The organism is Pantoea sp. SS70 (genome assembly GCF_029866845.1).
GTDB classification, from domain to species: Bacteria; Pseudomonadota; Gammaproteobacteria; order Enterobacterales; family Enterobacteriaceae; genus Pantoea; species Pantoea leporis.
In genome coordinates, this window is the sequence record NZ_CP117199.1 from 173,014 (window position 1) to 1,095,759 (window position 922,746).

At 55.2% G+C, this 922,746-nt stretch carries 803 protein-coding genes, 20 tRNA genes, 9 rRNA genes, 1 other RNA gene, 5 pseudogenes, 3 riboswitches and 1 other annotated feature (2 of these 842 cut by a window edge); of the genes and pseudogenes, 505 read left to right on the forward strand and 333 right to left on the reverse strand.

What is annotated here, in order from left to right; genetic code table 11:
• The 9 genes from rffA to PO881_RS00790 form a co-directional block, all read left to right on the forward strand.
• A protein-coding gene (rffA, locus tag PO881_RS00750) for a dTDP-4-amino-4,6-dideoxygalactose transaminase (RefSeq protein ID WP_280172306.1) crosses the window boundary here: on the forward strand, positions 1-167 show its 3' portion. It extends 964 nt beyond the left edge of the window; the window shows 167 of its 1,131 coding nt (coding positions 965-1,131); its start codon lies beyond the left edge, outside the window; the stop codon is at positions 165-167.
• Positions 167-1,420, forward strand: a complete 1,254-nt coding sequence (gene wzxE, locus PO881_RS00755; RefSeq protein WP_101763767.1) for a lipid III flippase WzxE — start codon at positions 167-169, stop codon at positions 1,418-1,420. The genes rffA and wzxE overlap by 1 nt, the downstream gene beginning before the upstream one ends.
• On the forward strand, positions 1,417-2,487 hold the full coding sequence (locus tag PO881_RS00760) for a TDP-N-acetylfucosamine:lipid II N-acetylfucosaminyltransferase (protein WP_280172307.1): 1,071 nt from the start codon (positions 1,417-1,419) through the stop codon (positions 2,485-2,487). The genes wzxE and PO881_RS00760 overlap by 4 nt, the downstream gene beginning before the upstream one ends.
• Positions 2,484-3,827 carry an ECA oligosaccharide polymerase gene (gene wzyE, locus PO881_RS00765; protein ID WP_192236885.1) on the forward strand — a complete coding sequence of 448 codons (1,344 nt, stop codon included), beginning with the start codon at positions 2,484-2,486 and terminating at the stop codon, positions 3,825-3,827. The genes PO881_RS00760 and wzyE overlap by 4 nt, the downstream gene beginning before the upstream one ends.
• Before the next feature lie 28 nt (positions 3,828-3,855).
• Positions 3,856-4,590 carry a lipopolysaccharide N-acetylmannosaminouronosyltransferase gene (gene wecG / locus PO881_RS00770; protein WP_280172308.1) on the forward strand — a complete coding sequence of 245 codons (735 nt, stop codon included), beginning with the start codon at positions 3,856-3,858 and terminating at the stop codon, positions 4,588-4,590.
• 159 nt (positions 4,591-4,749) lie between these two features.
• Positions 4,750-4,826: transfer RNA gene (locus PO881_RS00775), tRNA-Arg, on the forward strand.
• 90 nt (positions 4,827-4,916) lie between these two features.
• A tRNA-His gene (locus PO881_RS00780) sits at positions 4,917-4,992 on the forward strand.
• A gap of 16 nt (positions 4,993-5,008) precedes the next feature.
• Positions 5,009-5,095: transfer RNA gene (locus PO881_RS00785), tRNA-Leu, on the forward strand.
• 37 nt (positions 5,096-5,132) lie between these two features.
• Positions 5,133-5,209, forward strand: a tRNA-Pro gene (locus PO881_RS00790).
• Between the two features lie 586 nt (positions 5,210-5,795).
• Here the strand turns inward: PO881_RS00790 and hemY are convergent.
• The 4 genes from hemY to hemC are packed head-to-tail and all read right to left on the reverse strand — an operon-like array spanning position 5,796 to position 9,827.
• On the reverse strand, positions 5,796-6,992 hold the full coding sequence (gene hemY / locus PO881_RS00795; RefSeq protein WP_280172309.1) for a protoheme IX biogenesis protein HemY: 1,197 nt from the start codon (positions 6,990-6,992) through the stop codon (positions 5,796-5,798).
• A 2-nt stretch (positions 6,993-6,994) separates the two neighbouring features.
• Positions 6,995-8,125, reverse strand: a complete 1,131-nt coding sequence (gene hemX, locus PO881_RS00800; protein WP_101763760.1) for a uroporphyrinogen-III C-methyltransferase — start codon at positions 8,123-8,125, stop codon at positions 6,995-6,997.
• A 23-nt stretch (positions 8,126-8,148) separates the two neighbouring features.
• The gene (gene hemD, locus PO881_RS00805; RefSeq protein WP_101763759.1) at positions 8,149-8,889 is read right to left on the reverse strand and encodes a uroporphyrinogen-III synthase; all 741 of its coding nucleotides are present in this window, start codon (positions 8,887-8,889) and stop codon (positions 8,149-8,151) included.
• Complete coding sequence (gene hemC, locus PO881_RS00810) at positions 8,886-9,827, reverse strand: hydroxymethylbilane synthase (RefSeq protein WP_101763931.1); 942 nt, start codon at positions 9,825-9,827, stop codon at positions 8,886-8,888. The genes hemD and hemC overlap by 4 nt, the downstream gene beginning before the upstream one ends.
• A 316-nt stretch (positions 9,828-10,143) precedes the next feature.
• On the opposite strand from hemC, the gene PO881_RS00815 reads away from it, so the two are divergent.
• The 9 genes from PO881_RS00815 to PO881_RS00855 all read left to right on the forward strand — a co-directional run bounded on the left by PO881_RS00815 (position 10,144) and on the right by PO881_RS00855 (position 20,955).
• Positions 10,144-12,705: a class I adenylate cyclase gene (locus PO881_RS00815; RefSeq protein WP_101763758.1), complete on the forward strand. Its 2,562-nt coding sequence runs from the start codon at positions 10,144-10,146 to the stop codon at positions 12,703-12,705.
• Between the two features lie 134 nt (positions 12,706-12,839).
• Positions 12,840-13,043: a lipoprotein gene (locus PO881_RS00820; protein WP_101763757.1), complete on the forward strand. Its 204-nt coding sequence runs from the start codon at positions 12,840-12,842 to the stop codon at positions 13,041-13,043.
• A 29-nt stretch (positions 13,044-13,072) separates the two neighbouring features.
• Positions 13,073-13,897 carry a diaminopimelate epimerase gene (gene dapF, locus PO881_RS00825; RefSeq protein WP_280172310.1) on the forward strand — a complete coding sequence of 275 codons (825 nt, stop codon included), beginning with the start codon at positions 13,073-13,075 and terminating at the stop codon, positions 13,895-13,897.
• Positions 13,894-14,598 carry a DUF484 domain-containing protein gene (locus PO881_RS00830; protein ID WP_101763756.1) on the forward strand — a complete coding sequence of 235 codons (705 nt, stop codon included), beginning with the start codon at positions 13,894-13,896 and terminating at the stop codon, positions 14,596-14,598. The genes dapF and PO881_RS00830 overlap by 4 nt, the downstream gene beginning before the upstream one ends.
• Complete coding sequence (gene xerC, locus PO881_RS00835) at positions 14,595-15,503, forward strand: tyrosine recombinase XerC (protein ID WP_222234955.1); 909 nt, start codon at positions 14,595-14,597, stop codon at positions 15,501-15,503. The genes PO881_RS00830 and xerC overlap by 4 nt, the downstream gene beginning before the upstream one ends.
• Positions 15,503-16,219, forward strand: coding sequence for a 5-amino-6-(5-phospho-D-ribitylamino)uracil phosphatase YigB (yigB, locus tag PO881_RS00840; protein ID WP_277974368.1), 717 nt, complete (start codon positions 15,503-15,505; stop codon positions 16,217-16,219). The genes xerC and yigB overlap by 1 nt, the downstream gene beginning before the upstream one ends.
• Positions 16,220-16,295: 76 nt before the next feature.
• A complete protein-coding gene (gene uvrD, locus PO881_RS00845; protein WP_222234954.1) occupies positions 16,296-18,458 on the forward strand; it encodes a DNA helicase II in 2,163 nt (720 codons plus the stop codon).
• Positions 18,459-18,768: 310 nt separating this feature from the next.
• Positions 18,769-19,722, forward strand: coding sequence for a magnesium/cobalt transporter CorA (corA, locus tag PO881_RS00850; protein WP_008105777.1), 954 nt, complete (start codon positions 18,769-18,771; stop codon positions 19,720-19,722).
• 180 nt (positions 19,723-19,902) lie between these two features.
• A complete protein-coding gene (locus PO881_RS00855; RefSeq protein ID WP_280172311.1) occupies positions 19,903-20,955 on the forward strand; it encodes an AbrB family transcriptional regulator in 1,053 nt (350 codons plus the stop codon).
• On the opposite strand, the gene rarD is transcribed toward PO881_RS00855, so the two are convergent.
• Together rarD and PO881_RS00865 are read right to left on the reverse strand one after the other, a co-directional pair.
• Positions 20,926-21,825, reverse strand: a complete 900-nt coding sequence (gene rarD, locus PO881_RS00860; protein ID WP_192236906.1) for an EamA family transporter RarD — start codon at positions 21,823-21,825, stop codon at positions 20,926-20,928. The two genes, PO881_RS00855 and rarD, sit on opposite strands and share 30 nt — an antisense overlap.
• 22 nt (positions 21,826-21,847) lie before the next feature.
• Complete coding sequence (locus PO881_RS00865) at positions 21,848-22,318, reverse strand: thioesterase family protein (RefSeq protein ID WP_101763750.1); 471 nt, start codon at positions 22,316-22,318, stop codon at positions 21,848-21,850.
• Between the two features lie 165 nt (positions 22,319-22,483).
• Between PO881_RS00865 and pldA the strand changes: the two genes are divergently transcribed.
• Genes pldA through rhtC form a run of 3 tightly spaced genes read left to right on the forward strand, consistent with a single transcriptional unit; the run spans position 22,484 to position 25,848 of the window.
• Positions 22,484-23,362 (forward strand): phospholipase A, encoded by an 879-nt coding sequence (gene pldA, locus PO881_RS00870; protein WP_101763749.1) that lies wholly within the window; start codon positions 22,484-22,486, stop codon positions 23,360-23,362.
• A gap of 23 nt (positions 23,363-23,385) precedes the next feature.
• The gene (recQ, locus tag PO881_RS00875) at positions 23,386-25,212 is read left to right on the forward strand and encodes an ATP-dependent DNA helicase RecQ (protein ID WP_280172312.1); all 1,827 of its coding nucleotides are present in this window, start codon (positions 23,386-23,388) and stop codon (positions 25,210-25,212) included.
• A 12-nt stretch (positions 25,213-25,224) separates the two neighbouring features.
• The gene (gene rhtC / locus PO881_RS00880) at positions 25,225-25,848 is read left to right on the forward strand and encodes a threonine export protein RhtC (RefSeq protein WP_110867926.1); all 624 of its coding nucleotides are present in this window, start codon (positions 25,225-25,227) and stop codon (positions 25,846-25,848) included.
• A gap of 137 nt (positions 25,849-25,985) precedes the next feature.
• Here rhtC and rhtB read toward each other — a convergent pair whose 3' ends face one another.
• Entirely contained in the window at positions 25,986-26,609 is a 624-nt protein-coding gene (gene rhtB, locus PO881_RS00885) for a homoserine/homoserine lactone efflux protein (RefSeq protein ID WP_101763746.1), read from the reverse strand.
• 104 nt (positions 26,610-26,713) lie between these two features.
• Between rhtB and pldB the strand changes: the two genes are divergently transcribed.
• Complete coding sequence (gene pldB / locus PO881_RS00890) at positions 26,714-27,706, forward strand: lysophospholipase L2 (protein WP_101763745.1); 993 nt, start codon at positions 26,714-26,716, stop codon at positions 27,704-27,706.
• Positions 27,707-27,743: 37 nt separating this feature from the next.
• Positions 27,744-28,544, forward strand: coding sequence for a sugar/pyridoxal phosphate phosphatase YigL (gene yigL / locus PO881_RS00895; RefSeq protein ID WP_101763744.1), 801 nt, complete (start codon positions 27,744-27,746; stop codon positions 28,542-28,544).
• A 33-nt stretch (positions 28,545-28,577) separates the two neighbouring features.
• Here the strand turns inward: yigL and glpT are convergent, their stop codons facing one another.
• Positions 28,578-29,918, reverse strand: a complete 1,341-nt coding sequence (gene glpT, locus PO881_RS00900; RefSeq protein ID WP_110867929.1) for a glycerol-3-phosphate transporter — start codon at positions 29,916-29,918, stop codon at positions 28,578-28,580.
• Between the two features lie 336 nt (positions 29,919-30,254).
• Between glpT and PO881_RS00905 the strand changes: the two genes are divergently transcribed.
• Positions 30,255-31,118 (forward strand): carboxylate/amino acid/amine transporter, encoded by an 864-nt coding sequence (locus PO881_RS00905; RefSeq protein ID WP_101763742.1) that lies wholly within the window; start codon positions 30,255-30,257, stop codon positions 31,116-31,118.
• Positions 31,119-31,251: 133 nt separating this feature from the next.
• Here PO881_RS00905 and PO881_RS00910 read toward each other — a convergent pair whose 3' ends face one another.
• Together PO881_RS00910 and metR are read right to left on the reverse strand one after the other, a co-directional pair.
• Complete coding sequence (locus tag PO881_RS00910) at positions 31,252-31,731, reverse strand: DUF1456 family protein (protein ID WP_110867931.1); 480 nt, start codon at positions 31,729-31,731, stop codon at positions 31,252-31,254.
• A 93-nt stretch (positions 31,732-31,824) separates the two neighbouring features.
• Positions 31,825-32,757 (reverse strand): HTH-type transcriptional regulator MetR, encoded by a 933-nt coding sequence (gene metR / locus PO881_RS00915; RefSeq protein WP_280172313.1) that lies wholly within the window; start codon positions 32,755-32,757, stop codon positions 31,825-31,827.
• A 135-nt stretch (positions 32,758-32,892) separates the two neighbouring features.
• On the opposite strand from metR, the gene metE reads away from it, so the two are divergent.
• Complete coding sequence (gene metE, locus PO881_RS00920; RefSeq protein ID WP_280172314.1) at positions 32,893-35,163, forward strand: 5-methyltetrahydropteroyltriglutamate--homocysteine S-methyltransferase; 2,271 nt, start codon at positions 32,893-32,895, stop codon at positions 35,161-35,163.
• Between the two features lie 40 nt (positions 35,164-35,203).
• Here metE and PO881_RS00925 read toward each other — a convergent pair whose 3' ends face one another.
• Positions 35,204-36,040: a dienelactone hydrolase family protein gene (locus PO881_RS00925; protein ID WP_192414432.1), complete on the reverse strand. Its 837-nt coding sequence runs from the start codon at positions 36,038-36,040 to the stop codon at positions 35,204-35,206.
• A 301-nt stretch (positions 36,041-36,341) separates the two neighbouring features.
• On the opposite strand from PO881_RS00925, the gene udp reads away from it, so the two are divergent.
• The 10 genes from udp to tatD all read left to right on the forward strand — a co-directional run bounded on the left by udp (position 36,342) and on the right by tatD (position 45,790).
• Positions 36,342-37,103: a uridine phosphorylase gene (gene udp, locus PO881_RS00930; protein WP_101763737.1), complete on the forward strand. Its 762-nt coding sequence runs from the start codon at positions 36,342-36,344 to the stop codon at positions 37,101-37,103.
• Positions 37,104-37,202: 99 nt separating this feature from the next.
• Positions 37,203-38,474 (forward strand): tetratricopeptide repeat protein, encoded by a 1,272-nt coding sequence (locus tag PO881_RS00935; protein WP_280172315.1) that lies wholly within the window; start codon positions 37,203-37,205, stop codon positions 38,472-38,474.
• 201 nt (positions 38,475-38,675) lie between these two features.
• Positions 38,676-40,187, forward strand: coding sequence for a DNA recombination protein RmuC (rmuC, locus tag PO881_RS00940; protein WP_101763736.1), 1,512 nt, complete (start codon positions 38,676-38,678; stop codon positions 40,185-40,187).
• Positions 40,188-40,262: 75 nt separating this feature from the next.
• Positions 40,263-41,021 carry a bifunctional demethylmenaquinone methyltransferase/2-methoxy-6-polyprenyl-1,4-benzoquinol methylase UbiE gene (gene ubiE / locus PO881_RS00945; RefSeq protein WP_008105805.1) on the forward strand — a complete coding sequence of 253 codons (759 nt, stop codon included), beginning with the start codon at positions 40,263-40,265 and terminating at the stop codon, positions 41,019-41,021.
• A gap of 6 nt (positions 41,022-41,027) precedes the next feature.
• On the forward strand, positions 41,028-41,633 hold the full coding sequence (locus PO881_RS00950) for an SCP2 domain-containing protein (protein ID WP_280172316.1): 606 nt from the start codon (positions 41,028-41,030) through the stop codon (positions 41,631-41,633).
• Positions 41,630-43,267 carry a ubiquinone biosynthesis regulatory protein kinase UbiB gene (gene ubiB, locus PO881_RS00955; protein WP_280172317.1) on the forward strand — a complete coding sequence of 546 codons (1,638 nt, stop codon included), beginning with the start codon at positions 41,630-41,632 and terminating at the stop codon, positions 43,265-43,267. Before PO881_RS00950 ends, ubiB begins: the two co-directional genes overlap by 4 nt.
• Before the next feature lie 110 nt (positions 43,268-43,377).
• Positions 43,378-43,632: a Sec-independent protein translocase subunit TatA gene (gene tatA / locus PO881_RS00960; RefSeq protein WP_008105810.1), complete on the forward strand. Its 255-nt coding sequence runs from the start codon at positions 43,378-43,380 to the stop codon at positions 43,630-43,632.
• A gap of 2 nt (positions 43,633-43,634) precedes the next feature.
• A complete protein-coding gene (tatB, locus tag PO881_RS00965; protein WP_192414438.1) occupies positions 43,635-44,162 on the forward strand; it encodes a Sec-independent protein translocase protein TatB in 528 nt (175 codons plus the stop codon).
• Between the two features lie 2 nt (positions 44,163-44,164).
• On the forward strand, positions 44,165-44,923 hold the full coding sequence (gene tatC, locus PO881_RS00970; RefSeq protein ID WP_101763732.1) for a Sec-independent protein translocase subunit TatC: 759 nt from the start codon (positions 44,165-44,167) through the stop codon (positions 44,921-44,923).
• Between the two features lie 84 nt (positions 44,924-45,007).
• Positions 45,008-45,790, forward strand: a complete 783-nt coding sequence (tatD, locus tag PO881_RS00975) for a 3'-5' ssDNA/RNA exonuclease TatD (RefSeq protein ID WP_137384920.1) — start codon at positions 45,008-45,010, stop codon at positions 45,788-45,790.
• Here the strand turns inward: tatD and rfaH are convergent.
• A complete protein-coding gene (gene rfaH / locus PO881_RS00980; RefSeq protein ID WP_101763730.1) occupies positions 45,787-46,275 on the reverse strand; it encodes a transcription/translation regulatory transformer protein RfaH in 489 nt (162 codons plus the stop codon). The genes tatD and rfaH overlap by 4 nt on opposite strands.
• Positions 46,276-46,483: 208 nt before the next feature.
• Between rfaH and pepE the strand changes: the two genes are divergently transcribed.
• From pepE to fre, 3 genes are all read left to right on the forward strand, one after another.
• A complete protein-coding gene (pepE, locus tag PO881_RS00985; RefSeq protein ID WP_137384921.1) occupies positions 46,484-47,215 on the forward strand; it encodes a dipeptidase PepE in 732 nt (243 codons plus the stop codon).
• Positions 47,216-47,288: 73 nt separating this feature from the next.
• Positions 47,289-48,773, forward strand: coding sequence for a 4-hydroxy-3-polyprenylbenzoate decarboxylase (gene ubiD, locus PO881_RS00990; protein ID WP_101763728.1), 1,485 nt, complete (start codon positions 47,289-47,291; stop codon positions 48,771-48,773).
• Positions 48,774-48,812: 39 nt separating this feature from the next.
• Positions 48,813-49,514 (forward strand): NAD(P)H-flavin reductase, encoded by a 702-nt coding sequence (gene fre, locus PO881_RS00995; RefSeq protein WP_101763727.1) that lies wholly within the window; start codon positions 48,813-48,815, stop codon positions 49,512-49,514.
• A 118-nt stretch (positions 49,515-49,632) separates the two neighbouring features.
• On the opposite strand, the gene fadA is transcribed toward fre, so the two are convergent.
• Together fadA and fadB are read right to left on the reverse strand one after the other, a co-directional pair.
• Entirely contained in the window at positions 49,633-50,796 is a 1,164-nt protein-coding gene (gene fadA / locus PO881_RS01000) for an acetyl-CoA C-acyltransferase FadA (RefSeq protein WP_137386834.1), read from the reverse strand.
• Positions 50,797-50,806: 10 nt separating this feature from the next.
• Positions 50,807-52,990 (reverse strand): fatty acid oxidation complex subunit alpha FadB, encoded by a 2,184-nt coding sequence (gene fadB / locus PO881_RS01005; protein ID WP_280172318.1) that lies wholly within the window; start codon positions 52,988-52,990, stop codon positions 50,807-50,809.
• Positions 52,991-53,176: 186 nt separating this feature from the next.
• Between fadB and pepQ the strand changes: the two genes are divergently transcribed.
• The 10 genes from pepQ to birA all read left to right on the forward strand — a co-directional run bounded on the left by pepQ (position 53,177) and on the right by birA (position 64,752).
• The gene (gene pepQ / locus PO881_RS01010) at positions 53,177-54,508 is read left to right on the forward strand and encodes a Xaa-Pro dipeptidase (protein WP_277974375.1); all 1,332 of its coding nucleotides are present in this window, start codon (positions 53,177-53,179) and stop codon (positions 54,506-54,508) included.
• Positions 54,508-55,125: an IMPACT family protein gene (locus PO881_RS01015; protein WP_137384924.1), complete on the forward strand. Its 618-nt coding sequence runs from the start codon at positions 54,508-54,510 to the stop codon at positions 55,123-55,125. The genes pepQ and PO881_RS01015 overlap by 1 nt, the downstream gene beginning before the upstream one ends.
• Before the next feature lie 27 nt (positions 55,126-55,152).
• Positions 55,153-56,604: a Trk system potassium transporter TrkH gene (trkH, locus tag PO881_RS01020; RefSeq protein WP_101763723.1), complete on the forward strand. Its 1,452-nt coding sequence runs from the start codon at positions 55,153-55,155 to the stop codon at positions 56,602-56,604.
• Between the two features lie 17 nt (positions 56,605-56,621).
• Positions 56,622-57,158: a menaquinone-dependent protoporphyrinogen IX dehydrogenase gene (gene hemG, locus PO881_RS01025; protein WP_277974376.1), complete on the forward strand. Its 537-nt coding sequence runs from the start codon at positions 56,622-56,624 to the stop codon at positions 57,156-57,158.
• Positions 57,159-57,567: 409 nt separating this feature from the next.
• Positions 57,568-59,107: ribosomal RNA gene (locus tag PO881_RS01030) — 16S ribosomal RNA — on the forward strand.
• Positions 59,108-59,195: 88 nt separating this feature from the next.
• A tRNA-Glu gene (locus tag PO881_RS01035) sits at positions 59,196-59,270 on the forward strand.
• A 215-nt stretch (positions 59,271-59,485) separates the two neighbouring features.
• A 23S ribosomal RNA gene (locus tag PO881_RS01040) occupies positions 59,486-62,390 on the forward strand.
• 101 nt (positions 62,391-62,491) lie between these two features.
• Positions 62,492-62,607 (forward strand): 5S ribosomal RNA (rrf, locus tag PO881_RS01045).
• Together the 16S, 23S and 5S rRNA genes with 1 tRNA gene alongside form the textbook arrangement of a ribosomal RNA operon.
• Before the next feature lie 148 nt (positions 62,608-62,755).
• Positions 62,756-63,793 (forward strand): UDP-N-acetylmuramate dehydrogenase, encoded by a 1,038-nt coding sequence (gene murB, locus PO881_RS01050; protein WP_280172319.1) that lies wholly within the window; start codon positions 62,756-62,758, stop codon positions 63,791-63,793.
• Positions 63,790-64,752: a bifunctional biotin--[acetyl-CoA-carboxylase] ligase/biotin operon repressor BirA gene (gene birA / locus PO881_RS01055; protein ID WP_137384927.1), complete on the forward strand. Its 963-nt coding sequence runs from the start codon at positions 63,790-63,792 to the stop codon at positions 64,750-64,752. Before murB ends, birA begins: the two co-directional genes overlap by 4 nt.
• A 60-nt stretch (positions 64,753-64,812) precedes the next feature.
• On the opposite strand, the gene coaA is transcribed toward birA, so the two are convergent.
• Together coaA and PO881_RS01065 are read right to left on the reverse strand one after the other, a co-directional pair.
• Positions 64,813-65,763 carry a type I pantothenate kinase gene (gene coaA / locus PO881_RS01060; protein ID WP_210082116.1) on the reverse strand — a complete coding sequence of 317 codons (951 nt, stop codon included), beginning with the start codon at positions 65,761-65,763 and terminating at the stop codon, positions 64,813-64,815.
• Positions 65,764-65,965: 202 nt separating this feature from the next.
• Positions 65,966-66,523, reverse strand: coding sequence for a GNAT family N-acetyltransferase (locus PO881_RS01065; RefSeq protein ID WP_280172320.1), 558 nt, complete (start codon positions 66,521-66,523; stop codon positions 65,966-65,968).
• Between the two features lie 328 nt (positions 66,524-66,851).
• Between PO881_RS01065 and PO881_RS01070 the strand changes: the two genes are divergently transcribed.
• From PO881_RS01070 to rpoC, 13 genes are all read left to right on the forward strand, one after another.
• A tRNA-Thr gene (locus PO881_RS01070) sits at positions 66,852-66,927 on the forward strand.
• A gap of 7 nt (positions 66,928-66,934) precedes the next feature.
• Positions 66,935-67,019, forward strand: a tRNA-Tyr gene (locus PO881_RS01075).
• 192 nt (positions 67,020-67,211) lie between these two features.
• Positions 67,212-67,286: transfer RNA gene (locus PO881_RS01080), tRNA-Gly, on the forward strand.
• Between the two features lie 5 nt (positions 67,287-67,291).
• Positions 67,292-67,367: transfer RNA gene (locus PO881_RS01085), tRNA-Thr, on the forward strand.
• 107 nt (positions 67,368-67,474) lie between these two features.
• A complete protein-coding gene (gene tuf, locus PO881_RS01090) occupies positions 67,475-68,659 on the forward strand; it encodes an elongation factor Tu (protein WP_110867595.1) in 1,185 nt (394 codons plus the stop codon).
• A gap of 227 nt (positions 68,660-68,886) precedes the next feature.
• On the forward strand, positions 68,887-69,270 hold the full coding sequence (gene secE / locus PO881_RS01095) for a preprotein translocase subunit SecE (RefSeq protein WP_064741592.1): 384 nt from the start codon (positions 68,887-68,889) through the stop codon (positions 69,268-69,270).
• Position 69,271: 1 nt separating this feature from the next.
• Positions 69,272-69,817 (forward strand): transcription termination/antitermination protein NusG, encoded by a 546-nt coding sequence (nusG, locus tag PO881_RS01100; RefSeq protein WP_007886300.1) that lies wholly within the window; start codon positions 69,272-69,274, stop codon positions 69,815-69,817.
• A 148-nt stretch (positions 69,818-69,965) separates the two neighbouring features.
• Positions 69,966-70,394 (forward strand): 50S ribosomal protein L11, encoded by a 429-nt coding sequence (rplK, locus tag PO881_RS01105; RefSeq protein WP_007886298.1) that lies wholly within the window; start codon positions 69,966-69,968, stop codon positions 70,392-70,394.
• Between the two features lie 3 nt (positions 70,395-70,397).
• Positions 70,398-71,102, forward strand: coding sequence for a 50S ribosomal protein L1 (rplA, locus tag PO881_RS01110; RefSeq protein WP_007886296.1), 705 nt, complete (start codon positions 70,398-70,400; stop codon positions 71,100-71,102).
• 349 nt (positions 71,103-71,451) lie between these two features.
• The gene (gene rplJ, locus PO881_RS01115) at positions 71,452-71,949 is read left to right on the forward strand and encodes a 50S ribosomal protein L10 (protein ID WP_007886294.1); all 498 of its coding nucleotides are present in this window, start codon (positions 71,452-71,454) and stop codon (positions 71,947-71,949) included.
• A gap of 66 nt (positions 71,950-72,015) precedes the next feature.
• Entirely contained in the window at positions 72,016-72,378 is a 363-nt protein-coding gene (rplL, locus tag PO881_RS01120; RefSeq protein WP_101763017.1) for a 50S ribosomal protein L7/L12, read from the forward strand.
• Positions 72,379-72,710: 332 nt separating this feature from the next.
• Entirely contained in the window at positions 72,711-76,739 is a 4,029-nt protein-coding gene (rpoB, locus tag PO881_RS01125) for a DNA-directed RNA polymerase subunit beta (protein WP_008108400.1), read from the forward strand.
• Between the two features lie 78 nt (positions 76,740-76,817).
• A complete protein-coding gene (gene rpoC, locus PO881_RS01130) occupies positions 76,818-81,041 on the forward strand; it encodes a DNA-directed RNA polymerase subunit beta' (protein ID WP_101763019.1) in 4,224 nt (1,407 codons plus the stop codon).
• A gap of 66 nt (positions 81,042-81,107) precedes the next feature.
• Here the strand turns inward: rpoC and PO881_RS01135 are convergent, their stop codons facing one another.
• Positions 81,108-81,296: a DUF1127 domain-containing protein gene (locus tag PO881_RS01135; RefSeq protein WP_008108404.1), complete on the reverse strand. Its 189-nt coding sequence runs from the start codon at positions 81,294-81,296 to the stop codon at positions 81,108-81,110.
• Between the two features lie 175 nt (positions 81,297-81,471).
• Between PO881_RS01135 and PO881_RS01140 the strand changes: the two genes are divergently transcribed.
• On the forward strand, positions 81,472-82,926 hold the full coding sequence (locus PO881_RS01140) for a PLP-dependent aminotransferase family protein (RefSeq protein WP_192415500.1): 1,455 nt from the start codon (positions 81,472-81,474) through the stop codon (positions 82,924-82,926).
• A 153-nt stretch (positions 82,927-83,079) separates the two neighbouring features.
• Here PO881_RS01140 and thiE read toward each other — a convergent pair whose 3' ends face one another.
• From thiE to rsd, 3 genes are all read right to left on the reverse strand, one after another.
• The gene (thiE, locus tag PO881_RS01145; RefSeq protein WP_280172321.1) at positions 83,080-83,727 is read right to left on the reverse strand and encodes a thiamine phosphate synthase; all 648 of its coding nucleotides are present in this window, start codon (positions 83,725-83,727) and stop codon (positions 83,080-83,082) included.
• Entirely contained in the window at positions 83,724-85,646 is a 1,923-nt protein-coding gene (gene thiC / locus PO881_RS01150; protein ID WP_210082071.1) for a phosphomethylpyrimidine synthase ThiC, read from the reverse strand. Before thiC ends, thiE begins: the two co-directional genes overlap by 4 nt.
• A gap of 90 nt (positions 85,647-85,736) precedes the next feature.
• A riboswitch (TPP riboswitch) is annotated at positions 85,737-85,837 on the reverse strand.
• 235 nt (positions 85,838-86,072) lie between these two features.
• Positions 86,073-86,579, reverse strand: a complete 507-nt coding sequence (gene rsd, locus PO881_RS01155) for a sigma D regulator (protein WP_222186132.1) — start codon at positions 86,577-86,579, stop codon at positions 86,073-86,075.
• Between the two features lie 88 nt (positions 86,580-86,667).
• Here rsd and nudC point away from each other — a divergent pair, with 88 nt between their 5' ends.
• The 6 genes from nudC (at position 86,668) to PO881_RS01185 (ending at position 91,067) form a co-directional block, all read left to right on the forward strand.
• Positions 86,668-87,441, forward strand: a complete 774-nt coding sequence (nudC, locus tag PO881_RS01160; protein WP_110868440.1) for an NAD(+) diphosphatase — start codon at positions 86,668-86,670, stop codon at positions 87,439-87,441.
• Between the two features lie 39 nt (positions 87,442-87,480).
• Complete coding sequence (hemE, locus tag PO881_RS01165; protein ID WP_101763026.1) at positions 87,481-88,548, forward strand: uroporphyrinogen decarboxylase; 1,068 nt, start codon at positions 87,481-87,483, stop codon at positions 88,546-88,548.
• Between the two features lie 2 nt (positions 88,549-88,550).
• Entirely contained in the window at positions 88,551-89,219 is a 669-nt protein-coding gene (gene nfi / locus PO881_RS01170; RefSeq protein WP_280172862.1) for a deoxyribonuclease V, read from the forward strand.
• Between the two features lie 62 nt (positions 89,220-89,281).
• Positions 89,282-89,872 carry a YjaG family protein gene (locus PO881_RS01175; RefSeq protein ID WP_277974383.1) on the forward strand — a complete coding sequence of 197 codons (591 nt, stop codon included), beginning with the start codon at positions 89,282-89,284 and terminating at the stop codon, positions 89,870-89,872.
• Positions 89,873-90,060: 188 nt separating this feature from the next.
• Positions 90,061-90,333, forward strand: coding sequence for a nucleoid-associated protein HU-alpha (gene hupA / locus PO881_RS01180; protein WP_007886275.1), 273 nt, complete (start codon positions 90,061-90,063; stop codon positions 90,331-90,333).
• 68 nt (positions 90,334-90,401) lie between these two features.
• Positions 90,402-91,067, forward strand: a complete 666-nt coding sequence (locus tag PO881_RS01185; protein WP_101763029.1) for a DUF1481 domain-containing protein — start codon at positions 90,402-90,404, stop codon at positions 91,065-91,067.
• A gap of 45 nt (positions 91,068-91,112) precedes the next feature.
• On the opposite strand, the gene purD is transcribed toward PO881_RS01185, so the two are convergent.
• Positions 91,113-92,393, reverse strand: a complete 1,281-nt coding sequence (purD, locus tag PO881_RS01190) for a phosphoribosylamine--glycine ligase (protein WP_176972894.1) — start codon at positions 92,391-92,393, stop codon at positions 91,113-91,115.
• Between the two features lie 18 nt (positions 92,394-92,411).
• Positions 92,412-94,001, reverse strand: a complete 1,590-nt coding sequence (purH, locus tag PO881_RS01195; protein ID WP_280172322.1) for a bifunctional phosphoribosylaminoimidazolecarboxamide formyltransferase/IMP cyclohydrolase — start codon at positions 93,999-94,001, stop codon at positions 92,412-92,414.
• A gap of 630 nt (positions 94,002-94,631) precedes the next feature.
• Here purH and PO881_RS01200 point away from each other — a divergent pair.
• The 8 genes from PO881_RS01200 to aceK all read left to right on the forward strand — a co-directional run bounded on the left by PO881_RS01200 (position 94,632) and on the right by aceK (position 105,876).
• A 16S ribosomal RNA gene (locus PO881_RS01200) occupies positions 94,632-96,171 on the forward strand.
• 88 nt (positions 96,172-96,259) lie between these two features.
• Positions 96,260-96,334, forward strand: a tRNA-Glu gene (locus PO881_RS01205).
• 215 nt (positions 96,335-96,549) lie between these two features.
• Positions 96,550-99,454 (forward strand): 23S ribosomal RNA (locus PO881_RS01210).
• A gap of 106 nt (positions 99,455-99,560) precedes the next feature.
• Positions 99,561-99,676: ribosomal RNA gene (gene rrf, locus PO881_RS01215) — 5S ribosomal RNA — on the forward strand.
• 296 nt (positions 99,677-99,972) lie between these two features.
• On the forward strand, positions 99,973-100,902 hold the full coding sequence (gene metA / locus PO881_RS01220) for a homoserine O-succinyltransferase (protein ID WP_101763126.1): 930 nt from the start codon (positions 99,973-99,975) through the stop codon (positions 100,900-100,902).
• A gap of 266 nt (positions 100,903-101,168) precedes the next feature.
• Entirely contained in the window at positions 101,169-102,767 is a 1,599-nt protein-coding gene (gene aceB, locus PO881_RS01225) for a malate synthase A (RefSeq protein WP_110868113.1), read from the forward strand.
• Between the two features lie 16 nt (positions 102,768-102,783).
• The gene (gene aceA / locus PO881_RS01230; protein ID WP_280172323.1) at positions 102,784-104,085 is read left to right on the forward strand and encodes an isocitrate lyase; all 1,302 of its coding nucleotides are present in this window, start codon (positions 102,784-102,786) and stop codon (positions 104,083-104,085) included.
• Between the two features lie 57 nt (positions 104,086-104,142).
• Positions 104,143-105,876, forward strand: a complete 1,734-nt coding sequence (gene aceK, locus PO881_RS01235; protein ID WP_280172324.1) for a bifunctional isocitrate dehydrogenase kinase/phosphatase — start codon at positions 104,143-104,145, stop codon at positions 105,874-105,876.
• On the opposite strand, the gene iclR is transcribed toward aceK, so the two are convergent.
• On the reverse strand, positions 105,873-106,706 hold the full coding sequence (gene iclR, locus PO881_RS01240) for a glyoxylate bypass operon transcriptional repressor IclR (RefSeq protein WP_101763122.1): 834 nt from the start codon (positions 106,704-106,706) through the stop codon (positions 105,873-105,875). The genes aceK and iclR overlap by 4 nt on opposite strands.
• A gap of 197 nt (positions 106,707-106,903) precedes the next feature.
• On the opposite strand from iclR, the gene metH reads away from it, so the two are divergent.
• Positions 106,904-110,587 (forward strand): methionine synthase, encoded by a 3,684-nt coding sequence (metH, locus tag PO881_RS01245; protein ID WP_280172325.1) that lies wholly within the window; start codon positions 106,904-106,906, stop codon positions 110,585-110,587.
• Between the two features lie 97 nt (positions 110,588-110,684).
• On the opposite strand, the gene PO881_RS01250 is transcribed toward metH, so the two are convergent.
• The 5 genes from PO881_RS01250 to pgi form a co-directional block, all read right to left on the reverse strand.
• Positions 110,685-112,775: a YjbH domain-containing protein gene (locus tag PO881_RS01250; protein ID WP_280172326.1), complete on the reverse strand. Its 2,091-nt coding sequence runs from the start codon at positions 112,773-112,775 to the stop codon at positions 110,685-110,687.
• The gene (locus tag PO881_RS01255) at positions 112,775-113,512 is read right to left on the reverse strand and encodes a capsule biosynthesis GfcC family protein (protein WP_280172327.1); all 738 of its coding nucleotides are present in this window, start codon (positions 113,510-113,512) and stop codon (positions 112,775-112,777) included. The genes PO881_RS01250 and PO881_RS01255 overlap by 1 nt, the downstream gene beginning before the upstream one ends.
• The gene (locus PO881_RS01260; protein ID WP_280172328.1) at positions 113,509-114,156 is read right to left on the reverse strand and encodes a YjbF family lipoprotein; all 648 of its coding nucleotides are present in this window, start codon (positions 114,154-114,156) and stop codon (positions 113,509-113,511) included. The genes PO881_RS01255 and PO881_RS01260 overlap by 4 nt, the downstream gene beginning before the upstream one ends.
• A 73-nt stretch (positions 114,157-114,229) precedes the next feature.
• Positions 114,230-114,478 (reverse strand): exopolysaccharide production protein YjbE, encoded by a 249-nt coding sequence (yjbE, locus tag PO881_RS01265; protein WP_101763117.1) that lies wholly within the window; start codon positions 114,476-114,478, stop codon positions 114,230-114,232.
• Between the two features lie 523 nt (positions 114,479-115,001).
• Complete coding sequence (gene pgi / locus PO881_RS01270) at positions 115,002-116,648, reverse strand: glucose-6-phosphate isomerase (RefSeq protein ID WP_137384941.1); 1,647 nt, start codon at positions 116,646-116,648, stop codon at positions 115,002-115,004.
• Between the two features lie 373 nt (positions 116,649-117,021).
• Positions 117,022-117,216, forward strand: a riboswitch (Lysine riboswitch).
• Between the two features lie 112 nt (positions 117,217-117,328).
• On the opposite strand from pgi, the gene lysC reads away from it, so the two are divergent.
• The 3 genes from lysC (at position 117,329) to panS (ending at position 120,739) form a co-directional block, all read left to right on the forward strand.
• Positions 117,329-118,684, forward strand: coding sequence for a lysine-sensitive aspartokinase 3 (lysC, locus tag PO881_RS01275; protein WP_110868121.1), 1,356 nt, complete (start codon positions 117,329-117,331; stop codon positions 118,682-118,684).
• A gap of 264 nt (positions 118,685-118,948) precedes the next feature.
• Positions 118,949-119,641 carry an aquaporin Z gene (gene aqpZ / locus PO881_RS01280; protein WP_280172329.1) on the forward strand — a complete coding sequence of 231 codons (693 nt, stop codon included), beginning with the start codon at positions 118,949-118,951 and terminating at the stop codon, positions 119,639-119,641.
• A gap of 174 nt (positions 119,642-119,815) precedes the next feature.
• On the forward strand, positions 119,816-120,739 hold the full coding sequence (gene panS, locus PO881_RS01285; protein WP_101763113.1) for a ketopantoate/pantoate/pantothenate transporter PanS: 924 nt from the start codon (positions 119,816-119,818) through the stop codon (positions 120,737-120,739).
• Between the two features lie 87 nt (positions 120,740-120,826).
• Here panS and PO881_RS01290 read toward each other — a convergent pair whose 3' ends face one another.
• Positions 120,827-121,420, reverse strand: coding sequence for a YhgN family NAAT transporter (locus PO881_RS01290; protein ID WP_110868123.1), 594 nt, complete (start codon positions 121,418-121,420; stop codon positions 120,827-120,829).
• Positions 121,421-121,615: 195 nt separating this feature from the next.
• Here PO881_RS01290 and asd point away from each other — a divergent pair, with 195 nt between their 5' ends.
• The 6 genes from asd (at position 121,616) to glgP (ending at position 132,517) form a co-directional block, all read left to right on the forward strand.
• Entirely contained in the window at positions 121,616-122,725 is a 1,110-nt protein-coding gene (gene asd, locus PO881_RS01295) for an aspartate-semialdehyde dehydrogenase (RefSeq protein WP_101763112.1), read from the forward strand.
• Positions 122,726-123,082: 357 nt separating this feature from the next.
• Positions 123,083-125,269: a 1,4-alpha-glucan branching enzyme gene (gene glgB, locus PO881_RS01300; protein ID WP_101763111.1), complete on the forward strand. Its 2,187-nt coding sequence runs from the start codon at positions 123,083-123,085 to the stop codon at positions 125,267-125,269.
• Positions 125,269-127,248, forward strand: a complete 1,980-nt coding sequence (gene glgX, locus PO881_RS01305; RefSeq protein ID WP_280172330.1) for a glycogen debranching protein GlgX — start codon at positions 125,269-125,271, stop codon at positions 127,246-127,248. The genes glgB and glgX overlap by 1 nt, the downstream gene beginning before the upstream one ends.
• Before the next feature lie 10 nt (positions 127,249-127,258).
• Entirely contained in the window at positions 127,259-128,551 is a 1,293-nt protein-coding gene (gene glgC, locus PO881_RS01310; protein WP_101763109.1) for a glucose-1-phosphate adenylyltransferase, read from the forward strand.
• A gap of 63 nt (positions 128,552-128,614) precedes the next feature.
• Positions 128,615-130,048: a glycogen synthase GlgA gene (glgA, locus tag PO881_RS01315; protein ID WP_101763108.1), complete on the forward strand. Its 1,434-nt coding sequence runs from the start codon at positions 128,615-128,617 to the stop codon at positions 130,046-130,048.
• 21 nt (positions 130,049-130,069) lie between these two features.
• The gene (gene glgP, locus PO881_RS01320; RefSeq protein ID WP_101763107.1) at positions 130,070-132,517 is read left to right on the forward strand and encodes a glycogen phosphorylase; all 2,448 of its coding nucleotides are present in this window, start codon (positions 130,070-130,072) and stop codon (positions 132,515-132,517) included.
• Between the two features lie 183 nt (positions 132,518-132,700).
• Here the strand turns inward: glgP and PO881_RS01325 are convergent, their stop codons facing one another.
• Both PO881_RS01325 and PO881_RS01330 read right to left on the reverse strand, forming a co-directional pair.
• Positions 132,701-133,258: a DcrB family lipoprotein gene (locus PO881_RS01325; RefSeq protein ID WP_061718408.1), complete on the reverse strand. Its 558-nt coding sequence runs from the start codon at positions 133,256-133,258 to the stop codon at positions 132,701-132,703.
• Between the two features lie 116 nt (positions 133,259-133,374).
• Entirely contained in the window at positions 133,375-134,040 is a 666-nt protein-coding gene (locus PO881_RS01330; RefSeq protein WP_137384947.1) for a 7-cyano-7-deazaguanine/7-aminomethyl-7-deazaguanine transporter, read from the reverse strand.
• 193 nt (positions 134,041-134,233) lie between these two features.
• On the opposite strand from PO881_RS01330, the gene tusA reads away from it, so the two are divergent.
• Entirely contained in the window at positions 134,234-134,479 is a 246-nt protein-coding gene (gene tusA, locus PO881_RS01335) for a sulfurtransferase TusA (RefSeq protein ID WP_036649974.1), read from the forward strand.
• Here tusA and PO881_RS01340 read toward each other — a convergent pair.
• Both PO881_RS01340 and PO881_RS01345 read right to left on the reverse strand, forming a co-directional pair.
• Positions 134,476-136,752, reverse strand: coding sequence for a zinc/cadmium/mercury/lead-transporting ATPase (locus tag PO881_RS01340; protein WP_280172331.1), 2,277 nt, complete (start codon positions 136,750-136,752; stop codon positions 134,476-134,478). The genes tusA and PO881_RS01340 overlap by 4 nt on opposite strands.
• 92 nt (positions 136,753-136,844) lie before the next feature.
• Positions 136,845-137,474 (reverse strand): lysoplasmalogenase, encoded by a 630-nt coding sequence (locus PO881_RS01345; RefSeq protein WP_101763104.1) that lies wholly within the window; start codon positions 137,472-137,474, stop codon positions 136,845-136,847.
• 164 nt (positions 137,475-137,638) lie between these two features.
• On the opposite strand from PO881_RS01345, the gene PO881_RS01350 reads away from it, so the two are divergent.
• A complete protein-coding gene (locus PO881_RS01350; protein ID WP_222211757.1) occupies positions 137,639-137,995 on the forward strand; it encodes a DUF2500 domain-containing protein in 357 nt (118 codons plus the stop codon).
• Positions 137,996-138,035: 40 nt separating this feature from the next.
• Here PO881_RS01350 and PO881_RS01355 read toward each other — a convergent pair whose 3' ends face one another.
• A complete protein-coding gene (locus tag PO881_RS01355; RefSeq protein WP_008109883.1) occupies positions 138,036-138,305 on the reverse strand; it encodes a DUF1145 family protein in 270 nt (89 codons plus the stop codon).
• Complete coding sequence (gene rsmD / locus PO881_RS01360; RefSeq protein WP_192412715.1) at positions 138,295-138,891, reverse strand: 16S rRNA (guanine(966)-N(2))-methyltransferase; 597 nt, start codon at positions 138,889-138,891, stop codon at positions 138,295-138,297. The genes PO881_RS01355 and rsmD overlap by 11 nt, the downstream gene beginning before the upstream one ends.
• A 232-nt stretch (positions 138,892-139,123) precedes the next feature.
• Here rsmD and ftsY point away from each other — a divergent pair, with 232 nt between their 5' ends.
• From ftsY to rpoH, 4 genes are all read left to right on the forward strand, one after another.
• Positions 139,124-140,569, forward strand: a complete 1,446-nt coding sequence (gene ftsY, locus PO881_RS01365; protein WP_280172332.1) for a signal recognition particle-docking protein FtsY — start codon at positions 139,124-139,126, stop codon at positions 140,567-140,569.
• A gap of 5 nt (positions 140,570-140,574) precedes the next feature.
• Positions 140,575-141,243: a cell division ATP-binding protein FtsE gene (ftsE, locus tag PO881_RS01370; RefSeq protein WP_008109888.1), complete on the forward strand. Its 669-nt coding sequence runs from the start codon at positions 140,575-140,577 to the stop codon at positions 141,241-141,243.
• Positions 141,233-142,216, forward strand: coding sequence for a permease-like cell division protein FtsX (ftsX, locus tag PO881_RS01375; protein WP_101763100.1), 984 nt, complete (start codon positions 141,233-141,235; stop codon positions 142,214-142,216). The genes ftsE and ftsX overlap by 11 nt, the downstream gene beginning before the upstream one ends.
• A gap of 239 nt (positions 142,217-142,455) precedes the next feature.
• Complete coding sequence (rpoH, locus tag PO881_RS01380; protein ID WP_064737937.1) at positions 142,456-143,313, forward strand: RNA polymerase sigma factor RpoH; 858 nt, start codon at positions 142,456-142,458, stop codon at positions 143,311-143,313.
• 95 nt (positions 143,314-143,408) lie between these two features.
• Here the strand turns inward: rpoH and panM are convergent, their stop codons facing one another.
• Complete coding sequence (gene panM / locus PO881_RS01385) at positions 143,409-143,795, reverse strand: aspartate 1-decarboxylase autocleavage activator PanM (RefSeq protein ID WP_280172333.1); 387 nt, start codon at positions 143,793-143,795, stop codon at positions 143,409-143,411.
• A gap of 85 nt (positions 143,796-143,880) precedes the next feature.
• Complete coding sequence (locus tag PO881_RS01390; RefSeq protein WP_255527713.1) at positions 143,881-144,006, reverse strand: hypothetical protein; 126 nt, start codon at positions 144,004-144,006, stop codon at positions 143,881-143,883.
• A gap of 191 nt (positions 144,007-144,197) precedes the next feature.
• On the opposite strand from PO881_RS01390, the gene PO881_RS01395 reads away from it, so the two are divergent.
• From PO881_RS01395 to ugpQ, 10 genes are all read left to right on the forward strand, one after another.
• Positions 144,198-145,325: a branched-chain amino acid ABC transporter substrate-binding protein gene (locus PO881_RS01395; protein ID WP_061718403.1), complete on the forward strand. Its 1,128-nt coding sequence runs from the start codon at positions 144,198-144,200 to the stop codon at positions 145,323-145,325.
• Positions 145,326-145,391: 66 nt separating this feature from the next.
• A complete protein-coding gene (gene livH / locus PO881_RS01400) occupies positions 145,392-146,318 on the forward strand; it encodes a high-affinity branched-chain amino acid ABC transporter permease LivH (protein WP_101763097.1) in 927 nt (308 codons plus the stop codon).
• Entirely contained in the window at positions 146,315-147,586 is a 1,272-nt protein-coding gene (locus PO881_RS01405) for a high-affinity branched-chain amino acid ABC transporter permease LivM (protein WP_110868130.1), read from the forward strand. Before livH ends, PO881_RS01405 begins: the two co-directional genes overlap by 4 nt.
• Positions 147,583-148,350 carry a high-affinity branched-chain amino acid ABC transporter ATP-binding protein LivG gene (gene livG / locus PO881_RS01410; RefSeq protein ID WP_110868131.1) on the forward strand — a complete coding sequence of 256 codons (768 nt, stop codon included), beginning with the start codon at positions 147,583-147,585 and terminating at the stop codon, positions 148,348-148,350. The genes PO881_RS01405 and livG overlap by 4 nt, the downstream gene beginning before the upstream one ends.
• 1 nt (position 148,351) lies before the next feature.
• Positions 148,352-149,065 carry a high-affinity branched-chain amino acid ABC transporter ATP-binding protein LivF gene (gene livF, locus PO881_RS01415; RefSeq protein ID WP_101763094.1) on the forward strand — a complete coding sequence of 238 codons (714 nt, stop codon included), beginning with the start codon at positions 148,352-148,354 and terminating at the stop codon, positions 149,063-149,065.
• A gap of 292 nt (positions 149,066-149,357) precedes the next feature.
• Positions 149,358-150,674 (forward strand): sn-glycerol-3-phosphate ABC transporter substrate-binding protein UgpB, encoded by a 1,317-nt coding sequence (ugpB, locus tag PO881_RS01420; RefSeq protein WP_280172334.1) that lies wholly within the window; start codon positions 149,358-149,360, stop codon positions 150,672-150,674.
• A 63-nt stretch (positions 150,675-150,737) separates the two neighbouring features.
• The gene (gene ugpA / locus PO881_RS01425; protein ID WP_101763092.1) at positions 150,738-151,625 is read left to right on the forward strand and encodes a sn-glycerol-3-phosphate ABC transporter permease UgpA; all 888 of its coding nucleotides are present in this window, start codon (positions 150,738-150,740) and stop codon (positions 151,623-151,625) included.
• The gene (gene ugpE / locus PO881_RS01430; protein WP_101763091.1) at positions 151,622-152,467 is read left to right on the forward strand and encodes a sn-glycerol-3-phosphate ABC transporter permease UgpE; all 846 of its coding nucleotides are present in this window, start codon (positions 151,622-151,624) and stop codon (positions 152,465-152,467) included. Before ugpA ends, ugpE begins: the two co-directional genes overlap by 4 nt.
• Positions 152,468-153,541, forward strand: a complete 1,074-nt coding sequence (locus PO881_RS01435; protein WP_222234581.1) for a sn-glycerol-3-phosphate import ATP-binding protein UgpC — start codon at positions 152,468-152,470, stop codon at positions 153,539-153,541.
• Positions 153,538-154,281, forward strand: a complete 744-nt coding sequence (gene ugpQ / locus PO881_RS01440; protein WP_110868135.1) for a glycerophosphodiester phosphodiesterase — start codon at positions 153,538-153,540, stop codon at positions 154,279-154,281. The genes PO881_RS01435 and ugpQ overlap by 4 nt, the downstream gene beginning before the upstream one ends.
• Here ugpQ and PO881_RS01445 read toward each other — a convergent pair.
• On the reverse strand, positions 154,278-154,556 hold the full coding sequence (locus tag PO881_RS01445; RefSeq protein ID WP_101763088.1) for a DUF2756 domain-containing protein: 279 nt from the start codon (positions 154,554-154,556) through the stop codon (positions 154,278-154,280). The genes ugpQ and PO881_RS01445 overlap by 4 nt on opposite strands.
• 327 nt (positions 154,557-154,883) lie before the next feature.
• Between PO881_RS01445 and ggt the strand changes: the two genes are divergently transcribed.
• On the forward strand, positions 154,884-156,635 hold the full coding sequence (ggt, locus tag PO881_RS01450) for a gamma-glutamyltransferase (protein WP_210081843.1): 1,752 nt from the start codon (positions 154,884-154,886) through the stop codon (positions 156,633-156,635).
• 80 nt (positions 156,636-156,715) lie between these two features.
• Here the strand turns inward: ggt and PO881_RS01455 are convergent, their stop codons facing one another.
• On the reverse strand, positions 156,716-157,207 hold the full coding sequence (locus PO881_RS01455) for a GNAT family N-acetyltransferase (protein WP_137384955.1): 492 nt from the start codon (positions 157,205-157,207) through the stop codon (positions 156,716-156,718).
• Positions 157,208-157,434: 227 nt separating this feature from the next.
• Entirely contained in the window at positions 157,435-159,006 is a 1,572-nt protein-coding gene (locus tag PO881_RS01460) for an AbgT family transporter (protein WP_222234575.1), read from the reverse strand.
• Between the two features lie 216 nt (positions 159,007-159,222).
• On the opposite strand from PO881_RS01460, the gene PO881_RS01465 reads away from it, so the two are divergent.
• From PO881_RS01465 to gntU, 4 genes are all read left to right on the forward strand, one after another.
• A complete protein-coding gene (locus PO881_RS01465; RefSeq protein ID WP_280172335.1) occupies positions 159,223-159,918 on the forward strand; it encodes a pirin family protein in 696 nt (231 codons plus the stop codon).
• A gap of 138 nt (positions 159,919-160,056) precedes the next feature.
• Positions 160,057-161,052 carry a gluconate operon transcriptional repressor GntR gene (gene gntR, locus PO881_RS01470; protein ID WP_280172336.1) on the forward strand — a complete coding sequence of 332 codons (996 nt, stop codon included), beginning with the start codon at positions 160,057-160,059 and terminating at the stop codon, positions 161,050-161,052.
• Positions 161,053-161,194: 142 nt separating this feature from the next.
• The gene (gene gntK / locus PO881_RS01475; protein WP_036621490.1) at positions 161,195-161,731 is read left to right on the forward strand and encodes a gluconokinase; all 537 of its coding nucleotides are present in this window, start codon (positions 161,195-161,197) and stop codon (positions 161,729-161,731) included.
• A gap of 2 nt (positions 161,732-161,733) precedes the next feature.
• Complete coding sequence (gene gntU / locus PO881_RS01480) at positions 161,734-163,074, forward strand: gluconate transporter (RefSeq protein WP_280172337.1); 1,341 nt, start codon at positions 161,734-161,736, stop codon at positions 163,072-163,074.
• 85 nt (positions 163,075-163,159) lie between these two features.
• Here gntU and PO881_RS01485 read toward each other — a convergent pair whose 3' ends face one another.
• The 6 genes from PO881_RS01485 to PO881_RS01510 form a co-directional block, all read right to left on the reverse strand.
• The gene (locus PO881_RS01485; RefSeq protein ID WP_222211738.1) at positions 163,160-164,785 is read right to left on the reverse strand and encodes a Na/Pi cotransporter family protein; all 1,626 of its coding nucleotides are present in this window, start codon (positions 164,783-164,785) and stop codon (positions 163,160-163,162) included.
• A 108-nt stretch (positions 164,786-164,893) separates the two neighbouring features.
• On the reverse strand, positions 164,894-165,886 hold the full coding sequence (locus PO881_RS01490; RefSeq protein WP_280172338.1) for an ABC transporter ATP-binding protein: 993 nt from the start codon (positions 165,884-165,886) through the stop codon (positions 164,894-164,896).
• A 2-nt stretch (positions 165,887-165,888) separates the two neighbouring features.
• Positions 165,889-166,674 (reverse strand): ABC transporter permease, encoded by a 786-nt coding sequence (locus PO881_RS01495; protein ID WP_101763078.1) that lies wholly within the window; start codon positions 166,672-166,674, stop codon positions 165,889-165,891.
• A 10-nt stretch (positions 166,675-166,684) separates the two neighbouring features.
• Complete coding sequence (locus tag PO881_RS01500; protein WP_101763077.1) at positions 166,685-167,530, reverse strand: ABC transporter permease subunit; 846 nt, start codon at positions 167,528-167,530, stop codon at positions 166,685-166,687.
• A complete protein-coding gene (locus tag PO881_RS01505) occupies positions 167,530-168,339 on the reverse strand; it encodes an alkaline phosphatase family protein (RefSeq protein ID WP_192412697.1) in 810 nt (269 codons plus the stop codon). Before PO881_RS01505 ends, PO881_RS01500 begins: the two co-directional genes overlap by 1 nt.
• Before the next feature lie 10 nt (positions 168,340-168,349).
• Positions 168,350-169,411, reverse strand: a complete 1,062-nt coding sequence (locus PO881_RS01510; protein ID WP_280172339.1) for an ABC transporter substrate-binding protein — start codon at positions 169,409-169,411, stop codon at positions 168,350-168,352.
• A 224-nt stretch (positions 169,412-169,635) separates the two neighbouring features.
• Between PO881_RS01510 and PO881_RS01515 the strand changes: the two genes are divergently transcribed.
• From PO881_RS01515 to ubiA, 4 genes are all read left to right on the forward strand, one after another.
• Positions 169,636-170,334, forward strand: a complete 699-nt coding sequence (locus PO881_RS01515; RefSeq protein ID WP_280172340.1) for a UTRA domain-containing protein — start codon at positions 169,636-169,638, stop codon at positions 170,332-170,334.
• A 68-nt stretch (positions 170,335-170,402) separates the two neighbouring features.
• A complete protein-coding gene (psiE, locus tag PO881_RS01520; protein ID WP_061718383.1) occupies positions 170,403-170,813 on the forward strand; it encodes a phosphate-starvation-inducible protein PsiE in 411 nt (136 codons plus the stop codon).
• An 82-nt stretch (positions 170,814-170,895) separates the two neighbouring features.
• Positions 170,896-171,414, forward strand: a complete 519-nt coding sequence (gene ubiC, locus PO881_RS01525) for a chorismate lyase (protein ID WP_137384959.1) — start codon at positions 170,896-170,898, stop codon at positions 171,412-171,414.
• A 7-nt stretch (positions 171,415-171,421) separates the two neighbouring features.
• Positions 171,422-172,306, forward strand: coding sequence for a 4-hydroxybenzoate octaprenyltransferase (gene ubiA / locus PO881_RS01530; RefSeq protein ID WP_101763072.1), 885 nt, complete (start codon positions 171,422-171,424; stop codon positions 172,304-172,306).
• A gap of 48 nt (positions 172,307-172,354) precedes the next feature.
• On the opposite strand, the gene plsB is transcribed toward ubiA, so the two are convergent.
• Positions 172,355-174,778: a glycerol-3-phosphate 1-O-acyltransferase PlsB gene (gene plsB, locus PO881_RS01535; protein WP_280172341.1), complete on the reverse strand. Its 2,424-nt coding sequence runs from the start codon at positions 174,776-174,778 to the stop codon at positions 172,355-172,357.
• Positions 174,779-174,905: 127 nt separating this feature from the next.
• Between plsB and PO881_RS01540 the strand changes: the two genes are divergently transcribed.
• The 4 genes from PO881_RS01540 to PO881_RS01555 all read left to right on the forward strand — a co-directional run bounded on the left by PO881_RS01540 (position 174,906) and on the right by PO881_RS01555 (position 177,830).
• On the forward strand, positions 174,906-175,274 hold the full coding sequence (locus PO881_RS01540; RefSeq protein ID WP_280172342.1) for a diacylglycerol kinase: 369 nt from the start codon (positions 174,906-174,908) through the stop codon (positions 175,272-175,274).
• A 105-nt stretch (positions 175,275-175,379) separates the two neighbouring features.
• Complete coding sequence (gene lexA, locus PO881_RS01545) at positions 175,380-175,994, forward strand: transcriptional repressor LexA (protein WP_008109941.1); 615 nt, start codon at positions 175,380-175,382, stop codon at positions 175,992-175,994.
• A gap of 136 nt (positions 175,995-176,130) precedes the next feature.
• Positions 176,131-177,453 carry an MATE family efflux transporter DinF gene (gene dinF, locus PO881_RS01550; protein ID WP_280172343.1) on the forward strand — a complete coding sequence of 441 codons (1,323 nt, stop codon included), beginning with the start codon at positions 176,131-176,133 and terminating at the stop codon, positions 177,451-177,453.
• 164 nt (positions 177,454-177,617) lie between these two features.
• A complete protein-coding gene (locus PO881_RS01555) occupies positions 177,618-177,830 on the forward strand; it encodes a CsbD family protein (RefSeq protein ID WP_110868149.1) in 213 nt (70 codons plus the stop codon).
• A gap of 75 nt (positions 177,831-177,905) precedes the next feature.
• Here the strand turns inward: PO881_RS01555 and zur are convergent, their stop codons facing one another.
• On the reverse strand, positions 177,906-178,424 hold the full coding sequence (gene zur, locus PO881_RS01560) for a zinc uptake transcriptional repressor Zur (protein WP_101763067.1): 519 nt from the start codon (positions 178,422-178,424) through the stop codon (positions 177,906-177,908).
• Between the two features lie 451 nt (positions 178,425-178,875).
• Between zur and traF the strand changes: the two genes are divergently transcribed.
• From traF to pspG, 3 genes are all read left to right on the forward strand, one after another.
• Complete coding sequence (gene traF / locus PO881_RS01565) at positions 178,876-180,126, forward strand: conjugal transfer protein TraF (protein ID WP_280172344.1); 1,251 nt, start codon at positions 178,876-178,878, stop codon at positions 180,124-180,126.
• 96 nt (positions 180,127-180,222) lie between these two features.
• Entirely contained in the window at positions 180,223-181,221 is a 999-nt protein-coding gene (gene dusA, locus PO881_RS01570; protein WP_110868152.1) for a tRNA dihydrouridine(20/20a) synthase DusA, read from the forward strand.
• Between the two features lie 234 nt (positions 181,222-181,455).
• Complete coding sequence (gene pspG / locus PO881_RS01575) at positions 181,456-181,722, forward strand: envelope stress response protein PspG (RefSeq protein WP_280172345.1); 267 nt, start codon at positions 181,456-181,458, stop codon at positions 181,720-181,722.
• Positions 181,723-181,917: 195 nt separating this feature from the next.
• On the opposite strand, the gene PO881_RS01580 is transcribed toward pspG, so the two are convergent.
• On the reverse strand, positions 181,918-182,901 hold the full coding sequence (locus PO881_RS01580) for a quinone oxidoreductase (protein WP_192412679.1): 984 nt from the start codon (positions 182,899-182,901) through the stop codon (positions 181,918-181,920).
• A gap of 73 nt (positions 182,902-182,974) precedes the next feature.
• On the opposite strand from PO881_RS01580, the gene dnaB reads away from it, so the two are divergent.
• The 7 genes from dnaB to PO881_RS01615 all read left to right on the forward strand — a co-directional run bounded on the left by dnaB (position 182,975) and on the right by PO881_RS01615 (position 189,691).
• Positions 182,975-184,381, forward strand: coding sequence for a replicative DNA helicase (gene dnaB / locus PO881_RS01585; protein ID WP_101763062.1), 1,407 nt, complete (start codon positions 182,975-182,977; stop codon positions 184,379-184,381).
• 128 nt (positions 184,382-184,509) lie between these two features.
• Complete coding sequence (locus PO881_RS01590) at positions 184,510-185,001, forward strand: Lrp/AsnC family transcriptional regulator (RefSeq protein ID WP_097095220.1); 492 nt, start codon at positions 184,510-184,512, stop codon at positions 184,999-185,001.
• Between the two features lie 228 nt (positions 185,002-185,229).
• Positions 185,230-185,844, forward strand: a complete 615-nt coding sequence (locus tag PO881_RS01595; protein WP_008109953.1) for a YitT family protein — start codon at positions 185,230-185,232, stop codon at positions 185,842-185,844.
• Positions 185,845-185,892: 48 nt separating this feature from the next.
• Positions 185,893-187,086 (forward strand): amino acid aminotransferase, encoded by a 1,194-nt coding sequence (locus PO881_RS01600; protein WP_280172346.1) that lies wholly within the window; start codon positions 185,893-185,895, stop codon positions 187,084-187,086.
• Between the two features lie 190 nt (positions 187,087-187,276).
• Positions 187,277-188,812 (forward strand): catalase, encoded by a 1,536-nt coding sequence (locus PO881_RS01605; protein ID WP_137384966.1) that lies wholly within the window; start codon positions 187,277-187,279, stop codon positions 188,810-188,812.
• Between the two features lie 108 nt (positions 188,813-188,920).
• Positions 188,921-189,337 (forward strand): secondary thiamine-phosphate synthase enzyme YjbQ, encoded by a 417-nt coding sequence (locus PO881_RS01610; RefSeq protein WP_061718371.1) that lies wholly within the window; start codon positions 188,921-188,923, stop codon positions 189,335-189,337.
• 3 nt (positions 189,338-189,340) lie between these two features.
• Positions 189,341-189,691: an MmcQ/YjbR family DNA-binding protein gene (locus PO881_RS01615; protein ID WP_101763060.1), complete on the forward strand. Its 351-nt coding sequence runs from the start codon at positions 189,341-189,343 to the stop codon at positions 189,689-189,691.
• Positions 189,692-189,697: 6 nt separating this feature from the next.
• Here PO881_RS01615 and PO881_RS01620 read toward each other — a convergent pair whose 3' ends face one another.
• Together PO881_RS01620 and uvrA are read right to left on the reverse strand one after the other, a co-directional pair.
• On the reverse strand, positions 189,698-190,762 hold the full coding sequence (locus PO881_RS01620) for an NAD(P)-dependent alcohol dehydrogenase (protein WP_277974402.1): 1,065 nt from the start codon (positions 190,760-190,762) through the stop codon (positions 189,698-189,700).
• 219 nt (positions 190,763-190,981) lie between these two features.
• Positions 190,982-193,810 carry an excinuclease ABC subunit UvrA gene (gene uvrA, locus PO881_RS01625; protein WP_280172347.1) on the reverse strand — a complete coding sequence of 943 codons (2,829 nt, stop codon included), beginning with the start codon at positions 193,808-193,810 and terminating at the stop codon, positions 190,982-190,984.
• A gap of 222 nt (positions 193,811-194,032) precedes the next feature.
• Here uvrA and ssb1 point away from each other — a divergent pair, with 222 nt between their 5' ends.
• On the forward strand, positions 194,033-194,587 hold the full coding sequence (gene ssb1, locus PO881_RS01630; RefSeq protein WP_061718369.1) for a single-stranded DNA-binding protein SSB1: 555 nt from the start codon (positions 194,033-194,035) through the stop codon (positions 194,585-194,587).
• 101 nt (positions 194,588-194,688) lie between these two features.
• On the opposite strand, the gene PO881_RS01635 is transcribed toward ssb1, so the two are convergent.
• Complete coding sequence (locus PO881_RS01635; RefSeq protein ID WP_192235999.1) at positions 194,689-195,216, reverse strand: isochorismatase family protein; 528 nt, start codon at positions 195,214-195,216, stop codon at positions 194,689-194,691.
• Between the two features lie 121 nt (positions 195,217-195,337).
• On the opposite strand from PO881_RS01635, the gene PO881_RS01640 reads away from it, so the two are divergent.
• Together PO881_RS01640 and PO881_RS01645 are read left to right on the forward strand one after the other, a co-directional pair.
• Positions 195,338-196,168, forward strand: a complete 831-nt coding sequence (locus PO881_RS01640; RefSeq protein ID WP_280172348.1) for an AraC family transcriptional regulator — start codon at positions 195,338-195,340, stop codon at positions 196,166-196,168.
• Positions 196,169-196,240: 72 nt separating this feature from the next.
• Positions 196,241-197,194, forward strand: a complete 954-nt coding sequence (locus PO881_RS01645) for a DMT family transporter (RefSeq protein WP_280172349.1) — start codon at positions 196,241-196,243, stop codon at positions 197,192-197,194.
• 933 nt (positions 197,195-198,127) lie between these two features.
• Here the strand turns inward: PO881_RS01645 and PO881_RS01650 are convergent.
• Complete coding sequence (locus tag PO881_RS01650) at positions 198,128-198,523, reverse strand: IS3 family transposase (RefSeq protein WP_008109970.1); 396 nt, start codon at positions 198,521-198,523, stop codon at positions 198,128-198,130.
• A 526-nt stretch (positions 198,524-199,049) separates the two neighbouring features.
• Here PO881_RS01650 and PO881_RS01655 point away from each other — a divergent pair.
• Positions 199,050-200,306 carry a polysaccharide biosynthesis C-terminal domain-containing protein gene (locus tag PO881_RS01655; RefSeq protein WP_277974405.1) on the forward strand — a complete coding sequence of 419 codons (1,257 nt, stop codon included), beginning with the start codon at positions 199,050-199,052 and terminating at the stop codon, positions 200,304-200,306.
• 8 nt (positions 200,307-200,314) lie between these two features.
• On the forward strand, positions 200,315-201,265 hold the full coding sequence (locus PO881_RS01660; RefSeq protein ID WP_101763051.1) for an ATP-grasp fold amidoligase family protein: 951 nt from the start codon (positions 200,315-200,317) through the stop codon (positions 201,263-201,265).
• Positions 201,266-201,320: 55 nt separating this feature from the next.
• On the opposite strand, the gene PO881_RS01665 is transcribed toward PO881_RS01660, so the two are convergent.
• Together PO881_RS01665 and soxS are read right to left on the reverse strand one after the other, a co-directional pair.
• The gene (locus tag PO881_RS01665; protein ID WP_008109973.1) at positions 201,321-201,602 is read right to left on the reverse strand and encodes a YjcB family protein; all 282 of its coding nucleotides are present in this window, start codon (positions 201,600-201,602) and stop codon (positions 201,321-201,323) included.
• 253 nt (positions 201,603-201,855) lie between these two features.
• Positions 201,856-202,287 (reverse strand): superoxide response transcriptional regulator SoxS, encoded by a 432-nt coding sequence (gene soxS, locus PO881_RS01670; protein ID WP_036649992.1) that lies wholly within the window; start codon positions 202,285-202,287, stop codon positions 201,856-201,858.
• A 98-nt stretch (positions 202,288-202,385) separates the two neighbouring features.
• On the opposite strand from soxS, the gene soxR reads away from it, so the two are divergent.
• The 4 genes from soxR (at position 202,386) to PO881_RS01690 (ending at position 206,969) form a co-directional block, all read left to right on the forward strand.
• Positions 202,386-202,862: a redox-sensitive transcriptional activator SoxR gene (gene soxR / locus PO881_RS01675; RefSeq protein WP_101763050.1), complete on the forward strand. Its 477-nt coding sequence runs from the start codon at positions 202,386-202,388 to the stop codon at positions 202,860-202,862.
• 43 nt (positions 202,863-202,905) lie between these two features.
• Positions 202,906-203,571: a glutathione S-transferase gene (locus tag PO881_RS01680; RefSeq protein ID WP_137384974.1), complete on the forward strand. Its 666-nt coding sequence runs from the start codon at positions 202,906-202,908 to the stop codon at positions 203,569-203,571.
• 259 nt (positions 203,572-203,830) lie between these two features.
• On the forward strand, positions 203,831-205,180 hold the full coding sequence (locus PO881_RS01685; RefSeq protein WP_101763048.1) for an NCS2 family permease: 1,350 nt from the start codon (positions 203,831-203,833) through the stop codon (positions 205,178-205,180).
• Between the two features lie 139 nt (positions 205,181-205,319).
• Positions 205,320-206,969, forward strand: a complete 1,650-nt coding sequence (locus PO881_RS01690) for a Na+/H+ antiporter (RefSeq protein ID WP_101763047.1) — start codon at positions 205,320-205,322, stop codon at positions 206,967-206,969.
• Positions 206,970-207,040: 71 nt separating this feature from the next.
• Here PO881_RS01690 and PO881_RS01695 read toward each other — a convergent pair whose 3' ends face one another.
• The gene (locus PO881_RS01695; RefSeq protein WP_110868163.1) at positions 207,041-207,943 is read right to left on the reverse strand and encodes a LysR family transcriptional regulator; all 903 of its coding nucleotides are present in this window, start codon (positions 207,941-207,943) and stop codon (positions 207,041-207,043) included.
• A gap of 104 nt (positions 207,944-208,047) precedes the next feature.
• Between PO881_RS01695 and PO881_RS01700 the strand changes: the two genes are divergently transcribed.
• From PO881_RS01700 to PO881_RS01715, 4 genes are all read left to right on the forward strand, one after another.
• A complete protein-coding gene (locus PO881_RS01700; RefSeq protein WP_008109984.1) occupies positions 208,048-208,470 on the forward strand; it encodes a CidA/LrgA family protein in 423 nt (140 codons plus the stop codon).
• Complete coding sequence (locus PO881_RS01705; RefSeq protein WP_210081820.1) at positions 208,463-209,158, forward strand: LrgB family protein; 696 nt, start codon at positions 208,463-208,465, stop codon at positions 209,156-209,158. Before PO881_RS01700 ends, PO881_RS01705 begins: the two co-directional genes overlap by 8 nt.
• An 84-nt stretch (positions 209,159-209,242) precedes the next feature.
• Positions 209,243-209,785, forward strand: coding sequence for a YfaZ family outer membrane protein (locus tag PO881_RS01710; RefSeq protein ID WP_192412665.1), 543 nt, complete (start codon positions 209,243-209,245; stop codon positions 209,783-209,785).
• A 140-nt stretch (positions 209,786-209,925) separates the two neighbouring features.
• Complete coding sequence (locus tag PO881_RS01715) at positions 209,926-210,471, forward strand: YfaZ family outer membrane protein (RefSeq protein ID WP_008109987.1); 546 nt, start codon at positions 209,926-209,928, stop codon at positions 210,469-210,471.
• Between the two features lie 166 nt (positions 210,472-210,637).
• Here PO881_RS01715 and actP read toward each other — a convergent pair whose 3' ends face one another.
• The 3 genes from actP to acs all read right to left on the reverse strand — a co-directional run bounded on the left by actP (position 210,638) and on the right by acs (position 214,715).
• Positions 210,638-212,290: a cation/acetate symporter ActP gene (gene actP, locus PO881_RS01720; RefSeq protein WP_101763042.1), complete on the reverse strand. Its 1,653-nt coding sequence runs from the start codon at positions 212,288-212,290 to the stop codon at positions 210,638-210,640.
• Positions 212,287-212,613, reverse strand: a complete 327-nt coding sequence (locus tag PO881_RS01725; protein WP_008109989.1) for a DUF485 domain-containing protein — start codon at positions 212,611-212,613, stop codon at positions 212,287-212,289. Before PO881_RS01725 ends, actP begins: the two co-directional genes overlap by 4 nt.
• A gap of 146 nt (positions 212,614-212,759) precedes the next feature.
• A complete protein-coding gene (acs, locus tag PO881_RS01730) occupies positions 212,760-214,715 on the reverse strand; it encodes an acetate--CoA ligase (RefSeq protein ID WP_280172350.1) in 1,956 nt (651 codons plus the stop codon).
• A gap of 581 nt (positions 214,716-215,296) precedes the next feature.
• Between acs and gltP the strand changes: the two genes are divergently transcribed.
• From gltP to PO881_RS01770, 8 genes are all read left to right on the forward strand, one after another.
• A complete protein-coding gene (gene gltP / locus PO881_RS01735; RefSeq protein ID WP_007888562.1) occupies positions 215,297-216,598 on the forward strand; it encodes a glutamate/aspartate:proton symporter GltP in 1,302 nt (433 codons plus the stop codon).
• 232 nt (positions 216,599-216,830) lie between these two features.
• The gene (locus tag PO881_RS01740; protein WP_348273501.1) at positions 216,831-216,983 is read left to right on the forward strand and encodes a type II toxin-antitoxin system HicA family toxin; all 153 of its coding nucleotides are present in this window, start codon (positions 216,831-216,833) and stop codon (positions 216,981-216,983) included.
• A 112-nt stretch (positions 216,984-217,095) separates the two neighbouring features.
• A complete protein-coding gene (locus tag PO881_RS01745; protein WP_101763040.1) occupies positions 217,096-217,500 on the forward strand; it encodes a type II toxin-antitoxin system HicB family antitoxin in 405 nt (134 codons plus the stop codon).
• 140 nt (positions 217,501-217,640) lie between these two features.
• The gene (murQ, locus tag PO881_RS01750) at positions 217,641-218,552 is read left to right on the forward strand and encodes an N-acetylmuramic acid 6-phosphate etherase (protein WP_277974407.1); all 912 of its coding nucleotides are present in this window, start codon (positions 217,641-217,643) and stop codon (positions 218,550-218,552) included.
• Positions 218,552-219,982, forward strand: a complete 1,431-nt coding sequence (gene murP / locus PO881_RS01755) for a PTS N-acetylmuramic acid transporter subunit IIBC (protein WP_101763038.1) — start codon at positions 218,552-218,554, stop codon at positions 219,980-219,982. The genes murQ and murP overlap by 1 nt, the downstream gene beginning before the upstream one ends.
• Positions 219,983-220,472: 490 nt before the next feature.
• Positions 220,473-226,544, forward strand: a complete 6,072-nt coding sequence (locus PO881_RS01760) for an autotransporter outer membrane beta-barrel domain-containing protein (RefSeq protein ID WP_280172351.1) — start codon at positions 220,473-220,475, stop codon at positions 226,542-226,544.
• Positions 226,545-226,623: 79 nt separating this feature from the next.
• Complete coding sequence (locus PO881_RS01765; RefSeq protein WP_280172352.1) at positions 226,624-226,839, forward strand: hypothetical protein; 216 nt, start codon at positions 226,624-226,626, stop codon at positions 226,837-226,839.
• A 133-nt stretch (positions 226,840-226,972) separates the two neighbouring features.
• The gene (locus PO881_RS01770) at positions 226,973-228,517 is read left to right on the forward strand and encodes a PAS domain-containing methyl-accepting chemotaxis protein (RefSeq protein WP_280172353.1); all 1,545 of its coding nucleotides are present in this window, start codon (positions 226,973-226,975) and stop codon (positions 228,515-228,517) included.
• On the opposite strand, the gene PO881_RS01775 is transcribed toward PO881_RS01770, so the two are convergent.
• Positions 228,514-229,464: an AraC family transcriptional regulator gene (locus tag PO881_RS01775; RefSeq protein ID WP_101763127.1), complete on the reverse strand. Its 951-nt coding sequence runs from the start codon at positions 229,462-229,464 to the stop codon at positions 228,514-228,516. The genes PO881_RS01770 and PO881_RS01775 overlap by 4 nt on opposite strands.
• Before the next feature lie 104 nt (positions 229,465-229,568).
• Here PO881_RS01775 and PO881_RS01780 point away from each other — a divergent pair, with 104 nt between their 5' ends.
• The 4 genes from PO881_RS01780 to PO881_RS01795 all read left to right on the forward strand — a co-directional run bounded on the left by PO881_RS01780 (position 229,569) and on the right by PO881_RS01795 (position 234,264).
• Positions 229,569-230,756 carry an MFS transporter gene (locus tag PO881_RS01780; RefSeq protein ID WP_101763035.1) on the forward strand — a complete coding sequence of 396 codons (1,188 nt, stop codon included), beginning with the start codon at positions 229,569-229,571 and terminating at the stop codon, positions 230,754-230,756.
• A 268-nt stretch (positions 230,757-231,024) separates the two neighbouring features.
• The gene (locus PO881_RS01785) at positions 231,025-231,234 is read left to right on the forward strand and encodes a DUF1471 domain-containing protein (protein ID WP_192412651.1); all 210 of its coding nucleotides are present in this window, start codon (positions 231,025-231,027) and stop codon (positions 231,232-231,234) included.
• Positions 231,235-231,448: 214 nt separating this feature from the next.
• Entirely contained in the window at positions 231,449-232,501 is a 1,053-nt protein-coding gene (locus tag PO881_RS01790) for a YncE family protein (RefSeq protein ID WP_192412649.1), read from the forward strand.
• A 122-nt stretch (positions 232,502-232,623) separates the two neighbouring features.
• A complete protein-coding gene (locus PO881_RS01795) occupies positions 232,624-234,264 on the forward strand; it encodes a dihydroxyacetone kinase subunit DhaK (protein ID WP_280172354.1) in 1,641 nt (546 codons plus the stop codon).
• A gap of 144 nt (positions 234,265-234,408) precedes the next feature.
• Here the strand turns inward: PO881_RS01795 and sbmA are convergent, their stop codons facing one another.
• A complete protein-coding gene (sbmA, locus tag PO881_RS01800; protein ID WP_280172355.1) occupies positions 234,409-235,644 on the reverse strand; it encodes a peptide antibiotic transporter SbmA in 1,236 nt (411 codons plus the stop codon).
• Between the two features lie 296 nt (positions 235,645-235,940).
• Between sbmA and PO881_RS01805 the strand changes: the two genes are divergently transcribed.
• From PO881_RS01805 to PO881_RS01815, 3 genes are read left to right on the forward strand one after another with little or no spacing between them, the layout of a single operon-like run.
• A complete protein-coding gene (locus PO881_RS01805; protein WP_101762365.1) occupies positions 235,941-236,675 on the forward strand; it encodes a gluconate 2-dehydrogenase subunit 3 family protein in 735 nt (244 codons plus the stop codon).
• 2 nt (positions 236,676-236,677) lie between these two features.
• Positions 236,678-238,462, forward strand: coding sequence for a GMC family oxidoreductase (locus tag PO881_RS01810; RefSeq protein WP_101762364.1), 1,785 nt, complete (start codon positions 236,678-236,680; stop codon positions 238,460-238,462).
• Between the two features lie 11 nt (positions 238,463-238,473).
• A complete protein-coding gene (locus PO881_RS01815; RefSeq protein WP_101762363.1) occupies positions 238,474-239,793 on the forward strand; it encodes a cytochrome c in 1,320 nt (439 codons plus the stop codon).
• 215 nt (positions 239,794-240,008) lie between these two features.
• On the opposite strand, the gene PO881_RS01820 is transcribed toward PO881_RS01815, so the two are convergent.
• The 4 genes from PO881_RS01820 to PO881_RS01835 all read right to left on the reverse strand — a co-directional run bounded on the left by PO881_RS01820 (position 240,009) and on the right by PO881_RS01835 (position 246,090).
• Entirely contained in the window at positions 240,009-241,436 is a 1,428-nt protein-coding gene (locus tag PO881_RS01820; RefSeq protein ID WP_280172356.1) for an MFS transporter, read from the reverse strand.
• 190 nt (positions 241,437-241,626) lie between these two features.
• A complete protein-coding gene (gene abgT / locus PO881_RS01825; RefSeq protein WP_192235968.1) occupies positions 241,627-243,147 on the reverse strand; it encodes a p-aminobenzoyl-glutamate transporter in 1,521 nt (506 codons plus the stop codon).
• A 187-nt stretch (positions 243,148-243,334) separates the two neighbouring features.
• Positions 243,335-244,780: a M20 family metallopeptidase gene (locus PO881_RS01830; RefSeq protein ID WP_280172357.1), complete on the reverse strand. Its 1,446-nt coding sequence runs from the start codon at positions 244,778-244,780 to the stop codon at positions 243,335-243,337.
• A complete protein-coding gene (locus tag PO881_RS01835) occupies positions 244,777-246,090 on the reverse strand; it encodes an amidohydrolase (protein WP_280172358.1) in 1,314 nt (437 codons plus the stop codon). The genes PO881_RS01830 and PO881_RS01835 overlap by 4 nt, the downstream gene beginning before the upstream one ends.
• 113 nt (positions 246,091-246,203) lie before the next feature.
• On the opposite strand from PO881_RS01835, the gene PO881_RS01840 reads away from it, so the two are divergent.
• Positions 246,204-247,106, forward strand: coding sequence for a LysR family transcriptional regulator (locus PO881_RS01840; protein WP_280172359.1), 903 nt, complete (start codon positions 246,204-246,206; stop codon positions 247,104-247,106).
• A 78-nt stretch (positions 247,107-247,184) separates the two neighbouring features.
• Positions 247,185-247,616 (forward strand): VOC family metalloprotein YjdN, encoded by a 432-nt coding sequence (gene yjdN, locus PO881_RS01845; RefSeq protein WP_280172360.1) that lies wholly within the window; start codon positions 247,185-247,187, stop codon positions 247,614-247,616.
• A 122-nt stretch (positions 247,617-247,738) separates the two neighbouring features.
• Here yjdN and PO881_RS01850 read toward each other — a convergent pair whose 3' ends face one another.
• From PO881_RS01850 to PO881_RS01860, 3 genes are all read right to left on the reverse strand, one after another.
• Positions 247,739-248,605: a nucleoside-specific channel-forming protein Tsx gene (locus PO881_RS01850; RefSeq protein ID WP_101762354.1), complete on the reverse strand. Its 867-nt coding sequence runs from the start codon at positions 248,603-248,605 to the stop codon at positions 247,739-247,741.
• A 388-nt stretch (positions 248,606-248,993) separates the two neighbouring features.
• Positions 248,994-250,352, reverse strand: coding sequence for an ATP-binding protein (locus PO881_RS01855; RefSeq protein WP_137384992.1), 1,359 nt, complete (start codon positions 250,350-250,352; stop codon positions 248,994-248,996).
• The gene (locus PO881_RS01860; RefSeq protein WP_008105599.1) at positions 250,349-251,008 is read right to left on the reverse strand and encodes a response regulator transcription factor; all 660 of its coding nucleotides are present in this window, start codon (positions 251,006-251,008) and stop codon (positions 250,349-250,351) included. Before PO881_RS01860 ends, PO881_RS01855 begins: the two co-directional genes overlap by 4 nt.
• Positions 251,009-251,173: 165 nt before the next feature.
• Between PO881_RS01860 and PO881_RS01865 the strand changes: the two genes are divergently transcribed.
• From PO881_RS01865 to PO881_RS01875, 3 genes are all read left to right on the forward strand, one after another.
• Positions 251,174-251,539, forward strand: coding sequence for a helix-turn-helix domain-containing protein (locus PO881_RS01865; RefSeq protein WP_008105596.1), 366 nt, complete (start codon positions 251,174-251,176; stop codon positions 251,537-251,539).
• Positions 251,540-251,614: 75 nt separating this feature from the next.
• Positions 251,615-252,505 carry a LysR family transcriptional regulator gene (locus PO881_RS01870; RefSeq protein ID WP_137384993.1) on the forward strand — a complete coding sequence of 297 codons (891 nt, stop codon included), beginning with the start codon at positions 251,615-251,617 and terminating at the stop codon, positions 252,503-252,505.
• A 112-nt stretch (positions 252,506-252,617) separates the two neighbouring features.
• The gene (locus tag PO881_RS01875) at positions 252,618-253,829 is read left to right on the forward strand and encodes an MFS transporter (protein WP_277974416.1); all 1,212 of its coding nucleotides are present in this window, start codon (positions 252,618-252,620) and stop codon (positions 253,827-253,829) included.
• Between the two features lie 80 nt (positions 253,830-253,909).
• Here PO881_RS01875 and PO881_RS01880 read toward each other — a convergent pair whose 3' ends face one another.
• Together PO881_RS01880 and PO881_RS01885 are read right to left on the reverse strand one after the other, a co-directional pair.
• Positions 253,910-256,300, reverse strand: a complete 2,391-nt coding sequence (locus PO881_RS01880; protein ID WP_217550018.1) for a glucose/quinate/shikimate family membrane-bound PQQ-dependent dehydrogenase — start codon at positions 256,298-256,300, stop codon at positions 253,910-253,912.
• Between the two features lie 284 nt (positions 256,301-256,584).
• Entirely contained in the window at positions 256,585-257,184 is a 600-nt protein-coding gene (locus PO881_RS01885) for a hypothetical protein (protein ID WP_192235952.1), read from the reverse strand.
• Between the two features lie 419 nt (positions 257,185-257,603).
• Here PO881_RS01885 and PO881_RS01890 point away from each other — a divergent pair, with 419 nt between their 5' ends.
• Positions 257,604-258,842 (forward strand): MFS transporter, encoded by a 1,239-nt coding sequence (locus tag PO881_RS01890; RefSeq protein WP_280172361.1) that lies wholly within the window; start codon positions 257,604-257,606, stop codon positions 258,840-258,842.
• A gap of 64 nt (positions 258,843-258,906) precedes the next feature.
• On the opposite strand, the gene PO881_RS01895 is transcribed toward PO881_RS01890, so the two are convergent.
• Positions 258,907-260,067 (reverse strand): Gfo/Idh/MocA family oxidoreductase, encoded by a 1,161-nt coding sequence (locus tag PO881_RS01895; protein WP_280172362.1) that lies wholly within the window; start codon positions 260,065-260,067, stop codon positions 258,907-258,909.
• A gap of 267 nt (positions 260,068-260,334) precedes the next feature.
• Here PO881_RS01895 and PO881_RS01900 point away from each other — a divergent pair, with 267 nt between their 5' ends.
• Together PO881_RS01900 and PO881_RS01905 are read left to right on the forward strand one after the other, a co-directional pair.
• Complete coding sequence (locus PO881_RS01900; protein ID WP_280172363.1) at positions 260,335-261,213, forward strand: BadF/BadG/BcrA/BcrD ATPase family protein; 879 nt, start codon at positions 260,335-260,337, stop codon at positions 261,211-261,213.
• An 18-nt stretch (positions 261,214-261,231) separates the two neighbouring features.
• The gene (locus tag PO881_RS01905; RefSeq protein WP_280172364.1) at positions 261,232-262,356 is read left to right on the forward strand and encodes an ROK family transcriptional regulator; all 1,125 of its coding nucleotides are present in this window, start codon (positions 261,232-261,234) and stop codon (positions 262,354-262,356) included.
• Between the two features lie 80 nt (positions 262,357-262,436).
• On the opposite strand, the gene ugpC is transcribed toward PO881_RS01905, so the two are convergent.
• Entirely contained in the window at positions 262,437-263,528 is a 1,092-nt protein-coding gene (gene ugpC, locus PO881_RS01910) for a sn-glycerol-3-phosphate ABC transporter ATP-binding protein UgpC (protein WP_280172365.1), read from the reverse strand.
• A 13-nt stretch (positions 263,529-263,541) separates the two neighbouring features.
• Positions 263,542-264,141: a GNAT family N-acetyltransferase gene (locus PO881_RS01915; protein WP_192412624.1), complete on the reverse strand. Its 600-nt coding sequence runs from the start codon at positions 264,139-264,141 to the stop codon at positions 263,542-263,544.
• Between the two features lie 528 nt (positions 264,142-264,669).
• Here PO881_RS01915 and PO881_RS01920 point away from each other — a divergent pair.
• From PO881_RS01920 to PO881_RS01935, 4 genes are all read left to right on the forward strand, one after another.
• Positions 264,670-266,013, forward strand: a complete 1,344-nt coding sequence (locus PO881_RS01920; RefSeq protein ID WP_280172366.1) for an extracellular solute-binding protein — start codon at positions 264,670-264,672, stop codon at positions 266,011-266,013.
• A 59-nt stretch (positions 266,014-266,072) separates the two neighbouring features.
• On the forward strand, positions 266,073-266,945 hold the full coding sequence (locus PO881_RS01925; protein WP_280172367.1) for a sugar ABC transporter permease: 873 nt from the start codon (positions 266,073-266,075) through the stop codon (positions 266,943-266,945).
• Positions 266,945-267,760 carry a carbohydrate ABC transporter permease gene (locus tag PO881_RS01930; RefSeq protein WP_280172863.1) on the forward strand — a complete coding sequence of 272 codons (816 nt, stop codon included), beginning with the start codon at positions 266,945-266,947 and terminating at the stop codon, positions 267,758-267,760. The genes PO881_RS01925 and PO881_RS01930 overlap by 1 nt, the downstream gene beginning before the upstream one ends.
• A gap of 79 nt (positions 267,761-267,839) precedes the next feature.
• Positions 267,840-269,168, forward strand: a complete 1,329-nt coding sequence (locus PO881_RS01935) for a glycoside hydrolase family 28 protein (RefSeq protein ID WP_280172368.1) — start codon at positions 267,840-267,842, stop codon at positions 269,166-269,168.
• A 14-nt stretch (positions 269,169-269,182) separates the two neighbouring features.
• Here PO881_RS01935 and PO881_RS01940 read toward each other — a convergent pair.
• Positions 269,183-269,401: pseudogene (locus tag PO881_RS01940) on the reverse strand (isocitrate/isopropylmalate family dehydrogenase); the annotation flags it as partial.
• 266 nt (positions 269,402-269,667) lie between these two features.
• On the opposite strand from PO881_RS01940, the gene PO881_RS01945 reads away from it, so the two are divergent.
• The 3 genes from PO881_RS01945 to PO881_RS01955 are packed head-to-tail and all read left to right on the forward strand — an operon-like array spanning position 269,668 to position 272,958.
• A complete protein-coding gene (locus PO881_RS01945) occupies positions 269,668-271,089 on the forward strand; it encodes a sodium:solute symporter family protein (protein WP_280172369.1) in 1,422 nt (473 codons plus the stop codon).
• Position 271,090: 1 nt separating this feature from the next.
• Positions 271,091-272,278 carry an exo-alpha-sialidase gene (locus PO881_RS01950; RefSeq protein ID WP_280172370.1) on the forward strand — a complete coding sequence of 396 codons (1,188 nt, stop codon included), beginning with the start codon at positions 271,091-271,093 and terminating at the stop codon, positions 272,276-272,278.
• Positions 272,275-272,958, forward strand: a complete 684-nt coding sequence (locus tag PO881_RS01955) for an SDR family oxidoreductase (RefSeq protein WP_280172371.1) — start codon at positions 272,275-272,277, stop codon at positions 272,956-272,958. Before PO881_RS01950 ends, PO881_RS01955 begins: the two co-directional genes overlap by 4 nt.
• A 154-nt stretch (positions 272,959-273,112) precedes the next feature.
• On the opposite strand, the gene PO881_RS01960 is transcribed toward PO881_RS01955, so the two are convergent.
• Entirely contained in the window at positions 273,113-275,068 is a 1,956-nt protein-coding gene (locus tag PO881_RS01960) for a sigma 54-interacting transcriptional regulator (protein WP_280172372.1), read from the reverse strand.
• 197 nt (positions 275,069-275,265) lie between these two features.
• On the opposite strand from PO881_RS01960, the gene PO881_RS01965 reads away from it, so the two are divergent.
• The 5 genes from PO881_RS01965 (at position 275,266) to PO881_RS01985 (ending at position 280,478) form a co-directional block, all read left to right on the forward strand.
• Positions 275,266-276,285 (forward strand): Gfo/Idh/MocA family oxidoreductase, encoded by a 1,020-nt coding sequence (locus PO881_RS01965; RefSeq protein WP_280172373.1) that lies wholly within the window; start codon positions 275,266-275,268, stop codon positions 276,283-276,285.
• Positions 276,285-277,064: a TIM barrel protein gene (locus PO881_RS01970; RefSeq protein WP_110868111.1), complete on the forward strand. Its 780-nt coding sequence runs from the start codon at positions 276,285-276,287 to the stop codon at positions 277,062-277,064. The genes PO881_RS01965 and PO881_RS01970 overlap by 1 nt, the downstream gene beginning before the upstream one ends.
• Before the next feature lie 85 nt (positions 277,065-277,149).
• Positions 277,150-278,064, forward strand: a complete 915-nt coding sequence (locus PO881_RS01975) for a substrate-binding domain-containing protein (protein WP_280172374.1) — start codon at positions 277,150-277,152, stop codon at positions 278,062-278,064.
• A 197-nt stretch (positions 278,065-278,261) separates the two neighbouring features.
• A complete protein-coding gene (locus tag PO881_RS01980) occupies positions 278,262-279,230 on the forward strand; it encodes a glycosyltransferase (protein WP_280172375.1) in 969 nt (322 codons plus the stop codon).
• Entirely contained in the window at positions 279,231-280,478 is a 1,248-nt protein-coding gene (locus tag PO881_RS01985) for an O-antigen ligase family protein (protein ID WP_280172376.1), read from the forward strand.
• A gap of 44 nt (positions 280,479-280,522) precedes the next feature.
• Here PO881_RS01985 and PO881_RS01990 read toward each other — a convergent pair whose 3' ends face one another.
• Complete coding sequence (locus tag PO881_RS01990; protein ID WP_312464383.1) at positions 280,523-281,458, reverse strand: glycosyltransferase; 936 nt, start codon at positions 281,456-281,458, stop codon at positions 280,523-280,525.
• Between the two features lie 233 nt (positions 281,459-281,691).
• On the opposite strand from PO881_RS01990, the gene PO881_RS01995 reads away from it, so the two are divergent.
• Positions 281,692-283,143: a methyl-accepting chemotaxis protein gene (locus tag PO881_RS01995; protein ID WP_280172377.1), complete on the forward strand. Its 1,452-nt coding sequence runs from the start codon at positions 281,692-281,694 to the stop codon at positions 283,141-283,143.
• Positions 283,144-283,188: 45 nt separating this feature from the next.
• Here PO881_RS01995 and PO881_RS02000 read toward each other — a convergent pair whose 3' ends face one another.
• From PO881_RS02000 to PO881_RS02015, 4 genes are all read right to left on the reverse strand, one after another.
• On the reverse strand, positions 283,189-283,479 hold the full coding sequence (locus tag PO881_RS02000) for a DUF1330 domain-containing protein (protein ID WP_110868107.1): 291 nt from the start codon (positions 283,477-283,479) through the stop codon (positions 283,189-283,191).
• Positions 283,479-284,360, reverse strand: coding sequence for a glutathione-dependent disulfide-bond oxidoreductase (gene yghU / locus PO881_RS02005; protein ID WP_280172378.1), 882 nt, complete (start codon positions 284,358-284,360; stop codon positions 283,479-283,481). The genes PO881_RS02000 and yghU overlap by 1 nt, the downstream gene beginning before the upstream one ends.
• A gap of 101 nt (positions 284,361-284,461) precedes the next feature.
• A complete protein-coding gene (locus PO881_RS02010) occupies positions 284,462-285,481 on the reverse strand; it encodes a LacI family DNA-binding transcriptional regulator (RefSeq protein WP_280172379.1) in 1,020 nt (339 codons plus the stop codon).
• 141 nt (positions 285,482-285,622) lie between these two features.
• Positions 285,623-286,504 (reverse strand): sugar phosphate isomerase/epimerase, encoded by an 882-nt coding sequence (locus tag PO881_RS02015; RefSeq protein ID WP_007888450.1) that lies wholly within the window; start codon positions 286,502-286,504, stop codon positions 285,623-285,625.
• A gap of 317 nt (positions 286,505-286,821) precedes the next feature.
• Between PO881_RS02015 and PO881_RS02020 the strand changes: the two genes are divergently transcribed.
• The 7 genes from PO881_RS02020 (at position 286,822) to PO881_RS02050 (ending at position 295,650) form a co-directional block, all read left to right on the forward strand.
• Positions 286,822-287,850 carry a LacI family DNA-binding transcriptional regulator gene (locus PO881_RS02020; RefSeq protein ID WP_280172380.1) on the forward strand — a complete coding sequence of 343 codons (1,029 nt, stop codon included), beginning with the start codon at positions 286,822-286,824 and terminating at the stop codon, positions 287,848-287,850.
• Between the two features lie 147 nt (positions 287,851-287,997).
• Positions 287,998-288,921 (forward strand): TIM barrel protein, encoded by a 924-nt coding sequence (locus PO881_RS02025; RefSeq protein ID WP_110868105.1) that lies wholly within the window; start codon positions 287,998-288,000, stop codon positions 288,919-288,921.
• Positions 288,922-288,931: 10 nt separating this feature from the next.
• Entirely contained in the window at positions 288,932-290,101 is a 1,170-nt protein-coding gene (locus PO881_RS02030) for a Gfo/Idh/MocA family oxidoreductase (RefSeq protein WP_192235918.1), read from the forward strand.
• Between the two features lie 692 nt (positions 290,102-290,793).
• Positions 290,794-291,318, forward strand: a complete 525-nt coding sequence (locus PO881_RS02035) for a fimbrial protein (RefSeq protein WP_101762319.1) — start codon at positions 290,794-290,796, stop codon at positions 291,316-291,318.
• Between the two features lie 53 nt (positions 291,319-291,371).
• Positions 291,372-292,058, forward strand: a complete 687-nt coding sequence (locus tag PO881_RS02040) for a molecular chaperone (RefSeq protein WP_101762318.1) — start codon at positions 291,372-291,374, stop codon at positions 292,056-292,058.
• Between the two features lie 11 nt (positions 292,059-292,069).
• A complete protein-coding gene (locus tag PO881_RS02045) occupies positions 292,070-294,628 on the forward strand; it encodes a fimbria/pilus outer membrane usher protein (RefSeq protein WP_280172381.1) in 2,559 nt (852 codons plus the stop codon).
• Between the two features lie 11 nt (positions 294,629-294,639).
• Entirely contained in the window at positions 294,640-295,650 is a 1,011-nt protein-coding gene (locus tag PO881_RS02050) for a fimbrial protein (protein ID WP_192412591.1), read from the forward strand.
• 40 nt (positions 295,651-295,690) lie between these two features.
• Here PO881_RS02050 and PO881_RS02055 read toward each other — a convergent pair whose 3' ends face one another.
• From PO881_RS02055 to nac, 7 genes are all read right to left on the reverse strand, one after another.
• Complete coding sequence (locus PO881_RS02055; protein ID WP_101762315.1) at positions 295,691-295,966, reverse strand: hypothetical protein; 276 nt, start codon at positions 295,964-295,966, stop codon at positions 295,691-295,693.
• 88 nt (positions 295,967-296,054) lie between these two features.
• Positions 296,055-296,792 carry an amino acid ABC transporter ATP-binding protein gene (locus PO881_RS02060; RefSeq protein WP_280172382.1) on the reverse strand — a complete coding sequence of 246 codons (738 nt, stop codon included), beginning with the start codon at positions 296,790-296,792 and terminating at the stop codon, positions 296,055-296,057.
• A 9-nt stretch (positions 296,793-296,801) separates the two neighbouring features.
• Complete coding sequence (locus PO881_RS02065; RefSeq protein ID WP_137385021.1) at positions 296,802-297,557, reverse strand: amino acid ABC transporter permease; 756 nt, start codon at positions 297,555-297,557, stop codon at positions 296,802-296,804.
• Positions 297,558-297,562: 5 nt separating this feature from the next.
• Positions 297,563-298,258 (reverse strand): amino acid ABC transporter permease, encoded by a 696-nt coding sequence (locus PO881_RS02070; protein ID WP_280172383.1) that lies wholly within the window; start codon positions 298,256-298,258, stop codon positions 297,563-297,565.
• A gap of 22 nt (positions 298,259-298,280) precedes the next feature.
• Positions 298,281-299,033, reverse strand: a complete 753-nt coding sequence (locus PO881_RS02075; protein ID WP_280172384.1) for an SDR family oxidoreductase — start codon at positions 299,031-299,033, stop codon at positions 298,281-298,283.
• A gap of 112 nt (positions 299,034-299,145) precedes the next feature.
• Positions 299,146-299,562: an acetyl-CoA carboxylase biotin carboxyl carrier protein subunit gene (locus PO881_RS02080; protein WP_280172385.1), complete on the reverse strand. Its 417-nt coding sequence runs from the start codon at positions 299,560-299,562 to the stop codon at positions 299,146-299,148.
• Between the two features lie 109 nt (positions 299,563-299,671).
• Positions 299,672-300,595, reverse strand: a complete 924-nt coding sequence (nac, locus tag PO881_RS02085) for a nitrogen assimilation transcriptional regulator NAC (protein ID WP_049851333.1) — start codon at positions 300,593-300,595, stop codon at positions 299,672-299,674.
• 485 nt (positions 300,596-301,080) lie between these two features.
• On the opposite strand from nac, the gene PO881_RS02090 reads away from it, so the two are divergent.
• On the forward strand, positions 301,081-302,283 hold the full coding sequence (locus PO881_RS02090) for a pyridoxal phosphate-dependent aminotransferase (protein WP_192412586.1): 1,203 nt from the start codon (positions 301,081-301,083) through the stop codon (positions 302,281-302,283).
• Between the two features lie 33 nt (positions 302,284-302,316).
• Here PO881_RS02090 and PO881_RS02095 read toward each other — a convergent pair whose 3' ends face one another.
• From PO881_RS02095 to PO881_RS02110, 4 genes are read right to left on the reverse strand one after another with little or no spacing between them, the layout of a single operon-like run.
• Positions 302,317-303,090 (reverse strand): 5-oxoprolinase subunit PxpA, encoded by a 774-nt coding sequence (locus PO881_RS02095; RefSeq protein ID WP_280172386.1) that lies wholly within the window; start codon positions 303,088-303,090, stop codon positions 302,317-302,319.
• A gap of 20 nt (positions 303,091-303,110) precedes the next feature.
• Positions 303,111-304,097, reverse strand: coding sequence for a biotin-dependent carboxyltransferase family protein (locus tag PO881_RS02100; RefSeq protein ID WP_280172387.1), 987 nt, complete (start codon positions 304,095-304,097; stop codon positions 303,111-303,113).
• Entirely contained in the window at positions 304,094-304,804 is a 711-nt protein-coding gene (gene pxpB / locus PO881_RS02105; protein WP_280172388.1) for a 5-oxoprolinase subunit PxpB, read from the reverse strand. The genes PO881_RS02100 and pxpB overlap by 4 nt, the downstream gene beginning before the upstream one ends.
• A 2-nt stretch (positions 304,805-304,806) precedes the next feature.
• Positions 304,807-305,646: a transporter substrate-binding domain-containing protein gene (locus PO881_RS02110; RefSeq protein ID WP_137385030.1), complete on the reverse strand. Its 840-nt coding sequence runs from the start codon at positions 305,644-305,646 to the stop codon at positions 304,807-304,809.
• 270 nt (positions 305,647-305,916) lie between these two features.
• Between PO881_RS02110 and PO881_RS02115 the strand changes: the two genes are divergently transcribed.
• On the forward strand, positions 305,917-306,837 hold the full coding sequence (locus PO881_RS02115) for a DMT family transporter (RefSeq protein ID WP_280172389.1): 921 nt from the start codon (positions 305,917-305,919) through the stop codon (positions 306,835-306,837).
• 134 nt (positions 306,838-306,971) lie between these two features.
• Here the strand turns inward: PO881_RS02115 and PO881_RS02120 are convergent, their stop codons facing one another.
• The 6 genes from PO881_RS02120 to aspA form a co-directional block, all read right to left on the reverse strand.
• Positions 306,972-307,667 carry an RraA family protein gene (locus PO881_RS02120; protein ID WP_101762304.1) on the reverse strand — a complete coding sequence of 232 codons (696 nt, stop codon included), beginning with the start codon at positions 307,665-307,667 and terminating at the stop codon, positions 306,972-306,974.
• Positions 307,668-308,108: 441 nt separating this feature from the next.
• Positions 308,109-308,184 (reverse strand) — tRNA-Phe (locus PO881_RS02125).
• Positions 308,185-308,292: 108 nt separating this feature from the next.
• Entirely contained in the window at positions 308,293-308,871 is a 579-nt protein-coding gene (locus tag PO881_RS02130) for a transcriptional regulator (protein WP_101762303.1), read from the reverse strand.
• Positions 308,872-308,937: 66 nt separating this feature from the next.
• On the reverse strand, positions 308,938-310,638 hold the full coding sequence (locus PO881_RS02135; RefSeq protein WP_280172390.1) for a protein-disulfide reductase DsbD: 1,701 nt from the start codon (positions 310,636-310,638) through the stop codon (positions 308,938-308,940).
• 83 nt (positions 310,639-310,721) lie between these two features.
• Positions 310,722-312,023 (reverse strand): anaerobic C4-dicarboxylate transporter, encoded by a 1,302-nt coding sequence (locus PO881_RS02140; protein WP_101762301.1) that lies wholly within the window; start codon positions 312,021-312,023, stop codon positions 310,722-310,724.
• A gap of 117 nt (positions 312,024-312,140) precedes the next feature.
• The gene (gene aspA / locus PO881_RS02145; protein WP_101762300.1) at positions 312,141-313,577 is read right to left on the reverse strand and encodes an aspartate ammonia-lyase; all 1,437 of its coding nucleotides are present in this window, start codon (positions 313,575-313,577) and stop codon (positions 312,141-312,143) included.
• A 375-nt stretch (positions 313,578-313,952) separates the two neighbouring features.
• On the opposite strand from aspA, the gene PO881_RS02150 reads away from it, so the two are divergent.
• From PO881_RS02150 to PO881_RS02165, 4 genes are all read left to right on the forward strand, one after another.
• Positions 313,953-314,405, forward strand: coding sequence for an FxsA family protein (locus PO881_RS02150; RefSeq protein WP_192236087.1), 453 nt, complete (start codon positions 313,953-313,955; stop codon positions 314,403-314,405).
• A 191-nt stretch (positions 314,406-314,596) separates the two neighbouring features.
• A complete protein-coding gene (locus PO881_RS02155; RefSeq protein ID WP_101762298.1) occupies positions 314,597-314,890 on the forward strand; it encodes a co-chaperone GroES in 294 nt (97 codons plus the stop codon).
• 46 nt (positions 314,891-314,936) lie between these two features.
• Positions 314,937-316,589 (forward strand): chaperonin GroEL, encoded by a 1,653-nt coding sequence (groL, locus tag PO881_RS02160; protein ID WP_101762297.1) that lies wholly within the window; start codon positions 314,937-314,939, stop codon positions 316,587-316,589.
• Between the two features lie 197 nt (positions 316,590-316,786).
• Positions 316,787-317,134, forward strand: coding sequence for a DUF4156 domain-containing protein (locus PO881_RS02165; protein WP_008104416.1), 348 nt, complete (start codon positions 316,787-316,789; stop codon positions 317,132-317,134).
• 37 nt (positions 317,135-317,171) lie between these two features.
• On the opposite strand, the gene epmB is transcribed toward PO881_RS02165, so the two are convergent.
• Positions 317,172-318,200, reverse strand: a complete 1,029-nt coding sequence (gene epmB, locus PO881_RS02170) for an EF-P beta-lysylation protein EpmB (protein WP_192235896.1) — start codon at positions 318,198-318,200, stop codon at positions 317,172-317,174.
• 42 nt (positions 318,201-318,242) lie between these two features.
• Here epmB and efp point away from each other — a divergent pair, with 42 nt between their 5' ends.
• Together efp and PO881_RS02180 are read left to right on the forward strand one after the other, a co-directional pair.
• A complete protein-coding gene (gene efp / locus PO881_RS02175; protein ID WP_034826669.1) occupies positions 318,243-318,809 on the forward strand; it encodes an elongation factor P in 567 nt (188 codons plus the stop codon).
• A 145-nt stretch (positions 318,810-318,954) separates the two neighbouring features.
• Entirely contained in the window at positions 318,955-319,089 is a 135-nt protein-coding gene (locus PO881_RS02180; RefSeq protein ID WP_007886592.1) for an entericidin A/B family lipoprotein, read from the forward strand.
• Between the two features lie 39 nt (positions 319,090-319,128).
• Here PO881_RS02180 and PO881_RS02185 read toward each other — a convergent pair whose 3' ends face one another.
• Positions 319,129-319,653, reverse strand: coding sequence for a lipocalin family protein (locus PO881_RS02185; protein WP_101762294.1), 525 nt, complete (start codon positions 319,651-319,653; stop codon positions 319,129-319,131).
• A 136-nt stretch (positions 319,654-319,789) separates the two neighbouring features.
• Here PO881_RS02185 and epmA point away from each other — a divergent pair, with 136 nt between their 5' ends.
• Positions 319,790-320,767 (forward strand): elongation factor P--(R)-beta-lysine ligase, encoded by a 978-nt coding sequence (epmA, locus tag PO881_RS02190; protein ID WP_101762293.1) that lies wholly within the window; start codon positions 319,790-319,792, stop codon positions 320,765-320,767.
• Between the two features lie 23 nt (positions 320,768-320,790).
• On the opposite strand, the gene degS is transcribed toward epmA, so the two are convergent.
• The 3 genes from degS to zapG all read right to left on the reverse strand — a co-directional run bounded on the left by degS (position 320,791) and on the right by zapG (position 323,836).
• Entirely contained in the window at positions 320,791-321,870 is a 1,080-nt protein-coding gene (gene degS, locus PO881_RS02195; RefSeq protein WP_280172391.1) for an outer membrane-stress sensor serine endopeptidase DegS, read from the reverse strand.
• An 86-nt stretch (positions 321,871-321,956) separates the two neighbouring features.
• Complete coding sequence (degQ, locus tag PO881_RS02200) at positions 321,957-323,327, reverse strand: serine endoprotease DegQ (RefSeq protein ID WP_101762291.1); 1,371 nt, start codon at positions 323,325-323,327, stop codon at positions 321,957-321,959.
• Positions 323,328-323,431: 104 nt separating this feature from the next.
• Positions 323,432-323,836, reverse strand: coding sequence for a Z-ring associated protein ZapG (zapG, locus tag PO881_RS02205; protein WP_064737767.1), 405 nt, complete (start codon positions 323,834-323,836; stop codon positions 323,432-323,434).
• Between the two features lie 190 nt (positions 323,837-324,026).
• On the opposite strand from zapG, the gene zapE reads away from it, so the two are divergent.
• From zapE to sspB, 5 genes are all read left to right on the forward strand, one after another.
• A complete protein-coding gene (gene zapE / locus PO881_RS02210; RefSeq protein ID WP_280172392.1) occupies positions 324,027-325,154 on the forward strand; it encodes a cell division protein ZapE in 1,128 nt (375 codons plus the stop codon).
• 238 nt (positions 325,155-325,392) lie between these two features.
• A complete protein-coding gene (rplM, locus tag PO881_RS02215) occupies positions 325,393-325,821 on the forward strand; it encodes a 50S ribosomal protein L13 (protein ID WP_007886599.1) in 429 nt (142 codons plus the stop codon).
• A 15-nt stretch (positions 325,822-325,836) separates the two neighbouring features.
• Positions 325,837-326,229: a 30S ribosomal protein S9 gene (gene rpsI, locus PO881_RS02220; protein ID WP_007886600.1), complete on the forward strand. Its 393-nt coding sequence runs from the start codon at positions 325,837-325,839 to the stop codon at positions 326,227-326,229.
• A 329-nt stretch (positions 326,230-326,558) separates the two neighbouring features.
• Positions 326,559-327,200 (forward strand): stringent starvation protein SspA, encoded by a 642-nt coding sequence (sspA, locus tag PO881_RS02225; protein WP_008104394.1) that lies wholly within the window; start codon positions 326,559-326,561, stop codon positions 327,198-327,200.
• Positions 327,201-327,203: 3 nt separating this feature from the next.
• Positions 327,204-327,692, forward strand: coding sequence for a ClpXP protease specificity-enhancing factor (gene sspB, locus PO881_RS02230; protein ID WP_064737765.1), 489 nt, complete (start codon positions 327,204-327,206; stop codon positions 327,690-327,692).
• Positions 327,693-327,745: 53 nt separating this feature from the next.
• Here sspB and PO881_RS02235 read toward each other — a convergent pair whose 3' ends face one another.
• Together PO881_RS02235 and PO881_RS02240 are read right to left on the reverse strand one after the other, a co-directional pair.
• Complete coding sequence (locus PO881_RS02235) at positions 327,746-329,500, reverse strand: sulfite reductase subunit alpha (RefSeq protein ID WP_101762289.1); 1,755 nt, start codon at positions 329,498-329,500, stop codon at positions 327,746-327,748.
• Between the two features lie 129 nt (positions 329,501-329,629).
• Positions 329,630-335,161 (reverse strand): glutamate synthase-related protein, encoded by a 5,532-nt coding sequence (locus PO881_RS02240; protein WP_280172393.1) that lies wholly within the window; start codon positions 335,159-335,161, stop codon positions 329,630-329,632.
• A gap of 902 nt (positions 335,162-336,063) precedes the next feature.
• Between PO881_RS02240 and arcB the strand changes: the two genes are divergently transcribed.
• Positions 336,064-338,418, forward strand: a complete 2,355-nt coding sequence (gene arcB / locus PO881_RS02245) for an aerobic respiration two-component sensor histidine kinase ArcB (protein ID WP_192412546.1) — start codon at positions 336,064-336,066, stop codon at positions 338,416-338,418.
• 876 nt (positions 338,419-339,294) lie between these two features.
• Positions 339,295-340,017, forward strand: a complete 723-nt coding sequence (mtgA, locus tag PO881_RS02250; protein ID WP_110868084.1) for a monofunctional biosynthetic peptidoglycan transglycosylase — start codon at positions 339,295-339,297, stop codon at positions 340,015-340,017.
• 5 nt (positions 340,018-340,022) lie between these two features.
• Here the strand turns inward: mtgA and npr are convergent, their stop codons facing one another.
• The 11 genes from npr to PO881_RS02305 all read right to left on the reverse strand — a co-directional run bounded on the left by npr (position 340,023) and on the right by PO881_RS02305 (position 348,024).
• The gene (npr, locus tag PO881_RS02255; protein ID WP_008104379.1) at positions 340,023-340,295 is read right to left on the reverse strand and encodes a PTS phosphocarrier protein NPr; all 273 of its coding nucleotides are present in this window, start codon (positions 340,293-340,295) and stop codon (positions 340,023-340,025) included.
• Positions 340,292-341,146 carry an RNase adapter RapZ gene (gene rapZ / locus PO881_RS02260; RefSeq protein WP_101762285.1) on the reverse strand — a complete coding sequence of 285 codons (855 nt, stop codon included), beginning with the start codon at positions 341,144-341,146 and terminating at the stop codon, positions 340,292-340,294. The genes npr and rapZ overlap by 4 nt, the downstream gene beginning before the upstream one ends.
• Positions 341,147-341,198: 52 nt before the next feature.
• Positions 341,199-341,681 carry a PTS IIA-like nitrogen regulatory protein PtsN gene (gene ptsN, locus PO881_RS02265; protein ID WP_176970221.1) on the reverse strand — a complete coding sequence of 161 codons (483 nt, stop codon included), beginning with the start codon at positions 341,679-341,681 and terminating at the stop codon, positions 341,199-341,201.
• A gap of 160 nt (positions 341,682-341,841) precedes the next feature.
• Positions 341,842-342,129, reverse strand: coding sequence for a ribosome hibernation promoting factor (hpf, locus tag PO881_RS02270; protein WP_101762283.1), 288 nt, complete (start codon positions 342,127-342,129; stop codon positions 341,842-341,844).
• A gap of 21 nt (positions 342,130-342,150) precedes the next feature.
• Positions 342,151-343,590, reverse strand: a complete 1,440-nt coding sequence (rpoN, locus tag PO881_RS02275; RefSeq protein WP_101762282.1) for an RNA polymerase factor sigma-54 — start codon at positions 343,588-343,590, stop codon at positions 342,151-342,153.
• A 48-nt stretch (positions 343,591-343,638) separates the two neighbouring features.
• A complete protein-coding gene (gene lptB, locus PO881_RS02280; protein ID WP_008104371.1) occupies positions 343,639-344,364 on the reverse strand; it encodes an LPS export ABC transporter ATP-binding protein in 726 nt (241 codons plus the stop codon).
• A 5-nt stretch (positions 344,365-344,369) separates the two neighbouring features.
• Complete coding sequence (gene lptA, locus PO881_RS02285; RefSeq protein WP_036648348.1) at positions 344,370-344,924, reverse strand: lipopolysaccharide ABC transporter substrate-binding protein LptA; 555 nt, start codon at positions 344,922-344,924, stop codon at positions 344,370-344,372.
• Positions 344,899-345,471, reverse strand: coding sequence for an LPS export ABC transporter periplasmic protein LptC (lptC, locus tag PO881_RS02290; protein WP_101762281.1), 573 nt, complete (start codon positions 345,469-345,471; stop codon positions 344,899-344,901). Before lptC ends, lptA begins: the two co-directional genes overlap by 26 nt.
• Entirely contained in the window at positions 345,468-346,034 is a 567-nt protein-coding gene (kdsC, locus tag PO881_RS02295) for a 3-deoxy-manno-octulosonate-8-phosphatase KdsC (RefSeq protein WP_101762280.1), read from the reverse strand. The genes lptC and kdsC overlap by 4 nt, the downstream gene beginning before the upstream one ends.
• 12 nt (positions 346,035-346,046) lie before the next feature.
• A complete protein-coding gene (gene kdsD, locus PO881_RS02300) occupies positions 346,047-347,027 on the reverse strand; it encodes an arabinose-5-phosphate isomerase KdsD (protein WP_110868082.1) in 981 nt (326 codons plus the stop codon).
• Positions 347,028-347,040: 13 nt separating this feature from the next.
• Positions 347,041-348,024, reverse strand: a complete 984-nt coding sequence (locus PO881_RS02305; RefSeq protein ID WP_137385046.1) for a calcium/sodium antiporter — start codon at positions 348,022-348,024, stop codon at positions 347,041-347,043.
• Positions 348,025-348,251: 227 nt separating this feature from the next.
• Here PO881_RS02305 and mlaF point away from each other — a divergent pair, with 227 nt between their 5' ends.
• The 7 genes from mlaF (at position 348,252) to murA (ending at position 353,032) form a co-directional block, all read left to right on the forward strand.
• Positions 348,252-349,067: a phospholipid ABC transporter ATP-binding protein MlaF gene (gene mlaF / locus PO881_RS02310; RefSeq protein ID WP_008104360.1), complete on the forward strand. Its 816-nt coding sequence runs from the start codon at positions 348,252-348,254 to the stop codon at positions 349,065-349,067.
• Between the two features lie 4 nt (positions 349,068-349,071).
• Complete coding sequence (gene mlaE / locus PO881_RS02315; RefSeq protein WP_007886633.1) at positions 349,072-349,854, forward strand: lipid asymmetry maintenance ABC transporter permease subunit MlaE; 783 nt, start codon at positions 349,072-349,074, stop codon at positions 349,852-349,854.
• 4 nt (positions 349,855-349,858) lie between these two features.
• A complete protein-coding gene (mlaD, locus tag PO881_RS02320) occupies positions 349,859-350,395 on the forward strand; it encodes an outer membrane lipid asymmetry maintenance protein MlaD (protein WP_137385047.1) in 537 nt (178 codons plus the stop codon).
• Positions 350,396-350,413: 18 nt separating this feature from the next.
• On the forward strand, positions 350,414-351,049 hold the full coding sequence (gene mlaC / locus PO881_RS02325; protein WP_101762276.1) for a phospholipid-binding protein MlaC: 636 nt from the start codon (positions 350,414-350,416) through the stop codon (positions 351,047-351,049).
• Entirely contained in the window at positions 351,049-351,354 is a 306-nt protein-coding gene (mlaB, locus tag PO881_RS02330; protein WP_277974441.1) for a lipid asymmetry maintenance protein MlaB, read from the forward strand. The genes mlaC and mlaB overlap by 1 nt, the downstream gene beginning before the upstream one ends.
• Before the next feature lie 114 nt (positions 351,355-351,468).
• Positions 351,469-351,726 (forward strand): BolA family iron metabolism protein IbaG, encoded by a 258-nt coding sequence (gene ibaG / locus PO881_RS02335; RefSeq protein WP_008104351.1) that lies wholly within the window; start codon positions 351,469-351,471, stop codon positions 351,724-351,726.
• A gap of 46 nt (positions 351,727-351,772) precedes the next feature.
• On the forward strand, positions 351,773-353,032 hold the full coding sequence (gene murA / locus PO881_RS02340) for a UDP-N-acetylglucosamine 1-carboxyvinyltransferase (protein WP_110868080.1): 1,260 nt from the start codon (positions 351,773-351,775) through the stop codon (positions 353,030-353,032).
• Positions 353,033-353,100: 68 nt separating this feature from the next.
• On the opposite strand, the gene PO881_RS02345 is transcribed toward murA, so the two are convergent.
• Together PO881_RS02345 and ispB are read right to left on the reverse strand one after the other, a co-directional pair.
• The gene (locus tag PO881_RS02345; RefSeq protein ID WP_101762273.1) at positions 353,101-353,382 is read right to left on the reverse strand and encodes a helix-turn-helix domain-containing protein; all 282 of its coding nucleotides are present in this window, start codon (positions 353,380-353,382) and stop codon (positions 353,101-353,103) included.
• A 236-nt stretch (positions 353,383-353,618) separates the two neighbouring features.
• Positions 353,619-354,590 carry an octaprenyl diphosphate synthase gene (gene ispB / locus PO881_RS02350; protein WP_101762272.1) on the reverse strand — a complete coding sequence of 324 codons (972 nt, stop codon included), beginning with the start codon at positions 354,588-354,590 and terminating at the stop codon, positions 353,619-353,621.
• Positions 354,591-354,842: 252 nt separating this feature from the next.
• On the opposite strand from ispB, the gene rplU reads away from it, so the two are divergent.
• From rplU to cgtA, 3 genes are all read left to right on the forward strand, one after another.
• Positions 354,843-355,154, forward strand: coding sequence for a 50S ribosomal protein L21 (gene rplU, locus PO881_RS02355; protein WP_007886644.1), 312 nt, complete (start codon positions 354,843-354,845; stop codon positions 355,152-355,154).
• A gap of 15 nt (positions 355,155-355,169) precedes the next feature.
• Positions 355,170-355,427 (forward strand): 50S ribosomal protein L27, encoded by a 258-nt coding sequence (gene rpmA, locus PO881_RS02360; RefSeq protein ID WP_007886647.1) that lies wholly within the window; start codon positions 355,170-355,172, stop codon positions 355,425-355,427.
• Positions 355,428-355,676: 249 nt separating this feature from the next.
• Complete coding sequence (gene cgtA / locus PO881_RS02365) at positions 355,677-356,852, forward strand: Obg family GTPase CgtA (protein ID WP_008104343.1); 1,176 nt, start codon at positions 355,677-355,679, stop codon at positions 356,850-356,852.
• Positions 356,853-356,892: 40 nt separating this feature from the next.
• On the opposite strand, the gene PO881_RS02370 is transcribed toward cgtA, so the two are convergent.
• From PO881_RS02370 to PO881_RS02390, 5 genes are read right to left on the reverse strand one after another with little or no spacing between them, the layout of a single operon-like run.
• A complete protein-coding gene (locus tag PO881_RS02370; RefSeq protein ID WP_110868079.1) occupies positions 356,893-357,309 on the reverse strand; it encodes a hotdog fold thioesterase in 417 nt (138 codons plus the stop codon).
• A gap of 3 nt (positions 357,310-357,312) precedes the next feature.
• Positions 357,313-358,071: a 2,3-dihydro-2,3-dihydroxybenzoate dehydrogenase gene (dhbA, locus tag PO881_RS02375; protein ID WP_101762269.1), complete on the reverse strand. Its 759-nt coding sequence runs from the start codon at positions 358,069-358,071 to the stop codon at positions 357,313-357,315.
• On the reverse strand, positions 358,068-358,922 hold the full coding sequence (locus PO881_RS02380) for an isochorismatase (RefSeq protein ID WP_280172394.1): 855 nt from the start codon (positions 358,920-358,922) through the stop codon (positions 358,068-358,070). The genes dhbA and PO881_RS02380 overlap by 4 nt, the downstream gene beginning before the upstream one ends.
• Positions 358,923-358,940: 18 nt before the next feature.
• Positions 358,941-360,557: a (2,3-dihydroxybenzoyl)adenylate synthase gene (locus tag PO881_RS02385; protein ID WP_280172395.1), complete on the reverse strand. Its 1,617-nt coding sequence runs from the start codon at positions 360,555-360,557 to the stop codon at positions 358,941-358,943.
• 10 nt (positions 360,558-360,567) lie between these two features.
• Positions 360,568-361,749, reverse strand: a complete 1,182-nt coding sequence (locus tag PO881_RS02390) for an isochorismate synthase (RefSeq protein WP_280172396.1) — start codon at positions 361,747-361,749, stop codon at positions 360,568-360,570.
• Between the two features lie 176 nt (positions 361,750-361,925).
• Between PO881_RS02390 and fepB the strand changes: the two genes are divergently transcribed.
• Positions 361,926-362,891 carry a Fe2+-enterobactin ABC transporter substrate-binding protein gene (gene fepB, locus PO881_RS02395; protein ID WP_280172397.1) on the forward strand — a complete coding sequence of 322 codons (966 nt, stop codon included), beginning with the start codon at positions 361,926-361,928 and terminating at the stop codon, positions 362,889-362,891.
• Here fepB and entS read toward each other — a convergent pair.
• Positions 362,886-364,136, reverse strand: a complete 1,251-nt coding sequence (gene entS / locus PO881_RS02400; protein WP_277974443.1) for an enterobactin transporter EntS — start codon at positions 364,134-364,136, stop codon at positions 362,886-362,888. The two genes, fepB and entS, sit on opposite strands and share 6 nt — an antisense overlap.
• 141 nt (positions 364,137-364,277) lie before the next feature.
• Between entS and fepD the strand changes: the two genes are divergently transcribed.
• From fepD to PO881_RS02415, 3 genes are read left to right on the forward strand one after another with little or no spacing between them, the layout of a single operon-like run.
• Positions 364,278-365,267, forward strand: coding sequence for a Fe(3+)-siderophore ABC transporter permease (fepD, locus tag PO881_RS02405; RefSeq protein WP_101762264.1), 990 nt, complete (start codon positions 364,278-364,280; stop codon positions 365,265-365,267).
• A complete protein-coding gene (gene fepG / locus PO881_RS02410; protein ID WP_277974444.1) occupies positions 365,264-366,247 on the forward strand; it encodes an iron-enterobactin ABC transporter permease in 984 nt (327 codons plus the stop codon). Before fepD ends, fepG begins: the two co-directional genes overlap by 4 nt.
• Complete coding sequence (locus PO881_RS02415; RefSeq protein ID WP_280172398.1) at positions 366,244-367,041, forward strand: ATP-binding cassette domain-containing protein; 798 nt, start codon at positions 366,244-366,246, stop codon at positions 367,039-367,041. Before fepG ends, PO881_RS02415 begins: the two co-directional genes overlap by 4 nt.
• Before the next feature lie 174 nt (positions 367,042-367,215).
• Here PO881_RS02415 and PO881_RS02420 read toward each other — a convergent pair whose 3' ends face one another.
• Together PO881_RS02420 and fes are read right to left on the reverse strand one after the other, a co-directional pair.
• Entirely contained in the window at positions 367,216-371,127 is a 3,912-nt protein-coding gene (locus PO881_RS02420; protein WP_280172399.1) for an enterobactin synthase subunit F, read from the reverse strand.
• A complete protein-coding gene (gene fes / locus PO881_RS02425; protein WP_280172400.1) occupies positions 371,112-372,341 on the reverse strand; it encodes an enterochelin esterase in 1,230 nt (409 codons plus the stop codon). Before fes ends, PO881_RS02420 begins: the two co-directional genes overlap by 16 nt.
• A gap of 259 nt (positions 372,342-372,600) precedes the next feature.
• Here fes and PO881_RS02430 point away from each other — a divergent pair, with 259 nt between their 5' ends.
• Positions 372,601-374,871, forward strand: coding sequence for a TonB-dependent siderophore receptor (locus tag PO881_RS02430; RefSeq protein WP_110868070.1), 2,271 nt, complete (start codon positions 372,601-372,603; stop codon positions 374,869-374,871).
• Positions 374,872-374,877: 6 nt separating this feature from the next.
• Here the strand turns inward: PO881_RS02430 and pmrB are convergent, their stop codons facing one another.
• Genes pmrB through dacB form a run of 3 tightly spaced genes read right to left on the reverse strand, consistent with a single transcriptional unit; the run spans position 374,878 to position 378,031 of the window.
• Positions 374,878-375,939, reverse strand: coding sequence for a two-component system sensor histidine kinase PmrB (gene pmrB / locus PO881_RS02435; protein WP_280172401.1), 1,062 nt, complete (start codon positions 375,937-375,939; stop codon positions 374,878-374,880).
• Positions 375,936-376,598, reverse strand: a complete 663-nt coding sequence (gene pmrA / locus PO881_RS02440; RefSeq protein WP_101762257.1) for a two-component system response regulator PmrA — start codon at positions 376,596-376,598, stop codon at positions 375,936-375,938. The genes pmrB and pmrA overlap by 4 nt, the downstream gene beginning before the upstream one ends.
• Positions 376,598-378,031 carry a serine-type D-Ala-D-Ala carboxypeptidase gene (gene dacB, locus PO881_RS02445; RefSeq protein ID WP_137386837.1) on the reverse strand — a complete coding sequence of 478 codons (1,434 nt, stop codon included), beginning with the start codon at positions 378,029-378,031 and terminating at the stop codon, positions 376,598-376,600. Before dacB ends, pmrA begins: the two co-directional genes overlap by 1 nt.
• Before the next feature lie 246 nt (positions 378,032-378,277).
• Between dacB and greA the strand changes: the two genes are divergently transcribed.
• On the forward strand, positions 378,278-378,754 hold the full coding sequence (greA, locus tag PO881_RS02450) for a transcription elongation factor GreA (protein WP_101762255.1): 477 nt from the start codon (positions 378,278-378,280) through the stop codon (positions 378,752-378,754).
• A gap of 126 nt (positions 378,755-378,880) precedes the next feature.
• Here the strand turns inward: greA and yhbY are convergent, their stop codons facing one another.
• Positions 378,881-379,174 (reverse strand): ribosome assembly RNA-binding protein YhbY, encoded by a 294-nt coding sequence (gene yhbY / locus PO881_RS02455; protein WP_007886683.1) that lies wholly within the window; start codon positions 379,172-379,174, stop codon positions 378,881-378,883.
• Between the two features lie 125 nt (positions 379,175-379,299).
• Here yhbY and rlmE point away from each other — a divergent pair, with 125 nt between their 5' ends.
• The 16 genes from rlmE to PO881_RS02535 all read left to right on the forward strand — a co-directional run bounded on the left by rlmE (position 379,300) and on the right by PO881_RS02535 (position 397,382).
• Positions 379,300-379,929, forward strand: a complete 630-nt coding sequence (gene rlmE / locus PO881_RS02460; protein ID WP_007886684.1) for a 23S rRNA (uridine(2552)-2'-O)-methyltransferase RlmE — start codon at positions 379,300-379,302, stop codon at positions 379,927-379,929.
• Between the two features lie 175 nt (positions 379,930-380,104).
• The gene (gene ftsH / locus PO881_RS02465; RefSeq protein ID WP_036620266.1) at positions 380,105-382,012 is read left to right on the forward strand and encodes an ATP-dependent zinc metalloprotease FtsH; all 1,908 of its coding nucleotides are present in this window, start codon (positions 380,105-380,107) and stop codon (positions 382,010-382,012) included.
• 130 nt (positions 382,013-382,142) lie between these two features.
• A complete protein-coding gene (gene folP, locus PO881_RS02470; RefSeq protein WP_101762254.1) occupies positions 382,143-382,976 on the forward strand; it encodes a dihydropteroate synthase in 834 nt (277 codons plus the stop codon).
• Between the two features lie 3 nt (positions 382,977-382,979).
• The gene (gene glmM / locus PO881_RS02475) at positions 382,980-384,314 is read left to right on the forward strand and encodes a phosphoglucosamine mutase (RefSeq protein ID WP_101762253.1); all 1,335 of its coding nucleotides are present in this window, start codon (positions 382,980-382,982) and stop codon (positions 384,312-384,314) included.
• 214 nt (positions 384,315-384,528) lie between these two features.
• Complete coding sequence (gene secG, locus PO881_RS02480) at positions 384,529-384,864, forward strand: preprotein translocase subunit SecG (RefSeq protein WP_007886689.1); 336 nt, start codon at positions 384,529-384,531, stop codon at positions 384,862-384,864.
• A 49-nt stretch (positions 384,865-384,913) separates the two neighbouring features.
• Positions 384,914-385,000, forward strand: a tRNA-Leu gene (locus tag PO881_RS02485).
• A 59-nt stretch (positions 385,001-385,059) separates the two neighbouring features.
• Positions 385,060-385,136, forward strand: a tRNA-Met gene (locus PO881_RS02490).
• Positions 385,137-385,348: 212 nt separating this feature from the next.
• A complete protein-coding gene (gene rimP / locus PO881_RS02495) occupies positions 385,349-385,801 on the forward strand; it encodes a ribosome maturation factor RimP (RefSeq protein ID WP_137386838.1) in 453 nt (150 codons plus the stop codon).
• A gap of 24 nt (positions 385,802-385,825) precedes the next feature.
• Positions 385,826-387,313, forward strand: coding sequence for a transcription termination factor NusA (gene nusA, locus PO881_RS02500; RefSeq protein ID WP_101762251.1), 1,488 nt, complete (start codon positions 385,826-385,828; stop codon positions 387,311-387,313).
• Between the two features lie 17 nt (positions 387,314-387,330).
• On the forward strand, positions 387,331-390,021 hold the full coding sequence (gene infB, locus PO881_RS02505; RefSeq protein WP_064737725.1) for a translation initiation factor IF-2: 2,691 nt from the start codon (positions 387,331-387,333) through the stop codon (positions 390,019-390,021).
• Between the two features lie 65 nt (positions 390,022-390,086).
• Positions 390,087-390,494: a 30S ribosome-binding factor RbfA gene (rbfA, locus tag PO881_RS02510; RefSeq protein ID WP_101762250.1), complete on the forward strand. Its 408-nt coding sequence runs from the start codon at positions 390,087-390,089 to the stop codon at positions 390,492-390,494.
• Positions 390,494-391,438, forward strand: coding sequence for a tRNA pseudouridine(55) synthase TruB (gene truB / locus PO881_RS02515; RefSeq protein ID WP_192412497.1), 945 nt, complete (start codon positions 390,494-390,496; stop codon positions 391,436-391,438). Before rbfA ends, truB begins: the two co-directional genes overlap by 1 nt.
• A gap of 133 nt (positions 391,439-391,571) precedes the next feature.
• Positions 391,572-391,841: a 30S ribosomal protein S15 gene (gene rpsO, locus PO881_RS02520; protein ID WP_036620269.1), complete on the forward strand. Its 270-nt coding sequence runs from the start codon at positions 391,572-391,574 to the stop codon at positions 391,839-391,841.
• Positions 391,842-392,150: 309 nt separating this feature from the next.
• Positions 392,151-394,289 carry a polyribonucleotide nucleotidyltransferase gene (pnp, locus tag PO881_RS02525; protein WP_101762248.1) on the forward strand — a complete coding sequence of 713 codons (2,139 nt, stop codon included), beginning with the start codon at positions 392,151-392,153 and terminating at the stop codon, positions 394,287-394,289.
• A 129-nt stretch (positions 394,290-394,418) separates the two neighbouring features.
• Positions 394,419-395,303 (forward strand): lipoprotein NlpI, encoded by an 885-nt coding sequence (nlpI, locus tag PO881_RS02530; RefSeq protein WP_137385062.1) that lies wholly within the window; start codon positions 394,419-394,421, stop codon positions 395,301-395,303.
• 177 nt (positions 395,304-395,480) lie between these two features.
• A complete protein-coding gene (locus PO881_RS02535) occupies positions 395,481-397,382 on the forward strand; it encodes a DEAD/DEAH family ATP-dependent RNA helicase (RefSeq protein ID WP_280172402.1) in 1,902 nt (633 codons plus the stop codon).
• Between the two features lie 68 nt (positions 397,383-397,450).
• Here PO881_RS02535 and PO881_RS02540 read toward each other — a convergent pair whose 3' ends face one another.
• Entirely contained in the window at positions 397,451-398,197 is a 747-nt protein-coding gene (locus PO881_RS02540) for a glucose 1-dehydrogenase (RefSeq protein ID WP_280172403.1), read from the reverse strand.
• Between the two features lie 183 nt (positions 398,198-398,380).
• Here PO881_RS02540 and PO881_RS02550 point away from each other — a divergent pair.
• Positions 398,381-399,298: pseudogene (locus PO881_RS02550) on the forward strand (AraC family transcriptional regulator).
• 3 nt (positions 399,299-399,301) lie between these two features.
• On the opposite strand, the gene PO881_RS02555 reads toward PO881_RS02550, so the two are convergent.
• The 3 genes from PO881_RS02555 to PO881_RS02565 all read right to left on the reverse strand — a co-directional run bounded on the left by PO881_RS02555 (position 399,302) and on the right by PO881_RS02565 (position 402,319).
• On the reverse strand, positions 399,302-400,312 hold the full coding sequence (locus PO881_RS02555; protein WP_192412491.1) for a luciferase-like monooxygenase: 1,011 nt from the start codon (positions 400,310-400,312) through the stop codon (positions 399,302-399,304).
• Positions 400,313-400,429: 117 nt separating this feature from the next.
• On the reverse strand, positions 400,430-401,314 hold the full coding sequence (locus PO881_RS02560; protein WP_280172405.1) for a U32 family peptidase: 885 nt from the start codon (positions 401,312-401,314) through the stop codon (positions 400,430-400,432).
• A gap of 9 nt (positions 401,315-401,323) precedes the next feature.
• The gene (locus PO881_RS02565) at positions 401,324-402,319 is read right to left on the reverse strand and encodes a peptidase U32 family protein (RefSeq protein WP_137385068.1); all 996 of its coding nucleotides are present in this window, start codon (positions 402,317-402,319) and stop codon (positions 401,324-401,326) included.
• A gap of 203 nt (positions 402,320-402,522) precedes the next feature.
• Here PO881_RS02565 and PO881_RS02570 point away from each other — a divergent pair, with 203 nt between their 5' ends.
• Positions 402,523-403,047, forward strand: coding sequence for an SCP2 domain-containing protein (locus tag PO881_RS02570; RefSeq protein WP_036648365.1), 525 nt, complete (start codon positions 402,523-402,525; stop codon positions 403,045-403,047).
• Positions 403,041-403,547, forward strand: coding sequence for an N-acetyltransferase (locus PO881_RS02575; RefSeq protein ID WP_101762241.1), 507 nt, complete (start codon positions 403,041-403,043; stop codon positions 403,545-403,547). The genes PO881_RS02570 and PO881_RS02575 overlap by 7 nt, the downstream gene beginning before the upstream one ends.
• On the opposite strand, the gene PO881_RS02580 is transcribed toward PO881_RS02575, so the two are convergent.
• Positions 403,531-403,818: a GIY-YIG nuclease family protein gene (locus PO881_RS02580; RefSeq protein WP_101762240.1), complete on the reverse strand. Its 288-nt coding sequence runs from the start codon at positions 403,816-403,818 to the stop codon at positions 403,531-403,533. The two genes, PO881_RS02575 and PO881_RS02580, sit on opposite strands and share 17 nt — an antisense overlap.
• Before the next feature lie 80 nt (positions 403,819-403,898).
• Here PO881_RS02580 and PO881_RS02585 point away from each other — a divergent pair, with 80 nt between their 5' ends.
• Entirely contained in the window at positions 403,899-404,324 is a 426-nt protein-coding gene (locus PO881_RS02585) for a YhbP family protein (protein ID WP_192235854.1), read from the forward strand.
• A gap of 38 nt (positions 404,325-404,362) precedes the next feature.
• Here PO881_RS02585 and PO881_RS02590 read toward each other — a convergent pair whose 3' ends face one another.
• Complete coding sequence (locus PO881_RS02590; RefSeq protein WP_271460657.1) at positions 404,363-404,884, reverse strand: type 1 glutamine amidotransferase domain-containing protein; 522 nt, start codon at positions 404,882-404,884, stop codon at positions 404,363-404,365.
• A 238-nt stretch (positions 404,885-405,122) separates the two neighbouring features.
• Between PO881_RS02590 and PO881_RS02595 the strand changes: the two genes are divergently transcribed.
• Positions 405,123-406,157, forward strand: coding sequence for a permease (locus PO881_RS02595; RefSeq protein WP_280172406.1), 1,035 nt, complete (start codon positions 405,123-405,125; stop codon positions 406,155-406,157).
• Here PO881_RS02595 and nrdG read toward each other — a convergent pair.
• Together nrdG and nrdD are read right to left on the reverse strand one after the other, a co-directional pair.
• A complete protein-coding gene (nrdG, locus tag PO881_RS02600; protein ID WP_110868057.1) occupies positions 406,050-406,616 on the reverse strand; it encodes an anaerobic ribonucleoside-triphosphate reductase-activating protein in 567 nt (188 codons plus the stop codon). The genes PO881_RS02595 and nrdG overlap by 108 nt on opposite strands.
• The gene (gene nrdD, locus PO881_RS02605) at positions 406,613-408,751 is read right to left on the reverse strand and encodes an anaerobic ribonucleoside-triphosphate reductase (RefSeq protein ID WP_280172407.1); all 2,139 of its coding nucleotides are present in this window, start codon (positions 408,749-408,751) and stop codon (positions 406,613-406,615) included. Before nrdD ends, nrdG begins: the two co-directional genes overlap by 4 nt.
• A gap of 263 nt (positions 408,752-409,014) precedes the next feature.
• Here nrdD and PO881_RS02610 point away from each other — a divergent pair, with 263 nt between their 5' ends.
• Complete coding sequence (locus tag PO881_RS02610) at positions 409,015-411,399, forward strand: family 20 glycosylhydrolase (RefSeq protein ID WP_280172408.1); 2,385 nt, start codon at positions 409,015-409,017, stop codon at positions 411,397-411,399.
• A 156-nt stretch (positions 411,400-411,555) separates the two neighbouring features.
• On the opposite strand, the gene ridA is transcribed toward PO881_RS02610, so the two are convergent.
• The 4 genes from ridA to argF form a co-directional block, all read right to left on the reverse strand.
• Positions 411,556-411,942 (reverse strand): 2-iminobutanoate/2-iminopropanoate deaminase, encoded by a 387-nt coding sequence (ridA, locus tag PO881_RS02615; protein ID WP_061718232.1) that lies wholly within the window; start codon positions 411,940-411,942, stop codon positions 411,556-411,558.
• Between the two features lie 78 nt (positions 411,943-412,020).
• Entirely contained in the window at positions 412,021-412,485 is a 465-nt protein-coding gene (pyrI, locus tag PO881_RS02620) for an aspartate carbamoyltransferase regulatory subunit (protein WP_007886734.1), read from the reverse strand.
• A 10-nt stretch (positions 412,486-412,495) separates the two neighbouring features.
• A complete protein-coding gene (gene pyrB / locus PO881_RS02625; protein ID WP_137385077.1) occupies positions 412,496-413,431 on the reverse strand; it encodes an aspartate carbamoyltransferase in 936 nt (311 codons plus the stop codon).
• A gap of 243 nt (positions 413,432-413,674) precedes the next feature.
• Positions 413,675-414,682, reverse strand: a complete 1,008-nt coding sequence (gene argF, locus PO881_RS02630) for an ornithine carbamoyltransferase (RefSeq protein ID WP_137385078.1) — start codon at positions 414,680-414,682, stop codon at positions 413,675-413,677.
• Positions 414,683-414,843: 161 nt separating this feature from the next.
• Here argF and rraB point away from each other — a divergent pair, with 161 nt between their 5' ends.
• Positions 414,844-415,266, forward strand: a complete 423-nt coding sequence (gene rraB / locus PO881_RS02635) for a ribonuclease E inhibitor RraB (RefSeq protein WP_008104254.1) — start codon at positions 414,844-414,846, stop codon at positions 415,264-415,266.
• A 60-nt stretch (positions 415,267-415,326) separates the two neighbouring features.
• On the forward strand, positions 415,327-416,088 hold the full coding sequence (miaE, locus tag PO881_RS02640) for a tRNA isopentenyl-2-thiomethyl-A-37 hydroxylase MiaE (RefSeq protein WP_280172409.1): 762 nt from the start codon (positions 415,327-415,329) through the stop codon (positions 416,086-416,088).
• A gap of 170 nt (positions 416,089-416,258) precedes the next feature.
• On the opposite strand, the gene PO881_RS02645 is transcribed toward miaE, so the two are convergent.
• The 4 genes from PO881_RS02645 to pepA all read right to left on the reverse strand — a co-directional run bounded on the left by PO881_RS02645 (position 416,259) and on the right by pepA (position 421,832).
• Entirely contained in the window at positions 416,259-416,762 is a 504-nt protein-coding gene (locus PO881_RS02645; protein ID WP_192236081.1) for a GNAT family N-acetyltransferase, read from the reverse strand.
• 66 nt (positions 416,763-416,828) lie between these two features.
• Complete coding sequence (locus PO881_RS02650) at positions 416,829-419,684, reverse strand: valine--tRNA ligase (protein ID WP_280172410.1); 2,856 nt, start codon at positions 419,682-419,684, stop codon at positions 416,829-416,831.
• 2 nt (positions 419,685-419,686) lie between these two features.
• Positions 419,687-420,148: a DNA polymerase III subunit chi gene (locus tag PO881_RS02655; RefSeq protein WP_061718226.1), complete on the reverse strand. Its 462-nt coding sequence runs from the start codon at positions 420,146-420,148 to the stop codon at positions 419,687-419,689.
• Positions 420,149-420,320: 172 nt separating this feature from the next.
• Positions 420,321-421,832, reverse strand: a complete 1,512-nt coding sequence (gene pepA, locus PO881_RS02660; protein WP_101762227.1) for a leucyl aminopeptidase — start codon at positions 421,830-421,832, stop codon at positions 420,321-420,323.
• A gap of 269 nt (positions 421,833-422,101) precedes the next feature.
• Between pepA and lptF the strand changes: the two genes are divergently transcribed.
• Together lptF and lptG are read left to right on the forward strand one after the other, a co-directional pair.
• Complete coding sequence (lptF, locus tag PO881_RS02665; RefSeq protein WP_110868051.1) at positions 422,102-423,202, forward strand: LPS export ABC transporter permease LptF; 1,101 nt, start codon at positions 422,102-422,104, stop codon at positions 423,200-423,202.
• Positions 423,202-424,278, forward strand: a complete 1,077-nt coding sequence (lptG, locus tag PO881_RS02670; RefSeq protein ID WP_137385080.1) for an LPS export ABC transporter permease LptG — start codon at positions 423,202-423,204, stop codon at positions 424,276-424,278. The genes lptF and lptG overlap by 1 nt, the downstream gene beginning before the upstream one ends.
• Positions 424,279-424,309: 31 nt before the next feature.
• Here lptG and PO881_RS02675 read toward each other — a convergent pair whose 3' ends face one another.
• The 3 genes from PO881_RS02675 to PO881_RS02685 all read right to left on the reverse strand — a co-directional run bounded on the left by PO881_RS02675 (position 424,310) and on the right by PO881_RS02685 (position 429,112).
• Positions 424,310-425,587 carry a DUF445 domain-containing protein gene (locus PO881_RS02675; protein ID WP_192412467.1) on the reverse strand — a complete coding sequence of 426 codons (1,278 nt, stop codon included), beginning with the start codon at positions 425,585-425,587 and terminating at the stop codon, positions 424,310-424,312.
• A gap of 80 nt (positions 425,588-425,667) precedes the next feature.
• On the reverse strand, positions 425,668-427,170 hold the full coding sequence (locus PO881_RS02680; protein ID WP_101762223.1) for a helicase HerA-like C-terminal domain-containing protein: 1,503 nt from the start codon (positions 427,168-427,170) through the stop codon (positions 425,668-425,670).
• Positions 427,171-427,543: 373 nt separating this feature from the next.
• Complete coding sequence (locus PO881_RS02685; RefSeq protein ID WP_280172411.1) at positions 427,544-429,112, reverse strand: ABC transporter substrate-binding protein; 1,569 nt, start codon at positions 429,110-429,112, stop codon at positions 427,544-427,546.
• Positions 429,113-429,644: 532 nt separating this feature from the next.
• Between PO881_RS02685 and PO881_RS02690 the strand changes: the two genes are divergently transcribed.
• Genes PO881_RS02690 through PO881_RS02700 form a run of 3 tightly spaced genes read left to right on the forward strand, consistent with a single transcriptional unit; the run spans position 429,645 to position 433,444 of the window.
• Positions 429,645-430,376, forward strand: coding sequence for a gluconate 2-dehydrogenase subunit 3 family protein (locus tag PO881_RS02690; protein WP_101762220.1), 732 nt, complete (start codon positions 429,645-429,647; stop codon positions 430,374-430,376).
• Positions 430,377-430,413: 37 nt separating this feature from the next.
• Positions 430,414-432,183, forward strand: coding sequence for a GMC family oxidoreductase (locus tag PO881_RS02695; RefSeq protein WP_110868048.1), 1,770 nt, complete (start codon positions 430,414-430,416; stop codon positions 432,181-432,183).
• A 4-nt stretch (positions 432,184-432,187) separates the two neighbouring features.
• Positions 432,188-433,444, forward strand: coding sequence for a cytochrome c (locus tag PO881_RS02700; protein WP_280172412.1), 1,257 nt, complete (start codon positions 432,188-432,190; stop codon positions 433,442-433,444).
• A 90-nt stretch (positions 433,445-433,534) separates the two neighbouring features.
• On the opposite strand, the gene PO881_RS02705 is transcribed toward PO881_RS02700, so the two are convergent.
• The 3 genes from PO881_RS02705 to PO881_RS02715 form a co-directional block, all read right to left on the reverse strand.
• The gene (locus tag PO881_RS02705; protein WP_110868046.1) at positions 433,535-434,212 is read right to left on the reverse strand and encodes a MarC family NAAT transporter; all 678 of its coding nucleotides are present in this window, start codon (positions 434,210-434,212) and stop codon (positions 433,535-433,537) included.
• Positions 434,213-434,345: 133 nt separating this feature from the next.
• Entirely contained in the window at positions 434,346-434,981 is a 636-nt protein-coding gene (locus PO881_RS02710) for a hypothetical protein (protein WP_101762216.1), read from the reverse strand.
• A 95-nt stretch (positions 434,982-435,076) separates the two neighbouring features.
• A complete protein-coding gene (locus tag PO881_RS02715) occupies positions 435,077-435,556 on the reverse strand; it encodes a carboxymuconolactone decarboxylase family protein (RefSeq protein ID WP_192235827.1) in 480 nt (159 codons plus the stop codon).
• A gap of 110 nt (positions 435,557-435,666) precedes the next feature.
• On the opposite strand from PO881_RS02715, the gene PO881_RS02720 reads away from it, so the two are divergent.
• A complete protein-coding gene (locus PO881_RS02720; RefSeq protein WP_280172413.1) occupies positions 435,667-437,043 on the forward strand; it encodes a PLP-dependent aminotransferase family protein in 1,377 nt (458 codons plus the stop codon).
• A 45-nt stretch (positions 437,044-437,088) separates the two neighbouring features.
• Here PO881_RS02720 and PO881_RS02725 read toward each other — a convergent pair whose 3' ends face one another.
• On the reverse strand, positions 437,089-437,598 hold the full coding sequence (locus PO881_RS02725) for a DUF2501 domain-containing protein (protein ID WP_101762213.1): 510 nt from the start codon (positions 437,596-437,598) through the stop codon (positions 437,089-437,091).
• A 273-nt stretch (positions 437,599-437,871) separates the two neighbouring features.
• Here PO881_RS02725 and PO881_RS02730 point away from each other — a divergent pair.
• A tRNA-Leu gene (locus tag PO881_RS02730) sits at positions 437,872-437,956 on the forward strand.
• A gap of 90 nt (positions 437,957-438,046) precedes the next feature.
• The gene (locus PO881_RS02735) at positions 438,047-439,957 is read left to right on the forward strand and encodes a site-specific integrase (RefSeq protein ID WP_280172414.1); all 1,911 of its coding nucleotides are present in this window, start codon (positions 438,047-438,049) and stop codon (positions 439,955-439,957) included.
• 425 nt (positions 439,958-440,382) lie between these two features.
• Here the strand turns inward: PO881_RS02735 and PO881_RS02740 are convergent, their stop codons facing one another.
• The 3 genes from PO881_RS02740 to PO881_RS02750 are packed head-to-tail and all read right to left on the reverse strand — an operon-like array spanning position 440,383 to position 442,144.
• Entirely contained in the window at positions 440,383-441,309 is a 927-nt protein-coding gene (locus PO881_RS02740; protein ID WP_280172415.1) for a hypothetical protein, read from the reverse strand.
• 9 nt (positions 441,310-441,318) lie between these two features.
• Positions 441,319-441,651 carry a hypothetical protein gene (locus PO881_RS02745; RefSeq protein WP_280172416.1) on the reverse strand — a complete coding sequence of 111 codons (333 nt, stop codon included), beginning with the start codon at positions 441,649-441,651 and terminating at the stop codon, positions 441,319-441,321.
• Positions 441,652-441,661: 10 nt separating this feature from the next.
• Positions 441,662-442,144 (reverse strand): ribbon-helix-helix domain-containing protein, encoded by a 483-nt coding sequence (locus tag PO881_RS02750; protein ID WP_280172417.1) that lies wholly within the window; start codon positions 442,142-442,144, stop codon positions 441,662-441,664.
• A 143-nt stretch (positions 442,145-442,287) separates the two neighbouring features.
• On the opposite strand from PO881_RS02750, the gene PO881_RS02755 reads away from it, so the two are divergent.
• Positions 442,288-442,956 (forward strand): recombinase family protein, encoded by a 669-nt coding sequence (locus PO881_RS02755; RefSeq protein WP_280172418.1) that lies wholly within the window; start codon positions 442,288-442,290, stop codon positions 442,954-442,956.
• Positions 442,957-443,748: 792 nt separating this feature from the next.
• Here PO881_RS02755 and PO881_RS02760 read toward each other — a convergent pair.
• From PO881_RS02760 to PO881_RS02770, 3 genes are all read right to left on the reverse strand, one after another.
• Complete coding sequence (locus PO881_RS02760) at positions 443,749-444,276, reverse strand: hypothetical protein (RefSeq protein WP_280172419.1); 528 nt, start codon at positions 444,274-444,276, stop codon at positions 443,749-443,751.
• Positions 444,273-445,388 (reverse strand): hypothetical protein, encoded by a 1,116-nt coding sequence (locus tag PO881_RS02765; RefSeq protein WP_280172420.1) that lies wholly within the window; start codon positions 445,386-445,388, stop codon positions 444,273-444,275. Before PO881_RS02765 ends, PO881_RS02760 begins: the two co-directional genes overlap by 4 nt.
• Before the next feature lie 244 nt (positions 445,389-445,632).
• Complete coding sequence (locus tag PO881_RS02770) at positions 445,633-446,385, reverse strand: hypothetical protein (RefSeq protein WP_280172421.1); 753 nt, start codon at positions 446,383-446,385, stop codon at positions 445,633-445,635.
• A 116-nt stretch (positions 446,386-446,501) separates the two neighbouring features.
• Here PO881_RS02770 and PO881_RS02775 point away from each other — a divergent pair, with 116 nt between their 5' ends.
• Positions 446,502-446,981, forward strand: coding sequence for a helix-turn-helix transcriptional regulator (locus tag PO881_RS02775; protein ID WP_280172422.1), 480 nt, complete (start codon positions 446,502-446,504; stop codon positions 446,979-446,981).
• Positions 446,974-448,743, forward strand: a complete 1,770-nt coding sequence (locus PO881_RS02780; RefSeq protein ID WP_280172423.1) for a hypothetical protein — start codon at positions 446,974-446,976, stop codon at positions 448,741-448,743. Before PO881_RS02775 ends, PO881_RS02780 begins: the two co-directional genes overlap by 8 nt.
• A 255-nt stretch (positions 448,744-448,998) precedes the next feature.
• On the opposite strand, the gene PO881_RS02785 is transcribed toward PO881_RS02780, so the two are convergent.
• Complete coding sequence (locus PO881_RS02785) at positions 448,999-449,247, reverse strand: hypothetical protein (protein ID WP_280172424.1); 249 nt, start codon at positions 449,245-449,247, stop codon at positions 448,999-449,001.
• A gap of 265 nt (positions 449,248-449,512) precedes the next feature.
• On the opposite strand from PO881_RS02785, the gene PO881_RS02790 reads away from it, so the two are divergent.
• On the forward strand, positions 449,513-450,853 hold the full coding sequence (locus PO881_RS02790) for an MFS transporter (RefSeq protein WP_110867458.1): 1,341 nt from the start codon (positions 449,513-449,515) through the stop codon (positions 450,851-450,853).
• Between the two features lie 309 nt (positions 450,854-451,162).
• On the opposite strand, the gene PO881_RS02795 is transcribed toward PO881_RS02790, so the two are convergent.
• Together PO881_RS02795 and PO881_RS02800 are read right to left on the reverse strand one after the other, a co-directional pair.
• A complete protein-coding gene (locus tag PO881_RS02795) occupies positions 451,163-452,113 on the reverse strand; it encodes an NAD(P)-dependent oxidoreductase (RefSeq protein WP_110867459.1) in 951 nt (316 codons plus the stop codon).
• Positions 452,113-452,805 carry an RraA family protein gene (locus PO881_RS02800; RefSeq protein WP_192235812.1) on the reverse strand — a complete coding sequence of 231 codons (693 nt, stop codon included), beginning with the start codon at positions 452,803-452,805 and terminating at the stop codon, positions 452,113-452,115. The genes PO881_RS02795 and PO881_RS02800 overlap by 1 nt, the downstream gene beginning before the upstream one ends.
• A gap of 171 nt (positions 452,806-452,976) precedes the next feature.
• Between PO881_RS02800 and PO881_RS02805 the strand changes: the two genes are divergently transcribed.
• The 3 genes from PO881_RS02805 (at position 452,977) to PO881_RS02815 (ending at position 454,999) form a co-directional block, all read left to right on the forward strand.
• The gene (locus tag PO881_RS02805; RefSeq protein ID WP_192412459.1) at positions 452,977-453,687 is read left to right on the forward strand and encodes an IclR family transcriptional regulator; all 711 of its coding nucleotides are present in this window, start codon (positions 452,977-452,979) and stop codon (positions 453,685-453,687) included.
• A 467-nt stretch (positions 453,688-454,154) separates the two neighbouring features.
• A complete protein-coding gene (locus PO881_RS02810; protein ID WP_280172425.1) occupies positions 454,155-454,541 on the forward strand; it encodes a DUF1090 domain-containing protein in 387 nt (128 codons plus the stop codon).
• 128 nt (positions 454,542-454,669) lie between these two features.
• A complete protein-coding gene (locus PO881_RS02815) occupies positions 454,670-454,999 on the forward strand; it encodes a DUF1493 family protein (RefSeq protein WP_008107769.1) in 330 nt (109 codons plus the stop codon).
• Positions 455,000-455,029: 30 nt separating this feature from the next.
• Here the strand turns inward: PO881_RS02815 and PO881_RS02820 are convergent, their stop codons facing one another.
• The gene (locus tag PO881_RS02820; protein WP_280172426.1) at positions 455,030-455,809 is read right to left on the reverse strand and encodes an NAD(P)H-dependent oxidoreductase; all 780 of its coding nucleotides are present in this window, start codon (positions 455,807-455,809) and stop codon (positions 455,030-455,032) included.
• An 88-nt stretch (positions 455,810-455,897) separates the two neighbouring features.
• Here PO881_RS02820 and PO881_RS02825 point away from each other — a divergent pair, with 88 nt between their 5' ends.
• Positions 455,898-456,791 carry a LysR family transcriptional regulator gene (locus PO881_RS02825; RefSeq protein WP_280172865.1) on the forward strand — a complete coding sequence of 298 codons (894 nt, stop codon included), beginning with the start codon at positions 455,898-455,900 and terminating at the stop codon, positions 456,789-456,791.
• Between the two features lie 83 nt (positions 456,792-456,874).
• Positions 456,875-457,924, forward strand: coding sequence for a DUF1176 domain-containing protein (locus tag PO881_RS02830; protein ID WP_137385097.1), 1,050 nt, complete (start codon positions 456,875-456,877; stop codon positions 457,922-457,924).
• Positions 457,925-458,006: 82 nt separating this feature from the next.
• On the opposite strand, the gene PO881_RS02835 is transcribed toward PO881_RS02830, so the two are convergent.
• Positions 458,007-458,684, reverse strand: coding sequence for a YecA family protein (locus tag PO881_RS02835; protein WP_176970789.1), 678 nt, complete (start codon positions 458,682-458,684; stop codon positions 458,007-458,009).
• A 215-nt stretch (positions 458,685-458,899) separates the two neighbouring features.
• Here PO881_RS02835 and PO881_RS02840 point away from each other — a divergent pair, with 215 nt between their 5' ends.
• From PO881_RS02840 to PO881_RS02855, 4 genes are all read left to right on the forward strand, one after another.
• Positions 458,900-459,916, forward strand: a complete 1,017-nt coding sequence (locus PO881_RS02840) for an isopenicillin N synthase family oxygenase (RefSeq protein ID WP_280172427.1) — start codon at positions 458,900-458,902, stop codon at positions 459,914-459,916.
• Positions 459,917-459,933: 17 nt separating this feature from the next.
• Positions 459,934-460,716, forward strand: coding sequence for a MetQ/NlpA family ABC transporter substrate-binding protein (locus tag PO881_RS02845; protein ID WP_101762205.1), 783 nt, complete (start codon positions 459,934-459,936; stop codon positions 460,714-460,716).
• A gap of 183 nt (positions 460,717-460,899) precedes the next feature.
• Positions 460,900-462,045, forward strand: a complete 1,146-nt coding sequence (locus tag PO881_RS02850) for a serine hydrolase domain-containing protein (protein ID WP_280172866.1) — start codon at positions 460,900-460,902, stop codon at positions 462,043-462,045.
• Positions 462,046-462,201: 156 nt separating this feature from the next.
• Positions 462,202-462,714, forward strand: coding sequence for an RcnB family protein (locus tag PO881_RS02855; RefSeq protein ID WP_192412452.1), 513 nt, complete (start codon positions 462,202-462,204; stop codon positions 462,712-462,714).
• Here PO881_RS02855 and PO881_RS02860 read toward each other — a convergent pair.
• Positions 462,711-464,159, reverse strand: coding sequence for a PLP-dependent aminotransferase family protein (locus PO881_RS02860; RefSeq protein WP_280172428.1), 1,449 nt, complete (start codon positions 464,157-464,159; stop codon positions 462,711-462,713). The two genes, PO881_RS02855 and PO881_RS02860, sit on opposite strands and share 4 nt — an antisense overlap.
• Before the next feature lie 107 nt (positions 464,160-464,266).
• Here PO881_RS02860 and PO881_RS02865 point away from each other — a divergent pair, with 107 nt between their 5' ends.
• Positions 464,267-464,980, forward strand: coding sequence for a GNAT family protein (locus PO881_RS02865; RefSeq protein ID WP_280172429.1), 714 nt, complete (start codon positions 464,267-464,269; stop codon positions 464,978-464,980).
• On the opposite strand, the gene opgB is transcribed toward PO881_RS02865, so the two are convergent.
• Both opgB and PO881_RS02875 read right to left on the reverse strand, forming a co-directional pair.
• Entirely contained in the window at positions 464,977-467,268 is a 2,292-nt protein-coding gene (gene opgB / locus PO881_RS02870; protein WP_280172430.1) for a phosphatidylglycerol--membrane-oligosaccharide glycerophosphotransferase, read from the reverse strand. The genes PO881_RS02865 and opgB overlap by 4 nt on opposite strands.
• 213 nt (positions 467,269-467,481) lie before the next feature.
• Entirely contained in the window at positions 467,482-467,871 is a 390-nt protein-coding gene (locus PO881_RS02875) for a tautomerase family protein (protein ID WP_101762200.1), read from the reverse strand.
• 120 nt (positions 467,872-467,991) lie between these two features.
• Between PO881_RS02875 and PO881_RS02880 the strand changes: the two genes are divergently transcribed.
• Complete coding sequence (locus PO881_RS02880) at positions 467,992-468,915, forward strand: LysR family transcriptional regulator (RefSeq protein ID WP_101762199.1); 924 nt, start codon at positions 467,992-467,994, stop codon at positions 468,913-468,915.
• On the opposite strand, the gene PO881_RS02885 is transcribed toward PO881_RS02880, so the two are convergent.
• Complete coding sequence (locus PO881_RS02885; RefSeq protein ID WP_101762198.1) at positions 468,889-469,902, reverse strand: capsular polysaccharide synthesis protein; 1,014 nt, start codon at positions 469,900-469,902, stop codon at positions 468,889-468,891. The genes PO881_RS02880 and PO881_RS02885 overlap by 27 nt on opposite strands.
• Before the next feature lie 415 nt (positions 469,903-470,317).
• Here PO881_RS02885 and PO881_RS02890 point away from each other — a divergent pair, with 415 nt between their 5' ends.
• Positions 470,318-471,271, forward strand: coding sequence for a WD40 repeat domain-containing protein (locus PO881_RS02890; protein ID WP_280172431.1), 954 nt, complete (start codon positions 470,318-470,320; stop codon positions 471,269-471,271).
• Here the strand turns inward: PO881_RS02890 and PO881_RS02895 are convergent.
• On the reverse strand, positions 471,268-471,822 hold the full coding sequence (locus tag PO881_RS02895) for a histidine phosphatase family protein (RefSeq protein ID WP_280172432.1): 555 nt from the start codon (positions 471,820-471,822) through the stop codon (positions 471,268-471,270). The two genes, PO881_RS02890 and PO881_RS02895, sit on opposite strands and share 4 nt — an antisense overlap.
• 584 nt (positions 471,823-472,406) lie before the next feature.
• Between PO881_RS02895 and PO881_RS02900 the strand changes: the two genes are divergently transcribed.
• The 4 genes from PO881_RS02900 to PO881_RS02915 all read left to right on the forward strand — a co-directional run bounded on the left by PO881_RS02900 (position 472,407) and on the right by PO881_RS02915 (position 477,339).
• Positions 472,407-473,789: an MFS transporter gene (locus PO881_RS02900; protein WP_280172433.1), complete on the forward strand. Its 1,383-nt coding sequence runs from the start codon at positions 472,407-472,409 to the stop codon at positions 473,787-473,789.
• A gap of 75 nt (positions 473,790-473,864) precedes the next feature.
• Entirely contained in the window at positions 473,865-474,887 is a 1,023-nt protein-coding gene (locus PO881_RS02905; protein ID WP_101762194.1) for a LacI family DNA-binding transcriptional regulator, read from the forward strand.
• A 12-nt stretch (positions 474,888-474,899) separates the two neighbouring features.
• Entirely contained in the window at positions 474,900-475,877 is a 978-nt protein-coding gene (locus tag PO881_RS02910; protein ID WP_101762193.1) for a nucleoside hydrolase, read from the forward strand.
• A gap of 241 nt (positions 475,878-476,118) precedes the next feature.
• The gene (locus PO881_RS02915) at positions 476,119-477,339 is read left to right on the forward strand and encodes an MFS transporter (protein ID WP_101762192.1); all 1,221 of its coding nucleotides are present in this window, start codon (positions 476,119-476,121) and stop codon (positions 477,337-477,339) included.
• Here the strand turns inward: PO881_RS02915 and PO881_RS02920 are convergent.
• The 3 genes from PO881_RS02920 to PO881_RS02930 form a co-directional block, all read right to left on the reverse strand.
• Positions 477,336-477,800: a YbaK/EbsC family protein gene (locus PO881_RS02920; RefSeq protein WP_008107722.1), complete on the reverse strand. Its 465-nt coding sequence runs from the start codon at positions 477,798-477,800 to the stop codon at positions 477,336-477,338. The two genes, PO881_RS02915 and PO881_RS02920, sit on opposite strands and share 4 nt — an antisense overlap.
• Before the next feature lie 95 nt (positions 477,801-477,895).
• The gene (gene fhuF / locus PO881_RS02925; protein ID WP_192412438.1) at positions 477,896-478,690 is read right to left on the reverse strand and encodes a siderophore-iron reductase FhuF; all 795 of its coding nucleotides are present in this window, start codon (positions 478,688-478,690) and stop codon (positions 477,896-477,898) included.
• A 166-nt stretch (positions 478,691-478,856) separates the two neighbouring features.
• Positions 478,857-479,951, reverse strand: coding sequence for a diguanylate cyclase (locus tag PO881_RS02930; protein ID WP_137385109.1), 1,095 nt, complete (start codon positions 479,949-479,951; stop codon positions 478,857-478,859).
• A gap of 227 nt (positions 479,952-480,178) precedes the next feature.
• Here PO881_RS02930 and PO881_RS02935 point away from each other — a divergent pair, with 227 nt between their 5' ends.
• Complete coding sequence (locus PO881_RS02935; protein ID WP_110867479.1) at positions 480,179-480,463, forward strand: DUF1435 domain-containing protein; 285 nt, start codon at positions 480,179-480,181, stop codon at positions 480,461-480,463.
• 93 nt (positions 480,464-480,556) lie between these two features.
• Here PO881_RS02935 and PO881_RS02940 read toward each other — a convergent pair.
• The 4 genes from PO881_RS02940 to rsmC form a co-directional block, all read right to left on the reverse strand.
• Positions 480,557-480,643, reverse strand: a tRNA-Leu gene (locus PO881_RS02940).
• 29 nt (positions 480,644-480,672) lie between these two features.
• Positions 480,673-480,759: transfer RNA gene (locus PO881_RS02945), tRNA-Leu, on the reverse strand.
• A 34-nt stretch (positions 480,760-480,793) separates the two neighbouring features.
• Positions 480,794-480,880: transfer RNA gene (locus tag PO881_RS02950), tRNA-Leu, on the reverse strand.
• 132 nt (positions 480,881-481,012) lie between these two features.
• The gene (rsmC, locus tag PO881_RS02955; RefSeq protein ID WP_101762187.1) at positions 481,013-482,044 is read right to left on the reverse strand and encodes a 16S rRNA (guanine(1207)-N(2))-methyltransferase RsmC; all 1,032 of its coding nucleotides are present in this window, start codon (positions 482,042-482,044) and stop codon (positions 481,013-481,015) included.
• A gap of 106 nt (positions 482,045-482,150) precedes the next feature.
• On the opposite strand from rsmC, the gene PO881_RS02960 reads away from it, so the two are divergent.
• From PO881_RS02960 to yjjJ, 4 genes are all read left to right on the forward strand, one after another.
• The gene (locus PO881_RS02960) at positions 482,151-482,561 is read left to right on the forward strand and encodes a DNA polymerase III subunit psi (protein ID WP_101762186.1); all 411 of its coding nucleotides are present in this window, start codon (positions 482,151-482,153) and stop codon (positions 482,559-482,561) included.
• Positions 482,533-482,973: a ribosomal protein S18-alanine N-acetyltransferase gene (rimI, locus tag PO881_RS02965; protein ID WP_101762185.1), complete on the forward strand. Its 441-nt coding sequence runs from the start codon at positions 482,533-482,535 to the stop codon at positions 482,971-482,973. The genes PO881_RS02960 and rimI overlap by 29 nt, the downstream gene beginning before the upstream one ends.
• Positions 482,974-482,981: 8 nt before the next feature.
• Positions 482,982-483,665 carry a pyrimidine 5'-nucleotidase gene (gene yjjG / locus PO881_RS02970; RefSeq protein ID WP_137385112.1) on the forward strand — a complete coding sequence of 228 codons (684 nt, stop codon included), beginning with the start codon at positions 482,982-482,984 and terminating at the stop codon, positions 483,663-483,665.
• A 121-nt stretch (positions 483,666-483,786) separates the two neighbouring features.
• The gene (gene yjjJ, locus PO881_RS02975; protein ID WP_280172434.1) at positions 483,787-485,109 is read left to right on the forward strand and encodes a type II toxin-antitoxin system HipA family toxin YjjJ; all 1,323 of its coding nucleotides are present in this window, start codon (positions 483,787-483,789) and stop codon (positions 485,107-485,109) included.
• Here the strand turns inward: yjjJ and PO881_RS02980 are convergent.
• Positions 485,106-485,786, reverse strand: coding sequence for a YtjB family periplasmic protein (locus PO881_RS02980; RefSeq protein WP_101762182.1), 681 nt, complete (start codon positions 485,784-485,786; stop codon positions 485,106-485,108). The two genes, yjjJ and PO881_RS02980, sit on opposite strands and share 4 nt — an antisense overlap.
• A gap of 107 nt (positions 485,787-485,893) precedes the next feature.
• Here PO881_RS02980 and serB point away from each other — a divergent pair, with 107 nt between their 5' ends.
• The 3 genes from serB (at position 485,894) to nadR (ending at position 489,602) form a co-directional block, all read left to right on the forward strand.
• A complete protein-coding gene (serB, locus tag PO881_RS02985) occupies positions 485,894-486,871 on the forward strand; it encodes a phosphoserine phosphatase (protein WP_101762181.1) in 978 nt (325 codons plus the stop codon).
• 13 nt (positions 486,872-486,884) lie between these two features.
• Complete coding sequence (gene radA / locus PO881_RS02990; protein ID WP_007886867.1) at positions 486,885-488,270, forward strand: DNA repair protein RadA; 1,386 nt, start codon at positions 486,885-486,887, stop codon at positions 488,268-488,270.
• A gap of 105 nt (positions 488,271-488,375) precedes the next feature.
• Positions 488,376-489,602 (forward strand): multifunctional transcriptional regulator/nicotinamide-nucleotide adenylyltransferase/ribosylnicotinamide kinase NadR, encoded by a 1,227-nt coding sequence (gene nadR, locus PO881_RS02995; protein WP_110867484.1) that lies wholly within the window; start codon positions 488,376-488,378, stop codon positions 489,600-489,602.
• A gap of 49 nt (positions 489,603-489,651) precedes the next feature.
• Here nadR and ettA read toward each other — a convergent pair whose 3' ends face one another.
• A complete protein-coding gene (gene ettA / locus PO881_RS03000) occupies positions 489,652-491,319 on the reverse strand; it encodes an energy-dependent translational throttle protein EttA (RefSeq protein WP_008101764.1) in 1,668 nt (555 codons plus the stop codon).
• A gap of 232 nt (positions 491,320-491,551) precedes the next feature.
• The gene (gene deoR, locus PO881_RS03005; protein WP_280172867.1) at positions 491,552-492,322 is read right to left on the reverse strand and encodes a DNA-binding transcriptional repressor DeoR; all 771 of its coding nucleotides are present in this window, start codon (positions 492,320-492,322) and stop codon (positions 491,552-491,554) included.
• Between the two features lie 360 nt (positions 492,323-492,682).
• Between deoR and rbsK the strand changes: the two genes are divergently transcribed.
• The 5 genes from rbsK to PO881_RS03030 all read left to right on the forward strand — a co-directional run bounded on the left by rbsK (position 492,683) and on the right by PO881_RS03030 (position 496,909).
• On the forward strand, positions 492,683-493,600 hold the full coding sequence (gene rbsK, locus PO881_RS03010) for a ribokinase (RefSeq protein ID WP_222185227.1): 918 nt from the start codon (positions 492,683-492,685) through the stop codon (positions 493,598-493,600).
• A gap of 9 nt (positions 493,601-493,609) precedes the next feature.
• On the forward strand, positions 493,610-494,935 hold the full coding sequence (fucP, locus tag PO881_RS03015) for an L-fucose:H+ symporter permease (RefSeq protein ID WP_280172435.1): 1,326 nt from the start codon (positions 493,610-493,612) through the stop codon (positions 494,933-494,935).
• Complete coding sequence (locus tag PO881_RS03020) at positions 494,932-495,945, forward strand: aldose 1-epimerase family protein (protein ID WP_280172436.1); 1,014 nt, start codon at positions 494,932-494,934, stop codon at positions 495,943-495,945. The genes fucP and PO881_RS03020 overlap by 4 nt, the downstream gene beginning before the upstream one ends.
• A gap of 198 nt (positions 495,946-496,143) precedes the next feature.
• Positions 496,144-496,530, forward strand: coding sequence for a polymorphic toxin type 44 domain-containing protein (locus PO881_RS03025; protein ID WP_192412430.1), 387 nt, complete (start codon positions 496,144-496,146; stop codon positions 496,528-496,530).
• Positions 496,508-496,909: a hypothetical protein gene (locus PO881_RS03030; protein WP_277974498.1), complete on the forward strand. Its 402-nt coding sequence runs from the start codon at positions 496,508-496,510 to the stop codon at positions 496,907-496,909. Before PO881_RS03025 ends, PO881_RS03030 begins: the two co-directional genes overlap by 23 nt.
• Positions 496,910-496,994: 85 nt before the next feature.
• Here the strand turns inward: PO881_RS03030 and urtE are convergent, their stop codons facing one another.
• The 8 genes from urtE to atzF all read right to left on the reverse strand — a co-directional run bounded on the left by urtE (position 496,995) and on the right by atzF (position 508,728).
• A complete protein-coding gene (gene urtE, locus PO881_RS03035) occupies positions 496,995-497,693 on the reverse strand; it encodes an urea ABC transporter ATP-binding subunit UrtE (protein WP_137385120.1) in 699 nt (232 codons plus the stop codon).
• A gap of 1 nt (position 497,694) precedes the next feature.
• A complete protein-coding gene (gene urtD / locus PO881_RS03040; protein ID WP_110867489.1) occupies positions 497,695-498,486 on the reverse strand; it encodes an urea ABC transporter ATP-binding protein UrtD in 792 nt (263 codons plus the stop codon).
• On the reverse strand, positions 498,479-499,555 hold the full coding sequence (gene urtC / locus PO881_RS03045; RefSeq protein ID WP_192412424.1) for an urea ABC transporter permease subunit UrtC: 1,077 nt from the start codon (positions 499,553-499,555) through the stop codon (positions 498,479-498,481). The genes urtD and urtC overlap by 8 nt, the downstream gene beginning before the upstream one ends.
• Positions 499,555-501,120: an urea ABC transporter permease subunit UrtB gene (urtB, locus tag PO881_RS03050; RefSeq protein ID WP_280172437.1), complete on the reverse strand. Its 1,566-nt coding sequence runs from the start codon at positions 501,118-501,120 to the stop codon at positions 499,555-499,557. Before urtB ends, urtC begins: the two co-directional genes overlap by 1 nt.
• A gap of 186 nt (positions 501,121-501,306) precedes the next feature.
• Positions 501,307-502,575, reverse strand: coding sequence for an urea ABC transporter substrate-binding protein (gene urtA, locus PO881_RS03055; protein WP_277976763.1), 1,269 nt, complete (start codon positions 502,573-502,575; stop codon positions 501,307-501,309).
• 28 nt (positions 502,576-502,603) lie between these two features.
• Positions 502,604-503,302 (reverse strand): GntR family transcriptional regulator, encoded by a 699-nt coding sequence (locus tag PO881_RS03060; RefSeq protein ID WP_192412422.1) that lies wholly within the window; start codon positions 503,300-503,302, stop codon positions 502,604-502,606.
• Positions 503,303-503,311: 9 nt separating this feature from the next.
• The gene (gene uca, locus PO881_RS03065; RefSeq protein ID WP_280172438.1) at positions 503,312-506,929 is read right to left on the reverse strand and encodes an urea carboxylase; all 3,618 of its coding nucleotides are present in this window, start codon (positions 506,927-506,929) and stop codon (positions 503,312-503,314) included.
• Between the two features lie 2 nt (positions 506,930-506,931).
• Complete coding sequence (gene atzF, locus PO881_RS03070) at positions 506,932-508,728, reverse strand: allophanate hydrolase (protein WP_280172439.1); 1,797 nt, start codon at positions 508,726-508,728, stop codon at positions 506,932-506,934.
• Between the two features lie 258 nt (positions 508,729-508,986).
• On the opposite strand from atzF, the gene sltY reads away from it, so the two are divergent.
• Together sltY and trpR are read left to right on the forward strand one after the other, a co-directional pair.
• A complete protein-coding gene (gene sltY, locus PO881_RS03075; protein ID WP_277976760.1) occupies positions 508,987-510,906 on the forward strand; it encodes a murein transglycosylase in 1,920 nt (639 codons plus the stop codon).
• Between the two features lie 44 nt (positions 510,907-510,950).
• A complete protein-coding gene (gene trpR, locus PO881_RS03080; RefSeq protein ID WP_101762165.1) occupies positions 510,951-511,274 on the forward strand; it encodes a trp operon repressor in 324 nt (107 codons plus the stop codon).
• Here trpR and yjjX read toward each other — a convergent pair.
• Entirely contained in the window at positions 511,271-511,792 is a 522-nt protein-coding gene (gene yjjX / locus PO881_RS03085; protein WP_280172440.1) for an inosine/xanthosine triphosphatase, read from the reverse strand. The genes trpR and yjjX overlap by 4 nt on opposite strands.
• Before the next feature lie 51 nt (positions 511,793-511,843).
• Here yjjX and gpmB point away from each other — a divergent pair, with 51 nt between their 5' ends.
• Positions 511,844-512,491, forward strand: coding sequence for a 2,3-diphosphoglycerate-dependent phosphoglycerate mutase GpmB (gpmB, locus tag PO881_RS03090; protein WP_101762163.1), 648 nt, complete (start codon positions 511,844-511,846; stop codon positions 512,489-512,491).
• Positions 512,492-512,531: 40 nt separating this feature from the next.
• Here gpmB and robA read toward each other — a convergent pair whose 3' ends face one another.
• Complete coding sequence (gene robA, locus PO881_RS03095; RefSeq protein WP_101762162.1) at positions 512,532-513,410, reverse strand: MDR efflux pump AcrAB transcriptional activator RobA; 879 nt, start codon at positions 513,408-513,410, stop codon at positions 512,532-512,534.
• A gap of 194 nt (positions 513,411-513,604) precedes the next feature.
• On the opposite strand from robA, the gene creA reads away from it, so the two are divergent.
• The gene (creA, locus tag PO881_RS03100) at positions 513,605-514,078 is read left to right on the forward strand and encodes a protein CreA (RefSeq protein WP_101762161.1); all 474 of its coding nucleotides are present in this window, start codon (positions 513,605-513,607) and stop codon (positions 514,076-514,078) included.
• Between the two features lie 46 nt (positions 514,079-514,124).
• Here the strand turns inward: creA and arcA are convergent, their stop codons facing one another.
• On the reverse strand, positions 514,125-514,841 hold the full coding sequence (gene arcA / locus PO881_RS03105; protein WP_137385127.1) for a two-component system response regulator ArcA: 717 nt from the start codon (positions 514,839-514,841) through the stop codon (positions 514,125-514,127).
• Between the two features lie 589 nt (positions 514,842-515,430).
• On the opposite strand from arcA, the gene PO881_RS03110 reads away from it, so the two are divergent.
• The 4 genes from PO881_RS03110 to thrC all read left to right on the forward strand — a co-directional run bounded on the left by PO881_RS03110 (position 515,431) and on the right by thrC (position 521,162).
• Positions 515,431-516,135 (forward strand): tRNA/rRNA methyltransferase, encoded by a 705-nt coding sequence (locus PO881_RS03110; RefSeq protein ID WP_222211526.1) that lies wholly within the window; start codon positions 515,431-515,433, stop codon positions 516,133-516,135.
• 196 nt (positions 516,136-516,331) lie between these two features.
• Positions 516,332-516,454 (forward strand) — a sequence feature (Thr leader region).
• Between the two features lie 26 nt (positions 516,455-516,480).
• A complete protein-coding gene (gene thrA, locus PO881_RS03115; protein ID WP_280172441.1) occupies positions 516,481-518,943 on the forward strand; it encodes a bifunctional aspartate kinase/homoserine dehydrogenase I in 2,463 nt (820 codons plus the stop codon).
• A gap of 2 nt (positions 518,944-518,945) precedes the next feature.
• Positions 518,946-519,875: a homoserine kinase gene (gene thrB / locus PO881_RS03120; protein WP_110867585.1), complete on the forward strand. Its 930-nt coding sequence runs from the start codon at positions 518,946-518,948 to the stop codon at positions 519,873-519,875.
• Between the two features lie 3 nt (positions 519,876-519,878).
• Positions 519,879-521,162 (forward strand): threonine synthase, encoded by a 1,284-nt coding sequence (gene thrC / locus PO881_RS03125; RefSeq protein WP_008108676.1) that lies wholly within the window; start codon positions 519,879-519,881, stop codon positions 521,160-521,162.
• A gap of 178 nt (positions 521,163-521,340) precedes the next feature.
• Here thrC and yaaA read toward each other — a convergent pair whose 3' ends face one another.
• Positions 521,341-522,117, reverse strand: a complete 777-nt coding sequence (yaaA, locus tag PO881_RS03130) for a peroxide stress protein YaaA (protein WP_110867502.1) — start codon at positions 522,115-522,117, stop codon at positions 521,341-521,343.
• Between the two features lie 212 nt (positions 522,118-522,329).
• Between yaaA and tal the strand changes: the two genes are divergently transcribed.
• From tal to PO881_RS03145, 3 genes are all read left to right on the forward strand, one after another.
• Positions 522,330-523,283, forward strand: coding sequence for a transaldolase (tal, locus tag PO881_RS03135; RefSeq protein ID WP_137385129.1), 954 nt, complete (start codon positions 522,330-522,332; stop codon positions 523,281-523,283).
• A 120-nt stretch (positions 523,284-523,403) separates the two neighbouring features.
• Positions 523,404-523,991, forward strand: a complete 588-nt coding sequence (gene mog, locus PO881_RS03140; RefSeq protein WP_101762156.1) for a molybdopterin adenylyltransferase — start codon at positions 523,404-523,406, stop codon at positions 523,989-523,991.
• 110 nt (positions 523,992-524,101) lie between these two features.
• Entirely contained in the window at positions 524,102-525,412 is a 1,311-nt protein-coding gene (locus PO881_RS03145) for an MFS transporter (RefSeq protein WP_137385130.1), read from the forward strand.
• Positions 525,413-525,450: 38 nt separating this feature from the next.
• On the opposite strand, the gene satP is transcribed toward PO881_RS03145, so the two are convergent.
• Positions 525,451-526,011, reverse strand: a complete 561-nt coding sequence (gene satP, locus PO881_RS03150; protein ID WP_101762154.1) for an acetate uptake transporter — start codon at positions 526,009-526,011, stop codon at positions 525,451-525,453.
• Between the two features lie 300 nt (positions 526,012-526,311).
• Here satP and dnaK point away from each other — a divergent pair, with 300 nt between their 5' ends.
• From dnaK to nhaR, 4 genes are all read left to right on the forward strand, one after another.
• Positions 526,312-528,216 carry a molecular chaperone DnaK gene (gene dnaK / locus PO881_RS03155; protein ID WP_101762153.1) on the forward strand — a complete coding sequence of 635 codons (1,905 nt, stop codon included), beginning with the start codon at positions 526,312-526,314 and terminating at the stop codon, positions 528,214-528,216.
• A 104-nt stretch (positions 528,217-528,320) separates the two neighbouring features.
• Positions 528,321-529,454, forward strand: coding sequence for a molecular chaperone DnaJ (dnaJ, locus tag PO881_RS03160; RefSeq protein WP_101762152.1), 1,134 nt, complete (start codon positions 528,321-528,323; stop codon positions 529,452-529,454).
• A gap of 231 nt (positions 529,455-529,685) precedes the next feature.
• Complete coding sequence (gene nhaA / locus PO881_RS03165) at positions 529,686-530,864, forward strand: Na+/H+ antiporter NhaA (protein ID WP_222185244.1); 1,179 nt, start codon at positions 529,686-529,688, stop codon at positions 530,862-530,864.
• A 35-nt stretch (positions 530,865-530,899) separates the two neighbouring features.
• A complete protein-coding gene (nhaR, locus tag PO881_RS03170; RefSeq protein WP_137385132.1) occupies positions 530,900-531,802 on the forward strand; it encodes a transcriptional activator NhaR in 903 nt (300 codons plus the stop codon).
• Positions 531,803-531,855: 53 nt separating this feature from the next.
• On the opposite strand, the gene rpsT is transcribed toward nhaR, so the two are convergent.
• On the reverse strand, positions 531,856-532,119 hold the full coding sequence (gene rpsT / locus PO881_RS03175) for a 30S ribosomal protein S20 (protein WP_036619798.1): 264 nt from the start codon (positions 532,117-532,119) through the stop codon (positions 531,856-531,858).
• Positions 532,120-532,437: 318 nt separating this feature from the next.
• Here rpsT and ribF point away from each other — a divergent pair, with 318 nt between their 5' ends.
• From ribF to folA, 10 genes are all read left to right on the forward strand, one after another.
• Positions 532,438-533,376: a bifunctional riboflavin kinase/FAD synthetase gene (ribF, locus tag PO881_RS03180; RefSeq protein WP_280172442.1), complete on the forward strand. Its 939-nt coding sequence runs from the start codon at positions 532,438-532,440 to the stop codon at positions 533,374-533,376.
• A gap of 27 nt (positions 533,377-533,403) precedes the next feature.
• The gene (gene ileS, locus PO881_RS03185) at positions 533,404-536,223 is read left to right on the forward strand and encodes an isoleucine--tRNA ligase (protein ID WP_192412412.1); all 2,820 of its coding nucleotides are present in this window, start codon (positions 533,404-533,406) and stop codon (positions 536,221-536,223) included.
• The gene (gene lspA, locus PO881_RS03190; protein ID WP_280172443.1) at positions 536,223-536,729 is read left to right on the forward strand and encodes a signal peptidase II; all 507 of its coding nucleotides are present in this window, start codon (positions 536,223-536,225) and stop codon (positions 536,727-536,729) included. The genes ileS and lspA overlap by 1 nt, the downstream gene beginning before the upstream one ends.
• 3 nt (positions 536,730-536,732) lie before the next feature.
• The gene (gene fkpB / locus PO881_RS03195; RefSeq protein WP_101762146.1) at positions 536,733-537,203 is read left to right on the forward strand and encodes an FKBP-type peptidyl-prolyl cis-trans isomerase; all 471 of its coding nucleotides are present in this window, start codon (positions 536,733-536,735) and stop codon (positions 537,201-537,203) included.
• Entirely contained in the window at positions 537,184-538,137 is a 954-nt protein-coding gene (gene ispH, locus PO881_RS03200) for a 4-hydroxy-3-methylbut-2-enyl diphosphate reductase (RefSeq protein WP_064737614.1), read from the forward strand. Before fkpB ends, ispH begins: the two co-directional genes overlap by 20 nt.
• Positions 538,138-538,358: 221 nt before the next feature.
• Positions 538,359-539,174 (forward strand): 4-hydroxy-tetrahydrodipicolinate reductase, encoded by an 816-nt coding sequence (gene dapB / locus PO881_RS03205; protein ID WP_008108654.1) that lies wholly within the window; start codon positions 538,359-538,361, stop codon positions 539,172-539,174.
• Between the two features lie 469 nt (positions 539,175-539,643).
• Positions 539,644-540,792, forward strand: a complete 1,149-nt coding sequence (gene carA / locus PO881_RS03210) for a glutamine-hydrolyzing carbamoyl-phosphate synthase small subunit (RefSeq protein WP_101762144.1) — start codon at positions 539,644-539,646, stop codon at positions 540,790-540,792.
• A gap of 13 nt (positions 540,793-540,805) precedes the next feature.
• On the forward strand, positions 540,806-544,030 hold the full coding sequence (gene carB, locus PO881_RS03215) for a carbamoyl-phosphate synthase large subunit (RefSeq protein WP_101762143.1): 3,225 nt from the start codon (positions 540,806-540,808) through the stop codon (positions 544,028-544,030).
• A gap of 237 nt (positions 544,031-544,267) precedes the next feature.
• Positions 544,268-545,410 carry an autotransporter domain-containing protein gene (locus PO881_RS03220; protein WP_280172444.1) on the forward strand — a complete coding sequence of 381 codons (1,143 nt, stop codon included), beginning with the start codon at positions 544,268-544,270 and terminating at the stop codon, positions 545,408-545,410.
• A gap of 285 nt (positions 545,411-545,695) precedes the next feature.
• Positions 545,696-546,178, forward strand: coding sequence for a type 3 dihydrofolate reductase (folA, locus tag PO881_RS03225; protein ID WP_101762141.1), 483 nt, complete (start codon positions 545,696-545,698; stop codon positions 546,176-546,178).
• A 53-nt stretch (positions 546,179-546,231) separates the two neighbouring features.
• Here the strand turns inward: folA and apaH are convergent, their stop codons facing one another.
• The 6 genes from apaH to lptD are packed head-to-tail and all read right to left on the reverse strand — an operon-like array spanning position 546,232 to position 553,051.
• Positions 546,232-547,101 (reverse strand): bis(5'-nucleosyl)-tetraphosphatase (symmetrical) ApaH, encoded by an 870-nt coding sequence (apaH, locus tag PO881_RS03230; RefSeq protein ID WP_280172445.1) that lies wholly within the window; start codon positions 547,099-547,101, stop codon positions 546,232-546,234.
• Between the two features lie 49 nt (positions 547,102-547,150).
• Positions 547,151-547,528, reverse strand: coding sequence for a Co2+/Mg2+ efflux protein ApaG (gene apaG, locus PO881_RS03235; RefSeq protein ID WP_101762139.1), 378 nt, complete (start codon positions 547,526-547,528; stop codon positions 547,151-547,153).
• 4 nt (positions 547,529-547,532) lie between these two features.
• On the reverse strand, positions 547,533-548,357 hold the full coding sequence (gene rsmA / locus PO881_RS03240) for a 16S rRNA (adenine(1518)-N(6)/adenine(1519)-N(6))-dimethyltransferase RsmA (RefSeq protein ID WP_008108647.1): 825 nt from the start codon (positions 548,355-548,357) through the stop codon (positions 547,533-547,535).
• Complete coding sequence (gene pdxA / locus PO881_RS03245; RefSeq protein ID WP_271460713.1) at positions 548,350-549,342, reverse strand: 4-hydroxythreonine-4-phosphate dehydrogenase PdxA; 993 nt, start codon at positions 549,340-549,342, stop codon at positions 548,350-548,352. Before pdxA ends, rsmA begins: the two co-directional genes overlap by 8 nt.
• Positions 549,332-550,627: a peptidylprolyl isomerase SurA gene (gene surA / locus PO881_RS03250; RefSeq protein WP_101762137.1), complete on the reverse strand. Its 1,296-nt coding sequence runs from the start codon at positions 550,625-550,627 to the stop codon at positions 549,332-549,334. The genes pdxA and surA overlap by 11 nt, the downstream gene beginning before the upstream one ends.
• A gap of 54 nt (positions 550,628-550,681) precedes the next feature.
• Entirely contained in the window at positions 550,682-553,051 is a 2,370-nt protein-coding gene (lptD, locus tag PO881_RS03255; RefSeq protein WP_280172446.1) for an LPS assembly protein LptD, read from the reverse strand.
• Between the two features lie 182 nt (positions 553,052-553,233).
• On the opposite strand from lptD, the gene djlA reads away from it, so the two are divergent.
• Positions 553,234-554,046: a co-chaperone DjlA gene (gene djlA / locus PO881_RS03260; protein ID WP_061718138.1), complete on the forward strand. Its 813-nt coding sequence runs from the start codon at positions 553,234-553,236 to the stop codon at positions 554,044-554,046.
• Between the two features lie 168 nt (positions 554,047-554,214).
• On the opposite strand, the gene rluA is transcribed toward djlA, so the two are convergent.
• The 3 genes from rluA to polB all read right to left on the reverse strand — a co-directional run bounded on the left by rluA (position 554,215) and on the right by polB (position 560,313).
• Positions 554,215-554,874 carry a bifunctional tRNA pseudouridine(32) synthase/23S rRNA pseudouridine(746) synthase RluA gene (rluA, locus tag PO881_RS03265; RefSeq protein WP_137385141.1) on the reverse strand — a complete coding sequence of 220 codons (660 nt, stop codon included), beginning with the start codon at positions 554,872-554,874 and terminating at the stop codon, positions 554,215-554,217.
• Positions 554,875-554,893: 19 nt separating this feature from the next.
• On the reverse strand, positions 554,894-557,800 hold the full coding sequence (gene rapA, locus PO881_RS03270) for an RNA polymerase-associated protein RapA (RefSeq protein ID WP_110867512.1): 2,907 nt from the start codon (positions 557,798-557,800) through the stop codon (positions 554,894-554,896).
• Between the two features lie 152 nt (positions 557,801-557,952).
• Positions 557,953-560,313 (reverse strand): DNA polymerase II, encoded by a 2,361-nt coding sequence (polB, locus tag PO881_RS03275; RefSeq protein WP_280172447.1) that lies wholly within the window; start codon positions 560,311-560,313, stop codon positions 557,953-557,955.
• Between the two features lie 164 nt (positions 560,314-560,477).
• On the opposite strand from polB, the gene PO881_RS03280 reads away from it, so the two are divergent.
• Complete coding sequence (locus PO881_RS03280; RefSeq protein ID WP_222234403.1) at positions 560,478-561,242, forward strand: DedA family protein; 765 nt, start codon at positions 560,478-560,480, stop codon at positions 561,240-561,242.
• On the opposite strand, the gene thiQ is transcribed toward PO881_RS03280, so the two are convergent.
• The 4 genes from thiQ to sgrR form a co-directional block, all read right to left on the reverse strand.
• On the reverse strand, positions 561,239-561,940 hold the full coding sequence (gene thiQ / locus PO881_RS03285) for a thiamine ABC transporter ATP-binding protein ThiQ (protein WP_101762131.1): 702 nt from the start codon (positions 561,938-561,940) through the stop codon (positions 561,239-561,241). The two genes, PO881_RS03280 and thiQ, sit on opposite strands and share 4 nt — an antisense overlap.
• Positions 561,924-563,510, reverse strand: coding sequence for a thiamine/thiamine pyrophosphate ABC transporter permease ThiP (thiP, locus tag PO881_RS03290; RefSeq protein ID WP_280172448.1), 1,587 nt, complete (start codon positions 563,508-563,510; stop codon positions 561,924-561,926). The genes thiQ and thiP overlap by 17 nt, the downstream gene beginning before the upstream one ends.
• On the reverse strand, positions 563,510-564,496 hold the full coding sequence (gene thiB / locus PO881_RS03295) for a thiamine ABC transporter substrate binding subunit (protein ID WP_280172449.1): 987 nt from the start codon (positions 564,494-564,496) through the stop codon (positions 563,510-563,512). Before thiB ends, thiP begins: the two co-directional genes overlap by 1 nt.
• A 46-nt stretch (positions 564,497-564,542) precedes the next feature.
• Positions 564,543-564,638, reverse strand: a riboswitch (TPP riboswitch).
• 35 nt (positions 564,639-564,673) lie between these two features.
• Positions 564,674-566,335, reverse strand: coding sequence for an HTH-type transcriptional regulator SgrR (sgrR, locus tag PO881_RS03300; protein WP_280172450.1), 1,662 nt, complete (start codon positions 566,333-566,335; stop codon positions 564,674-564,676).
• Positions 566,336-566,589: 254 nt separating this feature from the next.
• On the opposite strand from sgrR, the gene PO881_RS03305 reads away from it, so the two are divergent.
• Complete coding sequence (locus PO881_RS03305) at positions 566,590-567,777, forward strand: MFS transporter (RefSeq protein ID WP_280172451.1); 1,188 nt, start codon at positions 566,590-566,592, stop codon at positions 567,775-567,777.
• A gap of 36 nt (positions 567,778-567,813) precedes the next feature.
• Here PO881_RS03305 and leuD read toward each other — a convergent pair whose 3' ends face one another.
• The 4 genes from leuD to leuA are packed head-to-tail and all read right to left on the reverse strand — an operon-like array spanning position 567,814 to position 572,490.
• Positions 567,814-568,419: a 3-isopropylmalate dehydratase small subunit gene (gene leuD, locus PO881_RS03310; RefSeq protein WP_101762126.1), complete on the reverse strand. Its 606-nt coding sequence runs from the start codon at positions 568,417-568,419 to the stop codon at positions 567,814-567,816.
• A gap of 3 nt (positions 568,420-568,422) precedes the next feature.
• Entirely contained in the window at positions 568,423-569,829 is a 1,407-nt protein-coding gene (gene leuC / locus PO881_RS03315; protein ID WP_101762125.1) for a 3-isopropylmalate dehydratase large subunit, read from the reverse strand.
• 4 nt (positions 569,830-569,833) lie between these two features.
• Positions 569,834-570,925 carry a 3-isopropylmalate dehydrogenase gene (gene leuB / locus PO881_RS03320; protein ID WP_008108624.1) on the reverse strand — a complete coding sequence of 364 codons (1,092 nt, stop codon included), beginning with the start codon at positions 570,923-570,925 and terminating at the stop codon, positions 569,834-569,836.
• A gap of 2 nt (positions 570,926-570,927) precedes the next feature.
• Positions 570,928-572,490 (reverse strand): 2-isopropylmalate synthase, encoded by a 1,563-nt coding sequence (leuA, locus tag PO881_RS03325; RefSeq protein ID WP_101762123.1) that lies wholly within the window; start codon positions 572,488-572,490, stop codon positions 570,928-570,930.
• A 909-nt stretch (positions 572,491-573,399) separates the two neighbouring features.
• On the opposite strand from leuA, the gene ilvI reads away from it, so the two are divergent.
• From ilvI to secA, 21 genes are all read left to right on the forward strand, one after another.
• Positions 573,400-575,124 carry an acetolactate synthase 3 large subunit gene (gene ilvI, locus PO881_RS03330; protein WP_137385150.1) on the forward strand — a complete coding sequence of 575 codons (1,725 nt, stop codon included), beginning with the start codon at positions 573,400-573,402 and terminating at the stop codon, positions 575,122-575,124.
• Positions 575,125-575,126: 2 nt separating this feature from the next.
• Positions 575,127-575,618, forward strand: a complete 492-nt coding sequence (gene ilvN, locus PO881_RS03335) for an acetolactate synthase small subunit (RefSeq protein WP_007885011.1) — start codon at positions 575,127-575,129, stop codon at positions 575,616-575,618.
• Between the two features lie 197 nt (positions 575,619-575,815).
• Positions 575,816-576,826, forward strand: a complete 1,011-nt coding sequence (gene cra / locus PO881_RS03340; RefSeq protein WP_101762121.1) for a catabolite repressor/activator — start codon at positions 575,816-575,818, stop codon at positions 576,824-576,826.
• Between the two features lie 489 nt (positions 576,827-577,315).
• Positions 577,316-577,774 (forward strand): division/cell wall cluster transcriptional repressor MraZ, encoded by a 459-nt coding sequence (gene mraZ / locus PO881_RS03345; protein WP_007885013.1) that lies wholly within the window; start codon positions 577,316-577,318, stop codon positions 577,772-577,774.
• Positions 577,775-577,776: 2 nt separating this feature from the next.
• Entirely contained in the window at positions 577,777-578,718 is a 942-nt protein-coding gene (gene rsmH, locus PO881_RS03350; RefSeq protein WP_192412399.1) for a 16S rRNA (cytosine(1402)-N(4))-methyltransferase RsmH, read from the forward strand.
• On the forward strand, positions 578,715-579,035 hold the full coding sequence (gene ftsL, locus PO881_RS03355) for a cell division protein FtsL (protein ID WP_101762119.1): 321 nt from the start codon (positions 578,715-578,717) through the stop codon (positions 579,033-579,035). The genes rsmH and ftsL overlap by 4 nt, the downstream gene beginning before the upstream one ends.
• A 16-nt stretch (positions 579,036-579,051) precedes the next feature.
• On the forward strand, positions 579,052-580,818 hold the full coding sequence (locus PO881_RS03360) for a peptidoglycan glycosyltransferase FtsI (RefSeq protein ID WP_008108616.1): 1,767 nt from the start codon (positions 579,052-579,054) through the stop codon (positions 580,816-580,818).
• A complete protein-coding gene (murE, locus tag PO881_RS03365; protein WP_280172452.1) occupies positions 580,805-582,292 on the forward strand; it encodes a UDP-N-acetylmuramoyl-L-alanyl-D-glutamate--2,6-diaminopimelate ligase in 1,488 nt (495 codons plus the stop codon). The genes PO881_RS03360 and murE overlap by 14 nt, the downstream gene beginning before the upstream one ends.
• Positions 582,289-583,650: a UDP-N-acetylmuramoyl-tripeptide--D-alanyl-D-alanine ligase gene (murF, locus tag PO881_RS03370; RefSeq protein ID WP_280172453.1), complete on the forward strand. Its 1,362-nt coding sequence runs from the start codon at positions 582,289-582,291 to the stop codon at positions 583,648-583,650. The genes murE and murF overlap by 4 nt, the downstream gene beginning before the upstream one ends.
• Positions 583,644-584,726 carry a phospho-N-acetylmuramoyl-pentapeptide-transferase gene (gene mraY / locus PO881_RS03375; protein WP_007888613.1) on the forward strand — a complete coding sequence of 361 codons (1,083 nt, stop codon included), beginning with the start codon at positions 583,644-583,646 and terminating at the stop codon, positions 584,724-584,726. The genes murF and mraY overlap by 7 nt, the downstream gene beginning before the upstream one ends.
• 2 nt (positions 584,727-584,728) lie before the next feature.
• On the forward strand, positions 584,729-586,045 hold the full coding sequence (murD, locus tag PO881_RS03380; protein WP_280172454.1) for a UDP-N-acetylmuramoyl-L-alanine--D-glutamate ligase: 1,317 nt from the start codon (positions 584,729-584,731) through the stop codon (positions 586,043-586,045).
• The gene (gene ftsW, locus PO881_RS03385) at positions 586,045-587,259 is read left to right on the forward strand and encodes a cell division protein FtsW (RefSeq protein WP_101762115.1); all 1,215 of its coding nucleotides are present in this window, start codon (positions 586,045-586,047) and stop codon (positions 587,257-587,259) included. Before murD ends, ftsW begins: the two co-directional genes overlap by 1 nt.
• On the forward strand, positions 587,256-588,314 hold the full coding sequence (gene murG, locus PO881_RS03390) for an undecaprenyldiphospho-muramoylpentapeptide beta-N-acetylglucosaminyltransferase (RefSeq protein ID WP_101762114.1): 1,059 nt from the start codon (positions 587,256-587,258) through the stop codon (positions 588,312-588,314). Before ftsW ends, murG begins: the two co-directional genes overlap by 4 nt.
• Before the next feature lie 71 nt (positions 588,315-588,385).
• Positions 588,386-589,861, forward strand: coding sequence for a UDP-N-acetylmuramate--L-alanine ligase (gene murC / locus PO881_RS03395; protein WP_101762113.1), 1,476 nt, complete (start codon positions 588,386-588,388; stop codon positions 589,859-589,861).
• Positions 589,854-590,774, forward strand: a complete 921-nt coding sequence (locus tag PO881_RS03400; RefSeq protein ID WP_101762112.1) for a D-alanine--D-alanine ligase — start codon at positions 589,854-589,856, stop codon at positions 590,772-590,774. Before murC ends, PO881_RS03400 begins: the two co-directional genes overlap by 8 nt.
• Before the next feature lies 1 nt (position 590,775).
• Complete coding sequence (gene ftsQ / locus PO881_RS03405; RefSeq protein ID WP_101762111.1) at positions 590,776-591,615, forward strand: cell division protein FtsQ; 840 nt, start codon at positions 590,776-590,778, stop codon at positions 591,613-591,615.
• Positions 591,612-592,868 carry a cell division protein FtsA gene (gene ftsA / locus PO881_RS03410; protein WP_007888634.1) on the forward strand — a complete coding sequence of 419 codons (1,257 nt, stop codon included), beginning with the start codon at positions 591,612-591,614 and terminating at the stop codon, positions 592,866-592,868. The genes ftsQ and ftsA overlap by 4 nt, the downstream gene beginning before the upstream one ends.
• A 71-nt stretch (positions 592,869-592,939) precedes the next feature.
• On the forward strand, positions 592,940-594,094 hold the full coding sequence (gene ftsZ / locus PO881_RS03415; protein WP_008108602.1) for a cell division protein FtsZ: 1,155 nt from the start codon (positions 592,940-592,942) through the stop codon (positions 594,092-594,094).
• A gap of 101 nt (positions 594,095-594,195) precedes the next feature.
• Entirely contained in the window at positions 594,196-595,113 is a 918-nt protein-coding gene (gene lpxC / locus PO881_RS03420; RefSeq protein WP_277974521.1) for a UDP-3-O-acyl-N-acetylglucosamine deacetylase, read from the forward strand.
• A 274-nt stretch (positions 595,114-595,387) separates the two neighbouring features.
• The gene (secM, locus tag PO881_RS03425) at positions 595,388-595,888 is read left to right on the forward strand and encodes a secA translation cis-regulator SecM (protein WP_338064763.1); all 501 of its coding nucleotides are present in this window, start codon (positions 595,388-595,390) and stop codon (positions 595,886-595,888) included.
• A 76-nt stretch (positions 595,889-595,964) separates the two neighbouring features.
• A complete protein-coding gene (gene secA, locus PO881_RS03430) occupies positions 595,965-598,670 on the forward strand; it encodes a preprotein translocase subunit SecA (RefSeq protein WP_101762109.1) in 2,706 nt (901 codons plus the stop codon).
• 42 nt (positions 598,671-598,712) lie between these two features.
• Here the strand turns inward: secA and PO881_RS03435 are convergent, their stop codons facing one another.
• Positions 598,713-599,099 (reverse strand): response regulator, encoded by a 387-nt coding sequence (locus PO881_RS03435; RefSeq protein WP_110867527.1) that lies wholly within the window; start codon positions 599,097-599,099, stop codon positions 598,713-598,715.
• Positions 599,100-599,287: 188 nt separating this feature from the next.
• On the opposite strand from PO881_RS03435, the gene mutT reads away from it, so the two are divergent.
• Positions 599,288-599,683, forward strand: coding sequence for an 8-oxo-dGTP diphosphatase MutT (mutT, locus tag PO881_RS03440; RefSeq protein ID WP_101762107.1), 396 nt, complete (start codon positions 599,288-599,290; stop codon positions 599,681-599,683).
• A 27-nt stretch (positions 599,684-599,710) separates the two neighbouring features.
• Here mutT and yacG read toward each other — a convergent pair whose 3' ends face one another.
• The 3 genes from yacG to coaE are packed head-to-tail and all read right to left on the reverse strand — an operon-like array spanning position 599,711 to position 601,273.
• Positions 599,711-599,908 (reverse strand): DNA gyrase inhibitor YacG, encoded by a 198-nt coding sequence (gene yacG, locus PO881_RS03445; RefSeq protein ID WP_061718119.1) that lies wholly within the window; start codon positions 599,906-599,908, stop codon positions 599,711-599,713.
• Between the two features lie 8 nt (positions 599,909-599,916).
• Entirely contained in the window at positions 599,917-600,660 is a 744-nt protein-coding gene (gene zapD / locus PO881_RS03450; protein ID WP_101762106.1) for a cell division protein ZapD, read from the reverse strand.
• Positions 600,661-600,664: 4 nt separating this feature from the next.
• Positions 600,665-601,273: a dephospho-CoA kinase gene (gene coaE / locus PO881_RS03455; protein WP_280172455.1), complete on the reverse strand. Its 609-nt coding sequence runs from the start codon at positions 601,271-601,273 to the stop codon at positions 600,665-600,667.
• Positions 601,274-601,491: 218 nt separating this feature from the next.
• Here coaE and PO881_RS03460 point away from each other — a divergent pair, with 218 nt between their 5' ends.
• Complete coding sequence (locus PO881_RS03460) at positions 601,492-602,532, forward strand: GMP reductase (RefSeq protein WP_110867529.1); 1,041 nt, start codon at positions 601,492-601,494, stop codon at positions 602,530-602,532.
• Positions 602,533-602,565: 33 nt separating this feature from the next.
• On the opposite strand, the gene hofC is transcribed toward PO881_RS03460, so the two are convergent.
• The 4 genes from hofC to nadC form a co-directional block, all read right to left on the reverse strand.
• The gene (gene hofC, locus PO881_RS03465; RefSeq protein ID WP_280172456.1) at positions 602,566-603,765 is read right to left on the reverse strand and encodes a protein transport protein HofC; all 1,200 of its coding nucleotides are present in this window, start codon (positions 603,763-603,765) and stop codon (positions 602,566-602,568) included.
• A complete protein-coding gene (gene gspE, locus PO881_RS03470) occupies positions 603,758-605,146 on the reverse strand; it encodes a type II secretion system protein GspE (RefSeq protein WP_280172457.1) in 1,389 nt (462 codons plus the stop codon). Before gspE ends, hofC begins: the two co-directional genes overlap by 8 nt.
• Positions 605,146-605,589 carry a prepilin peptidase-dependent pilin gene (ppdD, locus tag PO881_RS03475; protein WP_101762101.1) on the reverse strand — a complete coding sequence of 148 codons (444 nt, stop codon included), beginning with the start codon at positions 605,587-605,589 and terminating at the stop codon, positions 605,146-605,148. Before ppdD ends, gspE begins: the two co-directional genes overlap by 1 nt.
• Before the next feature lie 177 nt (positions 605,590-605,766).
• Positions 605,767-606,663: a carboxylating nicotinate-nucleotide diphosphorylase gene (nadC, locus tag PO881_RS03480; protein ID WP_217549101.1), complete on the reverse strand. Its 897-nt coding sequence runs from the start codon at positions 606,661-606,663 to the stop codon at positions 605,767-605,769.
• A gap of 182 nt (positions 606,664-606,845) precedes the next feature.
• On the opposite strand from nadC, the gene ampD reads away from it, so the two are divergent.
• Positions 606,846-607,397 (forward strand): 1,6-anhydro-N-acetylmuramyl-L-alanine amidase AmpD, encoded by a 552-nt coding sequence (gene ampD, locus PO881_RS03485; protein WP_101762099.1) that lies wholly within the window; start codon positions 606,846-606,848, stop codon positions 607,395-607,397.
• Positions 607,398-607,413: 16 nt separating this feature from the next.
• A complete protein-coding gene (ampE, locus tag PO881_RS03490; protein WP_192235712.1) occupies positions 607,414-608,268 on the forward strand; it encodes a beta-lactamase regulator AmpE in 855 nt (284 codons plus the stop codon).
• On the opposite strand, the gene PO881_RS03495 is transcribed toward ampE, so the two are convergent.
• The 3 genes from PO881_RS03495 to aroP form a co-directional block, all read right to left on the reverse strand.
• On the reverse strand, positions 608,250-609,203 hold the full coding sequence (locus PO881_RS03495) for a family 43 glycosylhydrolase (protein WP_280172458.1): 954 nt from the start codon (positions 609,201-609,203) through the stop codon (positions 608,250-608,252). The genes ampE and PO881_RS03495 overlap by 19 nt on opposite strands.
• Positions 609,200-610,606, reverse strand: coding sequence for an MFS transporter (locus tag PO881_RS03500; RefSeq protein ID WP_277974527.1), 1,407 nt, complete (start codon positions 610,604-610,606; stop codon positions 609,200-609,202). The genes PO881_RS03495 and PO881_RS03500 overlap by 4 nt, the downstream gene beginning before the upstream one ends.
• A gap of 162 nt (positions 610,607-610,768) precedes the next feature.
• The gene (gene aroP / locus PO881_RS03505; RefSeq protein WP_110867537.1) at positions 610,769-612,124 is read right to left on the reverse strand and encodes an aromatic amino acid transporter AroP; all 1,356 of its coding nucleotides are present in this window, start codon (positions 612,122-612,124) and stop codon (positions 610,769-610,771) included.
• A 513-nt stretch (positions 612,125-612,637) separates the two neighbouring features.
• Between aroP and pdhR the strand changes: the two genes are divergently transcribed.
• The 4 genes from pdhR to lpdA all read left to right on the forward strand — a co-directional run bounded on the left by pdhR (position 612,638) and on the right by lpdA (position 619,704).
• A complete protein-coding gene (gene pdhR, locus PO881_RS03510; RefSeq protein ID WP_008108566.1) occupies positions 612,638-613,402 on the forward strand; it encodes a pyruvate dehydrogenase complex transcriptional repressor PdhR in 765 nt (254 codons plus the stop codon).
• Between the two features lie 127 nt (positions 613,403-613,529).
• Positions 613,530-616,196 carry a pyruvate dehydrogenase (acetyl-transferring), homodimeric type gene (aceE, locus tag PO881_RS03515; protein ID WP_101762093.1) on the forward strand — a complete coding sequence of 889 codons (2,667 nt, stop codon included), beginning with the start codon at positions 613,530-613,532 and terminating at the stop codon, positions 616,194-616,196.
• Between the two features lie 14 nt (positions 616,197-616,210).
• Positions 616,211-618,106 carry a pyruvate dehydrogenase complex dihydrolipoyllysine-residue acetyltransferase gene (aceF, locus tag PO881_RS03520; RefSeq protein WP_280172459.1) on the forward strand — a complete coding sequence of 632 codons (1,896 nt, stop codon included), beginning with the start codon at positions 616,211-616,213 and terminating at the stop codon, positions 618,104-618,106.
• A gap of 173 nt (positions 618,107-618,279) precedes the next feature.
• Positions 618,280-619,704 carry a dihydrolipoyl dehydrogenase gene (gene lpdA / locus PO881_RS03525; protein WP_008108560.1) on the forward strand — a complete coding sequence of 475 codons (1,425 nt, stop codon included), beginning with the start codon at positions 618,280-618,282 and terminating at the stop codon, positions 619,702-619,704.
• Between the two features lie 571 nt (positions 619,705-620,275).
• Here lpdA and PO881_RS03530 read toward each other — a convergent pair.
• The gene (locus tag PO881_RS03530; protein ID WP_277974529.1) at positions 620,276-620,428 is read right to left on the reverse strand and encodes a hypothetical protein; all 153 of its coding nucleotides are present in this window, start codon (positions 620,426-620,428) and stop codon (positions 620,276-620,278) included.
• 68 nt (positions 620,429-620,496) lie between these two features.
• Here PO881_RS03530 and PO881_RS03535 point away from each other — a divergent pair, with 68 nt between their 5' ends.
• The 3 genes from PO881_RS03535 (at position 620,497) to yacL (ending at position 624,156) form a co-directional block, all read left to right on the forward strand.
• Positions 620,497-620,787, forward strand: coding sequence for an aldo/keto reductase (locus PO881_RS03535; RefSeq protein ID WP_280172868.1), 291 nt, complete (start codon positions 620,497-620,499; stop codon positions 620,785-620,787).
• 238 nt (positions 620,788-621,025) lie between these two features.
• Complete coding sequence (gene acnB / locus PO881_RS03540) at positions 621,026-623,623, forward strand: bifunctional aconitate hydratase 2/2-methylisocitrate dehydratase (protein ID WP_101762089.1); 2,598 nt, start codon at positions 621,026-621,028, stop codon at positions 623,621-623,623.
• Between the two features lie 170 nt (positions 623,624-623,793).
• Positions 623,794-624,156, forward strand: a complete 363-nt coding sequence (gene yacL, locus PO881_RS03545; RefSeq protein ID WP_101762088.1) for a protein YacL — start codon at positions 623,794-623,796, stop codon at positions 624,154-624,156.
• 38 nt (positions 624,157-624,194) lie between these two features.
• Here yacL and PO881_RS03550 read toward each other — a convergent pair whose 3' ends face one another.
• The 4 genes from PO881_RS03550 to PO881_RS03565 form a co-directional block, all read right to left on the reverse strand.
• The gene (locus PO881_RS03550) at positions 624,195-625,520 is read right to left on the reverse strand and encodes an MFS transporter (protein WP_101762087.1); all 1,326 of its coding nucleotides are present in this window, start codon (positions 625,518-625,520) and stop codon (positions 624,195-624,197) included.
• Between the two features lie 43 nt (positions 625,521-625,563).
• Entirely contained in the window at positions 625,564-626,517 is a 954-nt protein-coding gene (locus PO881_RS03555; RefSeq protein ID WP_280172460.1) for a phosphoglycerate dehydrogenase, read from the reverse strand.
• A 143-nt stretch (positions 626,518-626,660) separates the two neighbouring features.
• On the reverse strand, positions 626,661-627,545 hold the full coding sequence (locus PO881_RS03560) for a dihydrodipicolinate synthase family protein (RefSeq protein WP_192235698.1): 885 nt from the start codon (positions 627,543-627,545) through the stop codon (positions 626,661-626,663).
• 17 nt (positions 627,546-627,562) lie between these two features.
• Positions 627,563-628,711 carry an iron-containing alcohol dehydrogenase gene (locus PO881_RS03565; protein ID WP_280172461.1) on the reverse strand — a complete coding sequence of 383 codons (1,149 nt, stop codon included), beginning with the start codon at positions 628,709-628,711 and terminating at the stop codon, positions 627,563-627,565.
• Positions 628,712-628,893: 182 nt separating this feature from the next.
• Here PO881_RS03565 and PO881_RS03570 point away from each other — a divergent pair, with 182 nt between their 5' ends.
• The 3 genes from PO881_RS03570 to PO881_RS03580 are packed head-to-tail and all read left to right on the forward strand — an operon-like array spanning position 628,894 to position 631,906.
• Positions 628,894-630,165 carry a four-carbon acid sugar kinase family protein gene (locus PO881_RS03570; RefSeq protein ID WP_280172462.1) on the forward strand — a complete coding sequence of 424 codons (1,272 nt, stop codon included), beginning with the start codon at positions 628,894-628,896 and terminating at the stop codon, positions 630,163-630,165.
• Complete coding sequence (locus PO881_RS03575; protein ID WP_101762082.1) at positions 630,158-631,138, forward strand: D-threonate 4-phosphate dehydrogenase; 981 nt, start codon at positions 630,158-630,160, stop codon at positions 631,136-631,138. Before PO881_RS03570 ends, PO881_RS03575 begins: the two co-directional genes overlap by 8 nt.
• 6 nt (positions 631,139-631,144) lie before the next feature.
• The gene (locus tag PO881_RS03580; protein WP_101762081.1) at positions 631,145-631,906 is read left to right on the forward strand and encodes a DeoR/GlpR family DNA-binding transcription regulator; all 762 of its coding nucleotides are present in this window, start codon (positions 631,145-631,147) and stop codon (positions 631,904-631,906) included.
• Between the two features lie 221 nt (positions 631,907-632,127).
• On the opposite strand, the gene PO881_RS03585 is transcribed toward PO881_RS03580, so the two are convergent.
• Positions 632,128-632,475: a YacC family pilotin-like protein gene (locus PO881_RS03585; RefSeq protein ID WP_007888732.1), complete on the reverse strand. Its 348-nt coding sequence runs from the start codon at positions 632,473-632,475 to the stop codon at positions 632,128-632,130.
• Positions 632,476-632,652: 177 nt separating this feature from the next.
• Between PO881_RS03585 and cueO the strand changes: the two genes are divergently transcribed.
• Positions 632,653-634,242 carry a multicopper oxidase CueO gene (gene cueO, locus PO881_RS03590; protein WP_280172463.1) on the forward strand — a complete coding sequence of 530 codons (1,590 nt, stop codon included), beginning with the start codon at positions 632,653-632,655 and terminating at the stop codon, positions 634,240-634,242.
• Here the strand turns inward: cueO and PO881_RS03595 are convergent.
• Positions 634,235-635,524 carry a cystathionine gamma-synthase family protein gene (locus PO881_RS03595; protein WP_280172464.1) on the reverse strand — a complete coding sequence of 430 codons (1,290 nt, stop codon included), beginning with the start codon at positions 635,522-635,524 and terminating at the stop codon, positions 634,235-634,237. The genes cueO and PO881_RS03595 overlap by 8 nt on opposite strands.
• A gap of 165 nt (positions 635,525-635,689) precedes the next feature.
• Here PO881_RS03595 and hpt point away from each other — a divergent pair, with 165 nt between their 5' ends.
• The 7 genes from hpt (at position 635,690) to PO881_RS03630 (ending at position 643,576) form a co-directional block, all read left to right on the forward strand.
• Complete coding sequence (gene hpt / locus PO881_RS03600; protein WP_192235688.1) at positions 635,690-636,226, forward strand: hypoxanthine phosphoribosyltransferase; 537 nt, start codon at positions 635,690-635,692, stop codon at positions 636,224-636,226.
• 192 nt (positions 636,227-636,418) lie between these two features.
• The gene (locus PO881_RS03605; protein WP_101762077.1) at positions 636,419-637,345 is read left to right on the forward strand and encodes an ABC transporter ATP-binding protein; all 927 of its coding nucleotides are present in this window, start codon (positions 636,419-636,421) and stop codon (positions 637,343-637,345) included.
• The gene (locus PO881_RS03610; protein WP_101762076.1) at positions 637,342-638,112 is read left to right on the forward strand and encodes an ABC transporter permease; all 771 of its coding nucleotides are present in this window, start codon (positions 637,342-637,344) and stop codon (positions 638,110-638,112) included. Before PO881_RS03605 ends, PO881_RS03610 begins: the two co-directional genes overlap by 4 nt.
• 347 nt (positions 638,113-638,459) lie before the next feature.
• Positions 638,460-639,179 (forward strand): fimbrial protein TcfA, encoded by a 720-nt coding sequence (locus PO881_RS03615; protein ID WP_137385171.1) that lies wholly within the window; start codon positions 638,460-638,462, stop codon positions 639,177-639,179.
• A gap of 59 nt (positions 639,180-639,238) precedes the next feature.
• The gene (locus tag PO881_RS03620; protein ID WP_137385172.1) at positions 639,239-639,730 is read left to right on the forward strand and encodes a CS1 type fimbrial major subunit; all 492 of its coding nucleotides are present in this window, start codon (positions 639,239-639,241) and stop codon (positions 639,728-639,730) included.
• 44 nt (positions 639,731-639,774) lie between these two features.
• A complete protein-coding gene (locus PO881_RS03625) occupies positions 639,775-642,402 on the forward strand; it encodes a TcfC E-set like domain-containing protein (protein WP_280172465.1) in 2,628 nt (875 codons plus the stop codon).
• An 88-nt stretch (positions 642,403-642,490) separates the two neighbouring features.
• On the forward strand, positions 642,491-643,576 hold the full coding sequence (locus tag PO881_RS03630) for a CfaE/CblD family pilus tip adhesin (RefSeq protein WP_280172466.1): 1,086 nt from the start codon (positions 642,491-642,493) through the stop codon (positions 643,574-643,576).
• Between the two features lie 54 nt (positions 643,577-643,630).
• Here the strand turns inward: PO881_RS03630 and panD are convergent, their stop codons facing one another.
• From panD to thpR, 9 genes are all read right to left on the reverse strand, one after another.
• Positions 643,631-644,011 carry an aspartate 1-decarboxylase gene (gene panD, locus PO881_RS03635; RefSeq protein ID WP_007888760.1) on the reverse strand — a complete coding sequence of 127 codons (381 nt, stop codon included), beginning with the start codon at positions 644,009-644,011 and terminating at the stop codon, positions 643,631-643,633.
• A 41-nt stretch (positions 644,012-644,052) separates the two neighbouring features.
• On the reverse strand, positions 644,053-644,907 hold the full coding sequence (panC, locus tag PO881_RS03640; RefSeq protein ID WP_192412372.1) for a pantoate--beta-alanine ligase: 855 nt from the start codon (positions 644,905-644,907) through the stop codon (positions 644,053-644,055).
• Between the two features lie 15 nt (positions 644,908-644,922).
• Positions 644,923-645,717, reverse strand: coding sequence for a 3-methyl-2-oxobutanoate hydroxymethyltransferase (gene panB / locus PO881_RS03645; RefSeq protein WP_192412370.1), 795 nt, complete (start codon positions 645,715-645,717; stop codon positions 644,923-644,925).
• A gap of 42 nt (positions 645,718-645,759) precedes the next feature.
• Positions 645,760-646,245 (reverse strand): 2-amino-4-hydroxy-6-hydroxymethyldihydropteridine diphosphokinase, encoded by a 486-nt coding sequence (gene folK / locus PO881_RS03650; RefSeq protein ID WP_192412368.1) that lies wholly within the window; start codon positions 646,243-646,245, stop codon positions 645,760-645,762.
• Entirely contained in the window at positions 646,242-647,654 is a 1,413-nt protein-coding gene (gene pcnB, locus PO881_RS03655; RefSeq protein ID WP_206098210.1) for a polynucleotide adenylyltransferase PcnB, read from the reverse strand. The genes folK and pcnB overlap by 4 nt, the downstream gene beginning before the upstream one ends.
• Positions 647,655-647,692: 38 nt before the next feature.
• Positions 647,693-648,622: a tRNA glutamyl-Q(34) synthetase GluQRS gene (gene gluQRS / locus PO881_RS03660; protein ID WP_192412365.1), complete on the reverse strand. Its 930-nt coding sequence runs from the start codon at positions 648,620-648,622 to the stop codon at positions 647,693-647,695.
• 70 nt (positions 648,623-648,692) lie between these two features.
• Positions 648,693-649,148, reverse strand: coding sequence for an RNA polymerase-binding protein DksA (gene dksA / locus PO881_RS03665; protein ID WP_007888770.1), 456 nt, complete (start codon positions 649,146-649,148; stop codon positions 648,693-648,695).
• Between the two features lie 246 nt (positions 649,149-649,394).
• The gene (sfsA, locus tag PO881_RS03670) at positions 649,395-650,099 is read right to left on the reverse strand and encodes a DNA/RNA nuclease SfsA (RefSeq protein ID WP_280172467.1); all 705 of its coding nucleotides are present in this window, start codon (positions 650,097-650,099) and stop codon (positions 649,395-649,397) included.
• Positions 650,100-650,639 (reverse strand): RNA 2',3'-cyclic phosphodiesterase, encoded by a 540-nt coding sequence (gene thpR, locus PO881_RS03675; protein ID WP_280172869.1) that lies wholly within the window; start codon positions 650,637-650,639, stop codon positions 650,100-650,102. It lies immediately after the preceding gene.
• A 36-nt stretch (positions 650,640-650,675) separates the two neighbouring features.
• Here thpR and hrpB point away from each other — a divergent pair, with 36 nt between their 5' ends.
• On the forward strand, positions 650,676-653,150 hold the full coding sequence (hrpB, locus tag PO881_RS03680; RefSeq protein ID WP_280172468.1) for an ATP-dependent helicase HrpB: 2,475 nt from the start codon (positions 650,676-650,678) through the stop codon (positions 653,148-653,150).
• A gap of 109 nt (positions 653,151-653,259) precedes the next feature.
• Entirely contained in the window at positions 653,260-655,800 is a 2,541-nt protein-coding gene (gene mrcB, locus PO881_RS03685) for a bifunctional glycosyl transferase/transpeptidase (RefSeq protein WP_280172469.1), read from the forward strand.
• 53 nt (positions 655,801-655,853) lie between these two features.
• Here the strand turns inward: mrcB and PO881_RS03690 are convergent, their stop codons facing one another.
• Together PO881_RS03690 and PO881_RS03695 are read right to left on the reverse strand one after the other, a co-directional pair.
• Positions 655,854-657,239, reverse strand: a complete 1,386-nt coding sequence (locus tag PO881_RS03690) for a bifunctional cytidylyltransferase/SDR family oxidoreductase (protein ID WP_280172470.1) — start codon at positions 657,237-657,239, stop codon at positions 655,854-655,856.
• Positions 657,240-657,242: 3 nt separating this feature from the next.
• On the reverse strand, positions 657,243-659,069 hold the full coding sequence (locus PO881_RS03695) for a glycosyltransferase family 25 protein (RefSeq protein WP_280172471.1): 1,827 nt from the start codon (positions 659,067-659,069) through the stop codon (positions 657,243-657,245).
• A 335-nt stretch (positions 659,070-659,404) separates the two neighbouring features.
• Here PO881_RS03695 and fhuA point away from each other — a divergent pair, with 335 nt between their 5' ends.
• From fhuA to fhuB, 4 genes are read left to right on the forward strand one after another with little or no spacing between them, the layout of a single operon-like run.
• Entirely contained in the window at positions 659,405-661,603 is a 2,199-nt protein-coding gene (fhuA, locus tag PO881_RS03700) for a ferrichrome porin FhuA (RefSeq protein ID WP_280172472.1), read from the forward strand.
• Positions 661,604-661,657: 54 nt separating this feature from the next.
• Positions 661,658-662,452, forward strand: coding sequence for a Fe3+-hydroxamate ABC transporter ATP-binding protein FhuC (gene fhuC / locus PO881_RS03705; RefSeq protein WP_007888799.1), 795 nt, complete (start codon positions 661,658-661,660; stop codon positions 662,450-662,452).
• Positions 662,453-662,461: 9 nt separating this feature from the next.
• Positions 662,462-663,340, forward strand: a complete 879-nt coding sequence (gene fhuD, locus PO881_RS03710) for a Fe(3+)-hydroxamate ABC transporter substrate-binding protein FhuD (RefSeq protein WP_222234368.1) — start codon at positions 662,462-662,464, stop codon at positions 663,338-663,340.
• The gene (fhuB, locus tag PO881_RS03715) at positions 663,340-665,316 is read left to right on the forward strand and encodes a Fe(3+)-hydroxamate ABC transporter permease FhuB (protein ID WP_280172473.1); all 1,977 of its coding nucleotides are present in this window, start codon (positions 663,340-663,342) and stop codon (positions 665,314-665,316) included. Before fhuD ends, fhuB begins: the two co-directional genes overlap by 1 nt.
• A gap of 59 nt (positions 665,317-665,375) precedes the next feature.
• On the opposite strand, the gene hemL is transcribed toward fhuB, so the two are convergent.
• A complete protein-coding gene (gene hemL / locus PO881_RS03720) occupies positions 665,376-666,656 on the reverse strand; it encodes a glutamate-1-semialdehyde 2,1-aminomutase (protein WP_192412339.1) in 1,281 nt (426 codons plus the stop codon).
• Positions 666,657-666,856: 200 nt separating this feature from the next.
• Here hemL and erpA point away from each other — a divergent pair, with 200 nt between their 5' ends.
• Complete coding sequence (gene erpA / locus PO881_RS03725; protein WP_280172474.1) at positions 666,857-667,204, forward strand: iron-sulfur cluster insertion protein ErpA; 348 nt, start codon at positions 666,857-666,859, stop codon at positions 667,202-667,204.
• Positions 667,205-667,239: 35 nt separating this feature from the next.
• On the opposite strand, the gene PO881_RS03730 is transcribed toward erpA, so the two are convergent.
• The 3 genes from PO881_RS03730 to mtnN form a co-directional block, all read right to left on the reverse strand.
• On the reverse strand, positions 667,240-667,491 hold the full coding sequence (locus PO881_RS03730) for a hypothetical protein (RefSeq protein ID WP_101762055.1): 252 nt from the start codon (positions 667,489-667,491) through the stop codon (positions 667,240-667,242).
• Between the two features lie 108 nt (positions 667,492-667,599).
• On the reverse strand, positions 667,600-668,409 hold the full coding sequence (btuF, locus tag PO881_RS03735; protein ID WP_280172475.1) for a vitamin B12 ABC transporter substrate-binding protein BtuF: 810 nt from the start codon (positions 668,407-668,409) through the stop codon (positions 667,600-667,602).
• Entirely contained in the window at positions 668,402-669,100 is a 699-nt protein-coding gene (mtnN, locus tag PO881_RS03740; protein ID WP_280172476.1) for a 5'-methylthioadenosine/S-adenosylhomocysteine nucleosidase, read from the reverse strand. Before mtnN ends, btuF begins: the two co-directional genes overlap by 8 nt.
• 97 nt (positions 669,101-669,197) lie before the next feature.
• Here mtnN and dgt point away from each other — a divergent pair, with 97 nt between their 5' ends.
• The 4 genes from dgt (at position 669,198) to PO881_RS03760 (ending at position 674,838) form a co-directional block, all read left to right on the forward strand.
• Complete coding sequence (dgt, locus tag PO881_RS03745) at positions 669,198-670,691, forward strand: dGTPase (protein ID WP_280172477.1); 1,494 nt, start codon at positions 669,198-669,200, stop codon at positions 670,689-670,691.
• Positions 670,692-670,827: 136 nt separating this feature from the next.
• Positions 670,828-672,270: a serine endoprotease DegP gene (degP, locus tag PO881_RS03750; RefSeq protein ID WP_101762052.1), complete on the forward strand. Its 1,443-nt coding sequence runs from the start codon at positions 670,828-670,830 to the stop codon at positions 672,268-672,270.
• A 184-nt stretch (positions 672,271-672,454) separates the two neighbouring features.
• The gene (locus tag PO881_RS03755) at positions 672,455-673,612 is read left to right on the forward strand and encodes a CdaR family transcriptional regulator (RefSeq protein WP_061718082.1); all 1,158 of its coding nucleotides are present in this window, start codon (positions 672,455-672,457) and stop codon (positions 673,610-673,612) included.
• Positions 673,612-674,838, forward strand: coding sequence for an alginate lyase family protein (locus tag PO881_RS03760; protein WP_280172478.1), 1,227 nt, complete (start codon positions 673,612-673,614; stop codon positions 674,836-674,838). Before PO881_RS03755 ends, PO881_RS03760 begins: the two co-directional genes overlap by 1 nt.
• 42 nt (positions 674,839-674,880) lie before the next feature.
• Here PO881_RS03760 and PO881_RS03765 read toward each other — a convergent pair whose 3' ends face one another.
• The 4 genes from PO881_RS03765 to map all read right to left on the reverse strand — a co-directional run bounded on the left by PO881_RS03765 (position 674,881) and on the right by map (position 679,987).
• Positions 674,881-675,273 carry a DUF3461 family protein gene (locus tag PO881_RS03765; RefSeq protein ID WP_007893894.1) on the reverse strand — a complete coding sequence of 131 codons (393 nt, stop codon included), beginning with the start codon at positions 675,271-675,273 and terminating at the stop codon, positions 674,881-674,883.
• Positions 675,274-675,566: 293 nt separating this feature from the next.
• Positions 675,567-676,391, reverse strand: coding sequence for a 2,3,4,5-tetrahydropyridine-2,6-dicarboxylate N-succinyltransferase (gene dapD, locus PO881_RS03770; RefSeq protein ID WP_008108489.1), 825 nt, complete (start codon positions 676,389-676,391; stop codon positions 675,567-675,569).
• Between the two features lie 76 nt (positions 676,392-676,467).
• Positions 676,468-679,122: a bifunctional uridylyltransferase/uridylyl-removing protein GlnD gene (glnD, locus tag PO881_RS03775; protein WP_280172870.1), complete on the reverse strand. Its 2,655-nt coding sequence runs from the start codon at positions 679,120-679,122 to the stop codon at positions 676,468-676,470.
• 70 nt (positions 679,123-679,192) lie between these two features.
• A complete protein-coding gene (map, locus tag PO881_RS03780) occupies positions 679,193-679,987 on the reverse strand; it encodes a type I methionyl aminopeptidase (RefSeq protein ID WP_101762049.1) in 795 nt (264 codons plus the stop codon).
• A gap of 318 nt (positions 679,988-680,305) precedes the next feature.
• On the opposite strand from map, the gene rpsB reads away from it, so the two are divergent.
• From rpsB to PO881_RS03885, 21 genes are all read left to right on the forward strand, one after another.
• A complete protein-coding gene (rpsB, locus tag PO881_RS03785; RefSeq protein ID WP_007893898.1) occupies positions 680,306-681,025 on the forward strand; it encodes a 30S ribosomal protein S2 in 720 nt (239 codons plus the stop codon).
• A gap of 182 nt (positions 681,026-681,207) precedes the next feature.
• Positions 681,208-682,059 carry a translation elongation factor Ts gene (gene tsf, locus PO881_RS03790; protein ID WP_280172479.1) on the forward strand — a complete coding sequence of 284 codons (852 nt, stop codon included), beginning with the start codon at positions 681,208-681,210 and terminating at the stop codon, positions 682,057-682,059.
• 154 nt (positions 682,060-682,213) lie between these two features.
• A complete protein-coding gene (pyrH, locus tag PO881_RS03795; RefSeq protein WP_007893903.1) occupies positions 682,214-682,939 on the forward strand; it encodes a UMP kinase in 726 nt (241 codons plus the stop codon).
• A 142-nt stretch (positions 682,940-683,081) separates the two neighbouring features.
• Complete coding sequence (gene frr / locus PO881_RS03800) at positions 683,082-683,639, forward strand: ribosome recycling factor (RefSeq protein WP_036649587.1); 558 nt, start codon at positions 683,082-683,084, stop codon at positions 683,637-683,639.
• 114 nt (positions 683,640-683,753) lie between these two features.
• Positions 683,754-684,956, forward strand: a complete 1,203-nt coding sequence (ispC, locus tag PO881_RS03805; RefSeq protein WP_192412747.1) for a 1-deoxy-D-xylulose-5-phosphate reductoisomerase — start codon at positions 683,754-683,756, stop codon at positions 684,954-684,956.
• Between the two features lie 165 nt (positions 684,957-685,121).
• Positions 685,122-685,874 carry a (2E,6E)-farnesyl-diphosphate-specific ditrans,polycis-undecaprenyl-diphosphate synthase gene (gene ispU, locus PO881_RS03810; protein WP_007893909.1) on the forward strand — a complete coding sequence of 251 codons (753 nt, stop codon included), beginning with the start codon at positions 685,122-685,124 and terminating at the stop codon, positions 685,872-685,874.
• A gap of 18 nt (positions 685,875-685,892) precedes the next feature.
• Complete coding sequence (cdsA, locus tag PO881_RS03815) at positions 685,893-686,750, forward strand: phosphatidate cytidylyltransferase (RefSeq protein WP_101762046.1); 858 nt, start codon at positions 685,893-685,895, stop codon at positions 686,748-686,750.
• Between the two features lie 12 nt (positions 686,751-686,762).
• Entirely contained in the window at positions 686,763-688,112 is a 1,350-nt protein-coding gene (rseP, locus tag PO881_RS03820; RefSeq protein ID WP_101762045.1) for a sigma E protease regulator RseP, read from the forward strand.
• 51 nt (positions 688,113-688,163) lie between these two features.
• The gene (bamA, locus tag PO881_RS03825) at positions 688,164-690,575 is read left to right on the forward strand and encodes an outer membrane protein assembly factor BamA (RefSeq protein ID WP_210080979.1); all 2,412 of its coding nucleotides are present in this window, start codon (positions 688,164-688,166) and stop codon (positions 690,573-690,575) included.
• 95 nt (positions 690,576-690,670) lie between these two features.
• On the forward strand, positions 690,671-691,171 hold the full coding sequence (locus PO881_RS03830; protein WP_007893920.1) for an OmpH family outer membrane protein: 501 nt from the start codon (positions 690,671-690,673) through the stop codon (positions 691,169-691,171).
• A 3-nt stretch (positions 691,172-691,174) separates the two neighbouring features.
• The gene (gene lpxD, locus PO881_RS03835; protein ID WP_110867574.1) at positions 691,175-692,200 is read left to right on the forward strand and encodes a UDP-3-O-(3-hydroxymyristoyl)glucosamine N-acyltransferase; all 1,026 of its coding nucleotides are present in this window, start codon (positions 691,175-691,177) and stop codon (positions 692,198-692,200) included.
• Between the two features lie 189 nt (positions 692,201-692,389).
• Positions 692,390-692,845: a 3-hydroxyacyl-ACP dehydratase FabZ gene (gene fabZ, locus PO881_RS03840; protein WP_007893924.1), complete on the forward strand. Its 456-nt coding sequence runs from the start codon at positions 692,390-692,392 to the stop codon at positions 692,843-692,845.
• A gap of 3 nt (positions 692,846-692,848) precedes the next feature.
• A complete protein-coding gene (lpxA, locus tag PO881_RS03845; protein ID WP_280172480.1) occupies positions 692,849-693,637 on the forward strand; it encodes an acyl-ACP--UDP-N-acetylglucosamine O-acyltransferase in 789 nt (262 codons plus the stop codon).
• 3 nt (positions 693,638-693,640) lie between these two features.
• Positions 693,641-694,789 (forward strand): lipid-A-disaccharide synthase, encoded by a 1,149-nt coding sequence (lpxB, locus tag PO881_RS03850; protein WP_101762041.1) that lies wholly within the window; start codon positions 693,641-693,643, stop codon positions 694,787-694,789.
• Complete coding sequence (gene rnhB / locus PO881_RS03855; RefSeq protein ID WP_137385194.1) at positions 694,782-695,408, forward strand: ribonuclease HII; 627 nt, start codon at positions 694,782-694,784, stop codon at positions 695,406-695,408. The genes lpxB and rnhB overlap by 8 nt, the downstream gene beginning before the upstream one ends.
• A 31-nt stretch (positions 695,409-695,439) precedes the next feature.
• Positions 695,440-698,922, forward strand: a complete 3,483-nt coding sequence (gene dnaE / locus PO881_RS03860; protein WP_192235645.1) for a DNA polymerase III subunit alpha — start codon at positions 695,440-695,442, stop codon at positions 698,920-698,922.
• A 12-nt stretch (positions 698,923-698,934) separates the two neighbouring features.
• The gene (gene accA, locus PO881_RS03865) at positions 698,935-699,894 is read left to right on the forward strand and encodes an acetyl-CoA carboxylase carboxyl transferase subunit alpha (protein ID WP_280172481.1); all 960 of its coding nucleotides are present in this window, start codon (positions 698,935-698,937) and stop codon (positions 699,892-699,894) included.
• A gap of 375 nt (positions 699,895-700,269) precedes the next feature.
• The gene (locus PO881_RS03870) at positions 700,270-702,420 is read left to right on the forward strand and encodes a lysine decarboxylase LdcC (RefSeq protein ID WP_280172482.1); all 2,151 of its coding nucleotides are present in this window, start codon (positions 700,270-700,272) and stop codon (positions 702,418-702,420) included.
• Positions 702,421-702,495: 75 nt separating this feature from the next.
• Positions 702,496-702,885 carry a VOC family protein gene (locus tag PO881_RS03875; RefSeq protein WP_210080834.1) on the forward strand — a complete coding sequence of 130 codons (390 nt, stop codon included), beginning with the start codon at positions 702,496-702,498 and terminating at the stop codon, positions 702,883-702,885.
• Between the two features lie 54 nt (positions 702,886-702,939).
• On the forward strand, positions 702,940-704,241 hold the full coding sequence (gene tilS / locus PO881_RS03880) for a tRNA lysidine(34) synthetase TilS (RefSeq protein WP_280172483.1): 1,302 nt from the start codon (positions 702,940-702,942) through the stop codon (positions 704,239-704,241).
• A gap of 14 nt (positions 704,242-704,255) precedes the next feature.
• Entirely contained in the window at positions 704,256-704,564 is a 309-nt protein-coding gene (locus PO881_RS03885) for a cytochrome c (protein WP_280172871.1), read from the forward strand.
• A 39-nt stretch (positions 704,565-704,603) separates the two neighbouring features.
• On the opposite strand, the gene rof is transcribed toward PO881_RS03885, so the two are convergent.
• Positions 704,604-704,867, reverse strand: a complete 264-nt coding sequence (gene rof, locus PO881_RS03890) for a Rho-binding antiterminator (protein ID WP_101762034.1) — start codon at positions 704,865-704,867, stop codon at positions 704,604-704,606.
• A complete protein-coding gene (locus tag PO881_RS03895; protein ID WP_036622231.1) occupies positions 704,854-705,054 on the reverse strand; it encodes a YaeP family protein in 201 nt (66 codons plus the stop codon). Before PO881_RS03895 ends, rof begins: the two co-directional genes overlap by 14 nt.
• Before the next feature lie 214 nt (positions 705,055-705,268).
• On the opposite strand from PO881_RS03895, the gene arfB reads away from it, so the two are divergent.
• On the forward strand, positions 705,269-705,679 hold the full coding sequence (gene arfB / locus PO881_RS03900; protein ID WP_154154056.1) for an alternative ribosome rescue aminoacyl-tRNA hydrolase ArfB: 411 nt from the start codon (positions 705,269-705,271) through the stop codon (positions 705,677-705,679).
• A gap of 30 nt (positions 705,680-705,709) precedes the next feature.
• On the opposite strand, the gene proS is transcribed toward arfB, so the two are convergent.
• From proS to metN, 6 genes are all read right to left on the reverse strand, one after another.
• Positions 705,710-707,428: a proline--tRNA ligase gene (gene proS / locus PO881_RS03905; RefSeq protein ID WP_110867580.1), complete on the reverse strand. Its 1,719-nt coding sequence runs from the start codon at positions 707,426-707,428 to the stop codon at positions 705,710-705,712.
• Positions 707,429-707,517: 89 nt separating this feature from the next.
• A complete protein-coding gene (gene tsaA / locus PO881_RS03910) occupies positions 707,518-708,225 on the reverse strand; it encodes a tRNA (N6-threonylcarbamoyladenosine(37)-N6)-methyltransferase TrmO (protein ID WP_192235639.1) in 708 nt (235 codons plus the stop codon).
• Complete coding sequence (gene rcsF / locus PO881_RS03915) at positions 708,222-708,623, reverse strand: Rcs stress response system protein RcsF (RefSeq protein WP_101762030.1); 402 nt, start codon at positions 708,621-708,623, stop codon at positions 708,222-708,224. Before rcsF ends, tsaA begins: the two co-directional genes overlap by 4 nt.
• A gap of 129 nt (positions 708,624-708,752) precedes the next feature.
• Positions 708,753-709,568, reverse strand: coding sequence for a MetQ/NlpA family lipoprotein (locus PO881_RS03920; protein WP_101762029.1), 816 nt, complete (start codon positions 709,566-709,568; stop codon positions 708,753-708,755).
• A 37-nt stretch (positions 709,569-709,605) separates the two neighbouring features.
• On the reverse strand, positions 709,606-710,259 hold the full coding sequence (locus PO881_RS03925; protein ID WP_101762028.1) for a methionine ABC transporter permease MetI: 654 nt from the start codon (positions 710,257-710,259) through the stop codon (positions 709,606-709,608).
• Positions 710,252-711,283, reverse strand: coding sequence for a methionine ABC transporter ATP-binding protein MetN (gene metN / locus PO881_RS03930; protein ID WP_101762027.1), 1,032 nt, complete (start codon positions 711,281-711,283; stop codon positions 710,252-710,254). Before metN ends, PO881_RS03925 begins: the two co-directional genes overlap by 8 nt.
• A 187-nt stretch (positions 711,284-711,470) precedes the next feature.
• Between metN and gmhB the strand changes: the two genes are divergently transcribed.
• The 7 genes from gmhB to dkgB all read left to right on the forward strand — a co-directional run bounded on the left by gmhB (position 711,471) and on the right by dkgB (position 718,636).
• Positions 711,471-712,031 carry a D-glycero-beta-D-manno-heptose 1,7-bisphosphate 7-phosphatase gene (gmhB, locus tag PO881_RS03935; protein WP_192412323.1) on the forward strand — a complete coding sequence of 187 codons (561 nt, stop codon included), beginning with the start codon at positions 711,471-711,473 and terminating at the stop codon, positions 712,029-712,031.
• Between the two features lie 409 nt (positions 712,032-712,440).
• Positions 712,441-713,980 (forward strand): 16S ribosomal RNA (locus PO881_RS03940).
• Positions 713,981-714,068: 88 nt separating this feature from the next.
• Positions 714,069-714,143, forward strand: a tRNA-Glu gene (locus PO881_RS03945).
• 215 nt (positions 714,144-714,358) lie between these two features.
• Positions 714,359-717,263: ribosomal RNA gene (locus PO881_RS03950) — 23S ribosomal RNA — on the forward strand.
• Between the two features lie 105 nt (positions 717,264-717,368).
• Positions 717,369-717,484: ribosomal RNA gene (rrf, locus tag PO881_RS03955) — 5S ribosomal RNA — on the forward strand.
• A 102-nt stretch (positions 717,485-717,586) separates the two neighbouring features.
• Positions 717,587-717,663: transfer RNA gene (locus PO881_RS03960), tRNA-Asp, on the forward strand.
• A 169-nt stretch (positions 717,664-717,832) separates the two neighbouring features.
• Positions 717,833-718,636 carry a 2,5-didehydrogluconate reductase DkgB gene (gene dkgB / locus PO881_RS03965; protein ID WP_192415433.1) on the forward strand — a complete coding sequence of 268 codons (804 nt, stop codon included), beginning with the start codon at positions 717,833-717,835 and terminating at the stop codon, positions 718,634-718,636.
• Between the two features lie 15 nt (positions 718,637-718,651).
• On the opposite strand, the gene yafC is transcribed toward dkgB, so the two are convergent.
• Positions 718,652-719,560, reverse strand: a complete 909-nt coding sequence (gene yafC, locus PO881_RS03970; protein ID WP_280172484.1) for a DNA-binding transcriptional regulator YafC — start codon at positions 719,558-719,560, stop codon at positions 718,652-718,654.
• A gap of 510 nt (positions 719,561-720,070) precedes the next feature.
• Between yafC and PO881_RS03975 the strand changes: the two genes are divergently transcribed.
• Positions 720,071-720,874 (forward strand): endonuclease/exonuclease/phosphatase family protein, encoded by an 804-nt coding sequence (locus tag PO881_RS03975; RefSeq protein ID WP_008105211.1) that lies wholly within the window; start codon positions 720,071-720,073, stop codon positions 720,872-720,874.
• Between the two features lie 153 nt (positions 720,875-721,027).
• Here PO881_RS03975 and mltD read toward each other — a convergent pair whose 3' ends face one another.
• Both mltD and gloB read right to left on the reverse strand, forming a co-directional pair.
• Positions 721,028-722,401, reverse strand: a complete 1,374-nt coding sequence (gene mltD, locus PO881_RS03980; protein ID WP_192415429.1) for a murein transglycosylase D — start codon at positions 722,399-722,401, stop codon at positions 721,028-721,030.
• A 71-nt stretch (positions 722,402-722,472) separates the two neighbouring features.
• Entirely contained in the window at positions 722,473-723,228 is a 756-nt protein-coding gene (gene gloB, locus PO881_RS03985; protein ID WP_280172485.1) for a hydroxyacylglutathione hydrolase, read from the reverse strand.
• A 40-nt stretch (positions 723,229-723,268) separates the two neighbouring features.
• Here gloB and PO881_RS03990 point away from each other — a divergent pair, with 40 nt between their 5' ends.
• Positions 723,269-724,003, forward strand: coding sequence for a class I SAM-dependent methyltransferase (locus PO881_RS03990; protein ID WP_192415425.1), 735 nt, complete (start codon positions 723,269-723,271; stop codon positions 724,001-724,003).
• On the opposite strand, the pseudogene rnhA reads toward PO881_RS03990, so the two are convergent.
• A pseudogene (gene rnhA, locus PO881_RS03995) lies at positions 723,988-724,555 on the reverse strand (ribonuclease HI). The gene PO881_RS03990 and the pseudogene rnhA overlap by 16 nt on opposite strands.
• On the opposite strand from rnhA, the gene dnaQ reads away from it, so the two are divergent.
• Complete coding sequence (gene dnaQ / locus PO881_RS04000) at positions 724,509-725,240, forward strand: DNA polymerase III subunit epsilon (protein ID WP_110867826.1); 732 nt, start codon at positions 724,509-724,511, stop codon at positions 725,238-725,240. The pseudogene rnhA and the gene dnaQ sit on opposite strands and share 47 nt — an antisense overlap.
• Before the next feature lie 134 nt (positions 725,241-725,374).
• Positions 725,375-725,451: transfer RNA gene (locus PO881_RS04005), tRNA-Asp, on the forward strand.
• A 130-nt stretch (positions 725,452-725,581) separates the two neighbouring features.
• On the opposite strand, the gene PO881_RS04010 is transcribed toward PO881_RS04005, so the two are convergent.
• Positions 725,582-727,075, reverse strand: a complete 1,494-nt coding sequence (locus tag PO881_RS04010; protein ID WP_192236769.1) for an NCS1 family nucleobase:cation symporter-1 — start codon at positions 727,073-727,075, stop codon at positions 725,582-725,584.
• Positions 727,076-727,220: 145 nt separating this feature from the next.
• On the opposite strand from PO881_RS04010, the gene PO881_RS04015 reads away from it, so the two are divergent.
• The 3 genes from PO881_RS04015 to puuE are packed head-to-tail and all read left to right on the forward strand — an operon-like array spanning position 727,221 to position 729,660.
• Positions 727,221-727,943, forward strand: a complete 723-nt coding sequence (locus tag PO881_RS04015) for a GntR family transcriptional regulator (RefSeq protein ID WP_101762549.1) — start codon at positions 727,221-727,223, stop codon at positions 727,941-727,943.
• The gene (gene hpxA, locus PO881_RS04020) at positions 727,940-728,671 is read left to right on the forward strand and encodes an allantoin racemase (protein WP_110867823.1); all 732 of its coding nucleotides are present in this window, start codon (positions 727,940-727,942) and stop codon (positions 728,669-728,671) included. The genes PO881_RS04015 and hpxA overlap by 4 nt, the downstream gene beginning before the upstream one ends.
• A 29-nt stretch (positions 728,672-728,700) precedes the next feature.
• On the forward strand, positions 728,701-729,660 hold the full coding sequence (puuE, locus tag PO881_RS04025) for an allantoinase PuuE (protein ID WP_192415424.1): 960 nt from the start codon (positions 728,701-728,703) through the stop codon (positions 729,658-729,660).
• Between the two features lie 157 nt (positions 729,661-729,817).
• Here the strand turns inward: puuE and hpxZ are convergent, their stop codons facing one another.
• The 4 genes from hpxZ to PO881_RS04045 are packed head-to-tail and all read right to left on the reverse strand — an operon-like array spanning position 729,818 to position 733,379.
• Complete coding sequence (gene hpxZ, locus PO881_RS04030) at positions 729,818-730,201, reverse strand: oxalurate catabolism protein HpxZ (RefSeq protein WP_271460155.1); 384 nt, start codon at positions 730,199-730,201, stop codon at positions 729,818-729,820.
• A 2-nt stretch (positions 730,202-730,203) separates the two neighbouring features.
• Positions 730,204-731,598 carry an AtzE family amidohydrolase gene (locus tag PO881_RS04035; protein ID WP_280172486.1) on the reverse strand — a complete coding sequence of 465 codons (1,395 nt, stop codon included), beginning with the start codon at positions 731,596-731,598 and terminating at the stop codon, positions 730,204-730,206.
• Positions 731,595-731,780 carry an oxalurate catabolism protein HpxX gene (gene hpxX / locus PO881_RS04040; protein WP_061723592.1) on the reverse strand — a complete coding sequence of 62 codons (186 nt, stop codon included), beginning with the start codon at positions 731,778-731,780 and terminating at the stop codon, positions 731,595-731,597. The genes PO881_RS04035 and hpxX overlap by 4 nt, the downstream gene beginning before the upstream one ends.
• A 12-nt stretch (positions 731,781-731,792) precedes the next feature.
• Positions 731,793-733,379 carry a gamma-glutamyltransferase family protein gene (locus tag PO881_RS04045; protein ID WP_217547489.1) on the reverse strand — a complete coding sequence of 529 codons (1,587 nt, stop codon included), beginning with the start codon at positions 733,377-733,379 and terminating at the stop codon, positions 731,793-731,795.
• Positions 733,380-733,500: 121 nt separating this feature from the next.
• Between PO881_RS04045 and hpxU the strand changes: the two genes are divergently transcribed.
• The 10 genes from hpxU to katG all read left to right on the forward strand — a co-directional run bounded on the left by hpxU (position 733,501) and on the right by katG (position 743,042).
• Positions 733,501-734,340 carry a MurR/RpiR family transcriptional regulator HpxU gene (gene hpxU, locus PO881_RS04050; RefSeq protein WP_192415437.1) on the forward strand — a complete coding sequence of 280 codons (840 nt, stop codon included), beginning with the start codon at positions 733,501-733,503 and terminating at the stop codon, positions 734,338-734,340.
• Positions 734,341-734,532: 192 nt separating this feature from the next.
• Positions 734,533-735,318, forward strand: coding sequence for a transporter substrate-binding domain-containing protein (locus PO881_RS04055; protein ID WP_097094836.1), 786 nt, complete (start codon positions 734,533-734,535; stop codon positions 735,316-735,318).
• Between the two features lie 3 nt (positions 735,319-735,321).
• Positions 735,322-735,987: an amino acid ABC transporter permease gene (locus PO881_RS04060; RefSeq protein WP_280172487.1), complete on the forward strand. Its 666-nt coding sequence runs from the start codon at positions 735,322-735,324 to the stop codon at positions 735,985-735,987.
• A complete protein-coding gene (locus PO881_RS04065) occupies positions 735,987-736,643 on the forward strand; it encodes an amino acid ABC transporter permease (protein ID WP_097097590.1) in 657 nt (218 codons plus the stop codon). The genes PO881_RS04060 and PO881_RS04065 overlap by 1 nt, the downstream gene beginning before the upstream one ends.
• Positions 736,624-737,355: an amino acid ABC transporter ATP-binding protein gene (locus PO881_RS04070; protein ID WP_101762541.1), complete on the forward strand. Its 732-nt coding sequence runs from the start codon at positions 736,624-736,626 to the stop codon at positions 737,353-737,355. The genes PO881_RS04065 and PO881_RS04070 overlap by 20 nt, the downstream gene beginning before the upstream one ends.
• 21 nt (positions 737,356-737,376) lie before the next feature.
• Positions 737,377-738,612: an alanine--glyoxylate aminotransferase family protein gene (locus PO881_RS04075; protein ID WP_280172488.1), complete on the forward strand. Its 1,236-nt coding sequence runs from the start codon at positions 737,377-737,379 to the stop codon at positions 738,610-738,612.
• Positions 738,609-739,865 (forward strand): allantoate amidohydrolase, encoded by a 1,257-nt coding sequence (gene hpxK, locus PO881_RS04080; protein WP_280172489.1) that lies wholly within the window; start codon positions 738,609-738,611, stop codon positions 739,863-739,865. The genes PO881_RS04075 and hpxK overlap by 4 nt, the downstream gene beginning before the upstream one ends.
• A gap of 9 nt (positions 739,866-739,874) precedes the next feature.
• Entirely contained in the window at positions 739,875-740,369 is a 495-nt protein-coding gene (gene uraD / locus PO881_RS04085) for a 2-oxo-4-hydroxy-4-carboxy-5-ureidoimidazoline decarboxylase (RefSeq protein ID WP_280172490.1), read from the forward strand.
• Positions 740,366-740,701, forward strand: a complete 336-nt coding sequence (gene uraH / locus PO881_RS04090) for a hydroxyisourate hydrolase (RefSeq protein ID WP_101762537.1) — start codon at positions 740,366-740,368, stop codon at positions 740,699-740,701. The genes uraD and uraH overlap by 4 nt, the downstream gene beginning before the upstream one ends.
• Positions 740,702-740,843: 142 nt before the next feature.
• Positions 740,844-743,042, forward strand: a complete 2,199-nt coding sequence (gene katG / locus PO881_RS04095) for a catalase/peroxidase HPI (protein WP_280172491.1) — start codon at positions 740,844-740,846, stop codon at positions 743,040-743,042.
• A 41-nt stretch (positions 743,043-743,083) separates the two neighbouring features.
• Here katG and PO881_RS04100 read toward each other — a convergent pair whose 3' ends face one another.
• Entirely contained in the window at positions 743,084-743,854 is a 771-nt protein-coding gene (locus PO881_RS04100) for an amidohydrolase (RefSeq protein WP_280172492.1), read from the reverse strand.
• Positions 743,842-745,002 carry a pyridoxal phosphate-dependent aminotransferase gene (locus tag PO881_RS04105; RefSeq protein ID WP_101762533.1) on the reverse strand — a complete coding sequence of 387 codons (1,161 nt, stop codon included), beginning with the start codon at positions 745,000-745,002 and terminating at the stop codon, positions 743,842-743,844. Before PO881_RS04105 ends, PO881_RS04100 begins: the two co-directional genes overlap by 13 nt.
• Positions 745,003-745,133: 131 nt before the next feature.
• On the opposite strand from PO881_RS04105, the gene PO881_RS04110 reads away from it, so the two are divergent.
• From PO881_RS04110 to PO881_RS04120, 3 genes are read left to right on the forward strand one after another with little or no spacing between them, the layout of a single operon-like run.
• Positions 745,134-745,748 (forward strand): methylthioribulose 1-phosphate dehydratase, encoded by a 615-nt coding sequence (locus tag PO881_RS04110; RefSeq protein WP_101762532.1) that lies wholly within the window; start codon positions 745,134-745,136, stop codon positions 745,746-745,748.
• Positions 745,745-746,428: an acireductone synthase gene (gene mtnC / locus PO881_RS04115; protein WP_192415410.1), complete on the forward strand. Its 684-nt coding sequence runs from the start codon at positions 745,745-745,747 to the stop codon at positions 746,426-746,428. Before PO881_RS04110 ends, mtnC begins: the two co-directional genes overlap by 4 nt.
• Before the next feature lies 1 nt (position 746,429).
• Positions 746,430-746,972 (forward strand): acireductone dioxygenase, encoded by a 543-nt coding sequence (locus PO881_RS04120; RefSeq protein ID WP_101762530.1) that lies wholly within the window; start codon positions 746,430-746,432, stop codon positions 746,970-746,972.
• A gap of 128 nt (positions 746,973-747,100) precedes the next feature.
• On the opposite strand, the gene mtnA is transcribed toward PO881_RS04120, so the two are convergent.
• Positions 747,101-748,120 (reverse strand): S-methyl-5-thioribose-1-phosphate isomerase, encoded by a 1,020-nt coding sequence (gene mtnA / locus PO881_RS04125; protein ID WP_280172493.1) that lies wholly within the window; start codon positions 748,118-748,120, stop codon positions 747,101-747,103.
• A gap of 105 nt (positions 748,121-748,225) precedes the next feature.
• Between mtnA and mtnK the strand changes: the two genes are divergently transcribed.
• Positions 748,226-749,425, forward strand: coding sequence for an S-methyl-5-thioribose kinase (mtnK, locus tag PO881_RS04130; RefSeq protein WP_101762528.1), 1,200 nt, complete (start codon positions 748,226-748,228; stop codon positions 749,423-749,425).
• A 6-nt stretch (positions 749,426-749,431) separates the two neighbouring features.
• Positions 749,432-749,596, forward strand: a pseudogene (locus tag PO881_RS04135) (hypothetical protein); the annotation flags it as partial.
• A 315-nt stretch (positions 749,597-749,911) separates the two neighbouring features.
• On the opposite strand, the gene tssD reads toward PO881_RS04135, so the two are convergent.
• Together tssD and PO881_RS04145 are read right to left on the reverse strand one after the other, a co-directional pair.
• Positions 749,912-750,403, reverse strand: a complete 492-nt coding sequence (tssD, locus tag PO881_RS04140) for a type VI secretion system tube protein TssD (RefSeq protein ID WP_101762526.1) — start codon at positions 750,401-750,403, stop codon at positions 749,912-749,914.
• Positions 750,404-750,650: 247 nt separating this feature from the next.
• Positions 750,651-751,172: a DUF2778 domain-containing protein gene (locus tag PO881_RS04145; protein WP_280172494.1), complete on the reverse strand. Its 522-nt coding sequence runs from the start codon at positions 751,170-751,172 to the stop codon at positions 750,651-750,653.
• A 214-nt stretch (positions 751,173-751,386) separates the two neighbouring features.
• Here PO881_RS04145 and PO881_RS04150 point away from each other — a divergent pair, with 214 nt between their 5' ends.
• Together PO881_RS04150 and PO881_RS04155 are read left to right on the forward strand one after the other, a co-directional pair.
• A complete protein-coding gene (locus tag PO881_RS04150) occupies positions 751,387-751,527 on the forward strand; it encodes a hypothetical protein (protein ID WP_158238605.1) in 141 nt (46 codons plus the stop codon).
• Positions 751,479-751,643 (forward strand): annotated as a pseudogene (locus PO881_RS04155) (hypothetical protein); the annotation flags it as partial. The gene PO881_RS04150 and the pseudogene PO881_RS04155, both read left to right, overlap by 49 nt.
• 43 nt (positions 751,644-751,686) lie before the next feature.
• Here PO881_RS04155 and fadE read toward each other — a convergent pair.
• The gene (gene fadE / locus PO881_RS04160) at positions 751,687-754,131 is read right to left on the reverse strand and encodes an acyl-CoA dehydrogenase FadE (protein WP_280172495.1); all 2,445 of its coding nucleotides are present in this window, start codon (positions 754,129-754,131) and stop codon (positions 751,687-751,689) included.
• A gap of 243 nt (positions 754,132-754,374) precedes the next feature.
• Here fadE and lpcA point away from each other — a divergent pair, with 243 nt between their 5' ends.
• Together lpcA and PO881_RS04170 are read left to right on the forward strand one after the other, a co-directional pair.
• Positions 754,375-754,956 (forward strand): D-sedoheptulose 7-phosphate isomerase, encoded by a 582-nt coding sequence (gene lpcA, locus PO881_RS04165; protein WP_192415399.1) that lies wholly within the window; start codon positions 754,375-754,377, stop codon positions 754,954-754,956.
• 48 nt (positions 754,957-755,004) lie between these two features.
• Positions 755,005-755,772, forward strand: a complete 768-nt coding sequence (locus PO881_RS04170; RefSeq protein WP_277974564.1) for a class II glutamine amidotransferase — start codon at positions 755,005-755,007, stop codon at positions 755,770-755,772.
• Here PO881_RS04170 and dpaA read toward each other — a convergent pair.
• A complete protein-coding gene (dpaA, locus tag PO881_RS04175; RefSeq protein WP_280172496.1) occupies positions 755,743-756,486 on the reverse strand; it encodes a peptidoglycan meso-diaminopimelic acid protein amidase in 744 nt (247 codons plus the stop codon). The two genes, PO881_RS04170 and dpaA, sit on opposite strands and share 30 nt — an antisense overlap.
• Positions 756,487-756,730: 244 nt before the next feature.
• On the opposite strand from dpaA, the gene dinB reads away from it, so the two are divergent.
• Positions 756,731-757,786, forward strand: coding sequence for a DNA polymerase IV (dinB, locus tag PO881_RS04180; RefSeq protein ID WP_280172497.1), 1,056 nt, complete (start codon positions 756,731-756,733; stop codon positions 757,784-757,786).
• A 210-nt stretch (positions 757,787-757,996) separates the two neighbouring features.
• On the opposite strand, the gene PO881_RS04185 is transcribed toward dinB, so the two are convergent.
• From PO881_RS04185 to pepD, 4 genes are all read right to left on the reverse strand, one after another.
• Positions 757,997-759,061, reverse strand: coding sequence for a sugar ABC transporter substrate-binding protein (locus PO881_RS04185; RefSeq protein WP_280172498.1), 1,065 nt, complete (start codon positions 759,059-759,061; stop codon positions 757,997-757,999).
• A 27-nt stretch (positions 759,062-759,088) separates the two neighbouring features.
• Positions 759,089-760,087: an ABC transporter permease gene (locus tag PO881_RS04190; RefSeq protein WP_101762520.1), complete on the reverse strand. Its 999-nt coding sequence runs from the start codon at positions 760,085-760,087 to the stop codon at positions 759,089-759,091.
• Positions 760,084-761,589, reverse strand: coding sequence for a sugar ABC transporter ATP-binding protein (locus tag PO881_RS04195; RefSeq protein ID WP_280172499.1), 1,506 nt, complete (start codon positions 761,587-761,589; stop codon positions 760,084-760,086). Before PO881_RS04195 ends, PO881_RS04190 begins: the two co-directional genes overlap by 4 nt.
• A 359-nt stretch (positions 761,590-761,948) precedes the next feature.
• A complete protein-coding gene (gene pepD, locus PO881_RS04200) occupies positions 761,949-763,409 on the reverse strand; it encodes a beta-Ala-His dipeptidase (RefSeq protein WP_280172872.1) in 1,461 nt (486 codons plus the stop codon).
• Positions 763,410-763,664: 255 nt separating this feature from the next.
• Here pepD and gpt point away from each other — a divergent pair, with 255 nt between their 5' ends.
• The 3 genes from gpt (at position 763,665) to crl (ending at position 765,996) form a co-directional block, all read left to right on the forward strand.
• Positions 763,665-764,123 carry a xanthine phosphoribosyltransferase gene (gene gpt / locus PO881_RS04205; RefSeq protein WP_007887137.1) on the forward strand — a complete coding sequence of 153 codons (459 nt, stop codon included), beginning with the start codon at positions 763,665-763,667 and terminating at the stop codon, positions 764,121-764,123.
• Positions 764,124-764,244: 121 nt separating this feature from the next.
• Entirely contained in the window at positions 764,245-765,492 is a 1,248-nt protein-coding gene (frsA, locus tag PO881_RS04210) for an esterase FrsA (protein WP_280172500.1), read from the forward strand.
• 102 nt (positions 765,493-765,594) lie between these two features.
• The gene (gene crl, locus PO881_RS04215) at positions 765,595-765,996 is read left to right on the forward strand and encodes a sigma factor-binding protein Crl (protein WP_008108946.1); all 402 of its coding nucleotides are present in this window, start codon (positions 765,595-765,597) and stop codon (positions 765,994-765,996) included.
• 81 nt (positions 765,997-766,077) lie between these two features.
• Here crl and ompC read toward each other — a convergent pair whose 3' ends face one another.
• Complete coding sequence (ompC, locus tag PO881_RS04220; protein WP_101762516.1) at positions 766,078-767,169, reverse strand: porin OmpC; 1,092 nt, start codon at positions 767,167-767,169, stop codon at positions 766,078-766,080.
• 245 nt (positions 767,170-767,414) lie between these two features.
• Here ompC and proB point away from each other — a divergent pair, with 245 nt between their 5' ends.
• From proB to PO881_RS04255, 7 genes are all read left to right on the forward strand, one after another.
• The gene (gene proB, locus PO881_RS04225; RefSeq protein WP_101762515.1) at positions 767,415-768,518 is read left to right on the forward strand and encodes a glutamate 5-kinase; all 1,104 of its coding nucleotides are present in this window, start codon (positions 767,415-767,417) and stop codon (positions 768,516-768,518) included.
• A gap of 10 nt (positions 768,519-768,528) precedes the next feature.
• Positions 768,529-769,782 (forward strand): glutamate-5-semialdehyde dehydrogenase, encoded by a 1,254-nt coding sequence (proA, locus tag PO881_RS04230; RefSeq protein WP_222181500.1) that lies wholly within the window; start codon positions 768,529-768,531, stop codon positions 769,780-769,782.
• A gap of 353 nt (positions 769,783-770,135) precedes the next feature.
• Positions 770,136-770,867: a S24 family peptidase gene (locus PO881_RS04235; RefSeq protein WP_137385226.1), complete on the forward strand. Its 732-nt coding sequence runs from the start codon at positions 770,136-770,138 to the stop codon at positions 770,865-770,867.
• Positions 770,868-771,282: 415 nt separating this feature from the next.
• Positions 771,283-771,558, forward strand: a complete 276-nt coding sequence (locus PO881_RS04240; RefSeq protein ID WP_110867800.1) for a hypothetical protein — start codon at positions 771,283-771,285, stop codon at positions 771,556-771,558.
• 183 nt (positions 771,559-771,741) lie between these two features.
• Positions 771,742-772,209 carry a hypothetical protein gene (locus PO881_RS04245; RefSeq protein WP_280172501.1) on the forward strand — a complete coding sequence of 156 codons (468 nt, stop codon included), beginning with the start codon at positions 771,742-771,744 and terminating at the stop codon, positions 772,207-772,209.
• Between the two features lie 2 nt (positions 772,210-772,211).
• Entirely contained in the window at positions 772,212-772,556 is a 345-nt protein-coding gene (locus PO881_RS04250) for a hypothetical protein (protein ID WP_192236784.1), read from the forward strand.
• Complete coding sequence (locus tag PO881_RS04255) at positions 772,553-772,846, forward strand: hypothetical protein (RefSeq protein ID WP_137385227.1); 294 nt, start codon at positions 772,553-772,555, stop codon at positions 772,844-772,846. The genes PO881_RS04250 and PO881_RS04255 overlap by 4 nt, the downstream gene beginning before the upstream one ends.
• A gap of 19 nt (positions 772,847-772,865) precedes the next feature.
• On the opposite strand, the gene PO881_RS04260 is transcribed toward PO881_RS04255, so the two are convergent.
• Entirely contained in the window at positions 772,866-773,009 is a 144-nt protein-coding gene (locus PO881_RS04260) for a hypothetical protein (protein WP_158527638.1), read from the reverse strand.
• Positions 773,010-773,048: 39 nt separating this feature from the next.
• Between PO881_RS04260 and PO881_RS04265 the strand changes: the two genes are divergently transcribed.
• On the forward strand, positions 773,049-774,794 hold the full coding sequence (locus tag PO881_RS04265; protein ID WP_280172873.1) for a glycosyl hydrolase family 28-related protein: 1,746 nt from the start codon (positions 773,049-773,051) through the stop codon (positions 774,792-774,794).
• 126 nt (positions 774,795-774,920) lie between these two features.
• Here the strand turns inward: PO881_RS04265 and PO881_RS04270 are convergent, their stop codons facing one another.
• Positions 774,921-776,648, reverse strand: a complete 1,728-nt coding sequence (locus PO881_RS04270) for an autotransporter outer membrane beta-barrel domain-containing protein (protein WP_280172502.1) — start codon at positions 776,646-776,648, stop codon at positions 774,921-774,923.
• A gap of 2,025 nt (positions 776,649-778,673) precedes the next feature.
• Between PO881_RS04270 and PO881_RS04275 the strand changes: the two genes are divergently transcribed.
• The gene (locus PO881_RS04275) at positions 778,674-778,982 is read left to right on the forward strand and encodes a hypothetical protein (protein ID WP_280172924.1); all 309 of its coding nucleotides are present in this window, start codon (positions 778,674-778,676) and stop codon (positions 778,980-778,982) included.
• Here PO881_RS04275 and PO881_RS04280 read toward each other — a convergent pair.
• From PO881_RS04280 to PO881_RS04305, 6 genes are all read right to left on the reverse strand, one after another.
• Positions 778,886-782,287, reverse strand: a complete 3,402-nt coding sequence (locus tag PO881_RS04280; protein ID WP_280172503.1) for an autotransporter outer membrane beta-barrel domain-containing protein — start codon at positions 782,285-782,287, stop codon at positions 778,886-778,888. The genes PO881_RS04275 and PO881_RS04280 overlap by 97 nt on opposite strands.
• Before the next feature lie 285 nt (positions 782,288-782,572).
• Positions 782,573-783,643 (reverse strand): ABC transporter ATP-binding protein, encoded by a 1,071-nt coding sequence (locus tag PO881_RS04285; RefSeq protein WP_217547452.1) that lies wholly within the window; start codon positions 783,641-783,643, stop codon positions 782,573-782,575.
• Positions 783,636-785,405 carry an iron ABC transporter permease gene (locus PO881_RS04290; protein ID WP_101762505.1) on the reverse strand — a complete coding sequence of 590 codons (1,770 nt, stop codon included), beginning with the start codon at positions 785,403-785,405 and terminating at the stop codon, positions 783,636-783,638. Before PO881_RS04290 ends, PO881_RS04285 begins: the two co-directional genes overlap by 8 nt.
• Positions 785,406-785,478: 73 nt before the next feature.
• Positions 785,479-786,567 (reverse strand): ABC transporter substrate-binding protein, encoded by a 1,089-nt coding sequence (locus tag PO881_RS04295; RefSeq protein WP_137385230.1) that lies wholly within the window; start codon positions 786,565-786,567, stop codon positions 785,479-785,481.
• Between the two features lie 170 nt (positions 786,568-786,737).
• Positions 786,738-787,430: a response regulator gene (locus PO881_RS04300; protein WP_101762503.1), complete on the reverse strand. Its 693-nt coding sequence runs from the start codon at positions 787,428-787,430 to the stop codon at positions 786,738-786,740.
• Positions 787,423-789,063, reverse strand: coding sequence for a sensor histidine kinase (locus PO881_RS04305; protein ID WP_280172504.1), 1,641 nt, complete (start codon positions 789,061-789,063; stop codon positions 787,423-787,425). Before PO881_RS04305 ends, PO881_RS04300 begins: the two co-directional genes overlap by 8 nt.
• 1,024 nt (positions 789,064-790,087) lie before the next feature.
• Here PO881_RS04305 and PO881_RS04310 point away from each other — a divergent pair.
• The 4 genes from PO881_RS04310 to PO881_RS04325 all read left to right on the forward strand — a co-directional run bounded on the left by PO881_RS04310 (position 790,088) and on the right by PO881_RS04325 (position 795,051).
• Positions 790,088-791,065 carry a glycosyltransferase family 2 protein gene (locus PO881_RS04310; RefSeq protein ID WP_280172505.1) on the forward strand — a complete coding sequence of 326 codons (978 nt, stop codon included), beginning with the start codon at positions 790,088-790,090 and terminating at the stop codon, positions 791,063-791,065.
• A gap of 16 nt (positions 791,066-791,081) precedes the next feature.
• Positions 791,082-792,389: an oligosaccharide flippase family protein gene (locus tag PO881_RS04315; protein ID WP_192415371.1), complete on the forward strand. Its 1,308-nt coding sequence runs from the start codon at positions 791,082-791,084 to the stop codon at positions 792,387-792,389.
• Positions 792,386-793,381: a glycosyltransferase family A protein gene (locus PO881_RS04320; protein WP_101762499.1), complete on the forward strand. Its 996-nt coding sequence runs from the start codon at positions 792,386-792,388 to the stop codon at positions 793,379-793,381. Before PO881_RS04315 ends, PO881_RS04320 begins: the two co-directional genes overlap by 4 nt.
• 380 nt (positions 793,382-793,761) lie before the next feature.
• Positions 793,762-795,051 carry an HAAAP family serine/threonine permease gene (locus PO881_RS04325; protein ID WP_280172506.1) on the forward strand — a complete coding sequence of 430 codons (1,290 nt, stop codon included), beginning with the start codon at positions 793,762-793,764 and terminating at the stop codon, positions 795,049-795,051.
• 45 nt (positions 795,052-795,096) lie between these two features.
• Here the strand turns inward: PO881_RS04325 and PO881_RS04330 are convergent, their stop codons facing one another.
• From PO881_RS04330 to dbpA, 3 genes are all read right to left on the reverse strand, one after another.
• Complete coding sequence (locus PO881_RS04330; protein ID WP_110867787.1) at positions 795,097-796,653, reverse strand: methyl-accepting chemotaxis protein; 1,557 nt, start codon at positions 796,651-796,653, stop codon at positions 795,097-795,099.
• A gap of 442 nt (positions 796,654-797,095) precedes the next feature.
• Positions 797,096-798,058, reverse strand: coding sequence for a chemotaxis protein (locus tag PO881_RS04335; protein WP_008105989.1), 963 nt, complete (start codon positions 798,056-798,058; stop codon positions 797,096-797,098).
• Positions 798,059-798,199: 141 nt separating this feature from the next.
• Complete coding sequence (gene dbpA, locus PO881_RS04340; RefSeq protein ID WP_101762496.1) at positions 798,200-799,579, reverse strand: ATP-dependent RNA helicase DbpA; 1,380 nt, start codon at positions 799,577-799,579, stop codon at positions 798,200-798,202.
• A gap of 402 nt (positions 799,580-799,981) precedes the next feature.
• Here dbpA and PO881_RS04345 point away from each other — a divergent pair, with 402 nt between their 5' ends.
• A complete protein-coding gene (locus tag PO881_RS04345; RefSeq protein ID WP_039333073.1) occupies positions 799,982-800,179 on the forward strand; it encodes a hypothetical protein in 198 nt (65 codons plus the stop codon).
• Positions 800,180-800,302: 123 nt separating this feature from the next.
• On the opposite strand, the gene PO881_RS04350 is transcribed toward PO881_RS04345, so the two are convergent.
• Entirely contained in the window at positions 800,303-801,664 is a 1,362-nt protein-coding gene (locus PO881_RS04350) for an amidohydrolase family protein (RefSeq protein WP_280172507.1), read from the reverse strand.
• A gap of 88 nt (positions 801,665-801,752) precedes the next feature.
• A complete protein-coding gene (locus tag PO881_RS04355; RefSeq protein ID WP_192236741.1) occupies positions 801,753-802,613 on the reverse strand; it encodes a LysR family transcriptional regulator in 861 nt (286 codons plus the stop codon).
• Positions 802,614-802,700: 87 nt separating this feature from the next.
• Here PO881_RS04355 and PO881_RS04360 point away from each other — a divergent pair, with 87 nt between their 5' ends.
• The 5 genes from PO881_RS04360 (at position 802,701) to yniD (ending at position 806,682) form a co-directional block, all read left to right on the forward strand.
• The gene (locus PO881_RS04360) at positions 802,701-803,873 is read left to right on the forward strand and encodes a cyanate transporter (RefSeq protein ID WP_280172508.1); all 1,173 of its coding nucleotides are present in this window, start codon (positions 802,701-802,703) and stop codon (positions 803,871-803,873) included.
• Positions 803,874-804,049: 176 nt separating this feature from the next.
• Positions 804,050-804,817: a transcriptional regulator LldR gene (lldR, locus tag PO881_RS04365; RefSeq protein WP_280172509.1), complete on the forward strand. Its 768-nt coding sequence runs from the start codon at positions 804,050-804,052 to the stop codon at positions 804,815-804,817.
• Positions 804,814-806,004, forward strand: a complete 1,191-nt coding sequence (gene lldD / locus PO881_RS04370) for an FMN-dependent L-lactate dehydrogenase LldD (protein WP_101762491.1) — start codon at positions 804,814-804,816, stop codon at positions 806,002-806,004. The genes lldR and lldD overlap by 4 nt, the downstream gene beginning before the upstream one ends.
• A gap of 62 nt (positions 806,005-806,066) precedes the next feature.
• Positions 806,067-806,495, forward strand: coding sequence for an OsmC family protein (locus PO881_RS04375; RefSeq protein ID WP_101762490.1), 429 nt, complete (start codon positions 806,067-806,069; stop codon positions 806,493-806,495).
• A gap of 79 nt (positions 806,496-806,574) precedes the next feature.
• A complete protein-coding gene (yniD, locus tag PO881_RS04380; protein WP_021507251.1) occupies positions 806,575-806,682 on the forward strand; it encodes a small membrane protein YniD in 108 nt (35 codons plus the stop codon).
• A gap of 114 nt (positions 806,683-806,796) precedes the next feature.
• Here the strand turns inward: yniD and PO881_RS04385 are convergent, their stop codons facing one another.
• Together PO881_RS04385 and PO881_RS04390 are read right to left on the reverse strand one after the other, a co-directional pair.
• Positions 806,797-807,030: a hypothetical protein gene (locus PO881_RS04385; protein WP_110867781.1), complete on the reverse strand. Its 234-nt coding sequence runs from the start codon at positions 807,028-807,030 to the stop codon at positions 806,797-806,799.
• Between the two features lie 111 nt (positions 807,031-807,141).
• A complete protein-coding gene (locus PO881_RS04390; protein WP_007887091.1) occupies positions 807,142-807,312 on the reverse strand; it encodes a hypothetical protein in 171 nt (56 codons plus the stop codon).
• A gap of 212 nt (positions 807,313-807,524) precedes the next feature.
• Between PO881_RS04390 and PO881_RS04395 the strand changes: the two genes are divergently transcribed.
• Positions 807,525-807,692, forward strand: coding sequence for a hypothetical protein (locus tag PO881_RS04395; protein WP_167391189.1), 168 nt, complete (start codon positions 807,525-807,527; stop codon positions 807,690-807,692).
• Positions 807,693-807,729: 37 nt separating this feature from the next.
• Here the strand turns inward: PO881_RS04395 and PO881_RS04400 are convergent, their stop codons facing one another.
• The gene (locus PO881_RS04400) at positions 807,730-808,110 is read right to left on the reverse strand and encodes a helix-turn-helix domain-containing protein (protein ID WP_192415363.1); all 381 of its coding nucleotides are present in this window, start codon (positions 808,108-808,110) and stop codon (positions 807,730-807,732) included.
• A 99-nt stretch (positions 808,111-808,209) separates the two neighbouring features.
• On the opposite strand from PO881_RS04400, the gene PO881_RS04405 reads away from it, so the two are divergent.
• Complete coding sequence (locus PO881_RS04405; RefSeq protein WP_137385239.1) at positions 808,210-808,941, forward strand: SDR family oxidoreductase; 732 nt, start codon at positions 808,210-808,212, stop codon at positions 808,939-808,941.
• 41 nt (positions 808,942-808,982) lie between these two features.
• Here the strand turns inward: PO881_RS04405 and PO881_RS04410 are convergent, their stop codons facing one another.
• Entirely contained in the window at positions 808,983-809,630 is a 648-nt protein-coding gene (locus PO881_RS04410; RefSeq protein ID WP_110867779.1) for a CPBP family intramembrane glutamic endopeptidase, read from the reverse strand.
• A gap of 218 nt (positions 809,631-809,848) precedes the next feature.
• Between PO881_RS04410 and PO881_RS04415 the strand changes: the two genes are divergently transcribed.
• From PO881_RS04415 to PO881_RS04425, 3 genes are all read left to right on the forward strand, one after another.
• Positions 809,849-812,437 (forward strand): EAL domain-containing protein, encoded by a 2,589-nt coding sequence (locus tag PO881_RS04415; protein ID WP_280172510.1) that lies wholly within the window; start codon positions 809,849-809,851, stop codon positions 812,435-812,437.
• A gap of 347 nt (positions 812,438-812,784) precedes the next feature.
• Positions 812,785-813,084: an I78 family peptidase inhibitor gene (locus PO881_RS04420; protein WP_101762485.1), complete on the forward strand. Its 300-nt coding sequence runs from the start codon at positions 812,785-812,787 to the stop codon at positions 813,082-813,084.
• Positions 813,085-813,255: 171 nt separating this feature from the next.
• Positions 813,256-813,573, forward strand: a complete 318-nt coding sequence (locus tag PO881_RS04425; protein WP_280172874.1) for a hypothetical protein — start codon at positions 813,256-813,258, stop codon at positions 813,571-813,573.
• Between the two features lie 12 nt (positions 813,574-813,585).
• Here the strand turns inward: PO881_RS04425 and PO881_RS04430 are convergent, their stop codons facing one another.
• Positions 813,586-813,837 (reverse strand): biofilm development regulator YmgB/AriR family protein, encoded by a 252-nt coding sequence (locus PO881_RS04430; protein ID WP_101762483.1) that lies wholly within the window; start codon positions 813,835-813,837, stop codon positions 813,586-813,588.
• Between the two features lie 392 nt (positions 813,838-814,229).
• Here PO881_RS04430 and PO881_RS04435 point away from each other — a divergent pair, with 392 nt between their 5' ends.
• Complete coding sequence (locus tag PO881_RS04435; RefSeq protein ID WP_280172511.1) at positions 814,230-815,534, forward strand: multidrug efflux MFS transporter; 1,305 nt, start codon at positions 814,230-814,232, stop codon at positions 815,532-815,534.
• Here PO881_RS04435 and PO881_RS04440 read toward each other — a convergent pair.
• On the reverse strand, positions 815,473-818,553 hold the full coding sequence (locus tag PO881_RS04440; RefSeq protein ID WP_280172512.1) for a beta-galactosidase: 3,081 nt from the start codon (positions 818,551-818,553) through the stop codon (positions 815,473-815,475). The genes PO881_RS04435 and PO881_RS04440 overlap by 62 nt on opposite strands.
• A gap of 253 nt (positions 818,554-818,806) precedes the next feature.
• On the opposite strand from PO881_RS04440, the gene PO881_RS04445 reads away from it, so the two are divergent.
• The 7 genes from PO881_RS04445 to PO881_RS04475 all read left to right on the forward strand — a co-directional run bounded on the left by PO881_RS04445 (position 818,807) and on the right by PO881_RS04475 (position 825,323).
• Positions 818,807-818,947: a hypothetical protein gene (locus PO881_RS04445; RefSeq protein WP_167391187.1), complete on the forward strand. Its 141-nt coding sequence runs from the start codon at positions 818,807-818,809 to the stop codon at positions 818,945-818,947.
• Between the two features lie 313 nt (positions 818,948-819,260).
• Positions 819,261-819,515: an anti-adapter protein IraP gene (iraP, locus tag PO881_RS04450; RefSeq protein ID WP_277974578.1), complete on the forward strand. Its 255-nt coding sequence runs from the start codon at positions 819,261-819,263 to the stop codon at positions 819,513-819,515.
• Positions 819,516-819,617: 102 nt separating this feature from the next.
• Positions 819,618-819,920: a PsiF family protein gene (locus PO881_RS04455; RefSeq protein ID WP_101762479.1), complete on the forward strand. Its 303-nt coding sequence runs from the start codon at positions 819,618-819,620 to the stop codon at positions 819,918-819,920.
• A gap of 287 nt (positions 819,921-820,207) precedes the next feature.
• On the forward strand, positions 820,208-821,731 hold the full coding sequence (locus tag PO881_RS04460; protein ID WP_101762478.1) for a sodium:solute symporter family protein: 1,524 nt from the start codon (positions 820,208-820,210) through the stop codon (positions 821,729-821,731).
• Between the two features lies 1 nt (position 821,732).
• A complete protein-coding gene (locus PO881_RS04465) occupies positions 821,733-822,506 on the forward strand; it encodes a glucosamine-6-phosphate deaminase (RefSeq protein WP_280172513.1) in 774 nt (257 codons plus the stop codon).
• Positions 822,499-823,668, forward strand: a complete 1,170-nt coding sequence (locus PO881_RS04470) for an amidohydrolase family protein (protein WP_280172514.1) — start codon at positions 822,499-822,501, stop codon at positions 823,666-823,668. The genes PO881_RS04465 and PO881_RS04470 overlap by 8 nt, the downstream gene beginning before the upstream one ends.
• 125 nt (positions 823,669-823,793) lie before the next feature.
• Positions 823,794-825,323 carry an FAD-dependent oxidoreductase gene (locus PO881_RS04475; RefSeq protein ID WP_280172515.1) on the forward strand — a complete coding sequence of 510 codons (1,530 nt, stop codon included), beginning with the start codon at positions 823,794-823,796 and terminating at the stop codon, positions 825,321-825,323.
• A 183-nt stretch (positions 825,324-825,506) separates the two neighbouring features.
• On the opposite strand, the gene proC is transcribed toward PO881_RS04475, so the two are convergent.
• Positions 825,507-826,319 carry a pyrroline-5-carboxylate reductase gene (gene proC, locus PO881_RS04480; protein WP_110867772.1) on the reverse strand — a complete coding sequence of 271 codons (813 nt, stop codon included), beginning with the start codon at positions 826,317-826,319 and terminating at the stop codon, positions 825,507-825,509.
• 147 nt (positions 826,320-826,466) lie between these two features.
• Between proC and PO881_RS04485 the strand changes: the two genes are divergently transcribed.
• Positions 826,467-826,910 carry a YaiI/YqxD family protein gene (locus tag PO881_RS04485; RefSeq protein WP_008106050.1) on the forward strand — a complete coding sequence of 148 codons (444 nt, stop codon included), beginning with the start codon at positions 826,467-826,469 and terminating at the stop codon, positions 826,908-826,910.
• On the opposite strand, the gene PO881_RS04490 is transcribed toward PO881_RS04485, so the two are convergent.
• Positions 826,911-827,603: a DUF2076 domain-containing protein gene (locus PO881_RS04490; protein ID WP_101762473.1), complete on the reverse strand. Its 693-nt coding sequence runs from the start codon at positions 827,601-827,603 to the stop codon at positions 826,911-826,913.
• Between the two features lie 283 nt (positions 827,604-827,886).
• On the opposite strand from PO881_RS04490, the gene aroL reads away from it, so the two are divergent.
• From aroL to ppnP, 7 genes are all read left to right on the forward strand, one after another.
• Positions 827,887-828,411: a shikimate kinase AroL gene (gene aroL, locus PO881_RS04495; RefSeq protein ID WP_110867770.1), complete on the forward strand. Its 525-nt coding sequence runs from the start codon at positions 827,887-827,889 to the stop codon at positions 828,409-828,411.
• 108 nt (positions 828,412-828,519) lie between these two features.
• Positions 828,520-828,711: a YaiA family protein gene (locus tag PO881_RS04500; RefSeq protein WP_192236728.1), complete on the forward strand. Its 192-nt coding sequence runs from the start codon at positions 828,520-828,522 to the stop codon at positions 828,709-828,711.
• A gap of 356 nt (positions 828,712-829,067) precedes the next feature.
• Positions 829,068-829,820 (forward strand): IclR family transcriptional regulator, encoded by a 753-nt coding sequence (locus PO881_RS04505; protein ID WP_280172516.1) that lies wholly within the window; start codon positions 829,068-829,070, stop codon positions 829,818-829,820.
• A 189-nt stretch (positions 829,821-830,009) separates the two neighbouring features.
• Positions 830,010-831,569, forward strand: coding sequence for an OPT/YSL family transporter (locus tag PO881_RS04510; protein WP_110867769.1), 1,560 nt, complete (start codon positions 830,010-830,012; stop codon positions 831,567-831,569).
• Positions 831,570-831,584: 15 nt separating this feature from the next.
• A complete protein-coding gene (locus tag PO881_RS04515) occupies positions 831,585-832,517 on the forward strand; it encodes a DUF1177 domain-containing protein (RefSeq protein ID WP_110867768.1) in 933 nt (310 codons plus the stop codon).
• Positions 832,518-832,519: 2 nt separating this feature from the next.
• Positions 832,520-833,197 (forward strand): AroM family protein, encoded by a 678-nt coding sequence (locus PO881_RS04520; protein ID WP_280172875.1) that lies wholly within the window; start codon positions 832,520-832,522, stop codon positions 833,195-833,197.
• A 104-nt stretch (positions 833,198-833,301) separates the two neighbouring features.
• Positions 833,302-833,586 (forward strand): pyrimidine/purine nucleoside phosphorylase, encoded by a 285-nt coding sequence (ppnP, locus tag PO881_RS04525; RefSeq protein ID WP_101762466.1) that lies wholly within the window; start codon positions 833,302-833,304, stop codon positions 833,584-833,586.
• Between the two features lie 127 nt (positions 833,587-833,713).
• Here ppnP and rdgC read toward each other — a convergent pair whose 3' ends face one another.
• Positions 833,714-834,625 (reverse strand): recombination-associated protein RdgC, encoded by a 912-nt coding sequence (rdgC, locus tag PO881_RS04530; RefSeq protein WP_008106069.1) that lies wholly within the window; start codon positions 834,623-834,625, stop codon positions 833,714-833,716.
• A gap of 145 nt (positions 834,626-834,770) precedes the next feature.
• On the opposite strand from rdgC, the gene mak reads away from it, so the two are divergent.
• Positions 834,771-835,682, forward strand: coding sequence for a fructokinase (gene mak, locus PO881_RS04535; RefSeq protein ID WP_110867766.1), 912 nt, complete (start codon positions 834,771-834,773; stop codon positions 835,680-835,682).
• A 282-nt stretch (positions 835,683-835,964) separates the two neighbouring features.
• Here the strand turns inward: mak and eat are convergent, their stop codons facing one another.
• A complete protein-coding gene (eat, locus tag PO881_RS04540; protein ID WP_280172876.1) occupies positions 835,965-837,329 on the reverse strand; it encodes an ethanolamine permease in 1,365 nt (454 codons plus the stop codon).
• Between the two features lie 259 nt (positions 837,330-837,588).
• Here eat and PO881_RS04545 point away from each other — a divergent pair, with 259 nt between their 5' ends.
• Complete coding sequence (locus PO881_RS04545; protein ID WP_271460121.1) at positions 837,589-838,593, forward strand: phosphotransferase; 1,005 nt, start codon at positions 837,589-837,591, stop codon at positions 838,591-838,593.
• A gap of 151 nt (positions 838,594-838,744) precedes the next feature.
• On the forward strand, positions 838,745-839,836 hold the full coding sequence (locus tag PO881_RS04550) for an AraC family transcriptional regulator (protein ID WP_280172517.1): 1,092 nt from the start codon (positions 838,745-838,747) through the stop codon (positions 839,834-839,836).
• On the opposite strand, the gene PO881_RS04555 is transcribed toward PO881_RS04550, so the two are convergent.
• Positions 839,766-840,185 carry a cell envelope integrity TolA C-terminal domain-containing protein gene (locus PO881_RS04555; protein ID WP_280172518.1) on the reverse strand — a complete coding sequence of 140 codons (420 nt, stop codon included), beginning with the start codon at positions 840,183-840,185 and terminating at the stop codon, positions 839,766-839,768. The two genes, PO881_RS04550 and PO881_RS04555, sit on opposite strands and share 71 nt — an antisense overlap.
• Before the next feature lie 154 nt (positions 840,186-840,339).
• On the opposite strand from PO881_RS04555, the gene PO881_RS04560 reads away from it, so the two are divergent.
• From PO881_RS04560 to PO881_RS04570, 3 genes are read left to right on the forward strand one after another with little or no spacing between them, the layout of a single operon-like run.
• Positions 840,340-841,017, forward strand: a complete 678-nt coding sequence (locus PO881_RS04560) for a CsgG/HfaB family protein (protein ID WP_222233075.1) — start codon at positions 840,340-840,342, stop codon at positions 841,015-841,017.
• An 11-nt stretch (positions 841,018-841,028) separates the two neighbouring features.
• Entirely contained in the window at positions 841,029-841,388 is a 360-nt protein-coding gene (locus tag PO881_RS04565) for a DUF4810 domain-containing protein (RefSeq protein WP_277974584.1), read from the forward strand.
• Positions 841,385-842,038: a DUF799 domain-containing protein gene (locus PO881_RS04570; protein WP_101762457.1), complete on the forward strand. Its 654-nt coding sequence runs from the start codon at positions 841,385-841,387 to the stop codon at positions 842,036-842,038. Before PO881_RS04565 ends, PO881_RS04570 begins: the two co-directional genes overlap by 4 nt.
• A 57-nt stretch (positions 842,039-842,095) precedes the next feature.
• On the opposite strand, the gene PO881_RS04575 is transcribed toward PO881_RS04570, so the two are convergent.
• Complete coding sequence (locus tag PO881_RS04575; RefSeq protein ID WP_280172519.1) at positions 842,096-845,779, reverse strand: SbcC/MukB-like Walker B domain-containing protein; 3,684 nt, start codon at positions 845,777-845,779, stop codon at positions 842,096-842,098.
• Positions 845,776-846,993, reverse strand: coding sequence for an exonuclease subunit SbcD (sbcD, locus tag PO881_RS04580; RefSeq protein ID WP_110867760.1), 1,218 nt, complete (start codon positions 846,991-846,993; stop codon positions 845,776-845,778). Before sbcD ends, PO881_RS04575 begins: the two co-directional genes overlap by 4 nt.
• 197 nt (positions 846,994-847,190) lie before the next feature.
• Between sbcD and phoB the strand changes: the two genes are divergently transcribed.
• The 6 genes from phoB (at position 847,191) to proY (ending at position 855,209) form a co-directional block, all read left to right on the forward strand.
• The gene (gene phoB, locus PO881_RS04585; RefSeq protein WP_007887040.1) at positions 847,191-847,880 is read left to right on the forward strand and encodes a phosphate response regulator transcription factor PhoB; all 690 of its coding nucleotides are present in this window, start codon (positions 847,191-847,193) and stop codon (positions 847,878-847,880) included.
• A 20-nt stretch (positions 847,881-847,900) separates the two neighbouring features.
• Positions 847,901-849,211, forward strand: coding sequence for a phosphate regulon sensor histidine kinase PhoR (gene phoR, locus PO881_RS04590; RefSeq protein ID WP_101762454.1), 1,311 nt, complete (start codon positions 847,901-847,903; stop codon positions 849,209-849,211).
• Between the two features lie 656 nt (positions 849,212-849,867).
• Entirely contained in the window at positions 849,868-850,794 is a 927-nt protein-coding gene (locus tag PO881_RS04595; RefSeq protein WP_280172520.1) for a phosphate ABC transporter substrate-binding protein PstS family protein, read from the forward strand.
• 166 nt (positions 850,795-850,960) lie between these two features.
• Positions 850,961-852,064: a cobalamin-independent methionine synthase II family protein gene (locus tag PO881_RS04600; protein WP_280172521.1), complete on the forward strand. Its 1,104-nt coding sequence runs from the start codon at positions 850,961-850,963 to the stop codon at positions 852,062-852,064.
• Between the two features lie 402 nt (positions 852,065-852,466).
• Entirely contained in the window at positions 852,467-853,786 is a 1,320-nt protein-coding gene (gene brnQ / locus PO881_RS04605; protein WP_101762451.1) for a branched-chain amino acid transporter carrier protein BrnQ, read from the forward strand.
• A gap of 67 nt (positions 853,787-853,853) precedes the next feature.
• Entirely contained in the window at positions 853,854-855,209 is a 1,356-nt protein-coding gene (gene proY, locus PO881_RS04610; RefSeq protein WP_101762450.1) for a proline-specific permease ProY, read from the forward strand.
• Between the two features lie 334 nt (positions 855,210-855,543).
• Here proY and PO881_RS04615 read toward each other — a convergent pair whose 3' ends face one another.
• The 3 genes from PO881_RS04615 to PO881_RS04625 form a co-directional block, all read right to left on the reverse strand.
• Positions 855,544-856,353 carry an inositol monophosphatase gene (locus tag PO881_RS04615; protein ID WP_277974589.1) on the reverse strand — a complete coding sequence of 270 codons (810 nt, stop codon included), beginning with the start codon at positions 856,351-856,353 and terminating at the stop codon, positions 855,544-855,546.
• Between the two features lie 190 nt (positions 856,354-856,543).
• On the reverse strand, positions 856,544-857,794 hold the full coding sequence (locus PO881_RS04620; RefSeq protein WP_192236718.1) for a mechanosensitive ion channel family protein: 1,251 nt from the start codon (positions 857,792-857,794) through the stop codon (positions 856,544-856,546).
• Positions 857,795-857,886: 92 nt separating this feature from the next.
• A complete protein-coding gene (locus PO881_RS04625) occupies positions 857,887-858,468 on the reverse strand; it encodes an ACP phosphodiesterase (protein WP_210081250.1) in 582 nt (193 codons plus the stop codon).
• Between the two features lie 183 nt (positions 858,469-858,651).
• On the opposite strand from PO881_RS04625, the gene queA reads away from it, so the two are divergent.
• Genes queA through secF form a run of 5 tightly spaced genes read left to right on the forward strand, consistent with a single transcriptional unit; the run spans position 858,652 to position 864,090 of the window.
• Positions 858,652-859,722, forward strand: coding sequence for a tRNA preQ1(34) S-adenosylmethionine ribosyltransferase-isomerase QueA (gene queA / locus PO881_RS04630; RefSeq protein ID WP_210081249.1), 1,071 nt, complete (start codon positions 858,652-858,654; stop codon positions 859,720-859,722).
• Positions 859,723-859,756: 34 nt separating this feature from the next.
• Positions 859,757-860,881: a tRNA guanosine(34) transglycosylase Tgt gene (gene tgt, locus PO881_RS04635; RefSeq protein WP_061717469.1), complete on the forward strand. Its 1,125-nt coding sequence runs from the start codon at positions 859,757-859,759 to the stop codon at positions 860,879-860,881.
• Between the two features lie 24 nt (positions 860,882-860,905).
• Positions 860,906-861,238: a preprotein translocase subunit YajC gene (gene yajC / locus PO881_RS04640; protein WP_008103990.1), complete on the forward strand. Its 333-nt coding sequence runs from the start codon at positions 860,906-860,908 to the stop codon at positions 861,236-861,238.
• A gap of 25 nt (positions 861,239-861,263) precedes the next feature.
• Positions 861,264-863,111 (forward strand): protein translocase subunit SecD, encoded by a 1,848-nt coding sequence (gene secD / locus PO881_RS04645; protein WP_101762445.1) that lies wholly within the window; start codon positions 861,264-861,266, stop codon positions 863,109-863,111.
• Positions 863,112-863,121: 10 nt separating this feature from the next.
• On the forward strand, positions 863,122-864,090 hold the full coding sequence (secF, locus tag PO881_RS04650; RefSeq protein ID WP_101762444.1) for a protein translocase subunit SecF: 969 nt from the start codon (positions 863,122-863,124) through the stop codon (positions 864,088-864,090).
• Positions 864,091-864,148: 58 nt separating this feature from the next.
• Here the strand turns inward: secF and PO881_RS04655 are convergent, their stop codons facing one another.
• Together PO881_RS04655 and lysM are read right to left on the reverse strand one after the other, a co-directional pair.
• Positions 864,149-864,709, reverse strand: a complete 561-nt coding sequence (locus PO881_RS04655) for a DUF3251 domain-containing protein (protein WP_280172522.1) — start codon at positions 864,707-864,709, stop codon at positions 864,149-864,151.
• Between the two features lie 14 nt (positions 864,710-864,723).
• Positions 864,724-865,164, reverse strand: a complete 441-nt coding sequence (gene lysM, locus PO881_RS04660; protein WP_101762442.1) for a peptidoglycan-binding protein LysM — start codon at positions 865,162-865,164, stop codon at positions 864,724-864,726.
• A 205-nt stretch (positions 865,165-865,369) separates the two neighbouring features.
• On the opposite strand from lysM, the gene nrdR reads away from it, so the two are divergent.
• The 5 genes from nrdR (at position 865,370) to thiL (ending at position 868,950) form a co-directional block, all read left to right on the forward strand.
• The gene (gene nrdR / locus PO881_RS04665) at positions 865,370-865,819 is read left to right on the forward strand and encodes a transcriptional regulator NrdR (RefSeq protein WP_008103978.1); all 450 of its coding nucleotides are present in this window, start codon (positions 865,370-865,372) and stop codon (positions 865,817-865,819) included.
• A gap of 3 nt (positions 865,820-865,822) precedes the next feature.
• On the forward strand, positions 865,823-866,926 hold the full coding sequence (gene ribD, locus PO881_RS04670; protein ID WP_192414017.1) for a bifunctional diaminohydroxyphosphoribosylaminopyrimidine deaminase/5-amino-6-(5-phosphoribosylamino)uracil reductase RibD: 1,104 nt from the start codon (positions 865,823-865,825) through the stop codon (positions 866,924-866,926).
• A gap of 90 nt (positions 866,927-867,016) precedes the next feature.
• Entirely contained in the window at positions 867,017-867,487 is a 471-nt protein-coding gene (gene ribE / locus PO881_RS04675) for a 6,7-dimethyl-8-ribityllumazine synthase (protein ID WP_007887008.1), read from the forward strand.
• Positions 867,488-867,506: 19 nt separating this feature from the next.
• Positions 867,507-867,926 (forward strand): transcription antitermination factor NusB, encoded by a 420-nt coding sequence (nusB, locus tag PO881_RS04680; protein WP_007887007.1) that lies wholly within the window; start codon positions 867,507-867,509, stop codon positions 867,924-867,926.
• A 46-nt stretch (positions 867,927-867,972) separates the two neighbouring features.
• Positions 867,973-868,950: a thiamine-phosphate kinase gene (thiL, locus tag PO881_RS04685; protein WP_101762440.1), complete on the forward strand. Its 978-nt coding sequence runs from the start codon at positions 867,973-867,975 to the stop codon at positions 868,948-868,950.
• A 166-nt stretch (positions 868,951-869,116) separates the two neighbouring features.
• Here the strand turns inward: thiL and PO881_RS04690 are convergent, their stop codons facing one another.
• The 4 genes from PO881_RS04690 to xseB all read right to left on the reverse strand — a co-directional run bounded on the left by PO881_RS04690 (position 869,117) and on the right by xseB (position 873,209).
• Positions 869,117-870,091, reverse strand: a complete 975-nt coding sequence (locus PO881_RS04690; RefSeq protein WP_192414018.1) for an aldo/keto reductase — start codon at positions 870,089-870,091, stop codon at positions 869,117-869,119.
• 91 nt (positions 870,092-870,182) lie between these two features.
• Positions 870,183-872,048, reverse strand: a complete 1,866-nt coding sequence (gene dxs / locus PO881_RS04695) for a 1-deoxy-D-xylulose-5-phosphate synthase (RefSeq protein ID WP_101762438.1) — start codon at positions 872,046-872,048, stop codon at positions 870,183-870,185.
• Between the two features lie 19 nt (positions 872,049-872,067).
• Positions 872,068-872,967, reverse strand: a complete 900-nt coding sequence (ispA, locus tag PO881_RS04700) for a (2E,6E)-farnesyl diphosphate synthase (protein ID WP_192414019.1) — start codon at positions 872,965-872,967, stop codon at positions 872,068-872,070.
• A complete protein-coding gene (gene xseB, locus PO881_RS04705; protein WP_101762436.1) occupies positions 872,967-873,209 on the reverse strand; it encodes an exodeoxyribonuclease VII small subunit in 243 nt (80 codons plus the stop codon). The genes ispA and xseB overlap by 1 nt, the downstream gene beginning before the upstream one ends.
• Positions 873,210-873,446: 237 nt before the next feature.
• Between xseB and thiI the strand changes: the two genes are divergently transcribed.
• Entirely contained in the window at positions 873,447-874,895 is a 1,449-nt protein-coding gene (gene thiI, locus PO881_RS04710; protein ID WP_110867750.1) for a tRNA uracil 4-sulfurtransferase ThiI, read from the forward strand.
• A gap of 114 nt (positions 874,896-875,009) precedes the next feature.
• Here the strand turns inward: thiI and yajL are convergent, their stop codons facing one another.
• Positions 875,010-875,618, reverse strand: coding sequence for a protein deglycase YajL (gene yajL, locus PO881_RS04715; RefSeq protein WP_137385266.1), 609 nt, complete (start codon positions 875,616-875,618; stop codon positions 875,010-875,012).
• Positions 875,572-876,492 (reverse strand): 2-dehydropantoate 2-reductase, encoded by a 921-nt coding sequence (gene panE / locus PO881_RS04720; protein WP_280172523.1) that lies wholly within the window; start codon positions 876,490-876,492, stop codon positions 875,572-875,574. The genes yajL and panE overlap by 47 nt, the downstream gene beginning before the upstream one ends.
• Before the next feature lie 125 nt (positions 876,493-876,617).
• Here panE and PO881_RS04725 point away from each other — a divergent pair, with 125 nt between their 5' ends.
• Positions 876,618-877,109 (forward strand): YajQ family cyclic di-GMP-binding protein, encoded by a 492-nt coding sequence (locus tag PO881_RS04725; RefSeq protein WP_101762432.1) that lies wholly within the window; start codon positions 876,618-876,620, stop codon positions 877,107-877,109.
• Here the strand turns inward: PO881_RS04725 and PO881_RS04730 are convergent.
• Positions 877,106-878,878, reverse strand: coding sequence for a sigma-54-dependent Fis family transcriptional regulator (locus tag PO881_RS04730; protein ID WP_192414022.1), 1,773 nt, complete (start codon positions 878,876-878,878; stop codon positions 877,106-877,108). The two genes, PO881_RS04725 and PO881_RS04730, sit on opposite strands and share 4 nt — an antisense overlap.
• Positions 878,879-879,153: 275 nt before the next feature.
• Here PO881_RS04730 and PO881_RS04735 point away from each other — a divergent pair, with 275 nt between their 5' ends.
• Both PO881_RS04735 and adhP read left to right on the forward strand, forming a co-directional pair.
• Positions 879,154-880,674 carry an aldehyde dehydrogenase family protein gene (locus PO881_RS04735; protein ID WP_110867746.1) on the forward strand — a complete coding sequence of 507 codons (1,521 nt, stop codon included), beginning with the start codon at positions 879,154-879,156 and terminating at the stop codon, positions 880,672-880,674.
• Between the two features lie 36 nt (positions 880,675-880,710).
• Positions 880,711-881,745 carry an alcohol dehydrogenase AdhP gene (gene adhP, locus PO881_RS04740; protein WP_192236781.1) on the forward strand — a complete coding sequence of 345 codons (1,035 nt, stop codon included), beginning with the start codon at positions 880,711-880,713 and terminating at the stop codon, positions 881,743-881,745.
• A 33-nt stretch (positions 881,746-881,778) separates the two neighbouring features.
• Here adhP and PO881_RS04745 read toward each other — a convergent pair whose 3' ends face one another.
• From PO881_RS04745 to PO881_RS04780, 8 genes are all read right to left on the reverse strand, one after another.
• Complete coding sequence (locus PO881_RS04745; RefSeq protein WP_008103947.1) at positions 881,779-883,143, reverse strand: MFS transporter; 1,365 nt, start codon at positions 883,141-883,143, stop codon at positions 881,779-881,781.
• A 130-nt stretch (positions 883,144-883,273) separates the two neighbouring features.
• A complete protein-coding gene (gene cyoE, locus PO881_RS04750; protein ID WP_008103945.1) occupies positions 883,274-884,161 on the reverse strand; it encodes a heme o synthase in 888 nt (295 codons plus the stop codon).
• A gap of 11 nt (positions 884,162-884,172) precedes the next feature.
• Positions 884,173-884,502: a cytochrome o ubiquinol oxidase subunit IV gene (locus PO881_RS04755; protein ID WP_007886986.1), complete on the reverse strand. Its 330-nt coding sequence runs from the start codon at positions 884,500-884,502 to the stop codon at positions 884,173-884,175.
• Positions 884,502-885,116: a cytochrome o ubiquinol oxidase subunit III gene (locus tag PO881_RS04760; RefSeq protein WP_007886985.1), complete on the reverse strand. Its 615-nt coding sequence runs from the start codon at positions 885,114-885,116 to the stop codon at positions 884,502-884,504. Before PO881_RS04760 ends, PO881_RS04755 begins: the two co-directional genes overlap by 1 nt.
• Entirely contained in the window at positions 885,116-887,098 is a 1,983-nt protein-coding gene (gene cyoB, locus PO881_RS04765) for a cytochrome o ubiquinol oxidase subunit I (protein WP_192236708.1), read from the reverse strand. The genes PO881_RS04760 and cyoB overlap by 1 nt, the downstream gene beginning before the upstream one ends.
• Before the next feature lie 4 nt (positions 887,099-887,102).
• Positions 887,103-888,029 (reverse strand): cytochrome o ubiquinol oxidase subunit II, encoded by a 927-nt coding sequence (gene cyoA, locus PO881_RS04770; RefSeq protein ID WP_101762426.1) that lies wholly within the window; start codon positions 888,027-888,029, stop codon positions 887,103-887,105.
• A 433-nt stretch (positions 888,030-888,462) separates the two neighbouring features.
• On the reverse strand, positions 888,463-889,950 hold the full coding sequence (ampG, locus tag PO881_RS04775; RefSeq protein ID WP_280172524.1) for a muropeptide MFS transporter AmpG: 1,488 nt from the start codon (positions 889,948-889,950) through the stop codon (positions 888,463-888,465).
• A 54-nt stretch (positions 889,951-890,004) separates the two neighbouring features.
• Entirely contained in the window at positions 890,005-890,583 is a 579-nt protein-coding gene (locus PO881_RS04780) for a lipoprotein (protein ID WP_007886975.1), read from the reverse strand.
• 267 nt (positions 890,584-890,850) lie between these two features.
• On the opposite strand from PO881_RS04780, the gene bolA reads away from it, so the two are divergent.
• From bolA to PO881_RS04825, 9 genes are all read left to right on the forward strand, one after another.
• Positions 890,851-891,165, forward strand: coding sequence for a transcriptional regulator BolA (bolA, locus tag PO881_RS04785; protein WP_008103937.1), 315 nt, complete (start codon positions 890,851-890,853; stop codon positions 891,163-891,165).
• 302 nt (positions 891,166-891,467) lie between these two features.
• The gene (tig, locus tag PO881_RS04790; RefSeq protein ID WP_280172525.1) at positions 891,468-892,772 is read left to right on the forward strand and encodes a trigger factor; all 1,305 of its coding nucleotides are present in this window, start codon (positions 891,468-891,470) and stop codon (positions 892,770-892,772) included.
• A gap of 335 nt (positions 892,773-893,107) precedes the next feature.
• On the forward strand, positions 893,108-893,731 hold the full coding sequence (clpP, locus tag PO881_RS04795; RefSeq protein ID WP_007886971.1) for an ATP-dependent Clp endopeptidase proteolytic subunit ClpP: 624 nt from the start codon (positions 893,108-893,110) through the stop codon (positions 893,729-893,731).
• Positions 893,732-893,860: 129 nt separating this feature from the next.
• Entirely contained in the window at positions 893,861-895,132 is a 1,272-nt protein-coding gene (clpX, locus tag PO881_RS04800) for an ATP-dependent protease ATP-binding subunit ClpX (RefSeq protein WP_008103932.1), read from the forward strand.
• A 188-nt stretch (positions 895,133-895,320) separates the two neighbouring features.
• A complete protein-coding gene (gene lon / locus PO881_RS04805; RefSeq protein WP_101762422.1) occupies positions 895,321-897,675 on the forward strand; it encodes an endopeptidase La in 2,355 nt (784 codons plus the stop codon).
• A 213-nt stretch (positions 897,676-897,888) separates the two neighbouring features.
• Positions 897,889-898,161, forward strand: a complete 273-nt coding sequence (gene hupB / locus PO881_RS04810) for a nucleoid-associated protein HU-beta (RefSeq protein ID WP_036648244.1) — start codon at positions 897,889-897,891, stop codon at positions 898,159-898,161.
• Positions 898,162-898,398: 237 nt separating this feature from the next.
• Positions 898,399-900,267: a peptidylprolyl isomerase gene (gene ppiD / locus PO881_RS04815; RefSeq protein ID WP_280172526.1), complete on the forward strand. Its 1,869-nt coding sequence runs from the start codon at positions 898,399-898,401 to the stop codon at positions 900,265-900,267.
• Between the two features lie 140 nt (positions 900,268-900,407).
• Positions 900,408-900,731: a ComEA family DNA-binding protein gene (locus tag PO881_RS04820; protein WP_101762421.1), complete on the forward strand. Its 324-nt coding sequence runs from the start codon at positions 900,408-900,410 to the stop codon at positions 900,729-900,731.
• A gap of 102 nt (positions 900,732-900,833) precedes the next feature.
• Complete coding sequence (locus PO881_RS04825) at positions 900,834-901,241, forward strand: YbgC/FadM family acyl-CoA thioesterase (RefSeq protein WP_137385275.1); 408 nt, start codon at positions 900,834-900,836, stop codon at positions 901,239-901,241.
• A gap of 37 nt (positions 901,242-901,278) precedes the next feature.
• On the opposite strand, the gene queC is transcribed toward PO881_RS04825, so the two are convergent.
• Together queC and PO881_RS04835 are read right to left on the reverse strand one after the other, a co-directional pair.
• Positions 901,279-901,974 carry a 7-cyano-7-deazaguanine synthase QueC gene (queC, locus tag PO881_RS04830; RefSeq protein ID WP_101762419.1) on the reverse strand — a complete coding sequence of 232 codons (696 nt, stop codon included), beginning with the start codon at positions 901,972-901,974 and terminating at the stop codon, positions 901,279-901,281.
• A gap of 26 nt (positions 901,975-902,000) precedes the next feature.
• Positions 902,001-903,716: an SgrR family transcriptional regulator gene (locus PO881_RS04835; RefSeq protein WP_280172528.1), complete on the reverse strand. Its 1,716-nt coding sequence runs from the start codon at positions 903,714-903,716 to the stop codon at positions 902,001-902,003.
• A 93-nt stretch (positions 903,717-903,809) separates the two neighbouring features.
• Here PO881_RS04835 and cof point away from each other — a divergent pair, with 93 nt between their 5' ends.
• The gene (cof, locus tag PO881_RS04840) at positions 903,810-904,631 is read left to right on the forward strand and encodes an HMP-PP phosphatase (protein ID WP_110867739.1); all 822 of its coding nucleotides are present in this window, start codon (positions 903,810-903,812) and stop codon (positions 904,629-904,631) included.
• A 34-nt stretch (positions 904,632-904,665) separates the two neighbouring features.
• On the opposite strand, the gene PO881_RS04845 is transcribed toward cof, so the two are convergent.
• Entirely contained in the window at positions 904,666-905,700 is a 1,035-nt protein-coding gene (locus tag PO881_RS04845) for a PLP-dependent cysteine synthase family protein (protein ID WP_280172529.1), read from the reverse strand.
• A gap of 115 nt (positions 905,701-905,815) precedes the next feature.
• Between PO881_RS04845 and PO881_RS04850 the strand changes: the two genes are divergently transcribed.
• The 5 genes from PO881_RS04850 (at position 905,816) to amtB (ending at position 911,759) form a co-directional block, all read left to right on the forward strand.
• The gene (locus tag PO881_RS04850; RefSeq protein ID WP_280172530.1) at positions 905,816-906,277 is read left to right on the forward strand and encodes an Lrp/AsnC family transcriptional regulator; all 462 of its coding nucleotides are present in this window, start codon (positions 905,816-905,818) and stop codon (positions 906,275-906,277) included.
• 23 nt (positions 906,278-906,300) lie between these two features.
• Positions 906,301-908,070, forward strand: coding sequence for a SmdA family multidrug ABC transporter permease/ATP-binding protein (locus PO881_RS04855; RefSeq protein WP_280172531.1), 1,770 nt, complete (start codon positions 906,301-906,303; stop codon positions 908,068-908,070).
• Positions 908,063-909,838 (forward strand): SmdB family multidrug efflux ABC transporter permease/ATP-binding protein, encoded by a 1,776-nt coding sequence (locus PO881_RS04860; RefSeq protein WP_192414041.1) that lies wholly within the window; start codon positions 908,063-908,065, stop codon positions 909,836-909,838. The genes PO881_RS04855 and PO881_RS04860 overlap by 8 nt, the downstream gene beginning before the upstream one ends.
• Before the next feature lie 259 nt (positions 909,839-910,097).
• Positions 910,098-910,436 (forward strand): P-II family nitrogen regulator, encoded by a 339-nt coding sequence (glnK, locus tag PO881_RS04865; protein WP_007886947.1) that lies wholly within the window; start codon positions 910,098-910,100, stop codon positions 910,434-910,436.
• A 33-nt stretch (positions 910,437-910,469) separates the two neighbouring features.
• The gene (gene amtB, locus PO881_RS04870) at positions 910,470-911,759 is read left to right on the forward strand and encodes an ammonium transporter AmtB (RefSeq protein ID WP_101762414.1); all 1,290 of its coding nucleotides are present in this window, start codon (positions 910,470-910,472) and stop codon (positions 911,757-911,759) included.
• A 72-nt stretch (positions 911,760-911,831) separates the two neighbouring features.
• Here the strand turns inward: amtB and tesB are convergent, their stop codons facing one another.
• Positions 911,832-912,695 carry an acyl-CoA thioesterase II gene (gene tesB / locus PO881_RS04875; RefSeq protein WP_192236701.1) on the reverse strand — a complete coding sequence of 288 codons (864 nt, stop codon included), beginning with the start codon at positions 912,693-912,695 and terminating at the stop codon, positions 911,832-911,834.
• A 205-nt stretch (positions 912,696-912,900) separates the two neighbouring features.
• On the opposite strand from tesB, the gene PO881_RS04880 reads away from it, so the two are divergent.
• Entirely contained in the window at positions 912,901-913,458 is a 558-nt protein-coding gene (locus PO881_RS04880) for a YbaY family lipoprotein (RefSeq protein ID WP_110867736.1), read from the forward strand.
• A 145-nt stretch (positions 913,459-913,603) separates the two neighbouring features.
• On the opposite strand, the gene PO881_RS04885 is transcribed toward PO881_RS04880, so the two are convergent.
• A complete protein-coding gene (locus PO881_RS04885; protein ID WP_008103902.1) occupies positions 913,604-913,915 on the reverse strand; it encodes an MGMT family protein in 312 nt (103 codons plus the stop codon).
• Between the two features lie 177 nt (positions 913,916-914,092).
• On the opposite strand from PO881_RS04885, the gene ffs reads away from it, so the two are divergent.
• An RNA gene (gene ffs, locus PO881_RS04890) (signal recognition particle sRNA small type) lies at positions 914,093-914,189 on the forward strand.
• Between the two features lie 129 nt (positions 914,190-914,318).
• Here the strand turns inward: ffs and PO881_RS04895 are convergent.
• The 3 genes from PO881_RS04895 to PO881_RS04905 form a co-directional block, all read right to left on the reverse strand.
• Complete coding sequence (locus PO881_RS04895; protein WP_007886938.1) at positions 914,319-914,537, reverse strand: HHA domain-containing protein; 219 nt, start codon at positions 914,535-914,537, stop codon at positions 914,319-914,321.
• 24 nt (positions 914,538-914,561) lie between these two features.
• On the reverse strand, positions 914,562-914,939 hold the full coding sequence (tomB, locus tag PO881_RS04900; RefSeq protein WP_007886936.1) for an Hha toxicity modulator TomB: 378 nt from the start codon (positions 914,937-914,939) through the stop codon (positions 914,562-914,564).
• A 147-nt stretch (positions 914,940-915,086) separates the two neighbouring features.
• The gene (locus PO881_RS04905) at positions 915,087-915,440 is read right to left on the reverse strand and encodes a hypothetical protein (RefSeq protein ID WP_101762410.1); all 354 of its coding nucleotides are present in this window, start codon (positions 915,438-915,440) and stop codon (positions 915,087-915,089) included.
• A 340-nt stretch (positions 915,441-915,780) separates the two neighbouring features.
• On the opposite strand from PO881_RS04905, the gene PO881_RS04910 reads away from it, so the two are divergent.
• Genes PO881_RS04910 through PO881_RS04920 form a run of 3 tightly spaced genes read left to right on the forward strand, consistent with a single transcriptional unit; the run spans position 915,781 to position 918,174 of the window.
• The gene (locus PO881_RS04910) at positions 915,781-916,437 is read left to right on the forward strand and encodes an ABC transporter ATP-binding protein (protein ID WP_280172532.1); all 657 of its coding nucleotides are present in this window, start codon (positions 915,781-915,783) and stop codon (positions 916,435-916,437) included.
• Positions 916,434-917,273: a metal ABC transporter permease gene (locus PO881_RS04915; protein WP_101762408.1), complete on the forward strand. Its 840-nt coding sequence runs from the start codon at positions 916,434-916,436 to the stop codon at positions 917,271-917,273. Before PO881_RS04910 ends, PO881_RS04915 begins: the two co-directional genes overlap by 4 nt.
• Before the next feature lie 22 nt (positions 917,274-917,295).
• Positions 917,296-918,174, forward strand: a complete 879-nt coding sequence (locus PO881_RS04920) for a metal ABC transporter substrate-binding protein (protein ID WP_280172533.1) — start codon at positions 917,296-917,298, stop codon at positions 918,172-918,174.
• Positions 918,175-918,218: 44 nt separating this feature from the next.
• Here PO881_RS04920 and ykgO read toward each other — a convergent pair whose 3' ends face one another.
• The 4 genes from ykgO to PO881_RS04940 form a co-directional block, all read right to left on the reverse strand.
• Positions 918,219-918,359: a type B 50S ribosomal protein L36 gene (gene ykgO / locus PO881_RS04925; protein WP_008103894.1), complete on the reverse strand. Its 141-nt coding sequence runs from the start codon at positions 918,357-918,359 to the stop codon at positions 918,219-918,221.
• Between the two features lie 15 nt (positions 918,360-918,374).
• Positions 918,375-918,632, reverse strand: coding sequence for a type B 50S ribosomal protein L31 (locus tag PO881_RS04930; protein ID WP_101762406.1), 258 nt, complete (start codon positions 918,630-918,632; stop codon positions 918,375-918,377).
• A gap of 149 nt (positions 918,633-918,781) precedes the next feature.
• Positions 918,782-921,931 carry an efflux RND transporter permease subunit gene (locus PO881_RS04935; RefSeq protein ID WP_280172534.1) on the reverse strand — a complete coding sequence of 1,050 codons (3,150 nt, stop codon included), beginning with the start codon at positions 921,929-921,931 and terminating at the stop codon, positions 918,782-918,784.
• 16 nt (positions 921,932-921,947) lie between these two features.
• A protein-coding gene (locus PO881_RS04940; RefSeq protein ID WP_101762404.1) for an efflux RND transporter periplasmic adaptor subunit crosses the window boundary here: on the reverse strand, positions 921,948-922,746 show its 3' portion. 392 nt of this gene lie beyond the right edge of the window; 799 of the gene's 1,191 nt are visible here — the last part of the coding sequence; its start codon lies off the right edge, out of view — the gene reads right to left on this strand; its stop codon occupies positions 921,948-921,950.

A 922,746-nucleotide genomic window follows, 5' to 3' on the forward strand; every position in this document is an offset into this window, starting at 1 on the left:
TCCCGCTGCACTCGTCGCCAGCGGGTGAACGTTTTGGCCGCTTCCACGGTGATGATGCCTTTACCACGCGTGAAAGCGAGCGCCTGCTGCGCCTGCCGCTGTTCTACAACTTATCGGATAACAACCAGCGTACGGTGATCAGTTCGCTGCTGAGTTTCTTTGCCTGATGTCATTAGCAAAAGCATCAGTCTGGACCGCGTCTTCCACGCTGGTAAAAATCGTTGCTGGCCTGCTGGTGGTGAAACTGTTAGCGATAAGCTTCGGACCCGAAGGGATCGGGCAAGCCGGTAACTTCCGCCAGTTGATTACTGTACTCGGCGTATTGGCGGGCGCGGGCATCTTTAACGGCGTCACTACGTTAGTCGCGCAACATCAGCAACAGCCACAACAACTGCGCGCGGTGACCGGCACGGCTTCGGCGATTGTGCTCGGTTTTTCAACGCTGCTGGCGCTGGTGTTTTTGCTGGCGGCAACGCCCATCAGCACGGCGCTGTTTGGTCATGCTGAATATGCCAACGTGGTGCGCATTGTTGCCTTTCTACAGCTCGGTATTGCCTGGGCCAATCTGACGCTGGCGTTGCTGAAGGGCTTCCGCGATGCGCGCGGCAATGCGCTGGCGCTGATTGCCGGAAGTATCGTCGGCGTGCTGGGTTATGTGCTGTGCTGGTGGCTGGGCGGCTATGCTGGTGCGTTAGTGGGATTGGCGCTGGTGCCGGCGCTGCTGGTGTTTCCGGCGTTGCTGATGCTACGTCGCCATCGCGATCGGCTGCCGCTGAGCTGGCTGATGCCAGGCTGGCATCCTGACCTGGCGCGCAATCTGGCGAAGTTTACGCTGATGGCGCTGATCACCTCATTCACCTTGCCGGTGGCGTGGGTGATGATGCGAAATCTGCTGGCCGAGCAGCAAGGCTGGGCGCAGGTTGGTTTATGGCAGGGCGTGACCAGTATTTCCGATGCCTACCTGCAGTTTATCACCGCCACCTTTAGCGTCTGGCTGTTGCCCACGCTGGCGCGGCTGGAGCAGAAACCGCAAATCGCCCGTGAGATTGGGCGTGCGCTGCGCTTTGTGTTACCTGCCGTCGCAGCGGCCAGTTTCTGCGTATGGCTACTGCGCGATGTCGCTATCTGGCTGCTGTTTTCGCCGCAGTTCAGCGCGATGCGTGACCTTTTCGTCTGGCAGTTGTGCGGTGATGTGTTTAAAGTCGGCGCCTATGTTTTCGGATATCTGGTGATCGCCAAAGCGTCACTGCGCTTCTATATTCTGACGGAAATCAGCCAGTTTGCCCTGCTGACCGGTTTTTCCCATTGGCTGATTCCGCTGCACGGGACCGCCGGGGCCGCGCAGGCTTACATGGCAACCTACGTTCTCTATTTCGCCCTTTGTTGTGGCGCCTTCATGATTTATTGCCGGAAAAAATGACGACTTTTCACGTATTGGGATCGGATATCCCGCATCACAATCATACGGTGCTGCGCTTCTTTAATGACGTGATGAGCGCCGAGCTGCCTGGCGCTGCGCCGCGTCAGTTTATGGTGGTATCCAGCGCGCCCGAAACGCTGCAAGCGTATGCTTCATTGCAGATTGAAACCTTTGCCAGCAAGCGTGCGCTGGCGCAAGCGGTGGTGACGCGTGCTGCCGATCGCTCGCAGCGCTTCTTCTTTCACGGCCAGTTTAATCCCAGCATTTGGTTGGCCTTGCTGAGCGGCAAACTGCGTCGTCAGCAGGCGTTCTGGCATGTATGGGGCGCGGATCTCTACGAAGAAGGGCGCGGCCTTAAGTATCAGCTGTTTTATCTGCTGCGCAGAATGGCGCAAGGGCGCGTGGCGCGCGTGTTTGCGACGCGCGGTGATTTGCACCATTTCCAGCAGCGTCATCCGCGCGCTCCCGCCTCGCGGCTCTATTTCCCGACGCGCATGCCGGACGTGGCGCTGCCTGCGCCAGTGGAAAGCCCCGATTTCACTATTCTGCTCGGTAACTCCGGCGATCGCAGTAATCGTCACATTGCCGGTTTAGAGGCGATTCGAGCCCAGTTTGGTGAACAGGTGAAAATCGTCGTGCCGCTCGGTTATCCGCAGAATAATCACGCTTATATCGATGAGATTGCCGCCGCCGCACAGCGCCTGTTCCCGGCGGGGCAAGTGACGCTGCTGCGCGACAAGATCGACTTTGATGCCTATCTGACATTGCTTAGCCGCTGCCAGCTCGGCTATTTTATGTTCGAGCGCCAGCAAGGCATTGGTACGCTTTGCTTGCTGATTCAGGCCAATATTCCGTTTGTGCTGAACCGCAAAAATCCGTTCTGGCGCGATCTTAGCGAGCAAGGTTTGCCGGTGCTGTTTAGCGAAGATGCGCTGGATAGCGCCAGCGTGGCCGAAGCGCAACGGCAATTAGCGCAATGCGATCACTCGTCGATTGCCTTTTTTGCCCCCGGCTATCTGGCAGGCTGGCGCGACGCGCTAACCCTGAGTGAAAGGGAGAGAACATGAGCCTGATGCAGTTTAGTGGTCTGCTGGTGGTTTATCTGTGTTCGCTGGGTTTCATTCTGACCCTAACCTGGCGGGAATTTAAACGGGTGCGCTTCAACTTCCACCTGTTCTTCACCATTCTGTTTTTGTTGACCTTCTATTTCGGCTTCCCGCTGACCAGCGTGCTGGTATTCCGCTTTAACGTGGCGGTGGTGCCGCCGGAATATCTGCTGCAGGCGCTGCTGGCCGCTACCAGCTTTTATGCCATCTATTACGTTAGCTACAAGGTGCGGCTGCGGCCGGCCAATGCGCCTGCGCGCAAACCCTGGCTGCAGATGAACCGGGTTGAAACCCATCTGACCTGTCTGCTGCTGGCGCTGGTGGCGATTGGCACCGTGACGGTATTTTTTATGCACAACGGCCTGCTGCTTTTCCGGCTTTCGGCTTACAACCAGATCTTCTCCAGCGAAGTGTCCGGCGTGGCGCTTAAACGCTTCTTCTACTTCTTTATTCCGGCGATGCTGATTCGCTACTTCCTCAAGCCAACCCAGCGTCAGTGGCTGTGGTTTTTGCTGGTGTCGGTGGCATTTGGCTTGCTGACCTACGCGCTGGTGGGCGGCACGCGCGCCAATATCATTATCGCGTTCGCGCTGTTCTTGTTTATTGGTATAACGCGCGGCTGGATCACGCTGTGGATGCTGGTTGGCGCCGGTGTGATGGCGATTGGCGGTATGTTCTGGCTGGCGTTGCGTCGCTATAACCTCGACGTGGTGGGCGATGAAGCGTTTTATACCTTCCTTTATCTGACGCGCGATACCTTCTCGCCGTGGGAAAATCTGGCGCTGTTACTGCAAAACTACGACAAGATCGATTTTCAGGGGCTGGCACCGATTTGGCGCGATTTCTACGTGTTCATTCCCAGTTGGATGTGGCCGGGACGTCCAACAGCCATTCTCAACAGCGCTAACTACTTTACCTGGGAAGTGCTGAATAACCATTCCGGCTTGGCGATCTCGCCCACGCTGTTGGGTTCGCTGGTGGTGATGGGCGGCGTGTGGTTTATCCCAATCGGTGCGGTGGCTGTCGGCCTGCTGATGAAAGGCTTCGATAACCTTTATCTGTATGGCCGCGATACCAGCAACCGTTACAGCGGGGCGATTTTGCAGAGTTTCTGCTTCGGCGCGGTGTTTAATATGATCGTGCTGGCGCGTGAAGGGCTGGATGCTTTCGGCTCGCGCGTGGTGTTCTTTTGTCTGATTTTTGCGGCCTGTATGTGGGCGGCTAAATTGCTTTACTGGCTGTTGGCGCGCGCGGGGTTGATTCGTCCGCGCAGCGAGCCGGTTTTACACAGCCCTTCTTAACCTTTGGGCACAACGGGAAATTCATACCATGGAAACCGATAAGCCGCGCTATAGCCTGCGCGGAGTCGATCTTCACGCCTTCAACGATATGGCGAGCTTTCTGCACTTTCTGCTGCCCGAGGGCAAACCGCGCTGCGGCACGCTGGTGGCGATGAATGCCGAGAAAATGCTCACGCTGGAAGAAGATGCGCAGCTACGCGCACTGATCGCTGAGGCTGAGTTCAAATATCCGGATGGCATCAGCATCGTCCGTTCGCTGCGTAAGAAGTATCCTCAGCTGCAGGTGAACCGTATCGCAGGCGCGGATTTGTGGGAAGCGCTGATGGAGAGTGCAGGGCGTAGCGGCATTCCGGTGTTTCTGATTGGTGGACGTCAGGCGGTGCTGCAGGAAACCTGCGACAAGCTGCGCCGACAGTGGAATGTGAATATCGTTGGCATTCAGGATGGTTACTTTGCGCCTGAAGCGCGCGACGCGCTGTTTGCCCGCATCGCCGCGAGTGGTGCGCAGATTGTCACGGTGGCGCAAGGTTCGCCGCGCCAGGAGTTGTTGATGCGTGATTGCCGCGCCCATTGGCCGCATGCGCTCTATATGGGCGTTGGTGGCACTTACGATGTGTTTACCGGGCACGTTAAGCGCGCGCCCGTTTGGTGGCAAAAGTCCGGACTGGAATGGCTTTATCGCCTTATTCGTCAGCCTTCGCGTCTGCGTCGCCAATTAAAGCTGCTGAAATACTTACGCTACCATTGGCGGGGCGATCTCTGAAATTGCTGGTTTTTCCAGCGAAAATGAGAGGGTAAGCGCCTCAAACTGCTGTAATTATCGATGGAATGCACAAAGCGTAATCAAACGCGTTTTTTTTCTAAAAAAGGGCTGGACAGTATGAGGTCAAGCCCGTAGTATGCCCATCCGCAACGGCGCTACGCGCCCGTAGCTCAGCTGGATAGAGCGCTGCCCTCCGGAGGCAGAGGTCTCAGGTTCGAATCCTGTCGGGCGCGCCATTTAGTTTGTGCGCAAGAGCTTCGGTGGTTGGTTAGACCGCGTTATGCAGTGAATTAGTAAGCGAAACACGCTTACGCACCAGAATTATGGTGGCTATAGCTCAGTTGGTAGAGCCCTGGATTGTGATTCCAGTTGTCGTGGGTTCGAGTCCCATTAGCCACCCCAGATTTTGCTCGGTCACGCGATGGTGGCGGAATTGGTAGACGCGCTAGCTTCAGGTGTTAGTGTTCTTACGGACGTGAGGGTTCAAGTCCCTCCCTTCGCACCAGGCAAAATTACGCTGTAGCGTTAAAGAAGTAAAAAATCGGCGAGTAGCGCAGCTTGGTAGCGCAACTGGTTTGGGACCAGTGGGTCGGAGGTTCGAATCCTCTCTCGCCGACCATATTCGAAAAGCCTGCTTGAAAAAGCAGGCTTTTTTCGTTTGTATCCGCCATTCATATTCTCAACTCTTCCCATCATTTCCTTTGAGCGTAATTCCGCACATTGTCGCTATTTAGATACATATAAATCATTGATTTATATGGGTATGACAATTCCTTGCATAGCTTGTCGTTCTGCGGAGACAGCTTATTGAATGATCGTCGCGTTTTACCGACAGTGGCTAACACCGGGATTGTGGCAGGGACTATATCCTGTTGATATTAATTAGCTTATTGCACGTGCTGCAACTTTGGCACGTCTTGTGCAATAATCTACCTGTAGATGCTCATTCCACCTCTTATGTTTGCTGATGCTACATAAACCTGGGAATGATGCAGAGCCCCTTACGGCATCCGTTGTCCAGCCTGGCAGTATTTGCGCACGCTTTACTGCAGTAAGAAGGACATTACGTTGAGTCGGATGCCATCAGTTGTCTTAACGACCTGATCTTACACCTGCTTATGGCAGGTGTTTTTTTGTCTGCAGTATATGACAGGCAAAAAAAAGCCGGGACAAGCCCGGCGTGCACAAAAGTAACAATCGTAAAATCAGATGCTGGTATTGGTCTTCAGCGTAAGTAGCAGGCCTTCACGACGCATTTTGGCAGCGTCTTCCGGACGATGCAGGCGGTCGTAAACATCGGCCAGCCAGGCATAATCAAACGCATCCGGACGCTGCGCCAGCGCTTGCTGGAACGCTTCTGCTGCCTGCTGCCATTCCCCATGACGCATCAGCAGCTGACCCAGCGTGCTGTGCAGCAGCGGCGTGGCGCCATGCTGTTTAATCTGCTGACGCAGCGCTTTTTCCAGAGATTGCGGATCGCCACTTTTAATACGCGGCATCAGCAATACCAGACGATCGTCATATTGGCGTTTCAGACCTTCCAGCACGATGCTCTGTGCGGTATCCGGATCGTCACACTCAATCAAATGTTCTGCCATAGCCACCTGCAAGGCGGTTTCCTGACGCGTTTTGCGGCTCTGGTTTTGCCACCATTTCTTCAAACCGTCGCTGCCTTGATCGGCCATCGCCTGGTTCATCAGGCCCAGCCAGGCTTGCTGCTGCAAGGCATCGCGCTGTGCTTCATCATTGATCTGCACTTTCTGCATCGCAGGCAGAATGTCGAGCAATGCGCCCCATGCGCCGGTACGAATATAGGCTTGTTCTGCCAGACGCAACACTTCCGGATGGCGCGGTGCGACTTCCAGCAGGCGATCAACGCCATGGCGTGCAGCATGATCTTCGTTGCGCGCCAGTTGCAGACGTACGCGTGTGATTTCAACCGGAATCGTGTCGTTCACCGATAACTCAGAAGCGCGCTCCAGATGCTGATTAGCACGGATTTCGTCACCGCGTTGCTGTGCCGCTTCGGCAGCCAGCAAGTAGTTTGCTACTGGCTGATCGGCGTGGTCGGCATTTTTCGACAGCAGTTTTTCGGCCTGTTTAAAGTCACCTTCAGCCAGTTTCATCAGCGCGCTTTGCGTGTGGCGCTGCGCGCTACGGCGCTTGCGGCCGGTGAACCAGCCGCGTGTGCGTGCGCCGGTACGGAACAGGCGACGCAGAATCCATTCCACCAATAAAATCACCAGCAGGCTGAGAATCAAGATGATCGCCAGGCCGGTTACGCTGGTTTCAATGTTCCAGTTGTCGGTTTGGATCAGCACGTAGCCCTGATGGCCGGCTACCATCGGTCCAACCACAATGCCCGCAATCAGCAGCAGGAAAAGCACCAATACTTTCAGCATGGTTAGCCTCCTTGTTGATCAGCAGCAACCGATGGCTGAGCCAGCAAATTACGTACGCGGGTTTGCATCAGTTTTTCCAGCAGCGGCTGGCTTTCCAGCGTATCCGGCACATCCATTGAAATGCTTTGCTGGCTCAATTCATCCAGCTGTGCAAGGAAGGCTTTGGTGGCGGCATCGTTGGTGTCGTACCAGGCGCGAACCCAGGTTGATACCGCATCGATAGACTGTTTGTAGATCTCATCCTGATGACGCGGTACGGCCTGAGCCGCAATCAGCAGGCGCGAACGAATGTTTTCGCGCAGGTAAACGTCCTGATTCGGTGCCAGCAGCGGCTGCGCGGTGTTGTCGCGGCGGCGGATGGTGATGAAATCATCCATAAAGTTATGCCAGCTTTTCACCAGATTTTGACGCCATTCGTGCAGCGAACTGGAGAGTTCACCGCCATCGGCGTCCATAGGCGAATCATCGCTGTCGTTGTCGGCCAGGCGTAGATTATCGACGCCGTTCGACAGCTGATTAAGCTTGAGGATGGTGCCGTCATAATCAACCTGGCTGACGGCGGAGAGTGAACTGATGTCCTGCGTTAAGGCGCGACGCACGTTCATCACACTCGGATCGTTCATGTCGGCCAGGCTGGAATCAGCACTTTTCAATAACGCTGCCGCGGTGGTGACATCCTGATCGCTCCACAGTTTGCGGCCCGCCAGTTTGACGAGGTAGTCCGCTTGCGCCAGTAGCCAGGTACGCGTGTCGTTTCCAGAGATGGTAGCGACTTTATCACGCAGGGTTTCCAGCTCTTTTGCGCTGTTATCCTGCTGCGTGCGCGCCTGCTGCAAGGCGCTGTTGGCGCTATCCAGCTGTTGCGTCAGCTGCTGTTTGTCGCTGCCTAGTTGCTGCTGCAAGGCGCTCAGCTGCTCACTGAGATTCTGGTTAGTTTGAGCCTGTAAATCGGCCTGGTGTTTCCCATTAAGGTAAAGTCCCGCCCCAATCGCCAGCGCAATCACAATCGCCACGGCACTCAGCACCTTGCCATCGCCTTTTTTATCGCGAGGTGGTTTGGTTGCTGGCGAGGGAGAATTGTCCGCTGGGGTGGTTTCTTCAACCATGGCGGAGGAGGCTTTTTGTTCCGTCATTATGGCTCATCCCATTGTTAAGTTCAGCGTAACGCGCGCAGCAGCGCATCGTTATCGGCACCATCGGCTACATCAATGTCCTGCCAGCCTAATTCAGCGGCTTGCGTAGCCAAACGTTCACTGACGACCACAAGCCGACAGTGCAGTAACCATTCCCGACGATCAATTGGCGGAAACAGAGAAAAGAGTTGTTGTAACATTTCGCCGCTGGTTACCACCAGCGTTGTAATGCCGCGATCGCGCCAGCGTCGGCCTTCAGTCGCGCCGTTGTAGTGCTTTTCACAGCGCTGATAACACTCGCAGTATTGCACCTCAACGCCGCGTTCAATCAGCGTTTCTGCCAGCAACTCGCGCCCCGGACTGCCGCGCAGAATCAGCGCGCGTTTGCCACTAACCTGCTGCAGACGGTTCAGGCGCACCAGCTCTTCGCTGGTCTCCCGCGCATGAGGATAGTCTACTTTGAGATTACTGACGGTATGCAAGGCTAAAGCGGTGCTGCGACCAATAGCATAATAGTTGAGGGCTTCAGGCCATGTTGTCGCGCTTTGCTGTAAAGCGGGCTCGGCGAAAGTAACGACCTGCTGCGACAGTAAAAACACCAGATCGCCTGGCTGTAACGCCGCAAGTTGGCTTGGCAAATGGATAAGATCGCGACCCGGCGTAAATTCAATCAGCGGGAAGCCCCATGCCAGCTTGCCCAGGCTGCGCAAACGCGAGACCAGTTCAGTGGCGGCCGGTTCCGGGCGGGTCACGAGGATGGTCATACTGGCGGTTGACCTTGATACACTTCACGCAGAATGTCGCGCGCGCCGCCATCCAGCAGCTCTTCGGCCAGCGAAACCCCCATTCTTTCGGCGTGATCACGTGGACCGCGACGCTCGCCGACCACCATTTGACTGCCGTCCGGTGAGCCAACTAATCCGCGCAGCCACAGCTGATCGTCTTCCAGCACCGCGAAGCTGCCGATAGGCACCTGACAACCGCCTTCCAGCCGCGTGTTCATTGCGCGTTCGGCGCGCACGCATACGGCGGTATCGTCGTGATTCAACGCCTGTAGCAGCGTAATCAATTGCTCATCATCTGCGCGGCATTCAATGCCGACGGCGCCCTGACCCACGGCGGGCAGGGAGATCTCGGCAGGCATTGCCTGACGGATGCGATCTTCCAGACCTAAACGCTTCAAACCGGCCGCCGCCAGAATGATGGCGTCATATTCACCGGCATCGAGTTTGCCGAGACGCGTGCCGACGTTGCCGCGCAGCGAGCGAATCACTAAATCCGGACGACGGGCGCTCAGCTGGCACTGGCGACGCAGGCTGGACGTCCCGACAACCGCGCCTTGCGGCAGCTCATCAACACTGTTGTAACGATTGGAGACGAAAGCATCGCGCGGATCTTCACGCTCGCAAATGGTCACCAGACCGAGGCCTTGTGGAAAATCGATCGGCACATCTTTCATTGAGTGCACGGCGAGATCGGCGCGGCCTTCCAGCATTGCCAACTCAAGCTCTTTAACGAACAGCCCTTTGCCGCCAACCTTTGCCAGTGGCGTATCAAGGATGACATCACCTTTGGTGACCATCGGCAGCAACTCAACTTGCAGACCCGGATGAGCCGCCATCAGACGCTGTTGGACATATTGTGCCTGCCACAAAGCAAGGGGACTTTGTCTGGTAGCAATTCTGAAAATTTTGTTTAACATGCTGTTAACCATTTTGATCGTTCATCGAATATCCTATCATTGATAGGGGAATGCTGTCAGTTTCAACGGATTGAAAAGGCCGCGATGTCAGACTGCGCCTGGATCTTGCGGGTCGCAGTTTTGTGTCGAAGTCTGAAAAAAGCAGGGCTACGGTCGGAACATGCTAAACTGTTAAGTAGCGCAACTTTCTTTACGGTCAATCCTCCGGGTGTTAGATTGATCACGTTTCCAGCAATTAATTGCCCGATATCTTTATTATTAAGCGGCAGAATGCGGAAACAGGGTGCTTAACACTGGGACAATCAGGCGAAACGTCTTGTACCTCTACATTGAGACACTGAAACAGAGACTGGATGCGATTAACCAGCTGCGTGTAGATCGCGCACTGGCTGCCATGGGGCCTGCTTTCCAGCAAGTCTACAGTCTGCTGCCAACATTATTGCATTACCATCATCCGCTGATGCCGGGCTACCTCGAAGGTAGCGTTCCGCATGGCGTCTGCCTTTACACGCCCGATGAAAATCAATTCCAGCTGCTGCAGAACTTAGCGGGCGGACAACCACTCGATCTCACCGCCGCCGTCGCGGGCGAACGTCCAATTACCGGCATTTACTCTATGGGCAGCACCTCGTCGGTTGGGCAAAACAGCATTTCCGATCTCGACATCTGGGTATGCCACCAATCGTGGCTGGATAATGAAGAGCGCCTCAATCTGCAGCGTAAGTGCACGCTGTTGCAGAAATGGTGTGTGTCGATGGGTGTGGAAGTCAGCTTCTTCCTGATTGACGAGAACCGTTTCCGCCATAACGAAAGCGGTAGCCTCGGCGGTGAAGACTGCGGTTCTACCCAACATATTTTGCTGCTGGATGAGTTCTACCGTACCGCCGTGCGTATGGCGGGTAAACGCATCCTGTGGAATATGGTGCCTGGCGAAGAGGAGCACCATTACGACGATTACGTCATGTCGCTCTATTCACAAGGCGTACTGACGCCGAATGAGTGGCTGGATCTCGGCGGCCTTGGCACGCTGTCAGCGGAAGAGTATTTCGGTGCCAGCTTGTGGCAGCTGTATAAAAGTATCGACTCGCCGTATAAAGCGGTGCTGAAAACCCTGCTGCTGGAAGCCTACAGCTGGGAATATCCCGACACGCAGCTCTTGTCGATGGACATCAAGCAGCGCCTGCACGACGGCGAAATTGTCTCCTTCGGTCTCGATCCTTACTGCATGATGCTGGAGCGCGTGACGCGCTATCTCACTAGCGTTGATGACATGGCGCGCCTCGATTTAGTGCGTCGATGTTTCTATTTAAAAGTGTGTGAAAAGCTCTCGAGCGAAGATCACCATCATCAGCGCACCGGCTGGCGGCGCGAGATCTTATCGCAGCTGGTTAAAGAGTGGGGCTGGGATGAAGAGAAGTTAGCGGTACTGGATAACCGCGCGCAGTGGAAAATCGAACGGGTACGCGAAGCGCACAACGAGCTGCTGGATGCGATGATGCAGAGCTATCGCAACCTGATTCGCTTTGCGCGTCGCAACAATTTAAGCGTCAGCGCCAGCCCGCAGGATATCGGCGTGCTGACGCGTAAACTGTATGCCGCGTTCGAGGCGCTGCCGGGTAAAGTCACTTTAGTGAACCCGCAGATTTCGCCCGATCTCTCGGAAGAGAATCTTACCTTTATTCATGTCCCGGCGGGCCGCGCTAATCGCGCCGGTTGGTATCTGTATAACCAATCGCCGGACATGAGTTCCATCATCAGCCATCAGCCGCTGGAATATAATCGCTATCTGAACAAGCTGGTGGCGTGGGCGTGGTTTAACGGTTTGCTGACCAGTAAAACGCGTCTGCATATGAAGGGCAACGATCTGTGCGATCTGCCGCGTCTGCAGGAACTGGTTAACGATGTGTCGAGCCACTTCCCGCTGCGCGTGCCAGCACCGACGCCGAAAGCGCTCTACAGCCCGTGCGAAATTCGTCACTTAGCGATTATCGTTAACCTGGAACACGATCCTACCTCCGCATTCCGCAATCAGGTGGTGCATTTTGATTTCCGTAAGCTGGATGTGTTTAGCTTCGGTCAGCAGCAGCAATGTTTGATTGGCAGCATCGATCTGCTCTATCGCAACTCGTGGAATGAAGTGCGTACGCTGCACTTCAATGGCGAGCAGGCGATGATTGAGGCGCTGAAAACCATTCTCGGCAAAATGCATCAGGATGCTGCGCCGCCGGATACGGTGGAAGTATTCTGCTACAGCCAGCATCTGCGCGGTTTAATTCGTACTCGCGTGCAGCAGCTGGTTTCGGAATGCATTGAGCTGCGTCTGTCGAGCACGCGTCAGGAACCGGGCCGCTTTAAAGCGTTACGCATGGCGGGCCAAACCTGGGGCTTATTCTTCGAACGCATGAGCGTGTCGGTGCAGAAGCTGGAAAACGCCGTCGAATTTTATGGCGCGATTTCTAACAACAAGCTGCATGGTTTGTCGATTAAAGTGGAATCGAACCAGACGCCGTTGCCGCCGGTGGTGAACGGCTACGCCAGCGAAGGCATCATTCAGTTCTTCTTTGAAGATACTAATGACGATCGCGGCTTCAACATCTATATCCTCGACGAAACCAATCGCGTTGAGGTTTATCACCATTGCGAAGGTAGTAAAGAGGAGCTGGTGCGCGACGTGAGTCGATTCTATTCCTCGTCGCATGACCGTTTTACTTACGGCTCCAGCTTTATCAACTTTAACCTGCCGCAGTTCTACCAGATTGTGAACACTGGCGAACGTTTCCAGGTGATTCCTTTCCGCAGCCAAACGCTGACGCAGCTCTGCGCCACCCAGCCTGACAACGACAACGGCGACTTCCAGCCGCGCTACCAAATGCATTGATCCCGCCCGCGTTCGCGCGGCGGGATGCGCTGTTACTCTGACCTGCCGCAGGAAATGCGGCTATTTCCTGTTGCTTTTACAACGTCAACTGCGATGATAAGCAACCATGGCTTTAGGACAGAAGAGCAGACAGAATGATACGAGTGATGAGTCAGCTGGGTATGGCGCTGGCACTGGTCAGCCTGGTAGGCTGTGGCCTAAAAGGACCGCTGTATTTCCCGCCGAAAGATCAGCCAAACAAGCCGAAACAGCAGGTCACCGCGCAGCAGCAAAAAGCGGCTCAGGATGCTGATGTCGGTGGTTTGGTCACCAGCAAGCCTGGTTCGCAGGCCAACTAAACTCAATGAGTAATCCGGCGGAGCAGAAAATGCAGTTCTCAAAAATGCACGGTCTCGGCAACGACTTTATGGTTGTGGATGCTGTGACGCAAAACGTCTTTTTTTCGCCGGAACTGATTCGCCGCCTGGCGGACAGAAATCTGGGGATCGGTTTTGATCAGCTACTGATCGTTGAACCGCCTTACGATCCGGATCTCGATTTCCATTACCGCATTTTGAACGCCGATGGCAGCGAAGTCGCGCAGTGCGGCAACGGCGCACGCTGCTTTGCCCGCTTTGTGCGTCTGAAAGGTTTGACCAATAAAAGCGACATTCGTGTCAGCACGCAAACCGGCCGCATGGTGCTCAGCGTTACCAATGATGAGCTGGTGCGCGTCAATATGGGTCAACCCAACTTCGAACCGCAAAGCGTGCCGCTCCGCGCGAATAAAGCAGAGAACCTTTATTTGCAGCGGGTGGCCGAGCAAACCGTGATGTTTGGTGCGGTATCGATGGGCAATCCGCACTGCGTGATTCAGGTAGAAAGCGTGAAAACCGCGCCGGTGGAAACGCTGGGCCCAGAGCTGGAAAGCCACGAGCGATTCCCGGAGCGCGTCAATGTCGGCTTTATGGAAGTGGTCAATCGTGAACACATCCGTCTGCGCGTGTATGAACGTGGTGCAGGCGAAACCCAGGCATGCGGCAGCGGCGCCTGCGCGGCGGTCGCCTGCGGCGTTCAGCAGGGCATTCTGGCGGAAAATGTCCGCGTCGATTTGCCGGGCGGAACGCTGCACATTGCCTGGAAAGGGGAAGGGCAGCCGCTGTTTATGACCGGTCCAGCCACACACGTCTACGATGGGTTTATTCATCTATGAAAAATGTCGAAGAGCAAACCGAAAGCGAGGTTTTGCTGGACGATCAATCGGTAAGCGCATTTCTGCGTCAAAACCCCGATTTTTTTATTCGCAATGCGCGCCAGGTTGAACAGATGATGGTGCCGCATCCGGTACGCGGCAGTGTTTCGCTGGTGGAGTGGCATATGGCGCGGCAGCGCAACCACATCCAGCAGTTAGAAGAGGAGATCACGCTGCTGATGGAGCAGGCTACCGCCAACCATCAGCTGTTTGATCGCCTGCTGGCGCTGCAAGGTCATCTCGCCGCCGCCGACAGCTTGCAAGAGATGCTAACGCGTCTGCACCGCTGGGCGCGCGAACTGGGTCTGGCCGGCGCACACGTACGCGTGTTCAATGACAAGTGGCACATCGGCGCACCCTCTGATTTCACCCAGCTCGGCTTGTCACGTCAGGCATTCGAACCGCTGCGCATTCAGCGCTTCGGCAATGAACATCACTATCTCGGCAGCCTGAACGGTCCGGAATTGCTACTGCTGTTGCCGCAGGCCAAAGCGATTGGCTCGGTAGCGATGTCGCTGATGGGCGAACGCGGCGAGCTGGGCATATTAATGTTCACCAGCCGCGATAATCAGCATTATCAGGCGGGCATGGGTACGCTGCTGCTGCAGCATCTGGCGCAAATGTTGCCGGATCTGCTGTCACGCTGGATTGAACGCGCATGAGTCACGTCAGTCCGCTGCTGCCGGCCGTGGATGACTTTCTGCGTTATCTCAAGGTCGAACGCCAGCTGAGTCCGCTGACGCAAAAGAATTACCAACGGCAATTGCAGGCGATTATGGCAATGGCCGATGAGATGAAGCTGACGAGCTGGTCGCAGCTGGAACCGGCGCAGGTGCGCAGCCTGGCGGCACGCAGCCGGCGGGGCGGTTTAGGCGCCAGCAGTCTGGCGCTGCGTATGTCGGCGCTGCGCAGTTTTCTCGACTGGCAAGTGCATCAGGGCATGTTGAGCGCCAATCCCGCTAAAGGCATCTCCACGCCGCGTAATGCGCGCCATCTGCCGAAAAACATGGATGTCGACGAAGTTAACCAACTGCTGGAGATCGATCTCAACGATCCGCTGGCGGTACGCGACCGCGCGATGCTGGAAACCATGTACGGCGGCGGTTTGCGTCTGTCTGAGCTGGTGAATATGGATTGTCGCCACATGGATTTGGAGGCGGGTGAAGTGCGGGTGCTGGGTAAAGGCAGCAAAGAGCGCCGCGTACCGATTGGCGGCACGGCGGTTACCTGGATTCAGCACTGGTTACCGCTGCGTGCTAGCTTTGCGCCGCAGGATGATGCGGTGTTTGTCTCCAGCCGCGGCAGCCGGATTTCGACGCGCAACGTGCAGAAGCGTTTTGCCGAATGGGGCATCAAGCAAGGCGTTGCCAGCCATATTCATCCGCATAAACTGCGCCACTCTTTTGCCACGCATTTGCTGGAATCAAGCGGCGATCTGCGCGCGGTACAGGAACTGCTCGGTCACGCCAATCTGGCGACCACGCAAATCTACACCCATCTGGATTTCCAGCATCTGGCGACGGTTTACGATGCGGCCCATCCGCGTGCCAAACGAGGAAAGTCTTAATGAAGTTTTATCGTCCGCTCGGCCCGATCAAAGCAATCACCTTTGATCTCGACGACACGCTGTATGACAACCATCCCGTCATTCGCAAAACCACTGCCGAATCGCACGCTGCGCTGCAGGCGTATCATCCAGCTCTGCGAGAATTCACCCCGGCGGATTATCAGACGCTGCGCAATGAGTTGCTGGCGCGCGAGCCGGAAATTTATCACGATGTGTCTGAATGGCGTCGTCGCTCGGTGGAGCTGGCGCTGCTCAATGTCGGCTTATCCAAAGCGGAAGCCACCGCCGGTGCCAGCGACGTGATGAGCGTCTTCCATCAGTGGCGTAGTGAAGTCGATATGCCGGAAGAGACGCATCAAACGCTGACGTGGCTGGGCGAGCGCGTGCCGCTGGTGGCGATCACTAACGGCAATGCCTGCCCGGAAAAGCTCGGTATTAATCATTACTTCCAGTTCGCGCTGCGTGCCGGTCCGCACGGTCGCGCCAAGCCGTGGCAGGATATGTATCATCTGGCCGCTGAGCGTTTGAGCATTGCGCCGCAGCACATTCTGCACGTCGGCGACGATCTCACCACCGATGTTGCCGGTTCGCTGCGTGCCGGTATGCAAGCCTGCTGGATCAATTTGCGTGAAGGCAATCTGATGAAGATCGACGATGCGCGTTTGCTGCCGCACGTTGAAATTGATCGGTTGGCATCTCTGACCTCGCTGCTATAATCCACACATGTAAATATATACAGCTCTATCCGCAGCAGTGTGGATTTGAGTTCATTTTCTTTCGCGAACGGTGCTTATGGACGTTTCTGATCTGCTTGACGGCTTGAATGACAAACAGCGCGAGGCGGTCGCCGCACCGCGCAGCAACCTGCTGGTGCTGGCCGGAGCAGGCAGTGGCAAAACCCGTGTGCTGGTGCATCGCATCGCCTGGCTGCTGTCGGTAGAGAACTGCTCGCCGTATTCGATTATGGCGGTGACCTTTACCAACAAAGCGGCGGCGGAAATGCGCCATCGTATCGATCAGCTGATCGGCACCAGCCAGGGCGGCATGTGGATTGGTACTTTCCACGGCCTGGCGCACCGTTTACTGCGCGCGCATCACCTTGATGCCGGTTTGCCGCAGGATTTCCAGATCCTCGACAGCGACGATCAGCTGCGTCTGCTGAAGCGCCTGATCAAAGCGATGAACCTTGATGAGAAACAGTGGCCTGCGCGTCAGGGCATGTGGTACATCAACGGCAAAAAAGATGAAGGCCTGCGGCCAAAACACATCGAAAGCTACGGCAATCCGGTTGAACAAACCTGGCTGCGCATCTATCAGGCGTATCAGGAAGCCTGCGATCGCGCCGGATTAGTGGATTTCGCCGAGCTGCTGCTGCGCGCCCACGAACTGTGGCTGAACAAGCCGCATATCCTGAACCATTACCGCGAGCGTTTCAGCAACGTGCTGGTGGATGAGTTCCAGGATACCAACAACATTCAGTACGCGTGGATCCGCATGCTGGCGGGTGATACCGGCCGCGTGATTATTGTCGGCGATGACGATCAGTCGATTTACGGCTGGCGCGGTGCGCAGGTGGAGAACATCCAGCGCTTCCTGCAGGATTTTCCCGGCGCGGAAACCATTCGCCTGGAGCAGAACTATCGCTCGACCAACAACATTCTGAAAGCGGCGAACACGCTGATCGCCAACAACAATGGCCGCCTCGGTAAAGAGCTGTGGACCGACGGCAGCGATGGTGAAAAGATCTCACTCTACTGCGCATTCAACGAGCTGGATGAAGCGCGCTTTGTGGTCAATCGCATCAAAAGCTGGCACGAGAACGGCAATGCGCTGCAGGATTGCGCCATTCTCTACCGCAGCAACGCCCAATCGCGCGTGCTGGAAGAGGCGCTGCTGCAAGGCAGCATGCCGTATCGCATTTATGGCGGCATGCGCTTCTTCGAGCGTCAGGAGATTAAAGATGCGCTGGCCTATCTGCGTTTAATGGCCAATCGCAACGACGATGCAGCCTTTGAGCGTGTGGTGAACACGCCGGTGCGCGGCGTCGGCGATCGTACCCTCGATGTGGTGCGCCAGACCGCGCGCGATCAGCAACTCACCTTGTGGCAGGCCACGCGCGAGCTGTTGCAGAACAAAGCCTTAGCCGGACGCGCCGCGTCGGCGTTACAACGCTTCTGCGAGTTGGTCGATTCACTGGCCAGCGAAACCGCCGAGATGCCGCTGCATGTGCAAACCGATCGCGTAATTAAAGACTCCGGTTTATGGGTGATGTACGAGCAGGAGAAGGGCGAGAAAGGCCAGGCGCGTATAGAAAACCTTGAGGAACTGGTCACGGCAACGCGCCAGTTCAGCTATCAGGACGAAGACGAAGATTTGATGCCGCTGCAGGCGTTCTTGTCGCATGCGGCGCTGGAGGCAGGCGAAGGCCAGGCCGACAAATGGCAGGACGCGGTGCAGCTGATGACCATGCACTCGGCGAAAGGGCTGGAGTTCAGCCAGGTATTTATCGTCGGCATGGAAGAGGGCATGTTCCCGAGCCAGATGTCGCTGGATGAAGGCGGTCGTCTGGAAGAGGAGCGCCGTCTGGCTTACGTTGGCGTGACGCGTGCCATGGTCAAGCTGACGCTCACCTATGCTGAAAGCCGTCGTCTTTATGGTAAGGAAGTGTATCACCGTCCATCACGCTTCATCGGTGAGCTGCCGGAAGAGTGCGTGGAAGAGGTGCGTTTGCGCGCCAGCGTCAGCCGTCCGGTGAGCCATCAGCGCATGGGCACGCCCATCGCGCAAAATGACAGCGGCTTCACGCTCGGCCAGCGCGTGCGTCATGCCAAGTTCGGTGAAGGCACCATCATCAATCTCGAAGGCAGCGGTGAACACAGCCGTTTGCAAGTGGCGTTTCAGGGCCAGGGCATCAAGTGGCTGGTGGCGGCTTACGCCCGTCTGGAAACGGTGTAGCGCGGTTGCGCTACCTTGACGACTTTTTCGTCTCAGCGTAACATGCGCGCACTATTATCATGAGAGGACAATGCCTTGGACGCGCCCAGTCGATGCTGGCTCAATCACCTGTTTAACAGGAACTCCTAAGGTTACCTCTTTTAGCTGGTAGCCTTAGCGGTTAACAGCGACCTCCCTTTTTTACTCTCGTCGCGTGAGTTAGCACTGATTTACCCTTGAAGCGAAAGTTTCCGTGTTCAGGCTTCGCCGTGCCCGTAATTTACAGTGGTCACCGCCTTGTCCCATTCCGAAAAAATGGGGAGTTATTGCTATGCTGAGCGCATTTAAACTCGATCGTAATCGCCTGACGCGCATCGAGCTGGAAGAAGATAACGACAAACTCAACACGTCTGTTTGGGTCGATCTGATCGAACCTGACGACAGCGAACGCGATCGCGTGCAATGCGAGCTCGGCCAGAGCCTGGCGACGCGTCCGGAACTGGAAGACATCGAAGCCTCGGCGCGTTTCTTCGAAGACGAAGACGGCCTGCACATTCACTCCTTCTTCTTCTTTGAAGATGCCGAAGACCACGCTGGCAACTCCACCGTGGCATTCACCATCCGCGAAGATCGCCTGTATACGCTGCGCGAACGCGAACTGCCAGCTTTCCGTCTCTATCGCATGCGTGCGCGCAATCAGATGCTGACCGATGGCAACGCCTATGAGCTGCTGCTGGATTTGTTTGAGACCAAAATCGAACAGCTGGCGGATGAGATCGAGAACATCTATAGCGCGCTGGAGAAACTCAGCCGCGTGATCATGGAAGGCCAGCAGGGCGAAGAGTACGATCAGGCGCTGTCACGTCTGGCGGAGCTGGAAGATATCGGCTGGAAAGTGCGGTTATGTCTGATGGATACCCAGCGTGCCCTCAACTTCCTGGTGCGCAAAGCGCGTCTGCCGGGCAACCAGCTGGAGCAGGCGCGTGAAATCCTGCGCGATATCGAATCGCTGTTGCCGCATAACGAATCGCTGTTCCAGAAGGTCAACTTCCTGATGCAGGCGGCAATGGGCTTCATCAATATTGAGCAGAACCGCATCATCAAGATCTTCTCAGTGGTTTCGGTGGTATTCCTGCCGCCCACGCTGGTGGCATCCAGCTACGGCATGAACTTCGAGTTTATGCCGGAGTTGAAATGGAGCTTTGGTTATCCGGGCGCGATTAGCCTGATGATTCTCGCTGGCCTGGCGCCGTACCTCTATTTCAAACGCAAGAACTGGCTTTAACCCTTCTTACTCCCCTCTAAACAATTCGAGTTGCAGCAAGGCGGCAAGTTTGTGAATCCCAGGAGCTTACTAAAGTAAGTGACTGGGGTGAATAAAGGCAGCCAACGTAGCTGCGACTTGAATTATGACGAGGGGAGCGTAATCTGTTGGCTCTCTTCTTAAATCAATGATTTCCACCCTATGGCGCGCTTCTCATTGCGACTTCAGTGGACACTGCTGCTGATTGCTTCGTTAGTGCTGGGGATTATCCTCCAGCTGTTCCATCTTCCTGCGGCCTTGCTGCTTGGCCCGATGATCGTCGGCACCTTTATGGGCTTGTCCGGCGCGACTGTTCGCATCGATAAACGTTTCTTCGTGCTGGCACAAGCGGTGCTTGGCTGCATGATTGGCCAGAGCTTATCGCCGGGCATTCTCACACCGCTGATTCAGGATTGGCCGGTGGTGTTGGCGGTGCTGGTGCTGACGTTGGCGGCCAGCGGCCTGTCCGGTTTTCTCCTGGTACGCTTCAGTAGTTTGCCCGGCCCAACCGGCGCATGGGGATCGTCGCCCGGCGGCGCTTCGGCGATGGTGGCGATGGCCGGTGATTTCGGGGCGGATGTGCGGCTGGTGGCGTTTATGCAGTATCTGCGCGTGCTGTTTGTCGCCACCGCTGCGGCCGTGGTGGCGCGCATTGGCCTCGGCACCCACGGCGGTGCAGCTGAACTGGTGTGGTTTCCCGCGCTGCACAGCAGCTTTCTGCTGACGCTGCTGGTGATGGTCGCCGGTGCGTGGCTCGGCCAGAGGCTGCGAATTCCCTCTGGTGCCTTGCTGCTACCCGCGCTGATCGGTGCGATATTGCACGGCACCGATGTGGCGACTTTGCAGGTTCCGGAATGGCTGCTGGCGCTAGCCTACGCACTGATTGGCTGGAGCGTGGGATTGCGTTTCACCCGACCGATTTTCAAACTTGCGCTGCGAACGCTGCCGCAAATGTTGCTGTCGATTTTTGGTTTGATGCTATTGTGCGGCGGATTAGCCTGGATGCTAACGCGCGTGCTACACGTCGATCTGATGACCGCCTATCTGGCAACCAGCCCGGGTGGGCTGGATACCGTGGCGATTATTGCGGCCGGCACGCGCGTCGATATGGCTTTTGTCATGGCGCTGCAGACGCTGCGTCTGTTCACCATTCTGCTTACCGGTCCGGCGCTGGCGCGTTTTATTTCACGCTACGCGCATGCGCGCCCGAGCTGAGAACGCAACCGCATCAATAATGAACACGGCGAGCGCCAGCCAGATAAAGCCGAAGGTCACCATTTTATCCGGCGTCAGGCGCTCGCCGTAGAACAGCACCGCCAGCAGGAACATCAGCGTCGGACCCAGATACTGGAAGAAACCGACGGTCGATAAGCGCAGACGCGCGCAGGCGGCAGCAAAAAACATCAGCGGAATGGTGGTGATAATGCCCGCCGCGACCAGCTTGAGATTGAGGCTCATGGCGTTGGCGCTGAGATGGCTGGTGGCGCTATCGGCAAAACCAAACAGGTAAATCGCCGCCAGCGGGAATAGCCACAGCGTTTCGATCAACATGCCACTTTGCGCATCGACCTGAATTTTTTTGCGCACCAAACCGTACAAAGCAAAACTCAACGCCAGGCCAAGGCCGATAATCGGCAGCGATCCAAACTGCCACAGCTGCACCAGCACGCCGGTGGTCGCCAGCAGTACCGCCAGCCACTGCAAGCGGCGGAAGCGTTCGCGCAGGAACAGCATGCCAAACACCACATTAATCAGCGGGTTGATAAAGTAGCCGAGGCTGGCTTCCAGCATGTGCTGATTGTTCACTGCCCAGATAAACAGCAGCCAGTTGCCGCCAATGGTGATGGCGGTCAGCGCCAGCAGCAGCACCTTTTTCGGCTGAGCCAGTACGCTACGTACCTGCGCCCAGCTGCGCGTCAATGTGATCAACAACAGCATAAACAGTGCGGACCAAATCACGCGATGCGTCATGATCTCGGTAGCGGGCACCTCTTTGACCAGTTTGAAGTAGGCGGGGGCAATGCCCCAAATGAAGTAAGCGCCGAGCGCATAGCCAATACCCTGGCGAGTTTGTTGCGAATCCATCATGTCATTCCAAAAATACTGATTAGCCAATCATGTAGGTGGCGGTAGCGGTGGCGATGTAATCGCCTTGCTGGTTATGTAACTCCACGCGCGCCACAGCGACTTTGTTGCCGCCGCGCAGCAGGCTGCTGGTGGCGACAAAGCGCTCGCCGCGGCCAGGGCGCAGATAATCCACGCGCATATCGATGGTGCCCATGCGTGACAGGCGCTGACGCAGCTCTTCCTCGGTAATGCTCTCCTGACGCGTCAGCGCATAGCTGACACACACCAGCCCGGCGGCGACATCGAGCACTGAAGCGATCACGCCGCCGTGCAGAATCTGCTGCGCCGCGTTGCCGACCAGCATGGTTTTATTGGCGAAGCCGAGTTCGGCGTAATCCGCTTCCAGTCGATCCAGCTCTAATCCGAGCGCCTGATTGAAGGGCATGTGATAAACAAAGATTTCGCCAATCAGACGACGCGCTTCCTGCTGTGTCAGCAACGGGGATGACATAATGCCTGCCTTAAAATGTTAACGAGTTGTGTATATTATGCCGCGTTCGAGCCGCTTTCCAGTTTCGGAAATCGGCGCTGATCAACCGCAGGTTTTGCGTGTAGAATGGCCTGCTTTTTGAACCGTCACTTGACGATTACGACACGCAGTTCTCTGGAGAATTCTATGCGTAAGCATTACGCCTTGCTGGCCGCGGCGCTGATCCTTCCTGGCCTGGCGCAGGCTGAAGAAGCCACGATAAAAGAGGTTCATGATGCACCGGCAGTGAAGGGCAGCATTATCGCTAACCTGCTGGAGAAACACGATAACCCGTTCGTGCTCTATCCTTACGAAAACAACTATCTGCTCTACACCTACACCAGCGACATGAACAAAGAGGCGATCTCTTCGTACAACTGGGCAGACAAAGCTAAAAATGATGAAGTAAAATTCCAGCTCAGCCTGGCGTTTCCGCTGTGGCGCGGCATTTTAGGCGATAACTCGGTGCTGGCGGCGTCTTATACTCAGCGCTCGTGGTGGCAGCTCTCGAACCGTGGTGCGTCATCACCGTTCCGTGAAACCGATTATGAGCCACAAATTTTCCTCGGCTGGGCCACCGATTACACCTTCGCAGGCTGGACCTTACGCGATGTGGAAACCGGCTTAGTGCATCAGTCGAACGGCCGCAGCGAGCCGACCTCACGCAGCTGGAACCGCGTTTACGCGCGCTTCATGGCGCAGAACGGCAATCTGCTCGCAGAGATCAAACCCTGGTATCGTCTGCCTGAAAGTGAAAGCAATGACGATAACCCGGACATCACCAAATACATGGGTTACTACCGCGCCAAGCTCGGCTACATGATGGGCGAGAACATTTTCAGCGTGGAAGGTAACTACAACTGGAACAGCGGCTTTGGCGGTGCAACCTTCGCCTGGAGCTACCCGATCTCTGAACACGTGCGCTTTTACACGCAGGTCTTCAGCGGTTATGGTGAATCATTGATCGACTATAACCATCGCCAGACGCGCTTCGGCGTGGGCGTGACGCTCAACGATCTGTTCTAACCCGCAACAAAGACAGGATTACCGTGGCAACATCGGCAGTGCTTAATCAGGAAATGCTGGCGCAGCAGGTATTACAAGATACCTTCGGCTATCAGCAGTTCCGCCCAGGTCAGCAAAACATCATCGAAACCGCCCTGTCAGGACGCGATTGTCTGGTGGTGATGCCGACTGGCGGCGGCAAATCGCTGTGCTATCAAATCCCGGCGCTGGTGCGCGAAGGGCTGACGCTGGTGGTTTCACCGCTGATTTCACTGATGAAAGATCAGGTCGATCAGCTGCTGGCCAACGGCGTGGCTGCAGCGTGCCTCAACTCGACGCAGACGCGTGAGCAGCAGCAGCAGGTGTTTGCGGATTGTCGTACCGGCAAGCTCAAGCTGCTGTATATCGCGCCTGAACGTCTGATGATGGACAATTTCCTCGACAGCCTGCACCAGTGGAATCCGGTGATGCTGGCGGTGGATGAAGCGCACTGTATTTCGCAGTGGGGCCACGATTTCCGTCCGGAATATGGCTCGATCGGCCAGTTGCGTCAGCACTTCCCTGATTTGCCGGTCATGGCATTGACCGCCACCGCCGATGAAACTACGCGTAACGATATCGTCCATCTGCTGCAGATGGACGATCCGCTGATTCAAATCAGCAGCTTTGACCGCCCCAATATTCGCTACACGCTGGTGGAGAAATTCAAACCCACTGAGCAACTTCTGCGTTATGTGCAGGATCAGCGCGGCAAAAGCGGCATCATTTACTGTAACAGCCGCGCCAAAGTGGAAGACACCGCCGCGCGCCTGCAGAGCCGTGGTTTGAGCGTTGGCGCGTATCACGCCGGCATTGATAGCGCGCAGCGTGCCAGCGTGCAGGAAGCTTTTCAGCGTGACGATCTGCAAATCGTGGTCGCCACCGTGGCGTTCGGGATGGGCATTAACAAACCCAACGTGCGCTTTGTGGTGCACTTCGATATTCCGCGCAACATCGAATCCTATTATCAGGAAACCGGCCGCGCCGGGCGCGATGGTCTGCCTGCCGAAGCGATGATGCTTTACGATCCGGCCGACATGGCGTGGCTGCGTAAATGTCTGGAAGAGAAAGTGCCCGGCCCGTTGCAGGATATAGAACGCCACAAACTCAACGCGATGGGCGCGTTTGCTGAAGCGCAAACCTGTCGTCGTCTGGTATTGCTGAACTATTTCGGCGAAGGTCGCCAGCAGCAGTGCGATAACTGCGATATCTGCCTCGATCCGCCGCGTCGCTACGACGGTTTGCTGGAGGCGCAAAAGGCCCTGTCGAGCATCTATCGTACCGGCCAACGCTTTGGAATGGGCTATATTGTTGAAGTTTTGCGCGGCGCCAGCAATCAGCGCATTCGCGACAACGGCCACGACAAACTGCCGGTGTACGGCCTGGGCCGCGAGCACAGCCACGAACACTGGATCAGCGTGCTGCGTCAGCTGATCCACCTCGGGATGGTAACGCAAAACATCGCTATGCATTCGGCGCTGCAACTCACCGAAGCGGCGCGTCCGGTATTACGTGCGGAAGTGCCGCTGATGCTGGCGGTGCCGCGTATCGTGACGGTGAAAACGCGCGGCAGCAGTTCGCCGAAAGTGCACAGCGGCAATTACGATCGCCAGCTGTTTGCCAAGCTGCGTAAGCTGCGCAAAGCGATTGCCGATGAAGAGAATATTCCGCCGTACGTGGTGTTTAACGATGCCACGCTGATTGAAATGGCAGAACAAATGCCGATTAGCGCGTCAGAAATGCTCAGCGTGAACGGCGTCGGTCATCGCAAACTGGAGCGTTTTGGTAAGCCGTTCCTGATGATGATCAAAGAACATGTTGATGAAGGTTAAAGGAAAAAATTCATGCTGATGTTATTCGCCACCGTCGCGCTGGTGCATCTGGTTGCGCTGATGAGTCCCGGCCCGGACTTCTTCTTTGTGTCGCAAACGGCGGCGAGCCGCTCGCGCAAAGAGGCGATGATGGGCGTTCTGGGCATTACGCTGGGTATTGTGATCTGGGCCGGAGTGGCGCTGATGGGCCTGCATCTGATCCTGGAAAAAATGGCCTGGCTGCATGAAATCATTATGGTCGGCGGCGGATTGTATCTGCTGTGGATGGGCTGGCAGCTGATGCGCTCAGCGCGTCAACGTCATAAGCAGCCACAATCGGAAGCGCCGGTGGTTGAGCTGCCGAAAAAGGGCATGAGCTTCCTGAAAGGTTTCCTGACTAACCTGTCGAACCCAAAAGCGATCATCTACTTCGGTAGCGTATTCTCATTGTTTGTTGGCAACGACGTTGGCGCGATGGAGCGCTGGGGGTTGTTCCTGCTGATTATCGGAGAGACGTTCGCGTGGTTTACGCTGGTGGCGGCGATTTTCGCTATGCCGTGGATGCGTGATAAGTATCAGCGAATGGCGAAGTGGGTGGATGGTATGGCGGGCGTGTTGTTCGCCGGTTTTGGCATTCACCTCATCATTTCACGTTAAGCCTGGTTTACTTGCCATTTCGGTACCGGGCAGTGCTCGCCCTCCTCACGTACGACGTGTACGCTCCGGGGGCTGCGCGCTGGCCGGCACCGAACTGGCTGCGCCACCAACGGCTTTGAAGTGGGTGCGATTTTCTTTTACGCCATTCTGCGTGCGCTGGCTAGCAGCGCGCCTACTGCCATAAACAATCCACCAAAGGTGCGGTTCAGCAGCTTCATCTGCTTCGGGCCTTTAATCCAGCCGGCGATACGCGTTGCCAGCGTGGCGTAACCAATCATTACGATGATATCGACCACAATGGTGGTCACGCCCAGCACCAGATATTGCATGAGCTGCGGCTGGTGCGGCTGAATAAACTGCGGGAACAGCGCAGCGAGAAACACGATGCTTTTCGGGTTGGTGAGGTTTACCAACACGGCACGCTTAAACAGGCGGCGACGCGGCATGGCTTTGGCAACGGCGTCGAGGTCGATGCCACCCGCCGAGCGCCACTGCTGAATGCCCAGCCATACCAGATAGGCTGCACCGGCCCACTTCAGGACTTCAAACGCCAGAATCGATTGGGAAAACAGCGCACCTAAACCGGCGCCGACCAGCACAATATGAATGGCCAGACCCAGCTGCAAGCCGGTAATCGATGCCGCTGCGCCGCGATAGCCGTGACTGATGCCGGTGCTCATGGTGTTGATCGCGCCGGAGCCGGGTGAAAGGCTGAGGATGGTTGTGGTCAGCAGATAGGTTAACCACCATTCAATGGTCATGTGTGACATTCCCTGAAGTTAGCGAAGTGTGACACAATACGACAGAAAATCGCCGCACGCTACGCAGCACAGGCGCGCAAATCACGTTTTTTTCAGGGGGACGGATGCAGCAGCATAAACAGAGTTGGCTCGGACGTGAGCGAGGCTTTTCGGCCTTTGCCACCGGTCCGCTGCTCGACTTCTGGCGTCGCCGTGAAGAGTGTGAATTTACCGGCGTCGGCAACCTGAAGATTCGCTACGTCCGTTTCACCTCACCGCAACATCGCCGTGTCATTCTGGTCGTGCCTGGCCGCATTGAGAGCTACATCAAGTATCCCGAACTGGCTTACGACCTGTTCATGTGCGGCTACGATGTGGTGATTCTCGACCATCGCGGTCAGGGACGCTCTGAACGTCTGCTGGAAGATTCGCATCGCGGCCATGTGGTGGAATTTGGCGACTACGTTGACGACCTGGAAACGCTGTATCTGAAAGAGATCGTGAGTCCACATTATCAGCAGCGCTACGTGCTGGCCCACTCGATGGGCGGCGCGATTTTAGCGCTGTTTCTGGCGCGTCAGCCGCAGGCGTTTCATGCTGCGGTGTTCTCCGCGCCGATGTTTGGCATTGTGCTGCCGCTGCCCGACTGGATGGCGCACCGCATTCTGGACTGGACCGAGAAACTGCCGGCGCTGCGTGAAGGTTACGCGCTGGGCACCGGGCGCTGGCGCGCCAATCCGTTTGGCATCAACCGCCTGACGCATAGCCGCGAACGCTATCGCCGTAACCTGCGTTTTTACGCCGACGATCCGGCAATTCGCGTCGGTGGCCCCACTTATCACTGGGTGCGCGAAGGCGTGCAGGCCGGGCGGGACATCTTCAATCAGGTAGCGAACATCACCACGCCGACCTTGCTGCTGCAGGCCAGTGAAGATGATGTGGTGGATAACCGCTCACAAAATCTATTTTGTACGGCGATGGCCGCAGCAGGACATCCCTGCGCGGGCAACGCGCCGTATGTGATCAAAGGAGCGCGTCATGAGATCTTGTTTGAAACAGACGCGATGCGTGCCGAAGCGCTAAACGCGGTGGTCGATTTCTTTGAACGCCACGCTTAATCAATTTTACTTTCCGATATCAACACCCGAGGTTTACATGTATCACATCGTCGCATCCGACCTGGATGGCACGCTGCTCTCTCCGGACCATCGCCTGACGCCGTTCGCGCGCACCACGCTGCAGGAACTGGTGGCGCGTGATATCCACTTTGTCTTTGCCACCGGCCGTCACTATATCGACGTCGGACAGATGCGCGATAAGCTCGGCATTCCGGCTTACATGATCACGTCTAATGGCGCACGCGTGCACAACGCCGCAGGTGAACTGGTGTTCAGCCACAATCTTGACGCCGACATCGCCAGCGATCTGTATGGCCTGCAATATCATGACGAGCATATCCTGACGCACGTCTATCGCGACGATGAGTGGTTCATGAGCCGTCATCGTCCGGATGAGCAGGACTATTTCCGTGAATCGGTGTTTAACTATCAGGTTTACCAGCCGGGCATGCTGCCGACTGATGGCATCAGCAAAGTGTTCTTCACCTGCGAAGATCCGGAGCGTTTAATTCCCATGGAGCAGGCGATTGAAGCGCGCTGGGGCGATCGCGTGAATGTCAGCTTCTCGCTGCCAACGTGTCTGGAAGTGATGGCGGGCGGCGTTTCCAAAGGCCACGCGCTGGAAGCGGTAGCGAAACAGCTCGGCCACTCGCTGAAAGCGTGCATCGCCTTCGGCGACGGCATGAATGATGTGGAGATGCTCAGCATGTCGGGTAAAGGCTGCATCATGCGCAATGCGCAGCAGCGTTTGAAAGATACCTTGCCGACGCTGGAAGTGATTGGCAGCAACGCGGATGACGCCGTGCCGCATACGCTGCGTAAACTGTTCCTCGCCTAGAAAAAAGGGCCGGTCACCACCGGCCCTTTTTCGTTATGCCAGCTGTTTCTTGTGCTTGTGCTCACTGACCATGGTGAGCAGCAGCAGAATCACTGCCAGCACCGATCCGCCAATCATCACAATGAATCCGCCGTCCCAGCCGAAATAATCCACGGTGTAACCGACAATCGCACTCGCCGCAACCGATCCGCCGAGATAGCCAAACAGCCCGGTAAAGCCGGCTGCCGTTCCGGCCGCTTTTTTCGGTGCCAGTTCCAGCGCGTGCAAGCCAATCAGCATCACAGGACCGTAAATCAGGAAGCCGATCACAATCATGCACAGCATGTCGATGCCTGGATTGCCTGGAGGATTCAGCCAGTACACCACGGTGGCGATGGTCACCAGCGTCATAAAGAACACGCCGGTTGCGCCACGGTTGCCGCGGAACACTTTGTCCGACATCCAGCCGCACAGCAGCGTGCCGGGAATACCGGCATATTCGTAAAAGAAGTAGGCCCACGAGGATTTATCCAGCGTGAAGTGCTTCACCTCTTTCAGGTAGGTCGGCGACCAGTCGAGAATGCCGTAACGCAGCAGGTATACAAACACGTTCGCCAGTGCGATGTACCACAGCAGCTTGTTGGGCAGAATGTACTGCATGAAAATCTGCTTCGCCGTCAGCTCCTGCTCGTGATCCTCGTTGTAATCCGGCGGATAATCATTTTTCCACGCTTCAATCGGCGGTAAACCGCAAGATTGTGGTGTGTCACGCATCAAGGCGAAGGCAATAATCGCGATGAGGATGGCGCCAAACGCCGGCATATACAGCGCGGCTTTCCAGTCGTTAAACCACGCCATGCCGAGCAGGAACAGCAGCGGAGGAATACCGCCACCGACGTTATGCGCGCAGTTCCACACCGACACAATTCCGCCGCGCTCTTTCTGCGACCACCAGTGCACCATGGTGCGCCCGCACGGCGGCCAGCCCATGCCCTGGAACCAGCCGCACAGGAACAGCAGCACAAACATCACCATGATGCTGGAGGTGGCCCACGGCACGAACCCCATCACCAGCATCACCGCTGCGGCAAGGATCAATCCGGCGGGCAAAAACACGCGCGGATTCGAGCGGTCTGAGACCGAGCCCATAATGAATTTCGAGAAGCCGTAAGCGATGGAAATGCCCGATAGCGCAAAGCCGAGATCGCCGCGCGAGAAGCCTTGTTCCACCAGATAAGGCATTGCCAGCGCAAAGTTTTTACGCACCAAATAGTAGGCGGCATAGCCAAAAAATATTCCCAGGAAAATCTGCCAGCGCAGACGACGATAAAGCGGATCAACACGATCATCGGCCACTTGTGGGCGATGCGGTGCAGGTTTGAAAATACTCAACATGAGTGTGGCCCTCCAGGGCGCGATATAGTTATGAGTTCCCAGCAGGTTGGGGCAAAAACAGGCAGTAAAAATGGCAAAGCGAAGTTTCCATTTCGCGCAAAGGATAGTGATGGTCACGCGCAGTTACTGTGACATGTGACACATATGTTACAGTTTTATGACAATGGAGAGCGAAAAAAACCAGGAAATGTTGTATTTCGCGCATTTTTAGCCGGTCGTAAAAATGAGGTTCGAAAATTATTCGTCGTTATTTTATCCACTTGTAAACCAGATAGTTCACCCCGATTTCGACAGTTTGTTTACACTAGCGCCACTGTTCATTTTGGGATCGTTACCGTGCCGTTACTGATCGTTACCACCATTCTGTGGGCCTTTTCCTTCAGTTTGATCGGGGAATACCTTGCTGGTCAGGTGGATTCCTGGTTCTCTGTTTTGATGCGTCTGGCGCTCGCCGCCATCGTTTTCCTGCCGTTCCTGCGCTGGCGCGGTTACCGTGCTTCCACCATCCTGCTGTATATGCTGGTGGGCATGCTGCAGCTTGGCATCATGTATTTATTAAGCTTTGAGGCTTATCTGTATCTTAGCGTGACCGAGTTCCTGCTGTTCACCGTGATGACGCCGCTGTATGTCACGCTGATCTACGATTTGCTCAGCCGACGTCCGCTGCGTATCGGCTATGCCTTCAGCGCGCTACTGGCGGTAATTGGTGCGGCGATTATTCGTTACGACAAAGTCAGCGACCATTTCTGGTTTGGCTTGCTGCTGGTACAGGCGGCAAACATCTGCTTCGCCATCGGCATGGTGGGCTACAAACGCCTGCAGGAAACTCGCCCGATGCCGCAGCACACCGCATTTTCGTGGTTCTATCTGGGCGCGGTGATGATCGCGGTGATCGCCTGGAGCTTGTGGGGCAATCCGAACAAACTGCCGACCACGTCGCTGCAGTGGGGCATTCTGGTGTGGCTGGGCGTGGCGGCTTCAGGTTTGGGCTACTTCATGTGGAACTACGGCGCTACGCAGGTGGATGCTGGCACGCTGGGTATTATGAACAACATGCATGTGCCAGCGGGCTTGCTGGTGAATCTGGCGATCTGGCAGGAGAAACCGCATTGGCCAAGTTTTCTCGCCGGTGCCGCCGTGATTTTCGCATCCCTTTATGTGCACAAACGCTGGGTATTAGGTAAGAAAAGCAACGCATAGGCTAAAAGGGAAGGGATAGCGCGGCAGAGGAGCAAAGCATCCGAGCCATGGATGGCGAGGCTGATCCACAAGGAAGTGGTTTCCCTTTGCGATCTGCCGCGCTATCCCTGACCCGGCTCGAACAAAGAAGCGATTAACCCTTCTTAGCCGGCGCCGGACGATGAATCATCGTCAACCCTTTCAGGAAATTACGCAGAATCTGGTCACCGCATTCGCGGAAATTCTTATGATCAGGGTTGCGGAAAATCGCGCCAACTTCAGCCTGTGAGATCTTAAAGTTCGCTTTCAGCAGCACATCCGGAATATCGGTGGTCTTCAGCTCAAAGGCGATACGCAATTTCTTCATGAAAATGTTGTTATTCATGCGGCGCTCAATCGAAGGCGCGGGCGCATCTTCACTCTTACCGCGACGGTAAAAAATCAGACCGTTAAGGAAGTAGCCCATCAATACATCTGGCAGCTTGCGAAACGCGGCATCGTCATCTTTCTTCATCCACGCCTGCACGTCTTCCAGCGGCACTTCACTTCCTGCCAGGGCAAAAATCTCCACCACTTTGCTATCGCTCAAATCCAGCATATAGCGCACGCTGCGCAGAACATCGTTACTCATCATGGTGAAACTCTCTTGGTCGCGGGTTGAGGCGGCGCATTATAGAGCAGGCGGGGCAGGGATAACAGCGCGGGCGACCTTCGCCGCCCAACAACATCAGGATGAGGTGATTTGCAGTGAGCCGGGACGCGCGGCATCGCGCACAAAGGGCAGATGTTCACAGGCGTGCTGACGGGCAAACCGCACAAAGGCTTCCATTACCGGCTGACGCTGCTCGCCTTCGCGTACGGCGGCATACAAGCGGCTCCACAAACCACCGCCTAAGGTCTTGGTCACCACCAAACCCTGCTGCTCAAAATTCTCTACCACCCAATGTGGCAGCGCGGCGATGCCCATACGCGCCGACACCATCTGAATCAGCAGCAGCGTGTTATCGACGCTCTTCAAGGCTGGACTGACGCCCGCAGGCTGCAGGAAATGGCGCCACACATCCAAACGCTGACGCTGCACCGGATAAATCATCAGCACTTCATCGGCCATATCTTCCGGGGCAATGTGCTCAAGCTGCGCCAAAGGATGATCCGGTGCCATCACCAAACGCACTTCAAAATCGAACATCGGTGAATAAAACAATCCACTGCGCGGCAAAATATCGGAGGTCAACACCACATCCAGCTCGCCCTGTTGCAACGCGGGTTGCGGATCAAAGGTCACGCCGGATTTGAAATCCATCACCACCTGCGGCCAGCTCTGGCGGAAATTATTTAGCGCGGGCGTCAGCCACTGAATACAGCTGTGACACTCAATGGCAATACGCAACGTGGCCTGATGCGGCTCATGACACGCCTGCAAAGCCTGCTGAATCTGCGGTAAAACCTGCTCAGCCAACTGCAGCAAAATCTCTCCCTGCGGCGTAAAACGCAGCGGCTGGCTTTTACGCACAAACAGGCGAAAACCCAGCCGCTGCTCCAGATCGCTGAACTGGTGGGATAACGCCGATTGCGTCTGATGAAGCTGGGAGGCGGCGGCAGCTAACGAGCCGGTGTTCCGTAACGCCTGCAGCGTCCGCAGGTGTTTGAGTTCGATCATGAGAATCCTTCACATCGAGATTGAACAAATTGCGCTTGAGGAACATACAGTACCCGCAGATTATGGCGGTGTAAACATCTGGACGGCTAAACATCTCTGCCCCCTATTCAGTTAAGAATATCTGGAGAACAGAAAATGACCATTCTGAACCACACTCTCGGTTTCCCTCGCGTTGGATTGCGTCGTGAATTGAAAAAAGCACAGGAAAGCTATTGGGCAGGTAAAAGCTCACAGGAAGAGCTACTGGCGGTGGGGCGTGAACTGCGCGCCCGTCACTGGCAACAGCAGAAAGAGGCGGGCGTGGATCTGCTGCCAGTCGGCGATTTCGCCTGGTACGATCACGTGCTCACCACCAGCCTGCTGCTGGGTAACGTGCCAGCTCGTCACCAAAATCAGGATGGCTCGGTCGATCTCGACACGCTGTTCCGCCTTGGCCGTGGCCGCGCACCAAGCGGTGAACCGGCGGCAGCGGCGGAAATGACCAAATGGTTCAACACCAATTATCACTACATGGTGCCGGAATTCACTCAAGGGCAGCAGTTCAAACTGACCTGGACTCAGTTGCTGGATGAGGTTGATGAAGCGCTGGCGCTCGGGCACAAGATTAAACCGGTGCTGCTGGGTCCGGTTACCTATTTGTGGCTGGGTAAAGTGAAAGGTACGCCGTTCGACCGCCTGTCACTGCTCAAAGACATTCTGCCGGTTTACCAACAGGTGCTGGCTGAACTGAAAAAACGCGGCATCGAATGGGTACAAATCGATGAGCCAGCACTGGCGCTGGAACTGCCGCAAGCGTGGCGCGATGCCTTCAAACCGGCTTACGACGCGCTGCAGGGCGAAAGCAAACTGCTGCTCACCACCTATTTCGACAGCATCGGTCAGAATCTCGACGTGATCAAAGCGCTGCCGGTGCAAGGTCTGCATGTTGACCTGGTCCACGGCAAAGACGACATCCAACAGGTGAACCAGCAGATTCCCGCGGATTGGCTGCTCTCCGTCGGCGTAATCAATGGCCGTAACGTCTGGCGTGCCGATCTCAGCAGCTGGTTTACGCGCCTGCAGCCGCTGGTGGGGCAGCGTCAACAATTGTGGATTGGATCATCCTGCTCGCTGCTGCACAGCCCAATCGACTTAAGCGTGGAAACGCGCCTCGATGAGGAAGTGAAAAGCTGGTTCGCCTTTGCTCTGCAGAAGTGCGCTGAGCTTGCACTGCTGAGTCATGCGCTGAACAACAACGATGCCGCTTCGCTGGTTGAGTGGAGCGCACCGATTCGTGCGCGTGCCAACTCCACGCGCGTTCACAATGCCGCAGTCGGCGAGCGTCTGGCGAAAATTCAGGCCAGAGACGTTGAACGTGCCAGCAGCTACTCCGAGCGTGCCAAAGCGCAGCGTCACCGCTTTAACCTGCCAGCGTGGCCGACCACCACCATAGGTTCATTCCCGCAAACCACCGAAATTCGCGGCCTGCGCCTCGACTTTAAAAAAGGCAACATTGATGGTGGAAACTACCGCACTGGCATCGCCGAGCACATCAAACAGGCAATTGTGGAGCAGGAACGGTTGGGCCTCGACGTGCTGGTGCATGGCGAAGCAGAACGTAACGACATGGTGGAATACTTCGGCGAAAACCTCGACGGCTTCGTGTTCACCCAAAACGGCTGGGTACAGAGCTACGGCTCGCGCTGCGTTAAACCGCCGATCATCATCGGCGACGTAAGCCGTCCGCAAGCTATCACCGTTGAGTGGGCGAAGTACGCGCAGTCGCTGACCGATAAACCGGTGAAAGGCATGCTGACTGGTCCTGTGACGATTCTCTGCTGGTCGTTCCCGCGTGAAGATGTAAGCCGTGAAACCATCGCTAAACAGATTGCGCTGGCGCTGCGTGACGAAGTGGAAGATCTGGAAAAAGCCGGTATTGGCATTATTCAGATTGATGAACCGGCACTGCGCGAAGGCCTGCCGCTGCATCAGTCCGATTGGGCGGCGTACCTGACCTGGGCGGTGGATGCGTTCCGTCTCAATGCCGCCGTGGCGCAGAATGAAACCCAGATCCATACCCACATGTGTTACTGCGAGTTCAATGACATCATGGACTCGATTGCCGCGCTGGATGCGGACGTTATCACCATCGAAACCTCACGTTCCGATATGGATCTGCTGGATACCTTTAAGGAGTTCGACTATCCCAACGAAATCGGTCCGGGCGTGTATGACATTCACTCACCAAACGTGCCGAGCGTGGAGTGGATAGAAGAGTTGCTGCGTAAAGCGGCGCAGAGCATCCCGGCAGAGCGTCTGTGGGTTAACCCGGATTGTGGCCTAAAAACGCGTGGCTGGACGGAAACTCGTCAGGCGCTGGCGAACATGGTAAAAGCGGCGCAAAACCTGCGGGGTGAAACGGCTTAGTCGCTGTAAATGAGATTGGGGCGCCACGCGCCCCTTTTTATTATGCGTTCGGCGCTACGCCATGCTGCGCGAACCATGCCAGCATGCGTTGCCAGCCATCTTTGGCGGAATCGGCGTGATAGCTCGTACGATAATCCGCGTTGAAAGCATGTCCCGCATCCGGATACACCACGATCTCCGCTTTAGCATTGGCGGCGTGCAGCGCCTGTCGCATCTTATCAATGCTCTCCAGCGGGATGCTCTCATCCTGACCACCGTAAAGGCCCAGCACCGGTGCATTGAGATCCACCGCGATATCGATCGGATGCTTCTGCTGCTTCAGCGTCTTCTCACCGTCTAAGCGTCCATACCACGCCACCGCTGCACGCACCTGCGGATTGTGCGCGGCAAACAGCCAGCTAATACGTCCGCCCCAGCAGAAACCGGTAATCGCCAGGCGACGGATATCACCATCGTGGCGCGTGGCCCAGTTGGCCACATGATCGAGATCGGACAACACCTGCGAATCCGGAACTTTACTCACCAGCTCTTTAAACAGCGTGGGAATGTCGTGGTAATCGTTGGGATCGCCCTCGCGGAAATAGAGTTCCGGAGCGATGGCCAGATAACCTTCCAGCGCCAGACGGCGGCAGACATCGCGGATATGCTCGTGCACGCCGAAAATCTCCTGCACTACCAACACCACCGGCAAGGTGCCTTGATACTCTTTTGGTCGGGCGTAATAGGCAGGCAGGTTTTCGCCCTGGCTCGCAACTGAGGTCTCGCCAGCATGAATCGCGTCGCTGCCGGTAATAATGGTGCTGCTTGCGGTGGGCTGAACGGCCGGTGCAAAGCCGCCGGGTGCCGTTTTTTGTGCCATATTGTCTTCGGTTTTCATTGTTCTCTCCGTGCTAGCAAATGCGCAATCACGTAACTATAGCCTGGCGAAGTGAAGCAAGGCTGGCGTAGGGTGCAGAGGGATTTTTTCACGTGTGCTGCTTCTCTATTAACATTGCCAACAACACTTACACAGCACCGCTTGTAGCAATTCAGAATTGCACAGCGTTAATGTGTGATTTATGTCACATAATGTTTTTCTGATAATGTAAGTTTCATTATCGATGGTGAATTGAGTCACATATTTATGCCGCCTGCTCACGTAGAGTGGCGCGCTCATCCCCAATTATCAGGAGTCTGTTATGGCCCAGTCTGACGTTTTCCACCTTGGCATTACTAAAGCTGATTTGAAAGGAGCCACGTTGGCCATCGTGCCTGGCGATCCTGAGCGCGTAAAGAAAATCGCCGCGCTGATGGACAATCCACAGCATCTGGCTTCACACCGTGAATTCACCAGCTATCTGGCCGAAGTGGATGGCAAACCGGTTGTGGTGTGCTCCACCGGTATCGGCGGACCTTCAACGTCAATTGCGGTTGAAGAGCTGGCGCAACTGGGTGTGCGCACCTTCCTGCGGGTTGGCACCACTGGCGCTATTCAGCCGCATATTAATGTGGGCGATGTGCTGGTCACTACCGCTTCGGTACGCCTCGACGGTGCCAGCCTGCACTTTGCGCCGATGGAGTTCCCGGCCGTGGCTGATTTCACCTGCACCACCGCGCTGGTGGCAGCGGCAGAAGCGTGCGGCGCGAAAACCCACATTGGGATTACCGCCTCATCTGACACCTTCTATCCAGGCCAGGAACGCTACGACACTTTCTCCGGTCGTGTGGTGAATCGCTTCCAGGGCTCAATGGAAGAGTGGCAGCAAATGGGCGTCCTCAACTATGAGATGGAATCCGCTACACTGTTAACCATGTGCGCCAGTCAGGGACTGCGTGCCGGCATGGTGGCTGGCGTCATCGTGAACCGTACGCAAAAAGAGATCCCGGATGCCGCGACCATGAAGCAGACCGAAAGTGATGCGGTGAAAATTGTGGTTGAAGCCGCGCGTCGCTTAATTTAGTGCGCCAGTCAGGGATGAATTCGAGACCAGGCTTATAAGGAATCCCGCTATTTCCTGATTAGAATGCGCGCAATTTCAGCAGCTACTGAGAAATTTCTTATGCGCAAAATGGTTTCTGTCTCACGTCCCAATTTCATGAATAATCCCGCTACTGCACAATCACGCGTTGAAGGTGCAGCAGCGAGATTTCGCCAGGCGATGGCGGCGAATAATTATCCTCTTGCGCGTCAATGCTGTGAAGAAGTGCTGCGCGTCTTGCCCAATCATATGCAGGTGCTCAGCGACTACGCGCTCACCCTGATGCGCGTTGGCGAATACAAAAAATCTTATAAAATTTACCAGAAGATCTACCAGGCTCCGGCCGCGCAGCGTGCGCAGGCATCGGAAACCTGGCTGGATGGATTAACCGAAGTGTGCGGCTGGTTGAATAAAGAAGATGAGTTGGCGCGGTACGGCCTCGAATCGCTGCAGAAATCCGATGTGACCTTCAGTAAAGGGGCGAAAGTCGCCTTCCCTTCTGAGGCACCACCGCCGATCAACCGCAGTAATCCGGCAGAAAATATCATCTCCTTTAGCCTGTATGGCAGTCAGCCACGCTACTGCGAAACCTTGATTAAAAACATCGAAGTGGCGCGCGAGCTTTATCCCGACTGGATCTGCCGCATCTATCTCGACGACAGCGTGCCGCAGCACGTCTGGCAGCGCCTGACGCAGCCAAACACCCAACTGGTGGATATGTCGCATGAGAAAACTATCTTCCCAACGCTGTGGCGTTTTCTGGTGATGGACGATACCAGCGTCAAACGCTACATCGTGCGTGATGCGGATTCGTTGCTGTCCGAGCGCGAAGTCGTGGCGGTAGAAGCCTGGCTGACTTCGCCTTACTGGTTCCATCATATGCGCGATTACTTCTCGCATACCGAGCTGCTGCTGGCGGGCATGTGGGGCGGCTGCCACGGCGTGTTCCACAACGTTGAGCAGCAGATGCGTGACTTTATCGCGCAATATGAAGGCAGCGAACGATTTACCGATCAGTACTTCCTCAAAGTGGCGCTGTGGCCGACGGTACGTGAGAGCATCTTGAATCATGACGATATTTTCCGCTTCCATCATGCACAACCGTGGCCGGCGCATCAGCCGATTCGCTGGCAAACCGACAGCTTCCACGTCGGTAGTAACGCCGGTTTTGCCAGCATGGCGGGCCAGGTCGAAAACGCTGAGAACGGCTGGCAGCAGGTTGAGATCACCTACGACGGGAAAAGCTGGACCTATCCGGCCAAAATCCAGGGTGAAACCGAATGGGTGTTGCCGATGCCCTTCTTCCTGATTGATGCGTGGAAAGCGGGCGATCTCACCGTAAAAGCCCTCTAATTAGAGAACGTTTTCCCTAAATAATTCGAGTCGCAGGAAGGCGGCAAGCGGCGAATCTCCGGGAGCTTACATCAGTAAGTGACTGGGGTGAGAACGTGCAGCCAACGCATCTGCGGCTTGAAGTATGAAGGGAAAAAAATCTGGACATTCATACAGTAGAGCTCTACCTTTTCCCTCAGCAAGTCGATCCGCGGGGGGATTATGGATCAGCAACTTATCATTAGCGGCGCGCTGGCGCTGGCCGGTTTGGGCATTGGCTGGATCATTGCTCAACTGCGCGCCGGTCATCAGCACGCCAGCTTCACCACCGAGCGTCGCCTGCTGGAAGAGGCGCAGCAGCGTCAGCAGCAGCAGCTCGAACAGTTACAGCAGCAAATCCAGCAACGCGAGCAGGAGATGCGCCAGCTACACGGTGCACTGAGCGGTGCGCAGGAACGTTTGCAGCAGCTTGATTACTGGCGCGGCGAAAGTGAACAACTCAGCCGTGAACTGCGAAATCAGCTGGAAGTGAACAGCGCGCAGGAAGCCGAACTGCGCGAAGTGACCATTCGTCTTGAAGAGACGCGCTACGGTGCAGAAGAGAAGCAGCGACTACTGACCAACAGCGAACAGCGCCTCAGCGCGCAGTTTGAAAATCTCGCCAATCGCATCTTCGAAAACAGCGGGCGGCGCGTCGATGAACAAAACCGTCAAAGCCTGAATAGCCTGATTGGTCCGCTGCGCGAACAGCTGGACGGTTTCCGCCGTCAGGTCACCGACAGCTTTGGCCTGGAAGCGCGTGAACGTCACACGCTGACCCACGAAATTCGCCAGTTACAGCAACTCAACGCACAGATGGCGCAGGAAGCGGTCAATCTTACTAAAGCGCTGAAAGGCGACAATAAAATTCAGGGAAACTGGGGCGAAGTGGTGTTGGCCCGTGTGCTGGAAGCGTCTGGCCTGCGTGAAGGTTACGAATACCAAACGCAGGTGAGCGTGCAACTGGAACAGCAGGGCAGGATGCAACCGGATGTGATCGTGCGTTTGCCGCAGGGTAAAGATGTGGTGATTGACGCCAAAATGACGCTGGTTGCCTACGAACGCTACTTCAATGCCGACGATGAAGCCACGCGTGAGCAGGCGATTCAGGAACACATTAGCGCCATGCGCGGACACATTCGCCTGCTGAGCCGTAAAGATTACCAACAATTGCCCGGTTTACGCTCTCTGGATTATGTGTTGATGTTTATCCCGGTGGAACCGGCGTTTCTGCTGGCGATTGATCGTCAGCCCGAGCTGATTAGCGAAGCGTTACAGCAGAACATTATGCTGGTTAGTCCCACCACTTTGCTGGTGGCGCTGCGTACTATCAATAATCTCTGGCGTTATGAGCATCAAAGCCGCAACGCACAGCGCATCGCCGACCGGGCAACGCGGCTGTACGACAAAATGCGGCTGTTTGTCGATGACATGAGTGGCATCGGGCACAATCTCGACAAAGCGCAGCAAAGCTATCATCAGGCGATGAAAAAGCTGTCTGAAGGGCGCGGCAATCTGATCGCACAAAGTGAAGCGTTCCGTTCGCTTGGCGTGGAGATCAAACGTCCGATTAATCCGCAACTGGTTGAACAAGCGCAGCCGGAAGAAGCGGATGAAGATTGGGCAGACGATCGCACCGAGGATGAAAACGTTGCAGAACCAACAACAGACTCGCTGCGCCGCATCAACGAATAGCACGGTGGTCGCGTGCTCGTGTAGCGCGACTCTGATACACTTCGGCAAGAATTGTTTGTGGAACAGGTAAAACCGATGGCAGATGAATCACAGCAGGAAACTACCCATTTTGGCTTCCAGACCGTCGCGAAAAGCGAAAAGGCCGATAAAGTTGCGGACGTGTTTCACTCCGTCGCGGCAAAATATGACCTGATGAACGATTTGATGTCGTTTGGCATCCATCGTGTCTGGAAGCGTTTTACCATTGACAGCAGCGGCGTGCGCCGCGGTCAGCGCGTGTTGGATCTGGCGGGTGGTACCGGCGATCTCACGGCAAAATTCTCACGTCTGGTGGGCGAAACCGGCCAGGTTGTGCTGGCAGACATCAACAGCTCGATGCTGAAGATGGGCCGCGAAAAGCTGCGTAATCTCGGCGTGTCGGGCAATGTCAGCTATGTGCAGGCGAATGCCGAAGCGCTGCCGTTCCCGGATAACTACTTCGATTGCATCACCATCTCATTCGGCTTGCGTAACGTGACCGAAAAAGAGAAAGCGCTGGCATCAATGTTCCGCGTGCTGAAGCCAGGCGGACGTCTGCTGGTGCTGGAGTTCTCGAAGCCGCTGCTGGAGCCGCTCAGCAAAGCTTACGATACCTATTCATTCCATATTCTGCCGCGTATTGGTCAGCTGGTGGCGCAAGACGCTGAAAGCTATCGCTATCTGGCGGAGTCGATTCGTATGCATCCCGATCAGGAAACCCTGAAAGCGATGATGAACGATGCGGGCTTTGAAAATACCACCTACTTCAACATGACTGGCGGTATTGTCGCGCTGCATCGCGGATTTAAATTCTAATCCATCATGACTTTAACTCCTCTCATCACCGGCGGTCTTGAGACCGCCCTGAACCGTGTTCTCTATCGCGATCGCAGCCTGAGAGCCGCACGCCAGCGTTTGGCTGGTAAGGTATTGATGCTGCGTCTGCAAGAGCTCGATTTTCCTTTGGTGCTGGTATTTAGCGAATCGCAACTCGATGTGCTGAGTGATTGGCAAGACAACAGCGACTGCACGGTGAGTTTGCGTGTCAGTACTTTGCCGAAACTGCGCGATCGCCAGCAGCTCACCAGCATGATTCGTAGCGGTGAACTGGAGGTGGACGGCGACTTGCAGGTGGTACAGCAATTCTCCGCGCTGATGGATCTCGCCGAGCTGGATCCGGCGGAATATCTTGCACCGTGGATTGGCGATATCGCTGCGCAAGGCGTAAGCCAGGCCGCACAGCAGGCGCTGAAATTCGTGCAGCAGCAGTTCATCCGCCGCCAGGATTATCTTGGTCAGGTGCTGACGGAAGAGTGGCGCGTTGCGCCGGGCGCACTGGAACTGGCATGGTTTTGCGAGGAAGTGGAAGCGATAGAACGTTCGCTCAATGCGTTTGAAACGCGTTTGGCACAGCTGGAGGCGAAATGACGCTGGGAGAAATTCGGCGCTTATACTTCATCATCAAGATCTTTCTGACTTACGGCCTTGATGAACTGATTCCCCGCATGCGCTTCACACTGCTTTTACGCTTGTGGCGGCGCTGCATCTTCTGGATCCCTAACCAACATAAAGATGCTTCCGCCGGCGTGCGCATCCGTTTAGCGATGGAGCAGTTGGGGCCGGTGTGGATCAAATTCGGTCAAATGCTCTCGACGCGTCGCGATCTGTTCCCACCGGCGATTGCCGATGAACTGGCGGTGCTGCAGGACCGCGTTGCGCCATTTGATGGCGTGAAAGCCAAACAGCAGATTGAAAAGTCGATTGGCGGCCCGGTGGAAACCTGGTTTGAAGACTTCGATATCAAACCGCTGGCCTCGGCTTCTATCGCGCAGGTGCATACCGCAACGCTGAAATCCAACGGCCGCGCGGTGGTAATTAAAGTGATTCGTCCCGACATCCTGCCGGTGATCAGAGCCGATATGCGACTGATTTACCGTCTGGCGCGGTGGGTGCCGCGTTTGTTGCCGGATGGTCGTCGTCTGCGTCCGGTAGAAGTGGTGCGCGATTACGAAAAGACCTTAATTGATGAGCTGAATCTGCTGCGTGAAGCGGCGAATGCCATCCAGCTGCGTCGTAACTTTGACCAAAGCCGCATGCTGTATGTGCCGGAAGTGTTTTCTGATTATTGCAGCGAATCGATGATGGTGATGGAACGCATTTACGGCATTCCGATCTCAGATATCGCCACGCTGGAGCAGCACGGCGTTAACATGAAACTGCTGGCCGAGCGCGGTGTGCAGGTATTCTTCACCCAGGTGTTCCGTGACAGCTTCTTCCACGCCGACATGCATCCCGGCAATATCTTCGTCAGCTACGATCACCCGGAAGATCCGCAATATATCGGCATCGACTGCGGTATCGTCGGTTCGCTGAACAAAGAAGATAAGCGCTATCTGGCCGAGAACTTCATCGCCTTCTTTAACCGCGATTACCGCAAAGTGGCCGAGCTGCATGTGGATTCTGGCTGGGTACCTGCCGATACCAACGTCGAAGACTTTGAGTTTGCCATTCGTACCGTATGTGAGCCGATTTTCGAAAAGCCGCTGGCTGAGATTTCGTTTGGCCACGTGCTGCTGAACCTGTTCAACACCGCGCGTCGCTTTAATATGGAAGTGCAGCCGCAGCTGGTGCTGTTGCAGAAGACGCTGCTGTATATTGAAGGGATTGGCCGCCAACTCTATCCGCAGCTTGACCTGTGGAAAACGGCCAAGCCTTTCCTCGAAGATTGGATCAAAGATCAAATTGGTATCCCGGCGATTTTGCGGGCGGTGAAAGAGAAAGCGCCGTACTGGGCGGAAAAACTGCCGGAGTTGCCGGAGCTATTTTACGACAGCATGCGCCAGCACAAATTATTGAAGCACAGCGTCGATAAACTCGTCACCGATTTAAACGTACAGCGAACACGCAATCATCAGGCGCGCTATCTGTTTGGTGTAGGCGCTACATTGTTATTAAGTGGCACCGCCGTGCTGTTAAGTCGACCGGATTGGGATTTCTTCCCGGCGCTATTAATGGCCGCTGGCTTCGTCACCTGGCTTATTGGCTGGCGCAAGACAAACTGATTGTCTGCCTGGTGCAAATCGCGTAATGTCGCAAGCTAAAGCCCGAAATCATACGGGCTTTCTGTGCGTTACAGTCAACAGTTTTTCACAGAATATTAGAGGCATATCTCATGGGCGGTATCAGTATTTGGCAATTGTTAATCATTGCCGTCATTGTTGTTCTTCTGTTCGGTACCAACAAACTTCGTAACCTGGGTTCGGATTTAGGATCTTCCATTCGTGGCTTCAAAAAAGCTATGGGCGATGAAGACGATAAAAAGGATCAACCGAAAGAGCAGGACGCTGACTTCAACGCCAAAACTCTGGCAGACAAACAGCAAACCACGGCGACTAAAGACGACGCCCGGAACGACAAGCAGGTATAACTGTGTTCGACATTGGTTTTAGTGAACTGGTATTAGTGTTCGTGATCGGGCTGATTGTGCTTGGCCCGCAGCGGTTACCGGTTGCGGTGAAAACCGTCGTCGGCTGGATCAGAGCCATTCGCTCACTGGCCGCGAATGTACAAAACGAACTGGCGCAAGAGTTGAAACTGCAGGAATTGCAGGACAGCCTGAAAAAGGTGGAAGAAGCGGGCCGTGGCACGTTGTCACCCGAGCTAAAAGAGTCGATGGAGGAACTGCGTAAAACCGCCGACTCCATGAAGCGTTCGGTGCAGCAGAGTATCGATCTCGAAAAAGAGGAAGATGAAGCCAACACTATTCATCAGACTTCGCCAGCCGCCGTGCAGCCCGTGACTTCACCTGCGGTCACGCCCGCAGCAGCAGAACATCAAACCAGTGCGCCTGCACAGACTCCGCAGCCTACTGACGAAATCTCTGCCGCAGAAACCCCTCCCGTCGCCAGTGCTCCTGAAAGCACCGCGAAGACTTCTCTCGTAAAAGATGAACGATAAACATGGCCGTTGAAGATACCCAACCGCTCATTAGCCATTTGATTGAGCTGCGCAAGCGTTTGTTGAATTGCATCATCGCTGTTTTAGTCATCTTTCTGTGTCTGGTCTATTTTGCGAATGATATTTACCATCTGGTCGCGTCGCCGCTGATCAGCCAGATGCCAGCCGGGGCGAGCATGATCGCTACCGACGTCGCATCGCCATTCTTCACGCCGATCAAGCTGACCATCATCGTTTCGGTGTTTCTGGCCGTGCCGGTGATTTTGTATCAGGTGTGGGCCTTTGTGGCGCCCGCGCTCTATCGCCACGAACGCAAACTGGTGATGCCGCTGCTGTTCTCCAGTACGCTGCTGTTTTACGTCGGCGTGGCGTTTGCTTACTTCATCGTGTTCCCGCTGGCGTTTGGCTTCTTCGCCAAAACCGCGCCGCAAGGCGTGACCATCGCAACGGATATCACCAACTACCTCGACTTCGTCATGACGATTTTCATGGCCTTCGGCGTGGCGTTTGAGGTGCCGATTGCAATTGTGCTGCTGTGCTGGACCGGCATAACTTCACCAGAAGATCTGAAAAAGAAACGTCCTTATATGTTGGTTGGCGCGTTCGTGGTTGGGATGTTGCTCACACCGCCGGATGTTTTCTCGCAAACTTTGCTCGCTATTCCGATGTACTGCCTGTTTGAAGTCGGCGTATTCTTCTCCCGCTACTATGTGGGTAAAGGACGTCAGTCTTCGGATGAGGAACACAACACCGAATCCTGATGTCCTTAATGCAGGGCATCCCGCAGCGCGCGGGAAGATGAATCTAAACCGCCCCGTTGGGCGGTTTTTTATTGGGGAGAAGACATGTTTGATATCGGTGTAAACCTGACCAGCACGCAATTCGCAAAAGATCGCGAGCAGGTGGTAAAACGTGCGCGCGAAGCAGGCGTCACCGGCCTGTTAATTACCGGCACCAACGCGCTGGAGAGCCAGCAGGCGCGGCAGCTGGCGGCATTGCACGCGGGCTATTGCTGGTCAACCGCCGGCGTCCATCCGCACCATGCCAGTGAATGGTCGGCGGAAACCGCGAATACCTTGCGTCGCCTGGCGGAAAGTGAGCAGGTGGTCGCGATTGGCGAATGTGGCCTGGATTTCAATCGCAATCTTTCGGCCCACGATCAGCAGGAATACGCTTTCGATGCGCAGCTGGCGTTGGCCGCTGAGCTGCAGCTGCCGGTGTTTTTGCATTGCCGTGAAGCGCACGATCGTTTTGTTGCAGTACTTGAGCCGTGGCTACCAAAGCTGGTTGGTGCAGTTGTGCACTGCTTTACCGGTACGCGTGACGAGCTGCAAGCGTGCCTGGCGCTGGGATTGTCGGTGGGCATTACCGGTTGGGTATGCGACGAGCGTCGCGGTATGGAACTGCGTGAATTGCTGCCGCTGATTCCGGCTGAGCGCCTGTTACTGGAAACCGACGCACCGTATTTACTGCCGCGCGATATGCATCCGCGTCCCACTTCGCGCCGCAATGAGCCATGCTTCCTGCCGCATATTGTGCAGCAGGTGGCGAACTGGCGTGGCGAGGAGGCGGAAGCGCTGGGAGCGCAGGTTAATCTCAACGCGCGTCAGCTGTTTAAACTCGCTTAGAGTTTACGGAACTGTTTGTTATCCACGCTGCGCATCACCTGTTTGTTCAGCATGTTGAGCAGCAGAACGGAGCGCGTTTCACCATCCGGCTCGGCAAAAATGGCGCGCAATCCTTCGAAAGTGCCATCGGTGATGATCACTTCATCACCGCTTTGCGGGGTTTCCGCATCGAGCACGATCTGCGGCACGTCGGTTTGCAGCGCTTCGATCACATCATTTGATACGGTGGCCGGCATGGTGCCAAAGCGCACGAAGTGGCTGACGCCGCGCGTGCTGCTGATGGTGGTGGTGTGAATCGCTTCGGGATCGAATTCGATAAACAGATAGTTGGGAAACAGCGGCTCACTCACGGTGGTGCGTTTACCGCGCACAATCTTCTCCAGAGCGATCATCGGGCTGAGGCAATTCACCTCTTGCCGCTCAAGATGCTCTTTCGCGCGCAACAGTTGTCCACGTTTGCAATAGAGTAAGTACCAGGATTCCATAACCGCTCCCAAATAATGGACGCTAAGAATATCAAATCAGTTGTCAGAGTTATAGCGCATCGGCGGGTGGAACCGGGCGCTGAAAACAATTTCACTACGATTTATCCGATTGATGCGGCTTATTTACGCTTTCTTGCAAGAAAATTGACGGCCGGCGACCATCTGTATCAGACTCCCTCCCCATCTTTCGATTGAAAAGGAGTGGCTGATGGAACTGTTCCTGTTGAGTAACGGTAAAGTGGCTGACGATGCGCCGCTGTTAAGTTACGCCCACCCGCAGCTGCATGCGATGATCGCCCAGCGCGGCATCACTTCGGCGGTGCTGGTACCGTACGCGATTATTCGTGGCGATCACGCGCAGCGCGCGCAGGACTTATCCGCGTCGTTAGGCATTGACGTGCGCACCGTGCACGAGTTTGCATCGCCCGTTGCGGCGATTGAACAAGCTGAGCTGATTCTGGTCAGCGGCGGAAATACCTGGTTCCTCAATCAAATGCTGCACGAGCACGGCTTGATCGTCGCTATCCAACGCGCGGTGCGCGAGCGTGATGTGCCGTACGTCGGCTGGAGCGCCGGTTGCAATGTGGCAACACCTTCCATTCGCACCACCAATGATATGCCGGTGCGCAGCAGCGTAGTGTTGCCCGCGCTGGGTTTGTTCCCGGTGCAGATCAATCCGCATTATCTTGATGCGCACGTCAGCGGCCATATGGGCGAAACGCGTGATGAACGACTGGCCGAGTTCTGTGCCGTTAACCCGCATGAATCGGTGATTGCGCTGCGTGAAGCCAGCTTCCTGCACGTGAGCGAAAATCGCCTGCGTTACTACAGCGCACGCGGTGAAGACTTCAAAGTGTTCCGTCACGGCGAGCCGATTACTGCTTATCACGATGTATTGGCGATTCAGTCGCTGGTGCCGTTTTCCTGTCAGCCTGCCTGACGCAAAACCTCAACATGTCAGCGTAAAACGCCTCTATAATGGCGTTTCACTCTGGCCGGAAAGCTAAAGCCGCATGAAATATCAGGATTTACGAGACTTCCTCGCATTGCTGGAACAGCGTGGCGAGTTAAAGCGCATCACTCAGGAGATCGATCCTGAGTTAGAGATGACGGAAATTGCCGACCGCACGCTGCGCGCTGGCGGCCCGGCGCTGCTGTTCGAAAACCCGAAAGGGTACGACATGCCGGTGCTGTGTAATCTGTTTGGCACACCCAAACGCGTGGCGATGGGCATGGGCCAGGAAGAGGTCAGTGCGCTGCGTGAAGTGGGCAAGCTGCTGGCGTTCCTGAAAGAGCCGGAGCCACCAAAAGGCTTCCGCGATCTGTTTGATAAGATGCCGCAGTTCAAGCAAGTGCTGAACATGCCAACCAAGCGTCTGCGCAATGCGCCGTGCCAGGAAGAGATTTTCAGCGGCGATGACGTCGATCTGTCGCGCATTCCGGTGATGAAATGCTGGCCGGGCGATGCTGCGCCGCTGATTACGTGGGGATTAACCGTCACGCGCGGCCCGCATAAAGAGCGACAAAATCTGGGTATCTATCGTCAGCAGGTGATCGGCAAGAACCGCGTGATTATGCGCTGGCTGTCGCATCGCGGCGGCGCGCTGGATTTCCAGGAGTGGTGTAAAGCGCATCCGGGCGAACGTTTCCCGGTGTCGGTGGCGCTGGGCGCCGATCCTGCCACCATTCTCGGCGCGGTAACGCCGGTGCCGGATACACTCTCCGAATACGCCTTTGCCGGTTTGCTGCGCGGGAATAAAACCGAAGTGGTGAAGTGCGTTTCAAACGAACTCGAAGTGCCGGCCAGCGCGGAAATCGTGCTGGAAGGTTACATTGAGCCGGGCGATGTCGCGCCGGAAGGCCCGTACGGCGACCACACAGGCTACTACAATGAAGTAGATAGCTTCCCGGTGTTTACCGTGACGCACGTAACGCAACGTCGCAACCCGATTTATCATTCAACCTACACCGGACGTCCACCGGATGAACCGGCGGTGTTGGGCGTGGCGCTCAATGAAGTGCTGGTGCCGATTCTGATCAAGCAGTTCCCGGAGATCGTTGATTTCTATCTGCCGCCGGAAGGCTGCTCTTATCGCCTCGCGGTAGTGACAATAAAGAAACAGTACGCGGGTCACGCCAAGCGCGTGATGTTCGGCGTGTGGTCGTTCCTGCGTCAGTTCATGTACACCAAGTTCGTGATTGTGTGCGATGACGACGTCAACGCGCGCGACTGGAATGATGTGATTTGGGCGATTACCACCCGCATGGATCCGGCACGCGATACGGTGCTGGTTGAGAACACGCCCATCGATTATCTCGACTTCGCCTCGCCGGTTTCCGGCTTAGGCTCGAAGATGGGACTTGATGCGACCAATAAGTGGCCGGGCGAAACCACGCGCGAGTGGGGCACGCCGATTGTGAAAGATCCGGCGGTGACCGCGCGCATTGACGCCATTTGGGATGAGTTAGCTATCTTTGCCGAGCCGCCGCAGCGCTAACGGCGGCAGACCAATTAGACCCGAAGAAAAAGGGAACGCATGACAACGTTAAGCTGCAAAGTGACTTCGGTTGAAGCGATTACGGACACGGTTTACCGCGTTCGTTTAATTCCGGCGGCGGATTTTAACTTCCGCGCCGGACAGTATTTGATGGTGGTGATGGATGAGCGCGATAAGCGCCCGTTTTCGCTGGCTTCTACGCCAATGGAAAAGGACATCATTGAGCTGCACATCGGCGCGTCGGATCTCAATCTCTACGCGATGGCGGTGATGGACCGCATCAAGAACGATCGCCAGATTACGGTTGATATGCCGCACGGCGATGCCTGGCTGCGTGAAGATAGCGAGCGTCCGATCATTCTGATCGCGGGCGGTACCGGCTTCTCCTATGCGCGTTCTATTCTGCTGACCGCGCTGGCACAGCAACCCGATCGCGAGATCGCGATTTACTGGGGCGGCCGTGAGCTGATGCATCTGTACGATCTGGATGAGCTGAATGCGCTGGCGGTGAAGCATCCGAACCTGAAAGTGATTCCGGTGGTTGAACAACCGGCGGATGACTGGACCGGACGCAGTGGCACGGTGCTGACGGCGGTGATGCAGGATTTCGCGTCGCTCAGCGAGCACGATATCTATATTGCCGGTCGTTTTGAGATGGCGAAGATTGCGCGTGAGCGTTTCTGCGCCGAGCGCGGTGCGCTGGAAGCGCAGATGTTTGGCGATGCGTTTGCCTTTATTTGAGGTCAACAGAACGCGATAAATCGCGCCGCTACGATAATGTGCACGGATTCGTCGCGGCGCAATTTATTGCGCAAAAAAGCCCGCCCGAAAGGGCGGGAACACGTGCAACATTAACGTATTAAACTCGTTCGAACACCGTGGCGATGCCCTGGCCTAAGCCAATGCACATGGTCGCCAGACCAAATTGCGCATCGCGACGTTCCATCAGGTTCAGCAGCGTAGTACTGATACGCGCACCGGAACATCCCAGCGGATGACCGAGCGCAATCGCGCCGCCATTCAAATTCACTTTCTCATCCAGCTGTTCCAGCAAGCCCATGTCTTTAATGCATGGCAGCGCCTGTGCGGCAAAAGCCTCGTTGAACTCGAACAGGTCGATATCCTGCACGCTCAATCCCGCGCGCTTGAGCGCCAGCTTGCTGGCGGGAACCGGGCCGTAACCCATAATCGACGGATCGCAGCCCACCACCGCCATGCTGCGAATGCGCGCGCGCGCTGTCAGACCGAGTTCGCGTGCGCGGCTTTCACTCATGATCAACATCGCGGCTGCGCCGTCGGAAAGCGCGGATGAGCTGCCTGCGGTCACGGTGCCGTTGACCGGGTCGAATGCCGGTCGCAGCGCAGCCAATCCTTCGAGGCTGGTCTCTTCGCGGATCACTTCGTCGCTTTCAAAGCGCTTCAACACGCCGTCGGCGTCGTGGCCGTAGGTCGCCACAATTTCACGCTTGAAGTCGCCGCGCTGGGTTGCTGCCCAGGCGCGCTGGTGCGAACGCAGCGCAAAAGCATCCTGCTGCTCACGCGTAATGTGATGCATGCGCGCCAGCATCTCGGCTGTTAACCCCATCATGCCCGCCGCTTTCGCCACCGTGCGACCCAGGCCCGGATGGAAATCCACGCCGTGGCTCATCGGCACGTGGCCCATATGTTCTACGCCGCCAATCAGGCAGCTGTGCGCATCGCCAACCATAATCGCACGTGCCGCGTCGTGCAGCGCCTGCATCGACGAACCGCACAGGCGGTTGACGGTGCTGGCAGGTACGCGATGCGGGATCTCCGCCAGCAGCGCGGCGTTACGTGCAATGTTGAAGCCTTGCTCCAGCGTCTGCTGCACGCAGCCCCAGATAATGTCGTCCAGCGTGGCGGGATCAACCGCCGGGTTGCGGCTCAGCAGCTCGCGCATCAAATGCGCCGAGAGATCTTCCGCCCGCACCTGACGAAACGCACCGCCTTTGGAGCGGCCCATCGGCGTGCGGACCGCATCAACAATTACCACTTTTTCCATTTTCATTACCTCAGGCACTTTGCAGCGCCGCTTCGTCAATCGGTTGCACCGCGGGATACCAGCTCTGATGCTGATGGGCTTTTTGCAACAGCAGCTCCGGCAGCGCGTACAGCGGGCCGAGCGCGGTATAACGTTTGGCCTGATCGACCACGTTGCTGTTGCCCAGCGTATCCATGTAGCGGAACGCGCCGCCACGGAACGGCGGGAAGCCTAAACCGTACACCAGCGCCATATCAGCTTCGGCCGGTGAAGCGATGATCTTCTCTTCGAGGCAGCGCACCACTTCGTTGAGCATCGGCAGCATCATGCGGTTGGCGATCTCGTCATCGCTGAACACGCGCTTCGGCTGGCAAATCGGTTCCAGCAGCGCATCGACAGCCGCATCGGCTCTCTTCTGCGCTTTGCCTTTTTTATCCTGCTCCCAGCGGTAAAAGCCCTGACCGTTTTTCTGGCCGTAACGTTTGGCGTCAAACAGCACGTCGATCGCGTCGCGATAATCTTTTTGCATGCGAGACGGGAAACCTTGCGCCATCACCTGTTGAGCGTGATGCGCGGTATCAATGCCGACCACATCCAGCAGCCACGCGGGGCCCATCGGCCAGCCGAACTGTTTTTCCATTACTTTATCGATCTGACGGAAATCCGCGCCGTCGCGCAGCAGCAGGCTGAAGGCGGCGAAGTAGGGGAACAGCACGCGATTCACAAAGAAGCCGGGACAGTCATTCACCACAATCGGCGTCTTGCCCATTTTGCTCGCCCAGGCCACCACTTTACTGAGGGTCGCTTCTGAGGTTTTCTCACCGCGAATCACTTCAACCAGCGGCATACGCGGTACCGGATTGAAGAAGTGCATGCCGCAGAAGTTTTCCGGACGTTTCAGGGCTTGCGCCAGCTGGCTAATCGGAATGGTTGAGGTGTTGGAGGCGAGAATGGCGTCCTCGCGCAGATGCTGTTCGGTCTCTGCCAGCACTTTGGCTTTGATCTGCGGATTCTCTACTACCGCTTCTACCACCACGTCGGTGCGTTCAAATCCGGCGTAATCCAGCGTGGGCTGAATGGTGGTGAGTACGCTCGCCAGTTTCGCGCCGTCAATTTTGCCGCGCTCCAGCTGTTTGTTCAGCAGCTTGCTGGCTTCGGTCATGCCCAGCGTTAACGCCTGCGGATTGATATCTTTCATCATCACCGGCACGCCTTTCCATGCCGATTGATAAGCAATGCCGCCGCCCATAATGCCTGCGCCTAATACTGCTGCTTGCTGCGGCGCACCGGCCGCACTGCTGTGCTTTTTCGCCAGGCCTTTGACGTACTGATCGTTCAGGAAGATACCGACCAGCGCGCGTGCCACATCGCTCTGCGCCAGCGGCACAAACGCGGCGGTTTCCAGCTTCAGCGCATCATCACGTCCGAGGCTGGCGGCAGCTTCAATGGTTTTCACGGCGGTGATCGGTGCCGGATAGTGTTTGCCCGCGGTTTGCAGCACCATGCTTTTGGCGATGGTGAAGCTCATGGCGGCTTCAATCGGGCTGAGTTTCAGCGGTGCCAGCTTCGGCGCGCGGCGTGTCTGCCAGTTGCCCTGCACGATGGCGTCCTGCAATACGGTCAGCGCAGCGGCACGTAGTTTGTCGCTGCTGACTACCGCATCCACCAAACCGAGTTTCAGGGCGCTGCTGCCATCAACATCTTTACCGGCGGCGATAATCTCCATCGCGCTATCGGCGCCAAGCAGGCGCGGCAAGCGCACGCTGCCGCCAAAGCCTGGCATAATGCCCAGTTTGGTTTCCGGCAGGCCAATGCGTGCGGTCGGCGTGGCAATGCGGAAGTCGGTCGCCAGTATGCATTCACAGCCGCCGCCCAGCGCATAGCCGTCGATGGCAGCCACGGTGGGCACCGGCAAATCCTCTAAACGATTGAAGATGCTGTTGGCAAACGCCAGCCACTGGCTCAGCTTCTCTTCTGGCGCATCAAACAGCGACAGGAATTCTGTGATGTCGGCACCAACGATAAATGCCGGTTTGGCCGACGAGAGCAACAGGCCGCGCAGCGCGGGTTGCTGTTCCAATACGCTTAATGCCTCGCCCAACGAGGCAACGGTTTTGGTATCGAGTTTGTTCACCGAACCGGGCGCATCGAAAACCAGCTCGGCGATGCCGTCGTCAAGCCAGTGAACTGAAAGGGTATCGCCTTGGTAGAGCATGTCCGTCTCCTGAAACCGCGAAAGTTGATCTGGTCATACCAGATGAGTTGGAGTGTGAGTGTGATGTTAATTATTTGCAAATGAGAGTTTGATTATTTGATACAACGATCACAGCGCGCGCAGCACGGCATCACTAACACGGCTGTGCTACACTGCGGCCACTTTCGCGACATCGGAGACTAGTCCATGGATTCACTGAAAACCCTGTATCACGCGCACATCAATACGCTGCAGCAGCGAGCGCAGCAGGTGCTGGCTCGCTTTAAGCTTGATGCCATGCTGATTCATTCCGGCGAACTGTTGACCGTTTTTCTCGACGATCACGACTATCCGTTTAAGGTGAATCCCCAGTTCAAAGCGTGGGTGCCGGTGACGCAGGTGCCAAACTGCTGGTTATGGATTGATGGCGTGAATAAACCCAAGCTGTGGTTCTATTCGCCGGTTGATTACTGGCACAACGTTGAGCCGCTGCCAAACAGCTTCTGGACTAACGATGTGGAGGTGATTGGCCTGAAGAGTGCCGATGAGATCGCGCAGCTGCTGCCAGCACAGCGTGAAAACGTAGCCTATATCGGTCCGGTGCCGTCACGTGCTTCCCAGCTCGGTATTAACAGCGAGCAGGTGAACCCGAAAGGCGTGATCGATTTCCTGCATTATCATCGCAGTATCAAAACCGACTATGAACTGGCGTGTATGCGCGAAGCGCAGAAGCTGGCGGTGGCGGGCCATCGCGCTGCCAAAGAGGCGTTCTTCTCTGGCATGAGCGAGTTCGATATCAATATCGCCTATCTGACCGCAACCGGCCATCGCGATACCGATGTGCCATATGGCAACATCATTGCGCTCAATGAACATGCCGCGGTGCTGCACTACACCAAACTGGATCATCAGCCGCCGGCCAAACGCCACAGCTTCCTGATTGACGCCGGTGCGGAATACCTCGGTTACGCCGCTGACCTGACGCGCAGCTACGCGGCGCAGAGCAAATCGCGCTATGCCGACATGGTTGCGGCGATGAACAAGGAAGAGCTGGCGCTGATCGCCACCTTGAAAGCCGGCGTGCGCTATACCGATTATCATCTGCAGATGCATCAGCGCATTGCGCGTCTGCTGCTGAAGTTCGAGTTGGTGAAAGGCCTGACTGAAGAGACGCTGGTGGCGGAAGATTTAACCGATCCGTTTATGCCGCACGGCCTTGGACATCCGCTCGGCCTGCAGGTGCACGATGTGGCTGGTTTTATGCAGGACGACAATGGCACGCATCTGGCGGCACCGTCGCAATATCCGTATTTGCGTTGTACGCGCGTGCTGGAACCTGGCATGGTGCTGACTATCGAACCGGGCTTCTATATTATCGATTCGCTGCTGACGAACCTGCGCGGCGGCAAGTTCAGCCAATACTTTGACTGGACGGCAATTGATGCACTGAAACCTTACGGCGGTATTCGTATCGAGGATAACGTGGTGGTTCACGCTAATCGCATTGAAAACATGACGCGCGACTTGCACCTTGCCTGATGGATGCTTACGACATTCCCGCTCAGGCCGTAAGTCTCAGCGAGGAAACCATCAAGAAAAGCCGCTTCATCACCTTGCTGGCGCACACGGCCGGCGTGGAAGCGGCGCGCGCGTTTGTGCAGCAGGTGAAGCAGGAACATCCTACCGCGCGGCATCACTGCTGGGCGTGGGTGGCGGGTGCGCCGGATGATTCGCAGCAGCTGGGTTTCTCCGATGATGGCGAACCTTCTGGCACCGCGGGCAAACCGATGCTGGCCCAGCTGATGGGTAGCGGTGTCGGTGAGATCACCGCGGTGGTGGTGCGTTATTATGGCGGCATCATGCTGGGCACCGGCGGCCTGGTAAAAGCTTATGGCGGCGGCGTGCAGCAAGGGCTGAAGCAACTGGCGCGTCAGCGTAAAGTGCCGATGGAATCTTTTACTCTGCAGTGCGATTACGCCCAACTCAGCGACATCGAACGCTTGCTGCAACGTTTTGACGGCATTATAGAAGAGAGCCATTATCAGGATCGTATTGCGCTGCGTTTAGCGTTGCCGCATGCGCAGATTGATGGCTTTCGCCAAAACCTCTCTGATTACAGCCGGGGCGCGCTGACGCTCATCCCGCTGACAAACTAAAAGCTTCTGTTTAAAGGAAACGGCTGAATGCATTTTCGCGCCATTACCCGCATCGTGGGCCTGCTGGTGATTCTGTTCTCGGTGACCATGATTTTACCGGGCCTCGTCGCCTTGATTTACCGTGATGGTGCCGGGCGCGCGTTCAGTCAGACCTTTATGATGGCGATCGTTATCGGTTCACTGCTGTGGTGGCCAAACCGCAAGCAGAAAACCGAACTCAAGCCGCGCGAAGGCTTCCTTATCGTGGTGCTGTTCTGGACCGTGTTGGGCAGCGTCGGTGCGATGCCGTTTATCTTCGCCGAGCAGCCGCATCTCTCAATCACTGATGCCTTCTTTGAGTCCTTCTCTGGCCTCACTACCACCGGCGCCACCACGCTGGTGGGACTGGATACGTTGCCTAAAGCGATTTTGTTCTATCGTCAGATGCTGCAGTGGCTCGGCGGGATGGGGATCATTGTGCTGGCGGTGGCGATTCTGCCCATTCTGGGCGTGGGTGGCATGCAGCTCTATCGCGCCGAAATGCCGGGACCGTTGAAAGATAACAAGATGCGCCCGCGTATCGCGGAAACAGCTAAAACGCTGTGGCTGATCTACGTATTGCTCACCGTGGCGTGCGCGGTGGCGCTGTGGCTGGCGGGCATGCCGATGTTTGATGCTATCGGCCATAGCTTCTCGACGATCGCGATTGGCGGGTTCTCAACCCATGATGCCAGCATCGGCTACTTTAATAGCCCAACTATCAACACCATTGTCGCGGTATTTCTGCTGATCTCGGGCTGTAACTATGGCCTGCACTTCTCTTTATTAAGTGGTCGCAACCTGAAAGTGTACTGGCGCGATCCCGAATTCCGCATGTTTATTGGCGTACAACTGACCTTAGTGCTGATCTGTACCATAGTGTTGTGGTTCCACAATGTGTACGCCAGCGGCTGGCAAACGCTGAATCAGGCGTTTTTCCAGGTGGTATCAATGGCGACCACGGCCGGTTTTACCACCGACAGCATTGCGCGCTGGCCGCTGTTCCTGCCGGTGCTGCTACTGTGCTCGGCTTTTATCGGCGGCATGGCGGGTTCAACCGGCGGCGGTTTGAAGGTGATTCGCATTCTTCTGCTGTTCAAACAGGGTTCGCGTGAACTGAAGCGATTGGTGCACCCGAATGCGGTTTACACCATCAAGTTGGGTAATCGCGCGCTGCCGGAACGTATCCTCGAAGCGGTGTGGGGTTTCTTCTCAGCTTATGCGCTGGTGTTCCTGCTCAGCATGTTGGCGATCATCGCCACCGGCGTGGATGACTTCTCGGCTTTTGCTGCCGTGGCCGCGACCCTGAATAACCTCGGGCCCGGTTTGGGTGTGGTAGCAGACAACTTCACTTCAATGAATGATGTCGCGAAGTGGATTTTGATTTTAACCATGCTGTTTGGACGCCTTGAAGTGTTCACGCTGCTGGTGCTGTTCACGCCGACCTTCTGGCGCGAATAATAAAATAGGATTGAGTAATGAAAGCGTTGATTCTGTATTCCAGCCGCGATGGGCAAACCCGTGACATTGCCGCGCGCATTGCACAGACGTTAGTGCCGCATCAACTGTGTGACGTGATCGATTTACTGCAGGCGCAGCAGATTGATTGGTTGCAGTATGATCGCGTGCTGATTGGTGCTTCGATCCGCTATGGCCATTTCAATCCGGCGTTGCTGAAATTTGTCACCCAGCACAAAGCAAAACTGCAGCAGCGGGTGAGCGGCTTCTTTAGTGTCAACCTGACGGCGCGTAAAGCAGATAAGTGTACGCCTGAGACCAATGCGTATACGCGCAAGTTCCTGGAGCAGTCACCGTGGCAACCCGATTGCTGTGCGGTTTTCGCCGGTGCGTTGCGTTATCCGCGTTATCGCTGGTTTGATCGCGTCATGATTCAATTCATTATGCGTATGACCGGCGGGGAAACCGATACATCGAAAGAAGTGGAGTACACCGATTGGAATAAAGTGGCGCTTTTTGCCCAGGATTTTGCGCAGTTACCAGGCAAATCGTTGTGAAATACAGCGTTGTGGCGAAATTTAGGTCGAACAGTAATTTATTTGCAATTAACCCTTGTCAGCTCCGAATAACTCCCTATAATGCGCCACCACTGAGACGGCAAAGCGGCAACGCAGACGGCTCGGCAGGGAGTGAAAAAATTCATCCCGCCGGATGAAGACGCTGAAAAAAGTGTTTGACTCCGAAGGAGAGTAGCGTAGTATACGCCACCTCGCGACAGACGGTTCAGCCGCTGTTCGCAACGCTCTTTAACAATTTATCAGACAATCTGTGTGGGCACTCGCAGGATTGATATCCGCGTCTCCGGACGCAAAAAAATATCAAAGCCTCACGAGTGAACACATAATGAAATTCATTATGACGTTTTACAGATGAGCACCGCTGAACTTGTTTCAGCAAATCAAACTTAAATTGAAGAGTTTGATCATGGCTCAGATTGAACGCTGGCGGCAGGCCTAACACATGCAAGTCGAACGGTAGCACAGAGAGCTTGCTCTCGGGTGACGAGTGGCGGACGGGTGAGTAATGTCTGGGAAACTGCCCGATGGAGGGGGATAACTACTGGAAACGGTAGCTAATACCGCATAACGTCGCAAGACCAAAGTGGGGGACCTTCGGGCCTCACACCATCGGATGTGCCCAGATGGGATTAGCTAGTAGGTGGGGTAATGGCTCACCTAGGCGACGATCCCTAGCTGGTCTGAGAGGATGACCAGCCACACTGGAACTGAGACACGGTCCAGACTCCTACGGGAGGCAGCAGTGGGGAATATTGCACAATGGGCGCAAGCCTGATGCAGCCATGCCGCGTGTATGAAGAAGGCCTTCGGGTTGTAAAGTACTTTCAGCGGGGAGGAAGGCGGTGAAGTTAATAGCTTCACCGATTGACGTTACCCGCAGAAGAAGCACCGGCTAACTCCGTGCCAGCAGCCGCGGTAATACGGAGGGTGCAAGCGTTAATCGGAATTACTGGGCGTAAAGCGCACGCAGGCGGTCTGTCAAGTCGGATGTGAAATCCCCGGGCTTAACCTGGGAACTGCATTCGAAACTGGCAGGCTGGAGTCTTGTAGAGGGGGGTAGAATTCCAGGTGTAGCGGTGAAATGCGTAGAGATCTGGAGGAATACCGGTGGCGAAGGCGGCCCCCTGGACAAAGACTGACGCTCAGGTGCGAAAGCGTGGGGAGCAAACAGGATTAGATACCCTGGTAGTCCACGCCGTAAACGATGTCGACTTGGAGGTTGTTCCCTTGAGGAGTGGCTTCCGGAGCTAACGCGTTAAGTCGACCGCCTGGGGAGTACGGCCGCAAGGTTAAAACTCAAATGAATTGACGGGGGCCCGCACAAGCGGTGGAGCATGTGGTTTAATTCGATGCAACGCGAAGAACCTTACCTACTCTTGACATCCAGAGAACTTAGCAGAGATGCTTTGGTGCCTTCGGGAACTCTGAGACAGGTGCTGCATGGCTGTCGTCAGCTCGTGTTGTGAAATGTTGGGTTAAGTCCCGCAACGAGCGCAACCCTTATCCTTTGTTGCCAGCGGTTCGGCCGGGAACTCAAAGGAGACTGCCAGTGATAAACTGGAGGAAGGTGGGGATGACGTCAAGTCATCATGGCCCTTACGAGTAGGGCTACACACGTGCTACAATGGCGCATACAAAGAGAAGCGACCTCGCGAGAGCAAGCGGACCTCATAAAGTGCGTCGTAGTCCGGATCGGAGTCTGCAACTCGACTCCGTGAAGTCGGAATCGCTAGTAATCGTAGATCAGAATGCTACGGTGAATACGTTCCCGGGCCTTGTACACACCGCCCGTCACACCATGGGAGTGGGTTGCAAAAGAAGTAGGTAGCTTAACCTTCGGGAGGGCGCTTACCACTTTGTGATTCATGACTGGGGTGAAGTCGTAACAAGGTAACCGTAGGGGAACCTGCGGTTGGATCACCTCCTTACCTGAAGATACCTTCCCGCGAAGTGCTCACACAGATTGTCTGATAGAAAGTAATGAGCAAGACGGCTGCGAAGTCGTGACACTATCGTGTCCCCTTCGTCTAGCGGTTAGGACTCCGCCCTTTCACGGCGGCAACAGGGGTTCGAATCCCCTAGGGGACGCCACTTGCTTGGTGACAGGTGAAAGGTGTCTCCACGACGTATCTCAAACGAAGCTTACGAGCTGCGTCTGAGATACTGCTCTTTAACAATCCGGAACAAGCTGAAAATTGAAACGACGCGTTGGTTCATTTCTCCGTAATAAGAAATGAATAACAGCGCGTTCGAGTCTCTCAAATGCTTGCAGTCTGCACGCGTTGCAAAACGCCTGTGGGTTGTGAGGTTAAGCGACTAAGCGTACACGGTGGATGCCCTGGCAGTCAGAGGCGATGAAGGACGTGCTAATCTGCGTAAAGCGTCGGTAAGGTGATATGAACCGCTACAGCCGACGATGTCCGAATGGGGAAACCCGGTGCACCCAGTGCATCATCGCAACATGAATACATAGTGTTGCGAGGCGAACCCGGGGAACTGAAACATCTAAGTACCCGGAGGAAAAGAAATCAACCGAGATTCCCCCAGTAGCGGCGAGCGAACGGGGAACAGCCCAGAACCTGAATCAGTTTGTGCGTTAGTGGAAGCGTCTGGAAAGTCGCACGATACCGGGTGATAGTCCCGTACACGAAAGTGCACATTCTGTGAGTTCGAAGAGTAGGGCGGGACACGTGGTATCCTGTCTGAATATGGGGGGACCATCCTCCAAGGCTAAATACTCCTGACTGACCGATAGTGAACCAGTACCGTGAGGGAAAGGCGAAAAGAACCCCGGCGAGGGGAGTGAAACAGAACCTGAAACCGTGTACGTACAAGCAGTGGGAGCCTCTTTAATGGGGTGACTGCGTACCTTTTGTATAATGGGTCAGCGACTTATATTCTGTAGCAAGGTTAACCGTATAGGGGAGCCGCAGGGAAACCGAGTCTTAACTGGGCGTTAAGTTGCAGGGTATAGACCCGAAACCCGGTGATCTAGCCATGGGCAGGTTGAAGGTTGGGTAACACTAACTGGAGGACCGAACCGACTAATGTTGAAAAATTAGCGGATGACTTGTGGCTGGGGGTGAAAGGCCAATCAAACCGGGAGATAGCTGGTTCTCCCCGAAAGCTATTTAGGTAGCGCCTCGTGAACTCATCTCCGGGGGTAGAGCACTGTTTCGGCTAGGGGGCCATCCCGGCTTACCAACCCGATGCAAACTGCGAATACCGGAGAATGTTATCACGGGAGACACACGGCGGGTGCTAACGTCCGTCGTGAAGAGGGAAACAACCCAGACCGCCAGCTAAGGTCCCAAAGTCATGGTTAAGTGGGAAACGATGTGGGAAGGCACAGACAGCCAGGATGTTGGCTTAGAAGCAGCCATCATTTAAAGAAAGCGTAATAGCTCACTGGTCGAGTCGGCCTGCGCGGAAGATGTAACGGGGCTAAACCATGCACCGAAGCTGCGGCAGCGACACTATGTGTTGTTGGGTAGGGGAGCGTTCTGTAAGCCGTTGAAGGTGTGCTGTGAGGCATGCTGGAGGTATCAGAAGTGCGAATGCTGACATAAGTAACGATAAAGCGGGTGAAAAGCCCGCTCGCCGGAAGACCAAGGGTTCCTGTTCAACGTTAATCGGAGCAGGGTGAGTCGACCCCTAAGGCGAGGCTGAAAAGCGTAGTCGATGGGAAGCAGGTTAATATTCCTGCACTTGGTGTTACTGCGAAGGGGGGACGGAGAAGGCTAGGTTATCCGGGCGACGGTTGTCCCGGTTTAAGCGTGTAGGCTGATACCTTTGGTAAATCCGGGGTATCTTAAGGCTGAGGCGTGACGACGAGCCACCACGGTGGTGAAGTAACTGATGCCCTGCTTCCAGGAAAAGCCTCTAAGCTCCAGGTAACACGAAATCGTACCCCAAACCGACACAGGTGGTCAGGTAGAGAATACCAAGGCGCTTGAGAGAACTCGGGTGAAGGAACTAGGCAAAATGGTGCCGTAACTTCGGGAGAAGGCACGCTGTCATCAGGTGAAGTCCCTCGCGGATGGAGCTGAAGGCAGTCGAAGATACCAGCTGGCTGCAACTGTTTATTAAAAACACAGCACTGTGCAAACACGAAAGTGGACGTATACGGTGTGACGCCTGCCCGGTGCCGGAAGGTTAATTGATGGGGTTATCCGCAAGGAGAAGCTCTTGATCGAAGCCCCGGTAAACGGCGGCCGTAACTATAACGGTCCTAAGGTAGCGAAATTCCTTGTCGGGTAAGTTCCGACCTGCACGAATGGCGTAATGATGGCCAGGCTGTCTCCACCCGAGACTCAGTGAAATTGAAATCGCTGTGAAGATGCAGTGTACCCGCGGCAAGACGGAAAGACCCCGTGAACCTTTACTATAGCTTGACACTGAACATTGAGCCTTGATGTGTAGGATAGGTGGGAGGCTTTGAAGCGTGGACGCCAGTCTGCGTGGAGCCAACCTTGAAATACCACCCTTTAATGTTTGATGTTCTAACGTAGGCCCGTAATCCGGGCTGCGGACAGTGTCTGGTGGGTAGTTTGACTGGGGCGGTCTCCTCCCAAAGAGTAACGGAGGAGCACGAAGGTTGGCTAATCCTGGTCGGACATCAGGAGGTTAGTGCAATGGCATAAGCCAGCTTGACTGCGAGAGTGACGGCTCGAGCAGGTGCGAAAGCAGGTCATAGTGATCCGGTGGTTCTGAATGGAAGGGCCATCGCTCAACGGATAAAAGGTACTCCGGGGATAACAGGCTGATACCGCCCAAGAGTTCATATCGACGGCGGTGTTTGGCACCTCGATGTCGGCTCATCACATCCTGGGGCTGAAGTAGGTCCCAAGGGTACGGCTGTTCGCCGTTTAAAGTGGTACGCGAGCTGGGTTTAGAACGTCGTGAGACAGTTCGGTCCCTATCTGCCGTGGGCGCTGGAGAATTGAGGGGGGTTGCTCCTAGTACGAGAGGACCGGAGTGAACGCACCACTGGTGTTCGGGTTGTCATGCCAATGGCACTGCCCGGTAGCTAAGTGCGGAAAAGATAAGTGCTGAAAGCATCTAAGCACGAAACTTGCCCCGAGATGAGTTCTCCCTGACCCCTTGAGGGTCCTGAAGGGACGTTGAAGACTACGACGTTGATAGGCCGGATGTGTAAGCGCAGCGATGCGTTGAGCTAACCGGTACTAATGACCCGTGAGGCTTAACCTTACAACGCCAGAGGCGTTTTGGTCTGAGAGACCGGATATTTTCAGCTTGTTTACGGACTGGTCTGCGGCGCCTGAGAGGGGCTGCAGACGAAACAGAATTTGCCTGGCGGCTTTAGCGCGGTGGTCCCACCTGACCCCATGCCGAACTCAGAAGTGAAACGCCGTAGCGCCGATGGTAGTGTGGGGTCTCCCCATGCGAGAGTAGGGAACTGCCAGGCATCAAATAAGTGAAGAAGCCCCGGACGAAAGTCCGGGGCTTTTTTACGTCTGTACATTAGCAATTTCCCATCAGAAATAAGAAAACATCAAACTCGCAACCTACCGATCAGGTAAACTACGGTCAGATTAATCAGTAAAGGCCGTGAAATGTCCAGCCCCAATACATCCCTGAAAGCTTTCAACACTCTTGGTCTTACGATCAATGCACAAAAACTGACCATCGCTGAAACTCCTGACGCTATTACTTTGGCCTGGAAAAACAGTCAGCAATCAAATCTGCCTTTTATTGTATTAGGCGAAGGGAGCAACGTACTCTTTCTTGAAGATTTTAGCGGCTCGGTGGTGGTTAATGCGATTAAAGGCATCACTATCGAAGAACATGACGAAGCCTGGCACTTGCATGTTGGTGCCGGCGAAAATTGGCATGCTTTAGTTGAAAACACGCTAAAGAAGGGTATTACAGGACTGGAAAACCTGGCGCTAATTCCTGGTATGGCCGGCTCAGCACCGATTCAAAATATCGGTGCGTATGGTGTCGAATTTAAAGATATCTGTCACTACGTTGAAGCTATACATCTCCCAACGCAACATATAATTCGTTTGTATCGAGAAGAGTGCCAGTTTAGCTATCGCGATAGTATTTTCAAACATGCAATGAAGGATGACTATGTCATTGTTGCAGTAGGATTACGTCTGGCAAAACAGTGGAAACCTGTTCTAACTTATGGCGAGCTGACTAAGTTAAACCCAGCAACAGTGTGTGCCTGGGATGTATTCAATGCTATTTGCCATATGCGCCAAAGCAAACTGCCCGACCCAAAAATCACAGGTAATGTCGGTAGTTTCTTCAAAAATCCGCTGATCACAGCTGAGCATGCAGATGCGCTAATTAAGCAGTGGCCATCCATTCCTCATTATCCACAGGCCAGTGGCGAAGTGAAATTAGCAGCTGGCTGGTTGATCGACCAATGTGGTCTTAAAGGCTTCCGTGTAGGTGGCGCCGCAGTTCACCGTCAGCAGGCTTTGGTACTGATAAATGAAGATTATGCCACTCCACAGGATATTGTCGATTTAGCGCATCAGGTTAGAAATAGAGTCGGACAAAAGTTTGATGTTTGGCTGGAGCCAGAAGTGCGCTTTATCGGTGCTCGAGGCGAGCGTAATGCCGTTGAGGTAATTTCATGAAAGATAATAGCGTGCCGTTAAAGTTAGTGGCATTGGTGGCCGATGGTGAATTTCACTCTGGTGAGCAGTTGGGCGAAGCGCTTGGCATGAGCCGTGCTGCCATTAATAAACATATACAGACTCTCAAAAGTTGGGGTCTGGATGTATATACGGTAACGGGTAAAGGCTACAGCTTACCAGAGCCAATTCAGTTACTGGATGAAGAAGTCATCCTGTCTCTCCTGCATCAACCTAATCTGGCGGTTATTCCTGTTATCGATTCTACCAACCAGTATTTGCTGGATCGGATGGATCAATTGCCGTCTGGCTACGCATGCATTGCCGAGTATCAGCAAGCAGGGCGCGGACGTCGCGGGCGTAAATGGTTTTCACCGTTTGGCTCCAACCTGTATATGTCCATGTATTGGCGTCTTGATCAGGGGCCAGCTGCGGCGATGGGCCTGAGTCTGGTGATTGGTATCATCATGGCAGAAGTGATTCAGTCATTAGGTGCTCCGGATGTCCGGGTTAAATGGCCGAATGATCTCTATCTTAACGATCGTAAGCTTGCTGGTATTTTAGTTGAGTTAACTGGAAAAACCGGCGATGCAGCTCAGATTGTTATAGGTGCTGGTGTCAATTTGCTGATGCGTTCAGAAGGCACGGCAGAAATTAATCAGGGTTGGATTAATCTTCAGGAAGCTGGTGTTGATATCGATCGCAACGAGTTAGCTGCGAAGTTGATCAATAGCCTGCGTGAAGCGTTACCTATTTTTGAGCGCGATGGTTTGGCGCCATTTGTTTCCCGCTGGGAAGCCCTTGATAACTTCATTAATCGTCCAGTGAAGCTTCTTATTGGGGATCGTGAGGTACATGGCATTGCGCGAGGTATTGATAAGCAGGGTGGCTTATTACTGGAGCAGAATGGAGTCATTAAATCCTGGGTAGGGGGTGAGATTTCTCTTCGTCCAGACAATTAATGCATCTGAGCTAACAAATTAAAATGCCCACGATCTTTTATGGGCATTTTATAAAAAAGACTATTTCCTCAAACGTACACTTTGCACCGCATGATCAGCCGACTTCGTCATAATAAGACTTGCTCGTTCACGTGTAGGCAGGATATTTTCCTTTAAATTAAGCCAGTTAATCTCTTTCCACAGACCATGCGCAATATTGAGTGCATCCTCTTCAGGTAATTGCGAATAGTGATGGAAATAAGAGTCCGGATCGCTAAACGCGCCCTCACGGAATTTCAAAAAGCGATTTACATACCAGTTCTCAAGTAAAGACTCTGGTGCATCGACGTAAATTGAAAAATCCACGAAATCAGACACAAATACATGATGAGGATCGTGAGGATAGTCCATACCGCTTTGCAGCACATTCAATCCTTCAAGAATAAGAATATCAGGCTGTTGTACGACTTTATCGCCATCCGGAATGACATCATAAATCAGATGAGAATAAACCGGCGCTGTCACCTGGCTAGCACCCGATTTTAAATCAGATACGAAGTTAACCAGGCGATGCATATCGTAAGATTGCGGGAACCCTTTTTTCTTCATCAAACCGCGTTCTTTAAGCACGGCATTAGGATGCAAAAAACCATCAGTAGTGATCAGTTCTACTTTGCGGTGTTCTGGCCAGCGGCTAAGAAGCGCCTGAAGCACACGGGCAGTTGTGCTTTTTCCTACCGCAACGCTGCCGGCAATACTGATGATATAAGGGATTTTCTGCCCATTAGTGCCAAGGAATTGCTCAAGCACCGCCTGACGGCGCAGATTAGAACTGATATAAAAATTAAGCAGACGCGATAGCGGCAGATAAATCTCGGCCACTTCTTCTAATGAAAGATCTTCATTGATACCACGCAGACGCTCAATTTCACCTTCAGCCAATGTCATTGGTACTGAATCGCGTAGTGCTGCCCATTGCTGGCGATTGAACTGCAAATAAGGCGTAGTAAGAGGTGTCGTTTTTTTACTCATAAGCATGCATCTGAGTGCAAATTCTGATTCATCAACACCTTGCTGCATTAAGCATACGAAGATGTATCAAACTCAATTGCACGTCACAGGGGTAATTAACGAGAACAATGGGCAGGAGGGTAACACCAGTGTGACTTTAAAAAGAAGTAAAATGATAAACAGGAGCACGCTTTCGCAAGCGTGCCCGCATTTTTCTTGTCGGTCAGTAGCTTGTCGCTACATTTTCTGCTGGGCTGGTACGCAGACGTTTATAGTAAATCGCGCCGGGATGAGGATGCCCATCCGCGCATAATGCATAGTCGGGCAATTCCCCTAAATAGCGGTAGCCATGTGCCCGATAAAAAATTTCTTCCGCAGAACCTGCAATGACATCCAAATAAAGCAGCCCACGCTGGTAGCTTTCTGCCTTGTGCTCAAGTGTCTGCATTAATCTGCGTCCAATCCCTTCTCGCTGAGCATTGGAATGCACAAGCAGCTGTAAAACTTCCGCGCGATTCTGTCCATCTGGACGCTGACAAATATTGAGCTGCACGCTTCCCACCACAACCGAGTCGATGACGGCAATCCATAGCAGCAACTCATGGCGTGCCATTTTGTTGCGCAAGCTATGAAAATAGCGCTCCGCATCCTGATACCGTTGCATCTTTTGCGAATGTTGAAATGCCGAAGTCATATTGTTTTTTACCGCTTCAACCATCAGGGCAGCCAAAGCCTGACGATAAAGGGGTAATGTTTCTGCAGTAAGCTGAACAATATTCATGCGACATCCTCCATTTAATGACCCGATTAAATAGATAAGCAAAATGCAGGCCAGCAGAAAAAACGAGTATAGCGGGTAGTTTCACAAAAAATTTTCTACAATTTGCACAGCAGAAAGGCAGTGCGCTTCAAATATGTGCATTGAAAATGATGACGGTTCATAGCAATCAATCAATGTGGTGGTGTAAAAACGCACAGGTTTAGGGTGATTTTACTGCAGTTGATGGCTGATTTGAGATGATTTGCACAAATAGTAAGCGATAGAACAATTTTGACGATTTTTTTGTTGCATCCTTCTTCGGGTATTCCTAGAATGCGCTCCACTTGATGCCGGCTTAGCTCAGTTGGTAGAGCAACTGACTTGTAATCAGTAGGTCACCAGTTCGATTCCGGTAGCCGGCACCATCAAGTAGGTGGGATTCCCGAGCGGCCAAAGGGAGCAGACTGTAAATCTGCCGTCACAGACTTCGAAGGTTCGAATCCTTCTCCCACCACCATCTCAACCTCCTGGTTGGGCGTCAGATAAAGTCTTTATCTGATGGGTGAGTTCTTCATCTCTCACCTTCGAATTTCAGATTGCGCATTAGCGCAATCAAAGTTGGTCAGCAACTCTGACCGGCTCGAATAATAGAAGGTCTTCTTTTATTATTCATAAGCTACAGAAAGAACAGGTAGCCGAGTTCCAGGATGCGGGCATCGTATAATGGCTATTACCTCAGCCTTCCAAGCTGATGATGCGGGTTCGATTCCCGCTGCCCGCTCCAGATGTGCTGATATGGCTCAGTTGGTAGAGCGCACCCTTGGTAAGGGTGAGGTCCCCAGTTCGACTCTGGGTATCAGCACCACTTCCTTTATCTCTCTCCTGATTCTCTCTCTGTAAACCAAACAGTCAGGCAATGCCTGGTTGATATGACGATATCTTCGATATATCCGTGTCTTAGAGGGACTAGCGATGGCTAAAGAGCAATTTCAGCGTAACAAACTGCACGTAAACGTGGGCACCATCGGTCACGTCGACCACGGTAAAACCACCCTGACTGCAGCAATTACTACCGTACTGGCTAAAACCTACGGCGGTAAGGCAAGCAAATTCGATGAGATCGATAAAGCGCCAGAAGAGAAAGCACGTGGTATCACCATCAACACTTCTCACGTTGAATACGAAACCCCGTCTCGCCACTATGCGCACGTTGACTGCCCAGGCCACGCCGACTATGTGAAAAACATGATCACCGGTGCAGCGCAGATGGACGGCGCGATCCTGGTTGTTGCTGCGACTGATGGCCCAATGCCACAGACCCGTGAGCACATCCTGCTGGGTCGTCAGGTTGGCGTTCCTTACATCATCGTGTTCCTGAACAAGTGCGACATGGTTGATGATGAAGAGCTGCTGGAACTGGTTGAGATGGAAGTACGTGACCTGCTGTCAGCATATGACTTCCCAGGCGACGACACTCCAATCGTACGTGGTTCTGCTCTGAAAGCGCTGGAAGGCGACGCTGAGTGGGAAGCTAAGATCATTGAGCTGGCTGAGCACCTGGATACCTATATCCCAGAGCCAGTACGTGCAATCGACAAGCCGTTCCTGCTGCCAATCGAAGACGTATTCTCAATCTCTGGCCGTGGTACCGTTGTTACCGGTCGTGTTGAGCGCGGTATCGTTAAAGTGGGCGACGAAGTTGAAGTTGTTGGCCTTAAAGACACTGTGAAATCAACCTGTACTGGCGTTGAAATGTTCCGCAAACTGCTGGATCAGGGTCAGGCAGGCGAGAACTGTGGTGTTCTGCTGCGTGGTATCAAGCGTGAAGACATCGAGCGTGGCCAGGTTCTGGCTAAGCCGGGTTCAATCAAGCCACATACCCAGTTCACTTCAGAAGTTTACGTTCTGTCTAAAGATGAAGGCGGCCGCCATACTCCGTTCTTCAAAGGCTACCGTCCTCAGTTCTACTTCCGTACTACTGACGTGACCGGTGACGTTCAACTGCCAGAAGGCGTTGAGATGGTAATGCCAGGCGACAACGTAAAAATGACCGTTACTTTGATCAAGCCAATCGCTATGGATCAGGGTCTGCGTTTCGCAATCCGTGAAGGCGGCCGTACTGTTGGTGCGGGTGTTGTTGCTGAAATTATCGCTTAACTGCGATAAGATTTGACGCAATGCACAAGGAAAGGGCATCATTTGATGCCCTTTTTGCACGCTGTTGTATAGAACCTGGCTCATCAGTGATTTTGCATCATAATCATTGCTGAGACAGGCTCTGTTTCACGGCGTTGGATACCGAGTTACGCTCAAAAGCTCATTCGGTTTGGATGCCTCGCACTGCGGGGCAGTATAGTTTCTGAATTATTGTGGCAGGTTGGTTTATGAGTGCGAATACCGAAGCTCAAGGAAGCGGGCGCGGCCTTGAAGCGATGAAATGGGTAGTTGTGATCGCATTGCTCCTGGTAGCAATCGTCGGCAACTATATCTATCGCGATGTAACATTGCCTCTGCGCGCGCTGGCTGTGGTTGTGCTGATCGCTGCAGCGGGCGGCATTGCTTTGCTGACAATCAAAGGCAAAGCGACTGTGGCATTTGCCCGTGAAGCTAAAACCGAAATGCGTAAGGTCATTTGGCCGACTCGCCAGGAAACACTGCACACCACGTTAATCGTTGCCGCGGTTACTGCCGTGATGTCACTGATTTTGTGGGGGCTGGATGGTATTCTGGTCCGTCTGGTATCGTTTATCACTGGCCTGAGGTTCTGAGATGTCTGAAGCTCCAAAAAAACGCTGGTACGTCGTTCAGGCGTTCTCTGGTTTTGAAGCCCGCGTAGCGAAATCGCTGCACGAGCATATCAAACTGCACAACATGGAAGAGCTTTTTGGCGAAGTCATGGTGCCGACTGAAGAAGTCGTCGAAATCCGTGGCGGCCAGCGTCGCAAAAGCGAACGTAAATTCTTCCCTGGCTACGTATTGGTTCAGATGGTAATGAATGACGCCAGCTGGCACTTAGTACGCAGTGTACCGCGTGTAATGGGCTTTATCGGTGGTACTTCCGACCGTCCTGCGCCAATCAGTGATAAAGAAGTAGATGCGATTATGAACCGCCTGCAGCAGGTGGGTGATAAGCCGCGTCCAAAAACGCTGTTCGAGCCAGGCGAGATGGTACGCGTCAGCGACGGCCCGTTTGCCGACTTCAACGGAGTGGTCGAAGAAGTGGATTACGAGAAGAGCCGCTTGAAAGTGTCCGTTTCCATCTTTGGTCGTGCAACCCCAGTGGAACTCGACTTCGCTCAGGTGGAGAAAGGTTAACCCTTCTGTTCACTTTTTAGCTCTTGCGGAAGGCGCGAAATTTACCTATAATTTCGCGCCTTCTGTTTTTATGTGCCCGCAACGGCATATAAATCGTTATCACGGGGAGCCTGTTTTTCAGGCGTTATAACCCAATTGAGGAATTATCATGGCCAAGAAAGTACAAGCCTACGTTAAGTTGCAAGTTGCAGCTGGTATGGCTAACCCAAGTCCACCTGTTGGTCCAGCACTGGGTCAGCAGGGTGTTAACATTATGGAATTCTGCAAAGCGTTCAACGCTAAGACTGAATCCCTGGAGAAAGGCCTGCCTACTCCTGTTGTTATCACCGTATACAGTGACCGTTCTTTCACCTTCGTTACCAAAACGCCTCCGGCTGCCGTACTGCTGAAAAAAGCAGCGGGCATTAAGTCTGGTTCTGGTAAGCCGAACAAAGACAAAGTCGGTAAAGTTTCCCGTGCTCAGGTACGTGAAATCGCAGAAACTAAAGCTGCGGACATGACTGGTTCTGACGTAGAAGCGATGACTCGCTCTATCGAAGGTACTGCTCGTTCCATGGGCCTGGTAGTAGAGGATTAAGAAATGGCTAAGCTGACCAAGCGCATGAGCGTAATCCGTGACAAAGTTGATGCTACTAAGCAGTACGACATTAACGAAGCTGTTGCTCTGCTGAAAGAACTGGCTACTGCCAAGTTCGTAGAAAGCGTTGACGTTGCCGTTAACCTCGGCATCGATGCACGTAAATCTGATCAGAACGTGCGCGGTGCGACCGTTCTGCCACACGGTACTGGTCGTTCAGTACGTGTTGCCGTCTTCACCCAAGGTGCAAACGCTGAAGCTGCTAAAGCAGCTGGCGCAGAACTGGTTGGTATGGAAGACCTGGCTGAGCAGATCAAAAAAGGCGAAATGAACTTTGACGTTGTAATCGCATCTCCAGATGCAATGCGCGTTGTTGGCCAGTTGGGCCAGGTTCTGGGCCCACGCGGTCTGATGCCAAACCCGAAAGTTGGTACCGTAACGCCGAACGTTGCTGAAGCAGTTAAAAATGCTAAAGCAGGTCAGGTTCGTTATCGTAACGACAAAAACGGCATCATCCACACCACCATCGGTAAAGTGGATTTTGACACTGACAAATTGAAAGAAAACCTGGAATCTTTGCTGGTTGCGCTGAAAAAAGCTAAACCATCACAGGCGAAAGGCGTGTACATCAAGAAAGTCAGCATCTCTACCACCATGGGCGCCGGCGTTGCCGTTGACCAGGCCGGTCTGAGTGCATCAGCAAACTAATTGCTGCTTGTAACGGGCGAAAAATTCATCTAGAATCTTACGCCCGTTGTTCTGGTTGTTTGCACAATTCAGAACCCAGATTCAAAGCGAGTGAGTGACAAAGTCTAAACACTTGGTTGTTCAGTCGCTTAGGTTGGAGCCAGGCCTTATCCTGGCCTCCGTCCGAGACCGCAGGAGCAGAATATTTTCGGATATCTTGCTTAATACCCTGCGTAGACGGTGACAGAACCAAAAAGAATTATTTCTTCGCTGGATTCTGCTCACCGTGTAATAGCGCTTATCGCCTTCGGGTGAATAAGTGAAGTGAGTTCCGGGAAATTATTCCCGGTCAATCCAGGAGCAAAAGCTAATGGCATTAAATCTTCAAGGCAAACAAGCGATTGTTGCTGAAGTTAGCGAAGTAGCCAAAGGCGCGCTTTCAGCGGTTGTTGCGGATTCCCGTGGCGTGACCGTTGATAAAATGACCGAACTGCGTAAAGCAGGTCGTGAAGCTGGCGTTTACATGCGTGTTGTTCGTAACACCCTGCTGCGCCGCGTCGTTGAAGGTACTCCTTTCGAGTGCCTGAAAGACACGTTTGTTGGTCCGACCCTGATTGCATACTCTTTGGAACACCCGGGCGCTGCCGCTCGTTTGTTCAAAGATTTCGCTAAAGCGAATGCAAAATTTGAGGTCAAAGCTGCAGCCTTTGAAGGTGAGCTGATCACGGCGGCCAATATTGACCGTCTGGCAACTCTGCCGACTTACGAAGAAGCACTGGCACGTCTGATGTCGACCATGAAAGAAGCCGCTGCTGGCAAACTGGTCCGTACTCTGGCTGCTGTGCGCGATGCAAAAGAAGCGGCTTAAGGCCAAATTCTTTTCCTTCGTGCTTGCTACCGTATAAACTTTTTCTGATTTTTAGGAACAATCGATATGTCTATCACTAAAGACCAAATTCTGGAAGCTGTTGCCGCTATGTCCGTAATGGAAGTAGTTGAGCTGGTTTCTGCTATGGAAGAAAAATTCGGCGTTTCTGCTGCTGCCGCTGTAGCTGTTGCTGCTGGCCCAGCTGAAGCTGTTGAAGAGAAAACTGAATTCGACGTAATTCTGAAAGCTGTTGGCGCTAACAAAGTCGCAGTAATCAAAGCAGTACGTACTGCAACTGGCCTGGGCTTGAAAGAAGCTAAAGACCTGGTTGAAGCTACCGGTACTATCAAAGAAGGCATCAGCAAAGATGACGCAGCCGCTCTTGAAGCTGCTCTGAAAGAAGCTGGCGCTGAAGTTGAAGTTAAGTAAGACAACCTTCGGGTTGCAGCCTGAGTAACATTAGGCTGATGGCTGGTGACTGTTTAGGTCACCAGCCTTTTTGCGCTACAGGGGAATGATGGCGTTTCGCACTGTTTGTCCATCATTCCTCTTCAATATCTTTTTCTATCGACGCCTTAATATATCGCTCTCCTGCGAAGGTTCCCTGCCTGAACAACGGCGATGAAATGATTTAAGAGTGATAGAAAGATGTATTGCATGGGGTGCTGCGCATCGCATGAAAAACAAAAAATAGTGTTGCATGAACTGTCCTTTTCAGGACGGACAGCGTGGTTCGACATGTCAGCTAGCTGAGGAACCCCATGGTTTACTCCTATACCGAGAAAAAACGTATTCGTAAGGATTTTGGTAAACGTCCACAAGTTTTGGACATACCTTATCTCCTTTCTATCCAGCTTGACTCGTTCCAGAAGTTCATCGAGCAAGATCCAGAAGGCCAGTACGGTCTGGAAGCAGCCTTCCGCTCCGTATTTCCAATCTCAAGCTACAGCGGCAACTCTGAGTTGCAGTATGTCAGCTACCGTTTGGGTGAGCCTGTCTTTGACGTAACTGAATGTCAGATCCGTGGCGTGACCTATTCGGCACCGCTGCGCGTGAAACTGCGTCTGGTGATCTACGAGCGCGAAGCGCCGGAAGGCACCGTAAAAGACATTAAAGAACAAGAAGTCTACATGGGTGAGATTCCACTCATGACGGACAATGGTACCTTTGTTATCAATGGTACTGAGCGTGTTATCGTTTCTCAGCTGCACCGTAGTCCTGGCGTGTTCTTCGACAGCGATAAGGGTAAAACGCACTCTTCCGGTAAAGTGCTGTATAACGCACGTATCATCCCTTACCGCGGTTCATGGCTCGATTTCGAGTTTGACCCGAAAGACAACCTCTTCGTCCGTATTGACCGTCGTCGTAAGCTGCCGGCCAGTATCATTCTGCGCGCGTTAAACTTCACTTCAGAACAAATCCTTGATCTGTTCTTTGATAAAGTCGTTTATGAAATCCGCGATAACAAACTGCAGATGGAACTGGTGCCTGAGCGCCTGCGTGGTGAAACCGCCTCCTTCGATATCGAAGCAAACGGCACGGTCTACGTTGAGAAAGGTCGTCGCATCACTGCGCGCCACATCCGTCAGCTGGAAAAAGACAACATTCAGCACATCGAAGTGCCAGTTGAATACATTGCTGGCAAAGTGGTTGCTAAAGACTACGTCGATCTGAACACCGGCGAGCTGATCGTTCCTGCAAACATGGAATTGTCACTGGATCTGCTGGCGAAACTGAGCCAGTCAGGCCACAAGCGCATTGAAACGCTGTTCACCAACGACCTGGATCACGGTGCGTACATCTCCGAGACTCTGCGTGTAGACCCAACCAACGATCGTCTAAGCGCGCTGGTTGAGATCTACCGCATGATGCGTCCTGGTGAGCCACCAACGCGTGAAGCTGCTGAAAACCTGTTCGAGAACCTGTTCTTCTCTGAAGATCGTTACGATCTTTCTGCGGTTGGCCGTATGAAGTTCAACCGTTCTCTGCTGCGTGATGAGATCGAAGGTTCAGGTATCCTGAGCAAAGACGACATCATCGAAGTGATGAAAAAGCTTATCGGTATCCGTAACGGTATCGGTGAAGTGGATGATATCGATCACCTCGGTAACCGTCGTATTCGTTCTGTTGGCGAAATGGCAGAAAACCAGTTCCGTGTGGGTCTGGTGCGTGTTGAGCGTGCAGTTAAAGAGCGTCTGTCTCTGGGCGACCTCGATACGCTGATGCCTCAGGACATGATCAACGCTAAGCCGATTTCGGCGGCGGTGAAAGAGTTCTTCGGTTCAAGCCAGCTGTCCCAGTTTATGGATCAGAACAACCCATTGTCCGAGATTACGCACAAACGTCGTATCTCTGCTCTGGGCCCAGGCGGTCTGACCCGTGAGCGCGCCGGCTTCGAAGTACGTGACGTACACCCAACGCACTACGGTCGTGTATGTCCTATCGAAACTCCGGAAGGCCCGAACATCGGTCTGATCAACTCACTCTCGGTTTACGCGCAGACTAACGAATACGGTTTCCTTGAAACCCCGTATCGCCGCGTTGTTGACGGGAAAGTGAGTGACGAAATTCATTACCTCTCTGCAATTGAAGAGGGTAACTACGTTATCGCTCAGGCAAACACCAACCTCGCAGAAGATGGCAGCTTTGTTGACGATCTCGTCACCTGCCGTAGCAAGGGTGAGTCAAGCCTCTTCAGCCGCGATCAGGTTGACTACATGGACGTTTCCACCCAACAGGTGGTTTCTGTCGGTGCTTCACTGATTCCGTTCCTGGAGCACGATGATGCTAACCGCGCCTTGATGGGTGCGAACATGCAACGTCAGGCGGTTCCAACTCTGCGTGCTGATAAGCCGCTGGTTGGTACCGGTATGGAACGCGCAGTAGCGGTTGACTCCGGTGTAACTGCTGTCGCGAAACGTGGTGGTACCGTTCAGTACGTTGATGCTTCTCGTATCGTTATCAAAGTTAACGAAGAAGAGATGTATCCGGGCGAAGCGGGTATCGACATCTACAACCTGACCAAGTACACCCGTTCTAACCAGAACACCTGCATCAACCAGATGCCGTGTGTCAATCTGGGTGAGCCGATTGAGCGTGGCGACGTGCTGGCAGATGGCCCGTCTACCGACCTCGGTGAACTGGCGCTGGGTCAGAACATGCGCGTGGCGTTCATGCCATGGAACGGTTACAACTTCGAAGACTCCATCCTCGTATCCGAGCGTGTGGTTCAGGAAGACCGTTTCACCACTATCCACATCCAGGAACTGGCATGTGTGTCTCGCGACACCAAGCTGGGGCCAGAAGAGATCACCGCTGATATCCCGAACGTGGGTGAAGCTGCGCTTTCTAAACTGGATGAATCCGGCATTGTGTATATCGGTGCGGAAGTGACCGGTGGCGACATTCTGGTTGGTAAGGTAACACCGAAAGGTGAAACCCAGCTGACGCCAGAAGAGAAACTGCTGCGTGCGATCTTCGGTGAAAAAGCCTCTGACGTAAAAGATTCGTCACTGCGCGTTCCGAACGGCGTATCCGGTACTGTTATTGACGTGCAGGTCTTCACTCGCGATGGCGTGGAAAAAGACAAGCGCGCGCTGGAAATCGAAGAGATGCAGCTGAAGCAGGTTAAGAAAGACCTGTCTGAAGAACTGCAGATCTTCGAAGCTGGCCTATTTGGCCGTATCCAGGCCGTACTGATCTCGGGTGGTGTTGAAGCTGAGAAGCTAGACAAACTGCCACGTGAGCGCTGGCTGGAGCTGGGCCTGACTGACGAAGAGAAGCAGAACTCTCTGGAGCAGCTGGCTGAGCAGTACGACGAACTGAAGCACGAGTTTGAGAAGAAACTTGAAGCTAAGCGTCGCAAGATCACCCAAGGCGATGATCTGGCACCAGGCGTGCTGAAAATCGTTAAGGTGTATCTGGCCGTTAAACGTCAGATCCAGCCTGGTGACAAGATGGCAGGTCGTCACGGAAACAAGGGTGTTATCTCGAAGATCAACCCTATCGAAGACATGCCTTACGATGAGAACGGTACGCCGGTCGACATCGTACTGAACCCGCTGGGCGTACCATCGCGTATGAACATCGGTCAGATTCTGGAAACTCACCTCGGTATGGCGGCTAAAGGCATTGGTGAAAAAATCAATGCGATGCTGAAGAAGCAGGAAGAAGTCTCCAAACTGCGTGAGTTCATCCAGCGTGCTTACGATCTGGGCACTGATGTGCGTCAGAAAGTTGACCTGAACACCTTTACAGATGACGAAGTACTGCGTCTGGCAGAGAACCTGAAGAAGGGTATGCCAATCGCGACTCCGGTGTTTGACGGTGCGAAAGAGAGCGAAATCAAAGAGCTGCTGCAGCTCGGCGGATTGCCTTCTTCCGGTCAGATCACCCTATTCGACGGCCGTACTGGTGAGCAGTTTGAGCGTCAGGTAACCGTAGGTTACATGTACATGCTGAAACTGAACCACCTGGTTGACGACAAGATGCACGCACGTTCTACCGGTTCTTACAGCTTGGTTACTCAGCAGCCGCTGGGTGGTAAAGCGCAGTTCGGTGGACAGCGCTTCGGTGAGATGGAAGTGTGGGCACTGGAAGCATATGGTGCCGCGTATACCCTGCAGGAAATGCTTACCGTTAAATCTGATGACGTTAACGGCCGTACGAAGATGTATAAAAACATCGTCGACGGTAACCATCAGATGGAACCGGGCATGCCGGAATCCTTCAACGTACTGTTGAAAGAGATTCGCTCGCTGGGTATCAACATCGAGCTGGAAGACGAGTAAGTACTCGCAAGTACTGGTTACGGGACGTGCACTTCGGGTGCGCGTCCCTGAGAGTTCCACTCCGACGGGAGCTAATCCGTGAAAGACTTACTTAAGTTTCTGAAAGCGCAAACTAAGACCGAAGAGTTTGATGCGATCAAAATTGCTCTGGCCTCGCCAGACATGATCCGTTCATGGTCTTTTGGTGAAGTTAAAAAGCCGGAAACCATTAACTACCGTACCTTCAAGCCTGAGCGTGACGGTCTTTTCTGTGCCCGTATTTTCGGACCGGTAAAAGACTACGAATGCCTGTGCGGTAAGTACAAGCGTTTAAAACATCGCGGCGTGATCTGTGAGAAGTGTGGCGTTGAAGTTACACAGACCAAAGTACGTCGTGAGCGCATGGGCCACATTGAGTTGGCTTCACCGACTGCGCACATTTGGTTCCTGAAATCACTGCCTTCGCGTATCGGCTTACTGCTGGATATGCCACTGCGTGATATCGAGCGCGTGCTGTACTTCGAATCTTATGTGGTTATCGAAGGCGGCATGACCAACCTGGAAAAACGTCAGATTCTGACCGAAGAGCAGTACCTTGACGCGCTGGAAGAGTTCGGTGACGAATTCGACGCGAAGATGGGTGCGGAAGCTATCCAGGCGCTGCTGAAAAACATGGATCTGGAGCAAGAGTGCGAGCAGCTGCGTGAAGAGCTGAACGAGACCAACTCCGAGACCAAACGTAAAAAGCTGACCAAGCGTATCAAGCTGCTGGAAGCGTTCGTTCAGTCTGGTAACAAGCCAGAGTGGATGATCCTGACCGTTCTGCCGGTTCTGCCGCCAGATCTGCGCCCGCTGGTACCGCTGGACGGTGGTCGTTTCGCAACGTCGGATCTGAACGATCTGTATCGTCGCGTGATCAACCGTAATAACCGTCTGAAACGCCTGCTGGATCTGGCTGCGCCAGATATCATCGTACGTAACGAAAAACGTATGTTGCAGGAAGCGGTTGATGCACTGCTGGATAACGGCCGTCGCGGTCGCGCCATCACTGGCTCGAACAAGCGTCCGCTGAAATCTCTGGCAGACATGATCAAAGGTAAGCAGGGTCGTTTCCGTCAGAACCTGTTGGGTAAACGTGTTGACTACTCTGGCCGTTCAGTTATTACCGTTGGTCCATACCTGCGTCTGCATCAGTGCGGTCTGCCGAAGAAAATGGCTCTTGAGCTGTTCAAACCGTTCATCTACGGCAAGTTGGAACTGCGTGGCCTGGCCACCACCATCAAAGCCGCTAAGAAAATGGTTGAGCGCGAAGAGGCTGTCGTTTGGGATATCCTGGACGAAGTGATCCGCGAACACCCGGTACTGCTGAACCGTGCACCAACTCTGCACCGTTTGGGTATCCAGGCGTTTGAACCGGTTCTGATCGAAGGTAAAGCGATCCAGCTGCACCCGCTGGTTTGTGCGGCATATAACGCCGACTTCGATGGTGACCAGATGGCTGTTCACGTACCGCTGACGCTGGAAGCCCAGCTGGAAGCGCGTGCGCTGATGATGTCGACCAACAACATTCTGTCACCAGCGAACGGCGAGCCAATCATCGTTCCTTCACAGGACGTTGTTTTGGGTCTGTACTACATGACCCGCGACAAAGTGAACGCTAAAGGCGAAGGCATGGTGCTGACTGGCCCGAAAGAAGCTGAGCGTGTTTATCGCGCTGGCCTGGCCGAGCTGCATGCACGCGTTAAAGTGCGTATCACTGAATACACCAAGAACGAACAGGAAGAGTTCGTTGCGAAAACCAGCATTATCGACACCACCATTGGTCGTGCGATTCTGTGGATGATCGTTCCGAAAGGCCTGCCTTACTCCATCGTCAACCAGGCGCTGGGTAAGAAAGCCATTTCCAAGATGCTGAACACCTGTTACCGCATTCTTGGTCTTAAGCCGACCGTTATCTTTGCTGACCAAACTATGTACACCGGTTTTGCTTACGCAGCCCGTTCAGGTGCCTCTGTAGGTATCGACGACATGGTCATCCCAGCGAAGAAAGCGGAAATCGTAGCCGAAGCGGAAGCGGAAGTTGCTGAGATTCAGGAACAGTTCCAGTCTGGTCTGGTAACTGCTGGCGAACGTTACAACAAAGTTATCGATATTTGGGCCGCCGCTAACGAACGTGTTTCCAAAGCGATGATGGATAACCTGCAAACTGAAACCGTGATCAACCGTGATGGCGAAGAAGAGCAGCAGGTATCGTTCAACAGCATCTACATGATGGCCGACTCCGGTGCGCGTGGTTCTGCTGCACAGATTCGTCAGCTGGCCGGTATGCGTGGTCTGATGGCTAAGCCAGATGGCTCAATCATCGAAACGCCGATCACCGCGAACTTCCGTGAAGGTCTGAACGTACTCCAGTACTTCATCTCCACGCACGGTGCGCGTAAAGGTCTGGCGGATACCGCACTGAAAACTGCTAACTCCGGTTATCTGACGCGTCGTCTGGTCGACGTAGCGCAGGATCTGGTTGTTACCGAAGATGACTGCGGCACGTTCGAAGGCATCATGATGACTCCAGTCATCGAAGGTGGCGACGTTAAAGAGCCGCTGCGTGAGCGTGTACTGGGTCGTGTAACGGCTGAAGACGTTCTGAAGCCAGGCACTGCGGACATCCTGATCCCGCGTAACACCCTGATCGATGAACACTGGTGTGATGTGATCGAACTGAATTCAGTCGATGCGATTAAAGTGCGCTCGGTTGTTGGCTGTGAAACCGACTTCGGTGTGTGTGCACACTGCTACGGTCGCGATCTGGCACGTGGTCACATCATCAACAAAGGTGAGGCCATCGGTGTTATCGCAGCACAGTCCATCGGTGAGCCGGGTACACAGCTGACGATGCGTACGTTCCACATCGGTGGTGCGGCATCTCGTGCGGCTGCTGAATCCAGCATCCAGGTGAAGAACAAAGGTACTATCAAGCTGACCAACGCGAAGTCTGTAACCAACTCCTCAGGGAAACTGGTTATCGTTTCACGTAACGTTGAGCTGAAGATGATCGACGAGTTCGGTCGTACCAAAGAGAGCTATAAAGTACCTTACGGTGCGGTCATGGCTAAAGGTGATGGCGAGCAGGTTGCCGCGGGCGAAACCGTAGCAAACTGGGATCCGCATACCATGCCGGTCATCACCGAAGTGGGCGGTTTCATTCGCTTCACTGACATGATCGACGGTCAGACCATTACGCGTCAGACTGACGACTTAACCGGTCTGTCATCGCTGGTGGTTCTGGATTCTGCAGAACGTACTGCGGGTGGTAAAGATCTGCGTCCTGCGCTGAAAATTGTTGATGCCAACGGAAATGATGTTTTGATTCCAGGTACCGACATGCCAGCACAGTACTTCCTGCCGGGCAAAGCAATTGTTCAGCTGGAAGATGGCGTTAAGATCAGTGCCGGTGACACGCTGTCGCGTGTTCCGCAGGAGTCTGGCGGTACCAAGGATATTACCGGTGGTCTGCCGCGCGTTGCTGACTTGTTCGAAGCGCGTCGTCCGAAAGAGCCAGCAATCCTGGCGGAGATCAGCGGTATCATCTCCTTCGGTAAAGAGACCAAAGGTAAGCGTCGTCTGGTGATTACGCCGGTTGATGGTAGCGATCCGTACGAAGAGATGATTCCAAAATGGCGTCAGCTTAACGTATTCGAAGGTGAGCGCGTAGAACGTGGTGACGTCGTATCTGACGGCCCAGAGTCTCCGCACGACATCCTGCGTCTGCGTGGCGTCCATGCTGTGACCCGTTACATCACTAACGAAGTGCAGGAAGTTTACCGTCTGCAAGGCGTTAAGATTAACGATAAACACATCGAAGTCATCGTTCGTCAGATGCTGCGTAAAGCAACCATCTCGAGCGTGGGAAGCACCGACTTCCTGGAAGGTGAGCAGGCTGAATACTCACGCATCAAGATCTCTAACCGTGAACTTGAAGCGAATGGCAAAATCGGCGCAACATTCATGCGCGATCTGCTGGGTATCACTAAAGCGTCACTGGCAACCGAATCGTTCATCTCTGCAGCATCGTTCCAGGAGACCACGCGTGTCCTGACCGAAGCAGCAGTTGCAGGTAAGCGTGATGAACTGCGCGGCCTGAAAGAGAACGTCATCGTGGGTCGTCTGATCCCAGCCGGTACCGGTTATGCTTATCACCAGGATCGTATGCGTCGCCGCTCTGCGGGCGAAGCACCGGTTGCACCGCAGGTTACTGCGGATGAAGCCTCTGCAAGCCTGGCAGAATTGCTGAACGCCGGTCTGGGCGGAAGCGACGACGAATAATTCGTCTGCTAAAGCTGACCAATAAAAAACCCTGCTTCGGCAGGGTTTTTTTTCGTCTTCATTTTGTCAGAACTTGCGGCAGACATCTTCGCGTGTCAGTCCGATATCACGCAGCTGGTTATCACTCAGTTTTGACAGGATGCGGTGAGTTTCACGCCGTGCTTTCCAGTGTTTAACCATACGTACTGCGCCGCGGAAGATATCCAGTAAAGTGACGTCAAAAGGTTTAGCCGCGCGGTTTTGATCGAATTCCATAGTCCTTGCCCTCAGTAGGTTGCCTGAGAAGCATTGTCTGATTCATACGCATTATGATACAGACGCAAAAAACACTTATCTTTAACATACAGATTGCGTTGTGGTGGATCTGAATGGTAATAATGAGGTCTATCTGTACTGGTTTATTATGATTGATGGCTGAGTGAGGCATACGATGACGCGCTACCAACATTTAGCATGTTTGCTTTCGGATCGTATAGAGCAAGGGCTGTACCGCAGCGGCGAGCGCTTGCCGTCGGTGCGCACGCTGAGTCTTGAACACGGCGTGAGTATCAGCACCGTTCAGCAGGCATATCATCTGCTGGAAGAGAAACAGCTGATTGTGCCGCAGCCACGTTCCGGATATTTCGTTGCAACACGCAAAGCGACGCCGCCGATGCCGGCCATCACCCGACCTGCACAGCGTCCGGTGGAAATCACGCAGTGGGAATCGGTGCTGGAGTTGCTCAGCAGCCGAACTAATAACGATGTGTTGCAACTCGGCAGCGGTATGCCCGATCTGACCCAGCCCACGTTGAAACCGCTGTGGAAAATTCAAAGCCGTATGGCGCAGAAGCAGGATATCGATCAGCTCAACTATGACAGTTTGCTGGGTGTAGCGGCCCTGCGCGAACAGGTTGCGCGTCTGACGATCGACAGCGGTTGTCAGCTCACGGCAGACGATATCGTGATCACCACCGGCTGCCATGAAGCGTTGTCGATCTCGATCCGAGCGATATGTCAGGCTGGTGACATCATTGCGGTGGAGTCGCCGACTTTCCACGGCACCATGCAAACTCTGCGCGGCTTCGGCATTCGCGCCATTGAGATTCCTACCGATTCGGTTACCGGCATCAGCCTGGAAGCGCTGGAACTTGCGTTCGAACAGTGGCCGATTAAAGCGGTTGTGGTGGTGCCAAACTGCAATAATCCGCTGGGCTTTATCATGCCGGAATCTCGCAAACGTGCGCTGGTGACGCTGGCACAGCGTTTCGATGCCGCGATTATTGAAGACGATGTGTACGGCGAGCTGGCGTGGGAGTATCCGCGTCCGGTTACCCTTAAGTCGTTGGATCACGATGGACGGGTATTGCTGTGCAGTTCCTTCTCCAAGACGCTGGCGCCGGGGCTGCGTGTCGGTTGGGTGGCGCCGGGGCGCTATCGCGATCGCGTGCTGCATATGAAATATATCAGCACCGGATCGACGGCCACACAGCCGCAACATGCGGTCGCCGAGTTTATTCGTCTTGGTCATTATCTGCCGCATTTGCGGCGCATGCGTCAGGTATATCAACGCAATTATGAAACCTTTAGCTGCTGGGTACGCCACTACTTTCCGTGTGGGATTTGTGTGTCGCGTCCGCAGGGCAGTTTCCTGATGTGGATTGAATTGCCAGAGGCATTTGACGCGGTCAGGCTCAATACCGAATTGCGTGAGCTGAACATGCAGGTTGCCGTAGGCTCGCTGTTTTCGGCCTCGGGTAAGTATCGCAACTGCTTGCGCCTGAATTATGGTTTGCCAATGAATGAGCACACAGAGCAGGCGATAGCTCAACTCGGCGCAGCGGTAGAACGTGCCATGCTGGCTTGTAGTCATGAATCCGTGCATACCTCCTCCCTGATCACGTGAAGAAAGGCAGGGCTGGGAGAGGTTGAGACCAGCCCTGGCCCGCTGCAAGCGACAGCGGGCAGGCACACTTTAGTCTTGTCAGGAAATGACGCCAGCCCCTACATCACGCTGCTGCGCGGCAGATTCCAGCGTTTCATCCTTACTTACCGCGCATTACACTGCTTCTGCGGGTTCGATTCCATTTTCCACCAGTGACAGTAACTGCTGCGTTGCTGCGCGCCAGTCGGCGGCCTGGGTAATCGCGCTCACCACCGCAATGCTGCCCACGCCGGTAGCCAGCACTTCCGGCACGCGCGCCAGAGAAATACCGCCAATCGCCACGGTTGGCACATTGTGCAAACGCGCCAGGTGGCGTTTCAATTCCACCACGCCCTGCGGCGCAGAAGGCATGTCTTTGGTTTGCGTAGGATAGATGTGGCCAAGCGCAATGTAAGAAGGACGCAGCGCCAGAGCCCGATCTAACTCGGCATCGTCATGCGTCGATAAACCCAGGCGCAATCCCGCCTCGCGAATGGCCGCCAGATCGGCTACATCGAGATCTTCCTGGCCGAGGTGCACGCCATAAGCGTGATATTTAATGGCTAAGCGCCAGTAATCATTGATAAACAGGCGAGCGCAATACTGTTTGCCGAGTGCAATCGCCTCGCGCACCGCATCTTCCACCTCGTGATCTTCACAATCTTTGATGCGCAGCTGTATGGTGCGCACACCGGCTTCCAGCAAGCGCGCGATCCATTCCACGCTATCAACAACCGGATACAGCCCCAGCTTTGAGGCTGTGGCAGGAAAGGCGTCGGTCATACATTTTCCTCTTTAAGGGTATCGGCAGCGTGATAGATCTCGCCGCCACGATTGCGGAAGGCGTCCGACATTTGCGCCATACCCATCTCAATCGGCTGGGCTTCAGCCTGTTGGCGGGCGGCAAACTCACGCACTTCCTGGGTAATTTTCATCGAGCAGAATTTCGGGCCGCACATCGAGCAGAAGTGCGCCACTTTTCCCGATTCCTGCGGCAGGGTTTCATCGTGATAGGCGCGTGCGGTGTGCGGATCGAGCGCCAGATTGAACTGATCTTCCCAGCGGAATTCAAAACGCGCTTTCGACATCGCATTGTCACGGATCTGCGCACCGGGATGACCTTTCGCCAGATCCGCCGCGTGCGCAGCGATCTTGTAGGTGATCAGCCCTTGCTTCACATCTTCTTTATTCGGCAAACCGAGGTGCTCTTTCGGCGTCACGTAACACAGCATGGCGCAGCCGAACCAGCCAATCATGGCCGCGCCGATGCCGGAGGTGAAATGGTCGTAGCCGGGCGCGATATCGGTGGTGAGCGGGCCAAGTGTGTAAAACGGGGCTTCGTGACAATGCTCAAGCTGTTCGGTCATATTGCGTCGAATCATCTGCATGGGCACATGGCCCGGACCTTCAATCATCACCTGCACATCGTATTCCCAGGCGATTTTGGTCAGTTCGCCCAGCGTATGCAGTTCGGCAAATTGCGCCTCATCGTTGGCATCCTGAATCGAGCCGGGACGCAGGCCGTCGCCGAGCGACAACGCCACATCGTAGGCGGCACAAATTTCACAAATCTCGCGGAAGTGCAGATAGAGGAAACTTTCGGTGTGATGCGACAGGCACCATTTCGCCATAATCGAGCCACCGCGCGACACAATGCCGGTCAGGCGTTTGGCCGTCATCGGCACATAGCGCAGCAGCACGCCAGCGTGAATGGTGAAGTAGTCAACGCCTTGTTCCGCCTGCTCCAGCAGCGTGTCGCGGAAAATCTCCCAGTTGAGATCTTCTGCAATGCCGTTCACTTTCTCCAGCGCCTGATAAATCGGCACCGTACCAATCGGCACCGGACTGTTGCGCAAAATCCACTCACGCGTTTCATGGATGTAGCGGCCGGTTGAGAGATCCATCACAGTGTCTGCGCCCCAGCGTGTTGACCACACCAGCTTCTCCACTTCCTCTTCAATTGATGAGCTCACCGCAGAGTTGCCAATGTTGGCATTCACTTTCACCAGGAAGTTGCGGCCGATAATCATCGGTTCGGATTCGGGATGGTTGATGTTCGAAGGGATGATGGCGCGCCCATTGGCGACTTCCTGACGGACAAATTCCGCGGTGATATTTTCTGGCAGATTGGCACCAAAGCTGTGACCCGGATGCTGCTGTAACAGCACTTCACCGCGAATACGCTCGCGGCCCATGTTTTCACGCAGCGCGATAAACTCCATCTCCGGCGTGATGATGCCCTGACGCGCATAGTGCAGTTGGGTAACCCGGCGACCCGCTTTGGCACGGCGCGGTTGCGGCAGCTGCTCAAAACGCAGATGGTCCAGGCCTTCATCCGCCAGACGCTGCTGCGTGTAACGGGAACTCAACTGGTGGATGGTTTCGCTGTCGTCACGTTCTTCGATCCAATTGGCACGCAGCCTGTCGAGTCCCTGATGCACATTAATGGTGGCTTGAGGATCGCCATAAGCCCCGGCGGTGTCGTAAACCGGTACCGCTTCATTTGGCTCATAGTGCGGATTCTCTTTGCTGCCGCCTATGTGCGTTGGACTGAGCTGTATCTCACGCATCGGCACGCGAATATCCGCGCGGCTGCCGGTGATCCAGATACGTTTGGAGTTGGGGAAAGCGGTTCCCTGCAGGGAATCGATAAATTCTTGCGCCTGAGCGCGTTGTTCACGACGAGAAGTTTTAGCAGACATAGCAAGTTTCCGGTAAAGGTTGGAAGTTGCTTGTCCAGAGTTCGGAAGGAGTAACAGATACGGTGCCGGGCGCCAGCATGCACCGTGCTGATAATGTTTACTCTTGTTCCCTTCGCAGGTACTAACCTGATCAGGTTCCGCGGATCCCGAATTAACGGTCTCAGCCCTAGAGGGCACTCCGACAAGTTGGTGTTTTGTGGTTTAAGCTACTTTGCTTGCCATTTTGCACCTGGGCAGTGCTCGTGACCGTCACGTACTACGTGTACGCTCCGGTCCCTGCGCGCTGTCCGAGTGCAAACTGGCTGCGCACGCTACGCTTAAACCGCAAAATTTGCCTTTTGATTGTCGTTAAAGAAGACAATAAAAAAGCCCATTTAGCATAAGAGGGCTTTTCTTGAATAACAAGTTTTTTACATCTTCGGGGTTCTAAGCCGGGCGGGCAATGGCGCTGTCGTTGGCAACCGGCGGAAGCGCCAGCTGGTTGTCCCAGGCGAGTTGCACCAGCTTATCTTCCAGCGTGAAGCGCGATTCCAGCACCTCGCCGACTTCGGAGAGCGCGGTTTGAAAATCCACGCAATTATCATCGTTAATCGCTTGCTGCAGATGGCTATCGTAGAGCTGCATGATGCGATCGGTATTCGCCTCCAGTGCCGGGTAAATCTGCGCAGCGACGATTAATGGGCTATCACCCTGCATCTCACTAATGATGTGTTCATACACGCTGAAATGGCCGGTGGAAAGGTAATCCACCAGGTTGTGACAAAATGCGTCCAGCGCCTGTTCATCCAGCGTGGATAACGCATCTTTTTGTGGCTTCATGCCAATAAGCTCGTAGTAAGTGACGAGCAGCTGTCGACGGGCGCGCAGCCATGAATCAACCAATTCATTTCCGCCGCCTACACGCTCTGTCAGGTTATCTAACTGGTTAAGCATATGGGGCTCCAGGTAGGTTATAGTTGTTTATTACACACTTAATATTAGGATTTCAGCGTGCGATTTGACGCTAAGGACAACGATTAAGATGCAACGTGAGATCTCAAGCTTAGACGCTGGATGGTGGGTTGTCAGCCATGAGCAAAAACTTTGGTTGCCGCAGGGCGAATTGCCGCATGGCTTAGCCAGCGATTTTGGCCTCAGCGGCAGCAACGCGATTTTGATCGGCGAGTGGCAGGGCGAGAATGTCTGGCTGGTACGTGAATCGCGTCCGGACAGCATGGGCTCCGTGCGCCAACTGATTGATGAGGATGTCGGCCTGTTCCAAATCGCCGGACGTGGCGTGCAGCTGGCGGAGTTTTACCGCTCGCATCGCTGGTGCGGCTATTGCGGCCATGAGATGCACATCAGCAAACGCGAATTTGCCTGCTTGTGCAATCACTGCCGCGAGCGCTATTACCCGCAAATTGCGCCGTGCATCATCGTGGCTATCCGCCGTGGCGATGAGATCCTGCTCGCCAATCATGCGCGTCATCGTAACAATATCTACACCGTGCTGGCGGGCTTTGTCGAAGTGGGCGAAACCTTAGAACAAGCGGTGGCGCGGGAGGTGATGGAGGAGAGCAACGTGCGGGTGAAAAACGTGCGTTACGTTACCTCGCAGCCGTGGCCGTTCCCGCACTCTCTGATGATGGCGTATATGGCGGAATATGACGGCGGCGATCTGCAACACGACGGCAAAGAGCTGCTGGATGCCGGTTGGTATCGCTACGACGATCTGCCGCTGTTGCCGCCGCCCGGCACGGTGGCGCGTCGCCTGATTGAAGATACCGTTGCCCTGTGTCGCGCCAGCGCGGCGTGAAAATGCTACACTGCCGGCCTTAGCATGAGAGAGCCCATTATGAGTGAACTGAAGAACGATCGTTATCTGCGCGCCCTGTTACGTCAGCCGGTAGATGTCACGCCGGTATGGATGATGCGACAAGCCGGGCGCTATTTGCCGGAGTACAAAGCCACGCGCGCTGAAGCCGGTGATTTTATGTCGCTGTGTAAGAATGCTGAGCTGGCGTGTGAAGTCACGCTGCAACCGCTGCGTCGCTATGCGCTGGATGCGGCAATTCTCTTCAGCGATATCCTCACCATTCCGGATGCGATGGGACTTGGGCTCTACTTTGAGACCGGCGAAGGCCCGCGTTTCTCCAATCCAATTACCTGCCGTGCGGATGTCGACAAGCTGCCAGTGCCGGATCCAGAGCAAGAGCTCGGTTATGTGATGAACGCGGTGCGTACCATTCGTCACAACCTGAAAGGCGAAGTGCCGCTGATCGGTTTCTCCGGCAGCCCATGGACGCTGGCAACCTACATGGTTGAAGGCGGCAGCAGCAAAGCGTTCACCAAAATTAAAAAGATGATGTACGCCGAGCCGCAAACCCTGCACAAGCTGCTGGATAAGCTGGCAGATAGCGTGATTCTTTATCTCAATGCGCAGATCAAAGCTGGCGCGCAGTCGGTCATGGTGTTCGACACATGGGGCGGCGTGCTGACCGGACGCGACTATCGCGAATTCTCGCTCTATTACATGCATAAAATCGTCGATAGCGTGCTGCATGAGAATGAAGGTCGCCGCGTTCCTATTACGCTGTTCACTAAAGGTGGCGGCCAATGGCTGGAAGCGATAGCGGCGACCGGCTGCGATGCGCTGGGACTCGACTGGACCACCGATATCGCCGATGCGCGTCGTCGTGTGGGTGATAAAGTGGCGCTGCAGGGCAACATGGATCCTTCCATGCTGTATGCACCGCCTGCGCGCATTGAGCAGGAAGTCGCCGGGATTCTCGAAGGTTTTGGCACTGGCGAAGGTCACGTGTTTAACCTGGGCCACGGCATCCATCCTGATGTGCCGCCTGAGCATGCTGGTGCGTTTGTTGAAGCGGTGCATCGTCTGTCACGTCCGTATCATCAGGGCTGATGATGGATTTAGCCGCACTACGCCAGGAACAGTTACAGCGCGCTGCTGATGTGGTGCGGCAGGATGATTTCGATGTGCTGCCGCCACGCTTTATTGGTGGTGCCGACGTGGGATTTGAACAGGGCGGCGAGATCACGCGCGCGGCTCTGATCATCCTCGAGTATCCATCCTTAAAGCTGGTGGAACACCGCATTGCGCGCGTGGCCACCACCATGCCCTATATTCCGGGCTTCTTATCCTTCCGCGAAATGCCGGCGCTGCTGGAAGCCTGGCAGCAGCTCTCCCAGTTGCCCGATCTGCTGTTTGTCGATGGACACGGTATTTCCCATCCCCGTCGGCTTGGCGTGGCGGCGCATTTCGGTTCGCTGGTGGATGTGCCCACCATTGGCGTGGCGAAGAAGCGTTTGTGTGGACGTTTTGCTGAGCTGGACGCCGAGCCAGGCAGCCGTCAGCCGCTGCTCGACAAAGGCGAACAGATTGGCTGGGTATGGCGCAGTAAAGCGCGCTGTAATCCGCTGTTTATCTCGACCGGCCATCGCGTCAGCATGGATAGCGCGTTGCATTGGGTAGAAGCCTGTACCGCAGGCTATCGTTTGCCGGAACCGACGCGTTGGGCGGATGCTGTCGCCTCCGGACGCCCGGCCTTTCTGCGCTGGCAAAACACGCCTTAACGCTGTTTGTGCCCGGCTTTTGCGGTACACTGCCGCCAGCTAACCTATTGAGAGTAAGTTTGATGTTACAGAATCCCGTCCATTTGCGTCTGGCGAAGCTTGAAAGCTGGCAGCATATGACTTTCATGGCCTGCCTTTGCGAGCGTATGTTCCCCAACTATTGGGCTTTTTGTCAGCAGACCGCATTCGCCGATCCGCAACTCTATCGCCGCATCCTCGATCTCATCTGGGAAAGCCTGACGGTCAAAGATGCCAAAATCAATTTCGACGGTCAGCTGGAGAAATTTGAAACGGCGATCCCGGATGGTGACGATTTTGAGGTTTACGGTGTTCATCCGGCGATTGATGCCTGCGTGGCCTTGAGTGAACTGCTGCATGCACAGCTTAGCGGCGAAACGCTGGAGCACGCCGTTGAAGTCAGCCGTACATCGATCACCACCGTGGCGATTCTGGAAATGACGCAGGCCGGTCGCGAAATGACCGACGAAGAGCTGCGCGGAAATCAGGCTGTCATCGATGAATGGGACCTGCAGTGGGAGATTTTCCGCCTGCTGTCAGAGTGTGAGGAGCGCGACCTGGAATTGATTAAAGGCCTGCGTGCAGACCTGCGCGAAGCGGGAATCAGTAACATCGGTATACTTTTTCAGCAATAAGGCAAGAAAACGTGACTTCAGGCCCGAATTACCGCGCCTGGAGGCTTCACATCAGCCCCCAGTCTGGTCTACATTTGGGGGGCTGAAAATTGTGGCTATCGGTGCGTGCCGGCTGAACAAGGTCTGAGAATGGCTTTTCCCTCGCACTCGTTGCATAGCAAGCGATAAATACACTTTAAGGATAACTTATGAACAAGACTCAACTGATTGATGTGATCGCAGAGAAAGCTGACCTGTCTAAAACCCAGGCTAAGACTGCGCTGGAATCTACCCTGGCTGCGATCACTGAGTCTCTGAAAGAAGGTGATGCTGTACAACTGGTTGGTTTTGGTACTTTTAAAGTGAACCACCGCGCTGAGCGTACCGGTCGCAACCCGCAGACTGGCAAAGAGATCAAAATCGCAGCAGCTAACGTGCCAGCGTTCGTTTCAGGCAAAGCTCTGAAAGACGCTGTTAAGTAAGTTTCCGCATTGCGGTTTAGCTTTAAAAGAGGGGGCGTTAGCGCCCCTTTTTGTTGCCGGGACCTGCCATGCTGAATTCAATTCCTCAGCGCGTTTGCGCCCTGTTATTTGGTGCGCTGCTGACGGGCTGTAGCTCCACTCCTGAACTTCCTGCCTTCACGGCGAGCGGCTATCTGGCCGACCGCGGCACTGTGCGCATCTGGCGCAAGAATAGTGACCATCAAGTTGTTCACCTGCGTACGGTCTTCACGCCGTTTAATGGCGATGCGATGGAAACCACTGACTACAATTGGCAGCAGCAGAAGCTGATTAGCGTCGAACGGCGCGTCGCGGGTGCACAGCCGGATGATGTCACCTTACGCTTCGATCATCAGGGCAATCTCAATTTCATGCAGCGCCAGCTGGCGGGGCGACGTGAAGCGGTCAGCGCTGATAGCGTTGAGCTATATCGCTTCGATGCGCAGCGCATGCTGGATCAGAGCAATGCGTTGCTTGCAGGCCGTGTATTACTGCGTCAGGGCCATTGGCTGGGTGGCAATCAGGTGCGTGAGTGTGATGACAAGCTGGTGAATGTGGCCTTTGATCGCGACACACTGTATACGCTAGGCCGCCAGCAGCAGAGCCAGGCTGCGCCATTGATGGTGTCGTGGCTGGAAGCGCCGGAAGGTGTGCAACTGCTGCGTGCTACGCCGGATGACGAATGCAGCTGGCAGCCAAAAGAGAGTGATTTCTGACAGGTGGAAATAGAGAAGGGGCACCTGCTGTGCCCCTTTGCGTACTTATTTGCGGTTAATCGCGCGGTAGCCGATATCGCGGCGGCAGAAGCTGCCATCCCACGAGATATGCTGCGCCAGCGCATAAGCGTTCTTCTGCGCAGCGGCAACATCGTCGCCCAGTGCAGTCACGCACAGTACGCGACCACCGTTGGTGACCACCAGATCGTCCTTCATGGTGGTGCCAGCGTGGAACACTTTGCCATCCGGTACTTCTTCCAGCGGCAGACCGTGAATCTGATCGCCCGTGTTGTAATCGCCCGGATAACCACCCGCCGCTAACACCACGCCGAGAGAAGGACGCGGATCCCACTGCGAGGTTTGCTGATCCAGTTTACCGTCGGTCGCCGCCAGACACAGCGCCACCAAATCCGACTGCAGGCGCAGCATGATCGGCTGAGTTTCCGGATCGCCGAAGCGGCAGTTAAATTCGATCACTTTTGGCTGACCGGCTTTATCGATCATCAACCCAGCGTACAGGAAGCCGGTATAAATGTTGCCTTCTGCTTTCATACCGTTAACGGTTGGCCAGATGATCTGATCCATCACGCGCTGGTGGATCTCATCGGTTACCACGGGCGCCGGAGAATACGCGCCCATGCCGCCGGTATTTGGACCGGTATCGCCATCGCCGACACGTTTGTGATCCTGGCTGGTGGCCATCGGCAGCACGTTGTTGCCGTCGACCATCACGATAAAGCTGGCCTCTTCGCCATCGAGGAACTCTTCAATCACGATACGGTGACCAGCATCGCCGAACGCATTACCAGCCAGCATATCCTGCACAGCGGCTTCGGCTTCCGCCAGTTCCATCGCCACGATCACGCCTTTACCGGCCGCCAGACCGTCAGCTTTGATCACGATCGGTGCGCCTTTCTCACGCAGATACGCCAGCGCAGGCTCCACTTCGGTAAAGTTCTGATATTCAGCGGTTGGAATCTGCTGACGTGCCAGGAAATCTTTGGTGAACGCCTTTGAGCCTTCCAGTTGGGCAGCGGCTTGCGTTGGGCCAAAGATCTTCAGACCTGCAGCACGGAACGCATCAACCACGCCAATCACCAGCGGTGCTTCCGGACCAACGATAGTCAGATCGATCTTTTCCTGCTGAGCAAAGGCCAGCAGCGCGGGAACGTCGGTGGCGCTGATTGCCACGTTTTGCAGAGCCGGCTCGAGCGCGGTGCCCGCATTGCCAGGCGCGACAAATACTGTTTCCGCCAGTGGCGATTGTGCCGCTTTCCATGCCAGCGCGTGTTCACGTCCGCCATTACCAATCACTAAAATTTTCATCTGTACTGCTCCCAACAATTAATGGCGGAAATGACGCATGTCGGTAAAGATCATCGCGATGCCGTGCTCATCAGCGGCGGCAATCACCTCATCATCACGGATTGAACCGCCCGGCTGAATCACGCAACTGATACCGACAGCCGCAGCGGCGTCGATACCGTCGCGGAACGGGAAGAAGGCATCAGACGCCATCGCGGACCCTTTCACTTCCAGACCTTCGTCACCGGCTTTGATACCGGCAATTTTGGCCGAGTAAACGCGGCTCATCTGGCCGGCGCCAATGCCGATGGTCATGTTGTCACGTGCGTAGACGATGGCGTTGGATTTAACGAACTTCGCCACTTTCCAGCAGAACAGCGCATCACGCAGTTCCTGCTCAGTTGGCTGACGTTTGCTGACAACGCGCAGCTGACTGGCATTGACCATGCCCAAATCGCGATCCTGAACCAGTACGCCGCCGTTAACTCGTTTGAAATCCAGCGCCGCAACGCGACCTTGCCACTGACCACACACCAGAACGCGCACGTTCTGCTTGGCCGCGGTAATTTTCAGTGCCGCTTCGCTGGCGGATGGCGCGATGATCACTTCAACAAACTGACGGCTGATGATCGCCTGCGCAGTGGCTTCGTCAAGCTCGCGGTTAAAGGCGATGATGCCACCGAAAGCGGAAGTCGGATCGGTTTTGTAGGCACGCTCATAAGCGTCAAGAATCGAATCGCCAACTGCCACGCCGCATGGGTTAGCGTGTTTGACGATCACACAAGCGGCTTCGTCGAACTCTTTCACGCATTCAAGTGCGGCATCGGTATCGGCGATATTGTTGTAAGAGAGCGCTTTGCCCTGAACCTGCTGCGCAGTGGCCACTGAAGCTTCAGCAACATTCTCTTCTATATAGAAGGCAGCATCCTGATGGCTGTTCTCGCCGTAACGCATATCCTGCTTCTTAATGAAGTTGAGGTTCAGCGTGCGCGGGAAGCGGCCAGCCGGTTCTTTGCTGTCGCTGTGATAAGCCGGCACCAGGCTACCGAAGTAGTTGGCGATCATGCTGTCGTAGGCGGCAGTGTGTTCGAAAGCTTTGATGGCCAGATCGAAACGCGTTTCCAGCGTGAGCGAGTTTTCGTTGGCATCCAGCTCGGCAATGATCGCTTCGTAATCGCTGCTCTTCACCACGATCGCCACGTCTTTGTGGTTCTTCGCCGCTGAGCGAACCATGGTTGGGCCACCGATATCGATGTTCTCAACCGCGTCAGCTAATGAGCAATCAGGTTTGGCAACGGTTTGTGCGAAGGGATAGAGGTTGACGACCACCATGTCGATTGGGTTGATGGCGTGTTCAGCCATGATCGCATCATCCTGACCACGACGACCCAAAATGCCGCCATGCACTTTCGGGTGCAGCGTTTTGACGCGTCCATCCATCATTTCCGGGAAACCGGTGTAGTCAGAAACTTCGGTGACGGGCAAGCCCGCATCTGCCAGCAGACGTGCTGTACCGCCTGTGGAGAGCAGCTCAACACCACGACTGGAGAGTGCCTGAGCAAATTCGAGGATACCGGCTTTGTCAGAGACACTGAGTAGAGCGCGGCGTACAGGACGACGTTGTTGCATGGTGGTTTTATCCCTTGGCTTTGTTTCGCGTAATAAAGAGCGTTACATCAAGCTTAGTGTCTCTCTTCTATATAGAAGGAAACGCTTGCCTCATGTAACGCCCCAAAAGGGGCATCCTTGACGTCGCCGGGCATTGTAGCGAAAACGTTTGCGTGATGCTCGCCTAAATTCATTTGTGCGGCAGAGTGTGGATAACACTGTGTGTAACTGCGTATAAGGCGGGGTTTTGCTGTGGAATGCAGCGAACGGTTGTTTTTATTGAATTTAGCGGTTGCGTGCTGAGAACAACTCCCTATAATGCGCATCCATCAACACGGCACAACGGTTTACGAAGTGCGGTGTTGGTGAGGAAGATTCGATAAGAACTTCCGCCGGATGAAAACGCTGAAAAAAGTGTTTGACTCCGAAGGAGAGTAGCGTAGTATACGCCACCTCGCGACAGACGGTTCAGCCGCTGTTCGCAACGCTCTTTAACAATTTATCAGACAATCTGTGTGGGCACTCGCAGGATTGATATCCGCGTCTCCGGACGCAAAAAAATATCAAAGCCTCACGAGTGAACACATAATGAAATTCATTATGACGTTTTACAGATGAGCACCGCTGAACTGGTTTCAGCAAATCAAACTTAAATTGAAGAGTTTGATCATGGCTCAGATTGAACGCTGGCGGCAGGCCTAACACATGCAAGTCGAACGGTAGCACAGAGAGCTTGCTCTCGGGTGACGAGTGGCGGACGGGTGAGTAACGTCTGGGAAACTGCCCGATGGAGGGGGATAACTACTGGAAACGGTAGCTAATACCGCATAACGTCGCAAGACCAAAGTGGGGGACCTTCGGGCCTCACACCATCGGATGTGCCCAGATGGGATTAGCTAGTAGGTGGGGTAATGGCTCACCTAGGCGACGATCCCTAGCTGGTCTGAGAGGATGACCAGCCACACTGGAACTGAGACACGGTCCAGACTCCTACGGGAGGCAGCAGTGGGGAATATTGCACAATGGGCGCAAGCCTGATGCAGCCATGCCGCGTGTATGAAGAAGGCCTTCGGGTTGTAAAGTACTTTCAGCGGGGAGGAAGGCGGTGAAGTTAATAGCTTCACCGATTGACGTTACCCGCAGAAGAAGCACCGGCTAACTCCGTGCCAGCAGCCGCGGTAATACGGAGGGTGCAAGCGTTAATCGGAATTACTGGGCGTAAAGCGCACGCAGGCGGTCTGTCAAGTCGGATGTGAAATCCCCGGGCTTAACCTGGGAACTGCATTCGAAACTGGCAGGCTGGAGTCTTGTAGAGGGGGGTAGAATTCCAGGTGTAGCGGTGAAATGCGTAGAGATCTGGAGGAATACCGGTGGCGAAGGCGGCCCCCTGGACAAAGACTGACGCTCAGGTGCGAAAGCGTGGGGAGCAAACAGGATTAGATACCCTGGTAGTCCACGCCGTAAACGATGTCGACTTGGAGGTTGTTCCCTTGAGGAGTGGCTTCCGGAGCTAACGCGTTAAGTCGACCGCCTGGGGAGTACGGCCGCAAGGTTAAAACTCAAATGAATTGACGGGGGCCCGCACAAGCGGTGGAGCATGTGGTTTAATTCGATGCAACGCGAAGAACCTTACCTACTCTTGACATCCAGAGAACTTAGCAGAGATGCTTTGGTGCCTTCGGGAACTCTGAGACAGGTGCTGCATGGCTGTCGTCAGCTCGTGTTGTGAAATGTTGGGTTAAGTCCCGCAACGAGCGCAACCCTTATCCTTTGTTGCCAGCGGTTCGGCCGGGAACTCAAAGGAGACTGCCAGTGATAAACTGGAGGAAGGTGGGGATGACGTCAAGTCATCATGGCCCTTACGAGTAGGGCTACACACGTGCTACAATGGCGCATACAAAGAGAAGCGACCTCGCGAGAGCAAGCGGACCTCATAAAGTGCGTCGTAGTCCGGATCGGAGTCTGCAACTCGACTCCGTGAAGTCGGAATCGCTAGTAATCGTAGATCAGAATGCTACGGTGAATACGTTCCCGGGCCTTGTACACACCGCCCGTCACACCATGGGAGTGGGTTGCAAAAGAAGTAGGTAGCTTAACCTTCGGGAGGGCGCTTACCACTTTGTGATTCATGACTGGGGTGAAGTCGTAACAAGGTAACCGTAGGGGAACCTGCGGTTGGATCACCTCCTTACCTGAAGATACCTTCCCGCGTAGTGCTCACACAGATTGTCTGATAGAAAGTAATGAGCAAGACGGCTGCGAAGTCGTGACACTATCGTGTCCCCTTCGTCTAGCGGTTAGGACTCCGCCCTTTCACGGCGGCAACAGGGGTTCGAATCCCCTAGGGGACGCCACTTGCTTGGTGACAGGTGAAAGGTGTCTCCACGACGTATCTCAAACGAAGCTTACGAGCTGCGTCTGAGATACTGCTCTTTAACAATCCGGAACAAGCTGAAAATTGAAACGACGTATCGTCTTCATTCTCCGTAATAAGAATGAAGCGGCGATATGTTCGAGTCTCTCAAATGCTTGCAGTCTGCACGCGTTGCAAAACGCCTGTGGGTTGTGAGGTTAAGTGACTAAGCGTACACGGTGGATGCCCTGGCAGTCAGAGGCGATGAAGGACGTGCTAATCTGCGTAAAGCGTCGGTAAGGTGATATGAACCGCTACAGCCGACGATGTCCGAATGGGGAAACCCGGTGCACCCAGTGCATCATCGCAACATGAATACATAGTGTTGCGAGGCGAACCCGGGGAACTGAAACATCTAAGTACCCGGAGGAAAAGAAATCAACCGAGATTCCCCCAGTAGCGGCGAGCGAACGGGGAACAGCCCAGAACCTGAATCAGTTTGTGCGTTAGTGGAAGCGTCTGGAAAGTCGCACGATACCGGGTGATAGTCCCGTACACGAAAGTGCACATTCTGTGAGTTCGAAGAGTAGGGCGGGACACGTGGTATCCTGTCTGAATATGGGGGGACCATCCTCCAAGGCTAAATACTCCTGACTGACCGATAGTGAACCAGTACCGTGAGGGAAAGGCGAAAAGAACCCCGGCGAGGGGAGTGAAACAGAACCTGAAACCGTGTACGTACAAGCAGTGGGAGCCTCTTTAATGGGGTGACTGCGTACCTTTTGTATAATGGGTCAGCGACTTATATTCTGTAGCAAGGTTAACCGTATAGGGGAGCCGCAGGGAAACCGAGTCTTAACTGGGCGTTAAGTTGCAGGGTATAGACCCGAAACCCGGTGATCTAGCCATGGGCAGGTTGAAGGTTGGGTAACACTAACTGGAGGACCGAACCGACTAATGTTGAAAAATTAGCGGATGACTTGTGGCTGGGGGTGAAAGGCCAATCAAACCGGGAGATAGCTGGTTCTCCCCGAAAGCTATTTAGGTAGCGCCTCGTGAACTCATCTCCGGGGGTAGAGCACTGTTTCGGCTAGGGGGCCATCCCGGCTTACCAACCCGATGCAAACTGCGAATACCGGAGAATGTTATCACGGGAGACACACGGCGGGTGCTAACGTCCGTCGTGAAGAGGGAAACAACCCAGACCGCCAGCTAAGGTCCCAAAGTCATGGTTAAGTGGGAAACGATGTGGGAAGGCACAGACAGCCAGGATGTTGGCTTAGAAGCAGCCATCATTTAAAGAAAGCGTAATAGCTCACTGGTCGAGTCGGCCTGCGCGGAAGATGTAACGGGGCTAAACCATGCACCGAAGCTGCGGCAGCGACACTATGTGTTGTTGGGTAGGGGAGCGTTCTGTAAGCCGTTGAAGGTGTGCTGTGAGGCATGCTGGAGGTATCAGAAGTGCGAATGCTGACATAAGTAACGATAAAGCGGGTGAAAAGCCCGCTCGCCGGAAGACCAAGGGTTCCTGTTCAACGTTAATCGGAGCAGGGTGAGTCGACCCCTAAGGCGAGGCTGAAAAGCGTAGTCGATGGGAAGCAGGTTAATATTCCTGCACTTGGTGTTACTGCGAAGGGGGGACGGAGAAGGCTAGGTTATCCGGGCGACGGTTGTCCCGGTTTAAGCGTGTAGGCTGATACCTTTGGTAAATCCGGGGTATCTTAAGGCTGAGGCGTGACGACGAGCCACCACGGTGGTGAAGTAACTGATGCCCTGCTTCCAGGAAAAGCCTCTAAGCTCCAGGTAACACGAAATCGTACCCCAAACCGACACAGGTGGTCAGGTAGAGAATACCAAGGCGCTTGAGAGAACTCGGGTGAAGGAACTAGGCAAAATGGTGCCGTAACTTCGGGAGAAGGCACGCTGTCATCAGGTGAAGTCCCTCGCGGATGGAGCTGAAGGCAGTCGAAGATACCAGCTGGCTGCAACTGTTTATTAAAAACACAGCACTGTGCAAACACGAAAGTGGACGTATACGGTGTGACGCCTGCCCGGTGCCGGAAGGTTAATTGATGGGGTTATCCGCAAGGAGAAGCTCTTGATCGAAGCCCCGGTAAACGGCGGCCGTAACTATAACGGTCCTAAGGTAGCGAAATTCCTTGTCGGGTAAGTTCCGACCTGCACGAATGGCGTAATGATGGCCAGGCTGTCTCCACCCGAGACTCAGTGAAATTGAAATCGCTGTGAAGATGCAGTGTACCCGCGGCAAGACGGAAAGACCCCGTGAACCTTTACTATAGCTTGACACTGAACATTGAGCCTTGATGTGTAGGATAGGTGGGAGGCTTTGAAGCGTGGACGCCAGTCTGCGTGGAGCCAACCTTGAAATACCACCCTTTAATGTTTGATGTTCTAACGTAGGCCCGTAATCCGGGCTGCGGACAGTGTCTGGTGGGTAGTTTGACTGGGGCGGTCTCCTCCCAAAGAGTAACGGAGGAGCACGAAGGTTGGCTAATCCTGGTCGGACATCAGGAGGTTAGTGCAATGGCATAAGCCAGCTTGACTGCGAGAGTGACGGCTCGAGCAGGTGCGAAAGCAGGTCATAGTGATCCGGTGGTTCTGAATGGAAGGGCCATCGCTCAACGGATAAAAGGTACTCCGGGGATAACAGGCTGATACCGCCCAAGAGTTCATATCGACGGCGGTGTTTGGCACCTCGATGTCGGCTCATCACATCCTGGGGCTGAAGTAGGTCCCAAGGGTACGGCTGTTCGCCGTTTAAAGTGGTACGCGAGCTGGGTTTAGAACGTCGTGAGACAGTTCGGTCCCTATCTGCCGTGGGCGCTGGAGAATTGAGGGGGGTTGCTCCTAGTACGAGAGGACCGGAGTGAACGCACCACTGGTGTTCGGGTTGTCATGCCAATGGCACTGCCCGGTAGCTAAGTGCGGAAAAGATAAGTGCTGAAAGCATCTAAGCACGAAACTTGCCCCGAGATGAGTTCTCCCTGACTCCTTGAGAGTCCTGAAGGGACGTTGAAGACTACGACGTTGATAGGCCGGATGTGTAAGCGCAGCGATGCGTTGAGCTAACCGGTACTAATGACCCGTGAGGCTTAACCTTACAACGCCAGAGGCGTTTTGGTCTGAGAGACCGGAGATTTTCAGCTTGTTTACGGATTAAAGAATCAGCGGAAGCGAATGTTATTCGTTTTTGCACAAAGAATTTGCCTGGCGGCTTTAGCGCGGTGGTCCCACCTGACCCCATGCCGAACTCAGAAGTGAAACGCCGTAGCGCCGATGGTAGTGTGGGGCCTCCCCATGCGAGAGTAGGGAACTGCCAGGCATCAAATAGTGAAGAAGCCCCGGACGAGAGTCCGGGGTTTTTTTGCGTCTGAAATCAGCTAAAATCGCATAGAATAGAGCGATTCAGTGTATGAAAATCACGCAAATTTCATCTCAAACTTTCATTTCAAGAAGCAAATCCAGCATAAATACGCCACGACTTATCCCAAATCCCATCTAAAGCTGAAACATTTTCATAAACCGCATGAAGACTCGACATTCTCGACATAACACGTTAATGTCGGGCATCTGGATGTCTAAACGTTTATACGGTTATCAGTACGAGGTGAGCAGGTTATGCCAATCAGGATTCCCGACGAATTACCGGCAGTGAATTTTTTGCGTGATGAAAACGTCTTTGTCATGACGTCGTCGCGCGCCAGTGTTCAGGAGATCCGTCCGCTAAAAGTGCTGATTCTTAACCTGATGCCAAAGAAGATTGAGACAGAAAATCAGTTCCTGCGTCTGCTCTCTAACTCACCGTTGCAGATTGATGTGCAGCTGCTGCGCATTGATAGTCGCGAGTCGCGCAACACGCCGACGGAGCATCTGAACAACTTCTACTGCAACTTCGAAGACATCCAAAACGATAACTTCGATGGACTGATTGTGACCGGCGCGCCGCTGGGATTGGTCGATTTCAATGATGTCGCTTACTGGCCGCAGATTCAGCGCGTGCTGCATTGGGCGAATGAACACGTTACCTCCACGCTCTTTGTCTGTTGGGCGGTTCAGGCGGCACTCAACATTCTGTATGGCATTCCTAAGCAGACGCGGCAGAACAAATTGTCCGGTGTTTATGAGCACCAAATCCTGCATCCCCACGCCTTACTAACGCGCGGGTTTGACGACAATTTCCTGGCCCCGCATTCACGCTATGCTGATTTTCCGAGCCAGCTGATCCGCGATTACACCGATCTCGAGCTATTTGCCGAATCGGAATCCACCGGCGCATATCTGATGGCGAGCAAAGACAAGCGCCTGGCGTTTGTCACCGGCCATCCGGAGTACGATGCCCTGACGCTCTCGGGTGAGTATCATCGCGATTACGATGCTGGCCTGCAGCCGGACGTGCCGTTCAACTACTTCCCGCACGATAACCCAGAGCTGCCACCGCGCGCCACCTGGCGCAGCCACGGCAACCTGCTGTTCTCCAACTGGCTGAACTACTACGTTTATCAGATCACGCCGTTCGATCTGCGCCGGATGAATCCAACACTCGAATAGATCAAACACCTCGTTTGATCCTGCCGCGCTAGCCGAAAGCTATCGCGGCTTTTTTTTTGCCTTCAATTCACCAGTGGAAGTTATTGCCTTTAATTCGAGAGATTAAATTACATAAATATCAATCTGATAAATTAACATAAACATTAAAATGGAAATAGTTTTTGAAATTAAAATAAAAATAATTATGCTCTGATCTTGCAGGTTATAAAACACCCTACATCCGGATCCGATCGTTAAACGATGGATCAACTCAGGAGGCAGCCCGCATGACAGACTCGGTTATCAGCAATACGCTAACCTTCAGCCAGCCCTTTACCCACGCGGAAAAGCAGCTGCTTACCCCAGAAGCGATCGACTTTATACACGCATTAGTGGTGCGCTTTGCACCAGAGCGCGAACGCCTGCTGAAAGCACGCCAGCAACGACAGAAGCGTTACGATCAGGGTGAGTTACCCGGCTTTGATTCGGAAACCGCTTCCATTCGTGAAAATGCGTGGCAAGTTCGTCCTATCCCGCAGCTGCTGCAAGATCGTCGCGTGGAGATCACCGGGCCGCCGGATCGCAAAATGGTGATCAACGCGCTCAACGCAAACGTCAACGTCTTCATGGCCGATTTTGAAGATTCACTGGCGCCAACCTGGCAGAAGCTGATCGACGGACAATTAACACTGCGCGATGCCGTCAATGGCACGCTGAGCTTCACCAGTGAAACGGGCAAGATCTACCAGCTGCGCGCCAATCCGGCGCTGCTGATGTGTCGGGTGCGCGGTCTGCATCTGAATGAAAAGCATGTGGAGTGGCGCGATCGGGCCATTCCCGGCGGATTGTTCGACTTTGCGCTCTACTTTTTCCACAACGTTGAAGCGCTGCTGGAGAAGGGCCACGCGCCATGGTTCTATCTGCCGAAAACTGAGCATGCCGCTGAAGTGGCGTGGTGGCGTGAGATCTTCCGCTTCAGTGAAGATCGCTTCGATCTGCCGCGCGGCACCATCAAAGCCACGGTATTGATCGAAACGCTGCCGGCGGTATTCCAGATGGATGAGATCCTGTGGGAACTGCGCGATCACGTCGTTGGCCTGAACTGTGGCCGTTGGGATTACATCTTCAGCTACATCAAAACGCTGGGCCAGCATCCCGATCGTATCCTGCCGGATCGCCAGCAAATCAGCATGGATCAGCCATTCCTCGATGCCTATTCACGCCTGCTGATTCGAACCTGTCATCGTCGTGGTGCGCTGGCGATGGGCGGTATGTCGGCGCTGATTCCGAGCAAAGACGCGGAGCGCAATGTATGGGTGACGCAAAAGGTGCAGGAAGATAAAGCGCGAGAAGCGGGCAACGGTCACGACGGAACCTGGGTGGCGCATCCCGGCCTGGCTGATATCGCGATGGAGGAGTTTGACCGTCGGCTGGGCGATCAGCCCAATCAACTGCACATCACGCGTGAGCAGGATGCGCCAATCACCGCCGAACGTCTGCTGGCGCCCTGTCGCGGCAAGCGTACTGAAGCCGGCATGCGCGCCAATATCCGCGTGGCGCTGCAATATCTGGAAGCCTGGATCAGCGGCAACGGCTGCGTTCCGATTGATGGGTTGATGGAAGATGCCGCCACCGCTGAAATCGCCCGCACCTCCATCTGGCAATGGATTCATCACAAACAAATTCTCAGCGATGGCCAGCCGGTCACGGTGGCGCTGTTTGAACGGCTGCTGGAGGAAGAGCTGGCCACCTTGCAGCAAACCGTTGGCGCAGAACGTTTTCAAAATGGACGCTTCGACGATGCCGCCGCGCTGATGGCGCAAATTACCACCGATGACGAACTGGTTTCCTTCCTCACTCTGCCGGGCTACCGCCTGCTGCCTTGAACCTGGAGATATGACGATGAATCGTACGCAACAGATCAAACAACTGGAATCGAGCTGGAATGATGCGCGCTGGCAGGGAATTACTCGTCCGTACAGTGCGGAGGATGTGGTCAATCTGCGCGGTTCGGTCAATCCCGCCTGCACGCTGGCGGAGCGCGGTGCCACCAAGCTCTGGTCGCTGCTGAATGGTGAATCGAGCAAAGGCTACATCAACAGCCTTGGCGCGTTGACCGGCGGACAAGCGGTGCAGCAGGCGAAAGCCGGCATAGAGGCGATTTACCTCTCCGGCTGGCAGGTGGCGGCAGATGCTAACCTGGCCGGGCAGATGTATCCCGACCAATCGCTGTATCCGGTGAATTCGGTGCCAAATGTGGTGGAGCGGATTAATCAGAGCTTCCAGCGAGCCGATCAAATTCAGTGGGCCAGCGGCGTATCGCCAGAAGACAGTGATTTTATTGATTACTTCCTGCCGATTGTCGCCGATGCGGAAGCGGGCTTTGGCGGCGTGCTCAATGCGTTCGAGCTGATGAAATCGATGATTCAGGCCGGTGCCGGCGCGGTGCATTTTGAAGACCAATTGGCGGCGGTGAAGAAGTGCGGCCACATGGGCGGCAAGGTATTAGTCCCAACGCAGGAAGCGATTCAGAAACTGGTGGCGGCGCGTCTGGCAGCGGACGTCATGAACGTGCCGACAGTGTTGCTGGCGCGCACCGATGCGGATGCCGCCGATCTGATCACCTCAGATTGCGACCCGCGCGATGCGGCGTTTATCACCGGCGAGCGCACCTCGGAAGGCTTCTTCCGCACGCGTGCCGGGATTGAACAGGCGATCAGCCGCGGGCAAGCGTATGCGCCTTATGCCGATGTGCTGTGGTGCGAAACCTCAACGCCAGATCTGGAGATGGCGCAGCGCTTTGCCGACGCGATTCACGCGCAGTATCCCGGCAAGCTGCTGGCTTACAACTGCTCGCCTTCGTTCAACTGGAAGAAGAACCTTGACGATCGCACTATCGCCCGTTTCCAGCAGGCGCTGAGCGAAATGGGCTATCGCTTCCAGTTCATTACGCTCGCCGGAATTCACAGCATGTGGTTCAACATGTTTGACCTGGCGCACGCCTATGCACAGGGCGAAGGCATGCGCCATTACGTGGAGAAAGTGCAGCAGCCGGAGTTTGCGGCGCGCGATAAGGGTTACACCTTCTCATCGCATCAGCAGGAAGTGGGCACCGGCTATTTCGATCGCGTCACCAACGTCATCCAGGGCGGACAATCCTCCGTGACCGCGCTGACCGGCTCCACCGAAGCCGCACAATTCTGAAGCCGTTGTAAGGTCGCCATTCAATGGCGACCGCTTACCGCTAAAGGAGCGTTGCCGATGACGCCGAGAGAATCGCTGATCGCCCACACCATTCTGCAAGGTTTTGACGCGCAGTATGGCCGCTTTCTGGATATCACCGCCGGTGCGCAACAGCGCTTCGAGCAGGCCGACTGGCACGCGGTGCAGCAGGCAATGAAAGCGCGTATCCATCTTTACGATCACCATGTTGGCCTGGTCACCAACCAGCTGCGCATTCTCAATGACACTTCGGACTGGGATGACGCATTCTGGCTACGGGTGAAAAGCCATTACGAAACCTTGCTGCCCGGCTATCCGCGCCATGAAATCGCCGAAAGCTTCTTCAATTCGGTCTATTGTCGCCTGCAGGGCCACAGCCATTTGTCGCCCGAGCGTCTGTTTATCTTGCCGTCGCAGCCCTGTGCACCCGCGCCGGTTGCGCCGCGCCCGCTGTCACGCCTCTATCGTCCGCAGCAGAATTGGCAGGAAACACTGCGTCAGGTGCTGAATGACATTCCGCTGCGTCTAACGTGGCAGGATCAAACGCGCGATATCGGCTGGATTGTGCGCCATCTGCACGAGCAGTTTGGTGCCACACAGCTGGCGACGGCGACGCTGGATGTCGCCAGCGAACTGTTTTACCGCAACAAAACCGCGTGGATTGTGGCGCGCCTGCAGCTGAGTGATGGCATGGTGCCCTGTTTGCTGCCGATTCAGCGCGATGATGCTGGCCGTTTGTGGATTGATACCTGTCTCACCGACAGCGATGATGCCAGCATCGTGTTTGGTTTTGCCCGCGCCTATTTCATGGTGTACGCGCCGGTGCCAGCCGCGCTGGTGGCGTGGCTGCAACCGATTCTGCCGGGAAAAACCGTGGCAGAGCGCTACATGGCGATTGGCTGTCAGAAGCACGGTAAAACCGAATGCTACCGTGAATACCTGCACTATCTGGCGCACAGTCAGGAAGATTTCACCGTCGCGCCCGGCATCCGCGGCATGGTAATGATGGTGTTCACGCTGCCGGGTTTTGATCGCGTATTTAAGGTGATCAAAGACCGCTTCGCACCGCAAAAAGAGGTCACCGATGCGCAGGTGCGCGACTGCTATCGCATGGTCAAAGAGCACGATCGCGTGGGCCGCATGGCGGATACGCAGGAGTTTGAGCACTTTGCGTTACCGCGCGCGCGTATTCCGGCCGAGCTGATGGCGGAGTTTGAGCGCGATATCCCGGAAAAGCTCGAGCTGCGCGACGATGTGGTGATCATCCGCCATTTGTGGCTGGAACGCCGCATGGAGCCGCTTAATCTGTGGCTGGCTCAGGCTTCGCCGGAACAGCGGCAGCATGCGATTGGCGAATATGGTGATGCGATTCGTCAGCTGGCGGCGGCGAATATTTTCCCCGGCGACATGCTGTACAAAAACTTTGGCATGACGCGTCATGGCCGCGTGGTGTTTTACGATTACGACGAAATCCGCCCGATGACCGAACTGGTGTTCCGCGATGTGCCGCAGGCGCGCTATGAGGAAGATGAGCTGCAGGCCGAGCCGTGGTACAGCGTCGGGCCGGATGATGTGTTCCCGGAAACCTTTCGCTATGCGCTGTGCAGCGAACCCTCGACCGGCAAACTGCTGCAGGCGCTGCATCCGCAGCTGTTTGATCCCAACTGGTGGCGCGCGCTGCAAACGCGCATCCGCGAAGGGCATATTGAAGAGGTCATTGCGTGGCGCGCCAGCCAGCGTTTCAGCGCGCGCTATGCGTCGGTGGCCGCTTAGCGGCCAGAATAGGTTTGGGTCACCTGCTTCGCGGCGCGGATCACCAGCGCACCCAGCTCGGTGATACGGTCGTCAGTCATGCGCGCAATCGGGCCGGAGATTGAGATGGCGGCGAAGGGTTCGCCATGTTCGTCATAAATCGGTGCCGCAACGCAGCGCAGACCCAGCGCGTGCTCTTCATCATCGTGCGAAAAGCCCATCTTACGAATCAGCGCCAGATTCTCCTTCAGGCTGTGCGGCGACATCAGCGTTTTCGGCGTGTAGTGATGCAGCCCTTTTTGATGCAGCAGCGCGGTAACTTGCTCATCGCTCAGATGCGCCAGAAACGCTTTGCCGGCGCCGGATGCATGCATCGGCAGCTTGCCGCCAATCGGCGCGGACATGCGCATCAGCTGCGTACACTGCACCTGGTCGATGATCACCGCCTGATAATCGCTGAGATCCAGCACCGCCAGATTCACCGTCTCGCCGGCATCTTCCATCAGCTTGCGCAGCAGCGGATGCACAATCGCCAGCAGATTGCGGCTCTGCAGGAAGCTGCTGCCGACCACAAACGCGTGCGAACCAATGGTCCACAAACCTAAGTCGCCCACCTGATGCACAAAACCTTGCTGCTGCATGGTGGAGAGCAGGCGATGAGTGGTGGAGTTGGGTAAACCGGCCTGTTGTGCCAGTTCGGTCAGCGCCACGCTGCCGTGGGATTCGGCAATCAGCTCCAGCAGGCGCAGACCACGCGTCAAAGATTGTACTTGCCCGCCGACGGGCGCGCTGGTGGTAGCCGTTGTCGCACGCGGTTTCTTGCCGCGTTTCACGGGCGCAGGGGTTGCCATAACGTCTCCAATTCGCATCAATGCTGGAAACCATTTTCGTTTTTAACCGCATTAATGCAAACGCTGACTTTCTGGTCAGACCTGTCATCGGCAATAGCTGAAAATGTCTCATCTGAGCTGACTTTTGATCACCTGCAAGTTGTGCCAGTATGACTGGCTGGCATATTAGCCAACGCAATGACGTGGACGGGGCGAGAGTGAGCAACAAAACAGAAATGCTGCAGCAGCAGCTGGCGCAACGCATTATGATTCTGGACGGTGGCATGGGCACCATGATCCAGAGTTATAAACTGAGTGAGCAGGATTTCCGTGGCAGCCGCTTTGCCGACTGGCCATCTGATTTGAAGGGCAACAACGATCTGTTGGTGCTAACCAAACCGGAGGTGATCCGCGAAATCCACGATGCCTATCTCGCTGCCGGCGCGGATATTCTCGAGACCAACACCTTCAACTCCACCACCATTGCGATGGCCGATTACGCGATGGAAGCGCTGTCGGCGGAGATTAACCTCGAAGCCGCCAAACTGGCGCGTGCCAGCGCCGACGCATGGACGGAGAAAACGCCGCATCGTCCGCGCTACGTGGCGGGCGTGTTGGGCCCGACCAACCGCACCTGTTCTATCTCGCCGGACGTCAACGATCCCGCCTATCGTAACGTCACCTTTAACCAGCTGGTGGAAGCCTACCGCGAATCGACGCATGCGCTGATCGCCGGTGGCTCCGACCTCATCATGATCGAAACGGTGTTCGATACCCTGAACGCCAAAGCGGCGATCTACGCGGTTCAGGCCGAGATGGAAGCGATGGGCGTGAAGCTGCCGCTAATGATCTCCGGCACCATCACCGATGCGTCCGGTCGTACGCTCTCCGGCCAAACCACCGAAGGTTTCTATAACTCGCTGCGCCACGCCGAACCGCTGTCGTTCGGCCTCAACTGTGCGCTTGGCCCGGATGAACTGCGTCAGTATGTGGCGGAGCTGTCGCGCATTGCTGAAGGCTACGTCACCGCGCACCCGAACGCCGGTTTGCCCAACGCCTTTGGTGAATACGATCTCGATGCGGCGATCATGGCTGAGCAAATTGGTGAGTGGGCGCGCGCCGGTTTCCTCAATATTATCGGCGGCTGCTGCGGTACCACGCCGGAGCACATCGCGGCGATGGCGGCAGCGGTAGACGGCGTTGCGCCGCGCCAGCTGCCAAAGATTCCGGTTGCCTGTCGCTTAGCCGGGCTTGAACCGCTTAACATTCAGGCCGATTCGCTGTTCGTCAACGTCGGTGAACGCACCAACGTCACCGGCTCGGCCAAATTTAAGCGTCTGATCAAAGAAGAGAAATACAACGAAGCGCTGGATGTGGCACGCCAGCAGGTAGAGAACGGTGCGCAAATCATCGACATCAACATGGATGAAGGCATGCTGGATGCGGAAGCGGCGATGGTGCGCTTCCTCAATCTAATTGCCGGTGAGCCGGATATCGCCCGCGTGCCAATTATGATCGACTCCTCCAAATGGGAAGTGATCGAGAAAGGCCTGCAGTGCATTCAGGGCAAAGGCATTGTGAACTCTATTTCGATGAAAGAGGGCGTGGAACCGTTTATCGCGCACGCGCGCAAAGTGCGTCGCTACGGCGCAGCGATGGTGGTGATGGCGTTTGACGAAGCGGGTCAGGCGGATACGCGGGCGCGCAAAATTGAGATCTGTCGTCGCGCCTACAAGATTTTGACCGAAGAGGTTGGTTTCCCGCCAGAAGACATCATTTTCGACCCGAATATTTTTGCCGTAGCGACCGGCATTGAAGAACACAACAATTACGCGATGGACTTTATCGGTGCCTGCGAAGACATCAAGCGCGAACTGCCACACGCGATGATCTCCGGCGGCGTCTCCAACGTGTCGTTCTCGTTCCGTGGTAACGAACCGGTGCGCGAAGCGATTCACGCGGTGTTCCTCTATTACGCCATCCGCAACGGCATGGACATGGGCATCGTGAACGCCGGTCAGCTGGCGATTTACGACGATCTGCCTGCCGAACTGCGTGATGCGGTGGAAGATGTGGTGCTGAATCGTCGTGACGATGGCACCGAGCGCTTGCTGGAGCTGGCGGAGAAGTATCGCGGCAGCAAAAGCGACGGCGAGCAGGAGAAACAGCAGGCCGAATGGCGCAGCTGGGACGTGGTAAAACGTCTGGAATACTCGCTGGTGAAAGGCATCACCGAGTTTATTGAGCTGGATACCGAAGAGGCGCGCCAGGCAGCAGCGCGGCCGATTGAAGTGATTGAAGGGCCGCTGATGTCCGGCATGAACGTGGTTGGCGATCTGTTCGGCGAGGGCAAGATGTTCCTGCCGCAGGTGGTAAAATCAGCGCGCGTGATGAAGCAAGCGGTGGCCTATCTCGAACCTTATATTCAGGCCAGCAAAGAGGCCGGACGCAGCAACGGCAAGATTGTGCTGGCAACGGTAAAAGGCGATGTGCATGACATCGGCAAAAATATCGTCGGCGTAGTGCTGCAATGTAACAACTACGAAATCATTGACCTCGGCGTTATGGTGCCGAGTGACAAAATCCTCAAAACCGCGATTGCCGAGAACGCCGATATCATCGGGCTTTCCGGCCTGATCACGCCGTCGCTGGATGAGATGGTCAACGTCGCCAAAGAGATGGAGCGCCAGGGATTCACCATCCCGCTGCTGATTGGCGGCGCGACTACCTCGAAAGCGCATACCGCAGTGAAAATCGAGCAGAACTATAGCGGACCAACGGTCTACGTGCAGAACGCCTCGCGCACCGTGGGCGTGGTGTCATCGCTGCTGTCCGAAACGCTGAAAGAAGATTTCGTGGCGCGCACGCGCAAAGAGTACGACACGGTGCGTATTCAGCACGCGCGCAAAAAGCCGCGCACGCCGCCGGTGAGCCTGCAAACTGCGCGCGATAATGATTATGTCATTGATTGGGAAAGCTATACGCCGCCGGTGGCGCACCGCCTCGGTGTGAGTCCGGTCGAAGCCAGCATTGAAACGCTGCGCAATTACATCGACTGGACGCCGTTCTTTATGACCTGGTCGCTGGCCGGCAAATATCCGCGCATTTTGGAAGATGAAGTGGTAGGCGAAGAGGCCAAACGCCTGTTTGCCGATGCCAACGCCATGCTCGATATGCTGAGCAGCACCGGCACGCTCAATCCACGCGGCGTGGTGGGAATTTTCCCGGCCAACCGTGTCGGCGATGACATTGAAATCTACAGCAACGAGAACCGCAATCAGGTGCTGTGCGTCAGTCATCACTTGCGTCAGCAGACCGAGAAAACCGACTTCGCCAACTACTGTTTGGCCGACTTTGTGGCCCCAAAATCCAGCGGCAAAGCCGACTATCTCGGCGCGTTTGCGGTTACCGCCGGAATTGAGGAAGATGCGCTGGCCGAGGCGTATGACAAGCAGCACGATGATTACAACAAAATCATGGTGAAAGCGGTGTCGGATCGCCTGGCAGAAGCCTTTGCTGAATATCTGCACGAACGCGTGCGTAAGGTGATTTGGGGCTTTGCCGCTCATGAAAATCTCAGCAACGAAGAGCTGATTCGCGAAAATTATCAGGGCATTCGTCCCGCGCCAGGTTATCCGGCGTGTCCGGAACACACCGAGAAAGCACCGATCTGGCAGCTGCTGGAGGTGGAGAAGCATACCGGCATGAAGCTCACCGAGTCTTTCGCCATGTGGCCAGGCGCAGCGGTTTCCGGCTGGTACTTCAGCCATCCTGATAGCAAGTACTTCGCCGTGGCGCAGATTCAGCGCGATCAGGTGGAAGATTACGCCGCGCGTAAAGGCATGAGCGTGAGCGAAGTTGAGCGCTGGCTGGCACCCAATTTGGGTTATGACGCAGATTAATAGTCGGTAACGCGCAATAAATGGCGCCGCTACGGTATATGCACCTCTCCGTAGCGGCGCGATTTATCGCGCGGGTTTCAAACCACCCGTGCTGATGTTAATTAAATCGCGCATCACGATCTGACGTCAGGTCATACAGCTGATATTTGCGACCCAGCATCTGCCCACCATCACGTGTCAACGGCACCCAGTTCACCTGCGCGCGGCCTCGCGTTGGCGTCACGGTAAACAGATCCATCGGCACCGAAATGTAGAAGCCTTTAGTGAAGTCGCCTTCGCCATAGGCTTCCGCCGACACGTTGGTTTTGGTGGCGTAGAAGCCCACCATCACGCCGCTATCAAACCGCTTCGACACATCAACGGTAACGCCTTTATCCTTCGCCAGATATTCACCGACGCTGGCTTTCACCAATACGTCCTGCATAAACCACGGACGCCAGTACGCGGTAAAATGTCCGGTTGGCGCTTTGTAATCGGTGAACTGCATCATGTTGTCCCAATCACGCTGCTTCACGTAGTTGGCATCAACCCCGAAGGCCCAGTTGCTATCAATCGGACGATACAGCACTTCGCCGCCGACACCGCCGTACATGGTTTCCAGATAACCGCCGTAAACCTGGCCGTAGAAACCGTTGCCGAGCGCCTGCATGTAGTTGGCTTGCAGATCGTTAACGTAAACGTTGTTCTCAACGTAATCACGAATATGCGTACGCACGCGCGGCAGCGTGGAATCCGCCGGTGCGCCGTTGTAGTTGAACTTATCGTAGTTATTGGCGAGGTTGCCAAACAGGCTGCCGCCGACCAACAGGTGATCGGTAAGCCAGTAATCGGCGTTGGCCATCACGCCAACCTGATACATGTAGAAGCTTTCCGGTCCGCCGACGGACTGATTCAGCACCGGCGACAGGCTGTAGTTCAGACGATCTTTGCGGATGAAGAAACCTTGCTCGGTGGCACCGGGATCGATCGGATTTTCACGCGTCTGCTGCAGCGGCTGTTCATGCCCCAGCGGATAACCCACCAGTTCGTTATGCAGGCTGGCAACGTTGGTGCGCGTGCTCACCTGCGGCATATTGAAGCGCGACTCGGTGACGTCGATGGTATCGATGCCGGCCGGCAGGTTGTTCATGATAATGCGATTGGCGCGATCGACCCCTTCGCGCGTATCGCGATATTTGGTCTGCTCGCCGGACACATACAACGTGCTGCCTTTGGTCTGAATATGTGGGCCATTCAGTCCTGCGTTGTACTTCAGATCGGTCAGCTGGTTTGCCACCACCGTTGGCTGCAACAGATCGCCCTGCGGCTGCGGGTTGTAGGCCGGCTTCTCGCTATCGATATGCGACTGATGCAGATCGTTGAAATTGGTGCGCAGGGTAAAGCCGAACATAAAGGTGTTGCCGCGCTCGTAGCTGGCGTTGATGTCCGCCCAGTCGGTGAGGCGATAAATCGCGCCGACGTTGACCTTACTGCGCTGATCCAAACGACCGGCGAAATCATCCTGATAATCGTTGCCTTCGTACTCCAGCTTGAGGCGCAGCGGCTGCCACGGTGTTTGATACTCTACGCCGCCAAACAGCGCCGCCGGACCGTGGAACATCTGCGAGCCATTAATTGAACCCGCTTCGCCACCGCCGGTGCGGCTACAGAAGCTGTCGCTGTAGGAGCAGAACGGGTTCTTAATGGTGCCGCTGTTGCCGAGATAACCCCAGCCCAGACCCAAGGTGAAATCGAACGGGCCCCACGCTTTGCTCGCCACCAGATATTCGCTGTCGAACAGACCGGTACCGCCTAAATCGCGTGAGCCAACCGCCACTTCTGGCAGCCAGTAGCTCTCTTGCCATAGGCGCAGCTTCACATCGAAGGCTTTATCTTTATAGCTTTGGTTGCCGCTGAAACCTTCTACTGCGCTGTAACGGCGGGTACGCACATCGGTATAGCGTACGGTGGTTTCCAGCCACGGGAACAGCTGCAGCGAGGCAGAATAGTAGCGATATTGATCGTTATCGCGGAAGTTGACGCTAAATTCGCCCTCTTTCGCCATACGCGCGGTGGGCGTCTGCATCAGGCCAACGCCACCAAAATCCGATTGAGAAGGACCGACCGGTTCAGGCCAGGTTTCCGCATGCACCTGGCAAGCGGCGGAAACAGAAGCAGCCAACAGGCTGAGAAGTAATTGTTTTTTCATCAGTCTGGTATCCGGTGAGTCAGAACGGAAAGCATGCGCTCATTCAAATCGCTGTGGCCCCATGGCAAGCTCCATGAGGTGAAACCGAGCCAGATAATGCTGCCGGGTTCCACTTCGATATGGCGATGATTCCAGTAAGCGATCGGAACTTGCTGGGTGCTGCCGGACGGCGCAATCACCGTGGCATAGCTGCGTTCCCCGCCGGACAGACGATCGTGGCCTTCGAGGTAATCACGCACTTCGCGGCCAGGCTGCCAGCGCGCTTTACCCGGATTGCTCAACGCCCCCAGCACCAGTACCTGCGTCGGCTGCGCCAGCATATAGAGGTCATAGCTGCCTTGCAGCGTGCGGTTATCCTGTGGACGCAGACGCACGTCATCGGGATCGAGCGAGGTGAACTGGCGGCCCGTTACCTGCAGCGCGCCAAGCTGGTGGATAACCGAGCCGATGGTTGCGGCCAACGACTCGCCGCTGTCTGCTTGCCAGGCGCGCAGATCGGCCAGCAGCTGCTTCTGTTGCTGCTGTGCTACCGCCGTTGCGCCGCGTTCGGCAATCACTGTGCCCGGCCACCAACTGCGCAGTTCAGGATGGGTGAGCAACTGACTAAGATTCTGCGCATCGTTAATTTGCAGTGTGTTTTTTCCCGGCAGATCGTGCACGGTGACTTGCGCCGCCGCCAGTGCGTGGCCAGCCGTGAGCAGCGTCAATGCTGCCAGCATTGGAGTTATTTTTTTCATGATTTCGCCGGCTTCAGAATGGTGGTTTCAACGGGGAAGGCATCGGCGGCCAGCATCTGGTTGGCCTGCAATACAGTGCCATCGCGGTTATCGATCCAGAAGGTGTTCTGCCACTCCGCGCCTACGTTCTCCATGCGCACGGTTTCATGCCAGACGCGGCACGGTACGCGTTCACCGGCGATGTCCAGTACCGTATCGTCACCGCGCTCGAAGCGGGAAACCGCTGTGGCGGCTCGCACTTTATCTTGCTCGCGCCACTGCACTACGCGCGTCCAGCTGGCACCGTTTTGCAGATGCAGCGCATCGGCGAGCGGATCCTGCACCAGGTTACTGACGTCAGCGAGGTTGCTCGGTAAACCCAGGGTTTTGATCAGACGGCCATGCTGCATCACCAGCATCGCTTTATCCTGGGTGATCCACTTCTGTTGGCCGTTTTCGTTGTAACCGAGCACCACGAAGATGCGCGGTCCTTCATTGATGCGGGCATAGAGGCTGGCGTAGGGCAGGTTAGCAACCTGCTCGTTGGTGACCGTGACATCATCCGGGCCATTCACGGCCAGCATCACGGTTTGTTCGAGGCCTTTTTGCGTTTGTGTGCAGGCCTGCAACAACAGGCAAAGAAGTAGCAAAGAGAGTCGGCGCACGGTGTATCCCTGTCTAAATAAGCCAAGCAAAAAATAACCACACGGGTGTGTGGTTATGCTTAAAGGTGCTACATCAACGAGTGGTGCTCGTTGTGGTGGTTGTTGTTGTACCGGTATTTGCACCGTCACCGCCGCCAGAAGCAGCAATGCCGAGACCCACTAACGCACCGAGCGCGCCGATACCCACAGCGGTAGACGCGCCGGAAGAGATTGCTCCCGCCTGCGCGCCTGCTGCAGCACCAGCTTCTTCCGGCGCGGCAATCGCAGCGGAAGAAACGGCAACGTAAAGTAAGGCTGCACCGGCAACCATCAGTTTTTTCATAACAACGTTTCCTGCATTTATATGAATCAATGAATGTAGGATTTACCCAGATTTCGGGCGCGTTCAGTATAGGGCAACAAATTACCAGAGTTCAGCATGAGTAAAAGAGGGCAGGAAGTCGGGGTTTTTCTGGTGATAAATACGGCGAATTGGCGTTAGCTGCTTTTTTTTAACGCCTTTTTTCAGGCTGATAGGATAAGTGAATGGCTGCGCATTTCACGGCAGAGTTTTTCACTTTTGCACTAATTATTGGTACGGAATGGGAATAATCGGAATTTACTTATAAGGCTTAAATTAAAATCATAGATCTATCAGATGGATAAACTATTTATCGGACTGAATTAGGTCCATTTTTAAGCCAGGTAAGGTGCGGTAAATTGAAATGAATTACGAATTTCCTTACGCCACTTTAAGAATTTTCTAACCCTGTTTAATGCAGTAATTAATAATATTGCGAGTGAGATGGCATGGTTGACAAAGAAAAGGCGGCAATTACGCCGCCTTGTGTAAATTAGCCGGAAAATTAACGCCAGGATTTGTAGCGATTAATTAAGCCATTAGTGGAGCTATCGTGGCTGCTAATTTCAGCGTCATTTTCCAGTTCTGGCAGAATACGGTTTGCCAGCTGTTTACCCAACTCAACACCCCATTGGTCAAAGGTGAAGATGTTGAGAATCGCGCCCTGAGTGAAGATCTTGTGCTCATACAGCGCAATCAGTGCACCCAGGCTAAACGGGGTAATTTCACGCAGCAGGATGGAGTTGGTTGGGCGGTTACCTTCGAACACTTTGAACGGCACGATGTGCGCGACAGATTCGGCAGATTTACCCGCATCGGTAAACTCTTTCTCCACCACATCGCGTGACTTACCAAACGCCAGCGCTTCGGTCTGCGCGAAGAAGTTCGACAGCAGCTTTGGATGGTGATCGGTCAACACGTTGTGGCTCAGTGCTGGTGCGATAAAGTCGCACGGAATCAGTTTGGTGCCCTGATGAATCAGCTGATAGAACGCATGCTGGCCGTTGGTGCCAGGCTCGCCCCAGATGATTGGGCCGGTCTGGTAATCCACTGGATTGCCTTCACGGTCAACGTATTTACCGTTGGATTCCATGTTGCCTTGCTGGAAGTAAGCAGCAAAGCGATGCATGTACTGATCGTACGGCAGAATCGCTTCGGTTTCGGCACCAAAGAAGTTGTTGTACCAGATACCGATCAGCGCCAGCAGGACCGGCAGGTTCTGCTCGGCAGGCGTGTTGGCGAAGTGCTTATCCATGGCGTGCGCGCCGCTCAACAGCTGCTCGAAGTTCTCGAAGCCGATGGAGAGAATGATCGACAAGCCGATAGCTGACCACAGTGAATAGCGGCCGCCAACCCAATCCCAGAACTCAAACATGTTGTCGGTATCAATACCGAACTCACCCACCGCTTTACCGTTGGTCGACAGCGCAGCGAAGTGCTTCGCCACGTGCTGCTGATCGCCCGCAGTTTTCAGGAACCAGTCACGCGCGCTGTGGGCGTTGGTCATGGTTTCTTGCGTGGTGAAAGTTTTAGATGCCACGAGGAACAGCGTGGTTTCCGGGCTGAGATCTTTCAGCGTTTCGGCGATATGGGTGCCATCGACGTTAGAAACAAAGTGCATGTTCAGGTGGTTTTTGTACGGACGCAGCGCTTCGGTCACCATGAACGGGCCGAGGTCTGAACCGCCAATCCCGATATTCACCACGTCGGTGATGGCTTTGCCGGTATAGCCTTTCCAGTCGCCGCTGATGATGCGCTCGGAGAAGCCTTTCATCTTCGCCAGCACCGCGTTGACTTCCGGCATCACATCTTTGCCGTCCACCACAATGGGCGTGTTGCTGCGGTTACGCAGCGCAACGTGCAGAACTGCACGCTCTTCGGTGCGGTTGATCTTCTCGCCAGAGAACATCGATTTGATGGCGCCTGCCAGATCGGTCTCTTTAGCCAGCGCCTGTAATTTTTCGAGGGTTTCCTCGGTGATGCGGTTTTTTGAGAAATCCACCAGCATCTGGTCATCGAAAGTGGCAGAGAATTTCGCAAAACGATCGGCATCTTGCGCAAACAGGTCGGCGATTTGCACCGATTTCATCTGCTCAAAATGCTGCTGCAGCGCTTTCCAGGCAGCGGTTTGGGTCGGATTGATATTTTTCATGGCAACACTCTAGTTGATATAAGAACCGTCATTCCATCCGGGGCGTCCTGCTGGCCCGGCATCCATAGCATTCTTGCACGGGGATGAGTATGACCACAGTTACTGGCTAAGGGAAAAAATTTGTGACCGTGGCCGCACTGTTTCAGGTAAATCCGGCAGCGATTGTCGGTGCTGCGCCAGCAGAATTCCCTGTGCCGCATCAGAAAAAAGCCGCTTTTGTCTGATTCGGACACTACTTTAGGCCGCTGTGAGTGGGCGCGTTTGTTCAACGATGCGTTTACCGAAGTGTAAAAGTGAGAAATCCTCAAAGTGCGGGGATGGACAGGGGGGAAAATAATCAGTAATTTATGCGCGCTACTTACACCTCCGGGTGTAAGCCAGAAGAGGCGCGTCGCCCAGGCAGTGTGTTTGAGGATCCGTATCCGCAGAGAACACATCAGGGGGTGTGACGCCGAGGTGGGGCAACACGCGGGGTGTTGCACTGTCGGCTGCAGGGGCTGAATCCTCTGGGTTGTCACCAGAATCGTCCACAGTCGGACGGTTCGCAAGGTGAAGCGCTTTTGGTGACTTGTCTACTACTGATCTTGTCTGCCCAATTCTGCTCTTCTCTTGTGCCTAGGCTGCTACTATGTCTTCCGCCCCAAAACGGAAGAAAGATAACCTGACACGGGGTTCGTAATATGTCCCAAAATCTTATCGTGGCTAAATTTGGCGGCACCAGCGTTGCCGATTTTGATGCTATGAACCGCAGCGCAGATGTTGTGCTGTCGGACGCCAATACCCGCTTAGTGGTGCTCTCTGCCTCCGCTGGCGTAACCAATCTGCTGGTTGCCCTTGCTGAAGGCCAGGAACAAGCGCAGCGCGCTTACCTGCTGGATGAAATCCGCCGTATTCAATATGCCATCATCGATCGTCTGCAATCGCCGGATGTGATCCGCGATGAGATTGATCGCATGCTGGAAAACATCACCATGCTGTCTGAAGCCACCTCGCTGGCGACCTCACATGCGCTGACCGATGAGCTGGTGAGCCACGGTGAGCTGATGTCGACGCTGCTGTTCGTGGAGATTCTGCGCGAGCGTCAGGTCAACAGCGAATGGTTTGACGTGCGTAAAGTGATGCGCACCAGCGATCGTTTTGGCCGCGCAGAACCCGAAGTGGCGACGCTGAAAGAACTGGCCGCAACGCAGCTGCAGCCGCGCATTGCGGAAGCGCTGGTGGTGACGCAGGGCTTTATCGGTAGCGAAATCAAAGGGCGCACCACCACGCTTGGTCGTGGCGGCAGCGACTATACTGCTGCGCTGCTGGGCGAAGCGCTGCAGGCCGCGCGCATTGATATCTGGACCGATGTGGCCGGTATCTACACCACCGATCCACGCGTGGTGTCCACCGCTAAACGCATTGAAGAGATTACCTTCGAAGAAGCAGCGGAGATGGCGATCTTTGGTGCCAAAGTGCTACATCCGGCCACTTTGCTGCCGGCCGTGCGTAGCGATATTCCGGTGTTTGTCGGTTCGAGCAAAGATCCCGCTGCAGGCGGTACGCGCGTGTGCAACGAAACCAAGAATCCACCGCTGTTCCGTGCGCTGGCGCTGCGTCGTAAGCAGACGCTGGTAACGCTGCACAGCCTGAACATGCTGCATGCACATGGCTTCCTCGCCGAAGTGTTTAACATTCTGGCGCGCCACAGCATCTCCGTTGATCTGGTGACCACTTCCGAAGTGAGCGTGGCGCTGACGCTGGACAGCACCGGTTCAACCACCACCGGCGACAGCTTGCTGACCCAGGCGCTGTTGACCGAACTCTCTTCACTGTGCCGTGTGGAAGTGGAAGAGAATCTGGCGCTGGTGGCGATCATTGGCAACAACCTGTCAAAAGCGTGCGGCGTCGGCAAAGAAGTGTTTGGCGCACTCGAGCCGTTCAACCTGCGCATGATTTGCTACGGTGCCAGCAGTTATAACCTTTGCTTCCTGGTGCCAACCCCAGACGCGGAAGAAGTGGTACGTGCGCTGCACAAGAATCTTTTTGGTTCTTAAGGCCAGTTTTTAGCATGCGTAATCAAGCCGGACCGGGTCCGGCTTTTTTATTGGTGAAATTTTTTAAACAATAATTCAAGCCCAGCGGCATTCACTGCTTCGCTCCAGACATTTCTGACGAACCCCATTATGGCTCGCGAGAACCGTCTCAAATACGCTGCTATCGCCTAAAAATCACCCTAACCCCTTATTCTTCGGTTGCGCTTCAATCGCCAAAAACGATAATCCCGCCGCGAAAACATTAAATTATTTGAGGGAACAGAGATGAAAAGATTAGTGGCTGAAACGCTGGGCACTTTCGTGCTGGTGTTGGGCGGTTGTGGCAGTGCGGTTTTGGCCGCGGCGTTTCCAGAATTGGGTATTGGTTTTGCCGGTGTTGCGCTGGCGTTTGGTCTGACGGTGTTGGTGATGGCATGTGCCGTCGGCCATATTTCGGGCGGCCATTTTAACCCGGCGGTGACCATCGGTCTGACGGTTGGCGGACGTTTCCCGGCGGCGCAGGCTGTGCCTTATATTATCGCGCAGCTGGTAGGTGCGGTTGCGGCGGCTGGCGTGCTGTATTTGATCGCCAGCGGTAAAGTCGGTTTCGATGCCGTGGCCAGCGGCTTCGCGTCGAACGGTTACGGTGAACATTCGCCGGGGGGCTTTAGCCTGCAGGCGGGCATGATCGCCGAACTGGTGCTGACCGCCGTATTCCTGATTGTGATCATGGGCGCGACCGATAAACGTGCTCCGGCTGGCTTCGCGCCCATTGCAATCGGCCTGGCGCTAACGCTGATTCACCTGGTGAGCATTCCCGTCACCAATACCTCAGTCAACCCGGCGCGCAGTAGCGGTGTGGCGATCTTCCAGGGCGGCTGGGCATTGGAACAGCTGTGGATGTTCTGGTTGTTACCGATTATCGGTGCCGCGATTGGTGGTGCGATCTACCGCTTTGCACTGGAAAAAGCAGAGTAACTTTGCCGTATTTCAGCGGATCGGCAGCAGCCGATCCGCATTTTGCCCCGCAAGCGACTTCCCGCCTTACGTCAAGATAATGAAATGTTATGATCCCGCGTCCGTCGCTGTGGTCGTTCCCTGCGCGACATTTCATCTGTGGCAATATAAAAAAATTCCTAAGGAAGTCTGGTTATGCTCGGCAAACTTACCCGCCTGTTCCCGCTCTGGGCCGTGCTGCTCTCGGTCGCTGCTTATTATTCTCCTGGCACCTTTCTCGGCATTGGGCCGTGGGTGACTTACCTGCTGATGCTGATTATGTTCGGCATGGGCGTGACGCTAAACATTGATGATTTCAAACGCGTGCTAGTGCGTCCTGCGCCGGTGATCGCCGGGACTTTCCTGCATTATCTGGTGATGCCGCTGGCCGCGTGGGGCCTGGCGAAGCTGTTCCAGATGCCACCGGATCTGGCGGCAGGCATGATTCTGGTCGGCAGCGTGGCCAGCGGCACCGCTTCAAACGTGATGATTTATCTGGCGAAGGGCGATGTGGCGCTGTCGGTGACCATCTCATCCGTGTCGGCGCTGGTAGGTGTATTCGCCACACCGCTGCTAACACGCTTCTACGTTGATACCCACATTCAGGTGGATGTGGTCGGTATGCTGCTCAGCATCGTGAAAATCGTGGTGATTCCGATTAGCCTGGGTCTGATTATCCATCACTCCATGAATAGCGTGGTGCGCCGCGTTGAGCCTTATCTGCCGGCGTTTTCTATGGTGTGCATTCTGCTGATCATTAGCGCGGTGGTGGCTGGCAGCCAGGGCTTTATCGGTTCTGTCGGCTTGATGGTGATTGTGGCGGTGATCCTGCACAACGCGATCGGTCTGTTGGGCGGTTATTGGGGCGGTAAGCTGTTTGGCTTCGATGAATCGACCTGCCGCACGCTGGCGCTGGAAGTGGGTATGCAGAACTCAGGTCTGGCGGCGACGCTGGGCAAACTTTACTTCTCGCCGTTAGCGGCCTTGCCGGGCGCGCTGTTCTCGGTGTGGCACAACCTGTCAGGTTCGCTGCTGGCCGGTTACTGGTCGGGTAAACCGATCGATAAGAAGCAGAAGTAATATTCAAAAAAGCATCACATTCAATTCATGCACATAGCGTAGCGGCGCAATAAATTGCGCCGCTACGCTGCCTGCGCTCTGAATGTATTACAGCTTCAAATACGTACGAATCCCATCCAGGAACATCTGCGTCGCCAGCATAATCAAAATCAATCCCATCAGGCGCTCCAGCGCGTTAACGCCTTTGTCGCCCAGCAGGCGTAAAAACAGCCCCGACATCAGCAGAATCACCACCGTCAAACCCCACGCGATCAGCAGCGCGCCGACCAGATGCGTCATTTGGTTGGGATATTGATGCGACAACAGCATCAGCGTCGCCAGCAGGGACGGACCGGCCACCAGCGGAATTGCCAGCGGCACGAGGAACGGTTCTTCACCGGCCGGCAAGCCACTCGAGCTGCTCTCCTCTGACGGGAAAATCATGCGGATGGCGATCAGAAAAAGAATGATGCCGCCGGAGATCGACACGGTTTCGGTGCGCAGATTGAGAAACGCCAGAATGCGTTCACCGGCGAATAAAAATAGCAGCATCAGAATCAGCGCAATCAGCATTTCGCGCATCAGTACCACGCGGCGGCGTTTGGGTTCCAGATGCTTCAATACCGACATAAAAATCGGCAGGTTGCCCAGCGGATCCATAATCAACAACAGCAATATGGTCGCGGATATCATTTCAGTCATGTTGGTTAGCCATTATTAGTTGTACTGCTGAAAAAGTTGGCGCAATCGAATTAATTCACTTGCCAGAAGTGCTGCATTTTGTAGAGTTGACGGTCATAGGTAAACCTGATTATTACGCAGACCGGCACGATTATCCGGCCAGTCTTTTCCTCGCACCACACGGCCTCTTTCGAGAGCACCCGAGACGGACAGAAAATGAAGAATGTAGGTTTTATTGGTTGGCGTGGCATGGTCGGCTCAGTGCTGATGTCACGCATGAGCGAAGAACGCGATTTTGATGTCATCAATCCGGTCTTCTTCTCCACGTCACAGCTTGGTCAGGCGGCGCCGACATTCGGCGGTAAGTCGACCGGTGCGCTGCAGGATGCTTTTGATATCGAGGCGCTGAAGGCGCTGGATATTATTATCACCTGCCAGGGCGGTGATTACACCAGTGAAGTCTATCCAAAGCTGCGCGAAAGCGGCTGGCAGGGTTACTGGATTGATGCAGCCTCCACGCTGCGCATGAAAGATGACGCCATCATCATTCTCGATCCGGTTAACCATAACGTAATTCGTCAGGGCCTCGATAACGGCATCAAAACCTTTGTCGGCGGTAACTGCACCGTCAGCCTGATGCTGATGTCGCTGGGCGGTCTGTTTGCTAACGATCTGGTTGAATGGGCCTCGGTGGCGACTTATCAGGCGGCATCAGGCGGCGGCGCGCGTCATATGCGTGAACTACTGACGCAGATGGGCATGCTGCATGACCACGTGGCAAAATCGCTCCAGGATCCGGCTTCGGCAATTCTGGATATCGAACGCAGCGTGACCGATTTCACCCGTTCTGGCACTTTGCCAACCGACAATTTCGGCGTACCGCTGGCGGGCAGCCTGATTCCGTGGATCGACAAGCAGCTGGATAACGGCCAGAGCCGCGAAGAGTGGAAAGGCCAGGCGGAGACCAACAAAATCCTGCGTACCAGCAGTGTGATTCCGGTTGATGGCCTGTGCGTGCGCGTTGGCGCGCTGCGCTGCCACAGCCAGGCATTCACTTTGAAGCTGAAAAAAGACCTGCCGCTGAGCGAAATCGAACAGCTGCTGGCCTCGCATAACGAATGGGTGAAAGTGGTGCCAAATGACCGCGACATCACCATGCGCGAACTGACGCCAGCCGCCGTCACCGGCACCCTGACCACGCCAGTAGGCCGCCTGCGCAAACTGAACATGGGGCCGGAATACCTTTCCGCCTTCACGGTGGGCGATCAGTTACTGTGGGGCGCGGCTGAACCGCTGCGCCGCATGCTGCGTCTGCTGATCGACTAAGCGCAGCGGCAAACCAGAAAGGCCGGGGTTTCCCGGCCTTTTTTTAATTATCCAGGCCGCAAAAATTCATGCAAATTGCGCCTGACAAGTGATCCGCTTCCCTTTTTTGCTTGCCCGATAAGTATTTTTCACGATCCTCCCTGGCTTCTGCTATCCCCAAGCTATGATTTAACAGAGATGTGCCGGTTGTTAACTGTTTTTGTTTTTTCGAACTGAATGGTTGTTGTACACGGTGAAGATCTTTCCCACGGACGGTTGTGTCCTCACGGTGTACCTATGGCTCAATGAAAAGCAGCGCACCCGAGGCGATAATCCTGCCGACTCTGGTCGCCTGCGCAAAATCATAGGAAGAAAGTCATGTCAGAGCTTCCCGATCGCCAGGCGATCAATGCCCTTTTTGCCGGGAATTATGCCGATCCCTTTTCACTACTGGGCATGCACCAAACGGCTGCAGGCCTTGAAGTGCGTGCGCTGCTGCCCGATGCCTCCGATGTTTGGGTCATTGAAACCAACACCGGACGCAAATGTGCTCAGCTTACCTGCCTCGACTCACGCGGTTTCTTCAGTGGCGTGATTCCGCGTCGTAAAAACCGCTTTGGTTATCAGCTGGCAGTGAACTGGCACGGCCAGCAAAACCTGATTGATGATGCCTATCGCTTCGGCCCGCTGCTGGAGGAGATGGATGCATGGTTATTGGGTGAAGGCACGCATCTGCGTCCCTACGAAACCCTCGGCGCGCACGGCACCACCATTGATGGCGTGCACGGCACGCGGTTCGCCGTTTGGGCACCTAACGCGCGTCGCGTATCGGTGGTAGGCGAGTTCAACTTCTGGGATGGCCGACGTCATCCCATGCGTTTTCGCCGTGAACTTGGCGTCTGGGAACTGTTTGTGCCGGGCGCGGTAAACGGCCAGCTCTATAAATTTGAAATCGTGGATAATTCCGGCCAGATGCGCATCAAAGCCGATCCCTTCGCCTTTGAAGCGCAGATGCGTCCGCAAACCGCCTCGATGATCTGCGGGCTGCCGCCGAAAACCGAGATGCAGCCGCAGCGTAAGGCCGCCAATGCTTTTGACCAGCCGATTTCGATTTATGAAGTGCACCTCGGTTCATGGCGACGTCACACCGATAACAACTTCTGGCTCAGCTACAAAGAGCTGGCGGAACAGCTGATTCCTTACGTTAAAGAGATGGGCTTCACGCACATCGAACTGATGCCGATTAACGAACACCCCTTTGATGGCAGCTGGGGCTATCAGCCGCTCGGCATGTATGCGCCGACGCGCCGTTTCGGTACGCGCGATGAGTTCCGCCACTTCGTGGCCGCCGCGCATGATGCTGGTATTAACGTGCTGCTCGATTGGGTGCCAGGCCACTTCCCAAGCGATGATTTCGGCCTGGCGAAGTTTGATGGCACCGAACTCTACGAACACAGCGATCCGCGCGAAGGTTTTCATCAGGACTGGAACACGCTGATCTACAACTTTGGTCGCCGTGAAGTGAGCAATTATCTCTCCGGCAACGCCTTGTACTGGATGGAGCGTTTCGGCATTGATGGGCTGCGCGTCGATGCGGTGGCATCAATGATATACCGTGATTACAGCCGCGCCGAAGGCGAATGGGTGCCGAACCAGTTTGGTGGACGCGAGAATCTCGAAGCGATTTCGTTCCTGCGTCACACCAACCGCGTTTTGGGTCGCGCCGCACCGGGCAGCGTCACGGTGGCGGAAGAGTCCACCGATTATCCTGGCGTTACGCGCCCTTCAGAAGATGGCGGCCTCGGCTTCTGGTTCAAATGGAACCTCGGCTGGATGCACGACACGCTGGACTATATGAAGCTCGACCCGGTGCATCGCCGTTATCATCATCAGTTGATGACCTTTGGCATGATCTACAACTACACCGAAAACTTCGTGCTGCCGCTGTCGCATGACGAAGTGGTGCACGGCAAACGTTCGATTCTCGATCGCATGCCGGGCGATGCCTGGCAAAAGTTCGCTAACCTGCGCGCCTATTACGGCTGGATGTGGGGTTTCCCCGGTAAGAAGCTGCAATTTATGGGCAATGAATTTGCACAGGGTCGCGAATGGAACCACGACACCAGCCTCGACTGGCACCTGCTGGAAGGCGAGGATAACTGGCACAACGGCGTACATCGTCTGGTGCGCGATCTCAACCACACCTATCGCCATTACGCGCCGCTGCATCAACTCGACTTTGATGGGCAAGGTTTTGAGTGGCTGGTGGTCGATGACTACGAAAACTCCGTGTTTGTATTTGTGCGCCGCGATCGCGACGGCAATGAAATCATCGTAGCCAGCAACTTTACGCCAGTGGCGCGTCACAACTATCGCTTTGGCGTCAACCAGCGTGGCGGCTGGCGCGAGATCATGAACACCGACCAGCACGATTATCACGGCAGCGACACGCGCAATCACGGCGTGGTACACACCGATGAGATGGAGAGTCACGGTCGGCCGCAGTCGCTGAGTTTGACCTTACCGCCGCTGGCAACGCTTTGGCTGGTGCGGGAGAGCGACTGATGCTGGAGCAGGGGCAGCCGGAACCGTTAGGTGCGCACTATGATGGGCACGGCGTTAATTTCACGCTGTTCTCCCAGCATGCCGAACGCGTTGAACTCTGCCTGTTCGACGCGCACGGTGCTGAGCGCCGTTTCGCGCTGCCCGCGCGCAGCGGTGATATCTGGCACGGCTATTTTCCCGCGCTGAAGCCCGGCCAGCGCTACGGCTATCGCGTTCACGGTCCGTGGGCGCCGCAGCAGGGACATCGCTTCAATCCGGCTAAGCTGTTGGTCGATCCCTGCGCCAAAGCGGTGGCGGGTGAAGTGGCGGATGACGCGCGTTTCAACGGCGGCGAACGCGAGCCAGATGCTTTGGATAACGCCGCCATCGCGCCGAAATCGTTGGTGACTGCCGAAGATTTTGACTGGGAGGACGATCACGCGCCGCGCACGCCGTGGGGCAACACGGTGATCTATGAAGCGCACGTACGCGGCTTAACCCAGCAGCATCCGGAAATTCCGGAAAGATTGCGTGGCACTTATGCGGCGCTGGGTCATCCTGCTATGGTGAAGTACCTGCGCCACCTCGGCATCACCGCTCTGGAACTGCTGCCGATTGCCCAATTCACCAGCGAGCCGCGCCTGCGTCGTTTGGGATTGAGTAATTACTGGGGCTACAACCCCTTCGCCTTGTGGGCGGTGGATGCGCGTTACGCCTCGGGCGAAAACGGTTTAACGCCGCTGCAGGAGTTTCAGCAGGCGGTTAAAGCACTGCATGCCGCAGGCATCGAAGTGATTCTGGACGTGGTGTTCAACCACACCGCCGAGCTGGAAGAGATCGGGCCAACGATTTCCCTACGCGGCGTGGATAACGCCAGCTATTACTGGCTGGATGGCAACGGCGACTATCAAAACTGGACCGGCTGCGGCAACACGCTAAATCTCAGTCATCCGCAGGTGATGACGTGGGCGCTGGAAGCGCTGCGCTACTGGGTGCGTGTTTGCCATGTTGATGGGTTCCGTTTTGACCTCGCCAGCGTGTTGGGACGCACACCGGAGTTTCATCAGGATGCGCCGCTGTTTGCCGCCATCAAAGCCTGTCCGCTGCTGTCGCAGGTGAAGCTGATTGCCGAGCCGTGGGACATCGGCCCCGGTGGTTATCAGGTCGGCAACTTTCCGCCAGACTTCGCTGAGTGGAACGACCATTTTCGCGATGCGGCGCGCCGTTACTGGCTGCATGGTCAATTGAATAATGGCGATTTCGCCCGCCGTTTTGCCGCATCCAGCGACGTTTTCCAGCGTGAGGCGCGACTGCCGCACGCCAGCATCAATCTCATTACCGCTCATGACGGCTTCACGCTGCGCGATGTGGTGAGTTTTAACAACAAACACAATCAGGCTAACGGCGAAGACAATCGCGACGGCAGCAGCAGTAACTTCAGCCATAACCACGGCAAAGAGGGACTGCAGGTCAATTTCGATATTGTCGAACGGCGGCGGCGCAGCGTGCATGGCTTACTGACCACGCTGCTGCTGGCGCAGGGCACGCCGATGCTGCTGGCGGGTGACGAACGCGGTCACAGCCAGCATGGCAACAACAACGCCTATTGTCAGGACAACCCGCTGACCTGGTTGAACTGGCAACAGGATGATTTTGGCCTGGTCGACTTCACTGCTGCGTTAATCCGTCTGCGCCAGCGCATTCCCGCGTTGACGCAGGATCGCTGGTGGCAGGAGGGCGATGGCAGCGTGCAGTGGTGCAATGCCAGCGGCACACCACTGGAAACCGAGCAGTGGGAACAGGGGACGCACCGAATGCAGATCCTGCTCTCCGGCCGCTGGTTAATAACAATAAACGCCACGGAATCGGTGAGTGATATCGCCTTACCAGACGGAGAGTGGCGTGCCATTCCTCCTTTCGCCGGGGAAGATAACCCCATCCTGACAACTGTCTGGCACGGTCCCGCACACGGTGTGTGTGTGTTCCTAAAGCAATCATAAGGAGTCAGACATGGTGAAATTAGATAGAACAGATCATCTGATGCTGGCGCGCCAGCTCCCTACACAAACGGTCGCCCTGATCCTTGCTGGCGGGCGCGGTACGCGCCTGAAAGATCTCACCGCGAAACGCGCCAAACCTGCCGTGCACTTCGGTGGCAAGTTCCGCATCATCGACTTTGCGCTGTCCAACTGCATCAACTCGGGCATTCGGCGCATCGGCGTGATCACCCAATATCAGTCGCATACGCTGGTGCAGCACATCCAGCGTGGCTGGTCGCTGTTCAACGAAGAGATGAACGAGTTTGTCGATCTGCTGCCGGCGCAGCAGCGTGCCGCTACCGAACATTGGTATCGCGGGACTGCCGATGCGGTGACGCAAAACCTCGACATTATTCGCCGCTATAACGCGCAGTACATCGTGATCCTCGCCGGGGATCACATCTACAAAATGGATTACTCGCGCATGCTGCTCGACCACGTCGATCGCGGTGCCAAATGCACCATCGCCTGCTTGCCGGTGCCGTTAGCTGAAGCCACGGCGTTTGGGGTGATGGCGGTGGATGCCGAAAACAACGTGATCGATTTTGTCGAAAAACCGCCGAAGCCGCCGTCAATGCCGGGTGACGATACCCGCGCGCTGGCCAGCATGGGCATTTATGTGTTCAACGCCGATTACCTTTACCAGCTGCTGGAAGAGGATCTGCATGTAGCCGATTCCAGCCATGATTTTGGCAAAGATCTGCTGCCGAAAATTGTCGCCAGCGGCGAGGCGTATGCGCACTCCTTCACGCTCTCCTGCGTGCAGGTTGATGAAAACGCCGAGCCGTACTGGCGCGACGTTGGAACGCTGGAAGCTTACTGGCGCGCCAATCTCGATTTAGCGTCGGTCACGCCTGAGCTGGATATGTACGATCACAGCTGGCCGATTCGTACCCACATGGAGCCGCTGCCGCCGGCGAAATTTGTTCAGGATCGATCCGGTAGCCACGGCATGACAATGAATTCGCTGGTCTCGGGCGGCTGCATCATCTCCGGTTCGGTGGTGGTGAACTCGGTGCTGTTCCCGCGTATTCGAATCAACTCGTTTTGCAATATTGATTCCGCAGTGCTGCTGCCTGATGTGGTGGTTGGCCGATCGTGTCGTCTGCGTCGCTGCGTGATCGATCGCGCCTGCGAACTGCCAGAAGGCATGGTCATTGGCGAAAACCCCGACGAAGACAGCCGTCGTTTTTACCGTTCTGAAGAGGGCATCGTACTGGTGACGCGCGCCATGCTGGCCAAATTGGCCGGAGGCGGTCAGTAAGTGACGAAAGAATATAGAGAAAATTGCCGCGTGGAACGTGTGCGATAACAATAGGGGTTCAGGATGCAGGTTTTACATGTCTGTTCAGAGCTTTTCCCGCTGTTGAAAACCGGCGGACTGGCTGATGTCGTCGGTGCATTACCACAGGCGCAAATAGCCGATGGTACGGATGCGCGGGTGTTGATTCCCGCCTTTCCGGATCTGCGTAAAGGGATTCCTGATACAGAGGTCCTGGCGGAGTTGCAAACTTTTGCGGGACCGGTACGCTTACTTTTTGGACAATTTAACGGCGTTGGTATTTATTTAATCGATGCGCCGGGATTGTATGAACGTCCCGGCAGCCCGTATCACGATACGTCGCAGTTTGCTTACGTCGATAACTACCTGCGTTTTGCGCTGCTGGGCTGGATGGGCGCCGAGATTGCCAGCGGGCTGGATACCGACTGGCAGCCAGATATCGTGCATGCGCATGACTGGCATGCTGGCTTAACCTGCGCCTATATTGCGGCGCGCGGGCGTCCGGCGAAAACGGTGTTCACCGTGCATAATCTGGCGTATCAAGGGCTGTTTTCGGCGCGTCATCTGGATGAGATCCAGATCCCGCGCGCGTTCTTCGACATGCATGGACTGGAGTTCTTCGGGCAAATTTCCTACCTCAAGGCGGGGCTGTTCTTTGCCGATCACATTACGGCGGTCAGCCCGACTTACGCGCTGGAGATTACCCGACCGGAATTTGGTTACGGCATGGAATCGCTGCTCGAACAGCGACTGCGTGAAGGGCGCCTGAGCGGGATTTTGAACGGCGTCGATCCGGGCATCTGGGACCCGGCGCACGACCTGCTGCTCACCGCGCGCTACGACAGCGAAACTCTGGAGAGCAAAGCGGAGAACAAGCGCCAGCTGCAAATTGCCATGGGCCTGAAGGTGGATGACAAAGCACCGGTGTTCTGCGTCATCAGCCGTCTGACCAAACAGAAAGGGCTGGATCTGGTGCTGGAAGCGCTACCGGGATTACTGGCGCAGGGCGGACAGTTGGTGCTGCTCGGCCAGGGCGATGCGGAGCTGCAGCAAGGTTTCCTTGCGGCGGCGGCGGAGCATCCGGGCCGCGTTGGCGTGCAGATTGGTTATCACGAAGCCTTCTCGCACCGCATTGTTGGCGGCGCGGATGTGATTATGGTGCCGAGCCGTTTTGAGCCGTGCGGCTTAACCCAGCTGTATGGTTTGAAATACGGTACGCTGCCGCTGGTGCGTCGCACTGGCGGACTGGCGGATACGGTGCAAGACAGCTCGCTTGAGAATCTGGCGGACGGCGTCGCCAGCGGTTTCACTTTTGAAGACAGTAATGCCTGGTCGCTGCTGCGGGCGATTCGGCGCGCATTTGTTCTGTGGTCTCGTCCTGCACTCTGGCGTTACGTTCAGCGGCAGGCGATGGGGATGGATTTTAGTTGGCAGGTGGCAGCACAAGCCTACCGCGATCTTTATCAACGTTTGCTGTAATGAGAGATTGGGATACTTGATATGAATGCACCTTTCACCTATGCCTCACCCACGCTGACGGTTGATGCACTGAAGCACTCAATCGCCTATAAGCTGATGTTTACTATTGGTAAAGATCCATCGATCGCGAATAAGCATGAGTGGCTCAACGCCGCGCTGCTGGCGGTGCGTGATCGCATGGTGGAACGCTGGCTGCGCTCCAGCCGCGCGCAGCTCTCGCAGGATGTGCGGCAGGTTTATTACCTGTCGATGGAGTTCCTGATGGGGCGCACGCTCGGCAACGCGTTGCTGGCGATGGGCATTTATGAGGATCTCAATCAGGCGCTGGAAGAGATGGGCCTCGACCTCAGCGAACTGATGGAAGAGGAGAACGATCCCGGCCTCGGTAACGGCGGTTTAGGGCGTTTGGCGGCCTGCTTCCTGGATTCGCTCGCCACGCTCGGTTTACCGGGGCGCGGCTATGGCATTCGTTATGACTACGGCATGTTTAAGCAGAATATCGTCGACGGGCAGCAGCGCGAATCGCCGGATTATTGGCTGGAGTACGGCAATCCGTGGGAATTTCAGCGCTTTAATACGCGCTACAAAGTGCGCTTCGGTGGCCGTCTGCAGCATGAAGGCGCGCGGGTGCGCTGGGTGGAAACCGAGGAGATCGTGGCGATGGCTTACGATCAAATCATTCCCGGTTTTGATACCGATGCCACCAACACGCTGCGCTTGTGGGGCGCGCAGGCCAGTAACGAAATCAACCTCGGTAAGTTCAACCAGGGTGATTACTTCGCCGCGGTAGAAGATAAAAACCACTCGGAAAACGTGTCGCGCGTGCTCTATCCCGATGATTCCACCTATTCGGGGCGCGAGCTGCGTCTGCGTCAGGAGTATTTCCTCGTCTCCTCGACGGTGCAGGATATTCTCAATCGTCACTGGCAGATGCATGAAACCTGGGACAATTTGCCGGACAAAATTGCCATCCACCTCAACGATACGCATCCGGTGCTGGCGATCCCGGAACTGATGCGCATACTGATCGACGAGCAGAAATTCAGCTGGGACGATGCCTTTGAAGTGACCTGTCAGGTGTTCTCCTACACCAACCACACGCTGATGACGGAAGCGCTGGAAACCTGGCCAGTGGATATGATTGGCAAGATCCTGCCGCGTCATCTCAGCATTATTTTTGAAATTAATGACTACTTCCTGAAAACCATTCAGGAATATTACCCGGATGATTGGGAGCTGTTAGCGCGCATCTCGATCATCGATGAGAACGACGGCCGCCGCATTCGCATGGCGTGGCTGGCGGTGGTGGTGAGCCACAAAGTTAACGGCGTGTCGGAGCTGCACTCCAACTTGATGGTGCAATCGCTGTTCGCTGACTTCGCGCGTCTATTCCCGGGCCGTTTCTGCAATAAAACTAACGGTGTGACGCCACGTCGCTGGCTGGCGCTGGCGAATCCGGCGCTCTCCGAGGTGCTGGACGAGGCGATTGGCCGCAACTGGCGCACCGATCTTGGCCAGCTCAACGAATTGACCACGCAGATCGATTATCCGGCCTTTATCCAGCAGATCGCTGATGCCAAGTTCGCCAACAAAAAACGCCTGGCGGATTGGGTGGCGAAGAACATGGATATCGTGCTCGATCCGCATGCGCTGTTTGATGTGCAGATCAAGCGCATCCACGAATACAAACGTCAGCTGCTGAACGTGCTGCACGTTATCACGCGCTACAACCGCATCAAGGCCGATCCCAGCGCTGAATGGGTGCCGCGCGTTAATCTCTTCGCCGGCAAAGCGGCGTCGGCCTATTACGTGGCGAAACACATCATTCACTTGATCAACGATGTCGCCAATGTGATCAACAATGATCCGCAGGTGAAGAACAAGCTGAAGGTGGTGTTCATTCCAAACTATGGCGTGAGCCTGGCGCAGATCATCATTCCGGCGGCGGATCTCTCCGAGCAGATCTCCACTGCCGGTACCGAAGCCTCTGGCACCAGTAACATGAAGTTTGCGCTGAACGGCGCGTTAACCATCGGTACGCTGGATGGTGCCAACGTTGAGATGCTGGAGCATGTCGGCAAGGAGAATATCTTTATCTTCGGTAACACTACGCCGCAGGTCGAGAAGCTGCGCACCGACGGTTACAACCCGCGTAAGTATTATGAGGATGATCCTGAGCTGCATCAGGCGCTGACGCAAATCGCCAGCGGGGTGTTCAGCCCGCAGGAGCCAGGGCGCTATCGCAATCTGTTTGATGCGCTGGTGAACTTCGGCGATCACTATCAGCTGCTGGCGGATTACCGCAGCTATGTGGATACGCAGGACAAGGTGGACAAGCTGTATCGCCAGCCGGATAAGTGGCAGCGCAGCGCGGCGCTGAATATCGCCAATATGGGTTATTTCTCGTCGGACCGCACCATTCAGGAATATGCGGATGAGATCTGGCACATTTCGCCAGTGAGATTGTAAGGCGAGGATTGCAGAACCAAGTCGCCATGAATGGCGACCCTTCGTGAACACCCAAATCGATACCCAAAATCATTTGGACGGCAGGAAGGCGGCAAATGAGCGAATCCCCGGGAGCTTACTTTAGTAAGTGACCGGGGTGAACGAATGCAGCCAACGCACCTGCCGTTCGAAGGATGAAGGGTATTATTTCAACGTGATGCTTTTGACGATCCCATCTGCATCGCTCTGTGCTTGCTGCTGATTATCTGCTGGCAAGGTAATTTGCAGCGTCAGCAGTTTGCCATCCACTTTCGCCAGAATCACCGAAGACCATGAGGTCTGATTGTTGGCAGAAATCACCGTATCCAGCTGCTGTGCCGGCTGGTCTTTCAGCGTCACCGCTTTGTTAGACACCACCTGCAGCTGTGGGTCGCGACCGCGCTGCTGCTGTTCCAGACGCTGTGCCAGCGCATCAAGCGCTTCGTTGGTGGGATCGCCGGCAATCACGATAATCGCGCGCTGACCGGTTTCGTCGGCATAGACGTGCATGTTGGTGGATTCAGAGCCGAGCTTGCCGCTCTTGTCAGACATGCCCGCCGGTAGAGAGAAACTCAGTTTGCCGTCCATCAGGTTAACCGTCTGGGCCGACTGGCTGGCGCTCGCACCGTTGCTGTTCGCTGCCGCATCATCTTTCTTCTGGTCACATGCCGCCAGGCCGATAACCAACAGGCCAATACCCACATATTTCACTACGTTACGCATTCTTTTCCCTTTTACATGATTCCAGTCAGCCGTTATACAAGCGGATTTAGTTAGCAAAAGCAACCGCCGGAGTGTCAGGAAATCTTAGCGTAATGCGGCATTTAGTGTATGTGCAATTAGCCGAAATTGATCTGCTGCTGCGCGGAACGTTCGGCTAAGCGCTTCAGCATGGCATTTAGCAGCACGCCGTAAGCGGGTAGGAAGAAGATCATGCAGATCAGCACTTTGAAGCTGTAATCCACCAGCGCGATTTCGACCCAATGCGTGGCCATAAACGGATCTGGGCTCTTGTAGAAGGCGATGAAAAAGAAGGCCAGCGTATCGCTGATATTACCGAGGAACATCGCTGCCGCTGGTGCAATCCACCACTGCGATAAACGGCGCAAACGGTTAAAAACGTGCACGTCGAGGATTTGTCCCAGCGCATAAGCCATAAAGCTGGCGCAGGCGATACGGGCAACAAACAGATTCACCTCTTCCAGTGACGCCCAACCTTGCCATTCGCCCTGATAGAACACGCACGAAACAATGTAGGAGATCACTAGCGCGGGAATCATCACCGCCAGAATAATGCGACGTGCCAGAGGCGCGCCAAAGATGCGCACGGTCAGATCGGTGGCGAGGAAAATAAACGGAAAGCTAAACGCGCCCCATGTGGTGTGAAAACCGAAGATGGAAACCGGCAGCTGGACCAGATAGTTACTGGAGGTAATCACCAGCAGATGGAATAGCGATAGCCAAAACAGCGCATGCATGCGCTGACGTGCAGAGAAGTTAATCATTGTAAGCCTTTTTAGTGATGGGGTGAGGGAACCCAGGTTCGTGCATTGGCACGGTGGTAAATAAAAAATCGGCGGCATCTTAACGCGTTGCGCAATTTATGCAATGGTTAATTTTAACGCAATCGTTATCGCCTTGCGTTGGCTTATTCGCGCGCTAGAATGAGCGCCCATCCCTAACAACTGACAGAGAATCATGAGCGATCCCTTTTCTGCGCCAGACCATCAGCTTGATGCCCTTGGCCTGCGCTGCCCGGAGCCGGTAATGATGGTGCGTAAAACCGTGCGCAGCATGCAGGCCGGTGAAACCTTGCTGATCATTGCTGACGATCCCGCCACCACGCGCGATATCCCTGGTTTCTGCCGCTTTATGGAGCATGAGTTGCTGGCACAGCAGACCGAAAGCTTGCCGTACCAGTTTCTGATTAAAAAAGGCGCCTAACGCTGACGCAGCAAGCGCAGCGCGTTGGCTGTCACCAGTGCGGTGGCACCGGAATCCGCTAAGACCGCCAGCCACAAACCGGTGAAGCCGAGCAGCGTGGTGACCAGAAAAATCGCCTTTAATCCCAACGCCAGCGCCACGTTCTGACGAATGATGGCACGCGTGCGCCGTGCCAGCACAATGGTGCGCGGCAGAATCGCCAGCTGATTTTGCGTTAATGCCACATCTGCGGCTTCCAGCGCCACATCGGTGCCGCTGCCCATCGCAATGCCGATGGTGGCGGCTTTCATGGCGGGCGCATCGTTAATGCCATCGCCGACCATCGCCAATGCGTGCTGTGTGCCTAACGTCCTCACCGCCGCAACTTTATCGGCGGGCAGTAAACCTGCCCGATAATCGATGTTGAGCTTAGCGGCAATGGCCGCAGCCGCGCGTGGATTGTCGCCGGTCAGCATCATGCTGTTAACACCAAGCTTCTTCAGTTCAGACAGCGCGCTGAGGGCTTCAGTGCGCAACTGATCCTGCAAGGCTAACGCGCCAAGAACCTGCTGCTCCTGCAACAGCAGCACCACAGTTTGGCCTTGCGCTTCCAGCTGAGCAATCTGCTGCTGTTGTGCATTATCAAGATGGCTGACTTCGCGCGGCGTCAGCAGTTGATAGGTCACGCCATCTATCGCAGCGCGAATACCACTGCCGGCCAGCGTTTGCTGCTGTGCAGCTTGCGGAAGCCTGAGCGCGTGCCGCTCGGCCTCGCTGACAATCGCCCGCGCCAGCGGATGGGTGGAACCCTGTTCAACGGCGGCGGCGATGGTGAGCAAGTTGTTTTCCGCCATCGTGGCAAATGGCTGGATGTGGCTGATCTGCGGTTTACCGGCGGTCAGCGTGCCGGTTTTATCGAACGCCATCATACTCACGCGACTGAGGCGCTCCAGCGCCGCGCCGCCTTTGATCAGTGCGCCCTGACGCGCGGCAGCAGCCAGGCCGGAAGTGATGGCGGCTGGCGTGGAGATCACCAGCGCACAAGGGCAACCAATCAGCAACAGCGTCAGCCCTTTATAAATCCACGGCAACCACGCACCAAAACCCAGCAGCGGCGGCAGCACCATCACCAGCAGCGCCAGCAGCATAATGGCGGGCGTATAGATGCGGCTGAAGCGATCGATAAAACGCTCAACCGGCGCACGATGGGTTTCGGCTTCCTCAATCAGTTGCAGGATGCGGTCAATGGCACTTTGGCCCGGCTGGGAAATGACTTTCAGCGTCACCAGACGATCAAGGCTGGTGGCACCGGCCATGATCTGCTCGCCAGGCTCACGCGCCACCGGCAACGATTCACCGGTCAGCGCGCTTTCATCGAAGCTGGCGCTGGCGTGCAGCAGTTCGCCATCGGCGGGTAAACGTCCGCCGGCCGCCACTTCAATCACATCGCCGGGCTGCAGTGCTTCTAAGCGGACGTTTTCCCGCTGTGGGCCGTTGATGCGTGTGGCGGTAGCGGGACGCAGCGCCATCAGCGCGGTGACGCCAAGGCGTGCGCGTGTGGCGGCGTACGCTTCGAGGCGTTCACCCAGTTGAAACAGCAGGAGCACCATCGCGGCTTCGGCGTGCGCGCCAATCACCAGCGCACCAGCGGCGGCAATGGTCATCAGCATCTCAATGCTGAACGGCGAACCGCTACGCAGCAGTTTCCAGGCGCTGCGCGCGATCGGCGCTAAACCTAACAACGTGGTGGCGATAAACAGGCGATCGCCCCAAACCGGCGAAAGCTGGCTCAGCAGCCAACTGGCGAGCATCATTCCGCCAAGCAGCAGCAAACCGGCGTTTTCCTGCCAGCGGCTTTCGGGTTGTGGAGGCGATGGGGAATCGCTGGCGCTCAGCGCGAAGCCGGCATTTTTCACCACCTGTTCAATGATGGCGCGGATATCCTGGTCGGCATCGACCACCAGTTTTTCACTGGCAAAAATCACGCGTGCTTGCTGAACCTGCGGTACACGTTGCACGGCGGTTTCGATTTTACGCGCGCAGCTGGGGCAATCCATGCCCGCAATCTGCCAGCGGAATTGATGTGAAGAGAGGGCGGGCCTGTCGCTTTCGGCGTCGCTTTCGCCGCCTGGCGATCCGCTGTCGCTGTCACAGCAGCCGCAATCGCTGTCTGGCGTGATGGGCTGCGCCGCGGAGATGTTCAATGTTGCGGGTTTTACGCTGCGAATCGAGCACAGCGGCTGTGACTGACGGTGTGATTTGCCACAGCGGCAAGGGTGAGCATGTTGATGCATGTAACCTCCGGAATCAGGGGCGGGCTGATGCCCGCGCCCTAATGCTACACTCTGGAGTGGACTCCAGAGTCAAGCGGAAGGTAAGGTTATCTTCAGTAGAGCCACAGTGAACGCACAATCATGAAGTGACCGGCGAAGTAGCAGGCGGCGACAATCGCGCTATCGGCGCTGAAACGGCGGCGATAATGCGAGATAAACCAGACAATATTGGCTAACAGCAGCAACGCGGCACCCACCAGCAGCGAGAAACTGAAGTCAGTTGGACGGAAGAAGTAGTTCTCCGCCGCCATCCAGTTCATCACTAGCGTCATGCCGATCAAGGTGCAGATAGGCCAGCGCAGATCTTCCAGTTTGCTCCACAGAATCCCGATAACGATCACGCCAATGATCAGGAAGGTGAGGGGAATCGGCCAGAAGAAACTCATGGTCATGTGTGCGGCAAAACTGATGGTGTACAGCAGATGCGACAGGAAGAATGCGCCCAGCGCATAGAGCATTTGCTGACGCGGTAACAGCATTAACGCGTCACCCACCAGCGTGGCAACCAGCCCGGCCAGAATCAAATAATCGGTGGTGTTGAAGGTTGGCGCTTGCCACGCCCAGGCAACGAGTAACAGCAAGGTGACAGGTTTAAATAGCCAGCGTTGCCATTGCGGACCGCGATATGAAGCATCGACGTAAAGCCAGCCGGAAAAAAGTACGGCAAGGAAAGACCAAAGCATGTTTTCTCCCTTTTCTGGACGAAATGTCCGCCAGTTTGATGAATTTTCCCAAAATCACCCTCTCAGTGTAAGTTACCGGCGCCAAATGTGACAATCAGCCGACTCTGGTTGTATGCTTTGTCGTCTTTACCCGTTCCGAATTAACGCAAAGCACGAGATAAATCATGAGCAAACCACCGCTAATCTTTTTCATCGTACTGGCCATTATTGCCGTTTTGGCGACCCGTCAGTTTATTAAACAGCGCCGCGAAACGGCGGTGAACGATGCCTCGCCGGTGCGCTCGCTGAGCGTGGAAGTGAAAACCAAACGCGAATTTCCGTCGCCCAATCGCCGTTCACGTCAGCGCGAAGAGATTGTGGCGGAAGAGATGAAATATGAAGCCTGGTTCCATCCGCTGAACGGTGCCAGCGATATTAAAGTGACGGTGAATGCGAACCAGTATCACCAGATCGATAAGGGCGCTAAGGGCGAGTTGAAGATGAAAGGCACGCGTTTTGTGAGTTTTACTCCGGCCCCGTAGGGTCGCCATTCATTGCGACCTGACTATAAACCGCACGAAACTACATCTTCGGATAATGCTTTTTCTGCCACGCCAGCAGCTCAAACACGCCAAAAAAGAAGATCTTCGCCTGGGTTACGCCGCTCAGTTTTGGGGCGTCTTTTGGCTGGGTGGCGCGCAGCAACACTAGCTGCAGGCCGTGCATAATCACCATAAAGAACAGCGCCACGTGCACGAAATAGCGCAGCGGCGTTGGGAAAGGTTGCACCAGATTGAGCAATAAAAAGGCCCAGACGCAAATCATCAGCAAACGTCCCAAATTAAGCCACATCATGCGTCTCCTGTTGGCGTTGATATAAGCGATAAGCCACCTGACCGGCAATCTTCTCGCGGTACAAATCCCAATTTGCGGGTGCGAAAGGCGCGCCGTTTTCCACTTCGCTCTCAACATAGATCAACGCTTCAGCCGCTAACCAGCCATTTTGCTCCAGCAGCGACAATGTTTCCTGTAACAGCCCTTTACGGAAAGGCGGGTCAACAAACACCACGTCAAACGGCTCGCCCGGCTGGCTTAACCACTGCAGCGTGTTGGTTTGCACCACTTTTGCCTGCGTAGCACGCAGCGTTTGCAGATTCTGTGACAGCTGTTGCGCCACCGAACGCTCCAGCTCCAGCAGCGTGGCCGACGCTGCATAGCGAGACAGCGCTTCCAGCCCTAACGCGCCGCTGCCGGCGAAGCAATCGAGGCAGCGCGCTTCCTGAATATCCGGCGCCAGCCAGTTAAACAGGGTTTCACGTACGCGATCGGTGGTCGGGCGCAAACCTGCGCTATCCGGCACCGGTAATTTACGGCCGCGCCACTGACCGCCAATGATGCGGATCTGGCCAGCGCTGCTGCTGCGGGGGGATTTACTCATTTCGCTCACAACTCGTCATATTTTGTTGCGTAGTTTAACGGGCGTAGCGGGCAGAAGAAACGTTAAAAAAGGGTGCTGTGGTGCGCTGGCTGGAAAGTGTTAGACTACTGAGTTGGTATAGCGCGCGTAATTACCTGATTTTTACGCCGCTCACCCGCTTAAAATTGAATATTTTATCCCCTGGGAACAAGCGTGCTACCGGGAATAAGCCATCGAGGAGTAGGGTCACACAATGGCAAAAGAGAAAAAACGCGGCTTTTTTTCCTGGTTAGGCTTTGGCAAAGAAGAAGAGACGCAACTACCTGCTGAAGAGCAGCAGCAAACTGCCGAGGTGGTCGCTGAGCCTGCCGTTGAAGAGAGTGCGCTCGATCGCGCCGAAGCGCAGGCTGTTGAAACCGTCGCCGTCACTGAACAGGTGGCGGAACAGCAGCAGGTTGAACCGGAACTGATTGAAGAGCCGGTCATCGAGCCGCAGGAACCTGAGCCGGTTACCGCAATCGTTGAAGAGGTGCTGCCAGAAGAGATAGCAGCGCCGGATGTGGTACCGATCGAAGAAGAGCCGCAGCTGGAAGAGCTGGCGCTTGATGAGCCTGAACTGCACGAAGAAGCGCCATTAACTGACGAAGAACTGGAAGCGCTGGCGTTAGCGGAAACCTATGCGGAAGATGCTGAGCTAGCCGAAGCCACGCAGGATACCGTGAGCGATCTGCCGCTGGCCGCTGCGCCAATCATCGCGCAGGAGCAGGAGCGTCCGACCAAAGAGGGCTTCTTCGCCCGACTGAAACGCAGCCTGGTAAAAACCCGTGAAAACCTCGGTTCTGGCTTTATCAGCCTGTTCCGCGGCAAGAAAATCGATGACGATCTGTTTGAAGAGCTGGAAGAGCAGCTGCTGATTGCCGACGTTGGCGTCGAAACCACCCGCCGCATCATCACCAATCTGACACAACAGGCCAACCGCAAGCAGCTACGCGATGCGGAAGCGCTGTATGGCCTGCTGAAAGCGGAAATGTCCGGTATTCTGGAAAAAGTGGATCAGCCGCTGGAAGTGGGTGGCAAAACGCCATTCGTCATCCTGATGGTAGGCGTCAACGGCGTGGGTAAAACCACCACCATCGGTAAGCTGGCGCGTCAGTATCAGGCGCAGGGCAAATCGGTGATGCTGGCAGCGGGCGATACCTTCCGTGCCGCCGCCGTTGAGCAGCTGCAGGTTTGGGGCCAGCGCAACAACATTCCTGTGGTGGCGCAGCATACCGGCGCAGATTCTGCCTCGGTGATTTTTGACGCCATCCAGGCGGCCAAGTCGCGCAATGTGGATGTACTGATCGCCGATACCGCGGGTCGTCTGCAGAACAAATCGCACCTGATGGAAGAGCTGAAGAAAATTACCCGCGTGATGAAGAAGCTGGACGAAGATGCGCCACATGAAGTGATGCTGACGCTCGACGCCAGCACCGGGCAAAACGCTATCAGCCAGGCCAAACTGTTCCATGAAGCGGTGGGCCTGACCGGCATCACCCTGACGAAACTGGATGGAACCGCCAAAGGCGGCGTGATCTTCTCGGTTGCCGATCAGTTCGGCATTCCGATTCGTTATATCGGTGTTGGGGAAGGCATCGAGGATTTACGGCCGTTTAAGGCCGCAGACTTTATTGAGGCACTGTTTGCCCGAGAGGAATGATTGGGATGATTCGCTTTGAAGAGGTCAGTAAAGCTTACCTGGGAGGACGTCAGGCGCTGCAGGGAGTGGATTTCCATCTGCGTCCCGGCGAAATGGCGTTCCTGACCGGCCATTCCGGTGCGGGGAAAAGTACCTTACTAAAGCTGATTTGTGGCATTGAGCGCCCGAGCGCCGGGCAGATCTGGTTTAGCGGCCACGATATTTCGCGTCTGCGTCACAGCGAAGTGCCTTTCCTGCGACGTCAAATCGGCATGATTTTCCAGGATCACCATTTGTTGATGGATCGTTCGGTCTACGACAACGTGGCGATCCCGCTGATCATTTCCGGTGCCAGCGGCGAAGATATTCGTCGGCGCGTGTCGGCCGCGCTGGATAAAGTCGGCCTGCTCGACAAAGCGAAAAGCTATCCGATTCAGCTCTCTGGCGGTGAACAGCAGCGCGTCGGCATTGCCCGCGCGGTGGTGAACAAGCCCGCGGTGCTGCTGGCGGATGAACCCACCGGTAACCTCGACAATGCGCTGTCGGAAGACATCCTGCGCCTGTTCGAAGAGTTCAACCGCGTTGGTGTCACGGTGTTAATGGCAACGCACGATGTCGGGCTGATTGCACGCCGGAATTACCGCGTGATGACGCTCAATCAGGGACGTCTGCACGGAGGCCACGATGGTCAATAAACGCAACAAGCGCGCACCAGCGCCGAAAGCGAAGCAGCCCTCTAAAAGCAAGGCGCTGAAAGGCGGCTGGCAGGAACAGTGGCGCTATGCGCTGCGCGGCACGCTGTCGGATATGTGGCGTCAGCCGCTGGCGACGCTGCTGACGGTGATGGTGATCGCCATTTCCCTGACGCTGCCGAGCGTGTGCTACATGGTGTGGAAGAACGTCAGCCAGGCGGCGACGCAGTGGTATCCCGCGCCGCAGCTAACGGTTTATCTGGATAAAGCGCTGGATGACACTGCAGCGGAGAATGTCACCGCGCAGCTCAAGCAGCTCGATGGCGTGGACAACGTCAACTATCTGACGCGTGAAGAAGCGTTGAATGAGTTCCGCAACTGGTCTGGTTTTGGTGGTTCGATGGACATGCTGGAGCAGAATCCGCTGCCGGCGGTGGCCATCATCACGCCGAAACTTAATTTCCAGAATTCGGACACCATGGCGAATCTGCGCGATCGCGTATCTAAAGTGCAGGGCGTTGATGAAGTGCGTATGGATGACAGCTGGTTCGCGCGTTTAGCGGCGCTAACCGGGCTGGTGGGACAGATTGCCTCAATGATTGGCCTGCTGATGGTGGTTGCGGTGTTCCTGGTGATCGGCAACAGCGTGCGGCTCAGCATCTTTGCGCGGCGCGATACAATTAACGTGCAGAAGCTGATTGGTGCCACCGACGGCTTTATCCTGCGTCCATTCCTGTACGGCGGTGCGCTGTTAGGTTTGGGCGGCGCGGTGCTGTCGCTGCTGCTCTCGGAAGTGCTGGTGTTGCGCCTGCAATCGGTGGTGGCGCAAGTAGCAACCGTATTCGGTACCACCTTTGTGCTGGAAGGTTTCTCCTGGGATGAAGGGCTGCTGTTACTGCTGATCGCCGCCATCATCGGCTGGATTGCCGCCTGGCTGGCAACAGTGCAACATTTACGCCGTTTTACGCCGCAGTAACCAAAAGCAACGTTTTTTGCTATACTCTTCCTCTGCTGCCGACGACCTGGGAGCAGAGGAATTCTCCTATATCCCCCGCCGTCATCTGTGTGTAAAATATTCACTGCTATAATTGAACTTGTGGATAACTTTGTCGTCCAAGTAGCACAGATTGCTTCTGGTTTTTTCGCGACGTTGACATAATGTAGCGTTTGCGCAAGGAACTGTGCAGCAAGTCCATTGAATTTGTGAGGGTTTGAATGACCAAAGAAATGCAAACTTTAGCGATTGCTCCTCTGGGTAACCTGGAATCTTACGTTCGGGCTGCCAACAACTGGCCGGTGCTGACGGCAGAAGAGGAAAAAGCATTGGCTGAGCGGCTGCATTACCAGGGCGATCTGGATGCAGCAAAGACGCTGATCCTGTCTCACCTGCGCTTTGTTGTTCATATTGCTCGTAACTACTCCGGTTACGGCTTGCCGCAGGCGGACCTGATTCAGGAAGGTAACATCGGCCTGATGAAGGCGGTGCGTCGCTTCAACCCTGAAGTCGGCGTGCGCCTGGTGTCGTTTGCCGTGCACTGGATTAAAGCAGAGATTCACGAATACGTGCTGCGTAACTGGCGTATCGTGAAAGTCGCGACCACCAAAGCGCAGCGCAAGCTGTTCTTTAACCTGCGTAAAAGCAAACAGCGTCTCGGTTGGTTTAACCAGGACGAAGTGGAAATGGTCGCACGCGAGCTGGGCGTGAGCAGCAAAGACGTGCTGGAAATGGAATCGCGCATGGCTGCGCAGGACATGACTTTCGACATGTCGTCTGATGACGAAGCAGGCGAAGGCAAAGCGATGGCGCCGGTGCTGTATCTGCAGGATAAAACCTCTGACTTTGCCGATGGCATCGAAGAGGACAACTGGGATGCACATGCGGCTGACAAGCTGAGCGATGCGATGCTGAGCCTCGACGAGCGTAGTCAGGACATTATCCGTGCCCGCTGGCTGGACGATGACAACAAAACCACGCTGCAGGAGTTGGCCGACAAATACGGCGTCTCTGCGGAGCGCGTGCGTCAGCTGGAAAAGAACGCCATGAAGAAACTGCGTGTGGCGATTGAAGCCTGATAGTGATCGGGTGGAAAAACGGGGCGACTTTTAAGTCGCCCTTTTTATTACCTGGTCGCTACGCATCATGTTCAGACATTCCGCGCGACATCCTTTCAACGTACCCAACCATCAGCCTGCGCACGAAAACCACAAGCCTGCATAAACGCCGCACGCACGCCCTGATCGGCGTCGCCGTCATCGGCAATCCACCAATCTGCTAACGCGTTATTCTGCGCGATTGTCTCTTCCAGCAAGTATTGCCCCACGCCACGTCGACGCGTGACTTCGCGAACGTTGAGGTGGGTGATTTTCCCCTGCGTGCCGCTGAGGGTTAGCTGCAGCGCCGCCAGTAATCGGTCGTTAAAACGCGCCGCATACAAACGTTGCGTGTCGCTAAGTTGTGCTTCCAGTTGCACAATATCGATTTCCGGCCAGACTTTAGCTAAATCGATACGATCCTGAGCGGTTAACGATGCTAAGCGCTGGATTGTCAGCTTCATACCTAATACCTGTACTAGTGCAAAGGCGATAGTGTAGCGAATTTAGACAGTCAGAGCGCTGTCACTTTTTTCTGATGAAAATAGGTCAAATGCCGGTCAGTTTGCCAGGATTGTGGAGTAAGCCATCAACGATAGTTGAAAAAGCCAGCATAACGCGCTGGTATCCTGCTGAAAAATCGGCCATAACAACCAGACGATTCTGCTGATCCACTCAGTCAATTCTGAATATGTCAGTTGATTTACAGAAGAAAGTTCCTGTTTAATAACCTGAAAAATAAAGCCTTATTACCTATAAATGCCAGAAAAGCGTGCTAACCCATTATTGCAGAATGAGTTTTCCTCTTTGACTGGCAGAAAATAAACAATCACAACAAACACGACACAACAGATGGGGAAGTTCGCATGAAAATGAGTAAAGGTCGCGCATTACTGGCGGGCTGCGTTGCCCTGGCGATGAGCCATGCGGCGCTGGCTAAAGACATCAAAATTGCCATCGTAGGCGCATCAACCGGTCCGGTCGCGCAGTACGGTGACATGCAGTTTACCGGTGCCGCGCAGGCGATTAAGGACATCAACGCCAAAGGCGGCGTTAACGGTGACAAACTGGTTGGCGTGGAATATGACGATGCCTGTGACCCGAAACAAGCGGTTGCGGTTGCCAACAAAGTGGTTAACGACGGCATCAAATACGTTATCGGCCATCTGTGCTCCTCCTCTACTCAGCCAGCTTCAGACATCTATAACGATGAAGGCGTGCTGATGATCACCCCAGCCGCTACCGCGCCTGAACTGACGGCACGTGGCTATGCTGACGTGCTGCGTACTACTGGCCTGGATTCCGATCAGGGCCCAACGGCGGCGACCTACATCCTCGACCACATCAAGCCAAAACGTATCGCTGTGGTGCATGACAAACAGCAATATGGTCAGGGCCTGGCGGAATCGGTGCAGAAAACCCTGAAAGCCAAAGGCGGCAACGTGGTGCTGTTTGAAGGTATCACCGCCGGTGATAAAGACTTCTCCACGCTGATTGCGCGTCTGAAGAAAGAAAACGTCGATTTCGTTTACTACGGTGGCTATTACCCGGAGCTGGGCCAGATTCTGCGTCAGGCAAAATCCGCTGGCCTGAATGCCGGCTTCATGGGTCCGGAAGGCGTGGGCAATGCTTCTCTGTCTAACATCGCTGGCGATGCGTCTGAAGGCCTGTTCGTGACCCTGCCGAAACGTTATGACCAGCTGCCAGAGAACAAGGCGATTGTTGATGCGATTAAAGCCAACACCGCGTCTAACCGCAAAGATCCAACCGGTCCGTTCGTCTGGACCACCTACGCGGCGATTCAGTCGCTGGTGGCCGGAATCGAACGCAGCAAGAGCGATGAGCCTGATGCAATTGCGAAGAACCTGAAAGAGGGCGCTGCCGTTCCAACCGTGATGGGCAACCTGAACTGGGATGAGAAAGGTGACCTGAAGGGCTTCGAATTTGGTGTCTTCAAATGGCACAAAGACGGCTCTTCTACCGCAGTTAAGTAATCCCCCAAAATTCCCTTTCCCGCACGCGGGAGAGGGAATTATTCAGCTCCAGAGCAGGTCCTCACTATGTCCGAGCAGTTTCTCTATTTTATTCAGCAGATGTTCAACGGGGTGACCCTCGGGAGCACCTACGCGCTGATCGCCATCGGTTACACCATGGTTTACGGCATTATCGGCATGATCAACTTCGCCCACGGCGAGGTGTATATGATCGGTAGCTATGTCTCCTTTATCGTGATTGCCGCCCTGATGATGATGGGCATCGATACCTCGTGGCTGATGATCGCCGCCGGTTTCGTGATGGCGGTGATCATCTCCAGCGCCTATGGCTGGAGCATCGAGCGCGTGGCGTACCGGCCGGTGCGATCGTCCAAGCGCCTGATCGCGCTGATCTCCGCGATCGGGATGTCGATCTTCCTGCAAAACTACGTCAGCCTGACGCAAGGCTCGCGCGATCTCGCGCTGCCAAGCCTGATCACCGGCCAGTGGACGTTGGGCGAGAGCAACGGCTTTGCGGCCACGCTCTCCACCATGCAACTGGTGATTTGGGTGGTGACCTTCCTGTCGATGCTGGCGCTGACGCTGTTCATCCGTTATTCACGCATGGGCCGCGCCTGCCGCGCCTGTGCAGAAGACCTGAAAATGGCCAGCCTGCTGGGTATCAACACCGATCGCGTTATCTCTCTCACCTTTATCATTGGTGCCGCGATGGCCGCGGTGGCGGGCGTATTGCTCGGTCAATTCTATGGCTCCATTAACCCATTCATCGGCTTTATGGCCGGGATGAAAGCCTTCACCGCCGCGGTATTAGGCGGTATCGGCAGTATTCCAGGCGCGATGATTGGCGGCCTGGTGCTGGGCATTGCAGAAGCGCTGACCTCGGCGTATCTGTCGACCGAATATAAAGATGTGGTCTCCTTCGCGCTGCTGATTGTGGTGCTGCTGGTGATGCCAACCGGGATTCTTGGCCGTCCGGAGGTGGAGAAAGTATGAAACGCCTCGGTTTGGTCAATGCCGTGATCTCCACGGTGATGTTGCTGATTCTCGCTACCTTCTTTATGGGCGTGCGCCTCGATCTGGACGGCACCAAACTGGTGGTCGCCAATGCGGGCGCGGTGCGCTGGAACTGGATTTTCATGGGTTGTGCGGTGGTGTTTGTCTTCCAGCTGCTGCGTCCGCTGGTGCAGGGCAAATTCAAACGCAGCGGCAAAGGTTTTGTTCTGCCGGGTTTTGATGGATCAACGCCAAAGCAGAAGCTGTTGATGGCGCTGGTGATTGCCGCCGCCGTTATCTGGCCGTTTCTGGTCTCGCGCGGCAGCGTCGATATCGCCACGCTGACGCTGATCTACGTGATGCTCGGTCTCGGGTTGAACGTGGTGGTGGGTTTGTCTGGTTTGCTGGTGCTGGGCTACGGCGGTTTCTACGCCATCGGCGCTTACACCTTCGCGTTGCTTAATCACTATTACGGTTTTGGTTTCTGGGAAAGTCTGCCGCTGGCCGGTTTAGTCGCCGGTGCGTTTGGCCTGATGCTTGGCTTCCCGGTGCTGCGCCTGCGCGGTGACTATCTGGCGATCGTCACGCTCGGCTTTGGTGAAATTGTGCGTATTCTGCTGCTGAATAACACCGCGATCACTGGCGGTCCGAACGGCATCGCGCAGATTCCCAAGCCAAGTCTGTTTGGTCTGGAGTTTGGCCGCCGCGTCAGCGAAGGCGGCTGGAGCACTTTCCATGATTTCTTCGGCCTGAAATACGATCCCAGCGACCGCGTGATTTTCCTCTATCTGGTGGCGCTGCTGCTGGTGGTGCTGACGCTGTTTGTGATCAACCGTTTGCTGCGTATGCCGCTGGGCCGCGCGTGGGAAGCGCTGCGTGAAGATGAGATCGCCTGCCGTTCGCTCGGCCTGAGCCCAACGCGCATCAAGCTGACCGCTTTCACCATCAGCGCCGTGTTCGCCGGCTTCGCGGGGACGCTGTTCGCCGCTCGTCAGGGCTTCGTCAGCCCGGAATCCTTCACCTTCGTCGAATCGGCCTTTGTGCTGGCGATTGTGGTGTTGGGCGGCATGGGTTCGCAGCTGGCAGTGATCCTTGCAGCGATTCTGCTGGTGGTATCACGCGAGCTGATGCGTGATTTGAACGAGTACAGCATGCTGGTGCTCGGCGGTTTGATGGTGCTGATGATGATATGGCGTCCGCAAGGTCTGCTGCCGATGAAGCGTCCGCATCTGAAGATGAAAAGCAGTAAACAAGGAGAGCAGGCATGAGTCAGCCTTTATTAGCCGTTGAAGGCCTGATGATGCGCTTCGGCGGCCTGTTAGCCGTCAACAACGTGGCGCTTGAGCTGCATCCACAGGAAATTGTTTCGCTGATCGGTCCGAACGGTGCCGGTAAAACCACGGTGTTCAACTGCCTGACCGGTTTCTACAAACCGACCGGCGGCACCATCAAACTGCGCGATCAACAACTGCAAGGTTTGCCAGGCCAGAAGATTGCGCGCATGGGCATTGTGCGTACCTTCCAGCATGTGCGTCTGTTCCGTGAAATGACGGTGATTGAGAACCTGCTGGTGGCACAACATCAGCACCTGAAAAGCGGCGTGTTCTCCGGCTTGTTCAAAACCCCGGCTTTCCGTCGCGGTGAGAGCGAAGCGCTGGATCGCGCGGCAACCTGGCTTGAACGCATCGGTTTGCTGGATCTGGCTAACCGTCAGGCGGGTAACCTTGCTTATGGTCAGCAGCGTCGTCTGGAGATTGCGCGCTGCATGGTGACGCGTCCGGAAATCCTGATGCTGGATGAACCGGCGGCGGGTCTTAACCCGCGTGAAACGCACGAACTCGATGAGCTGATCGCCGAACTGCGCGGTGAGCACAAGGTTTCCGTGCTGCTGATTGAACACGATATGAAGTTGGTGATGGGCATTTCTGACCGCATTTACGTGGTTAATCAGGGAACGCCGCTGGCTAACGGCACGCCGGAACAGGTGCGTAACAATCCGGATGTGATCCGTGCTTATTTAGGTGAGGCGTAACATGGCAAACCCGATTTTAACTTTGCAGAATGTCAGCGCCCATTACGGTCCGATTCAGGCGCTGCATAACATTAATCTGCACATCAATCAGGGTGAAATCGTCACGCTGATCGGTGCCAACGGCGCGGGTAAAACCACGTTGCTCGGCACTTTGTGTGGCGAACCACGCGCCACCAGCGGCACCATCACCTTTGATGGTAAAACAATCACCGACTGGCAAACCGCGAAAATCATGCGTGAAGCGATTGCCATCGTGCCGGAAGGCCGTCGGGTGTTTTCGCGCATGACGGTGGAAGAGAACCTGGCGATGGGCGGTTTTTTCGCCACGCGTCAGCAGTATCTGGAGCGTATCGATCGCGTTTATCAGCTGTTTTCACGGCTGGCAGAACGTAAAGCACAGCGCGCGGGCACCATGTCTGGCGGTGAGCAGCAGATGCTGGCGATTGGTCGCGCGTTGATGAGCCAGCCGCGTTTGCTGCTGCTGGATGAGCCGTCGTTGGGGTTGGCGCCGATTATCATTCAGCAGATCTTCGATACCATTGAGCAGCTGCGTAAAGAGGGCATGACCATCTTCCTCGTCGAGCAGAACGCCAACCAGGCGCTGAAGCTGGCAGATCGCGGCTATGTGCTGGAGAACGGCCACGTGGTGCTGGAGGACAGCGGCGAAGCGCTGCTGTCCAACGAAGCGGTGCGGAGTGCGTATTTAGGCGCTTAAGTTGGTGCTCGCTGTCCCCCATCCCGGCCTTCCCCCGCAAGCGGGGGAAGGAGACGCTGCCACATGCAGCTTCAGAACGAACATATGGCAGCATCTTCCTCCCCCATTAATGGGGGAGGACCGAGGAGGGGGACAGCGAGCACGCACGAATTAGCTCAGTTTTCATTACCAACCCACCTGTCACATCCCCGTCATAAACCTGTTATTAATCCGTCATTTCCCCGTGTCATGTTACGTCGCGAACTAAAAAATGCGCGTATTCGCGCGTACTTAACAGCACAGGAAAAACCTTATGTCCGCTTTTACGCTTCGTCCCCGCCTGATGAGTGTCTTGCTCGGCCTGGCGCTCAGCGGTAATGCGCTGGCTGCAACTGAGATCCCTTTCTGGCACTCAATGGAAGGCGAGTTAGGCAAAGAAGTTGATTCTCTGGCACAACGTTTTAACCAGGCTCATCCCGATTACAAAATCGTTCCGACTTACAAAGGCAACTACGAGCAGAGCTTAGCGGCGGGTATCGCGGCAGTGCGCGCCGGTAAAGCACCTGCGCTGCTGCAGGTGTATGAAGTCGGTACGGCGACCATGATGGCGTCAAAAGCTATCGTGCCGGTCAACCAGGTGTTTAAAGACGCCGGCGTGCAAATGGATCCCAGGCAGTTCGTGCCAGCCGTTGCCGGTTACTACAGCGACAGCAAAGGCCAGCTGATCTCGCAGCCGTTCAACAGCTCCACGCCGGTGCTGTACTACAACAAAGATGCGTTCAAAAAAGCCGGTCTGAACCCGGATCAGCCACCAAAAACCTGGCAGGAGCTGGCGAAAGACGCCGAAGCGCTGCGCAAAGCCGGCCTGACCTGCGGTTACGCCAGCGGCTGGCAGGGCTGGATTCAGATTGAAAACTTCAGCGCCTGGCATGCGCTGCCGGTCGCCACCAAAAATAACGGCTTTGACGGTACCGATGCTGTACTTGAATTCAACAAGCCGGTGCAGGTGCGCCACATCGAAATGCTGGAAGCGATGAACAAGAAGGGGGATTTCACCTACTTCGGTCGCAAAGATGAATCCACCGCCAAGTTCTACAACGGCGATTGCGGCATCACCACCGCGTCTTCCGGTTCGCTGGCCGACATCAAACACTACGCCAAATTTAACTTCGGCGTTGGCATGATGCCGTACGATGAAACCGTTCCAAATGCACCGCAAAACGCCATCATTGGCGGCGCGAGCCTGTGGGTGATGAAAGGCAAAGATGCCAACACCTACAAAGGCGCGGCGGAGTTCATGAAGTTCCTCGCGCAGCCGGAAATCGCTGCCGAATGGCACCAGAAAACCGGTTACCTGCCTATCACCACCGCCGCGTATGAGCTGACCAAGCAACAGGGCTTCTATGACAAGAACCCCGGCGCAGACATCGCTACGCGTCAGATGCTGAACAAAGATCCGCTGCCGTTCACCAAAGGCATGCGTCTGGGCAACATGCCACAGATTCGTACCATCGTGGACGAAGAGCTGGAAGGCGTGTGGACCGGCAAACAGGCGCCGCAAGCCGCGCTGGATAACGCTGTTAAACGCGGTAACGAACTGCTGCGCCGTTTTGAGCAGCAAGTGAAGTAACGCTGTTATCTCGGGGCCGGCGCCAGGCGTTCGCCCCGATTTTTCTCCTGGATTGAGCCTGCTATGTCCTCATCGCGCCCGGTATTTCGCTCCCGTTTTCTGCCCTATTTGCTGCTGCTGCCGCAACTGGTGATCACGGCCATCTTCTTTCTGTGGCCAGCCGGTGAAGCCTTGTGGTATTCGCTGCAAAGCATTGATCCTTTTGGCATCTCCAGCACATTCGTCGGAATGGCGAACTTTAAACGCCTGTTCAGCGACGAGTACTATCTGGCGTCCTTTTGGACCACCATTGAATTCAGTGCGCTGGTCACGATTTGCGGTATGACCTTTTCCCTGCTGCTGGCGGCGCTGGTGGATTACGTGATTCGCCTGCGCAAGCTTTACCAAACCTTGCTGCTGCTGCCATACGCGGTGGCGCCGGTAGTAGCGGCGGTGCTGTGGATGTTCCTGTTTAATCCGGGCCTCGGTTTGTTCAGCCATCTGCTGAACCAAATGGGCTACAACTGGAACTACGCGCAAAACAGCGGTCAGGCGATGTTCCTGATTGTGCTGGCGTCGATCTGGCAGCAAATGAGCTACAACTTCCTGTTTTTCTTTGCCGCGCTGCAGTCGATTCCCAAATCGCTGGTGGAAGCGGCGGCGATCGATGGCGCCGGTCCGGTGCGTCGCTTCTTCAATTTATCCCTGCCGCTGATTACGCCGGTGAGCTTTTTCCTGCTGGTGGTCAATCTGGTGTACGCCTTCTTCGATACCTTCCCGGTGATCGATGCCGCCACCGGCGGCGGTCCGGTGCAGGCCACCACTACGCTGATCTACAAAATCTATCGCGAAGGCTTCACCGGGCTGGATCTCTCATCCTCCGCCGCGCAATCGGTGGTGCTGATGCTGCTGGTGATTGGCCTGACTATCCTGCAATTCCGCTTTGTCGAGCGTAAGGTGCAATACCAATGATTGAGAATCGACGCGGGCTGGACATCTTCAGCCATACCTTGCTGGTGCTGGGCGTGCTGACCATTCTGTTCCCGCTCTACATCGCTTTTGTCGCGGCGACGCTGGATAACGAGGCGGTGTATCAGGTGCCGATGACGCTGCTGCCGGGCACGCATTTGTGGGAGAACATCGCGCGCATCTGGACGCATGGCGTGAATGGCAACGGTCCGGCGTTTGGCATGATGATGCTCAACAGCCTGCTGATGGCGCTCGGTATCACTATTGGCAAAATCAGCGTCTCGATGCTCTCCGCCTTCGCGCTGGTGTGGTTCCGCTTCCCGCTGCGTTCGCTGTTTTTCTGGCTGATTTTCATCACCCTGATGTTGCCGGTGGAAGTGCGTATTTTTCCGACGGTGGAAGTGATTTCGACGCTGAATATGCTCGACAGCTACAGCGGCTTAACGCTGCCGCTGATGGCATCGGCGACGGCCACTTTCCTGTTCCGTCAGTTCTTTATGTCGCTGCCGGACGAGCTGATTGAGGCGGCGCGTATCGACGGTGCCAGCCCGATGCGCTTCTTCTGGGACATTGTGTTACCGCTGTCCAAAACCAATCTCGCCGCGCTCTTCGTGATCACCTTTATCTACGGCTGGAACCAATATCTGTGGCCGCTGCTGATCATCAACGATGCCAGCCTCAGCACCGCCGTCGCCGGAGTGAAAAGCATGATCAACAGCAGCGGCGGGCCGACGCAGTGGAATGAAGTGATGGCGGCAATGTTATTAACCCTGATTCCACCGGTGGTGGTGGTACTCGTGATGCAACGTGCGTTTGTGCGTGGCCTGGTAGAGAGTGATAAATAAATGGCAGGCGTAACCCTTCAAACCGTTACCAAATCGTATGACGGCAAAAATCAGATCATTCAGCCACTGAATATCACCATTAACGATGGCGAATTTATGGTGATGGTCGGCCCTTCCGGCTGCGGTAAATCGACGCTGCTGCGCATGGTGGCGGGCCTTGAGCGCGTATCGTCGGGCGACATCTACATCGACGACAAACGCGTCACCCACATGGAGCCGAAAGATCGCGGCATCGCCATGGTATTCCAGAACTACGCGCTCTATCCGCACATGACGGTGGGCGAAAACATGGCGTATGGCCTGAAAATTCGCGGCATGGGCAAAGTGCAGATTGATCAGCGCGTGATGGAAGCCGCGCGCAGCCTCGAGCTGGATCATCTGCTGCATCGCCGCCCGCGTGAGCTGTCGGGCGGACAGCGTCAGCGCGTGGCGATGGGGCGCGCTATCGTGCGTGAACCGGCGGTTTTCCTGTTTGATGAGCCGCTGTCGAATCTGGATGCGCGCCTGCGCGTGCAGATGCGTCTTGAGCTGCAACAGCTGCATCGCCGCCTGAAAACCACCAGCATCTACGTGACGCACGACCAGGTGGAAGCGATGACGCTGGCGCAACGCGTAATGGTCATGAACAAAGGCGTGGTGGAGCAGGTGGGCACGCCGGTGGAAGTCTACGAGCGTCCGGCCAGCCAGTTTGTTGCCTCGTTTATCGGCGCGCCCGCCATGAATTTGCTGCCAGGGCAAATCAGCAGCGACGGCACGCGTTTCACGCTGGATGCGCTTAACAGCTTGCTGCTGGGCGAGAGCAGAGCCAAATGGGCCAATCGCCTGCTGACGCTCGGCATTCGTCCCGAACACATCAAACTCAGCAGCCGCGACGCGGGCGGCATTCCGCTGGTGGTTGAAACGCTGGAGATGCTCGGCGCGGACAATCTGGCGCACGGCCGCATCGGTAACGCACGCATGGTGGTCCGTTTGCCACACAGCGAGCGCCCGCTGGCGGGCAGCACCTTGTGGCTGCATCTGCCGTCAGATGCGTTACACTTCTTCGATTCAACCTATGGAAAGCGTCTGGAATGAGTCAACACAACTGGCCTTATCCGCACATTGTCGCGCATCGCGGCGGCGGCAAACTGGCCCCGGAAAATACCCTCGCGGCAATTGATGTCGGCGCGCAGCACGGTCACACCATGATCGAGTTTGATGCCAAGCTGTCGCAAGATAAGCAAATTTTCCTGCTGCACGACGATACGCTGGATCGCACCAGCAACGGTTGGGGCGTGGCGGGCGCGCTGTCGTGGCATAAGCTGTCACAGCTGGATGCCGGCGGCTGGTTTAGCCGCGATTACGAAGGCGAACCGCTGGCGCTGCTGAGCGAAGTGGCCGAGCGTTGTCGCCAGCATCAGATGATGGCGAACATCGAGATCAAACCCACCACCGGGCAGGAGGTGGAAACTGGTCGCAATGTGGCGCTGGCCGCACGCGAACTGTGGCAAGGACAAACCGCACCGCTGCTCTCCTCCTTCTCTTACGCAGCGCTGGAGGCTGCGATGGAGGCAGCACCTGAACTGCCGCGCGGGTTGCTGCTGGATGAGTGGCACGACGATTGGCAGGCGCTGACCGCGCGTCTGGATTGCGTGTCGATCCATCTCAACCACAAATTACTCGACGCCAAACGCACCGCGCAGCTGAAAGCGGCCGGTCTGCATATTCTGGTGTATACCGTGAATCAGCCCGCGCGGGCGCGCGAGCTGTTGAGTTGGGGCGTCGATGCTATCTGCACCGACCGCATCGATATTATCGGTCCCGACTTCCGCTAGTTCTGCTGCTGTTTCTGGCCCGGCTGCGACTGAATCACCCGCTGCTGGGCGCTATCCCGCTGTTCCTGCACCTTGCGCTGGACATCCTGACTTTGCTGCTGCTGATTCTGCTGCAACCTGAGCTTCTGCTGTTGCTGCTGATTCTGCATTTGCGACTGCATCCGCTGCTGGCTTGGGTTGAAGCCGGGTTTGTTCGGGTCGTTGGTGCTGTTCAACGTATTTGCCATGCTGCTTAACGGCAGCAATGCTGCGATCACAATTAGCCATTTGTTCATGGTCTTCCTCCATTCATGCAGCCTGCTGTGTGCTGATGCTGCCAAAGTGGCAACACGCGCTGCAGCCATAAGTTTATGCGATATCACAAACCTATGATCCAGGAGTGCGCCGAATTTAGCTTACTGCTACGCTTTTTACCGTGTTTGCAAACACTTGCATCAATAAATAACAAATGGATACCCAAAATAATTCGAGGCGCAGGAAGGCGGCAAACGAGAGAGTCCGATGAGCTTACATAAGTAAGTGATTCGGGTGAACGAGAGCAGCCAACGCATCTGCACCTTGAAGTATGAAGGGTATAAATAACTTTAAAAGGATGGTGGCAGATGAGGATACAGGGCAACGTGCGTCAGTTCGGCTGGGCATTATTGATGAGTTTTACCGTGGTGCAGGGCGCACACGCTGCGCCCGCCAACGCGCCGCCGGTTTCGTATGGCGTTGATAGTGATACCTTTCACCCGGTAAAAGCCAAACATGGCATGGTGGCATCGGTGGATGCGATGGCGACAGAAGTCGGCGTCGATATTCTTAAGCAGGGCGGTAACGCGGTGGATGCGGCCGTTGCGGTGGGTTTCGCGCTGGCGGTGACGCATCCGCAGGCCGGTAACCTCGGCGGCGGGGGCTTTATGCTGCTACGCACCGCATCGGGCCGCACCACCGCCATCGACTTCCGCGAAATGGCACCGGCGCGCGCGTCACGCGATATGTTCCTTGATAAGCAGGGCAACGCTGATAGTAAGTTGTCACTCACTTCTCACTTAGCCTCAGGCACGCCGGGCACCGTGGCCGGTTTTGCGCTGGCGGCGCAGAAATACGGCACCTTGCCGCTGAGCACATTACTGGCGCCTGCTATCAAACTGGCGCGTGACGGTATCGTAGTGAACGATGCGCTGGCCGACGATCTCGCCACTTATGGCAAAGAGACGCTGATCAATCACGACAACAGCCGCGCGATTTTCTACAAAGCCGACGGTAAGCCGTATCAGAAGGGCGAACGTCTGGTGCAGAAAAACCTCGCGCGCAGCCTGCAGCTGATCGCCCAGCAAGGGCCGGATGCGTTCTATAAAGGCAAAATCGCCGATGAAATTGCCGGTGAAATGGCGCAGCACGGCGGCCTGATCGGCAAGCAGGATCTGGCGGCCTATCGCGCGGTGGAACGTAAACCGGTGAGCGGCACCTATCGCGGCTATGAAGTGTTCTCCATGCCGCCGCCATCGTCCGGCGGGATTCACATCGTGCAGATCCTCAATATCCTGGAAAACTTCGACCTGGCGAAATCGGGCTTTGGTAGCGCGGATGCGATGCAGGTGATGGCGGAAGCGGAAAAATACGCTTATGCCGACCGTTCGGAATACCTTGGCGATCCTGACTTCGTCAAAGTGCCGCAGCAGGCGCTAACCAGCAAAGCCTACGCCAAAACCCTGGCGCAGCAGATTGACGTCAATAAAGCGCGTCCATCCAGCGAGATCAAGCCGGGCAAACTGGCGCCGTATGAAAGTAATCAAACCACGCACTTCTCGGTGGTGGATAAAGATGGCAACGCGGTCGCGGTGACTTACACGCTGAATACTTACTTCGGCAGCGGCATTGTCGCCGGACAAAGCGGCATCTTGATGAACAATGAAATGGATGATTTCTCGGCCAAACCGGGTACGCCAAACGTCTACGGCTTAGTCGGTGGCGAGGCGAATGCGGTGCAACCGGCTAAACGTCCGCTGTCATCGATGTCGCCCACTATTGTGGCAAAAGACGGTAAAACCTGGCTGGTGACCGGTAGCCCAGGCGGCAGCCGTATTATCACCACCGTGCTGCAAATGGTGGTGAACAGCATCGATTTCGGCATGAACGTCGCGGAAGCGACCAACGCACCGCGCTTCCATCATCAATGGTTGCCCGATCAGCTGCGCGTGGAAAAAGGCTTCAGCCCGGATACGTTGCGCCTGCTGGAAGCCAAAGGCCAGCATGTGAAAGTGATGCCCGCGATGGGCAGCACGCAGAGCATTATGATTGGGCCGGACGGCACGCGTTATGGCGCATCGGATCCGCGTTCAGTGGATGATTTAAGCGCAGGTTATTGATCGCTAATGCGCAATAAATTGCGCCGCTACGGTATGTGCACGTCTTTGTAGCGGCGCGATTTATCGCGCGGTTTTAAGGGTTATTTCAAGCGCGCCATATAGTGCGTATCCACCATTTCGCCGTCGCGCATGGCGTGGCGACGTGCGGTGCCTTCGATCTCAAAGCCAAACTGCTGATACAGGCCAAGCGCTTTATGATTATCGGCGAACACCGTCAGCTCAATGCGCGTCACCTGCAGCCAGTTGTCGCACAAATCAATCATCGCTGACATCAGCGCTTTACCGACGCCGCGCCGATGAAAAGCAGAATCGACGCCCATGCCAAATGTCGCGGTATGGCGACGGCGCGCCACCGACAGCACTTCCACCGTGAGTTGCCCGGCAATCTGATCGTCAATGCACGCCACTAGCATATGCACACCCGGACGCAGATTACTGAGGCGGTCCTGCCACAGCGTCGGCGATTGATACGGCAGATGCAGCGTGTTGGCCTGCGGTTCAGGCTGACTGTACATGCGCGTTAAAGCAGCAGCATCTTCGGGAATAGCGTGACGAACAACGATCTGACTCATGAGCGACTCCTTGTGCAAAATGGATAAAATCCCCTTTAACATCAAGGAATTCTCGCTCTTCGTCAATGCAAAATAATTCGCAAAAGGGCTTTACAGACGAGAATGATAATGATTATTATTGCCATGCGAGCTCGGAAACGTCTCCTGACAACCGGGTAAGCACGACATTGCTCACATTGCTTCCAGGTATTATTTAGCCAGCTCGGGTGCTGGCTTTTTTTTTGCCTTTACAGCGTGTACCAGGTTGCCGCACCGGGCCCGACCGGCAGATTGAAGACAAACACCCAAAGCACAAACAGCAGCGTCCAGCCAATCATAAACACCACCGAATACGGCAACATCATCGCCACCAGCGTACCGATGCCCATATCGCGTCGATAACGCGCCGCCACCGCCATAATCAGGCCAAAGTAACTCATCATGGGTGTAATCACGTTGGTCACCGAATCGCCGATGCGATATGCCGCCTGAATCACTTCGGGCGCAAAGCCGACCAGCATCAGCATCGGGACAAAGATCGGTGCGGTCACCGCCCATTGCGCCGAGGCGGAGCCGATCATCAGGTTGATAAAGCCGCAGATCATGATGAAGCAGACAAACAGCAGCGGCGCGCCCATATCGATTGATGCCAGCAGATTAGCGCCTTTCACTGCCACCACGGTGCCGAAATTGCTCCAGTTAAAAAACGCCACGAACTGCGCAGCAAAGAACACCAGCACGATATACATGCCCATGCTGCTCATACTGGCGGACATGGCGTTAATGACGTCGCGATCGTTGCGCATGTTGCCGATCAGGCGGCCATATACCATGCCGGGAATAGCGAAGAAGACAAAGATAAACACCACGATGCCCTTCAGGAACGGTGAACCCGCCAGCGTGCCGGTTTTCGGGTTGAGTAACACGCCGTAGCCCGGAATCACGGTCAGGATCAGCAGCAGCGTAACGCCAAGAACCGCCCAGCCCGCGCCTTTCAACGCCCGACGTTCTTGCGTCGTCAGCGCGCCCATATCGCCTCGCACCGCATCACCTTCGCTGTCGTGATATTTGCCCAGTTTAGGTTCGACGATGCTGTTGGTGATCCAGGTGCCAAGAATGGCAATCACGAAGGTACTGACAAACATAAAGTACCAGTTCACTTCCGGGCCAACATGGTAGTCAGGATCGATAATCTGCGCGGCGCTTTGGGTAATGCCCGAGAGCAGCGGATCGATGGTGCCAAGCAGTAAGTTGGCGCTGTAGCCGCCAGAAACCCCGGCAAACGCCGCGGCCAGGCCCGCCAGGGGATGACGGCCCAATGAGTGGAAAATCATCGCGGCCAGCGGAATCAGCACCACATAGCCCAGCTCAGAAGCGGTGTTGGAGATAATGCCAGCGAAGACGATGGTGAAGGTGATGAGCTTTTTCGGTGCGTTAAACACCAGCGCGCGCATCGCCGCCGAGAGCAGCCCTGAATGTTCGGCAATCCCCACACCGAGCAGCGCAACCAACACGGTGCCGAGCGGCGCAAAGCCGGTAAAGTTGGTGACCAGATGGCTGACGATGCGTTGCAAACCTTCGGCACTCATCAGGCTAACCACGTGAATCACACCGTCTGGTGCGCGTCCTGCCGCGCCAACTGGGCGGGGATCGATCACGTTGACGCCAAACGCTGCGGCAACGGCAGACGCAACAATGATAAACAGTGAAAACAGGGCAAATAAAGTAATCGGATGCGGTAATAAATTACCCAGCCATTCAACGGTATTCAAAAAGCGCTCAATCGGGCGCTTAGCGGGTGGAGTGATGTGTTCTGACATAATTTTTCCTTGTTATTCCTGCTTGCAGGGTCCGTGATGCTCATTGTTATGTAGTGGGTTATCTACAAGACCAATCTCGTTCGCACTTCCTCATCAGTAAAACCTGGGTCGTTTTTTGTTTTCATTCACTTTTTTTGAACAGAGGGATGAAGTTTTTCAGCTATCAATCAATCCTTCGCAGTACCAAACTGTAAAAAACATTGAGGAGAATTGAACATGATTTATGTACGCAAAGCTGAAGAACGCGGTCACGCTAATCACGGTTGGCTGGATAGCTGGCACACCTTTTCTTTCGCCGATTATCACGATGCCAACTTTATGGGCTTCTCGGCACTGCGCGTGATTAACGAAGATGTTATCGATGGTGGTCAGGGCTTCGGCACCCATCCGCACAAAGACATGGAAATCCTGACCTATGTGCTGTCTGGCACCGTTGAACATCAAGACAGCATGGGCAATAAAGAGCAGATTCCGAGCGGTGAGTTCCAAATCATGAGCGCCGGTACCGGCGTGCGACATTCGGAGTACAACGCCAGCGCCACCGATCCGCTGCACCTGTATCAGATCTGGATCATTCCAGAGCGCAAAGGCATTGAGCCGCGTTACGCGCAGCGCCGTTTCGATGATGTTAAAGGCCGCCAGTTTGTGCTGACGCCGGATGAACGTGACGGATCGCTCAAGGTGTTTCAGGACATGACGTTGTCGCGCTGGGTCTTTGCTGAGGGCGAAAGCGATGAAGTGACAGTTGAAGCCGGTCGTCGCGTGTGGATTCAGGTGGTGAAAGGGCTGGTGAGCGTGAATGGCGAACAGGTTGGCAGCAGCGATGCGCTGGCGATTTGGGATGAAAGCGCGCTGAGCATCAAAGCTAACAGCGATGCAGAGATTCTGCTGTTTGATTTGCCACCTGTTTAAAGGTCGCGCAATAAATTGCGCCGCTGCAATAGTTGCACGTATTTGTAGCGGCGCGATTAATCGCGCAGGTTTTCCTCAAAAGCAGTGCATGACAAAAAAATGATAAACTCGTCGTATCTCTGATTTCAGGCGCATACGATGAAGAAGAAAAGACCGGTATTACAGGACGTTGCCGATCGTGTCGGCATCACAAAAATGACCGTCAGTCGCTACCTGCGCAATCCCGATCAGGTCTCTGCGGCGCTGCGCGATAAGATCGCCGTGGCGCTGGACGAACTCGGTTACATCCCCAATCGCGCCCCCGATATGCTCTCCAACGCCACCAGCCGCGCTATCGGCGTGCTGCTGCCTTCCTTAACCAACCAGGTTTTCGCCGACGTATTGCGCGGCATTGAGGCCGTTACCGACGAAGCGGGTTACCAAACGCTGGTGGCGCATTTTGGCTACAACGCGCAGAAAGAGGAGTTACAGCTGCGATCGCTGCTCGGCTGGAACATCGACGGCGTGATCCTCACCGAGCGTACCCATACACCGGGCACGCTGCGCATGCTGGAAGTGGCGGGCATTCCGGTGATTGAGATGATGGATTCGGTCACGCCGTGCCTCGATATGGCGGTGGGCTTTGATAACGTCGAAGCAGCACGGCAGATGACGCATGCTATTCTGAAAAAAGGCCATCGCCATACGGTTTATCTTGGCGCGCGCCTTGATGAACGTACCTTGCAGAAGCAGCAGGGCTACGAAAAAGCGATGCGCGAAGCGGGGCTCACGCCACATAGCGTGATGATGGAAGATGCCTCCTCTTTCAGCGCCGGCGCGCAACTGCTGTGCGAAGCGCAAAAGCGTTATCCGGAAACTGACAGCCTGTTTTGTACCAACGATGACCTGGCGGTAGGCGCGATGTTTGAGTGCCAGCGTCAGGGATTACACGTGCCGCAGCAGATGGCGATTGCCGGTTTCCACGGCCACGACATTACGCAAGTGGTGAATCCGCGCCTTGCCACGGTGTTAACGCCGCGCGAGCGTATGGGACGGGAATCGGCAGCGATGCTGCTGGCGCGCATTGGCGGCGATCGCACGCTAACGCAACCGCTGGATGTTGGCTTTGAAATCTCCGAAGGTGACAGCATCTGATTTTGGCGATTATTTGAGTCAGTTCACACTTTCGTGCTTTTCCACCTGAGAAGGGTTGCCAGCCTTTCAGTGGGCTCTGACAATGGCAGCTCGATTTGTTATCGGTAACATTGGGCAGAATTCACTGCCGGAGCGCAAAACAATGACAACGCCATCTCCATCGCACCACGTCTTTATCCTGATGGGCGTTTCCGGCAGCGGAAAATCTGCCGTCGCCAATCAGGTCTCTCATCAGTTAAACACTGCGTTCCTCGATGGGGATTTCCTCCATCCGCGCAGCAACATCATGAAAATGGCGGATGGCCATCCGCTGGACGACAATGATCGCCAGCCGTGGCTGCAGGCGCTGAATGATGCGGCCTTTGCCATGCAGCGCACGCAGGAGATCTCCATCATCGTCTGTTCGGCACTGAAAAAGTCCTATCGCGACATCCTGCGTCAGGGCAACGAGAACCTGAAATTCATCTATCTGCAGGGCGACTTCGAAACCATTGAATCCCGCCTGAAAGCGCGTAAAGGTCACTTCTTCAAACCGCAGATGCTGGTGACGCAGTTCGCCACGCTGCAGGAACCCGGCGCGGATGAGCCCGATGTACTGGTGGTTGATATCAATCATTCACTGGATGAGGTAGTTGCGGCCACGGTTGCGACCATTGAGGGTGCAATCAACAAGGGTTAGTCATGAGTACCGCAACGCTAGTGTTAACCGCAGCAGGCTCTGTCCTGCTGCTGCTGTTTTTGGTGATGAAAGCGCGTATGCACGCCTTTGTTGCCCTGATGTTAGTCTCCATTGGTGCCGGTCTGTTCTCCGGCATGCCGCTCGATAAAATCGCACAAACCATGGAAAAAGGCATGGGCGGAACGCTCGGCTTTCTCGCCATTGTGGTGGCGTTAGGCGCGATGTTCGGCAAGATCCTGCATGAAACCGGCGCCGTCGATCAGATCGCCATTCGCATGTTGAAAACCTTTGGGGAAAGCCGCGCGCACTATGCGATGGGCGTCGCCGGCTTGATCTGTGCGTTGCCGCTGTTCTTTGAAGTGGCGGTGGTGTTGCTGATCAGCATTGCGTTCGCCGTGGCGCGTCGCACCCAAGGCAATTTAGTTAAGCTGGTGATCCCGCTGTTTGCCGGTGTTGCCGCGTCCGCCGCGTTTCTGCTGCCGGGTCCTGCGCCGATGCTGCTGGCCGCGCAGATGCACGCTGATTTTGGCTGGATGATTCTGCTGGGCCTGTGCGCCGCGATTCCGGGCATGCTGATTGCGGGCCCGCTGTTTGGCAGCTTTATTGCGCAGCACGTCAGCTTTAGTGCACCGCCGGAAGATCATCAGCCGGAAGTGGAAGAGGGCAAACTGCCGTCGTTTGGCTTTAGTCTGGCGCTGATTCTGTTCCCGCTGCTGCTGGTGGGCCTGAAAACCATCGGCGCACGCTTCACTACCCCGGGTTCCCATCTGTATGAGTGGCTGGAGTTTATCGGCCATCCGTTCACCGCGATTTTGCTGGCCTGTCTGGTGGCGATTTATGGCCTGGCTTATCGTCAGGGCATGGATAAAGAGAAGGTGATGCAGGTGTGCGGCAGCGCGCTGCAACCGGCGGGCATTATTCTGCTGGTGATTGGTGCGGGCGGCGTGTTTAAGCAGGTACTGGTGGATTCGGGCGTTGGCCCGGTTTTAGGACATGCGTTGACCGGCGCAGGTATGCCGATTGCGCTGGCGTGCTTCATCCTTTCTGGCGCGATTCGCGTGATTCAGGGTTCGGCCACCGTGGCGTGTTTAACCACCGTCGGTTTAGTGATGCCGGTGATTGAACCGCTGCACTACAGCGGCGCGCAGCTGGCCGCGCTGTCGATCTGTATCGGCGGCGGCTCGATCATTATCAGTCATGTGAATGATGCGGGTTTCTGGCTGTTTGGCCGCTTCACCGGCGCCACCGAAGCCGAAACGCTGAAGACATGGACGCTGATGGAAACCATTTTGGGCAGCACCGGCGCGATTGTTGGCATGATTGCGTTCAGTTTGCTGTCGTGATGTAAAACCAGCGCAATACATTGCGCCGCTACGGACCATTACGCGGATTTGTAGCGGCGCGATTTATCGCGCGATTCTGACCTTCTTAATCCTCTTCCCGCTCATCATCCGGCTGATCCAAAACCGTGTACGCCACGGCGCAGAACAGCGAATTTAAACGCTTCAAATCGCCCAGCAAGCCAAGGTGCAACGAGCTTGTCTCAATGCTTTGCACATTCTGCAGATGCAAGCGCTCGACGTGCGCGTGGGAGAAACGGCGAATCAGGATGCGGAAGCGATGCTTGGATCGGCGCAGGCGTTTGGCGCTGGTGACATCGTGCGACAAAAACACCGACAAACTCAGACGCAGGTTATACAGCACCTGTTCCTGCAAGGTTTGCAGCTCCTCCAGCCCTTCGGCAGAGAAGGCGCGGCGCGCGGTCAGTGACTTATCCGCTACGTCGGCGCACATGCGTTCGATAATGTCGCCCGCCTGCTCCAGGTTGAGCGCCATCTCAATGATCTCCGCCCAGCGGCGCGAATCATCCTCCGGCAAATCCTCTTTCGGCATACGCGCCAGATAGAGTTTGATCGCGGTGTAAAGCACATCAACATCATCATCCAGCCGCCGCACCGCGCGCTCTTCGCGCAGGTCGCCGTGCACCACCTTATTGAATGACTCAATCATCTGCTCGACCACATCGCCGATGCGCAGTGTTTCGCGTGAGGCGTTAGCCAGCGCTAACGCCGGCGTATCCAGCGCGCTGCTGTCGAGGTGTTTGGGTTTGAGATGGGCTTCGTTTTCGGGATCATCGGCAATCATACGGCGGCAAAGGCGCGCCATTGGATCGGCAAACGGCACCATGACTAAGCAGCGAATCAGGTTGTAGAAGACGTGGAAGAAGATCACCAGCTCTTCATCATTGACCGGCAGCTTATCCAGCACATCGGCGACAACATTGACGAACGGCAAAATGGCGATGCTGCCAATCAACTTAAACAGCAGGCTGCCGAGCGCGACGCGTTTGCCCGCTGCATTGGAGCCGCTGGCGTTGATCATTGCCAGCAAGCCGCTGCCGAGGTTGGCACCAATCACCAGACAGAGTGCGACCTTGAAGGAGATGACACCGGTAGCGGTCAGCGTGGCGGTAATCAGGACCGCCGCGAGGCTGGAGTAACTGATGATGGCGAACACCGCACCAATCAGTGCATCGAGCATCACATCGCCGGTCAGCGTCGAGAACAGCACCTGAACGCCCGCCGCCTGGGTGATCGGTTTGGCGGCCGCGACAATCAGCTGCAGCGCCAGCAGAATCAGGCCAAGTCCAATACTGGCGCGGCCTAGCTGCCCAATGCGCGTTTGCTTGCGGCTGAGAAAGAACACCACGCCAAAGAAGATAAACAGCGGCGACAGCCACGACAGATCGAAGGTCAGGATACGCGCCATGATCGCGGTCCCGACATCCGCGCCCAGCACCACCACCAGCGCTGGCGTCAGACTGACCAGATTCTGTGCAACAAAGGAGGTAACCAGCAGCGTGGTGGCGTTACTGCTCTGCACCAGCGCCGTGACGCCAATGCCGGCAAGAAACGCCATCGGTTTTTTTTCAACGCTGCGACTGAGTACGCGACGCAGATCGGCACCGTAAACGCGCATGATGCCGGTGCGCACAATGTGTGTGCCCCACACCAGCAGCGCAACGGCGGAGAGTAGATTAAGCAGAGTTAACACGTATAGAGGCTCCTCATCCGTCAGGCTCAAACCACACCGATTGCCAGCCTGACGGTGAGCACAACCGGTAAAACCTTCGCCGCGTTGTGTCGCCTTTTTTCGTTTAAATTAAGCAACCTGGCGCAACGTCGACATCTCTAACTGTAGCCCAATCTGCATACCAGCGGGATGCAAATCTGCCACGCTGCGGTTGAGTACATCTATCGAGAGTTCCACGTTTTGCGCGCGCACCCGATAGCGAATCACGTTGCCAAGCAAGCTGTGGCTGAGGATGGTGGCGGGAATGCCCGCCTGCGGCGCACACAGCTGGATCGACTCCGGGCGAATCGCTACCTGGCCGCTAAACGCCTGTCCGGTCAGCTGCGTTGCCTGCTCGGCGCTCAGCAGGTTGTAGTTGCCGATAAACCCGGCGGCAAACAGATCGGCCGGTTGGGTATAGAGCATTTCCGCGTTGCCGTTCTGCACGATCTTTCCCCGATTCATCAGCACGATGCGATCGGACATGGTCAACGCCTCTTCCTGATCGTGGGTGACAAACAAGGTAGTGAGTTTCAGCTCGCGCTGAATATTGCGGATCTGTTCACGCAGATGGCGACGAATGCGCGCATCCAGCGCCGACAGCGGTTCATCCAGCAACAGCAAGCGTGGACGCGTCACCAGCGAACGCGCCAGCGCCACGCGCTGACACTGTCCGCCAGAGAGCTGATGCGGATAACGCCGCGCGAAGTCGGTGAGTTCCACCAGCGCCAGTACCTCCATCACGCGTTTCTGAATCTCGCTGCTCGCCAGTTTCTGCATCTTCAGGCCAAACGCCACGTTCTTCTCAACCGTCATATTGGGGAACAGCGCGTAGCTCTGGAACACCATGCCGATGGTGCGCTTCTGCGGCGGCAGCGGCACGATATCCTGACCTTGCAGCAATACTTTGCCGCTATCCACTTCGGTTAACCCGGCGATACAGCGCAGCAGCGTCGATTTGCCGCAGCCGCTGGGGCCGAGCAGCGTAACAAACTCGCCTTCTTCGGCACTGAAATCGATGTTTTCAAAAATGGTGGTCGGACCGTAGCTTTTGTTCAGCTGGGTGACGCTCAGATAACTCATGGTCAGCCTCGTTCAGGATTGAGGGCATTCGCCAACCAGGTAACCAGCAGGACGACGGCAAAATAGGAGATCACCAGCGCGCTGGTGAAATGGCCGCTGCCGTTGCGCATGTTAAACAGATAAACCTGCAAGGTTTCATAACGGGTGCCGACCAACATATTGGCGAAGACAAACTCACCAATCAGGAAGGAGAAGGAGAGCAGCACCGCGATAAATACCCCTTTGCGCAGGTTCGGCAACACCACAAACAGCGCCGCCTGCCAGGTGCTGGCACCGAGCAGCTGCGCGGCATCAATCAGCTCTTTCAGGTTGATGGCCTGCATATTGTTGGAGATGGCGCGATAGATAAACGGCAAGGCGATGGTGAAGTAGCAGCCGATCAAAATCCACGGCGTGCCGGTCAGCATCAGCGGCGACGACGAATAGAGTTGCAGCAGCCCGACCGACGACACCACCGGCGGCACGGCGAAGGGCATCAGGATCAGCACGTTCATCACCGCATCCAGTTTCGGATAGTAGTAAGCGATTACAAACATGGCAGGCAGTACCAGCACCAGCGAGAACAGCAGCGCACCGCAGCAAACCAGCAGCGAATGGCCGAGTGCGGTCAGAAAACGCGCATCGCTCCACAGCGCGCTGAGCCACTTCAGCGTAAAGCCCTGCGGCAGGATGGTGTCGCTCCAGCTGGTGGAAATGCCGTACAGTAACGTCGCCAGCAGCGGCGCGGCTAAAATGGCCAGCAGCAGCCAGACAATCAGGCGATGATAAAATTTTTCCGCGCGCGACACGTGTAGCTCCTCAGGAAGGTTTGGCGTTGAGATAGCTGCGGCGCACCAGATACTGCTGCACCACGGTAATCAGCGCCATAATCAGCACCAGCAACATCGCCAGCGCGCCGCCGGTGTTGGGATCAAGCGAGATATCGCCAGAGACCAGCGCGGCAATGCGTACCGGCACCACGTTAAAGTTGCCGGTAGTGAGCGCGTAAATGGTGGCGTAAGCGCCGAGCGCGTTCGCCAGCAAAATCACGAAAGTACCGAGCAGCGCCGGGAACAGAATCGGCAAACCGATGTGCCACCAATAGCGCCAGCGGCCTGCACCCAGCAGCGCGGCGGACTCTTGCCAATCCTGTCGCAAGCCATCAAACGCCGGATAGAGCAGCAAAATGCCGAGCGGGATTTGGAACCAGGTGTACACCAGCACCATGCCGTCACGCGAGAACAGTTTGAAGCCTTCCAGCACGCCGTAATGGCGCAGCAGCAGCGTCAGACAACCATTCAGACCGAGCAGAATGACAAAGGCAAACGCCAGCGGTACGCCGGCGAAGTTGCTGGTCATGTTGGTAAATGACATCAAAAAGCGCTGAAAGCGGCCGCTGCCGAGCTGATGTAGCGAATATCCGGCAACCAGTGAGATCAGCAGGCCGTAAATGCTCGACCAGATGGAGATGTCGAGCGACAGGCGAAACGCCTGCAAATAGAACGGCGAGGTGAGGATATCGCTGTAGTTGTCGAAGCCCCAACGCTCATTGATATCGCTCCAGAAGCTGTTGATGGCAATCCACAGCAGCGGCGCGAGCTGGAATGCCACCCAGAACAGCGCAAACGGCAGCAGCAATAGCGCGGCGAGCGTTTTGCCTTTCATTACTGCGGCTCCGCCAGTAACGCGCGACATAGCGGTTTGTCATGTTCGACGCCGAGCAAGGTGCACACGATGCCACACAGTTCGGTCTGCTGCGGCTGGAGATCCGGCTGCAGCGAGAAACCTTTGCCAAACACGAACAGCGGCACCTGCGTCTCTTCCGGCAAAATGCCGCCGTGCGAGCGGTCATCGTTCATGCCGTGATCGGCAGTGACAATCACCTGATAACCGGCCGCCAGCCAGTCCGGCATCCACTGCGACAGATAACCATCGGCCATGCGCGCGCGGTTGCGATACTGCGGCGATGACAGGCTGTGCTTGTGTCCGGCATCGTCAATGTTCATCGGGTGGATCAGCAGGAAGTCGGGATCGTGCCGCAAACGCAGACTTTCTGCGTCTTCAAACAGGTGGGAATCCGGATAACCGTCGTCCCAGTAAAAATGCCCATACTGAATCGGCAGATCGGGCGCGACCGTGTGGCGGTCGCGCGCTGCGTTGAACGGGGATTGATTGTAGAGCTCACTCACCCAGTGGTAGGCGGCCGCTGCAGTGGTGAGACCGGCGGCACGCGCGTAATGGAAGATGCTGCGCTGATTACTCAAGCGGCTGACGCCGTTGTGAATAATACCGCTGCGCACCGGTGGAATGCCGGTGAGAATGCATTCGTACAGCGGGCGCGACAGCGAAGGCAGTTCGCAAGTCAGCGTATAATATTGGCCGTTGCCCTGCGCGCATTCAGCAAACAGATAGCCCATTGCGTGCTGCGCTACCTGATTACTCAGCCCATCCAACACCACCAGGATCGTTTTCATCCCTCGCTCCTTACTGCTTCATATTAATGATGACGTTCTCTTGCCACAGACGCGGCAGCATTTTCGAGGTTTTATCCCACGCGGCCTGGTCTTTGATTGGACGGGCATTCTTATACTCAGACTGCGGCAGCAGCTTGGCCTGCACGTCGGCGGGCAGAGTTAAATGCTCGGCACGAATCGGGCGCGCATAGCCTTTCGCCAGGTTGATCTGGCCTTCATCAGACAAGATGTATTCACGCGCCAGCTTGGCGGCGTTCGGATGTTTAGCGTATTTATTGATGATGGTGCTGTAGCCAGAAGTGACGGAACCGTCGGAAGGGATCACCACTTCGTAGCGGTTTTTGTCGATCTGATCGCGGTAGTTCAGACCGTTAAAGTCCCACACCACAGCCACCTGAATTTCGCCTTTTTGAATGTTGGCAATCACCGGATCGGTCACGCCAAGACGGCCTTCTTTCGCCAGATCGCCGAAGAAGCTCAACGCCGGTTTCACATTCTTCTCGTCACCGCCTAATGCATAGCTGGCCGCTAACACGCCGTTCGCTGCCTGAGCCGCAGTGCCGACGTCACCGATAGTGACCACATACTTACCTTTCTTCAGATCGGCCCAGCTGTGCGGCACATCTTTGACCTGCTGCTTATCCACCAGGAACGCGATGGTGCCGGTATACGCCAGCATCCAGTTGCCATCCTGATCTTTTGCCCAGCTCGGGATTTGCTCCCAATGCGTTGGCTTATACGGTTGCGCCACGCCTTTAGCGACGGCAATCGGACCGAAAGCAGCGCCCACATCACCGATATCGGCGCTGGCGTTCTCTTTCTCTGCAGCAAATTTTGCCAGTTCCTGCGCCGAGGACATGTCGGTGTCGCTGTGCTTCAGGCCATATTTGCTGTTGAGGTCACTCCAGGTATCTTTCCAGTTGGCCCAGCTATCTGGCATGCCGACGCTGTTGACCTGACCTTCGGCACGCGCCGCTTTTTCTAACGCGGCGAGGTCATTATCTGCGGCTTGCGCGGCGGGCAGCGCAAGCAGTACGGCACTGGCTACTACAGAGGCGATAAACGCTTTCATCTCGATTGCTCCCGGTATATGTTGTGGGACTTCTTGGTCTAGTCCAGCAAGAACCGAGCCAATGTAGCCCGAATAGATGAAGGTTTTATGACCATGGTGGTGAAACGGGGTGTGGCGCGACGATCCACATGCGGTTACAGCGCGCTAAAGCGTGGGTTGTTCTCTGTCACATTGTAGTCATCGAACTGTCATAGTGCAGATTTGCCCCAAAATGAGGCTGAAAAATGATGTCGAAAACGGCGGATGTGATTGCAGCAGGGCTGCGGGAACGCATTGAAAGCGGTGAATTTGCCAGCGGTCGTTTGCCCGCCGAACGCAGCTTAAGCGAACACTATTCCACCACGCGCATTACGTTGCGTGAGGCGCTGGGTTTGCTGGAAGCGCAGGGCATTATCTATCGTGAACTGCGTCGTGGCTGGTTTCTCGCACCGCCTCGGCTGGTCTACAACCCCTCTCATCACAGCCATTTTCACGCCATGGCCGCTGAGCAAGGCCGTATTGCCAGCACTGAAGTGCTGGAGGCGCGCGAAGTGCCAGCGCAATTAGCCATCGCGCGTCATCTGCAACTGCTGGAGGGCGATCGGGTTTACCGCATTCGCCGTTTGCGCCGTATTGATGGCCGCGCCGTGTTGTATGTCGAGCATTACCTCAATCCCGCCTTCTTTCCGGGATTGCTGGATGAAGACCTGACGCGTTCACTCACCGATCTGTATGACCAGCGCTATGGCATTCGCTACGGCGGCGCGCGTTTTACCATTTTGCCGGGACCGCTGCCGGTGCGCGCTGCGCCTGCGCTCAACGTGGCGAGCGGCACGCCCGGATTGTTGATTACCCGCATCAATCGCGATCAGCACAAGCGCGTGATTGATTGCGACTGCGAGTTCTGGCGCTATGACGCGCTGTGTGTGGATGTCGAAGTATAAATATTGTGATTTTGATCACACTACAGCATGATAGCGCCAGTGAGTAATTGAGAGCGTGAGGCGCAAAAATGACAATAAAAACAGGGGTTGGGCAGTACATCTCTTTAGCATTGCAGTGGGTGCTGAATATTGGTCTGATCATTCTGGCCATTATTCTGGTGGTGTTCCTCGGTAAAGAAACCATTCATCTGGCCAACGTGCTGTTGAGCACCGGCGAGCAGACGTCTTCCTATCTGCTGATTGAAGGCATCGTTATCTATTTCCTCTACTTCGAATTTATCGCCTTGATTGTGAAGTACTTTCAGTCTGGCTATCACTTCCCGCTGCGCTACTTCATCTATATCGGCATCACGGCGATTATCCGCTTAATCATCGTCGACCATAAAAATCCGTTCGATACGCTCTACTACTCGGCGGCGATTTTGATTCTGGTGGTGACGCTGTGGCTAGCGAACAGTAACCGCCTGAAACGCGAGTAATAATATCGCGTGGCACAACGAGCCGTGCCACGCATTCTCCTCTGCGCTAAACTAGGGCAACTTTTTTCCCGGAGATGTCCTGATGTCGCATGACGCGCTGCGCCAGTTACGCGCACTGCACTGGCTGCCAGCCTCTTCCCCGCAGCTTTCTGCCCCGCTACTTGACTGGTTAATGGAAGAAGACTCCATGACGCGTCGCTTCGAGCAGCATTGCCAGCAAGTGACCGTAAAACTGATCCGCGAAGCATTTATTGGCGCTGAAGAGATCTCGGAGGAAGCGGAATTTTTGCCCGCCGACCCGCGCTTCTGGTTACGTGAAATTGTGCTGTGCGGTGATGGCGAACCCTGGCTGATTGGCCGCACCGTGGTGCCAGAAAGCACGCTGAACGGCCCTGAGCAGATGCTGCAACAGCTCGGTACGCGCCCGCTTGGCCGCTATCTATTCTCTTCATCTACCCTGAGCCGCGATTTTATCGATCCCGGTCAGGTTGGCGATTTATGGGGACGCCGTTCCCGCCTGCGTTTGTCGGGCAAGCCGCTACTGTTAACTGAACTGTTTTTACCGGCGTCGCCGCTCTATCGCGCGCTGGATCAAGGATAAAACCACTGTGCAAAACACCTTACCCATGACCAAATGGCAGGCTTACTGCCGCCTGATGCGTATCGATAAACCCATCGGCACCGTGTTACTGCTGTGGCCAACTCTGTGGGCACTGTGGCTCTCCGGCATGGCGATTCCACCGCTGCCGGTGCTGCTGGTGTTTGTGCTCGGCGTTATCGTGATGCGTGCTGCCGGCTGCGTTATCAACGATTACGCAGACCGCAAAATCGATGGTCACGTCAAGCGCACGGCGTCACGTCCGCTGGCCAGCGGCGCGGTGTCCGGGAAAGAGGCGAAGTTGCTTTTTGCCGGTCTCGGTTTGCTGGCGTTTATGCTGGTGTTGACCATGAACACCATGACCATTTTGCTGTCGTTTGGCGGCCTGGCGCTGGCGTGGGTTTATCCGTTTATGAAGCGCTACACGCATCTGCCGCAGGTGGTGCTCGGCGCAGCGTTTGGTTGGGCGATTCCGATGGGATGGGCAGCAGTTAGTGAGTCCTTACCTTTAGTCTGCTGGCTGGTTTTCCTGGCGAACATCTGCTGGACGGTGGCCTATGACACGCAGTACGCGATGGTCGATCGCGATGACGATTTGAAGATCGGCGTAAAATCAACGGCGATTCTGTTTGGCCGTTACGACAAACTGATTATTGGTTTACTGCAGCTGGCAACGCTCGGTTTGATGGCGCTGGTGGGCATGATGCTTCAACTGAATGGGGCGTTTTACTGGTCGCTGCTGCTGGCTGCGGGCTTGTTTGTGCATCAGCAGAAGCTAATTGCCCAGCGCGAGCGCGATCCCTGCTTCCAGGCGTTTCTGAATAACAACTATGTGGGCATGGTGCTGTTTCTCGGCATTCTGCTCAGCACCGTGCCGTTCGCGGATCTGTTATAAACAAAAAAGGCGCACTGAAGTGCGCCTTTTTATTAGCTTGTCGCCGCGTTAATCGTGGGTGACCGCGCTTTCAATCGTCAGACGCACGTCGCTGGTCACCAGTTCCGCCAGCATCTGCCACATCATATGGCTGCGTTCGGCATCGGCATCGCCTTTGTCACTGATATATCCTTCATCACGCAGCGTGAGTACCAGCGCAGTAAACACTGCTTTATCAAAGAACTCTGGTGCGTTGATACCGTGCAGCACAGACAGGCGTTGAGCCAGCGTGCGGCTCTCTTTCTCCAGCGTGCCACGGTTGATAGCCGGTTTCGCGCTGAGGATAGCGAAGGTAATCGCGAAGCGCTGCAGCGTCTCACGAATACCCGCCGCCAGCAGTTGCAGCGAACGGTGACGTGTCGGCGTCATTCTTAGTTGACCATCCTGCAAGGTGATCAGGCCCTGACGCGCCATCTCTGCACCGAGTGCGTTAAGTAGCGCAGGCAACTCCGCCTTGTCCCAGCGCAAGAACAACTCGCTCTTTAGCATCGGATATACCAGGCTAACCTGACGCAGCAGCTCTGCTTCGCTGATTTCACGATGTTGCTGCACGATGGCGGCAATCAACGATGGCATCACCAACATGTGATGAATGTTGTTGCGATAGTAAGTCATCAGCACCGCCTGCTCGCGCGGCAGGATGATGATGTCGCCAATGCTGTCTTGCTCGGTCTCGAACTTGTTCATGCCCATGGCGTGATCAAGTAGCGCTTCGGCGCTCATGTCAGGCACCGTGGCTTCCGGCGAGTACGGCACATTGCGCAGCAGTTGGGTGTAGCACTCTAACTGCTCAATCAGCTGTTCGCGGGTCAGTGAACGCTGACGTGACGCCAGCAGTGCGGTGACGCACAGGTTCATGGCATTAGCTGCACCGGCTTCGTTGATGCGCACCATCAGCTTCGCCGCAATGTCATTCACGGCGGGCGTCATCCAGGCAGGGCGTTGCGGTTCGATAGGATCAATCGCATCACGCCATTCGGGCACGTTTTTGTTCAGATAGTTCATCAACGGCAGGGGTTCACCGAAGTTAACGTAGCCCTGTCCCAGATTGCGCAGCTTACGTAAACCGCGCACCATCTGCAGGAAGCTCTCTTTCTCTTTGGCCGCACCCCGCAGCTCTTTGGCGTAGGTGCCCACTTCCATCACATGCTCGTAGCCAATGTAAATCGGCACGAAGGTGATTGGACGACTGCCGCCGCGCAGCATCGCCTGCAGCGTCATCGATAGGGTGCCGGTTTTTGGATCCAGCAAACGACCGGTACGCGAACGTCCGCCCTCCACAAAGTATTCAACGGAGTAACCCCGGCTAAACAGCTCGCCAAGATATTCACGGAACACGGTGGAATAGAGTTTGTTGCCCTTAAAGGTACGACGAATAAAGAAGGCGCCCAGACGACGGAAAATCGGGCCGGCTGGCCAGAAGTTCAGGTTAATACCGGCAGCAATATGCGGCGGCACCAGGCCTTGATGATAAAGCACGTAGGAGAGCAGCAGGTAATCCATGTGGCTGCGGTGGCAGGGCACATACACAATCTCATGACCATCCTGCGCCAGCTGACGCACGCGCTCACCGCCATGCACGTTGATGCCCTGATACAGGCGGCTCCACAGCCAGCCCATCACGCGGTCAGTGACTTTAATCGCTTCATAAGAGAAGTCCGCCGCCACTTCTTCCATCATTTCGATGGCGTTCTGCTGGGCTTTCTCATGCGAAATCTTTTTGCTGCGCGCTTCATCTTCTACTGCTTTTTCGATCGCTTTGGATTGTAACAGCTTGTTGAAGAGATCCTGACGTGCAGGCAGACGCGGGCCGACCGCGGCCAGACGTTGGCGGGCAAAATGAATGCGCGCCACACGAGCCAGCTTTTGGGCAATCGACTTATCGGTGCCGTGCTCGGTCGCCATCTGGCGCAACGAAACGGTTTGCGAGAAGCGTACAAAGCTGTCGCGGCCGTGCCACAAAATGGCGAAGAACTTCTGCACGCCATTGAGCACGCGCAGATGCGGCGTGGATTCACCGGAGGTTTCACGTCCCGGCGCACGACCAAACATCACCGCGACCGGCAGCATTTGCACATCGAGTTGCGGGTTGCTGCGGTGCAAATCCAGATAATCGTGGAACAGCTTTACCGATTCGGGATTGGCCACGAAATAGGGAATTACGCGTGGGCCATCGTGGATAAACACGTGGCGCGGCAGCAGGGTGCCATCGATCTCCAGCGGAGCCAGCGGATCGGGCAGATCATGTTTCAGGCATTGAGCACGCAGTGTGAGCAGGTCAGCCTTTGAATCATAAGGCAAAACATACATCACCGGACGTGTCGGATCGATCCCATGCTCAGAGATAGGATCGGTCGGAATGACCTTACTTTTTACCAAAATAGAGAGTGGTAAATTCAATAATTTGTAATAGAGTTTACGCCAACCTGACATAGACAACTTTAAGCCTCTTGTTAGCAAAGCGCGGCAAGCATACCAGAAAGCGCAGCGAAGGTCTGTGGCTCTGCCGCCTCATACTGCCCACACATTGACGTCAAAATAGTTCAAGGGTTCCATAGACATGGCAAATAACGTCACCGGTTTAGTAAGAATAGTGAAAGCCGCCGGTTATTCCTGGCAGGGCCTGTGTGCCGCATGGCAGCACGAAGCCGCTTTTCGGCAGGAAGCCATTGCCGCGCTGGTGGCCATTCTCGTGGCTTGCTGGCTGGATGTAGATACCCTTTCCCGCATCCTGATGATTGGCTCGGTAGTGCTGGTTATCATCGTTGAGATCCTTAATAGCGCTATCGAAGCGGTGGTCGACCGCATCGGGCAGGAGCAACATCCGCTCGCGGGCCGCGCCAAAGATATGGGATCGGCTGCCGTATTGCTGACTATCTTACTGGCTCTGTTCGTCTGGATCGCGCTGCTCTGGACGCATTTGAGATAGGGATTCCAGATTCATCAAACCGCTGATTTTTCCCTCTGTTACGGTTTTCATTTCGCGAATACCTGTATATACTCACAGCGACTGTATAAACAACCAGGGGGCGGGATGAAAGCGTTAACTGCACGGCAGCAACAGGTCTATGACCTGATTCGCGACCATATTAACCAGACGGGCATGCCGCCAACGCGTGCGGAAATTGCTGCGCAACTGGGTTTCCGCTCGCCCAATGCTGCCGAAGAGCATCTGAAAGCGCTGGCGCGTAAAGGCGTAATTGAAATTGTTTCCGGCGCATCGCGCGGGATTCGTTTGCTGATGGAAGAAGAACCGAGCGAAGGGCTGCCGCTGATTGGCCGCGTCGCTGCCGGTGAACCTTTGCTGGCACAAGAACACATCGAAGCCCACTATCAGGTGGATGCTAATCTCTTTAAACCGAGCGCCGATTTCCTGCTGCGCGTGAGCGGTATGTCGATGAAAGACATCGGCATTATGGATGGCGATCTGTTAGCGGTACACAAAACGCAGGAAGTGCGTAACGGCCAGGTTGTCGTGGCGCGCATTGATGATGAAGTCACAGTGAAACGCTGGAAAAAGCAGGGTGCGATTGTCCATCTGCTACCTGAAAACACCGATTTTCAGCCGATTGTCGTGGATACCCGTGAGCAGTCGCTAACCGTTGAAGGTTTAGCTGTCGGGATTGTGCGCAACGGCGAGTGGCTCTGATCAGTTTCTGATCCACTTTAACTGCGGCGGTGCGTGTTTGCGCTGACCGCAGTCTGCTGTTTTACTTCTCTGTGACTCTTTCTGCGGCTCATTCTGGCGCCATTACGCTGATTACCGCACACAACGGAATGGGCTAATGCAGCTGTTTTCCTCCTCAGATAAAACGCTCTGGCGGCTAGCGCTGCCGATGATCCTGTCAAATATCACCGTCCCATTACTGGGTGTGGTGGATACCGCCGTTATTGGTCATCTCGATAGCCCGATCTACCTCGGTGGCGTCGCCGTGGGCACAACCGCCACCAGCTTCATTTTTATGCTCCTGCTGTTCCTGCGCATGAGTACCACCGGACTCACCGCTCAGGCATTCGGCGCCAATGACAAAACGGCGCTGGCGCGCGCCTTAACACAACCGCTACTGATTGCGCTGGTTTTTGGTGCGCTGTTTATGGTGCTGCGAACGCCGGTCAGCAGCCTGGCGGCAGCTTTAATGGGTGGCAGCCCGGAAGTGCAGCAACAGGCGAAAATATTCATTGAGATTCGCTGGCTGAGTGCGCCAGCAACCTTGGCCAATTTGGTGATTCTTGGCTGGCTGCTGGGCGTGCAGTATGCGCGGGCGCCGATGGTGCTGCTAATCATCGGCAACCTGGTGAATATCCTGCTGGATCTGCTGTTCGTGCTCAAACTGCATTGGGGTGTCGCCGGAGCGGCGGCGGCTACCGCGCTGGCAGAATATGTCACGCTGGGCGTGGGTCTGTGGATGGTGGCGCGGGTGCTGAAGATGCGCGGTATCCATTTTGCTTTACTCAAAAGCAGCTGGCGCGGCGATGCGGCGCGGCTATTCCGCCTCAATCGCGACATTATGCTGCGGTCTTTGATGCTGCAAATCTGCTTCGCGTCGCTCACCATCCTTGGCGCACGCATTGGGCCGGATGTAGTGGCAGTCAATGCGGTGCTGCTGATGTTCCTCACTTTCACCGCATACGCGCTTGATGGATTTGCCTACGCGGTTGAAGCCTGTTCGGGTGAAGCGGTTGGGGCCAAAGATCGCAGCCGACTATTGCTGATTTGGCATGCGGCTTGTCGCCAGGCATGCTTCGTCGCCGCGATCTTTGCGCTGATTTATGCATTCACCGGTCCGCAGATTGTGGCGATGCTGACGTCACTGGAAGCGCTACGAGAGATGGCCGACCGCTATCTGCTTTGGCAAGTGATTCTGCCGCTGGTTGGCGTCTGGTGTTATCTGCTGGACGGCATGTTTATCGGCGCGACGCGCGGGCGTGAGATGCGCAACAGCATGGTGATGGCGGCGATCGGCTACGGCGTATCGCTGCTCACGCTGCCGTGGCTCGGTAATCACGGTTTATGGCTGGCGGTGACGGTATTCCTCGCGTTACGCGGACTGACGCTGTGGCTCATTTGGCGTGGTCACTGGCGGCGCGATAGCTGGTTCAATGCCTGAATAAGCGAAGCGTAACCTACAGATTAATCTGTATTTCTCTGCAAACTGCGAAGCGGCTACTACAATTACCTTATACGGCGCACATGAGTAGCGCGTTGTCTGGGTATATCGCCAGCTAAGCAGGCAATATATCTATCTCACTCAGGATGTAGTGGAGGAATATTATGAACAAAGACGAAGCGAGCGGAAACTGGAAGCAGTTCAAAGGCAAATTTAAAGAGAAGTGGGGCAAGCTGACCGATGACGACTTCACTGTGATCGAAGGTAAACGCGATCAGCTGGTTGGCAAAATCCAGGAACGCTACGGTTATGGTAAAGACCAGGCCGAGAAAGAAGTGAAAGACTGGGAAACAACCAACAAAGATTACCGCTGGTAATCTCACTTCACGGATGATGCTCCTACCCGCCAATCATTTAGCGTAGTGATTGGCCCGGCACAAGGATGTGCCTCCCTATTTTCTTACCCGCTTTTTACCCTCGACCTGATGGTCATGCTCGCAGCTTTCATGGTGCGTGCAGGCCGCCACCTCTGCGCAATTTTCACACAGGCCATGTGCCTCAATCACGGTATGTCGCAGAGAAAATCCCGCCTGATCCGCTAATGCAGCGATGGTTTTTTCCACGCCATGAGCATGTTTTTCGCTTACTGCCGCACAACCGTCACACACCAACATCACCGAAGTATGTGCTGGCTCATCAAAATGATGGCAAACCACGTAACTATTATTTGACTCTACGCGATGAATAAATCCCTGTTCCAGCAGGAAATCCAGCGCGCGATAGATGGTGGGCGGTTTTGCTTGCGGTTCACTGACACGCAGTTGATCCAGCAAATCGTAAGCGCTTATCGAACCATTCTGCTCTGCCATTAAGCGCAACACTTCGGCGCGTTGAGTGGTCAGGCGCACGCCGCGATCAAGGCAAAGTGATTCGGCCTGGGTAAGAAGTTGTTCTGGCGTGAGGTTTGACATACGCATTCTCCGGGTTGCAGGTGATGTTATTTTATCACACAAATTTTTACGCTGCTGTGATTGCTTATTGTCCTTAAAATCCCTAAGAAAATTCTCCCCAATCAATAGATTACCATCGCCATTTTCCCGTCAATATTGCTGCAACCCTAATGTCTGTAAAATGCGTCCGGCCAGGCAGCGCAACGCCTGCACGGATTTTGCTTTGCAACTCACCGGGTTAGCGGCTATGGTTCAAAAGGTCTTAAGTAATTTCTGGTATCAATTAACCCACTGTTAATTTTTTTGCATAAAAACACAGCGGAATGGCGTGGAAGCGTCCAATTCTGCGAATAGCAGTGCTATTTCCTTTTAATTCACAGCAATGAAGCGTTAGCCAGGGTTCAGAATAGCGGCTAACTAAACTTTCAGTCGGTGAGTGATTCAGCGACATTTCAAAGGTGATGGCAGGCTCATGGCGAAGACATTATTCAGGTACAAAAAAGTAGCTTATCTTGTTGGTTTGAATGCAGTATTTCTCTCTTCCTCAGCTCTGGCAGCAGGTACATGGTACGACGCGCGTAACGACGCAATGGGCGGTACCGGCGTAGCCTCTTCCACCTGGAGTTCAGCGGTGCTGGCTAACCCAGCATTGATGACCAAGGCGCAGCCTGAAGATAACGTCAGCATCATTCTGCCATCAGCCGGCGCACAGGTTACCGACAAAGACAAATTGATCGATCGCGTTGACGACATTACCGATACCGTTGATCGTTATCAGGACGTGATCGATGACCTAACCTTTCAGGATTACCTCAATGGTTACCCGCAGCTGAAGGCTGCCGCGGGCGATATGGCTAACCAACTCAGCGATCTGCGTGGCAATAAAGCTCACGCAACAGCCGGCGTGGCCGTGGCCGTCACCGTTCCGAATGAAACCTTACCTTTTGCCTTTATCACCAAGGCTTACGGCACTGCGATTGTGCGCGCCAACGTGGCAGATAGCGATATTGCCTACCTGCGCGCGGTTGCCAATGGCACGAGAGTGCCTGTGCCGGGTGATGAAAATAACTTACGCTCCAGCGCCAATGGCCTGGCGGCATTAGTCACCGATTATGGTGTGTCAGTCGCGCATGAGTTCTCGATTGCCGGCCATCCGGTTTCTGTCGGCGTGACGCCAAAGCTGCAGAAAACCTGGCTGTATAACTACACCGCGAGTATCTACAACTACGACAAGAGCGACATCAACAGCAGCCGCTACCGCAGCAGCGATACCGGTTTCAACATGGATGCGGGTGTCGCAACAGATTTCGGTGAGAACTGGACCTTTGGCGTGACCGGACAAAACCTGATCTCGCGCGATCTCGATACTAAAGAGGTGAACGGTTACCGCGATACTTATCAAATTCGTCCGTTGGTCACTACAGGGCTTTCCTGGAATAACGGGCCGTTTACGCTGGCGGGGGATGTTGATCTGACTGAAACCAAGCGCTTCAAGTCGGAAGACACCAGCCAATATGCTGGCGTAGGTGCGGAATATCGTGTGCTGGATTGGCTGGCGCTGCGTGCCGGCTATCGCGCCGATCTGAAGTCGACCGATACTGACGTGTTCACCGCCGGTTTGGGTGTGTCACCGTTCAACAATGCTGTCCATCTGGACCTGGCCGGTTCTGTAGGTAAAGACAACACCGTAGGTGCCATGCTGCAGCTCGGATTCAACTTCTGATTACCCGTCTGATAACGGGCGGCTGTGCCGCCCGTTTTGCTGTGATATGATTGCGCAGTTTCTCATCACTTACTTACTGCGGATTTACTGCGTTTCATGACCGATACTTTCTCCTCGCAACGTTTTTCCATCGCCCCAATGCTCGACTGGACCGATCGTCACTGTCGTTATTTTCACCGTAAGCTGAGCGGTGACACGCTGCTGTACACCGAAATGGTGACGACCGGCGCGATCATTCATGGTAAAGGCGACTATCTGGCCTACAGCGAGGAAGAGCATCCGCTGGCGCTGCAGCTGGGTGGCAGCGATCCCGCCGCGCTGGCGCAGTGCGCTAAGCTGGCAGAAGAGCGTGGCTACGATGAGATCAACCTCAACGTGGGTTGTCCATCCGATCGCGTCCAGAACGGCCGTTTTGGCGCCTGCCTGATGGGCGATGCGGCGCTGGTTGCCGACTGCATTAAAGCGATGCGCGATGTGGTGAGCATTCCGGTGACGGTTAAAACCCGCATCGGTATTGATGAGCAGGACAGCTACGAATTCCTGTGTGATTTTATTGGCACCGTGGCGCAACAGGGCGGCTGCGATACTTTTATTATCCACGCGCGCAAAGCGTGGCTATCGGGTTTAAGTCCGAAAGAGAATCGCGAGATTCCGCCGCTCGATTATCCCCGCGTTTACCAGCTGAAGCGCGATTTCCCGGCGCTGACCATGGCGATTAATGGCGGCATCAAAACGCTGGAAGAGGCCAAACTGCATCTGCAGCATATGGATGGCGTGATGATGGGGCGCGAAGCCTATCAGAATCCGGGCATTCTGGCGCAGGTTGACCGCGAGCTGTTCGGTCGCGATACGCCGCGCGTCGATCCGGTAGCGGTGGTGCGCTCGATGTATCCCTACATTGAAGCTGAACTATCCAAAGGCATGTACCTCGGCCATGTGACGCGCCATATGCTTGGCCTGTTCCAGGGCATTCCGGGTGCGCGCCAGTGGCGTCGCTATTTAAGTGAAAACGCCCACAAACCCGGCGCCGATGTGCGCGTGCTGGAAGCGGCGTTAGCGCTGGTAGCGGATAAGATCCCGCAGGAAGTGATGTAATCACTGTTTAGCATGCCAGAACCTTCCGGTTTGATACGGTGCGCCTTCATGCGCACCGTAAAGCCAGTACCATAATTTTATAGATGGTTATTTCTACGCCGAGAATTAGTTTTTTTCATCACCTCATTATTTCTTCATTCAACTCTTGTCCATTGCTTTCAAGCAGTTAGCTATTTTTATAACCTGGCACGTATCTTGTAATGTTCCTGATGTTACTTACACAGGAGAGCCTTCGTGGAAATTCTATTTGTTATCGGCTTTTTTCTGATGCTGCTGTTCACCGGCGTTTCGTTGCTGGGCGTTATTGCAGCATTAGTGGTGGCGACCGCTTTGATGTTCTTTGGCGGATTGCTGGCAATTGTTATTAAAGTGTTGCCATGGCTGGTATTGGCGGTTCTCGCTGTCTGGCTTTATCGGGCATTTACCACGCCTTCAGGTGAGGCAAAGATGCGCAGGCTGAAAAGAAAAATCAGCGACTTAGATAGAAGGGACTGGCGCTAATTGCGGTGACGATCACAGACTCGGATATTGCTTAGCATTATTCCGCATTTAAACATATTTTTTACTTATGTTTTCTGTCAGGATGATTGGCGTTGTTTCAAACGAATTCATCGCCGCTGTCCCTACACCAGCGCGAACTATAAAAAGAAAGAAAAAAAGGGGCTTCCTACGGGAAGCCCCGTTTGCATTTAGCGATCAGGGAATCAGCAGGCTGGAACCCTGAGTCGCGCGACTCTCCAGCACCTGATGCGCGCGCACCGCGTCACTCAAGGCAAATTTCTGCTGCTCGGGCACGTTAAGCTGAATCGCGCGGCTGGCGATCAATGAGAACAACTCATTGCTGGCGGTATCCAGTTCTTCACGGTTGGTGATGTAACCGAACAGCGAAGGTCGGGTGACGAACAGCGAGCCCTTCTTGTTGAGAATGCCGAGATCAACGCCGGTAACCGGACCCGACGCATTACCAAAGCTGACCATTAATCCGTGGCGACGCAGGCTATCCAGCGATGGTTCCCAGGTATCTTTCCCCACTGAGTCATATACCACGGCCACTTTCTCGCCATGGGTCAACTCGCTGACGCGCTTCGCGATATTCTCTTCACGATAGTTAATTGTCGCCCAAGCACCGGCATCTTTAGCTATCTTCGCTTTCTCTGCGGAACCCACCGTGCCAATCAGATGTGCGCCGAGCGCTTTGGCCCATTGGCAGGCGATCAAACCCACGCCACCCGCGGCGGCGTGGAACAGGAAGATTTCATCAGCTTTCACTTTATAGGTTTGGCGCAGCAGATACTGCACGGTTAAACCTTTGAGGAAAGAGGCCGCGCCTTGCTCAAAGGAGATGCTGTCGGGCAGGATCACCAGACGATCTTCCGCCACATTGTGCACTTCGCTGTAGGCGCCCAGCGCGGCCTGGCAATAGACCACGCGATCGCCCGCCTTAAACCGCGTCACCGCCGATCCGACGCGCTTCACCACGCCGGCGGCTTCGGTACCCAGGCCGGAAGGGAAGCTGCTTTGCGGATACAAGCCGCTGCGCACGTAGGTATCAATGTAGTTAATGCCAATTGCCTTGTTTTCCACCTGCACTTCATGTTCGGCGGGATCGGCCAGTTCGAAATCGACCCATTGCAGTACATCTGGGCCGCCGTGTTGGTTGAACTGAATACGCTTTGCCATTCTGACTCCTGTGATTGTTCATCCTGGGACGGTATACTTGCGCGTCCCTTTCACGATCGGTAATGCATTCACTATGGCAGGAAATAAACCCACCAACAAATCGAACGAACCCCGCGATCGGCAGCTGGAAGGCGTGAAAATGCCGCCGCATTCCATAGAAGCGGAGCAGTCGGTGCTCGGTGGGTTGATGCTGGATAACCAGCGCTGGGACAACGTTTCTGAACGCGTCGTCGCCAGTGATTTCTTCAACCGCTCGCACCGTCTGATTTTCACGGAAATGCAGCGTTTGCTGGAAGCTGGCCAGCCGATCGACCTGATTACGCTCTCTGAATCGCTGGAAACACTAGGCGAATTAGAGATGGCCGGCGGCTTCGCCTATCTGGCCGAGCTGGCAAAAAATACGCCAAGTGCCGCGAACATTGGTGCTTATGCCGATATCGTGCGTGAACGTGCGGTAGTGCGCGAAATGATTTCTGTGGCGAACCAAATCGCCGATGCCGGTTACGATCCGCAAGGACGGAGCAGTGAAGATCTGCTCGACTTTGCTGAATCGAACGTTTTCAAAATTGCTGAACAGCGCGCTAATAAAGATCAGGGCCCGCAGAATATCGAGCAGATTCTGGAAGCCACGGTATCGCGCATTGAGTCGCTGGTCTCAACGCCGCACGACGGCGTCACCGGCGTCGATACCGGCTATCAGGATTTGAACAAAAAAACCGCCGGTTTACAGGGCTCGGATCTGATCATCGTCGCGGCGCGTCCTTCGATGGGTAAAACCACCTTCGCCATGAATTTGTGCGAAAACGCCGCGATGCTGCAGGACAAGCCGGTGTTGATTTTCAGCCTGGAGATGCCCAGCGAGCAGCTGATGATGCGTATGCTGGCGTCGCTGTCGCGCGTGGATCAGACGCGCATTCGTACCGGTCAGCTGGAAGATGAAGATTGGGCGCGCATTTCCGCCACTATGGGGATTTTGCTTGAGAAGAAGAACATGTTTATCGATGACTCTTCTGGCCTGACGCCCACCGAAGTGCGCTCACGCGCGCGCCGCATCTTCCGCGAAAACGGCGGGTTGAGCCTGATCATGATCGACTATCTGCAGCTGATGCGCGTGCCTGCGCTGTCGGACAACCGTACGCTGGAGATCGCTGAAATCTCGCGCTCGCTCAAAGCGCTGGCGAAAGAGCTGAATGTGCCGGTGGTGGCGCTGTCGCAGCTGAACCGCTCACTGGAACAACGTGCGGATAAGCGCCCAGTGAACTCGGATCTGCGTGAATCAGGTTCGATCGAGCAGGATGCCGACTTGATCATGTTCATCTACCGTGACGAGGTGTATCACGAAAACAGCGATCTTAAAGGCATCGCCGAGATCATCCTGGGTAAGCAGCGTAACGGCCCGATCGGTACGGTACGCTTGACCTTTAATGGCCAATGGTCGCGCTTTGATAACTACGCTGGCCCGCAATACGACGACGAATAACCCTTTCATTCCGGATGCATGCACGTTTTGTGCATGCATTTCACGTCATCAGAAAATAGTGTTGGACAACCCCGGCTTTAATCAGGTTATCTGTAGCAAAGCGCCCCTTATTACGCTGTGGAAACAGAATGACTCAGGTAGACGATCACGACCTTAAGATATTGACATTATTACAATCTAACGGACGCCTCACCAACCAGGAACTCAGTGATTTAGTCGGACTTTCGGCGTCGCAATGTTCACGCCGCCGCATCAATCTTGAGCAGGCCAATCTCATTCTCGGCTATCACGCACGCCTCTCGCCCGACGCGGTGGGCCTTGGCATGGTGGGATTGATTGAAGTGCGATTGAAAAACCATACGCCGGATTATGAAGAGAGTTTCCATCGCATGGTGGAAGAAGAAGCCGCGATTGTTGATGCGTTCAAAACCACCGGCGATGCCGATTATCTGCTGAAAGTGGCGGTAGCCGATCTGGCTTCACTGAGCGCGCTGATCAGCCAGCTAGTGGCTGGCCATCAAAGCGTGGCGCACGTGAAAACCTCCGTGGTATTGAGCCGTTTGAAAGAGAACGGTTTAATGATCATCCCACAGCACAAAACGCGCCAAAAAAGTGCGTGACGTGCTAATCTGGTGCAATTATTGCCTTAATAATGCAAAAAACGCGCACCAGAAAACAGATTTGTGCATGGGTTGATGGTTTATGTCTCAACTGATGCACAAAAACCTGCAATAAAGCGCCTTAGTTATCAATTGGATAATCACTGGCACCCATCGGCGGCGAGCATACGCCGCCGATGTGGTGCGTTTTTTGCATTTGAACCGCATCATTTGCAATGAGATTAACCCATGGATAACGTTGTTCAACCCACTAAAGTTCCGCATTCGCTGATTGAAGATGCGCTGGCGATAGTCCTCGGCACGCTAATGGTCTCTTTCGGCGTCATTATGCTGAAACAGGCGGGTGCACTCACCGGCAGTTCTGCCGGTATTGCCTTCTTAATCAGCTATTTGTCACCGCTCTCCTTCGGTAGCGCCTTCTTCCTGATCAACCTGCCCTTTTACTGGCTCGCCGTGCGGCGCATGGGCTGGGAATTTACCCTGAAAACCTTCTGCGCGGTTGGCCTGGTGTCGCTGTTCACCCATCTGCATCCACTGTTTGTGCATTTTTCTGCGCTAAATCCGTTTTATGCGACACTGTTCGGTAACGTGGTGATGGGCATTGGGTTTATAGTGTTGTTCCGTCACAAAGCCAGCCTCGGCGGTATTAATATTTTGGCGCTCTGGCTGCAGGACCGCATCGGTCTGCGTGCCGGAAAACTGCAAATGGCGGTCGATACCTGCGTGGTATTAGCGTCGCTGTTTGTGGTGTCGTTACCGATGCTGTTTGCTTCAATCGCGGGCGCGGTGATCCTCAATCTCATCATCGCAATGAATCATCGTCCCGGCCGTTACATGGTTTGATGACGCATCTTTACCTCTTATTTATGACCAATCATGGAGATCTGCACCGTGTTTCAAAACGTTGATGCCTATGCCGGCGATCCGATTCTGTCGTTGATGGAAACCTTCAAACAAGATCCGCGCGATAACAAAGTAAACCTAAGCATTGGTCTCTATTACAACGAAGCGGGCATCATTCCTCAGCTGCAGGCGGTCGCCGCAGCAGAAGAGCGCCTGCAGGCGCAGCCGCATCAGGCGTCGCTGTATCTGCCGATGGAAGGTCTGAACGCTTACCGTAACGCCATTGCGCCGCTGCTGTTCGGTAAACAACATCCGATGCTGCAAGCGGGCCGCATTGCGTCCATCCAGACGTTGGGCGGCTCAGGCGCGCTGAAAGTCGGTGCTGATTTTCTCAAGCGTTACTTCCCGGCGTCCAACGTGTGGGTGAGCGATCCGACGTGGGAAAACCACGTCGCGATCTTCAACGGTGCCGGTTTCGAGGTGAATACCTATCCGTGGTATGACGCGGAAACCAACGGCGTGAAGTTTGATGCGTTCATCGCCAAACTGAAAACCTTGCCGAAGCAATCCATCGTGCTGCTGCACCCGTGCTGCCATAACCCAACCGGCGCCGATCTCACCTACGCACAGTGGGATGAAACCACCGAAGTATTGAAAGCGCAGGAGCTGATTCCGTTCCTCGATATCGCTTATCAGGGCTTTGGCGCGGGCATGGAAGCGGATGCTTATGCGATTCGCGCGATTGCGGCCGCGGGTCTGCCTGCACTGGTCAGCAACTCGTTCTCCAAGATTTTCTCGCTATACGGTGAGCGCGTTGGCGGCCTGTCTATAGTCTGCGATAGCGCAGAAGAGTCCGCTCGTGTGCTGGGCCAGCTGAAAGCCACCGTGCGCCGCAATTACTCCAGCCCGCCAAACTTCGGTGCGCAGGTGGTTTCCTGCGTGCTGAACGACGAAGCGCTGCTCAACAACTGGCTGGCAGAAGTCGAAGCGATGCGTCTGCGCATCATCGACATGCGTCAGGCATTGGTTGACGTGTTGAGTACTAAACTGCCGGGACAAAACTTTGATTACCTGCTGAAACAGCGTGGCATGTTCAGCTATACCGGCTTGAGCGCGCAGCAGGTTGACCGTCTGCGTGATGAGTTTGGCGTGTATCTGATCGCCAGCGGCCGCATGTGCGTTGCCGGCCTGAACAGCCGTAACGTCAACCAGGTTGCTGAGGCGTTTGCTGCGGTGATGTAACTTCACTGCGACGGCGCGCCACAAAAAACCGCCAACATGGTTTGGCGGTTTTTTATTTATAACTTTTTTTAACTATAAACCGGACTGGTCTCGTTAGCGCTTCTCCCCATGAGTGTAAATATCCTCCAGCCTGAAACGGCGCGAGAGCGGCAATGTAGTCGCATATTTAAACTCACAAGGAAGCACGCTTATGACCCGGACCGCTTACTCTTTTGCAGTCAAACCCCTCGCTTGTGTATTAGCCTTAGCCTTTTCCCTTCCGGTTTACAGCACCGCTTTAACGCGTGATAACGGCGCACCCGTCGGCGATAACCAGAACTCACAAACCGCAGGCGAAAATGGCGCAGTGTTACTGCAAGATGTGCAGCTGATCCAAAAGCTGCAACGCTTTGACCGAGAACGCATTCCAGAGCGCGTGGTACATGCACGCGGTACCGGCGCGCACGGCGAGTTCCGCGCCAGCAAAGATATCAGCGACTTAACCATTGCCGAAGTCTTTAAACCAGGCAGCGTGACGCCAGTATTTGTGCGCTTCTCATCCGTGGTGCACAGCAAACATTCACCGGAAACGCTGCGCGATCCGCGCGGTTTTGCCACCAAGTTTTACACCAGCCAGGGCAACTGGGATTTAGTGGGTAACAACCTGCCGGTGTTCTTCATCCGCGACGCGATTAAATTCCCGGACATGGTGCATGCGTTTAAGCCTGATCCACGCACCAATCTTGGCAACGACGCGCGCACCTTTGATTTCTTCTCTCACGTACCGGAAGCCACGCATGGCCTGACCATGCTGTTCTCCAACATGGGGACGCCAGCAAACTATCGCCAGATGGATGGCAACAGCGTGCACGCCTATAAGTTCGTCAACGCCAAAGGTGAAGTGCACTACGTGAAATTCCACTGGAAAACCCTTCAGGGCGAGAAAAATCTCGATCCGGGCGAAGTGGCGGCTATTCAGAGCAGCACTTTCAGCCACATGACAGAAGATTTAGTGGCATCGATCAACAACAAAGACTTCCCGAAATGGGATCTCTATATTCAAACCATTAAAGCCAGCGATCTGGATAAGTTCGACTTCAACCCGCTGGACGCCACTAAAATCTGGCCGGGTATCGCAGAAGTGAAAGTCGGCCAGATGGAATTGAACCGCAACGTGGATAATTTCTTCCAGGAAACCGAGCAGGTGGCGATGGCGCCATCGAATCTGGTTCCGGGCATTGAGCCATCGGAAGATCGCTTGCTGCAAGGTCGTTTGTTCTCTTACGCCGATACCCAGATGCACCGTTTGGGCGCCAATGGCCTGACGTTGCCGGTCAACGCGCCGCGCGTGCCGGTAAGCAACGGTAATCAGGACGGCGCAATGAACAGCGGCAAGGCTGACGATCATGGCGTCAACTATCAGCCAAGCCGTGTCTATCCACGCGAAGAGCTGCAGAGCGCCCGATACAGCCACAGCCCGCTGAGCGGCACCACGCAGCAGGCGATGATTGCTAAAACGCAGAACTTTAAGCAGGCGGGCGATCTGTATCGTTCCTTCAATGACAAAGAGAAAACCGATCTGATCAATTCTCTGGGTGGCGCGCTGAAAGGTGTGGATGTGCAGAGCCGCGCCATTATGTTGTCGTACTTCTACAAGGCTGATAAAGAGTACGGCGAACGTCTGGCTGCAATTACTAAAGACGATGTGGGCAGCATCAAAACCATGGCCGCTAAGCTGAGCGACTAACCTTCAGTCGGCAGAGTTCACGCTCTGCCGTTTTTTCCTCTCTTCAGGGTTTACCTTTCGCCGACATGCTGCACACTTAAACGGTGTAATTACTTTTAGGATTCTGGCATGTGGCATCAACAAACGCTTACGCTTGGCGCCAAAGCGCGCGGCTTTCATCTGATCACCGACGAGATTGTCGGCCAGCTTCATGGCTTATCCGATGTGCGCGTCGGCCAACTGCATCTGCTGCTGCAACACACATCGGCGTCGTTAACGCTCAATGAGAATTGCGATCCCACCGTGCGCAGCGATATGGAGCAGCATTTCTTACGCCATGTTCCGGAAAGTGCGCCTTATCAGCACGATTACGAAGGGGCTGACGACATGCCGGCACACATCAAATCGTCACTGCTCGGCGTCTCGCTGCTGATTCCGGTTAACCGCGGTCGCCTGATGTTAGGTACGTGGCAGGGAATCTGGTTGGGTGAACATCGGGTGCAGGGCGGTGCGCGGCGTATCGTGGCGACCTTACAAGGGGAATAAAAGATGAATACTTCGGATTTACTGACGTACTGCATGAGCAAGCCGGGCGCGGAGCAAAGCTTTAAAGAGTGCTGGCAGGCGACGCAGATTAAAAGTGAAGGTGTGCTGTTTGCCATGCTTTATGAGGTAAAAGGGCGTCCGGCCTTGTCGCTGAAAGCCACGCCTGCGCTAGCGGAATTGTTACGTGAGGAGCACAACGATGTGTTTCCCAGCGAACATTTAAATAAGTCGCACTGGAGCACGCTGTGGCTGGATGGTTCGCTAAAAGATTCGCAGATTTACTATCTGGTGGATGCTTCCTGGCAACAGGCTGACGCCACGCGCGCGGCGGGCGTCAACCATGATGAACACTGAGGCGAATTAAGCCGCAGATTCCTCGCGCAGAGTATTGATATCAATCACGAAGCGGTATTTCACATCGCTTTTCAGCATACGTTCGTAGGCTTCGTTGATTTGATTCATCGCGATCAGTTCGATATCTGAAGTGATACCGTGCTTGCCGCAGAAATCCAGCATTTCCTGGGTTTCCGCGATGCCGCCAATCAGTGAACCGGCGATGCTGCGACGTTTGAAGATCAGGTTGAAGACCTGCGGTGCCGGGTGATCGTGCTCCGGCGCGCCGACCAGCGTCATGTTGCCATCACGCTTCAGCAGGGCAATGAACGGGTTGAGATCGTGCTGCGCTGCAACGGTGTTCAGGATGAAGTCGAAGCTGTTGGTGTGTGCGGCCATTTGGTCGGCATCTTTCGAGATCACCACTTCATCAGCGCCCAGACGTTTACCATCTTCAATTTTTGACGGTGACGTGGTGAACAGCACCACATGTGCGCCCATCGCATGAGCCAGCTTCACGCCCATGTGACCAAGGCCGCCCAAACCGACGATACCGACTTTTTTACCCGGACCGACATTCCAGTGGCGCAGCGGTGAGTAAGTGGTGATACCGGCACACAGCAGTGGCGCAACGCCCGCCAGATCGAGATTTTCTGGTACGCGCAGCACGAAGCTTTCATCTACTACCATGCTGGTGGAGTAACCGCCGTAGGTGATTGCGCCGGTTTCACGGTCTTCACCGTTGTAAGTACCAACAAAGCCATTCTCGCAATACTGCTCCAGCCCTTCCTGACAGCTTGGACAGCTGCGGCAGGAATCAACCACACAACCAACACCGACCAAATCGCCCACTTTGTAGTTGTGGGTGTGAGCGCCAACGGCCGTCACGCGACCAACAATTTCATGGCCAGGCACTACAGGAAAAATGGTGTTGCGCCATTCGTTGCGCGCGGTATGCAGGTCCGAGTGGCAGACGCCGCAGTACAACACTTCAATCTGCACATCATGAGCGCGCAGTTCGCGTGGCTTAAAATCGAACGGGGCGAGTTTTGCTTTCGCGTCCTGTGCGGCATAGGCATGCGTAATATTCATGGTGTCTCCAGTAGGATGTGTCGTGATTTCTATGCGGGATCCCGTTCAGCGTACTGAAGGGATAAAGGGCGTAAGGGACGCCAAAAGGAACGTTGTAAGGATAGTCAGCAGGGGGTAATGCGTATATGCCTGAAGTTGTCTGATTCTTGCCTGTTCCTGCATTTCGTTGCGGAATCCGACAGAAAAAAACAGGCCCGCAATGGCGGGCCTGAGAGAAATTTACTTCTTCAACATTGGCTTAAGGAAACGCGCCGTGTGTGATTTTTCACACTCCGCCACCGTTTCTGGCGTGCCGGACACCAGGATTTCACCGCCGCCGCTGCCGCCTTCCGGGCCGAGATCGACAATCCAGTCTGCGGTTTTCACCACGTCGAGGTTGTGCTCAATCACCACGATGGTGTTGCCCTGATCGCGCAGCTGATGCAGCACTTCCAGTAACTGCTGAATATCCGCAAAGTGCAGGCCGGTGGTCGGCTCATCGAGGATATAGAGCGTCTGGCCTGTGCCGCGTTTTGACAGCTCACGCGCCAGCTTGACGCGCTGCGCTTCACCACCAGAAAGCGTGGTAGCTGACTGGCCCAGACGGATATACGACAGGCCGACATCGACCAGCGTTTGCAGCTTACGCGCCAGCGCCGGCACCGCATCAAAAAATTCGCGGGCTTCTTCGATGGTCATATCCAGCACTTCGTGGATGCTCTTGCCTTTGTATTTAATCTCCAGCGTTTCGCGGTTATAGCGCTTGCCTTTGCACTGGTCGCACGGCACGTAGATGTCGGGCAGAAAGTGCATCTCTACCTTGATCACGCCGTCACCCTGACAGGCTTCGCAGCGTCCGCCGCGCACGTTGAAGCTGAAGCGCCCCGGATTGTAGCCGCGTGAACGCGCTTCCGGCACGCCGGCGAACAGTTCGCGCACCGGAGTGAAAATGCCGGTGTAGGTCGCGGGATTCGAACGCGGTGTGCGACCGATCGGGCTCTGATCGATATCGATCACTTTATCGAAATGCTCCAGGCCGGCGATTTCACGATAAGGCGCGGCTTCGATGGTGGTCGCGCCGTTGAGCTGGCGCTGCGCAATCGGGAACAGCGTATCGTTGATCAGCGTCGATTTACCCGATCCGGACACGCCGGTGATGCAGGTAAATAAGCCGACCGGAATCGTCAGCGTGACATCTTTGAGGTTGTTACCGCGCGCATCGGTGAGTTTCAGCACTTTGGCTGGATCGCCTTTGACGCGCTCTTGGGGAATCGCAATCTCGCGTTTGCCGCTAAGGAACTGGCCGGTCAGGGAATTTTCATTCGCCATGATCGCGTGCACATCACCTTCGGCAACTACCTGACCACCGTGCACGCCCGCGCCCGGACCGATATCGATCACATGGTCAGCGGCACGAATCGCATCCTCATCGTGCTCCACCACAATCACTGTGTTACCGAGATCGCGCAGGTGAATCAGCGTGCCAAGCAGGCGTTCGTTGTCGCGCTGGTGAAGGCCGATTGAGGGTTCATCCAGCACGTACATCACGCCGACTAAACCGGCACCAATCTGGCTGGCCAGACGAATACGCTGCGCTTCACCGCCGGAGAGCGTTTCCGCCGAGCGTGACATCGACAGGTAATTCAGGCCGACGTTCACCAGGAAGCTCAGGCGATCGCCAATCTCCTTCAGGATTTTTTCCGCAATCTGCGCACGCTGGCCGCTCAGCTTCATGTTGGCGAAGAAATCCATCGCATGACCGATGCTCATTTCTGAGATGGTCGGCAGGTTGGTGTCTTCAACAAAAACATGACGCGCTTCACGACGCAGACGCGTACCTTCACAGCTGGCGCAGGCACGGTTGCTGATAAATTTCGCCAGCTCTTCGCGCACCGCGTTGGATTCCGTCTCTTTATAACGGCGCTCCATGTTGTGCAGCACGCCTTCAAACGGATGGCGGCGCACTGAGGTGTCACCGCGATCGTTGATGTATTTGAATTCGATATTCTCTTTGCCGGAACCGTACAGAATTACTTCGCGCGCTTTGTCGCTCAGGCTGTTAAACGGAGCTTCAACATCGAATTGCAGATGCTCTGCCAGCGAGCGCAGCATCTGGAAGTAGTAGAAGTTACGGCGATCCCAGCCGCGGATGGCGCCTCCGGCCAGCGACAGCTCGGGGTTCTGCACCACTCGATCGGGATCAAAATATTGCTGCACGCCCAGGCCATCGCAGGTCGGGCAGGCGCCAGCCGGATTGTTGAACGAGAACAGGCGCGGTTCGAGTTCACGCATGCTGTAGCCACAGATTGGGCAGGCAAAGTTGGCCGAGAACAGCATTTCTTCGGCGCTGGGATCGTCCATATCGGCGACGATCGCGGTGCCACCGCTCAGTTCCAGCGTGGTCTCAAAGGATTCGGCCAGGCGCGTTGCCAGATCCTCGCGCACGCGGAAGCGGTCAATCACCACTTCAATGGTGTGCTTCTTCTGTAACTCCAGCTTCGGTGGATCCGACAGATCGCACACTTCACCATCGATACGCGCACGGATATAGCCCTGCGCAGCGAGGTTTTCCAGCGTTTTGGTGTGTTCGCCTTTGCGATCTTTCACCACCGGTGCCAGCAGCATCAGACGACGGCCTTCTTCCTGCGACAGCACCTGATCGACCATCTGACTCACGGTTTGCGCTGCCAGAGGAACGTCATGATCCGGACAGCGCGGTTCACCCACGCGCGCGAACAGCAGGCGCAGGTAGTCGTGAATTTCGGTAATGGTGCCGACAGTGGAACGCGGGTTATGCGAAGTCGATTTCTGCTCAATGGAGATGGCGGGCGAAAGACCTTCAATATGGTCAACGTCCGGTTTCTCCATTAATGAAAGAAACTGGCGCGCATAGGCCGAAAGCGACTCGACATAGCGACGCTGGCCTTCCGCATACAGCGTATCAAACGCCAGCGAAGACTTACCGGAACCTGACAGACCGGTGACCACAATGAGCTTATCGCGAGGGATGATCAGGTTGATGTTCTTCAAATTATGGGTGCGAGCACCGCGGACTTCGATCTTATCCATTCACCTTTCCCGGATTGAACAACACTCGCCATGCCTTGCCAGCACGACCAGCAGAAACGGTCCATTATGGCACAAAAAATAAACTGAATAAATATCCAGTGTTTTTGCTATTCTGTCCGCCGATAAATTTTGGAATCCCGCTCTAAAGTGGGCACACGCCAATGTGACGTGATACAATTTTTCGCTTAGACTTTTAGCATCAACTCATCGGGAGACAGCAACATGGCCAGTCGTGGCGTAAACAAAGTGATTCTAGTCGGGAATCTGGGTCAGGATCCGGAAGTGCGCTACATGCCAAATGGTGGCGCGGTAGCCAACATTACGCTGGCCACGTCAGAAAGCTGGCGCGATAAGACAACCGGTGAAAACAAAGAGATCACGGAATGGCACCGCGTTGTGCTGTTCGGCAAGCTGGCGGAAGTGGCTGGCGAATACCTGCGTAAAGGTTCTCAGGTTTACATCGAAGGTCAGCTGCGTACCCGCAAATGGACCGATCAGGCCGGCCAGGAAAAATACACCACTGAAGTGGTGGTTAACGTTGGCGGCACCATGCAGATGCTGGGCGGACGTCAGCAGGGCGCGAACGCAGGTGGCGCACCGGCGGGCGGCCAGGGCGGCGGCAATAACAACGGTTGGGGCCAGCCACAGCAGCCACAACAGCAGCCGCAGGGCGGTGGCAACCAGTTCAGCGGCGGTGCGCAGCAGCGTCCACAGCAGCAGAGCGCGCCTGCTAACAACGAACCGCCAATGGATTTTGACGACGATATTCCGTTCTGATAATCCGCCTGAGCTATCTCAGGCCGGACGTTATCGAATCCAGAAATGCCATTCCGCGAGGAGTGGCATTTTTTTTATCTCAAGCCAAACAAGGTGCAGCCTTAATGCGGTCGCCATTCCCGCAATAACGCTTCCGTCTCACGTACCAGCACCGGGTTGCCCGGCATAATCAAATCGGCCCACACTTCGTTGTGCTGATTGATCTGCTGCTGCGCGGAAACATAGGTGCGGTCGGCGGTGGTATGCGCATCGGCGGCGACGGTGATGTGATAGCCGAGGCTGGCGCCGACTTTGATGGTGGTATCGACACAGTAATCAGTCGCGCAGCCGCAAATAACGAAGCTTTTAATACCGCGTTGGTCGAGTTGAGCGGCGAGATCGGTTTGCCAGAAACTGTCGCAGGCGGTTTTATTGACAAAGATGGCGTTGGCCGGCTGCTGTAACTCGGGGACGATGGCCCAGCCTGCTGAATTGACCTCTAAACCTGGCCCAACGTGCTGGATGAAGATCACCTGATCGGCCGCAGCGGTTAACTGATTGATCCGCTCGCAGCGTCCGGCACGATCAAAACGCGGCGATGCCAGCACGCCGTTTTGCATATCCACTACCACAACCACACGATTAGCCATTTTTATCTCCTGTTAAGTTTTGTCAGTGTCCGGTGAACTCGCAACGAGGTAAAGCAAATCCGCTTTGCATTTATCGCCACTGCCGCGCATGCTTATAAGCGATTTATTCCGGAGGTGTGTCGTGAAGGTGGTTCCTGAAATCTTTCCTTGTGAGCAAGATCGTGCGCAGTTTCAGCATTTCGCTGAGCTGCCGGGCATCGAGCTGTATCAGGCGCACATCTCCCGCTACGCTTTTGAACCGCATACCCATGAAGCCTTTGGCATCGGCACTATCGAATCCGGCGCCCAGCGCTTTCGCTATCGCGGAGCCAGTTACACCGCGCCGCAGCATTCGCTGGTGATGATGAATCCTGACGAGCTGCACACCGGTGAATCTGCCTGCGACGAAGGCTGGCGTTATCGCATGATCTATATCGATCCGCAGGAGATGGATCGTCTGACCGGCGATCGTCATTGGTGGTTCACCGATGCTCTGCGCACCGATGCGCGTCTGGCGCAGCCGTTTTCTCAATTGCTGGCGCAGATGTGGCAGGCGGAAACCCCGCTGGAGCGTGAAAGCATTTTGCTCGAACTGCTGGAGTTAATGCGTCCGCTGGCGCGTCAGGGACAGCTGCGACCTGTCGAAGGTGCACATCGCTTTGATGCGGTAAGAGACTATTTGCGTGAAAATCTCGCCGAACCGGTGCGCCTCGAAGAACTTGCTGCGCTGGCATCACTGTCGCCGTGGCATTTCCTGCGCAGTTTTAAACAACACTTCCACGTCACGCCGCATCAAATGCTGATGGCTTTTCGCCTGTTCGCAGCAAAACAGCAGCTGGCACGCGGCGACAGTGCGGCAACCGTCGCGGCATCGGTTGGTCTTACCGATCAGGCTCATCTCACCCGCGCCTTCGCGCATCGCTACGGCATCACGCCGGGCCGCTATCAAAAACAAGTGTTCCCTTCACGCTAACCGCAATCTGCTACAAGCCTTTAGCCTCCACCTGCGTCACACTGCAGCGGAATGCATATAAAGGAAGAGTTTATGTTTGCTGGAATACTGTTTGCGCTGGCGGCGGGACTGATGTGGGGATTGATCTTTGTGGGCCCGCTGTTAATACCGGATTATCCCGGCACCTTGCAATCGGCCGGACGCTACGTCGCCTTTGGTTTGGTGGTGTTGCCGCTCGCCTGGCTGGATCGCCGTCGTTTGCGTCAGCTGGCGCGCAAAGACTGGATCGAAGCGCTGAAGCTGTCGCTGATTGGCAATTTGCTCTATTACGCGTTTCTCGCCAGCGCGATTCAACGCACCGGCGCGCCCATTTCTACCATGATTATCGGCACCTTGCCGGTGGTGATTACTGTGACGGCCAATCTCTGTTATGGCCATCTTGAAGGGCGCTTGCCGTGGCGTAAATTGACGCCAGCGTTGCTGATTATTGCTGTGGGCCTGGCTTGCGTGAATGCCGCCGAACTCCAGACGCAAGGCCCCGATTTTGATTGGTCGCGCTATCTCACCGGTTTAGGGTTAGCGGTTCTGGCGGTGGCATGCTGGACATGGTATCCGCTGCGTAATAGTTTATGGTTACGCGCGCATCCCCAGCACAAGCCATCCAGCTGGGCGACGGCACAAGGTTTGGTGACGCTGCCGCTGGCAATAGTGTTCTATCTATTAGTCTGCGTGCAGCTTCACTGGCAGCAACCTGCATTTGCGCTGCCATTCGGGACGCAGCCGCAACGCTTTCTATTATTGATGTTAGGTATCGGGCTGATTTGCTCATGGTTGGGCACGCTCTGCTGGAATGCGGCCAGCCAACGCGTGCCGACGGTGATCATGGGGCCGCTGATTGTGTTCGAAACCTTAGCCGGTTTGCTGTGGACATTCCTGTGGCGACAAAGCTGGCCGCCGCTGCTAACCGCGCTTGGCATTGGTTGTTTAATTATTGGCGTGATCTACGCGATGCGTATTAAACCCCAGCCGCGCATCACTGCGGTATAGGTCATCAAAATAGGGCTGCTGAAAAATCATTTCGGCAGCGTACTACGCTGTATTTTAAGAATTTGACTAACCCTTTTCACGCGCCTCTTCGCCCATTCAGGCGCTCAGCTGGCCATCGATATAACATTTTGGCTAATTGCAGCCCTCTTTTTAGCGCTAATTTGTCATAAAAAGTCATACCGTTTCATCCGACGCATGAGTGTTTAACCGTATTAAGGCTTCCTGAACCTTCACGAATCTCCGATCTTCCTGGCTATCGCAGGCCCTAAAGCGGAAAAAACCGACGCATTAGCGCGCAAAAACATGCATCTAACCTACCTTTTATTGCCATTTGGCACTGAAGATTGGCACTTGAAAACCACTTTTTGCTTAAGGGAATCGAGAGATGTTAAGAAAGATTCCATTAACCTTTGGCAAAAAACCATTAAGCGTAGCGATGAATAGGGTGCAGGAATTTAACTTATTTCCCGCTTTTTGGCCGTTATTGTTTAGGGCAGGTAACCTTTGTTATCAGGATTATTCCTGGCAACAGAAGAGGGAATTATGGTCTACGCGTGTCAAACGATTGACGAATCGATCTCAGAACAGATCCAGATGAAAACAGAGGTTGTGTGTGAGCGGTTACACTCGGTTGTTCATTAATGCTTAACAGAACTATCCGCATTCAGGACTGATGATTAATGTTGGTAAAGTAATAATCGAAGCGCCAATCTCACCGAAATGAGATTGGACTTCGTTAGAATGGCTTGAATAGAGAGACTTTTGCTGATGTGAATCTATTTTACCGCAAAAAAGGAAGCAATTCCGCGATGGTATTCATCAGGAAAAATTGGTGCGAATTGTTATGTTGTGAACGCCGTATTAAATGATCTTGATATCTTCTGGTAAGAACAAATCTCAGCATTAGGTCAAATAACATCGGCCTTAATGGTATTAGCGATTATCTGTACCTGCAGGATAATGATAAACGCTACGGCTAATATCCAGTAAACGGCAGCTACGACGGGTACCTATGTCGAATGTCGTTTGCAGAAAGTTAACCGCCTGACGCTTTTCATTGGTGGTGAAGAAGTTTTTCAATACGCTTTGCAGCATCTCTTTATCGGAACTCAGTGATTGCAGCTCACGCGTGAGGTTAAGTAGCTGATCTTCCAGCTCCTTGATTTTTCTACCTTCTTCGGAAGAGAGCCCAGAAAACTTCTTCTTCCAGCTATAGAAAGTGGCCTCGGAAATGCCAAGCTCCTCACAAATCTCCCTGACTTTCACTCCCGTTTCAGAAGCTTTAATGGCATTTGTGATTTGCTCTTCGCTATATCGTGACTTTCTCATAAATGCTATTACCTTTCTTATCAATTAGTGGATGAGAATTACTGTATTAATATCTGGCACTGCAAAAACACTATTAATGCAGTATTAAAGTGCGCGATTTGAATTGCGAGGGTTAAATTAAGATATTTAGAAGAAATATCATCATGGGATAAATCTTATTTTATTCCGAATGGCATTGAACGCCTTCCTGGCTTTAGGTTTTTGATATAAATTCTCTCCATCCCAAATGCAGAAAAATACTACATTCATTGGAAAATCGGCATAAACCACTTGCAGAAATGTCAGGGTATGCCAGTAAACTTTTGCTTAGAATTTAGGCTGAAATCGTTTACATCCACCGAGTTTCGCACCGGATATAATCGGAATTTTCCTGAATATAATTCCTAATTGCTGACGCGAGTCTCATTTTTCGGACCAGTTTGGTTTGAAGTTAATAAATTAAGTCAGGCCCACTGAGCGCTTGTTAATTCATTTCAAGGACGTTGTACCGAAAGTTGTTGTAGTTCGTAATACTAAGGATCAGTCAATGAAATTGAGCGTAATGTCGAATGCCGTCTGGATGATGTCTGAAAAGATCGTCTCCGTGTTCGGCGTCATATTTGTGACCTCCTACGTGGCAAAATCCTTTGGTCCAACCATCTTTGGCCAAATGGCGTTTTCGACCTCACTGTTTTCCATGGTGCAGACCGTGGCGATTTTCGGTACGGAAACCATTTTGTTTAAACGTATCAGTAAGAGTGCACCGAAAGGGCTACGCCTGATGACCGTAGCGCGCAACATGCGCATGGTTTTGCTGTTGCTCACATCGCTGCCCGTCTTGATTTGGGTCTGGTACAACATGCAGGAAAACTTCCTCGCTTTTGCACTGGCCTCATTTATCTCTTCGGTTTTCGTGACGCAGGACACCTTCAGTGTCTACAACAATGCGCGCTTAGCGTCGCGGCTGAATACCATCGCCAACTCTGTCGGATTGCTGCTGGGCTTCAGCTTAAGTTTCGCCATTGCCTGGCTGCACCTCAATCCGCTATGGCTGACCGTTTCGATTGTCGCCGTCACGTTGGTGCCGTACGTCATTAAGCGTTTTAACTTTTATCGCGAAAATCAGGATGTGGCGCCGCCACAGGATAAGCGCAACACCTATCTGCGCTATTTGCTGTACGCCGGATTGCCGCTGGCCATCTCCAGCATCTTTATCTCGGTGCAGGTGAAAGCGGCACAGATGTTCCTGGCAGGCATCGCCTCAGCGCGCGATCTTGGTTTGTTCGCCGCCGCCAATACCATTTCGGCCTCCTGGATTTTTATCCCGGTCGCCATCATCACTTCCTGCTTTTCGGAAATCTTCCGTGAGCGTGGAGAAACCGCCATCAAGCTGACAGCACGGCTTAATGGTTATGTCATGGGTGTTTCATTGTTGTTGTTAGCGGTGATCGCGATGTACGGCGAAAAAATCATCATCGCTTTATATGGTCACGAGTACACACAGTCAGGAAGTCTCATTACGTTGTTGTCGTTAGCAACCTGCTTTTCGGCGATGGGGACCGTAGCGTATCGCTACATGGTCAAAGAAGGCGGGTTTAATTATCTGTTGAAGAAAATCGTTTGCCTGATGGTCATCAGCTTGCCGCTGTCGTGGTGGCTGATCCAGAGCTACGGCATCATGGGTGCCGCATGGAGCGTTTTCATCTCAGAATTGCTGTCTCTTACCGTAATGAATTACTTCTTCAAAAACGGCGTCATCCAAAAAATCCAGGTTTCCTCACTCAACTACAAAACCTACAAATGAGGTCAGATATGCTCAAGTTGAAAGATGAACTCAGAAGAAGCGTTCAGTACTTCATCAAGAAGATGCCCTGGGCATACCAGGATCGTATCTACTATTTTCACAAGTTCCGCAAATTGCCTAATCTGCGCGAGCCGAAAGTGTTTAACGAGAAGGTGCTGTATCGCAAATTCATCCATGGCGATTATCAGATTTATGGTCGTCTGTCGGACAAATATTCGGTGCGTGAATATATCGCCGAGAAAGTGGGCAGCGAATACCTGATCCCGCTGGTTTACGAGACCAGCGATCCCAGTTCATTGCACACGCTGCCGAGCTGGAAAAATACCGTTATCAAGCCGAATCACGCCTCCAACATGGTGGAGATCCTGCTGGAAGAGCCGGATGCGTTGAAGAAGCAGCAGATTATCAACGATTGCCATCGCTGGCTGAAGACCGATTTCGCCAACGAAGCGCGCGAGATTCACTATCGCTACATCAAGCCACGCATTCTGGTGGAGCAGTACATTGGCGATGGTAAATCGGCACCAATTGACTACAAGTTCCACATGTTCAACAAGCGCGACGGCAGCTTTGAGTATGTGCTGCAGGTGATCTACAACCGCTGCAATCCGCTGTTGTCGATGAACTTCTACGTCAACAACCTCAACGAGGCGTATCACAAAATTCGTGATACCGGCCTGGACGTGACGCCGCAAATGGCCTCGTTGCAGCACGCGTTGGCGTTGAGTAAAAAGCTGGCGAGCGATTTCGATTATGTGCGCGTGGATTGGTACATCGATAACGAGCAGATCTACTTCGGCGAATTAACCTTCACGCCGGGCGCGGGTTTGGTGACCGGTCTGGATCGCGGGCTAAATCAGATGATGGGTGATATGTGGATTCAGGATCGCCGCGGTACGAAGATACCGGGCATCACGGTGGCGGAAGTGACCATTCCGGCCGTATTGAAGAAAATTTAGAATCACACAGCAAAATAAAAAACCCCGCTTCGGCGGGGTTTTTTATTGGCTGCGATTAAGGCATTGGCCAATCGGTTGGCGTCTGGCTCATTACTTCGATAAAGGCGTTTTTGGAGATTTCCATAAAGTTATGCAGATTCTCCATGCTCAGCGTGATACCGAGTAGGCCAGTAACAAACCAGCATGACATGCCAACGCCGATGCCACCGCACAGCAGCGCCATCACGTGGTGACTGTTCTGACGCAGTCGAATTTTCATGGTGCTGGCGAAGAACATCATTACCGCACTCAGGAGTTCCCAGCGCATTACAATCAAACTGGTGGTTAGGGTGGCCATCTGCAAAAACCTCTTAGAATCAGTGATATCCCCGACATTCAATCGACATCACTGGCGGCTAAGAAGGAAGGTCAGGGAAGTCCTTCTGGCCGTCTAACTGAAGACAGAAAAGTGTGACTTGGCTCACATTATATCACTCGATTTTAAATTTTGAACAAAATTTATACCGGGTCAGGTAGAAAGATTTTTATCGAACTGGGGAAAAAACAGGCAGGAAAAGCGAGGTGCGCCCGCAAGGGGCGCGCAGAAAGGGTTAGCTAACCGGGCAGCACTCGCCGGTGGTACGCTGGGCAAAACTGGTCATGTTGTTGTCTGCACAGTCAAAACTGAGCAAACGCGGACGCTGAATCATCGCCTGGCGACGCATGGTATGACGATAAGCGGTTGGCGTTTGCGAGAACTGACGGCGGAACACGCGCGAGAACGTCTGCTGCGAATCGTAACCGTATTGCATCGCGATATCGAACACCGGACGCTGGGTTTGACGCAGCGCTTCAGCGGCCAGGGTCAGACGACGTTCGCGAATATAGCCACCCAGCGTTTGTTTCGTGACGGCACGGAACATACGCTGCAGATGCCATTTTGAGTAACCTGATTTTGCCGCGACTTCATCAATTGACAGCGCTTTATCCAGATTCTGATCGATCCAGTTGGACAGCGAATGAATGATTTCCTGTTGCATCATAGCCTCATCCTTCTGATGTTTTTTGCCTGGTAAGAAATTCGAAGTTTTGCTGGGGTGCGAGTATAATTCCTCAAGTTAACTTGAGGTAAAGGCCCTAAATGAAAAAAGAACGCAATTACCCGAAGCCGGTTTTGACGCCGGGTGAAGTGGCGAAGCGCAGCGGCGTGGCGGTGTCGGCGCTGCACTTCTATGAGACCAAAGGATTGATCTGTAGCTCGCGCAACGGCGGCAACCAACGTCGCTACAGCCGTGACGTGCTGCGTCGCGTTGCCATCATCAAAATTGCACAACGCATTGGCATTCCGCTGGCGACGGTGAGCGACAGCCTGACGCATGTGCCGGCTAATAAACGGATGTCGACACAAGAGTGGGACGCGCTGACGCAGCACTGGCGCGAGGAGCTGGATAAACGCATCGAAACCCTCACGCGCTTGCGTAACGATCTTGATGGTTGCATTGGCTGCGGCTGTTTATCGATGCGCGATTGCCCGCTGCGCAATCCCGGTGACCGGTTGGGCGAGCAAGGTTCGGGCGCGGTGTTACTCGATCCGGAACAGGACGAGCAAAAACGCTGATCGACTATACTTGGCGGAACACTTTTACCGGCAAGGAAACCGTATGATCACCGTTCACCATCTGGAAAACTCCCGTTCGCATCGCGTGTTATGGCTACTGGAAGAGCTCGCGGTGCCTTACCAAATCAAACGCTATCAGCGTGAAAACAGCCTGCTGGCACCCGATTCCCTAAAGAAAGTGCATCCGCTGGGCAAATCCCCGGTGATCACCGACGGTAATCGCGTGATTGCCGAATCAGGCGCAATTCTCGAATACCTGCAACTGAAGTACGACAGTGAGCATCAGCTGACGTTGAGTCATGAAGATGAGCAGATTCAGGCTCGTTACTGGCTGCATTACGCTGAAGGTTCGCTGATGCCATTACTGGTAATGAAACTGGTGTTTGCGCAGTTTGGCAAAAAGCCGGTGCCGTGGCTGCTGCGCCCGGCCGGCATCGCCCTGAGCAAAGGGATTCAGAAAGCCTGGCTGAATAAACAGCTGGCTCTACATGGTCGGGTAATTGAAGAGCATCTCACGCAGCATGCGTTTTTTGCCGGTTCACGTTTTAGCATCGCCGATGTGCAGATGAGCTTCCCGCTGCTGGCGCTGCAACTGCGTGGTTCCCTACGCGATACGCCCGCCACCGCCCGCTGGCTGGAAACCATGCAGCAGCGCGCGGCCTGGCAACGGGCGATCCAGCAGGGCGGCGCGATTGAGTTAAGCCGCTGAGTTCAGCCAGGCCGCCATAATTGGCGGCCTGGCGGGGTGAGTTGCCTGGATTTATCCTGCAATACCCGTGATTAAGAGTTGAAAACCCCAGGGCAAACGCCAGATAATCGTTTGCCTTTTTTCCGCGTCCCCCTTTACGGCCTGGAATACGCGGCGACGTAAACGTTTGCCTGGATTTTCATCATGAAAAACCGCCATCAGGGAACGGCAAACGTGCGCCGCGCGGCGACTCACATCACAAAAAAATTGAGGAAGAATTATGTCTGGCGAATCGCGCCCGGCCAGTGGAAAACTGGACGCCTGGTTCAATATCTCTGCACGCGGCAGCAGCGTGCGTCAGGAAGTATTGGCGGGTCTGACAACGTTTCTGGCGATGGTGTACTCCGTCATCGTGGTGCCCGGCATGCTGGGCAAAGCGGGCTTCTCGCCAACGGCGGTGTTCGTCGCTACCTGTCTGGTCGCCAGTTTTGGATCGATCATCATGGGTTTGTGGGCCAATCTGCCGATGGCGATTGGTTGCGCCATCTCGCTGACCGCCTTCACCGCGTTCAGCCTGGTGCTCGGCCAGCACATTAGCGTGCCGGTGGCGCTTGGTGCGGTGTTCCTGATGGGCTTGCTGTTCACGCTGATTTCGGTCACCGGCATCCGCGCATGGATACTGCGCAACTTACCAATGGGCGTGGCGCATGGCACCGGCGTAGGTATCGGCTTGTTCCTGCTGCTGATCGCCGCTGACGGCATTGGTTTGGTGGTGAAAAATCCGGCTCCGGGCTTGCCGGTGGCGTTGGGTCAATTCGCTTCGTTCCCGGTGATCATGTCGCTGGTGGGACTGGCGGCGATTTTTGGTCTGGAAAAACGCCGCGTGCCGGGCGGCATTCTGCTGACCATCATCGCCATCTCGATTCTCGGCCTGATTTTCGATCCGGCGGTGACCTATCAAGGTCTGTTTGCCATGCCGAGCCTGAAGGATGCTAACGGGCAATCAGCGATGTTTAGCCTCGATATCATGGGTGCGCTGCAACCGGTGGTGTTGCCAAGCGTGCTGGCGCTGGTGATGACCGCCGTCTTTGATGCCACCGGTACCATCCGCGCGGTCGCGGGGCAGGCGAATCTGCTGGATAAAGAGGGGCAGATCATCAACGGCGGTCGTGCGTTAACCACCGATTCCGTCAGCAGCCTGTTCGCCGGCTTGGTCGGCGCTTCGCCAGCTGCGGTCTATATCGAATCGGCGGCGGGCACGGCGGCGGGTGGTAAAACCGGTCTGACGGCGATTGTGGTGGGTTTGCTGTTTCTGGTGATCCTGTTTATGTCGCCGCTGGCCTATCTGGTTCCGGCTTACGCGACCGCGCCGGCGCTGATGTACGTTGGCTTGCTGATGCTGAGTAACGTGGCAAAAATCGACTTCAACGATTTTGTTGATGCGATGTCCGGCTTGCTGACCGCCGTGTTCATCGTGCTGACCTGCAACATCGTCACCGGCATCATGCTCGGCTTCGCTTCACTGGTGATTGGACGCCTGTTTGCCGGTGAGTGGCGCAAGCTGAACGTGGGCACCGTGGTGATTGCTGTCGCGCTGGTCGCGTTCTATGCCGGTGGCTGGGCCATCTGACCTGAAAGTTGAATAATTCCAGGATTATTCGCTTTCTGCATCACGCCGCACATCGGGTTGCTCCGCTGTGCGGCGTTTTGTTTTACACTTTCCCACGCAACAACATCGCTTTAATGAAATTGATTCGCCTAAGGAAAGCATGGAAATCTTCTTTACTATTCTCATCATGACGCTGGTGGTTTCACTCTCCAGCGTGGCGGCACGTATTCTGCCGTTTCAAATTCCCCTGCCGCTGGTGCAAATTGCCGCCGGTGCACTGCTCGCATTTCCCGTCTTCGGCCTGCATGTCGATTTTGATCCGGAACTGTTCCTCGTGCTGTTCATTCCGCCGCTGCTGTTTGCGGATGGCTGGAAAACGCCGATAAACGAGTTCCTGCATCACGGTCGCGAAATCATGGGGCTGGCGCTGGTTCTGGTGCTGATCACGGTGGTCGGGATTGGCTACCTGATCTACTGGCTGGTGCCAGGGATTCCGCTGATTCCCGCCTTCGCGCTGGCGGCGGTGCTTTCGCCAACCGATGCCGTGGCGCTGTCCGGCATTGTTGGTGAAGGACGCATCCCGAAAAAAATTATGTCGATTGTGCAGGGCGAAGCCCTGATGAACGACGCGTCGGGCCTGGTATCGCTGAAGTTTGCCGTCGCGGTGGCGATGGGCACCATGGTGTTTACGTGGGGCGGCGCCAGCGTTGAGTTTCTCAAAGTGGCGGTTGGCGGTTTGGTCGCTGGTGTGGCGATATGCTGGCTGTATGGCCGCTCGCTGCGTCTGCTGAGCCGCTGGAGCGGGGATGACCCGGCAACACAGACCGTGCTGCTGCTGCTGTTACCGTTCGCCTCGTACCTGATTGCGGAACACCTTGGCGTATCGGGCATTCTCGCCGCCGTCGCCGCCGGTATGACCATTACGCGTTCCGGCATTATCCGCCAGGCACCGCTGGCGATGCGTCTGCGCGCGAACAGCGTGTGGCAGATGCTGGAGTTCGTGTTCAACGGCATGGTGTTCCTGATGCTCGGCCTGCAGCTGCCCGACATCCTTTCCACCTCGATTGCGCAGGCGCAAGCCGATCCTAACGTGGAACTGTGGATGCTGTTTACCGATGTTCTGTTGGTGTACGCCGCGCTGATGGTGGTGCGTTTCGGTTGGTTGTGGATCATGAAGCGCACCAGCATGCGTCTGCTGAAGAAGAAGCCGCTGGAGTTTACCAATTACTCGCTGCGTGAATTGCTGATTGCCTCTTTTGCCGGCGTGCGCGGTGCCATTACCTTGGCCGGTGTGCTGTCGATTCCGCTGTTCCTGAGCAACGGCGATCCGTTCCCGGCGCGCTATGAGTTGGTGTTCATCGCTACCGGCGTGATTCTGGTGTCGCTGCTGGTTGGCGTGGTGCTACTGCCGATTCTGCTGCGCGACGTAGAAAGCATCGATAAGGTCGGCCATCGTCGTGAGATTCAGTTTGCGCGTGCCGCGATGGCGGGAGTGGCGATTGAGAGCCTGCATAAAATGGAGCAGCGTCTTGAGAGCGACACCGAAGAGAACATCGATCCTGAGCTGCTGAAAGAGGTCAGCCTGCGCGTGATTGGTAACCTGCGTCGTCGCGCGGAGGGGAAAAACGATATCGAACAGGCGCAATTTGCTGAAAATCTTGAGCGTCGTTTCCGCCTCAATGCGCTGCGCGCCGAGCGCGCCGAGGTCTATCATCTGCGCGCCACGCAGGAGATCTCCAACGAGACAATGCAGAAACTGCTGCACGATCTTGATCTGCTGGAAGCGTTGCTGATTGAGAAAGAGGAATAGCAGTAAGCCATATTGTTCATCGGTAGCGGCGCAAAACATTGCGCCGCTACGTTAATGCGCTGCGGTTGTTTTCACACCGACAGCCGTGGCGCACTATCCGGCCAGTGTTCACGGCAACATTCAATCCACGCCTCGGCGCTGCGCGACAGATAACTGCCTTCCCGCCAAATCAACCCCAAACTCCACTGCAGCTCCGATTCCAGCGGCAGCCACAGCAGCGACTGCTTATCCAGCCGCTGACAAATGGGCTCCGGCAGAATCGCCAGTCCCATACCCGCCTGCACCATCGCGGCGAGAAAATCCCACTGCGCGCTGCGCAGCGCAATAGTTGGCGTCAGGTTCTGGCGTTGAAACGCTTTACGAATCTGGCGATTCAAGGCGAACTCTTCATTGAGGATCAGCAGCGGATGTTCGGCTAACTCTGCCAAACCGACTTTACGGTGATCTCGCCATTGTTCACTGCGCGGCAGCAGCACGCACAGCGGATGGTGCATCAGCTCCAGCGTATTGAGCGGCAGTTCGGATTCGATCGGCAGTGCGGTAAGGGCGATATCCAGCGCGCCACTCAGCACCGCTTGCTGCGCCGTCAGTCCGCCGAACTCGGATATTTTCAGCTGTACGCCGGGATAACGGCGGCGAAAGGCGGAGATCGATCCGGCCATCTGCATGCCGACCATCGGCGGAATACCCAGCCGCAGCTCGCCGGTTTTCAGCTGGTTGATATCGCCCAACTGCGCTTCAAGCTGGTGGAACTCTTGCAGAATCACCAGTCCGCGCTGGTAAACCGCCTGACCGCTATCCGTTAAATGCAGTTTGCGGCCCTCGCGCAGCAGTAAGGTGCAGCCGAGCTCCTCTTCCAGCTGGCGCAGCATTTTGCTGATGGTCGGCTGCGTCACGAACAGCTTCTCAGCGGCGCGGGTGAAGCTCTGCTGGCGCACCACCTCAGTGAAGTAGCGCAGGGCGCGCACATCCATAAACATTCCTTTTTGGCATAGTTTGAATAATTTTAATTCATTTCTTTCACAGTTTGCGGCGGATTTATACTGGGCACCTCAATTTTTCATCCAGGTAACAAGCAATGATGGCATTAAGTCCGCGCAGAACGGATCTCCTGCAACGTACCTTTGTTCCGCTGCAGCTGGTGCTGTATGTCGGTTTGTTTATTTTCAGCGACAGGCTGGTGAGCTGGCTGCATCTGCCGCTGCCCGCCAACGTAGTGGGCATGGTGCTGCTGCTGGTGTTGATCATGACGCGCATCGTGCCGCTGCGCTGGGTGAAAGCTGGCGCCAACTGGCTGCTGGCAGAAATGCTGCTGTTCTTTATTCCAGCGGTGGTGGCGGTAGTGAACTACAGCGATTTGCTGCGCAGTGAAGGCTGGCGCATCTGCGTGGTGATCGGCGTCAGTACCTTGCTGGTGCTGGCTTCGACGTCACTGGTGGTTGATCGTTTATATCGCTTCGAACTGGCACGCGCCGCACGCAAGCAGGCGCATCATGAATGATCTGCTGATTAGTCTGCTGTGTCTGGCGTTCACGCTGCTGGTCTACTACCTCAACAAAATTCTTTATCGCCGCTGGCGCACGCTGCTGTTGATGCCGCTGGTATTGACGCCGCTGGTGCTGGTGGCGCTGTTGCTGCTCACTCACGTCAGCTGGAAAAATTACATCGCTGAAAGCCACTGGCTGATTTGGCTGCTTGGCCCGGCGACGCTGGCATTTGCCGTGCCGGTGTATGAGAACCTTGAGATCATCAAGCGTCACTGGCTGTCGCTGAGCGTGGGCGTGCTGACGGCCACGCTGGTGGCAGTATGCAGTTCGGTGTGGCTGGCGCGCTTGCTAACGTTACCGGAAACCATTCAGCGCAGCCTGGCGGTACGCTCAATTACCACGCCGTTTGCGCTGGCAGCCGCGCAGCCGATTGGCGGCCAGCCGGATCTGGTGGCGCTGTTTGTGGTGATCACCGGTGTGTTTGGTATGGCGGTGGGCGACGTGCTGTTTCTGCGTCTTGCCATCAAGCAGGGCGTGGCTAAAGGCGCCGGTTTTGGTGCTGCATCACATGGCGCAGGCACCGCGCGCGCGTATCAACTCGGCCAGCAGGAAGGCGTGGTGTCGAGCCTGGTGATGATGCTGTCTGGCGTCGTCACCGTCATTCTCGCGCCGCTGTTAAGCCACTTACTGTGGGTATCGTAATCCGCTGGTTTTGAGTCATTGCTCATACAGCAGCCCGATCGCTTTGCTTATTGTTTGCCCGCTTAAACGATAAGGAAGCGATAAATGAAAAGTCAGTATTTTGCAATGGGGCTCCTGTTGGCCTCCGCTGGGGTAACTGCTCAGGAAATCGGCGTAAAGGGGGGCAGTGATTTCTTTGCGGCCGCCATCAACAGCCAAAAAACCGCGCCAGGCCTGCAATATGGCGTGGAATACGTGAATGCCAAACATCAGTCAGAATTGCTGGACGCCAATCTGGGTTACGGCGTGGCTGTAGGCGCAATGCGCATTGTGCCGCGCGTCGGTTTGTTCTGGGCTGAATTGAACCATGATAAAACCTCCAGCTACGGCGTGAATGCGGGTATACGCGCGATGGCTCCACTGCCACAAGCGCGCCATACCTGGCTCTATCTCGATTTCAGCATGGCGCCTAACTTCAGCACCTATAAGCTGGATCATCTGCATCAGTTTGAGGCCGGAGTTTACTACCAACCGGCCCACTGGTTAACGCTGAGTTCCGGTTACCGCTATCTCGGCAGTGGCTTGCACGAATATAAAACCCATCGTGCGATTGATGGTCTTTTTATCGGCGCAGCCTGGCGCTTCTAATCTGAAAAGTGGCCTTTAAGGGCCACTTTTTTCCCCGCCGTAATCCATTTTTACGTAAAGCTTTCCAAATAATGTTGTCTCTCGTCGCCAGGCTGGTACCCTTGCCGCCGAATTAATTGTCCTTCATGGAGTGGAATCACATGTTAAAGCAACTTGTTACTGGAAGCGTTTTGGGTCTGGCACTGCTGAGCAGCGGCGCACAGGCAATTGAGGGCAGTGTTGACGTGGGTGAGCATAGCACCAACCTGAACCTTGGCCTCGGCACCACTTCACCGGGCCTGTTCCTGAAAGGCAACTGGCTGCGCAGCGATCACGATGGCAGCACCTACGGTGCGGGCCTCGGCTATAACATCGACGTGGGTGATTTCCGCATTGCGCCTACTGCGAAAGCGCTGTTCACCCATCCGGAAGATGGTCGTGATGGCTTCACCGTGGCAGTCGGTGGCGCAGCGCAATACAGCTTCAACAGCATGTGGGGCCTGTACGGCGAATATTACTATGCGCCAGAAGCGTTCTCCGATCGTCTGGATAGCTACCAGGAAGCCTCAGGTGGCCTGAGCTTCACGCCGATTTCGCTGCTGAACCTGCGTGTGGGTTATCAGTACATTGAGCTGAACAACAAAGGTAGCCGCAAAGATAACGTACTGGTCGATGGCCCGTATGTTGGCGCATCACTGCGTTTCTAATTGTTTAAATTAGAATGAAAAATGGCGGCCCAATGGGTCGCCATTTTTGTTTGGGTGCGGTCTGTCCCTCATCCCGGCCTTCTCCCGCAAGCGGGAGAAGGAGAAAACGCGCCGATCGGTTCCCTCTCCCATCTATAGGAGAGGGTGAGGGGAAGCCAGCACGGACTTAATGCGATTTCCCCTGCGAAATCCCAATCCCCGTCTGTGAGCGAATAAACTGCCCACGGAAGCGGGCACGTTCCTGGGCACCGCGAGCAGAATGGTCGGTAATTGAGAACAGCCAGATACCGATAAATGCCGCCAGCATTGAGAACAGCGCCGGATACTCATACGGATAGATCGGTTTCTCATGCCCCAACACCTGCACCCAAATCGTCGGGCCAAGGATCATCAGCAGTACCGCAGTAACGAGTCCCAGCCAACCGCCCACCATCGCGCCGCGCGTGGTCAGTTTTGACCAGTACATCGACAGCAGAATAATCGGGAAGTTACAGCTGGCAGCAATCGAGAACGCCAAACCGACCATAAAGGCAATGTTCTGTTTCTCAAACAGAATCCCCAGCGCAATCGCTACTACACCTAACACCAGCACGGTGATCTTCGAGATGCGCAGTTCATCGCGTTCCGTCGCTTTACCTTCACGGATCACGCTGGCATAGAGATCGTGTGAAACTGCCGAAGCCCCCGCCAGCGTCAGACCTGCCACCACCGCCAGAATGGTGGCGAAGGCCACGGCCGAGATAAAGCCGAGGAACAGGCTGCCGCCGACCGCGTTCGCCAGATGCACCGCTGCCATGTTGGTGCCGCCGAGCAGCGCGCCGCTGGCGTCTTTAAAGGCTGGATTCGATCCCACCAGCAAAATCGCGCCGAAGCCAATAATAAAGGTCAGGAAGTAGAAGTAGCCCATAAAGCCGGTGGCCCAGAACACGCTTTTACGTGCTTCACGCGCATCGGCCACGGTGAAGAAGCGCATCAGAATATGCGGCAAACCGGCGGTACCGAACATCAAGCCGAGACCCAATGACAGCGCCGAGATGGGATCTTTCACCAGCCCGCCCGGCTGCATAATCGCCGCGCCTTTCGGGTGCACCGCCATCGCTTCGGTGAACAGCGTATTGAAGCTGAAGCCGGTGGCTTTCATCACCATAATCGCCATAAAGCTGGCACCAAACAGCAGCAGCACCGCCTTGATGATCTGCACCCAGGTGGTCGCCAGCATGCCGCCGAACAGCACGTACAGCACCATCAGAATCCCGACCATCACCACTGCGATATGGTAATCAAGGCCGAACAGCAGCTGGATCAGCTTACCGGCACCCACCATCTGCGCAATCAGATACAGCGCCACCACCACCAGCGAGCCGCAGGCTGACAGCGTGCGAATCGGTTTCTGCGCGAGGCGATAGGAGGCGACATCGGCGAAGGTGTAGCGCCCAAGGTTACGCAGACGTTCGGCGATCAAAAACAGGATCATCGGCCAGCCGACGAGGAAGCCGAGCGAGTAGATCAGCCCGTCGTAACCCGAGGTGTAAACCAGCGCAGAAATACCGAGGAAAGAGGCGGCGGACATAAAGTCACCGGCGATGGCGAGGCCATTCTGGAAACCGGTGATATTGCCGCCTGCGGTGTAGTAATCACTGCGCGAGCGGGTGCGTTTCGAGGCCCAATAGGTGATGCCGAGCGTCGCCGCGACAAACACCACGAACATGATAATGGCTTCATAGTTGGTGGCCTGCCGTTGCACCGCGCCGGTAATGGCATCGGCGGCAAACACGCTGGCGGGCACTACCGCGAGAAATATCGAAAGCAGGCGCTTCATGATTTTACCTCGCTCAGGATCTGTTTGGTCAGACGATCAAACTCGCCGTTGGCGCGCCACACGTAGACGCCGGTCAGCACGAATGACATCACAATTAAACCGACACCAATCGGAATACCGCGCGTGACGTTAGTGCCCGCGTGCAGCGGCGTACCGAGCCAGGCGGGCGCAAAAGCGATCAGCAGAATAAAGCCGATATAGAGCACCAGCATAATCACGCTGAGCAGCAGCGCAAACGCCTGGCGCTTGTGCACCAGTTCATGAAAGCGCGGATTATTCTCGACTTGTTGCCAGACTGCTTCCTGTTCAGGGGTTTCGTTCATCACATTTTCTCCAGAGGCAAGGCAGACAGATATCTCACGATAAAGTGATTTAACTGGCTGAATATTCTAGTTTTATAAGTTGTGCGAACTCAGAAATACGTGGCATATAAGGGCGGCCAAATGGTCGCCCCTACAACAGAAGCCGGTTACGGCATGGTGATGGACTGTTTCTCCTCGAGCAATTTCTCTACCACGCCCGGATCGGCCAGCGTAGAGGTATCGCCGAGATTGCTGGTATCGCCCGTAGCGATTTTGCGCAGAATGCGGCGCATAATCTTGCCGGAGCGGGTTTTTGGCAGCGAGTCGGTCCAGTGCAGCACATCCGGCGTGGCAATTGGGCCAATCTCTTTACGCACCCAGTTACGCACTTCGGTATACAGCTCTGGCGACGGCTCTTCGCCGTGGTTGAGCGTGATATACGCATAGATTGCCTGGCCTTTGATGCTGTGCGGAATGCCCACCACCGCCGCTTCGGCAATCTTCGGATGCGACACCAGTGCCGATTCAATCTCGGCGGTGCCGAGACGGTGGCCGGAGACGTTCAGCACGTCATCGACGCGGCCGGTGATCCAGTAATAACCCTCTTCATCACGGCGCGCGCCGTCACCGCTGAAGTAGCGATTTTTGAAGGTGGAGAAGTAGGTCTGTTCGAAACGATCGTGATCGCCATACAGCGTACGCGCCTGGCCTGGCCAGGAATCGACAATCACCAGGTTTCCTTCGGTGGCACCCTCAAGTGGATTGCCTTCGTTATCCACCAGCGCTGGCTGCACACCAAAGAACGGTTTAGTGGCGGAACCGGCTTTCAGTACGGTCGCGCCCGGCAGCGGCGTGATCATGAAGCCGCCGGTTTCGGTTTGCCACCAGGTATCGACGATCGGGCAACGGCTGTCGCCAATCTTCTTGTAATACCACTCCCAGGCTTCCGGGTTGATCGGTTCACCCACCGAACCCATGATGCGCAGGCTGCTGCGATCGGTGCCTTCAATCGCTTTATCGCCTTCGGCCATAAGCGCGCGAATCGCGGTTGGCGCGGTATACAGCAGCGTCACCTTATGTTTATCCACCACTTCCGCCATGCGGTTTGGTTTTGGCCAGTTCGGCACGCCTTCAAACATCAGCGTGGTCGCGCCGCACGCCAGCGGACCGTAAATCAGATAGCTGTGGCCGGTGATCCAGCCGACATCGGCGGTACACCAGTAAACATCATCAGGATGATAATCAAACACATACTTAAAGGTGCTGGCGGCATACACCAGATAACCGCCGGTGGTGTGCAGCACGCCTTTCGGCTTGCCGGTGGAACCGGAGGTATAAAGGATAAACAGCGGATGTTCGGCATCGACGGCGACCGGTTCATGCTGATCGCTGGCCTTCGCCACTAAATCGTGCCACCACAGATCGCGGCCTTCACGCCAGCCGGTATCTTTACCGGTGCGCTTAAACACCACCACATTTTTCACCGTGGTGACGTTTGGATTGTTCAGGGCATCATCAACGTTTTTCTTCAGCGGGATACTGCGTCCGGCGCGTACGCCTTCATCGGCGGTAATGATCAGTTTGGCGTTGGAATCGACCACGCGCCCGGCGACGGCTTCCGGTGAGAAGCCACCGAAGATCACCGAATGCACCGCGCCAATGCGCGCACAGGCCAGCATCGCAACGGCGGCTTCAGGCACCATCGGCATGTAAATCGCCACCACGTCGCCTTTCTTCACGCCCAGGCTGTCGAGCACATTGGCAAAGCGGCAGACGTCCGCATGCAGTTCGCGGAAGGTAATGGTTTTGCTTTCGCTGGCGTCGTCGCCTTCCCAGATGATGGCGGGATGGTCGCCACGCGTGGCGAGATGGCGATCGAGACAGTTCGCGGCGAGGTTCAGTGCGCCATCTTCATACCAGCGAATCGAAATATTGCCGGGGGCAAAGGAGGTATTTTTCACTTTGCTGTAAGGCTTAATCCAGTCGAGGATTTTGCCTTGCTCACCCCAAAAGGTGTCGGGATCGTCAACCGATTGTTGATACAGCGCCGCATACTGATCGGCATTAATGAGAGCATTCGCTGCAATGGCAGCGGGTACGGGATGCTTGTGTATTTGGCTCATGGCTGACCTCCTTGAAGATGTTAATCATATGTCAATCAATGGTTAATTGAAGACCACGACAGGGCTTTGTTTCTGTTTTGTAGTCTGGATCACGACCTTTTATCACTGCCAAATCCCCGGCGAACGGCGGGCAAAAACGCCGCGCCAGCAGCGCGATCTTCTGCCTTAAGCCTACAAGATCGCTGCCTCTGTTGTGCAAATAATCAGCAAACGCGCCGGGCCGCTTTTTGCGCAATATTGCATAGCTATGCTGAAACTTATCGAATTAACACTTTTCATAACAGCGAGTTATGGCCGTTAACCTTCGTCAGCATTTTATGCTACTAACCTGAATAAGATTTGCGCTATCGCGCCGGGGGTTGCATTTACCGTAGTGAAAATGGTACTTATCTCGGCCCTGTTCAGCAGGTATCAACTCAGACTGCATCACCCCGCAGGCGCAAAATGCCTGCACAGCTGTAACCGACGTAGTCATAAATAACCCTCTATTTTATCGGGCTTTTGCTCACTTCCCTGTGTGACATTTCTCCTGCACCTTCGCAGCAGAGCAAAGGGGTTTTTAACTGAGGAAATAACGCGTTATGAAAGGTTTTAAGTTCACCCTTGCATGGCAGATTTTAGTCGCGCTGATTCTGGGCGTGATTGTGGGAACCGTGCTGCATAATCAGCCCGACGATCGTGAATGGTTAATCACTAACATTCTGACGCCAGCGGGTGACATCTTTATTCATCTGATCAAGATGATTGTGGTACCGATTGTTATCTCCTCACTGATTGTCGGCATTGCTGGCGTGGGTGATGCGAAAAAGCTCGGACGTATTGGTGTTAAAACCATTATCTATTTTGAAGTGATCACCACCCTTGCCATTGTGGTCGGCATCACGCTGGCCAACGTATTCCAACCCGGCAGCGGCATTGATATGTCAACGCTGGCAACGGTGGACATCTCTAAATACGAAGCCACCACCGAAGCGGTTCAGGGTGCACCGCACGGTCTGGTCACCACCATTCTGTCGCTGATCCCACAGAACATCTTCGCCTCGCTGGTGAAGGGCGACATGCTGCCGATTATCTTCTTCTCGGTGCTGTTTGGTATGGGCCTGTCGGCGCTGCCATCGGAACATCGCGATCCGCTGGTCACGGTATTCCGTTCGATTTCCGAAACCATGTTTAAAGTGACGCACATGATCATGCGTTATGCGCCAGTCGGCGTGTTTGCGCTGATTGCGGTCACCATTGCGAACTTCGGTTTTGCGTCGCTCTATCCGCTCGCCAAGCTGGTGCTGCTGGTGTACGTGGCGATTCTGTTCTTTGCTTTCGTGGTGCTCGGCACGGTGGCGCGCTTCTGTAAGCTGCGCATTACCACGCTAATGCGCATTCTCAAAGACGAGCTGATTCTTGCCTATTCCACCTCCAGCTCAGAAACCGTGCTGCCGCGCATTATGCAGAAGATGGAAGCCTACGGTGCGCCGAAAGCCATCACCAGCTTCGTGGTGCCGACCGGTTACTCGTTCAACCTCGACGGTTCAACGCTGTATCAGAGCATCGCGGCGATCTTTATCGCCCAGCTGTATGGCATTGATCTGTCGCTGACTGACGAGATTATTCTGGTGCTGACGCTGATGGTGACCTCGAAAGGCATCGCTGGCGTGCCGGGCGTCTCCTTCGTGGTGCTGCTGGCAACGCTGGGCAGCGTGGGCATTCCGCTGGAAGGCCTGGCATTTATCGCTGGTGTCGATCGCATCATGGACATGGCGCGTACCGCGTTGAACGTGATCGGTAACGCGCTGGCGGTGCTGGTGATTGCGCGCTGGGAAGACCAGTTCGACACCAAACAAGCCGCCGCCTACGAGCAACAGCTGCGCACGCAAAGCGCCAGCTAACGCACCTGCGCCGTAGGGGGCGACATTCATGGCGACCACTACGCACAGAAACCCGCTTCGGCGGGTTTTTTTATGCCTGCTACAGACAAGTCTTATAACCCTTTGCCTCAAACCATTGCTTAAATCCATACCCACTATAACCACCAAAACTTTTCTTCGGTGGTTATAGTGGGTATATTTATTAGGCTGGAGACATCAGGAGGTTGTATTGAGCAGCAGGGAGCTGATCAGGATGTTGCTTGAGCGAGGTTGGGTATTAGATCGTGTTAAGGGAAGCCATCATGTATTCGTAAGAAGGGACAAGCCCTACCATATTTCGCTTCCTCATCCTGAGAAAGACCTGGCAACTGGAACAGTACGTAAGCTAATTAAGTTAATGGACTAATTTCACGGGGGCCTGGCCCCCGATTTGTAAAAGTGGCAATGTCAGCGGGTATTGTGATGCTTTCATATCTTCTAAAAGTCTTTTTAAAATCATTTTCAAGTGAGGGCTCAACATGAGATTCCCCGTTTATCTTCATAAGACAGAAAGCAACACCTATTCTGGCTTTGTACCGGACGTTGTTGGATGTTTTTTTGCTGGCGAGACAGTGGATGATGCATTAACCGATGCTTCTGCTGCGATTGATTCGCATGTTGAGTCGTCGACTGATGCGGGTTACGAGGTGCCGGTGGCAACGAACATTGAAACGCATATTGAGGATGAAAATTGTCAGGGTGGTTATTGGGCCTTTGTCGATATCGATCTCAGTCGCTATGAAGGCAAAGCAGTAAAGCTCAACATCACCTTGCCGCAGAATCTGTTAACTAAAATTGATAGCTATGTCGATCACCATCGTGAATATGGTTCCAGAAGCGGTTTTTTGGCCGCGTTAGCGCGCAAAGAATTGGCAAACGCCTGAACCACGAAAACGACCCGCTTCGGCGGGTTTTTTTATGTCCGCTGCGGCAAAAAGCAAAAAAATCCCGCGCAGCAGAGGAATTAACAATTCTGTGTGATATATAGTTTTACGAATAAATTATTCTCATACAGGAGTGTCTCATGCAGTTCGATCTGAGCCAGATGATCACCGAAGGTCGTAATCCCGCCAGCCACAACATTGATGAGCTGACCACCGAAGCGATGCTGCGGGTGATCAATGATGAAGACAAAAAAGTGGCGCTGGCGGTGGAAGCCATCGTGCCGCAGATTGCGCAGGTGGTGGATGCCATCACTCACGCCTTCAGCAAAGGCGGTCGCCTGATCTATTGCGGCGCAGGCACGTCGGGTCGTCTGGGGATTCTGGATGCCAGCGAATGTCCGCCGACCTTCGGCACGCCGCGCAGCCAGGTGGTTGGGCTAATTGCTGGCGGCCACACCGCAATTCTGCAGGCGGTAGAAAACGCCGAAGACAACGTGGAGCAGGGCGCGCAGGATCTGCGTGATATCAATTTCAACGCTAACGATGTGCTGGTCGGGATTGCCGCCAGCGGCCGCACGCCCTATGTATTGGGCGCGCTGGCGTATGCGCGTCAGCAAGGCGCATTTACCGCAGCGTTAACCTGTAATCCTAACAGCCCAATGTCGCAGGCCGCGGATGTGGCGTTGACCCCGGTGGTGGGCCCGGAAGTGGTCACCGGTTCTTCGCGCATGAAAGCCGGCACGGCGCAGAAGCTGGTGCTGAATATGCTCACCACCGGCGCGATGATTCGCAGCGGCAAGGTGTACGGCAATCTGATGGTCGATGTGGAAGCCACCAACCAGAAGCTGGTGCAGCGCCAGGTGAATATCGTCAAACAAGCCACCGACTGTGACGATGCTACCGCGCAGCAGGCGTTGGCGGCGTGTAATGGGCACTGTAAAACCGCTATTGTCATGGTGCTGGCGGGATTAACGGCCGATGAAGCGAAATCGCTGCTGAGTCAGAATCAGGGCTTCATTCGCAACGCTTTGCGTGACGCAGGAGCGCAATAATGGCGGCCATTACTGAGGATCTGGTGCGCGACATTTTGCTGGCGGTGGGCGGCGCCAATAATGTGGTGCAGTGCGGCAACTGCATGACGCGCCTGCGTCTGACACTAAACGATGCCGCGCGAGTGGATAGCGCCACACTCAAAACGCTGCCGGGCGTGCTGGGCGTGATCGACAGCGATGCGCAGCTGCAGATCGTGCTCGGTCCCGGTAAAGCGCAAACTGCAGCAGAGAAAATGCAGGCACTGCTTAATCAACAGGCGCCGGGCGATCTGCAGGCCATCGCCAGCGCGCAAAAGCAGCAGATGAAGGCGAAGCAGACCAGCGCATTGCACCGTTTTCTCTCCTGCTTCGCCACCATCTTTACGCCGCTGATCCCCGGTTTTATCGGTGCCGGCTTGCTGCTGGGTTTCGCCACGCTGATTGAGCAGATCTTCCACCTTAATCAGCCTGGCGATCATGCACGCTGGCTGCTGGATACCGTGGCGTACATGAAGGTGTTTGGCAAAGGGTTGTTCACCTTCCTGAGTATTTTGATTGGCTATAACGCGCAGAAAGCCTTTGGCGGTACCGGCGTCAACGGGGCCATTATCGCCTCGCTGTTTGTGCTCGGTTATATCCCTGACGCGAAGGTCGGTTATTACAGCGGGATGCAGGATTTCTTCGGCATGGTGATCGATCCGCGCGGCAATATTATTGGCGTGCTGCTGGCGGCAATATTTGGTGCCTGGATTGAGAAACAGCTGCGAAAAATCATTCCCGATAATCTCGATATGATCCTGACATCGTTGCTGACGTTATTAATTACCGGCGCGGTGACTTTCCTGGTGATTATGCCAATCGGCGGCGAATTATTTAAAGGCATGTCGTGGTTGTTCATTCATCTAAATAACAATCCGTTTGGTTGCGCTATTCTGGCCGGACTGTTTTTGATCGCGGTGATGTTTGGCATTCATCAAGGCTTTATTCCGGTCTATTTCGCGCTAATGGAAACCCAGGGCTTTAACTCGCTCTTCCCAATTCTGGCGATGGCCGGCGCCGGGCAGGTCGGCGCGTCACTGGCGTTATGGTGCAAAGCGGATAAAGACTCACTGCTGCGTAAACAGATCAAAGGCGCCATTGTGCCGGGCTTGCTCGGTGTCGGCGAACCACTGATTTATGGCGTCACGCTGCCGCGTCTGAAACCCTTTATCACCGCCTGTTTTGGCGGTGCGCTGGGCGGCTTCTTTATCGGGCTGGTGGCATGGCTGGGATTGCCAGTGGGAATGAACACCGTGTTTGGCCCTTCAGGATTAGTCACATTGCCGCTAATGACCTCATCGCAGGGCATTTTTGCCGGCATGGCGGTGTATCTCGCCGGGCTGATCGTGGCGTGGATTGGCGGGTTCGCCTTTACCTGGTGGGGCGGCACCCGCAATGTGGATTTAAGTTGAGTGAAGTACGGATTTCGACCAGGTCGGCATAAAGCGTGACCTGGTCTAACCGTGATCACGATCACGCTTTTAAACTCTCTCAAGTCGCTTAACCCGTCACAGCCACATTCACTGCTTAAGTACCGTTTGTAAGTAAAGCGTTAGCAAAAAATAAAGGTTTTATTAAGGAGATAGAAAGCCAGACCTAATATTTAAAATGGCCTCAAATTATTTAGAATATCCAACCTGCATCGCAATTAATTCCCCGAGATGACAATAGGTTACTCATAATTGTCTTTTGCACTCACCAGCGAAAAAGTCTATACCTAAAGCCAATTAATCTATAACAACAATTCCATCCCTTTTTTCACTGCACCGTATTTCTTCACACAGTTGTTCTCAAATTAGATTGCTACACGGGATTGGTCATTATCTGCCGCTTTATCCCCACGCGAAGAATTTAACGCTGTTGCAATAACAGCGCGGACGCTGCACGCCCACTGGAGGAAGTATGAGGTTTACATTAAATCCTATCGCATTAGGGATGTTGGCGGCGCAATTGCTGATCTATCCAGCAATGCAAAGTCAGGCTGTTACGTTGGGGACTTACACACCAGAAAATAATGACAACCAAACCGGTAAAATTACCGTCAGCAGCGGCAATGAAACTTTGACCGGCAATCAGGCATTCACGGCAGGAACGGATGGCGCGGTCACCACCACGCTCGGGCAAGTGGCGATCACCTCGGGATCGCAGTATCTCAATCAGGATCGCCTGGATCCCGGCCCGCAAAACTTTGCGATCACCACGCCCGATCCCGCGACCGGCACCAACAGCACATTCCAGGTATATAACTCCGCCAGTCTTGTCGCCTTAGCGCCCGTCACCAGCGCCACCAGCGTGCCGGATGTGCAGAACGTCAATGATGCGCAGTACATCGATGCGCGCGTTGCGGATGTTACCGGCGGTACGCTGGATGTGAATATCGGGCAGGCGAATGCGCTCAGCAGCGCCAGTACCAACAGCTGGACCATGGCTGCTAAACAGACACAGCTATTTGATGTGAGCGGCACCGGCACGGTGAACTGGAACAGCAATAACCGCATCAGCTTTTTCGGTGCCACCGCTACGCCGGACGGCGCGGGATCGGCTACCAGCAGCTATCAGGTGCAAAACCTCGCCACCTATAACGGCGCATTCAGCGTGCAGACGCTGGATGGCAAAAGCACCAGCTTTACCGTCACCAACGCCAGCCAGCTGCAAAGCTACAACAACTGGCTGATCGGTCAGCTGCAGGCGGGCAATCTTGATAAAACCCGTTATCTGCCTGAATTCAACAAAGCCGTCACCTTCACCAATGCCAACATCGTCTACAACGTTAGCGCCACGCCGCCAGACGAGGTGACGCAGGCGATCGGCAATCGCATTGTGATCAATGCCAATGGCGCGGACGCGAGGGTCAATCTGGCGGCGGGTAAAACGCTGGAAGTGGTGGGCGCGACGGGCGGTGCGATCAAAGCCTCCAACGGCGCGCAAGCGGTGATTGATGGCAAACTGGCGAGTCGCGGCAGCATCACCAATAACGGCACGGCGCTGGTGTTAACCGATAACAGCAGTGGAACCAATAATGGGGTAATTAACGGCGGCTTCCTCAATCGTCAGGATGGTACCGGCATTGGCTCGACCGGCTACGGTGCCAACGGCGTAGCCGTGCAAACCGGTAGCACCTTTAACAACAACGGCATCCTCAACCTCGCCACCACCGGCAGCAATTCACAGTATGGCGTGGCGGGCATCAATCTTGGCGTGTCCTCCACCGCCAATAACAGCGGCAATATCAACGTCGGCGTCAACGGTTCGAGCGCGCGCGGCACCGCGTCTGGCGTGTTACTGACCGACGCCACTTCCAGCTTCACCAATAACGCCAGCGGCAATATCTACATTGGTCGCGGACCGCAAAACAGCCTTGGTGAGGCGACGGCGGATACCGCGATGAACCAAAGCGGGTTGACCAGCGGTATCGCTCTGGTCGCCAACGGCAACGCGGTTAACAACGGCAACATTACCCTCGGCACGAGAACGCAGAACGCGGCGGGGATGTCAGCGACCGGTGCGAATAACGCCACCATGATCAACACCGGCGCCATCAATGTGAACGGTGCGGCTGCCACCATTCCGCGTGAAAACGTCGGCATGCTGGTGACCAACAGTGCCGGCAACATCAATAACGCGGGTACCATTAACCTGAATGGCGTGAACGGCACCGGCCTGAAAGTGCTGGCGACCAATGGCAACACCGCCAGCGCCACCTCAACTGGCACCATCAACGTGGCAGGCGGGGCCGATCCGGCCAGCGGCACGCGTAACTATGGCGTGTGGGTGGAAGGGCAAGGTGCAACTGGCACGGCGCAGGCCACCGTCGATGGCCCGATCAATCTCAGCGGCAATGGCGCGATCGGCGTGCATGCACGCGGCAATTCCACGGTGACCGTGGATCCGGCTGCCGTACCGACCTTTTCGAACGGCACCAATCAGATCGCCTTCTTCGCCTACGGCCCCAATGCGCTGATTAACGTGCTGGGCAACAATCCGTTTGATGTCACCACGCAGAACTCCACGCTGTTTCGTGTTGAGCAGGGCGCAGACTTCAACGGTAACGCCTTGTCGCTCACCGCGTCGGGTGCCGGTTCTACCGCCGTGCTCGGTAGCGGCGCAGGCACCGAAGTGAGCAGCGATGCGGCGGTGATCAACGTCAGCGGCAGCGGTGCCAATGGCATCACGGTGGAAGGGGGCGCAACGGGTATTATTGATGCCGCAACCACCATGAATCTCACCGGTAGCAACGCAATTGGCGCGATCGTTGACGGACAAAAACACGACATCTTTGGCAGAAACAGCGGCTCGCCGGTGACCAGCACCCGCCTGAACTCTGCGGCGTCATTGAATGCGTCGCAGAGTGGATTGACTGGTTATCTGGCCCGCAATCGCGCGCAGTTGACCAACAGCGGCGATATCACCTTCAGCGGCGCCAACGCCACCGGCATTCGCGTCGAGAGCGGTGCGACCGGCACCAACAGCGGCAATATCAACATCAACGATGGCGGTACCGGCATCGCGGTGAACAGCGGCAGCAGCACCTTTGCCACCACCGCCAATAACACCGGCACCATCAATGTTAATGGCGGCAGCACCACCAACCGCAGCCGAGGCGTCAGCGCCAGCGGCAATCGCGCGGTAGCCAACCTGAACGGTGGCACGCTGAATCTCAACGGCACCGGCGCGATTGGGGCGGAAGCGCTCAACGGTGCGCTGGTGAATATCGCCGCCGGTTCAGCGCCGGTATTCAATAACAGTGACCAAATTGCTTATCACGCGGCGGGCAGCGGATCGCGCATCAGCTCCGCCACCAACGCGTTAAATATCAACAGCAGCGGCTCAACCGGCTATCGCATTGATGACGGCGCGGCGCTGAGTTTCACCACGCCGACCACCCTCACCGCCAGCGCCAGCAGCAGCACCGGCGCGATTATCTCCGGCAGCGGCAGCAGCCTGAATAGCAGCAACGCCAACTTCACCGCCAGCGGCCAGGGCAGCACGGCGATCCGTGCTGAGGGCGGTGCGAACGCCACGCTCGATAGCGGCAGCAGCATCAACCTCAGCGGCAGCAACGCGGTCGGCGTGCTGATTAATAATCTGCGTACCGATTTGAGCAACGCGCTGGATGGCACGTCAGCGGCCACCCGCGTTACCAGCAACGGCAATGTGAGCGGCGCGGGCAATGGCGCGATGGGTTTTGATGTCACTAACGGCGCAGAGTTGGTCAACAACGGCAATGTGAACCTCACCGGCAGCAACAATATTGGGATCCGTTCGCGCGCCGGCAGCACGCTGACCAACAACGGCGTGGTCAACGTAGCCAACGGCACCGGGCTGGATGTCTCCGGCAGCGGCAGCACGCTGGCGAAAGGCGGCACCATCAATGTCGATAACGGTATCGCGGGCGTGCGCATCAGCGACGGCGCGCAGCTGGCGCTTACCGGCAGCGACACGGTGATCACCACGCGCGGCAATGCGCATGGCATTTTGCTGGATAGCGGTGCGTCCGCACTCAGCGCCAGCGACGCCACGGTGAACGTGCTGGGCAGCGGCAACGGCATCGAAAACCGCGCCGAACTAAGCAACGTTGGCCTGAGCAATCTCACCATTAACGTCGGTGACGGCAACGGGATTCGCACCGCCGTGCCATTTGATCCGGCTTCGACGGTGACCACCAACGTCTCCGGCAGCGGCAGCGGCCTGAATATCGCCAATGCCGATGGTTCCACCACCCGCGGCGATCTGACGTTGGGGTCGGGCTATCAATTTAATGTTACCGGCGCAGGCGGCACCGGTATCCGCGCCAATACCACCGGCAATGTCACCACCGCCGCCAACGTCAATATCGACAATGCGGCGGGCGGATCGGCGCTGGTCTCCAGCACGGCGGGCACCATCGTCAATACCGGCAACTTCACCTCCAACAGCCTGACGGCGCCGGTGGTGGATCTGCGCGGCGGTAAAACCATCTTCGAGAACCTCGGCAACATCATCACCGCCAATCCACAAACCGTGGCGGTAGCGGGCAGCAACGCCGATGACGAAATTCTGCTGACCGAAGGCGCGGTGCAGGGCGATATCAATCCGGGCGGCGGATCGGATCGGTTCCGCTGGACGGGCGGAACGCTCAACGGCAGCCTGACCATGGGCAACGACAACAACAACACGGCTGAAGTGAGCAAGGTCGATCTCGGCACCACCTACCATCTCACCAGCGGTAATGGCACCGGCAACACCTTGACCTTCAATCAGATTGGCGCGCGCGGCGGCAGCTTCAGCGCCGACGATCTCAGCAAAGGCGTTAATCTTGGCAGCGGCTGGAGCACCATCAACTTCGCCAATACCCAATGGACACTAACCGATAACCTGCAGCTGGCGCACAGCACCATCAATGTCGATGCGGATTCCACGCTGTATGCCGGCGATAACGTGCATCCGACGCTATCCGGCGGCACCGCCGATTCGCTGCTGGTGAACAACGCCGGTACGCTGGATCTCACCAACGGCGCGGGTTCACCGGGCAACACGCTGGATATTGCTGGCTCGCTGGCGTCGAGCGGCGGCCAGCTCAATCTGGTCACTAATCTCAACCAGGGTGGTGCGCTAAGCAATCAGTTCACTGACCACATTAACGTCACCGGCAATGCCAGCGGTACCACGCTGGTGAATGTGAAACTGGCGGATGCCAGCATCGGCGCACTCACCGATCTCAATCAAAATGGAGGGGTAGAGGGCAACGAAGGGATCTCGCTGGCGCAGGTAGGCGGTAATGCCAGCGCCAACAGCTTCGCGTTGAAGGATGGCTATCTCGGTGCCGGGCCGTGGCAATATCGGCTCTACACCTTTGCACCGGGCAGCAGCGATCCCAGCCAGCGTTTAGTCAGCGGCAGCGGCAATAACTATTGGGATTACCGTCTGGCGAACTACTACGTGTGTGAGGATAGCGCTAACTGTCAGCCGACCTTCGTCACCGATGCCTTTGGCACGCCGCAAAGCTACGATTCGCGTCCGGCGGTGGTGCCGCAGGTGCCATCTTATGTGTCGGCACCGGTTGGCCTGGCCTATTACACCTCGGCGATTATCGACGATCTGCATAAACGTCTTGGTGAACTGCGCCACGAGCAGACACGTCCGCAAGGCAACGGCGGCGAGATGTTCCTGCGCTATATCGGCTCGAACCTGAAGTACAAGAGCGATAAGAGTTTCCGCGACTTCGGTTATGACTTTGACCTCGATTACAGTGCGGTGCAGGTGGGCGGCAATCTGCTGCGACTCGATGGCGAGCAGGATAGCCTGCGCGGCGGTTTAGCCTATACGCGCGGTAATACGCGCATTCGTCCGCATGCGGCCGACGGTTACAGCAGCACCACTTTCGACAGCGACAGCCTGGCGTTTTACGGCACCTGGCAGCGTCAGAGCGGCTTCTATCTGGACGGTGTGTTGTCATTTGACTGGCATCGCGGCGAAACCGATATCGCCCGCACGCAAGAAGTAGCGAAGCTGAAAGGCCACGGCTGGACGGCATCGCTGGAGAGCGGCTATCCGTTTGCGTTGGGCGATGGCTACAAGCTTGAGCCGCAGGCGCAGCTGATGTACATGAAGCTGAATATGAATGATTTCACCGATAAAGACGGCAACAACGTGCGTTATGGCGACTATAACCAAACTATTGGTCGTCTCGGCGCGCGCCTCGATCGTACCTGGACCGACGACAGTAATCGTCAATACACCCCTTATCTGCGCGCGAACTACTACAAAGGTTGGGGCGGCAGCGCAGATACCTCGGTGTCATCGGTGGATAATCCGGCATTTGGCGCCACCTTCAGCAGCGGCAAGTTTGGACAGATGTGGGAAGTGGGCGCCGGCGGCACTGCAACCCTGCAGAAGGATGTTTCATTGTATGCGGAAGCGGATTATCGCAAAGAGATCGCTGGCAATGGTGCTAAAGGGTGGCGGTATAACGTGGGGGTCCGCTGGCAATTCTGATTTCCCTGCGCCCTTTGCGCCGCAGGTGCGTTGGCTGCGCTCGCTCACCCCGGTCACAGAGTTCACTCTGCTCCCGGGGATGAGCGAGCTTGCCGCCTTCCTGCGACACAAATGGCTTTGGGAAATCCCATCTCCCTGCGCCCTTTGCGCTGCAGGTGCGTTGGCTGCAACACAAATGGCTTTGAGACACTCCATTGCCCTTCGCCCTGCAGGTCTGATGAATGCGTTTAAATTAAAGATTGATTTGGTTTATTGTAAAACCCGGTTAATCGATGAGCTAAGTGAAAAAGTGTGAAAGCCGCTGCAAAGCGGCTTTTTTATTGCCCTGAATTTGAAACTGGTGCTAAAGCTCAAGCCGTACGATGCCGAAAAGATAAAAAAGTATTATCGATTGCTTCTTTTCGCCTGCGTATTGCAAGGACACACACATGCGTAACAACCAGCCCGTCACTCAGCGTGAATTCGCTTTTGACGATGACGCCACATTGATGTCGACTACCGATCTCAACAGCTACATCACCTATGCCAACGATGCCTTTATTGAAGTCAGTGGCTTCAGTCCGGAAGAGGTGAATGGCCAGCCACACAACATGGTGCGCCACCCGGATATGCCGCCGGAAGCCTTTGCCGATATGTGGGCGACCCTCAAACAGGGCGAGCCGTGGACGGCGCTGGTGAAAAACCGGCGTAAAAATGGCGATCACTATTGGGTGCGCGCCAACGCCATTCCGGTGGTGCGTGAAGGCAAGGTGCAGGGTTTTATGTCGGTGCGCACCAAGCCGTCGGTGGAGGAGGTTCGCCAGACCGAAGCGCTGTACCGCGACTTCCGCGAAGGGCGCGTCAAAGGACGCCGCTTCCATAAAGGCTTGATGGTCGGCACCGGCTGGCGTCGCCTGGGCTCGATCCTGAAAACTCTGCCGCTGCGCTGGCGCATCCGCTCAACCTTATTAACGTTGCTGCCGCTCTCGGTGATTGGCGTCTGGCTGCTGGACCTTGCACCTCTTGCCGTTGGCTGCTTTGCCGGCGGCATGGCGGGCCTTTTACTGCTGGCGAGTCTGTGGCTGGAGCAGCAAATTTCACGTCCGATGGAGCGCATGTGCCGTCAGGCATTGAGCGTGGCGACCGGCGCCAGCCATAAAGTGGAGCAGATCGATCGCGTTGATGAGATTGGCGTGACGCTGCGCGCCATCGGTCAGCTTGGTCTGATGTTCCGCTGGCTGGTGGATGATGTCAGCGGCCAGGCGATCAACGTGCTGAGCGCCAGCGATGCCATTGCGCGCAGCAACGACGAATTGAGCCGTCGCACCGAACAAGCAGCGGCTAACGTGCAGCAAACCGCCGCCACCATGAACGAAATGACCGCCACGGTGAAGAGCAACACCGATACCGCCAAAGAGGTCAATGGGCTGTCGGAAAACACCAGTCATGCGGCGATCAAAGGCGGCGAAGTGATGCAGGAGATGGTGGGCATGATGGCGGAGATCGCCGACAGCTCGAAGCGCATCGCCAACATCACCAGCGTGATTGACGGTATCGCTTTTCAGACCAATATTCTGGCGCTCAACGCCGCAGTGGAAGCCGCGCGCGCCGGTGAGCAGGGCAAAGGCTTTGCGGTGGTGGCCGGTGAAGTGCGCAATCTCGCACAACGCAGCGCCAAAGCCGCCAGCGAAATCAAACATCTGGTGGAAACCAGCGCCAGCCGCGTGCAATCGGGCAGCGATCACGCCGATGCGGCTGGGCACACCATGCAGGAGATTGTCGATCAGGTGCAGAATGTCACTGCGCTGATCGCGCAAATCAGCGGCGCGACCGCCGAGCAGGCCATCGCGCTGACGCAGGTCAGCACGGCGGTGGAAGATCTCGACGAAATCACCCATCAAAATGCCGCGCGCGTGGCGGAAAGCGCCGAAGCGTCCGGTCGCATGAAGCATCAGGCCAATCGTCTGGTGGAAGCGATCAGCGTGTTCCGTTAACGCATGTCGCGTTCGGCGCGCAGTGCGCCGGGTGGCGTGCCAACAATGCGTTTGAAGGCGCGGCTAAACGCCGCCAGCGAACCGTAACCGAGGTGGAAGGCAACGCTTTCCACCGCTTCGCCCTCGTTCACGATACGTTCCACCGCCAGCCGCATGCGCAGCTCGGTAAGATAGCGCAGCGGCGTCATGCCGGTTGCCGTCTGGAAGCGCGCGGCAAACACCGAGCGTGAACTGCCGGATTCGCGCGCCAGCCGCTCCACCGTCCAATTTTCGCCGGGTGCGCGATGCATCGCCGCCATCGCCAGGCTGAGACGCGGATCGCGCAGCGCCTGCACCAGGCCGCTGCCTTTGCCGCAGCCGTTCTCCACCCAGCCCCGCACAATTTGCGCCGCCACCACATCCGCCAGCCGCGACAAAATCCCGGCGAAACCGGCTTTGCGCTGCCGCGTTTCGCGCTCCATCGCATCGAGAATCGGCTGAATTTCCGGGTACTGCGCCAGCAGCGTACTCACCAGCATCACATCTGGCATGGTGTGCACCAGCGGCTGCATGCCGCCCAGTTCAAACGCCATGCAGGCGCTGAACAGAATCACATCGCTGTTATCCGGGCAAAGTTCGGTGCTGTCGTCGATGGCACAGACGCTGGCGCAAATCGGGCGGCTATTAAACGTCGAAATGGGTTCGCAAACGGCCTCTTCGCTGGAGATCAGCGCGTGCGGTTTGCCGTGCGGGATCAGCAGCGCATCGCCGGCCTGCAGCGGATAGATCACGCCTGACGCCGAGCGAATCAGTAACGATCCGCGCCCAACAAAATGCAGCTGCGCGCGACCAGGCGCGTCGTCATATTGCAGGCCAAAAGGCGCGTGCAGCGCGATACGCTGGTATTTGACGCCGTACAGGCGCATGCCCATCAGCAATTCACTGGTCAGATCTTCATAGCGGCTCATACCAATCCCAGACGAATAATCAAAAAACAAAGTTTCTGCATCATAGATCGTCTGATGAACAGTCACTATGCTTAACGCTAAATATTTTGTGATGGGGATCACAGATGAGCCTGGATACTGAAATAGTCGAAACACCGTTAGACGTGGATAAACCGGCGTGGGGCGCGGTGTTTGCCATGGCCTTTGGCGTGTTCGGCCTGATTACCGCAGAATTTCTGCCGGTAAGCTTGCTGACGCCGATTGCCGACACGCTACGCATCAGCGAAGGGCAGGCGGGACAAACCGTGACCGTGACTGCGCTGGTGGCGCTGCTCACCAGCCTGGTGATTGGCAACGTTACGCGCCAACTTGATCGTCGCGTGGTGATGCTGGCCTTTACGCTGCTGCTGATTGCCTCCGCGCTGCTGGTGGCCTTTGCCGAGAATCTGCCAATGATTCTGCTGGCCCGCGTGCTGCTGGGCGTGGCGATTGGCGGCTTCTGGACGCTCTCGACCGCGATTACCATGCGTCTGGTGCCGAGCGATCAGGTGCCGCGCGCGCTATCCATCGTGTTTAGCGGTATTTCGCTGGCGACCATTATTGCTGCGCCGCTCGGCAGCTATCTGGGCGGCATTATTGGCTGGCGTAACATCTTCATTCTGACCGCTGCATTAGGCGTGCTGGCGCTGCTGTGGCAGTTCTTCACCTTGCCCGCGATGCCGCCGATTAATAAAGCGCGCAGCGGTGGCGTGCTGGATCTGCTGCGTAAAAGCGTGATGCGCTGGGGCATGCTGGCGGTGATCATGATGTTTACCGGCCACTTCGCCTTCTTTACTTATCTGCGTCCGTTCCTCGAAGGCAGCGCGCAGCTGAACGTCAATCAGCTGTCGCTGGTGCTGCTGGCGTTTGGCGTGGCGAACTTCTTCGGTACTTCGCTGGCGGGATATCTGGTGACGCGTAGCGTATCGCTGACGTTAACCGCGATGGCGCTGGTGATGAGCGTGACCGCGCTGCTGCTGGTGAGTTTCGGCGAGGTGTCGTGGCTGGTCGCGGCGGGCGTGGCGCTGTGGGGCCTGGCGTTTGGTTCGATGCCAACCGGGTGGTCAACGTGGATCTCCCGCGCGGTGCCGGACGATGCGGAATCAGGCGGCGGTTTGCTGGTCGCCACCATTCAGCTGGCGATCACCGCCGGTGCCGCAGCCGGCGGCTGGATGTTTGATTTGCAAGGCGCCGGCGGCGTGTTCCTCGCCAGCGGCGTGCTGATGCTGCTGGCGGCCATCACCATCTTCACCCGCGTTCGTCATCACGGTTAACACCTATGCCATCCGTCGCGGCGCGATAAATCGCGCCGCGATAGCATTATGCGTTCTGGCTATCACAGCCATATATCCTGCCTTTTAATTAAATGTCAGATTTTTAACCCTTTGCACAAAGGTTAACCCAAACGTGCTTTTTATGTTCAAAATATTCGAATGACAACGGCAAATCTCTCCGCTTTTTACTGATCAATTCTGCGCCTATTATATCTCTCAACAAGGCGATGACGCCTTACTCAATCAAACGTACATTAAGGAATTGACCATGAAAACCATCAAAACTTTTGCTGCTGTTGTTGCTCTGACCGTTCTGCCATTCGCGAGCTTTGCGCAAAGCATCACTGCAACCGCTTCAACGCTGGATGGAGCAGAAGCGCAAATCGCTGCTCAGGCGCATGAAGCTGGTGCTTCGTATAAAGTGACCGAAGCCAACTTCAACAACGGCGTGCACATGACTGCTGAACTGACCAAATAAGTTGCATTAACGTTCTGTGCTGACAGGGTGCCTTCGGGCGCCCTGGCGGCGTTGGTAAGCCGATAAAATCCTGTCACTTTCCCTTCGAAATGATTACTATTCTCAAAAAGTAGCACCCTTCGTCGGCTCGCCTCGGGCTGTCTTTTTAACATTGGTTGTAATGTCGGGCTTTCACTTCACTGCCATCAGGCGGTGTTTTTGCTATGGAGAAGTTATGAAGGCGAATAAAAAATCGTGGGCGCTGCGTCCACTGCTGCTGGCAACAGCGCTGTTCTCAACCTCTGCGGTGATGGCGGCGGAGTCTCAGCCGTTGAACCAGGCGATCTCAAAAGGCGCTTACGAGTTGGCGTTCAGCAACAGCGATAATGCGCTGTTCCTGGCGACCGCGCAGAGTACCACCGACAAAAAAGGCGGCACCGTTTATCGTCTCGATCCGCAGGATCTGGCGGTAAAGCAAACCATCAACACCGATCTGCCGACCTTTGGCGCGGCGATCAACCAGAAAACCAACATTCTCTATTTCGGTAACACCCGCGATGCTGCACTGACTGCAGTGGATGCCACCAGCGGCAAGGTGATCAACACGCTGGTGCTGGATGGGCGTCAGCGCAGTGAAACCGTGCGTCCGCTGCAGCCGCGCCAGTTGGCGGTTGATCCGGCGACCGATCGAGTTTACATCACTGGCCTCGGTGAGCAGAGCGTGGTGTGGGTGGTGGATGGCAAAACCCTGCAACTGATCAGCACCGTGCCGAACACCGGCAAAATGGGCACCGGTTTAGCGATCGATTCTGCGGCGCAAAAACTGTACGTCACTAACTCCGATGGCGAACTGGTGACCATCAATACGCGCCTGAACGCGATTGAAAAGCGTCAGAAAATCGATGGCGACAAAGATCACTTCTTCCTCAATATCTCGCTGGATACCAAAGGCCATCGCGCCTTCCTCAGCGACTCAAAACAACCGCAGGTGCTGGTGCTGGATACCCGCACCCAGCAGGTGATCCACAAGATCGATGTGCCGGAATCGCTGGCGGTATTGTTTAATGCCGATCGTGATGAGCTGTACGTCACGCACCGTAAAGCGGGCGAAATCAGCATCATCGACGCCAGCAGTTACCAGGTAAAACGCACGGTGAAAGCGCCGGGCCTGCCAAACAGCCTGGCGCTTTCCGCCGATGGCAAAACCCTGTTTGTCAGCATCAAGCAGCCGGGTTCACGCAAAGAACCACCAAAAAATCCAGATAGCGTGCTGCGCATCGCTTTATAAGCGGTAATAGTCTGAATTAAAGGGCGGCTTGTGCCGCCCTTTGCATTTCCGCACTTCGCTGCGTCTATTCTTTACGCACATACGCTACCTTGTAGGACGACAACACCAAAGGAGAGGATGCAATGAGCCAGTTTTTTATGCATGAGAAAAACGATCTGGTTAACGAAGCCATCGAAGGGGTTTTGCTGAGTACGCCGTGGCACAACCTCAGTCGCCTCGATCTCGGTGATGAGATTCGCGTGGTGGTGCGTTTGGACTGGGATAAAAGCAAAGTGGCGCTGATCTCGGGCGGCGGTTCTGGCCATGAACCGGCGCATGCCGGATTTGTCGGCAAAGGCATGCTGACGGCGGCGGTGTGCGGCGATATTTTCGCCTCGCCGAGCGTCGATGCGGTGTTGAACGCCATTGTTAACGTCACCGGCGATGCCGGTTGCCTGCTGATTGTGAAGAACTATACCGGCGACCGTCTTAACTTCGGTCTGGCGGCAGAGAAAGCCAAAAACCTCGGCTACAAAGTTGAGCTGGTGATGGTGCAGGATGATATCGCGCTGCCGGAAAACCCGCAGCCGCGCGGTATCGCCGGGACTGTGCTGGTGCACAAAATCGCTGGCTTTGCGGCGGAGCAGGGACAATCGCTGGATGAGGTCAAAGCGCTGGCACAGCGTGCGATTGATGCCACATCGTCCATCGGTTTGGCTTTCGCCACTTGTCATGTGCCGGGCGAAAAACGCGATGAGCGCGTCGAGCCCGGGCACAGCGAGCTCGGCATGGGCATTCACGGCGAGCCGGGTGTAATCACGCTGGATACGCAAGACAGCCGCCAAATCACCAGCATCATGACCGATAAACTGGCGCAGGCGCTGCCGGACGGCAAGCAAGCGCTGTTGCTGATCAACAATCTCGGTGGCTTCTCGCAGCTGGAGCTGGCGCTGTTAACGCGTGAAGTGTTGCAGTCGCCGCTGGCGGCACGCATCACGCATCTGCTGGGGCCGGCAACGCTGGTCAGCGCGCTGGATATGAAAGGTTTTTCGCTGACGCTGCTGGCGCTGGAGGAGCCGTTCCTTGAAGCGTTAAACGCGCCGGTTCAGGTGCTGGGTTGGGTGCCGGTGTATGACTTTGCGCCGATCAGCCTGCAACGTGCAGAGAAAATCGGCAGCGTGCTGGATTTTGATGCCTCTGAGAATGCGGAGGTGGCGCGCATCGTCGCCAGCGTCACGCAGACGCTGATCGATCTGGAAAGCGAGCTGAACGCGCTGGATGCCAAAGTGGGCGATGGCGATACCGGCTCAACCTTTGCCGCCGGGGCGAAGAAAATTCAGCGCGGCCTGCAGGAAAAACAGCTGCCGCTGGATGAGCTGCCAACCTTGCTGGCGCTGATTGGCGAGCAGCTGGCGACGGTGATGGGGGGATCGAGCGGCGTGTTGATGTCAATTCTGTTCACCAGCGCCGGCCAGCAGCTGGAAGAGGGCAGCGCGCTGCCGCAGGCATTGATGCACGGTCTGGAGCGCATGAAACATTACGGCGGCGCGCAGCCGGGTCATCGTACGTTGGTGGATGCGCTGCAACCGGCGCTGGAAGCGTTAGTGGCGGGCGAGTCGCTGGCTGCGGCGGCAGAAGCGGCGCAGAAAGGCGCCGACGCCACTGCGCAGATGCAGAGCGCCAAAGCGGGGCGTTCCGCGTATCTGAACCAGCAGAGTCTGGATGGCGTGAAAGATCCGGGCGCGTATGCGATTGAGAAGGTGTTTACGGTGTTGGCGGGTTAAACAGAGTGCGCCTGGCCCCTCACCCTAACCCTCTCCCGCAAGCGGGAGAGGGGACTGACCGAGCACATATTTGACATTTGGCAGCGTCTCCCTCTCCGTGGGAGAGGGCCGGGGTGAGGGCACCAGCCGCACCGCACTACCACCTTACTCCGCGGCTTCGCGCATCATCTCTTCGTGTGGAATATCCTGCAAAATCTGCTCGAAACTGCGCAGACGTTTATAGATCGACATCAGCTCAACCAGCGTCGACCAAGAGGTAATGAGATACTGGAATGACGAACGCACCTGATCAAACACGTTAGTGATTTGGTTCATCATGCCCAACGTAATGGATGCGGTCACAATCGACGGTAACAGTAAAAACAGTCCGAACAGATTATCGACCTGCAGATAAAGAATGCGGGTGATATTAAAGTACAGATAGTGGAAATAGAGGCGGAAATAGTTATGGCGTACGCGGCTAAATAACTCTGCCACCGTTGGCGGAGCCGCCCGATCGGCATGATCCTCCCCGTACACCAGCTCTTTACGATAGGCCGCTTCAACCCGTTGATTGCGGAATTCCAGTCCGGGTAGCTTGATACCTACCAGCGCCAGTAAACCCGTACCAAAAATTGACCACAGCAGGGCGGCGATGACCAGCGCGTAAGGAAGATTGCCAAGAATTGGCACCTCTTTAACGTTGGGTGACAGTGCGACCAACACCGGCAGAAATGCCACCAGCGTCATGATCGCCTGAATAAAATTCACTCCCCAATCTTCCAGTGTGCCGGCGAAGCGCATGGTATCTTCCTGGACACGCTGCGCAGCACCTTCCACGTGGCGTAAGCGTTGCCAGTTATGCATGTAGTAGTTGTTCATCGCAGTACGCCAGCGGAATATCCAGTGGCTGATAAAGAAGGAGCTTATTACACCAATCACTACCGCGATCAGCGCGATACCGAGGAAAGCGGTGAGCTGATGGTAAAATTCCTCAATAGTGACGGCATTCGCCTTGCTCAGCGCTTTTTGGATCATATTGCCAAACGGATTGTACCAGGCATTGATCGCCACGCTCACCTGCACGCTAAACCAGGTAATGAAGATGATTAACGCAGCCCCCCAAACCGACCAGCGCTGCCACGGATGGTTATCAATCACGCGCCACGCCAGCGCAAAGAGGCCGGCAACGATCCAGTAATAGGCATAAAACCACAGTTGGCTGATGTGAATAAAACGGCTGGCATTGGTTGGCAAAGGTTCGTGCATCGCCGCCTGGAGTGCAGGCCAGCGCGCGGGGAAATCACTGAAAAAGCCAAACCAGGCAAAAATCGCGACTAAACTCCAAATCGCAGCTGAGCTGAAAAACAGCGTTGGCCGCGGAAAAAAGGACTTAAACATAGGCACTCCGCTGTTGTGTGTACGCTTTTATACCGCTTCAGACCTCTATCTGTCTGTTGTGGGTTGTATCAGACGATGTCAGTTTCGCCGCTGCGATGTAAAACGACAGCGGCAATTGTTAAGTAATTAGTGCGAATTTGTTTCTAGCAACTAAATTATCCACAGCAATGGTGTTACAATATTTGTACTGTTACCGGTAACAGTGCTGCTGTATCCCTTAAGCTATCAATAAAAAAACAATACAACGCAACTACTTAACTTTCATGCCGCATTATATGTGGTACTGAGGCAATGTCATGTCAGAACAAAAAAATGGTCACACTCGCAGGGATTTTCTGCTGAGAACCATCACCCTGGCGCCGGCAATGGCGGTGGGCAGTACGGCGATGGGCGCACTGGTGGCACCAATGGCCGCTGGGGCAGCAGAACAAAACGCATCACCACAACAGGCGCGTAGCTACCAGCCCACCTGGTTCACCGCCGAAGAGTTTGCCTTTATCACTGCGGCCGTGGCGCGCCTGATCCCCAACGACGAACGCGGTCCTGGCGCACTGGAAGCCGGCGTGCCGGAATTTATCGATCGTCAAATGAACACGCCGTATGCCACCGGTAACAACTGGTACATGCAAGGTCCGTTCAATCCCGATCTGCCAAAAGAGTTAGGTTATCAGCTGCCGCTGGTGCCGCAGCAGATCTACCGTCTCGGCCTCGCCGATGCCGATGGCTGGAGCAAAAAACAGCATGGCAAAGTGTTTGCCGAGCTGACGGGCGAACAGCAGGATGCGCTGCTGACCGCGTTTGAAAGCGGCACGGCCGAGTTCCCGCAGCTGCCGGCGAAAACCTTCTTCTCCTTCCTGCTGCAAAACACCCGCGAGGGCTATTTCAGCGATCCGATCCACGGTGGCAATCAAGGCATGGTGGGCTGGAAGCTGATTGGCTTCCCAGGCGCGCGCGCTGACTTTATGGATTGGGTGGAACGCGGTGAACGTTATCCGTTCCCGTCAGTGGATATTCGCGGGGAGAGGACGTAAGCGTGGCAAATGAATTGAAAAAAGTGGACGCGGTCGTGGTCGGTTTCGGCTGGGCGGGTGCCATCATGGCGAAAGAGCTGACCGAAGCGGGCCTGAATGTGGTGGCGCTGGAGCGCGGTCCGCATCGCGATACCTACCCGGATGGATCTTATCCGCAGTCGATTGACGAACTGACCTATAACATCCGCAAAAAGCTGTTCCAGGATCTGTCGAAAAGCACCGTAACGATTCGTCACGATGCCTCGCAAACCGCCGTACCTTATCGCCAGCTGGCAGCGTTTCTGCCCGGCACTGGCACCGGCGGCGCGGGTCTGCACTGGTCAGGCGTGCATTTCCGTGTTGACCCGGTAGAACTGAACCTGCGCAGCCATTACGAGCAGCGTTACGGTAAAAACTTCATCCCGGAAGGCATGACGATCCAGGATTTCGGCGTCAACTATGACGAGCTCGAACCCTTCTTCGATCAGGCCGAGAAAGTGTTCGGCACCTCGGGCAGCGCCTGGTCAATCAAAGGCAAACTGCTGGGCAAAGAGAAGGGCGGCAACCCGTACGCGCCAGATCGTTCCAGCGACTTCCCGCTGCCGGCGCAGAAGCGCACCTACTCGGCACAGCTGTTCGCGCAAGCGGCGGAATCAGTGGGTTATCACCCTTATGATATGCCGTCGGCCAACACCTCAGGCCCCTACACCAACACCTACGGCGCACAGATGGGCCCGTGCAACTTCTGCGGTTTCTGCAGCGGTTACGCCTGCTACATGTATTCCAAAGCCTCGCCGAACGTCAACATCCTGCCCGCGTTGCGTCAGGAACCGAAGTTCGAGCTGCGCAACAACGCCTACGTGCTGCGCGTTAATCTGACCGACGATAAAAAGCGCGCCACCGGCGTGACCTATCTCGATGGTCAGGGCCGCGAAGTGGTGCAGCCTGCGGATCTGGTGATCCTGTCGGCGTTCCAGTTCCACAACGTGCATCTGATGCTGCTCTCCGGCATCGGCAAGCCGTATAACCCGATTTCCAACGAAGGTGTGGTGGGGCGTAACTTCGCCTATCAGAACATCTCGACGCTGAAAGCGCTGTTCGACAAAAACACCACCACCAACCCGTTTATCGGTGCCGGTGGCGCAGGTGTGGCGGTGGACGATTTCAACGCCGACAACTTCGATCACGGTCCGCACGGTTTCGTGGGCGGTTCGCCATTCTGGGTGAACCAGGCCGGTACCAAGCCGATCTCGGGTTTGCCGACGCCGAAAGGCACGCCAAACTGGGGCAGCCAGTGGAAATCTGCGGTCGCGGATACCTACAACCATCACATCTCGATGGATGCGCACGGCGCGCACCAGTCGTATCGCGCCAACTATCTCGATCTCGATCCGAACTACAAAGATGCCTACGGCCAGCCGCTGCTGCGTATGACCTTTGACTGGCAGGATAACGACATCAAGATGGCGCAGTTCATGATCGGTAAGATGCGTAAAATCACCGAAGCGATGAACCCGAAAATGATCATCGGCGGCGCGAAAGGGCCGGGCTCGCACTTCGACACCACCGTGTATCAAACCACGCACATGAGCGGCGGCGCGATCATGGGTGAAGATCCGAAAACCAGCGCGGTGAACCGTTACCTGCAGAGCTGGGATGTGCCGAACGTGTTTGTGCCAGGTGCGTCGGCTTTCCCGCAGGGACTCGGCTACAACCCAACGGGCATGGTCGCCGCGTTGACCTATTGGTCAGCCAAAGCGATTCGTGAACAGTATCTGAAGAACCCCGGCCCGCTGGTACAGGCATAAGGAACACGGCGATGATTAAAAGCATTTTAGCCCTGTTTCTGGGCACCATGACGTTCGCCGCAGTGGCGGACGAAGCAGGTTCGGACGCGTTGGTGAAGCGCGGTGAGTATCTGGCGCGCGCGGGCGACTGCGTGGCGTGTCACAGCGCGCAGGGCGGCCAGCCGTTTGCCGGTGGACTGCCGATGGCGACGCCGATCGGCACCATTTACTCCACCAACATCACGCCGGATAAAACCACCGGGATTGGTGACTACAGCTACGACGATTTCCAGAAAGCGGTGCGTCACGGCGTAGCGAAAAACGGCGACACGCTTTATCCGGCGATGCCGTATCCGTCTTACGCGGTGGTCAGCGATGACGACATGAAGGCGCTCTACGCCTACTTCATGCACGGCGTTCAGCCGGTGGCGCAGGCCAACAAAGAGAGCGACATTCCGTGGCCGCTGTCGATGCGCTGGCCGTTGTCCATCTGGCGCGGCATCTTCGCGCCGGACGTGAAAGCGTTCCAGCCGGCGGCGCAGGAAGATCCGCAACTGGCACGCGGTCGCTATCTGGTGGAAGGTCTCGGTCACTGTGGCGCTTGCCATACGCCGCGTAGCATCACCATGCAGGAAAAAGCGCTCAACAACGGCGAAGGCAATAACTATCTCGCTGGCAGCAGCGCGCCGATTGATGGCTGGACCGCCAGCAACCTGCGTGGCGACAACCGCGATGGCTTAGGCCGCTGGAGCGAAGAGGATCTCAGGCAGTTCCTGCGCTTTGGCCGCAACGATCACACCGCCGTATTCGGTGGCATGACCGATGTGGTGCAGCACAGCCTGCAGTATCTGAGCGATGACGATATCAGCGCGATTGCTAAGTATTTGAAATCATTAGGCGCGAAAGATCCGAATCAGGCGGTGTTTAAGCAGGATGATGCGGTGTCTCAGGCGTTGTGGAAAGGTGACGACAGCCAGCCGGGCGCATCGACGTATGTCGATAGCTGTGCGGCGTGCCACAAAACCGACGGCAGCGGCTATCAGCGCTTCTATCCGGCGCTGCGCGGCAATCCGGTGGTGATGGCAGACGATCCGACCTCGCTGATTCACATCGTATTGGTCGGCGGCACTTTGCCGGGCGTGAAAGGCGCACCTACGGCGATCACCATGCCAGCGTTCGGCTGGCGTCTGAACGATCAGCAGGTGGCGGATGTGGTGAACTTTATCCGTGGCAGCTGGGGCAATGGCGTGAAGTCGAGCGTGTCGGCGAAAGATGTGGCCGAGTTGCGTAAAGACGAAACCGTGCAGCCGAAGCAGGGTAATGCGGATATTAAGGTGTTGGAAGGGCAGTAACCCGTTGTGTGCTCGCTGTCCCCTATACCGTGCTCGCTGTCCCCCTCCTCGGTCCTCCCCCATTAATGGGGGAGGAAGATGCTGCTATATGGTAGTTCTGAAGCTGCATGTGGCAGCGTCTCCTTCCCCCGCTAGCGGGGGAAGGCCGGGATGGGGGACAGCCAGCACGATCTGGGGCAGCCAGCACGATCCGGGACAGCCAGCACGCTCAACCCTCAAATATTCTCCAAATCCATCCCACGGGTTTTCGGCCCGTAAATCCCCACCGACAGCATCACAATCAGCATGCTCAGCACGATAAAGGCGATCACGCCCTGGCTGCCGGCGTATTGCAAAATAAAGCCAATCAAAATGCTGCTGAACACCGTCGACAGGCGGCTAAACGAGTAGCAGAAACCCACCGCGCGGGCGCGAATGTGCGTCGGGAAAATCTCGGTCTGATAAGCGTGATAGCTGAAGGTTAGCCATGCGTTGCTGTAAGTGATCAGGAAACCACAGATGATCATCAGCACCGGATGGGTCATAAACGCAAACAGCGTGCCGAACACCACCGTCATCAGCGATGAAAACACGATCTGCCATTTATTCTCGAGCTTATCGGCGTAGCGGCTGCAAATCAGCGAGCCGAGCGGGTAGGCCAGCGTAATGAAAAACGCATACAGCAGGCTGTGCGTGACGGTGGCGCCTTTGCCCGACAGCAGCGCTGGCAGCCAGTTGCCGAAGCCAAAAAAGCCAATCGCCTGAAAGAAGTTCATCACTACCAGCATCAGCGTGCGCTGGCGATAGGCCGGTGCCCAAATCTCGCTGAAACGCCCTTGCTTAGGTTGCTCAGGTGCGAACTGTCCCCCATCCCGGCCTTCCTCCGCAACAGGGGGAAGGGGAGAAGCGATACCACAGCGCTTTTCCATCGCACTCAGCACCTGATGCGCTTCCTGATGCCGTCCTTGTTGCGCCAGCCAGCGCGCCGATTCGGGCAGGTTTTTGCGAATCAGCCAGATCACCAGCGAGCAGACCGCACCGGCGATCACCACCCAGCGCCAGCCTTCAAGGCTGAGAATGGTTTGCGGCACCAGCCACCACGACATTAGCGCCACCGTCGGCACCGACAGAAACTGGATAAAGAAGGAGAAGGCGAACGCGCGGCTGCGCAGATGCGCCGGTACCCATTCGGAGAGATAGGTATCGATGGTCACCAGCTCGACGCCGAGGCCAATGCCGACCAGGAAGCGGAACAGGATAATCATCTCTGCGCTCTGCTGGAACGCCATCAGCAGCGAAAACGCGCCGTACCACGCCAGCGCGCACATAAAGGTCAGGCGGCGACCAAAACGGTCGGCGTAGGGCGCAAGCAAACTCGCGCCGACAAACAGGCCGAGGAAAGTAGCGGAGGCAAATGCGGCCTGATCGGCGATGCCGAACACGCCCGCAGAACCGGTATGAAACACGCCCGCCGCCACCAGGCCGGAGCTGATATAGCCGGTTTCAAACAGATCGTAGAGCTCAAAGAAGCCGCCCAGCGCCAGCAGCGTGATAAAGCGCCACAGGCCGGCGGACGAGGGCAGCGCATCAATGCGCCCGGCTAAGGTGCGGCGATCCGCGCTCATGTGATCGTTCGCCATCCCTGTCGACGTGATGGTTGTCATTATTATGTATACCTCGGTGTTTGCAGAACCCGCTGACGGCTGAGATGGGTTTTAAAAATAATTAACCGTTAGCAAGCGAAGGAATAGCAGGATAATAAATTCGCTGAGAGTTGCCGAGAGGCAGGACGGTGACATTTTGGCAACATACGTTGCAGTTCACAGAAAAGTGATCGCCATCCGTGGCGCAGGTTTAGTGCAGGCTTGGGTAGACGCCGGGACCGATCGGTAAACCGAGCGCGTACCACGCCAGCAGCAGCACAATCCAGGTGGTGAAGAACACCAGCGGATAGGGGAAGATCAGCACGTAATAGGTGCCCAGTTGCGCATCTTTTTGATAACGCTGCAGGAAGCCGAGGAACAGCGGCAGGAACGGCGACATCGGTGCCAGCGGCAACACCGCAGAATCGGCGATGCGGAAGATCATCTGAGCAAACGCCGGATGGAAGCCAAGCAGCATAAACATCGGCACAAATACCGGCGCCAGAATCGACCAGATCGCCGATCCGCTGGCGATAAACATGCACAGGAACGCCGACAGGAACATCAAGCCCATAAACGCCGGTGCGCCGCTGATGCCCGCGCTCTCCAGCACATCGGTCAGGCCGATGGCCATGAACTTGCCCATGTTGCTCCAGTTGAAGAAGGCCACGAACTGCGACAGCGGAAACACCATCACAATAAAGCCCGCCATGCTCTTCATCGGATCCACCAGCAGCTGCGGGATATCATCCGCGCGGCGAATCTGCTTGGTTACCGCGCCATAGGCAATCGCCACCACAAAGAAGAACAGGATGATGATTGGCACAATGCCCTGAATAAACGGCGACGGAATAATGCCGCCGGTTTTCGGATTGCGCAGCGGCGCGTGTTCCGGCACCACCAGCAGCGCCATCAGCGCGATAAACACCAATGCGGCGATGCCGGCGGCTTTCAGGCCGCGATTCTCCAGTGCGGTGAGCGGCGGCAGACGATCGCTATTGCCGCCGTTCCACGCGGGCAGGCGCGGCTCGACAAATTTGTCGGTCAGCAGCGCACCGGCGATGGTCAGCACAATCACCGAGCTGGCCATAAAGTACCAGTTGTCGATCACGCTAACGTGTACGGTGTCGCTCACCGCTTTGGCGGCTTCGCTACTGATGCCGGACAGCAGCACGTCGGTGGTGACAATCAGCAGGTTGGCGGTAAAACCGGACGCCACGCCCGCAATCGCCGCCATCAATCCCGCCACCGGATGACGCCCCACCGCGAGGAAGATCAGCGCGCCGAGCGGCGGCATTACCACCAGCGCGGCATCGGAGGAGATGTGGCTGAAGAAGGCGATAAACAGCACCATGTAGCTGGCGTAGCGACGGCTCACGCGCGAAGCCATCTTCACCATCAGCGACTGCAGCAGGCCGACTTTTTCCGCCAGGCCGGCACCAATCACCAGCGCCAGAATCGATCCCAACGGCGTGAAGCCGCTGAAGTTTTTGATGATATTGGGCAGGATCCATTGAATCCCTGCCACGCTCAGCAGGTTATTCACCCGCACCAGCTCGCCGTTGGCCGGGTTTTTCACCGCCACGTCGAGGCTGCTGAGCACGGCGGTGGCCACCATCAGCACCACAATCAAATAGACAAACAGTAAAAACGGGTTCGGCACTTTGTTGCCGACGCGTTCAATCCAGCTGAACAGCTTTCCAGGGCTGCGGTTCTCCGTTGTTATTTCCATGGCAGGTCCTCATCAGTCGTCTTATTGTGTTTGCATGCCCGCTGAGGGCTATATTTTTTTATGTTTGGTCTTACAAATTTGCACATACCGTAGCGGCGCAATTCATTGCGCATTATCTGGATGGGCACGGAGCCGCCATTGATATGCGCGATGAATCGCGCCGCTACGGATGGTGCGGGTTGATGCTTTACGACGTTAACTTCGACGGCGTGACATCTGCTGGAATCGGGCAGACGTAAGGTTGCTCGCGGCGTACGCGCTGGAACTCGTCGCGGCAGCGCGCCAGCGCCGCGTCATCCTGCAGCAAGGTCAGCGCGGTGGCGGCCATCACTTTGGCGGCCAGACACATGCCTTTGTGCGCAATGGACGTGCGGCCCTGCGCCACCAGCTGCCAGGTGTGCAGCGGCGTGCCGAAGGCGAAGCAGGGCGCAAAACATTGCGCGGTGGGCGTCACCCAACTCACATCGCCGACGTCGGTTGAGCCGTAAAGGATCTCGCGCGTCACCGCATAGGGCGCCACTTCATCCATCAAAATCTTGTCGCCCAGCGCCGCTGCCCAGGCAACGCCCGCTTCACCGCCGGTGCGCGCCGCATTGAGACGCGCGTTACGCAGATCGTCTTTGCTCAGCGTGGATCGCATCTCGGCGGCAAACGCCTGTTCCGCATCACTGTAGTCAGGCAAACCAAACTGATGCAAATAGCGCTCCATCACGCTTTCCAGCGCGCGATTCGGCACGTAATTGGAGCAGGCTTTATCGAAGCGCACCGTCATCTGCGTGTCGGTCATCAGCGCCGCGCCTTTGGCGATGTTGATGACGCGCTGATAGATATCCTGCGCCTGATCGAGCTGCGGCGCGCGAATCAGGTACAGCACTTCGGCATCGGCTTGCACCACATTGGGGGAGACGCCGCCGGCATTGGTCACCGCGTAGTGCAGACGCGCTTCCTGCACGATGTGCTCGCGCAGAAAGTTGGCGCCGGTGTTCATCAGCGTCACCGCATCCAGCGCGCTGCGCCCTAAATGCGGTGAGTTGGCCGCATGCGCCGCCACGCCTTTGAAGCGGAAGGCGGCCTGAATATTGGCCAGCGTGCTGAGGTTGAACATGCCGCTGAAACCTTCGGGATGCCAGGTCACCGCCGCGTCGACATCGTCGAACAAGCCTTCGCGCACCATAAAGGTTTTGCCGGAGCCACCTTCTTCGCCGGGACAGCCGTAAAAGCGCAGCGTGCCGCGCTGGCCGTGTTGCGCCCACCAGGCTTTGATGGCGAAAGCGGCGGCCAAACCGGCGGTGCCGAGCAGATTGTGTCCGCAGCCGTGGCCGTTGCCGTTTTCTACCAGCGGCTGCGGCGTGGCGCACCCCGATTGCTGGCTCAGACCGGCCAGCGCATCGAACTCGCCGAGAATGGCGATCACCGGTTTGCCGCTGCCAATGCTGGCAATAAACGCGGTGTCGATGTTGCCGACGCCGCGCTCCACGCGAAAACCTTCCTGTTCCAGCGCATCGGCCAGCAGTGCGGAAGACGTTGTCTCTTCAAAACGGGTTTCCGGTACGTCCCAGATGGCATCGCTGAGGGCGGTAAAACGCGGCTGGTTTTGGTTGATGTAGCGATCAATAAATTCGCTGTGGCTCATCGCTGGCCTCCAAACTGTGCGTGATTGAGGGCCAGCGTCGCCAGCGTTTGCACCGCGGTCGCCATGATCGCTTCGTCAAAATCGAACTTCGCGTTGTGATGGCCCGCCGCCAGATCGCAGCCGAAAATCACGTAGGAGGATTGGCCGCCGCGCTGCTGCACGCGCTCCAGCATGTAAGTGGCATCTTCCGAGCCCGCCGCCTGCTGTTTCGTATCGACCACTGAGGTGAAAATGCCCAGCGCCTCGGCCTGCTGGTGGATGAACGCCACCCACGGCGGGCTCGGCGTGCAGCTGCGCGCGCCGCCCATCAGCTTGACCTCATATTCCACGCCGTACATTGCTGCCGCACCGCCAATCACGCGCAGCGCCTGCTGATAGATATCATCGTTAACCTGGTTGCTGACGCCGCGCGTTTCCACCTTCATCAGCGCGCAGTCGGGCACCACGTTGCGTCCGGTTCCGGCCTGCAATACGCCGACGTTGACGCGCGCCACACCGCCGCTGTGCTGCGGCAGGTTGTGCAGCGCCAGCGTTGCCTGCGCCGCCGCCAGCAGGGCGTTACGGCCCTCTTCCGGTTTGCCGCCGGCGTGCGCGCCGACGCCGGTGAAACTGACGTCGAGTTTGGTGGTGGCGAGGAAGCTGTCGCTGCCACAAACGATTTCGCCGACGGGCACGCCGGTACCAAGATGAATGGCGGTGAACAGATCGACATCATCCACCACGCCAGCGGCCACCATCGCCTTCGCACCGCGTACGCCTTCTTCCGCTGGCTGGAAAATGATTTTGATGGTGCCGCTCAGCTGCGCTTTCATCTCCATCAACACGCCCGCCAGCGCCAAACCGATGGTGGTGTGGCCGTCGTGACCGCAGGCGTGCATCATGCCGGGATTGCAGGAGGCGAAGCCTTCGCGCGTTGGCAGATGATCGGCGGAGCGACTTTCGTTCTGATCGAGCGCATCCATATCGACGCGGAAACCCATCACCGGGCCGGGACGACCGGTTTCCAGTGTAGCGACCACGCCACAAAATCCGCCGGAGAAGTGTTTAATCCACTGCGGCAGCGCGCCTTGTTCCAGCGCGCGCGCTTCCTGCTGCGCCAGCACTTCCTCAGAGGGCAATCCCATGCGCGAGTCGGCATCGATCACCTCGCGGCCCAGCTTGAGTTGATAACCAAGACGATGCAGCTCTTCAGCCACCAACGTGGCGGTGCGGAACTCCAGCCAGCCCGATTCGGCAAAGTGGTGCAGATCGCGTCGCCAGGCCTGCATCTGCGGGATGCGCGCGTTGACGAGGTCAGAAAGGGTTTTCATCGGCATTTCCTTTGTGTTGGTTTTTTATGCATTCATTCGAATCTACACATTGGTTTTGCCGCGCATAAGATGCGAATATCTTGCTACTGATAAACAACGGTTATCACCAAACTATGTCTGCGAACCTCAAACTTCATCAGTTGCGCGCTTTTGTTGCTGTGGCGCGTCAAGGCAGCATCCGCGCCGCCAGCCGCTTGTCCGGGCTTTCACAGCCTGCGCTGACCAAAGCGATTCAGGAACTGGAGCTGGCGCTGGGCGCGCGCCTGTTCGAGCGGCGACAGCAGGGCGTTACGCTGACTGATATCGGTGATAACTTTTTCAAGCATGCCAGCCTGGTGCTGGAAGAGTTGCGGATGGCGCAGGAGGATATTCAGCAGCGGCTGGGATTGGCCGGCGGGCGCGTTAATATCGGCGTGGGTGGCAGTATTGCGCGCACCGTCATGCCGCAGGTGATCAATCAGTTTCATCGCGAATATCCGCTGGTCAAGGTGCGGATTGTTGAAGGTCAGCTGGTTTCGATGGTGCATGAACTGCGTCAGGGCGAGCTGGATTTCACCATCAATACCTACGATAAAAATCATCTCGATCAGGAGTTAGTTTTTGAACGGCTGATGGAGCGCGATTATCGGGTGGTGATGCGCAAAGGGCATCCAATGGCGCATGCGCGCACGCTGGCCGAGCTGCAACACTGCGACTGGACCATGCCGACGCCGCAAGGGAGCTATTATCGGCTGCTACACGATCTGTTTGGCGAGCGCGGCATGGCGCCGAAAATCGTCGTCACCTGCGAGACCTTTATGGCCTGCACCAGCCTGGTGGCGCAGAGCGATTTCGTCAGCATTATTTCGCGCGACGTGATTGAAGATCCTACACACGGCGGCCAGCTGATTTCTCTCGTTCTCGACGAACCTTTACCGAAAGCCACTTTCTATCTTATTCAGCGCAAAGACACCGCGTTGACGCCGATGAGTGCCTACATGGCGCAGCTGTTCCGGCGCTACTGTCAGCAAAGGTAAGAGTGCGGCCCGGCTCGCAACCGATTAAATAATGCGCACTACACTTGCAGTGGACATTCCCTTTATGGAGAACAGACCATGCAAGTTACCCCGTATGTGTTTTACAGCGGTCGCTGCGAAGAGGCGATTGCCTTCTACCTCGATGCCACCGACGGCGAGCTGCTGTTCAAGATGACCTATGGCGATATGCCGGATGAAACGCCGGTGGAGGATGAAGGTTGTATCTCGGGCGTGAGCTTTTCGCCGGAGCAGATCATGCATGCCCATCTGCGTATCGGGCAGGGTGAATTGATGATGAGTGACGGCGCACCGCAGGCGGCGTATGGCGGTTTTGCCGTGAGTTTATCCACGCCGGATGAGGCGCAGGGCAAGCGTTGGTTTGATGCGTTGTCAGTGGGCGGTGAGGTGACGAAAAGCTGGGCACCGACGTTTTGGGCCAATGGCTTTGGTATGTTGACCGATAAGTTCGGCGTGCCGTGGATGGTGAATGCGTATAAGCCGCAGATTTGAGTAGAGGGTGCGCGCTGGCCCTCACCCTAACCCTCTCCCACAGGTGGGAGAGGGAACAGATCGAGCCTATTTACTCCCTCGCCCGCTTGCGGGAGAGGGCCGGGGTGAGGGAAACCAACAACTTAGAAGTTGTAACCCACCACCAAATAGTAACCCCAACCGGTTGATTTCACTTCAAATGGACCGTTACCGAAGTTCAGCTCCTGGCCGTCAGCCCACTGGCCGCCGTTGTGGAAATAACGCGCCACGGTAGAAACATGCCAGTGATCGTAGTTCAGCGACAGAATGTGGCTGGACGCAATCGAGTTGCTGGTGCGTGAACGATCGGACTTATCACGCAGATCTGAACCCCAGTCGAAGTTGGTGAAGCCGATATAGCTCAGCTTGCCGCCCCACAGATCGGTAATCGGCACAAAGTATTTCACCTTAAAGCGATAACCATCCCAGCTGTTTTCGTTCGCCGCACCGTAGTTTTCCCACTGGTATTTAGCGTAAACGTTCAGCGACAGGCCGATATCGCTGTGCGTATCGATGTCGGTGCCAAGACCCATGTACCAGGTGTTCTGACGGTTATCGCTGTTGCGACCCATGTCATAGATGTAGTTGTTAGCGAAGTACCACTCTTTAAACGGACCAAAAGAGAGATCGGTGCCGGTCAGCTTATCGATGGAGAAACGTGGCTCAATTTCCATGAACATCGGCGAACCGTGGTCGAACACGCCGTTAGCGTTGCTGTTGCCCACGCCGAAGAAGTTGGTCAGATCGAGGTAGCCATAGAAATCGAACCAATCCTTTTTGGCAAAGGCTTCATATTCCAGGTACACGTCGTTGTTGAACTGGGGTCCAAAACGGGTGTGGTAACTGCCCACCACGTTCACGCTCTGATGCCACCAGTCAGAAACGTACTGCGGATCGCTGTCTGCTGCTTGTGCCGCACCAGTCCAGCTGCTGGCCAATAAGGCCCCTGCTATCAACGCTTTATATTTCATTATTGTTAACCACATGCTTTTGATCGCCGGGCCGTCGCCGCGATCGGGTGAAATTGATCCCAGGGGATGGGCAGTGAGTTGTCGTATCCGGTCTGCATCGCCAGATTTTCAAGCTTGCGTAATGTGCCTGTAACAGAGGCATAGAAAATAGATTTTGGTCACGTTTGTCAAAAAGTGTTGCAGTTTGATTCACTGGAAATGTGATCGCTATCACATTAACCCCGTGTAGCGAACGGAACCCCGCAACCGTTTACGTGTCGCGTTCAGCAGGGAAAGTTATTGATGTAGGGAAAGGATGTAGCGGCGCGATTTATCGCGTTGTTTTGATGTCGCACCGTGCCCATAGCAACTTTGCGCAATAAATTGCGCCGCTACGGCACGGTGAAGTTTATGGCAATGTCACGCGCACCTGCAGGCCGGCAATCTGGCCCTGCGGATCGTGGCGGTTCGACAGCGCAACCTGCATCTGATGTTTCTGCGCTACGCTGCGCACAATCGATAAGCCCAGTCCGCTGCCTTGCGCCTGCACATCCGGCGAACGGGTGAAGCGGTCAAAGGCGCGCTCGATAAAGGATTCCGCCATGCCGGGACCGTTATCGACGATATCCACCACGGTGTGATTGCCGACGCGATGCAGCAGCACATCGACCAAACTGCCTTCCGGCGTATGCAGCATCGCATTGCCAATCAGGTTATCGAACAGGCTGCGCAGATCGGAGCGGCTGGCGTGCAGGCGATAGTGTGTGGTGCCGTTGAAGCCGATATCGATGCCGCGCTTATCCGCCACCACCATCAGCTGCTCAATGCTCTCTTTCAGCAGGTCGTCCAGTTCGATGCTTTCCACTGTGGCGACCACCGATTGATCTTCCTGACGCGAGATATTCAGCAGCTGCGTCACCAGATGGCGCGTGCGCGTCACGCCCGCTTCCAGCTGGTCAAACTGGCGGCTGGCTTCACCGGGTTGAATATGTTGCCGCAGATTCTCCAGCTGCAAGGTCACGGCGGTGACCGGCGTGCGCAGCTCATGCGCCGCATCTTCAAGGAACTGGCGCTGCGATGACCATGCCGCGCGCAGTCGATCCAGCAAGGCGTTGTAAGCTGCCACCAGCGGCAGCACTTCATCCGGTAAACCATCAGGTGAAACGCTATGCGGATGCAGGGTTTCCTGTGCTGCGATATGGCGCGACGCCACGCGTAAATCGCGCGTAATAGCGCGCACCACCAGCCATATCACAATCAGTGAGAGCGGCATCATCAGCACCAGCGGAATGATGGCGGAGAGCGCTCGCTTGACCATGATACTTTTCATGTAGCCGATATTGTGTAGCACCTGAATGTTGCCAATTTCACTGCCCAGCTCGCCGGGCCGCGTGTAAACACGCCATTCGCAGTCGTCGCCACAGTCTCCGACTTTCAAATCGGTCCAGCCTTTTTTCAGCTGCAATGGCGCATGCAGGCCCGGCCAGGAGCTGGCGCGCAGATGATTGCTTTCGTCCCACAGCTGAACGATATAGGTGCTTTTCAGTTTCTCTTCATGCATCACCATTGGCATTAGGGCCGGCATACGTTGGCTGCTGGCCCACGCATCGGCGATCTTGGCGAGCTGGTCGTCTTTCATGGTGCCCATCATGTCGCCGTAGCAGTGATAGAAATACCAGGTGACGCCGCCAATCATCGCCAGATGCAGAATCACCAGCGTGGCGAGCAGCTTGTTACGCAGCGAGCGCATAAAGGTGAAAGGTTTCATATTGCCGGTACCCGCCAGCCAAGTCCGCGCACGTTGCGGATCACTTCGTTATCCAGTTTGCGACGCATTCCGTGGATCAGCACATCCACCGCGTTGCTGCTGACCTCTTCGCCCCAGCCGTAAATGCGGTTTTCTAACTGTTCGCGCGAAAGAATGGCGCCCGGCCGCTCCAGCAAGGCGTAGAGCAGGGCATATTCACGTGCGGTGAGCTGTTCGCGCTGGCCTTTGTACAGCACCTCGCGCGTCATGATGTCGATTTGCACATCACCGCTGCCGAGCAGAGAATCTGCTGCACCGTGGCGACGGCGGGTAATGGCACGCATACGCGCCAGCACTTCTTGCAGATCAAAGGGTTTCAGCAAATAGTCGTCCGCGCCGCTGTCCAATCCCTGAATACGTTGCTGCACGGTATCGCGGGCGGTGAGCACCAGCACCGGCGTCATGTCACCGCGCGTGCGCGCACGACGCAGCACCTGCAGGCCATCTTCACGCGGTAAGCCCAGATCCAGTAACACGCAGGTATAGCCGCCTTCAGCCCAGGCATTGCTGGCATACACGCCGTCGCGTACCCAATCCACCGACCAACCTGCCGCTTCCAGCGCTTGCTGCAGATTCGCGCCAATCATTTCGTCATCTTCTACCAGCAGCACACGCATGATGCCCTCCAACTTAACTGAACGCAGTGTAGCGACAGATAATTAGGCCAGAATTATACCCGTTTTCCCGCTTGCTAATTCTGCGCTAATTTTCTGCTAATTAAGGGATAAATTTAACGCGCTATTGTGGCGGCACTGGACATATTGCCAACGCAGGAGAATCCCATGAATCAGCGCGAATTTATCCGTAGTTTGCTGGACTGGATAGAGAATAACTTAGGGCACGATCTGCATCTGGATGAAGTCGCACGCCGCTCGGGATACTCCCGCTGGCATCTGCAACGTCTGTTCCGTCAGCACACCGGTTTTTCGCTGGCCGAGTACATTCGCCAGCGCCGGTTAACCGAATCTGCGCTGACGCTGATTAACAGCGATGAGGCGATTTTGCAGGTGGCGATGAGTTACGGCTTCGATACGCAGCAGGCTTATACTCGCACCTTCAAAAACTACTTCATGGTGACGCCAGGCCAGCTGCGCCGCCAGCGTCGCGTTGAGCCGGATCGTTTATTGTTCCCATTGGCCGTTGCGTAGGGGCACCATTCATGGCGACCGGGCTCGGAGATTTGTTGTAAGCTGCTGTTCTCACTCTCTTAACTGCCAGAGAACATGGATAACAGCGACAATCTCTCCGCCATGATGCTGTTTGCACGCGTCGTGGAACGGCAAAGCTTTAGCGAAGCCGCACGCACCTTAGGCGTCTCCAAATCGCACGTCAGCCGTGAAGTGGCGCGGCTGGAAGTGCGCCTCGGCATCAAGCTGTTGCAGCGCACTACGCGCAAAGTGGTGCTGACGGAGCTCGGCCAGGCCTACTATCCGTTCTGCGTGCGCATGCTGGAAGAGATGCATCGCGCCGACGCCTTTGTGCAGCAGGTACATCAACTTCCCGCAGGCAACGTGCGCTTGCAGGCGCCGATCACCTACGGCTGTCAGTGCGTGGTGCCGACGCTGAATGACTTTATTCGCCGCCATATTCACATCAACGTCGATCTCGACCTCACCACCAGCGATGACCCGCAACCCAGCGCCGACGTGGCGATTGTGATCCGCGCGCGTGCGCCCGACGCGGCCAATTATCGTGAACTCGCTAGCATTGATTGGGGCTTGTACGCCACGCCAGATTATCTGGCGGCGCATGCGCCCATCGATCATCCCGACCGCCTGATGCGCCACGACTTGCTGCTGTTTCACGGCCCCGCGCACACCGCCGCGCTGCCGTTTCGCCGTGATAAACAGCGCCTGGCGCTGGATGTGCACAGCCGTTTCCGCGCCAACAACAGCATGGCGCTGCTTAATGCCGCACTGGCGGGCACCGGCATCGCTTATCTGCCCGCTTATATGACGCAAGATGCCTTAGCGCGCGGCGAAATCCAGCAGGTGCTATCAGATTGGCAAATGGATCGCCTGCACAGCTATCTGTTGCTGAAAGAGCAGCCGCAACCCTCTTCGCCGGTCACCTTACTGTGCGATGCGTTAATCAACACCCTTGGCACAGCGTAATTGTTGTTATCTGGCAACAATGCTGCGCCGCCTGGCAATTATCCGCGCTACTCTGTTTTCTGCGCAGCGTCACTGTTAGCCTGCTAAAAAAGCAAAAAACAGGGATATTACCATGCAGCAACCTCCACTCGCGTTAGCGCCCGAACAGCAACACTGGAAGCGAAATTTATGTGTCTGCGTGCTGGGTTCGTTCAGCACCATTGTGGCGATGACGCTGCTGTTGCCGTTTCTGCCGCTCTATGTGCAGCAACTTGGCGTGCAGGAACCGGCGGCGATTGCGCGCTGGTCGGGTGCGGCCTACGGCGCCACCTTCCTCAGCGCCGCCCTGACCGCGCCGTTATGGGGCAAACTGGCCGATCGCTATGGCCGCAAACTGATGCTGATCCGCGCCAGCCTCGGCATGGCGATTGCCATGTCGCTGATTGGTATGGCCACCGCGCCGTGGCAGCTGGTGGCGCTGCGTTTGCTGGCGGGTTTGCTCGGCGGCTACGCCTCGGGATCGACCATTCTGGTGGCGGCGCAAACGCCGAAAGAACAAACCGGCTGGGCGCTCGGCGTGTTGTCATCCGGCATTATGGCCGGCAACGTGGTGGGGCCGCTGCTGGGCGGCGTATTGCCGCCGCTGATTGGCATTCGTCACACCTTCTGGCTGACCGGCGCGGTGATTTTCCTCGCCTTCCTCGCAACCACCTTTTTGCTGAAAGAGGTGCCGCGATCCTCTGGCAAGAAAACCCCACAGAAGATTGCTGACGATGCGAAGTCACTCAATTTGCCCGTGGTGCGGCTAATGTTGCTGTCGGGCATGCTGCTGATTTTCGCCAATATGTCGATTGAGCCGATCATCACGCTGTATATCGGCCAGTTTGTTAACGGCGATCACGCCATCACCGTCACCGCCGGATTGGTGATGGCCGCCGCTGCGCTCGGCAGCATTATTTCCGCGCCGCGTCTGGGACGGCTGGCCGATCGCGTCGGGCATGGTCGCGTGCTGGTGTATGGGCTGATAGCCTGCGCGCTGCTGCTGATCCCGCAGGCGTTTATCCGCGAAGCGTGGCAATTGGTGGTGCTGCGTTTTCTGATGGGCATGGCGCTGGGTGGATTGATGCCGTGCGTCACCGCGCTGATTCGTCACAGCGTGCCGCAGTCGCAGGTGGGCAAGATGCTGGGTTATTCAACCTCGGCGCAGTATGTCGGCCAGGTTTCAGGTCCGCTGTTCGGCGGCTTTATTGGCGGCGCGTTTGGTATGCGTCCGGTGTTTCTGGCGACCTGCGTGATCATGGCGCTGTGCGCATTGCTGAACGCGCGAGTGCTGCGTAAAACCTAACATGTAGGGCGCCATTCATGGCAACCGTTACATATAAAAAAAGCGGGCCTAAGCCCGCTTTGTTATCTCAACGCGAAAACTTACTTCGCATCAGGCAGTGCATAAGCAATCACATAATCGCCCAGCTTGGTGCCAAACGAACCGTGACCACCGGCAGCGATAACAACGTACTGCTTGCCATCCACTTCATAGGTCATCGGCGTTGCCTGGCCGCCTGCTGGCAGACGTGCCTGCCACAGCATTTCACCGGTATTGGTGTCGAACGCACGCAGGTAGTTATCTGCGGTGGCACCAATGAAGAACACGTTACCGGCGGTGGTGATTGGGCCGCCCAGCATTGGCATACCCATTTTGAACGGCAGTGGCACTGGCGCGCTATCGCGAACCGTACCAATGCGTTTTTTCCACACGGTTTCGTTGGTCTTCAGATCAACTGCGGAGACATAGCCCCACGCCGGTTGTTTACATGGCAGACCAAACGGTGACAGGAACGGATTCAGCTCCACGCCGTACGGTACGCCGTACTGTGGCTGGATACCGGTTTCGGTGCCTGAACCGCCTTTGTCGTCAGCCGGTGGCTCGATCGGGTTGCCCGGACCGCGCGGAACCAGCTTCGACACAAACGGCAGCGCCATTGGGTTAGCAATCGCAATCTGACGATGTGGGTCAACTGCGATACCGCCCCATTCGAACATGCCAAGGTTGCCTGGGAACACCAGCGTACCTTGCTCAGACGGCGGGGTGAACGGACCTTCATAGCGCAGACGCTTGAAGATCACGCGGCACACCAGCTGGTCGTACATCGTCGCGCCCCACATGTCCTTGTCCGTCAGATTCTGTTTCGGACGGAAGGTCAGTTCGGAGTACGGCTGAGTAGGCGCAACGTGGTCACCTTTAGCGGCACCCTGTGGAACCGGAGTTTCCGGCGCAGGGACAACCGGCTCACCGGTACGACGATCCAGGACAAAGATGTTACCGGTTTTCGCCGGTGCATAAATCACCGGTACGGTTTTGCCATCTTTAGTCGTGATATCGGCCAGCGTCGGCTGCGACGGCAGGTCCATATCCCACAGGTCGTGATGCACGGTCTGATACGACCACACCAGTTTACCGGTGGTGGCGTTCAGCGCCAGTACGCTGCTTGCATAACGTTCCTGCTCTGGTGTGCGGTTGCCGCCCCAGATATCTGGCGTTGACACACCCATCGGCAGGTAAACGATATCCAGTTTCGGATCGTACACCGCCGGTGCCCATGAGTTCGGTGAATTCATGGTGAAGCTGTGTTCATCCGCTGGAATCGCGTTTGGATCTTTGGCACCCGGATCGAACACCCACAGCAGTTTACCGGTGTTAACGTCGAAGCCACGGATGGCGCCTGACGGCTCACGGGTAGAGTAGTTATCGGTGACCGCACCCGCGACCACGATGGTGGTGTCGGTGATGACCGGCGGCGACGTCGGCTCATACTGGCCTGGCGTCAATACCGGCTGCTTGTGCTGCAGATCCAGTTCACCGTTGTTGCCAAAGGCAGCACAACGTTCACCGGTTTCCGCATCCAGCGCGAACATGCGGCCATCATTCACCGGCAGGTAAATGCGGCGTGAGCACAGCGCAGGTTGGGTATTGGCCGCATCGGCCGCAGCAGGCACTTCGTGGTAAGAAACGCCACGGCAGGTCACGTGCTGGAAGGTTGGATTCGGCTTCAGGCCCGGATCAAATTTCCACTTCTGCTTACCGGTTTTGGCATCCAGCGCAAACAGAATCTGGTGCGGTGAGCAGAGATACAGGGTGTCACGGATTTTGATTGGCGTGACTTCATCGGTGATTTCGCCCGGATCGTTTGGCGTCTTCAAATCGCCGGTCTGGAACTGCCAGGCAACCTGCAGCTCTTTAACGTTACCGGTGTTGATCTGCTTCAGCGGGGAGAAGCGGGTGCCTTGCTGGTCACGCGCATACGCCGGCCAGTCAGCATCAGCGATGTTGCTCAGCGGCTGTGCCTGCGGAGCATTGGCTGCTGTCGCTGGAATTTCACCGTTCAGCTCTTGCGGATCGTGGAATACCGCCCACGCCAGCACCAGTACGCTGGCAAGCAGCGCCACTGACAGCAGCGCCAGAGCGCCTTTGCCGGCATTATTCAGACCGCGATACACAAACGGCAGAATCAGCCAGATGCCGAAGATCACCAGCACATCGGTACGCGGTGCCAGCGCCCAGAAGTCGAAACCGACTTCCCACACGCCCCACACCAGCGTTGCCAACAGCAGCAATGCGTACAGCAGTAATGCTGAGCCGCTACGGCGCCACAGCAGAATAGCGGTGATCAACATGACCACACCGCCAATAACGTAGTACCAGGAACCACCAATGGCGGCTAACCAAACGCCACCAACCAGCATAAACGCGCCCGTCAGCAGTGCAAAAAGCACTGTGAGAAAACGGATTACGCCAAAAGATGAGGAAGCTTTCCCCATAATATTGACCTCTTTCTTTGCCATTAAAAACTAAAAAGGAAACAACGCGTTGGGTTGCTTCCCGACATAGAGTACGAAATAACGAAACGGTTCGAGCGACGCTTTCCGTGCGGCGAGATGTTCCCTTTGCGTTAAATTTTATCTTAAAAACGTTAAAGGGTTTGATATTTTTAGTGCTTTGCACTCGTTGAAGGGAAGTACTGCGACATTTTATGAGGGAATAAAGGTGTTATGTCCGGTTAGATCGGGCCACAACACCTAAGAGCAACACATTGTGTAAACGTTTACCCTTCAAACAGCGTGCTGCTGGTGCGTTGTTCCTGCCAGCCGCTCAAATTAAGTTGCGCATAGTGCTCAGCGGGCAACGTTAACTGTGGCGTGCGTAATATTACTTCCACTTCTCTTTCACGACAGGATTCCAGCAGAAAAGGAAAGCTGAACTTGAGATAATTATCGTGAAAAAACTCGTCGGTCAGCGCAATACCGCAAAATGGAAACGCAGCGATATTCTTCCAGCAGGTGCCGGGCGGTGCCAAATCATAGAGCCAAAATGAGAAACGCTCTGCGGCCCTACGTAAAGCACTATCTTGCTGAACTAAATCGGCATAATTGATTGCCAGCTGTACATTCTCATCCTGCAGGCTGGAATAAATTTCCGGATCCTGTAAAAAACGCACAAGGTTATTTCCCGTTAACGGGATGATTATTAATTCGGGTGTATCCGGCAACTGATTATGCAGCGAAATTATGTTGCGTCCATTAAGTATTGCTGTGTTTTCCTGTTCGCAATGCATAAAGGGGGCTGAATAACACACGCCAGCTAGCGCCCCGTCGAAGCGATGGATGCGCTCAGTAACATAAGGATTATAAGAACTGTTTTCCATTTATCTCTGTGAATAAATTAATTAACTGGAGCGTCTTAATTATTATAAGGACGGCGGGATAATGAAATCTAAACACAGTCAATATAGATCGTTTTGTTTATCAAGATCACCTTTTTTTAACTGTCACTGATAGAGAGATATTAGGCGCCACGCAGGATGAATTAATCGACTATTGCCATATTGGGAAACTTTTGGATATTTTCATCTCATAACCATCAGCCTGCTAATATTAAGAGCTCCATGCTTAGCTAATTTTTGGATAAGCTTCTGTTTTTAAACAGCACGGCTCGCCATTGCCTGACTCAGTAAGATGCCGCACTCTGTGGCCTGAAAAAATAAAGCGGAAGCCGCAACGTGGCTTTTCACCAGGTTGGTGCAACGACGCTAACCGATGTAATTGTTTAGGATGGGATAAAACTATGGGTTCTCCAGCATCCGCAGCAGAGGATTCATTGCTGCGGCACAGGTCGTTTGTCGCCTTTTGGCTGGCGCGCACCTGTTCATCGTTTGGTTTTCAAATGTTTTCGGTCGCGGTCAGCTGGCAAATCTACGCGTTGACTCACAGCGCGATGGCGCTCGGCATGATCGGTCTGATGCAGTTTCTGCCTTCTGTACTGCTGGCGCTGCCCGCCGGGCATCTGGCCGATCAGCTTGACCGTCGTCGTATCGTATTGCTCGGACAATTTATTGAGTGGCTGGCGCTGCTGGGGCTGGTTGCGCTCACGCTGATGAACTGGGCGGGCAAGATCGAGATTTGGGGATTGGTGTTTCTGATCTCCGTCGCCAAGGCGCTTGAGTGGCCAGCGATTACCTCGATGCTGCCGGCGCTGGTGCCGCCACCGATTCTGGCGCGCGCCATGGCCGCCAGTTCGGTGGGCGGACAGGCGGCGGTGATTATCGGCCCAACGCTCGGTGGCTTCCTTTATGTCGCCGGTCCGGAAGTGGTGTATGGCGTCTCGGCGCTGTTCTATCTGTTCTCCATCGTGCTGGTGAGCCGACTGCGCTATGAGCGGCCGCCGCAGGCGCGCTTGCCGATGAATCTGCCGAACCTGTTTGCCGGCGTGCGCTTTATCCGCGATCGCAAAGATGTGCTCGGCGTGATTTCACTCGATCTGTTTGCCGTGCTGCTGGGCGGGGCCACCGCGCTGCTGCCGATCTTCGCGCAAGATATCCTGCATACCGGGCCGTGGGGCTTGGGCATCCTGCGCGGCGCGCCGTCGGTCGGTGCGCTGCTGGTTGGCGTGTGGCTGAGTCGTCACAAGCTGGAAAAGAACGTCGGCATGATCATGTTCGGCTCGGTGGCCGGTTTTGGCGTGGCGACGCTGGTGTTCGCGCTCTCCACGCAGCTGTGGCTGTCGGTGATCGCGCTGGCGGCGTTGGGCGGCTTCGATATGGTCAGCATGGTGATTCGCGGCGCGCTGGTGCAACTCGATACGCCGGATGACATGCGTGGCCGCGTGAATGCGGTCAACGCCATCTTCATTAATACCTCGAATCAGCTCGGCGAGTTTGAGTCAGGTTTACTGGCGGCATGGATGGGCGCAGTGCCCGCGGCGGCGATTGGCGGCATCGGCACGCTGATCGTGGTGGGCGTGTGGATGGCGATTTTCCCGCATCTGCGTAAGCGGCAGAAGCTGGAAAACGAAACCGTTACCTAACTTCAACATCGCGCGATGAATCGCGCCGCTACGGATTGTAGCGGCGCAATTTATTGCGCGTGTCTTACGCGGTTGCTGCTTTCCCCAGGTTGGCGTCAAATTTTTTCCAACTCTCCGTCATATCCACCACGGTTTTCGATTTTCGCGCTTCATCGATTTTGATCGCAGTGAGGCCCGCTTCCAGTGCGTCCACCACTGAAACCTTCAGCGGCGTTCCCTGTGTAATGTGTTTCACAATCTCTTCAGCCATCAGCGCATCTGCGCCGTAATGGCCGTCATAGGCGTTGCCGTCATACTCAGTATCCGCTTCGCGCGCACCGGTGCGCGCGTTGTGCACGCGGAAGTAGTTACGCACGAAGTCACCTTCGGCCATGCCATCGGTGCCCATCACGCAGAAGCGGCGGAACTCATCCGGTACGTTAAGGTTGGCATGGAAGGCGAGGGTCGCGCCACCGGCATACTCAATCAGCGCGGTTTGGTAATCGACGATGTCGGCATCGCCGTCAAACACCGCATCGGTACTCGACCAGCCGCTCGGTTTAACGTGATACACCTCTGACTGCGCTGTTACCGCACCTTTAGGCGCGTGCTGCGGGGTGAAGTTTTTGCGTCCGCCAAAGCTGGCAACACGAACCGGACGCTCGCCGACCAGACCCTGATAAAGATCGATATCGTGGCAGCATTTTTCCAGAATATACGGGCCGGCGTACTTCTCCAGACGGCGCCAGTCGCGCTGGAAGAACGCACCGTGATACGGCTTGATGTGTTCAGTGGCTTCAATTGAGGTGATTTCGCCGAGGCGATTTTCATCACGCGCGGTGAGCAGGTCGCGATAGAGCGGCGAGTAACGCAATACCAAGCCGACCAGAATGCGCTCGTGACCATATTGCTGCACCAGCTGCGCCATCGCCATGGTTTGCTCTTCGTTGATCACCACCGGCTTCTCGGTGAACACCGTGTAGCCCGCCGCTAAGCCCTGACGAATGTGTTCAAGGTGCATAAAGTTCGGCGAACCCACCAGCAGCAGATCAAAGCCGCCGTGTTGCAGCAGCGCATCCACGCTAGCAAACGCGGTGCCCGCGTCGATGCCAAAGCTGTGCAGATTCGGTAATCCCGCCGGAGCCGGATCGACATAACCCACCACGGAAAACGCTGTGTCGGCTTTGTTGAACTCTTTCACCACATGGGAAAGCCGAAAGCCCAGACCAATAATGCCCACTTTCATGTTGTACCCCTGAAGCCCGTTGCCTTTGAGCCGCCCGACCTGTCAGGCTGCTGATAATCTGACCGTTAACTTATTACGACAGAAAAACTAATGTCAATCCGTGTGGCGGATCTCAATTGGTGAAAAATTGTTATTTATATGATTTATATCTATTTTAATTAACTATACGGATTGCCTATTTATTTATTATTGCGATTTAAGTTTTTTTCCCCTATCTTTCGCACATCTATAAGCGTCATACCGTTTCGGGCTGGCAGGAGGAAGCGCGTGCAATCACTAATGCTGGGTATTGATGGCGGTGGTACGCACTGTCGTGGACGCCTGACCGACAGCGCCGGACGCCTGCTGGCGGAAGCCAAAGGCGGTCCCGCTAACGTCTGGTCGCAGTTTGATGCCGCCATCGTGGCCATTGATCAGGTCATTGACGATCTGTTTACGCAGGCGAATTTACCTGTTGAAGCGCGCGACCGCACGGTGATCGTCGCCGGTTTGGCGGGTGCGAACGTCGCCTCGGTGCAAAGCCGTCTCGCCAGCTGGCAGCCACGCTGTCAGGCGCGCTATCTGTTTACCGATGTCGAAATCGCCTGTGCCGGTGCGCACGCCGGTGCGCCAGGCGCGGTGTTTATTATTGGCACCGGCAGCCAGGGCGCGGCCTGGGATGGCACGCACTTCACGCTGCTCGGCGGCTGGGGTTTTGCCCTGTCAGATGCCGGTTCGGGTGCGATTCTCGGCCAACGCGCGCTACGGCTGGCGCTGCTGGCGCACGAAGAGATTGTGCCCGCCTCGGCGTTAACGCAGCGCATCATGGCAAGCTATCAAAACAGCCCGGAACAGCTGCTGATGTGGTCGAAACAGGCGACACCCGCTGATTGGGGCCGCGTGGTGCCTGAGGTGTTCGCTGCCGCGCAGCAGGGCGATGTGCACGGCACAGCGCTGGTGCAGCAATCCGCCGCGGATATCGTGCAGATGGTGCAGCCGCTGCTGGCGCGCAGCCACGGCAAGCTGGCCTTGATGGGCGGACTAGCCGCGCCCATTCAGGCGTGGCTACCGGCGGATATCGCCGCGCTGCTGGTGCCGCCGCAGGGCGATGCCCTAAGCGGTGCGCTTCGCCTGGCCATGCAGTTCAGCCTGAAACTTCCCGCTTAACTTCAGATAAAGAGGCTCATGAGCGCTCCCAACGTAACCGCGCGCATTCTGCGGCTGATTGTCGAAAATGCGCCTATTAGTCAATCCGATCTCAAAGTGCGCAGCGGCCTGAGCATGTCGACGGTGTCGCAAGCCACCAATCGTCTGCTGACCGGCGGCATCGTGCAGGAGCTGGGGCTACGTCGCGTCTCAATGGGGCGGCCCAAAACGCTGCTCGGCCTCAATCCGGATCACGCCAGCGTGGTGGGGATTCAGCTTAATGCCGAACGCAACCTGATGGTGCTGACCGATCTCAGCGGCAACATCATCGGCGAGCAGCAAATTCCTTCCGGCGCGATGACGCCCAAACAGCTCGGCGATGCGCTGGCGAAGTTTTTGCGTGGCGTTGAGGGCAAAAAGGTTGGGGCGATTGGTCTGGCGCTGTCGGGTTTGGTCGATGCCAGCAATGGCGTTTGCGTGCTGTCACGCGCGCTGGGCTGGGATAACGTGCCGATTGCCCGTCTGCTGGAAGAGCGCTTCTCGCTGCCGGTATTTATTGAAAATGATGCCAACGCGCTGGCGATGGCGGCGCTGGTGTTTGGTCAGCTCGGTCATGCGCAGTCGGCGGTGATAGCTACGTTCGGCAAAGGCATCGGCGCGGGGATTCTGCTCGATCGCCAGCTTTATCGTGGTCGTCACGGCAAAGCTGGGGAGATTGGCGTGTCGCTGCTGGGCGATGGTTCTGAGCGTCTGCTGGAGGATGTGGCGTCGTCGCAGGCGATTCTGCAGCGCGTGGCGGCCACCACCAAAGAAGAGGTGCCGCATACGCTGCGCGATCTCGATGTGCGTCCAACGCCGGAGGTGCTGAGCGCGCTGGCCGAGGCCGGGCAGCATCTGGGGATGTCGCTGGCGAATCTGTCGGTGGCCTACGATCCGGACGTGGTGTATCTGGCGATGGAGCCGCAAATGGCTTCGCGCATTCTGCTCGACCACGTTACGCAGAGTTTTCAGACCTACCGTTTGAAGCTGACGCCGCACATGACGCCGCTGCAGTTCCTTACGGAATCCAACCGCATGTGGGCGCAGGGCGCTGCCGGGTTTGCGGTGAATAAGCTGCTGGATTTGTTGGCCGCACAGGCTGATGAAGAGATCGCACCGCAATAATGAATCACGCGATAAATCCCCGCCCATTCTGTCGCGGCACGATTTATCGCGCCGCGACGAAAAGATGCGGCTTTTACACCTTATCTGAGTCGCAAACCCTGCTCATCAAACAATAAACAATGCTCAGCACGCAGCTGATAACTCAGCCGCTCGCCAATCGCGTGTTCCGCCACGTTACGCTCCTCAATCACCAGCAGCTTCTCTTCGCCGATATCGAGATAGAGATAATTGGTGTGTCCCAGCATCTCGCTAAACGACAACTCGCCGCTGAAACTCAGGACATCCTCATTGCTGCTCACTGGCTGGAAATGCTCTGGACGTACGCCCAGCGTGATTTTCTGCCCTTCGCGGCACGACGCGGCGATCGGCAGCGTAAGCTGATTAATGCCCAGCGCCGGCACGCGTAACTGCACCGCGCCCGGCGCGATCGCTGCCACTTCGGCAGTGAGGAAATTCATCTTCGGCGAGCCAATAAACCCGGCGACAAACAGGTTGTCGGGATCGCGATACAGCGCCATCGGCGCGCCGACTTGCTCAATGCGGCCCTGACGCAGCACCACAATGCGATCCGCCAGCGTCATCGCCTCCAGCTGATCGTGCGTCACGTAGATCATGGTGTTGCCCAGCGAAGCGTGCAGGCGAGCAATCTCAATGCGCATCTGCAAACGCAGCTCGGCATCGAGGTTCGACAGCGGCTCATCAAACAGAAAAATGCGCGGATGGCGGATTATCGCGCGGCCAATCGCCACACGTTGCCGCTGTCCGCCGGACAGCGCGCGCGGTAAGCGGTCAAGAAATTCTGTCAGATGCAGGCGCGCCGCAGTCTGTTTGATCGCCTGCTCAATTTCCGCTTTCGGGCGCTTCATCACTTCCAGCGGATAGGCCAGATTGCCGCGCACCGTCATGTTCGGGTAGAGCGCATAGGACTGAAACACCATGGCGATGCCGCGCTCGGTGGCGTGCTGATCGGTCATATCGGCGCCTTCAATCAGCAACTTACCGTCGGTGATCTCCTCCAGCCCGGCAATCATGCGCAGCAGCGTAGATTTCCCGCAGCCGGAAGGGCCGACAAACACCACGAATTCGCCGCTGTTAATGGTGAGATCGATGCCATGAATCACGTTTACATTTTCGTAGGACTTTTTAACGTTTTGCAGATGCAGGCTGGTCATGCGATGCCTCGAATCAGAGAAGTTGGCCCATATAAATGGCGTTGCTGCGCATAATCGGCGTGAAGCCAAGGCGCTGATAGAAGCCGCACACCTGCTCGTTCTGCAGGCTGACGCCGAGATAAACGCCCGGCACGCCCGCGGCACGCAGATCGTGTAGCAGCTGTTCAATCAGCTTGCGCCCCCAGCCACCTTGCTGCGCGGCGGGTAACAGATTGATGTGCAGATGCGCAGGCCATTGCGTCACCAGCTGATCCGCTGCCGCATCGGGCTGATGAATCGCTTCCAGCACTTTGCTGTCGAGCGGCGCCTGCGGCGCGTAATCGCGATACTGCTGTTGCAGCTGTGGCCACCAATCAGTATTCAACTTTGCTTCGAAGGCGCGCGTATCGGGCGCGGCGACCGCGTAGCCGACTACCTCGCCGTGCTGTTCCAGCACATAAGCAAATTCGGGCGCAAAGCGCGCGTAGGGAATGACAAAGCGCAGGCCGGGCAGCGCGGGATCGGAGTAGAGCGCGCTGGCATCGGTGCCGGCATTGGCGGTCTCTAAGCAGATGCGCGACAAGGCGGGGAAATCTGCCTCGCTGGCGCGACGAATAACACCTTCAGCCGTCATGGTGGAGCCTCTGTGGTCAGGAGATGAACAGATTTTACGGTAAAGAAAGCCGACTTAGTTTTCAAGGTGTAATAATTGCGCTGGCGCACAAAGCTGATGCGAACTATAACCACAAAGCATGACTGGGCGGCTGACAAACTCACGCGCAACGCCGGTATGAGCGCTGATTGAAAGCACATTGCCTTTCGCTCACCTATCGCAGTGATGATAACTATAGGATTTTCATATGCTCTATCAGTATGTTAAAGCAGCTTGCCTGGCTGAGTGATTTATACTGATGCTCAGGCTTTACTGCGCAACGCTGTCCGGTTTGCGCGCTGAATCGCAGCATCCTCTGCTGTTCTGGCGGCTTTTCTTCTTACTCTTTGCACTGTATCACAGAGCAAAAATTCCGCAGTGGTGATGTTTGACTTTCTTTTGTGCATAAAGTAAGTATGAATTATGTGCGTTGTCGCTGCTGAATCAACCTGCCGGGAATCGCAGGTGTCGAGATGAAGGGATGCCAGTCATCTGTTGGAGAAACCGAGCATGATGTGTGATTCAACCAATCGTCCTTCCCGTTTGCAAAGTTCACTGCGCACGGTGTCGCGTCTGGTCTCCGCCGGGATTCTGCTCGGTGCGACCATGGCAGCCGCGCAGGCCGTTACCCTGAATGAGTGGGACATTTACAACTATCCGCAGCAGACCGAAGCGGTGGATGAAGCGGTAAAAGCGTTCCAGCAAAAGAATCCGGACATTGTGATTCAGCGTTCGGTGCACTCCTTCGAAGACACGCGCATTCCGCTTAAGCTGGCGCTAACCGCCGGTGACGGCCCGCAAATCGCCCAGGTGAATCAGGGCGGCGGCGATATGGGCTCGCTGGTGAAAGACAAGCTGCTGTGGCCGCTGGATGATTACGCCAAAACTTACGGCTGGACCACGCGCTTCCCGGATTCAATCCTGAAACGTAACCGCTGGTCAGATAAACAAGATTTCGGCAGCGGCAAACTCTACGGCGTGGCGAGCCTCGGCGAGATGGTGGGTTTGTACTACAACAAAGCGCTGCTGGATAAAGCCGGTGTCGCGGTGCCTAAAACCCTGCCAGAACTCGAACAGGCGATGGAGAAACTCAAAGCCGCCGGTACACCGCCGATGATGCTCGGCCTGCTCGACGGCAACATGGGCCAGCAGCTGCTCAGCACCTTGTGGGAAGCGCAGATTGAGAGCAGCGACCGGAAAAAACTCGACGATCTGATTTACGACGTGGGCGGCACGTTCAAAGACGACAAGCTGGTGAAAGCCGCCAATATGATGAAGGGCTGGAACGACAAAGGCTATCTGTTCACCGGCTTCCAGGGCATTGGGCATGACGATGCGGCGACCCTGTTCCAGAATGGTCAGGCAGCGTTCCTGGTGAGCGGAACCTGGTATCTCGGCCAGTTTAAAGACAACAAAGATCTGCACTTCGCTGCGATGCCAGCGGGCGAGGGCGTGCAGCATCCGCTGATGGTGGGTGGCACCGATCTGGCGTTCTCCATCACCAGCACCGCCAAAGACAAAGCGCAGCAGGATGCCGCAGCGAAGTTCATCGATTACATCGTCTCAGATGAGATGGCGAACCGCTGGCTGAAAGTGGGCTTCCTGCCGGCCGGCACCAGCAAAAATGCGCAGATTCCGGCGGATAACCCGCTGCTGGCGGAAGCGTATCAGGTGTGGGTGACGCTAAATGACAACGATGGTCTCGGCCATTATCTCGACTGGGCCACGCCAACCATGAACGCTGAGCTGAATCAGAATGTGCAGCTGCTGCTGGCGGGACGTCAAACCGCCGACCAGATGGTGATCAACTTCGATAACAACTATCAACGTTACCTGAAAACCCTCAAGCACTGATGACGTACGGCCCGGCGTAAGTGGCCGGGCCGCGAACAGGCCCGCAAGCGAGTACGGTTATGCTGAATAAATCTGCCTGGCGCAATGCGCTCTATCTTCTGCCCGCGGTGCTGGTGTATGCGGTGTTTCTGCTGATGCCGCTGTTGGCCTCATTAGGGATCAGCTTCACCGAATGGGACGGCACCTCGTGGCCGATTTTCATCGGCATGGGTAACTATCTGCGCATGTTCCAGGATCCGGTGTTCTGGGTGGCGCTTGGCAATAATGCCTTGCTGATGCTGTTCTACACGCTGTTTCCGATTGGCGTTGGACTGCTGCTGTGCAGCTTCCTGTATGAGACGCGCAATAACAAAGAGCGTAGCTTGCTGCGTATTCTCTTCTTCCTGCCGTACATCATGCCGATGGCGGTGCTCGGCGTGGTGTGGCGCTGGCTGTATAACCCGGCGTTTGGCCCTATCGATCAGTTCCTGCGCGCCGTGGGTTTGCCGCAGCTGGCGAAGTCGTGGCTGGGTGATTTTACCTGGGCGCTACCCGCGGTCGGCTTTGTCGCCACCTGGTACTTCTTCGGTTTCTGCCTGGTGCTGTTTATGGCGGGCTTGCAACGCATGGATCCGTCGCTGTTGGAAGCGGCCGATCTCGATGGTTCATCACGCCGGCAGAAATTTATGCGCATTACGCTGCCGTCGCTGCGTCCGGAACTGCGTATCGCGCTGCTGCTGACGGTGATCGCCAGCTTGAAAGCCTTCGATCTGGTTTACGTGATGACGCAAGGCGGGCCGGGCACGTCCACTATGGTGACCAACATCTTTATGTATAAGCAGGGCTTTGACCTGCACTACTTCGGCTATGCCTCCGCCGTGGCGGTGTTCAGTATGCTGATTGTGTTAATGATCAACGGGTTAATTCATCTATGTCTACGGGAGCGTCACTGATGCGCGGCACGCCAACTGTCTCACGCGCGCTGATCTGGATTGTCGCGTTGATGACCATCCTGCCGTTTTTAATGGCGCTGATGACCTCGTTCAAAACCCAGATGGAGCTATTTCAGGGCGTGTTTACCTTGCCCTCGTCGCTCAATTTTAAAAACTACATCACCGCGTGGCAGCAGGGACATTTCAACGTCTACTTCATGAACTCGGTGCTGGTGGTGATTCCGGTGGTGATCTGCAGCATCCTGCTCGGCATTCTGGCGGGATTCGGTTTTGCCTGGCTGAAGATCCCCGGCAAAACGGTGGTTGCCGCGCTGCTGGGTCTTGGCATGGTGCTACCGAGTGAAGCCTTTATTATTCCGCTCTATCACGAGCTGCGCTGGATGGGCCTCACCAACACCTATCTGGCGCTGATTCTGCCGCAAATCGCCTTGTCGCTGCCGTTTACCACGCTGATGATTGCCACCGCGTTGCAGCAGGTGCCGCGCGAGCTGATGGAAGCGGCGGTGATGGATGGTGCATCACGCCGCAAAATTCTTTGGGGCCTGCTGGTGCCGGCGATTTGGCCAACGCTGTCCACGCTGGCGCTGCTGCTGTTTATCTGGACGTGGAACGAGTTCCTTATCCCGCTGATTCTGGTGAATAAAGATGAGCTGCGCACCTTGCCGATCGGCATGATGTTTTTCCAGAACAAAAACACCATCGATATCCCGGTGCTGATGGCGGGCGCGATGATTGTCATCCTGCCGCTGGTAGCGGTGTTCCTGGTGTTCCAGCGCAAATTTATCAGCGGCGTCACCGAAGGCGCGGTGAAATAACCATCTTGTCCACCAGCAAAAGGTTTTGGTCATGCGGCGCGTGCTGCAATAGCGCATCGCCGCTATTCAGGAGAACCGCATGCACGTTTCATTGGCTGATTTCTATCCCATCGCCGATGGCGAAACGCTGGATACACACTGCTTCCAGCGCGCACTCAATCATCTGGCAACGCGCGGCGGCGGCACCTTATCAGTGCCGCCTGGCCGCTATCATCTCGGCACGCTGACGCTGGGTTCCAACATTAATCTGCATCTCGAAGCGGGCGCCACGTTGCTCGCCAGCTCACGCGTTGAGGATTATCAGCAGCAGCTGGCGCAGAGCCAGGCTGAACTGTCGCAGCATGTGCTGCTGTACGCCGTCGGGCAGCGCAATATCAGCATCAGTGGCAAAGGGGTGATCGACGGTAACGGCGATGCGTGGTTTGCTGCGGAAAAGGACGAGCAGGGTTATCGCCTGCCGCGTGCGCAGCGCCCGCGCATCGTGGTGTTTGAGGATTGCGAGCAGGTGACGCTGCAAGATTTCACCATCATCCAGGCGCCGATGTGGACGGTACATCTGGTGAGTTGCCGCCATGTACATGTCGACCATCTCACCATCAATAACAGCATGAGCATGCCGAACACCGATGCGCTGGATATCGACAGCTGTGAAGCGGTGTTTGTCAGCAACAGCTACCTGAGCGCGGCCGATGATGCCATCTGCATCAAAACCAGCCAAAAACCCGCGCATCTGCGACGTGCCGCGCGACAAATCACGATCAGCAACTGCCTGCTGCGCTCCTACAGCTGCGCGTTCAAAATCGGCACCGAAACCTTCGATGACGTGGAAGATGTCACCGTCTCCGGCTGCACCCTCTTTGATTCCAACCGCGCGATTGGCTTGCTGTCGCGTGATGGCGGCCAGTTCCGCCGTTTGCTGTTCAGCAATATCACGCTGGCCTGCCGCCACGCGCCGCCGTGCCATTGGGGTAAAGCCGATGCGCTGTTTGTTTCAGTGCGCGCGCGCGATCCGGCGATAGCGCCGGGCAGCATTGAGCAACTGCAATTCAGCAACGTCAGCGGTGTGATGGAAGGAGCAATTAACCTGCATGCGGAACAACCGGGACAGATTCGTGATGTGATGCTGGCGAATGTGCAGCTGCGGCAAGTGGTAGCAGCAGGTGCGGATCAAGGGCATTACGATGTGCGCCCGCCGTGTAACCCTGAATCGCCGACTGGCATGGGCCTCGACAATGCGTACAAACTGGATAGCACATCGGGCTTAGCGTACGGTGTTACCGCCTATCCTGATGGCTTGCCGGGCGTGTTTGCGCGCGGCGTGGAGAATCTGCAGCTGCATAACGTGGTGATTACGCGCCCGCAGCCGTTGCCCCACGGCTGGCATGCGGAAACAGTGCAGATTCTTTAGGGCACGCCTGGAGGTTACAACGCAGCAGCGATAGCCGCGCCCAGTTCCTCGGTTGACGCGCGGCCGTCGAGCTCGCGCGTCAGGCTGTTGCCCGCCGCCAGCGTAAGCTCGATGGCATCCAACACCGCTGCGCCCGCTTCGGCGTAATCGAGGTGCTCCAGCATCATCGCGCCACTCCAAATCTGACCAATCAGGTTGTTCACGCCTTTACCGGCGATGTCGGGTGCCGATCCATAGGTGCTGTAATTAATGCGTTAATTTTGATTATTTGTAATCATATTTGATGCTTTGTGAGCAACCTCAAACAAATTAAGCCCTGTTTAGCCTATAAAACGCCTCTAATATGCGTAAATTCATTCTTATTTGAGCGAAATGAATCATAAGCATAAGTGGGGTGGCGAAGTGCGTAGACACGGTGAATAACAACATCGGCCACCTCATCAACGGGACGCGTGAAGCCCAGCGCGTTCCACGACCCTACGTTATCGATGAGGCTGAAATGAAACAATTCTCTACAGAAGGGATGGTGATTATTGTCGGGATTGTCATTGCGTACATCCTGTTCACCACCTGGCTCACCTGGCGTCTGCGCAGTAAAAACAGCGGCGACTTTATGGCTGGCTCCAATGTGATGCCGGCATTTGTGGTGGGCGTGATGCTGATGTCGGAATACATCGGCGCCAAATCCACCATCGGTACGGCTCAGGCAGCTTTCGAAGATGGCTTTGCCGCTTCATGGTCGGTGATTGGTGCCGCTATCGGTTTCCCGCTGTTTGGTTTTCTGCTGGTAAAGCGCATCTACAATACCGGTAAAATCACCATCTCTGCGGCGATCGCTGAACGTTATGGCAACTCCACCAAAAACATCATCTCGCTGATCATGATCTATGCGCTGTTGCTGGTTAACGTCGGTAACTACGTGAGCGGTGCGGCGGCGATCTCAACGGTGCTCAACCTCGATCTCACTACCGCAGCGGTGATCACCGCGATCGTCAGTACGTTCTATTTTATGTTCGGCGGCATGAAAGGCATCGCCTGGGTCACGCTGCTGCATAGCGGACTGAAATATATCGGTATTCTGATCATTCTCGGCGTGGCCCTGCACATGACCGGCGGCGTCAGCCCAATGATCAAAGAGATGCCGCATTTCTACTGGACGTGGGACGGCAACGTTGGCGGCAGCACTATTTTCGCCTGGATGATTGGTACTATCGGCTCGATCTTCTGTACTCAGTTTGTGATTCAGGCGATTGCCTCGACCAAAAGTGCTGAGTCCGCCAAACGTGCAACCTGGGTGGCGTTCTTCTTCTGCATGCCGATTGCCATTGCTATCGCGCTGATTGGCGTGGCGGCGAAATACCTGCATTCCGATATTAAAAGTCTCTATGCGCTGCCGGTGTTCCTGCAGGACATGAGTCCGTGGCTGGCGGGGATTGTCACTACCTCACTCGTGGCGTCGATCTTTGTCAGCGTCAGCACCGTAGCGCTGGCGATTGCCTCGCTGGTGGTAAAAGATTTCTACGTGCCCTATCGCAATCCGACACCGGAGCGCGAGTTCCGCATGACGCGCTGGCTGTCGCTGCTGATCGGTTTCCTGCCGCTGATTTTCGTGCTGTTCGTGCCGGAAGTGTTGAAGCTCTCCTTCTTCACCCGCGCTATTCGGCTGTCGATTTCAGTGGTGGCAATCATTGCCTTTTATCTGCCGTTCTTTAAAAGCACGCGCGGCGCCAATGCAGGCCTGATTGGTGCGTGCGTCATGACGTCAGTGTGGTATCTGCTCGGCGATCCATTAGGTATCAACAACATGTACGTGGCGTTGATCACGCCGGCGGTCATCATGGTGATTGACCGCCTGATCCCTTCAAGCCAAACCCATGTGAAAAAAGCCCCGAAATCTTCAATGCAAAACAGTGGAGCCTGAAATGAGTGATTTAACCCTTACCGTTGAACGCAGCGGTAACCTCCATCCGCACGCGCAGGATGCGCAACAGCTCACGGCGATGCTGCCTTCGGTCTGCCCGCAGAACCATGCGGCGAATCTGCTGCCGCTACCCAATGGCGACTTGCTGTGTGTGTGGTTTGGCGGCACGCAGGAAGGGATCGCCGATATTTCTGTGTGGTGCTCGCGGCTGAAAAGCGGCAGCACACAGTGGAGCGAGGCGGAAAAACTCTCTGACGATCCCACGCGATCGGAGCAAAATCCGCTGCTGTTCCTCGATCCCGAACAGGTGCTTTGGCTGCTGTGGACGGCGCAGAAATCCGGCAATCAGGACACCGCGATTGTGCGCTATCGTCAGTCACGCGATTTTGGCCGCAGCTGGGGGGCAATCGACACTTTGCTCGATCAGCCCGGCACCTTTATTCGCCAGCCGATTGTGGTGCTGCCAAACGGTAACTGGCTGCTGCCGGTGTTTTATTGCCGAACTCAGCCTGGCGTGAAATGGGTGGGTAACAACGATATCAGCGCGGTGAAAATCTCCAGTGATAAAGGCCAAAGCTGGCGCGATGTGGCGGTGCCAGACAGCCTGGGCTGCGTGCATATGAACATCACGTTGCTGCAGGATGGCAGCTTACTGGCGCTGTATCGCAGCCGCTGGGCCGATTTCATCTATCAAAGTCGTTCCACCGATGGCGGCGAAAGCTGGAGTGCGCCGCTGGCGACTGACTTGCCAAACAACAACTCGTCGATTCAGGTCACGACATTGCACAACGGCCATCTGGCGCTGGTGTTTAATGCCATGAGCGCCAGAGATGCCAGCGAGCGCCGCTTATCGCTGTATGACGAAATTGAAGATGAAGAGGATGACGGCGATGTGGCGGTGGCGGCCGAACCGTTGGTGCACAGCGGACGCAGCGCGTTTTGGGGCGCACCCCGCGCGCCAATGACGCTGGCGATTTCCGCCGATGGCGGCAAAAGCTGGCCATGGCAGCGTAATCTCGACGAGGGCGACGGCTACTGCATGACCAATAATTCGCAGCAAAAGCTTAACCGCGAGTTCTCCTATCCGAGCATCAAACAAAGTGACGATGGCGCGCTGCATGTGGCTTACACCTATTTTCGTCAGGCGATTAAATATGTGCGCGTCGATGAAAGCTGGGTGAAAGGATGAGCAGGCAGCGACACGCGCTGGTAACTGGCGTCAGCTCTGGCATAGGCGCCGCCATCGCCGATCATCTGTTGCAACAAGGTTGGCAGGTGACCGGTTTTAGCCGCACGTCGGTGCAGAACGATCATCCAGGGTTCACCTCGGTCAGCGTGGATCTGTTGGATGCCAATCTGCTGAAGCAGGCGCTACTGGCGCTGCCGAAGGTGGATGCGCTGGTGCATGCCGCAGGCATGATGGCGGCTGCGCCGCTCGGTGAGCTGGATGAGAAGCAGAGCGCGCGTTTGTGGTACCTGCACGTGCAGGTGGCGCAGATAATGGCAAATGTCTTGCAGCCGCAGATGGCGCAGGGCGATCGTATCTTGCTGGTTGGCAGCCGCACGTCACGCGGCGCGGCGAATCGCAGCCAGTACGTGAGCACCAAGGCGGCAATGGTGGGCATGGCGCGCAGCTGGGCGGCGGAACTGGCACCCAAAGGCATCACGGTGAATGTGATTGCGCCGGGGGCGACGGAGACGCCCATGCTACTGCAGCCCGGCCGCGCCAGTTCACCCCCAAAGCTGCCGCCGATGGGGCGCTATATCAAGCCCCAGGAAGTGGCGGCGCTGGCAGGGTTTGTGCTGTCGCCTGCCGCCGATGCGATTACCGGGCAGGAGTTGGTGATCTGTGGTGGGGCGTCGTTGTAGTTTTTTCCCTCACCCTAACCCTCTCCCACAGGGAGAGGGAATTGAATAGTGCACCGACTAGCTCCCTCTCCCAGTGGGAGAAGGAATGGAATAGTGCACCGACTAACTCCCTCTCCCAGTGGGAGAGGGCTGGGGTGAGGGCAACAAGTCGCACCTAACCGCGCCGCAATCCCGCCACATCCACCTGCCACTGATGCAGCTTGTTATACAGTGCGGTGCGTGAAATCCCCAGCAGCTGCGCGGACTGGCGCAGGTTACCTTTTTGCTCACGCACCACCTGCATCACATGCTGGCGCTCATTCTCCTGCAGCGAGGTCAATTCGCTGGCGACAGGCGCGTTACGCTGCACCATCTCTTCCGGCAGATCGTGGCGCTCAATCTCCAACCCTTCACACAAATTCACCATGCGCTCGACCAGATTCTCCAGCTCACGCACGTTGCCGGGCCAGTGCCACGCCTGTAAACAGCGCATCGCCTCAGCGGAGAGCTGCGGCGCGATGCGCTTCAGCCGGGTGCAGAGCGCCTGAATAAAGGTATTCACCAGGCCGGGAATATCCTCCTGACGCTCGCGCAGCGGCGGGATCTCCAGCGAAATCACATTCAGGCGATAGTAGAGATCGCGGCGGAACGCGCCTTTTTCCACCGCATCCAGCAGATTGCAGTGGGTAGCGGCGATGATGCGCACATTGACCTTGATGGGATGGGCCGCGCCGATTCGCACCACTTCGCCCTCCTGCAGCACGCGCAGCAGGCTGGTCTGCGCCTCGAGCGGCATCTCGCCAATCTCATCAAGGAACAAGGTGCCGCCATCGGCCAGCTCAAATTTGCCCGCCGAGCCGCCGCGTCGCGATCCGGTAAAAGCGCCGTCGACATAGCCAAATAGTTCGCTCTGCACTAAATCACGTGGCAATGCGCCGCAGTTCAGCGCGATAAAGGCTTCCTGATGGCGCGGGCTGGCATTGTGAATCGCCTGCGCGAACAGCTCTTTGCCGGTGCCGCTTTCGCCGGTTAATAACACCGTGCTATCGCTGCGGCTGCTGGCGCGCGCTTTCTGAATCGCTTGCAGCACGCGCGGCGCGTGCCCGCGAATCATCTCAAAGGTATAGCTGGCGCCCACGCCCATCACGCGGCGCGTAATGGCGCGGATACGTTGATTCTCACGCAGCGACAGCACGCGGCCACCGTCGGGTGCGGGCATCAGCGAAATCAGGCAGGAAAGGGGATGCACGCCATCCGGCATAAATTGCAGCTCGCGGTCATTGCAAAACGGCATGGTGAGCAGCGATCCGCCTTGCGGTTGCAGCAGCATGTCGATCGGCCCGGCGCTGGGATCGAGGCCGCTAAAGATCTGGCGCGCATAGCGGTTCAGCGTTTTGATGCGGCCGTGACGATCGCAGACGATCACGCCTTCGTTCAGGGTTTCGAGGATCGACTGCTGCTCGGCCAGCAAACGGCGCAGCATCAGCTGCTGACCAACCGCTTCGGCTGCCGCCTGCACCGTGCCGAGCGTGTGCGCATTAAAGTTGTCGGGCGTGGCGGTCAGCGTTAGCACGCCAAGCAGCTGGCCGCTGGCATCGCGCACCGGTGCGGCAGCGCATTGGCGATGGCGTTTGCGCAGATCCAGCTTCCAGTTTTCGCCGCTCAGCACGTACACCAGCCGCTGCTCAATCAGGCAGCGCGCGGTGCAATTGGTGCCGAGCACTTCTTCGCGCAGGATGCTGCCGACCGGCGTCAGATCCGCGCCGCAGAAGTGCAGCGTCACGCCTTGCGCATCGGTCAGATTGATGTGGCCATCCGGGTTATACGCCAGCAGATTTTGCATGATGCTGCGCGCCGCGAGGATCAACTCGGCGTTATGCTCAAGGATCGCCGCCAGTTCCGCAGCGGGCGGCGAGACATAGGCGAAGGTGGCGGGATCGATCGCGCGCTGCTGCGATCGCCGCCACGACTGCAAAATGCTGTGCCGCATCCAGCCGGGCTGTTCGCCGCGTTCGAAGCTGTGCCAGCCCTGCCACAACAACGTGTCCCATTCGCCCACCTCGGCGCTGTCCGGCAAGCTGAAGATCGGATCGCTTTCATCTTTAAACGGCAAACGCTCACTGGCACGCATGTCACACTCCTGATTAAGATGGAATGTCCATTTTATTGACATGTGAAGTTGACATGTAAATTTTGTTGCCAGATTGTGAGCTATATCTGTGTTATGCCTCACATAAAGCGGCGGATTGCAGTTGGCATCGCCTTTGCACTACCAATTGCACATCCCTACGCTCGAATGAGCACATCCAAAACAATAAGGAATAGGTCATGACATTTCATCTTAAGCCAGTACGCGTCGGCCTAATTGGCGCCGGTCGCATGGGCAGCTTCCACGCGGAAAACCTGGCCTGGCGCGTGCCGGGTGCGATCCTCGCAGCGGTGGCCGATCCGCAACCGGGCGCGGCCGACGCGCTGACCAATAAGCTCGGCGTCGCTAAAGCGTACAGCGATCTGCATGCGCTGCTGCAGGATCCCGAAATTGAGGCGGTGGCGATTGCCGCGCCAGCGCGCACGCACGCCGAATGGGTGATCGCTGCCGCGAAGGCGGGCAAACATGTGTTCTGTGAGAAGCCGATGGCGGTAACGCTGGAAGAGGCGGATCGCGCGATTGCTGCCGCGAAAGCGGCCGGCGTAGTGTTGCAGGTCGGTTTTAACCGCCGCTTTGATTCCGGCTTTGCTGCAGCGATCGCGGCGGTGAAAGCGGGTGAAAATGGCACCACGCAGCTGAGCCGATCGCTGACGCGCGATCCGGGCCTGCACGATCCTTCGCGCATCCCGCAGTGGACGATCTTCCTTGAAACCCTGATCCACGATTTCGACACGCTGCTGCACTTTAACCCTGGCGCGAAGCCGGTGGAAGTCTATGCGCTGGCCGATGCGCTGGTGCGTCCGGATTTCAAAGACAAAGGCTTGCTCGACACATCGGTGGTTACCATCCGCTTTGATAACGGCGCGATCGCCACCGCTGAAGCCAACTTCCAGGCGGTATACGGCTACGATGTGCGCGGCGAAGTGTTCGGCAGCAAAGGCATGCTGCAGGCGGGCCATATCAACGTTAACAACTGTGTGCGCTATCACCAGGATGGCATCGCGATTGAAACCTCACGCATGGATTCAGACCTGCTGCGCGAAGCCTATGTGGCGGAGATGGCCGAGTTTGCCCGCTGCATTCGCAGTGGCGAAACGCCGCGCGCTACCGGTGAAGATGCACGCAACGCGCTGGTAATCGCGCTGGCCTGTATCGACTCGGTGCAGCAGCAGCAGCCGATCAAATTGGGAGGTCGCTAATGGCCGGTTATCAGCTGTCGGTGTGTGCCGAAATGGTGTTTCTCGATCTGCCTTTTGTCGAGCGCGTGAAACGCATTCATGCACTGGGCTTTGGCGTCGAAATCTGGGGCTGGGCCAACAAAGATATCGATGCGCTGGCGGCGACCGGCGCGCGTTTCACCTCGATGACCGGCTACCTCAGCGGCAACCTGACCGATGATGATGAGATTCAGCAACTGCTGCAAAGTGCTGAAGCATCGCTGGCGGTGGCCGAGCGGCTCAACTGTCCGGCGTTGAACCTGCACGGTACCGGACTGGATGACAAAGGGTTGCCGGTTAAACCGGTTGACGTGGTGACCGGCGCGATGTGGCTGAAAGCGGCTGATACGCTGCGCAAAGTGGCGCAGCTGGGCGAGCGCGCCGGACGCGTCTTCACGCTGGAGAACCTTAACTTGCCGGTTGATCATCCCGGTACGCCGTTCGCGCTGGCAGCCGACACGCTGGCGCTGGTGGAAGCGGTTAACAGCCCGGCGCTAAAGATGAACCTCGACCTGTATCACGCGCAGATTGGCGAAGGCAATTTGATCGAACTGATTCGCCGTTGTGGTTCGGCGATAGGTGAAATTCAGGTAGCCGATGTGCCGGGGCGTCAGCAGCCGGGCACCGGTGAGATTAACTATCGCGCCATCGCCCGTGCGTTACACGATGTTGGCTATCAGGGCACCGTGGCGCTGGAAGGCTGGGCCAGCGGCGAAAGTGGCGCCGCGCTGCAGCAGTTCCGCGATCACTTCACCCTTTAACGGTTCCGCCGCCGGGTATTCGCCTGTTACCCGGCGTTAACTTCATGAAATGAATAATAATATCTCAACCTTACAGGACTAACCCATGAACATCAGAAATGTGATGCTGTGCCTCTGCGCGCTGCTGCTCAGCCTGAGCGCGAGCGCTAAAACCTTCACCGTCGGCGTAGCGCTGGCGAACTTCGATCTCAACTTTGTCTCGATTCTGCGCACCCAGATGCAGGCAGAGCTGAAAGCTAACCAGCTCAATAGCCAGTTTGTAGATGCCAAAGGCGATGTCGCGCTGCAAGTGCAGCAGGTGGATGATTTTGTTAATCAGGGTGTCGATGCCATCATCCTCAATCCGGTGGACACTCAAGGCGTATTGCCAATGATTACCGCAGCGAAAAATGCCGGCATTCCGCTGATCTTCGTCAATCGTAAGCCAGAAGTGAAACTGCCAAGCGACATGGCGTATGTTGGTTCAGACTCGGCGTTGGGCGGCGAAATGCAGATGGAAGCGCTGGCGAAGAAGATGAATTACAAAGGCAACGTGGCGATTTTGATGGGCGCGCTGTCGAATGAAGAAGCGCGTGAACGCACCCGCGCGGTGGAAGCCGTGATTGCCAAATACAAAGATATGAAGGTGATTGAAAAGCAGAGCGCCAAATGGCAGCGCAACGAAGCGGTGGATGTGGTATCGAGCTGGCTGCTGAATCAGCGCCCAATTGACGCTATCGCAGCGAATAATGATGAAATGGCGATTGGTGCCATCATGGCGCTCAACCAGGCGAAAAATGAGAAGATTTTGGTCGCCGGTATCGACGGCACGCCGGATGGTCAGCAGTTCGTGAAGAACGGCAAAATGACGCTGACCATTTTCCAGGACGCGAAAGGGCAGGCGACCGGCGCGGTGCAGGTGACTAAAGCGCTGCTGGAGAAGCAGAAAGTGCAGGAGTTCAACTGGATTCCGTATCAAACCATCACGCCTGAGAACTATGCGCAGTTCGCGGCGAAATAACATTTTTATTTACCAAAACTCTCCTGCTCGCAGGAGAGTTTTACGCTGGAAAGCCGATTTATTCCTCCTCCACTTCGCTTTATTTGCCTAACTCTGACTGATAAACTCCGGCTGCAACCAGAATTGTCTCTGGTTAATGATTGCTCAGGCATGATGCATTAACAGAACGCATGCTTTCGACCGGAGAGAAGTGCAGGATGGATAAAGAGATTCTCAACACCATAAATTCTCAGCACCTTTTTCCCGCGCACAGCGACCGGCATATTTTTTTTGGTGTTGATGGTAAATTCATTGGCCACTCGCTGATTACCATCATGTCGATAATCAAGCATGCCAATGATGTTCGTTATCACTTTCATCTTATCTCTTCGGAAATATCTGCAGTTGACACTGTGCGACTGGAAAAAATATTCGCTGGATCGCCACATGGGTTAACGCTGCATCATATTCAGGATAGTTTGTTTAGCGCGTTCCCTACCACAGAGTTGTTCACTCGCGCGACCTATTATCGTTTTCTCGCTCCGCTTATCTTGCCGCATGCCACTAAATTGCTTTATCTCGATGCCGATATAGTGTGTCTGAATCCTCTGGATGAATTATGGCAGATTGCCATGCCAGCTGACGTTATTGCCTTGGTGGTTGGCGAGATTCAGGCATTGCAACCGCAGTTGGCTGAAAAGGTGGGCTTGCGTGGAAAGCGCTATTTTAATGCCGGCATGATGCTGATTGATGTTCAAAAGTGGAACCGCGAGCAGATCAGTGAACGCGCTTTTAATTTGCTTAGCGAAAAGGGAAAACAATTCCAGTATCTTGATCAGGATGCGTTGAATACGTTGCTTGAGGACCGTGTGATATTTACGGAAACGCGCTTTAATACCATCAATATGCTCTCACACGATGATAGCGGCTATACGCAGGATGTGCCGAAAAATACCTGCTTATTGCATTATGCGGGTGCCGATAAACCCTGGCAGCGGTGGAATCAACAGCACGTTGGCCATTACTATCGCGATCTTTATCAGATTTCGCCATTAGCCGACGTCTCTTTTGAAACACCGAAAAACGCGCAACAAGCAAAGAGAATGTACAAATTTTTGTTCCGTAGTCATCAATGGATGCCGGCACTCTATTGGCGCATTAAGTATTTTAAAATGAGGTATTTTTGAGTGCAGACTTTACGTTTAAAGCCGCTGTTAACCGAAAGCAATATTTATCAGCTGTGCTTTCTGCTGTTAACCCTGGCATTTGCGACCTCGTTAGTTATCCCCGCATATCCTAAGAAAACATTCTATCTGGTGGGTTATTTAACGCTATTCTTTCTGCTGGCCAAGGGAATAAAAAGAAAATTCATTATCGATAAGAGTGCTTTCATCGTCGCCGTTCCCATTCTATTATTGGGCATAGTCAGGGTAATATGGTCGCGTATTTATGCCGATGCCTATTTTAGCGATGTAGTGGATAACTATTTTCAGGGCGGTAAACTTTTCATTATCTCCGCTTTTGTCAGCTATTTTTTCATTGCGTGGCGTCACTGTTTGTCAGCGAAAGTCCTGCGCATTAGCGTGTGCTTGTTAATTTTTGGCTTGCTGCTGACGCTGGGCGCCGGCTGGTACGAACATGCTCAGACGCAGCAACGCATCAAATTACTCACAGATTCAGCCGGTACCGTTTCATACCTGATGACGGCATTAGCATTAACTGCCCTGTTTATTGTGAATAAGGTGATAGTTCGCCGCCTTAATCAAATTCTGCTGTTCACCGCTATCTTTGTGGTGAATATGCTGCTGATGTTCCTCACTGAGTCACGTGCGGCGGTGTTGGTGCTGCCCGTTTTATACTTGCTCTGTTTTTATCTGGTTCATCGCTGGGCAGGAAAATATTCGCTGGTGATTTTAGTTCTTTGCATTGCGGGGGGGCTGTTCTTCATGCCCAGCTCCATTATGCATCGGTTGGACAACATCCAGAACGAAATAGACAGCTATCAGAAAAATAATGATACCTCAATTGGTGCGCGCTTCTCGATCTGGAAAAGTGGCTATCACAGCGTTTCCTGGTCGCTGCTGGGGCAAAGTCCGGATGACAGAACGGATAAAGCGCGCGTTTATATTAAAACCTATGAACGCGCTAATCCTGAGGCTTATAAAAATGTGATGTATCACTTGCACGATGATTTTTTAGAAACGCTTTCGCTGCAAGGTATCGCGGGTGCTGTCACCCTGATTCTTTTTTATGTGGGTTTAATTGTGGCGGCAATGCGTCGTCGGGCATGGGATGTCGCGCTGCTTCCTGTTTCCATTTTTATATTCGGTTTGACCGATACCGTATGGATTCAAAGCAGTTCAGTGTTTATTCTGATGGCATCGATTATTATGAGCTATGCGCTGATGCAGCATAAGCCCCGAACGCATATCTAATATTTGTCAGGTCGCCATTGAAGGCGACCGATTTTCTCAACGCTTCAGCTCATTCTCCGCAATTTCATTCTCAGATATTTTTTCTTCAAACTAAATCTGACTTTACTGTCCAGCAAAAATGAAACGAAAGAGACGTTTTCAATCGCCTGCTTCACCACCTGTTTCTCATGTTCATCGTTAATCAGCGGATAAAACTTATGCGCCAGATTGATCCAGTGACAAGCGAGCAGGTTGCGGTAGCTTTCACCGAGCACATTATCCATCTGTTGCGTGGCTTTGATCAGCATCGATATTTTATCGGCATCCAGCGCGCTGGAGAGACTTTTTTCTCGTTTGAAATAGAGATACGGGCTCTGCTTCGCTAAAAATATCGTCTGACTGGCTTTCAGAATCGAGGGGAATAAATACGCATCTTCGTAGCAACTGAAGTCAGGGAAATGGTTATCTTCCAACAGCGAGCGTTTAATAAACTGACCGATAAAATGCGCCTGAATATCACGATGGATGAGGAATTTTTCAATCACCTGATGTTGCGACAAGGCGTTAACCTGCAAACCTTTCCACTGTTGTAGTTTGGTCTTCTTTTCATAAATTTCATTCAGCGGCGCCAGCAGAATATCGGGTTGTTGCGCCTGCAAAAACTGCACTATGTCAGCAAAAGAGTTCGGCAAAAGCTGATCGTCACCATCCAGCATCGTGACAAAGTGGCCGCTGCATTTGCTGACGCCAAAATTTCTCACTTTGCCGATGTTACGGAACATCACGTCAAAAATTTTCACCTGGCTGAATGAAGCGGCAAAGCTGTGCAGCAACGCGCTGGTGTTATCTGTGGATGCGTCATTCACCAACACAACCTCGACCGCATCCTCAACGCCAGAGCAGGCCTTTTTGAGGCTGTTTAACGTCTCAACAATGTATTTTTCGCAATTGTGAGCCGTGACCAGGACGCTGAGAGTGCAAGGTGAATCCATAGTTAGCATCTATCCGTTAATGTTCTGAGAGCATTCATTGCTAACAAGTCTATCGCTTTCTACGCTGAAGGGAATGAAATTGTGTTGCATGGTTTAGGTAATCATACTCACAGCTCTGCGCGTCGTTAATCAGCACAACTAAACTTTCCTCCCGCCTTGCCGATGTTTTTTACCACTGAGTCCGTGCGCTTTGCCCCACGATTTTGGGGCTCTACGATCAACTTCTGGTGTGGAAAAATGTCATGATCGCAACGCCCTTGTCAGGCCCGGCGGCTTCGCCGGTGGAGATGGTTTCGCTCAAACGTATCGCACAGCGCGCGGATAGCCTGGCGGTGTTCCTCAGTTGGGCGCTGTTGCCGATTGCACTTGGCGTTGGCTGGCTAAATGACAGCGTGCTGGTGGCGCTAATTGCGGGTTTGGTATTGGCGCTGCTGGCGACGTTTTTCGGCACCGCGCTGCGCGGTACGCTTACGTCGCGGCTGGTCTTATCCGCGCTGTTAATCGGCTGGGCTGGGCTGCTTATTCAGGTTGGCGGTGGCGCAACCGAATACCACTTCTCGGTGTTTGTGTTGATGTCGGCGCTGCTGGCGTGGCGAGATGTGCGCCCGTTAGTAATGGGCGCTGCGGCGGCAGCCACGCATCATGTGTTATTCAATTATCTGCAGGAAAATGATCTGTTTGGCGTGGTGGTGTTTCATCATCCCGGCTGGGACATGGTGTTTTTCCACGCGCTGTTTGTCGTGGTGCAAACCGCGATGCTGCTGGTGATTGCACGCCAGATGGCAGCGGATGCGAGCTCGGCCAGCGAAGTGGCGCAACTGGCGGCACACATTAATCAGCAAGCCGGTTATCTCACGCTGCGTGCCGATACTCAGCAGAGTGAAACGCCGTTCGCGCGCACCTTCAGTACTACGCTTGGGACCCTACACGGCACTTTGCATCAGGTCAGCGACGGCGTCGGTCAACTGCTGGCGGAATCCGACAGCATTCTGGAGCGCAACGCCGCGCTCTCGACGCGTACCGACGAGCAGGCGCAAGCGCTGGAAGTGGCGGCCAGCGCTATGAGCGAAATCAGTATCGCTGCCAGCTTAACCCGGGACAAAGCGCAAAGCGCGTGCGAGCTGGCGAGTGAAACCCGCGCGGTGGCGACGCGTGGTGAAGAGAATATCCAGTCGGCGATTCGCTCGATGGAGAAAATCAGCGAAGAGTCGAGAAGGGTGAAGATCATCCTGGAGCTGATCGACGGCATTGCGTTTCAGACCAACATTCTGTCACTGAACGCCTCGGTGGAAGCGGCGCGTGCCGGTAATCAGGGACGCGGTTTTGCCGTGGTCGCCAGCGAAGTGCGTAATCTGGCGATGCGCAGCGAAAGTGCGGCACGCGAAATCCGTCAACTGATGGATGCCAGTTCCACCAGCACCGAACACGGCACCGTGCAGGTGGAGCATGCGGCGCAAACCATGCGCGAGATTCACAGCAGTATTAGCGGGTTATCGCAGCTGGTGACGGAACTGTCGGCGATGAGTGAGCAGCAGAATTTGAGCATTGAGCAGATTCAGCAGAGCATCAATAGCATTGATCACAGCGTGCATCATAACGTGCAGCACGTGGCCGAAACGCTGCAAGTGGCGCAGCAGCAACAGCAGCAGGCCAATGCGCTGAAGCAGGCGATTTCGTTATTTAAGTTGGGATAAGCGTGACCTTTGCAAAGGTCGCCATGAATGGCGACCTTGCGTTAGTTACTCTACGCCATTAACCAGCAGCACGCGGTATTTCGCGCCTTTCAGGCGATGCGCTTTGGCTTCCTGATACGCCGGGCTGAAATACCAGCCTTTCGCCGCCTCAGCATCCGGGAATTCGAGCACCACCACGCCTTCCGCTTCCGGGCCTTCCAGCGTTTCCAGGGCGCCATAAAACGCCAGCGGGGTGATGGGATGGTCGCCGCGCGCCTGTCCGGCTTTCTCGGCATACGTCGCCATCTCGTCCTGGTCTAAGGTTTCGTCCTTAATAAACACCACATATGCAGCCATTATTTCTCTCCTCGCGCCTGGCGTTTGTCTTCAGTGTTGTTATCGAAATCGGCGGCATCATGGCGCTCCAGCAGCTGATCCTGCGGCTCGGCACCAAAGGCGCGATTCACTTTACGCCCGCGAATCACCGCCGGACGCTCGGCAATCTCTTTTGCCCAGCGCACCACATTTTTGTACGACTGCGCATCAAGGAATTCGCTGCCGCCATATTGGTTGTTCAGCACCAGATTGCCGTACCACGGCCAGGTGGCGATATCGGCGATGGTGTATTCGTCACCGGCGAGGAAGCGATGGTCGGCCAACTGACGATCCAGCACGTCCAGCTGACGTTTAGCTTCCAGCGTGAAGCGGTTGATGGCGTATTCGATTTTCTCGGGCGCATAGTGATAGAAGTGACCAAAGCCGCCGCCGAGGTACGGCGCAGAACCTTGCAGCCAGAACAGCCAGTTCAGGGTTTCGGTGCGGCCTGCCAGTGAGGTCGGCAGGAAGTGACCGAACTTCTCGGCCAGATAGAGCAGGATATTACCGGATTCAAACACGCGCTGCGGTGGCGTGACGGAATGGTCGCTCAGCGCCGGGATTTTCGAGTTCGGGTTTACATCGACAAAACCGCTGGAGAACTGATCGCCATCGCCGATACGGATCAGCCAGGCATCGTACTCGGCGTCTTTGGCGCCCACCGCCAGTAACTCTTCCAGCAGGATAGTAATTTTCTGGCCGTTTGGCGTGCCGAGCGAGTAAAGCTGCAGCGGATGTTTGCCGATCGGCAAGGTTTTGTCATGCGTCGGCCCGGCGGTTGGACGGTTGGTTTTCGCGCCGTTACCTTTGGCTTCCGGGTCCCAGGTCCAGACTTTCGCGGGCTGATACTGATGTTCCGACATAGTGGTTTCGCCTTGTTGTGATTGTATTTTTGCTGCTACTGAGTGTAGCAGCGCGTGATACAGGCGATTTAACCGCGCTGGCGGTGGGACGCAAAGTCCGATTATGTAAAGTTCTCTTGCGTAAACAGCATAAAGTCCACTCTACCAGGCTGATAGGTGTCGGGAATGTCGCCCTCTTCCAGATGCCGCAGCATCAGCGTTAAGGCGAGCTGAGCATGGCGCAGGGTGTTTTGATCGAGGGTGAGGTTCAGCACGCGATCCTGCAACAGTCGGCGTGTAGTGCTGTACAACTCGTGCGTGACGTACAGCACTTTACCGTCGAGACGATGACGCGCCAGCGCTTCGTGCACCTGTGTGTTGCCAATGCCGGTGTTATACAGCCCGACAATCGGCGGCGAGGCGGCCAGCGTTTTTTCTAACAGGCGGCTAATGCGTTCGCGCTCATCCTGACCGGCAAGAATCTCGCGCAGGCGCAGCCGCGGAAAGCGTTCGGCCAGCACCGCCTGAAAGCCCTCAATGCGCAGGCGGTGGGCTGCGTAATCCGCGCGTCCGCTCATCAACACCACTTCACCCGGCTGCGACAGCATGCTGCCGAGCATCAAACCGGCGGTGCGCCCGGCTTTGTATTGATCGATACCGACGTGGCACAGCCGCGCGGCATCTGGCAGATCGGCGACCAGCGTGATCACCGGCACGCCGCGCGCTTTACAGGCGGCGAGCGCATCGTAGATTAGCGGGTTTTGATGGGCGAAGACGATCAGCGCATCCATCTTTTTACTGCTGGCGGTGATGTGTGCGGCGAGTTTTTCCGGTGCATTTTCCGGGATCAGCGTGCGATGCAGACGCAGGCGGCGATAACCGAGCTGGTCGGCGAGTTTGGCAAAGTCTTGCGCTAATTGCTGAAAGAAGAAGGAGGCGTTGCCGCTGAGCAGCACTTCGATCTGCCACGGATGGCGATGTTCCTCGGGCAAAATGCGTTTTAAACCGGCGTCACGCGCGGCCTGCAGGATTTTTTTGCTCATGGCGGGCGATACGCCACCGCGATCGTTGAGTACCCGGTCAACCGTGGCGACACCGACGCCCAGTTGTTTTGCCAGCTCGGCCAGCGTCACTGCTTTCATGTTGCGTGCATTCCAATAGAGCGGGCCCTCATCCTAACCTTCTCCCGCCAGCGGGAGAAGGGACCGATCGAGCAAGCCGCACCATCCCGTTCCCTCTCCCGGTGGGAGAGGGTTAGGGTGAGGGCATCAGCGCGCACTCAACTATCCCAACAGCTCACGCTCAATCAGCTCGCGGGTTTCCACCGCCTGATACTTCATCTTCTCCGGATAACCGAACAGCGCCGCCGAGATAATCGACTCGCCGCCAACCTTAAAGGTGCGGTTGGCAAAATTCATCTCGCGCAGTGCTTCAAACAGCGCATCGAAATTCACTTCGCCTTCACCGACCGCCACGTGCTGGTGGATGGTGGCATCCACGCCTGGCGGGTTGACGATATAACGGCAGTGTTTGGTGTGGTTCATGGTATCGGCGATCAGCATATGTGAAAGATCATCGCCGGCGTAATGCAGCATGTTCTTCACATCGCCCACACCTTTGTCGTAATAGAAGGTGTGCGGTGCGCTGTAGATGTACTTCACGTTTTCGCTGCGGAATGACTTCACAATGTCTGCAGTTTCGTTGCTCTGCTCGCAGAAATCCCACGGATGCGCCTGAATCTCGACGCGGATGCCTTCACGTTCGATGATCGGCAGCAGCTCTTCCATCGAACGATAGAACATCTCTTCACAAATTTCTGGCTCGTTGGGATTGCCCGACAGCTCGGTGTTGATCACCTGCACACCCATTTCGACGGCAATCTCGATCATGCGTTTCCAGTTCTTCACCGCCGCCTGACGACGCAGTTCATCCGGGCCGGACCAGCGATATACGGTAATGAACGAGGAGATCTCCAGCCCGGTGGCATTCAGCGCGTTTTTGTATTCGCGCATGATTTCACGGCTGGCTTTCGGATGTTTATAAAACGGGTTGATCTGCGGGTGCGGCGACTGCTCGATGTACTTGTAGCCCCATTCCGCCACCTGATGCACCATGCGCGTGATGCCGAGATCCCTGATTACATCCACATCAAAAGCGATTTTCATTGTTTTCTCCTGAGCGTTAAGCGGTGCGGACTTTGATGATGACCATACTGATCTTTTTACGCGCTTCATCACGTATTCTGATGTGAAACCATCAGCCGGACCGCTTTGAATACGCACATGAATATCAAACATTTATTCTGAATGGTATTAAGATGAAATGAGTTATTTCATTTTTGCGAGAGCGATCAAAATAATGAGAGATTCCCTATCACTTGAAGCCAATTACTGATGATTCCTGTGCGGGATGATTGGTGATTTACCGCAGGTTAGGGCATTATTTTTGATAATTTATTATCATATCATTCAGGAAGTAGCGCATGAGTAAAATCACCATGACCGCGATTGCCACCGCCGCCGGTGTTGGCGTGGCGACCGTTGATCGCGTGTTAAATCGTCGTGCACCGGTGCGCGCCGCAACGGAGCAGAAGGTGCTGGAAGCCGCTAATCGCCTCGGTTATCGCATCGGCAATGTGCCGCTGCTGAGCGGCACCGTGCCAGCCGCCAGCGTGACGCTGCGCATGGGCTTTATCCTGCTGTCAAAATCCTACTCGTTCTATCATTCCCTCACTGATGCGCTGCGCCAGCATACGCAGCCTTTTCATCCGGCAGGCAGCGAACCGCTTTTTACCTGGCACGACATTGATGATGTGGAAGCGGTGGTGGCCTCGCTGTATGCGCTGGCCGGGCAGGTAGATGCGATTGGCTTAGTTGCGCTGGACCACCCGCTGATTCGTCACGCGATAGAAAACATATCGCGTCAGGGCGTGCGGGTTTATGCGCTGTTTTCCAACTTTTCGCCGTGCGGTCACGCCGGTTATGTCGGTTTGGATAACCAGAAAGCCGGACGCACCGCCGCGTGGATTGCCACGCACCTGTTGCATCAGCCGGGTTCGGTCGGCGTGCTGGTGGGCGACCATCGCTTTATCTGTCAGGAGAGCAATGAGATCAGTTTCCGCTCCTATCTGCGTGAGCAGGACAGCGCGCGACGCGTGCTGGAGCCGCTGAAAACCAATGAATCGATTGATGGCGGCTACCGTTCCACGCGTCAGTTACTGGAAGAACATGCCGATTTGGCACTGATCTTCGCGCCTTGCGGCGGCATTGAGGGCGTGATTCATGCGTTGCGCCAGCAGCCGCAGCGTAAGGTGGCGTTGATATGTCATGGTCCGGTGAAAGAGGGCGAGCTGGCGCTGATTGATGGCACCATTACGGTGATGATCCGCAACCGCATCGACGAAATGGCCATGCGCCTGGCGCAGATGGTGCAGCAGCATCATGCGCAGCCGGGCGATCATTTCTCCCAGATCATCCTGCCGTTTGATATCGTCACGCGTGAAAACCTGTAGGCCGCGTCGTTGCTGTATTTGATATATTTTCTATCATTTTAATGATGCGAAATACTATGATCGCTATCAAAAAATGAATGTTTCATGGTTGTTGATGATGAAATATTTATTTGATACTTGCGCTATCCACTATCGCAAGGAACGATCATGACTATCCATATTGCTAACGCGCCCTGTAGCTGGGGCGTTGATGACCCGAAAAATCCCTTCCTGCCGCCGTGGCAGAAAGTCCTGAGTGAAGCGTCGCAGGCCGGTTATAAAAGCATTGAGCTGGGCCCATGGAGCTATCTGCCGGTTGAGCCTGCCGAACTGCGTCAGCAGCTGGAAGCGCACGACTTGTCGCTGGTGGCGGGCACCATTTTTGATGATTTGGTGAGTGAAGCCAATTTTCCGGCGATGGTTGAGCTGACGCACAACATCTGTCGCAACCTGTCTCTGGTACCGACCGCGACCAAAACCCATGCGGACAACAAACCCGCACCTTATCTGGTGATTATCGACTTCGGTAATCCAGAACGCGCCAAATACGCTGGTCAATCCGCCAAGGCGCCGCGCCTGTCAGCTGAAGCGTGGCAGCGCATGATGCAGCACATCACCACGCTGAGCCAGATTGCCTGGAACGAATACGGTGTGCGTGCGGTGATCCATCCGCATGCCGGTGGCTGCATTGAGTTCGCCGACGAGCTGCAACAGCTGGTGGAAGACATTCCGCATGAAGTCGCTGGTTTGTGCCTCGATACCGGCCATCTGTACTACTCCGGCATGGATCCGATTCCTTACCTCAGCCGCTACTGGGATCGCATCGATTATCTGCACTTCAAAGACGTTAACGATGCGGTATGGCGCGACGTGATTGCGCGCGGCGTCGATTTCTTTGCCGCCTGCGCAGAAGGCGTGATGTGCCCGATTGGCAAAGGGGCAATTGATTATCCGGCGGTGCGCGCCTTCCTGGCGGAGCGCAATTATCAGGGCTGGATCACCGTCGAGCAGGAGCGCGATCCGCGTGATGCCGACACCAGCCTGCGTGACGTCACCGCCAGCCTGCACTATTTGCAATCGGTCGGATTCTGAGGAGAACAACATGATCAACGGCATTAAAGCTCTGGATCGCTCGCTGCGCTGGGGCATGGTTGGCGGTGGCGGCACCAGCCAGATTGGTTACATTCACCGTTCGGCGGCCACGCGTGATAACAACTTCACGTTGCTGGCAGGCGCATTCGATATCAACGCCGAGCGCGGCCGCGCCTTTGGCACTTCGCTAGGTATCGAAGCCGATCGCTGCTACGCAGATTACGAAACCCTGTTTGCGGCAGAAGCGGCGCGCGCCGACGGCATCGAAGCGGTGTCGATCGCCACACCCAATAACACGCACTTCGCCATCTGCCGCGCCGCACTGAATGCGGGTCTCCATGTGGTGTGTGAGAAGCCGCTGTGCTTCACCGCTGCCGAGGCCGATGAGCTGGAACAGCTGTGTGCTGAGAAGAAGAAAATCATCGGTGTGACTTATGGTTACGCCGGACATCAGCTGATTCATCAGGCACGCGAAATGATTGCCGCAGGTTTGCTGGGTGAGATCCGCATCATCAACATGCAGTTCGCGCACGGCTTCCATAACGAAGCGGTTGAATTGCAGAACGAAAGCACCAAGTGGCGCGTCGATCCGCGCTTCGTCGGGCCGAGCTATGTGCTGGGCGATTTGGCGACGCATCCGCTGTTTATCGCCGAAACCATGGTGCCGCATCTGCAGATCAAACGCCTGCTGTGCAGCCGCCAGAGCTTTGTCAAAACCCGCGCGCCGCTGGAGGATAACGCCTTCGTGATGATGGAGTACGACAACGGCGCAGTCGGCACCATGTGGGCATCGGCGGTGAACTGCGGTTCGATGCACGGTCAGAAGGTGCGGGTGATCGGCGAGAAAGCCAGCCTGGAGTGGTGGGATGAGCAGCCGAATCAGCTGCGCTATGAAGTGCAGGGCGAGCCGGTGCAGATTCTAGAGCGCGGCATGGGTTATCTGCATCCGAGTGCGCTGGCTGACGACCGTATTGGCGGCGGACATCCGGAAGGATTGTTTGAAGCCTGGTCCAATCTCTATCGCCGTTTTGCGCTGGCAATGGATGCCACCGATCGTGGCGATCAGGCATTCCTGAAAGACTTCTGGTATCCGGGCGCGCATGCCGGTTTGATGGGCGTGCGATGGGTGGAGCAGTGCGTGAAGTCTGCGGATGCGGGAGCCATATGGATAGCGTGTTGAATGGGCCTTGCTCATGTGCGGAGCAAGAGGGCGTTAATGACTCAATCTTCCGCGGTCGCTTTTAGACCCTCGAAATTGCAGAATTCACTGCCAATTTAAATAAAAGTTAACTCGATTTTTTGATTAATTTTTCACCCCTCTACGCGCTCTTTATCAAGAGCGCAAATTCATTCTCCCCAGATTAAATAATCACTAAACGTGCAATTAACGCAACGTAATATAACAGTTTTATTTCTGTAATAGTTAAGCCGGCGTTATAAGAAGCGTATAAATAATAACCGTCTTTGTTTTGATGGTGTAAACATCATCTCGCGTTTTTTAGCCTTTCCGGCGGCAATTGCAGACATATCTTGAGGATACTGAGTTTTGTCTTGATCGAACAAAATACTGTCTTAGGTGTTTTTTTAGATCTTTAGATCGTTAAAATACAAATGTTAAGTTTTTTATTCTAAAAAAAGATCTTAAAAAAGATCAAAGATCTGTAAATTTACCCTCGCGCTAATTTTTTTAGGGTTATATTTCAAATTGAGCACGAATAATCAAAAAAACTTTCAATAGGTCGAAAGTTGTCATTTACTTAAAGCGGTCGAAGGGCTCCAACATTACTTCGATTAATGTTTTTTTCTGCTATGGAAATGAAAGTTCATTGCTTTAGCAGAGACATTTTTGATGACGATTTTTGAGGTTTAATCATGAAAAGCAAGTTCGCAGTATTGGTTGCAATTACGGCTTCTCTTGGATTTATTGGCACGACAACTGCTGCTGATGGCACGATTAATTTTACGGGTACAATTACCGATAACGCTTGCACGGTAGATACTGGCTCTGCCAACCAAACCGTGAATCTGGGCACCGTTTCGAGCAAAACCTTCACCGGAGCCGGTGTCACCGCGGCACCGACTCGCTTCAACATTAATCTGACAAGTTGTCCTGCTGCGGTAACCTCGGCCAGCGTACGTTTCGATGGCGCAACCTCTGCGGGAAATAACCAAATCCTCGCTCTGAACTCAGGGCAAACTGCCACCAATGTGGGTGTCGCGCTATATGAGCAAGACAGTTCCACTCTCATCCCTATCGCCAGCAAATCGGCTGATCGTCCAATCACGGCAGCCGGCCCTAATGTACTGACCTATATAGCGAAATATTACGCTACGGCCACGCCAGTTACTGCGGGTACAGCAAACTCCACGGCGACCTTCACCATTGCTTACAACTAAGTAGTTTCAGAGCCGCGTCATGCGGCTCTTTCTTTCGTCACGGAGAGAGATGGATGTTTAAAAAAAGTCTTTGGCCATTGGCCATGGCACTTTTGTGCCTGTCGCCTATGGCTCAGTCTGGTGTGCAGATTGGCGGCACACGTCTGGTTTATGACGGTAAAAACAAGCTGGCCGCGATAAGTGTGACTAATCCAGACGATCGTCCCTATTTGATTCAATCCTGGGTTAGCAGTCAGGAAGAGAGTGATACCGCTGATGACACTTTCATCACCACGCCCCCGCTCTTCCGCCTTGAGCCTCATAGCCAGAATTCGGTGCGCGTTATCTACAGTGGTCACACGTTGCCAGACGATCAGGAATCCGTGCACTGGTTGAATATCAAGATTATCCCCACGGTCAATCGTCAGGCCACTAACGATCTCGTTATCACCATTAAAAACAAGATGAAGTTATTTTACCGGCCCGCAGAGTTAAGCGGCGATCCCGCATTGGCTTTTACCAGGCTCAAATTTCGCCAGCGTGAGGGCAAACTCGCCGTGTTTAATCCCACGCCTTACAGCGTTTCGCTCTACGACCTGACCGTAAACGGTTCAACTATGACCAAACCGCCGATGGTGTTGCCTTCACAGGAAATCGTTCTGGGCCAAAAAGTGCATGTTGGCAATCCGGTGAGCTGGCGAGCGATTAATGATTTCGGCGGCATTACAGCAGAACAAACATTAAAAGTGGGCACCGATTAAAGGAGAGGGCCATGTCGATGAGACAAAATATACCTTTAACGCTGAGGCCTGCTTTTCAGCGCACCTTACTTAACATGTTAATACTGGCTGCAATATCCATTAATGATGTGGTTGCAGAGGATTATTTTGATCCTGACACGGTGGAACGACACAGCGGCCAGCGTGCAAATCTGGATCTTTCCACTTTTAGCCACAGTGGAGGCCAGGCGGCGGGCGTTTACAACGCCGACGTTTACCTGAACGACAATTTTGTTGGATCAAAAAGTATACGCTTTGAACCCGGTGCGAAGGGTCTGCAGCCCCTATTAATGAAAGCCGATTTTATGCGGTGGGGCGTGAAAGAGAATGCCACACCCGCTTTCGTGAAAATCTCACCTGCGCAGGAAGTGACGAATATCGCTGCCATCATCCCGCAGGCGCAAACCCGCTTTGATTTAAGCCAGCAACGCTTAAACGTCTCCATTCCACAAGAATATGTACGACATAACGCACAAGGGTATGTTGGCCCAGAGGAGTGGGACGATGGTGTCAACGCGCTATTTATGAATTATGGCTATTCAGGTGCCAATAACTGGAGTGATTATCGTCAGGGAAGTGATAACAACGCGTATCTCAATTTGCGTAGCGGTATCAATCTCGGGGCCTGGCGCGCGCGCAACTACACCACCTATAGCCATAGTCAGGGTAATGATAAGTGGAACAGTATTAATACCTACGTTCAGCGTGACATCAAACCCTGGAAAAGCCAGCTGGTATTGGGAGAGAGCTATACGCCATCAGAGGTATTCGATAGCTTCCCCTTTCGCGGAGCTCAGCTCTACTCAGACGACAATATGCAGCCCGAGAGCTTACGAGGATTCGCACCCGTTGTACGAGGCATTGCGCAGAGCAATGCGCAAGTTACCATTCGTCAGGACGGTAACATCATTTGGCAAGCCTATGTGCCACCCGGACCTTTCGCCATAAACGATCTTTATCCTACCTCTGCCAGTGGCGATCTTGAGGTGGTAATAAAAGAAGCGAATGGCAGCGTCCGACAGTTTGTTCAGCCATTTTCTGCGGTGCCTATCATGCAGCGTGAAGGGCGTTTCAAATATGCTTTCACGGCCGGACAATATCGTTCAACCGGGGGATCGGCAAAAAAGCCGGGCTTTATACAAGGCACAGGTATCTATGGTTTGCCTTATAGCTCAACCGTTTATGGTGGATCAATTCTGTCGGGTGATTACACGTCAGCATCGGTTGGTGTGGGGAAAGGTCTGGGGTTATTGGGTTCGATTTCGCTGGACGGGACATTCGCCAATGCCCGTTTAATGGAAGAAACTCATCGCGGTGGCTCATTTCGTTTTCAATATGCAAAAGATGTCGCAATGAGCGGCACCACTTTTACTCTGGCAGGCTACCGTTATTCCACCTCTGGTTATTACGATTTTAATGAAGCCAATGGCTATTACGCGAATACACTGCCGCCGGGTTTCCGGGGTAATCCCAACAACCGCAATGAAGTTGAACAAGCCCGACGCGAATGGCGAAACTGGCGTTATAGCCATAACAGACGCAGTAAATCCCAACTCAACGTTAATCAATCGTTGGGTGATTATGGCAGTCTTTTTCTCTCCGCTTACCAGCAACAATATTGGGGCGTGACAGAAAAGGAGCGCAGTTTGACGCTGGGCTATAACACCAGCTTCAACGCCATCAATTACTCCTTTAACTACAGCTATTCACAGACGCCGTTCTACACCAAACACGATCAAATTTTTTCGCTGGCGGTGCAGATTCCCTTTGACCGATTTTTACCCAAAAGCTGGCTGAACTTCTCGGGCAGCACCGACAATCGCGATAAAACCACTGGCGCGGTGGGGTTGTCAGGCACTGCACTGGCAGACAATAACCTGAGCTATAGCGTGCAACAGGGTTACACCAATCAAGGGGTTGGCGCCAATGGCAATGCGTCAGTCAACTATAAAGCACGCTTTGGCGAATACCAGGCTGGCTATAACTACTCGCGGAATACCCGACAACTGAATTACGGCGCAACGGGCGGCATTGTGGTGCATCCCTATGGTGTGACTCTGAGCCAGCCGTTAGGTGACACCATGGCGTTAGTGCGCGCTGAAGACGCGGAGGCAGTTCGCGTGCTCAACCAAACCGGCGTGCTGACTGATGGCAGAGGTTATGCCGTCGTACCCAACGTAACACCTTATCGCCGCACCTCGCTTTCGCTTGATGCCAATTCGCTCGGCGATAACGTCGATCTGCTGAGTGACAGCCAAACAGTGGTGCCTACGCAGGGGGCCGTAGCATTAGCCAATTATCCCACGGTATCGGGGGCAAAAATGGTCGTTACCTTGCGTGGGCGTCAAGTGCCGTTCGGCGCACGTGCCAGCGTTGCCAACGGCGAAACCCTTTCGCATGGCATCGTTGATGACAAACAACATGTTTACCTCAGCGGCGTGCCCGCAGCGGGCGTGGTTAAGGTGAACTGGAAGGGCGGCGAATGTCAGGCTCCGTTTACGTTAGGAAAGGCTCAGTTTGGTGTCAATTCTGTGACGGCACAATGCCGCTAAAGGAAGCATTTATGCGTTTATTTCTTTTATTACCGAGCATATTTTTTATTGGGTTGTACGTTAACTTTGCGCAGGCTTATACCTGTACCACCACCACAGCCGCGACGACAATTTCTCCTCCTGCGATAGTGATTCAACGCGATTTACCGGTGGGATCGTTGATTGGCAGCCAGATCACCTCGGGTGCGGTGAACACGTTTAACTGTACTAACACGGCCCCCGCGTTGACTTATCAAAGTGTGGGCGTAAAAGGCACCGGTAACTATGTCACGACCATTGGAGGCAGACGGATTTACAGCACCAATATTGCAGGGATTGGCTTTGCTATCGGTGGCATCTCAGTGAACAACTGCAATAACTTTAGTGGCTGGGTTGATGGAACCAGTACGGGAGATGGTAATGCGAACAATAGGTTGCTGTGTTCGGTCAATGGCTTAATGGCGGGACAACCTCTGCGCGAGCAAGCGTTGCTACAGTTCTATAAAACCGGACCAACCGGATCGGGGATGGTCACCGCGCAGCAGGCAGGATCGTTTATTTTGCACAACAACCAGGCGTTCTGGCATTCACCGGAATCGACTATTCTTATGAATGGTTTTAGTGTCACAACGCTGGCGTGTTCAGTCAGTAATACTGCCATCGCCGTGAATATGGGCAATGTGGATAAGCGTGCGTTCAGTGGGACGGGCAGTTCACCCGATGCCAGCTTTACGCGTAATTTTACCCTTCCGCTTAACTGTAATGCCGGCACCCGCATCAATGTGAAGATTGATGGAAATGCCCAAAACTCCGCCAATGGGGTATTAAATCTGACATCAGGTGCCAATACGGCAAGTGGAGTGGGCGTGCAGCTGCTGTTTAACAATGCGCCTGTGCAACTGGGCGCCAATATTGTTGCCGGAACCTCGGCCAGTGCGGGGAATTATAATATTCCGCTTCAGGCGCGTTATTACCAAACGACCGCAACCATTACACCTGGCACAGCTAACAGTTCCGCGACTTTCACTCTGACCTATCAATAAATAATTTTCCCCCTGGCGGGGGAAAATTGTCAGTGATGACTCACCGATAGATCACTTCAACAGCTTTAATATGGCCCGATGATTGCACGCTGACATTGCCGAGTTGAAACGGCAGCGTCTGCTGTTGCTTATTGAATCTAATCTGACGCACTTTATCGACACCATTCTGGCTACATTGCACTGCGGCATGCTGGCTATTGGTCGTCGTCGTACAGGCAGGCTCAACTATCGCACCGGTAAAAGAAACGGTACCGCCCTCAGCCAGAACGGCTTGGGCAAATAGCAAACCAGAAAATAATACGAATGCTGTTTTCATCGGTCTTCTCCTGGTGGTGGCATAAAGAAGAACGACAAGTTAGGACCAAACTTTAATTAAAAATGGCGATAGTGAAAAAATATCCCCCTTAATGCGATCGCAGGTCGCTTAGAAAGCGCTGCGCGCGCGGGTGCTGCGGCTGGGTGAAGAACTGTTCTGGTTGTGATTTCTCCAGAATCTGTCCCTGGTCCATAAACCAGATGGTATTCGCCACCTCACGGGCAAAGTTCATTTCGTGGGTCACGCACATCATCGTCATCCCTTCCTGCGCCAGACCGCGCATCACCGACAATACTTCGCCGACCATCTCCGGATCGAGCGCCGAGGTCGGTTCATCGAACAGCATCACCGGCGGCTTCATCGCCAGCGCGCGGGCAATCGCCACGCGCTGCTGCTGGCCGCCGGAAAGCTGCGCCGGATAAGCATCGGCTTTATGCGCTAAGCCCACACGCTCCAGCAATTCACCCGCCTGACGACGCGCTTCGCTGCGCTTCACGCCCAGCACTTTCATCGGCGACATCATGATGTTCTCGGCCACCGTCACATGCGGGAACAGGTTGAAGCTCTGAAACACAAAGCCGATGCGCGTGCGCAGCTGATTGAGGCGCGTGCTGCTGCCGTGAATATCGGTGCCATCAAACACAATCTGGCCGTCATCGATCGGTTCTAAACGGTTAACGGTGCGGATCAGCGTCGATTTGCCCGAGCCGGAAGGGCCGCACACTACCACCACTTCGCCGGGATTAATCTCGGCGCTCAGGTTGGTCAGCGCCTGATACGCGCCGTACCATTTATTAACCTGATTAAACATGATCATCGGTCCCATGCGGTTTCCTTATTGCGAGGAGGTTTTAGTCAGCATCACCGCGGGCGCCACGCTGGGCGTTGGCTGCGGTGCTTGACGACGTTTCTGCGCAATGTGCGCTTCGAGTTTATTGGCCAGCCAGGTGAGGCTGAAGCAGATGAGGTAATAGCTCAGCGCCACAATGGCGAACACCTGAAACGGTTTGGTCAGCAGCTGATTGCTAACCTGATTGGCGGCAAAGGTCAGCTCCGGCACGTTAATCACGTAACCCAGCGTACTGTCTTTGATGATCGACACCAGCTGGCTGACCAGGCTGGGCAAGGTGTTGAACAGCGCTTGAGGCAGGATCACCAGACGCAAAGTTTTCAGGTGGCTCATGCCGAGCGCGCGTGAGGCTTCGTATTGGCCGTGCGGCAGCGCCTGAATGCCACCGCGCACGATCTCGGCGATATAGGCACTCTCATAAATCACCAGCGTACACAGCATGGTGGCGAAGCCGCTGATGTTGTGGCCGATCAGCAGCGGCACACAGAAGTAGGTCCAGAACACCACCATCATCAGCGGGATGCCGCGCAGCAGATAAACCCAGCCAGTGGCGGGCCAGCTCAGCCAGCGCCACGGCGACAGGCGCGCCAGGCCCAGCAGCACACCAATCGGAAACGCCAGCAGCACCGCCAGCACCGAGATCAGCAGCGTACAAAGCACGCCGCCAATCGGACCGTTCGGGTATTGCCCCATCAACAGCAGCATGCCGTTGTCATGCAAAATGGTGAACATCTCAAACATCGCCATTACCTCGCATAGACGCGCTGGAAGCGGCGGGCCAGCAGTGCGCCAAGGCCCATCAGCAGCAGGGAGAAGAACAGATAGCCCACGGTCGCCACGATGTAAGATTCGAAGGTACGGAACGTTTGGTTCTCAATATCGCGCGTTACATAGGTGAGATCCGCCACACCAATCACCATCGCCAGGCTGGTGTTTTTAAACAGCAGCACCGTGTGGTTGATCATCGCGGGCATCGCATTGCGAATGCCCTGCGGCAGAATCACGCCGTGCATGGCGCGCACGTAGCTCATGCCGAGTGCGCGCGCAGCTTCGTTCTGCCCGTCGGGAATGGCGCGCAGGCCGCTGCGGATATCTTCGGAGAAGTACGCCGCCTGACACAGACCCAGCGCGGTGAGGGAGAACAGGAACTCGGCGTTGTAGTTGTTGATCCACATCTGCAGCGCTTCCGGCAGCAGCGTGGGAATGGCGAAGTACCACATCATCAACTGGATCAGCGTCGGCACATTGCGGTGATAAGAGACATAGGCTTTGACCAGCCCAACCGCGATGCGGTTTTCAGTCAGGCGAATTACCACCAGCAGCAGCGCCAGCACCATTGCCAGCAGCCAGGCACCCAACGCCAGTTCAAGGGTGATCACCGTTCCGTCAACGATCATCTGGCCGTATTGGCCGGTTATCACACTGCTGAAATCGAGATCCATTCTGTTACCTCATCATCGCCTGCTACGCGCTGTGGTCGCCCGGTCGCATGGTGGAAAGACCGCCCGGCACCTGTAATGTCGGGGTGATTTCGATGTTGCCGATATTTACCGCCAGCGGTGCCGCGAGCGCGAAAGCGACGCAGTCGGCGATATCTTTGGCCTGCGGCAATTCAAAGCCATCAATGAAGCGGCGGCGCGCCTCTTCGTGATCGCCCGACACGTTGCCGAAGATATCGGTGGCGACGCGGCCCGGACAGATTTCGGTGACGCGCACGCGCGCGCCGTAGCAATCGACGCGTAGCTGGCGCGAAAGGGCATGCACACCGGCTTTGGTGGCGTGATACACCGAGTTACCGTTGAAGTTGTAGATGGCAGCTATCGAGGTGATGTTGAAGACGTGGCCACGATCGCGCGCTACCATGCCCGGCACCAGCAAACGACACAGATGCAGCACCGCGCGCAGATTGACGTCCACCTGGGTTTCAATCACGTTCTCGTCGGCATCGAGGATCGAGCCCGGATGCGACAGGCCAGCGTTATTCACCAGAATGTCGATTTCGAGATCCTGGCACAGCGCGGTCAGCGCCTTTATGTCACTGACATCCACCGCGTGCGGAATACAGCCGGTACGATCGGCCAGCGCCGCCAGCTGCTCTTTACGGCGCGCCACCGCGTGTACGGTGATACCCTCTTTGCACAAGCGCTCAACGATCGCTTCACCCATTCCCGCCGATGCGCCGGTCACCAGCGCGGTTTTGTAATCTGAAAATGGCATCTGCCTCTCCTCGTTAGTGCGTCTTTTGACTGTATGCAGTTATGCCGCAAGGGCATAAGACATAAAAATTTTGAGGCAATAAGCGCCCCTTATAACCCTGCAGGGCTGCCATTCATGGCGACCGAAACATCAACACGTCCTCGCCATACTCCACCGCAGACAAATGCTCTGCCGCAAACGACTGCACCGTGCCGCTATCCGGGCTGATCACAGGCACATACAGTGGGCCAACCTGCACCAGCGCCACCACCGCACCGGCCTCGATGTGCTGGCCGGGCGCGACAAAATCCTGCGGGCTATGCGGATGGCGGCGCAGCAGCGTGCCGGGCATCGGTGCGCCGATGCGTTGCGGGATGAGGGGGTTTTCAGCGGCGGGAAGCGTGACAGGCGCGGGCGTGGCTGGCGTGGCGGCGAAGGTCAACCGCACTGACCAGTGCTTGCCATCGAGCGCCAGGCTGTTCAGCCCGGAGGATTGCATCTTGCGCGCCAGCGCACGCAGCGTCGGCAGCGGTATTGCGGTTTTATCCATGGAATTCCCGTTAAAGCGAAACACGCCCGCCTGAGCGGGCAAAATCGTAATCTAGCGCGTTCGCAATACGGGCAGTAAGAGGGTTTCGCTTTGCGGCAATAAGCGGGACTTATCCCACCAACGTCAGAGGATGATTCTCAACGTTGCGGCGCGACATCAGCGACAGCAGGATCGATTTCACCGCTTCGGCCGGCTGTGACAGCGGCAGGTGATCCGACATGCAGAACGACAGCGACACTTGCACATCCGGATCGACGATCTTCGCCATCCACGCATCGCCGCTTTTCAGCATCGCGCGCGCTGCGGATTCCGGCATGATGGTGGTGCCGAGACCGGCGCTCAGGGCGGCATTCAGCGTGGTTTGCGACTCGATCTCGCATTTCACGCGGTACTGCAGATTGTTGTGTACGAAGGCATCGTCGAGCACTTTGCGCATGATGTTGTAGACGCGCGGCAGGAACAGATCGTATTGCGCCACCTGCGCCAGCGGGATCTCTTTCACCGGTTGCGCGAGGCTGAACGGACAGACGAAGTAGAGATCCTCTTTCATCAGCGGCATAAAGCGCAGGCCGTGAATGGTGCGGTGATCGTAAATTACCGCCATATCCATGCGGCCATTCATGATCAGTTCGCTCAGCGTGGTGCCGAAGTTCTCATTGAAGTAGAGCACGATGCCGGGATGCTGCTGCTGCACTTCCATCATCAGCGGTAATGCGAGGTTTTGTGCCGCGGTGCCCGGCGCTAAGCCAACCGAGACGCTGCCGCTCAGTGACGCGCCGACCAGCTCGATGGCGCTTTGTGCCTGCTCGCACTGGCGTAAAATCGCCTGTGCGTGGGAATAGAGCGTTTTCCCGGCTTCGGTCGGCGTCACGCCGCGCTTGGTACGAATGAGCAGTTGCTGATTCACTTCCCCTTCCAGCGTAGCCAGCTGCTGGCTCAGCGCGGGCTGGGCAATATGCAAAATATCGGCGGCCTGGGTCAGGCTGCCCACATCAACAATTTTAACAAAGTACTTCAGGCGACGAAGATTCATGAACGCTTCCTCCAACAGAACGCATAGCGGGTATCAAGCAAAGTTGATGCCAAATAAGCTTTCGCGAATGAACTCAGACAGGAGGGTAGAGCCACAGTGCCTCCTACGGCAGGTGCTGAGTTGGACAGTTGCCGAGACGGCGAGGGTAAAACAGCGACCTTTGCACTGGTATGGTGCGATTCACTCATTAGATTTGGCGATGATGGGAGTGAGTAAACCGGCGTTGCGCGCTGTTAACCGGCACTCAAAGTAACACTCTATTAACATTGCGTCAGGCGCTGGCGCGTGACCTGCCGCGCATTTCCACATCAGGCTCGCCACCTTTATGGCGAAAGTGTGCGGTCGGTTCAGTCATCGCTTTGTGTTATATCACCACAACAAAGCACTATTAACCGCCGCTTCGGGCAAAAACCTATCCTCTGATAAACGTCGTGTTTGCAGCTTGCTGCAAACCGTTCATGCTGACACTGAGCCAGGATTAACCCATGCCCGAGATAGCCGATCGATTAAAGAATGTGACCGTTTCTGCCTCCGTTGCCATGACCCAAAAGGCCCGCGATCTCGCGGCGCAGGGCATTGATGTGGTGGCGCTTTCTACCGGTGAACCCGATTTCCCCACGCCACCTCACGCGATTGAAGCCGCTTATGCCGCTGCGCGCGCCGGGGATACGCGTTATCCGCCCACCGACGGCACGCCGGCGCTGCGCAAAGCGATCCAGCTAAAGTTCAAACGCGATAATCAGCTCGATTATGACGTCAGCCAGATCCTCACCGCCGGCGGTGCTAAGCAGATCATTTTTAACGCGATCCTCGCGACCATCAATCCAGGCGATGAAGTGGTGATCCCGACGCCGTCGTGGATCAGCTATGCCGATATCGTCAAATTCGCTGGTGGCGTACCGGTGGCGCTACCCTGCACACAGGAGAACGGCTTCAAACCGCTGCCGGCCGATTTAGACGCCGCCATCACCGATAAAACCAAATGGTTGTTGCTCAACTACCCGAGCAATCCCACCGGTTCGGTGGCGAGCCAAGCGGAGCTGCACGCGCTGGGCGAGGTGCTACTGCGCCATCCGCAGGTGTGGATCATGACCGACGATATCTATGAACACCTGATTTATGACGATGTGCGTTTCTACACGCTGGCGCAGGTTGAGCCGCGCCTGGTTGACCGCGTGCTGACGGTGAACGGCGTGTCGAAAGCCTGGTCCATGACCGGCTGGCGATTGGGGTTCTGCGGCGGCCCGGCGCCGTTGATCAAAGCGATGAGCAACGTGAATACCCAGAACAGCGGCGGTGTTTGCACCTTAACGCAGGCCGCGGCGGTGGCGGTGCTGGAGGGCCCGCAGGATCTGCTGCAGGAGCGCGCGCGCATCTATCGCCAGCGCCGCGATTACGTGCTGGAGCGCCTGACGTCGATTGATGGCCTGCGCTGCCACAAACCGCAGGGCGCATTTTATCTGTTTGTGAATATCGCGGGCTACATCGGTAAAACCAGCGCCGGTGGCCGGCTGATCACCAACGATGCCGATTTTGTGCTGGCGCTGATTGAGGAGCAGCACGTGGTGACGGTGCAGGGCGCGGCGTACGGCATGAGCCCGTTTATCAGGTTGTCGTATGCCACGAGCATGGAGCGGTTAGAGACGGGATGCGATCGCATTGCGGCGTTTTGTGGTGGTTGTGTTTAATGTCCAGGTCGCCAAAAAAGGCGACTTGGTTTTTTACCTGGATTGTATAACCTCCGCCGCCGGGGCGACCTGATGGCCGCTGGCTTCGATTTCGCTGCGCACAATGGTGGCGAGCGCCAGGGAGCCTGGCGTGTCGCTGTGAACCAGAATCGAGCGCGCACGCACCGCAATCTCTTCACCTTCAATCGTCGTCACCGTGCCGTGCTGCAAAAACTGGCGCACGCGGGCGCGCAGCGCGCTTTCCTCGTTGATCACCGCACCGGCAATGCCGCGCGGCACCAGACGGCCTTGCGCGTCATAGGCGCGGTCGGCCAGAAACAGCGTCAGCGTCTTCAGGCCTGCCGCCTGCGCCGCGACTTCAATGATCGTATCGGGCTGGGCGAAGATGATCAGCTCGCTATTGATGCGCGCCACTAACTCCATCACCTGTTGCGCCAGGGCGGCATCGCGGTTGACGATGTTGCCCATCGCGGCGTGGAAACTGAAGTGGGAAACGTGGGTGCCTTCCGCGCGGGCAATCGCCGTCAGCGCGCCGAGCTGATAGGCCACCTGCTGACAAATCTCTTCGGCGCTAAACGGCAGTTCGCGGCGGCCAAAACCCTGACGATCCGGCAAGCCGGGATGCGCGCCAATGCCCACGCCATGTGCCTTCGCCAGCCGCACCATGTTGGTCATGATCGCCGGATCGCCAGCGTGGAAACCGCAGGCGATATTGGCGGATGACACCACTTTCATTAGTGCGGCGTCATCGCACAGCTGGTAAATGCCGAAGCCTTCGCCCATATCGGAATTCACATCAATCTTCATGTCTGGTTTCCTTGTGCGGATTAAACGGTAAGCGCTTTACGCAGTGGCTGGCAGCTAAAGCGCAAACGGCTCAGCCAGCGCGCCACTTCCTGTTCGATGGCGATCGCTTCACGCACATCGCTGTGGATCAGCTGGATCGACTGGCCCGGCAGCACTTGCCCAAGCCGCCACAGATCCTGCTCGATCACGCCAGCGATCTTCGGATAACCGCCGGCGGTATTGGCATCGCTTAGCTGGATGATCGGTTCCCCCCCCGGCGGCACCTGCACAATGCCGGGGATCAGCCCGTACGATCGCATCTCAACGGTTTCTGACGGGAAGATAGGATCGCCTGATAGCCGATAGCCGGTGCGATTGCTTTGATTCGACACTTGCCAGGATTGCTGCCAGAAGCGCGCGGCATCGGCGGCAAACAGCGGGTATTCGCCGGAGGGAATGGCGCGCAGCTGAATGTCTCCGGCGCTGTTGCGGGGAAAACTGGCGTGTAATGCGCTGTCTGGCGGTTCAATACCGATGCCGCTGTGCGGAAGTGCCGGGCCGCGATTTTCGCCGATCGCCAGCCGATCGCCACGCTGCAGCGGACGTCCTTCAACGCCGCCGAAGCCACCGCGCAGCGCGGTACTGCGCGAGCCAAGCACCAGCGGCACATCAATGCCGCCAGCAACACACAGATAGCCACGCGCGCCGCTGCGTGGATAACGCAGTTCCAGCACTTGCCCGGCACGCACGCCGCAGCCCCACCATGGCGGCAGCGGCGTGCCATCCAGCGTGGCGCGGCAATCCGCGCCGGTCACCGCGATGCTGCTGTTTTGCAAAAATCGCACGCGGAACGGGAACAGCTGCACTTCAATTGCCGCCGCATTTTCGTCGTTGCCGAGGAGTAAATTACCGGCACGCAGCGCCAGCGGATCCATCGCGCCGCTCACCGATACACCGATGTGGCGATAGTTGAAGCGACCTAAATCCTGCACCGTGTTGAGCGCACCGCTCTGTTCGATCTCAATCACAGCTCAATCCTCTGCGGCAGAAAACGGATGCGATCGCCCGGTGCCATCAGCGCGGGCGATGCGACCAGCGGGTCAAACACCGCCAGCTCGGCAAAACCAATCGCATTCCAGCCGTTCGGGCCGGTCAGCGCCGAAACGCCCGCCTGCGCGCCACCGATGGTGACGGTGCCTTTCAACATGCTGAGCGACGGCACTTTCTTGCGCGGTGTCGCCAGCAGCGGATCGAGACCGTGCAGATAACCGAAGCCCGGCGCGCTGCCCAATGCAAACACCGTGTATTCGCTTTGATGGTGCAGACGCACCACCTCGCGTGGGCTCAAACCGGTATGGCGGCACACCGCCTCGAGATCGGTGGCGTGTTCTCCGCCGTAATGCACCGGAATTTCAATCAGTTTGCCCTGCGGACTGATCGCCTGCGCCTGATCCCATGCGGCATGCAGCTGCATGCGCACGGCGATTTCATCAGCTGGAATATGGCGGAACAGTACCAGCAGATTGGTGACGCCGGGGATCAGCGCTTCAATCGCTTCATCGGCATGCAGCAGGCGCGCCAGCGACCAGATGCGGCGCTGCGCCGGGAGATCGAAACCGCCTGGCGCTTCCACCAGCCACGCGCGTGCGCCGATGGTGGAGAGCTTGATAGCAGAGGAGCAAGCCAGCGCGGGAACGCTGGCAGGCTGGAGAGCAGAGTGCGACGTCACGGGCATGGTTATTCCAGCGGTTCAAATTTCAGACTGGAGAGCGGCTGTACGCGCTCTTCGCGCACCATTTTGTATTCGGTGTTGGGCCCAATCCACGTATCCCAGATTTTGTCGATGGTGCCGTCATCGTCCATCGCCTTCAGGCTGCTGTTGACGCTGGCCAGCAACGCCGGTTCATCACGCTTCATGCCGACACCAATCGGCTCCAGCGCCATCGGTTCTTTGATCATCGCCAGATTGATGCCGTCTTTTTTTGCCTGCGAAATGGTTTTGATGCCGGTCATGGTGTTGGTGACGAAGCCCACCGATTTGTTCTGCTCCAGCGCGAGGAACGCGGAGGCTGAATCCTGGAAGGTCACCGCTTTGCCGCCTTTGATATGGATTGATTGCTCAGAAGTGGTGCCTTTGGTGGCGCTGATGCGTTTGCCCTTGAAATAGCTCAGCGGCTTGTCGGCCAGCGGTGCTTTGACCAGCAGCATCTCCTTGGCGACGTAATAGGGATCGCTGAATTGAATCTGGTTGCCGCGGGTTTTGGTGTAGGCCAGATTGGCGATCAGTACGTCGGCGCGGCCGGTAGCAATCACCGCAATACGCGCTTCCACCGAGGTGGGCACCAGCGTCAGTTTGACGTTCATCTGCTTCGCCAGCGCGTTACATAGATCGATATCCATGCCCGCCAGCTGACGTGTTTTCGGATCCGGAGAAGAGAAGGGCGGCACGTCCGAATAGACCGCGCACTTTAACTCGCCGCTGGATTTGATGTTGGCCATCATGTCGGCATGAGCAGCCGAAATAGCCAGCAGCGGCAGCAGTGCCAGCCCGATGGTGGTACGTCTTTTCATGGTCATGTGAACTTCCTCAATGATGAATACCACGGCGTCACCGGGACGGAGCGCCTGCGTTCTCGCTTTTCTGGACTATATCGGCTTTGTTTTCAGGCGAAAAAGAGGGAAACCCTGTCGTGCAATAGCAAAAAAATATGGCTAAGCGGCGCATAAGTTCTTTCTATTCGGGCAGAGCAAAAAAGTGTTATCCAGCGCACACTTTTCTCGCCAGGCTGATTGCAAGTCCTCTCGGCAATCCCGCCGATTGCATGTGGTAGAGAGAAGTGAAAAAGCATGAATGCCCGATTAGGCGTGTTACTGAAGATACTGGCCGCGCTGTGCGCCACCTTGATGCTGGCGTGTGTGAAGGGGCTGAACGGCACCCTTCCCACCGGCGAAGTGATTTTTTTCCGCAGTTTTATCGCGCTGTTGCCGCTGCTGATTTGGTTGAAAATGCAGGGCGACGTGCTGGAAAATCTCAAGACGCGTAACCTATCTGGTCACTTTATTCGTGGCTTCTCCGGCACCGGCGGCATGTATTTTAACTATCTGGCGCTGGTCTATATTTCGCTGGCCGATGCCACCGCGCTGAGCTATGCGGCGCCGCTGTTTACCGTAATCCTGGCGGCGATGCTGCTGAAAGAGCGGGTGCGGGTTTCACGCTGGGTCGCGGTGGTGGTGGGATTATCCGGCATTTTGATCATGCTCTCTTCCAGCCTGAGCACCAGCGGCGCGCTGTTTTCCCATGGGGCCAGCAACGCGACGACGAGTATTGGTGTGGCATGTGCGTTGCTGGCGGCGCTGTGCTCCGCGACCTCTAACGTGCAAATTCGCTTCCTCAACGGCATCGAGAAGCCGGGCGCGATCGTGTTCTATTTCTCACTGATGACTACCGTAATTGGCCTGGCGACGGCGCTGTTTGGCTGGAGCAAACCCAGCGCGATACAGCTGCTGTTGCTGGTGGGCTGCGGCCTGTTTGGGGGGCTGGCGCAGATTCTGGTGACGCTGAGCCTGCGTTACGCCGATGCGTCACTGCTGGCACCGTTCGATTACACCACGCTGGTGTGGTCGATGCTGATTGGTTATCTGTTCCTGAACAGCCTGCCGGGCAGCACCACCTTGCTGGGCGCATCGATTGTAGCGCTGGCCGGGATATTTGCGGTGTGGCGTGAGAATCGCCAGCGCAAACTGGCGATGGTGAGCAGTACGCCTTAACGTTGCGCAGTAATTTGCGCTGCGACAAATAGGTGCACGCATCCGTAGCGGCGCGATTTATCGCGCAATGAATTGCGCCGCTACACATAGGTGCACGCATCGGTAGCGGCGCGATTTATCGCGCGGTTTTGTTTCTAACGAAACACATCATCAATGATTTCAACCTGCTTGGTGCGCAGCGTTTCATCCAGCCAGCTGCGTTCGAGTGAGCCGGTTTTCGCCAGCTCGAAGTTGTGTTCATCAACGATTAAATACGCCTGCGCCGCTTCGAGAATGCGTGCGGCATCCTGGCGAGGAATCACAATCACACCATCCGCATCGCCCAGCACGATATCGCCCGGTGAAACGTGAATTTTACCGCAGGCAATTGGCACGTTGATCTCGCCCGGACCATCCTTGAACGGGCCGCCCGGCGTGTGACCGGCGGCGTAGATGGGGAAGTCCATGCGTGACAACCCTTCGATATCGCGGACCGGTCCGTCCAGCACAATGCCTTCCATACCGCGCTGTCTGGCATAGGTCGCCATCACTTCGCCCATCAGCGACTGACTGCGATCGCCCTCGTTCGACAGAATAATCACATCGTTTCGGCCCGCCATATCCAGCGCTTTGTGCAACATCAGGTTGTCACCGGAACGCGCTTTAACCGTCACCGCCAGGCCGCACATGATCGGCTGACGCGGCGCGGTTTTCAGGCTGATCTCGGCCGACAAGGCGGGCAAACGGCTCATGCAATCCGCCACCACCGCAGCCGGTAACCGGCGAAAAGCTTCCAACAGCGGTTCGGCATCGGCGGGACGACGTAAATAGATTCGGTTTCCTGCGCTCATGGTTATTTTCCTGTAGGGAGTGATTTAATTAATCGCGTTGTGTTCCTGGATAAATAATTAAATGTAAAAGTAAGCGTTTTTATTTTTGGTTGTGATGAGTCATTACTTCATTGAATAGGGTGTTCAGCTAACAAGCTGAATCATCGGATGATTACTGGAACGTGATTAAGCTTACGCGATTACGCAGATGTTACGCAGAGGATGTTACGGCTAACCGAGACAGGATCACGAATTACTATTCCGGATGAATTTAACTCACTGATAATTAATTTTATTGGATTTTATTATGGGGAGATAGATTAATAGTATTAGCTGGAGATAAATATATTGGCATCGATCAATGCTGGATAATCAGCATGTATAGAGGGAAGGGAGGCAGTAGCTGAGATGAGTAAACGCAGAAAAGCAAAAACCCAGCCATAAGCTGGGTTTTCAGAATGTTGGTGCCCGGACGCGGAATCGAACCACGGACACGGGGATTTTCAATCCCCTGCTCTACCGACTGAGCTATCCGGGCAACGGGGCGCATTAAACCCTAATGGCTTACAGCCGTCAACGGCTTTCGTCAAAAAAGCGGTGCAATCGTGATTGATTGCTTGCTTTTCAGACAAGGTGAACAAAAAGGCTACGCCAGCGCACCATTTTTGCGGCACAGCGCGATGCCAAGTACATCTTCCGCCAGACGCCGCGCCGTCGCGACATCCTGTACGTTGCGTTTCACCAGCAGTTTGCTCAGACAACCTTCCAGAATCAGCTCCATCTGATCGGCCACCATGCTGGGATTATCCAGCGCTAAATCGACCAGAATTTCATGGGTGAATTGCCAGGAACTGCGCTTTTGCTGTTCGGCTAGCTGATGCACCGGCTGATCGGGTTGCGGATAGAAGCTGCAGGCGGCGATAAACAGGCAGCCGGGAAAACGACCTTTGCTGACGTGCTCACTCAGCACTTCGTAGCGGGCTAACAGCTTTTGTTCGGCGCTGAGGTGTTCATCAAGCTGCACCTGACGACGCCAGCTGTCAATCTGCTGGCCGTGATAGCGCAGCGCGTCATACAGCAAAGCATCACGATCGGGCCAGAAACGCGTGAGTTGTTCCGCTTCAAGACCGGTTGCACCAGCCAGCTGAGTTAGGGAAGTGGTGGCGGCCAGGCCACTTTGTTCGAGCACATTCAACGCATGCTCGAGTATTTGTTCACGTTGCAAGTGACTCTCCTCTGGAATGCGGGCCCGCTCGCGGACGAACGGGCAGTGTCCTGCTGACAGTGTCGTTTAACGTGACACATTCTGCAAATGCGCGCGGAAATCGGCGGCGTTGAGGAAGCCGGTGACGCGCGAATCGGGGATCTCTTTGCCTTGCGCATCGAAGAACAGAATGGTGGGCAAACCTAAAACCTGCAGATGCTGCAACAGCGCGTTGTCCTGCGCGTTATTGGCGGTGACATTGGCTTGCAGCAGTTGTACCTGACTTAGCGCGTTACGCACGCCCTCATCGCTGAAGGTGTATTTCTCGAACTCTTTGCAGGCCACACACCAGTCGGCGTAGAGATCGATCATGGTGATACGGCCTTGCGCCTGCTGCAGCGCGCTGTCGAGCTGCTCGCTGCTATTGATGGTGTGGAACGGCAGATGCGCCACGGCTTGCGCGCTGTTGCTGCTGCCAAACGCCCAATCCTGTAGCGGGCGCGCACTGACCAGCGCGGCGGCGAGCATGATGATTTGCAGCACGCGCCATTTGCCGCTGGCGCGCAGGCTGAGGCTGAATGCCCAGGCAAAAAACGCCACGCCGAGCAGGCTCCACAGACGGATGCCCCACAGATCGCCAATCACGCGTTCCAGCAGGAATACCGGCAGCGCCAGAATCACAAAGCCAAAACCCTCTTTGACGGTTTGCATCCACGGCCCACTTTTTGGCAGCAGCTTGTTGCCAAACATCGTCACGGCAATCAGCGGCAGGCCCATGCCGAAGGCATAGAGCCACAGCGTACCTGCTCCGGCCCACAGATTACCGCTCTGCGCGATGTACAGCAGAATGGCGCTAAGCGGTGCGGTGGTGCAGGGCGAGCAGATCAACCCGGCCAGTGCACCCATCATGAAGACGCCCGGCAGCGAGCCACCTTGCTGGCGATTACTCCACAGCGTGAGGCGCGTTTGCAGGCTGGCAGGCAATTGTAGCGAGAACAGGCCAAACATCGACAGCGCCAGCACGATAAACAGCGCCGACAAGCCAATCAGCACGTAAGGATGCTGCAGCGCCGCCTGGAAGCGTAATCCGGCCGCTGCCACAATCATGCCGAGCACGGTGTACGTCAATGCCATACCTTGCACATAGACCATCGCCAGCGCGAACAATCGCCCCATCGAATAGCGGCGCGGGCCTCCTAAAATGATGCTGGAGATCAGCGGATACATCGGCAGCACACACGGCGTGAAAGCGACGCCAATACCAATCAGCAGCGCCCAAAGCGGTGAAAACGGCAGCGGCGTGCTGTGATTGGCGGGCTGCGCGCTGACCGCAGGCGCAGCCTGATTGACGGTAACCGCGTTCAGCGGCACCACGCGGGTTTCCGGCGGATAGCAGAAGCCCGCAGCCGCACAGCCCTGATAGGTCACGGTGACGGTCGCGCCGGCAGCGGCCTGGTGCAGCGTGATCGGCAGTTGCAGATCCTGCGGATAGATTTCACTTTTGCCGTAGAACTCATCTTCATGCGGCTGGCCCGGCGGCAGCGTGAGTGGAGCAATTTGCGCTTTTTGCGGCGTGACGTGGATTTGCTGGCGATAGAGGTAGTAGCCATCCTTCACTTTCCAGCTGAGCGTCAGCTGATTGCCTTGCTGAGTGAAGTCGAAGCCAAACGCCTGATCAACCGGCACAAAGCGGCTGTTGTTGTTCGGGGAGAAGAGTGAGGCTTGTGCCGAAAGGCAGAAAACCAGCGCCAGGCAAAAGCCGGCAAGGCGAAAGAGTCGTGCAGCCATAGCGAATGAGTGAGCTCCGGTGGCGAATAGGCCGCGATAATAACACGACCGCTTCGCCACGAGGTTTTCAGGATGTAACCGCGCTACAGAATCAGGCTGCCAAACAGGAAGCCAAACGCCACCGAGAAGGCAATCGCCAACACGCCGGGAATAATAAAGGAGTGATTAAACACAAACTTGCCGATACGCGTTGAACCGGTGTCATCCATTTCCACCGCGGCCAGCAGCGTAGGATAGGTTGGCAGCACAAACAGCGCGGAAACCGCCGCAAAGGACGCGACGGCGGCCAGCGGCGAGACGCCCAGCATCAACGCGGCAGGCATCAACGCTTTGGTGGTGGCGGCTTGCGAATAGAGCAGCGTGGCGGCGAAGAACAGCACCAGCGCCAGCATCCACGGATAACCTTGCAGCATGTCACCGGCTAACGCCTGGATATCGTTGAGGTGCGCTTTGACAAAGGTATCGCCCAGCCACGCCACGCCCATCACGCAGATACAGGCGCTCATGCCCGATTTAAAGGTGCTGGCGCTGAGGATTTCACCGGTATCGACTTTACAGGTCAGGCAGATCAGCGTGGCAACGGTCAGCATAAACACCACGATAGCTTCGTTGCGCGGCAGCACGGGATTGCTGATCAGGCCAACGCTGTCGCTAATCGCGGTGGCGTAGAGCACCACGGCGGCGATGCCGATCAGGAACAGCAATACGGCACGCTTCGCGCCCGGTTTGATGTCATAAACCTGCTCACCGCGCAGTTTCACTTCACCTTTCGCTAAACGCGCCTGATATTTCTCATCATCCCTGAGCTCCTTGCCGAGAAAACTGGTGATGATGGCGGCGCAGAAGATCGCTGCCATGGTAGAGGGAATCGCCACACCCAGCAGCGCCAGATAACTCACGCCATGCGGTTCAAGGATTGAAGCGAAGAATACCACCGCCGCCGAGAGCGGCGAGGCGGTAATGGCAATCTGCGAGGCGACGACTGCAATCGACAACGGACGCGACGGGCGCACGCCTTGCTCTTTCGCCACTTCGGCAATCACCGGCAAGGTGGAGAAGGCGGTGTGGCCGGTGCCGGCCAGCAGCGTCATGACATAGGTGACCAGCGGCGCAAGGAAGGTGACATAGCGTGGATGGCGGCGCAGCAGGCGTTCTGCCAATCCCACCAGATAATCAAGACCGCCGGCGATCTGCATCGCGGCAATTGCGGCAATCACCGCCATGATAATTTCGATTACATCAAAGGGAATCGCGCCGGGTTTCAAGCCGCAAATCAGCGTCAACGCCAGCACACCTAAACCGCCCGCGAAACCAATACCGATGCCGCCCAGACGCGCACCGAGCCAGATCGCCAGCAGGACAATAACCAACTCCACTACTACCATTCGTTCCACTCCCTGAGCCGCGGAGAAATCCCGACTCTTAAAGTTGTAGCCGCCAAAATGAAAAAAGCACGCCGCATTGTATATGGGCGTGCTGTTGGCAACTTGATCCGGAACGGATTACTGTTCGTTTTCGTCGGTGTAGCGTTTGGCTTTGTACGCCGGATGCATCAGGTTCTGAATGGAGAAAATGTCATCCAGTTCGGTTTCCGTTAGCAGGCCACGCTCCAGCACCACTTCACGTACGCTCTTACCGGTTTCGGCGCAAATCTTACCGACGATATCGCCGTTGTGATGGCCGATGTACGGGTTGAGGTAAGTGACGATACCAATCGAGTTGAACACGTAAGCTTCACACACCGCTTTGTTGGCGGTGATGCCGTTGACGCATTTTTCCAGCAGGTTGAAGCAGGCGTTAGTCAGGATGCTGATCGATTCAAACAGCGCCTGGCCAATCACTGGCTCCATCACGTTTAGCTGCAGCTGACCCGCTTCTGACGCCATGGTGACGGTAATGTCATTGCCGATCACTTTGAAGCACACCTGATTCACCACTTCTGGCACCACCGGATTGACTTTGGCGGGCATGATTGATGAACCGGCCTGCAGTTCAGGCAGGTTGATCTCATTCAGGCCGGCGCGCGGACCGGAGGAGAGCAGGCGCAGGTCGTTACAGATTTTCGATAGTTTCACGGCCAGGCGTTTCAGCGCCGAGTGCACCATCACGTACGCGCCGCAGTCGGAGGTGGCTTCAATCAAATCTTCTGCAGGCACCACCGGCAGATTACTCACTTCCGCCAGACGCTGTACCGCCAGCTGCTGATAGCCATCCGGCGTATTGAGACGTGTGCCGATGGCGGTGGCGCCGAGGTTCACTTCCAGCAGCAGTTCAGCGGTGCGCAGAATGCTGCGAGTCTCTTCATTCAGCAGCACGTTAAACGCGTGGAACTCCTGGCCAAGCGTCATCGGCACCGCATCCTGCAGCTGAGTACGGCCCATTTTCAGAATGCTTTCGAATTCAACCGCTTTGCGCTGGAAACCTTCGCTCAGCTGATTGATGCCGTCGAGCAGTTTCAGGATCGAAGCGTACACCGCGATACGGAAACCGGTTGGATAAGCGTCGTTGGTGGACTGACACTTGTTCACGTGATCGTTGGGATTGAGGTACTGATATTCACCTTTCTGGTGGCCCATCAGCTCCAGGCCGATGTTGGCCAGCACTTCATTGGTGTTCATGTTGACCGAGGTGCCCGCGCCGCCCTGATAGACGTCAACCGGGAACTGATCCATGCATTTACCGTTATTCAGCACTTCATCACAGGCCTGAATAATGGTGTTGGCGATATTGCGGGGAATGGTCTGCAACTCTTTGTTGGCGAGCGCGGCTGCTTTCTTCACCATCACCATACCGCGGACAAACTCCGGTATGTCGCTGATTTTATTATTACTAATGTAGAAGTTTTCAATCGCACGCAGAGTATGAACACCGTAGTAAGCGTCTGCCGGAACTTCGCGCATGCCTAACAGGTCTTCTTCGATACGAATGTTGTTCGCCATGATTACCTTCTTATTATTGCTGCCTGGTTACTGCCGGGCGTCGGGATGGACGGGCGGCAAACAACGTGCAGGTGAAGCGATTATATTGTCGTGGAATGTCAGCGCCGACATATTATCCATCTTCGCACTGACGGGCACGATCATATTCTGATGTTACAGAATTGTTTGTGCACAGATCACTTTACGGGCTTTTGCAGGCCCAGCGGTAATAACGATATGTGATGTACTTCGCAATTTTAAGTCAGTGGGAAAAAAATGGCAGGATCGGTTGAAAATGCCGGTGCAAATGCCCATCTCTATCAATACGGTCATACAGACCCTCCCTTTCTGCTGCCTGGCCATTTGCGGGGCAGCTTCAACTCACAGGAGAACTCGGTGCGCTGGTTACCGTTCGTGATTTTTTTTGTTTTGGCCTGGATTGAGATCTCAATCTTCATTCAGGTCGCGCATGCGCTGGGCGTGCTGCTCACCATGCTATTGGTGATCTTCACCTCGTGTATTGGTGTGTCGCTGGTGAAAAATCAGGGCATGAAGAACTTCCGTTTGATGCAGGAGAAGCTGGCGCGTAACGAAAGCCCGGCGGCTGAGATGACCAAAAGCGTTTCGCTGATTATCTCCGGCTTCCTGCTGCTGTTGCCCGGTTTCTTCACCGACTTCCTCGGTTTACTGCTGCTGTTGCCGCCGGTGCAGAAGCATCTGACGTTGAAGCTGATGCCGCACTTGCGCGTATGGCGAGGTCCGGGCGCCGGTCCGGATGCGGGTTTCACCGTGGACGGTGAATATGAGCGCAAAGATCAGGACCAAATAGGTCATGACAAAGACCATTAGATAATCAAGGCGGCGCAAGCCGCCTTTTTGTTGCTTTTTTCGCCGTCTGTTGCAGAAACGAAAATATTTATATTTTTTGCCCTTGAAAGCCCACTTATTGCCCCTATCTCTTCCAGCACGAGGCTGGAAGCCCTGCTGTCCGGCTCAACCCCAAAAATGAATGATTGGACTTTCTAAAGGAGAGCTATCAAATGAAAATTCGTCCATTGCACGATCGCGTTATCGTCAAGCGTAAAGAAGTCGAAGCTAAATCAGCGGGCGGCATCGTGCTGACCGGTTCAGCTGCCGGTAAATCTACCCGCGGTGAAATCCTGGCTGTTGGCAAAGGCCGCATCCTGGAAAACGGTGAAGTTAAGCCACTGGACGTAAAAGTGGGTGATCTGGTGATTTTCAGCGAAGGCTACGGTGCCAAAACCGAGAAAATCGACAACGAAGAAGTTCTGATCATCTCCGAAAGCGACATCCTGGCAGTTGTTGAAGCGTAATTTACGCGCAATTCACTGAACGAAACGAATTTAAGGGATATTTGAAATGGCAGCTAAAGACGTAAAATTCGGTAATGACGCACGCGTAAAAATGCTGCGCGGCGTAAACGTACTGGCAGATGCAGTAAAAGTTACCCTGGGCCCGAAAGGCCGTAACGTGGTTCTGGATAAATCTTTTGGTGCACCGACCATCACCAAAGATGGTGTTTCTGTTGCGCGTGAAATCGAGCTGGAAGACAAGTTCGAAAACATGGGCGCACAGATGGTGAAAGAAGTGGCCTCTAAAGCGAACGACGCAGCAGGCGACGGCACCACCACCGCAACTGTACTGGCTCAGGCCATCATCACCGAAGGCCTGAAAGCCGTCGCTGCGGGCATGAACCCGATGGATCTGAAGCGCGGTATCGATAAAGCCGTTATCGCCGCCGTTGAAGAACTGAAAACCCTGTCTGTGCCTTGCCAGGATTCACGCGCGATTGCACAGGTTGGTACCATCTCTGCTAACTCTGATGAAACCGTGGGCAAACTGATTGCCGACGCGATGGACAAAGTGGGCAAAGAAGGCGTTATCACCGTTGAAGAAGGCACCGGCCTGCAAGACGAGCTGGACGTGGTTGAAGGTATGCAGTTTGACCGCGGCTACCTGTCTCCGTACTTCATCAACAAGCCAGAAACAGGCGCTGTTGAGCTGGAAACCCCGTTCATCCTGCTGGCTGACAAGAAAATCTCTAACATCCGCGAAATGCTGCCAGTGCTGGAAGCCGTTGCGAAAGCCGGTAAGCCACTCCTGATCATTGCAGAAGACGTGGAAGGTGAAGCCCTGGCAACGCTGGTGGTGAACACCATGCGCGGTATCGTCAAAGTAGCTGCGGTTAAAGCACCTGGCTTCGGCGACCGTCGTAAAGCGATGCTGCAGGATATCGCTATCCTGACCGGCGGTACCGTGATCTCTGAAGAGATCGGTATGGAGCTGGAGAAAGCTACCCTGGAAGATCTGGGTCAGGCAAAACGCGTTGTGATCAACAAAGACACCACCACCATCATCGATGGCGTGGGCGATCAAGGCGCTATCTCTGGCCGCGTAACGCAGATTCGTCAGCAGATCGAAGAAGCAACCTCTGATTACGACAAAGAGAAACTGCAGGAGCGCGTAGCGAAACTGGCAGGCGGCGTAGCCGTGCTGAAAGTGGGCGCAGCAACTGAAGTTGAAATGAAAGAGAAGAAAGCACGCGTTGAAGATGCCCTGCACGCGACCCGTGCTGCGGTTGAAGAAGGCGTGGTTGCCGGTGGTGGTGTGGCGCTGGTTCGCGTTGCAGCGAAAATCGCCGCATCTGGCCTGAAAGGCGATAACGAAGATCAGAACGTGGGTATCAAAGTTGCGCTGCGCGCAATGGAAGCCCCGCTGCGTCAGATCGTTTCCAACGCCGGCGAAGAGCCTTCAGTTGTTGCTAACAACGTGAAAGCAGGCGACGGTAACTACGGTTATAACGCGCAGACTGAAGAGTACGGCAACATGATCGACTTCGGTATCCTGGATCCAACCAAAGTGACTCGTTCTGCGCTGCAGTACGCTTCATCGGTTGCGGGCCTGATGATCACCACCGAAGCGATGGTGACTGACCTGCCAAAAAGCGACGCACCTGATTTAGGCGGCGCTGGCGGTATGGGTGGCATGGGCGGAATGGGCGGCATGATGTAATTGCCCCTGACTGCTTAAGTCATCTGGAAAACCCCCGATCGGAAACGGTCGGGGGTTTTTCTTTTGCTAGGGAACAAGGTATAAGTAAGGGCGCAATACTTCGGCTTTACGGGTTTAGGGCAATGAATGTTCAGAAAAAAAGTGCGCTTTTCTGCTACGCTGCCGCCCGACACTGATGATAATAAATGGGGATTACAATGCGGATTAACCTCTTGCTCGGTCTGGCAGTCGGAACTTTACTGCTGGCGGGCTGTAGCAGCTCCAATCAATTGAGTGCTGGCGGCGAACGTGTGACCTTCGTCGACCAACAACCCGCAAGTCAATGTCAGCTGCTGGGAACGCTTACCGGCTCTCAGAGCAACTGGCTGAGCGGTTCAGGCGGTGAAGGCAGTTCACTGCGTGGCGCAGCTAACGACCTACGCAACCGCGCGGCAGAAATGGGCGGCAACGTGATTTATGGCGCCACCAGCCCGACGCAGAATCTGCTGTCAGCTTTCGCACCGCTCGACAGCAAAATGACCGGCCAGGTGTATAAGTGCCCGTAAGTTGCAGTTGTAAAAAAAGCCGCTGATGCGGCTTTTTTTATGCCTGACGCAGCTGCAAATCCAGCGGCGTCTTGCTTGGCTCGCCGCCAATCTCACGCGCCAGTTTCGGCACCATATAACCGGAAACCATCGGCAGCAGCTGGCGCATCAGCCCACGTGCTTCCTCATCTGACACAAAGAAGTGCGCCGCGCCTTGCACCTTATCCAGCACGTGCAGGTAGTAGGGCAGAATGCCAGCATCAAACAGCGCATTACTGAGATCCGCTAGCGTCTGCGCATCATCATTCACATCACGCAGCAACACGCTCTGATTGAGTAGCGTCACGCCGGCACGCTTCAGCATCTGCATGCCGTAACGCAGCTCATCATCAATTTCCTGCGCATGGTTGATATGGCTCACCATCAATACCTGCAGGCGCGTGTCCGCCAGAATCTGACACAAGCTTTCGGTGATACGCGACGGGATCACCACCGGCAAGCGGCTGTGAATACGCAGGCGTTTGAGATGCGGGATTTTCTCCAGCGCGCCCACCAGCCATGCCAGTTCATGATCTTTCGCCATCAGCGGATCGCCGCCGGAGAAGATGATCTCGTCCAGTTCCGGATGCGTGGCGATGTAGTCAATCGCTGCCTGCCAGTTGCGCTTGTTGCCCTGATTATCCTGATAGGGGAAATGGCGGCGGAAACAGTAGCGGCAGTTGACCGCACAGCCGCCTTTTACCAGCAGCAGCGCTCGGTTTCTATACTTATGCAGTAAACCCGGCACAACGCTGCTTTGTTCATCCAGCGGATCGGTGCTATAACCTGGCGCATCGATAAATTCCTGACGGCTGGTGAGCACTTGCAGCAGCAGCGGGTCGGTCGCATCGCCTTTTTTCATGCGTGCGATGAAGGCGCGCGGTACGCGCAGGGCAAAAAGCTTGCGCGCATCGGCGCCTGCAGCCAGATCAGCATGCTGATCAAGAGATAAAAGTTGCAGTAATTCAGCAGGTTCGGTGACAACATCAGCTAGTTGCTGCAACCAATCTTCTCTGACGGGGGGATTTAGGGTTACAATGTGTGCCATTTTTTTGGCTATTTACCAGTTCAATATTTACAGAGGGCCTTTATGGCGACTTATCTTAGCAACGATTTCCGTCCCGGTCTTAAAATCATGTTCGAAGGCGAGCCATATGCCATCGAAGCCAGTGAGTTCGTTAAGCCGGGTAAAGGCCAGGCATTTGCGCGCGTTAAAATGCGTCGTCTGCTGACCGGTTCTCGCGTTGAGAAGACCTTCAAATCTACTGACTCTGCCGAAGGCGCAGACGTTCGTGATATGACGCTGCAATACTCTTACAACGACGGCGACTTCTACTACTTCATGCACCCAGAATCTTTCGAGCAGTATCAGATCGAATCTAAAGTGCTGGATGACGTGACCAAGTGGCTGCAGGACAATGCGGATTGTATCGTTACCCTGTGGAACGATAAAGCGATCGCTGTTCAGCCACCGAACTTCATCGAAGCGGAAGTTATCGAAACCGATCCAGGCCTGAAGGGTGATACCGCAGGTACCGGCGGTAAGCCCGCTACGCTGTCGACTGGCGCGGTAATCAAAGTGCCACTGTTCGTACAGATTGGCGAAGTAGTAAAAGTAGATACCCGCTCTGGCGAATACGTTTCTCGCGTAAAATAATCGTCAAATCAGGCGCATCATTGATGCGCCTTTTTTCTCACTGTGTGTTTCCCTTCTCTTTTTTCATCCGTCCAATCCGCAGTTTTACAGATCAAGACTATGCTTTAAGAGCTGTACTTTTACTGCAACCAAAAAGGATATGGCTATGTTAAAGAAAAGTATTGTCGCGATTTTTTCCGTGCTGGTGCTCTCATCCGTTCTAACCGCTTGTAACACCACGCGTGGTGTTGGCGAAGACGTTTCGGCGGGCGGCAAGGCAATCCAGCGCAGCGCACAGTAAGATAGTCCGGTGCGAAAGCGACTTTCGCACCGGTCCTCTCTATTTCTGCTCCACCCAAATCAGCTCATCCACCGGGAATCCGGCACTTCTGGCCTGTTCAACCAGGCGTTGCTTAACATTTTCATCCAGCTGCGGCGTACGTGACAGAATCCACAAGTAGCTACGATTCGGCCCGCACACCAGCGCATAGCGATAGTCAGGATCCAGTGCGATCACGTTGTAGCCGCCATAGAAAGGGCCAAAGAACGACACTTTCAGCGCGGCGCGTTGTTTATCGCCGGTGAAATAGGCTTTGCCAACGCTCTCTTGCCAGCGCTGTTTCTGCTGATTGTAGCCGCGGTTGATCACCTTCAAGCCGCCGTCCTCGCGCGGACTATAATTAGCGGTAACCTGTTGTAATCCTCGCTCAAAGCGGTGATCGAGTCGGGCGATTTCATACCATTGGCCGAGATAGCGCTGACTGTCGAAACCTTCTACTACCGTAACACCTTTAGGTGGCGCGGTTGAGCAGGCAACGGAGAGAAAAGCGCTCAGGCTGGCAAGCAGGGTTTTCCATGGGGACATTGCGGGATTCCTTTACGATTTTAATGGGTTAAGTATAGCTTCCCGCTAGCAAATTGCTGCCTGCGCCCGCTGCCGTTGTTTGCCATCGGCATTGCGGGTAGACTTCCACCCCTTATCTGTATGAGGAGTCATCAACATGAGCGAAACGGCAAGCTGGCAGCCGAGCGCACCCATTGCCAATTTGTTGAAACGCGCCGCTATCATGGCGGAAATACGTCGTTTCTTTGCCGATCGCGGCGTGCTGGAGGTCGATACCCCGGCGATGAGCCAGGCGACCATCACTGACATCCATCTGGTGCCGTTCCAGACGCGTTTTGTTGGGCCAGGCGCAGCCGAAGGGCGCGATCTGTGGCTGATGACCAGTCCGGAATATCACATGAAGCGCCTGCTGGCGGCCGGAAGTGGTCCGATTTACCAGATGGGTCGCAGCTTCCGTAATGAGGAGGCCGGGCGTCACCACAATCCCGAGTTCACCATGCTGGAGTGGTATCGTCCGCACTACGACATGTACCGCCTCATGAACGAGGTGGACGATTTGATGCAGCAGGTACTGGAGTGCGACAGCGCGGAATCCCTGTCGTATCAGCAGGCGTTTATCCGCCATCTGGAAGTCGATCCGTTATCGGCTGATAAAGCGCAGCTACGCGAAGTGGCGGAGAAGCTGGGCGAGGGCGAGTTGGCCAATCGTGAAGAAGACCGCGATACGCTGCTGCAGCTGCTGTTTATGCTGGGCGTTGAGCCGAAGATTGGTAACGATAAGCCGTGCTTCGTCTACCATTTCCCTGCGACGCAGGCCGCGCTGGCGGAGATCAGTACAGAAGATCACCGCGTCGCCGAGCGCTTTGAGGTCTATTACAAAGGGATTGAGCTGGCGAACGGTTTCCGTGAATTAACCGATAGCCGCGAGCAGCGTCAGCGCTTTGAGCAGGACAATCGTCGTCGTGCTGCGCGTGGCCTGCCGCAACATCCTATCGATACCTATCTGCTGGATGCGCTGGCGCACGGTATGCCTGCCTGTTCTGGCGTGGCGTTGGGCGTGGATCGTTTGATCATGCTGGCGCTGAAAGCCAGCTCGCTAAGCGAAGTGATCGCCTTCCCGGTCGATCGCAGCTAAATCATCAGGGCGCGCAAGCGCCCTTATGGCGTGGTGGTGGCGGGCGCGGTCACTTCCGGGAATTCCTGAATCGTCACCGGCAAGGTCATTTTCTTTTCATTACGCAAGATCTGCACGTCAATCACCGAGCCCGGCCGAATTTCTGCCACCTGATCCATGGTTTCCTGCGCCGAGAGCGCCGGTTTACCATTCACTTCCAGCAGCACGTCATTGGCCTGAATGCCGGCGCTATCGGCGGGGCCATTCGGCGTGACGTCGCTAACGATAATGCCCTGCACGCGATCAAGATTACTGCCCTGGCCGTGCAGCGGCGGCAGTTCGCGCCCGGTGATGCCGATGTAGCCGCGAATCACCCGACCATCACGAATCAGCTTATCCATGATTTTGCTCGCCAGCGCGGTGGGAATGGCGAAACCAATCCCTTCCGGCGTTTCGCCATCGCTGCTTTTATCAAACGTCAGGGTGTTAATGCCCATCAGTTCACCCAGCGAGTTAATCAATGCGCCGCCCGAGTTGCCCTGATTGATCGAGGCATCGGTCTGCAGGAAGTTTTGTCGTCCGGATGAGCTCAAACCCACGCGTCCGGTGGCGCTGATGATGCCTTGCGTCACGGTTTGGCCGAGGTTATATGGATTGCCGATCGCCATGACGACGTCGCCGATGTGCGCCATACGTTTGGCGTTGATGGGGATAACCGGCAAGTTGGAGGCGCTGATTTTCAGCACCGCTAAATCGGTCATGGCATCGGAACCCACTAAGGTGGCTTCGAAGAAGCGTCCATCCTGCAGCGCGACGATGATTTGGTCGGCGTTATTAATCACGTGTTTGTTAGTGAGGATGTAGCCTTTGCCGTTCATGATCACGCCGGAACCCAGCGTCGTGATGCCGCGATTATTGTTGCCGTGGGCGCTGCGGTTATAGACGTTAACGACTGCGGGCACGGCACGTCGCACACCCTGATTAAAACTAACGGGTGCTTCATCGTCGCTGTTGTCTTGATCAAAGGTGACGTTGCTGCCCATACGCAGCGCAGGGATCGCGACGAGCAGTAAGCCAGCCACGATCAGGCCCATCACCACAGAACGCAAAAGTTTAAGAAACATGGTGTTATTTCAAGCCAGGTGAGATCGCAGGGCAGAATAGCATGAGAAAGGCGGACAAACACCTGCTTGTCCGCCTGTTGCGAGGATTATCGCAGAAGCAGGTAAATCGTCTCTTCGCCGCGCACCACGTTCAGTGCCAACACCGGCGGTTTGCCTTCCAGCACTTTGCGCATTTCGGCAATAGAAGCGACGCGATTGCGGTTTACGCCGATGATCACATCATCTTTCTGCAAACCGACTTGCTCCGCTGGCGTGCCTTTTTCAATGGCATCGACTTTCACGCCTTTATCACCGGTTTTGGTCGCGCCGTCGCTCAGCGTTGCGCCTTGCAGTGCAGGCGACATCAGCTGCGCGCTGGCGGTGGTTTGCGCGCTCTGTTCCAGCGTGACGGTGACGTTGACCGGTTTGCCTTCACGTAGCAGGCCGATTTTCACATCCTGGCCCGGCGGCGTGGTGCCGACTTTCACACGCAGCTCAGCAAAGCTGGTGATTGGCTTATCATTGATGGAGGTGATGATATCGCCAGCTTTGATGCCCGCTTTCTCGGCGGCTGACTTCGGCAGCACTTCCGAAACAAAGGCGCCGCGCTGTGCATCAACGTTAAACGCTTTGGCGATATCGGCGGTCATTTCCGTGCCTTTGATACCAAGCTGACCGCGCTTCACTTCGCCGAACTGAATCAGCTGCTGCGCCAGGTTCATCGCCATATTGGCGGGAATGGCAAAGCCAATGCCGATGTTGCCACCGCTTGACGCCAGAATCGCGGTGTTGATACCAATCAACTCACCATTCAGGTTCACCAGCGCACCACCGGAGTTACCGCGGTTAATCGCGGCATCGGTCTGAATGAAGTTTTCCAGTCCTTCCAGATTCAGGCCGCTACGACCGAGCGCAGAGATGATGCCCGAGGTGGCGGTTTGACCCAGACCAAACGGGTTACCGATGGCCACGGCAAAATCACCCACTTTCAGCGAATCAGAGTCGGCGATTTTCACCTGCGTCAGGTTTTTCGCGCCTTCAACCTGGATCAATGCGATGTCGGTTTGTTCATCGTGACCAATTAACTTAGCGTCATATTCGTTGCCGTCACCCAGCTGCACGCTGATTTTATCGGCGTTGCTGACCACATGGTTATTGGTGAGGATATAGCCTTTAGCGGCATCAATGATCACGCCAGAACCCAGACCTTCAAAAGGCTGCGGCTGCGATTGTCCCGGTGCCTGACCAAAAAAGCGTTTCAGTGGTTCAGGAATATCCTGCGCCTGCTGACCGCTGTCGGTACCTTCAACACGCACGCTCACTACTGCGGGCAGAACTTTTTCCAGCATCGGTGCCAGGCTTGGCAATGCTTGTCCCTGAATCTGGGCGGGAAGAGTTGCCAGCGCACTCGGCGCCGCAGCCAAACTCATCCCGATACCTAAGGCTAATGCGCTTAACAGACGTGCTTGTTTTTTCATTGCTACAACGCTCTCGCTGCGAAAGGGATAAAAGAAGTGTGACAGTAGTTTGTGGTTTGTGTTCGAAAACAAAAAGGGCACAGCTAAGCTGTGCCCCAAAAGGATTAATTACGCGGAGCGCGGTCGCTGCCACGTAACAGGCCGGATGCGCCTTCAGAGTAATCACGCGGCATCTGCACCGGCGCCTGATCGTTATCCGCTTCGGCTTCCGTTAACTGGTAGGCAAACGGATTTTTCTCGCCGGGCAGATTTGGCAGCAGGTCGTTAGACCCTTTCGCCATGTGCTGATACAGCTGGCGGTAATCATGCGCCATATTGTCCAGCAGCTCGGCGCTGCGGGCGAAGTGGTTGGTGAGCTCCTCGCGGTAATCCGCCAGCTCAGCCTTCGATTTTTCCAGTTCATACTGCATGCTACGCTGCTCACGCAGCTTCTTGTTGCCAAAACGCATGACGACTGCGCCGACAATAATGCCAATCACTAAACCAATCAGCCCGTATTCCCAGGTCATAATGACTCCCGTGTAATTTCCGTTGTTTCGTAGGGCATTGCTTCTGTTGCAACATCAACTTCAATAGCAGCCACTATACCCAATAATCTATTGGAAGTGGAACTATCGGGCTGCATCGCTTAGTGTAGAGCGGCCTAATTTTCGTCAACCGACCCGTGAATCGGACTTTTTCAGGGATTCTGTGAGAACCATGCAAACCTCATCTCCGCTTGCACGCTACGAGCAGGCGCTGTCGCAGGGCGAATTCCGCCCGGATGACGTACAACGAGAAGCGATTACCCGCTTAGATACCATCCAGCAAGGATTGATTGCCCGCCAGCAACAGGTTGAACCGGCTGCCAAAGGTCTGTTGGGCCGCTTGTCTAAGATAATGAATAAAGAGAAAAGCACCCGCGAAGCGCCAGTGCGCGGCCTGTATATGTGGGGCGGTGTGGGACGCGGTAAAACCTGGGTGATGGATCTGTTTTTTCAGTCAATTCCTGGTGATCGTAAGCTGCGCCTGCATTTCCACCGCTTTATGCTGCGTGTCCATCAGGAACTGACGCAGCTGCAAGGCCACAGCGATCCGCTGCTGATTGTCGCCGATCGCTTTAAAGCGGAAACTGACATTCTCTGCTTCGATGAGTTTTTTGTCTCAGATATCACCGACGCCATGCTGCTGGGCACGCTGATGGAAGCGCTGTTTGCGCGCGGCATCTCGCTGGTAGCCACCTCGAACATTCCGCCGGATGAGCTCTATCGCAACGGCCTGCAGCGCCCGCGTTTCCTGCCTGCCATCGAACAAATCAAGCGTCATTGTGAAGTGATGAATGTGGACGCGGGTATCGATTACCGCTTGCGCACCCTAACGTCGGCGCATTTGTGGAACTTCCCGCTCAACGATGCCACGCATAGCGAAATGGAGCGCATGTTCCGCGCGCTGTCCGGCAAAGCGCGTGAAGACGCGCCGGTGCTGGAAATCAACCATCGCCAGATGCCCACGATGGGCGTGCATGAAGGCGTGCTGGCGATCAATTTCCTGACGCTGTGCGGCGAAGGGCGCAGTCAGCACGACTATATTGAGCTCTCGCGCCGTTTTCACAGCGTCTTGCTGTATGATGTGCCGGTGATGATTTATAAGACCGAAGATCAGGCGCGCCGCTTCCTTGCGCTGATCGATGAGTTTTACGAACGCCACGTGAAACTGGTTGTCGCGGCTGAAACATCACTGTTTGAAATTTATCAGGGCACACGCTTGAAGTTTGAGTATCAGCGCTGCTTGTCGCGTTTGCAGGAGATGCAGAGCGAAGAGTATTTGCGTCTGCCGCATCTGCCCTGATGACGTGGCATAAATCGTAGGTTTTAGATGCAAAAAGGTTCGATCTTTGAGTTCGACTTCTCTATAATCTTGCGACCCCACGTTACAGCATCGGTTTTCTTTCCCAAGAACTCGATGTGATCCGGTAACTCACTTGAAGGGGTGGCTTGCTGGGCAAAATGGTCGTGTGAGCCTCAATCGTTTACTTAGCGTTTGGGATTTCACCAACGTGTAACTTTTTATTTGGGTAAGCTTTTCAATGAAAACTTTTACAGCTAAACCAGAAACCGTACAGCGTGACTGGTATGTTGTTGACGCAACGGGCAAAACCTTGGGTCGCCTGGCGACTGAACTGGCGCGCCGTCTGCGTGGTAAGCACAAAGCGGAATACACTCCGCACGTTGATACCGGTGATTACATCATCGTTCTGAACGCAGAAAAAGTTGCTGTAACCGGCAACAAGCGTACTGACAAGATTTACTATCACCACACTGGCCACATCGGTGGTATCAAGCAAGCGACCTTTGCAGAGATGATCGAGCGCCGTCCTGAGCGTGTGATTGAAATCGCGGTTAAAGGCATGCTGCCGAAAGGCCCACTGGGTCGTGCTATGTACCGTAAACTGAAAGTTTACGCAGGCAACGAGCACAACCACGCGGCGCAGCAACCGCAAGTTCTTGACATTTAATCGGGATTATAGGCAATGGCTGAAACTCAAAACTACGGCACTGGTCGCCGCAAAAGCTCTGCCGCTCGCGTCTTCATCAAGCCGGGTAGCGGTAACATCGTAATTAACCAGCGCTCTTTGGAGCAGTACTTCGGTCGCGAGACTGCACGCATGGTCGTGCGTCAGCCGCTGGAGCTGGTTGATATGGTTGGTAAATTTGACCTGTACATCACTGTTAAAGGTGGTGGTATTTCTGGTCAGGCTGGTGCGATCCGTCACGGTATCACACGCGCTCTGATGGAGTACGACGAGTCTCTGCGTTCTGAACTGCGTAAAGCGGGCTTCGTTACCCGTGATGCGCGTGAAGTTGAACGTAAGAAAGTCGGCCTGCGTAAAGCACGTCGTCGTCCGCAGTTCTCCAAGCGTTAATTGTTTGCTGCTTCGGCAGCGGCAGTTGGCTCAAAAAACCCGCTTCGGCGGGTTTTTTATTGCCTGCATTAATGATTTTTTCCCACGAAAAACGCGAGCTTTACCCGCATTTTGCCCGCAAATCATCACGCCCGCCCCACAAGCTGCTTAAAATCTGGTAAACTCACTGTCACTTTGCGCCTGCAAGACGCAGCGTTGTGCATGTCGTTCCTGTCCGGAAGACCGGTCGATGCTCCTGACGCTGACGGTAGGCGAATCTGATGAGCCGGTGAGTCGCCGCGTGGTTGGCTATTCGCAGTATCTTTTTGTGAACAAACTTGGAGGTTTTCATGGCTGTCGCTGCCAACAAACGTTCGGTAATGACGCTGTTTTCTGGTCCGACTGACATTTTCAGCCATCAGGTACGTATCGTACTGGCTGAGAAGGGCGTCAGCGTGGAGATCGAGCAGGTTGAAACGGATAACCTGCCGCAGGATCTGATTGACCTCAACCCGTATCGCACCGTACCGACGCTGGTCGACCGTGAACTGACGCTGTATGAATCACGCATCATCATGGAATACCTCGATGAGCGTTTCCCGCATCCACCGCTGATGCCGGTTTACCCGGTAGCGCGCGGTGAAAGCCGTCTGATGATGCACCGCATTGAGCAGGATTGGTACAGCCTGATGCGCACCATCGAAACCGCCAACGGTGCCGAAGCCGATGCAGCGCGTAAGCAACTGCGCGAAGAGCTGCTGGCGATTGCACCACTGTTCGCACGCACACCGTTCTTCATGAGCGAAGAGTTCAGCCTGGTGGATTGCTATCTGGCACCGCTGCTGTGGCGTCTGCCGCAGATGGGCGTTGACCTGTCTGGCGCCGGTTCTAAAGAGCTGAAAGGCTATATGACGCGTGTGTTTGAACGTGACTCTTTCCTTGCGTCACTGACGGAAGCAGAACGTGAAATGCGCCTGCAAGCTCGGGGCTAATGTATGGAAATGTCGCAACTAACGGCGCGTCGTCCTTACCTGTTGCGGGCGTTCTACGACTGGTTGCTGGATAACCAGTTGACGCCGCATTTGGTGGTCGACATCAATCTGCCTGGTGTGCAGGTGCCGCTGGAATATGCGCGTGATGGACAGATCGTTCTGAACATCGCGCCGCGTGCGGTAGGCAATCTTGACCTCGCCAATGATGAAGTGCGTTTCAACGCGCGTTTCGGTGGCGTACCGCGTCAGGTTTCTGTGCCGATGGCTGCAGTTCTGGCGATTTATGCCCGTGAAAACGGCGCTGGCACCATGTTCGAGCCGGAACCGGCTTACGAGCTGGCGACGGACGAGCAGGAAGGTAGCGGTCAGGAAGAGACAATGATGTCTGTGATTGATGGCGATCGTCCGGATGATGCGACTGACGACGATCATTCGCCAGATGATGAGCCGCCGCCGCGTGGCGGACGACCTTCACTGCGTGTGGTGAAGTAAAACGTGCAATAAAAAACGGGCCAATTGGCCCGTTTTTTTTATGCCTGCGCGTCTTAGTAGACGTCGCGCAGGTAGCGTTTATCTTTCTTCAGCTGATCAACGTAAGCCGCCGCGCGCTCGCTGGACAAGCCACCGAACTGACGAACCACTTCATACAGCGCCGCATCAACGTCTTTTGCCATGCGAGATGCGTCGCCACACACGTAGAAGTAAGCGCCATCCTGCAGCCAGGCGTAAAGCTCAGCGCCTTTCTCCAGCATGCGGTTCTGCACGTAGATCTTCTCTTCCTGATCGCGCGAGAAGGCCAGATCCAGATTAGTCAGCAGACCTTTCTCCTGCCATGCCTGCAACTCTTCTTCGTAGATGTAATCGTGTGCCTGATGCTGGTCACCGAAGAACAGCCAGTTTTTACCTTCTGCGCCCGTTGCCTGACGTTCCTGCAGGAAGGCGCGGAACGGTGCGATACCGGTGCCTGGTCCAACCATGATCAGCGGCGCATTGCCGTTTGACGGTACACGGAACGCTTTATTTGGTGAGATGAAGATCGCCGGCTTTTCGCCGCGACGTACACGTTCAGCCAGATAAGTTGAGCACACGCCTTTACGCTCGCGGCCGCTGCTGTGATAGCGCACGGAAGCAATGGTCAGATGTACCTGATTTGGGTGGGCTTTCGAGCTCGACGAGATGGAGTAAGCGCGATGCTGTAACGGACGCAGCATGGCAACGAATTCCGGCACCGACAGGCTGCGCGTCAGCTCGAGCTGCAGCAGATCCAGCGTGTCTTTGCCCCACAGCCAAACGGCAAGGGTATCTTTATCGTCGTGCTGCAGGACGTGACGCAGTTCCTGGTTGGTGGTGTGCTGGCCAACCCACTCAATCAGTTTGCGTGATGGCTCGGAAATTTCGAACTGATAAGTCAGCAGATCGCCGAGGTTGCGATCAAAGCTGGGAACTGGCGTTTCGTAATCTGCTTTGAGCTGAGTCAGCAGCAGTGAAACCAGTGCTGCGTCGTTCACCGGGATCACACCCAGCGCATCGCCCGCTTCATATTTCAAACCGCTGTCGGTGAGATCAAACTCGAAGTGACGAATATCTTTCGCCGACTCTTCTGCCGAAAGACGCTTGTTAGTCACCAACGCAGCCGCATAGGGGTTTTGCTTATTGCTGCCCGGAATGACGGGCGCTTCTGGCGCGCTTTCTAATGCTGTACCGCTGCTGCCTGCACTGGCGGCGAATTGCGGCATCGCCGTACCAATCCACGCGCTGGATGGCTCTTCGAAGTCGATATCGCAGTCGATACGATCGGCGACGCGTTTTGCACCGAGCTGCTCAAGACGCATATCGATGAATTTACCTGCCTGGCAGAAACCGTCGTAGCCGGTGTCGCCAATCGCCAATACCGCAAAGTGCATCTGCTCCAGACGCGGCGCGGTGCTGGCTGAAATCGCGTTCCAGAACAGCTGGGCGTTGTCCGGCATTTCGCCTTCGCCGTAGGTCGAGGTGACGATCAGAACGTGACGCATGGTAGCGAACACATCCAGATCCACTTCGCCCAGCGCTTGAACCACCGGCACCAAACCTTTGGCGCGTGCGGCTTTAGCGGCCGTTTGCGACAGCGCTTCAGCGTTGCCGGTCTGTGAACCGAACAGGATGTGCAACTGCGTATTGGTGCTGGCACCTGCAGCCGGTGCGCTCTGCTTGTCTTCTAATACCAGCAGGCGCGAATGGAGACCGGCGAGGAAGCCCGCCAGCCAGTATTTCTGCTCACCGTTAAACGGTGCATCTTCAGGAATGTAAGGAATTTTCATCGGTAAGGCTCAATCCTGTTCAAAATTTTATCCCTGTCATACTTCAGGTTGCAGATGCGTTTGCCGCCTTTCTGCACCTTGAAGTAGTGAGGGAAAGGTCAAAATTACACTTGTTCATGGGCGCTGTAATCAGGAAAGTTTCCCGACCGCAGCAGCGATTTCTGGCAGTGCAGCACGCGCAAACAGCTCTTCAAAATCAGGCAGATGACCAAGCACTTCACGGTTGCAGGCATCCTGATAGATGATCCAGCCGTAAGTCGCCAGGCTGTCCATCGAGCGAATGTTGCGCTGCGTTAATGCCGCTTTGTAATCTGACATTCGTTTCGCAGCGATCAGGCTTGCCAGCTCGTCATCGCTGTAACTCTCAATCGCCGAGCGTGCATGACGTTGCAGCTTGCTGATGAGCGTGAAATCTTCGGTCATCAGCAGATTACGTACCGCTTTTTCTACTGCTGGATCTTCCACCGCCGTGCCTTTCGGCAGTTTGCCCAGCGCCAGCTGCTGTGCGAGGCTGAGAACGGTGTAGTTGTTCAGCAGAACAAACATCTCCAGCGTATCGGTCGCGCCATAAGCCGGAACTGCGCCGTTGGCAATGGTTTTACCGTCACGCCACGCTGATTTGAACTTCGCAACCTGATGCGCAGCCAGCGAGGTTGACAGCTCTTCAAGCAGGTCTTTACGTGATTTGGCTTTCAGGATCTCGGTGCCATCCTGATACAGCAGCAGTGAACGCGGCATCACATAAACAAAGTGGTGGCACTCGGTTTCCCAGTTATCCAGCAGCCAGGCCGCGCGTGGCGATTGGGTTGCTTCCAGATGCCAGTTCAGCATGGTCAGCACCGCTTGTTTGTGCACTTGCGCCATTTCATCTTCATCGGCGATAGAACCAAACAGCACCGAATCACCTGCTGCGTGGGCTGCCAGCGATCCATACGGATCGTACTGGTAAGCGAAACCGCCGCTCATGCCGTTGCCAAAGCCTTTACCAAAGGTGCCAAGGTTGAGGATGGCGCCGTTGGTCATGTATTCGCAGCAGAAGTCACCAACGCCTTCCACTACCGCGGTTGCGCCGGAGTTACGCACGGCGAAGCGGTCACCCGCCTGGCCCTGAACGAACAGACGACCACCAGTCGCGCCAAACAGCGCGAAGTTACCGATCAACACGTTGCCATCGCTATCCAGTGCGCCGCCGCCTGGTGACATCACCACCAACTCGCCGCCGCACTGGCCTTTGCCGACACCGTCGTTACAGGTGCCGTAATGCTTCATCTGCATGCCGTCGTTGCAGAACGCGCCGAACGACTGGCCAGCAGAGCCGCTGGTGTTAATCAGCACGGTGGCTGGCGCCAGATAGTGACGACCGCGATCGTCTTTCAGCACCGCTGGCAATGCAGCCAGCTGCTCTTTCGAGAGTTCATGGTTCAGCATGCGTTCGATATCGATCGCCAGCTGACCACCGACGCTTTTGTTACGGTTGTTCAGCGTGATGCCCGCGCCCAGCGCGATTTCACGGCTTGCCGCGCCAACCAGCTGCGTTTTCAGCTCGCTGACCCAGCCATCATCCAGCTCAAAGTCTTTTTCCAGATACACCGGCTTGGCAATTTTCTGCTCTGGCACCACGGTCAACATCGCACGCAGATCCAGTTTGCCGACTTCCAGCGGGTGATCCATCAAGTGCAGCAGATCCGAACGGCCACGCGCTTCACGCAGGGAACGCAGACCGAGGCGGGCGAGGAACTCACGCACTTCCTGCGCCACGTTGATGAAGTACTGCGCCAGCTGACGCGGATCACCATCAAAGGCTTCGGCGTTGGTGGTTAAACCGGCCGGGCATTTGACGTTACAGTTTTTCGCCATCACGCATTTCAGCATCATCAGCGCGGTGGTGCCGAACTCGAAGCTATCGCCGCCGAGCAGGGCAGATTTGATCACATCGCTGCCGGTTTGCTGCGCGCCAGAGCAGCGCAGCTGCACTTTGTCGCGCAGGCCGTTGGCACACAGCGCCTGATGCACTTCAGCGATGCCGATTTCCGCAACGCGGCCGGTATATTTCAGGCTGGTAACGGACGCTGCGCCGGTGCCGCCGGTGTTACCCGCGACGTTAATGACATCCGCGCCGGCTTTCGCCACGCCGACGGCGATGGTGCCGATACCTTCAGAGGAAACCAGTTTGACGATGACGCGCACGCGCGCGGCTTTACAGTCGTGGATCAGCTGCGCCAAATCCTCGATGGAGTAAGTGTCGTGGTGCGGCGGCGGTGAAACCAGCTCAACGCCCGGCGTACCGCCACGCGCTGCGGCAATCTCAACGGTCACTTTTGGTGCCGGCAGCTGGCCGCCTTCACCGGGCTTCGCGCCCTGACCGATTTTGATCTCCAGCTCTTCCAACATTGGGTCAGCAAGATAAGCCGCCCACACGCCGAAACGCCCGGATGCCAACTGCTTGATACGTGACGCGCGGATGGTGCCGTGACGTGAATAGTGCTCGCCACCTTCACCACAGTTACTCATGCCGCCAACCATGTTCGTACCGTGCGCGACAGCTTCGTGCGCCGGCGCAACCAACGCACCGTGGCTCATCGCACCGGAAGCAAAGGTACGGGTGATTTCGTGGGCTGGCTGAATCTCTTCCAGCGGCAGCGATGGCAGCGCGGTGAAGATCAGCGACAGATAATCGGCTGCTTTGCCGTAAGCGGTGATGTGCAGCACGCCATTCGCCACGTTGCTGTTTTCGATATCGTCGGTGAAACGGGTTTTCAGCGCCCGCGCCAGCGCTTCCAGACGCTCGCTTTCCGGTTTCAGGCCAGCAATGGCATCGATCAGACGCAGCTCGAACTGGTTCAGACTACCGTTCACTGCTTCACATTTCAGGCCACGCGTAGCGAAACCGTTGTTCACCAGCGAGTAGCGGCCCAGTTTACGGCCGAATTCGGCTTCGCTGTCTACGTGGGTCAAATCGCACGGCAGCGCGAGGATGTCACGTAGCGCCGCAGGACGGCGTTTACGCTCGGCATGCATCAGGCTGGAGAACTGACGGTAATCTGGCGTGATGGCAAAGCTGTCGATCACCTCATTTGGGATACGCTCGAAGCTGCTGTCTTTAAAGGCTTCCGCTTTGATGTTGAACGCGTTATCCAGTTTGGCCAGCGTCATCAAACGAATAAAGTTGTCCTCTTCGCGCTCTTTGTTAGCAAAGCGAATCGGTTGTTCCGTCATATCAATGAAGGTACGCACCGCGATGGTGCCGTATGAGTGGCCCGCGCCTTCAGCACGCTCTTTGAACAGGCCGAGCAACGGCACTTCCGCTTCGCCCTGAATTTTTAATGCGCTTTGATGCCAGTCTACCGCCATTTGGGCGATCGCCGGGAAGCCCGCGCCGCCGACCGGCGTTTTGATATTCGGGAAATACTTTTTCAATACCGGATCGTCGGTATTCAGGAAGTTCGGCTCGAAGAACTCGCCGCAGCTGTAGCTCTCAACGGTACAAAGGCCGACTTTACCCATGGTTTTCATCAGCGCTTTTTCGGCTGCTTTGGCATAGCGTTTAAAGGCTTTATTGCCTTCTTCGCCTTCACCGAATTTCTCTTCCGCACGCATCTGCACGCCGAGTGGGTAAACGGCAGAAGCACCGAAGCCCAGCGTCGCCGCGATATGGTGTGAAGAGATGCTTTGACCACTTTCGACCACCAGCGAAACATCCAGACGCAGACCTTCCTGCACCAGACGTTGGTTGATCGCCGACACCATCAGCAGCATCGGGATCGCTGCGTGAGTTGAAGAGATATGACGATCGGTGATCACCGCGATGCCGCCTTGCTGGCGTGCGAAATCCACTACCTGCTGGGCTAAGTCATCAATGGCTTTTTCCAGCGCGTTGGCGTTGGCCGCACGGCTGACGATATCTTTGCCGACCACCGGCTCATACAGCATCTCGAAACGCGCATAAGGAGCGACGGTTTGCTCGCGCAGGCGCAGCATGTCGAGGTGCGTCAGGATTGGCGTCGGAACAATGATTTGCTGACCTTTGCTGCGGCCGAGATGCGGCTTCGCACCCAGCGCCACACGCAGCGTCATGCCGTCCGCTTCACGAATGGAGTCGAGCGGCGGGTTGGTAACCTGGGCAAATCGTTGTGAGAAGTAGTGCGCCATGCCGCCTTCGTGGTCAGACAGGCCGTTGATGGCGTTGCCGTAACCCATGGCTGAGATCTTCTCAGCGCCGGTTTGCAGCATCGGATCCATCATGAATTTGAAGCTTTCCTGGTTGTAGTAGTAGGCGACAAAACGTTGATAGGTTTTGAGGTCACCACGATAACGCAGCGGCGAGCCGAGCTGCTCTGCCTGAATTTCTGGCAGGTCGGCGAGATCGATACGCGCTTTGCTCAGCAGTGACAGATAATCTTTTTCAGCGGCCAGTTTTTCCAGCGCTTCAACCGTAGTGTAAGAGCGTTTCTCTTTGTGATCGTAATAGAGCATGCCGCCCGCTTCGATACGGCCACGACGCAGCACGCTTTCCGGTGGGAAGGCGATCTGGCCCGCTTCAGACATCGCTCCGATGTACTCCGCGGTTTCAACGGAACGCAGCGGACGCAGACCGAGGCGGTCAAGTCGCGCGCCGATCACTTCACCGTTACCGAAGATCAGCGCAGCTGGGCCATCGTTCTTCTCTTCATATAAAGAGAAGTACTCGAGCATGGCGCGCACTTCGTTCGAGAGCGAGGTATCGTTCTCCCACGCTGGCGGCATCATCGAAACTACGGCGTTGATCAGGTCGAGGTTATCTTCCATCAAACGGCTATGGATGCTCTGGTCGAGACGCGAACTGTCGGACTGACCTTTTGGACGCACGATTTTTTTACCGCGCGCCAGCATCAGTGCCGCTTCGGCAATGCGGTTTTTACGATCGGTGTTCAGCTCGCCGTTGTGCGCCATTAAGCGGAATGGCTGCGCCATGGTGGTATGCGGATCGGTGTTGGTCGAGAAACGGGTGTGGAAGAACAGCCCGCGCACCTGATGATCGGCATCGGTCAAATCTTTGAAGTAAGGAATCACTTCGTTGGAGTTCAGACGCGCTTTAAATACCTGCGTGCGCGAAGAGAGCGACAGCGGATAGAGGCCGCCGAATTCGCTTTCGGTAAAGGCGCGCGCTTCGATATCCAGCAGCGCGCGATAAATCTGGCGCTCGAATTCGAGTTGTTCAGTCACTTCCTGCGGCGCGGCAAAAATCCACTGCACAATCGGCAGCTGGAATTGCAGGGCGGCCGGGCGCGTCACGCTGCCGTCCAGCGGCATATCGCGTTTCACTAATACCGGGAAGTTATGCGCCGCCAGCGTTTCTTCAACCAGACGCTCAGCGTTTGCACGCAGTTCTGCGTCTTTTGGCACAAAGAAGTTACCGACGCCAAAACGTCCGGCTTCCAGCGCCAGACCGGTGACCTTGCGGAAGAAGTTCAGGGAGAGATCGACGTTCACACCCGCGCCATCGCCCACGCCTTCGGCAGACATGCCGCCACGGTGCGGAACCGTGCACAGCGCGCTATGGGCCATCCGCAGAATCTCATGAGTCTGCTCGCCGTCCTTACGGGTAATGAAACCTACACCACAGCTGTCACTGCCAGCTGATGGGTCATACAAACCATAGGGATTCGGTTTTTGCGTGGACATTGAGAGTCTCCTTAAACTTCTTTTGACATTACCTGCATTATTTCGTGTACCGCAGCGTGACAATGTAAGCCAGCGCGGCGGTATCAATTCTTGTGCCGCTCAGTAAAGAGCAGGCGTCGCAGCACCGAGCAAGGGCTCTCAAGACACTGTTGTCACGTCCTTAATGAGCTGCTCTTTTTATTCCGGTCTCTTTCGGGAGATAGCTTGCATCCAGAGGGAGGCTTCTTGCTGCATAGATATGCCGAGACACAGGCCCACCAGGAAAGCTTCCAGTGGAATTCCAACTTATCGGGAAAGCGAACTCAGGTCAAATAGCCAGCTTTAATGCGGGTAATCGCCGTTCTTGTCACTTAACTAAATGATTAATAAGGCTTTGTTGCGTAAATTTATGTCAATATCCCGCTGCGCATTCCCCCAGGAAGTGTGAGCCGTCTCACTGTGACCCAGCCCTCTAATATCCAAACAATGCTGGCAGAAAGGGTTATAACAGCATTTAATGCTGTTAGGGGCAGTTGATACACAGCATGTATCTGTTTTTCTTATGGCGTTATATTTGAATCAAAATGGCGCTGCCATTAGTAAAATTAATCACGCAAAGCATGCGTAGAAAGTCATTTAAATTGAATGGGTATGCAATAAAGAGGTGCAACCATCAGGATGAATGGCTGCCAGGGTGCTGATTAGCACCGGATGTTGAGGAAAGGTTCGCAAAAGCGCGGCCCTCCAGATTATTCAGTTGGCAGAATTAGTCAAGCGCTTTGCGCATATAGAAGGGAACGTCGGCGAAATCACGCTGCGATGCACCATTACAGGGCATAACCTGCGTGATATGGCCGGGTGAAGCGGGGCAGCGCAGCGATAATTACGCTATCATGAGCCAGATTTCGTTCAGGGAGCTCGTAATGAAACAGATTCGTCTTTTAGCGCAGTACTACGTTGATTTGATGGTCAAACTCGGCCTGGTGCGCTTTTCGCTGCTGTTAGCCTCAGCGCTGGTGGTGCTGGCGATGGTGGTACAGATGGCCGTCACCATGGTATTGCGCGGGCATGTGGAGAGCATCGACGTCGTCCGCTCCATCTTCTTCGGTCTGTTGATTACGCCCTGGGCGGTCTATTTCCTCTCAGTGGTGGTCGATCAGCTGGAAGAGTCGCGCCAGCGCCTGTCGAAACTGGTGGATAAGCTGGAAGAGATGCGTACGCGCGATCTCGAGCTGAACCAGCAGATGAAAGAGACCATCACCCAGCTTAATCAGGAAATTAACGACCGTATTAAAGCCGAGCAGGCGCGCGAGCAGGTGATGGATAAGCTGCGCGAAGAGATGGCACGACGCGAGCAGGCGCAAATTGAGTTGGAACAGCAATCCTCCTTCCTGCGCTCCTTCCTTGATGCGTCACCGGATTTGGTGTTCTACCGCAACATTGATAAGCAGTTCTCCGGCTGTAATCGCGCCATGGAACTGCTAACCGGCATGAGCGAAAAGCAGCTGATTGGCCTGACACCCCGCGATATCTACGATGACGAAGCCGCGACCAAAGTGCTGGAAACCGATGAGAAGGTGTTCCGCCACAATGTGTCGCTGACCTACGAACAGTGGCTGCAATATCCCGACGGGCGCAAAGCCTGTTTCGAAATCCGTAAAGTGCCCTATTACGACCGCGTCGGCAAACGCAGTGGCCTGATGGGCTTTGGCCGCGATATTACCGAGCGTAAGCGCTATCAGGACGCGCTGGAGAACGCCAGCCGTGAGAAGACCACCTTTATTTCGACTATCAGCCATGAGCTGCGTACGCCGCTGAATGGCATCGTCGGGCTGAGCCGCATCCTGCTGGATACCGATCTCAATCAGGAGCAGCTGAAGTACCTCAAAACCATCCACGTGTCGGCCATCACGCTGGGCAACATCTTCAATGATGTAATTGAAGTGGACAAAATCGAACGCCGCAAAGTGCAGCTGGATAATCAGCCGCTGGATTTCACCGGTTTCCTCGCCGATCTGGAAAACCTCTCCGGTCTGCTGGCGCAGCCAAAAGGGCTGAAATTTGTCATGGCGCCAGAGCTGCCGCTGCCCCATAAAATTTCGGCGGATGGCACGCGTCTGCGTCAGATTCTGTGGAACCTGATCGGCAATGCCGTGAAATTTACTCAGCAGGGCGAGATTGTGGTGCGCGTTGCCTATCGTCAGGATGAAACGCTGCACTTTGAAGTGCAGGATTCCGGCATGGGCATTCCGCAGGAAGAGCAGGATAAGATCTTCGCCATGTATTACCAGGTGAAAGATCAGCACGGCGGCAAGCCGGCAACGGGCACCGGCATCGGTTTAGCGGTCTCGCGTCGTTTAGCCCAAGCGATGGGCGGCGATATCAGCGTGAGTAGCGTCGCGGGGCAAGGTTCCTGCTTCACCGTGGAGATCAACGCGCCACGCGTCGCTGAGGAAGTGGAAGACGACAATCTGGATGACAGTATGCCGTTGCCGGCGCTGCACGTATTACTGGTGGAAGATATTGAACTCAACGTGATTGTTGCGCGTTCGGTACTGGAGAAGCTGGGTTGCAGCGTCGAAGTCGCGATGACCGGTACGGACGCGCTGGCGATGTTTGATCCGCAGGAGTTCGATCTGGTGCTGCTCGATATTCAGCTTCCGGATATGACGGGCCTCGACGTGTCACGTGCCATCCATCAGCATTACGCAGATGTGGCGCTGCCGCCGCTGGTGGCATTGACCGCCAATGTGCTGAAAGACAAAAAAGAGTATCTCGATGCCGGCATGGATGATGTGTTGAGCAAACCGCTTGCTGTGCCAGCGCTTACGGCGGTGATCAAGAAGTTCTGGGATTATCAGCCGGAGCTGGAAGAGATCGCCACCGAATCATCAGACGCGCAGTCGCGCACGCTGTTAGATGTGGCGATGCTGGAGCAATACATTGAACTGGTTGGCCCAGGATTGATTACCCAAAGCCTGACCATGTTTGAGCAGATGATGCCGGGCTACCTCGAGGTGCTGGATTCCAACATGATGGCGCGCGATCAAAAAGGCATTGCTGAAGAAGGGCACAAGATCAAAGGTGCGGCAGGTTCGGTTGGCTTACTGCATATACAGCAGTTGGCGAAGCAGATTCAGTCGCCGGAATTGCCAGCGTGGTGGGACAACGTGCAAGAGTGGGTCGATGAGTTAAAACAAGAGTGGCTGAAAGACGTGAACGTGTTACGTGAATGGGTAGCGGAGCGGGAAAAATTACAGGACGTTAGAAAAAAATGACCCCAGTCGAAACTGGGGTGCGCGAATACTGCGCCAACACCAGGGAAATGGGCACTGCTGCTATTATTAGAAATCGAATAAGAAAGCAGCAGTTCGGTATTGGTTAACGCTTCCAAATCACCTTAACAAATTCGCCAATGCTTGCGACAAGATTCATTAAATTGTGTGATGTTGAGCAGCGATTAAATACAGAAAACATTAATTTGCTGACACAGTCAAGCAAGGAATTAATTTCTTTGCCATATTGCACCTTTTTTGACCAATTGTTCTGCTTTTTGCCTGGTTTTGCTTCAGTCGTTAGCAGGAAAAGCCTGACACGAGCATGGAAAATGTGATTCTGACAAAAAATTGAAGTTAAGTTAGATTAACGTGCTGATATTGATGAATAAAGTAAGGTTTTTTGACGGCTTATCCAAAACGTTTTGGAAACCTTAAACGGAAAGTTCCAGTTTATAGTTTATTGAATGATGTAAACCAATTGTGCGGTAAATCGCTTTACCATTATTGAGGCCCAATGCAGGCAGGATCATACAGATTTGGTCGCATTTTTCAGATTGGTCTCTGTAATCAATGAACAAGTTCGAACATCATAAAAAATTATAGTTAAGCTTCATGAAAGCTTTTGCGTGAGCGATATCACATTCAGTTAAGTGTTCATGCACGCAGCGCCTGGTGCATTTAACATCATGGAACCGATTCCTTTTTGGCGGAAGTGCTTGATGTGATTGGCTCTAATAGAGGAACGTTGATTGCGCAGGCAACAATTTCACTGACGTTTTTGCCAATCAGAGGATAAAATTTAGTGGTTAATCGTTGGTGTTAGCTATTGTGACTTGGGTGATTGATTAATACAGGGAACAGGTAAGAGAAAATTGCATGAGCAAGAGTAAAGGGACGCTGGGAAAACGTATTAAAGTACTGATTGCTAAAGTGCTGCTGGCCTGGCTCGGCATCTGGTTAGCGGGCATTCTGCTGTTTGCTTTTTTACCGGTACCGTTTTCGGCGGTAATGGTGGAGCGGCAAATCGGTGCCTGGTTTACAGGGCGTTTTGATTATGTGGCGCACTCGGATTGGGTCGGCATGGATGAGATCTCGCCGTGGATGGCTTTAGCGGTTATCGCTTCTGAAGATCAAAAGTTTCCCGAGCATTGGGGCTTTGATGTTGATGCCATTCAATCAGTGCTGGATAACGATGGCAATGAACGCATGCGCGGAGCTTCAACCTTGTCTCAGCAGACGGCGAAAAACCTGTTTCTATGGGATGGCCGCAGCTGGGTGCGTAAAGGGCTGGAAGCGGGACTCACGGTTGGAATCGAAACCGTGTGGACCAAGCGGCGCATCTTGACGGTTTATCTCAATATTGCAGAATTTGGCGATGGCGTATTTGGCGTGGAAGAGGCCTCACAGCGCTATTTCCATAAACCCGCCAGCCGCCTGACGATGTCTGAAGCCGCATTACTGGCGGCGGTTCTACCCAATCCGATCCGCTTCCGTGCCGATGCGCCTTCAGGCTACACGCGACAGCGCCAGCAGTGGATTATGCGGCAGATGCGCCAGTTAGGCGGCGAAGGTTTCCTGAATCGCTACAAGCTGCATTGAAAGGCTTAATCTTCGTCAAAGCCCGCTTCAAACAGTTCGATGACCGCTGCCAGCGCCTGCTCTTCCTGCGGGCCGCTGGCTTCGATTTCAATATGACCGCCTTTCGCTGAGTCGAGCATCAGCAACGCAATCACGCTGCTGGCTTCCGCTTCGGTGCCCGATTCGTTACGCAGCAACACTTCAGCATCAAAACTCTGCACCAGCTCGAACAGCTTCATCGCTGGGCGCGCGTGCATGCCCAGCTTATTACGAATTTCGACGGTTTGCTTCACGGTCATGATTTGCGTTTTTCCAGAGTGCGATGACGAGACTGCACGTTTTTACCGCGTGAACGGAAATAATCGGCCAGTTGTTCCGCGATATACACCGAACGATGCTTACCGCCGGTACAGCCAATGGCGACGGTAAGATAGCTGCGGTTATTGGTTTCCAGCATCGGCAGCCACAGTTCCAGATAGCTGCGCGTTTGATAGATAAAGTTGTGCACTTCGGTGTGACGATCGAGGAAGGCGGCCACCGGGCGATCCAGACCGGTCATCGGACGCAGCTTGGGATCCCAGTGCGGGTTCGGCAGGAAGCGCACATCGAAAACATAATCGGCGTCGATCGGAATGCCGTGTTTGAAGCCGAATGACTCAAACACCATGGTCAGTTCACGCTCGCGCTTGCCCAGCAAGCGGGTACGCAGCATCTCTGCCAATTCATGAACCGACATCTCAGACGTATCGATAATCAGATCGGCGCGTGAGCGCAGTGGCTCCAGCAGATCGTTCTCTTCATCAATAGCACTCTCCAGTGACAAGTTTTTGCTGGAGAGCGGATGCAGGCGACGCGTATCGCTGTAGCGGCGAATCAACGTGTTGCGATCGGTATCAAGAAACAGCAGCTGCGGCGAAAAGGCATCGGGCAGATTGTTGAGCGCCGCTTCAAAGACTTCCGGTGATTCCGGCATGTTACGCACATCAATGCTGACTGCCGCAGAAATATTGCGTTCGGTTAAGGTATTCGCCAGCTCCGGTAGCAAGACCACCGGCAAGTTGTCGACACAGTAAAAACCCATATCTTCGAGGGCACGCAGCGCGACTGATTTTCCTGAGCCTGACCGACCGCTAACGATCATCAGCACCATCACATTTCTCCCGTTTTAAACCGGCGAATACGCCGGTAAAAGTGTTTTTCGCTTAAGAGTGTGCTTCCTGAGCTTCTGTGATAATGGCGTAGAGCTCTTGGTCGCTCTGTGCCGCGCGCAAACGACGACAGACGGTTTTATCTGCGAGGCGTTTGGCAACCAGCGAAAGCGTGTGTAAGTGGGTTTTACACTGGTCCGCGGGTACCAGCAGGGCAAACAGCAGGTCAACCGGCTGATTATCTACCGCATCAAAAGCGATAGGCTGATCGAGGCTAATAAACACGCCGACAGCGCGTAAGGTGTCCTCTTCCAGCTTGCCATGTGGAATGGCGATGCCGTTACCAATACCGGTACTGCCCATGCGTTCGCGGGTCAGGATGGCTTCGAAAAGCGTCTGGTGCGGCAGATTGAGCTGCTTCGCTGCCAGCTCGCTGATAATCTCCAGCGCGCGTTTTTTACTCTGGCAGTGTACGCCGCTACGGGTACAGTCCAGTGAAAGGACCGAGCTCAATTCCAGTGTTAGATCGTTGTTCATCATCGTTTCACTTGCGAGTTCACATAGCCACGAGTTTCAGGCAATTGATTTTATTACCGTTCACCCGCTGGCGCTTGCGCAGATGACAAAACGGGGCGGTAAATTCCGCCCCATTTATGCTCTAAGTGCCGAATCAGTCAGCACTCTGCAAGCGTGAAGGTTAGTGTTTTTTCAGTTTGTCTTTGTGCTTGGTCAACTGACGGGAAAGCTTATCGATTAACCCGTCGATGGCCGCGTACATGTCTTCCGCTTCCGATGTGGCGTGCAGCTCTCCGCCGTTAACGTGCAATGTTGCATCCGCAACCTGCGTCACCTTCTCTACCTTCAGAACAATATAAACCTGATTGATACGATCAAAATAGTGTTCCAGTTTGGCAAATTTGGTATTTACAAATTCACGCAGAGGTTCGGTAATTTCAACATTAAGTCCGGTAAGGTTTAGCTGCATAGGTCTTCCTTCTTCGTTCGGTCAAACCAATTGCTTGCGCTGGTTTGATGGCGGTATAGATAAAGACTCGCGATATTTAGCAACCGTACGTCGCGCAACCATGATGCCCTGTTCGGATAACATGGAGGTCAGTTTGCTGTCGCTCAAGGGTTTTGCGGGGTTTTCCGCCGAGATTAATTTTTTCACTAATGCACGAATCGCCGTGGAAGAGGCTTCGCCGCCGCCTTCGGTGTTGACGTGACTGGAGAAAAAATACTTCAGTTCAAAGATGCCACGCGGGCTGTGTAAATACTTTTGCGTGGTCACGCGGGAAATGGTGGATTCATGCATATCAACAGCTTGGGCGATATCCGCCAACACCATTGGACGCATGTACTCCTCACCCTGCTCAAAAAACGCCTGCTGCTGCTCAACGATACAGCGTGTCACTTTCAGCAGCGTGTCGTTGCGGCTCTCCAGGCTCTTAATCAGCCACTTGGCTTCCTGTAAGTTGCTGCGAATAAACTGGTTATCGCTTTCATTACGGCCAGCTCCGCCCATCGCCGCATACTGCTGATTGATTTTCAGGCGCGGCATGCTGTCGGAATTGAGTTCAACCGTCCAGCGCTTGCTGATTTTGCGCACCAGAACATCGGGAATGACATATTCCGGTTCGCTGGTGTTAATTGACTGGCCTGGGCGCGGATCGAGTGACTGAATCAGCAGCATCGCCTCTTTCAGCACTTCTTCCTTCAGACGGGTTACGCGCATTAGGCTGCGGAAATCATGGTTGGCCAGCAGATCGAGATGTTCGCTAACAATCAGGCGTGCTTCCGCCAGCATGGGCGTGTCGGCAGCATATTGCGACAGCTGGACTAACAGGCAATCACGCAAATCACGTGCACCGACGCCAATCGGATCGAAACGCTGCACGCGCTTGAGCACGGCTTCGACTTCTTCCAGCGCCAACTCTTCATCACCAATACTGTCATAAATGTCTTGTAAGCTGACGGTGAGATAGCCGGTGTCATCAATGGCATCAACAATTGACGTGGCAATCGCGCGATCGGTATCAGTGAACGGCGTTAACTCAACCTGCCACATCAGGTAATCCTGCAGCGATTGGGTGGTTTCGCCTTGGTAGATCGGCAGTTCGTCATCCTGGTAATCGGTGCCGGTGCCTGACGGTGTGCCTGCGGTGTAGATTTCGTCCCAGGTAGCGTCGAGCGGAAGCTCTTCAGGCATATCTTTCTGCTCAAGCGCTTCGCGCGTGTCTAACGAATCACTTTCCTGATCCTGAAATTCACGTGCGTCAACTTCTTCGTGCAGTTCGGTTTGTTCAAGCAGCGGATTGCTTTCCAGCGCCAGTTGCAGTTCTTGCTGGAGTTCAAGCGTAGAGAGTTGCAGCAAGCGAATGGCTTGCTGCAACTGTGGAGTCATCGCCAGCTGTTGGCTGAGCCTGAGTTGCAAACCTTGCTTCATAATTCGGTAAGAATTTCCTAAGCAAACGTAGGGTGTTACAACACCTTATCAGAGTCTGAACTCTTCGCCCAAATAAACACGCTTAACTTGCTCATCTACAAGAATTTCATCAGGCGTGCCATGGGCAATTAAATGTCCCTGGCTGACGATATAAGCGCGTTCACACACCGCGAGGGTTTCACGCACGTTGTGGTCGGTAATCAGCACGCCAAGGCCGCTGTCACGCAGATGCTCAATGATTTTCTTGATGTCGATAACCGAGATCGGGTCAACACCGGCAAAAGGCTCATCCAGCAGGATGAATTTCGGATTAGCCGCCAGCGCGCGGGCAATTTCCACACGACGGCGTTCACCACCCGACAGCGCCTGGCCCATGCTGTCGCGCAGATGGCCAATATGGAACTCTTCCATCAGCTCGTTGGCCCGATCCTGACGCTGTTCTTCGGTTAAATCATCACGGATCTGCAGCACAGCCATCAGGTTGTCGTACACGCTCAGGCGACGGAAGATCGAGGCTTCCTGCGGCAGATAGCCGATGCCGCGACGCGCGCGCGCATGCAGCGGCAGAATGCTGATGTCTTCATCATCAATCACGATGCGGCCGGCATCGCGCGGCACAATGCCCACCACCATGTAGAAGGTGGTGGTTTTACCGGCACCGTTTGGGCCCAGCAGGCCGACAATCTCGCCGGATTTTACCTGCAGGCTAACATCTTCCACCACGCGGCGGCCTTTGTAGGCTTTCGCCAGGTTTTCAGCGATTAGTGTAGCCATAGCAATCAGTTACTCTTTTTAGGGCTCGCGGACGAACCGTTTTTGTCCTGCAGCTGCGACGGTACCAGAACGGTAGTCACGCGCTTGCTGTCGCCCTGGCTGAACGCCTGCATCTTCTGCTCTTTCACCAGGTAAGTGATGCGGTCGCCTTTGATGTTGCTGTCCTGCTGCTGAATGAAGGCATTGCCGGTCAGCTCAACAAAATCGTTCGCCAATTCATAGTGCAGTTTACTGGCGTGGCCTTGCACCGGCTTGCCGTTATCCTGCATCTGATAGAAGGTGGCTGGCGTGCCGTAAGCATCAACAATGGTTTTTTTGCTATCGCCGCCCGGACGAGTGACCACCACTTTATCGGCGGTAATCTTGATGGAACCCTGCGTCACAATTACGTTGCCGGTAAAGGTCGCAACGTTGCCCTGCAGATCCAGCGCCTGGTTAACGGAGTCGATATTTACCGGTTTGTCTGAGTCGCCGGTTAATGCCAGCGCAGGCAGGCTCGTTGCCAGCAGCGTACTCACCAGCAATAACTTAAGGCTATTTTTGTTCATTTTGAATTTCATAGGAAGTTTTGACCTTTTCAAGCAGCTCAGCATGTTTCGTCCGTAAATTGCCGCGCATTTTCATGCCAGTGGAATTAAAACTGCGGCCAAAAAGGGTGACTTGATCGTCAGATGTCACATCCTGGGTGACCAAATTAACCTGAGCGTTATCGGTAAGGATGCGCTCAAGCTGTGAATCCTGAGTCAAAGAATTGACAACAACGTTGCCGTAAAGATAAAGCATACGATCTTTGGTCAGCTTTGCCTTATCGGCGCGCACCGACCATGTCGCCACTTTATTAACGTCATAGGTGGTCATCACCGGATTATCGAACCAACTTATCTCATCGGCAGCAAAGTAGGTCACTTTATCGGAGACCAGCTTATAGCCCAGCGCGCCTGTGGGGTTATACACCACCGTGTTCGATTTCTCGCTGGTGTAGGTTGGCGCTTGATCGTTGGTTGCCACCGGCGTTCTGTCGTCATCCTGGTTGGTGAGATTCCAGCCGATCAGCACTAAGGCGATCAAGGCCAGGATCAGCGTCATCCAACGCCTGCTCTTACTCATATTGATTGCCCTTTGGCATCCTCAAATTTGTTCTGCGCCATCAAAATCAGATCGCACAACTCACGTACCGCACCGCGGCCACCGGCAATGCGGGTCACATAATGCGCGCGCGGCAGTAAAATCGGGTGAGCATCAGCAACGGCAACGCTCAACCCCGCCTGCGCCATTACCGGCCAGTCGATCAGGTCATCGCCAATATAGGCGACCTGATCGGCCGTTAATGACAGTTTATCCAGGAGTTCCCGCCAGGCCAAAAGCTTATCCGATTGTCCCTGGTAAAGATGCGTAATGCCGAGCGTCTTACAGCGATCTTCCAGCAATTTTGCTTTGCGGCCGGTAATAATAGCCACTTCGACGCCGGAGGTCAGCAGGCAACGCACGCCATAACCATCACGCACGTTAAAAGCTTTCAGCTCTTCACCGCTGTTGCCCATATAAATGACGCCATCGGACATCACGCCATCAACGTCACAAATCAGCAGGCGAATCTTCGCAGCACGCGCCATGACGTCCGCGCTCACCGGACCGTAGCAAGTCTCGACCATCGCCGTTTCAGCACTCATTATTTCTTCCTGTTAGACCACGCCAGCGCGCAGCATGTCATGCATATGTACCACACCGAGCAGGCGATCGTCATCGGCCACCAGCAGGGCGGTGATGTTTTTGTTTTGCATCAAATTAAGGGCGTCAACGGCCAGCATATTGGGGCGCACGCGAATGCCGCCGCTGGTCATCACTTCCTGAATGGTGGCTTTCTGGAAATCGATGCCCATATCAAACACGCGACGCAAGTCACCATCGGTGAAGATGCCTTCGATTTTCATTAGGTCATCGACGATCACCGTCAAACCGAGATTCTTACGGGTAATTTCCAGCAGCGCATCACGCATCGACGCATCACGGCTTACGTGCGGGATCTCATCGCCGCTGTGCATGATATCGCTAACGTGTAGCAGCAGTTTGCGGCCCAGCGCACCGCCGGGATGCGACAGCGCAAAATCTTCCTGGGTAAATCCGCGCGCTTCCAATAACGCCACGGCCAGCGCATCGCCCATCACTAAAGTCGCGGTGGTGCTGGTGGTTGGTGCCAGGCCGAGCGGACAAGCCTCCTGCGGCACTTTCACGCACAGATGCACATCTGCAGCGCGGCCCATCGCGCTCTCAGGACGGCCGGTGATACAAATCAGCTGCACTTTCTGGCGCTTTAACACCGGCACCAACGCAAGAATTTCTCCGGATTCACCGCTGTTAGAAATCGCGATCACCACATCATTGGTGCTGACCATGCCGAGATCGCCGTGGCTGGCTTCGCCGGGATGCACAAAGAACGAAGGTGTACCGGTGCTGGCAAAAGTCGCGGCCATTTTTTTACCGATATGCCCGGATTTGCCCATGCCCATCACTACCACTTTGCCGCGGCAGGCAAAGATCATCGCGCAGGCGCGATCGAAATCATCATTGATATATTGATCAAGCTGCTCCAGCCCTTCGCGTTCGATGCGCAGCACCGCTTTGCCTGCTTGCTGAAAATCGAAATCCGGTTGCTGATGTGACATGGTCAGTCCGTCCTTAATAGCTTGTGATAAGCATGGGGCTCAGCCATAGCCACAGCACCCACGCGATAAAACCACCTAATAATAGTGTGCCTGCGATACGACCAATACGGCGTTTGCGCAGCAGGCAGAGCAGGGCGAACAGTACGCTCACTGCCAGCATCACCCAGTAATCACGTGCGAAGGCATGCGCATCAACGCTGCCGGGATGAATCAGCGCCGGCAGGCCGAGTACAATCGCCAGATTGAAAATATTGGCGCCGATCAGGTTACCGATCGCGATATCGTCCTCACCTTTCAGCGCGCCAGCCACCACGGTGGCCAGTTCGGGCAAGCTGGTGCCGACGGCGATCAGCGTCAGGCCCATCACCAGTTCGCTCACACCAAAGTAGTCGGCAAAGACGGTGGCGTTGTCGATCACCATACGCGTCGACATCGGCAAAATAATCAGTGCAACCGCCAGCCACAGAAAGGCCACGGTGTTGCCGGCCTCATCGCGCGGCAGCTCCGCCAGCTGTTCGCGGGTTAGCGTGTCGTTATTATCGCGTTCAGCCCGGCGAGCAATGCGAATTACCACCAGCAGATAACCCAATGCAATCAGCAGTAACGCGATGCCGTCGAGTCGACTTAAATAGTTATCAAACAGCATGATGCCGCAGAGCAGTGAGACTAGCAGCATTAATGGCAATTCGCGCCGAATCAGATTGGAGTGTACTGTCAATGGGTGGAGCAGTGCCGCGCCGCCCAGAATTAATAGAATATTGGTGATGTTCGAGCCCAACGCGGTGCCAACCGCTAAATCCATCTGCCCATGCTGTGCGGCCGAAAACGAGACGATCAATTCTGGTAATGATGTGCCAATGCTTACCACCGTCATACCAATGATCAGCGGTGGGATGCCAAAGGATCGACAGAGGATCGCGGCGCTAAATACCAAACGGTCGGCACCGTAAACCAGTAAAATCAATCCGATAAACAGCAAGGCAGAGGCTACGAACATTAAAAATCCTTGATGGATGGAGGTGTCGGCGAACCTTGTCCGACGGGTAAAAACATTCTGTACGCACTAACAGGCGCTGATTTTGACTGTCTGAGAGGCAAAAGTAAATTTTAAGGCCGTTTTCGCCACACTAAGTGGGTAAGTTTCTGTAAAACTATCGTGCATTCGAGGCTACCAGGCTACCATCCACAGCTTTGATAGCGCCCGATCCGCATAAAGAGGTAAAGATGATCCAGCAGCAAACGAATCTGGTTGAGGTTCGTGGCGTCAGTTTCACGCGCGGAGATCGTACTATCTTCGACGACATCTCGTTAACGGTACCTGCCGGTAAAGTCACCGCGATTATGGGCCCGTCCGGAATTGGCAAAACCACATTATTGCGTCTGATCGGTGGGCAATTACAGCCCGATAAAGGCGAGATTTGGTTCCGCGATCAAAATATCCCGACGCTTTCCCGCACCAAATTGTACGAAGCGCGTAAAAAAATGAGCATGCTGTTTCAGTCCGGCGCGCTGTTTACCGATCTCAACGTGTATGAAAACGTTGCCTGGCCGTTGCGTGAACATACGCAGCTGCCGCCAGAGCTGTTGCACAGCACCGTATTGATGAAGCTGGAAGCGGTGGGTTTGCGTGGAGCCGCTAAACTAATGCCTGCCGAACTTTCTGGCGGTATGGCCCGCCGTGCGGCGCTGGCGCGTGCTATCGCGCTGGAACCCGAACTGATCATGTTCGATGAGCCTTTTGTCGGCCAGGATCCGATTACCATGGGCGTGCTGGTGAAGTTAATTGACGAACTGAATCATGCCTTGGGCCTGACCTGCATCGTGGTTTCACACGATGTGCCTGAGGTCTTGAGCATTGCCGATCATGCCTATATTGTTGCCGGACAAAAAATCATTGCTCAGGGTAGCGCGCCGGAACTGCGGGAAAATCCCGATCCGCGTGTGCGCCAGTTTATCGAGGGTCATGCGGATGGTCCGGTGCCTTTCCGCTTTGCCGCTGGCGATTATCTCAGCGACTTGACCCGCTCAGGGAGAACGTAAACTGATGTTGTTACAGGCGCTAGCGTCATTTGGACGTCAGGGAATTAATACTTGTGCCGCTTTTGGCCGCGCAGGCCTCATGTTATTTCATGCGTTAGTCGGTAAGCCGGCGTTTCGTCGCCATGCGCCGCTGCTGGTGAAACAGCTATATAGCGTGGGCGTGTTATCGTTACTGATCATCGTGGTATCTGGCTTGTTTATTGGCATGGTGCTGGGTCTGCAAGGCTATCTGGTGCTCACCACTTACAATGCGGAAACCAGCCTTGGCATGCTGGTGGCGCTCTCGCTGCTGCGTGAGCTCGGTCCGGTCGTCACGGCGTTGCTGTTTGCAGGCCGTGCGGGTTCAGCGTTAACCGCTGAAATCGGGCTGATGAAAGCCACCGAACAGCTCTCCAGCATGGAGATGATGGCCGTCGATCCGCTACGTCGCGTGGTCTCACCGCGCTTCTGGGCCGGATTTATCAGCATGCCGTTGCTGGCGTTGATCTTTACCGCCGTTGGTATTGCCGGTGGCGCGCTGGTTGGCGTGAGCTGGAAAGGGATCGATCCCGGTTTCTTCTGGTCGGCGATGCAGAACGCGGTAGATTTCCGCACTGATGTCGTTAACTGCATGATCAAAAGCGCAGTCTTTGCCGTCACGGTAACCTGGATTGCGCTCTTTAACGGCTATGATGCCATCCCGACCTCGGAAGGGATCAGTCGTGCGACAACGCGTACCGTGGTGCATGCTTCACTGGCGGTACTCGGTTTGGATTTTGTGCTGACAGCACTGATGTTTGGGAATTGATGCAATGCAAAGCAAGAAAAACGAAATCTGGGTTGGCGTCTTCATGCTGGCTGCGCTGCTGGCGCTGTTATTCCTCGGCCTGCGCGTTGCCGATCTCAAAACTATCGGCACCGAACCAACGTGGAAGATGTATGCCACCTTCGATAATATCGGCGGACTGAAAGTCAGTTCTCCGGTGAAAATTGGCGGCGTGTTAATTGGCCGGGTGTCAGATATTGCGCTGGATGAGAAAACCCTCTCACCGCGAGTGACCATGGATATTAGCGATAAATACGCTGATAAAATTCCCGACACCAGCTCATTAGCCATCCGCACTCAAGGCCTGCTCGGTGAGCAGTTCCTGGCGCTGAATTTAGGTTTTGACGATCCCGAGCTTGGCTCTTCTATGCTGAAAGATGGCGGCACGCTGCGTGACACCAAGTCGGCGCTGGTGCTGGAAGACCTGATCGGTCAATTCCTCTATAAAAGCGGCGATAACAAATCTGACGATAAATCACAGGGTGCGCAGAGTGCACCGGCAGCACCTGCAACAACGGAATAACCTACGAGGTAAAACATGATGTTTAAACGTTTACTGATGATTGCCCTGTTGGCAATCGCACCGCTGGCAGCCAACGCCGCAGCGGATCAAACTAATCCTTACAAGCTGATGAACGAAGCGGCGGAAAAGACCTTCACCCGCCTGAAAAACGAACAGCCGAAGATTAAGCAGGATCCGAACTATCTGCGCGAAGTGGTACGTCAGGAACTGATGCCGTACGTACAGATAAAATATGCCGGTGCGTTGGTTCTTGGTCGCTATTATCGCGATGCGACACCGGCGCAACGTGATGCCTACTTTGCCGCGTTCGGTGATTATCTGGCACAGGCTTACGGCCAGGCGCTGGCGCTGTACAACGGTCAAACCTACCAGATTCAGCCGGAGCAGCCGATTGGCGATGCCAATATCGTGGCGATTCGCGTCACCATCATCGATCCTAATGGGCGCCCGCCTGTGCGTCTCGATTTCCAGTGGCGTAAGAACAGCCAAACCGGCAACTGGCAGGCGTATGATATGGTGGCCGAAGGCATCAGCATGATCACCACGAAACAGAATGAGTGGGGCGATCTGCTGCGTACCAAAGGCATTGATGGCTTGACGGCTCAGCTGAAAACCTATGCCGCACAGCCGATCACCCTGGATAAAAAGCAATAATGAGTGAACCGTTAAGCTGGCAGCGCACTGCCAGCACGCTGGCCTTAAGCGGCAAATTAGATCGTGATACTTTGCTGACCTTGTGGCAGGAACGTAACACTGCGGTGGCGGATATCACCACCATTGATGTCGCTGGGCTGGAAAGGGTGGATTCAGCGGGTTTAGCGCTATTGGTGCATCTGCGTGAAATTGCGCGTGCTCAAGGCAGCGCACCACTTTTCTCTGGGATCTCCGATAAACTCCAGTCATTGATCACGCTGTATAACCTGCAGCAGATTATTGTTTCTGCGGAAAAAATCGCCTGATCAAATGATGTCGATGCTAAGCCCCTGATTTTTTCAGGGGCTTTTGCGTATTTAAGAGTCAGACGCTTTCCTCTAAGATGTCTGCCTTATTATTATTAAGCGAAGTAACGAGCGATGGAAAATAGTGAAGTTCAGGCCGTGCTGATGCAGGCGCTGGCATTAGAAGAAGTACACGTACTTAGCAACGATGGCAGCCATTTTCAGGTCATCGCGGTGGGCGAAATGTTCGGCGAACTGAGCCGCGTGAAGAAGCAGCAGGCTGTGTACGCGCCGCTGATGGAATATATTGCGGATAACCGTATTCATGCGGTTTCCATCAAAACTTATACCCCAGCCGAGTGGGCGCGCGACCGTAAACTCAACGGTTTTTAAGTGCCTCACCGGTTGTTTTATTGATAGATAATTGAGAGCGGTGTTAATGGACAAATTTCGTGTGCAAGGCCCCACCCGTTTAAGTGGTGAAGTGACCATTTCCGGGGCGAAGAATGCTGCGTTGCCGATTCTGTTTGCTGCGCTGCTGGCTGAAGAGCCGGTAGAGATTCAGAACGTACCGAAGCTGCGTGATATCGATACCACCATGAAGCTGCTGAATCTGCTGGGTGCGCGCGTTGAGCGCAATGGTTCGGTCCACGTTGATGCTCGCGAAGTTAATGTTTTCAGTGCGCCATACGATTTAGTGAAAACCATGCGTGCTTCGATCTGGGCGCTGGGTCCGCTGGTGGCGCGTTTTGGTCAGGGCCAGGTTTCACTGCCGGGCGGCTGCGCTATCGGTGCACGCCCAGTCGATCTGCACATTACTGGTCTGGAACAGCTGGGTGCGGAAATTAAGCTGGAAGAGGGCTACGTTAAAGCTTCTGTCAATGGCCGTCTGAAGGGCGCGCATATCGTGATGGATAAAGTGTCTGTCGGCGCTACCGTTACCATCATGAGCGCGGCCACGCTGGCCACCGGCATCACCATCATTGAGAACGCCGCGCGTGAGCCGGAGATTGTCGATACGGCAAACTTCCTCAACACGCTGGGTGCGAAAATCACCGGCGCGGGCACAGACAAAATCACCATTGAAGGTGTTGAGCGTCTGGGCGGCGGCGTTTATCGTGTGCTGCCAGATCGTATCGAAACCGGTACTTTCCTGGTCGCAGCAGCGATTTCACGGGGCAAAGTTGTTTGCCACAACACGAAGCCAGATACGCTGGATGCCGTGTTGTCTAAATTGCGTGAGGCTGGTGCAGAGATCGAAGTGGGCGAAGATTGGATCAGCCTGGATATGCACGGCAAGCGTCCAAAAGCGGTGAATATCCGTACCGCGCCGCATCCTGGCTTCCCTACTGACATGCAGGCGCAGTTCACACTGTTGAACCTGGTGGCAGAAGGAACCGGTGTGATTACCGAAACCATCTTCGAAAACCGCTTTATGCATATCCCTGAGCTGATTCGTATGGGCGCGCACGCGGAAATCGAGAGCAACACAGCGATTTGTCATGGCGTAGAAACCTTGTCGGGCGCGCAGGTGATGGCCACCGATTTGCGTGCATCAGCGAGTCTGGTGCTGGCGGGTTGTATCGCGGAAGGCACCACGATAGTGGATCGTATCTATCACATCGACCGTGGCTACGAGCACATCGAAGATAAGTTGAAAGCGATGGGTGCAAATATCGAGCGCGTAAGCGGCGAATAATTTCTGCTTCGTAGATCAAAAAAACCAGTCACGGCAACGCGGCTGGTTTTTTTTCATTAGTATTACAGTCAGATCTTTTTACGATCCTTCGGCGATCGTATGCACTTCTTGCGATCCAATAACTGGCCGGTAACAGGATCGTAATATCGGCTTGGCCAGATGTCTGCCGGATGAACCTTGATCGCATTGGCGATTAGCCACTCACCTTTGGGCCAGGGACGCGACAGCGCATTGGCCAGCGTTGAGGAGCTGAGCCCTGATTCGCGTGACAGCGCTGCCAGTGATGTGCCTTTCTTACGTAATGCAGCAATGATATCTGCCGGGTGCCAATCCGCTTTCCTTGTGTACATAACTCTCTTCTCCATGTCCGTGTTATTACTTCATCTCCGCTGTAAAAAGGCGCTCCCGTGGCAGAGATATCTGGAAAAAACCCGCGTTTTTATAGCAAATGTTTCCCGTAATTTTCCAGTAAATGTTTGGCTGGCGCACGAAACTGCGTCGCTTTTCGCAAAAGCGATGCAAGAGATGTAAGTAAAAAGGGAGAAGAGTGAGGAAGGAAACGGGGCTAGAGAAGGCCCCGTTGAAATCAGAAATCGCGCTGTACTGACATGTGCGCCAGCGCTTCGAGGGCGCTGCGCCACGGGCTTTCGGGTAATACCTGCAGGGCTGCGATGGCTTTATCTGCCTCTTCTTCAGCGCGTTTGCGCGTCCACTCCAGCGAGCCAGTCTGTTGCATCGCTGCCAGCACCGGTTCCAGCAGATGACGACCGTTACCTTCTTCAATGGCTTTACGGATCATCTGCGCCTGCTCAAGCGTCCCGTTGTGCATCGCGTGCAGCAATGGCAGCGTCGGTTTACCTTCGCTCAGGTCATCACCGGTATTTTTGCCCAGCGTTTCGCCATCTGCGCTGTAATCCAGCAAATCATCAATTAACTGGAAAGCGGTGCCAAGGTAGCGACCATAATCCTGTAACGCCTTTTCCTGCGCGGGCGTCGCCTCAGCTAAAATCGCCGACGCTTGCGAAGCAGCTTCGAACAGGCGAGCGGTTTTGCTGTAGATCACCCGCATGTAGCTCTCTTCAGTGATATCGGGATCGTTGCAGTTCATTAACTGCAGCACTTCTCCTTCGGCGATCACGTTGACCGCTTCCGACATCAGCGCAAGGATCTTTAAGGATCCCATGCTGGTCATCATCTGGAATGAGCGCGTATAGATAAAATCGCCCACCAGCACGCTTGCCGCATTACCGAACGCGGCGTTAGCGGTGGCTTTGCCACGGCGCATATCGGATTCATCCACCACATCATCGTGCAGCAGCGTCGCCGTATGGATAAATTCGATCAGCGCCGCATTAGTGATGTGCAACGATCCCTGATAATTCAGCGCGCGTGCCGACAGCACAGCGATCATCGGACGGATGCGTTTGCCCCCGCCGCTGATGATGTAATAGCCCAACTGGTTAATCAGTGAGACTTCTGAATTCAGCTGCTCGAGGATGGTCTGGTTGACGGCCGCCATGTCCTGCGCGGTTAATTCATTAATCTGTTCTAAGTTCATTCGTCTTTTCAGCTTTACTCGTTTTTTGCATGGTAAGCGCTTTACACAGCGTGAGTTCAGGTAATCTGTTACTGATTGTACTTGAAAAATCGGGTTGCGAAACGTTTGCATTCGCCTTGCGCTTTTTTTCTGCAAGAGAGTGCAAAGTGCTCTTGTCTTCTGCTGGAGTATTGCGTAGAATTCGCGCCCTATTGTGAATATTTATCGCGCCGCCTGATGAATAGAAAGGCACGCGCAGAAGCGGAGTTTTATATGTACGCGGTTTTCCAAAGTGGTGGTAAACAACACCGAGTAAGCGAAGGTCAGACCGTTCGCCTGGAAAAGCTGGACATCGCAACCGGTGAAACCATTGAGTTTGACCAGGTTCTGATGATCGCAAATGGCGAAGACGTGAAAATCGGCGCGCCACTGGTTTCAGGCGGTGTGATCAAGGCAGAAGTTGTTGCTCACGGTCGTGGCGAGAAAATTAAAATCGTTAAGTTTCGTCGTCGTAAACACTACCGTAAGCAAGCTGGTCACCGTCAGTGGTTCACAGATGTGAAAATCACTGTGATCGGCGCGTAAGAGGAGATCTGACAAATGGCACATAAGAAGGCTGGTGGCTCGACCCGTAACGGTCGCGACTCCAACGCAAAACGTCTGGGTGTAAAACGTTTCGGTGGCGAATCTGTTCTGGCAGGTAGCATCATCGTTCGTCAGCGTGGCACCAAATTCCACGCAGGTAGCAACGTAGGTTGTGGTCGTGACCACACCCTGTTTGCCACCGCAGACGGCAAAGTAAAATTCGAGATTAAAGGCCCGAACAACCGTAAATATATCAGCATCGTTGCTGAGTAAGGTTGTCGTGCTGCAGACGTCTAACGTCTGAATACACGAATGAAAGGCCCCGCAGCTTTGCGGGGCTTTTTACATTCTGCTACTGAGCTTGCTGGATAACAGTTACGCTTTAGCACAGTTGTTGTACAATTTATGTACTCCTGGCTTTGCCAGTCTTGTATTATCCGCCGTCGGTCAGCGCAGAAGACCCTGGCGGACCCGTTTGCGGCCTGCAAGCTGCCGTGAACGACAGCGTGACGGAGAAATAAAATGAAGTTTGTAGATGAAGCGACGATCCTTGCGGTCGCGGGTGATGGCGGCAATGGTTGCGTAAGCTTCCGCCGTGAAAAATATATTCCAAGAGGCGGCCCGGATGGCGGCGACGGCGGCGACGGCGGCGACGTGTATTTGTTGGCGGATGAAAACCTCAACACCCTGATCGATTATCGCTTTGAAAAGTCTTTCCGTGCCGAACGTGGCCAGAATGGCCAAAGCCGTGATTGCACCGGTAAACGTGGTAAAGACATTATCGTTAAAGTGCCCGTTGGTACCCGCGTAATTGACCAGGGTACCGGCGAAACGCTGGGCGACATGACGCGTCATGAGCAGAAGCTGATGGTGGCGAAAGGCGGCTGGCATGGCCTTGGTAACACGCGCTTTAAATCGTCAGTTAACCGTTCCCCGCGTCAAAAAACCATGGGAACACCGGGCGAGAAGCGTGATCTGCAACTGGAACTGATGCTGCTGGCTGACGTTGGTATGTTGGGTCTGCCGAATGCCGGTAAATCGACCTTTATTCGCTCGGTATCCGCAGCGAAACCCAAAGTTGCGGATTATCCGTTCACTACGCTAGTGCCAAGCCTTGGCGTGGTGCGTATGGACAACGAAAAGAGCTTTGTTGTCGCCGACATTCCTGGGCTGATTGAAGGTGCAGCGGATGGCGCAGGTCTGGGTATTCGCTTCCTGAAGCACCTTGAGCGCTGCCGCGTGCTGTTGCACCTGATCGATCTTGCCCCTATCGATGAATCTGATCCGGTTGAAAATGCCCGCATCATTCTTGGCGAATTGGAAAAATACAGCGATAAGCTGTTCCAGAAGCCGCGCTGGTTAGTGTTCAACAAATGTGACCTGCTGAGCCGCGAAGAAGCAGAAAGCCGTGCCAAAGCGGTAGTAGAAGCATTAGGCTGGGAAGAAAAATATTACCTAATCTCTGCGGCTAGCCATGATGGCGTGAAAGATCTTTGCTGGGATGTGATGAGCTTTATCATCGAAAATCCAAAAGAAGCCGAAGAAGAAGCTAAAGAGCCAGAGAAAGTGGCCTTCATGTGGGATGATTATCACCGTGAAGCCATGGAAACGGCGCAGGAAGTGGAAGAAGACGACGATTGGGATGACGACTGGGACGAAGAAGACGACGAAGGCGTCGAAATCATTTACCAGCGTTAATCGTACAAAAAAGCGGCCCGAAGGCCGCTTTTTTTATGTCTTAACCCAGCACCGCCACCGTCAATCTCGAGGTGCAGCACAGTTGGTCGCGGGCGTTACGAATCTCAATCTGCCAGCTTTGATTACGCGCACCAAGGTGTAACGGGCGGCAAATACCGCGCACTTCACCGCTGCTTACTGCACGATGGTGGCTGGCGCTCACCTCAATCCCCACCACGCTTTTACCTTCTTCGATGCTGAGATAACCGGCAATCGATCCCATCGACTCCGCCAGCACCACAGAAGCGCCGCCGTGCAGCAGGCCAAACGGCTGATGCGTGCGGGCATCCACCGGCATGGTGGCTTCGAGATAATCTTCACCGATGTTGGTAAACACAATGCCAACGTGTGCCACCAGCGAGTTTTCACCCATCTTATTCAACGTTTCAACATCGACCGAACGTTTCCAGATTGCCATAACTTAGGATCCCAGCGTTGCGCCACCGTCGACCACAATATCCTGCAGCACCACGTGGCTGGCAAGATCCGACGCGAGGAACATCACGTTAGCAACGATCTCCTGCGGTTTAGCGATCTTACGCAGCGGGATCCCCAGCTTGTACTGATCCGGGAAACCATTGATCATCTCCTGCTCGGCTTCTGGCGTATGCCACAGGCTGCGTTGCATATCGGTATCGGTGGAACCCGGAGAAACGATATTGCAGCGCACGCCGTAAGGCGCCATCTCTAAACCCACGGTCAGACACAAGCTGCGCAACGCCGCTTTGGAAGCGCCATAAGCGGACATACCAAGGCGCGGCGCATGTGCCGCATTAGAGGCGATAGTCACAATCGCACCCGCACGCTGCTGGCGAAACACTGGCAAGGTTTGCTGGAACAGGTTGAACGCGCCGCCGGCATTCACCGCCAGACACGCCTGCCAATCGTCGAACGACAGTTCATCGGTGCTGCCAATACGCAGGATGCCGGCACCGTTCACTAGTACATCGAGACGCGGCTGATCTGCCAGCAAACGCTGACAAACCGCTTTCACCTCGGCGGCGTTCGCCACATCCAGCACCTGCGTGGTGAAAGGATAGTCGGCCTGTTCGAAACGCAGATCGAAGCCGATAACCTGCGCGCCCGCCTGATGGAAGCTCAGCGCGGTGTGGTAACCAATCCCTTTGCCTGCGCCGGTTACCCAGACGATTTTTCCACTGAAATCGAAAGTTGCACTCATTTAGCTGGCACCCTTGATAACAGCGCCCACCAGCCATCGATGGTCGGATTTTTTGCCAGACTGACGAAATCGATGTCGCTGTGCACCTGACGCCAGCGCGCCGCCAGCGCCATCACGCGTACTGAATCCAGACCGTAATCGATCAGGTTCTCGTCATCTGCGGGCACATCGTCATCTTCCAGCTGCGGCAGAATCAGCGCACGCAGATCGTCTTTGCTCAACGGCAGCGGCATCAGGTCGGCGGTCATCACTACTTTACCGCTGCGACCTGCGGTGTAAGTCAGCGCCATCATGTGCTCTTCGCGCGTGAAGTCGGCCAGCGCATCCGCCACCATAAACGGCTGGATATTACGCATAAAGGCGTCAGTCGCGGTGGTCAGGCAACCGATGTGCGCGTACACGCCGGTGATGATCAACTGATCGCGGCCCATCTCCTGCAGGATCGATTCCAGCGGTGAGCGCACGAAGGCGCTGTATCGCCATTTGGTCAGTACCTGATCGTCCTGATCCGGCGCCAGCGCATCCACGATCTTCTGCTGATCCGGATGTTTGTTCAGGCCCGGTCCCCACATGTCGTTGAGGAGTGCGCGATCGGCATCGCTCTGTTCGTTCGGCTGAGCGGTATAGAACACCGGAATGCCCTGCGCTTTGCAGTAAGCGCGCAGGCGAGCGATGTTTTCCACCACCTGATTAACCAGCGGGCTGTTTTCGCCCCAGAAATTAAGGAAGTAAGCCTGCATATCGTGAATCAGCAGCGCGGCACGCTGAGGCTCAAGCGTCCACTTTACTTTATTGGTTGGCAGTTCAGTTGCTGCGGGTAGCGCGTAAGCGTTCAGTTTTGGAATAGCCATTACAATCTCCGGAACAGGTCAGGCTTGCGCTTGTTGGTCGGCAAGCTGTTGGCGTAAACGTTTTTTATCCACCTTGCCGACAGGCGTCAGCGGCAGGGCATCGACGCAGGTAATACGGTCAGGTAATTTGAACTCGGCCACGCCCAGTTCTCGCAGGTGACGACGCAACGCCACCGCTTTGATCGGTTGGCAGGCAACGATAAAGGCGCAGCTCTTTTCACCCATCAATTCGTCGTTCATCGACACCAGCGCGGCGTGGATCACATCCGGATGGCGTTGCAGCAAGTTTTCGATCTCTTCCGCGGCGATCTTCTCGCCACCGCGATTGATCTGATCCTTTTCCCGCCCTTGCACGGTGATGTAGCCCTGCGCGTCGATCTCAATCAGATCGCCCGAACAGTAAAACCCGTTGGCGTCGAAGCTGGCGGCGTTATGTTCCGAGCTCTTGTAATAGCCACGGAAGGTGTAGGGGCCGCGCGTCATCAGGCGACCGATGGTGCCGGTTGGCAGCGCGTTGCCGTGCTCATCAGCGACCCACACTTCGTCATCTTCAGAGATCGGACGGCCTTGCGTGGTGAGAATGATGTTCTCATCGTCGCCAAAGCGCGTGTAGTTCACCAGACCTTCGGCCATGCCGAAAACCTGCTGCAGCTGACAGCCAATTTCACGCTGAATACGTGCCGCGAGGGTTTCGCCCAGCTTGGCGCCGCCCACCTGAATGCGCTGCAGCGAAGCCAGTTGTTTATTGCTGCCCCATTCCTGAATCGCCTGTAGCCACAAACTCACCGCCGGCGGCACCAAACCGGTATCGGTGACCTGATGCTTCTCAATCAGCGGGAAGCAGAGCGTGGCGCTGGGATCGGCAGCCAGAATCACCTGACCACCGGCATAAAACACGCCGAGCGAACCCGGGGAGCTCATGGCAAAGTTATGCGGCGCGGGCAGGGCGATGAGATAGCGCGTATCGGCGGTCACCTGACAAATCTCATCACTGGCGCGAATGCTGTAGTAATAGTCGTTGTGGGTGCGCGGAATCAGCTTCGGCGTGCCGGTGCTGCCGCCGGAGAGCTGGAAAAACGCCACTTCATCAGCGGCGGTTGGTGTGGCGAGGTAATCACCCGCGGCTTCCGCCATCAGCGCTTCCAGCGTATTTTCCGGCTGGTTGTCATTACGCAGAATCACCTGCTGCAGCGAAGGCTGCGCGGCGCACAGCGCGTTGATAAAGCTATCATCAGCAAACAGCGTGTGAGTGCGATCGGCAATCAGCAGTTTAGGTTCGATCTGCGCCGCATAGGCGCTTAGTTCGGTGCGCTGATGGCTGAACAGCGCAAATACTGACGCTACGCCGAGCTTAAACAGCGCAAATACCGTGACATAAAAATCGGCCACGTTGCCAAGCTGCACCAGCGCAGTATCGCCATTTTGCAGGCCACGACGCTGCAGCGCGGCGGCCAGGTTGCTGCTCAGCACGTCCATTTCGCGATAGCTGATCTGGCGATCGCCATCAATCACCGCGATGGCATCATTATGCTGATGACGCGTCAGAATGTCGGTCATCGGCACATCCAGCCAGTAACCTTTTTCGCGATAGCGCGCAGCCAGGTCGTCCGGCCAGCGAGTATAGGGAATGCTCATGTTCTTTCCTTTATTGCAGTCCAAAGGCGCGCAACATGGTGTCCAGCTTCACGCCGGTTTCACGCCATTCTGATTCGGGTTGGGAGTCGGCCACGATGCCCGCGCCGGCAAACAGGCGCACCCGCGTGCCATGCACGGTGCCGCAGCGGATGGTGACCACCCATTCGCCATTGCCCTGGCTATCGCACCAGCCGACGATGCCGCCAAACAGTTGGCGATCAAAAGGTTCCAGCTGCTGAATAAGCTGCTGCGCGCGCTGATGGGGGAAACCGCTCAACGCAGGCGTCGGGTGCAGCAGGCAGGCCAGCGACAGCGCATTTTCGCGCTCATCCTGCACTTCGCCGTCGATTTGCGTGGCGAGATGCCACAGCGTGGCGGTGGTAATCAGCGACGGAATGGTCGGCACCGACAGCAAACGGCTGCGCGGCTGCAAGGTGTCGCGCATCGCGTCGGTCACCAGTTTGTGCTCATGACGATCTTTGCCGGAATCCATCAGCGTATCGCCAGCGGCACGATCCTGCTGGGCATCGTCGTGATTGCGCCGCGCTGAGCCCGCCAGCGGACAAGAGCTAAAATCGCGCCCCTGTTTGCGCAGCATCAGCTCCGGACTGGCACCAATCAGCGCACCGCCTTGCGGCAGCGGCAGATGGAAATGGTAGCTATTGGGGTTCTGTGCAATCACGCGCTGCATCAGCGCTGCGGTATCAACCGGCTGTTCGGTAACGATATCCATCAGACGCGACAGCACCACTTTATCCAGATCGCCGCGCTGCGTGGCCGCCACCGCATCTGCCACCATCGTGGTAAACACATCGTGATCCGGCACTGCGGTGCGACGTCGCACCTGCGGCAGATCGCTGACGTTTTCCGGCAACGCGTTTTGCAGGTCAGCGCGATTAAACGTCTGATAGGATTCAGGAATAAACAGCGCGGCGGGCTGGCTGACGTCAAACGGGATCGCCCCGACCAGAATCGGATTGTCGATGCCCTGTTTTTTCGCCGCGGTAAAATGCTGACGTAACTGTTGTTGGAAATCACCGTCCAGCGACGCGGCGTCATCTACCGGCGCGGTAACGGTGGTATAGCATCCTTGCGTTGCCAAACTACGCCACGGCGAGGTAAAGAGGAAACCACGGCTTAGCGCGGAATAATCCTTCAGCCAGGCATTTTCAAACGTGGAAGATTCCACCATAATTTTCACCTATAAATGATAAGATTATTAAGAATGATTATCATTTTTATTATGGGCCTGTAACCTACGTCGATTGGGCAAAAGTGTCAATCCATTCGCGGGATTTCAGCTGCGTTTAGCCGTAATCAGGCGCTGACGCTCAGCAGGGCAATATGCTAAAAAGTGGACCAAAACTTATGAATAAATGCGGTTTTTGGGGCATTGCAGCCCTTATAGGTGTTTTCCAGATTTTCACCAGCGTCGCTCATGCCGAACAGGGTTGGCCGCGCACCGTTCAGGGTGCCAACGGATCGATCACGCTCAATCACGCGCCGCAGCGCATTGTCTCGACCAGCGTCACGCTGACCGGATCGCTGCTGGCCATTGATGCGCCGGTGATTGCTTCCGGCGCGACTGCGCCGAACAGTCGCCTGGCCGACGATCAGGGTTTCTTCCGCCAGTGGAGCGATGTTGCTAAAAAGCAACATCTTCAACGTCTGTACATCGGTGAACCGAATGCCGAAGCGGTTGCCGCGCAAGCGCCGGATCTGATTATCGTCAGCGCCACCGGCAACGATTCTGCCATCAAGCTCGCCGAACAGTTTTCGGCTATTGCACCGACGCTGGTGGTCAATTACGACGACAAAAGCTGGCAGGAGGTCGTCACGCAGTTAGGCCAGGCGACCGGGCATGAAGCGCAGGCGGCGCAGCGCATTAAAGCTTTCGACGATCGTGAAGCGGCGCTGAAAAAAGCCATCACGCTGCCACCGCAGCCGGTCTCCGCCATGGTATGGAACGGCGGCGGACGCGCAGTCAATGTGTGGACCGCGGCTTCGGCGCAGGGAAAGCTGCTGGAACAACTTGGCTTCACCCTGGCAACGCCACCGGCGACGATTGAGCAGGGACACAGCATGGGACAGCGCAAAGACATCGTTCAGCTGTCGGGCGAAAACGTTGCCAGCGGCCTGTCCGGTAAAACTTTCCTGCTGTTCGCCGCTGACGATAAAACCACGCAATCGGTGCTGAACAATCCTTTCCTTGCGCAAAACGTGGCGGTGCAGGGCAAGCAGGTTTACGAGCTGGGCGTCGATTCCTTCCGTCTCGATTACTACAGCGCCAGCAATCTGCTGGCGCGTCTGGAGAAGCTGTTCGTTAAATCATGATGCCTGTTCCGTCAGCTCCGGTGCTGGCGGATGGTAACGACGTAAACGGCCCATCACCCACCACATCACGATGCCGAGCAGCGCCGCCGTAAAGCCAAATACCGCGGCGGCCTGCGGTGGCAGCAACCATGAACCCATCGCACCAATCACCGCCGCACCAATCGCATCGCCGGTCACGTTCTGCGCGGTCCACAAGCCGTTGATGCGGCCTAACAGATGATCTGGCGTTAATGCCTGAATCATCGCGTACTGCACCAGGCTGTTGATGGCGCTGAAGTAACCGAAAGCGACTAAGCAGGCTAACGCCAGCGGCAGGTTCGGCATCAGGCTAAACAAACCCAGCGCGACAAATGCTGCAATCGCACTGCCGAGCACCAGCTGTCCGGGACGCGCGGCGTGTTTCAGTTTACCGCTGGTGAACGCGCCGATAGCTGCGCCGAGCGGCACGGCGGCATACATCAGGCCAAGCTGGTCAGCGCTTACAGACCAATGCGGCGCGAGCGACGGATAGAGCACGCGCACCGCGCTGGCCAGCGTGACTAATGCGCCAATCAGCGCCACCATGCCGACAATCGGACTGGCGAAAAGAAACTGCACGCCAGCGGCGAGGGATTTCAGCGGATGTTCACGCGGTTGTGGCGGCGGCGGCAAAGTGGGCAATTTCAGCAGCGTTAACACGGTAAGTAAGGTGCCAAAGGCAGCGAGTGCGTAGTTCCACGTCACGCCGCCGTGAGCAATCACCAAACCGGCAATCGCGGGCGATAAAATGGAGCCGAAGCGCACCGTCAACATGGTGATAGCGCCCGCCTGCATAATGTTTTCCCTACCGACCAGCGCGGGCGTCGCCGCCAGCAGCGCGGTGACGCCAATCGCGCCGAAAAAACCATCCCAGAAACCCAGCAGATAAACCGCGATCAGAGAGGGTTCTGGCAGCGCGGCGTTAATGGCCAGCGCGATAAAACCTAAGCCGCAGGTGGATCGGGCAAACAAAATCAGCTTTTTGCGTTCATAGCGATCCGCCAAAACGCCGCCGGTGAGCAGGCCGATAAACATGCCGGCAGCGGCCAGCGTCACCGCCAAGCCCACCAGCAGCGGTGAATGGGTCATGTGCTGAATCTGCACCGGCACCGCCACAGCGAGCATGCCGAGCGCGACAATCGAGATAAAACGCGCGATAAACACCGCGCGAAAAGCCGGGTGAGTTTTCAGCAGCGAGAGATCGATAAAGTGGGAAGATTTGTTCATGTGTTCGCCTTATTGCACCAATTTTCCTCATCGTCCGCGAGGCGAGTCATGGTAACATAGCTAAACGCGAGTAATAACGATAACCATTATCAAGTTACATCGCGCATGCGACGACGTTGAACAGTGAAGGTTTAGAACGCTATGCGCCAGATTCGTGCATTAGCAGGCTCAGGGATTCTGCTCTTGCTCCTCATCGCGCTCAGCTTAATGCTGGGGGCAAAATCAATACCGCTTCCCGATGTTTATCATTCGCTTACCACCTCCTGTCACAGCGCGGAGTGCGTCATTGTGCGTGATGCGCGCCTGCCGCGTACGCTGGCCGGTTTGCTGGCGGGCGTGGCGCTCGGCCTCGCCGGTGCGTTGATGCAGAGCCTGACGCGCAATCCGCTGGCCGATCCCGGCATTCTTGGCGTCAACGCCGGAGCGGGTTTCGCGGTGGTAATTGGCATTGCGCTGTTCGGTGCTGACTCGCCGGTGGATTGGCTCGGCTTCGCCTTTGGCGGCGCGCTGCTGGCGTCCGTGCTGGTGGCGATGACCGGCGCGATTGGCGGCGGGCGCGTCAATCCGGTGCGTCTGACGCTGGCCGGCGTGGCGCTGGGCGCGGTGCTGGAAGGATTAACCTCTGGCCTGTCGCTGCTCAATCCCGATATTTACGATCATCTGCGCTTCTGGCACAGCGGCTCGCTGGATATTCGCAATTTCACTACGCTGCGCACGCTGTTCCCGGCGGTGCTGCTCGGCAGTGTGGTCGCCATTGCGCTATCGCAGGCGCTGAACAGTTTGAGTATGGGCGGCGACATGGCGACCGCGCTCGGCACGCGGGTGGCGCGCACCCAACTGCTGGGCCTGCTGGCGATTGCGCTGCTGTGCGGCGCAGCCACGGCAGCGGTGGGCCCGATTGCCTTTGTCGGTTTGATGACGCCGCACTTTGCCCGCTGGCTGGTGGGCAACGATCACCGCTGGATGCTGCCTGCGACGGCGCTGATCACGCCGATTTTGCTGCTCGCCGCCGATATCCTTGGCCGCCTGCTGGTGGCGGGCGAGCTGCGGGTTTCCATCGTCACGGCGATGCTCGGTGCGCCGATGCTGATTGTGCTGGTGCGCCGTAAATTGGGCCGGGGGGCACTATGACGCGTCGTGTCGGGTTACATACGCTGTGGCTGCTGTGCGCCTGCGCTCTGCTGGCTTATCTGGCGATGACGCGCGGTGCATTGCCGATCAGCGGTGATCAAATCTGGCAAATTCTGCTCGGGCAGGGCGCCAGCAACGTCAAACTGATCGTGCTGGAATGGCGCTTGCCGCGCGTGCTAATGGCGCTGCTGATTGGTGCGGCGTTAGGCATCAGCGGCGCGATTTTCCAGTCGCTGCTGCGTAATCCGCTTGGCAGCCCGGACATTCTCGGTTTCAACACCGGCGCATACAGCGGCGTGCTGGTGGCGCTGGTGCTGTTTAATCAAAGCGTCACGGCGATGACCGGCGCAGCGTTGATTGGCGGCATCGCCACGGCGGCGCTGGTCTATCTGTTTGCCTGGCGCAACGGCGTAGAGACCTTCCGGCTGATTATCGTCGGCATCAGCGTGCGCGCGCTGCTGATGGCGTTGAATTCCTGGCTGATTATCAGCGCCTCGCTGGAGTCGGCGCTGAGTGCGGGTTTGTGGAGCGCCGGATCGCTCAACGGCATTACCTGGGCGAAAACGCCGCCGGTGATTGCGGTGCTGCTGCTGGCGTTACTGTTGATGGCGCTGCTGGCGCGGCGGATGCGTTTGCTGGAGATGGGCGACGATACCGCCTGCGCGCTTGGCGTGCCGGTGGAGCGCAGCCGCATGTGGCTGATGCTGATTGGCGTGGTGCTCACGGCGGCGTCAACCGCGCTGGTCGGGCCGATTTCGTTTGTCGCGCTGCTGGCGCCGCAGATTGCCCGGCGTCTCGGCGGCGGCGTCAAAGGTGCCTTGCCGCTGGCGGCGCTGTGCGGTGCGCTGTTATTGATTGCTGCAGACTTCGCCGCACAGCATCTGTTCCTGCCATATCAATTACCGGTTGGCGTGATAACCGTCATTCTCGGTGGACTTTATCTGATCGCTTTACTGGTGCGGGAGGCGCGACGCCAATGACCGATATCCCTTCACGTCTGCGCGGCGATAGCCTAACGCTGAGCTATGACAAAAAGGTGGTGGCAGAGAATCTGTCAGTGACGATTCCGCAAGGTGAGCTGACGGTGATTATCGGCCCTAACGCCTGCGGAAAATCGACGCTGCTGCGCACGTTGAGTCGCCTGCATACGCCGTTAAAAGGTGAGGTGTTGCTGGATGGCGCGGCCATTGCCAGCTATCCCACCAAAGAAGTGGCGAGGCGTTTGGGTTTGCTGCCGCAAAGTTCCAACGCGCCGGCGGGCATCAGCGTCACCGAGCTGGTGGCGCGCGGACGTTATCCGCATCAGGCGCTGTTTGGTCGCTGGCATGCGGAAGATGAAGCGGCGGTGCAGAACGCGATGCGCGCCACCGGCGTGGCCGATTTGGCCCAGCAGTCGGTGGATACGTTATCGGGCGGTCAGCGTCAGCGCGTGTGGATTGCCATGGTGCTGGCGCAGGAAACGCCGCTGCTGCTGCTGGACGAACCGACCACCTGGCTGGATATCACCCATCAAATTGAGCTGCTGGAATTGATGCAGGAGCTGAATCAACAGCATGGGCGAACGCTGGTGGTGGTGCTGCACGATCTTAATCACGCTTGTCGCTATGCCACGCATTTGATTGCGATGCGTGACGGCAGGATTGTCGCCGAAGGGAAGCCGTCGGAGATTGTGACGCCCGCGTTGATCGAGCAGGTGTATGGCTTGCGCTGCGTGATTGTGGACGATCCGGTGGCGCATACGCCGATGATTGTGCCGCTGGGGCGCGGGGGATAATTAAACACGGTGCGCGCGGGCCCTCATCCCAGCCTTCTCCCGCTTGCGGGAGAAGGGGCCGACCCAGCTTGTATGTTACACCCGTACCACACCTAAGCATTCCCTCTCCCGCCAGCGGCTCCTGATTGTTCCCTCTCCCGCTTGCGGGAGAGGGTTAGGGTGAGGGAAAAATCGCTATTGCAACAACCGCTGCAACAACGGCCCAATCTGCTCAAACATCTGCGGTGAAATGATCTCCACGTGGGCGCAATCCATCGGCCACACTTCCAGTTCACCGATATACGGCGCCCAGGCGCGGCGCGCATCTTGTCCTGGCTGCTGCGTCTGTTCGGCGAGGAACAGCGTGGCGCGACCGTTGAAACGCGCGCTGCGTGCGGTCGCCAGCAGGCGCACCGAACTGGCGTAGTTGGCCTCGATGGTATCGAACATCGCACGCATCTCTTCGCCGGCCTGATGGCGCTGCGCGGCGATAAACTGCTCGCGCTCGCGGTTCACCTCTTCCAGCACCGCCGGATCCAGCACGTTCTCGCCGCGTTTCTCATCCCAGTTTTGCGTTTCTGGTGGCCAGGTATCCAGCAGGCCGAGGAACGCCACCTCTTCACCGGCCGCTTCCAGCCGGGCCGCAATGCCTTGCGCCAGGGTGCCGCCAAGCGAATAGCCGAGGAAATAGTAAGGTCCGTGCGGCTGCACGTCGCGCAGGGTTTGCAGATGGGCGTCGCACACGTCATCCAGATGCGCGCTTTGGTTCAGCGGGCTGCTGATATCCGGCGACTGAATGCCGACCAGCGACCAGCGCTCATCGAGATAACGCTGCAGGATGCTGAATTGCCAGGCAAACCCTGACGCCGGATGGAAGCAGAACAGCGTTGGTCCGTTGCCCTGACGCAGCGGCAGCACCGCTTCGAAACCGGCTTGCTGATGGGATTGCGTATCACTGAGCAGCGTTGCCAGCTTCTCCACCGTGGAGGCCACCATGATTTGTCCCACCGACACCGGCTGTTGCAGCTCACGGCGCAGCTGCGCCGCTAAGCGCATCGCCAGCAGCGAATGGCCGCCGAGGGAGAAAAAGTCATCCTGCGCGCTGATTTCCTCGCGCGCCAGCAGCTGACAGAAAGCATTAGCTAAGGTGGTTTCCAGCCCAGCGTGCGGTGCACGTCCCGCACTGGCGCCGGCGGATGCGGGCAACGGCAGCGCTTTGCGATCCAGCTTGCCATTGCTGCTGAGCGGGAAGGCATCGAGCTGCACAATGGCTACCGGCACCATATGCGCGGGCAAGCGTTGCGCCAGCGCCTGACGCAGCGCGTCGCGATCAACCGGCTGCCCGGCAATCACGTAGCCGACCAGCTGACGCGCATCACCTTGCGCTGCCGTGCCGCCAAGCACCACCGCGTGTGTGACCGCCTGCTCAATGCCGGGCTGCGCGCTGAGCACATGATCGATCTCATTCAGTTCGATACGCTGACCGCGAATCTTCAGCTGATCGTCGCTGCGACCGAGATATTCCACCGCGCCGTTATCCAGCCAGCGCGCCACGTCGCCGGTGAGATACATGCGCTCGCCGGGCATGAAAGGATCGGCGATAAAGCGGCTGGCGGTGAGATCGGGACGGCCGAGATAGCCATGCGCCAGCTGCACGCCGGTTAAGTAGAGATCGCCCGCCACGCCCGGCGGCACCGGCTGCATGCGGGCATCAAGGATGCGCAGGCCGGTATTCCACACCGGGAAACCAATCGGCACGCTGGCACCTTCGACGGCGGCCAGGGCAGCACCAAACGCCGGATACCAGCTGACATCCACCGCCGCTTCGGTTGGGCCATACAGATTGTGCAGCGGCACGCGCGTCAGTTTTTCCCACTCGCGCGATAAATCCGTCGGCAGCGCTTCACCGCTGCAGAACACGTTACGCAGGCTGGCGCAGCAGGCAATTGCCGGTTGATCATCCAGCGCCGCGACAAAGGCCGCCAGCATTGAGGGAACGAAATGCGTGGTGGTGACTTGGTAGCGGGCAAACAGCTGCTGCAGCGCTTCCGGGTCGCGATGGGCTTCTGGCGGTGCCATCACCAACTGCGCACCGACCAGCAGCGGCCAGAAGAATTCCCACACCGAAACGTCGAAGCTGCTCGGGGTTTTTTGCAGCACCACGTCGTCGGCTTGCAGCGGATAGCGATCCTGCATCCACAACAGGCGATTGACGATGGCTTCATGCCCCACCAGCACGCCTTTAGGGCGACCGGTCGAACCTGAGGTGTAAATGATGTAGGCGCCATCCTGCGGCGTCGGCGCGCTGGCCGGCTGCGGTGCATGGGCATTGTGATACAGCACATCAAAATGCAGCTGATTGACCGACGCGATGGCGCTGAAGCGCGCGCTGAGCGCTGCGCAGGTGATCAGCGTTTTTGGCGCGGCGTCTTCCAGCATCAGCTGTAAGCGGTCATCCGGATAACCGGTGTCGAGCGGTAAATAGGCAGCGCCGAGCGAAACAATCGCCTGCAGCGCCAGGGAGAGCTGCACTGAACGCGGCAGCGCCACGGCGACAATATCGCCACGCTGCACGCCGGCGGCGCTGAGATCGGCGGCCAGCGCAAACACCTGCTGTTGCATCGCGCGATAGCTAAGCTGATGCTGCGCATCGGCCAGCGCCGGTGCATCGGGGGTGCGTGCCGCCTGCTGCGCTAACAGTGACGCCAGCGTTTCTGCTGGCAGCGGATAGGCGGTTTGGTTGATTGCGGCAATCTGCGCATGCTCTTCGGCAGTGAGCAGATCGAGTTCGCCGCACGGCCGCTGCGGCTGTTGCGCCAGCTGATCGAGCAGCAGGGCAAAGCGGCTGGCATGACGCTGCAAGGTTTGTTCGCTATAGCGTTCGGCATTGGCCAGCAGCTCCAGCGTCAGTTCACCGTGCTCGCTGATGTAAATGGCGATCTCCAGATCGCGCACCGGCCCGGACGCCAGTTGATGGGTGATGCCTTCCACGCCAGCGAAATCGAGCTGGTAGTCAAACATCTTCAGGTTGATCACCGGACCGTACAGCGGGTCGCCATCGCCGAGGCGGCCGAGATCGCGCTGCACCTGTTCGGCGTCATAGCGCTGATGACGACGCATCTTTTTCACTTCACCCGCCAGCTGGGCGGCGAGCGCGCCGATCGGCTGCGTCGGATCGTAATGGATTGCCATCGGCAATACGTTGATCACCGGACCGGTGGCGCACAAGGCGGCCGAGCCGATGCGGCGCATAAAGATGAAGCCAGCGGCAAAGTCGTTTTGCCCGCTGAGACGTGCCAGCCACAGCGCCACCAGCGCAAAGGCGAGATCGGCCGCGCTGGCGTGCGGATGCTGCTGCACCAGCGTCTGGAAGGTGCTGCGATCCAGCGTAACGCTATGGCGCAGCAGATCGGTGCTGGCGTGTTGACCGGCGAGCGGCAGCGGCGAGAGCGAAGCCGGTGAGGGCAGCGCCGCGCCTTTTTCGCGCCAGAACTGGCTGTCACGCGCAAAAGAGGAGGATTCGCGGTAGCGCTGATACTCGTCCACCACTTCGCTAAACGGAATAAACGGCGTCGGTTCAGCGGCTTGCTGGCGTACGGCCGCGCTGTAGAGATTGGCGATGCGGCGCGTCAGCGCGGTAAAGCTGAAGCCATCCACCACCAAATGATGGTAGCGCTGATACCAAAACCAATGCTGATCGTCGAGACGGAACAGGCGGTGATGCCACAGCTTTGCGCCGCTCAATACGCGCAGATCGCCATTCATATCGTCACGCATCAGCGCGCGCGCTTTGGCGGGCGCATCGGCCTCCGCGCGCAAATCGACAATCTGCGGCAGGCTAAAGGCGTGTGGCTGCGGCCACTGCAACGCTTCGCCTTCCACCTCACCAAAGGCCATATTCAGCGTGTCGGCTTCCTGCATGCCCGCAACGATCGCCTGCGCCAACAGGGCGCTGTCAATCTCACCGCGCAGTTCGACAAAGTGCGCCACCGCGTAAGCGTTGTGGTGAGGTGACAGCTGATCGGCAATCCAGATGCCGGGCTGTGCCGCGACTAACGGCAAGGTTTGTTGGTCGGTCATAGGCTTATTCATCAGGGATTCGGACATGGATGCTCCGGTTTGCTCCACAGCGCTTGCAGGCCATTCAGCAGGCCGCCGCGCCAACAGAGCGCGTCATGGCCGCCTTCCACCGGCAGGTAATTCACCTGATAGCCGGCAGCGCTAAGCTGCTGTTGAAGTTGTTGATTAGCTTGCAGAATCAAGCCTTCGCGTTTGCCCGCTTCGAGCCAGAAACGCAGCGGTTGACGCGGTGCAAGACCGTTATCCAGCGCCTGCAGCAGCCAGCCGTGCGGATTGCCGCGTTCCGGCCACCAGAAGGAGCCCGATAAGCTGAGCGCGTTGCCAAAGGTTTCCGGCCAGTGCAGCGCGGCAAACACCGACGCCAGGCCGCCAAAGCTTTGTCCGGCGACGATGGTACTGTCCGCCTGCTGGCGATAAGGCGTTGATTGTGCAACTTGCGGTAACAGTTCTTGCTGAATGGCTTGCCAAAACTGCGCGTTACACGGCAGCTCGCGGCTGCGGTGTTCGCGGTCAATGATGTCGATAAACAGATACACCGCTGGCGGCAAAGAACCGGCATCAGTGAGCTGCTGCAGCGGTCCGGCAATCGGCATGCTGTGCGCCCAGAATTGCCCGTCAAGCATGATGGCCAGCGGACGCTGTGCGGGATTGGCTGCGCCGGTGGTGTAAATCCACACCTTGCGGCTGTTGCCTAATAGCGCGCTATCCCATTGCTGCTGTTGCAGTTCAATGGTTGGCTCTGTGCCGTGATCCACCGCGTGCCACAGCTGTTGATCGGGCGCGTGGGGCAGATGCAGCGGCGAGACGCCCATGCCGCGACCACCGGACCAGCCACGTAAGCTGTTCAAAGGATCGGCCTGCGCCGTCGGGAATTTGTCGCGCCACCAGTTGCGCAGCGTGGACATGTCGGCAACGCCAGTGAAGTCCGTGGCCTGTTCATCGGGCATCAAACAGTAACTGCCGCGCCAGTTGGCGGGCAGCGAGGTCTGCCAATACCAGACGTTGGTGCCCGCCACACGCATTAACGACTGCGGCGGGCGGCGCTGGTGGTGATCGGTCACGCCGGTAATGTTAATCCACACGCGCTGGGTCGATGATTGCGTCTCATCGCCTTGCGGATCACGCCAGAAGAAGGTGACCTGACATTGGCCATCGTCTGCTAACTCAATGCGGGGAATGCCTTGGGATTGTTGCGCCTGCCACCAGGCTGCACTGCCGGTTACATCATTTCGCCAGGTCATAGGGCTGCCAGTCGGTGTTTACGCGGAGATTTACATAAGCTTGATGAATAATACTATTGATAATAATTTGCATTTGCAATAGGGTGACTGCGCTCAAAAATGAGCACGCCTGTTCCGCCAGAGGCTTACCGTTCGGTAAGGTTGCGCTACGGATGGTTTGAAGGGTCTGGAACTGGGCGCGATATGGACAGGGATCTTCTCACCGGCTCGCCAGTTAAGCATTCAACGGCTTTTTGCTGGCCATCCAGGAACGTATAAAATGAAAAATTACTCACGGTTATCGTTAGCCATTCTGATTGAACTGGGGCTCAGCGCCTCACTGCTTTCCAGCAGCGCCTGGGCAGCAGAGACTTCCTCCAGCAAAACCTCTGCCAGCACGACTGACGCACAATCAATGGACGGCGGCACCTTGATGGTCACCGCGCAGCAGCAGAACCTGCAAGCGCCGGGCGTCTCAACCATTACCGCCGACGAAATCAAAAAACATCCGCCCGCGCGTGATGTGTCTGAAATTATCCGTACCATGCCAGGCGTTAACCTGACAGGCAACTCCACCAGCGGCCAGCGCGGTAACAATCGCCAGATCGATATTCGTGGTATGGGCCCGGAAAACACCTTGATCATGGTGGACGGCATGCCGATCACCAGCCGCAACTCGGTGCGCCTTGGCTGGCGCGGCGAGCGTGATACGCGTGGCGACACCAACTGGGTGCCGCCGGAGATGATCGATCACATCGACGTGATTCGCGGACCTGCTGCGGTGCGTTACGGTAACGGCGCGGCGGGCGGTGTGGTGAATATCATCACCAAAAAACAGACCGATCAGCAGTGGCACGGTTCCTGGAACACCTATTACAACGTGCCGGAACATAAAGCGGAAGGCGCCACTAAGCGCACTAACTTCAGTCTCGAAGGGCCGCTGGGCGATGATTTCAACTTCCGTTTGTACGGTGGTTTAGCCAAAACCCAGGCCGATGCCTATGACATCAACGAAGGGCATGCGGCGGCGCGCACTGGCAGCTATGCGGGCAGCTATCCGGCCGGTCGTGAAGGTTCGGTTAATAAAGATATTAATGCTTTGCTGAGCTGGGCGTTTGCACCGATGCAGACGCTGGAGCTGCAGGCCGGTTACAGCCGTCAGGGCAACCTGTATGCGGGTGATACGCAGAACACCAACACCAGCGCGCTGGTGAAAAGCCTGTACGGTGATGAAACTAACCGCCTGTATCGCCAGAACGTCTCATTAAAATGGACCGGCGCATGGGATAACGGCGTCAGCACCAATACCTACGCGCGCTATGAGAAAACCCGCAACTCGCGTATCAATGAAGGTTTGGCCGGCGGCACCGAAGGCATCTTCTCTAACAGCGGTTTCAACACCATTCAGCTGGATGACGTGCTGCTGCATAGCGAAGTCAGCATTCCGTTTGAGCTGCTGTTTAACCAAACGGCGACGCTGGGTACCGAATGGAACCAGCAGCGCATGAAGGATGGCTCTTCCAACACGCAGGCGGCGAGCTACGGTGCGGTGCCGGGCATCGATAACACCGGTCGCAGCCCGTATTCCCAGGCAGAGATTTTCTCGCTGTTTGCGGAAGACAACATGGAGCTGACCGACAGCACCATGCTGACGCCAAGCCTGCGTTTCGATCATCACTCGATTGTTGGCAATAACTGGAGCCCGTCGCTCAACCTGTCACAAGGTTTGGGCGATGACTTCACGCTGAAGATGGGGATTGGTCGCGCCTATAAAGCGCCGAGCCTGTATCAGACCAACCCGAACTACTTGTTGTACAGCAACGGTCAGGGTTGTGCGGCCAGCACCGGCGCCTGTTATCTGCAGGGTAACAGCGACCTGAAAGCGGAAAACAGCATCAATAAAGAGATTGGTCTGGAGTGGAAACACGAAGGTTATCAGGCCGGTTTAACCTGGTTCCGCAACGATTATCGCAACAAGATCGAAGCCGGTTACTCGCCAGTGAGCAAAGCATCCAATGGCACCACAGATATTTATAAGTGGGAAAACGTACCGAAAGCGGTGGTGGAAGGGCTGGAAGGCACCGTCAACGTGCCGTTCTCCGACAGCGTGATGTGGAATAACAACTTCACCTATATGCTGCAGAGTAAGAACAAAGAGACCGGCGATCGTTTATCGGTGATTCCGGAATACACGCTGAATTCGACGCTGAGCTGGCAGGCGACGCAGGATCTGTCGCTGCAAACTACACTGACCTGGTACGGCACACAGACGCCGAAGAAGTATGATTACAAAGGAAATCTTTCGACCGGCAGCGCAACGGATAAAGTGAGTCCTTACTCAATTATCGGTATGAGCGGTACCTACGATATCAACAAGTACGCCAGCGTCACGGTGGGCATCGATAACCTGTTCGATAAACGTCACTATCGCGAAGGTAATGCGCAAACCACCGGTAACGCCAACACCAACTCTTATCTGTATGGAGCGGGTGCGAATACCTACAACGAATCTGGTCGTACTTACTTTATGAGCCTGAATACCCACTTCTAACGGCGTTTAACCAATCAGTTGATGCGGTAAATAGCAGCGGGCAATCAGCCCGCTGCTATCTTCACGGTTCACCAGCTCCAGCCTGCCGCGATGCATCTGCACGATGCGCAGCACGATATTCAAACCCAAACCGCTGCCGCCATAACGCTGATCGCGACGACGAAACGCCTGCGTCAGCTCTTCCGCAGCGGCGGCTTCAATACCCGGGCCTTGATCCCACACTTCGATAATCACCTGCTGCTGGTCCTGCTGCATCTTCACCACGACTTCGCTGCCTTCCGGGCTGTAGCGCGAGGCGTTTTCCAGCAGATTGCGCAGCATCAGGCGCAGCAGCACTGCTTCACCTTGCTGCGGCACATCGTCGTTCTGTGGCCAGTGCAGGATTTGCTGACGCTGTTGATACAGCTCAGTCATTTCTGGCTCCAGCGGCTGCATGATGTCCTGTTGCCACTGCAACTGCTGATAGTGACCGCCCGCCAGCGCTTGCCCGGCGCGCGATAACATCAACAGTTGTTCCACGGTGTGCATCAGCTGATCGATACGTTCAATTAGCATCTCGCTCTGCGGCACGTTCAGCTGGTGGAGCAGCTCGAGATGCAGGCGCAATCCGGCCAGCGGCGTGCGCAGCTCGTGCGCCGCATCGGCGGTGAACAGGCGCTCCTGCTGCAACGTGTGATTGAGGCGTGAAAACAGTTGGTTGATCGAGGTGGTTACCGCCACGATCTCATCCATTTCGGAGTAGATCGGCAACGGTGTCAGATTATCCGCTGAACGATGCGCAAGGCTGTCCTGCAGCGATTTCAGCGGACGAATAATCCAGTTAATCGCCCAAAACGACAGCAGTAAGGTGAGGGCGACCATGACTAAGGAAGGCAGCAGCAACGAGGCAATGGCTTCACGGATCTCGTTTTCTACCCGATCGTTACGCGCCTGCGCAGAGAGCGTTTCGTTGACTAAAAAACTGATCTGCTCGCGGCTTTCATGCCACAGCCAGATGGCGCTCATCACCTGACAGGTGAGGAGAATCAGCGCCAGCATAATCAATAACCGCTGACGCATGCTGTTCATTCGCGGATTTCCAGACGGTAACCGACGCCGCGCACGGTTTTGATGCGATCTTTTCCGAGCTTGCGACGCAAATTGTGAATGTGAACTTCGAGAGTGTTGGAGCCGGGATCGTCATTCCAGCTGTAGAGATCCTGCTGCAGCGTTTCGCGGTGTACGTTTTGCCCCACGCGCATCAGTAAGCGGGTGAGCAGTGCGAACTCTTTGGGCGTGATCTCCAGCGGCTGATCTTCCAGCAGAACCTGTTGTGAACTGAGATTGAGCGTCAGATCGCCCTGTTGCAGCAGGTTATCGCTGTGGCCCTGATAACGGCGGATCAGCGCTCGCACGCGTGCCTGCAGTTCAACCAACGCAAACGGCTTCACCAGGTAATCGTCAGCGCCGGCATCCAGACCATCAACGCGATCCTCCAGCGCATCGCGCGCCGTGAGGATCAGTACCGGCACCGCAATGCCGTCACGTCGCCATTGTCGCAGCAGTGATGCGCCATCGCGATCCGGCAAGCCGAGATCGAGCACGATCAGGCTGTACTGACCGCTACGCAGCAGCGCGTTGCTCTCTGCGGCGGTACTGGCGCAGTCGATGGCGTAGCCTTGCGAGCTTAACGCCTGCGCAAGGCCCGATTGCAACAGCGCATCATCTTCAACGATTAGCAGTTTCATCAGTTGTTCTTGTTGATATCCGTATAGAGGCGGCTCTCAAAACGTACCAGCGGAATGCGGCGCGTTTTCTGATTTTCCGGCGGTACCGCGTAACCGGACAGGAACTGGACAAAGGCGACGCGCGCGCCGCTGGAGGTGGTGATGAATCCTGCCAGATTATAGACGCCCTGCAGCGAACCGGTTTTCGCCGAGACTTTGCCATCCAGCCCTGCTTCATGCAGACCGCCACGATATTGCAGCGTGCCGTCGTAACCGGCCAGCGGCAGCATCGAAATGTAATTCAGTGTCGAATCATTTTTCGCAATGTATTGCAGTACTTGCATCATGGTCTCTGGCGCGATCAGGTCATGACGCGACAGCCCGGAACCATCAACCTGAATGCTGTTGCCGAGATCGACCCCGGCTTTTTCGCGCAGAATGCGACGTACCGCATCTGAACCCGCGCGGAAGGTGCCCGGCACGTTGAAGTAATGATGGCCGATGGTGCGGAACACGGTGTCGGCAATCATGTTGTCCGACTTCTTCAGCATAGTGTGCAGCAGCGTGTGCAGCGGCGCTGATTGCGTTGAAGCCAACACGGTACCCGGCGACGTCACTTGCGCCTGGCGAACCAGATGACCGCTGTAATCAATATCGGCGGCGCGCAGCTCGGCTTTAAGTATCTCACCGGCCCACGCAGCACCATCCTGCACGGCAAAGGCCAGCGGTAGCGGCTCTGAACGTTGACGCATGCAGCCGGTTAAGGTGTAGCGATTGAGCTCGCCTGGCACCACATCCAGCTCGCAATATTGTCCGTCACCGCTGTTGCGGCCAATGGTGCGCACCTGACTGAACATGTGGGCCGGATAATAGGAGGCGATACGCACAAAGGCGTTTTCGCCCGGCGTATTGGCGCTATACAGCGATACTGAGAAACAGTTTTTATCGACGATGGCCGCTGCGGGTGGCGCACTGAAGCACTGCGTCAAATCGTTCCACGGCCAGCCTGGCGCCATATCGTGGCTGGCGAACACCGAGGTGTCGATCACCAGATTGCCCTTAATATGGGTGATGCCCTGCTTTTTCAGCGCTGTGACCATGTTGCGCAGATCCTGGCGGCTCAGCGTAGGATCGCCGCCAAATCGTGCCACTAAATCGCCATTCAGGGTGCCATCATTGACCGCTCCTTTGGTTTCCATGGTGGTCTGGAAACGAAAATCGGGCCCGAGCTCTAATAAAGCCGCCAGCGCTGTCACCACTTTCATGGTGCTGGCCGGTAACGCCATCTGTTTGCCGTGATAATCGATTATCGGGGTGGATGCGCCCACTTTTTGTACCATCAGCGCCAGGTTTGCGCCGTCTGGCAAATACTGCATGTATTCTTCAACGGGAGCTGCTTGTGCCTGCAGCATAAACGCACAGGTTAATCCGGTAACAAGTCGTGAAAATCGCATAATCTCGCGGTAACTGACGGGTGAGGGCGTCAATACTACGTCCCCGGACGGTGCAAAGTAAACGATGACCCACAGGGAACTCTGGGGTAAAATACGTATCAAAATGCAAAACCGAACCTGACCCGGAAAGCTTTCCGGGTCAGGCTTCTTTTGCTTGTGAAAAGAGGTAACGCGCTGCAGAAGCTATTTTCTGCTGTCACCGGTCAGGATGACGCCGTTAACCAGGATAGATGACGAGGAGCCAAAATGAATCAGATTCCGATGACGTTGAAAGGCGCTGAGAAGCTGCGCGAAGAGCTGAACGAACTGAAAACTGTGAAGCGTCCGCGCATCATCGCCTCCATCGCCACAGCCCGTGAGCACGGCGATTTGAAAGAGAATGCCGAATATCATGCGGCTCGCGAAGAACAGGGTTTCTGCGAGGGGCGTATTCAGGAGATTGAAGCCAAGCTTTCCAATGCGCAAGTCATTGATGTGACTGCCATGCCGAAAACCGGTCGCGTAATTTTTGGCGCTACCGTGACCATCCTCAATGTGGATACGGAAGAAGAGTTCACCTATCGCATCGTGGGTGACGATGAAGCTGACTTCAAGCAGAACCTGATTTCAGTGAATTCGCCGATGGCGCGTGGATTGGTTGGAAAATCAGCCGACGATGTCGCGATTGTGAAAACCCCAGGCGGGGATGTGGAATATGAAGTTCTGAAGGTGGAATACCTTTAAGATATTGCTACGCTTTGCAATATGTCGCTGCATTTTGTAAAGAAAGGAAAAAGGCCGCATTGCGGCCTTTTATCACATGCAGGAGCGTGGCACTTTCTTTGCCCGTCGCCGCCTTTAAAGGCATGATTAACGCGGAAGAGTAATTTTACGCTCTTTGGCAGGGCGATACAGCACCAGCGTGTTGCCGATTACCTGTACGTTGCCTGCTTTAGTTTCACGCACGATAGCGTCCACGATCAGCTGCTTAGTTTCACGATCTTCCGAGGCAATTTTTACCTTGATCAATTCGTGATGCTCGAGCGCCAGTTCGATTTCGGCAAGCACGCCTTCGGTCAGGCCATTTCCGCCCAGCATGACAACCGGCTTAAGCGGATGGGCAAGGCCTTTCAGGTGCTGTTTTTGTTTGGTACTCAGATTCATCGTATTTTTTGCTTACTCAGGGATTGAAAACGGTTCATTCTACCGCCATCTCGGGTATATCGCCAAATCAACGCGACCATTGCGTGCTGATTTATCGCTACGATGACGATTTAATTGGAAAAATTATGACGGGTAAAAAGCGTTCGGCCAGTTCCAGTCGCTGGCTACAGGAACACTTTAGCGATAAATATGTGCTGCAGGCACAGAAAAAAGGGTTACGTTCGCGTGCCTGGTTTAAACTTGAAGAAATTCAGCAGGGTGACAAGATTTTCAAACCCGGGATGACGGTTGTTGATCTCGGTGCGGCACCCGGCGGTTGGTCGCAATACGTGGTTCAGCTTATCGGATCAAGTGGTCGTATCATCGCCTGCGATCTGTTACCAATGGATCCGATTGTCGGCGTTGATTTTTTGCAGGGCGATTTTCGTGATGAGGCGGTACTTAACGCCTTACTGGAGCGCGTTGGCGACCAAAAGGTGCAGGTGGTGATGTCTGATATGGCACCCAACATGAGCGGTACACCTGCGGTTGATATTCCACGTTCGATGTATTTGGTAGAATTGGCGCTGGAAATGTGTCGGGATATCCTGGCCCCAGGCGGCAGTTTTGTCGTGAAAGTGTTTCAGGGAGATGGCTTCGATGAATACCTGCGGGAAATTCGCTCCCTGTTTACGAAAGTAAAAATTCGTAAGCCGGACGCTTCGCGATTACGTTCGCGCGAAGTGTACATTGTGGCGACGGGGCGCAAACTTTAGCCCGAATTGCCGGAATCAAAGCAAGACGACCAATGCGTTTACTCTGATGTGTAATTCTGAGTTTCAGGGTAAACAAGCAAAATCATCCGCACTGCGATTCCAGGTATGAAGGATCTATAGTACCCTACGCTGTCTGTTAACATCGTTGTAATATGAGGTTAATCCCTTGAGTGACATGGCGAAAAACCTGATTCTCTGGTTAGTCATCGCGGTCGTGCTGATGTCTGTATTCCAGAGCTTTGGGCCCAGCGAGTCGAATGGCCGTAGGGTTGATTATTCAACTTTCCTATCGGAAGTGAACCAAGATCAGGTCCGCGAGGCACGAATTAACGGGCGTGAGATTAACGTTGTCAAAAAAGACAGCAATAAATACACCACCTATATCCCCGTCAACGATCCTAAGTTACTCGATAACCTGTTGACCAAAAACGTCAAAGTCGTTGGCGAACCGCCTGAAGAACCAAGCCTGCTGGCTTCCATCTTCATCTCATGGTTCCCAATGCTGCTGCTGATTGGCGTGTGGATCTTCTTTATGCGGCAGATGCAGGGCGGCGGCGGCAAGGGCGCGATGTCCTTCGGCAAGAGCAAAGCCCGCATGCTGACCGAAGATCAGATCAAAACCACTTTTGCTGACGTGGCCGGTTGTGATGAGGCCAAAGAAGAAGTTGGTGAGCTGGTTGAGTATCTACGTGAGCCGAGCCGTTTCCAGAAGCTGGGCGGTAAAATTCCGAAAGGCGTCCTGATGGTCGGCCCTCCGGGTACCGGTAAAACGCTGCTGGCGAAAGCGATTGCTGGTGAAGCCAAAGTCCCGTTCTTTACCATTTCCGGTTCTGACTTCGTGGAAATGTTTGTCGGTGTAGGTGCATCTCGTGTGCGTGACATGTTCGAACAAGCGAAGAAAGCTGCACCGTGCATCATCTTTATCGATGAAATCGATGCGGTTGGCCGTCAGCGTGGCGCCGGTTTAGGCGGTGGTCACGATGAACGTGAACAAACGCTGAACCAGATGCTGGTTGAGATGGATGGCTTTGAAGGTAATGAAGGCATCATCGTTATCGCGGCAACTAACCGTCCAGACGTCCTTGACCCGGCGCTGCTGCGTCCAGGCCGCTTCGACCGTCAGGTTGTGGTGGGTCTGCCAGACGTGCGTGGTCGTGAGCAGATTCTGAAAGTCCATATGCGTCGTGTGCCGCTGGCAACCGATATGGATCCATCAGTTATCGCACGTGGTACGCCTGGTTTCTCCGGTGCGGATTTGGCTAACCTGGTCAACGAAGCTGCTCTGTTTGCTGCTCGCGGCAACAAGCGTGTTGTTTCGATGGTTGAGTTTGAAAAAGCCAAAGACAAAATCATGATGGGTGCGGAACGTCGCTCCATGGTGATGACCGAAGAGCAGAAAGAATCGACGGCTTATCATGAAGCGGGTCACGCGATCGTGGGTACGCTGGTTCCGGGTTACGATCCGGTGCACAAGGTCACCATCATTCCACGTGGTCGTGCTCTGGGTGTGGCTTTCTTCTTGCCAGTAGGTGATGAGATCAGCGCCAACCGTCAGAAGCTGGAAAGCCGTATTTCTGTGGCTTACGGCGGACGTCTGGCGGAAGAGATCATTTATGGTCCGGACTATGTTTCTACCGGTGCTTCATCTGACATCAAAATGGCGACCAGCGTAGCACGCAACATGGTCACGCAGTGGGGCTTCTCTGAGAAGCTGGGTCCATTGCTTTACGCTGAAGAAGAGGGCGAAGTGTTCCTCGGTCGCTCAGTGGCGAAAGCAAAACACATGTCAGATGAAACGGCGCGCATTATCGATCAGGAAGTTAAACACCTTATCGATACCAACTACCAGCGTGCACGCCGTATTCTGAATGAAAACATGGACATCCTTCACGCGATGAAAGACGCGCTGATGAAGTATGAGACCATCGATGCACCGCAGATCAGCGATCTGATGGCACGCCGCGAAGTGCGTCCACCAGCAGGTTGGGAAGAGGCGAAAGTTGCTGTGGGTAACGGCGACTCTACGCAGGCTCCACGTCCTGTTGATGACCCGAAAACGCCGGGTTCAGACAAGATCATGTGATGGCATTCTGGCGGGAGGCGTTGCTCACCGCCAGTTCTCCCTCCCGCAATACTTGTTACAATGCAAACCCCGGCCAGTCCGGGGTTTTTTACATTCCGCGATTCAGTGATTCCTCAAGGAGATTCTCGCCATGAAGTTGTTCGCCCGTGATTCCCATCTCGATCTCTCTTTTCCCCATGTGATGGGTATTTTGAATGTCACGCCGGACTCTTTCTCTGATGGTGGAAGTCACAACACGCTGGTCGATGCGCTGACGCACACCAATGAAATGGTGAATGCCGGTGCCACCATTATTGATGTGGGCGGTGAATCAACGCGTCCGGGCGCTGATGAAGTTAGCGTGGAAGAGGAGCTGGCACGCGTTATTCCGGTGGTGGAAGCCATTGCGCAGCGTTTTGAGGTGTGGATTTCGGTCGATACTTCCAAGCCAGAAGTGATCCGTGAAGCGGCGCGAGTGGGTGCTCACATTATCAATGACATTCGTTCTTTGTCCGAACCGGGCGCGCTGGCGGCGGCGGCAGAAACAGGCTTGCCGGTGTGTCTGATGCATATGCAAGGTGAACCGCGCACCATGCAGCAGGCACCGGAATATAGCCACATCGTGAGCGAAGTGGACGCTTACTTCGCTGCACAGATTGCGCGATGTGAAGCCGCCGGCATCAAAAAAGATAATCTGATGCTCGATCCTGGCTTCGGTTTCGGTAAGAATCTCAGCCACAACTATGAACTGCTGGCCAACCTCAGCCATTTCCACCACTACGGCTTACCGCTGTTGGTAGGAATGTCGCGCAAGTCGATGGTTGGGCAGTTGCTAAATGTCGGTCCGGCCCAGCGTCTGACCGGAAGCCTCAGCTGTGCGGTGATTGCCGCCATGCAAGGGGCGCAAATTATTCGCGTGCATGATGTGAAAGAGACTGTCGAAGCAATGCGCGTCGTCGAAGCGACACGGAGAGCAAAAGGATAAAGCATGAGTAATCGTAAATATTTCGGTACAGATGGGATTCGCGGCAAAGTCGGTGAAGCACCGATTACCCCTGATTTTGTCCTCAAGTTAGGCTGGGCGGCCGGTAAGGTGCTGGCGCGCCAGGGTTCACGCAAAGTATTGATTGGTAAAGATACGCGTATTTCAGGCTATATGCTGGAATCGGCACTGGAAGCGGGCCTGGCGGCGGCGGGATTGTCGGCGGCCTTCACCGGCCCGATGCCGACACCTGCAATTGCTTATCTGACCCGCACTTTCCGCGCGGAAGCGGGTATTGTCATTTCAGCTTCTCATAATCCCTTTGACGACAATGGCATCAAATTCTTCTCGGCTGAAGGTACCAAGCTGCCGGATGAAGTTGAAGAAGCCATCGAACTGGAGATGGAAAAGCCGATCACCTGCGTAGAGTCGGCTGAACTGGGCCGCGCCAGTCGCATTGTCGATGCTGCTGGTCGTTACATCGAATTCTGCAAAGGGACTTTCCCAAGCGAGCTGAGCCTGAATGGGCTAAAGATTGTGGTCGATTGTGCGAATGGCGCGACGTATCACATTGCGCCTAATGTGCTGCGTGAGCTGGGTGCGAATGTGATTGCTATCGGCGTGCAGCCGGATGGCATGAACATCAACAAAGATTGCGGTGCGACCGATCTGCGTTTGCTGCAGCATCGCGTATTGGAAGAGAAGGCCGATCTCGGACTGGCGTACGACGGTGATGGCGACCGCATCATGATGGTTGACCATTTAGGTCACAAAGTCGATGGCGATCAAATTCTCTACATCATTGCGCGTGAAGGGCTGCGTCAGGGCCAGCTGCGCGGTGGCGTGGTGGGCACGTTAATGAGCAACATGGGTCTGGAACTGGCACTGAAACAGCTGGGTATTCCGTTTACCCGTGCGAAAGTGGGCGACCGCTATGTGCTGGAAAAAATGCAGGAGAAGGGCTGGCGTCTAGGAGCCGAAAACTCCGGTCACGTCATTCTGCTGGATAAAACCACCACCGGCGACGGCATCGTAGCAAGTTTGCAAGTGCTTACTGCAATCGTACGCAACCATATGACGCTACACGACCTGTGCAGTGGCATGAAAATGCTGCCGCAGATTCTGGTCAATGTGCGCTTCGCTGGCGAGCACGATCCGCTGGAAAGCGAAAGCGTGAAAGCTGTCACTGCGGAAGCTGAAAAAACGCTTGCGGGACGCGGTCGCGTGTTGCTGCGCAAATCCGGCACTGAACCCCTGATTCGTGTGATGGTGGAAGGTGAAGATGAGGCGCAGGTCAGTGCGCTGGCGCATAAAATCGCGGATGCAGTAAAAGCGGTGTAAGTTTTCAGGCGGGGAGTTTTTAAACTTTCCGCCTGCAAAATCACCGGGATGGTGCTTTTTTCCGCAATCGAAAGCGATGGTGAAAATTGCACTTGCAGAGGTATGTGCCTTTGGTTAGTATTCACACCCGCTTCTGATGGGTGATGACGAGACTCCCCATCGATATTGGTTGAAGCTTTAACTGTGCAGATACGCGCAAGGAAACAGGTTGATTATGTACGAAGCTCTGTTAGTTGTTTTCCTTATTGTAGCGATTGGCCTCGTGGGTTTGATCATGCTGCAGCAAGGCAAAGGCGCTGATATGGGAGCCTCATTCGGTGCAGGCGCTTCTGGTACGCTGTTTGGTTCAAATGGGTCTGGCAACTTTATGACTCGTATGACCGCGGTACTGGCTACGCTGTTCTTCATCATCAGCCTGGTTCTGGGTAACCTGAACAGTAATAAAACAGCCAAAGGTAGCGAGTGGGATAACCTCACTGCGCCGGCGCAGTCTGAACAGCAGACTCAGCCAGCTAAACCGGCAACACCGGGCAATGATATCCCGCAGTAAGATCGTCAACGCTGTAGTGCGATAAAACAACGTCGCAGTCTAGTGATGTACCGAGGTGGTGAAATTGGTAGACACGCTACCTTGAGGTGGTAGTGCTCGAAAGGGCTTACGGGTTCAAGTCCCGTCCTCGGTACCAAATCTCAGTTTAACTTGCATTTTTTGCAAGGTCGGCGTATTATTCGCCACGTTTTCGGACGCGGGGTGGAGCAGCCTGGTAGCTCGTCGGGCTCATAACCCGAAGGTCGTCGGTTCAAATCCGGCCCCCGCAACCACTTTCCCTTAGAGTTCTTTTTCAAATATACTGTATGCATCGACGGACGCAATCTCAGTGATTTTTGAAAAAAATTCTTTTGGATTGTGCTCCGAAGCCGCTATGCGGCGTACAGGGTCCAGTCACAAAAAGCCCCGAATATTCGGGGTTTTTTGTTATCAGGAAATCGAAACACTGGGCTATAGGCCCTTTTTTTATGTCTTGGGGGTGGGCTTGTCCACATTAGAGCAAAAATTGACAGAGTTGATCTCTGCTCCAGTAGAAGCGCTTGGCTACGAATTAGTCGGTATTGAGTTTATTCGTGGTCGCACATCAACCCTGCGCATCTATATTGATAGTGAAGAGGGTATCAATGTTGATGATTGCGCCGATGTTAGCCACCAGGTTAGCGCAGTAATGGATGTGGAAGATCCAATTACCGTGGCTTACAACCTTGAAGTTTCCTCGCCGGGTCTCGAACGTCCTCTTTTCACTGCTGAACACTATGCACGTTTTGTCGGTGACGAGGTGAGCCTGGTACTACGCATGGCCGTACAAAACCGCCGTAAATGGCAGGGTATCATCAAGTCTGTTGAAGGCGAGATGATCACGGTGACCGTTGAGGGTAACGATGAAGTGTTCGCGCTGAGCAACATTCAGAAAGCGAACCTGGTCCCCCACTTTTAAAAGTCCGGATTGAGGCTAACCAGGATGAACAAAGAGATCTTAGCTGTAGTAGAAGCCGTTTCTAACGAAAAAGCCCTGCCGCGTGAGAAAATCTTCGAAGCGCTGGAGAGCGCTTTGGCCACTGCGACCAAAAAGAAGTATGAGCAAGAGATCGAAGTGCGTGTCAGCATCGATCGCCGCAGCGGCGATTTCGACACCTTTCGTCGCTGGCAGATTGTAGAAGAAGTCACGCAGCCGACTCGCGAGATCACGCTGGATGCAGCCCGTTATGAAGACGAAGCGTTCAATCTGGGCGAATTTGTCGAAGATCAGATTGAATCTGTCACCTTCGACCGTATCACCACCCAAACTGCTAAGCAGGTTATCGTACAAAAAGTACGTGAAGCTGAGCGTGCAATGGTGGTTGATCAGTTCCGTCAACACGAAGGCGAAATCATCACCGGCGTGGTGAAGAAAGTGAACCGTGACAACATTTCACTGGACCTCGGCAGCAATGCTGAAGCCGTGATTTTGCGTGAAGACATGCTGCCGCGTGAAAACTTCCGTCCAGGTGACCGTATCCGCGGTGTGCTGTATGCCGTTCGCCCTGAAGCGCGTGGCGCGCAGCTGTTCGTCACCCGTTCTAAACCAGAAATGCTGATCGAGTTGTTCCGCATTGAGGTGCCAGAAATTGGCGAAGAAGTTATCGAGATCAAAGCGGCAGCGCGCGATCCGGGTTCACGCGCCAAAATCGCGGTGAAGACCAACGATAAACGTATTGATCCAGTGGGCGCTTGCGTCGGTATGCGCGGTGCGCGTGTCCAGGCGGTTTCGAGCGAGCTGGGTGGCGAGCGTATCGACATTGTGCTGTGGGACGACAACCCGGCGCAGTTCGTTATCAACGCTATGGCGCCAGCCGATGTGGCGTCAATTGTGGTGGATGAAGATAATCACACCATGGATATCGCTGTTGAAGCCGGCAATCTGGCTCAGGCGATCGGCCGTAACGGCCAAAACGTGCGTCTGGCTTCCCAACTGAGCGGTTGGGAACTAAACGTGATGACCGTCGATGATCTGCAGGCTAAGCACCAAGCTGAAGCCCATGCAGCGATCGATATGTTCACCAAACATCTCGACATCGACGAAGAGTTCGCCACCATTCTGGTGGAAGAGGGCTTCTCTTCGCTGGAAGAATTGGCTTATGTGCCAATCAACGAGCTGCTGGAAATCGACGGCCTCGATGAAGAGACCATTGAAGCCCTGCGTGAACGAGCAAAAAATGCGTTAACCACCCTGGCATTAGCGAAAGAAGAGAGCCTTGGTAATCAGGAGCCCGCTGAGGATCTTCTGAATCTTGAGGGCTTGGATCGTGCGCTGGCGTATCGCCTGGCGTCGAAAGGCGTTTGCACGCTGGAAGATCTCGCTGAGCAAGGTGTTGACGATCTGACAGATATTGAAGGGCTGGATGACGAGAAAGCCGGTGCGCTGATTATGGCTGCACGTAATATCTGCTGGTTCGGCGATGACGCGTAATAACAGGAAGGAACAGCATGACAGATGTAACCGTAAAATCGCTGGCCGCCGAAATTCAGACCCCGGTCGATCGCCTGGTACAGCAATTTGCTGATGCAGGGATCCGTAAGTCTGAAAACGATGCGGTATCCCAGCAAGAGAAAGAAACCTTACTGTCTCACCTGAATCGTGAGCACGGTCAGACCGGTTCAAGCAAGCTGACTTTGCAGCGCAAGACGCGCAGCACCTTGAATATTCCCGTCACCGGGGGTAAAAGTAAGTCGGTACAAATCGAAGTCCGCAAAAAGCGCACATACGTGAAAGGCGATGCAGAGTCTGAGCAAGCTCAGGCAGAAGCAGAAGCCGAGGCGCAGCGTGAAGCGGAAGAGCAGGCGCGTCGCGAGGCGGAAGAACAAGCCCGTCGCGAAGCTGAACAGAAAGCGCAACGTGAAGCCGAAGACAAAGCCAAGCGCGAAGCCGCTGACAAGGCTAAACGTGAAGCAGCGGAAAAAGAGAAATTGACTAATCAACCTACCGATGTAGTAGCCAAGGCTGCGCAATCTGATAAAGCCCGTCGTGAAGCAGAAGCTGCCGAACTGAAACGTAAAGCAGAAGAAGAAGCACGCCGTAAGCTGGAAGAAGATGCGCGCCGCGTGGCTGAAGAAGCCCGCCGCCTGGCTGAAGAGAAAGGCGCTGAATGGGCAAAACCTGAAGAAGAGGATAAAGGCGACTATCACGTCACTACCTCTACTCACGCCCGTCAGGCAGAAGACGAGAACGATCGCCAGGTAGAAGCTGGCCGTGCACGTGCTCGCACCACCAAAGCGGCTCGTCCGGTTAAGAAAGGCAACAAGCATTCTGAAGCTAAAACCGATCGCGAAGAAGCGCGTGCTCAGGTGCGTGGCGGCAAAGGCGGTAAGCATCGTAAGCCAAGCACCCTGCAGCAGGGCTTTAACAAGCCAGCTCAGGCGGTTAACCGCGATGTTGTCATCGGTGAAACCATCACCGTTGCTGAACTGGCCAACAAAATGGCGATCAAAGGTTCTCTGGTCGTTAAAGCGATGATGAAGATGGGCGCCATGGCGACCATTAACCAGGTTATCGATCAAGAAACCGCTCAGATGGTTGCGGAAGAGATGGGTCACAAAGTGATCCTGCGCCGCGAGAATGAGCTGGAAGAAGCGGTAATGGACGATCGTGACACCGATGCTGCGCAGGAAAGCCGTGCGCCAGTCGTCACCATCATGGGTCACGTTGACCACGGTAAAACCTCGCTGCTTGACTACATTCGTTCAACGAAAGTGGCATCAGGCGAAGCGGGCGGTATTACCCAGCATATTGGTGCTTACCACGTTGAAACTGACAACGGTATGATCACCTTCCTCGATACCCCGGGACACGCCGCGTTTACCGCAATGCGTGCTCGTGGTGCGCAGGCCACGGATATCGTTATCCTGGTTGTGGCTGCTGACGATGGCGTGATGCCTCAGACCGTTGAAGCTATCCAGCATGCGAAAGCAGCCGGTGTGCCAGTGGTTGTTGCGGTTAACAAAATTGATAAGCCAGATGCTGATCCAGACCGCGTTAAGAACGAACTGACCCAGTACGGAATTCTTCCGGAAGAGTGGGGCGGTGAGAACATGTTCGTTAACGTCTCTGCGAAAGCCGGTACCGGTATCGACGACCTGCTGAATGCGATTCTGCTGCAAGCTGAAGTTCTGGAACTGTCTGCTATCCGTGAAGGTATGGCCAGCGGCGTAGTGATTGAATCGTTCCTCGACAAAGGTCGTGGCCCGGTTGCTACCGTGCTGGTACGTGAAGGAACGCTGAATAAAGGCGATATCGTACTGTGCGGCTTCGAATATGGCCGTGTACGTGCGATGCGTGACGAACTGGGTCGTGAAGTACTGGAAGCAGGTCCATCCATTCCAGTCGAAATCCTCGGTCTGTCCGGTGTGCCGGCTGCGGGTGATGAAGCGACTGTAGTACGTGATGAGAAGAAAGCGCGTGAAGTTGCACTGTATCGTCAGGGCAAATTCCGCGAAGTTAAGCTGGCGCGTCAGCAGAAGTCTAAGTTGGAGAACATGTTCGCCAACATGACTGAAGGCGAAGTGTCTGAGCTGAACATCGTGCTGAAATCTGACGTACAGGGTTCTGTTGAAGCCATCTCTGATTCGCTGCTCAAACTCTCTACCGACGAAGTGAAAGTACGCATTATTGGTTCAGGCGTGGGTGGTATCACCGAAACCGACGCCACGCTGGCTGCAGCATCCAACGCCATCATTCTCGGCTTCAACGTGCGTGCTGATGCATCTGCTCGCCGCGTGATTGACGCTGAAAACGTTGACCTGCGTTATTACTCCGTCATCTATAATCTGATCGACGAAGTGAAAGCTGCGATGAGCGGTATGCTGGCTCCAGAGTTCAAACAGCAGATTATCGGTCTGGCTGCGGTACGTGACGTGTTCAAATCACCGAAGTTTGGTGCCATCGCGGGCTGTATGGTCACTGAAGGTATCATCAAACGTCACAACCCAATCCGTGTACTGCGTGACAACGTGGTTATCTATGAAGGCGAACTGGAATCACTGCGTCGCTTCAAAGATGACGTTAACGAAGTTCGTAACGGCATGGAATGTGGTATTGGCGTGAAGAACTATAACGACGTTCGCGTTGGCGATATGATCGAAGTGTTCGAAGTGATTGAAATTAAACGCACCATCGATTGATCATCATTTGATGTGTTGCAATTTGGGAGGCCTCTGGCCTCCCGAATTATTTGGGAGAAAGAATAATGGCAAAAGAATTTGGCCGCCAACAGCGCGTTTCTCAGGAGTTGCAGAAAGAGATCGCAATTATCCTGCAGCGCGAAATTAAAGATCCACGTCTCGGTATGATGGTGACGGTTTCGGGCGTCGAAGTGTCGCGCGATCTTGCCTATGCCAAGGTGTTTGTGACCTTTTTGAATGATAAAGATGAAGAAGCAGTGCAAAACGGCCTGAAGGCGCTGAAAGAAGCCTCTGGCTATATCCGTACGCTGGTAGGTAAAGCGATGCGCCTGCGCATCGTGCCGGAGCTAACCTTCTTCTACGACAACTCGCTGATCGAAGGTATGCGCATGTCGAACCTGGTCAGCAACGTTATTAAGAGCGATGTTGAGCGTCGTGGCGATAGCCCGGCGGAAGATGACAAGGAGGACTAATGAGTCGTCCTCGTCGTCGCGGTCGCGACGTCCACGGTGTGTTTCTGCTGGATAAGCACCAAGGCGCATCTTCCAATGATGTGCTGCAGAAAGTAAAACGTCTGTTCAACGCGAACAAAGCGGGCCACACCGGCGCCCTCGATCCCCTGGCGACCGGCATGCTGCCGGTTTGCCTCGGCGAAGCCACCAAGTTTTCGCAGTATCTGCTCGATTCGGACAAGCGTTATCGCGTCATTGCTCGGCTGGGTGAACGCACCGATACGTCTGATGCCGACGGTAATATTGTTGAGACGCGTCCGATTACTTTTGATCAGGCGGCACTGGATGCAGCGCTGGACTATTTTCGTGGCGACACCATGCAGGTGCCGACCATGTTCTCCGCGCTGAAGTATCAGGGACGCAAGCTGTACGAGTACGCACGTGAAGGCATAACCGTGCCGCGTGAAGCGCGCCCGATCAAAGTGTTTGAGCTGCAGTTTATTCGCTGGGAAGGTGATGAACTGGAGCTGGAGATTCACGTCTCTAAAGGCACTTACATCCGCACTATCATCGACGATCTCGGTGAACGGCTTGGCTGCGGTGCGCACGTTATCATGCTGCGTCGTCTGCAGGTGGCGCGTTATCCGATCGAAAGAATGGTGACGCTGGAGCAGCTGCAGGAAGTGGCGGCCACCGTCAACATGGCGGAAACGCCGGATTACAGTGCGCTCGATGCGTTATTGCTGCCGATGGATAGTCCGGCAGAAGAGTTCCCGATGGTGAATTTGCTGCCTACGGTGGCGGCTTATTTCAAACAAGGTATGCCGGTTCAGGTGGCGGATGCGCCGGAACAGGGATTGGTGCGCGTGACGGAAGGTGATGAGCACAAATTCATTGGTATGGCCGAAATTGCCGACGATGGGCGCGTGGCGCCGCGTCGTCTGGTGGTAGAATTTCCTGCGTAATCAAGCCTTTCGCATTTGACCTAACGGCGCATTTGCGTTGCTATCAGGCGAAGAGTAGAATGGCGCGGCTTTAAAAGCGGGCTGCTGAATTAGAGATCGGCACCCATACATTCATTATCCAACGGAGTTTATTATGTCTCTAAGCGTAGAAGCTAAAGCAGAGATCGTTGCTAAATACGGTCGTGGTACCAACGACAGCGGTTCAACTGAAGTTCAGGTTGCTCTGCTGACTGCTCAGATTAACCACCTGCAGGGTCACTTCTCTGAGCACAAGAAAGATCACCACAGCCGTCGCGGTCTGCTGCGCATGGTATCTCAGCGTCGTAAGCTGCTGGACTACCTGAAGCGTAAAGACGTTGCTCGCTACACCGGTCTGATCGAAAGCCTGGGTCTGCGTCGCTAAGTCTGAAGAATCTGATCAAGGATGTAGCGCATGCACCATGCAAAAAAACGCATCTGACGATCAGATTTGTGCGAGTTTCGCGAAAAGGGGGCCTTTATGGCCCCTTTTTTCGAGCAATCCGCAGCAATCCGGACCAAACTCATGTATTGTTGCAGAGAGTGATCTTTGCTTGCAGAGGTTCGCGCGGCTAATGAGAGGCTTTACCGCATGGGCGGTTAAGGTTGTCATTAGTCGCGAGGATGCAACTGAAGATCGGTAATCCCCGGCGCGCCAGAATGGGCTGCGCCTCTGAATTTAAGGACTTAAATTTTGCTGAACCCGATCGTACGCAAATTCCAATATGGTCAGCATACCGTCACGCTGGAAACCGGCATGATGGCGCGCCAGGCTACCGCTGCAGTAATGGTGAGCATGGATGACACTGCTGTATTCGTTACCGTTGTTGGCCAGAAAAAAACTAAACCAGGTCAGGATTTCTTCCCGCTGACGGTTAACTATCAGGAGCGTACTTACGCTGCTGGTCGTATCCCGGGTAGCTTCTTCCGTCGTGAAGGCCGTCCAAGCGAAGGCGAAACCCTGATCTCACGACTGATTGACCGTCCAGTTCGTCCGCTGTTCCCGGAAGGCTTCATTAACGAAGTGCAGGTTATTGCAACCGTTGTTTCTGTTAACCCACAGGTTAACCCAGACATCGTTGCGATGATCGGTGCCTCTGCTGCGCTGGCTCTGTCAGGCCTGCCGTTCAATGGCCCAATCGGCGCAGCGCGCGTGGGTTATATCAACGATCAGTACGTACTGAACCCAACTGCTGATGAAATCAACGAATCACGTCTGAACCTGGTTGTTGCCGGTACCCAGAACGCGGTGCTGATGGTGGAATCAGAAGCTGACATCCTGACCGAAGAGCAGATGCTGGGCGCTGTGGTATACGGCCACGACCAGCAGCAGATCGTTATCGAAAACATCAATGCGCTGGTTGCCGAAGCGGGTAAACCACGTTGGGATTGGCAGCCACTGCCAACTAACGACGCACTGATCGCACGCGTTACTGCACTGGCAGAAGCGGGCATCAGCGACGCTTACCGCATCACTGATAAGCAAGAGCGTTACACTCAGGTTGGCGCAGTGAAAGACGCGACCATTGCTGCACTGCAGGCTGAAGATGAAACGCTGGATGCTGGCGATATCGCTGACATCGTTCACGACCTTGAGAAGAGTGTTGTTCGTAGCCGCATCATCCGTGGCGAACCGCGTATCGATGGCCGTGAGAAAGATATGATTCGTGGCCTGGATGTGCGCACTGGCGTACTGCCACGCACGCACGGTTCTTCACTGTTTACCCGTGGTGAAACGCAGGCGCTGGTTACCGCAACGCTGGGTACCGCACGTGATGCGCAGAATCTGGATGAGTTAATGGGCGAGCGTACCGATAGCTTCCTGTTCCACTACAACTTCCCTCCATACTGCGTGGGCGAAACCGGTATGGTTGGCTCACCGAAGCGTCGTGAAATTGGTCACGGTCGTCTGGCGAAGCGCGGCGTGCTGGCAGTAATGCCTAAGCAAGCGGATTTCCCCTACACCGTGCGTGTGGTTTCAGAAATCACCGAATCTAACGGTTCTTCTTCAATGGCTTCCGTGTGCGGTGCTTCTCTGGCACTGATGGATGCTGGCGTACCGATCAAAGCAGCCGTAGCCGGTATTGCGATGGGTCTGGTTAAAGAAGCCGACAACTTTGTGGTTCTGTCTGATATCCTGGGTGACGAAGATCACCTCGGCGATATGGACTTTAAAGTAGCGGGTAGCCGCGACGGTATCACTGCGCTGCAGATGGATATCAAAATTGAAGGCATCACCCGCGAAATCATGCAGGTTGCTCTGAACCAAGCAAAGGGTGCGCGTCTGCACATTCTGAGCGTGATGGAACAGGCAATCAGCACGCCGCGTCAGGAAATTTCTGAGTTCGCGCCGCGCATTTACACCATCAAAATCAGTTCAGACAAGATCAAAGATGTCATCGGTAAAGGCGGCTCAGTGATCCGTGCGCTGACCGAAGAAACCGGCACCACCATCGAAATCGAAGATGACGGTACCGTGAAGATTGCTGCTACTGATGGCCTGAAAGCCAAAGAAGCCATTCGTCGTATCGAAGAGATCACTGCTGAGATCGAAGTTGGCCGCGTTTACTCTGGTAAAGTGACACGTATCGTTGATTTCGGTGCCTTCGTGGCAATCGGCGGCGGTAAAGAAGGTTTGGTGCACATCTCTCAGATCGCCGACAAGCGCGTAGAGAAAGTGACCGATTACCTGCAGATGGGCCAGGAAGTTCCAGTGAAAGTGATGGAAGTGGACCGTCAGGGCCGTGTACGCCTGAGCATCAAAGAAGCGACAGAGCAGAAACCAGCGGAAGAAGTTGCTACCGCTGCATCTGATGCATCTGACGCCGAGTAAGCGTTTACCGATTTACCTCTCCCTGCTTTGCGGGGAGAGGTGTTTAGATCATCGCGAGGGCGGGAATCCTTGTGCACAGCAGGAGGATGACAGGATGGTTGTCCCAATGTTTGTATTCGGGAGTGGGAAATGAAGCCTTTTTTGCGCTGGTGTTTTGTTGCGACAGCTCTCACGCTGGCAGGATGCAGCAACTCCAATTGGCGTAAGAACGAAGTTCTGGCAGTACCTTTGCAGCCCACACTGCAGCAAGAGGTGATCCTGGCGCGAATGGAACAAATTCTTGCCAGTCGTGCCCTGACCGATGATGAACGCGCACAGCTATTATATGAGCGCGGAGTGTTGTATGATAGTTTGGGTCTGAGGGCATTAGCGCGGAACGATTTTTCGCAAGCGCTGTCTATAAGACCAGATATGCCTGAGGTATTTAACTATCTCGGTATATACTTAACGCAGGCAGGCAACTTTGATGCTGCCTATGAAGCGTTTGATTCTGTACTTGAGCTTGATCCAACTTACAACTATGCGCATTTAAACCGTGGTATCGCCCTCTATTACGGCGGTCGATACAAGTTAGCGCAAGATGATCTGCTGGCGTTTTATCAAGACGATCCTAACGATCCATTCCGCAGCCTTTGGCTCTATCTCGTTGAAAGCGATATGGATGCCGACAAGGCAAAAGTTACGCTGAGACAGCGTCATGACAAAGCGGTTCGCGATCAATGGGGATGGAATATTGTCGAGTTCTACCTTGGCGACATCAGTGAAAAAACGCTGATGGAACGTCTCAAGGCGGACGCAACGGATAACACCTCGCTCGCTGAACATCTCAGTGAAACCAACTTCTATTTAGGTAAGTATTACCTAAGTCTGGGGGAGAAGGACGACGCGAAAGCGTTGTTCAAACTGGCGGTGGCCAACAACGTAAATAACTTTGTTGAGCACCGATACGCATTGTTGGAACTGGCGCAACTCGGCCAGACACAAGACGATTTATCAGAATCTGACCAGCAATAGCTGACGAACTTTTATTGCCTGAATACCTGTAAAGTCATCATCTTCAGAGATGAGGGCTTTTCTGTTCGTCAAAACTTCTAATTTGAGCCGGTTCACACTTTTTGATGAAAATGACTGAAAGTTTTCACGACGAGTTATGTAGACTGGCCGCCGCAATCTAAGAGGCACGTGTACTACATGACTGATATTCAAACCACTTTTGCTGACCTTGGCCTGAACGCCGACATCCTCGAATCACTGAACGGTATGGGCTACGTAAAGCCTTCTCCAATCCAGGCTGAGTGTATTCCTCACCTGCTGGCTGGCCGTGACGTGTTGGGTATGGCGCAGACCGGTAGTGGTAAAACTGCGGCATTCTCACTGCCGCTGCTAAACAACATTGATGCTACTGTTAAAGCACCGCAAATTTTGGTGCTGGCACCTACCCGCGAATTGGCGGTACAGGTTGCTGAAGCCGTCACAGAATTCTCTAAACATATGCGTGGCATTAACGTGGTAGCCCTGTACGGCGGCCAACGTTATGACGTACAGCTGCGCGCACTGCGTCAGGGACCACAAGTTGTTGTCGGTACCCCTGGTCGTCTGCTGGATCACCTGAAGCGTGGCACGTTAGATCTGTCTAACCTGCGCGGTCTGGTGCTGGACGAAGCGGATGAAATGCTGCGTATGGGCTTCATCGAAGACGTTGAAACCATTATGGCGCAGATTCCAGACGGTCATCAGACCGCGCTGTTCTCAGCCACCATGCCAGAAGCGATTCGTCGTATTACCAAGCGTTTCATGAAAGATCCACAGGAAGTGCGCATCCAGTCAAGCCTGACTACGCGCCCGGACATTTCTCAGTCTTACTGGACCGCTTACGGCCGTAAAACTGATGCGCTGGTTCGTTTCCTGGAAGCGGAAGATTTCGATGCAGCCATCATCTTCGTGCGTACCAAAAATGCCACGCTGGAAGTGGCCGAAGCGCTGGAGCGCAGCGGTTATAACAGCGCAGCACTGAACGGCGACATGAACCAGGCACTGCGTGAGCAGACGCTGGAGCGTTTGAAAGATGGTCGTCTCGACATCCTGATCGCGACCGACGTTGCAGCACGTGGTCTGGACGTTGAGCGTATCAGTCTGGTCGTAAACTTTGATATCCCAATGGATGCAGAGTCTTACGTTCACCGTATCGGTCGTACCGGCCGTGCTGGTCGTGCAGGTCGTGCGTTGCTGTTCGTTGAGAACCGCGAGCGTCGTCTGCTGCGCAACATCGAACGCACCATGAAGCTGACCATTCCAGAAGTTGAGCTGCCGAACGCAGAACTGCTGGGTGAGCGTCGTCTGGCTAAGTTCGCGGCGAAAGTACAGCAGCAGCTGGAAAGCAGCGATCTGGATCAGTACCGCGCACTGCTGAGCAAAATGCAGCCGGGCGAAGATCTGGATATCGAAACGCTGGCCGCAGCACTGCTGAAAATGGCTCAGGGCGAACGTCCACTGATTCTGCCACCAGAAGCACCGCGTCCAGCACGTCGCGAGTTCAGCGATCGTCCTGAGCGTCGTGATTCACGTGATTCTCGTGGTCCACGCGAAAGCCGTGACAGCCGCGATGGCGATCGTCCACGTCGTGAACGTCGTGACGTTGGCGAAATGCAGCTGTATCGCATTGAAGTGGGCCGTGATGATGGTGTTGAAGTTCGTCACATCGTTGGCGCGATCGCTAACGAAGGTGACATCAGCAGCCGTTACATCGGTAACATCAAGCTGTTTGGTACTCACTCAACCATCGAGCTGCCGAAAGGCATGCCGGGCGAAGTGCTGCAGCACTTTACTCGTACGCGTATTCTGAACAAACCGATGAATATGCAGCTGATGGGTGATGCGCCAGTGCACGAGCGTAGCGAACGTCGTCCATCTGCTGGCGGCGAACGTCGTGGCAATGGCGCACCGCGCGGTGATGGTGCTCCACGTGGCGAAGGCGCTCCACGTCGCTTCTCCGAACGTCGTGAAGGTGGCCGTGAAGGCGGACGCTTCAGCCGTGAAGGTGGTCGTGGCCCGCGTCCAGAAGGCGCTGCTGCACCACGTCGTCGTGACGCATAAGCGATAAACGCGAAAAGTAAAAAGGGACGCTAATGCGTCCCTTTTTTTATGCCTGTGGAAAGTAAATTTTACACGCCACCAGCAATCAGCACGCGTTCACCGCTAACGTAAGCTGACTCTTCTGACGCCAGAAACAGCGCCACCTGCGCCACATCTTCCGGCAAGCCAAAGCGTCCGAGCGGCGTTGCCGCTATCAGCTGTGCTTTCAACTCCGGGTGCATCTTCTTCGCCGCCAGCAAACCTTCAGTCAAAATAATGCCGGGTGCTAACGCATTGACGCGAATATTACGTGGCCCAAGCTCGCGTGCGAGGCCCTGCGTTAAGGTATCGATCGCGCCTTTGGTTGCTGCCCAAAGCACCGAGCCGGGCGTGCTGCGTTGGCTATTTAAAGCGCTAAGGTTGATGATGGAACCGCCGCGTGCGGGGAAATGTTTTGCCGCCTGCTGACACACCAGCAAGGTACCCAGCAGATTCACATTCAGCTGCTGCTGCATCTCGCTGAGGCTAAGCCCGGCAAAGTCACCGTGGTGAAAAATGCCGGCGTTATTCACCACAATATCGGGCGCGCCAAACTGCTCAATGCTGCTAGCGAACAAGCGCTGCACATCGGCCTCGCGTGAGATATCAGCCTGTACGGCGATGGCGTCGCTACCCAGCGCCTGAATGTCGGTCACCACATCCGCCGCACCCATTTCGTCCTGAAGATAATTCACCACCACCCGAGCACCGGCCGCCGCGAAAGTCATGGCGATGGCGGCACCAATGCCTTTCGAAGCGCCCGTCACCAGCGCAATTTTGCCTTCAAGTGTTTTCATCGTGTCTCTCCACCTGAGATTTCGGGGAAGATAAAGCATGCGCTGTCCATACAATCGGGTGGTAGCGCAATCCTGCAAGCTTCTTGCACGATCCTGCAAATCTGCTGTTCAAGGACTAGTCGCAGCGCCAACCACAAGCGAGAATATCAAATCAGTGATTTCTTACCGCGGAGCACCGAGCGCATGATTCATCAGGAACAATGGCAGCAGTTGGTGGCAATTATTGCTCGCCACGCACCGCAGGATGGTCGTCACTATTGCCCAATCGACTTTCTCTCTTTCGGCCGCAGTTCTCAGCCCACCAGTTTGGCGCATGTGGCGACTTGGGCGAGCTTTGCCCTGATCGCGCAGGGGCAAAAAGCGCTGCGCATGGGTGATGAAGTGATGCATTAAGGGCCGGGCGATTTACTGTTGGTGACGCTTGATATGCCGGTGCAATCCTGCGTGGTCATGGCAACGCCAGAGAAACCGAATCTTGGTGTGGGCATCACCATCAACGAAACGCGTCTGATGCGTTATCTGGAACACTTTCCGCACCATCAACTCGGCAGCACGGCGGTGAGCGAGCGCGGTATCGCCGTGCATAAAGTCGCGCCCCCGTTGGTGGATGCGGTGATGCGTTTGGTCGAGTTGCTGGATCACCCGCAGGACATTGCTGCGCTGGCACCGTTGATTGAGCAGGAGATTTTCTATCGTTTGCTGACTGGACCCGAAGGGCCGCGCATTCTCAACATGGCGTTGACGGAACGGCCAGGCAACAAAGTGGCGCGCGCCGCGCGTTGGCTACGCGAAAACTTTCATCAGCCGTTGAAAATGGATTTTCTGGCGAGCAGCGTAGGGATGAGTATTTCGTCGCTGCATCATCACTTTAAAGCGGTAACGGCGATGACGCCGATGCAGTATCAAAAGCAGCTGCGGCTCAACGAGGCGCGGCGTTTGATGTTGATTGAGAAGCTGGATGCCGGCACGGCGGGTTATCGGGTGGGTTATCAAAGTGCTTCGCAGTTCAGTCGCGAATACAGCCGTTTTCACGGTCAGTCACCGGCGCGAGACGTGCGAACCATTGCGGTGGGCCCAGAGTGGTTAAACCCACCGCAATGAGGTTTACAGCGTGCGCGCTGCTTCCATTGCCAGCGCGAAGGAGCGCAGACGCGCCTGCGAATCGTAAATCTGGCCGTTAACCATAATCTCGTCCGCCTGGGTTTCACGCATCAGCGCGGCGAGGCCGCTGCGGACTTTATCGCTATCGCCGACAATCGACATGCTGAGTGCCTGCTGCACGCCATATTGCTCGGACGGCGACCACAGATTATCCATGTTCTCCACCGGCGCAGGTAGCGGACCCGGTTTGCCGCGACGCAGGTTAATAAACTGCTGCTGCATCGAGGTGAACAGGAAGCGGGCGTCACGTTCGCTATCGGCTGCGACGACGTTGACGCACACCATCGCATACGGCTTCGCCAGACGCGTGGAAGGTTTGAATTTCTCACGATAGAGATGCAGCGCCTGGAACAGCAGATCCGGCGCGAAATGCGAGGCAAATGCAAACGGCAAACCCAGCTGAGCGGCCAGTTGCGCGCTGTACAGGCTGGAACCGAGCAGCCACACCGGAATTTTCAATCCTAAACCTGGAACTGGTTGTACTGGTGGATGTTCTCCCTCTTCGGCGTCAAACCAGCGAATCAGTTCAGAGACATCTTCTGGAAAACTATCTGCCTGGCCGCTGGAAAGATGACGACGCAATGCCAGCATGGTGCGTTGGTCGGAACCCGGCGCGCGGCCCAGTCCCAAATCGATGCGCCCAGGATAGAGTGACTCGAGGGTACCAAACTGTTCGGCGATCACCAGCGGCGCGTGATTGGGCAGCATAATGCCGCCTGAACCGAGGCGCAGCGTTTCGGTATTAGCCGCTAAATAGCCAATCAGCACTGACGTCGCGGCGCTGGCAATCCCCGTCATATTATGGTGTTCCGCCAGCCAGTAGCGGTGAAAGCCCAGTGCTTCGGATTGACGGGCCAGTGCCAGCGAATTATGGAACGCGTCGCGTGCAGTGGAACCTTGTGGAATAGGGGCCAGATCCAACACGGACAGGCGAACAGTTTTTTTCTCAGACATGGGCACTCCAAATAGGGATGGCGCAGGTGTTTAGTCGGACCTGCGCTTGTGAGTATTACTCATCGTTACCTATATTAAAACTGCTAATAACAGCAGGAATATAGCCGGAATGTGCCTTTACCTGCCGCCTTCCAGTGCCATTCCCGCCAGGCGACGCCAATAACCATTACAATCACTGCCGCGCGCCATCATTAGCGGCGCCTGACCGGCTTCGTTGGCGCGGAAGCGATCCACTTCGGCGAGTGTACTTTCGCCCTGGGGCGACAAACGTACAATGTCGATCCAGTTATGCATGCCGCTCAGGTCATTGCCGAGGTTGTAGCAATAGCCGCTCATGGTCTGAATGCCGTTGAGCACAAACACCTGCTGGCCTTCCTGCGAGAGCATGCGGCGGCCGGTTGGGTAATTGATGCAGCAGGTTTGGCAATCATCTTTGCCACGATTCTCAGCGCGTGCGGTAAAGCAGCGTGCTGACAGCGCCAGCGGCAGATGACCATAGCCGAGCACTTCCACTTCAAATTGTTCGCGTACACCCGCCGCATCGCACTGTTGCAGCAGCTGAATCAGCCAGTCGCGGGACATCTCCACCGGAATGCACCAGCGCGTCATGCCTTCTTTCAGCAACAGTTGCAGCGTCTGCGCGTTATACACATTCAGTGTCGGGCCAGCGACAAACGGCAATTTGCGCTCCGCCGCCATGTTCACGGTGCCGATATCATTGGCTTCCAGCAGGAACTCTCCGTTCTCGACATAGCGGCGCAGCTCTTTGACTTCCGATGGCGACTGCAGCAGTGCCAACGTACTCAGCACCACTTGCTTGCCCTGAAGCGCCAGCATGCGCGCGATGTCCATCCATTGATGGAACGAGGTAGCGCGTCTTTTACTGCAGACGGCTTCGCCGAGATAAATGATCTCCGCGCTGCTCTCGGCGGCGCGTTGATAAAAGGTTTCCAGCGTTGCAGTTGGCCAGTACCACAGCACCGGCCCGATGGCGTATTTCATGTGATCTCCTTATTGCCAGTCACGGTGATAAGCACCGAGCGTGGTTTGGCTGCCTTCTGATAACTCGCCCAACGCCTGCATCCAGGGTTCCTGCACGGCATACTGTTCCGGCGATGCCATGCAGCGATCAATGGCCTGACGCCAAACTTTCGCTACCTGCGCCACATAGGCCGGGCTGCGCTGACGTCCTTCAATTTTCACCGAGGCAATGTTGGCGCGCAGCAGTTCAGGCAGCAGCGACAAGGTGTTCAGGCTGGTAGGCTCTTCCAGTACGTGATAGAGCTGGTTATCAACTTCGTAACGGCCTTTGCACAAGGTGGGATAGCCAGCGCTCTCGTCGGGTGCGTAACGGTCAATCAGCACCTCATTCAGGCGTGATTCCATGCCTTTTGGCGTCTGCTGCCAGCGGACAAATTTCGCTGGCGAGCAGGCTCCCGCGCTGTTAGGCGACTCGCCGGTCAGCCAGGAAGAGAGGTAGCAGCGGCCTTCAGCCATAATGCACAGGCTACCGAAGGCGAACACTTCCAGCGGTACCGGCGTTTCACGCGCCAACTGTTTGACCTGATGCATCGACAGCACGCGCGGCAGCACCACGCGGCTGAGTTGAAAATGACGATGGTAAAAATGGATGGCCTGCAGATTGGTGGCGGAGGCCTGTACCGAAAGATGACGCTCAACCTGCGGATAATGTTTTGCCGCGTACTCCAGCGTGGCAATATCCGCCAGAATCAACGCATCCGCGCCGTTCTGAGCGGCAACATCAATCGCGCTTTGCCAGCGATTGATGCCATCAGGATGGGCGAAGGTGTTGATTGCCACATGCAATTTGCGGCGATGCTGATGCAGATAGCGTGCGGCTTCAGCCAGTTTCTTATCGGTAAAATTGAGGCCAGCAAAGTGGCGGGCATTGGTATCGTCTTTCAGGCCGACATACACCGCGTCAGCACCATGCTCCACCGCCGATTTCAGCGCAGGCAAATTCCCCGCCGGACACAGCAGTTCCATACATTTTCCTCCCCGGATTCTGAAGCCGAAGAGTGTAAATAACTGACCCGACAGCAATGTTGATTTAAGGCAGTGAAAGCGGCATTGATGATCGGGAGTGAAGGTTTTTCGTCCAGCCAGGCGGCGATTTCCTTGATCTCAGTGGAGGCGAAGCCGGTCAGATGTGGCAAAATAGATGAAATTTTCTGAAGGGAATGACGATGATGTTTGCGCGCTTACGCGGTCTGATTGTTGAAAAAGGGCCAGAATTCCTTGCTTTACCTGTTTCCATTACCCCTTTCCCGCTAAAAAAAGCTATTCTGCAACAACTCCTAAACTGGCAATTTCGTCATGCTTTGTCTGAAGGTGAGTTAGACTTTCTGGAAGGGCGTTATCTGGGGATTGAGGTTGCCGATGTGAATCTGCGCTGGATCACCACCCTGCAAGCAGGGCGCCTGACCGTTTCGCGCGACACCGAGGCTGATGTCTGGTTTCGCGGTGAAGCCAACGATCTGTTGCTGGTGGCAGCACGCAAAGCGGATCCCGATATGTTGTTCTTTCAACGCCGTCTGGTGATTGAAGGTGACACTGAGCTGGGACTTGAGGTGAAAAACCTGATGGATGCCATTGAACTGGATGCCATGCCCACGCCATTACGCACGGGATTGCAGCAGCTCGCTGCTTTTATTGAGGCAGGAATGAAACAGGACGCGAAGGCCGCTGAGGCGCGCGCGGGGATCTCATGTTGATTCGTACTGAAATTGGCGTTGATGCAGCAGGCATCGATAGCCTGTTAAAGCGCAGTTTTGCTACCGCTGCCGAAGCGGAACTGATACAGCAACTGCGCGAAGATGGCTTGCTGACTCTCGGTGTAGTTGCCACGGATGATGAAGGTCAGGTGCTGGGTTATGCCGCTTTCAGTCCGGTGACCCTGCAGGGAGAAGACCGCAACTGGGTCGCTTTGGCGCCGCTCGCCGTGGATGAATCGGTGCGCAAACAGGGCCTTGCTAAACGGCTGGTGTATGAAGGATTGGATTCACTGAATGAGTTCAGCTACAGCGCCGTAGTGGTGCTGGGCGATCCTGAGTTCTACAATCCACTCGGCTTTGAACCGGCGGCACGTCATGGTTTGCACTGTCGCTGGTTAGGCAGTGAAGCGGCCTTTCAGGTCTACAAACTGGCCGACGATGCGTTTGTCGGTGCAGAAGGGCTGATCGAATTCGCGCTGCCGTTTAACCGTTTCGACTAAACCAGGCCACTAAGCAGGGCGGCTGCTGTGCAACCAGCAGCAGCTTTTGCGCGCGGCTCAGCTGCTTCACCTGATATTCCAGGCGTGACGCCGCCGCCCGATCGCCCGCATCGCAGTGAAACACCAGCGTCAGCGGGCCCTTGCCACGCAGCGAACGCGCGCCGCGTCCCTGCTGATGCTGTTGCAGCCGACGATTAACATCGGTGGTGATGCCGGTATACAGCATCCCTGCGGCGGTTTGTAGCAGATAAAGCTGCCAGCCTTGTTCCATCATACTTATCCCGAAAATTAGCTGGCAGGCAGTGTAGCGCGCTTCAGGCCGCATCGCTATTCGCCGCACGGAGTCCAATTTTGTCCGACCATGCTCATCTGATTCGCTACTTAAAAAAACAGCACGTGCTGTCGTTATCTGCCAGCCACGGCGACGATCTGTGGTGTGCCAACTGCTTTTATGTATTTGATGCCGCGAACATGGCGTTCTGGCTGATGACTGAACCAGACACGCGCCATGGCGCATTAATCCAGTCAAATCCGCGCGTGGCGGGCACGGTGAATGGCCAGCCAAAAAGTGTGCTGCTGATTAAAGGCGTGCAGTATCGCGGCGTGATTCAGCTGCTAAGCGGAGACAGGGAAGTTATTGCGCGTCACGCCTATCAAAAGCGTTTTCCAGTGGCAAAGAAAGTCACCGCACCATTGTGGGAAATCGTGCTCGACGAAGTGAAGATGACCGACAATGCGCTGGGCTTTGGCAAAAAGATTATCTGGACCCGGCCTTAGGGCCGCCATTCACGGCGACCCCAATGCAGGAAAAACTATCAGGCCGCGTTCAAAATCCGCAGCGATTCGCGATTAAACGCGGGCAGGTCTTCAGGCGTGCGGCTGGTAACTAACTTGTCATCATCCACCACCACTTCTTTATCGTAAAAATCCGCACCGGCATTACGCAGATCGATGGCGATGGCTTTTACGCTGGTCATTTTGCGGCCGCGCACGCCGTTCGCGCTGATCAGCAGCTGCGGGCCATGGCAAATGGCAAACACCGGCTTGCCGCTGGCGACAAACTCCCTGGTGAAGTTGACGAAGCGATCGTCACCGCGCAGGGCATCGGGCGAGTGTCCGCCGGGCAGCAGCAGCGCATCGAACTCGGCTGCATTCACATCATCAATAGCCTTGTCGATGTTGACCTCAGCTTTACCCTGTTTCCCTTTAACGATGTTGCCGGCCTTAAACTCGATGGTAACCACTTCATGGCCCGCCTGAGTGTAAGCCTCCGCCGGTGAGGTAAACTCTGAGTCTTCAAATTCATTGGTAATCAGTACCGCTATTTTCTTGCTCATCTTTTTCCTCCTTGTTGATCACGAACCTTATGTTCGTTGCACTTCTAACCCAACAAGCCTGGTAGCCATGTCGCAAAAAGCAAGCCAGCCGGCAATTCTTCCGGGAGGTAAATTTCCGCGCCGGATCAAGTTTAGGCGATTTCCACATGGCGCAATGAAATGACCTGAATGACACTAAGGCCTTTCCGCCGCGTATCCTAACGCGGCATCGTTATTCAGTTGAATACGGAATTCCGTGATGACCCAACTCCCTTCTCATGCCCCGGCGACACGCTTCGCCTGGTGGAAACCGCTGCTGTTCCTCGCCGTGGTAGTAATCGGCCTGTGGTATGTCAAATGGCAGCCTTATTACGGCAAAGCCTTTACTGCTGCCGAAACGCATTCGATCGGTAAATCGATTCTGGCCAATGCGTCGGACTCACCGTGGCGCGCGGCGCTCGATTACGCCATGGTCTATTTCCTCGCCGTGTGGAAAGCGGCCGTGCTCGGGGTGATCCTCGGATCGTTGGTGCAGGTGCTGATTCCGCGCGCCTGGCTGCTGCGTCTGATGGGCAGCTCACGCTTTGGCTCGACGCTGATGGGCACTGGATTAGGTTTGCCGGGCATGATGTGCAGCTGCTGTGCGGCGCCGGTAACCGCTGGCTTACGTCAGTCACAGGTTTCCAGCGGTGCGGCGATGGCGTTCTGGCTGGCGAATCCGCTGCTCAATCCTGCCACGCTGATTTTTATGGGCTTTGTGCTCGGCTGGCATTTTGCGGCGATTCGGCTGGTGGCAGGTTTGATGATGGTGTTGGGCATCGCGTGGCTGGTGCAGCGCAGCGTGCCGGATCAGGTCGTTACCGCGCCCGTTATCCCGGCCCGCGATGAACAGCCGTTTCTGTCACGCTGGCTGCGGGTGATGTGGCGACTGTTCTGCAACACCATTCCGCTGTATATCGTCGCGGTATTGTTGCTCGGCGCCGCGCGCGTGTGGCTGTTCCCGCACGCGGATGGCGCGGTGGGTAATACGCTGTTTTGGGTGATGTTGATGGCAATCGCCGGCTGCCTGTTTGTGATTCCTACCGCCGCGGAAATCCCGATTGTGCAGACCATGATGCTGGCGGGCATGGGCATTGCGCCCGCGCTGGCGTTATTAGTCACGCTGCCCGCCGTGAGTGTGCCGTCGTTATTGATGCTGCATCGCGCCTTTCCCGCACGGGCGCTGTGGATCGCGCTGATCGGCGTGGCAGGCAGCGGCATGCTGCTCGGCGTGCTCGCTTTGTGGCTGGCGTAACCACCAAATCTTCTGATTGCGGCTGCCGCGCCACAGCAGCCGCGCATCTTTCTCCGCTTCGATAAAGCGTCCATCAATCAGCACATCAATTTCCTCCACCACTTCGCGCTGCGCCGCGCTGAGTTCCGCCATTTCATATCCGGTCCACAGCCAGATATCCTTATCCGGACACTCACGCCGCACGCGTTTCACCAGACGACGTATATGCGGCACGTTGTGCGGATGCAGCGGATCGCCGCCGCTCAGCGACAAGCCCTGGCGCGCAATGCGCCGATCGTTAAGATCGGCGATCAGCTGCTCTTCCATCTCCAGCGTAAACGGCACGCCGGAATCCAGCCGCCACGTGCTTTGGTTGTAGCAGCCGCGACATTGATGTTCGCAGCCCGCGACAAACAGCGTGCAGCGCGTGCCGGGCCCGTTAACGATATCAACCGGATAATAGCCGTGGATGCGCATCATCCCAGTTTTCCTGTCTCCAGATGTTTAACGCGCCGCTGTACTTCTTGCTGCTTACCGGCATTAAATGGACGCGCATCCGGGCTGCCGAGATAGCCGCACACGCGGCGCGTCACCGACACGCGCGCCGGATCGTGATTACCACAGCATGGGCAGGTAAACCCTTTGCTGGTGCAGCTGAACTCGCCGCTAAAGCCGCATTCGTAGCACTCATCAATCGGCGTATTGGTGCCGTAATAGGGCACGCGGTGATAGCTGTAATCCCAGACATCTTCGAGCGCCTTGAGGTTGTGCTGGATGTTGGGATATTCGCCGTAACAGATGAATCCGCCGTTAGCGATGGCGGGATAGGGCGCTTCAAAGTCGATCTTGTCGTACGGATTGACCTTCTTCTCCACGTCGAGATGGAAGCTGTTGGTGTAATACCCTTTGTCGGTAACGCCGGCCACCACGCCAAATTCGGCGGCATCGAGGCGACAGAAGCGGTCGCACAAATTCTCGCTCGGCGTGCTGTACAAGCTGAAGCCGTAGCCGGTTTCCGCTTTCCACGCATCCACCGCGCGGCGCAGGTGCGTAACAATCGCCACGCCTTTTTCCCGCAGGTAATCGGCGTCATACGGATGCACTTGGTTGCCGCTCAGTGCATTCAGCGTTTCATGCAAGCCGATGTAGCCAAGGGAAATTGAGGCGCGGCCGTTGCAGAAAATGGCGCCCACTTCGTCATCCGCTTTCAGGCGCACGCCGCAGGCGCCTTCCATATAGAGAATCGGCGCTACGCGCGCTTTGGTTTTTTCCAACCGGGCGATACGCGTCATTAAGGCACGTTTCGCCAGCGCCAGACGTTCATCGAGCAAGCGCCAGAACTGCGCTTCATCGCCTTTGGCTTGCAGCGCGATACGTGGCAGATTGAGGCTAATGACGCCAATATTGTTGCGGCCTTCGTGAATCTGCTCGCCGTTCTCCTCGTAGACGCCAAGGAAGCTACGGCAGCCCATCGGCGTTTTAAACGAGCCGGTCACTTCCACCACTTTTTCGTAGTTGAGGATATCCGGATACATGCGCTTGCTGGCGCACTCTAACGCCAGCTGCTTGATATCGTAATTAACATCGCCAGGCCGATGATTCACGCCTTCGCGGATAGCAAACACCAGTTTCGGGAATACCGCGGTTTTGTGATTTTTGCCCAATCCGGCAATGCGGTTGCGCAGAATGGATTGCTGGATCAGGCGCGCGGCCCAGTCGGTGCCGAGGCCAAAGCCAAAGGTGACAAACGGCGTCTGGCCGTTGGCGGTGTGCAGCGTATTCACTTCATATTCCAGCGACTGAAACGCGTCGTAGCACTCTTTCTCGGTGCGAACGCGCGCATAGGCTTCGGCATCCGGAATCTGCCATTCCAGCGCCACCGCGCGGTGTTTTTCCAGACTGAGCGTAACGAACGGTGCCAGCACTTCATCAATGCGATTGATGGTGGTGCCGCCGTAAATGTGGCTGGCGACCTGCGCGATGATCTGTGCGGTCACCGCCGTGGCGGTGGCGATTGATTTGGGCGGCTCGATCTCGGCGTTGCCCATCTTAAAACCGTGGGTCAGCATGCCGTGCAGATCGATTAGCATGCAGTTAAACATCGGGAAGAACGGAGAATAGTCGAGATCGTGATAGTGGATGTCACCACGTTCATGCGCCAGCACCACATCGCGTGGCAAGAGTTGCTGCTGAGCGTAATGTTTGGCGACGATGCCAGCCAGCAAATCGCGCTGGGTGGGAATCACTTTACTGTCTTTATTGGCGTTTTCATTGAGCAGCGCGGCGTTGGTTTGCTCCACTAAACCGCGAATAGCGTGATGCAGTTTACCGCGCTGCTCGCGTGCTAAATCGCGGTCATGGCGATATTCGATGTAGGCACGCGCCAGCTGCGGCCAGCGTCCGCTCATTAGCGTCTCTTCCACCGCACACTGAATGTCGCGGATATCCACTTCAGCCTGTTCAGCCAGCTGCTGGCTGACCTGCGCCGCCACTTGCGCGCACCACGCCGTATCATCGATTTGTACCGCAGCTGCAGCCGCGTTGACTGCCGCCTCGATCCGCTGCGCATCAAACGGCACTCTGCAGCCGTCACGCTTAATCACCACCGTCGCCATTTCTTCTCCATGAAACTATATGTAGATAATTTTAAGGAGTTTAATCGCTATATGTGGTGTTTACGCGCTAATTAATCGCCCCCGCTTTGACCTATAGCAAAGAAGCCACAACCAGGAATGAAAGCCGTGCAATGGTGACGACGGCGTTAAAAGTTTTAACCTGCCTTGATTTCAGTCCGTCGCCACTTGCTTTGCGAAGCGAAACAGGTTTAATGGGCCTTTTGCCCATTTTGGTCCGTTGTTTCATTTAGAAGGATGCCCAGATGCCATTGCAAAGAACTCTGCTTGCCTGTTGTTTATCCATGACTTTTTCCGCCTTCGCCGCACCGGCTGGAGATTTACCGCTGATGCCGTGGCCACAAAGCGTTGTGCAGCCAGGCGGCGGCGGGGCGTATGCGTTAACACCGCAGCTCACGTTGCATATCTCGGGCGATCATCTGGAAGGTGCTGAATCGCGCTGGCGCGCGCGTATTGCGCGGCAAACCGGCTGGCCGCTGCTGCCGGCCAGCGCATCCAGCGATCATCCCAGCATTCAGGTACAAATCGCGCAGGCGGTTGATCCGCTTCCCCAGCCAGACAGCGACGAAAGTTATCATCTGCTGGTTAACAGCGATGGCGTCTTGCTGAAAGCCAACACGCGCTTTGGCGCGATGCGCGGCATGGAAACCGTGCTGCAGCTGATTGAAAACACCGAAAACGGCACCGAAATTCCCTACGTCACCATTGATGACAAACCGCGCTTTCCGTGGCGCGGCGTGCTGATCGATTCGGCGCGCCACTTCCTGCCAATTGAAACCGTGAAACGACAAATCGACGGCATCGCCGCCGCGCGTATGAACGTGTTTCACTGGCACTTAACCGACGATCAAGGTTGGCGATTTGCCTCCAGCCACTATCCGCAGCTGCAGGAGAAAGCCAGTGACGGCTTGTACTACACGCAGCAGCAGATGCGCGATGTGGTGCGCTACGCCACGCAGCGCGGCGTACGCGTGGTACCGGAAATCGATCTGCCCGGTCATGCGTCGGCGATAGCAGTAGCGATGCCGGAGTTAATGAGCGCGCCGGGACCGTATCAGATGGAGCGCGGCTGGGGCGTGTTTAAGCCGCTGCTCGATCCCAGCAACGAAGCGGTATTTCGCTTTATCGACACCTTAATGGGCGAAGTGACGGCGATCTTCCCCGATCCCTACATCCACATTGGCGGTGATGAGGTTGATCCAACCCAGTGGAATGATTCCACACGCATTCAGCAGTTTATGCGCGACCACGGTTTAAAGGATACGCATGCGCTGCAAGCCTGGTTTAATCAGCGCGTTGAGAAAATCCTCGAAGCGCATCAGCGCCGCATGATCGGCTGGGATGAGGTTTACCATCCTGATCTGCCTAAAAGCATTCTGATTCAATCGTGGCAAGGACAGGATGCGTTGGGCACGGTGGCGAAAAACGACTTCCGCGGCATCCTCTCCACCGGTTTCTATCTCGATCAGCCGCAAACCGCCGCTTACCACTATCGCAATGAACCCTGGCCGCAGGGGCTCAACGGCGCGGATCAGGTGCAGGCTGGTGAGCAGGCGCAGAGCTGGCAATTCACCATGCCGCGTTTGAAAGGCAGCGCGCTGAAAGGCAGCTTTACCCTGATAGAAGGGAAAAACGGCTGGCGCGGCTTTATCGATTTCAGCGGCAAAGCGCGTCGCATGGTCAGTGATATTCGCTGGCTGTCGCCCACACAGCTGACGTTCAGCGTCGATACGTGGATGGGGCCATTCCAGCCGATGGTGACGCTAACGCAAGACAAGCTGACCGGTTATATGCTGGTGGGCAACGTGCGCTATCCCGCAGAAGGCAGCAAGTTGCCTCAGGTGCCAACCGGCATTGCGCCATCGCTGCCGACGCCGCAACAGATGCAGAACAACCTGATTGGCGGCGAAGCGGCGCTGTGGGCGGAGAACGTTAACAGCCGGGTAATCGACACACGCCTGTGGCCGCGCGCCTTTGTGGTGGCGGAGCGTTTATGGTCGGCGCAGGATGTCACCGACAGCGATAACATGTATCAGCGCCTGAGCGCGGTGGATCGCTGGAGCACTGTTTCTGTCGGCTTGCAGCAGCATCAGCAGGCTGAAGTGCAGATGATGCGACTGGCGAACAGCAGCGACATCACGTCACTGCGCATATTGGCCGAAGTGCTGGAGCCAGCGCAGTACTACACGCGCCAGCATCTGAAATTTCAGGCGGGACATTATGACTATTTTGAACCGCTCAATCGTTTGGCGGATGTGTTGCCGGCCGAGAGCAACGCGGTGCGTGTGCTGGATAAGCAGGTGGATCGCTTGATCGCCAATCGCGCCGATCATGCGGCGGCGCATGCCATCCGTCAGCAATTGCAGCGCTGGCAGAACAACAGCGATGCGGTGATGCCGCTAATTCTGCGCAGCTATCAGCTCAAGCCGCTGCAGCAGCAAGTACAGCAAGTAGCAGAGTTGAGCCGGATGGGACTGGATTTGGTCAATGCGCTGGAACGTAATCAGGCGTATGGCGCAGGTGAGGTGGCGCAGATGCATTCACAACTGGATGCGGCAGCGCAGGTGCAGGACGAAACAGTGCTGGCGCTGGTGCGGCCGCTGGAGAAGTTGCTGCGATCGTTTAAATAAATATTGTGCTGGCTGTCCCCCTCCTCGGTCCTCCCCCATAAATGGGGGAGGAAGAGGCTGCCATATGTCAGTGATGAAGCTGCATGTGGCAACATCTCCTTCCCCCGCTTGCGGGGGAAGGCCGGGATGGGGGACAGCCAGCACCAACCAACCAAATCAACGACGTACCGCAATCGCCTCGATCTCAATCTTCACATCTTTCGGCAGGCGCGCCACTTCCACGCACGAACGCGCTGGGAAGCTGGCGTTGTGCTCGGTGAAGAACGCTTCATAAGTCGCGTTCACGGTGGCGAAGTCATTCAAATCCTTCACAAACACGGTGGTTTTCACGATATCGCCCACTTTCAGGCCGGCGGCTTCGACAATCGCCTTCACATTTTCCAGTGATTGACGTGCCTGCGCGGAAACATCGTCGGCAACGGCGCCAGTGGCCGGATCAACCGGGATCTGGCCTGAAGTGATGATCATGCTGCCGAGATCCACGCCCTGCACGTAAGGGCCAATCGCTGCGGGTGCGTTTGAAGTACTGATTTCGCGAGACATTGTTTCTCCTTGAAAGTGCGCGGCCGACCGATGTCCGCCGCGAAATGAATCGTCCCATTATAGGGACGACGCGGGCGATTACCAGTGACCGAGCACCACGTGGCGCGCGAACTCTTTCTCGCAATATTTGCACTTCAGATGGACATCATCTTCGCGCTTTTTCACCGCAAAACTGGTGAATACCGGCTCGTTACGGCTGATGCAGTTGCTGTTCGGGCAGGTCAGCACGCGGTCAATACGATCCGGCAAGGTGGGGGCGATCTTCGCCACCACTTCGTATTCGTCAATGCGGTTTACCGTGGCGAGCGGCGCATATACCGCCAACTGATTGATCTGATCGTCGGTCAGGAAGGTATTTTCGATCTTGATCAGATCTTTACGGCCCATCTCGCCCGACGGCAAGTTGAGGCCGATGGTGATGCGCTGATCGGTTTCGGTCAGACGAAACAGCGAAAGTAACTTAAAGCCGACCTGCGCCGGGATATGGTCAATCACCGTGCCGCGTTTGATGGCTTCAACCTGCAATTTATTATCGTGAGTCATCGCTTTCTCCTTACAGTGCCAGTTCGCGATTCAGTACCAGCGCCAGCAGCGCCTGGCGAGCGAAGATGCCATTTCCAGCCTGCTGAAAATACCAGGCGTGCGGCGTGCTATCCACGTCGGTGGTGATCTCGTCGATACGCGGCAGCGGATGCAGCACTTTCATGTTGTCGCGCGCACCGGCTAAATCAGCGGCGCGCAGGATGAACTGCGCTTTGACGTTGGCGTATTCCGACGGATCGAGGCGCTCTTTCTGCACGCGCGTCATATACAGAATATCGAGTTCTGGCATCACTTCTTCGATGGTGTCGTGGCGCGACCAGGCAATGTTCTGCTCATCCAGCATATCGGTGATGTACGCCGGCATCGCCAGCGCATCCGGCGCGATAAAGAAGAAGCGGTTGCCATCAAACTTCGCCAGCGCCTGCGTCAGTGAATGCACGGTGCGGCCATATTTCAGGTCGCCGACCATTGCCACATTCAGGTTATCCAGGCGATTTTGCGTTTCTCGGATGGTGAAGAGATCGAGCAGCGTTTGCGTTGGATGCTGGTTAGCGCCATCACCGGCGTTGAGAATCGGAATGCCGCCGGAGAATTCCGTCGCCAGACGCGCGGCGCCTTCCTGCGGATGACGCATCACGATGGCATCAACGTAAGTCCCTATCACCGAAATGGTATCGGCGAGGGTTTCGCCTTTCTTGCCGAGCGAGGTGTTGCTACCGTCGGCGAAGCCCACCACTGACGCGCCGAGACGATGCATCGCGGTTTCAAACGACAAACGCGTGCGCGTTGAAGCCTCAAAGAAGCAGCTGGCGATCACATTGTGTTTCAGCAGCTCCGGCTGGGGATTGGCTTTCAGCTGGGCAGCGGTATGCAGCACCAGCTCCAGCTCGTCGCGGTTGAGATCGTTGATGGAAATGATGTGCTTGCGATATAGCGGGTTGGCCATAGCGTTCTCCTCTGCGCTGCCGGATTGCGGACAAAAAAAAGCCCCTGCTTAAGGGGCTTTTTTTACGATCGATTGATGACGGAAAGAAACAGATGCGCCGCCCGCTGTCAGGCGTCGTTGAGCGTCAAATTGTGCGCTGCGCTGTTGCATGTTTCCTCCGGCAAATTGGGCCGCATTATACGCATTCACTGATTTGCATCAAGCAAATATCGCGCGCGAGGTAAACGTTTGCGGCGCCACCAATCATAGCTTGCCGAGCGTCGCGACCATCACCGCTTTAATGGTGTGCATACGGTTTTCAGCCTGATCGAACACAATGCTGTGCGCAGATTCAAACACCTCATTACTTACTTCCATGCCATCGTGCAAACCGTGCTGCTCGGCCATTTGACGGCCCAGCGTGGTTTTGTCGTCATGGAAGGCCGGTAAGCAGTGCAGGAACTTCACCTGCGGATTGCCGGTCAGCGCCAGCATCGCGCTATTGACCTGATAAGGACGCAGCAGGGCGATGCGATCTTCCCACACCGATTTGGCTTCGCCCATCGACACCCACACATCCGTGTAGATGAAGTCGGCACCTTGCACGCCTTCGGCGATATCTTCAGTCAGGGTGATTTTGCCACCGGTTTGCTGTGCGGCCACGCGGCATTGCTCCACCAGTTCCGCTTCCGGCCAGCAGCCTTTTGGCGCCACCAGACGCAGATCGAGGCCGACCAGCGCAGCGGCTTCCAGCATGCTGTTGCCCATGTTGTTGCGCGCATCGCCGACGTAAACCAGCGTCATTTCATTCAGCGATTTACCCGGCAGATGCTCCTGCATTGTCAGCAGATCGGCCAGCAACTGCGTGGGGTGGAATTCGGTGGTCAGGCCGTTCCACACCGGCACGCCAGCGAATTCCGCTAAGGTTTCCACCAGTTCCTGGCCGTAGCCGCGATACTGTATACCGTCATACATGCGTCCCAGCACGCGCGCGGTGTCTTTCATCGACTCTTTATGGCCGATTTGGCTGCCGCTTGGGCCGAGATAGGTGACGTTAGCGCCCTGATCGTAAGCGGCAACTTCGAAAGAGCATCGGGTACGAGTCGAGTCTTTTTCGAAGATGAGCGCGATGTTTTTGCCTTTCAGGTACTGCGTTTCGCTGGCATTTTTCTTTGCGTGTTTTAATTCACCTGCCAGACTCAGCAGAGAATCGATTTCGGCTGGGGTGAAATCCAGCAATCTCAGGAAATGTCTTTGATGTAGCTGACTCATACAGCGCTCCGGATGACTACATTAAATGAATTAAAATTCAATTTAACCGTATGAATATGCATTTTCAACCCCGGCGTTAAGAAACTTGTTGTTTTGTGTAGTGGCGCGCGAGGCAGTGTGGGAAAATAATTGAATTCAGCCGAATATTTGAGGACACACCCATGGCATATGAAGCATTGCTGGAAGAACAGCGCGAAGAGACGCGACTGATCATTGAAGAGTTGCTGGAAGACGGCAGCGATCCAGATGCGCTTTACACTATTGAGCATCATCTCTCCTGCAACAACTTCGACTCGCTGGAGAAGGTCGCGGTTGATGCCTTCAAGCTGGGCTACGAAGTGAGCGAGCCAGAAGAGCTGGAGCTGGAAGACGGCACCACCGTAATGTGTGTGGATATCCTGAGCGAAGGCGCGTTGAAGCCAGAGCTGATTGATGCGCAGGTTGAGCAGCTGGTGAATCTGGCAGGCAGCTACAACGTCGATTACGACGGGTGGGGCACCTACTTTGAAGATCCTGATGCCGAAGATGAAGATGACGATGGCGAGTTCATCGACGACGAAGAAGACAACGGTGTGCGTCACTAAGCATTAATGGGCGGCACTCGCCGCCCTGAACACGTTTCCCCGTAAGACAAAAGACTGCCCATGAATTACGCTCCGCTATTAGAACCGATCTATCATTTCCTGCATTGCCGCACGCCACGAGCGTGGATTGATGAAGCACGCAAGCCGGAAAATCTGACGTTGCTGCTCACCGATCACATGGTTTGTGAATTGAAAGCCGCGCAAACCGCGGTGTTCATCATCCGTAAATACGTGGCGGATAAGCCAAGTGGTGATGCCATTCTGGCGTGGCTCAAGCCGTATGAAGATTTTATCTACCGCGACGAGCAGGACGGTAACTTTATCAATGCCCACAAGAATCTGACCAAAAGCATTATCGTGCGCAACGAGCTGCCGTGGGCCGATGATTTGGTGGAGATGATGGTGCTGCTGGTGAAAGAGGAGCTGCACCACTTCTATCAGGTGTGGGAAATCATGCAGTCGCGCGGTTTGCCGTATCGCAAAATCACTGCCAGCCGCTATGCCAAAGGTTTGATTCGCGAGATTCGCACATACGAGCCGGAAGCGCTGGTGGATAAGCTGATTTGCGGAGCGTACATCGAAGCGCGATCCTGCGAACGTTTCGCCAGCCTGGCGCCGTATCTGGATGAGCAACTGGAGAAGTTCTATATTTCGCTGCTGCGCTCGGAAGCGCGTCACTATCAGGATTACCTGAAGCTGGCGCAGCAGATTTCGCCGAAGGAGATTGCGCCGCGCGTGCAGGTGTTTGGCGAGGCAGAAGCGCGCTTAATCAGCGAGCCGGATGGCGAACTGCGGTTTCATAGTGGAGTGCCGGCGGTTTAGGTTTGTGCCCGCTGTCCCCCTCCTCGGTCCTCCCCCATAAATGGGGGAGGAAGATGCTGCCACATGCCAGTGATGAAGCTGCATGTGGCAGCATCTCCTTCCCCCGCTTGCGGGGGAAGGCAGGGATGGGGGACAGCGAGCACACACAGCGAGCACACACAGCCAGCACATCACAACACCTTCAGCATCCGCACTTCACAATCCACATGCCCGGTACAACCCATCGCGCTATCAATCAGCTCGAACCCCAGCGACTCATACAACTTAATCGCACGCGTCAAACTGCCGGTGGTTTCCAGATAGCAGCGCTGAAAGCCCTGCTGACGGGCGAATTCCATCGCGCGCAGCGCCAGATCGCGCGCCAGACCTAAGCCGCGCACCTGCGGCAGGAAATACATTTTCTGCAGCTCACAGATATCCGGCGCGCTACAGGCCAGCGGTGCAACGCCGCCGCCGCCCACCACCACACCGTCATGTTCCACAATCCAGTAAGCGCTGTTGGCTTCGCTGTAGAGTTCGAACAGGCGATCGAGATGGGGATCGGACACGGTGTAGCCTTTATCCGCCGTCAGGCCAAATTCGGCTGACACATCACGGATCACCTGCGCAATCAGCGGGTTATCGGCGGCTGAAATGGGGCGCACCTTTAAATTGATGGGAGCGTCGCTGGTCATCATTATCTTCCGGTATAAAAAAGCCGGGCAGTGCCCGGCTTCGATTAAGCAGTTGGACTGAAGCGCTTACAATGCCGCAATCACGCCCTGCTGTTCAATCAGTTTTGCTTTTGATTGCTCAAGCTCAGCCACGCGCTCACGCTCTTTGGCGACAACCGCTTCCGGCGCACGTGAGACAAAGCCTTCGTTCGCCAGCTTGGTCTGGATCTTCTCAATTTCGACATCAAGTTTCACCAGCTCTTTCGCCAGACGCTCCAGCTCGGCTTCTTTGTTGACCAGATCCGCCATCGGAATCAGCAACTCAGCGCCTTCAACAATCTTGGTGACCGAAACCGGGCCTTTCTCGCCTGCAGGCAGAATGGTCAGGCTTTCCAGACGCGCCAGACGCGACAGGAAGGTGCGGTTCTCTTCGACGCGACGCTGCGCGGCGGCAGAGCAGTCACGCAGCAGCACGTCGAGCGGCTTGCTTGGTGCGATGTTCATCTCAGCACGGATATTACGTACCGCGACTATCGCCTGCTTCATCCACTCGATATCGGCTTGCGCTTCGGCATCCTCTTTCGCCGCGTCATACTGCGGGAACGGCTGCAGCATGATGGTATCGTGATCGATGTTTTTCAGGCCTTTCACACGCTGCCAGATGGTTTCGGTGATGTAAGGAATGATCGGATGCGCCAGACGCAGCAGCGCTTCCAGCACGGTGACCAGCGTATTACGCGTACCGCGCAGTTCCGCTTCGCTACCGCTGGTCATCACCGGCTTGGTCAACTCCAGATACCAGTCACAGAACTGGTTCCAGGTGAAGTCGTACAGAATGTTGGCCGCGATATCAAAGCGATAGTTATCCAGCGCTTCACGATAGGCTTTCACGCTGCGGTTGAACTCGCTCAGAATCCAGCGATCCGCCAGCGACAGCTTCATTTCGCCGCCATTTTGTCCGCAATCCTGCTCTTCGGTATTCATCAGCACGAAGCGGCTGGCGTTCCACAACTTGTTGCAGAAGTTGCGGTAGCCTTCGAGGCGCTTCATATCCCAGTTGATGTCACGACCGGTAGAAGCCAGCGCGGCAAGGGTGAAGCGCAGCGCATCGGTACCTGAAGGCACGATGCCGTCCGGGAACTGCTTTTCGGTACGTTTGCGGATCTTCTCAGCCAGCTGCGGCTGCATCATGTTGCCGGTACGTTTCTCCAGCAGATCTTCCAGCGAAATGCCGTCAATCATATCCAGCGGATCGATGACGTTACCTTTCGACTTGGACATCTTCTGGCCTTCTTCATCGCGGATCAAACCGGTCATATAAACGGTTTTGAACGGCACCTGCGGCTTGCCGTTTTCATCTTTGATAAAGTGCATGGTCAGCATGATCATGCGCGCAATCCAGAAGAAGATGATGTCGAAGCCGCTCACCAGCACGCTGGTTGGATGGAAGGTACGCAGCGCTTCGGTATTCTCCGGCCAGCCCAGCGTCGAGAAGGTCCACAGACCGGACGAGAACCAGGTATCCAGCACGTCGTCGTCCTGGCGCAGCGCCACATCGGCGGCCAGATTGTTTTCCTGACGCACTTCGTCTTCGGTGCGGCCAACATAGACGTTGCCGTCGTTGTCGTACCATGCTGGGATGCGGTGTCCCCACCACAGCTGACGTGAAATACACCAATCCTGAATGTCACGCATCCATGAGAAGTACATGTTTTCGTACTGCTTCGGCACGAACTGGATATCGCCGTTTTCTACCGCTTCAACCGCGACTTTCGCCAGCGGTGCGGTGCGCACATACCATTGGTCGGTCAGCATTGGCTCGATCACCACGCCGCCGCGATCGCCGTAAGGCACGGTGAGGTCGTGCGGTTTGATCTCTTCCAGCAGGCCAATCTCATCAATGGCGGCAACCATCGCTTTACGCGCGGCGAAACGCTCCATTTTCTGGAACTGTGCCGGGATGTCGTCTGCGCACGCGTCGCTGACTTCGCCATTGGTGTCGAACACTTCCGCGCGCTCGCGGATGTCGCCATCAAAGGTCAGAATGTTGATCATCGGCAGCTTATGACGACGACCCACTTCGTAGTCGTTGAAGTCATGCGCAGGCGTGATCTTCACGCAGCCGGTGCCTTTTTCCATATCAGCGTGTTCATCGCCAACGATCGGAATACGACGGTTCACCAGCGGCAGGATCAGCTCTTTGCCGATCAGATCTTTATAACGCGGATCTTCCGGGTTAACCGCGACGCCGGTATCGCCCAGCAGGGTTTCCGGACGCGTGGTCGCCACCACCAGATAATCTTTGCCTTCAGCGGTTTTCACGCCGTCAGCCAGCGGATAGCGGATATGCCACATCGAGCCTTTGCTCTCGCGGTTTTCCACTTCCAGATCGGAGATTGCGGTACGCAGTTTTGGATCCCAGTTTACCAGGCGTTTGCCACGGTAAATCAGGTTCTCTTTGTACAGGCGGACAAACACTTCGCGCACGGCGTTGGACAGACCTTCGTCCATGGTGAAGCGCTCGCGCTCCCAGTCAACCGAGTTGCCGAGACGACGCATCTGGCGAGTAATGGTGCCGCCGGATTCCGCTTTCCACTGCCAGATTTTGTCGATGAATGCATCGCGGCCATAATCCTGGCGCGTTTTGCCCTCTTCAGCGGCGATTTTGCGTTCTACCACCATCTGCGTAGCGATACCGGCGTGATCGGTACCGGCCTGCCACAAGGTATTTTTACCCTGCATGCGCTGGTAGCGAATCATGGTATCCATGATGGTCTGCTGGAAAGCGTGACCCATATGCAAGCTGCCGGTGACGTTCGGCGGCGGGATCATGATGCAAAAGCTTTCCTGGCTGGTATCGCCATTCGGTTTAAAGTAGCCCTGCTGTTCCCAGTGCTCGTAGAGCGGCTGCTCGATATCTTGCGGGTTATATGTCTTTTCCATTTCTACACTGTCGTTTGCGGCGAGGGTGGCGTCGCCGTATTCAATTGGAAACCAACGCTGCGATAGGCTTTGTAGCGATCGCGCGCCAGTTGTTTTAGAGATTCTTCATAAGGAACGAAGTCTATCACTTCATGGAAACCAGTAGCAAAATCTGCGAACTGTGGCAGAAGGCTGATCAGCAGGTCGCGCGGTGAACTGCCGCGACGCTGTGGCCAGGCCAGCTCAACCGGAGCGCCGTAGCGCGGGCCTTCTCCCGCCAGATTGTGCGGCACAAAGGCGTTAGCCGGAAGTTGCCAGAGCGCTTCATCCAGCCGATTGGCTTGTTCTTCGTTTTCGCAGGCAATCAGGATGCGTTTGCCGTCACGCCAGCGTGTTTCGGCAAGAGAGCACACCAACGCTTCGATGGCGGTTAGGCCGTCGTCGGCGCTCTCAGACTCCATCACATAGAAAGTGGCGTTTTTCATGGGATCCTTTGGATGAGAGGGGGGCTGGGTGCTTGCTGTCCCCCCACCTCGGTCCTCCCCCACAAGTGGGGGAGGAAGATGCTGCCCTATGTTAGTTGTGAATTCGCATGTAGCAGCGTCTCCTTCCCCCACTTGTGGGGGAAGGCCGGGATGGGGGACAGCCATCACCAGATCAATCGTCGCCGTTCAACCCTGCGCGATTCAGCAGGAACTGCGACAGCAGCGGTACCGGACGGCCGGTTGCGCCTTTGGCTTTACCGGAACGCCATGCGGTACCGGCGATATCCAGGTGCGCCCAGTTAAACTTACGCGCAAAGCGCGCGAGGAAGCAGGCGGCGGTAATCGCACCGCCAGGACGGCCGCCAATGTTCGCCATATCAGCAAAGTTGGATTCCAGCTGCTCCTGATACTCATCCGCCATCGGCAGACGCCAGGCGCGGTCGCCGGACTGCTCAGATGCGCTGATCAGCTCGTGCGCCAGCGGATTGTGGTTCGACATCAAACCGCTAACGTGATGACCCAGCGCAATCACGCAGGCGCCGGTCAGTGTGGCCACGTCAATCACCACTTCTGGCTCGAAGCGTTCAACGTAGGTCAGCGCATCGCATAGCACCAGACGGCCTTCGGCATCGGTATTCAGCACTTCAACGGTTTGACCTGACATAGTGGTCAGCACGTCGCCCGGACGCATCGATTTGCCATCAGGCATGTTTTCACAGCCCACCAGCACGCCCACCACGTTCAGCGGTAAATTCAGTTCCGCCACCATGCGCATCACGCCGTAAACGGACGCCGCACCGCACATGTCGTACTTCATCTCATCCATGGAATCGGCCGGTTTGATCGAGATACCGCCGGAATCAAAGGTTAAGCCTTTGCCAACCAGCACGATGGGGCGCGCTTCTGGATCGTGATTGCCTTTGTACTCAATCACCGACATCAGCGATTCATTGTGCGAACCTGCGCCAACCGCCAGATAGGCGTTCATCCCCAACTCTTTCATCTGCTGTTCGCCGATGACGCGGGTGGTGACATTTTTGCTGTACGCATCCGCCAGCTGACGCGCCTGCGACGCCAGATACGCGGCGTTACAAATATTTGGCGGCATATTGCTGAGATCTTTGGCGGCTTTAACACCGGCAGCTACGGCCAAACCGTGCTGAATGGCACGCTCGCCGCTGGTAAGTTCACGGCGGGTCGGCACGTTGAACACCAGTTTACGCAGCGGACGGCGCGGCTCGACTTTGTTGCTTTTCAGCTGATCAAAGTTGTAGAGCGCTTCTTTAGAGGTTTCGACCGCCTGACGCACTTTCCAGTAAGTATTGCGACCTTTGACGTGCAGTTCAGTCAGGAAGCACACCGCTTCCATTGAGCCGGTGTCGTTCAAAGTATTGATTGTCTTCTGAATGACCTGCTTATACTGGCGCTCATCAAGCTCGCGCTCTTTACCGCAGCCGATCAGCAGGATGCGTTCGGAGAGGATATTCGGCACATGGTGCAGCAGCAGCGTTTGGCCCACTTTTCCTTCCAGTTCACCGCGGCGCAGCAGGGCGCTGATGTAGCCATCGCTGATTTTATCCAGCTGCTCAGCAATGGGTGACAAACGGCGCGGTTCGAAAACGCCAACAACAATGCAGGCGCTACGCTGTTTTTCCGGGCTACCGCTTTTTACACTGAACTCCATGCACTCTCCTGAATCTTAAAGACAACGGCCTTGGCTGTCGTTAGAATGTAGCGCGCTCGTAACTCATTAATTCGTTGCGACGCCATGACAATTCAACGCCGGTAGTCATAATGAGTGGTGGTGACAAGTATGTTGTTTTTTCACCACACTAACGCGTTCGTCATACTATTTTAGCTACGATGACGGCCATTGATGAAGAAAAATGGCTGATAAGCGTTGAAACTAGCGATTTTCCTGCAAAAAGACAAGTTATCACAGGCGTACTAAGCGTGATCATCATTAGATATCTGGTTCGGGAAACGCTCAAAAGCCAGCTGGCTATCCTCTTCATCCTGCTGCTGATCTTCTTTTGTCAGAAGTTAGTGCGGATTTTGGGAGCTGCGGTGGATGGCGAAATCCCAACAAACTTAGTTCTGACATTGTTAGGACTCGGCGTGCCTGAAATGGCACAACTTATCCTGCCCCTAAGCCTGTTTCTGGCGATTTTAATGACCCTTGGGCGGCTGTACACCGAAAGTGAAATCACGGTGATGCATGCCTGCGGCCTGGGCAAAAGTGTGCTGATTAAAGCCGCGATGATCCTGATGCTGTTCACCTCGCTTGTGGCGGCGGTCAACGTCATTTGGTTAGGGCCATGGTCATCACGTTATCAGCAGGAAGTGACGCAAAACGCCAAATCTAACCCAGGCGCGGCGGCGCTGGCGGCTGGGCAGTTCCAGACCTCTAGCGACGGCAATGCGGTGCTGTTTGTTGAAGATGTGAAGGGCAATACCTTCGGCAACGTGTTCCTGGCGCAGCTGCGTCCGAAAGGCAACGCGCGTCCCTCGGTGGTGCTGGCTGATAGCGGCCACATGGAGCAACACAAAGATGGCTCGCAGGTGGTGACGCTGGATAAAGGCACGCGTTTTGAAGGCACCGCCTTGCTGCGTGACTTCCGCATCACCGACTTCGTCAACTATCAGGCGGTGATAGGCTACAAAGAAGCCACGCTCGATCCGAACGATGCCGATCAGGCGGATATTAGCACGCTGCTCAAGACCAAAACCCCGCAGTTCCAGGCGGAGTTGCACTGGCGCTTGACGCTGATCTTTGCCGTACTGGTTATGGCGTTGATGGTGGTGCCGCTTAGCGTGGTGAACCCGCGTCAGGGCCGCGTGCTGTCGATGCTGCCTGCCATGCTGCTGTATCTGATCTTCTTCTTACTGCAAAGTTCTCTGCGTTCCAACGCCGCGAAAGGCCGCTTCGATCCGGCCATCTGGATGTGGGTGGTGAACTTCTCCTATCTGGCTTTGGCGGTGCTGCTGAACATGTGGGATACCGTGCCGATGCGTCGCATCCGCGCGCGCTTTAGCCGTGGAGGATCGGTCTGATGTTTAAGGTTCTTGACCGCTATATCGGCAAAACCATCTTTAACACCATCATGCTGACGCTGTTCATGCTGGTGTCGCTGTCGGGCATTATCAAATTCGTCGATCAGCTGCGTAAAACCGGGCAGGGCGCTTATACCGCCCTCGACGCCGGTTACTACACGCTGCTCAGCGTACCGAAAGATATCGAAATCTTCTTCCCGATGGCGGCGCTGCTGGGCGCACTGCTCGGTTTGGGCACGCTGGCGCAGCGTAGCGAACTGGTGGTGATGCAGGCATCGGGCTTTACCCGCATGCAGGTAGCGCTGGCAGTGATGAAAACGGCGATTCCGCTGGTGCTGTTGACCATGGCGGTGGGCGAATTCGTTGCACCGCAGGGTGAGCAGATGGCGCGTAACTACCGTGCGCAGCAGCTGTACGGTGGCTCGCTGGTTTCGACGCAAAACGGCCTGTGGGCGAAAGACGGCAACGACTTCATCTACATCGAGCGCATCAAAGGCGATAACGAGATTGATGGCGTCAGCATCTATAAGTTCAGCGATCAGCGCCGTTTACTCAGCGTACGCTATGCGGCGAGTGCCGCCTGGAATGCGGATAAAAAGGTCTGGGCGCTGTCGCAGGTCGATGAATCGGATCTGCAAGATGCCAAACAAATTACCGGCTCGCAAAGCCTGAGTGGCGAATGGAAAACCAACCTGACGCCTGACAAGCTCGGCGTAGTGGCGCTGGACCCGGACGCGCTCTCTATCACCGGCCTGTATAACTACAGCAAATACCTCAAGCAGAGCGGCCAGGTTGCAGGGCGCTACCAGCTGAATATGTGGAGCAAAATCTTCCAGCCGCTCTCTGTGGCGGTGATGATGCTGATGGCGCTGTCGTTTATCTTTGGTCCGCTGCGAAGCGTATCGATGGGCGTGCGCGTGGTGACGGGGATTAGCTTTGGCTTCCTGTTCTACGTATTAGATCAGATTTTTGGCCCGCTAAGTTTGGTATACGGTTTGCCGCCGATTCTGGGTGCGATTCTGCCGAGCGGTGCATTCTTCGCCATCAGCTTGTTCCTGCTGATGAAACGCCGGTAATGTTGGATGGTCGCCGCCAAAGGCGACCTGTTTATTGAAGGTGCTGAACCCACCCCGGCACCTGCGACAACACATACAAAATCAGCCCAATCGTCCCGCCAACCAGCGTGCCGTTAATGCGGATAAACTGCAGGTCGCGGCCGATATTCAGCTCAATTTGCTGCGACATATCGCGCGCATCCCAGCTTTTCACCGTATCGCTAATATGGCGCGTCAGGAAGGCAGCAAACTCCGGCGCCACGCTGCGTGCGGCATCTTCCAGATGCTGATTCATTGAGGCGCGCAGCGCTTCGTCAGCCGCCAGCGTCTCGCCCAGCCACAGCGCGGCCAGTCTGACGCGCTCCTGCACCCGTGAATCCTCACTACTTAGATCGTCTTTCAGCCAGCCACGTAAATCCTGCCACAGCTCGCCAATGTAGCGATTGAACGACTCATCTTCCTTCAGCCAGCTCTTGATGTTTTCAGCACGTTCCGCCATTTCAGGATCGCTTTTCAGCCGCTCAATCAGCCGCTGCACCGCGCGGTCGAAGCCCAGGCGCAACTCATGCCCCTGATCGAGCGCGACCTGATCGAGTATCGAATCCACCGCATTCGCAACCAAATCGGCGCTGTGTTCGCCCAGCCATTCGGTTGGTAGCATTTTGGCTTTGATCGGATGTTCGCGCTTGAGCCAGCGCACAATCTGCGCGGCGATAAACTCGCGCGTACCGGGCTTGTGCAGCAAGCGCAGCAGCTGTTGTACCGCCGCATCCAGCAGCTCCTGATGGCGATTATTTTTCGTCAGGCTATCCAGCAACAGCGCGCTGGATTGGGTAAGATCAACCTTATCCAGCGCACGATGCACCGCACGGCGCAGAAAGCGCTGAATGCGCTGATCATCGGTGAGATCGAGAAAACCGCGCATCACCTGTAACAGATGACGACCAATGCGATCGGCGTTGCCCGGCGTGTTCAGCCACTGCGCCAGCATCTGCGACGGATCGTGGCGGCGAATCAGCGCCAGCAGCGAATCGGTATCGAGGAATTTCTCCTGCACGAAGCGACCCAGATTCTCGCCAATGCGATCTTTATTGCGCGGAATAATTGCTGTATGACGCGAGATAAACGGCACCGGCACGCGCCGGAACAGCGCCACCACGGCGAACCAGTCGGCTAATGCGCCGACCATCGCCGCTTCTGCGATTGCCTTCAGCCCAAGCACCCAAAAGTTGGCTGGCAGAAACAGCGTCACAATAAAGGTGGCTGCCGCAATCAGCAGCAGTGACAGCGCCAGACGTTTGCTGCGCTTAAGTTGTTGGAATTTATCCATAGTTCCTTAAATACCCTAAACAATTCGAGTTGCAGGAAGACATACAGCTAACGCACCTGCGGCTTGAAGTATGCCGGGTATTAGCGACGGCGGCCGCCAAGAAGGCTTCCTAATACACCTCGAATGATCTGATTGGTGACCTGGCGCGCGGCACTCTTCGCCACGCTCTGCACCACGCCGTCGCGCTTGCCGCCGCGTGGGCCAGTGGTGCCGAACAGAATGTCCTTCAGACCGCCGAGAATACCGTCATCAACGGCGACCTTGTTGCCTTTGGCTTCCGGCGCATTGGCTTGCTGCGTGGTGGCCTGCACGCCTTTTTGCAGCATTTCGAACGCCGACTCGCGATCGACTTCGCTATCGTATTTACCGTACAGCGGCGAATTGTTGATCAGGCCATTGCGTTCATCCTGCGTAACCGGCCCCATGCGCGATCCGGGCGCAATCACCATCGCCCGCTGCACCATCGATGGACTGCCTTTTTCATCGAGAAAGGAGATCAGCGCTTCGCCGGTGCCGAGCGCCTGAATCGCCTCGACGGTATCAAACGCCGGATTGGCGCGCATGGTTTCGGCGGCACTTTTTACCGCTTTCTGATCTTTCGGGGTAAAGGCGCGCAGCGCATGCTGAACGCGGTTGCCGAGCTGGCCCAGCACGTTATCGGGAATATCGGCGGGATTCTGCGTGACGAAATAGACGCCAACGCCTTTCGAACGGATCAGGCGAATCACCTGCTCAACTTTCTCCAGCAGCACCGGTGGCGCGTCGGTAAACAGCAGATGCGCTTCGTCGAAGAAAAACACCATTTTCGGCTTATCGAGATCGCCGGCTTCGGGCAAGTGCTCATACAGCTCGGCCAGCAGCCACAGCAGGCTGGTGGCGTAGAGTTTTGGCATTTGATAAAGCTTTTCTGCCGAGAGGATGTTGATAAAGCCTTTGCCGTTGCTATCGCAGCGCATCCAGTCGCGAATATCCAGCATCGGCTCGCCAAAGAAGTGCTCGGCACCTTGCTGCTCCAGCGCCAGTAATCCGCGCTGAATCGCCCCAACGGACGCGCTGTTGATGTTGCCGTATTGCGTCTGGAAGGCTTTGGCGTTGTCGCCGATGTATTGCGTCATGGCGCGCAGATCTTTGAAATCCAGTAGCAACAAGCCCTGATCGTCGGCGATGCGGAAGATGATTTGCAGCACGCCCGATTGCACGTCGTTAAGGTTGAGCAGCCGCGCCAGCAGCAGCGGGCCGAGATCGGATACCGTGGCGCGCACCGGATGGCCTTGCTGACCAAAAATATCCCACACCATCACCGGATTTTTCTGCGCCTGCCAGTCGCTGACGCCAATCTTCGCCAGACGCGCCAGCAGCTTCTCGGATCCTTCGCCTGCGGCGGAAATGCCGGTGAGATCGCCTTTCACATCGGCCATAAACACCGGCACGCCAATATCGGAGAAGGATTCCGCCAGCTTTTGCAGCGTAACGGTTTTGCCGGTGCCGGTAGCGCCGGTGATCAAACCGTGGCGGTTCGCCATGTTGGAGAGAAGATGCAGTTGAACGTCAGGCGTTTGGGCAATCAGTAACGGAGTGGTCATGATTTTTTCGCTCTCAGGCAATAGGTTATGCCAGAAGGATAGCAAGCGGCGCGCGAGGAGGGAGGAGGATTGTGCCGAAAAAGGCGTAATTATGTGCCTGCTGTCCCCCATCCCGGCCTTCCCCCGTAAACGGGGGAAGGAGATTAGGTGCGCGCTGCCCCCCATCCCGGCCTTCCCCCGTAAACGGGGGAAGGAGATGCTGCCACATGCAGCTTCTGAACGAACATATGGCAGCATCTTCCTCCCCCATTTATGGGGGAGGGCCGAGGAGGGGGAAAGCGAGCACAATTTTGGTGGGAGGACCGAGGAGGGGGAAAGCGAGCACAATTTTGGTGGGAGGACCGAGGAGGGGGAAAGCGAGCACAATCCAAAACTATTTCTGCACCGTATCAAAAAACAGCAAACTCACACCAATCCCTTGCTGCACATGATTCACGTTATTCCGCACCGCAACCTGCTGCGCGCCCTGCAGCGTCACCACGAACGGTGAGTTCTGCTGCACGGTTTTCTGCAAATCGGTATAGAGCGCACGGCGCTTAACAGCATCGCTTTCACCGGCCGCTGCGCGGGTTTTCGCACTCAGATCCGGAATATCCCAGCCGACGCGCCACGCCAGGGTTTTGGAACCGCCCGGCACGTTATAGGCAAAGGCGCTGGCGTTGGTGTTTGGATCGACATAGTCTGCGCCCCAGTAAATGAAGATCGACTGAAAATCGCGACCGCGCATTTTGCTCCACAGCTCCGATTCCGCCACCGGCTGCAACTCAATCTGCACATCCGCTTGGGCGAAGCTGGCCTGAAGCGCCTGCGCCACGTCAATGTAGGGCGGCTGATTGATCACCGTCAGCGCAAACTTCGTCCCCGGCTTGATGCCGCCTTTGGCTAAAATCTCTTTGGCTTTCGCCACATCGTAGTGGAACGGCCGATCGTCCAGCGCGCCGTCAAAACCCTGCGGCAGGAAGCTCTGATGAATGCGGTACTGACCTTTCAGCAAATCCTTCGAGAGGGTGTTGTAGTCCACCAACCAGCGCGCGGCTTGCCACAGCGCCGGATTGCCCAAGGCCGGTTGCGCTTTATCTTTGGTATTGAAACCGAGGTAGTAAACCAGGCTGGAAGGGAAGGCTTCAATGCGCAGATTCTTGTCGCTCTTCAGCGCATCAATCTGATCCGGGCCAAGCTGATACGCCACATCAACATCGCCTTGCTGAATCAGCAGACGACGCGCACTGGCATCCGCCACGCCTTTAAGCAGAATGCGTTTCAGCTTCGGCTGCGGATTCGCTTGTTGGTTAGCGCTCAGCACCAGCGCCTGCTGCGGCACATATTGCTGAAGGATAAATGCGCCGCTGCCGGCGGAATGGGTATGCAGCCAGCCGTTGCCGAGATCGTTATTGGCGACGTGTTGCTGCACGGTTTTGCTATCCACCACCGAGGCCACCGGCGCGGTCAGCAGGCGCAGCGCCAGATTCTGACCAATCTGCGCTGGCCACTGAATCTCCAGCTGATGGTCATTCAGCACTTTGAACTGGCTGGCGATGTTTTCATTGGTCCAGCCAAATTCGGCGAGGATGAAAGAGGGCGCTTTGTTCAGCTGCACCGCGCGCGTCAGTGAGAAGATCACATCCTGCGCCGTCACCGGATTGCCGCTGGAGAAGTGTGCGTTGGGTTTAATGTTGAACACTAAGCTGTGCGGCGTGCTGCCCTGTTGCCAGTGGGTGGCCAGCAGCGGTGCCAGCTTCTGCGGATCATTACGATCTGCCTCCACTAATGTTTGGTAGATGTTGCGCTGCACGCTGTTACTGACGGTTTCAAAGCTTTCAGCGGGATCGAAGCTAATAATGCCGTCGAGCGGGACGGCGATGACAAGGGTATCTTTCGGTGTGGCGGCGTGCAGTGCAAAACTGCTGCCCCATAAAGCGACGAGCAAAATCAGTGAGCGCATTATTATTGTCCTGAGTGATAGATAAATTCACTCTATCTCTGCCGTCGCTTTGACAAAATGCCGGTTTGTTCTGAGCTGTGCCGGAATATAACAATTGATTACCTGGGGGAATTATTGCGTTTATTTTGTGCGCGACTTGTCATTTCCGCGAAATAGATCGTTCATCTGCTGGTCAATAAAGTAAATAAGATGTTATAAATGAGAATAGTTCTCTGGTATGGAAGTATGATTTTTTTTCATTGATTCATTTCTGCGATTATTTCTTTGCGCGATAATTCCTGGTCAAATGCCCACTGATTAGTGCCACTTTCCCATCAAATGTACGGTTAAACCCTGTTTTTTCGCCTCGAAAGCCTTTTACCAAGCCTTAACCTAAATTCAACATGATGACTGAATTTCATCAAAACACATCCATAATTGAATTTTTACATTCTGAAATACCTATATCCCTAAGATTGCCAGGTTATTTACCGATTTATAAAGCTATTAACAAAAATAATTATCTTTCTTAGCAAGTGAGAGTCGTCGCGCCATGCTTCTAAATAAACCGACCACCAGACGTAAGTTTTTACTTGGGTCGCTTTTGGCTTTGCCATTAAGTGACCTGGTATTTAAGGGATTAACTGCGGCGCAAGCTGCGGAAATGGCAGCACCCGAGCTCGCCGACTATAAACCGATCTTTTTCAGTGCCGATGAGTGGCAATTTATTCTGGCCGCAACCGATCGCCTGATTCCAGCCGGCGGCAAAGGTAAAGCGCCAGGTGCACTGGAAACCAACGTGCCGATCTTTATCGATCAGCAGCTGCACAGCCCGGAGTTCGGGGCAGAGATTTACATGCAGGGTCCGTTCAACGTGCATGCGCCTGCCACCATGGGTTATCAAATCCCGTTCACGCCACAGCAGATGTACCAAACCGGTATCAAGCTGGTGAATCAGTGGACGCAAAGCAACTTCCAGAAACCGTTCCATGAGCTGTCACTGGAAGAGAAAGATGCGGTGCTGACCAAAGTGAACAAAAACGACGGCATTGACTTCGCCGCCCTGGGCGAAGAGAACCTGAAGGCCTCGCAGTTCTTCGGCCAGCTGCTTGCAGATACCAAACACGGCTACCTCGCTGACCCGATGTACGGCGGCAACAAAGGCATGAAAGCCTGGATTGCCATCGGCTTCCCGGGCGCACGCGCCAGCTTTACCGAATGGGTGAAGCAGCACAACGTGCCGTACCCGCTGGGACCGGTCAGCCTCCTGGGTGAAAGCGCGTAAGCACACCCCCGTTTTTGGTATGTGAGACAGGATTAACATGGCACAGATTACAAAGAAAGAAGTCGACGTCGTCGTTTGCGGCCTCGGCTGGGCCGGCTCGTTGATGAGTATTGAACTGGCGATGGCGGGACTCGACGTGCGCGCATTAGAGCGTGGTGGCGAGCGTGATTACCCGGATTTCGCTTATCCGAAACCGGCTGATGAATACGCCTACAACGTGCGTAACAAAGTGTTCGCTACGCCAAAAGAAGTGGCGGTCACGGTGCGTTACAACAGCAGCCAGACGGCGTTGCCGACCCGTAAATGGGGCGCGTTTGCGCCGGGAACCGGCGTGGGCGGCGCGGGCATGCACTGGACGGCGGTGCTGATTCGTCCAACCCCAACCGACCTGAAGCTGAAAACCTACGTCGATGAGGCCTACAAGCCGGGCATCCTGCAGGAAGATATGCGCGTGATGGACTTCCCGTTCACCTGGGAAGAGATCGAGCCGTATTACTACAAGTTTGAGCTGATCTGCGGTCAATCCGGCACCACCGGCAACCTGCGCGGCCAGATTCTGCCGGGCGGCGATCCGTTTGAAGGTCCGCGTTCTGAACCTTATCCGTTGCCTGCACTGGAAGATACGCTGAACAACGTGATGTTCAAAGAGGCGGCCACCAAACTCGGCTACCATCCGTTCCCGAACCCATCTGCGTGCGTATCACGCGCGTGGAAAAACCCGTACGGCAACCAGATCGCACCGTGTAACTACTGCGGCTACTGCTCGAAATATCCGTGCCTCAACTACTCTAAAGCCTCACCACAAACGGCGGTGATGGATGCATTGAAACGTATGCCGAACTTCTCTTACGAAGTGCATGCGGAAGTGGTGAAAGTGGTACTGCATGACGACCAGAAAACCGCCAAGGGCGTGATTTACTACGATGTGGACGGCAACGAAGTGTTCCAGCCGGCGAAGATCGTGGTGCTGTCCAGCTTCCAGCTCTATAACGTACGCCTGATGCTGCTCTCCGGTATCGGCAAGCCGTATAACCCAATCACCGAAGAAGGTGTGGTGGGGCGTAACTACGCGTTCCTGTCAAACGGCGGCGCAACCCTGTTCTTCAAAGACAAAAACTTCAACTCTTACGCCACCGCCGGCGCCACCGGCCAGATGTTCAACGACATCTCACCAGGCAACTTCGATGGTCCGGGCCTCGGTTTCCTCGGCGGCGCCAAGATCCACAGCTCGCAAGCCACCGGCACGCCAATGGCTGCTGCGCTGCCGAAAGGCACGCCATCGTGGGGCATGGGTTACAAAGAAGGTCTGGAGGAGTGGTACAACCACTCCATGAAGATCAGCATCACCACTACCTGCCAGTCGTATCGCGATATCTATCTGGATCTGGATCCGAATTACACCGACCATCGCGGTCAGCCGTTGCTGCGCATGACGTTCAACTGGAAAGAGAACGAACTGAAGCTGCAACAGCACCTGAAAGGCATCGTCGGCAACATCGCCAAAGAGCTGAACCCAGACAGCATGAGCATGAGCTTCCTGCCAATGGGCGCGGACTTTGACCTCACCAAATACGTTTCGACCCACAACGTGGGCGGCGCGGTGATGGGCGATAACCCGAAAACTTCTGCACTGAACAAGTACCTGCAGAGCTGGGATGTTCATAACGTGTTTGTACCGGGCGGCAACGCCTTCCCGCAAAACTTCCAGGCGAACCCGACCGATACCATCGGCGCGATCACCTTGATGGCGGCACAAGCCATTAAAGAACATTATCTGAAAAATCCCGGTCCACTGGTACAGGCATAAGCGCATGAAATTAAAATCATTGTTAATCGCCAACGCCGTGCTGCTGGGCAGCTTTGCACTGCAGGCACACGCGGAAGATGAAGCTCAATTGATCAAGCAGGGTGAATACCTGTCGCGTCTCGGCGACTGTATGGCGTGCCATACCGTTTCCGGTAAAGGGGATTACGCTGGTGGTTTGGCGATTGAGTCGAATCTCGGCACCATTTACTCCACCAACATCACGCCGGACAAAGAGCACGGCATCGGCAACTACAGCGAGCAGCAGTTCTCCGACGCGGTGCGCAAAGGCATATTGCCGAACGGGTCGCGTCTCTATCCGGCGATGCCGTACCCGGATTACGCCAAAATCTCCGACGCCGATATGCACGCGCTTTACGTCTACTTCATGAAAGGCGTGAAGCCGAGCAGCGAGCAGCCGCCGGAAACCGATCTGAGCTTCCCGTTCAGCCAGCGTTGGGGCATGCGCTTCTGGAACTGGGCGTTTACCTCTGACAAGCCATTCCAGCCGATTGGCGGCGCGTCAGAAGAGGTTAATCGCGGTGCTTACATCGTCGAAAGCCTGGGGCACTGCGGCAGCTGCCATACGCCACGCGGCCTCGGCATGAATGAGAAAGCGCTGGATAGCGGCGACGATCAGTTCCTTGCTGGTGGCAGCCTGAACAGCTGGGATGTGCCGTCACTGCGCGGTCTGCCGCGCTGGAGCGAGCAGGAGATTGTCGATTACCTGCAAACTGGTCGTAACGATAAAGCGGCGGTGGGCGGTGAGATGAAGTCAGTGATTGAGCACTCGAGCTCGCACATGACAGATGCCGACTTGAAAGCGATTGCCTCCTATCTGAAGTTCCTTGGCGGCAACCCGGCGCTGCAGGCGTATGACGTGAAGAAACAGCAGGCGACGGAAGCGAAACTGACCGCTGCGAAAGGCTTGTCGGAAGGTGAGCGTCTGTATATCGACAACTGCGGCGCCTGCCACTTTGTCACCGGTAAAGGTGCGCCGGGGATCTTCCCGGAGCTGGATCAGGCGACCATCGTCAATGCCAAGGATCCAACTGGTTTGATCCACACCATTCTGGCCGGTGCGCAGCAGCCATCCACTGAGAAAGCGCCATCAACGCTGGCAATGCCTGGTTTTGCTAAGCGTCTGGATGATGATCAAGTGGCTAAACTGGCGACCTTCATTCGTCAGGGCTGGAGCAACAATGCGCCAGCGGTGACGAAAGATCAGGTAGCAGAAGTGCGTAAAACGTTGAAAGGCGAGTAAATCGCTTAAAACTGTGCGATAAACCGCGCCGCTACGGATAGGCGCAAATACCGTAGCGGCGCAATTCATTACGCGTCTTTTAACGTGGTCTCAATGATAATTGTGAATCACTTCTAACACGCCGTTAATCACGAACTGCACGCCCATACACACCAACAAAAAGCCCATCAGACGTGAAATCGCTTCGATGCCACCTTTACCAACCAGCTTCATGATGGCGCCGGAACTGCGCAGCGAAATCCACAAAATCACCGACACGGCCAAAAACGTCAGCACCGGCGCGACGGCAACCACCCATGCCGGGAAATCTACGCCCGATTTAACCGTCGACGCGGAACTGATGATCATCGCAATGGTGCCCGGCCCCGCGGTGCTCGGCATCGCCAGCGGTACAAACGCGATGTTTACAGTTTCACGGTTGCTGTCGGTCGCGTCCAGTTCATCCTGCTTGTGCTCGGCTTCGACCGAATGCCCGACCGGTTTCGCCGGAAATAGCATGCGAAAACCGATAAACGCCACAATCAATCCGCCCGCCATGCGCAGGCCGGGAATGGAGATGCCAAAGGTGTGCAACACCGCGCTGCCGGCATACCACGCCACCATCATGATCAGGAACACGTAGATCGAGGCCTGCATCGCCTGGCGATTACGCTCCTGGAAATTCATCTCTCCGGCCAGGCCGAGAAACAGCGCCACCGTGGTCAGCGGATTGGCGAGCGGCAAAATCACCACCAATCCCAGCCCGATGGCTTTAAACAATTCCAGCATGAAATGTCCCATTTGAAAAATTATTCGATAATCGCACGGCTCGTAGCGGCGCAATTTATTGCGCGTTAAGAGGATGGAGAGTCGGTCAAAACCGCGCGATAAATCGCGCCGCTGCGGTGCGTGCGTTCATTGATTAGTGCTTCGGCGTATCCAGCGCCTCGATCAGCTCAGGGAAGAAATCCTGCAGCAGCTCAGGCGTCATCAGTTCGGGATAATTGATTAAATGCTCGCGAATGCGCTCATTCACATCCGGCAGCAGGCGTTGGGCGGCGTCTTGCGCACTGATCTTCTTCTGCTTCATCAGGCGCAGCACGTCATCCGGCAGATTGTCTTCATCTTCAACTTCATCCACACCTTCGAGATCGTCCAGCTCATCCAGCAGATCCATCAACGCTTCAATCTGCGGCGTGCGTGACTGGTATTCGGATGGCTGCTCGTTCTCCAGATAACGCAGCAGCGCGCGCACCGGTGAACCATCGGGTTCGGCAGGCGGTTCGTTGGCGAACCAGGTCAAGAGATCGTGCTGCGTCACCTGATGGACGTGATAACCGTTATCCACCAACTCATCGGCAAGGATATCGGCGGTATCGTGCTCAATCAGGCAAATGTGGGTGCGATTAGGCGTGAACTGCTCCAGCCATTGATAGATCTCTTCAATTACGCTGTCGTCGTAAATAAAGTGTTGGCTGAGATAGCTGTCATCCTGCTGGTGAACGCAGATGTGAATCTGGTCGGGATCGAAGTAAATCGCAATGTTGATGCCTTTCATGTGCGCTGTCCTGTGTGGTGCAAAATCTCACTATAGCCTCAGGCAGCGCAGATGAACATGGTGCCGCCAGCAGCATGAGCGACTGGCGGTAAAAATTAACGTAAATCAGCACGATCCAACCCATAAGCGCTGTCCAGTGCGCCCGGCGTCATCTGCGACAGCACCATCAGGCGATTCCAGGTGTTGATCACCGCGATACAGAACGTCAGCTCGCTGGTCTCCACTTCGGAGAAGTGCGCGCGCACCTCGCTATACAGCGCTTCGTCGATGCCGTTATCGCCCAGACGCGTCAGCGCTTCGGTCAGCGCCAGCGCCGCTTTCTCTTTGGCGGTGAACAGCGGGGATTCGCGCCAGATCGCCACATGATGCAGACGCAGCTCGCGCTCGCCGTGCAGTTTGGCCTCTTTCACATGCATGTCGACGCAGAACGCGCATTGATTGAGCTGCGAGGCGCGCAGATCGACCAGATGCTTCAGTGAGGTTTCTAATGAAACATTACTGACGTTCATGGAGAGATCGGACATGGCTTTGACCAGTGTCGGAACGGTTTTGAAGTGGTTAACGCGTGCAGTCAAGTTTTTTTCCTCAGGTCAGTCGTTTTTCAATGCGAAGGTGATGCGGGCATCTTAAACTTCCATGTCTGAGTGAAAAGGGTCAAAAAACGTAAAAACAGGTAGGGCATGGCGTGGGTTATAAAGAGATTTATGCGCGTTATCGCCAGCAGATTCTTGCAGGGCAGCTGAAGCCGGGCGACCGCGTACCGGCGATCCGTACGCTGGCGAGTGAGTTGCAAGTGGCGCGAAAAACGGTGGAAGCCGCTTATGAAATCCTGATCGGCGAAGGCTATTTTGTCAGTCAGGGCGCGAAGGGCACGCGCGTTAATCCCGAACTGATTCTGCCGGAAACAACCGGGAAAACGGCAGTGCCTGCGCCGCCAGTGAGCGCGTTAACCCAGCGTGAGAGCAAAGGCGAGCTGCGGCTTGGCATCCCGGCGCTGGATGCGTTTCCGCACAAAAAATGGCTGCTGATTTCCGGCAAAGCGTCGCGCAGCCTGCGCGCGGATGAGATGATTTTGCCGCCGGTCATGGGTTATCAGCCGCTGCGGGAAGCCATCGCCAGCTACCTGAATATTTCGCGTGGGCTTAACTGCCAGCCGGAACAGATTTTCATCACCAGCGGCTATCGCGCCAACCTGCGACTCATTCTGGCGGTGCTGGCGCAGCCTGGCGACAAGGTGATGTTTGAAGATCCCGGCTATTTCTTCGGGCAAAAACTGCTGAAGCGCATCGCGCCGAATCTGCATTACGTGCCGGTTGATCGGCAAGGCATGGATGTGGATTATCTGCTGCGCTATCACGCCGATGCGCGTTTCGCCATCGTCACGCCCACGCATCACAGCCCGCTGGCGGTAACCTTATCGTTGCCGCGCAAACATCAACTGCTGGAGTGGGCACAGCACAATGACAGCTGGATCATTGAAGATGATTACGACGGCGAGTTTCACTACACGCGCAAAGTGATTCCGGCGCTGAAAAGCCTGGATGTGCACGATCGGGTGATTTACACCGGCACCTTCAGCAAAACCATGATGCCGGCGATGCGCGTGGGTTATCTGGTGATGCCGAAAGAGACCATCGCGCGCTTCAGCGAGTTGGGGGAAATCCTTGAAACCGGTATGTCGCTGCTGCCGCAAAAGATTCTGGCGCAGTTCCTCAGCGAAGGGCATTTCTATCGCCACATCAAAAAGATGCGCACGCTTTATCAGCAGCGACGCCGCATGATGCTGGATGCCTTGCAGGCATGTTTTCCGGATGTGTTTGATTTTGAACTGACGGATGGCGGCATGCACATTGTCGCCTTCCTGCCGCATGGCATGCAGGACACAGCGCTGGCGGAGATTTGGCAGCGGCATCAGCTGCGCGTATTGCCGCTCTCCGGCTGGTATATGCAGACGCAGAAACGCTATGGCCTGGTGATTGGCTATACCAACATTCGGTCGCTGGACCAGGCGCGGGAGTTGTTGCAGAGAACGGTGCTGGAGACGCGAGCGTTACTGGACTAAAGAAAAGGCGCGAGGGACAGCTCGCGCCTTGATATCGGCGCGTCCTTACATGCCGATATATTTTTTGCCTTGCTTCAGAACCACATCGCAGGCTTTGGTTTTCAGCTTCTCACCCATCGGCGAGTTGCTCAGGCTCTGCAAATTCAGTTGCTGACCGTTGCCAGTGTTAAGCAAGCCTTGCAAACCCTGCTGGTAATCGGTTTTCTGCTCTTGCGCGGTGGTGCTGTTCAGGCCGAGTTTGCTCAGCACCTGATCTTTTACCGACTTCACGTTGTTATCCACCACGTTGTGCTGCACGCAGTAGGACATCACGCCTGCGGCGTTGGTCATGCTGTTGGAACTCACCGCTTTATCGCCGCCGTTCAGCAGGCCGGTAAGCGATGAGAGCGACATGCCGCCGTTCTGCGTGGTGCTGGTGTTGCTGGTGCTGTTGTTTTGCTGTGACAGCTGCGATGCCGCGCTGCTCAGCTGATCCTGCCAGCTTGCCGCCGATGCGCTCCCCGCAACCATGGCTGCCGCGATGCCCCATCCCCAAATCATGCGTTGTACTTTCATCTCAACCTCGTTGTCTTTTATGTTCTGACTGCGTCAGTTTTGGTTAAGAGAGGTTTGAATTCGGAAAGTTCCAGTTAACCGGGCTGATTGGGGAAAATTGGGACCGTTCTGGGTTTTAATTTTTGAACGTCGGTTGGCGGGATCGACGGTATAACAAGCAGTTATCCGCGAAATGCTGTTTTTTTCAACGCTTAGCGCACATCCCTAACGATTCCGGTTGCGCACGCTGTTCGTAACGGTATAATCCCCAACGTTTTCCGCATCCTCTTCAGTGCCGAAGTGGCGAAATCGGTAGACGCAGTTGATTCAAAATCAACCGTAGAGATACGTGCCGGTTCGAGTCCGGCCTTCGGCACCAAGACTCATCTAATTGGTTGTTTTTTAAATACCTTTCTCTATTTTTTCGCTTGTAATTGCGTAGCCCTACTACAAAAGGCTATACGAGGCGATGTCTCAGCGATATAAACTCTATCGTCGAACCAGCGGCATTTATGTTGTCCGCATCAGCGTTCCCCAACGTTTTCGCCGATACGCAGGACAGTGTGAGATTCACACTTCAACAGGCACTCATGACCTTCATGAAGCAAAGCAGAAGTCCGCGCTCCTGTTGGCGGTCTGGTATCAGACCTTACAAGAGTATGAACAATTGGATTACCGATCTTTAAATGACTGCGCCCCGCTGCTTGCCGGAGAGGGCATGATCTCGCTTTCTAACTTTGCTCAGTCAATCGAGCTGCCCGTTACTCAGTTAATTCAGGCGGTGATGAACCGCAATCTGCCTATGTTTTGGCTAGCGACGGGGCAGGCTGGCTTTTATGTTGAGACTTTATCTGAGGTCGAGTTAGACCCTCTCGATGGCAGCTACGTGCTTAACTATGTCGAAGCGCAGGGTATGGAAGGGGTTGTTAAAGGTTATCTGCAACTCATTGCTCCCTTGGCGCATTTACGTAACATCATCAGCGACGGGCATTCAGAAGCCTCGGTGTTTAAAACTGCTGGAAGCGAAGCTAAAGGCGGTTGGTTTTTCACCTCCAATTGCCCGGTAATAAAACCCGATACGCTATTGATCAATAAAGTCCATGCAGAAAATCTCCGGCTTGATTGGCTGGCTAAGACTACACCACCAGCTGTTAGCGTTCATCCCGCTGCGCCTCTTGCTACCCCATCCCCCGTTATCGTTAACGAGTATGTTCATCGAAAGTATTACACTAAGAGCCTGTCATGGTTATGTTCAGAGTATGTAAAGCATCGGCGCAAGGGTAAAGTCTCGGAGTCGGCAATTAACGATATCCGTAACTACTTCACCTTTATGATTGAAGCGATGGGCGACATTCAGTTGGAAGACTTTGATCGCGATTTCCTCCGAGCTTATGAGAGCAAACTACGCACGATCCCCGCAAACCGGAATCTAGCGAAAGCTAAATATGGGGTGAAAACACTGGATGAGTTAATCGCTAAGGCGGCGGAATGCGGCGATAAGTCGATGACTGAGGAATCCGTCAGGAAGTATATCAACGGCCTTTATGGTGCAATGAAGTGGGCTGTTGCTGATGGCAAGCTACTGAAATCGCCATGCGAGAACTTTTTCCCGCGCGATGATAAAGACGAGCGAGACCAGGATCACACTGACGTGTTTGAACCTAATGAAGTTAAGGCGATTTTTTCGCTACCGTGGTTTCTAGCTGGAACAGGAGAACGTAACGCGCAAGGGCGATTCCATCAATATTGCCCGTTTCACTATTGGGCACCTTTGCTGGGGCTACTGACGGGGGCGCGAGTTAATGAGATCGCGCAGTTACTTCTAGATGACATACTAGCGGAAGATGACGTTTATTACCTGAACCTTGAAAGCGATAGCGAAAGTGGAAAGAAACTAAAAAATGCCAATGCTCGCCGCAAGATTCCGATTCACTCCACGCTGATTGCTCTCGGTTTCATCGACTACGTTAAAGCCTTAAAAAATGCCGGGTATGCCCGCCTGTTCCCCGAGCTTAAGCCGCATAAAACTAAAGGCTATGGCAGGCCAGTTTCCGCATGGTTCAATGAATCGCTACTGGCGCGTAGATTGAATGTAGAGAGGAACAGAACCAAATCTTTCCATTCTTTCCGCCACTCTGTTTCGACTTTACTAAAGGAGAAGGGCGTTAGCCCGGAATTACGTGCGCAATTAGTTGGACATGTGCGCGGCGAAACGGAAACAGAAGTGCGATATAGCAAAGACCTCAAACCGATTCATATGATTCAAACTGTGGAAAAAATTGATTTTTCGTTGCCTGAGATAGCGAAATTTAACATTCCTGATGGGTTAGATGCTGTCAGAGATGCGCTGCGAAGAAAGCGAGGCAAACAAATAGAGTAGTGGGTTGCCCGACTATCAACGGCTGAGGCGCTCTGTAAGGCTCTCAGCCGCGTTTTTAATTGAGAGCAGTAGATTTTATGGAGTGGGATTTGCTGCGTGCTCAAGGCCCGTTTGCTTACGAATAACTGCCAGCAATTCTTTGTATAAGGATTCGTTTCTCAAACACCAAAGTTTTTAAACGCTCTCCCTGAAATAGCATTGATAAAACCTAAGACTCTTCACTTTTCAGCGGCTGTTTCTGGCAGTATTGCCGATAATGTCCCTCACTCCGCTTCTTACTTTCCTTTGTGTAGTTATCTGCCTGTAAGATGCAGACGTAGTTGGTGAAAGGTTGTATGTATTTAAGTTATTAGGTCACAGCCAGTCAGCCCAGCAAACATACGGATCACTACTTCAAAATTCGCACACTTTTTTGGAATCGCGATTTAGAGATGCAGGTTGCGTAGCGCCGCTCTAACCCGGTTACTCAGCTCTTTATCTGCGATCAGGTGGCTGCTCTCAGCCCGCGTTCTGCCTTTTTTGTCACGCTGCCCTACAGTGCTGAACGAATGAATGCCGCGCTCCGTTACTGCGTCTTTGTGCAAGCGAATCCAGTTGATTGCGACAAGCCGGAACAGATCTCCCTTTGACATCTTTGCAGCGGCTATCGGACAGCGGAACGTGAACAAGCTGGCGAGCGTTTCAAACGGGAAATGTTGAAGCCCGGAGAGAAGGCCGAAACCGTATTGTTGCAGCGCATCACCCCGCAATGTTACCTCCACACGGGCGCGTTGCTGACGAAGTGGCAGCGGTTGCTTTCTGTCTGTGCGCTTGTGATAGCTCTGCCACGAAATGGCATCCAGCTCGTTGCCTATACGCAGGTTATACGCCGGGTTTATGCGATGGCCGGGCTTATCAAGAAACTGGTTGCTGTTGCTGTCACTGTTGTATTGACGGTGATTAGTGCCGGGAGCAAACAAGCTTGTTTGCAGGCGGTATGTAAGGGCGCGTGTTGCTTCAACTGACTGCTGCTTGTGCCAGAAGTCGCAGCTGATTTCTATTCCGGCAATTATTGGCTCGGCTGCTAAGGGGATGCGCTTTGCTAACGCATTGAATACAGCACACAGATGATGATAGTTGTTCGCCAGTTCATCATGGAAACGAATGCGGAATGTGTCAGTAACATCGCCAGGCTGAATATTGATTGCTTCAGCCCACCAGTGGTCTATGCCGGTTATCGCTGATAATGCTTTGCGAACATACTGATGCTGCGTCCGGCGCTCTGTGCTGATCTGCACGTCGAGCCAGTCAATTACAGCGGTTGCCCTAAATTCCTTCAGGGCAGAATCCGCGGTTTGATAGTCGTTAGTCACTGTATTCGCCTACGAGAACAACTGGAGTTTGCGCTCGTTCCATTTCCGTTTATCTGATGGGTCGTATTCAACGGGAAACGGATTAATAGATCGTGGAGATACTTTTGAACCTGAACGCACACGTGCTTCATCAATAAATTTTTGCACATCTGATAAGAGGTAAACGGGGCGTTTAGACTTCTCATGCTTTGCAATGCCGATCGGTGTAAGAACCAATTCGCAGTATTCGCCACGATTAAGCCGCATGTCATCTAAAATCGTATGCCAGTTACGCAGCGGCCCGATGGCATCATGAATCATATATGCAGCATCGCTAGTGGTGATAACCAAACCTTTTGTCATCTTTTTCTCCTTAGTCTAAGGTTGGCGCGATCATTAAATGCAGACCGTCACGAAGTGCGTTCTGCATAATGACGAACGGTGCACCTCCTAGATCCTTTCGGCGATAGCCCGTGATGAAAGTGAACGCGGTAAAAGAGTTATCTCTTATGGTAATTACCGCGCCATCCAGTTCGCTTTCAAGCTCCTCATCGTTTAGACGCCAGTAGCCGTTGCCGATAATCTCATGGTTGATGTTAGTCTCAACCGGGCCAGCGTCGCCCAGCACTATGAGTTGCTCGGCCATCAATTCGTCTGCCAGTGCAACCCGCAGCAGAGCTGCTTTATTTGGGGCCTCCGGTTGTGCCGCTAGCACGTCGCGCGCCCAATCCTGCCACCTGATGCCTCGCTTTGCTGCCATTCTGTCTATTGCATCCCAAGTGGTCGTCTCAAAACGAAACGACGAACGGCCATTGCCAGTTAACTCTGCATTACGAGTTTTAAATGTCTTCTTCATGTTTTTTCCTTGAAATAGTAACGAGTGAAACTATATCACGGGGTGGCAATGAGTATAAATTTTGTTACCTATCATTGTGCATATTCATGCTTAAGAGTATCTTGACCGCGTATTAAACGTTCGATTAACAATGAGGTCAGGAAATGGCAAACGGCAAGTTCATCGCTTACTACCGTGTTTCAACAGCTAAGCAGGGAAAGAGTGGGTTGGGATTGGAAGCACAGCGGGAAGCCGTTGCCGCTTATATAAAAAACACTGGGGGAGAAGTTATTGCAGAGTTTGAAGAAATCGAAACCGGTAAGGGGTCAAACGCTCTTGAAAGACGTCCGCAACTGAGGGGAGCGCTGGCAGCATGTAAGAAGCAAGGTGCTATGTTGCTAATCGCCAAACTCGACCGCCTAGCCCGTAACGTGCATTTCGTTGCCGGGCTAATCGAAACTGGTATTAATTTCGTGGCCGCCGATATGCCACAGGCTGACAAAGTAATGATCCAGATGCACGCGGTTATGTCTGAGCATGAGCGCGACCAAATCAGCGCCCGGACTAAAGCTGCTCTCGCAGCTGCTAAAGCGCGTGGCAAGGTTCTGGGCGTGGCGGGCAGTGCTAACCTCAAAAGCAACATTGAAGCCCGCCAGCAAGCGGCTGAGAGCTTCGCTGAAGGGATGCGCCCGCTTATCGAAGGTATGAAGGGGCGCGGGCTATCACAGCGCAAAATGGTTGAAACGCTGAATGCTTCACGAACGCCGGCGCCGAAAGGTGGCGAGTGGGGATTGTCGCAGCTCCAGCGGGTGATTTCCCGGTTAGGTTTGTAATCCATCCACTAGCAGCGCCCGCTATCATCAGAACCACCTCACTGAAGCCCGTAGACGCGCACAGAGCGATTTTCTGAGATGCGGACGCATGAATGGGTATCTTTATTTGTGGCGCTCATAGAATACCTATCAGAGCGTTTTAATGTAAGGTTTGAAACTTTCAAGCGCGATCAACAAACGGCATACTTCCCATACATTTTTCCTACACTGAATTCCTGTATGAGAGTTCTGTTTGAACGCATGTCGGGCGTGGCGTTGAGTTATTTAAGTTTTTATTACATGAGGGCGACATTACTAAAACGTAACTACCCTAAAATCCAAAACATAGTTGCATAACGTATGCCTTTTAGTTGCTTATTTGCTATTAAAAGCTTGTTTATTAAAGATTATCGTTTTTTCTTCTTGCGTTCACTTTTAGGACGCAGTTGCGTTTATATTAGAGGCCATTTCTTCGTCATTTATGAATGATTTTTTAAAATTTGCGGATCATAATAATCATCTTTCGGACGTCACAGGATGACTTTAGCTGACCTTGGGTAGGTGAAAAATATAACGATTAGGAAAGATAATGTGAATAAGGCATGAGTTATGAGTGGCGGTGTCTTTATCGCGATAAGGGTTTAACATCTAAATTATATGCTTTTTCCATAATGCGTTAAAGCTTAACTCTGCGACAAGATCAAATCCCCTTAGCCTTTTGATAATTTTCAATGATAGTGCGGATTTTTTCTGACAAATGAGGTGAGAAAAATAAAGGCGCATATTAAATGCGCTTTTATTTAACAGTGTATGCTAGTTTTGTTTGCCATCGAGCTTTTCTGATAGCCGTTTCTTTGTGTTAAGGTTTTTTAAGTCTATAATGAAGTTGACACTTGATGCGATTACTGCATAAATGCAAAATAATTGTGCATAAACTAGAGAGAGTAAAAACCATAATCCAATGCCTGAAAATACTTGTCGGTGTAGTATGAAGAAAATGGTTTTTGTCAGGAATGTTTTTAATGTGATTCCAATTAACAATAACAGTAGAATTAGCGCGGATGAGATTACTACCCCGACTAGTAGTTTTACTCTTTTAAGATCATCCTCTGAGAAAATAGCTGTTACTTTTGAAGGTTGAACAATTTTCAATACAGCATTTGGGTAAACATAAGCAATCCAAATTCCCATTATTGTAAAAATCATTGCTGACGTATTTTGCAATATGGAAATTATGGGGTCAATGTCTTTATAGTTAATATCTAGCCTAAAGCAGTAACTAATATAAGTTATTGCCATAGCTATTAGCAGATGCCAAACTATAATTTTATAATTCTTCATGGTAATTCCCGAGCGGCTTCTGGAGCAGTAGCTTCCGCTGCGCCAACGCCGAATGGAGCTAGCAAACCATCACGTTTGAATTGTAGGGCAGTAAACAGTCGCTGCGCGGTATAATGACCTGTTTCGTCCACGCCTCCACCAGTTGTATCATCTATCGGTAGAACATTTTTAACTACAAAGCTATTCAACCAACAAATACCACCCACACCTTCTTTTTTAAACCCTAAGTTACGCCAGCCGTCTAAGCCGCCATTGTAATCTTCAGCATATTGTTCGAAAATTTGCTGCAATTCTTCTGCCGTTGGTTTCGCTTCAATATTTATCTCGACTTTACGAGTGTCTTTTGTAACCTCAGCAGAGACAAAAGGAAGTCTTCCGAAAAACCTTGTCCAATCAGCTTGATCGACTTCTCTTGCAGCAATTACCTCACGCTTTACAAAATGCGTTATGTCGCGCGCTATAGCTCCAAGATCCGCTCTTGTTGTGAGCTTTGTATATTGTTTTGAGCTGATACGAAACCACAGATTTCCAGTTTCGCCATCTTGCTGCGCAGGGAACGATACAGTTGTGTAAGAGCCTGTTTTTCCTTCTCTAACCTCTCGTCGCTTTTCTCTTATATCTGCATGTAAGCAGACAAAATCTCTGAAAAATAAATTCATCAAATTTGTATCTGCGATTGAGTTAGGGAAGCGAATTGACGCAAACAAATTTTTTGATGGAATAAACCAGTAGTAAGATGCTTCACCCCAAATAACTCGCTCTCCAGCTGCTGCATTATTGGCGTCATATAGAGTATTGTCATCAAGTCGCGCATCAGCTTTAATACCATAAACACCATCGCCACTTCCAACAGCTCTCCAGAGAACTAGAATATATTCACCAGTATCCGCATCCTTCTCGATTGCTTTTAGATAAACTTTTTTGCGATGGGAGTAACCGGGAGTCTCGTCATCCCAAAGAAGCGTGTCTTCAAGTGAGATCCTATCTTGGAACCACACATGAAGGGATGCGAGAAGAGCATTCATTTCGAGTGGCTCACAATAATCATCATTGCCATAACGATAAAAACCAAGCTGGGTGTGCTTATGAAATGTGACGATACCAACGCTCATACACTCATCTCTCAAATGTGTTTTTCCAAGTATTTCATGAAAATATTGACAATTGAAGAAAAAATTATGAACTCAAACATAGATAAAGTAGATACGAAGTAGGGCAGAACGGGCGATGTTTCAACGCCTGTTCTACCCGTATCAAGTCCTATGTATGGCCGGGCAAGAGCACGAACTAACGAAAGGCTAGCTGAAAAGCATTTACTCGAAATTTGTCATCAAGTCTGGCGGCTGACAGTAATAATTACATACTATTCATGCAGTTATTGTATATGAATGCAGCCAAGAGCTTGGAACCCTGACTAGGGTTTTCATAGACGTAGTCAACGAAAGTTTTATAGAGCGCGATCATCTGAGGGGTGATGCCAGCTTTACCATCCATGTCATCAAGACGACGATAATACTCACCTTTTGACATTCCACCGTTTCGGCCTTCGGTTACATTTGCGGTAAATTGGGCCATATCCATGCACATTTGATCTTTGTTGTTACTAGCTTCGTCCGGATGAAGGGCACCTTCAAGCACCTTATCACCGTCAATGGCATGCTGCGCCCACGCTGAATTGTTGGCAACATATTTTTTGGAATCAGCGGCAATACCATATTCAATGCGAATGCCCTTATCGTGGTAACTACCATCGACTTCTTTAGTTGCTAGCTTTAATGAGATTCGGCAACCGGGTAGTGTCTTCTTTCTTTTAACCGAAACAATTACTGTGTCAGTATCGCAATCAGCGAAGCTGTATTCAGGATTGACGTAAGTATTGGTTTTGATTAATAACCCGGTTAAGCCATTTGTATATCCTTTTGCTGGTAGAGTTTCATAGGCGTTACGATCCCCCTTTCTGATCGCTTCACGGAAGTGATCCATTCCTATACGTGTAGCCAGTTGGTCAATGCTTTCGCCTGCGTAAGCCGTTATTGATACTGTGATACACAAAGCGCCAAAAGCTGCCTTGCACACGAAGCCATTTTTTCTAATCTGCTCTTTGATCATGTTGTCCTTCCTCGAAAGCCACCCCAGCGGTGTTTCTAGCTGCATAATAAACCCATGATTCAAAATGTCACGATAAGTGCGTGGCTCTTTAGTGGACATCTAAGCAAATTCAAGGGATGAAAAAGACCCTTAGAATCCTTTTTGGACAACGAGTGAAAGCATTGCGCATTGCCACCGGAATGAGCCAAGAAACCTTTGCTGATCGCTGTGGGTTTGCGCGTAGCTATATGAGCCGCATTGAGCGTGGCGGCTCTAACGCGTCTTTAGATGCAATTGAGGTGTTGGCTCGGGCGTTAGAAGTTGAGCCGTGGCAATTGTTAGCGTCCGAATCAACTCATGATGACGATCCGGAACTGGTGGTTCCCTTTGCGGCTGATGGTTCATGTTTTCATCCCGGTCTTGCAAGCACGCGCGATGGTTCATTCGGGGTAGGTGATAAAGCTTCTCAGAAGCGTTTTGACACATTTTCCGAAGCTCTTGAGTATTTGCGTAGTATGGAAACGGCAAAATGGCGTAGGCCCAACCAGAGCGGAAATTGGGGCATCGTATCTGCCGTTAAGTGGGATAAGCTAAAAAAGAAGGTGGCAGATGAATAAGGAATGGTTTGAATTAAAAGATGCAAGACGAAAAGATTGGAACAAGTCGGTCTGGATAACCCTTCGTGCTATAAATACAATTAGCGAAAAAGGAAAAATTGGGCATTTAGGATATGAATCAGAATTTTTCGGTTTAGGATCTGCGGCTTTTCCGCTTGAGCAAATAGATAAAATTAAAAAACTAGGCTGGTCTGATATAGGTATTTCTCACGAGCATGCTGGTTATGTTGACGGAGATGATTACATACCATGTGATATTTTTTGTAGTTCATTTAGGGAAGTTGAAGGACTTAATCTAGTTATTGAGCAAAAAGGCGAAGGGGATTTTAAACGCGTCTGGTATCTACATCCTGATTTGATAACTACGCTAGGATTATATAGAGAAGGTGATGTATGGATATGCCCGAGAGAGGGATATGAAGAAGTTGTTCGAGTTTCATTTCGTGAGGAAAAGCCTGTCTCAATTGAGATAAAAAGCAAATATCTGAAAGATTATTTATGTGCTCGTGGCCTTTTTTTATACTTAACAGCTTTTTATTCTCGTGAAAGCATAACTGAAGATGATGTGACTTCCTTATGGAGTGATGAAGAAAATAATATTAATGATGAGAATCTTCGTTGGGAAGGTCGTGTTATTCCTATTCATGAAGGTGGACATCCTTTTGGCAGTAAAATGTCCGTTTTTCATGTTTTTAGAACAGATGTTGAAGAAGACGATGAACTTCCAGATTTATCGTCTATTCCAAGTGATAATAATACTCATAGCGAGCAATGGGAAAAAACCTTTGAAGGCCGAAAATTATACCGAATATTAGGCGAGTTATGGAAAGATTCGATTGTAAATCCATCTCAACAGAGTCGCATGGTCAGGGGCGATAAAATACCGTCGAGTATTTATTTCGTTGTTGATCTTGAAGGAACTCGCTTGTGTGGAGATGAGCTTATTGAGTCAGGTAAATGGCTTTGGTTCAAACCTGATGTAATGAGCGTGCTAAGTAAGAGGAGAGGAGGGGAGCTTAACTTTTATAGCCGATATACAGGTGGTGTGGCTTGCTATGATGGTTATAACACTCATTTTGGTGTGAATGAACTTGGTTTAATCAATGTCTACGCAAAAGACATAGGCTTATTGCCAGAGTGGCAGCAGCAAATTTGGGCTGGTTACAATTGCTCTCCTGAAGGAGGTATTTCAAAAGAGTTATATATGTCCCAAGTTCGTGCCGAACCGGCTGAAAGCCAATCTCCAGAAGAATTCTTTCCCGTGGTCTTAAATGAATTAAATAAAAAAACACAAGATCTGTTTGGGTTTAATTTGTTCAGAGATCATGAATCTATACCCGAAATTATAAAAAGCATTAATAGATTCAGGTCATTAGATGAGGCTTCTTTCTACGATCTTGCTAAGGATCTTGCAAGAGTCATTGCTGATAACATTGACGCCTCAGCAATACAGAAAGTTGTTGCTCCGCCAAAAGGCGAAAAATGGGGGTCTTTGAAATCTCTCGAAAAATTATTGACCTCAAGATTTGATAACTCGGTAGTGAGAAAAGTTACAGCTCCGTTAGTTGGCATCTATGAGCTTAGGCATGCCGACGCACACTTACCAAGTTCTAAAATTGAAGAGGCATTCAAACTAATTGAAATTGATAGAAGTTTACCCTTTGTTGTTCAAGGAGAACAAATGCTACACATTGTAGTTTCTGCACTATACATGGTTCTTGAAGGCTTTAAGCAATGGCATGGGCAAGATGCACGTAGTTAGAATCTGCGAGCCAAAACAATCAATCTTTAAAAAATGATAAATATGGGGAGGTAGACTCCCCTACAGATGCCCCCTACAATCATGTTCCCTGAAACGAATAGGCGCGTGGTTAGAGCAGGTTACGTAGAGTTAGGTTCGAGTCCGGCCTTCGGCACCATTTAAATATACGAGAACTTCCGTAACAGTCCGCAAGTTACTAAAATTAAAGCCGAAAGGCTTTTTTTTTGGTCCAAATCCGTCCGAGCCTTATTGTGGTTATGCTAAGGTCGACGGGGCACTTCCTCTTCTATTGTCTTTTTCTCCTGAAGTACAATTCAACGCCCGCCCTATCAAAACCTGACTTTTTGCTTGTTGGTTTCGTTTTGCATCGTCACAGTGAGTTTTAACAGCAGCGCCTGTTGATGACCACGTCTTGATATTCCATCCTGCGAAATTGGAAATAAATTTAATTGATTGATATTGCTGATTTATATTTCCTTTATTAGTCTCAGTTAATTTTTCCATTCCTGCCGTTTTACTTACCTCATTTCTTATGATTTTCAGTAGACCCGCGGTGCGCGCGAAAAAGAAATCTCGCCAGCATCACAAAAATGAAAATCATCAGATACCTTTCTGTGACAAAAGACACAACCTGATTACAACTTCAGGCACAGAAGGGCGTTTGTCGAGATAATGATTGTACTCTGTACATCTAAGTTTTACACAGTACAACAATCGGCATTGCGAACATATCATCGCGTAAGGCCATGACAAACTTGTGAGGATTATCATGTCTGAGAAAAAGCACACCACGTCTTTCTCTGCCGATATAGAGCAGCAGACCGTTAAGAAGGTGGTTTGGCGCATTTTGCCCTTTCTCATCGTCTGCTATCTGATTGCCATCATTGACCGTGGCAACATCGGTATGGCCTCGCTACAGATGAATGAAGATTTGGGATTATCTAAAGCCGTTTTTGGTCTGGCCAGTAGCCTGTTCTTTGTGGGTTACTTTCTTTTTGAAGTACCCAGCAACCTTGCGATGCAGAAAATCGGTGCGAAGATTTGGATCTCTCGCATCATGGTCTCGTGGGGCATTATCTCGGTCTGTACCGCCTTCGTTGAGAGTGCCAATACACTTTACGTATTGCGTTTTTTACTGGGTGCAGCTGAGGCCGGATTCTTCCCTGGCGTGATTCTCTATCTGACTTACTGGATTCCGGGTAAATATCGCGCCCGCGTGATCGCCACCTTTATGGTTGCCATCCCCGCAGCGAATTTTATCGGCTCGCCCATTTCTGGGGCCATATTGTCACTTGATGGCTGGTACGGCATGCGCGGCTGGCATTGGTTGTTCATCCTGGAAGGCATTCCAGCGGTGGTTTTGGGTATTGCCGCCTTCTTTATGCTGAGCAACAGACCAAGCGATGCCAGCTGGTTAAATCAGGAACAAAAGGCGTGGCTGAATAGCACGCTTGAAGCCGAGAACGCGAAGAAGAAAGCGATCGGCCACATCTCTTTATGGCAACTGCTGCGCCATAAACATATCTGGGTGATGGCGCTGATTTATGCCGGCGCTTCTGCGGCAGGCTCAACGCTGAGCGTCTGGTCGCCGCAACTGCTTAAATCATATGGCCTGGATAACTTTACCACCGGTTTGGTGAACGCCATCCCTTACGGTCTGGCATCTATCCTGATGATTGTGTGGGGCAGAAGCTCCGATCGCAGCGGCGAGCGTCGCTGGCATACCGCGTTAACCCTTTTCCTGATTGCGGGTGGTCTGTTATCTGCCTTTATCACCAACAGTTTGACGGGCAGCGTGGTGATTCTGTCGCTGGTACTGGTAGGCGCGTATTCAATGAAAGGTCCGTTCTGGGCGCTCGCATCGGGATGGATGTCTTCCACTACTGCGGCCGCCGGTCTGGCTGCGATTGGCGCCATGGCTAACCTGATCGGCGGCGGACTGATGGTCAACGTTTACGGCATCATCAACCAGGCCACGGGCAGCCACACACTGGCTATGGTGCCGCTGGCGATTCTGTGTGGTATTGGCGGTATCGCCGTGCTGATCATGGGCCGCAAAAAAGAGTTAAACATTGAAGTCGAAAACACCGCGTCGCCGGTGAGTAAATAACGTCACCCTCCCGCGGGCGCTTATCTGAGCGTCTGCGGGAGGCTTTTCTCCCATTCCTCCCACCATCAATCCACTCCAAAAGAAGTTCACGTTCCGCCTCATCCAAGCTATGCACTTCTCGTTATCAAGCCGCTAAACGTCAGTGAGATCTCAGTGACAAGTCTGGATTGGAAAGACGTAACTGTCTTATCGAAGGGGCAACGCTGAGGGAGTGACGGAGATTTGCAGTGATAGCCGAGGTTGATGAACGACCTTACCAGCGAGCAAGTTGGTAAGATCGTTTAACAAGTGGTGGGGAAGGTTAATGCATTAAGACAGGGCACTTTCACTTTTAATCGGTTCAGCCAGCACCTTCAAAACGTTACTCGCTGCAGCTGTTCCCATTTTCACGTATGAGTTGTCACTGACGCCACCAATGTGCGGCGACAGGATGACGTTATCAACAGCCTGCCAGACATGTGGTGCGGTCAGCGGCTCAACAGCAAAACTATCCAGAGCAGCCCAGCTAAGGGTGCCGTCACCCAGCGCCGTTAGAAGCGCGTTATCATCGATCAGGCCACCGCGTGCGGTATTGACGAGAATCGCACCTTTTTTACACTGACTCAGCCTGTCGCTGTTGATCATGTGCTGTGTCTGTTCCGTCAATGGGCAGTGCAATGAAATCACATCTGCCTGTTGTAGCAGAGCTTCAAGCGTGGAGGATTCACACTCGTCGGGAAAGGACCTGGCGAACGGGTCATAGGCAAGGACTTTCATACCAAACGCTTTGCCAATGCGAGCCACCCGGCCGCCAATCGCACCCAATCCAATCAGACCCAGCGTTCGGCCTTCAAGCTCAACCGACTTGTGGGTCGACTTGTCCCAATGTCCCTGACGCATTCGCCGATCCAGTGGGAGAACCGCTTTGGCGCAGGCCAATATCATCGTCCATGTATGTTCAGCCACCGCTGCTGCATTAGCACCGGGCGCTGCCTGCACGCTGATATGGCGCTCAGCCGCCGCTTTTTGATCGATAACATCAATGCCGCTGCCGTGCTTGGAAATAACCCGCAGGTGAGGTGCGGCATCCATGATGCGGGCGTTGATTTTGCCGTATCGAACAATAATCGCCACCGGATCGTGTTGGTGACACAGCTGACACAATTCGTCTTCACTGGGCTTTATGCCTGCGTAAACGATATCAAAGCCCTTGAGCAGGCCTAACGCTTCCTGCGCCAAATCGCTGCCAGTTACCAAAATTACGGGATGAGAAGATGCCATTACAATTCCTCCCCTTCATTCAACATTCCAGCCGCAAGCAGGGCTTTTTCCAGCCAGGGTGCGCGAATATCGCCTTCACGGATGGCGGCAATGCGTTTGGTCTCGGCATCCAGTTTTTTCTGTGCCAGTTCAATCAGCGCCGGAACGGCTTCACGTGGCAGAACGACCACGCCGTCGACATCACCAATGATCAAATCACCAGGCTGGATTGCCGCTCCGGCCACAGAAACAGGATAGTTAACGCGGCCCGCGACAGATTTGGTTGGGCCACAAGGATTCAGACCTGCGGAAAACACCGGGAAGCCGTTTTCGCACAGTGCGTCGGCGTCGCGAACTGCACCATCGATGATGATTCCTGCGATGCCCGACGCTTCTGCCTGAGTGGACATGATTTCACCAATCAAAGCACAGCTGATATCGCCTTTACCGTCGACGACGATAACATCGCCAGGCTGAGCGATGGCGAGCGCCGCGTGAATGGCAAGGTTATCGCCCGGCCGAACCTCAACCGTGATGGCGGGGCCAGCAACTTTCATGGTGGGTGAAACGGGCTTTACGCGACCGTGCAGCGTACCGCGACGTCCGGCAACATCGGCAAGAATAGCGGCCTGAAACTCAGCAGCCTGTTTGACCAGCTCGGGCGCTGTACGGGTAAGGTCGCGCTTGATGAACGTATTCTCTGCGTGTGGCATAAATCACCTCTTCATGTTTTACCTGATACAACTATGTTGTACTATGTAAAACCACTATATCGATGTTAAATCAGATCGCACCAGCGTTAAGCTTTCATTTGTGATGTAAATACGATGTGAATCACAAATTGCACGGTAAACTCTTACCGTCGCAAACAGGAGAACGTACCGATGGGGAATGAAGGCGTAATTGCCGTTGAGAAAGCGCTGGCACTACTGGATTGTTTTAAGCCTGGCGAAGAGGCGTTGACGCTCACCGCCCTGGCACAATTTTCGGGTTACCATAAAACGACGGTTTACCGTCTTATGAACTCACTTGAACGCATGAACTACGTCATCAGACGCGACAGCGGCGTTTATACATTGGGTCCCAGACTGCTTTATCTTGGCAAGCTCTATGAACAGTCATTTCATCTGGCCAGTATTGTCCAGCCTGAACTGCACGCGCTGGCGACGGCGACGGGTGAAAGCGCCACATGGTATGTGATTGAGAACGGTCAAAGGCTTTGCTTATTCAGAGCGGAGCCCTCCGAAGGATTACGAGAAACGCGCTTACCCGGTACACTTTTGCCGCTGGATAATTCAGCAATAGGGCAAGTGCTTCGCCATTGGGGACTCAATGAACCGCTTCTTGAATCTGCCCCAGAATTACCGCTCTTTACCTCCGGCATGCGTGATCCGCACATTGCTGCATTCTCTCTTCCCGTTTTTGGTGAGGGAAACAAACTGCTCGCCGCGCTGGCATTAACAGGTCCGTCATCGCGTTTAACGCAATCGATGCGCGACAGCGGTGTGGGCAAGATAATGAAAGAGACGGCTTACAGACTCTCCCTAAAGCTCGGCGCCCCTAAGATCAAATGTGATCATTTTTATTCGCTCTAGCTGGCCTGGATAGGTTCGCCTTGTAAATGATATGCCGCGAGTATTGCTAACTTCGGCAGTATGAATGCTAACTATTTCACCTGGGTATGAAGAAGATAACCGGGTGAATCGCACAGCGAAAATAACCCTGCATCGCTACCAGCTTAATTAACCATCTTTTTTTATAAATTATAGAGGCATTCAAGAAGCTTTAAGTAATGATTATTCACCCTTCCTCATTACTTCTGATTCTAAAGCACTAAGTAAGATTGAAAATGGAGTGATTTATTTGAATGTGAAAGGTAAGGTTTTTTCTTTTAATAATCTCCCTGCTTATAAATACAATAATTCCATTTATACCATTCCCGTCGTTATCACGGCAAAGCCATACTGATTCTATGCAAAGTTAGTGCTGATGTGTGGTACTTAAGATCTTGTTAAGAACTCTTCGTATAATAGCGCCCATCAATGTAAACCAAGAGTTCACCATGAAAAACACCCTGATTTCCCTTTCGATTCTTTTCTCTGCTTTGACCGTGACGTCTGTTCAGGCTGCCAACCCAGCCACCGGCTGCGCCGCTAAAAAGCAGGATATCCAGCAAGAGCTGGCGATGGCGCGTGAGCATGGCAATGCTGCGCGCATCGCCGGTCTGGAAAAGGCGTTACGCGAAACCAATGCAAACTGCACCGACAGCGGCTTGCTTACAGCGCGCCAGCAGAAAGTGGCCGAGAAGCAATTGAAAGTGCAGGAGCGCGAACAAGATCTAAGGGAAGCGCAGGCCAAAGGCCGCAGCGATAAAATTGAGAAGCAGCAGCGTAAACTGGCTGACGCGCGAGATGAGTTGAAAGAAGCTCGGGATGCATTAACGCAATAAACCAGGCATCCCGGCTGGGAAAACTGGCTCTTTGTCTCAAAATTCTCCTGCAGAGATTTTTTTCATCCAACTGTTGGGATTGCATGGCAGAATGGCGCTCCGGTGAAATCAGTGGAGGTGCAGAAGCGATGACAGTTGAAATTGAGCAGCGTATCTACGAGCTGGTGCGGCGTTACGACGGCGTTTACCTGTTTAAGCAAAAGACGCTGACGCCGCAGATTGATATTGATAGCGATCTTAACTTCGAGCGTGAAGAAGCCGCTGCGCTGATGGATGAGTTCTTCGGCGAGTTCAGCGTCGATCGCGGCGGATTCGTCATTGAAACCTACTATCCCGATGAGCCCTCGCTGGCGCAGATTCTCAATCCATTCAATAAGCGTGAAGTGCCGGTGGTACCCGATTTCACGCTGGGAATGTTGATTGAATCAGCAAAAGCGGGGCGCTGGCTGTACGAGTAACAGCAGGCTCAGCGCCGAGTCTGCCACCTTTCACCGCTTCACATGCACGCCAAAGCCACTCTCTTCCGGGACAAACTCCGCCTTTAAGGTCAGCGCAGGAATCTCATAGTCGCCGCTGTTCTGCTGACGGTAGACAATGGGCGCGGTTTCCGCCAACGTATCCAGCCTTGTAGCCAGCGCATCGCACCAGCCAGCAAATCGTTCTGCTGCTGACTTTTGTACACGATAGAAAACCAGCGGCGGCAGCACGCTAAAGCCGGGATAAAACAGCATGCCGTGCTGAATCGGAAACAGCAGATCGTTGATCGGGCCGTTAATGCCGCGCGGGCTGTAATGCGATTCCCATCCGCCGGTCGTCACCACCAGCATTGCACGTTTGCCGCTAAGATTGCCTTCGCCGTAACGATCGCCCCAATGCTGTTCGTTGTGCTCGCCCACGCCGTAAGCAAAACCGTTGGCGTAAACGCGGTCAAACCAGCCTTTCATGATGGCGGGCATCGAAAACCACCACAGCGGAAATTGAAAAATCACCGTATCGGCCCAGCGCAACTTTTCCTGCTCCGCGGCGATATCGGCGGCCTGCAGCTGATGATCGTAGGCGAAGCGAGAATCCAGCGTCGCATCGAAGTGGTCGCCCACTAACGGGGCGCGCGTGTCGGCAGCGTCGAGCGGCGCTTTCCACTGCATCGCATAGAGATCAGAGACCTGCACCTGATGTCCGGCATGCTGCAAATGCTGTACGGCAAAGTCTTTAAGTGAACCGCTCAGCGAAAGCGGTTCCGGATGGGCATACACAATCAGTACATTCATGGGCTTAATCCTGTGAGATGAAAACCACTGCAGATTAAGTCGGCGCTGGCTATAGTGGAAATCAATTGCTGATATCTCAGGTATAGCCATAGTGAATATCGACTCGCTGGATTTGAATCTGCTGCAGACGCTCAACGTGCTGTTAAGCGAACTCAACGTTACGCGCGCGGCGCAGCGTTTGCATCTCTCGCAGCCTTCCGTCAGCGCTCAGTTGGCGCGATTGCGTAGGCATTTTGACGATCCGCTATTGTTACCGGGGCCGCGTGGCATGCTGCCAACGGCGCGCGCAGCAGCTCTGCGTGAGCCGCTGCGTCTGGCGCTGGAAGCGGTTGAGCGTGCGGTCGCGCCGCCCGATGCCTTTAATCCGGCCAATGCCGATGACACCTGGCGCATCGCCGCCACCGATTACACCTCGTCAGCGTTGGTGCTGCCTGCGCTCAACCTGATCCGCGCTGCTGCGCCGCAAAGTCGTATGGCGATATTGGCGCTGAATCCGCCGCTGGTGGCGCAGCAGTTGGAAAAAGGCGAGCTGGATGTGGTGTTTCATACGGGCGATAACGCGCCGCCGACGCTGCATCAACGCAAACTGTTCAGCGAGCGCTACGTGCTGGCGGGACGGTGCGATCACCCGCAGTTGCAACGTCTGCCGACGCTGGATCAATTCTGTCAGCTGGAATTTGTCATGGTATCGCCCGATGGCGGTGGCTTTAGCGCCGCCACCGATAATGCGCTGGCGAAGCTCGGGCGTTCACGCCGCGTGGTGCTGTCGGTGCCGCACTTCTTGTTTATGCAGGAAACGCTGGCGAGCAGTGATTTAGTGGCGGTGCTGCCCGAGCGGTTGGTGCGTCACGCTTCGCACCTCGCGGTTATCGATCTACCGCTGGAAGTGCCGGGCTTTGATATTTTGCTGCTGTGGCATGAACGTCTGCACCGCGATCCGGCCCAGCAGTGGTTGCGGCAGCAGATTGTGGCGGCGCTTTAAATCAGCATCGCCGCAAAAAATTCACTTCTCCCGCGTCACAAAAATCATCACACTAGCCACCTTTACCATTATGGAGAGATGGCATGATTACCCGATTGCTGCTGGCGATGTCGCTACTTGCCAGCCTGAGTGCGCCGCTGTTGGCAGATCAAGACGGCGTCTCGTTTAGCCACAAAGACTGGGAACTGGCCTGCGATAACACGCTGACCTGTCGTGCCGCTGGTTACAGCGCCGAAGAGGGCGCGGGCGGCTCGGTGTTGCTGGTGCGCGCGGGCGGTCCCAATGCGGTGACGCACGGCCGTGTGGTGCTGGCCGATACCGGCGATGATGATTCTAAAGTGGTGAACAACTTAGCGTTGTGGATTGATGATCGTGCGCTGGGCGACGTGGCGAAAGCCGATAACGACGAATGGACGCTGACGGATGAACAAACCCAGGCGCTAATTAACGGCATTAAAGGCAGCGGCAAAGTGGAGTTTCGCGGTGGTGAAGAGCCTTTCGATCTCTCCAGCAATGGCGCATTTGCTGTGCTGCTGAAGATGGATGATGCGCAAGGTCGTCTTAGTACGCCGGGCGCGTTGGTGCGCAAAGGCAACAAGCCGGAAAGCAGCGTACCGGCAGCGATGGCGATGCCGGTGATTCAGCAGGTAAAAGTGGCTAAGGCCGATGCGCGTCCGTTGACGGCCGATGAGCTGGCGCTGTTGAAGCCAAAGCTGATTGCTTCACTCACCGACGACGACAGCTGCGACAATCTGGCTCCGTCCGACGATCAGCCGGAAGAGGGCGCGGAGCCGCTGACCTTAACGCCGGTTGATGATGCGCATGTGCTGATCGCCGCGCTGTGCTGGCGCGGGGCGTATAACGAAGGTTATGGCTATTGGCTGATCGATAAAGCATTGCAGGGCACGCCGCAGCTGGTGACGGATTCCGGCTCTGATTACAGTGAAGGTGTGATCTCAGAAGCGCAGAAAGGGCGCGGCATCGGCGATTGCTGGAGTACAGCGGCGTGGGTGTGGGATGGCAAAGCGTTTGAGCAGAGCAGCGATGCCACCACCGGCATGTGCCGCGCGATTCGTGCGGGCGGCGCATGGCAGTTGCCAACCTGGGTGACCGAGGTGAAACCGGCTCCCTGAAAAAAAACGCACATATCGGTAGCGGCGCGATTAAAAGGCCAGGGACGCGCAATAAATTGCGCCGCTACGGAAGGTGCAAATATTATTTACCGCAGCACTGCTTATATTTTTTACCGCTGCCGCACGGGCAAGGATCGTTACGGCCGGTTTTCTCGCCGGCAAAGTGCGGCAGTTGAGGTTCAGGATCGGGCTGTGCCATGCGCTGTTCCTGCCAGTATTCATGCAGCTCCAGCGCCGCGGGGCGAATCGCCTCGATGCTGGCTTCAAACTCTTCCGGGGTGAAGGCTTCGCGCTTCGCCAGATGATCTTCGCTGCCGTGCAAGGCAATCGCCTCCATCATCGGCTGCAGTGATTCTGGCAGCAGCGACCAGTCCGCATCCAGCGCCACGCCGCGCAAATAGCCATAGCACCAATCTTCCACCACGGTGAATTCCTGGCCTTCCATCTCTTGGGTGCCAAACAGCGGATCAAACTGCTCCGGGAACTCGGCCAGACGCTCGGCGATGTCGTTCAGATGCTGGAAGGTCAGCGTCATAAAGCGATCCATCTCACGCTCATTCGACCACTTTGGAATGTGCTTTTTGCCGCCCCACATCGCCACCAGCCATTCGCTCGGTTCGATGTCGTTCGGGCCTGAGAGCAACGCCGTCAGCATGCCGTCCAGCTCAGCGGTATCCACCACCGAGTGTTCGTTGCCGTATTTCTCCAGCATATCTTCAAGCCAGTTGAGCTCTTTTTCGGTTAACGGACCCTGGTTCATACGGCGTCTCCTGCTGTTCATTGATGGGCCATGCCCAAAGTTAATTGGCGGCGATTATAGCGGGAAGCGGGCGCGATTTATCGCTTTTTGCATATCGATTACTGAACCTCTCCTAAAAATGATTCGCCATAACTTATCGCGCAACAGTATTGGCTGCATTTGTCAGCAGATGGCAGCGTAAAGGCAGAATTTTTCTGCACGAAGGATGCAAAAGTATGGCCAGCACATTGCCGGTACTGGATTTAGCCCTGCTGGAACTGCCGGATGCGGAACAGGCGCAATACCTCGCCGAGCTGCGCGAAACCGCGCGAGACGTCGGCTTCTTCTATCTGGTGAATCATGGCATCAATCCGCAGCTGCTGCAGAACGTGCAAAGCATCACGCGCGCGTTCTTTGCCTTGCCAGATGAAGAGAAGCAGCGCGTTTCGATGATCCATTCACCGCATTTTCGTGGCTACAACCGCGCGGGCGTGGAATACACCCGTGAGCAGCGCGATCAGCGTGAGCAGTTTGATATCGGTGCAGAACGGGCCGCCCTGACGTTGCAACCAGACGATCCGGCGTGGAAGCAGCTGCAAGGACCCAATTTGTGGCCGCAGGCGCTACCGCAGCTGCGTCCGGTGATCCACGCGTGGCAGCAGGCGATGACCGACGTGGCGCTGCGTTTACTGCGCGCCTTCGCCAAATCTCTGTCGCTGCCGCCGGACGCGTTTGACGCGCTGTACGGCACGCACCCCAACGAACATGTGAAGCTGATTCGCTATCCGGGTCAGGATGCCGCTGCCAGCCAGCAAGGTGTCGGCGCGCATAAGGATTCCGGCTTTCTGACCTTTCTGTTGCAGGACGATCAACCCGGATTGCAGGTTGAAGTCATGCCAGATCAGTGGATTGATGCGCTGCCGAAACCGGGCGCTTTTGTGGTGAACATCGGCGAACTGCTGGAGATCGCCACCAACGGTTATCTGCGCGCCACCGTGCATCGCGTGGTGTCGCCGCCGGCAAAACAGCAGCGCATCTCCATCGCTTTCTTCCTCGGCGCGCAGCTTGACGCCGAAGTGCCGCTGTATCAATTACCGCCGCAGCTGGCGGCAGAAGCGCGCGGACCGACCAGCGATCCCAGCAATCCGCTGCTGCGTGAAGTGGGCTGGAACTATCTCAAAGGACGTTTGCGATCGCATCGCGACGTGGCGCAGCGTTATTACGCTGACACTCTCAATAGCGTTAAATCATAAGAAACTAAGGGAAGCAGATGAATAAAAAGGTGATAGCAGCGTTGGCGATGGTTTCGGTGTTCAGCACTTACGCCTCGGCGGCCGCGCTGCGCGTGGCGGCCGATGCCGTACCGCACAGCGAAATCCTCAACCACATCAAACAGAGCGACAAGAAACTCGATCTCAAAGTGATTGAACTCAACGGCAACCTCAACGCCAACGAACTGCTGGCGCGCGGTGACGTGGATGCCAACTACTTCCAGCATGTGCCTTATCTGCGCGATCAGGAAAAAGCGCTGGGCGAGAAATTTTCTGTGGTCGCCACCGTGCATATTGAGCCACTTGGCATCTACTCGCACAAAGTGAAATCACTGAAAGATCTGCCTGATGGCGCGCAGGTGGCGGTACCGAATAATGTCACCAATCTGAGCCGCGCACTTTATCTGTTGCAGGCCAATGGTTTGATCAAACTGAAAAGCAGCAGCGCCAATACGCTGGTGACTTCCGCAGACATTACTGACAACCCGCACCATCTGAAGATTATCGAAGTGGAAGCGCCGCAGCTGCCGCGCGCGCTGGATGATGCGCAGTTGGCGATCATCAATGGCAACTACGCGTTGCAGGCCGGTTTAGTGCCGTCGAAGGATGCGCTGGCGCTGGAACAGGCGAAAGATAATCCGTATGCCAACGTGCTGGTCACCACGCCGAAACTGGCGCACGATCCGCGTATTCTGGAACTAGCGAAAGATCTGGAGTCAAAGCAAACTGCTGAATTTATTAACCAGCACTATAAAGGATCGGTTATTCCCGTTAATCAATAATCCCCGCCGCCACCTGTTTTTGGCAGGTGGCGCTGACTTTCTTCTGTGCTATATTTCGCCACCAACACCCGTCGCACCCTTTATAAAACATAAAAATTCGCTCAATCCATTGCCATGATTACCTTCGCCAGGAATAAACGGGTGCTGTGCCATCGTTTAACAATATGCATCATTGTGCTGGGCATGAGCGTATTGCTCAGCGCCTGCGGCACCTTGTCGCAAACCTCCGCGCCCGTTAGCGATAAAGTCTATCTTTCACACGCGACTTTTAATGAAAACGTGGATGACATCGTGCGCCATTACATGCAGCAAAAGCAGGTTTCTGGCATCAGCATCGCCATTATCCATCAACGCAGCCAGCCTGAATTTTACAGTTTTGGTGTCACCGATGCGCTGCACCGTTATCCCATTACGCCAGACACTTTATTTGCGCTCGGCTCGCTGAGTAAAGGCATCACCGCGGAGGTGATTATTGAGCTGGTGGATCGCGGTGAACTGCACTGGAACGACACCTTAGCGACGCTTTTGCCGCCCAACGTGCCGCTGAGCGCCGATGCCAAACGCATCACGCTGTTGCAGCTGGTGACGCACACCTCGGGCTTGCCGCGTCAGGATATGGATTTGCCGATGTTCATGAAATTTATGGGCTATCTGCGTAGCGGAGAGAACTTTTATGGCAACCTCGACAGCGATGCCGTGCTGGATTATCTGGTCGACTTTGACGCGCCCGCGCATCCCGGCGCGCGCTATTCCAATCTCGGCTATGCGCTGTTGGGCTACATCCTTAAATATCGCTTCCATCAGGACATCGAAACGCTGGCGCAGCGTAATCTGTTCCAGCCGCTGGGCATGACCAGCAGCAGCTTCAAGCCGCAGAGCCTGCGCGGCTATCCTTGGCGTGCGCTCGGCCATGCCGGCGATCAGCCTAAGCTGATTCCTCGCGGGCAAATCACGCCGGACTGGGCGTTTAACAACAATATGGTGGCGGCCGCCAGCCTCTACAGCAACGCGCGCGATTTGATTCGCTATCTGGATGCGCACCTGCATGACGGCGCGGGTGCTTCGCTCAATGCGGCGTTTGCGCAGGTCAATCACGGCTACGAACAGCACGGCAATCAGTCACAAAATATCGCCTGGGTTACGGATACCTACGGCGATCAGCAGATTACCTATCAGGTTGGCTATATCGGCGGTTACTCCAGCTTTATTGGCTTTGATAAACAGAACGGCAATGCGATTGTGGTGCTGCAGAACGCGTTTAACTGGAGTAACTATCTGGGCATCGCGTTATTGAGGGATCTGGCAAATAAAGCGCACGACAAAAACTAACATGGTTGCTTGCAATTTTACTGCGCCAAAAAGCGCCTGAGCTGAGGTATGCTGAGCAGCGAAATTTGACGCGCTAAGCGCGCCGGGGGAACCTTCTGCGTGCTTAACGTGTCAGTTAAATGGACAGTTAATAATTAACCAGAGTGGAAATCACCCATGCGCAGGACACACGTCAATCTTCTTTCTGCAGGAATTTTTCTGGGCGCTTTAAGCCTTGCTCCGGCCGCGCTGGCGGAAGGCGAGCAAACAGACGCCGTACCCATGCCGCCACAGGTGCAGCAAACCGCACCCGACGCGCAAACCCAGGCACCCGCCGCTGATGCACCCGCTCAGGCGCCGGCCGCCGATGCGCCTGCCAGCAATGAACCGGCTGAATCCAGCGGCGATGTCGCGCCGATTCGTCCACCGCAAAGCGGTAATGCGGCTGCGCCAAACAACTATGATCTGAACACCATCATCATCGACTACAAAGAGTACAAAGTGGGCGATGTGGTGCCAGATGAGTACCGTAAAAAGCAGTACACCATTGTTGAGTGGAAGCCACGCCATCTGCCAGCGCCGCAGCCAGGCACGCACTGGGCGTACATCAATGCCAACTACATCCTGATCACCGATGACACCGGTAAGATCGTGATGGGCAAATCAGGCGAAATCTTCTTCCGCGGTTAATTCCTGCGCAGTAGACGCGCTAACTGCGCGACGCCCGCCGTAATCTGGCTGGTGCTGGTGTTACCGTAACCCAGCACCAGCCCTTGTTGCTTCTGCTCACCGAGATAAAATCCCGACAGCGCGCCCGGCGCGTAGCCACTCTGGATCAGCCGATCCACCAACGCCATATCGTTTTGATCCGCAGCCAGTGATAACACCAGATGCATGCCGCATTCGCCGCCCAGCAACGGAACCTGTGCGCCAAACGTTTGCTGCAATGCCTGTCGCAACGTCGCCTGCCGTTGGCGATACAGACGGCGCATTTTGCTCAAATGACGGCTAAAATCACCGCTGCGTAAAAACAGCGCCAGCGCCTGCTGCTCAGGACGATTCCCGCCGCGCAGCAGTTCATGCAGCGCAGGGCGCAGCGGCGCGACCAACTGCGGCGGCAACACCATAAACCCGAGGCGTAGCGCCGGAAACAGCGTTTTGCTGAACGAGCCGACGTAGATCACCGGCGTTGGCTGCGTCATGCCTTGCATGGCGGCGATTGGCTCGCCGCTGTAACGAAAATCGCTGTCGTAATCATCTTCGATAATCCACGTTTGCTGTTGCCGCGCGGCCGCCAGCAGCGCCAGACGACGCGGTGCGCTCATGATTGCGCCGGTGGGATATTGGTGCGTTGGCGTGGTGTAAATCAGGCGCGGCGGACGCTGCTGCCAGTCCTGCGGCTGCGGCGCCAGACCTTGTGCATCGACCGCTATCGGTTCAATACGCATATCTCCCAGCCGCATCGCCGCTTTCGCCCCGCGATATCCCGGCTCCTCCACCCAACCGATGTCGCCAGGGCTGCTGAGCAGCGCCACGCACAGCGTTAATGCCTGCTGCGCGCCTTCGGTAATTACGATTTGTTCGGGCGTACAGCGCACGCCGCGCGCTAATGCCAGATGCTGCGCCAGCGCGGCGCGTAGCGTGCGTTCGCCGAGCGGATCGCCATAGCCCAGCAGTTGCTGCGGCTGATGCAGCATCACGCGGTTCAGCGCCCGTCGCCACTGAGCCAACGGGAAATGTGCTAACGAAGGAACGCCGGGCCGCAGCGCCATCTCCTGACTCAATGTGCGATGGCTGGATCGCAACTGAGCGATGCGCGGTGACAAGACAATTTCGCTGCTGGCGGCCGGCTGAGTTTCCTGCGGTAGCTGCGCCATATTGCTGATGCGACTGCCCTGGCGATCGCTCAGCAAAAATCCTTCAGCCTGCAGTTGCGCCCAGACGGCGATCACCGTATTGCGTGAAACCGCGAGATCCAGCGCCAGCTGGCGTGTTGCGGGCAAACGCGTACCGGCAGCGAGTTTGCCGGTCAGAATCGCCTGCTTGATACGCTGGAACAGCTGCTGTTGCAGCGTCAGTTCGCCGTTGGTCTCTAGCGGGGCCAACAATAATCGATGCAGTGCAATATCACTCATTTACGCGGTTCCGTGGATCCATCAATTTCAACCATTGTGGCGCTTTTTAACACACCAGCAAAGTGGCACTCTGCGATTCTGGCCCTGACTGATAAAGGAATTAAGCTATGTCGCAACACACGAATGATTACGGACAACCGGTAGGATTTCCGCTGCCAGATTGGCAACCCCGCGCCTGGCCGAGCTATGAAACCTTCACCGGTGACTATTGCCGCCTTGAACCGCTGAGTGCTGAGCGTCATGGCCGCGAACTCTATGCTCCCTATGCGCTGGCTGAAGATGGCCGTGACTGGACCTATATGTTCGCCGAACCTTTTGCCGATGAAGCGGCCTATATTGCCTATGCGCGTCAGCTGGAAAACGGGCGCGATCCGATGCATTTCGCGGTGATCGATCCCGTTAGCAACCGCGCGGTCGGTAGCCTGGCGTTAATGCGCATCGATGCGACAAACGGATCGGTGGAGATCGGCCATGTCGCCTTCTCGCCGTTGCTCAAACAAACGCGCATGGCCACTGAAGCGCACTATCTGCTGATGCGCTACGCCTTTGATCAACTGGGCTACCGGCGCTATGAGTGGAAGTGCGACAGCTGCAATCAGCCATCACGAAACGCGGCACAGCGTTTAGGGTTTCAGTTCGAAGGGACTTTCCGTCAGGCGATTGTCTATAAAGGCCGCAGCCGGGATACCTGCTGGTTCTCGATTATTGATAGCGATTGGCCGCAGGTGAAACAGGGCTTCGAACGCTGGCTGGCGGCAGAGAACTTTACGGCGGAGGGGACGCAACGCGAAAAGCTGGAGGCGCTGCGCACCCTACGTTAGTTTTGCGGAATTATTTTTATATCCACCATGCCGATCCCCAGTTTGCGGGGATCCTGTCCGATGATATTGCCGACATTCGACTCCTGCGGCTCCGGTGGCGCAATGATCAAATTGCGGCTGCCGGTTGGATTGGTGAAATGCAGCGTGGTGGTAGAGAAATCCTCACCTAAATTCAGTTGCTGCTCTTCATCGCCAACGCGCACCGGAATCGGACGGTGCGCGTTCGGACCGAACGCCCGCGCGGTGATCACCACGTCAAAGCGTTCTGGCAGCGGATCGGTGTACTCAATATTCACTTCCGGGGCCAGATTGGCATTTGACCAGCGTCCCCACTCTTCCGGGCGAGATATCCCTTTAAAACTTTTGACGCTGGTTGGCGCGCCAGGCACTGATAACAGGAAGCGGTCCGCGTTGTAGCGAATCGCGTTGTCTTCAATCCGAATCTGCTGCTCGTTGAGCTGGAAGGTTGCCGCACTCACTTCGGCTTTGGGGAAGCTGACTTTCGCTTTCCACTGCGGTTTATCAATGCGGGTAACGCTCGGTTTGGCGCCCATCTGTCCCATCGAAACACACAAATCGTTCGACAGAGCTAAATCTGGCTGCCACAGGCGCGCCATTTTGAAGCAGCGATCGACCCAAACGAATTTGTCGTCGGCAGCAAATTTAGCCAGCTGATAACGCAGTGGCTCCGCGTATTCGCCTTCGGGCAGCGGTTCAACATGCTTATCGGAGACGCGGAACAGAATCGGCAATTTGAAGGTTGCGCCGGAGAAGGTGAAGGTGTTTTTTTGTTGATCGACGGTAAAGCTGTCCATCTTACTGGGGAAATTCCACAGTTGAATGATATCCGCTTTCCACGCCGTGACGCGCTTCGCCATGTCTTCAAACTCGGTTGACAGCGAGGTGGAAGAGAGGCCGCTGCGACCAAGTCCAATCGAGTTATCCCCGCCGAGAATATCCAGCACCGTGGCGCCGTTATCCAGCGTACTGCGTTTGGCGTCGAGCTCTTCCGCCTGAGGCTGATCGCCACGAATCACCATAAACAGGTCACGGCGCGGCTGCTTGATCAGGTATTGATGCGCGGTGTTATTCATTGCCAGATGATCGGAGGTCACCACGATGATGGTGTTTTTAAACCACGGCGACGCTTTGATGCGTTCAATCAGACGCGCCACATGCTCCTGCGAGCAGGCGACCGCGCTAAAGGATTGGTTTGGTTTGCCATCATAGCTGTAGCTTTTGCGCTGGCAGCTGCGCGAGATAAAACCATCCGGGTGATGGGTGTCGACGGTAAGGGTGAACAAGGCGAAGCGTTTTTGCGCGCGCGACAGCTCTTCGTATTTCTCAAATACCTCGTCCATCACCGTGTCATCGTAGTAGCCCCAGTTATTACGATAGCCGGGATCGGCGACGCGACTTTTCAGCTCCTGCGAGCCATACATATTGGCCGCATCAAAGCCATGCGACAGCAGAAAAGTGTCTTTACCGGCGAAGCGTAAATCGGCACCCTGAATAAACCAGTTCTCATAGCCAGAGTTTTTAAGAATGTCGCCCAGACAAATATTCTGCGGATAGAAGCTGGAGAGCGAGGCCGAGGCGTTGCCATCAAAAGGCGCAAACAGCGGGATGCCGCACTGTGAAGCCACCATCCCCGCGATGGTGTAATCAGTGCCAGGCAATTGTTCGGTTTGGCTGAAATCGATGCTGTTATCTTTTTCGCGGCTGAGTTCCGGGGCCAGACCGGGAAATGCCTGCTGATCGAAGTAGGTCCGTTCAAGACTTTCGCCATAAATGTAGACCAGGTTGAGCTTTGGCTCGGCGATCACCTTATTAGGCGTTTTGTAATAGGTTTCGAAGTCCGAATCGGCGAGGCGCGAATGTGAGGCGATCAGCTCTTTCACCTGGCGGAACGCAGGCGTGGTTTGTACCGAACCCGCAGCACAGGCAATCGCCAGCAAACTCCAGCCGAGGTGGTGCGGCCGCTTACGGCGGCGCAATAACCATGAAAGCAGGCAAAATAGCGAGAACAACGCGATGATCAGTCCGATGGCGGGCACCACATATTTGCTCACGCCCGCGCCGGTCAGGCTGTTGGTCAGGGTATACAGCACCGCGTCATTAATGCCATCGCCGGTAAAATAGTTGCTGGCGACCAGCGTGACGTTAAGCACGATAAACAGCGTGAGCAGCAGCAGGATCAGACTAAACCAAAATTTATTTCGCCCGGCTTTGAAGGAGTAGACTGCAATCGCAGCCAAAAAGAGTACTACCGAAACCAATTCGGACAACGTCAGATCCTCATTTTGAATGAATACGCAATCCTTGCGCCAACGACCCTCTGCGGGGATTTTGCGACAATCTATATTGGGTGTCACATGGCTGCAACACATCCAACCAGATTTGTGCGATGCATTCCGATTCGTTTAAGGCGGGTTCAGGCTGACTGTGGTTTAGCCTGGCAGCAACGGACGGACTGCTGCCAGTGAGGGCAGAGAAGGGAATCAGAGTTTTCCAGTGAGGTATTGCGCTTCGCCGTCGGCAAAGCTCCAGTCGCCTTTACTGTTGGTGATAAAACTAATCATCAAATCCGTGCCCTGTACGCCACAATTTTCCAGCAGCTCGCGTGCTAACTCTGCCATAAACAGGCACTTCTGTTCTTCACTTCTCGGGCTGGTATATACGCGCACCATGACCAGATTGTCGGTTCGCGCAAAGCCTAAGCCGGTATCCTGAAAGACCATCTGATAACCTTTGTTTTCGTGAACAATCTGATAACGATCACGCGCCGGGACTTTGAAGGCGGTTAAGACCGCACGGTGTGCGGCATCCAGCAATGTGCGGATTTCTGATTCTGAACGGCCCTGAATAACGTCGAATGTCAGTAACGGCATAAATAAAACCTCGTTTTTGCTCACATGAAAAGAGTAGGATGTGGCGCTATGCTGCCGCTTGCTGCCGGAAAGAAAAAGCGCGCTGGTTGAATTGATTATTTATTATTTTGAACAATCGATATGAAAGAAATTAAAACCGATAGCCTTTGGGTCCATTTGCACTGGTTAACCGTGCTGGCTGAGCTCGGCAGTTTTACGCGCGCGGCGGAACGATTAGACGTCAGCAAAGCGGCGATGAGTCAGAAGATTAAAGAGCTGGAAAAGATGGCGGGCGTGGCGTTGGTGCAGCGCACCACTCGCAGCGTGCGGCTGACTTCCGCCGGTGAAAAGCTGGTGGATGAGCTGCGCGATCCCTTCGCGCGTATCGCGCAGAGCTTTTTCAGCGTGCGCGATGAAGCCGGTCCAGTGCGTGGCATGGTGCGCGTCACAGCGCCGGTGGCGTTTGCGCGTCAGCAACTGGTGCCGATCATTGGCGATTTCCTGCGCGACTATCCGCAGGTGCGCTTGCAGCTGGATGTCACCGATCGTCTGGTGTCGCTCGGCAGTGAAGGCTTTGATCTGGCGATTCGCCACAGTGATAGCCTGCCTGAAACCCATGTTGCGCTGCCGCTGTGTGAAACCCGCGCGCTGCTGGTGGCGTCGCCGGCATATCTGGCGCAAAACGGCCTGCCGGATTCACCGCAGGCGTTGCAGCAGCATAATTGTCTTTATTATCCGCGCGGACTCGAATCGCCGCAGTGGCGCTTTCGATTAGCGGACGGCGGCAGCGAAACCGTGCAGGTGAAGATTCAGGGCAACTTTGCCACCAACAACAGCGAGTCGATCCGCGATGCCGCATTGCAGGGTTTGGGCATTGCGATGCTGCCGGATTTCAGTGCCAGCGCGGCACTCGCCAGCGGCACGCTGCAGCAGGTGCTGCCGCAGTGGCAAGCGGTGGATGCGTTCGCCGACCGGTTGTGGGTGGTGCGCCCGTATGCCGCACAGGTACCACGGGCGGTGACCACCTTAATTCACTGGTTACGCGCGCGCTTTGTTGATGGGTGATGCCAGCGCGATCGGCGCAGGCGTTTGCATCATCTGACCCAACAAACTGCCGCGGTTGTAGTTGCCGAGCCGCAGGTTGAAGTCGAGATGCAACTGCTCATTGCCGCTGAGTTTAATCACCGGTGGCGGCGTGAGTGGACGCTGGTGAAACAGCACCGCGTGGGCAAACGCCTCGCTTTTCCAGCCGCTTAAACGCTGATAGTAATAAGCGTTCGCCTCGCATTTACGCAGATAGAGATTCACCCGGCGATGTTCGCGCATGGCGATCTGCTGCGCCAGAGAACCTAATTGCTGCTGCGGCTGCGCAATTTTCTGCGTCAGCAGGGAATAATCATCGCGCTTAGTCAATTCACTGAAGTAATTCTGTTCGCCGAGATGTTTGATCGGCGCGTAATGTTTTTGCCACTCGCGGATAAAGGGATTATTGGCGGTTGCCGCCAGGAACCAGCTCTCAATCACCGGCGCGAGATAGTTGACGGTGGCGTTTTCGTGATAATAACCAATCACATCCATGCGACGTTCCTGATGCGCGCGATGTACCCAAGAGAGATCTTCAAATAATAAAGTGCTGCAATCAATCGCAATGCCGCCATAACGCAACAGTAATTCCAGACGAATCACCTCGCTGCGTTGTTGGGCGGTTAATTGGGTCGAGGTAAAGATAAAATCCGGTAAAACTTCTTTTATCGTTAAACGATTTAATAAATGAATTTCATGATCGGGATTATCCTGACGAATCTTTTTAATATTTAACGCCATTGATTTCGGTAAATATTCATTATCCCAATACATCCAGACTTTCTTTGGAATCTCTGGCAGATCTTTTTCGCCAGAAAGTAACACGATATTGTCCTCCTGGCTGGGATCGTATTCCGGCGCACAGAGCGCATTATGCTGTTTTTTCTGCAGGAAAGTCTGGCTGGTAAAAGCGAGTCTTTTCCAGTTATGCCAGAGGGTTAACGCTGGCTGAAGGCGTTTTTTATTCATGATGCACCTGATTATTGTGATTATGGTGGCAAGGCGTCCCTGAATCGCGGCGCTGAGCGCTCTTGATTGTCCTTTAGGCTGTGTGTAAAAAAGTACTCTCCTATGCTTAATAAAACATTCTGTGCGGCGCGGCTATCACTTTTTGATCCTTTCAGATAAACCGGAAAATCAAGGATCCGTTAAGCTTTAAATTAACGATAAATAACCGCGTGGATTGTTGATTATTCTATTTTATCTCATTGAGACTATTCCTAATAAAATAACAATAGCGTGGCGTAAGTCGCGGGGCGGATTAAAAATTGCGTGTGAGATCACGTGTTAACCTCGCTGCATTTTTCGCTGGCCTGCCGCGAAAATACCCTCCTGATTGCGGGTTGGCTACGCTTAAAGGAGGTGACGAACAAAAGGAGACACTATGCAGCGACACCACCGTGGATTACTGGCGGTCGATAAGCAGGGCAATCGCGTGCTGTTTCTCAATCCCGAAACCTTTGCCGTTGAACAAGAGTTAAATGCCTTTCCGCCGCGTCCACACGAGCTTCTGATGCTGCCGCAGCTGGAGAAAGCTTACGTGCCGATCTACGGCGACGGCATTCACGGCGACAATCCGCATCCCGGGCACAAAGTGGCGATCATCGATCTGCGCCTGCGGCAGATCAGCGGTTTTATCGATCTGTCGCCGTTAAAAGCACCGCACAGCGGCCAGTTGGGACGAGACGGTAAAGTTTATCTCTGCTGTGAAAACAGCGCGGTGGTGGCGGTGATTGATCCCGTTAGCGATCGCGTGGAGAAAACCATTCAGCTGCCTTCGCACAATGCGCACCGACTCACTTTGTCGCCCAGCGGTCGCAAGTTGTTCACCGAGAATGAAGAGGACGCCAGCATTACCGTAGTGGATCTGTGTGAGGCGGAAGGGCGGATTATTGACAATATTCTGATGCCCGGCCCGATTTCCGGCATCGCCGCCTCGCCGAAACATCCTTATCTGGTGGCGAGCGCCGCCGATGCGCCGCTGCTGTATGTGGTGGATCGGCAAAGCCATCGCATCCGCCAGCGCCTGACGTTGCCGGGCCACCAGCAACCGTGTCAGGTGGTGCGCTTCAGTGCCAACGGCGAGCGGCTGGTGGCGATTGGCGATCAGGAGCCGGTGGTGACGCTGTTTGACGAGCTGCTCAATCCGCTCGGCGATATTCATGTTGGCAACAAGCCGATGGATGGCTGCTTCAGTGAGGATAATCACAGCTTGCTGATTGCTAATGAGGGCGACGGTTCGCTCAGCCTGATTGATCTGCAGCAGATGAAAGTGATTGCCACGCCGCAGGCCGGTACCGGTTGTGAAGTGCTGAGTTACTTTCAGCTCAAACCTTAAATAAACGGGCGATGATAAATCGCACTGCTCCAGTGGCGGCTGCTGGCATGTTTTTCGGCCTGCCAGCCGCGCTTGCGTAACTCGCGTGCAATCAGCTTATTCATGATGCCGTGCCCAACCAATAACACCGTGCCTTGCTGCGACAGCACCACCAGTTTATCCGCCGCCAGACGGGCACGTTCACGCGCATGCTGCACCGATTCGACATGGCCGGCATAGCCGCACAGCCACAACAAGCGTAATAGCGCCAGCCAGACGTTGAGCGGCAGATGCAAGCGTTCAAACGGCAACGTCGGTATCGCCACTTCGCTGAACACCTCATCCACCGCGTTTGGCTGCAAGCCCAGCCGCGTTAACGACGAGCGGGCGCGCGGCAGCGGGCTGGTGGCGATCACACTCGCCAGGCGCGCAATGGTCTGACTGCGCGGCGGCGGGGAGTCGCAAATATCAGCCTGATCGTAACCTTCACACCAGTCGGCCAGCGCCCGAGCCGTGAAGCGCCCCGTGACCGGATGATCGGGTTTACCGTGTCGCATAAGAATAATGGTCATAGCGCTCCTGAGTGATCTTTCTCCAGTGTAATGCAGACGCTGAGTCAGTCGCGCACCGGTGACGGCATTTAAGAATATTGCGGGTGTGTCATTAAACTTTAACTGAACTGTGCGAAAACCAGCGCGATGAAGATGCAGTATGCGCCGTTAAATGGTAAGCAATAATCGTTAATTACGTTGTAATCAGACATTTCTTGCATACGCGCATTAGATGTAATGTCATGAATTAACGCCTCTTTTATCTTGTGCTCATGAGTTATAGTGAAGTTTATCTAATAAATGTCACTATTTTTGCTTGATTTATCTACGCGCGTAGATAGACTATGCCCATAGTGATAACTCACGGTGCCAGAGACGAAGTTGGCCTTGAGATGACCCAGTTACATTTGCCTTACTAATGCGATCGATGAAAATTACATCGGCGGGAACAGGCGAAGAAGCGGATTCCAACACCAGGGAATTCATTACTGATTTTTCATCCAGGTTTGCCTACTGAACGTCGCCACCGGGGAGTTCCGCTTGTTGCAAGGGAACTGACCCACGGAAGGGCGTTTGCTGTTTTTACCTCATTCAGGGATTGGGTTATGACGGTTTCGCAACAAAGCTCACTGACATCCTCCTCAGCTGCCGACGCGCGGCTTGAAACATCATCCGGCCGCAAAGATTTCTGGCGCGCCACGTTCTCGTGCTGGCTCGGCACCGCGATGGAATATGCGGATTTTGCGCTGTATGGCCTCGCTGCCGGCATTATCTTTGGTGATGTCTTCTTCCCCGAAGCCACGCCGACTATCGCCTTGCTCTCGAGTTTTGCCACCTGGTCGGTTGGCTTTATTGCCCGCCCGATTGGTGCCTTGCTTTTCGGCTGGATCGGCGATCGTAAAGGCCGCAAAACGGTGATGATCTCGACCATCATTCTGATGGGCGCCTCCACAACATTAATCGGTTTGATTCCCTCCTATGCCAGCATTGGCGTTTGGGCACCGGCGTGTCTGGTGCTGCTGCGCTTTACCCAGGGTTTGGGGGCGGGCGCAGAGTTGTCCGGCGGCACAGTGATGCTGGGCGAATACGCGCCGGTTGAGCGTCGCGGTTTGGTCTCGTCGGTGATTGCGCTGGGCTCAAACAGCGGCACGCTGATCGCCTCGCTGGTTTGGCTGGCGGTGATCCAGATGGACAAAGAGAGCTTGCTGGCGTGGGGCTGGCGTATTCCGTTCCTCAGCAGCGTACTGATTGCGGTGGTGGCGTTGTGGATTCGTCGTCATCTGCGAGAAACGCCGGTGTTTGAACGCCAGCAGGCGGAATTGCAGGCCGAACGAAACGCCACGCTGGCGCAGGTGAAAGCAGAAGTGGATGCGCGCAGTTTCTGGCGTCGCACCCGCGCCTTCTGGACCATGGTGGGTTTACGCATCGGCGAAAACGGCCCTTCTTATCTGGCGCAGGGCTTTATCGTCGGTTACGTCGCCAAAGTGCTAATGATCGATAAGTCGGTGCCCACCACCGCGGTGTTCATCGCCTCGTTACTTGGCTTCGTGATTATTCCGTTTGCCGGTTGGCTGTCGGATCGCTTCGGTCGCCGTATAACCTATCGTTGCTTCTGCTTATTGCTGATGTTCTACGCCTGGCCCGCCTTTAGCCTGATGGACAGCCGCGACCCGACGATTGTCATCGCGGTGATTGTGGTCGGCATGGCGCTGGCATCGCTGGGTATTTTCGGCGTGCAGGCAGCGTGGGGCGTCGAGATGTTTGGCGTGAAGCGTCGTTATACCAAGATGGCGGTAGCGAAAGAGCTAGGGTCTATCCTTTCAGGAGGCACCGCACCATTAGTGGCGGCGGCGCTGCTGTCGTTTACCGGACACTGGTGGCCGATCGCGGTTTACTTCACGGCGATGGCCAGCATCGGTTTTCTCACCACTTTCGTGGCGCCGGAAACGCGCGGACGCGATCTCAATCTGCCGGAAGATGCCATCTGACCAGCAGGATCGCGTAAATCACAACCCCCATTGGCCGGATATTCCGGCCAATGGCATTTACGCAGGGGCAAAGGAATGGCGAAATCTCCAACCGGAAACGTAACGCGCACGGACGTGGCAAAAATCGCCGGCACCTCGGTGGCGGTGGTCAGTTACGTGATCAATAACGGCCCGCGTCCGGTGGCAGAAGCCACGCGTCAGCGCGTGCTGGAGGCGATTAAACAGACCGGCTATCGCCCCAACGCGGTAGCGCGCGCGCTGGCTTCGGGCAGCACTAAAACCTTTGGTTTAGTGGTGCCAAACATCGGCAATCCCTTTGTTGCCTCGATGGCGCACATGCTGTTGCAGGAGTCGATGAATCACGGCCACGTCATGCTGTTGGGGGATGCCGGCGACGATCGCAAACGCGAGCTGGAGATTATTCAGGGCCTGTTAAATCGTCAGGTTGATGGCCTGTTTTACAACAGCGTCGATCGCCATCCCTACATCGATGTGATTCAGGCCAGCGGTACGCCGCTGGTGATGCTGGATCGCATTGAGCCGCGTCCAGGCGTTGGCATGCTGCGCGTCAATGAGCGCGAAGCGGCGTGCCAGGTGACCGCGCATCTGCTCAGCCACGGTTATCAGCAGGTGGGCATGATCAGCGGTCCACTGGACATGCTTAACGCGCAGGACCGTATTCACGGCTGGCGCGATGCGCTGGCGCAGAAAGGGTTGCTGGCAGATGAGGCAATGATTTTCCCTGCCAGCTACACGCGGCAGGGCGGTTACGACGCCGCGCAGCGCATGGTGGCCAGCGGTCGTGTGCCGCGCGCGCTGTTTACCAGTAATGAAGGCCAGGCGATTGGCTGCATTCGTGCGCTGTCGGAGCATGGACTGCGCGTGCCGCAGGATGTCGCGCTGGTGTGTTTTAACGGTACCGATCAGTCGGCGTTTCATGTGCCGACGCTCACCACCGTACGTCAGCCGCTGCGCGATATGGCGCGCAGTGCGATTGCCATGCTTAAAAATTGGGATGGCGACGCAAAGCTGGCGGAATTTCCTCACCATTTAGAAATCGGTGAGTCCTGTGGCTGCCAGCTTACTCAACAAGAATAAAATTATAACACTATGAAAAGATTGATTATTGATTGTGATCCGGGAAACGGTATAGCGGGCGCCAATACCGACGACGGCCTCGCGCTGGCGTTAGCATTGGCCTCAAAGTCACTGTCGCTGGAATTGATTACCACTGTAACCGGCAACACGCCGAGCGCGGTGGGTGCGCAGGTCGCGAAAGATCTGCTGCAGCGGCTGGGACGCAACATTCCGGTGGTGCAGGGCGCGCTGCAGGCGCTGCGTGAAGATCCTGCGCCGTGGCGTGCGCGTCTTGATAACGTTGCTGATGAAAAGCTCGGTGAACTGTGGCGCGGCGTTCGTCAACCGCAGCGTATTCCGGCGGATGGACATGATGCGGCTGGCGTGATGGGCCAACTGATTTGTGACAATCCCGGCGAGTTTACGCTGGTAGCCATCGGCCCGTTGACCAACGTGGCGCTGGCACTGCAGCGTTATCCAGAGATGGCTGAATCGGTGGCAGAGATTGTGATTATGGGCGGCGTGTTCGCGCTGGATGATTACATCAAAGACACCAATTTTGGCCTCGATCCGGAAGCCGCGCATCAGGTGCTGCACAGCGGTGCTGCCATCACGCTGGTACCGATGGACGCCACCACGCAAACCCTGATGACACAGCAGGATCTCACGCGGCTGACCGCTAACGATCATCCGTTGCCGCAGTTTGTGCGCGAGACGTTGCGGCCGTGGATCGATTATTCGATCCGCACCCGTCATCTGCCAGGTTGCTGGATACACGACGCGCTGGTGGTGGCGTGGCTGTTGAATCAGCGTGTCGCCGACGGCGTGGATTATCATGTGGATATTGAGCTGCGGCCTGGCGCCACGCGCGGCAAAAGCTGGCGTTATCGCACGCCGCTGCGGCTGGATATTGGCGTGCCACCGCAGACCGGCGCCTTGGTGCATGTGATTCAAACCGTTAATAATGCGCTGCTGCTTGAGATGATCGAAAAGGCATTTAATCAGTTATAAAACCGTTGACTGCACCTGCCGTAACGGCGCGATAAAACGCGCCGCTACAGGATATTTCCTCCATCAATGACACGTTTTTTTACACCGCGCATCACTCGCTGACAATTCCTACCACAGCCCGCCTTTCTGACATGCTATATACAAATAGTTAACAAATTAGTAACCCGTGAAATTATTTGCGCGGTAACTTCTACTATAAATCCGGCCAACGAACCGGAAGCTCATCAGACAGGATACCAACATGTTCAACTGGACTGCGACCCAGCGCAACGTGGCTTTTGCCAGTTTCGCGAGCTGGACGCTGGATGCGTTCGACTTCTTCATCTTAGTGTTTGTCCTCAGCGATCTTGCCCAGTATTTCCATACCAGCGTCTCCGATGTTTCTCTTGCCATCATGCTCACGCTCGCCGTGCGCCCGATCGGCGCGCTGTTGTTTGGTCGGCTGGCGGAGAAGTATGGCCGCCGACCGATTTTGATGCTCAATATCGTGATGTTCTCGGCGTTTGAGCTGCTGTCGGCGTGGTCGCCCACCTTCACGGCGTTCCTCGGTTTCCGCGTGATTTACGGCGTGGCGATGGGGGGGATTTGGGGCGTGGCGTCGTCGCTGGCGCTGGAAACCATTCCGGATCGCTCGCGCGGCTTGATGTCCGGCATCTTCCAGGCTGGTTATCCGTGCGGCTATCTGCTGGCGTCGGTGATTTTTGGTTTGTTCTTCGAAACGGTCGGCTGGCGCGGCATGTTCCTGATTGGCGCGTTGCCGATTCTGCTGCTGCCGTTTATCTACTTCAAAGTGCCGGAATCGCCGGTGTGGCTGGCGGCGCGCGAGCGGAAAGAGAGCAATGCGCTGCTGCCGATTATCCGCCAGCACTGGAAAATCTGTATCTATATGGTGCTGCTGATGGCCTGCTTTAACTTCTTCAGCCACGGTACGCAGGATCTCTATCCCACCTTCCTGAAAGTGCAGCATCAGTTTGATCCGCACACCGTCAGCATCATTGCCATCAGCTACAACATCGCGGCGATGCTGGGCGGCATTACCTTTGGTGCACTCTCCGAGCGCATTGGCCGCAAGCGCGCGATTATTCTGGCGTCATTCCTCGCGCTGCCGGTGTTGCCGCTGTGGGCCTTCTCCAGCGGTTCATGGATGATCGGTATCGGCGCGTTTCTGATGCAGTTTATGGTGCAGGGCGCGTGGGGCGTGGTGCCGACCTATCTTACCGAACTGGTGCCCGCCAATGCGCGCGCGGTGCTGCCGGGCTTTGTCTATCAGCTGGGGAATTTGATCGCCTCCGTGAATGCGACGCTGCAGTCGCGTATCGCCGAGGCGCACGGCGGCAATTATGGTTTGGGCATGGCGATTGTCGCCGGAACGGTGGCGGTGCTGATTTGCGTATTAGTGGCCTTTGGTCGCGAGACGCGCGGCATCGAAATCTCCGGTGCCGCCGCGCGCGAGTCGTCTTAAAGCGCCTCGCAGACGTCAACCCATTTCGCCGCGGTGAGTTCCGCCATGCGCTGCGGCGAAATGCGCACCGCGCTATGAATCGATCCGGCTGCGGGCAGCACTTCATCAAAGCTGCGCAGCGACACATCGCAATAGACGGTAAGCGGATTTTCCAGCCCGAACGGGCAAACGCCGCCGACCGGATGTCCGGTCCAGTTCACCACCTCATCCACGCTTAACATGCGCGCCTTGGCGCCGAGCGCAGCTTTCAGCTTGCGGTTGTCGAGACGCGCATCGCCGCGCGTAACGATCAGCACGATGGCATCTTTCACTTTCAGCGACAGGGTTTTGGCGATTTGCCCAGGCTGAACGCCATGAACGCGTGCGGCCAGCTCAACGGTGGCGGTGCTTTCCGGCATCTCGATGATGTCGATATCCGGTGCATGTTCGGCAAAGAAGTGCCGTACCGACTCCAGGCTCATTGTTATCTCCGGTAAAAACAGAGCCGAAAAAATGCCATAAGCCTGGAAAAGTGTAAACGGGAGAAAAGGAGAATCTGTAACAGAATGCGCGGGGGCTACACCGCTTTTAACGTGCAGTTACCGCAACGTTCTACATCGGGGATACGATAGCGCTGGCAGCAGCTGCGTCGTTCCATTTCGCCATTACGCGGGATCATGGTGCGATACAGCGGATTATCGCTGCCATCGAGCAGGGATTTGCTGAAAAATAGCGCCTGTTCCAGCTGCAAAATCGTCTCTTCTGGCAACTGGTTTTTCAATTCGCCAAGGAACCAGTAAAACGAAAAGCCCATGTTGTTCCAGATAAGCTTCGCATTGATATCACCGTGCTGCGTCATGCCGTTAACCGCCGGAATCAGGCATTGCTGAATCAGGCGATCGATACGCTGCTGGGCATTGAGGTAGCGCGCATCCTCATCTTCCTGCACATCCAGCCAGAAAGCGCACGGATGGCCGTTTTCGTGGAACTCAACGTGAATCAGATGCGGCGAGCAGTTCAGCGCACGCGGTTCCTGCAATAACGCCATCATCAGCGGTGGCAGCAGCAGGCCAAAATACCACTGCGCCCACAGCGATTGCAGCGGCTTAGCTTCCTGCTGCACATCAGGATGATCGCGATAGAGATAATCGCTGTAGCGCTGCGTCAGGCGGCGATAGTGAAGCGGATTGGACCATTCAGCCAGAGTTAACGTCCCGGCGGGTGCCGGCTGGCCAAGCTTGAGGTTATCCAGCATGTAGCTGCGTTGATCGCGCATCAGATCTTCCAGTGCGCTCGCTAAACTGCGATCGCTCTGCATAAAGATCAGTGGATGCTCGCTGAAGCGATGATCCTGACGCGTGATGATGGCCATGCCGGTCCTGAGTGATAACGGGAATCGAGAGACAAATGATAATCGTTCCCAGCATTTTGAACAACATTTCTGCACATGCAACTGTTAACGCACATTTCGTCGCGGCGCGTTTTATCGCGCAATAAATTGCGCCGCGACGAGGTGTGCGTTGGGTAATGACAAGGCTTTATATCAGTTCATTACTCGCCTGCGTCAATTTCGGCAAATCCTCCCACGCCAGAATAGTGTTACGTCCCTGATTTTTCGCCACATACAGCGCGCGGTCAGCATTGGCGACTGCCTGGTCAAAATCGTCAGCAAAGATGGGCGCGATGCCAGCGCTGATGGTGACGTGCGTCGAGACTTTCTCATTGAAGCGGTGCGGAATTTCCAAATCCACCACGTACTGACGAATGCGTTCAGCCAGTTTCATTGCGATTGAGGCGTTTACATTGGTCATCAGCACCAGAAACTCTTCGCCACCGTAGCGTGTGACCACATCGCGCGAACGCACCGCGTCGCGGATCGCCACGGACACGCGCGCCAGCGCCTGATCGCCCATCGCATGGCCGTAATTGTCGTTGTAGGCTTTGAAGTGGTCGATATCCAGCAGCAGCACAAAGTGGCTGCCGGCGTGGTTTTCCAGAATGGTATCAAGGCGATTCTTCAATCCACGGCGGTTGTACAAGCCGGTAAGCGGATCGAGCATGCTCAAATCGCTGAAGCTCTCTTTTTCCTCATACAGCTGGCTAACCAGCCGACGGGTGAAGGTATCAAAGCGACGACGCATTAAATGGTGCAGTGAAAAGCCGATTAATGGCAGCGTAATGGTGAATAAGATCATCATTAAATGCTGACCATCATCCAATAACAGCACGGTTAATACCGGCGGTGTGATGTGTAAACAGAATGCAATCAAATAATCACTCAGCGCAATGGCACTGATAAAGAACACGCTTAACAGGCTGATAATTAAAAAGCTGCCATCAAAATAGTAAACCAGATGATATCTGTGGTTAATATGCCACGCCCACAGCGCACCCAAAATAAAAGCCACAGGATTTAATAGCGGTAATTTTTGTTTTGACGCCATTAAGCAAATAACCAGCAGCGTGGAGCTGAAGCCCGCTACAACGTCCACCGGCAGCGAGCGTATTGGGCTATCGCTGCCTAAAATCGGCAGCAGGCAAAAAAGCGAAACGGCGACATTAAGAAACAGAAATAGCATCAGCGACAGCCGATATTTACTCTGTTTCAACTCATCATAAGATTGTAATTTCATTATTATTCTCGTGACAGCCCTGATATATCAAAGCGCTACCCGCAAGTAATAGTTTACCTACCCGGATAGAGAGCACGTTATTGTTGTGTTAGCGATATTGTTATCGGCGGCAATTTAGCATTTTCCAGTAATTCTGTCATCCGGCATGGCTTGCGACAAAAATTCGCTGCAAGATGAGAAATATTGTCATATGATAATGCGAATATTTATCATTTGAGGGTTGCGCGATGATCATGGCGATAATAGCCGCCTGCGGACTATGGGGCGTGAGCTGGGTAATGGGTAAACGTCTGGATAGCGGTTGGGGCGTGTTATTACCCTGCGCGGCGATGCCGATTTTTGCGTTATGGGAACCGAGTTTCAGTCAATGGCGAGTGGTGATGATTGTGGCACTGCTGCTGACCGTGGTGATGCTGTTTCACCATCGCCTGCGTCACTATCTGTTGCTGCCATCTTGTCTGGCATTGGCGGGCGGCTTAGCGGCGGTGTCGGTCAATTTCCACGTTATCTGATCAAATCGCAGAAACGACAACATCACGCTGAGAGCGTGAAGTTCGTTGAAAAATCTTTCGGGGGATTTACTGCTCGAAAGGAGTGACAACTGTTGGTGCGAAGGGAGGGACTTGAACCCTCACGTCCGTAAGAACACTAACACCTGAAGCTAGCGCGTCTACCAATTCCGCCACCATCGCATCTTAGTTGTCTGTTTATATCGTCGCATTGGTGCGAAGGGAGGGACTTGAACCCTCACGTCCGTAAGAACACTAACACCTGAAGCTAGCGCGTCTACCAATTCCGCCACCATCGCTCAGTGCGCAGATATAAACTGTGTGATTTTAGTTTGGTGCGAAGGGAGGGACTTGAACCCTCACGTCCGTAAGGACACTAACACCTGAAGCTAGCGCGTCTACCAATTCCGCCACCATCGCAAACTAACAACACCCTAAAGTATTGCTAACCACGGAGGCGCATTTTAGAGATTTTACTCATTGCGTCAACACATATTTCGCGACGGCAAAACGATCGCTGTAAAAAGCAACGTTTCTGCCGCCGCGCTGCTGTTAACGCGTTTTGGCACCGCGACCATATACGGCGCGATAGACTTTGAAGCGTCCGGTTTGCGCCAGCACTTCGTGATTGCCGAAGGTTTCATCCAGAATCTGTGGATACGGCAGGAAGGCGTTAGCCACGATACGCAGTTCGCCGCCGCTGTTCAGATGCTTAAGCGCACCGCGAATCAGCGTGTTAGCCGCTTCAAGGCTGGTTTGCAGGCCATCGTGGAACGGCGGGTTGGAGATGATCATGTCGAAACGGCCGGTAACGTCAGAGAACACGTTACTGGCAAACACTTCACCCTCCAGTTCATTGGCGGCCAGCGTGGCTTTACTCGCTTCAATCGCAGCAGCATGCACATCGCACAGCCACAGACGCACGCGCGGCGACACTTTCGCCATCACAGTTGCCAGCACACCGCTGCCACAACCGATATCCAGCACTTTGCCACGGAAATGCGGCGTCAGCGTGGAGAGCAGCAGATCGCTGCCGATATCCAGACCATCACGGCTGAACACGCCCGGCAAGGTATGGATGGTGAGATCCTCGAGCTGATAAGTATGGCCGTAGCTGCTGGCATCAAAGGTTGGCTGCTTATCGAGACGACCGTGATACAGGCCACAACGACGCGCGCTATCAACTTTCTCCAGCGTCGCCCACGCTTCCAGCATGCCTTCGGCGCTGCGCACGCCGCTGCGGTTTTCACCCACCACGAAGATATCGCAGCCTACCGGCAGCAAAGAGAGCAGGTTTTGCAGCTGGTACTGCGCTTCGGGTTTGTTCTTCGACCAGTAATAAACCAGCGTATCGCAGCCTTCAACATCGGCAGCGGTTGCAACCATGCTGTAAACCGCACGTTCACCAAGGCGATGGCTTAGGTTCTGCCAGTGATGATATTGCTGGGTATGCACGCGGCTCGACGCGGTTTCTAGCTGGGCGGGCAGGTCATCCTGCAGGTCGCCAGCAAACAAAACGTTGCGGGCAGTAAATTCATCACTGTGGCGCAGAATCACTTCGCTGGCCGGGGTAAAAGCAGACATGGAGCACTCCTGTTAAATCAGAGCCGCGATTATAGTGCTTTGTTGGCGCATGTTCGATGGGTTTGCTAGCATAGCGTCGCATTCTGGCAGCATAACGGGTAATAGCATGAGCACAAGGCGCGACTGGCTTCTACAGCAAATGGGGATTACGCAGTATCAGCTGCGGCGTCCGCGCGTGCTGCAAGGGGAAATTGCCGTCACGCTTTTGCCCGACACGCGTTTGGTTTTGGTGGCCGAACAGGCACCCACGCTACAAGAACCGCTGATTCGCGACGTGCTGCGCGCGCTGAACATTCAACCCGCGCAGGTCATGGCGTTAACGCCAGACCAGCTGCAAATGCTGCCGGAGCAGGTCGATTGCGCCGGTTGGCTGCTGGGCGTTGAGAGCGAACATCCCTTTAACGGCATTACCTTCAACACCGCCGTTTTCAATGAACTGATCAGCAGCGGCGCAGCAAAACGTGCCCTGTGGCAACAGATGTGTAACCATGACAGCCATCTCTTTAGTCACCCCTGAAGACCAGCCGCAGCTGCTGGCGATTGAGCGCCGCGCGCATGCCTTTCCGTGGAGCGAGCAGACGTTTAGCAGCAATCAAGGCGAACGTTTCGTTAATATCCGCATTGAAGTTGAAGGTAAGCTGGCCGGATTCGCCATCACCCAAGTGGTGCTGGATGAAGCGTCGCTGTTCAATATTGCGGTGGATCCCGACTTCCAGCGCCGCGGCCTGGCGCGCCAGCTGTTGCAGCATCTGATTGCTGAGCTCGAGCAGCGCGACGTGATGACGCTGTGGCTGGAAGTGCGCGCCTCAAATATGCCGGCGATTGCGTTGTATGAGCAGCTGGATTTCCATCAGGTGAGCGTACGCCCCAACTATTATCCCACTGCCAGCGGACGAGAAGATGCCATCATTATGGCGCTAACGCTTTAAGGAGCACCATGCTAAACGATTGGGACTGCATCCTGTTTGATGCAGACGAAACGCTTTTCCATTTCGATGCTTACGCTGGTTTGCAGCGCATGTTTGCCCGCTATGACGTGCAATTTTCTGCGCAGGATTACACCGATTATCAGGCGATCAACAAGCCGCTGTGGGTCGATTACCAGAACGGCACCATTTCCGCACTGCAGCTGCAAACGCGCCGCTTCACCTTGTGGGGCGAAAAGCTGAGCGTCGCACCCGAAGTACTCAACAGTGATTTCCTCAGCGCAATGGCCGATATCTGCCTGCCGCTGGAAGGCGCAGCCCACCTGTTATCAACGCTGAAAGGCAAAGTGAAAATCGCTATCATCACCAACGGTTTCACTGCGTTACAGCAGGCGCGACTTGAGCGTACCGGATTCCTCGATGTGTTTGATGCGCTGGTGATTTCTGAAGAAGTTGGCGTACCGAAACCTGACGTGGCGATTTTTGATCACACGCTGGCCTTGCTGGGCAACCCGGATCGCAGCCGCGTGCTGATGGTCGGCGATACGCCAGAATCAGATATTCTCGGCGGCATGAATGCCGGCCTGAAGACCTGCTGGATCGATCACGGCACGCGTCCGTTACCCGATCACATCACGCCAACCTGGCAGGTGAAAACGCTGGCCGAGCTGGAAGCGATTTTGACTGAAGGTTAAAAGTATCTATTCATCGTTACCATCGTGATGATGCTGAGAAGCCCGCTGTGCGGGCTTTTTTTATGTTATTATCTATGCATGAATCTATTCATTAATCTATTCATCAGACAAGGTGGCGGCAATGGCTGAGCTACAAAGTTTGCTGCTGGAAGGACCGCTTAGCGCGGCGGATCTGCTGGCTCGATTGCATATCAGCCAGGCCACGCTTTCACGCCAACTGTGTCAGCAGCCGCAGATTATCAAATGGGGCAAAGCGCGCGCGACGCGTTATGCGTTGCTGCGGCCCATCCGGGGTGAAAGCCGCTTCCCGCTGTATCGTATTTCTGCTGAAGGTCAGGCATCGCCCGCTGGCATCCTTTTGCCAACCTGGCCGCAGGGCAGTTGTCTGCATCTGGACCAGCACGATCAAGGCCGCTTTTATGACGGCTTACCGTGGTTCCTGCAGGAGATGCGTCCGCAAGGTTTTCTGGGCCGACAATGGGGCCGTGAATACGCGCCACAGCTCGGGCTGACGGATGATATTCGTCTCTGGAGTGATGAGCAGTGCCTGATGGCGCTGGCAAGCGGCGGCATCGATATGCCGGGCGCTTTTATTGTTGGCGACATGACATACCAGCGTTGGCTGCAACAGCCCGCACCGCAAGCCATCAGCGAGGCGCAAAAAATCGCGCGTTATCCGCTGATGGCACAACAGGCGCTGAGCGGCGATGAACCGGGCTCATCGGCTGGCGGCGAACAACCGAAATTCCTGTGCTATGCCGCAACGGCGAATGGCGATCGTCATTGTCTGGTGAAATTTACCGTCGCCCGTCAAAGTGATAATGCTGAGCGCTGGCGTGATTTGTTACGCGCGGAGCATCTGGCGTTGCAACATTTACTGGCGGCGGGATTGCCTGCCGCACATAGCCAGCTGATTGATAGTGAAGGACAATTGTTCCTCGAAGTGCAGCGTTTTGATCGCATTCATCAACGTGGTCGACGCTGCATGAGTTCATTAGAAGCGGTAAGCGCAGAGTTTATCGGCCATCAACAACACTGGCCGGATGCGCTGCGTGAGTTGCAGCGTCAGCAACGTGTTGATGCGGTAGCGGTTGAACGCGGGACTTTGCAGTGGGCGTTTGGACGACTGATTGCCAATAGCGACATGCACGCGGGCAATCTGTCTTTCTTTACTGATGAAGAACGTTTCAGCCTGACACCGGCTTACGACATGCTGCCGATGGCGCTGGCGCCCAATTCTCAGGGGCACATGCGCGATGAAGTCAAACTGACGCTGGATTTCGCGCTGTCAGGCGCCGTGTGGCGCGCTGCCAGCGCTATGGCGAAAATCTACTGGCAGGCGATTGCAGAGGATGCTGCGTTCAGCGCGAACTTCCGCAGCATTGCCGGGCAGGCATTACAGCAACTGGAAGCGATGGAAGTAACAATGCATAAAATGGCTTAACGCTCTTTTTCAGTCTCTGTGGTTGCTGCCGCCGCCTCTTCTTGCTCTTTCTCTTTATCCTCTTTCACCGTGCGGCTCGCCGTTAGCAGGAACGGCGATTGCTGCCAGCGGGTGCGACGGTCGCGCAGCAGGGTGCGCGTCAGGATAATGCCGATGGCCAGCGCCAGTAACATCATCAGGCGCAGGATGTTGGTGGTGTTATCCACCTGACGTGATTCCGTCACCAGCACGTGAGTATCCAGCGTGACGCGCAGGAAACCTTGCGGGCCATCTTTGCCTTCCAGCGGCTGCACAATTTGATGGTTGAAGTAGCTACCAGCGCGTTTGCCATCCAGCGACAGCCGATCGCGCACATTAATGCTTTCGCCGCTGTGCGCCACCAGGCTGCCATCATCGGCGTAGACGGAAGCATCAAGAATGCGGCTGTTGTCGGTCATCTGATTGAGGATGGCGGCAATCTGCGTGCGGTTATCGTCGCTGTTATCCATCAACGGTTTAAGGCTAAACGCCACCTGTTTGGTCAGCGTGCGCGCCAGTTCTTCCACTTGTTCAGAGCGAGCCATTTGATGGCCGAGGCTAAACCAGGATGCGCCTTGCATCAGAACCACTAACAGAGCCAGCGAGATAAGAACAATCACCGTGCGATGCAGGCGAAATTTCAGTGCGGTTTTAACCATCAGAAACCCGTGTGATGTAACAGCAGAAAGGCTGGCAATTATGTTGCCAGAACCCGCGCAGACAAGGTAGCCTCTTGCGTGGTTTTGTTGTCCCTACAGGAGCTGTAATGCCAAATCGTCTTACCTGGTGCGATCTGCCCGCCGATGTTTCACTTTGGCCGGGTTTACCCCTTTCCCTCAGCGGTGATGAAGTGATGCCGCTGGATTACCGTGCTGGTCGGACTGGCTGGTTGCTGTATGGGCGCGGGCTCGATAAACAAAAACTCACCGATTATCAGCATAAGCTGGGGGCGGCGATGGTGATCGTCAGCGCCTGGAATGTCGATGAGTATCAGGTGATACGTCTGGCAGGCTCGCTGACGCCGCGCGCCAGCAAACTGGCGCATGAAGCCGGTTTTGATGTGGCACCGCTCGGCAAAATCCCGCATCTGAAAACGCCAGGTTTGCTGGTGATGGACATGGATTCCACCGCGATCCAGATTGAGTGCATCGATGAGATCGCCAAACTGGCGGGTTGCGGCGAGCAGGTGGCGGAAGTCACCGAGCGCGCGATGCGCGGCGAGCTGGATTTCAAAGCCAGCCTGCGCGAGCGCGTCGGCACCCTGGCGGGCGCCGATGCCAATATCCTGATGCAAGTGCGCGATGCGCTGCCGCTGATGCCAGGCTTAACCACGCTGGTGCAGAAGCTGCAGGCGCTGGGCTGGCAGGTGGCGATCGCCTCGGGCGGCTTTACCTTCTACGCCGACTATTTGCGCCAGACGCTGCATTTAGCCGCGGCGGTGGCCAACGAGCTGGAAATTCGCGACGGTAAGTTAACCGGCCAGGTGCTGGGACAAATTGTCGACGCCCAATTTAAAGCCGATACCCTGAACGATCTGGCACAGCGCTTTGAAATTGCTCCGGAACAAACCGTGGCGATTGGCGATGGTGCCAACGATCTGCCGATGATTAAAACCGCGGCGCTGGGTATCGCCTATCATGCTAAACCTAAAGTGAATGAGCAGACGGAAATCATCATCCGTCATGCTGACCTGATGGGTGTGTTCTGCATCCTGACCGGCAGCCTGATTCACGAAGAGCGTTAACTGAGGATTTGATTTGGCCAAAGCGGCAAAACGCGCCTTCGTTTGTAACGAATGCGGCGCTGATTATCCGCGCTGGCAGGGGCAATGCAGCGCCTGTCATGCGTGGAACACCATCACCGAGGTGCGCATTGCCGCCTCGCCTGCGGCGGCGCGTAATGAGCGCCTGAGCGGTTATGCCGGCGGCAACGCGGGCGTTAGCCGCGTGCAGAAGCTGTCGGAGATCAGCCTCGAAGCCCTGCCGCGTTTCTCAACCAGTTTCAAAGAGTTCGATCGCGTATTGGGCGGCGGCGTGGTGCCGGGCAGCGCCATCTTAATTGGTGGTAATCCGGGTGCCGGTAAATCGACGCTGCTGCTGCAGGTGATGTGCAAGCTGGCAGAAGGGATGAAAACCCTGTATGTCACCGGCGAAGAGTCACTGCAACAGGTGGCGATGCGCGCCCATCGTCTGGGATTACCGACCGAAAACCTCAATATGTTGTCGGAAACCAGCATCGAGCAGATCTGCCTGATCGCCGAGCAGGAGCAGCCGAAATTGATGGTGATCGACTCGATTCAGGTAATGCACATGGCGGAGATCCAATCCTCGCCGGGCAGCGTAGCGCAGGTGCGTGAAACGGCCGCCTACCTGACACGCTTCGCCAAAACGCGCGGCGTGGCGATCATCATGGTCGGTCACGTCACCAAAGACGGTTCGCTGGCCGGCCCGAAAGTGCTGGAACACTGTATCGACTGTTCGGTGATGCTGGATGGCGACGCTGATTCCCGTTTCCGCACCTTACGCAGCCATAAAAACCGCTTTGGCGCGGTGAATGAGCTGGGCGTGTTCGCCATGACCGAACAAGGCATGCGCGAAGTCAGCAATCCGTCGGCCATCTTCCTGTCACGCGGTGATGAGATCACCTCGGGCAGTTCGGTGATGGTGCTGTGGGAAGGTACGCGTCCGCTGCTGGTCGAGATTCAGGCGCTGGTGGACCATTCGATGATGGGCAATCCACGCCGCGTCGCGGTGGGTCTGGAGCAGAATCGCCTGGCAATCCTGTTAGCGGTACTGCATCGCCACGGCGGCTTGCAGATGGCGGATCAGGATGTGTTCGTTAACGTGGTCGGCGGCGTAAAAGTCACCGAAACCAGCGTCGATTTGGCGCTGCTGATGGCGATGGTATCGAGCTTCCGCGATCGTCCGCTGCCGCAGGATCTGGTGATCTTTGGTGAAGTGGGCCTTGCCGGCGAAATTCGCCCGGTGCCGAGCGGCCAGGAGCGCATTTCCGAAGCGGCGAAACACGGCTTTAAGCGCGCCATCGTCCCGGCCGGTAATGCACCGAAGAAACCGGTCGAAGGGATGAAGGTGTACAGCGCGAAGAAGCTGGCGGATGCGTTAGCGATTCTGGATGAGTTGTAAGTTTTACCGGTCGGCATGAATGCCGACCCTACGTTTGTAGGGTGCGCATTTATGCGCACCGTCTTAAAGGCCGCACCGCCCTTTATTCCACGCAGGAGGCACTAAATGTCATCGTTTGACTACCTGAAAACAGCCATTCGCCAGCAAGGCCACACGCTGCAGCAGGTTGCCGACGCCAGCGGAATGACCAAAGGCTACTTAAGCCAGCTGCTCAACGCCAAAATTAAAAGCCCGAGTGCGCAGAAGCTGGAAGCGCTGCACCGTTTTCTTGGCCTGGAATTTCCGCGCCGCGATAAAACCGTTGGCGTGGTGTTCGGGAAATTTTATCCGCTGCATACCGGCCACATCTATTTAATCCAGCGCGCCTGCAGTCAGGTGGATGAGCTGCATATCATCATGGGCCACGACGAGCCGCGCGATCGTGAACTGTTTGAAAACAGCGCCATGTCGCAGCAGCCGACCATCAGCGATCGACTACGCTGGTTGCTGCAAACCTTCAAATACCAGAAAAACATCCGCATCCATTCGTTTGACGAAGAGGGCATTGAACCTTATCCGCACGGCTGGGATGTGTGGAGCGGCGGCGTCAAAACCTTTCTGGCTGAGCAGGGCATTGAGCCGAATTGTATCTACACCAGTGAAGAGCCGGATGCCGCGATGTATGAGCAGCACCTCGGCATTCCGGCGGTGGTGATCGATCCCAATCGATCCTTTATGAACATCAGCGGCGGGCAGATTCGTCAGGATCCGTTCCGCTACTGGGAATACATCCCGACCGAAGTGAAGCCATTCTTCGTGCGCACCGTGGCGGTGCTGGGCGGCGAGTCGAGCGGCAAATCAACGCTGGTGAACAAGCTGGCGAACATCTTCAACACCACCAGCGCATGGGAATATGGCCGCGATTATGTCTTCTCGCACCTCGGTGGCGACGAGATGGCGCTGCAATATTCCGACTACGACAAAATCGCGCTCGGTCAGGCCCAGTACATCGACTTCGCGGTGAAGTACGCCAGTAAAGTCGCCTTTATCGATACCGATTTCATCACTACGCAGGCGTTTTGCCTCAAGTACGAAGGTCGCGAGCACCCGTTTGTGCAGGCGTTAATTGATGAATACCGTTTCGACCTGGTGATTTTGCTGGAAAACAACGTGCCCTGGGTGGCGGATGGATTGCGCAGCCTCGGCAGCTCAATGGATCGTCGCGAGTTCCAGACCATGCTGATCACCATGCTGCGTGAAAACAATATTGAGTTTGTGCACGTTAAAGAAGATGACTATGACACGCGCTTCCTGCGTTGTGTCGAGTTAGTAAAGCAGATGCTGGGCAGCTGATTCAGCCATAAAAAAGGCGCCTAATGGCGCCTTTTTCACAGCAACAGACTTACTTCGTCATACGCTTGTACTTGATACGCTTCGGCTCGAGCGCGTCGGCGCCGAGGGTGCGTTTCTTATACTCTTCGTACTCGGTAAAGTTACCTTCGAAGAACTCCACTTTGCCTTCATCCTGATAATCGATGATGTGGGTGGCGATACGGTCCAGGAACCAACGGTCATGCGAGATCACCATGGCACAGCCCGGGAATTCCAGCAGGGCGTTTTCCAGCGCGCGCAGAGTTTCGATGTCGAGGTCGTTGGTTGGTTCATCAAGCAGCAGCAGGTTGCCGCCGACTTGCAGCAGCTTGGCGAGGTGCAGACGACCGCGCTCACCCCCTGACAGCTCACCCACGCGTTTGCCCTGATCGGTGCCTTTGAAGTTGAAGCGACCGACGTAAGCACGGCTTGGCATCTCGGTGTTGCCAACGCGCATAATGTCCTGACCGCCAGACACTTCTTCAAACACGGTTTTGGAATTGTCCATCGCGTCACGGAACTGATCAACCGACGCCAGCTTGACGGTTTCGCCCAGCTCGATGGTGCCGGAATCCGGTTGCTCCTGACCTGACATCATGCGGAACAGCGTAGATTTACCCGCGCCGTTCGGGCCGATGATGCCAACAATCGCGCCTTTCGGTACAGAGAAGGTCAGATCGTCGATCAGCACGCGATCGCCATACGATTTCTTCAGGTTGGTCACTTCCAGCACTTTGTCGCCGAGGCGAGCGCCAGGTGGAATGAAGAGTTCGTTGGTTTCGTTACGCTTCTGGTAATCGGTGTTGTTCAGCTCTTCAAAGCGTGCCAGACGGGCTTTGCCCTTCGACTGACGGCCTTTCGCGCCTTGACGCACCCACTCCAGCTCTTTCTCGATAGATTTGCGACGCGCCGCTTCAGAAGAAGCTTCCTGCGCCAGACGCTGATCTTTTTGCTCCAGCCAGGAAGAGTAGTTACCTTCCCACGGAATACCTTCACCGCGGTCCAGTTCCAGAATCCAGCCAGCCACGTTATCCAGGAAGTAACGGTCATGCGTGATCGCCACAACGGTGCCTTCGAAGTCGTGCAGGAAGCGCTCGAGCCACGCCACGGATTCGGCATCCAGGTGGTTGGTCGGTTCATCGAGCAGCAGCATGTCTGGCTTTTCCAGCAGCAGACGGCACAGCGCAACGCGGCGGCGCTCACCACCGGAAAGGGTAGCGATTTTGGCGTCCCAGTCTGGCAGACGCATCGCGTCGGCGGCACGGTTCAGCTGGGTATCGAGGTTGTGACCATCGTGCGCCTGGATCACTTCTTCCAGACGGCCCTGTTCCGCGGCCAGCTTGTCGAAATCCGCATCGGGATCGGCATACAGCGCATACACTTCGTCGAGGCGCTTCAGCGCGCCAACCACTTCTGAAACCGCTTCTTCAACGGATTCACGCACGGTGTGCTCCGGGTTCAACTGCGGTTCCTGCGGCAGATAACCCACATTGATGCCCGGCTGTGGGCGTGCTTCCCCTTCGATATCGGTATCGATACCGGCCATGATGCGCAGCAGCGTCGATTTACCCGAGCCGTTCAGGCCGAGTACACCGATTTTTGCTCCAGGGAAGAAGCTAAGAGAAATATTCTTCAGGATGTGACGCTTCGGCGGAACGACCTTGCCGACGCGATGCATGCTATAGACGAATTGAGCCACGTTGTATTGAGCCTTTTGGTCTGTGAGTTATGAACTTTAGGTACAGAAGTTTAGCTGTTTTCACCCTTTATTCATACCCGTCATACTTCGCGCTGCAGGTGCGTTGGCTGCGTGTGTCCACCCCAGTCACATACTAATGTATGCTCCTGGGGATGAACCCACTTGCCGCCTTCCTGCAACACGAAGTATTTAGGGTCTGGTTTTGTTTCCCGGTAATAGAAACAGAGGAATTCTAAGCTTTAGGCAATCGCAGCGGAATATTCTGTTGTGCCAGCCAGCTCTTCAGCGCCGGTTCGGGTGCGCTATCGCTGACCAGCAAATCAAAACGGCGCAATTCACCGATACGCGCGGGCAGCACTTTGCCAAATTTACTGCTGTCCGCCACCAGCACGCGCTGACGTGCGCGCAGCATCGCGTGGTGCTTCATCGCCAGCTCGTTAATGTTGTAGCAGGTGGCGCCCTGTTCCTGATCGATACCTGCCGCCGAAATAAAGGCCAGCGTCGGGCAGAGATCGTCGAGGATCGAATGCGCGCCAATCGGCGTGAACAGCGCGTTATCGGCGTGGAACTCACCGCCGCTCAGGATCACGTTGCAGGCCGGTTTCTCTTTCAACGCCAGGAAAGTGTTCATCGCGCAGCAGATGGCGGTGAACGGCAAGCTATCAGGTATCGCATCTACGATGTACGGCAGCGTGGTGCCGCAATCAAAAAATACCGTGTCATTTTCACTGATCAGATCCGCAGCAGCCTGCGCCAGGCGCTGTTTGCGTGCGGCGTTCTGACCGTGCTGATCGGAGATAAAGTAGTGTCCGGCGTGGCTTTTCGGATCGCTGACGATATAGCCGCCCAGCAGCACCACGGTTGAAGCCGGTTCGGTGAGATCGCGGCGGATGGTCATTTCCGACACGCCCAGCAGCTGCGCCGCGTCTTTCAGGTGCAGTTTATCGGTGCGTTTCAGCGCCTGAGCCAACTTGTGAATACGTTCGTCGCGCCGGGTTTCCATGATCATCTCTGCGTAATTAATCCTGAAGTCGAAGTGGCCTGGTCAAAAATCACGATAAATCTCACATATTTTAATGATTTGCGACGTATCCAGCAGGCCAGTTTTCAATCTTACCTGTAATGAGATCGGCCCGCAAACCTCATGCAATGCCGCCAACGTGTTGCTCTCAAGCCGCTTCGCTCTGATTCTCAATGTTGTTTCATTGTTAGAATAATAACATTCATTTCTACGAATGAAGGGCTGTTTATCGGCTTTTTATCAGGATGTCGAGGTGTGAAATTTATCACATAATTAACTTTATTAACCTGATATTGTTATTTTAATAACATTATAAAGCTAAAAATTCACCGGGAGAAAACAATGGATATTGCGGTTATTGGGTCAAATATGGTGGACCTCATTACCTATACCAATCAGCTGCCTAAAGCGGGCGAAACGCTGGAAGCACCCGATTTTGCCATCGGCTGCGGGGGTAAAGGTGCCAATCAGGCTGTGGCAGCGGCGAAGATGGGCGGCAGCGTGATGATGGTGAGTAAAGTCGGCGACGATCTGTTCGCGCCGAATACCGTGGCCAATCTGCAGCAGCAAGGCGTTGATACCCGCTTCGTCACCACCGCGCCAGGCACCTCCAGCGGCGTGGCACCGATCTTCGTCGACGATCAGTCGCAGAACCGCATTCTGATTATCAAAGGTGCCAACCAACAGTTGAAGCCAGCCGATATCGATGCCGCCGCTGACGCGTTGAAAAGCTGCCAGTTGATCATCCTGCAGCTGGAGATCCCGCTGGAGACCGTTTATTACGCCATTGATTTTGCCCGTCAGCATGACATCAAAGTGATCCTCAATCCGGCACCGGCGGTGGCGGATCTCAATATCGACTACGCCTGCAAATGCGACTTTTTCATGCCGAATGAAACCGAGCTGGAGATCCTCACCGGCATGCCGGTCACCACGGATGAAGAGGTGAAGCTGGCGGGGCAATCGTTGCTTAAACGTGGGCTGAAAAACCTGATCATCACGCTGGGCGGGCGCGGTTCGCTGTGGATGTCTGGCGACAGCGTGCATCAGGTTGCACCCACCGCAGTAAAAGCGGTGGACACCAGCGGCGCGGGCGATGCCTTTATCGGCTGCTTCGCCCACGAGCTGGTGAAAAGCGGCGATATCCCGGCCGCGATGGCGCAAGCCTCGGCTTATGCCGCCTGCAGCGTGACCGGTCGCGGCACGCAGCGCTCCTATCCCGACGCGGAAACCTTCCAGCGTTTTCTCAACGTTCACTGAGGTCGAGTTATGCAATCGAACATTGTTCAGCAATCTGATGGCTATCTGAATAAAACGCCGCTGTTCCAGTTCATTTTGCTCTCGTGCCTGTTCCCGTTGTGGGGCTGTGCGGCGAGTCTGAACGACATCCTGATCACCCAGTTCAAAAGCGTGTTCGCGTTAAGCGATTTCGCCAGCGCGCTGGTGCAGAGCGCGTTCTATGGCGGCTACTTCCTGATCGCTATTCCGGCCTCGCTGGTGATCCGCAAAGCCACCTATAAACTGGCGATTTTATTGGGCTTGGCGCTGTATATTGTGGGCTGCGTGCTGTTCTATCCTGCGTCGCACATGGCAACCTACACCATGTTCCTGGCAGCGATTTTCGCCATCGCTATCGGTTTGAGCTTCCTCGAAACCGCCGCCAACACCTACAGCTCGATGATTGGTCATCGCGATCACGCCACGCTGCGCCTGAATATCAGCCAGACTTTCTATCCGGTGGGCGCACTGATGGGCATCGTGCTGGGCAAATATCTGGTGTTTCAGGAGGGCGACAGTCTGGAAAGTCAGCTGGCCGGCATGAATGCGGAACAGGCGCATGCGTTCCGTCTCACCATGCTGGAGCATACGCTGGAACCCTACAAATATCTGGTGATGATGCTGGTGGTAGTGATGCTGCTGTTCCTTTTCACCCGCTATCCGCGCTGCAAACCGGAAAGCAGTGAAAAATCGTTGCCGTCGCTCGGCGAAACTTTCCGCTATCTGGCGGCGAATCGTCACTTCAAACGCGGGATTCTGGCGCAGTTCTTGTATGTCGGCATGCAGGTGGCGGTGTGGTCGTTCACCATTCGTCTGGCGCTGACGCTCGGCGCGGTCAATGAGCGCCATGCCTCTAACTTTATGATGTACAGCTTCATCGGCTTCTTTATCGGTAAATTTATCGCCAACGTCCTGATGACGCGCTTCCGTGCGGAAAAAGTGTTGATTGCCTACTCGCTGCTGGGTGTTCTGGCGCTGGCGTATGTGATGTTTGTGCCAAACTTTACCGCCGTGTATGCCGCCATCCTGGTCAGTGCGCTGTTTGGTCCGTGCTGGGCGACGATCTACGCTGGAACGCTGGCTACCGTCGATAACAAATACACCGAAGTAGCGGGCGCGTTTATCGTGATGTCGATTGTCGGTGCTGCCTTTATTCCTGCGATTCAGGGCTTCGTCTCCGATCATCTAGGATCGATGCAGCTGGCGTTCGGCGTTTCGCTGCTGTGCTTCGCCTGGGTGGGTTACTTCTTCTGGGGCGAGCTGCGTCATAAAAAACAGGCAGAAGCAGCCGGTCGTTTAGTTGAGGAGATGCCATGAAAACCCGTTTACCGTTACGTCGTGAGCAGTTTCATGAAACGCCAGCCACGCTGCTGCGCAACGAGACGTTCCACGTCGAGCTGTTTCGCTATCCCGCAGGCGTGGAAGCGGTACGCATCAGCAATCCACGCGGCACGGTGATCGTACTGCCGTTTTACGGTCAGATGGTGTGGGACGCCAACTTTGACGGCCATTCGCTGACCATGAGCCACAGCTTTAAGCAGCCGCTGCCCGGCAGTTCGATCATTGATACCTACGGCTGTTTCGCTTTCCACTCCGGGCTGCTGGCCAACGGCTGTCCGGCAGAGGATGACGATCATCCGCTGCATGGCGAAATGGCCTGCGCGCGCATGGACAGCGCATGGATCGTGCTGGAGGACGATCGCCTGTCGCTGGAGGGCGAAACCGAATATGTGAAGGGCTTTGGCCATCACTATCTTGCGGCACCGGCGGTGCGCCTTGAGGCCAATGCTGCGCGCCTGCACATTGAGATGAACGTCACTAACCTGGCAGGCGCGCCGATGCCGCTGCAGTATATGTGTCATCTGAACAGCGCCTGGCTGGATCAAGGGCGTTTCCAGCAGTCGATTCCGACCGATGCGTTCCAGCTGCGCAGTTCGATCCCGGCGCACGTCAAGCCTACCCCACAGTGGCGCGCATACACCGATCAACTGGCGCGCGATCCGCAGGCGTTTCAGCAGCTGGATCAGCCGCAGATGTGCGATCCGGAGATCGTGTTTTTCGCCGACGATCTCCAGCAGTACGGTGATGAGATGCAGTTCGAGCTGCACTCACCGCAAGGGTTTGCTCTGATGACACGCTTCTCCAGCCAACAGTTCCCGCACGCCACGCGCTGGATGCTGCATAACCGCGATCAGCAGGTCGCCGCCTATGTGCTGCCGTCAACCTGCCGCCCGGAGGGTTTCAAAGCCGCACAGCGCGCCGGCACGCTGATTGAGCTGGCCCCCGGCGAACAGCGTCACTTCAGCGTTGAGACCGGGATTTTGTAATCAATGGCGGTCTTAGGATCGCCATTTTAAAATCAATATCAACAGCGGATGTTGATATTAAAAATCATTTAAAAAATATCAAATATACCCCTATCTCCCCTCGGTTAATTGCAATGACCTAATGATTTAGATCAAATTATTAAATAAGAGGATGTGCATTATAGTTAACTGATTTAAATTTACGTTCAGGGAAGGATTATGGCATCTGTACCGATAGGACCTGGTGCATTAATTATTCAGAATAATATGCGTGAAGCCAGATGTAATGGTATGTCGAGAGGTATGGCGACACCGGCAACCTATTACTGGTTTTATCAAAAAGTACGCAATCGCGGCCCTTGGGATTACAAACAATTCGACTTCAATTGGGCTGCTTTTGGAAACTTCAATTTTGGCGCTTCAGGCAGAGCGGCTGGCATACCCGATGACATTTTGCTGATGGGCGCGGGATTTGCTCAAACACTCGCTGGCACATCAAAACCTCGCTGGGGAAAGTGGTATGATGTTCCTCCCTATGGAGATGATCCCACAGATCAACGCAATATACGCGAGGGAATTGAGTATGCTAAACAGCACGGTTATTAAGCGATTTCATTTGATACTGACTCTTCTTTTGCTGATTATTATTGGTTTTTTAGTCATCGGTAATGAAAGCTCACGCGATAATGATGTGTTGAAGCGTAGTCAAAAAATCAATCAATCTTCCTGGCTATATATGACTGAATACAGTGCTGGCGGTGCCACTGTTCCTGTTATTTATCGATATTATTTAACCAGTGAGATTACCGGCAACGAAAAACAAGTTTTAAATAAACTTAAAACGTTGGAACCTCTCATTGAAGGTGTAGGAAGCATCCGCTCAATTAACATATCAGCTAATGGGCATATCACCTTTGGATGGAGTGGAAAAATAGTGTCAGTGAGCAGTAAAGTTGGCACGGCAGATTTTGAATTTGAAAATTAATTAAAATATTTAAAATGCTCGAAACGACGTGCCTCCTGCTTGTAGACGCGGCCGTTAAGCCGCTCTTTTGAATTATCAAGCTCAACTAAATCGCTACTAATCCGCGTACGCCGTCGGCTTCCATGGCGGATCCGGCGCCGCGCTGCACGATCTCGCCGCGTGACATCACCAGATAGCTGTCGGCCAGTTCGGCGGCGAAATCGTAAAACTGCTCGACGAGCAGGATCGCCATATCGCCGCGCTGTGCCAGCTGACGGATCACCGCACCGATCTCCTTGATCACCGACGGCTGGATCCCTTCGGTTGGCTCATCGAGGATCAACAGCTTTGGTGAACAGGCGAGGGCGCGGCCAATCGCCAGTTGCTGCTGTTGTCCGCCCGACAGGTCGCCGCCGCGGCGCGCTTTCATCTCACGTAGCACCGGAAACAGTTGATAGATCTCCTCCGGCACCGCTTTGGCCTGTGCGCCGGAAAAACGCGCCAGCCCCATCAGCAGATTCTCTTCCACCGTCAGACGCGGGAAGATTTCGCGCCCCTGCGGCACATAAGCGATACCGGCCTGCACGCGCTGATGCGGCTTGCGGCTGTTGATCACATTATCCTGCCAGCGAATTTCGCCGGATTTAGCCGGAATCAGCCCCATCAAACATTTCAGCAACGTGGTTTTACCCACGCCGTTACGTCCCAGCAGGCAGGTAATTTCACCCGGCTTCGCTTCAAACGACAGGCCGCGCAGAATGTGGCTGCCGCCGTAATATTGATTCAGTTCCGCGACTTGCAGCATGTTAACGCCCCAGATAAACGTCGATAACCCGATCGTCCGCCTGCACTTCGCGTAACGATCCCTCGGCCAAAACCTGGCCCTGATGCAGCACGGTGACGTGATCGGCAATGGTTTCAACAAAGCCCATGTCGTGCTCGACCACCATCAGCGAATGCTTACCGGCGAGACTGCGAAACAGCTCGGCGGTGTATTCGGTTTCGGCATCGGTCATGCCGGCTGCCGGTTCATCCAGCAGCAGCAGATGCGGGTCCTGTACCAGCAGCATGCCGATTTCCAGAAACTGCTTCTGGCCGTGCGACAGCAAACCGGCTTTGCGCTGGCGTTCGGCACCCAGCCGCAGCAGTTTTAGCACCTCATCAATGCGATCCTGCTGCTCGCCGTTCAGCCGCGCACGCAGGCTGGCCCACACTGATTTGTCGTTTTTCAGCGCGATTTCCAGATTCTCAAATACCGTTAGCGCTTCGAATACCGTGGGTTTCTGGAACTTGCGCCCAATACCGGCGCGCGCGATCTCCACCGGCGACATTTTGCTGAGATCGGTATCCTGGTCGTAGATCACCTGGCCATTATCCGGCCGGGTTTTACCGGTGATCACATCCATCAGCGTGGTTTTTCCCGCGCCGTTGGGGCCGATCACGCAGCGCAGTTCGCCCACGCCGATCTTCAGTGAGAGATCGGTGAGCGCACGAAAGCCGTCGAACGAGACGTTGATCTTCTCCAGCTGCAATACCGGATCGCTTTGTTCACGATAGCGATCCGAGGGATGAGGTTGGGTAAACAGTTGTTCAGTCATCACGCCTCCGGCGCAGCAGGCCAATCACGCCACGCGGCAGGAACAGCGTGACCAGGATAAACATCAGGCCAAGGAAAAACAGCCAATATTCCGGGAAGGCGACGGTGAACCAGCTTTTGGCTCCGTTAACGATGGCGGCACCAAGCAGCGGACCAATCAGCGTGCCGCGTCCGCCCAGCGCCACCCATATCGCCGCTTCAATCGAGTTGGTTGGCGACATTTCGCTGGGGTTGATAATGCCAACCTGCGGCACGTAGAGCGCGCCCGCCAGCCCGCACAGCACCGCCGACAGCGTCCAGACAAACAGCTTGAAGCCTTTGGGATCGTATCCGATGAACATCAGGCGGTTCTCCGCATCGCGCACTGCGGTCAACACGCGGCCAAACTTGCTGCGTGCCAGCGCGAAGCCAATGCCGAGGCTGACCAGCAGCAGCAGCACCGTGGCGACAAACAGTCCAATACGCGTGCCGGTAGCGGTGACGTTAAAGCCGAGCAATGTGGTGAAGCCGGTAAAGCCGTTATTACCGCCGAAGCCAGTTTCGTTGCGGAAAAACAGCAGCATGCCAGCGTAGGTCAGCGCCTGCGTCATGATTGAGAAGTAAACGCCTTTGATTTTCGAGCGGAAGGCGAAGAAGCCAAACACCAGCGCCAGTAAACCCGGCACCAGCATGATCAGGCACAGCGCCCAGGCAAAATGTTGCGTGCCCGCCCAAAACCACGGCAGCTCACTCCATGAAAGAAAAGACATGAACGCAGGCAGGCCGTCGCCGGATGCCTGGCGCATCAAATACATGCCCATCGCATAGCCGCCAAGCGCGAAGAACAGGCCGTGACCGAGCGACAGCAGTCCGGCGTAACCCCACACCAAATCGAGCGCCACCGCGACCACGGCGTAACAGAGAATCTTGCCGACCAGCGTTAGCGTGTAGGTGGAGATCGCCAGCGGATGGGTGGCGGGCAGCAGGGCGCAGAACGGCAGCGCCAGCAGCAGCACAGCGATCACCACGCCGAGGCTGAGCGTCAGGCGTGGCGCTTTGCGCGCAATAGTTAACGTCATTGGCTGGCTCATCAGTCAATCACCCTCCCTTTGAAGGCAAACAGGCCCTGCGGACGTTTCTGGATAAACAGCACGATCAGCACGAGGATGAGGATTTTTCCCAGCACCGCGCCAATCTGCGGCTCCAGCACTTTGTTAAGAATGCCAAGACCAAAGGCCGCGACCACGGTGCCCGCCAGTTGGCCGACGCCACCCAGCACCACCACGAGGAAGGAGTCGATGATGTAGCCCTGACCGAGCTCCGGCCCGACGTTGCCGAGCTGCGACAGCGCCACGCCGCCGAGTCCGGCGATGCCAGAACCGAGGCCAAACGCCAGCATATCGATGCGTCCGGTCGGCACGCCGCAGCAGTCGGCCATTGCGCGGTTTTGCGTCACGGCGCGCACGCTCAGGCCGAGACGGGTTTTATTCAGCAGTAGCCAGGTGAGGGCCAGCACGGCAAACACGAACAGGATCACCGCGATACGGTTGTACGGCAGCACCAGATTCGGTAATAGCTGCAGCCCGCCGGAGAGCCAGCCTGGGTTCGCCACTTCCAGGTTCTGCGCGCCAAACAGCATGCGCACCAGTTGAATCAGCATCAGGCTGATACCCCAGGTGGCGAGCAGCGTTTCCAGCGGACGTCCGTACAGATGGCGGATGATGGTGCGCTCCAGCAGCATGCCCATACCGGCGGTGACCAGAAAGGCCACCGGCAGCGCCAGCAGCGGATACCACGCCAGCCACTGCGGTGCGAACTGCTGGAACAGGCTTTGCACAAACCAGGTGGCGTAGGCACCCAGCATCAGCATTTCGCCGTGCGCCATGTTAATTACCCCCAGCAGGCCGTAGGTGATCGCCAGACCGAGCGCGGCCAGCAGCAGAATCGAACCGAGCGACAGGCCGGTAAACGCCTGACCGAGCAGATCGCCCCACATCAGGCGCTGTTTAATCTGCTTCAGGCTGGCGGCGGCGGCATCACGCACGCTGGCATCGGGTTCATTGCTGGCCTGGGTTAAGCGCGTGAGGCTGGCCTGCATGTTGGGATCGCTGGATTCGCCGAGCAGTTTGACAGCCTTAAGGCGCAGCGCGGCATCCGGGCTGGCGAGTTGCAGGTTGGCCGCTGCCATCAGCAGTACGTCGTGCACTTTCGCGTCTTTTTCCAGCGTCAGACGCTGCTCAATCAGCGGCAGCATGTCGGCGACGCCATCATTTTGCAGTTGTTGTGCGGCACGTAAACGGATCGCGGCATCATCGCTCACCAGCTGATGGGCGGCGAGGGCGCTGGCGATCAATACGCGCAGGCGGTTGTTCATGAACAGCTTTTTGGTGTCGCCGTCGGGCTGTTGCGCGCTGTCGAGCGGCTGCAACGCTTCACCTTGTTTGCTGAACGGCTGCTGTTTTTGGTCGATGACCACGGTTTCATTGCGCAGCGCCTGCAGCAGCGGCAAGCGACTGGCCTGCGGTGCGGCGGCCCACTGCTGGAGCAGCGTGGCTTGTTGCGCGCGGCTGGCGGCCGCGAAGTCTGCGCCATCGCCCGCCTGGGCGAGCCAGGGCAGCAGTAACAGCAGACAGCAGAGATAACGGCGGATTGTCATGGTTCTGGCCCTGATGGTGAGAAGTTGTGCTGGGCGGGGATTGGTGTTGCTGTCCCCCATCCCGGCCTTCCCCCATGAATGGGGGAAGGAGACGCTGCCACATGCATGTTCATTGCTGGCATTGGGCAACGTCTTCCTCCCCCATTCATGGGGGAGGACCGAGGAGGGGGACAACCAGCACAACCCCTACTGCGTTGATTTCACCGGATGGTCCGGCTTCTTATCATTACCCGCAATGTACGGGCTCCACGGCTGGGCGCGTACCGGTTGCTCGGTCTGCCACACCACGTTGAACTGACCGTTCTCTTCCACTTCACCAATCATCACTGGCTTGTGCAGGTGATGGTTGGTTTTATCCATGGTCAGGGTGAAACCGTCCGGCGCTTTAAAGGTTTGTCCCGCCATCGCCGCGCGCACTTTATCCACATCGGTGGTGCCCGCTTTCTCTACCGCCTGCGCCCACATGTGCAGGCCAACGTAGGTCGCTTCCATCGGGTCGTTGGTCACCACGGTGTTGGCGTTCGGTAGATTGTGTGCCTTAGCGTAAGCACGGTAATCCTTCACAAACTGCGCGTTGGTTGGGTTATCCACCGACTCGAAGTAGTTCCACGCCGCTAACTGCCCGACCAGCGGTTTAGTATCAATGCCGCGCAGCTCTTCCTCGCCGACTGAGAAGGCGATTACCGGAATATCGGTCGCTTTAATGCCCTGGTTGGCCAGCTCTTTGTAGAACGGCACGTTGGAGTCGCCGTTGATGGTAGAGATCACCGCGGTTTTGCCACCGGCAGAGAACTTCTTAATGTTGGAGACGATGGTCTGATAATCGCTGTAACCAAACGGCGTATAGACCTCTTCGATGTCTTTATCCTGTACCCCTTTGGTGTGCAGGAAGGCGCGCAGAATCTTGTTGGTGGTGCGCGGATAGACGTAGTCGGTGCCCAGCAGGAAGAAGCGTTTCGCGCTGCCGCCATCTTCACTCATCAGGTATTCCACCGCCGGAATCGCCTGCTGGTTCGGCGCGGCGCCGGTGTAGAACACGTTCGGCGACATCTCTTCGCCTTCGTACTGCACCGGATAGAACAGCAGGCCATTCAGCTCCTCAAACACCGGCAGCACTGATTTGCGCGATACCGAGGTCCAGCAGCCAAACACCGCCGCCACTTTGTCCTGCGTCAGCAGCTGGCGCGCTTTCTCAGCGAACAGCGGCCAGTTGGAGGCCGGATCGACCACCACCGGTTCCAGCTTTTTGCCCAGCACGCCGCCTTTGGCGTTGATCTCATCGATAGTCATCAGCGCCACATCCTTCAGCGGCGTTTCGGAGATCGCCATGGTGCCGGAGAGCGAGGACATAATGCCGACCTTGATGGTGTCAGCAGCCTGCGCCGCAAAGGCAAAGCCCATGCTGGCCACAGAGGCAGAGAGCGCGAAAGCCTTGAGCAACGAACGTCTTTTCATCAGTAAACCCCTCACGATGTTTGTATTGTTATTCAATGGGTTGAAGTCGAGCCTGCTGTAACATATGCAATGTGATCTTTCTGACCTCTGCCTTACTGACGGCAATATGGTCGGTTAAAATGCGCTGCGCCTCCTCGGTTTGTTGCTGGAAAATCGCCCGTAAAATCTGAGCGTGCTCGCGGTATGTCGCCTCCATTCGGTCGTCTCGGGTAAAATCGAGACGGCGAATGATGCGGATTTTTTCGGTCAGTTCGGCGTGGATGCGCGCCATCTCCTGATTGCCAGCGGCGGCCACCAGCGCCATGTGAAAGGCTTCATCCTGCGCCGAAACCGCTTTGCCATCGGCCAGCGGCGGTGCATCCATCCAGAAGCTTTTCAGCGCGGTGAGCATGTCGATGCACTGCGGTGCGGGCAGTGCGCACAAGCGGCGCACCGCTTCGCACTCCAGCACGGTGCGAAAGTCGTACAGCTCTTCGAAATATTCAAAGTCAAACGGCTTCACCTGCCAGCCGCTGCGGAACCACACTTCGACGTAGCCCTCGCGCTCCAGCCAGAACAGCGCCTGACGCACCGGCGTGCGGCTCACTTCCAGCCGATCGGCGATTTCGTTTTCGCTGAAGCGATCGCCCGGCATCAGTCGGAACTCAAAAATGTCCTGTTTCAGCGCCTGATAAACCTTTTCGGCCAGCGCTTCCGGACGACCTTTGCTACGAGGGCTCGTATTCATGCCGACTCCTTATTCCAGCCACAGCAGGGCATCGCCCGGACTCACCGGACGTCCTGCCTGGCAGGCAATGCGTTTCACCGTGCCGGCCTGCGGCGCGACAATCGCCAGTTCCATTTTCATCGCTTCCACGATGATCAGCGTTTGACCGGCTTCCACCGCGTCGCCCGGCTGCACCAGCACTTTCCAGATGTTGCCGTTCATATCGGCGCACACCGCCAGCGCATCGTCGTCGGCTTCGGCCACCACCAGCGTCTCCTCGCTGGTGAGCGGCGCGTTCTGCTCTTCCTGCGCCCACAGCGTCACTTCCTGTTCGAAGGCGGCGGACTGACGCTGGCGGAAATCACTGATCGATGCGGCATTTTCCGCCAGGAATTGATGATGGGCGGCGAAGTCGAAGACCGTTTCTTCGATGCGCACCGTGGCGCGGCCTTCGCGGAAGTCATCGCGCAGCTGCGTCAGTTCGTTTTCCGTTACCGGATAAAAGCGCACCTGATCGAAGAAGTGCAGCAGCCACGGCTCGTCGGCCGCAAACTGCTCGTTTTTCAGGAACTTGTTCCAGATTGGTAGTGTGCGGCCCACCAACTGATAGCCGCCGGGTGAATCCATGCCGTAGATGCACATGTACATGCCGCCAATGCCGACCGTGCCTTCGGCGGTAAAGGTGCGCGCCGGGCTGTATTTGGAGCTCAGCAGGCGATGGCGTGGATCGATCGGTACCGCGCACGGCGCGCCGAGATAGACATCGCCAAGGCCGAGAATCAGGTAGCTGGCATCAAAAAGGGTGTCGCGCACCGCTTCGCGGCTCGGCAGGCCATTAATACGCTGGATAAAATCGACGTTATTTGGCAGCCACGGCGCGCTGGCACGCACGGTTTCCTGATAACGTTCGACCGCGCCGAGCGTGGCGCTATCTTCGAAGGCCATCGGCATCCAGACAATGCGCGACGGCACTTTCAGCTGGCTGACATCGCCGAGCCCGGCTTCCAGTTCCAGCAGCAGCTGCATCAGCTGTTTCTGGCTGAGAATCAGGCTGTCGTAGCGTACCTGCAGAGAGCGCACGCCCGGCGACAGCTCTTCCACGCCCGGCACCGCGCGTTCACGTAGCGCATTCATCAGCAGATGCACGCGCAGACGCAGCGCCAGATCCAGCACGTTATCGCCGTACTCAATCAGCACATATTTGTCGCCCGCCTGGCGATAAACCGCCGCTGGCGTGGTTGCCGTGGCGGGGAGCGCCGCCAGCAAGGTGGCGGAACCGATAGCGCTGGCTGCTAAAGAGGGCACCGCAAAGGCCGGCGCGTGGCTGCTGCGCAGCGTGGCCACGCTGTGCGCCTGCGCTTTTTCCAGCGCCACCGCTTCGTCGGCGCTGATTGGGTGGAAGCGAATTTTATCGCCCGGTTTCACCTGGCCGACTTTCCACAGTTCGGCTTTGGCGATGGTCACCGGGCAGACGAAGCCGCCGAGGCTAGGGCCGTCGTGCGTCAGGATCACCGGGAAGTCGCCGGTGAAGTTCACCGCGCCGATGGCGTATTCGCAGTCATGCACGTTGGACGGATGCAGGCCGGCTTCGCCGCCGTTGGCGCGCGTCCATGTCGGTTTCGGGCCAACCAAACGCACGCCGAGGCGGTTGGAGTTGTAGTGCACCTGCCAGTCGCTGGCAAAGAACTCATCAATCGCCGCCTGAGTGAAGAAATCCGGTGCGCCATGCGGTCCATACAATACGCCGATGCGCCATTCAGTGCCGTAGTGCGGCACCAGCGCATGATCGAGCGCCTGCGGTGCGCTGACCGGCGCGGGCGTGGTGCAGGCGGCAAGCTGCGGCTGGGAGATTGGCAGCATGTCGGCGACGCGCAGAGTGCGTCCGGCGTGGCCGCCAAACTGGCCGAGCGAGAAGGTTGAGCGGCTGCCGAGATATTCCGGCACGTCGAAACCGTTGCGTACCGCTAAGTAGGTGCGACAGCCGCTCTGTGCACGGCCCAGCGTCAGGGTTTGTCCCGCTTTGACGCTGACGGGCTGCCAGTACGCGATGCTTTCACCATCGACATCCGCCGCGCAATCAGCGCCTGTCAGGGCGATGACGGCATCGCTGTGGAAGCGCAGCGTCGGGCCTTGCAGAGTGAATTCGAGGCCCGCGGCGCTGTCGTGGTTGCCGACAATGCGGTTGGCCAGGCGGAAGGCGAAATCGTCCATTGGGCCGGACGGTGGCACGCCGATATCCCAGTAGCCGAGGCGGCCAGGGAAATCCTGAATGCTGCTGAAAGTACCGGGTTGCAGCACTTCAATCACGCTGGCGGCTGGCGTGAAGCTATCAAGGAAACGCGTCCACACGTTGCCGCTGCGGAAGGCGTCGGTGGCGACGATCTGGCGCAGATAATCGAGATTGCTGGCGATGCCATGCAGCTGCGTGGCGTCGAGCGCCTGCTGCATCTTCGCCAGCGCCGCTGCGCGCGTGTCGGCATGCACGATCAGTTTGGCGACCATCGGATCGTAAAACGCCGAGACTTCGGTGCCGGTAGCGATCCAGCCATCAACGCGCACGTCATCCGGGAAACTGACGTGGGTCAGCACGCCGGGGCTGGGCTGGAAGTTTTTCAGCGGATCTTCGGCGTAGATACGCACTTCAATCGATGCGCCAGCGGGCGCTTGCTGCAGGCGCGCCCAGTCGAGGGCATCGCCAGCGGCGACTTTCAGCATGCACTCAACCAGATCGAGGCCGGTAACACATTCGGTGACCGGATGTTCAACCTGCAGGCGGGTGTTCACTTCGAGGAAGTAGAAGGCATCTTGTTCGGCGTCGTAGATGTATTCCACCGTACCGGCGCTGCGATAATTCACCAGCTCGCCAAGGCGCACCGCAGAAGAGAGCAGCGCTTCACGCGTTGCCTGCGGCAGATTCGGTGCAGGCGTCTCTTCTACCACTTTCTGGTTGCGGCGCTGCAGCGAACAGTCGCGTTCGCCGAGCGCGATCACTTTGCCGCTGCCGTCGCCAAAAATCTGCACTTCAACGTGGCGCGCGCGATCGATGCAGCGTTCTAAAAACACGCCCGCATCGCTGAAGAACTGCTCGCCAAGGCGGCGCACGCTCTCCCACGCATTGCGCAGCGCATCGGCGTCGGCGCAGCGCGTCAGGCCAATGCCGCCACCGCCCGCGGTGCTTTTCAGCATCACCGGATAGCCGATGGTGTCGGCGGCGCTTAAGGCTTCTTCCAGCGAACTCAGCAGCGGCGTGCCCGGCGTCATTGGCACGCCCGCGCTGGCGGCAAGCTCACGCGCGCGGTGTTTCAGGCCAAACTCGCCAATCTGCTGCGCGGTGGGGCCGACAAAGGCGATGCCGGCTTTTTCACAGGCATCGGCAAACGGCAGGCTTTCTGACAGGAAACCGTAGCCCGGCCAGATGGCTTGCGCGCCGGTTTCCTGTGCGGCTGCGAGGATTTTATCGATGCGTAAATAGCTGTCGCTGGCTTTGTCGCCGCCGAGGGCGATGGCGACGTCTGCTTCTTTGACGTGGCTCGCGTTGCGGTCAGCATCGGAATAGACGGCGACGCTTTTCACGCCGAGGCGTTTTAAGGTGCGAATGGCGCGGCAGGCGATTTCGCCACGGTTAGCAATCAGAACGGTGCTGAACATGCTTATTTACTCCCCAGAGAGGCTAGCCAGTTGCGCCAGCCGCCAAATTCGGTAATTTCCAGCGCCTGCGACAGCACCGCCGGTTCACAGATAAAGCCTTTGACGATGCGTCCGTCGGCCAGCGTCAGCGAGCCAATGCCGAGCGGGGCCGGGATTTCCGCCACGAACTCGCCAAAGCGCGCCAGCGGGATATCCCACAGTTCCACGGTGATCGCCGCACCGCTCTCGCCACGCAGCAGGCCCGGCTTCTTAATCGGGCCATCGAGCAGGGCGAACAGACGGTAATGGCTGGCGGTTTGCGTCTCCTCGACCAGCACCGCCTGGCGCGTGGTGAGCTGGAAGTTGAGCGGCATGCCGGTGAGATGCGCACCCACCACCGCCACGCGGACGTGATCGGTTGAAATCGGCAGCGCGTATGATTGTGCGGGCGCTGCTTTGCCAGTGGCACCGAGCGGCAGCGCCATCTGCTGCTGCCAGCGCAGGCCAAAACCAGCCAGTGCGCGATCGTGCCACGCAGGTGCAATCAGCGTGATGCCGGCGGGCAATCCATCGGCGCGGAACGGCGCAGGCAGCGCCAGCGCGCTGAGATCGGCCAGGTTGGTGAAATTGGTGTAGGTGCCGAACTGCGAGTTGTAGTGCACCGGCTCCTGCTGCATTTCGTCCAGCGTATGGATGGTTGGCGAGGTGGGCACCAACAGCGCATCGAACTGCGCCAGCGTTTGCTGAATCTGGCGCGTCAGTTCGGCGCGTAGGTATTCCGCCTGATAGGCTTCCACCGCCGTGTATTTCAGGCCGCTGCTGACGATGCCGTACACCACCGGATCCATCTCTTCCGGGCGATGGATCATCTCGCCCACCGCCACGGTGCGCTCGGCAACCCACGGACCGTAATAGAGCTGCTCGGCGAGTTGATGGAACAGAGAAAAATCGATTGGATGCAGTGTGGCGCCGCCGGCCTGCAATTGCTCCAGCGCCGCCAGCCAGGCCGCTTCGGCTTGCTTGTCGCCGAAGAATTCAGGCGTGGCGGGAATGGCGAAATCGGGCTGCGCTTTGAAGCTGGCTGGCGCGGTGTGCGGATTGCTGCGCGAATAGGCATCGCCCGCGTCATAGCCGCCCGCTGCGGTAGCCACCGCGAAGGCATCTTCGACCGTTAACGCGAACACGGAAATGGTGTCATTGAGGCGGCAAGCCGGCACCACGCCGCTGGCAGAGAACCAACCTTTGGTCGGCTTGAGGCCAACGATGTTGTTGAAACCGGCGGGCACGCGGCCCGAACCGGCGGTGTCGGTGCCGAGCGAGAAGCCCACCAGACCGCGCGCCAGCACCGACGCAGAACCGGAGCTGGAGCCGCCGCTGACGTAATCAGGATTGAAGGTGTTGCTCACGGCACCAAACGGCGAACGCGTGCCGACTAAGCCGGTGGCGTATTGGTCGAGGTTGGTTTTGCCAATCACCACCGCGCCTGCTGCTTTGAGCTGCGCGACAACAAAGGCATCGGCGGCGGCGGCGTAGGTGAAAGCCGGGCAGGCGGCGCTGGTCGGCCAGCCAGCGACGTCAATGTTATCTTTTACCGCAAACGGCACGCCAAACAGCGGTAGCGCCGCCGGGTTGCGCTGATAGCTCGCCAGCAGCGGTTCAATCTGTGCCTGCAGCTGCGCGGGCGTGGCGAGATAGAGCCAGGCGTTATCCTGCGCGTCGATAGCGTCGAGATGGGCCGCCAGCAAGGTGGTAATTTGTTGTGGATCCTGTTGGTAACTGCGTTGCCAATCCTGGAGCGTAAAGCCAAAGGTCGATGCCATGAGTGAATTCCAACTGGTATACAAGATGGAATTCAACAGAGCAAAGCGCGTGCCATTTTTGTAAGCCGATGAAACCGCGTAGTTAATTGATGTGTAATACGTTTTTCTGATGATAAATTGCACAATGGCGGCGCAAACGCTGCGCAATGGCGGTGCGCGAGCGTAAATTTTGTGAAGAACATGGCAAGAGACGGTTGGCCTGGTTAGCATGAAGGAAGTCTGGCATGAGCTGGATCGCAGCACTGAGAGGAGAGCGTAATGGAGAAGTGGCGTTACTGGATGCTAGGGATCTGTCTGGTCAGCACGGCCAGCAGCGTATGGGCCGATTCGCTGGATCAGCAGCGACAGCGCTATGCGCAAATCAAGCAAGCCTGGGATAACCAACAGATGGACCAGGTGACGCAGCTGATGCCGACGCTGCAGGATTATCCGCTCTACCCGTATCTGCAATATCGCCTGCTGGCGCAGGATCTCGATCAAGAGACGCCGCTGGCGGTGAAGAACTTTATTCAACAATATCCCACGCTGCCACCGGCGCGCTCGCTCTCAACGCGCTTTGTGAATGTGCTGGCGAACCGTCAGGATTGGCAGGGCGTGCTCAGCTTTAGTCCGGATGAACCGAAACCGGTGCAGGCGCGCTGTAACTGGTATTACGCCAAGTGGGCGACCGGCCAGCAGCAGGCGGCGTTTGCCGGTGCGAAAGAGATTTGGCTGCGCGGCACTGCGTTACCGAATGACTGCGACAAGCTGTTCTCGGTGTGGCAAGCCAGCGGGCAACTCTCGCCGATCACCATTCTCGAGCGCATTCGTCTGGCGATGAAAGCCGGTAACGACAGCCTGGTGAATTATCTGGCGAAAATGCTGCCGGCGGATTATCAAACCACCGCCAGCGGGCTGATTGCGCTGCAGCAGAATCCGCAAACCGTTACTACTTTTGCCAGCAGCATGGGGCCAACCGATTTCACCCGCATGGCGACCAGCTACGCTTTCGCCCGCGTGGCGCGTGAGGATATGGATAACGCGCGCATGATGATCCCGCAGCTGGTGCAGGCGCAGAAGATGAGCCAGGCCGATGAGCAGGATCTGAAAGAGACCGTGGTGTGGCGCATGATGGGCGCGGATCTCACCAGCGAGCAGGCGCGCTGGCGTGATGCGGTGGTGATGAACAGCGAATCTACCGCGCTGGTGGAGCGTCGCGTACGTTTGGCGCTGAGCCAGAACGATCGTCGTGGTCTCAATACCTGGATTGCGCGTTTGCCGGTGGAAGCCAAAGAGAAAGATGAGTGGCAATACTGGCAGGCGGATTTGCTGATTTCGCAGGGCCGTAAAGAGGAAGCCAACGATATTCTGCGTAAGCTGATGCAGGCGCGCGGCTTCTATCCGATGGTTGCGGCGCAGCGTTTGGGCGTGGAGTATCCGTTGCAGGTCGATAAGGCACCGGCCGCCGACAGCAGCGTGACGCAAGGGGCGGAAATGGCGCGCGTGCGCGAGCTGATGTATTGGGGGCTGGATAACCTGGCGCGCAGTGAATGGGCCAATCTGATCTCCAGTAAAACCCGTTCGCAGCAGCAGATGCTGGCGCGTTACGCCAACGAGCAGGATTGGTGGGATCTCAGCGTGCAGGCCACCATCACCGCGAAAATGTGGGATAGCCTGAAAGAGCGCTTCCCGCTGGCGTGGCAAAACATCTATCAGCAATACACCAGCGATAAAGGCATTCCGCAAAGTTACGCGATGGCGATTTCGCGTCAGGAGAGCGCGTGGAACCCGAAAGCGCGTTCACCGGTGGGCGCCAGCGGATTGATGCAGGTGATGCCCGCCACGGCGACGCATACCGTGAAGATGTATAACATTCCCGGCTATGTGAACAGCAGCCAGTTGCTGGATCCGCAGACCAATATTCAGATCGGTACGCAGTATCTGGAGTATGTCTATCAGCAGTTTGGTCAGAACCGCATCTTCTCTTCGGCCGCCTATAATGCCGGTCCGGGACGCGTGCGCAGCTGGCAGAAAACCAGCGGCGGTAATCTGGATGCGGTGGCGTTTATCGAAACCATCCCGTTCTCAGAAACGCGTGGCTACGTGAAAAACGTGCTGGCCTACGATGCCTATTACCGCTACTTCATGGGCAAGCCGGACAAGATTCTCGCCGACAGTGAGTGGAATCGCCAGTATTGACTGTGCTATGCTTCCGTACTCGTTAATGAGTACGGAAGCCCTTCATGAGCCAACCCCTTTCTTCCCAGCCGGAATCGGCTCAGCCTGTTGAAGATAACTGGCTGCGATTTATCGAACTGATGCAAAATGCCTTTGCCGATGGCGTGGCGCTGCCGTTATTACAACTGATGATGACGCCGGATGAACGTGAATCCTACGGGACGCGTTTGCGCATTATTGAAGAGCTGATGAACGGCGATATGAGCCAGCGTGAACTGAAGAATGAGTTGGGCGTTGGCATCGCCACCATTACGCGCGGGTCTAATAGTCTGAAAGAGGCGCCGCCAGAGCTAAAACGCTGGCTGGAAGCGCGTCTTGGCCGCGGTTAACGCTGGCTGTAGAGCGGATGGGTGAACGGACACAGCGCCAGAATCAACGCCTGATGGTAGACGCTGGAGCGGCTAAGCAGGCCGTGGGTAAGGGCACCAATCGCGCCACCTTTGTGTTTGATATTCTCCACGCCGGTTAAGCGTGCCATCTCATCACCCAGTTCATGCCCGGCAGCCAAGCCTGCCACGACAATCGGCGGCAGCGTAAAGCTGGCCGAACGTGATTCTCCGCGCTGCTGCGCGTTTTCAACCACCATCCACGCAAAGGCGCAATCGCCTTCAGTGCCCGCTTCGATCGCCACCCAGTAATCGGCCCGTGGACGCGTTTGACGCGCGTTCTCAACCCGCTGACGTGCGCCAGTTCGCGTTTCAACATCACTAAGTGGCTGGGCTGCGACGCCGCTCTCGACCTCAACCCCTTCGATGTGGCAGGATCCTTCGCCGAAAACGTCGTTGAACGCCTGAGCAATCGCGCGAATTTTTGCCGGGTTGATGGTGGCTGCGACAACATGGTACATAATTGTTTGAACCCTCGAGGCAAATTTGTCGCAGTATAACGGAAATTAAGCATGCTACAGGTCTATCTTGTTCGTCACGGTGAAACGGTATGGAATGCGGCTCGGCGCATTCAGGGGCAGTCTGACAGCCCGTTAACGGAAAAAGGTGAGCAGCAGGCTCAGCAAGTGGGCGAGCGAGTGAAATCGCTGGGCATTACCCATGTGATTGCCAGCGATTTGGGACGGACGCGGCGTACGGCAGAGATTATCGCCGATGCGTGTGGCTGCACCGTGACGCTTGATGCGCGTCTGCGCGAGCTCAATATGGGCTGCCTGGAACAACGTCCACTTGATGGCTTAACCGAAGAAGAGGAACACTGGCGGAAAACGCTGGTGGATGGCACCACTGCTGGACGTATTCCGGGTGGCGAATCGATGGCGGAGATGGCGACGCGTATGCACGAAGCGCTGAATGCACTGCTGGAGTTGCCTGCCGGCAGCCGTCCGCTGATTGTCAGCCACGGGATGGCGCTGGGCGTGTTGGTCAGTACCATTCTCGGTTTGCCTGCGCATGCGGAACGTCGTTTGCGTTTGCGGAATTGCTCGATCTCGCGCGTGGATCATCAGCAGAGCGCGTGGCTGGCGGCCGGTTGGGTGGTTGAGACGGCGGGCGATGTGTCGCATCTGGATGCGCCAGCGTTAGACGAGCTTCAACGCTAAGCCAAAATAAAAATGCCGTCGCGATGACGGCATTTTTTTATTAGTTATTCTGTTGGCGAATCGGAATCAGGTATTCGCAGCGGATTTCCGTTGGCGGCTCGCTACGCTTTTTACCCCCGTGCGTGTAGAAACGCTCGATGTCCTGTCCCTGACGACGCACTAATCCCAGCGTTGGCATACAAGTGCCGTACAGCAGCAGGATAAATTCACCCAGCGCGCTGCGCGCTCCGTTGTAGGTGAACTGCACGTAATCACCGGCTTCCACAATCACGCTCTGATTCGACTGCATGCTTTTTGCCAGCTGATCGGCAGGCACCGCAGTGGTGTAAAGAATCTCCTGCTCATCATCTTTTTCATGGCTGGCACGCACCTGATGTAAGCCGTACAGCACCGGCGGCACCGTGTCGGTTTCCAGCAGGAACTGCTTCCAGAAATGCAGGCGCATCTCATCGCGATAGCTGGAAATCTGCTCCAGCGTACAGGAGTAACTCTGCGTCTGGCCGACCAGCACCGTTTCTGGCAGCGTGACAAACTGCGCTTCTGGCATGCTGTTATCGTCGAGACGAATTGGCGGGCGAATGCCAAACGAGTTCCACTCCGATGAGCGACGATACCAGGCAGGCGTTTGGTTGAATTGCTTTTTAAACGCACGGGTAAAGGTCTGCTGCGAATCGAAGCGATATTGTAACGCGATGTCGAGGATGGGGCGGCTGGTCAGGCGAAGCGCCACCGCGGCTTTCGACAGCCGACGCGCGCGAATGTACGCACCAATCGCGTGGCTGGTTACTTCCTTGAACATCCGCTGTAGATGCCACTTGGAGTAGCCTGCTTTCTGCGCAACGTTATCTAATGAAAGCGGTTGATCCAGATGGCTCTCCAGCCAGACAAGCAAATCGCGAATGATACCGGCTTGGTCCATAAAACATCCTCATAACTCTCTGGTGGCGCAACTATGAAGTCGTCGAATAATAGCACGAAATGCACAAAAGCGTGGGGGCGGTTTGCTAATCGAGTGTGCTAAGTCAAAGCGGGTTAAAACCCTTTTAGATTTGGTTCTCTGTTCGATTGACAGTACATTACATTCTCATCTATTCGATTGGCAATGGTAACTCAATGACAATAGCTCGTATTCTTATAATCACGTTGGCAACATATGTATTCAGTGCTGGCGTTCAGGCCGAAGAGATCGGCTCAGTTGACACGGTATTCAAGATATTTGGCCCCGATCATAAGATCGTGGTAGAAGCCTTCGATGACCCCGACGTAAAAAATGTAACCTGTTATATCAGCCGGGCAAAAACCGGCGGTATTAAAGGGGGATTAGGTTTGGCGGAAGACACGTCCGACGCGGCCATCTCCTGTCAACAGGTGGGACCGGTAGAGCTTAGCGAGAAAATCGCACAAGGCAAGGCGCAAGGTGAAGTGGTGTTCAAAAAACGCACATCATTGGTGTTTAAGAAGCTGCAGGTGGTGCGCTTCTTTGACCAGAAACGTCATGCGCTGGTGTACCTGAGCTATTCCGACAAGGTGGTGGATGGATCGCCGAAGAATGCGCTGAGCGCCGTGCCAATTATGCCGTGGCATTAATACAGGCATAAAAAAACGCCCTGACGGGCGTTTTTTCTTTCAATTTTTAATCCTGCAGTTCGCCGCAGAAGCGGTAACCTTCGCCGTGAATGGTGGCGATGATTTCAGGCGTGTCTGGCGTGGATTCGAAATGCTTACGAATGCGGCGGATGGTGACATCCACGGTACGGTCATGCGGCTTCAGCTCGCGGCCGGTCATCTTCTTCAGCAAGTCACCACGCGTCTGGATTTTGCCTGGGTTCTCACAGAAGTGCAGCATGGCGCGGAATTCACTGCGCGGCAGCTTGTACTGGTCGCCGTTCGGACTGATCAGTGAGCGGCTGTTGATATCCAGCTCCCAACCGTTGAAGCGATAGCTTTCAACGGTACGGCGTTCTTCACTTGGCATCGCCAGATTCATGGTGCGCGACAGCAAATTGCGTGCACGAATCGTCAACTCACGCGGGTTGAACGGTTTGGTGATGTAATCATCGGCACCGATTTCCAGACCGAGGATTTTATCCACTTCATTATCACGGCCGGTAAGGAACATCAGCGCGACGTTTGCTTGCTCACGCAATTCGCGCGCCAATAGCAAACCGTTTTTACCTGGCAGGTTGATATCCATAATCACCAGATTGACGTCATTGTCCGTCAAAACCTGATGCATCTCGGCGCCGTCGGTGGCTTCATAGACCACGTAACCTTCTGCCTCAAAGATACTTTTGAGGGTGTTACGCGTGACCAGTTCGTCTTCAACGATAAGAATGTGCGGGGTCTGCATGTTTCGCTACCTAAAATTTGCCAACAAATCGAAAACAGGGCGTACGTCGGTTACGCTAATGTGCTGCAACCGGTATACGAAATAATCTTCGGAATACACCATCCATCTACGTCAACTTCAGTGTTAGCTCAGCCAGTCAGGATGGATATTTGCACGCCCCGAGGATCTCGGACAGGCGCTCATCCTAACCGTATTAACAGCAACCTAACAGCACCAACAACAACCGATAAGCATAAAAACAACGCTTCGTTGACTTATATCAAATGCAAGTGTAGCACGTTAACACTTTTATGAAAAACTTCTCCAGGATTGCTAGTTTAGCTCACAAAATGCAGCATTTTTGCTACATTTCGTCCTTATAAAACCAAAACTAAAACACGCAGGAAATTATATTTCAATGATATGAAAGAAAAGGGTTTTATATTCAATAGGTCCGATAATTTTGCTTATGCCCGCTAATTTCCACTACAGCTGGATTTATCCCTCTTTTAACATCGTTAACATCTTATTTTCTCCTCTAGCCGCAGTTGGTATTTTCTCTCCTGCATGCCAACATAATGCGAGTTGTTAACAGTTCGATGGAAAAATCATGCATTTCCCCTTAATCCTTGTCTCTCCCGCTCGTCCGGAAAATATCGGTGCGGCTGCTCGCGCTATGAAAACCATGGGATTTAGCGAGCTGCGCATTGTCGCCAGCGATGCCTGGCAAGATCCCGCAGCACGTCGAGTGGCGCACGGCGCCGGTGAGATCCTCGATAATGTCAAAACCTACGCCACGCTGAGCGAGGCGCTAAAGGATGTCGATTTTTCCGTGGCGACCACCGCACGTAGCCGCGCGAAATTCCGCTATTACGCTACGCCCACTCAGGTAGAAAACATCCTGCAGGAGAAGCGCCAATGGCTGAGCCGCATCGCGCTGGTGTTTGGCCGTGAAGACAGCGGCTTAACTAATGAAGAGCTGGAGCAGGTCGATCTATTAACCGGTATTCCGATGGCCAATGATTATCCGTCGCTGAATCTCGGTCAGGCGGTGATGGTGTATTGCTATCAGCTGTCGGCGCTCAATCAGATTGCGGCTGAGACCGCAGAAGTGGCGAATGAGCAGCAGTTGCAGGCATTGCGCCAGCGCTTTCATCAGTTGCTGGTCAAGCTGGATGTGAGTGATGACGTCAAAATGGCGGACTGGATCGATCAGCGCATCGGCCTGCTGGAACAGCGTGACAGCGCCATGCTGCATCGTTTGTTACACGACGTAGAAAAAAAACTTATAGATAATTGCTCGGATAAATCCTGAGATGCTAGTGACTGATGCGGCAATCCGCCGCATCTCCTGAACGATCGCGATAATTTTTGCCTCAGCAAGCGCAGCACTGCGCAACGCCAGGGACGGCGCGGCTAAGACAAATTCGTTGACTTAACGTGCGCTTTGCTTTACTTCTGGAAGGCAGACGGACAAGACAAAGACAGACAGAAAAAAATCTAAATGCGTAAACTCAGCCTGAACACCACAATTATTATTACCACCACCATTACCACAGGTAACGGTGCGGGCTGACGCATACAGGAAAAACAAAGAAAAAAGCCCGCACCTAAACAGTGCGGGCTTTTTTTTCGGCAAAAATTCAGGAGAGCTTCAAATATGCGAGTGCTGAAATTCGGCGGAACCTCAGTAGCCAATGCGGAACGTTTTCTCCGTGTGGCGGATATTCTGGAAAGCAATGCACAACAGGGACAGGTTGCGACCGTACTCTCTGCACCAGCAAAAATTACCAATCATCTGGTGGCGATGATTGAGAAAACCATCAGCGGCCTGGACACGTTGCCGAATATCAGCGATGCCGAACGTATTTTTGCCGATCTGTTGCAAGGCTTGCGTGATGCGCAGCCGGGCTTTGATTATGACGGACTGAAAACCCGCGTTGAACTGGAATTTGCACAGCTGAAACAAGTGCTGCACGGCATCAGCCTGCTGGGCCAATGCCCGGACGCTGTGAATGCCGCCATCATCTGCCGTGGCGAAAAGCTGTCGATTGCTATTATGGAAGCGCTGCTGCAGGCGCGCGGCCACAAAGTTACCGTTATCGATCCGGTGGAGAAGTTGCTGGCGATTGGTCATTACCTTGAATCCACCGTTGATATCGCCGAATCCACGCGTCGCATCGCCGCCAGCCAGATCCCTGCCGATCACTTTATCCTGATGGCCGGTTTCACCGCCGGTAATGAGAAGGGCGAACTGGTGGTGCTGGGCCGCAACGGTTCTGACTACTCCGCTGCCGTGTTGGCTGCGTGTTTGCGCGCTGATTGCTGTGAAATCTGGACCGATGTTGACGGCGTTTATACCTGCGACCCGCGCCAGGTACCTGATGCGCGCTTACTAAAATCGATGTCGTATCAGGAAGCAATGGAGCTCTCCTACTTCGGCGCCAAAGTCTTGCATCCGCGTACCATCGCGCCCATCGCCCAGTTCCAGATTCCTTGCCTGATCAAAAACACCGCTAACCCGCAAGCGCCGGGCACCTTAATTGGTGGCGAAGGCGAGCTGGATGAGAATCCGGTGAAAGGCATTACTAACCTGAATAACATGGCGATGTTCAACGTGTCAGGTCCGGGCATGAAAGGCATGGTCGGCATGGCGGCGCGCGTTTTCGCCGCAATGTCACGCACCGGCATCTCCGTGGTGCTGATCACCCAATCCTCTTCGGAATACAGCATCAGCTTCTGCGTACCGCAAAGCGAGCAGGCGCGTGCGCGTCGCGTGCTGGAGGAGGAGTTCTATCTGGAGTTGAAAGATGGCTTACTCGATCCGCTGGACGTGCTGGAACAGCTGGCGGTGATCTCGGTGGTCGGTGATGGCATGCGCACGCTGCGCGGCATCTCGGCTAAATTCTTCTCGGCGCTGGCGCGAGCCAACATCAATATCGTGGCGATTGCGCAGGGCTCGTCTGAGCGTTCCATCTCGGTGGTAGTGAGCAACGATGAAGTCACCACCGGCGTGCGTGTGGTGCATCAGATGCTGTTCGCTACCGATCAGGTCATTGAAGTGTTCGTGGTCGGCGTTGGCGGTGTGGGCGCAGCGTTGCTGGATCAGCTGCATCGCCAGCAGACGTGGCTGAAACAGAAGCACATCGATCTGCGCGTGTGCGGCATCGCTAACTCGCGGGCGCTGTTGACCAACGTACACGGTATCGATCTCAGCAACTGGAAGGCAGAACTGAACGAAGCCAAAGAGCCGTTCAATCTCGGTCGCTTGATGCGTTTGGTGAAAGAGTATCATCTGCTAAACCCGGTGATCGTCGATTGTACCTCCAGCCAGGCGGTTGCCGATCAGTATGCCGATTTCCTCGCCGAAGGTTTCCATGTCGTCACGCCGAACAAAAAGGCCAACACGTCGTCGAGGAATTATTACCAGCAGATGCGTGCAGCGGCAGCAAAATCGCGCCGTAAGTTCCTGTACGACACCAACGTTGGTGCCGGTTTGCCGGTGATCGAAAACCTGCAAAACCTGATGAATGCCGGGGATGAACTGATCAAGTTCTCCGGTATTCTCTCTGGCTCGCTCTCTTTTATCTTCGGCAAGCTTGATGAGGGCGTTTCGCTGTCGGAAGCGACCAAAATGGCGCGTGAGATGGGCTTTACCGAGCCGGATCCACGTGACGATCTTTCTGGCACCGATGTGGCGCGTAAGCTGCTGATTCTGGCGCGTGAAGCGGGGCATCAGCTGGAGCTTAGCGATATCGATATCGAACCGCTGCTGCCCGCCAGCCTGACGGAGATCGCCGACGTTGAGCAGTTTATGCAACGTCTGCCGGAGCTGGATAACGCCTTTGCCGCGCGCGTTGCCAAAGCGCGTGACGAAGGTAAAGTATTACGCTTCGTCGGCGCGATTGAAGAGGGTGGCGTCTGCAAAGTGAAGATTGACGCGGTGGACGGCAACGATCCGCTGTACAAAGTGAAGAACGGTGAGAATGCGCTGGCATTCTACAGCCGCTACTATCAGCCAATCCCGCTGGTTCTGCGTGGATATGGTGCAGGGAATGATGTCACAGCAGCGGGCGTGTTTGCTGACCTGCTGCGTACGCTGTCGTGGAAGTTGGGAGTTTGATGATGGTAAAAATTTATGCACCGGCCTCGATAGGTAACGTCAGCGTCGGCTTTGATGTGCTTGGCGCGGCGGTTTCGCCGGTGGATGGCACCTTGCTGGGTGACTGCGTTTCCGTGGAAGCCGCCGACAGCTTTAGCCTGGTGAACTCCGGGCGTTTTGTCAGCAAACTGCCGACCAATCCGCAGGAGAACATCGTTTATCAGTGCTGGGAGCGTTTTTGCCAGGCGATTGGTAAACAAGTTCCGGTGGCGATGACGCTGGAAAAGAATATGCCGATTGGTTCCGGACTCGGCTCAAGTGCTTGTTCGGTGGTTGCCGGTTTGATGGCGATGAACGAATTCTGCGGCAAACCGCTCAACGACACCGAACTGCTGGCGCTGATGGGCGAGCTGGAAGGGCGTATTTCCGGCAGCGTACACTTTGATAACGTTGCGCCGTGCTTCCTTGGCGGCGTGCAGCTGATGATTGAAGAGAACGGCATCATCAGTCAGGACGTGCCGTGCTTTGACGAATGGCTGTGGGTGATGGCGTATCCGGGGATTAAAGTCTCCACCGCCGAAGCGCGTGCCATTCTGCCGGCACAGTACCGCAAAGAGGATGCCATTAAGCATGGCCGCCTGCTGGCAGGCTTTATTCACGCTTGTCATACGCGTCAGCCTGGGCTGGCGGCTAAACTTATGCAGGATGTTATCGCCGAGCCGTATCGCACCAAACTGCTGCCAGGCTTCGCCGATGCGCGTAAAGCAGCGCAGGATGTTGGCGCGCTGGCGTGCGGCATTTCGGGCTCCGGCCCGACACTTTTCGCCGTTTGCAACGAGATGGCAACGGCACAGCGGATGGCGGACTGGCTGAGCCAGCACTATCTGCAGAATGAAGAAGGTTTCGTCCACATCTGCCGTCTTGATACGGCTGGCGCACGTAAATTGGGATAACGCATGAAACTCTACAACCTTAAGGATCACAACGAGCAGGTTAGTTTTGCTCAGGCCGTTAAACAGGGCCTCGGCTCGCAGCAAGGGCTGTTTTTCCCGCTCGAACTGCCGGAATTCGAACTGACCGATATCGATGCCATGCTGGAGATGGATTTCGTCAGCCGCAGCAGCAAAATTCTCTCTGCCTACATTGGCGATGAAATTGCGGCGCATCAGCTGGCCGAGCGCGTGAAAAACGCCTTTGCTTTCCCGGCGCCTGTGGCGAAGGTCAGCGATGATGTGGCTTGCCTCGAGCTGTTCCACGGTCCAACGCTGGCGTTCAAAGACTTCGGCGGCCGCTTTATGGCGCAGATGCTTTCCTATGTGAGCGGTGCGGATGAGCAGATCACCATTCTGACCGCCACTTCCGGCGATACCGGCGCCGCCGTGGCGCATGCCTTCTACGGCATGGAAAACGTGCGCGTGGTGATTCTCTATCCGCAGGGCAAAATCAGCCCGCTGCAGGAGAAACTGTTCTGTACGCTGGGCGGCAACATCGAAACCATCGCGGTTGAAGGCGATTTCGATGCGTGTCAGGCGTTGGTGAAGCAGGCGTTTGATGATGAAGAGCTGAAAAAGGCGATTGGCCTGAACTCGGCGAACTCTATCAACATTAGCCGTCTGCTGGCGCAGATTTGCTACTACTTCGAAGCGGTGGCGCAGCTGCCACAAGAGAAGCGCAATCAGCTGGTGGTGTCGGTACCGAGCGGAAACTTCGGTGACTTAACGGCTGGCCTGCTGGCTAAATCATTGGGTCTGCCGATTAAGCGCTTTATCGCTGCGACCAATGCTAACGATACCGTGCCACGCTTCCTCGGCAACGGCGCATGGCAGCCAAACGCCACGGTAGCAACGCTGTCGAACGCCATGGATGTCAGCCAGCCGAACAACTGGCCGCGCGTGGAAGAGCTGTTCCGCCGCAAAACCTGGCGTTTGACCGATCTGGCGTACGGCGCGGTAACCGATGAAACCACCAAATCCACCATGCGCGAGCTGGCAGAGATTGGCTATATCTCTGAACCGCATGCGGCGATTGCTTACCGTTTGCTGCGCGACAACCTGCAGGAGGGCGAATATGGCCTGTTCCTCGGGACTGCGCATCCGGCGAAGTTCAAAGAGAGCGTGGATGAGATTCTGGGTCAGGATCTGCCGCTGCCAAAAGAGCTGGCCGAGCGCGCCGATTTGCCACTGCTGTCGCACAACCTGAAAGGCGATTTCGCGGAGCTGCGGGCGTTTTTGCTGAAGTAAGTGCTGACTGGGGTAAGTGCTCGCTGTCCCCCATCCCGGCCTTCCCCCGCTAGCGGGGGAAGGAGACGCTGCCACATGCAGCCTCCAAACTCACATATTGCAGCATCTTCCTCCCCCATTTATGGGGGAGGACCGAGGAGGGGGGCAGCGAGCACAATCCATTGCAGCGCTTGCTGAACTATTTCTGCTCGCGACGCTTAAACACCAGTTCGTTCTCGCTGCTTTCTGCACCGTCCAGAAAATATCCATCCACATCGAACTTCTTCAGCTGCGCAGGGTTGGTCAGGCGGTTCTGAATCACATAGCGGCTCATCAAACCGCGCGCTTTCTTGGCGTAAAAGCTGATGACTTTAAATTTGCCATTCTTCTCATCGAGGAACACCGGCTTGATCAACTCGGCGTTGAGTTTCTTCGGCTTGATGGCTTTGAAATACTCATCGGATGCCAGATTGATCAGCACGTCATCGCCTTGCTCAGCAATCGCCTCGTTTAACTTCTCAGTCAGCAAATCGCCCCAAAAGCTGTAGAGATCTTTCCCGGCCGGATTCGCCAGCTTGATGCCCATCTCCAGGCGATAAGGCTGCATCAAATCGAGTGGGCGCAGCAGGCCGTAAAGACCCGACAACATGCGCAGGTGCTGCTGGGCAAAGTCAAAATCGTCGTCGCTAAAAGTTTCGGCCTGCAAACCGGTATACACATCGCCTTTGAACGCCAGGATCGCCTGACGCGCATTCTCCAGCGAGAAGGGCGGCTGCCATTGGTTAAAACGATCGGCATTCAGGTGCGCCAGCTTGTCGCTAATGCCCATCAGTGAGCTGATTTGTGCCGGTGAAAGATCGCGCGCAACGTCAATTAATTGGTGTGATTTTTCTAACAGCGCCGGTTGGGTAAAGCGTTGTGTCGCCAGCGGGCTTTCATAGTCCAGTGTCTTCGCTGGTGAGATAACCATCAGCATCGTGTACGTCCTCTTTGACCCGCAGGTTTATCAGGGAATTGAAGGGAAAATGTCGCAAGGAGTGTAGCAAAAAAGCGGCATGGATCGGCAAATCGCTCCCATTTGTTAGCGCTATCGTAAAGGGCACTTCGTGGTGTTGCGCCGTCACTTGTGCGTGATATTATCGCAACAGCCTTTTACACCCTGACAGTCAACCTAAGAGAAAGAGAACCATGACGGACAAACTTACTTCCTTGCGTCAGCTGACTACTGTGGTCGCCGACACCGGTGATATCGCGGCGATGAAACTTTACCAGCCGCAGGACGCGACCACGAACCCTTCTTTGATTCTCAACGCCGCTCAAATCCCTGAATACCGCAAACTGATTGACGAAGCCATTACCTGGGCACGTCAGCAGAGCAGCAACAAAGAAGATCAGCTGGCGCTGGTTTCTGACAAGCTGGCCGTCAACATTGGTCTGGAAATTCTCAAACTGATCCCTGGTCGCATCTCGACTGAAGTCGATGCGCGCCTCTCTTACGACACTGAAGCGAGCATCGCTAAAGCGCGTAGCCTGATCAAACTGTACAACGATGCGGGCATCAGCAATGACCGTATCCTGATCAAACTGGCGTCAACCTGGCAGGGCATTCGTGCTGCTGAGCAACTGGAAAAAGAAGGTATCAACTGTAACCTGACGCTGCTGTTCTCCTTCGCGCAGGCGCGTGCCTGTGCCGAAGCGGGCGTGTTCCTGATCTCTCCATTCGTTGGCCGTATCCTCGACTGGTACAAGCAGAACACCGATAAGAAAGAGTATGCAGCCCACGAAGATCCAGGCGTGGTGTCTGTGGCTGAAATCTACAGCTACTACAAGCAGCACGGTTATGAAACCGTGGTAATGGGCGCAAGCTTCCGTAACGTTGGTGAAATCATTGAGCTGGCTGGCTGCGACCGTCTGACCATCTCTCCGGGCCTGCTGAAAGAGCTGGCTGAGAGCGAAGGCACCGTTGAGCGTAAACTGAGCTACACCGGCGAAGTGAAAGCGCGTCCAGCGAAGATGACCGAAGCTGAGTTCTTCTGGCAGCACAACCAGGATCCAATGGCCGTTACCAAACTGGCTGAAGGTATCCGCAACTTTGCCATCGATCAGGGCAAACTTGAGAAGATGATCGCCGAGCTGCTGTAAGGTGATTGGCCGTGGCGGCAACCGCTGCCACGGTTTTACGTTTTTTCCCCCGCTTCTTGTATTATCCTTCTAACTACTCACGTCATTTGCTGCCATGCAGCTAACCACAGCGATAACTCTATGGATACTTTACGAATTGGATTAATTTCCGTTTCCGATCGTGCTGCTAACGGCATCTATCAGGATCAGGGCATTCCGGCGTTAGAGAGCTGGCTCACCGCCGCGCTGGCTACGCCGTTTGAAATTGAAACGCGTCTGGTACCGGATGAGCAGCCAATGATTGAGCAGGCGATTTGCGAGCTGGTCGATGAGCTGTTCTGCAATTTGGTCCTCACCACCGGCGGCACCGGACCGGCGCGGCGTGATGTGACGCCAGATGCCACATTGGCGGTTGCCGACCGTGAAATGCCGGGCTTCGGCGAGCAGATGCGCCAAATTAGCCTGCAATTTGTGCCGACCGCTATTTTGTCTCGCCAGGTTGGCGTGATCCGTAAGCAGTCGCTGATCCTCAATCTGCCGGGCCAGCCAAAATCCATTAAAGAGACGCTGGAAGGGCTGAAAGCGGAAGATGGAACGGTAAAGGTGCCGGGGATTTTTGCCGCTGTACCTTATTGTTTACAGCTACTGGAAGGGCCGTATGTGGAAACTCATGCCGATGTGGTAGCAGCTTTTCGCCCCAAAAGCGCCCGTCGTGAGACAAATGACTAAAAATCGGCATTTTCAGGCATAAAATCCAGCGGCACTGGTGTGGCAAAATATTGACGGTATAGTAATTCAATCTTTACATAAGTTGTTTTGCCTCTGGATACCGCTGGATTATGGATACGCACGCAACGCGCCGACTCAACGGGCAGGATTACAAAACCCTGTCGCTGGCCGCCCTTGGTGGGGCGCTGGAATTCTACGACTTCATTATCTTCGTCTTCTTTGCCGCCGTGATTGGCGAACTGTTCTTCCCGCCTGACATTCCTGAATGGTTGCGTCAGGTGCAGACTTTCGCCATCTTTGCTGCGGGTTATCTGGCGCGTCCGTTAGGCGGCATTATCATGGCGCACTTTGGTGACAAAGTGGGGCGTAAGAAGATGTTCAGCCTCAGTATTCTGCTGATGGCGCTGCCGACGTTGGCGATGGGCGCATTGCCCACTTATGCCAGCATTGGCATCGCTGCGCCGTTATTGATGCTGCTAATGCGCGTGCTGCAAGGCGCGGCTATCGGCGGTGAAGTGCCTGGCGCGTGGGTGTTTGTCGCCGAACATGTGCCTGAAAAACGCATTGGTTTTGCCTGCGGCACGCTGACCGCAGGCTTAACCGCAGGGATTCTGCTCGGTTCGCTGGTGGCAACGGTGCTGAACACCACGCTGTCACCGGCTGCGATGCGCGATCATGGCTGGCGCATTCCTTTCTTCCTCGGCGGTGTGTTTGGCTTGCTGGCGATGTATCTGCGTCGCTGGCTGCATGAAACCCCGGTGTTTCAGCAGATGCAACAGCGTAAAGCGCTGGCAGAAAAAATGCCGCTGCAAACCATTTTCGCCAGCCATAAGCGCGGCATCGTAATTTCGATGCTGCTCACGTGGCTGCTGTCGGCCTGCATTGTGGTGGTGATTTTGATGGCGCCGACGCTGATGCAAAAACAGCACGGCATTCCCGCCGCGCTCAGTCTGCAGGCCAACAGCTTCGCCACCATTATGCTGCTGCTGGGTTGTGTTATCGCCGGATGGCTGGTGGATCGCTTCGGCGCGGCGCGTTCGCTGATGGTCGGTTCAATACTGCTGGCGATCGGCAGCTGGAACTTCTTCCATCAGTTAAGTAGCACGCCGGAAATGCTGTTTGTTTGGTACGGTTTAGCGGGCCTGAGCGTAGGTGTCGTCGGTGTAGTGCCGTTTGTGATGGTGCGCGCATTCCCGGCGGCGGTGCGCTTTACCGGCATCTCATTCTCGTACAATGTTGCTTACGCGATTTTCGGTGGTCTGACGCCGATTAGCGTAACGCTGATGATGAGCCTGACGCCAATGGCGCCTGCCTGGTATGTGCTGGCGCTGGCGATAATTGGCTTTATGGTGGGAATCTGGCTGTGGCGCGATAGCCGTCAGCAGTATGCGCAGTTAGATATGTCGCTGCACTCGTCATAATGCAAAAAGCGGAGCCAAACAGCTCCGCTATTCATTTGTCACTCGCCAATCGGCAATACCGTACGACCAAACTTCTCGTTCAGCACTTCGCCCATCGCCAGATAAAACGCACTCGATCCGCAAATAATGCCAATCCAGCCGGCAACGCGCAGCAGTCCCGCGTTATCGGTCAGGTGGCCGATAGCCAGCAGCGCAAACAGCAGCGTCAGGCTGGCGAAGATGAACTGCAGCATTTTCGGTGACTTCAGCGTGCCGAAAAACAGGAATGCAGTGAACACGCCCCACAGCGCGAGATACGCGCCAAGGAAGTGGCCGTCGGCCGCCTCTGCCAGCCCCAGTTTCGGCAGCAGTAGAATCGCCACCAACGTTAACCAGAAGCTGCCGTAAGAGGTAAAGGCGGTCAGCCCGAAGGTGTTGCCTTTCTTATACTCCAGCAGCCCGGCAAAAATTTGCGCGATGCCGCCGTAGAAAATCCCCATCGCCAGGATGATCACATCCATCGCAAACAGGCCGGTGTTGTGTAAGTTGAGCAGGATGGTGGTCATACCGAATCCCATCAGGCCCAACGGGGCGGGATTCGCCAGCGTGGTATTGCTCATAATTCCTCAGAAGCAGCGTTGAAGATGTTGTTCGTGTTTTACACCCGCGCAAACCGCTGGGGGCGCGAGGCGCTGCATAATAAGCGGCCTCTTTTTGGCCAACTTTGATCTGAATCGACGAGAGAGTGAAATTTTTTTTAGTTTTAACCCTTGATGCGCATCGAACCGGCCCCATTTACTTGTCATCGAGCGTTGTGAGGCAGCAAAAAAAGCCTGCTTCAGCAGTTGAAAGTGGTCAGTTTGACCGCATCTCTGTTTCACAACCCAAATTGGCAAAGAATTTAAGTAGGAGACGTTTAGATGGGCAAGATTATTGGTATTGACTTGGGTACAACCAACTCATGTGTTGCAGTTATGGATGGTGGTAAAGCACGCGTACTGGAAAACGCCGAAGGCGATCGCACCACGCCGTCGATCATTGCGTATGCACAGGATGGCGAAACTCTGGTGGGTCAACCGGCTAAACGTCAGTCTGTGACCAACCCGCAGAACACCCTGTTTGCGATCAAGCGCCTGATTGGCCGTCGCTTCCAGGACGAAGAAGTACAGCGTGATATTAAAATTATGCCGTACAAAATCATCGGCGCAGATAACGGCGACGCATGGCTGGACGTAAAAGGCCAGAAAATGGCACCGCCGCAGATTTCTGCTGAAGTGCTGAAAAAGATGAAGAAAACCGCGGAAGATTTCCTCGGTGAAGCCGTCACTGAAGCGGTTATTACTGTTCCAGCTTACTTCAACGATGCGCAGCGTCAGGCGACCAAAGACGCCGGCCGTATCGCGGGTCTGGAAGTAAAACGTATCATCAACGAACCAACCGCAGCTGCACTGGCTTACGGCCTGGATAAAGGTCAGGGCAACCGCACCATCGCGGTATACGACCTGGGCGGCGGTACTTTCGATATCTCAATCATTGAGATCGATGACGTTGATGGCGAGAAAACCTTTGAAGTTCTGGCAACCAACGGTGATACCCACCTTGGTGGTGAAGACTTCGATAGCCGTCTGATTAACTATCTGGTGGCTGAATTTAAGAAAGATCAGGGCATCGATCTGCACAACGATCCGCTGGCCATGCAGCGTCTGAAAGAAGCGGCAGAGAAAGCCAAGATCGAGCTGTCTTCAGCACAGCAGACCGACGTTAACCTGCCGTACATCACGGCGGATGCGACCGGTCCTAAGCACCTGAACATCAAAGTAACACGTGCGAAACTGGAATCACTGGTTGAAGACTTGGTTTCTCGCTCTATCGAGCCGTTGAAAGTGGCTCTGCAAGATGCAGGTCTGTCTGTTTCAGACATCAACGACGTGATCCTGGTGGGCGGTCAAACGCGTATGCCAATGGTTCAGGCCAAAGTGACTGAGTTCTTTGGTAAAGAGCCACGTAAAGATGTGAACCCGGATGAAGCGGTAGCCGTGGGTGCTGCGGTTCAGGGCGGCGTGTTGGCGGGTGAAGTGAAAGACGTTCTGCTGCTGGACGTGACTCCGCTGTCGCTGGGTATCGAAACCATGGGCGGCGTGATGACTTCGCTGATTAGCAAGAACACCACCATCCCAACCAAGCACAGCCAGGTGTTCTCTACCGCTGAAGATAACCAGTCTGCCGTGACGATTCACGTGCTGCAGGGTGAGCGTAAGCGTTCAGGTGATAACAAATCCCTGGGCCAGTTCAACCTCGACGGTATCCAGGCTGCACCGCGCGGTATGCCGCAGATCGAAGTCACCTTCGATATCGATGCGGATGGTATCCTGCACGTGTCTGCGAAAGACAAAAACAGCGGTAAAGAGCAGAAGATCACCATCAAGGCTTCTTCTGGTCTGAATGAAGAAGAGATCGAAAAAATGGTGCGTGACGCGGAAGCGAACGCCGAGTCTGACCGCAAGTTCGAAGAGCTGGTTCAGACCCGTAACCAGGGCGATCAGATTTCGCACAGCACCCGTAAGCAGCTGGACGAAGCGGGCGACAAACTGTCTGCTGACGACAAAGCGCCAATCGAAGCTGCGTTGACCGAGCTGAACACCGCGCTGAAAGGCGAAGACAAAGCAGAAATCGAAGCCAAAATGCAGGCATTGATGGAAGTGTCCAGCAAACTGATGGAGCTGGCACAGCAGCAGGGTCAGGCAGCTGATGCAGGCGATGCTTCTGCACAGAAAGAAGACGACGTTGTCGACGCTGAGTTCGAAGAAGTTAAAGACAAAAAATAATTGCCCCTGACCGGGCGCGACGGCTGGCCTGACAGCCGTTGAAACCAGCACGGGCGTAGGAGATCTCTCCACGCCCGTGCGATCATGTTAAGGGCAGAACAAATATGGCTAAGAGTGATTTATACGAGATCTTAGGCGTCTCTAAATCCGCAGATGAGCGTGAAATCAAAAAGGCTTATAAGCGCCTGGCGATGAAATACCATCCGGACCGTAATCCGGACAATAAAGAAGCCGAAGCGAAGTTTAAAGAAATTAAGGAAGCCTACGAAATTCTGACCGACGCACAGAAGCGTGCGGCCTACGACCAATATGGTCACGCAGCCTTTGAACAAGGCGGCATGGGCGGCGGTGGTGGCTTCGGCGGCGGCGGTGCTGACTTCAGCGATATCTTTGGCGACGTATTTGGCGATATTTTTGGTGGTGGCCGCCGTCAGCGTGCCGCACGTGGCGCCGATTTACGCTACAACATGGAGCTAACGCTGGAAGAAGCGGTACGCGGCGTGACCAAAGAGATCCGCATTCCAACACTGGAAGAGTGCGATGTCTGCCACGGCAGCGGCGCGAAGGCGGGGACCAAACCGCAGACCTGTCATACCTGCCATGGCGCAGGCCAGGTGCAGATGCGTCAGGGCTTCTTCACTGTGCAGCAGGCGTGTCCGACCTGTCACGGTCGCGGTTCAGTGATCAAAGATCCGTGCAATGCTTGTCATGGTCACGGTCGCGTTGAGCGCAGTAAAACCCTGTCGGTGAAAATTCCAGCAGGCGTGGATACCGGCGATCGCATTCGTCTGACCGGCGAAGGTGAAGCGGGCGAACAGGGCGCACCAGCGGGCGATCTGTACGTTCAGGTTTCGGTGAAAAAGCACCCGATCTTCGAGCGTGAAGATAACAACCTATATTGCGAAGTGCCGATTAACTTTGCGATGGCAGCATTGGGTGGCGAGATTGAAGTGCCGACGCTTGATGGGCGTGTGAACCTGAAAGTGCCTTCTGAAACGCAAACTGGCAAGCTGTTCCGCATGCGCGGTAAAGGCGTGAAATCGGTGCGTGGTGGTGCGGTAGGCGATTTGCTGTGTCGTGTGGTGGTGGAAACGCCAGTTAGCCTCAATGACAAACAGAAAGCGTTACTGCGTGAACTGGAAGAGAGTTTTGGCGGCCCGAGCGGTGAGAAAAACAGCCCGCGCTCCAAAAGCTTCCTCGACGGCGTGAAGAAGTTTTTTGACGATTTAACACGTTAATCCCGTCTGGCATGCTTAATAAAGCGGAGAGGAAACTCTCCGCTTTTTTTATGTTTTCCCGCCAACGCGTCGCTGCTGATATAAGCTCAATCTGCCTGGCGTGATATAAAAGCAGAAACCCTCTCGTAATGCATCGGTATTATCGAGTCGTTAACGAGACATAAGCTGCTTTTAACGAGGTGTTTGAGTCGCTACACTTCTCAGCCTAAATGTCTCTACTCAGGAGGAGTTGTGAACAAACCCCGTTCTCTTCGAAGCTTACTGAAAAGCTTTATTGCCAGCGATGCCAGCAACGGCATGGTGCTGATTCTGGCGGCCGTCGCGGCAATGATTTTGGCTAACAGCGCGGAAACCGCTCAAGCTTATCAATCGTTTCTCGCCGAGCCGGTGCAGATTCGCTTCGGTGCATTAGACATCAGCAAAAACCTGCTGCTGTGGATCAACGATGCCATGATGGCGCTGTTCTTCCTGCTGATTGGTTTGGAAGTGAAACGTGAACTAATCACCGGTGAACTCGCCAGCCGCGATCGCGCCATTTTCCCGGTGATTGCGGCAATTGGCGGCATGGTTATGCCGGGACTGATTTTCCTGCTGCTTAATTATGGCGATCCTATTGCGCGTAACGGCTGGGCAATTCCTACTGCTACTGATATCGCCTTTGCATTGGGTGTGCTGGCACTGTTGGGCAGCCGCGTGCCAACCGCGCTGAAAGTGTTCCTGATGGCGCTGGCGATTATTGATGATCTCGGCGCTATCGTGATTATCGCGCTGTTCTACACCAGCGATCTCTCCGTGCTGTCGCTGAGCGTAGCGGCAGGTGCGATTGTGCTGCTGGCGATTCTCAATCGTTGCGGCGTGCGTAACATTGCCATCTATATGTTAGTCGGCATTGTGCTGTGGACGGCGGTGCTCAAATCGGGTGTGCATGCAACGTTAGCGGGCGTGATTGTTGGCTTCTTCGTGCCGCTGGAAGAGAAGAACGGCCATTCTCCAGCCGAGCATCTGGCGCATGGTTTAATGCCGTGGGTAAACTGGCTGATTCTGCCGCTGTTCGCTTTTGCCAACGCCGGCATCTCGCTGAGCGGCATTACCTTTATGGATACGCTGTCGCCAGAGCCGCTGGGCATCATTCTCGGCTTGCTGATTGGTAAACCGTTGGGTATCACGCTGTTCTGCTGGCTGGCGGTGAAGTGGCGGCTGGCGGTGTTGCCGGCGGGCACCACGATACGCGATATCATGGCGATTGGTGTGCTGTGCGGTATCGGCTTCACCATGTCGATCTTTATCAGTTCGCTGGCGTTTGATGCCGCCCATGAGCAACTGGTGACCTTCTCCAAGCTGGGGATTCTCAGTGGCTCACTGCTCTCAGCGGTGATTGGTTACACGCTGCTGCGCATCAAATTGCGTTAAAAGAGGAAGGGGGCGAAAGCCTCCTTTTTTTGCCGATGAATCAGCTCAACTTTAATCATCTCTACTATTTCTGGCAGGTGTGTAAAACCGGTTCGGTAGTGCGCGCGGCGGATGTGCTGTGCCTGGCGCCACAGACGGTCACTGGCCAGATTAAATCGCTGGAAGAGCAACTCGGCGGCGTGCTGTTTCGTCGTCAGGGGCGCGGTTTAGTGCCGACGGAGCTTGGTCAGCTGGTGTTCCGCTATGCCGACCGCATGTTCATGCTGAGCCAGGAGATGCTCGATATCGTTAACTACCGCAAAGAGTCGCATCTGCTGTTTGACGTTGGCGTGGCGGATGCGTTGTCTAAGCAACTGGTGAGCAAGGTGCTAGAGGCTGCGGTGGTGGCTGAAGAGAGAATCCATCTGCGCTGCTTTGAATCGACGCACGAGATGCTGCTGGAACAGCTAAGCCAGCACAAGCTGGATATGATTCTTTCCGATTGCCCAATTGATTCGACTCAGCAGGAAGGGCTGTTTTCGGTCAAGCTGGGCGAGTGTCCGATCAGCTTCTGGTGCAACACACCGTTACCGACGCTGCCGTTTCCTGCCAGCCTGGAAGAGCGGCGTTTGCTGATTCCGGGGCGTCGCTCGATGCTGGGTCGCAAACTGCTGAACTGGATTCACAGCCAGGGATTGCAGGTGGAGATTCTGGGCGAGTTTGATGATGCGGCATTAATGAAAGCTTTTGGTGCGCTGAACAACGCGATATTTGTGGCTCCGACGCTGTATGGCGACGAGATTTATCGGGATGACGCCATCAAAGAGATTGGGCGGTTGGATGCGGTAATGGAGGAGTATCACGTGATCTTTGCCGAACGGATGATTCAGCATCCGGCGGTACAGCGGATCTGCCATCGCGACTTTAGTGCGCTGTTTACCCCTGAATTGCAGGCATAAAAAAACCGGCTAAGCGCCGGTTCTTTTTTACAAAGCGATTAACAGACGGGCGATTAAGCCAGTTTGTTGATCTGAGCAGTCAGGTTTGCTTTATGACGTGCAGCTTTGTTTTTGTGGATCAGACCTTTAGCAGCCTGACGGTCCACGAGTGGTTGCATTTCGTTGAATGCGTTCTGCGCAGCAGCTTTGTCGCCTGTTGCGATAGCCGCGTATACTTTCTTGATGAAAGTACGCATCATTGAACGGTTGCTTGCGTTATGCTTGCGACGTTTCTCAGATGTTACGGCGCGTTTCTTAGCTGATTTGATATTAGCCAAGGTCCAACTCCCAAATGTGATCTATATGGACAAATCAAAGGCCGAGGACTATGCCTTTTGCGCCTTCTTATGTCAATGGATTTGTGCAAATAAGCGTCGTTTTAAAAACAACACTCGATTACGTAATTGATGGCGCAGGATTCTACCAGCAACGCGGCGTTGAATACAGTATTTCGCAGCAAAAATCTTCAGATCCTTGCTAAGCAATTGCCCACGCGTGGAATAAGCCGCGCCAGAAGCAGGAAAGGCACGTATACGGGTTAACCTAAACGCCATTCAAGGGTATAATCCGCCGATTTCCACCGGTTTGAGTCAGCCATGAAGTTTATCCGCGGTATTTATAATCTGAAAGTGCAGCATCGCGGCTGCGTCCTGACCATTGGCAATTTCGACGGCGTACATCGCGGCCACCAGGCTTTGATGGCGCAGCTGATTGCCGAAGGACGAAAACGCAATCTGCCGGTGGTGGTGATGGTATTTGAGCCACAACCGCTTGAGCTGTTTGCCGGCGACAAAGCCCCGGCGCGCCTTACGCGTTTGCGTGAAAAGCTGAAGTACCTCGAACAAGCGGGTGTTGATGCCGTACTCTGCGTACGTTTTGATCGTCGCTTCGCTGCGCATTCGGCGCAGAGTTTTATTTCTGAATTGCTGGTAGACAAGCTCAACGTCAAGTTCCTGGCCGTCGGCGATGATTTCCGCTTCGGCGCTGGTCGCCAGGGGGATTTCCTGTTATTACAGAAAGCCGGTGCGGAGTATGGCTTTGAGGTTATCAGCACCCAGACCTATTGTGACAGCGGCAAGCGCATCAGCAGCACCGCGGTTCGTCAGGCGCTGGCGCAGGATGATTTTGCGCAAGCCGAAGCGCTGCTGGGCCATCCGTTCAGCATCTCAGGCCGCGTAGTGCACGGCGATGCACTCGGGCGCACCATCGGTTTTCCAACGGCTAATCTCCCTTTGCGTCGCACCGTTACGCCGGTTAAAGGCGTGTTTGCGGTGGCAGTGTTGGGCCTTGGCGATCAGCCGCTGCCCGGCGTGGCCAATATTGGTACGCGCCCAACGGTAAAAGGTTTACGTCAGCAGCTTGAAGTTCATCTGCTCGACACACATATGAATCTCTATGGGCGTCACATTGAAGTGGTGCTGAAACAGAAGATTCGCGATGAACAGCGTTTCGCTTCGCTGGACGCGCTGAAAGAACAAATTGCGAAAGATGTGGTGACAGCCCGCCAATTCTTTGGGCTAAAAACACCGGTTTAATGACCGAAATACGGAATCGAGAATCTGATGAGTGACTATAAATCTACCCTGAATTTGCCGGAAACGGGGTTCCCGATGCGTGGCGATCTGGCCAAGCGTGAACCGGGAATGCTGCAACGTTGGTATGATGACAACCTGTACGGCATCATCCGCGAAGCCAAAAAAGGGAAAAAAACCTTTATTTTGCACGATGGCCCTCCTTATGCGAACGGCAGCATTCATATTGGTCACTCAGTTAACAAGATTCTGAAAGACATTATCGTTAAGTCGAAAGGCATGGCGGGCTACGACTCGCCGTACGTTCCAGGTTGGGACTGCCACGGCTTGCCGATTGAGCACAAAGTTGAACAGATGATTGGTAAGCCGGGCGAAAAAGTGAGCGCGTCTGAATTCCGTGCCGCTTGCCGCCAATATGCGGCAGAGCAGGTTGAAGGCCAGAAAAATGACTTCATCCGCCTCGGCGTGCTCGGTGACTGGGATCGTCCTTATCTGACGATGAATTTCCAGACCGAAGCCAACATCATCCGTGCGCTGGGTAAAATCATCGGCAACGGCCATCTGCACAAAGGCGCTAAGCCGGTGCACTGGTGCATGGATTGCCGTTCGGCGCTGGCTGAAGCGGAAGTGGAGTATTACGACAAAACTTCGCCATCCATCGATGTGATGTTCAATGCCGTGGATGCCGATGCGGTGCGCGCGAAGTTTGGCGTCGCTGCTTCAGAAGGCCCGGTTTCACTGGTGATCTGGACCACCACGCCGTGGACCATGCCAGCCAACCGCGGTATCTCGCTGCATCCTGAATTTGAATACCAGCTGCTGCAAATCGACGGTCGCAGCCTGATTCTCGCCAAAGAGATGGTTGAGAGCGTGATGAAGCGCGCGGGCATCAGCGACTGGACCGTGCTGGGCGAATGCAACGGCGCGGCGCTGGAGCTGCAGCTGTTCCAGCATCCGTTCCTCGAGCAGATCCAATCGAAAGTGGTATTGGGTGAGCACGTGACGCTGGAAGCCGGTACCGGTGCGGTACATACCGCACCAGGCCATGGCCCGGATGACTATGTTATCGGTCAGAAATACGGTCTGGAAACCGCCAATCCGGTGGGGCCGGATGGCGCGTATCTGCCAGGCACCTACCCGACGCTGGATGGTGTAAACGTCTTTAAAGCCAACGACATGATCGTTGAGCTGCTGAAAGAGAAGGGCGCGCTGCTGCACGTGGAGAAGCTGCTGCACAGCTACCCGCACTGCTGGCGTCATAAAACGCCAATCATCTTCCGTGCCACGCCACAATGGTTCATCAGCATGGATCAGAAAGGCCTGCGTGCGCAGTCGCTGAAAGAGATCAAAGGCGTGCAGTGGATCCCAGATTGGGGCCAGGCGCGTATCGAAGCGATGGTAGCGAACCGTCCGGACTGGTGTATCTCACGTCAGCGTACGTGGGGTGTGCCAATGGCGCTGTTCGTGCATAAAGAGAGCGAGCAGCTGCATCCGGATACGCTGGAGCTGATGGAGAAAGTCGCGAAACGGGTTGAGCAGGACGGCATTCAGGCGTGGTGGGATCTCGATCCGCGCGACCTGATGGGCGACGACGCGGACCATTACGTCAAAGTGCCAGACACCTTAGATGTCTGGTTCGACTCCGGATCAACCAGCTACGCGGTGGTGGATGCGCGTCCTGAATTCGGCGGCCATACGCCAGATATGTACCTGGAAGGTTCGGATCAGCATCGCGGCTGGTTCATGTCTTCACTGATGATCTCCACGGCGATGAAAGGCAAAGCGCCTTATCGTCAGGTACTGACGCACGGTTTCACCGTGGATGGTCAGGGCCGCAAGATGTCGAAATCGATCGGCAACACCGTGGCGCCGCAGGATGTGATGGATAAGCTGGGTGCGGATATTCTGCGTCTGTGGGTCGCTTCTACCGATTATTCCGGTGAGATGGCGGTCTCCGACGAAATCCTGAAGCGTGCCGCAGACAGCTATCGTCGTATCCGTAACACCGCGCGTTTCCTGCTGGCAAACCTTGCTGGCTTTAACCCGGCGACCGATTGCGTCAAGCCGGAAGAGATGGTGGTGGTGGATCGCTGGGCGGTTGGCCGTGCGCTGGCAGCGCAGCAGGATATCGTGCACTCCTACGAAAACTACGATTTCCACGAAGTGGTGCAGCGTCTGATGCACTTCTGCTCAATCGAAATGGGCTCGTTCTATCTCGATGTGATCAAAGATCGTCAGTACACCGCAAAAGGCGACAGCCTGGCGCGTCGCAGCTGCCAAACCGCGCTGTGGCACATCGTTGAAGCGCTGGTGCGCTGGATGGCGCCAATCATGTCCTTCACCGCAGACGAAATCTGGGGCTACCTGCCGGGCGAGCGCGCGAAATACGTGTTCACCGAAGAGTGGTATCAGGATCTGTTTGGTCTGGCAGATAACGAAACGCTGAACGATGCTTATTGGGATGATGTGCTGAAAGTCCGCGGTGAAGTGAACAAGGTGATTGAGCAAGCGCGTAGCGACAAACGCATCGGCGGTGCGCTGGAAGCGACGGTGACGCTGTATGCGGATGCCGAGCTGGCAGCCAAGCTGCAGGCGCTGGGCGATGAGCTGCGTTTCGTGCTGTTAACTTCAGGCGCGACCGTGGCGGATTACGCTACTGCCAGCGATGAAGCGCAGCAGAGCGAGCTGTTCAAAGGTCTGAAAATCGCGCTGCACAAAGCAGAAGGCGAGAAATGTCCGCGCTGCTGGCATTACACTACTGACGTTGGCCAGAATCCGGAGCATGCTGCGGTGTGTGGTCGTTGCTACACCAACGTCGCCGGCAATGGCGAACAGCGGAAATTTGCCTGATGAGTAAAGCGCTCTCTTCAACCAGTTTGCGCTGGCTTTGGCTGGTGCTGGTGGTGATTGCCATCGATTTTGGCAGCAAGATGTGGGTCATCAACAACATGATGCTGCACGAAACGCGGCCGCTGATGCCGTTCCTGAACCTGTTCTACGCGCATAATTATGGCGCGGCGTTCAGTTTCCTGGCCGACAAAGGCGGCTGGCAGCGCTGGTTCTTCGCCGGCATCGCCATTGCTATCGTGGTGGCGCTGTTGGTGATGATGTATCGCAACGCTGCCAGCAACAAATTAACCAATATTGCCTACGCCCTGATTATCGGCGGGGCGTTGGGTAACCTGTTTGACCGTTCGTATCACGGCTTTGTGGTCGATTTTATCGACTTCTATGTCGGTGACTGGCACTTCGCGACTTTTAACATCGCCGACTGTGCCATCTGCATCGGCGCGGCGCTGGTGGTGCTGGAAGGTTTTCTCAGCCCGAACGGCAAACCGGCTAAACAGAAAGGGTAACTGATGACAGACTTAGTTCAGCGCGATAGCGCGTTGCTGGTGCATTTTACGCTGAAGCTGGAGGATGGCTCGACGGCCGAATCCACGCGCGCCAACGGCAAACCTGCGCTGTTCCGTCTGGGTGATGGCAGCCTGTCGGGCGCGCTGGAACAGCAGCTACTCGGACGTAAAGTGGGCGACAAGCACGCATTTACGCTGGAGCCGGAAGATGCGTTTGGCGGCACCAGCCCGGATCTGGTTCAGTACTTCTCACGTCGTGACTTTAACGATGCGGGCGAGCCGGAAGTGGGTGCCATCATGCTGTTCAGCGGCCGCGGCGGCAGCGAAATGCCTGGCGTGATCCGTGAAGTTTCCGGTGACTCGATCACCGTAGACTTCAACCATCCGCTGGCGGGTCAGCGCATTCAATTTGATATTGAAGTGCTGGAGATTGATCCGGCGCTGGAGGCCAACGATGCAAATCCTGTTAGCTAACCCACGCGGTTTCTGCGCAGGCGTTGATCGCGCCATCAGCATCGTTGAGCGCGCGCTGGAGATGTACGGCGCGCCCATCTACGTGCGTCACGAAGTGGTGCATAACCGCTACGTGGTGAGCAGCTTGCGCGAACGTGGGGCGATTTTCATTGAAGAGATCGCTGAAGTGCCGGATAACGCCATTCTGATCTTCTCCGCGCACGGCGTATCGCAAGCGGTTCGCGCCGAAGCCAAAGCGCGTAACCTTACCATGCTGTTTGATGCGACCTGTCCGCTGGTGACCAAAGTGCATATGGAAGTGGCGCGCGCTAGCCGTAAAGGTGTTGAAGCGATTCTGATTGGTCACGCGGGGCATCCGGAAGTGGAAGGCACCATGGGCCAGTACAGCAATCCCAACGGCGGCATGTATCTGGTGGAGTCGCCGGAAGATGTGTTCAAGCTGAACGTCAAAGATGAGAGCAACCTGTGCTTTATGACGCAGACCACACTTTCAGTCGATGATACTTCGGACGTGATTGATGCACTGCGTCAGCGCTTCCCGGCGATTATCGGTCCACGTAAAGATGACATCTGCTACGCCACCACCAACCGTCAGGAAGCGGTACGCGTCTTAGCGCGTGATGCTGAAGTGGTGCTGGTAGTGGGATCAAAAAACTCCTCTAACTCGAACCGTCTGGCCGAACTGGCGCAGCGTGCTGGTAAGCTGGCGAAGCTGATTGATTCGGCTGATGACATCCAGGAAGAGTGGGTCAAAGACAAGCAGGTCATCGGCGTCACCGCGGGCGCTTCTGCTCCTGATATTCTGGTGCAACAGGTGATTCAACGTCTGCGTGAGCTCGGCGGTGAAGCGGCGATTGAGCTGATTGGCCGTGAAGAGAACATCGTGTTTGAAGTACCAAAAGAGCTGCGCGTCGACGTGCGAAACGTGCAGTAAGCGGTTTACACCGTAGTAAAATCAGGCCGACATTGTTCGGCCTTTTCTTTGCCTGTCGCTGTAGAAAATCCTGCTTCCAGCATGCGGGATTGCTTTTACTGATAATGTTTCGCGGCTGGCATAAAATTCTTATATCCCTTTATTGTTGTGGCGTGACTGTTATCTGACCGTTAACCTGTTTACGCTTTACATGCATAGATTTGTATCAGGAATGAATAATTATGAGTGAAATCCGCATTGCTATCGTTGGTGCGCCGGGTCGCATGGGACGCAATTTGATTCAGGCCGTACAGCAGGCGGAAGGTGTTGCGCTTGGCGCAGCACTGGCGCGTAGCGGTTCGTCATTGCTGGGCGTAGATGCTGGCGAACTGGCGGGCATCGGCAAAACGGGCGTGATCGTCTCTGACGACCTGCAAAAGGTGGTTAACGACTTCGATGTCCTGATCGATTTTACCCGTCCGGAAGGCACGCTGGAGTATCTGGCGTTTTGCCGACAGCACAACAAAGCGATGGTGATCGGTACCACCGGTTTTGATGAAGCCGGTAAAGCGGCGATTCGCGCGGCTGCTGAAGAGATTGGCATCGTGTTCGCCGCTAACTTCAGCGTGGGCGTCAACCTGGTGCTGAATCTGCTGCAGCAGGCAGCGAAGGTGATGGGCGACTACGCGGACATTGAAATCGTTGAAGCGCACCATCGTCACAAAGTTGATGCACCATCAGGTACTGCGCTGGCGATGGGCGAAGCGATTGCCGATGCCATGAAGTGGAATCTGGATGAGCACGCGGTGTATGCCCGTGAAGGTCATACCGGTGAGCGTAAAGCGCAAACCATCGGATTTGCTACCGTGCGCGCTGGTGATATCGTCGGCGAACACACCGCGATGTTTGCAGATATTGGTGAGCGCGTAGAGATTACCCACAAGGCTTCCAGCCGTATGACCTTTGCAAATGGTGCAGTTAAAGCGGCAAGCTGGTTAAAGAACAAGAAATCTGGCCTTTACGACATGCGTGATGTGCTGGATTTATCGATGTTGTGAGTGTTGTGAACCATCGTGATGTGGTTATTTCAATCGGTAAGACCTTGATTGACGAGGGCAATGTGATCATTGCCCTTTATTTTATCTGTAAATGACCATTTTGCTATATTATTGGTTCGAAGTGCTTATTTGTCGAAGTTGATGAGTGATTATCAGGCTTGCGATGGCTAATTTTGACCGTTTGGTCAAAAATTTATGCGCGCCAGCACCAGTTTGCCATTATCGCCGTCAGGCAACCGATTATTTTTCCGAGTTGTCTCACTCTTTTATCGCCTTTCACCGTTTTTAACATTCAGTTGCCCGAAATATACAAAAAAATAACCACATATTGTAGACAAGGTGCGGGGCGATCATTAGAATGCGCGCAATTTGCCAAAATTCGAGTACTCAGGCGGGTTTTGCATTGATTCTGGTACTGCTTTTGAATTAATATGCAAATATTGTGACTGTTTATTCCCTGGAGGATGTTTTGATTAAGTCAGCGCTCTTGGTTCTGGAAGACGGAACCCAATTCCACGGTCGGGCCATCGGGGCTACGGGGTCGGCAGTGGGGGAAGTTGTTTTCAACACTTCAATGACCGGTTATCAAGAAATCCTCACTGATCCTTCCTATTCCCGCCAAATCGTTACCCTCACTTATCCCCATATCGGCAATGTTGGCGTTAACGCCGCCGATGAAGAATCCAGCCAAATCCATGCTCAAGGCCTCGTTATTCGCGATCTGCCGCTGATTACCAGCAACTTCCGCAGCGAAGAAAGTCTGGCAGCTTACCTGCAGCGCAATAACATCGTTGGCATCGCCGATATCGACACGCGTAAACTGACCCGTTTGCTGCGCGAGAAGGGTGCACAGAGCGGCTGCATTATTGCGGGTGATAATCCGGATGCCGCACTGGCGCTGCAGAAAGCGCAGGCGTTCCCGGGCTTGAAAGGCATGGATCTGGCGAAAGAAGTGACCACCGCGGAAACCTACGCGTGGCAGCAGGGCAGCTGGACACTGGAAGGTGACCTGCCGGAGCAGAAAACGGCGGAAGAGCTGCCGTTCCATGTGGTGGCGTACGATTACGGCGCTAAGCGCAACATCCTGCGTATGCTGGTGGATCGCGGCTGCCGCCTGACGGTCGTGCCGGCGCAAACTCCGGCAGAAGAGGTTCTGGCACTTAATCCAGACGGTATTTTCCTGTCGAACGGTCCTGGCGACCCGGAGCCATGCGACTACGCCATTAACGCCATTCAGGCGTTCCTGAAAACCGATGTTCCGGTATTCGGTATCTGCCTTGGGCACCAGCTGTTAGCGCTGGCGAGCGGTGCCAAAACCATCAAGATGAAACTCGGCCACCACGGCGGCAACCATCCGGTGAAGGATCTTGATAACAACACCGTGATGATCACCGCACAGAACCACGGTTTTGCGGTTGATGACAGCCAATTACCGGCCAATCTGCGCGTGACGCATGTGTCGCTGTTCGACCAAACCGTGCAGGGCATTCATCGTACTGACAAACCGGCCTTCAGCTTCCAGGGACACCCGGAAGCGAGCCCAGGCCCGCACGATGCGGCGCCACTGTTCGATCACTTTATCGAATTGATCAAAGCATACCGTTCTAACGCGAAGTAATCAGGAGCCCACGATGCCAAAACGTACAGACATAAAATCCATCCTGATTCTTGGTGCTGGCCCGATCGTTATCGGCCAGGCATGTGAATTTGATTACTCCGGTGCGCAGGCGTGTAAAGCGCTGCGTGAAGAGGGCTACCGCGTCATTCTGGTGAACTCGAACCCGGCAACTATTATGACCGACCCGGAAATGGCCGATGCGACTTACATCGAGCCGATTCACTGGGAAGTGGTACGCAAGATTATCGAAAAAGAGCGCCCGGATGCGGTGCTGCCAACCATGGGCGGCCAGACAGCTCTGAACTGTGCGCTGGAGCTGGAGCGTCAGGGCGTGCTGGCTGAGTTCGGCGTCACCATGATTGGTGCAACTGCCGATGCCATTGATAAAGCCGAAGATCGTCGTCGCTTCGACGTGGCGATGAAGAGCATTGGTCTGGGCACCGCACGTTCCGGTATCGCGCATACCATGGAAGAAGCGCTGGCGGTGGCCGAAGACGTTGGCTTCCCGTGCATCATCCGCCCTTCCTTTACGATGGGCGGCACTGGCGGCGGTATCGCCTATAACCGCGAAGAGTTCGAAGAGATTTGCGAACGCGGTCTGGACTTGTCGCCAACCAATGAGCTGCTGATTGATGAGTCGCTGATTGGCTGGAAAGAGTACGAGATGGAAGTGGTACGTGATAAAAACGACAACTGTATCATCGTCTGCTCGATCGAAAACTTCGATGCAATGGGCATCCACACCGGTGACTCTATCACTGTGGCGCCCGCGCAAACTCTGACCGACAAAGAGTATCAAATCATGCGTAACGCCTCGCTGGCGGTACTGCGTGAAATCGGTGTCGAAACCGGTGGTTCGAACGTCCAGTTCTCGGTGAACCCGAAAGATGGCCGTATGATCGTCATTGAAATGAACCCGCGCGTATCGCGTTCATCAGCGCTGGCTTCAAAAGCGACCGGCTTCCCGATTGCCAAAGTGGCGGCGAAACTGGCGGTGGGCTTTACCCTTGATGAGCTGATGAACGACATCACCGGCGGCTTAACGCCTGCGTCGTTCGAACCCTCTATCGACTACGTCGTTACCAAGATTCCTCGCTTCAACTTCGAGAAGTTCGCCGGTGCCAACGATCGTCTGACCACGCAGATGAAATCGGTTGGTGAAGTGATGGCGATTGGCCGCACGTTCCAGGAATCGATGCAGAAAGCGCTGCGCGGTCTGGAAGTCGGTGCCAACGGTTTCGACCCGAAAGTTAGCCTCGACGATCCAGAAGCGTTAACGCGCATTCGCCGCGAACTGAAAGATGCCGGTTCTGACCGTATCTGGTACATCGCCGATGCGTTCCGCGCCGGCATGTCAGTTGATGGTGTGTTCAACCTCACCAACATTGATCGCTGGTTCCTGGTGCAGATTGAAGAGCTGGTGCGTCTGGAAGAGCAGGTTGAACGCGAAGGTGTGAACTCGCTGAACGCGGAGTTCCTGCGCGCGCTGAAGCGTAAAGGCTTTGCTGATGTCCGTCTGGCCGCGCTGGCGGGCGTATCTGAAGGCGAAATCCGTAAGCTGCGTCAGCAATTTAACCTGCATCCGGTTTATAAACGCGTTGATACCTGCGCGGCTGAATTCGCCACCGACACCGCCTATATGTACTCAACCTACGAGGAAGAGTGCGAAGCCAATCCAAACCAGGATCGTGAAAAAATCATGATTCTGGGCGGCGGTCCAAACCGTATCGGCCAGGGCATCGAGTTCGATTACTGCTGCGTGCATGCGGCGCTGGCGCTGCGTGAAGACGGTTACGAGACCATCATGGTCAACTGTAATCCGGAAACCGTCTCAACCGACTACGACACCTCGGATCGCCTCTACTTCGAGCCGGTCACGCTGGAAGATGTGCTGGAAATCGTGCGTATCGAGAAGCCGAAAGGCGTCATCGTACAGTACGGCGGCCAGACGCCGCTGAAACTGGCTCGCGCGCTGGAAGCGGCTGGCGTGCCGGTGATTGGTACCAGCCCGGACTCGATTGACCGTGCAGAAGACCGTGAGCGTTTCCAGCAGGCGGTTGATCGCCTGAGCCTGAAGCAGCCGGCTAACGCCACCGTTGCCACGCTGGAACAGGCCGTTGAGAAAGCAGCTGGGATCGGTTATCCGCTGGTGGTGCGTCCTTCTTATGTGCTGGGCGGCCGTGCGATGGAGATTGTTTACGACGAAATCGACCTGAAGCGTTACTTCCAGACGGCGGTGTCGGTCTCTAACGATGCGCCAGTGCTGCTGGATCGCTTCCTCGATGATGCGGTTGAAGTGGATGTCGATGCGATTTGCGACGGCGAGCGCGTGCTGATTGGCGGCATCATGGAGCACATCGAGCAGGCGGGCGTGCACTCCGGTGACTCCGCGTGTTCACTGCCGGCCTACACGCTGAGCACTGAAATCCAGAACGTGATGCGTCAGCAGGTGGAAAAACTGGCCTTCGAGCTGAACGTACGTGGCCTGATGAACGTGCAGTTCGCGGTGAAGGACAATGAAGTTTACCTGATTGAGGTCAACCCACGTGCCGCGCGTACCGTGCCGTTCGTGTCGAAAGCCACTGGCGTGGCGCTGGCGAAGGTTGCCGCGCGCGTGATGGCAGGTAAAACGCTGGCTGAACAGGGCGTCACCAAAGAAGTGATTCCACCGTATTACTCAGTGAAAGAAGTGGTGCTGCCGTTCAACAAGTTCCCAGGCGTTGACCCAATCCTCGGCCCAGAGATGCGCTCTACCGGTGAAGTGATGGGCGTCGGTCGCACCTTCGCTGAAGCCTTCGCCAAAGCGATGCTGGGTGCGCAGAGCAACATGAAGAAAACCGGTCGCGCGTTGCTGTCAGTGCGTGAAGGCGATAAGAAACGTATCGTCGACCTGGCGGCAAAACTGCAGAAGTTTGGTTTCGAGCTGGATGCGACACACGGTACCGCTGTGGTGCTGGGCGAAGCGGGCATCAATCCACGTCTGGTAAACAAGGTGCATGAAGGTCGTCCGCACATTCAGGATCGCCTGAAGAATGGCGAATATACCTACATCGTCAACACCACGGCGGGACGTCAGGCGATTGAAGACTCCAAGCTGATTCGTCGTAGCGCGCTGCAGTACAAAGTGCATTACGACACCACGCTGAACGGCGGTTTTGCCACAGCGATGGCGCTGAACGCGGATCCAACGGAGCAGGTAATTTCGGTGCAGGAAATGCACGCGCAAATTAAAGGCTGATTCCAATTGGCTACCCATTAACGGCTCCTGCGGGGGCCGTTTTTTTATCCTTTTACCAATGCCCGCATTTCCTTATCTGTAAAAATCCTATTGATTTGACATATGTTTTATCAGTTGATGCGGAAAGCGTTACACCTCGGAATATCCGCACAAAATTATAAATAAGATCCCAGTTAGCGCACCGTACTATTTCGCTCGCTCACCAATAGAGCGCTCACCTTAACTGGGATATAAAAAATGCAAACGCGTGCTTTCACTCTCAGCGCTATTGCTGCGTTACTCGCAGCGGCGCCACTCGCCAGCCAGGCGGAAATTACTTTACTCAAGCAGGATCCACAGGCGGGCGATGCGCTAAGCCGTCTCGACTTCAAAGTGGGCGGCAGTATTCGTCCGCAGTTCCAACATCAGAATGGCGTGAACGACAAATCGTACAAACGTAATGGCTACGACGGTGGCTCACGCTTCCGCTTCAGCGCCAATTATTACCTGTTCGACGACGTAAGCTGGGTCGGTTACTACGAGCTGGGCGTTAACTTCCCGGCCTGGTGGGGTTGGGACAATCATCATGCAGATGGTGCGAATAACACCTCGCGCCGCCAACTTTATACTGGCTTCAAAAGCGCCACCTTGGGTGAGCTCTACTTTGGTCAGCAGAACAGCGTTTACTACGATGTCGTAGGAGCGAAGACCGATATCTGGGATTACGACATGCTGGCGCAGGCGCCGGGCAACGGCATCAATGGTGATTACGATGGTTCTTACCGTTCGCGCAAAATGCTGAAGTACAAAAATACCTTCGGCGATGCGGATGTGTATGCGTCGTACCTGTTTGAAGATAATGAGTTCCTGCCAGGTAACGGCCTGCGTTACAAGCGTAAAGGCGGCGGCTCGCTGGGTGTGAACTATCACATCACCAAAGACCTGGCATGGGGCACTGCGTGGAACTACACCCGCGCCGATATCCGCAATCCAGGCAATGGCGACAGCAAACGCTATGACCAAAATATCTACGGTACCGCTCTGAGCTGGACGCCGGATAACTGGACGCTGTCAGCCGGAGCGGGTTGGTATGAGAACTTCTCCCCAACCAAACGTAATACCGTTAACAATTACTTCGCGGATGACGCGTGGGGCATCGAATACTTTGCCGGCTACAAATTCCCAATTGGCCAGTATGCGGTGAAATCTATTCAGCCTTACTTCATGGGCGACCGTCTGGAGTTCGTCAACGGACGTGACTACAAGCGTATTGATAACGGCGTTGGTGTGAGTGCGCAGCTGGATTACGGCTTCCGTGTCGACTACGAATATGTCATCACCTCCAGCACCGACAAGTCACTGGGCAACGTGAATCTGGTGCGTCTACGCTACGATTTCTAAAGCGTTTCAACGGCTCCTGCGGGAGCCGTTTTCTTTTTTTGCACAGAGTGCGCTTTTCTTTACACTGCGATACCAATAACGCGACGTTTCGCACGGAGTTGTGCCGCCTCGTCAGCAATTTCTGGCTCCTCGCCCCGCAATTGCCGGGAAAGTCGGTGTAAAACTCTGTCCAATAACAAAAGTGCGGTGGCATCGGAGCTTTACGCAAATAGCGGGGGCGGCCTATCGACGAAAGTTTCGCCTTTACGTATGATGGCGCCAATTTTTTCCAGTAGGTCTTTTAACATGATTAGTCTGATCGCGGCACTGGCAGCGGATCGCATTATTGGTATGGAAAACGCCATGCCATGGAACCTGCCAGCAGATTTGGCATGGTTCAAACGTAATACCTTGAATAAGCCGGTGATTATGGGTCGTCTGACCTTTGAATCGATTGGCCGCCCGCTTCCTGGACGCCTGAACATTGTGGTCAGCAGCCAGCCGGGCAACCACGAAGGCGTTACCTGGGTGACATCGCTGGAAGAGGCGGTAAAAGCGGCGGGTGATGTCGAAGAGATGATGGTGATTGGTGGTGGACGCGTTTACGAGCAGATGCTGGCTCGCGCGGATCGCCTCTACCTGACCCATATCGATGCGGAAGTGGAAGGGGATACGCAGTTCCCGGATTACGAACCGGACGAGTGGCAGTCAACCTTCAGCGAATTCCATGACGCCGATGAGCAGAACTCGCACAGCTACTGCTTCGAGATCCTGGATCGCCGCAAGTAACGTTGCCAGTGATGGCGACCCATAAAAAACCCCGCTTATGCGGGGTTTTTTATTTACGGCGTATCACTTAACGGTGGATGCGCACTCACCGCGTTTTCGGCCATTGCCTGTTCGCGATTGGATGCCTGTACGTAATACTGTTTGGTTTCCCAATGCAGCAGCGTCAATGTTCCACCCCAGCAGCAGCCGGTATCCAGACCAATCACATGTTCCGGTGTGCCTTTACCTTCCAGCGATGCCCAGTGACCAAAGATCTGCGTATAGTCGCTGTCGATTTTGCCCGGCACCTTAAACCACGGCTTGAGCGGCGGCGGCGCTGATTCAGGCGACTCTTTGCAGATCATATCCAGCTGGCCGTTCGGGAAGCAGAAGCGCATGCGCGTCAGCGCATTAGTGCTAAAGCGCAGTCGCGCCAGACCGCTGAGTTCCGGCGTCCAGTTGTTTGGCATGTCGCCATACATCGCATCCAGAAACAGCGGATAGCTGTCGCTGGAGAGCACCGCTTCCACTTCACGCGCGCACAGCTGCGCCGTCTCTAAATCCCATTGCGGCGTAATGCCCGCATGCGCCATCAACAGCTTCTTCTCTTCATCTACCTGCAACAGTGGCTGACGACGTAACCAGTTGATCAACTCATCGGCATCATCGGCTTCCAGCAGCGGCGTCAGGCGATCTTTCGGCTTGTTACGGCTGATACCGGCATACACCGCCAGCAAATGCAGGTCGTGATTACCCAGCACCAGGCGCACGCAATTTCCCAGCGATTTTACATAGCGCAGCACATCGAGCGAACCGGGGCCGCGCGCCACCAAATCGCCGGTAAGCCATAAGGTGTCCTGCTGCGGATCGAAGTCAACCTGCGCCAACAGCGCACGAAGCTCGTCATAACAGCCATGAACATCGCCAATCAGGTATGTACTCATTGTCAGTCCGATTAAAACGCGCCGCCCGGACGGGCCGGGCGGAGGAGGATTAGTGGATGTGGGTTTGCACCGCGAGTCGGAACACCGGAATCTCGACGTGGAACTCTTCGCCCGCATCGTCGATCATCACATAGTGGCCTTGCATGGTGCCCATCGGCGTCTCCAGAATCGCGCCGCTGGTGTACTGATACTCGCCGCCGGCCGCAATGTGCGGCTGTTCGCCGACCACGCCTTCACCTTGCACTTCAGTCTCGCGACCGTTGCCGTTGGTGATCAGCCAATAGCGGCTACGCAGCTGGACGTTGCTGCGCCCCAAATTGCGAATGGTGATGGTGTAGGCAAACACGTAGCGATCCTCGTCGGGCAAGGATTGCGACTCCACATACTGACTATGCACATGGATACAGACGCGGGCCAAATCACTCATGCACTCAACTCTCCGGAGTTTCTGCCTGATGCTTGCTCAACCAGTTTGCCAGTTGGCAATATTGCGCCACAGAGACGTTCTCTGCACGCAGCGAGGCATCGATTTCTAATTGATCCAGCGCACCAGCCGCAAACATATGAGCAAGGCTGTTGCGCAGCGTTTTTCGGCGTTTACCAAAGGCTTCCGTGGTGATACGGCTCAGCAGACGAATATCGCTGACCGGATACTGTGGCTGCATGTACGGCACTAAACGCACCACAGCCGATTCCACTTTCGGTGCCGGCGTGAAGGATTCTGGTGGCACTTCGAGCACAGGAATAACCTGGCAATAGTACTGCGCCATCACGCTCAAACGACCATAAGCTTTGCTGCCCGGACCGGCGACTAAACGATTCACCACTTCTTTCTGCAGCATGAAGTGCATATCTTTAATCGAACCAGTATAGCTGAAAAGGTGGAACATCAGCGGCGTCGAGATGTTGTACGGCAGATTGCCGAACACGCGCAGCGGCTGACCTTTCTCTTGCGCCAGCGCAGAGAAATCAAAGGTCATCGCATCCTGCTGGAAAATGGTCAGCTTAGGACCGAGGAACGGGTGCGTTTGCAGACGCGCAGCAAGGTCGCGGTCCAGCTCGACCACGGTCAGCTCATCCAGACGTTCGCCTACCGGCTCGGTTAATGCACCCAAGCCGGGGCCGATTTCCACGATAGCTTCACCTTTTTGCGGGTGAATGGCGGAGACAATGCTATCGATAATGTACTGATCGTTCAGGAAGTTCTGCCCGAAACGTTTACGGGCGTAATGCCCCTGATGGACGCGATTATTCATTACTGCTCTTGATCATAGTGATGGCGAGATTAAGCGCCGTGATAAAGCTGCCCGGTTCTGCCTGACCGAGACCGGCTAATTCAAGCGCGGTGCCGTGATCGACAGAAGTCCGGATAAAGGGCAGGCCAAGTGTGATATTCACCGCGCGGCCAAACCCCTGAAATTTTAGCACCGGCAAGCCCTGGTCGTGATACATCGCCAGAACCGCATCGGCATGTTGCAGGTATTTCGGCTGGAACAGCGTATCGGCTGGCAGAGGTCCGGTAAGTTGGATGCCTTGCTGGCGCAGTTCGTTGAGGGCCGGAATGATGGTATCAATCTCTTCGCGGCCCATATGGCCGCTCTCGCCGGCATGCGGATTAAGGCCGCAGACGAAAATATGAGGATGCGGTAAACCAAACTTCTGCTGCAGATCCCGATGCAGAATGGTGATCACTTCATGCAGCGTGTCGCGGGTAATTGCGGCAGAAACATCTTTCAGCGGCAGATGTGTGGTAGCCAATGCCACACGCAACTCTTCTGTTGCCAGCATCATCACCACTAAATCGCCACCGGCGCGATCGGCAAAAAATTCGGTATGACCGGTAAACGGAATGCCCGCATCGTTGATCACGCCTTTGTGTACCGGACCGGTAATCAGCGCGGCAAATTCGCCGTTCAGACAACCGTCACAGGCGCGCATCAGGGTTTCCAGCACGTAGTGACTGTTTGCGACGCAGAGTTCTCCGGCGGTCACTGGCTGAGCGGTATCGACCTGCAGCAGCGTAAGCGTGCCGGCCCGCTGCGGTTGTGCCGCAACGCCAGGTTGATAGTCACGCAGCGTCAGCGGCAAACCCAATAAAGCAGCGCGACGGCGCAAAAGCTCGCCGTCGCAGCAGACCACCAATTCAACCGGCCAGTTTTGCTGCGCCAGTTGCAGGGTGAGGTCGGGACCAATCCCGGCGGGTTCGCCGGGCGTGATCACCACACGATAATTACTGACCATTGTTATCCAGAATTTTCACGTAAGCACTGGCGCGCTGTTCCTGCATCCAGGTTTGCGCTTCTTCCGCGAATTTACGGTTGAACAGCATGCGATAGGCGCGCTCTTTCTGCGCGGCATCGGTCTTATCAACCTGACGCGTATCCAGCAACTGAATCAAGTGCCAGCCAAATGAGGAGTGAACCGGCTGGCTGACCTGGCCTTTCTGCAACTTCAGCAATGCATCGCGGAATGCCGGATCGTAAATCTCTGGAGATGCCCAGCCGAGATCGCCGCCCTGGTTAGCCGAACCCGGATCGTCGGAGAACTGTTTGGCCGCTGCGGCGAAGGTGGTTTTACCGCTTTTAATATCCGCTGCAATCTGTTCGATTTTGGCCTGCGCCTGAGCGTCGGTCAGGATCGGTGAAGGCTTCAGCAGAATGTGACGCGCATGCACCTCAGTCACAGAGATGCTTTTGCTTTCGCCACGCAGGTCGTTCACCTTCAGGATGTGGAAACCAACACCTGAACGGATTGGACCGACGATATCGCCTTTCTTCGCGGTGCTCAGCGCCTGCGAGAACAGCGTTGGCAGCTCTTCAATTTTGCCCCAACCCATGTTGCCGCCTTTCAGCGCCTGCGGATCGGCTGAGTAAGTCACGGCCAGCTTGCCGAAGTCTGCACCGCCTTTCAGCTGAGCAACCAGTTGGCGCGCCAGCGTTTCCTGGTCGTCAACCTGCTGCTGCGTCGGGTTTTCTGACAGCGGCAGCAGAATCTGGCTGATGTTAAGCTCAGTACCTTGCGTGTTCTGCGCACCCACCTGCGTAGCCAGCGTATCCACTTCCTGCGGCAGTATAGTGACGCGGCGACGCACTTCGTTGTTACGCACTTCTGAAATCAGCATCTCTTTGCGGATTTGCGCACGGTAATCGTTGTAGTTCATACCGTCATAGGCCAGACGGCTACGCAGCTGATCGAGGCTCATGCGGTTTTGCGCGGCAATGTTCTGAATTGCCTGATCCAGCTGCTGATCGGTAATCTGCACGCCCGCTCTTTCACCCATTTGCAGAATGATGGCATCCATGACCTGACGTTCAAGGATCTGATGACGTAAGGTTTTGTCATCAGGGAGTTGCTGGTTTGCCTGCTGCGCCTGTGATTTCACGGTGCGCATCATGTTATCAACGTCACTTTCCAGTACCACGCCGTTGTTCACGACTGCGGCAACTTTATCAACCACTTGTGGGGCTGCGAACGCAGTGTTAGCGGTAATCGCTACACCAAGAATCAGCATTCTCCAGTTCTTCATACTTTATCCATTGTTGTTTCCGCACTGCGGGAGAGCCTGTCAAACATCACAACATCAGAAAGCGCGCTGGTAAGGGATGATGCCCTGACGCAGCATTTCGTTGGTGCCTAAGCCATAGTTAGAACTCAGACCACGCAGCTCAATGTTGAATGAGATTTGGTTGTCATACTTACTGTCGTTGTTTTCCCAACCGTTGATCTTGCGTTCGTAACCCAGACGAATGGCATAGCAGCACGAGCTGTACTGCAGGCCGACCAGCTGTTCAGCCGGACGACTGTTGCGGGTATCGTAGTAATAACCGCCCACCAGTGACCAGGCATCTGCAATCGGCCAGCTGGCTGTCGCCCCCACCTGTGAAATCCCGTTTTTGTAGATCGGGTCAGTCACCAGGTTGGAGTTATTCAGCGCCTGCGCCACATATTCCGGGCTGCTGTAGCGATAGCTCAGCTGCACCATACGATCGGCATCCTGACGATACTCAACTACCGCATTGCCCTGCGCGACGTTATCGAGGCGGGTGTCATATTGCAGACCGCCACGCGCGCCCCAGCGATCGCTGATTTTCCAGTACGTGTCGCCGGCCCAAACCAGGCTGCCGGTATCATCTTCCTGGTTCGTCTGGTTTACGCCGGTACGAGACGGGGTAAACGAGTAGATTTGACCCACAGAAACGTTAAAACGTTCAACCAAATCGTTATCATAAATACGCGTGGTTACGCCGGTCGCCACTTCATTTGCTGAAGCGATGCGATCCAGGCCGCTGTAGGTACGATCGCGGAACAGGCCGGTGTAGTCGGTTTGCAGCAACGTCGAGTCGTACGGATAGATATTGCTCTGGTTACGATAGGGGACGTAAAGGTACTGAACACGCGGTTCCAGCGTTTGCGTATAGCCTGGTTCCCAGTCCATATCGCGGTCAAACACCAGGCGGCCATCCACTTTGAACTGGGGCAGCGTGCGGTTGACCGAGTTTTCCAGCTGATTATCACGAGCGGTATTAACCGAGGTGTTGTAATACTCAACGTCATCCTGCTGATAATGGGTTGCCAGGAATTTCGCTTCGGTATCGAGACTCGCCCAGCCGTTAGACAGCGGCAAATTCAACGTTGGCTCAACATGCAGACGCGTGGTTTCAGGCATCTGGCTATTCACGTTGGTAAATTTCACCGCCTGCGCAAAGATTCGACCATCAAACGGCCCCATATCGTTCTGATAGAAGTTCAGATCGAGCTGCGGCATCGCACGATAGACGTTGCTGTTGCTGGTATTACCAAACACCTGGAAGTCTTTGGTCGACAGCGTCGCGTCCCAGTTGGTATCCGCGTAGCCAAGGCTGAATTTCTGCGTGGCGTAACCATCGGTGGAGCTGTAGTACTTCGACTCAAGATCGTTGAAGTAATAGGGATCGCTTACTTTGGTGTAGTCAGCGTTGAAGCGCCAGTGCTGGTCGTATACACCCGAATGGCGCCAGTAGAACAGCCAGCGATCGGAGCTATCGTCCTGCGCGATACCACGCACTGCTTTGTCATTGTCGTACTGCTTATCTGACTGCAGATAATCCAGCTCCATCAAGCCTGCGCCAAACACCGTCAAATAGCGGAATTCGTTCTGCAGCTGCAGACCGCGTTTTTCCATATAGTGCGGCGTGATGGTGGCATCGGCCTGCGGCGCGATGTTCCAGTAATATGGCAGCATGAATTCGAAGCCGTTATTACTGCCGTATTTCGCATTCGGGATCAGGAAACCGGAGCGGCGGCGATCGCCAATCGGTAGCTGTAAATAAGGGCTGTAGAATACCGGCACATTGCCGAGCTTAAAGCGGGCGTTCCAGATTTCCGCGACTTCTTCTTCGCGGTCCTGAATCACTTCGGAACCGACCACGCTCCAGCTGTTGGAACCCGGCAAACAAGAGGTAAAGCTGCCGTTTTCCAGAATGGTGTAGCGATTGTTACCGCGCAGTTTCATCTGATCGGCATCGCCGCGGCCCTGACGGCCAACCATCTGATAATCACCGTTCCACACGTTGGTGTCTTTGGTGTTCAGATTTGACCAGGCTTTCGGACCTTTGAGGATGACCTGATTGTCGTCATAGTGCACATTACCCAGCGCATCCACGGTACGAACCGGCGTGGTTTGGCCTTCCTGCTGACGTTGATGCAGCTGCACTTCGTCGGAACGCAGGCGGCTATTGCCTTGCTGCACGTCGACGTTACCGGTGAACACCGCATCATCCGGATAGTTGCCTTTGGCGGAATCAGAATGGATGGTGACCGGCAGCGAGTTGGTGTCGCCATTGACCAGCGGGCGGTTGTAACTCGGCACGCCCAGCATGCACTGCGACATCAGATCGTCGGCGAGTGATGACTGGCTATAAAGCGCTGCACCAATCATGGTAGCCAGCAAGGTAGGTATACGTTTTTTCATACGCGGTTTCGATAATTCCATGAAAACTGGCATCATGCCGACAATCCGGTCAGAGACTAACTTACTGCCCGGCGTTGCGCCAGTGTTAATCCTTGTCTGTCCGCGTTGCCGTTAGGCGCTGAGATAAATGACAGGTATGATAATGCAATTTTCAGCCGCAAGCATGGCGAATTGAGGAGTTTATGCGCTACTGGGGAAAAGTAATTGGTCTGGCGCTCGGGATATTTTCCGGGGCAGGCTTTTGGGGCATTGTACTGGGTCTGATCATTGGTCACATGTTTGACAAAGTGCGCAGCGTAAAAGGACAGGGCTATTTCGCCAATAACCAGGCGCGTCAGACGCTGTTTTTCAGTACCACATTTCAGGTGATGGGCCATTTGACCAAATCAAAAGGGCGCGTCACCGAAGCGGATATCCAGATTGCTTCCTTATTTATGGATCGCATGCAGCTGCATGGCGATGCGCGCACTGCCGCGCAGCGTGCGTTCCGTGAAGGTAAACAGAGCGACTATCCGTTGCGCAGTAAACTGCGCGAGCTGCGCAGCGCCTGCTTTGGCCGGTTTGATCTGATTCGGATGTTTCTGGAAATCCAAATCCAGGCCGCCTTCGCTGATGGTTCACTGCATCCCAACGAACGTCAGGTGCTGTATGTGATTGCCGAAGAGCTGGGTATTTCACGCGCACAGTTCGATCAGTTCCTGCGCATGATGGAAGGCGGTCAGCAGTTTGGTGGCGGCGGTTCTTCCCGCGGCGGCGCCTATCAGCAGGCGCAACGCGGTCCTACGCTGGAAGATGCCTGCAGCGTGCTGGGCGTGAAAAGCAGCGATGATGGCACCACCATCAAGCGCGCGTACCGTAAGCTGATGAGCGAACATCATCCTGACAAGCTGGTGGCGAAAGGTTTACCGCCGGAAATGATGGAGATGGCGAAGCAGAAAGCGCAGGAGATTCAGGCGGCTTACGATCTGATTCGTAAGGAGAAAGGGTTTAAATAATTTTATTGCTGTCCCCCATCCCGGCCTTCCCCCGCAAGCGGGGGAAGGAGATGCTGCCCCATGCAGCTTCATCACTAACATGTAGCAACATCTTCCTCCCCCATCCATGGGGGAGGACCGAGGAGGGGGACTGCAAGCACGGACCGAGGAGGGGCAGCATCTCCTAAACTAAAATCCCGCCGGCTGCCTGAACGTCATGCTATTGCCAAACGCCGGATGGGTGATCGTCAGGGACTCCGCATGCAACTGCAAACGCGGCGCCATCGCCAGCGCCTCATCATGTGCATAAAAGCGGTCGCCAAGAATCGGATGCCCCAGCGCCAGCAGATGCACACGCAGCTGGTGTGAGCGTCCGGTAATTGGCTTAAGCTTGACGCGCGCACTGTTCGTGGCTTCATACTCCAGCACCTGATACTCGGTCTGCGCCGCTTTGCCGTTCTCGAAACACACCATCTGCTTCGGCCGATTCGGCCAGTCGCAAATCAGCGGCAGATCGATCAAACCCTCTTCTGCCGCCGGATGGCCCCACACGCGCGCCACATAGTATTTGGAAGGCTCGCGCTCACGGAACTGGCGCTTGAGCTCACGCTCAGCCGCTTTATTCAGGGCCACGACGATCACGCCGCTGGTAGCCATATCGAGACGGTGCACCGATTCCGCCTGTGGGAAATCACGCTGGATGCGCGTCATCACGCTATCCTTGTGCTCTTCGAGACGGCCCGGCACCGACAGCAACCCGCTCGGTTTATTCACCACCATAATGTGCTCGTCCTGATACAGAATATGCAGCCAGGGTTCGAGCGGCGGGTTGTAAGCTTCCATCAGCATGATGTCGCGGTCCTGAACATTATTGGTGCGTGACCACGATCAGACGTAGCGCATCGAGACGCCAGCCTGCATCGCCCAGGCTTTCCAACACCTGTTCGCGATTGCTCTCCAGCGCTTCAACCTCGTCATCACGGATGTTGGGGTTAACCGCGCGCAGCGCTTCGAGACGTGACAGCTCAGCACCGAGTTTCTCTTCGGCTTCCACTTTCGCTGCCGCGATAATCGCCTGCGCTTCCGGAACGATCGCTTTTTCGGCCTGGGTCAGAATCTCGTGCACGTCTTGCTGCACCGCATTCACTAGCTTGCTGCCGGTATGGCGATTCACCGCATTCAGCTGACGGTTAAAGCTTTCAAACTCCACTTTGCCCGCCAGATTGTTCCCGGCGCGATCCATCAGCAAACGCACCGGCGTTGGCGGCAGGAAGCGGGTGAGCTGCAGACTTTTTGGCGCTTGCGCTTCAACCACATAGATCATCTCGACCAGCAGCGTCCCGACCGGCAGCGCCTTGTTCTTCAGCAGTGACAGCGCACAGCTACCGGTATCGCCCGAAAGGATCAGGTCGAGGCCGTTGAGGATCAGCGGATGTTCCCAGGTAATAAACTGGGTATCTTCGCGCGACAGCGCCTGGTTACGGTTAAAGGTCACGGTGCAACCCTCTTCCGGCAGGCCAGGGAAATCAGGCACCAGCATGTGATCGGACGGCGTCAGCACGATCAGGCTATCGCTGCGGTCTTCCTGATTGATGCCGACGATATCGAACAGGTTCAGCGCAAAGTTAACCAGATCGGTATCGTTGTCCTGCTCGCCGATGGCATTTGCCAGCTCCTGAGCGGCTTCGCCGCCGTTGGAGTTCAGTTCCAGTAAGCGATCGCGTCCCTGTTCCAGCTGTGCTTTCAGCGCATCGTGCTGCTTACGGCTTGCGCTGATGAACTCATCGAGTCCCTGCGGATTTTCCGGCGCAGCAAGATATTCAATCAGCTGATTGTACTCATTGTCATAAATGGCGCGGCCAGTTGGGCAGGTGTGTTCGAACGCATCCAAGCCTTCGTGATACCAGCGCAGCAGCACCGCCTGCGCGGTTTTTTCCAGCCACGGCACCAGAATCTGGATGTCATGCATCTGGCCGATACGATCGAGACGACCGATACGCTGCTCCAGCAGATCCGGGTTGAACGGCAGATCGAACATCACCAAACGGCTGGCGAACTGGAAGTTACGGCCTTCAGAACCGATTTCGGAACACAGCAACACCTGCGCGCCATCCTCTTCGGAGGCGAAGAAGGCCGCTGCGCGGTCGCGTTCGATAATCGATAGGCCTTCGTGGAACACGGCGGCACGGATGCCTTCGCGCTCACGCAGCACCTGCTCCAGCTGCAGCGCGGTGGCGGCTTTGGCGCAGATCACCAGCACTTTCTCTTTGCGGTTGCTGGTGAGGTAACCCATCAGCCACTCAACGCGCGGATCGAAGTTCCACCATGTGCCGCTATCGCCTTCAAATTCCTGATAAATCTGCTCGGGATACAGCATGTCACGCGCGCGCTCTTCTGCGCTTTTGCGCGTGCCCATGATGCCGGAGACTTTAATCGCTGTTTGATACTGCGCGGGCAGCGGCAGACGAATCTGGTGCAGCTCGCGTTTCGGGAAGCCTTTCACGCCGTTACGGGTGTTACGGAACAGCACGCGGCTGGTGCCGTGGCGATCCATTAGCATCGAGACCAGCTCTTTACGCGCGTCTTCTTTGCCATCGCGATCGCTGTTCGCCACTTGCAGCAGCGGCTCGATATCCTGTTCACCGATCAGATCGTTAATCAGGTTCATCTCATCTTTGCTGATGGCGTGGTCGGCCAGCAGCGAGCTCACCGCATCGGCTACTGGACGATAATGCTGCTGCTCTTCGACAAACTGGCCGAAATCGTGGAAACGATTCGGGTCGAGCAGGCGCAGACGTGCAAAGTGGCTCTCTAAGCCCAGCTGTTCTGGCGTGGCAGTCAGCAGCAGTACGCCAGCGGTTTTCTCTGCCAGCTGCTCAATAACCTGATATTCGCGGCTCGGTGCGTCTTCGCTCCATGCCAGATGGTGCGCTTCATCAACCACCAGCAGATCCCACTCGGCATCGGCCAGCAGCTCAAGACGCTGCTTGTTACGGCGTACAAAATCGAGCGAACAGATAATCAGCTGCTCGGTTTCAAAGGCATTGTCGCTGTCGTGCTGCGCTTCGGTGTAGCGATCATCATCAAACAGCGCAAAGCGCAGGTTAAAGCGACGCAGCATTTCCACCAGCCACTGATGTTGCAGCGTTTCCGGCACCACAATCAGCACGCGCTCGGCACGACCGGCCAGCAGCTGTTGCTGGATGATCATCCCGGCTTCAATGGTTTTACCCAAGCCCACTTCATCTGCCAGCAGGACGCGCGGCGCGTGGCGACGGCCGACATCGTGAGCGATGTGCAGCTGATGCGGAATCAGGTTGGTACGCATCCCGCGCAGGCCGCTGATCGGCAGGCGGTATTGCTCGCTGTGGTATTTGCGTGCGCGGAAACGCAGCGCAAAGCGGTCCATGCGGTCGAGCTGACCGGCGAACAGGCGATCCTGCGGCTTGCTGAACACCAGTTTGCTGTCCAGCATCACTTCGCGCATGACGACGCCCGCTTCTTCGGTGTCGAGACGTGTGCCGATGTAAGTCATTAAATCGTTTTCGTTGCGGACTTCATCGACGGTCATCTGCCAGCCTTCGTGGCTGGTGATGGTGTCACCCGGATTGAAAATCACACGAGTGACCGGAGAATCGTTTCGGGCATACAGGCGGTTTTCGCCGGTTGCCGGAAAAAGCATGGTGATCATGCGCGTATCGAGCGCGACCACCGTGCCCAATCCCAGTTCACTTTCCGTATCACTAATCCAGCGCTGACCCAGTGTAAAAACCATATATTTTTTGCTCGACTCTCTGACATGCCATAAAGAAGTTCACCTGTACTCAGGCAATACCCAACCGCCAAACGGGTGTTTGGTCAGATTGTGAGTGCGGTGAGAATCAGGAAGGGCGCTATGGTACTGGATGGCAAGGCATTCGTCACCTGTCAAAAAAGCCCCAGCTGCCCAGTAATGAGTGTAGCAAAGTCGTCACCGACGAACGGCAAAATGCCGTCAGCCACCGGCTGCAGCTGTTTGGTGACGTAATGATCGTAGTCGAGGGGCGTATTACGCGCCTCGAGCGGTTCCGGTCCGGCCGTGGCCATCACATAGCGGATCGAGCCACCGTTTTGATACTGCAGCGGGCGCTGCAGCTTGCGGTTTTGCTCATCGGCGAGACGCGCAGCGCGCACATGTGGCGGCACATTGCGCTCGTAATCTTTCAGCGCGCGCCGCAGGCGTTTTTTATACACCAGCTGATCGTCGAGTTCACCGTTCAGCAGCTGCGCCACCGTTTCGCGAATGTAATCCTGCCACTGCTCGCCACGGAAAATACGGCCATACAGATTTTGCTGGAACTGCTGCGCCAGCGGCGTCCAGTCGGTGCGCACTGATTCGAGGCCTTTAAACACCAGCCGCTCGCCGCCCTCGCTGCGAATCATCCCGGCATAGCGCTTTTTGCTGCCCTGTGCGGCGCCGCGAATGGTAGGCATCAGGAAACGGCTGAAGTGCGTTTCATACTCCAGCTCCAGCGCGCTCTCCAGCCCATAAGTCGATTGCAGATGCTGCCGCCACCAGCCGTTCACCTGTTCAGCGAGATGACGACCAATCGCCGCCGCCTCCGCTTCACTGTGCGCGCCTTTCAGCCAGACGAAGGTGGAATCGGTATCGCCGTAAATCACATCAAAGCCTTCCGCTTCAATCAGCTCGCGCGTTTGCTGCATGATGGCGTGGCCGCGCAGGGTGATGGATGACGCGAGGCGCGGATCGAAGAAGCGGCAGGCGCTGGTGCCGAGCACGCCATAAAAAGCATTCATGATGATTTTCAGCGCCTGCGACAGCGGTTTGTTGTTGTCGCGCTTGGCGGCTTCACGCCCTTGCCAAATCTGCTCGACAATCGCCGGTAAACAGTGGGTCTCACGGGAAAAGCGCGCATTGCGGAAGCCGTGCACAGAATCGGCGTCATCCGGGTGCGCCAGGCCTTCCACCAAACCCACCGGATCGATAAGGAAGGTGCGAATAATTGAGGGATAGAGGCTTTTGTAATCCAGCACCAGCACCGAATCGTACAGGCCGGGCCGCGAATCCATCACGTAGCCGCCGGGGCTGGCTTCCGGCGCCACTTCGCCGAGATTCGGCGCCACGAAACCGGCGCGGTGCATGCGCGGGATATAGAGATGACCAAAGGCCGCCACCGAACCGCCGTGACGATCCACCGCTAAACCATTTACCGTAGCGCGTTCCAGCAGGAACGGCATGATGGCGGTGTGCTGGAAAATGCGCGTCACCAACTCGCAATCTTTAAGGTTATATTTCGCCAGCGCCGGTTTATCGTTGGCAAAACGCCAGTTGATCTCTTCCATGCGATCCCACGGATTATTGATGGCCTTGCCTTCACCGAGCAGCTGGCGCGAGACCGCTTCGAGGCTGAATGACGGGAAATCCCAAAACGCGGATTTGAGCGCGTCGATACCATCAATAATTAAGCGGCCCGTTGCCTGCGCGAAGAACACACCAGGTTTGAAGCCGTGCTCGCGCCACTCCAGCGCCTGCTTCTGACGCCCTAAACGGAGCGGAATGCCGTAGCGATCGGCGTGTTTCTGCAGTACGCGCAGATCGAACTGCACTACATTCCAGCCAATAATCACATCCGGTTCATGCCGCTCGAACCATGCGTTGAGCTGCTCAAGCAGCTGCGGGCGGCTATCAACATAGATCAGTTCAAAATCGAGCGTGCTGGCATCGCCGTTGGGCGGACCGAGCATGTAAACCTGGCGCTGACCGCAGCCTTCCAGCCCGATGCAGTAGAGCTCACCGTGCTGCGTGGTTTCGATATCCAGCGATACCCATTTCAGCTGCGGACGGTAATCAGGATGCGGTTTCAGACGCGCGTTGACCACGCTGTCACCGCGTGTTTCACCGCTAAACCACACCGGCGCGGTGATAAAGCGCTCCATCAAATAGCGTTCGGGTGGCCGAATATCCGCTTCATAGACCGGAATGCCGTTTTCACGCAGGCGCTTTTCCAGATTTTGTAGCTGACGATTGCTGCGGCAATAGAGGCCAAACACCGGGCGGCGGCGGAAATCCTTCAGCTCCAGCGTTTGCAGGCGCGTATGGCGTTCGTCGCGGATCAGCGCTTCGGTTGGCGTGCGAAACTCCTCGGGCACAAACGCCACGGATTCCTGGGCAGGCAGCACCAGCCGCTGCGGGCCGCTGTCGGTGGCCAGCCACAGCACCACTTCGCTGCCGGTCGGCGTATCTCGCCAATGTCGGGTAAGCAGAAAACCTGCGCGCGGATGGGTCACGTGAACTCCAGAGAATGAATTGCATTGAGTATAACATGGATGTTTATACAGTGTCCTGCAGGCGAAATTATCACCACTTTGTCAACATCGTTCTACAATTCTTGCCTTGACGACCATGTGTATGCTCTGGACAATCCAGCCTCTATATTCCGCAGAGGATATTTATGGAAGCCTGGATTCAACACCTGTTTTCGCAATCGCTGGAGTACGCGCTGATCGCTGTGGCGCTGGTGACCTTCCTTGAGTCGCTGGCCTTCGTGGGATTGCTGTTGCCGGGCACGGTATTAATGGCCAGCCTTGGGGCGCTGGTCGGAAGCGGACAAATTGGTCTTTACCCTGCGTGGGCGGCCGGATTCGTTGGCTGTTTAATCGGCGATTGGGTTTCCTACGGCATCGGCTGGAAGTTTCAGGGGCCGCTGCATCGCTGGAAATATCTGAAAAAGTACAAGGGTTTGCTGGATAAAACCGAGCATGCGCTGCATCAACACAGCATGTTCACCATTCTGGTGGGGCGATTTGTCGGCCCGACGCGTCCGCTGATTCCGCTGGCAGCGGGCATGCTGGAGTTGCCGGTGCGCAAATTCCTACCGCCTAACCTGATTGGCTGCATTCTCTGGCCGCCCGCGTATTTGATGCCGGGCATTCTGGCGGGCGTGGCGATTGATGTACCGCAGGCCGCGCAGGGTGGCAGCTTTAAATGGCTGCTGTTGCTGGTGGCGCTGCTGCTGTGGATCGGTGGCTGGTTGCTGTGGCGCTGGTCGCGCAGCGGTAAAACGGTGGATTGGGCGACTAAGTATCTGCCTGCATCGCGTTTGCGCTGGCTGGCACCGCTGGTGGCGGCGATTGGCCTGGGCGCGTTTATCGCGATCCAGTTCCATCCCATGATGCCAATCTTCCGCCACCTGCTGTGGAAAGTTTTCTTCGCTTAACGCGCTGTCACGCCAAGGATGGCGGCCGCGGCACTTTCACCGCGCACCAAACTCTCTGTACTGCCATCCCAATAGATGCGCCCGTCGACAATCACCAAACTGCGCGGCGCAATCTGCTGAGCATCTTCCAGGCTGTGCGACACCATCAACAAGGTGATGTTGCGGTTTTCGCATACCGAACGTACCAGCTGCAGCATCTCGTTGCGCAGCGCCGGATCCAGCGCTGAGAAGGGTTCATCCAGCAGCAAAATCGGTTGATTGCGCAGCAGGCAACGCGCCAATGCCACGCGCTGACGCTGGCCACCGGAAAGCTGACCAGGCAAACGCGTGAGCATCGCCTGCAAGCCGGTTTGCTCGGCGATATCCACCACTTGCTGCTGCTGTTCGCGCGTCAATTTCAGGCCCGGATGTAGGCCCAACGCCATGTTTTGCTGCACCGTGAGATGCGGAAACAGATTGTTCTCCTGGAACAGCATGGAAACCGGGCGCGCCGACGGCACGCTGTGGGTATGATCAACGCCGTTCATCACCAGCGCGCCTTGATTGATCGGCAAAAAGCCGCCAATCAGACTCAGTAAAGTACTTTTCCCCGCGCCGCTCGGACCGAGGATCGCCAGACGTTCACCCGCCTGCGCCGCAAAACTGAAGCGCATCGGCAGATGCTGATAAAGGTAAGTGAGGTTATTCAGTGTCAGCATGGCGACCCGGTAATTTTTCCATCAGAGTAAAAAGTAGTAAGCAGAGCAGCAGCAGCAGCAGTGCGGTGACGGCACCGTCCGCACCGCGATAGGCGCCAATCTGTTGGAACAGATAGAAAGGCAGCGTGCGGAAATCGGCGCTGCCAAACAGCGCGACCACGCCGAAATCGCCAATCGACAGCACGCAGGCAAACGCCAGCGCCTGAGCAATCGGGCGTTTCAGCGCGCGCAGCTCAATCAGCCGCAAGCGGTTGAAACCGGAGATGCCGAGTGAAGCGCAGAGCTGGCTGTAACGGGCGTTGATATCGCGCATCGGATTCTCCAGCACTTTCATCGCATAAGGAATGGCGATCAGGGCGTTAGTGAAGATCACCAAACCATCGGCGCGCTGCGGCAACCCCACGGTGGCGTTGAACAGCAGAAAGAAACCGCTCGCCAGCACAATGCCCGGCATCGCCAGAATCAGCATGCCGCTCATCTCCATCGCCTGCGCGGCGACTCTGTTCTGGCGCTGCCGCAGTTCGCGGCTGCTCCACAGCAGCATCATGGTCAGCACCACGCAGAGCACGCCGGCGCCCACGGCAATACGCAGCGAGGTAAAGGTGGCTTGCCACAGCGCCGCTTGTTGCAGCGCACCGGCAACGCCGCCGCGCAAACCATCGACGATTACTGCTGCCAGCGGTGGTAACAGCAGCAGCAGCGCCAGGCCAATCAGCACCGTATCGCTGATGCGCGCCTGCCATGAATCCTGCGGATCGCGCCAGCCGCGAATGCTCTGGCTGCCAGTGGGAATGGCTTTGCTAAAGCGCAGGCTCAGCATTACCAGCAGCAAACAGCAAGCGAGCTGTAACAGCGCCAGCAGCGCCGCGCGGCCCGGATCGTAATCGAAATTCAGCGCCTGATAGATCGCCAGTTCCAGCGTGGTCGCTTGTGGTCCGCCGCCCAGCGCCAGCACCGTGGCGAAGCTGGCGAAACAGAGCATAAAGATCAGTGCCGCCGTCGGCAGAATCTGACGGCGCAGCCACGGCCACTCCAGCAGGCGAAACAGATTCCAGCCGCGCAGGCCAAGCTGGGCGGCGACCTGGCGCTGCTCGCCGGGAATGCTCTCCAGCGCCTGTAACAGCAGGCGCGTCGCCAGCGGCAGGTTAAAGAAGACGTGCGCCAGCAGAATGCCCTGCAGGCCATACGGCGAAAAGTGATAGTCAAAGCCGATGGTCGCGCACAGTTGTGCCAGCCAGCCGCTGCGACCGTACACGCTGAGCAAGCCAAACACCGCCACCAGCACTGGCAGCACCAGCGTCATGGCGCACAGGCGCAGCAACAGATTGCGTCCCGGAAAACGGCGGCGATAGAGCGCGCGCGCCAGCAGGATCGCGGGCAGCACCGAAAGCAGCGCCGACAGCAGCGCCTGCTCAAACGAGAACAGCAGCACATGATGCAAATAGCTGTCGTCGAGCAGCGCGCGCCAGTCGGTGGCCGGAGCGACCATCACCAAGGCGCCAAACGCCAGCAGCGCCACCGCGCACAGCAACAGCGCGATGGCGCTACCGGGAATCAACCAGCCGGGCATTAACGGCTAACGGCGCGTTGCCATGCGCTGATCCACGCGGCGCGATGGTCGGCGACTTCGGCTGGCGTGAATTGCAACGCCTTCGCGGGCACCTGCAACGTTTGATAACCGGCTGGCAGATCGCTTTTGATCACCGGATACATCCAGTTGCCGGTAGGAATGGTCTGCTGGAAGGCCGGAGAAACCATAAACTGCATGAACTGCTGCGCCAGCTTAGGCTGTTTGCTGCTGGCGAGTTGCGCGGCGACTTCCACCTGTAAATAGTGGCCTTCGCTGAATTCGGCCGCGGCGTAGTTCTCTTTCTTCTCTTCGATGATGTGATAAGCCGGAGACGTGGTGTAGCTCAACACCAGATCGCCTTCACCTTTCAGGAACAGGCCGTAAGCTTCGCTCCAGCCTTTAGTGACGGTAACGGTTTTTTGCGCCAGCTTCTGCCACGCATCAGCTGCGTTATCGCCATACACTTTTTGCATCCACAACAGCAGGCCAAGACCCGGCGTGCTGGTGCGCGGATCTTCATAAATCACTCGCCATTTTTCCGGGCTTTCGACCAGCTCTTTCAGGCTTTTCGGCGGGTTCTTCAGTTTGTTTTTATCGTAGACGAAAGCGAAGTAGCCATAATCGAACGGGATAAAGGTTTGATTGTTCCAGCCATCCGGCAGTTTTAAGCTGCGGGTATCCACGCTGCTGTTGGCAAACAAGCCGGTTTTCTCCGCCGCCTGCACCAGATTGTTATCCAGCCCTAGCACTACATCGGCTTTGCTGTTTTTGCCTTCCATGCGCACGCGATTGAGCAGCGATACGCCATCTTCCAGCGCCACATACTTCAATTCGCAGTCGCACTGCGCTTCAAAGGCTTTTTTTACCGCCGGGCCGGGGCCCCAATCGGCAGAGAACGAATCGTAGGTGTAAACGGTGAGAACCGGTTTGGCAGCGAAAGCCGGTGCCGCAACCAGCAGCAACATAGGCAAAACTTTGTTTAACACTTTGCGCTCCTTGAGGAGAAGAGATGTTGAGTCGCAAAGGATCTGAGGCGTGAGGCATCTCAAATCCCTACGCCGGTATTAGCCGGATCAGGTTCGACGGGTTTCTCTCAGCCCTGATATCAAGGCACCCCGTTGAGAACGGCTCATTCTAGACATTTATATGACAGCGCGAAAGGATCACAGCTCCGGTGGTGCAAACCAGGCTGATTTGAAGTCAAACCAGCCGAGCGTATTCAGCCGCACGCCGCGCATACTGCGTTGCCCTTCCAGCAGCAGCCAGTGATGGAACAGCGGATGCAGATAGTCGCGGTCGATCAGCTGTTTGCTCCATTCCGCCAGCGGTAACGCTTTCTGCCGCCAGCGCGCGGCATCGGCTTGCCAGTCAATCGGTATGCAGTGATGCATCAACGGCAATTCGAACAGTTGCGCAAAAAGCGCGTACTCCAGCGGCAGGGTAAAGTTGACGCTGCCAAGCCAGATATCACTTTCACCTTCGCCCTCGAACCACGCTTCGTAGCTCACGACACGAGTAATTAGCTCAACACCTTGCTGCGCCAACAGCGGTCGCAGCGCGTTAGCGATACCTTCATGCTCAACGTGATGGCTGTACCAGCTCAGCGTCAGCTGAGTTAAGCCTGCCGGTTTATTGGCGGAGGTGAGATCGCGGCGATGGTGCCAGCGCGGCAGCAAGCCATAAGCCGGGAACCAGTAACGCTGATAGCCGACGCCAGCAAGATTCAGTAAGGCGATGGGATTAAACAGATAGCTTACCCAGCGGCGGAAATGCGCATCGCGACCCAACTCGGAGCGCTGATCGTACAGCAGGAAGTAGCAGCCTTCTTCCAGACGACTCTCTTCCGATTTTTCATCGGCGGTTTCGCCCTGCAATTTAACCCCGGCATACACCAGCTCGTCGCTGATCTCCGGCAGCACCCAAATCGACACATCGTCAATCAGCGCGCGATAGCCAAAGTAATCATCAAAGGCGGTGATTTTCAGCTGCGTTTGCTGATTGCGCACCACGCTGTACGGACCGGTGCCAAGCGGCTGGCGGGCAAACTGGCGTAACGTGGGCCATTCGCGCGGCAGGATCATCGCGCTGACGCTGGCCAGCAGCCACGGCAACCAATCGTCCGGCTGGCTCAGATGGATATCCAGCGTCCAGGGCGCGGGCGAATCCAGTTTACTGATGTGAGAAAACAGCGGCTGGCTGCGCACGCGCTCCAAAGAAGCAATCACATCCGCCATTTCCAGTTCACGGCCATGATGAAAACGAATCGCCGGGCGCAGGAAGAAACGCCACTGCAGCGGCGAGGTTTGCTGCCAGTGATGGGCGATATCGGGTTCGATTTCCCCCTTTTCCTCATTTATGCGCATCAGGCCGTTGAAAATTTGTCGTGCCAGATGGGTTTCCGAGCGGCGCAGCGGCGATCCGGGCAGCAGATTGGGCAGCGGGCGATAATAGAGCACGCGCAGGATGTGTTTGCCCTGGCGGAAGCTGCGGCCTAAATGTGCCGCAATCATCTGGCGCACCTGGTTTTTATCGCCCACCAGCTGCACTAACTGTTCGATACGATCTTGTTCCAGCAGATCCTCGGCGCGCTGCTGCTGGAGCGCCAGGCCGGTGTAGCAAAAACTCAGCATTGAGCGCTTGCCACGTCCCGCTTCTGCCTGCCAAATCAGCCAGCCTTCGCTTTGCATGGCGTTGAGCAGGTTACGCATATGGCGACGCGAGCAGTGCAGCAGATCGGCCAGCTCGCTGAGCGTGGTTTCCTGATCCTGCCCCTTACAGCTTTGCCATAGGCGGATAAATTGCTGCTGCAGACGTGAAGATGACATAAAAGGGGAACTCCTTGTCAGAATCGCTCAGTTTTTCCTGCCTCATATTAGAGGCATACTGCCCGGCAATGGAAGAGCGGGAGGCATTCAGTAATGAATGGCGCTCTGCCAGCGGTTCCGCCGACGTGGAACCCCTTTCTGAGTAGGGTGCATTTTCACCGCCAGCAGCGCTTTATCTGCTGGCTTTTTTCGTTTTACTGTAGAATCTTCTACCCTCATTTCTCTACCTTTTTTATTCGCAAAGGGATTTCTGCATGAAATCGCTGTTAACGCGTCAACGTCGCATCAATCCGGTCTACCTCTCGTTTATGGCGGTGTCGTTTATGACCGGCGTGGCCGGTGCGCTGCAGGCGCCGACGCTGAGCCTGTTTCTGACGCGCGAAGTACAGGTAAGTCCGTTCTGGGTCGGCTTGTTCTTTACCATCAATGCGATCGCGGGGATTGTGGTCAGCCTGCTAATGGCGAAACGCTCCGATAATCAGGGCGATCGCCGCAACCTGATTCTGTTTTGCTGCCTGATGGCCACGCTGAATGCGCTGCTGTTTGCCTTCAATCGCCACTATTTAACGCTGGTGACGCTGGGCGTGTTTTTGTCGGCGCTGGCCAGCGTGTCGATTCCGCAGGTGTTCGCCCTCGCGCGGGAATATGCCGATCAGTCGGCGCGTGAAGTGGTGATGTTCAGCTCGGTGATGCGTGCGCAGCTGTCGCTGGCGTGGGTGATCGGGCCACCGCTGTCGTTTGCGCTGGCGCTTAATTACGGTTTTGTGACGCTGTTTTGCGTGGCGGCGGGGATTTTCCTGCTAAGCATGCTGCTGGTCTGGCGCACCTTGCCCTCGGTGCCGCGCGTGGTGGTCTCGCCTGAAGAGGTGCTGACGCAGCTGAGCCCGTGGAAGGACAGTCAGGTGCGGTTGCTGTTTATCGCCTCCGTCACCATGTGGGCGTGCAACACCATGTATATCATTGATATGCCGCTGTATATCAGTACCACGCTTGACCTGCCGGAGAAGCTGGCGGGCTTGCTGATGGGCACCGCCGCCGGGCTGGAGATTCCGATCATGCTGCTGGCCGGGCATTACGCGCGGCGCACCGGCAAACGCAACCTGATGCTGCTGGCGCTGGTGGCGGCGATTGTGTTTTATCTCGGATTGGTGATGTTCCAGTCGCGTACGGCGTTGATGGTACTACAACTGTTTAATGCCGCGTTTGTTGGCATCATCGCCGGGATTGGCATGTTGTGGTTCCAGGATTTAATGCCGGGCCGCGCAGGTGCGGCGACGACGCTATTCACCACCTCAATTTCCACCGGCATGATTATCGCCGGCATCATTCAGGGCACCATGAGCGAACGCTTTGGTCATGAGTCGGTTTACTGGCTGGCGTTGGGGCTGGCGGTGCTGGCGTTGGGATTGGCGTCGCGCGTGCGGGATGTGGTTGATAGATAGCAAAGAGAAGGGCGACAGAATGTCGCCCTTGTTGCCTCAGCGTAAGAACGCGGGCTGATTGGTCTCGTAGCTGGAGATAGACGCTTCGTGTTGCAGCGTCAGGCCAATACTGTCGAGGCCGTTGATCATGCAGTGACGGCGGAAGCTGTCGATTTCGAAGCTATAAGTCTTATCGCCTGCGGTTACAGTTTGCGCTTCCAGATCCACGGTGAAGGTGATGCCCGGCTGCGCGGCAACCAGTTTGAACATCTCATCCACTTCTTCATCGCTCAGCTTCACCGGCAGCAGCTGGTTGTTAAAGCTGTTGCCGTAGAAAATGTCGGCGAAGCTTGGCGCAATCACCACATGGAAGCCGAAGTCGGTCAGCGCCCACGGTGCGTGCTCACGTGATGAACCACAGCCAAAGTTCTCACGCGCCAGCAAAATGCTGGTGCCTTTGAACTCCGGTTTGTTCAGGACAAAGCTGGCGGTTGGCACGGTGCCCGCATCATCTTCAAAACGCCAGTCGTGGAACAGATGCGCGCCAAAACCGGTGCGCGTCACTTTCTGCAGGAACTGCTTTGGAATAATGGCATCAGTATCGACGTTGGCCGCATCCAATGGCGCCACAATGCCGGTGTGTTGAGTAAATTTGTTCGCCATGGCTTACGCTCCCTGAGTCAATTCACGAATGTCGGCAAAGCGACCGGTTACGGCAGCCGCAGCAGCCATTGCCGGGCTCACCAGGTGAGTACGTCCACCGCGGCCCTGACGGCCTTCAAAGTTACGGTTGCTGGTTGATGCGCAACGTTCGCCTGGATTGAGTCGGTCGTTGTTCATGGCCAGACACATGGAGCAACCCGGTAAACGCCATTCAAAACCGGCTTCGAGGAAGATTTTGTCCAGACCTTCGGCTTCGGCTTGTGCTTTTACCGGACCCGAACCTGGCACCACCATCGCCACCACGCCCGGCGCCACTTTACGGCCTTTGGCAATCGCAGCAGCGGCGCGCAAATCTTCAATACGTGAGTTGGTGCAGGAACCGATAAACACTTTATCGATCGCCACGTCAGTCAGTTTGATGCCGGGCTGCAGATCCATGTAAGCCAGCGCTTTCTCTGCTGAGGCGCGCTCAACCGGATCGGCAAAGGATTGTGGATTCGGGATCGCCTGATCTACCGCCATTACCTGGCCTGGATTGGTGCCCCAGGTCACTTGCGGAGCGATATCTTCCGCGTGCAGCGTGACGATGCTGTCGAATTTGGCATCGCTGTCAGACTTCAGCGTGCGCCAGTAAGCGACCGCTTGTTCCCACTGCTCGCCCTTCGGCGAGAACTGCTTGTCTTTCAGATAATTGAAAGTGGTGTCGTCCGGCGCGACCAGGCCCGCTTTGGCGCCCATTTCAATCGCCATGTTACACAGCGTCATGCGGCCTTCCATGCTCAGCGCTTCGATCGCTGGGCCACAGAATTCGACAACGTGACCGGTACCGCCAGCGCTGCCGGTTTTACCGATAATGGCCAACACAATGTCTTTGGCGGTAATGCCTGGCGCCGCTTCGCCCAGCACTTCAATCTTCATGGTCTTCGCGCGGCCCTGTTTCAGGGTTTGCGTGGCAAACACGTGCTCAACTTCGGAAGTACCGATACCGAATGCCAGCGAACCGAACGCGCCGTGCGTGGCGGTGTGGGAATCACCGCAGACGATGGTCATGCCCGGCAACGTCATACCTTGCTCTGGCCCAATGACGTGCACGATGCCCTGGAATGGGTGATTCAGGTCATACAGCTGAATGCCGAACTCAGCACAGTTTTTCATCAGCTCTTGCATCTGAATACGCGCCATCTCGCCAGACGCATTGATGTCTTTGGTCTGCGTCGAAACGTTGTGATCCATGGTAGCGAAGGTTTTCGACGGCTGACGCACTTTGCGCCCGTGCGCACGCAGACCATCAAAGGCCTGCGGCGACGTCACTTCATGGATCAGATGGCGATCGATATAAAGTAACGGCGTTTCGTTCGGGGTTTCGTTAACGACATGTGCATCAAATAACTTCTGATATAAGCTTTTCATTTTATTATTTTTCCTCGGCGATGAAACCGGCAATGATGCTGCCCATCTCATCTGTGCTCACGGCTTTGCCGTCACCGGCCAAATCACGGGTGCGATAACCCGCTTCCAGCGCACGGCTCACGGCGCGTTCAATGCTTGCGGCGGCTTCATCCGCATTCAGGCTGTAACGCAACAGCAGTGACAGCGACAGAATCTGCGCAATCGGGTTAGCGATGTTCTGACCGGCGATATCCGGTGCGGAACCGCCCGCTGGCTCAAACAGGCCAAAACCTTCTTCATTCAGGCTGGCGGAAGGCAGCAAGCCCATTGAACCGGTAATCATCGCGCATTCATCTGACAGGATGTCGCCAAACAGGTTAGAACACAGCAGCACGTCAAACTGTGATGGATCTTTAATCAGCTGCATGGTGGCGTTATCGATGTACATGTGGCTCAACTGCACATCCGGATAATCTTTTGCCACTTCGTTCACAATTTCGCGCCACATGACGGAAGTCTGCAAAACGTTGGCTTTGTCAATTGAGGTGACGATGTTGCGGCGCTTACGTGCGGATTCAAACGCGATACGCGCGATGCGCTCGATTTCGAAACGGTGATAAACCTCAGTATCAAAAGCGCGCTCATGCGGGCCGCTGCCTTCGCGGCCTTTTGGCTGACCGAAGTAGATGCCGCCGGTCAGTTCACGCACGCACAGGATGTCGAAACCGCGTTCGGCGATATCGCTACGCAGCGGGCAGAACGCTTCCAGACCTTTATACAGTGCCGCAGGGCGCAGGTTGCTGAACAGCTTAAAGTGCTTACGCAGCGGCAACAGCGCACCGCGCTCGGGTTGCTGCGCAGGTGGCAGATGTTCCCATTTCGGGCCACCTACCGAGCCAAACAGAATTGCATCTGCCTGCTCTGCGCCGGCAACGGTAGCCGGTGGCAGCGGTTCACCATGACGATCGATGGCGATACCGCCAACATCATATTCGCTGGTGGTGATACGCATGTCGAAACGCGTACGAATTGCATCGAGAACTTTCATGGCCTGCGCCATCACTTCCGGACCAATTCCGTCGCCTGGCAATACCGCGATATGAGAAGACTTAGACATAATTACACCGTTTCCTTCTGATCTTTAAATTTACGCTGCAGTTCTTTTTCCACCTGCTTAGCACGCCAAATATTGTTCAACGCGTTCACCATCGCTTTCGCCGATGATTCGACGATATCGGTCGCCAGGCCAACGCCGTGGAATTTACGACCGTTGTAATTGACCACAATATCGACCTGACCCAGCGCGTTCTCGCCGTGGCCTTTCGCCGTCAGCTTGTAGTTAATCAGCTCGGCTTCAAAGCCGGTGATGCGGTTGATTGCCTGATAGACCGCATCAACCGGACCGTTACCGGTTGCGGCGTCAGCTTTGGTCTCTTCACCGCAGCCCAATTGCACGGAGGCCGTTGCGGTTACGCTGGAGCCGGTCTGCACGTTGAATTCGTTGAGCTCGAAATATTCTGGCTCTTCGTTCTGCTTGTTGATAAAGGCCAACGCTTCCAGGTCGTAATCGAACACCTGACCTTTCTTGTCGGCCAGCTTCAGGAAGGCGTCGTACAACGTGTCGAGGTTGTAATCGGACTCTTTGTAACCCATCTCTTCCATGCGGTGTTTCACCGCAGCGCGGCCAGAACGGGAAGTCAGGTTCAGCTGGATTTTGTGCAGGCCGATAGATTCTGGCGTCAGAATTTCGTAGTTTTCGCGATTCTTCAGCACGCCGTCCTGGTGAATACCGGAAGAGTGGGCGAAGGCGTTAGAACCGACCACCGCTTTGTTGGCTGGAATCGGCATGTTGCAGATTTGGCTCACGGTTTGGCTGGTGCGGTAGATTTCCTGATGATTGATGTTGGTGTGGACGTTCATGATCTGCTGGCGGGTTTTGATCGCCATAATCACTTCTTCCAGCGCACAGTTACCGGCGCGTTCGCCTAAACCGTTCAGCGTACCTTCAACCTGACGCGCACCGGCCAATACCGCAGCGATGGCGTTGCCGGTCGCCATACCCAAATCGTCGTGGGTGTGAACCGACAAGATGGCTTTATCGATATTTGGAACGCGTGCCACCAGTTGGCCAATGATGTTGGCGTATTCGCCTGGCAAGGTGTAGCCGACGGTGTCCGGAATGTTGATGGTGGTTGCACCGGCATTGATCGCGGCTTCAACCATGCGGCACAAATCGTCGATTGGCGTACGCCCGCCATCTTCACAGGAAAACTCAACGTCGTCGGTGTAGTTGCGGGCGCGTTTGATCATGTGCACTGCGCGTTCAATCACTTCTGGCAGTGTGCTTCGCAATTTGGTGGCGATGTGCATCGGCGAAGTCGCGATGAAGGTGTGAATACGGAACGCTTCAGCCACACGCAGTGATTCGTATGCGGCGTCAATGTCCTTCTCAACGCAGCGTGCCAGTCCGCAGACGCGGCTGTTTTTAATGGTACGAGCGATGGTTTGTACGGATTCAAAATCGCCTGGAGAGGAAACGGGGAAGCCCACTTCCATTACATCCACGCCCATACGTTCCAACGCCAGAGCGATTTGCAGTTTTTCTTTAACACTCAGGCTGGCCTGTAAAGCCTGTTCGCCATCACGCAGAGTGGTATCGAAAATAATAACTTGCTGGCTCATCGTAATCTTCCTTATGCATTAACTTTGCCGGTGCTACGAGCATAAAAAAACCCGCGCATTGGCGCGGGTTTCTTAAACTTCTGCAGGTTCGAATCAGTTGTTGATTCCGCCCACGAGTCTACCGCGCAAACTGGATGCGTTTAGTAGTAGACCGAGTAGGCGGAAAGAATGAAACATGAGTCAAACCTCGTAAATTGAGTGCTGCACATATTGGTACTGGAATTGACGTGTGAAGTCAACCTTAAGTACAAGGGTATTTCTGTGAAGTCAGAAGGGCGATGTGCTGTGATTTTTCGGCTGCGCAGAGCAATGACATTAATTAGCAACAGAATAAGTGAATCCATCCACTTAAAAAATCGTTTAGAAAATAGAATTTATTTTAAATAGTTGATAATTAACATCTTAAGTTGATAATACGCATTGCTGATAAAACAAGATTAGGCTTGTTGTTAAGAAGAATATGATGTGATCAGGCCGTTTTATAGATAATCACGCCAGAAAGTAATTATCACAAAAGATTGTGGACTGAGTGGTCAGGCAATATGAAAATCATATTTCTTAGAACACGCTGCAAATAATCTATAAACCAGCATTTTCCTCTGTGGTTATGACGAAGCATTAGTTTAATCCTCGCAGGCAATAATCACGCATCAGTGCCTTTATTGCCGGATCGGGCGCGACGTGGCGTCCTGGCGTTTGCAGGGCGGGTTGTCTGCGGTTATGGTAATCGACCTACTCTCAAATAATTAACTCAAGTAGATTCCCTGTACCTGGAAGGCGGACAGAACGCCGCCTTCTGAGCATAAACATAAGGTTTTGATCTTAATTGGCGATCGGGGGCCGGATATCAGTGGCGTGCGGGAAACGCGAACGTCAGTGGATTCAGTCCCTCAAGCCTGGAGGCAGAAAATGGAGATGTTGTCAGGAGCCGAAATGGTCGTCCGTTCGTTAATCGATCAGGGCGTTAAGCAGGTATTCGGTTATCCGGGCGGAGCGGTGCTCGATATTTACGATGCGCTGCAAACGGTCGGTGGTATTGACCACGTATTAGTCCGTCATGAACAAGGCGCGGTGCACATGGCCGATGGCCTTGCGCGTGCGACCGGTGAAGTGGGCGTGGTGCTAGTAACTTCCGGTCCGGGCGCCACCAACGCGATTACCGGTATTGCAACCGCCTATATGGATTCGATCCCGATGGTAATTCTGTCGGGTCAGGTGCCTTCGTCACTGATTGGTTACGATGCGTTCCAGGAGTGCGACATGGTCGGCATCTCCCGCCCGGTGGTGAAACACAGTTTCCTGGTGAAAAACGCCGAAGAGATCCCAACCGTGCTGAAAAAGGCCTTCTGGCTGGCAGCAAGCGGTCGCCCGGGACCGGTGGTGATCGATCTGCCAAAAGATATCCTGAATCCCGCCAACAAGCTGCCGTACGTCTGGCCGGAAACAGTGAGCATGCGCTCATACAATCCGACCATTCAGGGCCATAAAGGACAGATTAAGCGCGCGCTGCAAACGTTACTGGCAGCACACAAGCCGGTGATTTACGCCGGCGGCGGCGCGATTATGTCGGGCTGCGAAGCCGAGCTGCTGCAGCTGGCAGAGCAACTGAATATTCCGGTAACGACCTCGCTGATGGGCTTGGGCGTGTTCCCTGGCACACATCGTCAGTGTGTCGGCATGCTGGGGATGCACGGCACTTACGAAGCCAACATGACCATGCACAATGCCGATCTGATTTTCGGTATTGGCGTGCGCTTCGACGACCGCACCACCAACAATCTGGCGAAGTACTGCCCGAACGCCACCATCATGCATATCGATGTCGATCCGACGTCGATCTCCAAAACGGTCAGCGCCGACATTCCAATCGTTGGCGATGCGAAGCAGACGCTGGCACAGATGTTAGAGCTGCTGGCGCAAAGCGATGCGAAGCAGGAACTTGATAGCCTGCGCGACTGGTGGCAGACCATTGAAGGCTGGCGCGGTCGCAAGTGCCTGGAATTCGATCGTACCAGCGACAAAATCAAACCGCAGGCAGTCATCGAGACCATCTGTCGTTTGACCAAAGGCGAAGCTTACGTGACGTCTGACGTTGGTCAGCATCAGATGTTTGCCGCACTTTACTACCAGTTCGACAAGCCGCGTCGCTGGATCAACTCCGGCGGCTTAGGCACCATGGGCTTCGGCTTGCCTGCAGCGTTAGGCGTGAAGATGGCGCTGCCGGATGAGACGGTTATCTGCGTGACCGGCGATGGCAGTATCCAGATGAACATTCAGGAGCTGTCGACCGCACTGCAGTACGATTTACCGGTGCTGGTATTAAACCTCAACAACGGCTTCCTCGGCATGGTTAAGCAGTGGCAGGACATGATTTACTCGGGCCGCCACTCGCAGTCCTACATGCAATCGCTGCCTGACTTCGTGCGTCTGGCCGAAGCGTATGGGCATGTGGGCATTTCCATTGCGCATCCGGCGGAGCTGGAAGAGAAGCTGCAGCTGGCACTGGATACGCTGGCGAAAGGCCGTCTGGTGTTTGTCGATGTAAACATTGACGGCAGCGAGCACGTTTACCCGATGCAAATTCGTGGTGGTTCGATGGATGAGATGTGGCTGAGCAAAACGGAGAGGACTTAATTATGCGTCGTATTTTATCGGTTCTGCTGGAAAACGAATCCGGCGCATTGTCCCGCGTAGTGGGGCTGTTCTCTCAACGTGGCTATAACATCGAAAGCCTGACTGTGGCACCGACCGATGATCCCACCTTGTCACGCATGACCATTCAAACGGTCGGCGATGCGAAAGTGCTGGAGCAGATTGAGAAGCAGCTGCACAAGCTGGTGGACGTGTTACGTGTCAGCGAGCTGGGTCAGGGCGCTTACGTTGAGCGTGAGATCATGCTGGTGAAAATCCAGGCCAGCGGTTACGGCCGTGAAGAAGTGAAGCGCAGCGCGGAAATTTTCCGTGGGCAGATTATCGATGTCACGCCAACGCTTTACACGGTTCAGCTGGCAGGCACCAGCGATAAACTCGATGCGTTTCTCAACACCGTGCGTGACGTGGCAGAAATTGTCGAAGTGGCGCGCTCAGGAATTGTGGGTGTGTCGCGCGGCGATCGCGTGATGCGTTAATCACCCAAAGTAACGATTTCATCTGATTCTAACCCGGCGAAATGCCGGGTTTTTTTATTTTATGCGCTTAACCAGGATGCGAGAGAAAAGCGGTTGCTCGGCGTAGTGTTCTGCGGTTAGATGTTACAAATGTTTTACCCATAGCTACTCTGCGGATATTTTCGTCAGCGCTGGCTTATCAGAATTAAGGTGTCACCGTGAAACTGGATGAAATTGCGCGCCTGGCAGGCGTGTCGCGCACCACGGCCAGCTATGTAATTAATGGCAAAGCGCGGCAGTATCGTGTCAGCGAAAAAACCGTCGAAAAAGTGATGGCGGTGGTGCGTGAACACAACTATCACCCCAATGCCGTCGCGGCTGGGCTGCGCGCCGGGCGCACACGTTCAATTGGCCTGGTGATCCCCGATCTGGAAAACACCAGTTACACGCGCATTGCGAATTATCTGGAGCGTCAGGCGCGTCAGCGCGGCTATCAGCTGCTGATTGCCTGCTCAGAAGATCAGCCAGACAACGAAATGCGCTGCATCGAGCATTTGTTGCAGCGCCAGGTTGATGCCATCATTGTTTCAACTTCACTGCCACCAGAGCATCCGTTCTATCAGCGTTGGATCAACGATCCGTTACCGATTATCGCGCTGGACCGTGCGCTGGATCGTGAACACTTTACCAGCGTAGTGGGTGCCGATCAGGATGATGCGCAGGCGCTGGCGGCTGAATTGCGTCAGCTACCGGTGAAAAATGTGCTGTTCCTCGGCGCGCTGCCTGAGTTGTCGGTCAGCTTCCTGCGTGAGTTAGGTTTCCGCGATGCGTGGAAAGATGATGAGCGGCCAATCGATTACATCTACTGCAACAGTTTCGATCGGGCCGCCGCTGCCGCGCTGTTTGAGAAGTACCTCGAAGATCATCCGATGCCGGAGGCACTTTTCACCACATCGTTTGGGCTGCTGCAGGGCGTAATGGACATTACGCTGAAGCGTGATGGTCGCCTGCCGACGGATTTAGCGATCGCCACCTTTGGCGACCATGAATTGCTGGATTTCCTCGAGTGCCCGGTGCTGGCGGTGGGGCAACGTCACCGCGACGTGGCTGAGCGCGTGCTGGAACTGGTGTTAGCCTCGCTAGATGAACCACGTAAACCCAAGCCGGGTTTAACCCGTATTCGTCGCAATTTATTCCGCCGCGGACAATTAAGTCGCCGCTCTAAATGAAATGCTGGGCAGTTCGCTGCCCAGCATTTATTAATCCTGTCGATATTTTGAAACCTTAGGGCGTAAATAAGCGTAAATAATCGCCACTCCAGCTAACAATTTAACCTTGCTGACTTTTCTTAATTGTTTACATGTTCACCAGTGAGGCGTGGCAGCGCTGGCGCGATGATGCTGGGCTTCCTTTCAGAAATCCCCTAAAATGCCGCCGCTGTCGCAGATTGCGGGGCAATTATATTTTTGCGCCGGAGCGCTTTATTTTTCGCCATTTATCCTCGTGCAGAAATTTTTATTCAATTATTCATCAGGTTAATTTTTTATTTTACGAATCCATGTCGATTAATTCCCTCATTGATTAATTTCACCCGATGTAAATAGTGATATTCACTTGCCGTTGCGGCTTGACAAGGATTTCATCGGCTCCGTAAACTCGTTTCGTGGTAAAAAGTGGGATAAAGTGGTGAAAACGGGTGATTGAGGGGTAAGGCTGGCATGTTCCGTGGAGCAACGTTGGTCAATCTCGACAGCAAAGGACGATTAGCAGTACCAACGCGCTATCGTGAATTGCTTGTCGCAGAGTCTCAGGGGCAAATGGTATGCACCATTGACCTCCACCAGCCATGCCTGTTGCTTTATACCCTGCCCGAATGGGAAATCATTGAGAAAAAGCTGTCTCGCTTATCCAGCATGAATCCTGCCGAGCGTCGCGTACAGCGACTGCTGTTGGGACATGCCAGTGAATGCCAGATGGATAATGCGGGTCGTTTGTTGTTGGCGAACACGTTACGTCAACATGCCGGCCTGACCAAAGAAGTGATGCTGGTTGGACAGTTCAATAAGTTTGAGCTGTGGGATGAACAGACCTGGTATCAACAAGTTAAGGATGATATTGACACAGAACAGTCGGCTCAGGAGCCTTTATCTGAGCGGTTGCAGGACTTGTCGCTATAGCTATGCAGGAAAATTTCAAACACACCACAGTGCTGCTGGATGAGGCGGTAAACGGCCTCAATATCAGGGAAGACGGCATTTATATTGATGGCACTTTTGGTCGCGGCGGTCACTCGCGCTTAATCCTTTCGCAGCTTGGTGAGAAAGGGCAACTGATAGCGATTGATCGCGATCCGCAAGCGATAGCCGCAGCCGCTGAGATAAACGATCCGCGCTTCTCGATCGTCCATGGGCCGTTTTCGGCTTTGGCCGAATACGTCGAAGAGCGTGGATTGACCGGCAAGATCGATGGCGTTCTGCTCGATCTGGGCGTTTCTTCTCCGCAACTGGATGATGCCGAACGTGGCTTCTCCTTTATGCGTGATGGGCCACTGGATATGCGTATGGATCCAACACGCGGGCAATCGGCCGCCGAATGGCTGATGAGCGCAGAGGAGGCGGATATCGCTTTCGTGATCAAGACCTACGGTGAAGAGCGTTTCGGTAAACGTATTGCGCGCGCCATCGTAGAGCGTAACCGCGACCAGCCGATGACGCGCACCAAAGAGCTGGCGACGGTGATTGCCGCCGCAATGCCCGTCAAAGACAAATTTAAGCACCCGGCAACGCGTACTTTCCAGGCGATTCGTATCTGGATCAACAGTGAGCTGGAAGAGATCGATACCGCGCTGAAAGGGGCCTTGTCGGTTCTCTCGCCAGGCGGCAGGTTGTCGATCATCAGCTTCCACTCACTGGAAGATCGCTTAGTGAAGCGTTTTATGCGCGATCAGAGCCGTGGTCCGCAGGTGCCAGCAGGCATTCCGATGACGGAGTCGCAGCTTAAAGCCTTAGGCGGTCGTGAGCTGAAAACGCTGGGCAAATTGATTCCTGGCGAAGCCGAAGTGAACGAAAATCCACGTGCGCGCAGTTCGGTATTGCGTATCGCGGAGCGAACGGCCTCATGATTGGCAACGAGCGCCACAGCTTACCCGGTGTCATTGGTGGGGACTTGCTGCGATTTGGCAAGATCCCGCTGTTGCTGTTGATCGCGGTGCTGGTGTCCTCGGTAATGGTCGTGACCACCACGCATAAGACGCGCCTGTTAACGGCGCAGCGTGAACAACTGGTGCTGGAGCGTGATGCGCTCGATATCGAATGGCGCAACCTGATTCTTGAAGAGAACGCACTGGGCGATCACAGCCGCGTAGAGCGGATAGCAACCGATAAACTGCAAATGCAGCATGTTGATCCTTCGCAGGAAAATATTGTGGTGCAGAAATAAGGAATCGCAGAACTCAATGAGTGGCGCAGGCAAAACGCTAAAGTTAAAAAAACAAGAAGATAAGGCCAGCTTTGTAAGCTGGCGCTTTGCGTTACTGTGCGGGTGCATTTTACTGGCGCTGGGCGGACTGCTGTCGCGCGTAGCGTGGCTGCAGGTGATCAACCCTGACAAGCTGGTGAAAGAGGGCGATTTGCGTTCGCTGCGCGTGCAATCGGTGCCAACCGCGCGCGGTATGATCAGCGATCGTGCCGGTCGTCCGCTGGCGGTGAGCGTGCCGGTGAATGCGATCTGGGCCGATCCGAAAGAGCTGACCGAACACGGCGGCGTCTCGCTGGATAGTCGCTGGAAAGCGCTGTCGGATGCGTTATCGATCCCCCTCGATCAGCTTGCTGCACGTATCAATGCCAACCCGAAAGGGCGCTTTGTCTATCTGGCGCGCCAGGTGAATCCAGCGATTGGCGAGTATGTGAAAAAGCTTAAGCTGCCGGGCATCTACCTGCGTGAAGAGTCGCGCCGCTACTATCCGGCGGGCCAGGTGACCGCGCACTTGATTGGTTTTACCAACATTGATGGCCAGGGCATTGAAGGCATCGAAAAAAGCTTCGATAAATGGCTGACCGGCGCACCGGGTGAACGTACGGTGCGTAAAGACCGCAACGGCCGCGTCATTGAAGATATCTCCTCGGTAGATAGCCGCGCTGCGCACAACCTGACGCTAAGCATTGATGAACGTCTGCAGGCGCTGGTGTACCGCGAACTGAATAATGCCGTGGCGTTCAACAAAGCCGAATCAGGCACCGCGGTGCTGGTGGATGTAAACACCGGCGAAGTGCTGGCGATGGCGAACAGCCCCGCTTACAACCCGAATAATCTCAGCAACACGCCGAAAGACGTGATGCGTAACCGCGCTATTACCGACATCTTCGAGCCAGGTTCCACCGTGAAACCGATGGTGGTGATGACGGCTTTGCAGCGCGGTGTGGTGAAAGAGAACAGCGTACTGAATACCGTGCCGTACCGCGTCAATGGTCATGAGATCAAAGACGTGGCGCGCTACAACGAATTGACCCTTACCGGGGTTTTACAGAAGTCGAGTAACGTCGGGGTTTCACGTTTGGCGTTAGCGATGCCCTCCTCAGCACTTGTAGATACTTACGCGCGCTTTGGACTGGGTAAACCGACCAATTTGGGGCTGGTCGGGGAAAGTAGTGGCTTATACCCTCAAAAACAACGGTGGTCTGACATAGAGAGGGCCACCTTCTCTTTCGGCTACGGGCTAATGGTAACGCCGTTACAGTTAGCGCGAGTCTACGCAACCATTGGCAGCTACGGCATCAATCGCCCGCTGTCGATCACCAAAGTTGACCCGCCAGTGGCGGGGGAACGCGTTTTCCAGGAAGACCTGGTGAAAACGGTGATGCACATGATGGAAAGCGTTGCGTTGCCTGGCGGTGGTGGGGTGAAAGCCGCCATCAAGGGCTATCGCATTGCCATCAAAACCGGTACCGCCAAGAAAGTTGGACCGGATGGACGTTACGTCAACAAATACATTGCTTATACCGCAGGCGTTGCGCCTGCCAGCCGTCCTCGTTTTGCGCTGGTGGTGGTGATCAACGATCCCCAGGCCGGTAAATATTATGGTGGTGCGGTTTCAGCACCGGTGTTTGGCGCCATCATGGGCGGCGTATTGCGTACCATGAATATCGAACCTGATGCGCTGCCAACAGTTGATAAGAACGAGTTGGTGAAGAATAGAAGTGAGGAATCAAGTGACAGATCGTAACCTGCGCGACTTACTGGCCCCGTGGGTGCCGGGTGCGCCGGCGCGTCCACTCCGTGACATGACACTAGATAGCCGCGCGGCGGCTTCTGGCGATCTGTTTATCGCCGTGGCGGGTCATCATGCTGATGGACGTCGTTTTATTCCGCAGGCTATTGCACAAGGCGTAGCGGCAGTGATTGCCGAAGCCGAAGGCGAAGCCAGCGATGGAGATATCCGCGAGATGCATGGCGTCCCGGTTATCTATCTGGCGCAGTTGCAGCAGCGTCTCTCTGCACTGGCCGGACGCTTTTATCAGCAGCCTGCAAGCAAACTGAAATTGATTGGTGTTACTGGCACTAACGGCAAAACCACCACCACGCAACTGATGGCGCAGTGGGCCAATCTGCTCGGTGAAACCGGCGCAGTGATGGGCACGGTAGGCAATGGCCTTTACGGTCAACTGGTGGCAACCGAAAACACCACCGGTTCTGCGGTGGATGTGCAGCATGTGCTGAATGATTTAGCCGGGCAGGGCGCAACCCTGACGGCAATGGAAGTCTCCTCGCACGGCTTGGTGCAGCATCGCGTTGCCGCCTTGCCGTTTGCGGCCGCGGTATTTACTAACCTGAGCCGCGATCACCTCGATTATCACGGTGATATGGAGAGTTATGAATCTGCTAAATGGTTACTGTTCTCTGAGCATCAGGTCGCTGAAGCCATCATCAATGCTGATGATGAAGTGGGCCGTCGCTGGCTGGCGAAATTGCCGGATGCGGTAGCAGTCACCATGGAAGACAATCTGCAATCGGGCTGTCATGGCCGCTGGCTGAAAGCCACGGCGGTGGATTATCACGACGGCGGTGCGCATATTCAGTTCAGCTCCAGCTGGGGTAACGGCGAGTTTGATAGCCGCCTGATGGGCGCTTTCAACGTGAGCAACCTATTGCTGGCGCTGGGTACGCTGCTGGCGCTGGATTACCCGCTTGATGCGCTGGTTGCTACTGCACCGCAGCTGCAGCCGGTGTGTGGTCGCATGGAAGTATTCACTGCGCCAGACAAACCTACGGTGGTTGTCGATTACGCTCACACGCCGGATGCGCTGGAAAAAGCGCTGGAAGCGGCGCGTCTGCATTGTAAAGGCCAGCTGTGGTGCGTGTTTGGCTGCGGTGGCGATCGTGACAAAGGCAAACGTCCGCTAATGGGCGCGATTGCTGAGCAATTCTCCGACATCGTCGTGATCACCGACGATAATCCGCGCAGCGAAGAGCCGATGGCGATTGTGAATGACATTCTTACCGGCTTGCTCGATCCGGGCCGCGCACGCGTGGTTTCCGGTCGTGCGCAGGCGGTCACCAACGCCGTGATGCAAGCTGGCGCCGATGACATCGTGTTGGTGGCCGGAAAAGGCCACGAAGATTATCAAATCATTGGCAACCGCCGTTTGGATTACTCCGATCGCGACACCGTCGCCCGTTTGTTGGGGGTGATGGCATGATTCCCGTTTCTCTCAATACGCTGGCCGAAATCAGCAGCGGTCAACTGCATGGCGCGGATTTAACCCTTGCCGATGTCACCACCGATACCCGCAAAGTCACCGCCGGCAGCCTGTTTGTGGCGCTGGTGGGTGAACGTTTTGATGCTCACGATTTTGCTAACGATGCCATTGCCAACGGCGCGCAGGCGCTGCTGGTCAGTAAGCTGCTGCCGGTTTCAATACCGCAAGTGGTTGTGGCTGATACGCGGATTGCTTTCGGCCAACTCGCCGCGTGGGTACGCCAACAGGCGAATGCTCGCGTGGTTGCGTTGACCGGTTCATCTGGCAAAACCTCGGTCAAAGAGATGACCGCCGCGATTTTGCGTCAGTGTGGCGAAACGCTTTACACGGCCGGCAACCTGAACAACGACTTCGGCGTACCAATGACACTGCTGCGTCTCACCAAAGAGCATGCTTACGCGGTGATCGAGTTAGGTGCCAACCATCAGGGTGAAATTGCTTACACCACCGATCTGGTGCGTCCGGAAACTGCGCTGGTGAATAACCTTGCTGCTGCCCATCTGGAAGGCTTTGGCTCGCTGGCGGGCGTGGCGAAAGCCAAAGGCGAAATTTTTGGCGGCTTGCCGGTACACGGCACCGCGATCGTCAACGCTGACAGCAACGATCTGGCCAACTGGAAATCACAGTTTGCAGATAAAACCTTGTGGCGCTTCTCGCCGCAGCCGATGGCTGATGCAGAGTTCCGCGCCAGCGAAATCGTGCTGCGAGCCGATGCCACGCTGTTCACGCTGCATACGCCACGCGGTGATATCGCCGTGGAGCTGCCGCTGCCGGGCCGTCATAACATCTCGAATGCGTTAGCCGCTGCAGCGTTGGCATTGTCAGTAGATGCGCCGCTGTCGGCGATTCAAGCTGGCCTTAAAACCTTGCAGGCTGTTCCTGGTCGACTGTTCCCGATTCGCCTGGCGGCCAATCAACTGCTGCTGGATGACAGCTACAACGCCAATGTCGGTTCGATGACTGCCGCCGCACAGGTGCTAGGCGATATGCCGGGCTACCGCGTGATGGTAGTAGGCGATATGGCTGAATTGGGTGATGAAGCCGAACTGTGTCATCGCCAGGTCGGCGATGCGGCCAAAGCGGCCGGTGTCGATCGCGTGCTGAGCATTGGGACTCTGAGCCAGCTGATTGGCGAAAACAGCGGTAAAGGCGAGCATTTCGCAACGAAAGCCGCGCTAACTAAACGTTTACGCACATTGCTGTCCGAACATCAGGACATCACTATTTTGGTTAAAGGTTCACGTAGTGCCGCCATGGAGCAGGTAGTACAGAGCTTACAGGAGAAAGGAACATGCTAGTCTGGCTGGCCGAACATCTGGTCGCATTTTATTCCGGCTTTAACGTCTTCTCGTATCTGACGTTTCGCGCCATTGTCAGCCTGCTGACCGCCTTGTTCATTTCTCTGTGGATGGGCCCGCGCCTGATTGCCTGGCTGCAGAAGCTGCAGATCGGTCAGGTGGTGCGTAACGACGGTCCAGAGTCACACTTCAGCAAACGCGGCACGCCAACCATGGGCGGCGTGATGATCCTCACCTCCATCACCATTTCGGTACTGATGTGGGCCTATCCGTCTAATCCATACGTCTGGTGCGTACTGGTGGTGCTGGTCGGTTTTGGCATCATCGGCTTTGTGGATGACTATCGTAAGGTGGTGCGCAAAGACACCAAAGGCCTGATCGCGCGCTGGAAATATTTCTGGATGTCAGTGATTTCGCTGGCGGTTGCGTTCGCGCTGTTTATCGCTGGTAAAGATACGCCTGCAACGCAGCTGGTGGTGCCATTCTTTAAAGACGTGATGCCGCAGCTGGGCCTGTTCTACGTGGTGCTGGCCTACTTCGTGATTGTCGGTACCGGCAACGCAGTTAACTTAACGGATGGCCTTGATGGCTTAGCCATTATGCCAACGGTGTTCGTGGCAGCAGGCTTTGCGCTGGTGGCGTGGGCGACCGGTAACGTCAAGTTTGCCGAATATCTGCACATTCCTTATTTACGGCACGCGGGCGAATTAGTGATTGTCTGCACCGCGATTGTCGGAGCCGGACTCGGATTTTTGTGGTTCAACACCTATCCAGCGCAAGTGTTCATGGGCGATGTCGGCTCATTGGCGCTGGGTGGCGCGCTCGGCACCATCGCCGTGCTGCTGCGTCAGGAATTCTTGCTGTTAATCATGGGCGGCGTGTTTGTGGTCGAAACGCTGTCGGTGATTCTGCAGGTGGGATCGTTCAAGCTACGCGGTCAACGCATTTTCCGCATGGCACCGATTCACCATCACTATGAATTGAAAGGCTGGCCGGAGCCGCGCGTCATCGTGCGCTTCTGGATTATTTCGCTGATGCTGGTGCTGATTGGCCTGGCAACGCTGAAGGTACGTTAATCATGGCTGACTATCGGGGCAGAAAAGTCGTCATCATTGGATTAGGCATTACTGGCCTCTCCTGTGTTGATTTCTTCCTCGCGCAAGGCGTAACGCCACGCGTGATGGATACCCGTGTCTCGCCGCCGGGGCTGGACAAACTGCCAGCTTCGGTGGAGCGCTATGTTGGCGGTATTAATAGTGATTGGCTGCTGGCCTCCGATCTGATTATCGCCAGCCCCGGGATCGCGCTGGCGCATCCTGCATTAAGCGAAGCAGCCGATGCCGGGATTGAAATCATCGGCGATATTGAGCTGTTCTGCCGTGAAGCGCAGGCTCCGATTGTGGCGATCACCGGTTCGAATGGTAAAAGCACCGTGACGACCCTGGTGGGCGAAATGGCGCGTGCTGCAGGTTGGCAGGTGGGCGTGGGCGGCAATATCGGTTTGCCGGCGCTGACGCTTTTGAAATCGCCAGCACAGCTTTATGTACTCGAACTCTCCAGCTTCCAGCTGGAAACCACGCATAGCCTGAAAGCGGCGGCGGCGACGATCCTCAATCTCACCGAGGATCACATGGATCGCTATCCGCTCGGCATGCAGCAGTATCGTGCCGCCAAGCTGCGCATTTACGAAAACGCCAGCGTCTGCATAGTGAATGCTGACGATGGCATGACCATGCCGGTGCGCGGTGTTGATCAGCGCTGCGTAAGCTTCGGCATCAACCTCGGCGATTATCATCTCAATCAGCAGCAGGGCAGCACCTGGCTGCGGGTAAAGGGCGAGAAAGTCCTGAACACCGATGAGATGACGCTGGTCGGTCAACACAATTACACCAACGCGCTGGCAGCGCTGGCATTGGCCGACGCGGTGAATATTCCACGCGCTTCCAGCCTGAAAGCGTTAACCACCTTTACCGGCCTGGCGCATCGCTTCCAATTGGTGCATGAAGCCCACGGTGTGCGCTGGATTAACGATTCCAAAGCCACCAACGTTGGCAGCACCGAAGCGGCGCTGAATGGCTTGCAGGTGAAAGGTACCTTGTGGCTGCTGCTGGGCGGCGACGGCAAGTCGGCTGATTTCAGCCCGCTGGCGCGCTATCTGCAGGGCGACAACGTGAAGCTGTTCTGTTTTGGTCGAGATGGTGATGCGTTAGCGACATTGCGTCCGGAGATCGCCACGCGCACTGAAACCATGCAGCAGGCGATGACGCAGATTGCCGCCCAGGTTAAAGCCGGCGATATGGTGCTGTTATCACCGGCCTGCGCCAGCCTTGACCAGTTCCGTAATTTTGAACAGCGCGGCGATCAGTTCGCGCAACTGGCAAGGGAGTTGAGCTGATGCGCATTCCTGGAGCCGGTATCGCCAACTATCTGTCGTTGCGCCTGCGTGAGTGGGTGATGGGCGCGCGCGACAGTGATGATGCGCCGGTGGTGCTGTACGATCGCACGCTGCTGTGGCTGACCTTTGGGCTGGCGCTGATTGGTTTTGTGATGGTGACGTCGGCGTCGATGCCGGTTGGTCAACGTCTGAACGAAGATCCGTTCTACTTTGCCAAGCGTGATGCGTTTTATATCGCTTTGGCGTTTGGTATGGCGCTGGTGACCTTGCGCATCCCAATGGATTTCTGGCAGCGCTACAGCAACGTGATGCTGATGGTGTCCGTGGTGATGCTGCTGATCGTCTTGGTCGTCGGTAGCTCGGTGAACGGTGCATCGCGCTGGATTGCCCTTGGCCCGCTGCGTATTCAGCCGGCCGAGCTTTCGAAGTTGACGCTGTTCTGCTATCTCGCCAGCTATCTGGTGCGCAAAGTCGAAGAGGTGCGTAACAACTTCTGGGGTTTCTGTAAGCCGATGGGCGTGATGGTGGTGCTGGCCGTGCTACTGCTGGCGCAGCCGGATCTCGGTACCGTCGTTGTGCTGTTTGTTACCACGCTGGCGATGCTGTTCCTCGCCGGGGCGAAAATGTGGCAGTTCCTGGCGATCATCGGCTCCGGCATTTTCGCCGTGGTGCTGCTGATCATCGCCGAACCGTACCGTATGCGCCGTGTGACCTCCTTCTGGAACCCGTGGGAAGATCCCTTCGGCAGCGGCTACCAGCTGACGCAATCGTTGATGGCGTTTGGGCGCGGTGAGTTCTGGGGGCAGGGCTTAGGCAACTCGGTGCAGAAACTGGAATATCTGCCGGAAGCACATACCGACTTCATCTTCTCCATCATCGGTGAAGAGTTGGGTTATGTCGGTGTGGTTTTAGCGCTGTTGATGGTATTCTTCGTCGCTTTTCGCGCGATGTCGATTGGTCGCCGTGCTCTGGAGATCGATCAGCGCTTCTCAGGCTTCCTCGCTTGCTCAATTGGCGTGTGGTTTAGCTTCCAGGCGCTGGTTAACGTGGGTGCAGCTGCTGGCATGCTGCCGACGAAAGGTCTGACGCTGCCGCTGATCAGTTACGGTGGTTCGAGTCTGATCATCATGTCGACCGCCATCGTGTTTTTATTACGCATAGATTATGAAACGCGTCTGGCAAAAGCGCAGGCGTTTACCCGAGGTGCACGATGAGTGGCAAACGGTTGATGGTCATGGCAGGCGGTACTGGCGGACATGTGTTCCCGGGTCTGGCCGTTGCCCATCACCTGATGGAACAAGGCTGGCAGGTGCGCTGGCTGGGAACCGCTGACCGAATGGAAGCGGATTTGGTGCCGAAACACGGCATTGAAATTGATTTTATCCGCATCAGCGGTTTACGCGGTAAAGGTGTTAAAGCGCAGTTGCTGGCACCGGTACGCATCTTCAATGCATGGCGCCAGGCGCGTCGCATCATGAAGAGCTGGCAGCCGGATGTGGTGCTGGGAATGGGCGGCTACGTTTCGGGTCCTGGCGGCTTAGCGGCGTGGAGCTGCGGTATTCCGGTGGTGCTGCATGAGCAGAACGGCATTGCCGGACTGACCAACAAGTGGCTGGCGAAGATCGCCACCAAAGTGATGCAGGCGTTTCCGGGGGCGTTTCCAAATGCTGAAGTGGTTGGCAATCCGGTGCGTACCGATGTGTTAGCGCTGCCGTTACCGGCAGAGCGCCTAAGTGCACGTTTCGGCCCGATTCGCGTGCTGGTGGTTGGCGGCAGTCAGGGCGCGCGCATCCTTAACCAGACCGTGCCGCAAGTGGCCGCAGCGTTGGGCGATGCCATTACGGTTTGGCATCAAACCGGTAAAGGCGGACTGGAAACCGTGCAGCAGGCTTACCGCGCAGCGGGTCAGCCGCAGCACAAAGTCACCGAGTTTATCGATGACATGGCCGAAGCTTACGCCTGGGCCGATGTCGTAGTGTGCCGTTCGGGCGCATTGACGGTAAGTGAAGTGGCGGCCGCAGGTTTACCGGCAATCTTCGTACCGTTTCAGCACAAAGATCGTCAGCAGTACTGGAACGCGTTGCCGCTGGAAAAAGCGGGCGCAGCCAAAATTTTCGAGCAGCCGCAGTTCACCGCGGCTGTGGTAGCGGACACGCTGCGTCACTGGGATCGCACCACATTGTTGGCGATGGCAGAAAAAGCCCGTCAGGTCGCGATTCCCGATGCAACCGAGCGGGTTGCAAATGAAGTGGCGCGCGTCGCGAAGTAAATTAATCGGCCAGTTGATTTGGCCCGTACCTTTTAGCAGGTACAAACGGGAAAAACAGGTAATTGAAACAGATGAATACACAACAATTGGCAAAACTGCGTTCTATTGTGCCCGAGATGCGTCGCGTCCGGCACATTCACTTTGTCGGCATCGGTGGTGCTGGCATGGGCGGTATTGCCGAGGTGTTGGCGAACGAAGGCTATCACATCAGCGGTTCTGATTTGGCACCGAACGCGGTGACACAGCATCTGGCTGCGCTGGGTGCGACGATTTATTTCAACCATCGTCCGGAAAACGTCACCGATGCCAGCGTTGTCGTGGTGTCGACGGCTGTAGCGCAGGATAATCCTGAACTGGTTGCCGCTCGTGAGCAGCGTATTCCCGTGATTCGTCGCGCTGAGATGTTGGCTGAACTGATGCGTTTCCGTCATGGCATTGCGGTTGCGGGCACGCACGGTAAAACCACCACCACCGCGATGGTGACCAGCATTTACGCGGAAGGCGGACTGGATCCCACCTTCGTTAACGGTGGCTTGGTTAAAGCCGCAGGTACGCATGCGCGCCTGGGCAGCAGCCGTTATCTGATTGCTGAAGCAGATGAAAGTGATGCGTCCTTCCTGCATCTGCAACCGATGGTGGCAATTGTCACCAACATCGAAGCGGATCACATGGACACTTATCAGGGCGATTTCGAGAACCTGAAGCAGACGTTCATTAACTTCCTGCACAACCTGCCATTCTATGGACGCGCGGTAATGTGCGTGGATGATGCAGTGATTCGTGACCTGATCCCACGCGTAGGCCGCCAGGTAACCACCTACGGCTTCAGCGATGACGCGGATGTGCGTATCGAGAATTACGAGCAGCGTGGCGCACAAGGCCACTTCACCATTATTCGTCAGGATAAGCCGGTGCTGAAAGTGACGCTGAATGCGCCTGGCCGTCATAACGCGCTGAACGCGGCCGCCGCGGTAGCTGTTGCCAGCGAAGAGGGGATTGAAGATAACGCGATTCTGGCCGCGCTGGAGAGCTTCCAGGGCACCGGACGCCGCTTTGACGTGCTGGGCGAGTTCGATACCGCCGCCGTCAACGGTAATCCAGGCAGTGCGATGCTGGTCGACGATTACGGCCACCATCCCACCGAAGTGGATGTCACCATCAAAGCCGCACGTGCGGGCTGGCCTGACAAGAAGCTGGTGATGGTGTTCCAGCCGCATCGCTACACGCGTACGCGTGACCTGTTTGATGATTTCGCTAATGTGCTGTCGCAGGTGGATGTGTTGTTGATGCTGGATGTCTATCCGGCGGGTGAAGCGGCGATTCCCGGCGCTGATAGCCGCTCGCTGTGCCGCGCGATTCGTAACCGTGGCAAAGTTGATCCGATTCTGGTCTCTGAGCATGACGCGCTGCCAGATGCGCTGGCACCGTTGCTGTCGGGCGACGATCTGGTGATCGTGCAGGGCGCAGGCAACATCGGCAAGATTGCCCGCAAGCTGGCCGAAAACGAATTACAGCCTGCCGTTAAGTCGGAGGCGCGCCATGACTGAGAAGGTTGCAGTATTGATGGGCGGCACCTCGGCCGAGCGTGATGTGTCGCTGATGTCCGGTGCGGCAGTGCTGGCCGGACTGCGTGAAATGGGCATTGGTGCGCATGCAGTCGATACGCGTGATGTGTCGGTGCTTGACCTGAAACAGCAAGGTTTCGCTAAAGCGTTTATTGCTTTGCACGGTCGTGGTGGTGAAGACGGCACGCTGCAAGCGGTGCTGGAGTTTCTGCAACTGCCCTATACCGGCAGCGGTGTGATGGCTTCCGCCATCACCATGGATAAGCTGCGCAGCAAATTGCTGTGGCAGGGCAGGGGATTACCCTCAGGCAAATTTGTTTGGCTGACGCGTCAGCAGCATGAACAAGGTTTAAACGCGGATACTACCAAAGCCATTGAGGCGCTGGGTTTACCGCTATTTGTCAAGCCAAGCTGCGAAGGTTCTAGCGTCGGTATCAGCCGCGTGAACCATGCGGATGCATTACCCGCAGCGCTTGAAGAAGCCTTTCGTCATGATGATGACGTGCTGATCGAAGCTTTTCTGAGCGGCGCGGAATACACCGTGGGCATCGTGGGTGAGCAAATTCTGCCTTCTATCAGAATTAAAACCGCCAGCGAGTTCTATGACTATGAAGCTAAATACATTTCTGACGATACTGAATACTTCTGCCCGAGCGGATTAAGCGCCGAGCAGGAAGCAGAATTGCAGACGTTGGTGTGGTCAGCCTGGCGCGCATTGGGTTGCAGCGGCTGGGGTCGCGTGGACGTGATGGCTGACGGTGAGGGCAACTTCCAGCTGCTGGAAGTGAATACTTCGCCCGGCATGACCAGCCACAGTTTAGTGCCGATGGCCGCGAAGCAAGCGGGATACAGCTTCCCGCAGCTGGTGGCGCGTATTCTGGAGCTGGCTGACTGATATGTCTCAGGCAGCGATACGAGTACGCAATCGCGAACCTCAGGAGCGGACACGCTCCGGGCGCAGCAACGGTGCGCGACTGTTTGGCATGGTGTTCCTGTTGATTGTGTTGGGCATTATGGTGGCGGGTGGCCTCGTGGTGCTGAAGTGGATGAATGACGCGTCACGCTTGCCGTTATCGAAGCTGGTGGTGACCGGGCAAACCCACTACACCACGCATGATGATATTCGTCAGGCCATTTTATCGCTTGGCGCGCCGGGAACCTTCATGTCGCAGAACGTGGATATCATCCAGCAGCAGATTGAGCGTTTACCCTGGATTAAGCAGGTCAGTGTGCGCAAGCAGTGGCCTGATGAGCTGAAGATAAATCTGGTGGAGTATGTTCCGGTTGCACGCTGGAATGACTCACATATGGTGGACGCCGCTGGCGTCTCCTTCAGCGTTCCGGCCAGTCACGTTGGCAAAGAAACGTTGCCGATGCTGTACGGTCCGGAAGGCAGTGAAAACGAGGTGTTAGCCGGCTATCACACCATGAGTGATGTATTAAAGGCTAACAAGTTTACCCTGAAGGTCGCGTCGATGACGGCGCGGCGCTCGTGGCAATTAGTGACCAGTGACGATGTGCGCATCGAACTAGGTCGTAGCGATACCATGAAGCGTCTGAACCGTTTTATTGAGCTTTATCCGGATTTGCAGCAGCAGGGCCAGAGTCAGAACCAGCGCATCACGTACGTTGATTTGCGCTACGATTCGGGCGCCGCAGTCGGTTGGGCCGCTGCACCGATAGAGCCACAGGACAGTAATCAGCAACAGAACCAGGCACAGGCTAAACCACAATGATCAAGGCAACGGACAGAAAACTGGTAGTAGGACTCGAAATTGGCACCGCGAAGGTGTCCGCCCTGGTTGGGGAAATTCTGCCCGATGGTATGGTCAATATTATTGGGGTGGGCAGTTGCCCGTCTCGCGGCATGGATAAAGGCGGCGTAAACGATCTGGAATCGGTGGTGAAATGCGTACAGCGCGCCATCGATCAGGCTGAATTGATGGCGGACTGCCAGATTTCCTCAGTCTACCTTGCTTTATCGGGCAAACATATCAGTTGCCAGAACGAAATCGGGATGGTTCCGATTTCGGAAGAGGAAGTGACTCAGGATGATGTAGAGAACGTGGTGCATACGGCGAAATCCGTTCGCGTACGTGATGAGCATCGTATTCTGCATGTTATCCCGCAGGAATACGCCATCGATTATCAGGAAGGCATTAAGAATCCAGTGGGACTTTCTGGCGTACGTATGCAGGCGAAAGTACATTTGATCACGTGCCACAACGATATGGCAAAAAATATTGTCAAAGCCGTTGAACGTTGCGGCCTGAAAGTTGACCAACTGATTTTTGCCGGGTTGGCATCCAGTTTCTCCGTACTGACGGAAGATGAACGTGAGCTGGGCGTCTGTGTTGTTGATATCGGTGGCGGTACAATGGATATCGCTGTCTATACTGGCGGTGCACTGCGTCACACTAAAGTGATCCCGTATGCCGGGAACGTGGTAACTAGCGATATCGCTTACGCTTTTGGTACACCGCCGACCGACGCAGAAGCGATTAAAGTGCGTCACGGTTGTGCATTGGGCTCGATTGTCGGCAAAGACGAAAATGTCGAAGTGCCGAGCGTAGGTGGACGTCCACCACGTAGCCTGCAGCGTCAAACGCTGGCTGAAGTCATCGAGCCGCGTTACACCGAACTGTTGAATCTGGTCAACGACGAGATTCTGCAATTACAGGAGCAGCTGCGCCAGCAAGGCGTGAAACACCATCTGGCGGCCGGTATCGTGCTGACCGGTGGTGCGGCGCAGATTGAAGGTTTGGCAGCTTGCGCACAGCGCGTGTTCCACACGCAAGTGCGCATCGGACAGCCGCTTAACATCACCGGCCTGACGGACTATGCGCAGGAGCCGTATTACTCTACGGCGGTTGGTCTGCTGCATTACGGCAAAGAGTCACACATGAACGGTGATGCAGAAACGGAAAAACGTGCTTCAGTGGGCAACTGGTTCAAGCGAATCAACAGCTGGCTGAAGAAAGAGTTTTAATTTTTGAAAAAGGAGATCATGCTGGCAATGTTTATGATCTCCAGGCGACAGGCACATAACGGAGAGAAATCATGTTTGAACCTATGGAATTAACCAATGACGCGGTGATTAAAGTCATCGGCGTCGGCGGTGGCGGTGGCAACGCCGTAGAGCACATGGTACGCGAGCGTATCGAAGGTGTGGAATTCTTCGCTGTGAACACCGACGCGCAAGCGTTGCGTAAGACAGCGGTCGGCCAGACGATCCAGATCGGGACCAATATCACCAAAGGTCTTGGTGCAGGTGCGAACCCAGAAGTGGGCCGCAACTCTGCAGAAGAGGATCGCGAAGCACTGCGTGCTGCGCTGGATGGTGCAGACATGGTGTTCATCGCAGCTGGCATGGGCGGCGGTACCGGTACTGGTGCAGCGCCAGTTGTGGCTGAAGTGGCAAAAGATTTGGGTATCCTGACCGTTGCGGTGGTAACTAAGCCGTTCAACTTTGAAGGCAAAAAGCGTATGGCTTTTGCTGAGCAAGGTATCGCTGAACTGTCTAAGCATGTCGATTCACTGATTACTATTCCAAACGACAAGCTGCTGAAAGTTCTGGGTCGCGGTATTTCTCTGTTGGATGCGTTCGGCGCAGCCAACGACGTATTGAAAGGCGCTGTACAGGGTATCGCTGAACTGATTACCCGTCCTGGCCTGATGAACGTTGACTTTGCGGACGTGCGTACCGTGATGTCAGAAATGGGTTACGCCATGATGGGTTCAGGCGTGGCATGTGGTGAAGATCGTGCGGAAGAAGCGGCAGAGATGGCTATCTCTTCTCCGCTGTTGGAAGACATCGATCTGTCTGGCGCGCGCGGCGTGCTGGTCAACATTACTGCGGGCTTCGACCTGCGTCTTGATGAGTTTGAAACCGTGGGTAACACCATCCGCGCCTTCGCTTCTGACAACGCAACCGTGGTTATCGGTACTTCTCTGGATCCAGAGATGAACGACGAACTGCGTGTGACCGTAGTTGCAACCGGCATCGGCATGGATAAGCGTCCGGAAATCACGCTGGTGACCAACAAGCCGGCCACTCAGCCAGTGATGGATCATCGCTACCAGCAGCACGGCATGGCGCCGCTGCCGCAGGAGCAGAAACCGGCTGCGAAAGTGGTGAATGACCAACCGGCGGCATCCAGCAAAGAACCCGATTACCTTGATATTCCAGCCTTCTTGCGTAAGCAGGCTGATTAAGAATATCCCGAGAATTGGGATTCTCCGCTCTTTGTGCTAAAGTATTCGCCCGCTGGTAATTTATACTGGCGGTCGGACAGGTAATATTGCGAGATAAAGCGATGATCAAACAAAGGACATTAAAACGTATTGTTCAGGCGACTGGTGTCGGTTTACATACCGGCAAGAAAGTCACACTGACGTTACGCCCTGCGTCGGCTAACACCGGGGTCATCTATCGTCGCACTGACTTGAATCCACCGGTAGATTTCCCGGCTGATGCAAAATATGTGCGCGACACCATGCTGAGTACTTGCCTGGTGAACGATGAAGGCGTGCGTATTTCAACCGTTGAACACCTGAACGCCGCATTGGCGGGCTTGGGCATCGACAACATTATTGTTGAAGTTGATGCACCGGAAATCCCGATCATGGATGGCAGTGCCGCGCCTTTTGTCTATTTGCTGATGGACGCTGGCATCGAAGAGCTAAGCAGCGCGAAGAAATTCGTACGCGTTAAGCAATCGGTGCGTGTGGAAGATGGCGATAAGTGGGCCGAGATCAAGCCGTATAACGGTTTCTCACTCGACTTTACTATCGACTTCAAACATCCAGCAATCGACTCAAGCTCGCAGCGTTACCAGCTCAACTTCTCGGCTGAGAACTTTGTTCGCCAAATCAGCCGTGCGCGCACCTTTGGCTTTATGCGTGAAATCGAATATCTGCAGTCTAAAGGCCTGTGCCTGGGCGGTAGTTTAGATTGTGCGATTGGCCTTGATGATTTCCGCGTATTAAACGAAGACGGTCTGCGCTTTGAAGACGAATTTGTTCGTCATAAAATGCTCGATGCGATCGGCGACCTGTTCATGTGCGGTCATAATGTTATTGGCGCGTTTACCGCCTTTAAATCGGGCCATGCGTTGAACAACAAGTTGCTACAAGCGGTTCTGGCTAAACAGGAAGCCTGGGAATGGGCGACCTTCGAAGATGAAGCTGAACTGCCACTGGCATTCAAAGCACCAAATTTAGTTCTGGCGTAAGTCAGACATAAAACGGCAGGTTTCGCTGACACCCTCTCCGGTCAGTTGAACCTGCCGTTTTTTATTGCCTCATTTTTATTCCTGCCAAGCCGATCTCAATTCGCTGTAGCAACTGGCGAAACCCTGTACAAAAAAACGTGAATTCCGCCGAAGCCCCTTTAATCACTGGTGTCGAAGCCCCACATAAGTGCTATCATCTGGCGCTCACATAAGCTGGGTAACGCAGATTTTTGCTACCGCTTTATTACTTTATTCAATGCATTGTGGACGGATTGTGATCGGGATTTTCTCACGCTGGCGACAATTAGGCAGACGCTATTTCTGGCCACATCTCCTGTTGGGGATGGTGGCGGCCAGTTTAGGTTTGCCTGCCTGTGCGCAAAGTTCTGAGCCGAAAGCAAATGATTCACCGATAAGCAGCCTGTTTGTCGGCAATGTTGTCCACTTTGATCATCTGATTCGTCTGCAGGAAAGCGCGCGTCGACCGAATTTCAACGTCGATTACTGGCACCAGCATGCGATTCGCACCGTTATTCGCCACCTTTCCTTTAGTATGACGCCGCCCGCTCAGGCGGAAGCCGATCAAGCTGTGCCGCTGGCGGCACAAAAGCTGGCGTTGATAGGTTCGCTTCAGGCGTTGCTGACTTCTCCGGCGCAATCGCTGACTGTGGTTGAGCCGCAACAAAACCTGCGTCACAACGAACCACAAATCCTTTCCTCTGCTGATTGGCAGGCTGCTATTCATGGCATCCGCGCCGGGCCTTTCATTGCTTAACTGCTAACGTTTTTTCCACATCCTGAATCAGATTTTGCAGCCCGTGAAATCACGGCTGAATTGAGAAAAATTTATCATGTTAATCAAATTATTAACTAAAGTATTCGGCAGCAGCAATGATCGTACTCTGCGCCGTATGCGCAAAATCGTCGACGTCATCAATAAGATGGAGCCGGATTTCGTAAAGCTCTCTGACGATGAACTGAAAGCGAAAACTGACCTGTTCCGTGAGCGCCTGAAAAAAGGCGAAAGCCTTGAGAGCCTGATTCCTGAGGCCTTTGCCACCGTACGTGAAGCAAGTAAGCGCGTCTTCGGTATGCGTCACTTTGATGTGCAGCTGATTGGCGGCATGGTGCTCAACGAACGTTGCATCGCAGAGATGCGCACCGGTGAAGGTAAAACCCTGACCGCGACCCTGCCCGCTTACCTGAACGCGCTGAGCGGCAAAGGCGTGCACGTTGTTACCGTCAATGACTATCTGGCGCAGCGTGATGCCGAAAATAACCGTGCACTGTTTGAATTCCTTGGCCTGACCATCGGCATTAACCTGCCAAACATGCCAGCTGTGGCGAAGCGTGCAGCTTATGCCGCTGACATCACCTACGGCACCAACAACGAATACGGCTTTGACTACCTGCGCGACAACATGGCGTTCAGTCCGGAAGAGCGCGTGCAGCGTAAGCTGCATTACGCATTAGTGGATGAAGTCGACTCAATCCTGATCGATGAAGCACGTACGCCATTGATCATCTCTGGTCCGGCGGAAGACAGCTCTGAGCTGTATACCAAAGTTAACAAGATCATCCCGCATCTGGTGCGTCAGGAAAAAGAAGACTCTGAAACCTTCCAGGGCGAAGGCGATTTCTGGGTCGATGAAAAAGCGCGCCAGGCACATATGAGCGAGCGCGGCCTGGTAAAAGTTGAAGAGCTGCTGGTTAGCCAAAACATTATGGTAGAGGGCGAGTCACTCTACTCCCCAACCAACATCATGCTGATGCACCACGTTACTGCGGCGCTGCGTGCTCATGCACTCTTCACCCGCGATGTTGATTACATCGTTAAAGATGGCGAAGTGGTCATCGTTGATGAACACACCGGCCGTACCATGCAAGGTCGCCGCTGGTCAGATGGTCTGCATCAGGCGGTTGAAGCGAAAGAAGGCGTGGAAATCCAGAATGAAAACCAGACGCTGGCTTCCATTACCTTCCAGAACTACTTCCGTATCTACGAGAAACTGGCCGGTATGACCGGTACCGCGGATACCGAAGCGTTCGAATTCAGCTCCATCTATAAGCTCGATACTATCGTGGTGCCAACCAACCGTCCGATGGTGCGTAAAGATATGGCCGATCTGGTCTACATGACCGAGAAAGAGAAGATTGACGCCATTATCGAAGACATCCGTGCCTGCACTGCTAAAGGGCAGCCGGTGTTAGTGGGTACAATTTCGATTGAGAAATCTGAAGTCGTTTCCAATGAACTGACGCGTGCGGGCATTAAACATAGCGTACTGAACGCCAAATTCCACGCCAGCGAAGCGGATATCGTTGCTCAGGCGGGTCAACCTGCAGCGGTTACTATCGCAACCAACATGGCCGGTCGTGGTACCGATATCGTGCTGGGCGGGAGCTGGCAGGCTGAACTCGCCGCAATGGACGAGCCAACCGAAGAGCAGATTCAGGCGATGAAAGAAGCGTGGAAACTGCGTCACGATGCGGTGCTGGCTGCAGGCGGTCTGCACATTATTGGTACTGAGCGTCACGAATCTCGCCGTATCGATAACCAGCTGCGTGGTCGTGCGGGTCGTCAGGGTGATGCCGGTTCTTCACGCTTCTACCTGTCGATGGAAGATGCATTGATGCGTATCTTCGCTTCAGATCGCGTATCGAACATGATGCGTAAACTGGGCATGAAGCCAGGCGAAGCAATCGAGCATCCATGGGTGACTAAAGCGATTGCCAACGCGCAGCGTAAAGTGGAAAGCCGCAACTTCGATATTCGTAAACAGCTGCTGGAATACGATGACGTTGCCAACGATCAGCGTCGCGCCATCTACAGCCAGCGTAACGAACTACTGGATGTGTCTGATGTGTCTGAAACCATCAATAGCATCCGTGAAGATGTCTACAAAACTACCATTGATACCTACATTCCGCCGCAGTCACTGGAAGAGATGTGGGATGTTGCCGGCCTGGAAGAGCGTCTGCGTAACGACTTCGATCTGAACTTGCCTATTGCTGAGTGGTTGGATAAAGAGCCCGATCTTCACGAAGAGACGCTGCGCGAACGTATCATGACCCACGCCGCGGAAAGCTATGCTGCTAAAGAAGAAGTGGTTGGCGAAGAGATGATGCGCAACTTTGAGAAAGGCGTGATGCTGCAAACGCTGGATTCGTTGTGGAAAGAGCATCTGGCAGCGATGGATTACCTGCGTCAGGGCATCCACCTGCGCGGTTATGCCCAGAAAGATCCGAAGCAGGAATACAAGCGTGAATCCTTCTCTATGTTTGCGGCGATGCTTGAATCACTGAAGTACGAAGTGATTAGCACCCTGAGCAAAGTTCAGGTGCGCATGCCAGAAGAAGTGGAAGCGATGGAGCAGCAGCGTCGTGAAGAAGCGGAGCGTTTAGCGCAACAGCAGCAGCTGAGCCATGTTGATGATGCCACCGCAGCAGCCGAAGCGTTAGCCGCACAAGGCGGGGAGCGTAAAGTGGGCCGTAATGATCTCTGCCCATGTGGTTCCGGCAAAAAATACAAGCAGTGTCACGGCCGTCTGGCCTGATAAAAAAAGGAGCCTTCGGGCTCCTTTTTTTTTGCTGACGATTTAGCGTGTTATCGCCATGAGTTTCTCTTCGTTTAGGCGCACGCCATGATACGGCAGCGTGACCAGCAAACCATCCGGTAAGCCAGCTCGCTTCAACAGCGCCCGGCTTTGGAACAGTAGCTGATGGTAATTGTTATCGCTGATGCTCGGATAGCTCTCATTCCAAACGGTGGCAATAATCTGACGCTTCGAGGTAATCCGCAGCAACAGACAGGAGAAGAATCGTTTTTGCGCTTCATTCAACGAAATAACTTTGTGTTCAGGCCACCATGTTAAGGTGTTCTTTGCGCTGTCTAACGTCAGGATGTCATGAAATACCAGATGGCGTAGGGCATGTAATTGTTCCGGCGTATTTTGCGCCAGAAACGTTGTTTCTTTAAATTCCATAGGTAGTCGGGTTTAACAGAAGAAAGTGCTGCGAGTATTCCCAACATTCCCGGTTGCGATCCTTACGACATGTCTTAATCACTGGCTTTTGTAGGGCGTGGGACGTCACTTTCCGCTCAACGGTTAACATCACTCGATGTCTGATTTAAACTCAGCGCTCATTTTATTAAAAAAGCGGAATCCAGCTTATGAAACACCTGCAGGTTGCGGTGGGCATCATTCGCAATACAGAACGTCAAATCTTCCTTGCCCAGCGTGCGGCAAGCTCCTATATGGCGAATAAGTGGGAGTTTCCCGGCGGAAAAATTGAACAAGATGAATCTGCCGAGCAGGCGCTCAAGCGTGAGCTGATGGAAGAAACCGGTATTGAAGTCACGTCGGCAAGCGCGATTGGTCAGGCCGATCACAGTTATGAAGATCTGCGCGTTACGCTGCATTTCTTCCTGGTTGAAGGCTGGAACGGCGAACCTTATGGTCGTGAAGGTCAGCCACAGCGTTGGGTCGAACAGCAGGATTTGGTCGCGGATGAATTTCCGCCTGCGAACCATGAATTGATCAGCCGATTAGTGGCTGGCGAGATTTAAGTGAAGGGGCGCTAAGCCCCTTACTTTTTACTGCTGTTCTTCGCTCCAGTCATCGCTGTCCATCTGGTCACCGCTGCTGGGAATACGTTTCTCTTCTGCTGCCCATTCACCTAAATCAATCAGCTGGCAACGTTTGCTGCAGAATGGCCGCCACGGGCTCAACTCATCCCAAATCACATCGCGACGACAATTGGGGCAAGGTACGGTAATTATCTCTTCCGGCATAACTTCCTCTAACAACAAGCTAATTCAAAATTCAGTCGGGCTGGTACTTCTCCGCGTTCGCTGTCTAATGGCAGGAAACGAATCGCATAACGGCTTTTGTGACCCGAGACTTGTGGGTACAGCGCGTCTTCCAGAGTTAATTGCAGGCGCAGTAAATCGGATCCTTCGGCGTTATCCTGATAAAAACCGTTGAGGCTGGTTTGATGACGAAATATGCCAGACTGGCGCACCAAATCGAGGATCATCGTCAAACTATTACGCAGCGGATTCAGTGATGCCAGCCAGCCATTCACCTGAACATCTCGCACCGCTTGCTCCTGATGCAGCCAGATGTGCAGGCTGGGTAGATCGAAACTGCAGCAGCCGCCGGGAATGCTCAAACGCTGACGTACCAGAGCAACCAGGCGATCTTCACGTAACTGTTGGCCCATGCGCGGTGCCGCCATGAGTTCGCTTGAGCATTGCTTCAGCTGCTGACGCAGATCATTCACGCGCAGTTCATCAATGCCTGGCACATCCAGCCAGGCGCGTAATTTTTGTTGCTGGCGCTCCAGTTCTTTTAACAATTCAGTGCGCATATCTCCGCGCTCAAAAATATCCAGTAAATCGCTAAGAATACGGAAAACGCCGAGTGCTGATACCGAACCGTTAACCGGCACCGTTTCATGCAGCTGATCAATCAGATATTCGACGCGCAACCAGGTGCGCATCTTCTCATTCAAAGGGTGTTCAAACAGAACAATTGTGCTCATGATGTTAATCCTTTCCGGTTGCTGCCAGGCGTAGATAGCACTGGTGAAGCTCAGCAACGCGCGGTAGCACCTGTTCAGGCGTACCACTGTTATCAATGATGTCATCCGCACAGGCCCGACGCTGTTCACGACTAGCCTGTGCGGCAAGAATATTTTTCGCCTGACTTAGCGAAATACCATCTCGCTGTTGGGTGCGTTGCAACTGCGTGGCGGTATCCACATCCACGACCAACACGCGATCGGCCTGATGCTGTAAGCCGTTTTCGACCAACAGCGGCACCACCCAAAGCACATAAGGTGAGGTGGCCAATAATTTTAATTGTTGCGTGCGGGCGTTGATGAGTGGATGAAGCAACTGATTGAGCCAATTTTTCTCTTGTGGCTGTTGGAAAATAATTTCACGAAGCCGCGCACGATAGAGCGTGCCTTCTGCCGTCAAAATGGTATCTCCATGACGCTGAGCAATCGCCTTTAGGGCAGGCGTTCCGGGCTCAACAACTTCTCTGGCAATGACGTCAGCGTCAATAATATCAACGCCTAGCGCTGCGAAAGCGTTGGCAATAGTGGTTTTACCACTGCCAATGCCGCCGGTGAGCGCAACGGTATAAGGCATAGCGTTCTCGCAAAATTTATATCGTGAGCGGCGATTAACCACAGCAAGATGAGAGCATGATCACAATCAATTTTCTCAGCTAAATTTAAGGGATTGTAGCCTAAATAAAGTGAAATTCGCAGTCTTGTCGCGGAACGAATGGCGCGTATGATAACGACACTGGAGCCGTGAGCGCTACCCGAACCGCGGTTCGTCGTCACTAACCAGGATAATCAGCTATGCGCATTGAAGAAGATTTAAAACTGGGCTTTAAAGATGTTTTGATCCGCCCAAAACGTTCCACTTTGAAAAGCCGTTCCGAGGTTGAGCTGGAACGCACCTTCACCTTTAAACACTCAGGCTTGAACTGGAGTGGCATACCGATTATTGCCGCCAACATGGATACCGTCGGTACTTTCACGATGGCTGAAGCCCTGGCGAGTTTTAACGTACTGACCGCAGTGCATAAACATTACAGCGTGCAAGAGTGGCAGGCATTTGTACAACGCGTGCCAGCGGCGGTGCTGAGTCATGTGATGGTCTCATCTGGTACATCAGAATCAGATTTCACGAAGTTATCCGCCATTCTGGCGTTATCATCGCAGCTCAACTTTATCTGCATCGACGTTGCTAACGGCTACTCTGAGCACTTCGTTCAGTTCCTGCTGCGCGTGCGTGAAAGCTTCCCAGGTAAAACCATCTGCGCAGGCAACGTGGTTACCGGTGAAATGGTGGAAGAGCTGATTTTGTCTGGCGCAGACATCGTCAAAGTGGGTATTGGCCCCGGCTCAGTGTGCACCACACGCGTGAAGACCGGCGTTGGTTATCCTCAGCTTTCTGCCGTTATCGAGTGCGCAGATGCGGCACACGGTTTAGGCGGACAGATCGTCAGCGACGGCGGCTGCTCGGTTCCAGGTGACATTGCCAAAGCTTTCGGGGGCGGTGCAGATTTCACCATGCTCGGCGGCATGCTTGCGGCACATGACGAGTGTGAAGGAACCATCGTCGAAGAACAGGGTGAGAAATTTATGCTGTTCTACGGCATGAGCTCCGAATCGGCGATGAAACGCCACGTTGGCGGTGTTGCGCAATACCGTGCGGCGGAAGGCAAAACCGTGCGGTTACCAGTGCGCGGCCCGGTTGAGGAGACGGTTAAAGATATCCTCGGCGGTTTACGTTCGGCCTGTACCTACGTCGGTGCTGAACGATTGAAAGAGCTGACGAAACGCACTACCTTTATCCGCGTCGCTGAACAAGAGAACCGCGTGTTCACTCGCTGATCTCTGCCAACGGGCGCGCATCGCGCGTGCCCGTCATCGAATGGCATCACCAAGACCAAATACCGGCAGATACATTGCAATCACTAAAGTGCCAACTATCCCGCCGATTACCACCATCATCATCGGTTCCAGCGATGCCGCCAGAGCATCAGCGCGCGCTAATGTTTGCGCCTCATGCCACTCCGCCAGCCGTGCCAGCATCACATCTAATGCACCCGCTTCTTCACCCACTCGGATGAGTTGGGCACAAAGAGGTGTAAACAGCAGATGCTGTTGCAGCGCCTGATGCAGCGGCGCACCCGCAGCAATGTGTTGCTGCAACTGAACGATGGCATCGCGCCACAATCGCGATACCAAGGTCACTTCAACCGCCTGCAGGCTTTGCAACAAGGTCAAACCGGATTGTTGTGTAAGTTGCAGGATGGCGTATATCTGGCTGAGCTGCCCGCCGCGCCACAGCGGAGATAACAATGGCATGCGCAGTAACCATTGATGTACGCGCTTTTGCCACGGTACCGAACGTCGATAAGTCTGCTGCACAATCATCAGTAATACGGCACCTACCAGCGACAGCGGCAGCGCGGCCTTCTGCAGCAGTTCTGACAGCGACATCACTGCAGCAGTAAAAGCGGGCAGCGGCGCATCAAAACTGGCATAGACAGAGACAAATTCTGGCAAAACAAACAGCAGCATGCCAGCACTGACCGCGAGCGCTACCAGCAAGATAAACAGGGGATAGCGCAGCGCCTTCACCACTTTTTGCCGTAAGTATTGCTGCTTGCTTTGCTGCTGCGCCAGTTGGCGACAGCACTCGTTGAGTTGGCCGGTTAATTCACCCACTTGCATCAAAGCGGGAAACAGCGGGGGAAAGATTTGCGGCCACTCCTGCAAGGCTTGCGAGAAGGGCTCACCGGCGATGACGCGGCGCTGCAATCCTTTCAGTAATACCCTCCAACCGGCATGAGGATGGCCTTCTGCCAGCAGAATCAGACTTTCCGCCAGAGGTAAGCCGGCCTTCAGCAGCGTCGCCAGTTGCCGCACCAAATCGATTTTTTGCTGCCACTTCCAGTCGCGCGAACGCCAGCATTTTCCACGCTGCCAGTTTACTGGCAGCATGCCGCGATCGGAGAGTTGATTGAGCAACGCATCCTGGCTGGCATTAAGTGATTCGCCCTCCTGCAGCACGCCCATGGTATCAAGAGCCTGCCAGCGGAAATGATAGAGATTAGCCATCGCCCAGTCCCACCACGCGCTGCATCTCTTCGAAAGAAGTATCGCCGCGACTTACTGCTTCCAGCCCCGCAGCTAGCAATGTTTTCATTCCCTGTTCATTTGCCAGCATTAACAGATGTTCCAGCGGCATATCTGCCGAGATAGCATTCTGCAATTTGCTGGTTAGCGGCAAGACTTCAAACAGCGCCAGCCGCCCGTAATAGCCGGAGAAGCAGTGATCACAGCCCGGCGCTCGCCAGGTTTGCAGCGTGCCCGGCCAGAGTTCGCCCGGCAGATGGGCAATAGCTTGTCCCGGCTGACGGCAATGCACGCACAAGCGTCTGACCAGACGCTGCGCCACCACCAACTGCAAAGCGGGGCCCAGCAGATAACCGGGAATATCCATCTGGCGCAGGCGCGTCAGGGTTTCAGCAGTCGAGTTAGTATGCAGTGTGGAAAGCACCAGATGGCCGGTCTGTGCTGCTTTAACGGCGATGCTGGCCGTTTCGGCATCACGGATTTCCCCCACCATAATCACATCGGGATCCTGGCGCAGTAGTGCGCGCAGCACACGATTGAAATCGAGCCCTCTACGCGGCTGGATCTGCGTTTGATTAATACCATCCAGCGGAATCTCAACCGGATCTTCCACGCTACAAACGTTCTTCTCTGGCACATTAAGCGCGCTTAACCCGCTATAGAGCGTGAAGGTTTTACCGCTGCCGGTCGGTCCGGTGACCAGAATCAAACCCTGCGGTTTCGCCAGCGCGTTTTTCAGTAAACGCAGCTGTGCTGCGGGCATGCCGAGTTTATCGAGGGTGATGGCGCTGTTTTCACTTTGCAGCAGCCGCACCACGGCTTTTTCGCCCTGGCTTACCGGTAGCGTTGAGAGACGAAACGCCGCCAGTTTGTCCTCTATTTCCAGCGTAAACTGTCCGTCCTGCGGCAGACGCCGTTCGGCGATATCCAATCCTCCGAGAATTTTCAGGCGCGCCAGAATCGCAGCGGGTTGTGCTTCAGAAGGCTGAGGTAGTTTGTGCAACACGCCATCGATGCGCAGACGCACCCGCAGTCCATGGCGCTGCGGTTCAAAATGCACATCTGAGGCGCGCCGCTGAATGGCCTGGCGCAAAATCTGATCGACCGCGTTAATCGCTGACTCAGCGCTGGCCTGTTCACGTGGTGCTGCAGCGGCATCCGGCTCGTGCAGCAACTGCTCAAGCCGTGCCGCAGGCCAGCACTCGACCTCCACCTTGCACTGGCTGGCGAACTGTAGCGCTTCCAGCAGCAGCGGATCGGGTGTGTCGGCTACCGCTACGCGCAGTAGCGTGGCGTCATGGTGCAGAATCACCGCCTGATAACGGGCGCACAACGTGTGCAGCGCACTATTAGGGTTGTCCATCAGTTGGCATCCTTGTCGGCAAAGCGGAACTGCTCAAGGCAGCTATCGCGCAGGCTGCTGTTATCGCTGGTACAAGTGCGTTGCCAGCTCAACGTGCCATCCGTTGCGCTCCAAATCGGCAGCATTTCAACCGTTAATCCGCTGAGACTTTCCTGGCCGGTCAGGTTGATGGTTCCGTTGACCACGCTAAGCGTTGCCACATAGCGCGAACCTTTGGCCACCGGAATGCCGCGTTCTCCTGCCTGACACTGCGCCGGTCCGCCGCGCTCAATGGCACAGAGTTCTACTGCTGTTTTGTACGGCACCATGGTTTGCAGCATGTCGGTGAGCGCTGCGCGTTGCAGGTAGTTTTGATAAGCCGGTAAACCGATGGCGCTGAGAATGGCGACGATGCCAATCACAATCATTAATTCGATAAGGGTAAAACCGCGTTGTCTGTCCATAGTGAGGCTCCTTGTTGTGGAGCCGCTACGGTAGAAAAGGGCGAGGGAAAGCGGAAGTCATGGCTGCGCGAGGCTGGAAAGCATCGCGCAGAGAATCGTCAGATTTACAGCGGAGATAACAGCATTTTGGAAGCCAGCTCGCATATCTGCCGCACTAACACGCGGCAGAACGGGGCATTAAAGCTCGCGGAAACGCATCGACAGATCCAGCGCGCGCACATGTTTGGTCAGCGCACCCACAGAGACATAATCAACGCCGGTCTGGGCAATTTGTGGCAGCGTGGTTTCGGTTACGTTGCCAGAGACTTCCAGCAGCGCGCGTTTGTGGGTTAGCGCAACCGCTGCATGCATCATCTCAAGGCTAAAGTTGTCGAGCATGATGATGTCCGCTCCGGCATCGATGGCATCCTGCAGTTCCGCCAGCGATTCAACTTCAACTTCTACCGGCACATCCGGCGACAGCCACAGCGCTTTTTCTACGGCGTTACGCACCGAGCCGCTGGCGATAATGTGGTTTTCTTTTATCAGGAAAGCATCCGAAAGGCCTAAACGGTGGTTATTACCGCCACCGCACAACACCGCATATTTCAGCGCGGTACGCAGGCCTGGCAAGGTCTTGCGTGTATCAAGCAACTGGGTTTCGCTGCCCGCCAGCAGGGCGACATAACGGCTAACCTCGGTGGCCACGCCAGAGAGCGTCTGCACGAAGTTGAGTGCGGTGCGTTCTGCGGTTAACAGCAGGCGCGCCGGGCCGGTAAGCTCGAACAGCAGCTGATCGGCAACCAGCGCTTGTCCATCTTCTACATGCCAGTTAAGAGTGACTTTATTACCGAGCTGGATAAATACTTCCTCTACCCAGCGTTTACCACAAAAAACACCGGCTTCACGGGTGATGACTTTTGCCACCGCCTGCTTTTCTGCCGGCAGCAGCAACGCGGTGATATCGCGATTCGCATCCACTTCGCCACCTAAATCCTCCTGAAGCGCCTGGGCAACGGCTTCCGGGATATCCTGTTCTATACGTTTAATCAGTTCCTGACGGCGATGATCGGGATCGTAACGACGCGTTGCCATGGTTTTGCCACTCCACAAGACGAAATTTCTTGCGCTCACCTTAGCCTGATTTATCGACCATTGCCAGTTGCTGGCGGTGAAATGTTTAGTATCCTGAACTCGGCCGCGTCGGCGCATTAAGTCGCAAGTCTGCTGGGTGAAACATGTTATTCTCAGCCTGATTTTGCTTAGGATTTAACAGCATGAAACTGGAAGAGGGCTGGATTACCAGCGCGCGTAAAGTACCTTCACCACACTTCAATCAGCGTCCAAATGATGAAGTGCCCTCGCTGTTGGTGATTCACAACATCAGCTTACCGCCCGGTGAGTTTGGCGGGCCGTGGATTGATCGCTTATTTACCGGCACGTTGCCTGCCGATGCGCATCCCTATTTTGCGGACATCGCCCATTTACGCGTGGCGGCGCACTGTTTAATTCGTCGCGACGGCGAGCTGGTGCAATACGTCTCTTTCGATCAGCGCGCCTGGCACGCCGGCGTGTCGCAGTTTGAAGGACGTGAAAGCTGCAACGATTTTTCCATGGGCATTGAACTGGAAGGCACTGATACGCTGCCCTATACCGATGCCCAGTACGCGACTTTGCAACAGGTGACTCAACTCCTGCTGCAGCACTATCCGTTGACGCCAGCGCGCATCACCGGCCATAGCGATATCGCACCAGAGCGGAAAACCGATCCCGGTTCCTCTTTTGACTGGTTGCGCTATAAAGAATCCATCAGGCAGGAGAATCCCTGAGACAGCAGGAGCGGGTATGACGTTGTTTAGCTTGTTATTAGTTTTAGGTTGGGAACGCCTGTTTAAGTTGGGTGAGCATTGGCAACTGGACCATCGGCTGGAGCCGCTGTTTCGTGGCCGCCAGCGTTTTTCCCTGCTGCGCACGCTGATGATGACAGTGATAGCGATGCTGATCGTCTGGCTGGTGGTGTGGAGCCTGAAAGGCATCTTGTTTGGCGTGGCGCAACTGCTGTTCTGGATTTTGGTGGGATTGCTGTGTATTGGCGCGGGTTCGGTGCGACTGCACTATCACAGCTATCTCAAAGCCGCGAGCCATGACGATGAAGCGGCGCATCAGGCGATGGCGGCTGAACTGACGCTGATTCACGGCGTGCCGGTTGAGTGCAGCGAGCGCGAGTTCCTGCGTGAACTGCAGAACGCGCTGATTTGGATTAACTTCCGCTTCTATCTTGCACCGCTGTTCTGGTTTGTGGTCGGTGGACCTTACGGCCCGGTGCTGCTGGTGGGTTATGCGTTTCTGCGCGCCTGGCAGAGCTGGCTGGCGAAGCATCAGACGCCGCTGGCGCGCTCGCAGTCTGGCGTTGATCGTCTGCTGCACGTTTTGGACTGGATCCCCGTGCGTTTGGCCGGCGTGGCTTACGCGCTGCTCGGCCACGGCGAACGTGCGCTGCCAGCGTGGTTTGCCGCGCTGGGCGATCTGCATCGCCCGCAATATCAGGTGCTGACCAGCCTGGCGCAGTTCTCGCTGGCGCGCGATCCGCACATGGATAAAGTCGAAACGCCACGTGTTGCAGTGGCGTTGGCGAAACGTATTTCTCTGGTGCTGGTGGTGGTGGTCGCGCTGTTGACGATCTACGGCACGCTGGTGTGATCGGCTGGCGGCACGCCAAAATCCGGTGTGCCGTCTTCACGCCAGTCGAAATATTTCAAGCGCGTATGGCGATTCGGATCCCACAGCGGATCGCCCTCAATTTCGGTGTAATTGCGCGCGTGATACACCAGCACCGCTCTTCCCGCTTCATCCACCGTAAAGCTGTTGTGTCCCGGCCCATACTGCTGATTATCCCAGCTGGTGGCAAATACCGGTCGCGCGGATTTACGCCAGGCGTTGATGTTGAGCGGATCGGCCAACACATCAATGCTTAATATCCCCAGACAGTAATTTTCATCGGTCGCGCTAGCGGAATAGGTGACAAACAGCTGGTCGCCATGCTGAATCACCGCCGGTCCTTCATTAACGCTAAATCCTGCGCACTCCCATTCATACTCCGGTCGGCTCAGCATCAGCGGGGCGCTTTTTAGCGTCCACGGATTGAGCAACTCGGCGAGATACAGGTTAGAGTTTCCGGGAATCGCCGGATCTTTTTGCGCCCACAGATACCAGTGTTTACCTTGATGGTGGAAGTAGGTGGCGTCCAGTGAGAAGGAGTCGATGGGCGTATGTACGCGGCGGCAGGGCTGCCAGTTACCGCTCAGCGGCTCGGCATCATTACACACCAGCGCATACATGCGGTGCTGGAACAGGCCATCTTTTATCGCCCGCGTCGGTGCGGCGGCGAAATAGATCACCCATTGCCCGTTGATGTGATGCAGTTCTGGCGCCCAGATCAGCGCGCTAAACGGGCCGGTATCCGGTTTGTGCCACACCGTTACCGCTTCTGCCTCAATCAGGCCAGCCAGCGTTGAGGCATAGCGAATCTCCAGTCGGTCATATTCCGGCACCGAGGCGATAAAATAGTAGCCATCGGCATGGCGCAGAATAAAGGGATCGGCGCGTTGCGTAATAAAAGGATTGGGCCAGCTCATTTGATCTCTCCAGGTTGCGCGGTCGCAGAGGACGCGATAGGGGATTCGTGGTGTGAATGGGCACGGCGCAGCGCCAGGTCGGCCTGAATCGTACGCATTAAGTTGCGATCCACTTTCATTAAACGCACGACGCCGGCAGTGATCAGATATCCCACGCCCGGAATGACCGTGAACAGCAGCATGATGCCGTTAATCGCGTTGGGAGCCTGCTGTTTTGCGCCGGCATCGTAGCCATAAATCGACAGCAGGAAACCGACCATCGCCCCCGCCACCGCCAGCCCCACTTTGAGGAAGAACAGGTTGCCGGAGAAGCTCATACCAGTGATGCGTTTGCCGGTTTTCCATTCGCCGTAATCATCCACGTCGGCCATCAGCGACCAGTGCAGCGGCGAGGGAATCTGGTGCAGGATATTCAGCAGGAAGTAGGCGATGACCACCGCGACGGTGGCGTGCGGATCAATCCAGTAGAAGCCGCACGAGAACAGCGCCAGCGCGATGTTGGTCCAGAAGAACACCTTGAGCTTGCACCAGCGATCGGTGAGGATTTTTGCCAGCGTGCTGCCGAACATCATGCCGATGACGCCAAGGCTGATAAACAGCGTGGCAAAGTGCGTTGATTGCCCCATCACCCAGGTGACGTAGTACATGGTGGCGGCCATGCGGATAAAACCGGGGCAGACGTTGCAGAAGGTCAGCAGCAGAATGCGCACCCACTGATCGTTTTTCCACACGTCGCGCAAATCTTGTTTCAAATCATCGTTGCTTGGCGTCGCGGGATGAATGCGTTCACGCACATTGGCAAAACAGAACAGGAACATCGCCAAACCGATCAGCGCTAGCACGCCCATGGCCATTTGGTAACCGCGCGCTTTGTTGTCGCCGCCAAACCATTCGGCCATCGGCAGCAGCGAAAGTGAGAGGATCAGCGTGGCAATGCCCACCATCACAAAGCGATAGGACTGACATGACACGCGCTCACCCGGATCGTTGGTGATCACACCGCCCAGCGAGCAGTAAGGAATGTTGATGGCGGTGTAAGTGAGTGACATCAGAAAGTAAGTGACAAACGCCCAGATAACCTTGTTGTCATAGCTCCACTCCGGCGTGGTGAACATCAGCACGCTAAACAGCACGTAAGGCACGGAAACCCACAGCAGCCACGGACGGAAGCGGCCCCAGCGACTTTGCGTACGATCGGCAATGGCGCCCATGATCGGATCGGTTACCGCATCAAGTACGCGTACCGACAGTAATAGTGTACCGACCAGCGCCGGGGCTAAACCAAACACATCAGTGTAGAAATAATTGAGGAACAGCATGATGGCACCGCCAATCATGTTGCATCCGGCATCGCCCATGCCATATCCCAGTTTCTCTCTGAACGAGAGGGCTGCTCCTTTCATTGATCGTCTCCAGCGATATGATGAGCAGGAATTATCTGTGCAAAATCAGTAATCTGCTGGGGAGCAAATGGTCGGGTAGATGGACAAAACGCGCGGGCGGGGAAAAGTGTGAGCCAGATCAGAAGTGCTGCCCGGCATCAGTGTGCCGGGCAGGGAACAACATTACGCTTTCTGTAGTTTGTTCTTGATGGTGTAACCGATAGCCAGAATCACCAGCCATACCGGAATCAACCATACCGATATCGCCATGCCTGGCGTCATCAGCATAATGACCAACACACCGGCGAGGAACACCAGGCAAATCCAGTTACCCAGCGGATAGAGCACCGCTTTGAAGCGCGTGGTGACACCTTGCTGATCTTTCTTTTTACGGAATTTCAGATGCGCGAGGCTGATCATCGCCCAGTTGATCACCAGTGCGGAAACCACCAGCGCCATCAGCAGGCCAAAGGCTTCGCCTGGCATCAGGTAGTTGATCAGTACACACAGCAGGGTCGCCACGGCTGAGACCAGAATGGTGGCGACCGGCACGCCGCGACTGTCCACTTTCAGCAATGCTTTCGGCGCGTTACCCTGTTGCGCCAGGCCGAACAGCATGCGGCTGTTGCAGTAAACGCAGCTGTTGTAGACCGACAGCGCCGCCGTCAGGATTACCACGTTCAGCGCGTTGGCCACAAAGGCATCGCCCAGCTCATGAAAAATCAGCACGAACGGGCTGGTATCCGCCGTCACGCGCGTCCACGGCAGCAGCGAAAGCAGCACCGCCAGTGAGCCAATATAGAAAATCAGAATACGCCACAACACCTGATTGGTGGCTTTCGGGATGCTCTCTTGTGGATTGTCGGCTTCTGCGGCAGTGATGCCCACCAGCTCCAGACCACCAAACGAGAACATAATGATTGCCATCATCATCACCAATCCGGTCATGCCGTGCGGCAGGAAGCCGCCCTGATCCCACAGGTTGCTGACGCTCGCCTGCGGGCCTCCGTTGCCGCTAAACAGCAACCAGCCACCGAACAGAATCATGCCGATGACCGCGACCACTTTGATAATCGCGAACCAGAACTCCATCTCACCGAACACTTTGACGTTGGTCAGGTTAATGGCGTTGATCAATACAAAGAAGATGGCGGCGGTGGCCCAGGTAGGGAAGTCAGGCCACCAGAATTGTACGTACTTGCCCACAGCGGTGAGTTCGGCCATGGCAACCAGCACATACAGCACCCAATAGTTCCAGCCCGAGGCGAAACCGGCGAAGTTGCCCCAATATTTGTAGGCGAAGTGACTGAAGCTGCCGGCAACCGGCTCTTCAACCACCATCTCGCCGAGTTGGCGCATGATCAGAAAGGCAATAAAACCGGCAATCGCATATCCCAGAATCACGGCCGGACCGGCCGATTGAATCACTGATGCGCTACCCAGAAACAGGCCAGTACCTACGGCTCCGCCCAGCGCAATCAGCTGAATATGGCGATTCTTTAAGCCGCGGTGCAGCGTGTCGCCATGCTGTTGTTCCATACAAACCTCGTGATGTTGTTATTGTGCACCTGCAGTGCGCGCACTGTAAGGCTGTTTACCTTAATGTATTCTTTTCTTTACGGTATCTGGCGTGCTGTGTGCATGCATGAGCTACCACGGCGTTCAGAATAGTGATAAGCGCGTCAGTTTGCACCTGCTTTTGCTTTTTGTGCTGAGAGATGACTGAAAAAGCAGCAGCATCCTCTGCGCGCCCGTCGCAGTATTTCTGCCATGAAAAAAGGGTGAACACGAATAGGTTTCCCTTATGGTTGGGCCGTTTTCTGGGCGCTAACTCAGTGTAAGGTTAGGTAAAAGTGCAATTCATTAACATTTGCCGTGTGCGTGGGATTTCTCGCTTGATGCCGGTAGGTTAGCGCACCAGCGCTGCGATCATCCCCTGAAGTGTGACCGCACCCATATAGACACAAGGTGAATACTTTGTTACTTTACCGGCACCATTTTTCAATTGGTATTACCAATTTACTCCGGACGTTTGGCTGATAAGAAGGGAAGATGGCCTACAGTAAAATTCGCCAACCCAAGCTCTCCGATGCGATTGAGCAACAGCTGGAATCCCTCATTATGGAAGGGACGCTCCAGCCGGGTGAAAAACTGCTCCCCGAGCGTGAACTGGCGAAACAGTTTGATGTCTCACGTCCATCCTTGCGCGAAGCGATTCAGAGCCTGGAAGCTAAAGGCCTGCTGCTACGTCGTCAGGGCGGCGGCACCTTCGTCCAAAAAAATCTCTGGCAAAGCCTGAGCGACCCGCTGGTCGGTCTGCTTGCCGAACATCCAGAATCTCAGTTTGACCTGCTGGAAACCCGCCATGCGCTGGAAGGCGTGGCTGCCTATTACGCGGCACTGCGTGGCACCGATGAAGATTTGCAGCGCATCCGCGACTGCCATGTTCATATTCAGCAGGCACAGGACAGCGGCGATCTCGACGCCGAAGCGGATGCAGTGATGAAGTATCAGATCGCTGTCACAGAAGCCGCCCATAATGTGGTGTTGCTGCATCTGCTGCGTTCCATGGGCCCTATGCTGGAACAAAACGTCCGTCAGAATTTTGAATTGCTCTACGCTCGTCGGGAAATGCTGGCGAAAGTGAGCGGTCACCGCGCCAGTATCTACGAGGCGATTGTAGCTCGTGAGCCAGAACAAGCACGCGAGGCATCTCATCGTCACCTGGCGTTCATTGAGGAAATCTTGCTGGATAGAAGTCGGGAGCAGAGTCGTCGTGAACGCTCCCTGCGTCGTTTACAGCAACGTAAGGAATAACGCACGGCAACGAACGTGCGGAAAACACGACGGGCCTGTCTTCTTGTGCTGTGAACCAGAAGCAAAGCACAAGAAGACAGGCTCCTGATAATTTCAACGTATTAGACACAGATAAGGAATACACCCCATGTCAGAACGTTTACAGAATGACGTGGATCCGATCGAAACTCGTGATTGGCTACAAGCGATCGAATCGGTCATCCGTGAAGAAGGTGTTGAGCGCGCGCAGTATCTGATTGATCAGGTAATGAGTGCAGCACGCAAAGGTGGCGTGAAAGTTGCCGCAGGTTCCTCTGCAATCAGCAACTACATTAACTCTATTGCTGTTGAAGATGAGCCGGACTATCCGGGCAACACCTCTCTTGAACGTCGTATCCGTTCCGCAATTCGTTGGAACGCCATCATGTCGGTGCTGCGTGCGTCGAAGAAAGATCTGGAGTTGGGTGGCCATATGTCCTCCTTCCAGTCTTCCGCGACCATTTATGAAGTGTGCTTTAACCACTTCTTCCGCGCGCGTAGCGACAAAGACGGCGGCGATCTGGTTTTCTTCCAGGGTCACATTTCTCCAGGTATCTACGCCCGCGCCTTCCTTGAAGGTCGCTTGAGCGAAGACCAAATGAACAACTTCCGTCAGGAAGTGCAGGGCAAAGGTCTCTCTTCTTACCCGCACCCGAAACTGATGCCGGACTTCTGGCAGTTCCCAACCGTATCAATGGGCCTGGGTCCGTTGAACGCGATCTATCAGGCGAAATTCCTGAAGTATCTGGAACACCGCGGTCTGAAAGACACCTCAGCACAAACCGTTTACGCCTTCCTCGGTGATGGCGAGATGGATGAGCCGGAATCCAAAGGTGCGATCACCATCGCCACCCGCGAGAAGCTGGACAACCTGGTGTTCATCATCAACTGTAACCTGCAGCGTCTGGACGGCCCAGTCACCGGTAACGGTAAGATCATCAACGAGTTGGAAGGCATCTTTGCCGGTGCTGGCTGGAACGTGATCAAAGTGATTTGGGGCGGTCGTTGGGATGAACTGCTGCGTCAGGACACCAGCGGCAAGCTGATTCAGCTGATGAACGAAACCGTTGATGGCGATTATCAGACCTTCAAATCCCGTAACGGCGCGTACGTACGTGAGCACTTCTTCGGTAAATATCCGGAAACCGCAGCTCTGGTGAAAGACTGGTCAGACGAAGAGATCTTCGCGCTGAACCGCGGCGGCCACGATCCGAAGAAAGTCTACGCTGCACTGAAAAAAGCGCAGGAAACCAAAGGTCAGCCAACGCTGATTCTGGCCCATACCATCAAAGGTTATGGCATGGGTGACACTGCTGAAGGTAAAAACATCGCCCACCAGGTTAAGAAGATGAACATGGATGGCGTTCGCTACATCCGCGATCGCTTCAATGTGCCGGTGGCCGATGACAAAATCGAAGAGCTGCCATACGTCACCTTCGAAAAAGGTTCTGAAGAGTACAACTATCTGCACGGTCAGCGTGAGAAGTTGGGCGGCTACCTGCCAACGCGTCAGGCGGAGTTCAGCGAGAAGCTGGAAATGCCAACGCTGGAAGAGTTCCGTCCACTGCTGGAAGAGCAGAATAAAGAGATCTCCACCACCATCGCCTTCGTGCGTGCATTGAACGTGATGCTGAAGAACAAGTCGATCAAAGATCGTCTGGTTCCAATCCTTGCCGACGAAGCCCGTACCTTCGGTATGGAAGGTCTGTTCCGTCAGATTGGTATCTACAGCCCGAACGGTCAGCAGTACACCCCGCAGGACCGCGAGCAGGTTGCGTACTATAAAGAAGACGAGAAAGGCCAGATTCTGCAGGAAGGGATCAACGAGCTGGGCGCAGGTTCATCCTGGCTGGCGGCGGCGACCTCTTACAGCACCAACAACCTGCCGATGATTCCGTTCTACATCTATTACTCGATGTTCGGCTTCCAGCGCATCGGCGATCTGATGTGGCTGGCCGGCGATATGCAGGCACGCGGCTTCCTGGTGGGCGGTACTTCAGGTCGTACTACGCTGAACGGCGAAGGCTTGCAGCACGAAGATGGTCACAGCCACATTCAGTCGCTGACTATCCCGAACTGTATCTCTTACGATCCGTCTTACGCGTACGAAATCGCGGTCATCATGCAAGATGGCCTGGTGCGTATGTACGGCGAAGCGCAGGAAAACATCTACTACTACATCACCACGCTGAACGAAAACTACCACATGCCTGCGATGCCGCAGGGTGCGGAAGAGGGTATCCGTAAGGGTATCTACAAGCTGGAAACCGTAGAAGGTAGCAAAGGCAAAGTGCAGCTGCTGGGTTCAGGTTCAATTCTGCGTCACGTGCGTGAAGCCGCGCAGATCCTGGCGAAAGATTACGGCATCGCTTCTGACGTCTACAGCGTGACCTCGTTCACCGAGCTGGCGCGTGATGGTCAGGATTGTGAGCGCTGGAACATGCTGCACCCAACCGATGAGCCACGCGTACCTTACATCGCGCAAGTGATGAACGAAGCACCGGCCGTCGCATCGACCGACTACATGAAGCTGTTCGCAGAACAGGTGCGCAGCTACGTGCCTTCCAGCGATTATCGCGTGTTGGGTACCGATGGCTTCGGTCGTTCTGACAGCCGTGAAAACCTGCGTCACCACTTCGAAGTGGATGCATCGTATGTGGTTGTGGCTGCGCTGGGTGAGCTGGCTAAACGCGGTGAAATCGATAAGAAAGTGGTGGCAGAAGCCATCACCAAATTCAATATCGACGCCGATAAAGTTAACCCGCGTCTGGCATAAGAGGTAAGAGAGTAATGGCTATCGAAATTAACGTACCGGACATCGGGGCAGACGAAGTTGAAGTCACCGAAATCCTGGTAAAGGTGGGCGACAAAGTTGAAGCTGAACAGTCGCTGATCACCGTGGAAGGCGATAAAGCCTCCATGGAAGTGCCTTCGCCGCAGGCGGGCGTGGTTAAAGAGATCAAAATCTCGACCGGCGACAAAGTCGAAACCGGCTCGCTGATTATGATTTTTGACGCAGAAGGTGCCGCAGAAGCGGCGCCAGCGCCAGCAGAAGAGAAGAAAGCGGAAGCCGCTCCTGCTCCAGCTGCTGCCGCTGCTGCGGTCAGTAAAGAAGTCAACGTACCGGACATCGGCGGCGACGAAGTTGAAGTCACTGAGATCCTGGTGAAAGTGGGCGACACCGTAACGGCTGAGCAGTCGTTGATCACCGTTGAAGGCGACAAAGCCTCAATGGAAGTCCCGGCACCGTTCGCGGGCGTGGTGAAAGAGATCAAAATCTCCACCGGCGACAAAGTGAACACCGGTTCACTGATCATGGTGTTCGAAGCAGAAGGCGCAGCGCCGGCGGCTGCTCCAGCAGCTAAACAGGAAGCGGCTCCAGCAGCAGCACCTGCGGCTTCTGGCGCTAAAGACGTCAACGTCCCAGACATTGGTGGCGACGAAGTTGAAGTCACCGAGATCCTGGTGAAAGTGGGCGACAAAGTCGCTGCTGAGCAATCCCTGATCGTGGTGGAAGGCGACAAAGCCTCAATGGAAGTGCCTGCACCTTTCGCCGGTATCGTGAAAGAGTTGAAAGTGTCGACTGGCGATAAAGTCAGCACCGGTAAACTGATCATGGTGTTCGAAGTGGAAGGCGCGGCACCGGCTGCGGCGCCTGCGGCTAAGCAGGAAGCGGCTCCAGCGGCAGAAGCCGCGAAACCGGCAGCGGCCCCAGCAGCAGCGAAAGCGGATGCGAAAGGCGAGTTCGCTGAGAACGATGCTTACGTACACGCGACGCCGGTGATTCGTCGCCTGGCGCGCGAGTTCGGTGTTAACCTGGCGAAAGTCAAAGGTACCGGCCGTAAAGGTCGCATCCTGAAAGAAGACGTGCAGACTTACGTCAAAGACGCGGTGAAACGCGCTGAAGCGGCTCCGGCTGCAGCAGCCAGCGGCGGAAGCCTGCCAGGTCTGTTGCCTTGGCCGAAAGTGGACTTCAGCAAGTTCGGCGAAATTGAAGAAGTGGAACTGGGTCGTATCCAGAAAATCTCGGGTGCCAACCTGAGCCGTAACTGGGTGGTGATCCCGCACGTTACGCACTTCGACAAAACCGATATCACCGATCTGGAAGCGTTCCGCAAACAGCAGAATGCCGAAGCAGAGAAACGCAAACTGGATGTAAAATTCACGCCAGTGGTGTTCATCATGAAAGCCGTTGCCGCTGCTCTTGAGCAGATGCCACGCTTCAACAGTTCACTGTCTGAAGATGCACAGAAACTGACGCTGAAGAAATACATCAACATCGGTGTGGCGGTTGATACGCCAAACGGTCTGGTGGTTCCGGTGTTCAAAGATGTGAACAAGAAAGGCATCACTGAACTGTCCCGCGAGCTGATGGCGATTTCGAAGAAAGCGCGTGATGGCAAGCTGACCGCCGGCGACATGCAGGGCGGTTGCTTCACCATCTCCAGCCTTGGCGGCCTGGGCACCACGCACTTCGCGCCAATCGTCAACGCGCCGGAAGTGGCTATCCTTGGTGTTTCCAAGTCAGCGATGGAGCCGGTGTGGAACGGTAAAGAGTTTGAGCCGCGTCTGATGATGCCGATCTCACTCTCCTTCGACCACCGCGTGATCGACGGTGCTGATGGTGCGCGCTTTATCACCATCATCAACAACACACTGTCCGACATTCGCCGTCTGGTGATGTGAAGTTAATCAAGGCCGGCGAAAGCCGGCCTTGTTGTAAGCATTCAATGTTGCCGCGGTTGGCAGTTTGTTAACAATTCTGTAAACTCTCGCGGTGAAATGTCCCGGCGGATATAGGGCATTAGAGCTTGGGAAAAGCTTTTTCCTGACTGCCGGTAATCAAACAAGAGGTCATGATGAGTACAGAGATTAAAACTCAAGTCGTGGTACTTGGGGCAGGTCCTGCAGGTTACTCTGCAGCCTTCCGTTGCGCTGATTTAGGTCTGGAAACCGTAATCGTTGAGCGTTACAGCACCCTCGGCGGTGTTTGTCTGAACGTAGGCTGTATCCCGTCAAAAGCGCTGCTGCACGTCGCCAAAGTGATCGACGAAGCAAAAGCCCTGGAAGAGCACGGTATCGTGTTTGGCCAGCCGCAAACTGACATCGACAAAATTCGTTCGTGGAAAGAGAAGGTGATCAACCAGCTCACTGGCGGCCTCGCGGGTATGGCGAAAGGTCGTAAAGTGAAAGTGGTGACTGGCCTCGGCAAATTCACCGGTGCTAACACGCTGGTGGTCGAAGGTGAAGGTGGCGCAACCACCATTAACTTCGATAACGCGATCATCGCGGCCGGTTCTCGTCCAATCGAACTGCCATTCATTCCGCACAACGATCCGCGCGTGTGGGACTCAACCGATGCGCTGGAACTGAAAGAAGTGCCGAAGCGTCTGCTGGTTATGGGCGGCGGCATCATCGGTCTGGAAATGGCCACCGTTTATAAAGCGCTGGGTTCAGAGATCGACGTGGTTGAGATGTTCGACCAGGTGATCCCGGCTGCTGATAAAGACGTAGTGAAAGTCTTTACCAAGCGTATCAGCAAGAAATTCAACCTGATGCTGGAAACCAAAGTGACCGCTGTTGAAGCGAAAGACGACGGTATCTACGTATCGATGGAAGGTAAAAAAGCGCCAGCTGACGCACAGCGTTATGATGCGGTGCTGGTGGCGATTGGTCGCGTACCGAACGGTAAAGGCCTTGATGCGGGTAAAGCAGGCGTGGAAGTGGACGATCGCGGCTTTATCCGCGTCGACAAGCAGATGCGCACCAACGTACCGCACATCTACGCTATCGGTGACATCGTGGGTCAGCCAATGCTGGCGCACAAAGGTGTGCATGAAGGCCACGTAGCGGCGGAAGTGATCTCGGGTCTGAAGCACTACTTCGACCCGAAAGTGATCCCATCCATTGCTTACACCGAGCCAGAAGTTGCCTGGGTTGGTCTGACCGAGAAAGAAGCCAAAGAGAAAGGCATCAGCTACGAAGTGTCCACCTTCCCGTGGGCCGCTTCAGGCCGTGCTATTGCGTCTGATTGTGCAGACGGCATGACTAAACTGATCTTCGACAAAGAGACTCACCGTGTTATCGGTGGTGCGATTGTCGGCACCAACGGCGGCGAGCTGCTGGGTGAAATCGGTCTGGCGATTGAAATGGGCTGTGATGCCGAAGATATCGCTCTGACCATTCACGCGCACCCAACGCTGCATGAATCAGTTGGCCTGGCTGCCGAAGTGTTCGAAGGTAGCATCACTGACCTGCCGAACCCGAAAGCGAAAAAGAAATAAGTTCGCGCTTTGAATAAATTAACGGCTCATTTAAGGAGCCGTTTTTTATTAGTGGTTCTATTTAAATAAACAAATAAAAAAGGCGCAAGAGCTAACACATGCGCAATGCCGGAATAGCGGGAGCGGACTCCCGCTAGTGAATTTTTACTGTTGCGCTTCGTAAGCCATAACAGCCGATAATTCAGCAGTGAATATCCGTAATCGTAATTCACAGAGTGAACTGCGATTAACCAGACACAATCCTAATAGAATGAGCCCGCTGATAATCAGCTTGCTGAATATAGACTTCATAGTCACGTTCCTCTTGATTTAGCACGAGCAAGCGACTACCCTGACATTTCTCAGGTGTTAGGGTATGATGCTTGCCCGTGCGGTTAATGAAAGTTAACTGCACGGTTTTACGCTCCACAACCTACCCCAATCTTTTCAGCTTGAAGCAAGTTGCCTCAAGCGCCCGCAGGCAGTCTACGCCAAACTTCTTTTATTTCATCTAATATTTTAAATTATTTATAATTAATGGATTTTTATATTATCTAATCATTTAAATAGATCGCGTAATGGATGTTTTTAATTAAAAATTAATTTCTTTAAGCCGATCAATAAAATGACTTGGTGGCACGGGCAGATATTTCCGGCTCGGATAGTAGAGCCAGAATCCTTCTTTTACCTGAGTGAAGTTCGCCAGTATTTCCACTAACTCAACGCGAATTAAAACTTCCCGCACCGTAGCTTCATGCAGAAAGGCAATGCCTACGCCCGCACGGGCTGCCTGTAATATCGCTCATTACTACCCTGCAGAATGCGCAGGCTCATAACCAGAAGTTAGTGAATCAACTTAACGAGATGGCTGGAGGTTATGATGCAACAGCCGCTCAGCTAGCGTTAGCGTGGGTGCTGGCAAAAGGCGAGTTTATTGTGCCGATTCCCGGCGCCAGCAAAATCGCCCATCTGGAACAGAACTGCGCCGCCGCCGATTTAGCATTACGTCATACGGACGTCGCCACGCTGGACGAGTTGTTTAGCGAGAAAAATATTCTGGGCGAACGCTATAACGACAGCGAATTCGTGCTGGTTGATCGTTAACACTCTTCTCCGTACATAAGAACAAGCAGGCTTTCATAGCCTACTTTTTTATGTGATCCCGCTCAATTTGCAGATGAAGCTGCTAAAAAACGCACGAATGTTGCTTTTTTGTAAACAGATTAACAATCAGGCGAAATGCTGCTATGCTGCCCCACGCGGAACCGGGCACCTCACCCTACTGTTCGACAGCATCAAGGGGTGCACCGGAAAGCTATACAATGAGAGCGAGGAGAACGTCGTGCTAGAAGAATACCGTAAGCACGTTGCCGAGCGTGCTGCCCAGGGAATCGTACCTAAGCCGTTAGATGCTTCCCAAATGGCCGCGCTGGTTGAACTGCTGAAAAACCCGCCAGCGGGTGAAGAAGAATTCCTGACCGACCTGTTGGTCAACCGTGTCCCACCAGGTGTTGATGAAGCGGCGTACGTAAAAGCCGGTTTCCTGGCAGCTGTCACTAAGGGCGAAGCCCACTCTCCTCTGGTTACTCGCGAAAAAGCCGTTGAGCTGCTGGGCACCATGCAGGGCGGTTATAACATCCATGCGCTGATTGAAGCGCTAGAAGATGAAGCCTTAGCGCCGATTGCTGCCGAAGCCCTGTCTCACACGCTGCTGATGTTCGATAACTTCTACGATGTCGAAGAGAAAGCCAAAGCGGGTAACCCACACGCGAAAAAAATTATCCAGTCCTGGGCCGATGCCGAATGGTTCCTGAAGCGTCCAAAACTGGCTGAAAAAATTACCACCACCGTGTTCAAAGTGACCGGCGAAACCAACACCGACGACCTCTCTCCGGCGCCGGATGCATGGTCACGTCCGGATATTCCACTGCACGCGCTGGCAATGCTGAAGAACGCCCGTGAAGGCATCGAACCCGACGATGCGGGTAACATTGGCCCGATCAAACAGATCGAAGCACTGCAGACCAAAGGCTTCCCGTTGACCTACGTCGGCGACGTTGTCGGTACCGGTTCTTCACGTAAATCCGCCACCAACTCGGTGCTGTGGTTTATGGGCGATGATATTCCTTACGTGCCAAACAAAAAGGGCGGCGGTCTGTGCCTCGGCGGTAAAATCGCTCCTATCTTCTTCAACACCATGGAAGATGCGGGCGCCTTGCCGATCGAGCTCGACGTTGATCGTCTGAACATGGGCGATGTCATTGACGTTTACCCGTACAAAGGCGAAGTGCGCAATCACGAAACCGACGAATTGTTGGCGACCTTTGAGCTGAAAACCGACGTGCTGCTGGACGAAGTCCGTGCTGGCGGTCGTATTCCGCTGATCATCGGTCGCGGCCTGACCACCAAAGCGCGCGAATCGCTGGGTCTGCCGCATAGCGATGTGTTCGTACAAGCCAAAGATGTGGCTGTTAGCACCCGCGGTTACTCGCTGGCGCAGAAAATGGTCGGCCGCGCTTGCGGCGTAGAGGGTGTCCGTCCGGGCTCATACTGCGAACCAAAAATGACCTCAGTGGGTTCTCAGGACACCACCGGTCCAATGACCCGTGATGAACTGAAAGACCTGGCGTGCCTCGGCTTCTCGGCTGACCTGGTGATGCAGTCATTCTGCCATACCGCCGCCTATCCGAAGCCGGTCGACGTGACCACGCACCATACGCTGCCAGACTTCATCATGAACCGTGGCGGCGTGTCGCTGCGTCCGGGCGATGGCGTTATCCACAGCTGGCTGAACCGTATGCTGCTGCCAGATACCGTTGGTACCGGCGGTGACTCACACACCCGTTTCCCAATCGGTATTTCCTTCCCGGCAGGCTCTGGTCTGGTGGCGTTTGCTGCTGCGACGGGCGTGATGCCGCTGGATATGCCGGAATCGGTGCTGGTGCGCTTCAAAGGCGAAATGCAGCCGGGTATCACTCTGCGCGATCTGGTACACGCCATTCCGCTGTATGCGATCAAAGCTGGCTTGCTGACCGTTGAGAAGAAAGGGAAGAAGAACATCTTCTCTGGCCGCGTGCTGGAAATCGAAGGTCTGCCGAAACTGAAAGTTGAGCAGGCATTTGAGCTGACCGATGCCTCGGCTGAGCGTTCTGCTGCCGGCTGTACCATCAAGCTGGATAAAGAGCCGATCATCGAGTATCTCAACTCGAACATCGTGCTGCTGAAGTGGATGATCTCGGAAGGCTACGGCGATCGTCGTACGCTGGAGCGCCGCATTGAAGGCATGCAGAAATGGTTGGCCGATCCGCAACTGCTGGAAGGCGATGCGGATGCTGAGTACGCGGCGGTGATCGATATCGATCTGGCCGAGATCAAAGAGCCAATTCTGTGCGCACCGAACGATCCAGACGACGCGCGTTGGTTGTCTGACGTGCAGGGCGAGAAGATTGACGAAGTGTTCATCGGTTCGTGCATGACCAACATCGGTCACTTCCGCGCGGCCGGTAAGCTGCTGGATGCCCATAAAGGCCAGCTGCCAACCCGTCTGTGGGTGGCGCCGCCAACCAAAATGGACGCCGCCCAGCTGACCGAAGAGGGCTATTACAGCGTCTTTGGTAAGAGCGGTGCGCGTATCGAAATTCCGGGCTGTTCACTGTGCATGGGTAACCAGGCGCGTGTGGCAGACGGCGCGACGGTGGTTTCCACCTCAACCCGTAACTTCCCGAACCGTCTGGGGACCGGCGCGAACGTCTTCCTGGCGTCAGCGGAACTGGCGGCGGTCGCTTCGCTGCTTGGCAAGCTGCCAACGCCGGACGAGTATCAGCAGTTCATGCTGCAGGTTGATAAGACCGCGGCTGACACGTATCGCTACCTCAACTTTGATCAGCTGGGGCAATACACTGACAAAGCCGACACAGTGATCTTCCAGACTGCCGTTTAATCGGTTATCGGGATGAACAAGGGGACGATGAAAATCGTCCCTTTTTTTATGCCCTTTTTTCCGCTGACATCTCCAGGCATAATGCGAGCGCGATCCCACTTTATTCAGCGTGCTGCGCACAAAATGCACTAACACTGTGCTGCACAGCGCGTCATCAGTATGAGGCAATCATGGAATATGAATTTCTGCGTGATTTGACCGGTCAGGTCAAAGTGCGTATGTCGATGGACCACGAAGCGGTGGGGCACTGGTTCAACGAAGAGGTCAAAGACAATCTGCCGTTGCTGGATGAGGTTGAGGCCGCCGCCCAACAGGTGAAAGGCACCATTAATCAGTGGCAGCGTGTCGGGCATGAATACACGCTGTGGCTGGATGATGAAGAGGTGATGATTCGTGCCAACCAGCTGGCGCTGGAAGATGACGGCATGGAAGAGGGCATGACTTATTACGACGAAGAGAGCCTCTCTTTCTGTGGCGTCGACGATTTTCTCGCAGTGATTGCCGCTTATCGGCTGTTTATTGCCGGTAAATAACTAAACAGTAAGGTCGCCATTGATGGCGACCCAGACGATTACCGCGCCGCGCCACTTGCCACGGAATGCGCATGCGTCACCTGTTCCTCATCGACGATAGGTTCAACTTTACCCATCAGGAACAGATAGTTAAGAATGCCAATTACCACCAGCACCGCCGAGAACACCAGCGCCCAGGTAAAGTGACCGGTTGCGCCAACAATCGCGCCGGTTATGATTGGACCCACCGCGCCGCCCATGTTTGAAACGGTATTCTGCAGCCCCGCCACAATCGACACGCTGTTTTGCGGTGCCACATCGCCCGGCAAGGCCCACACTTGTGATGCCGCCACGGTGGTGCCGGATTTGGCGATACACAGCAGCAGCACGGTCATAAACACCGAATCGGTGAACGGGGCAAATCCGATACACAGCGCCATCAGCAGGCCGATGGTGAGAAACAGTTTGCGTGTAGCGGTCAGCGACAGCACTTTGTTATGCACCATGCGATCCGATGCCCAACCCGCCAGCACTTCAATCACCATGCCACAGATCAGCGGCAGCGCAGCCACCATCCCCATTTTGAGGAAATCCATGCCTTTATCTTTCACCAGATAGGTTGGCAACCAGGTAATAAAGAAATAGGAGGTGTAGTTGATGGTGAAAAAGCCAATGCACATTGCCCAGATATTGCGGTAGCGCAGCAGCTTGTACCACTTCATCGGACGCACGCTTTTGTCGCCGTGCTTTTGCGTCTGGCCATTACGGATGAAGCGCACTTCTTGCTGGCTTATCGACTTATGATCTTCCGGATTCTCGGCGTAGATAAAGTACCAGGCAATCACCCAGAACAAGCCCAGCGCGCCTATAGCGAGGAAGGTCAGACGCCAGTCGAACAGGGCGATCATAAAGACGATCAACGGCATGGCCACCGCACCACCAAATTTGGAGGCACTGTCGAACAGGCCAGAAACCGTGGCGCGTTCGCGATCCGGGAACCAGCGCGCGGTTATGCCCGCGTTGCTGGGATAGGCGGCGGCTTCACCGACGCCGAGTGCTAAACGCAGCGCCAGCAGCGATTTAAAGCCGGTCGCCAGTCCCATCGCCATGGTGGCGATCGACCACCAGCCGACGGCGATACCAAGCCCTTTTTTCTGACCGAAGCGATCGGCAAACCAGCCCGCCGGGATCTGCAACAGCGCATAAGACCAGAAGAACGCCGCCATGATGAAGCCCATCATTTCAGGATTGATATCGAGCTCTTTGATCAGATGCGGAGCCGCTGCCGAGAGAACGGTGCGGTCAATGTAGTTAATGGCGATGGCCAGCCACATCAGGCCAGCAATCCACCAACGGATACGACTCGAGCGCGCAGAGTTAGTCATAGTAATTATCCACTCGAAAAAGGTTACAGAGAAAGGCGGCGTGTTATTCCAGCCCGTTCATCACGTTGATTGGGCGTTTGCCCTGTTGGATGCACTGCACAATTTGCGTCACGCAGCGTTCACCAATCGCGCTGATCGCACCATCGGTGTAACCGGCGATATGCGAAGTGGGAATGAAGTTGCTGAGCGTGAACAGCGGATGCTCGGTCAGCGGTTCCTGCACAAACACGTCAGCCGCTGCTCCGGCGATCACGTTATCCAGCAGCGCCTGATAAAGATCCTGCTCATTCACTACGCCGCCGCGTGAGGCATTAATCAGGAAGGCATTTTTCTTCATGCGTTTGAGGCGCGCGGCATTAAACAGATTCTGCGTTTTGTCGGTAAGCGGCATGTGCAGAGTGATAAAATCGCTGGTTTCGGTCAGCTGATCCAGCGTGACGAAGTCGATGCCGTGTTCAGCAGCAAACGGCTCATCAGGATAAAAATCAAATGCGATCACCCGCATGTTGAAACCTCTGGCGCGCAGCGCGACCTGCTTACCAATATTGCCCAGCCCGATGATGCCCAGCGTTTTGCCGTACACGTCGGTGGCAAAAATACGCGGCCAGCAGCCCGCTCGGGTTTCGATGGCGGCTTGGGTGATCTGACGCGCGCTGTTAAGGATCAAAGCAAAGGCGAAATCAGCGACAGCATGTTTGTTGGCATCCGGCACGTTGGTGACGTAAATTCCGCGTGCACGCGTGGCATCCAGATTGATGTTGTCGACGCCAACGCCGTGCTTACAGACGATTTTCAGCTGCGGTGCTAACGCCAGCAGCTCTTCGTTGATGTCGGTAAAAGCCACGATCAGCGCCACGGTGTCAGCCAGATGTGGCTGGAGTGCGCTCAGCGGCGCATCGGCGGGCAGCGTGATCAGCTCAAAACCGTGCTGTTGCAGCGTGGTTATCGGCGTCGCGTCATATTTTGCAAACGACGGTGAGGTACAGATGACTTTCATAATTCTTCCCGATGTTGAAAATAAATACCGTTCCCGCGGATCGCATGCATCGTAGCGGCGCAATTTATTGCGCGAAAAATCGCGCCGCTACGGCTTGTGCGGCGATTGAAATCGGCTTCACGCTGCTATGGTGATGACTCTAATTACTGCAAATACTGATTCACAATCTGGCGGATCTTCTGCTCTTCTTCGGCAGAGAAACTCACCGCGTAGCGGCTGTCACCAACCTCAAAACCAAGCAGCGTCACCGCTTTTTTCACTGCAGCGGGAGAGAAGCCGACGCTATACAGATCGGTGCGCAGACCGGTCACATTCTCTTGCGCCAGGCGCGAACCTTCGATATCGCCAGCATGGAAGCGCGCCCAAATCGCGTTGATCTCTTTAGGCGCCACGTTAGCAAGGCCAGAAATGCAGGCCGAGCAGCCGTCGACAAAGCCCTGATGGATCAGCGAATCCGGGCCGTTCAGCACATCAAAACTGTTGATGCCTGCAGCCGCTTGCAGAAAGCCGCTCAGGCTCTCATAGCTGCCGGCGCTGTCTTTGATACCGATGATGTTTGGGTGTGCGGCCAGCGTGCGTACGGTTTCCGGTTGCAGCGTGTTGCCGGTGCGCGCCGGAATGTTGTAAAGGAACAGCGGCACGTCGATGGCGTCAGCCACCGCGCGATAGTGGGCAATCAGCTCTTCCTGCTTTAGCGGCACGAAATAGGGTGTGATGACCGAAACCGCATCCACGCCCAGCTTCGCCACTTGTTTCCCAAGGCGAATGGTTTCACGCGTGGAGATCTCGCCAATGTGCGCCACCACCGGTGCGCTGCCGTTCACTTCATCAACGCAGGTCTGCGTTACCGCCAGCTTCTCCTGTTCGTTCAGCACGAAGAATTCGCCGTTGGTGCCGCCGCAAAAGATACCGTTGCCGGCGCTTAACTGGCGTTGTACCTGCTCGCGCTGGGCGGCTGGGTTGAATGCGCCGTCGCGATCAAAGGTGGTGACGATGGCGGTTAACACGCCCTGAATTTTCTTACTCATGTTGTCCTCGATAATCCTTAGTGATTCAAAGCCGGAAACAGCGTCAGGTAGACTTTTCGTACGTCTTCGGCGCCCACTTTCATCGGTACATTCTTCATCAGGCGCTGCACGTCGAGCGCGGCTTCCACCAGATACGGCAAATGATCCGGGCCGATACCCAGCTCTTCCAGGCTGGCGGGCAGCTTCAGGCGCTTCACCAGTGCGGCAAAATACGCCACCAGCGCGTGGGATTTGGCTTCGTCGTCCAGCGTGATGTCGGCATCCGACAGCAGATCGTAAACCTGAGCGAATTTGCTCACCGCCGCCGGTCGTACAAAGCGCATGCAGGGCGCGAGGAGAATGGCGTTGGCGACGCCGTGCGGCAGATGATATTTGCCGCCCAGCGGATAAGACATGGCATGTACCAGATGCGTACCGGCATGTGCAATCGATGCACCACCGTAATAAGACGCCCACAGCATATTCAGGCGCGCTTCGAGATTGTCGGGTTCGGCGATAGTGGTTTCGAGGCTGGCAAACAGCTTTTTCATGCCGATCAGCGCATAGTTATCGCTCACCGGGTTCGCCACGGTCGCGGTAAAGCACTCAATCAAATGGCACAGCGCATCGATACCGGTGGAAGAAGCGATGTGCGGTGGCATGCTGGTGGTGAGTTCTGGCACCAGCGCGACATAATCTGGCAGCATCACCGGCGTGATAATGCCGACTTTGGTCTCTTTCTCGGGGATCGCCAGAATCGCGTTGGGCGTGGCTTCCGAGCCAGTACCTGCGGTGGTCGGAATCAGCAGCGAAGTGGTGCGCGTGTGCGGCTTCTCACCAGCCAGTAACGCCTCCAGTGTCGGCGCATCTTCGACACACAGAATCGACAGCAGCTTAGCGACATCCAGTACGCTGCCACCGCCGATGCCAATCACCAGATCCACATCGGTGCTCGGCAGCGCGGCGACAATGGCTGCTACATCGTGCTGGCTAGGCTCTGGCGGCACCGTGTTGACGATGCTCAGGCTGGCAATCTGCTGCGTGAGCTGGGCGATCAGCTTTTGTACCGCCGGAATGCCTTCAATATTCTTATCGGTCACCAGCAGCGCTTTGTCTTTACCTTGCAGTAAATAGCTGAGGTCATTAAGCGCCTGAAAGCCACTGATCACGGTGCTGTTGATATTCATCTCTTACCCTTACGTTTTTTGCGCTGAATGATTGATTTTGCTCAATCGGCGCGAGTTTCATCACTGCAGTGCCTAATTTTATAGGGCAAATTGATTTCGATTAATTTGATCTTGCTCACATATAATCAATCATGATTGAATATAATCATTGCAGCCCGGCAGCGGCCGGAAGAGGAGAAAGCATGACTTCACAGCCATGGAAAACGCCAGTCTTAGTGATTGCCGATGACTTCACCGGCGCCAATGACGCGGGCAGCGGGCTGGCACAAGCCGGAGCGCGTGTGCATGTGCTGTTTGAGAGCAGCACGCCACACGACGCTGGTGCTGCCGATGTGCTGGTGATCAGCACCGATAGCCGTGCAACCAGCGCACAAGAAGCGGCCCAACGCACGCGAGCTGCCATTGAGCAACATCACGCCATCGCTAACGACGGTTGGTTATTTAAGAAGATCGATTCCACGCTGCGCGGCAATCCCGGCGCGGAGATCGAAGCCGCGATGCAGGCCAGCGGTAAAACATTAGCCTTAGTGGTGCCGGCAGTGCCGAAGCTGGGACGCACCACGCGTGCGGGTGACGTGTGGATCCATCAGCAGCGTTTGATCGACAGCGAATTCGCCAGCGATCCCAAAACGCCGGTCACCAGCGGCCATGTGCTGACGCGTCTGCAGATGCAGAGCACATTGCCGGGTGAAACCCTCGACCTCGCCACGCTGCGCAGCGATCAACTGGCGCAGGTGCTGGCCAGCAAGCAAGGTTTGCTGGTGGTGGATATCGAACATGACGCCGACATTGCCTTGTTGATGGCCGCGGCAGCCACGCTGGAGACGCGTCCGTTGTTGGCCGGAGCGTCCGGGCTCAGCGATGCGCTCGGCGCGTTGCTGGCGGCACGTCAGTCGCGTCCGGTGCTGGCGGTGGTCGGTTCGATGAGCGCCATTGCGCAGCAGCAGATTACACGCCTCGCTAGCCAGCGTGACATCCGCATTATCGACATTGATATCCGTCAGCTGTTTGCCCAACCGGCCTGGCCGCAGGCTGAACGGTGGCAGCAAGAAATGCAGCAGGCGCTGCACGACGGCGCGCATTGCGTGGTACGCACTACCCAACATGCCGGGCAGCGTCATGAGATTGCGCAGTTGTGCCAACAGCATCAGGTTTCTCGTCAGCTATTGGGCGAACGCATCTGCCAGTTTCTCGCGCAGTTAACCCGTCGCGTGTGCCGCGAGGTGCAGCCTGCTGGGCTTTATCTCTCTGGCGGCGATGTGGCGATTGCCGTGGCCCAGGCATCAGGTGCCCGCGGTTTTCAGATTCAGGGCCTTGTGGCGGGCTGCGTGCCGCACGGGGTTTTGCTTAACAGTGAATTACACCTGCCGGTGATGACCAAAGCAGGTGGCTTTGGTGATGAAAACACCCTGGTAGAAGCCATTCGTTTTATTGAGGAGAAGTCGAGTGAGTAAAATTATTGCGATTACCATGGGCGATCCGGCGGGCATCGGCCCGGAGATCATCATTAAAGCGCTGGCAGAAGGTGAGTTAGCGGGCGTGCCTGCCGTCGTGGTCGGTTGTGCTAACACGCTGCGTCGGGTGATGGGTTTACATGTCACGCCGCAGGCTGAACTGCGCGTGCTCGACCAGGTCAAGGATGCGCATTTCGCGCCCGGCATGATCAATGTGATTGATGAGCCGCTGGCGGATGCCGCCGCGCTGCAGCCTGGCGTGGTGCAGAAAGCAGCGGGTGATTTGGCCTGGCGTTGCGTTAAACGCGCCACCGAACTGGCGCTGGCTGGCGACGTGCAGGCGATCGCCACCGCACCGTTAAATAAAGAGGCGCTGCACTCAGCGGGGCATATCTATCCCGGCCACACCGAACTGCTGGCGCAACTGACCAACACCAAAAATTACGCCATGGTGCTCTATACCGATAAGCTGAAAGTGATTCACGTCACCACGCATATCGCGCTGCGTAAGTTCCTCGATACCTTAAACGGCGAGCGCATTCAAACGGTGATCGGCATGGCCGACAGCTTCCTGCGCCGCGTCGGTTTCGACCAGCCGCGCATCGCGGTGGCAGGCGTTAATCCGCATGCCGGTGAAAACGGTCTGTTTGGTGATGAAGAGATCACCATCGTCGCGCCTGCCATTAACGCCATGAAAGCGCAGGGCATTGATGTCAGTGGCCCGTGTCCGCCCGATACCGTGTTCCTGCAGTGTCAGGAAGGACAGTACGATATGGTGGTAGCGATGTACCACGATCAAGGCCATATCCCGCTGAAATTACTAGGCTTTTATGATGGTGTTAACATCACTGCGGGCCTGCCGTTTATCCGCACCTCGGCGGACCACGGCACCGCGTTTGATATCGCCTGGACAGGTAAAGCGAACTCTGCGAGCATGGCGATCTCCATTAAACTCGCGATGCAGCTTGCATAGGGAAATATGAAGGGACAAAGCCGTCTCGACCAGATTATGGATTATCTGAAGAGCCATAATTTGGTCACTGTTGAACAACTGGTGAGCGCGATTTCTGCCTCGCCAGCGACGATCCGCCGCGATCTGATCAAGCTGGATAAAGAAGGCGTTATCAGCCGCAGCCATGGCGGCGTTACGCTGAATCGCTTTATCCCCAATCAGCCGACCACGCTGGAGAAGATGCAGCGTAATCTCGCCGAGAAGCAGGCCATCGCGCAGTTTGCCGCCAGCTACGTGCAGTCGGGTGATGCGGTGGTGCTGGATGCCGGCACCACCATGCTGGAGCTGGCGCGCCAGCTGACGCACCTCAAGCTGCGGGTCATCACCGCCGATCTGCATATCGCGCTGTTTCTGTCGGAGTTTAAGCAAATCGAAACCACCATTATTGGTGGACGCATCGACGATTCCAGCCAGTCGTGCATTGGCGAACATGGTCGCCGTTTGCTGCGCAGCATCAATCCTGATATTGCCTTTGTCAGCTGCAACTCGTGGAGCATCGAACGCGGGATTACCACGCCAACCGAAGAGAAAGCCGGATTGAAGATGGATCTGCTGGCCAACGCGCGCCGCCGGGTTCTGCTGGCTGACAGCAGTAAATACGGTTCATGGTCGCTGTATTGCGCCGCGCCGATTGATAGCCTGACTGATGTGGTGACGGATGCACGTCTGGATGAAGCGGTGTGCCGCGACCTGCGCGAGCGGGGTATTGGATTGGAGTTGACGGTTTAGATTTAGGTTGAGATTGTGCTGGCTGTCCCCCATCCCGGCCTTCCCCCCGCCAGCGGGGGAAGGAGACGCTGCCACATGCAACTCTCGAACTGACATATTGCAGCATCTTCCTCCCCCACTTGTGGGGGAGGACCGAGGAGGGGGACAGCGAGCACCAACCAAGGAGGGGGGCAGCAAGCACCAACCGAGGAGGACAGCAAGCACCAACCAGCGGGCAATGATTACTTAACGTAAGCCAGCAAACTCAGCGAGTCGCGCGCCAGCGACTTACACTTCTTGTCGTTGGTAATGGCGATACCGCTCAAATCCTTGTAACTCTCTTCGCCCAGCGACTTCATGTTGTAATTGCTGTAGTTGCTTAAATCCCAACGGTTCTGTTGGGCGAAAAACACCAGCGCTTTACGAATCTGTGCGTCCGGCAAATCCTGATAGCCACAATCGTTCTTGAGATAAACGAACACGGCGGTGAGGTCGGCCAGATCTTCTGCTTCGGATTCGCTCAGGGCAAAACTGGTGGAGGAGAAGCCAAGGAGTCCCGCCAGCAGCAGGATCTTGATGCTTTTCGTCATAATCATTCTCAACAAGGGACAATTTATTGACGTTAGCACAGTTATTGCCGCTATTCCGCTAAATTTGCCCTTTCGGGCCATTCCCACCCTTTTTATCAGTGCAATCTGTTTCAGGGCTTGACCCTCCCGCAGGGTAAAGGTTTACGCTGTGCCCTTATTCACGACAAGGATAAGAATATGCAACGTCGTCATTTTCTAAAGTTGACTGCCGCACTCAGCGCCGCCGGTGCGCTGCCGCTGTGGAGCCGCTCACTATTGGCCGCCACGCGCCCATTATTACCGATTCCCTCCATTTTGCAGCCTGATGCCCGCGGGCAATACACCTTGACCGCCATGACCGGTAGCAGCCAATGGAATGGCAAATCGGTGCCTACCTGGGGATACAACGGTGGATTGCTCGGACCCGCGCTGCGTCTGCAACGCGAAAAAGCCGTCACGGTGAACATCCATAACCAACTGCCGGAAGCCACCACCTTGCACTGGCACGGGCTGGAGATCCCCGGCGATGTTGATGGCGGCCCGCAAGGGATTATTGCGCCCGGCGCGACGCGTCAGGTCAGTTTCACCCCCGATCAACCCGCCGCGACCTGCTGGTTCCATCCGCATCAACACGGCAAAACCGGTTATCAGGTGGCGCAAGGTCTGGCGGGTTTGGTGCTGCTGGAAGATGAAGCGTCCGGCAAGCTGCGTTTGCCGATGCAGTGGGGCGAAGATGATGTGCCGCTGATTTTCCAGGATAAGCAGCTGAATAAAGCGGGAACGCAAATCGATTATCAGCTCGATATCATGCGTGCCGCCGTCGGCTGGTTTGGCGACATGATGCTCACCAACGGCGTGCAGTATCCGCAGCATGCGGTGCCACGCGGCTGGCTGCGTCTGCGTTTGCTTAACGGCTGTAACGCGCGTTCGCTGCATATCGCCACCAGCGATCAACGTCCGCTGTATGTAATTGGCAGCGACGGTGGGTTGCTGGCCGAGCCGGTGAAAGTGGATAGCTTGCCGCTGCTGCCGGGCGAGCGTTTTGAAGTGCTGGTGGATACGTCAGATGGCAAAGCCTTCGACGTGGTAACGCTGCCGGTGACGCAGATGGGCATGACGCTGGCGCCGTTTGACCAACCGCTGCCGCTGGTCAACATTCTGCCGCTGCGCGTGATGGCCAGCGGTACGCTGCCGGACAAGCTGGTGGATCTGCCGCCCATTCCCGCCACCGAAGGCCTGCAAAGCCGCTGGCTGCAGCTGATGATGGATCCGCAGCTTGATCAGCAAGGTATGCAGGCGCTGATGGAGCGTTATGGCGATAAAGCCATGGGCGGCATGAAAATGGATCATGGCAACATGGCGATGAGTGATAGCGCGAAGCCGATGGATCATGGCGATATGGCGATGGATCACGGCAGCCACGGCAAAACTGCCGCCTATGATTTCCATAATGGCAACAAGATCAATGGTCAGGCATTTAATATGACCAAGCCGATGTTCAACGTGGAATTGGGCAAAGTGGAGAAGTGGACGATTTCCGGTGAAGGTGATCACATGCTGCATCCGTTCCACATTCACGGCACGCAGTTCCGCATCCTGTCAGAAAACGGCAAGCCGCCTGCGGCGCATCGCGCAGGCTGGAAGGACATCGTCAACGTTAACGGCTGGCGCAGCGAAGTGCTGGTGCGCTTCAACTATGTCGCTAACGCCGACAATGCGTACATGGCGCATTGCCATCTGCTGGAGCATGAAGATACCGGCATGATGCTCGGTTTTAGCGTCAGTTAACCGACGCCTCCAGTGCCAGGCGAATATCCTCGATCAGGTCGTCAGGATGTTCGATACCAATCGACAAGCGCACGGTCGCATCGGTGATGCCAATACGCTGTCGCACATCCTGCGGCACGCCCGAATGGGTGGTGCTGGCAGGATGGCTGGCAAGCGATTCGGTGCCGCCGAGGCTCACCGCCAGCTTGAACAGTTCCAGCGTATTAAGGAAACGGAACGCCGCCGCTTGCCCGCCACGAATATCAAACGAGAAGGTTGAACCCGCGCCGCTGCACTGGCGCTGATACGTTTTGCCCGCCGGACTTTCTGCCGCCAGATACGGCAGCCAATGCAGTTTTTCCACCAGCGGATGATCGCGTAAAAACGCCGCCACGTTTTCGGCATTGCTGGTGGCTTTCTCCATACGCAGCGACAGCGTTTCCAGCGAGCGGCCAATCATCCAGCTGGAGTGCGGATCCAGCTGCGTGCCGATGGCGCTGCGCAGCGAACGTACCTTGCCGATCAACGCTTTGCTACCCAGCACCGCACCGGCAATCAGGTCCGAGTGGCCGCCGACATATTTGGTCAGTGAATAGAGCGACAAATCTGCGCCATGCTGCAACGGCTGTTGAAACACCGGCCCGAGCAGCGTGTTATCGCAGGCAAGAATCGGCCGCGAACCTTGCTGCTGCGCAATCACATCCGCCACCTGCTGCATCAACTGAATGTCTACCAGGCTGTTGGTGGGATTGGCGGGCGTTTCAATCAGAATCAGCGCCACGCGTCCGCGCTGCCACGCCAGCTTCGCCGCTTCATGCACCTTATCTTCATCGGTGCCATCGCTGAAACCCACCGCTTTGATCTCCAAATCGTGCAGCGTTTTGCTCAGCAGCGTTTCGGTGCCGCCGTACAGCGGCTGGGAATGCAAAATCACTTCGCCCGGACGCGCAAACGTCAGCAGCGTGGTGGCAATCGCCGACATCCCGGAAGAGAACAGCGCCGCGCTTTCCGCGCCTTCATACACCGCCAGTCGATCTTCTACGATTTCGCTGTTGGGATGATTGAAGCGTGAATAGACCAGCCCACCAGTTTTGCCTTCCGGCGGCTGCTTGCGCCCGGCGACGAAATCGAAAAAGTCCTGCCCCTCTTCGGCGCTGTTAAACACGAAGGTGGAGGTGAGAAACACTGGCGGTTTCACCGCGCCTTCCGATAACTGCGGATCGTAACCGTAATTCAGCATCTGCGTTTCCGGGTGCAGCTCGCGCGTACCAATTTTGGTTTTTTTACTGGATGAAGCGGTCATAGGAACTCCAGAACTCGGCGGTAAAGGGGCGGACGTGTTCCTACAGTTAACGCCAGCGCGATAAATTTCGCCACGGAATCGTTTGCGTTCTGTGCGCGGCGTTAGACGCTGGCTCGTCTATGATAGACTTCGTGGCTTTCCAAAAACCGTAACTGGACGCATGCAATGAAACATACCGTCGACGTGATGATCTCCGAGCAAGAGATCGCAACCCGAATTGCCGAACTGGGCAAGCAGATCAACGAGCACTACCGCAACAGCGGCAGCGAAATGGTGCTGGTGGGTTTGCTGCGCGGCTCCTTTATGTTTATGGCCGATCTGTGCCGCGCCATCGACGTGCCGCATGAAGTCGACTTTATGACGGCGTCAAGCTACGGCAGCGGCATGTCGAGCAGCCGCGATGTGAAAATCCTCAAAGATCTCGATGAAGATATTCGCGGCAAGGATGTGCTGATCGTGGAAGACATCATCGATTCCGGCAATACGCTGAGCAAAGTGCGTGAAATCCTGCGCCTGCGCGAGCCAAAGTCACTGGCGATTTGTACCTTGCTGGATAAGCCAGAGCGTCGTGAAGTGGACGTCACCGTCGAATTTGTTGGCTTTACCATTCCCGATGAGTTCGTGGTCGGCTTTGGTATCGATTACGCCCAGCGCTATCGCCATCTGCCGTATATCGGCAAAGTTATCCCGACCGGTGAATAACCGCACAATCGTCCAAGGCTAAACTTCCCCGCCTGCGATACACTGCGCAGCCCGTAAGCCAACGGTTTATGGGCTGGCTCGACTCTCTGCTAAACTCCATTGATTTCTTAATGTTAATGACCGCGACATCGCTCGTGCGCATTACCATTTTCATAGGCCTTTGATGTCTCTACAACAAGGTATGGATTCGCAATGACATATGCACTGGAAATTTCCGGGCTGACCAAAACCTATCCCGGCGGCGTACAGGCGCTGAAAGGACTCGATCTCAACGTGGAAGCGGGCGACTTTTACGCCTTGCTGGGGCCAAACGGCGCCGGTAAATCCACCACCATCGGTATTATCAGCTCGTTAGTGAATAAAACCGGCGGCAGCGTGCGCGTGTTTGGCTATGACCTGCAAAAAGACGTGGTCAACGCCAAGCGCCAGCTTGGGCTGGTGCCGCAGGAGTTCAACTTCAACCCGTTTGAAACCGTAATGCAGATTGTGGTCAATCAGGCTGGTTACTACGGCGTTGAACGCGCTGAAGCTAACAAGCGCGCGGAAAAATACCTCAATCAGCTCGACCTGTGGGGCAAACGCAACGAACGTGCGCGCATGCTTTCGGGCGGTATGAAGCGCCGCCTGATGATCGCGCGTGCGCTGATGCATGAGCCGAAGCTGCTGATCCTCGATGAACCGACCGCCGGCGTGGATATCGAACTGCGTCGTTCGATGTGGAGTTTCCTGAAAGAGCTGAACATTAAAGGCACCACCATCATCCTCACCACGCACTATCTGGAAGAAGCAGAAATGCTGTGCCGCAATATCGGCATTATTCAGAGCGGCGAGCTGGTGGAGAACACCTCGATGAAAGGCTTGCTCTCCAAGCTGCAATCCGAAACCTTTATTCTCGATCTGGCGCCGCGCAGCCCGCTGCCGCAGCTGGAGGGCTTCCAGTATCGTCTGGTCGATACCTCGACGCTGGAAGTGGAAGTGATGCGTGAGCAAGGTCTGAACAGCGTGTTCAGCCAGCTGAGCACGCAAGGCGTGCAGGTGCTGAGTATGCGTAACAAAGCTAACCGCCTTGAGGAGCTGTTCGTCAGCCTGACACAGGGAAAAACAGGAGTGAAAGCATGACGCACTTGTATTGGGTGGCGCTCAAGAGCATCTGGAGCAAAGAGATTAACCGCTTCGCCCGCATCTGGATTCAGACGCTGGTGCCGCCGGTGATCACCATGACGCTCTACTTCATCATCTTCGGCAATCTGATCGGTTCACGCATCGGCGATATGCACGGTTTCAGCTACATGCAGTTTATCGTGCCGGGCCTGATCATGATGGCGGTGATCACTAACGCTTATGCCAACGTGGCATCGTCGTTCTTTAGCGCCAAATTTCAGCGCAACATTGAAGAGCTGCTGGTGGCACCGGTGCCAACGCACATCATTATTGCCGGTTATGTCGGCGGCGGCGTGGCGCGCGGCGTGTGCGTGGGGATTTTGGTTACCGCGATTTCGTTGTTCTTCGTGCCGTTCCACGTGCATTCGTGGTCGATGGTGGCGCTGACGCTGTTGCTGACGGCGATTCTGTTCTCACTGGCGGGCCTGCTGAATGCGGTATTCGCGCGCACTTTTGACGATATCAGCCTGATTCCCACCTTCGTGCTGACGCCGTTAACCTATCTCGGCGGCGTATTCTACTCGCTGACGCTGCTGCCGCCGTTCTGGCAAGCGGTGTCGAAGCTGAATCCGGTGGTGTATATGATCAGCGGCTTCCGTTACGGTTTCCTCGGCATCAACGATGTGCCGCTGGTGTTCACGCTATCTGTGCTGATCGCCTTTATCGTGGTGTTTTATGTGCTGGTGTATTCGCTGATTCAGCGTGGGCGCGGGTTACGGACCTAACCTGGCATAGCACCTCTGTCCCCTCCTTTGTAAAGGCCATTTTATGGCCTTTTTTTTCGTCCTGAGTTTGTCGCCTGTGGCATTAACACCTTCTTAACGGGTCAGGTTGAGATTGAGATATGTCTCAAACGCTGCCCTGTCTTGACGCTTAAAACTTTTGCTAACAGCCAATACCTTTTATAAGTTGGACTTAAAATATTGAAGAAACTGGTCTTATTAAAATTTTAACCGCATCCGCTTTTCCCCTCGCTGTCTTATCCCGAAACGTCTTCCCGAATGTGACTTAATTTCCACAATAGGTTGTCGTCATAAAAGGCTATCGGAACAGCATAAGACGTTTAGGCATTATGAAGCAGTTAACAGCAGTATTGAGCGCCATTCTTTTGGTTTTATTGGGGATTCATGCCGCGATCGCCAATATGAGCGTTTATCCCATGGTAATAAACCTGGATGAAAAGCGTAATGAAAACACGCCCATTCAAATTACCTCTAAAAGCGAAAATACCCAATATGTACGAGTGGTGGTTAAAGAGGTTATTCATCCTGCAACGCCAGAGGAACAGGAACGCGAAGTAAAAAGCTGGCAGGGTAAAAATATTGTGGTATCCCCTGTTAAGTTCGCTTTGCCTGCCGGAGCGAATAAACTCGTGCGGATTATAGCGCTGCAGCCGGTGAGTCATGAGCACGTTTACCGTATTTACTTTGAGCCGGTTGCCGCTTTAGACAGTGATGCACCGGCTGTGACCAATAAGATCAATGCTTCGATTGGCATGAGCTTAATTTGGGGCGTGCTGGTGCGCCAGCAACCATTAATTGCTCAGCCTGCCATGGAATATGATCGCCATAAACAGCAGTTGCATAATCGCGGTAATGTTCGCGTGATTCTGCAACGTTACAGTTATTGCAAAAAAGAGATAAAAGAGAATGCATGCCAGTGGATTCAGGATCAACGCAGTGTTTATCCCGGTGAACATTACACGCTGAAAACTAAGCCTCAGAACGGCACTTTCAGGCTGGTATTTAAAGTACAAGGAGAGAATCAGGAGAAAATAAGTGTCTTCCCTTGATTGTCCTGTGTAACGGCTAACAGTAGCCAATTCAATAAAAGTGAATAAAGGAATAGAAAATGAAAGTGAAATTACTCGCGTCAATGGCTTTAATGGGGAGCATGGCCTTCAATGCCTATGCGTTTGATCAGGATATTACCGTCACGGCATCCATTGACCCCATTATGACATTAATGATGGAAGATGGCTCAAATCTGCCCTCAGCAATTGAAATGAAGTATCTGGCCGATATGAATAAATTGGCGCCTAAAATTATTAACACCCGCGTGCACACTAATGATGTTGAAAAAGACCTCAACATCAAATTGTATAACGCAGCGCAATTGACGCACACCCTGACGCCAGCAAACACCATTCCGCTGACGGTGAAATTTGATGGTAAAGCGTTGACGACGGCTAACACTACTTTTACCGCGGCCAGCCTGTTTTCAGCGGCGAAAGGTGCTGGTGCGTCGCGTTCAATTCCATTGGAAATCTCCAGCGGCAATGTCACGCCTGCAGCAGGTTTTTATACCGGTCTGGTAAGACTGGCAGTAGTGCAGGCACCTTAATGCAGTTGTGACAATCGTAATATTTCTGGCTTGAGATTTTAATTGTGAAGACGTTCTCCTGGTTAATTCTATTTTTGGTCGGTGCAGCGATTTATCCCTGCCTGGCGCAGAGCCAGGAGAACGTGCCTTCAGGTTTTGAAGAGTTATTACTGGGTCAGCATGAATTACTGTCGGTACGTTTAGCCAGCCATGACTTAGGGCTTTATGATGCGCTGGTAAAACCTGATGAAATCCAGTTTTCGCAACCAGAAAAATTGGTTCAGCGAATCAAAGAAATTTATGGTTTAAGTGAAGAACATGAAAAAAAGCTAACAACTGCTTTGCGTCAGCCACTCGCACGTAATGGGCATAAAGCCTGTTTAAATGATGTTTCCTCAATACGTTGTGGGCAATTGGATACCGAAAGTGCTGCGCTAATTTATAATGAAAGCCGCAATGATGTTGATCTGTTTATTAACGTCACATGGCTGCCACTAGCCCCTGCGGGGGCCGGCTATTACGCACCTGCGCTGAATGCGCACAATGCACTTATCCATCAGCAGCAAATCAATCTCGCTACGTCTGACACAACTAAAAATATCAGCATTATGGGAAATGGTGCATTGGGATTGGGCGAAAAAAGTTATCTCTCCAGTAGCTGGCAAGCATTGTTCAATCAACAATCACATTACACGGAAAAAACATTTCGCCATGATGATCTGTATGTTCGTCATGATATTGGCACACGCCGCTATGTTCAGGTTGGCGAAATGGATAAGCGCAATCTTTATGGCGCGCTCGGCGGCAATTTTAATTTATCGTTATTACCGCTGCCTAAATTTTATGGAGTACGGCTGGGCACCACCCAAAGTTACGTTAATAACAGTCAAGAGAGCGAAACAACAACACCTATCACCTTATTATTATCGCGAACCACGCGGGTGGATGTTTATCGCGATGATGAACTGTTGGGTACGCAATACCTGCCCGCAGGCGTGGTGAAACTAAATAGTCAGGCATTTCCCCAGGGACGTTATCTTTTAACGTTGAAATTCTATGAAGAGGGCGCATTAAGCCGCGTACAACAATACCCGTTTAGCAAAACGACGCTGCAGCAGGGTCCGGCAGATTTTCAATGGTTCACACAGCTGGGGAAGGTGGCTGAGGCCGTTAATTCGGTGCCAGACGTTAAAAATCCTCCCCCTTTTGCTTTGCAGAGTGGCTTCAGAACGCGCCTTGCCGAACCGCTGACGATCACCAGCGCCGTTTCAGTGCTGGCAGGAGAAAGCTTTAATGAAACCCGTTTGGATTGGCAAAACGTCTCATCCCTCGGAATAGTCAATCTGGGAATCGGGGCAATGGCGAACAAACATGGGCTGGCTGGCAATATTCAGCAGCTTGCGATGACTAAAGGCGCAACGCTTTCCTTATATCGTTATCAGCAGCAAGGTAATACCTGCATATCGGCCACGCACGCAGGTCAATATCGTTGTTCACAGAGTCTGAATGCAACGCTTTCTGGTCAGCTTGCGGGCAGCGCGGTGTCGCTGGGATACAGCAAGAGCCGCGCCTCAGTAACGCCTGACGTTAGGCTTGATCCCGCGCCTTCATATCCGCGCTATGCAGATCAGCAGGCCAGTAAACAGACGCGCTGGCAGCTGGATATCAGCCGCAGTTTCACACTTAACACGCTATTAGTGTCGGCGCGTGCGGGCATCTTTCGTAGCATAAGTAGCGGTCAGGAACCCGATCGCGGTGGATATATCGGTATTTCCCTGTCCTATGTGCCGCGCGAGGAAGCCGCTTCGGATCGGCGTCACACTTCGCAGATTGGAGGCGAGTATCGCCGCCAACACCGCCAGGGGGCTGAAATGGGGTGGCAGGCTTCACATGCGGTTTCATGGTTTGCGCCGGAATATCGTGAATTAAGCGTGACCGCGACGGGCAGCCAGGGAGGCGAAATGTATTCTCAGCTCTCGGGGCGACGTGATGGGATGCATGGCAACGTCTATGGAACCTTATCCCATAACCAGGGTGGGACCAGTTTAACCGGAAGCTATAACTCGGCCTTCGCCGCCACGCCTCAGGGATTTTGGTCGGGCAGCAGCGCAGGCAGCACGGATTCTCCGGCGGGTGTGGTGGTAAGCGTGGATGCTGACAGCGCGTTATCGGGTCCAGCGGCAGAAGTCATGGCCAATGGCCATACTTACGCGCTCAATTTTGGCGACAGTGCTTTTCTTCCGGCGGTGGGATACCAATCGGGCACGCATCGCATTCGTGAAAGCACATCGAGTGATAATCAGCAGGCCGCCACGCTCAGTACCGGTGGCAGTGAACAATCATTGTTTTTGCTGCCGGGTAAAATTGTGCAGCGCAAGGTAAAAGCGCGGCTGAATTTAACCTATGTCGGACGGGCGCTCAAAGAAAATGGAATGCCATTGCGCGACGCCAGGGTGATAAATACACCGGCGCAATTAGATAGCGACGGCGGCATGTTATTTGATAGCACACAGCGCATCACCACGCTTTATCTGCAGGAGTCGATGCAGATATACGCCTGCGCGCTAAGTGTGAAGCAGCGTAAAAATGCTGTGCAGTTTATTGGTGAAGTGATGTGTCCGCTTATAGATGTGGCGGCGCTACCAGACGCGATGCGCAACAATTTAAGCCTCGCTGCGTTAAATAACCCCTAATGGCTTCGAAAGCGAGTGACTAATAATGCACTTTTTAACCCTTAGCTCACACATATATAAGTGGGTAGGCATAATAATGTGCGGCACGATGTTAATCGCGCCGGTGGCCCATGCCGATCAGGAAGCGAGTGATATTAATAAAATTGTCACCGCCGCTCTATCCAAACAAAAACTACCGGCCAAAATTAATATTTTTGTACGTGAAATTGCTGGCTGGAAGGGAGATGAACCACGGCGCTGGGGCTATGGCACCTATTTATGTGATTCATCTACTGATCCGCAGCACGGGGCCTGTGAAACCAGCACGAAATACTCTGGCGGCGAAGCAGAATCTGAAATCGTATTAACTTTCACCGAGCGTAAAACGAAAAATAGCGTCAATCTGAAATTGGGCGCTTACCGGCAGGCTTATGGGCGTGGTGAGGCAGCACGCTGTAGTGGCGGTTTTTTTACCAATGAACACTATGCTATTAACGATCGGTTCACGCCAAACTGCATCGGCTATTTGCGGCAGGGATCAGGCCTGAGCGTATATATCAGCACAGCTCAGCTCGCGCTGTTGCCCAGCGGCGGCATATGGGAAGCCGATTTAAAAATAAATGTGATGCAGGGAGAGCCGTTTCAAAAAGCGGCGGAATGGCGCGTGCATATTCAATTGAATGTTGATGACAATGCGGCGCAACTCTATTTCCCCGCATTTCATACCGCTACGCCGCGTATAGCCCTTAACTTGCGCGATACGGGAAAAAATATGGCGGGCGCAGGCCAAAGCTATCTGGATATGTGCATGTATGATGGTTATGGCGCCAACAGTCAATCTCTGCAATTAACGCTCTCTGATGGCGTAATGTTGCCCGATCGCAGCAGTACCGATTTCACGATTATTAAACAAGGCGCTTTGAACACGGATAAAAGCCAGCGTATTGATTTTCAGGCATTCGTGGAGTGGAATGGCATAACACGTCAATTCACTAACCAGTCCGCGCTGATCATTCCCCGTAACGACTACGGTGACTACCGCTTGGTAATGTTGCCGGGAATCAATGTTCCGGTGGCCTGTACGCTGGGACGATTACGCTTATCGACACCGGCCTTTGATCACGCGACTAAGGCGGCGGGTCAGTACTCAGGCACGCTGAGGCTGGAATTTAAAGTCGAAACCGGCATTCCTTAGAAGGCTGCGGGTTGTGGGAATCGAAAAAGGGCGCCGCTTTGGGCGCCCCTGAGTTTAGGCCACCTGAACCGGCAACGCCTTAGCGAGGCGCTTCATTTCGTTATCGCCTTCGAAGTAGGCAACTTTCGGCTGCCAGCTGCGTGCGACTTCATCTTCGACCTGCACGTAAGAGCAGATGATCATGATGTCACCGGCGCAGGCGCAGCGTGCGGCGGCACCGTTGACTGAGATGATCTTCGAGCCACGTTCAGCGGCAATTGCGTAGGTTGAAAAACGCTGGCCGTTGGTGACGTTGTAAATATCGATGGCTTCGTATTGCAGAATGCCGGAGGCGTCGAGGAAATCCTGGTCAATGGCGCAGGAACCTTCGTAATGCAAATCTGCCTGAGTGACTTTAACGCGATGCAGTTTGCCTTGAAGTACGGTGCGAATCATAACTGTCTAACCTTGTTAAGCTGCCAATAAACAACGGAAAACTACTCCGTCAGATCCACTTGCTGATTATCAATCAGACGTGCATTGCCAAGCCATGCGGCCATCAAAATCACCGCGCGCTGGCTGTCCACGTTCAGCGCTTGTAAGGTTTCGGCATCGCAAATCGCCAGTCCATCCGGACGGAAACCCTTCTCACGCAACGCCACTTCCGCTTGCTCGATAATCTCTTCAACATGGCGCTCGCCGTTGCTCAGACGTTCGGCCATGCTGTTCATCACCTGGCTAAGACCGGACGCGATGTTACGCTCGTCGGCGGTGAGATAGCCATTGCGCGAACTCAGCGCCAGACCATCTTTTGCGCGTACCGTTGGCACGCCCACAATCTCGATATCGAAGCCCATATCCGCCACCATCTTGCGGATAATCGCCAGCTGCTGGAAATCCTTCTCGCCGAAGCAGGCGATGTCTGGCTGCACCAGATTAAACAGTTTGCTGACGATGGTGGAGACGCCGCGGAAGTGTCCCGGACGGCTGGCGCCTTCCAGCAGCGATGATAAACCCGGCACTTCCACAAAGGTTTGGCTATCCAGGCCTTTGGGATAAACATCGGCCGGTGCGGGTGCAAACACCAGATCCACGCTATGACGATTCAGCTTCTCGCAGTCGTCCTGCAGCGTGCGCGGATAGCGCGCTAAATCGTCGGGACGATCAAACTGCATCGGATTGACGAAAATTGAGACCACCACAACATCAGCGCGCTCGCGCGCTTCATCGACCAACGTTAGATGACCGTCGTGCAGGTTGCCCATGGTGGGCACCAGCGCGATACGTTTACCTGCCTGACGCCAGCGACGAATCTCACGACGCAGCATCGGCAGTGTTTCAATGATCAGCACTGCAAATCTCCTGATTTACTGGAAACTGTGTTCAGCGGCTGGATAAAGGCCCGCTTCAACGTCGGCGATATATTGGCGAATCGCTGCACGAATGTCGCCGGTTTCTGCGAGGAAATTTTTGGCAAATTTGGGAACGTGACCGCCGGTAATGCCAAAGGCGTCGTGCATCACCAGAATCTGGCCGTCAGTGACGTTGCCCGCGCCGATGCCGATCACCGGCACCGACAGCGCTTTAGTGATGCGTTCCGCCAGCGCCACCGGCACGCACTCCAATACCAGCAGCTGCATACCGGCGGCTTCCAGCGCCAGCGCATCGGCCAGCAGACGTTCAGCGGCGGCTTCATCGCGGCCCTGTACTTTATAGCCACCGAAGATGTTCACCGACTGCGGCGTCAGGCCCAAATGGCCGCACACCGGGACAGCGCGCTCGGTTAGCATACGCACGGTTTCCGCCAGCCACTCGCCGCCTTCCAGCTTCACCATATTGGCGCCGGCGCGCATCAGCTGTGCGGCGTTAGTAAACGTCTGTTCTGGCGTGGCGTAACTCATAAACGGCAGATCGGCCATCAGCAGCGCCAGCGGCGCGCCACGGCGCACGGCGGCGGTGTGATAGGCGATATCGTCCACGGTGACCGGCAAGGTCGATTCGTGGCCCTGCACGGTCATGCCGAGCGAGTCGCCAATCAGCATTACCTGAATGCCTTCATCGGCAAACAGGCGGGCAAAACTGAAGTCGTACGCCGTCAGCGTGGCAAATTTGCGCCCGCTGGTTTTGAGTTGGCGTAAATGGGAGAGGGTTGTTGGTTTCATCACACGCTCCAGAGTTTTCTGATGCGCGCAGTGTACTACGGCTTACTCAGACCACAAACGGATAGCGCTGCGATCCAGGGTGGCAAGAATCACAGATAAGGCTTGTCCATTCGGCAGCGACAATTGCGGGGCAATTTCCAGCAGCGGTACCAGCATAAATGCGCGATTGTGCATGTCGTAGTGCGGCACGGTCAGGCGCGGCGTGTTGATGGTCTGGTTGCCAAATAGCATGATATCGAGATCCAGCGTGCGCGGTCCCCAGCGTTCAGCTTTGCGCACGCGACCGTGTTGCAGCTCAATGCGCTGGGTATGATCGAGCAGCGCCTCAGCGTCTAGCGCGGTTTTCAGCGCCACTACCGCATTAAGGTAATCAGGCTGATCCGGCGGGCCGTACGGCGGCGTGCGATACAGGGAAGATGTGGCGATGCGCGAGGTATGTGGAATGGCATCGAGCGCGGCCAACGCTGCATCAACCTGATGCAGCGGATCGGCCAGATTACTGCCTAAAGCGAGGTAAACGCGGGTCATTGCGGACTGTTTGTGCGAGGCCCGGTTGGACGGCGACGCGGACGGCGCGGTTTACGGCGCGGGGCCGGATCGTCGCCCAGCGTGGTCATCATGGTTTTCTGCTGCACCGGTGCCGCCGCCTGGAACTCGCCCCACCAATGCGTCAGCTTTTGCAGCTCAGGATTGTTTTCCACGTCGGCACGCAGCGCCATCAAATCGTAAGCGGCACGGAACTTAGGATGCTCCATCAGCTTCCACGCACGTTTGCCGTGACGACGCGACATGCGCAGCTGCAGCTGCCAGATATCACGAATCAGCGTGGTGATACGCTTGGGAATCGCCAGCGCGCGGCAGGCTTCATCCAGCGTTTCGTTCATCGACAAGGCGAAAGCATCGTAATAAGTCAGGCCGCTTTCCTGCGCAATGCGTTCGGCGGATTCCAGCTGCGGATACCAGAACATTGCGGCAAACAGGAAGGCCGGATTGACGCGCATATCATTTTGCAAGCGGGTATCCGTATTTTTCAGAACCTGCGCCAGCATACGCTCCATCAGGCTGTCGCTTTCGGCGGTGAAACCGCGCGTCAGCATCGGGAACAGCGGCTGGAACAGCTGATATTCACGCATCATCTGATAGGTGCGGTAGCCGTAACCGGCCTGCAGCAGCTTGAGCGACTCTTCAAACATGCGCGCCGGCGGAATGTCATTCAGCAGCGTTGCCAGACGCGGAATCGGCTCGGCCGTTTCTGCCGCGATACGCATCTGCAGCTTGGCGGCGAAGCGCACCACACGCAGCATGCGCACCGGATCTTCGCGGTAGCGCGTTTCCGGATCGCCAATCATGCGAATGATGCCTTCGTGCAAATCGTGCAAGCCACCGACGTAATCACGTACGGTGAAATCGGCCACGCTGTAATAGAGGCTGTTGATGGTGAGATCGCGGCGCTGTGCATCGTCTTCAATGCTGCCGAAAATGTTATCACGCAGCAGCATGCCGTTTTGGCCGCGCTGCGAGCTGTTGCGATCTTCTTCGCTCTCTTCATGATGATGACCACGGAAGGTGGCGACTTCGATCACTTCCGGACCGAACATCACATGTGCCAGACGAAAACGACGACCCACCAAACGGCAGTTGCGGAACAGCTTACGCATCTGTTCAGGCGTGGCGTTGGTGGTGATATCAAAGTCTTTCGGCTTGCTGCCGAGCAGCAAATCGCGCACGCCGCCGCCAACCAGGTAGGCTTCGAATCCGGCTTTGTTCAGGCGATAGAGCACTTTGAGGGCGTTTTCGCTGATATCTTTGCGTGAGATGTTGTGGCTTTCTCGTGGAATGACAGTCATCTGACCAGGACTTTCAGCTTCCACCTCTTCAGGCGCCTCCTCATCACGCTTGAGGACTCTCCGGCAAAAATTAGCGACTCGGGTAAAAATGGGACACCTCGACAGTGAGAAAAAGGGTGTTAATAAAATCAGCGGCTAATCATAGCCTGTTGAGAACCATTTAGGAATGGTGATGTCGTTTCATCCTCTTTAAGACCGTTCTGCAACGGAATCAGGCGGATATTCCACTGCGCGACGGCCTGTTTCAACAGGCTTTCCAGCGATTCATCCTGCCAGCCAGCCGAAACCGGCTGACCAAGAAAGCGTAAAGCCTGCACCAGCAGCGGCCGCGCATCGCCAGCGGGCAGCGCGGGCGCATGATTCTGCTTGGAAAGCTTGTTGCCTTCACGGTTGACCGCCAGTGGCAAATGCAGGTAATCCGGCACAGGCCAGGCAAACTGCTGATACAGCGCAATCTGGCGCACCGTGGGCTCAATCAAATCCGCGCCGCGCACGATTTCCGTTACGCCCTGAAAATGGTCATCAACCACCACCGCGAGATTGTAGGCAAACAGCCCATCACGGCGATGGATAATAAAATCTTCCTGCGCCAGCTGCGCTTCAGCCTGTAAATGGCCACGCAGGCGATCGTCAAAGCCGCTAACCGGCGCATGCTGACGCAGGCGCAGCGCGGCGTTGTCCGGCGGCAGCTGCAAATCGCGGCAGTGACCATCGTAAAAACCGCCCAGCTGCTGGATGCGGCTACGCGTGCAGGTGCAGAAGTAACTTTGTCGATGCGTTTGCAGCCAGCTTAGCGCGGCGCGATAGGCATCGTGGCGCTGTGACTGCCATAAAACGTCGCCATCCCAGTAAAGACCATAATGTTCCAGCTGCTGCAAAATACGCGTTGCGGCACCGGGAACTTCACGCGGGGGATCGATATCTTCGATGCGCACCAGCCAGCGTCCCTGTTGCGCGCGCGCACTCAGGTAACTGCCTAACGCAGCAATCAGCGAACCAAAATGGAGGTCACCAGAAGGGGAGGGAGCGAAACGCCCAATGCAGTTTGAGGGATTCATAACGAAGTGTACCGCACGTCGGGAAAACAGGGATTTTCCCGGCTGTGCGGTAGCAATTTGCTTACGGCCATTAGCCAGCCATCTGCTTCTCGCGGATTTCTGCCAGCGTTTTGCAGTCAATGCAGAGATCGGCAGTCGGACGCGCTTCAAGGCGGCGAATACCAATTTCTACACCGCAGGAGTCGCAGTAACCGAAATCGTCGTCATCCACTTTCTTGAGCGTTTTCTCAATCTTTTTAATGAGTTTGCGCTCACGATCGCGGTTACGCAATTCCAGGCTGAACTCTTCTTCCTGCGCAGCACGGTCGACCGGATCCGGGAAGTTGGCAGCTTCGTCCTGCATATGTGACACAGTGCGATCTACTTCATCCCGAAGTTGGTTGCGCCAGGCTTCCAGAATCTTACGGAAATGGCCTAGCTGGGCGTCGTTCATATACTCTTCGCCCGGTTTCACCTGATACGGCTCCACTCCAGCGATGGCGAGGATACTCAGGGACGATGTTTTACGGTTTTGCCCTTCTTGCATGTTGTTTCTCCTGGATAACACGCACTTCCCTAGATACGTCAAGTTGCATGTGTGTTGACTGTGTGCCTGCAACCTAAACGATTTAGGGCTTATCGATTCCCATAAAGGGAAAAAACAGGCCGCTATAAATAGCAGAAGCCATCAAGGTTGGCAATTATTCCTGACCACTACTTGACAAGCCTCTGAACAATCGCGTATTCAGCGCCTCGCCCAGAACATTCCTATCACACCAAATTGCCTTAAATATTACAACGCTACGTTAATCGGTTGCGTAAGTAATATCTTTAACGGTGAAATTTGAGCTTGATACGCCAAAACTTCCACACCATCACGCTGCGCCTGTTCCAGTAGTTCTGCGTAGTGCACGTCGATATGGCGTGCCGGGGAAACGTCCTCAATCCCTGTATGCAGAACTGCGAACAACAAAACGGCTCGATGACCTTCTGCCACGATGGTGCTCAATTCGCGCAGATGTTTCTGTCCACGAGCCGTCACCGCATCCGGAAAATAGCCTTTACCTGCTTGTGAAAGGGTGACGGACTTGACTTCAATATAGCAGTTGGATCGGCCATCCGCTTGCAGCAGGAAGTCAATTCGGCTTTTTTCCGTGCCGTATTTCACTTCAGGCTGGCAGCGGCTGTAAGCGGATAATTCCGGAATCGTGTCGAGTGTCAGCGCCTCGCGCACCAGCTGATTGGCGCGCAGCGTATTCACGCAGATCCAGTGGCCTTGTTGGGTCTCGGTGAGTTCCCAACTGTGCGGATATTTCCGCGTGGCACTGCTGGATGTCGAATACCACACGGTATCGCCCGGCGTGGCGCAGCCGGTCATCGCGCCGGTATTGGCGCAGTGAATGGTCAGCGTTTCACCTTCTGGCGTAACTACATCGGCTAAAAAGCGTTTGTAACGGGCAATCAAGCGGGCGGGTTTAAGCGGTGGGTCGAACTCCATTTACTCTCCTGTGGATGATAGTAGCGGCCAGCGGGCCAGCGCCTGATAACGTGTGCGGCCGCGCGTCACGTTCGAAGCGAACAGCGCAAAATGGCGGATATCGGCGCGCCAGTGAAAACCGCGTGGCGGCAGCGCGATCTGTGACGCTGCGTGGCGCAACAGCGTGACATGCGGATGAAACGGCTGCGGGCTCTGTGCGCAGCCATGACGTGCCGCTTGCGCGCGCAGCAGGCTGGCGAGCTGCAGTAATCCGCGCGGCGCCCGCTGACAACCGAGCCACACCACGCCGGGACGCGGCCAGTGACCGGCGTCATCCAAATCGAGGGCAAAACCGGGCTGTTCGATGCGTGAGGCCAGCCGCTGCAGCTTGCGTGACGTCTCATCGCTGACCTCGCCGAGAAACGCCAGCGTCAGGTGCAGGTTGGCCGCCGCCACCGGTTTCCCGGCTTCGGCAGCAAAATTATCCGCGCGCCACTGCACCAGTTGTTGCTGGAGCGGAGCGGGCAGTTCAAGAGCAAAAAACAGACGTTGCGTTGCCAGGTTGGCCTCCGGTAATCCGCGCCTCAGAGTGCTACAATGCGCGCCATCTTAGCACAGGCATTTTGGGAGTTGAGTTTGAGTGAGTTACCGGTAAGCGAGGTGCTGCCTGCGTTGCTGGACGCGCTGGCGCAGTCGCCGCAGGTGTTGCTGGCGGCGCCGACCGGCGCAGGTAAATCAACCTGGCTGCCGTTACAGCTGCTGCAACACGCCCCATTGCCCGGCCGCATCATCATGCTGGAGCCGCGCCGACTGGCGGCACGCAACGTGGCGCAGCGTCTGGCAGAACAGCTTGGCGAGCAGCCGGGCGGCACCGTTGGCTATCGCATGCGCGGTGAAAACTGCTGCGGTGCCAACACGCGCCTCGAAGTGGTCACCGAAGGCATTTTGACGCGCATGTTGCAGCGCGATGCGATGCTGGAAGGCGTCTCGCTGGTGATCCTCGATGAATTCCACGAACGCAGCCTGCAGGCCGATCTCGCGCTGGCGCTGCTGCTCGATGTGCAGCAAGGATTGCGCGACGATCTGAAAATCCTGCTGATGTCTGCCACGCTCGATAATCAGCGTTTGCGTCAGCTGCTGCCGGATGCGCCCTTTGTGGTCTCTGAGGGCCGCAGCTTCCCGGTCACGCGCCGCTATGCTTCGCTCAACAGCCAGCAACGTTTTGAAGAAGCGGTAGCGCGCGAGGTGGCGCAACTGCTGCGCGAAGAGTCAGGATCGCTGCTGCTGTTCCTGCCCGGCGTGGCGGAGATCGAACGGGTTAAGCGCGAGCTGGAAGCGCGGGTCAGTGACGAGGTGGATCTTTCTCCTTTATATGCCGCGCTGTCGCTGGAGGCACAACGCCGTGCCATCCTGCCGTCTCCGGCGGGCCGCCGCAAAGTGGTGCTGGCGACCAACATCGCCGAAACCAGCTTGACCATCGAAGGTATCCGTTTAGTGGTCGATAGCGCGCTGGAGCGCTCGGCGCAGTTTGACGTGCGCAGCGGCGTGACGCGGCTGCAAACGCAGCGTATCAGCCAGGCGTCGATGACGCAGCGCGCCGGTCGTGCTGGTCGACTGGAACCTGGCATCTGCCTGCACTTACTGCCACAAGAGCAGGCGCTGCGTGCGGCGGCGCAGAGTGAACCGGAAATTCTCAATAGCGATTTGACCTCGCTGCAGATCGATCTGCTGCAATGGGGATGTCAGAATGCGTCGCAGCTTATGTGGCTTGACGCGCCGCCGCCGCGCAACTTGCGTGCGGCGTGCGAGCGGTTAACCCAGCTAGGCGCGCTGGAGAATCACCAGCTCAACGCGCGCGGTCGAAAAATGGCCGCGTTGGGCAGCGATCCGCGCCTGAGCGCGATTCTGGTGGCCGCCGGGCAAAACAACGATGCCATCGCCAGCGCCGCGCTGCTGGTGGCGATTCTGGAAGATCCGCCACGCAGCGGCAGCGCCGATCTGCGTGATGCACTCAATCATCCGCAGCCGCACTGGCAGCGCCGTGCGCGTCAGTGGCAGAAGCGGCTCAACACCAGCGGCGGCACCATTAATCCCGACCTGTTCCCGCAGCTGCTGGCCGCCGGTTTTGCCGATCGTCTGGCGCAGCGTCGTGGCGACAGCGCGCGCTATCAGCTGGCGAACGGCATTGGCGCGATGCTTAACGAGCAGGATGGTTTGAGCCGCTATGAGTGGCTGATTGCACCGACACTGCTGCAGGGCGCCAGCGCCGCCGAGGCGCGCATGTTACTGGCGCTGCCGGTGGATATCGACGCGCTGCGCCGCGAATGCCCCACCTTAATTGAGCAGCGTACCGACGTGGAGTGGGATGAAGATAAAGGCACTTTGCGCGCGTGGAAACGCGAACTGATCGGCGCGCTGGTCCTAAAAGCGCAGCCGCAGGCACGCCCGGAGGCGGAAATATTGCATCCGGCGATGCTGCGCTGGATCCGCGAAAAAGGATTATCGGTGCTGGGCTGCAAAGAAGACGCCGAACAGCTACGCTTGCGGGTGCACTGTGCCGCGCAGTGGCTGCCGGAAGAGGCGTGGCCGGCGCTGGACGATGAAAGCCTGCTCGATACGCTTGAAAGCTGGCTGCTGCCGGAGATGAGCGCGGTACGCGATCTGAAAGGATTGCAGAGCATCAATCTTGTCAGCGCATTATTACATTTGCTGACATGGTCACAACGTCAGCGGCTGGATACTGTGCTGCCAACTCATTACACTGTGCCGACCGGAAGCCGCCTGCCGATCCGCTACGATGCAGAGAAGCCACCCGCGCTGGCGGTGCGGATTCAGGAGATGTTTGGCGAAGCACAGAACCCAGCGGTGGCCGATGGCCGCGTACCGCTGGTGTTAGAGCTGCTCTCGCCCGCGCACCGTCCGCTGCAGATCACCCGTGACCTCGCGGCGTTCTGGCGTGGTGCGTATCCCGAAGTGCAGAAAGAGATGAAAGGGCGCTATCCAAAGCATCCGTGGCCGGACGATCCGGCCAACGCCTTACCCACAAGGCGGACCAAGAAATTTTCATCGTGAAACGCAGTGGACCGAATTCAGAGGGTTCTGCCATGCGTAGCACGAGTAAGCAGTTGTAGACTAAATAGAGTAACGGCCGCCGCCGTAGCAATACCTGGAGAATAAAAGCATGTCTGGGAACGATCGCGAACCTATTGGGCGCAAAGGAAAAGCGCCAAAGCCGCCGCGCAGCACTGCGCGTCGGGGTCGCCGCAGGGAACTTGATGATGATATCGATCAGGACGATTTTGACGAAGAAGATGAGGAGAGTGGACCGGTGCCACCAAAAAGTAAAAAACGTCCGCCACGCGGCAAACGTCGCTGGTTAGGCTGGTTGATTAAACTCTTCCTGGTCTTTGTGGTGGTGATGGCTGCCTGGGGCGTCTATCTCGACTCGGAAATCCGCAGCCGCATCGACGGTAAAGTGTGGCAACTGCCTGCTGCCGTTTATGGCCGCATGGTCAGCCTCGAGCCGGGCATGTCGTACGACAAAAAAGAGATGATTGCGCTGCTGGAAGGCACGCAGTATCGCGAAGTGTCGCGCATTACCCGTCCGGGTGAGTTTAGCGTCAAAGGCAACACCATTGATCTGCTGCGCCGTCCGTTTGATTTCCCGGACAGCAAAGAGGGGCAGATCAACGCGCGCCTGACCTTTAGCAACAATGAGCTGAGCGAGATTAAAAACCTCGATACCGGCCGCGATTTTGGCTTCTTCCGCCTCGATCCGCGCCTGATCACCATGTTGCAGTCGCCGAACGGTGAACAGCGTCTGTTCGTGCCGCGCGCCGGTTTCCCGGATCTGCTGGTGAGCACCTTGATCGCCACTGAAGATCGCCACTTCTACGAGCACGACGGCATTAGCCCGTATTCGATTGGTCGTGCGTTCCTCGCCAACATCACCGCCGGTAAAGCGGTGCAGGGCGGTAGTACGCTGACGCAGCAGCTGGTGAAAAACCTGTTCCTCACCAACGAGCGTTCGCTGTGGCGTAAAGCGCGTGAAGCCTATATGGCGGTGATCATGGATGCGCGCTACAGCAAAGATCGCATCCTCGAGCTGTATCTCAACGAGGTGTATCTCGGCCAGACCGGTAATGACCAGATCCGCGGTTTCCCGCTGGCGAGCCTTTACTACTTCGGTCGTCCGGTGGATGAGCTGAGCCTCGATCAGCAAGCGATGCTGGTCGGCATGGTGAAAGGCGCATCGCTGTACAATCCATGGCGTAACCCGAAACTTGCGCTGGAGCGACGTAATCTGGTGCTGCGTTTGTTGCAGCAGCAGAACGTCATCGATCAGGAACTGTATGACATGCTGTCGGCGCGTCCGCTTGGCGTGCAGCCAAAAGGCGGCGTGATCACGCCTCAGCCGGCATTTATGCAGATGGTGCGTAACGAGCTGCAGGCTAAGCTCGGCGACAAAATGAAAGATCTCTCCGGCGTGAAGATTTTCACCACGCTGGATGCGATTTCGCAGGATGCCGCAGAGAAAGCGGTGATTGAAGGCATTCCAACGCTGAAAAAACAGCGTGGCCTGAAAGATCTGGAAACCGCGATGGTGGTGGTGGATCGCTTCAGCGGTGAAGTGCGCGCCATGGTGGGCGGTGCCGATCCGCAGTTCGCCGGTTATAACCGCGCGCTGCAGGCACGTCGTTCGATTGGCTCGCTGGCAAAACCGGCCACCTATCTCACCGCGCTGAGCCAGCCGAACAGCTATCGCCTCAACAGCTGGATCGCCGATGAACCGATTGCGCTGAAACAGCCGAATGGCACCATCTGGAAACCGATGAATGACGATCGTCGTTTCAGCGGCAAAGTAATGCTGGTGGATGCGCTGACCAACTCGATGAACGTGCCAACCGTCAACCTCGGTATGACGCTGGGACTGGATGCGGTGGTCGATACCTGGAACAAGCTCGGCGTGCCGAAAGATCAGCTGCATCCGGTGCCGTCAATGCTGCTCGGTGCACTGAACCTGACGCCGATTGAAGTGGCGCAGGCGTTCCAGTCGATTGCCAGCGGCGGTAACCGCGCTGAGCTGTCGGCGGTGCGTTCGGTGATTGCGGAAGATGGCACGGTGCTGTATCAGAGCTATCCGCAGGCGCAGCGTGTTGAACCGGCGCAGGCGGCGTATCTGACGCTCTACACCATGCAGCAGGTCGCCGATCACGGTACTGCGCGTGCGCTGGGTGCGCGTTATCCTAAAGCGCATCTGGCTGGCAAAACCGGTACCACCAATGACCTGATCGATAGCTGGTTCGCCGGTATTGATGGCAAAGAAGTGGCGATTACCTGGGTTGGCCGCGATAACAACCAAACCTCGAAGCTGTATGGTGCCAGCGGTGCAATGCAGCTTTATCGTCGCTATCTCGATAACCAGGCGCCAATGCCGCTGGTGCTGACGCCGCCGGAAGATATCACGCAGATGAATATCGATTCTGCCGGTAACTTTATCTGCGGTACGGGCAGCAGCACATGGCGTTCGTTGCCGGTGTGGTCGCTGGATCCGAACGCGCTGTGTCAGCAGCAGCAAGAGCAGGTTCAGCAACAACAGCAGCAGTTGCAGCAGCAACAAGAGCAGCAACAGCAACAGCAGCAACAACATCAGCCACAGAATGAGCAGAAAGATTCTGACGGCGTGGCGGGTTGGATTAAAGATATGTTCGGCAGCAAATAAGTTGCTGAGAAAACACAGGGCGCTGCGGCGCCCTTTTTTATTGGGATAGGTGGTTAGCTGGGCTGATTCTTACAATTACTTTTGCGAATATCAATAACCATACCAGTACTTTGCGTCACGAGAACTTCCAGGCTTTTTACTGCAACGTCTCGTGCATGTAGCAGTGAATCTGCAGGTTCCTCGCCAAAATTAACGGTTCTCATCGGTGTGGCGGTACGCTCAGGATTAATGCAGTTCACTTTGACTTTATCCTCAATCCACTCTTCCGCCAGCGCCTGAGTCAGATTGACTACCGCAGCTTTTGCCGATGAGTAAAGGGCGTAAAAAGCCCGTCCACGAGTGTAAGAACTGGATGTGAAATTCAATAACATGCCGGAGTTGCAGATTAACCGCTCTTTTGCCGCAATTGCCACGTTTACGGCTCCCAGATAATTAATGTTAATCAGCGCCATCACTTCCTGCTGAGTAAGCGTGGAGAGCGGTTTCTTAATCAAGACACCCGCAGTGTTGACGATAAAATCAATATTGCCATGCTCGGCAACAATGTCAGTTAAATAGTTTTTTACGCTGTCGAGATGAGTAATGTCGATATCATTATGTGAACGACTGGCAATATGTACTTTGGCCCCACACAGCGTGGCAACTTTCATCATCTCCAGACCAATTCCGCTACCTCCACCAAAAATAACCATATGCTTATCGCGCAGGAAATCGAGATTTGCAGAATTCAATGCGTGTGAGCTTTTCTCCTGCAGCAATTTCTCTGCGATAAAGAGATCAAGTGGATGGGTGATTTTAATATTGTTCTCATCGCCCTCTACGGTAATAACACGCGTTTCAGGCAGCATATTACGCAATACTCCGCAGTCGCAGGTAAACGTAAACTTACCCATGGCCGCTGCTTTCTCATAAGCCTGGCGAATTTTTTCCAGACGAAATGCCTGAGGGGTCTGGCCTCGGCGCATGCTGGCACGATGAGGAATATTGGCAATGCAGCCATCATCGTGAACTTCTACTAAAGTATCTGCTGAGGGGATCACCACATCTACGGCGTCAAAGGATTCAAGTGCATCTACGCATTTGCGAATAATAGTGTCGCTAATTAATGGACGCACGGCATCATGCAGTAAGATTTTACAATGACCGTCATAGTTGATAAGGGTTTTCAGCGCGGAATATGTTGAGTCAAAACGTTCCTTACCGCCGTTCACCACTTTACTCACTTTGTGCCACTGATTTTTTGCCACCAACTCCCACATGTAATCGATGTACTCATTTTGTGAGACGATAATAATTTCATCAATGTCGGCCGATTTTTCAAAACGTTCGATGGTGTATTCAATCACGGCACGTCCCGCTAACTTGGCGAATTGTTTTGGCTTGTCGCTGCCAAAGCGGGTGCCTGTACCGCCAGAAAGTATTATGGCTACATTTTTCATTTTTTATTCCGCCGCTTGCGGTCTGAGTGATGAACAAATAATTTCAGCGATTTTCTCGCCCGCTGTTTTCTCTTCTATCTGCAGTTCCTCACGCAGGACTTGTTCCCGGCGCACTTTCATTGCATCGTGACCCGCGACAATGTTGTCTACAAAGGTGAAAATATCCTTTTCACACCAGGCAACGTCGTAGGCGTCATAAATGAATTCTGCAGTGCGGTTCAAACCGTGACAGGTTTCGTGAGTGAGGTAGAGGATGGGTTTTTTCGACGGCAGATATTCCAGCAGGAAGGAACCGGCGTCCGCAATGAGTGCATCGGAACGCGCAAAAGTCAGCGTGTAATCATGCCCGAGATTCCACTCCAGATTGGTGTGTTGCTGCGACGCGCGCTGTAACTGCTGATAAAGACTTTGTGCCGTTGGGTTGGCTTCACCTATCCATTGGCTCAGCAGCGGATGGGGGCGAATGATCAGATGAATGTCCTGACGCTCAATCAGTTTTAAGAACGCCGAGCAGTAAAGGCTGAAGGTGGTGTACATCTTCTGGTCGCCAGGCAGTACGAAATGCGGCGTCCACAGGAAGGTGGTTACCGTTTGAGCCGGCAGGTTATCCGTGAGATGGAAACGACGCTGATAGTGGTCAAATTTAGGATGGCCGGTAACGTGCACATGGCGATTTCCTGCCTGACACTGCAGCGCAAACTCAGTTTTATGTTTTTCCGAGCGGGCAAATATCCACGTCGCCAGATTTTGACAAAGCAAATTATATTGATACACCATGCTCTCTGCGCCAATTCCGGTATCGAGCGCATAAGGGATGTAAGCGATTTTCACGCCGCGCTCATGCAGGTAGTCGCTGCGAAAGCATTCGGGGCGTGCTTCGTCGTAAGGGTTTTGCAAGAACACCACATCGGGCTGACGCTCCTCTAACTGGTAGTCTTCAAATCCTGTGTAATCCAGCCCTCTTTCACGCAGAATCTCACGCTGAATATCGCCGTTAACATCGCTCGCCTTCCAGTTCAGGTAAGGCACCACCACGATGCGGCAATCGAACGCGGGATTGGCCTGCATCGCCTCAATCACCGATTCAAAGTTCGTCCAACCCGGTGGCCACTGGAAGTAAAAGTCGACTTTAATTGGGCCTGAAGTGGAGGGTGTGAATTTGGCGGGCGCAACGATTTGACTCAACGGTTTTCTGAAGAGTGCGCGGTAATCTACCGTTCGATTTTCGATATCGCTTTTATCGAGCCGTTGTGCACCGGCGTTGGGGAATACGCCCAGCCAAAGATCCTGCTGCATCAGGCTATTCCAGTGCACATCAAGGGCATATTGTGCCTGCGCACCACCTTGCAATTGCGCCTGCAGCGCCTCGCGATAGTTTTCAATCAGCGTGGTGTAATAGCGGTGATTCACGATATAGGCGCATGCGCACCACGCGAAGTTAGCGCGCACGATATAGTCCACACTTTTTAACGGCGTGACGCGGCGATAATTGGCCGCCAGAAAAGCCACTTGCCAGTTGATTTGCGGCAGGGCGGCAAAGTAGCGGTTGAGATTGTCGTAGTTTTTCTGGTTTTCATTGAAGCTAAAGTCATCCTCCAGAATCAGCACACGCTCCCAGCCGTTATCGCGTGCCATCTCCAGCGCGGCGATATGCGATTGCGTGCAGCCGATGTAGCCCTTTTCATGCTTGATCGCGTCCAGGCGAACGATTTTTTCAGCGGTTAAACCCAGCTTTTTAAGTTGTTTAGTGATGCGGGTTAATCGGTCTTTGCGTTTCTTCAAATTGATGAAGATAACGCGATCAACAATGTTCCAGTTTATAGCGGTCATGAGTGTGTCTGCAGGAAGGAGAATGCAGGGCATAAGCAATTAGCGGGCCATTTTTTTAAGTTTATGATTTTACTCGTTATCGTTGGTTTGGTGCTCTGTCGGGATGAAATAAACTTCCTCTGTGCGGCAATGCAATTTCCCGATTGCCGGCCTCCGCTCCTTTTATTGCTCATTTATTATTTGCGATCATGAATATGCGCGATCTGGCTGTAAACGCCGCGCTTACAGGCATTAATCGTTGCGAATATGACGCTATTTCGCCTAAAATCCGTGCGTCATAATAATCATTCTCGTTTGTATTCGCCTGCATCGACTTTTTTCGAGAGACCTCACTTATGAATACGCGAAACACTAATCCTTGTTTCTTACGCCCGCGTTCGCTGGCTTGGTTTATTTCACTGACTATGGGTACGTTCAGCGTGCAGGCGTTGGCAGAAGATACCGTGGTGGTTAGCGCTGATGGCGGCAGCGGAGTCGAGCAAGAGAAAGCGTGGGGCCCGTCGCCAACCATTGCGGCCAAACGCAGCGCCACCGGCACCAAAACCGATACGCCGATCGAGAAGAACCCGCAGTCAATCTCGGTAGTCACGCAGGAAGAGATGGCGATGAAAAACGTCACCAGCGTGAAAGGGGCTTTCAACTACACGCCAGGCGTGTTGACCGGTAACCGCGGTAGCTCCAATGTTATCGATGCGCTCTCTATTCGCGGCTTCAGCGAAACCAACACCAACCAATATCTTGATGGCCTGAAACTGCAGGGTGATAACTACTCTGAGTTTGCTATCGATCCCTATTTTCTTGAACGCGCCGAACTGTTGCGCGGTCCGGTTTCGGTGCTGTACGGCAAGAGCAATCCGGGCGGCGTGGTGTCGCTGGTGAGTAAGCGTCCGACGCAGGAGACGCTGCGTGAAGTGCAGTTCCAGATGGGCACAAACAATCAGTTCTCCACGGGTTTCGATTTCGGCGGCTCGCTGGATGATGACGGCGTTTACAGCTATCGCCTGACCGGTCTCGCGCGCAGCGCCGATGCGCAGCAGGATATGAACAAAGAGAAGCGCTACACCATTGCGCCATCATTCAGCTGGCGTCCGAATGAGAATACGCGTTTCGATTTGCTGACCTACTTCCAGAACGAACCGGAAACCGGCTATTACGGCTGGTTGCCGCGTCAGGGCACTGTGGTGGGCATCACGCGTCCTGACGGCAGCAGTTACAAGCTGCCAACTAACTTTGATGAAGGCGAAGACAGCAACAAGATTTCGCGCAACACCAGGATGGTGGGCTACAACTTCGAGCACAGCTTCAACGACACCTGGACGGTGCGGCAGAATTTGCGCTATGCGGATCTGAGAACGGATTATCGCAGCATTTATGGCAATGGTTTTAATGCCGCAACACAGCAAATCACCCGCGGTTCAGCGGTTTCTGATGAAAAGCTCAACCAGTTTGCAGTCGATAACCAGGCGCAGGCCAAATTCACCACCAGTCAAATTGATCACACACTGTTGCTGGGTGTCGATTTCCAGCGCACGCGTAATGATATTGATGCGCAATTTGGTACCGCATCACCGCTGAATGCCTTTAATCCACAATATGGCGACGACAGCGTGACGCCGTTCCCTAATCCTTATCAGCACCTCAATAAGCAGCGCCAAACCGGTTTATACGCGCAGGATCAGATGGAGTGGAACCGCTGGGTGTTAACCCTCGGCGGTCGTTATGATTACGCGATGAACTCGGTCTATGATCGCGTAGCCAATAGCGTTGATCGCCAGAACGATCAGGCTTTCACCTGGCGTGGCGGGCTGAACTATGTGTTTGATAACGGTATCGCACCTTACTTCAGCTACAGCGAAGCCTTCATTCCGAACTCAGGTTCAACTTATGATGGTCAAGCCTTTGATCCTTCCCGCGCGAAGCAGTATGAAGCCGGTGTGAAATACGTTCCTAAAGATCGTCCGGTGGTGTTGACGGCGGCGGTGTATCAGCTGACCAAAACCAAAAACCTGACGGCCGATCCGGATACCCTTAACCACCCAAATGCCAGCATTCAGAGTGGTGAAATCCGCTCGCGTGGCGTGGAGCTGGAAGCCAAAGCCGCGCTGAATGCCAACATCAATATGACCGCGTCTTATACCTACACTGATGCGGAATACACCGAAGACACTAACCTGAAAGGCAAAACGCCGGTGCAGGTGCCGAAGCATATGGCATCGCTGTGGAGTGATTACACCTTCCATGAAACGGCGCTGTCGGGCGTGACCGTGGGTGCAGGTGTACGTTATGTCGGCGAGAGCAAAGGGTTGTACGCCAGCGGCGACGATGTGAACCAAAACTTCGACGTAGCCGGTTACACCACCGTTGATGCCGCGCTGAAATACGACCTCGCACGCTTTGGCATGCCGGGCTCCACCATCGGCGTTAACGTCAATAACCTCTTTGATCGTGAATACGTCGCCAGCTGCTACCGCGACTACGCCTGCTACTGGGGCGCTGAGCGTCAGATTGTCGGTACTGCGACTTTCCGTTTCTAATCGTGTTACGCAGGTCGCCATCAATGGCGACCTACAGATTAACCAGGGATTATCATGCAGCATCCGCACCACGCAGAAACCACCTTCAGGCTGGATAACGTCAGTTTTCGTGTGCCAGGCCGCACGCTTCTGCATCCGCTGTCTCTTACCTTTGCACCGGGCAAAGTCACCGCGCTGATTGGTCACAATGGTTCTGGCAAATCCACGCTGCTGAAAATGCTCGGTCGTCACCATGCGGCGAGTGAAGGGCGCGTGTTGCTGAATGAGGACGCGGTAGATAACTGGGGCAGCAAAGATTTTGCGCGTCAGGTGGCGTATCTGCCGCAGCAACTGCCCGCGGCGGAAGGCATGACGGTGCGCGAGCTGGTGGCGATTGGCCGCTATCCGTGGCACGGCGCGCTGGGCCGCTATGGTCAGGAAGATCGCGATCGGGTGGAAGAGGCGATTACGCTGGTGGGATTAAAGCCTTTTGCCGGGCGTCTGGTGGATAGCCTTTCTGGCGGCGAGCGCCAGCGTGCCTGGCTGGCGATGCTGGTGGCGCAGAACAGTCGCTGCCTGTTGCTGGATGAACCGACCTCGGCGCTGGATATCGCCCATCAGGTTGATGTGCTGGCGCTGATTCAGCGTCTCAGCCGCGAACGTGGGCTGACGGTGATTGCGGTGCTGCACGATCTCAACATGGCAGCACGCTATTGCGATCGTCTGGTGGCATTGCGCGGTGGCGAAGTGATTGCCGAAGGAGGCCCCGAGGTGATCATGCAGGCCGATGTGCTGGGCAACATTTACGGTATTCCGATGGGCATTTTGCCGCATCCGCTTGGCGGCGCGCCCGTCAGTTTCGTTTATTAAGGCCTCGCCATGTTCGACATTTCTCGCCGCCGCCTGCTGACGGCGCTGGCACTTTCCCCGTTGATGTCCGCGTTGCCGCTGCGTGCCGCCATACCGGATGCGCAGCGCATTCTGGCGCTGGAGTGGCTGCCGGTGGAGCTGCTGATGGCGCTCGGCGTGACGCCACTCGGGGTGGCCGACATGCACAACTACAACATTTGGGTTGGCGATCCGCAGCTGCCGTCCAGCGTTATCGATCTTGGCTTACGCACCGAACCCAATCTGGAGCTGATGACGCAGCTCGAACCTTCACTCATCCTGCACTCCAATGGTTATGGTCCGGCGCTGGATAAGCTGCAGCGCATCGCGCCAACCATGGGTTTTGACCTCAACAGCGGCGACGGCAAACCGCTCAGCACCGCGCGTCACTCATTACAGGCGCTCGGCGCGCGTCTTGGCCGTGAAGCGCAGGCCGTGCAGCATCTGCAGTATGTGGATGAGCAGCTGGCGGCGGCGCGTGAACGCCTCAGGCCGTGGGCCGATCGTCCGGTGCTGCTGATGTCGCTGATGGACAGCCGCCACGCGATTACCTTCGGTAAAAACAGTTTGTTCCTTGAGGTAATGGAGATCCTTGGCTTGAGCAATGCCTGGCAGGGCGAAACCAACTTCTGGGGCAGTGCAGTCGTTGGGCTGGAGCGGCTGGCGGAAGTGGGTGATGTGCAGGTGATCTGCTTCGATCACGATAACGATCGCGATATGCAGCAGGTGATGGCCACCGCGCTGTGGCAGGCGCTGCCGTTTGTGCGCGCGCAGCGTTTCCAGCGCGTGCCGGCGGTATGGTATTACGGCGCGACCTCTTCGGCGCTGAAATTTGTCCGCGTGCTGGAACACGCGCTGGAGTCGCACTGATGCGCAATCGTCTTTTTCCCGTCGCGCTATTGAGTACGGTGTTTCTGCTGGCGCTGGCCTTAACCGTGATCAATCTGCGCCAGGCGCTGCCTATCGATCAATGGTCGCAGGCGTTTTTTGCGCCTGACGTCAACAACATCCAGCAAGTGGTGTTTCATCACAGTTTGCTGTCGCGACTGGCGCTGTCGCTGCTGGTTGGCGCGGGCCTTGGCCTCGCCGGTTTGCTGTTTCAGCAGGTGCTGCGCAATCCGCTGGCGGAACCCACCACGCTTGGCGTGTCGTCGGGCGCTCAACTGGGGATTACCGTCGCGACGTTATGGCATTTGCCGGGCGGCGAGTTCACGCAGCAGTTTGCGGCGATGGGCGGCGCGGTAATTGTCGGTATTCTGGTATTCGGCGTGGCCTGGGGCAAACGTCTGTCGCCGGTGACACTGATTCTGGCTGGGCTGGTGCTGAGTTTGTACGCCGGTTCGGTGAATCAAATCTTCGCGATCTTCAATCACGATCAGTTGCAGAACATGTTCCTGTGGAGCACCGGCGCGCTCAACCAGCTGGATGGACACAATGTGGCGCAGCTGTGGCCGCGTCTGCTGCTGGCGTTTGTGGTGGCGCTGGCGCTGCTGCGTCCGCTGACGCTGATGGGGCTCGACGATGGCGTAGCAAAAAACCTCGGTCTGGCGCTGTCGGCGGCACGTATTGCTGCGCTGGCGCTGGCGATTTTACTTAGCGCGCAACTGGTCAATGTTGCAGGCATCATCGGCTTTATCGGCCTGTTCGCGCCGCTGCTGGCGAAGATGCTCGGCGGGCGTCGCCTGATGAGCCGCATGATGTTGGCGCCGCTGATCGGTGCGCTGCTGCTGTGGCTGGCCGATCAGTGCGTGCTATGGCTGACCAGCCACTGGCGTGAAGTGTCTACCGGCACGGCGACCGCGCTAATCGGCGTGCCGATTCTGCTTTGGTTGCTGCCGCGCCTGCGTACCGGATCGGTACCGCCAGCGCTAAATCAGGGCGATAGCGTGCCGGCTGAGCGGCAGAAGGTCTTACGCTGGTGTTTGATCGGATTGCTGATTCTGGGCGTATTGAGTTGGGTTGGTATTACCTTTGGCCGCGATGCGCACGGCTTTGCGTGGGTGGGCGGCGATATGCTGCAGCAGCTGCTGCCGTGGCGCGCACCGCGCGTATTGGCCGCGCTGATGGTGGGCATGATGCTCGGCGTGGCGGGTGCGCTGATTCAGCGGCTTACCGGTAATCCGATGGCGAGCCCGGAAGTGTTGGGCATTAGCTCGGGTGCAGCGTGCGGCGTGGTGGTGATGATGTTCTTCGTGCCGGGCGATGCGGTGGCGTGGCTGTTGCCTGCCGGTGCGCTGGGTGCGGCGTTGACGCTTATGATTATTATGCTGGTGGCGAGTCGCGGCGGCTTTTCGCCAGAACGCATGTTGCTGGCGGGCATGGCGCTTAACAGCGCGTTTGTCACGCTTTTGATGGTGCTGCTGGCCAGCGGCGATCCGCGCATGGCGGGCTTGCTGAGCTGGATCTCCGGTTCAACCTACAACATCAATATGCAGCAGGCCGTGCAAAGCGCGGTGGTGGGTGTGGTGCTGATTTCGCTGGCGCCGCTGGCAAGTCGCTGGTTGACGCTATTGCCACTCGGCAGCGCTACCGCGCGTTCAGCGGGCATGGCGCTCACTACCTCGCGCCTCAGCCTGCTGCTGCTGGCGGCGGCATTAACCGCCACGGCAACCTTGACCATCGGGCCGCTGAGCTTTATCGGGCTGATGGCGCCGCATATCGTGCGCATGCTCGGGTTCCGCCGTGCATTACCACAGGTGTTGATGGCCGGTTTGTTGGGCGGCGGCTTGATGATTTTCGCCGACTGGTGCGGCAGGATGCTGGCGTTTCCGGATCAAATTCCAGCCGGGTTGATGGCGACCTTCTTTGGTGCGCCGTATTTTATCTGGCTGTTGCGGCGGGCGTAATCAGGGTAACCCGGAATGGCGACTCCACAACGACGGTAGAGTGCGCCATTCAGGCGGTTTTAAAGTTTCGCGAAGCTGCGGCGTGCCGCATCGATGGTGCGTTGGATATCTTCTTTACTGTGCGCCAGCGACATAAAGCCTGCTTCAAAAGCAGATGGCGCAAGGTAAACGCCTTCTTCCAGCATCAGGTGGAAGAAACGCTTAAAGCGCTCAACGTCACACTGAGTGACGTCCTGATAGCAGGTCACTTCATCGGCATCTGTGAAGAAAATCCCGAACATACCGCCCACGTGGTTGATCACCAGCGGAATATTTTCGGCTTTCGCTGCGGCCAGCAGGCCTTGTGCTAACTGCGTGGTCAGATCGGTCAACGTGCTGTGGGTGCCTGGCTGCGCAATTTGCGACAGACACGCGAAGCCCGCCGCCATGGCAATCGGGTTACCGGACAAGGTACCGGCCTGATAAACCGGACCGGTTGGTGCCAGCGCATCCATCACATCACGACGACCACCAAAGGCACCGACCGGCATGCCGCCGCCGATGATTTTACCGAGACAGGTCAGGTCTGGCGTCACGTCGTAATAGGCCTGAGCACCGCCTAATGCAACACGGAAGCCGGTCATCACTTCGTCGATAATCAGCAGCGCACCGAATTCGTCACACAGCGTACGCAGGCCTGGCAGGAAGTCTGGCTGCGGTGGAATGCAGTTCATGTTGCCCGCTACCGGCTCAACGATGATGCAGGCAATATCCTCAGGATACTGTTCGAAAGCCGCACGCACGGTGCTGAGATCGTTATAGGTGCAGGTCAGCGTGTGCTTAGCGAAATCGGCCGGTACGCCCGGCGAGTTTGGCTGGCCGAGCGTCAGCGCGCCGGAGCCGGCTTTCACCAGGAGGCAGTCGGCGTGGCCGTGATAGCAACCTTCGAATTTGATGATTTTGTCGCGATGGGTGAAGCCGCGCGCCAGGCGAATGGCGCTCATGGTGGCTTCGGTGCCGGAGTTAACCATGCGCACCATGTCCATGCTGGGCACCAGCTCGCACACCAGCTCGGCCATTTTCACTTCCATCTCGGTTGGCGCGCCGAAGCTCAGACCGCGCGCAGCCGCTTCAACCACCGCGTTACGGATGTTGGCGTTGTTATGACCCAGCACCATCGGGCCCCACGAACCGACATAATCGATATAGCCTTTGCCGTCGGCGTCATACAGATACGCACCGTCAGCGCGTTCGATGAACAGCGGCACACCGCCCACACCGGTAAATGCACGTACCGGGGAGTTCACACCGCCGGGGATCAGGCGTTGCGCTGCGGCATACAGGTTTTCTGACTTACTCATTGTTCTGCTCCTGCTGTTCGGGAAAAAATCTGGCGCCATTCTACGGGAATAACGGCTTGCGCTAAAGTTTAGGGTATATACTTTCCTGCGCATGCGGCGGCACGCAGTGTCAAGCGTGAGACTTGATTGCACTGGACGGCTGGCAGATAATAGCGAGATTAAGGTCGTTTTCTGACCTCGACGTTTACCCGGAGTAAAAGATGAGTGACGACTTAACAGCGCTGCCTTTGCAATTCACTGATGCAGCAGCAAAAAAAGTAAAAAACCTGATTTCTGATGAAGAGAATCCCGCGCTGAAATTGCGCGTTTATATTACCGGCGGCGGTTGCAGCGGTTTCCAGTACGGCTTCACGTTTGACGATCAAATGAATGACGGTGACATGACCATCGAGAAACAAGGCGTGGCGCTGGTGGTGGATCCGATGAGCCTGCAATATCTGGTGGGCGGTTCCGTGGATTACACCGAAGGCCTGGAAGGTTCACGTTTTATCGTGACCAACCCGAATGCCAAAACCACCTGCGGTTGTGGTTCTTCCTTCAGCATCTAATGCTGCTTCTGGCTGCCGTTCTGGTAGCCAGATTCCTACCATTCAATAGTCACTAAACGCGCAGATTCACGGCGTTTAGCATCGCGTTTTAATACTCGTTCGGTAATGCGCGGCTGCGCGCTAAAGTGACGTCCACAATCTACTTTTGGCAGAGAGTGTTCACTCTGGCGTGAGATATCGCAACGCGAGAATAACGTTAAGGTAGCGGCGATAGAGCCGGTCGACGTGGCCGCACTCAGAGGTGCAGCGATCACGAGCCCTATGGCCAGCAGCAGTGCTCTGGTCATGAATAGTTCCTGGTGAAGACAAAATTGCGCTTAGCGCTAAAAATGGGCACAGAGCATACGTGGCCGCTGTGCCTTGTATTATGATTTACGACAATTTATGCCGAATCTTTAATCTTTATTAGTGCTTTTTTTCGTCGGATGTAAATCTGCACACAGCTGTTTCGCTGCCAGCAGCATGCGAGGCCCCGGACGGCTCAGCCAGTCGTCATTGATGGCGATCACCGGCACATCCAATTGCGGCTGCCAATATTGCGCGATGCTGGCGGCCCGAGCGGCATCACCCCCGATCACAATCGCCTGCGGATGGCGCATCAGCACCTGTTCGCGGCTCACCTGCGGCCAGCTAACGCTGCTATCGGCAAAAATATTCCTGCCGCCGCACAGCTCAATGACCTGGTTTTGCATGGTGTTACGCGAAGCCGTAAACAGCGGCTGCTGACCAAACTGCAAAAACAGCGGCAGCGGCGTACTTTGCTGATACTGCTTGCGCAGCTCCGCTTCCTGCGCGCGTAATGCCTGCGCCGCATCGATGGCTTGCTGCGGCTGCGGACTCCAGCGCTGTAACGCCGCCAGCGCATCGATCATTTGGTCAATGGTTTGCGGATCGATCCACTCAACCTTGACCCCGAAACGCTGCAGCTGTTCAATTTGCCGCTGTGGATTACCGCCGCGCCACGCCAGTACCACATCCGGCTTCAGTTGCAGAATGCGTTCCACTTTAATGCCTTGCCAGTTCGCCACTTGTTCCAGCGCGTTGGCCTGCGCGGGATAATCGGAGAAGGCGCTGACGGCGAGCGGCGTAATGCCTGCGGCGAAGGCCAGTTCCGTCAGATGGGGCGAAAGGGTGATGACGCGCGGCGCGGCGGCGAACAGGCTGTTGCACAGCAGCAACAGCCCAAGCAGCAGGATTTTAGCCACGCGCCAGCTGAACCAACAGGTTTTCAACCATCAGTGAAGATTGTTTTGCCGCAACACTGAGGAACTCATCGAAGCTGAGGTGTGATTCCTGATCGGCAACGTCAGAAATGGCGCGCACCACCACAAATGGCACCTTGAACTGATGGCAAACGTGACCAATTGCGGTCGCTTCCATCTCCACCGCAATCGCCTGCGGGAAGGTGGTGCGGATGCGTTCCAGCGGTGCAGCGCCGTTGATAAACGCATCGCCGCTCACTACCAAACCGCGTACCGCGTTGAGGTCGAGCTGCTTGATAACCCTTTCAGCGGCGGCAATCAGTTTGTCATCCGCCACGAAAGCGGCGGGGCAGCTGGCCATCTGGCCTGGCTCGTAACCGAAGGCGGTGACGTCGGCATCGTGATAGCGCACTTCATCCGACACCACGATATCGCCCACTTTCAGCGTTGGCGCCAATCCGCCGGCAGAACCGGTGTTGATTACCACATCCGGCTTGCACAGCTGAAGCAGCAAGGTGGTACCGAGCGCGGCGGCCACTTTGCCGATGCCTGATTTCAGCAGCGCCACCTCAACACCATTCAGCGTGCCGGTGTAAAATTCGCAGCCGGCCAGCGTCAGTGTCTGGCGGTTTTCGATTTTGTCACGCAGCAGTGTAACTTCCTGCTCCATCGCGCCAATAATGCCTACTTTCATAAGAATCTCGCTAATTTAATGGATGTAACCCGCAAAAGTGAGGCATAGTCTAACATGGCTGATTGAGGAAGAATTCACGAAAAAATAAGGGGTAATTATGGCGACGATCAATTTCAGGAAGAAGATCAGTTTCACCCGCCCTTATACCAGCCGCAAAGATCCCGAAGGGGAATACTTTATTACCCGCCACTTTGAAAGCGATCGCGGACGTATTATTAACTCCGCCGCCATTCGTCGTCTGCAACAGAAAACCCAGGTATTCCCGCTCGAGCGCAATGCGGCGGTGCGTTCGCGTCTAACGCACTCGCTGGAAGTGCAGCAAACCGGGCGATATATCACCAAAGAGATTCTGCAAGCGCTGAAAACCCAGGGCGGCGGGCTGGCGAATTATGGGCTGGATGAGTTTGAAGGTGCCTTCGAAAGCCTGATTGAGATGGCCTGTTTACTGCACGATGTCGGCAATCCGCCGTTTGGTCATTTTGGCGAGGCGGCGATCAATGACTGGTTCGACGAAAATCTGCCTGCCGAGCTGGTCGATCCGCTGGTGGCGGGCGTTGCCGATGAGGCTGAGCGCGCCGCTTTTGACCAGTTGAATGCAATGATTCGTCAAGATTTATGCCATTTCGAGGGTAACGCGCAGGCGATTCGCCTGGTGCATACGCTGCTGCAACTCAATCTCAGCTATGCGCAGGTCGCCTGTATTTTGAAATATACCGCGCCCGCATGGTGGCAAGGCGATAAACCGGCCGAATTTAGCGTATTAATGAAAAAGCCGGGCTTCTATTTATCTGAGCGAGAATATGTGGCTGAGTTGCGTGAAGCGACCAATATTAAACAGCACCATCGTTTCCCGCTTACCTGGATAATGGAAGCCGCCGACGATATCTCTTATTGCATTGCCGATTTGGATGACGCCGTTGAAAAAGACATCTTCCACGTTGAAACGTTGTATAAGCATTTATTGGATGCCTGGGGCGCGGTAAAAAACGGCGATGTTTTCAGCCGCACTATCGGTGATGCCTGGAAAGAGGCTAATCAGAAAAAACGCCGCAGTATCAGCGATCAATTCTTTATGTCATTGCGGGTTAACGTGCAAAACGTGCTGGTTAGCCATGCGGTTAAGCGTTTCATCGACAACTTACCGGCTATTTTCGAAGGTGATTTTAATCACGCTTTACTGGAAGATGATGGTGAAGAAGGTCGCTTGCTAAAACTATTTAAAACGGTTGCGCGTCAGCAGGTGTTTAATCATCCGGAAGTTGAACAACTGGAATTGCAGGGTTATCGGGTAATTAAAGGTTTGCTCGAAATATATCAGTCACTGCTGTTGCTGGATTACGAGCAATTTACCACCTTGATGAACGAGGATTTTCTGGCAAAGCATCCTATTGAAACCCGCTTGTTTCATAAGCTTTCTGGCAAACATCGAAAGGCCTATCAACAACACATGCGCTCATTAATTGTTGAGAATAAATATCAGCGCTTGTTGTGGGAACGTTATTATCGTGCGCGTCTGATTCAGGACTACATTAGTGGGATGACGGACAATTATGCCTGGGACGAATATCGTCGTTTAATGGCGGTTGAATAAGCGCACAATTGTAAAGATGAAGAACAATTTTTTACCTTTACCTAAAACTTTATTAGGAACTTCGCGCTAAAAACTTAATCTCACCATCACGACCACAGCAATGGTCTGGCCGTAATTCTTAGAGAGACACAGATAAATGAAAAAAAACACAATTATGCTGGCGTTGGCGCTGAGTTTCGGCGCGGCGACGCTGAGCCCTGTGAGTGTATTTGCCGCAGAGACCGCTTCTTCTTCCAGCCAGCAGTTGCCAAGCCTGGCACCCATGCTGGAAAAAGTCATGCCTTCCGTGGTGAGTATCAGTGTGGAAGGCTCGACGACGGTTAAAACGCCGCGTATGCCGCAGCAGTTCCAGCAATTCTTTGGTGATAATTCTCCGTTCTGCCAGGACGGTTCACCGTTCCAAAGCTCACCCATGTGTCAAAACGGCGGTGGTGACGGCGGCGCGGATGGCGGTGCTAACGCGCAGAAACAGCAGTTCCGTGCGCTGGGTTCCGGCGTGGTAATTAACGCGGATAAAGGCTATGTGGTGACCAACAACCACGTGGTGGATAACGCGACCAAAATCCAGGTGCAGCTCAGCGATGGACGTCGTTACGACGCCAAAGTGATCGGTAAAGATCCACAATCAGATATCGCGCTGATTCAGCTGCAGGATGCGAAAAACCTCACCGCAATTAAGATTGCCGACTCCGACAACCTGCGCGTCGGTGATTACACCGTGGCGATTGGTAACCCGTACGGCCTTGGCGAAACGGTGACTTCGGGGATTGTTTCGGCGCTGGGCCGCAGCGGCCTGAACGTTGAAAATTACGAAAACTTCATCCAGACCGATGCGGCGATTAACCGTGGTAACTCCGGTGGCGCATTGGTAAACCTTAACGGCGAGCTGATCGGGATTAACACCGCGATTCTGGCGCCGGACGGCGGCAACATCGGTATCGGCTTTGCGATCCCTAGCTCAATGGTGAAAAACCTTACCGCGCAGATGGTGGAGTACGGCCAGGTGAAACGCGGCGAGCTGGGCATTATGGGCACCGAGCTGAACTCAGAGCTGGCGAAAGCGATGAAAGTCGATGCGCAGCGCGGCGCCTTTGTTAGCCAGGTATTGCCGAACTCTGCTGCGGCGAAAGCCGGCGTGAAAGCGGGTGACGTGGTGGTGTCGATGAACGGTAAAGCGCTGACCAGCTTTGCAGCGCTGCGTGCCGAAGTCGGCTCGCTGCCGGTCGGTACCAAGCTGCAGCTGGGTCTACTGCGCGAAGGCAAACCGGTGAACGTCACCGTTGAACTGCAGCAGAGCTCGCAGGATAAAGTGCAGTCCGCCACCATTTACACCGGTATTGAAGGTGCCGATCTCAGCAATATTGATACCAACGGCCAGAAAGGCGTGCGCGTCGATAGCGTCAAGCCTGGCAGCGCAGCGGCGCGTATTGGCTTGAAGAAAGGTGACGTGATTCTGGGTGTCAACCAGCAAGCCGTGGCTAATCTTGGCGAGCTGCGTAAAGTGCTCGACACCAAACCTTCGGTGCTGGCACTGAACGTACAGCGCGGTGACAGCAGCCTGTATCTGCTGATGCAGTAAGTTTCAGGTTGTTGATAACAGGCGAGCTTTGGCTCGCCTTTTTTGTGTCTGTGCAAATGTCCGGTACTGAATGTGACGCTTACCGCAAATCCCGCATAATCCCGCTGGCTATGTGCAGTTGCACAATGTCAGCGCCGTAACGGATGCGTATTCTGTCTGTTCGTCCTTATCTCCGGAGTGTTTGATGGCCACCTATCATCTCGATGCGCGACTGGCTCAGGATATTGTTGCCCGCACCATGCAAATTATTGACAGCAATGTCAACGTGATGGATGCGCGTGGTCGCATCATCGGCAGTGGCGATCGTGAGCGCATTGGCGAATTGCACGAAGGCGCGCTTTTGGTGTTGTCACAAGGGCGCGTGGTAGACATCGACGAAGCGGTGGCAAAACATCTGCACGGCGTGCGTCCTGGCATCAATTTGCCGCTGCGCATTGATGGCGATATCGTCGGCGTGATCGGTTTGACCGGCCAACCGGCAACGCTGCGTCACTACGGCGAATTGGTGTGTATGACCGCCGAAATGATGCTGGAACAGGCGCGTTTGTTACACATGCTGGCGCAGGATAGCCGCTTGCGAGAAGAGCTGGTGCTGAATCTGGTGCGCAGCGAAACCTTATCGCCAGCGCTCAGCGAATGGGCGCAGCGGCTCGGCATCGATCTCAATCAACCGCGCGTGGTGGCGGTGGTGGAAGTGGACAGCGGCCAGCTCGGCGTTGATAGCGCCATGTCCGAGCTGCAACAGCTGCAAACGCTGCTGACCACGCCGGAACGCGACAACCTGATTGCGATTGTTTCACTCACCGAAATGGTGGTGCTGAAACCGGCACTGAATGCGCATGGCCGCTACGATCAGGACGATCATCGCCGCCGCGTGGATCAACTGCTGCAACGCATGAAGGAGAGCGGCCAGGTGCGAATGCGCATCGCGCTCGGCAACTACTTTACCGGTCCCGGCAGCATCGCACGTTCGTACCGCACCGCGCGTACCACCATGATGGTGGGCAAACAGCGCATGCCGGAACAGCGCAGCTATTTTTATCAGGATCTGGTGCTGCCGGTGCTGCTCGACAGTTTACGCGGCGGCTGGCAGGCCAACGAACTGGCACGCCCGCTGGCAAAGCTGAAAAGCATGGATAACAATGGCTTGCTGCGACGCACGCTGGTGGCGTGGTTCAGCCACAACGTGCAACCCAGCGCTACGGCACGCGCGCTGTTCATTCATCGCAACACGCTGGAGTATCGCCTCAACCGTATTTCCGAGCTCACCGGGCTCGATCTGGGCAATTTTGACGATCGCTTGCTGCTGTACGTGGCGCTTCAACTGGATGAGCAAAGTTAATGAGAAACCTGTGGATTGCGTTGCTGTGGCTGTATAGCGCGCTAAGTTTGGCTAACGATCCGGCCTTTCTCTCATTAAACGATCTGCAGAAAGTTAAGCAGCAGCTGGCACATCATCAGGCCGCGCCGCCAACGCTCGACGCCTGGCATCAGCTTAAACAGCAAGCGGATAACGCGCTGCAACACCCCAATCCCAGCGTCACCGATAAAGGTATGATGCCGCCGAGCGGCTCGAAGCAGGATTATTTAAGCCTGAGCGCCTATTGGTGGCCGGACGCCAGCAGCGCCGACGGCCTGCCGTGGCAGCGTCGTGATGGCGAAGTGAATCCTGCCAGTAAGAATGATCAAAGTGATGGCGTGCGGCTGGCGCGCTTTACCGCCGATTTTCAGGCACTGACGCTGGCCTGGTATTTATCTGGCAATCAACGTTATGCCGACAAAGCGCTGGCGATGATGCGTCACTGGTTTATCAATCCCACCAGCCGTATGCACCCTAATCTTAACTTTGCTCAAGGCATTCCGGGCCGATCCGCGGGCCGCCATGATGGCGTGCTCGATGGGCGCTACTTTGCCACGCGCGTGGTGGATGCGCTGACTTTGCTACGCAATGCGCCCGGTTGGCAGCCTGCCGATCAGCAAGCGATGCAGCAGTGGTTTAGCGAGTATCTGCACTGGCTGCGGCACAATCCGCTAGCACTGCAAGAAGCGGCGGCGGTGAATAATCATGGCAGTTGGTATTGCACGCAGGTGGCGGGAATCGCGTGGTATCTGGGCGATCGTGAGACAGTCACAGCGATGGTAGAGTTGGCGCGCAATAAAATTGCGCTGCAAATTCGTGCCGATGGCAGCCAGCCCGCAGAGTTAGCGCGCACGCGATCCTTCCATTACAGCTACTTCAATCTGCAGGCGCTTAGCGCATTGGCGCAGCTAGCCGGTAAAGCAGGGTTAGGCGATTTATGGCATAGCCAACAGCCGGGCGGATCGTTGCTGGCTGCGCTCGACATGATGGCGCCGTACAGCGATGCCACTAAAGTCTGGCCGTGGAAAAATCGTGATCGCGTGAGCCAGCGCATCATTCCGCTGCTTTCAATGGCCGATAACAGCCTGCAGCAGCCGCGTTATCAACAGTGGATCATGCAGACGCAATGGAAAGATCAAAAGAGTGGGGCGGTGAGGCAGGCACAGCGTGATACCTGGCTGCTTTCGCTGCCTTATCAGCAGCCATAAAAAAAGGCCAGCATCGGCTGGCCTGTTATTTAAAGCGCGAAATTAACGGTTGTTGCGGGTCAGCTGATCAAGGTCTGATTCGATTTCAGCGATCTTGTTCGAAACCACGCTTTCCAGATGGCGCAGATCCGCCAGAATTTTGCGCTTCAGATCCACTTCAACCTGGTCGCGCTGGCAAATCTGGTCCAGCTCATCGATCACATAACGCAGGTTCGGGCTGATTTCCTGCACTTCTTTGTAACCCTGGCTGGTGTGATCGGCGACAACGGTTTTGCGCTGACGTGGATATTTGAATTTCACGCTTTTAGCAAAGAATTCACCTTTGTCTTTGCGGAAGTAGATTTTAAGAATGTCGTTGTTAGCTTCCTGACGCAGGCTGTAACGGTCGATGTCGTCAGGGTTGCTGATACCTAAGCTTTTCAGGTTGTCGTACATAGCGTTTATATTCCATCTAAGAGTGGGTGAGCGCGCAAGACTATCATCATCATTCGGGATGCAGCAGAAACGCGGCAACCGGAACGCTTACGGCATACTTAATCAACTGTAGACACAAAAACCGGGATGAACAGTGCGCGACCGGAGTTAACTTGGCGCGGATTATGAACTGTTTGAAAAATAAACGCACGTGTTAATTCGCGGCGCGAAACAGGTAATTCTGGCGGGAGTGTAAACAAATAATTACGGGCCTGTAGGCAGGCCCGTCGGGAAGATCTTCAGGCAGGAGAAGCTCAGTCGATGCTGCGCAGCAGTTCGTTAATGCCTGTTTTGCTGAGCGTTTTAGCGTCAACTTTCTTCACAATTACCGCGCAGTACAGGCTGTAGCTACCATCTTTAGACGGCAGGTTACCGGAAACCACCACGGAACCCGCTGGAACGCGACCGTAATGCACTTCGCCGGTTTCGCGGTCAAAGATTTTGGTGCTCTGGCCGATGTAAACGCCCATGGAGATCACAGAACCTTCTTCAACGATCACACCTTCAACGATTTCTGAACGTGCGCCAATGAAGCAGTTATCTTCGATGATGGTTGGGTTAGCCTGCAGCGGCTCCAGCACGCCACCGATGCCCACGCCGCCTGACAGGTGGACGTTTTTACCGATCTGCGCGCAAGAACCCACGGTCGCCCAGGTATCAACCATGGTGCCTTCATCAACGTAAGCGCCGATGTTGACGTAGGAAGGCATCAGCACGGTATTACGTGCGATGAATGCGCCCTGACGCACGGCAGCAGGTGGCACAACGCGGAAACCGGCGTTTTTAAAACGCGCTTCATCCCAGCCAGCAAACTTCATTGGCACTTTGTCGTAGAAGCGGGTTTCCGACCCTTCCATGACCTGATTGTCGTTGATGCGGAACGACAACAGCACTGCTTTCTTCAGCCACTGATGCGTTACCCACTCACCGTTGATTTTTTCAGACACGCGCAGTTCACCGCTATCCAGCAGGCCAATAACCTGGGTGATAGCATCGCGGGTCGCGCTGTCTACGCTAGATGGCGTGATGTCGGCGCGGCGCTCAAAGGCAGATTCGATAACGCTCTGTAACTGTTGCATAATGATTTCCTAAGTCTGTAATACGGGTGCCAGCATCGCACTGGCACGGTAAATAAATTTGATTAATCGATTGCGGTCACACTTTATCGTTTGGATTAAGGGCCTCTGTCAACCTCTGTTGCAACACATTGCGCATTTCCACCCCAAGCGCACGTCGCTCACTATCGGCGAGGATGAAAAGATCCTCAACCCGTTCACCAATCGTACTGATGCGTGCGCCGTGCAGCGACACGCCCAAATCGGCGAACACTTCACCCACGCGCGCCAGTAAGCCGGGCTGATCGAGCGCGACCAATTCCAGATAACTGCGGCGGTCGGTGTGCGTCGGCAGGAAATTGACTTCGGTATCGACACTGAAATGCTTGAGGCGCGCAGACTGGCGACGCGTACGCGGCGGAACCCATTCGTTTTGCGTGATGGCTTGTTCCAGCGCCTGAATGATCAGCGGATGGCGATCGGCGGCCAGCGGGCTGCCATCCGGCTCCAGCACAATAAAGGTGTCCATTGCCATGCCATCGCGACTGGTAAAGATCTGCGCATCATGCACGCTGAGATTGCGGCGATCCAACTCGCCGGCCACCGCCGCAAACAGGTGCGGACGATCCGGGCTCCAGATAAAGATCTCGGTACCGCCGCGCGTGGCCTGCGGGCTGACCAGCACCAGCGGTTTGTTGAGATCGTGATGAATTAAATGACGCGCATGCCAGGCGAGCTGATTCGGTGTGTGGCGCAGGAAATAGTCGGCGCGGCAGCGGCTCCAGATATGGTGCAAACGCTCTTCGTCGAGGTTTTCCATCCGCAGCAGCGCCAGCGCTTGCAGACGATGATGGCGCACGCGCTCGCGCAGATCCGGGCTGTTTTCCATGCCGCGGCGCAGCTGTTTTTCGGTCGCGAAGAACAGCTCGCGCAACAGGCTCTGCTTCCAGCTGTTCCACAAGCTTTCATTGGTGGCGCAGATATCGGAAACCGTCAGGCACGCCAGATAGCGTAAGCGATTTTCGTTCTGCATCACTTCGGCGAATTGCTGAATCACGGTGGGATCCTGAATATCGCGGCGCTGCGCGGTGACTGACATCAATAAATGATGACGTACCAGCCAGGCAACCAGCTGCGTTTCGCGGGAGTTCAGTCCGTGTAGTTCGGCAAAGTCGAGCGCATCCTGCGCGCCGAGAATGGAGTGATCGCCGTTGCGGCCTTTGGCGATATCGTGCAGCAGCGCAGCCATCAGCAACAGTTCCGGCTGTGGCAGGCGCGGCCAGAGTTCAACGCACAGCGGATGCATCGGGCGCGTGGCTTCGTCGGCAAAACTCTCCAGCTTCTGCAGCACGCGGATGGTGTGCTCATCCACCGTGTAAGCGTGGAACAGATCGAACTGCATCTGACCAACGATGTTGCCCCACAGCGGCGTATAGGCCCATAACACGCTATGACGATGCATCGGCACCAGCGCGCGCTTAACCGCGCCAGGATGACGCAGAATCGCCATAAAGGTTTCACGCGCTTCAGGAATCTGGCATAGAGGCTGCTTCAAATGGCGGCGCGCATAGCGCAGCTGCCGCAGCGTGGTGGAGTAAATACCTTTGATGTTTTCGTTACGCACCATCACGTAGAACATACGCAGGATGGCTTGCGGCTCACGCTCAAACAGCGTGAGATCGCGCAGGTCGATGAGGTCACCGCGAATCTGGAAATCGTCATCAATGTTGCGCGGTTTTTCAGTGGTCGACAGCGCCAGAATCGCTTCATCGAACAGCTGCAGCAGCATTTGATTGAGTTCGCCGATGCGACGCGTGACGCGATAGAAGTCCTTCATCATGCGCTCAACCGGCTCGTTGACTTCGCCCAGATAGTTGAGGCGTTGAGCGACGGTGAGTTGGCGATCGAACAGCAGACGATTGTCATAGCGTGGCAGCGTTAAGTGCAGCGCAAAGCGAATGCGCCACAAAAATTCCTGACACTCGTTGATTTCATTGCGTTCCGCTTCGGTGATAAAGCCGAAACCAACCATCTCATCCATGGTGGTAGCGCCAAAGTGACGGCGCGCCACCCATTGCAGCGTGTGTATGTCGCGCAGGCCGCCGGGGCTGCTTTTGATATCCGGTTCAAGGTTGTAGCTGGTGCCGTGATAGCGCTGGTGGCGCTCCTGTTGCTCTTCAATTTTGGCGGCGAAGAAGCGTGAAGACGGCCAGAAACCATCGCTGAAGATGTTCTTTTGCAGTTCGAGAAACAGCGCCACATCGCCGGTGAGCATGCGCGATTCAATCAGGTTGGTGGCGACCGTAAGATCGGATAAACCTTCCAGCAGGCACTCTTCCAGCGTACGTACGCTGTGACCAACTTCCAGCTTCAAATCCCACATCAGCGTTAGCAGCTCGCTGGTGCGCTGCGCGGCTGTGTCGTCCAGCGGCTGGCGGCTGAGGATCAGCACATCAATATCGGAAAGCGGATGCAGTTCGCCGCGACCATAACCGCCAACGGCAACCAGTGCGATCTCCTTCATCTGGTCGAAACCAAAGAAGCGCCACAGACGACGCAATAAGCGGTCGATAAACAGCGTGCGGGCATCAATCAGAGATTCAATATCGGTGCCCGCATCAAATGCAATGCCCAGGTGCTGCTGGAATTGCTCAAGATAGTGTTTGAGCTGGTCGCGCGTCAGGGCGTCATCGGGCCAGCTGGCGGGGGAATCGGTCAGGCCTTTGTGTACTGCTTCGGTCACGCTACCACTCATCAACATGCCTCTTCATTACGCACATAAAAAAGGCCAGCGATAAGCCGGCCTGGTACTGTTAGCGAGATAATTACGCGACGTTTTCAAGCACCGCTGGAAGGGTGTCGTCTTCACGCAGCGTCAGAATCTCACAGCCGTTTTCTGTCACCACAATAGTATGCTCATACTGCGCGGACAAGCTGCGATCTTTGGTTTTCACGGTCCAGCCATCCTTCATGGTGCGGATGCGGTAATCACCGGCATTGACCATCGGTTCGATGGTGAAGGTCATGCCTGCTTGCAACACCACGCCGCTATCATCCGCGTCGTAATGCAGTACCTGCGGCTCTTCGTGGAAGCCTTTGCCGATGCCGTGACCGCAATACTCGCGCACCACCGAAAAATCCTGTGCTTCGACATACTGCTGAATCGCGCGGCCCAGTTCACGCAGACGAATACCCGGTTTCACCAGACGCAGCGCGATATAGAGACTTTCCTGAGTAACGCGACACAGGCGCTCGCCTTGAATGGTGGCTTTACCGACGATGAACATTTTTGAGGTATCGCCGTGATACTCATCTTTGATCACCGTGACATCGACGTTAACCACGTCGCCATCCTTCAGCACGCGATCGTCGCTCGGAATACCGTGACATACCACTTCATTCACCGAAATACACACCGATTTCGGGAAGCCGTGATAGCCGAGGCAGGCGGAAATCGCCTGCTGCTTCTGCGTGATGTGTTCGTGGCAGAGACGATCCAGTTCTCCGGTGGTGACGCCAGGCACCACGTGCGGGGCAATCATCTCCAGCACTTCAGCGGCAAGGCGGCCCGCCACGCGCATTTTTTCGATTTCTTCAGGGGTTTTAATTGAAATAGCCATTAAATTAATCCGCAATCGTCGAAATTTTCGACAATAATGAGTTCTGTGGCAGTCATGTTAGCAGCCAGCAAAAGGGCTGCCAAATGGCGATTGTCTGCGCCTGCGGCGCTCAACTACTATTGGCGTATTCCTGCGCATTGTGGTATAAAGCGCGCCGACGATTCTCTGTCGCCGACGTTTGGCTGGCAGGAAACGCATAAAACTCATTATGTGTACTAAAACACACATGTATCGACACATACGCCGGGGTGCCTTGAAAGAGGTCGGTCGTATGGGATACATGGAGGCCCAACCCCAAATCAAACTTTAGAGGTAATCATGGCAACTGTTTCAATGCGCGACATGCTCAAGGCTGGTGTTCACTTTGGTCACCAGACCCGTTACTGGAACCCGAAAATGAAGCCATTCATCTTCGGCGCACGTAACAAGGTTCACATCATCAACCTCGAGCAGACTGTGCCAATGTTCAACGACGCTCTGGCTGAGTTGAAAAAGATCTCTTCCCGTAAAGGTAAGATCCTGATCGTTGGTACTAAGCGCGCTGCTGCCGAAGCGGTAAAAGAGTCAGCTCTGAGCTGCGACCAGTTCTTCGTAAACCACCGCTGGTTGGGTGGCATGCTGACTAACTGGAAAACCGTTCGTCAGTCAATCAAACGCCTGAAAGATCTTGAGTCTCAGTCTCAGGACGGTACTTTCGACAAACTGACCAAGAAAGAAGCGCTGATGCGCACTCGCGAACTGGCCAAGCTGGAAAACAGCCTGGGCGGTATCAAAGATATGGGCGGTCTGCCGGATGCACTGTTCGTTGTTGACGCTGATCACGAGCACATCGCTATCAAAGAAGCAAACAACCTGGGTATCCCAGTATTTGCTATCGTTGATACCAACTCTGATCCAGACGGCGTTGACTTCGTTATCCCAGGTAACGACGATGCGATCCGTGCTGTAAGCCTGTACCTGACTGCCGTTGCCACTACCGTGCGCGAAGGCCGTTCACAGGATCTGGCTGAGCAGGCTGAAGAAGCTGCTGAAGCTTAATAAGGTTCGCTCTTTCTAAGAGCCCTTAGACATCAGATGTTATCTGTTAAGGGGGCCGTTCAGGCCCCTTTATTTTATCTAAGTCTGTCACGCTCACTGCAGAGCGAGCGGGGCAGAGTAAATTTTCCGCAACAAGTTTCTGACAGTGTGTGAGCACACAGAGACGAATCGAGGATTCTGGAATGGCTGATATTACCGCTGCATTGGTAAAAGAACTGCGTGAGCGTACTGGCGCAGGCATGATGGACTGCAAAAAAGCGCTGACCGAAGCGAACGGCGACATCGAGCTGGCGATTGAGAACATGCGCAAATCTGGCGCAATCAAAGCGGCTAAGAAAGCAGGCAACGTTGCTGCTGATGGCGTGATCAAAACCAAAATCGCTGACGGCTTCGCGGCGATCCTGGAAGTAAACTGCCAGACCGACTTCGTTGCAAAAGATGGCGGTTTCCAGGCGTTTGCTGACAAGGTTCTGGATGCAGCTGTCGCTGGCAAAGTTACCGATGTGGAAGTTCTGAAAGCGCAGTTCGAAGAAGAACGCGTAGCGCTGGTTACGAAAATCGGTGAGAACATCAACATCCGTCGTATTGCTATCCTGGAAGGCGTTGAGCTGAACAGCTATCAGCATGGCGCACGTATCGGTGTGGTTGTTTCTACCACCGGTGCTGACGAAGAACTGAGCAAGCAAGTTGCTATGCACATCGCTGCAAGCAAGCCAGAATTCGTTAAGCCAGAAGACGTGTCTGCAGACGTGGTTGAGAAAGAGTACCAGGTTCAGCTGGATATCGCCATGCAGTCTGGCAAGCCAAAAGAAATCGCAGAGAAAATGGTTGAAGGCCGCATGAAGAAATTCACCGGCGAAGTTTCTCTGACCGGTCAGGCTTTCGTTATCGACCCAAGCAAAACCGTTGGCCAGGCGTTGAAAGAGAAAAACGCTGACGTCATCAACTTCATCCGCTTCGAAGTGGGCGAAGGCATTGAGAAAGTTGAAGCTGACTTCGCAGCAGAAGTTGCTGCAATGTCCAAACAGTCTTAATGGTCCGAAAGAACCGCCACAAGGCGGTTCTTTTTTGTCTGCGATTTAGTGCAGCACTTTCAGTCTCATCCCAATAGCTTTTCTCGCGGGCTTTGCGGATGATCGACCAGATTTTACTTCTCCTTTTCATCATATCTTCCAGGAAGAACTGACCATGGCGACCAACGCAAAACCTGTATATCAACGTATCCTGCTAAAACTGAGTGGCGAAGCACTGCAAGGTGCCGAAGGTTTTGGCATCGACGCGAGCGTGCTTGACCGCATGGCGCAAGAGGTGAAAGAGCTGGTTGAGCTGGGCATTCAGGTGGGTGTGGTTATTGGTGGCGGTAACCTGTTCCGCGGCGCAGGTCTGGCCCAGGCGGGCATGAACCGTGTGGTCGGCGACCATATGGGCATGCTGGCAACAGTGATGAATGGCCTGGCAATGCGTGACGCGCTGCACCGTGCGTATGTCAATGCGCGCTTGATGTCAGCGATTCCGCTGAACGGCGTGTGTGATAACTACAGCTGGGCAGAAGCGATCAGCCTGCTGCGTAATAACCGCGTCGTGATCTTCGCGGCCGGTACCGGCAACCCGTTCTTTACCACTGACTCTGCAGCCTGCCTGCGCGGCATCGAAATCGAAGCCGACGTGGTACTGAAAGCCACCAAAGTAGACGGCGTCTACTCTGAAGATCCGGTGAAAAACCCGGATGCCACGCTGTATGACCAACTGAGCTATGCAGAAGTGTTGGATAAAGAGCTTAAAGTAATGGATCTCGCCGCCTTTACGCTGGCGCGTGACCACAAGCTGCCTATCCGCGTCTTCAACATGAACAAGCCTGGCGCATTGCGTCGCGTCGTGATGGGTGAAAAAGAAGGCACCCTGATTACGCATTAATACCCGACGCACGTTAAAATAAGGTATATTCTTTTGCCGCGATGCTCTGACATCGCGCAGCAATTAGGATGATCGATGTTTATCGATACCGCTTCCGGTTAGCCCGGAAATGGCCAGGTCAACCGAATTCAAGGGTTTCAACGTGATTAACGACATTAAAAAAGATGCAGACACGCGCATGGAAAAATGTGTGGATGCATTTAAAAACAACATCAGCAAAATCCGCACCGGCCGAGCTTCGCCTTCACTGCTCGACGGCATTGTGGTTCCTTATTACGGTACACCAACGCCGCTGCGCCAGCTGGCTAGCGTGACGGTTGAGGATTCACGTACGTTGAAAATCAACGTATTTGATCGCTCGCTGAGCGCTGCGGTTGAGAAAGCGATTATGACGTCTGATTTGGGTCTGAACCCAAGCTCAGCCGGTAGCGATATTCGTGTGCCGCTGCCAGCGCTGACCGAAGAGCGTCGTAAAGACCTGATCAAGATCGTACGTGGCGAAGCAGAGCAGGGCCGTGTTTCTGTGCGTAACGTCCGCCGTGACGCCAACGATAAGATCAAAGCGCTGCTGAAAGACAAAGAGATCAGCGAAGACGACGAACGTCGTACGCAGGACGAGATCCAGAAAATGACCGATGCGCACATCAAGAGTGTTGATGCCGCATTGGCCGATAAAGAAAAGGAACTGATGGACTTCTAATTCCATCAACTGCTTTTCAAAACGCCGTTCAGAGACGTGTTCGACTCTGGCGGCGTTTTACATTGTGTTCGGCGCTGTTGCGGACACTCTCCACGACTTCACAGGGATAGCATGATGAAGCGATTAACTCTGCTGGGATCGACCGGCTCCATTGGTACCAGCACGCTGGCGGTGATTGCCGCAAATCCTGAACTTTATCAGGTGACCGCGCTGGTGGCTGGCCAGAATGTGGCGTTGATGGCTGAACAATGCCTGCAATTCCAACCGCGCTATGCCGCGATGTCCGACGAGACTTCCGCACAAGCGTTGCGTGAGCGACTGAAAGCACTCAACGTTAATACCGAAGTGCTCTCCGGCGTTCAGGCAGCCTGCGAATTGGCCGCGCTGGATGACGTGGATCAGGTGATGGCGGCGATTGTTGGCGCCTCAGGTTTACAGCCCACCATGGCGGCGATTCGCGCCGGTAAAACCGTGCTGCTGGCCAACAAAGAGTCGCTTGTCACATGCGGCCGTCTGTTTATGGAGGCGGTACGCCAACATCAGGTGCAATTGCTGCCGGTCGATAGCGAGCACAACGCCATTTTTCAGAGTTTACCCGCTTCCATACAGCATCAGTTGGGGTACGCTGATCTGCGGGGAAACGGCATCGAGTCGATTCTCCTTACGGGATCGGGTGGTCCTTTTCGTGACACGCCATTAGCGGATTTAGCCGGTATGTCGCCGGATCAGGCTTGTGCGCATCCGAACTGGTCAATGGGGCGTAAAATCTCCGTTGACTCGGCCACCATGATGAATAAAGGTCTTGAATACATTGAAGCCCGCTGGCTGTTTAATGCGACTGACGCGCAGATGGAGGTGATCCTGCATCCGCAGTCGGTTATCCATTCGATGGTGCGTTATTGCGACGGCAGCGTGCTGGCGCAACTGGGCTCTCCGGATATGCGGACGCCTATTGCGCACAGCATGGCATGGCCAGCACGTATTTCTGCGGGCGTAACGCCGCTCGACTTCACGCGCATGAAGTCGTTGACGTTTTCCGAGCCGGACTACGAGCGCTATCCTTGCCTGAAGCTTGCGATTGATGCCTGTGCCACAGGTCAGGCCGCGACGACATCGCTGAATGCAGCGAATGAAGTGGCGGTGGCAGCTTTTCTGCAGCACCAGATTCGCTTTACCGATATCGCCGCCATCAACAGCGAAGTGCTGGCGTCCCTGAGTTGTCAGGAGCCGGGCAGCATTGACGAGGTGATGGAGATCGATCGGTTAGCGCGCGTGCGTGCCAATGAATTGTTACCGCGCTTTCGTTTAGCAGGTTGATAGTTCCCGCTATTTGTTCGCTCTGGGTGAAAATGGTATAGTCGCTCGCTCGCGTTTCACAGCCGACATTGTTTCGATGTCATCTGGCGTGTTTGCCGGAGTTTGCTGCAGGCGCAATGTATTCAGAAACCACAGCATTTCTGATGAAAGGAATTATTACGCGTTATGTCGTCCAACAATCACAACACAATCGATGACGAGTCGTACTGTACGCCACGTCACGTGGCCATCATTATGGATGGTAATGGTCGCTGGGCAAAAAATCAGGGCAAACTGCGTATTTCAGGCCACAAAGCCGGGGTAAAATCAGTACGCCGGGCTGTCAGCTTTGCGGTTAGCCATAAACTGGAAGCGCTCACGCTTTATGCGTTCAGCAGTGAAAACTGGAGCCGTCCGATTCAGGAAGTGACAGCGTTAATGGAGTTGTTTGTCTGGGCGCTCGACAGCGAAGTCAAAAGCCTGCACAAACACAATGTGCGTCTGCGCATTATTGGCGATATCAGTCGTTTCAATAACCGAATTCAGGAACGCATTCGCCGCGCCGAGGAACTGACTCAGCAAAATAATGGACTGACCCTAAACATTGCTGCCAACTATGGCGGCCGTTGGGATATTATCCAGGGTGCCAGAAAATTGGCCGAACAGGTTCAGGAAGGTTTACTGCGTCCTGACCAGATTACCGAAGAAAGCCTGGCTCCGTATCTGTGTATGCAGGAGCTGGCGCCAGTGGATTTAGTGATAAGGACCGGGGGAGAGCATCGGATTAGCAACTTCCTGCTGTGGCAAATCGCCTATGCTGAGTTTTGGTTTACCGATGTTCTTTGGCCTGATTTTGATGAAAACGTTTTTGAAGGTGCACTGAATGCATTCTCTACGCGGGAGCGACGCTATGGCGGTACTGCACCAGGCGGCGCCTAAGCAATTTGGGGGTAACCTTTGCTGAAGTCTCGTCTGATTACCGCGTTAATTTTGATTCCGCTGGTGATCGCTGCACTGTTCTGGTTACCCCTGTCCGGTTTTGCGATTATCACTATCATCATCTGCATGCTTGCCGCCTGGGAATGGGGGCAGTTTGCCGGCATGAAAACGCGTCAGCAACGTATCTGGCTGGCCGTGCTTTGCGGCCTGTTGCTGTCCGCGATGCTCTTTACCCTTGAACCCTATCAACGCAATCTGCACCAATTCCAGATGGAAGGCTCGCTCTGGGCATCGCTGTTGTGGTGGATTGTCGCGCTCATCTTAGTACTGTTCTATCCCGCTTCTGCCGCGTTGTGGCGTCACTCACGTACGCTGCGCCTGCTGTTTGGCGTGCTCACCTTGATACCGTTCTTCTGGGGCATGATGGCGCTGCGTCAGTATCATTACGATACTGACCATTTCGCCGGCGCATGGTGGCTGCTGTTCGTGATGTTCCTTGTCTGGGGCGCAGATTCCGGTGCTTACATGTTTGGTCGCCTGTTTGGCAAACACAAGCTGGCACCAAAAGTCTCTCCGGGTAAAACCTGGGAAGGTTTCTTCGGTGGCCTATTGTCATCTGCCATCATCGCCTGGCTGTTTGCTCTGCTGGCACCGCTTTCGGTGGCGCCGGGCACGCTCATTATCTGTGCGGTGATTGCGACGCTGGCATCGGTATTGGGCGACCTGACAGAAAGTATGTTCAAGCGTGAAGCGGGCATTAAAGACAGCGGTAACTTGATTCCGGGGCACGGTGGTATTCTCGATCGTATTGATAGCCTGACTGCTGCGGTGCCGGTGTTTGCCTGCCTGCTGCTGTTGGTGTTTCGCACCCTCTGAGGATAGCTGGCGATGTTGAGTATACTCTGGAGTTTTGCCGCCTTTATCGTGGCGCTTGGCGTGCTAATTACCGTGCACGAGTTTGGCCATTTCTGGGTGGCGCGCCGCTGCGGTGTTAAAGTTGAACGTTTCTCGATTGGCTTTGGTAAAGCGCTGTGGCGTCGCAGCGATCGTCAGGGCACCGAATATGTCATCGCGCTGATCCCTCTTGGCGGCTACGTCAAAATGCTCGACGAACGCGTTGAAAGCGTTCCCGCCGAACTACGTCATCAAGCCTTCAACAATAAAACTGTGCTGCAACGTGCTTCGATTATCGCAGCCGGTCCTATCGCCAACTTCATCTTCGCCATCTTTGCTTACTGGGTCGTGTTTATTCACGGCGTGCCGGGTGTGCGTCCTGTAGTTGGTGAAATTCTGAACGGTTCCGTCGCTGCCGAAGCGCAAATTACCTCCGGCATGGAACTTAAAGCGGTAGATGGTATCGAAACGCCTGATTGGGATGCTGTGCGTATGGCGCTGATCGGTAAAATCGGCGACAGCGATGCCACGCTTACCGTCTCGCAATTTGGCGAAGAAGCCACGCAGCAAAAGCAATTAAATTTGCGCGATTGGCAATTTGAGCCTGATAAACAGGATCCGGTGGTCGCTTTAGGTATTCGTCCACGTGGGCCGCAGATTGAAACGACCTTAGCCGAAGTTCAGGCAAACTCACCGGCAAGCAATGCTGGTTTGCAAGCGGGCGATAGGATCGTTAAAGTCGATGGTCAGCCATTATCACAGTGGCAGGCTTTTGCGGCACAGGTGCGGGATAATCCGGGCAAAAACATGGCGCTAGATATCGAGCGCAACGGCGAACCTGTGGCGTTGACGTTAACGCCGGAAGCGAAACCGGGCAATGAAGCGGAAGGCTTCGCGGGTGTCATCCCGCGTGTGATTCCGCTGCCTGATGAGTACAAAACGGTAAGGCAGTATGGACCTTTTGCGGCGATCGGCGAAGCCAGTGTAAAAACCTGGCAGTTGATGAAGCTAACAGTCTCCATGCTGGGCAAGTTGATAATCGGGGATGTGAAGCTGAATAACCTGAGCGGGCCGATTTCGATCGCGCAGGGTGCCGGGTTATCAGCAGAGTACGGGGTGATTTATTACCTGATGTTCCTGGCGCTGATCAGCGTCAACCTGGGCATCATTAACCTGTTCCCTCTGCCGGTTTTAGATGGTGGTCATCTGCTCTTTCTGGCGATCGAAAAGATCAAAGGTGGACCGGTGTCCGAGCGAGTTCAGGACTTTAGTTATCGCATTGGCTCAATCTTGCTAGTGCTGTTAATGGGGCTTGCACTTTTCAATGATTTCTCACGTCTGTAATAGCTGGAACGCATACAGGCGCGGGATGTGTTAGGAAAACGCATAACAACGATGGCGATGAAAAAGTTGCTCATAGCGTCGCTGCTGTTTAGCAGCGCCACCGTTTACGGTGCAGACGATTTCGTAGTGAAGGACATTCATTTCGAAGGTCTCCAGCGAGTCGCCGTCGGCGCGGCTCTGCTCAGCATGCCGGTACGTGTCGGTGATACGGTGAATGACGATGATGTCAGAAACACCATTCGCTCACTGTTCGCCACCGGTAACTTTGAAGATGTGCAGGTTCTGCGTGACGGTACAACCCTGATTGTTCAGGTGAAAGAGCGTCCAACCATTGCCAACATCACTTTCTCCGGCAACAAAGCGGTGAAAGAAGATCAGCTGAAACAGAACCTCGAAGCCTCTGGCGTGCGCGTTGGCGAAGCGCTGGACCGCACCACGCTCTCTTCAATCGAGAAGGGTCTGGAAGACTTCTACTACAGCGTCGGTAAATACACCGCCAGCGTCAAAGCGATTGCTACGCCGCTGCCGCGCAACCGTGTGGATCTGAAATTCGTCTTCCAGGAAGGCGTTTCAGCGCAGATCCAGCAGATCAACATCGTCGGTAATAAAGCATTTACCTCTGATGAACTGATCTCGCGCTTCTCACTGCGTGACGAAGTGCCATGGTGGAACGTGGTGGGCGATCGTAAATACCAGAAACAGAAGTTAGCGGGCGATCTCGAAACCCTGCGCAGCTTCTATCTGGATCGCGGTTATGCGCGTTTCAACATCGATTCCACGCAGGTGAGCCTGACGCCAGATAAGAAAGGCATCTACATCACCGTGAACATCAACGAAGGCGATCAGTACAAGATTGCCGGCGTGATCGTGAACGGCAGCATGGCGGGCCATTCTGCTGAAATCGAAAAGATGACCAGGATTCCAGCGGGTGAGCTGTATAACGGCACTAAAGTCACCCAGATGGAAGATGACATCAAGAAATTGCTGGGTCGCTACGGTTACGCCTATCCGCGCGTAATGACGCAGCCAGAAATCAACGATGCTGACAAAACCGTCAAGCTGCACATCAACGTGGATGCGGGCAACCGTTACTACGTGCGTAAAGTGCGCTTTGAAGGTAACGACACCTCAAAAGATTCCGTACTGCGCCGTGAAATGCGTCAGATGGAAGGTGCCTGGTTGGGCAGCGACCTCGTCGATCAGGGTAAAGAGCGTCTGAATCGTACCGGTTACTTCGAAACCGTGGATGTGGATACGCAACGTGTTCCGGGTGCGCCGGATCAGGTTGATGTGGTCTACAAGGTGAAAGAGCGTAACACCGGTACTTTCAACTTTGGTGTCGGTTACGGTACTGAAAGTGGCGTCAGCTTCCAGGTGGGCGTGACCCAGGAAAACTGGCTCGGCACCGGTAACACTGTTGGCATCAGCGGTACCAAAAACGATTACCAGACCTATGCTGAGTTCTCACTGACCGACCCATACTTCACGGTCGACGGCGTGAGCCTTGGCGGTCGTTTGTTCTATAACGACTTTAAAGCTGATAACGCCGATCTGTCTGACTATACCAACAAAAGTTATGGTCTCGACGGTACGCTGGGCTTCCCGGTCAATGAAAATAATACGCTGCGTGTTGGTTTAGGTTATGTGCATAACGACCTGTCCAACATGCGTCCTCAGGTTGCGATGTGGCGTTATCTCGATTCGGTCGGTCGCCATCAGGGCTTGAACGATGACGGTGATTTCTCTGCAGATGATTTCACCTTCAACTACGGTTGGACCTATAACACTTTAGACCGCGGCTTCTTCCCTACGCGCGGTAACCGTACCAACCTGAACGGTAAAGTGACGATTCCAGGCTCTGATAATGCGTTCTATAAAGCGACATTGGATAGCCAGCAATATGTGCCGCTGAACCGCGATGGTACGTGGGTGGTGTTAGGCCGTGGCCGTGTAGGATATGGTGACGGACTTAATGGAAAAGAGATGCCGTTCTATGAGAACTTCTACGGCGGTGGTTCGAGCACGGTTCGTGGCTTCCAGTCCAACACCATTGGTCCTAAAGCTGCGTACCTGAACGATGGCTCGTCAAACTGTAATATCTCTGATCCAAACGGCGTCTGTAAGTCGGACGATGCGGTCGGTGGTAACGCCATGGCGATTGCCAGCCTGGAGCTGATTACGCCAACGCCGTTCCTGAGCGAGAAGTATGCGAATTCCGTGCGTACCTCAGTGTTTATGGATGCCGGTACCGTTTGGGATACCAAATGGCAGAACACTGCGGAAACACGCGCGGCGGGTGTGCCAGATTACAGCGATCCTAATAACATTCGCGTCTCTGCCGGTGTGGCACTGCAGTGGATGTCACCGTTAGGACCGCTGGTCTTCTCATACGCCCAGCCGATGAAGAAAGTCGAGGGAGACAAGTCAGAGCAATTCCAGTTTAACATTGGTAAAACCTGGTAAGGCTCTGAGCAGGGAAGTGAAAATACCGTCTTGCATGCGTGCTGCCTGATAGTGCGGCGCGCTGCAAACACACACGTTGAGGTAAGGAGTTTATAGTGAAAAAGTTGTTCTGTGCTGCTGCTCTGGGTGTTGCATTAGCTGCTTCTGCGGGTGCCCAAGCGGCTGATAAAGTTGCCGTCGTAAACCTGAGCCAGGTTTTCCAGCAGTCTCCGCAGCGTGCCGCTGTTGCTAAACAGCTTGAAGGTGAATTCCAGAGCCGCGCCTCTGACCTCCAGTCTCAGCAGCAGAAGATCCAGCAAGAAATTCAGGATCTGCAGCGTAATGCATCGACCATGAAAGCGAGCGACCGCACCAAGAAAGAGAAGCAAATCTCTTCTGAGCGTGCTGCCTTTGAACAAAAAGCACAGGCTTTTGACAAAGACAACCAAACTCGTCAGATGCAGGAGCGTAACAAGCTGCTGGCTAAAATCCAGACCGCTGTTCAGTCTGTAGCGAAAAGCGAAGGTTACGATCTGGTTCTGGACTCTCAGGCCGTGCTGTACTCTTCTTCTGATGCTAAAGACATCACTGCTGACGTTGTAAAACAGGTTAAATAATTGATGTCATCAATTCGACTGGCTGATTTAGCCCAGCAGTTGGATGCAGAATTGCACGGAGATGGCGATATCGTCATCTCCGGCATTGCTTCTATGCAATCCGCCACAACTGGCCAAATCACTTTTCTTGCAAACAGCCGCTACCGCGAGCAGCTCGCTACTATCCAGGCTTCAGCCGTGGTGCTGACGGAAGCGGATCTGGAGTGGTGTAAAACGGCCGCCCTGGTGGTGAAAAATCCTTACCTGACTTATGCCCGCATGGCACAACTGCTGGACACCACGCCGCAGCCCGCGCAGAATATCGCGCCCAGCGCGGTGATAGATGCAACGGCTAAGCTGGGTAACAACGTTTCGGTAGGCGCAAATGCGGTGATCGAGTCTGGCGTAGAGCTGGGTGACGACGTCGTTATTGGCGCAGGATGTTTTGTTGGTAAGCAGACGCGTATCGGTCGCGGCTCACGTTTGTGGGCTAACGTCACGATTTATCACGAAATCCAGATTGGTCAGGATTGTCTGATTCAGTCCGGCACCGTCATTGGTGCTGATGGTTTCGGGTATGCTAACGATCGCGGCAATTGGGTGAAAATCCCGCAGCTGGGTACCGTCGTGATTGGTGATCGGGTTGAAATTGGTGCCTGTACTACCATCGATCGCGGCGCGCTGGATAACACTCTGATCGGCAATGGTGTTATCATAGATAACCAGTGTCAGATTGCGCACAACGTCGTGATTGGTGATAACACCGCTGTTGCGGGTGGTGTGATCATGGCGGGTAGTCTGAAGATTGGACGTTACTGTATGATTGGCGGCGCCAGCGTCATTAACGGCCATATGGAAATCTGTGACAAAGTGACCGTAACGGGCATGGGCATGGTAATGCGCCCGATCACAGAGCCAGGCGTATATTCGTCGGGTATTCCACTGCAACCCAACAAAACCTGGCGTAAAACAGCAGCGCTGGTGATGAACATCGATGAAATAAGCAAACGCTTAAAAGCCATCGAACGTAAGGTCGGTAAAGACGACTAAACGCATCCCACGCTACTTGCTTTCATAACAAGAAGTGTACTTTCTTCCACCTTCGGTAACCCGAGAATGGCAGCAGGTATCGTAAGAAAGCGAAACGCCCCGAACTAATTTGCGGCCTGCGGAAGATCATTTTGATCGGTGCAGGCCGTGTTATTGATGCCATCAGATTTTTAGGACAGGAAGAGTATTTTGACTACTGAAACGCATACTCTGAAAATTGAAGAGATTTTAGAACTGCTGCCACACCGCTATCCTTTCTTGCTGGTTGATCGCGTGCTGGATTTTGAAGAGCATAAATATCTGCGCGCGGTGAAGAACGTTTCTGTTAACGAACCGTTTTTCCAGGGACATTTCCCTGGTAAGCCGATTTTCCCAGGCGTTCTGATCCTGGAAGCGATGGCGCAAGCGACCGGTATTCTGGCGTTCAAAAGCGTTGGGAAACTGGAACCAGGCGAACTCTATTACTTCGCTGGTATCGATGAAGCCCGTTTCAAACGTCCGGTTGTGCCGGGCGATCAGATGATCATGGAAGTGACCTTCGAGAAAACCCGTCGTGGTCTGACGCGCTTTAAAGGCGTGGCGACCGTGGACGGCAAAATTGTCTGTGAAGCGACCATGATGTGTGCCCGTAGCCGGGAGGCATAATAAGTGATTGATTCAACCGCCAATATCCATCCCAGTTCTGTCATTGAAGAGGGTGCCGCCATCGGCGCCAATGTTCACATCGGCCCGTTTTGCTTTATCGGCGCTAATGTGGAAATTGGTGAAGGAACCGTACTCAAATCGCACGTGGTGGTGAACGGCCACACGCGTATAGGCAAAGACAATCAGATCTACCAGTTCGCTTCCATCGGTGAAGTGAATCAGGACCTGAAATATGCGGGCGAACCGACGCGCGTTGAAATTGGCGATCGTAACCGCATCCGCGAGAGCGTCACCATTCATCGTGGCACCACACAGGGCGGCAATGTGACTAAAGTCGGCAGCGATAACCTGCTGATGGTGAATGCTCACATTGCGCATGACTGCGTGATCGGCAATCGCTGCATCTTTGCTAACAATGCCACGCTGGGCGGTCACGTCACCGTTGATGATTTTGCGATTATCGGCGGCATGACGGCGGTACATCAGTGGTGCACCATTGGTGCTCACGTGATGGTTGGCGGTTGTTCAGGCGTCGCGCAGGATGTGCCGCCTTATGTCATTGCGCAGGGCAACCACGCAACGCCATACGGTATCAACATCGAAGGTCTGAAGCGTCGCGGCTTTAGCAAAGAAGCGCTGCATGCCATTCGCAACGCGTACAAACTGCTGTACCGCAGCGGCAAAACGCTGGATGAAGTGAAACCAGAGATTGAAGAGCTGGCGAAACAACACAGTGAAGTGCAGCCTTTCTATGACTTCTTTGCCCGTTCAACGCGTGGATTGATTCGTTAATCCATGTCAGCGCGTCCCCTAACGATTGCCCTGGTCGCCGGAGAAACCTCCGGCGATATTCTTGGTGCAGGTCTCATCCGTGCGTTAAAAGCGCGCCATCCTGATGCGCGCTTTGTTGGCGTGGCCGGTCCGCTGATGCAGGCCGAAGGCTGCGAAGCCTGGTATGAGATGGAAGAGCTGGCGGTGATGGGCATCGTCGAAGTGCTGGGACGCCTGCGGCGTCTGCTGAAAATTCGTCGTGACCTGACGCAGCGCTTCACCGAACTCAAGCCGGATGTGTTCGTGGGCATTGATGCGCCGGATTTCAACATCACGTTGGAAGGCCGTCTCAAGCGCGCGGGTATTCGCACTATTCATTACGTCAGCCCTTCCGTTTGGGCATGGCGTCAAAAGCGCGTTTTCAAAATCGGCCGCAACACCAATCTGGTGCTGGCATTCCTGCCGTTTGAAAAAGCGTTTTACGATCGCTTTAACGTGCCGTGCCGCTTTATCGGCCACACCATGGCTGATGCGATGCCGCTGCAGCCCGATAAGCTGGCGGCGCGCCGCGAGTTAGGCATTGCTGACGAGGCGATTTGCCTTGGCTTGTTGCCGGGCAGTCGCGGTGCCGAAGTGGAAATGCTCAGCGCCGATTTCCTGCGCGCCGCGCAGCTGCTGCGTCAGCGCTATCCCACGCTGGAAATCGTGGTGCCGCTGGTGAACGCCAAACGCCGCGCGCAGTTTGAGCAGATCAAAGCGCAAGTTGCGCCAGAACTGCCGATGCATTTGCTGGATGGCAAAGGCCGTCAGGCGATGCTGGCCAGCGATGCCGCTATTCTTGCGTCTGGCACCGCCGCGCTGGAGTGCATGCTGGCGAAATGCCCGATGGTGGTCGGTTATCGCATGAAGCCGTCTACTTTTTGGCTGGCAAAACGTCTGGTAAAAACGCCGTACGTTTCCCTGCCAAATCTGCTGGCCGGTCGCGAGCTGGTGAAAGAGTTGCTGCAGGACGAATGCCAGCCCGACGCGCTCGCCGCGGCGCTGGAGCCGTTACTGCACGCTGGCCCGGAGCGCGAAGCGCTACTGAAAACCTTCACCGAACTGCATCAACAGATTCGCTGGAATGCCGATGAGCAGGCGGCGGATGCGGTACTGGAGATTATCAATGGCTGAATTTATCTATCCCAACGCGCAGCGGATTGCTGGCGTTGATGAAGTAGGGCGCGGCCCGCTGGTTGGCGCCGTGGTCACGGCGGCGGTGATCCTCGATCCCGCCAACCCGATTGCCGGACTGGCCGACTCGAAAAAGCTCTCCGAGAAGCGTCGTCTGGCGCTGTATGACGAGATCACAGAGAAGGCGCTGGCCTGGAGCCTTGGTCGTGCCGAGCCAGAGGAGATCGATCAGCTCAATATTCTGCACGCCACCATGCTGGCGATGCAGCGCGCGGTCGCGGGTTTGCACATTGCACCGGACTTCGTACTGATCGATGGCAACCGTTGCCCGGCGCTGCCGATGCCCTCGCAGGCGGTGGTGAAGGGTGATAGCCTGGTGCAAGCGATCAGTGCCGCCTCGATCATCGCAAAAGTCACGCGCGATCGTGAAATGACCGAGCTGGATTTGCTGTTCCCGCAATATGGCTTTGCGCAACACAAAGGCTATCCAACCGCGCTGCACATGGAAAAGCTGACGCAGCACGGCGCCACACCTCATCATCGTCGCAGCTTTGCGCCGGTGCGTAACGCCTTGATTGATGCCGATGTGCTGGCAGCCCGCCAGCCAACTACGCTTTAATAGCCTGACGCTGTTTTAACCGGAAACTGATATGGCTGAACCTCGTTTTATACATCTGCGCGTCCACAGTGATTACTCCATGGTTGATGGTCTGGCGAAAACCGGACCCTTAGTCAAGAAGGCGGCTGCGCTGGGCATGCCGGCGATTGCCATTACCGATTACATCAACCTGTGCGGGCTGGTGCGTTTTTACGGTAGCGCACACGGCGCGGGGATCAAGCCGATTATTGGTGCTGACTTCCAGGTTGCCAGCGAATTGATGGGCGATGAGCTGACACAGTTAACGCTGCTGGCGGCCAATAACACCGGTTATCAAAACCTGACCTTGCTGATTTCACGTGCATATCAGCGCGGTTACGGCATTGCGGGCCCAATCATCGATCGCGACTGGCTGCTGGAGCTGGGCGAAGGCCTGATTCTGCTGTCTGGCGGACGTCGCGGCGACGTGGGCCGCAGTCTGCTGCGCGGCAATAGCGCGATGGTAGCGCAGTGTTTGAGCTTTTATCAGGAACACTTCCCGAATCGTTATTACCTGGAATTGATGCGCACCGGTCGCGCCGATGAAGAAGCGTATCTGCATGCCGCCGTCGAGCTGGCGGTGGCCGAAGGCGTTCCCGTCGTTGCCACCAACGAAGTGTGCTTCCTGAATGAAGAAGATTTTGATGCGCATGAAATCCGCGTCGCGATTCATGACGGCTATACGCTGGACGATCCCAAGCGTCCACGTAACTACAGTCCTCAGCAATATATGCGCAGTGAAGAGGAGATGTGCGAGCTGTTCTCGGACATTCCGGAAGCGCTGGAAAATAGCGTAGAGATTGCTAAGCGCTGTAACGTAACGGTGCGCCTCGGCGAATATTTCCTGCCGCAGTTCCCCACCGGTGACATGAGCACTGAAGACTTCCTCGTGGCGAAGTCACGTGAAGGCCTGGAAGAGCGTATGGAATTCCTCTTCCCGGATCCGGCGGTGCGCGCAGAAAAACGCGTGGAATATGATGAACGTCTGGAGATTGAACTCACTGTTATCAACCAGATGGGCTTCCCGGGCTACTTCCTGATCGTGATGGAGTTTATTCAGTGGTCGAAGGACAACGGCATTCCCGTCGGCCCAGGCCGCGGTTCGGGTGCCGGTTCATTGGTGGCGTATGCGCTGAAAATCACCGATATCGATCCGCTGGAGTTTGACCTGCTGTTCGAACGTTTCCTGAACCCGGAACGTGTGTCGATGCCTGACTTTGACGTTGACTTCTGCATGGAGAAGCGCGATCAGGTGATCGATCACGTGGCCGATATGTATGGACGCGATGCGGTATCGCAGATCATCACCTTCGGTACCATGGCGGCGAAAGCGGTCATCCGCGATGTGGGACGCGTACTCGGTCATCCGTACGGTTTTGTTGATCGTATCTCGAAACTGATCCCGCCGGATCCGGGCATGACGCTGGAGAAAGCTTTCCTGGCTGAACCGCAGCTGCCGGAGATCTACGAGGCTGATGAAGAGGTGAAAGCGCTGATCGACATGGCGCGCAAACTGGAAGGTGTCACGCGTAACGCCGGTAAACATGCCGGTGGTGTGGTGATCTCGCCGACCAAAATCACCGATTTTGCGCCGCTCTACTGCGATGAAAACGGGCAATTCCCGGTTACCCAGTTTGATAAGAATGACGTGGAATATGCCGGGCTGGTGAAGTTTGACTTCCTTGGCCTGCGTACGCTTACCATCATCGACTGGGCGCTGAAGATGATTAACCCGCGCCGTGAAAAGCAGGGTTTGCCACCGATTGATATCGCCGCCATTCCGCTGGATGACAAGAAAAGCTTTGATATGCTGCAGCGCTCGGAAACCACGGCGGTGTTCCAGCTTGAATCGCGCGGCATGAAAGATCTGATCAAACGTCTGAAGCCTGACTGCTTCGAAGATATGATCGCACTGGTTGCGCTATTCCGTCCGGGACCGCTGCAATCGGGCATGGTAGATAACTTCATTGACCGTAAGCACGGTCGCGAAGAGATCTCTTATCCGGATATTCAGTGGCAGCACGAAACCCTGAAGCCGGTGCTGGAGCCGACCTACGGCATCATTCTGTATCAGGAACAGGTGATGCAGATTGCGCAGGTGCTGTCTGGCTACACGCTGGGCGGCGCGGACATGCTGCGTCGTGCGATGGGTAAAAAGAAACCCGAAGAGATGGCGAAGCAGCGTTCGGTGTTCCGGGACGGCGCGGAGAAGATGGGCGTCGACGGTGAGCTGTCGATGAAAATCTTCGATCTGGTAGAAAAATTTGCCGGTTATGGCTTTAACAAGTCGCACTCCGCCGCTTACGCGCTGGTTTCCTATCAAACCCTGTGGCTGAAAGCGCACTATCCGGCAGAGTTTATGGCGGCCGTAATGACCGCTGATATGGATAACACCGAGAAAGTGGTTGGCCTGGTCGACGAATGCTGGCGCATGGGCCTCAAAGTGTTGCCGCCAGACATCAACTCCGGTTTGTATCCGTTCCACGTCAATGACGAAGGCGAGATCGTTTACGGCATCGGCGCGATCAAAGGCGTGGGTGAGGGCCCGATCGAAGCGATCATTGATGCGCGTAATGAAGGCGGCTACTTCAAAGAGTTGTTTGATCTCTGTGCGCGCACCGACACCAAAAAGATCAACCGTCGCGTAATGGAAAAACTGATCATGTCGGGCGCATTCGATCGTCTCGGCCCGCATCGCGCGGCTTTGATGAGTGCACTCGGCGATGCATTAAAAGCGGCCGATCAGCATGCTAAAGCCGAAGCCATCGGCCAGGCCGATATGTTTGGCGTGCTGGCCGAAGAGCCAGAGCAGGTAGAGAAATCCTACGCCAGCATCACGCCGTGGCCGGAACAAATTCAACTGGATGGCGAACGAGAGACTTTGGGTCTCTATCTTACCGGACATCCGATTAACCAGTATTTGAAAGAAATTGAGCGTTACGTCGGCGGCATGCGGCTGAAAGACATGCATCCGACAGATCGTGGTAAAGTAACCGTCGCGGCGGGGCTGGTGATTGCCGCCCGCGTGATGGTCACTAAACGCGGTAACCGAATTGGTATTTGTACCATTGACGATCGTTCTGGTCGTCTTGAAGTGATGTTATTTACCGATGCGTTAGATAAATACCAGCAGTTGCTGGAGAAGGACCGTATCCTGATCGTCAGTGGACAGGTCAGCTTTGATGACTTTAGCGGTGGCCTTAAAATGACCGCTCGAGAAGTGATGGACATCGACGAAGCGCGGGAAAAATACGCGCGCGGACTTGCTATCTCGCTGACGGACAGGCAAATTGATGACCAGCTTTTAAACCGTCTCCGCCAGTCTCTGGAGCCTCATCGTTCCGGGACCATTCCGGTGCATCTCTACTATCAGAGAGCCGATGCGCGAGCGAAGCTACGCTTTGGTGCAGCGTGGCGTATTTCGCCCAGCGATCGTTTACTCAACGATTTGCGGTCGTTAGTAGGATCGGAGCAGGTGGAACTGGAGTTTGACTAAAACAGGAACATTATGAGTCTTAATTACCTGGATTTTGAACAGCCAATCGCAGAGCTTGAAGCGAAAATCGACTCGTTAAAATCGATTGGCCGTTCGGATGAGAAACACGATATTAATTTGGATGAGGAAGTGCAGCGTTTACGCGAAAAAAGCGTTGAGCTGACCCGTAAAATCTTCTCCGATTTAGGCGCATGGCAAGTGGCGCAACTCGCGCGTCATCCGCTGCGTCCTTATACACTGGACTATATCCGCAACGCGTTTGATGATTTCGACGAACTGGCTGGCGATCGTGCTTATGCCGATGATAAAGCGATTGTCGGCGGTATTGCCCGTCTTGACGATCGTCCAGTGATGATCATTGGTCATCAGAAAGGTCGCGAGACCAAAGAGAAAATTCGTCGTAACTTCGGTATGCCGGCACCAGAAGGCTATCGCAAAGCGCTGCGTCTGATGGAAATGGCTGAACGCTTTAAGATGCCGCTGATCACCTTCATCGATACGCCGGGAGCTTATCCGGGCGTGGGTGCAGAAGAGCGCGGTCAGTCAGAAGCGATCGCACGCAACCTGCGTGAAATGTCTGGCCTGAAAATTCCGGTGATTTGTACCGTAATCGGCGAAGGCGGTTCCGGTGGTGCGCTGGCAATCGGCGTGGGTGATAAAGTCAACATGCTGCAGTACAGCACCTACTCGGTGATTTCACCGGAAGGTTGTGCGTCGATCCTGTGGAAAAGCGCCGATAAAGCTCCGCTGGCTGCGGAAGCGATGGGTATCACAGCTGAGCGTCTGAAAGAGCTGAAGCTGATCGATTCCATCATTCCTGAGCCGCTGGGCGGCGCGCATCGTCAACCGGTAGATATGGCGGCTTCGCTTAAGCAGCAACTGCTGGCCGATCTGGCCGATCTCGATGTGCTGAGCACCGAAGAGTTGCTCAACCGTCGCTATCAGCGCCTGATGAACTACGGCTACGCTTGATACATCAGAGCTAAGCAAGAAGCGGACCCCGGTCCGCTTTTTTTATGTCGAACGAACACCATTCTGATCAGCCATCCGTAGGGTAACCATCCATGGCTACCTGGTTCGACGATTTCGCTGTGACTCCGGTGCAAGGTCCAGAAAAGACCAGCCCGATCGCAAAGGATAACTGCATCCATGCAGATCGGCCTCGCCATCCATGGCTCGGACGCTTTGCTCTTCGGGCTGCTCTTTCCTGTCCCCTTTGGCTTGATCGTGGCTTTTCTAGTGCATTAGCATTCGGTTGCAATCACTCAACAGCAGAGCATTCCAGGTTTATTCGCGCGCGGTTTTCGCTATCCTTATTCAGTGCCACAACACCACAGGAGGTGAGCATTGAATATTATTGCGATCATGGGACCGCACGGCGCTTTCTACAAAGATGAGCCTATTCGCGAACTGGATGCTGCCCTCAAGCTGCAAGGCTTCCAAACCGTTTACCCCAATAATGCCAGCGACCTGCTGAAGTTGATTGAACACAATCCGCGTATCTGCGGTGTGATTTTTGACTGGGACGATTACAGTCTGGCGCTGTGTAGCGACATCAATCAGCTTAATGAATATCTGCCGCTCTATGCCTTCATCAACACTCATTCGCAGATGGATGTCAGCATCAACGAGATGCGCATGGCGCTGCACTTCTTCGAGTATGCCCTGAGCGCTGCCGATGACATCGCGCTGCATATTCGTCAGTACACCGATGAGTACATCGATAACATCACGCCGCCGCTAACTAAAGCGTTGTTCACCTACGTCAAAGAGGGCAAATACACCTTCTGCACGCCGGGTCACATGGGCGGCAGCGCTTTCCAGAAAAGCCCGGTGGGCAGCCTGTTTTATGACTTCTTTGGCTCGAACACCTTAAAAGCGGATGTCTCGATCTCGGTCACGGAATTGGGTTCATTGCTCGATCACACCGGCCCGCATCTGGAAGCGGAGGAGTATGTTGCGCGCACCTTTGGCGCTGAGCAAAGCTACATGGTGACCAACGGCACCTCGACCTCGAACAAAATCGTCGGCATGTATGCGGCGCCTGTGGGTAGCACGGTGCTGATTGACCGCAACTGCCATAAATCGCTGACCCATTTGCTGATGATGAGCGATATCATCCCAATCTGGCTGAAACCGACGCGCAACGCGCTGGGCATTCTGGGCGGCATTCCGCAGCGCGAGTTTACGCGTGACAACATCCAGCAAAAGGTCAACGCCACGCCGCGCGCTAGCTGGCCGGTGCATGCGGTGATCACCAACTCAACCTACGATGGCCTGCTGTACAACACGCAGTTCATCAAACAGACGCTGGATGTGCCATCGATCCACTTTGATTCTGCGTGGGTGCCGTACACCAATTTCCATCCGATTTATGCCGGTAAAAGCGGCATGAGCGGCGATCGTATTCCCGGCAAAGTGATTTATGAAACGCAATCGACGCACAAACTGTTAGCGGCGTTCTCGCAGGCTTCGCTGATTCACATCAAAGGCGATTACGACGAGCACACCTTTAACGAAGCCTACATGATGCACACCACCACCTCGCCGAGCTACGCGATTGTCTCGTCGATTGAAACCGCGGCGGCGATGCTGCGCGGCAATCCGGGTAAGCGACTGATCAACCGCTCGGTTGAACGTGCGCTCCATTTCCGTCGTGAGATTCAACGCTTGCGGGAAGAGTCTGACGGCTGGTTCTTTGATATCTGGCAGCCGGAGCAGGTCGATCAGGCCGAATGCTGGCCGATCCAGCCGGGCGAGGAGGATTGGCACGGTTTCACCCATGCCGATCGCGATCATATGTATCTCGATCCGATCAAAGTCACCATTCTGACGCCGGGCATGAGCGAGCTGGGTAACATGGCGGAAGAGGGCATTCCAGCCGCGCTGGTGGCGAAGTTCCTCGATCAGCGCGGCATCGTGGTGGAGAAAACCGGGCCGTACAATCTGCTGTTCCTGTTCAGCATCGGCATCGATAAAACCAAAGCGATGAGCGTGCTGCGTGGGCTGACGGAGTTTAAGCGCGCATACGATCTCAACCTGCGGGTGAAAAATATGCTGCCGGATCTCTACGCTGAAGATCCCGACTTCTATCGCAACATGCGCATTCAAACGCTGGCGCAGGGTATTCATCAATTGATCCTGCAACATGATCTGCCGCGCCTGATGTTGAAAGCGTTCGACGTACTGCCGGAGATGAAGATGACGCCGCATCAGGCATTTCAGCGCCAGGTAAAAGGTCAGGTGGAAACGGTGGATATTCGCGAGCTGGTGGGGCGCATTTCCGCCAACATGGTTCTGCCGTATCCGCCTGGCGTGCCGGTGGTGATGCCGGGCGAGATGATCACCGAAGAGAGCCGTTCCGTACTCGATTTTCTGCTGATGCTATGCACCATCGGCCGGCACTATCCCGGCTTCGAGACCGACATTCACGGTGCGACGTTGACGGACGATGGGCGTTATCTGGTGCGCGTATTGCGTGAAGATGACGAAGGCTAACTTAGGACAATCACCTCTTTTCATCGCCGCATTTGCCACGTAGGGTAAGCGGCTTGTGTGAAAACCGGAGTCGCTATGCTGCAAATTAAACAGATCCATCACATCGCCATTATTGCCACCGATTATCAGCGCAGTAAGGCGTTTTATTGTGATGTGCTGGGCTTTGAATTGTTGGGTGAATATTACCGCGCCGAGCGTGACTCGTGGAAAGGCGATCTTGGCCTGAACGGGGTTTACACCATTGAGTTGTTCTCTTTCCCCTCGCCGCCGCCACGCGTTAGTGGACCGGAAGCCTGCGGCCTGCGTCATCTGGCGTTTTGCGTTGATGATGTTGAGCAGTCCATAGCGGCGCTGGCGGAGAAGGGCGTGACGTGCGAGCCGATTCGTATCGATGCGTTAACCGGTAAAGCCTGCACTTTCTTCCCCGATCCGGATGGTTTGCCGCTGGAGCTGTATCAGGCGTAAACTAGCGTCCGCCGCGAGCCGCAATTCGGTGGCTCGCCCGGACGGAACGCGCTCATGTCTTTATCTCATCTTGCTTCGCTGCTGACACCCGACGCTGGCTATGTGCTGGCGTTCAGCGGCGGACTTGATTCCACCGTGCTACTGCATCAATTGGTCTGCTGGCAACGTCAGCAGCCAGCGCTACGCGTGCGCGCGTTACATGTCCATCATGGTCTTAGCCCGAATGCAGATAGCTGGGCGCTGCATTGCCAGCAAGTTTGCCAGCAGTGGCAGATTCCCTGTGAAGTGCTGCATGTGCAGGTTGATGGCCGCGCCAACGGCATTGAAGCGGCTGCCCGCGAAGCACGCTATCAGGCGCTGTTTCAGCATCTGCAACCCGGTGAACACTTACTTACTGCTCAGCACCTTGACGATCAGGCCGAAACGCTGCTGCTGGCGTTAAAACGCGGCAGCGGACCGGCGGGTTTGGCCGCGATGCCGCTGCAGCGCAGGGTGGGTGAACATCGGCATCTGCGTCCGTTGCTCGACGTTAGCCGTCAGCAGCTGGAAAACTATGCTGCCGAGCACCAGTTGCACTGGATTGAAGATGAAAGCAACGCCGATAGCCGCTATGACCGCAACTTCCTGCGTCAGCAGATTCTGCCGCAGCTGCAGGCGCGCTGGCCGCACTTCAGTGCTGCCAGTGCACGCAGCGCCGCGCTCTGTGGCGAGCAGGAGCAACTGCTCGACGAGTTGCTGGCTGAACAGCTGGCGCAGCTTAGCGATGCGCAGGGCGCGCTGCACTTCCCGCCGTTAATGAACATGAGCGAAGCGCGGCGTCATGCGCTGTTACGCCGCTGGATTGCTCAACAGGGCGGCGCGATGCCTTCGCGCGAGGCGTTGAAACGCATCACCGATGAAGTCATCAACAGCCGTGAAGATGCCAAACCTTGTTTGCGTTTCGGCGCTTTTGAGCTGCGCCGCTATCGCCAGCAACTCTATTGGTTACCGTCGCAGCCTTCACTTAGTCAGCACTTGCTAACCTGGCAAGACCGCACGCAGCCGCTTAATTTACCCGCTGGTTTAGGTTCGCTGCACGCGAATGCGTGGATTGCCGAGCTGCGCCAGCCTGCAGCGGATGAAGCGATCACGATCCGCTTCCAGGCGCAGGGTTATTATCATATACAGGGGCGCGCAGGTGGCCGCGAGATGAAGAAGCTGTGGCAAGAGCTGGGCGTTGCGCCCTGGCAGCGCGAACGTATTCCGTTGATTTATTTTAACCAGACGTTAATTAGCGCGCCGGGGCTGTTTATTACCCGCGAAGGCGCAGCCAGCAACGAGCAAGGCTGGCAGGCGATCTGGTCACCACAACAATAAAATGGAGAGCAATGATGAAACTTTGGATGGCCGCGGCGTTATTCGCTGCGGTGCTGCCGGCGTTGGCCGACGGCGATGTGAATGCGGGCGCGCAAAAAGCGGCCAGCTGTATGGCGTGTCACGGTGCGGAGGGCAAAAGCGCGGTGCCGCTCTATCCCAATCTGGCCGGGCAACATGCGCCTTATCTGCTGCATTCACTGCAAGCCTATAAAAAAGGCGAGCGGAGCGGCGGCCAGGCGGAAGTGATGAAAGCGTTTGTAGCGGGATTGAGCGATCAGGATATGGCAGATTTATCGGCGTATTACAGTTCGTTAAAACCTTAAGCGAGGTGGGCGGGATGTGATTCCCGCCCGAGAGAGGTTTTACTCGTCTTCGCTGACGACGACGGTGCCCAGCTCCGGATGTGTGAAGCTGGCGATGTGGTCGAGCCGCACTTCGCGGGTCTCGCCTGAGAGATCGACGGCAAGGTACTCGACGTTTTTACGTGAGACCATGTCCACGGCTTTGGCCTTGAGCTGATCGCCGTTTTTTAACTCTAACGACAGCGTCCAGTGTTTTTGGCAGGCGAGTTCAAGGTTGTCGTAATCATCGCAGTTGATGGGTTTGTAGGCTTCATTCGTCAACATAGTCGCTCACCAATAAGTTTGCAGCGGCATACGCTGCTTGTTCCCTGAGAGAAGAGTTTAGCGCAGAATCAGCGGCAATATCGTTGAGAGCCTTCAACGCACAACCTATGGCGTCTGGCACATACCCAAGGTCGCCGCTACCAATTTCGGCATACTTCTGGCGAACTAACTCACAATACTTTTGCACATACACCTCCTCAGCAGAGTTGATACTCTGGATGATAGGCGACTATATCACAGGAATTTCATCGAAATCAGCCCGGTCGTCACGGGAATGATGCAAGCAAATGGGCAAAAGTGACATTTCGCGCTGGTCTTATGCATTCAGCGTGCGCACAAAAGGTTAAGTTGATGAACAGGTTATTACGCGACGCAACGTCGAGCCAAACGGTAGGTGACAGATGATTGTGCTGTCTCGATCGCTTTCACTTGCAGATAATGAAGTGGAACTCAGTGCCATCCGTGCGCAAGGTGCCGGTGGCCAACATGTGAATAAAACGTCGACGGCGATTCACCTGCGATTTGATATTCATGCCTCATCGCTGCCGCCGTTTTATAAAGAGCGACTGCTGGCGGCGAGCCATCATTTGATTACCGCAGAAGGCGTGGTGATCATCAAAGCACAGGAACATCGCAGCCAGGAAATGAATCGGGAAGCGGCCGTGCAGCGGCTGATAAATCTGATTCAGGAGTTAACCACGGTGGAAAAAGTGCGGCGTGCGACCAAACCGACGCACGGCTCTAAAGTGAGGCGGCTGGAAGGTAAAACGCGGCGCAGTAACGTGAAGGCGATGCGCGGAAAGGTGCAATAAAAAACGCCTCCGGCTGGAGGCGTTTTAGCGTTACTTGTTGAGGGCTTTCACCAGGAAGTCGACGATGTCATGTTGCTTAATCATCTGCTTCTCGCTGGCGGTACGCGCCTTATACTCAATCTCTTCGTTATCGAGATTACGATCGCCAATTACGATGGTGTGCGGCACGCCAATCAGCTCCATATCCGCGAACATCACACCTGGACGCTCTTTACGGTCATCCAGAATCACGTCAATGCCTTTGGCACGCAGCGTGTTGTACAGCTCTTCAGCCAACTGCTGCACACGGAAAGATTTGTGCATATTCATTGGCAGAATGGCCACTTCAAACGGTGCCAATGCCGCAGGCCAGATGATGCCGCGCTCGTCGTTGTTCTGCTCAATTGCCGCCGCCACAACGCGCGTGATACCGATGCCGTAGCAGCCCATGGTCATTACCTGGTTACGACCATCTTCGCCCTGAACCGCTGCTTTCATCGCTTCGGAGTACTTGGTACCCAGCTGGAAGATGTGGCCCACTTCGATACCGCGTTTAATCAGCAGCGTACCTTTGCCGTCTGGGCTTGGATCGCCTTCCACCACGTTACGGATATCTTCCACGCGAGGTTCTGGCAGATCGCGGCCCCAGTTGATGCCGCTCAGGTGTTTGCCATCAATGTTGGCACCCGCGCAGAAGTCAGCTGTTTTTGCCACGGTACGATCGGCGATCACTGGCATGGTCAAACCGACCGGGCCGAGCGAGCCTGGACCGGCACCCAGCAGCGCGCGAATCTGTTCTTCGCTCGCCATCTCCAGCGGTTCAGCGACGATATCCAGCTTCTCAGCTTTAATTTCGTTCAGCTGATGATCGCCGCGCAGCAGCAGGGCAACCAGCGTGTGGCCGCTCTCTTCGGTGGCTTTGACGAACAGCGTCTTAACGGTTTTCTCAATCGGTAACTGATGTTGCTCAACCAGCTCGGCGATAGTCTTGGCGTTTGGCGTATCGAACTGCGTCATAGCTTCTGTGGCCTGCGGACGCTCGCCAGCCGGCGCTAAGGCCTCGGCTTTCTCAATGTTGGCCGCGTAATCGGATTCGCTGGAGAAGATCACGTCATCTTCACCGCTCAGTGCCAGCACCTGGAATTCATGTGATGCGCTGCCGCCGATAGAACCGGTGTCAGCTTGTACGGCGCGGAAATCCAGGCCCATACGGCTGAAGCTCTGGCTGTAGGCGCGGTACATCGCGTCGTAGGTTTCCTGCAGCGATTCCTGCGTGGTGTGGAACGAGTAAGCATCTTTCATGATGAACTCGCGTGAACGCATCACACCAAAACGCGGGCGCACTTCATCGCGGAATTTGGTCTGGATCTGATACAGATTGAGCGGCAGCTGCTTATAAGAGCTCAGCTCGTTGCGGATCAAATCGGTAACCACTTCTTCGTGGGTTGGACCCAGCACGAAGGGACGTTCATGACGATCTTTAATGCGCAGCAGTTCCGGGCCGTATTGCTCCCAACGGCCGCTCTCTTCCCACAGATCGGCAGGCTGAACCACCGGCATGGAGATCTCAATCGCACCGGCGTTGTTCATCTCTTCACGCACGATGTTTTCAACTTTTCGCAGCACGCGAATCCCGGTCGGCAACCAGGTGTAGAGACCGGAAGCCAGTTTGCGGATCATGCCGGCGCGCAGCATCAGCTGGTGGCTGATCACTTCTGCATCGGAAGGTGTCTCCTTCAGAGTGGAGAGCAGATATTGAGTAGTACGCATTGATTACGATTCCAGTTATACGGAAGGAAACTGACAAAATTTTTCTGGCGGCTAGTGTACCAGCGAGATCAATCACTCAAAAGCGGGTTTTAACGGGGATCGAGGGCGATCACCTCGGTTCCTGCCTCATCAATGCGCCAGCGCACGTTAAAGTCGAGTAGCCAGGCGGCATATTCACGATCTTCCGTCTCACCTTTACGGTAAGCCGGGCGCGGATCCTGTGCCAGCACTTCGCTAATGAAACGCGCTAGCTGCGGATGGGTTTTCTGCTGCAGCTGAAGCTGGCTCTGCGCCAGCGGCGAAAAGCGCACCGGCATGGTGGCATCAGGCGCCGCCTGCGCAAACCCGGCGCGCGCATCAGGCAGCGCTTCGGCGAACGGCAGATAAGGTTTGATATCCACCACCGGCGTGCCATCGACTAAATCGAGGCTGCCGAGCTGCAAGATCACCTGCTGCTTCTCGCAGCGAATGCCTTTTAACTCAACCAGCGACATACCGATAGGATTGGGGCGGAAGGTTGAACGGGTGGCAAACACGCCCATACGCGCATTGCCACCGAGGCGCGGTGGACGCACGGTCGGACGCCAGCCACCTTCCATCGTTTGGTGGAACACAAACAGCACCCACAAATGACTAAACGCTTCCAGCCCGCGTACCGCTTCCGGCTGATTGTAAGGTGGTAGCAGATGCAGCTCGCCGCCGCCATCCTGCACCAGACCGGGCTGGCGCGGAACGGCAAACTTCTCTTTCCACGGCGAACGAATTACGCCGATTTGCGCAAAGGCAAACTCACTCATTGATTTGAGACTTTCAGTGCGGAGCCCTGGCAAATGGCCTGGCGATAGCATCCCGGCGTGCTGGTGACAATTTCGCACTTATGCAGCAGGACGGCGTTGGCTTTCATGCCGGCTGCGCGAATCTGCAGGCGCTTGCGCGCGGTGTTGATGTTAGGAGGCGAATCCTGGCTGCTGCTCTGGCAATCTTCAGCAGAGACTTCGCCCAAATCGCGGAACGGGTTGCTGACCAGATCGGTCGCATCGGTGTAGATCTTCACCGGCGCGGGACGTGGAGTCGGTTTACGTTGTGGTTCGCTGGATGCCTGTTGCGGACGAGAAGGAGCACTGCTTATCGGGTGATATTCACGCACACACCCGGTTAGCATCAATGCTAACAAGCAGAGCGGTAAAAAACGCATGGCAACATCCTCAAGTAATAAAAAAGTGGCGTTATTGAAACAAGGACGACAATAAATAACAAGTCAGGTGCAATTTATGGCAAAAGAAAGGGCGGCCGAAGCCGCCCTGCAAGGCATGAAAGGTGAACATTACCAGCCTTTCACTGCGCCGCCGTTGAAGATCTTGTTGGCCGCTTCAGACACTTCGTCTGATTGGTACGCCTGCACAAACTTCTTCACGTTCTCAGCGTCTTTGTTGTCTTCACGGCTAACAATCAGGTTCACGTAAGGTGAATCTTTGTCTTCCACGAAGATGCCATCTTTCGCTGGCGTCAGACCAATCTGGCTGGCGTACGTGGTGTTGATCACCGCCAGTGCGATCTGCTGGTCGTCAAGTGAACGTGGCAGCTGCGGCGCTTCCAGCTCAACAATCTTCAGCTTTTTCGGGTTCTCAATGATATCCAGTGAGGTTGGCAGCAGGCCAACGCCATCTTTCAGTTTGATCAGGCCGACTTTCTGCAGCAGCAGCAGTGAACGTCCCAGGTTGGTTGGATCGTTCGGGATAGCAACCTGTGAACCGTCCTGCAGTTCATCCAGTGATTTGATTTTCTTCGAGTAGCCGGCGATTGGGTAAACGAAGGTGTTCGCCACAATGGCCAGCTTGTAACCGCGATCTTTGATCTGCTGATCCAGATACGGCTTATGCTGGAAGGCGTTAACGTCAATATCACCTTTGCTCAGCGCTTCGTTTGGCAGTACGTAATCGTTAAAGGTCACCAGCTCAACATCGAGGCCATATTTCTCTTTCGCCACTTTAACTGCAGTTTCAGCAACCTGCTGTTCAGCGCCGACAATCACACCCACTTTAATGTGGTTTGGATCTTTTGCTTTCTGATCGCATCCTGCCAGCGCAATTGCGCCAATCAGAGCACCCACAGCGGCAATCTTTTTAAATGTAAAAGACATATCCTTTCCTTAATAGAGGACTATTGATGTTGCTTGCTTACTTATGGGACACAGCACGTACAATGCGGTCGCCACAGAATTGGATTAAATAGACCAGCACAACCAGCAAAACCAGCACGGTGTTCATTACGGTGGCGTTATAGCCAATGTAACCGTATTGATAGCCAATCTGGCCCAAACCGCCTGCGCCAACCGCTCCGCCCATTGCGGAGTAGCCAACCAGCGTAATCAGGGTAATTGTAGCGGCATTCACCAGACCTGGCAGCGCTTCCGGCAGCAGGACTTTACGCACGATCTGCAGCGGCGTGGCGCCCATGGCGCGAGATGCTTCGATCAATCCGGTTGGCAGTTCCAGCAGGGCGTTTTCCACCATACGTGCAATAAACGGCGCGGCGCCGACGGTTAGCGGCACAATCGCGGCTTGCAGGCCAATCGAGGTGCCGACAATGGCGCGAGTGAATGGAATCATCCATACCAGCAGGATAATGAACGGAATCGAACGGAAGATATTCACCAGCGCGGACAGCACGCGATAAAGCGCGTTGTTGGCCAGAATCTGGCCGGGACGCGTCACATACAGCAGCACGCCAATCGGAAGACCGAGGACAAAACCAAAGAAACCAGAGACGAAGGTCATCATCAGCGTTTCCCAGACGCCACGCGTCAGTAACCACATCATCGCTTCAGACATAACCCAACACCTCTACTTTCACATGATTTTCTTTCAGCCAGGCAATCGCGGCTTGTGTATCTGTTTCACTGCCATCCATCTCAGCCAGCATGATGCCGAACTTCACGCCGCCGGCGTAATCCATCTGCGCACTGATGATGTTGTTATTAACGTTAAAGCGTCGAGCCGATTCTGACAGTAGCGGAGCATCCACCGATTTGCCGGTGAACTCGAGACGCAGCAGCGGCACGCTATCAGCTGTTGGCTGTGGCGCCATGCGTTGCTGGTAGTCGTCGGGGATATCCAGATGCAGCGTAGATTGAATGAATTGTTGCGCCAGCGGCGTTTTCGGATGCGAAAACACTTCGCTTACGCTGTCTTTTTCAATTAACTCACCATTGCTGATCACCGCAACCTGATCGCAGATGCGTTTCACCACATCCATTTCATGGGTGATCAACAGAATGGTAATGCCCAGACGACGGTTAATGTCCTTAAGCAGCTCCAGAATTGAACGCGTGGTTGCAGGATCCAGTGCGCTGGTGGCTTCATCACACAGCAGCACCTTAGGATTGCTCGCCAGTGCGCGGGCAATCGCAACACGCTGCTTTTGTCCGCCAGAGAGATTCGCTGGCCAGCTATCATGCTTGTCTGATAATCCCACCAGATCGAGTAATTCGCTAACGCGCTTCTTTATCTGTTCGCGCGAAAGATTGCCTAACTCTAATGGCAGCGCCACGTTACCGGAGACGGTGCGGGAGTTCATCAGATTAAAGTGCTGGAAAATCATGCCAATCTGGCGGCGTGCCAGCGTCAATTGGCCAGAAGAAAGGGTGGTTAATTCCTGGCCATCAACCAGCACGCGTCCGGAGGTTGGGCGCTCCAGCAGATTGACGCAGCGAATCAGGGTACTTTTACCGGCACCGGAGGAACCGATGACGCCATAGATCTGTCCAGCAGGCACGTGCAGGCTGACGTTGGACAGCGCCTGAATGGTGCGTGAGCCTTGCTGGAACACTTTGGTGATATTTTCGAGTTTAATCATTAGTTTATTTATTATCGTGTTGCATAGTCCGTGGTGTATCGGGCTTCACTCAGCAGGGCTGTGCGAAATTTGGATGGATGTTAAGGCATCCAGACGGCTAAATCAATGGAAGTCATTCAAACTGCCATTCTCTCGCTATACGCAATCATGCGATACTTAGCGACACATTTTCAGCAGGAGTTTCTACGTGGCGAACAAAGTCCCGGCTATTTTTCTTGATCGTGATGGCACATTGAATGTTGATCACGGCTATGTTCATGAAATCGATAATTTCGAATTCATTGATGGCACCATCGAAGCGCTACAGGCGTTAAAGAAGATGGGCTATGCGCTGGTACTGGTGACTAACCAGTCGGGCATTGCGCGTGGCATGTTTACCGAAGACCAGTTTATGCAACTCACAGAATGGATGGATTGGTCGCTGGCCGATCGTGATGTTGATTTGGATGGCATCTATTTCTGTCCGCATTTGCCAGATGCCACGGTAGAAGCGTATCGCCAGCAGTGTGATTGCCGTAAGCCGCAGCCGGGCATGTTGCTCTCCGCGCAGCAGCATCTGGATATCGATATGGCTTCTTCTTATATGGTAGGCGACAAAATAGAAGATATGCAGGCGGCGTTAGCAGCGGGTGTGGGTACCAAAGTGCTGGTGCGTAGTGGCAAGCCGGTAACGGCAGAAGGGGAAGCAGTGGCGGATTGGGTGATTAACAGCCTGGCAGAGCTGCCAGCACGCATCAAAAAGGCCTGAAAACGGGTCTTTTGCGCAAATTTCAAGCGAACAGCAAAAAACTTGAAATTTGCACTTGTCAGCTCCGAATAACTCCCTATAATGCGCCACCACTGAGACGGCAAAGCGGCAACGCAGACGGCTTGGCAGGGATTGAAAAAATTCATCCCGCCGGATGAAGACGCTGAAAAAAGTGTTTGACTCCGAAGGAGAGTAGCGTAGTATACGCCACCTCGCGACAGACGGTTCAGCCGCTGTTCGCAACGCTCTTTAACAATTTATCAGACAATCTGTGTGGGCACTCGCAGGATTGATATCCGCGTCTCCGGACGCAAAAAAATATCAAAGCCTCACGAGTGAACACATAATGAAATTCATTATGACGTTTTACAGATGAGCACCGCTGAACTCGTTTCAGCAAATCAAACTTAAATTGAAGAGTTTGATCATGGCTCAGATTGAACGCTGGCGGCAGGCCTAACACATGCAAGTCGAACGGTAGCACAGAGAGCTTGCTCTCGGGTGACGAGTGGCGGACGGGTGAGTAACGTCTGGGAAACTGCCCGATGGAGGGGGATAACTACTGGAAACGGTAGCTAATACCGCATAACGTCGCAAGACCAAAGTGGGGGACCTTCGGGCCTCACACCATCGGATGTGCCCAGATGGGATTAGCTAGTAGGTGGGGTAATGGCTCACCTAGGCGACGATCCCTAGCTGGTCTGAGAGGATGACCAGCCACACTGGAACTGAGACACGGTCCAGACTCCTACGGGAGGCAGCAGTGGGGAATATTGCACAATGGGCGCAAGCCTGATGCAGCCATGCCGCGTGTATGAAGAAGGCCTTCGGGTTGTAAAGTACTTTCAGCGGGGAGGAAGGCGGTGAAGTTAATAGCTTCACCGATTGACGTTACCCGCAGAAGAAGCACCGGCTAACTCCGTGCCAGCAGCCGCGGTAATACGGAGGGTGCAAGCGTTAATCGGAATTACTGGGCGTAAAGCGCACGCAGGCGGTCTGTCAAGTCGGATGTGAAATCCCCGGGCTTAACCTGGGAACTGCATTCGAAACTGGCAGGCTGGAGTCTTGTAGAGGGGGGTAGAATTCCAGGTGTAGCGGTGAAATGCGTAGAGATCTGGAGGAATACCGGTGGCGAAGGCGGCCCCCTGGACAAAGACTGACGCTCAGGTGCGAAAGCGTGGGGAGCAAACAGGATTAGATACCCTGGTAGTCCACGCCGTAAACGATGTCGACTTGGAGGTTGTTCCCTTGAGGAGTGGCTTCCGGAGCTAACGCGTTAAGTCGACCGCCTGGGGAGTACGGCCGCAAGGTTAAAACTCAAATGAATTGACGGGGGCCCGCACAAGCGGTGGAGCATGTGGTTTAATTCGATGCAACGCGAAGAACCTTACCTACTCTTGACATCCAGAGAACTTAGCAGAGATGCTTTGGTGCCTTCGGGAACTCTGAGACAGGTGCTGCATGGCTGTCGTCAGCTCGTGTTGTGAAATGTTGGGTTAAGTCCCGCAACGAGCGCAACCCTTATCCTTTGTTGCCAGCGGTTCGGCCGGGAACTCAAAGGAGACTGCCAGTGATAAACTGGAGGAAGGTGGGGATGACGTCAAGTCATCATGGCCCTTACGAGTAGGGCTACACACGTGCTACAATGGCGCATACAAAGAGAAGCGACCTCGCGAGAGCAAGCGGACCTCATAAAGTGCGTCGTAGTCCGGATCGGAGTCTGCAACTCGACTCCGTGAAGTCGGAATCGCTAGTAATCGTAGATCAGAATGCTACGGTGAATACGTTCCCGGGCCTTGTACACACCGCCCGTCACACCATGGGAGTGGGTTGCAAAAGAAGTAGGTAGCTTAACCTTCGGGAGGGCGCTTACCACTTTGTGATTCATGACTGGGGTGAAGTCGTAACAAGGTAACCGTAGGGGAACCTGCGGTTGGATCACCTCCTTACCTGAAGATACCTTCCCGCGAAGTGCTCACACAGATTGTCTGATAGAAAGTAATGAGCAAGACGGCTGCGAAGTCGTGACACTATCGTGTCCCCTTCGTCTAGCGGTTAGGACTCCGCCCTTTCACGGCGGCAACAGGGGTTCGAATCCCCTAGGGGACGCCACTTGCTTGGTGACAGGTGAAAGGTGTCTCCACGACGTATCTCAAACGAAGCTTACGAGCTGCGTCTGAGATACTGCTCTTTAACAATCCGGAACAAGCTGAAAATTGAAACGACGCGTTGGTTCATTTCTCCGTAATAAGAAATGAATAACAGCGCGTTCGAGTCTCTCAAATGCTTGCAGTCTGCACGCGTTGCAAAACGCCTGTGGGTTGTGAGGTTAAGCGACTAAGCGTACACGGTGGATGCCCTGGCAGTCAGAGGCGATGAAGGACGTGCTAATCTGCGTAAAGCGTCGGTAAGGTGATATGAACCGCTACAGCCGACGATGTCCGAATGGGGAAACCCGGTGCACCCAGTGCATCATCGCAACATGAATACATAGTGTTGCGAGGCGAACCCGGGGAACTGAAACATCTAAGTACCCGGAGGAAAAGAAATCAACCGAGATTCCCCCAGTAGCGGCGAGCGAACGGGGAACAGCCCAGAACCTGAATCAGTTTGTGCGTTAGTGGAAGCGTCTGGAAAGTCGCACGATACCGGGTGATAGTCCCGTACACGAAAGTGCACATTCTGTGAGTTCGAAGAGTAGGGCGGGACACGTGGTATCCTGTCTGAATATGGGGGGACCATCCTCCAAGGCTAAATACTCCTGACTGACCGATAGTGAACCAGTACCGTGAGGGAAAGGCGAAAAGAACCCCGGCGAGGGGAGTGAAACAGAACCTGAAACCGTGTACGTACAAGCAGTGGGAGCCTCTTTAATGGGGTGACTGCGTACCTTTTGTATAATGGGTCAGCGACTTATATTCTGTAGCAAGGTTAACCGTATAGGGGAGCCGCAGGGAAACCGAGTCTTAACTGGGCGTTAAGTTGCAGGGTATAGACCCGAAACCCGGTGATCTAGCCATGGGCAGGTTGAAGGTTGGGTAACACTAACTGGAGGACCGAACCGACTAATGTTGAAAAATTAGCGGATGACTTGTGGCTGGGGGTGAAAGGCCAATCAAACCGGGAGATAGCTGGTTCTCCCCGAAAGCTATTTAGGTAGCGCCTCGTGAACTCATCTCCGGGGGTAGAGCACTGTTTCGGCTAGGGGGCCATCCCGGCTTACCAACCCGATGCAAACTGCGAATACCGGAGAATGTTATCACGGGAGACACACGGCGGGTGCTAACGTCCGTCGTGAAGAGGGAAACAACCCAGACCGCCAGCTAAGGTCCCAAAGTCATGGTTAAGTGGGAAACGATGTGGGAAGGCACAGACAGCCAGGATGTTGGCTTAGAAGCAGCCATCATTTAAAGAAAGCGTAATAGCTCACTGGTCGAGTCGGCCTGCGCGGAAGATGTAACGGGGCTAAACCATGCACCGAAGCTGCGGCAGCGACACTATGTGTTGTTGGGTAGGGGAGCGTTCTGTAAGCCGTTGAAGGTGTGCTGTGAGGCATGCTGGAGGTATCAGAAGTGCGAATGCTGACATAAGTAACGATAAAGCGGGTGAAAAGCCCGCTCGCCGGAAGACCAAGGGTTCCTGTTCAACGTTAATCGGAGCAGGGTGAGTCGACCCCTAAGGCGAGGCTGAAAAGCGTAGTCGATGGGAAGCAGGTTAATATTCCTGCACTTGGTGTTACTGCGAAGGGGGGACGGAGAAGGCTAGGTTATCCGGGCGACGGTTGTCCCGGTTTAAGCGTGTAGGCTGATACCTTTGGTAAATCCGGGGTATCTTAAGGCTGAGGCGTGACGACGAGCCACCACGGTGGTGAAGTAACTGATGCCCTGCTTCCAGGAAAAGCCTCTAAGCTCCAGGTAACACGAAATCGTACCCCAAACCGACACAGGTGGTCAGGTAGAGAATACCAAGGCGCTTGAGAGAACTCGGGTGAAGGAACTAGGCAAAATGGTGCCGTAACTTCGGGAGAAGGCACGCTGTCATCAGGTGAAGTCCCTCGCGGATGGAGCTGAAGGCAGTCGAAGATACCAGCTGGCTGCAACTGTTTATTAAAAACACAGCACTGTGCAAACACGAAAGTGGACGTATACGGTGTGACGCCTGCCCGGTGCCGGAAGGTTAATTGATGGGGTTATCCGCAAGGAGAAGCTCTTGATCGAAGCCCCGGTAAACGGCGGCCGTAACTATAACGGTCCTAAGGTAGCGAAATTCCTTGTCGGGTAAGTTCCGACCTGCACGAATGGCGTAATGATGGCCAGGCTGTCTCCACCCGAGACTCAGTGAAATTGAAATCGCTGTGAAGATGCAGTGTACCCGCGGCAAGACGGAAAGACCCCGTGAACCTTTACTATAGCTTGACACTGAACATTGAGCCTTGATGTGTAGGATAGGTGGGAGGCTTTGAAGCGTGGACGCCAGTCTGCGTGGAGCCAACCTTGAAATACCACCCTTTAATGTTTGATGTTCTAACGTAGGCCCGTAATCCGGGCTGCGGACAGTGTCTGGTGGGTAGTTTGACTGGGGCGGTCTCCTCCCAAAGAGTAACGGAGGAGCACGAAGGTTGGCTAATCCTGGTCGGACATCAGGAGGTTAGTGCAATGGCATAAGCCAGCTTGACTGCGAGAGTGACGGCTCGAGCAGGTGCGAAAGCAGGTCATAGTGATCCGGTGGTTCTGAATGGAAGGGCCATCGCTCAACGGATAAAAGGTACTCCGGGGATAACAGGCTGATACCGCCCAAGAGTTCATATCGACGGCGGTGTTTGGCACCTCGATGTCGGCTCATCACATCCTGGGGCTGAAGTAGGTCCCAAGGGTACGGCTGTTCGCCGTTTAAAGTGGTACGCGAGCTGGGTTTAGAACGTCGTGAGACAGTTCGGTCCCTATCTGCCGTGGGCGCTGGAGAATTGAGGGGGGTTGCTCCTAGTACGAGAGGACCGGAGTGAACGCACCACTGGTGTTCGGGTTGTCATGCCAATGGCACTGCCCGGTAGCTAAGTGCGGAAAAGATAAGTGCTGAAAGCATCTAAGCACGAAACTTGCCCCGAGATGAGTTCTCCCTGACCCCTTGAGGGTCCTGAAGGGACGTTGAAGACTACGACGTTGATAGGCCGGATGTGTAAGCGCAGCGATGCGTTGAGCTAACCGGTACTAATGACCCGTGAGGCTTAACCTTACAACGCCAGAGGCGTTTTGGTCTGAGAGACCGGATTTTCAGCTTGTTTTACCGGATAAAAAATTAGCGGAAGCGAATGTTATTCGTTTTTGCAGCAAGAATTTGCCTGGCGGCTTTAGCGCGGTGGTCCCACCTGACCCCATGCCGAACTCAGAAGTGAAACGCCGTAGCGCCGATGGTAGTGTGGGGCCTCCCCATGCGAGAGTAGGGAACTGCCAGGCATCAATTTAAGACCTGTTACCGGGTCGTGACCTTCCCCGTGACGCGGGAAGGGCGGAATACCTGAAATCAGAACGATTGTCTGATTTCAGTACAGAATCGGTGGAGCGGTAGTTCAGTTGGTTAGAATACCTGCCTGTCACGCAGGGGGTCGCGGGTTCGAGCCCCGTCCGTTCCGCCACTTAATTGATAAGCCCTGACTGAAAAGTCAGGGCTTTTTCATATCTGCAATTTCGTCATTATTGTTGATAAAAAATCAAAATTTTTTTGCTTATAAACGGATTTTTCAGCAACAATAAACTTGCCACAATAGTTCCCATCGAAACATAACGCTATACGATGAGGAAATCATGACGATCCCCGCCTTTGGTTTAGGTACTTTCCGCCTGCAAGATGACGTTGTAATCCATTCAGTTAAAACTGCGTTGGAACTTGGCTATCGCACAATTGATACTGCGCAAATCTATGAAAATGAAGCGGCTGTGGGGCAGGCGATCGCTGAGAGTGGTGTAGTACGCGGCGACTTGTTTATTACCACCAAAATCTGGATTGAGAATCTTTCGGCTGAGAAGTTGATTCTCAGCTTGAAAGAAAGTCTGGCGAAACTGCGCACCGATTATGTCGATCTCACTTTAATCCACTGGCCTTCTCCCGGATCGGCGGTATCGGTAAAAGAGAGCATGTTGGCATTGATGGCAGCAAAAGAAGCAGGCCTGACGCGGCAAATTGGTATCTCAAACTTCCCAATTGCTTTGATGAAAGAGGCGATTGACGCGGTTGGCGTGGAAAATATAGCGACTAACCAGATTGAGCTGCATCCCTTTCTGCAGAATCGGCAGGTGGTTGATTTTGCTAAAAAGAATGGTCTTCACATCACTTCTTACATGACGTTAGCTTATGGAGAAGCGCTGAAGGATGAGGTAATTAATACCATTGCACAGAAGCACAAAGCTACTCCGGCACAGGTTGTTTTGGCATGGGCGATGAAGTTAGGTTACGCGGTGATCCCGTCATCAACCAAACGTGAAAACCTGGCGAGCAACATGACAGCGGTTGATCTGCAGCTAGACGATCAAGATATGGCAAATATTGCCGCGCTGGATCGTCATCAGCGCTTAGTGGGTCCAGAAGGTTTGGCGCCAGACTGGGATTAATCGCTGCATCCCTTTTCAGCCCTGCACTCGCCAGGGCTGAGCTTTAACCCATTCACTCAGAAAATCGATAAACGCCCTAACGCGTTGGCTAACTCCTAAGTCACTGTAATAGACTGCATTAAAAGGCATCTCAACTGGAATACGCTGTTCAGCAAGCAGTTCAATAAAAGTACCATCAGCTATCTCTTTATCTACCATAAAATCTGATAAACACGCGATACCTTGGTCGCCTAGCACTAGCTGTTTGAGCGTTTCACCGCTGTTAGATGACATTCCTGGCGTGATGTCATAAAGATCGCCACCTTCATCTGCGAAAGGCCAGCGATTTAAGCGTGGCGTTTCAACGAAGCCAAGGCATTCATGCTGAGCCAAATCAGCTGTTGATGCAGGGACACCATATTTCGCCAGATAAGCCGGCGTCGCCACTAATTTGCGATAGCTTATAAAGAGCAAACGAGCGCGCAGTGTAGAATCCGTCAAATTGCCAGCGCGAATCGCCACATCGACTTTACGTTCGATGAGGTTAATAAAGCTCTCTGAAGAGATGAGCGATAGTGTGACATTGGGATAGCGCTCACGAAAGGGTTTAATCATCGGTAGCAACAGATGCAGAATTACGGGTGTGGCAGCATCAATACGCAGTACGCCCTGAGGCACCATCTGACGCTCAATCAACTCGCTCTCGGCGGTTGACATCTCCTGCATCAACTTTTGCACGCGGCGAAAATAATGCTCGCCCTCATGAGTGAGCGCTAGCTGACGCGTAGTACGCGTTAAGAGCGCGACACCCAGCTTATTCTCCAGTTTTTTAACCGTGCGACTCACCGCTGAATTGGCCATCTGCAATTGCTCTGCAGCGCGACTAAAGCTGCCGCTCTCCACTACAGCGATAAACACTTTAAGCTCATCTGACGATGCTTTCATTATCCCTCCAAAAGCAAAAGTCCACTCTCACTTTGCATCTTATTGTCATTAAAGCATGCGGCAACATTAACGCCCATCAAAACCTTAATGGGAGTTAATCACGCCAATTGCACTTTGGCCGCTGAAGATCAGTGCCTGTGCGATCGGAACGACAGAATTTGTTATTGTCGTTCTGAGCCCAACCATCGCTGAACAACTCCGTATTACGCTGCCTGCCGCGGTGAGCGTGATTCTGCATTGTTGAATATTATGGACTGGCGCAAACCCCGTGGATCGGTACGGTGTATGTACCTGGCGCGCTGCTGCTAGTGCGATTGAGTGGCCAACCCGATAAAACTCAGACTGCGATAGCGATGGAATAACCCGCACGAAAGCCTGCCAGCTGGCAGGCTTTTACATTGGTAAGCTGTGAGGCGAATTCCGACAATCAAGAACACCAATTGAAACCCCGCGCTAAAATCCCTATAACAGTCAGGTGAAGTGCGAGTCGTAAACCAGTTGGGCGGGAAAGTGCGGAAAAAAACTTATTCAATGCGTTATGTAGCCGGTCAGCCAGCAGAACGGATTTTTCCGCCGGGGGCAATGCTGCATCTTGGGCAGGCATTACCGCCTGGCGCACCTTTGCCAGCTGATCCCACACTGCGAGTTTTAGTCTGGAATATCTTTAAGCAACAGCGTGCAGACTGGATGTCTGTGCTCCAGGGTTTTGGCAAAGATGCCCACCTTGTTCTGCTGCAGGAGGCGCAGGCCACGCCTGAACTGGTCAAATTCGCCACCAGTAACTATCTCGCGGCCGATCAGGTGCCAGCCTTTGTCTTACCGCAACATCCTTCCGGCGTCATGACGTTGGCGTCTGCGCACCCTGTGTACTGTTGCCCACTACGGGAACGTGAGCCGCTACTGCGTTTGGCCAAATCTGCGCTGGTCACGGCGTATCCATTACCCACGGGCGAAATGCTAATGGTGGTGAATATCCACGCGGTCAATTTCAGTCTCGGTGTCGATGTCTACAGCAAACAGTTGGGGCCGATTGGCGAACAGATTCAACATCATCGTGGGCCGGTGATCATGGCGGGGGATTTCAACGCCTGGAGCCGCCAGCGCATGAATGCGCTGTATCGCTTTGCGCGGGAGATGTCTTTGCGTGAGGTGAACTTCACCGATGACCATCGCCGAAAAGCCTTTGGGCGCCCACTGGATTTCGTCTTCTACCGTGATATGAAGGTCAGTGAAGCTTCTGTGCTGGTGACGCGCGCATCAGATCACAATCCGCTGCTGGTTGAGTTCAACTCTCTCTACGGTATCGAGCGTTAAGCCAATACGCTTGAGCTCCCGCCTCGCAACCGTCACAACATTCAGCTGAAAATATTACAGCATAGGGTAAGTCAGAGCCTCAACAGGCTATATGCAGAATTTAGCAGAAGCAGAAAATGAAAAAGGCTGACAAAAGTCAGCCTTTTCGGGGCATTAGGTATCAGGTGTTGCGCTATTATTCACAAACAGCGTGAGCTTGTCGCCCGGCTGAATGTCTTTAGCGTCACTGTTCCAGCGCATAACGTCTTTGGTGTTCACACCGTGGCGTTTAGCAATACTGGCAAAAGAATCACCCTTACGTACACGGTAGGTGATGCTGTTGCCGTTATCAGCCAATTGCGTGCTCGCTTTGCCGTTCACGGTCAGAGTCTGACCGGTACGAACTGAAGCGCTGCGCAGATTGTTCTGCTGTTTCAGTGCACTGACGCTTACGCCAAGCTTGTTGGCAATGCCAGACAAGGTGTCACCTTTGCGTACCGTATAGCTGTTTCCTGCCGCACTGACTTTCGCCATCTCGGTAGGCTGCACGGAAGCGATATCACCGGAAGCCAGTGAATCGCGCAACTTAGCAACGTTGGACTTAGGCACCATAATGTAGTGCGGTCCATTTGGCGCAGTGGCACCGTTTTTATAACCGGCATTAAATGTCTTCAACTTGCTGAGAGACATTCCGGCCATATCGGCGGCCTGCGTCAGTTCAATCTGCTGTCCCACCTCTACGCGAGCTAAAGCACGGCTCTCGTTCGGGGTCGGCAGTTTGATACCGTAACGCTTGTTGTTCTTGAGAATCTCACTCAAGGCCAACATTTTAGGTACGTAAACCGTGGTCTCGCGGGGCAGCGATAAACTCCAGAAGTCAGTCGGCTTACCGCGCGCCTTATTCTGTTTCATCGCCTTCAGCACACGTCCTTCACCGCTGTTATAGGCGGCGATGGTCAGTAACCAGTCGCCGTCAAACATACCGTTCAGACGCTGCATCATATCCAGCGCTACTTTGGTCGAGGCCACCACATCGCGGCGTCCGTCGTACCATTGGTTCTGTTTCAAACCATAGTTTTTGCCCGTTTGTGCAACAATCTGCCAGATGCCGGCGGCATTCGCAGAAGATGTTGCGTGTGGGTCAAAAGCGCTCTCCACTATGGGTAGCAGTACCAGTTCCATCGGCATTTTACGTTTCTGTATCTGCTCGACAATCCAGTACATGTACGGCTCTGCCCGTAATGTTACATCGTGGAGATAGCTCTTATTTTTTAAAAATTTTGTTTTTTGTTCGCGGATCCGGCTGTTTTCCGGAATCCCCATCTTCAACTCGTCACTAATGTGATTCCAGAGATCAGTATCTTCTGCGAGGCTTGTTCCATCATCCTGCCATCGCGGCGACAACAATCGATCTCCGTACTTTCCATTTTCACCTTGACCAGCTGAAGACAGACTCTGGGCATGCTGTACGGGGATATTGGCGTCATTCCTTGATGCCTGACATCCTACCAGCAAGACCGAGGCGAGTAAGATCGCTTTAGCCTTCATGTGTGTGTCAATAGTTCGCTTAAAAGACGAGCAACTATACGTGACGGTCCACCACAACACAACCTCAAATATCAAAAGCGGTCTTTCTTCTCGCGTAGATCGGCGAAAGTTTGCCATAACGCTGATGATGAGACATTAGTGCCTAAAGCCTGTTGTAAATCAGCCTCTTGCGTGCGTAAAAATAAATTTATTTCCCGCTCTAAGGCCAGTTTTGTTGGTAAAGTGATGCGGTTTTCTGCGCGTAAGTCCTTAATTTGCTGATACCTTGCCAAAATTTTAGGGTCGTGGGGCAGAATAGCCGCAGCAAACTTCATATTGGATAAAGTGTACTCATGCGCGCAGCAAACGAGAGTATCTTCAGGGAGCTGATTAAGTTTTTGAAATGATTCGAAAATTTGCTCTGCAGTGCCTTCAAATAATCGCCCGCAGCCGCCAGAAAACATCGTGTCACCACAGAAAAGATAAGGGGAGCTGAAATATGAGATATGTCCTAAAGTGTGACCGGGTGTTGCGATGACACGGAAATTCAGCCCAAGCAGGGTAAATTCATCACCTTCGGCCACAATACGCTTCGCCCCTTTATCTGCCGTTTCCTGTGGACCGAAAACCGCCACATCGGGATAGTGCTGCAACAGCTCATCCACACCGCCGACGTGATCGTGATGATGATGTGTCAGCAAAATCGCCACGGGTTGCCAATGATTGGCGCTGATTTTATCCAGCACCGGCTGTGCTTCGCCAGGATCGACTATCAAACACCTGTTGTCATCGTCCGTCAGTGTCCAGATGTAGTTATCCTGCAATGCGGGAATGCTGGTAAGATTCATAAACACCTCTCAGGTCGTAGAAAAAGGAAAATGGTAGAGCATGAAGCCGGCTAAAACACGCCAAATCCTGACTGCACCGCGCTCCTGGCGCGATATGCCAATGGGAGACTATTTTCGCGACGCGCTCACTCAGCAACTGCAGCCTTATCTCGGCAAGCTGTATGGCTTTCATATGCTTAAAATTGGCAGCCTCAGCGCAGAAATCAACACCAGCCAGTGTGCCATATCGCATCAGGTGAATGTGGGCATTGATGGCGATGAATTACAGGTTATCGCCAATAACACGCAATTACCCTTTGAATCTAAATCCGTTGATGCCTGTTTACTTGCGCACACGTTGGCGTGGAGTCAGGATCCGCACCGCGTACTGCGTGAGGTGGATCGGGTATTGATCGATGATGGCTGGATGATCATCAGCGGCTTCAACCCTTTCAGTTTATTAGGGATTAGCAAAGGCATTCCGGGTTTGCACTCGCGCGCGCCGTGGAGTGGACGGATGTTCAGCCAGGTACGATTGCTCGACTGGCTGGGCCTGCTGAATTATGAGGTGGTTTACCGCACCCGTTTTCAGGTGGTGCCGTGGCATCGGCAGGGCGGCAGGGTGATCAGCGCGCATTTACCGGCGCTCGGTTGTTTGAACATTGTGGTGGCACGTAAACGTACGTTCCCGCTAACGCCCACCAAAATGAAGAAGAATCTGAGTCAAAGCCAGCTACGGCAAACGGTTAATGTCACGCGCCAGTTTCGTGAAGTGAAGGATCAGGATTCAACCTGATAACCGATATCATCCTGAGTGGGCTTTCCCGCCGCGCTGCGTGCCAGTTCGTCGCAGCGTTCGTTCTCCGGATGCCCCGCGTGGCCTTTTACCCATTCCCACTTAATTTCATGGTTGCTGAGCGCCACATCGAGGCGTTTCCACAGATCGACATTTTTCACCGGTTTTTTATCGGCGGTTTTCCAGCCGCGCTTCTTCCAGTTGTGGATCCAGCTGGTGATACCCTGACGAACATATTGGCTGTCGGTGCTGATCACCACCTCACACGGCTGTTTTAACGCTTCGAGCGCCACGATAGCCGCCATCATTTCCATGCGATTGTTGGTGGTGAGGCGATAGCCTGTACTGAACTCTTTTTCATGCGCGCCATATCGTAAAATGGCGCCATAACCGCCGGGACCGGGATTGCCCAGGCAAGATCCATCGGTGAATATTTCTACCTGTTTGCGCATCTCTGGTAGACTTCCTTCTGACAAAACGCCAAGTCTGACATAAAACGAGTCCTATGAGCACTGCAAATAACCGCCAGATCGTCCTCGATACTGAAACCACCGGCATGAACATGATCGGTGTGCATTATGAAGGACATCGCATCATTGAAATTGGTGCGGTTGAGGTGATCAACCGTCGCCTGACCGGCAACAACTTCCATATGTATCTGAAGCCCGATCGGCTGGTGGATCCGGAAGCGTTCGGCGTTCACGGTATCGCCGATGAATTCCTCGCTGATAAGCCGATGTTTGCGGATATCGCCGACGAATTCCTTGATTACATCCGTGGCGCAGAGCTGGTGATCCATAACGCATCGTTCGATATCGGCTTTATGGATTATGAATTCGGCATGCTGAAGCGGGATATCGGCAAAACCGAAACCTTCTGCCAGATCACCGATAGCCTGGCGATGGCGCGTAAGATGTATCCCGGCAAGCGCAACAGCCTCGATGCATTGTGCAACCGTTATGAAATCGACAACAGCAAGCGTACGCTGCACGGCGCACTGCTCGATGCCGAGATTCTGGCCGAAGTATTCCTGATGATGACCGGCGGTCAAACCTCGCTGGCATTTTCTCTGGACGGTGAGCAGAACAATCAGGGCGGCGCGGAGAACATTCAGCGCATTGTGCGTCCGAGTTCAGGTCTGCGCGTGGTCAGCGCCAGCGATGAAGAGATTGCTGCGCACGAAGGTCGTCTGGATTTGGTGCAGAAGAAGGGTGGTAGCTGCTTGTGGCGCGTGTAAAACGGCTGATTTTGCGTGCAAAATCGACGTTAAGCTGAAAAAAACGTCAAACGAAACATTCCCACAGAAAAAGCGTTGACGGGTGTGAAAGCTGCTATTAATATGCGCCTCGTTCTCGACGGGGAACAAAGCGCGGAGCGGTAGTTCAGTTGGTTAGAATACCTGCCTGTCACGCAGGGGGTCGCGGGTTCGAGCCCCGTCCGTTCCGCCAATCTATTTAAAGAAGCCGATGCAGAAATGCATCGGCTTTTTGCTTTTTCCAAATGGTATCGCTTTCCCTCATCCCCCGCCTTCTCTCGCAAGCGGGCGAAGGATGGAATGAGGGCCAGCGCGCACGCAACTTAATCCTTCTGTACCGCCACCGTCGCGCGATACGCCGCCACCGACTCTTCGCGGTCAGCGCGCGCCAGCCAGCGATAGCAGCCCGCACCCAACGCCACGCCGATAAACCAGCTAAAGTTCGCCACCGCATGCAGTGAAGGAATAAAGCTGATCACCAGACAAATGCCCACCGACGGCAGCAGCGCGGCAATCGCTTTCGGGTTGAAGCCGCCGCGATACCAGTAACGTCCTTTCGGCGTGTCATCAAACAGGTCATCCACGTAGACTTTGCTGCGTTTGATCAGATAGAAATCGGCCACCAGGATGCCAAACAGCGGCCCAATAAACGAGCCCAGCACATCCAGCGTGTAGTGAATCAGTTCTGGCGACTGGAACAGGTTCCACGGCGTCAGTAACACCGAACCGACTGCGGCAATCATGCCACCGGTGCGGAAGCTGATTTTCTGCGGTGAGCAGTTCGAGAAGTCGAATGCCGGCGAAACAAAGTTCGCCACGATATTAATGCCGATGGTAGCGATAATCATGGTCAGCAGGCCAATCGCCACCGCCACGTCGTTACCCACCATGCTGACAGTTTCAATCGGATCGGTGATCATTCTGCCGAACAGCGATTGCGTACCGGAGACAATCACCACGGTGACAATCGAGAACAGCAGGAAGTTGAACGGTAAGCCCCAGCGGTTGCCGCGACGAATTTCGCCCATGCTTTTGCCGTAACGCGAGAAGTCACCAAAATTCAGCAGCGGACCGGAGAAGTAGGAGACCACCAGCGCGGTGGCGGTAATCATCTGCCAGGTTTGCTCGCCGGTGCTCAACTGCTTGCTGGCCAGCGTAAAGGAGATACCATCGAAACCGGTTTTGTATACAATCCAGCCCGCCAGCGCCACCATCACCACGTACACCGCCGGACCGGCGACATCAATAAAGCGTTTAATCGCGTTCATGCCGTGCCAGAACACCATTGCCTGCAGTAACCACATCACACCGAAACAACACCAGCCCAGCTGAGATAAGCCGAGCCAGCTACTTTGCGTCATGCTGCTCAGGGTGGGGAAGAACTTCAGCAGCACCAGCATTAGCGCGTTAGCCGCCAGATAAGTCTGGATGCCGTACCACGCAAAAGCGATCAGCCCGCGAATAATCGCCGGGATGTTAGCGCCGAACACGCCAAACGCCTGACGCGAAATCACCGCGTACGGTACGCCTGCCATCTGGCTCGGTTTGGCCACCAGATTGGCGCACAGCTGCACAATGCAGATGCCCACTAACAAGCACAGCAGCACCTGCCAGCTCGCCAGCCCGAGGGTAAAGAAGCTGGCGGCCACCACGTAGCCGCCCATGCTGTGCACGTCCGACATCCAGAACGAAAAGATGTTGTACCACGACCAGTTCTGGTCGCGCGTCGGCGCCAGATCGTCATTACACAGACGTGGACTGTATTGTGCGTTGGCTTCAGAGGCCACCCGCGAGGTCACTTCAGAATGATTTGGCATGAAACCTGCTCCTCTCAACATCATGGAAAAATAATCACAGCGTGAAACGGTATTGCAGGATCCAGGCCAGAAATGATTTCTTGTATACAAAAAATTAATTTCACGTATACGATGTGCAGCACACAGTCACTTACCGGAGCAGGTAATGAAAAGTGAAACAGGCCAGAAAACGGCTGCCGATCTGAACGATCGCGATGAACCTATCTATCAGGCGCTGCTTACCGCCATCGTTGAGCATCAACTGCCGCCGGGCAGTAAATTGCCGGAAGAAGCCTTATCGGATGTCTTCGGCGTGAGTCGCACCGGCATTCGTAAGGTGCTGCAACGCCTCGCCGCGGTGCAAATGATCACTTTGTCGCCCAGGCGTGGTGCACAGGTGGCGACGCCGGGCGTGGATGAAGCCCGCGACATCTTCGCCACCCGCAGTTTATTAGAGTGCGCCAATCTGCCGGCGGTGCTGAGCCACGTGCAGGCACCGCACTTAGCGGCACTCGGCGTGCTGATTGAAGAAGAGCAGCAGGCACATGATCAGCATGATGGTGCCGCGGCGATTCGTCTCTCCGCCGCGTTCCATATTCAGCTGCAGGCGATCTCCGGTAACGCAGTGCTCACCGATATGGTGACGCGCCTGACGCAGCGTTCGTCGCTGGTGATTGCCGCTTACGGTGCACCGTGGCAGCGCGGCTGCCGATGCGATCATCACGATCGGCTGGTGGATCTGCTGCGGCAAAAAGATCTGCCGGGGTTGACGGCGGCGCTGCAGCATCACTTCGAACACATTGTTGCCAGCCTGCACTTTGAGCGCAGCGGCGAAACCTTGCCTGATTTCACCCGGTTATTTGCCGGTAACAAAGGAGCGGCATCATGAGCCTGATTCAGGTCATCAATCCCAACACCAGCTTAGCGATGACGGAAACCATGGGTACTGCCGCGCGCGCCGTCGCCGCGCCGGGCACCGAGATTCTGGCGGTGTGCCCGACTCACGGCGTCGAGTCGATTGAAGGTCATTTTGATGAGGCCATCGCGGCGATTGGTGTGCTGGAGCAGGTGAAACGCGGCAAAGAGCAGGGCGTGAGCGGCCATATCATTGCCTGCTTCGGCGATCCGGGATTGCTGGCGGCGCGTGAACTGGCAAGCGGCCCGGTAATTGGCATTGCGGAAGCGGCCATGCACACCGCCACGCTGGTGGCGACGCGCTTTTCGATTGTCACCACCTTGCCGCGCACGCTGGTGATTGCGCGCCATCTGCTGCAGCAATATGGCTTCACACACCATTGTGCCGCGCTGCACGCCATCGATCTGCCGGTGCTGGCGCTGGAAGACGGCAGCGGCGTGGCGCAGGAGAAAGTGCGTCAGCGCTGCATGCAGGCCAAACGCGAAGATGGCAGCGGCGCGATTGTGCTGGGCTGTGGCGGTATGGCTACGCTGGCGCAGGATCTCACCAAAGAACTGGGCATGCCGGTAATCGACGGGGTCAGCGCTGCGGTAAAAATGGTGGAGTCGCTGGTGGCGCTAGGCTTTGGTACCAGCAAGCACGGCGATCTCGATTATCCACTCGAAAAACCGCTCAGCGGAGCCTTTCAGCACCTAAACTAACCACTGGTTGAGCGACAGGAACTTACAGAATGAATGATGTATCTGGCAAGAAAGAGTACAGCTTCAACAAAAACTATCCCCGCGATCTGATCGGCTACGCTGGCAACCCGCCGCATGCGCAGTGGCCGGGCAAAGCGCGCGTCGCGGTGCAGTTTGTCCTTAATTACGAAGAGGGCGCCGAGAACAACGTGTTGCATGGCGACGCCGGTTCCGAGCAGTTTCTTTCCGATATCATCGGCGCGGCCAGCTACGCCGATCGCCATATGTCGATGGATTCGCTGTATGAATACGGATCGCGCGCCGGTTTCTGGCGCATCCACAATGAGTTTCAAAAGCGCGGTTTGCCGCTGACGGTGTTTGGCGTGGCGATGGCGCTGGCGCGTCATCCGGACATCGTCGAGGCGGTCAAAGCGGCGGATTACGACGTGGTGAGCCACGGCTGGCGCTGGATTCACTATCAGGCAATGGATGCCAAAACCGAGCGCCAGCATATGCAGCAGGCGGTGGACGTGTTAACCGACCTGTTCGGCAAAGCGCCAACCGGCTGGTACACCGGCCGCGACAGCCCAAACACCCGACGCCTGGTGGTCGAGCAGGGCGGCTTTAGCTATGACAGCGACTATTACGGCGACGATTTACCGTTCTGGACGCAGGTCACCTGTCAGGACGGCACGGTTAAACCGCATCTGGTCATCCCTTACACGCTGGAGTGCAACGATATGCGCTTCGCCTCGCCGCAGGGCTTCAACACGGCGGAGCAGTTCTTTACCTATTTGCGCGACACCTTTGATGTGCTGTACGAAGAGGGCGAAACGGCACCGAAGATGATGTCGATTGGCATGCACTGTCGTTTACTGGGACGTCCGGGGAAATTCCGTGGTTTGCAGCGCTTCCTTGATCACATTCAGCAGCATGAAGATGTGTGGGTGTGTACGCGGCAGCAAATCGCCGATCACTGGATCGTGACGCATCCGGCACCGAGCGCTTAGCCCCTCATCCCAACCTTCTCCCGCCAGCGGGAGAAGGCGCCGATCCAGCCCCGGTTTAGCAAATCACTCCACCCAATCATTCCCTCTCTCGCGTGCGGTAGCCCAATCATTCCCTCTCCCGCGTGCGGGAGAGGGTTAGGGTGAGGGAAAAAACAACTCAACTCATCAAACTCACCTGCGCCGCGACAATCCGCCAGCCGCACGGTAATCGCACCCACGTCTGCTGCTGGCGTCCGATTTTCTCTACACCTTCACGCGTAAATTCCGTACTGCACACCGCATAGTCATCGCCAAAAGTGGTGATCACCGTATTACGTAACTCGCGATCCAACCCTTTCGACGGACGCGCCGCGCGAAAAGCGCGGATCTCATCAATGCCATACAAATTCTCACCCGCGCCCAAACGCACGGTGCGTTTGTCGTGCCAGAACAGCTCATCCAACACCTCCACATCATTGCTGATCAGCGCTTGCTCATAGCGGTAAAAGGCGGCGGTGACTTCGGCGAGAATTGCCGGGCGATCTATATGTTCAGGTGTCATTTTCAGGCGTCCATTAAGGTGGTTTGTGGCAGCGTCAGCCCTTGCTGTTGCAGCGCCCAGGCGGCGCGCAGTGCCAGATGTTCTTTAAACGGCGCAGCGATCAGCTGCAAGCCTATCGGCAAGCCGCTGGCGGTTTGCAGCGGCACGGTACAGACCGGTAAGCCGAGGAACGAAATCGGCTGGGTTAGCATGCCCATGCTGGCGCGCGTCGGCAAATGCTGGCCGTTGATATGAATGGTTTCCTGGCCGATGGTGGTGGCGGTGCAGGGCGTGGCGGGCGCAATCAGCACGTCAAACTGCTCAAACAGCGGCAGCACCTGCTGCTGGAAGTGGCGGCGGAAACGCTGGGCCTGCACGTACCACGCCGAAGGCAGCATCGCACCGGCCAGCAGGCGCTCACGCGAGTTGGGCTCGAACTGCTCCGGTTGCGTGCGCAGCATCGGCAGGTAGTGATTGCCGCCTTCTGCGGCGGTCATGATAAAGGCCGCCGAGCGTGCGATCTCCGCATTCGGCAAGGTCACTTCGTCGATTGCCTGCAGCGCTTTAGCTGCCACCGCCACGGCGGCACGCGCTTCATCGCTGCACCAGGTTGAGAAGAACCCGCCGAGTACCGCGCTGCGCATGCCTTCTGCGCCCTTGCTGAGCCCTGCGCTAGCTGGCGAGACGGGCTGCGCGGCCTGGAAGGCATCGCTGGCATCGGCACCTTGCAAGGTGTCGTACACCAGGCTCAAATCTTCAACCGAACGGGCAAACGGGCCGATGTGATCGAGGCTGGCGACAAACGGATGGCTGCCGCTGCGCGACAGGCGGCCAAAGGTCGGCTTCAGGCCAAAGATACCGCACAGTGAAGCGGGCACGCGGATCGAGCCGTTAGTGTCGGTACCGAGCGAGAAGTGCACCAAACCCGCAGCCACCGCCGCCGCTGAACCGCCGGACGATCCGCCCGCCACGCGGGTTAAATCGCGCGGGTTGCGCGTTGCGCCGTAATGGGTGTTTTCCGTGGTAAAACCATAAGCATAGGCATCCATATTCAGCATGCCGGAGAGCAGCGCGCCAGACTGGCGCAGTTTGCTCACCGCCCACGCATCCTCGCGCGCCGCCGCGCGTGCGCTGAACAGGCTGGCACCGGCTAAGGTGCTGTGTCCTGCGACATCAAACAGGTTTTTCACCGCGTAAGGAATGCCGGCTAACGGCGGCAAGGCTTCACCGCGCTGGCGCAGCTGATCGATCTGATCGGCTTCGCGCAGCATGCGCTGGCCGGTGACTTCGGTCCAGGCGTTGATCGCCTTATGCTGTTCAATCGCCGCCAGCGTGTTTTGCGCGATATCGCGGGCGCTGATCTCGCCCTGACTCAGCGCCTGCTGCAGGGCATTAATCGATAATGACGACAGTTTCATGGATGAAACACTCCCGCCACTTCCAGGCGATCGTCGAGCGGCAGCGCCATCAGCGGCTCGGCCATGGCGGCGATGCGGTTGAACTGCGTCAGCAGCTCGGCGCGGCGCGCATCATCCAGCTCCAGCGCCAGAATCTGCTCCATTTGGGCGATATAGGTGGCCCAGTCCGGTTGTGAACTCATCAATAATCTCCGTTAGAAACCGGCGGCGCTGCCGTTGCTGCGCGGATCGAACGCGCCTTCCAGCATGCCGTTGTTGTGTCTGACGATCGCGCCCGCATGGCCGACTACTTCACTGAAATCGGGTAGCAGTTCAACCTCATGGCCGAGCGCACGCAGCTGCTGCACTGTTTCCGGCGCGATGCGCGCTTCGAGCTTGAGCGAATCGGATGATTGTCCCCACGTACGACCCAGCAGCCAGCGCGGCGCGCTCACCGCCTGTTGCAACGGATGTCCCTGAATCACGTGACGGGTGAAAATCGCCGCCTGGGTTTGCGGTTGGCCGTCGCCGCCCATCGAACCGTACACCATGGTGCGGCCATCTTTGAGACGCGCAGCAGCGGGATTGAGGGTGTGGAACGGCTGTTTGCCCGGCTGCAGCGCCAGCAGATGATCGGGTTGCAGGCTGAAGGCGGCACCCCGGTTTTGCCAGGTGATGCCGGTGCCGGGCAGCACCACGCCGCTGCCGAATTCGTGATAAACGCTCTGGATAAACGAAACGGCTAATCCGCTGCTGTCCATCACGCCCATCCACACGGTATCGCCCGGCCCGCGCCCGGTGCCCCACGCAGCGGCTTGTTGATCGTCCACCTGCGCCGCCAGCGTGCTGAGGTGTTCCTCATCCAGCAGACGCTGCACATCAATGTCGATGTGGCGCGGATCGGTGATGTGCTTGTCGCGCAGCGCAAAGGCTTTTTTAGTGGCTTCAACGATGCGGTGCACGGTTTGCGCTTCATCTGCGTCAGCCATATTCAGCCGATCGGTAATGCCGAGGATCGCCAGCGACACCAAACCCTGCGTCGGCGGCGTCATGTTCCAGATGTCGCCTTCACTGTGCGCCAGATGCAGCGGCGTGCAGCGCCGGGCTTGGTGCGTCTGCAAATCCTCCAGCGTGATCGGCATCCCCAGCGCAGTCATTTCGCGCGCCAGATGGTGCGCCAGTTCACCGCGATAGAAACTTTCCAGCCCGTGATCGCACAGCATGCTCAGCGTATTCGCCAGCGCCGGCTGGGTGAAGCGACTGCCGGCAAGCGGTACGCTGCCGTCCGGTAAAAAGGTGGCGGCAAAACCAGGTTGATGCTGCAACTCGTGCTGTTTGGCGGCGGTGGCGGCGGCTTGCGAGGCGGTGACCGGAATGCCGTCGGCGGCATAGCGAATCGCATCGCGCAGCAGGCGGGTTAACGGCAGCGGCGTCGCGCCAAGTTCCTGCGCCAGCGTTAACGCTTCCTGCCAGCCGCTGACGGTACCCGCCACGGTTAAGGCGGCTTTGGGGCCGCGATGCGGAATCTGCGTTTCGCCATGGTAGAAATCAAGATGTGCCAGCGAACCGGCTGCGCCGCTGGCGTCAATGGCGATGGGATCGCCGTTTGGCGGCACCACCAGCCAGAAGCCGTCGCCGCCCAAACCGTTCATGTGCGGGTAAACCACGGCGATGGTGGCAGCGGCGGCCACCATCGCTTCCAGCGCATTGCCGCCTTCGCGCAGCACCGCTAACGCGCTTTCGCTGGCGAGATGGTGCGGCGTAACGGCCATGCCTAACGGCGCCATGTTGCTCTGTATCATAAAGAACTCTTTTTCTGGGTACGTGGTTAATGGGAAGCAAGAGCTGTTCCAGTTTTGAACGGACATCAATCTGGATCGATTTATGCTAGCTTGTGATGAAACGAAAGTTACAGGACCGATGATGAAACAACTTGATGAACGCCTTCGTAGTCACTATCCGCAACTGTCGCCGCAAGAGCAGCGCATTGCCGACTTCGTGTTTGACCACTTTGATGACCTGATCAGCTACAACAGCGCCGAGCTGGCGCGGCTGAGCGGTGTGTCGAAGGCCACGGTCAGCCGTTTATTCAAGCGTCTCGGTTACGAGAAATATAAGGACATGCGCGACGAGCTGCGCATCCTGCGCCAGAGCGGCATGCCGCTCACCGATAACCGCGATGCGGTGCAGGGCAACACCTTGCTGTCACGCCACTATAAGCAGGAGATGGCCAACCTGACGCAGTGGGTCAACAGCATCGATCCACAGCAGTTTGGCGAGGTGATTAGCGCGCTGGGCGCGGCAAAACGGGTATTTATCATCGGCATGCGTAACGCCTATCCGGTGGCGCTGCACCTGCGTCAGCAGCTGATGCAGGCGCGTCCGCAGGTGCATGTGCTGCCGCAGCCGGGCCAGACGCTGGGTGAAGAGCTGGTGGATATCACGCCCGACGATGTCGTGGTGGTGATGGCGTTTCGCCGCCGTCCACGCATCATTCGCCCGCTGATGCAGCAGCTGCAGCAGAGCAACATTCCCGTGCTGGCGCTGTGTGAGCCGCAGGCGCAGGGCATTATCACACTGGCGCGCTGGCAGCTTTGTGCGCCGCTCGACAGCGTTTCCGCTTTTGATAGCTACGCCTCCGCCATGAGCCTGATTAACCTGCTGGCGAATGCGTTGCTGCATGAAATGTTGTCGCAGGGCCGTCAGCGCATCCATCAAATTGCCGATCTTTATCAGCATCTCGACGAGCTGGAACACCGTTAACGGGCGCCATTGTGGTGCATTGCACTGTTTTTGATCGTTAATTCCAACGGGCGCGAAGCCCGTTTTTGTTGCCTTCAACGCGGTAAACCCCCGTTTTTTCGCCTTTCTTCTCCCAGCACTGCGGTTGGCACATTAGTTGCAGAATGATTCATCAAGAATCTTTTGTTTCACGTAAACTCACCGGGGTGCATAATGAAAAAAGTATTATTAGCGGTAGCGGGCGCGGCATTGCTGATGGCGCAGGTCGGGAGTGCGATGGCCGATCAGCTGCAGGATATCCAGAAGCGCGGCGTGATCCGCGTAGCGGTTCCGCAAGACTTCCCGCCGTTCGGTTCCGTGGGTACAGACCTGCAACCGCAGGGCTACGATATCGACATGGCGAAGTATCTCGCCAAACAGATGAAACTGAAGTTGCAGCTGGTGCCCGTTTCCAGTGCCAACCGCGTGCCGTATCTGCAGACCGATAAAGTCGATCTGGTGATCTCCAGCATGGGTAAAAACGCCGAGCGTGAAAAAGTGATCGATTTCACCCGCGCTTACGCGCCGTTCTTCCTCGGCGTATTTGGTCCGAAAGGCGAAACGCTGAAAGATGCGGCAGCGCTGAGCGGCAAATCCATCGGCGTCACGCGCGGTGCAGTGGAAGATATGGTGTTAAGCGATATCGCCCCGAAAGAGGCGCAGGTGAAGCGTTATGAAGATAACAACACCACGCTGTCGGCCTACCTTTCCGGACAAGTGCAGTACGTTGCGACGGGCAACCTGGTGGTGGCGGCGATTGCGCGCCAGAACGCCGAAAAAGCGCCGGTTGCCCAGTTTATGCTGAAAGATTCACCGTGCTACATCGGCCTGAAAAAAGATGAGCCGGCGCTGAAAGAGAAAGTGAATGCGCTGATTGAGCAGGGAATCAAAGACGGCACGCTGAACAAGCTGTCGGAAGAGTGGCTGAAAGCGCCGCTGCCAGCGAACCTCGGCGCATAAAGTATGACGCAACTTAACTTCGCCGATCTCTGGCCGCACTGGCCAGAGTTGCTGGCCGGACTGTGGGTCACGATTCAGATCACCGTGCTCGCCACCGTGGGCGGTGTCAGCCTCGGTATTCTCGGCGCGGCGCTGCGCAGCGGCAAACCGAGCTGGGCGAGCCGCATCTGGGGCCTGTACGTCGAATTGATTCGTAATACGCCGTTTGTGGTGCAGCTGTTTTTCATCGTCTTTGGTTTGCCCAATCTGGGTCTGAAACTGACGGCGGGCGAAGCCGCGCTGCTGGCGATGTTGATTAACCTTGGCGCGTACAGCACCGAAATTATTCGCGCCGGCATTCAGGTGACGCCGCGCGGGCAGTGGGAAGCGGGGCGCGTGCTGGGATTGACCCGCACGCAAACCTTTATTCGCGTGGTGTTGCCGCCGTCGCTGCAGCGTATTTATCCGGCGCTGGTCAGCCAATGCATCATTGTGATGCTCGGCTCGTCGGTGGTGTCGCAGGTGTCGTACGAAGAGTTGACCTTCGCCGCCAACCTGATTCAGTCGCGCACCTTTTTGAGTTTTGAAGTCTATTTCGTGACCACGCTGATCTATCTGGCGTTGTCGATTGCCATGCGCCAACTGCTGCTGGCGCTGGGACGTAAATGGTTGGGAGCGCAGCCGTCATGATGACGCAATTTACCGACTGGGACATCCTGCGCAACCTGCTGCTGGCAGCGCGCTGGACAATTTTACTTTCGCTGGTGGCGTTTTTTGGCGGCACGCTGGTGACCTTGCCGCTGCTGTTTATGCGCCTGCTGAAACGTAAATGGCCGATGCGCCTGGTGCGCGCCTACACCGAGCTGTTTCAGGGCACGCCGCTGCTGATGCAGCTGTTCCTCGCCTTCTTCGGCGTCGGCTTGTTCGGCATCGACGTGGCGCCATGGACCGCCGCCTCGCTGGCCTTAACGCTCTACACCAGCGCGTTTCTGGTGGATATCTGGTACGGCAGCATTCGTGCCCTGCCAAAAGGGCAGTGGGAAGCGTCGCGCTGTCTCGGCCTGACCTTTGGTCAAACGCTGTTTCGCGTGGTCGCGCCGCAGGCGATTCGTATCGCCATCGCGCCTACGGTTGGGTTTGCCGTGCAGGTGATTAAAGGCACCGCGCTGGCCTCGATTATCGGTTTCGTCGAGCTGACCAAAGCCGGCACCATTTTGAATAACGTGACGTATGAGCCGTTCAAGGTGTTTGGCCTGGTGGCGCTCGGTTACTTCCTGATGTGTTATCCGCTGTCGCGTTACAGCCAGTACCTGGAGAAAAAATTCAATGCCGCTCATCACCATTAATCAGGTACAGAAGTACTACGGCGATAACCACGTATTGAAAGGTGTCGATCTCGATGTCGATCACGGTGAAGTGATCTCGATTATCGGCCGCAGCGGATCGGGTAAAAGTACCCTGCTGCGCTGCATGAACGGGCTGGAAGGTTATCAGGAAGGCAGCATCAAACTCGGCGGTATGACAATTACCGACCGCGAATCGCAGGCGCGTGAAATCAGCCGTTCGGTCGGCATGGTGTTCCAGAACTTCAACCTGTTCCCGCACATGACGGCGCTGGAAAACGTGATGCTGGCGCCGCGCCGCGTGCTGAAGAAAAGTGAAGCCGAATGCCGTGCGCTGGCAACGCAGATGCTGGAGAAAGTCGGCCTCGGTGAGCGCATCAATTACTATCCGGCCAATTTGTCGGGCGGTCAGCAGCAGCGCGTGGCGATTGCCCGTGCGCTGGCGATGCAGCCCAAAGTTTTACTCTGTGATGAGATCACCTCCGCGCTCGATCCCGAACTGGTGGGCGAAGTGCTGAAAGTGCTGGAGCAGCTGGCCGCCGAAGGCATGACGTTGATTCTTGTCACCCATGAAATGAACTTCGCCCGCGACGTGGGCGATCGCGTGGTCTTTATGCATCAGGGGCGCGTCTGGGAGCAGGGCGACAGCAAAACGCTGTTCGCCAATCCGCAAACCGCGGAGCTGAAGCAGTTTATCTCTACCGTGCGCCTCTAAGCTTTCTTTAAGGAATACAACATGGATATCAGCCAATTTTCGCAAATCAATCCGCCACAGCGTCTGTTGATGGGACCGGGCCCGATCAATGCCGATCCGCGCGTGCTGCGCGCCATGTCGAGCCAGCTGATCGGCCAGTACGATCCGGCGATGACGCACTACATGAACGAAGTGATGGCGCTGTACCGTGGCGTATTCCGCACTGAAAACCGCTGGACGATGCTGATCGACGGCACGTCACGCGCCGGTATCGAAGCGATTCTGCTGTCGGCGATCCGTCCGGGCGACAAAGTGCTGGTGCCGGTGTTTGGCCGTTTCGGTCATCTGCTGTGTGAAATTGCCCGCCGCTGCCGCGCGGAAGTGCACACCATTGAAGTGCCGTGGGGTGAAGTGTTTATGCCGGATCAGATCGAAGACGCGATCAAAAAAGTGCAGCCGCGCCTGCTGCTGACGGTGCAGGGCGATACGTCCACCACCATGCTGCAGCCGCTGGAAGCGTTGGGCGCGATTTGCCAGAAGTATGGCGTGCTGTTCTACACCGATGCCACCGCGTCGCTCGGCGGTAACGCGCTGGAAACCGATGCGTGGGGCCTGGATGCGGTCTCAGCCGGGATGCAGAAGTGCCTTGGCGGTCCATCCGGTACGTCGCCAATCACGCTGAGCCCGCAGATGGAAGCGGTGATCCGCAAGCGCAAGTGCGTGGAAGAGGGCATCCGCACCGCCGATCATCAGGATGGCGACGACGAGATGATCTACTCCAACTATTTCGATCTCGGCATGATCATGGATTACTGGGGCCCGGAACGTCTCAATCACCACACCGAAGCCACCACCGCGCTGTTTGGCGCGCGTGAATGTGCGCGTCTGATATTGGAAGAGGGATTAGATAACGGCATCGCGCGCCACAAGCTGCACGGCGATGCGCTGCTGAAAGGCATTCAGGGCATGGGCCTCGAAACCTTTGGCGATTTAAAACACAAAATGAATAACGTGCTCGGCGTGGTGATCCCGCAGGGCGTGAATGGCGATCAGGTGCGCAAGCTGGTGCTGGAAGATTTCGGAATCGAAATCGGCACTTCGTTTGGTCCACTGCATGGCAAAGTGTGGCGCATCGGCACCATGGGCTACAACGCGCGTAAAGATTGCGTGATGCAAACCCTGAGCGCGCTGGAAGCGGTGCTGAATCATGTTGGCTTCCGCACCACGCAAGGCGCGGGGATGCAGGCGGCGTGGGATCTTTACGGGAGCCGCGCATGAATAAAAGCCTGATGACCGCCAGCGAGGCGCAGATCGCCGCCGCTCGCGTCATGGCGCGCTGTGATGCGCTGGCTGAGATCAGCGAAAGCGAAGATGGCCTGACGCGCGTTTATCTGTCGCCGGAGCAGCTGCGTGCCAACGCGCGCGTTGGCGAATGGATGCAGGCTGCGGGCATGACGACGTGGCAGGACGCGGTGGGCAACATTTGCGGTCGCTACGAAGCGGCGCAGGCGGGCGCGCAGGCGCTGCTGCTCGGTTCGCACCTGGATACGGTGCGCAATGCCGGTCGCTACGACGGCATGCTCGGCGTGTTAAGCGCCATTGAAACCGTGCAATGGCTGCACGATCGGCAGCAGCGTTTGCCGCTGGCGATTGAGATTGTCGGCTTCGGCGACGAAGAGGGCACGCGCTTCGGCATTACGCTGCTCGGCAGCCGTGGCATAACCGGCAGCTGGCCGGAAAGCTGGGTGACGCACCCGGATGGCAACGGCATCACCGTGGCGGAAGCGATGCAGGATGTCGGTTTCGATGCGGCGAAGATTCACGACGCGGCGCGTCAGGTCAATGACATCGCCGCCTATCTGGAACTGCATATCGAGCAAGGTCCGTGTCTTGAGCAGGAAGATTTGGCGCTTGGCGTGGTAACGGCGATCAACGGCGCGCGTCGTCTGAACTGCAGCTTTATCGGTGAAGCGGGTCACGCGGGCACTGTGCCGATGACGCATCGCAAAGATGCGTTGGCCGCTGCCGCTGAATGGATGGTGTTTATTGAGCACACCACGCAAGAGCACGATCCGCAGCTGGTGGCGACCGTCGGCACGCTGAGCTGCTTGCCGGGCGCGGTCAACGTGATTCCGGGTGAAGTGCAGTTGTCGCTCGACGTGCGCGGTCCGCAGGATGAGCCGCTGGAGCGTTTACTCTCCACGCTGCTGACGCAGGCGCAGGCGATTGCGCTGCGTCGCGGCTTAACCTTCAGCGCTAACGAGTATTACCACATTGCCGCTACCGCCTGTGATGCGCGGTTGCAGCAGGCGCTGAGCCACGCGGTAGAAACCGTGCAAGGGCGCAGCCTGTCGCTGCCGAGCGGCGCCGGACACGATGCAATTGCTATCGCCGAGCGCTGGCCGGTGGGCATGCTGTTTGTGCGCAACCATCGCGGCATCAGCCATCATCCGGCGGAATCGGTACAAACCGCTGATGTGGCGCTGGGCGTACAGGCGTATCTGCAAGCGGTTTGCGATATTGCGCGCTAAGGAATAAAGATGGATTTGGTCAACTTTAATCAGCTTTCACCTCAAGCTGCGCAGACGGCGATTGCGCACTGCGTGGCGATTCCCGCCTGGCAGCAGGCGCTGGTGGCGGCGCGACCTTTCGCCGACGTTGCGGCTTTACAGGCCGAAGCCGATCGTTTGGCGCAGTTGTGGCAAGCCGCTGATCTTGAGCAGGCGCTGAGTGCCCATCCACGCATTGGCGACAACGTGGCGGGCGCGGACAAAGAGGCCACGCTGTCGCGCAGTGAGCAGTCGGCGATGCAGCAGGCGGACGGCGCGCTGCAATTGGCGATGCTGGCGGGCAATCAAACCTATGAGCAGCGCTTTGGCCGGGTGTTTCTGATTCGTGCCAAAGGGCGCAGCGGCGAAGAGATGCTGGCGGAATTGCAGCGTCGGCTTAACAATGATGCAGCGAGTGAACAGCGTGAAGCGCTGGCGCAGCTGCGTGAAATTACCCTGTTGCGGCTAAAGGAGAGCATCACATGAGTACCATTACGACGCATATTCTCGATACCGCGCTGGGCAAACCGGCGATTGGCGTGGCGGTTTCGCTCGAGCAAAATAGCCCGGAAGGCTGGCTGCCGCTGGTGGAAGGCAACACCGACAGCGACGGACGCATTAAAGATCTGACGCCCGAACCGCTGGCGCCAGGTCATTACCGTTTGACGGCGGAAATTGGCGACTACTTTGCTGCCGAAGGGCGCGATGCGCTCTACGTGAGTGCGCAGATTGATTTCGTGATTGGCGCCACAGGCAGCCATTATCATCTGCCGTTTCTCATCTCGCCGTGGTCGTGGTCGACTTATCGCGGCAGCTGATAATGTGCGCCACTTCACGCGCTGCGCTTGAAAGCCAGTAACTATCAAAACCTTCGGTTCATCCAAATATATTCCTGACGAAAGTGCGGCTAATCTTAGTCGCATAGTAGAAAGCAATATGAAGCCAATGGAGCCGATAAACATGAGCACGCACGACAATAACGATAATGCAGCAGCCGCAGGCAAGTGCCCCTTTCATCACGGGGCGTCTGAAGAGAAGAGTGTTCTGGCGCGCGGCGCCGGTGGCGGGACATCCAACCGCGACTGGTGGCCCAATATGTTACGCGTCGATCTGTTAAACCAACATTCCAACCGTTCCAACCCGCTTAGTGACACCTTCAACTACCGCGACGAATTCAGCAAACTGGATTACTCCGCGTTAAAAGCCGATATCCGCGCACTTCTCACCGATTCGCAATCCTGGTGGCCAGCCGACTGGGGCAGCTATATTGGGCTGTTCATTCGCATGGCGTGGCACAGCGCGGGTACTTATCGCACCATTGATGGTCGTGGCGGTTCAGGTCGCGGTCAGCAACGTTTTGCGCCGCTGAACTCATGGCCGGACAACGTCAGCCTCGATAAAGCGCGTCGCCTGTTGTGGCCGGTAAAACAGAAATATGGTCAAAAAATTTCCTGGGCCGATCTCTACATTCTGGCGGGTAACGTCTCGCTGGAAAACGCCGGCTTCCGCACCTTCGGCTTTGGTGCCGGTCGTGAAGACGTGTGGGAACCGGATATGGATGTGGATTGGGGCCACGAAACCGAATGGCTGGCGCATCGCCATCCAGAAGCGCTGGCCAATGCACCGCTGGGCGCTACCGAAATGGGCCTGATCTACGTCAACCCGGAAGGCCCGGAAGCCAGCGGCGATCCAAAATCAGCGGCGCCGGCGATTCGTGCCACCTTCGGCAACATGGGCATGAACGATGAAGAGATCGTGGCGCTGATTGCCGGCGGTCATACCTTGGGTAAAACCCACGGCGCGGCAGAAGCCAGCCATGTTGGCGTTGACCCTGAAGAGTCACCGATTGAAGCGCAGGGCCTTGGCTGGACCAGCAGCTATGGCAGCGGCGTGGGTAAAGATGCCATCACTTCAGGTCTGGAAGTGGTGTGGACGCAAACTCCCACGCAGTGGAGCAATTACTTCTTCGAGAACCTGTTCAAATACGAATGGGTGCAGACACGCAGCCCAGCGGGCGCCATCCAGTTCGAAGCGGTTGATGCCGAAGCGATTATCCCGGATCCGTTTGATCCGGAGAAAAAACGTAAACCGACCATGCTGGTAACCGATCTGACACTGCGTTTCGATGAAGAGTTCGGCAAGATTTCGCGCCGCTTCCTCAACGATCCGCAGGCGTTCAACGAAGCCTTTGCCCGCGCCTGGTTCAAACTGACGCACCGCGATATGGGACCCAAAGCGCGCTACATCGGCCCGGAAGTGCCGAAGGAAGATCTGCTGTGGCAGGATCCGTTACCGCAGGCGATTCATCAGCCAACGCCAGCTGATATCAGCGAGATTAAAGCGCGCATTGCCGCTTCAGGCTTGAGCGTTAGCCAGCTGGTTTCTGTGGCCTGGGCTTCGGCCTCGACCTTCCGCGGTGGCGACAAGCGTGGCGGTGCCAACGGTGCGCGTCTGGCGTTAGCGCCGCAGAGAGATTGGGCGGTGAATGCCAGCGTGATTTCAGATGTGCTGCCAACCTTGCAGAAGATTCAGCAGGAATCAGGCAAAGCCTCGCTGGCCGATGTGATTGTGCTGGCGGGCAGCGTGGGTATCGAGCTGGCCGCTTCAGCCGCTGGCGTGGCAACGCAAGTGCCGTTTACGCCGGGTCGTGTGGATGCGCGTCAGGATCAGACCGACGTTGAGTCGTTCAACTTCCTGCAGCCGCTGGCCGATGGTTTCCGTAACTATCGCCGCAGCGCCAAAGGTTCTTCAACCGAAACGCTGCTGCTGGATAAAGCCCAACAGCTGACGCTGAGCGCGCCAGAACTGACGGTGTTGCTCGGTGGCCTGCGCGTATTGGGCACCAACTTCGACGGCGGCCAGCACGGCGTATTCACCGATCGCGTTGGTGTGCTGAGCAATGATTTCTTTGTCAATCTGCTCGACATGCGTACCGCGTGGAAAGCCACCGATGAGAGCGAAGAGCTGTTTGAAGGTCGCGATCGTCTGAGCGGCGAAGTGAAGTTCACTGCGACACGTGCCGACTTAGTGTTTGGATCGAACGCTATCTTGCGCGCGCTGGCCGAGGTTTACGCCAGCAGCGATGCGAAGCAGAAGTTCGTGACCGACTTCGTTGCCGCATGGACAAAAGTGATGAATCTGGATCGCTTCGAGCTGTAATTTACAAATTTAAAAAAACCCCGGCTAGCCGGGGTTTTTTATTACTTCAGCGTATACCCATCCGCATCGCGCCAAGCCGGGAAGCGTTCGCGGTAGGCTTGCAGCTCCTCCAGCGAAAGCTCCGCATCAAGACGTGCGCGCGCAAAGGGCTCTCCACTCGCCAGAATCTCACCCAGCGGCGAAATAATCCGGCTGTCACCACTGTACTGATGCTGATTGCCATCGCTGCCGACGCGGTTACAACCGGCGACATAAGCCTGGTTTTCAATTGCACGGGCTAACAGCAGTGATTGCCAGTGCAGCGCACGCGGTGCCGGCCAGTTGGCGACATACAGCGCCAAATCGTAATCGTTGTGGTTACGCGAAAAAACCGGGAAGCGCAGGTCGTAGCAAATTTGCGGCAGAATCCGCCAGCCGCGCCACTCAAATACTTCACGCGTTTCACCCGCTACATAGTGCTGATGTTCATTGGCCATGCGGAACAAGTGACGTTTGTCGTACTGATGCAGCGTGCCGTTAGGCTCGACCAGCAATAAGCGGTTCACCGCGCCTTTTTCCGTCTGGATTGCCGCGCTGCCGCCGACTAACGCATTGCTGGTTTGCGCGTGCGCGTGCAGCCACGCCACGACGTCATCCTGCGGCAGCGAACTTTCGGCAGCTTCCATAGCAAAACCGGTAGTGAACATTTCCGGCAGCAGAATGATGTCGCGGCCTGTAATGCCTTTCAGCACACCGTCGAAATGACGCAGGTTAGCCGCGCCATCCATCCAGCTCAGGGTTTCCTGCAGAACGGTAATTTTCAAAGCTGACATAAGCGCTCCGCAGCGGCGTCAAGCGTTGCTTCCTGTTTGGCAAAGCACAGGCGAATCAGCTTGTGTGGAAAAGGTTCGGCGCAGAACACCGACAGCGGAATCGCCGCCACGCCGACTTCTTTGGTCAGCAGCTGGCAGAAGCTCACGTCATCCAGATCGGAAATGGCGCTGTAATCGACCAGCAGGAAGTAAGTGCCTTCGCACGGCAGCAGCTTGAAACGGCTGGCGGAGAGCGCCTGGATAAAGCGATCGCGGCGCGCGCGGTAGAACTCCGGCAGTTCGCGATAGTGCTCAGGCGCCTGACGCAGCATGTCGGCAATCGCCAGTTGTGCCGGCGTATTCACCGAGAAGGTCAGATATTGATGCACCTTGCGGATTTCAGCGCTGATCGCCGCCGGGGCAATGCAGTAACCCACTTTCCAGCCGGTCATGTGGAAGGTTTTACCAAAAGATGACACCGCGATGGATCGCTGACGCAGTTCAGCATGCGCTAACACGCTGGCGTGGCCCTCTTCGGTGAAACAGATGTGCTCATACACTTCGTCGCTCAGCACATAGATTTCCTGCTCAGCAATCGCCTGCCACAGCTCGGCATAATCGCTTTTGCGCCACACGGTGGCGGACGGATTATGCGGCGTGTTCAGGATCACTAAGCGGGTTTTGCTGCTCAGCAGGCCGCGAAATTCGCGCCAGTCAACGCGGAAACCCGGCGGCTGCAGGGCGATGCGTTTTAACACGCCGCCCGCCAGTTGCACCGCAGGCGCGTAGCTGTCGTAGCTTGGGTCAAAGCAGATCACTTCATCACCTTGACGCACCAGCGCGGTGATCGCAGCGTACAACGCTTCTGTCGCGCCCGTCGTCACGGTGATATCGCTGTTGACGTCAGGCGTGTGGCCGTAAAGCGCGGCGGTTTTCTCAACAATCGCCTCACGCAGTGGCAGTACGCCGATCATCGGTGCATATTGGTTGGCGCCCTGACTCACGTGATGCGCCAGGCGCTCCTGCAAATAGCGCGGACCGTCAAAATCGGGGAAGCCTTGCGACAGGTTGATGGCGTTGTGCTGCTGCGCTAACGCACTCATTTGCGTAAAGATGGTAGTGCCGAGCGCCGGTAATTTGCTCTCGGGGATCAGGTTGTGCTGCGTCATTGTTTTGTGGCCTTAAGCGCGAATGTCGTTGCGGAGAAACCCTGTGTTGCTGCCACTATAAACAGGATGTTAACATTTGGCAATCGAGACGCTTAGACGTCTAAACTAACCTGCGGAGTCGGTATATCGCTATGACGGATTTTCTTCCACTGGAACATTTAGTGGCCGCCTGCCACTGGATTGGTGGCAAAGGCTGGGCACCTGCGACCGGCGGTAATATGTCGGTGCGGCAGGACGCGGAGTATTGTCTGCTGAGTGCGTCCGGCAAAGATAAAGGCAGCCTGACGCGCGATGATTTTATCCAGGTTGAAATCGCTACCAACGCCGTGCCATCGGGCCGCACGCCTTCGGCGGAAACCGGCCTGCATACCTTGATTTATCGCCTGTTTCCGCAGGCGGGTGCGGTGCTGCATACGCACACGGTCAACTCGACGGTGCTGTCGCGGGTGGAGAAGGGCGATGCGCTGCTGCTCAGTGGTTATGAGATGCAGAAAACGCTGGCCGGGCAGCAGACGCATCTGAACACCATCGCCATTCCCTTGTTCGATAACGATCAGGACATGACGGCGCTGGCGCAGCGCATTGAAGCTTTTGCCGCCGCTACGCCGCTGCAATATGGTTTTCTGCTGCGCGGCCACGGTTTGACCTGCTGGGGCAAGGACGTGAACGAAGCGCGTCGCCATCTGGAAGGTCTGGAATTTCTGTTTGAATGTGAACTGCAACGTCGCCTGCTGGAGGCCAAATGATCCGCGCCATTGTTACCGATATTGAAGGCACCACCAGCGATATCCAGTTTGTGCATCAGGTATTGTTCCCTTATGCGCGTCAGCATTTAGCGGCGTACGTGCGGGAAAATCATACCGATGAAAACGTCGCCGCCGCACTCAACGCGGTGCGTGCAGAGTCCGCTGCGCCTCAGGCCACGCTGGAGGAGCTGATTACCACACTCACGAATTATATCGATGAGGATCGCAAGTCACCGGGCCTCAAAGCCCTACAGGGCATGATTTGGCGCGCCGGCTACGTTGAAGGCCAGTTCACCGGCCACCTCTATCCCGACGTGCTGCCGGCTTTTGCGCGCTGGCAGCAGCAGGGGATTGGTCTGTATGTTTATTCCTCTGGATCGGTCGCCGCGCAAAAACTGTTATTTGGCTACAGCGATGAAGGTGATTTAACCTCGCTGTTCAGCGGCTATTTTGATACCGGCGTCGGCGCGAAACGTGAAGCGCAATCGTATCGCAATATCGCCGAAAAAATCGGCCTTGCGCCTGCGTCATTGCTGTTCCTGTCGGATATTCATCAGGAGCTGGATGCGGCAGCGGATGCGGGCTGGCATACCGTGCAGTTAATTCGTGGCGCGGCGGATAACGCCAGTCGTCATCACCAGGTCAACGATTTTTCCCAGATTAAACCGGAGTCGATTTAACATGAGTGCATTGACCATTTTTACCGATACCGAAGCCCAGCAACCGGTGTGGCACAGCACCGATGCCGAGGCGATTCGCGAGCGTCTTAACGCGAAAAACGTGCGCTTTGAACGCTGGGAAGCCGATCGCGATTTGGGGGCGGATCCTGATGCAGAGACGGTGATCAACGCCTATCAACATGCGATTGATCGTCTGGTGGCCGAGAAGGGCTATCAGAGCTGGGATGTGCTGAGCATGCGTGCGGATAATCCGCAGAAAGAGGTACTACGCACCAAGTTCCTTAATGAACATACGCATAGCGAAGATGAAGTACGCTTCTTTGTTGAAGGTTCAGGGCTGTTCTGTCTGCATCTGGAGGGCGAGGTGTATCAGATTTTGTGTGAGAAGAATGATCTGATCTCGGTGCCCGCTGGCACGGCGCACTGGTTTGATATGGGTTCTGAGCCGCACTTTACCGCGATCCGCATTTTCGATAATCAGGAAGGCTGGGTCGCGAATTTCACCGGCGATAAGATTGCTGATGCGTATCCGCGTTTGGCGTGATTTTTTGCCCTCACCCTAACCCTCTCCCACAAGTGGGAGAGGGAACCGATCGTGCAAACAGGCAAGTATGGTTTTCCCCCTCGCCCGCTTGCGGGAGAGGGCCGGGGTGAGGGGAAAATCGCGCCTATTTACGGCAAAAATATCCCTTCCTCTATCTGCGCAGGCGTCACCACACCGGTATCCAGCACCCAACCGCTAATCAACGCCGCTGGCGTCACATCAAAGGCCGGGTTATAGACTGCCGCACTTTCCGGTGCCCACTGCACGCTACCAAAACTGCCTGCAACGCCGGTCACTTCGCTGGCGGCGCGCTGCTCGATAGGGATGGCGTCGCCGTTTGGACATTGACGATCCAGCGTGGTGTGCGGTGCGGCGACGTAGAACGGAATGCCGTGATAGTGCGCCAGCACGGCCAGGCTATAGGTGCCAATCTTGTTCGCGACATCACCATTCGCTGCGATACGATCCGCGCCGACCCAAATAGCATCGACCACGCCGCGCGCCATTAGACTGGCGGCCATCGAGTCGGTAATCAGCTGATAAGGAATGTTTAGCTCACCCAGCTCCCACGCGGTTAAACGGCCACCTTGTAGCAGCGGCCGCGTTTCATCCACCCAGACATTTTTCACCAAACCTTGCTGGTGGGCATAAGCGATAACGCCGAGCGCCGTGCCGACGCCCGCAGTCGCCAGCCCGCCGGTATTGCAGTGCGTCAGCAGTTGGCTGCCCGGTTTTACCAGCGTGCTGCCGGCGCGGGCGATGTTGTCACACAGTTGCTTATCTTCGGCCACCAGACGCAGCGCTTCGCGGCTCAGCGTTGTGACGAAATCACTTTCGGCCAACGCAGTTTTCATGCGATCGAGGTTATTCATCAGGTTCACCGCCGTTGGGCGCGCCGCGCGCAGCACCTCAAGCGTCGTCGCTAATTCCGTGCGCGCTGCGCCTTGCTCACCCAGCAGCGCCAGCAGCAAACTGGCTGAGAGGCCAATCAGCGGCGCACCGCGCACGCGCAAGGCATGAATGTGTTCGACCAACTGCGTGACGCTGTGCGCGGGCAGCCAGTTTTGTTGTTGTGGCAGCGCCTGCTGGTCAAGGATCCACAATTGATTATCGCGGACCTCAAGGCTGGTGGTACGAAGTGTTTGCATGGTGTGAAATCCCTGTTGCGTTAATGCTGGCTATTGTGCCAACATGCGTAACGGATGTATAGACGTCTGAACGGCTTATTACTATCGATAATCGAGGAACAGGCAATGTCGCAATACCGTACGTTCAATGCTGCCGATGCTGTGGAATATGCTCAACAATTTGGCGGCGTGGACGATCCGTCAGCGCTGGTGAGCGCCGAGGAGATCGGGGATGGCAATCTCAACCTGGTGTTTAAAATTTTCGATAATCAAGGCCGCAGCCGCGTGGTGGTAAAACAGGCGCTGCCCTATGTACGTTGTGTCGGTGAATCCTGGCCACTCACGCTGGATCGTGCGCGTCTCGAAGCGCAGACGTTGATTGAGCACTACAAACATTGCCCGCAGCACACCGTCAACGTCACTCATTACGATGCCGAATTGGCGGTGATGGTGATGGAGGATCTCTCCAGTCATCGTATCTGGCGGAGCGAATTGGTGAAGGGTGCGTATTATCCGCAGGCCGGTCGTCAGGTTGGCGAATATCTGGCGCAGACGCTGTTCCATACCTCCGATTTCTTCCTGCATCCGCATAAGAAAAAAGCCGAAGTGGCGCGTTTCATTAATCCGGAAATGTGCGAAATCACCGAAGATTTATTCTTCAACGATCCGTTTATTGACCATGAGCGCAACAAATATCCTGCGGCACTGGAATCGCTGGTGGTCAGCCTGCGCAGCGACGATGCGCTAAAAATCGCCGTGGCCGGTCTCAAACACCGTTTCTTCGCCGATGCGGAAGCCTTGCTGCATGGCGATGTACACAGCGGTTCCATCTTTGTCGCCGATGGCAGCCTGAAAGTGATTGATGCGGAGTTTGGTTACTTTGGGCCGATAGGTTTTGATGTCGGCAGCGCGATAGGCAACTTGCTGATCAACTACTGCTGCCTGCCGGGCTTGCTGGCACCGCGTGAGGCAGCAGAAGGGCGTGAACGTCGTCTGAGTGACGTGCAGGATATTTGTAATCAGTTTGCCAGCCGCTTCCTGGAATTGGCGAAAGAGAAAACCCGCGATGTGGCGCTGGCCTATCCCGGTTACGCCGAATCTTTCCTGCGCAAAGTGTGGCGCGATACCTTGGGTTATTGCGGTACCGAGTTGATCCGCCGCACGGTGGGGATGTCTCACGTTGCGGATTTCAAACAGATTGAAGATGAGACCATGCGCACCGAGTGCATTCGCAGCTGCATCACGCTGGGACGCACGCTGATTCTGGCTGCCGATCATGTTGCTGATGTGGATGCGCTGATTGCGCGGATTCGTCAGGCGGGTTAATGCTGGTATCGGGAAATCAAGCAGGGGCTGCAGAATAACCGGCTGACGCTGCGCAGCAAAAAAACAGATAGTTAAACTGCGGGGCGACGGGAGAGGTCGTTCCCGAGAGTGGAGAAAGAGAGGCCCTGGAAGTACCCGACAGCCAAAAGAAAAAATGCCAGTCAGGCTTAACTGACTGGCATTAGCCCCGTTTCCGGGGCTTTTTTTATTTCACGTTTAAGCTGGATTTTTTAGCTTCATAACGATGTGTTCAACACCCGGCTCATTCGGTAACAGCTGAAGGGACGATTCAATGACAGTAATTTTCCTGCGTTGATGTCATCCAGGCGGCCACGCACAATCTTATCGGTGTGAACGTTTAAGTCGATGCTAAAAACATCAGCGCTTGCGATCATTTTGTCACGTTCAGACTGTGGCAAGGCTTAAAATTCTTCGAAGTTCTTTGGAAAAGCTTTATTTGCTGAGTGAAAGTTAATTACTAACGGATTACGCAGAAGGACGTTCGTTCCATGCGTCCGTGTACTGGATATTACCATCCACAATACGCCAGGTGATTTTTTCATACTGCAGGCTGACGCTTTCCGTGTGGTTCAGCTTGTCATTGCCCGACAGTTTTGTGTTGGCCACGCCGCAGTTAACGCCGGTGACTTTCACGTTTTCCATCAGCACGGTGTAATAGCACACCTCTTGGCCCGCATCGCTGATGTTGTAGAAACGAATTTCGGCGCTTTTCAGCGTCTGGCCGGTGGCCGCTGCTTTATAGAGATAAGGCGTTGAGCTATCCACCTCTTTCTCGATCATCATTGATGAATGCTGGCGCGTGCCGGTTATTTTGCCGTTAGCGGTGTCTACCGGCAGGTTAATACCGTGGCTCAGGCCGATAATTTCAATGCTGCCTTCACGTTCGTGAACATCGACAGAACCTCTAATATCCGCGCCACCATCGTCTTTAAGCCACATATACGGAGGAATTGGCATTTATTTGCTCCTTATTTTTTTGATTAACTTCATTGTTAAAATGTAAATAACAACCGTGATGGGAATCACTGTGCATACGGACATGTAGAAATAGATGTCGTAAAAACGATCCGCTCCAATCTCTTCATTCCCGTAGATCATTTGGCCGATTTTCAAGGATAATTGTTCGTTAAACCATAACTCTGGCGGGCCCAGAGTACGGGCGACAACGAGCATCAGCGCGAGAAAAAAAGCGACTTTGGCCGCTCTACGGGCAAGTGTTTGAATAACCACCGGCAACCACCTCAATGTATCCGCGCGCCATTAAATTTTTCATGCAAGGAACCAGGATCGGCGCTGTTCTCAGAAGGGCATTACGAATTAGTGCATAGTCTGAATTAAGGTGGATAGTTATACATCCTTCAGATACGCGGCCGGGATGAAGGCGAAATAATCCGCGTTTGACGTCATTAATCCACGTTTCATCATCAATGCTCAGATCGTCACGATATAAAGCAAACCATTCGTCGCGATCGAATTCAGCACCGTTAAAAACGCGGTTATATAAATCCTGTGACTTTGCCTTAGCCCCTGAAAGCAGGCCACCCCTCCCACGCTCAACAATCCAGTATTTACCCGGTGGGATAGGCCCAACGTTTGGGACGGCCATACATGCAGGAATATTTCTGTAGGCACCTTTCCCGGAAAACGCCATGAAGACGCCCACGCCATACAGATTCAACGGCACGAAATCTGCGCCGTTCAAAATCATCTTACCGATAATTGGCATCGTTAATCCCTAACCTTTAATCCATGTAGTAACTGATGTTTACGATACCCCCCCTCAGATTGTCAGGACCAGAAATAATTAGAGTTGGTAATCAATAAAGCTTTTACGATCACGCTTTGCTATTGGCGTTGTTAAAACAATAACGAGAGATATAGAGTCTCAACGAACAACCCCCCTTTCGCGCAAGACGTGCGACACAAACAGGATATTCGTTATGTCGCAGACGCTGACCGATCAGGATTTTAAGAACGCCGCCACCAAACTCAGCTGCAGTGAAGCCGCCGTGCGCGCCGTCGCCGAAGTAATGAGCTCCGGTATCGGGAAATCAAGCAGGGGCTGCAGAATAACCGGCTGACGCTGCGCAGCAAAAAACCAGATAGTCAAACTACGGGGCGACGGGAGAGGTCATTGCCGAGAGTGGAGAAAGAGAGGCCCTGGAAGTATCCGACAGGCAAAAAAAAATGCCAGTCAGGCTTAACTGACTGGCATTACTCCATGCGGAGGCTTTTGTGTTTTAAGCGGCTTCACTGGCCCGCGGGTTGGATTTCGTCTGCGGCTTTGGCACCGCCAGCGCTTCCGGCGCGAAATCATCGACGTTAATCGCTTTCAGACGGCTGGCTTCAGCACGGATCAAGACCTGCGCTTCGCTCTCATCAATCCAGCCCGCTTTCAGGCCCTCTTGTGCCAGCGCATCCAGTTGGGTAAACGACAGAGGTTTTTTCTGCTGCTTGCATAAACGATCGTGAATCACTTCGGCGGCCATCACATCCTGCAGCGCCTGCTCCAGCTGACCTGCAGGATTATGTGCGCTTGGTGCCAGATATTGGCCGCGGCCCAAACGGGTACGGGTCGCAGAAGGCAGCTGCAGCAGTTTCGCCAGCTTGTGGTCCAGTTTATCGGACGGTGCCGGGCAGTGATGACCACCGGCGAAAATCACCAGTCGCAGCGCACCGGCCACCATGCGGCTCGGGAAGTTGCGCAGCAAATCATCCATCGCCACTTCGGCCTGATGCAGCGCATCCTGCACGCCCCAATGTACCAGCGGCAAATCGGCTTCGTTGCGGCCTTCATCGTCATAGCGCTTCAGGGTGGCGGAGGCCAGATACATCTGGCTCAGCACATCGCCGAGACGCGCCGAGATACGTTCACGACGTTTCAGGCTGCCGCCCAGCACCGCCATCGATACATCTGACAGCAGCGCGAGGTTGGCGCTCAAACGGTTGAGGTGTTGATAGTAGCGGCGCGTGGCGTCGCGGGTTGGTGTGGCGCTAGTGCGGCCGCCGGTTAAGCCCAGCCACAGGCTGCGTACTTTATTACTGCCTACGTGGCCAATATGGCTGAAGAGCGCGCGGTCAAAGGTCACCAAATCGTTTTTCGCTGCGGCGTTCATCTCTTCCAGCACCCACGGATGGCAGCGGATCGCGCCCTGGCCGAAGATAATCATGCTGCGCGTCAGGATGTTGGCGCCTTCCACGGTGATGGCGATCGGTGCGCCCTGATAAGCCCGCGCCAGGAAGTTGTTTTCGCCCAGCATAATGCCTTTACCGCCAGCGATATCCATCGCGTCGATAATCGCGCGCTGACCGCGATGGGTGCAGTGATACTTCACAATCGCCGATAGCACCGCCGGTTTTTCACCGAGCATAATGCCGCTAGTGATTAGCGTTGCGGCAGCATCCATCACGTAGGCGTTACCAGCAATGCGTGCCAGCGGCTCCTCGATCCCTTCCATCTTGCCGATAGAGACTTTGAACTGACGGCGGATGTGCGCATAGGCACCGGTCGCCAGCGCAATGCTTTTCAGACTGCCGGTTGAGTTCGAAGGCAGCGTGATGCCGCGACCAACTGAAAGACACTCCACCAGCATGCGCCAGCCCTGGCCGGCCATGGATGGGCCGCCGATGATGTAGTCGATGGGTACAAAAATGTCTTTACCGCGCGTCGGACCGTTCTGGAACGGCACGTTGAGCGGGAAGTGACGTTGGCCGATCTCTACGCCAGGCGTGTGCGTTGGGATCAGTGCGCAAGTGATGCCAAGCTCTGCGGTATCGCCCAGCAGGTGATCCGGATCGGAGAGTTTAAACGCCAGGCCCAACACGGTGGCAATCGGTGCCAGCGTGATATAGCGCTTGTTCCAGGTAAGGCGCATGCCCAGCACTTGCTGACCTTGCCACTCGCCCATGCACACCACGCCGGTATCGGGAATTGCGCCGGCATCCGAACCCGCTTCCGGGCTGGTCAGTGCAAAGCACGGGATCTCATCACCGCGCGCCAGACGCGGCAGGTAATGATCTTTCTGCTCATCAGTACCGTAATGTTGCAGCAGTTCGCCGGGGCCGAGTGAGTTCGGTACGCCAACGGTGATCGCCAGAATGCCGGAGACGCCCGCCAGTTTCTGCAGCACGCGCGCCTGCGCATAGGCGGAGAATTCCAGGCCGCCATACTCTTTCTTAATGATCATGGCGAAGAAGCGATGCTGTTTCAGATACGCCCACAACTCCGGCGGCAGATCGGCCATTTCATGGGTGATTTCGAAGTCGTTCGCCATGCGGCACGCTTCTTCGACCGGACCATCGATAAAGGCCTGCTCCTCTTCGGTCAGGCGCGGCTGCGGATAGTTGTGCAGCTTCTGCCAGTCCGGTTTGCCGCGGAACAGGTCGCCTTCCCACCATGTGGTGCCGGCGTCGATCGCCTCTTTTTCGGTGCGCGACATCGGCGGCATCACTTTCTGGAAGCTGTGCAGCGCCGGTTTCGAGAACAGGCTGCGACGCATCACCGGCAGGTTAAATGGCAGCAGAATAATCGCCAGCGGCAGCAGCATCCATGGCGTCCATAAGTCAGCGGCCGCCAGTGCGCCGGTCCACAGCAGCAGAATTACGCTGCTCAGCTGAAGCGAAATTTGGTGGTAGAACAACACGCTAAGCAGGATTAGCGTCGCAACGATTGAGGCAACCAACATAATGAACCACTCCATAAGTAGTAAGAGGTCTGACCTGTTATGGATGTAGGTTTAGAATATGGGGCAAAATTTATCAATCTGTTTACATCGCAATTACAACACATCTCACAAATTCGTTGCACGATGCGCAACAACTGCCAAACTTCCTCGAGACGCCGCGCTTTTCCTTATGGCAGGCGCTTTGCGGCTTAGCCCCATTCCGTTAAACTTGCCGGGTCAATCTTTCCTCTAAAGGACATCTCTATGTATCAGGACATTATTCGCTCAGAACTCAATGAAGCAGCCGATACGCTCAACACGTTCCTGAGTGACGAAGCCAACATTCACGCCATTCAGCGCGCCGCAGTTCTGCTGGCCGATAGCTTTAAAGCGGGCGGCAAGGTGCTCTCCTGCGGTAACGGCGGCTCGCACTGCGATGCGATGCATTTTGCTGAAGAGCTGACTGGACGCTACCGTGAAAACCGTCCTGGCTACCCGGCGATTGCCATTTCTGATGTCAGCCATCTGTCGTGCGTCAGTAACGATTTTGGTTATGACTATGTGTTCTCGCGCTATATCGAAGCGGTAGGCCGTGCAGGCGATGTGCTGCTGGGTCTTTCTACGTCCGGTAACTCTGCCAACATCATCAAAGCCGTGGAAGCTGCGCGCGCGAAAGGCATGAAAGTGATTACTCTGACCGGCAAAGATGGCGGCAAGATGGCAGGTTCGGCGGATATCGAAATTCGTGTGCCGCACTTTGGCTATGCCGACCGCATTCAGGAGATCCACATCAAAGTGATCCATATTCTGATGCTGTTGATTGAAAAAGAGATGGTTAAGTCATGATGCGTTCCTCTCGCCGCGCGCGAGAGGATCTAACTTAAGGCGGTTGCTATGTGCGAATTGCTCGGGATGAGCGCCAATGTCCCCACGGACATCTGTTTCAGTTTTACCGGTCTGGTGCAGCGTGGCGGTGGAACCGGGCCGCACAAAGATGGTTGGGGCATCACGTTCTACGAAGGAAAAGGGTGCCGCACCTTCAAAGATCCGCAGCCGAGCTTTAACTCGCCGATAGCCCGTTTGGTGCAGGAATACCCGATCAAATCGCATTCGGTGGTGGCGCATATCCGCCAGGCGAATCGCGGTGAAGTGTCGCTGGAAAATACCCATCCGTTCACGCGTGAGCTGTGGGGCCGCAACTGGACCTACGCACACAATGGTCAGCTCAAAGGTTATCGTCAGCTGGATAGCGGGCCATTTCGTCCGATTGGTGAAACCGACAGCGAGAAAGCATTTTGCTGGATGCTGCACAAACTGACCGAGCGTTATCCACGCACGCCGGGCAACTGGCCAGCGGTGTTCCGCTACATTGCCGAGCTGGCAGCAGAAATGCGTGAGAAGGGTGTCTTCAACATGCTGTTATCGGATGGGCGCTATCTGATGGCGTTCTGTTCGACCAATCTCTACTGGATTACGCGCCGTGCGCCGTTTGGCAAAGCGACGTTGCTCGATCAGGATGTGGAAATTGATTTTCAGCAGCAGACGACGCCGCAAGATGTGGTGACGGTGATTGCTACGCAACCGCTGACGGGGAATGAAACCTGGCACCGGATAGTGCCAGGCGAGTGGGCATTATTTTGCCTGGGTGAGCGCCAGGAATGATTTCGAGGCAGCATCCGGTGTAGCGATCACCGGCGTGTTGTTCACCGCATATTGGCCGGTGGCCGTCACGTTCACGGTAGGCGGCACACGGTACTTAGCGAAGTACGCATAGCCCGGCTGCAGTTCACGCCAGAAGTTAATGTACGTCGAGTATTTATGACGCTGCATATTGCTGTCTGTCATGCGGAACGGATAGATATTGACCTGAATCTCCTGCTGACCATTACGCAGCGCGGCGTTGGTGTAGGCGAAGATCTCATCCATCGATGCATCCGTCATTGCGTAGCAGCCCACTGACACGCAATCTCCGTGAATCATTAAATAGTTACCGTTATAGCCTTTAGCGCGATCGTACTGATTGGGAAAACCGGTATTAATAGCGCGATAAAAACGGCTATCCGGTTTTAACTGGTTCAGCTTAACGTTATAAAAGCCTTCCGGACTTTTGAAATCGCCCTGACGACGTTTAGGTCCTAAACCGCCAGAGAAATTACAGATGCGATAGCTGTCCAGCAGACGATATTCATTCCCGATTTTGCCGTACAGTTCCAGCGTACGCTCCTCCTTGAAAATCTGAATAAAAACGGGGGTGCCAATTAGTTGTTTCTTTAACTCTTTGCTCACCGGAGCCAGCGGTTGCGTAGGCTCGGGGTTCATTGCCCAGCTAAGGAGCGGCATAAGAATCATCGCAAGCGTTAATGCGATTCTGCCCATTCTGTAGATACCTTGATGTGGAGAGAGACGATGACGCTGTGCGTCTGGGTATTGCATTATCGGAAATATCCGCTATCGCAGCGCAACATTAACATTGTCTGGCTTTTAATCAAGCCAGTGTCCGAGAAAATGGCGCGTTCCTAAAAGGAATACGACCACTAATTTGTAAACTTTAATCTCGCTCTCAACAAATATTGCCGATATTTTTCGCTGCTGTATACTTATCCAGTATCTGGGAGGGCGTATGCGCAAAATTATTCATGTCGATATGGACTGCTTTTATGCAGCGGTTGAGATGCGCGACGATCCCTCTTTACGTGATATTCCTATCGCCATTGGCGGCAGCCGCGTGCAACGTGGCGTGATCAGCACCGCGAACTATCCGGCACGTAAATATGGCGTGCGCAGCGCGATGCCGACCGGCATGGCGCTGAAACTCTGCCCGCATCTGCGGCTGCTGCCTGGCCGCTTTGATGCCTATAAAGAAGCCTCCCGCCAGATCCGCGACATCTTCTCACGTTACACCTCGCTGATTGAACCGCTGTCGCTGGATGAAGCCTATCTGGATGTGACCGAAAGCCTGCACTGTCATGGCTCGGCGACATTAATGGCGCAGGCGATTCGTGCCGATATCCTGCGTGAAACCGGGTTGACCGCTTCCGCCGGCATCGCGCCGATCAAGTTTCTCGCCAAGATCGCTTCCGATCTCAACAAACCTAACGGGCAATATGTGATTACGCCGGACGCGATGTCCGATTTTCTACTGACGCTGCCGCTCAGTAAAATTCCTGGCGTGGGTAAAGTGGCGACTAAAAAGCTGGAAGAGATGGGCTTGCGCACATGCGCGGATGTGCAGCGCGCCGATTTGGCGCTGCTGCTTAAACGCTTTGGCAAGTTTGGCCGCATCTTGTGGGAACGCAGCAACGGCGTGGATGAGCGCAATGTGGTGGTTGAGCGCGAACGCAAATCGCTCGGCGTTGAACGTACCCTGATGGAAGATATTCACAGCTGGGAGCAGTGTCTGGAGATTATTGATTTTCTCTATGCGGAGTTGGATCGCCGCTTAACCGCCATCAAGCCGGATAAGCAGATCGCCCGACAAGGCGTGAAACTGAAGTTCAATGATTTCCAGCAAACCACGCAGGAGCACGTTTGGCCGGTGCTAAATAAAGACGACATGATCGCGGTGGCGCGTCAGGCGTGGGATGAACGCAGAGCAGGGCGCGGCGTGCGGCTGGTGGGATTGCATGTCACGATGGTGGATCCGCAGCTGGAGCGGCAGTTGGTGTTGGGGTTGTGAGATTGTGCGCGCTGCCCCTCATCCCGGCCTTCTCCCGCCAGCGGGAGAAGGAGTAAAACAACCGCGCCGATCGGTTCCTTCTCCCGCCAGCGGGAGAAGGAGAAAACCAACCGCACCGATCGGTTCCCTCTCGCGTCAGCATGAGAGAGAGAAGACAACGCCGATCGGTTCCCTCTCCCACTTGTGGGAGAGGGTTAGGGTGAGGGAAAACTACTTCTTACCGTACTTCGCTTCCAGCGTTGCAAACCATGGCGCGATGAAATCGTTATTCTCGCCCCAGCCTGGAATGATCTTATTCAGCGACGCCACGTTGACCGCGCCTTGCTGGCTATTCAACTGCTGCTGAGAAATCGATGACGCTTTAAACTCGTAAGTCGCCGGTGTGGTTTCGCCTGCAATCTTGTTCGCCACCAAACGCATATTCACCGCGCCAATGGTTTTTGGATCCACCGCTACGGTTTGTACCCAAGGACTGTTCTTTTCATGCATCAACTGCAGATCCTGATTGGATACGTCGATGCTATACAGTTTGATCTCGGTACGACCATTCTCCTGCAGGGCTTTATACGCGCCCTGGCTGAAAGCATCCCACGAACCCCAGATCGCATCGATCTTGCCTTTCGGGTATTTCGCCAGAATCGCGCCAATCTTGTTGGCGGTATCGCCCTGTACATCAGATGAAACCGCGCCAATCGACTCCAGCTGATGAATGCCCGGATTCTCTTTCAGCAGCTTCTCATACACCACCTGACGACGATCCATCGCCGGGAAACCGGCCACCCACAGCTTGACGATATTCGCCTTGCCGTTGAAGTCTTTGATTAAGCTGCCGAGTGATTCCTGCGCCAGCGAAGCATCATTCTGCGCCGTCACGGTGACGCCCTCTACCGGCGTATTAACCGGCGTATCAAACACCGACAGCTTGATGCCCGCTGCGGCAATACGCTGCACCAGCGCCGTGGAGTAGGGATCTTTACCGTGCGACAGGATAATGCCGTCATATTTCTGGCTAATCGCCTGGTTAACGAAATCCTGGAAGCGCGCATCGTCGCCATTGCTGAGGAAAGTGCTGACCTTAAAGCCAAGCTGGCGGCCTTGCTGAATCGCACCGGCGACAAACTGCGTGGTGTTATCGTCCGAACCCAGGTTGCGGATGATGGCGATGCGTAGCGGGCCTTCATGGTTAGCGATAACCTCAGGCACTGCGGCATCGGCGAAGGCGGCGCTGGCGTTGAGCAGGCTAACCGCCAGCAGCGAAAGGGTAATTTTTTTCATTATGATCTCTTTCTGATTAAACGCGCCTTAACGGCGCTGGATGTAAGTCATCGCCAGCGCCAGCGCCAGTACCAGACCTTTAATAATGTCCATCGCGTAATAGGGCACCGATAACATCACCAGCCCGTTCTGCAACACACCAAGAATGATGGCGCCCACCAAGGTACCCAGCGCATTCGGTTTGCCCGAACCGGCCAGCGAGAAGCCGATCCACGCTGCGGCAACGGCATCCATCAGATAACCGCCGCCGGCATTCACCTGCGAAGAGCCGATGCGTGATGCCAGCAAAATGCCGCCCAAGCCAGCCAGCAGCGAGGCCAGCACATACGCCAGCACGCGATAGCGCGTGGTACGAATACCGGAGAGACGCGCCGCTTCAGGATTGCCGCCCAGCGCATACATACGACGGCCATGCTTGGTCAGCGACAGCGCCAGCTGCGCCACAATGGTGACCACCAGCATGATAATCACGATAGTCGGCACCTGGCCGAGCAGACCAAAGGCGGCAGGAATGGTGCCTTCGGCCATGTCGCCGCTCGGCAGCACCATATTCTCGGTGATGGAACCGCCAAAGCTGTAGGTCATCGCCACGCCCTGAATCACAAACAGCGTGGCGAGGGTGGCGAGCATGTCGGGAATACGTAGCACCACAATCAGGAAGCTGTTGAACAAGCCAACCAGCGTACACAGCAGCAGCGTAATAATGATGGCTTCGGTGGTGCCAAAGCCGTGCCAGACGAATAGCGAAATCACCAGCGCATTGGCCAGCGAGGCGGTGGATCCCACCGACAGGTCAAAGCCGCCAATGGTCAGCGAAATCGACACGCCAATCGCAATCACCGTGACGATGGCAATCGAGCGCAGGATGTTAATGATGTTGGTCGGTTCGAGGAAGCTGTCCGAAGCGAGACCAAATGCGGCAATCAAAATCACCACGGTCAGCAACATGCCCCACTTATAAAGGAAATCAAACAGCTGATGGCGCAGAGAAGGCTGCGAGTTTAGGGATAGTTCTTTGCTGCTCACGCAGGTGTTCCTCCGGTGGAATAAAGCAAAAGTGCCTCTTCTGTGGCGGTGTTGCCCTCCATCTCTGCCACAATGCGCCCATCCCAGAGCACACAAATGCGGTCGCACAGACCGACCAATTCAGAAAACTCGCCCGAGGCATAAATGATGCCTTTGCCCTCACGCGCTAAGCCATCGATCAGCGTGAACAGATCGGTTTTGGCTTTGATATCGACGCCTTTGGTCGGCTCATCAAAAATCAGCACATCGGCGTTGTTGCGCAGCCACTTGCCAATCGCCACTTTCTGCTGGTTGCCGCCCGACAAACGACGCAGGATTTGCCCCGGTCCGGTGGTGCGCACATTCAGGCGCTGAATCACCGCTTCCGCCCAACGCCACGCCTGGCGATGACCAAACAGGCTCCAGCGCGAGAAGCTGTTATCGGCGCTGATGCTCAGATTCATGCTCACCGGTTCATCGATGAAAATGCCCTCTTTGCGGCGCTCTTCCGGCACCAGCGCCATGCGGTTTTCTACTGAATCATGTGGTGAACGCGGTCGCCACGGTTTGCCGTGCAGTTCGCCCTTTGTCACGCGGCTTTTGCTGGCACCAAACAGCGCTTTACACAGCTCGGTTTTACCGGCACCCGCCAGACCAGCAATGCCCAGAATCTCCCCTTTGTGCAGACGCAGCGAAATATCCTGCAGTAGCCGATCGTCGTGTAAGCCTTCCACCGACAGCAGCAGCGGCAGAGTCGCACGGGCGCGACGCGGCGGAAAAACATCATCCAGCCGATGTCCGAGCATTTTTTCCACGATCTGCTCGCCACTCAGCGCCGCCATCGGGCTGCTTTCAATCAGACGACCATCGCGCAGCACCGTTAAGCGGTCGCAAATCGCTTTCAGTTCGTGAATGCGGTGCGAGATAAACACCACGCCAATGCCGCTGGACTGCAAGCGGCGCACCACGGTAAACAGGCGCTCGCTCTCATGCTGATCGAGCGGGGCGGTGGGTTCATCCAGGATCAGAAAGCGGCAGTGATGGGACAGGGCGCGCGCCAGCAGGATTTGCTGCTTCTCTGCCAGCGAGCAGCGCTCCACCAAACGGTTGACGTCGATGTTCACTTCCAGCTGCGTCAGTAACGTACGCGCCTGGCGGCGAATCTCACGCCAGCTGTAGACGTGACCCGGTTCGGCTAAACGATCGAGCAGAATGTTTTCGGCCACGCTGAGCTGTGGCACCAGCGCCACATCCACTTCCTGCTGCACCAGATGAATGCCGAGCTTTTTGGCATCGCGCGGTGAGCGAATAGTGACCGGCACATCATCCAGCAGAATCTCACCGCTGTAATGATCGTGTGCGCCAGCCAGCACCGCCATCAGCGTAGATTTTCCGGCGCCGTTAGCGCCCGTCAACGCATGCACCGAGCCGCCTTCAGTCAGAAAATCCACCTGCGCGAGCGCGGCGAAACCGCCAAAGGCAATGGAGATATTACGCATCTCCAGGCGGTTGATCGCACTCATTGAACCGGGCCTTTAATTAGTTGAGTTGGGGGCATTTTTTCCTGAACCATCACTCTCGGCAACGAACGAAAGGGCATAAGCTAGCACGAAATCTTATTAGCCATCCAGACATCTGGACGTTATGGCGGCTAAATCTGGTTTGATGGAAAGATTTGGGTTAACCGAGAGGTGTAATCGTATTTATTCAGCGGGATGTGCTGTTTGTAGATTTGTGCAATAAATTGCGCCGCTACGGTATTTACAGCGTTTTATTTCCACACCTTTCACACGTCACTTTTGTAGCGGCGCAATTTATTGCGCAATCCTTCGCAGGCATAAAAAAACCCGACCGAAGTCGGGTTCATCGCGAAAGCGCAATCTTACGCTTTTTCTGGCACCACGCTGAGCAGCGCGGTCAGCAGTTTCCAGTACAGACCCACGCTTTCGATGTGAACCTGCTCATCCGGCGAATGCGGGCCGGTTATGGTTGGGCCAATCGACACCATATCCATATTTGGATACGGCTTCTTGAACAGACCACACTCCAGACCGGCGTGAATCACCTGAATGTTCGGCGTTTTACCAAACAGCGCTTCATAAGTTTTGCGCGTTAGCGCCATCACCGGTGAATCGGCATCAGGCTGCCAGCCCGGATAGCCGCCTTTAGGTGCGCTTTTCGCCCCGGCCAGATCGGCCAGCGAGGTCAGCACTTCAACCACCCAATCTTTACCGGTATCGATCAGTGAACGAATCAGGCAGATGATTTCGGCATTGTCCTGATCCATCGTAACCACGCCGACGTTCAGCGAGGTTTCCACCACGCCTTTCGCCACGTCAGAGTTACGAATCACGCCGTTTGGCGTAGCGTTTAGCAAATTAAGGAAACGATCGCGGCTGTCAGCGTTCAGCGCCTGGCCTTGATGCGCCAGCGACTCGGTGACCACGGCGATGTTCTTCTCTTTAATGCCCAACTCGTTCAGCAGCGTCGCCTGGAAATGTGCCGCAGCAGATTTCAGTGCATCAACCTTATGGCTGTCGATCGCCAGCGTAGCAAAAGCTTCACGCGGGATGGCGTTACGCAGCGTACCGCCGGTGAATTCGATCAGACGAACATCGAGTTCACGCGCGTGCAGCGCCAGAAAGCGTGCCAGCAGTTTGTTGGCGTTGCCGAGACCATGATGAATGTCGGCACCGGAGTGACCGCCTTTCAGGCCTTTCAGCGTCAGCTTCAGGGTTTCATAGCCTGCAGGAATCGCTTCACGCGTCAGCGGCAGGGTGGTGATGAAGTCGATACCACCAGCGCAACCCATGTAGATCTCACCTTCCTCTTCCGAGTCGGTGTTGATCAGAATGTCGGCCTGCAGCCAGTTCGGCTGTAAACCAAAGGCGCCGTCCATACCGGACTCTTCGGTCATGGTCAGCAGCACTTCCAGCGGACCGTGAATCAGGCTGTTGTCAGCCAGCACCGCCAGCGCAGACGCCATACCAATGCCGTTATCCGCGCCCAGCGTGGTGCCGCGCGCTTTCACCCATTCGCCATCAACATACGGCTGAATCGGATCTTTAGTGAAGTCGTGCACCGTGTCATTGTTCTTCTGCGGCACCATATCGAGGTGCGCCTGCAGCGCCACCGGCGTGCGTTTTTCCATACCGGCGGTAGCGGGTTTACGAATCAGGATGTTGCCAACCTGATCGCGCTCAACCCAAAAACCTTGCTCTTTTGCCCAGCCGACAACGTGTTCGGCCAGTGCTTCTTCGTGGTAAGAAGGGTGCGGAATGGAACAGATTTTGGCAAAAATATCCCACAGCGGTTGGGGTGAAAGTTGCGACAATTCAGACACCATGCATCTCCTGTGTCAGCGTGGCGGACATACCGCACGCACGCGGGTTTCCAGTAAAAATCGTCGTCAGAAGATCTGACGTGATGGGCCTGAGAATATCACTGTTTCTCGCCGGGTGCGTAATCAGCCGCGCTAAAAACCTGCAACCAGTAAGACAGATGCTGGTTTTTAAGGCGTCAGATCCTTATAATCTCGCGCAACCTTTTCCCCCTTGCATATTTTTTAAGCCAAGTTTCTTGGCCGGGATTCCTTTATATGAGCGAAAAATACGTCGTAACCTGGGACATGTTGCAAATCCATGCCCGTAAACTGGCCCAGCGCCTGCTTCCTGTGGAACAGTGGAAAGGTATCATCGCGGTGAGCCGTGGTGGTCTGGTTCCGGCATCGCTGCTGGCGCGTGAACTCGGTATTCGCTACGTCGATACCGTGTGCATCTCCAGCTACGATCACGATCATCAGCGCGAAATGAAAGTGCTGAAGCGTGCCGAAGGCGACGGTGAAGGCTTCATCGTGATTGATGACCTGGTGGATACCGGCGGCACCGCGCAGGCGATCCGCGACATGTATCCTAAAGCGCGTTTCTGCACCATCTTCGCTAAGCCAGCTGGCCGTGCGCTGGTGGACGACTACATTGTCGATATCCCGCAGAACACCTGGATCGAGCAGCCCTGGGACATGGGCGTGGTCTACATCCCGCCAATCGTCAAAAGCTAATTGATGCATCGCAAACAACGCCCGGTTATGCCGGGCGTTGTGCTTTCTGCGCCTCGCGCGCGTATGGCGGGTGCAGTACACTCTTAGCCATCGCCACGTTGTTGGCAGGAGAATAGCTGAGATGTCTGATAAAAACCTGAGCGAAGAACTGTTCAAACCGCGTTTTAAACACCCGGAAACCTCCTCATTAGTGCATCGCCAGCATCATGCCGCCGTGCAGGTGCATAACGCCCTCGAAGGGGATACGCAGCGCGGCTGGTATCGCATGCTGAACAAGCTGCTGTGGACGTGGCGCGGTCTGTCGCCGCAGGAGATCAGCGAAGTGCTGGCGCGTATCGCGGTGAGCGAATTCGAACGCACCAATGAAGCCTTGCTCGATACCGTGATTGGTTATCGCGGCGGCAACTGGAATTACGAGTGGTCGAAGCAGGCGGCGATCTGGCAGCAGCGCGCGTTAGAGAGCGAAAACCATGACGATGCCGGTCAGCATTGGCTGCATGCCGCCAATCTGTTCAGCCTCGCGGCTTACCCTTACATCAAAGGCGACGAGCTGGCCGATCAGGCGCAGGTGCTGGCCAATCGCGCCTACGAAGAGGCCACGCAGCGTCTGCCGGGCGAACTAAAATCCCTGACTTTCCCGATGAGCGGCGGCAGTCCGGTGACGGGGTTCCTGCATATGCCGGCGCAGGCTGAAGCGCCGTATCCCACCGTGCTGCTGTGCGGCGGCCTTGATTCGCTGCAGAGCGATCACTATCGCCTGTTCCACGACTATCTCGCGCCGCGCGGCATCGCCATGCTGACGCTGGATATGCCATCGGTAGGCTTCAGCAGCAAATGGCTGCTTAATCAGGACACCAGCCAGGTGCATCAGCAGGTGCTGCGTGAACTGAGCAATGTGCCGTGGATCGATCACACCCGCGTGGCGCTGCTGGGCTACCGCTTCGGAGCCAACGTGGCGACACGTCTGGCCTATCTGGAAGTGCCGCGAGTACGCGCGGTAGCGACGCTGGGAGCCATGGTGCACAGCGTGTTTGTGGATGCGCAACAGCAGCAACAGCTGCCGGATATGTACATGGATATGCTGGCGAGCCGTCTCGGTATGTCCTCAACTTCCGACAGCAATCTGCGTACTGAACTCAACCGCTACTCGTTGAAAGTGCAAGGCTTACTCGGCCGCCGCACGCCAACGCCGATGCTGGCGGCTTATTGGCCGGATGATATTTTCGGTCCGGAAGCAGACGCGCAGTTGATCGCCAACTCCTCGTCGCAGGGCAAGACGCTGGCGATTCCCGCCAAGCCGGTTTTTGCCAGTTTTGACAAAGCGCTCAATCAAATTTGTGACTGGCTGGAAAAACAGTTGAAAGGCTAACTGGCGAAATCTCTGAACTCTGCTACTACTTATATCCGGGATTTTCCATTTTTATGTTAATGGAAAGCTGGAAGTGCAATTTAAAGGGTTAAGGGAAAAGAGATGACATTACCGAGTGGTCACCCCCGTAGTCGCCTGCTTAAGCGCTTCACCGAATTGGGGCCGTATATCCGTGAAGGCAAATGTGAAGAGACACGCTTCTTCTTCGATTGCCTGGCAGCGTGTGTCAACGTCAAGCCTGCACCTGAGCTGCGTGAGTTTTGGGGCTGGTGGATGACGCTGGAAGCCTATGAAGATCACTTCACATACGAATATCATTTTGGCCTGTTTGATAAAGCGGGTGACTGGGGCGCTGCGACCATCAAAGGCAAAGAGAACAATGCCAAAGTGGAAAGCACGCTGCGTAATTTCCATGAGCGTCTGAAAGCGATGCTGCTGGAACAGAAACTCGATCTGCGCCCGGCGGAAGGCTTTAAAGAAGAGCCAGTGAAACTGAGCGCCTGATAGACTTTTAAGGGTTTAAAAAGGAAAGAGCCGGTGATGAGCCGGCTCTTTTTTTATAGACACAACGAGGGTACAGCTCAATCAGAATTGGTAAGTTAAGCCAACGGCCACAACGTCATCGTTGTTCAGGTTCAGCTTGTTGTTGTCATCCAACTGGTTGATTTTGTAATCCACAAAGGTCGACATGTTTTTGTTGAAGTAGTAAGTCATGCCCACATCGATGTATTTAACCAGATCCTCGTCACCGATCCCTTCAATGTCTTTGCCTTTGGTCTGGATATAGCCGAGGGACGGACGCAGGCCGAAGTCGAACTGATACTGCGCTACCACTTCGAAGTTCTGCGCTTTGTTAGCAAAACCGCGGGTGCCGATTGGCGTCATGTTGCGGGTTTCGGTGTAGATTGAAGCCAGGTAGATGCTGTTCGCATCATACTTGATACCGGCGCCCCATGATTCCGCTTTATCACCGCTTCCCAGCGCCTGCAGCTGCTGCTGGTTAGTACGGTCTGAAGAGGTGATGGCCGACATCAGGCTGATACCGGTGTCAGCAATGGTGTAACCCAGTGACGCACCGTAACCGTCGCCGTTCTGACGAGAAGTATCGGTGATGCTGCCACGGGCGTTAGCGCTGGTGGCGTCGTTTTTGCCCTGATATTGCAGCGCGAAGCGCAGGCCATCAACCAGGCCAAAGAAGTTGCTGTTGCGGTAAGTGGCTACGCCAGTTGCACGCGCAGTCATGAAGTTATCGGTACGCGCGGTACCGTCACCGCCGAACTCTGGGAATACGTCAGTCCAGGCCTCGACGTCATACAACACGCCATAGTTACGACCGTAGTCGAATGAACCGTATTGGCCGAATTTCAGACCAGCAAAGCCCAGACGGGTTTTGTTGCCTGCGTTGGCATCAGAACCTTCAGAATTATTCGCGTTGTACTGATATTCCCACTGACCGTAACCGGTCATCAGGTCATTAATCTGCGTCTGGCCTTTGAAACCGATACGCACGTAAGATTTGTCACCGTCGCTTGACGCGTTATCGCTGAAGTAGTGTTCAGCTTTAACACGGCCGTAGAAGTCCAGTTTATTACCGTCTTTGTTATACACTTCTGCGGCGTTTGCGGTGGAAGCCAGTGCCAGCGCTGATACAACTAATGCCAGTGTGCTCTTCTTCATTTTGCTATCAATCCCAATGAGTAAAATTTGTTGTACCCGTGAAAGGTTTTGTAAAACACCGACTTTTTACCGGTTGGTGATGAACGTTTTATGACAGTTTTTCGGCTTTCTTGTTAATCGCGAACTTTTGGTCTACCGCATTGTCAGGGGATTTTTGTGCTTTTCCCCTTGCTGTTGTTGGCTTCCTTGCTCACTCCTGATAAAACGTCCCTTCGCAGATTTTTTTCTTACATGGCAGGAAAAACATGAGTGGCAGTCAGACCCTTGTGGTCAAGTTGGGTACTAGCGTCCTCACCGGCGGTTCACGCCGGTTGAATCGGGCGCACATGGTGGAGTTGGTTCGTCAGTGTGCGCAGTTGCACGCCGCGGGCCATCGCATTGTTATCGTTACCTCTGGCGCCATTGCCGCCGGACGCGAACACCTTGGTTACCCCGAACTGCCGCCTACCATCGCCTCAAAGCAGCTGTTGGCTGCGGTGGGGCAGAGCCGTTTGATCCAGCTTTGGGAACAACTGTTTTCAATCTACGGCATTCACATCGGGCAGATGCTGCTGACGCGCGCTGATATGGAAGACCGTGAACGTTTCCTTTATGCGCGTGACATGCTGCGCGCGCTGCTCGACAACCACATCGTGCCGGTGATTAACGAGAACGATGCGGTGGCCACCGCTGAAATTAAAGTGGGCGACAACGACAATCTGTCGGCGCTGGCGGCGATGCTGGGCGGCGCGGATAAACTGCTGCTGCTGACCGATCAGCAAGGGTTGTTCACCGCCGATCCGCGTACCAATCCGGAAGCGGAGCTGATCAGCGACGTGCACCAGATCGATGATGCATTACGCACCCTCGCGGGCGGCAGCGTATCGGGCCTGGGAACCGGCGGCATGGCGACCAAGCTGCAGGCGGCGGACGTCGCTTGTCGCGCGGGGATCGATGTGATCATCGCCGCCGGCAGTCGTCCGGATGTGATCAGCGATGTGCTGTATGGCAAACCGGTCGGTACGCGTTTCCACGCGCAGCAGTCGCCACTGGAAAACCGCAAGCGCTGGATCTTCGGCGCACCGCCGGCGGGCGAAATCACCATCGATGATGGTGCGCTGGCCGCGATGCTGGAGCGCGGCAGTTCGCTGCTGCCAAAAGGCATCCGTGACGTGCAGGGCAACTTCTCGCGCGGTGAAGTGATCCGCATTCGCAACCTGCAAGGGCGCGATATCGCCCACGGCGTCACGCGCTATAACAGCGATGCCATGCGCATGATTGCCGGTCATCACAGCCAGGAAATCGGCGAGATCCTCGGTTACGAATATGGCCCGGTAGCGGTGCACCGCGACGATATGATCGTCAGTTAAGGAGCAGATAATGTTAGAAGAGATGGGTAAAGCGGCGCGCGCTGCGTCGTACAAACTGGCAGAACTCTCCACCGAACAAAAAAATCAGGTGCTGCTCACCATCGCCGATCGTCTGGAAGCGGAAAGCGCGGACATCCTGGCGGCAAACGAGCAGGATTTGGCGGATGCACGCCAAAATGGCATGAGCGAAGCGCTGCTCGATCGACTGACGCTCAACCCGCAGCGTCTGAAAGGCATTGCCGATGATGTGCGTCAGGTGTGTCGCCTGGCCGATCCGGTGGGGCAATTGATGGATGGCGGCCAGCTTGATAGCGGCCTGCGCATTGAACGCCGTCGCGTGCCGCTGGGTGTGGTTGGCGTGATTTATGAAGCGCGTCCTAATGTCACTGTTGATGTGGCATCGCTGTGCCTGAAAACCGGCAACGCGGCGATTCTGCGCGGTGGCAAAGAGACTTATCGCACCAACGCCGCCACCGTGCGCGTGATCCAAAATGCGCTGACCCAGCACGGTTTACCAGCAGGCGCGGTGCAGGCGATTGAAAACCCGGATCGTGAACTAGTGAATCAGCTGCTGAAGCTCGATCGCTACGTCGATATGCTGATCCCACGCGGCGGAGCAGGTTTGCACAAGCTGTGCCGTGAAAACTCCACCATTCCGGTGATTACCGGCGGCATCGGCGTGTGCCATCTTTATCTCGATGAAACCATGGAGACCGAGGCCGCGCTGGAGGTGATCGTCAATGCCAAGAAGCAGCGGCCAAGCGCCTGCAACTCGCTGGAAACGCTGCTGATCCATCGCGATCAGGCGGACACCTTCATTCCGGTATTTCTGCAACGTATGGCGCAAGAGAAGATTGCGCTGCACGCCGACGAAAATGTGCTGGCGCTGCTGCAAAACGGTGCTGCCGAGGTGGTGGCGGTGCAAGCGGAAAATTATGATGACGAATGGTTGTCCAACGATCTGAACGTCAAGCTGGTGGCGGATATTGATGAAGCCATCGCGCATATCCGTGAGCACGGCACGCAGCACTCTGATGGCATTCTGACGCGCAGCATTGGCAACGCCAATCGCTTCGTCAACCAGGTTGACTCATCGGCGGTATACGTAAATGCCAGCACACGCTTCACTGACGGCGGCCAGTTTGGCCTCGGCGCCGAAGTGGCGGTCAGTACGCAGAAGCTGCATGCGCGTGGTCCAATGGGACTTGAAGCGCTGACCACCTACAAATGGATAGGGTGGGGCGACGATACGCTACGTCGCTAATGTTTGCTCCTGCATGACAATGGGCACCGAAAACGGTGCCCATTTTTTTCGTTTTCGATCCAGTTATTCCAAGAGCTTTTTGATTTATTTCTGTCATCTATGGCGGGCTCGCGGCTTTTCACCCATTTTTTCCTTTAGATGCTGGTCTTATTGCTACAGAACAATCCTGAAAACCCCTGTCAGAACAAGCGATATGACACTGAACACTGGTTTCGCCCTAACCGAAGGGGATAATGATTGTCCAGCTTCATTGATAAAAGCGGTTGGGTAGTAAACTGCCGGTAATATAAAATGAACTGGTAGCAAAAATGAAAATAACATTCAGTCTTTTACTGAAGGCAGATTATTAACTGATGGTTAAAAAAGAAAGTACGAGACAAGCATTCACTGCCAGGCTGATTGCCGCATGCGAAAGCGCGGGAATTGTCGGACATGGACGGAATAAACAGGTTGCGCTGGCTCTGCAAGAGAGGGGATGCAAGATCTCAACGCCGGGGGTGTGGAAATGGTTTAACGGGCAATCGATCCCCGATGATAATAATTTACTGGCGCTCAGCCAGTTACTCGACGTGCGCGTGGAGTGGCTGCAATTTGGCATGGAAAAACCGGCCGCCTTGCTGACGCAGCGCAGTCTGGTGAACCCAAAACATCTGTTTCGCGTGGAGAGTCTGGATATCGGCCAGCACGGTGCGCGCAGCGGCTCTTCGCGCGATGAACTGGTGGAAACCATCCAAGCCATTGAATATGGGCTGGAAGAGGCGCGGGTGCTGTTTAACGGCCGCCCGGCGGAAAATATTCGCCTTATCGCGCTTAACAGCGATTCGATGGCCGGCACCTTTGCGCCGCGCGACCAGCTGTTTGTCGATATCAGCGTGCATCGCTTCGATGGCGATGGTATTTACCTGTTCACGCTTGACGATCAGCTCTATCTCAAACGCCTGCAACTTCAGCACAAAAAGGTCGCAGTGATCTCCGATAACAAGCGCTATGAAACCTGGTACCTCACGCTGGAAGAAGCCAGGACGCTGCAAGTGGTGGCGCGGGTGATCATGAGCCAGGCGCGGGATTATCAAATCCTGGGCTGATCACAAAACGCCAGATTGCGGCAAAAAAATATTTTGGCTGAAATCATTAATTTAACTGACGGTAAATAAAAAATTAACCATTGGTGTTTGCCAATGCATTAGAACCTGTTAATAATTTGAGCATGGATGGACAACATACCTGCTCACGGATGAGCCCGCTCTTAAACAATTGAGGCGCTGCACAAGCGCGATACATACCATCCAAAGTTAGTGAACTTTGGGATGGGGTGGATACGCACTTTGCAGCGTTGTCAGTTGCCCTCTGATTTTCACTCTCCTCTACTTCACCCTGGCCGCGAAAGCAGCCGGGCGAGTTGACGTCGGGTATTTTCCAGAGGAATAACGAACGCGTCGGCCTCAGCCGAATTGCCGTGCCTGCCACCCCATCGCCAAAGACTCATTAACAGGAGGAGTTATGGCGATTATCCAGTACGGGAAGTCAGTATTTTCAGGTAATGCACGCACGCGCCGCCATCGGCGACGCCAGTCCCTCAGCCTTAAGCGCAGCATCGATAGCGCACTCGGCATCGAATACGAAAACGTCACCTTGCGCACCGCTGAACGCATCTGCCAGCGCCAGACGCTGTCGCGCGTTGACAGCGCCGTGCTAGCGCCCGTTCGTGTTCAGCAGGCACAACCCAGCTTTGATAACTGCTGTCTGCCTCACGTCTATTTGTATGCCGTGCGTTAACCCTGCATCACTTTCCCCAGTTTTAAACGGAACGTTCCATTGTTGCTCACTGTTTAACCATTCTTGAGCGTTTCGCTTATATGAAAACGCGCTCAATGTCGTAAACGATCAGCAGGATTTATGTTTTTTGCCGTTTTGCGCAGCCATTTTCAGGCTGTTGCGCCCCGTCAAAGAGGAATTTCTATGAGCCAGATTATTGCCATCCTGAATTTCGAAGAGGGTTACCGCGAAGCGCCTTACCTCGACTCGCTGGGTTTCCCCACGGTCGCTGGCGGCATTCGCATCGGCCCCAAAGGGGCATCGCTTAGCAACTACATCTTCCAGGTGCCGCGTCCCGTCGGCGATGTGTGGAAGCAGTGCATTGTCGAGGGCAAGGTGCAGCAGATGCATCAGCGTGCGCTGGTGCAGCAGGCGCTGGCCAAATGCAATGAGGCGCGCAGCGATGTGCTGATCAGCATGGGATATCAGCTGGGGGTGGATGGGCTGGCGATGTTTCGCGGCATGCTCACCGCCATTACGCAGGGCGATTTCAACAGCGCGGCCAACGGCATGCTCGACAGCCTGTGGGCAAGACAAACGTCGGGTCGCGCACGGCGCCATGCCGAAGTGATGCGCAGCGGCACCTACGACATCTATCGGGGGCTGCTATGAATTTGAAACTGCTGATTTTTGTCACCGCGGTGCTGGCAGTGATTGTGGTGGTGTTGGTGATGCAGCGCTTCACCACGCTGGAGTTCGTGAAACATGCACGGCTGTTATTCAAAACCTGGTCGGTATGGCTGGCGTCGCTCGGTTCGATGCTCAGCGCGTGGGTGCAATCATTTCCCACCGCTGCGCTTGATGCCTGGAACAGCATGCCGCCCGACGTGAAAGCGATTCTGCCGCACAACTATCTGGGGCTGATTGGCGCCTTTATGGTGGCGATGGGCGTGATTGCCCAATTCATCCGCCAGAAAGGCCTCAACCAGCAGAAAAATGCGATGGAGGAAAAAGTATGACATTGCTCATGACATTGTTCGGCGGCAGCTGGCACTGGATTGCCGCGCTGGCGGGCGTCATCGCCGCGCTGGTTGCCAGCTACTTCGGTGGCAAGAAAATCGGCAAGGTGCAGCAAGCATCCCAGGCCGCCGTCGAGCGCGCCGATAAAGCCGCGGCGCAAGCGGTAGCGGTTAACCAACAGCAGCAACTGCTGCGCGAGGAGGCCAAACGTGTGGAAGCCAGTAACCTTAATCTTGATGACGCTGCTGCTCGTGACAAGTTGCAGCAATCGAAGTACCACCAGCCCTGAATCTCCCGTCGTCATCGACTCAGCCTGCACCCTGTTTTCCCCGATTTACACCCACGGCAATGACGCCGAGCGCATGGACGTTCGCACCGTGCGCGCCATCAACAACCACAACGATCTTTGGGATCAGCACTGCGGCCAACCGGCTCAGTAACGTTGCTCTCATGCATTTGCATTACCTACCCGAAAAGCCGAGGAGGCTATGATGATCGAAGTTAACTCTTATGCAGAACTGCGCACCACTGTACCGGCCAAAAACGGCGATTTGGCATTCTTACGTCGTTACAACGCGGACTCCACCTTCCACGGTGGCGGTGATTTTACCGGTTTTATCGGCACCACCACGGCGGTAGAAGATGGCGGTACGCTGGTGATCGGCAACGGTTTTTACTGGAAACGCGTGATTAACGATCCCACCGAAATCAACGTTTACCACTTCGGTGCCAAAGGCGACGGTTACGCCAACGATACCGAGGCGTTTAACCGTATGCTGGCGTGGACGCAAAGCTACTCAGGCAACATCACCGCATTACCGGTGCGTTTTCCTGGCGGTCGATTCCTGATTAGCCCCATCGACATCAGCGGTACCGAGCGCGCCTTCTTCGGCTTGCAGGGGGATGATGTCGAGCTGGGTTCGCTGCCGCGCACCACCATCATTTCCGACAAAAGCGCCAACACGGTGTTTAAGGTGAAGGCGCGTCGTACCTCAATCCGCGGTATTGCGTGGAACGGCCAGGCATCCGCCGACATCACCACCAACAAAAGCACCATCACTGCCGATATGTGCAGCAACGTGCAGCCGTTCTTCGAAAACACCTGTATCGAAGGCACCACCGTCAATATCTACTGTTTCCGCGCGCAGAATAACGGCGGTACGGTGATTAAAGTGCTGGATACCCTCGACAGTAAATTCGACCAGATTTACACCTTGTATACCTACGGACGCGTGTTTGATGTCGGCTGGTCAAACTCGCCCAAAGGCGCGTGGGATCACTCCACGGCGATTGAGCTGTGTAACTGTAACTTTCAGACCGGTTATGGCGACGCCACGCTTTACATGCCGCGCGTAACGCAGGGGATTATTCGCAACGTGTGGATTGAGCACACGCGTAATCCGGGCGATCTTTCCGACGGCGGCTGGACGGTGGATACGCTGAACATTGAGGATTGCGGTACGCCGCTGAATCTCAACAATGCGCGCGTGGTGATTCGTCAGCTCAATCTGCAATCCGGCGCAAAACTCAGCCTGGATGCGGTGGCCGGACGTTGGTTATCCACCTTTGAGTATGGCTATCGTCGCGACGAGAACTACGGCACCTTTATGACCGGCTCGCTGCGCGCGGGCTACTTCAGCGGTTACAAAATTACTAATAACACCGATACCGATAACTGGTATCGCGTTGGGCAGCTGTTCTTCCCGAACGCTAACCAGCAGTGGGTAATGGAGTTTATTGGTAAAGCGGATGCCACTCAGCCAACGGGCACTGCCGGCTCACCGGTCAACGTGGCGGCAACCGGCAAAACCTGGGTCAATCTGCAACGTCTGGAAACGGTGTGGGCCGATGCCTATCACATGGGACAACCTGCGGTGCTGGATATCCGCTACAGCCGCGTCGGCACCACCTATGCGGCGGTGTGGGTAAAACTGCGCGCCAACAGCGGTGACACCATGATGAACCTGAAATGCACCGGTCCAACGCGTTTCGATACCGGTTCCTGCTCGCTGTTCCAGCAGGACTTCTCGGTCGTGACCGATACCACCAAACTGGGCGGTTTCAAACCGGCGGCGCGTTTCGGGCTGCATAACGGTTTGGCCGGTATTGGGGCGAACGAGAAAGGGGTGCTGACCGTCGCGACGGCGGCCGGCACGCCGACCAACAAAACCGCGCCTGCGGGCTTTGTGCTGGTCAACATTAACGGTGTCGATCGTAAACTTCCTTATTACGATTGAGGTCCAGCACCTTTTTTGGCGAGGCTTCGGCCTCGCCTTTTTTTGTTTGTGGGGAAAGCGCACTGGCCATAAAAAAAGCACCGCTGTTTCCAGCGATGCTCTGATCAAAAGAGGCCGATTGCGCTATCAAAAACTGACTTTGACGCCCAGAGAGGCGCTGGAATCGCTGAAGCCTTTGCCGCCAACCTGTTGCGCGATGCCGCCCCAGATGCCGACGTGCTGACTCGGATTCACTTCCAGACCCAGTTTCACTTCGCCGATATTGCGCGCACCCGCCTGCTCAATCTTCACGCCATCCAGTTTACTGCCGAAGCGCTGCGTATTATGCAGCCAGTTCACTTCAGCGTAAGGCTGCGCGGTGGCGGTGTGCATGGTTGCCCGAACGCCGGTGCGGGTTTGCACGTTATTTTTGCCGGTGGCGCTGACGCGAGTGCCGTTCTGCTCGGTGTAATCGCCGGTTTTTACGCCCATCCACACCGCCTGCGCTTTCGGCTGCAGGCGATACTGCTGCTGCTCGCCGAAGGCGAAGCTGTAGCCGCCTTCCAGTGACGCTGTCATCCCCTTCGACTTGTAGCTTTCCTGACCGAGACCTTCACCTTTCACGCTGTTACTGAAGGTGTTGTAGGCCAGCCAGCTGTCGACAAAGGCGCCGCTGCGCGTCTGGCTGTCCTGCTGCCAGCCGGCATAGATACCGGCGCTGTAGCCGTTAACCTGGCCTTTGGCGCTGTAGCCGGTGGTTTTCGACAGCGTATTGCTTTTGGCATTGCCGTAACCCGCCATCACGCCGAGGCTGAAACGGTCGCTGCCATTCAAACTCCATTGTGCGATGTCGCCACCCAGCTGCGTCATGTAGCTGTTGGTGATGCTTTTCAGCTGCGCGGTGCTATCACTGAAGCGCCCGTGCGCGCCTTCGTTGCGCAGCCACAGCGTGGTTTTTTCCACTTTGCCGGTCAGCGCATCACGGTATTCTGTCACGCCCGGACGGTCGGCTGCGCTCAGGGTAAACAGCTTGCTGGCCGCCGCAAGGTTGGCAATATAGCTGCCGACTTCCGGACGGGCGCGCGGTGTACGTTTCGGTTGCGGCACGTCTGGTGCAATGACGGTGCCCGTATCGCCGCCCTCGTCTTTAATGGGATCGACAGGCGTTGGATCAACGGGAATTGGATCGCTGACCAGGCGCCACTTACCGTTTTTATCCTGCACCAGCGCATAATCCCACGCGCCGCCGACAATGCGGCCATCCTGCAGGAACTCACCGTTTTGCGTGCCTTCAACGCGAATCAACTCAATGCCCTCCAGCGTGGCAGCACCTTTACCGCCCGCATTGTGCACCTGAACTTTGGTGGTGCCGCTGGCGTTGCCGGCGATATGCAGTTTATCGCTAGCCGTATCGTCACCCGCCAGCGCAAGGTTCATCACCAGTTTGGCGTTGTCAGCGTGGTAATCGCCCTTAACGGTTAAGGTGTGGAAATCGCCTGCACCGTGATCGAAGATGATAGTGCTGTCTTTGGCCGTCAGGTTGTCGACGGTGGAGCTGCCGGTCATATTCCACTGGCTGCTGCCCGCTAAGCTCAAATCCTGTAAATCATGCGCGGCACCCTGCCAGCGCGAACCGGAATCCAGGCTGACGCTGCTGGCCTGCGTTTTGCTGCGATCAATATTGACATCACCCTGAAGCTGAGAATGATTGCTGGCGTTAACCGTAATACCGCGCACGTCTCCTCCTGCATCTTCGCCGTACGGGTCTAATCCGGTTTCGAGCAGCGTTGTGCCGGACAACAGGCTGTTGTCAAGATTCACCGTCGTTAAGGCTTTGTTATAAGCGACGATTGCAGGCCCAGTATCTACCGTCAAGATTGTATTATTGAGGTTGACTTCACCTTTAGTATATGAAGCCACAATTCCAGCGGCGTTATTTCCTTTAATATGTAAAAATGAATTATTAATGTTAGCCGTAGGGTCAGCGGAGCTTAAATAAAAGTTAGCGATGTTTATAGCACTAACTAATTTTTCTGGGTTATTAGTGTTATCCATTTCTGCAAAAACATGTTCAGCCGTTGACACGGAGCCACTTTCAACAAAAAATGCAGCGCCACCGCTGTTACTGTGTATTTTTGATTTTTTTACATTTATTTTTCCTCTATAAGATAAGTGTATTCCGTATCCACCATCCAGGATGGCAATATCTACATTTTCTGCATCAACTTGCCCTGAATCTTCGGCATAAAGACCAGCAGAAGCTCTATCAACGGCAATCAATTTACTGTTGCGAACGGTTGCAAATCCTTTATCACGGGCAGTTATTGAGCCGCCAATATCAGCCCCGGAAGAAACTGTACTGTTATTGACATTTATCCGGGAGCCCTCATCTGCGGCCAAGGCTCCATCTCCTCTTGCATCAATCTGTATATTTTCAGCATTCAGCACGCCACCTTTTTTAGCAAGCATGCCGGTACTGTTTTTTCCTGTCGTAGTGATGCTGCCACCAAAAATATTCAGTTCCGAACCGGTGTTGACCCATGCCGCGAAGGCATTATCACCGGTCGCGACATAATGACTATTATGACTTGTAGTTTTTCCACCATTTTCAGCCAGTAATCCAAATGCGCCATTAGCCGATACGGTGACATGACTGTTGGCGATATTTGCCACGGTATTCACACCATAACCGTTAATGCCCTGGGCTGTAGATTCTACGGTCGTCCCGTCGACATTCAACACGCCACCGCTTTTAGCTAGAATGCCGGTGCTGCCGCCGCCTGTATTGGTAATGCTGCCACCAAAAATAGTTAATACGGATTTACCGTTAACCCAGCCGCCGGAGGAATTTTTTCCCGTAGTGACATAGTGACTATTAGTACTGGTGGTTTTACCGCCATTTTCAGCAAGTACCGCGTAACTATTTGCCCCTGCAACAGTGAAACGGCTATCTGAAACGTCGATAACTGCACCCGAGCCTATAGCATTTGCGCCATATTCCTGAGAGTTGACGGTTAAATTTTTACCGTTGATAGTGGCCTTATCTGCATATAAGCCAAATCCGGCGCTATTAATGACCACATCGGCGGCTTTAATGCGGCCACCGTTACCAGCAATAACTCCGTGACTGAATGCTCCCGCTGTATTGACACTACCGCCGGTTATATCAATATTCGAGCCCGCACCATTAACATAAACGCCGTACGCTTTTTTACCGTCGGTCGTGAAGTTCACATTATTGCTGTGCGCGGTGGCGCCTTTTTCAACAAATAAGGCGTGTGCGCTGTCATCGCTGGTAGCCACGTCCTTATCCTGAATATTAATAATATTTCCCGCGCCAGAAGCATATTCACCGTAGGCGGGGGCGGCCAGCGCGGGCTGGATAATCCCGACGCTGGCAAGCGCCATAAAGGCCGTCGCCACGCAGCCTGCGGTGAGGCGACGTGCTGTGCTGGAGCGGGATGATTTTACTTTACCGCGTGCCAGTTCGGAGGTGACAACATAATTACCCTGGCTGTGGTTCCAGATAACCCGATAGTTTTTATTCATTTTGACTCTCTGCCTGTAAAAATATCTCACGCCGAAATAAAACGTTGATTCGCGCGCGGGATGATTAAGGGATGGATATAACTTGATGGCAGAGAGAATATGAAAGGTGCGGTAAAAAACCGGCTAAGACATGTCTTGAATAAGATAAGTGCAGAAAGAATTTAATTATTGAGCGGCGTATTTAATAGCAGGAGGTGATGTGTCGCTGTTTATTCTGTTTTAAAAAAAATATTTTTAATGAGGATTATCAGTGAAGAAAGGAGGCGGCTGGCCGCCCCCCTTAACATCAGGATTTCGGGAAAATCCACACATGGTTTTCCGGCAGCGCCAGATGGCAATGCTGCGGAACAAATGTTCCCAGCGATCGCCAAGGTTATTCGCAACGTCTGCATTGAGCACACGCGTAATCCGGGCGATCTCTCCGACGGCGGCTGGACGGTGGATTCGCTGAACATTGCAGATTGCGGTTCTCAGTTGAATCTCAACAATGCGCGCGTGGTGATCCGTCAGCTTAACCTGCAATCCGGCGCGAAACTCAGCCTGAATGGCGCCCGGCGCATTGATCAGAAATGTACCTTAATACCCAGCGCGGCGCTGGAATCGCTGAAGCCTTTACCGCCAACCTGTTGCGCGATGCCGCCCCAGATGCCGACGTGTTGACTCGGATTCACTTCCAGACCCAGTTTCACTTCGCCGATATTGCGCGCACCCGCCTGCTCAATCTTCACGCCATCCAGTTTACTGCCGAAGCGCTGCGTATTATGCAGCCAGTTCACTTCAGCGTAAGGCTGCGCGGTGGCGGTGTGCATGGTTGCCCGAACGCCGGTGCGGGTTTGCACGTTATTTTTGCCGGTGGCGCTGACGCGGGTGCCGTTCTGCTCGGTATAATCGCCGGTTTTTACGCCCATCCACACCGCCTGCGCTTTCGGCTGCAGGCGATACTGCTGCTGCTCGCCGAAGGCGAAGCTGTAGCCGCCTTCCAGTGACGCGGTCATCCCCTTCGACTTGTAGCTTTCCTGACCGAGACCTTCACCTTTCACGCTGTTATTGAAGGTGTTGTAGGCCAGCCAGCTGTCGACAAAGGCGCCGCTGCGCGTCTGGCTGTCCTGCTGCCAGCCGGCATAGATACCGCCGCTGTAGCCGTTAACCTGGCCTTTGGCGCTGTAGCCGGTGGTTTTCGACAGCGTATTGCTTTTGGCGTTGCCGTAACCCGCCATCACGCCGAGGCTGAAACGGTCGCTGCCATTCAAACTCCATTGTGCGATGTCGCCACCCAGCTGCGTCATGTAGCTGTTGGTGATGCTTTTCAGCTGCGCGGTGCTGTCACTGAAGCGCCCGTGCGCGCCTTCGTTGCGCAGCCACAGCGTGGTTTTTTCCACTTTGCCGGTCAGCGCATCACGGTATTCTGTCACGCCCGGACGATCGGCTGCGCTCAGGGTAAACAGGTTGCTGGCCGCCGCAAGGTTAGCAATATAGCTGCCGACTTCCGGACGGGCACGCGGGGTACGTTTCGGTTGCGGCACCTCCGGTGCAATGACGGTGCCCGTATCGCCGCCCTCGTCTTTAATGGGATCGACAGGCGTTGGATCAACGGGAATCGGATCGCTAACCAGGCGCCACTTGCCGTTTTTATCCTGCACCAGCGCATAATCCCACGCGCCGCCGACAATGCGACCATCCTGCAGGAACTCACCGTTTTGCGTGCCATCAACGCGAATCAACTCAATGCCCTCCAGCGTGGCAGCACCTTTACCGCCCGCATTGTGCACCTGAACTTTGGTGGTGCCGCTGGCGTTGCCGGCAATATGCAGTTTATCGCTAGCCGTATCGTCACCCGCCAGCGCAAGGTTCATCACCAGTTTGGCGTTGTCAGCATTGTAGTCACCCTTAACGGTTAAGGTGTGGAAATCGCCTGCCCCGTGATCGAAGGTGATGGTGCTGTCTTTGGCCGTCAGGTTGTCGACGGTGGAGCTGCCGGTCATATTCCACTGGCTGCTGCCCGCTAAGCTCAGATCCTGTAAATCATGCGCGGCACCCTGCCAGCGCGAACCGGAATCCAGACTGACGCTGCTGGCCTGCGTTTTGCTGCGATCAATGTTGGCATCACCCTGCAGTTGAGAATGATTGCTGGCGTTAACCGTAATACCGCGCACATCCGCTCCTGCATCTTCGCCGTACGGGTCTAACCCGGTTTCGAGCAGTGTTGTGCCGGACAACAGGCTGTTATCAAGATTCACTGTTGAAAGGGCATTATTATAAGCGATGATTGCTGGCCCGTTATCCACTGTCAAGACGGTGTTATTAAGGTTGGCCTGGCCTTCAGTACTGTCAGTCAAAATTCCTGCGGCGTTATTTCCTTTAATGTGTAAAAATGAATTATTAATGTTAACGGTCGGGCCATTATAAAGTGTGGATTCAGTTTTAACATTAATCGCATTAGCGAACTTTTCAGGATTGCTAATATTATCTATTTCAGCAAAAACATTGTCAGCTGTTAATACGGAGCCACTTTCAGCATGGAAAGCAGTGCCACCTCTTTGGCTTTTTATTCTTGAGTTAATTATGTTTGCCCTTCCATTAAAACTTGAGGCTGCACCAAACCCGGCACCGATGATCTCAATATCTACATTTTCTGCATCGACTTGTCCTGAAAAATCGGCGTAAATACCAGCAGACTTTCTATCCACGGCAATTAATTTACTATCTCGAACGGTGGCTAACCCTTTATTACTGGCAGTAACTGCGCCGCCAAAATAAGCCCCAGAAGAAATTTTGCTATTATTTATATTTGCGCGGGTACCCTCACTTTGTGCCACGACGCCACGTCCTCTTGCATCAATCTGTATATTTTCAGCATTCAGGACGCCACCTTTTTTAGCAAGCATGCCGGTGCTGTTTTTTCCCGTCGTAGTGATGCTCCCACCAAAAATATTCAGTTCCGAACCGATATTTACCCACGCACCGAAGGCATTATCACCCGTCGCGACGTAATGGCTGTTATGACTTGTGGTTTTTCCGCCATTTTCAGCCAGTAATCCATATGCACCATTATCTGTAACGGTGACATGACTGTTAGCCACATTGGCTACCGTGTTTGCGCTATAGCTATTGATTCCCTGGGCAGTAGATACCACGGTCACCCCATCAACATTCACAATGCCGCCGCTTTTAGCAAGAATGCCTTTGCTACCTTTACCGGTATTTGTAATGCTGCCGCCAAAAATATTGAGTTCTGAGTCATTGTTCACCCATCCGCCATCAACGTTACTGCCTGACGTGGTGTAATGGCTGTTGGTACTGGTGACTTTAGCGCCATTTTCAGCCAGCAGCACGTAGGCACTATTACCGTTCACGTTTACGTTGCTGTCGGCAATGACAAGCTCAGTACCTTTACCCAAACCGTAAACGCCATAGGCGTTGGCCTGTACGCTCAGGTTCTTGGCCAGAATTTTGGATTTATCGGCGTAAATGCCCACGCTGGAAGTATTCAAGGTAATATCGCTAGCCATTAACTTGCCGCCATTGCCAGCCACTAAACCATATCCCTGTGCACCTGTAGTGGTAATCGTACCGCCGGTTATATCAATATTCGATCCCGCACCATCAACATTAACCCCGAACGCTTTTTTACCGCTGGTCGTGAAGTTCATATTATTGCTGTGCGCGGTGGCGCCTTTTTCAACAAATAAGGCGTGTGCGCTGTCATCGCTGGTAGCCACGTCCTTATCCCGAATATTGATGATATTTCCCGCGCCAGAAGCATATTCGCCATAGGCGGGGTCGGCCAGCGCTGGCTGGATAATTCCGACGCTGGCGACCGCCATAAAGGCCGTCGCCACGCAGCCTGCGGTGAGGCGACGTGCTGTGCTGGAGCGGGATGATTTTACTTTACCGCGTGCCAGTTCGGAGGTGACAACATAATTACCCTGGCTGTGGTTCCAGATAACCCGATAGTTTTTATTCATTTTGACTCTCTGCCTGTAAAAATATCTCACGCCGAAATAAAACGTTGATTCGCGCGCGGGATGATTAAGGGATGGATATAATTTGATGGCAGAGAGAATATGAAAGATGCGGTAAAAAACCGGCTAAGACATGTCTTGAATAAAATAAGTACAGAAAGAATTTAATTATTGAGCGGCGTATTTAATAGCAGGAGGTGATGTGTCGCTGTTTATTCTATTTTAAAAAAAATATTTTTAATGAGGATTATCAGTGAAGAAAGGAGGCGGCTGGCCGCCTCCTTAACATCAGGATTTCGGGAAAATCCACACATGGTTTTCCGGCAATGCCAGATGGCAGTGCTGCGGATCGCGCACCTCGCTGCCATAAGCGCGAATGACAAAATCATCGCCCTGGGTGCGGAACAAATATTCCCAGCGATCGCCCAGATACATGCTGGTGAGCAGCGGCAGTTCCAGCTGATTTTCGCCCGGCCCCTCGACCAGTTTCACCCGCTCGACGCGGATCACCGCCGTGGCTTCCTGGCCGTTTTGCACGCCTGCGCCCGCCAATCCCCACAACGCCCAGCCTTTGCCCTCGATGCGCGCTTTGCCGTCGCGCAGCTCGGTGATTTTGCCGTGCAGCCGGTTGTTGCTGCCCATAAACTCGGCGGTGAACAGGGTTTTTGGCGAGCCGTACATCTCCTGCGGCGTGCCTTGCTGTTCGATTTTGCCGTTATTGAGCAGCAAAATACGGTCGGAAATCGCCATCGCCTCATTCTGGTCGTGTGTCACCATCAGCGCCGACAAGCCCAGTTTGATGATCAGCTCACGCAGGAACACGCGCGCCTCTTCGCGCAGCTTGGCATCCAGATTCGACAACGGCTCATCCAGCAGGATCACCGGCGGGTTGTAGACCAGCGCACGACCAATTGCCACGCGCTGCTGCTGACCGCCAGAAAGCTGGTGCGGATGGCGTTTACCAAGGTGGCCTAACCCCAACTGCACCAACACATCCTGCACGCGTTGGGTGATCTCCGCTGCCGCCACTTTGCGCAGCTTTAACGGATACGCCACGTTCTCGAACACGGTTTTGTGCGGCCACAAGGCGTAGGACTGGAACACCAACCCCAGATTACGTTCTTCCGCTGGGATCTCACTGCGCGGCGTGCCGGCGTAAACCGTGTTGTTGCCAATCACAATCGTGCCTTGCGTTGGCTTCTCCAGCCCGGCGACCGCACGCAGCAGCGTGGTTTTGCCGCTGCCGGACGGACCAAGCAGAGAAACCACTTCGCCGCGCTGCAAATTCATCGACACGCCTTTCAGCACCGGATTGTCGCCGTAAGTTAAGTGCAGGTTTTCGACCGATAATTCAATCATGTAATTTGACTCCAAATCGCAAGGCAATACCCAAACCGACCACGACCAGCAGGATGTTAATAAACGAGAGTGCGGCGACGATATCTATCGCGCCCGCCGCCCACAGGGAAACCAGCATGGAGCCGATGGTTTCCGTGCCGGGCGAAAGCAGGTACACGCCGGTGGAATATTCGCGCTCGAAAATCAGGAACATCAGCAGCCATGAGCCAATCAGGCCGTAACGGGATAACGGAATGGTGACGTGACGCGTGATCTGTCCGCGCGTGGCGCCGGTGCTGCGCGCCGCCTCTTCCAGTTCCGGCCCGACCTGCAGCAGCGTGGACGAGATCAGACGCAGGCCATACGCCATCCACACCACGGTATACGCCAGCCAGACGCTGAAGATGGTGCTGCGCAGTGACCGCAGCCAGACGATCAGGTTATCGCGCAGCCACTGCGACCAGACGAAATCAGACAGCCAGCCCGATTTGAGCGAGTTATCCAGCCACATCGGCAGGAACAGGAACACCCAGAGAAACGCCAGGCCTGCCAGCAAGCCCGGCACCGCACGCGGTACCAGCACGCTGTAGTCGAGAAAGCGCGTGGTGTTATCGGGTTTGCGGTGCATGGCGATGCCGATAAACAGGTAACACACCACCGCCAGCGCGCCGCCAATTACCCCAATCGCCATCGAGTTGACGATGGCGCGCAGCAGGTTAGGCTGCGCCCAGATGGTCTGGAAAGTTTTGATCGACAGCTCATCCCAGATTGAGACGCCAACGCCCCAGTTTGAGATAAACGCACGCAGCACCACGCCCAGCAGCGGCACGCCAATGGTCACCGTCAGCCAGAAGGCGACAACCGCGCCCGCCACCCAACGCCATTTGCCCAGCGGCAGCGCACGCGCCTGCGAGGCTTTGCCTTTTACGGTGACAAAGCGATTGGCGGTGCGCATCAGGCGGCGTTGCAGCATCACCAGCGGGATGGTGATACAGATCAGCACCACCGCCACGGCAGCCATCAGATGATAAGAAGGCGTGCCGAGTTTATTAGTCAGTTGGTAGAGATAGGTGGCCAACACCATGTTGCCTTCGGGATCGCCCAGCACCAGCATCAGGCCGAACACCTCCAGGCCGAGGAAGAACAGCAGCACGGTGGCATACAGCATCGAAGGACGCACCATCGGCAAGCTCACCGCCGTCATCACCTGCAGCGGTGTCGCACCCGCAATACGCGCCGCTTCTTCCACATCCGATCCCACACTGCGTAGTGCAGAAGAGATATACAGATAGGCGTGCGGGACGTGCGTTAGCCCGGCGATCACCACAATGCTCGACATGTCGTAGATATTCCACGGCACAAAACCGAACAGCGATTGTGCCCACAGCGAGAAGAATCCCACCGGGCCCGCCGCCACCACGTAACCAAAGCCGAGTACCATCGGCGAGACAAAAATTGGCACGAGGATCAGCGGCTCAATGATGCGTCGGCCGGGCAGATCGGTGCGCACCATCAGAAACGCCAGAATACCGCCCAGCGGAATGGCGATGATCACCAGCCCGAAGGCGAGAATAAATCCGCTGCGCAGCGCTTTATAGAAGTCGGGATCGGTGAAAATAAATTCAAACGACTCGAGGCTCCACGCTTTCGACGGCGAAAAGAACGGGGCGGACAAGAAACTTTGTATCACGATAAACGACAGCGGAACGTAGATAACCAGCGCGGTTATCAGCACCACAACGCCGCGCGGCAGGCTTTGCCACTTTCTCTGCAATGCACGCATATTGAGACCCTGAATGGCGAATCAGATAACAGAAAGAGAAGCGCGACGCAGCGGCCGCGCTTCGGTACTGCCGTTATTTACCGGCGGCTGTGCGCCACTGTTTGATGTAATCCAGACGTTTTTTCGGTTGCAGATATTCCAGCAGGCTTTCATCAACCGGGATCGGTTTCAGCGCGTTACCTAACATTTTGGTCAGGCCATCAATGTCATTTTTGCCTTCAATATCGTTGCGCAGGGAAGGGATGTCGGCCTGATTGGCCAGAATGCTTTGCCCTTTTTCAGACAGCACGTAATCGAGCCACAGCTTAGCCGCATGGCTGTGTTGCGCTTGCTGGCTGATGAACGAAACGCGTGACAGCACCAGCGTGTAATCCTTCGGATAAGCGATGCCCAGCGACGGATCGGTTTTGGCGCGCGCTTCGGCGTAAGAACCCAAAATGTTAAAGCCAATCAGGTTTTCGCCGGATGAAACCCTTTCCATCATGGTGCCGGTGGAAGACTGCACGGCTAAACCGCCTTTCGCCACGTCGGCCAGGGTTTTGAAGTAGTTGGGGTCGGCTTTGGCATCCTGTACTGAGAGCATGAAGCCGAGGCCCGATTTCTCAATATCGTAGGTGGTGACTTTGCTCTTGAATTTGTCGGTCTGGCTGGCGATCAGCTTGGCTAACGCAGCGTGCGAATCGGGCACGTCACCGGCCGGGATCATGCGCTTGTTGTAGATAAAGACCACCGGTTCGTAGGTGGTGCCGTACGCCTTGTTATTCCACACCGCCCACTTCGGCAGCTGCGCCAGTTCAGGGGATTTGTACTCCTGCGCGTAGTCGGTCGCCAGCTTCAGGCCGGTATCCATCGAGGAGCTCCACACCACATCGCCGCTGGTGCCACCCGAGGCTTGTTCACTGATAAAACGGTTGTACAGCTCGGTGCTGTTCATATCGTTATATTCAACTTTGATGCCGGGATAAGTGGCCTCAAAGCCTTTGACCAGCGGCCCGGCGGCTTTGATGTCGGTGGTGGAGTAGACCACCACTTTGCCCTCTTTGGTGGCGGCATCAATCACGCTTTGGTAGTCCGAAGGGTAACCTTGCGGCGGAGCCGCTACGGCTGACATGGAAACAAACACAGTGGCGGCAATCAGAGACAGAGGGAAAGTGTTCGACATTATAATTAACCTTTTAGTTACATTTGAGGAACTAAAGGTCAACATAGCCGATCGCCTTTTCCACACAAGAGGTGACGGATTGTTATCTTCACGAAGTGTGATTGTTGGCGTCGTTTAGGCAATTAACACCATAAAAACCACAAGTGGCCGCGCGCGGAATTTGCGCGTGATCACAGGATTTTGCGGTACAGCCGTCGCGGGTGGCCGATATTGCCGTACTGCATCTCGACGCCAATAAATCCGATCTCCACGCAATATTCGAGGTAGCGGCGGCCGGTGGTTTTGCTGATGCCGATGTTTTCTACCACCTGTTCAACCGACCAGCTGCTGTGCGGTGCTGCGTCAAAAAAGCCTTTCACCCGTTCCAGCGTAATCGACTCAATGCCTTTGGTGGATGGCGCGGCAGGCGCGTCACTGGCTGGCAGGTTGAACAGCTTATCCAGCGCCTGTTGATCGACATTCTTCATCTGGCGCAGGGTCTGCACCAGCAGCATGAAGCGCTCCAGCGACGCGCGCAGGCGATGGAAAAACACCGGTTTCAGCAGGTAGTCAAAGGCGCCGCTGCGCATCGCGTGGCTACAGGTTTGCATGTCGCTGGCGGCGGTGATGAAAATCACCGAGCACTCAAAACGCTTCAGCAGCGGATCGTCAATCAAGGTTACGCCCTGACCATCCGGCAAATAGTTGTCGAGCAGCAGCAGCCGTGGCTGATGCGCAGCAATCAGCGCGCGCGCCTGCGCCAGCGTGGCGGCAATGCCGACCACGCGCAGATGAAAATTCTGCTCAATATATTCACGATGCAGATCGGCCAGATGCGGCTCATCTTCCACAATCACCACATCAAGCGGCTTAGCATTATTCATGGGAAAGTCCTGTTAATGCGGCGGGCTGGAACGGAATAAACACCGAGAAGATGGTGCCCTGAGGTGAGTTGTCGCTGATCTCAATGCTGCCGCCCGCCTGCTGTACATAACCTGCCGCCAGATAGAGGCCGATGCCGTGCTCTGCACCGAACATATCGTCGTTGCTGGACGGCTTGCTGGTGACGCCTTGCTCAAACAGATGCGGTTTAATGCTGTCATCGATGCCGCAACCCTGATCGGCCACTTCGATTAACAGCTCCTGATTACGGCCAGAAATATACAATTCTATCGGGGCGGCGGGCGGTGTGGCATTGAGCGTGGCGTCGACGGCGTTATCCAGCAGATTACCGATCACCGACATCAACGCCGTTTCACTCAGTGCGGCAGGAATGCGGCTCAGCTGGCAGGCCGGATCAAATTTCAGCTCCACGCCTTTTTCCCGCGCACTGACATATTTCCCCAGCAGCAGCCCACAGAGCGCGGGGGAGGTGAAGCGCGCCGAGACAAAATCCAGCACCTGCTGCGCGCCAGCTGATTGCGCGTGGATGTAGCGCATCGCGTCGTCGTAACGCTGCATCTGTAACAGGCCGACCAGCGTGGCGGTCCAGTTCAGCTGTTCATGACGCATGATGCGTAAATTATCCGCATAGCGTTTCACCTGGCTCAGCTGGCTGCTCAGCGTATTGATGTCGTTTTTATCGCGGAAGCTGCATACCCAGCCGCCAGGCTCGCCGGGTTCCAGCTCGATTGCCACCCGGTTAACGATCACCTGACGCTGATTGAGCACGGTAACGTGATCGTGAGTTTTCACCTCATGCTGGCGCAAAAACGCCGCAGGAATCTGCAACACCGCATCCAGCGGTTTACCCAGCAGTTCACTCTCACTCTGCTGAATATCCAGCAACTCGCGTGCGGCGCGGTTGATGAGAATCAGCTGCCGCTCCGCGTTGACCGCAAACACGCCTTCATACATCGCTTCCAGCAGCGCTTTTTGTTGCAGCACCAGCAGGGCGATATCCTTCGGCTCCAGCCAGAACATCTGTTTTTTCAGGTTGCGACTAAACATCCAGGAAAAAATAAACAGCAGCAACAGCAGCGCCACGCCATACAAACTGGCCTGCCACAGCAGGCTAACGTTGATATTGGCAATATAGGAAGTGAGATAACCCACCGAGACAATGCCAATCACCTGATGCTGGGCATTTAAGATCGGCGCCTTGCTGCGCAGCGACACGCCGATGCCGCCTTTGCGCACCGAAATAATGGTTTTGCCCTGCAGCACCTCGGCATTGTCGCCGCCAATCATCGGTAAATTGAGGCGCTCCGGTGATTCCGAGTGGTAGAGATGGTGTTCTTGCGTGTCGCCAATCACGATATAGCTGGCATCGCTTTGGTTGCGCAGCGGCTGAATCAGCGCGGCGATGCCAGCGATATCACGGCGCGCTACTTTCTCCGCCAGGCCGGGCATCAGCGCAATTTCACTGGCCTGCACCCGCGCGCGCTGTCCCAAATCGTGATGCAGTTGGCGATCGATAAAATGAAACAGAATGGTGCCCAGCAGGGCGAGTAGCAGGCAGGAAAACAGCACCAGCGACAGGAAGAGTTTTACCTGGAAAGATAATCTGCGTTTCATACAACCTGCAGTAAAGAGAAACTGGAGAGAGGCATGGCTGGAGACTAGCACGCGAAAATGCGTGCCGTGACACGCTATCTTCAGAGTTGTGAGCTGGCTTCAATCCCGGCGCGGCTTGGGCGCTGGTTACTGTTGGCACCATGTCAGCGATATTCCCATCTTATTCCTGGTATTCGCCTGCTGTGGCGCTAATCAATCGGCAAAAAATCAATTCACCACGGCTAATCTATGCGCCGTTATTTAATCCAGCCTTTCTCTGAGTAAATTCCGGTTTGGCCTGGCAACCATTGACCTTATAACCCGGAGTGGTGAGAATGCCGGGAAAAGTTTTGAATTAGATCGCAAATTTTGGGCATTAAGCCCGTTGCAGTGCGACCGCAAGCGTCGCACTGAATTAACGCCACTTGCACTCATCGGAACGCAAAAGACGCGCCGAAGTAATAAAAGTGCAGGGCACACAGCAAATATCGTTAATGTCGTGACGTTCGTTGAGAAGGCCCGTCTGTTGATGCACCTACTCAGCCCCGGTCGGCATTTCTTGTTTTTGGTGATGAGCGCGATAAAAACGCCAGCGTTTTTTTACGCTCATTACCAGACAGATAAAAATTTAATTTAAGTTCGCCGTGAATGACGTGGTGACGCTATTAAGCCAAATCACCGCAAGATAAAACGTAACTGGCTGAAAATTAACTGAACTCTTACGAGCGCAGCGCAGCCTTTTTATGCCTGGAAAATGGGTTTATGCGTAGTCAGTAAACAGGTAGCTGCAAGCCTGGGGCGGTAGCCTGCCTGTTTTACCTGACGAAAGCAGAATAAATCTGCACGGTTTATTTGGCGATTATCTTATTTAGCGATCTTTTTACAGAGAATTAAAGGCCAGTTTTATTTGACCTGAGGAAACTCTGAAATAGACAGGCAATAAATGTTAAGCCGGGCGCAAGCAACGTGCACTGTTAATCACTGCAATGTTCAGCAAATATTTTTTACGCCCGCAACTTTTACTCCGACAGAGTCCAGAGGTTATATGCAAAATCCCGTTAACGACGTTTTAATCAGCGTCATCGTGCCGGTGTATAACGCCGCGGCGTATCTGGAGCGATGCATTGATAGCCTGCTACAGCAGGAAGAAAGCCGTTTTGAAGTGATCTTTATTAATGACGGCTCCAGCGATAACTCGCTCGCGATATTACAGAATTACGCCCATTACCCGCATTTTCATATCATCGATAAAACCAACGGCGGCGTTTCGTCGGCGCGCAATCAGGGCATTCGCGCCTCGCGCGGCAAACTGCTGTGCTTTTTAGACGCCGATGATTTTCTGCCGGCCAGCGCGTTTGCCACCTATGTGCGGCTGATGCAAAACAACATCGCCATGGTGGGTGGGGAATCGCAGCACTTCACGCCGCAAGGCGATCCGCTCGATTTCCCGGCCAACAGCAGTGACGTGCGCCAGCTGACCGCTTCGGCGGCGATCAACGATCTGCTCTATTTCAATCCGCGTCACGGCATCTGCGACAAGGTGTTTCGTGGTGATGTGATTCGTCAGCATCAGCTCACCTTCAACGAGGAGATTTATAACTTCGAAGATCTGCTGTTTGTGGTCAATTACCTGCACCTGCAACAGGATCGTCAGGTGATCTTCACCCAGCAGGTGGTTTATTACTATGTGGAATCCACCAACTCCGCCACGCGATCGGCGTTACGCGAAAAGCATTTCTCCTTTGCGCGTTCGTTTAATGGCATGCAGGCGTTTTTATCCGCGCAGCATAGCCGCTGTTATTACCATCTCTATTTAAAAGTGACCTCGTCTTATATCTATAAGGCGCTGCACAGCGACGGATTCAGCCGCGCCTTTATTGATGAATATATTTCGCTCTACCGTCGCAGCTTCAAGTCCTATTTCACATCAGGATTGATGCTCAATCCGTGGAGCCTGTACTTTGCGCTGTTTTTTGTCAGTCCACGACTGGTATCGCGTCTGCGCCGCCTGGCACAGAAATAAACGCTGAGGTTGAGTTGTGAAAGATAAATTAAAAAATTCTATGTGGATGATCGCTGAAAAGCTGATTGCGGTGTTCGGCCTGATATTTGTCACCTCTTATGTGGCGAAATATGTGGGGCCCACCACCTTCGGCATTATCTCGATTTCGATGCTGGTTTTTCAGTTCATCCAAAGCATCGCGCTGATGGGCAGCGATGTGATTCTGCTGAAACGATTATCGCAAAATCATCACTCCGGCATGCGCTTAATGATGGCGACCTTTCTGCTGGTGTTAGTGATTTACGGCATTCTGGCAGCCAGCGGCATGCTGATTATGGGCGAAGAGTGGAGTGCTGAAGCGCGGGTATTTGTCTGCGCAGCGGCGATTGCCTGTCTGTTTTCTTCGCTCGATCTGGTCAATATCTACAACGAGGCGATGCTTAATGCGCGCCTGAATGTCATCGCCAATCTGGCGGGGCTGGCGATCAGTTTAACCGTGCGCTTCTTTATTTCGTATTACGGTTTGGATCCGCAACTGTTGTCGATTCCGATCGTACTGGCGACCTTTATTCCTTTTGCCATCAAACTGACGATATTCCTGAAATACCATCGTCAGGTACCGATTCCGGCACTGCGCCAGATGAAGAAATATTCCCGCTATATGGTGGCGTCCGGTATTTCTCTGGTGTTTTCCGTGATTGCGGTGGCGATTTATACCCGCGTTAACCAAATCAGCGTGTCGTATTTCCTTGGTGTGAAAGAGGCGGGGATTTTCTCTGTCGCGCTGACGCTCGCCACCGCGTGGGTATTTTTACCCAATGCCTTGCTGGCTTCCTTTTTTCCGGCGTTCTTTGCCGAACGTGACGATCGGCAATCGATTATCAAAGCACAGAAATTACATCTGCTGGTGATTGGTGTCTCGTCGCTGGTGATTCTGGCGATTTGGTTATTGTCCGGATGGTTTATCCGTGACTTTTACGGTGCGGAGTATCTCGATGCGGTAGCGCCAACGCTGTTACTCAGCGTGGGTGCGATGTGCGCGGTGCTAAGCAGCGTGATGGATCGTTTCATTATTAAGTACAACGGATATCGCTATTTAGTGAAGAAAACCTTCGTGGTGTTATTAATTTGCGTGGCCTCCTCTTTATTGTTGGTTCCTTATTTCGGTTTAAATGGCGCGGCCATGAGCGTGGTATTAACCGAGTTTTTATCTTTCTCCCTGCTTAATTACTTTTTCCCTGCTCAACCCGTAATGCGTATTCATCAAATTTTTATCAATCCCAGGAAACTATGGCTGTTATTTAACAATATCAAAACCTCAGACAGTAAAGAGAGTTTATCATGAATGAAAAACCCCTGTTTAGTCTTATCATTCCCGTCTATAACTCACAAAAAACCATTAAACGTACCTTACTGAGCGTGCTTAAACAGACGTTCAGCAGTTACGAAGTGATTGTGGTTAATGATGGCAGCAGCGATTCAACCGCGAATATTCTGCAGGAGTTTAGTGCTTATTCGCAGGTCACGGTAATTCACCAAATTAATGCCGGTGTCAGCGCCGCTCGAAATAGCGGAATGCAGCAAGCCAGCGGTGAATATGTGTTATTCCTCGATGCGGATGATTGGGTGGATGATAACTTCCTGATGATCTTCAAACAGAATCTCGATGCCTGGCCAGCGGAATCTGTCGATTTGATGGTGGGCAACCTCAACGACAATCGCGTGGGCAAAGTGTCGCAGGCGGGCTTCTTCAGTCAGGAGGACATTCCTTATGTGCTCGGTGAGCTGGAGATGAGTGATAACATCGGTTATCTGCATAACAAATGTTATCGCCGTCAGATTATTGAGGAGTTGAACCTGCGCTTTTTGGAAGGTATCTCCATGAGCGAAGATTTGCTATTTAACCTTAAATTCTTCAGCTGCATTAGCAATTTTCTGGTCACGCCGGGTGCGGCTTATCATTATGAAGATGTGGCGGGTTCATTATCGAAGCGTAAAGTGCAATACAGTGAACTGAAAGTACGTAAACAGTTTCTCACCGCACTGTATGATTCGATCATCAGTAAATATCAGGCCAGCGATCTCGACTATTTCCTTAAAGGCATCTCCAAACGTGTGCTGGCGCTGGATATGCAAATCGTGACCGCAATGTATCACTCATCGTTTTCACCTGCGGATATTGCCCAGGAAATTGATCAAATAAAGCGGGGTAAATACTCAAAAGGTATTTTCATCCTGCTGAATAAAAATGAAAAATTGAAGTACATGATTATGAATTTGAATACACTCACAGCGTACTATTTTCTTTATGCACTCTACAGAATGCGCGCATTCTAATTAAATTCTCCCGGCGTTAGCCTCTGGACGCATTTGCTGTATCAGAGGCTAGTGGCCGGGGGAGTTGCTCTTTATGTCATCTGCACCACCCGTGGTAACAGCCCAGCGTTGCCACACCTTTCCATTTTCCTCACGCCTTTCTGCTGACTCCCCGTTACTCCTTCTTGCACTCATTCCGCGTCTCATGTCAAATAGCGCCCCATGCAATCGATTGCGCGCATGTTTCGTGCATTTACTGCGGCGCAAAACATCAGGATGCGTGAATTTCATCTCATGAAGCGTCATCCTTTGCGTTCCGGCCGGGCGGAGCAGCCCACGCCATGATTGGTAGCCATCTTTGTGGCTGCATGTTGATAAAGCTTGAAATTCTGGAGAGACAGATGGACAACTCACAAACCGGTACGCTTGGCACCGTAGAAACGGCGGCTAAGGGCTGGCGTAAGAGTGATACCGTGTGGATGCTGGGTCTGTACGGTACGGCGATTGGTGCGGGCGTGCTTTTCCTGCCGATTAATGCCGGTGCAGGCGGGCTGATTCCGCTGATTATCATGGCGATTCTTGCCTTCCCGATGACCTATTACGCGCACCGTGCGTTAACGCGCTTTGTGCTCTCCGGTAAAAATCCCGGCGAAGACATTACCGAAGTGGTGGAAGAGCACTTTGGCGTGGGCGCTGGCAAGATCATCACCTTGCTCTACTTCTTTGCTATCTATCCGATCCTGCTGATGTACAGCGTGGCGATCACCAACACCGTCGATAGCTTTATCGTGCATCAGCTGGGGCTGGTTTCGCCGCCGCGTGCGCTGCTGTCGCTGATTCTGATCATCGGCATGATGACGGTGGTGCGCTTTGGCGAGCAGATGATTGTGAAAGCGATGAGCATACTGGTGTTCCCGTTTGTGGCGGTGCTGATGCTGCTGGCGGCTTATCTGGTACCGCACTGGCATGGTGCAGCGCTGGAAACGTTGTCGTTAGATGCGAATGTAAGCGGCCACGGCATTCTGATGACGCTGTGGCTGGCGATTCCGGTGATGGTGTTCTCCTTCAATCATTCGCCGATTATCTCCTCTTTTGCTGTTGCCAAGCGCGATGAGTACGGCGCAGGCGCGGAGAAGAAATGTTCGCGCATCCTGGCGAACGCCCATCTGCTTATGGTCGTGACGGTGATGTTCTTTGTGTTCAGCTGCGTGCTGAGCCTGTCGCCAGCCGATCTACAGGCGGCGAAAGATCAGAACATCACCATTCTGTCCTATTTAGCCAACCACTTTAATGTACCGATGATTGCGTGGATGGGGCCGATTGTGGCGATGGTGGCGATCACGAAGTCATTTCTCGGGCATTATCTGGGGGCGCGTGAAGGGTTTAACGGCATGGTGGTGAAGTCGCTGCGCAGCCGCGGTAAAACCGTCACGCCGCAGCGTCTGAATCGCCTGACCACCGCATTTATGCTGCTGACCACCTGGCTGGTGGCGACGCTGGACCCCAGTATTCTGGGCATGATTGAAACGCTGGGTGGGCCGATTATTGCGATGATTCTGTTCCTGATGCCGATGTATGCCATTCAGAAAGTGCCGGCGATGCGTCAGTACAGCGGAAAAATCAGTAACGTGTTTGTGGTGATCGTTGGCGTGCTGGCGATTTCGTCGATTGCTTATTCGCTGGTCAGCTAAGCATATATATCAGAAAGGTCGCCAGGCATGGCGACCTTGTCATCATTACACCGCAGCCGTTTTAAACACACTCATCGACTGCGCCAGGCGATCCGCCTGTTCCTGCAACGCCTGCGACGCCGCTGAGGCTTCCTGCACCAACGCGGCATTCTGCTGCGTCACCGCCTCCATCTGCGTAATCGCTGAGTTGATCTCGCTAATCCCGCTACTTTGCTCGCTGCTGGCAATGGTGATTTCGCTCATAATATCCGCCACGCTCTTCACGCTGTTGACCACTTCACCAATCGTTGAACCGGCGTGCGTCACCAGACGGCTACCTTCATCCACCTGCGCGACCGAATCCTCAATCAACACCTTGATCTCTTTCGCGGCAGATGCCGAACGCGCCGCCAGATTACGTACTTCGGTGGCTACCACGGCGAAACCACGGCCTTGCTCACCGGCGCGTGCGGCTTCGACCGCGGCGTTAAGGGAAAGTATGTTGGTCTGGAAGGCGATGGAGTCGATCACGCTGATAATATCGACGATCTTCTTCGAAGAGAGCGTTATGGCTTCCATCTTCTCGATCACCTGTTCCATCACCACGCCGCCTTGCTTCGCCACGTTGGAGGTGTTGGCCACCAGCTGATTAGCTTCCCGCGCGTTTTCGGCGTTGTGCTTGACGGTGGCGGTCATCTGTTCCATCGCCGATGCGGTCTCTTCCAGCGAGCTGGCCTGCTGTTCGGTGCGTGATGAGAGATCGATGTTACCGCTGGAGATTTGATTCGAGGCGACAGCAATGGTATCGGAACCGGCGCGCACATCGGAAACGATAGTGAGCAGATTGTCGTTCATCGCCTGCAGCGCCTGCATCAGCACGGCGGTTTCATCTTTACCGCTGATTTCAATGTGCGAGCTGAGATCGCCTGCCGCGACTTTTCCGGCGATTTCCACCGCTTCATTCAGCGGACGCACAATTGAACGCGTCAGCATAAAGCCTAATACGATGGAGGCCGCAATGGCGAGAGCGGAGAAGATTAGCGTCATCTCAATAGCGGATGAGCCGTTATCAATAATCTTCGCGCCTTCTTGCTGTAACTGCTGCGATTGCGAATCGGCAAACGCCACCGCGCTTGCCAGGAAAGCGTTTTGCGTATCGGTAATGGATTTCAGTACATAGGTGCTGGCGGCGTCTGCATCGCCAGCGCGTACCAGCTCAATCAGCTGATGTTTCTCGGCCTCGAATTTGTCACTGGCCGCCAGCAGCCCGGCGATTTTCTTTTTACCCACTTCGGTAACCTGTATCGCTTTGATTTTATTCATCGCGTTGTTGGTATGCTCAGTGGCTTCGGCGAGTTGCTGATAACGTTTAACGTTATTTTCCGGACGCGTGGTATCAATCACGATGCCACGCAGATATTTAATTTGATCGTTAACACCGTCACGGACGTCAAAACCGAGACGCACTTTTACGTAACGGTCTTCCACAATCGACGTAATACCGGTTTTGATGTTGTTAATTTTGGTAATCGACGTGATGCCGACAATGACTAACAGTGCCACCACTAAACCAAAGGCGATGCCCAAACGGACGCCGACCTTCATATTCTTTAAGCTCAACATTGGTTCTCCCCGTAATGCCAAAAATTGATGTTTTCAAGACGGAAAAGCAGGCAAGGTGCCCGCATCAGGTTGATGTTTTCTAAGGTAAAAATGGTTACGCAGCGTGACAGATCTGGTATGGCAGCACCAGCGCAAGCGCTATCAGTTATCGGTTGTTAATGTTTTAACTTTAATTTTTTAGAGATGCGTCACGGTTTGGTTAATGACGTTAACCTTGATTTTTGACTGGATGGGAAAGTGAGGCGGGAGGATCCTGGTTGAAGGGTCGCCAGGAATGGCGTAATGCCGATCAGTTAAGCACCTTATCAAATCACCGCACATTCCGTAGCGGCGCGATTTATCGCGCAATGAATTGCGCCGCTACACTGTGTGCTCTCGGTAATTAAGGGTTTTCAGGTCTTAACTGACAAGCATTACGCTATGAACGGTGGAGTTACGATCATTAACGCGGCTTTTTCAGCACGCCGTGGATCACATTCGACAGCTCGTTGATTTCGAACTTCGCCACGTAACCATCGGCACCGACTTTACGCACGTGATCTTCGTTGGCGCTGCCGGAGAGTGAAGAGTGGATCACCACCGGAATCTGGCGCAGGTTGTTATCGCGTTTGATGTTGCGCGTTAAGGTAAAGCCATCCATCTCCGGCATTTCGAGATCGGTCAGCACCAGCGCGATCTTGTCGTGGATCGACTCACCGTTTGCAGCCGCTTCTTTCTGCATCTCGTTAATTTTGATCCAGGCTTCCAGACCGGTGTTGTGCATAATCGCCGGGATGCCCATGCTTTTCAGGCCTTGCTCCAGCAGCTGACGCGCCACTTTGGAATCTTCCGCCACAATTGCCACTTGGCCAGGCTTCAGATTGAAGTCTTTGGCGGTCTCTGCGCTTGGCTCAACGCCGCGCACTGAAGGAATGATGTCATACAGAATCTGCTCAACGTCCAGCACCATCGCCAGATTATTGCTTTGGCCGTCGGTATCCAGACAGGCGATGCTGGTGATGTTGCGGCTACCGATGCCCGCTTCCGCCGTGTGCACCTGGCTCCAGTCGAGACGCACAATGTTCTCCACCGATTCCACCGCAAACGCCTGAGTGCTGCGCGCATATTCGGTCACCAGCAGCAGGTTAAGGCCGGTTTCTGGTTTGCAGCCGGTGACGGCGGGCAGATCGATAACCGGAATAAACTGGCCGCGAATACTTGCCATGCCAAGCAGCGGCGATTGCATGCCAGCGGCGCGGGTGATGGTAGGCATCGGCACGATTTCACGCAGTTTAAATACGTTGATGCCGTACAGCTCAGATTTGCCTTTCAGCTGATCGGAACCCAGTCGGAACAACAGCAGTTCGAATTTATTGGAAAGCGCAAGGTTGGCGCGTTCATCGATCTCTTTCTGAAAATTATCCATCATGGCCTCGGAGCAGATCTGGGCTGAGTAAAGGGCAGGGCAATATCGCCATGATTAACTTATCGGCAGAAGAGAAAAAAAATGAAGGGGGAGATAACGGAAATTTTAGCGTGAGAGCGATCGCCCTCACGCGGGTACCCTTTACTTCAGCAGAATGGCGCGCACGCTTTTGCCTTTAATCTTGCCCTCTTTCAGCTTGATCAGCGCTTTCTTCGCCTGAGCGGCGTCGATGGCAACATAGGCGTGGGTGGCGGTCATATCGATCTTGCCGATCTGGTCGCCGCTGAATCCGGCTTCACCGGTCAGCGCGCCGAGAATATCGCCCGGACGGATTTTGGCTTTGCGGCCGCCATCAATGCACAGCGTCATTTTGGTCGCCGGCAGCGATTTGGCGCTGGTGCCTTTCAGCGAGCTGGAGGAGACCCAATTGAGCTTCTGCTGCAGATACTCTTCCAGCGCATTGGCGCGCACCATTTCGTCGGGGGCAACAAAGCTTACCGCCAACCCTTTCTCACCGGCGCGACCGGTACGGCCGATGCGATGAATGTGCACTTCCGGATCCCACGCCAGCTGGAAATTCACCACCAGCGCCAGCGATTTAATATCCAGACCGCGTGCAGCGACGTCGGTGGCGATCAATACGCGGATGCTGCCGTTGGCGAAGCGAATCAGCACGCGCTCACGATCGCGCTGCTCCAGATCGCCATGCAGCGCTAACGCACTGATATCACGCTCGTTCAGCGCGGCAGCAACGTCGTCACACTCGCGCTTGGTGTTACAGAACACCACGCAGGAGGCCGGTTGTTGCTGGCTGAGCAGCGCGCCGAGCAGGCTGTGGCGCTCTTTGGCGCTGGCTTCAATAAACTGCTGCTCGATGGTCGGTAACTCGGTTTTATCTTCGGTGGCGACTGCCAGCGCATCGCGCTGAAAACGCTGGCTGAGACTGGCGATGGTATCCGGCCAGGTGGCAGAAAACAGCAGCGTCTGGCGCGTTTCCGGCGTAAAGCCGATGATCGCTTCCATATCGTCGCGGAAGCCCATCTCCAGCATGCGATCGGCTTCATCCAGCACCAGCGTTTGCAGCTGGCTGAGATCAAGGTTGTCGCGCTTCAGGTGATCAAGCAAACGGCCCGGCGTGCCGACCACGATATGTGGCGCATGCACTAAGGAATCACGCTGCGCGCTCATCGGCTGGCCGCCGCACAGCGTCAGAATTTTGATGTTGCGGGTAAAACGCGCCAGCTGACGCAGCACGTTGCTGACCTGATCGGCCAGCTCACGCGTCGGGCACAGAATCAGCGCTTGGGTGTGGAACTGGCTGTTATCGATGCGGTTCAGCAAACCCACGCCAAAGGCGGCGGTTTTGCCACTGCCGGTTTTCGCCTGCGCACGCACGTCGCGCCCTTCCAGAATCGCGGGCAGGGAAGCGGCCTGAATCGGCGTCATGGCGTCGAAACCCATCTCGCGCAGGTTATCGAGTTGGCTGGCGGGCAGTTGCGTCAGGGTAGAAAAAGCAGTCACGGGAAAGTCTCTAATTGCGGGTAGGATGGCGGCGGTCAGTCTGGCAGAAAGGGGCGTGATCGGCAATGGCAAAAGCGCTTCTGCTGCCTGCCTGAAAACCGTTAGTGTTATAACAGGCTTGTCTCGTTTTTATACGCATACTGTTGTGAAGTTCTAATGCTTTTGTGGTTGATTTTATTCTGCAATGAAGGCGCTAAACCTCGACATATTCAACGAAAAAGGAGAATTAGCGTTATTAAACAACCATTATCAGGGTTTGTTAATGCTTACTTATAAGTATTGTGCTAATGAATGGCTTCGCTTAGGTAAAATTCTGATTAAAACGAATAGCCGATTTGCTTTATATTTACCCCGCCGTTTGGCTAATCAGTAAATACCCATAATATTTCAGAGGTCATTTCATTGAGTCATTATGTCCAGGGACAAAACGAAGACATTCTGAAAATCGTCGGCCGCGCCGTGTTAACGCTGCATCTGCATGGAGAAACCTTATCTTCGGATAAAGTCAGCTCTATGATTGCCTGTTACGCGGAAGAAGAGCCTGTCAGCGACGATGAAAACCAGCGGCTGTATGCGCTGGCGATTCAGATGCTTTCGTAAAATCCAGCACTCACCGGGTGTGCGCATGCCGCCTGTTTATGTCGTACGTAAAGCCTCCTTGCGGAGGCTTTTTTGTTGGGTGCCTTCAGCCACGCGCCGCTACGGGAATGTGCGATTTTCGGCTTACGCACTGAACACTGGCAATCCGCGGTGGAAGGTGGCGCGGACCGGGGAGATGCGGGCGACGGCTTCGGCGGAGCAGCTGGCCTCGACCAGCATCATGCTGGCTTCATCGTCGACCTTCGGCCACTGACGTTCGCCCTGATTCGACAGCGGCAAGATCCCGCCGGTGGCGATATGCAGCGCGCGGCTCAAACCGAACTCATCGGAACCGCGATACAGCTGCGCGTACAAATTGGCTTTCTCCAGCATGCTGCCGGTGCCAAACGGTGACCAGTGATCGATCACGCTGTCCGTGCCGGTCATCACCGTGATGCCCGCCGCCTGCAGCTGCGGCAGCGGCATGGTCAGTTTGCCAATCGGAATGGTCGACGCCACGCTCATCTGCTGCTCGGCCATGCCCGCAATCATCTGATCCAGCGCTTTGCCTTCCAGCGTGCCGAGCGCAAAACCGTGGCTCAGCGTCACTTTACCCTTCAGCTGCGGGTTTTTCGCGATGGTGTCGATCATGTATTGAATGGCCGCCACGCCGGATGGCGAGGTTTCGTGCAGATGGATATCCACGCTGCGCTGGAAATCGAGGGCGATCTGGAACATCGCATCCAGCGACGCCTGCATCGCGCCATCCACGTTGGTCGGATCGAGCCCGCCGACAAACTGCACGCCCATCTGCATCGCTTCGCGCATCAAGCCATCAACCTTCGAGTGCAGCAAACCGTGCTGCGGGAAGGCAACGATTTCACACGGGAATTCCGCATGATTCGCTAGCGCCAGCTTGAGATGCTCAAGGCTTTTCAGGCCGCTAACCGGATCGATATTGCAGTGGCTGCGCGCTTCGGTGGTGCCTTTGCTGTGCAGCAAACCAATGATCGCTTCGGCACGCGCCTGCGACGTTGGCAGCAGTTGCGGGATCAGCACCTGTTCGCGCGCAATCATATCCATGATGGTTTTGCCCTGACGCGGACGCGGCGCTTCCCACGGACCACCGTAAAAGGTTTTGTCGAGATGGATATGCATATCGCGGGTGCGCGGCAGCAGCAGGGCGCCGTTGGCATCCCACTGAGGCAGATTGGTGTTGCGCGCTTTGCCTGCGGCATCAATCGCCGCGAAAGTGCCGTCTTTGATAGTGATGTCGTACAGCGCGGTGCGTGTGGCGATCACCTCTTTACCGTCGCGCTCAAAGCCCTCTTCGAGGCGGACATTGAGCAGCTGGTAGTGCGCAACGCGCGGTGGCGGCGTGTGCGGCTGTGTGCTGCTGGCGAGCAGCGGTGAAGCGGGCGCAGCGTAGCTGATGCCGGCGGCCAGCAGGCTTCCGGCGGCGGTCAGACTAAGAAATTCACGACGGGTGGGAGAGGTCAGTTGCATCAGAGGTTCCATCAAATGAGAAACGCTTAATCTGGCAAAACTCTACGTAGCGCGCTGCGATATTTGCCACTGGTTAGCAGTGGAAAAATCACTGCCACTGCAGCTGACAAAAGGTCACCAGCGCGGCGGCCAGCGCCTGCTGCAGTTCGTCCTGCGGCGCACGGCAAAATAGCGCCAGTTCAAAATGGTTGATGGTGGGTAAACCATCGGCTTCCCCTAATACGCGATGCTCAGGCAAGCGGCAGCTGGCGGGCAGCAGCGTTAAGCCCAATCCGGCGGCGCTGGCGCTGGCGAGCGCCACCAAACTGGCGCTGCTGTAGCTGATGCGCCAGCTGCGGCCGAGGCTATCCAGCGTCTGCGCCATCTCCTCGCGATATAAACCGAGCTGCGGGAACACCACCAGCGGTACCGGCGTTTGCTCAAAGCAGGGATGTGCGGCGCTGTCAAGCCACAGCAGCGGCTCGGGGCGCGCAGCCAGCGGACGTTCACCGCCCGGCTGTTTGATCAGCATGATATCCAGCTCCTCACGCTGCCAGGCGCGATGCAAATCGACATACATGCCGCTCATCACATCAAGGCGCAGTTGCGGATGTTCGCGACTGAACTCCGCCAGCAATCCGGCGGTCGGCGCGGCGAAATCTTCAGGCACGCCAAGGCGCAGCACGCCGTCGCGCCATTTATCGCTCAGCACGTCGTGCGCTTCGCCGTTTAGCGCGATGATGCGGCGCGCATAGCCCAGCAGCTTCTCGCCCTCTTCGGTGAGCGCCACCTGATGCGATGTGCGCTGTAGCAGCGGTTTACCGATCATCTCTTCCAGCCGACGCACCTGCTGGCTGACGGTGGATTGCGACAGATGCACGCGATCGGCGGCGCGAGTGAAGCTGGCGGTTTCGCACACCGCGACAAAACTCAGCAGTTGCTGCGGGGTGAACATCGGCTGACGATTCATTTTTCCACTGGTCATTATGGTGTTATTTCATTTCCAAATAGTAACGACTGCTGCGATGCTGACAACCTCTTTGCAGCTGGATTGTGTATGAATCGACATTTCAACGGATTAACGCTCGCCGCTTTGGTAGTGGCTGGGCTGAATATGCGACCGTTACTCACTTCTCTTAGTCCATTACTCGGCCAGCTTCGGCAAACGATGGGCCTCTCTTCACTGGCGGCTTCGCTGCTGCCTGCGGTACCGATGGTGATGATGGGCGCGGTCGCGCTACTGAGCGCTTCGCTGATGCAGCGCCTGCCGCTGCAACGCTTGCTGCTGGCCGGATTGATGCTGCTGCTGCTGGCGCTGGCGGCGCGTGGCGTGATCCACGACGGCAGTTGGCTGGTGGTCAGCGCGCTGTTTGGCGGCCTTGGCGTGGGCGTGGTACAGATGGCGATGCCGGGCCTGATTCGTCAGCGCTTTGCGCAGCGCAGCGCGCCGGTCACCGGATTGTGGGCCGGTGCGCTGATGGGCGGCGGCGGTTTGGGGGCGGCGTTATCGCCGTGGCTCAGCGATCATTTGGGCGAGCCGCTGGCTCTGAGCGGCTGGGCGCTGCCGGTGCTGCTGGCGATTGGATTGTGGTTATATGTGCGGGTGCCAACCGCCGCCAGTACGGAAAACGTTGCGCTGCCGCCGCTGTGGCGCACGCCGCGCGCCTGGACGCTGGCAATCAGTTTTGGACTGGTGAACGGTGGTTACGCCACCTGCGTTGCCTGGCTGCCGGATGCCTATCATCATCTTGGCTGGTCGGCGCAGGCCGGCGGATCGCTGCTCGGCGCAATGATTCTGTGTCAGGTTGCAGGTGCGCTGTTGATGCCGTTGCTGGCGCGTAAGGCGGATCGCCGTCCGCAGCTGATTATCAGCCTGGTTTGTCAGCTGATCGGCATGAGCGGCTTTCTGTTTGCTCCGCTGTTCGCGCCGTGGCTGTGGGCGGCGATTGCCGGATTTGGACTGGGCGCGGCGTTCCCGCTGGCGATGGTGCTGGCGCTTGATCACCTGCCGCATCCGCAGGCCGGTGCACGGCTGGTGGCGTTTATGCAGGGCGCGGGCTTTATCATCGCCGGCTGCATGCCGTTTATCGCCGGTCAGCTGCAGGCATTAACCCACAGTTTTTCCAGCGTCTGGCTGATGCAGGCGGCGGTGACGGTCGGGCTGATTTTGCTGAACCTGCGCTTTCATCCGCGCAGTTATGGTCGGGCCTTTGGCCGGACTGCGGCGTAATTGGTCCTACCAAAATATTCAAATGTGGCCGCGTCGTCACATAACATGAAAAATCTCACCTGTTTCGTTGCATCGAAATAACAAAGCATTAACCATTCTCCTCCATCAAGCCCGCCCTGCTGCATTTTGGTCCTACCAATGCAGCATCGTGGGGGAGCCTTTCTCAGGATAATGCGATGACCGAAAATACGCTGCGGGCGCGGCTCTGCGCCTGGATTACCGAGCATCAGCTGGAGCCGGGTATGCGGCTGCCGTCCGAACGCGCGCTGGCGGCCGAGTTCGGTTCGTCGCGATCGTCACTGCGCGAGGCGATTCAGCAACTGATCAGCAGCGGCGTGTTGATCAGTAAACGCGGTGGCGGCACCTGGCTGCGTCAGCCGCAGCAACCGTGGTCGGAACAGCGCATCGTAGAGCCGATTCGCCAGCTGCTGGCTGAAGATCCCGATTATCGCTACGACATCCTTGAAGCGCGTCACGCAATAGAGGCCAGCACCGCATGGCACGCGGCGTTGCGCGCCACCGAAGCCGATAAAGAGCGACTGGCTTACGCCTTTGATGCGCTGCTGAAGATTAAGCAGAGCGACGATGCCGATCTCGCGGCGCAGGCCGATCTGCGTTTTCATCTCGCTATCGCCGAAGCCTCGCACAACGTAGTGCTGCTGCAGACCATGCGCGGCTTTTTCGATCTGCTGCAATCCTCGGTGCTGCATAGCCGTCAGCGCATGTATACCCATCCGGTGATTTTTAATCGTCTTAACGAACAGCATCAGGCGATGTTTGATGCGGTGATGGCCGGTGACGCGGAAACGGCGCGCCAGGCGGCGATGGATCATCTCGACTTTGTTCACACCACTATGAAAACCCTGCATGAAGATGAGGCGCGCCAGACGCGCATTACGCGTCTGCCGGGCCACCAACCTCAGCACAAGGAAAATAACGGATGATCATTTCTGCTGCCAGTGACTATCGCGCCGCGGCGCAACGCATCTTGCCACCGTTCTTGTTTCACTATCTGGATGGCGGCGCTTACGCCGAGCACACGCTGAAGCGCAATGTCGCCGATCTCTCCGACGTGGCGCTGCGCCAGCGCGTGCTGAAAAACATGTCGGCGTTGAGCCTCGAAACGAAGCTGTTCAACGAAACCCTGTCGATGCCGGTGGCGCTGGCGCCGGTCGGCTTGTGTGGCATGTATGCGCGACGCGGTGAAGTGCAGGCGGCGCGCGCGGCGGCGCTGAAAGGCATTCCGTTTACGCTCTCAACCGTGTCGGTTTGCCCCATTGAAGAAGTGGCGCCGGCCATTAATCGTCCGATGTGGTTCCAGCTCTATGTGCTGCGCGATCGCGGCTTTATGCGCAACGCGCTGGAGCGCGCCAAAGCCGCCGGCTGTACCACGCTGGTGTTCACTGTCGATATGCCGACGCCGGGCGCACGTTACCGTGATGCGCACTCCGGCATGAGCGGCCCCAATGCGCCGCTGCGTCGTTACTGGCAGGCGGCAACCCATCCGCAATGGGCGTGGGATGTCGGTTTACATGGCCGTCCGCACGATCTCGGCAACATCTCCACTTATCTTGGTAAACCGACCGGGCTGGAAGATTACATCGGCTGGCTGGCGAACAATTTCGATCCGTCGATTTCCTGGAAAGATCTGGAGTGGATTCGTGAATTCTGGGATGGCCCGATGGTGATTAAAGGCATTCTCGACGCGGAAGATGCGCGCGATGCGGTGCGATTTGGTGCCGATGGCATTGTGGTGTCGAATCACGGCGGGCGTCAGCTGGACGGCGTGCTGTCGTCGGCGCGCGCGTTGCCGGCAATTGCCGATGCGGTGAAAGGCGATATTACCCTTCTCGCCGACAGCGGGATTCGCAGCGGGTTGGATGTGGTGCGGATGATCGCCCTCGGAGCCGACAGCGTGCTGCTGGGACGCGCATTTGTCTATGCGCTGGCAACGCACGGTCAGCGCGGCGTTGAAAATCTGCTCAACCTGATTGAGAAAGAGATGAAAGTGGCGATGACGCTGACCGGCGCGAAATCGATCAAAGAGATTACGCAGGCTTCGCTAGTGCAGGCTAACGCGCTGTTGAGCGAGGCGGGCTTGAGTCCGGCGCGTCCACGCGCGGTGAGCTAATCCAGCAGAATGAGTCATGTTGTCTATACTCAATAGCTGTCGAACACAACAGGAGGAATGACATGACCATTCATAAGAAAGGATCGGCCCATTGGGAAGGCGATATTAAAGGCAAAGGTACGGTAAGTACCGAAAGCGGCGTGTTGAGCAATCAACCGTACGGTTTCAATACCCGTTTTGAAGGCCAGAAGGGCACCAACCCGGAAGAGCTGATTGGTGCTGCACACGCCGCTTGTTTCTCAATGGCGTTGTCATTGATGTTGGGCAATGAAGGGCATCCGCCAACAAGCATTGATACCACCGCGGATGTGTCGCTGGATAAAAAGGGCGACGGTTTTGCCATCACCAAAATCGCGCTGACCAGCGCCATCGTCTTACCGGGCATTGATGACGCGAAGTTTGATGAGATTATCCAGAAAGCCAAAGCGGGCTGCCCGGTTTCTCAGGTACTGAATGCTGAAATCACGCTCGACTACACGCTGAATAAATAATCGCCCAAATGGGTGACCAGCGTTAGAATCAACGGTGCGCCTTAGGGCGCATCGTTGCTTTCTGTCGTCTGGAGGATGCGTGGCAAAAAAACTGGCTGCAACCAAACACTGGAAAATGATCGTGGTGCTGTTGTGCATCTGCGGGGCGTTGATGCTGATTCGCTGGGCGGCGATGATATGGGGATGAAAGAGTGGATCAGCAGCCACAAGCTTGGCGTGTTGGTGATGGTGATTTTGGTGCTGGAGTTACTGCACTACCTGCTCACGGCGTCATGGTTCCCATGGCAGATTGGCTAATCAATCAGGCGTACTCACCGTCTGTCTGGCGTACGTTACGCGCACTGCTGCGCGCAATGCGATACGCCTTGCGTGGATCGCCCGCCACGAACTCAAACGTGGGCGAGAAATAGAATGGCAGCCAGCCGCCGAAGCCGCTTTCCCATTCCCAACGTACGGGGCAGGGCCAGAGAATGCCATCATACAAAATGTAATAAACCCAGCGTCCGTTTGGACGACGGGGGCGAGATGTTTTCATTGGATTCACAACGATGATAGTGAAAAGCAGCTTATATTTTGAACGCTACAACCCATTCTTGCAATGCCGTTTGGCTACTATTTGCGCAACTTTAATCAAGCTGGCACCGAATTAACGGTGCACTTCGCCACAAAGTAAGACCACATTTGGCCGCACTTTATGGATGCGATCGGCCATCTGCTCACAGGCCACTTTGGTCGGATAGATACGCTCCGAAACCGGTAAGGCATCACAGGCATCATGCCCACACGCGCTCACTAATAAAACAAAACCAATCAGCATAATCAGACTCCTTTAACACCTTCTCGCTGGTACGGAATGTGTGGCTGGTCGTTCCCTTTTTTGATCCAGTATAGCTAAACGCGTTGAGAGTCAATTATCACCCTGAGCGGCTTTCTTGTCCGGCTCGCAAGATTATACGCATCGCAGTGCGCAACCGTAGCTCAATCTGGGCTAAACTATGCGGCCCTGATAAAAACGATGAGTGAGTTAACATGTCGAACGAAATTGCCCAACCAGCCAGCAGCCCAAAACAAGCCGCCTTGCAACTGGTGATTGAACTGGTGCGCGCGGGAAAACTGAGCCCGCTGCACGGTGATGCTTCCAACATGATTTCTATCTACGAACAGTTCAAAAATCATTTCGAAGCGGAAAAAGAGTAATTTTTGTGCCAGCGGTCGCCATGAATGAATGGCGGCCCTAGGCGATCTCATCCGTGTGGGTGCGGTCGTACTCTTCCTGCGCGCGTTCCAGTGATGGACCGTGCTCCAGCGCCCAGTCATACAACGCGACAAACGGTTGTTGCAGCGTCTGTGCCAGCGGCGTCAGGCTGTATTCCACACCGATCGGCGCGGTGTTCAGCACTTCGCGATTCACAAGCCCATTACGCTCCAGCCGCTTTAACGCATCCGCCAACGCTTTGTGAGTGATGCCATCCAGCCGACGACGAATCTCGTTAAAACGCGACGGCTTAGTACAAAGCACGGTGAGAATTAAAATCGACCATTTATTGGTGATGTGCTCCAGTACCGGCCGGGTTTTTCCTACATCTCTCAAGCTGTTACCGTCGATCTCTGCCATGGCGATATACTCCGCGATATCTGGTATAAATGAAGTGCGTAATTGTTATTAAGTATAAAATATATACCATCAGCTTTCTACCCAAACAGGAGAGAGCAGATGAGCAGACTGGATAACAAAGTGGCAGTGGTACTGGGCGGCGCAAAAGGAATTGGTCTGGCAATCAGCCAGCGTTTTGCCAGTGAGGGCGCTACCACCTGGTTTACCTCGCGCCGTGACGAGGAGTTACAGACCGCCAGCAGCAGCATCAGCGGCAACGCGCATCCGCTGCGTGCCGATGTGAGCCAGCAGAGTGAATTGACGCGCATTATTGAAACGATCACGCGTGAATCCGGCCAGCTGGATGTGTTGGTGATCAACGCTGGGATGGCGGAGTACGCCACCATTGATGAGATTAGCGCTGAGCATTTTGATCACATCTTCGGCCTCAATGTGCGCTCGCCGGTGTTTGCTCTGCAGGCCGCGTTGCCGCTGCTGAAGCCCGGCGCCAGCGTGGTATTGATTGGTTCGATTGCCGATGTGATTGGCACCGAAGGTTACGGCGTTTACAGCGCCAGTAAAGCCGCGCTGCGATCCTTTGCCCGTACCTGGACGCGTGAGCTCTCTGCGCGCGGCATCCGCATTAACGTGGTGGCGCCTGGCCCGATCGATACCGATATGATGCGGGCGGCTTCTGAAGAGGTGCGCAACGGCATCACCAGCACTATTCCGCTCAGCAGAATGGGCAAGCCCGAAGAGGTGGCCAACGTCGCGCTGTTCCTCGCCAGTGACGAAAGCAGTTACATCGCGGGCGCAGAAATCTGTGTGGATGGCGGTTTGACACAGGTGTAAGCATCATACATAGCCATCTCAGGATGGCTGTTTTGCTTTGGTCAGGCGAAATACCAGGCGGGCAGGATAGCGATTAAATTGTTCAGCGTGTGCAGGAAAATCGGTAGCGCCAGGCTGTTGCTGCGCAGGCGCGCGTAGCACAGCAGCATGGAAAACAGCGTTAAGGCAACCAGCGTTTCCCAGTGCACATATTGGGTATGCATCGCGGCGAACAGCAGGGAGGTGAGCAGCATGCAGGCCAAACGGCTTCTCGGCGCCCACAACAGAAAACCTTGCAGTAAAAATCCCCGGAACAGCACTTCTTCAAACACCGGCGCCAGCAGCACGGCGGTGAGCAGCAGAATCAACATCGAGCTGCGTCCCTGCTGCGATTGCGCAATCAGCCAGCCTTCGGGTTGCAGAAACTGCGTCTGCGCCACCATCAAAGCAAACAGCAAACCTATAAACAGCAGCGCCTGCATTGGACGCACAAAGCCCAGCGGAATGTCGCTGCGACGCTGACAGTAAAAACGGTACAGCGGATAGATCACCGCAAACTCCACCAGGCAAAGCACCGGCATCAGCAAGCCGTTGGTACGCAGCATCCCGTAATTGGGAAACAGCGTAACCAGCATGGTCACAAGGTAATAGACCACAAAGCTACCCACGTAGAACAGCGTTAACGTAACTTTGTCGGATTGGGTGTCCATAGGCGACTCAGCGAGCAGAGGAGAGCGCATAGTAGCAACGCCGATCATCCCTGTCGAGGTGGCGTGCTGCACATTTGCGCTGCTCAAATATTCCACCAACAAGACTAAATCTGCGGCGCTCGGGGCCGATAACCGATCAAACCCTACAGGGTGGAGATGTGCGCAGTCTGCGTTGTCATCCGCCTTTTTTTGCTGCCTGTATTCTACGAGCAATGCGCATGAATTCTGAGTTTCACCGGCACACGGCACTGGCCGCCAGGACCAATATGGAAGCACACACGGTAAGGCTGACGCGGCGCAGTCTGCGCACCTTATCCTCGCTGCTGTTTGGCGTGCTACTTCTCTCTGTGGTGATGGTGCTGGTTATCGCCCATCGACAAAACACCGACTCAATCCAGCAGGATGCCAATCTGATGCGTCAGGCGTGGCAGCAACAGCAGCAACAGATGCTCGTCGATGCGCGCGATTATGCTAACTGGGGCGAAGGCTGGAAAAACCTGCATCTGACGGTCAATAAGGTTTGGGCGTGGGACGAAGAGAACTTTGGTCCGGGGCTTTACAAGGAGTATCACTACGACGGCGTGTTCGTGGTCGATGGCAATGGGAAAACCCGCTATGCGGTGATTAACGGTGAATTATCAGATGCTTCGATTGAGAGCTTGTTAGGCGCACAAAGCAACGTACTGCTAAGCGAGGCGCGCTCACGGCATGACGCCGTTGCAGGCAATGCGCTGGTGGAGAGTAACCCGGCGATCGTCGTGGCCGCACCGATTACGCCGGGCAAAGGACAGGATTTGCCGACGATGCCCGGCCCCGCTTCGGTCATGGTGTTCGTTAACATTTTCACGCCACAAAAACTGCAAACGCTGGGCACATCCCTGAATGTGATTGAGCCGCGCATCGCCAGCGATCTAAACGATGCGCTGTTTGAGCCACGGCTGGTGGAGCCGGTGCTGCAGGGCGAACCCCTGGTGCTGCGCTGGCAGCCGAAAAATCCCGGCTTCGGCGTGATGTGGCTGATGATGCCGCTGCTGCTGTTCACCGCGCTGGCGGTGGCGCTGGTGACGCGTCGCGTGCTGCGGCATGCACTGCACAACGCGGTAATCTCCGATCGTCGCTTTGAAATGCTGGCGATCAGTCAGCGTGAGTTGGCCAACAGCGAAGAGCGTTTTCGCGATCTGGCGGAAGCCGCGTCGGACTGGATTTGGGAAGTCGACGCACAGGGCCGCCTCTGTTATCTCTCGTCGCGCTTTGCTGCGGTGACCGGCCATGAAGTGAAAAGCTGGATTGGACGTCCGCTCGATCAACTGCTGAGCCATCCCAGCCATTCGCTGGTCTCCTGGCTGATGCGTCAAGGCGAAGAGGTGAAACCTGTGCCGCTGCGCTGCCAGTTTATGTCGGCCAACGGCGAGCGCCGCATTGGGCAGTTAATGGCGAAAGCCATTCGGCGTAATGGCTTGCGCTCGGGTTTTCGCGGCACGGTGTCGGATATCACTCATGAAGTGGACGCCGAAGCGCGCATTCAGTTTCTGTCACGTCATGACATGCTGACCGGCCTCGCGAACCGCATGCAGCTGCAGGAGTATTTAACCGCGTATCTGGAGTGCGTCAGCGCGGATGATCCGCTATTTGTCATCAGTTTCGATCTCGATCAGTTCAAACCGATCAACGACACGTGGGGCCACGCGGTCGGTGATGACGTTCTGAATGAGATCTCGACACGGCTGAAAAGCTTGCTGGCGCCGAATGAACTGGCGGCCCGGCTCGGCGGCGATGCCTTTATTTTGCTGCTGCGCGAAAGCACGCGGGCGGGTGTGGAATATCGCTGTCGTGCGCTGCAGCGCATGGTGCATCAACCGATCATCAGCGGATCGCATCAAATCAGCCTCACCGCCAGCATGGGCATCGTATCAGCACCGCAGGATGCGGCTCAGCCGGAAGCGCTGTTACGCCTGGCCGATATTGCGCTGGCTCAGGCGCGCAGTGCCGGACGCGATCGGTGGGTTTGGTACTCCACCGATATGGCGAACCATCTGCAGTCAAAACGCGACATGGTGCAGGCGATTGAAGGCGCGCTGCACAATCACGCCTTCACGCTGCATTACCAGCCGCGCTATCAGCTGCAAAGCGGGCAGATGGCTGGCGCTGAAGCGCTGATTCGCTGGCAGATAGCCGACGACCAATGGATCACACCCGATCGCTTTATTCCGTTAGCGGAAGAGAACGGCCTGATCGCTGCGATCAGCGATTGGGTGCTGATGCGCGCATGCGTGGACGCCCGCGACTGGGGCGAACAGCGCTATGTTTCCGTGAATATTTCGCCGGTGGAGTTTCGTAATAACGATCTGGTGCAGCGCGTGGCGCATGCGCTGGAGGTGAGTGGATTACCGGCCACACGGCTGGAGCTGGAGATCACCGAAAACGTCACTTTTGAGAATCCGGATCGCGCATTGGAGATCATGCAAGGCCTGCGCGCGCTCGGCGTGCGGCTGACGGTGGATGATTTTGGTACTGGCTATGCGGCGTTGGGCTATCTGAAAACTTTCCCGTTCAACGGTTTGAAGATCGATCGTTCATGGATGAAGGAGTTCCCGGAATCGCAGCAGGCGCAATCGGTGGTGGCGGGGATTGTCGGTCTGGCTCGCGCGTTTGCGCTGACCATTACCGCAGAAGGGATTGAAACCGAAGCACAGCTAAAGGCGCTGAAAGCGCTGTCGTGTGAAGAAGGGCAGGGATATGTCCTTGGCCGACCCATGTCGCTGGCCGCCTTTAATGCGCGGTTACAGGAAGAGGAAACCGTCAATTGATTTTGCACACATTGTAGCGGCGCAATGCATTGCGTGATAAATCGCGCCGCTACGAAATGTGCGCGGCTTTTTAACGCACTCTGATCGCAACAAACGTCATCAGAGCGGCGAAGCCAACAAAAATCACCAGTTCCATCATTGCCTCCTCGCTAAGAAAATTCTTAGTTAATTGTAGTGGCTGGCGGATTGATTTTTAGACAGTGCGTGCGATTAATCCTAACTTTTGAGAGGAAGATCGCCCTTTTGAGCTGATTAGTGCGACCAATCTGCTGTAAAAATTTCCGTTTCACGGTCACGCTTTGCTACTCTCAAAAACCGGTTGTCTATTTATCCAGGAGGAGAAACTTGTGACCCATTATGGAAAAGCGCTACTGGTAACGGCCTTTTTTGCCCTGACCGCTTGCCAGTCAGCCAGCAAACCTGACGCCAGCGCGGCTGCCAGCCACGATCCGGAAACCGATCAGTGCGGCGCATCGCAATACCAAAACTACGTTGGTCAGCCATTATCGACGCTCGACAACAAACGCTTCGCGGTGCCCGTGCGTGCTATTCCGTGGAATTCAGCGGTAACGATGGATTTCAATCTGCGTCGGATAAATTTCGCGGCGGATCAAAGCGGTAAAATTTCCCGGGTGTACTGCGGATAACAAAAAAACGACATTGCATTGTCATCTGGCTGTCACAGCGCCGGGCGAGGATAACTGCGCACTACGGAGATTTCCTCGTCACTCTCGAATATGCAATGTTCGTCTTATTTCTTCCCGCTGCGGCGGGAATTTTTTTATCTTTCGGCCTGCAAGGCTGATGGAGGAGTGATGATGAGAACGCGTGGAAAATTGCTGCTGTTAACGCTGTTGTTGAGTCCGCTGGCGCAGGCGTCGAGCGAAGCCGCATGGCAGCAGAACGACAAAAATATGCAGCAAAGCTGTCTCAAGGCCAGCGGCCTGAAGACAGCAAAAGTGGTGGGTAAGCCGATTCAGTATGATGACAGCGTGGGCTTTGATGCGCTGCTGCTGGAAGGTCGCTATCCGCAAAAGCACATGAAAAATCAGGTCGGACGCGAACTCTGCCTGTACCAGCGTCAAAGCGGCAAGGCATTTGTCAGCGAAGCCGACCATCTGCGTGCGATAAAATAGTGGCGTGGGCCGCTATTTCTGCGGCCCCGATTCCAGCAGTTTTGCCAGTAAGTTGCGGTAGCTCTGCAGCTGCTGTTCATCCCCTTCAAATTCCAGCTTATCAATCACGCGCGCAATAATCGCTTTGCTGGTGGCAGGCTGTCCGTCATCCATCAGTTCGCGCATGATCGCCGCTAACATGTCGCTCTCATGCGGTGCATGCCAGGCTGGGCTATTGAAGTAGTCGGTAATCGCCCGACTGGCGCTGTTTGGCTGGGTTCTCATAGCTGACCTCCGCAGAGACAACGATGCCCACCGCCGGATAATGGCAGCATGGGGAAATTGGGTTTAATCATGCGGACTGCCCAGAACAGACAGCGCGTCGCCAGTGATAACTGGTGGTTTTTTAAACATAGATGCGGTGTGGAATATTGTCAGTAACGTGTAGACATATTTTTTCACGTTTGCCTGCCATTGCGATGCGCTTATCTTGCGGCAGGCAGGGTTTCAGCACATAAAGACACTAAAAAACGGCCTTCAGACATGATTTGCTGTGAGCAGAATCACGCTCGACAGTGTAAAACTGCGTTTTTTCGCCCATGCCATGTTTTGCCGTCCGGTAATGTTATGAGATTGTTAGACTGAACCTTCGTTTCATTCTGCTGATGCCCACGCCCATGTTACGCTCCATCGAGTCCTGGAAAGTTAATCTGATATCTGTTTGGTTTGGCTGCTTTTTTACCGGCCTTGCTATCAGTCAGATCATTCCCTTCCTGCCGCTGTATGTGGAAGAACTCGGGATTCGTGGCGGTAACGCGCTCAGCGTCTGGTCTGGACTCACCTTCAGCGTCACCTTCATTGTTTCTGCCGCCGTCGCGCCCTTGTGGGGCAGCCTTGCTGACCGTAAAGGGCGCAAGCTAATGCTGCTGCGCGCCTCTTTCGGCATGGGCGCGGTGATTCTGCTGCAGGCGTTTGTCACTCAGGCGTGGCAGCTGTTGCTGTTGCGCGCGCTGATGGGCCTTACGTCCGGCTACATTCCCAATGCGATGGCGCTGGTGGCGGCGCAGGTACCGCGCGAACGCAGCGGCTGGGCGCTAAGCTGTGTTTCCACCGGGCAAATCAGCGGCGTCATTCTCGGGCCGATGATTGGCGGTTTGCTTGCGGACTGGCTCGGTTTACGCATGGTGTTTATCGTCACCGCCGTGCTGCTGATGGTGAGCTTTCTCGTCACCTTATTTCTGATAAAAGAGACCGGTTATACGCCGGTTAGCAAGCAGGACAAGCTGAGCGGGCGCGACGTGTTTCGCACCCTCGATAATCCGCGCTTAATGATCTGCCTGTTCTTCACCACCATGGTGATTCAGATGTGCAACGGCTCGGTGAACCCCATCCTGACGCTGTTCGTGCGCGAGCTGGCTCCGAATGCGCAGAACATTGCGTTTCTCAGCGGGGTGATCGCCGCGCTGCCGGGCGTATCGGCGCTGATCTCCGCGCCACGGCTGGGTAAACTCGGCGATCGTATTGGCACGCAACGCATTCTGCTCGCCACTATGATGGTTTCATTATTGCTGCTGGTGGCGATGTCGTTCGTCACCAGCGCGACGCAGTTGGGCGTGTTGCGTTTCCTGTTGGGGTTTGCCGATGGTGCCATGATGCCGGCGGTGCAAACGCTGCTGGTGCGGCATTCACGCGATAACGTCACCGGGCGCATTTTCGGCTACAACCAATCGTTTATGTACTTGGGTAACGTGGCGGGTCCGCTGCTGGGCGCGGCGGTATCGGCGGCAACCGGCTATCGCTGGGTGTTCTTCGCCACGGCGATGGTGGTGATGGTTAACGTGATCTTCCTGCGCCGCTTCTATCGTCGGCCGAAAACCACGCTGACTCCACCTTTGAGCCAGCGTGAAACCGCAGAAAAACTTACTGACGCAACGTCAGCGCGTAGTGCCAGCGCTGCTGAGAAAGCAAAAACTCCGGGCTAACGCTTGGGCTCCATGAATCATCACCGCCGACGCCCATGTGGAAGCCATCGAGGTGCAGCCAGCACCCATCCTCTTGCTGCAATAAGTGGCGATGCGAGGTGGCACGCAGCTGTTCAAGGCTGAAGCGACTGAGCGAAAAGGCGAAGTCGCCGCTCACCTGCAAGCCATTGCTCTGTAACTGACGCGTGCCGCAGCGCAAACCATTTTCACCGGGGAACACATACGCGGTGCTGAGCGCTGCCAGCGGCAGCTGCCAGCGCGAGAACTGCGCCGCCAGTTGGCGATCCGGATAGTTCTCGTGCGGGCCCAAACCGAGCCAGCTCACCTGCTGCGGCGACTTCGCCAGTTGGCAGCGCAGCCCGATGCGTGCCGGCGCCGGCAGACCGGGCGCCTGTTCCACATTGACGCTAATGGACAACTCACCGTTAGCATTAATTTGATAGCGTTTGTGGCTGGTGAAAGCCAGCTGACCGTTGGCCAGCCACTGATGCCAGGTTTCAATCAGCACGCTGTGTTTCAGGCTATCGACCTGCATATCCACCAGCACCGCTTGCAACTCATCGTAGCCCGCACGTTTCCAGCGCTCGACCCACGCATTGGGATCAACATTGGCAGCTTCGCTGGTGCCGATATCGTTATCAATCGGCGCACGAATAAAGCACTCCTGCAGCGGCGTGATCAGCGTTTCTTCATCATCAACAAACCATTGCACCAGCTCGCCACTGCGGCGCGAGAAGTGCCAGCGCTGCTGCGGCACAACCACCGCCACCAAATCGTGATTGGCGATCAGTTCCGGCGCGGTGGCACCGATCTCCACAACGCGCACCGGCAGCGCAGCGGGCAGCGGCCACTGATCCCAGGCGACGCGCGCATCCGCTTCGGACCACGGCGTGGCGTTGATTTGATGCACCGCCAGATTCAGCCACGCGTTGCCCTGCAAATCTTCACTGGCGGGCAGCGTAAAGGTCTGGCTGCCTTGAGCGGCGAGATCGAGCGGCAATTCACCGCTGGCGATGGCAACGCCATCCTGCTCGATTGACCAGCGCAGCACTTCGTTATCGCTGCGGCGGAACAGATATTCGCTGCTGACGGTAAAGCGATACGGCTCGTTAGCGTCCCGCTGAAACTGGAAGAACTGCTGCGCGCGCTGGGCTTCAAACAGCGCCGGATGCGGTGAGCGGTCGGCAAAAACCAGCCCGTTCATGCAGAACTGGCGATCGTTCGGCGTATCGCCAAAATCTCCGCCGTAGGCTTGCCAGGCTTCACCGTTGTCGTCGTAGCGCGTCAGGCTTTGATCGACCCAATCCCAGACGAAGCCGCCCTGCAAGCGCGGGAACTGGCGGAAGGCTTGCCAGTATTTCGCGAAACCGCCAAAGCTGTTGCCCATCGCGTGGGCGTATTCACACAGAATCAATGGCCGCGTCTCGCCCGGCAAACCAATCCACTTTTTCAGCGACCACTTTGGCACCGCCGGAAAAGGCTGATCCTGATCGACGCGCGCGTACATCGGGCAGACGATATCGGTGGCGGCGGTGTTGGCGCCGCCGCCTTCGTACTGCACCGGACGCGTCGGATCGCTGCTTTTCACCCAGTGATAGAGCGCATCGTGCGTGCTGCCGTGACCTGATTCGTTGCCCAGCGACCAGATAATAATGCAGGCATGATTGCGGTCGCGCTGCACCATGCGCGTGACGCGCTCGCTGTAGGCGGCGAACCAGCGCGGATCGCTGGAGAGGCGATTCATGGGCTGCATACCGTGCGTTTCGATATTCGCCTCATCCACCACATACAAACCGTATTGATCGCACAGGCGATACCACAGCGGATGATTGGGATAGTGCGCGCAGCGTACCGCGTTGAAGTTGTGGCGCTTCATCAGCTCGATATCGCGGCGCATGCTGGCTTCATCCGCCACCTGACCGTGTTCCGGGTGATGTTCATGGCGGTTCACACCACGAATCAGCAGCGGCTTGCCGTTGAGGCACAATTGGCCCTGTTCAATGCTGACGCGGCGGAAACCGACGTCGTAAGCTTCGGCTTCGAGCACGGCACCGTTTTCATCCAGCAGCGTCACCACCGCGCGATAGAGATGCGGCGTTTCGGCGCTCCACAGTTGCGGCTGGTTGACCGGCAAAATCAGCAGGGCGCGTTCGGGATAATGACCGCGCTCGTCGATAATCGCACTGCCGGGTGCCTGTTCCTGCTCACCAATGCAGCTGTCGCCGCGCCACAAACTGACGCGCAATCGGCACTGCGCGGGCTGACGATCGCCGGCGTGGATCTTGACGCTGACACGCAGATCGCCGCGCAGGTATTCCGGGCTCAGCGCGGTTTCAATCTGCACATCGGCCAACTGCGTCTCCGGCTTATGCAGCAAGCTGACATCACGGAAGATGCCGCTCATGCGCCACATATCCTGATCTTCCAGATAGCTGCCATCGCACCAGCGCAGAACCATCACGGCTAAGCGGTTCTGGCCGGGCTGCAAGGCGTGAGTAAGATCAAACTCGGCGGGCAGGCGGCTATCCTGCGAATAGCCGATCCACTGGCCGTTACACCACAGGAAAAAGGCCGAATTTACGCCGTCGAAGATAATGCGCGTCTGGCCCTGTTGTAGCCAGCTAGCATCCACTTTGAATGTGAGCGAGTAGCATCCAGTAGGATTCTGTTGCGGCACCAAAGGTGGCGTGACCGGAATCGGATACTGCACGTTGGTATAAATTGGCGCGTCAAAGCCGTGCAGCTGCCAGTTTGCGGGCACCGGCAGCGCATCGGCGCCAGGCAAATCCTGCAGCAGCCAGCTTTGCGGTACCGCTTCCGGCTGCGTGAAGTAGCTGAAGCTCCATTGGCCGTTCAATAGCTGGCGCGAAGGCGAAGGGCGGTCATCGCGCGCGCTGATTTCGTCGCGCCAGCTGGCAAACGGCGGATGCGCATCTAGTCGATTAAGGCTGGTGATCACCGGATTTTCCCAGTCACGGCGCGCCAGAATTTCACTCAGGGAGACAGCAGATAAGCTCATGATGAGATCTCATTTATTGTAATGCGCTCACATTGCGTGAAATCGCACCGGCTGTAAAGCGATCAACCACGATTTTGCGCAGCGCGTTGGCAGCAATCTATGCCACCCGTGCAATGCTTTTGCCGCTTTAGTGCCAGTAAATTGTTAAGCGTGGTGAGCAGAGATGAATAGCGCCGGGTTGCGGAGGATTCTGTATTGTCGTGCCCGATGCGGCCTCATACACTCAGCCCGATTTCACCATTTCGAGGTAATTATGGTCCGTATGATTAAAATGGCCGCAGTTGTGGCATTGGTCACCGCGCTGAGCGGTTGTATTTTCCCACCTCCGGGTGGCGGCGGTTGGGGCGGCGGCCATGGTGGCGGTCCGGGACGAGGATTTATGGGGCCGCATTAATACCCATCATAATTCAGGCTGCAGGTGCGTTGGCTGCGTGCATTCACCTTCAGTCACTTACTGAAGTAAGCTCCTGAGGATGATTGCACTTGCCGCCTTCCTGCACCTCGAATTATTCAGGGCATAGGTGAGCGAAACGTTTCAATAAATCTTTGAACGTCCAGTGAAACGTTTCGCTATTAACTATTGAAATCTAGCCGGTTTTTTTATTCTGCCGTTTGGCTGTTTTTTCTCTAAAACGGCTTAAAAATCCTTGTTGTTTTATTCAGCGCAATGCTAACGTCTGTTTTTCTTCTCTCATTGAGCTTGTCGCATGAAAAACCTGATTGCGGAACTCCTTCTAAAGCTGGCTGAAAAAGAAGAAGAGTCTAAAGAATTAGTGGCTCAGGTTGAGGCATTAGAAATCGTGTTAACCGCGATGTTGCGCAAACTGGATCCTGATCAATTCCACGACATTGAGGCCGCTATTAAATTAGCCATGCCGCCCGTCGCCCCCGCGGCTGAAACGCCCGATACCACCATGCTGCGTAATTACGTAGAGAAGTTGCTGCATCATCCGCGCGTATAATGGCTATCGCCTGTTTTTGCAGGCAATTGTCATTATCGATTTCTCGTATTTGCTTATTCCGTGCCATGCTTAGAGAGCAATAATGCTACGGAGAATCCGGTAATGAAATCGTGTCTTTTGGCAATAATGACAGCAGGCTTGCTGATTGCAGGCGGAGCGAGTGCGGCAGAGAAAACCGCACAGCAGGAAAAAATGACCCAGTGTAACCAGAGCGCCGGTACACAAAATCTGAAAGGCGATGCGCGTAAAAGCTTTATGAGTGACTGTCTGAAAAAAGACAGCAAAATAGGCAGTATGACGCCGCAACAAATGAAGATGAAAACCTGTAATGCTGATGCGAGCGATAAAAAGCTCACCGGCGATGCACGTAAAACGTTTATGAGTTCGTGCCTGAAGAAAAGCTGATTTAATTAGCGATAATCGTCGCCGTTTTTAAATCACTCATGCGTGAAAAGGAATAAGGGTTCATGTTTAGCGTGAACCCTTTTTTTATTGCTGTAAGCTGCGGCGCAGACATATTCAATTTTACTTATCACGTCAGAGGAAAAACTCATATCAGGATCCTCATCACAAAACCGCACCGATAACGCTGCCAGGATGCTTTAGTCCTAAATGATGACTAATTATTCCATCCGCTCAATCCCCGCGAAGCCAGAGCGTTCGTTGGGCAGCCTTTACCTGTGGAGTCTGCTATGAATGTGCTTGATTATGCTGTGATGGCGCTTTATGCGCTGATGATTGTGGCTATAACCTTGTGGGCGATGCGCAAGGTGGGCAGCACGCGTGATTTCTTTGCGGCTGGCGGCAAAATGCCGTGGTGGCTGTCGGGCGTGTCGCATCATATGTCAGGATACAGCGCGGCGGTGTTTGTCGCCTATGCGGCGGTGGCTTACAACATGGGCATCACCATCTATTTTTGGTGGGCGTTTCCCATCGCGATTGCGGTGTTGATAGGTTCACGCCTGTTTGCGCCGCGCTGGGCGCGCTTGCGCATCTATATGAACATCGAATCGCCGATGGAATATCTCGCTACGCGCTACAACTTGCCAACGCAAATGGTGCTGGCGTGGAGCGGGGTGCTGCTGAAAACTTTTGACGTCGGCGCGAAGTGGGCGGCAATTGCGGTGATCATCAACGTCTTTACCGGACTTGATCCGCTGATTGGCATCTGCGTTTCCGGCGCGCTGAGTTTGTTTTACACCGTGATGGGCGGATTGTGGGCGGATGCCTGCAACGACTTCGGCCAGTTCGTGGTGCAATTTGTGGCCGCGATTGTGATGGTGGTCGCGGTGGCGGTGCATCTCGGCGGATTTGCTGAGCTGTTCACCATCTGGCAGCGTTTGCCGCCAACCCATACCCAGATTATTCAGGAGCCGTACAGCATCGGCTTTATTCTCGCCTATTTCGTCATCTACACGCTGAGCTACAACGGCGGCACCTGGAATCTGGCGCAGCGCTTTATAGCCGCGCCCGCCGGCCGCGATGCACGCAAAGCGGCGCGCCTCTCCGCCGCGCTCTATCTCATCTGGCCGCTGATTCTGTTCTGGCCGATGTGGGCTGCGCCGCTGCTGTTTCCCAATCTTAGCGATCCCTCGCGCTCTTATTCGATGATGGCGATGGAGCTGCTGCCGAATGGTTTAGTGGGTTTGGTGCTGGTGGCGATGTTTACTCACACGCTGTCGATGACCTCGTCGGATGCCAACGCCATTACGGCGGTGGTGACGCGCGATATCCTGCCCGGCATGCTGCCGAAACACTTTCAGCGCGGTAAAAGCTCGCTGCTGGTGGCGCGGCTCACCGCTTTTATCTTCATTATCACCACGCTGGTGATTGCCATGAACGCCAGCCACTTCGGCGGCGTGCTGTCGCTGCTGATCATCTGGTTTGGCGGCTTAGTCGGCCCGATCTCCATTCCCATGCTGCTGGGTTTGCTGCCGGCATTTCGTCGCAGCGGCAGCGCCGCCGCGCTGGTGAGTTGGGCGATCGGCGTCGGCACTTTCTTCTGCGTGAAATTTGTCTTTACCGATGTCAGCACCGCCACCGTGGTGGCTGCGCCGGTGATGTCCTCGCTGGTGCTGTTTGTGGTGATGGGCTGGTTACGCCGCGCGCCGGTGCGCCCGGAAGTAGATCAGCTGCTGAACGCACTCAATCAGGATCAGGATGCGCCTGCCGCACAGCGCTGGGCGCATAAAAGCAACGTCTCTCAGGAGGGATAATATGACGCTCTTACAACAGGGAACCCGAGATCGCTTACGGATCAAACGCTTCGCCAGCCGCGCGGCATTAGGTGCGGCTGCGGCGCAGGATGTGGCCGCGTTTCTGCGTCAACGGCTGAGTGAACAGCATGTGGTGCGCATGGTGTTTGCCGCCGCGCCCTCGCAAAACGAGTTTCTCGCCGCGCTGATTGCGGCAAAGGATATCGACTGGTCGCGTATTCACGCTTTCCATATGGACGAGTACATCGGGCTGGAGACGGATGCGCCGCAGCGTTTCAGCCACTTTTTACGCCAGAAGCTGTTTGATAGGGTGCAGCCTGGTGAAGTCCATCTGCTTCCCTCTTGCGGCGATCCTGCCGCGATCTGTGCGGATTACGCGGCAAAACTTACCGCTGCACCGATTGATGCGGTGTGCCTTGGCATTGGCGAGAACGGCCATTTAGCCTTCAACGATCCGCCGGTGGCCGACTTCAACGATCCTTTCTCCGTTAAGGTGGTGCAGCTGGATAATGCCTGCCGCCAGCAGCAGGTCAACGATGGCTGTTTCGCCAGTTTCGAGGCGGTACCGACGCATGCCATGACGCTAACGATTCCCGCTTTGATGAGTGGTGCGCGGCTGTTCTGCATGGTGCCGGGTGCGAGCAAACGCGCGGCGGTGCGCGCAACGCTTGAGGATGCGATCTCCACCGCGTGTCCGGCGACGTGTCTGCGCCAGCATGCCGATTGTACGCTCTATACCGACAGCGATGCCTGCCCGGAGGTGACCTTTGACTAACCTCATTTTGCGCGGTCGCGATTACCGCACGCTGCAACCGATTGAGCTGGAGATTGAGCACGGCACCATCATTGATGTGCGCGCGCTGAATGAACTGGAAGAGGAGATCATCCTCGCGCCGGGCTTGGTCGATCTGCAGGTCAACGGCTTTCAGGGCGTCGATTTCAACCACTTTCCTTTTAGCGAAGAGGATGTGCTGCACGCCACGCGCGCGCTGTGGCAGCAGGGCGTCACGAGCTTTCTGCCAACGGTGATCACCGCCATGCCGGAGGAAATTGCGCAGGCGATGCAGCGACTCGCCAGCGCCCGCCAGCAGCATCCTGACGTGGCACGCGCCGTTCCGGGGTTTCATCTGGAAGGACCTTTCTTGTCGCCTGAAGATGGGCCGCGCGGTGCGCATCCGCGCGAGGCGATTCGCGCACCGGATATCGCACTGTTCGACAGCTGGCAGCAAGCCGCGCAGCAGCATATTCGCCTGCTCACGCTGTCACCGGAATGGCCGCACAGCGATGCGCTGATCAAACATTGTGTGGCGCAGCAGGTGCGCGTCGCCATTGGGCATACGTCCGCCACGCCAGCGCAAATTCACGCGGCGGTTGACGCGGGCGCCACGCTCTCCACCCATCTCGGCAACGGCGCGCATCTGCAACTGCCGCGTCATCCCAATTACATCTGGCAGCAGCTGGCGGAAGATGCGCTGACGGCCACGTTGATTGCCGATGGCGATCATCTGCCGGCGGACGTGTTGAAAGTGTTCCTGCGTGCCAAAGGCGAGCAGGCGCTGCTGGTCAGTGACGTCACCTCGTTCGCCGGGCAGCCGCCGGGCATCTACGACACCGCGATTGGCGGCCGCGTGCAGCTTAGCGCCAGCGGACGCCTGAGCATTGCTGATGCGCCGCAGCTGCTGGCGGGATCGGCGCGTGGTTTGCTGGAGGGCGTGAATTTCCTGCTGCGCCATCAGCTGGCGACGCTGGCGCAGGCGATTGAGATGGCGTCTGTTCGTCCGGCGCGGCAGCTCAATCTGCCACAGCAGCAAGGTTTGGCCTGCGGCGCACCCGCCGATGTGCTGCTGCTGGCTGCTCAGGCGGACGGCGGCGTGGCTTTACGCGGCTGTGTGAAGCAAGGCGCTGCCGTATGGCGGGATGGTGAAGATTATCTTTAGCGAATAAACAATAACTTACCTACCGTAGCGCGTTGTCGATGCGGACAAATCACCATGCTTTGCCAGGCTTACTCTTTGTAGGGATTTGCTGATTACCTCAAAAACCACAAGAAAGGAGGCCTAACGTGAGCTATCAAACTGTCGTGGAACTCAAGTCGCTGGCACAGCGCAAACCCACCAAATTTACCGTCGGCGACACCGATGTGGTACTGATTCGTGACGATGAGCGGGTGCAGGCGTTTCAGGCCAAATGCCCGCACGCCGGGGCGCCGTTAGAGCAGGGCGCGGTGTGTGGCGACAAGCTGATCTGTCCGTGGCACAAAGCGGTGTTTCAGCTGCAGGATGGGCAGATGTGCGAGCCGCTGGCGCTGGCGAATCTCAAGCGTTATCCGGTGCGCATCGAACAAGGCAAAGTGCTGGTCAGCCCGCAGGCGATGTCGCCCGCCAGTGCGCCCTCCGCACAAGGCGAGTCACCAGTATGCGTGATTCTCGGTTCGGGCGCGGCGGGAAGTGCGGCGATCTGGACGCTGCGCGATGAAGGTTTTAAAGGGCATATTGTGTTGATCGAGCGGGAATCGGCAGCACCTTACGATCGCACAGCACTGAGCAAATTCGTGCCGTCCGGCAAAATGGCGATTGAGGATGTACCCAGGCTGCTGCAGCAGGATGTGCTGGGTACGGTGGAACGGATTCAGGGCGATGTCGAGCAGCTCAAAGCGCTTGAGCAAACGCTGATCCTTAAAGGCGGCCAGCAGGTGAAGTTTGACCAACTGCTCATTGCCAGCGGCGGCGTGCCGCAACCGCTCGATATACCGGGTAAAGATCTCGACGGCGTGCATCTGCTGCGATCGCTTAATCAGGCCGATGAGTTACTCAAAGAGGTGGATAAAACCGAACAGCTGGTGATTATCGGCAACAGCTTTATCGGCATGGAGATGGCAGGTTCGCTGCGTAATCGTGATGTTGATGTCACGGTGATTGCGCGCCAGCCGCTGCCGTTTGCTAAACAGTTTGGCGAAGAGATTGGCCGCCACTTTTACGATCTGCATCGCAGCAACGGCGTGAAGTTTGTCGAAGGCGATCCCGTGGCGCTGGAAGGCGAGGGCAAAGTCACTGCCGTGCGCCTGAAGAGTGGCAAAAAAGTTGATGCCAGCCTGGTGCTGTTTGGCACGGGCGTGGTGCCGGCGACCTCATTCATCCACGACCTGCCGCTGGAGGACGATGGCAGCTTGCATACCGACAGCCAGCTGCGCGTGGCCGATAACATCTGGGTGGCCGGTGATATCGCCAGTTATCCGTCGGTGCAGGGCCCACAACGCATTGAGCACTATCGCGTGGCGCACCAGCAAGGGCGCATCGCGGCGCTGAATATGTTAGGGAAACAGATCCTGTATGACCGCTTGCCGTTCTTCTGGACCGCGCATTACGGTACCCGCTATGAGTATCTGGGGCATGCGGAAGAGTGGGACGATTACCGGCTGCTGGGATCGCTACAGAATAAGCAGTTTATCGCTTTCTATTGTCAGGAGGGGATGATTGCGGCGGTGTGTTCTGCCGGGTTATATACGCTGACAGCAGCGCTGGTGCAGGAGATGCAGCAGCCCATGACGCTGGCGCAGGGTATTGCGCTATATGAGGCGTACGCAGCGGCCTGATGCCCTCTCCCACAGGAAGAGGGAGACGCAGCCACATGCTCGATCGGACCCCTCTCCCGCATGCGCGAGTTCGCCACATGCTCGATCCGTTCCCTCTCCCGCTTGCGGGAGTTTGCCACATGCTCGTTCAGTTCCCTCTCCCGCTTGCGGGAGAGGGTTAGGGTGAGGGGCAAAGCGCACCGATCACTGCTTACTCAACGCCTCAGACTTCGCCATACACTGCTGCATCGCATTAATCACCGCGGCGCGGAAGCCTTTCTCTTCCAGCACTTTCACCGCTTCGATGGTGGTGCCGCCTGGCGAGCACACCATATCTTTCAGCTCGCCGGGATGCTTGCCGGTTTCCAGCACCATCTGCGCCGAACCTTTGACCGCCTGCGCCGCAAACTGATATGCCTGCGCACGCGGCATGCCGCCGAGCACCGCCGCATCGGCCATCGCTTCGATAAACATAAACACATAGGCTGGCGCTGAGCCGCTCACGCCAACCACCGCGTGAATCAGGTATTCATTTACCACCGCCGCTTTGCCGAAGCTTTCGAAAATCCCCACCACTTCATCCACTTCATGCGCTTCCACTAGCACGTTTGGCGTCACCGAGGTCATACCTTCGTTGACCAGCGATGGCGTGTTGGGCATCACACGGATGATTTTGCGATCGTGGCCGAGCACCGATGCCAGAGAATCCAGCGTCACGCCTGCGGCGATCGAGACCACCAGCACATCTTTCTTCAGCTGGCCGGCAAGATCTTTCAGCACTTTGAGAATCACATTGGGTTTCACCGCGCCAAACAGAATATCCACTTCGCGCGCCAGACTTTCCACGCTGTCTGCGGCGGTGACGCCATATTGCTGCGCCATCGCCTGATTGGTGGCGGGCTTACGGTCGAATACCCAGATATTGGCGGGGGCGATCTGCCCGCTGTTGACCAGTCCGCTAATGATGGCTTTCGCCATATTGCCGCAGCCGACAAACCCGATTTTTTTATCCAGCATCGCTTTATCCTCTAAGTGGTTCATTTTCTGTGGGGGTAAGCTTACGTCAGCGAGGATTAATAACAAGGCGGGCGGCCAGCAAAAACAGTTGCCATTCTGCCGCAGCACGGCAAGATCAGCCTCATTGTCTGTGAAAAAGGAGTCATCATGTCGATTTGGGTTGATGCCGATGCCTGTCCCAATGTCATCAAAGAAGTGCTGTACCGCGCGGCTGAGCGCACCAAAGTTACCGTGACCTTTGTCGCCAACCAACCGCTGCGCGTGCCGCCGTCGCCGTGGCTGAAAACGTTGCAGGTTGCTGCCGGGTTTGACGTGGCGGATAACGAGATTGTGAAACGGGTGCAGCCCGGCGAGCTGGTGATCACCGGCGATATTCCGCTGGCGGCAGAAGTACTGGAGAAGGGCGCTGCGGCGCTGAATCCGCGCGGAGAGCGTTATTCGACAGACACCATTCGTCAGCGCTTAACCATGCGTGACTTTATGGAAACGATGCGCGCCAGCGGGATTCAGAGTGGCGGCCCGTCGACCTTAAGCCAACGCGACCGCCAACTGTTCGCCAATGAACTGGATAAGTGGTTACGTCAGCGCTGATCAGACGAAGCTATCATCGTCGTCAAAGTCGCCGCCGCTGCCAAAGTCACCGAAATCATTGTTGTCCGCCAGGTTGTTATCCCAGCCCGAGTTATCGTTCAGGAACGCATTGTTGCTGTCGTTGCCGTTAAAGGTGTCGAGGCTGTTATCGACCTGCGGCAGCGCCGGTTCGTTGATGATGTTAACGATCTCTTCCGGCTGAGAATGGTGGAACATGCTGGTCAGCATATCCGCCATCACCACGCCGCCCGCCACGCCAACGGCCGTCTGTAATGCGCCGCCGAGGAAGCCGGTGCCGCGTGCCGCCGGCGCAGCAGATTGCTGCTGCGGAGGCGCATACTGCTGTTGTGGCTGCGGCGGTGGATTCCCCCACGCTGGCTGCTGCTGTGCCGCCGGGCGCGATCCGCCACCAAACAGGCTGGAGAGAAAACCGCCGCTGCTCTGCTGCGGTGCCTGTTGCTGCTGCGCCTGCGCCAGACGATTTTCCAGATCCGTAACCTGCGCATTAAGCTTTTTCAGCGCCGCTTCCTGAATCAGGATCGCCTGCGACATGTAGTAAGGCGCGCCGGGCTGATTCTGTAGATGCTGTTTGATTAACTGCTCTGCGCCAGCATCACGCGGGCCGCTTTGCGTCTCAGCCTGTTTCAGTCGGCTGAACAGGTTTTCAATAAGTTGTTGTTCTTCGCTTTGCATGGGGAACCCTCCGTTAAGGTATTCCTCATATATGAGGGCGCGACCGAAGAAAGTAAATCAGCGGCCTGGTAAGGAAATGTTGGCCGCTGTTACATTTGGCCCGATGCACGATTCATGCATTGTTTTTTGCAGCTTAATCAAACGACTAGCTTAGGATGTGACTGAAATACGCGTAAATCGTGCCTCGCGGGTGGCTGATAAAATAAAATCCAGGTATTATGCGACGCATTATTGACCTGATGACGTTGCCCGTGCGGCACATTACGGCGGAGGATGAGCCCGGATGTCATTACCCATCTATCTGATCGGCGCACGCGGTTGCGGTAAAACCACGGTTGGCCAGGCGCTGTCGCAAGCGCTGGGCTATGCCTTTAACGATACCGATCACTATTTGCAACTCACTACGCAACGCAGCGTGGCGGAGATTGTGGCATCTGAAGGGTGGGATAGCTTCCGCGCCCGCGAAACGGAATCGCTGCGCGCGGTCACCGCTCCGAATACGGTCATCGCCACCGGCGGCGGCATGGTGCTGGCGGAAGTGAATTGTCGCTTTATGCGCGAACACGGCCAGGTGATTTGGCTGAACGCGCCTTCAGACGTGCTGGCCGATCGTCTGGAACATCAGCCGGAAGCAGCGCAGCGTCCCACCTTAACCGGCCGCCCGATTGCCGAAGAGATGGGCGATATTTTGCGGGAGCGTGCTCATTTGTATCGCCAAACCGCGCATCATGAAGTCAACGCGATGCAATCGCCCGATCGCGTAGTAGAGCAAATTCTGCAATCGCTCTCTTTAGCGCGCGCCAGCTAAACCCTCAGATTTCTCTCTGTTTTTTTGCAGCGATCCTCAGTTGTCTATACTTAGCGTTAGGCAGAGGATCACCGCTGTCTGTGGACAACTGATAGAAGAGGGAAAACAATGCCAACGAAACCACCCTATCCGCGCGTCGCGCGTATTGTCGCCGTTGAAAAAGGGTCGGCGGATCAAACCGTCACCTGGTATGAATTACGTGCCGACCATCCCAAACCCGATACATTAATAAGCGAACACAAAAGCGAAACCGAAGCGCAAGATGCCAAAGAGCGCTACGAAGACGCTGATAAAGATTAAGTTTACCCGTCATATTTCAAGCTGCAGGTGCGTTGGCTGCATGTGTTCACCCCAGTCACTTACTTAAGTAAGCTCCTGGGTTTCACCCATTTGCCGTCTCCCTGCAACTTGAACTCTATACGATAAAGAATCTCAGCCGAAAAACTGCAATATTCCAAAAAAGTTACACACTTTCCTGCGGAATATTTAACTCACCTGATTACATCATTTATTTCCCACTTCACGCCGTATTTTATTCTGCCTTAAATTCCCTCAGAAACGTCCGGCTTAAAATTTGCGCTTGACCGTCAAAGCGTCGCGCTTTACTTTCAGGTTATTGAAAGAGGAACTGTGTTCCATATAGTGAAACCAACACCATGACCACACTCGAAAATGCCTCCGCTGTACTGAAGCTGTTTCAGCGCTTTGGCGTGACGCAGGGCCATCCCGGCTTGACCTTTACCGAGGTGGTGGATGCGTTAGGCATGCCGAAAAGCACGGTCTCGCGCCTGTTAGCGACCATGGAGAGTGAAGGCTTACTTGAGCGTGACACTGAAAGTCGCTGCTTCCAGATTGGTCGCGTGCTGCTGTCGGTGGCGGGTCACTATCTGTCGACGCCGCTAGTGGATAGCGCGTCGGCGCCGATGGCGCGCCTGGCGGCCAGCAGCGGTTGCATGGGTTATATCTCGGTGTTGGATGGCGACGATGTGCTGGTGATGCGCATGTATCACGGCCGCTTCTTCACCCAGTTGGTGACGCCGCCGGGCTCGCGCGTTTCATTGACCGGCACTTCGACCGGACGCGTGCTGCTGGCGCAGCTCAGTGATGACGAGGTTCGCGACCGATTTGCCAGCAACTGGCAGGCGGCTTCGATGAACTCGCCACTGAGCGTCGATGCGTTATGCAAAGAGTTAGCGGTAATTCGCCAGCAAGGCTGGGCACTGGCGCGCAATGAGACGCTGCCGGGCATCAGTTCGCTGGCGGTCGCGGTAACCAATAAACATCGCGGTGAAAGTGCCGCGCTCTGTCTCTCGTTTTTATCGCAAGAAGCGGCGCCCGGATATCCGGAGAGGCTGCTCAGCGAACTACGCGCAACGGCTGCACTGATGGCCGAAAAATACGGCGCATAATCCTGTCCAAAACAGGAAACCCTATTTTAGTTTTGAAGGCGTTTATTCGCGCCACACCAGGGAAATAGCAGGTCTTCGGACCTGCTTATTTCAATAATCAGGGAACGATTAATATAAAAACGTTGATGTCCCGCGTGTCGGGCACTTCGAATTAAAGCGTTTTCTACAGGGTGAAAATACGGGGATCTCATGCGTCAAAATAATCCAATAAAAAGCGTTGGCGTTGCCTTAATGCTGGTTCTGCTGTCCGTTGCCGGCGCCATCATTGGGGTTCAGCTTATTACCACCATTGGGGTAACACCCAATACCTCTATTATCGGCGCGCTGTTTGCCATGCTGCTGGCGCGTATTCCGCTGCAATGGTTTCGTCGCTATCGCTCCATTGAAGTACAAAACCTCGCGCAAACCGCCATCTCCTCGGCCACCTTCGGTGCGGCCAACAGCCTGTTGATGCCGATTGCGGTGCCGTGGGCGCTGGGTGAGCCGCAGCTGGTGCTGCCGCTGTTTGTAGGCGTCAGCGCGGCGATGCTGCTCGATGCTTATTTACTCTATCGTCTATTTGATACCCGCGTCTTCCCGGCCAGCAATGCGTGGCCGCCGGGCGTGGCGGCAGCCGAAGCGATCAAAGCCGGTGACAAAGGCGGTCGTCAGGCTTGGCTGCTGGTGGTGGGGATTGTTGGCGGCATCGTGGGTTCGATGCTGAAGATCCCGATGTCGGCATTTGGTACCGCGTTTATCGGTAATATCTGGGCGCTCAGCATGCTCGGTATGGGTTTCCTGCTGCGTGCCTACGCGCAACCGGTTGCTGGCATTGATATCAACGCACTCTATATTCCGCACGGCGTGATGGTCGGTGCCGGTTTGGTGGCGTTGATTCAGGTGGTGCAGGTGATTCGCAGCCGCCGCAATGATCAGGTCAACGTCAGCCGTAGCGACAGCGAAGTCAAACGTTCGCTGGGTTTCGGCACTGTGGGCTATATCGTCATCTCCACGCTGCTGGCGCTGGCGGGCGGTCTGTGGAGCCAGATGGGCCTGCCGATGCTGGTGCTGTTTATCCTTTACGCCGCCTTTGCTGCCTTCGTGCATGAATTGATTGTTGGTATCGCCGCCATGCACTCTGGCTGGTTCCCGGCCTTTGCGGTGGCGCTGATCACCCTGATTCTCGGTATTCTGCTCGGCTTCCCGCCGCTGGCCTTGTGCCTGCTGTGTGGCTTTACCGCCGCTACCGGTCCGGCGTTTGCCGATATGGGTTATGACCTGAAAGCCGGCTTTATCCTGCGCGGTAACGGTGCCGATGTGCAGCAAGAGCTGTGGGGCCGCCGTATCCAGCTGATCGCCGCGATGATTGCCTTTGTGATCTGTATTCCCGTGGTGTGGTACGCGCACACCATTTTCTTTGCCGAGAATCTGCTGCCGCCGGTGGCGCGCGTCTATGCCAAAACCATTCAGGCCGGTGCCGAACCGGGGATTGCCGGCAACCTGCTGATGTGGGCGATTCCGGGCGCGATTATTCAGTTGATCGGCGGACCGAAACGTCAGCTTGGCGTCCTGCTGGCGACCGGCTTGTTAATCAACAACGCCGCGGCAGGTTGGGCGGTGATGGTGGGCATCGCGCTGCGCATTATCATCCTGCGCGTGTGGGGCGAGCGTGGACGTTCACCGATGGAGGTGATGGCTGCCGGATTTATCGCGGGCGATGCGCTCTACAGCTTCTTCCATTCACTTTTTGCCAGCGGCAGCAAAAAATAATCCAGGAAATTGATGATGAGTTTACAGCAGACACTGCAGGTCTTTGAGTTACTCGATAGCGCTTACATCGATGGCCAACAGGTGGTCGATCTGTTCGCGGCCTATCCGGGCGTCACCGCCAGCACGAAACGCGTTAGCGGGCCAAAAGGGCGGACCGATTTCGTCCGCATCGATATCCCCGGTGCGCAGGGCAAAAGCAACGGCGGCAGTGCGCCAACACTCGGCATCATTGGCCGTCTCGGCGGTATTGGTGCGCGTCCAACGCGCATTGGTATGGTATCGGATGCCGATGGCGCCGTCGCGGCGGTGAGCAGTGCGTTGAAGCTGGCGCAGATGCAGACCAAAGGCGACGTGCTGGCCGGTGATGTGATTATCACCACCCACATCTGCCCGGATGCGCCAACCCGTCCGCACGAGCCAGTCGATTTCATGGATTCGCCGTGCGACGACATCACCATGAATGACAACGAAGTGATCGCTGGTGTTGATGCGATTCTGTCGATCGATACCACCAAAGGTAACCGCATTCTCAATCACAAAGGCTACGCGCTGTCGCCGACGGTGAAAGAGGGCTACATCCTGCGCGTGTCAGAAGATCTGTTACGCATCATGGAGATGACCAGCGGCAAACCGGCGGTTACCTTCCCGATCACCACGCAGGACATCACGCCATACGGCAACGGGGTTTATCACCTCAACAGTATTTTGCAACCTTCCACCGCGACGGATGTGCCGGTGGTCGGCGTGGCGATCTGTGCCGAATCGGTGGTGCCGGGCTGCGGCACCGGCGCCAGCCACGAAGTGGATATCGCTTTAGCCGTGAAGTTTGCGGTCGAAGTGGCGAAAGAGTTCGGGCGTGAAACCTGTCACTTCTACGACCCACAAGAGTACGCGCTGCTGCTCTCTTTGTATGGTAGTCTCAGCCATCTGCGCACCCGGAAAGCCTGATGATGAACATCTCCCTGGTCACACTGACGATTGGTCAATCACCGCGCAGCGACATTCTGCCGCTGCTGCTGGAACATCTGCCCGCCGATCAGGTGGCGCATGCCGGTTTACTCGACGGCCTGACGCTGGCCGAAGTCGAGCAGCAGTATGCGCCCGCGCCGGGCGACAAGGTGCTGGTATCGCGTATGACCAGCGGCGAGCAGGTGCGCCTGTCCGTAGCAAAAGTGGAGCTGGGACTGCAACGTAAGATCAACGCGCTGGAGCAGCAGGGCTATGACACCATTTTGCTGCTGTGCACCGGCGAGTTTGGCGCGCTGAAAACCCAATCCGCTTTGCTGCTGGAGCCCGATCGCATTATCCCACCGCTGGTACGCGCGATTGTGCAAGATCATAAAGTCGGGATTGTGGTGCCGGTGGAAGAGCAGATTGCCGAGCAGGCCAACAAGTGGCGCAACTTGATCACTCCGCCGTGTTTTGCCGTTGCCAGCCCGTATCTGGCGGAGCATGCCGATTTGGTGGAAGCGGGATTGTCGCTGCAGGAGCAGGGCGCGGATGTGGTGGTGCTGGATTGCATCGGCTATCACCAGCAGCACCGCGATTTCCTGCAGAAAATGCTGGGCATTCCGGTACTGCTGTCGAACGTGCTGGTGGCCAAGCTGGCGGCAGAATTGATCGTCTAACGCAGGGAGATCACAAGTTGCGATCTGTGGCGCTAATTCGCGTGACAGATCAGTGAGTTCCTTAGTAATCTGCCAGTCACGATAATGTGCTGTGAGGAAGTAATATGCTCAATACAAGTGAGTATTTCGACGGAAAAGTGAAATCCATTGGTTTCGACAGCGTGACCATTGGCCGTGCCAGCGTTGGCGTGATGGCGGAAGGTGAATACACCTTCGGCACCAATCAACCGGAAGAGATGACGGTGGTGAGCGGCGCGCTGAAAGTGCTGCTGCCGGGCGAAACCGAGTGGAAATGGTACGAAGCTGGCACCAGCTTCAACGTGCCAGGCCAAAGCGAATTCCATCTGCAGGTGGCAGAGCCTTCTTCTTATCTGTGCCGCTACCTCTAAACTCAAGCTTTAGAACATCTTAAACCTGCGACTTCTGTTGAAGCGCAGGTTTTTTTATTGCGCACCCCACGAAAATCCTGCGGGTTTGTCGTGGGGTCACCCTTAATGGCGACCAGGATCGAGAGGATTAACGCTTCGCTTCGCCGCCTAACGCTTCGACCAGATTGCTGATCAGTGCGGCCAGTTCGCTGGTCATCAGAATGAAATCGGCATCGAAACGCTGGGCGAAATCATCGCGGTCGATGTCATCATTCTGCTCACGCAGCGTGTCGCTGAACTTCAAACGCTTCACTGAAGCATCATCGGCGATAACGAACTGAATGCGTTCCTGCCAGTCAAGCGCTAGCTTAGTGACCACTTTGCCGGCTTCAATGTGTGTAGCGATTTCGTCGGAAATCAGATCCTGCTTCTTACAGCGGATCACGCCGCCATCTTCCAGCATGGCTTTCAGCTCGGCTTCATCCATCAGGGCAAAACCGGCTGGCAGCTCACCTGAGCGCACCCATTCGGTCAGCGTCAGCTCGATCGGATTCTCCAGCGTCAGCGGTACCACCGGCAGCGAACCGAGGCTTTTACGCAGCAGCGCCAGCGTGTCTTCGGCTTTTTTGGCGCTGGCACAGTCGACGATGATCAGATTGTTAACGGTGTCGATCCACATATACGTCTGGCTGAAACGGCTAAACGCGCGTGGCAGCAAGCTGTGCAGTACTTCATCTTTCAGCGAATCTTTCTCGGTCTTCTTCAGCTTGCGGCTCTGTTCTGCTTCCAGCTTGTCGATTTTGGCTTCCAGCGCCTGCTTCACCACCGGCGACGGCAGAATCTTCTGCTCGGTGCGTGCACAAATCACCATCTGACCGTTGATTTCGTGCGTCAGCGCTTCGCTGCGGTTGCCCATCGGTGAAACCCAGCCGGTTTTCGCCATATCCTGGCTGCCGCATGGCGAAAAGGTAAAGGCGTCGAGCTGTTTTTCCAGATCGTCTGCGGACAGCGGAATGTCACGATTCAGACGATAAACCATCATATTTTTAAACCACAACATCGGGATTCCTTACCGTGGGTGCGATCGGGCGCACAAGTCTCAAAGTCAGCGCGCATGATAGCGAAACATCGGATTGGTTTCATTGCCTTTCCCGATTCAGCCTTCTACTGTATTGGTCACCAGAACGAATAATGAGGAATAAATCGTGCGCATCGGGATTGATTTAGGCGGGACCAAAATTGAAGTGATTGCACTGTCTGATCAGGGTCAGGAACTGTTCCGTCATCGCGTTAACACGCCGCGTGACGACTACGCTGCCACGGTTCAGGCGATTGTCGATTTAGTGCTGCTGGCGGAGGAGAAAACCGGCCAGCAGGGCACGGTCGGCATCGGCATTCCCGGCACGATTTCGCCCTACACGCAACGGGTGAAGAATGCCAACTCCACCTGGCTGAACGGTCAGCCGCTGGATAAGGATTTAGCGCAGGCGCTGAATCGTGACGTGCGTATTGCCAACGACGCGAATTGTCTGGCGGTTTCCGAAGCGGTAGATGGCGCGGGCGCGGGTCAGCCGCTGGTGTTTGCGGTGATTATTGGCACCGGATCGGGCGCGGGCGTAGCGATTGGCGGTGAGTCGCGCATTGGCGGTAACGGCAATGCCGGTGAGTGGGGCCACAATCCGCTGCCGTGGATGGATGAAGATGAACTGCGCCACCGCGCGGAAGTGCCCTGTTACTGTGGCTTGCAGGGCTGCATTGAGACCTTTGTATCGGGTACCGGCTTCGCTATCGATTATCAGCGTCTGAGCGGTAAAGCGCTGAAAGGCGCGGAGATCATCAAGCTGATTGAGCAGCAGGATCCGGTGGCGGAACTGGCGATGAATCGCTACGAAATGCGTCTGGCGAAATCACTGGCGCAGGTCGTGAATCTGCTGGATCCCGATGTGATTGTGTTGGGCGGCGGCATGAGTAACAACGATCGCCTGTACCAAACCGTGCCGGCGCTGATGAAGCAGTGGGTGTTTGGCCGCGAGTGTGAAACGCCAGTACTGAAGGCGGTACATGGCGATTCAAGCGGCGTGCGCGGGGCGGCATGGTTGTGGCCGTTGAAAGGGTAGTTTCTGTCACGCACCTCTGTATGTGCTCGCTTTCCCCCTCCTCGGTCCTCCCCCATAAATGGGGGAGGAAGATGCTGCTATATGTGAGTTTGGATGCTGCATGTGGCAGCGTCTCCTTCCCCCGCTTGCGGGGGAAGGCCGGGATGGGGGACAGCGTGCACACCTCCATCAATGGGGGAGGAAGATGCTGCCATAAGTAAGTGATGAAGCTGCATGTGGCAGCGTCTCCTTCCCCCGCTTGCGGGGGAAGGCCGGGATGGGGGACAGCCAGCACTAACCCACTCACTCACCCACTAACATCGAATCCTGCGGCGCGTTATCGCGCTGGGCTTTCGTCGCCAGGAAGTAGACATATCCCACCGCCATAATCGCCACAAACAAGCCGCCAATCACCGGGTTGAACCACAGCATCGCCACCAGACACACCAGCGACAGCACCAGCGCAATGCCCGGCACAATCGGATAGCCAGGCGCACGGAAGCTGCGTTCCATCTCTGGCGCAGTGCGACGCAGTTTAAACAGGCTCAGCATACTCATCAGATACATCACAATCGCGCCGAACACCGCCATGGTGATCATCGCAGCGGTCAGCGTCATGCCTTGCAGATTAATGAAACCATCGCTGTAGATCGCGGCGATGCCAATCAAACCGCCGGCGATAATCGCGCGGTGCGGCGTCTGAAAGCGCGATAGCTTCGCCAGACTTTGCGGCAGATAACCGGCGCGGGCGAGGGCGAAGAACTGGCGCGAATAGCCGAGAATAATGCCGTGGAAGCTGGCAATCAGACCAAACAGACCAATCCACACCAGCATGTGCATCCAGTTGGAGTTTTCACCGACAATCATCTTCATTGCCTGCGGCAGCGGATCGTTGATGTCCGACAGCTTGCGCCAGTCGCCAGCGCCACCGGCCAGCAGCATCACGCCAATCGCCAACACCACCAGCGTCAGAATGCCGGTGATATAGGCTTTGGGAATAGTGCGTTTGGGATCTTTGGCCTCTTCGGCCGCCATCGCCGCGCCTTCAATCGCCAGGAAGAACCAGATGGCGAACGGAATCGCGGCAAAGATGCCTGACATCGCCGGCATGCCGAAGTGATCGCTGCCCGCCCAGCCGTTAGCGGCAAAGTTGGCGATGCTGAAGCCCGGCGACACCACGCCCATAAACACCAGCAGCTCCAGAACCGCCAGCACCGTGACCACCAATTCGAACATCGCCGCCAGCTTAACGCCGAGAATGTTCAGCGTCATGAAGACGATATAGGCGCCAACCGCGGCGGTTTTCGGATTGAGATCGGGAAATTGCACGTTGAGGTAAGCGCCAATCGCCATGGCGATCGCCGGCGGTGCGAACACGAACTCAATCAGCGTGGCGAGGCCCGCAATCAAGCCGCCGGTTTCACCGAACGCGCGGCGGCTATAGGCAAACGGACCGCCCGCATGCGGAATCGCGGTGGTCAGTTCGGTAAAGCTGAAAATGAAGCAGGTATACATGGTGGCGATCATCGCGGTGGTGATCAGAAACCCTAGCGTGCCCGCCACGCCCCAGCCGTAACTCCAGCCAAAATATTCCCCGGAAATCACCAGTCCAACCGCAATGCCCCACAAATGCAGGGTGCCCAGCGTGGGTTTGAGCTTATTCGTCATCATCTTCTCCCCGTCGTCATTGTTGGTGCGGCAGCTTCACCGCGCTTTTTTATCTTTGCGCTACAGTGAAGTGATAATGCCGCTGCCGGACGCGGGAAAACTTGACGCGGGCGCAGTGAGTTTTGTCCTCCACGGTCAACTCTAAGGCAAGAAAAGTGCCAGATGCACGCTGCGGTCAACTTTGGGTTGTCTGCGGTCAAGCAGTCAGGACGACGTCATCCCATGCTGATACCACTTGCTTGATGCTGGAGATTGATGAATGAGTGCCGAACAGTCCGATACCTTAACTGATACTGAAATCACCCTGCTGGCGCATCAGGCGCTGGCCCGTTATCCCGCGGCACTGCGCGGCGAACTCAAGCTGCTGTGCCGGTCGGAAAATGCCACCTTCCTGTTGCAGGCGGCGGGCAAACGCTACGCGCTGCGTCTGCATCGTCCTAACTATCACAGCAAAGCGGACATTCAGAGCGAGCTGCTGTGGCTGGATGCGCTGCGTGACATTGGCATCATGGTGCCGCAGGCGATCCCGGCCAGCGAGGGTGAGACCGTGCTGACGCTGCCGATGGCAAACGGCGCCGAGCGCTATGCCGTGTTGTTCCACTGGATTGAGGGTGACATGCCCACCACCGATGTCGATCCCAAAGCGTTTCAGCAGCTGGGTCACATCACCGCGCGCTTGCATCAGCACAGCCGCAGCTGGCAGAAACCGGCCGGTTTCCAGCGCATCATCTGGGATCATCACACTATGGTCAGCGATCATAGCCATTGGGGACGCTGGCAGGATGCGCCGAACCTCAATCCGGCCGATCACGGCATCGTCGCCGAAGCGGTAGCGCGCGTCGGGCAGGAGCTGCAGGGCTTTGGCAAAGGGGCGGATCGTTATGGTTTGATCCACGCCGATCTGCGTCTGACCAACCTGCTGCTGCATAAAGGCGAAACGCGGGTGATCGACTTTGATGACTGCGGACTCGGCTGGTATCTGCACGATCTGGCGGCGGCGATCAGTTTTGTTGAGCACCATCCGCGCGCCGCCGAATGGGTGGATAACTGGATCCTCGGTTACGAAAAAGTGGCGCACATCAGTGATGACGAGATGGCGCTGGTGCCGACGCTGCTGATCCAGCGCCGCATTCAGATGACGGCGTGGATGGGATCACACGCGGAAACGGAAATGGCACTGAGCCTTGGGCCGCGCTGGGCCGATCACTCGGTGCGCCTCTGCCGACGTTATCTGGAAACCAATCAGTTGCCGGTTGGCGTCTGATGCACCAGCAGTGAGCAGCTTTGCGCTGTCGCGGCGCAGCAAAGGTCGCCATTCATGGCGGCCCTGCGACAAAATCCGCAAATCATCCGCCTGGTACGAATATTGCTGGAATCCTCAACCTGTTTCACTCGCGCCACACGCAGAGGTTCCGATGCAATCACTCATAACACCCACTGAAGCCTTTAGCGCCTTGTCCGTCAGCGCCAGCAACCGCGGCGTTTTGGCGGCGGCGGCCACCGGACTGAGCGGGTTTATCACTGACAAAGGCGGCGATGTCGATCGTATTTTTGGCATCAGCGGCATCAACTCCGAACTGCTGGCGAGCCCCACGCTAAGCCTGGGTTTGGTGAACTACTGCCGCGTGATGGAAGAGGCAGCGCGTCATTCCGGTTTTGATAACTTCGGTTTGCATTACGGCAAGCAGTTCAAACCGCAGTCATTAGGCTTGATTGGGTATATCGGCCTCTGTTCGCCCACGCTGGAGCAGGCGCTGCACAACGTGGTGAATGCCTTTCCGTGGCATCAGCACGACACGCTGACGCGGCTGGTGGATAAAGGCGAGTGCTGGCGGCTCGATTATCAGGTGCGCCACGGCGCGATCCTCTCCAGACGTCAGGATGCGGAGCTGACGCTCGGTATGTTTCTCAACTTGATCCGCCACGTTGCCGGCAAAAACTGGGCACCGCGTGAAGTGCACTTCGAACATCCGCGCCCGGAGCAGTGGCACGAGCACTGCAAAGTATTTGATGCGCCGGTGTGGTTTGATCAACCGTTCAACTCATTACTGATCCCGAAACGCGATCTGCTGCGCAGCATGCCGGAACAAGATCCGATGTTGCTGATGGTGATGCAGGATGCTATCCGCCGCCTGAACAGTTGTGCCAGCCTGCAAAGCGTGGTGGAGCAGGCGCGATCGCAGGTCAATTTGTCACTGATGCAGGGCGAACCGGTGCTGGAAGAGATTGCCGAAAAAATGGGCCTGTCGAGCTGGTCGTTGCAACGGCGGCTGCGTGAAGAAGGCATCAGTTTCACGGCGCTGGTGGACAAGGTGCGCTGCGAGATGGCGACGCACTATCTGCAACAGAAGCAGCTGTCGATCTCAGAGATGGCGCTGCTGCTCGGCTATTCCGAAGTCAGCGCCTTCTCCCGCGCCTTCCGCCGCTGGTTTGGCATCAGCCCGCGCCAGTGGCGCCAGGATGGCTCGGCGTTGCCGGGGCAAAACCGAACCACGCTGGCTGGCTAGCGTCCGGCGGCGGCGGTAAATCTTTGCTTTGACCAATCAACTGCCAGGCGCGCAGGCACAGCGTTTCGTCGCCTTGCGTCTGCGTCACCGCGTAGCGCCCGCTGTTTTGCCACTCAAGCCGCACCAGACATTGCTGACCGGCATAACGGCGCGCATCGCGGAAATGCTGGTTGAGCTGATGCTGCATCTCATCAGCCCACTTGCAGGATGTGCTGCCCGGCGCGCTCTGCGGCTGACACAGGTTGGCGATGCTATCCTGTTGCTTTGGCTGAGAATGCTGACAAGCGCTGAGGCCCATAACAATCATTAATCCGCCCAATAATCCCGCCATTCGATTAATTAAATTCATTAATATGCCTGTATTTTCACTAAAGTTCCTCTCCCTCACTGCCGACAGTCTACAGACCGACTCAACCAATGCTATGGCATTACTCTGACTGTCGGCAGAACCAGAATTTGCCGCAGCCTCGCGGCTTTATCTCCTTTTGATTCATGGATTAGAAATGCAGAAAAAATATGCCCTTGCGGCACTCTCCTTGTTAAGCGCCACGCTGCTCAGCGGCTGCGCGACCGAATCGTCACGCGCCATTGAAGCGCCACAGGTACGTGCGGCCAGCCAGCCCGCGTATCAGGGCGTGCGCAGCCCGATTGCGGTTGGCCAGTTTGATAATCGCTCCTCGTACATGAACGGCATCTTCTCCGATGGCGTGGATCGTCTTGGCAATCAGTCGAAAACCATTTTGGTCACGCACCTGCAGCAGACCAATCGCTTCAACGTGCTGGATCGCAGCAACCTGAAAGAGTTGCAGCAGGAAGCCGGCTTTAAGAAGAGCGAGCAGAACATCAAAGGTGCGACTTACATCATCACCGGCGATATCACCGAATTTGGTCGCAAAGAAGTGGGCGATCAACAGCTGTGGGGCATTTTGGGGCGCGGTAAGAACCAGATCGCCTATGCCAAAGTCAACCTGAATGTGGTGGATGTCACCACCTCAGAAGTGGTGTACAGCGCGCAGGGCGCGGGTGAATTCAAGCTGTCAGCGCGTGAGATCGTCGGTTTCGGCGGCACCACCAGCTATGACTCCACTCTCAACGGCAAAGTGATGGATCTGGCGATTCGTGAAGCGGTAGATCATTTAGTGGATGGCATTAACAGTGGCGCATGGCGTCCGGCGAAATAAGGATATTGAGCATGAAAGGGTTGCAACTGAGTGCGGCGCTGATCGCTGCGGGTGTGCTGGCTGGCTGTGCGCCAAAAGGGCCGGAACCGATCTATTACTGGGGCGATTACCAGCAGCAGATCTATAGCTATTACCAAAAAGATAGCGATCCGCAGAAGCAGATCGAAGCGTTGAATCTGGATATTGAAAAAGCCAAATCGGTCAACAAACCGGTCGCGCCGGGCCTGCACGCGCAGCTCGGCCTGCTGTACGCCAAAACCGGTGCTACCGATAAAGCCTTCGGCCAGTTTGCCACCGAGAAGCAGCTGTTCCCGGAATCGGCGCCCTATATGGACTTTCTGATGAAGAAAAAACAAGGAGTTGCCCAGTGAACAAGCTGATTGTGTCTTTAGGCGTGCTGGCCACGCTGCTATTGACCGGCTGCGCGCACAAAAAACCGTACGATTACAGCGCCTTCCGCGCCAGCAAGCCGGCCTCAATTCTGGTGCTGCCTGCGGATAACCGCGCGCCGGATGTGAACGCGGCGAACAGCTTCACCTCGCTGGTGACCCGTCCGCTGGCGGAAGCGGGCTATTACGTGTTCCCGGTGGCGGTGGTGGATGAAACCTTCCAGCAGAACGGATTGACCAACGGCCATGAAATTCAGGCTGTCAGCCCGCAGCGTCTGCATGACATCTTCCACGCCGACAGCGCGCTGTACATTTCAGTGACCGATTACGGCAGCAGCTATCAGGTGATCCAGAGCGTGACCAGGGTGTCGGCGACGGCGCGTCTGGTGGATTTGCGCAGCGGTAAAGAGCTGTGGCAAGGCATTGCCACCGCCAGCGACGCGGAAGATGGCAACAACAATAATGGCGGTATTATTGGCATGTTGGTCTCTGCTGCGATTAAGCAGATTGCCAGCAATGTGTCGGATAAGGCACATACCATCGCCGGTGTGACCAGCGCCCGTCTGCTGGCGCAGAACGAGCAGGGCGGTTTGCTGGCCGGCCCTCGTTATAAGTTGGTGAGTACGCGATAAAAGAACGCAGTGAATCGTAGCGGCGCGAATTATCGCGCCGCTACCAATTGTGCGTTTTTAAGCGAGATCGCCCGGCAACTCCAGCTTGCTGTAACCCAGGCCATTCATCTTGCGGACACGGATCTGCACCGGAATACGCTCCTTCATCGCTTCGACATGGCTGATCACGCCGATGGTTTTGCCGCTGGCGTTGAGGGCATCGAGCGCATCCAGCGCGGTATCCAGCGTCTCGGCATCCAGCGTGCCGAAGCCTTCATCGAGGAACAGCGATTCGATGCGCGTTTTATGACTCACCAAATCTGACAGCGCTAACGCCAGCGCCAGGCTGACGAGAAAACTCTCGCCGCCCGATAGCGTGCGCGTATCGCGCGTGGCGTCAGCTTGCCAGGTATCAACCACTTCCAGCTCCAGTTCTTCACTGATGCGGCGTTGCAGTAGATAGCGACCGTGCAGGCGATCGAGCTGACGGTTCGCCAGCCACACCAGATGATCGAGCGTCAGACCTTGTGCGAAGCGGCGGAATTTATCGCCTTTGGCCGAACCTACCAGATCGTTCAGACGGCCCAGCTGTGCCAGTTCCACTTCATCGGTGGCGATTTGCGTCAGCAACGATTGCTGCTGCAAACGCTGTTGTGCATCGCTGTGTAACTGCTGCTGCGCTTCGCCCTGTTGACGGGCATTGTCACGTAACGTCACGCGCAGCTGTTCCAGCTGCTGCTGAATCGTGGCGGCGATCTCGTCGCTAAGTTCCAAAGGCCGCTGCTGCTGATGCGCCGTCCAGCGCTGCATAAGCTGTTCGCTGAGGGTGAGCTGCTGCTGGCGCTGCTGATCGAGCGTCTGTAACTGCTGGCGCAGCTGCTGCACCTCGCGCTCCTCCAGCAGGGCGGCACGCAGCGCGCGCTCATCGTCAAAATCACTCTGCTGCAGCGCGGCGAGGAAGGCGCTTTCTGCGGCGGCAGCGCGCTCACGCAAGGTGTGTTGCTGCGCCGCGATCTGCTCGCACTGGCCATTCAGGCCGTGCAGCATGCTTTGCGCCTGTTGCCACTGCTGAAGCTGCTGCGCCAGCGCCTGTTCACACTGTTGCAGCGCGGCATGCTGCTGCTGCCGGGCTTCTGCCACCAGACGATCGCCAAACAGCTGTTGACGCTGTTGTTGCTGCTGCTGGCGCTGCTGCTGCAAAGTGCTGAGCGTCTGCTGCAGCTCATCCAGCCGCTGCTGTTCACGCGCCAGATTCTGCTGCAGGCTGCTGCGCTCGCTTTCGGCTTTCACCAGCTGTGGCTGCAACTCGCCGTGTAACCGTTCATTTTCCTGCCATGCGGTCCAGCGTTGCTGTAAGGTGCGCAGCCAGCTTTCCCGCTCAGCGACATCTGGCAGGACGAGCTGATGCTGCGTCAGCTGCTGTTCCAGCTGCTGCGCCAGTTGCTGCATGGCGCTGCGTTCGCTGGCCTCGCGCTGGCTGATTTCATCCAGCGTCTGCTGCGTGCTGGCGATCTGCTGCTGCGCCAGCTGCTGCTGATTCTGATGCTGCTGCCACAGCTGCTGCTGTTGCAGATGCGCATCCTTTGCCTGCTGCAGCGCACGCGCAGCGTTTTCCCGCGTCTGCAGCTGCTGTTGCTGCAGCTGTTCCCGCGCATCCTGCTGCTGTTGCCACTGCGCAAAATCGTCCTGCTGCTCCAGCGTGCAGGTAAGTGCCAGCTCACCGCTCAGCGCTTGCCATTGGGTGTTCACCGTCGCCAGTTGCTGATCGTAATCGCTGATCTCCTGCTGCAACGCCTGCTGCTGTTGCAGCGACAGTTTCTGCTGCTCGCCTTTGGCGGTGCCGGACTCTTTTAGCTGCGCCACGCGTGTTTCCAGCGCGGTTAAACGCTGCTGATTGGCACCGGGCTCAAGCTGCTGATATTGCGCAATCGCCGGATGCTGGCACGAGCCGCACAGCGGGCAGGGCTGATCCGGCTGCAGTTTGGCGCGCTCGTCGGCCAGTTGGGCGATGGTGCGCTCCAGCTCGCAGATTTTGCGCACATCGAGCAGCGCCTGATGTTCCCGTTTGTACTCCTCGCGCAGCGCCTGCAACGCCTGTTCCGCGTTCTGATGCTGCTGCTGGAGCTGCGCCAGTTTCTGCTGACGCTGTAACCGCTGCGGTTGCAGCGCGCGCCACTGCGCGGCGAGCAGGTTAAGCTGCTGGCGCGCAGGGCGTTGGGTTTGATGCTGCGTCAGGGCGTCGCGCAGTTGTGCGCTGCCGATCTCCGCCTCAAGTGAAGTCAGTGCTTGCTCCGCTTGCAGACGCTGCTGCGCGGCCTGCGCTTCGGCTTGCTGCAACGGTTGCGCCGCCTGTTCACGCTGAGCCTGCGCCTGTTGATGCTGCTCCAGCTGGCTGCGGTGCTGTTGATGCTGTGCGATGAGCTGCGTCAGCGTCTGCTCGCGCTCATCCAGCCGGGCAATCTCCGTCTGCCAGCGCGTTAATTCCGCGCCCCAATGGGCGACAGCGGCTTCGCGGGCACGGAATTCCTGCTGCAGCGCCAGCTGTTGTTGTAAACGTTCACTTACCTGCTGTTGCTGGCTGAGTGCGGTTTGGCTGGATTGCAGCGCCTGTTGTTGCTGCAGATGCAATCGCTGCTGTTCATCCAGCTGCTGCGCGAGGGTGGTGATGCGTTGATCGAGCGGGATAACCTGCTCGGTGAGCAGCATTTCAAGCTGCTGCTGTTGCTGTAACGCCTGTTCGCGCGCCTGCTGCGCGGCCTGATAATGGTTTTCGCCCTGTTGCAGCGCGGTTTTGGCTTGCTGCCGTTGCGCCTGCAGCTGCTGCGATTGCTGTTCCAGCGTACGCAGATCGCCCTGCAACTGTTCGCGCTGCTGCAACTTCTCGCGCAGTTTTTCTGCCGGTTCGGCGCGCGCCAGCCGCTGACGATCGCCATCCGCCTGCTGCCAGGCCTGTTGCGCGGCAAGCAGCGTCTGTTCGGCCTGCTGCTGCTCTTGCGTTAGCTGTTGCTGCTGCACCAGCCATTGCTGCTGATGCTGCGCCAGCGTTAGCTGTTCGCTGAGAATTTTCTCCTGCGCACCAAGTTCTGCCAGCTGCTGCGTCAATTCTGCCCGGCGCGCTTCATCCAGCAGCGACATGCCACCGGCGCGGGCGCGCAGCGTATCCAGCTCGCTGCGCGCGGTGCGCCAGCGCTCGTAGATCTGAACCGAGATTTGTCCGTAGATTTCGGTGCCGGTCAGCTCTTCCAGCAGCTCGGCGCGTTCGCCGGGTTTGGCATTCAGGAAGGCGGCAAACTGGCCTTGCGACAGCATCATTGAGCGGGTAAAGCGGGCGAAATCGAGCCCCGACAGGGTCTCAATCGCTTTCAGCTTGTCGCCAACTTTATCGGCGATGATCTGATTATCGGCCATACGCGCCAGCTCGACGCGCGGTGCCTGCAGCTTACCGTCGGCTTGGCCGCGCGCGCGGTTCTGGCTCCAGAAGGCGCGCCAGGCTTCGCCTTTGATCTCAAACTCCACTTCCGCCAGACACTCAGCGGTGTCGCGGGTGATCAGCTCGTTCTGGGTTTGCGACAGCGTGCCGAGGCGCGGCGTCTGATGATAGAGCGCCAGGCAAATCGCATCGAGTAAGGTGGTTTTGCCCGCCCCGGTGGCGCCGGTAATGGCAAATAAGCCGTTGCTGGCAAAGGGCTCGCGACGGAAATCGATAAACCATTCGCCGCGCAGCGCATTGAGGTTTTTAAAGCGTAGCGTCAAAATTTTCATGCGGATGGATTCTCCAGCGCGGCAAGCTGGGTGCGGAACAGCTGCGTTAACTGCTCGGCCTGCCCGGCATCCAGCTGATCTTCCTGCGCCAGTCGGCGAGCAAACACGTCTTCCACTTTTAGTTCGCTCAGGGTTTCGTTCTCCAGCCGTTCGAGGCTGCGCTGCCGCTGTTCGCGGCTGCGGCGCACCAGCAGCACTTCGACCGGCAGATTTTCGGTGAGCGCTTCAATGCGACGTTGCAGATCGCTGAGATATTCCTGCGTGGTGATCTCAATATCCAGCCAGACTGGCTGTTCGCTGGCGCTCGCGCTGAACTGCGCCAGCTGATGTTCAATCTCCGCCATCGAGCCTTTCAGCATCTGCATCGGCTGGAAGTGCGGGATGGTTAGCGGCGTAACGGTATCGAGCGTGGTGCTGAATTCCAGCAGGAAGACGCTTTTCTCGCGGCCAAGCTCATCAAAACTGAGCGGAATCGGCGAGCCGCTGTAACGAATGTGCTCGCTGTTGGCGATGCGCTGGGCGCGATGGATGTGACCGAGCGCGATGTAATCGGCGGGCGGAAACGCCTGCGCCGGGAAGGCATCCAGCGTGCCGATATAGATGTCGCGCACTGAATCGCTTTTAGTCACGCCAACGGTGGTGAGATGGCCGGTGGCGATGATCGGCAGCGTAACGTCCTGCGCATCGCGCTGCGCCTGCGCGGCGGCAAAACAGTGCTGATAATGCTGCTCGATCGCCTCCAGCAGCGAGATCTGCTTCTCGCGGCCGGATTGGCCGGCCTGGCTGCGCAGAATGTCGCGCGGACGCAGATAAGGAATGGCGCACAGCAGCGCACCCGGCGCGCCATCACGCTGCTTCAGGGTTAACACCTGCTGTTCGCCCTGCGGCGTGGCGCTGGTGATCACCTGCGTATTCAGGCATGCCAGCAGCTCGCGCGATTCATTCAGCGTCGCCACCGAGTCGTGATTGCCCGCCAGCACCACCAATTGGCAGCCGCTTGGCTGCAGCGCCACCACAAACCGGTTAAACATTTCACGCGCGTAGCTCGGCGGCGAACCGGTATCAAACAGATCGCCGGCGATAATCAGCGCATCCACCTGATGCTGCACAATCTGATCCAGCAGCCAGTCGAGAAACGCCTGATGTTCCCGCGCGCGACTTTTGCTGTAAAAGAACTGACCGAGATGCCAGTCAGCGGTGTGAATGATGCGCATGTTTGCTCCGTGCTCTGTTTAGCGAAGGCGAATTATAACCACTTAAGATCACAAAGAAAAAAAGCAGAATTTTATTGTGACATTTCTGTTTTTTATCTATCTATCTTAGGGCGGTGTTTTCATAAAAGTGTCACAAAACTGACGCATAATGGCGCCGCAAATCCCAGTGACACGGTGTCACACTAGCAGGAGTTACAATGGCTAAGCGCATTTTGGTTGTGGAAGACGAAGCTCCCATCCGTGAAATGTTATGTTTCGTGCTGGAACAGAATGATTACCAGCCTATTGAGGCGGAAGACTATGACAGCGCGATTGGTAAGCTGATCGAACCCTGGCCTGATTTGATTCTGCTGGACTGGATGTTGCCCGGCGGCAGCGGGATTCAGTTTATTAAGCATTTGAAGCGCGAAGCCATGACGCGCGACATTCCGGTGATGATGCTGACGGCGCGCGGTGAAGAAGAAGATCGCGTGCGCGGTCTGGAAGTGGGCGCGGATGATTACATCACCAAGCCATTCTCACCGAAAGAGCTGATGGCGCGTATCAAAGCGGTGATGCGCCGTATTTCGCCGATGGCGGTGGAAGAGGTAATTGAGATGCAGGGCCTGAGCCTTGATCCTTCCTCACATCGTGTGATGTCGGAAACCACGCCGCTGGAGATGGGACCGACCGAGTACAAACTGCTGCACTTCTTTATGACGCACCCGGAACGCGTGTACAGCCGCGAACAGCTGCTGAACCATGTTTGGGGCACCAATGTGTATGTCGAAGATCGCACCGTCGATGTGCATATTCGCCGTTTACGTAAAGCACTGGAATTAACCGGCCATGATCGCATGGTTCAAACCGTGCGCGGAACAGGGTATCGTTTCTCTGCCCGCTATTAAACGTAAACGGAGTGTTTACCGTGCTGGAACGACTCTCCTGGAAGAGATTGTTGACCGAGCTGGCGCTGGTCTGTTTACCTGCGCTGGTGTTGGGTCTGTTGTTCGGATATCTGCCGTGGCTGCTGCTGATTGCGGTGACCGGCGTGATGTTCTGGCACTTCAGAAATCTGATGCGTCTGTCGCACTGGCTGTGGGTCGATCGTTCAATGACGCCGCCCACCGGACGCGGCAGCTGGGAACCGCTGTTTTATGGCCTGTACCAGATGCAATTGCGCAACCGGCGGCGTCGCCGCGAGCTGGGCAATCTGATCAAACGTTTCCGCAGCGGGGCAGAATCGCTGCCGGATGCGGTGGTGCTGACCACCGAAGAGGGCACTATTTTCTGGTGCAACGGCCTGGCGCAGCAGCACCTTGGCTTGCGCTGGCCGGAAGATAACGGCCAGAACATCCTCAATTTGCTGCGTTATCCTGAATTTTCCCGCTATATCCGCCAGCGCAAGTTCGACATGCCGCTGACCCAGATCCTCAATAATCAGCGTCATATGGAATTCCGCGTGATGCCTTACAGCGAAGGTCAGTGGCTGATGGTGGCGCGTGATGTCACCCAGATGCATCAGCTGGAAGGCGCGCGACGCAACTTCTTTGCTAACGTCAGTCATGAACTGCGCACGCCGTTAACGGTATTGCAGGGTTATCTGGAAATGATGGACGACTCGGTGATGAACGAGCGCACGCGCAGCAAGGCGTTGCATACCATGCAAGAGCAGACGCGCCGCATGGACAGCCTGGTGAAGCAGTTGCTGACCTTGTCGCGTATCGAAGCGGCGCCAGCCATCGATCTCAAAGAGACGGTTGATGTGCCGGGCATGCTGATGCTGTTGCAGCGTGAAGCGGAAACGCTGAGTCAGGGACGTCACACCATCCATTTCCATACCGATCCGCATCTGAAAGTGTTCGGCAATGATGAGCAGCTACGTAGCGCCATTTCCAATCTGGTCTATAACGCGGTGAATCACACGCCCGATGGCACGCGCATCGACATCAGCTGGCTGCGCACCAAACAAGGCGCGCAGTTTAAGGTGTGTGATGACGGGCCGGGCATTAGCGAGCAGCATCTGCCACGCCTCACCGAGCGTTTCTATCGCGTGGATAAAGCGCGTTCGCGCGCCACCGGCGGCAGCGGATTGGGGCTGGCGATCGTGAAGCATGCGTTGGGACATCACAACGCGCGACTGGAGATCACCAGCGTGCCGCATCAGGAAACCTGTTTCAGCTTCCTGCTGCCGCCACGCTTGATTGTGGCTAACGTGATGCAAGAGCGGGTTAATTAAGGTTGTAGGATCGCTATTCATGGCGTCATACTTGTCAGTTAATAAAGCCTTTTTGGTGCGGGCGCTGACACATCTGCTGCGTCACGGGCCGTCCTCGCGCCGCTAGCGCGGTACCTTCGGCTTCCACGTTGTGCCGACGGACCGTTCGCGGATCGGCCTTCCCTGGCCGACCCCGAACTGCCTCGCGCATCCATGCGCGAGGCTCCTGGCCCAACGTAAAAGTCTCAGCGCTGCGAATGGCCCTTTTGCCGCAGCAGACGCGCCAGCGCCTGAAGCGAATGAGTCCTTTTCAACAACACGCACTGAAGCTTATGAGCAGGCCGGGGGCACTTTTGGGCAGGCAATCCGCAGCGCTGAACGAAGCGAGGAAGCCAGAAGAGCCCGCAGGACGCGGGCGAAAGGCGGAGCCGGGACAAGGAAGTCCCGTCTCCGCCGGTCCGTCAGGCAGACGAGCGAAGTGAAGGTATCGCGTAAGCGGCGTGAGGACCGCCGGACCAAAAGTGACCCCGGCCTGCGCACTCGTCGTTGGTTTAATTGACAAGCATTACGCCTTCATGGAGACCAATTCCCGCCTCATTAACAACCCATACGCAATGTATTGCGTGATAAATCGCACCGCTCCAGAATAGGCGTCTTACTGAATTGCGGAATCGCCAATGAAATCGCTGTTGATCTCCCTCTTGCTGCTTTGCTCTGCTTTGGCACACGGCCAACAAACCATGCTAACCGGCAATCTGAGCAGCGTTGGATCGGATACGCTGGGTTATCTGATGACGTTATGGGGCGAGGATTTCAGCCGCCAGTCGCCGGGGGTCAACGTTCAGGTGCAGGCGGCGGGATCTTCTACTGCGCCGACCGCGCTGGCGGCAGGTGCTGCCCAGTTGGGCGCGATGAGCCGGCCGATGCAGATCGACGAACGTCAACTTTTTACCGCGCGCTACGGCTATCCGCCGCTGGCGGTGCCGGTGGCGATGGATGCGCTGGTGGTAGTGGTTAATCAGGACAATCCACTGCCGCGCATCGCGCCGCAACAACTCGATGCGCTGTTCTCCATCACGCGTCTGTGCGGCGGGCAACAGGTGCCGCAGCGCTGGGGCGATCTCGGCCTGAGCGAAGGCCAGTGGGCCACGCGCAGCATCCAGCGCTATGGCCGCAACTCGGCGTCGGGAACGTGGGGCTTCTTTAAGCAGCAGGCGCTGTGCAAAGGTGATTTCCGTGCTGATGTCGCTGAATTCCCCGGCTCTGCGGCGGTGGTACAAGCCGTTGCCGCCACGCCCAACAGCATCGGTTATGCCAGTTTTGGCTTTCATCTCAGCGGCGTGAAAATGCTACCGGTGGTCACGGCGAACGGCGACAGCGTGATGCCGGATGCCGAATCGATTCGCAGCGGCCGCTATCCGTGGTCGCGCCCGCTTTATATCTACGTCAACAAAGCACCCGGCAAACCGCTGCCGCCGCTGGTGAATGCCTTTCTGCATCAGGTGTTATCGCCACAAGGTCAGCGTCGGGTGAGCGAAGCGGGTTATCTGCCGTTGTCAGATAGCCAGATGGCGCAAGCGCGAGCGGCAATTGAGGGAAATTGAAGAACGTGCATCTGAACATGAAATAGTTTCATGTAAGCTGAATTTTCTTCCGTTGCCGAAAGGGTAACAGCGTGGCATTCTTCATGGACATATAGCCGTCCAGATGGCTGAAATAACCCAGCGAAATTATACCCTGACGCAACTATGCGCTCAGCCAGGAGATAAAATGCCACGTCATAACCCGTTCCGCGCCGATACCGTCGGCAGTTTTCTGCGTCCCGCAGCCATCAAGCAGGCGCGTGTGCAGTTTGCCAATGGCGAAATCAACGCTGATCAACTGCGTCAGGTTGAAGATCGCGAAATCCGCCATGTAGTGGAGCAGCAGCGTGCCAACGGCCTGCAGATCGTTACCGATGGTGAATTCCGTCGCGCTTGGTGGCACTTCGATTTCTTCGGCGATTTGCACGGCGTCGAGCTGTTCGAAGCGGAGCAGGGCATTCAGTTCAACGGCGTGCAGACCAAAGCGCACGGCGTGAAAGTCACCGGTAAAGTGGCCTTTAATCCTCAACACCCGATGCTGGATCACTTCCGCTTCCTGCAAAGCGTGGCGGGCGATGCGGTTGCCAAGATGACCATTCCCAGCCCAAGCGTGCTGCACTTCCGCGGTGGCCGTAAGGTGATCGATGCCACGGTGTATCCCGATCTGAAAGAGTACTTCGCCGATCTGGCGCAGACCTACAAAGACGCCATCAAAGCGTTTTATGCGGCTGGTTGCCGTTATCTGCAGCTGGATGACACGGTGTGGGCCTATCTGTGCTCAACCGAACAGCAGCAGCAGATCCGCGAGCGTGGTGAAGATCCACAGGAACTGGCGCGCATCTATGCTGAAGTGCTGAATACTGCACTGGAAGGTAAGCCAGAGGATCTGACCGTTGGGCTGCATGTTTGTCGCGGCAACTTCCGCTCAACCTGGATTTCCGAAGGTGGCTATGAGCCGGTCGCCGAAGTGCTGTTTGGCGGCGTGAATATCGATGCTTTCTACCTTGAGTATGACAACGAACGTTCAGGTGGTTTTGAGCCGCTGCGCTTCCTCAAGCCGGGTCATCAGCAAGTGGTGCTGGGTTTGATCACCACCAAAACCGGCGAGCTGGAGGATGCGCAGCAGGTGAAAGCGCGTTTGCAGGAAGCGTCACAGTTCGTGAGCCTTGATCAAATCTGCCTCAGCCCGCAGTGTGGCTTTGCCTCAACCGAAGAGGGCAACAGCCTGAGCGAAGAGCAGCAGTGGCAGAAGATTCGTCTGGTGGTCGATATAGCAAGAACAGTCTGGTAATGCTGTAAAGTTAGCCAAACAGGCGCGTAAATCGCGCCTTTTGTGCATCTGCAGGCTGATTTATGCAAAGAGATCTCTCGCATCGAGGAAACATTTAGCAAATCATCTGAGGTGTTTTGCCGCTATTCCACCGTGATTCACTGCTTTCTTCCACTATCTTGTTATATCCTTCTGGTTTTTCGATCCTGTATTGCCTTTCTTCGCTATAAACGTTCTAATTTGCGCCGTTGTCGATTTATCCCTCTGCGAACAGAAGAAAAGTAGATTAAATCACCTGCGCTTTAACGATTAGTCCCGCATAACACGCTGGTCTTGCCTGATAAGCCCTTGTTTTAGCGCATCCAGAGGACAACACGAACTCAACTTCCACCGCAACATCAGCTACAGGCAGTACAGAAGTTTATGACACATCGTTTAACCTCCAAGGATATCCTGGCGCTGGGCTTCATGACGTTTGCCCTGTTCGTTGGCGCAGGAAATATCATCTTCCCACCGATGGTGGGGATTCAGTCTGGCGAACACGTTTGGATTGCGGCTTTCGGCTTCCTGATTACGGCTGTTGGCTTACCGGTGATCACCGTCATCGCGCTGGCGCGTGTGGGCGGCGGCATTGATGCGCTGAGCTCGCCGATTGGTAAAGCCGCAGGCTTGCTGTTGGCGACCGTGTGTTACCTGGCTGTTGGCCCGCTGTTTGCCACGCCGCGTACCGCCACCGTTTCCTTTGCCGTAGGTATTGCACCGCTGACCGGCGACGGCACGCTGCCGCTGTTCATTTACAGCCTGATTTACTTCGCGCTGGTGATTGGCATCTCACTGTATCCGGGCAAACTGCTGGATACCGTCGGCCACTTCCTCGCTCCGCTGAAAATTCTGGCGCTGATTGTGCTCGGCGTTGCCGTGCTGATCTGGCCGGCCGGTGGCGTTTCGCCGGGCACCGAAGAGTATCAGCGTGCCGCCTTCTCCAGCGGTTTCGTTAATGGTTATCTGACCATGGATACGCTGGGAGCGCTGGTGTTCGGTATCGTCATCGTCAATGCGGCGCGCTCACGCGGTGTTGAAGATGCCAAACTGCTGACGCGCTACACCATGCTGGCGGGCATCATCGCCGGTATCGGTTTGACGCTGATTTACCTGACGCTGTTCAAACTCGGTAACGATAGCGGCGCATTGGTGGCGCAAAGCGCGAACGGTGCTGAGATTCTGCATGCTTACGTGCAGCAGACCTTCGGCGGCATGGGCAGCTTCTTCCTTGCGGCACTGATCTTCGTCGCCTGCATGGTGACGGCGGTGGGCCTGACCTGCGCCTGTGCAGAATTCTTTGCGCAATATGTTCCGCTGTCGTATAAAACGCTGGTATTTATTCTGGGTCTGTTCTCGATGGTGGTGTCGAATCTCGGTCTGAGCCATCTGATTCAGATTTCGATTCCGGTGCTGACGGCGATTTATCCGCCATGCATCGTGCTGGTTGTGCTGAGCTTCACGCTGAAGTTCTGGAACAAAAGTTCGCGTATTATCGCGCCGACCATGCTGGTAAGCCTGCTGTTCGGTATCGTTGATGCCATCAAAACCACCAGCTTTAAAGATGTGTTGCCGCTGTTCAGTCAGCATTTGCCGCTGGCCGATCAGGGACTTTCCTGGTTGCCGCCATCGCTGGCGATGCTGGTGATTGCCGCGGTAGTTGATCGGGCAAAAGGACGTGAGCAGGTCGCAGTTCATCAGTAAGCGACATTGCTGTTAATTCCAACCACGGGCTTGCCCGTGGTTTTTCATTTTCAAGGTACTGAGTGTTATGCAAGAAACCAATAAGCTCAAACGCGGACTGAGCACGCGCCACATTCGCTTTATGGCGCTGGGATCGGCGATTGGCACCGGGCTGTTTTACGGCTCGGCAGATGCCATCAAAATGGCGGGTCCAAGCGTGCTGCTGGCGTACATCATCGGCGGTGCGGTGGCGTACATCATCATGCGTGCGTTGGGGGAAATGTCGGTCAACAACCCGCAGGCCAGCTCATTCTCGCGCTATGCGCAGGATTATCTTGGCCCGCTGGCCGGATACATCACCGGCTGGACCTACTGTTTTGAAATCCTGATTGTGGCGATTGCCGACGTAACGGCTTTTGGTATCTACATGGGCGTGTGGTTCCCCGATGTGCCGCACTGGATTTGGGTGCTGAGCGTGGTGCTGATTATCGGCGCCATCAACCTGATGAGCGTGAAAGTCTTTGGCGAAGTGGAGTTCTGGTTCTCCTTTTTCAAAGTCGCCACCATCATCATCATGATTCTCGCCGGCTTCGGCATGATTTTCTGGGGCATCGGCAACGGCGGCCAGCCGACCGGCATTCACAATCTGTGGACCAACGGCGGCTTCTTCGCGCACGGCATTGTCGGCATGCTGCTGTCACTGCAGATGGTGATGTTTGCCTACGGCGGCATTGAGATTATCGGGATTACTGCCGGTGAAGCGGAAGATCCGAAGACCTCGATTCCACGCGCCATCAACTCCGTACCGATGCGTATTCTGGTATTCTACGTTGGTACGCTGTTCGTCATCATGTCGATTTATCCATGGAATCAGGTGGGCACTTCTGGCAGTCCGTTCGTGCTGACCTTCCAGCATTTGGGTATTGCGGCGGCGGCATCAATTCTTAACTTCGTGGTGCTGACGGCGTCGCTGTCGGCGATTAACAGCGATGTGTTTGGCGTGGGGCGTATGCTGCACGGCATGGCGCAACAGGGCCACGCACCGAAGGTATTCCAGAAGGTTTCGAATCGCGGAATTCCGTGGGTGACCGTTTTGGTGATGATGCTGGCGATGCTGATTGCGGTGTATCTCAACTACCTGATGCCAGAGAAAGTGTTCCTGGTGATCGCCTCGCTGGCGACCTTTGCTACCGTTTGGGTGTGGATCATGATTCTGCTGTCGCAGATCGCCTTCCGCCGCAAGATTGGCAAAGAGCAAGCCGGTAAGCTTGATTTTGCCATGCCGGGCGGTAGCGCTACCGCATGGTTCGGCGTGCTGTTCTTGGCCTTCATTATTGGGCTGATTGGTTACTTCCCGGATACGCGCGTGTCGCTGTACGTTGGTTTTGCGTGGATTGCGCTGCTATTACTGGCGTGGCCGCTAGTGAAAAAGCGTAAAAGCTGATGATATTGTAAGGTCGCCATTGATGGCGACCTTTTTTATCGATGACGATTAAACATAATATAAAAAAATAATCACGCTATCCCTAAATAATAAAATGCCAAAAAATATCTCGGCGCATCCTGGCGCCGAAAAAGAACAACAAAAAAGGAGAAAATAAGTATTACTAAGGGATGTTTGACTTGCGCAGCATATCGTATTTTTATTGATGCCGGGATGTTTAAGAAAAAAAGAGAAAATTCTCACTTCGGAATAGAATATTACTTACAGCGCGCTTAAGTAATTTTGCATGAAGGTTAAGTTCGCATAAATTAACGAACTTAACCGATTACGGAAATTATAACGATAAATGCCCAGGCAGCAGCGCTCTCAGCTGCGGATAAATCACCGCATTAGCCAGCAACACCGGATTGCCGTTCTGCAAGCCGTGATTAGCCAGATAATCGTTGGTAATGCCGCCCGCTTCGCGCATCAGCACAATGCCCGGCAAGCCATCCCACGGATTCATATGCGCTTCGTAGTAACCAATTAAGCGACCGGCCGCCGCCCATGCGCTCATCAACGCCCCCGAGCCGTTGCGGATAAACATGCCGCCCTGCGCCAGTAATGCGCTGATAAAAGTGGTCAGCGGTTCAATCGGTTGGCTGTTGGAGCTGCTCAGACCAAGCAATCCCTGATCGAGCTGCTGCGCGCTGTGCGCCTGAATGCGCTTATCATTAACCCAAGCACCTTTGCCGCGGCAGGCGTGAAAGGTTTCATGATGATTGGGATCGCACACCACACCAATCACCGCTTCGTTTTCACAAACGATCGCCAGCGATACGCACCAGTTGTGCAAGCCGTTAAGAAAGCTGCTGGTGCCATCAATCGGATCGAGCACCCAGATAAAGCGTGCGCCAGCAGTATTGCCACCGCTCTCTTCACCCAACACCGCATCGTCAGGAAAGCGTTCGTGGATCAGATGCTTGACCAATGCCTCAACGTTGCGATCGGCTTCGCTGACCACATCCTGCAGATCTTTCTTATGCTCAACCACTAATTGATGACGTTGCTGATACCAGGATAGAGCCCGGCTGGCGGCGGTTTTGGCAACATCACAGGCGAAATGATAACGTGCGTCGAGTTCGGTAAGCGAAGCTGATGACATCTTTCCCTCTTATGATTTTCAGGCTGGCGAAGCAACAACAGACGCCAAAAATGGCGTATTGGCTGTGTGACGAAGTTAACAAAAGTTAAGAAAGGCTTCATTAAGCCGCAGATGGCTGCGCGTGACAAGAGGGGGAAAAGCCCGCCAGTGAAATTTTTCTTCTTACTGGCGGGTAATACGGGATGAAGCCTTAATGGCGGGTTCTTACGCCAATTTGACGCATGTCATTACCGGTTGGCGATTGATGGACGCGCAGACCAAAAGTAGGTAGCACCGCGTAAATATGGTCAAAGATATCCGCTTGAATATTCTCGTACTCTTTCCACACCGTGGTGTTGGTGAATACATACACTTCCAGCGGCAAACCGTTTTCACCTGGCGCTAACTGCCGCACCATTAACGTCATCTCTTGATGAATACGCGGATGCTGCTCCAGCCAGCTCTGCAGCCAGACGCGGAAGGTACCGATATTCGTCAGGCGGCGACCGTTGAGTGGTGAATCTAAATCACAGCCCAGTTGCGCATTCCATGCGGCCACTTCTTCGCTTTTGCTATCCAGATACGGTGCCAGCAGATGCGCACTTTTCAGCTGCTGCATCATGGCATCATCAAGGAAGCCAATACTGGTGGTATCAATATGAATGCTGCGCTTAATGCGACGCCCACCGGATTCCGACATGCCGCGCCAGTTTTTAAAGGAGTCGGAAATTAAGGCGTAAGCGGGAATGGTAACAATGGTGTTATCCCAGTTGCGCACTTTTACCGTGGTTAAAGAAATATCGATGACCGCACCGTCTGCACCATATTTCGGCATTTCCAGCCAGTCATTCATTTTCAGCATATTATTGGCCGCCAACTGAATACCGGCCACCAGACCCAGAATTGGATCTTTAAATACCAGCATCAGCACCGCGGTCATGGCACCGAGTCCGGTGATCAATACGCCGGGCGATTTACCCAACAGCAGCGAAATAATCATGATTACCATTAAAATGGCGGCGATCAATTTCACGCTCTGGATAATACCGCGCAGCGGCAATTGCTGTGCCAGCATGCTGTTCGCGCTGAGCTGCTGCAGTAAATCCAGCAAGGAGAACAACATCAGCAGGGCGAAGATCATCATCCACAGCTGGGCGAAAATCAGCAGCGCTGCATAGATCTGAGCACTGTCGTGCAGGAAGAGTTCAGTCTGTAATTTGAATAGCACACCTTGCATCAGCCAGACGCTGCGGCTAAACAGGCGACTGTTAATCAGCGCTTTTGGCCACTGACGGCTACTTTTCTCGGTGTAGCGACGCAGCAGCGGCAAGATAGCGCGGTGCAGAATGGCGTGAGTAAGCAGTGAGATGGCAAAGATTATGGCAATCACTATCCCCAACGCCAGGATGTGCGTGTAGCTAAGACCGGCTTCTGCGAGCCGGTTGGCAATAAGATGCTGCATGAGATTTCCCTGAGTGTGACGAAGATTAAGGTCACGCAGGGTAGGTGATGGGAAATTTCCCGTCCAACAGACGGGTCTTGAATTACCTAATATTACAATTCCTGCGCGCGCGCGGCGGCCATTAAGCGCGGATAAAACTGGAAGAATAGCGGCTTAAGTTGCTCGTAGTGATCAACAAAATCCTGATAGGAGTCGCGCAGCGCGGCTAAGCGCGGACGGCGATGCGCCATGCCGTTGAGCACGCGTGCCAGCCGCGTTGGTTCGGCATAGTGCTCAAACCAGCGTTCGCGCCACATCACTGCGTTCAGCTCAATGAAACCTTCCGGCGTGCCCGCCAGCTGCGGCACGATGTTTTGTTCAGCCGCCGCGGTAAATGCCACCAGCGACTGCGTTGGGTTGAATTTATCCCAGTGCAGCGCGAGGAAATGGTCCCAAATCACGTCGAGCGTGATGGGGGCCACGCGGCGCGTTTCCGGACGAAACAGCGCACGCGCAATCCGCACTTCGGGCAGGTTATCGGTCAGGACGTCGAGGCGACGATGCATGGCAATGCCATCCACCACCGGTGCAGGCCATTGTGATTGCACGTTGCCGCGCACGAAATCGGCCATGAGATTGCCCAGCAGAGAGCTGTTAGCCAGCTGCGCCAGGTGAAGGTGAGCGAGAAAGTTCATGGCGCATTATATACACGTCATACATCAAGTTACAGGTGCGTGGGCTGCTCTCGTTTGCCGCCTGCCTGCACCTCGAATTATTTTGTGTATTCGCAGAATCACAGAAGCGCAGCCAGTTGTTCAGAATTTGCCGCTTTTCCGCTAGACTATGCCGCCTGATTTTAAGTCCTGAAGAAGTGAAGCATGCGCGTAGCCGATTTTACCTTTGAGTTGCCAGAATCCTTAATCGCCCACTATCCGCAGGCGCAGCGAAGCGGTTGCCGCTTGCTATCGCTGGATGGTCCAAGCGGCGCGTTAAGCCACGGCGTATTTACAGACGTGATGGATAAGCTCAATCCGGGCGATCTGCTGGTGTTCAACAACACCCGCGTGATTCCGGCGCGCGTCTTTGGGCGTAAAGCCAGCGGCGGCAAAATCGAGATGCTGGTTGAGCGCATGCTGGACGATAAGCGCGTGCTGGCGCACGTGCGCGCCTCCAAAGCGCCCAAGCCGGGCGCAGCGCTGCTGCTAGGCGATGACGAAAGTGTCAAAGCCACGATGGTGGCGCGCCATGACACACTGTTTGAGATCGCCTTCGAAGACGATCGCGCGGTGCTGGATATTCTCAACAGCGTCGGCCATATGCCGCTGCCGCCGTATATTGATCGTCCGGATGAAGATGCTGACCGTGAGCTGTACCAGACCGTGTACGGCGTGCGTCCCGGCGCCGTCGCCGCACCGACCGCCGGTTTGCACTTTGACGAGCCGCTGCTGGAAGCGCTGAAAGCTAAAGGCGTCGAGATGGCGTTTGTCACGCTGCACGTCGGTGCCGGGACTTTCCAGCCAGTGCGCGTTGAAACCATCGAGGATCACATCATGCATGCCGAATACGCGGAAGTGCCGCAGGATGTGGTGGATGCGGTGCTGGCGTGTAAAGCACGCGGCAACAAAGTGGTCGCCGTGGGCACCACCTCAGTACGTTCGCTGGAGAGCGCCGCGAAGGCCAGCCAGGATGCGCTGATTGCACCCTTCTTCGATGACACACAGATTTTCATCTATCCCGGCTATCACTATCAGGTGATCGATGCGCTGATCACCAACTTCCATCTGCCGGAATCGACCCTGATTATGCTGGTTTCGGCCTTTGCTGGTTATCAGCACACCATGGCGGCTTATCACAGCGCGGTGGCAGAGCAGTACCGTTTCTTTAGCTACGGGGATGCGATGTACATCACCCGTAATCCACAAGCGCCTGACGAAAGCGTCGGCGCATAATTGAATCAGACTGTTTCTCTGATCAGAGGTTAATGTGAAATTTGAATTAGATACTACCGACGGGCGCGCGCGCCGTGGCCGTCTGGTCTTTGATCGTGGCGTTGTTGAAACCCCAGCATTTATGCCCGTGGGCACTTACGGCACGGTGAAAGGCATGACGCCGGAGGAAGTGAAAGAGACCGGCGCGCAAATCCTGCTCGGCAACACCTTCCACCTGTGGCTGCGCCCAGGTCAGGAGATCATGAAACTGCACGGCGACCTGCACGATTTCATGAACTGGCAAGGACCGATCCTTACCGATTCCGGCGGCTTCCAGGTGTTCAGCCTTGGCGATATCCGTAAGATCACCGAAGCGGGCGTGCACTTCCGTAACCCGATCAACGGCGATCCGATTTTCCTCGATCCGGAAAAGTCGATGGAAATTCAGTTCGATCTCGGTTCTGACGTGGTGATGATCTTCGACGAATGTACGCCGTATCCGGCGGATTGGGATTACGCCAAACGTTCGATGGAGATGTCGTTGCGCTGGGCACAACGCAGCCGCGATCGCTTCGATTCACTCGGCAATAAAAATGCATTATTCGGCATTATTCAGGGCGGTGTTTACGAAGATTTACGAGATGTCTCGGTTAAAGGTCTGGTAGAGATTGGCTTTGATGGGTACGCTGTGGGCGGCCTGGCGGTGGGTGAACCTAAAGAGGACATGCACCGAATCCTGGAGCACGTCTGTCCGCAAATTCCGCAAGACAAACCGCGTTATTTGATGGGCGTCGGCAAGCCAGAAGATCTGGTGGAAGGCGTTCGCCGCGGTATCGATATGTTTGACTGCGTTATGCCAACGCGCAATGCGCGCAATGGTCATCTGTTTGTTACCGATGGCGTGGTGAAAATTCGTAATGCCCGGTATAAAGATGACACCGCAACGCTGGATGCAGAGTGTGATTGTTACACCTGTCGCAATTATAGCCGCGCCTACTTGCATCATCTTGATCGCTGTAACGAAATACTGGGCGCACGCCTGAATACGATTCACAATCTGCGCTATTACCAGCGTTTGATGGCCGGTTTACGTAAGGCTATCGAAGAGGGTAAATTAGAGCACTTTGTTAGCGAGTTCTACCAACGGACGGGGAAGGCGGTTCCTCCGCTGAACGTCTGATAATTCATCAATGAGGGAAATTTAATGAGCTTTTTCATTTCTGACGCCGTAGCCGCAGCAGGCGCACCGTCTCAGGGAAGTCCGTATTCTCTGGTGATCATGCTGGTGGTATTTGGTCTGATCTTCTACTTCATGATTCTGCGTCCGCAGCAGAAGCGTACTAAAGATCACAAGAAACTGATGGATTCCATCTCTAAAGGTGATGAAGTGCTGACCAGCGGTGGTTTAGTTGGCCGTGTGACCAAAGTGGCAGAAACTGGCTATGTTTCTATTGCCCTGAACGACACCACTGAAGTAGTTGTTAAACGTGATTTCGTGGCCGCCGTTCTGCCGAAAGGTACTTTGAAGGCGCTGTAATTTTTTCTTCCCGAAGGGAACTGCCGTGTTAAACCGTTATCCTTTGTGGAAGTACATCATGCTGGTCGTCGTGATTCTCGTCGGCCTGCTCTATGCGCTTCCTAACCTTTATGGTGAGGATCCGGCCGTTCAGATCACTGGTGCGCGCGGTGGCGCCGCCAGTGAGCAAACGTTGGATCAGATCCAGACCGTATTAAAACAAGACAATATCGAGAGCAAATCCCTCGCTCTGGAAAATGGTGCCATTCTGGCCCGCTTTGCAACGCAGGATGGACAGCTGCGCGCGCGTGATGCACTCACCAGCGCGCTGGGCGAAGACTACATTGTGGCCCTTAACCTTGCGCCGGCAACGCCTCGCTGGCTGAGCATGCTGTCCGCGGAACCGATGAAACTCGGTCTTGATCTGCGCGGCGGCGTTCACTTCCTGATGGAAGTGGATATGGATACGGCTCTGGGCAAACTGCAAGAGCAGAACGCCGACAGCCTGCGCAGCGATCTGCGCGACAAAAGCATTCCGTATACCACCGTTAATAAAATCGCGAACTATGGCGTAGAAGTGCGTTTCCGTGACGGCGCCAGCCGTGACGCGGCAATCAGCTACTTGTCTACTCGCCACCGCGATCTGGTGATCTCAAGCCAGGGCAGCGATGCGCTGCGTGCGGTGATGAGCGATGCGCGCCTGAGCGAAGCGCGTGAATATGCGGTGCAGCAAAACATCACCATTCTGCGTAACCGTGTGAACCAGCTCGGCGTTGCCGAACCGCTGGTGCAGCGTCAGGGTTCTGACCGCATCGTGGTGGAACTGCCGGGTATCCAGGACACCGCGCGCGCCAAAGAGATTCTGGGCGCTACCGCCACGCTGGAATTCCGTCTGGTGAACACCAGCGTGGATCCAACCGCAGCGGCCAGCGGCCGTGTGCCCGGCGATTCGGAAGTGAAGAAAACCCGCGACGGGCAGCCAGTGGTGCTGTACAAGCGTGTGATTCTGACCGGTGATCACATCACTGATTCCACGTCGAGCATGGATGAGTACAACCAGCCGCAGGTGAACATTTCACTGGATGGCGCGGGCGGCAACATGATGTCCAACTTCACTAAGGACAACATCGGTAAGCCGATGGCGACCCTGTTTGTGGAGTACAAAGACAGTGGTAAGAAAGATGCCAACGGCCGGTCGATTTTGGTGAAACAGGAAGAAGTGATTAACGTGGCGAACATCCAGTCGCGCCTCGGTAACAGCTTCCGTATCACCGGTATCAATAATGCAAACGAAGCACGTCAGCTGTCGCTGCTGCTGCGCGCGGGTGCGTTGATTGCGCCAATCCAGATTGTAGAAGAGCGTACTATCGGCCCAACCATGGGTCAGCAGAACATCACACAAGGCCTCGAAGCCTGCCTGTGGGGTTTGATTGCTTCGATCCTGTTCATGGTGGTGTTCTACAAGAAGTTTGGTCTTATCGCTACCAGCGCGCTGCTGTGTAACCTGGTGCTGATTGTCGGCATCATGTCACTGCTGCCAGGCGCGACGCTCACCATGCCGGGTATTGCCGGTATCGTGCTGACGCTGGCGGTTGCGGTCGATGCTAACGTGTTGATTAACGAACGTATTAAAGAAGAGTTGCGTAACGGACGATCGGTACAGCAGGCGATTCATGAAGGCTATAAAGGCGCCTTCTCCAGTATCGTCGATGCCAACGTCACTACGCTTATCAAAGTGATCATTCTTTATGCGGTCGGTACCGGTTCAATCAAAGGCTTTGCGATTACTACGGCTATCGGTATCGCAACCTCAATGTTTACCGCTATCGTCGGCACCCGTGCCATCGTTAACCTGGTGTACGGCGGCAAACGCATCAACAAGCTGTCTATCTGAGGAGTGCGTTGTGGCACAGGAATATAGTATTGAGCAGCTAAACCACGGGCGTAAAGTCGTCGACTTTATGCGCTGGGATAAGCTGGCTTTCATCATCTCCGGTCTGCTGATTGTGGCATCTATCGTCATTGTCGGTGTGCGAGGCTTCAACTGGGGCCTCGACTTTACCGGCGGAACGGTGATTGAGATTAACCTGGAAAAACCGGCGGATCTCGACGCGCTGCGTGAAGGTTTGGTGAAAGCGGGCTTTGAAGAGCCGCTGGTGCAGAACTTTGGTAGCAGCCGTGATGTGATGGTGCGTATGCCTCCGGCCACCGGCAATGCCGGCACCGAACTGGGCAATAAAGTGCTGGCTTCCATTAGCCAGACCACGCAGCAGAACGCTACCGTGAAACGCATCGAGTTCGTTGGCCCAAGCGTGGGTAGCGATCTGGCGCAGGCCGGTGCGATGGCGCTGCTGTCAGCGCTGATTGCGATTTTGATCTACATCGGCTTCCGCTTTGAGTGGCGTTTAGCGCTCGGCACCGTTCTGGCGCTGGCGCACGATGTGATCATCACCTGTGGCATTTTGTCGCTGGCGCACGTCGAAATCGACCTGACGATTGTCGCCTCATTGATGTCGGTCATTGGTTACTCGCTTAACGATAAGATCGTGGTCTCCGACCGTATTCGTGAGAACTTCCGCAAGATCCGCCGCGGTTCTTCTTACGACATCACTAACGTGTCGCTGACCCAGACGCTGAGCCGTACCTTGATCACCTCCATCACTACGCTGGCGATGATCATGATCCTGTTCGTGTTTGGTGGTGCGTTGCTGAAAGGTTTCTCACTGACCATGCTGATCGGTGTCACCATTGGTACCATTTCATCGATTTATGTCTCTTCAGCGCTGGCGCTGAAACTCGGCATGAAGCGTGAACATATGCTGGTACAGAAAGTGGAAAAAGAGGGCGCAGATCAGCCTTCGATTCTGCCGTAACGCGGAGTCAGAAAGTAAACGGGCTGCCATTGGCAGCCCGTTTTTTTATGCCTGTCGATCAGGGCGTGGTTTTCGTCGCTGGAGGCTCAACATCGTGCACGCGCACGTAGCCGAGTTGCTCCGGGGTTAACCCGCTGAGTCGCAGCGGTACGCTAACGGAACTGCGCGGCATTAACTGTGCAGGAACCTCGATGGTCTGGCTCAGGCTGCCCGCGTTAAGCGGTTTGCCGCTGGCCGGATCCATTTCGCCCCATACCACGGTCGCGCGCAGTGCCGGAATCGGCTGATCATTGGTTGAGCGGATATTCAGATTGGCGCGACTGCCGCTGGCTTCACCCGCCACCTGCGAGAGTGACAAACGCAATTTACCTAGCTGCGTCTGTAACTCCACCGGCGTATTGGCTTGCGGCAACAGCCACGCGCCCTGGGTGGATTGGCTGTTCAGCTGTCCCTGAATCTCCAGCGCCGTTGCCTGATTGGTCAGCTTGCGCATCTGCTGATTAAGCTGACTCACCTCCTGATGCAACTCTTTGACCTGCGGTGAAACCGGCGTTGAACTGCAACCACTGAGAACCAGCAAAGAGAGTGCTGCCGGAGCCCAAAACGTCCTGATCGTCATGCAATGTCCTTTCTTTATTCGGGAATTCGTAAAACCTGGCCAGGGTAGATCTTATCAGGATGCGTCAGCATTGGCTTGTTCGCCTCGAAAATCTTGTTGTATTCATTAGGATTTCCGTAGACCTCTTTCGATACCGCACTCAAGGTATCGCCTTTTTTCACGGTATAGAATTTCGCGGGCGTAGCGGCATCGCTGGCGGTGACCTTGTCATCCACCTTGGTGATGCCCGCGACGTTACCGGCGGCCACCAGAATCTTCTCTTTTAACTCCTGAGAGATGCCATCACCAGTCACAGTAACGGTATCGCCTTTGACATCCACCTTGACCTTATCGCTGTCGGGCAAACCGAGTTTGTTGATGTGATCCTGCAATTTCTTGCTGGCATCGTCGCCGCCGCCACTGACGGCATCCCACAGTTTTTCTCCAGCATCTTTCACGAAATCAAACAGACCCATACATCCTCCAGATTTTTATGATGTTGGCCGCCTTGCTGGCGGCTCTTTAAGCGTAGTGGTTTTTTGCCTTTGGTCATGTAGGTGATGTCTTGCATTTGGCTTAACGTCACAAACGGGGATTCACACATTATGTGCCACACACATACATTTTGTGGCGCGATCGCGCTACACTGTGTGGCCTATTTATCTCGCATCAGGAAGCCTCATGCATTGCCCATTCTGCTCCGCTGTGGACACCAAAGTGATTGATTCTCGTCTGGTTAGTGAAGGATCGTCGGTGCGTCGCCGTCGTCAGTGTCTGGTGTGTCATGAGCGTTTTACCACCTTTGAAGTGGCAGAGTTGGTGATGCCGCGCGTGGTAAAAAGCAACGATGTGCGTGAACCCTTCAATGAAGACAAGCTCAGCAGCGGCATGATTAAGGCGCTGGAAAAACGCCCCGTCAGCGCCGATGCGGTTGAAAGCGCGGTCAATCATATTAAAACTCAGCTGCGTGCCACCGGTGAACGCGAAGTGCCAAGCGCACTGATCGGCAATCTGGTGATGGATGAGCTGAAAAAGCTCGATAAAGTGGCCTACATTCGCTTTGCCTCGGTCTATCGCAGCTTCGAAGATATTCGCGATTTTGGTGAAGAGATCGCCCGCCTACAGGACTAATCCATGACTGACGAACGCTATATGGCGCGCGCGCTGGAACTGGCGCGGCGCGGACGCTTTACCACCACACCTAACCCCAACGTCGGCTGCGTGATTGTGCGCGAGGGCGAGATTGTCGGCGAAGGCTGGCATCAGCGCGCCGGCGAACCGCATGCCGAAGTGCATGCGCTGCGTATGGCGGGCGAACGAGCTGCTGGCGCAACCGCGTATGTCACGCTGGAACCTTGTAGCCACCATGGACGCACGCCGCCGTGCTGCGATGCGCTGATTGCCGCAGGCGTGACGCGCGTGGTCGCCGCGATGCAGGATCCCAATCCGCAGGTGGCAGGACGTGGACTCTACCGTTTACAGCAGGCGGGCATCGACGTCAGTCATGGCCTGATGATGAACGAAGCGGAAGCGCTGAACCGGGGTTTTCTCAAACGTATGCGGACCGGATTCCCGTGGATCCAGCTGAAGCTCGGCGCATCCCTTGATGGCCGCACCGCCATGGCGAGTGGCGAAAGTCAGTGGATCACCTCCGCGGCCGCAAGGCGCGATGTGCAACGTTTACGCGCCCAGAGTTCAGCTATTCTTAGCACCAGCGCCACGGTGTTGGCGGACAATCCGTCGCTCACGGTACGCTGGAGTGAATTGAATGAAGAGGTGCGTGCGCAGCTCGAAGAAAGCCAGCTGCGCCAGCCGGTGCGCGTGGTGATTGATAGCCAACAGCGCGTCACGCCGCAGCACCGACTGATTGACCAGCCAGGCGAAACCTGGCTGATGCGCAGCGAGCCCGATCAACACGCGTGGCCTGCCAGCGTGACCCAGATTGCGGTGCCCCAGCGTGGTGAACAGCTTGATTTGGTCGCGATGATGATGTTGCTCGGCCAGCGCCAGATCAACAGCGTGTGGGTGGAAGCGGGTGCCGGATTAGCGGGTGCTTTGCTGCAAGCGGGCCTGGTGGATGAGCTGATTGTTTACATGGCGCCAAAGCTGTTAGGGAATGCCGCACGCGGCCTGTGCACGCTGCCCGGACTGGAACAGCTGGCCGATGCGCCGGCCCTGAATTTTAGCGATGTGCGCCTGGTTGGCGAGGACCTGCGCCTGACGCTGACGCCGCGCTGAAAGCGCGCGGAAAAGCCTGAGCGCGTCGCCAAAGAGTATGATAGAATCCGCCCCCTTCTGCGGGGCCATAAAACAACCCAAAGGATATGTATGAAAGTTATCGAAGCTCCTGTTGCCACGCCTGATGCAAACATTGCCATCGTAATTGCGCGTTTTAACAACTTCATTAATGACAGCCTGCTGGACGGCGCGATTGACGCACTTAAGCGCATCGGCCAGGTGAAAGCAGATAACATCACCGTTGTCTGGGTTCCAGGTGCATACGAACTGCCGCTGGCAGCACGCGCACTGGCGAAAGCCGGTAAGCACGACGCCATTGTTGCGTTGGGCACTGTCATCCGTGGCGGCACCGCACATTTCGAATATGTGGCCGGTGAAGCCAGCTCGGGCATTGCGCACGTCGCGATGACCAGCGAAATCCCGGTGACCTTCGGCGTGTTGACCACTGAAAATATCGAGCAGGCGATTGAACGCGCCGGCACGAAAGCAGGTAATAAAGGTGCCGAAGCGGCCCTGACTGCACTCGAAATGATCAACGTATTGAAAGCCATCAAAGCCTGATTTTTGTAAGGGGAATTTTGTGAAACCTGCTGCTCGTCGTCGCGCCCGTGAGTGCGCTGTCCAGGCGCTTTACTCCTGGCAGCTGTCTAAGAACGACATTGCCGATGTGGAATACCAGTTTCTGGCGGAACAAGACGTCAAAGACGTCGATATTAGCTATTTCCGCGAATTGCTGGCCGGTGTGGCGACTAACAGCGCGTACCTGGACGGTCTGATGAAGCCTTACCTGTCGCGTCAGCTGGAAGAGCTGGGCCAGGTAGAAAAAGCCATCCTGCGTATTTCGCTGTATGAGCTGAGCAAGCGTTCTGATGTGCCTTATAAAGTGGCCATCAACGAAGGCATCGAGTTGGCAAAAGTGTTTGGTGCTGAAGACAGCCACAAATTCGTCAACGGTGTGCTCGACAAAGCTGCCCCGCAAATTCGACCAAACAAAAAATAGCGTTAAAGGCCGGTTATCCGGCCTTTTTCTCATTGAGACCTGACTTATGTCTTGTGGTGAATTCGAACTGATTGCACGTTACTTTAACCGCGTCACCAGCTCCCGCCGCGATGTGGAGAAAGGAATTGGTGACGACTGCGCGTTACTTAACGTGCCAGAAAAACAGACACTTGCCATCAGCACCGACACGCTGGTTGCAGGCGTCCACTTCTTACGTGATATCCATCCCGCCGATCTCGGCTACAAAGCCGTCGCCGTTAATCTCAGCGATTTAGCCGCCATGGGCGCCGATCCGGCCTGGCTGACGCTGGCATTAACGCTGCCTGAAATTGATGAACCGTGGGTGGCGGCCTTTAGCGACAGCCTGTTTGAGCTGCTGGATTATTACGATATGCAGCTGATTGGTGGCGATACCACGCGCGGACCGCTGAGCATGACGCTCGGCATTCACGGTTTAGTGCCAGTGGGAAGGGCGCTGAAACGTTCGGGCGCGAAGCCAGGCGACTGGATTTTCGTCACCGGCACCCTGGGTGACAGCGCGGCCGGTTTATCGCTGCTGCAGCATCGCCATCGCCTGAACGATCCGGCGGTGCACGAAGCGTTGATCAAACGCCATCTGCGTCCAATGCCGCGCGTGCTGCAAGGCCAGGCGCTGCGCGGTCTGGCAACCTCGGCGATCGATATCTCTGATGGCCTGATTTCCGATCTCGGCCATGTGCTGACCGCCAGCCGCGTTGGCGCTCGCATCAATCTCGACGCGTTACCGCTTTCAGCGGCCCTGCGCGATCACTTCGAGCCTGAACTGGTGCTGAAATGGGCGTTGAGCGGCGGCGAAGATTACGAGCTGTGCTTTACCGTGCCAGAAGTGAACCGTGGCGCGATTGACGTGGCGCTCGGCCATTTTGGTGTGCCTTATACCTGTATTGGGCAGATTGCACCCGAATCGGAAGGGCTGAGTTTGCTGGAGAACGGCAAGCCGCGCAGTGTAGATGTGAAAGGGTTTGATCACTTCGGCGCGAAGTAAATTGCCCTCACCCTAACCCTCTCCCACAAGTGGGAGAGGGGACAATTAGGTAGGGACTGCTCGTTCTGCTCCAACAAGTGGGAGAAGGAACGATTAGGTGGGTACTGCAGATACTGCTCCCTCGCCCGCTTGCGGGAGAGGGCTGGGGTGAGGGGAATGGTCTACCTTACTCAAACCCCACCATCGGATGCGGTTGATATACCGTTTCCAGCTCGGCAATCTCATTCTCACTCAATTCAACATCCACCGCTTTCACCAACTCGGCGAACTGTTGCTCGCGCGAAGCGCCAATGATCGGCGCGGTGACCGCCGGTTTATGTAATAGCCACGCCAGCGCCACCTGCGCGCGCGTCACGCCTTTATCGGCGGCTACATTAGCCAGACGCTCGGCAATTGCCGCATCGTTCTCTTCGGTGCCGGTATACAGCTTCTCCATCACATTATCCGATACCGAACGTGCGGTGGTTTCGCCCCATGGACGCGTGAGTTTACCGCGCGCCAGCGGGCTCCACGGCAGCACCGCGATCCCTTCGCGCTGACACAGCGGATGCATGTCATTCTCTTCCTCACGCTGAATCAGGTTGTACTGATCCTGCATGCTGACAAAGCGCGCCCAGTTATTTTGCTTTTGCAGTTCCAGCGCCTGAGCAAACTGCGATGCGTGCATTGATGATGCGCCGATGTAACGCGCCTTGCCGGATTTCACCACTTCATGCAGCGCTTCCAGCGTCTCTTCAATCGGCGTGGCGTAATCCCAGCGGTGAATCTGCAGCAGATCGACATACTCCATACCAAGGCGCGTCAGGCTGTCATCAATCGATTGCAAGATATTCTGGCGCGACAAGCCTTGTGACAGATTACTCAGCGGAAAATAGACCTTGGTGGCGACCACAACCTGATCGCGGCGGGCAAAATCTTTCAGCGCCCGGCCCACAATCTCTTCGCTGCTGCCATCGGAATAGCTGTTAGCGGTATCGAAGAAGTTGATGCCGGCTTCCAGCGCCTGCTTGATCAACGGTCGGCTGCTCTCTTCAGGCAGCGTCCACGCGTGATTGCCGCGCGTGGGATCGCCGTAAGTCATGCAGCCTAAACAGAGACGTGAAACCTGTAAGTCGGTTTGGCCTAGGGGAATGGTTTTCATCTATTTGGGCTCCTGCTCTTATGCTTGAGGGAAATCGTTCCCTAAGCATAGCAGCAGGCTCGCTCACCGGGCGGTGAGCGAGTCGGGCAGATTACTGGGCGAGCCAGTCAGTGATTTGCTGCTGAATACCGGCGGCATCCAGCTGATAATCCTGACGTACTTCTTCCTGCGTGCCTTGTGGGATGAACTCATCCGGCAGGCCGAGGTTGAGCACCGGCACGCGCAGGCGTTTTGCCATCACGTACTCATTGACGCCGCTGCCGGCGCCGCCTTTGATGGCGCCTTCTTCCAGCGTAACCAGCGAATCGTGGCTGGCCGCCAGCTCGGCAATCAGTGCTTCATCGAGTGGCTTCACAAAACGCATATCTACCAGCGTGGCATTTAGCGCTTCCGCAGCGGCAGCGGCTTCTGGCAGCAAAGTACCGAAGTTAAGGATCGCCAGCTTTTCGCCGCGACGCTTCACGATACCTTTGCCCAGCGGCAAGCTAGCCAGCGGTTCCAGCGTTGCGCCGGTGCCGGTACCGCGCGGGTAACGCACCGCACTTGGGCCATCCTGATAGTGATATCCGGTGTAAAGCATCAGACGACATTCGTTTTCATCGCTTGGCGTCATGATCACCATCTCTGGCACGCAGCGTAAGAACGCGATATCAAATGCGCCCTGATGAGTTTGACCATCCGCGCCGACAATACCGCCGCGATCGATAGCAAACAGCACCGGCAATTTCTGGATGGCGACATCGTGGATCAGCTGATCGTAGGCGCGCTGCAGGAAGGTCGAGTAGATCGCCACAACCGGTTTGTAACCACCAATCGCCATACCCGCCGCGAACGTTACCGCGTGCTGCTCGGCAATCGCCACATCAAAATATTGCTGCGGATAGTCGCGTGAGTAGCTCACCATGCCCGAGCCTTCGCGCATCGCTGGCGTGACCGCCATCAGGCGCGGATCGTCAGCCGCCATTTCGCTCAGCCAGTTGCCGAAAATCTTCGAGTAGCTTGGTAAGCCCGGCACGCTTTTCGGCAGCGCCAGGCTGGCGGGATCGAACTTCGGTACCGCATGCCAGGTAATCGGATCTTCTTCCGCAGGGGCATAACCTTTGCCCTTTTTGGTCATGATGTGCAGGAACTGCGGACCTTTCAGATCGCGCATGTTCTTCAGCGTGCTCACCAGCGTCAGCACGTCGTGACCATCTACCGGGCCGATGTAGTTAAAGCCCAGCTCTTCAAACAGCGTACCCGGCACCACCATGCCTTTCAGGTGCTCTTCTGTGCGCTTCACCAGCTCTTTAATCGGCGGCAAACCGCCCAATACACGCTTGCCGCCTTCGCGCAGGCGTGAATAGGTTTTCCCGGAGAGAATCTGTGCCAGACGATTGTTGAGTGCGCCCACGTTCTCGGAGATCGACATCTCGTTGTCGTTGAGGATCACCAGCATGTCCGGCTTGATGTCACCGGCGTGGTTCATGGCTTCAAACGCCATGCCGGCGGTGATCGCGCCATCGCCAATAATACAGGCGGTGCGACGGCCTTTGCCTTCACGTTCGGCGGCAACCGCCATGCCAAGCCCGGCGCTGATCGAGGTGGAGGAGTGACCTACGCTCAGCACGTCGTACTCACTCTCACCGCGCCACGGGAACGGATGCAGGCCATTTTTCTGGCGGATGGTGCCGATACGATCGCGGCGTCCGGTCAGGATTTTATGCGGATAGGCCTGATGGCCTACGTCCCACACCAGATGATCAAAGGGGGTGTTATAAACATAATGCAGCGCCACTGTTAGCTCGACGACGCCCAGACCCGATGCAAAGTGGCCGGAAGATCGGCTCACGCTATCCAGCAGATACTGACGCAGTTCGTCACACAGCTCCGGAAGTTTTTCTTTCGGTAATAAACGTAATTCCTGAACCGTGTTGGCTAACGCCAGTGTCGGGTATTTTGCAATATCAAAACTCATCAGAGACTCATTATGAAAGTTATTTATCGCGTTCAATTATGAAGCTTGCCAGCGCTTGTAAGGCGAGTGTGTTGTAAGACTGTGCCGCCAGAATATCGAGCGCGCCGAGCGCCTCTTGATAAAGATCCCAGGCTTTACTGCGGGCATTTTCCAGCCCCATCAATGAAGGATAGGTGCTTTTACCCAATGCCTGATCCGCGCCCTGTGTTTTTCCTAACACGGCGGTATCGCCGACCACATCGAGGATGTCATCCTGCACCTGAAACGCCAGTCCGATGGCATTGGCGTAGGTATCCAGTAGCGGCATCGCGGCGCGACCACGATCGCCGGCGGCTAATGCGCCAAGACGTACCGCGACGCGAATTAACGCGCCGGTTTTATGGCGGTGAATCTGTTCCAGCTGCGCCAGATCGATGCTTTTGCCTTCCGCCGCCAAATCCAGTGCCTGACCGCCGCACATGCCTGCCACGCCGCTGGCCTGCGCCAGTTCGGAAATCATCGCAATACGCGCGTCGGCGCTGACGCCGGGCATCGGCTGATCGGCCAGAATCGAAAAGGCCAAAGTTTGCAGAGCATCGCCGGCGAGAATCGCCGTGTCTTCACCATATTTAATATGGCAGGTTGGCTGCCCGCGGCGTAACGCATCGTCGTCCATCGCCGGCAGATCGTCATGAATCAGGGAATAAGCATGGATGCATTCCACGGCCGCAGCCGGCACATCGAGGCTGGCGGCATCGGCCTTTAGCATTTCGCCTGTTGCGTACACCAGAAAGGGACGCAGACGCTTACCGCCTAATAATGCCCCATACTCCATGGCATTCACCAGAGGAGAACTCTGAAAAGGAAGTGGATCTATTAAGCGCGTCAATGCCTGATTAACGCGTTGATGGTAAGCGCTCAGCAGTTTAGCAAAATCCATTACTCATTTTCCGGGGTAAAAGGGGCGAGGGCGGCATCTTTCTCATCGCTAAGCAGAATTTGCACACGCTGCTCTGCCTGCTGCAGGGTTTGCTGACCGGTACGTGCCAATTGTACGCCGCGTTCAAATTCGTTCAGCGCCTGCTCTAACGGCAGCTCGCCACTTTCCAGGCGGCTAACAATCTGTTCCAGCTGCTCTAATGCGCTTTCAAAACTGGCAGGCGCTTCGGCTTTTTTCGGCATAATCAGTGTCGACTCACAGGTTAGGAGATCATCTTGCAATCGGTCATGGTAGCTGACGAGGATTAATTAGCAAAATAATGAATGTGATGAAGGTTGCTTAAAGCAGTCACCCGGCAAAGGTGATATACTTTTGCGCCTCGGATGCGGGGGCTCCTGAATTAACCCGCAATTATATGATTTTAACAGTTAAGTGCCGATGCTTTTAGCACTTATTTGTCCAAACGAACCCCTGTCGCCATGAAGTTTATCGTCAAGCTGTTTCCAGAAATCACCATCAAAAGTCAGTCGGTGCGTCTGCGCTTTATCAAAATTCTCTCCAGTAGCATTCGTAATATTCTGCGCACCGTGGATGAAGAGATCAAAGTCGTGCGCCATTGGGACCACATTGAAGTGCGTTCTAAGAATGAGTCGCTGCGCGAGACCCTTGTCACCGAACTGACGCGCATTCCGGGCATTCACCATGTGCTGGCGGTGGAAGATCGCGCCTACACCGATATGCACGACATTTTCGAGCAGACGCTGGTGCTGAACCGCGAGCGTCTGGAAGGCAAAAGCTTCTGCGTGCGCGTCAAGCGTCGCGGCAAGCACAGCTTCAGCTCGCAGGACGTGGAACGCTACGTTGGCGGCGGCCTTAACCAACACATCGCCAGCGCGCGCGTGCAGCTCAATCGTCCGGAAGAAACGGTGAATCTGGAGATCGACGACGATCGTCTGTTGCTGATCACCGCACGCTATGAAGGCTTAGGCGGATTCCCGATTGGTACCCAGGAAGATGTTCTGTCACTGATTTCCGGCGGTTTTGATTCTGGCGTGTCGAGCTACATGCTGATGCGTCGCGGCTGCCGCGTGCATTACTGCTTCTTCAACCTTGGCGGTGCGGCACACGAGATTGGCGTGCGCCAGGTTGCACATTACCTGTGGCAGCGCTTTGGTCGCTCACACCGCGTACGCTTCGTAGCGATCAACTTCGAGCCGGTAGTCGGTGAGATTCTTGAGAAAGTGGACGACGGCCAAATGGGCGTGGTGCTGAAGCGTATGATGGTGCGTGCGGCGTCAATGGTGGCGGAACGTTACGGCGTGCAGGCGCTGGTGACCGGCGAAGCGCTGGGCCAGGTTTCCAGCCAGACGCTGACCAACCTGCGTTTGATCGATAACGCCTCCGATACGCTGATTCTGCGTCCGCTGATCTCCCATGACAAAGAGCACATCATTGATGTGGCACGTAAGATCGGCACCGAAGATTTTGCCCGCACCATGCCAGAATATTGCGGCGTGATTTCGAAAAGCCCAACCGTTAAAGCGGTGAAGGGCAAGATCGAAGCGGAAGAGCAAAACTTCGATTTCGAGATCCTTCATCGCGTGGTGCAGGAAGCCAGCAACGTCGATATCCGTGAAATCGCCGAGCAGACGGAAGAAGAAGTGGTGGAAGTTGAAACCGTTGACTCCTTCATCAGCAACGACGTGGTGCTGGATATCCGTTCGGCCGATGAGCAGGAGGCGAATCCGCTGATCGTCGAAGGCGTTGAAGTGAAAACTCTGGCGTTCTACAAACTCAGCACCCAGTTTGGCGACCTTGACCAGAGTAAAACCTGGCTGCTGTATTGCGATCGCGGTGTGATGAGTCGTCTGCAGGCGCTCTATCTGCATGAGCAGGGCTTCAAAAACGTGAAGGTTTATCGTCCATAAGCGATAAACCGTAGCGGCGCGATGAATCACGCGTATTTCATGCGGCATCAGTGTTGCAGTGAAATGCGCAATTAATCACGCCGCTACAATCATGTGCAGTCTGTTGTAACAACGTTACCGCTCTTCAAACTCCTGATAATTATAAATCCCTGCCGCCAGTACCAGCTGTGAAGCCACTTCACGCGCGGTCTCTTTATCCACCAGCAAATCAATCAGCTTCAACGCAAAATCCATTGCGGTGCCCGGTCCCTGGCTGGTCAGCAGATTAACGCGCGGATCCCACACCACGCGGCGCTCCATCCATTTGCTGTCGGGAATGGTGTCACGCAGGCCGGGAAAACCGGTCATATTGCCGACGGGAAACAGATCGTGCGCGACCAAAACCGTGCCCGGCGCGGCACAAATCGCCGCCACAATCTTGCTGGAGAGATGGAACTGGCGCACGGTTTCCACCAGCAGCGGGCTGTCGCGGAAGGTTTGCGCGCCTTTTAAACCGCCGGGCAACACAATCGCATCGTAGTCGTTATCCGCCACCTCAACCAAAGGCGCATCCGCCAGCAGCCGTACGCCGCGCGAACAGACGATCTCACGCGTACCATCGCTCTCCACGCTGGCGGTGGTGACGCTTAAACCGCCGCGTACCAGCAAATCGATAGTGGTGACCGCTTCGGTCTCTTCACTTCCATGTGCCAGGCAAACCAGAACCGATGCGTTCGCGCTCATAGTGGGACTCCTTACGTTTAATCAGATCGTACAAACGGGTGTTTTCCGGCAGTGAAATGCCCTGCGCGCGGGCGCGACGCAACAGGTAGCCGGTGATGTAATCAATTTCGGTCAGACGCTGCGCGCGCACATCCTGCAACATTGATGAGGTATTGGCGGCGGTGCTATCGATCACGTCGTAAATGATGTCGCGCAGATTATCCACCGCCATGTGCTGGCCTTCGCGCTCCATCACCCAGGCGATCTCTTCGCACAGCAGCGCGACTTGTTCCGGCCAGGCGCGCAGCGCCCCGTTCTGGCAATCGTGCTCAACGGTCATCGGATTGATCACGCAGTTGATTGCCAGCTTGCGCCAGCTGGCGGCGGCGATGTTGTCATGCCAGGCCACATCCGGCAGCGCCTGATGCAGAATATCGGCGATATCGCTGAGTGCGGCGCTCTCACGATTAGCAGGGCCGATATGGGTGATGCCGTGCGCAATATGCTTAATCACCGTGCCGTCGCGCATTGCCGCGTGTGTGGTGATGCCGCGCAACAGCGGCTGACGCAAATCTTTCAGCTCTTCCAGGGTTCCCATGCCGTTATGCAGCAGCAGAATTGGCGCGTGTGTCGGCAGCACGCTTTGCAGATTTTTCACCGCAGGGGAAACCTGTGGCGCTTTGAGCGTCACCAGTAACAGCTGGCTTTCGGCGAGGAACAGCGGATCGTTGGCAATAAAGGTGTGATTGCTCACATGGCCTTGCGGATCGACTACGTTGGCTGAGCAATAGGGCTGCGGTACACGTAACCAGCCCTGCACCTCATGTCCCTGACGGGCGAGAGCGGCGAGCCAAATTTGACCTAAGGCGCCACACCCCAACACGGTAATTTTCATTTTGCCTCCCGTGGGCGGGTTCCTGTTTTCACGTTACGGGTAAGTATAGCTTTCCGCGTATCGTGTTTTATTAGCGCCACAAGACGCGTATTATGCATGTCACTTTAGTATCAGGAGAAGAAAAGATGCCATCTTTCGATATCGTTTCCGAAGTCGAATTGTCGGAAGTGCGAAATGCCGTGGAGAATGCGAACCGCGAGATCTCAACTCGTTTCGATTTCCGTAACGTGAGTGCAACCATTGAGCTCAACGAAAAGAACGAGACCATCAAACTCAGCAGCGAATCTGATTTCCAGGTCAAACAGCTGGTGGATATTCTGCGCGAAAAGTTGCTGAAGCGTGGCATTGAAGGCGCGGCGATTGAAGTGCCAGAAGAGATCGTGCACAGCGGTAAAAGCTGGTCGGTGGAAGCCAAGCTGAAGAAAGGTATCGAAAGCGATATCGCGAAAAAGCTGGTGAAGCTGATTAAAGACAGCAAGCTGAAAGTGCAGACGCAGATTCAGGGTGAAGAACTGCGCGTAACCGGTAAGTCACGCGACGACCTGCAAGGTGCGATGGCGCTGGTGCGCGGTGGCAACCTCGGTCAGCCTTTCCAGTTCAAAAACTTCCGCGACTAATCGCGTTTGTCGCGCGCCGCACGACGATAAAGCGTGCTGCGCGCGACGCCTAAGGCTTCCGCCGTTTTACTGATATTACCATTGAAGCGCTGCAGCGTTTCGCTGATCAACCGCCTATCATGACTCTGCCGATCGGACTGTGGCTGCACCGCCGCACGCCGATACTCTGCCGGTAAATGCACCTCTGTCACTTCTTCACCTTCATCCGCCAGCGCCAATAGCACGCGTAACAAGCTGCGCAATTGCCGCACGTTACCCGGCCACGGCAGCTGCGCCAGAGCCGTCAACAGCGCAGGTGAGAGCTGAATATCGCGATCCGCGCCGCCCAGCTCCAGCCATAATCGACGGATAAAACCTTCCACATCCGGCCAGGCGCGCAGCGGCGGAATGGTCATCGAGAATTCCTGCAGGCGATAGAGCAAATCTTCGCGGAATTCGCCTTCGGCCACGCGCTGTGCCAAATCGCGGTGCGTGGCGCTGATCACCGCGAAATTCACCGGCCAGCTGCGGCTGGATCCGAGCGGCGCCACCTCTTTCTCCTGCAACACGCGTAGCAAGCGGGTTTGTAGTGCCAGCGGCATATCGCCAATTTCATCAAGGAACAGCACGCCGCCATCCGCTTCACGGATTTTGCCGATGTAACCATTCTTGCTCGCGCCGGTGAACGCGCCGGGTTGATAGCCAAACAGCTCAGATTCAATCAGCGCTTCGGGGATGGCCGCGCAGTTAATGGCAACGAATTTGCCTTCGCGCCAGCGGCTTTGCTGATGCAGTGCGCGGCTGACATACTCTTTGCCGCTGCCGGTTTCGCCGTGAATGCACAGTGAAACGCCGGCATTGAGCAGTCGCACCATCTTCTCGCCATCGCGCCCCAGCGAGAAAGGCAGCTCGCTGGCGGGTTCGCTCGGCGTGGCAAAATGGCTGCGCTGCGGTGCTCGCAGGCGAAAATAGTAGCGCTGCGTAGCGTAATCGAGCGGAGCGGGAATGCTGTTGGCGTGCTGCTGCTGTTGCGGAAACAGTTGTTGAAAGGTCACGCTGCCGAGTTGCCCGACGCTCAGCGCCAGTTCGCGCATCGCCAGCCTGTTGGCGGCGGTCAGGACGTTATCCGAGAACACCAGCAGCAGTTCATCGCTGGTATCGATGCCCTGCGGCTGCAGATGCAGGCTCATCAACCATTGCTGCGGATGCAGGCTCTGCTTCACCCACAGATATTCGATCTGTTTCGCCGCCGCTTTCACCCAGCTAAAGGTCTGCGGATGCGGGAAGTGCGCCGGGCCGGAAATATCCAGCACGCCAGCAATCTGACCGTTGGGCATTTGCAGCGGCATCGCCGCACAGTACAAACCTTGATTGAGCGTCAGGAAGTGCTGATGACCTTGAATCTCGCAGCCATCATCAATCGCCAGCGCGGTGCCAATCGCATTGGTGCCGCGCCCGCATTCACTCCACAAATTGCCTGGCGCCAGCGCATAACGTTGGGCTTTTTCCATCGAAGGCATATCGCCAAAGGTATTGAGTACCAAACCGGTGGCATCCGACAGAATCACCACCGATTGCTTCTCGGCCAGTTTCTGCGCCAGCTGTTTGATCACCGGCTGCGCGAACTGCTGCAGCCCGGCATTGCTGGCAAGCACATCGGCCAGTTCACCCTGGCGAACACGCGGAAAATCATCGGCGGTGCGATCGAGGCCATACAGCTGGCTACGGAACCAGGAGTCGCTTAACAGCGGATTGGCGTTAACGGCAGACGCGGATGGATTTCCCTGCATTGATGACCTCATGCCCAAGCGAAAGTGTTGCGACATTGTAGCGGGTCGGTTTCTGTACTGTTGCGATACGCAACACAGATGGTGAACTTTTCTGCACAACATAGCCAGGTCATGTTGTGCGTCGGCTCTTAACTTAATGATCATATTGGTTTTTTAACAAAACATCCTCTGATGAAAAAAGCTGGCACGCCCGCTGCAATAGCTCCTCTGACAGCACGTTCTCTGTAAGGCGACTGAGCCTTCAGATTATCTGACCCTACATAAAGGAGTTTGCGATGCGTTATGCACATCCCGGTACGCCCGGCGCTTTGGTTTCATTCCAGGCGATTTACGGCAACTACATTGCGGGCAAATTCGTCGAGCCGCTCAGCGGCCAATACTTCACTAACACCTCGCCAGTGAATGGCAGCGATATCGCGCAGTTCCCGCGTTCGGATGCGCGCGATATCGATTTAGCGCTGGATGCGGCGCATCAGGCGGCTGATGCCTGGGGAAAAACCAGCGTGCAGCATCGCGCCAACATCCTGTTGCAGGTGGCGGATCGCATTGAGGCCAATCTCGAAAAACTGGCGGTAGCGGAGAGCTGGGATAACGGTAAACCGATTCGCGAAACCCTGAACGCCGATCTTCCGCTGGCGGTGGATCACTTCCGTTACTTCGCCGGTTGCCTGCGTGCGCAAGAGGGCAGCACCGCGGAGATCGATGAAACCACCGTGGCATATCACTTTCATGAACCGCTCGGCGTGGTTGGGCAAATCATTCCGTGGAACTTCCCGCTGTTAATGGCGGCGTGGAAACTGGCGCCAGCGCTGGCGGCGGGCAACTGTGTCGTGCTGAAACCGGCGGAACAGACGCCGCTCGGTATTACGCTGCTGATGGAGGTGATTGGCGATCTGTTCCCGGCTGGCGTGTTGAATGTGGTGCAGGGCTTTGGTCGTGAAGCGGGTGAAGCGCTGGCGACCAGCAAACGCATCGCCAAAATCGCCTTTACCGGTTCAACGCCGGTGGGGCGCCACATTATGGCCTGCGCTGCTGAAAACATCATTCCCTGCACCGTCGAGCTGGGCGGCAAGTCGCCGAATATCTACTTCGCTGATGTGATGGATGGTGAGGACGAGTTTATTGAGAAGGCGGTGGAAGGGTTAGTACTCGGTTTCTTCAATCAGGGGGAAGTCTGTACCTGTCCATCGCGCGCCTTGATTCATGAATCGATCTATCAACCCTTTATGGATCGCGTGATGGCCAAGGTGGCGAACATCCGTCGCGGCGATCCGCTCGATAGCGACACCATGATTGGTGCACAGGCTTCACGCCAGCAATTCGATAAAATCCTGTCGTATATCAACATCGCACGCGACGAAGGCGGGCAAATTCTCACCGGTGGCGATCGCGCCAGCATGGCCACCGAGCTGAATGATGGATTCTACATTCAGCCGACCTTAATCAAAGGAACCAACCAGATGCGCTGTTTCCAGGAGGAGATTTTTGGGCCGGTGATTGGTGTTACCACCTTTAAGGATGAGGCAGAAGCGCTCGCCATCGCCAACGAAACCCAGTTCGGTCTTGGTGCGGGCGTGTGGACGCGCGATACCAATCTGGCTTATCGCATGGGACGCGGCATCAAAGCCGGGCGCGTCTGGACCAACTGTTATCACATCTATCCCGCTCACGCGGCATTCGGCGGTTACAAGCAGTCGGGTGTAGGCCGTGAGACGCACAAAATGGCGCTCAGCGCCTATCAACAAACCAAAAATCTGCTGGTTAGCTATGGCACCGCGCCTTTGGGCCTGTTCTAAGTCCGCATCCGTTCAAATGGAGAGTGAAAGATGAATATGCAAATCAAAACCACCATGAAAGCCGCGGTTGTGAAGGCATTTGGTGAACCGTTAGTGATTGAGCAGGTGCCGGTGCCGCAGGTCGGGCCGGGGCAGATTTTAGTGAAAATTGCGGCTACCGGCGTGTGCCATACCGATCTTCACGCGGCCGAAGGCGACTGGCCGATTAAACCCAATCCGCCGTTTATTCCGGGCCACGAAGGTGTGGGCCAGGTTGTGGCGCTCGGCGAGGGCGTTAAGCACCTGAAAATGGGCGATCGCGTCGGTGTGCCATGGCTCTATTCGGCGTGCGGTCACTGCGAACACTGTCTCGATAGCTGGGAAACGCTGTGTCTGTCGCAGCAAAATGCCGGTTACTCAGTGAATGGCAGCTTCGCGGAATACTGCCTCGCCGATGCCAACTATGTCGGCATCATTCCGGATAACGTCGATTACAACGAAATCGCGCCGATCCTCTGTGCCGGCGTCACCGTGTATAAAGGGCTGAAAATGACCGACACCAAACCCGGCGATTGGGTGGTGATTTCCGGTATCGGCGGTTTAGGACATATGGCGGTGCAGTACGCGGTTGCCATGGGTCTGAACGTGGCGGCGGTGGATATTGATGATGAGAAACTGGCGTTCGCTAAACGTCTCGGTGCCAGCGTGGTGGCGAATGCGAAAAATGTCGATCCGGCCAAGGTGTTCCAGGAGAGTTTTGGCGGTGCGCATGGCGTGCTGGTCACGGCGGTTTCACCAAAAGCGTTCGAACAGGCGATTGGTACGCTGCGTCGTGGCGGCACCATGGTGCTGAACGGATTGCCGCCGGGCAAATTCGATCTGTCGATTTTCGATATGGTGTTGGACGGCATTACGGTGCGCGGTTCCATCGTCGGGACGCGCAAAGATCTGCAGGAAGCGCTGGATTTCGCCGGTCGTCACAAGGTGAAAGCCACCGTAGCGGTAGAACCGCTGACTAACATCAACGATATCTTCGCGCGGATGCACGCTGGCAAGATTGAAGGGCGCATCGTGGTGGATATGTCGCTGTAACAAAAAGCCCGACGCGATGGTCGGGCTGGTCATTTAGCAGCTGGCGAGCAGCGCTTCGAGTTCGACGCGGCTCGTCACTTTACTGTCGATTTTGATGTAAGCACTTTTCTCTTCTGGCACGATAAACACCGACGCCACGCCGGGCTGCGCTTTCAAACGCTTCTCCAGATTCGGCACCGCCAGCACCGCATCGCTGAGCATAATGCGCAGGCTGCTGACGTAAGGCGGTTCCTGCATCGACATCGCCACAAACAGCCAGGCAGCTGCGACAATCGCACCGACCAGGAACACGGTTTGGGCATCAACATGACCATAGATCCATCCGCCCATGCTGCCGCCAATCGCCACACCAATGAACTGGCTGGTGGAGTAGATGCCCATCGCGGTGCCTTTGTAGCCCGGCGGCGACTCTTTGCTGATCAGTGATGGCAGAATCGCTTCCATCAGGTTGAAGGCGAGGAAGAACAGCTGCACACCAATCACCAGCGTCCAGAAGTGGCCTGCCGCGCCCCACAATACGATTTCTGCAATGATGATGATCGCCACGCAGCCGACAAACACGCGCTTCATGCGGCGCTTCACTTCGGCATAGATAATGAAAGGCACCACGGCAACAAAGGCCACCAGCATCGTCACCAGATAGACTTTCCAGTGCTCGGCCGCCGGTAAACCGGCTTGTTCAAACTGTCCCGGCAGCGCCACGAAGCTCGACATCAGCAGAATGTGCAGGCAGAGAATGCCGATATTCAGTTTTAACAGTTTTGGATTGGTCAACACCGCGCGGATACTGCCTTTCACCATGCCGGATTCGCGGTTCAATACGTGGTTTGGTGCGTTCGGCACCACTAATAAGGTGATGACGATGCCCAGCGTCGCGAGGATGGCGATCATCCAGAACAGCGCGTGCAAGCCGAGTGCGTGGGTGACAATCGGGCCAACTACCATCGCAATAGCAAAAGTGACGCCAAAGCTGATGCCGATAAACGCCATCGCCTTGGTGCGGTTTTGTTCACGGGTTAAATCTGACAGCAACGCCATTACCGCGGCGGCAATCGCGCCGGAGCCTTGTAACGCGCGGCCTAAAATCACGCCCCAAATGGTGTCGGAGGTGGCGGCGATAACGCTGCCGAAAACGAACAGCAGCAGCCCGCCAACGATCAGCGGCTTTCGGCCGACGCGATCGGAGAGCAGACCAAAAGGAATCTGGAAGATGGCTTGTGCCAAACCATAGATACCGATTGCGAGACCAATCAGTGTTTCACTGGCGCCCTGTAATGCCATGCCGTACGTGGTGAGTACCGGCAAGACCATAAACATTCCCAACATGCGCAGGGAAAAAACGGTACCTAAACCCCATGTAGCGCGTAGCTCTACTGGCGTCATTTTATTGTCGTTCATGTTTACCTCAAAATTATACTGCGCCCATTTTAGGCAGCAGGGCAGGGCGGGTAAAACATTTGTTCTTAAGCAGTGGTAACAAAAAGAAAGGGCGCGAAATTCGCGCCCTTTCTGGTTTTGCGGAGCTGAATTACCAGACGTAAGTCAGTAAATCTTTCGACGCTGGCGTCATGAAATCAACCGACATCATCACGCTCAGGGCGGTGATAGCGACAATCGAGAACACAAACAGTTTACGTGCCCAAACTTTATCGTTTGAGGTTTTGTAACCTGAAAGCGCCATGCCGAGCCACCACACGCTAACGGCCGCAGCCACCACCAGATATTTATAGCCCGCGTAACCGCCAAGGGTCAGCATCAGGGTGGCAATCATGAACGCCAGGATATATAGCGTAATATGATTTTTTGCCACCGAGATGCCTTTCACCACCGGCAGAACCGGGATGTTGGCAGCCTGGTAATCTTTAAAGCGGAAGATGGCAATCGCATAGGAGTGCGGCATCTGCCACAGGCTAAAGATAGCCAGTAAAATCAACGCGCCAGCATCAAACTGGTTGGTCACTGCGCAGTAGCCAATCACCGGCGGCGCAGCGCCAGAGAGACTACCAATCAGCGTGCCGTAGACAGAGTTACGCTTCATATAGAGGCTATAAACGCCTACGTAAACCACGAAGCCCATCACCGCCAGCCACATGGCCAGCGGGTTAGCGCCGAAATACAGCAACGCAAAGCCAGCAATACCCAATGCGGTTGCATAAACCAGGCTTACTTTCGCCGAGATCAGGCCTTTGACCAGAACACGGTTCCGCGTTCTCTCCATTTTGATGTCGATATCGCGGTCAATCACGTTGTTGAAAACACAACCTGATGCGACAACCAGCGATACGCCAACCAGCGAGGCGAGAAACAGGGTGTAATCAATGCTGCCTTTCGAAGCCAGCAGGAATCCACCGATCACAGAAATTAAATTGCCGAAAATAATTCCTGGTTTTGTTACTTGCAGGTATTGCTTAATCATTACGCGACTCTTTAGTGGGCCATCATGTTGTAGTTGAGGTTCCACATAATCCACAGTGAGCCTACGACAACAATCAAGATGATGAGTGCTGAGAAGACAATGGCCACCATGTTCCAGCCACCTTCTGATTTGCTGTCTAAGTGCAGGAAGTAGACCAGGTGAACCAGCACCTGAACTACCGCACACACCAGAACCACACCCAGAATAGTGCCGTGTGAAGCGCCGCCATCCATGACCATCCAGAACGGAATACCGGTCAGGATGATAGAGAGGACGAAGCCGATCATGTAAGACTTCACGCTACCGTGAGAAGCGCCATGTTCGTTAACAGAATGACTCATTACATGGCTCCCATCAGGTAGACAACGGTGAATACGCAGATCCAAACCACATCCAGGAAGTGCCAGAACAAGCTCAGGCACATGATACGGGTGCGGTTGGTTGCAGTCAGACCACGTTTAGAAATCTGGAACATCATCACTGCCATCCAGATCAGGCCAGAGGTCACGTGCAGACCGTGCGTGCCGACCAGCGTAAAGAACGCTGACAGGAAGCCGCTGCGATCGGGACCGAAGCCTTCTTTGATCAGGTGATGGAATTCATAGATTTCCATGCCGATAAAGCCAGCACCGAACAGGAAGGTCAAGGCTAACCAGCTGATGACCGAGCCCTTGTTCTGGTTGTTCATCGCGATCACTGCCATACCATAGGTAATGGAGCTGAGCAGCAGCAGCGCGGTTTCGACCAGAACGAACGGCAGTTCGAAGATGTCTTTACCTGCCGGGCCACCGGCAGTGTTATTGACCATAACTGCATAGGTCGCAAACAGGGTTGCGAAGATAATGCAGTCACTCATCAGGTAGATCCAGAAGCCAAAGACTTTATTGGCTCCTGCATCGTGATGCCCATGCTCCGCATGGGCGTCGTGGTGGTGTTTTGCAGTTTCAGTTGACATTATTTCAGACCTGCTTTGCTGATTTCGTCAAAGTGCTTCTTCTCGATCTGCTCGACTTCAGCAACCGGTACGTAGTAATCCACGTCTTCATCGAAGCTCTTCACAATCCAGGTGACGATAGTGCCCACGAAGGTGAGGCCAGCCAGCCACCAGATATGCCAGATCATGGCGAAACCGAATACAGTCATCAGAGCCGCGATAACAACAGCTGCGCCACTGTTTTTCGGCATATGAATTTCTTCATATTTTTCTGGCTGCTTGTACGCTTCGCCTTTCTCTTTCATTTCCCAGAACGCATCGCGCTCATGGATATGCGGGATAACAGCAAAGTTGTAGAACGGCGGCGGTGAAGAGGTTGCCCACTCCAGCGTACGTCCACCCCACGGGTCACCGGTCAGATCACGGTTCTGGTCGCGGTCACGCACAGAAACGTAGAATTGGGTAACCTGGCACAGGATACCGCAAGCGATCAGCGCCGCACCGCCTGCTGCAACCACCAGCAGTGAGTGGAACTGAGGATCGATGTCCTGGCTGATACGACGCGTCATGCCCATGAAGCCCAGCGCATACAGCGGCATGAATGCCACGAAGAAGCCGATGATCCAGAACCAGAACGCGCGGATACCCCATTTTTCATTCAACGTGAAGCCGAACGCTTTCGGGAACCAGTAGGTCACGCCAGCCATACAACCGAACACCACACCACCGATAATCACGTTATGGAAGTGCGCGATCAGGAACAGGCTGTTGTGCAGAATGAAGTCCGCACCTGGAACCGCCAGCAGAACACCTGTCATACCACCAATAGAGAAGGTAACCAGGAAGCCGATGGTCCACAGCATCGCTGAGTGGAACTCAACGCGACCCTGATACATGGTGAACAGCCAGTTGAAGATTTTCACGCCGGTCGGGATAGCGATGATCATCGTCATGATACCGAAGAAGGCGTTTACGTTCGCGCCCGCACCCATGGTGAAGAAGTGGTGCAGCCAAACAATGAACGACAGAACGGTAATCGCGATGGTCGCCCACACCAGAGAGGTGTAACCGAACAGACGCTTTTTAGAGAAGGTCGCCGTGACTTCAGCGAAGACACCAAACACCGGCAGAACCAGGATGTACACTTCCGGGTGACCCCAGACCCAAATCAGGTTGACGTACATCATCATGTTACCGCCCATTTCATTGGTGAAGAAATGGAAACCAAGGTAACGGTCAAGCGTCAACAGTGCCAGCGTAACGGTCAGTACCGGGAACGCAGCGATGATCAGGACGTTAGTACACAGTGATGCCCAGGTGAATACCGGCATTTTGAACAGGTCCATGCCCGGCGCACGCATCTTCAGAATGGTCACGAAGAAGTTGATACCGGTCAGTGTCGTACCGATACCGGACAGCTGGAGACTCCAGATCCAGTAATCGACCCCGACGCCAGGACTGTACTCCGCACCCGAAAGCGGCGGATAAGCCAACCAGCCGGTCTGTGCGAACTCGCCCACACCCAGAGAGATGTTCACCAGGATCACACCGATCGCGGTAAACCAGAAGCTCAGGTTGTTCAGGAACGGGAAGGCAACGTCACGAGCACCAATTTGCAGCGGTACCGCGATGTTCATCAGACCTACCACGAACGGCATCGCCACGAAGAAGATCATGATCACGCCGTGAGCGGTGAAGATCTGGTCGTAGTGGTGCGGCGGTAGTATGCCGGCTTCCCCAGCGGAAGCCATCACTTGTTGGGTACGCATCATTACCGCATCGGCAAAGCCGCGCAGCAACATGACGAAAGCCATGATGATGTACATGATACCCAGTTTTTTGTGGTCAATGGAGGTGAACCATTCTGACCACAGGTACTGCCACTTACCAAAGTAGGTAATCGCAGCAACCAGCGCCAGACCACCTAAGATGATAGCGGCGACCGTAACCACGATAATGGGTTCGTGGTATGGCACTGCATCCAGTGTTAATTTTCCGAACATCGTATTATTCCTCGGCTCCCGCGGAAGCGGCGTGACTCATGTCCATGCCTTTATGTTCTGGCATGTCCATCTTCCCGTGGCTCATCATGAACTTATCAATTACTTGCTTGAACAGTTCTGGATTTGCCGTTGAGAAATATTCCACCGGGTGATTTTCGCTTGGCGTAGCCAGTTTCTCGAAATCATCCATGGTGTTCAGCGCGTTAGGTGCCGCTTTAACTTTGGCAACCCACTGCTGGAATTCCGCATCGTCTTTAGTTGCAATGGCTTTGAACTTCATGCCAGAGAAACCACGACCACTGAAGTTCGCAGAGATACCGTCAAATGTTCCTGGCTCGTTGGCGATCAGATGCAATTTGGTCTGCATACCGGCCATCGCATAGATCTGGCTGCCGAGAGTAGGAATAAAGAAGGAGTTCATCACGGAGTTGGAGGTGATCTTGAAGTTCACCGGAGTGTTTGCCGGGAAGGCAATCTGGTTGACGGTTGCAATACCCTGTTCCGGGTAAATGAACAGCCATTTCCAGTCCAGTGCCACTACGTCGATCTCAACCGGTTTAACGTCAGAAACCAGCGGTTTGCTCGGCTCCAGCGCGTGGGTTGATTTCCAGGTCAAAACGCCGAGGAAGATAATGATCAGGATCGGAATGGTCCAGACCACGGCTTCCACTTTGTTTGAGTGTGACCAGTTAGGGCTATAAGTTGCGTTAGTATTGGTTGCCCGATATTTCCAGGCAAAGAATACTGCCATGAAGACTGCCGGGATAACTACGATCATCATCAAGCCGAAAGCTGTCAGAATCAACGAACGTTGCTCCAGTGCAATCTGTCCTTTGGGATTTAACAACGCACTATCGCAGCCACTGAGTAATACAGCGCCTGCAATTAATGACAAAATCCCCAAACTTTTATTGTATTTACTGAGTCTCATTTAACGACCTCAATGACAAAGGGCTCTATTGTCGTTTAAGTGTGCGCGCATTTTACGGGAAGGTTTATGCAGTGTAAACCAGCTTAAGGATGTGTCAGAAGGCTGTTGACACCTTTTGCTAAGGGTGTCACAGATGTTACGCAGGGTGACAAATTATTAACTGCGACAAGCAGTTGGCATCAATATAACAAAAACCAATGGTAGAAACCGCAGAAAAATCAGGGAAAGTATAAACCGTACTCTTAATACTCATTTATTTAACATTTCTGCATCATTTCGGCGATGACTTTTATACAAAGTAATTGCGCACCGGATTTAAATATTCGCTCGCAGTTGTTAATTTAATGTTTCTAATTCGCTTTAAAAAAAATGCTATTGGGAAAATGAGCAACTGATATTTTTAGCCCATTATTTCGTTATGAAATTGGCTTACTCAAACCAGATTTTCCCGCGCCGCTTTTTTTAATGCCAAACTATCCAAAATAACCCCGAGTGCGACCGCCAACAGCGCAAATGCCATGCCGGCTTCAAACAGTGGCGTAAGTAGCGCATCAATCTGCACAACGCCGCTGGCGTTAAGGGCTAAGGCCAGCAACCACAAGGCCAGCAAGCCGCAGCCGATGCTAAACAGACGCACCGTCCAGCGGTAACCTTGCGGCCACAAGCTGCGCATCACAAACTCCCCGCTTTGCTGCATGCTATGCAAAGTGCCGCGACACAGCCATAACAGCAGTAATCCCGGTACGCCAGCAAACACGGTGAAAGCATAGAAGGTCGGCCAGCCCCACATTTCAACCAGCCAACCGGCGGCGGGACCGACGTAAACGCGGCCCACGGCGGAGAGGGCAGAGAGCAGTGCGAACTGCGTCGCAGAGAAGGATTTGTTGCACAATGTCATCAGCAACGCGACAAAGGCCGCGGTGCCCATGCCGCCGCACAGGTTTTCAATGAAGACCGCGCTGGCCATGCTCCACAAGTGCGGTGGCGTTACCGCCAGCAACCAGTAAGCAAAATTCGACACCGCTTGCAGCACGCCAAAAATCATCAGGGCGCGGAACAAACTCAGGCGCTGCATCAGCACGCCGCCATACAGCGCACCAATAATGGTGGCCAACAAACCCAGCGTTTTGTTCACCAGACCGACATCGCCCGCGCTAAAGCCGACGCCGCGAATCAGGAAGGTGGTGGTGAGCGAGGCGGCAAATGCATCGCCAAGCTTGTAAAGGATAATCAGCGTGATCAGCAGCCAGGCATTATTGCGCTGGAAGAAGTCTTTCAGCGGGAATGTCACGGCCTGGCGTAGCGAGTGCGGTTCGCGCGCCGGCGCCACCGGTTCTTTCGCCAGCAACGTGGCGATCAGGCCCGGCACCATCAGCAACGCCATTAGCCAGTAAGTGGCTTGCCAGCCGAGATAGCGATCCGCAATCCACAGCGCCAGTCCGCCTGAAATCAACATCGCCAGACGATAGCCCAGCACGGTGATTGCCGCGCCGCTGCCGCGCTCCTCCGGCGGCAGCACATCGGTTTTCCAGGCATCAAACACGATATCCTGTGAAGCCGAACAGAAGGCAACCAGCACCGCCAGCGCGGCCAGCAGCGTTAAGTCACGCGAAGGCTGCATAAAGCCCATGGCAATAATGCCGCCAATTAGCGCCAGCTGCGTGACCAGCAGCCAGCCGCGACGGCGGCCAAGAAACGGTGGCGTATAGCGATCCATCATCGGCGACCACAGGAACTTAAACACGTAAGCCTGACCGACAAGGGAGAAGAAACCGATGGTTTTCAGGTCAACATTCTCTACCGTCATCCACGCTTGTAACGTCCCGGCGGTTAACGCCAGCGGTAAGCCTGAGGCAAAACCCAGCAGCAGCAATACCGCCGCATTACGTTGGGTAAAAATACGCAGATAATGAGATGTCATAGCCAACCTGAAATGAAGCCCGGCTGAGAGTCGCCGGGCAAAATACTGCGGAAATTAGCGGGCGTTCTGCTTGATGAAGTTGTGAACGCTGGTGTCCTGCGCCATATCAGCAATCACGTCACTCAGGGTTGAGTTAACCGCGTTGGTGATCTTCGCGTTGGTGGCGGTAAACGCGCCTTCTACGCTGTAAGTCTGGCGATAGTTTTTCACCTGCTTGTTACCGTTTTTCGCGGTGGCGATGATGGAGATATCCGCCTTGGTGGTAATGCTGTAGCGTACGTTGCCTTGAGTTACATCCGCATACAGACCATTCACCACGATCTGCAGATCAACGGCACCGCTCGGGCCGATCATGTAGCCGCGTGACGTCATCTGCTTCTCTAACACTTCCTGCAGCAGGAAGCGCAGATCGCGTGATGGTGTCAGCGTGATCAACTGACCATCGCGGTTTACTTTGGCCAGCGCCTGATCGGAACGTTGATCGGCACCGTTAACGCTGATGGTGACGCCCATCAGGCTTGGATCTTGCTGCGGTAATTGAATCTTCGGCTGAATATCCAATGTGGTGTTGTTGCTGGCACAGCCGGCCAAAATAAAAGCAGCCAGCAGAGGGAATAACAGTTTTTTCAACATACTCATTCTCGTTAGCATATGGGTTGGTTTGCAAAACTGCGGCCATCATAGCATTGCGCAGCGGTGAAAAAAGCCCCGGGCCAATGGAAATTGATTGTAAAGGCTTTTTTCGGACAGGATGAAACGCCAGCCAGTTGACCTGAGAGATAAGCAAGTTACTATGCGCAGCGCTGGCGGATTTATTTACGGCCAACCTGCGGAAGCGGTGAAAAACCTACTAATATTTAAACAGATGGGCACAGCGCTCGCCGGAAAGGAGTGTTAATCATGATTCGCGAACAAATAGAAGAAAAGTTGCGTAACGCTTTCGAGCCTGCACATCTTGAAGTGCATGATGAAAGCTACCGTCATAACGTGCCCGCCGGTTCTGAAAGTCACTTTAAAGTGGTGATTGTCAGCGATCGATTTACCGGTCAGCGCTTTCTGCAACGTCATCGCGCTATTTATGGCGAACTGGCAACCGAATTAGCGGGCAGCGTACACGCGCTGGCACTGCATACCTACACGCAAAAAGAGTGGGATGGATTACAGGATACGGTTTTGGCCTCGCCGAATTGTCGCGGCGCGGGAACGCTCGCCTGAATTCCCTTTTTACTCATCCTTAAAAACGGCCTGCGGGCCGTTTTCTTTTCATTTATTACACTCAAACGCGATCTACGGCGCAAAAAAGCAGCAAAACCGCTAAAAAGTGGTGAGTTTGCAGCCTCGACTCATTCCAGCGATGCCGCTATAATGCTGCGTCTATTTTTCCGGAATGTCTTCGGGACGCTTCTGGTGACAGGGATTTGGTTCTGCCTGCAGAGGCCGTCCCGGTTGTTGGATACGGCGCATTTTATGTGTGGTGTCTGAAGTTGACCGAGCACGTGATTTTTTGAGGTAACAAGATGACAGTTTCAGTAGAAACCACTCAGGGTCTGGGCCGTCGCATTTCGATTACTGTTGCAGCTGACAGCATCGAAAGCGCAGTGAAGAAAGAACTGGTGGAAGTGGCTAAGAAAGTCCGTATCGACGGTTTCCGTAAAGGCAAAGTGCCGGCACACATCATTTCTCAGCGCTACGGTGCTTCTGTTCGCCAGGACGTGCTGGGCGAGCTGATGACGCGCAACTTCGTTGACGCCATCATCAAAGAGAAAATCAATCCGGCTGGCACACCAAACTATGTGCCGGGCGAATATAAAGAAGGCGAAGACTTCACCTACGCGGTTGAGTTCGAAGTGTATCCAGAAGTTGAGCTGAAAGGCCTGGATGCAATCGAAGTTGAGAAGCCAGTGGTAGAAGTGACTGACGCTGACGTTGATACCATGCTGGAAACCCTGCAGAAGCAGCAGGCGACCTGGAAAGAGAGCGATGCCGCAGCGACAGCTGAAGATCGCGCGACCATCGATTTCAGCGGTTCTGTTGACGGCGAAGAGTTTGAAGGCGGCAAAGCCTCTGACTTCGTGCTGGCAATGGGCCAGGGCCGTATGATCCCAGGCTTCGAAGAGGGCGTTGTTGGCCACAAAGCCGGCGAAACCTTCACTATCGACGTGAAATTCCCAGACGATTACCATGCAGAAAACCTGAAAGGGAAAGATGCGAAGTTCGAAATCGTGCTGAAGAAAGTTGAAACTCGCGAACTGCCAGAGCTGACTGAAGAGTTCATCAAGCGCTTTGGCGTGGAAGATGGTTCAGTTGCCGGTCTGCGTGCTGAAGTGCGTAAGAACATGGATCGCGAGCTGAAAGGTGCTATCCGTAACCGCGTCAAGACGCAGGCAATCGACGGTCTGGTTAACGCCAACGACATCGACGTCCCGGTTGCGCTGATCGACAGCGAAATTGACGTTCTGCGTCGTCAGGCTGCACAGCGTTTTGGTGGCAACGAGAAGCAAGCGCTGGAACTGCCACGCGAACTGTTCGAAGAGCAGGCTAAACGTCGCGTCGTTGTGGGTCTGCTGTTGGGCGAAGTGATTCGTATCAACGAACTGCAGGCTGACGAAGATCGCGTTAAAACGCTGATCGAAGAGATGGCTTCTGCGTACGAAGATCCGCAGGAAGTGATCGAGTTCTACAGCAAGAATAGCGAGCTGATGAACAACATGCGCAACGTGGCTCTGGAAGAGCAAGCGGTTGAAGCGGTACTGGCGAAAGCGAAAGTGACCGATAAAGCCACTAACTTCCAGGAACTGATGAACCAGACCTCTGCGGCCTGATTCATTCGTTAACCGTTAGTGCTAAGCCCGTGACTGAAAAGTCGCGGGCTTTTTCGTTTCTGGCGCCAAATACACCGATTTGCTCTCTATTTGCTTAATTAATCGGCAAATTATTCGCTAAGCTCTTTTTCCGTGTTAGCGAATGGGCAAAAGGTTGTTATGCTTGAAACAACTGGGCAGCATCCCCAGATATAGGGAGAATGCATGAAAACAGTGAGAATGACTGATTAACCGTCTTGTTACTGCGGAGTGAGACTGCAGCGCATAGTTTTCCCGGCGCGCCTCACGTAAAATCGGTACAGAATGTTGCCAATGAAATTTATCAGGAGACGGTAATGTCATACAGTGGCGATCGTGAATTTACTGCACCGCACATGGCGCTGGTGCCAATGGTGGTCGAACAAACCTCGCGCGGCGAGCGTTCTTACGACATCTACTCTCGCCTGCTCAAAGAGCGTGTGATCTTCCTGACCGGTCAGGTTGAAGATCATATGGCTAACCTGATCGTGGCGCAGATGCTGTTTCTGGAAGCTGAGAATCCTGAAAAAGACATTTATCTCTACATTAACTCGCCAGGCGGCGTGATTACTGCTGGGATGTCGATTTATGACACAATGAAGTTTATCAAGCCGGATGTCAGCACCATCTGTATGGGTCAGGCTTGTTCAATGGGGGCGTTCCTGCTGACAGCAGGCACCAAAGGCAAACGTTTCTGCCTGCCTAATTCACGTGTGATGATTCATCAGCCGTTGGGCGGCTATCAGGGTCAGGCGACGGATATTGAAATCCATGCGCGCGAAATCCTGAAAGTGAAGCAGCGCATGAATGAGCTGATGGCTGAGCACACTGGCAAATCGCTGGAAGAGATTGAACGCGACACTGAGCGCGATCGTTTCCTCTCTGCGGGCGAAGCGGTTGAGTACGGTTTGGTTGACTCAATCCTGACGCATCGCCAATAAGACACATCTGTCTGCCCCTTACGCTATAGTTAACGGGGAGCAGGCAGATGGGTTGAATGCATATCGGCCGTTGATGTACGGCCAGCGCCGTACAACAAATTTGGTCTGAGAAAGAAAAGAGGTTAGCTGATGACAGATAAGCGCAAAGACGGTTCAGGTAAGTTGCTGTACTGCTCTTTCTGCGGCAAAAGCCAGCATGAAGTCCGTAAGCTAATTGCCGGGCCGTCAGTGTACATTTGCGATGAGTGCGTTGATCTTTGCAACGACATCATTCGCGAAGAGATTAAGGAAGTTGCGCCGCATCGCGAGCGTAGCTCACTGCCGACGCCGCATGAAATCCGCCATCACCTTGATGACTATGTTATTGGTCAGGAAAGGGCGAAGAAAGTGCTGGCAGTAGCGGTGTATAACCACTACAAACGCCTGCGCAATGGTGATACCAGCAATGGCATTGAACTGGGCAAAAGTAACATTTTGCTGATCGGTCCAACCGGTAGCGGTAAAACACTGTTGGCCGAAACGCTGGCGCGCTTGCTGGATGTGCCCTTCACGATGGCAGATGCCACCACGCTGACCGAAGCGGGTTATGTGGGTGAAGACGTTGAAAACATCATCCAGAAGCTGCTGCAGAAGTGTGATTACGACGTGCAGAAAGCGCAGCGCGGCATTGTCTATATTGATGAAATCGACAAGATTTCTCGTAAGTCTGACAACCCGTCGATCACCCGTGACGTCTCGGGCGAAGGCGTACAGCAAGCGCTGTTGAAACTGATTGAAGGCACCGTGGCTGCCGTACCGCCGCAGGGCGGACGTAAACATCCGCAGCAGGAGTTCTTGCAGGTTGATACCTCCAAGATTCTGTTTATCTGTGGTGGCGCATTCGCCGGTCTCGATAAGGTGATCTCCCAGCGTGTTGAAACCGGGTCCGGCATCGGCTTCGGCGCAACCGTGAAGGGCAAATCCCAGAAGGCGAGTGAAGGCGAATTGCTGTCGCAGGTTGAGCCAGAAGATTTGATCAAGTTTGGCCTGATTCCTGAGTTCATCGGTCGTTTGCCGGTTGTGGCAACGCTGAGCGAACTGAGTGAAGAAGCGCTGATTCAGATCCTCCGTGAGCCGAAGAACGCGCTGACCAAACAGTATCAGGCGCTGTTCAATCTGGAAGGCGTAGAACTGGAATTCCGCGACGAAGCCTTAACGGCAATCGCTAAAAAAGCGATGTCACGTAAAACCGGTGCGCGTGGTCTGCGTTCTATCGTTGAAGGTGCGTTACTTGAAACTATGTACGACCTGCCTTCGATGGATGACGTTGAAAAAGTGGTGATTGATGAATCAGTCATTGAAGGTCAATCCGAGCCGATGTTGATTTATGGAAAGCATGAAGCCCAGGCTTCTGGTGAATAAATAAACAATTGCACCACGTTGTTATCTTAAAAAAGGGGAAAAATCTTTCCCCTTTTGTTTTTCTCTCGCCAGTGACATTGAATGTCGTACAAGCATCCCCATATACTCAATATCCTGTGGGTTTAACTGCAAAACCTCTATTGCGCGGTACCCATCACCTGGCGGACATTAAACTAAGAGAGAGCTCTATGAATCCTGAGCGTTCTGAACGCATTGAAATCCCCGTGTTGCCGTTGCGCGACGTGGTGGTTTATCCGCACATGGTAATTCCGTTGTTTGTTGGCCGGGAAAAATCGATTCGGTGCCTCGAAGCCGCGATGGATCATGATAAAAAGATCATGCTGGTTGCACAGAAAGAGGCTTCAACGGATGAACCTGGCATTAACGATCTCTTCTCAGTAGGGACCGTCGCTTCTGTATTGCAGATGCTGAAACTTCCAGACGGCACGGTAAAAGTGCTGGTCGAAGGTTTACAGCGCGCGCACATCACCACGCTGGCTGATAATGGCGACCATTTTGTTGCCCAGGCCGAATACCTTGTCTCGCCAGAAATTGAAGAGCGCGAGCAGGAAGTGCTGGTGCGCACGGCCATCAACCAGTTCGAAGGCTACATCAAGCTCAATAAAAAAATCCCACCTGAGGTCTTAACCTCCCTCAACAGCATCGACGATGCGGCCCGTCTGGCCGATACCGTCGCAGCGCATATGCCGCTGAAACTGGCTGACAAACAGTCCGTGCTGGAGATGTCCGACGTCAATGAACGTCTGGAATATCTGATGGCGATGATGGAATCAGAAATCGATCTGCTGCAGGTTGAGAAGCGCATTCGCAACCGCGTTAAAAAGCAGATGGAAAAAAGCCAGCGTGAGTACTATCTGAATGAGCAAATGAAAGCCATTCAGAAAGAGCTGGGCGAAATGGATGATGCGCCGGATGAGTACGAGGCGCTGAAACGTAAGATTGAAGCGGCCAAAATGCCGACCGAAGCGCGTGAAAAAGCCGAAGCTGAGCTGCAGAAGCTGAAGATGATGTCGCCGATGTCTGCAGAAGCGACCGTGGTGCGTGGCTACATCGACTGGATGGTTCAGGTTCCGTGGGTGGCGCGCAGCAAGGTGAAAAAAGACCTGCGTAAAGCGCAGGAAACGCTGGATATCGACCATTACGGTCTGGAGCGCGTCAAAGATCGCATCCTTGAGTATCTTGCGGTGCAGAGTCGCGTTAGCAAAATCAAAGGCCCAATTCTCTGCCTCGTTGGACCGCCGGGCGTGGGTAAAACCTCGCTGGGACAGTCGATTGCTAAGGCCACCGGACGTAAATACGTGCGTATGGCGCTGGGTGGCGTGCGTGATGAAGCGGAAATCCGCGGACATCGTCGTACCTACATCGGTTCTATGCCTGGCAAGCTGATCCAGAAAATGGCGAAAGTGGGCGTCAAAAACCCGCTGTTCCTGCTGGATGAAATCGACAAAATGTCTTCTGACATGCGTGGCGATCCGGCTTCAGCGCTGCTTGAGGTGCTGGATCCTGAGCAGAACATCGCGTTTAACGATCACTATCTGGAAGTGGATTACGATCTCTCTGACGTTATGTTCGTGGCGACCTCAAACTCCATGAACATCCCAGCACCGTTGCTTGACCGTATGGAAGTGATTCGTCTCTCCGGTTACACCGAAGATGAAAAGCTGAACATCGCGAAGCAACATTTGCTGCCGAAGCAGATTGAACGTAATGCGCTGAAAGAGAAAGAGATCACCGTCGACGATAGCGCGATTGTTGGCATCATCCGCTACTACACGCGTGAAGCGGGCGTGCGTAGTCTGGAGCGCGAACTCTCCAAGCTGTGCCGTAAAGCAGTGAAGGCGTTACTGATGGATAAGTCGAAAAAGCACATCGTGATCAATGGCGATAATCTCAAGGATTTCCTTGGCGTGCAGCGCTTTGATTATGGTCGCGCAGAGAGCGAAAGCCGTGTGGGTCAGGTGACCGGACTGGCGTGGACGGAAGTGGGCGGCGATCTGCTGACCATTGAAACCGCCTGCGTACCAGGTAAAGGCAAGCTGACGTACACCGGTTCGCTGGGCGAAGTGATGCAGGAATCGATTCAGGCCGCGCTAACTGTGGTGCGCGCGCGTGCAGAGAAACTGGGCATCAACGGTGATTTCTACGAGAAACGCGACATCCACGTGCACGTACCAGAAGGTGCGACACCGAAAGATGGCCCGAGCGCCGGTATCGCTATGTGCACCGCGCTGGTGTCTTGCTTAACCGGTAACCCGGTGCGTTCTGATGTCGCAATGACCGGTGAAATCACCCTGCGTGGTCTGGTTCTGCCGATTGGTGGCCTGAAAGAGAAGTTGCTGGCGGCACACCGTGGCGGCATCAAAACCGTGCTGATCCCGGACGAAAACAAGCGCGATCTGGAGGATATTCCCCAGAACGTGATTGCTGATCTCGAGATTCATCCGGTGAAGCGTATTGAAGAAGTGCTGAACCTGGCACTGGAAAATGCGCCTTACGGCATGCAGGTTGCGACCGCAAAATAGTGATTAGCGGCATAAACCGCTAAAAAGCGAAGCTGGCAGGCAAAATGGTGCTTGCCAGCTTTTTTTTGTGCCGCTAACTTAGTGGGCTGCTGGATCAACGATTAAGATGAATACCGTTGTTTCAGCTCCACAGGCTTGATATAACTGGCTGCGCGTTCGCACCGGGCGGGAAGCACGGGTGCGATGTGAATAATAAAAGAGGGGATGAAGAGAGTGAATAAGTCACAGTTGATCGACAAAATTGCTGCAGATGCTGACATTTCTAAAGCGGCAGCGGGACGTGTTTTAGATGCATTCATGGACTCCGTTACCGAAGCTCTGAAGGGCGGTGATGAAGTGGCACTGGTTGGTTTCGGTACTTTCTCTGTACGTGAGCGTGCAGCTCGTACTGGCCGTAACCCACAAACGGGTAAAGAGCTCACCATTCCGGCTGGTAAAGTTCCGGGCTTCCGTGCTGGTAAAGCACTGAAAGATTCCGTCAATTAATGACCGCTGATACATCCATTGAAGCATTTTCTTCCGTGGATTGAGGACGCAAAAGCCGTTCTCATGTAACATACGGGCACATCATTTTTGATGTGCCTTTTTTATTCTTGATGCGCGGCGATAGCCTTTGGTTGTTGTCTCCGCATGGTTGCCAACTGCCAGCCTGAACAGCAGTTGCACGATGATGACATCGTGTTAGAGCTTTACATTCACACTACAGCGGAGTGTTGTCATACCATGATGGACAATTTACGCGCGGCGTCGAATCATGTCGTGCTCAAGATTATTCTGGGATTGATCATCCTGTCTTTCGTACTCACCGGGGTGGGCAACTACCTGATCGGTGGCGGCGGTGATTATGCTGCCAAAGTTAACGGCCACGAGATCAGCCGTGCAGAGCTAGAGCAGGGTTATAACAACGAGCGCAATCGTCAGCAGCAGATGCTGGGCGATCAGTTCTCGCAGTTAGCCAGCAACGAAGGCTACATGCAGCAGATGCGCCAGCAGGCGCTGTCGCAGTTGATCGATCAGGCGTTACTTGATCAGTACATCAAAGATCTGCACATCGGCATCAGCGATGATCAGGTGAAACAGGCGATCTTCAATCAGAAAGCTTTCCAGACCAACGGTAAATTCGACAACGCCAAATACAGCGGCCTGATCACCAGCATGGGCTTCACTGCCGATCAGTATGCCGAAGCGCTGCGCAAGCAGCTGGCGACGCAGCAGCTGATTAACGCAATTGCTAACACCGATTTCATGCTAAAAGGCGAAACCAGCAAGCTGGTGGATCTGGTGTCTCAGCAGCGTGAAGTGCGTCAGGCGGTGATTGATGTCAACGCGCTGGCGGCTAAGCAGACGGTCAGCGACAACGAAGTCAGCCAATATTACCAGCAGCATCAGAATAGCTTCATGGCGCCTGAACAGTTCCGCGTGAGCTACATCAAAATGGATGCCGCTAGCATGCAGGAAACGGCCAGCGAAGCGGACATTCAGAGCTGGTACGATCAACATAAAGCGGATTATTCACAGCCACAGCGTAATCGCTACAGCGTGATCCAGACCAGGACGGAAGCTGACGCTAACGCCGTGGTTGACGCGCTGAAGAAAGGCGAAGATTTCGCCGCGCTGGCAAAAAGCAAATCCATCGACCCAATTTCAGCCCGCAAAGGCGGTGACATGGGTTGGCTGGAGCCGAGCACTACGCCAGACGAGCTGAAAAACGCCAATCTGACGCAGAAAGGCCAGCTTTCCGGCGCTATCAAATCGTCGGTTGGCTTCCTGGTGGTGCGTCTGGATGATATCCAGCCGGAGCAGGTTAAGCCGTTGGCCGATGTTCATGACATCGTTGCCGATAAAGTGAAACAAGAGAAAGCGGTTGATGCCTTCTACAAAATTCAGCAGAAAGTCAGCGAAGCAGCCAGCAACGACAACGAATCGTTGGCGGGCGCCGCGCAGGCTTCCGGCTTGAAAGTGGTAGAAACCAATTGGATCACCCGTGATAACCTGCCAGACGAGTTGAATTTCGATCAGGTTAAACAGGCGATCTTCAACGGTGGTCTGGTAGGCCAGAATGGTGCGCCGGGTAACAACTCCGACATCATCTCTGTGGATGGCGATCGTGCCTTTGTCCTGCGTATCAGCGAGCACAAACCAGAAGCGGTGAAGCCGCTGGATCAGGTAAAAGCGCAGATCGTAGACTCGCTGAAGCATGATAAAGCGACACAGCAGGCGAAAGCACAAGCAGATAAGCTGCTGGCCGATTTGAAAGCCGGTAAAGCGGATGCACTGAAGGCTGCAGGCCTGACGCTCAGCGCCAGCAAATCGTTCGATCGCAACGCGCAGGATCCTGTTGCTCAGTCAGCCTTCAATCTGCCACAACCTGCCGACAATAAACCGTCGTGGGGCGTGAGCGAAGATATGCAGGGCAATGTGGTGCTGATCGCGCTGGATAAAGTCAGCGCGGGCAACATGCCGCAGGCGCAGATCGATGAGATGGTAAAAGGCGTAACGCAGAATAACGCGCAAATCGCCTTTGAAGCGCTGCTGGAAAACCTGCGTAAAGAGGCGAAGATTAAGTACGGCGCCGCAGCACAAAACCAGTAAGCCTCACAAAAAAAGTTAAATCACTGCAATACCCGAAAGGCCGCTTATGCGGCCTTTTCCATTTCTGTAATTGCCCTTTTGAGCGTTGAATTGAGCTATGACACCCTGCTGTTGCTGTCAAACACAAGGAGAAACACAGCATGGTTAAATCAACGTTTCAAGCCCTATGCATTACGCTGGCGCTGGGCGGCGCAGTTTATACCACCGGACTGGCGGCTGCCGAAAGTCCCAGTGAAACGCAGGCGACGCAAGTCTCCACGCCACAGGAAGGCCAGGTTAGCATCAATTCAGCCACCGCCGAACAACTGGCGGCGGGTATGAACGGTATCGGGCTGAAGAAGGCGCAGGCGATTGTCAGTTATCGCGAACAATACGGGCCCTTTACCGCCATTGAACAGCTCAAGGAGGTGCCGGGCATTGGTAGCGCCCTGATTGAGCGCAACAGCGCCCGGCTTAAACTGTGAAGCGTCTCGCGACTTTGAAGGATTGAAAAAGCCCGGATTCAGGCTGTGCTATGCTCAACAGGTCTTACCAGTTGTCATTCTCAGCCTGAACAAGGAGCAACAATGCAAACCACAATTAAAGTGCGCGGTTATCATCTGGATGTTTATCAGCACGTGAATAACGCGCGCTATCTGGAATTTCTGGAAGAGGCGCGCTGGCAGTGGCTGGAGGATGTCGATGCGTTTCATTGGCTGATGGAGCAGCAACTGGCGTTTGTGGTGGTGAATATCAACATCAACTATCGTCGTCCGGCGGTATTGGGCGACGTATTGAATATTGAAAGTGAAGTGTCACAGCTCAGCGGTAAAAGTGGCATCATTGCGCAGCGTGTCTTGCTGGCGAGTGATAATTCGGTGGTGGCCGATGCCGCGCTGACCTTTGTCTGTATCGATTTGCGCACGCAAAAAGCGGTGCCGATGGAAGGGGAGTTGCGCGAGCGTCTGGCGTCATTGATGGTGGAAAATGAATAACTGGCGCCGATGACGCCAGTTTACCCTGCGGCCTGAATCAGTTGAGGCCGCTTTTTTGTTTCATCGCTGCCATCACCGCCGGCGCGTTCGCCTGATAATCTGCCAGGCCACGGGCGCGTAAATGACAGGCCGCGCATTCGCCACAGCCATCACCTTTTACGCCGTTGTAGCAGGTAAGCGTTTCAGCGCGTACCAGCGGCAGCTGCTGCCAGTAATCGGCCAGCGCCCAGGTTTCCGCTTTATTCAGCCACATCAGCGGCGTCTCAAAGCGAATATTGCGCGCCATGCCGAGGCTGACGGCGTTATTCAGTGCTTTAACAAACTCATCACGGCAATCCGGGTAGCCGGAGAAATCGGTTTCGCACACGCCGGTGATCACCGCTTCGGCTTCGACCTGATAGGCATAAATCGATGCCAGCGTCAGGAACAGGATATTGCGGCCCGGTACAAAGGTACTCGGCAAACCGCTGGCATTGGGATCATAGGTCGGCACCGGAATGTTGTCGCGCGTCAGGCTGCTGACGGCTAACTCGTTGAGCAGCGTAACGTCCAGCACTTTGTGCGCGCGCGCGCCCAGCTTGTGCGACAGCTCAGCCGCAACCTCGATCTCTTCACGATGGCGTTGGCCGTAATCAAAAGTAACGCAATGCACTTCATCATAGTGTTGCAGCGCCTGAATTAAACAGGTGGTGGAGTCTTGTCCGCCACTGAATACCACAACGGCTCGTTTCATTTTTTCTTCCCCAAAAATCAGTGCGCTTATGGTACTGGCTCGGACGCAGGCTGAACAGCGCTAGCTGTGGTTGGCGGCGGAATCCAGGCGCGGGTGAAATCAAACCATCCCAAACTATTAAGCTGGATGCCCTCCACGCCGGGCGGCGCAAAAACCTGATAGCGATAGTTAAACAGCGGCAGTAAGTGGGCATCGCACATCAGCTGCTGAAACAGTTGCTGAGTCAATTCACTGCGCTGCAGTGCATCAGGTTGTTGGGCAATCGCGCTCAGTGGCGTTTGCAGAACCTGTTCGCGTAGCGGCTGCCAGACCGGATCGTTCTCCAGCCAGTTCACCAGCGTAAACAGTGGTGCATCGCCAATCAGTCGATCGCCCATCACCACATCGGCCTCACTGAGATCGCTATCGTCACGCCAGCTTTTTACGTCATGGAAGATGCAGGTGAGGGCGCAGCCGTGTTGCGCCAGCAGTGGAATCAACGCCTGTGCCATCACATGCAGTTCGACCGGCAAGTGGTAATGCAGCGTTAATGTGGGCGGCAGTGCAATCGTCTCTCTTTCGGCGCGCGGTACCGGCCAGCCAGGAAGCAGCTCTTGGCTCGGTGTGATTAAACCCTCATCCAGCGGCAGTTGCTGAATCACACCGCTGCGCTGAATCAGGGCAATCAGCGATTGGGCCTGTTCGGCACTGAAGTTCGCCGAGATGCGTGGCGCCAGATAGCAAAATCCCAGGCTGATACTGCGATCAACCGGACGTAGCGAGCCGAGTTCGTCAGGATCGCCAATGGCGATTTGCACCGGATGGCTGCAGCTGGTGCCGAGATCACGATCAAACAGCTGCGGTGTGATCCAGTATTCCATCCGCTGGATCAGCGGGCGCTGCAAATGCCAGCGCGCATGGCTCTCCAGCCGCACCATCTCAGCGGTGAAATGCGTGAGTTTCCACGGCCCGCTACCGATATCGGTGAATTCAGGATGCGGTAACAGACAGAACTGATGCGCCAGCCGCTGCGGCAGCCAGTAATCGCTTTCACGCAGTTGAATATGTATCGCTAGCGGATGCGGCGCTTCAATCTGTTCAATCGCCGCCAGCAGCCGCGCACCGCGTGGCGAATGCCTGATCTGTTGCAGTTGCTCAACCAACTGTGTCGCCTGCACCGGTTCATCGTTGTGCCAGCTGAGCTGTGGGCGCAGCCAGAAATACCAGTCACGGCCGCTGGCATCATGCTGCCAATGGTGAGCGAGATCGCCTTCAACATCGTTATCGCGAAAGCGCGTTAACCCGGAGAAAACCTGGCGCGCCAGATGTTGCTCGGCGCGTCCGGTCAGCTGCAGCGGACGCAACGGCTCCATCGCGCGGTAGTAAGGAATGCGCAGCACCGGCGATTGCTTCTGCCACTGACCGCCCATCAATGGTCGCAGCAATTTTACTAATCGCTCGGGATGCAGATCGAGCACCTGCAGCGCCTGTACCGCCTCGCCGGCGTCGAGTTGCTGCGTTAACAACTGCTGGCGCAGCTGTTCCGGCGACACCAGGAAAGTCAGCTCACCCTGTTTGCCACGCCCGGATTCACCGCGCCACTGCAGCCAGCCGGCATCCTGCCACTGACGCAGCAGCGTGCGCAGATGGCGCTCGCTGCAAAAGCAGTGTTGCGCCATCGCAGCGACGCTAAGGCGTTGCGTTTCGCCGTGGCTGAGTTGCCACAGGCGCTGAAATTGATTGACCCGATGAAGTTCACGCATAGCTAAACCCGGAACAGTTTTTAAAAAGTATTCACTATTAGTTCCGTAATTACCAGGCGATAGTAGCTGCCTCACACAGACAGGAGAATTCGCATGGCTCGCCTCGCGGCATTTGATATGGACGGCACGCTGTTGCTGCCTTCGCACCGGTTAGGTAATGAAACGCTGGCAAGCCTGCATGCGTTGCATCAACGCGGCGTCACGTTGGCGTTTGCCACCGGGCGCCATCTCATGGATATGCAGCGAGTACGCGAACAAATCACCTTGCCTGCGTGGCTGATTACCGGTAACGGCACGCGCATTCACGATCTTGAAGGCAACCAACTTTACGGCTGCGATTTATCGCCATCGGTGGCGGAAGAGGTGATTCATACGCATTGGCAAACGCCGGCCTCGATTCATGTTTTCAACGATGAGGGCTGGTTTACCGATAAGCCGCTGCTCGGCGCGCTGGAAGCGCATGCGATGAGTGGCTTCCATTATCAGCTGCGCGATTTGCGTCAGATGTCGGCGCATGAAGTCACGAAAATCTGTTTTATTGCGCCACATGAAATGTTGCAGGCGTTAAAAAGCGAATTGCAGGCCGCGTTGGGCGAGCGGGCCAACATTTGCTTCTCTGCGTGGGATTGTCTGGAGGTGTTGCCGGTCGATTGCCATAAAGGCGCGGCGTTGGGGCGTTTGTGCCAGCATCTTTCGCTGTCGCTGGCGGATTGTATGGCGTTTGGCGATGCCATGAACGATCGCGAAATGCTGGAACGTGTTGGCAGCGGTTTTATTATGGGCAACGCCATGCATCAATTGAAAGCGTCGTTGCCCCATTTACCGATTATCGGACATTGCGAGACACAGGCGGTGTCTCACTACCTTAATCACTGGATGACCACACCACACCTCGATTATTCCCCCGAATGCTGAGGCTTACAGTGAACCGGACAGGACGTCCGGTTTTTTATTGCAGCTCACGCACCCATGGCGCAATGTCGCCGATATTCTGCTTTACCCACTGCGCATTGTAATAGGTGTCGGGATAGCGCTCACCGCTGTCACACAGCAACGTCACCAGAGAACCCTGCTCGCCGTTTTCCCGCATGCGTTTTGCCACCTGCATCATGCCCCAGAAGTTGGTGCCGGTTGAAGCGCCAGGGCGACGTCCCAGCACCTTTTCCAGCTGCAGCATTGCGGCGATAGTCGCGCCATCCGGCACTTTCGTCATCTCGTCAATCACGTCGGGTAAAAACGACGGTTCCACGCGCGGACGACCAATGCCTTCAATCAGGCTGCCGCGTTCGCTGCGCAGCGTTTTGTCGCGGCTCTGCCAGTAATCAAAGAACACTGAATGCTGCGGATCGACCACCAGCAGGCGCGTGTCATGGCCCTGATAGCGGATATAGCGGCCCAGCGTTGCCGAGGTGCCGCCGGTACCGGCGCTCATGATCACCGTATGCGGCACCGGGAAGGGTTCGTGCGACATCTGGCGGAAAATGCTTTCGGCAATATTGTTGTTGCCGCGCCAGTCGGTGGCGCGCTCGGCATAGGTGAACTGGTCCATAAAGTGGCCATTCAGTTCACGCGCTAAACGCTCAGATTCGCTGTACAGCTGGCAGGGATCGGCGACGAAATGGCACTCGCCACCGTAAAAACCAATCATCTCGATTTTGCGTTTCGCGGTGCTGGCGGGCATCACAGCGATAAAGGGCAAACCGAGCAAACGCGCGAAGTAAGCTTCTGATACCGCAGTACTGCCGGATGAGGCTTCAATGATCGGCGTATTTTCGTGGATCCAGCCATTCGCCAGGCCATAGAGAAACAGGGAACGCGCCAAACGATGTTTTAAGCTGCCGCTGGGATGCGTGCTTTCATCCTTAAGATAGAAGTGAATGCCGGGAAAATCATCTAGCTTAAAGCGGATCAGATGCGTATCCGCGGAGCGCTGAAAATCGGCGTTAATTTCATTGATGGCGTGGCGAACCCAGGGCGTTTGCATGTGGCATTTCCGTAATCATTATTGCGCACAGTGTAAGGCACTGGCAGGAAAAAGAGGTTGCTTTAATCACGGTATAATGGTGCGCTTAGAGAAAATTTTTCTCCTGGAGTGGCAAATGTTAGATAAAACTGACCGCGCTTTGCTGGCAATGCTGCAGCAGGATTGCACGTTGTCGCTGCAGACGTTGGCCGATACGGTGAATCTCACCACCACGCCGTGCTGGAAACGCCTGAAAAAACTGGAAGATGATGGCATTATTCGTGCGCGCGTGGCGCTGGTGGACGGCGAAAAAATCGGTCTGTCGCTCACCGCTTTTATGTTTGTTAAAACTCAGCAGCACAGCAGCGAGTGGTTTAAGCAATTTGTCGCCGTGGTGCAGCAAATGCCGGAAGTGATGGCGTTTTACCGCATGGCGGGCGAGTACGATTATTTGCTGCGCATTCAGGTCGCGGACATGAAGAGTTACGACAGCTTTTATAAGCGCCTGGTGAACGGCGTACCGGGACTGATAGATGTGACCTCCAGTTTTGCCATGGAAGAGATTAAATACACCACCGCCTTGCCGGTAGCGCCCTAACGGGCACAGAAAGAGACACGCTTGTGCAATTATTCAGCCAGTTAAGTTGGTATTTCCTGCGCGAGTGGCGGCGATATCTGGGCGCCGTCAGCTTGCTGATCGTTATTGCCTTACTGCAATTGCTGCCACCGCACGTGGTTGGCGTAATTGTCGACGGCGTCACCCAGCATAATTTAAGCGCCGGGCAGATCTTTATGTGGATCGGCGTGATGCTGGTGACGGCGGTGATCGTCTATCTGCTGCGCTACGTCTGGCGCGTGCTGCTGTTTGGCGCATCCTATCAATTAGCCGTTGAGCTACGTGAAGATTTTTATCGCCAGCTCAGCCGCCAGCATCCGGCATTTTATCTGCGCCATCGCACTGGCGATCTGATCGCCCGCGCCACCAATGATGTGGATCGCGTGGTGTTTGCCGCCGGTGAAGGCGTGCTGACGCTGGTGGATTCGCTGGTGATGGGATTGGTGGTGCTGATTGTGATGAGTACCCAAATTAGCTGGCAACTGACGTTACTGGCGCTGATCCCGATGCCAATTATGGCTTTCGCCATCCAGAAAGACGGTGCCCGCTTGCATCAACGTTTCAAAGTGGCGCAGGCGGCGTTTTCAAGCCTGAACGATCAAACCCAGGAAAGCCTGACCAGCATCCGTATGATCAAAGCATTTGGCCTCGAAGATCACCAGTCGCAGCAGTTTGCCGGCATCGCTGCTGATACCGGCAAGAAAAACCTGCATGTGGCGCGCGTGGATGCGCGATTCGATCCGATCATTTATATCGCCGTCGGCTTCTCTAACCTGCTGGCAATTGCCGGTGGCGGCTGGATGGTGTGGAACGGCAGTTTGACGCTTGGGCAGCTCACCAGCTTTGTGATGTACCTCGGCCTGATGATTTGGCCCATGCTGGCGCTGGCGTGGATGATCAACATCGTTGAGCGCGGCAGTGCGGCGTGGAGCCGTATCCGTTCATTGCTGGCGGAAGCGCCAGCGGTTGAAGATGGTCAGAAGGTGTTACCGCCTGAGCCTGGCATCCTGCAGGTTGCCATTCGAGAGTTCCGCTATCCGGCCAGCTCTGGCCCGGTGCTAAGCCATCTTAATTTCCAGTTAAAACCGGGCCAAATGCTGGGATTATGTGGGCCAACCGGCTGCGGCAAGAGCACGCTCCTAAGCTTGATTCAGCGCCACTTCGACATCGATCAGGGCGATATTCGTTACCACAATACGCCGCTGCCGCAGTTGCGGCTCGATAGCTGGCGCAGCCGGCTGGCGGTCGTCAGCCAGACGCCTTTCCTGTTCTCCGATACCATTGCCGCCAATCTGGCGCTGGGTCGCCCGAATGCGACGCAGCAAGAGCTGGAGCGTGTGGCAACCATGGCCTGCGTGCACGATGATATTCTGCGCCTGCCACAAGGTTATGAGACCGAAGTGGGCGAACGCGGCGTGATGTTATCGGGCGGACAGAAGCAGCGCATAGCGATTGCACGCGCGCTGCTGCTGAATGCCGAAATCCTGATTCTGGATGATGCGCTGTCGGCGGTTGATGGCCGCACTGAACATGACATCCTGCATAACCTGCGTCAGTGGGGCAAAGGGCGCACCTTGATTATCAGCGCGCATCGTCTTTCGGCACTTACCGAGGCCAGCGAAATTCTGGTGCTGCAGCACGGCTCCGTGACGCAGCGTGGCGATCATGACACCCTGGCGGGCAAAGAGGGTTGGTATCGCGATATGTACCGTTATCAGCAGCTGGAAGCCGCACTGGATGACGATGAAGTGGCAGAAGGAGCAAGCCGTGGCTAAATCACAACGTTTATGGCCGACGCTGAAACGACTGTTGGCGTATGGCAAACCGTGGCGTAAATCGCTGTGGCTGGCGGTCGGCATGCTGTGGATTGCGGCGGCAGCCGAAGTCACCGGACCGGTGCTGGTAAGCTACTTCATCGATAATCTGGTGGCGAAACATCAGATGCCGTGGGGCATCGTCGCGGGCCTGCTGGTGGGCTTTGTCCTGCTGCAATTGCTGGCCGCCGGTTTGCACTATTTTCAGGCGTTGCTGTTTAACCGCGCGGCGATTGGCGTGGTGCAGCAATTGCGCGTGGACGTGATGAACGCGGCGTTGCGCCAGCCGCTCAGCGCCTTCGATACGCAGCCGGTCGGCCAAATCATCTCGCGCGTCACCAACGACACCGAAGTGATCAAAGATCTCTACGTCACCGTGGTGGCCACAGTGTTGCGGGCTGCCGCGTTGATTGGCGCGATGCTGGTGGCGATGTTCTCCCTCGACTGGCGCATGGCGTTGGTAGCGATCGTGATTTTCCCGCTGGTGCTGACGGTGATGATGATTTATCAGCGCTTTAGCACGCCGATTGCGCGTCGCGTGCGCAGCTATCTGGCGGACATCAACAACGGCTTCAATGAAGTGATCAACGGCATGAGCGTGATCCAGCAGTTCCGCCAGCAGGCGCGCTTTGGTGAACGCATGGGCGAAGCCAGCCGTTCACACTATCTGGCGCGTATGGAAACGCTGCGGCTGGATGGCTTTTTGTTGCGCCCGTTGTTGAGTCTGTTTTCGGCCATGATTCTGTGCGGTTTGCTGATGCTGTTCAGCTTCGCCACGCCGGGCGTGTTTGAAGTCGGTGTGCTGTATGCCTTTATTACCTATCTTGGCCGCCTCAATGAACCGCTGATTGAACTCACCACGCAGCAGTCGATGCTGCAACAGGCGGTGGTGTCCGGCGAGCGTATCTTCGAACTGATGGATGCGGAGCAGCAAGGTTACGGCAGCGATAGTCTGCCGCTGGCCTCCGGCAGCATCTCGCTGCGGGATGTGAGCTTTGCCTATCGCGATAATCGCGATGTGCTCAGCCACATCAATCTCGAAGTGCCGGCGCGTCATTTTGTTGCGTTGGTGGGGCACACCGGCAGCGGGAAAAGCACGCTGGCGAATCTGCTGATGGGCTATTACCCGGTGACGCGCGGCAGTATCGAACTGGATGGCCGCCCGCTGCCGCAGCTGTCGCACGCCGCTTTACGTCAAAGCGTTGCGATGGTGCAACAGGATCCGGTGGTGCTGGCGGATTCGCTGCTGGCCAACGTGCGTTTGGGGCGCGATATCCCGGAAGATCAGGTGTGGCAGGCGCTAGAGACGGTGCAGCTGGCACCGCTGGCGCGCAGCATGGCGGACGGCATCCATACGCGTTTAGGCGAGCAGGGCAATAATCTGTCGGTTGGGCAGAAACAGCTGCTGGCGCTGGCGCGCGTGCTGGTGTCATTACCGCAAATCCTGATCCTCGACGAAGCCACGGCCAATATCGATTCCGGCACGGAACAGGCGATTCAGCAGGCGTTACGTGCACTACGCCAGCACAGCACGCTGGTGGTGATTGCGCATCGCCTTTCCACCATTACCGAAGCCGATCAGATTTTAGTGCTGCATCGCGGTCAGGTGGTTGAACGCGGTACGCATGCTGAGCTGCTGGCCGAGCAGGGCCGTTACTGGCAGATGTATCAGCTGCAGCAGGCCGGCGATGAACTCGCGGCGGGCATCCCCGTACAAGCCGAAGGGTGAATTGCACCTTTTTTGCACAGTTTTATCGGAATGTTCTGTATTGATGCACTTCTTTGAGGCTTGAAGCACCAAAGAAGTGCAATATTGCAACCCCTTTCCTCTTCCCCCTCCGCAAACTGCGCTGTGCTTCACATAACGAAGCGTGATGCAGCGCGCCTATGCTACTGACATTCCCCTTTTTTTATTTATGGCACAGCCTTTGCTTATATCCCTACGTGTCCGCGAAGACTCACTCAATTTCTTATCCGGAGGGGAACGTATGAAGCTGGTTACCGTGGTAATCAAACCATTTAAGCTGGAGGACGTGCGTGAAGCCTTATCCTCTATTGGCATTCAGGGACTGACCGTTACCGAGGTTAAAGGTTTTGGTCGCCAGAAAGGTCACGCAGAGCTTTATCGCGGTGCCGAGTACAGCGTTAACTTCCTGCCAAAAGTAAAAATTGATATCGCTATTGCGGACGACCAACTTGATGAAGTGGTCGATGTCATCAGCAAAGCCGCGTATACCGGCAAAATTGGCGACGGCAAGATTTTCGTCGCAGAACTGCAGCGCGTCATTCGTATTCGTACCGGCGAGACCGACGAAGCAGCACTGTAACTGGGGCTCTGAATTGTGATGGGATGGAAAGAAATGAATAAACTGATAACGAAGTTGGGCCTCACCAGCCTTGCGCTGTTACCTTCTCTGGCGATGGCGGCCGCCCCTGCAGTAGCGGATAAAGCCGATAACGCCTTTATGATGATCTGTACCGCCTTGGTACTGTTTATGTCGATTCCCGGCATTGCGCTGTTCTACGGCGGTTTGATTCGCGGCAAGAACGTGCTGTCGATGCTGACGCAGGTTGCGGTGACCTTCTCACTGGTTTGCGTGCTGTGGGTAATATACGGCTATTCACTGGCGTTCAGTGAAGGCAACGCCTTCTTCGGTAGCTTCCAGTGGGCGATGCTGAAAAATATTGAGCTGAAAGCGCTGATGGGCAGCTTCTATCAGTACATTCACATCGCGTTCCAGGCTTCCTTCGCCTGTATCACCGTCGGCCTGATTGTTGGTGCGCTGGCTGAACGTATTCGCTTCTCTGCGGTATTGATCTTCGTGGTGGTATGGCTGACGCTGGCTTATCTGCCAATCGCACACATGGTATGGGCTGGTGGCTTGCTGGCGCAAGACGGCGCGCTCGACTTCGCGGGCGGCACCGTGGTTCACATCAACGCAGCGGTTGCTGGCCTGGTAGGTGCTTATCTGGTGGGCAAACGTGCTGGTTTCGGCAAAGAAGCCTTCAAACCACACAACCTGCCGATGGTGTTCCTCGGTACCGCGATTCTGTATGTGGGCTGGTTCGGCTTCAACGCTGGTTCTGCTTCCTCAGCTAACGAAATCGCTGCGCTGGCGTTCCTGAATACCGTGGTGGCTACAGCGGGTGCGGTGCTGTCGTGGGTGTTTGGCGAGTGGGCGGTACGCGGTAAACCTTCTCTGCTTGGCGCCTGCTCGGGCTTCATCGCCGGTCTGGTGGCGATTACCCCAGCTTGTGGTTATGTGGGTGTCGGCGGCGCGCTGATTATCGGTCTGGCGGGTGGTTTAGCCGGTCTGTGGGGCGTAACAACCCTGAAGAAATGGCTGCGCGTTGATGACCCATGTGATGTGTTCGGTGTGCACGGCGTGTGTGGCATCCTTGGTTGTATCCTGACCGGCGTGTTCGCGTCCTCTTCACTGGGCGGCGTAGGCTACGCAGAAGGCGTGACCATGGGCCATCAGGTTTGGATTCAGCTGTTCAGCGTGGGTGTGACCATCGTCTGGACTGCAGTTGTAGCCTTCATCGGCTTCAAACTGGCGGATATGATTGTTGGCCTGCGTGTTCCGGAAGATCAGGAACGTGAAGGTCTGGATGTGAACAGCCACGGCGAGAACGCTTACAACCAGTAACCGCCGGGCTAAAGAAGAGCAGTGCGCTAAAATTATAAAAAAACAGAGGGGCGATTTTACCGCCCCTTTTTTTTATGCGTCGCGTTGGCGCATCACGCCTTCCTGCACCGTGGTCGCCACCAGTCGGCCATTCTGGGTATAAAACTCACCCCGCACAAAACCGCGCGCGCCCGAGGCGGAAGTGCTCACTACGCTGTACAGCAGCCATTCAGACAAGTCGAACGGACGATGGAACCACATTGAGTGATCGATGGTTGCAACCTGCATATCGGCTTCAAGGAAGCCTTTACCGTGCGGCTGCAGCGCCACCGGCAGAAAGTTGAGATCCGAGGCATAGCCCAGCAGATATTGATGGATACGACGATCGGCCGGTAACTCGCCATTAGCACGAATCCACACCTGACGCAGCGGCTCATCGACGTGGCCTTTCAGCGGGTTATGAATTTGCACCGGACGAATATCCAGCGGACGCTCGGCGAGGAATTTTTCTTTCAGCTTGAGTGGCAGATGCGCGGCCAGCTTTTTCGCCAAATCCTGTTCCGATGGCAGATTATCCGGGCCCGGCACCTGCGGCATTTCATTCTGATGCTCGAAGCCGCTTTCAGGTGCCTGGAACGAAGCCGTCATGTAGAAGATCGGCTGACCATTCTGTACCGCGCTAACGCGGCGTGCGCTGAAGCTTTTGCCGTCACGCAGCGTTTCGACATCATAAATGATGGCTTTTTGGCTATCGCCCGGACGCAGAAAGTAGCTGTGGAAGGAGTGAATGATGCGCTCTTCCGGCACCGTTTGTTTCGCGGCATACAGCGCCTGGCCGACTACCTGGCCACCAAACACCTGGCGCAAGCCCAGATCTTCGCTCTGACCACGAAACAGGCCTTCTTCCAGTTTTTCCAGATTTAATAAATTAAGCAGGTTGTGCAGTGCCTGGCTCATAGCGGATTCCTCAGCGTGACTCATCGCGTCAGTGTGAAAGATCCGACCAGTTTCCGTCAATGATTTTGCCGCGATTTCAGCGGGCTGACGGAGGGTTTAGGCGCAATGCCGATATTTGTGCCAGAATTAAGGTCATTCGGCGGCTGAAAAGCTAAGCAATGAATTTACCGCCGACAATCATAGTGTTCATAAGGAGACGACATCGATGAAACTCTGGCAAGTTATTAGCGGTATGACCCTGGCTGCGGCGATTACCGGTTGTGCGGACCACAGCAAGCCGGTAGCCACACCCACACTCGGCTCAGCGGTAGCGGGGCAGCAGGCCGCGATTGCGCAGCCTAATGTCAGTGGTTCGGTGTATATCCGCCAGCGCATTGCGCTGCCGCCGGATTCTGTGCTGACCGTTACGCTATCAGATGCATCGCTGGCCGACGCGCCTTCGAAAGTGCTGTCGCAGCGCGTGGTGCGTACGGAAGGGAAACAGTCGCCGTTCCAGTTTGTCTTGCCGTTTAACCCGGCTGACATCCAGCCGAACGCGCGCATTCTGTTGAGTGCGGCGATTTCGATTGATGGCAAGCTGGCGTTTATCACCGATACGGTGAAACCGGTGATTAATCAGGGCGGAACAAAAGCTGAACTGCTGTTGGTGCCAGTGACTAACGTCGCGATGCAAACCCAGCCGGGAGCAGCAACAACAGTGCCTTCGACTTCACCTACGCAGGTGACGCCATCTGCTTCGGTGCCGGCACCGACAAGTCTGTAATCTACCAAACGGTACAGGCCAAGCGCACAGGCCCGCTGCCGTGGAGTAAAGCGTCACACGCCATGGATGGCGTGTGCCGAGCGATCAGGGATGAGACAGCGCCTTTACGTAACGGCAGCGGGCCTGTGCGCGACATATCGCACCGCTAAATTTCCCACCGATATTTCTCTAACTCGATCTCCCCAGCGTCGCTCACTTCAATCCCTTCCGCTTCCAGCGCATCGCGCTGACGAAACAAGTCGTCACCCTGTAATGAAATGCGGCCATGGCGATTGATAACGCGAAACCAGGGTAATTTACTGCCTTCCGGCAAACGGCGTAATACGCCACCCACCTGGCGTGCCGCGCGCGGCGAACCCGCTAATTGCGCAACATCCCCGTAAGTAGTGACCTTTCCTGGCGGAATGGCCGCGATGATCTGCCAGACGCGCTCAGAGAAATTGTTTTGGTCGCTCATATGCGCACCTATTTTTATCTGGAAAGGGCAAACTTTAGCATGCAGAAGGGTAGACATCAGCGCATTGCTGTGTGCTTGTGCAAGAAACCAACGGTTGTCGGGCCTGCGCTTGCAATTGCCGGGGGCATACTTGATAATGCCTGCGCTCTCGAAATGAGGGCTTGTCAATGGGGGCCCTGTTGGTTCTCCCGCAATGCTAACTTGTGAACTCGGTCAGATCCGGAAGGAAGCAGCCGCAGCAGGCGACGCGTGTGCCGGGATGTAGCTGGCAGGGCCCCCACCAATTTGTACCCGCCTCATACTCCACAGAATTTTACGCACAGAGAAATATGGCAATCCTTTGCCGGTGATTCAATCCTTGATCAAAACGATGATGGTGCAGATCGGCTGTTAGGGGAAAAACTTAGCGGACGAACTTCCAGACAGAAACCGGTACTTTATCGTAAAGCTTATTCATGGTCAGTTCAGCCAGACGATGATCGGCTGCCGAATAGAATACCGCGAGTTCATTATCAGGTAATTCATACTTGTTTTTTTCGATAACCCGTTCGAGGGTATCGATTGAGCGACAGCGGCGCAGTCGCATCAAATAATCTGTTTTAGTTAAGGCTTGGTTGCTCATAAATAAACCGGTCTCAGTCTGGTGCTAAAAGGAATGGCTAGGTTGTTGGAGATAAGCGCACTCTTCGGCAAACAGATTAAATAAGCGTTTTGCTGAACGCTGCCACCGTTGTAGATCCTGAGTATTGATTCCATAGCTGCTGAACAGCATAAAGGTATCGTCAAGATATTCATCGATTTGCGTAATCAGGGCTTCATCTTCAACGTGCTTAATTTTGTAATTCATCGTGAAAGAAGCGATATGCTCAATCAAATCGTTGAGCTGTAAATTGCTTTCCGAAGTAGGATCATTAACCCAACCATGATGGCTGTCGGTCAATGTCGCCATACTTTCGTCGAACAGGTTCTCACACAGGTATTTAAGCTGGGCAATATCATGCCGTTTCGGTGAGTATTCGTCCATCTTTTTCCCCTCCATAGCTAGCACAGTTACCGCAGCGCGGCGAGATTAAGAAAAGCTACCAGGAAGCGATATCGAATAAAATTGAATTCAGCGACTCCTTAAATGTAATCCACAATCATTAGCTTTGCTCACCTCAATTACCAAATATTACAATTCATCGGCGGGAGAGGGGCGCTCATTGTCAATCACGTCAAACACCAGCGCGCCGGGCTTTACCTGAAACAACACTTCTTCACGACGCGTAAACGTTTCATTTAAATCCAGGCAAGGATTAAATAAATTCCAGCTGAAATCGTAAAGCATTTTAAATCGATTATTGTCGGTTGGTTGAATAGAAATAATCTGGAAGCTATCGGGAACTAATTGCGCGTTTTGAGAATACCACTGTAAATCACCGGCTAATGCCTCGGCTATTTTGAGAATATTCCCCTGGATAATTCTAACCAACTTTTCGCAATCGTCCTCATCCACAGCAATATCACAATGAATAATAGACGGCATTTTGTATCCAGTAAAAGAATGATGTTTCTATCATTGAGCTTATTGAGTGACATTGCAAGTCGCTAATAAACAGAAAGAGTAATCGTTGTGATGGGTTTCATAACACAATCATGGCGAAACGGCGAATTAGCGCGGCTATCTTTATGATCGATCAACTTTTGAAACACTTTTGCCTGGGCGCAATTGAGGATGAGTCGGGTATGATAATTGTTATGTTATAACATTATTGGTTGTTGAGTATGAATCACAGCGGTTTACTTCTTTCCCTTGGCGGCCGTTTGCTGGTTGCGCTGATGCTGATTGCCTTGCTAGCGCTGGCCTTAGATTGGGGCATGCAGAAATGATGCATTTCAACCGCTTACAAGCCGGTTATCAAGGCCGTGCGGTGACGCCGGTCGTTAACGGTGAGCTGGCAACAGGCAGCATGACGGCGCTGATTGGCGCTAACGGCACCGGCAAATCGACATTATTAAAAACCATTGCCGGCTTACTACCGCCAATTTCCGGCAACTGCGAATTGCACATCCCACGCAAAGCGCTGGGCTGGTTACCGCAACGCAGTGAACTTGAAACCCGCTTTCCTCTTACTGCCTATGAACTGGTGGCGATGGGCTGCTGGCCACGCTGCGGCTGGTTTGGTGGTATCAATCGCGCCTTGCGCCTGGAAATCGATGCCGCGCTGGATGCGGTACAAATGCGTGAGTTCGCCGATGCGCAGCCATCGACGTTATCTGGCGGGCAACTGCAGCGCGTGCTGTTCGCTCGCTTAATGCTGCAGCGCAGCCAGCTGTGGCTGCTGGATGAACCCTTCAACGGCATTGATAGCCAAACCGTCACCTTGCTGATGTCGATCCTCGAACAGCAGCAGCAGGCGGGCACCACGTTATTAGTCGTGCTACACGATCGTCCGCTGGTGGCGCGCTATTTTCAGGATGTGTTATCGCTCGATGACGCTGATTCCGCACAAACGCCAACGTTGCGTAGGGTGGCGTCGTGACATTACTCCAACCCTTTATCGAATTTGGTTTTATGCGCCGTGCGCTGGTGGCCTGCGTTGCATTAGCGATCAGCGCCACGCCGCTGGGCGTTTTCCTTTCCCTGCGCCGCATGAGTTTGGTCGGCGATGCCTTATCACATGCTGTGTTACCCGGCGCGGCGATTGGTTATCTGGTATCGGGATTATCGCTGGTGGCGATGGGTATCGGCGGCCTGATTGCCGGGTTGGCGGTGGCGCTGCTCTCGGGAGCGGTCAGCCGTTATACGCATCTCAAAGAGGATGCCAGTTTTTCCGGCTTTTACCTCGGCTCTCTCGCACTCGGCGTCACGCTGGTGTCGCTGCGCGGCTCCAGCGTCGATCTTCTGCACGTGTTATTTGGATCGCTGCTGGCGGTGGATAACGCGGCGATTCTGCTGGTCGGCGGCATTGCGGCTACGACCTTGCTGCTGCTGGCGGTGATCTTCCGTCCGCTGGTGATCGATGCCTTCGATCCCGATTTCCTGCGCGCTCAGGGCAAATGGAGCGCACCGCTGGTGCACGGTCTGTTTCTGATGCTGGTGGTGCTCAATCTGGTGGCGGGTTTTCAGGTGCTGGGCACGCTGATGTCGGTGGGATTGATGATGTTGCCGGCCACCAGCGCACGCTTCTGGAGCCGCCATCTGGCTTACATGCTCGGCATCGCCATGCTGCTGGCGATCGTCTCAGCATTTATCGGCCTGATTCTTTCGTGGCATTTCTCGCTGCCGGCTGGACCGGCGGTGGTGCTCAGTGCTGCGGTGCTGTTTCTGCTTTCTGTTTTGACAGGACCATGTGGCGGCCTGTTGCGCCGTCGATAACCAAACCAATAAGGGGATAGGAATGAAAAAGTTACCGCTGAGTCTGGCGATTGGCGCCATGCTGGCAAGCCCGCTGTCGCTGGCGAAAAGCGTTGATGTTGTGGCGAGCTTTACCGTGCTGGAGGATATCGTTAAACAGGTTGGTGGCGATCACGTTAACGTGAAATCGCTGGTCGGGCCGAATGGCGATCCGCACACCTTCGAACCGACGCCGCAGGATAGCCAGGCGCTGTCGAAGGCGGATGTGGTATTCGTGAGCGGTTTGGGCATGGAAGGCTGGATGGATCGCCTGATCGGCGCGTCAGGCTATAAAGGCACCATCGTAGTGGCATCGAACGGTGTCAACACGCGCAAGATGGAAGAGGACGGTAAAAGCGTCACCGATCCGCACGCGTGGAACAGCATGCAAAACGGTGTGATCTACGCCACTAATGTGATGAATGCGCTGATCAAAGCCGATCCAGAAGATGCGGCGGATATTCGTAAAAGCGGTGAAAGTTACATTCAGCAGCTGCAGAAGCTGGATAGCTGGGCGAAAAATGCCTTTGCCGAAGTGCCGAAGAGCAAGCGTAAAGTGCTGACCAGCCATGATGCCTTTGGCTACTTTGGCCAACGTTATGGCGTCAGTTTCCTGGCGCCGGTGGGCTTCTCTACCGAAGCGGAAGCCAGCGCCAGCGACGTGGCCTCGATCATCCAACAACTGAAGGCCGAGCACATCAAAACCTACTTCATGGAGAATCAAACCGATCCGCGACTGGTAAAACAGATTGCCAGCGAAACCGGCGCGCAGCCGGGCGGGGAACTTTATCCTGAGGCGCTGTCGGAAGCGAATGGCCCAGCAGCGACCTATGTCGCCGCGTTCAAACACAATGTTGACGCCATTTTGCATAGCATGAAGTAAAAAAAAGGCCGGGGAGCATCCCGGCCAACTATCACGACACTTTCCTACCTTTTTTTCTTTCTTCCCTGAACCGCCTTAAAGCGCGGGTTAGTTTTGCAAATCACATAGATGCGACCTTTACGACGCACGACTTTGCAATCCTTATGGCGCGTCTTTGCAGAGCGCAATGAACTCAATACCTGCATCTGTTCTCTCCAGCGTTACTTGTTGCGCGACAGGAAGCTGCCGAAACGCTGGTTGAAGCGCGCGGTGCTGCCTTCTTTAGCAAAGTCTTTCTGCTTGCCGGTGTAGAACACGTGGGATTTTGACGAGACATCCAGCGTGACATATGGCAGCACTTCACCTTCATACTCAATGGTGCGCTCGGTTTTGATGGTGGAGCCGACTTTAAAGTATTCGTTGGCCGAGGTGTCGTGGAACACCACTGGGCGATAAAGAGGATGGATATTCGGTTTCATAGTAACCTCGCTATGTAATGTTATACTATAACAATAGTATGAGCCCGAACATGGCTGATTGCAACCGTGAAAAACGCAGGGATTTTGGTGGGGCAGGGGAACAGCAATAAAAAAGGCCGCATCAGCGGCCTTTTAGGGAAGAGTAAAACTTAGTGTTTGTGCTCAACCGGATGACCGTGTTCCAGGTCACCTTTGTTCTTACTGAAGCGGCGACGTACCACCACGAAGAACACCGGAACGAAGAAGATAGCCAGCGCGGTCGCTGTTACCATCCCGCCCATTACGCCGGTACCTACCGCATTTTGTGCGCCAGAACCCGCACCGGTGCTGATCGCCAGCGGCATTACGCCGAGGATAAAGGCGAGTGAGGTCATCAGAATCGGACGCAGACGCATACGGGATGCTTCCAGCGTGGATTCCACCAACCCTTTACCTTCCTTCTCCATCAAATCCTTGGCGAATTCGACAATCAGGATGGCGTTCTTCGCCGACAATCCTATGGTAGTCAACAAGCCCACCACAAAGTAGACGTCGTTACTTAAGCCGCGCAGCGTGGTGAAGATCAGTGCGCCGACAACACCCAGCGGTACCACCAACATGACCGAGAACGGAATCGACCAGCTCTCATACAGCGCGGCCAGACACAGGAACACCACAATCAGTGAGATAGCATACAGCGCCGGAGCCTGGTTACCTGACAAGCGTTCCTGATAGGACATGCCGGTCCAGTCGTAACCAATACCCGCCGGCAGTTTTCCTGCCAACTCTTCCATCAGGTTCATGGCATCACCGGAGCTCTTGCCTGGCGCAGCCTGGCCCAGAATCTCCATCGATGGCAAGCCGTTGTAACGTTCCAGACGCGGTGAACCGTACTGCCACTTCGCCGAAGAGAAGGCGGAGAACGGTACCATGGTGCCGCCGCTGTTACGCACGTACCATTTACTGATATCGTCCGGCAACATACGTGAATCGGCCTTGCCCATAACGTACACCTTCTTCACGCGACCGCGGTCGATGAAGTCGTTGACGTAAGAACCGCCCCATGCTGAAGCCAGCGTGGTATTGATGTCAGACAGCGACACACCCAGCGCCTGCGCTTTCTCCTGATCGATGATCAGTTTGTACTGCGGCGTATCTTCCATGCCGTTTGGACGCACACCTACCAGCGTATCCGAATGCTGGGCGATCATGCCAAACAGCTGGTTACGCGCGGCGGTCAGCTTCTCGTGACCCAGGTTACCCTGATCGGTCAGCATGAAGTCGAAGCCGGTGGCGTTACCCAGTTCGATAATTGCTGGCAGGTTGAACGGGAACACCATCGCATCTTTGATTTGACCGAGCGCCTGCATGGCACGACCGGCAATCGCAGGCACTTTCAGGTTGGCATCGCCACGCTCATCCCACGGCTTGAGGCTGACGAACGCAATACCGGTGTTCTGTCCACGACCGGCGAAGCCGAAGCCGTTAACGGTAAACACGGAGTTAACGCTGTCTTTCTCTTTGGTCAGGAAGTAATCCGTCACCTGATCCAATACTTTCTGGGTACGTTCCTGGGTAGCACCGGCTGGCAATTGCGCCTGCGCCAGTAACAAACCCTGATCCTCTTCCGGCAGGAATGAGGTAGGCAGTTTCAGGAACAGGTACGCCATGCCGACCACGATCACCAGATAAATCAGCAGGTAACGGCCGGTGCTGCGAATGATATGACCGACACTATCAACGTAGTGGTTGGTGCTCTTATCAAACAGGCGGTTAAACCAGCCGAAGAAACCGGTGGTTTTGCCGTGAGCGCCTTTCTCCACCGGCTTCAGCATGGTGGCACAAAGCGCAGGCGTCAGGATCAACGCCACCAGCACCGACAGCGCCATCGCCGAAACAATGGTGATGGAGAACTGGCGATAAATGACGCCGGTTGAACCACCGAAGAACGCCATTGGAATAAATACCGCTGACAGCACCAAGGCAATACCGACCAATGCGCCCTGAATCTGCTCCATCGAACGTTTGGTCGCTTCTTTCGGCGGTAAGCCTTCTTCCGCCATTACACGTTCGACGTTCTCTACCACCACGATGGCGTCATCCACCAGCAGGCCGATGGCGAGCACCATCCCGAACATCGTCAGGGTGTTTATCGAGTAGCCAAAGGCACTGATGATCGCAAAGGTTCCGAGCAACACAACAGGAACGGCGATGGTTGGAATCAGCGTCGCACGGAAGTTTTGCAGGAACAGATACATCACCAGGAACACCAGCACGATTGCTTCGAACAGCGTTTTCACCACTTCGAAAATCGAAATTTTCACGAACGGTGTGGTGTCGTACGGATAAACCGTTTTCATGCCTGCCGGGAAGAACGGCTCCAGTTTCGCCAGTTCAGCTTTCACCGCATCGGCGGTGTCCAGTGCATTAGCGCCAGTGGCCAGTTTGATACCGATACCGGAAGCCGGTTTGCCGTTATAACGCGCGATGATCTCGTAGTTTTCACCACCGAGTTCAATCTTCGCCACGTCACGCAGACGTACCTGCGAACCATCCTGATTCACCTTCAGCAGAATATTGCCGAACTCATCTGTCGATGTCAGACGGGTTTGCGCAATGATCGAGGCATTCAGCTGTTGGCCCGGTATAGGTGGCGTACCGCCCAACTGACCCGCGGCGATCTGGGTGTTCTGGACTTTCAGCGCGTTGATCACATCCACTGGTGTCAGTGAATAGTTGTTCAGCTTGTGTGGGTCCAGCCAGATGCGCATCGCATACTGCGCACCAAACACCTGGGTATCACCGACACCCGGCATACGACTGACCGGATCTTTGATGTTTGAAGCAACATAGTCAGAAATATCATTCTGCGTCATGGTGCCGTCATCACTGACAAAACCCGCTACCATCAGGAAGCTGCTAGAGGATTTCTTAACCTGAATCCCCTGTTGCTGTACTTCCTGTGGCAGTAACGGCGTGGCCAGCTGCAGTTTGTTCTGCACCTGAACCTGCGCGATATCGGCATCAGTACCGGATTGGAAGGTCAGCGTCAGCGTCAATGTACCCGACGAGTCACTGCTCGAGGACATATACATCAGTCCATCGATACCGTTCATGTTTTGCTCGATGACCTGCGTCACCGAATCTTGCAGCGTTTTCGCATCAGCACCCGGATAGGTGGCCTGGATTTCAACCGCCGGCGGTGCAACATTGGGATATTGCTCAATCGGCAGGCTGATAATCGATAGCACACCGGCCAACATGATGATGATGGCGAGCACCCACGCAAAAATGGGGCGATCAATAAAGAACTTAGCCATGTATCAGTGGCTCCTGTTATGACGATGATTTAGCAGACGGTGATTCTGGTGCAGCTTTGGCATCATCGGAGACTTCTTTTGGCGTCACCTGCGCACCCGGTTTGGCACGCTGGATACCGGTGGTGATCACCCGATCGCCTTCTTTTAGACCTTCCGTCACCAGCCATTTGTCGCCAAATGCCTGATTAGCGGTGATGTTACGGGATTCCACTTTATTATCTGCGCCAACCACCATTGCGGTTGCCTGACCGGTTGGGGTGCGTGTTACGCCCTGTTGCGGCACCAGCAGTGCGGTGGGATTGGTGCCCTCATCCAGACGCGCACGAACAAACATGCCTGGCAGCAGGCGATTGTCCGGGTTCGGGAAGATGGCGCGCAGCGTGATCGAGCCGGTGGTTTCATCCACGCTCACATCAGAGAATTCCAATGTGCCTGTCTGCGGGTATGCGTTACCGTTTTGCATCAGCAGGGTGACGTTGGCCTTACCGTCGTTCTGTTTCAGCTGACCGGATTCCAGCTCTGCGCGCAGACGCAGGAAATCATCACTGGATTGGGTCACATCGACATACATAGGATCGAGCTGTTGCACGGTCGCCAGGGCAGTGGTTTGCCCGTTGGAAACCAGCGCACCTTCGGTTACCGACGATTTACCAATACGGCCGCTGATGGGTGACGTCACTTTGGTATACGCCAGATTGATGCGCGCAGTTTCGACGTTGGCACGCGCAGCCTGGGCGGCTGCAGCAGTCTGAGCTGCGGTGCCTGCGGCGGTGTCATAGTCCTGCTGACTGATGTACTTGGTACCCAGCAGCGGC

Coding starts and splice junctions, on each gene's coding strand:
- wzxE (WP_101763767.1), top strand. CDS start 167: ATGTCATTAGCAAAAGCATCAGTCTGGACCGCGTCTTCCACGCTGGTA.
- PO881_RS00760 (WP_280172307.1), top strand. CDS start 1,417: ATGACGACTTTTCACGTATTGGGATCGGATATCCCGCATCACAATCAT.
- wzyE (WP_192236885.1), top strand. CDS start 2,484: ATGAGCCTGATGCAGTTTAGTGGTCTGCTGGTGGTTTATCTGTGTTCG.
- wecG (WP_280172308.1), top strand. CDS start 3,856: ATGGAAACCGATAAGCCGCGCTATAGCCTGCGCGGAGTCGATCTTCAC.
- hemY (WP_280172309.1), bottom strand. CDS start 6,992: ATGCTGAAAGTATTGGTGCTTTTCCTGCTGCTGATTGCGGGCATTGTG.
- hemX (WP_101763760.1), bottom strand. CDS start 8,125: ATGACGGAACAAAAAGCCTCCTCCGCCATGGTTGAAGAAACCACCCCA.
- hemD (WP_101763759.1), bottom strand. CDS start 8,889: ATGACCATCCTCGTGACCCGCCCGGAACCGGCCGCCACTGAACTGGTC.
- hemC (WP_101763931.1), bottom strand. CDS start 9,827: ATGTTAAACAAAATTTTCAGAATTGCTACCAGACAAAGTCCCCTTGCT.
- PO881_RS00820 (WP_101763757.1), top strand. CDS start 12,840: ATGATACGAGTGATGAGTCAGCTGGGTATGGCGCTGGCACTGGTCAGC.
- dapF (WP_280172310.1), top strand. CDS start 13,073: ATGCAGTTCTCAAAAATGCACGGTCTCGGCAACGACTTTATGGTTGTG.
- PO881_RS00830 (WP_101763756.1), top strand. CDS start 13,894: ATGAAAAATGTCGAAGAGCAAACCGAAAGCGAGGTTTTGCTGGACGAT.
- xerC (WP_222234955.1), top strand. CDS start 14,595: ATGAGTCACGTCAGTCCGCTGCTGCCGGCCGTGGATGACTTTCTGCGT.
- yigB (WP_277974368.1), top strand. CDS start 15,503: ATGAAGTTTTATCGTCCGCTCGGCCCGATCAAAGCAATCACCTTTGAT.
- uvrD (WP_222234954.1), top strand. CDS start 16,296: ATGGACGTTTCTGATCTGCTTGACGGCTTGAATGACAAACAGCGCGAG.
- corA (WP_008105777.1), top strand. CDS start 18,769: ATGCTGAGCGCATTTAAACTCGATCGTAATCGCCTGACGCGCATCGAG.
- PO881_RS00855 (WP_280172311.1), top strand. CDS start 19,903: ATGGCGCGCTTCTCATTGCGACTTCAGTGGACACTGCTGCTGATTGCT.
- rarD (WP_192236906.1), bottom strand. CDS start 21,825: ATGGATTCGCAACAAACTCGCCAGGGTATTGGCTATGCGCTCGGCGCT.
- PO881_RS00865 (WP_101763750.1), bottom strand. CDS start 22,318: ATGTCATCCCCGTTGCTGACACAGCAGGAAGCGCGTCGTCTGATTGGC.
- pldA (WP_101763749.1), top strand. CDS start 22,484: ATGCGTAAGCATTACGCCTTGCTGGCCGCGGCGCTGATCCTTCCTGGC.
- rhtC (WP_110867926.1), top strand. CDS start 25,225: ATGCTGATGTTATTCGCCACCGTCGCGCTGGTGCATCTGGTTGCGCTG.
- rhtB (WP_101763746.1), bottom strand. CDS start 26,609: ATGACCATTGAATGGTGGTTAACCTATCTGCTGACCACAACCATCCTC.
- pldB (WP_101763745.1), top strand. CDS start 26,714: ATGCAGCAGCATAAACAGAGTTGGCTCGGACGTGAGCGAGGCTTTTCG.
- yigL (WP_101763744.1), top strand. CDS start 27,744: ATGTATCACATCGTCGCATCCGACCTGGATGGCACGCTGCTCTCTCCG.
- glpT (WP_110867929.1), bottom strand. CDS start 29,918: ATGTTGAGTATTTTCAAACCTGCACCGCATCGCCCACAAGTGGCCGAT.
- PO881_RS00910 (WP_110867931.1), bottom strand. CDS start 31,731: ATGATGAGTAACGATGTTCTGCGCAGCGTGCGCTATATGCTGGATTTG.
- metR (WP_280172313.1), bottom strand. CDS start 32,757: ATGATCGAACTCAAACACCTGCGGACGCTGCAGGCGTTACGGAACACC.
- metE (WP_280172314.1), top strand. CDS start 32,893: ATGACCATTCTGAACCACACTCTCGGTTTCCCTCGCGTTGGATTGCGT.
- PO881_RS00925 (WP_192414432.1), bottom strand. CDS start 36,040: ATGAAAACCGAAGACAATATGGCACAAAAAACGGCACCCGGCGGCTTT.
- udp (WP_101763737.1), top strand. CDS start 36,342: ATGGCCCAGTCTGACGTTTTCCACCTTGGCATTACTAAAGCTGATTTG.
- PO881_RS00935 (WP_280172315.1), top strand. CDS start 37,203: ATGCGCAAAATGGTTTCTGTCTCACGTCCCAATTTCATGAATAATCCC.
- rmuC (WP_101763736.1), top strand. CDS start 38,676: ATGGATCAGCAACTTATCATTAGCGGCGCGCTGGCGCTGGCCGGTTTG.
- ubiE (WP_008105805.1), top strand. CDS start 40,263: ATGGCAGATGAATCACAGCAGGAAACTACCCATTTTGGCTTCCAGACC.
- PO881_RS00950 (WP_280172316.1), top strand. CDS start 41,028: ATGACTTTAACTCCTCTCATCACCGGCGGTCTTGAGACCGCCCTGAAC.
- ubiB (WP_280172317.1), top strand. CDS start 41,630: ATGACGCTGGGAGAAATTCGGCGCTTATACTTCATCATCAAGATCTTT.
- tatA (WP_008105810.1), top strand. CDS start 43,378: ATGGGCGGTATCAGTATTTGGCAATTGTTAATCATTGCCGTCATTGTT.
- tatC (WP_101763732.1), top strand. CDS start 44,165: ATGGCCGTTGAAGATACCCAACCGCTCATTAGCCATTTGATTGAGCTG.
- tatD (WP_137384920.1), top strand. CDS start 45,008: ATGTTTGATATCGGTGTAAACCTGACCAGCACGCAATTCGCAAAAGAT.
- rfaH (WP_101763730.1), bottom strand. CDS start 46,275: ATGGAATCCTGGTACTTACTCTATTGCAAACGTGGACAACTGTTGCGC.
- pepE (WP_137384921.1), top strand. CDS start 46,484: ATGGAACTGTTCCTGTTGAGTAACGGTAAAGTGGCTGACGATGCGCCG.
- ubiD (WP_101763728.1), top strand. CDS start 47,289: ATGAAATATCAGGATTTACGAGACTTCCTCGCATTGCTGGAACAGCGT.
- fre (WP_101763727.1), top strand. CDS start 48,813: ATGACAACGTTAAGCTGCAAAGTGACTTCGGTTGAAGCGATTACGGAC.
- fadA (WP_137386834.1), bottom strand. CDS start 50,796: ATGGAAAAAGTGGTAATTGTTGATGCGGTCCGCACGCCGATGGGCCGC.
- fadB (WP_280172318.1), bottom strand. CDS start 52,990: ATGCTCTACCAAGGCGATACCCTTTCAGTTCACTGGCTTGACGACGGC.
- pepQ (WP_277974375.1), top strand. CDS start 53,177: ATGGATTCACTGAAAACCCTGTATCACGCGCACATCAATACGCTGCAG.
- PO881_RS01015 (WP_137384924.1), top strand. CDS start 54,508: ATGGATGCTTACGACATTCCCGCTCAGGCCGTAAGTCTCAGCGAGGAA.
- trkH (WP_101763723.1), top strand. CDS start 55,153: ATGCATTTTCGCGCCATTACCCGCATCGTGGGCCTGCTGGTGATTCTG.
- hemG (WP_277974376.1), top strand. CDS start 56,622: ATGAAAGCGTTGATTCTGTATTCCAGCCGCGATGGGCAAACCCGTGAC.
- murB (WP_280172319.1), top strand. CDS start 62,756: ATGTCCAGCCCCAATACATCCCTGAAAGCTTTCAACACTCTTGGTCTT.
- birA (WP_137384927.1), top strand. CDS start 63,790: ATGAAAGATAATAGCGTGCCGTTAAAGTTAGTGGCATTGGTGGCCGAT.
- coaA (WP_210082116.1), bottom strand. CDS start 65,763: ATGAGTAAAAAAACGACACCTCTTACTACGCCTTATTTGCAGTTCAAT.
- PO881_RS01065 (WP_280172320.1), bottom strand. CDS start 66,523: ATGAATATTGTTCAGCTTACTGCAGAAACATTACCCCTTTATCGTCAG.
- tuf (WP_110867595.1), top strand. CDS start 67,475: ATGGCTAAAGAGCAATTTCAGCGTAACAAACTGCACGTAAACGTGGGC.
- secE (WP_064741592.1), top strand. CDS start 68,887: ATGAGTGCGAATACCGAAGCTCAAGGAAGCGGGCGCGGCCTTGAAGCG.
- nusG (WP_007886300.1), top strand. CDS start 69,272: ATGTCTGAAGCTCCAAAAAAACGCTGGTACGTCGTTCAGGCGTTCTCT.
- rplK (WP_007886298.1), top strand. CDS start 69,966: ATGGCCAAGAAAGTACAAGCCTACGTTAAGTTGCAAGTTGCAGCTGGT.
- rplA (WP_007886296.1), top strand. CDS start 70,398: ATGGCTAAGCTGACCAAGCGCATGAGCGTAATCCGTGACAAAGTTGAT.
- rplJ (WP_007886294.1), top strand. CDS start 71,452: ATGGCATTAAATCTTCAAGGCAAACAAGCGATTGTTGCTGAAGTTAGC.
- rplL (WP_101763017.1), top strand. CDS start 72,016: ATGTCTATCACTAAAGACCAAATTCTGGAAGCTGTTGCCGCTATGTCC.
- rpoB (WP_008108400.1), top strand. CDS start 72,711: ATGGTTTACTCCTATACCGAGAAAAAACGTATTCGTAAGGATTTTGGT.
- PO881_RS01135 (WP_008108404.1), bottom strand. CDS start 81,296: ATGGAATTCGATCAAAACCGCGCGGCTAAACCTTTTGACGTCACTTTA.
- PO881_RS01140 (WP_192415500.1), top strand. CDS start 81,472: ATGACGCGCTACCAACATTTAGCATGTTTGCTTTCGGATCGTATAGAG.
- thiE (WP_280172321.1), bottom strand. CDS start 83,727: ATGACCGACGCCTTTCCTGCCACAGCCTCAAAGCTGGGGCTGTATCCG.
- thiC (WP_210082071.1), bottom strand. CDS start 85,646: ATGTCTGCTAAAACTTCTCGTCGTGAACAACGCGCTCAGGCGCAAGAA.
- rsd (WP_222186132.1), bottom strand. CDS start 86,579: ATGCTTAACCAGTTAGATAACCTGACAGAGCGTGTAGGCGGCGGAAAT.
- nudC (WP_110868440.1), top strand. CDS start 86,668: ATGCAACGTGAGATCTCAAGCTTAGACGCTGGATGGTGGGTTGTCAGC.
- hemE (WP_101763026.1), top strand. CDS start 87,481: ATGAGTGAACTGAAGAACGATCGTTATCTGCGCGCCCTGTTACGTCAG.
- nfi (WP_280172862.1), top strand. CDS start 88,551: ATGGATTTAGCCGCACTACGCCAGGAACAGTTACAGCGCGCTGCTGAT.
- PO881_RS01175 (WP_277974383.1), top strand. CDS start 89,282: ATGTTACAGAATCCCGTCCATTTGCGTCTGGCGAAGCTTGAAAGCTGG.
- hupA (WP_007886275.1), top strand. CDS start 90,061: ATGAACAAGACTCAACTGATTGATGTGATCGCAGAGAAAGCTGACCTG.
- PO881_RS01185 (WP_101763029.1), top strand. CDS start 90,402: ATGCTGAATTCAATTCCTCAGCGCGTTTGCGCCCTGTTATTTGGTGCG.
- purD (WP_176972894.1), bottom strand. CDS start 92,393: ATGAAAATTTTAGTGATTGGTAATGGCGGACGTGAACACGCGCTGGCA.
- purH (WP_280172322.1), bottom strand. CDS start 94,001: ATGCAACAACGTCGTCCTGTACGCCGCGCTCTACTCAGTGTCTCTGAC.
- metA (WP_101763126.1), top strand. CDS start 99,973: ATGCCAATCAGGATTCCCGACGAATTACCGGCAGTGAATTTTTTGCGT.
- aceB (WP_110868113.1), top strand. CDS start 101,169: ATGACAGACTCGGTTATCAGCAATACGCTAACCTTCAGCCAGCCCTTT.
- aceA (WP_280172323.1), top strand. CDS start 102,784: ATGAATCGTACGCAACAGATCAAACAACTGGAATCGAGCTGGAATGAT.
- aceK (WP_280172324.1), top strand. CDS start 104,143: ATGACGCCGAGAGAATCGCTGATCGCCCACACCATTCTGCAAGGTTTT.
- iclR (WP_101763122.1), bottom strand. CDS start 106,706: ATGGCAACCCCTGCGCCCGTGAAACGCGGCAAGAAACCGCGTGCGACA.
- PO881_RS01250 (WP_280172326.1), bottom strand. CDS start 112,775: ATGAAAAAACAATTACTTCTCAGCCTGTTGGCTGCTTCTGTTTCCGCC.
- PO881_RS01255 (WP_280172327.1), bottom strand. CDS start 113,512: ATGAAAAAAATAACTCCAATGCTGGCAGCATTGACGCTGCTCACGGCT.
- yjbE (WP_101763117.1), bottom strand. CDS start 114,478: ATGAAAAAACTGATGGTTGCCGGTGCAGCCTTACTTTACGTTGCCGTT.
- pgi (WP_137384941.1), bottom strand. CDS start 116,648: ATGAAAAATATCAATCCGACCCAAACCGCTGCCTGGAAAGCGCTGCAG.
- lysC (WP_110868121.1), top strand. CDS start 117,329: ATGTCCCAAAATCTTATCGTGGCTAAATTTGGCGGCACCAGCGTTGCC.
- aqpZ (WP_280172329.1), top strand. CDS start 118,949: ATGAAAAGATTAGTGGCTGAAACGCTGGGCACTTTCGTGCTGGTGTTG.
- panS (WP_101763113.1), top strand. CDS start 119,816: ATGCTCGGCAAACTTACCCGCCTGTTCCCGCTCTGGGCCGTGCTGCTC.
- PO881_RS01290 (WP_110868123.1), bottom strand. CDS start 121,420: ATGACTGAAATGATATCCGCGACCATATTGCTGTTGTTGATTATGGAT.
- asd (WP_101763112.1), top strand. CDS start 121,616: ATGAAGAATGTAGGTTTTATTGGTTGGCGTGGCATGGTCGGCTCAGTG.
- glgB (WP_101763111.1), top strand. CDS start 123,083: ATGTCAGAGCTTCCCGATCGCCAGGCGATCAATGCCCTTTTTGCCGGG.
- glgX (WP_280172330.1), top strand. CDS start 125,269: ATGCTGGAGCAGGGGCAGCCGGAACCGTTAGGTGCGCACTATGATGGG.
- glgC (WP_101763109.1), top strand. CDS start 127,259: ATGGTGAAATTAGATAGAACAGATCATCTGATGCTGGCGCGCCAGCTC.
- glgA (WP_101763108.1), top strand. CDS start 128,615: ATGCAGGTTTTACATGTCTGTTCAGAGCTTTTCCCGCTGTTGAAAACC.
- glgP (WP_101763107.1), top strand. CDS start 130,070: ATGAATGCACCTTTCACCTATGCCTCACCCACGCTGACGGTTGATGCA.
- PO881_RS01325 (WP_061718408.1), bottom strand. CDS start 133,258: ATGCGTAACGTAGTGAAATATGTGGGTATTGGCCTGTTGGTTATCGGC.
- PO881_RS01330 (WP_137384947.1), bottom strand. CDS start 134,040: ATGATTAACTTCTCTGCACGTCAGCGCATGCATGCGCTGTTTTGGCTA.
- tusA (WP_036649974.1), top strand. CDS start 134,234: ATGAGCGATCCCTTTTCTGCGCCAGACCATCAGCTTGATGCCCTTGGC.
- PO881_RS01340 (WP_280172331.1), bottom strand. CDS start 136,752: ATGCATCAACATGCTCACCCTTGCCGCTGTGGCAAATCACACCGTCAG.
- PO881_RS01345 (WP_101763104.1), bottom strand. CDS start 137,474: ATGCTTTGGTCTTTCCTTGCCGTACTTTTTTCCGGCTGGCTTTACGTC.
- PO881_RS01350 (WP_222211757.1), top strand. CDS start 137,639: ATGAGCAAACCACCGCTAATCTTTTTCATCGTACTGGCCATTATTGCC.
- PO881_RS01355 (WP_008109883.1), bottom strand. CDS start 138,305: ATGTGGCTTAATTTGGGACGTTTGCTGATGATTTGCGTCTGGGCCTTT.
- rsmD (WP_192412715.1), bottom strand. CDS start 138,891: ATGAGTAAATCCCCCCGCAGCAGCAGCGCTGGCCAGATCCGCATCATT.
- ftsY (WP_280172332.1), top strand. CDS start 139,124: ATGGCAAAAGAGAAAAAACGCGGCTTTTTTTCCTGGTTAGGCTTTGGC.
- ftsE (WP_008109888.1), top strand. CDS start 140,575: ATGATTCGCTTTGAAGAGGTCAGTAAAGCTTACCTGGGAGGACGTCAG.
- ftsX (WP_101763100.1), top strand. CDS start 141,233: ATGGTCAATAAACGCAACAAGCGCGCACCAGCGCCGAAAGCGAAGCAG.
- rpoH (WP_064737937.1), top strand. CDS start 142,456: ATGACCAAAGAAATGCAAACTTTAGCGATTGCTCCTCTGGGTAACCTG.
- panM (WP_280172333.1), bottom strand. CDS start 143,795: ATGAAGCTGACAATCCAGCGCTTAGCATCGTTAACCGCTCAGGATCGT.
- PO881_RS01395 (WP_061718403.1), top strand. CDS start 144,198: ATGAAAATGAGTAAAGGTCGCGCATTACTGGCGGGCTGCGTTGCCCTG.
- livH (WP_101763097.1), top strand. CDS start 145,392: ATGTCCGAGCAGTTTCTCTATTTTATTCAGCAGATGTTCAACGGGGTG.
- PO881_RS01405 (WP_110868130.1), top strand. CDS start 146,315: ATGAAACGCCTCGGTTTGGTCAATGCCGTGATCTCCACGGTGATGTTG.
- livG (WP_110868131.1), top strand. CDS start 147,583: ATGAGTCAGCCTTTATTAGCCGTTGAAGGCCTGATGATGCGCTTCGGC.
- livF (WP_101763094.1), top strand. CDS start 148,352: ATGGCAAACCCGATTTTAACTTTGCAGAATGTCAGCGCCCATTACGGT.
- ugpB (WP_280172334.1), top strand. CDS start 149,358: ATGTCCGCTTTTACGCTTCGTCCCCGCCTGATGAGTGTCTTGCTCGGC.
- ugpA (WP_101763092.1), top strand. CDS start 150,738: ATGTCCTCATCGCGCCCGGTATTTCGCTCCCGTTTTCTGCCCTATTTG.
- ugpE (WP_101763091.1), top strand. CDS start 151,622: ATGATTGAGAATCGACGCGGGCTGGACATCTTCAGCCATACCTTGCTG.
- PO881_RS01435 (WP_222234581.1), top strand. CDS start 152,468: ATGGCAGGCGTAACCCTTCAAACCGTTACCAAATCGTATGACGGCAAA.
- ugpQ (WP_110868135.1), top strand. CDS start 153,538: ATGAGTCAACACAACTGGCCTTATCCGCACATTGTCGCGCATCGCGGC.
- PO881_RS01445 (WP_101763088.1), bottom strand. CDS start 154,556: ATGAACAAATGGCTAATTGTGATCGCAGCATTGCTGCCGTTAAGCAGC.
- ggt (WP_210081843.1), top strand. CDS start 154,884: ATGAGGATACAGGGCAACGTGCGTCAGTTCGGCTGGGCATTATTGATG.
- PO881_RS01455 (WP_137384955.1), bottom strand. CDS start 157,207: ATGAGTCAGATCGTTGTTCGTCACGCTATTCCCGAAGATGCTGCTGCT.
- PO881_RS01460 (WP_222234575.1), bottom strand. CDS start 159,006: ATGTCAGAACACATCACTCCACCCGCTAAGCGCCCGATTGAGCGCTTT.
- PO881_RS01465 (WP_280172335.1), top strand. CDS start 159,223: ATGATTTATGTACGCAAAGCTGAAGAACGCGGTCACGCTAATCACGGT.
- gntR (WP_280172336.1), top strand. CDS start 160,057: ATGAAGAAGAAAAGACCGGTATTACAGGACGTTGCCGATCGTGTCGGC.
- gntK (WP_036621490.1), top strand. CDS start 161,195: ATGACAACGCCATCTCCATCGCACCACGTCTTTATCCTGATGGGCGTT.
- gntU (WP_280172337.1), top strand. CDS start 161,734: ATGAGTACCGCAACGCTAGTGTTAACCGCAGCAGGCTCTGTCCTGCTG.
- PO881_RS01490 (WP_280172338.1), bottom strand. CDS start 165,886: ATGAGTTATCTGAGCGTCACCCAGCTGAACAAAAGCTACGGTCCGACC.
- PO881_RS01500 (WP_101763077.1), bottom strand. CDS start 167,530: ATGAAAGGCAAAACGCTCGCCGCGCTATTGCTGCTGCCGTTTGCGCTG.
- PO881_RS01505 (WP_192412697.1), bottom strand. CDS start 168,339: ATGAAAACGATCCTGGTGGTGTTGGATGGGCTGAGTAATCAGGTAGCG.
- PO881_RS01510 (WP_280172339.1), bottom strand. CDS start 169,411: ATGAAAGCGTTTATCGCCTCTGTAGTAGCCAGTGCCGTACTGCTTGCG.
- PO881_RS01515 (WP_280172340.1), top strand. CDS start 169,636: ATGATGTCGAAAACGGCGGATGTGATTGCAGCAGGGCTGCGGGAACGC.
- psiE (WP_061718383.1), top strand. CDS start 170,403: ATGACAATAAAAACAGGGGTTGGGCAGTACATCTCTTTAGCATTGCAG.
- ubiC (WP_137384959.1), top strand. CDS start 170,896: ATGTCGCATGACGCGCTGCGCCAGTTACGCGCACTGCACTGGCTGCCA.
- plsB (WP_280172341.1), bottom strand. CDS start 174,778: ATGTCAGGTTGGCGTAAACTCTATTACAAATTATTGAATTTACCACTC.
- PO881_RS01540 (WP_280172342.1), top strand. CDS start 174,906: ATGGCAAATAACGTCACCGGTTTAGTAAGAATAGTGAAAGCCGCCGGT.
- lexA (WP_008109941.1), top strand. CDS start 175,380: ATGAAAGCGTTAACTGCACGGCAGCAACAGGTCTATGACCTGATTCGC.
- dinF (WP_280172343.1), top strand. CDS start 176,131: ATGCAGCTGTTTTCCTCCTCAGATAAAACGCTCTGGCGGCTAGCGCTG.
- PO881_RS01555 (WP_110868149.1), top strand. CDS start 177,618: ATGAACAAAGACGAAGCGAGCGGAAACTGGAAGCAGTTCAAAGGCAAA.
- zur (WP_101763067.1), bottom strand. CDS start 178,424: ATGTCAAACCTCACGCCAGAACAACTTCTTACCCAGGCCGAATCACTT.
- traF (WP_280172344.1), top strand. CDS start 178,876: ATGGCGAAGACATTATTCAGGTACAAAAAAGTAGCTTATCTTGTTGGT.
- dusA (WP_110868152.1), top strand. CDS start 180,223: ATGACCGATACTTTCTCCTCGCAACGTTTTTCCATCGCCCCAATGCTC.
- PO881_RS01580 (WP_192412679.1), bottom strand. CDS start 182,901: ATGGCAAAGCGTATTCAGTTCAACCAACACGGCGGCCCAGATGTACTG.
- dnaB (WP_101763062.1), top strand. CDS start 182,975: ATGGCAGGAAATAAACCCACCAACAAATCGAACGAACCCCGCGATCGG.
- PO881_RS01590 (WP_097095220.1), top strand. CDS start 184,510: ATGACTCAGGTAGACGATCACGACCTTAAGATATTGACATTATTACAA.
- PO881_RS01595 (WP_008109953.1), top strand. CDS start 185,230: ATGGATAACGTTGTTCAACCCACTAAAGTTCCGCATTCGCTGATTGAA.
- PO881_RS01605 (WP_137384966.1), top strand. CDS start 187,277: ATGACCCGGACCGCTTACTCTTTTGCAGTCAAACCCCTCGCTTGTGTA.
- PO881_RS01610 (WP_061718371.1), top strand. CDS start 188,921: ATGTGGCATCAACAAACGCTTACGCTTGGCGCCAAAGCGCGCGGCTTT.
- PO881_RS01615 (WP_101763060.1), top strand. CDS start 189,341: ATGAATACTTCGGATTTACTGACGTACTGCATGAGCAAGCCGGGCGCG.
- PO881_RS01620 (WP_277974402.1), bottom strand. CDS start 190,762: ATGAATATTACGCATGCCTATGCCGCACAGGACGCGAAAGCAAAACTC.
- uvrA (WP_280172347.1), bottom strand. CDS start 193,810: ATGGATAAGATCGAAGTCCGCGGTGCTCGCACCCATAATTTGAAGAAC.
- ssb1 (WP_061718369.1), top strand. CDS start 194,033: ATGGCCAGTCGTGGCGTAAACAAAGTGATTCTAGTCGGGAATCTGGGT.
- PO881_RS01635 (WP_192235999.1), bottom strand. CDS start 195,216: ATGGCTAATCGTGTGGTTGTGGTAGTGGATATGCAAAACGGCGTGCTG.
- PO881_RS01645 (WP_280172349.1), top strand. CDS start 196,241: ATGTTTGCTGGAATACTGTTTGCGCTGGCGGCGGGACTGATGTGGGGA.
- PO881_RS01650 (WP_008109970.1), bottom strand. CDS start 198,523: ATGAGAAAGTCACGATATAGCGAAGAGCAAATCACAAATGCCATTAAA.
- PO881_RS01655 (WP_277974405.1), top strand. CDS start 199,050: ATGAAATTGAGCGTAATGTCGAATGCCGTCTGGATGATGTCTGAAAAG.
- PO881_RS01660 (WP_101763051.1), top strand. CDS start 200,315: ATGCTCAAGTTGAAAGATGAACTCAGAAGAAGCGTTCAGTACTTCATC.
- PO881_RS01665 (WP_008109973.1), bottom strand. CDS start 201,602: ATGGCCACCCTAACCACCAGTTTGATTGTAATGCGCTGGGAACTCCTG.
- soxS (WP_036649992.1), bottom strand. CDS start 202,287: ATGATGCAACAGGAAATCATTCATTCGCTGTCCAACTGGATCGATCAG.
- soxR (WP_101763050.1), top strand. CDS start 202,386: ATGAAAAAAGAACGCAATTACCCGAAGCCGGTTTTGACGCCGGGTGAA.
- PO881_RS01680 (WP_137384974.1), top strand. CDS start 202,906: ATGATCACCGTTCACCATCTGGAAAACTCCCGTTCGCATCGCGTGTTA.
- PO881_RS01685 (WP_101763048.1), top strand. CDS start 203,831: ATGTCTGGCGAATCGCGCCCGGCCAGTGGAAAACTGGACGCCTGGTTC.
- PO881_RS01690 (WP_101763047.1), top strand. CDS start 205,320: ATGGAAATCTTCTTTACTATTCTCATCATGACGCTGGTGGTTTCACTC.
- PO881_RS01695 (WP_110868163.1), bottom strand. CDS start 207,943: ATGGATGTGCGCGCCCTGCGCTACTTCACTGAGGTGGTGCGCCAGCAG.
- PO881_RS01700 (WP_008109984.1), top strand. CDS start 208,048: ATGATGGCATTAAGTCCGCGCAGAACGGATCTCCTGCAACGTACCTTT.
- PO881_RS01705 (WP_210081820.1), top strand. CDS start 208,463: ATGAATGATCTGCTGATTAGTCTGCTGTGTCTGGCGTTCACGCTGCTG.
- PO881_RS01710 (WP_192412665.1), top strand. CDS start 209,243: ATGAAAAGTCAGTATTTTGCAATGGGGCTCCTGTTGGCCTCCGCTGGG.
- PO881_RS01715 (WP_008109987.1), top strand. CDS start 209,926: ATGTTAAAGCAACTTGTTACTGGAAGCGTTTTGGGTCTGGCACTGCTG.
- actP (WP_101763042.1), bottom strand. CDS start 212,290: ATGAAGCGCCTGCTTTCGATATTTCTCGCGGTAGTGCCCGCCAGCGTG.
- PO881_RS01725 (WP_008109989.1), bottom strand. CDS start 212,613: ATGAACGAAACCCCTGAACAGGAAGCAGTCTGGCAACAAGTCGAGAAT.
- acs (WP_280172350.1), bottom strand. CDS start 214,715: ATGAGCCAAATACACAAGCATCCCGTACCCGCTGCCATTGCAGCGAAT.
- gltP (WP_007888562.1), top strand. CDS start 215,297: ATGAAAGGTTTTAAGTTCACCCTTGCATGGCAGATTTTAGTCGCGCTG.
- PO881_RS01740 (WP_348273501.1), top strand. CDS start 216,831: ATGTTGCTTGAGCGAGGTTGGGTATTAGATCGTGTTAAGGGAAGCCAT.
- PO881_RS01745 (WP_101763040.1), top strand. CDS start 217,096: ATGAGATTCCCCGTTTATCTTCATAAGACAGAAAGCAACACCTATTCT.
- murQ (WP_277974407.1), top strand. CDS start 217,641: ATGCAGTTCGATCTGAGCCAGATGATCACCGAAGGTCGTAATCCCGCC.
- murP (WP_101763038.1), top strand. CDS start 218,552: ATGGCGGCCATTACTGAGGATCTGGTGCGCGACATTTTGCTGGCGGTG.
- PO881_RS01760 (WP_280172351.1), top strand. CDS start 220,473: ATGAGGTTTACATTAAATCCTATCGCATTAGGGATGTTGGCGGCGCAA.
- PO881_RS01765 (WP_280172352.1), top strand. CDS start 226,624: ATGAGCGAGCTTGCCGCCTTCCTGCGACACAAATGGCTTTGGGAAATC.
- PO881_RS01770 (WP_280172353.1), top strand. CDS start 226,973: ATGCGTAACAACCAGCCCGTCACTCAGCGTGAATTCGCTTTTGACGAT.
- PO881_RS01775 (WP_101763127.1), bottom strand. CDS start 229,464: ATGAGCCGCTATGAAGATCTGACCAGTGAATTGCTGATGGGCATGCGC.
- PO881_RS01780 (WP_101763035.1), top strand. CDS start 229,569: ATGAGCCTGGATACTGAAATAGTCGAAACACCGTTAGACGTGGATAAA.
- PO881_RS01785 (WP_192412651.1), top strand. CDS start 231,025: ATGAAAACCATCAAAACTTTTGCTGCTGTTGTTGCTCTGACCGTTCTG.
- PO881_RS01790 (WP_192412649.1), top strand. CDS start 231,449: ATGAAGGCGAATAAAAAATCGTGGGCGCTGCGTCCACTGCTGCTGGCA.
- PO881_RS01795 (WP_280172354.1), top strand. CDS start 232,624: ATGAGCCAGTTTTTTATGCATGAGAAAAACGATCTGGTTAACGAAGCC.
- sbmA (WP_280172355.1), bottom strand. CDS start 235,644: ATGTTTAAGTCCTTTTTTCCGCGGCCAACGCTGTTTTTCAGCTCAGCT.
- PO881_RS01805 (WP_101762365.1), top strand. CDS start 235,941: ATGTCAGAACAAAAAAATGGTCACACTCGCAGGGATTTTCTGCTGAGA.
- PO881_RS01815 (WP_101762363.1), top strand. CDS start 238,474: ATGATTAAAAGCATTTTAGCCCTGTTTCTGGGCACCATGACGTTCGCC.
- PO881_RS01820 (WP_280172356.1), bottom strand. CDS start 241,436: ATGACAACCATCACGTCGACAGGGATGGCGAACGATCACATGAGCGCG.
- abgT (WP_192235968.1), bottom strand. CDS start 243,147: ATGGAAATAACAACGGAGAACCGCAGCCCTGGAAAGCTGTTCAGCTGG.
- PO881_RS01830 (WP_280172357.1), bottom strand. CDS start 244,780: ATGAGCCACAGCGAATTTATTGATCGCTACATCAACCAAAACCAGCCG.
- PO881_RS01835 (WP_280172358.1), bottom strand. CDS start 246,090: ATGAAAACCCTTTCTGACCTCGTCAACGCGCGCATCCCGCAGATGCAG.
- PO881_RS01840 (WP_280172359.1), top strand. CDS start 246,204: ATGTCTGCGAACCTCAAACTTCATCAGTTGCGCGCTTTTGTTGCTGTG.
- yjdN (WP_280172360.1), top strand. CDS start 247,185: ATGCAAGTTACCCCGTATGTGTTTTACAGCGGTCGCTGCGAAGAGGCG.
- PO881_RS01850 (WP_101762354.1), bottom strand. CDS start 248,605: ATGAAATATAAAGCGTTGATAGCAGGGGCCTTATTGGCCAGCAGCTGG.
- PO881_RS01855 (WP_137384992.1), bottom strand. CDS start 250,352: ATGAAACCTTTCACCTTTATGCGCTCGCTGCGTAACAAGCTGCTCGCC.
- PO881_RS01860 (WP_008105599.1), bottom strand. CDS start 251,008: ATGCGTGTGCTGCTGGTAGAAGATGACGAAATGATTGGCGCGAATCTG.
- PO881_RS01865 (WP_008105596.1), top strand. CDS start 251,174: ATGAATCAGCGCGAATTTATCCGTAGTTTGCTGGACTGGATAGAGAAT.
- PO881_RS01870 (WP_137384993.1), top strand. CDS start 251,615: ATGGATAACAGCGACAATCTCTCCGCCATGATGCTGTTTGCACGCGTC.
- PO881_RS01875 (WP_277974416.1), top strand. CDS start 252,618: ATGCAGCAACCTCCACTCGCGTTAGCGCCCGAACAGCAACACTGGAAG.
- PO881_RS01880 (WP_217550018.1), bottom strand. CDS start 256,300: ATGGGGAAAGCTTCCTCATCTTTTGGCGTAATCCGTTTTCTCACAGTG.
- PO881_RS01885 (WP_192235952.1), bottom strand. CDS start 257,184: ATGGAAAACAGTTCTTATAATCCTTATGTTACTGAGCGCATCCATCGC.
- PO881_RS01890 (WP_280172361.1), top strand. CDS start 257,604: ATGGGTTCTCCAGCATCCGCAGCAGAGGATTCATTGCTGCGGCACAGG.
- PO881_RS01895 (WP_280172362.1), bottom strand. CDS start 260,067: ATGAAAGTGGGCATTATTGGTCTGGGCTTTCGGCTTTCCCATGTGGTG.
- PO881_RS01905 (WP_280172364.1), top strand. CDS start 261,232: ATGAGCGCTCCCAACGTAACCGCGCGCATTCTGCGGCTGATTGTCGAA.
- ugpC (WP_280172365.1), bottom strand. CDS start 263,528: ATGACCAGCCTGCATCTGCAAAACGTTAAAAAGTCCTACGAAAATGTA.
- PO881_RS01915 (WP_192412624.1), bottom strand. CDS start 264,141: ATGACGGCTGAAGGTGTTATTCGTCGCGCCAGCGAGGCAGATTTCCCC.
- PO881_RS01920 (WP_280172366.1), top strand. CDS start 264,670: ATGATGTGTGATTCAACCAATCGTCCTTCCCGTTTGCAAAGTTCACTG.
- PO881_RS01925 (WP_280172367.1), top strand. CDS start 266,073: ATGCTGAATAAATCTGCCTGGCGCAATGCGCTCTATCTTCTGCCCGCG.
- PO881_RS01930 (WP_280172863.1), top strand. CDS start 266,945: ATGCGCGGCACGCCAACTGTCTCACGCGCGCTGATCTGGATTGTCGCG.
- PO881_RS01935 (WP_280172368.1), top strand. CDS start 267,840: ATGCACGTTTCATTGGCTGATTTCTATCCCATCGCCGATGGCGAAACG.
- PO881_RS01945 (WP_280172369.1), top strand. CDS start 269,668: ATGAAACAATTCTCTACAGAAGGGATGGTGATTATTGTCGGGATTGTC.
- PO881_RS01950 (WP_280172370.1), top strand. CDS start 271,091: ATGAGTGATTTAACCCTTACCGTTGAACGCAGCGGTAACCTCCATCCG.
- PO881_RS01955 (WP_280172371.1), top strand. CDS start 272,275: ATGAGCAGGCAGCGACACGCGCTGGTAACTGGCGTCAGCTCTGGCATA.
- PO881_RS01960 (WP_280172372.1), bottom strand. CDS start 275,068: ATGCGTGCCAGTGAGCGTTTGCCGTTTAAAGATGAAAGCGATCCGATC.
- PO881_RS01965 (WP_280172373.1), top strand. CDS start 275,266: ATGACATTTCATCTTAAGCCAGTACGCGTCGGCCTAATTGGCGCCGGT.
- PO881_RS01970 (WP_110868111.1), top strand. CDS start 276,285: ATGGCCGGTTATCAGCTGTCGGTGTGTGCCGAAATGGTGTTTCTCGAT.
- PO881_RS01975 (WP_280172374.1), top strand. CDS start 277,150: ATGAACATCAGAAATGTGATGCTGTGCCTCTGCGCGCTGCTGCTCAGC.
- PO881_RS01980 (WP_280172375.1), top strand. CDS start 278,262: ATGGATAAAGAGATTCTCAACACCATAAATTCTCAGCACCTTTTTCCC.
- PO881_RS01990 (WP_312464383.1), bottom strand. CDS start 281,458: ATGCTAACTATGGATTCACCTTGCACTCTCAGCGTCCTGGTCACGGCT.
- PO881_RS01995 (WP_280172377.1), top strand. CDS start 281,692: ATGATCGCAACGCCCTTGTCAGGCCCGGCGGCTTCGCCGGTGGAGATG.
- PO881_RS02000 (WP_110868107.1), bottom strand. CDS start 283,479: ATGGCTGCATATGTGGTGTTTATTAAGGACGAAACCTTAGACCAGGAC.
- yghU (WP_280172378.1), bottom strand. CDS start 284,360: ATGTCGGAACATCAGTATCAGCCCGCGAAAGTCTGGACCTGGGACCCG.
- PO881_RS02010 (WP_280172379.1), bottom strand. CDS start 285,481: ATGAAAGCAGTGACGCTGGCCGAGCTGGCAAAACAACTGGGCGTCGGT.
- PO881_RS02015 (WP_007888450.1), bottom strand. CDS start 286,504: ATGAAAATCGCTTTTGATGTGGATGTAATCAGGGATCTCGGCATCACG.
- PO881_RS02020 (WP_280172380.1), top strand. CDS start 286,822: ATGAGTAAAATCACCATGACCGCGATTGCCACCGCCGCCGGTGTTGGC.
- PO881_RS02025 (WP_110868105.1), top strand. CDS start 287,998: ATGACTATCCATATTGCTAACGCGCCCTGTAGCTGGGGCGTTGATGAC.
- PO881_RS02030 (WP_192235918.1), top strand. CDS start 288,932: ATGATCAACGGCATTAAAGCTCTGGATCGCTCGCTGCGCTGGGGCATG.
- PO881_RS02035 (WP_101762319.1), top strand. CDS start 290,794: ATGAAAAGCAAGTTCGCAGTATTGGTTGCAATTACGGCTTCTCTTGGA.
- PO881_RS02040 (WP_101762318.1), top strand. CDS start 291,372: ATGTTTAAAAAAAGTCTTTGGCCATTGGCCATGGCACTTTTGTGCCTG.
- PO881_RS02045 (WP_280172381.1), top strand. CDS start 292,070: ATGTCGATGAGACAAAATATACCTTTAACGCTGAGGCCTGCTTTTCAG.
- PO881_RS02050 (WP_192412591.1), top strand. CDS start 294,640: ATGCGTTTATTTCTTTTATTACCGAGCATATTTTTTATTGGGTTGTAC.
- PO881_RS02055 (WP_101762315.1), bottom strand. CDS start 295,966: ATGAAAACAGCATTCGTATTATTTTCTGGTTTGCTATTTGCCCAAGCC.
- PO881_RS02060 (WP_280172382.1), bottom strand. CDS start 296,792: ATGGGACCGATGATCATGTTTAATCAGGTTAATAAATGGTACGGCGCG.
- PO881_RS02065 (WP_137385021.1), bottom strand. CDS start 297,557: ATGTTTGAGATGTTCACCATTTTGCATGACAACGGCATGCTGCTGTTG.
- PO881_RS02070 (WP_280172383.1), bottom strand. CDS start 298,258: ATGGATCTCGATTTCAGCAGTGTGATAACCGGCCAATACGGCCAGATG.
- PO881_RS02075 (WP_280172384.1), bottom strand. CDS start 299,033: ATGCCATTTTCAGATTACAAAACCGCGCTGGTGACCGGCGCATCGGCG.
- PO881_RS02080 (WP_280172385.1), bottom strand. CDS start 299,562: ATGGATAAAACCGCAATACCGCTGCCGACGCTGCGTGCGCTGGCGCGC.
- nac (WP_049851333.1), bottom strand. CDS start 300,595: ATGAATCTTCGTCGCCTGAAGTACTTTGTTAAAATTGTTGATGTGGGC.
- PO881_RS02090 (WP_192412586.1), top strand. CDS start 301,081: ATGCCCGAGATAGCCGATCGATTAAAGAATGTGACCGTTTCTGCCTCC.
- PO881_RS02095 (WP_280172386.1), bottom strand. CDS start 303,090: ATGAAGATTGATGTGAATTCCGATATGGGCGAAGGCTTCGGCATTTAC.
- pxpB (WP_280172388.1), bottom strand. CDS start 304,804: ATGCCCGTGACGTCGCACTCTGCTCTCCAGCCTGCCAGCGTTCCCGCG.
- PO881_RS02110 (WP_137385030.1), bottom strand. CDS start 305,646: ATGACCATGAAAAGACGTACCACCATCGGGCTGGCACTGCTGCCGCTG.
- PO881_RS02115 (WP_280172389.1), top strand. CDS start 305,917: ATGAATGCCCGATTAGGCGTGTTACTGAAGATACTGGCCGCGCTGTGC.
- PO881_RS02120 (WP_101762304.1), bottom strand. CDS start 307,667: ATGAGCGCAGGAAACCGAATCTATTTACGTCGTCCCGCCGATGCCGAA.
- PO881_RS02135 (WP_280172390.1), bottom strand. CDS start 310,638: ATGGCTGCACGACTCTTTCGCCTTGCCGGCTTTTGCCTGGCGCTGGTT.
- PO881_RS02140 (WP_101762301.1), bottom strand. CDS start 312,023: ATGGTAGTAGTGGAGTTGGTTATTGTCCTGCTGGCGATCTGGCTCGGT.
- aspA (WP_101762300.1), bottom strand. CDS start 313,577: ATGGCGAACAACATTCGTATCGAAGAAGACCTGTTAGGCATGCGCGAA.
- PO881_RS02155 (WP_101762298.1), top strand. CDS start 314,597: ATGAAAATTCGTCCATTGCACGATCGCGTTATCGTCAAGCGTAAAGAA.
- groL (WP_101762297.1), top strand. CDS start 314,937: ATGGCAGCTAAAGACGTAAAATTCGGTAATGACGCACGCGTAAAAATG.
- PO881_RS02165 (WP_008104416.1), top strand. CDS start 316,787: ATGCGGATTAACCTCTTGCTCGGTCTGGCAGTCGGAACTTTACTGCTG.
- epmB (WP_192235896.1), bottom strand. CDS start 318,200: ATGGCACACATTGTAACCCTAAATCCCCCCGTCAGAGAAGATTGGTTG.
- efp (WP_034826669.1), top strand. CDS start 318,243: ATGGCGACTTATCTTAGCAACGATTTCCGTCCCGGTCTTAAAATCATG.
- PO881_RS02180 (WP_007886592.1), top strand. CDS start 318,955: ATGTTAAAGAAAAGTATTGTCGCGATTTTTTCCGTGCTGGTGCTCTCA.
- PO881_RS02185 (WP_101762294.1), bottom strand. CDS start 319,653: ATGTCCCCATGGAAAACCCTGCTTGCCAGCCTGAGCGCTTTTCTCTCC.
- epmA (WP_101762293.1), top strand. CDS start 319,790: ATGAGCGAAACGGCAAGCTGGCAGCCGAGCGCACCCATTGCCAATTTG.
- degS (WP_280172391.1), bottom strand. CDS start 321,870: ATGTTTCTTAAACTTTTGCGTTCTGTGGTGATGGGCCTGATCGTGGCT.
- degQ (WP_101762291.1), bottom strand. CDS start 323,327: ATGAAAAAACAAGCACGTCTGTTAAGCGCATTAGCCTTAGGTATCGGG.
- zapG (WP_064737767.1), bottom strand. CDS start 323,836: ATGACCTGGGAATACGGGCTGATTGGTTTAGTGATTGGCATTATTGTC.
- zapE (WP_280172392.1), top strand. CDS start 324,027: ATGCAAACCTCATCTCCGCTTGCACGCTACGAGCAGGCGCTGTCGCAG.
- rplM (WP_007886599.1), top strand. CDS start 325,393: ATGAAAACTTTTACAGCTAAACCAGAAACCGTACAGCGTGACTGGTAT.
- rpsI (WP_007886600.1), top strand. CDS start 325,837: ATGGCTGAAACTCAAAACTACGGCACTGGTCGCCGCAAAAGCTCTGCC.
- sspA (WP_008104394.1), top strand. CDS start 326,559: ATGGCTGTCGCTGCCAACAAACGTTCGGTAATGACGCTGTTTTCTGGT.
- sspB (WP_064737765.1), top strand. CDS start 327,204: ATGGAAATGTCGCAACTAACGGCGCGTCGTCCTTACCTGTTGCGGGCG.
- PO881_RS02235 (WP_101762289.1), bottom strand. CDS start 329,500: ATGAAAATTCCTTACATTCCTGAAGATGCACCGTTTAACGGTGAGCAG.
- PO881_RS02240 (WP_280172393.1), bottom strand. CDS start 335,161: ATGTCCACGCAAAAACCGAATCCCTATGGTTTGTATGACCCATCAGCT.
- arcB (WP_192412546.1), top strand. CDS start 336,064: ATGAAACAGATTCGTCTTTTAGCGCAGTACTACGTTGATTTGATGGTC.
- mtgA (WP_110868084.1), top strand. CDS start 339,295: ATGAGCAAGAGTAAAGGGACGCTGGGAAAACGTATTAAAGTACTGATT.
- npr (WP_008104379.1), bottom strand. CDS start 340,295: ATGACCGTGAAGCAAACCGTCGAAATTCGTAATAAGCTGGGCATGCAC.
- rapZ (WP_101762285.1), bottom strand. CDS start 341,146: ATGGTGCTGATGATCGTTAGCGGTCGGTCAGGCTCAGGAAAATCAGTC.
- ptsN (WP_176970221.1), bottom strand. CDS start 341,681: ATGAACAACGATCTAACACTGGAATTGAGCTCGGTCCTTTCACTGGAC.
- hpf (WP_101762283.1), bottom strand. CDS start 342,129: ATGCAGCTAAACCTTACCGGACTTAATGTTGAAATTACCGAACCTCTG.
- rpoN (WP_101762282.1), bottom strand. CDS start 343,590: ATGAAGCAAGGTTTGCAACTCAGGCTCAGCCAACAGCTGGCGATGACT.
- lptB (WP_008104371.1), bottom strand. CDS start 344,364: ATGGCTACACTAATCGCTGAAAACCTGGCGAAAGCCTACAAAGGCCGC.
- lptA (WP_036648348.1), bottom strand. CDS start 344,924: ATGAAATTCAAAATGAACAAAAATAGCCTTAAGTTATTGCTGGTGAGT.
- lptC (WP_101762281.1), bottom strand. CDS start 345,471: ATGAGTAAGAGCAGGCGTTGGATGACGCTGATCCTGGCCTTGATCGCC.
- kdsC (WP_101762280.1), bottom strand. CDS start 346,034: ATGAGTGCTGAAACGGCGATGGTCGAGACTTGCTACGGTCCGGTGAGC.
- kdsD (WP_110868082.1), bottom strand. CDS start 347,027: ATGTCACATCAGCAACCGGATTTCGATTTTCAGCAAGCAGGCAAAGCG.
- PO881_RS02305 (WP_137385046.1), bottom strand. CDS start 348,024: ATGTTCGTAGCCTCTGCCTTGCTGTTTATCGGATTGATTTTACTGGTT.
- mlaF (WP_008104360.1), top strand. CDS start 348,252: ATGATCCAGCAGCAAACGAATCTGGTTGAGGTTCGTGGCGTCAGTTTC.
- mlaE (WP_007886633.1), top strand. CDS start 349,072: ATGTTGTTACAGGCGCTAGCGTCATTTGGACGTCAGGGAATTAATACT.
- mlaD (WP_137385047.1), top strand. CDS start 349,859: ATGCAAAGCAAGAAAAACGAAATCTGGGTTGGCGTCTTCATGCTGGCT.
- mlaC (WP_101762276.1), top strand. CDS start 350,414: ATGTTTAAACGTTTACTGATGATTGCCCTGTTGGCAATCGCACCGCTG.
- mlaB (WP_277974441.1), top strand. CDS start 351,049: ATGAGTGAACCGTTAAGCTGGCAGCGCACTGCCAGCACGCTGGCCTTA.
- ibaG (WP_008104351.1), top strand. CDS start 351,469: ATGGAAAATAGTGAAGTTCAGGCCGTGCTGATGCAGGCGCTGGCATTA.
- murA (WP_110868080.1), top strand. CDS start 351,773: ATGGACAAATTTCGTGTGCAAGGCCCCACCCGTTTAAGTGGTGAAGTG.
- PO881_RS02345 (WP_101762273.1), bottom strand. CDS start 353,382: ATGTACACAAGGAAAGCGGATTGGCACCCGGCAGATATCATTGCTGCA.
- ispB (WP_101762272.1), bottom strand. CDS start 354,590: ATGAACTTAGAACAGATTAATGAATTAACCGCGCAGGACATGGCGGCC.
- rplU (WP_007886644.1), top strand. CDS start 354,843: ATGTACGCGGTTTTCCAAAGTGGTGGTAAACAACACCGAGTAAGCGAA.
- rpmA (WP_007886647.1), top strand. CDS start 355,170: ATGGCACATAAGAAGGCTGGTGGCTCGACCCGTAACGGTCGCGACTCC.
- cgtA (WP_008104343.1), top strand. CDS start 355,677: ATGAAGTTTGTAGATGAAGCGACGATCCTTGCGGTCGCGGGTGATGGC.
- PO881_RS02370 (WP_110868079.1), bottom strand. CDS start 357,309: ATGGCAATCTGGAAACGTTCGGTCGATGTTGAAACGTTGAATAAGATG.
- dhbA (WP_101762269.1), bottom strand. CDS start 358,071: ATGAGTGCAACTTTCGATTTCAGTGGAAAAATCGTCTGGGTAACCGGC.
- PO881_RS02380 (WP_280172394.1), bottom strand. CDS start 358,922: ATGGCTATTCCAAAACTGAACGCTTACGCGCTACCCGCAGCAACTGAA.
- PO881_RS02385 (WP_280172395.1), bottom strand. CDS start 360,557: ATGAGCATTCCCTATACTCGCTGGCCGGACGACCTGGCTGCGCGCTAT.
- PO881_RS02390 (WP_280172396.1), bottom strand. CDS start 361,749: ATGGTGGAATCTTCCACGTTTGAAAATGCCTGGCTGAAGGATTATTCC.
- fepB (WP_280172397.1), top strand. CDS start 361,926: ATGAATAAATGCGGTTTTTGGGGCATTGCAGCCCTTATAGGTGTTTTC.
- entS (WP_277974443.1), bottom strand. CDS start 364,136: ATGAACAAATCTTCCCACTTTATCGATCTCTCGCTGCTGAAAACTCAC.
- fepD (WP_101762264.1), top strand. CDS start 364,278: ATGCGCCAGATTCGTGCATTAGCAGGCTCAGGGATTCTGCTCTTGCTC.
- fepG (WP_277974444.1), top strand. CDS start 365,264: ATGACGCGTCGTGTCGGGTTACATACGCTGTGGCTGCTGTGCGCCTGC.
- PO881_RS02415 (WP_280172398.1), top strand. CDS start 366,244: ATGACCGATATCCCTTCACGTCTGCGCGGCGATAGCCTAACGCTGAGC.
- PO881_RS02420 (WP_280172399.1), bottom strand. CDS start 371,127: ATGTCCGAATCCCTGATGAATAAGCCTATGACCGACCAACAAACCTTG.
- fes (WP_280172400.1), bottom strand. CDS start 372,341: ATGACCTGGCGAAATGATGTAACCGGCAGTGCAGCCTGGTGGCAGGCG.
- PO881_RS02430 (WP_110868070.1), top strand. CDS start 372,601: ATGAAAAATTACTCACGGTTATCGTTAGCCATTCTGATTGAACTGGGG.
- pmrB (WP_280172401.1), bottom strand. CDS start 375,939: ATGAACAGCATGCGTCAGCGGTTATTGATTATGCTGGCGCTGATTCTC.
- pmrA (WP_101762257.1), bottom strand. CDS start 376,598: ATGAAACTGCTAATCGTTGAAGATGATGCGCTGTTGCAATCGGGCCTT.
- dacB (WP_137386837.1), bottom strand. CDS start 378,031: ATGCGATTTTCACGACTTGTTACCGGATTAACCTGTGCGTTTATGCTG.
- greA (WP_101762255.1), top strand. CDS start 378,278: ATGAATCAGATTCCGATGACGTTGAAAGGCGCTGAGAAGCTGCGCGAA.
- yhbY (WP_007886683.1), bottom strand. CDS start 379,174: ATGAATCTGAGTACCAAACAAAAACAGCACCTGAAAGGCCTTGCCCAT.
- rlmE (WP_007886684.1), top strand. CDS start 379,300: ATGACGGGTAAAAAGCGTTCGGCCAGTTCCAGTCGCTGGCTACAGGAA.
- ftsH (WP_036620266.1), top strand. CDS start 380,105: ATGGCGAAAAACCTGATTCTCTGGTTAGTCATCGCGGTCGTGCTGATG.
- folP (WP_101762254.1), top strand. CDS start 382,143: ATGAAGTTGTTCGCCCGTGATTCCCATCTCGATCTCTCTTTTCCCCAT.
- glmM (WP_101762253.1), top strand. CDS start 382,980: ATGAGTAATCGTAAATATTTCGGTACAGATGGGATTCGCGGCAAAGTC.
- secG (WP_007886689.1), top strand. CDS start 384,529: ATGTACGAAGCTCTGTTAGTTGTTTTCCTTATTGTAGCGATTGGCCTC.
- nusA (WP_101762251.1), top strand. CDS start 385,826: ATGAACAAAGAGATCTTAGCTGTAGTAGAAGCCGTTTCTAACGAAAAA.
- infB (WP_064737725.1), top strand. CDS start 387,331: ATGACAGATGTAACCGTAAAATCGCTGGCCGCCGAAATTCAGACCCCG.
- rbfA (WP_101762250.1), top strand. CDS start 390,087: ATGGCAAAAGAATTTGGCCGCCAACAGCGCGTTTCTCAGGAGTTGCAG.
- truB (WP_192412497.1), top strand. CDS start 390,494: ATGAGTCGTCCTCGTCGTCGCGGTCGCGACGTCCACGGTGTGTTTCTG.
- rpsO (WP_036620269.1), top strand. CDS start 391,572: ATGTCTCTAAGCGTAGAAGCTAAAGCAGAGATCGTTGCTAAATACGGT.
- nlpI (WP_137385062.1), top strand. CDS start 394,419: ATGAAGCCTTTTTTGCGCTGGTGTTTTGTTGCGACAGCTCTCACGCTG.
- PO881_RS02535 (WP_280172402.1), top strand. CDS start 395,481: ATGACTGATATTCAAACCACTTTTGCTGACCTTGGCCTGAACGCCGAC.
- PO881_RS02540 (WP_280172403.1), bottom strand. CDS start 398,197: ATGAAAACACTTGAAGGCAAAATTGCGCTGGTGACGGGCGCTTCGAAA.
- PO881_RS02555 (WP_192412491.1), bottom strand. CDS start 400,312: ATGTCTGAGAAAAAAACTGTTCGCCTGTCCGTGTTGGATCTGGCCCCT.
- PO881_RS02560 (WP_280172405.1), bottom strand. CDS start 401,314: ATGAAATACGCCATCGGGCCGGTGCTGTGGTACTGGCCAACTGCAACG.
- PO881_RS02565 (WP_137385068.1), bottom strand. CDS start 402,319: ATGGAACTGCTGTGTCCGGCGGGGAATTTGCCTGCGCTGAAATCGGCG.
- PO881_RS02570 (WP_036648365.1), top strand. CDS start 402,523: ATGTTTGCGCGCTTACGCGGTCTGATTGTTGAAAAAGGGCCAGAATTC.
- PO881_RS02575 (WP_101762241.1), top strand. CDS start 403,041: ATGTTGATTCGTACTGAAATTGGCGTTGATGCAGCAGGCATCGATAGC.
- PO881_RS02580 (WP_101762240.1), bottom strand. CDS start 403,818: ATGGAACAAGGCTGGCAGCTTTATCTGCTACAAACCGCCGCAGGGATG.
- PO881_RS02590 (WP_271460657.1), bottom strand. CDS start 404,884: ATGAGCAAGAAAATAGCGGTACTGATTACCAATGAATTTGAAGACTCA.
- PO881_RS02595 (WP_280172406.1), top strand. CDS start 405,123: ATGACCCAACTCCCTTCTCATGCCCCGGCGACACGCTTCGCCTGGTGG.
- nrdG (WP_110868057.1), bottom strand. CDS start 406,616: ATGATGCGCATCCACGGCTATTATCCGGTTGATATCGTTAACGGGCCC.
- nrdD (WP_280172407.1), bottom strand. CDS start 408,751: ATGGCGACGGTGGTGATTAAGCGTGACGGCTGCAGAGTGCCGTTTGAT.
- PO881_RS02610 (WP_280172408.1), top strand. CDS start 409,015: ATGCCATTGCAAAGAACTCTGCTTGCCTGTTGTTTATCCATGACTTTT.
- ridA (WP_061718232.1), bottom strand. CDS start 411,942: ATGTCTCGCGAAATCAGTACTTCAAACGCACCCGCAGCGATTGGCCCT.
- pyrI (WP_007886734.1), bottom strand. CDS start 412,485: ATGACTCACGATAATAAATTGCAGGTTGAAGCCATCAAACGCGGCACG.
- pyrB (WP_137385077.1), bottom strand. CDS start 413,431: ATGGCCAACCCGCTATATCGCAAGCACATCATTTCCATCAACGATCTC.
- argF (WP_137385078.1), bottom strand. CDS start 414,682: ATGAGTCAGCTACATCAAAGACATTTCCTGAGATTGCTGGATTTCACC.
- rraB (WP_008104254.1), top strand. CDS start 414,844: ATGGCATATGAAGCATTGCTGGAAGAACAGCGCGAAGAGACGCGACTG.
- miaE (WP_280172409.1), top strand. CDS start 415,327: ATGAATTACGCTCCGCTATTAGAACCGATCTATCATTTCCTGCATTGC.
- PO881_RS02645 (WP_192236081.1), bottom strand. CDS start 416,762: ATGACCAGCGACGCTCCCATCAATTTAAAGGTGCGCCCCATTTCAGCC.
- PO881_RS02650 (WP_280172410.1), bottom strand. CDS start 419,684: ATGGAAAAGACATATAACCCGCAAGATATCGAGCAGCCGCTCTACGAG.
- PO881_RS02655 (WP_061718226.1), bottom strand. CDS start 420,148: ATGAAAAACGCCACTTTCTATGTGATGGAGTCTGAGAGCGCCGACGAC.
- pepA (WP_101762227.1), bottom strand. CDS start 421,832: ATGGAGTTCAGTGTAAAAAGCGGTAGCCCGGAAAAACAGCGTAGCGCC.
- lptG (WP_137385080.1), top strand. CDS start 423,202: ATGTTTAAGGTTCTTGACCGCTATATCGGCAAAACCATCTTTAACACC.
- PO881_RS02675 (WP_192412467.1), bottom strand. CDS start 425,587: ATGGATAAATTCCAACAACTTAAGCGCAGCAAACGTCTGGCGCTGTCA.
- PO881_RS02680 (WP_101762223.1), bottom strand. CDS start 427,170: ATGACCACTCCGTTACTGATTGCCCAAACGCCTGACGTTCAACTGCAT.
- PO881_RS02685 (WP_280172411.1), bottom strand. CDS start 429,112: ATGCGCTCACTGATTTTGCTCGTCGCTTTATGGGGCAGCAGTTTTGCA.
- PO881_RS02690 (WP_101762220.1), top strand. CDS start 429,645: ATGCTTCTAAATAAACCGACCACCAGACGTAAGTTTTTACTTGGGTCG.
- PO881_RS02695 (WP_110868048.1), top strand. CDS start 430,414: ATGGCACAGATTACAAAGAAAGAAGTCGACGTCGTCGTTTGCGGCCTC.
- PO881_RS02700 (WP_280172412.1), top strand. CDS start 432,188: ATGAAATTAAAATCATTGTTAATCGCCAACGCCGTGCTGCTGGGCAGC.
- PO881_RS02705 (WP_110868046.1), bottom strand. CDS start 434,212: ATGCTGGAATTGTTTAAAGCCATCGGGCTGGGATTGGTGGTGATTTTG.
- PO881_RS02710 (WP_101762216.1), bottom strand. CDS start 434,981: ATGAAAGGCATCAACATTGCGATTTACTTCGATCCCGACCAGATTCAC.
- PO881_RS02725 (WP_101762213.1), bottom strand. CDS start 437,598: ATGAAAGTACAACGCATGATTTGGGGATGGGGCATCGCGGCAGCCATG.
- PO881_RS02735 (WP_280172414.1), top strand. CDS start 438,047: ATGTCTCAGCGATATAAACTCTATCGTCGAACCAGCGGCATTTATGTT.
- PO881_RS02745 (WP_280172416.1), bottom strand. CDS start 441,651: ATGACAAAAGGTTTGGTTATCACCACTAGCGATGCTGCATATATGATT.
- PO881_RS02750 (WP_280172417.1), bottom strand. CDS start 442,144: ATGAAGAAGACATTTAAAACTCGTAATGCAGAGTTAACTGGCAATGGC.
- PO881_RS02755 (WP_280172418.1), top strand. CDS start 442,288: ATGGCAAACGGCAAGTTCATCGCTTACTACCGTGTTTCAACAGCTAAG.
- PO881_RS02760 (WP_280172419.1), bottom strand. CDS start 444,276: ATGAAGAATTATAAAATTATAGTTTGGCATCTGCTAATAGCTATGGCA.
- PO881_RS02765 (WP_280172420.1), bottom strand. CDS start 445,388: ATGAGCGTTGGTATCGTCACATTTCATAAGCACACCCAGCTTGGTTTT.
- PO881_RS02770 (WP_280172421.1), bottom strand. CDS start 446,385: ATGATCAAAGAGCAGATTAGAAAAAATGGCTTCGTGTGCAAGGCAGCT.
- PO881_RS02775 (WP_280172422.1), top strand. CDS start 446,502: ATGAAAAAGACCCTTAGAATCCTTTTTGGACAACGAGTGAAAGCATTG.
- PO881_RS02780 (WP_280172423.1), top strand. CDS start 446,974: ATGAATAAGGAATGGTTTGAATTAAAAGATGCAAGACGAAAAGATTGG.
- PO881_RS02785 (WP_280172424.1), bottom strand. CDS start 449,247: ATGGAAAAATTAACTGAGACTAATAAAGGAAATATAAATCAGCAATAT.
- PO881_RS02790 (WP_110867458.1), top strand. CDS start 449,513: ATGTCTGAGAAAAAGCACACCACGTCTTTCTCTGCCGATATAGAGCAG.
- PO881_RS02795 (WP_110867459.1), bottom strand. CDS start 452,113: ATGGCATCTTCTCATCCCGTAATTTTGGTAACTGGCAGCGATTTGGCG.
- PO881_RS02800 (WP_192235812.1), bottom strand. CDS start 452,805: ATGCCACACGCAGAGAATACGTTCATCAAGCGCGACCTTACCCGTACA.
- PO881_RS02805 (WP_192412459.1), top strand. CDS start 452,977: ATGGGGAATGAAGGCGTAATTGCCGTTGAGAAAGCGCTGGCACTACTG.
- PO881_RS02810 (WP_280172425.1), top strand. CDS start 454,155: ATGAAAAACACCCTGATTTCCCTTTCGATTCTTTTCTCTGCTTTGACC.
- PO881_RS02815 (WP_008107769.1), top strand. CDS start 454,670: ATGACAGTTGAAATTGAGCAGCGTATCTACGAGCTGGTGCGGCGTTAC.
- PO881_RS02820 (WP_280172426.1), bottom strand. CDS start 455,809: ATGAATGTACTGATTGTGTATGCCCATCCGGAACCGCTTTCGCTGAGC.
- PO881_RS02830 (WP_137385097.1), top strand. CDS start 456,875: ATGATTACCCGATTGCTGCTGGCGATGTCGCTACTTGCCAGCCTGAGT.
- PO881_RS02835 (WP_176970789.1), bottom strand. CDS start 458,684: ATGAACCAGGGTCCGTTAACCGAAAAAGAGCTCAACTGGCTTGAAGAT.
- PO881_RS02840 (WP_280172427.1), top strand. CDS start 458,900: ATGGCCAGCACATTGCCGGTACTGGATTTAGCCCTGCTGGAACTGCCG.
- PO881_RS02845 (WP_101762205.1), top strand. CDS start 459,934: ATGAATAAAAAGGTGATAGCAGCGTTGGCGATGGTTTCGGTGTTCAGC.
- PO881_RS02850 (WP_280172866.1), top strand. CDS start 460,900: ATGAGCGTATTGCTCAGCGCCTGCGGCACCTTGTCGCAAACCTCCGCG.
- PO881_RS02855 (WP_192412452.1), top strand. CDS start 462,202: ATGCGCAGGACACACGTCAATCTTCTTTCTGCAGGAATTTTTCTGGGC.
- PO881_RS02860 (WP_280172428.1), bottom strand. CDS start 464,159: ATGAGTGATATTGCACTGCATCGATTATTGTTGGCCCCGCTAGAGACC.
- PO881_RS02865 (WP_280172429.1), top strand. CDS start 464,267: ATGTCGCAACACACGAATGATTACGGACAACCGGTAGGATTTCCGCTG.
- PO881_RS02875 (WP_101762200.1), bottom strand. CDS start 467,871: ATGCCGTTACTGACATTCGACGTTATTCAGGGCCGTTCAGAATCAGAA.
- PO881_RS02880 (WP_101762199.1), top strand. CDS start 467,992: ATGAAAGAAATTAAAACCGATAGCCTTTGGGTCCATTTGCACTGGTTA.
- PO881_RS02885 (WP_101762198.1), bottom strand. CDS start 469,902: ATGAATAAAAAACGCCTTCAGCCAGCGTTAACCCTCTGGCATAACTGG.
- PO881_RS02890 (WP_280172431.1), top strand. CDS start 470,318: ATGCAGCGACACCACCGTGGATTACTGGCGGTCGATAAGCAGGGCAAT.
- PO881_RS02895 (WP_280172432.1), bottom strand. CDS start 471,822: ATGACCATTATTCTTATGCGACACGGTAAACCCGATCATCCGGTCACG.
- PO881_RS02900 (WP_280172433.1), top strand. CDS start 472,407: ATGACGGTTTCGCAACAAAGCTCACTGACATCCTCCTCAGCTGCCGAC.
- PO881_RS02905 (WP_101762194.1), top strand. CDS start 473,865: ATGGCGAAATCTCCAACCGGAAACGTAACGCGCACGGACGTGGCAAAA.
- PO881_RS02910 (WP_101762193.1), top strand. CDS start 474,900: ATGAAAAGATTGATTATTGATTGTGATCCGGGAAACGGTATAGCGGGC.
- PO881_RS02915 (WP_101762192.1), top strand. CDS start 476,119: ATGTTCAACTGGACTGCGACCCAGCGCAACGTGGCTTTTGCCAGTTTC.
- PO881_RS02920 (WP_008107722.1), bottom strand. CDS start 477,800: ATGAGCCTGGAGTCGGTACGGCACTTCTTTGCCGAACATGCACCGGAT.
- fhuF (WP_192412438.1), bottom strand. CDS start 478,690: ATGGCCATCATCACGCGTCAGGATCATCGCTTCAGCGAGCATCCACTG.
- PO881_RS02930 (WP_137385109.1), bottom strand. CDS start 479,951: ATGAAATTACAATCTTATGATGAGTTGAAACAGAGTAAATATCGGCTG.
- PO881_RS02935 (WP_110867479.1), top strand. CDS start 480,179: ATGATCATGGCGATAATAGCCGCCTGCGGACTATGGGGCGTGAGCTGG.
- rsmC (WP_101762187.1), bottom strand. CDS start 482,044: ATGTCTGCTTTTACCCCGGCCAGCGAAGTGATTCTGCGCCACAGTGAT.
- PO881_RS02960 (WP_101762186.1), top strand. CDS start 482,151: ATGAGCACAAGGCGCGACTGGCTTCTACAGCAAATGGGGATTACGCAG.
- rimI (WP_101762185.1), top strand. CDS start 482,533: ATGACAGCCATCTCTTTAGTCACCCCTGAAGACCAGCCGCAGCTGCTG.
- yjjG (WP_137385112.1), top strand. CDS start 482,982: ATGCTAAACGATTGGGACTGCATCCTGTTTGATGCAGACGAAACGCTT.
- yjjJ (WP_280172434.1), top strand. CDS start 483,787: ATGGCTGAGCTACAAAGTTTGCTGCTGGAAGGACCGCTTAGCGCGGCG.
- PO881_RS02980 (WP_101762182.1), bottom strand. CDS start 485,786: ATGGTTAAAACCGCACTGAAATTTCGCCTGCATCGCACGGTGATTGTT.
- serB (WP_101762181.1), top strand. CDS start 485,894: ATGCCAAATCGTCTTACCTGGTGCGATCTGCCCGCCGATGTTTCACTT.
- nadR (WP_110867484.1), top strand. CDS start 488,376: ATGTCATCGTTTGACTACCTGAAAACAGCCATTCGCCAGCAAGGCCAC.
- deoR (WP_280172867.1), bottom strand. CDS start 492,322: ATGGAAACCCGGCGCGACGAACGTATTCACAAGTTGGCTCAGGCGCTG.
- rbsK (WP_222185227.1), top strand. CDS start 492,683: ATGGATATTGCGGTTATTGGGTCAAATATGGTGGACCTCATTACCTAT.
- fucP (WP_280172435.1), top strand. CDS start 493,610: ATGCAATCGAACATTGTTCAGCAATCTGATGGCTATCTGAATAAAACG.
- PO881_RS03020 (WP_280172436.1), top strand. CDS start 494,932: ATGAAAACCCGTTTACCGTTACGTCGTGAGCAGTTTCATGAAACGCCA.
- PO881_RS03025 (WP_192412430.1), top strand. CDS start 496,144: ATGGCATCTGTACCGATAGGACCTGGTGCATTAATTATTCAGAATAAT.
- PO881_RS03030 (WP_277974498.1), top strand. CDS start 496,508: ATGCTAAACAGCACGGTTATTAAGCGATTTCATTTGATACTGACTCTT.
- urtE (WP_137385120.1), bottom strand. CDS start 497,693: ATGCTGCAAGTCGCGGAACTGAATCAATATTACGGCGGCAGCCACATT.
- urtD (WP_110867489.1), bottom strand. CDS start 498,486: ATGACTGAACAACTGTTTACCCAACCTCATCCCTCGGATCGCTATCGT.
- urtC (WP_192412424.1), bottom strand. CDS start 499,555: ATGAGCCAGCCAATGACGTTAACTATTGCGCGCAAAGCGCCACGCCTG.
- urtB (WP_280172437.1), bottom strand. CDS start 501,120: ATGACAATCCGCCGTTATCTCTGCTGTCTGCTGTTACTGCTGCCCTGG.
- urtA (WP_277976763.1), bottom strand. CDS start 502,575: ATGAAAAGACGTTCGTTGCTCAAGGCTTTCGCGCTCTCTGCCTCTGTG.
- PO881_RS03060 (WP_192412422.1), bottom strand. CDS start 503,302: ATGAATACGAGCCCTCGTAGCAAAGGTCGTCCGGAAGCGCTGGCCGAA.
- uca (WP_280172438.1), bottom strand. CDS start 506,929: ATGTTCAGCACCGTTCTGATTGCTAACCGTGGCGAAATCGCCTGCCGC.
- atzF (WP_280172439.1), bottom strand. CDS start 508,728: ATGGCATCGACCTTTGGCTTTACGCTCCAGGATTGGCAACGCAGTTAC.
- sltY (WP_277976760.1), top strand. CDS start 508,987: ATGGAGAAGTGGCGTTACTGGATGCTAGGGATCTGTCTGGTCAGCACG.
- trpR (WP_101762165.1), top strand. CDS start 510,951: ATGAGCCAACCCCTTTCTTCCCAGCCGGAATCGGCTCAGCCTGTTGAA.
- yjjX (WP_280172440.1), bottom strand. CDS start 511,792: ATGTACCATGTTGTCGCAGCCACCATCAACCCGGCAAAAATTCGCGCG.
- gpmB (WP_101762163.1), top strand. CDS start 511,844: ATGCTACAGGTCTATCTTGTTCGTCACGGTGAAACGGTATGGAATGCG.
- robA (WP_101762162.1), bottom strand. CDS start 513,410: ATGGACCAAGCCGGTATCATTCGCGATTTGCTTGTCTGGCTGGAGAGC.
- creA (WP_101762161.1), top strand. CDS start 513,605: ATGACAATAGCTCGTATTCTTATAATCACGTTGGCAACATATGTATTC.
- arcA (WP_137385127.1), bottom strand. CDS start 514,841: ATGCAGACCCCGCACATTCTTATCGTTGAAGACGAACTGGTCACGCGT.
- PO881_RS03110 (WP_222211526.1), top strand. CDS start 515,431: ATGCATTTCCCCTTAATCCTTGTCTCTCCCGCTCGTCCGGAAAATATC.
- thrA (WP_280172441.1), top strand. CDS start 516,481: ATGCGAGTGCTGAAATTCGGCGGAACCTCAGTAGCCAATGCGGAACGT.
- thrB (WP_110867585.1), top strand. CDS start 518,946: ATGGTAAAAATTTATGCACCGGCCTCGATAGGTAACGTCAGCGTCGGC.
- thrC (WP_008108676.1), top strand. CDS start 519,879: ATGAAACTCTACAACCTTAAGGATCACAACGAGCAGGTTAGTTTTGCT.
- yaaA (WP_110867502.1), bottom strand. CDS start 522,117: ATGCTGATGGTTATCTCACCAGCGAAGACACTGGACTATGAAAGCCCG.
- tal (WP_137385129.1), top strand. CDS start 522,330: ATGACGGACAAACTTACTTCCTTGCGTCAGCTGACTACTGTGGTCGCC.
- mog (WP_101762156.1), top strand. CDS start 523,404: ATGGATACTTTACGAATTGGATTAATTTCCGTTTCCGATCGTGCTGCT.
- PO881_RS03145 (WP_137385130.1), top strand. CDS start 524,102: ATGGATACGCACGCAACGCGCCGACTCAACGGGCAGGATTACAAAACC.
- satP (WP_101762154.1), bottom strand. CDS start 526,011: ATGAGCAATACCACGCTGGCGAATCCCGCCCCGTTGGGCCTGATGGGA.
- dnaK (WP_101762153.1), top strand. CDS start 526,312: ATGGGCAAGATTATTGGTATTGACTTGGGTACAACCAACTCATGTGTT.
- dnaJ (WP_101762152.1), top strand. CDS start 528,321: ATGGCTAAGAGTGATTTATACGAGATCTTAGGCGTCTCTAAATCCGCA.
- nhaR (WP_137385132.1), top strand. CDS start 530,900: ATGAATCAGCTCAACTTTAATCATCTCTACTATTTCTGGCAGGTGTGT.
- ribF (WP_280172442.1), top strand. CDS start 532,438: ATGAAGTTTATCCGCGGTATTTATAATCTGAAAGTGCAGCATCGCGGC.
- ileS (WP_192412412.1), top strand. CDS start 533,404: ATGAGTGACTATAAATCTACCCTGAATTTGCCGGAAACGGGGTTCCCG.
- lspA (WP_280172443.1), top strand. CDS start 536,223: ATGAGTAAAGCGCTCTCTTCAACCAGTTTGCGCTGGCTTTGGCTGGTG.
- fkpB (WP_101762146.1), top strand. CDS start 536,733: ATGACAGACTTAGTTCAGCGCGATAGCGCGTTGCTGGTGCATTTTACG.
- ispH (WP_064737614.1), top strand. CDS start 537,184: ATGCAAATCCTGTTAGCTAACCCACGCGGTTTCTGCGCAGGCGTTGAT.
- dapB (WP_008108654.1), top strand. CDS start 538,359: ATGAGTGAAATCCGCATTGCTATCGTTGGTGCGCCGGGTCGCATGGGA.
- carB (WP_101762143.1), top strand. CDS start 540,806: ATGCCAAAACGTACAGACATAAAATCCATCCTGATTCTTGGTGCTGGC.
- PO881_RS03220 (WP_280172444.1), top strand. CDS start 544,268: ATGCAAACGCGTGCTTTCACTCTCAGCGCTATTGCTGCGTTACTCGCA.
- folA (WP_101762141.1), top strand. CDS start 545,696: ATGATTAGTCTGATCGCGGCACTGGCAGCGGATCGCATTATTGGTATG.
- apaH (WP_280172445.1), bottom strand. CDS start 547,101: ATGAGTACATACCTGATTGGCGATGTTCATGGCTGTTATGACGAGCTT.
- apaG (WP_101762139.1), bottom strand. CDS start 547,528: ATGAGTGATTTGGCCCGCGTCTGTATCCATGTGCATAGTCAGTATGTG.
- rsmA (WP_008108647.1), bottom strand. CDS start 548,357: ATGAATAATCGCGTCCATCAGGGGCATTACGCCCGTAAACGTTTCGGG.
- pdxA (WP_271460713.1), bottom strand. CDS start 549,342: ATGGTCAGTAATTATCGTGTGGTGATCACGCCCGGCGAACCCGCCGGG.
- surA (WP_101762137.1), bottom strand. CDS start 550,627: ATGAAGAACTGGAGAATGCTGATTCTTGGTGTAGCGATTACCGCTAAC.
- lptD (WP_280172446.1), bottom strand. CDS start 553,051: ATGAAAAAACGTATACCTACCTTGCTGGCTACCATGATTGGTGCAGCG.
- djlA (WP_061718138.1), top strand. CDS start 553,234: ATGCGCTACTGGGGAAAAGTAATTGGTCTGGCGCTCGGGATATTTTCC.
- rluA (WP_137385141.1), bottom strand. CDS start 554,874: ATGCTGATGGAAGCTTACAACCCGCCGCTCGAACCCTGGCTGCATATT.
- rapA (WP_110867512.1), bottom strand. CDS start 557,800: ATGGTTTTTACACTGGGTCAGCGCTGGATTAGTGATACGGAAAGTGAA.
- PO881_RS03280 (WP_222234403.1), top strand. CDS start 560,478: ATGGAAGCCTGGATTCAACACCTGTTTTCGCAATCGCTGGAGTACGCG.
- thiQ (WP_101762131.1), bottom strand. CDS start 561,940: ATGCTGACACTGAATAACCTCACTTACCTTTATCAGCATCTGCCGATG.
- thiP (WP_280172448.1), bottom strand. CDS start 563,510: ATGCCCGGCTGGTTGATTCCCGGTAGCGCCATCGCGCTGTTGCTGTGC.
- sgrR (WP_280172450.1), bottom strand. CDS start 566,335: ATGTCATCTTCACGTCTGCAGCAGCAATTTATCCGCCTATGGCAAAGC.
- PO881_RS03305 (WP_280172451.1), top strand. CDS start 566,590: ATGAAATCGCTGTTAACGCGTCAACGTCGCATCAATCCGGTCTACCTC.
- leuD (WP_101762126.1), bottom strand. CDS start 568,419: ATGGCGAACAAATTTACTCAACACACCGGCATTGTGGCGCCATTGGAT.
- leuC (WP_101762125.1), bottom strand. CDS start 569,829: ATGAAAAGCTTATATCAGAAGTTATTTGATGCACATGTCGTTAACGAA.
- leuB (WP_008108624.1), bottom strand. CDS start 570,925: ATGTCTAAGTCTTCTCATATCGCGGTATTGCCAGGCGACGGAATTGGT.
- leuA (WP_101762123.1), bottom strand. CDS start 572,490: ATGAGCCAGCAAGTTATTATTTTCGATACCACTCTGCGTGATGGCGAA.
- ilvI (WP_137385150.1), top strand. CDS start 573,400: ATGGAGATGTTGTCAGGAGCCGAAATGGTCGTCCGTTCGTTAATCGAT.
- ilvN (WP_007885011.1), top strand. CDS start 575,127: ATGCGTCGTATTTTATCGGTTCTGCTGGAAAACGAATCCGGCGCATTG.
- mraZ (WP_007885013.1), top strand. CDS start 577,316: ATGTTCCGTGGAGCAACGTTGGTCAATCTCGACAGCAAAGGACGATTA.
- rsmH (WP_192412399.1), top strand. CDS start 577,777: ATGCAGGAAAATTTCAAACACACCACAGTGCTGCTGGATGAGGCGGTA.
- ftsL (WP_101762119.1), top strand. CDS start 578,715: ATGATTGGCAACGAGCGCCACAGCTTACCCGGTGTCATTGGTGGGGAC.
- PO881_RS03360 (WP_008108616.1), top strand. CDS start 579,052: ATGAGTGGCGCAGGCAAAACGCTAAAGTTAAAAAAACAAGAAGATAAG.
- murF (WP_280172453.1), top strand. CDS start 582,289: ATGATTCCCGTTTCTCTCAATACGCTGGCCGAAATCAGCAGCGGTCAA.
- mraY (WP_007888613.1), top strand. CDS start 583,644: ATGCTAGTCTGGCTGGCCGAACATCTGGTCGCATTTTATTCCGGCTTT.
- murD (WP_280172454.1), top strand. CDS start 584,729: ATGGCTGACTATCGGGGCAGAAAAGTCGTCATCATTGGATTAGGCATT.
- ftsW (WP_101762115.1), top strand. CDS start 586,045: ATGCGCATTCCTGGAGCCGGTATCGCCAACTATCTGTCGTTGCGCCTG.
- murG (WP_101762114.1), top strand. CDS start 587,256: ATGAGTGGCAAACGGTTGATGGTCATGGCAGGCGGTACTGGCGGACAT.
- murC (WP_101762113.1), top strand. CDS start 588,386: ATGAATACACAACAATTGGCAAAACTGCGTTCTATTGTGCCCGAGATG.
- PO881_RS03400 (WP_101762112.1), top strand. CDS start 589,854: ATGACTGAGAAGGTTGCAGTATTGATGGGCGGCACCTCGGCCGAGCGT.
- ftsQ (WP_101762111.1), top strand. CDS start 590,776: ATGTCTCAGGCAGCGATACGAGTACGCAATCGCGAACCTCAGGAGCGG.
- ftsA (WP_007888634.1), top strand. CDS start 591,612: ATGATCAAGGCAACGGACAGAAAACTGGTAGTAGGACTCGAAATTGGC.
- ftsZ (WP_008108602.1), top strand. CDS start 592,940: ATGTTTGAACCTATGGAATTAACCAATGACGCGGTGATTAAAGTCATC.
- lpxC (WP_277974521.1), top strand. CDS start 594,196: ATGATCAAACAAAGGACATTAAAACGTATTGTTCAGGCGACTGGTGTC.
- secA (WP_101762109.1), top strand. CDS start 595,965: ATGTTAATCAAATTATTAACTAAAGTATTCGGCAGCAGCAATGATCGT.
- PO881_RS03435 (WP_110867527.1), bottom strand. CDS start 599,099: ATGGAATTTAAAGAAACAACGTTTCTGGCGCAAAATACGCCGGAACAA.
- mutT (WP_101762107.1), top strand. CDS start 599,288: ATGAAACACCTGCAGGTTGCGGTGGGCATCATTCGCAATACAGAACGT.
- yacG (WP_061718119.1), bottom strand. CDS start 599,908: ATGCCGGAAGAGATAATTACCGTACCTTGCCCCAATTGTCGTCGCGAT.
- zapD (WP_101762106.1), bottom strand. CDS start 600,660: ATGAGCACAATTGTTCTGTTTGAACACCCTTTGAATGAGAAGATGCGC.
- coaE (WP_280172455.1), bottom strand. CDS start 601,273: ATGCCTTATACCGTTGCGCTCACCGGCGGCATTGGCAGTGGTAAAACC.
- PO881_RS03460 (WP_110867529.1), top strand. CDS start 601,492: ATGCGCATTGAAGAAGATTTAAAACTGGGCTTTAAAGATGTTTTGATC.
- hofC (WP_280172456.1), bottom strand. CDS start 603,765: ATGGCTAATCTCTATCATTTCCGCTGGCAGGCTCTTGATACCATGGGC.
- gspE (WP_280172457.1), bottom strand. CDS start 605,146: ATGGACAACCCTAATAGTGCGCTGCACACGTTGTGCGCCCGTTATCAG.
- ppdD (WP_101762101.1), bottom strand. CDS start 605,589: ATGGACAGACAACGCGGTTTTACCCTTATCGAATTAATGATTGTGATT.
- nadC (WP_217549101.1), bottom strand. CDS start 606,663: ATGGCAACGCGTCGTTACGATCCCGATCATCGCCGTCAGGAACTGATT.
- ampD (WP_101762099.1), top strand. CDS start 606,846: ATGAAACTGGAAGAGGGCTGGATTACCAGCGCGCGTAAAGTACCTTCA.
- ampE (WP_192235712.1), top strand. CDS start 607,414: ATGACGTTGTTTAGCTTGTTATTAGTTTTAGGTTGGGAACGCCTGTTT.
- PO881_RS03495 (WP_280172458.1), bottom strand. CDS start 609,203: ATGAGCTGGCCCAATCCTTTTATTACGCAACGCGCCGATCCCTTTATT.
- PO881_RS03500 (WP_277974527.1), bottom strand. CDS start 610,606: ATGAAAGGAGCAGCCCTCTCGTTCAGAGAGAAACTGGGATATGGCATG.
- aroP (WP_110867537.1), bottom strand. CDS start 612,124: ATGGAACAACAGCATGGCGACACGCTGCACCGCGGCTTAAAGAATCGC.
- pdhR (WP_008108566.1), top strand. CDS start 612,638: ATGGCCTACAGTAAAATTCGCCAACCCAAGCTCTCCGATGCGATTGAG.
- aceE (WP_101762093.1), top strand. CDS start 613,530: ATGTCAGAACGTTTACAGAATGACGTGGATCCGATCGAAACTCGTGAT.
- aceF (WP_280172459.1), top strand. CDS start 616,211: ATGGCTATCGAAATTAACGTACCGGACATCGGGGCAGACGAAGTTGAA.
- lpdA (WP_008108560.1), top strand. CDS start 618,280: ATGAGTACAGAGATTAAAACTCAAGTCGTGGTACTTGGGGCAGGTCCT.
- yacL (WP_101762088.1), top strand. CDS start 623,794: ATGGAATATGAATTTCTGCGTGATTTGACCGGTCAGGTCAAAGTGCGT.
- PO881_RS03550 (WP_101762087.1), bottom strand. CDS start 625,520: ATGACTAACTCTGCGCGCTCGAGTCGTATCCGTTGGTGGATTGCTGGC.
- PO881_RS03555 (WP_280172460.1), bottom strand. CDS start 626,517: ATGAAAGTCATCTGTACCTCACCGTCGTTTGCAAAATATGACGCGACG.
- PO881_RS03560 (WP_192235698.1), bottom strand. CDS start 627,545: ATGAGTAAGAAAATTCAGGGCGTGTTAACCGCCATCGTCACCACCTTT.
- PO881_RS03565 (WP_280172461.1), bottom strand. CDS start 628,711: ATGAATATCAACAGCACCGTGATCAGTGGCTTTCAGGCGCTTAATGAC.
- PO881_RS03570 (WP_280172462.1), top strand. CDS start 628,894: ATGACTTCACAGCCATGGAAAACGCCAGTCTTAGTGATTGCCGATGAC.
- PO881_RS03580 (WP_101762081.1), top strand. CDS start 631,145: ATGAAGGGACAAAGCCGTCTCGACCAGATTATGGATTATCTGAAGAGC.
- PO881_RS03585 (WP_007888732.1), bottom strand. CDS start 632,475: ATGACGAAAAGCATCAAGATCCTGCTGCTGGCGGGACTCCTTGGCTTC.
- cueO (WP_280172463.1), top strand. CDS start 632,653: ATGCAACGTCGTCATTTTCTAAAGTTGACTGCCGCACTCAGCGCCGCC.
- PO881_RS03595 (WP_280172464.1), bottom strand. CDS start 635,524: ATGACCGCTTCATCCAGTAAAAAAACCAAAATTGGTACGCGCGAGCTG.
- hpt (WP_192235688.1), top strand. CDS start 635,690: ATGAAACATACCGTCGACGTGATGATCTCCGAGCAAGAGATCGCAACC.
- PO881_RS03605 (WP_101762077.1), top strand. CDS start 636,419: ATGACATATGCACTGGAAATTTCCGGGCTGACCAAAACCTATCCCGGC.
- PO881_RS03610 (WP_101762076.1), top strand. CDS start 637,342: ATGACGCACTTGTATTGGGTGGCGCTCAAGAGCATCTGGAGCAAAGAG.
- PO881_RS03615 (WP_137385171.1), top strand. CDS start 638,460: ATGAAGCAGTTAACAGCAGTATTGAGCGCCATTCTTTTGGTTTTATTG.
- PO881_RS03620 (WP_137385172.1), top strand. CDS start 639,239: ATGAAAGTGAAATTACTCGCGTCAATGGCTTTAATGGGGAGCATGGCC.
- PO881_RS03630 (WP_280172466.1), top strand. CDS start 642,491: ATGTTAATCGCGCCGGTGGCCCATGCCGATCAGGAAGCGAGTGATATT.
- panD (WP_007888760.1), bottom strand. CDS start 644,011: ATGATTCGCACCGTACTTCAAGGCAAACTGCATCGCGTTAAAGTCACT.
- panB (WP_192412370.1), bottom strand. CDS start 645,717: ATGAAACCAACAACCCTCTCCCATTTACGCCAACTCAAAACCAGCGGG.
- folK (WP_192412368.1), bottom strand. CDS start 646,245: ATGACCCGCGTTTACCTCGCTTTAGGCAGTAATCTGGCCGATCCGCTG.
- gluQRS (WP_192412365.1), bottom strand. CDS start 648,622: ATGAATCCCTCAAACTGCATTGGGCGTTTCGCTCCCTCCCCTTCTGGT.
- dksA (WP_007888770.1), bottom strand. CDS start 649,148: ATGCAAGAAGGGCAAAACCGTAAAACATCGTCCCTGAGTATCCTCGCC.
- sfsA (WP_280172467.1), bottom strand. CDS start 650,099: ATGGAGTTCGACCCACCGCTTAAACCCGCCCGCTTGATTGCCCGTTAC.
- hrpB (WP_280172468.1), top strand. CDS start 650,676: ATGCGCGCCATCTTAGCACAGGCATTTTGGGAGTTGAGTTTGAGTGAG.
- mrcB (WP_280172469.1), top strand. CDS start 653,260: ATGTCTGGGAACGATCGCGAACCTATTGGGCGCAAAGGAAAAGCGCCA.
- PO881_RS03690 (WP_280172470.1), bottom strand. CDS start 657,239: ATGAAAAATGTAGCCATAATACTTTCTGGCGGTACAGGCACCCGCTTT.
- PO881_RS03695 (WP_280172471.1), bottom strand. CDS start 659,069: ATGACCGCTATAAACTGGAACATTGTTGATCGCGTTATCTTCATCAAT.
- fhuA (WP_280172472.1), top strand. CDS start 659,405: ATGAATACGCGAAACACTAATCCTTGTTTCTTACGCCCGCGTTCGCTG.
- fhuC (WP_007888799.1), top strand. CDS start 661,658: ATGCAGCATCCGCACCACGCAGAAACCACCTTCAGGCTGGATAACGTC.
- fhuD (WP_222234368.1), top strand. CDS start 662,462: ATGTTCGACATTTCTCGCCGCCGCCTGCTGACGGCGCTGGCACTTTCC.
- fhuB (WP_280172473.1), top strand. CDS start 663,340: ATGCGCAATCGTCTTTTTCCCGTCGCGCTATTGAGTACGGTGTTTCTG.
- hemL (WP_192412339.1), bottom strand. CDS start 666,656: ATGAGTAAGTCAGAAAACCTGTATGCCGCAGCGCAACGCCTGATCCCC.
- erpA (WP_280172474.1), top strand. CDS start 666,857: ATGAGTGACGACTTAACAGCGCTGCCTTTGCAATTCACTGATGCAGCA.
- PO881_RS03730 (WP_101762055.1), bottom strand. CDS start 667,491: ATGACCAGAGCACTGCTGCTGGCCATAGGGCTCGTGATCGCTGCACCT.
- mtnN (WP_280172476.1), bottom strand. CDS start 669,100: ATGAAAGTAGGCATTATTGGCGCGATGGAGCAGGAAGTTACACTGCTG.
- dgt (WP_280172477.1), top strand. CDS start 669,198: ATGGCGACGATCAATTTCAGGAAGAAGATCAGTTTCACCCGCCCTTAT.
- degP (WP_101762052.1), top strand. CDS start 670,828: ATGAAAAAAAACACAATTATGCTGGCGTTGGCGCTGAGTTTCGGCGCG.
- PO881_RS03755 (WP_061718082.1), top strand. CDS start 672,455: ATGGCCACCTATCATCTCGATGCGCGACTGGCTCAGGATATTGTTGCC.
- PO881_RS03760 (WP_280172478.1), top strand. CDS start 673,612: ATGAGAAACCTGTGGATTGCGTTGCTGTGGCTGTATAGCGCGCTAAGT.
- PO881_RS03765 (WP_007893894.1), bottom strand. CDS start 675,273: ATGTACGACAACCTGAAAAGCTTAGGTATCAGCAACCCTGACGACATC.
- dapD (WP_008108489.1), bottom strand. CDS start 676,391: ATGCAACAGTTACAGAGCGTTATCGAATCTGCCTTTGAGCGCCGCGCC.
- glnD (WP_280172870.1), bottom strand. CDS start 679,122: ATGAGTGGTAGCGTGACCGAAGCAGTACACAAAGGCCTGACCGATTCC.
- map (WP_101762049.1), bottom strand. CDS start 679,987: ATGGCTATTTCAATTAAAACCCCTGAAGAAATCGAAAAAATGCGCGTG.
- rpsB (WP_007893898.1), top strand. CDS start 680,306: ATGGCAACTGTTTCAATGCGCGACATGCTCAAGGCTGGTGTTCACTTT.
- tsf (WP_280172479.1), top strand. CDS start 681,208: ATGGCTGATATTACCGCTGCATTGGTAAAAGAACTGCGTGAGCGTACT.
- pyrH (WP_007893903.1), top strand. CDS start 682,214: ATGGCGACCAACGCAAAACCTGTATATCAACGTATCCTGCTAAAACTG.
- ispC (WP_192412747.1), top strand. CDS start 683,754: ATGAAGCGATTAACTCTGCTGGGATCGACCGGCTCCATTGGTACCAGC.
- ispU (WP_007893909.1), top strand. CDS start 685,122: ATGTCGTCCAACAATCACAACACAATCGATGACGAGTCGTACTGTACG.
- rseP (WP_101762045.1), top strand. CDS start 686,763: ATGTTGAGTATACTCTGGAGTTTTGCCGCCTTTATCGTGGCGCTTGGC.
- bamA (WP_210080979.1), top strand. CDS start 688,164: ATGGCGATGAAAAAGTTGCTCATAGCGTCGCTGCTGTTTAGCAGCGCC.
- lpxD (WP_110867574.1), top strand. CDS start 691,175: ATGTCATCAATTCGACTGGCTGATTTAGCCCAGCAGTTGGATGCAGAA.
- lpxB (WP_101762041.1), top strand. CDS start 693,641: ATGTCAGCGCGTCCCCTAACGATTGCCCTGGTCGCCGGAGAAACCTCC.
- rnhB (WP_137385194.1), top strand. CDS start 694,782: ATGGCTGAATTTATCTATCCCAACGCGCAGCGGATTGCTGGCGTTGAT.
- dnaE (WP_192235645.1), top strand. CDS start 695,440: ATGGCTGAACCTCGTTTTATACATCTGCGCGTCCACAGTGATTACTCC.
- accA (WP_280172481.1), top strand. CDS start 698,935: ATGAGTCTTAATTACCTGGATTTTGAACAGCCAATCGCAGAGCTTGAA.
- PO881_RS03875 (WP_210080834.1), top strand. CDS start 702,496: ATGCTGCAAATTAAACAGATCCATCACATCGCCATTATTGCCACCGAT.
- tilS (WP_280172483.1), top strand. CDS start 702,940: ATGTCTTTATCTCATCTTGCTTCGCTGCTGACACCCGACGCTGGCTAT.
- PO881_RS03885 (WP_280172871.1), top strand. CDS start 704,256: ATGAAACTTTGGATGGCCGCGGCGTTATTCGCTGCGGTGCTGCCGGCG.
- rof (WP_101762034.1), bottom strand. CDS start 704,867: ATGTTGACGAATGAAGCCTACAAACCCATCAACTGCGATGATTACGAC.
- arfB (WP_154154056.1), top strand. CDS start 705,269: ATGATTGTGCTGTCTCGATCGCTTTCACTTGCAGATAATGAAGTGGAA.
- proS (WP_110867580.1), bottom strand. CDS start 707,428: ATGCGTACTACTCAATATCTGCTCTCCACTCTGAAGGAGACACCTTCC.
- tsaA (WP_192235639.1), bottom strand. CDS start 708,225: ATGAGTGAGTTTGCCTTTGCGCAAATCGGCGTAATTCGTTCGCCGTGG.
- rcsF (WP_101762030.1), bottom strand. CDS start 708,623: ATGCGTTTTTTACCGCTCTGCTTGTTAGCATTGATGCTAACCGGGTGT.
- PO881_RS03920 (WP_101762029.1), bottom strand. CDS start 709,568: ATGTCTTTTACATTTAAAAAGATTGCCGCTGTGGGTGCTCTGATTGGC.
- PO881_RS03925 (WP_101762028.1), bottom strand. CDS start 710,259: ATGTCTGAAGCGATGATGTGGTTACTGACGCGTGGCGTCTGGGAAACG.
- metN (WP_101762027.1), bottom strand. CDS start 711,283: ATGATTAAACTCGAAAATATCACCAAAGTGTTCCAGCAAGGCTCACGC.
- dkgB (WP_192415433.1), top strand. CDS start 717,833: ATGACGATCCCCGCCTTTGGTTTAGGTACTTTCCGCCTGCAAGATGAC.
- yafC (WP_280172484.1), bottom strand. CDS start 719,560: ATGAAAGCATCGTCAGATGAGCTTAAAGTGTTTATCGCTGTAGTGGAG.
- mltD (WP_192415429.1), bottom strand. CDS start 722,401: ATGAAGGCTAAAGCGATCTTACTCGCCTCGGTCTTGCTGGTAGGATGT.
- gloB (WP_280172485.1), bottom strand. CDS start 723,228: ATGAATCTTACCAGCATTCCCGCATTGCAGGATAACTACATCTGGACA.
- PO881_RS03990 (WP_192415425.1), top strand. CDS start 723,269: ATGAAGCCGGCTAAAACACGCCAAATCCTGACTGCACCGCGCTCCTGG.
- dnaQ (WP_110867826.1), top strand. CDS start 724,509: ATGAGCACTGCAAATAACCGCCAGATCGTCCTCGATACTGAAACCACC.
- PO881_RS04010 (WP_192236769.1), bottom strand. CDS start 727,075: ATGCCAAATCATTCTGAAGTGACCTCGCGGGTGGCCTCTGAAGCCAAC.
- PO881_RS04015 (WP_101762549.1), top strand. CDS start 727,221: ATGAAAAGTGAAACAGGCCAGAAAACGGCTGCCGATCTGAACGATCGC.
- hpxA (WP_110867823.1), top strand. CDS start 727,940: ATGAGCCTGATTCAGGTCATCAATCCCAACACCAGCTTAGCGATGACG.
- puuE (WP_192415424.1), top strand. CDS start 728,701: ATGAATGATGTATCTGGCAAGAAAGAGTACAGCTTCAACAAAAACTAT.
- hpxZ (WP_271460155.1), bottom strand. CDS start 730,201: ATGACACCTGAACATATAGATCGCCCGGCAATTCTCGCCGAAGTCACC.
- PO881_RS04035 (WP_280172486.1), bottom strand. CDS start 731,598: ATGAAACTGTCGTCATTATCGATTAATGCCCTGCAGCAGGCGCTGAGT.
- hpxX (WP_061723592.1), bottom strand. CDS start 731,780: ATGAGTTCACAACCGGACTGGGCCACCTATATCGCCCAAATGGAGCAG.
- PO881_RS04045 (WP_217547489.1), bottom strand. CDS start 733,379: ATGATACAGAGCAACATGGCGCCGTTAGGCATGGCCGTTACGCCGCAC.
- hpxU (WP_192415437.1), top strand. CDS start 733,501: ATGAAACAACTTGATGAACGCCTTCGTAGTCACTATCCGCAACTGTCG.
- PO881_RS04055 (WP_097094836.1), top strand. CDS start 734,533: ATGAAAAAAGTATTATTAGCGGTAGCGGGCGCGGCATTGCTGATGGCG.
- PO881_RS04060 (WP_280172487.1), top strand. CDS start 735,322: ATGACGCAACTTAACTTCGCCGATCTCTGGCCGCACTGGCCAGAGTTG.
- PO881_RS04065 (WP_097097590.1), top strand. CDS start 735,987: ATGACGCAATTTACCGACTGGGACATCCTGCGCAACCTGCTGCTGGCA.
- PO881_RS04070 (WP_101762541.1), top strand. CDS start 736,624: ATGCCGCTCATCACCATTAATCAGGTACAGAAGTACTACGGCGATAAC.
- PO881_RS04075 (WP_280172488.1), top strand. CDS start 737,377: ATGGATATCAGCCAATTTTCGCAAATCAATCCGCCACAGCGTCTGTTG.
- hpxK (WP_280172489.1), top strand. CDS start 738,609: ATGAATAAAAGCCTGATGACCGCCAGCGAGGCGCAGATCGCCGCCGCT.
- uraD (WP_280172490.1), top strand. CDS start 739,875: ATGGATTTGGTCAACTTTAATCAGCTTTCACCTCAAGCTGCGCAGACG.
- uraH (WP_101762537.1), top strand. CDS start 740,366: ATGAGTACCATTACGACGCATATTCTCGATACCGCGCTGGGCAAACCG.
- katG (WP_280172491.1), top strand. CDS start 740,844: ATGAGCACGCACGACAATAACGATAATGCAGCAGCCGCAGGCAAGTGC.
- PO881_RS04100 (WP_280172492.1), bottom strand. CDS start 743,854: ATGTCAGCTTTGAAAATTACCGTTCTGCAGGAAACCCTGAGCTGGATG.
- PO881_RS04105 (WP_101762533.1), bottom strand. CDS start 745,002: ATGACGCAGCACAACCTGATCCCCGAGAGCAAATTACCGGCGCTCGGC.
- PO881_RS04110 (WP_101762532.1), top strand. CDS start 745,134: ATGACGGATTTTCTTCCACTGGAACATTTAGTGGCCGCCTGCCACTGG.
- mtnC (WP_192415410.1), top strand. CDS start 745,745: ATGATCCGCGCCATTGTTACCGATATTGAAGGCACCACCAGCGATATC.
- PO881_RS04120 (WP_101762530.1), top strand. CDS start 746,430: ATGAGTGCATTGACCATTTTTACCGATACCGAAGCCCAGCAACCGGTG.
- mtnA (WP_280172493.1), bottom strand. CDS start 748,120: ATGCAAACACTTCGTACCACCAGCCTTGAGGTCCGCGATAATCAATTG.
- mtnK (WP_101762528.1), top strand. CDS start 748,226: ATGTCGCAATACCGTACGTTCAATGCTGCCGATGCTGTGGAATATGCT.
- tssD (WP_101762526.1), bottom strand. CDS start 750,403: ATGCCAATTCCTCCGTATATGTGGCTTAAAGACGATGGTGGCGCGGAT.
- PO881_RS04145 (WP_280172494.1), bottom strand. CDS start 751,172: ATGCCAATTATCGGTAAGATGATTTTGAACGGCGCAGATTTCGTGCCG.
- PO881_RS04150 (WP_158238605.1), top strand. CDS start 751,387: ATGTCGCAGACGCTGACCGATCAGGATTTTAAGAACGCCGCCACCAAA.
- fadE (WP_280172495.1), bottom strand. CDS start 754,131: ATGTTGGTTGCCTCAATCGTTGCGACGCTAATCCTGCTTAGCGTGTTG.
- lpcA (WP_192415399.1), top strand. CDS start 754,375: ATGTATCAGGACATTATTCGCTCAGAACTCAATGAAGCAGCCGATACG.
- PO881_RS04170 (WP_277974564.1), top strand. CDS start 755,005: ATGTGCGAATTGCTCGGGATGAGCGCCAATGTCCCCACGGACATCTGT.
- dpaA (WP_280172496.1), bottom strand. CDS start 756,486: ATGGGCAGAATCGCATTAACGCTTGCGATGATTCTTATGCCGCTCCTT.
- dinB (WP_280172497.1), top strand. CDS start 756,731: ATGCGCAAAATTATTCATGTCGATATGGACTGCTTTTATGCAGCGGTT.
- PO881_RS04185 (WP_280172498.1), bottom strand. CDS start 759,061: ATGAAAAAAATTACCCTTTCGCTGCTGGCGGTTAGCCTGCTCAACGCC.
- PO881_RS04195 (WP_280172499.1), bottom strand. CDS start 761,589: ATGAGTGCGATCAACCGCCTGGAGATGCGTAATATCTCCATTGCCTTT.
- gpt (WP_007887137.1), top strand. CDS start 763,665: ATGAGCGAAAAATACGTCGTAACCTGGGACATGTTGCAAATCCATGCC.
- frsA (WP_280172500.1), top strand. CDS start 764,245: ATGTCTGATAAAAACCTGAGCGAAGAACTGTTCAAACCGCGTTTTAAA.
- crl (WP_008108946.1), top strand. CDS start 765,595: ATGACATTACCGAGTGGTCACCCCCGTAGTCGCCTGCTTAAGCGCTTC.
- ompC (WP_101762516.1), bottom strand. CDS start 767,169: ATGAAGAAGAGCACACTGGCATTAGTTGTATCAGCGCTGGCACTGGCT.
- proB (WP_101762515.1), top strand. CDS start 767,415: ATGAGTGGCAGTCAGACCCTTGTGGTCAAGTTGGGTACTAGCGTCCTC.
- proA (WP_222181500.1), top strand. CDS start 768,529: ATGTTAGAAGAGATGGGTAAAGCGGCGCGCGCTGCGTCGTACAAACTG.
- PO881_RS04235 (WP_137385226.1), top strand. CDS start 770,136: ATGGTTAAAAAAGAAAGTACGAGACAAGCATTCACTGCCAGGCTGATT.
- PO881_RS04240 (WP_110867800.1), top strand. CDS start 771,283: ATGGCGATTATCCAGTACGGGAAGTCAGTATTTTCAGGTAATGCACGC.
- PO881_RS04245 (WP_280172501.1), top strand. CDS start 771,742: ATGAGCCAGATTATTGCCATCCTGAATTTCGAAGAGGGTTACCGCGAA.
- PO881_RS04255 (WP_137385227.1), top strand. CDS start 772,553: ATGACATTGCTCATGACATTGTTCGGCGGCAGCTGGCACTGGATTGCC.
- PO881_RS04260 (WP_158527638.1), bottom strand. CDS start 773,009: ATGAGAGCAACGTTACTGAGCCGGTTGGCCGCAGTGCTGATCCCAAAG.
- PO881_RS04265 (WP_280172873.1), top strand. CDS start 773,049: ATGATCGAAGTTAACTCTTATGCAGAACTGCGCACCACTGTACCGGCC.
- PO881_RS04275 (WP_280172924.1), top strand. CDS start 778,674: ATGTTCCCAGCGATCGCCAAGGTTATTCGCAACGTCTGCATTGAGCAC.
- PO881_RS04280 (WP_280172503.1), bottom strand. CDS start 782,287: ATGAATAAAAACTATCGGGTTATCTGGAACCACAGCCAGGGTAATTAT.
- PO881_RS04285 (WP_217547452.1), bottom strand. CDS start 783,643: ATGATTGAATTATCGGTCGAAAACCTGCACTTAACTTACGGCGACAAT.
- PO881_RS04290 (WP_101762505.1), bottom strand. CDS start 785,405: ATGCGTGCATTGCAGAGAAAGTGGCAAAGCCTGCCGCGCGGCGTTGTG.
- PO881_RS04295 (WP_137385230.1), bottom strand. CDS start 786,567: ATGTCGAACACTTTCCCTCTGTCTCTGATTGCCGCCACTGTGTTTGTT.
- PO881_RS04300 (WP_101762503.1), bottom strand. CDS start 787,430: ATGAATAATGCTAAGCCGCTTGATGTGGTGATTGTGGAAGATGAGCCG.
- PO881_RS04305 (WP_280172504.1), bottom strand. CDS start 789,063: ATGAAACGCAGATTATCTTTCCAGGTAAAACTCTTCCTGTCGCTGGTG.
- PO881_RS04310 (WP_280172505.1), top strand. CDS start 790,088: ATGCAAAATCCCGTTAACGACGTTTTAATCAGCGTCATCGTGCCGGTG.
- PO881_RS04320 (WP_101762499.1), top strand. CDS start 792,386: ATGAATGAAAAACCCCTGTTTAGTCTTATCATTCCCGTCTATAACTCA.
- PO881_RS04325 (WP_280172506.1), top strand. CDS start 793,762: ATGGACAACTCACAAACCGGTACGCTTGGCACCGTAGAAACGGCGGCT.
- PO881_RS04330 (WP_110867787.1), bottom strand. CDS start 796,653: ATGTTGAGCTTAAAGAATATGAAGGTCGGCGTCCGTTTGGGCATCGCC.
- PO881_RS04335 (WP_008105989.1), bottom strand. CDS start 798,058: ATGGATAATTTTCAGAAAGAGATCGATGAACGCGCCAACCTTGCGCTT.
- PO881_RS04350 (WP_280172507.1), bottom strand. CDS start 801,664: ATGCAACTGACCTCTCCCACCCGTCGTGAATTTCTTAGTCTGACCGCC.
- PO881_RS04355 (WP_192236741.1), bottom strand. CDS start 802,613: ATGAATCGTCAGCCGATGTTCACCCCGCAGCAACTGCTGAGTTTTGTC.
- PO881_RS04360 (WP_280172508.1), top strand. CDS start 802,701: ATGAATCGACATTTCAACGGATTAACGCTCGCCGCTTTGGTAGTGGCT.
- lldR (WP_280172509.1), top strand. CDS start 804,050: ATGACCGAAAATACGCTGCGGGCGCGGCTCTGCGCCTGGATTACCGAG.
- lldD (WP_101762491.1), top strand. CDS start 804,814: ATGATCATTTCTGCTGCCAGTGACTATCGCGCCGCGGCGCAACGCATC.
- PO881_RS04375 (WP_101762490.1), top strand. CDS start 806,067: ATGACCATTCATAAGAAAGGATCGGCCCATTGGGAAGGCGATATTAAA.
- PO881_RS04385 (WP_110867781.1), bottom strand. CDS start 807,030: ATGAAAACATCTCGCCCCCGTCGTCCAAACGGACGCTGGGTTTATTAC.
- PO881_RS04390 (WP_007887091.1), bottom strand. CDS start 807,312: ATGCTGATTGGTTTTGTTTTATTAGTGAGCGCGTGTGGGCATGATGCC.
- PO881_RS04395 (WP_167391189.1), top strand. CDS start 807,525: ATGTCGAACGAAATTGCCCAACCAGCCAGCAGCCCAAAACAAGCCGCC.
- PO881_RS04400 (WP_192415363.1), bottom strand. CDS start 808,110: ATGGCAGAGATCGACGGTAACAGCTTGAGAGATGTAGGAAAAACCCGG.
- PO881_RS04405 (WP_137385239.1), top strand. CDS start 808,210: ATGAGCAGACTGGATAACAAAGTGGCAGTGGTACTGGGCGGCGCAAAA.
- PO881_RS04410 (WP_110867779.1), bottom strand. CDS start 809,630: ATGGACACCCAATCCGACAAAGTTACGTTAACGCTGTTCTACGTGGGT.
- PO881_RS04415 (WP_280172510.1), top strand. CDS start 809,849: ATGAATTCTGAGTTTCACCGGCACACGGCACTGGCCGCCAGGACCAAT.
- PO881_RS04425 (WP_280172874.1), top strand. CDS start 813,256: ATGAGAACGCGTGGAAAATTGCTGCTGTTAACGCTGTTGTTGAGTCCG.
- PO881_RS04430 (WP_101762483.1), bottom strand. CDS start 813,837: ATGAGAACCCAGCCAAACAGCGCCAGTCGGGCGATTACCGACTACTTC.
- PO881_RS04435 (WP_280172511.1), top strand. CDS start 814,230: ATGTTACGCTCCATCGAGTCCTGGAAAGTTAATCTGATATCTGTTTGG.
- PO881_RS04440 (WP_280172512.1), bottom strand. CDS start 818,553: ATGAGCTTATCTGCTGTCTCCCTGAGTGAAATTCTGGCGCGCCGTGAC.
- PO881_RS04445 (WP_167391187.1), top strand. CDS start 818,807: ATGGTCCGTATGATTAAAATGGCCGCAGTTGTGGCATTGGTCACCGCG.
- iraP (WP_277974578.1), top strand. CDS start 819,261: ATGAAAAACCTGATTGCGGAACTCCTTCTAAAGCTGGCTGAAAAAGAA.
- PO881_RS04455 (WP_101762479.1), top strand. CDS start 819,618: ATGAAATCGTGTCTTTTGGCAATAATGACAGCAGGCTTGCTGATTGCA.
- PO881_RS04460 (WP_101762478.1), top strand. CDS start 820,208: ATGAATGTGCTTGATTATGCTGTGATGGCGCTTTATGCGCTGATGATT.
- PO881_RS04465 (WP_280172513.1), top strand. CDS start 821,733: ATGACGCTCTTACAACAGGGAACCCGAGATCGCTTACGGATCAAACGC.
- proC (WP_110867772.1), bottom strand. CDS start 826,319: ATGCTGGATAAAAAAATCGGGTTTGTCGGCTGCGGCAATATGGCGAAA.
- PO881_RS04485 (WP_008106050.1), top strand. CDS start 826,467: ATGTCGATTTGGGTTGATGCCGATGCCTGTCCCAATGTCATCAAAGAA.
- PO881_RS04490 (WP_101762473.1), bottom strand. CDS start 827,603: ATGCAAAGCGAAGAACAACAACTTATTGAAAACCTGTTCAGCCGACTG.
- aroL (WP_110867770.1), top strand. CDS start 827,887: ATGTCATTACCCATCTATCTGATCGGCGCACGCGGTTGCGGTAAAACC.
- PO881_RS04500 (WP_192236728.1), top strand. CDS start 828,520: ATGCCAACGAAACCACCCTATCCGCGCGTCGCGCGTATTGTCGCCGTT.
- PO881_RS04505 (WP_280172516.1), top strand. CDS start 829,068: ATGACCACACTCGAAAATGCCTCCGCTGTACTGAAGCTGTTTCAGCGC.
- PO881_RS04510 (WP_110867769.1), top strand. CDS start 830,010: ATGCGTCAAAATAATCCAATAAAAAGCGTTGGCGTTGCCTTAATGCTG.
- PO881_RS04515 (WP_110867768.1), top strand. CDS start 831,585: ATGAGTTTACAGCAGACACTGCAGGTCTTTGAGTTACTCGATAGCGCT.
- PO881_RS04520 (WP_280172875.1), top strand. CDS start 832,520: ATGAACATCTCCCTGGTCACACTGACGATTGGTCAATCACCGCGCAGC.
- ppnP (WP_101762466.1), top strand. CDS start 833,302: ATGCTCAATACAAGTGAGTATTTCGACGGAAAAGTGAAATCCATTGGT.
- rdgC (WP_008106069.1), bottom strand. CDS start 834,625: ATGTTGTGGTTTAAAAATATGATGGTTTATCGTCTGAATCGTGACATT.
- eat (WP_280172876.1), bottom strand. CDS start 837,329: ATGACGAATAAGCTCAAACCCACGCTGGGCACCCTGCATTTGTGGGGC.
- PO881_RS04545 (WP_271460121.1), top strand. CDS start 837,589: ATGAGTGCCGAACAGTCCGATACCTTAACTGATACTGAAATCACCCTG.
- PO881_RS04550 (WP_280172517.1), top strand. CDS start 838,745: ATGCAATCACTCATAACACCCACTGAAGCCTTTAGCGCCTTGTCCGTC.
- PO881_RS04555 (WP_280172518.1), bottom strand. CDS start 840,185: ATGAATTTAATTAATCGAATGGCGGGATTATTGGGCGGATTAATGATT.
- PO881_RS04560 (WP_222233075.1), top strand. CDS start 840,340: ATGCAGAAAAAATATGCCCTTGCGGCACTCTCCTTGTTAAGCGCCACG.
- PO881_RS04565 (WP_277974584.1), top strand. CDS start 841,029: ATGAAAGGGTTGCAACTGAGTGCGGCGCTGATCGCTGCGGGTGTGCTG.
- PO881_RS04575 (WP_280172519.1), bottom strand. CDS start 845,779: ATGAAAATTTTGACGCTACGCTTTAAAAACCTCAATGCGCTGCGCGGC.
- sbcD (WP_110867760.1), bottom strand. CDS start 846,993: ATGCGCATCATTCACACCGCTGACTGGCATCTCGGTCAGTTCTTTTAC.
- phoB (WP_007887040.1), top strand. CDS start 847,191: ATGGCTAAGCGCATTTTGGTTGTGGAAGACGAAGCTCCCATCCGTGAA.
- PO881_RS04595 (WP_280172520.1), top strand. CDS start 849,868: ATGAAATCGCTGTTGATCTCCCTCTTGCTGCTTTGCTCTGCTTTGGCA.
- PO881_RS04600 (WP_280172521.1), top strand. CDS start 850,961: ATGCCACGTCATAACCCGTTCCGCGCCGATACCGTCGGCAGTTTTCTG.
- brnQ (WP_101762451.1), top strand. CDS start 852,467: ATGACACATCGTTTAACCTCCAAGGATATCCTGGCGCTGGGCTTCATG.
- proY (WP_101762450.1), top strand. CDS start 853,854: ATGCAAGAAACCAATAAGCTCAAACGCGGACTGAGCACGCGCCACATT.
- PO881_RS04615 (WP_277974589.1), bottom strand. CDS start 856,353: ATGTCATCAGCTTCGCTTACCGAACTCGACGCACGTTATCATTTCGCC.
- PO881_RS04620 (WP_192236718.1), bottom strand. CDS start 857,794: ATGCAGCATCTTATTGCCAACCGGCTCGCAGAAGCCGGTCTTAGCTAC.
- PO881_RS04625 (WP_210081250.1), bottom strand. CDS start 858,468: ATGAACTTTCTCGCTCACCTTCACCTGGCGCAGCTGGCTAACAGCTCT.
- queA (WP_210081249.1), top strand. CDS start 858,652: ATGCGCGTAGCCGATTTTACCTTTGAGTTGCCAGAATCCTTAATCGCC.
- yajC (WP_008103990.1), top strand. CDS start 860,906: ATGAGCTTTTTCATTTCTGACGCCGTAGCCGCAGCAGGCGCACCGTCT.
- PO881_RS04655 (WP_280172522.1), bottom strand. CDS start 864,709: ATGACGATCAGGACGTTTTGGGCTCCGGCAGCACTCTCTTTGCTGGTT.
- lysM (WP_101762442.1), bottom strand. CDS start 865,164: ATGGGTCTGTTTGATTTCGTGAAAGATGCTGGAGAAAAACTGTGGGAT.
- nrdR (WP_008103978.1), top strand. CDS start 865,370: ATGCATTGCCCATTCTGCTCCGCTGTGGACACCAAAGTGATTGATTCT.
- ribD (WP_192414017.1), top strand. CDS start 865,823: ATGACTGACGAACGCTATATGGCGCGCGCGCTGGAACTGGCGCGGCGC.
- ribE (WP_007887008.1), top strand. CDS start 867,017: ATGAAAGTTATCGAAGCTCCTGTTGCCACGCCTGATGCAAACATTGCC.
- thiL (WP_101762440.1), top strand. CDS start 867,973: ATGTCTTGTGGTGAATTCGAACTGATTGCACGTTACTTTAACCGCGTC.
- PO881_RS04690 (WP_192414018.1), bottom strand. CDS start 870,091: ATGAAAACCATTCCCCTAGGCCAAACCGACTTACAGGTTTCACGTCTC.
- dxs (WP_101762438.1), bottom strand. CDS start 872,048: ATGAGTTTTGATATTGCAAAATACCCGACACTGGCGTTAGCCAACACG.
- ispA (WP_192414019.1), bottom strand. CDS start 872,967: ATGGATTTTGCTAAACTGCTGAGCGCTTACCATCAACGCGTTAATCAG.
- xseB (WP_101762436.1), bottom strand. CDS start 873,209: ATGCCGAAAAAAGCCGAAGCGCCTGCCAGTTTTGAAAGCGCATTAGAG.
- thiI (WP_110867750.1), top strand. CDS start 873,447: ATGAAGTTTATCGTCAAGCTGTTTCCAGAAATCACCATCAAAAGTCAG.
- yajL (WP_137385266.1), bottom strand. CDS start 875,618: ATGAGCGCGAACGCATCGGTTCTGGTTTGCCTGGCACATGGAAGTGAA.
- panE (WP_280172523.1), bottom strand. CDS start 876,492: ATGAAAATTACCGTGTTGGGGTGTGGCGCCTTAGGTCAAATTTGGCTC.
- PO881_RS04725 (WP_101762432.1), top strand. CDS start 876,618: ATGCCATCTTTCGATATCGTTTCCGAAGTCGAATTGTCGGAAGTGCGA.
- PO881_RS04730 (WP_192414022.1), bottom strand. CDS start 878,878: ATGCAGGGAAATCCATCCGCGTCTGCCGTTAACGCCAATCCGCTGTTA.
- PO881_RS04735 (WP_110867746.1), top strand. CDS start 879,154: ATGCGTTATGCACATCCCGGTACGCCCGGCGCTTTGGTTTCATTCCAG.
- adhP (WP_192236781.1), top strand. CDS start 880,711: ATGCAAATCAAAACCACCATGAAAGCCGCGGTTGTGAAGGCATTTGGT.
- PO881_RS04745 (WP_008103947.1), bottom strand. CDS start 883,143: ATGAACGACAATAAAATGACGCCAGTAGAGCTACGCGCTACATGGGGT.
- cyoE (WP_008103945.1), bottom strand. CDS start 884,161: ATGATTAAGCAATACCTGCAAGTAACAAAACCAGGAATTATTTTCGGC.
- PO881_RS04755 (WP_007886986.1), bottom strand. CDS start 884,502: ATGAGTCATTCTGTTAACGAACATGGCGCTTCTCACGGTAGCGTGAAG.
- PO881_RS04760 (WP_007886985.1), bottom strand. CDS start 885,116: ATGTCAACTGAAACTGCAAAACACCACCACGACGCCCATGCGGAGCAT.
- cyoB (WP_192236708.1), bottom strand. CDS start 887,098: ATGTTCGGAAAATTAACACTGGATGCAGTGCCATACCACGAACCCATT.
- cyoA (WP_101762426.1), bottom strand. CDS start 888,029: ATGAGACTCAGTAAATACAATAAAAGTTTGGGGATTTTGTCATTAATT.
- ampG (WP_280172524.1), bottom strand. CDS start 889,950: ATGACATCTCATTATCTGCGTATTTTTACCCAACGTAATGCGGCGGTA.
- PO881_RS04780 (WP_007886975.1), bottom strand. CDS start 890,583: ATGTTGAAAAAACTGTTATTCCCTCTGCTGGCTGCTTTTATTTTGGCC.
- bolA (WP_008103937.1), top strand. CDS start 890,851: ATGATTCGCGAACAAATAGAAGAAAAGTTGCGTAACGCTTTCGAGCCT.
- tig (WP_280172525.1), top strand. CDS start 891,468: ATGACAGTTTCAGTAGAAACCACTCAGGGTCTGGGCCGTCGCATTTCG.
- clpP (WP_007886971.1), top strand. CDS start 893,108: ATGTCATACAGTGGCGATCGTGAATTTACTGCACCGCACATGGCGCTG.
- clpX (WP_008103932.1), top strand. CDS start 893,861: ATGACAGATAAGCGCAAAGACGGTTCAGGTAAGTTGCTGTACTGCTCT.
- lon (WP_101762422.1), top strand. CDS start 895,321: ATGAATCCTGAGCGTTCTGAACGCATTGAAATCCCCGTGTTGCCGTTG.
- ppiD (WP_280172526.1), top strand. CDS start 898,399: ATGATGGACAATTTACGCGCGGCGTCGAATCATGTCGTGCTCAAGATT.
- PO881_RS04820 (WP_101762421.1), top strand. CDS start 900,408: ATGGTTAAATCAACGTTTCAAGCCCTATGCATTACGCTGGCGCTGGGC.
- PO881_RS04825 (WP_137385275.1), top strand. CDS start 900,834: ATGCAAACCACAATTAAAGTGCGCGGTTATCATCTGGATGTTTATCAG.
- queC (WP_101762419.1), bottom strand. CDS start 901,974: ATGAAACGAGCCGTTGTGGTATTCAGTGGCGGACAAGACTCCACCACC.
- PO881_RS04835 (WP_280172528.1), bottom strand. CDS start 903,716: ATGCGTGAACTTCATCGGGTCAATCAATTTCAGCGCCTGTGGCAACTC.
- cof (WP_110867739.1), top strand. CDS start 903,810: ATGGCTCGCCTCGCGGCATTTGATATGGACGGCACGCTGTTGCTGCCT.
- PO881_RS04845 (WP_280172529.1), bottom strand. CDS start 905,700: ATGCAAACGCCCTGGGTTCGCCACGCCATCAATGAAATTAACGCCGAT.
- PO881_RS04850 (WP_280172530.1), top strand. CDS start 905,816: ATGTTAGATAAAACTGACCGCGCTTTGCTGGCAATGCTGCAGCAGGAT.
- glnK (WP_007886947.1), top strand. CDS start 910,098: ATGAAGCTGGTTACCGTGGTAATCAAACCATTTAAGCTGGAGGACGTG.
- amtB (WP_101762414.1), top strand. CDS start 910,470: ATGAATAAACTGATAACGAAGTTGGGCCTCACCAGCCTTGCGCTGTTA.
- tesB (WP_192236701.1), bottom strand. CDS start 912,695: ATGAGCCAGGCACTGCACAACCTGCTTAATTTATTAAATCTGGAAAAA.
- PO881_RS04880 (WP_110867736.1), top strand. CDS start 912,901: ATGAAACTCTGGCAAGTTATTAGCGGTATGACCCTGGCTGCGGCGATT.
- PO881_RS04885 (WP_008103902.1), bottom strand. CDS start 913,915: ATGAGCGACCAAAACAATTTCTCTGAGCGCGTCTGGCAGATCATCGCG.
- PO881_RS04895 (WP_007886938.1), bottom strand. CDS start 914,537: ATGAGCAACCAAGCCTTAACTAAAACAGATTATTTGATGCGACTGCGC.
- tomB (WP_007886936.1), bottom strand. CDS start 914,939: ATGGACGAATACTCACCGAAACGGCATGATATTGCCCAGCTTAAATAC.
- PO881_RS04905 (WP_101762410.1), bottom strand. CDS start 915,440: ATGCCGTCTATTATTCATTGTGATATTGCTGTGGATGAGGACGATTGC.
- PO881_RS04910 (WP_280172532.1), top strand. CDS start 915,781: ATGATGCATTTCAACCGCTTACAAGCCGGTTATCAAGGCCGTGCGGTG.
- PO881_RS04920 (WP_280172533.1), top strand. CDS start 917,296: ATGAAAAAGTTACCGCTGAGTCTGGCGATTGGCGCCATGCTGGCAAGC.
- ykgO (WP_008103894.1), bottom strand. CDS start 918,359: ATGCAGGTATTGAGTTCATTGCGCTCTGCAAAGACGCGCCATAAGGAT.
- PO881_RS04930 (WP_101762406.1), bottom strand. CDS start 918,632: ATGAAACCGAATATCCATCCTCTTTATCGCCCAGTGGTGTTCCACGAC.
- PO881_RS04935 (WP_280172534.1), bottom strand. CDS start 921,931: ATGGCTAAGTTCTTTATTGATCGCCCCATTTTTGCGTGGGTGCTCGCC.